The organism is Solwaraspora sp. WMMD792 (genome assembly GCF_029626105.1).
Classification (GTDB): domain Bacteria; phylum Actinomycetota; class Actinomycetes; order Mycobacteriales; family Micromonosporaceae; genus Micromonospora_E.
Window position 1 is genome coordinate 1381518 of record NZ_JARUBH010000009.1, and the last position, 922746, is coordinate 2304263.

810 protein-coding genes, 1 tRNA gene, 3 rRNA genes, 14 pseudogenes, 1 CRISPR repeat array and 4 riboswitches (2 of these 833 running past the window's edge) are annotated in these 922746 nt (G+C 71.7%); of the genes and pseudogenes, 462 read left to right on the forward strand and 366 right to left on the reverse strand.

Annotation, left to right across the window (positions count from 1 at the left end; translation table 11 throughout):
- On the reverse strand, positions 1 to 906 hold the 5' portion of the coding sequence (locus O7629_RS07835; RefSeq protein WP_278168366.1) for an RICIN domain-containing protein. The gene continues 591 nt to the left of window position 1, outside the view; 906 of the gene's 1497 nt are visible here — the first part of the coding sequence; the start codon lies at positions 904 to 906; the stop codon falls past the left edge of the window.
- Positions 907 to 1133: 227 nt separating this feature from the next.
- On the opposite strand from O7629_RS07835, the gene O7629_RS07840 reads away from it, so the two are divergent.
- From O7629_RS07840 to O7629_RS07860, 5 genes are all read left to right on the forward strand, one after another.
- Entirely contained in the window at positions 1134 to 1736 is a 603-nt protein-coding gene (locus tag O7629_RS07840; RefSeq protein WP_278168367.1) for a nitroreductase family protein, read from the forward strand.
- Between the two features lie 166 nt (positions 1737 to 1902).
- Positions 1903 to 3477 carry an SPFH domain-containing protein gene (locus tag O7629_RS07845; RefSeq protein WP_278168368.1) on the forward strand — a complete coding sequence of 525 codons (1575 nt, stop codon included), beginning with the start codon at positions 1903 to 1905 and terminating at the stop codon, positions 3475 to 3477.
- Positions 3477 to 4778: an SPFH domain-containing protein gene (locus O7629_RS07850; RefSeq protein WP_278168369.1), complete on the forward strand. Its 1302-nt coding sequence runs from the start codon at positions 3477 to 3479 to the stop codon at positions 4776 to 4778. The genes O7629_RS07845 and O7629_RS07850 overlap by 1 nt, the downstream gene beginning before the upstream one ends.
- A 71-nt stretch (positions 4779 to 4849) precedes the next feature.
- Positions 4850 to 6370, forward strand: a complete 1521-nt coding sequence (locus O7629_RS07855; protein ID WP_278168370.1) for a glycoside hydrolase family 43 protein — start codon at positions 4850 to 4852, stop codon at positions 6368 to 6370.
- 91 nt (positions 6371 to 6461) lie between these two features.
- Positions 6462 to 7742, forward strand: a complete 1281-nt coding sequence (locus O7629_RS07860; RefSeq protein ID WP_278168371.1) for an MFS transporter — start codon at positions 6462 to 6464, stop codon at positions 7740 to 7742.
- A 2-nt stretch (positions 7743 to 7744) separates the two neighbouring features.
- Here O7629_RS07860 and O7629_RS07865 read toward each other — a convergent pair whose 3' ends face one another.
- Entirely contained in the window at positions 7745 to 9973 is a 2229-nt protein-coding gene (locus O7629_RS07865) for a sigma-70 family RNA polymerase sigma factor (RefSeq protein WP_278168372.1), read from the reverse strand.
- Positions 9974 to 10238: 265 nt separating this feature from the next.
- On the opposite strand from O7629_RS07865, the gene O7629_RS07870 reads away from it, so the two are divergent.
- From O7629_RS07870 to O7629_RS07905, 8 genes are all read left to right on the forward strand, one after another.
- Positions 10239 to 11081: an RICIN domain-containing protein gene (locus O7629_RS07870; RefSeq protein ID WP_278168373.1), complete on the forward strand. Its 843-nt coding sequence runs from the start codon at positions 10239 to 10241 to the stop codon at positions 11079 to 11081.
- Positions 10970 to 11725: a pectinesterase family protein gene (locus tag O7629_RS07875; RefSeq protein ID WP_278174452.1), complete on the forward strand. Its 756-nt coding sequence runs from the start codon at positions 10970 to 10972 to the stop codon at positions 11723 to 11725. The genes O7629_RS07870 and O7629_RS07875 overlap by 112 nt, the downstream gene beginning before the upstream one ends.
- Before the next feature lie 77 nt (positions 11726 to 11802).
- Positions 11803 to 13218 carry an RICIN domain-containing protein gene (locus tag O7629_RS07880; RefSeq protein WP_278168374.1) on the forward strand — a complete coding sequence of 472 codons (1416 nt, stop codon included), beginning with the start codon at positions 11803 to 11805 and terminating at the stop codon, positions 13216 to 13218.
- A 153-nt stretch (positions 13219 to 13371) separates the two neighbouring features.
- Positions 13372 to 14637, forward strand: coding sequence for a pectate lyase (locus O7629_RS07885; protein WP_278168375.1), 1266 nt, complete (start codon positions 13372 to 13374; stop codon positions 14635 to 14637).
- 74 nt (positions 14638 to 14711) lie between these two features.
- The gene (locus O7629_RS07890) at positions 14712 to 16319 is read left to right on the forward strand and encodes a cellulose binding domain-containing protein (protein WP_278168376.1); all 1608 of its coding nucleotides are present in this window, start codon (positions 14712 to 14714) and stop codon (positions 16317 to 16319) included.
- A gap of 151 nt (positions 16320 to 16470) precedes the next feature.
- Positions 16471 to 17079: a PadR family transcriptional regulator gene (locus O7629_RS07895; protein WP_278168377.1), complete on the forward strand. Its 609-nt coding sequence runs from the start codon at positions 16471 to 16473 to the stop codon at positions 17077 to 17079.
- 102 nt (positions 17080 to 17181) lie between these two features.
- Positions 17182 to 17532: a YciI family protein gene (locus tag O7629_RS07900; protein WP_278168378.1), complete on the forward strand. Its 351-nt coding sequence runs from the start codon at positions 17182 to 17184 to the stop codon at positions 17530 to 17532.
- Positions 17533 to 17538: 6 nt separating this feature from the next.
- The gene (locus O7629_RS07905) at positions 17539 to 18849 is read left to right on the forward strand and encodes a DUF6596 domain-containing protein (RefSeq protein ID WP_278168379.1); all 1311 of its coding nucleotides are present in this window, start codon (positions 17539 to 17541) and stop codon (positions 18847 to 18849) included.
- A 53-nt stretch (positions 18850 to 18902) separates the two neighbouring features.
- On the opposite strand, the gene O7629_RS07910 is transcribed toward O7629_RS07905, so the two are convergent.
- The 5 genes from O7629_RS07910 to O7629_RS07930 are packed head-to-tail and all read right to left on the reverse strand — an operon-like array spanning position 18903 to position 24286.
- Positions 18903 to 19898, reverse strand: coding sequence for an oligopeptide/dipeptide ABC transporter ATP-binding protein (locus O7629_RS07910; protein WP_278168380.1), 996 nt, complete (start codon positions 19896 to 19898; stop codon positions 18903 to 18905).
- Positions 19891 to 20901: an ABC transporter ATP-binding protein gene (locus tag O7629_RS07915; protein ID WP_278168381.1), complete on the reverse strand. Its 1011-nt coding sequence runs from the start codon at positions 20899 to 20901 to the stop codon at positions 19891 to 19893. Before O7629_RS07915 ends, O7629_RS07910 begins: the two co-directional genes overlap by 8 nt.
- Positions 20901 to 21758 (reverse strand): ABC transporter permease, encoded by an 858-nt coding sequence (locus O7629_RS07920; RefSeq protein ID WP_278168382.1) that lies wholly within the window; start codon positions 21756 to 21758, stop codon positions 20901 to 20903. Before O7629_RS07920 ends, O7629_RS07915 begins: the two co-directional genes overlap by 1 nt.
- Positions 21755 to 22699, reverse strand: a complete 945-nt coding sequence (locus O7629_RS07925) for an ABC transporter permease (protein ID WP_278168383.1) — start codon at positions 22697 to 22699, stop codon at positions 21755 to 21757. The genes O7629_RS07920 and O7629_RS07925 overlap by 4 nt, the downstream gene beginning before the upstream one ends.
- 9 nt (positions 22700 to 22708) lie before the next feature.
- On the reverse strand, positions 22709 to 24286 hold the full coding sequence (locus O7629_RS07930) for an ABC transporter substrate-binding protein (RefSeq protein WP_278168384.1): 1578 nt from the start codon (positions 24284 to 24286) through the stop codon (positions 22709 to 22711).
- A 394-nt stretch (positions 24287 to 24680) separates the two neighbouring features.
- Here O7629_RS07930 and O7629_RS07935 point away from each other — a divergent pair, with 394 nt between their 5' ends.
- From O7629_RS07935 to O7629_RS07945, 3 genes are all read left to right on the forward strand, one after another.
- Positions 24681 to 27287 carry a rhamnogalacturonan lyase gene (locus O7629_RS07935; RefSeq protein WP_278168385.1) on the forward strand — a complete coding sequence of 869 codons (2607 nt, stop codon included), beginning with the start codon at positions 24681 to 24683 and terminating at the stop codon, positions 27285 to 27287.
- A gap of 93 nt (positions 27288 to 27380) precedes the next feature.
- Positions 27381 to 27863 (forward strand): type II toxin-antitoxin system PemK/MazF family toxin, encoded by a 483-nt coding sequence (locus O7629_RS07940; protein ID WP_278168386.1) that lies wholly within the window; start codon positions 27381 to 27383, stop codon positions 27861 to 27863.
- A 129-nt stretch (positions 27864 to 27992) separates the two neighbouring features.
- Positions 27993 to 29270 (forward strand): glycosyltransferase, encoded by a 1278-nt coding sequence (locus O7629_RS07945; RefSeq protein ID WP_278168387.1) that lies wholly within the window; start codon positions 27993 to 27995, stop codon positions 29268 to 29270.
- Positions 29271 to 29286: 16 nt separating this feature from the next.
- Here O7629_RS07945 and O7629_RS07950 read toward each other — a convergent pair whose 3' ends face one another.
- Positions 29287 to 29937: a DUF4360 domain-containing protein gene (locus O7629_RS07950; protein WP_278168388.1), complete on the reverse strand. Its 651-nt coding sequence runs from the start codon at positions 29935 to 29937 to the stop codon at positions 29287 to 29289.
- Positions 29938 to 30418: 481 nt separating this feature from the next.
- On the opposite strand from O7629_RS07950, the gene O7629_RS07955 reads away from it, so the two are divergent.
- Together O7629_RS07955 and O7629_RS07960 are read left to right on the forward strand one after the other, a co-directional pair.
- The gene (locus O7629_RS07955; RefSeq protein WP_278168389.1) at positions 30419 to 31066 is read left to right on the forward strand and encodes a DUF4360 domain-containing protein; all 648 of its coding nucleotides are present in this window, start codon (positions 30419 to 30421) and stop codon (positions 31064 to 31066) included.
- A gap of 138 nt (positions 31067 to 31204) precedes the next feature.
- The gene (locus O7629_RS07960) at positions 31205 to 34351 is read left to right on the forward strand and encodes an AfsR/SARP family transcriptional regulator (RefSeq protein WP_278168390.1); all 3147 of its coding nucleotides are present in this window, start codon (positions 31205 to 31207) and stop codon (positions 34349 to 34351) included.
- Between the two features lie 14 nt (positions 34352 to 34365).
- Here O7629_RS07960 and O7629_RS07965 read toward each other — a convergent pair whose 3' ends face one another.
- From O7629_RS07965 to O7629_RS07980, 4 genes are all read right to left on the reverse strand, one after another.
- Positions 34366 to 34869 carry a hypothetical protein gene (locus tag O7629_RS07965; protein WP_278168391.1) on the reverse strand — a complete coding sequence of 168 codons (504 nt, stop codon included), beginning with the start codon at positions 34867 to 34869 and terminating at the stop codon, positions 34366 to 34368.
- Positions 34870 to 35059: 190 nt separating this feature from the next.
- Positions 35060 to 35668 carry a hypothetical protein gene (locus tag O7629_RS07970; RefSeq protein WP_278168392.1) on the reverse strand — a complete coding sequence of 203 codons (609 nt, stop codon included), beginning with the start codon at positions 35666 to 35668 and terminating at the stop codon, positions 35060 to 35062.
- Between the two features lie 38 nt (positions 35669 to 35706).
- On the reverse strand, positions 35707 to 37311 hold the full coding sequence (locus O7629_RS07975) for a glycoside hydrolase domain-containing protein (protein WP_278168393.1): 1605 nt from the start codon (positions 37309 to 37311) through the stop codon (positions 35707 to 35709).
- Positions 37312 to 37902: 591 nt separating this feature from the next.
- Positions 37903 to 38634, reverse strand: a complete 732-nt coding sequence (locus O7629_RS07980) for a hypothetical protein (RefSeq protein WP_278168394.1) — start codon at positions 38632 to 38634, stop codon at positions 37903 to 37905.
- Between the two features lie 323 nt (positions 38635 to 38957).
- Here O7629_RS07980 and O7629_RS07985 point away from each other — a divergent pair, with 323 nt between their 5' ends.
- Complete coding sequence (locus O7629_RS07985) at positions 38958 to 40787, forward strand: glycoside hydrolase family 6 protein (RefSeq protein WP_278168395.1); 1830 nt, start codon at positions 38958 to 38960, stop codon at positions 40785 to 40787.
- 73 nt (positions 40788 to 40860) lie between these two features.
- Positions 40861 to 41091, forward strand: a complete 231-nt coding sequence (locus O7629_RS07990) for a hypothetical protein (RefSeq protein ID WP_278168396.1) — start codon at positions 40861 to 40863, stop codon at positions 41089 to 41091.
- A 40-nt stretch (positions 41092 to 41131) separates the two neighbouring features.
- Here the strand turns inward: O7629_RS07990 and tnpA (O7629_RS07995) are convergent, their stop codons facing one another.
- A complete protein-coding gene (tnpA, locus tag O7629_RS07995) occupies positions 41132 to 41548 on the reverse strand; it encodes an IS200/IS605 family transposase (protein WP_278168397.1) in 417 nt (138 codons plus the stop codon).
- A 25-nt stretch (positions 41549 to 41573) separates the two neighbouring features.
- On the opposite strand from tnpA (O7629_RS07995), the gene O7629_RS08000 reads away from it, so the two are divergent.
- Positions 41574 to 42803: a transposase gene (locus tag O7629_RS08000; RefSeq protein ID WP_278168398.1), complete on the forward strand. Its 1230-nt coding sequence runs from the start codon at positions 41574 to 41576 to the stop codon at positions 42801 to 42803.
- Between the two features lie 32 nt (positions 42804 to 42835).
- Positions 42836 to 43333, forward strand: a complete 498-nt coding sequence (locus O7629_RS08005; protein ID WP_278168399.1) for a cellulose binding domain-containing protein — start codon at positions 42836 to 42838, stop codon at positions 43331 to 43333.
- Positions 43334 to 43502: 169 nt separating this feature from the next.
- On the opposite strand, the gene O7629_RS08010 is transcribed toward O7629_RS08005, so the two are convergent.
- The gene (locus O7629_RS08010; protein ID WP_278168400.1) at positions 43503 to 45398 is read right to left on the reverse strand and encodes a hypothetical protein; all 1896 of its coding nucleotides are present in this window, start codon (positions 45396 to 45398) and stop codon (positions 43503 to 43505) included.
- A 290-nt stretch (positions 45399 to 45688) separates the two neighbouring features.
- Between O7629_RS08010 and O7629_RS08015 the strand changes: the two genes are divergently transcribed.
- The 3 genes from O7629_RS08015 to O7629_RS08025 are packed head-to-tail and all read left to right on the forward strand — an operon-like array spanning position 45689 to position 48103.
- On the forward strand, positions 45689 to 46057 hold the full coding sequence (locus tag O7629_RS08015) for a hypothetical protein (protein WP_278168402.1): 369 nt from the start codon (positions 45689 to 45691) through the stop codon (positions 46055 to 46057).
- Positions 46058 to 46061: 4 nt separating this feature from the next.
- The gene (locus tag O7629_RS08020) at positions 46062 to 47000 is read left to right on the forward strand and encodes an FAD:protein FMN transferase (RefSeq protein WP_278168403.1); all 939 of its coding nucleotides are present in this window, start codon (positions 46062 to 46064) and stop codon (positions 46998 to 47000) included.
- Positions 46997 to 48103: a ferric reductase-like transmembrane domain-containing protein gene (locus tag O7629_RS08025; protein ID WP_278168404.1), complete on the forward strand. Its 1107-nt coding sequence runs from the start codon at positions 46997 to 46999 to the stop codon at positions 48101 to 48103. The genes O7629_RS08020 and O7629_RS08025 overlap by 4 nt, the downstream gene beginning before the upstream one ends.
- On the opposite strand, the gene tnpA (O7629_RS08030) is transcribed toward O7629_RS08025, so the two are convergent.
- The gene (gene tnpA / locus O7629_RS08030; RefSeq protein ID WP_278168405.1) at positions 48100 to 48516 is read right to left on the reverse strand and encodes an IS200/IS605 family transposase; all 417 of its coding nucleotides are present in this window, start codon (positions 48514 to 48516) and stop codon (positions 48100 to 48102) included. The two genes, O7629_RS08025 and tnpA (O7629_RS08030), sit on opposite strands and share 4 nt — an antisense overlap.
- A gap of 123 nt (positions 48517 to 48639) precedes the next feature.
- Here tnpA (O7629_RS08030) and O7629_RS08035 point away from each other — a divergent pair, with 123 nt between their 5' ends.
- Positions 48640 to 48885 (forward strand): ferredoxin, encoded by a 246-nt coding sequence (locus O7629_RS08035; protein WP_278168406.1) that lies wholly within the window; start codon positions 48640 to 48642, stop codon positions 48883 to 48885.
- Between the two features lie 116 nt (positions 48886 to 49001).
- Complete coding sequence (locus O7629_RS08040) at positions 49002 to 49910, forward strand: DUF2726 domain-containing protein (RefSeq protein ID WP_278168407.1); 909 nt, start codon at positions 49002 to 49004, stop codon at positions 49908 to 49910.
- Between the two features lie 157 nt (positions 49911 to 50067).
- Here O7629_RS08040 and O7629_RS08045 read toward each other — a convergent pair whose 3' ends face one another.
- The 9 genes from O7629_RS08045 to O7629_RS08085 form a co-directional block, all read right to left on the reverse strand.
- Positions 50068 to 50412, reverse strand: coding sequence for an Lsr2 family protein (locus O7629_RS08045; RefSeq protein WP_278168408.1), 345 nt, complete (start codon positions 50410 to 50412; stop codon positions 50068 to 50070).
- Between the two features lie 542 nt (positions 50413 to 50954).
- Positions 50955 to 51503: a hypothetical protein gene (locus tag O7629_RS08050; protein ID WP_278168409.1), complete on the reverse strand. Its 549-nt coding sequence runs from the start codon at positions 51501 to 51503 to the stop codon at positions 50955 to 50957.
- 150 nt (positions 51504 to 51653) lie between these two features.
- Complete coding sequence (locus O7629_RS08055; RefSeq protein WP_278168410.1) at positions 51654 to 52256, reverse strand: ATP/GTP-binding protein; 603 nt, start codon at positions 52254 to 52256, stop codon at positions 51654 to 51656.
- Entirely contained in the window at positions 52237 to 52623 is a 387-nt protein-coding gene (locus O7629_RS08060) for a DUF742 domain-containing protein (RefSeq protein ID WP_123600961.1), read from the reverse strand. Before O7629_RS08060 ends, O7629_RS08055 begins: the two co-directional genes overlap by 20 nt.
- A 10-nt stretch (positions 52624 to 52633) precedes the next feature.
- The gene (locus tag O7629_RS08065) at positions 52634 to 53050 is read right to left on the reverse strand and encodes a roadblock/LC7 domain-containing protein (protein ID WP_278168411.1); all 417 of its coding nucleotides are present in this window, start codon (positions 53048 to 53050) and stop codon (positions 52634 to 52636) included.
- A 39-nt stretch (positions 53051 to 53089) separates the two neighbouring features.
- A complete protein-coding gene (locus tag O7629_RS08070; RefSeq protein ID WP_278168412.1) occupies positions 53090 to 55633 on the reverse strand; it encodes a nitrate- and nitrite sensing domain-containing protein in 2544 nt (847 codons plus the stop codon).
- Positions 55634 to 55767: 134 nt separating this feature from the next.
- Positions 55768 to 57531, reverse strand: a complete 1764-nt coding sequence (locus O7629_RS08075; RefSeq protein ID WP_278168413.1) for a prenyltransferase/squalene oxidase repeat-containing protein — start codon at positions 57529 to 57531, stop codon at positions 55768 to 55770.
- Positions 57528 to 58427, reverse strand: a complete 900-nt coding sequence (locus O7629_RS08080; protein ID WP_278168414.1) for a terpene synthase family protein — start codon at positions 58425 to 58427, stop codon at positions 57528 to 57530. The genes O7629_RS08075 and O7629_RS08080 overlap by 4 nt, the downstream gene beginning before the upstream one ends.
- A gap of 8 nt (positions 58428 to 58435) precedes the next feature.
- Entirely contained in the window at positions 58436 to 59857 is a 1422-nt protein-coding gene (locus tag O7629_RS08085; RefSeq protein WP_278168415.1) for a cytochrome P450, read from the reverse strand.
- Positions 59858 to 60090: 233 nt separating this feature from the next.
- On the opposite strand from O7629_RS08085, the gene O7629_RS08090 reads away from it, so the two are divergent.
- A complete protein-coding gene (locus tag O7629_RS08090) occupies positions 60091 to 62196 on the forward strand; it encodes a sulfatase-like hydrolase/transferase (RefSeq protein ID WP_278168416.1) in 2106 nt (701 codons plus the stop codon).
- A gap of 218 nt (positions 62197 to 62414) precedes the next feature.
- On the forward strand, positions 62415 to 63425 hold the full coding sequence (locus O7629_RS08095) for a class 1 isoprenoid biosynthesis enzyme (RefSeq protein WP_278168417.1): 1011 nt from the start codon (positions 62415 to 62417) through the stop codon (positions 63423 to 63425).
- A 31-nt stretch (positions 63426 to 63456) separates the two neighbouring features.
- Here O7629_RS08095 and O7629_RS08100 read toward each other — a convergent pair whose 3' ends face one another.
- Positions 63457 to 64809, reverse strand: a complete 1353-nt coding sequence (locus O7629_RS08100) for an NAD(P)/FAD-dependent oxidoreductase (RefSeq protein WP_278168418.1) — start codon at positions 64807 to 64809, stop codon at positions 63457 to 63459.
- Positions 64810 to 65035: 226 nt separating this feature from the next.
- Here O7629_RS08100 and O7629_RS08105 point away from each other — a divergent pair, with 226 nt between their 5' ends.
- On the forward strand, positions 65036 to 65221 hold the full coding sequence (locus O7629_RS08105; RefSeq protein ID WP_278168419.1) for a hypothetical protein: 186 nt from the start codon (positions 65036 to 65038) through the stop codon (positions 65219 to 65221).
- A 72-nt stretch (positions 65222 to 65293) separates the two neighbouring features.
- Here the strand turns inward: O7629_RS08105 and O7629_RS08110 are convergent, their stop codons facing one another.
- Positions 65294 to 65809, reverse strand: coding sequence for a hypothetical protein (locus O7629_RS08110; RefSeq protein WP_278168420.1), 516 nt, complete (start codon positions 65807 to 65809; stop codon positions 65294 to 65296).
- A gap of 381 nt (positions 65810 to 66190) precedes the next feature.
- Here O7629_RS08110 and O7629_RS08115 point away from each other — a divergent pair, with 381 nt between their 5' ends.
- From O7629_RS08115 to O7629_RS08175, 13 genes are read left to right on the forward strand one after another with little or no spacing between them, the layout of a single operon-like run.
- On the forward strand, positions 66191 to 67849 hold the full coding sequence (locus O7629_RS08115) for an ABC transporter substrate-binding protein (protein ID WP_278168421.1): 1659 nt from the start codon (positions 66191 to 66193) through the stop codon (positions 67847 to 67849).
- A 22-nt stretch (positions 67850 to 67871) separates the two neighbouring features.
- On the forward strand, positions 67872 to 68882 hold the full coding sequence (locus tag O7629_RS08120; protein WP_278168422.1) for an ABC transporter permease: 1011 nt from the start codon (positions 67872 to 67874) through the stop codon (positions 68880 to 68882).
- Complete coding sequence (locus O7629_RS08125) at positions 68882 to 69778, forward strand: ABC transporter permease (protein ID WP_278168423.1); 897 nt, start codon at positions 68882 to 68884, stop codon at positions 69776 to 69778. Before O7629_RS08120 ends, O7629_RS08125 begins: the two co-directional genes overlap by 1 nt.
- Before the next feature lie 5 nt (positions 69779 to 69783).
- On the forward strand, positions 69784 to 71988 hold the full coding sequence (locus tag O7629_RS08130) for an ABC transporter ATP-binding protein (protein WP_278168424.1): 2205 nt from the start codon (positions 69784 to 69786) through the stop codon (positions 71986 to 71988).
- Between the two features lie 9 nt (positions 71989 to 71997).
- Complete coding sequence (locus tag O7629_RS08135; protein WP_278168425.1) at positions 71998 to 74067, forward strand: hydantoinase/oxoprolinase family protein; 2070 nt, start codon at positions 71998 to 72000, stop codon at positions 74065 to 74067.
- The gene (locus O7629_RS08140; RefSeq protein ID WP_278168426.1) at positions 74064 to 75758 is read left to right on the forward strand and encodes a hydantoinase B/oxoprolinase family protein; all 1695 of its coding nucleotides are present in this window, start codon (positions 74064 to 74066) and stop codon (positions 75756 to 75758) included. Before O7629_RS08135 ends, O7629_RS08140 begins: the two co-directional genes overlap by 4 nt.
- On the forward strand, positions 75751 to 77526 hold the full coding sequence (locus O7629_RS08145; RefSeq protein WP_278168427.1) for a hydantoinase B/oxoprolinase family protein: 1776 nt from the start codon (positions 75751 to 75753) through the stop codon (positions 77524 to 77526). Before O7629_RS08140 ends, O7629_RS08145 begins: the two co-directional genes overlap by 8 nt.
- Positions 77523 to 78791, forward strand: coding sequence for an amidohydrolase family protein (locus O7629_RS08150; RefSeq protein ID WP_278168428.1), 1269 nt, complete (start codon positions 77523 to 77525; stop codon positions 78789 to 78791). The genes O7629_RS08145 and O7629_RS08150 overlap by 4 nt, the downstream gene beginning before the upstream one ends.
- 17 nt (positions 78792 to 78808) lie before the next feature.
- The gene (locus tag O7629_RS08155) at positions 78809 to 79240 is read left to right on the forward strand and encodes a DUF4440 domain-containing protein (RefSeq protein ID WP_278168429.1); all 432 of its coding nucleotides are present in this window, start codon (positions 78809 to 78811) and stop codon (positions 79238 to 79240) included.
- Positions 79237 to 80238, forward strand: coding sequence for a zinc-binding dehydrogenase (locus O7629_RS08160; protein ID WP_278168430.1), 1002 nt, complete (start codon positions 79237 to 79239; stop codon positions 80236 to 80238). The genes O7629_RS08155 and O7629_RS08160 overlap by 4 nt, the downstream gene beginning before the upstream one ends.
- Positions 80235 to 80594, forward strand: a complete 360-nt coding sequence (locus tag O7629_RS08165; protein WP_278168431.1) for a TIGR04076 family protein — start codon at positions 80235 to 80237, stop codon at positions 80592 to 80594. Before O7629_RS08160 ends, O7629_RS08165 begins: the two co-directional genes overlap by 4 nt.
- 16 nt (positions 80595 to 80610) lie before the next feature.
- Entirely contained in the window at positions 80611 to 81621 is a 1011-nt protein-coding gene (locus O7629_RS08170) for an LLM class flavin-dependent oxidoreductase (RefSeq protein ID WP_278168432.1), read from the forward strand.
- Positions 81618 to 82766, forward strand: a complete 1149-nt coding sequence (locus tag O7629_RS08175) for an alpha/beta hydrolase (protein WP_278168433.1) — start codon at positions 81618 to 81620, stop codon at positions 82764 to 82766. The genes O7629_RS08170 and O7629_RS08175 overlap by 4 nt, the downstream gene beginning before the upstream one ends.
- Positions 82767 to 82843: 77 nt before the next feature.
- On the opposite strand, the gene O7629_RS08180 is transcribed toward O7629_RS08175, so the two are convergent.
- Positions 82844 to 83461 carry a cupin domain-containing protein gene (locus O7629_RS08180; protein ID WP_233605752.1) on the reverse strand — a complete coding sequence of 206 codons (618 nt, stop codon included), beginning with the start codon at positions 83459 to 83461 and terminating at the stop codon, positions 82844 to 82846.
- A gap of 342 nt (positions 83462 to 83803) precedes the next feature.
- Between O7629_RS08180 and O7629_RS08185 the strand changes: the two genes are divergently transcribed.
- Together O7629_RS08185 and O7629_RS08190 are read left to right on the forward strand one after the other, a co-directional pair.
- On the forward strand, positions 83804 to 84550 hold the full coding sequence (locus tag O7629_RS08185) for a polymorphic toxin-type HINT domain-containing protein (protein ID WP_278168434.1): 747 nt from the start codon (positions 83804 to 83806) through the stop codon (positions 84548 to 84550).
- Positions 84551 to 84558: 8 nt separating this feature from the next.
- Complete coding sequence (locus O7629_RS08190) at positions 84559 to 84987, forward strand: hypothetical protein (RefSeq protein WP_278168435.1); 429 nt, start codon at positions 84559 to 84561, stop codon at positions 84985 to 84987.
- Between the two features lie 423 nt (positions 84988 to 85410).
- Here the strand turns inward: O7629_RS08190 and O7629_RS08195 are convergent, their stop codons facing one another.
- Positions 85411 to 86244 carry a transposase family protein gene (locus tag O7629_RS08195; RefSeq protein WP_278168436.1) on the reverse strand — a complete coding sequence of 278 codons (834 nt, stop codon included), beginning with the start codon at positions 86242 to 86244 and terminating at the stop codon, positions 85411 to 85413.
- A gap of 741 nt (positions 86245 to 86985) precedes the next feature.
- Here O7629_RS08195 and O7629_RS08200 point away from each other — a divergent pair.
- A complete protein-coding gene (locus O7629_RS08200) occupies positions 86986 to 87768 on the forward strand; it encodes a transposase family protein (protein ID WP_278168437.1) in 783 nt (260 codons plus the stop codon).
- 14 nt (positions 87769 to 87782) lie between these two features.
- Here the strand turns inward: O7629_RS08200 and O7629_RS08205 are convergent, their stop codons facing one another.
- The 8 genes from O7629_RS08205 to O7629_RS08240 form a co-directional block, all read right to left on the reverse strand.
- Entirely contained in the window at positions 87783 to 88223 is a 441-nt protein-coding gene (locus tag O7629_RS08205; RefSeq protein WP_278168438.1) for an aspartate/glutamate racemase family protein, read from the reverse strand.
- 102 nt (positions 88224 to 88325) lie between these two features.
- Positions 88326 to 89099 (reverse strand): hypothetical protein, encoded by a 774-nt coding sequence (locus O7629_RS08210; protein ID WP_278168439.1) that lies wholly within the window; start codon positions 89097 to 89099, stop codon positions 88326 to 88328.
- Between the two features lie 150 nt (positions 89100 to 89249).
- Positions 89250 to 92123: an AfsR/SARP family transcriptional regulator gene (locus O7629_RS08215; protein WP_278174453.1), complete on the reverse strand. Its 2874-nt coding sequence runs from the start codon at positions 92121 to 92123 to the stop codon at positions 89250 to 89252.
- A 108-nt stretch (positions 92124 to 92231) separates the two neighbouring features.
- On the reverse strand, positions 92232 to 93080 hold the full coding sequence (locus O7629_RS08220; RefSeq protein WP_278168440.1) for an SGNH/GDSL hydrolase family protein: 849 nt from the start codon (positions 93078 to 93080) through the stop codon (positions 92232 to 92234).
- A 112-nt stretch (positions 93081 to 93192) separates the two neighbouring features.
- Positions 93193 to 94080: a TIGR03619 family F420-dependent LLM class oxidoreductase gene (locus tag O7629_RS08225; RefSeq protein WP_278168441.1), complete on the reverse strand. Its 888-nt coding sequence runs from the start codon at positions 94078 to 94080 to the stop codon at positions 93193 to 93195.
- A complete protein-coding gene (locus O7629_RS08230) occupies positions 94077 to 94442 on the reverse strand; it encodes a MerR family transcriptional regulator (protein WP_278168442.1) in 366 nt (121 codons plus the stop codon). Before O7629_RS08230 ends, O7629_RS08225 begins: the two co-directional genes overlap by 4 nt.
- Positions 94443 to 94529: 87 nt before the next feature.
- Complete coding sequence (locus tag O7629_RS08235) at positions 94530 to 95690, reverse strand: aminotransferase class I/II-fold pyridoxal phosphate-dependent enzyme (RefSeq protein WP_278168443.1); 1161 nt, start codon at positions 95688 to 95690, stop codon at positions 94530 to 94532.
- Between the two features lie 46 nt (positions 95691 to 95736).
- On the reverse strand, positions 95737 to 96174 hold the full coding sequence (locus O7629_RS08240; RefSeq protein WP_123600997.1) for an Lrp/AsnC family transcriptional regulator: 438 nt from the start codon (positions 96172 to 96174) through the stop codon (positions 95737 to 95739).
- 143 nt (positions 96175 to 96317) lie between these two features.
- Between O7629_RS08240 and O7629_RS08245 the strand changes: the two genes are divergently transcribed.
- Genes O7629_RS08245 through O7629_RS08295 form a run of 11 tightly spaced genes read left to right on the forward strand, consistent with a single transcriptional unit; the run spans position 96318 to position 106884 of the window.
- Positions 96318 to 97211 carry a tryptophan 2,3-dioxygenase family protein gene (locus O7629_RS08245; RefSeq protein ID WP_278168444.1) on the forward strand — a complete coding sequence of 298 codons (894 nt, stop codon included), beginning with the start codon at positions 96318 to 96320 and terminating at the stop codon, positions 97209 to 97211.
- An 11-nt stretch (positions 97212 to 97222) separates the two neighbouring features.
- Positions 97223 to 98512 (forward strand): kynureninase, encoded by a 1290-nt coding sequence (gene kynU / locus O7629_RS08250; protein WP_278168445.1) that lies wholly within the window; start codon positions 97223 to 97225, stop codon positions 98510 to 98512.
- Positions 98505 to 99848, forward strand: a complete 1344-nt coding sequence (locus tag O7629_RS08255; protein ID WP_278168446.1) for an NAD(P)/FAD-dependent oxidoreductase — start codon at positions 98505 to 98507, stop codon at positions 99846 to 99848. Before kynU ends, O7629_RS08255 begins: the two co-directional genes overlap by 8 nt.
- Positions 99845 to 101353, forward strand: coding sequence for a 2-hydroxymuconic semialdehyde dehydrogenase (locus O7629_RS08260; protein WP_278168447.1), 1509 nt, complete (start codon positions 99845 to 99847; stop codon positions 101351 to 101353). Before O7629_RS08255 ends, O7629_RS08260 begins: the two co-directional genes overlap by 4 nt.
- A gap of 2 nt (positions 101354 to 101355) precedes the next feature.
- The gene (locus O7629_RS08265; protein WP_278174454.1) at positions 101356 to 102180 is read left to right on the forward strand and encodes a fumarylacetoacetate hydrolase family protein; all 825 of its coding nucleotides are present in this window, start codon (positions 101356 to 101358) and stop codon (positions 102178 to 102180) included.
- On the forward strand, positions 102177 to 103118 hold the full coding sequence (locus O7629_RS08270) for an acetaldehyde dehydrogenase (acetylating) (protein ID WP_278168448.1): 942 nt from the start codon (positions 102177 to 102179) through the stop codon (positions 103116 to 103118). Before O7629_RS08265 ends, O7629_RS08270 begins: the two co-directional genes overlap by 4 nt.
- Positions 103115 to 104128 (forward strand): 4-hydroxy-2-oxovalerate aldolase, encoded by a 1014-nt coding sequence (gene dmpG, locus O7629_RS08275; protein ID WP_278168449.1) that lies wholly within the window; start codon positions 103115 to 103117, stop codon positions 104126 to 104128. Before O7629_RS08270 ends, dmpG begins: the two co-directional genes overlap by 4 nt.
- Positions 104125 to 104910: a fumarylacetoacetate hydrolase family protein gene (locus O7629_RS08280; RefSeq protein WP_278168450.1), complete on the forward strand. Its 786-nt coding sequence runs from the start codon at positions 104125 to 104127 to the stop codon at positions 104908 to 104910. Before dmpG ends, O7629_RS08280 begins: the two co-directional genes overlap by 4 nt.
- Positions 104907 to 105338, forward strand: a complete 432-nt coding sequence (locus O7629_RS08285; protein WP_278168451.1) for a RidA family protein — start codon at positions 104907 to 104909, stop codon at positions 105336 to 105338. The genes O7629_RS08280 and O7629_RS08285 overlap by 4 nt, the downstream gene beginning before the upstream one ends.
- Before the next feature lie 5 nt (positions 105339 to 105343).
- Positions 105344 to 105868, forward strand: coding sequence for a 3-hydroxyanthranilate 3,4-dioxygenase (locus tag O7629_RS08290; RefSeq protein ID WP_278168452.1), 525 nt, complete (start codon positions 105344 to 105346; stop codon positions 105866 to 105868).
- Between the two features lie 8 nt (positions 105869 to 105876).
- A complete protein-coding gene (locus O7629_RS08295) occupies positions 105877 to 106884 on the forward strand; it encodes an amidohydrolase family protein (RefSeq protein WP_278168453.1) in 1008 nt (335 codons plus the stop codon).
- On the opposite strand, the gene O7629_RS08300 is transcribed toward O7629_RS08295, so the two are convergent.
- Positions 106874 to 107299: a MarR family transcriptional regulator gene (locus O7629_RS08300; RefSeq protein WP_278168454.1), complete on the reverse strand. Its 426-nt coding sequence runs from the start codon at positions 107297 to 107299 to the stop codon at positions 106874 to 106876. The genes O7629_RS08295 and O7629_RS08300 overlap by 11 nt on opposite strands.
- Before the next feature lie 91 nt (positions 107300 to 107390).
- Between O7629_RS08300 and O7629_RS08305 the strand changes: the two genes are divergently transcribed.
- Both O7629_RS08305 and O7629_RS08310 read left to right on the forward strand, forming a co-directional pair.
- Entirely contained in the window at positions 107391 to 108662 is a 1272-nt protein-coding gene (locus O7629_RS08305) for a hypothetical protein (RefSeq protein WP_278168455.1), read from the forward strand.
- A 63-nt stretch (positions 108663 to 108725) separates the two neighbouring features.
- Complete coding sequence (locus O7629_RS08310; protein WP_278168456.1) at positions 108726 to 111107, forward strand: Hsp70 family protein; 2382 nt, start codon at positions 108726 to 108728, stop codon at positions 111105 to 111107.
- Between the two features lie 15 nt (positions 111108 to 111122).
- Here the strand turns inward: O7629_RS08310 and O7629_RS08315 are convergent, their stop codons facing one another.
- The 4 genes from O7629_RS08315 to O7629_RS08330 form a co-directional block, all read right to left on the reverse strand.
- Entirely contained in the window at positions 111123 to 111323 is a 201-nt protein-coding gene (locus tag O7629_RS08315) for a DUF397 domain-containing protein (RefSeq protein ID WP_278168457.1), read from the reverse strand.
- Positions 111314 to 112078, reverse strand: a complete 765-nt coding sequence (locus tag O7629_RS08320; protein ID WP_278168458.1) for a helix-turn-helix transcriptional regulator — start codon at positions 112076 to 112078, stop codon at positions 111314 to 111316. Before O7629_RS08320 ends, O7629_RS08315 begins: the two co-directional genes overlap by 10 nt.
- A gap of 180 nt (positions 112079 to 112258) precedes the next feature.
- Entirely contained in the window at positions 112259 to 112651 is a 393-nt protein-coding gene (locus tag O7629_RS08325; RefSeq protein WP_278168459.1) for an MmcQ/YjbR family DNA-binding protein, read from the reverse strand.
- Between the two features lie 12 nt (positions 112652 to 112663).
- Positions 112664 to 113410 (reverse strand): MerR family transcriptional regulator, encoded by a 747-nt coding sequence (locus O7629_RS08330; RefSeq protein ID WP_278168461.1) that lies wholly within the window; start codon positions 113408 to 113410, stop codon positions 112664 to 112666.
- A 63-nt stretch (positions 113411 to 113473) separates the two neighbouring features.
- Here O7629_RS08330 and O7629_RS08335 point away from each other — a divergent pair, with 63 nt between their 5' ends.
- The gene (locus tag O7629_RS08335) at positions 113474 to 114169 is read left to right on the forward strand and encodes a hypothetical protein (protein WP_278168462.1); all 696 of its coding nucleotides are present in this window, start codon (positions 113474 to 113476) and stop codon (positions 114167 to 114169) included.
- A complete protein-coding gene (locus O7629_RS08340) occupies positions 114166 to 114705 on the forward strand; it encodes an RNA 2'-phosphotransferase (RefSeq protein WP_278168463.1) in 540 nt (179 codons plus the stop codon). The genes O7629_RS08335 and O7629_RS08340 overlap by 4 nt, the downstream gene beginning before the upstream one ends.
- Here the strand turns inward: O7629_RS08340 and O7629_RS08345 are convergent.
- Entirely contained in the window at positions 114690 to 115658 is a 969-nt protein-coding gene (locus tag O7629_RS08345) for an aldo/keto reductase (protein WP_278168464.1), read from the reverse strand. The genes O7629_RS08340 and O7629_RS08345 overlap by 16 nt on opposite strands.
- Positions 115659 to 116005: 347 nt before the next feature.
- Here O7629_RS08345 and O7629_RS08350 point away from each other — a divergent pair, with 347 nt between their 5' ends.
- Both O7629_RS08350 and O7629_RS08355 read left to right on the forward strand, forming a co-directional pair.
- Complete coding sequence (locus tag O7629_RS08350) at positions 116006 to 116479, forward strand: hypothetical protein (protein ID WP_278168465.1); 474 nt, start codon at positions 116006 to 116008, stop codon at positions 116477 to 116479.
- Positions 116480 to 116605: 126 nt separating this feature from the next.
- Positions 116606 to 117469: a phosphotransferase gene (locus tag O7629_RS08355; RefSeq protein WP_278168466.1), complete on the forward strand. Its 864-nt coding sequence runs from the start codon at positions 116606 to 116608 to the stop codon at positions 117467 to 117469.
- Between the two features lie 66 nt (positions 117470 to 117535).
- Here the strand turns inward: O7629_RS08355 and O7629_RS08360 are convergent, their stop codons facing one another.
- The 3 genes from O7629_RS08360 to O7629_RS08370 all read right to left on the reverse strand — a co-directional run bounded on the left by O7629_RS08360 (position 117536) and on the right by O7629_RS08370 (position 119540).
- Positions 117536 to 118177 carry a hypothetical protein gene (locus O7629_RS08360; protein WP_278168467.1) on the reverse strand — a complete coding sequence of 214 codons (642 nt, stop codon included), beginning with the start codon at positions 118175 to 118177 and terminating at the stop codon, positions 117536 to 117538.
- On the reverse strand, positions 118174 to 119076 hold the full coding sequence (locus O7629_RS08365; protein WP_278168468.1) for a hypothetical protein: 903 nt from the start codon (positions 119074 to 119076) through the stop codon (positions 118174 to 118176). The genes O7629_RS08360 and O7629_RS08365 overlap by 4 nt, the downstream gene beginning before the upstream one ends.
- A gap of 86 nt (positions 119077 to 119162) precedes the next feature.
- Complete coding sequence (locus O7629_RS08370) at positions 119163 to 119540, reverse strand: hypothetical protein (protein ID WP_278168469.1); 378 nt, start codon at positions 119538 to 119540, stop codon at positions 119163 to 119165.
- A 242-nt stretch (positions 119541 to 119782) separates the two neighbouring features.
- Between O7629_RS08370 and O7629_RS08375 the strand changes: the two genes are divergently transcribed.
- The gene (locus O7629_RS08375) at positions 119783 to 120898 is read left to right on the forward strand and encodes a cellulose binding domain-containing protein (protein ID WP_278168470.1); all 1116 of its coding nucleotides are present in this window, start codon (positions 119783 to 119785) and stop codon (positions 120896 to 120898) included.
- A 42-nt stretch (positions 120899 to 120940) separates the two neighbouring features.
- Positions 120941 to 122269, forward strand: a complete 1329-nt coding sequence (locus O7629_RS08380; protein WP_278168471.1) for a hypothetical protein — start codon at positions 120941 to 120943, stop codon at positions 122267 to 122269.
- 116 nt (positions 122270 to 122385) lie between these two features.
- Here O7629_RS08380 and O7629_RS08385 read toward each other — a convergent pair whose 3' ends face one another.
- Complete coding sequence (locus O7629_RS08385) at positions 122386 to 126996, reverse strand: S8 family serine peptidase (protein ID WP_278168472.1); 4611 nt, start codon at positions 126994 to 126996, stop codon at positions 122386 to 122388.
- A gap of 337 nt (positions 126997 to 127333) precedes the next feature.
- Positions 127334 to 130291 (reverse strand): LuxR family transcriptional regulator, encoded by a 2958-nt coding sequence (locus O7629_RS08390; protein ID WP_278168473.1) that lies wholly within the window; start codon positions 130289 to 130291, stop codon positions 127334 to 127336.
- Positions 130292 to 130607: 316 nt separating this feature from the next.
- On the opposite strand from O7629_RS08390, the gene O7629_RS08395 reads away from it, so the two are divergent.
- Positions 130608 to 131123 carry a hypothetical protein gene (locus O7629_RS08395; protein WP_278168474.1) on the forward strand — a complete coding sequence of 172 codons (516 nt, stop codon included), beginning with the start codon at positions 130608 to 130610 and terminating at the stop codon, positions 131121 to 131123.
- 161 nt (positions 131124 to 131284) lie between these two features.
- On the opposite strand, the gene O7629_RS08400 is transcribed toward O7629_RS08395, so the two are convergent.
- From O7629_RS08400 to O7629_RS08410, 3 genes are all read right to left on the reverse strand, one after another.
- On the reverse strand, positions 131285 to 131836 hold the full coding sequence (locus O7629_RS08400) for a hypothetical protein (protein WP_278168475.1): 552 nt from the start codon (positions 131834 to 131836) through the stop codon (positions 131285 to 131287).
- A gap of 110 nt (positions 131837 to 131946) precedes the next feature.
- Entirely contained in the window at positions 131947 to 133365 is a 1419-nt protein-coding gene (locus O7629_RS08405; protein ID WP_278168476.1) for a HAMP domain-containing sensor histidine kinase, read from the reverse strand.
- Positions 133358 to 134053 carry a response regulator transcription factor gene (locus tag O7629_RS08410; RefSeq protein ID WP_278168478.1) on the reverse strand — a complete coding sequence of 232 codons (696 nt, stop codon included), beginning with the start codon at positions 134051 to 134053 and terminating at the stop codon, positions 133358 to 133360. The genes O7629_RS08405 and O7629_RS08410 overlap by 8 nt, the downstream gene beginning before the upstream one ends.
- A gap of 201 nt (positions 134054 to 134254) precedes the next feature.
- Between O7629_RS08410 and O7629_RS08415 the strand changes: the two genes are divergently transcribed.
- Positions 134255 to 135373, forward strand: a complete 1119-nt coding sequence (locus tag O7629_RS08415; protein ID WP_278168479.1) for a hypothetical protein — start codon at positions 134255 to 134257, stop codon at positions 135371 to 135373.
- A 66-nt stretch (positions 135374 to 135439) separates the two neighbouring features.
- Here the strand turns inward: O7629_RS08415 and O7629_RS08420 are convergent, their stop codons facing one another.
- Positions 135440 to 137842 (reverse strand): Tex family protein, encoded by a 2403-nt coding sequence (locus tag O7629_RS08420; protein WP_278168481.1) that lies wholly within the window; start codon positions 137840 to 137842, stop codon positions 135440 to 135442.
- A 183-nt stretch (positions 137843 to 138025) separates the two neighbouring features.
- Positions 138026 to 138712, reverse strand: coding sequence for a GPP34 family phosphoprotein (locus O7629_RS08425; RefSeq protein ID WP_278168482.1), 687 nt, complete (start codon positions 138710 to 138712; stop codon positions 138026 to 138028).
- A 282-nt stretch (positions 138713 to 138994) separates the two neighbouring features.
- On the opposite strand from O7629_RS08425, the gene dgt reads away from it, so the two are divergent.
- Positions 138995 to 140548, forward strand: coding sequence for a dGTP triphosphohydrolase (gene dgt, locus O7629_RS08430; protein ID WP_278174455.1), 1554 nt, complete (start codon positions 138995 to 138997; stop codon positions 140546 to 140548).
- 39 nt (positions 140549 to 140587) lie between these two features.
- Here dgt and O7629_RS08435 read toward each other — a convergent pair whose 3' ends face one another.
- From O7629_RS08435 to O7629_RS08445, 3 genes are all read right to left on the reverse strand, one after another.
- Positions 140588 to 140920 carry a zinc ribbon domain-containing protein gene (locus O7629_RS08435; protein ID WP_278168483.1) on the reverse strand — a complete coding sequence of 111 codons (333 nt, stop codon included), beginning with the start codon at positions 140918 to 140920 and terminating at the stop codon, positions 140588 to 140590.
- A gap of 106 nt (positions 140921 to 141026) precedes the next feature.
- Entirely contained in the window at positions 141027 to 141425 is a 399-nt protein-coding gene (locus O7629_RS08440) for a PaaI family thioesterase (RefSeq protein WP_278168485.1), read from the reverse strand.
- A 45-nt stretch (positions 141426 to 141470) separates the two neighbouring features.
- A complete protein-coding gene (locus tag O7629_RS08445; protein ID WP_278168487.1) occupies positions 141471 to 142643 on the reverse strand; it encodes an acyltransferase in 1173 nt (390 codons plus the stop codon).
- Positions 142644 to 142903: 260 nt separating this feature from the next.
- Here O7629_RS08445 and O7629_RS08450 point away from each other — a divergent pair, with 260 nt between their 5' ends.
- Positions 142904 to 145225, forward strand: coding sequence for an EAL domain-containing protein (locus O7629_RS08450; protein WP_278168488.1), 2322 nt, complete (start codon positions 142904 to 142906; stop codon positions 145223 to 145225).
- Here the strand turns inward: O7629_RS08450 and O7629_RS08455 are convergent.
- Positions 145201 to 145752, reverse strand: coding sequence for a GNAT family N-acetyltransferase (locus O7629_RS08455; RefSeq protein WP_278168490.1), 552 nt, complete (start codon positions 145750 to 145752; stop codon positions 145201 to 145203). The genes O7629_RS08450 and O7629_RS08455 overlap by 25 nt on opposite strands.
- Positions 145753 to 145950: 198 nt before the next feature.
- On the opposite strand from O7629_RS08455, the gene O7629_RS08460 reads away from it, so the two are divergent.
- Complete coding sequence (locus O7629_RS08460) at positions 145951 to 147084, forward strand: hypothetical protein (RefSeq protein WP_278168491.1); 1134 nt, start codon at positions 145951 to 145953, stop codon at positions 147082 to 147084.
- 54 nt (positions 147085 to 147138) lie between these two features.
- On the opposite strand, the gene hrpA is transcribed toward O7629_RS08460, so the two are convergent.
- Positions 147139 to 151113: an ATP-dependent RNA helicase HrpA gene (gene hrpA / locus O7629_RS08465; protein WP_278168492.1), complete on the reverse strand. Its 3975-nt coding sequence runs from the start codon at positions 151111 to 151113 to the stop codon at positions 147139 to 147141.
- The gene (locus tag O7629_RS08470) at positions 151079 to 151324 is read right to left on the reverse strand and encodes a hypothetical protein (protein WP_278168493.1); all 246 of its coding nucleotides are present in this window, start codon (positions 151322 to 151324) and stop codon (positions 151079 to 151081) included. Before O7629_RS08470 ends, hrpA begins: the two co-directional genes overlap by 35 nt.
- A 207-nt stretch (positions 151325 to 151531) precedes the next feature.
- Here O7629_RS08470 and O7629_RS08475 point away from each other — a divergent pair, with 207 nt between their 5' ends.
- The gene (locus O7629_RS08475; protein ID WP_278168494.1) at positions 151532 to 152077 is read left to right on the forward strand and encodes a hypothetical protein; all 546 of its coding nucleotides are present in this window, start codon (positions 151532 to 151534) and stop codon (positions 152075 to 152077) included.
- 119 nt (positions 152078 to 152196) lie between these two features.
- Here the strand turns inward: O7629_RS08475 and O7629_RS08480 are convergent, their stop codons facing one another.
- Positions 152197 to 152622 (reverse strand): hypothetical protein, encoded by a 426-nt coding sequence (locus O7629_RS08480; RefSeq protein ID WP_278168495.1) that lies wholly within the window; start codon positions 152620 to 152622, stop codon positions 152197 to 152199.
- Positions 152623 to 152779: 157 nt separating this feature from the next.
- Between O7629_RS08480 and O7629_RS08485 the strand changes: the two genes are divergently transcribed.
- The 3 genes from O7629_RS08485 (at position 152780) to O7629_RS08495 (ending at position 154776) form a co-directional block, all read left to right on the forward strand.
- The gene (locus O7629_RS08485; protein WP_278168496.1) at positions 152780 to 153598 is read left to right on the forward strand and encodes a helix-turn-helix transcriptional regulator; all 819 of its coding nucleotides are present in this window, start codon (positions 152780 to 152782) and stop codon (positions 153596 to 153598) included.
- Positions 153558 to 153749 (forward strand): DUF397 domain-containing protein, encoded by a 192-nt coding sequence (locus O7629_RS08490; RefSeq protein ID WP_278168498.1) that lies wholly within the window; start codon positions 153558 to 153560, stop codon positions 153747 to 153749. Before O7629_RS08485 ends, O7629_RS08490 begins: the two co-directional genes overlap by 41 nt.
- A 265-nt stretch (positions 153750 to 154014) precedes the next feature.
- Entirely contained in the window at positions 154015 to 154776 is a 762-nt protein-coding gene (locus O7629_RS08495) for an SDR family NAD(P)-dependent oxidoreductase (RefSeq protein WP_278168499.1), read from the forward strand.
- A gap of 89 nt (positions 154777 to 154865) precedes the next feature.
- Here O7629_RS08495 and O7629_RS08500 read toward each other — a convergent pair whose 3' ends face one another.
- Entirely contained in the window at positions 154866 to 155711 is an 846-nt protein-coding gene (locus O7629_RS08500) for an RluA family pseudouridine synthase (RefSeq protein ID WP_278168501.1), read from the reverse strand.
- 82 nt (positions 155712 to 155793) lie between these two features.
- Positions 155794 to 156399 (reverse strand): hypothetical protein, encoded by a 606-nt coding sequence (locus O7629_RS08505; protein ID WP_278174456.1) that lies wholly within the window; start codon positions 156397 to 156399, stop codon positions 155794 to 155796.
- Between the two features lie 288 nt (positions 156400 to 156687).
- Between O7629_RS08505 and O7629_RS08510 the strand changes: the two genes are divergently transcribed.
- Complete coding sequence (locus tag O7629_RS08510) at positions 156688 to 157533, forward strand: alpha/beta hydrolase (protein WP_278168503.1); 846 nt, start codon at positions 156688 to 156690, stop codon at positions 157531 to 157533.
- A 40-nt stretch (positions 157534 to 157573) separates the two neighbouring features.
- On the forward strand, positions 157574 to 157894 hold the full coding sequence (locus O7629_RS08515) for a hypothetical protein (protein ID WP_278168504.1): 321 nt from the start codon (positions 157574 to 157576) through the stop codon (positions 157892 to 157894).
- 187 nt (positions 157895 to 158081) lie between these two features.
- Here the strand turns inward: O7629_RS08515 and O7629_RS08520 are convergent, their stop codons facing one another.
- Together O7629_RS08520 and O7629_RS08525 are read right to left on the reverse strand one after the other, a co-directional pair.
- Positions 158082 to 158282 (reverse strand): DUF397 domain-containing protein, encoded by a 201-nt coding sequence (locus O7629_RS08520; RefSeq protein ID WP_278168505.1) that lies wholly within the window; start codon positions 158280 to 158282, stop codon positions 158082 to 158084.
- Positions 158273 to 159058, reverse strand: a complete 786-nt coding sequence (locus tag O7629_RS08525) for a helix-turn-helix transcriptional regulator (RefSeq protein ID WP_278168506.1) — start codon at positions 159056 to 159058, stop codon at positions 158273 to 158275. The genes O7629_RS08520 and O7629_RS08525 overlap by 10 nt, the downstream gene beginning before the upstream one ends.
- 125 nt (positions 159059 to 159183) lie before the next feature.
- Here O7629_RS08525 and O7629_RS08530 point away from each other — a divergent pair, with 125 nt between their 5' ends.
- The gene (locus O7629_RS08530; RefSeq protein ID WP_278168507.1) at positions 159184 to 159651 is read left to right on the forward strand and encodes a hypothetical protein; all 468 of its coding nucleotides are present in this window, start codon (positions 159184 to 159186) and stop codon (positions 159649 to 159651) included.
- On the opposite strand, the gene O7629_RS08535 is transcribed toward O7629_RS08530, so the two are convergent.
- Together O7629_RS08535 and trmB are read right to left on the reverse strand one after the other, a co-directional pair.
- On the reverse strand, positions 159642 to 162161 hold the full coding sequence (locus tag O7629_RS08535; RefSeq protein ID WP_278168509.1) for a DEAD/DEAH box helicase: 2520 nt from the start codon (positions 162159 to 162161) through the stop codon (positions 159642 to 159644). The genes O7629_RS08530 and O7629_RS08535 overlap by 10 nt on opposite strands.
- Before the next feature lie 53 nt (positions 162162 to 162214).
- A complete protein-coding gene (gene trmB, locus O7629_RS08540) occupies positions 162215 to 162943 on the reverse strand; it encodes a tRNA (guanosine(46)-N7)-methyltransferase TrmB (RefSeq protein WP_278168510.1) in 729 nt (242 codons plus the stop codon).
- Between the two features lie 54 nt (positions 162944 to 162997).
- On the opposite strand from trmB, the gene O7629_RS08545 reads away from it, so the two are divergent.
- The 3 genes from O7629_RS08545 to gndA all read left to right on the forward strand — a co-directional run bounded on the left by O7629_RS08545 (position 162998) and on the right by gndA (position 165810).
- The gene (locus O7629_RS08545; protein ID WP_278168512.1) at positions 162998 to 163495 is read left to right on the forward strand and encodes a hypothetical protein; all 498 of its coding nucleotides are present in this window, start codon (positions 162998 to 163000) and stop codon (positions 163493 to 163495) included.
- Positions 163496 to 163523: 28 nt separating this feature from the next.
- Positions 163524 to 164141 carry a class F sortase gene (locus O7629_RS08550; protein ID WP_278168514.1) on the forward strand — a complete coding sequence of 206 codons (618 nt, stop codon included), beginning with the start codon at positions 163524 to 163526 and terminating at the stop codon, positions 164139 to 164141.
- 235 nt (positions 164142 to 164376) lie between these two features.
- Positions 164377 to 165810 (forward strand): NADP-dependent phosphogluconate dehydrogenase, encoded by a 1434-nt coding sequence (gene gndA / locus O7629_RS08555; protein ID WP_278168515.1) that lies wholly within the window; start codon positions 164377 to 164379, stop codon positions 165808 to 165810.
- Positions 165811 to 165919: 109 nt separating this feature from the next.
- Here the strand turns inward: gndA and O7629_RS08560 are convergent, their stop codons facing one another.
- The gene (locus O7629_RS08560; protein ID WP_278168516.1) at positions 165920 to 166687 is read right to left on the reverse strand and encodes an exodeoxyribonuclease III; all 768 of its coding nucleotides are present in this window, start codon (positions 166685 to 166687) and stop codon (positions 165920 to 165922) included.
- 95 nt (positions 166688 to 166782) lie between these two features.
- Complete coding sequence (locus tag O7629_RS08565; RefSeq protein ID WP_278168518.1) at positions 166783 to 167700, reverse strand: PAC2 family protein; 918 nt, start codon at positions 167698 to 167700, stop codon at positions 166783 to 166785.
- A 435-nt stretch (positions 167701 to 168135) separates the two neighbouring features.
- On the opposite strand from O7629_RS08565, the gene O7629_RS08570 reads away from it, so the two are divergent.
- Complete coding sequence (locus tag O7629_RS08570) at positions 168136 to 169098, forward strand: hypothetical protein (RefSeq protein ID WP_278168519.1); 963 nt, start codon at positions 168136 to 168138, stop codon at positions 169096 to 169098.
- Positions 169099 to 169184: 86 nt separating this feature from the next.
- Here O7629_RS08570 and O7629_RS08575 read toward each other — a convergent pair whose 3' ends face one another.
- From O7629_RS08575 to O7629_RS08600, 6 genes are read right to left on the reverse strand one after another with little or no spacing between them, the layout of a single operon-like run.
- Positions 169185 to 170042, reverse strand: coding sequence for a GDSL-type esterase/lipase family protein (locus O7629_RS08575; protein ID WP_278168520.1), 858 nt, complete (start codon positions 170040 to 170042; stop codon positions 169185 to 169187).
- 38 nt (positions 170043 to 170080) lie between these two features.
- A complete protein-coding gene (locus tag O7629_RS08580; protein WP_278168521.1) occupies positions 170081 to 171049 on the reverse strand; it encodes an NAD(P)-dependent oxidoreductase in 969 nt (322 codons plus the stop codon).
- Positions 171046 to 172176 carry a cytochrome P450 gene (locus tag O7629_RS08585; RefSeq protein ID WP_278168522.1) on the reverse strand — a complete coding sequence of 377 codons (1131 nt, stop codon included), beginning with the start codon at positions 172174 to 172176 and terminating at the stop codon, positions 171046 to 171048. The genes O7629_RS08580 and O7629_RS08585 overlap by 4 nt, the downstream gene beginning before the upstream one ends.
- Positions 172169 to 173659, reverse strand: a complete 1491-nt coding sequence (locus tag O7629_RS08590) for a class I adenylate-forming enzyme family protein (RefSeq protein ID WP_278168523.1) — start codon at positions 173657 to 173659, stop codon at positions 172169 to 172171. Before O7629_RS08590 ends, O7629_RS08585 begins: the two co-directional genes overlap by 8 nt.
- Positions 173660 to 173687: 28 nt before the next feature.
- Positions 173688 to 174476: a glycosyltransferase family 2 protein gene (locus tag O7629_RS08595; RefSeq protein WP_278168525.1), complete on the reverse strand. Its 789-nt coding sequence runs from the start codon at positions 174474 to 174476 to the stop codon at positions 173688 to 173690.
- Positions 174473 to 175501 carry a ketoacyl-ACP synthase III gene (locus tag O7629_RS08600; RefSeq protein ID WP_278168526.1) on the reverse strand — a complete coding sequence of 343 codons (1029 nt, stop codon included), beginning with the start codon at positions 175499 to 175501 and terminating at the stop codon, positions 174473 to 174475. Before O7629_RS08600 ends, O7629_RS08595 begins: the two co-directional genes overlap by 4 nt.
- A 123-nt stretch (positions 175502 to 175624) precedes the next feature.
- Here O7629_RS08600 and O7629_RS08605 point away from each other — a divergent pair, with 123 nt between their 5' ends.
- The 5 genes and pseudogenes from O7629_RS08605 to O7629_RS08625 form a co-directional block, all read left to right on the forward strand.
- Positions 175625 to 175891 (forward strand): DUF6343 family protein, encoded by a 267-nt coding sequence (locus O7629_RS08605; RefSeq protein WP_278168528.1) that lies wholly within the window; start codon positions 175625 to 175627, stop codon positions 175889 to 175891.
- A gap of 230 nt (positions 175892 to 176121) precedes the next feature.
- A complete protein-coding gene (locus tag O7629_RS08610) occupies positions 176122 to 176856 on the forward strand; it encodes a hypothetical protein (protein ID WP_278168530.1) in 735 nt (244 codons plus the stop codon).
- Between the two features lie 405 nt (positions 176857 to 177261).
- The gene (gene tuf, locus O7629_RS08615) at positions 177262 to 178449 is read left to right on the forward strand and encodes an elongation factor Tu (RefSeq protein WP_278168531.1); all 1188 of its coding nucleotides are present in this window, start codon (positions 177262 to 177264) and stop codon (positions 178447 to 178449) included.
- A gap of 168 nt (positions 178450 to 178617) precedes the next feature.
- Positions 178618 to 179232 carry an ATP-dependent Clp protease proteolytic subunit gene (locus tag O7629_RS08620; protein ID WP_278168532.1) on the forward strand — a complete coding sequence of 205 codons (615 nt, stop codon included), beginning with the start codon at positions 178618 to 178620 and terminating at the stop codon, positions 179230 to 179232.
- Between the two features lie 27 nt (positions 179233 to 179259).
- Positions 179260 to 179466: pseudogene (locus tag O7629_RS08625) on the forward strand (helix-turn-helix transcriptional regulator); the annotation flags it as partial.
- Positions 179467 to 179671: 205 nt separating this feature from the next.
- On the opposite strand, the gene O7629_RS08630 reads toward O7629_RS08625, so the two are convergent.
- On the reverse strand, positions 179672 to 182728 hold the full coding sequence (locus O7629_RS08630) for a glycoside hydrolase family 9 protein (protein ID WP_278168534.1): 3057 nt from the start codon (positions 182726 to 182728) through the stop codon (positions 179672 to 179674).
- Positions 182729 to 183042: 314 nt separating this feature from the next.
- Between O7629_RS08630 and O7629_RS08635 the strand changes: the two genes are divergently transcribed.
- Entirely contained in the window at positions 183043 to 183786 is a 744-nt protein-coding gene (locus O7629_RS08635) for a protein phosphatase 2C domain-containing protein (RefSeq protein WP_278168536.1), read from the forward strand.
- Between the two features lie 125 nt (positions 183787 to 183911).
- Here O7629_RS08635 and O7629_RS08640 read toward each other — a convergent pair whose 3' ends face one another.
- Positions 183912 to 184631 carry a SigB/SigF/SigG family RNA polymerase sigma factor gene (locus tag O7629_RS08640; RefSeq protein ID WP_278174457.1) on the reverse strand — a complete coding sequence of 240 codons (720 nt, stop codon included), beginning with the start codon at positions 184629 to 184631 and terminating at the stop codon, positions 183912 to 183914.
- A gap of 374 nt (positions 184632 to 185005) precedes the next feature.
- Positions 185006 to 185845, reverse strand: coding sequence for a transglutaminase family protein (locus O7629_RS08645; protein WP_278168537.1), 840 nt, complete (start codon positions 185843 to 185845; stop codon positions 185006 to 185008).
- A gap of 195 nt (positions 185846 to 186040) precedes the next feature.
- Here O7629_RS08645 and O7629_RS08650 point away from each other — a divergent pair, with 195 nt between their 5' ends.
- Positions 186041 to 187030, forward strand: a complete 990-nt coding sequence (locus O7629_RS08650; protein ID WP_278168538.1) for a pirin family protein — start codon at positions 186041 to 186043, stop codon at positions 187028 to 187030.
- A 35-nt stretch (positions 187031 to 187065) separates the two neighbouring features.
- Here the strand turns inward: O7629_RS08650 and O7629_RS08655 are convergent, their stop codons facing one another.
- Complete coding sequence (locus O7629_RS08655; protein WP_278168539.1) at positions 187066 to 187200, reverse strand: hypothetical protein; 135 nt, start codon at positions 187198 to 187200, stop codon at positions 187066 to 187068.
- A gap of 299 nt (positions 187201 to 187499) precedes the next feature.
- Positions 187500 to 188102 (reverse strand): general stress protein, encoded by a 603-nt coding sequence (locus tag O7629_RS08660; protein ID WP_278168540.1) that lies wholly within the window; start codon positions 188100 to 188102, stop codon positions 187500 to 187502.
- 155 nt (positions 188103 to 188257) lie between these two features.
- Between O7629_RS08660 and O7629_RS08665 the strand changes: the two genes are divergently transcribed.
- Positions 188258 to 189469, forward strand: a complete 1212-nt coding sequence (locus O7629_RS08665) for an RNA-guided endonuclease TnpB family protein (RefSeq protein ID WP_278168541.1) — start codon at positions 188258 to 188260, stop codon at positions 189467 to 189469.
- Positions 189470 to 189618: 149 nt separating this feature from the next.
- On the opposite strand, the gene O7629_RS08670 is transcribed toward O7629_RS08665, so the two are convergent.
- The 3 genes from O7629_RS08670 to O7629_RS08680 all read right to left on the reverse strand — a co-directional run bounded on the left by O7629_RS08670 (position 189619) and on the right by O7629_RS08680 (position 194236).
- Complete coding sequence (locus O7629_RS08670; RefSeq protein WP_278168542.1) at positions 189619 to 191013, reverse strand: glycoside hydrolase family 6 protein; 1395 nt, start codon at positions 191011 to 191013, stop codon at positions 189619 to 189621.
- Between the two features lie 165 nt (positions 191014 to 191178).
- The gene (locus O7629_RS08675) at positions 191179 to 191961 is read right to left on the reverse strand and encodes a VOC family protein (protein WP_278168543.1); all 783 of its coding nucleotides are present in this window, start codon (positions 191959 to 191961) and stop codon (positions 191179 to 191181) included.
- A 121-nt stretch (positions 191962 to 192082) separates the two neighbouring features.
- Positions 192083 to 194236 (reverse strand): SpoIIE family protein phosphatase, encoded by a 2154-nt coding sequence (locus O7629_RS08680; protein WP_278168544.1) that lies wholly within the window; start codon positions 194234 to 194236, stop codon positions 192083 to 192085.
- A 144-nt stretch (positions 194237 to 194380) separates the two neighbouring features.
- On the opposite strand from O7629_RS08680, the gene O7629_RS08685 reads away from it, so the two are divergent.
- The gene (locus tag O7629_RS08685) at positions 194381 to 195268 is read left to right on the forward strand and encodes a hypothetical protein (RefSeq protein ID WP_278168545.1); all 888 of its coding nucleotides are present in this window, start codon (positions 194381 to 194383) and stop codon (positions 195266 to 195268) included.
- Positions 195269 to 195311: 43 nt separating this feature from the next.
- On the opposite strand, the gene O7629_RS08690 is transcribed toward O7629_RS08685, so the two are convergent.
- The 7 genes from O7629_RS08690 to O7629_RS08720 form a co-directional block, all read right to left on the reverse strand.
- Entirely contained in the window at positions 195312 to 195689 is a 378-nt protein-coding gene (locus tag O7629_RS08690) for a DUF6401 family natural product biosynthesis protein (protein WP_278168546.1), read from the reverse strand.
- 17 nt (positions 195690 to 195706) lie between these two features.
- Entirely contained in the window at positions 195707 to 195928 is a 222-nt protein-coding gene (locus O7629_RS08695) for a hypothetical protein (protein WP_278168547.1), read from the reverse strand.
- A 137-nt stretch (positions 195929 to 196065) separates the two neighbouring features.
- Positions 196066 to 196320, reverse strand: a complete 255-nt coding sequence (locus tag O7629_RS08700) for a hypothetical protein (protein WP_278168548.1) — start codon at positions 196318 to 196320, stop codon at positions 196066 to 196068.
- A gap of 193 nt (positions 196321 to 196513) precedes the next feature.
- On the reverse strand, positions 196514 to 196978 hold the full coding sequence (locus O7629_RS08705) for an SRPBCC family protein (RefSeq protein ID WP_278168549.1): 465 nt from the start codon (positions 196976 to 196978) through the stop codon (positions 196514 to 196516).
- A 43-nt stretch (positions 196979 to 197021) separates the two neighbouring features.
- Complete coding sequence (locus tag O7629_RS08710) at positions 197022 to 197432, reverse strand: DUF2795 domain-containing protein (RefSeq protein WP_278168550.1); 411 nt, start codon at positions 197430 to 197432, stop codon at positions 197022 to 197024.
- A gap of 29 nt (positions 197433 to 197461) precedes the next feature.
- Entirely contained in the window at positions 197462 to 198400 is a 939-nt protein-coding gene (locus tag O7629_RS08715) for a YihY/virulence factor BrkB family protein (RefSeq protein ID WP_278168551.1), read from the reverse strand.
- On the reverse strand, positions 198397 to 199839 hold the full coding sequence (locus tag O7629_RS08720) for an aldehyde dehydrogenase family protein (protein WP_278168552.1): 1443 nt from the start codon (positions 199837 to 199839) through the stop codon (positions 198397 to 198399). The genes O7629_RS08715 and O7629_RS08720 overlap by 4 nt, the downstream gene beginning before the upstream one ends.
- A gap of 69 nt (positions 199840 to 199908) precedes the next feature.
- Here O7629_RS08720 and O7629_RS08725 point away from each other — a divergent pair, with 69 nt between their 5' ends.
- Positions 199909 to 201513: an NAD(P)/FAD-dependent oxidoreductase gene (locus O7629_RS08725; RefSeq protein WP_278168553.1), complete on the forward strand. Its 1605-nt coding sequence runs from the start codon at positions 199909 to 199911 to the stop codon at positions 201511 to 201513.
- Between the two features lie 29 nt (positions 201514 to 201542).
- On the opposite strand, the gene O7629_RS08730 is transcribed toward O7629_RS08725, so the two are convergent.
- From O7629_RS08730 to O7629_RS08750, 5 genes are all read right to left on the reverse strand, one after another.
- Positions 201543 to 202028 carry a hypothetical protein gene (locus O7629_RS08730; protein WP_278168554.1) on the reverse strand — a complete coding sequence of 162 codons (486 nt, stop codon included), beginning with the start codon at positions 202026 to 202028 and terminating at the stop codon, positions 201543 to 201545.
- 139 nt (positions 202029 to 202167) lie between these two features.
- Complete coding sequence (locus O7629_RS08735) at positions 202168 to 203598, reverse strand: hypothetical protein (protein ID WP_278168555.1); 1431 nt, start codon at positions 203596 to 203598, stop codon at positions 202168 to 202170.
- Entirely contained in the window at positions 203595 to 204050 is a 456-nt protein-coding gene (locus O7629_RS08740; RefSeq protein WP_278168556.1) for a hypothetical protein, read from the reverse strand. Before O7629_RS08740 ends, O7629_RS08735 begins: the two co-directional genes overlap by 4 nt.
- Before the next feature lie 167 nt (positions 204051 to 204217).
- Positions 204218 to 205270: an SDR family oxidoreductase gene (locus tag O7629_RS08745; RefSeq protein ID WP_278168557.1), complete on the reverse strand. Its 1053-nt coding sequence runs from the start codon at positions 205268 to 205270 to the stop codon at positions 204218 to 204220.
- 124 nt (positions 205271 to 205394) lie between these two features.
- Positions 205395 to 205838, reverse strand: a complete 444-nt coding sequence (locus O7629_RS08750) for an SRPBCC family protein (RefSeq protein ID WP_278168558.1) — start codon at positions 205836 to 205838, stop codon at positions 205395 to 205397.
- Between the two features lie 113 nt (positions 205839 to 205951).
- Between O7629_RS08750 and O7629_RS08755 the strand changes: the two genes are divergently transcribed.
- The 8 genes from O7629_RS08755 to O7629_RS08790 are packed head-to-tail and all read left to right on the forward strand — an operon-like array spanning position 205952 to position 214627.
- Positions 205952 to 207571, forward strand: coding sequence for an HAD-IIIA family hydrolase (locus O7629_RS08755; protein WP_278168559.1), 1620 nt, complete (start codon positions 205952 to 205954; stop codon positions 207569 to 207571).
- The gene (locus O7629_RS08760; protein ID WP_278168560.1) at positions 207568 to 208545 is read left to right on the forward strand and encodes a glycosyltransferase; all 978 of its coding nucleotides are present in this window, start codon (positions 207568 to 207570) and stop codon (positions 208543 to 208545) included. Before O7629_RS08755 ends, O7629_RS08760 begins: the two co-directional genes overlap by 4 nt.
- On the forward strand, positions 208530 to 209744 hold the full coding sequence (locus O7629_RS08765; RefSeq protein ID WP_278168561.1) for a glycosyltransferase: 1215 nt from the start codon (positions 208530 to 208532) through the stop codon (positions 209742 to 209744). Before O7629_RS08760 ends, O7629_RS08765 begins: the two co-directional genes overlap by 16 nt.
- A gap of 1 nt (position 209745) precedes the next feature.
- Positions 209746 to 210483 (forward strand): SIS domain-containing protein, encoded by a 738-nt coding sequence (locus tag O7629_RS08770; RefSeq protein WP_278168562.1) that lies wholly within the window; start codon positions 209746 to 209748, stop codon positions 210481 to 210483.
- Between the two features lie 14 nt (positions 210484 to 210497).
- A complete protein-coding gene (locus O7629_RS08775; protein WP_278174458.1) occupies positions 210498 to 211955 on the forward strand; it encodes a PfkB family carbohydrate kinase in 1458 nt (485 codons plus the stop codon).
- The gene (locus O7629_RS08780) at positions 211949 to 212647 is read left to right on the forward strand and encodes an SDR family oxidoreductase (RefSeq protein ID WP_278174459.1); all 699 of its coding nucleotides are present in this window, start codon (positions 211949 to 211951) and stop codon (positions 212645 to 212647) included. Before O7629_RS08775 ends, O7629_RS08780 begins: the two co-directional genes overlap by 7 nt.
- Entirely contained in the window at positions 212644 to 213660 is a 1017-nt protein-coding gene (locus tag O7629_RS08785) for a glycosyltransferase family 9 protein (protein ID WP_278168564.1), read from the forward strand. The genes O7629_RS08780 and O7629_RS08785 overlap by 4 nt, the downstream gene beginning before the upstream one ends.
- Positions 213641 to 214627 carry a DNA topoisomerase IB gene (locus O7629_RS08790; protein WP_278168566.1) on the forward strand — a complete coding sequence of 329 codons (987 nt, stop codon included), beginning with the start codon at positions 213641 to 213643 and terminating at the stop codon, positions 214625 to 214627. Before O7629_RS08785 ends, O7629_RS08790 begins: the two co-directional genes overlap by 20 nt.
- Here the strand turns inward: O7629_RS08790 and O7629_RS08795 are convergent.
- From O7629_RS08795 to O7629_RS08810, 4 genes are all read right to left on the reverse strand, one after another.
- The gene (locus O7629_RS08795; protein WP_278168567.1) at positions 214619 to 215416 is read right to left on the reverse strand and encodes a TerC family protein; all 798 of its coding nucleotides are present in this window, start codon (positions 215414 to 215416) and stop codon (positions 214619 to 214621) included. The genes O7629_RS08790 and O7629_RS08795 overlap by 9 nt on opposite strands.
- A 100-nt stretch (positions 215417 to 215516) precedes the next feature.
- The gene (locus O7629_RS08800; protein WP_278168568.1) at positions 215517 to 216020 is read right to left on the reverse strand and encodes a hypothetical protein; all 504 of its coding nucleotides are present in this window, start codon (positions 216018 to 216020) and stop codon (positions 215517 to 215519) included.
- Positions 216021 to 216076: 56 nt separating this feature from the next.
- Positions 216077 to 217714: a RecQ family ATP-dependent DNA helicase gene (locus O7629_RS08805; RefSeq protein ID WP_278168570.1), complete on the reverse strand. Its 1638-nt coding sequence runs from the start codon at positions 217712 to 217714 to the stop codon at positions 216077 to 216079.
- 97 nt (positions 217715 to 217811) lie between these two features.
- Positions 217812 to 217946, reverse strand: a complete 135-nt coding sequence (locus tag O7629_RS08810; RefSeq protein WP_278168571.1) for a hypothetical protein — start codon at positions 217944 to 217946, stop codon at positions 217812 to 217814.
- A 125-nt stretch (positions 217947 to 218071) separates the two neighbouring features.
- Here O7629_RS08810 and O7629_RS08815 point away from each other — a divergent pair, with 125 nt between their 5' ends.
- Positions 218072 to 219841: a glycoside hydrolase family 3 protein gene (locus O7629_RS08815; RefSeq protein ID WP_278168572.1), complete on the forward strand. Its 1770-nt coding sequence runs from the start codon at positions 218072 to 218074 to the stop codon at positions 219839 to 219841.
- Here O7629_RS08815 and O7629_RS08820 read toward each other — a convergent pair.
- Both O7629_RS08820 and O7629_RS08825 read right to left on the reverse strand, forming a co-directional pair.
- Positions 219797 to 220891 carry a PQQ-dependent sugar dehydrogenase gene (locus O7629_RS08820; protein ID WP_278168574.1) on the reverse strand — a complete coding sequence of 365 codons (1095 nt, stop codon included), beginning with the start codon at positions 220889 to 220891 and terminating at the stop codon, positions 219797 to 219799. The two genes, O7629_RS08815 and O7629_RS08820, sit on opposite strands and share 45 nt — an antisense overlap.
- Entirely contained in the window at positions 220884 to 221168 is a 285-nt protein-coding gene (locus O7629_RS08825; protein WP_278168576.1) for a GNAT family N-acetyltransferase, read from the reverse strand. The genes O7629_RS08820 and O7629_RS08825 overlap by 8 nt, the downstream gene beginning before the upstream one ends.
- A gap of 260 nt (positions 221169 to 221428) precedes the next feature.
- Here O7629_RS08825 and O7629_RS08830 point away from each other — a divergent pair, with 260 nt between their 5' ends.
- The 7 genes from O7629_RS08830 to O7629_RS08860 all read left to right on the forward strand — a co-directional run bounded on the left by O7629_RS08830 (position 221429) and on the right by O7629_RS08860 (position 225508).
- Positions 221429 to 221755, forward strand: coding sequence for a hypothetical protein (locus O7629_RS08830; RefSeq protein ID WP_278174460.1), 327 nt, complete (start codon positions 221429 to 221431; stop codon positions 221753 to 221755).
- A gap of 108 nt (positions 221756 to 221863) precedes the next feature.
- On the forward strand, positions 221864 to 222628 hold the full coding sequence (locus O7629_RS08835; RefSeq protein ID WP_347403660.1) for a DUF1206 domain-containing protein: 765 nt from the start codon (positions 221864 to 221866) through the stop codon (positions 222626 to 222628).
- A gap of 85 nt (positions 222629 to 222713) precedes the next feature.
- Positions 222714 to 223967: a mechanosensitive ion channel domain-containing protein gene (locus O7629_RS08840; RefSeq protein WP_278168578.1), complete on the forward strand. Its 1254-nt coding sequence runs from the start codon at positions 222714 to 222716 to the stop codon at positions 223965 to 223967.
- A 50-nt stretch (positions 223968 to 224017) separates the two neighbouring features.
- Positions 224018 to 224440, forward strand: coding sequence for a phage holin family protein (locus O7629_RS08845; RefSeq protein ID WP_278168579.1), 423 nt, complete (start codon positions 224018 to 224020; stop codon positions 224438 to 224440).
- Positions 224437 to 224745: a DUF3618 domain-containing protein gene (locus tag O7629_RS08850; RefSeq protein ID WP_278168580.1), complete on the forward strand. Its 309-nt coding sequence runs from the start codon at positions 224437 to 224439 to the stop codon at positions 224743 to 224745. The genes O7629_RS08845 and O7629_RS08850 overlap by 4 nt, the downstream gene beginning before the upstream one ends.
- Positions 224742 to 225014 carry a DUF4235 domain-containing protein gene (locus O7629_RS08855; protein ID WP_123601092.1) on the forward strand — a complete coding sequence of 91 codons (273 nt, stop codon included), beginning with the start codon at positions 224742 to 224744 and terminating at the stop codon, positions 225012 to 225014. Before O7629_RS08850 ends, O7629_RS08855 begins: the two co-directional genes overlap by 4 nt.
- Positions 225015 to 225304: 290 nt before the next feature.
- Entirely contained in the window at positions 225305 to 225508 is a 204-nt protein-coding gene (locus O7629_RS08860; protein ID WP_007075740.1) for a cold-shock protein, read from the forward strand.
- Between the two features lie 150 nt (positions 225509 to 225658).
- On the opposite strand, the gene O7629_RS08865 is transcribed toward O7629_RS08860, so the two are convergent.
- On the reverse strand, positions 225659 to 226642 hold the full coding sequence (locus O7629_RS08865; protein ID WP_278168581.1) for an aldo/keto reductase: 984 nt from the start codon (positions 226640 to 226642) through the stop codon (positions 225659 to 225661).
- Positions 226643 to 226786: 144 nt separating this feature from the next.
- On the opposite strand from O7629_RS08865, the gene O7629_RS08870 reads away from it, so the two are divergent.
- Positions 226787 to 227800 carry an adenosine deaminase gene (locus tag O7629_RS08870; protein WP_278174461.1) on the forward strand — a complete coding sequence of 338 codons (1014 nt, stop codon included), beginning with the start codon at positions 226787 to 226789 and terminating at the stop codon, positions 227798 to 227800.
- A gap of 18 nt (positions 227801 to 227818) precedes the next feature.
- Here O7629_RS08870 and O7629_RS08875 read toward each other — a convergent pair whose 3' ends face one another.
- The 4 genes from O7629_RS08875 to O7629_RS08890 form a co-directional block, all read right to left on the reverse strand.
- A complete protein-coding gene (locus O7629_RS08875; RefSeq protein ID WP_278168582.1) occupies positions 227819 to 228040 on the reverse strand; it encodes a hypothetical protein in 222 nt (73 codons plus the stop codon).
- Between the two features lie 237 nt (positions 228041 to 228277).
- Entirely contained in the window at positions 228278 to 229675 is a 1398-nt protein-coding gene (locus O7629_RS08880) for a HAMP domain-containing sensor histidine kinase (protein WP_278168583.1), read from the reverse strand.
- Positions 229676 to 229704: 29 nt separating this feature from the next.
- Positions 229705 to 230394, reverse strand: a complete 690-nt coding sequence (locus tag O7629_RS08885; RefSeq protein ID WP_123601096.1) for a response regulator transcription factor — start codon at positions 230392 to 230394, stop codon at positions 229705 to 229707.
- A gap of 123 nt (positions 230395 to 230517) precedes the next feature.
- The gene (locus O7629_RS08890; RefSeq protein ID WP_278168586.1) at positions 230518 to 231660 is read right to left on the reverse strand and encodes a class I SAM-dependent methyltransferase; all 1143 of its coding nucleotides are present in this window, start codon (positions 231658 to 231660) and stop codon (positions 230518 to 230520) included.
- A 198-nt stretch (positions 231661 to 231858) separates the two neighbouring features.
- Here O7629_RS08890 and thrS point away from each other — a divergent pair, with 198 nt between their 5' ends.
- Together thrS and O7629_RS08900 are read left to right on the forward strand one after the other, a co-directional pair.
- On the forward strand, positions 231859 to 233916 hold the full coding sequence (gene thrS / locus O7629_RS08895; RefSeq protein ID WP_278168587.1) for a threonine--tRNA ligase: 2058 nt from the start codon (positions 231859 to 231861) through the stop codon (positions 233914 to 233916).
- 114 nt (positions 233917 to 234030) lie between these two features.
- Entirely contained in the window at positions 234031 to 234507 is a 477-nt protein-coding gene (locus O7629_RS08900; protein ID WP_278174462.1) for an HIT domain-containing protein, read from the forward strand.
- 22 nt (positions 234508 to 234529) lie between these two features.
- On the opposite strand, the gene O7629_RS08905 is transcribed toward O7629_RS08900, so the two are convergent.
- Positions 234530 to 236656, reverse strand: a complete 2127-nt coding sequence (locus O7629_RS08905) for an elongation factor G-like protein EF-G2 (RefSeq protein ID WP_278168588.1) — start codon at positions 236654 to 236656, stop codon at positions 234530 to 234532.
- A 313-nt stretch (positions 236657 to 236969) separates the two neighbouring features.
- Here O7629_RS08905 and pgsA point away from each other — a divergent pair, with 313 nt between their 5' ends.
- From pgsA to O7629_RS08950, 9 genes are all read left to right on the forward strand, one after another.
- Positions 236970 to 237617: a phosphatidylinositol phosphate synthase gene (gene pgsA / locus O7629_RS08910; RefSeq protein WP_278168589.1), complete on the forward strand. Its 648-nt coding sequence runs from the start codon at positions 236970 to 236972 to the stop codon at positions 237615 to 237617.
- Positions 237614 to 238546 (forward strand): phosphatidylinositol mannoside acyltransferase, encoded by a 933-nt coding sequence (locus O7629_RS08915; protein ID WP_278168590.1) that lies wholly within the window; start codon positions 237614 to 237616, stop codon positions 238544 to 238546. Before pgsA ends, O7629_RS08915 begins: the two co-directional genes overlap by 4 nt.
- 13 nt (positions 238547 to 238559) lie before the next feature.
- A complete protein-coding gene (locus O7629_RS08920; RefSeq protein WP_278168591.1) occupies positions 238560 to 239720 on the forward strand; it encodes a glycosyltransferase family 4 protein in 1161 nt (386 codons plus the stop codon).
- Positions 239721 to 239754: 34 nt separating this feature from the next.
- Positions 239755 to 240261 (forward strand): hypothetical protein, encoded by a 507-nt coding sequence (locus O7629_RS08925; RefSeq protein ID WP_278168593.1) that lies wholly within the window; start codon positions 239755 to 239757, stop codon positions 240259 to 240261.
- A gap of 156 nt (positions 240262 to 240417) precedes the next feature.
- Positions 240418 to 241371 (forward strand): pyridoxal 5'-phosphate synthase lyase subunit PdxS, encoded by a 954-nt coding sequence (pdxS, locus tag O7629_RS08930; RefSeq protein WP_278168594.1) that lies wholly within the window; start codon positions 240418 to 240420, stop codon positions 241369 to 241371.
- Positions 241372 to 241403: 32 nt separating this feature from the next.
- Positions 241404 to 242000, forward strand: coding sequence for a pyridoxal 5'-phosphate synthase glutaminase subunit PdxT (gene pdxT, locus O7629_RS08935; protein WP_278174463.1), 597 nt, complete (start codon positions 241404 to 241406; stop codon positions 241998 to 242000).
- A 30-nt stretch (positions 242001 to 242030) separates the two neighbouring features.
- On the forward strand, positions 242031 to 242780 hold the full coding sequence (locus O7629_RS08940) for a YebC/PmpR family DNA-binding transcriptional regulator (protein WP_123601103.1): 750 nt from the start codon (positions 242031 to 242033) through the stop codon (positions 242778 to 242780).
- Between the two features lie 62 nt (positions 242781 to 242842).
- The gene (locus O7629_RS08945; RefSeq protein ID WP_278168596.1) at positions 242843 to 243055 is read left to right on the forward strand and encodes a type II toxin-antitoxin system VapB family antitoxin; all 213 of its coding nucleotides are present in this window, start codon (positions 242843 to 242845) and stop codon (positions 243053 to 243055) included.
- Positions 243052 to 243447, forward strand: coding sequence for a PIN domain-containing protein (locus tag O7629_RS08950; RefSeq protein ID WP_123601104.1), 396 nt, complete (start codon positions 243052 to 243054; stop codon positions 243445 to 243447). Before O7629_RS08945 ends, O7629_RS08950 begins: the two co-directional genes overlap by 4 nt.
- A 137-nt stretch (positions 243448 to 243584) precedes the next feature.
- Here O7629_RS08950 and O7629_RS08955 read toward each other — a convergent pair whose 3' ends face one another.
- Complete coding sequence (locus O7629_RS08955) at positions 243585 to 243767, reverse strand: DUF397 domain-containing protein (RefSeq protein WP_278168597.1); 183 nt, start codon at positions 243765 to 243767, stop codon at positions 243585 to 243587.
- A gap of 159 nt (positions 243768 to 243926) precedes the next feature.
- Here O7629_RS08955 and O7629_RS08960 point away from each other — a divergent pair, with 159 nt between their 5' ends.
- Together O7629_RS08960 and O7629_RS08965 are read left to right on the forward strand one after the other, a co-directional pair.
- A complete protein-coding gene (locus O7629_RS08960) occupies positions 243927 to 244190 on the forward strand; it encodes a hypothetical protein (protein WP_278168598.1) in 264 nt (87 codons plus the stop codon).
- A gap of 508 nt (positions 244191 to 244698) precedes the next feature.
- Entirely contained in the window at positions 244699 to 245040 is a 342-nt protein-coding gene (locus O7629_RS08965; protein ID WP_278168599.1) for a hypothetical protein, read from the forward strand.
- 132 nt (positions 245041 to 245172) lie between these two features.
- Here the strand turns inward: O7629_RS08965 and O7629_RS08970 are convergent, their stop codons facing one another.
- Entirely contained in the window at positions 245173 to 245328 is a 156-nt protein-coding gene (locus O7629_RS08970; protein WP_278168601.1) for a hypothetical protein, read from the reverse strand.
- Between the two features lie 305 nt (positions 245329 to 245633).
- Here O7629_RS08970 and O7629_RS08975 point away from each other — a divergent pair, with 305 nt between their 5' ends.
- Together O7629_RS08975 and O7629_RS08980 are read left to right on the forward strand one after the other, a co-directional pair.
- A complete protein-coding gene (locus tag O7629_RS08975; protein ID WP_278168602.1) occupies positions 245634 to 245921 on the forward strand; it encodes a type II toxin-antitoxin system VapB family antitoxin in 288 nt (95 codons plus the stop codon).
- Positions 245922 to 246043: 122 nt separating this feature from the next.
- A complete protein-coding gene (locus O7629_RS08980; protein ID WP_278168603.1) occupies positions 246044 to 246664 on the forward strand; it encodes a transcriptional regulator in 621 nt (206 codons plus the stop codon).
- Positions 246665 to 246752: 88 nt separating this feature from the next.
- Here O7629_RS08980 and O7629_RS08985 read toward each other — a convergent pair whose 3' ends face one another.
- Positions 246753 to 247169 carry a hypothetical protein gene (locus O7629_RS08985; protein ID WP_278168605.1) on the reverse strand — a complete coding sequence of 139 codons (417 nt, stop codon included), beginning with the start codon at positions 247167 to 247169 and terminating at the stop codon, positions 246753 to 246755.
- A gap of 120 nt (positions 247170 to 247289) precedes the next feature.
- Here O7629_RS08985 and O7629_RS08990 point away from each other — a divergent pair, with 120 nt between their 5' ends.
- The 9 genes from O7629_RS08990 (at position 247290) to O7629_RS09030 (ending at position 257328) form a co-directional block, all read left to right on the forward strand.
- A complete protein-coding gene (locus O7629_RS08990; protein ID WP_278168607.1) occupies positions 247290 to 247865 on the forward strand; it encodes a DUF4352 domain-containing protein in 576 nt (191 codons plus the stop codon).
- Positions 247866 to 247980: 115 nt separating this feature from the next.
- Positions 247981 to 248505 carry a crossover junction endodeoxyribonuclease RuvC gene (gene ruvC, locus O7629_RS08995; RefSeq protein ID WP_278168609.1) on the forward strand — a complete coding sequence of 175 codons (525 nt, stop codon included), beginning with the start codon at positions 247981 to 247983 and terminating at the stop codon, positions 248503 to 248505.
- The gene (ruvA, locus tag O7629_RS09000; protein ID WP_278168611.1) at positions 248505 to 249107 is read left to right on the forward strand and encodes a Holliday junction branch migration protein RuvA; all 603 of its coding nucleotides are present in this window, start codon (positions 248505 to 248507) and stop codon (positions 249105 to 249107) included. The genes ruvC and ruvA overlap by 1 nt, the downstream gene beginning before the upstream one ends.
- Positions 249104 to 250210: a Holliday junction branch migration DNA helicase RuvB gene (gene ruvB, locus O7629_RS09005; protein WP_278168612.1), complete on the forward strand. Its 1107-nt coding sequence runs from the start codon at positions 249104 to 249106 to the stop codon at positions 250208 to 250210. Before ruvA ends, ruvB begins: the two co-directional genes overlap by 4 nt.
- A 184-nt stretch (positions 250211 to 250394) precedes the next feature.
- Positions 250395 to 250700: a preprotein translocase subunit YajC gene (gene yajC / locus O7629_RS09010; RefSeq protein WP_278174464.1), complete on the forward strand. Its 306-nt coding sequence runs from the start codon at positions 250395 to 250397 to the stop codon at positions 250698 to 250700.
- A gap of 184 nt (positions 250701 to 250884) precedes the next feature.
- The gene (gene secD / locus O7629_RS09015) at positions 250885 to 252804 is read left to right on the forward strand and encodes a protein translocase subunit SecD (protein ID WP_278168613.1); all 1920 of its coding nucleotides are present in this window, start codon (positions 250885 to 250887) and stop codon (positions 252802 to 252804) included.
- A 1-nt stretch (position 252805) separates the two neighbouring features.
- On the forward strand, positions 252806 to 254017 hold the full coding sequence (gene secF, locus O7629_RS09020) for a protein translocase subunit SecF (protein ID WP_278168614.1): 1212 nt from the start codon (positions 252806 to 252808) through the stop codon (positions 254015 to 254017).
- A gap of 79 nt (positions 254018 to 254096) precedes the next feature.
- Positions 254097 to 254660, forward strand: a complete 564-nt coding sequence (locus tag O7629_RS09025; protein WP_278168616.1) for an adenine phosphoribosyltransferase — start codon at positions 254097 to 254099, stop codon at positions 254658 to 254660.
- 154 nt (positions 254661 to 254814) lie between these two features.
- Positions 254815 to 257328: a bifunctional (p)ppGpp synthetase/guanosine-3',5'-bis(diphosphate) 3'-pyrophosphohydrolase gene (locus O7629_RS09030; RefSeq protein WP_278168618.1), complete on the forward strand. Its 2514-nt coding sequence runs from the start codon at positions 254815 to 254817 to the stop codon at positions 257326 to 257328.
- Positions 257329 to 257420: 92 nt separating this feature from the next.
- On the opposite strand, the gene O7629_RS09035 is transcribed toward O7629_RS09030, so the two are convergent.
- Entirely contained in the window at positions 257421 to 258251 is an 831-nt protein-coding gene (locus tag O7629_RS09035; RefSeq protein WP_278168620.1) for a peptidylprolyl isomerase, read from the reverse strand.
- Between the two features lie 35 nt (positions 258252 to 258286).
- Positions 258287 to 259237 carry a peptidylprolyl isomerase gene (locus O7629_RS09040; protein WP_278168623.1) on the reverse strand — a complete coding sequence of 317 codons (951 nt, stop codon included), beginning with the start codon at positions 259235 to 259237 and terminating at the stop codon, positions 258287 to 258289.
- A 304-nt stretch (positions 259238 to 259541) separates the two neighbouring features.
- Between O7629_RS09040 and O7629_RS09045 the strand changes: the two genes are divergently transcribed.
- From O7629_RS09045 to urtE, 8 genes are all read left to right on the forward strand, one after another.
- Positions 259542 to 260291 carry an MBL fold metallo-hydrolase gene (locus O7629_RS09045; RefSeq protein ID WP_278168625.1) on the forward strand — a complete coding sequence of 250 codons (750 nt, stop codon included), beginning with the start codon at positions 259542 to 259544 and terminating at the stop codon, positions 260289 to 260291.
- 13 nt (positions 260292 to 260304) lie between these two features.
- A complete protein-coding gene (gene hisS / locus O7629_RS09050) occupies positions 260305 to 261645 on the forward strand; it encodes a histidine--tRNA ligase (protein WP_278168626.1) in 1341 nt (446 codons plus the stop codon).
- A gap of 141 nt (positions 261646 to 261786) precedes the next feature.
- The gene (locus O7629_RS09055) at positions 261787 to 262704 is read left to right on the forward strand and encodes an acyl-ACP desaturase (RefSeq protein ID WP_278174465.1); all 918 of its coding nucleotides are present in this window, start codon (positions 261787 to 261789) and stop codon (positions 262702 to 262704) included.
- Between the two features lie 231 nt (positions 262705 to 262935).
- On the forward strand, positions 262936 to 264162 hold the full coding sequence (gene urtA / locus O7629_RS09060) for an urea ABC transporter substrate-binding protein (protein WP_123601119.1): 1227 nt from the start codon (positions 262936 to 262938) through the stop codon (positions 264160 to 264162).
- Between the two features lie 33 nt (positions 264163 to 264195).
- Positions 264196 to 265071, forward strand: a complete 876-nt coding sequence (gene urtB, locus O7629_RS09065; RefSeq protein ID WP_278168627.1) for an urea ABC transporter permease subunit UrtB — start codon at positions 264196 to 264198, stop codon at positions 265069 to 265071.
- Positions 265068 to 266282 (forward strand): urea ABC transporter permease subunit UrtC, encoded by a 1215-nt coding sequence (urtC, locus tag O7629_RS09070; RefSeq protein WP_278168628.1) that lies wholly within the window; start codon positions 265068 to 265070, stop codon positions 266280 to 266282. The genes urtB and urtC overlap by 4 nt, the downstream gene beginning before the upstream one ends.
- The gene (urtD, locus tag O7629_RS09075) at positions 266279 to 267100 is read left to right on the forward strand and encodes an urea ABC transporter ATP-binding protein UrtD (protein ID WP_278168629.1); all 822 of its coding nucleotides are present in this window, start codon (positions 266279 to 266281) and stop codon (positions 267098 to 267100) included. Before urtC ends, urtD begins: the two co-directional genes overlap by 4 nt.
- A gap of 5 nt (positions 267101 to 267105) precedes the next feature.
- A complete protein-coding gene (urtE, locus tag O7629_RS09080; RefSeq protein WP_278174466.1) occupies positions 267106 to 267798 on the forward strand; it encodes an urea ABC transporter ATP-binding subunit UrtE in 693 nt (230 codons plus the stop codon).
- Between the two features lie 31 nt (positions 267799 to 267829).
- Here the strand turns inward: urtE and O7629_RS09085 are convergent, their stop codons facing one another.
- Complete coding sequence (locus O7629_RS09085; RefSeq protein WP_278168630.1) at positions 267830 to 268363, reverse strand: PaaI family thioesterase; 534 nt, start codon at positions 268361 to 268363, stop codon at positions 267830 to 267832.
- Between the two features lie 56 nt (positions 268364 to 268419).
- Between O7629_RS09085 and O7629_RS09090 the strand changes: the two genes are divergently transcribed.
- On the forward strand, positions 268420 to 268902 hold the full coding sequence (locus O7629_RS09090; protein ID WP_278168631.1) for a helix-turn-helix domain-containing protein: 483 nt from the start codon (positions 268420 to 268422) through the stop codon (positions 268900 to 268902).
- Positions 268903 to 269171: 269 nt separating this feature from the next.
- Here O7629_RS09090 and O7629_RS09095 read toward each other — a convergent pair whose 3' ends face one another.
- From O7629_RS09095 to O7629_RS09120, 6 genes are all read right to left on the reverse strand, one after another.
- Positions 269172 to 269540, reverse strand: a complete 369-nt coding sequence (locus O7629_RS09095) for a hypothetical protein (RefSeq protein ID WP_278168632.1) — start codon at positions 269538 to 269540, stop codon at positions 269172 to 269174.
- 552 nt (positions 269541 to 270092) lie between these two features.
- Positions 270093 to 270941 (reverse strand): ABC transporter ATP-binding protein, encoded by an 849-nt coding sequence (locus O7629_RS09100; RefSeq protein ID WP_278168633.1) that lies wholly within the window; start codon positions 270939 to 270941, stop codon positions 270093 to 270095.
- Positions 270938 to 271810, reverse strand: coding sequence for an ABC transporter permease (locus O7629_RS09105; protein WP_278168634.1), 873 nt, complete (start codon positions 271808 to 271810; stop codon positions 270938 to 270940). The genes O7629_RS09100 and O7629_RS09105 overlap by 4 nt, the downstream gene beginning before the upstream one ends.
- A complete protein-coding gene (locus tag O7629_RS09110) occupies positions 271807 to 272841 on the reverse strand; it encodes an ABC transporter substrate-binding protein (RefSeq protein ID WP_278168635.1) in 1035 nt (344 codons plus the stop codon). The genes O7629_RS09105 and O7629_RS09110 overlap by 4 nt, the downstream gene beginning before the upstream one ends.
- A gap of 51 nt (positions 272842 to 272892) precedes the next feature.
- On the reverse strand, positions 272893 to 274053 hold the full coding sequence (locus O7629_RS09115; RefSeq protein ID WP_278168636.1) for an agmatinase family protein: 1161 nt from the start codon (positions 274051 to 274053) through the stop codon (positions 272893 to 272895).
- A 233-nt stretch (positions 274054 to 274286) separates the two neighbouring features.
- Entirely contained in the window at positions 274287 to 275234 is a 948-nt protein-coding gene (locus O7629_RS09120; protein ID WP_278168637.1) for a helix-turn-helix transcriptional regulator, read from the reverse strand.
- Positions 275235 to 275301: 67 nt separating this feature from the next.
- Here O7629_RS09120 and O7629_RS09125 point away from each other — a divergent pair, with 67 nt between their 5' ends.
- Complete coding sequence (locus O7629_RS09125) at positions 275302 to 275499, forward strand: hypothetical protein (protein WP_278168638.1); 198 nt, start codon at positions 275302 to 275304, stop codon at positions 275497 to 275499.
- An 82-nt stretch (positions 275500 to 275581) separates the two neighbouring features.
- Positions 275582 to 276391, forward strand: a complete 810-nt coding sequence (locus tag O7629_RS09130; RefSeq protein ID WP_278168639.1) for a methyltransferase domain-containing protein — start codon at positions 275582 to 275584, stop codon at positions 276389 to 276391.
- Positions 276392 to 276431: 40 nt separating this feature from the next.
- On the opposite strand, the gene O7629_RS09135 is transcribed toward O7629_RS09130, so the two are convergent.
- Entirely contained in the window at positions 276432 to 276992 is a 561-nt protein-coding gene (locus O7629_RS09135; protein WP_278168640.1) for a TetR family transcriptional regulator, read from the reverse strand.
- Positions 276993 to 277087: 95 nt separating this feature from the next.
- On the opposite strand from O7629_RS09135, the gene O7629_RS09140 reads away from it, so the two are divergent.
- From O7629_RS09140 to O7629_RS09160, 5 genes are all read left to right on the forward strand, one after another.
- A complete protein-coding gene (locus tag O7629_RS09140) occupies positions 277088 to 277969 on the forward strand; it encodes an oxidoreductase (RefSeq protein ID WP_278168641.1) in 882 nt (293 codons plus the stop codon).
- 52 nt (positions 277970 to 278021) lie between these two features.
- Complete coding sequence (locus tag O7629_RS09145; protein WP_278168642.1) at positions 278022 to 278900, forward strand: maleylpyruvate isomerase N-terminal domain-containing protein; 879 nt, start codon at positions 278022 to 278024, stop codon at positions 278898 to 278900.
- Between the two features lie 85 nt (positions 278901 to 278985).
- Complete coding sequence (locus O7629_RS09150) at positions 278986 to 279450, forward strand: helix-turn-helix transcriptional regulator (RefSeq protein WP_278168643.1); 465 nt, start codon at positions 278986 to 278988, stop codon at positions 279448 to 279450.
- Positions 279451 to 279455: 5 nt separating this feature from the next.
- Positions 279456 to 279866, forward strand: coding sequence for a VOC family protein (locus O7629_RS09155; RefSeq protein WP_278168644.1), 411 nt, complete (start codon positions 279456 to 279458; stop codon positions 279864 to 279866).
- Positions 279867 to 279879: 13 nt separating this feature from the next.
- Positions 279880 to 282267 carry an excinuclease ABC subunit UvrA gene (locus O7629_RS09160; protein ID WP_278168645.1) on the forward strand — a complete coding sequence of 796 codons (2388 nt, stop codon included), beginning with the start codon at positions 279880 to 279882 and terminating at the stop codon, positions 282265 to 282267.
- On the opposite strand, the gene O7629_RS09165 is transcribed toward O7629_RS09160, so the two are convergent.
- The 6 genes from O7629_RS09165 to O7629_RS09190 all read right to left on the reverse strand — a co-directional run bounded on the left by O7629_RS09165 (position 282252) and on the right by O7629_RS09190 (position 286997).
- Positions 282252 to 283031, reverse strand: coding sequence for an urease accessory protein UreD (locus tag O7629_RS09165; RefSeq protein ID WP_278168646.1), 780 nt, complete (start codon positions 283029 to 283031; stop codon positions 282252 to 282254). The two genes, O7629_RS09160 and O7629_RS09165, sit on opposite strands and share 16 nt — an antisense overlap.
- On the reverse strand, positions 283031 to 283720 hold the full coding sequence (gene ureG / locus O7629_RS09170) for an urease accessory protein UreG (protein ID WP_347403720.1): 690 nt from the start codon (positions 283718 to 283720) through the stop codon (positions 283031 to 283033). The genes O7629_RS09165 and ureG overlap by 1 nt, the downstream gene beginning before the upstream one ends.
- 76 nt (positions 283721 to 283796) lie before the next feature.
- On the reverse strand, positions 283797 to 284483 hold the full coding sequence (locus tag O7629_RS09175; protein WP_278168647.1) for an urease accessory UreF family protein: 687 nt from the start codon (positions 284481 to 284483) through the stop codon (positions 283797 to 283799).
- Between the two features lie 38 nt (positions 284484 to 284521).
- Positions 284522 to 286258 (reverse strand): urease subunit alpha, encoded by a 1737-nt coding sequence (locus O7629_RS09180; protein WP_278168648.1) that lies wholly within the window; start codon positions 286256 to 286258, stop codon positions 284522 to 284524.
- A complete protein-coding gene (locus tag O7629_RS09185; protein ID WP_347403661.1) occupies positions 286255 to 286686 on the reverse strand; it encodes an urease subunit beta in 432 nt (143 codons plus the stop codon). The genes O7629_RS09180 and O7629_RS09185 overlap by 4 nt, the downstream gene beginning before the upstream one ends.
- A gap of 8 nt (positions 286687 to 286694) precedes the next feature.
- Positions 286695 to 286997, reverse strand: a complete 303-nt coding sequence (locus tag O7629_RS09190) for an urease subunit gamma (RefSeq protein WP_123601150.1) — start codon at positions 286995 to 286997, stop codon at positions 286695 to 286697.
- A 253-nt stretch (positions 286998 to 287250) separates the two neighbouring features.
- Between O7629_RS09190 and O7629_RS09195 the strand changes: the two genes are divergently transcribed.
- Positions 287251 to 287862 (forward strand): YdeI/OmpD-associated family protein, encoded by a 612-nt coding sequence (locus O7629_RS09195; RefSeq protein WP_278168649.1) that lies wholly within the window; start codon positions 287251 to 287253, stop codon positions 287860 to 287862.
- 36 nt (positions 287863 to 287898) lie between these two features.
- On the opposite strand, the gene O7629_RS09200 is transcribed toward O7629_RS09195, so the two are convergent.
- Positions 287899 to 289134 (reverse strand): cation:proton antiporter, encoded by a 1236-nt coding sequence (locus O7629_RS09200; protein WP_278168650.1) that lies wholly within the window; start codon positions 289132 to 289134, stop codon positions 287899 to 287901.
- A gap of 150 nt (positions 289135 to 289284) precedes the next feature.
- On the opposite strand from O7629_RS09200, the gene aspS reads away from it, so the two are divergent.
- The 12 genes and pseudogenes from aspS to O7629_RS09260 all read left to right on the forward strand — a co-directional run.
- A complete protein-coding gene (aspS, locus tag O7629_RS09205) occupies positions 289285 to 291105 on the forward strand; it encodes an aspartate--tRNA ligase (RefSeq protein WP_278168651.1) in 1821 nt (606 codons plus the stop codon).
- A 144-nt stretch (positions 291106 to 291249) separates the two neighbouring features.
- A complete protein-coding gene (locus O7629_RS09210) occupies positions 291250 to 291855 on the forward strand; it encodes a helix-turn-helix domain-containing protein (protein WP_278168652.1) in 606 nt (201 codons plus the stop codon).
- Positions 291852 to 293174: an MFS transporter gene (locus O7629_RS09215; RefSeq protein ID WP_278168653.1), complete on the forward strand. Its 1323-nt coding sequence runs from the start codon at positions 291852 to 291854 to the stop codon at positions 293172 to 293174. Before O7629_RS09210 ends, O7629_RS09215 begins: the two co-directional genes overlap by 4 nt.
- Positions 293174 to 293368 carry a hypothetical protein gene (locus tag O7629_RS09220; protein ID WP_123601155.1) on the forward strand — a complete coding sequence of 65 codons (195 nt, stop codon included), beginning with the start codon at positions 293174 to 293176 and terminating at the stop codon, positions 293366 to 293368. Before O7629_RS09215 ends, O7629_RS09220 begins: the two co-directional genes overlap by 1 nt.
- Positions 293369 to 293437: 69 nt before the next feature.
- Positions 293438 to 294967: a replication-associated recombination protein A gene (locus O7629_RS09225; protein ID WP_278168654.1), complete on the forward strand. Its 1530-nt coding sequence runs from the start codon at positions 293438 to 293440 to the stop codon at positions 294965 to 294967.
- Between the two features lie 1793 nt (positions 294968 to 296760).
- On the forward strand, positions 296761 to 297429 hold the full coding sequence (locus O7629_RS09230) for a hypothetical protein (RefSeq protein ID WP_278174469.1): 669 nt from the start codon (positions 296761 to 296763) through the stop codon (positions 297427 to 297429).
- A 107-nt stretch (positions 297430 to 297536) separates the two neighbouring features.
- Positions 297537 to 297998, forward strand: a complete 462-nt coding sequence (locus O7629_RS09235; RefSeq protein WP_278168655.1) for a DUF948 domain-containing protein — start codon at positions 297537 to 297539, stop codon at positions 297996 to 297998.
- A 16-nt stretch (positions 297999 to 298014) separates the two neighbouring features.
- Positions 298015 to 298320 carry a hypothetical protein gene (locus O7629_RS09240; RefSeq protein ID WP_278168656.1) on the forward strand — a complete coding sequence of 102 codons (306 nt, stop codon included), beginning with the start codon at positions 298015 to 298017 and terminating at the stop codon, positions 298318 to 298320.
- Entirely contained in the window at positions 298317 to 301001 is a 2685-nt protein-coding gene (gene alaS, locus O7629_RS09245) for an alanine--tRNA ligase (protein ID WP_278168657.1), read from the forward strand. Before O7629_RS09240 ends, alaS begins: the two co-directional genes overlap by 4 nt.
- A 15-nt stretch (positions 301002 to 301016) precedes the next feature.
- The gene (gene ruvX, locus O7629_RS09250) at positions 301017 to 301487 is read left to right on the forward strand and encodes a Holliday junction resolvase RuvX (protein ID WP_278168658.1); all 471 of its coding nucleotides are present in this window, start codon (positions 301017 to 301019) and stop codon (positions 301485 to 301487) included.
- Positions 301487 to 302683, forward strand: a complete 1197-nt coding sequence (gene mltG / locus O7629_RS09255) for an endolytic transglycosylase MltG (protein WP_278168659.1) — start codon at positions 301487 to 301489, stop codon at positions 302681 to 302683. Before ruvX ends, mltG begins: the two co-directional genes overlap by 1 nt.
- Before the next feature lies 1 nt (position 302684).
- Positions 302685 to 303527: pseudogene (locus O7629_RS09260) on the forward strand (shikimate dehydrogenase); the annotation flags it as partial.
- 48 nt (positions 303528 to 303575) lie between these two features.
- Here O7629_RS09260 and O7629_RS09265 read toward each other — a convergent pair.
- The gene (locus tag O7629_RS09265; protein ID WP_278168660.1) at positions 303576 to 304766 is read right to left on the reverse strand and encodes a multidrug effflux MFS transporter; all 1191 of its coding nucleotides are present in this window, start codon (positions 304764 to 304766) and stop codon (positions 303576 to 303578) included.
- Positions 304767 to 304886: 120 nt separating this feature from the next.
- Here O7629_RS09265 and aroC point away from each other — a divergent pair, with 120 nt between their 5' ends.
- From aroC to nusB, 6 genes are read left to right on the forward strand one after another with little or no spacing between them, the layout of a single operon-like run.
- Positions 304887 to 306065 (forward strand): chorismate synthase, encoded by a 1179-nt coding sequence (gene aroC, locus O7629_RS09270; protein WP_278168661.1) that lies wholly within the window; start codon positions 304887 to 304889, stop codon positions 306063 to 306065.
- Positions 306065 to 306589 (forward strand): shikimate kinase, encoded by a 525-nt coding sequence (locus O7629_RS09275; RefSeq protein WP_278168662.1) that lies wholly within the window; start codon positions 306065 to 306067, stop codon positions 306587 to 306589. The genes aroC and O7629_RS09275 overlap by 1 nt, the downstream gene beginning before the upstream one ends.
- 11 nt (positions 306590 to 306600) lie before the next feature.
- The gene (gene aroB / locus O7629_RS09280) at positions 306601 to 307677 is read left to right on the forward strand and encodes a 3-dehydroquinate synthase (protein ID WP_278168663.1); all 1077 of its coding nucleotides are present in this window, start codon (positions 306601 to 306603) and stop codon (positions 307675 to 307677) included.
- A 16-nt stretch (positions 307678 to 307693) separates the two neighbouring features.
- Entirely contained in the window at positions 307694 to 308137 is a 444-nt protein-coding gene (gene aroQ / locus O7629_RS09285; RefSeq protein WP_278168664.1) for a type II 3-dehydroquinate dehydratase, read from the forward strand.
- Between the two features lie 60 nt (positions 308138 to 308197).
- Complete coding sequence (gene efp, locus O7629_RS09290) at positions 308198 to 308755, forward strand: elongation factor P (protein ID WP_123601169.1); 558 nt, start codon at positions 308198 to 308200, stop codon at positions 308753 to 308755.
- Between the two features lie 23 nt (positions 308756 to 308778).
- Positions 308779 to 309186: a transcription antitermination factor NusB gene (gene nusB, locus O7629_RS09295; RefSeq protein WP_278174470.1), complete on the forward strand. Its 408-nt coding sequence runs from the start codon at positions 308779 to 308781 to the stop codon at positions 309184 to 309186.
- A 109-nt stretch (positions 309187 to 309295) separates the two neighbouring features.
- Here the strand turns inward: nusB and O7629_RS09300 are convergent, their stop codons facing one another.
- Complete coding sequence (locus O7629_RS09300) at positions 309296 to 309784, reverse strand: transcriptional regulator (RefSeq protein ID WP_123601171.1); 489 nt, start codon at positions 309782 to 309784, stop codon at positions 309296 to 309298.
- A gap of 288 nt (positions 309785 to 310072) precedes the next feature.
- Between O7629_RS09300 and pyrR the strand changes: the two genes are divergently transcribed.
- The 14 genes from pyrR to O7629_RS09370 all read left to right on the forward strand — a co-directional run bounded on the left by pyrR (position 310073) and on the right by O7629_RS09370 (position 326888).
- A complete protein-coding gene (gene pyrR, locus O7629_RS09305; RefSeq protein ID WP_278168666.1) occupies positions 310073 to 310699 on the forward strand; it encodes a bifunctional pyr operon transcriptional regulator/uracil phosphoribosyltransferase PyrR in 627 nt (208 codons plus the stop codon).
- Positions 310696 to 311619 carry an aspartate carbamoyltransferase catalytic subunit gene (locus O7629_RS09310; RefSeq protein ID WP_278168667.1) on the forward strand — a complete coding sequence of 308 codons (924 nt, stop codon included), beginning with the start codon at positions 310696 to 310698 and terminating at the stop codon, positions 311617 to 311619. Before pyrR ends, O7629_RS09310 begins: the two co-directional genes overlap by 4 nt.
- A gap of 70 nt (positions 311620 to 311689) precedes the next feature.
- Entirely contained in the window at positions 311690 to 312988 is a 1299-nt protein-coding gene (locus tag O7629_RS09315) for a dihydroorotase (RefSeq protein ID WP_278168668.1), read from the forward strand.
- Positions 312985 to 314133 (forward strand): glutamine-hydrolyzing carbamoyl-phosphate synthase small subunit, encoded by a 1149-nt coding sequence (carA, locus tag O7629_RS09320; RefSeq protein ID WP_278168669.1) that lies wholly within the window; start codon positions 312985 to 312987, stop codon positions 314131 to 314133. The genes O7629_RS09315 and carA overlap by 4 nt, the downstream gene beginning before the upstream one ends.
- Complete coding sequence (gene carB, locus O7629_RS09325; protein WP_278168670.1) at positions 314126 to 317467, forward strand: carbamoyl-phosphate synthase large subunit; 3342 nt, start codon at positions 314126 to 314128, stop codon at positions 317465 to 317467. Before carA ends, carB begins: the two co-directional genes overlap by 8 nt.
- The gene (locus O7629_RS09330) at positions 317464 to 318534 is read left to right on the forward strand and encodes a quinone-dependent dihydroorotate dehydrogenase (RefSeq protein WP_278168672.1); all 1071 of its coding nucleotides are present in this window, start codon (positions 317464 to 317466) and stop codon (positions 318532 to 318534) included. The genes carB and O7629_RS09330 overlap by 4 nt, the downstream gene beginning before the upstream one ends.
- A complete protein-coding gene (gene bioA / locus O7629_RS09335) occupies positions 318531 to 319940 on the forward strand; it encodes an adenosylmethionine--8-amino-7-oxononanoate transaminase (protein ID WP_278168674.1) in 1410 nt (469 codons plus the stop codon). The genes O7629_RS09330 and bioA overlap by 4 nt, the downstream gene beginning before the upstream one ends.
- Before the next feature lie 37 nt (positions 319941 to 319977).
- On the forward strand, positions 319978 to 320817 hold the full coding sequence (gene pyrF, locus O7629_RS09340) for an orotidine-5'-phosphate decarboxylase (RefSeq protein ID WP_278168675.1): 840 nt from the start codon (positions 319978 to 319980) through the stop codon (positions 320815 to 320817).
- A gap of 174 nt (positions 320818 to 320991) precedes the next feature.
- On the forward strand, positions 320992 to 321309 hold the full coding sequence (gene mihF, locus O7629_RS09345; RefSeq protein ID WP_123601181.1) for an integration host factor, actinobacterial type: 318 nt from the start codon (positions 320992 to 320994) through the stop codon (positions 321307 to 321309).
- A 32-nt stretch (positions 321310 to 321341) separates the two neighbouring features.
- Entirely contained in the window at positions 321342 to 321944 is a 603-nt protein-coding gene (gene gmk, locus O7629_RS09350; protein ID WP_278174471.1) for a guanylate kinase, read from the forward strand.
- A gap of 60 nt (positions 321945 to 322004) precedes the next feature.
- On the forward strand, positions 322005 to 322268 hold the full coding sequence (rpoZ, locus tag O7629_RS09355; protein WP_123601182.1) for a DNA-directed RNA polymerase subunit omega: 264 nt from the start codon (positions 322005 to 322007) through the stop codon (positions 322266 to 322268).
- Positions 322265 to 323506 carry a bifunctional phosphopantothenoylcysteine decarboxylase/phosphopantothenate--cysteine ligase CoaBC gene (gene coaBC, locus O7629_RS09360; RefSeq protein ID WP_278174472.1) on the forward strand — a complete coding sequence of 414 codons (1242 nt, stop codon included), beginning with the start codon at positions 322265 to 322267 and terminating at the stop codon, positions 323504 to 323506. The genes rpoZ and coaBC overlap by 4 nt, the downstream gene beginning before the upstream one ends.
- 112 nt (positions 323507 to 323618) lie before the next feature.
- Positions 323619 to 324815: a methionine adenosyltransferase gene (gene metK, locus O7629_RS09365; protein WP_278168678.1), complete on the forward strand. Its 1197-nt coding sequence runs from the start codon at positions 323619 to 323621 to the stop codon at positions 324813 to 324815.
- Between the two features lie 72 nt (positions 324816 to 324887).
- Positions 324888 to 326888: a primosomal protein N' gene (locus O7629_RS09370; protein ID WP_278168679.1), complete on the forward strand. Its 2001-nt coding sequence runs from the start codon at positions 324888 to 324890 to the stop codon at positions 326886 to 326888.
- Positions 326889 to 327097: 209 nt separating this feature from the next.
- Here the strand turns inward: O7629_RS09370 and O7629_RS09375 are convergent, their stop codons facing one another.
- Both O7629_RS09375 and O7629_RS09380 read right to left on the reverse strand, forming a co-directional pair.
- Positions 327098 to 328612 (reverse strand): family 43 glycosylhydrolase, encoded by a 1515-nt coding sequence (locus tag O7629_RS09375; RefSeq protein ID WP_278168680.1) that lies wholly within the window; start codon positions 328610 to 328612, stop codon positions 327098 to 327100.
- Between the two features lie 14 nt (positions 328613 to 328626).
- Positions 328627 to 331179, reverse strand: a complete 2553-nt coding sequence (locus O7629_RS09380; protein WP_278168681.1) for an alpha-L-arabinofuranosidase C-terminal domain-containing protein — start codon at positions 331177 to 331179, stop codon at positions 328627 to 328629.
- A 227-nt stretch (positions 331180 to 331406) separates the two neighbouring features.
- Between O7629_RS09380 and def (O7629_RS09385) the strand changes: the two genes are divergently transcribed.
- The 3 genes from def (O7629_RS09385) (at position 331407) to O7629_RS09395 (ending at position 334469) form a co-directional block, all read left to right on the forward strand.
- The gene (gene def / locus O7629_RS09385; protein ID WP_278168682.1) at positions 331407 to 331997 is read left to right on the forward strand and encodes a peptide deformylase; all 591 of its coding nucleotides are present in this window, start codon (positions 331407 to 331409) and stop codon (positions 331995 to 331997) included.
- 5 nt (positions 331998 to 332002) lie between these two features.
- On the forward strand, positions 332003 to 332929 hold the full coding sequence (fmt, locus tag O7629_RS09390) for a methionyl-tRNA formyltransferase (RefSeq protein ID WP_278168684.1): 927 nt from the start codon (positions 332003 to 332005) through the stop codon (positions 332927 to 332929).
- Positions 332930 to 333020: 91 nt separating this feature from the next.
- The gene (locus tag O7629_RS09395; protein ID WP_278168686.1) at positions 333021 to 334469 is read left to right on the forward strand and encodes a transcription antitermination factor NusB; all 1449 of its coding nucleotides are present in this window, start codon (positions 333021 to 333023) and stop codon (positions 334467 to 334469) included.
- On the opposite strand, the gene O7629_RS09400 is transcribed toward O7629_RS09395, so the two are convergent.
- Positions 334460 to 335368, reverse strand: a complete 909-nt coding sequence (locus tag O7629_RS09400) for a septum formation family protein (RefSeq protein WP_278168687.1) — start codon at positions 335366 to 335368, stop codon at positions 334460 to 334462. The genes O7629_RS09395 and O7629_RS09400 overlap by 10 nt on opposite strands.
- A gap of 159 nt (positions 335369 to 335527) precedes the next feature.
- Positions 335528 to 336475, reverse strand: coding sequence for a hypothetical protein (locus O7629_RS09405; RefSeq protein WP_278168689.1), 948 nt, complete (start codon positions 336473 to 336475; stop codon positions 335528 to 335530).
- A 468-nt stretch (positions 336476 to 336943) separates the two neighbouring features.
- On the opposite strand from O7629_RS09405, the gene O7629_RS09410 reads away from it, so the two are divergent.
- The 4 genes from O7629_RS09410 (at position 336944) to O7629_RS09425 (ending at position 341653) form a co-directional block, all read left to right on the forward strand.
- Positions 336944 to 339226, forward strand: coding sequence for an FAD-dependent monooxygenase (locus O7629_RS09410; protein WP_278168691.1), 2283 nt, complete (start codon positions 336944 to 336946; stop codon positions 339224 to 339226).
- 74 nt (positions 339227 to 339300) lie between these two features.
- Positions 339301 to 339603 carry an antibiotic biosynthesis monooxygenase family protein gene (locus tag O7629_RS09415; protein WP_255500582.1) on the forward strand — a complete coding sequence of 101 codons (303 nt, stop codon included), beginning with the start codon at positions 339301 to 339303 and terminating at the stop codon, positions 339601 to 339603.
- Positions 339600 to 340868 carry a cytochrome P450 gene (locus O7629_RS09420; protein ID WP_278168694.1) on the forward strand — a complete coding sequence of 423 codons (1269 nt, stop codon included), beginning with the start codon at positions 339600 to 339602 and terminating at the stop codon, positions 340866 to 340868. The genes O7629_RS09415 and O7629_RS09420 overlap by 4 nt, the downstream gene beginning before the upstream one ends.
- Positions 340869 to 340966: 98 nt before the next feature.
- Positions 340967 to 341653, forward strand: coding sequence for a TcmI family type II polyketide cyclase (locus tag O7629_RS09425; RefSeq protein WP_278168695.1), 687 nt, complete (start codon positions 340967 to 340969; stop codon positions 341651 to 341653).
- Here O7629_RS09425 and O7629_RS09430 read toward each other — a convergent pair.
- From O7629_RS09430 to O7629_RS09440, 3 genes are read right to left on the reverse strand one after another with little or no spacing between them, the layout of a single operon-like run.
- On the reverse strand, positions 341629 to 342480 hold the full coding sequence (locus tag O7629_RS09430; protein ID WP_278168697.1) for a hypothetical protein: 852 nt from the start codon (positions 342478 to 342480) through the stop codon (positions 341629 to 341631). The genes O7629_RS09425 and O7629_RS09430 overlap by 25 nt on opposite strands.
- A gap of 11 nt (positions 342481 to 342491) precedes the next feature.
- Positions 342492 to 345080: a DUF6493 family protein gene (locus O7629_RS09435; protein WP_278168699.1), complete on the reverse strand. Its 2589-nt coding sequence runs from the start codon at positions 345078 to 345080 to the stop codon at positions 342492 to 342494.
- Positions 345077 to 346411 carry an SWIM zinc finger family protein gene (locus tag O7629_RS09440; RefSeq protein ID WP_278168701.1) on the reverse strand — a complete coding sequence of 445 codons (1335 nt, stop codon included), beginning with the start codon at positions 346409 to 346411 and terminating at the stop codon, positions 345077 to 345079. The genes O7629_RS09435 and O7629_RS09440 overlap by 4 nt, the downstream gene beginning before the upstream one ends.
- Positions 346412 to 346587: 176 nt before the next feature.
- On the opposite strand from O7629_RS09440, the gene dapF reads away from it, so the two are divergent.
- Together dapF and O7629_RS09450 are read left to right on the forward strand one after the other, a co-directional pair.
- Complete coding sequence (gene dapF / locus O7629_RS09445) at positions 346588 to 347583, forward strand: diaminopimelate epimerase (RefSeq protein ID WP_278168703.1); 996 nt, start codon at positions 346588 to 346590, stop codon at positions 347581 to 347583.
- A 311-nt stretch (positions 347584 to 347894) separates the two neighbouring features.
- On the forward strand, positions 347895 to 349766 hold the full coding sequence (locus O7629_RS09450) for a S8 family peptidase (RefSeq protein WP_278168705.1): 1872 nt from the start codon (positions 347895 to 347897) through the stop codon (positions 349764 to 349766).
- A 77-nt stretch (positions 349767 to 349843) separates the two neighbouring features.
- On the opposite strand, the gene O7629_RS09455 is transcribed toward O7629_RS09450, so the two are convergent.
- The 4 genes from O7629_RS09455 to O7629_RS09470 form a co-directional block, all read right to left on the reverse strand.
- Positions 349844 to 350689, reverse strand: coding sequence for an LppX_LprAFG lipoprotein (locus O7629_RS09455; protein WP_278168707.1), 846 nt, complete (start codon positions 350687 to 350689; stop codon positions 349844 to 349846).
- 164 nt (positions 350690 to 350853) lie between these two features.
- Entirely contained in the window at positions 350854 to 350979 is a 126-nt protein-coding gene (locus O7629_RS09460) for a hypothetical protein (RefSeq protein WP_278168709.1), read from the reverse strand.
- Between the two features lie 211 nt (positions 350980 to 351190).
- Positions 351191 to 352939, reverse strand: coding sequence for a hypothetical protein (locus tag O7629_RS09465; RefSeq protein WP_278168711.1), 1749 nt, complete (start codon positions 352937 to 352939; stop codon positions 351191 to 351193).
- Between the two features lie 281 nt (positions 352940 to 353220).
- Entirely contained in the window at positions 353221 to 355038 is a 1818-nt protein-coding gene (locus O7629_RS09470) for a cellulose binding domain-containing protein (protein ID WP_278168712.1), read from the reverse strand.
- A gap of 331 nt (positions 355039 to 355369) precedes the next feature.
- On the opposite strand from O7629_RS09470, the gene O7629_RS09475 reads away from it, so the two are divergent.
- The 3 genes from O7629_RS09475 to O7629_RS09485 all read left to right on the forward strand — a co-directional run bounded on the left by O7629_RS09475 (position 355370) and on the right by O7629_RS09485 (position 359185).
- A complete protein-coding gene (locus O7629_RS09475) occupies positions 355370 to 355735 on the forward strand; it encodes a cellulose binding domain-containing protein (protein WP_278168713.1) in 366 nt (121 codons plus the stop codon).
- Positions 355736 to 355989: 254 nt separating this feature from the next.
- Positions 355990 to 357264: a hypothetical protein gene (locus O7629_RS09480; RefSeq protein ID WP_278168714.1), complete on the forward strand. Its 1275-nt coding sequence runs from the start codon at positions 355990 to 355992 to the stop codon at positions 357262 to 357264.
- A 115-nt stretch (positions 357265 to 357379) separates the two neighbouring features.
- Positions 357380 to 359185, forward strand: coding sequence for a GNAT family N-acetyltransferase (locus tag O7629_RS09485; protein WP_278168715.1), 1806 nt, complete (start codon positions 357380 to 357382; stop codon positions 359183 to 359185).
- Between the two features lie 45 nt (positions 359186 to 359230).
- On the opposite strand, the gene O7629_RS09490 is transcribed toward O7629_RS09485, so the two are convergent.
- The gene (locus tag O7629_RS09490; protein WP_278168717.1) at positions 359231 to 360544 is read right to left on the reverse strand and encodes a low temperature requirement protein A; all 1314 of its coding nucleotides are present in this window, start codon (positions 360542 to 360544) and stop codon (positions 359231 to 359233) included.
- A gap of 215 nt (positions 360545 to 360759) precedes the next feature.
- Positions 360760 to 361638 (reverse strand): LysR family transcriptional regulator, encoded by an 879-nt coding sequence (locus O7629_RS09495; protein WP_278168718.1) that lies wholly within the window; start codon positions 361636 to 361638, stop codon positions 360760 to 360762.
- Positions 361639 to 361770: 132 nt separating this feature from the next.
- Between O7629_RS09495 and O7629_RS09500 the strand changes: the two genes are divergently transcribed.
- Positions 361771 to 362634 (forward strand): aldo/keto reductase, encoded by an 864-nt coding sequence (locus O7629_RS09500; RefSeq protein WP_278168719.1) that lies wholly within the window; start codon positions 361771 to 361773, stop codon positions 362632 to 362634.
- Positions 362635 to 362698: 64 nt separating this feature from the next.
- Here the strand turns inward: O7629_RS09500 and O7629_RS09505 are convergent, their stop codons facing one another.
- Genes O7629_RS09505 through O7629_RS09530 form a run of 6 tightly spaced genes read right to left on the reverse strand, consistent with a single transcriptional unit; the run spans position 362699 to position 370262 of the window.
- Positions 362699 to 363247 carry a hypothetical protein gene (locus O7629_RS09505; protein ID WP_278168721.1) on the reverse strand — a complete coding sequence of 183 codons (549 nt, stop codon included), beginning with the start codon at positions 363245 to 363247 and terminating at the stop codon, positions 362699 to 362701.
- The gene (locus O7629_RS09510) at positions 363244 to 364611 is read right to left on the reverse strand and encodes an RAMP superfamily CRISPR-associated protein (RefSeq protein WP_278168723.1); all 1368 of its coding nucleotides are present in this window, start codon (positions 364609 to 364611) and stop codon (positions 363244 to 363246) included. The genes O7629_RS09505 and O7629_RS09510 overlap by 4 nt, the downstream gene beginning before the upstream one ends.
- The gene (locus tag O7629_RS09515; protein WP_278168725.1) at positions 364608 to 365966 is read right to left on the reverse strand and encodes an RAMP superfamily CRISPR-associated protein; all 1359 of its coding nucleotides are present in this window, start codon (positions 365964 to 365966) and stop codon (positions 364608 to 364610) included. Before O7629_RS09515 ends, O7629_RS09510 begins: the two co-directional genes overlap by 4 nt.
- Positions 365963 to 366568, reverse strand: coding sequence for an RAMP superfamily CRISPR-associated protein (locus tag O7629_RS09520; RefSeq protein ID WP_278168727.1), 606 nt, complete (start codon positions 366566 to 366568; stop codon positions 365963 to 365965). Before O7629_RS09520 ends, O7629_RS09515 begins: the two co-directional genes overlap by 4 nt.
- Positions 366565 to 368007, reverse strand: coding sequence for a hypothetical protein (locus O7629_RS09525; RefSeq protein WP_278168728.1), 1443 nt, complete (start codon positions 368005 to 368007; stop codon positions 366565 to 366567). Before O7629_RS09525 ends, O7629_RS09520 begins: the two co-directional genes overlap by 4 nt.
- A complete protein-coding gene (locus tag O7629_RS09530) occupies positions 368004 to 370262 on the reverse strand; it encodes an RAMP superfamily CRISPR-associated protein (RefSeq protein WP_278168729.1) in 2259 nt (752 codons plus the stop codon). The genes O7629_RS09525 and O7629_RS09530 overlap by 4 nt, the downstream gene beginning before the upstream one ends.
- Positions 370263 to 370672: 410 nt before the next feature.
- On the opposite strand from O7629_RS09530, the gene cas6 reads away from it, so the two are divergent.
- Positions 370673 to 371431, forward strand: coding sequence for a CRISPR system precrRNA processing endoribonuclease RAMP protein Cas6 (gene cas6, locus O7629_RS09535; protein ID WP_278168731.1), 759 nt, complete (start codon positions 370673 to 370675; stop codon positions 371429 to 371431).
- A gap of 3 nt (positions 371432 to 371434) precedes the next feature.
- Here the strand turns inward: cas6 and uppS are convergent, their stop codons facing one another.
- Positions 371435 to 372211 carry a polyprenyl diphosphate synthase gene (uppS, locus tag O7629_RS09540; protein WP_278168733.1) on the reverse strand — a complete coding sequence of 259 codons (777 nt, stop codon included), beginning with the start codon at positions 372209 to 372211 and terminating at the stop codon, positions 371435 to 371437.
- 200 nt (positions 372212 to 372411) lie between these two features.
- Between uppS and cas1 the strand changes: the two genes are divergently transcribed.
- From cas1 to O7629_RS09555, 3 genes are all read left to right on the forward strand, one after another.
- Complete coding sequence (gene cas1, locus O7629_RS09545) at positions 372412 to 373407, forward strand: CRISPR-associated endonuclease Cas1 (protein WP_278168735.1); 996 nt, start codon at positions 372412 to 372414, stop codon at positions 373405 to 373407.
- A complete protein-coding gene (cas2, locus tag O7629_RS09550) occupies positions 373383 to 373685 on the forward strand; it encodes a CRISPR-associated endonuclease Cas2 (protein WP_158632082.1) in 303 nt (100 codons plus the stop codon). The genes cas1 and cas2 overlap by 25 nt, the downstream gene beginning before the upstream one ends.
- Positions 373686 to 373896: 211 nt before the next feature.
- Positions 373897 to 374990: a CRISPR direct-repeat array (repeat unit 37 nt; unit sequence GTCAGAAACCACGTCACGCCCAAGGGCGTATAGAAAC).
- A gap of 123 nt (positions 374991 to 375113) precedes the next feature.
- Entirely contained in the window at positions 375114 to 375734 is a 621-nt protein-coding gene (locus O7629_RS09555) for a DUF6518 family protein (RefSeq protein ID WP_278168738.1), read from the forward strand.
- Positions 375735 to 375748: 14 nt separating this feature from the next.
- Here the strand turns inward: O7629_RS09555 and O7629_RS09560 are convergent, their stop codons facing one another.
- The 4 genes from O7629_RS09560 to O7629_RS09575 all read right to left on the reverse strand — a co-directional run bounded on the left by O7629_RS09560 (position 375749) and on the right by O7629_RS09575 (position 377941).
- Positions 375749 to 376306, reverse strand: a complete 558-nt coding sequence (locus tag O7629_RS09560) for a Uma2 family endonuclease (RefSeq protein WP_278168739.1) — start codon at positions 376304 to 376306, stop codon at positions 375749 to 375751.
- A gap of 74 nt (positions 376307 to 376380) precedes the next feature.
- The gene (locus tag O7629_RS09565) at positions 376381 to 376575 is read right to left on the reverse strand and encodes a DUF397 domain-containing protein (protein WP_278168740.1); all 195 of its coding nucleotides are present in this window, start codon (positions 376573 to 376575) and stop codon (positions 376381 to 376383) included.
- Complete coding sequence (locus O7629_RS09570) at positions 376572 to 377399, reverse strand: DUF5753 domain-containing protein (protein ID WP_278168741.1); 828 nt, start codon at positions 377397 to 377399, stop codon at positions 376572 to 376574. Before O7629_RS09570 ends, O7629_RS09565 begins: the two co-directional genes overlap by 4 nt.
- A 92-nt stretch (positions 377400 to 377491) precedes the next feature.
- Positions 377492 to 377941: a hypothetical protein gene (locus tag O7629_RS09575; protein WP_278168742.1), complete on the reverse strand. Its 450-nt coding sequence runs from the start codon at positions 377939 to 377941 to the stop codon at positions 377492 to 377494.
- Positions 377942 to 378288: 347 nt separating this feature from the next.
- Here O7629_RS09575 and O7629_RS09580 point away from each other — a divergent pair, with 347 nt between their 5' ends.
- A complete protein-coding gene (locus O7629_RS09580; RefSeq protein ID WP_278168743.1) occupies positions 378289 to 380985 on the forward strand; it encodes an RICIN domain-containing protein in 2697 nt (898 codons plus the stop codon).
- A 96-nt stretch (positions 380986 to 381081) separates the two neighbouring features.
- Here O7629_RS09580 and O7629_RS09585 read toward each other — a convergent pair whose 3' ends face one another.
- Genes O7629_RS09585 through O7629_RS09595 form a run of 3 tightly spaced genes read right to left on the reverse strand, consistent with a single transcriptional unit; the run spans position 381082 to position 384873 of the window.
- Positions 381082 to 381948 (reverse strand): hypothetical protein, encoded by an 867-nt coding sequence (locus O7629_RS09585; RefSeq protein ID WP_278168744.1) that lies wholly within the window; start codon positions 381946 to 381948, stop codon positions 381082 to 381084.
- Positions 381949 to 381952: 4 nt separating this feature from the next.
- Complete coding sequence (locus O7629_RS09590; RefSeq protein WP_278168745.1) at positions 381953 to 384061, reverse strand: hypothetical protein; 2109 nt, start codon at positions 384059 to 384061, stop codon at positions 381953 to 381955.
- Entirely contained in the window at positions 384058 to 384873 is an 816-nt protein-coding gene (locus O7629_RS09595) for a hypothetical protein (protein ID WP_347403721.1), read from the reverse strand. Before O7629_RS09595 ends, O7629_RS09590 begins: the two co-directional genes overlap by 4 nt.
- 171 nt (positions 384874 to 385044) lie before the next feature.
- On the opposite strand from O7629_RS09595, the gene O7629_RS09600 reads away from it, so the two are divergent.
- The 3 genes from O7629_RS09600 (at position 385045) to O7629_RS09610 (ending at position 387076) form a co-directional block, all read left to right on the forward strand.
- The gene (locus tag O7629_RS09600; RefSeq protein ID WP_278168747.1) at positions 385045 to 385581 is read left to right on the forward strand and encodes a hypothetical protein; all 537 of its coding nucleotides are present in this window, start codon (positions 385045 to 385047) and stop codon (positions 385579 to 385581) included.
- A 71-nt stretch (positions 385582 to 385652) separates the two neighbouring features.
- Positions 385653 to 386339 (forward strand): Crp/Fnr family transcriptional regulator, encoded by a 687-nt coding sequence (locus O7629_RS09605; protein ID WP_278168748.1) that lies wholly within the window; start codon positions 385653 to 385655, stop codon positions 386337 to 386339.
- A gap of 296 nt (positions 386340 to 386635) precedes the next feature.
- Positions 386636 to 387076: a hypothetical protein gene (locus tag O7629_RS09610; protein WP_278168749.1), complete on the forward strand. Its 441-nt coding sequence runs from the start codon at positions 386636 to 386638 to the stop codon at positions 387074 to 387076.
- Between the two features lie 19 nt (positions 387077 to 387095).
- Here O7629_RS09610 and O7629_RS09615 read toward each other — a convergent pair whose 3' ends face one another.
- The 11 genes from O7629_RS09615 to O7629_RS09665 all read right to left on the reverse strand — a co-directional run bounded on the left by O7629_RS09615 (position 387096) and on the right by O7629_RS09665 (position 396498).
- Positions 387096 to 387455 carry a VOC family protein gene (locus tag O7629_RS09615; protein ID WP_278168750.1) on the reverse strand — a complete coding sequence of 120 codons (360 nt, stop codon included), beginning with the start codon at positions 387453 to 387455 and terminating at the stop codon, positions 387096 to 387098.
- A 74-nt stretch (positions 387456 to 387529) separates the two neighbouring features.
- Entirely contained in the window at positions 387530 to 387727 is a 198-nt protein-coding gene (locus tag O7629_RS09620; RefSeq protein ID WP_278168751.1) for a hypothetical protein, read from the reverse strand.
- Positions 387724 to 388161, reverse strand: coding sequence for a hypothetical protein (locus O7629_RS09625; RefSeq protein ID WP_278168752.1), 438 nt, complete (start codon positions 388159 to 388161; stop codon positions 387724 to 387726). The genes O7629_RS09620 and O7629_RS09625 overlap by 4 nt, the downstream gene beginning before the upstream one ends.
- Entirely contained in the window at positions 388158 to 389087 is a 930-nt protein-coding gene (locus O7629_RS09630) for an ABC transporter ATP-binding protein (RefSeq protein WP_278168753.1), read from the reverse strand. Before O7629_RS09630 ends, O7629_RS09625 begins: the two co-directional genes overlap by 4 nt.
- Positions 389084 to 389500 carry a GntR family transcriptional regulator gene (locus O7629_RS09635; protein ID WP_278168754.1) on the reverse strand — a complete coding sequence of 139 codons (417 nt, stop codon included), beginning with the start codon at positions 389498 to 389500 and terminating at the stop codon, positions 389084 to 389086. Before O7629_RS09635 ends, O7629_RS09630 begins: the two co-directional genes overlap by 4 nt.
- Positions 389501 to 389590: 90 nt before the next feature.
- Positions 389591 to 390469: a septum formation family protein gene (locus tag O7629_RS09640; RefSeq protein ID WP_278168755.1), complete on the reverse strand. Its 879-nt coding sequence runs from the start codon at positions 390467 to 390469 to the stop codon at positions 389591 to 389593.
- A gap of 41 nt (positions 390470 to 390510) precedes the next feature.
- Positions 390511 to 391467: a septum formation family protein gene (locus O7629_RS09645; RefSeq protein WP_278168756.1), complete on the reverse strand. Its 957-nt coding sequence runs from the start codon at positions 391465 to 391467 to the stop codon at positions 390511 to 390513.
- A 91-nt stretch (positions 391468 to 391558) separates the two neighbouring features.
- Positions 391559 to 392581 carry a polyprenyl synthetase family protein gene (locus O7629_RS09650; RefSeq protein WP_278168757.1) on the reverse strand — a complete coding sequence of 341 codons (1023 nt, stop codon included), beginning with the start codon at positions 392579 to 392581 and terminating at the stop codon, positions 391559 to 391561.
- Positions 392578 to 393636 (reverse strand): hypothetical protein, encoded by a 1059-nt coding sequence (locus O7629_RS09655; protein ID WP_278168758.1) that lies wholly within the window; start codon positions 393634 to 393636, stop codon positions 392578 to 392580. Before O7629_RS09655 ends, O7629_RS09650 begins: the two co-directional genes overlap by 4 nt.
- A complete protein-coding gene (locus O7629_RS09660; protein WP_278168759.1) occupies positions 393633 to 395042 on the reverse strand; it encodes a cytochrome P450 in 1410 nt (469 codons plus the stop codon). The genes O7629_RS09655 and O7629_RS09660 overlap by 4 nt, the downstream gene beginning before the upstream one ends.
- A gap of 58 nt (positions 395043 to 395100) precedes the next feature.
- The gene (locus tag O7629_RS09665; protein ID WP_347403662.1) at positions 395101 to 396498 is read right to left on the reverse strand and encodes a cytochrome P450; all 1398 of its coding nucleotides are present in this window, start codon (positions 396496 to 396498) and stop codon (positions 395101 to 395103) included.
- A gap of 313 nt (positions 396499 to 396811) precedes the next feature.
- On the opposite strand from O7629_RS09665, the gene rpe reads away from it, so the two are divergent.
- From rpe to O7629_RS09765, 20 genes are all read left to right on the forward strand, one after another.
- On the forward strand, positions 396812 to 397492 hold the full coding sequence (gene rpe / locus O7629_RS09670) for a ribulose-phosphate 3-epimerase (protein ID WP_278168761.1): 681 nt from the start codon (positions 396812 to 396814) through the stop codon (positions 397490 to 397492).
- Positions 397486 to 398451 (forward strand): response regulator, encoded by a 966-nt coding sequence (locus O7629_RS09675; RefSeq protein WP_278168762.1) that lies wholly within the window; start codon positions 397486 to 397488, stop codon positions 398449 to 398451. The genes rpe and O7629_RS09675 overlap by 7 nt, the downstream gene beginning before the upstream one ends.
- A gap of 490 nt (positions 398452 to 398941) precedes the next feature.
- A complete protein-coding gene (gene ribD / locus O7629_RS09680) occupies positions 398942 to 400003 on the forward strand; it encodes a bifunctional diaminohydroxyphosphoribosylaminopyrimidine deaminase/5-amino-6-(5-phosphoribosylamino)uracil reductase RibD (RefSeq protein ID WP_278168763.1) in 1062 nt (353 codons plus the stop codon).
- A 4-nt stretch (positions 400004 to 400007) separates the two neighbouring features.
- The gene (locus tag O7629_RS09685; protein ID WP_278168764.1) at positions 400008 to 400676 is read left to right on the forward strand and encodes a riboflavin synthase; all 669 of its coding nucleotides are present in this window, start codon (positions 400008 to 400010) and stop codon (positions 400674 to 400676) included.
- Positions 400673 to 401971 (forward strand): bifunctional 3,4-dihydroxy-2-butanone-4-phosphate synthase/GTP cyclohydrolase II, encoded by a 1299-nt coding sequence (locus O7629_RS09690; RefSeq protein WP_278168765.1) that lies wholly within the window; start codon positions 400673 to 400675, stop codon positions 401969 to 401971. The genes O7629_RS09685 and O7629_RS09690 overlap by 4 nt, the downstream gene beginning before the upstream one ends.
- Positions 401971 to 402456, forward strand: coding sequence for a 6,7-dimethyl-8-ribityllumazine synthase (ribH, locus tag O7629_RS09695; protein ID WP_278168766.1), 486 nt, complete (start codon positions 401971 to 401973; stop codon positions 402454 to 402456). The genes O7629_RS09690 and ribH overlap by 1 nt, the downstream gene beginning before the upstream one ends.
- Positions 402457 to 402546: 90 nt before the next feature.
- Complete coding sequence (locus tag O7629_RS09700; protein WP_278168767.1) at positions 402547 to 403113, forward strand: SigE family RNA polymerase sigma factor; 567 nt, start codon at positions 402547 to 402549, stop codon at positions 403111 to 403113.
- The gene (locus O7629_RS09705) at positions 403113 to 404237 is read left to right on the forward strand and encodes a Gmad2 immunoglobulin-like domain-containing protein (RefSeq protein WP_278168768.1); all 1125 of its coding nucleotides are present in this window, start codon (positions 403113 to 403115) and stop codon (positions 404235 to 404237) included. The genes O7629_RS09700 and O7629_RS09705 overlap by 1 nt, the downstream gene beginning before the upstream one ends.
- Positions 404238 to 404333: 96 nt before the next feature.
- Positions 404334 to 404615, forward strand: coding sequence for a phosphoribosyl-ATP diphosphatase (locus O7629_RS09710; protein WP_233606353.1), 282 nt, complete (start codon positions 404334 to 404336; stop codon positions 404613 to 404615).
- A 67-nt stretch (positions 404616 to 404682) separates the two neighbouring features.
- Complete coding sequence (gene hisG, locus O7629_RS09715; RefSeq protein ID WP_278168769.1) at positions 404683 to 405531, forward strand: ATP phosphoribosyltransferase; 849 nt, start codon at positions 404683 to 404685, stop codon at positions 405529 to 405531.
- Positions 405532 to 405569: 38 nt separating this feature from the next.
- The gene (locus tag O7629_RS09720; protein ID WP_278174473.1) at positions 405570 to 406478 is read left to right on the forward strand and encodes a DMT family transporter; all 909 of its coding nucleotides are present in this window, start codon (positions 405570 to 405572) and stop codon (positions 406476 to 406478) included.
- Between the two features lie 66 nt (positions 406479 to 406544).
- Complete coding sequence (locus O7629_RS09725) at positions 406545 to 408005, forward strand: benzaldehyde dehydrogenase (RefSeq protein ID WP_278168770.1); 1461 nt, start codon at positions 406545 to 406547, stop codon at positions 408003 to 408005.
- 96 nt (positions 408006 to 408101) lie between these two features.
- Positions 408102 to 409169 carry a DMT family transporter gene (locus tag O7629_RS09730; protein WP_278168771.1) on the forward strand — a complete coding sequence of 356 codons (1068 nt, stop codon included), beginning with the start codon at positions 408102 to 408104 and terminating at the stop codon, positions 409167 to 409169.
- A gap of 38 nt (positions 409170 to 409207) precedes the next feature.
- Positions 409208 to 409621: a PH domain-containing protein gene (locus O7629_RS09735; RefSeq protein WP_278174474.1), complete on the forward strand. Its 414-nt coding sequence runs from the start codon at positions 409208 to 409210 to the stop codon at positions 409619 to 409621.
- Between the two features lie 431 nt (positions 409622 to 410052).
- Positions 410053 to 410673: a translation initiation factor IF-3 gene (gene infC, locus O7629_RS09740; RefSeq protein WP_123601270.1), complete on the forward strand. Its 621-nt coding sequence runs from the start codon at positions 410053 to 410055 to the stop codon at positions 410671 to 410673.
- A gap of 19 nt (positions 410674 to 410692) precedes the next feature.
- A complete protein-coding gene (gene rpmI / locus O7629_RS09745; protein ID WP_123601271.1) occupies positions 410693 to 410887 on the forward strand; it encodes a 50S ribosomal protein L35 in 195 nt (64 codons plus the stop codon).
- A gap of 31 nt (positions 410888 to 410918) precedes the next feature.
- Positions 410919 to 411311 carry a 50S ribosomal protein L20 gene (gene rplT, locus O7629_RS09750; protein ID WP_123601272.1) on the forward strand — a complete coding sequence of 131 codons (393 nt, stop codon included), beginning with the start codon at positions 410919 to 410921 and terminating at the stop codon, positions 411309 to 411311.
- Positions 411312 to 411358: 47 nt separating this feature from the next.
- Positions 411359 to 412255, forward strand: a complete 897-nt coding sequence (locus O7629_RS09755) for an RNA methyltransferase (RefSeq protein ID WP_278168772.1) — start codon at positions 411359 to 411361, stop codon at positions 412253 to 412255.
- 241 nt (positions 412256 to 412496) lie between these two features.
- Positions 412497 to 413558, forward strand: coding sequence for a phenylalanine--tRNA ligase subunit alpha (locus O7629_RS09760; protein ID WP_278168773.1), 1062 nt, complete (start codon positions 412497 to 412499; stop codon positions 413556 to 413558).
- A 3-nt stretch (positions 413559 to 413561) separates the two neighbouring features.
- Positions 413562 to 416147, forward strand: a complete 2586-nt coding sequence (locus O7629_RS09765; protein ID WP_278168774.1) for a phenylalanine--tRNA ligase subunit beta — start codon at positions 413562 to 413564, stop codon at positions 416145 to 416147.
- A 74-nt stretch (positions 416148 to 416221) separates the two neighbouring features.
- Here O7629_RS09765 and O7629_RS09770 read toward each other — a convergent pair whose 3' ends face one another.
- Positions 416222 to 417535 (reverse strand): SGNH/GDSL hydrolase family protein, encoded by a 1314-nt coding sequence (locus tag O7629_RS09770; protein WP_278168775.1) that lies wholly within the window; start codon positions 417533 to 417535, stop codon positions 416222 to 416224.
- Positions 417536 to 417746: 211 nt separating this feature from the next.
- On the opposite strand from O7629_RS09770, the gene O7629_RS09775 reads away from it, so the two are divergent.
- From O7629_RS09775 to argH, 10 genes are all read left to right on the forward strand, one after another.
- On the forward strand, positions 417747 to 418172 hold the full coding sequence (locus O7629_RS09775) for a hypothetical protein (protein WP_278168776.1): 426 nt from the start codon (positions 417747 to 417749) through the stop codon (positions 418170 to 418172).
- Positions 418173 to 418469: 297 nt separating this feature from the next.
- Complete coding sequence (locus tag O7629_RS09780; RefSeq protein WP_278168777.1) at positions 418470 to 418757, forward strand: DUF427 domain-containing protein; 288 nt, start codon at positions 418470 to 418472, stop codon at positions 418755 to 418757.
- Between the two features lie 98 nt (positions 418758 to 418855).
- Entirely contained in the window at positions 418856 to 419872 is a 1017-nt protein-coding gene (argC, locus tag O7629_RS09785; protein WP_278168778.1) for an N-acetyl-gamma-glutamyl-phosphate reductase, read from the forward strand.
- Positions 419869 to 421068 carry a bifunctional glutamate N-acetyltransferase/amino-acid acetyltransferase ArgJ gene (gene argJ / locus O7629_RS09790; protein ID WP_278168779.1) on the forward strand — a complete coding sequence of 400 codons (1200 nt, stop codon included), beginning with the start codon at positions 419869 to 419871 and terminating at the stop codon, positions 421066 to 421068. Before argC ends, argJ begins: the two co-directional genes overlap by 4 nt.
- Positions 421065 to 422003: an acetylglutamate kinase gene (argB, locus tag O7629_RS09795; RefSeq protein WP_278168780.1), complete on the forward strand. Its 939-nt coding sequence runs from the start codon at positions 421065 to 421067 to the stop codon at positions 422001 to 422003. The genes argJ and argB overlap by 4 nt, the downstream gene beginning before the upstream one ends.
- Positions 422004 to 423224 (forward strand): acetylornithine transaminase, encoded by a 1221-nt coding sequence (locus O7629_RS09800; RefSeq protein ID WP_278168781.1) that lies wholly within the window; start codon positions 422004 to 422006, stop codon positions 423222 to 423224.
- Positions 423221 to 424156: an ornithine carbamoyltransferase gene (gene argF / locus O7629_RS09805; protein WP_278168782.1), complete on the forward strand. Its 936-nt coding sequence runs from the start codon at positions 423221 to 423223 to the stop codon at positions 424154 to 424156. Before O7629_RS09800 ends, argF begins: the two co-directional genes overlap by 4 nt.
- Positions 424153 to 424662 carry an arginine repressor gene (locus O7629_RS09810; RefSeq protein WP_278168783.1) on the forward strand — a complete coding sequence of 170 codons (510 nt, stop codon included), beginning with the start codon at positions 424153 to 424155 and terminating at the stop codon, positions 424660 to 424662. The genes argF and O7629_RS09810 overlap by 4 nt, the downstream gene beginning before the upstream one ends.
- Before the next feature lie 80 nt (positions 424663 to 424742).
- The gene (locus tag O7629_RS09815) at positions 424743 to 425981 is read left to right on the forward strand and encodes an argininosuccinate synthase (RefSeq protein WP_278168784.1); all 1239 of its coding nucleotides are present in this window, start codon (positions 424743 to 424745) and stop codon (positions 425979 to 425981) included.
- 8 nt (positions 425982 to 425989) lie between these two features.
- On the forward strand, positions 425990 to 427453 hold the full coding sequence (gene argH / locus O7629_RS09820) for an argininosuccinate lyase (protein WP_278168785.1): 1464 nt from the start codon (positions 425990 to 425992) through the stop codon (positions 427451 to 427453).
- 22 nt (positions 427454 to 427475) lie between these two features.
- Here argH and O7629_RS09825 read toward each other — a convergent pair whose 3' ends face one another.
- Positions 427476 to 427811 carry an antibiotic biosynthesis monooxygenase gene (locus O7629_RS09825; protein ID WP_278168786.1) on the reverse strand — a complete coding sequence of 112 codons (336 nt, stop codon included), beginning with the start codon at positions 427809 to 427811 and terminating at the stop codon, positions 427476 to 427478.
- Positions 427812 to 427861: 50 nt separating this feature from the next.
- Between O7629_RS09825 and O7629_RS09830 the strand changes: the two genes are divergently transcribed.
- Positions 427862 to 428515 (forward strand): DNA-3-methyladenine glycosylase, encoded by a 654-nt coding sequence (locus tag O7629_RS09830; protein WP_278168787.1) that lies wholly within the window; start codon positions 427862 to 427864, stop codon positions 428513 to 428515.
- Here O7629_RS09830 and O7629_RS09835 read toward each other — a convergent pair.
- Positions 428495 to 428764 (reverse strand): hypothetical protein, encoded by a 270-nt coding sequence (locus O7629_RS09835; RefSeq protein WP_278168788.1) that lies wholly within the window; start codon positions 428762 to 428764, stop codon positions 428495 to 428497. The two genes, O7629_RS09830 and O7629_RS09835, sit on opposite strands and share 21 nt — an antisense overlap.
- A 254-nt stretch (positions 428765 to 429018) precedes the next feature.
- Positions 429019 to 429435, reverse strand: a complete 417-nt coding sequence (gene tnpA / locus O7629_RS09840) for an IS200/IS605 family transposase (protein ID WP_278168789.1) — start codon at positions 429433 to 429435, stop codon at positions 429019 to 429021.
- Positions 429436 to 429771: 336 nt separating this feature from the next.
- Here tnpA (O7629_RS09840) and O7629_RS09845 point away from each other — a divergent pair, with 336 nt between their 5' ends.
- Positions 429772 to 430689, forward strand: coding sequence for a transposase (locus O7629_RS09845; RefSeq protein ID WP_278168790.1), 918 nt, complete (start codon positions 429772 to 429774; stop codon positions 430687 to 430689).
- A 41-nt stretch (positions 430690 to 430730) separates the two neighbouring features.
- Entirely contained in the window at positions 430731 to 431066 is a 336-nt protein-coding gene (locus O7629_RS09850; protein WP_278168791.1) for a hypothetical protein, read from the forward strand.
- Here the strand turns inward: O7629_RS09850 and O7629_RS09855 are convergent.
- Complete coding sequence (locus O7629_RS09855) at positions 431042 to 431872, reverse strand: sulfotransferase (protein ID WP_278168792.1); 831 nt, start codon at positions 431870 to 431872, stop codon at positions 431042 to 431044. The genes O7629_RS09850 and O7629_RS09855 overlap by 25 nt on opposite strands.
- 217 nt (positions 431873 to 432089) lie before the next feature.
- Between O7629_RS09855 and O7629_RS09860 the strand changes: the two genes are divergently transcribed.
- The gene (locus tag O7629_RS09860) at positions 432090 to 433490 is read left to right on the forward strand and encodes a hemolysin family protein (protein WP_278174475.1); all 1401 of its coding nucleotides are present in this window, start codon (positions 432090 to 432092) and stop codon (positions 433488 to 433490) included.
- Here the strand turns inward: O7629_RS09860 and O7629_RS09865 are convergent.
- The 3 genes from O7629_RS09865 to O7629_RS09875 form a co-directional block, all read right to left on the reverse strand.
- A complete protein-coding gene (locus O7629_RS09865) occupies positions 433399 to 434055 on the reverse strand; it encodes a DNA methyltransferase (protein WP_278168793.1) in 657 nt (218 codons plus the stop codon). The two genes, O7629_RS09860 and O7629_RS09865, sit on opposite strands and share 92 nt — an antisense overlap.
- Positions 434056 to 434116: 61 nt before the next feature.
- Complete coding sequence (locus O7629_RS09870) at positions 434117 to 434698, reverse strand: hypothetical protein (protein ID WP_278168794.1); 582 nt, start codon at positions 434696 to 434698, stop codon at positions 434117 to 434119.
- Between the two features lie 86 nt (positions 434699 to 434784).
- Entirely contained in the window at positions 434785 to 435576 is a 792-nt protein-coding gene (locus O7629_RS09875) for a hypothetical protein (RefSeq protein WP_278168795.1), read from the reverse strand.
- A 17-nt stretch (positions 435577 to 435593) separates the two neighbouring features.
- Between O7629_RS09875 and O7629_RS09880 the strand changes: the two genes are divergently transcribed.
- A complete protein-coding gene (locus O7629_RS09880; protein ID WP_278168796.1) occupies positions 435594 to 435767 on the forward strand; it encodes a hypothetical protein in 174 nt (57 codons plus the stop codon).
- A gap of 36 nt (positions 435768 to 435803) precedes the next feature.
- Here the strand turns inward: O7629_RS09880 and O7629_RS09885 are convergent, their stop codons facing one another.
- Positions 435804 to 436838 carry a phosphatase domain-containing protein gene (locus O7629_RS09885; protein WP_278174476.1) on the reverse strand — a complete coding sequence of 345 codons (1035 nt, stop codon included), beginning with the start codon at positions 436836 to 436838 and terminating at the stop codon, positions 435804 to 435806.
- A 124-nt stretch (positions 436839 to 436962) separates the two neighbouring features.
- Complete coding sequence (locus tag O7629_RS09890; RefSeq protein WP_278168797.1) at positions 436963 to 437454, reverse strand: OsmC family protein; 492 nt, start codon at positions 437452 to 437454, stop codon at positions 436963 to 436965.
- A 258-nt stretch (positions 437455 to 437712) separates the two neighbouring features.
- Here O7629_RS09890 and tyrS point away from each other — a divergent pair, with 258 nt between their 5' ends.
- The 6 genes and pseudogenes from tyrS to O7629_RS09920 all read left to right on the forward strand — a co-directional run bounded on the left by tyrS (position 437713) and on the right by O7629_RS09920 (position 447797).
- Positions 437713 to 438996, forward strand: a complete 1284-nt coding sequence (tyrS, locus tag O7629_RS09895; RefSeq protein ID WP_278168798.1) for a tyrosine--tRNA ligase — start codon at positions 437713 to 437715, stop codon at positions 438994 to 438996.
- A 661-nt stretch (positions 438997 to 439657) separates the two neighbouring features.
- Positions 439658 to 441174, forward strand: a 16S ribosomal RNA gene (locus O7629_RS09900).
- Between the two features lie 356 nt (positions 441175 to 441530).
- Positions 441531 to 444636 (forward strand): 23S ribosomal RNA (locus tag O7629_RS09905).
- A gap of 70 nt (positions 444637 to 444706) precedes the next feature.
- Positions 444707 to 444823: ribosomal RNA gene (gene rrf / locus O7629_RS09910) — 5S ribosomal RNA — on the forward strand.
- Together the 16S, 23S and 5S rRNA genes form the textbook arrangement of a ribosomal RNA operon.
- Before the next feature lie 1253 nt (positions 444824 to 446076).
- Positions 446077 to 446685, forward strand: a pseudogene (locus tag O7629_RS09915) (Replicase polyprotein 1ab); the annotation flags it as partial.
- A gap of 71 nt (positions 446686 to 446756) precedes the next feature.
- Positions 446757 to 447797 (forward strand): HAD-IIA family hydrolase, encoded by a 1041-nt coding sequence (locus tag O7629_RS09920; protein WP_278168799.1) that lies wholly within the window; start codon positions 446757 to 446759, stop codon positions 447795 to 447797.
- Between the two features lie 111 nt (positions 447798 to 447908).
- On the opposite strand, the gene O7629_RS09925 is transcribed toward O7629_RS09920, so the two are convergent.
- Positions 447909 to 448247, reverse strand: coding sequence for an SCP2 sterol-binding domain-containing protein (locus O7629_RS09925; RefSeq protein WP_278168800.1), 339 nt, complete (start codon positions 448245 to 448247; stop codon positions 447909 to 447911).
- A 162-nt stretch (positions 448248 to 448409) separates the two neighbouring features.
- On the opposite strand from O7629_RS09925, the gene O7629_RS09930 reads away from it, so the two are divergent.
- The 13 genes and pseudogenes from O7629_RS09930 (at position 448410) to O7629_RS09990 (ending at position 463428) form a co-directional block, all read left to right on the forward strand.
- Positions 448410 to 448928 (forward strand): hypothetical protein, encoded by a 519-nt coding sequence (locus O7629_RS09930; protein ID WP_278168801.1) that lies wholly within the window; start codon positions 448410 to 448412, stop codon positions 448926 to 448928.
- Positions 448925 to 449203, forward strand: a complete 279-nt coding sequence (locus tag O7629_RS09935; protein ID WP_278168802.1) for a hypothetical protein — start codon at positions 448925 to 448927, stop codon at positions 449201 to 449203. The genes O7629_RS09930 and O7629_RS09935 overlap by 4 nt, the downstream gene beginning before the upstream one ends.
- Before the next feature lie 26 nt (positions 449204 to 449229).
- On the forward strand, positions 449230 to 450048 hold the full coding sequence (locus O7629_RS09940; RefSeq protein WP_278168803.1) for a TlyA family RNA methyltransferase: 819 nt from the start codon (positions 449230 to 449232) through the stop codon (positions 450046 to 450048).
- A 29-nt stretch (positions 450049 to 450077) separates the two neighbouring features.
- A complete protein-coding gene (locus O7629_RS09945; protein WP_278174477.1) occupies positions 450078 to 450974 on the forward strand; it encodes an NAD kinase in 897 nt (298 codons plus the stop codon).
- A 49-nt stretch (positions 450975 to 451023) separates the two neighbouring features.
- Complete coding sequence (recN, locus tag O7629_RS09950; protein ID WP_278174478.1) at positions 451024 to 452781, forward strand: DNA repair protein RecN; 1758 nt, start codon at positions 451024 to 451026, stop codon at positions 452779 to 452781.
- A 96-nt stretch (positions 452782 to 452877) separates the two neighbouring features.
- Positions 452878 to 454056, forward strand: coding sequence for a putative cytokinetic ring protein SteA (steA, locus tag O7629_RS09955; protein WP_278168804.1), 1179 nt, complete (start codon positions 452878 to 452880; stop codon positions 454054 to 454056).
- A 50-nt stretch (positions 454057 to 454106) separates the two neighbouring features.
- Positions 454107 to 455042, forward strand: a complete 936-nt coding sequence (locus tag O7629_RS09960; RefSeq protein ID WP_278168805.1) for a copper transporter — start codon at positions 454107 to 454109, stop codon at positions 455040 to 455042.
- Positions 455043 to 455069: 27 nt separating this feature from the next.
- Positions 455070 to 455927 (forward strand): hypothetical protein, encoded by an 858-nt coding sequence (locus tag O7629_RS09965; RefSeq protein WP_278168806.1) that lies wholly within the window; start codon positions 455070 to 455072, stop codon positions 455925 to 455927.
- 13 nt (positions 455928 to 455940) lie between these two features.
- Entirely contained in the window at positions 455941 to 457590 is a 1650-nt protein-coding gene (locus O7629_RS09970; RefSeq protein ID WP_278168807.1) for a lipid II flippase MurJ, read from the forward strand.
- Positions 457587 to 458798 carry a glycosyltransferase family 4 protein gene (locus O7629_RS09975; RefSeq protein ID WP_278168808.1) on the forward strand — a complete coding sequence of 404 codons (1212 nt, stop codon included), beginning with the start codon at positions 457587 to 457589 and terminating at the stop codon, positions 458796 to 458798. Before O7629_RS09970 ends, O7629_RS09975 begins: the two co-directional genes overlap by 4 nt.
- Positions 458798 to 460894 (forward strand): annotated as a pseudogene (locus tag O7629_RS09980) (hypothetical protein); the annotation flags it as partial. The gene O7629_RS09975 and the pseudogene O7629_RS09980, both read left to right, overlap by 1 nt.
- Positions 460895 to 461074: 180 nt before the next feature.
- Positions 461075 to 462775, forward strand: a complete 1701-nt coding sequence (locus tag O7629_RS09985; RefSeq protein WP_278168810.1) for a CTP synthase — start codon at positions 461075 to 461077, stop codon at positions 462773 to 462775.
- Positions 462775 to 463428, forward strand: coding sequence for an NUDIX hydrolase (locus tag O7629_RS09990; RefSeq protein ID WP_278168811.1), 654 nt, complete (start codon positions 462775 to 462777; stop codon positions 463426 to 463428). The genes O7629_RS09985 and O7629_RS09990 overlap by 1 nt, the downstream gene beginning before the upstream one ends.
- Before the next feature lie 119 nt (positions 463429 to 463547).
- Here O7629_RS09990 and O7629_RS09995 read toward each other — a convergent pair whose 3' ends face one another.
- Positions 463548 to 463799, reverse strand: a complete 252-nt coding sequence (locus tag O7629_RS09995; RefSeq protein ID WP_278168812.1) for a TM2 domain-containing protein — start codon at positions 463797 to 463799, stop codon at positions 463548 to 463550.
- A gap of 259 nt (positions 463800 to 464058) precedes the next feature.
- On the opposite strand from O7629_RS09995, the gene ald reads away from it, so the two are divergent.
- The 9 genes from ald to O7629_RS10040 all read left to right on the forward strand — a co-directional run bounded on the left by ald (position 464059) and on the right by O7629_RS10040 (position 472248).
- Positions 464059 to 465174 carry an alanine dehydrogenase gene (gene ald, locus O7629_RS10000; protein WP_278168813.1) on the forward strand — a complete coding sequence of 372 codons (1116 nt, stop codon included), beginning with the start codon at positions 464059 to 464061 and terminating at the stop codon, positions 465172 to 465174.
- Between the two features lie 8 nt (positions 465175 to 465182).
- A complete protein-coding gene (locus O7629_RS10005) occupies positions 465183 to 466151 on the forward strand; it encodes a site-specific tyrosine recombinase XerD (protein ID WP_278168814.1) in 969 nt (322 codons plus the stop codon).
- A 240-nt stretch (positions 466152 to 466391) separates the two neighbouring features.
- A complete protein-coding gene (locus O7629_RS10010) occupies positions 466392 to 467321 on the forward strand; it encodes a ParA family protein (protein ID WP_123601316.1) in 930 nt (309 codons plus the stop codon).
- 78 nt (positions 467322 to 467399) lie between these two features.
- The gene (locus tag O7629_RS10015; RefSeq protein WP_278174479.1) at positions 467400 to 468302 is read left to right on the forward strand and encodes a ScpA family protein; all 903 of its coding nucleotides are present in this window, start codon (positions 467400 to 467402) and stop codon (positions 468300 to 468302) included.
- Positions 468299 to 469177, forward strand: coding sequence for an SMC-Scp complex subunit ScpB (gene scpB / locus O7629_RS10020; RefSeq protein WP_278168815.1), 879 nt, complete (start codon positions 468299 to 468301; stop codon positions 469175 to 469177). Before O7629_RS10015 ends, scpB begins: the two co-directional genes overlap by 4 nt.
- A complete protein-coding gene (locus O7629_RS10025; RefSeq protein ID WP_278168816.1) occupies positions 469164 to 469904 on the forward strand; it encodes a pseudouridine synthase in 741 nt (246 codons plus the stop codon). Before scpB ends, O7629_RS10025 begins: the two co-directional genes overlap by 14 nt.
- A gap of 99 nt (positions 469905 to 470003) precedes the next feature.
- Complete coding sequence (gene cmk / locus O7629_RS10030) at positions 470004 to 470684, forward strand: (d)CMP kinase (RefSeq protein ID WP_278168817.1); 681 nt, start codon at positions 470004 to 470006, stop codon at positions 470682 to 470684.
- Entirely contained in the window at positions 470681 to 472066 is a 1386-nt protein-coding gene (gene der, locus O7629_RS10035; RefSeq protein WP_123601320.1) for a ribosome biogenesis GTPase Der, read from the forward strand. The genes cmk and der overlap by 4 nt, the downstream gene beginning before the upstream one ends.
- A 108-nt stretch (positions 472067 to 472174) precedes the next feature.
- Positions 472175 to 472248, forward strand: a tRNA-Pro gene (locus O7629_RS10040).
- Between the two features lie 65 nt (positions 472249 to 472313).
- Here O7629_RS10040 and O7629_RS10045 read toward each other — a convergent pair.
- Entirely contained in the window at positions 472314 to 473522 is a 1209-nt protein-coding gene (locus O7629_RS10045; RefSeq protein ID WP_278168818.1) for a tyrosine-type recombinase/integrase, read from the reverse strand.
- Positions 473515 to 474150 (reverse strand): helix-turn-helix transcriptional regulator, encoded by a 636-nt coding sequence (locus O7629_RS10050; protein WP_278168819.1) that lies wholly within the window; start codon positions 474148 to 474150, stop codon positions 473515 to 473517. The genes O7629_RS10045 and O7629_RS10050 overlap by 8 nt, the downstream gene beginning before the upstream one ends.
- 101 nt (positions 474151 to 474251) lie before the next feature.
- Between O7629_RS10050 and O7629_RS10055 the strand changes: the two genes are divergently transcribed.
- The 13 genes from O7629_RS10055 to O7629_RS10115 all read left to right on the forward strand — a co-directional run bounded on the left by O7629_RS10055 (position 474252) and on the right by O7629_RS10115 (position 481659).
- Positions 474252 to 474446 carry a helix-turn-helix domain-containing protein gene (locus O7629_RS10055; RefSeq protein WP_278168820.1) on the forward strand — a complete coding sequence of 65 codons (195 nt, stop codon included), beginning with the start codon at positions 474252 to 474254 and terminating at the stop codon, positions 474444 to 474446.
- Positions 474443 to 474667, forward strand: a complete 225-nt coding sequence (locus O7629_RS10060) for an AlpA family phage regulatory protein (protein WP_278168821.1) — start codon at positions 474443 to 474445, stop codon at positions 474665 to 474667. The genes O7629_RS10055 and O7629_RS10060 overlap by 4 nt, the downstream gene beginning before the upstream one ends.
- Before the next feature lie 76 nt (positions 474668 to 474743).
- Positions 474744 to 474986: a hypothetical protein gene (locus O7629_RS10065; RefSeq protein WP_278168822.1), complete on the forward strand. Its 243-nt coding sequence runs from the start codon at positions 474744 to 474746 to the stop codon at positions 474984 to 474986.
- Entirely contained in the window at positions 474983 to 475306 is a 324-nt protein-coding gene (locus O7629_RS10070; protein WP_278168823.1) for a hypothetical protein, read from the forward strand. The genes O7629_RS10065 and O7629_RS10070 overlap by 4 nt, the downstream gene beginning before the upstream one ends.
- A gap of 11 nt (positions 475307 to 475317) precedes the next feature.
- The gene (locus tag O7629_RS10075) at positions 475318 to 477105 is read left to right on the forward strand and encodes a YfjI family protein (RefSeq protein WP_278168824.1); all 1788 of its coding nucleotides are present in this window, start codon (positions 475318 to 475320) and stop codon (positions 477103 to 477105) included.
- 7 nt (positions 477106 to 477112) lie between these two features.
- Positions 477113 to 477520, forward strand: coding sequence for a hypothetical protein (locus tag O7629_RS10080; RefSeq protein WP_278168825.1), 408 nt, complete (start codon positions 477113 to 477115; stop codon positions 477518 to 477520).
- Positions 477517 to 477846, forward strand: a complete 330-nt coding sequence (locus O7629_RS10085; protein ID WP_278168826.1) for a hypothetical protein — start codon at positions 477517 to 477519, stop codon at positions 477844 to 477846. Before O7629_RS10080 ends, O7629_RS10085 begins: the two co-directional genes overlap by 4 nt.
- Complete coding sequence (locus tag O7629_RS10090; RefSeq protein ID WP_278168827.1) at positions 477843 to 478040, forward strand: hypothetical protein; 198 nt, start codon at positions 477843 to 477845, stop codon at positions 478038 to 478040. The genes O7629_RS10085 and O7629_RS10090 overlap by 4 nt, the downstream gene beginning before the upstream one ends.
- Complete coding sequence (locus O7629_RS10095; RefSeq protein WP_278168828.1) at positions 478037 to 478396, forward strand: hypothetical protein; 360 nt, start codon at positions 478037 to 478039, stop codon at positions 478394 to 478396. The genes O7629_RS10090 and O7629_RS10095 overlap by 4 nt, the downstream gene beginning before the upstream one ends.
- Positions 478397 to 478777: 381 nt before the next feature.
- Positions 478778 to 479164, forward strand: a complete 387-nt coding sequence (locus O7629_RS10100) for a hypothetical protein (RefSeq protein WP_278168829.1) — start codon at positions 478778 to 478780, stop codon at positions 479162 to 479164.
- On the forward strand, positions 479164 to 479472 hold the full coding sequence (locus O7629_RS10105) for a hypothetical protein (protein WP_278168830.1): 309 nt from the start codon (positions 479164 to 479166) through the stop codon (positions 479470 to 479472). Before O7629_RS10100 ends, O7629_RS10105 begins: the two co-directional genes overlap by 1 nt.
- A complete protein-coding gene (locus tag O7629_RS10110) occupies positions 479469 to 479681 on the forward strand; it encodes a hypothetical protein (RefSeq protein ID WP_278168831.1) in 213 nt (70 codons plus the stop codon). Before O7629_RS10105 ends, O7629_RS10110 begins: the two co-directional genes overlap by 4 nt.
- Positions 479668 to 481659: a hypothetical protein gene (locus tag O7629_RS10115; RefSeq protein WP_278168832.1), complete on the forward strand. Its 1992-nt coding sequence runs from the start codon at positions 479668 to 479670 to the stop codon at positions 481657 to 481659. The genes O7629_RS10110 and O7629_RS10115 overlap by 14 nt, the downstream gene beginning before the upstream one ends.
- A 59-nt stretch (positions 481660 to 481718) precedes the next feature.
- On the opposite strand, the gene O7629_RS10120 is transcribed toward O7629_RS10115, so the two are convergent.
- From O7629_RS10120 to O7629_RS10155, 8 genes are all read right to left on the reverse strand, one after another.
- Positions 481719 to 481922 (reverse strand): hypothetical protein, encoded by a 204-nt coding sequence (locus O7629_RS10120; RefSeq protein ID WP_278168833.1) that lies wholly within the window; start codon positions 481920 to 481922, stop codon positions 481719 to 481721.
- 166 nt (positions 481923 to 482088) lie between these two features.
- Complete coding sequence (locus O7629_RS10125) at positions 482089 to 483978, reverse strand: conjugal transfer protein TraB (protein WP_278168834.1); 1890 nt, start codon at positions 483976 to 483978, stop codon at positions 482089 to 482091.
- 16 nt (positions 483979 to 483994) lie between these two features.
- Entirely contained in the window at positions 483995 to 484363 is a 369-nt protein-coding gene (locus tag O7629_RS10130; protein ID WP_278168835.1) for a hypothetical protein, read from the reverse strand.
- A 62-nt stretch (positions 484364 to 484425) separates the two neighbouring features.
- Positions 484426 to 484605, reverse strand: a complete 180-nt coding sequence (locus O7629_RS10135) for a hypothetical protein (RefSeq protein ID WP_278168836.1) — start codon at positions 484603 to 484605, stop codon at positions 484426 to 484428.
- Positions 484605 to 484808 carry a hypothetical protein gene (locus O7629_RS10140; protein ID WP_278168837.1) on the reverse strand — a complete coding sequence of 68 codons (204 nt, stop codon included), beginning with the start codon at positions 484806 to 484808 and terminating at the stop codon, positions 484605 to 484607. Before O7629_RS10140 ends, O7629_RS10135 begins: the two co-directional genes overlap by 1 nt.
- 93 nt (positions 484809 to 484901) lie before the next feature.
- Complete coding sequence (locus tag O7629_RS10145; protein ID WP_278168838.1) at positions 484902 to 485741, reverse strand: DUF2637 domain-containing protein; 840 nt, start codon at positions 485739 to 485741, stop codon at positions 484902 to 484904.
- Positions 485738 to 485923, reverse strand: a complete 186-nt coding sequence (locus O7629_RS10150) for a hypothetical protein (RefSeq protein WP_278168839.1) — start codon at positions 485921 to 485923, stop codon at positions 485738 to 485740. The genes O7629_RS10145 and O7629_RS10150 overlap by 4 nt, the downstream gene beginning before the upstream one ends.
- Positions 485924 to 486002: 79 nt before the next feature.
- Positions 486003 to 486683: a hypothetical protein gene (locus tag O7629_RS10155; RefSeq protein WP_278168840.1), complete on the reverse strand. Its 681-nt coding sequence runs from the start codon at positions 486681 to 486683 to the stop codon at positions 486003 to 486005.
- Between the two features lie 177 nt (positions 486684 to 486860).
- On the opposite strand from O7629_RS10155, the gene O7629_RS10160 reads away from it, so the two are divergent.
- The 3 genes and pseudogenes from O7629_RS10160 to O7629_RS10170 all read left to right on the forward strand — a co-directional run bounded on the left by O7629_RS10160 (position 486861) and on the right by O7629_RS10170 (position 491287).
- Positions 486861 to 487118, forward strand: coding sequence for a hypothetical protein (locus O7629_RS10160; protein WP_278168841.1), 258 nt, complete (start codon positions 486861 to 486863; stop codon positions 487116 to 487118).
- Between the two features lie 727 nt (positions 487119 to 487845).
- Positions 487846 to 488043: pseudogene (locus tag O7629_RS10165) on the forward strand (IS3 family transposase); the annotation flags it as partial.
- A 478-nt stretch (positions 488044 to 488521) separates the two neighbouring features.
- Positions 488522 to 491287 carry a LuxR family transcriptional regulator gene (locus O7629_RS10170; RefSeq protein WP_278168842.1) on the forward strand — a complete coding sequence of 922 codons (2766 nt, stop codon included), beginning with the start codon at positions 488522 to 488524 and terminating at the stop codon, positions 491285 to 491287.
- A 59-nt stretch (positions 491288 to 491346) separates the two neighbouring features.
- Here the strand turns inward: O7629_RS10170 and O7629_RS10175 are convergent, their stop codons facing one another.
- Complete coding sequence (locus O7629_RS10175) at positions 491347 to 492171, reverse strand: SDR family NAD(P)-dependent oxidoreductase (RefSeq protein WP_278168843.1); 825 nt, start codon at positions 492169 to 492171, stop codon at positions 491347 to 491349.
- Positions 492172 to 492292: 121 nt separating this feature from the next.
- On the opposite strand from O7629_RS10175, the gene O7629_RS10180 reads away from it, so the two are divergent.
- From O7629_RS10180 to O7629_RS10215, 8 genes are all read left to right on the forward strand, one after another.
- Entirely contained in the window at positions 492293 to 492880 is a 588-nt protein-coding gene (locus tag O7629_RS10180) for a TetR/AcrR family transcriptional regulator (RefSeq protein WP_278168844.1), read from the forward strand.
- Between the two features lie 136 nt (positions 492881 to 493016).
- Positions 493017 to 493241, forward strand: a complete 225-nt coding sequence (locus O7629_RS10185; protein ID WP_278168845.1) for a DUF5988 family protein — start codon at positions 493017 to 493019, stop codon at positions 493239 to 493241.
- A gap of 54 nt (positions 493242 to 493295) precedes the next feature.
- Positions 493296 to 493745, forward strand: coding sequence for a hypothetical protein (locus O7629_RS10190; RefSeq protein ID WP_278168846.1), 450 nt, complete (start codon positions 493296 to 493298; stop codon positions 493743 to 493745).
- Positions 493745 to 495298, forward strand: coding sequence for an FAD-binding protein (locus O7629_RS10195; RefSeq protein WP_278168847.1), 1554 nt, complete (start codon positions 493745 to 493747; stop codon positions 495296 to 495298). Before O7629_RS10190 ends, O7629_RS10195 begins: the two co-directional genes overlap by 1 nt.
- 100 nt (positions 495299 to 495398) lie before the next feature.
- Positions 495399 to 506978, forward strand: a complete 11580-nt coding sequence (locus O7629_RS10200; RefSeq protein ID WP_278168848.1) for a type I polyketide synthase — start codon at positions 495399 to 495401, stop codon at positions 506976 to 506978.
- Between the two features lie 36 nt (positions 506979 to 507014).
- The gene (locus tag O7629_RS10205; RefSeq protein ID WP_278168849.1) at positions 507015 to 513446 is read left to right on the forward strand and encodes a type I polyketide synthase; all 6432 of its coding nucleotides are present in this window, start codon (positions 507015 to 507017) and stop codon (positions 513444 to 513446) included.
- Between the two features lie 24 nt (positions 513447 to 513470).
- On the forward strand, positions 513471 to 523514 hold the full coding sequence (locus O7629_RS10210; protein WP_278168850.1) for a type I polyketide synthase: 10044 nt from the start codon (positions 513471 to 513473) through the stop codon (positions 523512 to 523514).
- A gap of 28 nt (positions 523515 to 523542) precedes the next feature.
- On the forward strand, positions 523543 to 524715 hold the full coding sequence (locus O7629_RS10215; RefSeq protein WP_278168851.1) for an NAD(P)/FAD-dependent oxidoreductase: 1173 nt from the start codon (positions 523543 to 523545) through the stop codon (positions 524713 to 524715).
- Positions 524716 to 524782: 67 nt separating this feature from the next.
- Here O7629_RS10215 and O7629_RS10220 read toward each other — a convergent pair whose 3' ends face one another.
- The 5 genes from O7629_RS10220 to dpgA are packed head-to-tail and all read right to left on the reverse strand — an operon-like array spanning position 524783 to position 531108.
- The gene (locus O7629_RS10220) at positions 524783 to 526243 is read right to left on the reverse strand and encodes an aldehyde dehydrogenase family protein (protein WP_278168852.1); all 1461 of its coding nucleotides are present in this window, start codon (positions 526241 to 526243) and stop codon (positions 524783 to 524785) included.
- A 20-nt stretch (positions 526244 to 526263) separates the two neighbouring features.
- Complete coding sequence (locus O7629_RS10225; RefSeq protein WP_278168853.1) at positions 526264 to 527931, reverse strand: thiamine pyrophosphate-binding protein; 1668 nt, start codon at positions 527929 to 527931, stop codon at positions 526264 to 526266.
- Complete coding sequence (gene dpgC / locus O7629_RS10230; RefSeq protein WP_278168854.1) at positions 527924 to 529258, reverse strand: (3,5-dihydroxyphenyl)acetyl-CoA 1,2-dioxygenase DpgC; 1335 nt, start codon at positions 529256 to 529258, stop codon at positions 527924 to 527926. The genes O7629_RS10225 and dpgC overlap by 8 nt, the downstream gene beginning before the upstream one ends.
- Complete coding sequence (gene dpgB / locus O7629_RS10235; protein WP_278168855.1) at positions 529255 to 529938, reverse strand: enoyl-CoA-hydratase DpgB; 684 nt, start codon at positions 529936 to 529938, stop codon at positions 529255 to 529257. The genes dpgC and dpgB overlap by 4 nt, the downstream gene beginning before the upstream one ends.
- 51 nt (positions 529939 to 529989) lie before the next feature.
- Entirely contained in the window at positions 529990 to 531108 is a 1119-nt protein-coding gene (gene dpgA / locus O7629_RS10240; protein ID WP_278168856.1) for a 3,5-dihydroxyphenylacetyl-CoA synthase DpgA, read from the reverse strand.
- Between the two features lie 321 nt (positions 531109 to 531429).
- Here dpgA and O7629_RS10245 point away from each other — a divergent pair, with 321 nt between their 5' ends.
- From O7629_RS10245 to O7629_RS10270, 6 genes are read left to right on the forward strand one after another with little or no spacing between them, the layout of a single operon-like run.
- Complete coding sequence (locus tag O7629_RS10245; RefSeq protein WP_278168857.1) at positions 531430 to 549822, forward strand: type I polyketide synthase; 18393 nt, start codon at positions 531430 to 531432, stop codon at positions 549820 to 549822.
- A 31-nt stretch (positions 549823 to 549853) separates the two neighbouring features.
- Positions 549854 to 550639, forward strand: coding sequence for an alpha/beta fold hydrolase (locus O7629_RS10250; protein ID WP_278168858.1), 786 nt, complete (start codon positions 549854 to 549856; stop codon positions 550637 to 550639).
- Positions 550639 to 552579 carry a methylmalonyl-CoA mutase family protein gene (locus tag O7629_RS10255; protein WP_278168859.1) on the forward strand — a complete coding sequence of 647 codons (1941 nt, stop codon included), beginning with the start codon at positions 550639 to 550641 and terminating at the stop codon, positions 552577 to 552579. The genes O7629_RS10250 and O7629_RS10255 overlap by 1 nt, the downstream gene beginning before the upstream one ends.
- Positions 552576 to 554747 carry a methylmalonyl-CoA mutase gene (gene scpA, locus O7629_RS10260; RefSeq protein WP_278168860.1) on the forward strand — a complete coding sequence of 724 codons (2172 nt, stop codon included), beginning with the start codon at positions 552576 to 552578 and terminating at the stop codon, positions 554745 to 554747. The genes O7629_RS10255 and scpA overlap by 4 nt, the downstream gene beginning before the upstream one ends.
- A gap of 2 nt (positions 554748 to 554749) precedes the next feature.
- Positions 554750 to 555781, forward strand: coding sequence for a methylmalonyl Co-A mutase-associated GTPase MeaB (gene meaB / locus O7629_RS10265; protein WP_278168861.1), 1032 nt, complete (start codon positions 554750 to 554752; stop codon positions 555779 to 555781).
- A gap of 11 nt (positions 555782 to 555792) precedes the next feature.
- The gene (locus O7629_RS10270; protein ID WP_278174480.1) at positions 555793 to 557217 is read left to right on the forward strand and encodes a carboxyl transferase domain-containing protein; all 1425 of its coding nucleotides are present in this window, start codon (positions 555793 to 555795) and stop codon (positions 557215 to 557217) included.
- A gap of 78 nt (positions 557218 to 557295) precedes the next feature.
- Here O7629_RS10270 and O7629_RS10275 read toward each other — a convergent pair whose 3' ends face one another.
- The 4 genes from O7629_RS10275 to dpgD form a co-directional block, all read right to left on the reverse strand.
- Positions 557296 to 558939 carry a PQQ-binding-like beta-propeller repeat protein gene (locus tag O7629_RS10275; protein ID WP_278168862.1) on the reverse strand — a complete coding sequence of 548 codons (1644 nt, stop codon included), beginning with the start codon at positions 558937 to 558939 and terminating at the stop codon, positions 557296 to 557298.
- Between the two features lie 139 nt (positions 558940 to 559078).
- Entirely contained in the window at positions 559079 to 559603 is a 525-nt protein-coding gene (locus O7629_RS10280; RefSeq protein WP_278168863.1) for a hypothetical protein, read from the reverse strand.
- Positions 559604 to 559722: 119 nt separating this feature from the next.
- Complete coding sequence (locus O7629_RS10285) at positions 559723 to 560100, reverse strand: DoxX family protein (protein WP_278168864.1); 378 nt, start codon at positions 560098 to 560100, stop codon at positions 559723 to 559725.
- 119 nt (positions 560101 to 560219) lie between these two features.
- Positions 560220 to 561026 (reverse strand): enoyl-CoA-hydratase DpgD, encoded by an 807-nt coding sequence (gene dpgD, locus O7629_RS10290; RefSeq protein WP_278168865.1) that lies wholly within the window; start codon positions 561024 to 561026, stop codon positions 560220 to 560222.
- 390 nt (positions 561027 to 561416) lie between these two features.
- Between dpgD and O7629_RS10295 the strand changes: the two genes are divergently transcribed.
- Positions 561417 to 562235 carry a hypothetical protein gene (locus O7629_RS10295; RefSeq protein WP_278168866.1) on the forward strand — a complete coding sequence of 273 codons (819 nt, stop codon included), beginning with the start codon at positions 561417 to 561419 and terminating at the stop codon, positions 562233 to 562235.
- On the opposite strand, the gene O7629_RS10300 is transcribed toward O7629_RS10295, so the two are convergent.
- From O7629_RS10300 to O7629_RS10320, 5 genes and pseudogenes are all read right to left on the reverse strand, one after another.
- A complete protein-coding gene (locus tag O7629_RS10300; RefSeq protein ID WP_278168867.1) occupies positions 562159 to 562734 on the reverse strand; it encodes an LLM class flavin-dependent oxidoreductase in 576 nt (191 codons plus the stop codon). The two genes, O7629_RS10295 and O7629_RS10300, sit on opposite strands and share 77 nt — an antisense overlap.
- A 49-nt stretch (positions 562735 to 562783) precedes the next feature.
- Positions 562784 to 563218, reverse strand: a pseudogene (locus O7629_RS10305) (LLM class flavin-dependent oxidoreductase); the annotation flags it as partial.
- Positions 563219 to 564317: 1099 nt separating this feature from the next.
- The gene (locus tag O7629_RS10310; RefSeq protein ID WP_278168868.1) at positions 564318 to 565139 is read right to left on the reverse strand and encodes a transposase; all 822 of its coding nucleotides are present in this window, start codon (positions 565137 to 565139) and stop codon (positions 564318 to 564320) included.
- 1764 nt (positions 565140 to 566903) lie between these two features.
- The gene (locus tag O7629_RS10315) at positions 566904 to 567677 is read right to left on the reverse strand and encodes an alpha/beta fold hydrolase (protein ID WP_278168869.1); all 774 of its coding nucleotides are present in this window, start codon (positions 567675 to 567677) and stop codon (positions 566904 to 566906) included.
- Between the two features lie 43 nt (positions 567678 to 567720).
- Positions 567721 to 568710: a M20/M25/M40 family metallo-hydrolase gene (locus O7629_RS10320; protein WP_278168870.1), complete on the reverse strand. Its 990-nt coding sequence runs from the start codon at positions 568708 to 568710 to the stop codon at positions 567721 to 567723.
- A gap of 309 nt (positions 568711 to 569019) precedes the next feature.
- On the opposite strand from O7629_RS10320, the gene O7629_RS10325 reads away from it, so the two are divergent.
- Positions 569020 to 570765, forward strand: coding sequence for a cellulose-binding domain-containing protein (locus O7629_RS10325; protein WP_278168871.1), 1746 nt, complete (start codon positions 569020 to 569022; stop codon positions 570763 to 570765).
- A gap of 261 nt (positions 570766 to 571026) precedes the next feature.
- Positions 571027 to 572286, forward strand: a complete 1260-nt coding sequence (locus tag O7629_RS10330; protein WP_278168872.1) for an MFS transporter — start codon at positions 571027 to 571029, stop codon at positions 572284 to 572286.
- Here O7629_RS10330 and O7629_RS10335 read toward each other — a convergent pair.
- Complete coding sequence (locus O7629_RS10335) at positions 572283 to 572966, reverse strand: nucleoside/nucleotide kinase family protein (RefSeq protein WP_278168873.1); 684 nt, start codon at positions 572964 to 572966, stop codon at positions 572283 to 572285. The two genes, O7629_RS10330 and O7629_RS10335, sit on opposite strands and share 4 nt — an antisense overlap.
- A gap of 180 nt (positions 572967 to 573146) precedes the next feature.
- On the opposite strand from O7629_RS10335, the gene O7629_RS10340 reads away from it, so the two are divergent.
- From O7629_RS10340 to O7629_RS10350, 3 genes are all read left to right on the forward strand, one after another.
- Complete coding sequence (locus O7629_RS10340) at positions 573147 to 573632, forward strand: AbfB domain-containing protein (RefSeq protein WP_278168874.1); 486 nt, start codon at positions 573147 to 573149, stop codon at positions 573630 to 573632.
- Between the two features lie 79 nt (positions 573633 to 573711).
- Positions 573712 to 575166: a glycoside hydrolase family 43 protein gene (locus O7629_RS10345; RefSeq protein ID WP_278168875.1), complete on the forward strand. Its 1455-nt coding sequence runs from the start codon at positions 573712 to 573714 to the stop codon at positions 575164 to 575166.
- A 99-nt stretch (positions 575167 to 575265) separates the two neighbouring features.
- On the forward strand, positions 575266 to 576252 hold the full coding sequence (locus tag O7629_RS10350) for a diacylglycerol kinase family protein (RefSeq protein WP_278168876.1): 987 nt from the start codon (positions 575266 to 575268) through the stop codon (positions 576250 to 576252).
- 27 nt (positions 576253 to 576279) lie between these two features.
- Here O7629_RS10350 and O7629_RS10355 read toward each other — a convergent pair whose 3' ends face one another.
- The 3 genes from O7629_RS10355 to O7629_RS10365 form a co-directional block, all read right to left on the reverse strand.
- Positions 576280 to 578367: a glycogen debranching N-terminal domain-containing protein gene (locus O7629_RS10355; RefSeq protein ID WP_278168877.1), complete on the reverse strand. Its 2088-nt coding sequence runs from the start codon at positions 578365 to 578367 to the stop codon at positions 576280 to 576282.
- Positions 578339 to 578752, reverse strand: coding sequence for an SCP2 sterol-binding domain-containing protein (locus O7629_RS10360; protein ID WP_278168878.1), 414 nt, complete (start codon positions 578750 to 578752; stop codon positions 578339 to 578341). The genes O7629_RS10355 and O7629_RS10360 overlap by 29 nt, the downstream gene beginning before the upstream one ends.
- 144 nt (positions 578753 to 578896) lie before the next feature.
- Positions 578897 to 579871 carry a threo-3-hydroxy-L-aspartate ammonia-lyase gene (locus O7629_RS10365; protein WP_278168879.1) on the reverse strand — a complete coding sequence of 325 codons (975 nt, stop codon included), beginning with the start codon at positions 579869 to 579871 and terminating at the stop codon, positions 578897 to 578899.
- A 487-nt stretch (positions 579872 to 580358) separates the two neighbouring features.
- On the opposite strand from O7629_RS10365, the gene O7629_RS10370 reads away from it, so the two are divergent.
- The 3 genes from O7629_RS10370 to O7629_RS10380 all read left to right on the forward strand — a co-directional run bounded on the left by O7629_RS10370 (position 580359) and on the right by O7629_RS10380 (position 586520).
- On the forward strand, positions 580359 to 581699 hold the full coding sequence (locus O7629_RS10370; RefSeq protein WP_278174481.1) for an endo-1,4-beta-xylanase: 1341 nt from the start codon (positions 580359 to 580361) through the stop codon (positions 581697 to 581699).
- A gap of 239 nt (positions 581700 to 581938) precedes the next feature.
- Positions 581939 to 583996 carry a DNA topoisomerase IV subunit B gene (locus O7629_RS10375; RefSeq protein WP_278168880.1) on the forward strand — a complete coding sequence of 686 codons (2058 nt, stop codon included), beginning with the start codon at positions 581939 to 581941 and terminating at the stop codon, positions 583994 to 583996.
- A 40-nt stretch (positions 583997 to 584036) separates the two neighbouring features.
- A complete protein-coding gene (locus O7629_RS10380) occupies positions 584037 to 586520 on the forward strand; it encodes a DNA topoisomerase (ATP-hydrolyzing) (RefSeq protein ID WP_278168881.1) in 2484 nt (827 codons plus the stop codon).
- On the opposite strand, the gene O7629_RS10385 is transcribed toward O7629_RS10380, so the two are convergent.
- Genes O7629_RS10385 through O7629_RS10405 form a run of 5 tightly spaced genes read right to left on the reverse strand, consistent with a single transcriptional unit; the run spans position 586492 to position 590363 of the window.
- Entirely contained in the window at positions 586492 to 586725 is a 234-nt protein-coding gene (locus O7629_RS10385; protein WP_278168882.1) for an aldo/keto reductase, read from the reverse strand. The two genes, O7629_RS10380 and O7629_RS10385, sit on opposite strands and share 29 nt — an antisense overlap.
- Positions 586722 to 587960: a glycosyltransferase 87 family protein gene (locus O7629_RS10390; RefSeq protein ID WP_278174482.1), complete on the reverse strand. Its 1239-nt coding sequence runs from the start codon at positions 587958 to 587960 to the stop codon at positions 586722 to 586724. The genes O7629_RS10385 and O7629_RS10390 overlap by 4 nt, the downstream gene beginning before the upstream one ends.
- A gap of 50 nt (positions 587961 to 588010) precedes the next feature.
- Positions 588011 to 588646, reverse strand: coding sequence for a class I SAM-dependent methyltransferase (locus O7629_RS10395; protein ID WP_278168883.1), 636 nt, complete (start codon positions 588644 to 588646; stop codon positions 588011 to 588013).
- Positions 588646 to 589356 carry a polysaccharide deacetylase family protein gene (locus O7629_RS10400; RefSeq protein ID WP_278168884.1) on the reverse strand — a complete coding sequence of 237 codons (711 nt, stop codon included), beginning with the start codon at positions 589354 to 589356 and terminating at the stop codon, positions 588646 to 588648. Before O7629_RS10400 ends, O7629_RS10395 begins: the two co-directional genes overlap by 1 nt.
- Complete coding sequence (locus tag O7629_RS10405; RefSeq protein WP_347403663.1) at positions 589353 to 590363, reverse strand: glycosyltransferase; 1011 nt, start codon at positions 590361 to 590363, stop codon at positions 589353 to 589355. Before O7629_RS10405 ends, O7629_RS10400 begins: the two co-directional genes overlap by 4 nt.
- A 320-nt stretch (positions 590364 to 590683) precedes the next feature.
- On the opposite strand from O7629_RS10405, the gene O7629_RS10410 reads away from it, so the two are divergent.
- From O7629_RS10410 to O7629_RS10445, 8 genes are read left to right on the forward strand one after another with little or no spacing between them, the layout of a single operon-like run.
- On the forward strand, positions 590684 to 592000 hold the full coding sequence (locus O7629_RS10410) for an aspartate aminotransferase family protein (RefSeq protein WP_278174483.1): 1317 nt from the start codon (positions 590684 to 590686) through the stop codon (positions 591998 to 592000).
- The gene (locus O7629_RS10415) at positions 591994 to 593037 is read left to right on the forward strand and encodes an NAD-dependent epimerase/dehydratase family protein (RefSeq protein ID WP_278168886.1); all 1044 of its coding nucleotides are present in this window, start codon (positions 591994 to 591996) and stop codon (positions 593035 to 593037) included. Before O7629_RS10410 ends, O7629_RS10415 begins: the two co-directional genes overlap by 7 nt.
- A 13-nt stretch (positions 593038 to 593050) precedes the next feature.
- Entirely contained in the window at positions 593051 to 594061 is a 1011-nt protein-coding gene (locus O7629_RS10420) for a UbiA prenyltransferase family protein (RefSeq protein ID WP_278168887.1), read from the forward strand.
- Positions 594062 to 594090: 29 nt separating this feature from the next.
- Positions 594091 to 595101 carry a glycosyltransferase family 2 protein gene (locus O7629_RS10425; RefSeq protein ID WP_278168888.1) on the forward strand — a complete coding sequence of 337 codons (1011 nt, stop codon included), beginning with the start codon at positions 594091 to 594093 and terminating at the stop codon, positions 595099 to 595101.
- A 1-nt stretch (position 595102) separates the two neighbouring features.
- Complete coding sequence (locus tag O7629_RS10430) at positions 595103 to 596122, forward strand: glycosyltransferase family 2 protein (RefSeq protein WP_278168889.1); 1020 nt, start codon at positions 595103 to 595105, stop codon at positions 596120 to 596122.
- Positions 596119 to 597252: an endonuclease/exonuclease/phosphatase family protein gene (locus O7629_RS10435; RefSeq protein ID WP_278168890.1), complete on the forward strand. Its 1134-nt coding sequence runs from the start codon at positions 596119 to 596121 to the stop codon at positions 597250 to 597252. The genes O7629_RS10430 and O7629_RS10435 overlap by 4 nt, the downstream gene beginning before the upstream one ends.
- Positions 597249 to 598322, forward strand: a complete 1074-nt coding sequence (locus O7629_RS10440) for a glycosyltransferase family 2 protein (protein ID WP_278168891.1) — start codon at positions 597249 to 597251, stop codon at positions 598320 to 598322. The genes O7629_RS10435 and O7629_RS10440 overlap by 4 nt, the downstream gene beginning before the upstream one ends.
- The gene (locus O7629_RS10445; RefSeq protein WP_278168892.1) at positions 598319 to 599365 is read left to right on the forward strand and encodes a lysylphosphatidylglycerol synthase domain-containing protein; all 1047 of its coding nucleotides are present in this window, start codon (positions 598319 to 598321) and stop codon (positions 599363 to 599365) included. The genes O7629_RS10440 and O7629_RS10445 overlap by 4 nt, the downstream gene beginning before the upstream one ends.
- On the opposite strand, the gene O7629_RS33615 is transcribed toward O7629_RS10445, so the two are convergent.
- From O7629_RS33615 to O7629_RS10455, 3 genes and pseudogenes are all read right to left on the reverse strand, one after another.
- A complete protein-coding gene (locus O7629_RS33615) occupies positions 599340 to 600638 on the reverse strand; it encodes a tetratricopeptide repeat protein (protein ID WP_347403722.1) in 1299 nt (432 codons plus the stop codon). The two genes, O7629_RS10445 and O7629_RS33615, sit on opposite strands and share 26 nt — an antisense overlap.
- Positions 600612 to 602432: pseudogene (locus O7629_RS33620) on the reverse strand (BTAD domain-containing putative transcriptional regulator); the annotation flags it as partial. The pseudogene O7629_RS33620 and the gene O7629_RS33615, both read right to left, overlap by 27 nt.
- A 287-nt stretch (positions 602433 to 602719) precedes the next feature.
- Complete coding sequence (locus tag O7629_RS10455; protein ID WP_278168894.1) at positions 602720 to 603688, reverse strand: sporulation protein; 969 nt, start codon at positions 603686 to 603688, stop codon at positions 602720 to 602722.
- Positions 603689 to 603876: 188 nt separating this feature from the next.
- Between O7629_RS10455 and O7629_RS10460 the strand changes: the two genes are divergently transcribed.
- On the forward strand, positions 603877 to 604920 hold the full coding sequence (locus tag O7629_RS10460) for a cation transporter (protein ID WP_278168895.1): 1044 nt from the start codon (positions 603877 to 603879) through the stop codon (positions 604918 to 604920).
- Positions 604921 to 604949: 29 nt separating this feature from the next.
- Here O7629_RS10460 and O7629_RS10465 read toward each other — a convergent pair whose 3' ends face one another.
- Together O7629_RS10465 and O7629_RS10470 are read right to left on the reverse strand one after the other, a co-directional pair.
- Entirely contained in the window at positions 604950 to 605414 is a 465-nt protein-coding gene (locus tag O7629_RS10465) for an ATP-binding protein (RefSeq protein WP_278168896.1), read from the reverse strand.
- Positions 605401 to 606273, reverse strand: coding sequence for an MEDS domain-containing protein (locus O7629_RS10470; protein WP_278168897.1), 873 nt, complete (start codon positions 606271 to 606273; stop codon positions 605401 to 605403). Before O7629_RS10470 ends, O7629_RS10465 begins: the two co-directional genes overlap by 14 nt.
- A 112-nt stretch (positions 606274 to 606385) precedes the next feature.
- Between O7629_RS10470 and O7629_RS10475 the strand changes: the two genes are divergently transcribed.
- Positions 606386 to 607510 (forward strand): serine hydrolase, encoded by a 1125-nt coding sequence (locus O7629_RS10475; RefSeq protein WP_278168898.1) that lies wholly within the window; start codon positions 606386 to 606388, stop codon positions 607508 to 607510.
- 28 nt (positions 607511 to 607538) lie between these two features.
- Here the strand turns inward: O7629_RS10475 and O7629_RS10480 are convergent, their stop codons facing one another.
- The gene (locus O7629_RS10480; protein ID WP_278168899.1) at positions 607539 to 607997 is read right to left on the reverse strand and encodes a hypothetical protein; all 459 of its coding nucleotides are present in this window, start codon (positions 607995 to 607997) and stop codon (positions 607539 to 607541) included.
- Between the two features lie 238 nt (positions 607998 to 608235).
- On the opposite strand from O7629_RS10480, the gene sthA reads away from it, so the two are divergent.
- On the forward strand, positions 608236 to 609639 hold the full coding sequence (sthA, locus tag O7629_RS10485; RefSeq protein WP_278168900.1) for a Si-specific NAD(P)(+) transhydrogenase: 1404 nt from the start codon (positions 608236 to 608238) through the stop codon (positions 609637 to 609639).
- A 31-nt stretch (positions 609640 to 609670) separates the two neighbouring features.
- Here sthA and O7629_RS10490 read toward each other — a convergent pair whose 3' ends face one another.
- The 4 genes from O7629_RS10490 to O7629_RS10505 are packed head-to-tail and all read right to left on the reverse strand — an operon-like array spanning position 609671 to position 613416.
- Entirely contained in the window at positions 609671 to 610291 is a 621-nt protein-coding gene (locus O7629_RS10490) for a hypothetical protein (RefSeq protein WP_278168901.1), read from the reverse strand.
- On the reverse strand, positions 610288 to 611160 hold the full coding sequence (locus tag O7629_RS10495; protein WP_278168902.1) for a carbohydrate ABC transporter permease: 873 nt from the start codon (positions 611158 to 611160) through the stop codon (positions 610288 to 610290). The genes O7629_RS10490 and O7629_RS10495 overlap by 4 nt, the downstream gene beginning before the upstream one ends.
- Positions 611157 to 612116: a sugar ABC transporter permease gene (locus tag O7629_RS10500; RefSeq protein WP_278168903.1), complete on the reverse strand. Its 960-nt coding sequence runs from the start codon at positions 612114 to 612116 to the stop codon at positions 611157 to 611159. Before O7629_RS10500 ends, O7629_RS10495 begins: the two co-directional genes overlap by 4 nt.
- A 31-nt stretch (positions 612117 to 612147) precedes the next feature.
- The gene (locus tag O7629_RS10505; protein ID WP_278168904.1) at positions 612148 to 613416 is read right to left on the reverse strand and encodes an extracellular solute-binding protein; all 1269 of its coding nucleotides are present in this window, start codon (positions 613414 to 613416) and stop codon (positions 612148 to 612150) included.
- Positions 613417 to 613614: 198 nt separating this feature from the next.
- On the opposite strand from O7629_RS10505, the gene O7629_RS10510 reads away from it, so the two are divergent.
- From O7629_RS10510 to O7629_RS10530, 5 genes are all read left to right on the forward strand, one after another.
- Positions 613615 to 613866, forward strand: coding sequence for a hypothetical protein (locus O7629_RS10510; protein WP_278168905.1), 252 nt, complete (start codon positions 613615 to 613617; stop codon positions 613864 to 613866).
- Positions 613863 to 614177, forward strand: coding sequence for a type II toxin-antitoxin system PemK/MazF family toxin (locus O7629_RS10515; protein WP_278168906.1), 315 nt, complete (start codon positions 613863 to 613865; stop codon positions 614175 to 614177). The genes O7629_RS10510 and O7629_RS10515 overlap by 4 nt, the downstream gene beginning before the upstream one ends.
- 109 nt (positions 614178 to 614286) lie before the next feature.
- A complete protein-coding gene (locus O7629_RS10520; protein WP_278168907.1) occupies positions 614287 to 614889 on the forward strand; it encodes a sulfite oxidase-like oxidoreductase in 603 nt (200 codons plus the stop codon).
- Complete coding sequence (locus O7629_RS10525; RefSeq protein ID WP_278168908.1) at positions 614859 to 615611, forward strand: ferredoxin reductase; 753 nt, start codon at positions 614859 to 614861, stop codon at positions 615609 to 615611. Before O7629_RS10520 ends, O7629_RS10525 begins: the two co-directional genes overlap by 31 nt.
- Positions 615612 to 615675: 64 nt before the next feature.
- Positions 615676 to 615948 (forward strand): DUF6510 family protein, encoded by a 273-nt coding sequence (locus tag O7629_RS10530; RefSeq protein WP_123604612.1) that lies wholly within the window; start codon positions 615676 to 615678, stop codon positions 615946 to 615948.
- Positions 615949 to 615996: 48 nt separating this feature from the next.
- On the opposite strand, the gene O7629_RS10535 is transcribed toward O7629_RS10530, so the two are convergent.
- The 5 genes from O7629_RS10535 to O7629_RS10555 all read right to left on the reverse strand — a co-directional run bounded on the left by O7629_RS10535 (position 615997) and on the right by O7629_RS10555 (position 619898).
- Positions 615997 to 616380, reverse strand: coding sequence for a DoxX family protein (locus tag O7629_RS10535; protein ID WP_278168909.1), 384 nt, complete (start codon positions 616378 to 616380; stop codon positions 615997 to 615999).
- Positions 616377 to 617303, reverse strand: a complete 927-nt coding sequence (locus tag O7629_RS10540) for an RNA polymerase sigma-70 factor (protein ID WP_278168910.1) — start codon at positions 617301 to 617303, stop codon at positions 616377 to 616379. Before O7629_RS10540 ends, O7629_RS10535 begins: the two co-directional genes overlap by 4 nt.
- 200 nt (positions 617304 to 617503) lie before the next feature.
- Positions 617504 to 618274, reverse strand: coding sequence for an aminotransferase class IV family protein (locus O7629_RS10545; protein ID WP_278168911.1), 771 nt, complete (start codon positions 618272 to 618274; stop codon positions 617504 to 617506).
- Positions 618275 to 618309: 35 nt separating this feature from the next.
- A complete protein-coding gene (locus O7629_RS10550; protein ID WP_278168912.1) occupies positions 618310 to 619302 on the reverse strand; it encodes a MerR family transcriptional regulator in 993 nt (330 codons plus the stop codon).
- A 77-nt stretch (positions 619303 to 619379) separates the two neighbouring features.
- Positions 619380 to 619898 (reverse strand): GNAT family N-acetyltransferase, encoded by a 519-nt coding sequence (locus O7629_RS10555; protein WP_278174484.1) that lies wholly within the window; start codon positions 619896 to 619898, stop codon positions 619380 to 619382.
- A 159-nt stretch (positions 619899 to 620057) separates the two neighbouring features.
- Here O7629_RS10555 and O7629_RS10560 point away from each other — a divergent pair.
- From O7629_RS10560 to adhE, 4 genes and pseudogenes are all read left to right on the forward strand, one after another.
- Positions 620058 to 620480 (forward strand): annotated as a pseudogene (locus tag O7629_RS10560) (ASCH domain-containing protein); the annotation flags it as partial.
- 39 nt (positions 620481 to 620519) lie between these two features.
- Positions 620520 to 621203, forward strand: a pseudogene (locus O7629_RS10565) (maleylpyruvate isomerase N-terminal domain-containing protein); the annotation flags it as partial.
- Positions 621204 to 621386: 183 nt separating this feature from the next.
- Positions 621387 to 622058: a helix-hairpin-helix domain-containing protein gene (locus O7629_RS10570; RefSeq protein WP_278168913.1), complete on the forward strand. Its 672-nt coding sequence runs from the start codon at positions 621387 to 621389 to the stop codon at positions 622056 to 622058.
- 160 nt (positions 622059 to 622218) lie between these two features.
- Positions 622219 to 624864, forward strand: a complete 2646-nt coding sequence (gene adhE, locus O7629_RS10575) for a bifunctional acetaldehyde-CoA/alcohol dehydrogenase (protein ID WP_278168914.1) — start codon at positions 622219 to 622221, stop codon at positions 624862 to 624864.
- Between the two features lie 69 nt (positions 624865 to 624933).
- Here the strand turns inward: adhE and O7629_RS10580 are convergent, their stop codons facing one another.
- From O7629_RS10580 to O7629_RS10600, 5 genes are all read right to left on the reverse strand, one after another.
- A complete protein-coding gene (locus O7629_RS10580; protein WP_278168915.1) occupies positions 624934 to 625566 on the reverse strand; it encodes a hypothetical protein in 633 nt (210 codons plus the stop codon).
- The gene (locus tag O7629_RS10585; protein ID WP_278168916.1) at positions 625563 to 626639 is read right to left on the reverse strand and encodes a helix-turn-helix transcriptional regulator; all 1077 of its coding nucleotides are present in this window, start codon (positions 626637 to 626639) and stop codon (positions 625563 to 625565) included. The genes O7629_RS10580 and O7629_RS10585 overlap by 4 nt, the downstream gene beginning before the upstream one ends.
- Positions 626640 to 626837: 198 nt before the next feature.
- A complete protein-coding gene (locus O7629_RS10590) occupies positions 626838 to 627179 on the reverse strand; it encodes a hypothetical protein (RefSeq protein WP_278174486.1) in 342 nt (113 codons plus the stop codon).
- Positions 627180 to 627247: 68 nt separating this feature from the next.
- On the reverse strand, positions 627248 to 628006 hold the full coding sequence (locus O7629_RS10595) for a CbtA family protein (RefSeq protein ID WP_278168917.1): 759 nt from the start codon (positions 628004 to 628006) through the stop codon (positions 627248 to 627250).
- A 16-nt stretch (positions 628007 to 628022) separates the two neighbouring features.
- Positions 628023 to 628223: a CbtB-domain containing protein gene (locus O7629_RS10600; protein WP_278168918.1), complete on the reverse strand. Its 201-nt coding sequence runs from the start codon at positions 628221 to 628223 to the stop codon at positions 628023 to 628025.
- Positions 628224 to 628254: 31 nt separating this feature from the next.
- Positions 628255 to 628429, reverse strand: a riboswitch (cobalamin riboswitch).
- Between the two features lie 111 nt (positions 628430 to 628540).
- Positions 628541 to 628668: riboswitch (cobalamin riboswitch) on the forward strand.
- Positions 628669 to 628748: 80 nt separating this feature from the next.
- On the opposite strand from O7629_RS10600, the gene O7629_RS10605 reads away from it, so the two are divergent.
- The 3 genes from O7629_RS10605 to O7629_RS10615 are packed head-to-tail and all read left to right on the forward strand — an operon-like array spanning position 628749 to position 632934.
- Positions 628749 to 630830 (forward strand): VWA domain-containing protein, encoded by a 2082-nt coding sequence (locus tag O7629_RS10605; protein WP_278168919.1) that lies wholly within the window; start codon positions 628749 to 628751, stop codon positions 630828 to 630830.
- On the forward strand, positions 630830 to 631432 hold the full coding sequence (gene cobO / locus O7629_RS10610) for a cob(I)yrinic acid a,c-diamide adenosyltransferase (RefSeq protein ID WP_278168920.1): 603 nt from the start codon (positions 630830 to 630832) through the stop codon (positions 631430 to 631432). Before O7629_RS10605 ends, cobO begins: the two co-directional genes overlap by 1 nt.
- Entirely contained in the window at positions 631426 to 632934 is a 1509-nt protein-coding gene (locus O7629_RS10615; RefSeq protein WP_278168921.1) for a cobyrinate a,c-diamide synthase, read from the forward strand. Before cobO ends, O7629_RS10615 begins: the two co-directional genes overlap by 7 nt.
- On the opposite strand, the pseudogene O7629_RS10620 reads toward O7629_RS10615, so the two are convergent.
- Positions 632893 to 633369: pseudogene (locus tag O7629_RS10620) on the reverse strand (TetR/AcrR family transcriptional regulator); the annotation flags it as partial. The gene O7629_RS10615 and the pseudogene O7629_RS10620 overlap by 42 nt on opposite strands.
- A gap of 176 nt (positions 633370 to 633545) precedes the next feature.
- Here O7629_RS10620 and O7629_RS10625 point away from each other — a divergent pair.
- Together O7629_RS10625 and O7629_RS10630 are read left to right on the forward strand one after the other, a co-directional pair.
- Positions 633546 to 633764: a DUF2277 family protein gene (locus O7629_RS10625; RefSeq protein WP_278168922.1), complete on the forward strand. Its 219-nt coding sequence runs from the start codon at positions 633546 to 633548 to the stop codon at positions 633762 to 633764.
- A gap of 169 nt (positions 633765 to 633933) precedes the next feature.
- Positions 633934 to 634545 carry a hypothetical protein gene (locus O7629_RS10630; protein ID WP_278168923.1) on the forward strand — a complete coding sequence of 204 codons (612 nt, stop codon included), beginning with the start codon at positions 633934 to 633936 and terminating at the stop codon, positions 634543 to 634545.
- On the opposite strand, the gene O7629_RS10635 is transcribed toward O7629_RS10630, so the two are convergent.
- Positions 634538 to 635257 (reverse strand): DUF2306 domain-containing protein, encoded by a 720-nt coding sequence (locus tag O7629_RS10635; protein WP_278168924.1) that lies wholly within the window; start codon positions 635255 to 635257, stop codon positions 634538 to 634540. The genes O7629_RS10630 and O7629_RS10635 overlap by 8 nt on opposite strands.
- A gap of 131 nt (positions 635258 to 635388) precedes the next feature.
- Between O7629_RS10635 and O7629_RS10640 the strand changes: the two genes are divergently transcribed.
- The 3 genes from O7629_RS10640 to O7629_RS10650 are packed head-to-tail and all read left to right on the forward strand — an operon-like array spanning position 635389 to position 638110.
- Complete coding sequence (locus O7629_RS10640; RefSeq protein WP_278168925.1) at positions 635389 to 636558, forward strand: histidine kinase; 1170 nt, start codon at positions 635389 to 635391, stop codon at positions 636556 to 636558.
- Complete coding sequence (locus tag O7629_RS10645) at positions 636555 to 637229, forward strand: response regulator transcription factor (protein ID WP_278168926.1); 675 nt, start codon at positions 636555 to 636557, stop codon at positions 637227 to 637229. The genes O7629_RS10640 and O7629_RS10645 overlap by 4 nt, the downstream gene beginning before the upstream one ends.
- Before the next feature lie 41 nt (positions 637230 to 637270).
- A complete protein-coding gene (locus O7629_RS10650; protein ID WP_278168927.1) occupies positions 637271 to 638110 on the forward strand; it encodes a sugar nucleotide-binding protein in 840 nt (279 codons plus the stop codon).
- Here O7629_RS10650 and O7629_RS10655 read toward each other — a convergent pair.
- From O7629_RS10655 to cobN, 6 genes are all read right to left on the reverse strand, one after another.
- On the reverse strand, positions 638069 to 638224 hold the full coding sequence (locus O7629_RS10655; protein ID WP_278168928.1) for a hypothetical protein: 156 nt from the start codon (positions 638222 to 638224) through the stop codon (positions 638069 to 638071). The genes O7629_RS10650 and O7629_RS10655 overlap by 42 nt on opposite strands.
- A 28-nt stretch (positions 638225 to 638252) precedes the next feature.
- Positions 638253 to 640166, reverse strand: a complete 1914-nt coding sequence (locus O7629_RS10660; RefSeq protein ID WP_278168929.1) for a family 10 glycosylhydrolase — start codon at positions 640164 to 640166, stop codon at positions 638253 to 638255.
- Positions 640167 to 640298: 132 nt separating this feature from the next.
- Positions 640299 to 641528 carry an MFS transporter gene (locus O7629_RS10665; RefSeq protein ID WP_278168930.1) on the reverse strand — a complete coding sequence of 410 codons (1230 nt, stop codon included), beginning with the start codon at positions 641526 to 641528 and terminating at the stop codon, positions 640299 to 640301.
- A 22-nt stretch (positions 641529 to 641550) separates the two neighbouring features.
- The gene (locus O7629_RS10670) at positions 641551 to 642315 is read right to left on the reverse strand and encodes a lytic polysaccharide monooxygenase (protein ID WP_278168931.1); all 765 of its coding nucleotides are present in this window, start codon (positions 642313 to 642315) and stop codon (positions 641551 to 641553) included.
- Between the two features lie 136 nt (positions 642316 to 642451).
- Complete coding sequence (locus O7629_RS10675) at positions 642452 to 643423, reverse strand: pirin family protein (protein WP_278168932.1); 972 nt, start codon at positions 643421 to 643423, stop codon at positions 642452 to 642454.
- Between the two features lie 60 nt (positions 643424 to 643483).
- Positions 643484 to 647125 carry a cobaltochelatase subunit CobN gene (cobN, locus tag O7629_RS10680; RefSeq protein ID WP_278168933.1) on the reverse strand — a complete coding sequence of 1214 codons (3642 nt, stop codon included), beginning with the start codon at positions 647123 to 647125 and terminating at the stop codon, positions 643484 to 643486.
- 56 nt (positions 647126 to 647181) lie between these two features.
- Positions 647182 to 647312, reverse strand: a riboswitch (cobalamin riboswitch).
- A gap of 117 nt (positions 647313 to 647429) precedes the next feature.
- On the opposite strand from cobN, the gene O7629_RS10685 reads away from it, so the two are divergent.
- Genes O7629_RS10685 through O7629_RS10695 form a run of 3 tightly spaced genes read left to right on the forward strand, consistent with a single transcriptional unit; the run spans position 647430 to position 650874 of the window.
- A complete protein-coding gene (locus O7629_RS10685) occupies positions 647430 to 648719 on the forward strand; it encodes a precorrin-3B synthase (protein WP_278168934.1) in 1290 nt (429 codons plus the stop codon).
- Complete coding sequence (locus tag O7629_RS10690; protein WP_278168935.1) at positions 648716 to 649354, forward strand: precorrin-8X methylmutase; 639 nt, start codon at positions 648716 to 648718, stop codon at positions 649352 to 649354. The genes O7629_RS10685 and O7629_RS10690 overlap by 4 nt, the downstream gene beginning before the upstream one ends.
- The gene (locus tag O7629_RS10695) at positions 649351 to 650874 is read left to right on the forward strand and encodes a precorrin-2 C(20)-methyltransferase (protein WP_278168936.1); all 1524 of its coding nucleotides are present in this window, start codon (positions 649351 to 649353) and stop codon (positions 650872 to 650874) included. The genes O7629_RS10690 and O7629_RS10695 overlap by 4 nt, the downstream gene beginning before the upstream one ends.
- Here the strand turns inward: O7629_RS10695 and O7629_RS10700 are convergent.
- From O7629_RS10700 to O7629_RS10715, 4 genes are all read right to left on the reverse strand, one after another.
- The gene (locus tag O7629_RS10700) at positions 650862 to 651668 is read right to left on the reverse strand and encodes a cobalt-precorrin-6A reductase (protein ID WP_278168937.1); all 807 of its coding nucleotides are present in this window, start codon (positions 651666 to 651668) and stop codon (positions 650862 to 650864) included. The genes O7629_RS10695 and O7629_RS10700 overlap by 13 nt on opposite strands.
- Positions 651656 to 652399, reverse strand: coding sequence for a precorrin-4 C(11)-methyltransferase (gene cobM / locus O7629_RS10705; RefSeq protein WP_278168938.1), 744 nt, complete (start codon positions 652397 to 652399; stop codon positions 651656 to 651658). The genes O7629_RS10700 and cobM overlap by 13 nt, the downstream gene beginning before the upstream one ends.
- Positions 652396 to 653625, reverse strand: coding sequence for a precorrin-6y C5,15-methyltransferase (decarboxylating) subunit CbiE (gene cbiE, locus O7629_RS10710; RefSeq protein WP_278168939.1), 1230 nt, complete (start codon positions 653623 to 653625; stop codon positions 652396 to 652398). The genes cobM and cbiE overlap by 4 nt, the downstream gene beginning before the upstream one ends.
- 76 nt (positions 653626 to 653701) lie before the next feature.
- Positions 653702 to 654109 carry a PPOX class F420-dependent oxidoreductase gene (locus O7629_RS10715; RefSeq protein WP_278168940.1) on the reverse strand — a complete coding sequence of 136 codons (408 nt, stop codon included), beginning with the start codon at positions 654107 to 654109 and terminating at the stop codon, positions 653702 to 653704.
- Between the two features lie 614 nt (positions 654110 to 654723).
- On the opposite strand from O7629_RS10715, the gene O7629_RS10720 reads away from it, so the two are divergent.
- From O7629_RS10720 to O7629_RS10735, 4 genes are all read left to right on the forward strand, one after another.
- Positions 654724 to 655557 carry a hypothetical protein gene (locus O7629_RS10720; protein WP_278168941.1) on the forward strand — a complete coding sequence of 278 codons (834 nt, stop codon included), beginning with the start codon at positions 654724 to 654726 and terminating at the stop codon, positions 655555 to 655557.
- A 388-nt stretch (positions 655558 to 655945) separates the two neighbouring features.
- Entirely contained in the window at positions 655946 to 657526 is a 1581-nt protein-coding gene (locus tag O7629_RS10725) for a hypothetical protein (protein ID WP_278168942.1), read from the forward strand.
- The gene (locus O7629_RS10730; RefSeq protein WP_278168943.1) at positions 657523 to 659001 is read left to right on the forward strand and encodes an NADH-quinone oxidoreductase subunit NuoF family protein; all 1479 of its coding nucleotides are present in this window, start codon (positions 657523 to 657525) and stop codon (positions 658999 to 659001) included. The genes O7629_RS10725 and O7629_RS10730 overlap by 4 nt, the downstream gene beginning before the upstream one ends.
- An 81-nt stretch (positions 659002 to 659082) precedes the next feature.
- Positions 659083 to 659655: a hypothetical protein gene (locus O7629_RS10735; RefSeq protein WP_278168944.1), complete on the forward strand. Its 573-nt coding sequence runs from the start codon at positions 659083 to 659085 to the stop codon at positions 659653 to 659655.
- Positions 659656 to 659672: 17 nt separating this feature from the next.
- Here O7629_RS10735 and O7629_RS10740 read toward each other — a convergent pair whose 3' ends face one another.
- Complete coding sequence (locus O7629_RS10740) at positions 659673 to 664226, reverse strand: HAD-IC family P-type ATPase (RefSeq protein ID WP_278168946.1); 4554 nt, start codon at positions 664224 to 664226, stop codon at positions 659673 to 659675.
- Positions 664227 to 664465: 239 nt separating this feature from the next.
- On the opposite strand from O7629_RS10740, the gene O7629_RS10745 reads away from it, so the two are divergent.
- The 3 genes from O7629_RS10745 to O7629_RS10755 all read left to right on the forward strand — a co-directional run bounded on the left by O7629_RS10745 (position 664466) and on the right by O7629_RS10755 (position 669134).
- Positions 664466 to 666313, forward strand: a complete 1848-nt coding sequence (locus O7629_RS10745; protein WP_278168947.1) for a S8 family peptidase — start codon at positions 664466 to 664468, stop codon at positions 666311 to 666313.
- Between the two features lie 27 nt (positions 666314 to 666340).
- A complete protein-coding gene (locus O7629_RS10750) occupies positions 666341 to 667825 on the forward strand; it encodes a hypothetical protein (RefSeq protein ID WP_278168948.1) in 1485 nt (494 codons plus the stop codon).
- 220 nt (positions 667826 to 668045) lie between these two features.
- Positions 668046 to 669134 carry a hypothetical protein gene (locus O7629_RS10755; RefSeq protein ID WP_278168949.1) on the forward strand — a complete coding sequence of 363 codons (1089 nt, stop codon included), beginning with the start codon at positions 668046 to 668048 and terminating at the stop codon, positions 669132 to 669134.
- Positions 669135 to 669267: 133 nt separating this feature from the next.
- Here O7629_RS10755 and O7629_RS10760 read toward each other — a convergent pair whose 3' ends face one another.
- Positions 669268 to 669945 carry a methyltransferase domain-containing protein gene (locus tag O7629_RS10760; RefSeq protein WP_347403723.1) on the reverse strand — a complete coding sequence of 226 codons (678 nt, stop codon included), beginning with the start codon at positions 669943 to 669945 and terminating at the stop codon, positions 669268 to 669270.
- Positions 669946 to 670051: 106 nt separating this feature from the next.
- Entirely contained in the window at positions 670052 to 670240 is a 189-nt protein-coding gene (locus O7629_RS10765) for a DUF2795 domain-containing protein (RefSeq protein ID WP_278168951.1), read from the reverse strand.
- Between the two features lie 196 nt (positions 670241 to 670436).
- Between O7629_RS10765 and dnaK the strand changes: the two genes are divergently transcribed.
- Positions 670437 to 672221, forward strand: coding sequence for a molecular chaperone DnaK (gene dnaK / locus O7629_RS10770; RefSeq protein ID WP_278168952.1), 1785 nt, complete (start codon positions 670437 to 670439; stop codon positions 672219 to 672221).
- Between the two features lie 45 nt (positions 672222 to 672266).
- Here the strand turns inward: dnaK and O7629_RS10775 are convergent, their stop codons facing one another.
- Genes O7629_RS10775 through O7629_RS10785 form a run of 3 tightly spaced genes read right to left on the reverse strand, consistent with a single transcriptional unit; the run spans position 672267 to position 676960 of the window.
- Positions 672267 to 673550, reverse strand: a complete 1284-nt coding sequence (locus O7629_RS10775) for a mechanosensitive ion channel family protein (protein ID WP_278168953.1) — start codon at positions 673548 to 673550, stop codon at positions 672267 to 672269.
- A gap of 29 nt (positions 673551 to 673579) precedes the next feature.
- Positions 673580 to 674260 (reverse strand): BON domain-containing protein, encoded by a 681-nt coding sequence (locus O7629_RS10780; protein ID WP_123601459.1) that lies wholly within the window; start codon positions 674258 to 674260, stop codon positions 673580 to 673582.
- A gap of 42 nt (positions 674261 to 674302) precedes the next feature.
- A complete protein-coding gene (locus O7629_RS10785) occupies positions 674303 to 676960 on the reverse strand; it encodes a LuxR C-terminal-related transcriptional regulator (RefSeq protein WP_278168954.1) in 2658 nt (885 codons plus the stop codon).
- A 476-nt stretch (positions 676961 to 677436) separates the two neighbouring features.
- Between O7629_RS10785 and O7629_RS10790 the strand changes: the two genes are divergently transcribed.
- The 4 genes from O7629_RS10790 to O7629_RS10805 all read left to right on the forward strand — a co-directional run bounded on the left by O7629_RS10790 (position 677437) and on the right by O7629_RS10805 (position 684375).
- Positions 677437 to 678531 carry a glycosyltransferase family 4 protein gene (locus O7629_RS10790; protein WP_278174487.1) on the forward strand — a complete coding sequence of 365 codons (1095 nt, stop codon included), beginning with the start codon at positions 677437 to 677439 and terminating at the stop codon, positions 678529 to 678531.
- A 186-nt stretch (positions 678532 to 678717) separates the two neighbouring features.
- On the forward strand, positions 678718 to 680505 hold the full coding sequence (locus O7629_RS10795; protein ID WP_278168955.1) for a SpoIIE family protein phosphatase: 1788 nt from the start codon (positions 678718 to 678720) through the stop codon (positions 680503 to 680505).
- Positions 680505 to 681542: a cobalamin-dependent protein gene (locus tag O7629_RS10800; protein WP_278168956.1), complete on the forward strand. Its 1038-nt coding sequence runs from the start codon at positions 680505 to 680507 to the stop codon at positions 681540 to 681542. The genes O7629_RS10795 and O7629_RS10800 overlap by 1 nt, the downstream gene beginning before the upstream one ends.
- 412 nt (positions 681543 to 681954) lie before the next feature.
- Entirely contained in the window at positions 681955 to 684375 is a 2421-nt protein-coding gene (locus tag O7629_RS10805; protein WP_278174488.1) for an EAL domain-containing protein, read from the forward strand.
- A gap of 110 nt (positions 684376 to 684485) precedes the next feature.
- On the opposite strand, the pseudogene O7629_RS10810 reads toward O7629_RS10805, so the two are convergent.
- Positions 684486 to 684884: pseudogene (locus O7629_RS10810) on the reverse strand (OsmC family protein); the annotation flags it as partial.
- A gap of 424 nt (positions 684885 to 685308) precedes the next feature.
- On the opposite strand from O7629_RS10810, the gene O7629_RS10815 reads away from it, so the two are divergent.
- From O7629_RS10815 to O7629_RS10835, 5 genes are all read left to right on the forward strand, one after another.
- Positions 685309 to 687618, forward strand: coding sequence for an ATP-binding domain-containing protein (locus tag O7629_RS10815; RefSeq protein ID WP_278174489.1), 2310 nt, complete (start codon positions 685309 to 685311; stop codon positions 687616 to 687618).
- Between the two features lie 358 nt (positions 687619 to 687976).
- Positions 687977 to 688135: a hypothetical protein gene (locus O7629_RS10820; protein ID WP_158632100.1), complete on the forward strand. Its 159-nt coding sequence runs from the start codon at positions 687977 to 687979 to the stop codon at positions 688133 to 688135.
- A 14-nt stretch (positions 688136 to 688149) separates the two neighbouring features.
- Positions 688150 to 689592: a methyltransferase gene (locus O7629_RS10825; protein ID WP_278168957.1), complete on the forward strand. Its 1443-nt coding sequence runs from the start codon at positions 688150 to 688152 to the stop codon at positions 689590 to 689592.
- Complete coding sequence (locus tag O7629_RS10830) at positions 689585 to 691654, forward strand: sulfatase-like hydrolase/transferase (protein ID WP_278168958.1); 2070 nt, start codon at positions 689585 to 689587, stop codon at positions 691652 to 691654. The genes O7629_RS10825 and O7629_RS10830 overlap by 8 nt, the downstream gene beginning before the upstream one ends.
- Positions 691655 to 691816: 162 nt before the next feature.
- The gene (locus O7629_RS10835) at positions 691817 to 693100 is read left to right on the forward strand and encodes a citrate synthase (RefSeq protein ID WP_123601467.1); all 1284 of its coding nucleotides are present in this window, start codon (positions 691817 to 691819) and stop codon (positions 693098 to 693100) included.
- Positions 693101 to 693158: 58 nt separating this feature from the next.
- On the opposite strand, the gene glgB is transcribed toward O7629_RS10835, so the two are convergent.
- The 4 genes from glgB to O7629_RS10855 form a co-directional block, all read right to left on the reverse strand.
- Entirely contained in the window at positions 693159 to 695105 is a 1947-nt protein-coding gene (glgB, locus tag O7629_RS10840; protein WP_278168959.1) for a 1,4-alpha-glucan branching protein GlgB, read from the reverse strand.
- Positions 695102 to 696373 (reverse strand): glycosyltransferase family 4 protein, encoded by a 1272-nt coding sequence (locus tag O7629_RS10845; RefSeq protein ID WP_278174490.1) that lies wholly within the window; start codon positions 696371 to 696373, stop codon positions 695102 to 695104. Before O7629_RS10845 ends, glgB begins: the two co-directional genes overlap by 4 nt.
- 453 nt (positions 696374 to 696826) lie before the next feature.
- Positions 696827 to 697738, reverse strand: a complete 912-nt coding sequence (locus O7629_RS10850) for a DMT family transporter (RefSeq protein WP_278168961.1) — start codon at positions 697736 to 697738, stop codon at positions 696827 to 696829.
- Between the two features lie 219 nt (positions 697739 to 697957).
- Positions 697958 to 698506 (reverse strand): hypothetical protein, encoded by a 549-nt coding sequence (locus tag O7629_RS10855; protein ID WP_278168964.1) that lies wholly within the window; start codon positions 698504 to 698506, stop codon positions 697958 to 697960.
- 155 nt (positions 698507 to 698661) lie between these two features.
- Here O7629_RS10855 and O7629_RS10860 point away from each other — a divergent pair, with 155 nt between their 5' ends.
- From O7629_RS10860 to O7629_RS10870, 3 genes are all read left to right on the forward strand, one after another.
- Positions 698662 to 699768 carry a Vms1/Ankzf1 family peptidyl-tRNA hydrolase gene (locus tag O7629_RS10860; protein ID WP_278168965.1) on the forward strand — a complete coding sequence of 369 codons (1107 nt, stop codon included), beginning with the start codon at positions 698662 to 698664 and terminating at the stop codon, positions 699766 to 699768.
- A 187-nt stretch (positions 699769 to 699955) separates the two neighbouring features.
- Positions 699956 to 701104, forward strand: a complete 1149-nt coding sequence (locus tag O7629_RS10865; protein WP_278168966.1) for a SigB/SigF/SigG family RNA polymerase sigma factor — start codon at positions 699956 to 699958, stop codon at positions 701102 to 701104.
- Positions 701105 to 701187: 83 nt separating this feature from the next.
- Positions 701188 to 701364: a hypothetical protein gene (locus O7629_RS10870; protein WP_158632101.1), complete on the forward strand. Its 177-nt coding sequence runs from the start codon at positions 701188 to 701190 to the stop codon at positions 701362 to 701364.
- Between the two features lie 30 nt (positions 701365 to 701394).
- Here the strand turns inward: O7629_RS10870 and O7629_RS10875 are convergent, their stop codons facing one another.
- A complete protein-coding gene (locus O7629_RS10875) occupies positions 701395 to 702414 on the reverse strand; it encodes a glucosyl-3-phosphoglycerate synthase (protein WP_278168967.1) in 1020 nt (339 codons plus the stop codon).
- A gap of 151 nt (positions 702415 to 702565) precedes the next feature.
- On the opposite strand from O7629_RS10875, the gene secA2 reads away from it, so the two are divergent.
- From secA2 to O7629_RS10890, 3 genes are all read left to right on the forward strand, one after another.
- Positions 702566 to 704863, forward strand: coding sequence for an accessory Sec system translocase SecA2 (secA2, locus tag O7629_RS10880; RefSeq protein WP_278168968.1), 2298 nt, complete (start codon positions 702566 to 702568; stop codon positions 704861 to 704863).
- Between the two features lie 100 nt (positions 704864 to 704963).
- A complete protein-coding gene (locus O7629_RS10885; RefSeq protein WP_278174491.1) occupies positions 704964 to 705626 on the forward strand; it encodes a GAF and ANTAR domain-containing protein in 663 nt (220 codons plus the stop codon).
- A gap of 82 nt (positions 705627 to 705708) precedes the next feature.
- A complete protein-coding gene (locus O7629_RS10890) occupies positions 705709 to 706191 on the forward strand; it encodes a DUF2231 domain-containing protein (RefSeq protein WP_347403724.1) in 483 nt (160 codons plus the stop codon).
- 48 nt (positions 706192 to 706239) lie between these two features.
- On the opposite strand, the gene O7629_RS10895 is transcribed toward O7629_RS10890, so the two are convergent.
- On the reverse strand, positions 706240 to 706947 hold the full coding sequence (locus O7629_RS10895; protein ID WP_278168970.1) for a DUF305 domain-containing protein: 708 nt from the start codon (positions 706945 to 706947) through the stop codon (positions 706240 to 706242).
- Positions 706948 to 707080: 133 nt separating this feature from the next.
- On the opposite strand from O7629_RS10895, the gene O7629_RS10900 reads away from it, so the two are divergent.
- Entirely contained in the window at positions 707081 to 708586 is a 1506-nt protein-coding gene (locus tag O7629_RS10900; protein WP_278168971.1) for a hypothetical protein, read from the forward strand.
- 230 nt (positions 708587 to 708816) lie between these two features.
- Positions 708817 to 709368, forward strand: a pseudogene (locus O7629_RS10905) (patatin-like phospholipase family protein); the annotation flags it as partial.
- 261 nt (positions 709369 to 709629) lie between these two features.
- Here O7629_RS10905 and O7629_RS10910 read toward each other — a convergent pair.
- A complete protein-coding gene (locus O7629_RS10910; protein ID WP_278168972.1) occupies positions 709630 to 710553 on the reverse strand; it encodes an AEC family transporter in 924 nt (307 codons plus the stop codon).
- 278 nt (positions 710554 to 710831) lie between these two features.
- Here O7629_RS10910 and O7629_RS10915 point away from each other — a divergent pair, with 278 nt between their 5' ends.
- The 3 genes from O7629_RS10915 to O7629_RS10925 all read left to right on the forward strand — a co-directional run bounded on the left by O7629_RS10915 (position 710832) and on the right by O7629_RS10925 (position 712620).
- Positions 710832 to 711509 carry a winged helix-turn-helix domain-containing protein gene (locus O7629_RS10915; protein WP_278168975.1) on the forward strand — a complete coding sequence of 226 codons (678 nt, stop codon included), beginning with the start codon at positions 710832 to 710834 and terminating at the stop codon, positions 711507 to 711509.
- A gap of 182 nt (positions 711510 to 711691) precedes the next feature.
- On the forward strand, positions 711692 to 712120 hold the full coding sequence (locus O7629_RS10920) for a TraR/DksA C4-type zinc finger protein (protein WP_278168976.1): 429 nt from the start codon (positions 711692 to 711694) through the stop codon (positions 712118 to 712120).
- Positions 712121 to 712188: 68 nt separating this feature from the next.
- The gene (locus tag O7629_RS10925; RefSeq protein WP_278168978.1) at positions 712189 to 712620 is read left to right on the forward strand and encodes a DUF2267 domain-containing protein; all 432 of its coding nucleotides are present in this window, start codon (positions 712189 to 712191) and stop codon (positions 712618 to 712620) included.
- Between the two features lie 36 nt (positions 712621 to 712656).
- Here O7629_RS10925 and O7629_RS10930 read toward each other — a convergent pair whose 3' ends face one another.
- Positions 712657 to 715158 (reverse strand): glycoside hydrolase family 3 N-terminal domain-containing protein, encoded by a 2502-nt coding sequence (locus O7629_RS10930; RefSeq protein ID WP_278168980.1) that lies wholly within the window; start codon positions 715156 to 715158, stop codon positions 712657 to 712659.
- A 394-nt stretch (positions 715159 to 715552) separates the two neighbouring features.
- Between O7629_RS10930 and O7629_RS10935 the strand changes: the two genes are divergently transcribed.
- The 3 genes from O7629_RS10935 (at position 715553) to O7629_RS10945 (ending at position 718302) form a co-directional block, all read left to right on the forward strand.
- Complete coding sequence (locus O7629_RS10935) at positions 715553 to 716575, forward strand: LacI family DNA-binding transcriptional regulator (protein WP_278168982.1); 1023 nt, start codon at positions 715553 to 715555, stop codon at positions 716573 to 716575.
- 117 nt (positions 716576 to 716692) lie between these two features.
- Positions 716693 to 716971: a BatC protein gene (locus O7629_RS10940; RefSeq protein WP_278168983.1), complete on the forward strand. Its 279-nt coding sequence runs from the start codon at positions 716693 to 716695 to the stop codon at positions 716969 to 716971.
- 65 nt (positions 716972 to 717036) lie between these two features.
- The gene (locus tag O7629_RS10945; RefSeq protein WP_278174492.1) at positions 717037 to 718302 is read left to right on the forward strand and encodes a cupin domain-containing protein; all 1266 of its coding nucleotides are present in this window, start codon (positions 717037 to 717039) and stop codon (positions 718300 to 718302) included.
- A 91-nt stretch (positions 718303 to 718393) separates the two neighbouring features.
- Here O7629_RS10945 and O7629_RS10950 read toward each other — a convergent pair whose 3' ends face one another.
- The 5 genes from O7629_RS10950 to O7629_RS10970 all read right to left on the reverse strand — a co-directional run bounded on the left by O7629_RS10950 (position 718394) and on the right by O7629_RS10970 (position 723531).
- On the reverse strand, positions 718394 to 719059 hold the full coding sequence (locus tag O7629_RS10950; protein WP_278168985.1) for a hypothetical protein: 666 nt from the start codon (positions 719057 to 719059) through the stop codon (positions 718394 to 718396).
- Positions 719059 to 721740 carry an FtsK/SpoIIIE domain-containing protein gene (locus O7629_RS10955; protein WP_278168986.1) on the reverse strand — a complete coding sequence of 894 codons (2682 nt, stop codon included), beginning with the start codon at positions 721738 to 721740 and terminating at the stop codon, positions 719059 to 719061. Before O7629_RS10955 ends, O7629_RS10950 begins: the two co-directional genes overlap by 1 nt.
- Positions 721733 to 722683: a hypothetical protein gene (locus tag O7629_RS10960; RefSeq protein WP_278168987.1), complete on the reverse strand. Its 951-nt coding sequence runs from the start codon at positions 722681 to 722683 to the stop codon at positions 721733 to 721735. Before O7629_RS10960 ends, O7629_RS10955 begins: the two co-directional genes overlap by 8 nt.
- Before the next feature lie 6 nt (positions 722684 to 722689).
- Positions 722690 to 722950 (reverse strand): hypothetical protein, encoded by a 261-nt coding sequence (locus O7629_RS10965; protein ID WP_278168988.1) that lies wholly within the window; start codon positions 722948 to 722950, stop codon positions 722690 to 722692.
- A gap of 182 nt (positions 722951 to 723132) precedes the next feature.
- Positions 723133 to 723531: a hypothetical protein gene (locus O7629_RS10970; protein WP_278168990.1), complete on the reverse strand. Its 399-nt coding sequence runs from the start codon at positions 723529 to 723531 to the stop codon at positions 723133 to 723135.
- 202 nt (positions 723532 to 723733) lie between these two features.
- On the opposite strand from O7629_RS10970, the gene O7629_RS10975 reads away from it, so the two are divergent.
- Genes O7629_RS10975 through O7629_RS10985 form a run of 3 tightly spaced genes read left to right on the forward strand, consistent with a single transcriptional unit; the run spans position 723734 to position 726836 of the window.
- The gene (locus O7629_RS10975; RefSeq protein WP_278168992.1) at positions 723734 to 726262 is read left to right on the forward strand and encodes an ATP-dependent Clp protease ATP-binding subunit; all 2529 of its coding nucleotides are present in this window, start codon (positions 723734 to 723736) and stop codon (positions 726260 to 726262) included.
- On the forward strand, positions 726259 to 726450 hold the full coding sequence (locus O7629_RS10980; RefSeq protein WP_278168993.1) for a hypothetical protein: 192 nt from the start codon (positions 726259 to 726261) through the stop codon (positions 726448 to 726450). Before O7629_RS10975 ends, O7629_RS10980 begins: the two co-directional genes overlap by 4 nt.
- 23 nt (positions 726451 to 726473) lie before the next feature.
- Entirely contained in the window at positions 726474 to 726836 is a 363-nt protein-coding gene (locus tag O7629_RS10985) for a DUF3140 domain-containing protein (RefSeq protein ID WP_278168994.1), read from the forward strand.
- Between the two features lie 117 nt (positions 726837 to 726953).
- Here O7629_RS10985 and O7629_RS10990 read toward each other — a convergent pair whose 3' ends face one another.
- From O7629_RS10990 to O7629_RS11000, 3 genes are all read right to left on the reverse strand, one after another.
- Complete coding sequence (locus O7629_RS10990) at positions 726954 to 728453, reverse strand: S1 family peptidase (protein ID WP_278168995.1); 1500 nt, start codon at positions 728451 to 728453, stop codon at positions 726954 to 726956.
- 301 nt (positions 728454 to 728754) lie between these two features.
- Complete coding sequence (locus O7629_RS10995; protein ID WP_278168997.1) at positions 728755 to 729741, reverse strand: LysR family transcriptional regulator; 987 nt, start codon at positions 729739 to 729741, stop codon at positions 728755 to 728757.
- A gap of 100 nt (positions 729742 to 729841) precedes the next feature.
- Positions 729842 to 730474: a hemerythrin domain-containing protein gene (locus tag O7629_RS11000; RefSeq protein ID WP_278168998.1), complete on the reverse strand. Its 633-nt coding sequence runs from the start codon at positions 730472 to 730474 to the stop codon at positions 729842 to 729844.
- Positions 730475 to 730649: 175 nt separating this feature from the next.
- On the opposite strand from O7629_RS11000, the gene O7629_RS11005 reads away from it, so the two are divergent.
- Positions 730650 to 731972: a M20/M25/M40 family metallo-hydrolase gene (locus O7629_RS11005; RefSeq protein WP_278169000.1), complete on the forward strand. Its 1323-nt coding sequence runs from the start codon at positions 730650 to 730652 to the stop codon at positions 731970 to 731972.
- Positions 731973 to 732013: 41 nt separating this feature from the next.
- Complete coding sequence (locus tag O7629_RS11010) at positions 732014 to 732709, forward strand: hypothetical protein (RefSeq protein ID WP_278169001.1); 696 nt, start codon at positions 732014 to 732016, stop codon at positions 732707 to 732709.
- Between the two features lie 9 nt (positions 732710 to 732718).
- Here the strand turns inward: O7629_RS11010 and O7629_RS11015 are convergent, their stop codons facing one another.
- Positions 732719 to 732910 (reverse strand): DUF5703 family protein, encoded by a 192-nt coding sequence (locus tag O7629_RS11015; RefSeq protein ID WP_278169002.1) that lies wholly within the window; start codon positions 732908 to 732910, stop codon positions 732719 to 732721.
- Positions 732911 to 732972: 62 nt separating this feature from the next.
- On the reverse strand, positions 732973 to 733944 hold the full coding sequence (locus O7629_RS11020; protein WP_278169003.1) for an aldo/keto reductase: 972 nt from the start codon (positions 733942 to 733944) through the stop codon (positions 732973 to 732975).
- Between the two features lie 207 nt (positions 733945 to 734151).
- Between O7629_RS11020 and O7629_RS11025 the strand changes: the two genes are divergently transcribed.
- From O7629_RS11025 to mshC, 6 genes are all read left to right on the forward strand, one after another.
- On the forward strand, positions 734152 to 735204 hold the full coding sequence (locus O7629_RS11025) for an LLM class F420-dependent oxidoreductase (protein WP_278169004.1): 1053 nt from the start codon (positions 734152 to 734154) through the stop codon (positions 735202 to 735204).
- Entirely contained in the window at positions 735201 to 736028 is an 828-nt protein-coding gene (locus O7629_RS11030; protein WP_278169005.1) for an undecaprenyl-diphosphate phosphatase, read from the forward strand. The genes O7629_RS11025 and O7629_RS11030 overlap by 4 nt, the downstream gene beginning before the upstream one ends.
- A 68-nt stretch (positions 736029 to 736096) precedes the next feature.
- A complete protein-coding gene (locus tag O7629_RS11035; RefSeq protein WP_278169006.1) occupies positions 736097 to 736813 on the forward strand; it encodes an MSMEG_4193 family putative phosphomutase in 717 nt (238 codons plus the stop codon).
- 64 nt (positions 736814 to 736877) lie between these two features.
- Complete coding sequence (locus O7629_RS11040; RefSeq protein WP_278169007.1) at positions 736878 to 737468, forward strand: DUF3090 domain-containing protein; 591 nt, start codon at positions 736878 to 736880, stop codon at positions 737466 to 737468.
- Positions 737469 to 737541: 73 nt separating this feature from the next.
- Positions 737542 to 738291, forward strand: coding sequence for an SCO1664 family protein (locus tag O7629_RS11045; protein WP_278174493.1), 750 nt, complete (start codon positions 737542 to 737544; stop codon positions 738289 to 738291).
- 50 nt (positions 738292 to 738341) lie between these two features.
- Positions 738342 to 739586 carry a cysteine--1-D-myo-inosityl 2-amino-2-deoxy-alpha-D-glucopyranoside ligase gene (gene mshC / locus O7629_RS11050; RefSeq protein ID WP_278169008.1) on the forward strand — a complete coding sequence of 415 codons (1245 nt, stop codon included), beginning with the start codon at positions 738342 to 738344 and terminating at the stop codon, positions 739584 to 739586.
- A 72-nt stretch (positions 739587 to 739658) separates the two neighbouring features.
- Here the strand turns inward: mshC and O7629_RS11055 are convergent, their stop codons facing one another.
- From O7629_RS11055 to O7629_RS11070, 4 genes are all read right to left on the reverse strand, one after another.
- Entirely contained in the window at positions 739659 to 740768 is a 1110-nt protein-coding gene (locus O7629_RS11055; RefSeq protein ID WP_278169009.1) for a lytic polysaccharide monooxygenase, read from the reverse strand.
- 197 nt (positions 740769 to 740965) lie between these two features.
- On the reverse strand, positions 740966 to 741757 hold the full coding sequence (locus O7629_RS11060) for a GntR family transcriptional regulator (protein ID WP_278169010.1): 792 nt from the start codon (positions 741755 to 741757) through the stop codon (positions 740966 to 740968).
- 158 nt (positions 741758 to 741915) lie between these two features.
- Positions 741916 to 742938, reverse strand: a complete 1023-nt coding sequence (locus O7629_RS11065; protein ID WP_278169011.1) for a methyltransferase — start codon at positions 742936 to 742938, stop codon at positions 741916 to 741918.
- Positions 742939 to 743022: 84 nt separating this feature from the next.
- Positions 743023 to 743892 (reverse strand): PAC2 family protein, encoded by an 870-nt coding sequence (locus O7629_RS11070; protein WP_278169012.1) that lies wholly within the window; start codon positions 743890 to 743892, stop codon positions 743023 to 743025.
- Between the two features lie 256 nt (positions 743893 to 744148).
- Between O7629_RS11070 and O7629_RS11075 the strand changes: the two genes are divergently transcribed.
- Entirely contained in the window at positions 744149 to 744910 is a 762-nt protein-coding gene (locus O7629_RS11075) for a neutral zinc metallopeptidase (protein WP_278169013.1), read from the forward strand.
- Between the two features lie 112 nt (positions 744911 to 745022).
- A complete protein-coding gene (locus O7629_RS11080; RefSeq protein WP_278174494.1) occupies positions 745023 to 745715 on the forward strand; it encodes an HAD family phosphatase in 693 nt (230 codons plus the stop codon).
- Positions 745716 to 745757: 42 nt separating this feature from the next.
- On the opposite strand, the gene O7629_RS11085 is transcribed toward O7629_RS11080, so the two are convergent.
- From O7629_RS11085 to O7629_RS11105, 5 genes are all read right to left on the reverse strand, one after another.
- Positions 745758 to 748304, reverse strand: a complete 2547-nt coding sequence (locus tag O7629_RS11085) for an ABC transporter permease (RefSeq protein ID WP_278169014.1) — start codon at positions 748302 to 748304, stop codon at positions 745758 to 745760.
- A complete protein-coding gene (locus O7629_RS11090) occupies positions 748304 to 749071 on the reverse strand; it encodes an ABC transporter ATP-binding protein (protein WP_123601506.1) in 768 nt (255 codons plus the stop codon). Before O7629_RS11090 ends, O7629_RS11085 begins: the two co-directional genes overlap by 1 nt.
- Before the next feature lie 198 nt (positions 749072 to 749269).
- Complete coding sequence (locus O7629_RS11095; RefSeq protein WP_278169015.1) at positions 749270 to 749968, reverse strand: response regulator transcription factor; 699 nt, start codon at positions 749966 to 749968, stop codon at positions 749270 to 749272.
- The gene (locus tag O7629_RS11100) at positions 749965 to 751260 is read right to left on the reverse strand and encodes a sensor histidine kinase (protein ID WP_278169016.1); all 1296 of its coding nucleotides are present in this window, start codon (positions 751258 to 751260) and stop codon (positions 749965 to 749967) included. Before O7629_RS11100 ends, O7629_RS11095 begins: the two co-directional genes overlap by 4 nt.
- A 65-nt stretch (positions 751261 to 751325) precedes the next feature.
- Positions 751326 to 752234: a PD-(D/E)XK nuclease family protein gene (locus O7629_RS11105; protein WP_347403664.1), complete on the reverse strand. Its 909-nt coding sequence runs from the start codon at positions 752232 to 752234 to the stop codon at positions 751326 to 751328.
- A 96-nt stretch (positions 752235 to 752330) separates the two neighbouring features.
- Between O7629_RS11105 and O7629_RS11110 the strand changes: the two genes are divergently transcribed.
- From O7629_RS11110 to O7629_RS11120, 3 genes are read left to right on the forward strand one after another with little or no spacing between them, the layout of a single operon-like run.
- A complete protein-coding gene (locus O7629_RS11110) occupies positions 752331 to 753503 on the forward strand; it encodes a site-2 protease family protein (RefSeq protein ID WP_278169017.1) in 1173 nt (390 codons plus the stop codon).
- Positions 753504 to 753520: 17 nt separating this feature from the next.
- Positions 753521 to 754516, forward strand: coding sequence for a tRNA (adenine-N1)-methyltransferase (locus O7629_RS11115; RefSeq protein WP_278174495.1), 996 nt, complete (start codon positions 753521 to 753523; stop codon positions 754514 to 754516).
- On the forward strand, positions 754513 to 755079 hold the full coding sequence (locus tag O7629_RS11120; RefSeq protein ID WP_278169018.1) for a hypothetical protein: 567 nt from the start codon (positions 754513 to 754515) through the stop codon (positions 755077 to 755079). The genes O7629_RS11115 and O7629_RS11120 overlap by 4 nt, the downstream gene beginning before the upstream one ends.
- A 68-nt stretch (positions 755080 to 755147) precedes the next feature.
- Here the strand turns inward: O7629_RS11120 and O7629_RS11125 are convergent, their stop codons facing one another.
- The gene (locus O7629_RS11125) at positions 755148 to 755480 is read right to left on the reverse strand and encodes a ferredoxin (protein WP_278169019.1); all 333 of its coding nucleotides are present in this window, start codon (positions 755478 to 755480) and stop codon (positions 755148 to 755150) included.
- 202 nt (positions 755481 to 755682) lie between these two features.
- Between O7629_RS11125 and arc the strand changes: the two genes are divergently transcribed.
- The 5 genes from arc (at position 755683) to prcA (ending at position 761381) form a co-directional block, all read left to right on the forward strand.
- The gene (arc, locus tag O7629_RS11130) at positions 755683 to 757464 is read left to right on the forward strand and encodes a proteasome ATPase (protein ID WP_123601513.1); all 1782 of its coding nucleotides are present in this window, start codon (positions 755683 to 755685) and stop codon (positions 757462 to 757464) included.
- A 190-nt stretch (positions 757465 to 757654) separates the two neighbouring features.
- The gene (gene dop / locus O7629_RS11135) at positions 757655 to 759172 is read left to right on the forward strand and encodes a depupylase/deamidase Dop (RefSeq protein ID WP_347403665.1); all 1518 of its coding nucleotides are present in this window, start codon (positions 757655 to 757657) and stop codon (positions 759170 to 759172) included.
- Between the two features lie 101 nt (positions 759173 to 759273).
- A complete protein-coding gene (locus O7629_RS11140; protein ID WP_123601515.1) occupies positions 759274 to 759489 on the forward strand; it encodes a ubiquitin-like protein Pup in 216 nt (71 codons plus the stop codon).
- Positions 759490 to 759619: 130 nt separating this feature from the next.
- Entirely contained in the window at positions 759620 to 760459 is an 840-nt protein-coding gene (gene prcB, locus O7629_RS11145; RefSeq protein ID WP_278169020.1) for a proteasome subunit beta, read from the forward strand.
- A 67-nt stretch (positions 760460 to 760526) separates the two neighbouring features.
- Positions 760527 to 761381 carry a proteasome subunit alpha gene (prcA, locus tag O7629_RS11150; RefSeq protein ID WP_278169021.1) on the forward strand — a complete coding sequence of 285 codons (855 nt, stop codon included), beginning with the start codon at positions 760527 to 760529 and terminating at the stop codon, positions 761379 to 761381.
- A 47-nt stretch (positions 761382 to 761428) separates the two neighbouring features.
- On the opposite strand, the gene O7629_RS11155 is transcribed toward prcA, so the two are convergent.
- The 3 genes from O7629_RS11155 to rfbB all read right to left on the reverse strand — a co-directional run bounded on the left by O7629_RS11155 (position 761429) and on the right by rfbB (position 764430).
- A complete protein-coding gene (locus O7629_RS11155; RefSeq protein WP_278169022.1) occupies positions 761429 to 762475 on the reverse strand; it encodes a glycosyltransferase family 2 protein in 1047 nt (348 codons plus the stop codon).
- Between the two features lie 87 nt (positions 762476 to 762562).
- Positions 762563 to 763480, reverse strand: coding sequence for a dTDP-4-dehydrorhamnose reductase (rfbD, locus tag O7629_RS11160; RefSeq protein WP_278169023.1), 918 nt, complete (start codon positions 763478 to 763480; stop codon positions 762563 to 762565).
- Positions 763444 to 764430: a dTDP-glucose 4,6-dehydratase gene (rfbB, locus tag O7629_RS11165; protein WP_278169024.1), complete on the reverse strand. Its 987-nt coding sequence runs from the start codon at positions 764428 to 764430 to the stop codon at positions 763444 to 763446. The genes rfbD and rfbB overlap by 37 nt, the downstream gene beginning before the upstream one ends.
- Before the next feature lie 206 nt (positions 764431 to 764636).
- On the opposite strand from rfbB, the gene rfbA reads away from it, so the two are divergent.
- The 4 genes from rfbA to O7629_RS11185 all read left to right on the forward strand — a co-directional run bounded on the left by rfbA (position 764637) and on the right by O7629_RS11185 (position 767854).
- Positions 764637 to 765545 carry a glucose-1-phosphate thymidylyltransferase RfbA gene (gene rfbA / locus O7629_RS11170; protein WP_278169025.1) on the forward strand — a complete coding sequence of 303 codons (909 nt, stop codon included), beginning with the start codon at positions 764637 to 764639 and terminating at the stop codon, positions 765543 to 765545.
- Positions 765545 to 766168 (forward strand): dTDP-4-dehydrorhamnose 3,5-epimerase, encoded by a 624-nt coding sequence (gene rfbC, locus O7629_RS11175; protein WP_278169026.1) that lies wholly within the window; start codon positions 765545 to 765547, stop codon positions 766166 to 766168. Before rfbA ends, rfbC begins: the two co-directional genes overlap by 1 nt.
- A gap of 90 nt (positions 766169 to 766258) precedes the next feature.
- Positions 766259 to 767617: a Pup--protein ligase gene (pafA, locus tag O7629_RS11180; RefSeq protein WP_123601522.1), complete on the forward strand. Its 1359-nt coding sequence runs from the start codon at positions 766259 to 766261 to the stop codon at positions 767615 to 767617.
- 18 nt (positions 767618 to 767635) lie between these two features.
- Positions 767636 to 767854 carry a hypothetical protein gene (locus O7629_RS11185; RefSeq protein WP_278169027.1) on the forward strand — a complete coding sequence of 73 codons (219 nt, stop codon included), beginning with the start codon at positions 767636 to 767638 and terminating at the stop codon, positions 767852 to 767854.
- A gap of 59 nt (positions 767855 to 767913) precedes the next feature.
- Here O7629_RS11185 and O7629_RS11190 read toward each other — a convergent pair whose 3' ends face one another.
- Positions 767914 to 769011 (reverse strand): DUF3866 family protein, encoded by a 1098-nt coding sequence (locus O7629_RS11190; RefSeq protein ID WP_278169028.1) that lies wholly within the window; start codon positions 769009 to 769011, stop codon positions 767914 to 767916.
- An 80-nt stretch (positions 769012 to 769091) separates the two neighbouring features.
- Here O7629_RS11190 and O7629_RS11195 point away from each other — a divergent pair, with 80 nt between their 5' ends.
- From O7629_RS11195 to O7629_RS11220, 6 genes are all read left to right on the forward strand, one after another.
- Positions 769092 to 770087, forward strand: coding sequence for a WYL domain-containing protein (locus O7629_RS11195; protein WP_278169029.1), 996 nt, complete (start codon positions 769092 to 769094; stop codon positions 770085 to 770087).
- Positions 770084 to 771091, forward strand: a complete 1008-nt coding sequence (locus tag O7629_RS11200; RefSeq protein WP_278169030.1) for a YafY family protein — start codon at positions 770084 to 770086, stop codon at positions 771089 to 771091. Before O7629_RS11195 ends, O7629_RS11200 begins: the two co-directional genes overlap by 4 nt.
- 9 nt (positions 771092 to 771100) lie before the next feature.
- Positions 771101 to 771355 (forward strand): hypothetical protein, encoded by a 255-nt coding sequence (locus O7629_RS11205; RefSeq protein WP_278169031.1) that lies wholly within the window; start codon positions 771101 to 771103, stop codon positions 771353 to 771355.
- A gap of 205 nt (positions 771356 to 771560) precedes the next feature.
- Positions 771561 to 771863 (forward strand): Sec-independent protein translocase subunit TatA, encoded by a 303-nt coding sequence (gene tatA, locus O7629_RS11210; RefSeq protein ID WP_278169032.1) that lies wholly within the window; start codon positions 771561 to 771563, stop codon positions 771861 to 771863.
- Positions 771864 to 771881: 18 nt separating this feature from the next.
- Positions 771882 to 772841 carry a twin-arginine translocase subunit TatC gene (tatC, locus tag O7629_RS11215; RefSeq protein ID WP_278169033.1) on the forward strand — a complete coding sequence of 320 codons (960 nt, stop codon included), beginning with the start codon at positions 771882 to 771884 and terminating at the stop codon, positions 772839 to 772841.
- Positions 772838 to 773767, forward strand: coding sequence for a diacylglycerol kinase family protein (locus O7629_RS11220; protein ID WP_278169034.1), 930 nt, complete (start codon positions 772838 to 772840; stop codon positions 773765 to 773767). The genes tatC and O7629_RS11220 overlap by 4 nt, the downstream gene beginning before the upstream one ends.
- Here O7629_RS11220 and O7629_RS11225 read toward each other — a convergent pair whose 3' ends face one another.
- Positions 773768 to 774547 (reverse strand): HAD family hydrolase, encoded by a 780-nt coding sequence (locus O7629_RS11225; protein ID WP_278169035.1) that lies wholly within the window; start codon positions 774545 to 774547, stop codon positions 773768 to 773770.
- A gap of 143 nt (positions 774548 to 774690) precedes the next feature.
- Between O7629_RS11225 and O7629_RS11230 the strand changes: the two genes are divergently transcribed.
- Positions 774691 to 777474 (forward strand): DEAD/DEAH box helicase, encoded by a 2784-nt coding sequence (locus O7629_RS11230; protein WP_278169036.1) that lies wholly within the window; start codon positions 774691 to 774693, stop codon positions 777472 to 777474.
- A 169-nt stretch (positions 777475 to 777643) separates the two neighbouring features.
- On the forward strand, positions 777644 to 778555 hold the full coding sequence (locus O7629_RS11235; RefSeq protein WP_278169037.1) for an MHYT domain-containing protein: 912 nt from the start codon (positions 777644 to 777646) through the stop codon (positions 778553 to 778555).
- Here the strand turns inward: O7629_RS11235 and O7629_RS11240 are convergent.
- Positions 778526 to 779503: a 5'-3' exonuclease gene (locus O7629_RS11240; protein ID WP_278169038.1), complete on the reverse strand. Its 978-nt coding sequence runs from the start codon at positions 779501 to 779503 to the stop codon at positions 778526 to 778528. The two genes, O7629_RS11235 and O7629_RS11240, sit on opposite strands and share 30 nt — an antisense overlap.
- A 78-nt stretch (positions 779504 to 779581) precedes the next feature.
- On the opposite strand from O7629_RS11240, the gene O7629_RS11245 reads away from it, so the two are divergent.
- The 4 genes from O7629_RS11245 (at position 779582) to O7629_RS11260 (ending at position 782811) form a co-directional block, all read left to right on the forward strand.
- The gene (locus tag O7629_RS11245) at positions 779582 to 780721 is read left to right on the forward strand and encodes a DUF4037 domain-containing protein (protein WP_278169039.1); all 1140 of its coding nucleotides are present in this window, start codon (positions 779582 to 779584) and stop codon (positions 780719 to 780721) included.
- Positions 780722 to 780802: 81 nt separating this feature from the next.
- Positions 780803 to 781942, forward strand: coding sequence for an acyl-CoA dehydrogenase family protein (locus tag O7629_RS11250; protein ID WP_278174497.1), 1140 nt, complete (start codon positions 780803 to 780805; stop codon positions 781940 to 781942).
- A 16-nt stretch (positions 781943 to 781958) separates the two neighbouring features.
- Positions 781959 to 782402, forward strand: coding sequence for an Lrp/AsnC family transcriptional regulator (locus tag O7629_RS11255; RefSeq protein WP_278169040.1), 444 nt, complete (start codon positions 781959 to 781961; stop codon positions 782400 to 782402).
- 214 nt (positions 782403 to 782616) lie between these two features.
- Entirely contained in the window at positions 782617 to 782811 is a 195-nt protein-coding gene (locus O7629_RS11260; protein WP_123601535.1) for a CsbD family protein, read from the forward strand.
- Positions 782812 to 782827: 16 nt separating this feature from the next.
- Here the strand turns inward: O7629_RS11260 and O7629_RS11265 are convergent, their stop codons facing one another.
- Complete coding sequence (locus O7629_RS11265; RefSeq protein ID WP_278169041.1) at positions 782828 to 784216, reverse strand: lysine 2,3-aminomutase; 1389 nt, start codon at positions 784214 to 784216, stop codon at positions 782828 to 782830.
- Between the two features lie 182 nt (positions 784217 to 784398).
- Here O7629_RS11265 and O7629_RS11270 point away from each other — a divergent pair, with 182 nt between their 5' ends.
- The 4 genes from O7629_RS11270 to O7629_RS11285 all read left to right on the forward strand — a co-directional run bounded on the left by O7629_RS11270 (position 784399) and on the right by O7629_RS11285 (position 789587).
- Positions 784399 to 786018: an amidohydrolase family protein gene (locus tag O7629_RS11270; RefSeq protein WP_278169042.1), complete on the forward strand. Its 1620-nt coding sequence runs from the start codon at positions 784399 to 784401 to the stop codon at positions 786016 to 786018.
- Positions 786019 to 786592: 574 nt separating this feature from the next.
- Positions 786593 to 788200 carry an apolipoprotein N-acyltransferase gene (gene lnt, locus O7629_RS11275; RefSeq protein ID WP_278174498.1) on the forward strand — a complete coding sequence of 536 codons (1608 nt, stop codon included), beginning with the start codon at positions 786593 to 786595 and terminating at the stop codon, positions 788198 to 788200.
- The gene (locus tag O7629_RS11280) at positions 788197 to 789000 is read left to right on the forward strand and encodes a polyprenol monophosphomannose synthase (protein ID WP_278169043.1); all 804 of its coding nucleotides are present in this window, start codon (positions 788197 to 788199) and stop codon (positions 788998 to 789000) included. Before lnt ends, O7629_RS11280 begins: the two co-directional genes overlap by 4 nt.
- A gap of 56 nt (positions 789001 to 789056) precedes the next feature.
- Positions 789057 to 789587: an FxsA family protein gene (locus O7629_RS11285; RefSeq protein WP_278169044.1), complete on the forward strand. Its 531-nt coding sequence runs from the start codon at positions 789057 to 789059 to the stop codon at positions 789585 to 789587.
- Between the two features lie 102 nt (positions 789588 to 789689).
- Here O7629_RS11285 and O7629_RS11290 read toward each other — a convergent pair whose 3' ends face one another.
- Together O7629_RS11290 and O7629_RS11295 are read right to left on the reverse strand one after the other, a co-directional pair.
- On the reverse strand, positions 789690 to 790031 hold the full coding sequence (locus tag O7629_RS11290) for an RNA polymerase-binding protein RbpA (protein WP_123601539.1): 342 nt from the start codon (positions 790029 to 790031) through the stop codon (positions 789690 to 789692).
- 242 nt (positions 790032 to 790273) lie between these two features.
- A complete protein-coding gene (locus tag O7629_RS11295) occupies positions 790274 to 791413 on the reverse strand; it encodes a serine/threonine protein kinase (protein ID WP_278169046.1) in 1140 nt (379 codons plus the stop codon).
- A gap of 112 nt (positions 791414 to 791525) precedes the next feature.
- Between O7629_RS11295 and O7629_RS11300 the strand changes: the two genes are divergently transcribed.
- Positions 791526 to 792122: a sugar O-acetyltransferase gene (locus O7629_RS11300; RefSeq protein ID WP_347403666.1), complete on the forward strand. Its 597-nt coding sequence runs from the start codon at positions 791526 to 791528 to the stop codon at positions 792120 to 792122.
- Between the two features lie 8 nt (positions 792123 to 792130).
- On the opposite strand, the gene O7629_RS11305 is transcribed toward O7629_RS11300, so the two are convergent.
- Positions 792131 to 792991 carry a hypothetical protein gene (locus O7629_RS11305; RefSeq protein WP_278169047.1) on the reverse strand — a complete coding sequence of 287 codons (861 nt, stop codon included), beginning with the start codon at positions 792989 to 792991 and terminating at the stop codon, positions 792131 to 792133.
- Positions 792992 to 793039: 48 nt separating this feature from the next.
- On the reverse strand, positions 793040 to 793369 hold the full coding sequence (locus O7629_RS11310) for a nucleoside triphosphate pyrophosphohydrolase family protein (RefSeq protein ID WP_278169048.1): 330 nt from the start codon (positions 793367 to 793369) through the stop codon (positions 793040 to 793042).
- 325 nt (positions 793370 to 793694) lie between these two features.
- On the opposite strand from O7629_RS11310, the gene O7629_RS11315 reads away from it, so the two are divergent.
- Positions 793695 to 794474, forward strand: coding sequence for a class I SAM-dependent methyltransferase (locus tag O7629_RS11315; protein WP_278169049.1), 780 nt, complete (start codon positions 793695 to 793697; stop codon positions 794472 to 794474).
- A gap of 82 nt (positions 794475 to 794556) precedes the next feature.
- Here the strand turns inward: O7629_RS11315 and O7629_RS11320 are convergent, their stop codons facing one another.
- Both O7629_RS11320 and O7629_RS11325 read right to left on the reverse strand, forming a co-directional pair.
- On the reverse strand, positions 794557 to 795036 hold the full coding sequence (locus O7629_RS11320) for a hypothetical protein (RefSeq protein ID WP_278169051.1): 480 nt from the start codon (positions 795034 to 795036) through the stop codon (positions 794557 to 794559).
- Positions 795033 to 795818, reverse strand: a complete 786-nt coding sequence (locus O7629_RS11325; protein WP_278169053.1) for a MerR family transcriptional regulator — start codon at positions 795816 to 795818, stop codon at positions 795033 to 795035. The genes O7629_RS11320 and O7629_RS11325 overlap by 4 nt, the downstream gene beginning before the upstream one ends.
- Positions 795819 to 795904: 86 nt before the next feature.
- Here O7629_RS11325 and O7629_RS11330 point away from each other — a divergent pair, with 86 nt between their 5' ends.
- Positions 795905 to 796375: a DUF6194 family protein gene (locus O7629_RS11330; RefSeq protein WP_278169054.1), complete on the forward strand. Its 471-nt coding sequence runs from the start codon at positions 795905 to 795907 to the stop codon at positions 796373 to 796375.
- A gap of 25 nt (positions 796376 to 796400) precedes the next feature.
- Here the strand turns inward: O7629_RS11330 and O7629_RS11335 are convergent, their stop codons facing one another.
- On the reverse strand, positions 796401 to 797567 hold the full coding sequence (locus tag O7629_RS11335; RefSeq protein WP_278169056.1) for an erythromycin esterase family protein: 1167 nt from the start codon (positions 797565 to 797567) through the stop codon (positions 796401 to 796403).
- Between the two features lie 100 nt (positions 797568 to 797667).
- Between O7629_RS11335 and O7629_RS11340 the strand changes: the two genes are divergently transcribed.
- Complete coding sequence (locus tag O7629_RS11340) at positions 797668 to 798375, forward strand: MerR family transcriptional regulator (protein ID WP_347403725.1); 708 nt, start codon at positions 797668 to 797670, stop codon at positions 798373 to 798375.
- Positions 798376 to 798424: 49 nt separating this feature from the next.
- Positions 798425 to 799168 carry a methyltransferase domain-containing protein gene (locus tag O7629_RS11345; RefSeq protein ID WP_278174500.1) on the forward strand — a complete coding sequence of 248 codons (744 nt, stop codon included), beginning with the start codon at positions 798425 to 798427 and terminating at the stop codon, positions 799166 to 799168.
- A gap of 25 nt (positions 799169 to 799193) precedes the next feature.
- Here O7629_RS11345 and O7629_RS11350 read toward each other — a convergent pair whose 3' ends face one another.
- Complete coding sequence (locus O7629_RS11350; RefSeq protein ID WP_278169061.1) at positions 799194 to 799979, reverse strand: aminoglycoside phosphotransferase family protein; 786 nt, start codon at positions 799977 to 799979, stop codon at positions 799194 to 799196.
- 170 nt (positions 799980 to 800149) lie between these two features.
- Between O7629_RS11350 and O7629_RS11355 the strand changes: the two genes are divergently transcribed.
- The 3 genes from O7629_RS11355 to O7629_RS11365 all read left to right on the forward strand — a co-directional run bounded on the left by O7629_RS11355 (position 800150) and on the right by O7629_RS11365 (position 802643).
- Positions 800150 to 800575, forward strand: coding sequence for an Hsp20/alpha crystallin family protein (locus tag O7629_RS11355; protein WP_278169064.1), 426 nt, complete (start codon positions 800150 to 800152; stop codon positions 800573 to 800575).
- 112 nt (positions 800576 to 800687) lie between these two features.
- The gene (locus O7629_RS11360) at positions 800688 to 801512 is read left to right on the forward strand and encodes an SDR family oxidoreductase (RefSeq protein WP_278169066.1); all 825 of its coding nucleotides are present in this window, start codon (positions 800688 to 800690) and stop codon (positions 801510 to 801512) included.
- A 117-nt stretch (positions 801513 to 801629) separates the two neighbouring features.
- Positions 801630 to 802643, forward strand: coding sequence for a tyrosine-type recombinase/integrase (locus O7629_RS11365; RefSeq protein WP_278169068.1), 1014 nt, complete (start codon positions 801630 to 801632; stop codon positions 802641 to 802643).
- A gap of 22 nt (positions 802644 to 802665) precedes the next feature.
- Here the strand turns inward: O7629_RS11365 and O7629_RS11370 are convergent, their stop codons facing one another.
- Positions 802666 to 803670 (reverse strand): TerC/Alx family metal homeostasis membrane protein, encoded by a 1005-nt coding sequence (locus tag O7629_RS11370; RefSeq protein ID WP_278169069.1) that lies wholly within the window; start codon positions 803668 to 803670, stop codon positions 802666 to 802668.
- Between the two features lie 97 nt (positions 803671 to 803767).
- Complete coding sequence (locus O7629_RS11375; RefSeq protein ID WP_278169070.1) at positions 803768 to 805582, reverse strand: acyl-CoA dehydrogenase family protein; 1815 nt, start codon at positions 805580 to 805582, stop codon at positions 803768 to 803770.
- 116 nt (positions 805583 to 805698) lie between these two features.
- On the opposite strand from O7629_RS11375, the gene O7629_RS11380 reads away from it, so the two are divergent.
- A complete protein-coding gene (locus O7629_RS11380; RefSeq protein WP_278169071.1) occupies positions 805699 to 806718 on the forward strand; it encodes an NAD-dependent epimerase/dehydratase family protein in 1020 nt (339 codons plus the stop codon).
- 9 nt (positions 806719 to 806727) lie between these two features.
- On the opposite strand, the gene O7629_RS11385 is transcribed toward O7629_RS11380, so the two are convergent.
- Positions 806728 to 807372 carry a thymidine kinase gene (locus O7629_RS11385; protein ID WP_278174501.1) on the reverse strand — a complete coding sequence of 215 codons (645 nt, stop codon included), beginning with the start codon at positions 807370 to 807372 and terminating at the stop codon, positions 806728 to 806730.
- Positions 807373 to 807557: 185 nt separating this feature from the next.
- On the opposite strand from O7629_RS11385, the gene O7629_RS11390 reads away from it, so the two are divergent.
- Both O7629_RS11390 and O7629_RS11395 read left to right on the forward strand, forming a co-directional pair.
- Positions 807558 to 807968 (forward strand): hypothetical protein, encoded by a 411-nt coding sequence (locus O7629_RS11390; protein WP_278169072.1) that lies wholly within the window; start codon positions 807558 to 807560, stop codon positions 807966 to 807968.
- A 60-nt stretch (positions 807969 to 808028) separates the two neighbouring features.
- On the forward strand, positions 808029 to 810752 hold the full coding sequence (locus tag O7629_RS11395) for an Hsp70 family protein (RefSeq protein WP_278169073.1): 2724 nt from the start codon (positions 808029 to 808031) through the stop codon (positions 810750 to 810752).
- A gap of 38 nt (positions 810753 to 810790) precedes the next feature.
- On the opposite strand, the gene O7629_RS11400 is transcribed toward O7629_RS11395, so the two are convergent.
- Positions 810791 to 811837 carry a S1 family peptidase gene (locus tag O7629_RS11400; RefSeq protein WP_278169075.1) on the reverse strand — a complete coding sequence of 349 codons (1047 nt, stop codon included), beginning with the start codon at positions 811835 to 811837 and terminating at the stop codon, positions 810791 to 810793.
- Between the two features lie 182 nt (positions 811838 to 812019).
- On the opposite strand from O7629_RS11400, the gene O7629_RS11405 reads away from it, so the two are divergent.
- Entirely contained in the window at positions 812020 to 812805 is a 786-nt protein-coding gene (locus tag O7629_RS11405) for a hypothetical protein (protein ID WP_278169076.1), read from the forward strand.
- Between the two features lie 86 nt (positions 812806 to 812891).
- Positions 812892 to 813869 carry a threonine/serine dehydratase gene (locus O7629_RS11410; RefSeq protein ID WP_278169078.1) on the forward strand — a complete coding sequence of 326 codons (978 nt, stop codon included), beginning with the start codon at positions 812892 to 812894 and terminating at the stop codon, positions 813867 to 813869.
- A gap of 38 nt (positions 813870 to 813907) precedes the next feature.
- Here the strand turns inward: O7629_RS11410 and O7629_RS11415 are convergent, their stop codons facing one another.
- On the reverse strand, positions 813908 to 814477 hold the full coding sequence (locus tag O7629_RS11415; protein ID WP_278169080.1) for a TetR/AcrR family transcriptional regulator: 570 nt from the start codon (positions 814475 to 814477) through the stop codon (positions 813908 to 813910).
- Between the two features lie 77 nt (positions 814478 to 814554).
- Between O7629_RS11415 and O7629_RS11420 the strand changes: the two genes are divergently transcribed.
- The gene (locus O7629_RS11420) at positions 814555 to 815046 is read left to right on the forward strand and encodes an FBP domain-containing protein (RefSeq protein ID WP_278169081.1); all 492 of its coding nucleotides are present in this window, start codon (positions 814555 to 814557) and stop codon (positions 815044 to 815046) included.
- A 6-nt stretch (positions 815047 to 815052) separates the two neighbouring features.
- Here the strand turns inward: O7629_RS11420 and O7629_RS11425 are convergent, their stop codons facing one another.
- Positions 815053 to 816132 (reverse strand): cation diffusion facilitator family transporter, encoded by a 1080-nt coding sequence (locus O7629_RS11425; RefSeq protein WP_278169082.1) that lies wholly within the window; start codon positions 816130 to 816132, stop codon positions 815053 to 815055.
- On the opposite strand from O7629_RS11425, the gene O7629_RS11430 reads away from it, so the two are divergent.
- On the forward strand, positions 816131 to 816487 hold the full coding sequence (locus O7629_RS11430) for a metalloregulator ArsR/SmtB family transcription factor (protein ID WP_278169084.1): 357 nt from the start codon (positions 816131 to 816133) through the stop codon (positions 816485 to 816487). The two genes, O7629_RS11425 and O7629_RS11430, sit on opposite strands and share 2 nt — an antisense overlap.
- A gap of 12 nt (positions 816488 to 816499) precedes the next feature.
- On the opposite strand, the gene O7629_RS11435 is transcribed toward O7629_RS11430, so the two are convergent.
- Both O7629_RS11435 and O7629_RS11440 read right to left on the reverse strand, forming a co-directional pair.
- Positions 816500 to 817267 carry a hypothetical protein gene (locus O7629_RS11435; protein ID WP_278169085.1) on the reverse strand — a complete coding sequence of 256 codons (768 nt, stop codon included), beginning with the start codon at positions 817265 to 817267 and terminating at the stop codon, positions 816500 to 816502.
- Positions 817267 to 817590, reverse strand: a complete 324-nt coding sequence (locus O7629_RS11440; RefSeq protein WP_278169086.1) for a helix-turn-helix transcriptional regulator — start codon at positions 817588 to 817590, stop codon at positions 817267 to 817269. The genes O7629_RS11435 and O7629_RS11440 overlap by 1 nt, the downstream gene beginning before the upstream one ends.
- Before the next feature lie 95 nt (positions 817591 to 817685).
- On the opposite strand from O7629_RS11440, the gene O7629_RS11445 reads away from it, so the two are divergent.
- From O7629_RS11445 to O7629_RS11465, 5 genes and pseudogenes are all read left to right on the forward strand, one after another.
- The gene (locus O7629_RS11445; RefSeq protein ID WP_278169088.1) at positions 817686 to 818603 is read left to right on the forward strand and encodes an aminoglycoside phosphotransferase family protein; all 918 of its coding nucleotides are present in this window, start codon (positions 817686 to 817688) and stop codon (positions 818601 to 818603) included.
- Positions 818604 to 818819: 216 nt separating this feature from the next.
- A complete protein-coding gene (gene rox / locus O7629_RS11450; protein ID WP_278174502.1) occupies positions 818820 to 820301 on the forward strand; it encodes a rifampin monooxygenase in 1482 nt (493 codons plus the stop codon).
- A 39-nt stretch (positions 820302 to 820340) separates the two neighbouring features.
- Complete coding sequence (locus tag O7629_RS11455) at positions 820341 to 820700, forward strand: hypothetical protein (RefSeq protein WP_278169089.1); 360 nt, start codon at positions 820341 to 820343, stop codon at positions 820698 to 820700.
- A pseudogene (locus O7629_RS33625) lies at positions 820697 to 821070 on the forward strand (nucleotidyl transferase AbiEii/AbiGii toxin family protein). Before O7629_RS11455 ends, O7629_RS33625 begins: the two are co-directional and overlap by 4 nt.
- Before the next feature lie 111 nt (positions 821071 to 821181).
- Positions 821182 to 821841: an NAD(P)H-dependent oxidoreductase gene (locus O7629_RS11465; RefSeq protein ID WP_278169092.1), complete on the forward strand. Its 660-nt coding sequence runs from the start codon at positions 821182 to 821184 to the stop codon at positions 821839 to 821841.
- Here O7629_RS11465 and O7629_RS11470 read toward each other — a convergent pair.
- The 8 genes from O7629_RS11470 to O7629_RS11505 form a co-directional block, all read right to left on the reverse strand.
- Positions 821781 to 822320 (reverse strand): hypothetical protein, encoded by a 540-nt coding sequence (locus O7629_RS11470; RefSeq protein WP_278169093.1) that lies wholly within the window; start codon positions 822318 to 822320, stop codon positions 821781 to 821783. The two genes, O7629_RS11465 and O7629_RS11470, sit on opposite strands and share 61 nt — an antisense overlap.
- On the reverse strand, positions 822310 to 822702 hold the full coding sequence (locus tag O7629_RS11475) for a carboxymuconolactone decarboxylase family protein (RefSeq protein WP_278169094.1): 393 nt from the start codon (positions 822700 to 822702) through the stop codon (positions 822310 to 822312). The genes O7629_RS11470 and O7629_RS11475 overlap by 11 nt, the downstream gene beginning before the upstream one ends.
- Positions 822703 to 822705: 3 nt before the next feature.
- On the reverse strand, positions 822706 to 823935 hold the full coding sequence (locus tag O7629_RS11480) for an MFS transporter (RefSeq protein ID WP_278169096.1): 1230 nt from the start codon (positions 823933 to 823935) through the stop codon (positions 822706 to 822708).
- A 7-nt stretch (positions 823936 to 823942) separates the two neighbouring features.
- Entirely contained in the window at positions 823943 to 824455 is a 513-nt protein-coding gene (locus tag O7629_RS11485) for an aromatic-ring-hydroxylating dioxygenase subunit beta (RefSeq protein ID WP_278174503.1), read from the reverse strand.
- 5 nt (positions 824456 to 824460) lie between these two features.
- Positions 824461 to 825726 (reverse strand): aromatic ring-hydroxylating dioxygenase subunit alpha, encoded by a 1266-nt coding sequence (locus tag O7629_RS11490; protein ID WP_278169097.1) that lies wholly within the window; start codon positions 825724 to 825726, stop codon positions 824461 to 824463.
- Positions 825723 to 826889, reverse strand: a complete 1167-nt coding sequence (locus O7629_RS11495) for a glycosyltransferase (protein WP_278169099.1) — start codon at positions 826887 to 826889, stop codon at positions 825723 to 825725. Before O7629_RS11495 ends, O7629_RS11490 begins: the two co-directional genes overlap by 4 nt.
- A 442-nt stretch (positions 826890 to 827331) precedes the next feature.
- On the reverse strand, positions 827332 to 828264 hold the full coding sequence (locus O7629_RS11500) for a twin-arginine translocation signal domain-containing protein (RefSeq protein ID WP_278169102.1): 933 nt from the start codon (positions 828262 to 828264) through the stop codon (positions 827332 to 827334).
- Between the two features lie 730 nt (positions 828265 to 828994).
- Complete coding sequence (locus O7629_RS11505) at positions 828995 to 829210, reverse strand: hypothetical protein (protein WP_278169104.1); 216 nt, start codon at positions 829208 to 829210, stop codon at positions 828995 to 828997.
- Between the two features lie 200 nt (positions 829211 to 829410).
- On the opposite strand from O7629_RS11505, the gene O7629_RS11510 reads away from it, so the two are divergent.
- Together O7629_RS11510 and lepB are read left to right on the forward strand one after the other, a co-directional pair.
- Positions 829411 to 829770 carry a PadR family transcriptional regulator gene (locus O7629_RS11510; RefSeq protein WP_278169105.1) on the forward strand — a complete coding sequence of 120 codons (360 nt, stop codon included), beginning with the start codon at positions 829411 to 829413 and terminating at the stop codon, positions 829768 to 829770.
- Between the two features lie 2 nt (positions 829771 to 829772).
- Positions 829773 to 830513: a signal peptidase I gene (lepB, locus tag O7629_RS11515; RefSeq protein ID WP_278169106.1), complete on the forward strand. Its 741-nt coding sequence runs from the start codon at positions 829773 to 829775 to the stop codon at positions 830511 to 830513.
- Between the two features lie 56 nt (positions 830514 to 830569).
- Here lepB and O7629_RS11520 read toward each other — a convergent pair whose 3' ends face one another.
- Together O7629_RS11520 and pip are read right to left on the reverse strand one after the other, a co-directional pair.
- The gene (locus tag O7629_RS11520; protein ID WP_278169107.1) at positions 830570 to 831514 is read right to left on the reverse strand and encodes an aminoglycoside phosphotransferase family protein; all 945 of its coding nucleotides are present in this window, start codon (positions 831512 to 831514) and stop codon (positions 830570 to 830572) included.
- On the reverse strand, positions 831507 to 832529 hold the full coding sequence (pip, locus tag O7629_RS11525; RefSeq protein WP_278169108.1) for a prolyl aminopeptidase: 1023 nt from the start codon (positions 832527 to 832529) through the stop codon (positions 831507 to 831509). The genes O7629_RS11520 and pip overlap by 8 nt, the downstream gene beginning before the upstream one ends.
- Positions 832530 to 832580: 51 nt before the next feature.
- Here pip and O7629_RS11530 point away from each other — a divergent pair, with 51 nt between their 5' ends.
- Together O7629_RS11530 and O7629_RS11535 are read left to right on the forward strand one after the other, a co-directional pair.
- Complete coding sequence (locus tag O7629_RS11530; protein ID WP_278169109.1) at positions 832581 to 833420, forward strand: helix-turn-helix domain-containing protein; 840 nt, start codon at positions 832581 to 832583, stop codon at positions 833418 to 833420.
- 64 nt (positions 833421 to 833484) lie between these two features.
- Positions 833485 to 834075: a dihydrofolate reductase family protein gene (locus O7629_RS11535; RefSeq protein ID WP_278169111.1), complete on the forward strand. Its 591-nt coding sequence runs from the start codon at positions 833485 to 833487 to the stop codon at positions 834073 to 834075.
- Positions 834076 to 834088: 13 nt separating this feature from the next.
- On the opposite strand, the gene O7629_RS11540 is transcribed toward O7629_RS11535, so the two are convergent.
- The 5 genes from O7629_RS11540 to O7629_RS11560 form a co-directional block, all read right to left on the reverse strand.
- The gene (locus tag O7629_RS11540; RefSeq protein WP_278169113.1) at positions 834089 to 834787 is read right to left on the reverse strand and encodes a histidine phosphatase family protein; all 699 of its coding nucleotides are present in this window, start codon (positions 834785 to 834787) and stop codon (positions 834089 to 834091) included.
- Between the two features lie 147 nt (positions 834788 to 834934).
- On the reverse strand, positions 834935 to 835534 hold the full coding sequence (locus tag O7629_RS11545) for a D-Ala-D-Ala carboxypeptidase family metallohydrolase (protein WP_347403667.1): 600 nt from the start codon (positions 835532 to 835534) through the stop codon (positions 834935 to 834937).
- Positions 835535 to 835744: 210 nt separating this feature from the next.
- A complete protein-coding gene (locus tag O7629_RS11550) occupies positions 835745 to 836332 on the reverse strand; it encodes a phosphotransferase (RefSeq protein ID WP_278169114.1) in 588 nt (195 codons plus the stop codon).
- A 341-nt stretch (positions 836333 to 836673) separates the two neighbouring features.
- Positions 836674 to 837219: an NUDIX hydrolase gene (locus tag O7629_RS11555; protein ID WP_278169115.1), complete on the reverse strand. Its 546-nt coding sequence runs from the start codon at positions 837217 to 837219 to the stop codon at positions 836674 to 836676.
- Positions 837216 to 838355, reverse strand: coding sequence for an NAD(P)-binding domain-containing protein (locus tag O7629_RS11560; RefSeq protein WP_278169117.1), 1140 nt, complete (start codon positions 838353 to 838355; stop codon positions 837216 to 837218). The genes O7629_RS11555 and O7629_RS11560 overlap by 4 nt, the downstream gene beginning before the upstream one ends.
- Positions 838356 to 838524: 169 nt before the next feature.
- On the opposite strand from O7629_RS11560, the gene O7629_RS11565 reads away from it, so the two are divergent.
- Positions 838525 to 839898, forward strand: coding sequence for a helix-turn-helix transcriptional regulator (locus O7629_RS11565; RefSeq protein ID WP_278169119.1), 1374 nt, complete (start codon positions 838525 to 838527; stop codon positions 839896 to 839898).
- A 129-nt stretch (positions 839899 to 840027) separates the two neighbouring features.
- Here O7629_RS11565 and O7629_RS11570 read toward each other — a convergent pair whose 3' ends face one another.
- Together O7629_RS11570 and O7629_RS11575 are read right to left on the reverse strand one after the other, a co-directional pair.
- A complete protein-coding gene (locus O7629_RS11570; protein ID WP_278169122.1) occupies positions 840028 to 840210 on the reverse strand; it encodes a DUF397 domain-containing protein in 183 nt (60 codons plus the stop codon).
- Positions 840200 to 841087, reverse strand: a complete 888-nt coding sequence (locus tag O7629_RS11575) for a helix-turn-helix transcriptional regulator (protein ID WP_278169123.1) — start codon at positions 841085 to 841087, stop codon at positions 840200 to 840202. The genes O7629_RS11570 and O7629_RS11575 overlap by 11 nt, the downstream gene beginning before the upstream one ends.
- 456 nt (positions 841088 to 841543) lie before the next feature.
- Here O7629_RS11575 and O7629_RS11580 point away from each other — a divergent pair, with 456 nt between their 5' ends.
- Positions 841544 to 841825 carry a flavin reductase gene (locus O7629_RS11580; RefSeq protein ID WP_278169124.1) on the forward strand — a complete coding sequence of 94 codons (282 nt, stop codon included), beginning with the start codon at positions 841544 to 841546 and terminating at the stop codon, positions 841823 to 841825.
- Here the strand turns inward: O7629_RS11580 and O7629_RS11585 are convergent.
- The 4 genes from O7629_RS11585 to O7629_RS11600 all read right to left on the reverse strand — a co-directional run bounded on the left by O7629_RS11585 (position 841788) and on the right by O7629_RS11600 (position 848642).
- Positions 841788 to 845084 carry a tetratricopeptide repeat protein gene (locus O7629_RS11585; protein ID WP_278169125.1) on the reverse strand — a complete coding sequence of 1099 codons (3297 nt, stop codon included), beginning with the start codon at positions 845082 to 845084 and terminating at the stop codon, positions 841788 to 841790. The two genes, O7629_RS11580 and O7629_RS11585, sit on opposite strands and share 38 nt — an antisense overlap.
- On the reverse strand, positions 845081 to 845506 hold the full coding sequence (locus O7629_RS11590; protein WP_278169126.1) for a hypothetical protein: 426 nt from the start codon (positions 845504 to 845506) through the stop codon (positions 845081 to 845083). The genes O7629_RS11585 and O7629_RS11590 overlap by 4 nt, the downstream gene beginning before the upstream one ends.
- Before the next feature lie 229 nt (positions 845507 to 845735).
- On the reverse strand, positions 845736 to 847316 hold the full coding sequence (locus O7629_RS11595) for a pentapeptide repeat-containing protein (protein WP_278169127.1): 1581 nt from the start codon (positions 847314 to 847316) through the stop codon (positions 845736 to 845738).
- Positions 847317 to 847427: 111 nt separating this feature from the next.
- Positions 847428 to 848642, reverse strand: a complete 1215-nt coding sequence (locus tag O7629_RS11600) for a PP2C family protein-serine/threonine phosphatase (RefSeq protein ID WP_278169128.1) — start codon at positions 848640 to 848642, stop codon at positions 847428 to 847430.
- Positions 848643 to 848716: 74 nt separating this feature from the next.
- Between O7629_RS11600 and O7629_RS11605 the strand changes: the two genes are divergently transcribed.
- Together O7629_RS11605 and O7629_RS11610 are read left to right on the forward strand one after the other, a co-directional pair.
- On the forward strand, positions 848717 to 849106 hold the full coding sequence (locus tag O7629_RS11605; protein WP_278169129.1) for a DUF1304 domain-containing protein: 390 nt from the start codon (positions 848717 to 848719) through the stop codon (positions 849104 to 849106).
- A 276-nt stretch (positions 849107 to 849382) separates the two neighbouring features.
- Positions 849383 to 850207, forward strand: a complete 825-nt coding sequence (locus O7629_RS11610; RefSeq protein WP_278169130.1) for a poly-gamma-glutamate hydrolase family protein — start codon at positions 849383 to 849385, stop codon at positions 850205 to 850207.
- A 31-nt stretch (positions 850208 to 850238) separates the two neighbouring features.
- Here O7629_RS11610 and O7629_RS11615 read toward each other — a convergent pair whose 3' ends face one another.
- Positions 850239 to 851669, reverse strand: a complete 1431-nt coding sequence (locus O7629_RS11615; protein WP_278169131.1) for an MFS transporter — start codon at positions 851667 to 851669, stop codon at positions 850239 to 850241.
- A gap of 18 nt (positions 851670 to 851687) precedes the next feature.
- The gene (locus O7629_RS11620; RefSeq protein WP_278169132.1) at positions 851688 to 852623 is read right to left on the reverse strand and encodes a glycerophosphodiester phosphodiesterase; all 936 of its coding nucleotides are present in this window, start codon (positions 852621 to 852623) and stop codon (positions 851688 to 851690) included.
- Here O7629_RS11620 and O7629_RS11625 point away from each other — a divergent pair.
- The 4 genes from O7629_RS11625 (at position 852607) to O7629_RS33630 (ending at position 856744) form a co-directional block, all read left to right on the forward strand.
- Positions 852607 to 853974 carry an Hsp70 family protein gene (locus O7629_RS11625; RefSeq protein WP_278169133.1) on the forward strand — a complete coding sequence of 456 codons (1368 nt, stop codon included), beginning with the start codon at positions 852607 to 852609 and terminating at the stop codon, positions 853972 to 853974. The two genes, O7629_RS11620 and O7629_RS11625, sit on opposite strands and share 17 nt — an antisense overlap.
- Positions 853975 to 853988: 14 nt before the next feature.
- Positions 853989 to 854813, forward strand: a complete 825-nt coding sequence (locus O7629_RS11630) for a pentapeptide repeat-containing protein (RefSeq protein ID WP_278169134.1) — start codon at positions 853989 to 853991, stop codon at positions 854811 to 854813.
- A 99-nt stretch (positions 854814 to 854912) separates the two neighbouring features.
- Complete coding sequence (locus tag O7629_RS11635) at positions 854913 to 855356, forward strand: hypothetical protein (RefSeq protein ID WP_278169135.1); 444 nt, start codon at positions 854913 to 854915, stop codon at positions 855354 to 855356.
- Positions 855353 to 856744: a DCC1-like thiol-disulfide oxidoreductase family protein gene (locus O7629_RS33630; RefSeq protein ID WP_347403668.1), complete on the forward strand. Its 1392-nt coding sequence runs from the start codon at positions 855353 to 855355 to the stop codon at positions 856742 to 856744. Before O7629_RS11635 ends, O7629_RS33630 begins: the two co-directional genes overlap by 4 nt.
- A 60-nt stretch (positions 856745 to 856804) precedes the next feature.
- Here the strand turns inward: O7629_RS33630 and O7629_RS11645 are convergent, their stop codons facing one another.
- The 3 genes from O7629_RS11645 to O7629_RS11655 are packed head-to-tail and all read right to left on the reverse strand — an operon-like array spanning position 856805 to position 860864.
- The gene (locus tag O7629_RS11645) at positions 856805 to 857461 is read right to left on the reverse strand and encodes a hypothetical protein (RefSeq protein ID WP_278169136.1); all 657 of its coding nucleotides are present in this window, start codon (positions 857459 to 857461) and stop codon (positions 856805 to 856807) included.
- Positions 857458 to 859311, reverse strand: a complete 1854-nt coding sequence (locus tag O7629_RS11650; RefSeq protein ID WP_278169137.1) for a dynamin family protein — start codon at positions 859309 to 859311, stop codon at positions 857458 to 857460. The genes O7629_RS11645 and O7629_RS11650 overlap by 4 nt, the downstream gene beginning before the upstream one ends.
- Positions 859308 to 860864, reverse strand: coding sequence for a dynamin family protein (locus O7629_RS11655; protein ID WP_278169138.1), 1557 nt, complete (start codon positions 860862 to 860864; stop codon positions 859308 to 859310). The genes O7629_RS11650 and O7629_RS11655 overlap by 4 nt, the downstream gene beginning before the upstream one ends.
- Positions 860865 to 861075: 211 nt before the next feature.
- Here O7629_RS11655 and O7629_RS11660 point away from each other — a divergent pair, with 211 nt between their 5' ends.
- Both O7629_RS11660 and O7629_RS11665 read left to right on the forward strand, forming a co-directional pair.
- On the forward strand, positions 861076 to 863676 hold the full coding sequence (locus tag O7629_RS11660) for a LuxR C-terminal-related transcriptional regulator (protein ID WP_278169139.1): 2601 nt from the start codon (positions 861076 to 861078) through the stop codon (positions 863674 to 863676).
- Positions 863673 to 864203 carry a LuxR family transcriptional regulator gene (locus tag O7629_RS11665; protein ID WP_278169140.1) on the forward strand — a complete coding sequence of 177 codons (531 nt, stop codon included), beginning with the start codon at positions 863673 to 863675 and terminating at the stop codon, positions 864201 to 864203. The genes O7629_RS11660 and O7629_RS11665 overlap by 4 nt, the downstream gene beginning before the upstream one ends.
- Before the next feature lie 139 nt (positions 864204 to 864342).
- On the opposite strand, the pseudogene O7629_RS11670 reads toward O7629_RS11665, so the two are convergent.
- A pseudogene (locus O7629_RS11670) lies at positions 864343 to 865116 on the reverse strand (lysophospholipid acyltransferase family protein); the annotation flags it as partial.
- A 181-nt stretch (positions 865117 to 865297) separates the two neighbouring features.
- Between O7629_RS11670 and O7629_RS11675 the strand changes: the two are divergent.
- Both O7629_RS11675 and cydB read left to right on the forward strand, forming a co-directional pair.
- A complete protein-coding gene (locus O7629_RS11675; RefSeq protein ID WP_278169141.1) occupies positions 865298 to 866716 on the forward strand; it encodes a cytochrome ubiquinol oxidase subunit I in 1419 nt (472 codons plus the stop codon).
- A gap of 20 nt (positions 866717 to 866736) precedes the next feature.
- Positions 866737 to 867735 (forward strand): cytochrome d ubiquinol oxidase subunit II, encoded by a 999-nt coding sequence (gene cydB, locus O7629_RS11680; protein ID WP_278169142.1) that lies wholly within the window; start codon positions 866737 to 866739, stop codon positions 867733 to 867735.
- 102 nt (positions 867736 to 867837) lie between these two features.
- Here cydB and O7629_RS11685 read toward each other — a convergent pair whose 3' ends face one another.
- Positions 867838 to 868545 carry a hypothetical protein gene (locus tag O7629_RS11685; RefSeq protein ID WP_278169143.1) on the reverse strand — a complete coding sequence of 236 codons (708 nt, stop codon included), beginning with the start codon at positions 868543 to 868545 and terminating at the stop codon, positions 867838 to 867840.
- An 85-nt stretch (positions 868546 to 868630) separates the two neighbouring features.
- The gene (locus tag O7629_RS11690) at positions 868631 to 869476 is read right to left on the reverse strand and encodes a patatin-like phospholipase family protein (protein WP_278169144.1); all 846 of its coding nucleotides are present in this window, start codon (positions 869474 to 869476) and stop codon (positions 868631 to 868633) included.
- Positions 869477 to 869557: 81 nt separating this feature from the next.
- On the opposite strand from O7629_RS11690, the gene O7629_RS11695 reads away from it, so the two are divergent.
- Both O7629_RS11695 and O7629_RS11700 read left to right on the forward strand, forming a co-directional pair.
- Complete coding sequence (locus O7629_RS11695; protein WP_278169146.1) at positions 869558 to 870286, forward strand: SDR family oxidoreductase; 729 nt, start codon at positions 869558 to 869560, stop codon at positions 870284 to 870286.
- Positions 870287 to 870706: 420 nt separating this feature from the next.
- Positions 870707 to 871705: a tyrosine-type recombinase/integrase gene (locus tag O7629_RS11700; protein ID WP_278169147.1), complete on the forward strand. Its 999-nt coding sequence runs from the start codon at positions 870707 to 870709 to the stop codon at positions 871703 to 871705.
- Positions 871706 to 871751: 46 nt separating this feature from the next.
- Here the strand turns inward: O7629_RS11700 and O7629_RS11705 are convergent, their stop codons facing one another.
- A complete protein-coding gene (locus O7629_RS11705; protein WP_278169148.1) occupies positions 871752 to 872546 on the reverse strand; it encodes an endonuclease/exonuclease/phosphatase family protein in 795 nt (264 codons plus the stop codon).
- Here O7629_RS11705 and O7629_RS11710 point away from each other — a divergent pair.
- The 4 genes from O7629_RS11710 (at position 872539) to O7629_RS11725 (ending at position 877305) form a co-directional block, all read left to right on the forward strand.
- Positions 872539 to 872679: a hypothetical protein gene (locus O7629_RS11710; RefSeq protein ID WP_278169149.1), complete on the forward strand. Its 141-nt coding sequence runs from the start codon at positions 872539 to 872541 to the stop codon at positions 872677 to 872679. The genes O7629_RS11705 and O7629_RS11710 overlap by 8 nt on opposite strands.
- A gap of 71 nt (positions 872680 to 872750) precedes the next feature.
- Complete coding sequence (locus O7629_RS11715) at positions 872751 to 874379, forward strand: IucA/IucC family protein (protein WP_278169150.1); 1629 nt, start codon at positions 872751 to 872753, stop codon at positions 874377 to 874379.
- The gene (locus tag O7629_RS11720) at positions 874376 to 876121 is read left to right on the forward strand and encodes an IucA/IucC family protein (RefSeq protein WP_278169151.1); all 1746 of its coding nucleotides are present in this window, start codon (positions 874376 to 874378) and stop codon (positions 876119 to 876121) included. Before O7629_RS11715 ends, O7629_RS11720 begins: the two co-directional genes overlap by 4 nt.
- Positions 876118 to 877305 (forward strand): alanine racemase, encoded by a 1188-nt coding sequence (locus O7629_RS11725; RefSeq protein ID WP_278169152.1) that lies wholly within the window; start codon positions 876118 to 876120, stop codon positions 877303 to 877305. Before O7629_RS11720 ends, O7629_RS11725 begins: the two co-directional genes overlap by 4 nt.
- A 42-nt stretch (positions 877306 to 877347) precedes the next feature.
- Here O7629_RS11725 and def (O7629_RS11730) read toward each other — a convergent pair whose 3' ends face one another.
- Complete coding sequence (gene def / locus O7629_RS11730; RefSeq protein ID WP_278169154.1) at positions 877348 to 877860, reverse strand: peptide deformylase; 513 nt, start codon at positions 877858 to 877860, stop codon at positions 877348 to 877350.
- A 276-nt stretch (positions 877861 to 878136) separates the two neighbouring features.
- Here def (O7629_RS11730) and O7629_RS11735 point away from each other — a divergent pair, with 276 nt between their 5' ends.
- Positions 878137 to 878337, forward strand: a complete 201-nt coding sequence (locus O7629_RS11735) for a DUF5999 family protein (RefSeq protein ID WP_278174506.1) — start codon at positions 878137 to 878139, stop codon at positions 878335 to 878337.
- Between the two features lie 48 nt (positions 878338 to 878385).
- Here O7629_RS11735 and gcvP read toward each other — a convergent pair whose 3' ends face one another.
- From gcvP to O7629_RS11790, 11 genes are all read right to left on the reverse strand, one after another.
- Entirely contained in the window at positions 878386 to 881211 is a 2826-nt protein-coding gene (gene gcvP, locus O7629_RS11740; RefSeq protein ID WP_278169156.1) for an aminomethyl-transferring glycine dehydrogenase, read from the reverse strand.
- 68 nt (positions 881212 to 881279) lie between these two features.
- A riboswitch (glycine riboswitch) is annotated at positions 881280 to 881377 on the reverse strand.
- 97 nt (positions 881378 to 881474) lie between these two features.
- Positions 881475 to 882044, reverse strand: a complete 570-nt coding sequence (locus O7629_RS11745) for a MerR family transcriptional regulator (protein WP_278169158.1) — start codon at positions 882042 to 882044, stop codon at positions 881475 to 881477.
- A gap of 157 nt (positions 882045 to 882201) precedes the next feature.
- Positions 882202 to 882666 (reverse strand): bifunctional nuclease family protein, encoded by a 465-nt coding sequence (locus O7629_RS11750; RefSeq protein ID WP_123604662.1) that lies wholly within the window; start codon positions 882664 to 882666, stop codon positions 882202 to 882204.
- 92 nt (positions 882667 to 882758) lie between these two features.
- Positions 882759 to 883460, reverse strand: coding sequence for a MerR family transcriptional regulator (locus tag O7629_RS11755; RefSeq protein ID WP_278174507.1), 702 nt, complete (start codon positions 883458 to 883460; stop codon positions 882759 to 882761).
- A 123-nt stretch (positions 883461 to 883583) separates the two neighbouring features.
- Complete coding sequence (locus tag O7629_RS11760; protein ID WP_123601610.1) at positions 883584 to 884036, reverse strand: FHA domain-containing protein; 453 nt, start codon at positions 884034 to 884036, stop codon at positions 883584 to 883586.
- Positions 884037 to 884254: 218 nt separating this feature from the next.
- Positions 884255 to 884635, reverse strand: a complete 381-nt coding sequence (gene gcvH / locus O7629_RS11765) for a glycine cleavage system protein GcvH (RefSeq protein WP_278174508.1) — start codon at positions 884633 to 884635, stop codon at positions 884255 to 884257.
- A gap of 69 nt (positions 884636 to 884704) precedes the next feature.
- The gene (locus O7629_RS11770) at positions 884705 to 885607 is read right to left on the reverse strand and encodes a DUF881 domain-containing protein (RefSeq protein ID WP_278169160.1); all 903 of its coding nucleotides are present in this window, start codon (positions 885605 to 885607) and stop codon (positions 884705 to 884707) included.
- 13 nt (positions 885608 to 885620) lie between these two features.
- Positions 885621 to 885953 (reverse strand): small basic family protein, encoded by a 333-nt coding sequence (locus tag O7629_RS11775; RefSeq protein ID WP_123601612.1) that lies wholly within the window; start codon positions 885951 to 885953, stop codon positions 885621 to 885623.
- Entirely contained in the window at positions 885950 to 886870 is a 921-nt protein-coding gene (locus O7629_RS11780; RefSeq protein WP_278169161.1) for a DUF881 domain-containing protein, read from the reverse strand. The genes O7629_RS11775 and O7629_RS11780 overlap by 4 nt, the downstream gene beginning before the upstream one ends.
- Entirely contained in the window at positions 886867 to 887493 is a 627-nt protein-coding gene (locus O7629_RS11785) for a CDP-alcohol phosphatidyltransferase family protein (protein ID WP_278169164.1), read from the reverse strand. Before O7629_RS11785 ends, O7629_RS11780 begins: the two co-directional genes overlap by 4 nt.
- Before the next feature lie 124 nt (positions 887494 to 887617).
- Positions 887618 to 888016: a hypothetical protein gene (locus O7629_RS11790; RefSeq protein ID WP_278169165.1), complete on the reverse strand. Its 399-nt coding sequence runs from the start codon at positions 888014 to 888016 to the stop codon at positions 887618 to 887620.
- A 106-nt stretch (positions 888017 to 888122) separates the two neighbouring features.
- Between O7629_RS11790 and O7629_RS11795 the strand changes: the two genes are divergently transcribed.
- The 4 genes from O7629_RS11795 (at position 888123) to O7629_RS11810 (ending at position 892337) form a co-directional block, all read left to right on the forward strand.
- Positions 888123 to 888689: a hypothetical protein gene (locus tag O7629_RS11795; RefSeq protein WP_278169166.1), complete on the forward strand. Its 567-nt coding sequence runs from the start codon at positions 888123 to 888125 to the stop codon at positions 888687 to 888689.
- 211 nt (positions 888690 to 888900) lie between these two features.
- Positions 888901 to 890109 (forward strand): cytochrome P450, encoded by a 1209-nt coding sequence (locus O7629_RS11800; protein WP_278169167.1) that lies wholly within the window; start codon positions 888901 to 888903, stop codon positions 890107 to 890109.
- A gap of 98 nt (positions 890110 to 890207) precedes the next feature.
- Positions 890208 to 890435, forward strand: a complete 228-nt coding sequence (locus O7629_RS11805) for a ferredoxin (RefSeq protein WP_278169169.1) — start codon at positions 890208 to 890210, stop codon at positions 890433 to 890435.
- Positions 890436 to 890675: 240 nt separating this feature from the next.
- Positions 890676 to 892337 (forward strand): copper resistance protein CopC, encoded by a 1662-nt coding sequence (locus O7629_RS11810; protein WP_347403669.1) that lies wholly within the window; start codon positions 890676 to 890678, stop codon positions 892335 to 892337.
- A gap of 46 nt (positions 892338 to 892383) precedes the next feature.
- Here O7629_RS11810 and O7629_RS11815 read toward each other — a convergent pair whose 3' ends face one another.
- From O7629_RS11815 to O7629_RS11825, 3 genes are read right to left on the reverse strand one after another with little or no spacing between them, the layout of a single operon-like run.
- The gene (locus tag O7629_RS11815; protein WP_278169171.1) at positions 892384 to 893262 is read right to left on the reverse strand and encodes a DUF1775 domain-containing protein; all 879 of its coding nucleotides are present in this window, start codon (positions 893260 to 893262) and stop codon (positions 892384 to 892386) included.
- 33 nt (positions 893263 to 893295) lie between these two features.
- Positions 893296 to 893808, reverse strand: coding sequence for an MSMEG_6728 family protein (locus O7629_RS11820; protein ID WP_278169173.1), 513 nt, complete (start codon positions 893806 to 893808; stop codon positions 893296 to 893298).
- Positions 893809 to 893831: 23 nt separating this feature from the next.
- Positions 893832 to 894035 carry a hypothetical protein gene (locus O7629_RS11825; RefSeq protein ID WP_278169175.1) on the reverse strand — a complete coding sequence of 68 codons (204 nt, stop codon included), beginning with the start codon at positions 894033 to 894035 and terminating at the stop codon, positions 893832 to 893834.
- 202 nt (positions 894036 to 894237) lie between these two features.
- Between O7629_RS11825 and O7629_RS11830 the strand changes: the two genes are divergently transcribed.
- The gene (locus O7629_RS11830; protein WP_278169176.1) at positions 894238 to 894900 is read left to right on the forward strand and encodes a DUF4142 domain-containing protein; all 663 of its coding nucleotides are present in this window, start codon (positions 894238 to 894240) and stop codon (positions 894898 to 894900) included.
- A 245-nt stretch (positions 894901 to 895145) separates the two neighbouring features.
- Positions 895146 to 895496, forward strand: a complete 351-nt coding sequence (locus O7629_RS11835) for an STAS domain-containing protein (RefSeq protein WP_278169177.1) — start codon at positions 895146 to 895148, stop codon at positions 895494 to 895496.
- An 8-nt stretch (positions 895497 to 895504) separates the two neighbouring features.
- Here O7629_RS11835 and O7629_RS11840 read toward each other — a convergent pair whose 3' ends face one another.
- The gene (locus O7629_RS11840; RefSeq protein ID WP_278169178.1) at positions 895505 to 896056 is read right to left on the reverse strand and encodes a hypothetical protein; all 552 of its coding nucleotides are present in this window, start codon (positions 896054 to 896056) and stop codon (positions 895505 to 895507) included.
- Between the two features lie 343 nt (positions 896057 to 896399).
- Here O7629_RS11840 and O7629_RS11845 point away from each other — a divergent pair, with 343 nt between their 5' ends.
- Genes O7629_RS11845 through O7629_RS11855 form a run of 3 tightly spaced genes read left to right on the forward strand, consistent with a single transcriptional unit; the run spans position 896400 to position 901195 of the window.
- A complete protein-coding gene (locus O7629_RS11845) occupies positions 896400 to 898184 on the forward strand; it encodes an N-acetylglutaminylglutamine amidotransferase (protein ID WP_278169179.1) in 1785 nt (594 codons plus the stop codon).
- Positions 898171 to 899982, forward strand: a complete 1812-nt coding sequence (ngg, locus tag O7629_RS11850; RefSeq protein WP_278169180.1) for an N-acetylglutaminylglutamine synthetase — start codon at positions 898171 to 898173, stop codon at positions 899980 to 899982. Before O7629_RS11845 ends, ngg begins: the two co-directional genes overlap by 14 nt.
- A 22-nt stretch (positions 899983 to 900004) precedes the next feature.
- Positions 900005 to 901195 carry an osmoprotectant NAGGN system M42 family peptidase gene (locus O7629_RS11855; protein ID WP_278169181.1) on the forward strand — a complete coding sequence of 397 codons (1191 nt, stop codon included), beginning with the start codon at positions 900005 to 900007 and terminating at the stop codon, positions 901193 to 901195.
- Positions 901196 to 901216: 21 nt separating this feature from the next.
- On the opposite strand, the gene O7629_RS11860 is transcribed toward O7629_RS11855, so the two are convergent.
- Genes O7629_RS11860 through O7629_RS11905 form a run of 10 tightly spaced genes read right to left on the reverse strand, consistent with a single transcriptional unit; the run spans position 901217 to position 911438 of the window.
- Positions 901217 to 901972, reverse strand: coding sequence for an enoyl-CoA hydratase (locus O7629_RS11860; RefSeq protein ID WP_278169182.1), 756 nt, complete (start codon positions 901970 to 901972; stop codon positions 901217 to 901219).
- A 1-nt stretch (position 901973) separates the two neighbouring features.
- Entirely contained in the window at positions 901974 to 903008 is a 1035-nt protein-coding gene (locus O7629_RS11865; protein ID WP_278169183.1) for an acyl-CoA dehydrogenase family protein, read from the reverse strand.
- Positions 902998 to 904119 (reverse strand): acyl-CoA dehydrogenase family protein, encoded by a 1122-nt coding sequence (locus O7629_RS11870; RefSeq protein WP_278169184.1) that lies wholly within the window; start codon positions 904117 to 904119, stop codon positions 902998 to 903000. The genes O7629_RS11865 and O7629_RS11870 overlap by 11 nt, the downstream gene beginning before the upstream one ends.
- Positions 904116 to 904895 carry a co-chaperone HscB gene (locus tag O7629_RS11875; RefSeq protein WP_278169185.1) on the reverse strand — a complete coding sequence of 260 codons (780 nt, stop codon included), beginning with the start codon at positions 904893 to 904895 and terminating at the stop codon, positions 904116 to 904118. Before O7629_RS11875 ends, O7629_RS11870 begins: the two co-directional genes overlap by 4 nt.
- Positions 904892 to 905725, reverse strand: a complete 834-nt coding sequence (locus tag O7629_RS11880; RefSeq protein ID WP_278169186.1) for a CoA-transferase — start codon at positions 905723 to 905725, stop codon at positions 904892 to 904894. Before O7629_RS11880 ends, O7629_RS11875 begins: the two co-directional genes overlap by 4 nt.
- Positions 905722 to 907233 (reverse strand): 3-hydroxyacyl-CoA dehydrogenase NAD-binding domain-containing protein, encoded by a 1512-nt coding sequence (locus tag O7629_RS11885; RefSeq protein ID WP_278169187.1) that lies wholly within the window; start codon positions 907231 to 907233, stop codon positions 905722 to 905724. The genes O7629_RS11880 and O7629_RS11885 overlap by 4 nt, the downstream gene beginning before the upstream one ends.
- Positions 907233 to 908408 (reverse strand): thiolase family protein, encoded by a 1176-nt coding sequence (locus tag O7629_RS11890; protein WP_278169188.1) that lies wholly within the window; start codon positions 908406 to 908408, stop codon positions 907233 to 907235. The genes O7629_RS11885 and O7629_RS11890 overlap by 1 nt, the downstream gene beginning before the upstream one ends.
- Positions 908405 to 909748, reverse strand: coding sequence for an AMP-binding protein (locus O7629_RS11895; protein WP_278169189.1), 1344 nt, complete (start codon positions 909746 to 909748; stop codon positions 908405 to 908407). The genes O7629_RS11890 and O7629_RS11895 overlap by 4 nt, the downstream gene beginning before the upstream one ends.
- Complete coding sequence (locus tag O7629_RS11900) at positions 909745 to 910278, reverse strand: hypothetical protein (RefSeq protein WP_278169190.1); 534 nt, start codon at positions 910276 to 910278, stop codon at positions 909745 to 909747. Before O7629_RS11900 ends, O7629_RS11895 begins: the two co-directional genes overlap by 4 nt.
- Complete coding sequence (locus O7629_RS11905; RefSeq protein ID WP_278169191.1) at positions 910275 to 911438, reverse strand: acyl-CoA dehydrogenase family protein; 1164 nt, start codon at positions 911436 to 911438, stop codon at positions 910275 to 910277. Before O7629_RS11905 ends, O7629_RS11900 begins: the two co-directional genes overlap by 4 nt.
- 118 nt (positions 911439 to 911556) lie before the next feature.
- Here O7629_RS11905 and O7629_RS11910 point away from each other — a divergent pair, with 118 nt between their 5' ends.
- Both O7629_RS11910 and O7629_RS11915 read left to right on the forward strand, forming a co-directional pair.
- The gene (locus O7629_RS11910; protein ID WP_278169192.1) at positions 911557 to 912387 is read left to right on the forward strand and encodes an enoyl-CoA hydratase-related protein; all 831 of its coding nucleotides are present in this window, start codon (positions 911557 to 911559) and stop codon (positions 912385 to 912387) included.
- A gap of 44 nt (positions 912388 to 912431) precedes the next feature.
- A complete protein-coding gene (locus tag O7629_RS11915; RefSeq protein WP_278169193.1) occupies positions 912432 to 913073 on the forward strand; it encodes an enoyl-CoA hydratase-related protein in 642 nt (213 codons plus the stop codon).
- On the opposite strand, the gene O7629_RS11920 is transcribed toward O7629_RS11915, so the two are convergent.
- Positions 913062 to 913982: a hydroxymethylglutaryl-CoA lyase gene (locus O7629_RS11920; protein WP_278169195.1), complete on the reverse strand. Its 921-nt coding sequence runs from the start codon at positions 913980 to 913982 to the stop codon at positions 913062 to 913064. The two genes, O7629_RS11915 and O7629_RS11920, sit on opposite strands and share 12 nt — an antisense overlap.
- 28 nt (positions 913983 to 914010) lie before the next feature.
- On the opposite strand from O7629_RS11920, the gene O7629_RS11925 reads away from it, so the two are divergent.
- Complete coding sequence (locus O7629_RS11925; RefSeq protein WP_278169196.1) at positions 914011 to 915237, forward strand: CoA transferase; 1227 nt, start codon at positions 914011 to 914013, stop codon at positions 915235 to 915237.
- A 65-nt stretch (positions 915238 to 915302) separates the two neighbouring features.
- On the opposite strand, the gene O7629_RS11930 is transcribed toward O7629_RS11925, so the two are convergent.
- The 8 genes from O7629_RS11930 to O7629_RS11965 all read right to left on the reverse strand — a co-directional run.
- Positions 915303 to 916103 carry an SDR family oxidoreductase gene (locus tag O7629_RS11930; RefSeq protein WP_278169197.1) on the reverse strand — a complete coding sequence of 267 codons (801 nt, stop codon included), beginning with the start codon at positions 916101 to 916103 and terminating at the stop codon, positions 915303 to 915305.
- Positions 916100 to 916945: an SDR family NAD(P)-dependent oxidoreductase gene (locus O7629_RS11935; protein WP_278169198.1), complete on the reverse strand. Its 846-nt coding sequence runs from the start codon at positions 916943 to 916945 to the stop codon at positions 916100 to 916102. Before O7629_RS11935 ends, O7629_RS11930 begins: the two co-directional genes overlap by 4 nt.
- 10 nt (positions 916946 to 916955) lie before the next feature.
- A complete protein-coding gene (locus O7629_RS11940) occupies positions 916956 to 917618 on the reverse strand; it encodes a TetR/AcrR family transcriptional regulator (protein WP_278169200.1) in 663 nt (220 codons plus the stop codon).
- A gap of 84 nt (positions 917619 to 917702) precedes the next feature.
- The gene (locus O7629_RS11945; RefSeq protein WP_278169202.1) at positions 917703 to 919238 is read right to left on the reverse strand and encodes an AMP-binding protein; all 1536 of its coding nucleotides are present in this window, start codon (positions 919236 to 919238) and stop codon (positions 917703 to 917705) included.
- An 18-nt stretch (positions 919239 to 919256) separates the two neighbouring features.
- Positions 919257 to 920342, reverse strand: coding sequence for an LLM class flavin-dependent oxidoreductase (locus tag O7629_RS11950; protein ID WP_278169204.1), 1086 nt, complete (start codon positions 920340 to 920342; stop codon positions 919257 to 919259).
- Positions 920339 to 921220 carry an SMP-30/gluconolactonase/LRE family protein gene (locus O7629_RS11955; RefSeq protein WP_278169207.1) on the reverse strand — a complete coding sequence of 294 codons (882 nt, stop codon included), beginning with the start codon at positions 921218 to 921220 and terminating at the stop codon, positions 920339 to 920341. The genes O7629_RS11950 and O7629_RS11955 overlap by 4 nt, the downstream gene beginning before the upstream one ends.
- On the reverse strand, positions 921217 to 922296 hold the full coding sequence (locus O7629_RS11960; protein ID WP_278169208.1) for an LLM class flavin-dependent oxidoreductase: 1080 nt from the start codon (positions 922294 to 922296) through the stop codon (positions 921217 to 921219). The genes O7629_RS11955 and O7629_RS11960 overlap by 4 nt, the downstream gene beginning before the upstream one ends.
- A gap of 6 nt (positions 922297 to 922302) precedes the next feature.
- A protein-coding gene (locus O7629_RS11965; RefSeq protein WP_278169209.1) for a flavin reductase family protein crosses the window boundary here: on the reverse strand, positions 922303 to 922746 show its 3' portion. The gene runs 105 nt beyond the window's last position; the window shows 444 of its 549 coding nt (coding positions 106–549); the start codon falls outside the window, past its right edge; the stop codon is at positions 922303 to 922305.

The window sequence follows — 922746 nt, forward strand, 5'->3', positions numbered from 1 at the left end:
GTACAGGTACGAGGTGGTGGCGGTGCCCTGCACCGGCAGGACGTAGGCCGGCTGGGAGCCGTAGGTGATGCTGTCGCCGAACGCGGTCGGCGCGGTCCAGGTGCCGGTGATGCTGCCGGCGGTGGCGTACCGGGCCTGGTTGGGCTGCCAGCCGGTGGCGCCGGAGGTGACCAGGAAGTAGACCCCGTTGCGTTTGAACATGGCCGGCGCCTCGCGGTAGTTGCCGGGCCACAGGGTCTGCACCAGGGCGGCGACGCCGGTGTAGTCGGGGGTCAGCCGGTAGATGTTCAGGTCCGCGTTGACCCGGGTCGAGGAGATCAGGTACGCGGTGCCGTCGTCGTCGCGGAACACGGTCATGTCCCGTGAGTCGTAGCCGAGCGGCCGGAAACTGCCCAGGTACGTGTAGTTGCCGTCGACGGTGTCTGAGCTGGCCACCGCCACCCGGGCCTGGCCGTAGTCGACGCCGTTCTCCCAGTGCATCCAGAGCACGTACCTGCCGGTGGCCGGGTTGTAGAGGATCTTGGGGCGCTCGATGTTGGCGACGGCGAGCTCCGGGCTGCTGGACTGCCGCAGCACGTGGTTGCGCAACTCCCAGGTACGCAGGTCGGTTGACCGGTAGACGGAGACGTACCGGAAGGTGTGGTCGTCGTGGCGGTTCTCGCCGAACCAGTAGTAGTACCCGCCCACCTTGATCATGCCGCCGCCGTGGGCGTGGACGCCGGCGCCGGTGGTGTCGGTGAACTGGGTGGCATTGGTGACGGTGACCGGTGCGGCGGCGGCCGGCGGGGTGGCCAGCGCGAGCGCGGCGACCAGCATGAGCGGGACGGACAGGGCGGCGCAGGCGGTGCGGACCAGGCGCCGCCGCCAACGGCGGGGGTGTTCCCCGGGGCGGGGTGCGGCAGGCATCGGCTGCCTCCTTCGGGGTGGCCGGGTGTGGCGTCGCGGACGTACGGCACCACGTGTGTCGATCCAGACTAGGCGTAAAAGCGACATGAATCGATGCAATGGTTCGCCGGTCGCCTGTGGATCGTCGTACGGTCGTACCGACCGCCGACCGCCGACCGCCGACCGCCGACACTTGACTCGCGACACTTGACTCTCGACCTCGACCTCGACCTTGACAGGAGCACCTGGTGTCCGACGCCCCGAAGACCGCGACCACGGCCGAGCCACTGCACCCGCTACTCGCCGACCGGTGGAGCCCGCGCGCCTTCGACCCCGAGCACCGGCTCACCGACCGGCAGCTGACCGCGCTGCTGGAAGCCGCCCGCTGGGCACCCAGCTGCGGAAACAGTCAACCCTGGCGGTTCGGCGTGGTCCGCCGTGGCGACGCCGCCCACGCCAGCCTGCTCGCCGCGCTCGACCCGGGGAACCGGGTCTGGGCGCACGCCGCCGCCGCGTTGATCGTGGTGGCTGCGCAGACCGTCGCCGACAACGGCGCGAGCCGCCCGTGGGCCGCCTACGACACCGGACAGGCGGTCGCGCACCTGTCGATCCAGGCCCAGCACGAAGGGCTCGCCGTGCACCAGCTCGCCGGCTTCGACGCCGACCGGGTCGCGGCGCTGCTGCCCACGGCGGCGCTCACCCCGCTGGTCGTCGTCGCCGTCGGTCGCCGGGCGGCGACAATCGAGCTCGACGAGCCGCTCGCCACGAGGGAGCGCGCCGCCCGGCACCGGCTGCCCGTCGCCGACCTGCTGCTGTCGGTACGCCCGGCTTCGGTGCCCGACCCGGCGTAGCCGTCACCCTGGTTGACCTGGGTGGCTAGCATTTCGCGGGACCGGTGCGCCGAGCTGGCCGAGCCGGGCGCCGACCGAGATCTGCGGAAGGGGAACCGTGTCACGGGTCCAACAAGGTATACGCAACGCCGCATATGCGATAGCCGAAGGTAACGATCCTCGCCAGATGGCCATGGCCGAGCTGCGCCGCCGTGGCGGTGCCGTGACCGGTGGGGCTGGCGGGGCGGGCGGCGGTCAGCCGGCCGAGGACGGGATGGATCCGGTCGACTTCCCGGCGGCCCGCGACCTCGGTGGCAGCATCGACACCGTCATGGAGCAGCGCCGGGTGCCGCTCGACGACGCGGGCGAGGTGCTCAACCGCAGTGAGCAGCGGCGCGGCGAGGGCGGGGCGGCGCACGTCATCTGCCCGATGGTGATCCCGCGCGGACGTTCGCTGGTCACCATGCTGCCGGTGTCGCTGCTGCTGGTGCTCGGCGTGCTCGGCTCTGCGGTCGTCGCCGCCGCCGGCGGCAACCTGTTGCTCAACCCGCTGTTCGGTATCCACTACTGGTTGCTGTCACTGTTCGCCGTCGGTTTCGTCTGGTGGCGCCAGGGCATGGTGATGGTGCCGGACGGCTGCGCCGCGCTGATCACCCGGTTCGGCAAGCTGGAGCAGGTCGTCGGCCCCGGCCGGGTGATCCTGCTGAACCCGTGGAAGCGGGTGTCGTACATCGTCAACACCACCCGCGAATACCCGTTCAACGCCCCGGTGCGCGAGGCCCCGACCAAGGGCGGGGTGAAGGCGTCCATCGACCTGTTCATCCAGTTTCGGATCAGCGACCCGGTGGAGTTCGTCTACACCCTCGGCGCGGTCCGTGGCTTCGAGGAGAAGCTCAGCAACGCGGTCAGCGAGACCATCCGCAGCCTGATCTACGAACAGCAGGCCGCCGACATCTACAACATGGTCGGCGAGGACACCGGCCGCCTGCTGGAGCAGCTCAACCAGCAGTTCCTTCCGGCGGTCGAGCTGACCAACGCCAACATCACCCACGCCGAGCCGTCCGACCGGGAGTACCGGATGGACCTCGCCGCGCCCGAGATGGTGCGGGTCGCCAAGGACGCCTACACCCACCAGTACGCGCTGCAGCTGCGTAAGGAGCAGGACGAGGGCGACCTGACCAAGGAGCTGGCCACCCTGCACGAGACCCTGTCCGGCATCCAGGCCGAGATCGCCCAGTACCAGGCGCAGATGGACACCGCGGTGGAGCGGGAGACCAACCGCGCCGAGGCGCTGGCCCGCCAGCGGTACGTGCTGGCCGAGTCCGAGGCACGGGCCAACGCCGCCCTGCTGGAGGCGCAGGCCCTGGACATCAGGGCGGTCACCGCCGCCGAGGCGCCGGAGATCCTCGACTACCGCTACCAGCGGGAGGTGCTGGACACCCTGGAGGAGGTCGCCGACCACCTGCCCCGGCTGGTGCGCATCGGCGGCTCCACCGACCCGGACGGCGCGGTCGGGGTGGACCTGCTGAAGCTGGCCCGTGAGCTGGTCGGCGAGCGGGGTGCCGACCTGTTCAGCGAGACCGACATGGCCGCGATGCGCACCCGGCTGGCCGAGGTCGCCGCCCGGATCGCCGAACGTGAGCCGGAGATCGCCGCGCTCCGTGCGGCCGACCAGCCGACCGTGCCGGGCACCGACGCCGGCATTTCCCCGGCCCCCGGTGCGCCGGAGCCGACCGACGACGACCCGGAGGCACAGCGGTGATGAGCAAACTCAGCGGCGGCAGGTCGGTCATCTCCGAGGCGGTGGCGCCGTGGAGCGAACTCGCCCAGCTGCTGCGCGGCGGTGACGCGGGCAGCCTCGTACCGGTGGTGATCCCCAAGCACCGGCGGCGGCTGGGGTGGATGGTGCCGCTCTGGCTCGGCCTGCTCGCCCTGCTGTCCGGCGTGATGTTCACCCTGAACGGTGCCGACGGGCTGATCGGCGCCGCGTACGGTGCCCTCGCCACGGCCAGCTACCTCGCCGGCGTCGTGCTGCTGCTGCTCGGCGCGCTCTGGTGGTGGCGGTCGTCCATCGTGGAGATCGAACAGGGCACCCACGGGGTGCTGACCCGCTACGGGGCGGTCGTGCGGACCCTGGAACCGGGCCGGCACTACCTGTGGCATCCGTGGTCGCGGGTCGACTTCGTCGTCGACGTGGCCACCGAGATCCCGTACTCGGCGCCGGTGATGGCCTGCCCGACCCGGGAGAACGTGCCGCTGCGCTCCATCGAGTTCTTCATGAAGCTGCGGATCACCGACGCGGTGCTGTTCGTCCGGACCATCGGCGCCGGCAACTTCGACCTGGTGCTGTCCAGCGCCGTACAGGACGCCATCCGGCAGCGGGCCCGCCAGGTGCAGACTGAACGGGCGTACGACCTGCGCGGCTCCGACGTCGCCGACATGCAGGAACTGCTCAACCGGCAGCTGTCCCGCTACGGCGTGCGGATCACCGGCTGCAACATCCCCGACGTGCAGCTGCCCACCCAGTACCAGCAGCACCTGGCCACCCGGGAACGGGTCGCCAAGGAGCACGCCGCGTACGAGCAGGAGTGGGGGCTGACCCGCAAACGGCGCATCGACAGCCTGCAGATGGACATCGAGCGGGCCAAGAAGGTGCGCGACGCCCGGTTCGTCGAGGTCAAGGCGGCCCTGAACAAGGCCCGCGAGCAGGTCGCGCAGCTGCTGGAGGAGCAGGAGACCAACGCGCAGCGGGTCCGGTTCGAGATCGAGACCCGGGGCCGCAGCGGGCTGATCGCCGCCGAGAACGAGGCCAAGGCGCAGCGTCGACTGGCCCAGGCGTACCGGGACAACCGGGCGGTGCTGCAGTACGAGCTGGCGCTGCGCCGGCTGGAGGTGGGTGCCGCGCTCGCCGGCAAGGCCCCCCAGCCGGTGGTGGTCCGCACCGACGGCACCGGCGGCGGAGACGTCTCGGCACTGTCCACCCTGCTCACCGCGCAGCTGTTGCCGCGTACCGTGGCGCTGCCGGCGCGCGGTGCCACCGCGGGCGGGGACGACGCCGGCTGACCGACCCGACCGAGGTCCGACCCCGGTCCGGGTACGGTGCATCCACCGCACACCGGACCGGGGAGGACGACATGACAGTGGACGGATGGGTCGACGGCGGGTTCAGCAACCCGGTGCTGCCCGGTTTCCACCCGGACCCGAGTGTCTGCCGGGCCGGCGACGACTACTACCTCGCCTGCTCCAGCTTCGAGTACTTCCCCGGCGTACCGATCTTCCACAGCCGTGACCTGGTCAACTGGACCCAGATCGGCAACGTGCTGGACCGCCCCGACCAACTGACCATCCCGTCGTCGGCCCCGTCGTCCGGCGGGGTGTACGCGCCCACGCTGCGCCACCACGACGGCCGGTTCTGGCTGATCACCACGAACGTGGCGGACGGCGGCGGCAACCTGCTGGTCACCGCCGCCGACCCGGCCGGGCCGTGGTCCGGGCCGGTGCGGCTGCCCGGCGTGGCCGGTATCGACCCCGACCTGGCCTGGGACGACGACGGCAACTGCTGGTGCACGACCGCCGGCGTCGGGCAGGTACGCATCGACCCACGCACCGGTGCCGCGCTCGGGCCGACCCGCCAGCTGTGGTCCGGCAGCCCGGGAGCCCAGGCACCGGAGGCACCGCACCTGTACCGGATCGGTGCCTACTGGTACCTGCTGATCGCCGAGGGCGGCACCGAGCGCGGCCACGCCATCTCGATCGCCCGGGGGCCGGCACCTGACGGCCCGTTCGAGCCGTGCCCGGCCAACCCGATCCTCACCCACCGCGGCACCGACCGGCCGATCCAGAACACCGGCCACGGCGACCTCATCCAGGCACCGGACGGCTCCTGGTGGCTGGTGCTGCTCGGCGCCCGGCCACGCGGCGGCACCCCCGGCTGGCACGTGCTCGGCCGGGAGACGTTTCTCGCCCCGGTCGACTGGGTCGACGACTGGCCGGTGGTCGGCGCGCTCACCGAGCGGATGCCCGCGCCGCGCTGGCCGGCGGCGCCGGTGCCGCCACCACCGACGCGGGACGATTTCGACGCGGAGCGGCTGCACCCACGGTGGCTGTCGGTGCGGTCCCGGCCTGACGACGTGTGGTCGACGACCCGGCCGCCGGGCTGGCTGACCCTGCAGGCGCGCGGTCCGTCGCTCGACGCCGCCGACGTCACCTTCGTCGGCCGCCGCCAGCAGCACCTGTCCTGCCAGGTACGGGCCCTGATCGACCCCGGTGACGGCCGGGGCGGGCTGGCGGTACGGATGGACGAGACCCACCACTACGCGGTCGAGGTCGGCGGCGGCGAGGTGTACGCCTCGGCCCGGATCGGCCCGCTGCGGCCGGTACTGGAGCGCCGGCCGGTGCCGCCCGGGCCGGTGGTGCTGCGGGCCGACGTCACCCCGTCGCCGACCTGGCATCCCCGGCAGGGGCCGGACGTGGTTCGGCTCGGCTTCGAAAACGCCGACGGCGGGTTCACCGTACTGGCCGAGCTCGACGGCCGTTACCTGTCGACCGAGGTCGCCGGAGGCTTCACCGGCCGGGTGATCGGCATGTACGCCGCCGCCGGTACAGTCCGCTTCGACTGGTTCGACTACCTCCCGGACCAGGGCTGCCAGGTGTGACGGCTACCGCCATCGTCGCTGGTGACAGCCGGGGCGGCAGGTGTGACCGGCGTCCTTGGTGCCGATGATCACCGGTGGCTAGCGTGGCCGGATGGTCTCACCCGGCACGGTCCCCGTCGACAGGCCGGCCGGGGTCCCGCGGCCGCAGATCCCGCTGCTGCTCGGGGCGGTCTTCCTGGTCTTCCTCGGCCAGATGTCGATGAACCCGATCATCGCCCCGTTGGCCCGCGAGATCGGCCTCGCCGAGTGGCAGGTCGGGGTGACCATCAGCATCTCCGCGCTGATGGTGGTGGTCACCAGTCAACTGTGGGGCCGCCGGTCCCAGTCGTGGGGCCGCAAGCCGGTGCTGATCGCCGCGTTCGCCCTGGCCACCCTGACGATGGCGCTGTTCGCCCTGCTCGCCGACCTCGGCATGCGGGGCGTCGTCACCGGCACCACGCTGTTCCTGCTGTTCGTGGCGTTCCGGGGCGTCGGGTTCGGCGCCGCGCTCGCCGCCGTGCCGCCGACCGCGCAGGCGTACATCGCCGACGTCACGGTCGACCAGTCCGCCCGGGTCAGAGGGATGGCCGGGATCGGGGCGGTGCAGGGCGGTGCGATGGTCGCCGGTGCGCTGGTCGGCGGGCTGCTCGCCGGTTTCGGGCTGATGGCTCCGCTGGTGGTGGTGCCGGTGCTGCTCGCGGTCGGGCTGGCCGTGGTCGCGGTGCGGCTGCGTCGGGAGAGCCGTACCGAGCTCGTCGAGAAGCCGGTGCGGGTCAGCCCGTTCGACGCCCGGGTGTGGCCGTTCCTGCTCGCCGGGTTCGGCATGTTCACCGCACTCGGTTTCGTCCAGGTGGTCAGCGGGTTCCTCGTCCAGGACCGGTTCGGGCTGGACGCGGAGGCCACCGGCCTGATCACCGGTGCGGCGCTGCTCGCCGCCGGCGTCGGGATGGCGTTCGCGCAGACCGTCGTCGTGCCGCGCAGTGGCTGGCGGCCGGCGAGGCTGCTGCGGGTCGGCGGGGCTGTCGGCCTGGTCGGGTTCCTTCTGCTGGTGCCCGACACCTACGTCGGGTTCCTGGTCGCCGCGATGGCCATGATCGGGCTGGGTCTCGGCATCGCGATGCCCGGCTACGTCGCCGGTCCGACGTTGGCGGTACGCCGCGACGAGCAGGGCGGGCTGGCCGGGGTGATCGGTGCCACCAACGGACTCACCTTCGTACTGGCGCCGACCGCCAGCACAGCGCTGTACGCCGTCTGGGCCCCGCTGCCGGTACTGATCGGCGCTGCGGTGATGGCGTCGGTCACGGCCTTCGTCCTGGCCCATCCCACGTTCCGTCGGCCCGTCCGAGGCGGCGGCGGACGAGGGTACGCCGCCGCCGCCGGCCGGGCCGGGTGACCCTACGGCGCGAGCATCGACGCGCCGATGCCGGTGTCGCTGGTGAGAAACGTCGTCTCCGGTAGCCGTCCGTCGGGCCGGCGCGGGCCCTGGGCAGTGGCGGGGTCGATGGACCGGAACGACTCCGCCGACCAGGATCCGCCGTCCCAGGTGTTGCCCTGCGACCGGCTGCCGCGCAGCTGCACGTTGCCGTTGTCGCCGTCCGTGCCGTTGCCGACGGCGGCGTTGTCGACCAGGGTCGCCTGCGGGACCGGCAGGTGGAATCCGGCGCCGCCGTTGCGGAACGCCGTGTTGCCGGTCAGGTCGAGGGCACCGGCGTTGCCGCCGTCGGCGAACCCGTGACCGGTGTTGTCCCAGGCGGCGTTGTCCCGCAACAGGTGCCCGGCGGCCGGTGCCGGGCTGCCGCCACCGAGCCGGAAACCGTCGGCCGCGCCGTGCCAGTCGGCCACCGCCCAGCGGTTGACTCCGTTGCCGTACGCCCAGTTGGCCTCCAGCAGCACCGGGTCGGCGAAGTGGCCGACGTCGAAGCCGTCGCTGGCGTTGCCGAACGCGCGGCAGCCGCGAACGACGTTGCCGGTGCCGTCGCCGAACTTGACCGCCAGCCCGACGCCGGCGCCGCCGGCCTCCGCCGGGTCGTAGTTGGTGTGGAAGTCGCTGTCCAGCACCTGGTTCCCGGTGGTGCCCTCGTCACGCAGGGTCAGTCCGGACCGGGCGTTGTGGTGCATCGACAGTCGCCGGAAGATGTTGTCGCGGCAGGAGACACAGACGTACGCGTGGCTGCCCGAGTTCATCACCTCCAGCCCCTGCACGGTCCAGAAACTGCCCCGGTGGGTGACCATCCACTTGTCCGCCGGGACCCCGCTCGCGTCGATGACCGGCCGCTCCCCGGCGTAGTTACTGAGCGTGATCCGGCGTTCCGGTGCACCGTTGACGTCGATCACCACGGGATCGCTCGGACGGTACGTACCCCCGCGCAGCGCGATGGTCTGGCCCGGCTCGACGACCGACACCGCCTTGTCGAGGGTGGCGTACGGCCGCTGCCGGCTGCCGTCGCCGTCGTCCGAGCCGTCCGGCGCGACGTACACGTCGGCGCTGGTCACCCCGTCGGCCGGGGACACGGCCGGTGGCGACGTCGGTACCGCCGTAGCGGATGCCGGCGGTGAGCTCGCCACCGGCGCCGGGACGGCCGGGACCGCCGCCCGGCGGGCTGCGGTCGGGCTGGCGACCGCGCTCGCGTCACCGCCGCCGGGCAGCGGCTTCTCCTGCACGGCGTAGACGAACCCGCCGCCGGCGGCGACGGCCACGGCCGTGGCCACCGCCGCCGCCTTCTGCTGGAACAACCCGTTCAGCTGGGTCAGGACCAGTTGCCCGATCGACTGCCCGCCGGCCGCAGCCGGTGTCAGCGTCGCTGGTGCGGCGGCTTCACAGGCGATCCGTACGCCTTCCAGCAGCGCCAGCGGCAACGGCAGGGGCGCGACGCTGGGCAGTAGCTCCTCGGGCGCGACCAGGCCGACTCGGTGGATGCCGCACCGGTCGCAGGTCCGGCAGTGCCGGATCAGTCGTTTCCGCCAACGACCGTCGGTGCTGCCGTCCCAGCCGTGCAGCAGGTCGCGCAGCCCGGTGCAGCGGGGGGCGGCCCGCAGTACGCGGACCACCGTCCGGGTGGCGTCGAGCCGGTCGCGCAGGCGTTGCAGCCGTACCGCGGCGTGTGGCGGTGGGACGCCGAGCGCGGCGGCCAGTTCACTGCGGGTCAACTCGCCGCTGACCTCCTGCCACCAGAGGGCGAGCAGCCGGCGGTCGTCTGGTTCGAGCCATCGAACCGCTTCCGCGAGTTCGCGTCGTTGCCCGGTCAGCATCAGTTCACCGACGGTGCGTTCGGCGACGTCGTCGGGGTCGGCCAGCTCGGCGGGGGTGGCGTCGTCCCGGACGCGGAGCAGCGCACGCTTGCGCTCCCGCAGGTACTGCTGGATCTGCCGGTAGGTCACCGACACCGCCCAGGCGCGGAACCGGCCCGGCTCCCGCAGCGACGGTAGCCCGCGGATCAGCCTGAGCGCGGTCTCCTGCACGAGATCGTCCACATCGGCGTGTCCGTGCAGAGCCCGACCGACGATGTTGTAGATCAACGGCAGGTGTCCGGCGATGAGCTCGTTGAGTGCCTGTTGGTCGCCGGCCTGGGCGTCGAGCACCAGGGCGGGCAGTCCCAACTCAGCCTCGGCGCTACTGTGCGTCATCCGTGCACCGTTGCCTCGCTGGTCGACATCTTACCTGAACCGATCGTTGCATAACGATGCCTGTCTGTAAAGAAGGTCAACTTGCGCTACAAACTCCCTGCTGGTGGTGGATGTATCGAAGTTCTTCGCCGGTTTCTGTTATCCCCGAGTTAGTTGTGACGTCTACCTAAAAGCCGCACCCGTCCAGGGCGGCATGTGCGTTGCGTGACCGCCTGCTGCTTCGTCCGGCAGCTCGCGCGGCCCGCGTCGAGGAGGAAGGAAGACCGTGCAGAGACTCAGGAACCGAGGTGGGCCCGCCCGTCGGTGGGCGGCCGTGGCGGTGGTCGCGGTGGCGTTGCCGGTGGCGGTGGTGTCGACGGTGGCGGTGTCGGTGTCGCCGTCGTACGCGGCGACGATCGACACGGGTGCGTACTACGTGTTGACGTCGCGGCACAGTGGTAAGGCGGTGGATCTGTTCGAGTGGGCGACGCATGATGGTGCGCCGATCGTGCAGTGGGCGCGTAATGATCTTGCGGTGCAGCAGTGGCAGTTCGTGCCGGTGGGTAGTGGCTACTACCAGGTGCGGTCGCGGCATTCGGGCAAGGTGTTGCAGGTGGCGAATGCGCAGGATGGTGCGGAGTTGACGCAGCAGGTTGCGGGTTCGGACACGCGGCAGCATTTCGGTGTGGTGGATTCGGACAGTGGTTTTGTGCGGTTGATCAATCGGCACAGTGGTAAGGCGTTGGATGTGTGGGAGTGGTCTACTGCGGATGGTGGGCGGATCTCGCAGTACACGGACACCAACGGCTGGAACCAGCAGTGGCAACTGCACAAGATCGGATCCGACGTGCCGCCGGGTGCCATCGTCGTCGCCGCCGACGGCAGCGGCCAGCACACCACCGTCCAGGCGGCGGTGAACGCCGCGCCGAGCAACAGCGGGGCCCAGGTCACCATCGCGATCAGGCCAGGCAGCTACCGGGGGTGGTGTCGATACCGTCGAACAAGACCAATCTGCACCTGCAGGGGCTCGGTACCGGGCCGTCCGAGGTGGTCATCGTCGAGAACCACTCGGCCGGGACGACCCGGCCGGACGGCGGTACCTACGGCACCGTCGGCAGCGCCACGATGACCGTGGCCGGCAGCGGGTTCACCGCGACGAACCTGACCATCGCCAACGACTTCGACGAGGCGGCCAACGCCAGTCAGCCGGGTCATCAGGCCGTCGCGCTGCATCTCAACGCGGACCGGTCCGTGCTTCGCGACGTCCGGCTTCTCGGCGACCAGGACACCTTCCTGGTCGGCGGCAACGCACGGTCGTACGTGCGCAACTCCTACGTCGAGGGCACCGTCGACTTCATCTTCGGCGACGGTGTCGCCGTGATGCACAGTTCGCAGATCCACGAGAAGCGGGCCACGGGTGGCCCGATTACCGCGGCGCGTACGCCCGCGTCGCGACAGTACGGATTCCTGTTCTACCGCTGCAACCTGACGAGCTCGGCGGCGGCCGGATCGAGCAGTCTGGGCCGGCCGTGGGGTCCGGACGCACAGGTGCTCTACCGGGAGTCGACCCTCGGGGCTCATATCGACACTGGTCAGCCGTGGACGAACATGTCCAGCAACACCTGGCAGAACGCCCGGTTCCGGGAGTACCGCAACAACGGGCCGGGATCGGGTTCCGGCGGCAACCGTCCGCAGCTCACCGACGCCCAGGCCGCCGACTACACGCCGCAGCGCTACCTGGCTGGCACCGACGGCTGGAATCCGGTCGGCTGAATTGTCCTCGTCCGTTTCGTAGAAAGGGTCCTTCCATGTTGAGAATTCTCAGCCGTCGTACGCGTCGGTGGGCGGCCGTGGCGGTGGTCGCGGTGGCGTTGCCGGTGGCGGTGGTGTCGACGGTGGCGGTGTCGGTGTCGCCGTCGTACGCGGCGACGATCGACACGGGTGCGTACTACGTGTTGACGTCGCGGCACAGTGGTAAGGCGGTGGATCTGTTCGAGTGGGCGACGCATGATGGTGCGCCGATCGTGCAGTGGGCGCGTAATGATCTTGCGGTGCAGCAGTGGCAGTTCGTGCCGGTGGGTAGTGGCTACTACCAGGTGCGGTCGCGGCATTCGGGCAAGGTGTTGCAGGTGGCGAATGCGCAGGATGGTGCGGAGTTGACGCAGCAGGTTGCGGGTTCGGACACGCGGCAGCATTTCGGTGTGGTGGATTCGGACAGTGGTTTTGTGCGGTTGATCAATCGGCACAGTGGTAAGGCGTTGGATGTGTGGGAGTGGTCTACTGCGGATGGTGGGCGGATCTCGCAGTACACGGACACCAACGGCTGGAACCAGCAGTGGCAACTGCACCGGATCGGCGGCGGGGACCCGGGGGCGCCGTACGGCAACACCCCGGACGGGTTCGCCCAGGGCACGACCGGCGGTGCCAGCGGTCAGACCGTCACCGTCACCAACCAGGCCGACCTCAACCGGTACGTGACGGCCAGCGAGCCGTACGTTATCCGGGTCGCCGGGGCGATCACCATCAGCCCGCGGGGCACCGAGCTGCGGGTGGCGTCGAACAAGACGATCGTCGGGGTGGGCACCGGCGGCGAGATCGTCAGCGGCGGCTTCTTCATCGGTACGGGCGTGAGCAACGTGATCATCCGGAACCTGACCATCCGGGACACTCTGATGCCGGACGACGACCCGGGTGACGACGCCTACGACTACGACGCCATCCAGATCGACACCGCCTCAAACATCTGGATCGACCACAACCGGCTCACCCGGATGAACGACGGTCTGTTGGACAGCCGCAAGGACGCGACGAACATCACCGTGTCGTGGAACCAGTTCCTCGACAACAACAAGACGTTCGGCATCGGCTGGACCGACAACGTGACCGCCCGGATGACCATCCACCACAACTGGTTCCGGGGCACCAACTCGCGGAACCCGAGTGCGGACAACCTGGCGTACCTGCACATGTACAACAACTACCTGCAGAACGTCACCGGGTACGGCAACTATGTGCGCGGCTACACCAAGGCGGTCATCGAGAACAGCTACTACGACAACGTCCGCGACCCGTACTACGTCGAGGCGGGCGAGCTCGTCCAGCGGGGCAACATCACCGTGAACAGCAGTTGGCGCAGTGGTCGGGTGACGTCGCGGGGCAGCGCGTTCAACCCGGGCAGCTTCTACTCCTACACGCTGCACCCGGCGTCGGACGTGCCGAGCCTGGTGTCGACCTACTCCGGCCCGCAGGCCGCCATCGGCGGCTGACCGGCGTCGCCGGGTCGCCCGGTCGGCTCGACCCGGCTGGACGACCCCCGACCGGACATTGACGAAATTGAAACCTATCAATACGATGTCTGGAAAGCGCTTTCATGCACGTGGACGCGGGGCCACGTGACCCGTCCCAGGAGGTAACGCACCATGAGTCAACCCGTGGATGCCGGCGTCGGCGGCCGCCGACGCCGGCATCGCATGGCGATCCTGGCCGGCGCCATCGCCGCCATCGCCACCGCCGCCATCGGCGCGATCGGCGTCACCACCGCATCCGCCGCCACCGTCGACACCAACGCCACCTACGTCTTCGTCAACCGCCACAGCAACAAAGCCATGGACCTCTACAACTGGGCCACCAACGACGGCGCACCCATCGTCCAGTGGACCCGCAACGACCTCGCCGTCCAGCAGTGGCGCTTCGTCGACGCCGGCAGCGGCTACTACAAGATCCGCTCCGTGCACAGTGGCAAGTACCTCGAACTACCCGACGCCAACGACGGCACCGCACTGGTCCAGAACGCCGACAACGGCACCACCCGCCAGCACTTCCGCCTCGCCGACTCCGACAGCGGATACGTCCGCTTCGTCAACCGGCACAGCAACAAGGTGATCGACGTCTGGGAGTGGTCCACCGCCGACGGCGGCACCCTCGCCGGGTACAGCGACCTCAACGGCTGGAACCAGCAGTGGCAACTGAACACCGTCGGCGGCGGCAACCCCACCCCACCGCCGAGCACCTCCTGGCCGACCCCGACCGGGCAGGTCAACGTCAACGGCACGATCCAGGTCTCCGGGACGCTCGACGGTGGCATGCGTCGCTACTGCTGCATTGGTGACGGCGGCCAGGAGGAGAGCCAGGACCCGGTGTTCCAGCTCGCGGCCGGAGCCACCCTGCAGAACGTCATCATCGGCGCGCCGGCCGGCGACGGCGTGCACTGCTCGGGACCGTGCACGCTGCGCAACGTGTGGTGGGAGGACGTCGGCGAGGACGCCGCGACCTTCCGTGGCAGCGGCAACCCGAGCTTCCTGGTCGACGGTGGTGGCGCCCGGGCCGCCAGTGACAAGGTCTTCCAGCACAACGGTCCGGGCACGCTGACCATCCAGAACTTCCAGGCCAGCAACTTCGGCACCTTCTACCGCTCCTGCGGGAACTGCTCCACCCAGCACCAGCGCGACGTGGTGATCCGCAACGTGACGTTGACCCGGCCGGGCGGCACCGTCGCCGGCATCAACGTCAACTACGGAGACACCGCCCGGTTCAGCGGGGTCACCATCGTCAACGACTCCAGTCGGTCGATGGTGATCTGCCGCAAGTACAACGGCAACAGCAGCGGCGACGAGCCGAGCCAGGTCGGTACCGGCCCGGACAGCACGAACTGTCTCTACTCATCGTCGGACCTCACCTACCGCTGATCCCGGTTCACGGTGGGCGCGCCCGACACGTGCGCGCCCACCGGCGAACGTCGGTCGACTGATCAGGAGCTTCCATGTCTCGATACCCGCGTCGGGCGGCGTGGCCGGTGGTGGCTCTGGCCACCGCGGCTGCCACCGCCGGGATGACCGTGGTGACCACGCTGTCGGCCAGCGCCGCGAGCGGCTGCCAGGTCACCTACACCATCGGTGCGCAGTGGCCGGGTGGCTTCGGCGCCAACCTCGCCATCACCAACTACGGCGAGCCGATCGACGGATGGACGCTGAGCTGGACATTCGCCGCCGGCCAGACGATCACCCAGTCGTGGGGGTTCACCGCGGATCCGGCCAGCGGCACCGTCGTGGCCCGCAACGCCAGCTACACCGGGTCGATCCTGACCGGCGCCACCGTCGGCGGCGGCTTCAACGGTACGTGGAACGACTCGTCGAACCCGGTTCCGTCGACGTTCACTCTCAACGGCACGGTCTGCACCGGTCCCGGCCCGACGAGCCCGCCCGTGACCACGGCTCCGCCGACCCCGCCGACCACGGCTCCGCCGACCACGGTGCCCCCACCGACGGACACACTGTTCGTGGCGACCAACGGCAACGACGCCAACCCCGGTACGGTGGGTGCCCCGCTGGCGACGTTGGCGCGTGCCGTGGCGCTGGCGACCCCGGGCACTACGATCACGCTACGCGGGGGCACCTACCAGTTCGACACCAATGTGCGGATCATGAAGGACGGCACTGCGGCCAACCCTTACACGATCACCAGCTACGACGGTGAACGGGTGGTGCTCGACGGGGAGAATCTGCCGCATACGCCGGCTCCGGTCGGCGGCAGCATCCCGAACCTCGAACGCGGCGTGCTGCATATCGAGGCCGACTACTGGCGGGTGCGTGACCTGGAGATCGCGCACGGACCGTACGCGATCTTCTGCCGCGACTGCAGCAACAACGTCTTCGAACGGCTGGTAACCCGCGACAACTACGAGTCCGGGCTGCAAATCCAGGGCGCGGCCAGCAACAACCAGGTGATCGACCTCGACTCGTACGGCAACCGGGATCCGCGCAAGAACGGCGAGAGCGCCGACGGCCTGGCCATCAAGGAGGGTTCCGGCAGCGGCAACGTGGTGCGCGGTGCCCGGTTGTGGAACAACTCCGACGACGGTTTCGACGCCTGGCTGTTCACCTCGCCGATTCTGATCGAGGACTCGGCGGCCTGGGGCAACGGCTTCAACCGGTGGGACCTGCCGGGCTACTCCGGTGACGGCAACGGGTTCAAGATGGGTGGCGGCGATCCCGACCCGCCGGCGAACCACACCATTCGCAACAGCTTCGCGTTCGACAACGCGGTCGGCGGTTTCATCGACAACGGCAACCCGGGCACCATCACCGTCGAGCGCAACAGCGCCTGGCGCAACGGTGACGGTGGCTTCAAGTTCGCCAACTCCACGTCCCGGCTGACCGGCAACCTGGCGATCGGCAACGGTGCGGGGGTGTCGCTGGGCAACTCGACGGCGACCGGCAACTCGTGGAACATCAAGAGTTCCTGGAGCGCCGCCGATCTCGTCAGCACGGACCCGTCGCTGCTGATCGGGCCACGCGACGCCGACGGCGGCATCCGGAGCTCTGCCTTCCTGCGGCCGCACAGCTACCCGAACCTTGGTGCCCGCAGCTGACCACGAAAGCGACAATCAGCAGTTAATTACATGAAAGCGACGGTACCCCCAGCGCCTGGCGGGCCCTGCGCCCGCCAGGCGCACTCGTGTTGTCGTCGACGGATTGGCGATATATCGTCAAAGTATCGACAAGACATCGTAGGAGGCAGACATGAGGTTCCACCACCGATTCCACGGCGGACCGCAGGCCTGGATGCGGGGCGGATTCGGATTCCCGCCGTTCGGTCCCGGTCCCGGCCCCGGCTTTGGTCCCGGCTTCGGCGCCGGGCCGGGCGGCGGCGGCCCGCGGCGGGGCCGGGGCGGCGGACGCGGCCGGCGTCGGCCGAACGTGCGTGCCGCTGTGCTCGCCCTGCTCGTCGAAGGACCAATGCACGGGTACGAGATGATCCGGGAACTCGACTCCCGTACCGGCGGTGCCTGGCGACCGAGCCCGGGATCGATCTACCCCACCCTGCAACTGCTCGAGGACGAAGGGCTGATCGTCGGGACCGTGGACGCGGCCGGCGGCAGCCGCCGGCAGTACGCGTTGACCGACGCCGGCCGCCCCGAGGCCGAGCAGGCCGCCGAGCAGGCGCCGTGGACGCAGTTCGCCCCGGAAACCGTGGAGAGCTGGCACGACGTGCGCGAATCCGGTATGCAGACGTTGCACGCGCTGCGGCACGTGATGATGAACGGTACCGCCGAGCAGCGGGAGCGGGCCCTGGCCGTACTCGACGAGACCCGCCGCAAGCTGTACGCCATCCTGGCCGACTCCGAGTAGGTCGCCGGTCACGGCAGGATTCGCCGGATCGGCTGTCGATCCGGCGGCCCGCCGATCGTCGTCAAGGCGTACGGCAACGCCACTACCTGCGAGGAGCCCGACATGAAGTACATGCTGTTGTTCGTCAGCCCGCCGACCGACAGCCCGGACCAGCCCGGGGCGCAGTGCACCGTCGAGGACTGGATGGCCTACGACAAGCAGATGAAGGACGCCGGCATCTGGGTCAGCGGCAACGCCCTGGCCGACCTGACCACCTGCACCTCGGTCAAGGTCGACGTCGACGGACAACGGATCGTCACCGACGGTCCGTTCGCCGAGAGCCGTGAGGTGCTCGGCGGGTACGACGTCATCGACGTACCGAACCTGGACGTCGCGCTGGACTGGGCGGCCCGTTCGCCCGGTGCCCGGGATGGATCGGTGCAGGTGCGTCCGATCGCCGAGTTCGGGCTCTGACACCGGATGGTCGGCGGCGAGCCGCAGAACCAGCCGGCCGCCCGGGGCCCGGAAACGGACCCGGCGGCGGTACGCGCGTCGGTGGCGGCCGTGTTCCGCGAGGAACACGGCCGGCTGCTCGCCACCCTGGTACGCCGCTTCGGTGACCTGCACCTGGCCGAGGAGTCCGCCGCCGAGGCCATCGAGGCGGCGCTGACGCACTGGCCGGTCTCCGGGGTGCCGACCCGCCCCGGCGCGTGGCTGCTGACCACCGCTCGCCGCCGGGCCGTCGACCGGATCCGCCGCGACCGGACGCTGGCCCTGCGGATCGCGGTGCTGCAGGCCGAGGCGGACCGGGCCGACCCGGCTCCGGCGGCGGACGTCGACCGGGACCTGCCCGACGACCGGCTGGCCCTGTTCTTCACCTGCGCCCACCCGGCGCTGACCGAGGAGGACCGGGTGGCGCTGACCCTACGCTGCCTCGGCGGGTTGACCACCGCCGAGGTGGCCCGGGCCTTCCTGGTGCCGGAGGCGACCATGGCCCAGCGGATCGTCCGGGCGAAACGCAAGATCCGCGACGCGCGTATCCCGTTCCGGGTGCCCGGTGCCGACGAGTTGCCGCAGCGGCTACCCGGTGTTCTGCAGGCGGTGTACTCGATCTTCACCGAGGGGTACGCGGCCAGCTCCGGTCCCCGCCTGCAACGCCTGGACCTGGCCGAGGAGGCCATCCGGCTGGCCCGCATCCTGCACCGGCTGCTGCCCGCGCAACGGGAGACCGCCGGACTGCTCGGCCTGCTGCTGCTGGTGCACGCCCGCCGACATACCCGGACCGGCCCGGACGGGGTGCCGGTGCTCCTCGACGAGCAGGACCGGCGTCGGTGGGACCGACCAATGATCGGGGAAGGCTGTGCGTTGGCCCGCGCGGCGTTGACCGGCGGCCCACCGGGCCCGTACGGGCTGCAGGCCGCCATCGCCGCGCTGCACGACGAGGCGCCCGACGTCGCCGGCACCGACTGGCCGCAGATCGTCGCCCTCTACGACGTACTGCTGGGGGTGGCACCGTCGCCGGTGGTGGCGTTGAACCGGGCGGTGGCGGTGGCCATGCGGGACGGCCCGGCAGCCGGTCTGGTCCTGCTCGACGAGCTGGCCGCCGATCCGCGCCTGCGGTCGTACCACCCGTTGCCGGCCGCCCGGGCCGATCTGCTGCACCGGCTCGGCCGGCACGCCGACGCGGCCGACGCCTACCGGCAGGCGGTGGACCTGGCCGGCACCGAACCGGACCGGGAACATCTGCGGCGTCGGCTGGCCGAGGCCGAGGCCGCGACCCGCGTCGACTGAGCCGGTACCGGGCCGCCCGACACCCGCCCGCCACCCACCGATCCAGGTGCGGCTCAGCCGGTGCCGTCGTCCGACAGGTGGCAGGCAGCCAGGTGGCCGTCGCCGCGTGCGGTCAGCACCGGATCGTCGACGGCGCACCGGTCGAACGCCGCCGGGCAGCGGGTCCGGAAGTTGCAGCCACTCGGCGGGTCGGCGGGAGACGGCACGGAACCCCGCAGGATGATCCGTTCCCGGGCCCGCTCGGCGACTGGGTCGGGCAGCGGCACCGCGGACAGCAACGCCCGGGTGTAGGGGTGCGCCGGCCGGGCGAACAGCGTCGCCCGGTCGGCCACCTCCACGATGCGGCCGAGATACATCACCGCGATCCGGTCACTGAGGTGCCCGACCGCGGCCAGGTCGTGGGCGATGAACAGGTACGCCAACCCGAGCTCGTCGCGCAGGTCCTCCAGCAGGTTGATGATCTGCGCCTGGATCGACACGTCGAGCGCGGCGATCGGCTCGTCGGCGACGATCAGCTCGGGCTCGCAGGCCAGCGCGCGGGCGATGCCCACCCGCTGGCGCTGCCCGCCGGAGAACTCGTGCGGGTGCCGGTGCGCGTGGTCCGGGTCGAGGCCGACGAGTTCCAACAGCTCACCGACGCGGTGCCGGCGGGCCCGCGACCCCCGGTGCAGGCCGTGCACCGCCAACGGCTCGGCGACGACCGAACCGATCGTCATCCGGGGGTCCAGCGACGCGTACGGATCCTGGAAAATCATCGTGAGGTGCCGGCGCATCGCCCGCAGGTCCCGCCGACGCAGCGCGGTGACCTCGGTGCCCCGCACGCTGACCCGCCCACCGGTGGGTTCGACCAGTCGCAGCAGGCCCAGCCCGGTGGTGCTCTTGCCGCACCCCGACTCGCCGACCAGCCCCAACGTCTCGCCGGCCGCCACGGTGAAGCTCACCCCGTCGACCGCCCGGACCACCGCATGCTGCCGGCGGCGTAGCCCGCCACCGGCGACCGGGAAGTGCACCCGCAGGTCGGTCACGCTCAACAGCGGCTGCTCAGTCATCTCCACCGTCCGTACCGGTGGCGGTGCCACCGACGACGTCGTAGAAGCAGGCCACCCGGTGGTCCGGGCCGACCGTGCGCAGCGGCGGCACCTCGGTGGCCGCCCGTGGGTCGTGCCGGTAGCCGCAACGTGGATGGAACGCGCAGCCCGGCGGCAGCGCCGTCGGATCCGGCGGCTGGCCGGGGATCGTCGTCAGCCGGCGCGGCCGATCGGCGCCGACCCGGGGCACCGCCGCCAGCAGTCCCATCGTGTACGGGTGCCGGGGCGCGGCGTACAGCTCGTCGACCGGTGCCTGCTCCAGGATCCGGCCGGCGTACATGACCGCGACCCGGTCGGCGATCCCGGCCACCACCCCCAGATCGTGGGTGATCCAGACGACCGCGAGGCCCAGCCGTCGTTGCAGCCCGGCGACCACCTCGAGGATCTGCGCCTGGGTGGTGACATCCAGCGCGGTGGTCGCCTCGTCGGCGAGCAGCACCTTTGGCTCACAGGCCAGCGCCATCGCGATCATGACCCGCTGGCGCATCCCGCCGGAGAACCGGTGCGGGTAGTCGCCGAGCCGGTCCCGGGCGTCCGGCAGCCCGACCTGTTCGAGCAGCTCCACCGCCCGGTCGCGGGCCGCCGCGCCGGTGGCCACGCCGTGCAGCTCGATCGGCTCGACCAGCTGCGACCCGATCGTCTTCACCGGGTTGAGGGAGGTCATCGGGTCCTGGAAGACCATCGCGATCTCGTTGCCCCGGATCCGCCGCAGCTGTCGCTCACCGGCGGCCAGCAGGTCCACACCGTCCAGCAGCACCTGCCCGGTGGCGGTGGCCGCCTCGTCGAGCAGGCCGAGGACCGCCAGCGCGCCGACGGACTTGCCCGACCCCGACTCGCCGACGATGGCCAGCGTTTCACCCGGGTGCACGTCGTAGCTGACCCCGTTGACCACCCTCGCCACGCCCCGCCGGGTGCCGATGCGCACCGTCAGGTCCCGTACCGACAGCACCGGGTCGCCGGCCATCAGCCCTGCCCCCTCGACTCGATGACCGACCGTTGCCGTGGGTCGAGCGCGTCGCGCAGCCCGTCGCCGACGACGTTGAACGCCAGCACGGTCGCGAAGATGGCCAGACCGGGGAAGATGCCCATCCACGGTGCCTGACTGACGAAGTCGCGGCCCTCGGCGAGCATCCGTCCCCAGGCCGGATCGGGTCGCTGCACGCCCAGACCCAGGAACGACAGCGCCGCCTCGGCCAGGATCGCGAACGCCAGGCTCAGCGACGTCTGCACGATCACCGGCGCGGCGATGTTCGGCAGCACGTGGCGGAGCAGGATCCGCAGGTCGCCGGCGCCGACGGCGCGGGCCGCCCGGACGTACAGCTGGGCCGAGACGACGAGCGTCGCGGCCCGCACGATCCGGGCGAAGATCGGCGTGTAGACGATGCCGATGGCGATCATCGCGTTGGTGATGCCCGGGCCGAGGATGGCCAGCACCGCGATCGCCAGCAGGATCGCCGGGAACGCGAACAGCACGTCCATGGTGCGCATCAGCAGCGCGTCCGTCGCGCCGGAGTAGAAGCCGGCGACCAGCCCGATCAGCAGGCCGGCGGTCAGCGAGATGCCCACCGCGACGAACCCGACCTGCAGCGACACCCGGGCTCCGACCAGCACCCGGCTGAGCACGTCGCGGCCGAGATTGTCAGTGCCGAACGGGTGCGCCCACGACGGGCCCGCGAGCCGGCCCGGCACGTCGACCGCGTTCGGGTCGTACGGGGCCAGCCACGGCCCGACCACGGCGACCACCGCCAGCCCGGCCAGCACCAGCAGCCCGGCCAGGGCCAGCCGGTTGCCCAGCAGCAACAGGAACAGGCGGCGGGTCATCGGCGCCGCACCCGCGGGTCGAGGTAGCCGTACAGCAGGTCCACCAGGAAGTTGACCACCAGGAACATCAGCGCGATGGCCAGCACCGCGCCCTGCAGCAGGCTGTAGTCACGCCGGACGACCGCGTCGTACGCCAGCCGGCCCAGACCGGGCCACTCGAAGATCACCTCGACGATCACCACCCCGCCGAGCAGGAATCCGAGCTGCAGACCGACGGCGGTCACGATGGAGATCCAGGCGTTGGGCAGCACGTGCCGGCGGACCGTCTGCCAGCGGGACAGCCCCTTGGCCCGGGCGGTACGGGCGTAGTCCTGGTGCAGCGCCTCCAGCACCGCCGAGCGGACGAACCGGGTCAGCACCGAACCGGAGATCAGCCCCACGGTCATCGCCGGCAGCACCAGGTGGTGGGCCGCCCGGACCGGATCGTCCAACGGCGACACGTAACCGGAGGCCGGCAGCCAACCCAGCAGCAGCGCGAAGAGCAGGATGTACATGATCCCGCTCCAGAAGTCCGGCACCGAGATCCACAGCTGGCTGAACCCGGTGGCGATCCGGTCCACCAGTGACCCGGAGCGCACCGCAGAGACGATGCCCAACGGCAGCGCGATCGCCAGCGCGACGGCGAGCGCCGCGCCGGCGAGCAGGCTGGTCGGGCCGAGCCGGGCCAGCAGCAGCCGGGTGACCGGCTCACCGCTGCGGAAGCTGACCCCCAGGTCGCCGGTGACCGCGCGGGCCAGCCAGCCGCCGTACTGGGTCAACAGCGGCTGGTCCAGCCCGGCGCGGGCCCGCATCGCCTGGTACAGCTCCTCGTCGAAGCGGGTGCCCAGGGCCAGCCGGATCGGGTCGCCGGGCACCAGCTGGACGATCAGGAAGACCGCGACGCTGACCCCGAGCATCGCGACGACCGTCTGCAGCGCCCGCCACAGTAGGAAACGCGCCATCGCGGCGGCTCAGTCGGTCAACCGCACGGTCCGCAGCCGGGTCTTGCCGTCCGGGTGCATCTCCACGCCGGACACCTGCGGCGCCCAGGCCAGCGTGGCCTGCGGGCTGTACAGGTAGCCGTAGCTGACCTCGTCGATGATCAGCTCGGCCGCCTGGTGGTAGAGGTCGCGCCGTTCGGTGTCCTCGACGCTGGCCCGGGCCTGGTCGAGGTACTGGTCGACCTGCGGGTTGGCGTAGCCGTGGAAGTTGAACGATCCGGCGGAGTGGTGCTGGGCGTAGTAGGCGTACTCGCCGTCGAGGTTGTTCAGCCAGCCGAGGACGTAGCAGTCGTAGCTGCCGTTGCCCTGCTCGTCGAGCCAGCTGGCGAAGTCGAGGGTACGGATTTCAGCGTTGACGCCGACGTCGCCCCACTGGCTGGCGATCACCTCGGCGGCGGCCAGGGTGTGCGGGTACTCGTTGGTCAGCATCAGGTCGACGGTGAGGTCGGTGACGCCGGCATCGGCGAGCAGCTCGCGGGCCTGGTCCGGATCGTGGCTGAACGGGGCGTAGTCGGTGGCCCAGAAGTTGCCCGGCGGCATCGCCGACTGCACCGGCGTCGCGGCGTCGAAGAAGGCGGCCTGGGCCACCTGTTCGCGGTCGATGGCGAACGACAGCGCCCGGCGTACGTCGATGTCGTCGAACGGCGGCCGGTCGAAGTTGCAGGTGAAGTACCAGTAGTCGTTGCTGGCCTGCTGGCCGAGCTCGACCTCGGGGTCGTCGCGCAGGGTGGCGATCTCCTGGGCCGGCACGTTGTTGGTCAGGTGCACGGCACCGGTGCGCAGGTTGGTCAGCGCGGTGGTCGGCTCGGAGACGAACCGGAACTCGACCCGGTCGACGTACGGACCGTCGCCCCAGTAGTCCGGGTTGGCCTCCAGCACGATCCGGTCACCGGGGGTGTAGCTGACGAACCGGAACGGCCCGGTGCCGATCGCGTCGGTGGTCAGCCCGTCGCCGTCGATCAGCTCGGGGGCGACGATCGCCATCCCCTTGAACCCGCCGATGTTGGCCAGCAGGTTGGGGGTCGGCTGGTTGAGGACGAACTCGACGGTGCGGTCGTCGACCTCGCGTACCTCGTCGACGGTCTCGAACCGCCAGGCGTTCGCGGCGGTCTCCGCGTCGGTGATCCGTTCGAAGCTGGCCACCACGTCGCTGGCGGTGAACTCCCGCCCGTTGTGCCAGGTGACGCCGTCGCGCAGCTGGAAGGTCCAGGTGAGCAGGTCCTCGCTGACCTCCCACTCGGTGGCCAGCGCGGGTTGGAAGCTCAGGTCGGGGGCCGGCTCCACCAGGGTGTCGTAGACGTTCTCCAGCACCAGGAAGGTGGGCGACGCGGTGGAGACGTGCACGTCGAGGCTGTCCGGCTCGCTGGAGATGGCCACCACCAGGGTGCCGTCGGAGGTGGGGGTCCCGTCGTCGGTCTCCAGGGACTCGCCGGCCGAGCAGCCGGCCAGCGCGAGCGCCGCGGCGGCGGCGAGGCTCGTCGCCCGCCCGGCCGACCGGTTGGTACGCGCGGATCGCCGCCGGTGCGGGAACGCTGGGGAGGGATTCACCGTCTGTCTCCTACCTCGTTGTCGCCGTTACGGGCTTGACGGGCCGGGTTGCGTCGACGGGATGGTGCACGTCGGGGCTGGTGCACATCGCCAACTGCGTGGTGCCGCCGGATGATGCCGCGACTGGCTGCGGATCGGTGCACCGACCCTAGTCGATCGCTGCAGGGGTCACAACTCGATGACCTCAGGTGACCGTGGTCCACGTCGGGTCGGTCCGCAGTCCGAATGGAACGGTTCATTCGACGACAGCTCGCCTTGACACACTGGCGAACGCATCCATAGCCTTCAGTCTCTTGTATCGTTTCATCGACTGTCACGGGTGCCTGACACCGTCCCGCGGCCGGCCGCTCGGCCAGAGCCGGCCGCGCCGCCCGTCGACCGAGGAGATTTCCGGATGAACCGTCGTACCCGACGTCGCCGTCCCCACCGTCCACCCACCGCCGTGGCGTTGCTTGCCGGCGTCCTCACGCTGACCCTCGGCGTACCGGCCGGCGCCGCCCCCGTCGACCGGGCCGACGATGTCCACGGCCCCGCCGACGGACCGGCCGGCGGTGGTCGCCCCGACGCCGTCCAACTCGAACATCTCGACCGCGGCCTGGTCGCCGCCGCCACCGACCAGGGCGTCTTCCTCGGTTGGCGACTGCTCGGCCACGAGGTGACCGGCTCCGGTGCCACCGGCGTGACCGGTACCGACTTCCACGTCTACCGGGACGGCCGGCGGCTGGCCACCGTCACCGACAGCACCAACTACCTGGACACCGACCCCGCGACCGGCGCCGGCTACCAGGTCGCCGCCGTGGTCGACGGCGTCGAGGTCGACCGCAGCGATCCGGTGCACCCGTGGTCGCAGGCCTACCACGATCTGCCGCTGCGTCGGCCCGCCGACGGGGTCACCCCGGCCGGTGAGGCGTACACCTACTCCGCCAACGACATGAGCGTCGGCGACGTCGACGGCGACGGGCGGTACGAGTTCGTCGTCAAGTGGGACCCGTCCAACTCCAAGGACGTCTCCCAGGTCGGCTACACCGGACCGGTCTACCTCGACACGTACCGGCTGGACGGCACCCTGCTGCACCGCATCGACCTCGGGGTCAACATCCGGGCCGGCGCCCACTACACCCAGTTCCTGGTCTACGACTTCGACGGCGACGGCCGCTCGGAGATGATGCTCAAGACCGCCCCCGGCACCAGGACGATCAGCTACCGGCCCGACGGCCGGGTCGCCGACGAACGCTACGTCACCATGCCGGAGTCCGACCGGCGGGCCGGCTACTCGCACCGCGACGACTACCGGATGTCCGCCGCCGACTACCACGACCACCTGGTCGACATGTTCCAGGGCTGGCACGCCCACCCGGAGGTGGTCGCCGGCAACTGGCCCGCCACCCTGGAGGCGGCGTTCGGCATCGACCCGGCGTACGAGTATCCGCTGTCGCGGGCCGCCGCGCAGGCCCTCGCCGACCACTTCATCGACGTCTACGCCCCGGCCCGCAGCAGCCGCAACAACCTGCGTGCCTTCGAAGGCTTCATCGTCGACGGCCCCGAGTACCTCACCGTGTTCGACGGCGCCACCGGGCGGGAGTTGCAGACCGTCCACTACCAGCCCGGTCGGCACGACGACGGTCTGATGTGGGGCGATTACGCGATGTCGCGCATCGAGCCGGGCAACCGGGTCGACCGGTTCCTCGCCGCGGTGGCCTACCTGGACGGCCGCCGGCCGTCGGCGGTCTTCGCCCGCGGCTACTACACCCGCTCCACCCTGGTCGCCTACTGGTGGGACGGGCGCAAGCTCACCGAGCAGTGGTACGTCGACAGCGGCTGGACGCCGATGACCAACCCGTTCAACGACTCGCCGCACGGTCGCGACGGCACCGACGACGAGTTCGCCACCATCACCACCCAGGGGCAGCACTCGATCAGCGCGGCCGACGTCGACGGCGACGGCCGGCACGAGATCGTCTACGGCGCCGCCACCATCGACGACGACGGTAGCCTGCTGTACAGCGCGTTCGCGCAGTTGCCGCCGGACAGCGCGGCCCCGGGCACCATGGCCCGGCTCGGCCACGGCGACGCCATGCACGTCACCGACATCGACCCGCGCCGCCCCGGCCTGGAGGCGTACCTGGTCTTCGAGGGCGGGCGGTGGGCGCCGTACGGGCACGGACTGCTCGACGCCGCCACCGGTGAAGTGATCTTCGGCGCCTACTCCGGAGTGGACACCGGCCGGGGCATGATCGGCGACATCGACCCGCAGCACCCCGGCCACGAGGTGTGGGCGGTCAGCGGACTCGGCCTGCACACCGCCGCCGGCGAGCCGCTCGGCTCGCAGATCCCCGGCACCAACATGAGCATCCGGTGGGCGGCCGACGGCAGCACCCAGATCGTCGACGGCGCGATCGACCAGACCCCGACCATCGACGACTGGCGCCGGGGTCGGCTGCTCACCGCCGAGGGCACCCGGACCAACAACTACACCAAGGGCAACCCGGGCCTGGTCGCCGACGTCTTCGGTGACTGGCGGGAGGAGTTGCTGCTGCGTACGGTCGACAGCACCGCGATCCGGATCCACCTGAGCACCGAGGTGACCGATCGCAAGATGTACACCCTGATGCACGATCCGCAGTACCGCGCCGAGGTGGCCCGCCAGCAGACCACCTACAACCAGCCGTCGTACCCCGGCTTCTACCTGGCCGCCGACACCGACTTCGGAAAGGTGCCGGTGCCGGACCTCTGGGCACCGGGCAGCCTGCCCGCGCTGCGGACCGCGTACGACGGATTCCGGCGCGACGGCGCGATCACCGGACCGGTCACCCACCGGCTGTCCGCCGCGCTGGATCAGGCGCAGTGGCACCTCGACCGGGGCCGCACCGGCCCGGCGACGCAGGCCCTGCAGCGCTTCGTGCACCATCTGGCGCATCCGCACCGGCGTGACCGGGTCGACCCGGCCGCCGCGGCAGCGCTGACCCACCAGGCCCGGACCGTCATCGGCATGCTCGGCTGACCACGACTCGACAGACCGGGAGCTGACCCGCGGTGCGCGACGGCTTGGCCCGTCGCGCACCGCTGGTGGCGCCTACCGATAGGGTCGTCGGTCGTGGGAAGACTGTGGCAGGGCGTGACCGCGACCGTCGGCCGGCTGGCCGGTCAACGCGTACCGGCGCAACGGCGCCCGACACCGGCCAAGCTGGCCCGCCGCCGGCAGGTGGCCGCGTTGCAGCGGCGGCAGCTGTCGTACGCACCCGAGCTGGACGGGCACGCCGATCCCGGCGAGATCGTCTGGACCTGGGTGTCGTACGAGGAGGACCCCCGGCAGGGCAAGGACCGCCCGGTCCTGGTGGTGGGCCGGCGCAGCCGCACGCTGTTCGGGCTGATGCTGTCCAGCCAGTCCGACCGCGACGGGCAGCGGCACTGGCTGTCGCTGGGCACCTGGGGCGACGACGGCCGGCCGAGTTGGATCCGGCTCGACCGGGTGCTCACCATGCGGGAGGACAGCATCCGGCGTGAGGGTGCCATCCTCGACCGGGGCCGGTTCGACCGGGTGTGCCAGGCGTTGCGGGCCGGTTACGGCTGGTCCTGACCGGGTCAACGCCCGCCGGTGCCCGACGACGACGAAGATAGCCGTCGGGCACAGTTCGCCGACACGTCACGATCGTGTGCCCTGCCCGCCGCCCGGCGGTTGCCATGCTGGCCGGATGGTGACGGCATCATGAGGATCGTTCGGCTGGCGAATTTCATCACCGGCAGCTCCGGTGGGTTACGGACCGCGCTGCGGGAACTCGGCACCGGCTACCTTGCCGCCGGCCACGAGCCGGTGCTGGTGGTGCCGGGGGCGGCCGACGCGGAGGAGGACACCGCACAGGGGCGGGTGATCACCGTCGCCGGGCCGGCGGTGCCCGGCACCGGCGGCTACCGGGTGCTGCTTGGCCGTTCCCGGGTACGCCGCCTACTCGCCGAGCTCGCCCCGGACCGGCTGGAGGTCTCCGACCGCACCACGCTGCGGTGGACCGGACAGTGGGCGCGGCGGCACGGCGTACCCGCGTTGATGGTCTCCCACGAGACGCTCGACGGCCTGTTGCGGTTGCCGTTCGGCGTCCGATCCGCCGGCCCGGCGAAGCTGACCGACCGGATCACCGAGCGGATCGCCGACCGGCTCAACGCGGCGACCGCCGCCGGATACGACCGGGTGGTGTGCACCACCGAGTGGGCCGCGCGTGAGTTCACCCGGATCGGGGCGGACAACCTGGCCCGGGTGCCGCTCGGCGTGGATCTCGACCAGTTCCACCCCCGCCGGCACGACGAGGCGGTCCGCGAGCAGTACGCGCCCAACGGTGAACTGCTGGTGCTGCACTGCGCCCGGCTGTCCGCCGAGAAGTGCCCCGAGCGGGTCCTCGCGGCGCTGGCCGCGCTGCGCGACCGCGGCGTACCCGCCGTCGGGGTGATCGTCGGCACCGGCCCTCGTCAGGCGGGTCTGCGCGCACACGCCGTCGAGGCCGGGCTGACCGTGCACTTCGCCAACTACGTCGGCGACCGCGACGAGGTCGCCCGGCTGCTGGCCGGCGCCGACGTGGTGATCGCACCCGGGCCGGTGGAGACCTTTGGACTGGCCGCCCTGGAAGCCCTGGCCAGCGGCACCCCGGTGGTGGTCGCCGCGGAGAGCGCGCTGCCGGAGGTGATCGGAGACGCTGGGCTGGCGGTGGCCGGCGGCGGGCAGGAGTACGCGGACGCGATCTGCGAACTGGCCGGCCGACCGGTGGCGGCGCGACGCGCGGCGGCCCGCCGCCGGGCGGAGGGCTTTCCCTGGTCGGCGGCGGTCGACGGCTTTCTCCGTGCCCACCGGGTCGACGCTGGCGCTGACCAGTCTGCTGGCGCTGACCAGTTCGCTGGCGCTGACCGGATTGCCCGTGCTGCTCGCTCCGGGTCCGAGTCCGGTTCCGCGTACGACAGCGCCGGGCGTGGGCATCGAGCTGCCCGCGCCCGGCGCTGACTGGTGGATCAGGTGGTCAGCACCTGACCCAGTCCAGGTTGAACAGGGTGTCGACGTTGCCTTCGGTCGTGGTCATCGACATGCTGGCCTGGCCGCTGGAGGTGCCGGCGTCCACTCGCAGTTCGGTGTTGATGTTCAGCACCCGCTGCTGCCCACAGGGGACGTACACCAGCACTGGTGCGTGGTCCGCAGTGGCCCAGAAGCCGTTGTACGGTCCGCCGAACGTGGCGTCGGTACGGCTGTTGTCGGACGAACCCTGCCAGTAGTAGTTCGTCCGCTGCCGGCCGGTCGCTCCACTGGGAATCCGGGCCCGACCCCGGTAGTCCGCGGTGGCGACCGCGAAGGTCCAGCCCGCCGGCACCTTGACGAGCACACCGAGTTGGCAGTTCTTCCGGCTGTCCGTCGGGTCGGCCCCGTCACCGACGGTGGCGAGGAAGTCGTAGTAGCGGATCCGGAAGCCGGTGTTGTCGGGGTTGGCAACGACCCTGGCCGTGCCGGGCGCGCAGCCTGAACCACTGGCGGCCACCACCTCCACGGTGATGTCGCTGTCCGGCACGGCGCTCGGCGTCGCCGGGGAGGCATGGGCCGGAGCGGTCAGGGTCAGCGCGAGAACCGTGCCGAGTGCGGCGAACATTCCGTGTCTCGTGCCGGTGAGGCTTCTTTTCATTCCGTTCCCCTCAGGGCTCAGGTTATGACGGCTGGGGCACACACGACTTTGCGGAACAACCGCGCCGTGGATCTTTGTCTGCTGGGCCCTTTGGATCATGGGGGATTGGGTCCAGAGTGTTTCGGCGGGGCGTCCTGCGAAAGGATGATAGCGACGAGCATCGATGCATGCAAGTATCTGCCAGGATCGATATGTTGATATTGATTCTGCCCAGGTCGTATGTCGTGTGCCCGTTTCGGCGGGATCAACTAGCTGGTCATTGGAGGCAATTGGGTCAACCTCTTGTCATGTTATGGGCGATTTACACGGTTGGTGCTGGCGCCGTCTGATCTACCGGCTGGGCTGGAAGGGTCGGCGGCGAGATCGCGTGCGATCAATTTAGAAAAACCCCTGTGGCAATTAAATTTACGTTGACAACCATCAATGTCTGTACGTAGATTGTTGCGCACGCATCGTCGCATCACACATCGGAGGAGGTTTCATGCGCAAACTGCTGACGCGTGGCGGCGTGGTGCTTGCGTTGCTCGCCTCATCGTTGATCTCGGGCGCACCCGCGTCCGCCAAGGGGATCCTGGATGACCCACCGGATGACCAGGTTGTGATCGATCTGGTCGCGATGGCGGGTTCCGGTTGTCGGCCAGGTACCGCCGACGTCGCCGTCTCGCCGGACAACACCGCCTTCACCACCATCTACAGCGACTACCTGGTACAGGCGGGTCCGGGTATCTCGGTCACCGACGGTCGCCGTAACTGTCAGCTCAACGTGCTGGTGCACGCGCCGGCGGGCTACACCTTCGCGATCGTGAAGGTGGACTACCGCGGCTACGGGCTGCTCAGCCCGGGCGCCATCGCCACGCAGCGGGCCAACTACTACTTCCAGGGAATGACTCAGGGCACCTTCAGCAGCCATCCGATTCCGGCTCCGCTGGACGACAACTGGATGGTGAGCGACGAGGTGCCGATCGCCTCCGTGGTCTGGCATCCGTGTGGCGAGATCCGCAACCTCAACATCAACACCGAGTTGCGCCTGAGCAAGGGATCGTCGACGGACGTTAGCTTCCTGACCATGGACTCGACGGACGGCAGCATCGAGACGATGTACCACCTGGCCTGGCAGCCCTGCCCGTGAACTGACTGACCCCGTACCCGATGACAGAGGGTGGCCGGCGCGACCGGCCACCCTCGATCGGGACCCGATCGCCAGTCTGTAACTGTCCTGACACGAACTTCATCTTCTGCCGGATAGCCTCGAACCCGGGGAGCATCGGTGGAGTTCGAAGTTCTTGGTGCGCTGACCGTGCGCGATCATGCCCGCCGAGTGGTGACGGTGCCGCCGGGGCGGCCCACCCGGTTGCTGGTCGGACTGCTGCTGCGGGCCGGCCGACGGGTGCCGGTCGGCGAGCTCGCGGAGCTGCTGTGGGAAGGCGATCCGCCCAAGTCGTACCTGGCGAATCTGCAGACCCACGTGTCCCGGCTACGCCGGCTGCTGCCGCACACCCCGATCCGCTGGCAGGTCGACGGATACCGGATCGACGCCGATCCGGACCAGATCGACGTGCACCTGTTCGCGCACGAGATCGACGCGGCCCGCGATGCCGCCTCGAACGGCGACGTACGGCTGGCAGCGATGTCGTTCCGACACGCACTTGACAGGTTCGCCGGACCCCCGCTCGCTGGGGTTCGTGCGGGTAGCTTCACGGCCGACCTGGCCCGGCTGGACGAGCTACGGCTTGCCGCCGAGGAAGGGCTGCTCACCGCCGAACTGGCCATCGGCCGGCACCAGCCGGCGGTCGCGCGGGCCGAGGCGCTGGTTCGCCAGCACCCGCTGCGCGAACCGTTCTGGGCCCTGCTCATGCGGGCGCTGGCCGCCGACGGGCGCGTCGCCGAGGCACTCGACACGTACCAGCGGGCGCGTGACGTCCTGCGGGACGAACTCGGCACCGAGCCCGGCCCCCGGCTGGCCGCCGTGCATCGCGCGGCGCTGCGGGGTGAACTGCCGATGGCTGCGGATGCGACGCCGACGGCCGTGCCGGTAGCCGGCGGGGCCGCCGTGCCGGCGTCCCCCGCCGTGCCACCGGTGTGCCAGCTGCCGCCGGCGGTCGCTGACTTCACCGGACGTGGCAAGGTGGTCACTGATCTGCTCGCCCGGCTGACGCCTGCGGCGCGAACCGCGCCCCCGGTGGTGGTCGTCTCCGGACCGCCAGGCGTGGGAAAGACAGCGGTGGCTGTGCACGCCGCACACGCGGTACGTCGGGCCTACCCGGACGGCGTCCTGTTCGTTCGGTTGTCCGGTGCGACCGAGCGCAGCCGTGCCTCGGCCGACGTCCTGCGAGACCTGATCGAGGGTCTCGGAGCCAGCGTACGATCGGTGCCCGACCGGCTCGACGCCAAGTCGGCCGCCTGGCGGTCCTCGGTCGCCGACCGCCGCCTACTGGTCGTACTGGACGACGCGGCCTCCGCCGGTCAGGTGCTGCCGCTACTGCCCGGCACCCCCGGCTGCGCGGTCCTGGTCACCAGCCGGTGGCGACTCAGCGACCTGCCCGGGGCCGGCCTGCTGGTGCTGCAACCGTTGGCCGACGACGACGGGCTGGTCATGCTCTCCCGCATCGTCGGACCGGACCGGGTCGCCGCTGAGCCGGCAGCGGCGGAACGGGTCCGGGACTACTGCACGAACCTGCCGCTGGCGCTCCGGATCGCCGGGGCCCGGCTGGCGGCCCGGCCGGACCTCGCCCTGTCGACTTTCGCCGATCGGCTCGCCGATCGGCGTCGCCGACTCGACGAACTGGCCACCACCGACCAAGCGGTCCGCGGCAGTCTGCACCTCAGCTACGTCGGCCTGGCCCCGCCGGCCCGGCAGATTCTGCGCCGGATCGCCGTGCTCGGCGCGCGGGACGTTCCGGCCCGAGCGCTCGTCCTACTCTGCGGCACCGGTACCGGCCCCGCAGCAGCCGAGGCCGCCGTCGATCAGTTGATCGGCGCCAACCTGGTGGAGGTCGACACCGCCCATCCCGAGCCCCGCTACCGGCTGCACGACCTGCTGCGCGCCTACGCACGGGAGCGCGCGGACACAGAGGAACCGGCCGGGAGTCTCGACGAGGCGCTGTACCGGTTGATCACTGCGGCCTGCTGTGCCGCCCAACTGGCCACCGCGCGGTTGCCGCGCCCGTCGTTCGACCCCTCGCCGCCGGGCGACCCGGCGCAGACGTGGCCGGGCGACCGGCCGGCCGGACCGCTGGGCGGTGAACTGGTCCGGCAGATCCGCCGCGAACCCCGCGCCTGGTTGCGGGCCGAGCAGCGCAACCTGGTAGCGGCCTGCCGGTACGCCGCCGTACGAGGCTGGCTGGACCAGTCCGTCGTGCTGGCTGCCGCGCTCAACTCCCACCTGTGGATGGAGGGGCATCTGGACGAGCTGGCCGCCGTGCACCGCACGGTACGCGCTGCCGCCGTCCGGCACGGGCATCGGAGGTACCTGGCCTGGTCCGTCTTCATGAACGCCCGGGTAGCCAGCTTGCGGGGCGAGCTGACGGCGGCGGTCACCGGCTTCCGCGCCGCGCGGGCACAGGCATCGGAGCTGTCCATGAGCGACCTGGTCGGGCACGCGCTGAGTGCGCTCAGTTTCTACCTGGCCGAGGGACGGGCCGGTGACGACCTCGCCGTCCGGTACGGACGCCTCGCTGTGGCCGTGTTCCGCAGGATCGGCCAGCGGGCCGGCGAGGCCGAGGCGCTGCGGGTGACCGCGCTGGCGCTCAACCGTCCGGACCGTTCCGATGCCGCGCTCGCCGTGATGGACCAGGCGGTGCCGATTACCGAGTCGCTGGACGATCCGATGGCCCTCGCGATGCTGCTCAACGCGAGGGCCGGGATCCTGACCGTCGCGGGCCGCTACGCCGCCGGCGCGCGAGACTCCCAACGCTGTGTCGACCTGCTGGCCAGCATCGGAGAGCGGGTGGTCCGGGCGTACGCGCACAGCCAACTCGGCTACCTGCTGCTCGGGCTGGCCCGGGTCGACGACGCGGTGGTCCAGTTCGTCGCCGCGCTCGACCTCGGGGTGCAGATCGGGGACCAGACACTCATCCTCAGCATGGAGCGGAACCTCGCGTTGCGTCTGTGCCGGCGGGGCATGGACCGGCAGGCGGCGGCGGAGGTACGTCGGTGCGGCTTGGCCCTGCGGCGGCTCGGCAACGACGGGCGCGCGGCGCTGACCCTGCGGCTGCTCGCCGAGCTGTACGAGCGGCTCGGCGACCGGGGCGCAGCCGGCTGGGCGCGAGCGCAGGCCGGCCAGCTCGTCGCCGCCGACCCCTTCCTCGACGAGCGGCTCAACCTGCTCCGTCAGCTGACCGGCAGCCACCCGGCACCGGGCGGCGACCCGGCGAACGGCCGGGACGGAACCCCCGTTGATCCGTCCCGGCCGTGACCATCGCCCGTTGGTCAGCCGCAGTTACCCAGCTGGGTGCGGCCGCCGGAGGCGAGCGTGCCGGCGGCGGTGGAAGCGGTCGGCACGTTCCAGATCCAGCCGAAGTAGTTGACGCATCGGTCGGCCGCGTACACGGTCCGGTTGGCGTAGTGCGAGTAGTCGCCCGCGTCGTCGTAGTAGACAACGGTGCCGTTCGACTGCTGTACCCCGATCTGCACCCGGGTCCGGGTCGGCGTGCCGTGGTAGGCCGTCTTGCGGGTCACCACGCAGTTGTTGCCGTTGCTGGCGTTGTAGGTCAGGTACACGTAGCCGTAGACCGTCCCGGACGGGGTCCGGATGGTCCGCGTCCCGTCGCTGACGATGTTGTATCCGGAGCCGCAGGCGGCCTGGATTACCTCAGCCTGTGAGTGGGCCGAGGCCGGCGCGGCGGACAGGGTCACCACCGTGGTCACCGCCAGGACGAGGGCTCCTGCCGTGGCGAGCAACTGGCGGCCGGTGCGGGGTAGCGCGCGAATCACTGGTCCTCCCGTTGTGGCGGGTCCGTCCCGCCTCACCGACGACCCTTCGCGGTCCGGCCACATCGCCACCACATCGCCACCACATCGCGTCCGGCGTCAATGTTCGGAGGGGGAACGGTCGATGGCGGGCCCGGAGGATCGGCCGCGTCGCCACCCGGACTCACGCCTACGTCGGTGCCGGGACTCTCGTCTACCCGGTGACGACCGTCGGTGTCCGGCGCGCAACGTGGACGCCAGGTCCCAACCTGACGGCGACCCGGGCCAGGGCCCGGTCACCGGGCCGGGTCGCGACGTGGAAGTGCGAGGCCGTCGCCGGCGACAGGTCACCACCCCAGACCACGGTGCCTTCGCAGTCGGCGAGTATGTCCCGTACGACCGCCTCCTGGTGCGGCCACAGCGACTCGCTACCGCCCAGCGGGTAGGCGGTCGGGTGCAGGGCGATCGCGGTGCCGGAGAGGTAGTTGGATTCGACGGCGGTGCGCACCACGCGGTCGGCAGCGTAGCCGGCGACGCCGCCGCCTTCGCCGGTGTCGACCGGGCCGATCTCGTAGTGCCAGCGGCGGGCGACGTGCAGCAGCACCCCGGCGGCGGGACCTCGGCGCAGCGCTACCGAGGCGGTGGAACCCTCGATCCGGTGGACAGCGATGGCGGCCGGATCGATCCGCCAGCCGTTTGCGGATACCTCGTGGATTTCGTTCCGCGCCTCGGCAACCCCGGTCGCGTGGGCGGCGCCAGTGGGCGTCAGGGCGAGCACGCCGGTGCCGACGGCGCCGCCGAGCAGGACACGTCTGCTGATCATCTCGGGCTCCTCACTCACTGGCCGGAAACGAGCGCGACTCACTGGCCGGAAACGAGCGCGGCGACCCCCGGATCGGCTCCGTCCCGCCATACGTCGTGCTCCAGTCCCCAGCCAGGCGTGAACTCGTACTCCCGGATCTGGTTGAACGCCCAGTTCGCCGGCAGCGGGAAGCCGAGGTTGCCGGAGTAGCCCCAGGACATCCCGGAAACCAGCGACCACCGGGCGCCGACCTCCTGCGAGACGCGGCTGCAGACGTTGCGCGAGCCGTAGACTCCGAACTGGTAGTGGTCGCCCAACTCGGCGAGCGCCGCCTTCACCCCTTGGAAGTACGGCTTGACTCCGCTGTCGATGTCGACGTCCAGAGCGTCGAAGTCGACCGCGAAGTAGATGCAGGTACCGGCGGGAATCCGGTGCGCTACGGCCTTTTGATGGGCGATCCGCCCCTGGTCGTACCCCTTCGGGTAGGTGAAGTTGCCCAGCTGAGTGCCGTTGTACTGGAAGATCGGGAAGAATCGCAGCCCGGCGTCCAGGATGGTCTCCGGTTCACCGGGCTTGAGCGCCTTGTCCAGAAAGTACGGGTCCGACGGCGGCAGATGCTCGTCGAGGTAGCGCCCGACGATCCGGTAGCCGGCCGCGACGAGCTGCGCGCCACGGGCCGCGGTGATCTCGGTGATGCAGTCGCAGCCGGTGGCGGGCCGGCCGGTGTCGCCGCAGGAGACGAGCAGCTGGGCCCAGGTGGTGTAGTCGTTGGTGCCGCTCTCGGGGATCTGCGAGAAACGCTGGAAGGCGCGCAGCCACGCCAGGTGGGTGGCGGTCTCCACATCGGTGTCGATGTCCTGCGGGTGGTACGCCAGCGGCAGCTGTGGATCGCCCGGCAGTAAGGTCGGCGAGTTGACGTAGCACGCCGACCGGAACAGGTGCCGCAGATCGCCGGTGAGCCGGCCGGAGCCGACCCCACGCAGCCCGGCCTGGGTGCCCGGCCCGAAGTTGCCGTTGATCGAGCCCAGCGGGATGCCGACCTCGTACTGGATGGCCATCATCAGCCCTTGCTGCACGTCCCGGGAGTAGAACCCGTCGCAGGGCACCAGGCTCATCGCCGGGATGCCGACGCCGGCCACGTAGCGCGAGTTCAACCGCTGCTGGATGCCCCGGACGGTGCTGTCACCCTGCGGCACCAGGCGGAACTGGTCCATCCGCAGCATCGCCCGCGCGACGTGCGGCCACATCGCCCGCCGGGCCGACAGGCCGGCGTACGACAGCCCGGCGTCGACGTAGAGCTGACTGAACGAGTCCTCCGAGCCGGCGGTCCAGACTCCTTGATCGGTGGCGGCCCAGTAGCCCTTGCACCACAGCGCGGCGTTGTAGATGCGGACCAGGTTGGTGTTGGTCTCCTCGGCTGGCAGCCGGTTACGCGTGCGGACCGCGGCGAGGGTGCCAGGCCCGAAGTTCTGCACCGTCGGCGAGATGCCGAGCTCGTACTGCAGCCCCTGGGTCAGCGAGAGTACGGTCGGCCAGCCGGTGCGCCCGTCTTCCGGGCAGCTGAGGTATCCCGGCGCGCCGGCGTAGGTGGCGTTGACCCACTGCTGGGCCGCGAGTACGTGGCTGTCCGCCAGGCTGGTCCGTGGCAGGCCGGAATCGATCATTTCAGACATCCCCCGTGCTGTCGTCCGATGATGTGGACGATACGGCCCATCAGACCGGGTTGTAAGTTGTCTGTCGTCGATCAACATCCTGGCCGGGGTCGGTCTTGACCTGGTCGATGGTGTGCCCAGCGGGTCCCGTCCGGACATGGCGAGGCCCGGAGAGCTGTCCTGTCTCCGGGCCTCTGGGCTGCCGCCCATTTGCTGTCGCCAGTACGTTTAAAAGGGACAGATCACTCTTTATGACGCCGGGTTTTGCCCTTAAACTACCGCGCCGCGGTGGAGGCGCGAGCTGGAATCGAACCAGCATCCAGCTGTCCCTGTCCGTCCCTCCTCGACCTGACAACCGGCGGCGAATGCTGAGCGTGGAGCGAGAGCCTGAGTGTGTGGCGGCTGCCTCTACCAGTTGGGCCACCCCGGTGTGGCTGGTACCGGGGGCGGGACTCGAACCCGCACTGGGACCGCTTCGTCAGATTCGTCGTCAGCTTCAGCTTGGTGCTCCTCCACCGTCAGCCGGTGCGAACCCGGCTGACGGCCACCCCGGGGCTCAGTCCGGGGAGACTGTGATCGTATCCACCGGCAGGTGGCTTGCGACTACCCGAACAGGTAGCCAAAGACCGCGTCGCCGATGCGCTGGTCGGTGACCTCGGCGCCGTTGGCCTCCTCGCGGGCGAACTTGACCGCGGTCTGCAGCGCCGCGATCCGGTCCAGCAACTCGTTGACCCGCCGGGCCGGCAGCGCACCGGAGAACTTCACCGTCGTCCAGTAGCCGACCGGTACGTCCTCGTAGTAGACCTCGACCTGCGCCGGGTGTTTGTCAGTCGCCTCGGCCTTGACATGGTTGCGGGGCACCTTCTTCGTCTTGACCGTACGCACCGGATCGGTACGCCAGGAGTCGGTCGACTCGTCGCGGCTCCACGACTCGGCCGCGTCCAGCACCGGCAGCTTCTTGACGAAGGTGTGCAGGTCGACCAGCTGCTTCTCCAGGAACAGCAGGTACGACACCGGTGCGGCGGTGACCAGGGTCCGGCCGTCGACCACGACATCGGCGGTGGCCCGGGTGTTCGCCCAGTCCTTGGTCGCGGTCACGTCGAACAGCCGGGTCAGCGTCTTCGCCACGTCCCGCAGCACCTGCTCGGCGTGCACCTGGACCCGGGTCGACTCGGGCGGGAACTGCTCACCCTCCTCGTCCTTCGGCTGGTAGGTGCGGGAGATTCCGGACAGCAGCGGCTGCTTCTGCACCGCGTGGTGCGCCTCGGTCAACTCCGCGAAGGACTTGCTCTTGACGCCCTTCTCCACCGCGATGATCTGGTTCAGCTTGGTCACGGCGATCATGCTCGCAGACGACGTCAACCCGGCCGAACGGATTAACTCCGTCCGGGCCGGCTGAACCGGTCATTGTATCGATCATTGTTGCGTGCCAGAATTCGCCTCAGCCGCACCGGGAGCCAACGCGAGCGGCTCGTTTCAGACCGAGGGGACCGCCGGGGGTGACCACCATCCGGCGCCGGGCACTCCTCTCCCCAGCCCACCACGTCGACCGTCCTCGACCGTGCGGCCGCACCGTCCGAGGCAGATCCGGTCGCAAGCCGGTTCAGACCGACACTCCGGCCCGTGGTGGCAGCCCTGCGGATCTGTAGGAGAACGCAATGCCATCCGTCCCGAGACGCACCGTACGCCGTAATCTGCTGGCCGTCGGCGGCGCTACCGCACTGGTCGCCGCAGCCCTGATCGTCCCCACCACCGCCGCACACGCCGCGGTGGTCTGCAACGTCACCTATCAGGCGAACACCTGGAACGAAGGCTCCGGCTCCGGCGGATTCACCGCCAACATCACCATCAACAATCGGCAGGATCCGGTCAACGGCTGGAGCCTGCGCTTCACCCTGCCGTCCGGTCAGACCCTGACCCAGGGCTGGTCGGCGAACTGGAGCGGCAGCTCCGGCGCGATCACCGCGACCAACGCCTCGTGGAACGGCAACCTGGGCACCGGGGCGTCCACCTCGATCGGCTTCAACGGGCGGTGGACCGGCAGCTACTCCAGCCCTACCGCGTTCACCTTGAACGGGGTGGCGTGCAACGGTGGCATCGGCCCGACGACTCCGCCGCCGGTCACCACCGTGCCGCCGCCGGTCACCACGGCGCCTCCGCCGGTCACGACAGCACCTCCGCCGGTCACGACAGCGCCCCCACCGGTCACCACGCCACCGCCGACGGGTGGGCCGCGGGTGGACAACCCGTACGTGGGTGCGGACGTGTACGTGAACCCGATTTGGAGTGCGAACGCGGCGGCTGAGCCGGGTGGTAGCCGGATCGCGGACGAGCCGACGGGTGTGTGGCTGGACCGGACGAGTGCGATCTACGGCAACAACAGCCCGACGACGGGTGACATGGGTCTGGCGGACCATCTGGACGAGGCGGTGGCGCAGGACGCGGCGAACGGTAGCCGTCCGTTGGTGTTCCAGGTGGTGATCTACAACCTGCCGGGTCGGGACTGTGCGGCGTTGGCCTCCAACGGTGAGCTGGGGCCGACGGAGATCGACGCGTACCGGGACGACTACATCGATCCGATCGCGGAGATCGTGGGTCGGGCGGAGTACCGGAACCTGCGGATCGTGGCGGTGATCGAGATCGACTCGCTGCCGAACCTGGTGACGAATGTGGGTTCGCGGGCGACGGCGACGCCTGAGTGCGACGTGATGCTGGCGAACGGCAACTACGTCACGGGTGTCGGTTACGCGATCTCGCAGTTGGCGGATGTGCCGAACGTGTACAACTACATCGACGCCGGGCACCACGGTTGGATCGGCTGGGAGGACAACTTCGGGCCGACGGCGCAGATCATCGCGCAGGCGGCGAACGCGTCGGGTGCGTCGCCGTCGGACGTGCACGGGTTCATCACGAACACGGCGAACTACTCGGCGTTGCGGGAGCCGTACATCACGGTGGACTCGACGACGCGTCCGTCGACGTGGATCGACTGGAACAACTACAACGACGAGTTGTCGTTCGCGCAGGCGTTCCGGCAGCGGCTGGTGCAGGCCGGGTTCCCGTCGGGTGTGGGCATGCTGATCGACACGTCGCGTAACGGCTGGGGTGGCCCGGACCGTCCGACGGGTCCGAGCAGTGCCAGTGATGTGAACACCCGGGTGGACGAGTCGCGGATCGACCGGCGGTTCCAGAAGGGGAACTGGTGCAACCAGTCGGGTGCGGGTCTGGGTGAGCGTCCGACGGCGGCGCCCGCTTCGGGTATCGACGCGTACGTGTGGATCAAGCCGCCGGGTGAGTCGGACGGTTCGAGCTCGGAGATCCCGAACGACGAGGGTAAGGGTTTCGACCGGATGTGTGATCCGACGTACACGGGTAACCCGCGGAACAACAACAACATGAGTGGTGCCCTGCCGAACGCGCCGGTTTCCGGGCACTGGTTCTCGGCTCAGTTCCAGGAGCTGATGGCGAACGCGTACCCGCCGCTGTGACCTGACGACCCGGGTGTCGGCCGCCGTCGTCCTGACGGCGGCCGACGCCCGGCCAGAGCGAAGGAGTTCCTTGATGCTGTACCGGATCGGTGCCCTGCTCGCCGCCTCGATCGTGACCGTCGCGGGCTGGGCCGGCCCGGCGCAGGCCGAGCCCTGGCCTGCGACCGTTTCCACCCCGACGCCGACCCCGGCGTGCCCGCCCGCACTGCCGCTGACGGGCTTGGTCGCCGGCGTGACCCAGACCAGTGTGACCGTGAGCTACCGGAATGCGGGCCAGTGCTCCGGCCTCCAGGCCCGGGGGTGAAGGCCCGCGCTGGGAGGGCCGCCAGGGTCCGAGCAGTGCTCTAACCTGGCCGGTTTTCCTGCTCGATGTACTGCGTCACGATGCTTGGTGGCGCGCGGCCGACGGAGCCGGCGAAGTACGAGCCCGACCAGAGCTTGTTGGCCCGGTGGTAGTGGCGTGCGAGGTCGGGAAATTCCTGCCGCGGGCGGCGCGACGGGACGCCCTTGAGTGAGTTGACCAGGCGGGCGACGGCGACTTTGGGTGGGTGGTCGACCAGCAGGTGGACGTGGTTGTGGCCGCCGTTGAACTCGACCAGTTCGGCCTCGAAGTCCGTGCATACGTCCCGCATGATCGCCTCCATGCGGGTCAGGTGCCGGTCGGCGAACACCGTGTGCCGGAACTTCGTCACGAAAACCAAGTGAACGTGCATCGCGAAAACACGGTGCCTGCCGGTACGGATACCTTCGAGTTCTGCCATAGACCAACATGATATCGTGTGGTTCGTGCAGCTCCGGTACCAGTTCCGGGTCTACCCGACACCCGGCCAGCAGATCGCGCTGGCCCGGGCGTTCGGATGCGCCCGGGTGGTGTTCAACGACGGGCTGCGCCTCCGGCGGACCGCCCACGAGCAGGGCCTGCCGTACGTGTCGGACGCCGAACTGTCCAGGCGGGTCATCACGCGGGCCAAGACGACTCCGGAGCGGGCGTGGCTGGGTGAGGTGTCGGCGGTGGTGTTGCAGCAGGCACTCGCGGACCTGAACACCGCGTACCGCACCTTCTTCGCCTCGATCACCGGCAGACGCAAGGGTGCGAAGGTGGCGCCGCCGAGGTTCCGGTCCCGTAAGGACAACCGGCAGGCCATCCGCTTCACCCGCAATTCCCGGTTCACGGTCCTGGACAACGGTCGTCTGCGGCTGCCGAAGATCGGCGACCTCACGGTCCGCTGGTCCCGGATACTGCCGTCGGACCCGTCGTCCGTGACGGTCATCCGGGACGCGGCCGGAAGGTATTTCGCCTCGTTCGTCGTCTCGGCCACGGACGAGCCGTTGCCGCCGACCGACGCCGAGGTGGGGATCGATCTGGGGCTGACGCACTTCGCGGTCATGTCGGACGGCGCGAAGGTGGCCGCGCCCAGGTTCCTGCGCCGCGCGGCCCGCAGGCTCAAACGGCTGCAACAGGGTCTGTCGCGCAAACAGCGGGGCAGCAACCGCCGTAGGAAGGCCGTCGTGAAGGTCGCCAGGGCGCACGCCCGGGTGGCCGACACCCGGCGGGACTGGCAGCACAAGCTGTCCACGACGATCATCCGCGAGAATCAAGCGGTGTACGTCGAGGACCTGTGTGTCGTCGGTCTCGGCCGGACCCGGCTGGCGAAGTCGGTGCACGACGCCGGATGGTCGTCGTTCGTCGCCATGCTGGAGTACAAGGCGGCGAGGTCCGGACGCACGTTCGCCCGGGTGGACCGGTGGCTCCCGTCCACCCGGATGTGCTCGGACTGCGGCCGGATCAACGAGCGGATGGCGTTGAACGTGCGGTCGTGGGTCTGTCCGTGTGGCAGTCTCCACGACCGGGACGTCAACGCCGCGATCAACATCAAGGCCGCCGGGCAGGCGGACTTCAACGACCGTGGAGCGCGGGTAGGACCGGGACCCGTCCCGGCACCGCGCGGTGAAACGGTAACCCACCAGAACACCGCGCGTGTCACGCGCGGCGTGGCTGGAATCGCCGCCGTTTAGGGCGGCGAGGATGTCAACTTCCGCCGGTCACGGTGACTCTGTTCGCCAGTCGGACGGACGCCCAGCAGTGGCGCGACCCGGTGGCGGCGAACGTGTCCGGGCCGGAACCCAACGGCGACGTCACGATCGACGGGCTGACGCCGGACACCGAGTACTGGTTCCGGTTCACCGACGCCGACGGTCGGCGAGACACCTACGTGCTCGGTGGACCCGCCCGAACCCTGCCGGTGACGGGCTGCGTCGCGTCCAGCGTGGTGGATGCCAGCTGGGTCGGTGGGTTCATCGCCACGGTCACCGTTCGCAATATCGGCGCCGAGTCGATCGACAGCTGGCAGGTGTCCTGGCAGTGGCCGGGTGACGAGCGGATCCTGTCGATCTGGGGTGGACAGGCCGGCGGCGACGGGTCGGCCGTCGAGGTACGGAACGTCTCGTACAACGGCATGGTCGAACCGGACGGGACGACCACCTTCGGCCTGTTGGTGGCGACCAGTCGGGCCCCGGCGGCGATCAGCCCGGACTGCACCGCCTGACCGTATGGTGAACTCGTCCTAGGATGCTCTACAGGTGGTGCGCCGGTTCACCCGGCACGGCTCCGGCCCACCCGTCGGACGGACACCGGGAGAGCGACGGCGGTCCGCGAGCAGACCAGGAGCCGGGCGGCCTGGGCCGCCCGGCTCCTGGTCTGCTGTTACCTGCTGGTCAGGGCTGGCTACGCGGGCTGTCGGGGCCCAGCGTGTCGATGAACTCGTGCGGTCCGGTCAGCTCAGACGCCGTCCGGGCCTGCTGCGCCCGGGCAGACATCTGCTCGGCCACGGTCCCCGCCGGCACTCCGGCGCGCCCGGCAGCGTCGACGACCTTCCCGTACGCCTGCTCGGCGAGGACCAGCGCGCGCCGGTAGTCGTGCCGGGCGAGCGCGTGCTCGGCCGCACCGATCAGCCGGTCGGCGGCCCGCAGGTCACGGTGGGCCCGGCCGGGGTGCGGACCGTCCAGCACCGACTCGGCGAGCCGGTTCGCCGCCTCGTTGTACGTGGCGGTGAGGAACCGGTCGCTGTTGTCCCGGTCGAACTGGCTGAAGTCCCAGTTCAGGTCGATGTAGCTCATCATCGAGTTGACCTGGTCGCCGGACCAGGCGAAGAAGAAGTCGTCCTCCGGGCCGTAGTCGACGCCGGACTCGCTGTCGTAGCCGTCGTGCGGATGACTCATGCCCAGGTGGTGTCCCACCTCGTGGATCAGCGTGGTGGTCAGCCCGTAGCCGCTGTCGACGATCTCCGGGGAGACGAACGCGAAGACGTACGATTGCGTACCGTCGGTGTAGTTGTCGTCGGCGAAGCCCAGCGCCGGCACCGGGGTGCCGGCCGGCAACGCGTAGCTGAACACCGGCAGTTCGTAGTCGACCCGGTCCTGATCGTCGAGCACCCGGTCGAGTTCGAAACTGTTCTGCAGATAGAAGTTGGCGAACGGCGGGTAGCCCAGCTCCGGGTAGCAGGACTCGTCGTCGAGCAGCACGGCGTAGTAGCAGCGTTCGGCGTCACCTTCGAACGCGAGGTTCTGGCCGTCGTAGTCCAGCACGTTGCGCCACCGCAGTTCCCGCAACTCCAGCTGCAGTAGCTCCTCGTCGATGTAGCGGACCGAGGCGTCGACGCCGTCCCAGCCTTCGTAGACGTTGCTGTCGATGTTGATCGACTTCGGTGGTGCGGCACTCGGCAGCTCCGCCGGGTAGAGCGGCGACGTGGTGAACAGCAGGTTGATCGCCACGTAGCGGGTGATCAGAGCGAGGTCGCCGGTGAGCGCGTCGGGGGAGCGGTAGCCGTCGGCGGCGTACTCCCAGACCGGCGGCATCCGGTAGTCCTCGACGCCGTTGCCGTCCAGATCGGGATCGTCGACGTTCCAGTTCTCGGTCCACGACTCCGGCCCGGCCGACAGGTCGTGGAACCACACCCGGCGGGTGGAACCGAGACCGTTCTCCTCGTCGTCGGCGGTGGTGCCGCCCCACGCGGAGATCTTCCGGCTGTCCCGCTCGGCGCCGAAGTTGTGCCCGGTGTCCGGATCAGGTTCGTCGGTCTTGGTGTAGACGTGGAACTTGAAGTCCGACCGGCCGAACCAGTTGATGAAGAACACGGTGTTGCGTCGGGTGTCGACGCCGGCCGGTGGGTTGAGGGCCAGCCACCGCTCCACGCTCGGCGCGTCGATGTGGTGATTGTCGGTGATCGTGGCGACGTTGCCCTGCTGCTCGTTGTAGAGCTCCTGGTAGGCGGTGAGCGGTGCGGGTGTGGCCAGCCGCTGCAACTCGGCGAAGAACCGGTCCTCGTACCGCTTGTTCGCGTACCGGACGTGGTAGTCGTAGGTGTAGGTCAGGCCCAGCTTCTCGACCTGGTCGTACCACAGCCGGGAGCGGACCACCGGCTCGTAGCGCTGTGGCAGTTCGTCGAGGTACGCCGACCGGTCCACCTGCGTCCGGCTGTAGCCGAGGAAGACCACGTTGACCGGGACCTTCTCGGTGAGTGCCGGCGCACCGCCCGGATTGAGATGCGCGAAGTGCGGCGTCGCCGCCTGACTGGCGGGTGCCGCGGCGACGATCATCAGCAGTGCCGCCACCGCCGCTATCAGGGTTGCCGCTGTGGACCTCGTCGTTGTCCTTGTCGACATCCAGTTTCCCTCCGTTGACGACAGGTGGTAGCCGGTCCGGCCAGCCACCCGTGGCAGGGGCGTTTGCCCTCCGCTGTGGACACGGTGTCATTGATCATCAGCGCTGTAAATCCGCCGCCGGTAAAACCTGACGAACCCGCCGGGGGTGTGTGCCCAGTCGGTTGAACCGGGCATCCGTCGGAGCCGTATCCCGGGTTGACGGCGGGCGGTCCGCTGGGTACGGCGATTCGGGAGGCCACGTGGGGGAGCGGGAGCTGGGGCTGCGGCGGGTCACGATGATCACCGGCGGGCTGGCCGTGGCGAGCATCGCCGGCACGCTCGGCGTCGCCGTGGTGGCGCACGCCGATCACACGGCGGACCAGGACGCGAACACTCCGGCGGGCAGCGTGCAGGGCGAAACCGCGCCGCAGCCGGCCGGTGCCGACGGGCAACCCGCCCCGGGTGAGGCGGGTACCGATGCGGCGGCGACGGCCGGCGACGGACAACCTGCCCCGGACGGCGCGGCCGAGCCGGACCAGCCGGTCGACCAGGCCCCGCCGACGGCGGAGTTTCCGCCGGTGACCGGCGGTGGTGGCGAACCCGGCCAGGCCACCTCCGGCGGGTCGTGAGGCGATGCCGCTGCTGGAGACCATCCCGGTCGGGCCGGACTGCGCACAGTGGCAGGTGTGGGGGACGCTGGCCCGGGTGGTGGTGAGCGACCCTGCGGCGGTGCCGGCGGCCCGGACGATCGTCGACGACGTGCTGGCCGCCGTCGACGCCGCCTGCAGCCGGTTCCGCGCCGACTCCGAACTGGTCCGGGCGTGCCGCAGCGGAGGAACGCCGGTGCGGATCAGTCCGCTGCTCGCCGGTCTGGTGTCGGTGGCGCTGCGGGCGGCCCGGGAGACCGACGGCGACGTCGACCCGACCGTCGGTTCGGCGCTGTGCCGACTGGGCTACGACGAGGATCTGCGCTGGGTGACTCTGCATGGCCGGCCCGCCGTGGCGCGGACCGTTCCGCCGGCCGCGGACTGGCGTCAGGTCCGGCTCGACGGGACCGAGCTGACCGTACCGGACGGGGTGCAGCTGGACCTGGGCGCGACCGCAAAGGCCTGGGCGGCCGACCGCTGCGCCCGGGACGTCGCCCGCCGGTGCCGGGTCGGTGTGCTGGTCGCCCTCGGCGGCGACATCGCCACTGCGGGGCCGGCCCCGGACGAGCGTTGGCGGATCCGGGTGCAGGACCGTCCGTCGGATCCGGCGTGCGTGATCGGTCTGCCGGCTGGTGGCGCGGTGGCCACCTCGAGCACGGTGAGCCGGCAGTGGACCGCCGGAGACGCCACGATGCACCACATCGTCGACCCTCGCACCGGTACGCCGGCGGGCCGGGTGTGGCGCAGCGTCTCCGTGGCGGCGTACAGCTGCGTGCGGGCGAACACGCTGAGCACCGCGGCGCTGGTACGCGGTGCGGCCGCCGATCGGTGGCTCGCAGGTCTCGGGGCACCGGCCCGGTTGGTGGCCGAGGACGGCACGGTGCGGACCGTCGGAGGCTGGTCCGCGGAGGAGGAGACACAGTGACGGAGGCAGGGTGGTTCGTCGCGCGCGGCACCGGGGTGACGGCGCTCGTCCTGTTGTCGGTGGTCGTGGTGCTGGGGGTGGGCAGCCGGTCGGGCCGGCCGGTGTTCGGGCTGCCCCGGTTCGCGGTGAGCCTGGTCCACCGCAACGCGGCGCTGCTGGCGGTCGGGCTGCTGACGGTCCACGTGGTCACATTGCTCTTCGACCCGTACGCCAAGCTCCGGGTGTACGACCTGTTCGTGCCGTTCGGCGCCGAGTACCGTCCGCTGTACATGGGGCTGGGCACGTTCGCCAGTGACGTGATGCTGGTGCTGGTGGTGACCAGTCTGCTGCGTCGGCGGATCGGCGTGCGGCTGTGGCGGGCGCTGCACTGGCTGGCGTACGCCGCCTGGCCGGCGGCGCTCGGCCACTCGGTCGGAACCGGCACGGACAGCGGCCAGACCTGGATGGCGGCGGTCAACGCCGGATGTCTGGCGGCCGTGCTGGGCGCGCTCGGCTGGCGCATGCTGCTGTGGGTGCGGCCCCGGTCGCGTCGGCCGGCCACCGACGACGCTCCTCGACCCGGGGGGCGGGCCCCCGGCGGATCGCACCGGCGTTCGGGACCCACAACCGACGAGGCAGCCGTCCGTCCGCCGACCGACTGGCTCCCCGCCGATCCGCCGGGCGCCCGCGCGCCTGCCGGCTACCGACCTGCCGCTCCCGCCGGCTACCCACCCGCCGGCTACCAACCTGTCGGTCCTGCCGGCTACCAACCTGCCGAGTATCAGCCGACCGGGCCGATGTGGGACCGTCCGCCTGCGGCAGCAGGTCAGACAGTGCACCCGGTCGGTTCCTACGTCGGCGGCCGGGCCGCCGCCTCCGTACCGTCCAGCCTGCTGGACATGTACCGCAAGCCGGGATCGGTCTTCCAGCCAGCGGACCCGCCGGGCTGGCTGCCCGACGCTGGCGCCGACGGCGACTTCGTCGACCAGCGACCGCCCGAAGCCGGTGCCATCCCGTCGTACGGTGACTCCGACGGCTATCGGATCGCGGGCCAGCGTTCCGGCCCTCAGGGCGGGGGTGAGAGCCCGCGCTGGGCGGGCCGTCAGGCCCGAGTAGTGCCTTAACCGGGGCGGTTCTGCTGCTCGATGTACTGCTGCACGACGCTGCGCGGTGCACCGCCCACGGACCCGGCGAAGTACGAGCCCGACCAGAGTTTGTTGGTCCGGTAATAGTGGCGTGCGAGGTCGGGAAACTCCTGCCGCAGGCGGCGCGAGGAGACGCCCTTGAGGCTGTTGACCAGCCGGGCCACGGCGACCTTGGGCGGGAAGTCGACCAGCAGATGGACATGGTTGTGTCCGCCGTTGAACTCGACCAGCTCCGTCTCGAAGTCGCGGCACACGTCCCGCATGACCGCCTCCATGCGGGCCAGGTGCCGATCGCCGAACACCTCGTGTCGGAACTTCGTCACGAAGACCAAATGGGCATGCATCGCGAAGACGCAATGTCTGCCGGTACGGATGCCTTCGTGTTCAGTCATAGACCAACACGGTACAGTGTGTCTCGTGCAGCTCGTCCTTCAGCTTCAGGGCGGAGAGGATGCCAGCGTGAAGAGGATCCACACACGGCCTGCACCGGGTGGCGCCGTTAGGAGTGACGACAGGTGAACGATCCGCACGGTGCACGGTTGCAGATCGACTGGGCTCGCTGTGACGGTCGGGGTCTCTGCATCGAGCTGCTGCCCGAGCTGCTGACCCGTGACGACTGGGGCTTTCCGATCTCCCGGGACGGCAGCCGGGAGCCGGCGGTGCCTGCGGAGCTGCGCCGGCACGCCGACCGTGCCGTGGCGAACTGTCCGGAGCTCGCGTTGCGGTTGACCTCCGCCCAGCCGGCGCGTCGGCGACGCTGACCGCGTGCCGCTGTCGCCGCGCTGACCCACACGTACCGCCGCCGTCCACCCTTGGCCGACGGGCGTCTAGCATGGGCAGGCCTCGCCGGTCGCGGCGTGGCGAGGAAGCCAAGGACATGACCTTGACCAACGACGACGACGTCCGGGAGCCCTGGCTGCGCCCGGTTCTCAGCCTCGCGGAACACGCTGCGGGCGTTCGGCGCGGCGAGCTGTTCGACCGTGCCGGCTGTGTCATCGTGCCGGGCCGGCGACTCGGGCAGCTGGTGGGTGGACGTCCGCCGGGCGTCACCACCCGGCAGTGGAGTGTGGCCACTCGGGCCCGCTTCGATGTGGTGGTCTGTGGTGCCGACGACTACCGTCCGGTCTTCGTGGCCGACTTCGTCGACCCCGCCGTACGGACCGTCGAGCAGCGCCGCGACGAACGAATGACCGACGCCGTGTGCGAGGCGGTGGGTCTGGCGGTGCTGCGGATCGAGTCGGCGGCGCTGACGGCGACCGGTCCGGGCCGGCGGGTGGTGGAGTACGTGCTCGACGCACGGACGTTCCAGCAGAGCGCGGCCGGGTTGCGGTCCGGCGAGATCGTGGGGGAAATCAGCTACCGGGACATCGTCGGCCGGTTGCCGGACGGTCGGACCGGCCAGGTCAACGATCTGGGCGCGGTGGCACGCGTCCGGGCAGTGGAGGCCTTCGTCAGCCGGCAGCTGTCCGATCCGCTCCTACGTGGCCTACACGTCGAGTGGAAGGACGGCGGCGCGGAGGGCTGGGCCTGGCTGACTGCCGGCGAGGGTGGGCTGCTGTTCGAAAGGGTACGGCTCTGGCCGCACCGGCTGCACTGCGGGATAGCGCCCGGACGATTCGCTGAAGACCTGGCGGCGGCGGCCATTGGGGAGCGGTTGACGACACTGGAGATCGGTGAGCCGCAGTTGCGTAAGCGTCACGAGCTGGCCGGCGAGTTGCGGGCCTTGCTGTCCCGCCGTGCCGAGATGAGTGGCGAGTTCGCGTTCGACCATGTGTCGTTCGACTGATCGCGTGCCTCCCGGCCATCCGGCCAAGGGGGCGGTGGCGCCGGCGGATGTCCGCCCTGCCGCTGGACAAAATCATCCGGCGGCGCCGCCGGCGCCGATAACCTAGCTGCCCGAGTGACGCGTGGGCACCTCTGCCGGGAATGTGCCCGACGGGTGGTCAGCCCTTGTGGTAGGCGGCGATCACGTTTGCCGGGATGCGGCCGCGTTCGGAGACCGGGTAGCCGTTCTTGGCCGCCCATTCGCGGATGGCGCGGTTCTGCTCGCGGTCGGAGCGGGCCGGCGTGGCCGAGTAGCTCCCGCGGCCGCCTCGACCGCCGGCGCTGCTGCGGCTCACCCGGGTGCCGGCGGCGATGTACGTGTCCAGGGCTTTGCGCAGCTTGCCGGCGTTCTTCTCGGACAGATCTATGGTGTAAGTGACACCGTCCAGCGAGAACTCGACCGTCCGGTCGGCCTCGCTGCCGTCGAGGTCGTCGGTCAGCAGAGTAATGACTTTCTTGGCCACAGATGCTCACTCCTCGGGATACGGCCGTGTTCGGAATTGAGTCTGACGCATTGGCCATCGATTCCGCAACACTTCGGCCATTGTCGGTGGTCAGGCGGTCGGCGTTCGCCGGCTCCGGATCTCGTTCCGGACACCATTTGGCGCTGGCCAGGGGGCGGTCGGTCGAGGAAAACCGGCATCCGGGCGCGGCGGTCAATGCCTGCCCGACGGGGTCACTGATCATCCGGTCCGCGGGCACTGGCCGCCCCCGCCACGTGGGATGGCCCACAATCCATTACCGAACCGACGGCGGCTCTCTAGGATAGAGGAGCAGTGACGATCGCCTGGTTCAGGCGACGACCGCAGGAGCGGTGAGCGTCCGGTTCGGATGCTCGGTAGCTGCCGTTTGATGGACGTGGGTGCCGGCTGCGGTGATCACCGCAGCCGGCGCTCATGTGCGTTCCCTGCCGTCGAATTGCGCGGACAGCGGTCGGCCCCGCTGAGTTCACTCAGCGGGGCCGTGACGGTCGACCGACCCGGGTGGGTCAGCGGAGCTAGCGGGGTCAGCGGAGCCAGGCGTTGCGCCGTACCAGCGGCAGGCTCCGCCACCAGCTGGCCAGACCGTACCGAAGGCCGGCGCCCGTCGCGGCCAGACCGAGCAGCACCAGGCCGTAGACCAGGTGGTCGTCCAGGAACGGGTTGGTGGCGATCGGCAGTGACGCCAGCCACATCAGGGTCAGCAACAACGAGCCGGATACTGCGGCGACCCACATTCCGACGCCGAGGATCAACGCCACGCCGATGCCGAGCAGGCCGACCATGAACAACCAGTCGGCCCAGGCCTGACCGGCCATGCCGCTGAAGAATCCGCTGAACGGGCCCTCCACGTTGCTGAGGTACCCGGTGGTCGGGGAGCCGCCATTGATCCAGGCGCGCTCACTGGGGGTCGACTTGCCAAGGCCGGCGAGTTTGTCGAGGAAAGCCCAGAGAAAGACGAATCCGAGGGCCAGTCTGGTCACTGCCCAGACGACCTCGCCGAACCGGGCCTCGGCTGGCGAGGCGGCGAATCCCCTGTCGGTGGTGGCTGGTGCCGGGTGTGTGGTGCGTGCCATCTCGATCCCTCCCCTGTCGTTGATCGGTGTCGGTGTCCGGCGCTCTCTCCGACACATCGATTGTCAGGGGATTTCCCGGCAGGGCGGCAGGGCCGGAAGTCCCGCCGGCCGGTGCCGGAGGTCGGCTGGGCCGAGGGCTGTCAGGGGCGGCTATCCGACTGCGGCCGACCGGCGCGAGTGATCCCGGGCGTGTTCCAGCAGCTTCACCAGGACCTCCTTGCCGGACTGCCGTTGCCGGGCGTCGCAGAGCACCACCGGCACGTCCGGATCGAGGTTCAGCGCCAACTGGACCTCGCCGAGCGCGTACTGCCGGGCACCGTCGAAGCAGTTGACCGCGACGATGAACGGGGTGCCCCGCTGCTCAAAGTAGTCGATGGACGGAAAGCAGTCGGCCAGCCGCCGGGTATCGGCGAGAACCACCGCACCGAGCGCGCCCATCGCGAGCTCGTCCCAGACGAAGAGGAAGCGCTCCTGGCCGGGGGTGCCGAACAGGTAGAGAACCAGGTCCTCGCTGATGGTGATTCGGCCGAAGTCCATCGCCACCGTGGTGGTGGACTTCTCCTCCACGCCGGAGACGTCGTCGACGGCGACCCCGACCTCGGTGAGCAGTTCCTCGGTGCGCAGTGGCCGGGTTTCGCTGACCGAACCGACCAGGGTCGTCTTGCCCACCCCGAAACCGCCGGCGATGAGCACCTTCACCGCGGTCGGCGCGATCGGCCTGGTGCCGGCCGGGTCAGAGCGCTCGTAGTCCATTGATAACCGCCTCGAATACGCTGTCGTCAGTCGGGTTCGACGCCGAACGGGGTTCCTGTACCTCGACCAGTGCGTGTTCGAGCAGGTCGCCGAGGAGGACCCGGACGGTGCCGAGGGGCAGATCCAGGTAGGCCGCGACCTCGGCCACCGACAGCGGCTCGCGGCAGCGGTCCAGGATCGCCAGGTGCTCCGGGCCGAGACCGGCTTCCCCCGGTGGGGTCCGTGGCCTGGCCAGCACCAACGAGATGAGGTCGAACCGGCCGCGGCGTGGCCGGGTGCGGCCGCCGGTCATCGCGTACGGCCGGACCACCGGCCCGGCGTGGTCGTCGATCCACCGGTCCTCACCGGATTCGTCGGACTGGCTCATCGTCGCCGGGTCACTTCTCTGTGTGGATCTCGGCCGGGCGGGTGCGGGAGGCCAGGTACTTGCCGGCCCTGGTCACCAGCATCGCCATCTCGTAGGCGATCAGTCCCACGTCGGTCTCCTCGCTGGCCAGTACGGCGAGACAGGCACCATGCCCGGCCGCCGTGACGAACAGGAACGAGGACTCCATCTCGATGATGGTCTGTCGTACCGGTCCACCGCGGAACCGTTTGCCGGCGCCGCGGGCGAGGCTCTGGATTCCGGCGGCCAGTGCTGCGAGGTGCTCGCCGTCGTCGCGTCCCAGGCCGGCCGAGGCGGCCATCAACAGGCCGTCCACGGAAAGCACGATCGCATGCTCGGCCTGCTTGACCCGACCGACCAGATCGTCGAGCAACCAGGTGAGGTCCGCGATCGAGGCGGTCTGCTGCATCAGTGGTTCTCCTGTTCGTGCCAGCCCTAGCGCTGAGGCTCACGCCGATGGTGGGTTCCGGTCGTCGCTGACCGGTGCGGTGGCCGGTGACTGTCGTTGCGGCGCCGCCGCAGAGTCCTCGGGCGGCGGCGCGTCGGGCAGTCGCGCCGCGTCCGACCGACCTTGCCTCGTACCGCTCTGGTATGCGCTCATCATCCGCAGTACCTGCTCGGCCGGGCGGGCAGGGGGATCGGCCGGTTCGCCGTCCGGGTGCCTGTCCCGCTGCGGCGACCTGTCGGGCCGGTTCGCACCCGGTCCACCGGCGGACCCGGCGGCTGCGGAGCGTACCCGGACCGGTAGCCCGGACGGGGTGTACGTCGAGGTGTGTGGCCCGGCTGGCGGGGCGGCCCGGACGCGGTCAGGCTGGGACTCGGGCTCCACCGGCCCGGCCGGACGTCCCGCCGAGGCGGCCGTCTCCGTTGTCGGTGCGGTTGGCGGTGTCGCCCCGGTCGCCGTCGCCGGTGTGTCGCCGTCCGGTGCCGGGACGGGCTCGGAGCGGGCGGTGGCGGCCACCGGGGCGACCGCCCGCACGGTGGAACGCCGCTCGACGGCCCGACCCGGGCCGGCTGCGGCCGCCAGGGGCAGCGTCTCGACGGTGTCGGACGCAGCAGGCACCGCCGCCGGGAGCCGGCCGCTGGAGCGCAGATCCGGGTCGGTGGCTTCGTCGCCCGGCACCACCAGTTCCCGTGGGATCAGCACGACAGCGGTGGATCCGCCGTACGGCGACTCCTTCAGGTGCACCCGGATGCCGGTGCGTTCGGTCAGCCGGCTGACTACGTACAGGCCGAGCCGGACGGTGCTGGACAACCGGAACTCCGGATGCTCGGTGATCCGTTCGTTTGCGGCGGCCCGCTCGTCGTCGCTCATGCCCAGCCCGCGGTCCTCGATCTCCAGCACGTAGCCGTTGGCGACGAACTGTCCCTTGACCTGGACGGTGGTGTGCGGCGGGGAGAACGACAACGCGTTCTCGATGAGTTCGGCGAGCAGGTGGATCACGTCGGCGACGGCCCGGCCGGCCAACGAGACCTGCCCGATCGGAGCGACGGTCACCCGGGTGTAGTCCTCGACCTCGGCGATGGCACCCCGGACTACGTCCACCATCGGCACGTCGCGGCGCCAGGTCCGGCCGGGGGTCGAGCCGGAGAGCACGATCAGATTCTCCGCGTTGCGCCGCATCCGGGTGGCCAGGTGGTCGACCCGGAAGAGCTCCTCCAGCTTGTCCGCGTCCTCCTCCCGGCGTTCCATCGAGTCGAGCAGGGTGAGCTGCCGGTGGACCAGTGCCTGGGTCCGGCGGGCCAGGCTGAGGAACACGTCGCGGACGCTGCGCCGCAGCTCGGCCTGTTCCACGGCGGTGCGCACGGCGGTTTCCTGCACCCGGTTGAACGCGCGGCCCACTTGCCCGATCTCGTCGTTGCCGAACTCCAGCGGCGGTGCCTCGGCCGCCACGTCGACCTCCTCGCCCCGGCCGAGCCGGTCGACCACGCCCGGCAGCCGCTCCTCAGCCAGCCGGTGCGCCGCGTCCCGGAGCCGTTCGAGCTGGGCGACGATCGCCCGCGCGGTGGTGATCGACATGATGATCGACGCGACGACCGCGAGCATGCCGAGACCGGCCGCGAGTAGCAGCCGGAGCAGTACCAGCAGGGCCACCGGCACGGCCCGGTCGACGAGGTCGTCGCCGCCGGCCAGCACGATCGTGTGTAGATCGGACATGGTCGTGTCGGCCGCGGGCCGCCACTGCGCCTCGGTCAACGGTGCCGACGAGGAGGACGGCCCGCTCGCGACGATCCGCTGCTGCGCGTTCCGGAAACGTTCGTAGCTGTCGCTGTCGACCAGTTCCGCGTACCGGGCCCGGTCCGGTTCCGGCAGTTTCACCACGGTGGCGTCGACGAGGAATTCCTGTGCGCCGACCAGCTGTACGAACCGGGTGTGCTCGGCTGCGGTGAACCGCTTCGCGACGATCACACCGGCGATCAGCGCATCCTGCTGGGCGACCAGTTCCTGGCTCCGGTTGAGATCGGTCAGGGTCGCCGTGTCGTCGGCGATGTCGCGTTCGTCGAGGTTGCCCAGCGCACCGAACAGTTGGAAGAACGCGGCGATCGTGTTGGTGTAGGCCTCGTGTGCGCTGCCCCGGTCGACTTCCCGTGCCTCGACGGCGTCGCGGGTGACGCGCAGCTCGGTCAGCCACCGCACGGTGTCGGCGACCTGCTGTTCCAGCTCGGCGCCGGCCGCGAGGTCCGCCCACCAGTGCTGGGCGGATGCCTGGAATTCGTCCGCGAGCCGTTCGTTCGCCTCACGCAGCTCGACCAGTTCGCTGCGGCGTTCGTCGGTCGGCCCGGCCAGGTATTCCATCGCCAGGCGCCGCTCGGACTGCAGCCCGAGCAGCAGCGGCTCGCTCGGCTGGTAGATCTGGCTGTCGTAGGTCTGCACCCACAACAAATTCAGGCCGTCGCGCAGGGTCACCCATGCGGCGAATGCCCACAGCGCGCTGAGTGACAGCAGCAGCGCGACAATCTTGGTACGCAGGTGAAATCCGCGTGACACCATTACACCGTCCCCGGCCTGACCTGCGAATGTCTCGTCATCTGCCTGCTACTCCTGGCCGTACATACGCGGACTGCGCCGCGCCTGTTCATGAGCGCATGGGCACGGCGCACGCTAGCAGCGTCGCGGTCCGGTGCTCAAGCGTGCCTGTTGACGCCGGTGACGCGTGCCCGGTGAGCGAGTTTGCCGGCGGCCACGATCTCTGCCGCGACCACTGTGATCGGTTGGTAGAGGTCCTTGTCGTGCCAGAGGGCCGGCCCCTGGTCGGCGGTGGACGGTACGAGATGGGCGGCACCCCGGCGGGCGGCCCTCAGCATCCGGTCGCTGGGCGGGTCGGTGGTGGCGAGCAGGATCCGTACCGCGTACGCGGTCTCTTCGGCGGTGCCGTGCCAGCACCCCCAGGAGCCGTCTGGCCGTTGGGTACGCAGCACCCAGTCCACCGCCCGCAGCACGGCGGCTGCCGGCCGGGCCCCGGTGCCGGCGGCGGACAACGCCAACGCGCAGGCGGCGGTCGCGTAGTACGGCGAGGCGTGCCAGCGGTCCTGCCAGGAGCCGTCGGGTTGCTGCTGGTCGCACAGCCAGGTGCTGATCGACCGGCGGAGTACATCCAGGTCGGCGGCGCGCCGGCCACCCCCGACCGCCTGGAGGGTGTCGAGGGCGTGCGCGTTGGTGGTCACCGAGGCGCCGTCCTCACCCGGCCAGGTGGCGATGTGGTCGCCGGCCCGGAAGCCGAGCAGCACCGCCGGATCGGCTGGCTGTCCGAGCAGCGCGAGACAGTGCAGGACCACGGCGGTGGTGTCGGCGTCCGGCGGCAGGCCCGCCCCGGTCGCCGCTCCGGCCGGGGTGAGCGCCGCACGCAGGGATCCAGGTAGTTCGGGCGGCACCAGCATGGCGACGTCGGCGCGCAGCAGGGTGGTCAGGGCCCAGGCCCGCTCGAACACGGCGACGGGCGTGGCACACGGCACCGGACCGTGGTGTTCGCGTACCACCGTTTCCAGGTAGTGGCGCGCGGGCGCCGGGTCGACCTCGGTGCGGATCGGGTCGATGGTGGCGAGCCAGGCTGCGGTGGCGGCCGGCGAACCGCCGACCGTGCCGGCCCGTTGGCCCGTCCCGGACCCCGCGAGTGGGTGGGCCGGCACGGGCGCCACCGCTGGACGGCTCTGCGGCGCCGCCTGGTGGGCGAAGGTCTCGTACGCGTGCAGCAGCTTCGTCGGCACCGGCCGGCCACCGGCGGACAGCCGGCGTACCGCGTCGAGCCGGCCGGAGTCGAGTTCACCCCGCAGCCGTAGTAGGGCGTCGGGTGCCGGGTCGTTCGCGGGCGGGCCGGGGCGGTGCCGTAGCCGTTGGTTGATCCGGTCGACCAGCGCCGGCACGATCAGGTCGGCGGCGGGGGTGTCGGGCAGTGTTCCGCCGGTCGTCGCGGCGAGGATCCGGTGCGCGGCGGTCAGCCCTCGCATCGTCGCGTCGGGCAGCCGCGTGGCAGTGGGCAGCGACTTGGCGGTGGGCAGCTGAGTGGCTTCGGGCAGTGGCGCGGCGGTGGACCGGACCGCCGTCGGTACGGCCGCGACGCCGAGCAGCGCCTCGACGGCGCTCAACGTCGGGACCAGCGCGTAGCCGCCCGGACCGCCCCAGCTGCCGTCCGGCTGCTGGCTGGCCAGCAGATGACGCACCCGGGCCCGGTGCCCGGTCAGCCAGGGGGCGAGGCTGACCAGTCGGGCGGTCTCGTAGACGGAGACGTCGGTGTGGCCCCAGGGCTGACCGGGCAGCCGATCCACGATCTCCTGCGCGGCCCGGTCCCAGCTGTCCGTGACGGGGCCGACGTACCGTCGGGCACGACCCGGGACCGGGTCGGTCGTGGCGGGCCCGCCACTGGGCGCGGCCCGGCTTCCGGTGACCGTCACAGCTCGCCCCAGAAATCGGTGACCCGGTAGAAGCCGCTGGTGTACCCCAGCTGCCGGGACAGGTAGGCGGCCTGGTTGGGGCAGCGGATCTCCAACGGCCGCAGCAGGTCGCGACACCGGTCCACCAGATGTCCGATCTGGTCCTCCACGACACCCCGGTCGGCGGTCAGCAGCAGCGCGTTGAGGTCACCCCAGGTGGTGTCCCGCTTGATCGAGGCGAGGTCGTTGACCAGTCGGAGCACCCGCTGCACCTCCCGACTGACGGTGATCAGCTCGGTCAGGTGCGCGAGCGTCGGGCCGTCGCCCAGACGCAGCCAGTGCGTCACGTTGACGAAGGTCGACCCGAAGTTGTCGGCGTTGTCGAGGTAGTCGGCGAAGGTCGGGCCGGCTTCCGCCGGGGCGGCACGGCGGGCCGCCTTCCACCGCCATTCCCGGTGCATGGCGGTGAGCGTCCGGTCCAGCTCGGCCCACCAGCGGTCCCGTCGGGCGGCGAAGGCGGGTGCCTGGTCGAGTTCGGCGACGATGTCGGCGAGGAACCGGCCGAGTTCGTCGTCGGGTCCGGCCGCGGTGCCGTGCGCCACCGCACGGCACCGGTCGACGAGGGCGACGATCTCGTCGTCGGTCGTGGCCCGGTAGTCGATCAACCAGTCGGCGGCGAACACCCACAGCGCGGCCCGGTTGGCCAGCCGTAGCTGCTCCGGGGTGCACCAGGGCGCGGCGAACGCGGTGGCCAGCGAGATCGCGGCGCTGACCGCCGGGTCGAACGGGCGGGCCGGGAACAGACCGGGGTAGGCCCGGGTGTGTTCAGCCAGGTCACGCTGACCGTGGATCGCGATCGCGCAGATCCGGCCGTTCTCGGCCGCGCTCTGCAGGTTCGCCGCGGCCGATGAGGACACCGTGTGCATCAGACCGTCCGGGAGAGGGTGGCCGGTTCGATCCGGACCCGCACCGGGGCGTCGGTCCGTACCGACGCACCGGCCTGCGGCGTGGGTAGCCGGCCGTCCGTCACCCGCACCCGGAACCGGCTCAGGATCGTGGCGACGATCAGCGACGCCTCCAGGTAGAACAGATACTGGCCGAGGCACTGGTGCGGCCCGCCGCCGAACGGGAAGTGGGCGTACCGCTGCCGGCGCCGTGCCGCCGCCGACGGACCGGTGCCGGGGTCTTCCGTACCGTCGGGGTCGAACCGGTCGGGGTCGAACCGCTCCGGGTCCGGCCAGACCGTGGGCAGCCGGTGGGTCAGGTACGGGCTCGCCACCAGTTGCGCGCCCGCCTCGATGCGGACCCCGTCGATCACGTCGGCGGCGAGCGCGGTACGTGGGATCAGCCAGGCCACCGGGTACAGCCGCAGCAGCTCGTCCAGCACCATCCGGGTGTAGCGCAGCCGGGGCAGGTGGTCGCGGCGGACCGGTCCGGCGCCGACCACCTCGTCGATCTCCCGCTGCAGCCGGTCGGCGACCGCCGGGAGGCGGTGCAGTAGCGGCCAGAGCCAGGTCAGTACGCCGTAGGTGGTTTCGGTGCTGGTGGCGAACATGGCCACCGTGTCGTTGCGGATCTGCGCCTCGTCGAAGGCCCGGCCGTGACGGTCGCGGGCCCGGACCAGGGTCCCGACGACGTCGTCGGTGTCGTCGCCGTCGGCCCGGGCCTGTCGTACCACCGGCAGCACGATGTCGTCGATGGTCCGTACGGCCTGACGGAACGCGCGGTCGCGGGGCAGCGGGACCGAGTTTGGCACGAACGGCAGGAGCAGCCTCGGCAGTACGGCGGTGGCGATGGTGTCCTGGGCTGCGGCGATCCGCAGCGCCTGGTCGGTGGTGAACCGGTCGGCGAACATGACCCGGACGATGGCGCGGCAGACCAGCCGGGCCAGTTCGGCGCCGATGTCGACGGTGTGTCCGTGCCGGGCCGCGTCGGCCAGCGGCCCGGTCGCGTCCGCGATCGCCGTGGCCAGGTCGTCGGTGAGGGCGTCCAGCCGTCGTGCGGTGAACAGCGGCTGCAGTGTACGGCGGCTGTCCGACCAGACCGGACCCTCGCTGAGGATGCCGTCGCCGAACAATCGCAGGATGGGCCGCCAGAGCAGGCCCCGGCCGTCGCGCAGGTAGTTGGTCGCGTTGTCCCGCAGCACGTGCGCCACCTGGGCGGGATCACTGACCAGGTAGAGCCGGGCCGGTCCGGCGGACAGCCGGACGATGCCGCCGTCGGCGTCGGTGGCGAGCCCGACGAGGGTCCGCAGCGGGTCGCGGACCAGACCAGGCAGGACGCGTAGCGCCGCGACCGGACGCATCGGGGCGGGAGAGGCACCCGGTCGGGGTGTCGGACCCGTCATGCGATCACCCTGCACACGATCTCCGTTCCGCCACCTGACCGCAGGGTCCACCGGGTCGATTGGTGACTGATTGAAAGCAAAGGACGACGTTCGGCTGATCATGCCATGATGAACACGGCCAATCTAGGTTCATAGATGTTAAGTTCTCCTTTGGTGCGCACACCTTTCCGCGCGCCAGCCGTACGGTCGTCTGTGCCGGCATTCGACATGGCCTGGTGTGGTATGAGTGCACGGTGACCCAGACGCAGCCCGGCGCCGGTGCCGACGACCCCAAGCCGGACCCCCGACGGGTGTCCGGCTGGTCCTACCTGGTGGAGTTGATCGCACTCTGCGGGCTCGTGGTGGCCCAGCCGCTGCTCGACGTGATCGGTCGCAGCCCGGATTTCTTCTTCTTTCACGGTGCCGGACCGGCCGCCGTTCTCACCCTGGTCGCGGTGATCGTGCTGGTTCCGCCGGTGCTGTTGTGGGGTCTCGGCTGGCTGGCCGGGCTGGCCGGGCCGACGGCCCGGCGGTTGACCCATCTGGCCCAGCTCGGCGGTCTGACCGTGTTGTTCATCGTACAGATCGGAAAGACGCTGATCGATGTGCGGGGCCCGCTGCTGGTGGTGCTCGCCGTCGTCGTCGCCACGGTGCTGCTCGCGGGGTTCGCCAGATCGACGGTCGCCCGGCAGGTACTGCGGGTCGCCGCGGTCGGTCCGCTGGCGTTCGTGCTGCTGTTCGTCTTCGCCTCGCCGTCGTCGGCGGTGCTGCTCGGCCGGGGGGCGTCCGGCTCGCCGGTGCGCAGCATCGGTCCCCACCCGCCGATCGTCATGATCATCCTCGACGAGTTCCCGCTGGTGTCGCTGCTCGACGAGCGAGGTGAGATCGACGCCGAGCTGGTGCCGAACTTCGCCCGGCTGGCGGCCGGCTCGACCTGGTACCGCAACGCCACCACGGTGAGTGGCAAGACTGTCAACGCCGTGCCGGCGATGCTGACCGGGCGGTACCCGACCGGGGCGTTGACCCCGCACTACTCGCAGCACCCGGACAACCTGTTCACCCTGCTCGGACCGGCCTACCAGATCGAGGCCTGGGAGAACGTCACCCAGCTGTGCCCACCGCAGCACTGCCGGGGGCGTCCCGGGCAGGACCGGGGCAGCCTGCCGGTGATGCTGCGGGAAACCGCGGCACTGTACGGCCAGTTGATCTCACCGGACGATTCGCTGGACGATCCGGCGGCGAGTTTCCGCGAGCCGACAGTGGCCGATGACATCCGGGCCAACGACAAGTCCCCGGACGTCGGCCCGGAGTTCCGGATGAGCCGGCTGAAGGAGAACCAGCCGGCCAGGTTCACCGAGTTCCTCGGTTCCCTGCAGCCCCGGGACACCCCGGCGCTGCACTTTCTGCATCTGCTGATGCCCCACTCGCCGTGGACCTATCTGCCGAGCGGAATGCGGTACGACGGTCCGGGCGGGCTGCCGTACGACGGACCCTGGTGGGCCCGGCTCACCCATCAGCGGCATCTGCAGCAGGTCGGCTACACGGATCTGCTGCTCGGCGAGGCGCTGCACACGTTGCGTGCGAACGGCCTCTACGACGACGCGCTGATCGTGGTGACCTCCGACCACGGCGGCAGCTTCAGCGAGGGGATCACCGGCCGGGAGATAGACGACCAGTTCGCCGCCGCCGCCGAGCTCGCCTGGGTGCCGCTGTTCGTCAAGGAACCCGGCCAACAGGAGGGACGGATCGACGACCGCAACTGGGAGCAGGTCGACCTGCTGCCGACCGTCGCCGACCACGCCGGGGTGCAGGTGCCGTGGCGTACCGATGGCATCTCCGCGCTGCGTGGCGAGCGGGAGACCACCGACAAGCGGTTCGATCCGCGACCGGGCGAACCAGTGACGATCGACGGTCCGGCCCACTTCGCCGCCGTACGGGCGGGTTCCAGTGCCCGGCCGGTGTTCCCGCCACTGCCGGCGGCCGACCTGATCGGCGCGGCGGTCGACGATCTGACGGTGGTCGGCACCGGCCCGCCGGCGACCGTGACGAATCTGTCCGAGTACCAGGACGTCCGGGCGGAGCGCGGCAAGATCCCGGCGCTGGTGCACGGCACCCTGCCGGAGTCGGTGCCGGTCGGCGCCCCGGTCGCGGTCGCACTGAACGGGCAGGTCGGCACCGTGGTCCAGGCGGCCCGCGACGGTGCTGGTCAGCTCCGGTTCGTCGGGCTGATCCCGGACGAGCGACTGTTCGTCGCCGGCGCCAACCGGTTGGAGCTGTTCCTGGTGGTCGATCCGGGCCCGGTCAGCGGCGACCCGACTGGGGCCGCGCCGACCGTGCGTCGCCTGCCCATCACCGGCTGACCCGGGCTGCCAGCAATCACAAAACGTTTGAGCTACGGGTCAATATGTCACATGTCGTATTCCCGTCACGTCAAAGCGTGTTGGGTCGGATCATCCCACTCAGGCGTCCTCATCATTCCATGAGAATTTCCTCAAGTTTCGGGCGAATCGGTTCCGTAGTCTGCTCCTGCCGTCGAGGGACGGGGCCGGGGCGTCGACCAACCGAGGAGGAGCCCGCCGTGCGAGGAATCACGGATCCGCCACCGACGTACGAGGCCCTGTCGGCGCAGCGGGCGGACGTCGTCGAGCAGACGACCGCGTTCGTCGACGAGGTGTGCAAGGACAATCCGCAGCTGGCGGGTTCGGTGATCCGGCTGCTGGAGGCCGACTACAAGAACGTCAGCATCCATCGGCTGCTGCCGTTGCCGGTCCTCGGAACCATCACCGGCGACGCCCTTCCCGCGGTGCCGGTCTGCGTCCTGTCGCGGCTGTGGTGGACCGGTGCCGACATCTTCGACGACCTCAACGACGGTCATTTCGATGCCGAGCGGGTCGGCATTTCTGCGAACGAAGCCATGATCGCGAGTATCGCCTGCCTGACCCTGCTGCCATCGGCGTTGATCGCGCGGCAGGACCTGACGGCGCAGGTGCGGATGGCGTGGATCGGTCACCTCACCGACGGCAACCTTGACGCCGCCAACGGCCAGCTGGCCGATATCTCCTCGGTCATTGATGCGGATTCGCTCACCGACGTGATGCGCAGCTACTCCGGCAAGTCCGGTTCCGCGTGTGGCCGGGACCTGGCGATGACCGCCCTCCTGGCTGGCGCCGACGCTGCGGCGGTGGCCGGCTGGCGGGAGTTCGGACGCCGGTACGGTGTACTGCGGCAGTTGGCCAACGACTGCAGGTCGGTGCGCAAAGACGTCTGCGACGACGAGGATCTCGCCAACGGCACCCGGACCCTGCTGCTCGCCCACGCGCTCGTCGGCGCGCCAGCCGACCGCCAGGAACACATCCGCCGGCTGAGCGAGCGGGCCCGCCTCGACCTGGCCGCCCGCACCGAACTGCGGGGCGAGCTGACGCGTACGGCCGTAGCCGAACGGTACGACTCGCACGTCACCGATCTGGGCCGACAGGCGAACCGGATGCTGTTCGATCTGGCCGCGCCGTCACCGTTCCGGGCGGCGGTCGAATGGATGGTCGACGTCTCCGTCGGGTCGGCCCTCATCGGTGGGCTAACTGTCGGATGACCGGGCGCAGCGGGGCCCTCGACCGGCCCGGTCAGGCCGGTTCCTTCTCCGATACCGTCGGGCGTAGCTGGCGCGCTGCGGCCAGGCCACTGCGTACGGCGCCATCCAGGTAGGGTCCACCGAGGTAGTCGCCCGCGAACGCCAGGCCCGGCAGAGCCGGCTGCGCGTCGGTGAACTCCCGGGTGCGGCGGACGTGACCCACGTCGAAACGTGGCAGGGCGCGCTCCCAGCGCTGCACGTTGCGCAGTTCGGCACCGCGCAGCCAGTCGACCGGGCCCAACACCTCGCGGAGGCGGCCGACCACCGCCTCTGCCAGGATGTCGTCGGGCCGCCCGGCGTGCCGATCGAAACCCTCGCCCGACAGGTACACGTGCACGAGCCTCTCCTCATCCGCGCCGTCGGCCGGGGCCAGCCTGAGATAGGCGTTGACGGCCGCGATCTCGGGCGCCTCGGCGGCGGGGAACAGCACGGAACCATCGGGAAACGCCGCGCTGGCCGCCCTGACCGTGAACGTCAGTACGGCGGTGCGACCGTAGGAGATTGACCGGAGGTAGGCGAGGGCCGGCTCGGGCAGGTCCGGCAGGATCGTCGCCGCCTCGCCCGCCGTGGTGGCGCAGACGACCGCGGGCGCCCGGTACGTCGTGATCCCATCGCCGGTGTCGGCCTCGATGCTGAAGTCTCCCGAGGTCTCGCGCCTGATCCGCCGGACAGTGGTACCCGTTCGGACCTCCACCCCTGCGGCCAGTGCCTGCGGGAACCGGGCCAGGCCACCACGCATGCGACGGGAGGCACCGGCGGTCGCGTGGGCCTTGAGGATCGCCAGCAGGACCGGATAGCTCGTCGTCTCCGCGTCCCAGTAGAGCATGCCCCGCAGCAGCGGCCCGAACAGGTATTCGAGGTTCTCGCTGCCGGCTCGCCGACGTAGAAAGTCCGCGCAGGACATTACGTCCAGGTGGTCGGCGCGGGCCAGGTCGGCGATGTCGAGGGCACGCCACCGGGCCGCGAGCCCGCCCGCGAAGCGGCACAGACGGAGCTTGGCCGACGCGCCGACGGCGCTGCCCGCCAGCAGCTTCGAGCCGGGAAGGATGGGGCGCAGCGTACCGTCGCGCACGACATAGGTGCCCTGGTTGTACTCGGACAGCTGCCCTGACACCCCGAGCTCATCCATCAGCCGCAGCGTCGATGCGTAGAAGGGTGTCACAAAGGCGGCCCCGGCCTCGACCACATGGCCGTTGACGGCCACGCTCCGGACCCGCCCGCCGATCTGCTCGCCACCCTCGAGAACCAGTACCCGCTGAACGGACCGACGGAGATCGTGTGCCGCGGTCAGACCCGCGACCCCACCGCCGACCACCACGACGTCGGCGGATGTTCCGTGCACCACCAGATCTCTCCCGCGTGAGTCCGTGTCGATCAGAGTGCACTGCCCGGGACGTCGGCCACCGCCGTGTCACCCGGCGACCGGCCTCTGTCGATGTCCAACCTATCGCGCGGCCGGCTCACCCGGGCGTTCGGGCGACCGCCGGTAATCGGGTCCGGGCCAGGCTTAGCGGAGCGGGCCGCTGGGTATGTGTCTGCCGGGTGCCGACGCCGGACCGAAGGAGGCGACCATGGTCGGCAGGATGATCAAGCGCTGGGCGGTAGTCGCGGTCGCCGTGCCGCTGGCGGCAGCCGGGGCGCGCAAGCTCAGCTCGGTGGTGGAGTCCCGTAGGGGCCCGTCGTCGCGTACCTCGAAGCTGCTGCGGCAGGCGGGCGACGCGCTGCACCGGAACAAGCGGCACCGCGCCAGGCGGTGAGCCGCGACAGGTTGCCCGGTCCGGAGCACGGTCGGGGTCCGTTGTCACCGGACCGGGCAACCGCCTCTCAGGTCAGGACGGGCAGTCGCCGGCCGCGCGGCGTTCGGCGATCGCGTCGGCCGCTCCCGAGGCGTACTCGACCAGCATGCCGCCGCCCGGGTCGAACCGCCAGGCGTCCTGCTCCAACCGCAGTGAGCTGTTGCCCACCGTGTCGTCGCGGCGCCAGGTCAGGTCGACGGCCGTCTCGTTGACCGGGGTCACCTCCTGCAGCTGGAACTCGACGCCGTCCTGCACCGGGCACGTCTCGTTGGTCTCGACGAACACGTCCTCCGGCACCGACTGCTGGGCCTCGGCGGTCCACAACTGCCAGGCACCCGACCAGTCGCCGCTGGCGATCAGGTCGAACTCCTGCTGGGCGACGTCGAGCGCCTCGGCGACGTTGACCTGGATCGGTTCGCGGGTCTCCGTCGGCGTGTCGACCCCTGGGACGGACGGGGTACCGGGGGACCCCGTCGGGGGCGGGGTGCAGCCGGCGACGAGTGTCAGGGCGGCCACCCCGACGAGTACGCTCGCGGTAGAGCGGCGCATGACCGTTCCTCCTCTCGGTGCGCCTCCGGCAGGGGACGGCTTTGGGAGCGCTACCAGAGGTCAATCTGGCAGCTTAGGCCCAGCATCAACTTTTGTCGATCACCTGCGGGTGGTCGGATCGGTGCTGTGTATCAGGTGTGTGAAACCTTGTGAACAAAGTTGCGCTGGTGGCCTCGACCTTTTGGCTGCTCTGCCTCGCCACACGCCGAGATAGTCTCGGTGAACGGGTTTCACCTCTTGTTCACGAACGTTCAGCCTGATAGAACACGGGGGGTGGCGCGCCGTACTTCGCGGCCCGCTTCGTCGCTCGACCCGCTACCTGAACGCACAGCTACCTGAATGCAAGGTCACCCTCGCCGTTCACGACGGAGGACTTCTCCCATGGCTGGTACCTCTCCGCGGGGCGGATCCGCCTCGCCCGCCCTCTCCCGCCGGTCGGTGCTCCAGATCGGGGGCATCGGCGCGTTCCTGTTCGCCACCGGCGCCTGTGCCTCCGGATCGGGCACCGACGGCTCCGACGACGCCTCCCCGGGCACCGCCGCCGACACCCTGCGGATCGCCGTCTCCAGCTACCTGAGCAGCTGGGACCAGGACTTCGTCGGCTTCGACCCGATCGCGCTCATGCTGTACAAGAACGTCTTCCCGTACATGATCGACTACGGGGTCACCGAGGTCGACGGCTCCCGGATCCTCGACACCGAGAACATCGTGGCGACCTTCGCCGAGTCGTTCGAACCCAACGAGGACCAGACCGTCTGGACCCTCAAGTTGCGCCGGGGCGTCACCTTCGCCAGCGGCAACGAGATGACCGCCGCCGACGTCAAGTGGTCCAAGGACCGGGCGTTCGCCGCCCAGGCCAACGTCGCCGGCATCTACCGGACCATCGGCCTGACCGAGCCGGACCAGGTCACCGTGGTCGACGACTACACCGTGCAGTTCACCCAGGCGTTCCCCAGCGCGCTGACCCGGCAGATCCAGGCGATCTCGCTGTACGTCTTCGACTCCGAGGAAGCCAAGAAGCACGCCACCGACGCCGACCCGTGGGCCACCGAGTGGTTCGCCAACAACGCCCCGACCGGCGGCTACTTCAACGTCGAGCGGGCCGTGCAGGGCCAGGAGATCGTGCTCGCCGCCAACGAGGGCTACCCGGGCCCCGACCCGGCGCAGACCAAGACCATCCGGATCTCGGTGGTTCCGGCCGCCGCCAACCAGCGACTCCAGCTGGAGGCCGGCGACATCGACGTGGCGCTGGGCATCGGCCAACGCGACATCGCCGACCTGAAGAACACCGACGGCGTCAAGGTCATCTCCGCGGCCAGCAACGAGCAGGTCGCCATCCAGATGTCGGTGACCACCGCGCCGTTCGACAACGTCGACGTCCGCAAGGCGCTCGCCCACGCGGTGCCGTACGACCAGATCATCAACAACGTGTACGGCGGCGACGCCCGCCCGACGAAGAGCCTGGTGCCGCTGGACATGCCCGGCTACGACGAGCGCGGCTACCCGTACGGCTACGACCCGGACGCCGCCCGCGCCGCGCTCGCCGCCGCCGGGGTCGACCAGATCAGCTCCGAGCTGGTCTACGCCACCGACAACGACACCCAGCAGCAGATCGCGGTCCTGGTGCAGAGCGAGGCCCGCAAGGTCGGCATCGAGCTGGAACTGGTCCCGCTGGACCCGGCCACCCTGGCCGAGCGGCGGCAGCAGAAGAACATCCCGCTGCAGATCACCGCCGGCCAGCTGTGGGTCAACGACGTCGAGTACATGCTGGCCACCAGCTTCGTCGAGGGCGCCAACCTCAACTACTCCAACTACGTCAACCCGGAGCTGGAGGAGATCTACGAGCGGTCGCACACCGTCGTCGACCCGGCCGAGCGCAACGAACTCTGGCTGCGGGTGCAGGAGATCCTGGCCGCCGACGTGCCCTGGGCGATCCTCTGCCAGCCCAACTTCAACCTGCCGGTACGCGAGGAGGTCAGTGGCTGGGTCCAGCCGATGGACGGGTTGGCCCGGCTGCGTTACCTGAGCGCTTCGGCCTGACTGTCGGCGGCGACCACCCCTCATGCGTATCGCCCGCTTCGTCGCCCGCCGGCTGCTGCAGCTCGTACCGGTGCTGCTCGGCGTGATCGTCGCGACCTTCGTCCTGGTCCGGGTGCTCCCCGGGGATCCGATCCGGACCATCCTCGGCCCGAACGCCACCGAGGTCGAGGCCGCCGCCGCCCGGGCCCGCTACGGACTGGATCAGCCACTGTGGAAACAGTTCCTGGACTACCTGGGCGGGCTGCTCACCGGTGACCTCGGCACGTCGATCCAGAGCGGCAACGCGGTCGCCGGTGAGCTGGCCCTACGGGTCGGCCCCACCCTGCAACTGGTGGTGCTGGCGGTCGCCGTGGCGGTGCTCATCGCCGTGGTCGGCGGCATCTGGTCGGCGCGCCGCGCCGACCGGGCCGCCGACCACGGCATCCGGGTGCTGGCCCTGATCGGCAACTCGGTGCCGGAGTTCTGGCTCGGCCTGGTGCTGGTCCTGGTCGGCTACAGCATGCTCGGCTGGTTCCCGGCCCCCAGCGGCCGGGTCGACCCGGACACCAACCTCACCCCGATCACCGGCGCCGAGCTGATCGACGCCGCGCTGACCGCCAACGGACCGGCGTTCACCTCCGCGCTGGCCCACCTGGCGCTGCCGGTGGCCACCCTGGCGATCGTGGTGGTCGCCCCGCTGCTGCGCAGCGTGCGCGCTTCCGCGCTGGAGGTGCTGCACTCCGAGGCGTACACCGCCGCTGCCGCACACGGGCTGCGCGACCGGCTGCTGCGCCGCGGCTACCTGGTGCGCTCCGCGCTGGTCCGGCTGCCGTCGCTGGCCGCGCTGGTCTTCGGCACCGCGGTCGGGTCGACCGTGCTGATCGAGTACGTCTACTCGTGGCAGGGCTTCGGCCAGTGGGCGCTGCGCGGGCTGCTCTACCGCGACTTCCCGGTGGTGCAGGCCTCCGTGCTGCTCATCGCCGTCTGCTACGTCCTCGTCTTCCTGATCGCCGACGTGGTGCACGCGATCCTCGACCCGAGAGTGAAGATCTGATGGTTGACCTGCGCGCGGCCGGCGGACCGGCGGACGGCGCCGACGACGCCGCCCCGGTGGTGGCCACCGGCACCGCCCGGGGCGGCCGGTTCGCCACCGTACTGATCTCCGTCGGCGCGACGATCCTCGCCGTGGTGGCCCTGGCCGCGATCGCCGCGCCGCTGCTGTCGTCCTGGGGCCCGCAGGAGATCGACCCGGCCGGCACCCTGCTGCCGCCCGGCGGCAGCCACCTGCTCGGCACCGACATCAACGGGATGGACGTGTGGAGCCGGCTGCTGCACGCTGGCCGGCTCGACCTGGGCATCGCGGTCGCCGCGGTCGCCCTCGCCGTGCTCGCCGGCACCACCCTCGGCCTGGTCGCCGGCTACTTCGGCGGCTGGATCGACGACGTGCTGATGCGGCTGCTCGACATCTTCCAGGCGTTCCCCACCTTCATCCTGGCCCTCGCGGTGGCCGCCCTGCTCGGCGGCGGCACGGTCAACCTGATCCTGACCATCGCCCTGGTCAACGCGCCCGGCTACGCCCGGCTGGTGCGGGCCGAGGTCCGCTCGGTACGGGAGCTGCCGTTCATCGACGCCGCCGTCACCTCCGGCGCGTCGCACCTCGGGGTGCTGTGGCGGCACGTGCTGCCGAACAGTCTCACCCCGGTGCGGGTGATCGCCCCGCTGGGCTGCGGGTGGGCGATGCTTACCCTGGCCGGGCTGTCCTTCCTCGGGCTGGGCATCTCGGTGCCGACCGCCGAATGGGGGTCGATGATCAGTCTCGGTTCGCCGGACGTGGTCGCCGGCCGCTGGTGGACCTCGGTGCCGCCCGGTCTGTTCCTGCTGATCAGCGTGTTCGGCTTCAGCCTGCTCGGCGAAGGGCTGCAGGAACGCGCGGAAGCGAAACGGCGGTGACCGCGATGGACCCGACGACGATCACCCGGGACCTGCTCGCCATTGAGAACCTGTCGGTGCTGATCCGCCGGCCCGGCCGGCAGGTCGCCGCGCTCAGCGGGGTCAGCCTGCACGTCGACCGGGGCGAGGTGGTCGGCCTGGTCGGCGAGAGCGGCGGCGGCAAGTCCATGGTGGCCCGCTCGATCGTCGGCCTGCTGCCCGGCGGCGCGCAGGCCACCGGTCGGGTCCGTTTCCACGGCGGCGACGCCACCGCCGACCCCGGCGGCGGGCCGGGGGACGGTGCCGGCGACACCGGCGGGCCGGTCGACGTGCTGCGGCTCGGCCCGGAGCAGCTGCGCCGCCACCGCGGCCACGGCGCGGCGATCTGCTTCCAGAACCCGCGCGGCGCGCTCAGCCCCACCCGTACCGTCGGTCGGCAGTTGACCGACCGGCTCACCACCCACCAGGGGATGACCCGGCAGCAGGCCCGTCAGGCGGCCGGGGAACTGTTCGCGGCGGTCGGTATCCGCAGCCCGCAGCGGCGACTCGACGCCTACCCGCACGAACTGTCCGGCGGGATGGCGCAGCGGGTGATGATCTCGCTGGCCACCGGCTGCGCGCCCGGCCTGCTGATCGCCGACGAGCCGACCACCGGCCTGGACGTCACCCTGGCCCGGGAGATCCTGCGGCAGTTCCGCCAGGCCGCCGACGCCGACCGGCGCGGGGTGCTGCTCATCTCGCACGACCTGGCCTCGATCGCCGAGGTCTGCGACCGGGTGGTGGTGCTCTACGCCGGCACCGTCGTGGAGAGCGGGCCGGCGGCGCAGGTGCTGCGGGCCCCGGCCCACCCGTACACCCGGGCGTTGCTCGCCTCGGTGCCCGACGTGGACGGCCGCCCGGTGCGGGCCACCGCCGGTGGGATGCCGCTGCTGACCGCCCCGCCCGACGACTGCCCGTTCGTCTCCCGGTGCGCGCATGCCACCGACCGCTGCGCCGCGCAGCGTCCGCCGACCGGCGCCGTGCCGGCAGCCGCGTCGGACCGCGCCGCCGGCCGTACGACTGCGTCGGACCCTGCAGTGTCGGACCCGGCCGCGTCGGACCGTACAGCCGTCGGCGGTACGGCCGGTTGGACGCTGGCCTGCTTCCACCCGCAGACCGGGCCGTTGGTCACCGATCCGGCCGTCGTCGCACCGCCGGTGCGCACCGCGACGAGGGCCGACGCGACGAGGGCCGACGCCGGGCCGGCCGGCGCAGCCGAGCGGACCGTGCTGCGCATCGACGACGCGCACGTGGTCTACCGCAGCCGGTTCGGCCGCGGCGGGCACCACGCGCTGCGCGGTGTCGACCTGACCGTCGCCGCCGGCGAAACCCTCGGCGTGGTCGGGGAGAGCGGCTGCGGCAAGTCGACGCTAGCCAAGCTGATCCTCGGTCTGGTCGAGCCGGCCAGCGGCACCGTGGAGATCGGCGGCGCCCGGATGGCCGAGCTGCGCGGTCGGGCGCTGCGCACCCTGCGGACCCGCGCCCAGATGGTGTTCCAGGATCCGTTCGGCGCGCTCAGCCCGCGCCGCACCGTCGCCGACGCCATCGCCGAACCGCTGCGCGCGCTCGGCGTACCGGCCCAGCAGCGGGCCGAACGGGTCGGTGCCGCGCTGGACCGGATGGAGCTGGACCGGTCGATCCTCGCCCGCCGCCCGCATGAACTCTCCGGCGGGCAGGCGCAGCGGGTCGGCATCGCCCGCGCCCTGGTCGGCGACCCCGACCTGATCGTCTTCGACGAGCCGACGTCGGCGCTGGACGTCACCGTGCAGGCGCAGATCCTGGAAGTGATCCGCGACGTCGCCGCCGACCGGGACCGGGGCAGCGTGTTCATCTCCCACGACCTGGCCACGGTACGCGGCTTCGCCGACCGGGTGATCGTGCTCTACCTGGGCCGGATCGTCGAGGAAGGGCCGGTCGACGAGGTTTTCACCAGCCCGGCGCACCCGTACACCCGGGCGTTGCTGTCCAGCGCGCCCAGCCTCGGCGCCGGGTTCGGCGGTGGCCGGGTCGACCTGCTCAAGGACCTGGACGAGACCGACGCCGCCGCCGGCTGCCCGCTCGCCGCCCGCTGCCCGTTCGTCACCCCCCGGTGCCGCACCGAACAGCAGCAGCTGCGGCCGTACGGGCGCAGCCGGGCGGCCTGCTGGCGGGCCCCGGAGATCCCCGACCTGCTGACCGAATCCGAAAGGTGACCTGAGACGATGCCCGCACCGCACATCCGGCTCGCCGTCGACATCGGCGGCACCTTCGTTGACGCGATGGAGCTGGACACCCGCACCAACCAGGTCCGGTTCCGCAAGGCGTCGACCACCCCGGCCCGCCCCTGGGAGGGGGTGCTGGACGCGGTGACCGCGCTCGGCACCGACCTGTCCCAGGTGGAGCTGTTCATCCACGGCACCACGCTCGGGCTCAACGCGGTGCTGGAGCGCCGGGGCGGGGCCACCGGCATCATCACCAACGAGGGCTTCCGGGACGTCTTCCTGCTCGGCCGGGGCAACGTGCCCGCCGACCACATGTACGACTTCCAGTACCAGCGGCCGGAGAGCCTGGTCAAACGGCGGTACACCGCCGGGGTGACCGGCCGGCTGGACTACCGGGGTCGGGTGGTGACCGAACTGGACCCGGACAGTGTCCGGGCCGCCGCCCGCACCCTGGTCGAGGAGCAGGGGGTCGGGTCGATCGCGGTCTGCTTCCTGCACTCGTTCGTCGACCCGAGCCACGAACGCGCCGCCGCCGCGCTCATCCGCGAGGCGTACCCGCAGGTCAGCGTCTCGGTGTCGACGGACATCGTGCGCGAGCACCGCGAGTACGAGCGGACCAGCACCACCGTGCTGGAGGCGTACATCCGGCCGATCTTCGAACGCTACGTCGACGAGCTGGAGTCCGGGCTGGCCGCCCGGGGCTTCGCCGGCCGGTTCCTGATCATGCGGTCCGGCGGCGGGTCGATGACCTCGACGACGGCCAAGAAGTCGCCGACGCACACCGTGCTGTCCGGCCCGGCCGGCGGCATCGTCGGCGCCGCCTACCTGGCCGGCGCGCTGGGCCGGGACAATCTGCTCACCTTCGACATCGGCGGGACGTCGCTGGACGCCTGCGTGATCGAGGCCGGCAGCCCGGTCGCCGCGTACGAGGCGCAGCTGGAACACTTCCCGCTGCTGATCCCGACGTACGACATCCGCACCATCGGCGCCGGCGGTGGCTCCATCGCCTGGCTGGACCGAGGGCTGCTGAAGGTGGGCCCGCAGAGCGCCGGCGCCGACCCGGGGCCGGTCTGCTACGGCCGGGGCGGGCAGCGGCCGACCGTCACCGACGCCTCGGTGGTGCTCGGCTACGTCGACCCGGACCGGTTCCTCGCCGGCACCATGGGTCTGCAGGCCAAGGCGGCGCAGGCGGCGCTCGACGAGCAGATCGCCACCCCGCTGGGGCTGAGCCCGACGGCCGCCGCGGCCGGAATCTACGACGTGTTGCTGGCCCGCACCGTCGGCGCGGTCCGGCAGATCACCGTGGAACGTGGCCACGACCCCCGGGTCTTCTCGCTGCTCGCCTTCGGTGGCGCCGGCCCGCTGCTGGCCCCGCTGCTGGCCCGCGAAATGGGCATCCGGGAGGTGGTGGTGCCGTTCGCCCCGTCCGGCTTCTCCGCCTGGGGGATGCTGTCGGCCGACATCGTCGACGACTTCTCCCGTACGGTGCTGGCCACCCTGGACGCCGACGCCCCGGAGGGCAGCGTCGGCCTGGCCGCGCTGGAGGCGATGTTCGTCGAGGTCGAGGCCGAGGCGGTCGGCTCCCTGGTGGAGCAGGGCGTCGACGCCGGCTCGGCGGTGCTGGAACGCCAGCTGGAGCTGCGCTACCTCGGTCAGGAACACACCCTGATCGTCACCGTCGGCGCCGAGCTGGACCGCGACGCGGTCCGGGCCGCGTTCGAGGAGTTGCACCGCACCCGGTACGGCCACGCGATGAGCAACCGGCTGCAGATCCTCAACCTGCGGGTGCGCGGCATCGGGCGGACCACCCGCCCGGAGCTGGTCCGCCCGCCGGCCGGCGACGGCGACCCGACCCGGGCGCTGCTCGGCCGCCGCGACGCCTTCGACTTCGGCACCCGTGAGGTGGCGTCGTTCGCCGTCTACGACCGGGCGAAGCTGGCCCCGGGGGACCGGTTCGCCGGGCCGGCCCTGGTCGACGAGGGCACCTCCACCACGGTGGTGCCCAGCGGGCAGCACATCGAGGTCGACCCGCACGGCTACCTGCTGGTGACCCTGGAGGAGGCGAAGTGAGCACGCTGGACGGAGCCACCGCCGAGGTGGTGCGCAGCTACCTGATCTCCGCCGCCGAGGAGATGCGGGCCACGTTGATCCGTACCTCGTTCAACCCGGTGATCTACGAGGTGCACGACTTCGGCATGTCGATGTACGACGCCGACCTGCGGCTGATCGCCGAAGCGACCGGATTGACGTTCTTTCTCGGCGCCAACGACTTCTCCCTCGCCAAGGGCGTCGAGTACGTCGGCCGGGAGAACCTGCACCGGGGCGACATCGTGCTGCTCAACTACCCGTACTGGAACGCGGCGCACGCCTCGGACGCCACCCTGTTCGCCCCGGTGTTCATGCCGGACCCGGCCGACGCCGACCCGGACGCCGACGGCGACCTGGTCGGGTTTCTCTGCGTCCGGGCGCACTGGATGGACCTGGGCGCCAAGGATCCGGGGTACGTGCTCGACTCCACCGACATGCACCAGGAAGGGCTGATCTTCCCCGGTACGAAGGTGGTGTCCCGGGGTGAGCCGGTGCACGAGATCCACGAGCTGATCCGGTTCAACTCGCGGATGCCGGCCGAGGTCCTTGGTGACCTGCACGCGCAGATCGCCGCGCTGCGCACCGGCGAGCGGCGGTTCCTGGAGATCCTGGCGAAGTTCGGCCGGCCCACGGTGGCCGCCGCCGTCGAGGCGATCATCGCCGACGGCGAGGCCCGCAGCCGGGCCGCCCTCGCCGCGCTGCCGCAGGGCTCGTGGACCGCCACCGACTGGGTCGACGACGACGGCATCACCGAGGAGCCGGTGAAGATGCAGGTCACCGTCACCATCGCCAACGGCACTTTCACCGTCGACTTCGCCGGGTCGTCGCCAGCGGTGCCCGGCCCGATCAACATGCCGTACGGGGCGACCGAGGCGATCTGCAAGGTGATCCTGAAGTCGTTGACCTCACCGGACCAGCCGTCGAACGCCGGCACCATCGCGCCGCTGCGGGTCAAGGCCGAGCCGGGCACGCTGTTCCACGCCGTCTACCCGCAGCCGACGTTCACCTTGTGGACCGGCATCGTCGCCGTCGAGCTGATTCTCAAGGCACTCGCCCAGGGCATGCCGGACCGGCTGCCGGCCTCGTCCGGCGGGGACGTGCCCGGGTTCATGATGGTCGGCATCCACCCGGACACCGGCCAGCTCTTCGCGGTCAGCAACAACGACCCGGTCGGCTGGGGTGGAACCCGGGAACACGACGGGATGAACGCCGCCACCCACGTCTCCGGCAGCACCGGGCGGATGACCCCGATCGAGGTTCTGGAAGCCCGGACCGGGATGTTCTTCGAACGGTTCGAGATGCGCACCGACTCCGGCGGCGCCGGTCGGCACCGGGGCGGCGTGGGACTGCGGCGTGACATCCGGTTCGTCACCCCGGGCGAGTTCCTGTCGGTGATCAAGAAGACGAAGTCGGCGCCCTGGGCGCTCGACGGCGGCGCGCAGCCGGACCCGAACCAGGTGATCGTCTTCTCGGGCACCGACCGGGAACGGCGGGTCAGCACGAAACGGACACCGGTGGTGCCCGGTGACCGGGTCACCCTGCTCACCGCCGGTGGCGGCGGGCACGGCGACCCGCGCGACCGCGACCCCGAGGCGGTCCGCGCCGACGTCGCCGAAGGCTACGTGTCGCCGGCCGCCGCCCGCGAGGTGTACGGGGTCGACGTCGATGACTGATACTTCCAGGGTGGACGGTGCGGCGACCGAGGTGGTGCGCAGCTACCTGGTGGCCGCTGCCGAGGAGATGCGCTCCGCGCTGGTGCGCACCGCGTTCAACCCGGTCATCTACGAGGTGTACGACTTCGGCATCTCCATCTACGACGCCCGGCTGCGGCTGGTCGCCGAGTCCACCGGGCTGAGCCGGTTCCTGGGCGCCAACGACTACTCGATCCGCAAGGGCGTCGAGTACGTCGGCCGGGAGAACCTGCACCCCGGCGATATCGTGCTGCTGAACTACCCGTACTGGAACGCGGCGCACGCCTACGACGCCACCCTGTTCGCCCCGGTCTTCCTGCCAGACAGTTCCGGTGGGGACGGCCCGCTGATCGGGTTCCTGTGCGTGCGCGCGCACTGGATGGACCTCGGGGCCAAGGACCCGGGCTACGTGCTCGACTCCACCGACATGCATCAGGAAGGCGTCATCTTCCCCGGCACCAAAGTGTTCCGCCGGGGCGAGCCGGTGCCCGAGATCATCGAGCTGATCCGCTTCAACTCGCGGATGCCGGAACTGGTCATCGGCGACCTGCACGCCCAGGTCGCGGCGCTGCGCACCGGCGAGCGCCGGCTGATCGAGCTGGTCGAACGGTTCGGCCCGGCCACCGTCGCCACGGTCGTCGACACCGCGATCGCCGCTGCCGAAGCGTCCACCGCCGACGCGCTCGCCGCGCTGCCGCAGGGCTCCTGGACCGCCGTCGACTGGCTCGACGACGACGGCATCACCGACGATCCGATCCGGATGCAGGTCACCGTCACCATCGCCGACGGCACCTGCACGGTGGACTTCACCGGGTCGTCACCCGCCGTCGCCGGACCGGTCAACCTGCCGTACGGGTCGACCATCGCCACCGCCCGGGTCGCGTTCAAGGCGCTCACCACACCGACCGAGCAGACCAACGCCGGGCACTTCACCGCGCTGCGGGTGGTCGCCGAACCGGGCAGCCTGTTCCACGCCGTCTACCCGGCCGCCACGTTCACCCAGTGGACCGGCACGGTGGCGATGGAGCTGATCTACCGGGCGCTGGCCCAGGGCATGCCGGACCGGCTGGCCGCCTCGTCCGGTGGCGACGTGCCCGGGTTCATGATGGTCGGCACCCACCCCGACACCGGCCAGCTCTACGCGGTCAGCAACAACGACCCGGTCGGCTGGGGTGCCTCGCCCGACCACGACGGCATCGGCCCGGCCAACCATCTGTGCCAGACCCAGGCCCGCAACACCCCGGTCGAGGTGCTCGAGGCCCGGACCGGGATGTTCTTCGAACGGCTGGAGATCCGCACCGACTCCGGCGGCGCCGGCCGGCACCGGGGCGGACCCGGGCTGCGCCGCGACATCCGGTTCGCCACCGCCGGCGAATTCCTGTCCGTGGTGAAGAAGACCAGGTCGGCGCCGTGGGCGTTGGACGGCGGCGGGCGTCCCGACCCGATCCAGGTGATCGTCCACCCGGGCACCGACCGGGAACGGCGGGTCAGCACCAGACGCACGCCGGTCGCACCCGGCGACCGGGTCACGCTGCTCACCGCCGGTGGCGGCGGGCACGGTGACCCGCGCCGACGCGACCCGGAAGCGGTCCGCGCCGACGTCGCCGAAGGCTACGTGTCACCGGCGGCCGCCCGCGACGTCTACGGCTACGTGCCACCGGCCGCCGCCCGCGACGTCGACGGCGTCCCCGTCCCCGCACCCGCAGAGAGGCCCGCGATGACCACCCCCGATGACCGGACGCCGGCATGAGCGCCGCCACCCGCCCCGGACCGGTCGACACCGTCCTGACCAACTGCACCGTCGTCGACGCCCGCGTCCTCGACGGCGTCGGCCCGGTCACCGACGCCGCCGTCTGGGTACGCGGCGACCGGATCGCCGCCGTCGGACCGGCCGCCGAGGTGACCAACGCCGCCCGCGCCGAAACCGACGTCACCGAGATCGACCTCGGCGGTGCGTACCTGACCCCCGGGCTGACCAACATGCACACCCACCTGTCGCTGTCGCTGCCCGGTGCCGGCGGGCAGAGCGTCAAGGACCTGACCCCGCACGAGCTGGCCCTCTACATGGCCGACGGGGCCCGGCGCACCCTGCTCTGCGGGGTGACCACGGTCCGCTGCGTGGCAGAGAAGGACCACGCCGACTTCGCGCTGCGCCGGGCGATCACCTCCGGCCGGGTCACCGGGCCACGGATCTTCACCGCCGGCCGCGCCCTGGTCTGCACCGGCGGGCACGGCCACGAGAGCACCGACACCCTGGAATGCGACGGGGCCGACGGGTTCCGGCGCGGCGTACGCAGCCAGATCAGGGCCGGTGCCGACCTGATCAAGGTGATGATCTCCGGCGGGATCGCCGGCGAACACGAGTCGATCCACACCCGGCAGCTGTTCCCCGACGAGATGGCCGCCGTCATCGACACCGCGCACGCCTGGGGGCGCAAGGTCACCGCGCACGCCGGCCCGGCACCGGTCATCGGCGAGGCCGTCGAGCTGGGGCTGGACTGCGTCGAACACGGCTACCAGCTCACCGAGGAGGTGGCGGCGCGGATGGCGCAGCGGGGAACCGCGCTGGTGCCGACCCTGCTGGTCACCCGGTGCAAGGAGTTCTTCGACGAACTCGGCGTACCGGAATGGATGCAGTGCCGCTCGCTCGGTGCCGGCCCCCGGCACCTGGAGAGCTACGCGATGGCCCTCGCCGCCGGGGTGGAGGTGCTGCTCGGCAGCGACATGCCGCCGTTCTGGTCCTTCGAGGGCACCAACGCCTCGGTGCGGGAGCTGGAATACCTGTCGGAGAGCGGCATCGGACCGGCCCGTGCCCTGTACGCGGGCACCCTCGGCCCGGTCCGTTGGCTCGGCGCCGAGGCCGACCTCGGCACCGTCGAGACCGGCAAGTACGCCGACCTGGTGGCGATGGACGCCGACCCGGTCGCCGACACGTCGGCGTTCCGTGGGGTGCGCTGGGTGATGTCCGGCGGCCGGGTGGTCCGGGACGACCGCGCCGGCTGGACCGCCTGGTGAACGACGTGAGGAGCAGAATGTCCGAGCAGGAGACCGCCGCGATCGCCGCCGCGATCGGCGACATGTACGACGCGTTCCTCGCCGGCGACCGGGTTCGCTTCGACCGGCACCTGCACGCCGACGTGACCACCTGGGAGACCCACCTGCCTGGCCCGCTGCGCACCCGCGACCAGCTGGACGCCTACCGGTCCCAGCGCGACGCCGCCGGAGCCCGGCCGGTGCTGGACCGGCTGGCCCCCGAGGACCTGCGGATCGACGTGTGGGGCGATGCCGCAGTGGCCCGCTACGTGCTGGTCGCGGTGCCGACCGGTGGCGGCCCAGCCGAACACAGCCGGGTCACCGACGTGCTGCGCCGCACCGACGACGGCTGGCGGATCGTGCACCACCACTCCGAACTGGTCCGCCACCCGACGGGACCGGCTCTCGAACCGGCCGGCGGTCCGGCATGAGACGGCTGATCGCCACCGGGTACGGCGAACCCGACCAGGTGCTCACCGTCGCCGACCTGCCCGACGACCCGCCACCCGGCCCTGGCCAGGTCCGGATCGCCGTCGCCACGGTCGGGCTGAACTTCCTCGACGTGATGCTCTGCCGGGGCAGCTACCCGGTGCGCCCGGCGCCGCCGTTCACTCCCGGGGTCGAGCTGGCCGGCCGGGTCGTGGCCACCGGCGCCGGCGCCGAAGCGCTCGCCGACACCGACGTGGTGGCCTGCCCGGCGCTGCCGCACGGCGCGCTCGGCGAGACCGTCACCATCGACGCGGCGCTCGCCGTACCGCGTCCGGCGGAGATCGACCCGGTCGTGGCCGCCGCCGTCCCGGTCACCTACCAGACCGCCTGGTTCGCACTGGACCGCGCCGCGGTCCGGCCTGGTGAGACGGTGCTGGTGCACGCCGGAGCCGGTGGCGTCGGCGTCGCCGCCACCCAGCTGGCCGCCGCCCGTGGTGCCCGGGTGATCTGCACCGCCGGCGGGCCGGCGAAGACCGCGCTGTGCCGCGACAACGGCGCCGACGTCGCGATCGACTACCTGGCCGGCGACTTCGTCGAGGCGGTACGCGACGCCACCGGCGGCGCCGGCGCGGACGTCGTCGTCGACCCGGTCGGCGGTGACGTGTTCACCCGGTCGCTGGACTGCCTGGCGTTCGAGGGCCGGCTCGTCGCGGTCGGCGCCGCCGGTGGCGACCCGCCGCCGGTGGACCCGATGCGGCTGATCGCCGGCAACCACACCTTGGTCGGGCTCTCCTGGGGCTCGACGTACCCGTGGACCCGCCCGGACGCGGTCGCCCAGGCGTACCAGCGGATCTTCGAGCTGATCGCGGCCGGCACGGTCCGGCCCCCGGTGAACCGGGTCGTCGACCTGGCCGGCACCCCGGCCGCGCTCGCCGACCTGGCCGACCGGCGCACCACCGGAAAGATCATCGTCCGGATCGACCCGAGGGAGCAACGATGAGCGACCAGACTGCCGGCACCGACGGCGGTGACATGACCGGCGGCGGTGACATGGAGGTCTACGACCTGCGGGTCAGTGTGGACCGGATCGCCGGCCGGTCGGTCTGCGGGATGGCCGTCGGCGATCACTTCGACCTGACCGACAGCGCGCACCTGAAGATCCCGGAAGGGAAGCACTTCTGCGTGTACGCGCTCGCGTCGGTGCTGCCGTTCCTGGCCGCCAAGCAGCGCGACATGCCGCCGGGGGACTGGCTGGAACGCGACACCCTGTTCGCCTGCCCGGACCCGGAGGAGGGCCTGGTCATGCGGGTCGAACGGACCTGCAAGCGACGGATGAACTCGGCCGACCTGACCTGAATCATCGGAGGCTCGCGTGGCTGTGGAAATTGGACTCGGACTGCAGAGCGACAAACGCGCCGGCGACTACGCCCGGCTGGCCAGCGCCGCCGAGGCGTACGGCTTCGACGTGCTGAGCGTCTTCGGTGACCTGATGTACCAGCCGCCGATCTTCCCGCTGCTGGAGATGGCCGCCGCCACCGAGCGCGTCCGGCTCGGCACCGCCTGCCTCAACCCGTACTCGATGGCGCCGTACGAGATCGCCGGCCAGCTCGCCGCGCTCGACCTGGCCTCGCACGGGCGGGCCTACCTGGGGCTGGCCCGTGGCACCTGGCTCGGTGCGGTCGGCATCGAGCAGCCGCGTCCGCTGACCGTGCTCGCCGAGGCCGCCGAGGTGATCCGTCGGTTGCTGCGCGGCGACCGGTCCGGGTTCGACGGCAGGGTGTTCCGGCTGGCCCCGGACACCGCCCTGCGGTACGCGGTGCACCGCCCGGACCCGCCGCTGCTGCTCGGCGCCTGGGGGCCACGGGGTGCCGCGCTCGCCGGCCGGATCGCCGACGAGATCAAGGTCGGTGGCAGCGCCAACCCGGACATGGTGCCGGTGATCCGCGACCGGCTGCGCCCCGGTGCCGACGCCGCCGGCCGGTCCGTCGACGACGTCGGCATCGTGTTCGGAGCGGTGACCGTGGTGGACACCGACGGCGCGGCGGCCCGGGCGAAGGCCCGCACCGAGGTGGCGATGTACCTGGCGGTGGTCGCCGACCTGGACCCGACGGTGACCGTGCCGGACGAGCTGCTGACGCGGGTGAAGTCGCTGGTGGCGGCCGGCCGCGACGTCGACGCCGGCCGGCTGGTGCCCGACGACCTGCTGGACCGGTTCGCCTTCTCCGGCACCCCGGAGCAGGTCGCCGCCCAGGCGCAGGCGCTGATCGACGCCGGGGTGCGCCGGGTCGAGTTCGGCACCCCGCACGGGCTGACCGACGACCGTGGCGTGGAGCTGCTCGGCAGCGCGGTGCTGCCGCTGCTACGTAGGGAGGCTTCCCGATGACAGTCGACGGTGTACTGGTCGTCGCCGGCCCGGGGCTGACCGTCGACCCGGAACTGCTGCGGGGCCTGGTCGTCGCCGAGACGGCCGGCCTCGGCGTGGTCGGCGACTTCGTGGTCGCCGCCGACGCCGCCGAGGTCCGCGGCCTGCTCGACGGGGCCGGCAGCGTCGGCGGGCGCGCGGTGGTGCTGCTGCCCGGCCCGGACCCGGCGGTACGGGCGCTGCTGACCGCCGACGGCCGCTGGGCGGGACGCACCGTCCACTACGACCCGCAGGTGACCGACCCGCAGCCGACCGGTCCTGGCTCGGTCCATCTGTCGGGTCGGGGCGTGTGGGGGCTGGCCTGGGCGATCCGGCACGCCGTGCACCGGCTGCGCCGCCCGGCGCGACGGATCGCGTACGGGCAGGACCCGGAGCAGTGGGGCGAGCTGCGGCTACCGGCCGATGCGCCTGATGTGTCCGCCGGGCCGTTGCCGGTGGCGGTGCTGCTGCACGGCGGTTTCTGGCGGTCGATCTGGGCGGCGGACCTGATGGACGCGCTCGCCGTCGACCTGGCCGACCGGGGCTACGCGGCGTGGAACCTGGAGTACCGCCGGCCGGACCGGCACGGCTGGCCGGCCACCACCGCCGACGTGGCGACCGGGCTGGCGGTGCTGGCCAACCTGCCCGAGCTGACCGGCGGCGCGGTGCCGGACGGTCTGCTCGACCTGGACCGGGTCGCGGTGTTCGGCCACTCCGCCGGCGGGCAGTTGGCGGTGCGGCTGGCCGCCGACGGCGGCCCGGTGCCGGTGGCGTTGGCGGTCTCCCTGGCCGGGGTGCTGGACCTGGCCGAAGGGGACCGGCGGCAGGTCGGCACCGGCGCGGTCGCCGCCGCGCTCGGCGGTGGCCGCGACACTGTGCCGCAGGTGTACGCCGCCTCGGATCCGATGGCCCGGCTGCCGATCAGGGTGCCGCAGCTGATCGTCCAGGGTGCCGGCGACGACCTCGACCTGATCGACTTCAACCGCCGGTACGTGGCGGCGGCGCGGGCCGCCGGGGAAGACCCGGGCTGGCTGGAGCAGCCGGGCGACCACTTCTCGGTGATCGACCCGGCCGCCCCGATCTGGCAGGCGACGATGACGCAGGTGGACCGGGTCCTGGGCCGGTGACGGGCCGGATCCGGTCAGCCGGCCCGAAATTATTACGTGTCAGTGAACATGTTGCCCACTAGTGGGCAGTGCGGCGGTCAGAACAGCCGTGGGGTGACCACCGACACGACAGTGGTCACCTGGTCGGTGTCGTTGTACAGCCGGTGCGGGGTGCTGGACCGCAGGTGCAGGCTGTCGCCCGGGTAGAGCCGGTGCTCCACCCCGTCGACCTCGTACAGCAACTCGCCGCTGACCACGTACGCGAACTCCTCGCCGAAGTGCCCGTACGCCTCCTCGCGGCGCCCGCCCGGCGCGATGTGCACCAGCATCGGCTCCAGCACCAGGTTGGGGCCACGGTCGGAGAGCATCCGGTAGGTCTGCTGGCCGGAGACGTACTCGGTGGCGCCGTTGTCGGCCCGGGTGAGGGTGAAGTGCACCGGCAGGCTGCCCTGCGGGTCCTCGGCGGTTTCGGTCGGCTCCGCGCTGAAGAACTCGGCGACCGGCCGGTCCAGGGCGGCGGCGACGCTGTTGAGCGCGGTCAGCCCGATCGACGAGACACCCCGCTCGACCTGGGACAGGAACCCGATCGACAGGTTGGCGCGGCTGGCCAGACCGCGCAGGGTCAGCCCCTGCTCCTTGCGGAACTGGCGCATCCGGGCGCCGACCAGATCCTGGCGTGCGTCGCCGTCGGCGACGACGCGATCAGACCTGCGCACCGGACCTCCCGTGACCCCCCGCGCGGACCGCCCGCCGGGCCGCGCCGATTCTTGTTCGATGGTATCGAACTAACCGCCCCAACTGGAACCCCGACCGGACCTCGTGGAGGAGGGCTTCGGGGTCGTAGCGCTGTGTAGTTGTTCGTTGTGCTCACTGTTCGTTACCCGTTGGCGTCGGATGGGTGCGCCGTGTCCGCTTTGTGGTTGCAGCTTGTGACGGGCATTTACGCCGATCGTTCAAAGCCCTTATAGTTCGGTCGACTTCGCGGTGGCGGACCGCTGTCTGAGCAACCGGACAAATGCGAAACGGGGAACAGCTTCGTCCCAGGTACGCTCGTGTTGTTGGCGGACGGTTCGCATAAGCCGATCGAGGACGTCGAAATCGGCGACCGGGTGGTGGCGAGCGACCCGGAGACCGGTGAGACAGCAGTCAAGGCTGTAACCGCGACGATCGAGGGCACCGGCGACAAGGACCTGGTCGAGATCACCGTCGCGGTCGGCGACGGACAAGAGTCTCAGGCCATTACCGCTACCGACGGCCACCCGTTCTGGGTGGCCAGCCAGGCGACGTGGCGTGACGCCAGCACGTTGCGGCCTGGTGACGAGCTACTGGCTCCGGACGGCTCCCGCCTGCGGGTCATCGACATCCTCGCCTACCAGCAGCCCGCCACGGTCCACAACCTCACCGTCGCCGACATCCACACGTACTATGTGCTCGCCGGCAACGTGCCGGTGTTGGTACACAACTGCACCGCTAGCCCAGATGATCTCAGGCCAACTCATCCAATTTCTGGGGACTCGTCTTCGAAGAAGGTTGCGAGTATGCGGAACCAGATGCGTGACGGCACCTTTGATTGGGAAGAAAGCGGCCCGATTTCTATCGCGAGGAACGGTGACGAAATGTATGTGGTTGACGGCCATCACCGTCTCGATGCGGCTAGGCGGGCTGGCCTGGGGAGGGTTCCGATCCAGGATGTCACGGATCAGCTCGCGACCGGAGGATTTAGGGGTTATGCCGATATGGACGACGTGATTCGTTCTGCGCAGTCCTTTATGGGGAATCGTCTCAATCCATACAAGTTGAGGTAGGGGCGGTTATGGCTATCGAGGTCCGAGAGGCCGTGGTGCGCGTTCTGGCCTCGTTTGTGCAGGCCAAGCAGGAAATCGAGCGCACCTTCGCAGTTGCTTCCGCGGCAGATATCGTCTCTGCCGTACTGAGGGGACGAAACGCTCGCGAGGGTCGCACGCTGAGTGGGTTGGAATACTTCGTCCACGGAATCGGCTACACGGTAGTGGTTCAGTCTGGAGGTCAGGCGCATTTCGACAGCGGTGATACCGGCCAAGGCGACGTCTTTTCCGCTCACGACGTATTGCTATTTATGGAGACGTCCGGCCATATGCAGCTACCGGCAGTGTCGGCTGTGAAGTCCGTCTTGAATGACTTGAGTTCCGAGGGGGCGCTAATGCGATTCGGTAACCGTTATGGCGTCCAAAACCCGTCCCTTCTCGTGCCCACCGGTGGCTGATCGAGTCATGGGTTTGTGCGGCAGGGCAGCCACCTGAGCGGCACCCGTTCCTGTGCGGAGAGTTGCCGTTGGGTTTACAGGTCTGTTGTGGTACACTTGGGTTGCCGTCAAGCCATGCACGCATGTTGACAACTATCGATGACATTCTCGGCGGCTTCGCTGGGCGGGATTAACCTGCTCGGTGGCGTGCCGCGTAGCGGTGCGGCGTCGATCCCCGGAACAAACACTTGCGGGTGTGTACAACTACTTGACACTCCCGCCGCCGGCAGCCCCTGGATTCCCACAACCGCCTGACCCACCTCGCGCGCTTGCGGTATTCCAAGGTCCCACGCACCTATCCAGTCACGTTCCAGGTTCGGCATGCCTGACAAGATTCGTAGCCTAATCAATGCGAAGACCGAAAGTGAGTTCAGTGAAGTTATCTCAACGAGATATGTATCCATGTTCAAAGTGGAGTAGCACGAGGGCCGCTCTGGCTATATCGCCGATCTTCGTCGGCGGGGTGGTGACGCCCTGCAGGACACGCCATCTCTGGCTCAACAGCGCGAATCCGCGTTCGCCGAGGCACCGCATCGCCCGCAGGAGCGTGTTGTAGGTGCGGTTGTCGACGTGGAGCCGGTGCCCACCGGCCGGGTTCTTCACCGGGGTGTGGACGCCGCGACCTGCTCCTTCGTACCCGGAGTCCGCGAGGGTGGGCAGGCCGCGGGCGGCCGCCGCGTAGAGCGCGCCGAGGACGGTCTCCTGAGCGGCACGCAGGTCGTGGACCGAGCCGGGAGCGACACCGGAGACCCATATCGGGAAACTGTCGGGGCGTATCAGCGCCTGGATGTTGCCGCCGAAGCCGTGGGTCTTTCCGGAGTAGTAGGCGTCGATGGTCTCGCCCTTGCGGCTGACCGTCTTCTCCGCGTACCGGTCGCTGTCGACGATCTTGCCGTCCAGGATCAGGTGGGACCAGCCCTCGGCCTCGACCCGGTCGAGGGCGGTGTTCAGGTCCGGCGCCTGCGCGGACAGCACCGTCAGGACCTCGTTGTGGTAGCGGTAGGAGGTTGGCCGGGACAGCCCGAATCCGGTGCCGAGTTGGGGGATGTCCACGCCACGGTCACGGAACCAGACCAGGCCGAACACCGCTTGCCGCCAGCAGGTGAGCAGGCGGGTGCCCTTGCATGTTCCCAGGGTGCATCGGTGGGCGCGGAGCAGGCTCGCCACGTAGGCGACGAGTTCCCTCGGGACGTCGAGTGCGGCACGATAAGTGATCACGTGGGGTCCTTCTGGTGACGGATTCTTGTGGTGAGACCGGTTTATCGGAGGACCTCACGTCCTACAAGAATCGTCGCTTTTGCCTCTTATGCGCGTGTCGCACCATTCAACAACCAATTCGTTGTTGAGATAACTTCAATGGTCACTCAAGTCTACCGCTTGTTGGTCGACTGTCCTCGTGTGGCAGCCGACGTCGAGGGGTGGCTTGAGTGGCCGGCGGCGCGCCTGAGCGTGATTGTGTGGAGTGGATCGCCGTTCCATCTTTGGGTGCTGACCCGCAAATCCCGATGCCGTGGAGCTTTGGGGCCCTCGGTGACCTTCTCTGGCTTGCGATGCCATTCTGTCGTCCCAGTCTAGTGGAGTTGGCTTGCCGGCACCTCCACTCGTCACTTCCTGTGCTGGAGCCACTCGATAGAGTCAGTGACTTCGATTTGATGATCCAGGTGGCACTGCCCTGGACGCAGCGAGTGTTGTTCGATCCTGATCTGACTACTGAGCGTGATCGACTGGCTGGATTCTTGGAGGCGCTTATCGAACACGGGCCTATGTTCGAGTATGCGATCGATATGTACTATCTTGATGGACTTCGGTATCCTCGATACCGATTCCAGTGCCCTGAGCCTTTTCCAAGCTGATCTTGCAGCTCAGGGCGGATGCGGTAGGCCCGCTGATCGATGGGTGCGAGGCTCCAGGTAGGACAGCTGTCGACCAAGACTCGAAGCCCCGACCGGGAGCCTCGCCATGCTGTCCTACCCCGCCACGATCTCGTTGTCCAGCCGCACCCTGAACCACCTGGCCGAACGCATCCGCAGCCACCGTAAGCAGCGCCGATCGCGGTGGCGGCGCCTCGAACCCGGCCGGCAGGCGCTGCTCGCCCTGGCCCATCTGCGCAACGGCGACACCTACACCCGACTCGCGGCCGGCTTCGAGATCGGCGTCGCCACCGCCTGGCGCTACGTCCAGGAAGCGATAGCCCTGCTCGCGACGGCCGCCGATGACCTGGCCACCGCCATGGTACGGATCCGCCGACTGGCGTACGCGATCCTGGACGGCACCCTGATTCCGATCGATCGGGTCGCCGACCAGCGACCCTACTACTCTGGGAAACACAAGCACCACGGCGTGAATGTGCAGGTCATCGCCGATGCCGCTGGCCGGCTCGTCTGGGCTTCACCGGCGCTGCCCGGTTCGGTTCATGACCTGACCGCAGCCAGGACCTACGGCATTATCGATGCGCTGACCAGGGCGGACGTGATGACCTTCGCCGATAAGGGCTACCAAGGAGCCCGCGGCAGCGTGCGCACTCCGTTCAAGCGACGCCGCTTCCGCCCGAAGCTGTCACGCCGGCAGAAGGCCATCAACCGCGCCCACGCGAAGATCCGCGCCCGCGGTGAACGCGCAATCGCCACCCTCAAGGCCTGGAAGATCCTGGCCAAGCTGCGCTGCTGTCCACGGCGAGCGACCGCGATCGTGCAGGCCATCCTCGTTCTGCACCACGTCGAGACCGACCGCTACGCAGCATGAAAAGGGCTCCCTGATCATAAACTTTCACCATCCTGGAAAGTGCCCAGCTCGCGATCACGGTTTCCGTTGCGCCGAGGCGTAGGGGGGAGTCTACGCTCGGTAGAATGTGGACTTTTCGCCCTGCGGTAGGGTGTGGGGATGTCGACGCCGGTGACTGTTGTTGGTCTTGTGGTGGGAGGCCCGGTCACCGGAACGTCAACCAGCGCTTTGGCCTCGCGTACCGCTGGGTCGGAGGCACAGGCGACGGCGATCGCGTCGAAACCGTCGTCGGCGCCGGCGCACACCTCGCCGAGCAGCGGGCTGTAGAGCAGGTCGTCGGCGGCGATGTACGCACTCGGCGGCACCCCGCGCAGGTTGCGGACCACGATCTCGGTGTCCGGGCCGACCGCCTGCTGCGCTGCCTGCCGGTCGCTACCAGATCCGCACCCGTGCTGAGCTGCGAAAATGGGTAACACAAAGCCTTGGTCGCCGCCCGCGTGGTCGGGCGTTCCGCACCGGCGGTGACGCCGGCCCGGAACGTCCGGATCGATGATCGACTGCGGTCGACGCTCAGCCGGTCAGCTCGGCGTCGACATCAGGATCGGCAGCACCGCCCGCGCCTCGGCGTGGCTGGTGTTGCGCATCGCGGTGGCGGTGGTCCCGGGGATGTCCCACGGGTTGCTGGTCGGCGGGTAGTACATCTTCTTGGTCGTGACCGCGACGACATTGTTGTAGGCCACGCACCGGGTCTCCCACCGGTAGATCTTGCCGGACTGCGGGATGCCGGTGAGCCCGAGCAGGTTGGTGGTGCAGTTCGGGGCGAGAGCGGACAGCACCGTGTTGTTGCTGCCGATCGTCAGTTCGAGCAGCCCTCTGGTGCTCAGCCCGGCGTGCGCCCGGGCGGTCAGGGCCAGCGGGCCGACCGTGTTGAGGGTGAAGCCGAGCTGGTCGGCGGAGGCTTCGTCGGTGACGACTTCGAGCAGACTGTCGATCAGGGTGACGCAGGCGGTGGTGTCCCGGGCGTACGCCTGAAGGTTGTCCCGGGTGAAGGTCTTGATGTCGTCGAAGTCGATGATGGCGCTGCGCGCGCAGGCCTTGGCCTGTGCGGTGGCGATCCGGTCGATCTGGGCGAGGATCTCCACCTTGGCGCCGTTGATGGTGTTGATGATCTTGGTGGTGGACTGGTCGAGCGACGCCCCCTGCTTGTACTCCTTGTACAGCTCGTAGGCGCTCTTGGCGGCGGCGATGACCGACGAGATGTCGAACGCCTGTGCCGGTCGGGCCCCCAGCGGCACGGTGACCACGACCGCGGCGGCCGCGGCCAACCAACGGCGGTAGCGCATCTGTTTCAACAGGATCTCCTTCAACTGGCGGCCAGGGTGGCCAGCGGTGACCCCGCAGGTCAGCGGAGCGCGGCCAGTCTGGCGAGATCGTCTGGACCACGGTTGGACCACGACTGGATCCATGGCGCGCGCTCACGGATCACGGCGGACGCTCACGGATCACGGTGGACGTCGTGGCGGTTCCGCCGACAACCGGGCGCTGATCGCCGCCGCCTCTGGAGCGCCCAACTCGGTGAAGATCGCCAGCGCGCGACGCCAGTAGCCGTGCGCCTGCGCCCGCTGCCCGGCCGCGTGCGCCGCCGCACCGAGCCCGTCGAACGCCAGCGCCTCGACGCCACGCGACCCGGTGTCGGCGGCGATCGACCGGGCCAGGGCATGGCAGCGGGCCGCAGCACGGTGGGCGCCACGGCGGTTGTGCAGCTGACCGGCGTAGTTCAGCAGCATCGCCTCGCCGACCCGGTCGCCGGTGCGGCGGCACAACACCAGCCCTTCGCGCAGCTGCCCGGCGGCGTCGCCGAGCCGGCCCTCGACCGTGAACAGCTGACCCAGGCTGCCGAGCGCCCGGACCACCCCGTGATGCTCACCGAGCCTACGCAGTAGCGCCAGTGCCCGGCCGATGTAACAGATCGCCGAACGCCGGTCGCCCAGCTCACCCAGCACCACACCCAGGTTGCCCAGGGTCCGCGCCTCACCGGCCGGCTCGTCGACGTCGCGGTAGAGCGCCAACGCCTGCCGGAGGTGCGCCACCGCCTGCTGGCGGCGCCCCTGATGGTCGTGCACGACGGCCAGGTTGGTCAGCAGGTTCGCCTCACCGGCCAGGTCAGCTGCCGCGCGGGCGGCAGCGATCCCGTGACCCTGCATGGTGATCGCGTCCGGATAGTGGCCGCCGCATTCCAGATGCCGGTAGAGCAGCGCGGTCAGCCGTACGGCGTGCCGGGCCCGGCCGTGCCGCGCACCGTACGCGGTGACCGCCATCAGGTTGGCCCGCTCCACCTCCAACCAGACCCGCGCGGCCCCCGGGGCACCGCCCGGCGTGGTCGGCGGCGCGGTTCGCACCTCCGTCAGATCACCGTCCGGACCGGTCGGCGGCACCGTCGGCCGCAGGTGACGTTCGGCCGGGTGCACCGCGTCCATCGCCGTGGCGGCGGTACGCAGGTAGTAGTCGAACAACCGGGTCACGGCAGCGTCGCGGACCTCCGGCGGGTCGACGTCGGCGGCAAGCTCCGCCGCGTACGCCCGGAGCAGGTCGTGCATGCCGTACCGGTCCGGCCCGGCCGGCTCCACCAGGTGCGCCCGGCACAGCCGGTCGACCAGCCGATCCGCCGTCACCGGATCCGTTCCGGCCAGCGCGGCCACCGCCGCCGCGTCGACGTCCGCCCCGGGATGCAGCCCGAGCAGCCGGAACGCGCGCGCCGCGTCGGCCGGCAGATACTGGTACGACCAGGACAGGATCGCCCGTACGCCGGTGCGCCGGTCGCCGCCGGCGTCCAACATGTCCAGCCGTCGCCGCCGGTCGGTGAGCCCGTCAACCAGCCGGGTCAGGCTCAGCTCGGCGCGGGCGGTCGCCAACTCGGCGGCGACCCGCAACGCCAACGGCAGCTGGGCGCACTGCGTTGCCAGCGTCACCGCGGCCTGCGGCTCGGCGTCGACCCGGTCGCCGACCAGCCGCCGCAGCAGCGCCACCGCGTCGTCGATCGGCAGGAGGCCGAGCCCACGCCTGCCGGCTCCCTCCCGGGCGACCAGCCCGGCCAACGGATCCCGGCTGGTCACCAGCACCGGGCAGGAGGCGGCACCGGGCAGCAGCGGCCGTACCTGCTCGACCGACGCCGCGTTGTCGAGTACCACCAGCATCCGGCGGCCGTCCATCAGGCTGCGGTAGTGGGCGGCGCGTTCGTCGACGTCCAACGCCATGTCGGCGTCCGCCACGCCGAGCGCCCGCAGGAACCGGGCCAGTGCCGCACCGGGCTCGACCGGCTGCTCCGGGTCGTATCCGCGCAGGTCGATGTAGAGCTGCCCGTCCGGGAACCGGTCGCGGGCCCGGTGCGCCCACCACACCGCCAGCGCGGTCTTGCCCACCCCCGGGGTGCCGGACAGCACGCAGATCACCGCGCCCGGATCGGCGTCGCCGCGTCCGGCGGCCCTCATCGTCCGGTCGAGCCAGCGGAGCTCGGCGGCGCGGCCGGTGAACCCGGCGACGTCGGCCGGCAACTGCGCCGGCACCGGCGCGATCGCGTCCAGGCGCCGGCCCCGGCGCGGCCAGACCTGCTCGCTGGCGGTACGCGCCCCGGCCGGCGCGTCGGCCCGCAGCAGATCGGTGTACGCGGCGACCAGCTCGGGGCCGGGATCGACACCGAGTTCGTCGGCGAGCCGGTCCCGGGTGTCGTGGAAGACGGTGAACGCCTCGGCCCGCTGCCCACTGGCCCGGTACGCGCGGATCAGCTGCGCCTGGCGGGCCTCGTCGAGTGGCTTCGCGGCGGCGGCCTGCGTCAGCCAGGGCAGTGCGGCGCTCGCCCGGCCGCAGGCGATCATCAGGTCGCCGTACCGGGTCAACGTAGCCTGCAGTTCACCGTCGAGGGCCACCACCTTCGGATGACCGGCCAACGTGGGCACGTCGACCAGTGGCGGCCCCTGCCACAGCCGCAGCGCCTCGCCGAGCAGTTCGGCGTCGCGCTGCGGGGCGGCTGCGCCGGGCCGCGCGGCGGCGACCAGGTGCCGGAACCGCAGCAGGTCGACCGTGACGGCCGAGGTCCGCAGCAGGTATCCGTCACCGATCTGGGGCAGCAGCAGGCTCGGGGCCCGGGACGGGCGGTCCGGTTCGAACAGTCGGCGCAGGTGTTTGACGTGGGTCTGAATGACGTTGGTCGACGTCGCCGGCGGCGGTTGGTCCGGCCAGAGCGCGTTGACCAGCTCCGAGCGGGGCAGCGGCTGCCCGCCGGCGAGCGCGAGCAGCCCGAGCACCGCCCGGCGGGCGGTCGGCCCGGGGTCGAGTGCCTGCTGCTCGCGCCATACCCGTACCGGGCCCAGCACCTGCACCCGCAACGGAACTCCACCTCGTGACCGCTGTGCCACCGCCCGGTGCCGGACGGTGATCGAAGTTCCCGCATATCGACCGAGCGGAGTATAGGTGCTGGTCAGTCGTCGTCAGTGGGTTGCGGTGACCGGATGGAGGACGGCGTCGAGAGCCTTGAGGTAGCCGTCGGTGTAGCCGGCGAGGTTCGGGTGGAACGCGTCGTCGATGGCGGTGATGCCGTTGAGCCATGGATCGTCGTCGCAGACCCGGTGCCTGTCGAACAGGGCGTCGACCGGGACGAACACCCCGTACGTCTTCGCCGTGTCCCCGATGGCCTCGTTGAGCTGCACCGCCGCGTGGTTGATCCACCCCCGTCGGTTAGCGTCCAGCGGCGCTTCGAAGCAGAACGACGGGGCGAACAACTGCGGGTAGCCGAGGACCACCAGCTTGGCGTTCGGGGCGGCGGCGAGAATGTCGCCGTACACCTGCTTCAGCTTGCCCGGCAACGTCGTCTTGATGTACTCGCGGGCCTTGTTCACAGCGTCCTCGCAGGTGCTGTCGAGCAGCGCCTCGATGCATTTCCTCAATGTCGTCGTGAAGCCGAGGTTGTCGCCGCCGACGGTGATGGTCACCAGCATCGTGTCCGGCCCGAGGAAGCCGAGCTGGTGCGCGATCACGTCGTCGGTGGTGGCGCCGCTGCACGCCGAGAAGCCGAACGACAGGCGCGGGTTGTTCCGGGCGTACTGGGCGGCGTACGAGTGGGCGCTCTGGTCGCAGTCGCCGTCGGTGTACGGCGGGGCGCCCACCCCGGACGAGTACGAGTCACCCAGCGCGACATACTGCCGGTCGTCGGCGGCGGATGTGTCGCCGGCCGTACCGGCGGCGTTGGCGGCGGCGGGCACGGCGGCGATGGTGATCAGCAGCGTCGCCGCGACGGGCAACGCGAGGGCGGGCCGGAGCTTTCGGGCACGGCTCAGCATGGTGACGCCTCCTTCGATGGTGGAGACGCTCCGGCCGGGGCGGCCGTCGTCTCCAAAGTGGAAGTGAGCATGCGCCGCCGATAGCCGGTAATCAATCGAAGCGTCGGAAACCCTACTGTCGACTGAGCCGCTGATCACCCTTCGTCGGTCGTAGACCGAACCGGTCGGCGAAACCGGACAGGTCGTCCCGCTGCTCGGCCAGGGTGTCGGCGCCGCTGCCGACCACGATCCGGGTCACCCCCTGCGCCGCGTACGCCTCGACCCGTTGCGCCGAAAGCTCAGTCGACCCCCACCGGGTGTACTCCAGCGCGTCAGGGTCACGGCCGGCCTCCGTCGCGACCGACCGAGCAAGCTTCCACTGTGCCGCCCGCTCGTCCGGGGTCAACAGCCCACCGGGGAAGTAGCCGTCGCCACGTAGCCCGACCCGCCGGGCCGCCGCCCGGCTCGAACCACCCACGTGAATCGGCAACGCGGTGGCGCCGTGCGGCTTCGGAAAGCTGCACACCCGCTCGAAGTCGAAGAACTCGCCGTGGAACGACACACCGTCGGCGTCACCGCCCCACAGCAGCCGTAGCACGTCGATCGCCTCGTCGGCACGTCGGCCACGGGAACGGAAGTCGACCCCCACCGCCGTCGCCTCACCGGGCAGGCCGCCCAGTCCGACGGTCAGCAGCCGCATCCGGCCCTTCGACAGGACGTCGATCGTCGCCAGCCGCTTGGCGAGCACCACCGGATGGTGGTACGGCAGCAGCAGCACCCCGGTGCCGAGCAGCAGCCGGTCGGTTGCCGCCGCCACGAAGGCCAGCAGGTCCAACGGATCCGCGTACGGCAGCGACGGCGGCATCTCGACCGCCCCGACCGTCGCACCTGGATACAGCACCACGTGTTCCGGCACGTACAACCCCTCGAACCCGCATGCCTCGGCGTGCTGGGCGTACCCGATGAGCCGGTCCGGGTCGGTGCCGTGCAGCGGGGTGCTGTAACTGACCGCGAACCTCACCGCCGCCGCCGATCCGCCCGCGCCCGGTCGAGCTGGCACCGCAGCTGTTCCCGGACACCTGCCAACCGTGCCAGTCCGACATCGACCTCGGCCAGCTTGCGCCGCAGCACCGAGATCGAGTCGGGGCAGACGTCGCCGGACGGATTCCCGGCCCGCAGGCAGGTCACGAACGGGCGGATGTCCTCCAGATCGAAACCGACCGCGAGCAACGACCGGATCTCGCCCACCACCCGCAGCTCCGTATCGTCGTAGTCGCGGTAGCCGTTGGCGCATCGCCGGGGCCGGACCAGCCCCTGCGCCTCGTAGTAGCGCAGCGTCCGGGCGCTCGTCCCGGCCTGCCGCGCCAGCTCACCGATCAACATGTGACCTCCCCGGCCAGCCTCGGACCCACCGTGACGCTAAACCTTGACGTCGGTGTCAGGGCAACGAGCCGGCGGTCCTGGCGACGGTCAGCCGAGGGCGGCAGCCATCCGGCGTACCGCCTCGGTGATCGTCTCCGGCGCGGCGGCCAGGTTGAACCGGGCGTGCCCGGCCCCGCCCGCGCCGAAGTCCAGCCCGGCGCTCAGCGCCACCCGCCCCCGGTCGAGGAACACCGCCGCCGGGTCGTCGCCGAGCCCCAACGCCCGGCAGTCCAGCCAGGCCAGGAAGGTCGCCTGACCGGGTGCGTACCCGATCTGTGGCAACCGGTCCGCCAGCAGGTCGGCCAGCAGCCGCCGGTTCGCGTCGACCGCCGACCGTACGGTGTCCAGCCAGTCGCCGCCGTCACGGAACGCCGCCGTGTGCGCGATCACCCCGAGATGGTTGACCCCGTGGCCGACCTCCTCCGGCAGCCGGGCCAGGTCGGCAGCGGCGGCCGGCCCGGCGACCGCGAGGGCGGCCTTCAAGCCGGCCAGGTTCCAGCCCTTCGAGCCGGAGATCAGCGTCAGGCCGTCGTCCGTGCCGGGCACCGACAGGTACGGCACGAACGTCACTCCGGACGCGGTCATCGGGGCGTGGATCTCGTCGACCACCACCCGTACGCCGTGCCGGCCGGCCAGCTCCGCGACGGCGGCCAGCTCGTCGGCGGTGTGCACCGTCCCGGTCGGGTTGTGCGGACTGCACAGCAGGTACGCCGCCCGGCGGCCACCCGCGCGGGCGGCGGTGAACGCCTCGGCCAGCGAGTCGAGGTCCAGCCGGCCGTCCCGACCGAGCGGGGCCTCCCGCACCGGCCGGTCCAGGTTGCGCAGGAACCCGTAGAACGGCGGGTACACCGGCGGGTTGATCACGACCGTGTCGCCCGGCCCGGTCACCAGCTTCAGCATCTCGACCGCGCCGAGCATCACGTCCGGCACGGTCGCGGTCCGCGCCGGGTCCAGACCGTCCCACCCCCACCGCGTCGCCGCGAACCCGGCGACCGCCTCGGCGTAGCCGGCCCCGGTGGCGTACCCGATGTCCCCGGCTCGCACTGCCGCGTCGATCGCCTCGACGACCGGTCCGGCCGGCTCGACGTCCATCTCCGCCACCCACACCGGCAGCACGTCAGCTGGGTACACCCGCCACTTGATGCTGGTCCGCTGCCGGGCCCGGTCCAGCGGCACCCACGCCCCGTCGCCATACCGAACATTCGTCACGAGAACTCCAAACTTCTCGTCGGTGGTCACCTCGGGGAGCTTAAGGTCAGTCGGCAGCGGTGACCGGACGCCAGCCCAGCGGGGTGGAGAGCACCATCGTGCTGGACGGCTGACCGTACGGGGCGAGCCGGTCGATCACGTCCTCGAAGGCGTCCATCGATGCCGCCGCCACCTTCAACATCGAGCAGGCGTCCCCGGTGATCCGGTGGATCTCCAGGATCTCCGGCCAGGTCGGCACCTGCGGGTCCCGCAGGATGCAGTGCGACCCGTAGCAGGACATCCGGATCAGCGCGATCACCGTCCAGCCGGCCCGGGTCAGGTCGACGTGCGCGTGGTAGCCGCTGACGACCCCGGACTCCTCCAGCCGGCGTACCCGCTCGGCGACGGCCGGCGGCGACAGATGCACCCGGCGGGACAGTTCGCTGAAGGAAAGTCGGGCATCGGCCTGCAACTCACGCAGCAGCGCCCAATCCATCTCGTCCACGGACACTTTCCCTTCGTTAACCGACCACCCAAATCTAGCCACGGACCTGCGGGTCGCGACCCCGTACCGCCGTTGATCCGGTATTCAGCCACGGACCGCAAGTCGGCAATCATGGGCGACACAGCAAAGGGAGGGCAGCCGACGTGAACAGCACCGACGTGGCCAGCCCACCGGCCGTGCGGCCGGTGGACGCCGCCGAACGCGACGCCCGCGCCGCCGCGAACGCCGGCGAGCCGACCCTGGAGTTCGGCGACCGGGTGCCGTACGACGCCTACGTGCACGCCAGCACCCTGCACAGTTTGCAGCGCACCCTGAGCGACGACCCCGGCGAGATGTCGTTCCTGATGGTCAGCCAGATCATGGAGCTGTACTTCGGGCTGACCCGCCACGAGCTGCGCCACGCCCAACGGCTGATCCGCGCCGACCGGGTGTGGGAGGCGCTCGCCCCGCTGCGCCGCGCAGCCCTGCATTTGGAAGGCCTCAACGCCTCCTGGCAGACGCTGCGTTGGATGACCCCGGCCGACTTCAACCGGTTCCGCAACCTGCTGGGTGAGGGTTCCGGGTTCCAGTCGGCGATGTACCGGCAACTGGAGTTCATCCTCGGCGTCCGGACCCCGTCGCTGATCCGCCCGTTCCGCCGCCAACCCGAGGTGTACGCCGAGCTGGAGCAGGCCCTGCACGCGCCGAGTCTGTGGGACGACGTGATCGCCCTGCTGGCCCGCGCCGGCCACGACATCCCGGCCGACCTGCTGGGCCGCGACGTCGCCACCGAACACGAACCGCACCCGTCGGTCGAGGCCGCCTGGGTCGAGGTCTACCGGGTCAACGGCCCGGACAACCACCTGCGGCAGCTCGGCGAGGCGCTGACCGAGGTCGCCGAACAGTTCGGTGACTGGCGGTACAAGCATCTCAAGGCGGTGCAGCGCACCATGGGCGCCAAGGTCGGCAGCGGCGGCTCCGCCGGGCTGGCCTGGCTGCAGCGCAGCATGAACCGGGTGGTGTTCCCCGAGATCTGGTCCGCCCGGACCAGCATGTGAGAGGCTGCCGCATGTTCACTGAGGACGACGCCCGTCGCCGCGACGCCGCCGACCCCGGGCACCGCGACCTGTTCCACATCCCGCCGGCCACCGGCGGCGACCACCCCGACGTCGCCTACTTCGCCGGCAACTCCCTCGGCCTGCAGCCGAAGGCCACCCGCGCCGAGCTGCTCGACGACCTCGACGACTGGGCCCGGCTCGGCGTCGAAGGCCACCTGGAAGCCGGCCGGCCGTGGCTGCCGTACCACGAACTGCTCACCGAGACCGTCGCGCGACTGGTCGGCGCCCTGCCCAGCGAGGCCGTGGTGATGAACTCGCTGACGGTCAACCTGCACCTGCTGATGGTGTCGTTCTACCGGCCGACCGGCGACCGCACCCGGATCGTCATCGAGGACTCGGCATTCCCGTCGGACAGCTACGCGGTGCGCAGCCAGGCCGTCTTCCACGGCCTCGACCCCGACCGTACGGTGGTCCGACTGCGGCCGCGCCCCGGCGAGGACACGCTGCGCACCGCCGACGTCGTCGACTACCTGCGCGCCGACGGTGACCGGGTGGCGCTGGTGCTGCTCGGCGGGGTCAACTACCTCACCGGCGAACTGCTCGACATCCCGACGATCACCGAGGCGGGCCGGGCCGCCGGCGCGATCGTCGGCTGGGACCTGGCGCACGCCGCGGGCAACGTGCCGCTGCGGCTGCACGACTGGGGTGTCGACTTCGCCGCCTGGTGCTCCTACAAGTACCTCAACTCGGGGCCGGGTGCCCTCGCCGGCGCGTACGTGCACGAACGCCACCACGGCGATCCGACGCTGGCCCGCTTCGAAGGCTGGTGGAGCACCGAGCCGGCCACCCGCTTCGAGATGACCCCGGTGTCACGGCCACCGGCCAGCGCCGACGCCTGGCAGATCTCCAACCCGCCGATCTTCGCCATGGGCCCGGTCCGTACCTCGCTGCAGATCTTCGACAAGGTCGGCATGGCGGCGCTGCGCGAGCGCAGCGAACGGCTCACCGGCTACCTGGAACAGCTGCTCGACGAGACCCTGGCGGGCCGGCCGGTCAGCGTCGTCACCCCCCGCGACCCGGCCCGGCGCGGCTGCCAGCTGTCGCTGCGGATCGGCGGCGGGGCGGGGGCGCACGCGCTGACCGCCCGGCTGCGCCACGAACACGGGGTGATCGCCGACGCCCGGGAACCGGACATCGTCCGGCTCGCCCCGGTGCCGCTGTACTCCACGTACCACGACTGCTGGCGGGCCGCCCGGGCGCTCGCCGCGACCCTCCCGACGCAAGGCGGCGACGATGTCTGAACGTGCACCCGTCGCGGTGGTCGGCGCCGGCCTGGCCGGCAGCCTGCTCGCCTGCTTCCTGGCCCGCCGCGGCCTGCCGGTCACCCTCTACGAGCGCCGACCCGACCCGCGACGCGGCACCGCCGAACGCGGGCGGTCGATCAACCTGGCGCTGTCCGAACGCGGCCTGGACGCGCTGCGCCGCATCGGCCTGGCCGACCAGGTGCTCGCCGACGCGCTGCCGATGCCCGGCCGGATGATCCACCCGGTCGACGGCGAGCTCGACTTCCAGCCCTACAGCGCCGACGGGCAGCGGGCGATCAACTCGATCAGCCGGGGCGCGCTCAACAACGCCCTGCTCGACGCGGCTGAGGCCGCGCCCGGCGTCACCGTCGTCTTCGACCACCGGCTCGTCGGCCTCGACCCGGCCACCGGCGAGGCGACCTTCGACACCCCGCAGGGCACGGTCCGCGCGCCGGCGCAGGTCGTGCTCGGCGCCGACGGCGCCGGTTCGGCGGTACGCGGCCAACTGCTCGCCCACGGCCTGGTCGACGAGAGTCTCGACTTCCTCGACTACGGCTACAAGGAGCTGACCATCCCGGCGGTCGGCGGCGACTACGCCCTCGATCCGGGCGCGTTGCACATCTGGCCGCGCGGCACGTCGATGATGATCGCCCTGCCGAACCCGGACCGCTCCTTCACCTGCACCCTGTTCTGGCCGACCGGCGGCACGTCGAGTTTCGCCTCGTTGAGCAGCCCGGCCGCGATCGAGCGGCACTTCCGCGAGCACTACCCGGACGTGCCGCCGCTGGCGCCGGACCTGGTCGACGAATACCAGCACAACCCGGTCGGTCTGCTCGGCACGGTGCGTTGCGACCCGTGGCAGGTCGGCGGCCGGGTGGCGCTGATCGGCGACGCCGCCCATGCGGTCGTGCCGTTCTACGGTCAGGGCGCCAACTGTGCCTTCGAGGACGTCGTCGAGCTGGACCGCTGCCTCGACGACACCGGCGGAGACTGGGCGGCGGCGCTGCCGCTGTACCAGTCCCGCCGCCAGGACAACGCCGAGGCGATCGCCCAGATGGCGCTGGCGAACTTCGTCGAGATGCGCGACAAGGTCGCCTCCCCGACGTTCCAGACCTTCCGCAAGGTCGAACACGCCCTGGAACGGGCGTTGCCGGGGCGCTACGTGTCCCGCTACGAAATGGTCTCCTTCACCACCATCCCGTACGCCGAGGTCAGGCGTCGGGTCCGCCGCCAGCACCAGCTGCTGGCGGCGGCGGTGGCCGGGACGGCGGCGCTGTCAGTAGGGGCACTCGGCGCCGCCGTCCACCGGCTCGTCCGGAAGGGACGCTCATGACCCTGTGGCACCCCGACCTGTACGTCGGCCGGCCGGCCGCCGACGGTCCCGGCCTGCTGCGCAACTTCGTCCACGGCCGGTTCGTCGATACCGGGAAGCGGTTTGCGAAGGTGTCGCCGGTGACCGGGGAGACGGTGTTCGAGGTGGCGGAGGCCGATTCTGCGACGGTGGACGCGGCGGTGGCGGCGGCCCGTGCGGCGTTGCGTGGTCCGTGGGGTGGCTTGGGTGAGCGGGACCGGGCGGCGGTGTTGCGGGCGGTCGCCGATGAGTTGGACCGCCGCTTCGATGATCTGGTGGCGGCCGAGGTCGCCGACACCGGTAAGCCGGTCGGTCAGGCCCGGACGTTGGACATTCCGCGTGGGGCGGCGAACTTCCGGGCGTTCGCGGAGATCGCCGCGACCGCGCCGACGGAGTCGTTCACCACGGTCACCCCGACCGGTGGCCGGGCGCTGAACTACGCCGTCCGCAAACCCGTCGGCGTCGTCGCGGTCATCGTGCCGTGGAACCTGCCGCTGCTGCTGCTGACCTGGAAGGTCGCCCCGGCGCTGGCCTGCGGCAACGCGGTCGTCGTCAAGCCGAGTGAGGAAACCCCGGCGTCGGCGACGCTGCTGGCGGAGGTGATGGCGGCGGCCGGCGTACCCGACGGGGTGTTCAACCTGGTGCACGGCTTCGGGCCGGGCGCGGCGGGGGAGTGGCTGACCACCCATCCCGGCGTGGACGCGATCACGTTTACGGGTGAGTCGGCGACCGGGTCGGCGATCATGCGGGCCGCCGCCGACGGGGTGAAGGCGGTGTCGTTCGAGCTGGGCGGTAAGAACGCCGGTCTGGTGTTCGCCGATGCCGACCTGGACGCCGCCGTCGCTGGTTCGGTGCGGTCGTCGTTCACCAACGGCGGACAGGTGTGCCTGTGCACCGAGCGGCTGTACGTGCAGCGGCCGGTCTTCGACTCCTTCGTCGACCGGTTGGCGGCCGCCGCCCGCGACGCCCGGTACGGCTGGCCCGCCGACGAGACGATCTCGACGATGCCGCTGATCTCGCGGGCGCATCGGGACAAGGTGCTGGGCTTCTACGACCTGGCCCGCGCCGAAGGCGCGCAGGTCCTCGCCGGTGGCGGCGTGCCGACCTTCGGCGACGCCCGCGACGGCGGCGCGTACGTCGCACCGACCGTGTTGACCGGGCTCGACTCCTCGGCGCGGCTGCTGCGCGAGGAGGTGTTCGGCCCGGTCTGCCACATCGCCCCGTTCGACACCGAGGAGGAGGCGTTCGCGCTGGCCAACGACTCCGACTACGGCCTCGCGGCGACGGTGTGGACCCGCGACGTGGGGCGGGCGCACCGGGCCGGTGCCCGACTGGACGCCGGCATCGTCTGGGTCAACACCTGGTTCCTGCGGGACCTGCGCACCCCGTTCGGCGGGGTCAAGGCCTCCGGCGTCGGCCGGGAGGGCGGCGTGCACTCGCTGGACTTCTACTCCGAACTGACCAACGTCTGCGTGGACCTGACATGAGCGTGACAGTGGACATCGAGGCGGCCGTCGCGGCGCTGGCTGGGGCGTACGACACGGGGGTGCCGTGTCCGCCGCTGCGGAACGGCCTGTTGCCGGTTGGTGACGTGGCCGCCGCGTACGCGGTGCAGCGGGAGTTGGTGGCCGGCTGGACAGGCGCGGGCCGCCGCCGGGTCGGCGCGAAGATCGGTTTGACGTCGCCGGCGGTGCAGGCCGCGTTCGGCGTCTACCAGCCCGACTTCGGGGTGCTGTTCGCCGACATGGCGGTGCCCGACGGCGACGAGGTGGATTTGGCCGGGCTGATCCAGCCCAGGGTGGAGGCCGAGGTGGCGTTCGTGTTCGGCGCCGATTTGCCGGACGGGCCGGCGACGGTGGTGGATGTGCTGCGGGCCACCGACTTCCTGCTGCCGGCGGTCGAGATCGTCGACTCCCGGATCACCGACTGGGACATCTCTATCGTGGACACGGTGGCGGACAACGCGTCGTCGGGGCTGTTCGTGCTCGGTGACCGGCCGGTGCCGCCCGCCTCGGTGGACCTGCGGGAGTGCGGCATGGTGCTGGAGTCGGCCGGTGTGCCGGTGTCGGTGGGTGCCGGTGCGGCCTGTCTCGGCAATCCGGTGCACGCCGTCGCCTGGCTGGCCACGACGCTCGCGGCGGCGGGGGATCCGCTGCGGGCCGGTGACGTGGTGCTCTCGGGGGCGCTGGGCCCGATGGTGCCGGTCACTCCGGGGGCGGCGTACGAGGCGCGGATCGCCGGGCTCGGTTCGGTGCGGACCAGGTTCAGCGCGAAACCGGCCGACCGGTCGGGTGAGTCAGGGGAGGGGTCGTGACGGGTGTCGGGGTGGCGGTGATCGGGTCGGGCAACATCGGTACCGACCTGATGATCAAGGTGCTGCGGTTGTCGGAGTCGCTGCGGATGGTGGCGATGGTCGGTATCGACCCCGGGTCGGACGGGCTGGCCCGTGCCCGCCGGTTGGGTGTGGCGACCACGAGTGATGGGGTCGACGGCCTGGTCGGGATGCCTGAGTTCGCCGACGTCGGGTTGGTGTTCGACGCCACGTCGGCCGGTGCGCACCGGCGCAACAACGAGGTCCTGCAGGCTTACGGGCGGACGGTGGTCGATTTGACTCCGGCCGCGGTCGGCCCGTACGTGGTGCCGCCAGTGAATCTGGACGCGCATTTGGCCGAGCGCAACGTCAACATGGTGACCTGTGGTGGGCAGGCGACGGTGCCGGTCGTCGCCGCCGTCGCGGCGGTGGCGCCGGTGGCGTACGCGGAGATCGTGGCGTCGATCGCGTCCCGTTCGGCCGGCCCCGGGACGCGGGCGAACATTGACGAGTTCACCCAGACCACCGCCCGCGCCCTGGAGGTCGTCGGCGGCGCCGGCAAAGGCAAGGCGGTCATCGTGTTGAACCCGGCGGACCCGCCGCTGCTGATGCGCGACACCGTCTACTGCCTGATCCCGGCCGGCGTCGACACCGGCCGGGTGGCTGACTCGGTGGCGGCCATGGTGGCGTCGGTCGCCGGGTACGTGCCCGGCTACCGGCTCAAGCAGCGGGTTCAGTTCGATCCGGTCGACACGTACGTGCCGGCGCTGGGTGGCCATTTCACCGGTATCCAGGTGTCGGTGTTCCTGGAGGTCTCCGGTGCCGGGCACTACCTGCCCGCGTACGCCGGCAACCTGGACATCATGACGTCGGCCGCGCTGCGTACCGCCGAACGTCTGGTCGCCGTCCGGGCCGAGCAGCAGGAAGGGGCACGGTCATGACCCGGCTGTACGTGCAGGACGTGACGTTGCGCGACGGCATGCACGCCATCAGGCACCGGTACACCGTCGAGGAGGTCCGGCAGGTCGCCGCCGCGTTGGACGCGGCCGGCGTGGACGCGATCGAGGTCGCTCACGGCGACGGCCTGGCCGGCTCGTCCGTCACCTACGGCCACGGGGCGGCGTCGGACGCCGACTGGATCATCGCCGCCGCCGAGTCGATCAGCAATGCCCGACTGACCACGCTGCTGCTGCCGGGCATCGGCACCATCGACGACCTGAAAGCGGCCCGGGACCTCGGGGTCACCAGCGTGCGGATCGCGACCCACTGCACCGAGGCCGACGTCGCCGCCCAGCACATCGGCTGGGCCCGCGACCAGGGTATGGACGTCGCCGGGTTCCTGATGATGGCGCACATGAACACCCCGGAAGGGCTCGCGGCCCAGGCCAAGCTGATGGAGTCGTACGGGGCGCACTGCGTCTACGTCACCGACTCCGGCGGCCGGCTGCTGATGACGGATGTCGCCGCCCGGGTCGACGCCTACCGGGCCGTGCTCGACCCGCAAACGCAGATCGGTATCCACGCCCACCACAACCTGTCCCTCGGGGTGGCGAACAGCGTCGTCGCCGTGCAGCACGGCACCACCCGGGTCGACGCCTCCCTCGCCGGGATGGGCGCCGGGGCCGGCAACGCCCCCCTCGAGGTCTTCACCGCCGTCGCGGACCTGCACGGCTGGGAACACGGCTGCGACACGTTCGCGCTGATGGACGCCGCCGAGGACCTGGTCCGCCCGTTGCAGGACCGGCCGGTGCGGGTCGACCGGGAAACCCTGTCGCTGGGCTACGCCGGCGTCTACTCCAGCTTCCTGCGCCACGCCGAACGCGCCGCCGACCGCTACAACCTGGACGTGCGGTCCATCCTGGTCGAACTCGGCCGCCGGCGGATGGTCGGCGGCCAGGAGGACATGATCACCGACGTCGCCCTCGACCTCGTCAACGGAGAGCGCCCGTGACCGCCACCAGTATCGACACCGCAGACCTGGCCGCCCGACTCGACAACGCGGCCGTCACCGGCACCCCGATCGAGCAGCTCGCCGACGCCCACGGCATCGACGTCGACGCCGCGTACCGGGTGCAGCAGGCCCTGATCGCCCGCCGCACCGACCGGGGCGAACGCCTCGCCGGCGTCAAGATGGGGCTGACCAGCCAGGCCAAGATGGCGCAGGTCGGCGTCGATGAGCCGATCCTCGGCCAACTCACCGACACCACGCAGGTGCCCGACGGCGGCAGCGTCGACATCTCCGGGCTGATCCACCCCCGGGTCGAACCGGAGATCGCCTTCCTCCTCGACAGGCCGCCGACACCCGGGATGCCGTTCACCGACGCGGTCCGCGCCGTCGCCCCCGCCCTGGAGGTCATCGACTCCCGCTACCGCGACTTCACCTTCTCGCTGCCCGACGTGATCGCCGACAACACCTCCGCCGCCCTGTACGTCGTCGGGCCGTGGCAGCCGGTCCCCGACGGCGTCGACAACCTCGGCGTACTCCTCGACATCGACGGACACACGGTGCAGACCGGGTCGACCGCCGCGATCCTCGGCGACCCCCGCCGGGCCCTCGCCGCCGGAGTCGCCCTCGCCGACCGGCACGGCCCCACCCTACAAGCCGGCTGGATCTTCCTCGCCGGCGCGGCCACCGCCGCCGTCCCCCTCCCACCCGGCGCCCACGTCCGGGCCACCGTCCACGGGCTCGGCGCCGCCGCCTTCACCACCACCGCAGGAGGTGACCGGTCATGACCGCGCACCTGGTCACCGGCAAAGCCACCCCACGCGGCAAGTTTCCACACGTCAAAACAGCTGGCGGGTTCATCTTCGTCTCCGGCACCTCCAGCCGCCGCCCCGACAACACCATCGCCGGCGCCACCGTCGACGAATACGGCACCACCACACTCGACATCCGGGAACAGACCCGCGCGGTGATCGCCAACATCGCCGACCTGCTCGCCGCCGCCGGCGCCGGCCTGACCGACCTGGTCTCGGTCACCACCTACCTGGTCAACATGAACGACTTCGGCGGCTACAACCAGGTCTGGGCGCAACACTTCGACCACACCGGACCCACCCGCACCACCGTCGCCGTGCACCAACTCCCGCACCCGCACCTGCTCATCGAGATCCAGGCCGTCGCCGTGGCACCGGCCGACGCCCCCACCCGGAAGGAGTGACACCCGTGAGCGACATTGCCGAACCGGTCAACTTCCCCAACTGGATCAGCGAGAACGAGCACCTGCTCAAGCCGCCGGTGAACAACAAGCAGATGTTCCCCACTGGCAACGACTTCATCGTGCAGGTCGTCGGCGGCCCCAACCAGCGCACCGACTTCCACGTCGACCCGTACGAGGAGTTCTTCTACCAGGTCAAAGGGAACATGCACGTCAACCTGATGACCGACGACGGGCCGCAGACCGTGCACATCCGGGAAGGCCAGATGTGGGTGCTGCCCGGCTTCGTGCCGCACTCCCCGCAACGACCCGAAGCCGGCTCGATCGGGGTGGTCATCGAACGGGTCCGCGAGGAGGGCACCCTGGAGAAGTTCCAGTGGTACTGCCTGGACTGCGGCAACCTGCTGCACGAGGTGGAGCTGCAGGTCCGTGACATCGTCGCCGACCTGCCGCCGGTCTTCACCGCCTTCTACGCCGACGAGTCCGCGCGTACCTGCGACAAGTGCGGTGCCCTGCACCCGGGCAAGGGCTGAACCTCGCCGTGACCGACGCCGGGCAGACCATCGACGTCCACACCCATCTGGTGCCCAAGGGCTGGCCGGATCTCGCCGCCGCCTGTGGCGGGACCGGCTGGCCGTGGCTGCGGATCGACTCCGAACGTGCCGCCATGATCATGGTGGGCCAGACGGAGTTCCGGCCGGTCGGCCCGCAGACCTGGGACCCGGCCGCCCGGCTGGCCGACATGGCTGCCGACGGAGTGGACGTGCAGGTGGTCTCCCCGACGCCGGTGTTCTTCGCCTACGACCGGCCGGCAGACCAGGCGGTCAAGGTGGCCCGGATCTTCAACGACCTGACCCTGGAGGTCACCGCCGCCGGTGGTGGCCGGCTGGTGCCGTTCTGCCAGGTGCCGTTGCAGGACCCGGACGCCGCCTGCGCCGAGCTGGACCGTTGCCTGGCCGCCGGCCACGCCGGGGTGGAGATCGGCAACCACGTCGGCGACCGTGACCTCGACGACGCCGGCATCGTCGCCTTCCTGCGGCACTGCGCCGACGTCGGCGCGCCGGTGTTCGTCCACCCGTGGGACATGCCGGACGGGCCACGGCTGGACCGGTGGATGGCCCGCTGGCTGTCCGGTATGCCCGCCGAGACCCACCTGTCGATCCTGGCGCTGATCCTCGGCGGCGGCTTCGACCAGCTGCCCCGTACGTTGCGGATCTGCTTCGCCCACGGCGGCGGCAGCTTCCCGTTCTGGCTGGGCCGCGCCGACAACGCCTGGCACCGGCGGGGCGACGTGGTACGCGGCCGGTCGGCACACCCGCCGAGCCACTACCTGGACCGGTTCTACGTCGACTCGGTGGTGTTCGACCCGGCGGCGTTGCGGCTGCTGGTCGACACGATGGGTGCCGACCGGGTGCTGCTGGGCAGCGACTACCCGTACCCGCTGGGGGAGCGGCCGGTCGGCGCGGTGCTCGACAAGGCGGACTTCCTCACCGCCGACCAGCGGGCTGCCCTGCGCGGCGGCAACGCCCACCGCTTCCTCACCGGCTGACACCGGCCGCGACCTGCCGGAGCAGGGTGGCGAGTTCGTGCAGCAGCTGCGGTGGGCAGTCGGCGAAGGGGCTCGCCTCCAGCGTCGCCGCGATGATCTCCTGGCGTACCTGTCGGCCCTTGTCGGTGAGGGCGAGCACCCGGCCGCGTCGGTCGGTGGGGTCGACGCTGCGTTCGACCAGTCCGCGCTCGATCAGCTGGTTGGCGATGAAGCTGAGGTTGGGGGCGTTGCAGTACAGGCGCTCGGCGAGCGCCTTCATCGACGGTGCCGGCGCGGTCGGGTCGATCGCCCACAGCGCCTGCGCGGTCGCGTTGGTCAGCCCGTGGGCGGCCAGGGCGGGTTCGAGCCGGTCGCTGGTCGTCATGAAGATCTCGTGGTTCGCGCGGATGGCGTCGACGAGGTCCGTGTGGTTCACCCGTCGACGGTACCACTTGCGCTTCGAGTCTCGAACTATTACGGTCTGAAACGCTTCGAGACTCGAAGTATGACGGCTGAGGAGTCACACCATGTCCCAACTGGCCGAACCGCTGGCACTGCGCAGCGGACAGGTCCTGCCGAACCGGATCGCAAAGGCGGCGATGGAGGAGTTCCTGGCCGTCGACGGCCAGCTCCCTGGGCCCGAACTCGTCACGCTCTACCGGCGGTGGGGTGGTGGCGGAGCCGGGCTGCTGATCACCGGGCACGTCATGGTCGACGAGCGGGCCCTCGCCGACCCCTCCGACGTCGTACTCGCGGACCGTACCCCGCTGGAACCGTTCCGACGCTGGGCGGCGGCGGCGACCGCCGGCGGCGCCCGCGCCTGGATGCAGATCAACCACCCCGGCCGGGTCGTCTACGCGGACATGCCGGGGCTGGCCTGGTCGGCGTCGGACATACCGGTCAGCATCGGGCGGCTGTCCCGCTTCTTCGCCCAGCCCACCGCGATGACGCCCGAGCAGATTGACGAAGTCGTCAACCGGTTCGCCCGCACGGCGCAGCGCGCCGTCGAAGCCGGATTCGACGGGGTGGAGATCCACGCCGCCCACGGCTACCTGATCAGCCAGTTCCTCTCCCCGCTGACCAACCGGCGGACCGACCGCTGGGGCGGTGACCTGGCCAACCGTGCCCGGCTGCTGATCGACGTGGTCACCGAGGTCCGGCGTCGACTGCCCGGCGGCGCGGCGGTCGCGGTCAAACTCAACACCGCCGACTTCCAGCGCGGCGGGTTCGCCCCGGACGACGCCAGGCAGGTGGTCGGCATGCTCGCCGACGCTGGCGTCGACCTGGTCGAACTCTCCGGTGGCTCGGTGGAGAGCCTGGCCACCAACGGCTACCCGGCGGACGGACACACCCTCGCCCGGGAGGCGTACTTCCTGGACGCCGCCGCGACGATCATCCCGCAGGCGCCGGTGCCGGTGATGCTGACCGGCGGCGTGCGACGCCGCGCCGTCGCCGAGCGGGTACGCACCCAGGGTGCGGCGGTGGTCGGGGTGGCCACCGCTCTCGCTCTCGACCCGGAGCTGCCGCAGCGCTGGCTGCGCGGCGAGGAAGCAGCGGTCGCGGTGCCGGGTCCGCGCTGGAAGAACAAGCACCTGGCCTCGGCGGCCACCCAGGCCGTCGTGCACTGCCGGCTCCGCCAGGTCGGGCGAGGATCCGCCGACCCCGGCCGGGCAGACCCGGTCGTCTCCCTCATCCAGGAGCAGCTCCAGCGACGCCGGTCGCTGCAGCGCTACCGCCGCTGGCTGACGGAACCGGCAACGACGGCAACGACGGCGGCGGAGGCGTTCGACGCAAGGTGAACGGGTGGTGGAGCACCGACGTCGTTACGGGCTGCATCCGACCACCAGCGCTACTGTGGTCCCGTGGGGATCGAGCTGCGCCTCGGCATCGACTTCGGAACCTCCAACACGGTCGCGGTCGTCGCGGCGTCGGATGGTCGCACCACCCCGCTGCTGTTCGATGGTTGGCCGGTGCTGCCGTCCGCCGTGTGGGCGGACCCCGCAGGTGCCATGCTGGTCGGTCGCGACGCCGAGCACGCCGCCTCGCGGGCCCCAGGCCGGTTCGAGCCGCATCCCAAGCAGCGTATCGACGACGGCCTGGTGCTGCTGGACACCGTGGAGGTGCCGGTGGCCACGCTCATCGGCGCGGTGTTGTGGCAGGTCGCTGCCGAGGTGCGCCGGTTCGGCGGCGGCGCCCTACCCGCCTCGGTCACCCTGACCCACCCGGTGAGCTGGGGTGCGCCGCGGCGGGAAACTCTGCGCGACGCCTCGCTGCTGGCCGGGTTCGGTCTGGTCGACCTGGTCGCTGAGCCGATCGCCGCTGCCAGCCACTTCGCGCGATCGGACCCGGACTGGCCGGCTGACTCGCCCGCGATCATCTACGACCTGGGAGCCGGCACCTTCGACGCGTCCGTTGTGCACCGTCGCTCCGACGACGTCGAGGTGCTCGCCTCAACCGGACTGGCCGATGTCGGCGGGCTCGACATCGACGCCGCCGTGGTCGCCGCGCTGGGCGCTGTGTACGGGCCACGCCAGCCGATGTCCTGGCGACGGCTGACCGAACCGTCGACCGACGTCGACCGGCGGGCACGCCGACAGCTGTGGAACGAGGTTCGCCGGGCCAAGGAGATGGTGGCCCGGCACGCTTCGGCGACCGTCCATGTGCCGCTGCTCGACGTGGACGCGCCGCTCGGTCGCGAGGAGCTCGACTCGATCGCCCGGCCCCTGCTCGACCGGACAGTCGAGACGACCCGGGTGGCGACGCGGGCCGCCGGGGTGGTCCGGCCCGCCCGGATCTACCTGGTCGGCGGCGCCAGTCGCATGCCGCTGGTCGCCAGCCTGCTGCACCAGGCGTTCGGCGTACCGCCGACCGTGCTCGACCAGCCAGAGATGGTGGTCGCGATGGGTAGTCTGCTCGCCACACCGGCGTCGCGGCGATCCGGCGGCGCGACGTCACCGCCCAACTCTGCGGCGTCGGTGGAGCTCACGACGCGACCGCAGCCTCGGGAAATGTCGCCGGCCAGTGGATCGCCCCCGACAGCCCCTGTTCCGGCCGAGGTCCGCACGCCGGTCGAGGTCCGCACGCCGGTCGAGGTCCGCACGCCCGTCGAGCCCAAGGAACCGAACCGGCGGGGCATGGCACCGGCAGGCGACGGGCCTCGCCGCGTCCCGCGCTGGGCTGCCCGCGCAGCGGCTGTCACGCTTCTGGCGGCGTTAGGTCCCGCCGCCGTGCCGGCGAGTGGCACCGACGGCGCGGCGACGGATCCGCTCGGGCCGAGACGCACCTCCGGGCCGGAACCAGCCCCATCGACGTCGATCGCTTCCGAGTCGTACGACCACGGCGAGTTGCCGGGGGCCTCCGGACTCGACGTCCTGTCCAACATCGACGTGAGCCCGGACGGCGAACTTCTCGTCGCCGGCGGCAATCTCGACACGGTGAGGGTCTGGGACCTCGGCACCGGCCGACCGGTGGGCGCCCCACTGACCATGCCCGCCACCATCGGTGACGTTCTCTTCGCACCCGATGGGCGGTCGCTCATCGTGCAAGACGAGGACTCCGGAATCCGTTGGTTCGACCTGGAAACCCGTCGACCCGTCGGTCCGGCGTTGCCGACCCGCGAGACCACCGTGGATCTCGCCCTCAGCCGGGACGGTAGCCGGCTGATCAGCGACGGCAACGGCAATGAGGTGTTCGTCTGGGACGCCACGACCCGGACCCGGGTCGCCCACATCGTCACGCGTGAATCGCCGTACGACATGTGGGGTGTGGCGATCAGCGCGGACGGCCGGCTGGCCGCCGTGGGCTACGCCGACAACACCGCCGAGGTGTGGGACATCGCCACCGGGCGACGGCGTGGCCCGGTGATCACCGGCCACACCACGCTGCCGTCCGGCAACGACCGTGCGTGCGTCACCTCGCTGGCGTTCAGTCCGGACGGCCGGACCCTGGCCACCGGCGGGTGTGACCGGACCGTCCGGCTCTGGGACCTCGATGGGAACCGACCCGTAGGTGGCCCGCTGAAGGGCACCGGCACCGTGCACGACCTCACGTTCAGCGCCGACGGACGGCGGCTGGTCGCCGCGACCGGCAGCGAGATCCGGGTGTGGGACGTCGCCACCCGCAGGCCTGTCGGCCAGCCGATGGTGGCGGATAACTCGGTGTACTGGCTGGCGCTCACCGCAGACGGCCGGCGGCTGGCAGCCGGTGGGGAAGGCGGTCTGATCCGGCTCTGGCCGGCACCGTGACCGGAGATGTCCGGGTCAGCGTACGGATGTGGTCTTGGCCAGGGTGACGAAGGCGGACCAGGCGGCGGGGGCGAAGGTCAGGGTGCCGCCGTCGGGGTCCTTGGTGTCGCGGACGTGGACCCGGCCGGGGAGGTTGTCGGCGACCTCGACACAGTCACCGCCAGCGGGGTTGCTGCGGGTCGACTTGCGCCAGCGAGGGGTGGTGCTCAGCTCCATGTCTGCACCGCTTTCAGGATCATGTCGTGGGACTCCTCGACAGGCAGAGCATAGCTGCGGACACCTTCCCAGGACCGCTCCAATGTCTGCACGTCGGCCGGGTTGCTGATCACGTCACCGCCGAAATGGGAATCGACGTAGCCGAACACGTGATCGTCCACGGTCGCCATCGCGAACGAGCCGTTGAGCCCGTGGTAGGCGTCGGCGCTGCCCGGCACCACGTGCACCCAGATGTTGGGGCGTGCCGCCGCCTCGGCGAGACTGCGCAGCTGCTCGGCCATCTGCTCCGGCGTGCCGACCTGGCGGTGCAGCACGCCGCGGTCGATGACGGCGATGAACTCGGCCGGGTCGTCGGCGCGGGTGAGCACCTGCTGGCGGGTGAGCCGGTTCGCCAGCCGGGTCGGCACGTCGTCGACCGGGCCGACGCGCAACAGCCGTTCGGCGTACTCCCGGGTCTGCAACAGACCCGGGACGACCGCGAGCTGAAACGACCGCAGCAGGGTGGCCCGCTCCTCCATTTCGGCCCACGGGCGCAGGAAACCGGCGAAGGACATTCCGCGCGCCTCGGCGGAGGCGCGCTGCACGCGGTCGCCGCTGCCCAGCACATCGTCGAGGATCTTCGCGTTCTGCTGCACCGGGACCAGGCGGCCGTTCTCGTAACTGCCGATCGACGACGCGCTGAGCTGGATCAACGCGCCGAGCTGCTGCTGGGAAAGCCCGCGCTCGGTGCGCAGTGTGCGAATGATGCGGTGCACCTCGTGCATTGTCGGATCCCCGATCTGCTGATGGTGGGGCGGTGCGTCGAATGCCACCCCTACCTCTATCAGTACGACGGATCGGAGTCCATGATGGAGATCGGATAAATTCCGGATAGTTTGTGTGATCGATATCGGGTTCTGTCGGATGGGGTTCTGTCGACCTGTTGACCCGTCGACCTATCGGGCGTCGAGCCGGGCGACCCGGCGAGGCCCGGCGGTCCGCCGGTAGCTGGCGTCGAGCAGTTCGCCGATCTCCGCCCAGTCGGTGTCATCGGCCAGATCCACCCCGACCCAGCCGGAGCTGGCCAGGTACGCCGGGGCGTAGCAGCGCGGTTCGGCCAGCAGCGCCGCCCGCTCGTCCGGGTCCACCAGCACCAGTACGGAGTGATCATGCTGCTGGTAGACGCCCTCGACCTTCACCGAGCCGCCGTAGTAGGCGAACACCTTGGTGGTGTAGAACGCCGGATGCCCATGCGAGATCTTCTCGGCGGCGTCGGGGAAGGCCAGCGCGAGCCGGCGTACCTCGGCGAGCAGCGGGTCGGCGTCGTCGAACATGATCGGGTGCGGCATAGCGGTAGGTAATCACACCCGGCTGACACTTCGGCTCCGTTCGCCGGCCAGGGCAGCCACGACCGGGATCTCCAGGACGGTGACAGCCGCACCGTCACCGTCGACCAGGTGATCCTCCGTCGTGGGACCGGCGACCGTGAAATGGTGGCGGGGCAGCCAGGCGAACAGGTCGAGTCCGGCGCGGACCACGCCGGTCGTCGGCGGCACGACGGCCCGGACGACGGTACGGGCGGGCAGGTCGAGCCGCTCGCCGGGCTCGTCGGTCGTCACCGCCGTCCGGAAACCCGTCCCTGGTCGGCCACGGAGCCAGGTCAGCAGCACCGTCGGCGGCTGCTGTCGACACAGCGCCGCCAACTCGGTGGGATCGGCCACCCGTACGTGCCGCACCCGCAGCCGGCGGGCACCGACCCGGGTGACCTGCGGCAGCACCGACGTTGTACCGGCGAGGTGGTCCTCGGCGGCGGCGACCGTCGCCGTACGGGCGGCGATGTCGTCGCGCAGCGCCGCCACGGTCTCGACGAGGGCCTGCCGCAGTTGGGGGTCGGGGGCGTCCAGCAGGTCGACGATCCGGCGCAGCGGCAGCCCGAGCCGTTGCAGGCCACGGATGCGTTCCAGCCGGGACAGTTCGGCCACGCCGTACCAACGGTAGCCGGTGAGCTGGTCGGTCGCTGCCGGCGGCAGCAGCCCGATCTTGTCGTAGTGCCGCAGGGTCCGCTCGGACACCCCGACCATGCGCGCCACCTCACCGATCCGCCACACGCCGCTGTCCTCCTGCCCGCCTGCGTTGACTCTGCCCCTGCGGCAGGGTTCTAGCGTGCCGCCATGGATGCCGTTGAACGTGATTCCGCCGCCCGGCTGACGGGCGTACTGCTGCTGGGGTCGTTGCTTGCCATGCTCGCCGGTGTCGGCATCGTCGTGCCATCCGGGCTGACCCTGAATCCGGCCGACCCGGCCGCCGCGTTGGCGGCGGTGCATGCCCGGGTCGAGCTGCACCTGATCGAGTTGGCCTTCGACGTGATCGGCTGGCTCGCCCTGCTCGCCGCCGGTCTGGTGCTGGCCGCGCGACCCGATGGTCCCCGCGCCCACCTGTCCGTGCTGGCCGGCGGATTTCTGTCCGGTGCCGGCCTGGCCGGGATGCTGCACGACGCCGGGAACCTGGCGGTCACCCAGCTCGCCGCCGACCCCAACGAACCGGCTGCCGTGGCCGTGGCGGAAGGGGTGCTGCTCACCGCGAAGTGGCTGGTCAACCTGGCCGGGCTGCTCTGGGTGGCTGCGACCCTGGCGGCCGCGTCCGGCATCGCGTTGCCGACCGGGCTGCGCCGTGCCGGGGTGGCCGTCGCAGTGTCCGGTGCCGCCGCTGTGGTTCTACCGTGGACGACCGGGACCGACGGCCCGTCGGCAGCTGCGGAACAGCTCGGCTACCTCCTGCATCTACCGGTGATGCTCTGGTGGGGTGTGCTCGGCTGGCGGCAATGTCGATGCGGGCGAGTGCGCCGTACGGCGACAATGCCGGTGTGAACGACAAGGTATTGGTCAAATTGAGCAAACGGATGTCGCTGGCGCTGCGTCACGCGCCCGACCGGTTCGATCTCGAACTGGACCCGGCCGGGTGGGTCCCGGTGACGGACCTGCTCGGCGCGCTACGGATCACCCGACTGGAGTTGGACACCGTCGTCAAGCGGGACAGCAAGCAACGGTTCGCGCTGCGCCGCGACCCCGACGGCACCGAGCAGATTCGGGCGAACCAGGGGCATTCGGTCCCGATCGACCTGGGGCTGGTCGCGCTGCCTCCGCCGGAGCGGCTCTACCACGGCACCAGCGCGACCGCGCTCGACTCGATCCGGGCCACCGGGCTGCACCGGGCCCGGCGTCACCACGTACACCTGTCGCCGGACACCGACACGGCCCGCCGGGTCGGTGCCCGGCGGGCCGGTGGCGTCGTGGTCCTCACCGTCGACGCGGCGGCGATGGCCCGAGACGGTCACCTGTTCTACCGCAGCGCCAACGGGGTGTGGCTCACCGACGCGGTGCCGCCCCGCTACCTGGATATCTGAGCGCCGACGCGGGCCTCGATGGTCGCCATCAGGTCGGCCGGCAGCACACCGGCGGACGCCGCGGCCAGGCATTCGCGCAGCTCGGTGCGGTTCTTCACGCCGAGGACAACGGTGTCGACGCCGGGCATCGACAGCGTGTACCGGTGGGCGAGTGACGCGGCGGATTCGCCCAGCTCGCGGGCGAGTTCGCGCAGCGGCGCGGCCCGCCGGAAGTCGACCATGGTCGGATGCTCAGGCGGCAGGTCCCGGTCGACGGCGTCGGTGAACGCCCCGGCCGCGACCGCACGGATGCCCATCACCCCGACGCCGTGCCGGCCGGCGGCCGACAGGATGTCGCGCGGCCGGGAGCCCTCGCTGCCGGGCATCAGCAGATCGCCGGGGGAGTCGAGTAGGTTCGTCACACACTGGGCGACCGCCGGGGACGGCTGATCGCCGAGCACCCGGATGATCACGTCCGGCTCCTCGACGGCGGTGATCCCCCACGCGCCGATCCGGCCACGGCGTACCAGGTCCTCGAACGCCGGCCGGACGGCTTCGGCGAACAGGCCGGCGGAGGTCACCCCGGTGGTGCCCGGCGCGGCCTGCGCCACGATCGGATTGTGCAGCAGTAGTGCGTCGACGAACGACAGCCGCATCCGTTGCAGGCTGTCGTCGAGGGATTTCTCCAGCAGGGCCGCGACGTCACCGGCAGCCGGGTTGCCGAGCCCGCATTTGGTGACGACACGTACGCCGGCCGGCAGGTTGCCGTCGAAGGCCGCGCCGACCACCCGTTCCGCTTCGCCGTCGCCGTAGCCGGGAGCGACGTCGAGGAGGTCGATGCCGGCGTCGACCGCTTCCCGTACGGTCGCCACCGCCTCGTCCCGGTCGGTGACGCCCCAGACCTGGCCCAGCCCGCCCCCACCGAGGGTGAGGACGCTGACCGGTCCGACGCTGCCGAGAGGCCGCTGTTCCATCGCCATGTGCTCCTTCCGATGATCCTGTTGCGACTCAGGATTGCACCTGGAGCGCGCTCGAGGTCAACCGTGGACCGGCTCGGTCACCTATGAGGTGATCGGTGTGCCAGCCGTCGGCCAGGTTGCCGGGAGGGTTGGCCGAGACGAGTCATCTCCGTCTGTTCGAGATTTCCCAGACATTGACTAGTATCACAGAGATGGCGTCGTAGACATCGAGACTAAGCAATGATTAACGGTCGGAAAGGGACAAACGCATGAATGGATTCGACAGGCGAATGGGTGGACCGATCAGTCGGTCGCTCCGTCGGCTGACGGTTGTCGCTCTGGCTGTCACCGTGGGGCTCTTCGTGCTCCCGGCGACAGCAGCGCAGGCTGCCACGTGGCGGTCGGCGACATCCACCGGGTGGGGGCCGAGCCCGGCCGCCGGCCAGCAGAACGCGGCGAACAACGCCCGCGCGGCGCTCACCTCGCTCGCCGCAAACCTCGGCGAGACCTGCAGCAATGTCACGGTCTCTACGCCGCGACACCTCTACACCGCGCCCGACGGCTCGGCGTACGTCTACGAGGCGACAGCCACCGGCTACTGCGTACCGGCCCCGCCGCCACCGTCGTACACCGTTGCCCGCTCGGCTACCCGGCAGGGCAGCGGTGCCACCTCGACCAGCGCGATCCAGAACGGGGCCCAGGCTGCCCGCGCCGACATTCTCGCCGTCGGCGTGGCCTGCGCGAACTGGGCGACGAATGCCAGCAATGTGTTCACCGCGCCGGACGGATCCTGGCACGTCTACAACGTCACGGTCAGCGCTCTCTGCACGAACTGACAAGCCTCGGCATTCGGCCGGCTCGGGTGCGACATACGCGCAACGCACTGGACAGTCGTCAGCCCATCGCCGTCGACGTGGCCGCCTGTCCGTAGATCAGCGCGCCCGCCCGTAGGATCCGGGGCTGTGGACCCGGCGCTCGGCACACTCACCGGGCAGCAGCGGTCGTTGTTGGACCGCTGGCTGCCCGGCGTGAGCGTCGAGCGGGACCACAGCTGGGGTTTGGTGGCGACCACCGTCCTGGAGGTGACGCATGCCGGGTCGCGGTTCATCGTCAAGGCCGGCGGCGACCGTGACCATCACCTCGCCCGCGAACTGCACGCCCACCGGCACTGGCTGCGCCCATGGACCAGGATCGGCCGCGCTCCGGCGTTGGCGTACGGCAGTGCCGAGGCGAAGCTGCTGGTCACCCGGTTCCTGCCGGGTGAGCTGGCGCTCGTCAGCGGGCACGCCGACGACCCGGACGTCCACCGGCAGGCCGGCGAACTGCTGGCGATGCTGCACGCCCAGATTGCCGTCACCGACGATGACCACGAGCGGCGGGAGAACGACAAGTCGCTGTCCTGGCTTGCCGGCCCGCACCGGATCGACGACGACACGGTACGGCGGTTGCGCGCCGAGATCGCCAGCTGGCCGACGCCGTCGGCGACCCTGGTGCCCACCCACGGCGACTGGCATCCGCGCAACTGGCTCGTCGACGGTGGCGTGGTCAGTGTGATCGACTTCGGCCGCGCGGCGCTGCGTCCCGCGTACACCGACCTTGCCCGGCTGGCCGTCAACGACTTCCGCCGTACGCCGGGCCTCGAAGCTGCGTTCCTCGACGGCTACGGCCCCGATCCGCGTACGGCCGACGCATGGCACCGCACCCAGGTCCGGGAGGCGATCGGCACCGCCGCGTGGGCCTACCGGGTGGGCGACGAGCGGTTCGAAGCCCAGGGCCACCGCATGATCGCCGACGCGACGGGCGACCGACCCGACCGTCGGGCATGAGCAAAACCGCCCGCTTCAGCCCGGCGCCAGCCGGGTGCCCGGGGGAGGCGGTCACTCCAGCAGTCGTCAGCCGGGGAGGTGGTCGGCCAGATCGCACAGGTGGTCCAGGGCGGGCTCGATCGACGGCGCGGTGAGCCGGCGCTCCTGCCAGGTCACCAGCGCGTCACCGGTGAGGCGGACCGGGCGGTCCGGATGCTCCACCAGCCAACGCCCGATCTGCGGGTTGAGCAGCGTACGGGCGAACGCGACGTCGTCGGTGGTGACCCGGAACCAGGCGTCGATGTGCGAGTTGCCGGTCGTGAACTCGGTCGTGTCGGTCAGGTCGTACCGATGGCTCTCCTGACCGGTCTTCGTCACCTGTACGGTCGGGCCGGACTGCCGCACGGCCACCGCGAAGACCCGCAGGCACGCCTGCACGTTGCCCCAGTCGTTGACTTCCCGCAGCTCGAAACACCAGAACGGCCGGCCCCGGTGGCGTCCGGTGATCGCGTCGTAGGTCGTCGGCGCCGGGATCGGGAAGCTGCCGAACCGGCTCAGCAACTCGCGGTCATGCTGCTGGTAGGTCCAGCCGCGCTCGTTGACCGAGGCGACCAAGGCCGCCGTGGCGCGCGTGCTCCGCCAGAGTCTGCGGGTGCGCTGGACGCTCAGCCAGATCCCGAGGACGAGCGGGCTGAGAATGAACAGCGACAGGAACAGTTCGAGGTTCATGGCGATCCTCCGGTGCCGAACGTCGCCAGGGTGGCCGTGGCCCGGGCGACGTTCGCCACCGACTCGGTGTCGCCAAGGCTGGTGTAGAGCTCGTGCTGCCACCGCAGCCAGGTGGCGATCAGCGACCGGATCTCCACGTCGTAGACAGCGTGCATGAACAGGATGTCGGCCACGCCGGTCAACCAACCCGACGCGTCTGCGGCATCCGAGCCGTTACCGTCATCGAACCACTGCCGGCCGGCCCGGTACAGCACCCGGGCCCAGGCCGCGCCGTACCGGTGGAACTGGTAACGCATCTTGTTGGTGCCCAGCAGCGACGTCGCGGCGAACAGCAGGTGCGCGTCCAGGGCGAGCCGCATGCCGGAAGGCATGTCGCCCCGGTCGAGCGCTGCCTCGGCGAGCTGGGCCAGCTCGGTCGCCACGTCAGGAGCGCTCTCCAACCGGACCCGCAGCACCGGCACCATGGGCACGCTGGCTCCGGCCAACCCCGGCAGCCGGGCGTTCAGCTCGGGCGCGACCTTCGCCAGCACCGCCGGCAACGTCGGCCGCTGGCGCAGCTGGCGGATCAGGTCCGCCCCGGGCCATTCGTGCCGGACCGCGCCACCCTGCTCGATCAGTTGGCGTACGGCCTTGGCGCGATCATGCTGGCCGAGCGCGAGATGGGCGACGTTCGCGATTTCGGCCGCCATCGTGAAGTCGTGCCAATGGTCCATCTGCGCCTGGTCGCGTTCCCATGGCTCCAGTGCGACGAACCCCTGCGCGTAGTGGTACACCGCGTATCCGGCGGCCGCGGCGATGATTTCCGGGTCGCCGCCGGCACGCATCTGTACCTCCGCCGCCGCCATGGCGATCAACGCCTGGTCGAAGGTGGATGCCAGGTGGCCGGCTTCGGCCTGCACGATGTACGTGAACAGCGCCTGCTGGGCGTCGGCGAGCGCGGAGAACAGATTGCCGAGCCCGGCGTGTGCCTGAGCCCGGATGATCGCTACATCGGCGATCGCCCGCTCGACCTCTGGGCCGCCCCGGGCAGGCCGCTGAGACCCGTGTCGGGGACGACCCGGAGCAGGCCCTCGTGTGTCTGGGCGTACCGCAGCGCGGCGACCTTCTCCCAGTTCGACTCGGCCGCCTTCAATGTTTTTACCGCTGCCTGAAGGTCGTTGCGCTGGGCCTGCCAGTCGCCGAGCGTCAACTGGATCCGGGCCAGCAGCTCGTGGGCGTCGGCGTCCTCCGTATCCTGCTCGACGGCGGCCTCAGCCAGCCCGCACGCCTCCTGGTAGGCGCGGATGGCGGCGTCGACATCGCCGCGGTTGTGCGACCGGTCACCGTTGTCCAGGAGGTCGCGGATCCGCTTGCCATTGTCCATCGCCCAGTCCTCTCCAGCCGGTGCGCGACCCGAGGCCGCAGGAGCCGGGGTGCGGCGGTCGGCGTCGTCGGACTCGCGACCGTCGTACGCGACCACGGTAGCCGGTGCGAAGTGTTGCTTGACTTAGTCGGGAAGCCAAACAAAGCTGGGGGTGCGCTCCCATCGACGGTCCTTCCACGGCACCTGCGGTCACCACTCGGGTGACCGGCAGGTCCAGTGTGACCCCGAAAGGAACGCAGACCATGCCACGAAGAGCTCTCCTGTGCTCGCTGTTCGCCGCCCTCGCCATGGCCCTGGGCCTGGCGGTGACGACGGCGCCTGCGGCGTCGGCCGCCGACCCGGTCCGGATCATGCCGCTCGGCGACTCGATCACCGCCGGCCCCGGCTGCTGGCGGGCCCTCGTCTGGGACCAGTTGCGCAGCGCCGGGCACACCGACATCGACTTCGTCGGCAGCGCCTCCGACGGCGGCAGCTGCAACTACGGCTTCTCCTACGACCCCGACCACGAGGGCCACGGCGGCTTCTCGGCGGTCGGCATCGCCGACAACAACCAACTGCCGCCGTGGCTGAACGCGGCGGCACCGGACATCGTCGTGATGCACCTGGGGACGAACGACCTGTGGGGCGGCTGGCAGTCGATGGACACCATCATGGCCGCGTTCACCAAACTGGTCGGGCAGATGCGGGCGAACAACCCGGACATGAAGCTCCTGGTCGCGCAGATCATCCCGCACCACGGCTGCACGACCTGCCCGGCCGACACGGTGACGCTCAACAACCGGATCGCCGCCTGGGCCGCCGCCCTGACCACCGCCCGGTCGCCGATCGCCGTGGTGGACCAGTGGACCGGATTCGACGCCGCGACGGACACCGGCGACGGCGTACACCCCAACGACGCGGGCTTCCGCAAGATGGCCGACCGGTTCGCGCCGGCGATCGCGCGGCTCCTCGGCACCGCCACCCCGACGCCGACGGTCGCGCCGACCACTCCACCGGTCACCCCGACGCCGACGGCCACGACGACCCCGACGGTCGCGCCGACCACCCCACCGGCCGGCGGGGACTGCACCGCCACCTACCGGGTGATCAGCCAGTGGAACGGCGGCTTCCAGGGTGAGGTGAGTGTCCGCAACGCCGGGTCGGCGGCGACGTCGGCGTGGACCACGACGCTCACCCTCGGCGGCGGCCAACAGGTCAACCAGGCATGGAACGCCAGCGTGACCCAGACCGGCTCGATGGTCACCGCCCGCAACGTGAGCTGGAACGGCAACCTGCCGGCCGGCGGCTCGGCCAGCTTCGGGTTCCTCGCCTCCGGCGACGGTGACACCGCAGTGTCGGCGGCCTGCACGCTCGGCTGAGGCCGGGTCCGGGCGGGCCCGCACGGTTGACAGGATGGGCCGATGATCGAGCAGCGTCGTCGGTCCGGCCCGTCGCCCACCTCGGGCGTCGGCCGGGCCCTGCGGGTGGTGGTCGCGGTACTGGTCGGGTCGGCGGCGGTGGTCGGTGCGGTGCGCCTGGTCGCACCGGCCACCGCCGGGCCCGAGGCGGAACCGCCCGGCGTACGGCGTCAGCTGACCTTCCTGCGGGCGGCGCTGGACGACGGGGCCGGTGAACGGGCGCAGCAACTCTTCCCGGAGGGCTACTTCTTCAGCCACGCCCTGTACGGGCTGGCCTGGGTCGACCTCGGGCTGCGCGCCCCGGCCGGCGAACGGACCGAGGCGCTGGCCGAGGCCCGGTGGGCGTTGACCAGACTGGAGTCACCGGCCGGCCGGGCACCGTTTCCCGCCGACCTGACCCCGGCGTACGGCGTGTTCTACCAGGGCTGGACGAACTGGCTGCGCGGCGGCGTACTCAGCCTGCAACCACCGGACGGTCGGGACCGAGCCGAGCTGGCCCGGTTCACCGGGGCCGCAGCCGACCTCGGCGCGGCCTTCGACACCACATTGGACAAGACCGGGTCGCCGTACCTGCCGGCGTACCACGGGCAGGCCTGGCCGGTGGACTCCACGGTGGCGGTGGCTTCGCTGCGGCTGCACGACAGTCTGTTGCCGGACCGCTTCGACGGTACGGTGGCGCGTTGGCTGGCCGGCGTACGGCAGCGTCTCGACCCGGCCACCGGCCTGCTGCCACACCGGGTCGATCCGGTGACCGGCGCGCCGGCCGAGGTGGCCCGGGGCACCTCGCAGAGCCTGATCCACCGGTTCCTGCCGGAGATCGACACGGCGTTCGCCCGCGAGCAGTATCTGACCTTCCGGGACGGGTTCGTGGCCGCGCCGCTGCGGCTCGGCCCGGCGGTGCTGGAGTACCGGGCCGGCACCAGCGGCCCGGCCGACGTCGACTCGGGGCCGCTGCCGCTGGGGGTGAGCCTGTCGGCCACCGTGGTCACCCTCGGCGCGGCCCAGGTGCACGGCGACGCGGCGTTGGCCGGCGCGCTGGCCAGCTACGGCGACTTCGCCGGCCTGCCGGTCGACACCCCGACCACCCGGCGGTACGCGTTCGGGCTGATGCCGGTCGGTGACGCGTTCCTGGCCTGGTCGAAGTCCGCGCGGCCGTGGGTCGCCGCCGCCGGCCAGCCGCCGCCGGCCAGTGTCTCCTGGACGTGGCGGCTGCCGTTGCTGGCGCTGTTGTCCATTGTGGTGCTGCTGTCCGTCGTGGCGGTGCTGCCGTGGCTGCCCACGCTGGTCCGCCGCCGGGCCGCGAGCAGAAAGCGCGAGCAGGAAAGCCGGTGAGCCGGTGAGCCGGTGAGCCGGCCGACAATGGCGTACGCCCCGAGGGGTCACCTCGGGGCGTACGCTCGGGGCGGCTCACCGTCGACGGGTCATCTACCGGTGAGCCGGGTCACGGGTCAGCTGGTCTCCAGCGCTCCCGCCGATCGGCCGCACACCTGGCGCAGTGCCCAGTCCTCGACCTGTACGTCACCGGCGGTGACCTGGGTCTGGCGGGTCTGCGGCATGTAGCCGTCCTTGGCCACGATCATCGTGACCGGGTTGTGCCGGTGGTCGAGCCAGTGGGCGTAGCCGCCGTCGGCGTCGGTGGTCAACGGCAGTTCCATCGTCCACGTGCTCAGTTGCACCGTCGCCCCGGTGATCGGGGTCAGGTCGCCGTCGCAGCCCACGGCGGAGACCGTACCGGTGATCTTGCCCCAGGTGTCCGGCGGGGTGACGGTCATCGTCACCGGCACCGTGTCCACCGCGTACGGCGTGTCCTCGAAGACGGTGACACCGGTGGTGTAGGTGCCCGGCTGGGCCACCTCGGCGGTCAGGGTCAGCGTCACCGTGAGGCTCTCGCCGGGGGCGATCGTGGCACTGCCCGGGTCCACCGTCAACCACTCGGTGTCCGTCATCGACCCGCACTGGTCGAAGCCGGGCAGCAGTTCCACTGTGTTGGTCGGCTGGAATCCGGAGATCGCCGATCCGCCGACCCGGTAGAGCCCGCAGGCGCTGCCCGGCCGGAAGCCGGGGCTGTTCGCCGTCGGCAGGCTCGACCACGCGTCGGTCGCCGGGTCGTAGGCGTACCCCTCGTTGGTGATCGCCTGGGTGCCGGTGCCGCCACCGGAGATCAGCAGCTGGTTGTCGGCGGCCTGGTAGGCCGAGCCCCACAGGTTTACCGGCAGGTCCGCCACCTGCGTCCAGGAGTCGCTGGCCGGGTCGTAGGAGTAGCTGGCGGTCACCGGCTGGCTGTTGGACAGTCCACCGGCGCAGACGATCCGACCGTCGACCGCGCCGCAGGACTGCCAGGCGATCGGCACCGGGTAGCTGGCGACGGTGTCCCAGGCGTCGGCCCGGGGGTCGTAGCGGAACACCTGGTCGCTGTACGGGGCGCAGCTGGTCGTGGTGCAGCCGCCGACCACGTACAGCTGGCCGTCGAGCACCGCCGATCCGGCGGCGGCTGACGCGGCCGGCACGTCGGCGCCCGTGCTCCACCCGCCGGTGGCCGGGTCGAAGATCAGCGTGTCGGTGTTCAACGTGCTCCACCCGCTGACCAGGTAGACCTTGTCGCCGATGACGCCTTCGGCGGCCTGACCGCGGGCACCGTACGGCATGTCGTCGAGCCGGGACCAGGCCTGGGTGGCCGGATCGTAGACGTACACCTCGGCCAGCGACGACGATCCGCTGGACCCGCCGAACGAGTAGAGCTTGCCGTCGACGGTGACCGCGCTGTTGTCCATCACCGTCCGGGGCAGCCCCGGCAGGCTGAGCCACGGCTCAGCCGCAGGGGTCGCCGCCGGTGCGGCACCCGGCCCGAACGCTGTCGCCGACGCGGCCCCGGCGAGCTGCTCGATCGGCGCGTCGAGCGGAATCCGGCGGACCTGTGCTCCCGGAGCCGCCGCGATCTGGCGCGACGCCGCCCGCGAACCGTCGGCCCGCTGGATCTCGAACTCACCGGCCCGTTCGCTCAGCTCCACCTCGGCCGGCGCGCCGCCGCTGTTGGTGACCGTGACCTCGGCGGTCGTGGTTGCGCCGAGCGGCACGGTCGCCTCGACCGGCGTACCGGTGACGGTCAGCTGCCCGGCGGCCAGCTTGTAGTTGTGCCGGGTGGTCCAGTCCTCGGTGACCTCGGCCCACCGGGTCAGCTCCGCGTACTGGTTCACCGAAGCGGTGATCCGGTGCCGGCCGGCGGGGGAGAACAGGGCGTAGAAGCCGTCGTCGAGGTCCGGGTCCTGCGGCGTCGCGACGGTACGGGTGCCGACGGAGCCGTCCACCGGCGTCACCTCGGCGTCGGCCAGCCCGGCGCCGGTGTTGGCGTCCCGGACGAAGCCGACGGCCAGCCCACCTTCGACCTTGACACACTCGAACTCGGTCTCGGCGATCCAGTCCACCGCGTTGCTGAAGACCCGGGCGCTGTCGTCGTGCCAGGTCTGCGGCCCGGTGTTGTAGCTGGCCGCGTGCATCGACAGCAGCACGTGCCGGTTGTTCGTCCGCTGCTGCACCCCGATGCCGACGCCTACCCTGCCGACTTCCGAGGTGACGGCGTTGGCGACCACCATCCGCCCCTCGCCGCCGTAAGCGTCGAAGAAGCCGTAGTACTTGGAGTAGTTGTCCGTCTCGTCGAAGGCGATCCGTCCGCCGAGCGGGAACCCTTTCACCACCGGGTGTTCCTGCATCACCTGGTACGACAGGTCGCCCTCGGTGTCGTAGACGATGCCGCTGCTGCGGGTTCCCGGGTTACCGGTGTACTGGTTGAGCATGTAGATGCCGTTACCACCCACGTTGGACCAGGTGTCCAGGAACAGCACACCCACGCCGGCCGCGTCGGTGTCGGCCAGGAACCGCAGGAACGTCTCCTCGCCGGGGTTGCTCGGCCGGTTGACGATGATCGCGTCGTAGCCGGACACGTCGGTGTCCCAGCCGACCTCGGTGGTCGGGACGCCCTGGTCGTCGAGGAAGGTGCCGATCTTTCCGGCTTCGTCGCCGAGGATCCCGATCCCGGCGGAGAAGGCGTAGCCGGGCGCGGAGGCGCACCGCTGCACCGGCGCGGCCACGTCCATGGTCCGGTTGCCGCCCTGTACCTGCACCGGCTGCTCGACGGTGCCGTAGCCGTCGTACTGCGGCTCCACCACCAGGGTGTAGGTGGCGTGGGCCGGCAGGACCAGCCGGTACCGGCCGTTGAACGGGTTGGTGAACGTGCTGACCTCGGTGCCGGCCACGCTGACCTTGGCGTACAGCGGCCAACCGTGCCCGGAGCCGTCCCGGACCAGGCCGCTGAGCGTCATCGTCGGCAGCGCGGTCAGCGCGACGTCCTCGATCGTCGTCCCGCCCAGGGTGATGGTCACCTCGGTGCTCTGTTCGGCGTAGCCGAACGCGGTGACGGTCACCGGGTAGGTCCCGACGGTCAACCGGGCCGAGTAGGAGCCGTCCGCCGCGGTGACCCGCTCCCGGACCGTCTCGCCGCCGATGGTCACCGTCGCGCCCTCGACCGGCGCGCCGGTCGCCGCGTCGGTGACCACCCCGGACAGGGTGCCGGTGTCGCCGACCGGTGCCGCCTCCAGCAGCGCCAGCGCGTCGAGGCGGCCCTCGCCGTACACGTTGTTGTCCGCGCCGGTGCCGCCGCACTGCGGGTCGGCGGTGTCGATCGCGGTCTGGTCCAGCAGCCGCTTCGTCGCGTCGGTGTCGCCGATCAGCGACGGCGCGGCCGACCACAGCAGCGCCACCGTGCCAGCGACGTGCGGGGCGGCCATCGACGTCCCGTTCTCGCTGTAGTAGCTGTCGCCCGGTCCGGACGAGCGCACCGCGACCCCGGGCGCGGAGATGTTCGGCTTGAACTCGCCGTCCTGGCCCGGCCCACGGCCGGAGAAGTAGGCGATCTCGTTGTTGACGTCGTACGCGCCGACCGAGTAGTTGATCGTCCGGGTGCCCGGCGAGCCGCCGGACTGGCAGCCCAGCTCACCGCTGTTGCCGTTGGACCAGATGCCGAGGATGCCGGCGGCGTCCCAGGCCAGCATCACGTCCTCCATGAACGGATCCACCGACGGCTGGCGGCTGCCCCACGAGTTGTTGATCACGTGTGGCCGTTTGCCGGCGTCTGGGTTCTGCCCGTTCAGGTCGGTCGGCTCCAGCAGCCACTGGCCGGAGGCGACCAGCGCCGCGTCGCTCGGGCAGCAGCCGTTCGCCGCGATCCAGTTCGCCTCGGGCGCGACGCCGATCCGGTTGCCGGTGCCGCCGTCGCCGACCATCGTGCCCATCGTGTGGGTGCCGTGCGAGCCCCGGTCACACGGTGCCGCGCTGCACCTGCTGTCCGCGTCGAACCAGTTGTAGTTGTGGTCGAACGTGCCGTCGCCCAGGTTGCCCCGGTACTGGGCGACCAGCGCCGGGTGGTCGAACTGGACACCGGTGTCGAGGTTGGCGACGGTGATGCCGGCGCCCTTGGTGCCGAACTGCTCCCACACGTCGTCGGCGTTGATGTTGGCGATGCCCCACTCGACGTCCTCGGCCTGGGTCCCACGCTCACCCGCGCCGTCGGCGTCGTCGCGGGCCGGCTCGTCCGGCGTCGGCTCGATCAGCTGGTACTCGACCGGCTGGTAGAGGCCTTCGACGTCGGGCCGGGCCGCCAGCTCCTGGGCCAGCATCGACGAGCCGTCCCGTACGTAGATCGCGTTGCTGGCCCAGAACGCCTGGTAGGTCACGCCCTCGGTGTCGAGCAGGTGTCGGACGCTGGTCTGGCTGGTGGCAGCGGTTGTCCGCAGCGCCTCGGCGACCGCCTCGCCGCGCGCCGTCCAGTCGTCGATCTGCCGCGCCTGCGCCAGGTCGGCCCGCTCGGCGAACCGGATCCACAGGTCGGTGCTGCCGTCGGACTGCAGCGACCGCTCCAGCTCGGGCTGGATCTTGTCGGCGACGCCGCGCGCCGGGTCACCGCCCGGATCGGGGCCGGGCCGGGGTGCCGCCGCCGCCGGATTCGGTGCGGCCAACGCCACACCGGCCAGCAGCACCAGCGACAACGCTCGTGCGATGGGTCTCATTGGGGGTTCCTTCCGTGGGATCGGCCACGCGGGTGGGCACGCCGTGCCCCTCACAGGGGTTGGTACGGGTCACGGCGTTCCGCGCTGCAGGTCGCGCAGGTACCGGTGCCACCGTCGGGCGCCGCGTCCGCGCCCGCCTCGGGTCCGCCGGGTACGGGTCGGTCGGATTCGGGGTCGGATTCGGGCGCGGGTTCATCCGTTGACCGCCCTGGTGGCTCGTGCATGCAAGTCATGCTGCTGAGCCGGCGGATCGTTAGCTATCCAGCAGATACGTCAAAGAATCGACCGGTCGCGGTCGATGTGCCCGATCCGGTTTCGACCGGGTTGCCGGGCCGTTTCAGTCGTCCGCCGCGAGGACGCCGGCCTCCACGGCGGCGACCGCCAGCGCGGTACGGCTCGACACCCGCAGCTTGCGCATCGCCGACCGAAGCTGCTGATCCACTGTGGCCGACGACTTGGCGAGGATCCGGCCGATTTCCCGGTTGGTGTGCCCGGCCACCACCAACCGGACCACGTCCAGCTCGCGCGGGGACAGCCGGTCGCCGTACCCTTTGCGGCCGCCCCGCCACCGGCGCGGCACCTCCCCGCCGTGTTCGCGCAGCCGTCGCGCCACCCGGTCGGCCGCACCGCGCGCGCCGAGGTCGGCCAGCCCGTCGTGCACCTCGACCAGCAGCGCCCGTCCCGGCTCGGCCCGCTCGGCGGCCAGCAACGCCAACGCCTGCCGCTCCCGGGCGAGCAGCGCGTCGTACGGGCGGGGCAGCGCCGCCCACGCGCGGGCGGCCCGGTCGAAGCCGGCCGCCGCCCGGTCATGGTCACCGGCTGCGTCGGCCAGCGCGGCCCGGCACATCGCCAGCGCGGCCGCCGGGCCCGGCGCGGCCCGGCCGCGTAGTCCGTCGGCGAAGCGGCGCACGAGTTCGGCCGCCTCGTCCGGCTGGCCGGCGGCGAGCAGCGCCGCCACCCGCGCCGGGGCGATGTCAGTGGCCCACACCCAGACCCGCTTGGCGGCGACCGCCCCGATCGGACCATCGGTGACCCGCACCGCCCGATCGGCCTGCCCGTCGTCGAGCCACAGCCGGGCCAGCATGGCGGCCGGCTCCACCGTGTCGTCGACCGCGCCGCGCCGGGCCGCCTCGTCCAGCACCACCTGGAACTGCTGCTCGGCGTGGCGTAGCTGACCGGTGGCCGCGGCCAGCCGGCCGGCCAGCCGCAGACTCGCCAGATAGACGCCCGGCCGGTCCCGGTCCGCCTCGGCCAGTTGGGCGGCCCGGTCGGCCAGGCCGTCCCACCGGCCGGTGAACCAGTCCAGGTTGGCCTGTTCCACCAGGACGTTGTAGCGCAGCCGGACCAGACCCTCGGCGTCGGCGAGAGCCAGCGCCACCGACAGGTGCCGCCCGGCGTCGGCGTACCGGCCCCAGATCAGCGCCCCGGTGCCGACATTGGCGTGGATCCGGGCGATGTCACGCCGTTCGGCCGCCGCCGCGCCGTCGGTCGGCAGCCCGGCCACCACCTCCCAGGCCTGCGGCTCGCCGAGCATCAGCAGCGCCGCCGCCCGGTTGCCGGCCAGCGACATCCGGTCGGCGGCGGACGGGATCCGCGGGATCAGCTCGGCGGCCCGGTGCAGCCACCGCAGATGGGTGGCGGCCGGCCACGGGCCGGCGTACGCCCAGCCGAGGTAGGTCATCGCACGGGCCGCCTCCACCGGGTCGGCCAGGTGCTCCACCGCCCGGCCGAGTTCGGTGAGCGCGGCCTGTGCCTCACCGCCGATGATCAGCAGCCGGCCCAGCGGGTTGCGGATGTCGGCCTGCTGCCGCGCGGTCAGCTCGGTCGACTCCAGCACGGCCCGCAGGGTGGCGACCACCCGGTGGTAGACGTCGTCGACCGGCTCGCGGCGGCCGAGCGCGGCGACGGCGGCGGTACGGGCGATCCGGGCCCGGTCCGGTGCCGCCAGTTCCGCAACGGTCAGCAGTTCGTCGAGGGTGACCGCGGCGGTGGTGTGGTCGCCGGAGGCGATCATCCGATCGGCGGCGGCCTCCGCGTACCGGGCCCAGCACGCCACGTCACCCGCCTCGCGGAAGTGTCGGGCCAGCTGGGCGACCGGCGGCGGATCCAGACCCTCGACCGCCTGTCCGGCCCGCAGATGCAGCGTACGCCGCTCGGGGTGCGCGATGGCCTCGTAGACGGCGGTGGCGGCGAGGGCGTGCCGGAACCGCCACCGACCGCCGCCGGGGTGGTCACGCTCGTCGCTGTCCAGCAGACCGGCGGTGGCCGCCTCGGTCAGCCCGGCCCGGCAGGCCCGGGTCAGCAGGCCGGCGGTGGCAGCCAGGGTGGCCTCGTCGGCGGGTTCGCCGAGTACGGCGGCGGCGCGCAGCACCCGCTGGGCGGCCTGGGTCAGCCGGCCGACCCGTTCCCGGGTCGAGTCCCGCACCGACGCCGGCACCTGCAGCTCACTCAGGCTCAACCGCACCCAGCGTCCGTCCCGGAACACCACGTCGGCCCGGTCACACAGCAGGCGTACCGACTCCTCGACCATCAGCGGCACGCCGCTCGTGCGCTGGTGCAGGAAGGTGGCGAACTCAGTCGACATGGGATTGCCGTCCAGCATCGACGAGACCATCGCCGCCGTGTCGGCCACGTCCAGCGGCGCCAGGGTGATCCGCAGCCGGGCGCCGCCACCGGCCGCCGGCCGGGACAGCCGCAGCAGCAGCGAGCGGTCGTCGACTTCCTCGGGGCGGTAGGTGACCAGCAGGCTCGGCCCACCGGGGGCCGGTCGGGCGGCGAGGAACACCAGGAACTCCTGAGTGACCTCGTCGGCCCAGTGCGCATCCTCGACGACGAGCAGGTCGACGTCGAGCGCACGGATCAGCTCGTCCAACGCCCGGAACAGCCGGTGCCGGGCCGCGGTGGCGTCGTCCACCGGGTCCAGTGGCGGTGGCAGCTCGGCCGACCATTCCGGCACGAGCGGGCGCAGTGCCCCGGCCAACGCGCTCAGCCCTACCCCGGCCAGCCGTGGCCGGACGTCGCGCAGCGCGTCCACGATGGGCGCGAGGGTGAGCGATTCGCGTAGCGGTGGGCAGACCGCCAGCAGGGTGCCGGGGCGCAGGCCGGTCCCGGTTGCCGACGTCTCCCGCACCAGCCGGCTCTTGCCGATCCCCGCCTCACCCTCCAGCAGGACCACCGCCGGGGGACGGGCGAGCGCCGTGGCCAGCGCCGCCACCTCACCGGACCGTCCCACCAGCCGTGGCGTGGCGATCGGCATCGCCGTGCCCGCCGCCGCAGCGTGCCCGCTCACCCGCATCGTCGGAGCGTATCCCGCACGTCGGATGTCGTAGCGGGCCGTCGATGCCGCCCCGGCCGGCGCCCCGGCCGGCGCCCCGGGCATCCAGCCCTTGTCGTGATCCGGACCGTGGCGACCGTGGTGACCACGGTCGCCGTTCGACTATTGTCGAGGCGGATTCAGAATTCGCCCGACGTCCGGGTCGACCGCTACTTGAATCCACCCGGTCTGTTCGCTCCGCACCAGCTCCCCGCACCCTTGTCGAAGCCCGTTGGGTGTTGTGGCTTCTCGTGCGCGGACCGGGTTGTCCATCATGATCGAGACAGGAGTTCGGCACGTGATCAGTAACGCCATGCTGCAGCAGGCAGGCACCATTCTGGGGCAGGTCGCCAACGGCGTGAACATTGTCGTCGTTCCGCAGTCGATGTCCGTCGGTACGGCCGAGAACCCGGCCATCTGTCTGAAGTCGGCGATTCAGGTGAACTGGGTGAAGAAGCAGATGGCCGCGCCCGAGGTCCGCAAGTACGTCGAGGACGACGTGGCCTGGGACGGGATCATCGGCACCGTCGCGTTGGACACGCTGGTGATCCAGGAAGGGGTTTTCGACGGTACGATGGCCTACCGCTCAGCGGTGATCTGGCACGAGCACGGGCATGTCCTGCACGGCAAGACCGAAAATGGGAACGTCTACCTGTACGAGGTCACGAGTCTGGTCAATGCCGTAGGTGTGCTGGACGACGAGGAAATTCGGAACGTCCTGGAGGCGAGGTCCGGAGCGTATCGGGCGGCGGTGGATCCGGGCGTCGCGGCGCTGCGTCAGTTCCTGCAGCAGAATTGGCAGATCACGCTGTAGGAGGGTCGGCGATCCGGGTACCGGACCAGCGCGGCGAGGCACTCGACGCCCGGACCGACCGCGACCCACGCGGTTGCCGTGGGACCGGAGTCCACCGCGTGGGCCGCGTGCCCGGCGGTGCGGGTCACTACGGGTCACTACAGGTCACTGCGAGATGCGAGTCAGTCCGACTCGGGCCGCAGTACGATCCGGGCGAGCAGTTCCTCCCCGTCGCGCACCCCGTGGACGCCGACCTCGGCGTCGACGTCGAGACCGGACAGTTCGACCTCGCTGCCGTCGTCGACCACCCGGCACTCGTCGGCGCAGGTCCAGTCGAGCACGAAGCCGTCCGCCGACTCGACGCTGATCGTGGTGCCGTCGATGGAGCCGACCGTGCCGCGCTGCACGACGAGCGTCCGCAGTCCGTTGTCGGTCTGAACGGTCATCTCGCCGTGCAGACCGGCGCCGCCCGCCCCGAGACCGCGCAGCCAGCCGGCGCGCGGGCCGGGCCGCCCCCACGGGCCGCGGCGACCGTCCCACCAGCCGGGGTGGTCGTCTCCGGCGAGACCGAAGTCGCTGTAGTCGACGGTGTCCACCGCGGCGACCGCGACCGGATCCGCTGCGGCGCGGGAGCCGTCGGACGAGCCGCCGAACCCGCAGCCGGTGAGGGTCAGCAGCGCGGCCGTGCCGGCCGCCGCGCCGGTGAGTGCCTTGGTGCGAACTGATTTTCTCATGTGGTCAAGCATCGGCGGCCGGCACGAAGCCGCGGTCAGATCGATGTTCGGATCAGGTAAGGCGTCCGGCGGCACCGTCGGCCAACCGTTGGCCCCGAGAAGCATCGGACCTACCGGGCCGGCCGGCGCGGCAGCCGTACGGTGAAGACGGCGCCGCCGCCGGGGGAGTGGCCAGCGGCGATCCGTCCGCCGAGACGGTGGGTCAGCCCGGCTGCCAGGGCCAGCCCGATCCCGGTACCGACCGACCGTTCGCCCCGGTACCGGCGGTGCAATGCGCCGCGTTCGAAGATCACCGCGAGGTCGTCGTCGGTGAACCCCGGGCCGTCGTCGTACACCTGCACCGCGACGGAGTCCGGTTGTCCGGTCGCCGGTTCCGGCGGTACGCCGAGCCGTACGGTGCCGCCGGCCGGCACTACCCGCAGCGCGTTGTCCAGCAGGATGTCGACGACCTGCCGGAGCCGCCCCGGGTCGGTGTGGACCGTCACCGGTGTCGCCGGTGGGGTCAGGCCGACCGTCACCCCGCTGCCGGCGAACCGGGGCCGCCAGGCGTCGACGGCGTCGGTGAGCAGCGCGCCGAGGTCGACGTCGACCAGTTCCAGGGCGAAATCGGAGGCTTCCAGCCGGGCCAGGGCCAGCAGGTCGCCGACCAGTCGGTCCAGCCGCTGCGCCTCGCCGAGCATGATCCGTCCGGTACGCGCGGCGCCGTCGGGGTCCACCACCCCGTCGGCGATCGCCTCGGCGTACCCGCGCAGGGTGGTCAGCGGGGTTCGCAGCTCGTGCGAGATGGACAGCAGGAAGTCCCGTTGCCGGGCTTCGCTGACGGCGAGCGCGGTGGTGAGGTCGTTGAGCGCGCGGGCCAGCTGCTCGGCCTCGACGGGCGGATCCAGCGGCACCCGTACGGTGCGGTCCCCGGCGCGTAGCCGCTGCGCCGCGTGGGCGGCGGCCCGGATCGGGCGGGACAGTCGGGCGGCGAGCAGCACCCCGGCGATCAGGCCGGCGGTGAGCCCGGCGGCCAACGCCAGCCACAGGTTGCTCCAGACCAGGCGGCTGACTCCGGGGCGTACCGGCTGGAGCAGCACCACCGCCGTGCCGTCGCCGGTGGGCCGTCCTTCGATCAGGGTCGGCCGGCCGTCGACGCGGGCCGGCCGCCGGCCGGTCACCGGCTCACCGGCGGCGAGCCGGCGGACCACCTGGCCGGGCAGCTGTCGAGGCGCCGTCTCGCCGGGTCGGATGAGCAGCACGTCGATGCCCTGGTCGGTCAGTTCGCCGGTCAGCCGGCCGGCGAGAGCCGCCCGCGTGCCGGCCGGAGCGTCGGTGACGGCCGCCGCGACCAGGTCGGCCTTGGCGGCCAGCGAGGCGCGGGCGCCGCGTTCCGTGCCCCGGACCCCGAGCGGGATGGCGACCGCCGCGGTGACCAGTACCGACAGCAGGGCGACCGTGCAGGCGACACCGACGGTACGGGCGGTGAGGGTGCCGGTGAGCCGGCGCCAGCCGGATCGCTGTCCGGTCGTCTGGTCCGGCTCAACCATCGGCGGTGTAGCCGACGCCGCGTACCGTGCGGATCACGGTGGCGGCGGTGCCGAGCTTGGCCCGCACCTGGGCGACGTGCACGTCGACGGTGCGGGTGCCGGCGTGGGCGGCGTACCCCCAGACGGAAGCGAGCAGCTCCTCGCGGGTGTAGACCTGTCCGGGGCGGCGCATCAGGTGGTCCAGCAGGTCGAACTCGGTGGAGGTGAGGGCGACCGGGTGGGAGTCGGCGGTGACGGTGCGCCGGGCCGGGTCGAGGGTGACGCCACCGACGGTACGGACCAGTTCACCGCCGGGCGGGCCGAGGCTGCGGCGGCGGATGGCCCGCACCCGGGCGACCAGTTCGCGAGGGCTGAACGGTTTGGTGACGTAGTCGTCGGCGCCCAGTTCCAGGCCGACCACCCGGTCGACCTCGTCGTCACGGGCGGTGAGGAAGATGACCGGGGTCCAGTCGTCGTCGGCGCGCAGCCGCCGGCAGATCTCGGTGCCGGAGATGCCGGGCAGCGCGATGTCCAGCACGGCCAGCACCGGGCGTAGCCGCCGGGCGGCGGCCAGCCCGCTGTCCCCGTCGGCGCAGACGTGTACGCCGAACCCGTCGCGGGTGAGGTACAGCCGGATCAGGTCGGCGATCGGCTGTTCGTCCTCGACGACGAGCACCAGTCCCCGGTCCGGCTGCGGTGCTGCGGTCACCCGCCCATCATGGCGGGACCGGAAAACGGCCGCATCAGTTTCCGGTACGGATCAGGTAAAAGTCGCTGCTGGCGGGTGATTCCCGGATTGCGAACCGGACCGGATGCCGCATCAAATCAGATCACGGTCAATAACTGTACGGGCACGTTGTGTATTCATTAGGCTGACTCCACATCGCACCTCATGAATGGAGGTGGACCAGTGAACGTCCGCACTGGATCCCACAACGGCCGCGGCTTCGTCCGCCGCGGCATCGCCCTGCTCACCACCGCGCTGCTGACCGCCACCGCCGCCGTGGCCGGCACCGCCGCGCCGGCCCAGGCAGCCGTGCCCGACCGCTGGGGCTTCGCCTACCTGCAGACGCCCACCCCGGCACCCGGCACCGTCCTCGACACCACCCGGCAGTGGGGCGGCTGGAAGGCCACCGCGCCCGCGCTCTGGGCGACCGTCGACCAGATCGGCCTCGGCCGCTACCGGGTGCGGTTCCCGTTGACCGCCTCGGCCAACGGCGTCGCCCACGTCACCGCGGTCGACAACGCGCCGCGCTGGTGCCAGGTGTTCCAGAACTTCCCGTCCGGCACCGACCAGATCGTCGTCGTCCAGTGCTACCGGCCCGGCGGAGGGCCGGACAACTCCCGCTTCGTCGTCGACTACACCGCCGCCTCCGGGGTGCTGCCACCCGGGTCGGACGCGTTCGGCTACGTCAAGGCGGACCCGGGTGGTGCGCCGATGTCGTCGTACAACTCGGCCGGTGCCGGCAACCTGGTCACCCAGATCGGCACCGGTTTCTACGAGGTGCGGCTGAACGGGCTCGGCACCGGCCTGCTGGACGGCAACCTGCAGGCCACCGCCGAGCACCCGAACAGCCCCCGGCGGTGCAAGATCGCCGGGTGGACCTCCAGCGGCGGCGCCATCGTGGCGTACGTGTTCTGCTTCGACGCCGGCGGATCGATGGCCGACAGCTGGTTCAACCTGACCTACCACCGGCAGCGGCCGGTCTTCGGCGCGGTGCCGCCGACCCGATTCGCCTACCTGTGGAGCCCGGCACTGGGCGGGCCGTCCGACTTCAACTCGGCCGGCGGGGTCAACACCATCATGGTCTCCGGGGTCGGGCAGTCCCTGGTGACACTGCCGGCGGTCGGTTTCCAACGGACCACCGTGCAGGTCACCGCGTTCGGCGCCACCCCGGACTACTGCAACCTGCAGGCCCCGTGGATCCTCTCCGGCAACACGGTGTTGATCCGTAACGTGATCTGCTTCAACGCCGCCGGCGCGCAGACACCGAACAACTTCTTCCTCACCTACTCGTCGAACGTCTGACCGGCGAGGAGCCCGTCCGGTGCGGGGTCGGGGCGGACACCGCCCGACCCCGCACGTACGGGTCGGTCAGGCCAGACCAGCCCGGCGCAGCGCGTCGGCGAGCGCACCCTCGGGCTGGCTCCCGCCGCGCTGGCCGCCCCGTTGGCCGGCCCGGCCGTCCTGGCCGCCCCGACCACCCCGGCCGCCTTTGCCGTCGCGGCCCTGCTGCCGGGGCTGCCCGCCCCGGCCGGGGCCGCCGCCCCGGCCGCCGTCCGCGCCGTCCCGCTGACCCGGGGCGCGGCCGGCACCCGGCTCGTCGTCCAGCCGCAGCGTCAACGAGATCCGTTTGCGGGCGACGTCCACGTCGAGCACCTTCACTCGGACGATGTCACCGGGCTTGGCCACGTCCCGGGGATCCTTGACGAACGTCTTCGACATCGCCGACACGTGCACCAGACCGTCCTGATGCACCCCGACGTCGACGAACGCGCCGAACGCGGCCACGTTGGTCACCACGCCCTCCAGCACCATGCCGGGCCGCAGGTCGGCGAGGGTCTCCACGCCGTCAGCGAAGGTGGCGGTACGGAACGCCGGACGCGGGTCGCGGCCCGGCTTCTCCAACTCGGCGAGGATGTCGGTGACCGTCGGCAGACCGAATACGGCGTCGACGAACTTCTCCGGCCGGATCCGGCGCAACGTCTTCGTGTCGCCGATCAGCGTCCGCAGGTCACTGCCGGTGTCGGCGAGGATCCGACGGACCACCGGGTACGCCTCAGGGTGCACACTGGACGAGTCGAGCGGGTCGTCACCGTCGCGGATGCGCAGGAAGCCGGCGCACTGTTCGAACGCCTTCGGCCCCAGCCGGGCCACCGTCCTCAACGCCTCCCGGGACCGGAACGGCCCGTGCGTGTCGCGGTGCAGCACGATGTTCTCGGCCAGTCCGGCACCGATGCCGGAGACCCGGGTCAGCAGCGGCGCGGACGCGGTGTTCACGTCCACCCCGACCCCGTTGACGCAGTCCTCGACCACAGCGTCGAGCGACCGGGACAGCTTCGTCTCGGAGATGTCGTGCTGGTACTGCCCGACGCCGATCGACCGAGGGTCGATCTTGACCAGCTCGGCGAGCGGGTCCTGCAGACGGCGGGCGATGGAGACCGCGCCGCGCAGCGACACGTCGAGGTCCGGCAGCTCCTGAGAGGCGTACGCCGAGGCCGAGTAGACCGACGCGCCGGCCTCGGAGACCATCACCTTGGTCAGCTGCAACTCGGCGTGCCGGGCCATCAGGTCGGCGACCAGCTTGTCGGTCTCCCGCGACGCGGTGCCGTTGCCGATCGCCACCAGGTCCACCCGGTGCGTAGCGGCCAACTTCGCCAGCGTGTCGATGGAGGCGTCCCACTGCCGGCGCGGCTCGTGCGGGTAGACCGTCTCGGTGGCCACCACCTTGCCGGTGGCGTCGACCACGGCCACCTTCACCCCGGTGCGTACGCCCGGGTCCAGGCCCATCGTGGCCCGGCTGCCGGCCGGCGCGGCCAGCAGCAGGTCCCGCAGGTTGGCGGCGAACACCCGGACCGCCTCGTCCTCGGCCGCCTGCCACAGCCGCATCCGCAGATCGGCGCCGAGGTGGATCAGGATCCGGGTACGCCACGCCCAGCGGACCGTGTCGGCCAGCCACTTGTCCGCCGGCCGACCATGGTCGCTGATGCCGAACCGGCCAGCGATGATCGGCTCGTAGCTGCTCGGCCCGGCGACGGCGTCGGCCGGCACCTCCTCCGGCTCCATGGTCAGGTCGAGGACCTGTTCCTTCTCACCCCGGAACATGGCCAGCACCCGGTGCGACGGCAGCTTGGTGAACGGTTCGGCGAAGTCGAAGTAGTCGGCGAACTTGGCCCCTTCGGTCTGGCGTCCCTCGCGTACCCGGGAGGTGAGCCGGCCCCGCGACCACATCCGCTCCCGCAGCCCACCGATCAGGTCGGCGTCCTCGGCGAAGCGTTCCACCAGGATCGCCCGCGCGCCGTCGAGCGCCGCCGCCGCGTCGGCCACCCCCTTGTCGGCGTCGACGTAGCCGCCGGCTGCGGTCCGCGGGTCCTGACCCGGGTCGCCGAGCAGCAGATCGGCCAGTGGCTCCAGGCCCGCCTCGCGGGCGATCTGCGCCTTGGTCCGCCGCTTCGGCTTGTACGGCAGGTAGATGTCCTCCAGCCGGGCCTTCGAGTCGGCCGCCATGATCTGCGCGGTCAGCGCCTCGTCGAGCTTGCCCTGGCTGCGGATCGACTCCAGGATCGCGTCGCGGCGCTCGTCCAGCTCGCGCAGGTAGCGCAGCCGCTCCTCCAAGGTACGCAGCTGCGCGTCGTCGAGCATCCCGGTGGCTTCCTTGCGGTACCGGGCGATGAACGGCACTGTCGCGCCGCCGTCGAGCAGTTCGACGGCGGACGCCACCTGCCCGGCCCGTACTCCCAGTTCTTCGGCGATCCGCTGATCAATCGCTGTGGTCACGTCGCGTGCCCCGCTCCAACTCCCCGGCTGCCGGGCGGGGGTGCTCCCGCCCGGCCCGATGCCTGTGGCCCGGCACCCGTCGTGCGGCCGGTGCCGGGGACCACGGTGGGTGGTCCGGGGAGCATTCTGCCGGCTACCGGCGGTCGGTGTCGCGCCACCACGCGACCCGGTCGACGGCGCAGGTCACCAGGCGATCGACGTGTCCCGCTGCGGCCACAGCCGCACCGCCAGCCGGGACCGTGGCACCGGGTGGTTGATCGCGTCGACCACCGCCGTCAGCTGCGGGTCGAGCCGGCTCGCGGTGGCCGTCAGTTGCCGCCGCACCGTCGGCCCGTACATGGTCACGAACCAGCCTTCGGTGCCGGTGGCGCGGACGATCTGGGCCAGCGCGGCGGTCCGGGCATCCAGCGGGACGACCCGGCCGAGGGCGTGGCCGAGCCGGACCCGGGGGCCGACCGCGCGGACCGGATCCATCGCCGGGAACCGGGTCGTCATTCGGCGGGTCACCGGATGGCGGACCTGTTCGGTGCGCAGCACGCCGAGCGTCTCCAGATCCTCGGCGACCACCCCGGGCAGCCCTGGTCGCATCAGGGCGATCCAGTCCGGCACCGGTTGGCGTTGTTCCAGCCGCAGTTCGGCCAGCAGCGGGTCGGCGACCGGGTCACCGAGCGGCTGCCCGTCGACCGGCACCAGCAGGCCGTCGCGGACCTCGGCACGACCGGCGAGGATCAGCGTGGCGATCGCGGTGCCGGCGAGCCCGGCACCGAGCAGATCCCGGCCGACCATCGGCCGGCCGGTGCTGTCGTCGAGCGCAACCAGGAAGAACTCCTCGGTCAGCGTCAACTCCGTCGGAGTTCGAGCACGGCGCATCGAGTCGTCCCCTGCGGCGGTTTCTGGTGCGCGAGCCGAGCAGGGCCGCGGGAACGGCCCGGCAAGGATGGATGACCTTGCTGAAGCGGAACCTTACGACGCCGGACCAATCAGCTCAAGCCATTCCTTTGTTGGAAACCGGTGAATGTTCCTTCGACAGCGCCGAAATGCCACCCCGGACCAGGTATCGAACCGGCGCCGGGTTAGCGTCTGCTGGTGGACCCGGCACCAGCAGCAGTCCGGTCGGCCACCCCGCCGGCCGGGGACCTCCGCGCCCGCCGCCTGTCCGGCCGACGGGCCGCCGCCGCCAGCGATCTGGCGGCGAGTCCGTTCCGGGCCGACCGGGACCGGATCGTCTCCTCACCGTTCTTCGCCCGGCTCGGCGGCGTGACCCAGGTGATCAGCCCGGGCGGCTCCGGCCTGCTGGTGCACAACCGGCTCACCCACAGCCTCAAGGTGGCCCAGGTGGGCCGGGCCGTCGCCGAGCGGCTGACCGCCGACGAACGGCACCGGACCCTGCTCGACGAGCTCGGCGGCTGCGACCCGGACGTGGTCGAGGCGGCGGCGCTCGCCCACGACCTCGGCCACCCGCCGTTCGGGCACCTCGGTGAGCGGGTGCTGGACCGGGTGGCCCGGCATCGGCTCGGTCTGCCGGACGGTTTCGAGGGAAACGCCCAGTCCTACCGGATCGTGACCAGCACCGAGATCCGGGGCGAGGCGGCCGTCGGCCTGGACCTGACCGCGGCGGTGCGGGCCGCGATGCTCAAGTACCCGTGGACCCGGCGGACCTATCCGCAGCCGCATCCGAGCCTGCTGCGCCCGGCGCCGCGGGGTGCCGCGGTCGCGCCCGACGATCCGGCGGTCGGGTCGGTCAAGTTCGGGGCCTACACCACCGAGGCGGCCGACCTGCGGCAGGCCCGGGCACCGTTCGCCGGGGTGATCGAGCCGTGGCAGCAGACCGTTGAAGCGTCGATAATGGACACTGCCGACGACATCGCGTACGCCATCCACGACGTGGAGGACTTCCACCGGGTCGGCGTACTGCAGCAGGGCCCGGTCGCCGGTGAACTCGTCACCTGGCAGCGCTCCGCGGCCGAGCTGCGGGAGCTCACCGACGCGGAGATCGCCGCCAGCGCGCACCGCCCCGGCCGGTCCATCGAACGGCTCCGCCGCCAGCTGCACCGTAAGGACAGCTGGATCGCCTCCGACGAGGCGTTCGCCGCCGCCGTCGAACACGTCCGTCAGGAGCTGGTGGACGGTTTGCTGATGGTGCCGTTCGACGGGTCGATCGAAGCGGAGGAGAGCATCAGCACGTTCTCCGCGCGCTGGACCCGGCGACTGGTCGGCGCGATCGGCGTCACCGCCGACCCGCCGGTACGCTCCGGCCACGTGCTGCTGGCCACCGCCCAGTGGCACGAGGTGCAGGTGCTCAAGTTCGTGCACCACCGGTTCGTCCTCGCCCGGCCGGACCTGGCGCTGCACCAGCGTGGTCAGGCCGATCTGCTGGCCACCCTGGTCGACGCGCTGCACGCCTGGGTGACCGACCCGGACGAGCAGGGGCGGCTGCCTCGCCGGCTGCACGACCTGGTCGAGTTGGCCGAGGCAGAGCTCGCCGCGACCGTCGGCAGCGACACCCCGTCCGGGGCGGGCGGTACCCCGCGCGACGGCCTGACCGGCGCCCCGGGCCGCGGTCGGGTGGACGGCCTGGCCGCCGCCGCTCAGGGCCGGGCGATCATCGACTACGTCGCCTCCCTCACCGACGGTCAGGCGGTCGCGTTGCTGGGCGCGTTGACCGGCCGGTCCGGGCAGCTGTGGACCGACGCGTTCGTGCTGTGACCGGCCCGTCCCGGTGGTGAGTGCCGGTCCAGGCTGCGGTCAGTCCCGCCAGCCGTAGTCCAGGCCCACCAGGCTGGTGCCGACGGTGACCCGGGCCAGTACGCCGACCAGCGCCGACCGCCGCTGGTCGCGACTGACCACGTCGGCGGCGTCGGCGTTCAGCTGTACGTACCGCTGCCACACCTGCTGTTCGATCTCCTCGGCGTTGATCAGGGAACGGTCACATTCCGTGTCGGGGCAGGCATAGTGGCGGGTGCCGTCGTCGGTGCTGGCCGGAATCAACAGGCGGTCACCGCACCACAGCAGACCGCGCAGGATGTAGAGGTCGGAACCGGTCGTGTCACGGCGTGCAGGGTTGACCAAGATGCCCATGTCTCATCGCCTCCTGCCAGTGTGTACGGGCCGGAGAGGTGTCCGGTTCGCCGGATCACCGGACCAATGGGCGGGCTGGCGCGGACCGGGCGGGCCACCGACGGCGTCAGGAGCGGCGGCCGCCTCCCGGCCGAAGGTTCTGCAGCCGCACCTGACCCCGGGCGATCAGCTGATCGTCACTGTCGGTAATCTGGACCTGCCACAGTTGCTGGCTGTAGCCGCGGTGGACCGGCGTGCCGACGGCGATCAGCTCTCCGCCGGAGGCCGCCTTCAGGAAGTCGGTCTGGTTGGCAACCCCCACCACTCGGCCCTCGTCACCGAGCCAGGTCGCCGCGCCGAGGCTCGCCGCGCTCTCCACCAGGGCGCAGTACACCCCGCCGTGCACGATCCCGAACAGCTGGTGCAGCGCCGGGGTCACCGGTAGCCGTAGCTCCACCCGCTGTGCAGACACCGCTACGGCACGTACGCCAAGCTGTGCGTCGAACCCACCCAATGGCCTGTCCATGGTGCCTCCCGTCGGCGGGCGGTGCCGCCCCGTCGGCGAGCGTAGTCAACCCGTGAGAGCGTCCCGCCGGGGATCCGGCCCGGTCTGCTGCCGGTCCCGCTCCTGCGGTCCGGGCGGCGGAGAGGCCTGCGGTCCGGGCGGCGTTGCCGGCGGAGTCGGCCTGAGCCGACGCATCGCCGGTAGCTCGACCCACCGGTGCAGCGGCACCGCCAACAGGTAGGACCCGACCAGGAACGCCAGCGCCAACCCGACCGCCTGCCAGGCGGTCCACTCCCGGTCCCGGCCGACGAGGTGCATGACGGTCACGATCACCACCAGATGCAGCAGAAAGAACCCGTACGACACCTCGCCGAGATGGACCGCGACCCGGTGCCGCCACCAGGATCGCCGGCCGTGCAGATCGGCCAGTGCCGCTGCCGGGACCAGCAGACCGATCGTCACGATCGTCGCCGCGGTGTCGCGGGCCTGCGCCGGCAGCCACTCGACGGCGAGATAGTTCGCCACCCACAGGGCAGTGGCCACCGGCAGTCCCGGCCCTCGCCAGGCGCCGCGCCGCACCAGCAGCGCGAGCACGATGCCGAGCAGGAACTCGAGCATCCGTACCGGCGGAAAGATGTAGACGAACCAGCGGCGGTGTTCCGCCGCGACCAGCAGGTCGGCCACCAGCGGCACCAACCAGACGGCGGTCGGCAGTGCGACGGCGGCGACCCGCAACGCCGTCGTGCCGAGCCGGCGCAGTCCCGCGTACAGCAGGGGGAACGCCAGGTAGAACGCCATCTCGCAGGAGAGCGACCAGGTGACCGGGTTGATGCCCAGGTAGTACACGTCCGACGGATGCCAGGCCTGGACCAGCGGCGCCGAGAAGGCGAGCAGCCGTGGCCAGATGTCCGGCAGCCGTGCCGTCAGCACCAAGCCGACGACGGCCGGCACCAGGGCGACCAGATGGGCCGGGTAGACCCGTGCCAGGCGTCCCCACCAGAACCGGCCCGGCCGGTAACCGGGGCGGACCGACCAGGTGAGGACGAAGCCGGACAGCACAAAGAAGAACGAGACGCCCAGGTCACCGCCGTTGAACAGGATGCCGGCGACCCGGTCGGCCGGCGGGTCAGCCAACGGGATGAACGAGTAGGCGTGCACGCCGAAGACCAGCAGCGCGGCGGCGAACCGCAGCCCGGTCAGCGATGGCAGCCGGCCCGGCGAGGGAGGGGTGGCAGGCACCGGGCCAACATATCCACCGACTTTGCACGTCAAACCGGCGATATCCACCCGCGCCATACGCCAAGCGGACGATTGGTCGGCGGTGCGGCGGTGGCCATCAGCCGCGACCGATCGGCTCCGCCGTGGCGGGCCCGGCCTGACCAGGCTGACCGCCCCGTCACCTTGGTATGGTGTCGGCCTGTTCGACGAATCAGCCGGTGAATGACATGTGCGCAGGGGCCATCGTGACGCGACCCGCGGCGCCGGGGACGGGACGGGCCTTGTCGTCATCGTTGCCGGCACTGGTGTTCCTGGCGTTCGGTGTCGTCGCCGCCGCGCTCTACGCGGCGTTCGACACGCCGATGATCGCCGGACCGGCCTTCACCGTCGCCGGGGTGGGGGGAGCGCTCGCCGTGACCCTGGGCCCCCGCTGGCACCGGGCCCAGCCGCGCTGGGCCTGGCGGATGCTCGCCGTCGCCTGTGTGTGCTTCCTCACCGGAGCGCTGGCCCGGCCGTGGGCGGTCGAGCAGGACGGGCCGTACGCGCTGACCGCCGACGCCGCCACCGTGCCGGGCTATCTGTTCATGCTGCTCGGCCTGGCCGGCCTGCTGCGCACCCGGGGCCGGCTGCCGTCGCACGCGGTGATCGACGGTCTGATCGTCTTCATCGGCGCGGCGCTGTGCTCCGTACTGCTGCTGGCGGTGCCGGCGGGCAGCATCGCCGACCGCCCGCCCCTGGTCTCCGCCCTGGCCGCGCTGTATCCGATCTTCGACGTGATCCTGATCCTGCTGCTGGTCAGCCTGGCCTTCACCACCGCCGTACGGCGGCCGAGCTACCTGCTGCTGGTCGCCTCCATGAGTCTGCTGGTGGTCGGCGACGTGCTGTACGCCATCATCGGAGTTTCCGGTCAGCTCACCGGATCCCGGCTGCTGGATCTGCCGTTCCTGCTCGGTTTTCTGCTGATCGGCGCCGCGGCCCTGCACCCCTCGGTGGTCGACCTCGGCCAGGCGGCCCGGCTGCCGGTGCAGGCGTGGTCCTGGCAGCGGCTGCTGTTGATCGGCCCGGCGCTGGCCGCGCCGTTCGTGCTCACCGTCTTCGTCTCCGGCCGGTCGACGGCTGACCGGCTGGTGCTCGGCGTGGGCGGTGCCGCCATGGTGGTGCTGCTGATGATGCGGGCGGTCTCTGCGGTCCAGGGGTACGCCGCCGCGCAACGGCGCTACGAACACCGCGCCACCCACGACCCGCTGACCGGCCTGCCGAACCGGTTGATGCTCGCCGCGGAGGTGCGCCGACTGCTCACCGCCGGTCGGCCGGCGGACGCCGGGGTCTGGGTGTTCTTCCTCGACCTCGACGGGTTCAAGCTGGTCAACGACTCGTGGGGGCACCACGCGGGTGATCAGCTGATCGCCCAGGTGGCGACCCGGCTGCGGGCGGCGCTGCCGGCCGCGGCGACGGTCGCCCGGGTCGGCGGGGACGAGTTCGTCGTGGTCCAGTTGGGCAGCCGCGCGCAGGCCGTGGCGCTGGCCGACCGGATCATCGACTGCGTGCACGAACCGCTGCGGATCAGGCAGGTCGAGGCGGTGATCACCGCCTCGGTCGGTATCGCCGGGACCGGGCTCGACGACGGTGTCGCGGGCAACGATCCGCCGGTGACCGCCGACGCGTTGCTGCGCGACGCCGACACGGCCATGTACCAGGCGAAGGCCGACGGTCGCGGCCGCTGGGTGATGTTCGACGCGTCGATGCACGAGCGGGTCCGCGAGCGGGTGGAGATCGAACAGGCCCTGCGGATCGCCCTCGGCGAGGACGATCTGCGGATCGCCTTTCAACCGATCGTCGACCTGGAAAGCGGCAGCCTGATCGGCGCCGAGGCGTTGCTGCGCTGGGAGCATCCGGGCCGGGGCAACATCTCACCGGCGGTGTTCATCCCGATCGCCGAGGACACCGGGCTGATCGGTCCGATCGGACGCTGGGTGCTCGACCGGTCGGTGCGTCAACTGGCGCAGTGGCGGGCGGACGGCACGGTGACGGCGGATTTCTGGATGTCGGTGAACGTGTCGCCCCGCCAGTTGCGTGACCCGGGTCTGATCCGGGCGTTGGACGACGCGCTCGACCGGCACCGGGTGCCGGCCTCCGTCGTCGTCCTGGAGATCACCGAGTCGGTGATGATCGACCCGACCAGCGTCACCGGCCAGGTGCTGGCGGACCTGCGGCAGCGGGGGATCCGGATCGTCGTCGACGACTTCGGCACCGGGTTCTCCGCACTGGGCTATCTGCGCAAGCATCCGGTCACCGGGGTCAAGGTGGACCGGGCGTTCGTCGCTGGCCTCGGCCAGAGCGCCAAGGACGAGGAGATCGTCCGGGCGGTGGTGGCGATGAGCAGCGCCCTGCACCTGACCGTGGTCGCCGAGGGGGTGGAGACCCCGCTGCAGCAGGGCGTGCTGGCCGTCCTCGGCGTGCTGTTCGGACAGGGCAGGCTGTGGGGAGAGCCGGTCGGCCCGGCTGAGTTCGCCCGACGGTGGGCGAGCCGACCCGCCGACCCGGTGGACGGGCCGGCGGTGCCGGCGGCCGGGCAGGTTCAGGGGCGCGGCGGCAACTCGTAGAGCCAGAACGTCTGCTCGTCCAGCCGGGTCGCCCGCGCTCCCTCGGTCAACGACTCCAAGGTCTGATGGATGGCCCTGCCCAGGCCGATCTGGTCGTTGCGGCGGCAGATGTCCAACGCCGCGACGCCGTCGCTGTCCTGCACCCGTCGCCACATGTCGGCGATCACCGACTCGAAGATGCCGCTGCCTCGGTACTGCGGATGGACGGCGAAGAAGCCGATGTACCAGATTCGGCGTTGCGCGTACAGATCCGGCCAGCGGTGGGCGAAGAAGTCCGGCGAGATCAGCGGCATCGACTCCAGCTCGTTGGTGAAGGTGGCGAGCGCGGTCAGCAGATCGGGGGACCGGGCATCCCGCCCCAGGTATTTCAGCACCCGGGTGTCGCCCAGCACCTGGTCGAACTCGGACCGGTCCATCACGTGCCGTTGGACCGCGGTGACCCGGAGTTCGTCGAACGCCGTCGTGTACAACTGCCAGGTCGCTTCGGACAGTTCGGGTGGGATGCTCGTTTCGACCTGAATGTGCATTACTGCCCTCCGGGCCGCGCCGGTAGGCGGGGGTGGACGCGAGCCCTGCCAACGAGTATGAGCGACCGCTGAGCCCAAGGTCAGGCTGCGCCGGCGGCCGAACTTTTCGGCACCGGCACCGATCCGCGGAGCGTCCGGCTGCGTACTGCTGTACGGGCAACGGTGCGCCGTGCCCGCGAACGCCGAGGAGGGGCAGCCATGCAGCGACCGGCACAGGGGGGCGAACCAGCCGCGATCGAACTCGGCCCAGTGCAGCGGCCCGGTACGGTCTGGCCTGGTCCCGCTCCCGGCGAGCCACGCGAACCGGACGACGAGCAGCCGGAGCAGCTCGACCGCACCGACCACCTTGACCACACCGACCACCTCGACCACGGCGCCCGCCCGGACCGTCTCGACCACGACGAGCCGGTGACCGCGCCGCCGCGCCTGTTGCCGCCGCCGCCGTGGCTGGCCCGCGAACTGGACCGACCGGAACCGGTCACCCCGGCGGTGCCGTTCTTCGACCCGGAACCCGACATGTCCGCGCCGACCAGCCGCAGTCCGCGCCGACTCGCGATGGTCGTCACCGGACTGGTGGCGCTGTTCCTGGTCGCCGCGCTGGTCGGGGCGGGCGTCGTCGACGCGCTACGGACCACATCGGACACCACGGTCGCCGACTCCCCGCCGCCGGCCAACGATCCCGGTGTGGTCGACCCGGCCGCCGTCGACCCGGAACCCGCCACCGAACGCCTGGTGACCGGCCCGCTCGGCGAACTACAGCAGGCTGAATTCGACCTGGTCAGCGGTACCACGACAGTCAACATCCGGGCCGCCGATCTCGGCGGCGACCTGTACCGGGTCCGGACCCCGATCGACGCCGACGTGCAACCACGGGTGATCGCCGACGGCAACCGGATCAAGCTGCACCTGGTGCCGAACGACCAGTCCGGCCCCGGTGTCGTCGACATCGAGCTGCACTCGTCGGTGCGCTGGCAGTTGCGGCTCACCGGCGGTGTCGCGGAACATACGATCGACCTGACCGGTGCCGAGCTGAGCGGAGTGGACATCGTCGGCGGGGCGGCCCGCATCGAACTGTCCCTGCCCGCGCCGGACGGCACCCTGCCGGTGCGGATGACCGGCGGCGCCAACCAGTTCCTGATCAACGCCCCGGACGGGCCGCCGGCCCAGGTCCGGTTCGGGGCCGGGGCGGCCAGCGCCACCATCGACTCCCGCAGCCACGACGGCATCGCCCCCGGTGCGGTTTTCACCGGCCAGGGCTGGGCGGGCGCGACCGACCGGTACGACATCGACGCCGTCGCCGGACTGTCCGTGCTCACCCTGCAACGGAACTGACCGGCACCGCTCAGCCCGACCGGACCGACCCGGCCGGCGGCGGGACCGACCGGCTCACTCGGCCTGCTCGGCCTCGTCCATCGCTCGGTAGATCCGCTGCTCCGACACCGGGTACGGGGTACCCAGCGCCTGGGCGAACACGTTCACCCGCAACTCCTCGATCATCCAGCGGATCCGCCGGGCGGCTTCGGTGTTGTGCCGGGCCGGCGGCAACCCGTCGAGCATCTGCTGGTACTCCCGGCGTACCGTGTCGATCCTGGCCTGCTGGTCGCGGTCCCGGCGCGGATTCTGCGGCAGCTTCTCCAACCGGCGTTCGATCGCGGTCAGATAGCGCGGCAGGTCCGCCAGCCGGGCGTACCCGGTGGCGGTCACGAACCCCGGGTAGACCAGGGCGGCGAGCTGCTCGCGGACGTCGCTGAGCGCCGCCACCAGCGCGAGATCGGTGGTACGGCCGAGCCGCTGCTGCACCGCGTACGCCGCCGCCAGCACCTGGCGTACCCGGGACACGATCTCGACCGTGACGTCGACCAGCCCGGCGCGAACCTGCTCGCGCAGCGCGGCGAAACCGTCGGCGTCCCAGGCCGGGCCGCCCGCCTGCGTCATCAGCAGGTCCACCGCCGCCCCGGCGCAGTCGTCCAGCAGCTCGACGACGTTGCGGTACGGGTTGCGGCTCAACGCCAGCTTGTCCTGGTTGGACAACCGGCCGGAGACGAACTTCGCCGGGGACGGCAGGGTGAGCAGCAGCAGCCGCCGGGTGCCGGCCCACATCGACCGGTCCCGCACGGCGGCGCTGTCGAACACCCGGACCGCGACGCTCGCCCCCTCGTCGACCAGACCCGGGTACGCGGTGACCCGGTAGCCGACCCGGTCCTGCTCGACACTGCGCGGCAGCGCGCCGATGGTCCACTCGCGCAGCCCGCGCCGCTCCACGTCCGGCGCGGCGGCCGCCACCACCTTGCGTACCTCGGTGGTCAGCTCGCGGCGCAGCGCGGCCAGGTCCTTCCCCTCGGCCAGCGGCTTGTCGTTCTCGTCGACCACCCGGAAGGTGACCCGCAGGTGCGGCGGCACCTTGGCCAGGTCCCAGGCGTCGTGCGGCACCATCACCCCGGTCAGCCGGCGCAGCTCCCGGCCCAGCGCCTCCAGCAGCGGCTCCGCGCCGGGGGTGATGGCGGCCAGCACCGCGCGGGCGAAGTCCGGCACCGGCACGAAGTTGCGGCGCAGCTGCTTCGGCAGCGACCGGATCAGGGCCACGACCAGCTCCTCGCGCAGCCCGGGTACGTGCCAGTCGAAGCTGTCGTCGGACACCTGGTTTAGCATCGCCAACGGCACGTCGACGGTCACCCCGTCGGTCCCGGCGCCGGGCTCGAAGCGGTACGTCAGCGGCAGGGCCATCCCGTCGGAGTGCCACTCGTCGGGGAAGTCCGCCGGGTCGATGCGGCCCTTGCCCTGGTTGACCAGCATGTCCCGGTCGAAGGTGAGCAGGTCGGGCCGGTCCCGGCGGGCCTTCTTCCACCAGCTGTCGAAGTGCCGGCCGGAGACCACCTCGGCGGGCAGCCGCTGGTCGTAGAACTCGAACAGGGTCTCGTCGTCGACGACGATGTCCCGGCGGCGGACCCGTTCCTCCAGCTCGCCGATCTCGTCGAGCAACCCCCGGTTGTCGTGGAAGAACCGGTGCGGCGTGTGCCAGTCACCCTCGACGAGGGCATGCCGGATGAACAGCTCCCGGCTCAGCGCCGGATCGACCCGGCCGAAGGTGACCTTGCGCCCGGCGGCCAGCGGTACGCCGTACAGGGTGACCTTCTCGTAGGCCATCACCGCCGCCTGTTTCTTCTCCCAGTGCGGCTCGCTGTACGAGCGTTTTACCAGGTGGCCGGCGAGCGCCTCGACCCACTCCGGTTCGACCTTGGCGACCGTGCGCGCCCACAGCCGGGACGTCTCGACCAGTTCGGCGGCCATCACCCAGCGGGGCGGTCGGCGGGCCAGCGCCGAGCCGGGGAAGATCGCGAACTTGGCTCCCCGGGCGCCCAGGTACTCCGGCTTGGCCGGGTCCTTGACCCCGACGTGCGACAGCAGGCCGGCCAGCAGTGACTGGTGTACGGCGGTCGGCGCGGCCGGCTCACCGCCCCGGTCGACCGGTACGTTCATCCCGCGCAGTACCTGCCGGATCTGGCTGTGGATGTCCTGCCATTCGCGGACCCGCAGGTAGTTGAGGAACTCGGCCCGGCACATCCGCCGGAACGCGCTGCCGGAGCGTTCCCGCTGCTGCTCACGCAGGTAGCGCCACAGGTTGAGCAGTGCGACGAAATCCGACTCCGGATCGGCGAACCGGGCGTGTGCCTGGTCGGCCTGGGGTTTCTGCTCCGCCGGCCGCTCCCGGGGGTCCTGGATGGACAGCGCGGCGGCGATCACCGCGACCTCGTCGACGCAGCCGTTGCCCTCGGCCGCGAGGACCATCCGGCCCAGCCGGGGATCCACTGGCAGCTGCGCCAGCCGCCGACCCACCTGGGTCAGCCGGGGCGGCAGACCCGGCGACGGTGGCTCGATCGCGCCCAGCTCGTGCAGCAGCGCGACGCCGTCGGTGATCTGCCGGCGGTCCGGCGGCTCGACGAACGGGAACGCGGCGATGTCGCCCAGCCCGATCGACGTCATCTGCAGGATCACCGAGGCCAGGTTGGTCCGCAGGATCTCCGGGTCGGTGAACTCCGGTCTCGACTCGAAGTCGGCCTCGTCGTACAGCCGGATGCAGATACCGTCGGAGGTGCGCCCGCAGCGGCCCTTACGCTGGTTGGCCGACGCCTGCGACACCGGTTCGATCGGCAGCCGCTGCACCTTGAGCCGGTTGCTGTAGCGGGAGATCCGCGCCGTACCCGGGTCGATCACGTACTTGATGCCCGGCACGGTCAGCGACGTCTCGGCGACGTTGGTCGCCAGCACCACCCGCCGGCCCGGATGCGGCTGGAAGATCCGGTGCTGCTCGGCGGCGGACAGCCGGGCGTACAGCGGCAGAATCTCCGTATCGCGCAGCCGGGGCCGGTCGGCGACCAGCTTGCCCAACGCGTCGGCGGCGTCGCGGATCTCCCGTTCACCGCTGAGGAAGACCAGGATGTCCCCGGGGCCTTCGCCGGCCAGCTCCTCGACCGCCGCGCCGATCCCGTCGACCTGGTCGAGGGTGACGGTGCCCGGTGTGGCGTCGGGGTCGTCCGGGTCGGCGGTCTCGCGCAGCAGCGGCCGGTAGCGCACCTCCACCGGATAGGTACGCCCGGACACCTCGACCACCGGCACCGGTGGCCGGCCCGGCTCGCTGAAATGGTCGGCGAAGCGCTGCGGGTCGATCGTCGCCGACGTGATGACCACTTTCAGGTCGGGTCGGCGGGGCAGCAGCTGCTTGAGGTAGCCGAGGATGAAATCGATGTTCAGGCTGCGTTCGTGCGCCTCGTCGATGATCAACGTGTCGTACTGGCGCAGCATCTTGTCGTGCTGCAGCTCGGCCAGCAGAATGCCGTCGGTCATCAGCTTCACCAGGGTCTGGCCGCCGACCTGGTCGGTGAACCGGACCTTGTAGCCGACCACGTCGCCGAGGGTGGTGCCGAGCTCGTCGGCGATCCGGTCGGCGACGGTACGGGCAGCGAGCCGGCGCGGCTGGGTGTGCCCGATCAGCCCGCGTACGCCACGACCCAGCTCCAGGCAGATCTTCGGGATCTGGGTGGTCTTGCCCGAGCCGGTCTCGCCGGCCACGATCACCACCTGGTGGTCGCGGATCGCCGCCGCGATGTCGGCGGCGCGTTCGCTGACCGGCAGCCCGGCGGGGTAGCTGACCCGCGGCACCGCGTCCCGCCGCCGCTGCACCGCCTGCTGGGCCGACGCGACCGCTGTCGCGATCTCGTCCAGCGCCGCCTGCCGGGCCTGCGGATCGCGGACCTTGCGCACCCCGTCGAGGCGCCGCTGCAGCCGCCGCTCGTCGCGAAAAGTCAACTCGGGGAGGAGTTTCAGTAGGTCAGCGGGGGTTGGCGCAGGGGAGGGCGGGTTCATGGCGTTGACCACGATACCCGCCGTCCCGCTGCCGGTCGCCTGGGTTTCCGGCCACCTGTCCGGGGTGCAGGCCACCGCGTCCAGCAGCCTCTCCAGCGTCGTACGCGTCGGCCAGGGTCACCGACGGGTCAGCCTCACGCAGCCCGGCCAGCAGATCCTTGGCCTGTTGCCGCAGGTGATCCAGGTGTGGGTTGTCGGAGAGCGTCTTCACGGGGACCTCGCTCTGCGCCCGGACTCGCAGCGGCGGTCCAGAGCTCCGGCGTCCGTCGCTCGAACCCAAAGCAGGTGGGGTGGCTTCAAGCCTTCCGGCGAGTCTCGGCGCGATCCCCGACGCGCTGTCATCGCCTGTCTAGCCGACCATCGCCTGCCGGGCCTGCGGGTCACCGACCCCTGCGCAGCTGCCGGTAGCGTCAGGACCATGGCGTTTCCGGCCGTCCACCTCACCGGTTGCTTCCCCGAGGCTGATGGGTTCGTGTTGCTCGACCCGGTGCGTCTCGACCAACACATCGGTGCCGACAGCGCGGGTCGCGACCTGCTGGAGCTGTTCACCACAACCGATGCCGGCGACGCGGTCGTCCGGGAAGGCATCGCGATACCGCTGATGGGCGTGGCCGCTGGGTACTACACCGTACTGGTGCGGCATGTCGCAGATCATCCACCGTGGCCTGCGGCTGCGTTCTCCTCGCCGGGCTGGGTCCTGGGAACGGTGACCGGCTCGCTGCTGCTCTGTGGCGTCGGCTATCTCACCGACTGGATGCCAGGCCATCCGAGACACCACCGGGTGACAGTGCCACCTGGCTGGTACGCCACCGAGGTCCGAGGGCACGACCACGCCGAGGGTTCCGATGACGCCGGGTACGAGTTCCTGCTGACTCCCACCCTGGCCCGACCGACGTTGCGTGCCGATCCGGCGCAGCGGTTCGGGCCCAGACGAGGACATACCGGGCATCCGGGGCGGCACTGACCGCCGCGATCCACTGGACGGGTGAGAACGGGTACCCCTGTCCTCTGGCAAGTGGACGTGCCAGACATGTCACTGACGCTACTGGTCGGAGCGGCCCCGGGGCGTCTACGGACGGCGGTTCACTCGTCATTCGCGTCGTCACTCTGGTCGCGGTCTACGTCGGCCGGCATCAGGCCGGAGAGTTGCAGCACCGCCCGGACCCGTCGCGCGGAACTCGGGTCCCACCGGTCCAGGATGGCGAGCGCCCGTAGCGACGGCCGGCACGGCGCGACCACCCCGCCGCACCGGTGGCACTCGCCGGTGGTCCGGTTCGGGATGTGGGTACGGGCCGTTTCGTTGGCCTGCCGGATCGCAGCCTCAAGTGCGGCGGAGCGTGGCTGAGCGCCGTTGAGCTGGAACGGCCAGTCACGGTCCGGGTCGATCTGCCCGGGGGTCCGCTTCGGCAGCGGAGGTCGGTTCGGGGTCGGGTCGACATTGCGTGGCGTACCGATCGAGGTGTACCGGGCGAGCCGGGGCGTCCCGCCGATTCCGTCGTTCCTGGGCACTGTTCCCCCTACGTGGAGAGTGCGATTCGGGTGCCCCGGAGGGAACGCTTGCCGGTCATTCCCTCCGGGTCTGACTTCCATCCTGGACTATCCGTCGTCCGGCCAGGAAGATGTGTGGCGGTAGTAGGGTCACTACTTCACCGGCGTGGGGGAACAGATGGCGAACGTGAATGAATTTCGGCATATTCTGCGGTTGCGGCGGACCGAGAAAGGGTTGTCGCAGGACGCACTCGGCTCACAGGTGCACGTGACCGGATCGCAGATCGGCCACTACGAGACGGGCCGGTCGCTGCCGCCCGACGACCTGGCGGTCAGCCTGGACCGGGTGCTCGGCACCGGCGACGAGTTGCGCCGGTTGGCCGAGCAGGCGCGCGGCGAGGCCGTCGCTCCGTGGATGCGCCCGTGGAAGCTGAACGAGTCCCGGGCGGTGCAGCTGCGCTGGTTCGAGCACTCGCTCATCCCGGGGCTGCTGCAGACCGAGGCGTACGCCCGGGAGGTCATCTCCGCCGGCACGCACACCGAGGTGCAGATCGAGGAGATGACCCGGGAGCGGCTGGAGCGGCAGACGGCGGCGCTGGAGCGGGTGAACCCGTACCCGGTGCCGTTGACCGCGATCATCGGCGAGGCGGCGCTGCGGGTCGGTCCGTCGGCGCTGATGAAGGACCAGCTGGAGCATCTGGTCGACATCGGCCACCGGCAGACCGTGCACGTGCGCGTCCTGCCGTTCTCCGCCGGGCTGCATCCGGGACTGGCCGGTGCGTTCGTGTTGGCGACCCTGCCGGACGGCGCAACGGCGGCGTACATTGACGACCAGATGGCGGGGCGGGTCTGCGAGACCGCCGACAAGCTCCGGCATCTGGTGCTCGCCTGGGAGATGCTCTGTGCGCGGGCACTGCCCTGTGACCAGTCCCGTGACCTGATCCTGAGAGTGATCGATGAGCATGAGCGAGCCGGTGTGGCGCACGTCCACCCGTAGCAGCAGCAACGGCGGCGCCTGTGTCGAGGTCGCCGACAACCTGCCCGGCCGGGTCCTGGTCCGGGACAGCAAGGACCGCGCCGGCGGGACGTTGACCTTCGCCCCGTCGGCCTGGTCCCGCTTCGTCGCCTCGGCCAAGCGCCCCACCTAGCTGATCTTGGCGGTGGTCGTGGCAGCGCGAGCCTGCGTCGAGTGGCCACGGTCGAGGGCACCCACATGGTTGTCTCCGGGCCGGTTTGACGACAATGACGGTTCCCTCGACCACGTGGATCAACGTTCCGAAGGTCGGGGCTGATCCGGTCGGCCCGAAAGGTCGTGACCTTGGGCCTGGCTGCCCGGGATACCACCGGGAAAGGGTGGACGTGGGCGGGTCCGGGCGACCGGTCCGGACCGCGCCGCCACAGGAGGTGGAACCCATGACCGAGCAGCGGTACGCGGGTAAGGTCGCGCTGGTCACCGGCGCCGGATCCGGCATCGGCCGGGCGGTGGCGCTGCGGCTGGCCGCAGAGGGAGCAACGGTGGTCGGCTGCGACGTCGACACCGACGGGCTGGACGGCACCGGCAAGCAGCTTGCCGCCGCCGGACACACCGCCGACCTGGTCACCGCAGACGTGACCGTACAGGCCGACATCGACGAACTGGTCACCCGGCTGCCCGGCGACCGGATCGACCTGCTGGCCAACGTGGCCGGCGTGATGGACTTCTTCCTGCCGGTGACCGAGCTGGACGACGCCACCTGGGACCGGGTGCTCGCGGTCAACCTGACCGGCCCGATGCGGCTGACCCGGGCCGTGCTCCCGCTGATGAAGGTGGCCGGCAAGGGAGCGATCGTCAACATCGCCTCGATCGGCGGGCTGACCGGTTCGGTCGCCGGATCCGCGTACGTGGCGTCCAAGCACGGCCTGATCGGCCTGACCCGTTCGACGGCGTTCCTGTACGGCGCGGACGGCATCCGGACCAACGCTGTCTGCCCCGGCGGAGTGGAGACGAACATCGGCCGCAGCGCCCAACCGAAGGTCGAATGGGCGTACGAGCGACTGTCGAAGTCCTTCGCCGGCCACGTGACCCGCACCGCCGCGCCGGACGAGATCGCGACCCTGGTCGCCTGGCTCGGCAGCGACGAGGCGATCAACGTCAACGGCGCCGTCATCACCTCGGACGGCGGCTGGACCAGCTGACCCGCCAGCCGGAGGCAGCGCCCCACCCGACGGCTTGCCGCAGCCACCGGACGCGCCGCCGGGTCAGCGGGGCGCGGATGTCCGCCAGGTCAGCCGGACCCGTGCAACCGCTGGTACGCCCGGTCCAGCTCGGTCCGGGCAGGTGCGCCGCCGGACACCGGCTGCCAGAAGTCGGGGTCCGGCGGCGCTGTCACGTCGACCCGCTTGCCGGCTGTGGTGTCGAAGCCGAGTCGCCAGGCGTGCAGGTAGGTCCGTACCCCGCTGGCGGCGGCGGTGCGGTCGAACAGTGGGTCACCGACGATCGGGTGCCCGATCCAGGCCAGGTGCACCCGGATCTGATGCCGGCGGCCGGTCAGCGGCGCGACGGCGAGCAGCCGGTGCGTGGCGTCGGCTGCCGCCGTACCGGATCCGGTGGTGCCCCCGTCGGACCCGGCGGTGACGGCGGTGATCCGGCTCTGTGACGGATAGCTCTTGACGTGGTCGAACTCGGCCCCGGCGGCGAGTGACCAGCGCGCGGTGGTGGCGTCGAAGCCGATGTCGGCGCGGTTGCCGGCGACCCGGACCCGGTTCTTGCGGCCCACGCTCAGCGGCAGGTCGACGACGCCGACGTCAGGCAGCGGCGCGCGAGCGGCATCGGCATCGGCGGCGGCGGCCGACACCACGGCCAGATAGACCTTTTCCACGGTACGGCGGTTGAACTGCCGGGTCAGGTCGCCGTGGTGGCGCAGCTGTTTGGCGAACAGGATCGCCCCGGAGGTGTTCTTGTCGATGCGGTGCACCGGGAAGACCGGCTCACCGGCCTCCTCGGCGAGGCGGGCCAGGTCAGTGCCGTGCCGTTCGCCCATCACCGCGACACCGGGCGGCTTGTTCAGCACCAGGGCGGTGTCGTCCTCGAACAGGACGGCACCGGCGCGAAGTTCGGTCCACAGGTTCACCGGTGGCCGAGGATACGCCGCGCGTGGCGGCGTATCCCCGGCGCACCCTGTGCTCGCATCAAGAGGCGATGCGCCGGACGGCTCAGCCGGCGGTGGACCAGATGGCGGTGAACGCGGCGGCCTCACCGGCCAACCACCGCTCCACCTGGTCGGGGCGGGAGGTGACGTCCGGGCGGCGGAAGGTGGTGCCGCGCCGCAGGTCGACCAGGACCGGCTCGGCGTGCGGCAGCACCTGGTCCATGTGCCGGGCCATCAGGTGCAGGGTCGCGGTGTACGCGTCGGGGCTGGGTGGCTGGTCGTCGAAGTGGATCCGGACCGCTTCGGCGTGCCCGTCGGCGTACCGCAGGCCGAAGTGTGGGTTGATCTTCACGGGGAGGTTGCCGACCATGCCGAGCGCGTCGTGGGTCTGCGCCAGCTCCACCTGGCTCAGGTCTCCCAGCGACTCCAGGTAGCGCTGGGCACCCGGGACGAGGGTGGCGTACAGCGGCTGCCAGCGCTGGGCGACCTGACCGACCACGGCGGCCAGGTGGCTGCCGCCGGTGCGGAACCGGATGTCGGCCTTGAGCGCCTTGACCAGCTGCCCGTGCGGGTTGAACCCGGAGCGGCTGACCCGCTGCCGGCGCAGCCCGCCGACGAAGGTCGCCTTGGCCGGCCCGGACTGCCCGACATAACGGGTGAAACCGAGCAGAGTCGCGTACGGGACCGGGGCGGGGGTGGTCGGTGCTGCGGTGGGGGTCGAAGCGGTGGCAGGAGGGGGTGCGATCACGGCGTTCCTTCCCAGGTCAGGAGCCGGATTAGTACACCCATTCTAATCGAGAAGTGACGCTGCGCCCAGTCTTTGATCACGCTGCGCCGACTGGGTGGGCTGCCGAGTGGCCCCGGTGCGGCACCGTGTGGGACGTGCTTCGGTTGACAGTCATAGCTAACACCGTTAGCTTAATCGCTACAAGCATTAGCTCTCGGTCTGGAGGTCGTGATGACCGCGTACCTGTCCCTCGACGGTGGGCGTATCGCCTACGAGGTCACCGGCGACGGCCCGCTCGTGGTCCTCGCGCCCGGCATGGGTGAGAGCCGTACGGCGTACCGGTTCGTCGTCCCGCAGCTGGTCGCAGCCGGCTACCGGGTCGCCGCCACAGACCTGCGGGGCACCGGCGAGTCCAGCGTCGGCTGGCCGGCGTACTCCCGTACCGACATCGCCGGTGACCTGGTCGCGCTGATCCGGCACCTGGGCGGTCCGGCCGTGCTGGTCGGGCACTCGATCTCCGGCGGGGCGGCCACCATCGCCGCCGCCACCGCACCCGAGCTGATCACCGCCGTGGTCGAGCTCGCGCCGTTCACCCGCAAACAGTCGATCAGCCTCGGTGACCTGCGCGTCAAGCGGTACCGGCAGGGCATGACCCGGCTGCTGGGCGCCGGCGTGTTCGGCAGCGTCAGGCAGTGGCTGCGCTACCTCGACGTCGCCTTCCCCGGGCAACGGCCCGCCGACTGGGCCGAGCAGCTGGCTAGGACCGAGGCCCGCCTGCGCGAGCCCGGCCGGATGAAGGTGCTGCAGAAGATGGGCCAGTCCAGCCCGGCCGACGCCGGTGCGCAGCTGGGCAACGTCCGCTGCCCCGTACTGATCATCGAAGGGACGCTGGACCCCGACTGGGCCGACCCGCGTGCCGAGGGCGAGGCGATCCTCGCGGCGCTGCCCGCCGGCCTGGGCACGGTGGCGATGATCGACGGAGCCGGGCACTACCCGCACACCCAGTTCCCCGACCAGGTGGTCGCGCTCATGCTCCCGTTCCTGGCCGAGACGGCCGGTGCCGAGGGCCGGTCCTGACGAGTCTTCACCAGACAGTGCCGGATGACAGTATCGACAGATGGACGGCACGGCGATCCGGGGCAACGTCCGTACCGTTGTCGGCCTGGTCGGTGTCGCGCTGGCGCTGGCTGTGGTCGTCAGCCTGGTGCCGCACGAGGAGTCGGTGCCGGCCGGGCCCTGGCAGCCGCCTGCCAGCTATGCCCTCGCCGACACCGTCGACCTGGGTGACGGCCGAACGGTGCGACTGTGGACGAAGCCGGGCGCGTGGTACGTGGAGATCCTGGGCGACGGGCAGCACGAGGAGTTCTTCGGTGTCGGCGGCGGAAGTGACCGGTTCACCGTCGCCGAGGTGTGTCGGACGATCGGGGGTTGCTGGTGACCTCACTGGGCCCGGCCGACGTCGTCCTTGCCGCCGAGGCGTACGTCCCGATCGCCGGGCGTGCCCAGTGAGGTCACCGTCATGATCACTTGACGTGCTGCAGGGCGGCTACCGGCGTGTCGGCCGAATTTTGCGCAAGTGATCACTCAGCTCTGGTCGCGGCGCAGCGCGCCACGGCGCAGCACCGCTAACGTGCGTCCGTCCGGTCGGCCGTCGCCAGGTCGAGGAAGGCCGACCAGGCGGCCGGTGCGAAGGTCAGGGTGCCGCCGTCGCGGTCCTTGGTGTCCCGGACCAGCACCCGCCCAGGCAGGTTCTCGGCGACCTCCACGCAGCTTGTGCTGTCGCTGTGCGTGCTCTTGTGCCACCGGGGCGCGGTGCTTACATCCATCTCTCAGCCGTCCTCATGATCAGTTCTAGGCTCTGCGGGCCAGATAGAGCGTAGTCGCGGATGCTCTCCCAGGTGCGTTCAAGGCTGGTCGCGTCGTCCGGATTTTCGATCACCCGGCCCTGCAGGTACCCCTCCAGGTAGCCGACGGATCTGCCGTCGACGGTGGCGATGACGAACGGTCCGTCCAGCCCGGGGTACGCCCCGGCGTCGGCCGGCACCACCTGGACCCGGATGTTCGGCTGCTCGCAGGCGGCGACGATCGCCGTCAACTGTTCGTGCATCACGCACGGGTCGCCGACCCGCCGGTGCAGGACGCTCTCGTCGATGACCGCGACGAGCTGGCAGGAGTCGGGCTGCCGGTAGAGGATCTCTTTACGGCCGAGCCGGGTAGCCAACGCGACGTCCATCGCCTCGCCGCGCTCGCCGTACGCGAGCAGCACCGCTCGGGCGTACGCCTCGGTCTGCAGCAGTCCGGGCAGCGCGAGGGGTTGGAAGACCCGGATGAGCGTCGCCTTGCCCTCCTGCTCGATGAACGGCCGGTACCAGACCGGGGCGTGTTCGCCGACGACGAATTCGCGATAGAATTTCACGAAGGCGGTGCCGAATGCCCGGTCCACCGCACCCAGATAGTCGGGCAGCGCGGGTCGTTCGCCGCGTTCTATCGAGCCGACGTGCGACGTCGAGAAGTGGATGCGTTCGCCCCACGCTTCCTGGGTGAGGCCGAGCATTTCACGGACGCGCCGCAGTTCGCCTACCAGATATTCGCTCCCGCTCACAATACCTTCACATCCCTCAATTTGCCGCGACTGGTCTACCCGATCTTGTGCCAGTCATCGGACAGCTACGCTCGGTCGCCGACTATCTTCCGCTGGTCGGCCCGAACAGTCCAGGGTGGAAGCAGATGAGGCCCGATCAGGGCGACGGATCCATCCAGGAGGAACGCGAAATGCGAAACGACGGCATCGGCGGAACGCCGCGCTTGGCCCGGTACACCTCGATCGGTACGCCGCCGCGCGGCCGACTGGCCGGGCCGAACCCGAACCGCTCGCCGCTGGCGCGCCGGAGCACGACCGAGTCGGTCGTGCTCCGGGCCCGCGACATCGTCACCACCCACCTGCCGAGCCGGGTCGGCGAATGCCGGGTGTGCGGCGGCGTCGCGATGTGCGAACCGTTCACCAAGGCGATCGCCGTCCTGGACCGCTGGGACCCGGTCCGGGCCCGGCGGGTGAGGTCCGTCCTGGAGTACGCGGGGCTGTGGCCGGACAGCCACCTGCCGGAGGCGGACTCCGCCGGTCCCGCCGGTCCTGCCGGGGCGTCGGAGCCGGACGCCTCAGCCGTGGCGGGGGCGGACGTCGACGGTCAGAGCTGACCGACGGCGGTGACGTGCAGCACCGCGCTGCCCGCCTCGTCCGAGGCGGCGAGGTCCACCTCGGCGCTGATCCCCCAGTCGTGGTCCTCGGCCGGGTCGGCGAAGATCTGCCGGACCAGCCAACGCTCCCGCTCCTGCGTGATCAGCAGCAGCGCCGGCCCACGCGCGTCCGGCCCGGTGCCGATCTCGTCGTACTCGTCGAAGTACGGCTCCAGCGCGTCGGCCCAGGCGTCGGCGTCCCAGCCGGAGTCGGCGTCCAGCTCGCCGAGCTCGTCGTAGCGGCGCAATGCGGCCAGCTCCACCCGGCGGAACAGCGCGTTGCGGACCAGCACCCGGAACGCCCGGGGGTTGCCGGTGACCGCCGGCGGCCGGTCGTCGGCGACCACCGCGGCCTCGGGGTCGTCGGTCGGGTTGCGCAGCCGCTCCCATTCGTCGATCAGGCTGGAGTCGACCTGGCGGACCAGCTCACCCAGCCACTCGATGAGGTCGATCAGCTCCTCGGTCTTGGCGTCGTCGGGCACCGTCTGGCGCAGCGCCCGGTACGCGTCGGCCAGGTACCGCAGCACCAGACCTTCCGACCGGGACAGTCCGTAGAAATTGACGTACTCGACGAAGGTCATCGCCCGCTCGTACAGGTCGCGGACCACCGACTTGGGCGCCAGCTCGTAGTCGGCCACCCACGGATGCCCCTGCCGGTACGTCTCGTACGCCATCTCCAGCAGCTCGGCCAGCGGCTTCGGGTGGGTGACCTCGTCGAGCAGTTCCAGGCGGGCCTCGTACTCGATGCCGTCGGCCTTCATCTGCGCGACCGCCTCGCCGCGCGCCTTGTGCTGCTGCGCGGAGAGGATCTGCCGGGGGTCGTCCAACGTCGCCTCGATGATCGACAGCACGTCGAGCGGGTACGTCGGCGACTCCACGTCGAGCAGTTCGATCGCGGCCAGCGCGAACGGCGACAGCGGCTGGTTGAGCGCGAAGTCGAGTTGCAGGTCCACGGTGAGCCGGACCCGTCGGCCCTCGGCGTCCGGCTCGGGCAGCTGCTCGACCACCCCGCCGGCGCGTAGCGCCCGGTAGATGGCGATCGCCCGGCGGATGTGCCGGCGCTGCGCCGCCCGGTCCTCGTGGTTGTCGGTCAGCAGATGCCGCATCGCGGCGAACGCGTCGCCGGGTCGGCTGATCACGTTGAGCAGCATCGCGTGGCTGACCCGGAAGCTGGAGGTCAACGGCTCCGGCTCGGCCTCGACCAGCCGTTCGAAGGTGGGTTTGCCCCAGCCGATCGACCCCTCCGGCGGCTTCTTGCGGACCACCTTGCGCCGCTTCTTCGGGTCGTCACCGGCCTTGGCGAGCGCCTTCTCGTTCTCGATGACGTGCTCCGGGGCCTGAACGACGACGGTGCCGAGGGTGTCGAATCCGGCCCGGCCGGCCCGCCCGGCGATCTGGTGGAACTCGCGGGCCTTGAGCAGCCTGGTGCGTACCCCGTCGTACTTGGACAGGCCGGTGAACAGCACCGTGCGGATCGGCACGTTGATCCCGACGCCGAGGGTGTCGGTGCCGCAGATGACCTTGAGCAGCCCGGCCTGGGCCAGGGTCTCCACCAGTCGGCGGTACTTGGGCAGCATGCCGGCGTGGTGCACCCCGATGCCGTGGCGGACCAGCCGGGACAGGGTGCGCCCGAAGCCGGAGGAGAACCGGAAGTTGCCGATCGCCGCGGCGATCGCGTCCTTCTCCGCCCGGGTGCAGACGTTGATGCTCATCAGCGCCTGGGCTCGTTCCAGTGCCGCCGCCTGGGTGAAGTGGACCACGTACACCGGGGCCTGGTGGGTGCTGAGCAGCTCTTCGAGGGTCTCGTGCAGTGGCGTCGTCGCGTAGGTGAACATCAGCGGCACCGGCCGCTGCGCCGAGGAGACCACGGCGGTGGCCCGCCCGGTCCGCCGGGTCAGGTCGTCGACGAACCGGGTCACGTCACCGAGCGTCGCCGACATCAGCACGAACTGGGCCTGCGGCAGCTCGATCAGCGGTACCTGCCACGCCCAGCCCCGGTCCGGCTCGGCGTAGAAGTGGAACTCGTCCATCACCACCTGGCCGACGTCGGCCGCAGAACCGTCGCGTAACGCCAGGTTGGCCAGGATCTCGGCGGTGCAGCAGATGATCGGCGCGTCGGCGTTGACGCTGGCGTCACCGGTGAGCATCCCCACCTCGGACGCGCCGAAGATCTCGCAGAGCGCGAAGAACTTCTCCGACACCAGCGCCTTGATCGGCGCGGTGTAGAAGGTGACCCGGTCGTCGGCCAGGGCCGCGAAGTGCGCGCCGGTGGCGACCAGGCTCTTGCCGGAGCCGGTCGGGGTGTTCAGGATGACGTTCGCCCCGGAGACGATCTCGATCAGCGCCTCGTCCTGGTGCGGGTACAGCCCCAGCCCACGGCCGGCCGCCCAGCCGGCGAACGCCTCGTAGACGGCGTCCGGGTCCGCGCCGCGCGGCAGCAGGTCGGTCAGGGTCGGGGCGGTCTGCGTCATGTCGGTCAATCCTGCCTGCCGCCGCCGGCGGCCGCCAACGTGGGTGACGCCCGTCAGCCGTCGGGCGTACCCATGACGCGTTCGAAGATCAGGTCCAGCGCAGGTCGGCCGGCGCGGACCCCACGCCGTTCGAACTTCGTCTCCGGCCGGTACGCCGGCCGGGGCGCGTACCCGTCGTGCAGGTTGCGCAGCTGCGGGTCAGCGGTCAGCGTCGCCAGCATCGCCTCGGCGTACGGTGCCCAGTCGGTGGCGCAGTGCAGCCGCCCACCGGGCCGCAGCCGGGAGCGCAGCAGCGCCACGTGCTCGGGCCGCACCAGTCGGCGCTTGTGGTGGCGGGCCTTCGGCCACGGGTCGGGGAAGAACGCGTACACCGCGTCCAGGCTGCGTTCCGGCAGGCAGCGGCGGGCCAGGTCGAGGGCGTCGCCGGTGGCGACCCGGACGTTGGTCAGCGCGTGCTGTTCGATCAGCGCCAGCAGGTTCGCGATGCCCGGGGTGTGCACCTCGACGGCCAGGTAGTCGCGGTCACGGTCGGCCGCCGCCATCGTCGCGGTGGCGTCGCCCATGCCGAAACCGATGTCGAGTACCACCGGCGCCGTCCGACCGAACAACGCCGCTGGGTCCAGCGGCGCCGGCAGTTCGGCGACGACCGTCCGGTACGCGTCGGACAGCCGGTCGAGCGCGTCATGGTGTCGGCCGCTGAGCCGTCCCCGGCGCGGGTGGTAGGTGCGGATGCTCACGTGGCGACAGCCTATCTCCGATACCGAGCGTGTCCGGGGTGTCATCCAGGGCTGCGTGGTGAGAGGATCCCGGCAGCGTCGCGGAGAGGATGGTGACCGATGTCCGTACGCCGTTCACTGGCCACCGCAGGGCTCGGCGTGACCCTCGCGGTCGTCGCCGGGCTGCTTGGCGCGGCCCCGGCCCGGGCCGCCGACGTGTTCGTCGATCTCAATCCGAGCACGGTGGAGTCCGGTTACCTGGTGGGCATCCGGGCCAGCTGTACCGACAACACCGCGCCGGCCACCGTCGAGTCCGACGCGTTCGGCACGGTCGAGGTGCGGCCGCAGTTCGAGGAGCTCACCGCGGCGGTGACCGTGCCGGCCGAGACGGAGGCAGGCAGCTACCGGGTGCGGTTGACCTGCCCGGACGACCGGTCGGCGGCCACCACGCTGTACGTGCTGGATCCGACCCGGCCCAGTCGTGGCCCGGCCACCGGCTTCGGTGGCACCGCCGGTGACGACGGTGCCGGCGGCCTGCTGACCGGGGTCGGCGTGATCGCTCTGGCCGCCGGTGCGGTGCTCGGCGTACTGACCCTGCGTCGGCGCCGGTCGGCCTGACCAGGCGCGGCGGGGGAGGGGACGGGCCGTGGCGAAGGGTGGTGGCCGAGGCTGGACCGGTCCGGCCGCGATCGTGCTGGTGCTGTTCGGGCTCTTCGCGATCGGGTCCGGCGGCGACGGCAACTGGCGGGACATCCTGGCCGGCGGCAACAATCCGCCGCCCCGGGAGTTCCCGGTGCTGGAGCCGAGCCGGCCGATCCGGATCGCCGTCCCGTCGCTCGACATCCGCGCTCCGGTGCACTCGGTCGGGCTCGCCGACGACGGGTCGATCGCCGTACCGGCGCTGCACCGGCACAACCAGGCCGGCTGGTACGACGGAGGGCCGACTCCCGGTCAGTTCGGGCCGGCGATCATCGTCGGGCATGCCGACACCCGGGACGGGCCGTCGGTCTTCCATGATCTGGCCGACATCGAGCCGGGGGCGACCGTCGAGGTGACCCGGCGGGACCGGGTGGTGGCCGTCTTCGAGGTCAACTCGGTCGAGCACTTCGGCAAGGACGAGTTGCCGATCGAGCAGGTGTACGGCGACTACGCCCGGCCCGGCCTGCGGCTGATCACCTGCGGTGGCGAGTGGCTCGGCGACGGCATCGGGTACGCGGACAACATCGTGGTGTTCGCCTCCCTGGTGCAGACCAGGGACAGCTGAGGCGTCAGCCGGGCCTGTGACAGCTGAGGCGTCAGCCGGGCCTGTGACAGCTGCCTGCGGGTCGGCAGGTGAACCGTTGCCGGACGGACGCCGTACCTCTGGTCGTGCCCGCTGCGGTCCCACTCCGGGGCGGCCCGTGCGGACGAGCCTCCACCACCGCCGGCCGCCCCGGAGTGTCCCGCCATCCGGAAGGCGGAAAGATAGCCAGCACACCCAGCAGCACCGAGGAGGATTCATGAGCCAGACGGCGCAGATCGGGGTCACCGGTCTGGGGGTGATGGGCCGTAACCTGGCCCGTAACCTCGCGCGGCACGGCCATGTGGTGGCGGTCCACAACCGGTCGGTCGGCCGGACCAAGGAGATGATGGCCGAGTTCGGCCACGAGGGCACCTTCCTGCCGGCGGAGAGCCCGGCCGATTTCGTGGCCTCGTTGGAACGGCCCCGCCGCGTGGTGATCATGGTCAACGCGGGGGCCGCCACCGACGCGGTGATCAACGAGTTCGCGCCCCTGCTGGAGCCGGACGACATGATCATCGATGGCGGCAACGCCCACTTCCTGGACACCCGCCGGCGGGAGGCGGAGCTGCGGGAACGCGGCCTGCACTTCGTCGGCACCGGCGTCTCCGGCGGCGAGGAGGGCGCCCTGCACGGGCCGAGCATCATGCCCGGCGGTTCGGCCGAGTCGTACGCCGCGCTCGGTCCGCTGCTGGAGGACATCTCGGCCAAGGTCGACGGCACGCCGTGCTGCGTGCGGATCGGCCCGGACGGTGCCGGCCACTTCGTCAAGATGGTCCACAACGGCATCGAGTACGCCGACATGCAGCTCATCGGTGAGGCGTACGACCTGCTGCGCCGCGCTGGCGGGCTCACCCCGGCACAGATCGCCGACGTGTTCCGCAGCTGGAACTCCGGTCGGCTCTCCTCGTACCTGATCGAGATCACCGCCGAGGTGCTCGGCCACAACGACGCCGTCACCGGCAAGCCGTTCGTTGACGTCGTGCTGGACCAGGCCGGCCAGAAGGGCACCGGCCGGTGGACCGTGCAGGGTGCCCTCGACCTCGGGGTGCCGGTGAGCGGCATCTCCGAGGCGGTCTTCGCCCGGTCGCTGTCCGGCCACGCCGACATCCGGGCCGCCGCCGCCGACCTGCCGGGTCCGGTGGAGAGCTGGGCCGGGTCGGCCGACGAGCTGATCGCCGACGTCGAGCAGGCGCTGTACGCGTCGAAGATCGTCGCGTACGCGCAGGGCTTCCACCAGATCCAGGCCGGCAGCGCCGAGTACGACTGGGACATCGATCTGGGCGCGGTGGCTCGGATCTGGCGCGGCGGCTGCATCATCCGGGCCGCGTTCCTGGACAAGATCCGGGCGGCCTACGACGCGGCGCCGCAGCTGCCGACGCTGCTGACCGACGGGTACTTCGCCGAGGCGCTGGCCGGTGCCCAGCTGGGCTGGCGTCGGGTGGTGGCGACCGCCGCGCAGATTGGGGTGCCGGCTCCCGGGTTCGCCTCCGCGCTGGCCTACTACGACGGGCTGCGCGCGCCCCGGCTGCCGGCCGCCCTGATCCAGGGGCAGCGGGACTTCTTCGGCGCGCACACCTACCGCCGGGTCGACGCCGAGGGCAGCTTCCACGTGCTGTGGGCCGACGACCGCAGCCAGGTCGAGTCTCGCTGACCCGACCCGGCCGTACGGTCGCCGTGGCTGGCGTACCCCGTCAGCCACGGCGACCGGCAGTGGCGACCCGGCAGCGGAGACCCGCAGTCGGCGACCCGGCAGTGGCGGCTCAATCCAGGTCGACGACGACCGGGGCGTGATCGGACGGGGTCGGGCCCTTACGGGCGTCGCGGTCCACGTAGGCCGCCCGGACCCGCCGGTTGACGGTGCCGCTGGCGTAGACAAGGTCGATCCGCATGCCCATGTTCTTCGGGAACATCCCGGCCCGGTAGTCCCAGTAGGTGTACGGGTGCGGGCCCTTCATCGGTTGCGGCACCACGTCGACCAGGCCGAGGGCGAGCAGGTCGGCCAGCGCGGCCCGTTCGGCCGGGGTGACGTGGGTGGAGCCGGCGAACACCGTCGGGTCCCACACATCCGCGTCGGTGGGCGCGACGTTGAAGTCGCCGCAGACGAGCAGATCGGTGGCGGCCTCCGCGGCGAGCGCGCGGCGCAGCCCGGCCAGCCAGTCCAGCTTGTACGTGTAGTGCGCCGAGTCGGGGCTGCGACCGTTCGGCACGTACACCGACCAGACCCGGACCCCGGCGCAGGTCGCCGCGACGGATCTGGCCTCCGGCAGCGGAAAGCCGGGCTCGGCGTCGAACCCGGTCCGCACGTCGTCGAGCCCGACCCGGGACAGCACCGCGACGCCGTTCCAGCGACCATCGCCGTGCGCCGCGACCTCGTAGCCGAGGTCACCGACCTCGGCGGCCGGAAACGCGGCCGCCGCGCACTTGGTCTCCTGCAGACACACGACGTCCGGTGCGGTGTCGGCCAGCCAGCCGAGTAGCCGGTTCAGCCGGGCCTTGACCGAGTTGACGTTCCAGGTGGCGATCCGCACCCGGCCAGCGTGCCACAACACCGATCTGGTTGACCGGACCGGGCGGGCTTGACCCGGGGCGGGCGGGTCACCCGGGGCAGGCCGCCCTGAGCCGGTCAGCCGGGCAGGTCACCGGGCCGGGTCTGCTCGGCGAGGAAGCGCTCCAGCTCCGCGCCCAGCTCGTCGGCGGTCGGCAGCGGCCCGCTGGACTCGGCGAGCAGATTGGTGCCGGACCGACCCCGGGTGAAGCTGTCGTACTGCTCCTCCAACGCACTGACCAGGGATCCGGCCTCCTCGGTCTGGGCTACCTGCCGGTCGATGTCCTCCCGGACCGCCTCGGCGGCGTTGTGCAACTGCTCGGTGGGCAGCAACAGACCGGTGGTCCGCGAGACGGAGTTGAGCAGCAGCTCGGCGGCGGCGGGGTACTCGGCCTGGGCCACGTAGTGCGGGACGTGCACGGCGAAGCCGACCGCGTCGTGGCCCTGCTGACCGAGGCGGTATTCCAGCAGGTGCCCGGCGCTGCCCGGCACCTGGACCCGCTGCAGCCAGGGTTCGTAGCCGCTGATCAGCTCGCGACGGCTGGCGTGTGCGGTGACCCCGGTCGGCCGGGTGTGCGGCACCGCCATCGGGATGGCGTTCAGCCCGATCGTGGTGCCGACGTTGAGCCGGCGGTTCACCGCGATCGCCGCGGCGGTGAACCGTTCCCACTGCAGGTCAGGCTCGGGGCCACCGAGCAGCAGGAAAGGCGTGCCGGCGTCGTCACGCATCAGGTGGACCTCGAGCCGGGGCTCCTCGTAGTGCTCCCAGTGGTCCTCGACGAAGAGCATCACCGGTCGGCGGGACCGGTAGTCGAGCAGTTGGTCGATGTCGAAGGTGGCCACGACCTCGTGCTCGAGGGAGGCGAGCAGGTGCTCACGGGCGAGTCGGGTCGCGTTGCCGGCATCGACGAAACCCGTCATCGCCTGGATCAGCACCGGCTGACCGAGCTCGGGCACCTCGTCGACGACGTCGTAGAGCTCGTGTGGGTCGAGCACCGGGCGCAACCTCCTCAGAACGGTACGGCGGGTACGGCATCTCCAATTGCGGCAACGCTAGTCCCATGCCGGCGCATTCCGGTTTCCGGGCGTCGATCCGACACGGTGGACTACTCACGGTTCAGTAGCGGACACGACAAGTCAACATCCGCTGGTCGGCTGCTGTCTGTCCGGGGGATGCCGCATCCGGCGGGAGGGATGATCCGGCCGGCCGGACGGGGGAGTGATGGGGTGGTGACGGGAGGCGGTCGATTAACAGGTGATAAATGCCGCAGTAAACAGTGAAGAGCGAAATTTCGTTTACCGGTGGTTTGGCGTGATCGGTCAGTCGTGCCGATGCCGCTGAGGGATCGTCCGATTATCCGAGGAGAGAATGTGGCGCCCATCACAAAATCACCCTAGGTAATCGGGGTTCGGCCTGCCTAGCCTCGTCGAATGCCTGATGACGACACCACAAGGAGCGAGGACGCCACCCTGCGTCGCGATGACCGTTCGGCTGATGTCCCCTCGGACACCATGCCGACCGGCGCGACCCGGGCCATCGCCCGGTGGGAGCGCCTTCGCAACCGGCTGCCCGCCCTGTCGTACCCACACTCCGCCCGGCCAACCTTCCAATCGCTCGGAGCCACCCTGCGTCACCGCCCCAATGCCCGGACGGCGCTGGCCGTCGCTGTCGTCTGCGCCCTCGGCGTGGTCGCGGCGGTCGAATCGACCACCGAGGCGCCGGAGGCGACCGGGCCGGCTCCGGCCGCCGCCGAGGCCGACCTGCAGCGCCGGGCCGACGCGGCCGACGGTGCCTCCCGGGCCCAGCGACCCGAGCCCGGCGACGGGGAACCGGCGGCTGCCGCGGCAGTCCAGGCCGCTGAGACCACCGAACCACCGGCCGACCCGGACGTCGCCGCGGCGGAGCCCACCGAGACCGCCGAGCCCGCCCCGGAGCCGACCTCGACCACCGTCGCCCCGGTCGCCGGGCTGTCCCAGGTGCAGATGGACAACGCCACGGCCATCGTCGACGCCGGCCTGGCGTTGCAGCTGCCGCGCCGGGCCATGGTGATCGCGGTGGCCACCGCGATGCAGGAGTCGACCCTGCTCAACCGGGCCAGCGAGGTGCTGCCGGAGTCCAAGAACTACCCGCACCAGGGCACCGGCTGGGACCACGACTCGGTCGGGCTGTTCCAGCAGCGCACCAGCACCGGCTGGGGCGCGGTGGCCGACCTGATGAACCCCACCTACTCGGCGACCCAGTTCTACCTCGCCCTGCAGCGGGTGGCCGGCTGGGAACAGCTGCCGTTGACCGTCGCCGCCCAGGCGGTGCAGGTCTCGGCGTACCCGGGGCACTACGCCCAGCACGAGGCCGCTGCCGACGCCGTCGTCACCGCGGTGCTCGCGGCCCGCTGAGCACCGCCTGTCCCGTTCCGCCCGCCCCGCCGACCGACCGAACACCGGTCAAGCCCTTCGACGTCGTACGCCGCCAGCGGCCCTGGTCACCCGGCCAGGCCGCTGGCGGCGTACGCCACCTCGGCCAGCAGGTTCTGTCCGTCGGTGTCCGGGTGGAAGTAGTCCAGCCGGTTCAGTTGATCCACGGTGAACTGGGTGTCGTGTACCGCTCCGTCGTCGAACCGGCACCGGTCGCCGTACGCCCGGCAGGCCCCGGCCAGCTCGCGGTTGTACGCCGCGACCCGGTCGCGTACCGCCGCCCGGCGCTGTGTCGCGGCCTCGTCGGTCGCTGTGGCGTCGGCCAGCAGCGACGGACACACGCCACGGTCCCAGGCCCGTACCACCCGCTCCTCGCCGTGCCCGATCTCCCACAGCCGGTACAGGTCGGGGATGCTCAACACCAGGACCTTCGCCTGCGGCAGCCCGTCGCCCAGCACCCGTAGGGCCCGGTCGACGTCGTCCCGGAACGCCGCCGTCGAGGTCATGTCCTGCGGCGTCGCCCGGCACGCGTCGTTCGCGCCGATCAGCACCGTCACGTACTGGGCCGAGACGTCCACCGCCGACGCGGCCTGGTCGGCCAACGCCGCCGCCCGGGCCCCTGGCACCGAGAAGTCGTGCTCCTGCCCCTCCATAGCGGGATTGATCTCGGCGATCCGCTGGTACAGGCTCTCCACCCGGAATCCGTCGCCGGTGGACCACGAGTTGCGCCGGCAACTGGTCAGTACGACGCAGGAGCCGTACCCGGCGGTGATCGAGTCGCCGAGCGCCGCCATCGACGACGGCAGATCGGTGCCAGGTGGCGGCGGTGCCGGCGTGCCCGGCCCGTCGCCGTCCTCGCCAGCTTCGCAGGCCAGCGCCACGAGGGCGCAGACAGCGGCGGCGCCGGCCACCCAACGTCGGTGCATCCGGACCTCCAGCGAGACGGAAAGCGACGGAAGGGTAACTATATGCGTCGGCGTGGATCTGGCGACACCCACCGGGCCGGACCGGTCGACAGCTCCGCCAGGAAGTCGGGCAGGGTCCGCCGGGGCGCCCACCCCTGGGCGTACGCCCGACCCAGATCCAGCACCGTGCCGTACGCCAACTGCTCCACCGCGTACCGGGTCAGCCGCCCGGTGCCCGGCACCCCGAGCCGGGTCGCGCCGCTGGCCAGCGCCGCCGCGCCCAGCGCGACCGGCACCGGCACCCGCAACGGCCGCGCCGGTCGGCCGGCCGCCGCCAGCACGCCGGTGACCACCGCGTCGCGCGAGTACGGCGTCGCGTCGGCCACGTTGTACGGTCCCGGTGGCCAGCGCAGCGCCGCCAGGCAGGCGTCGGCCAGGTTCTCCACCGCCGTCAGGCTCATCGCCACGTCCGGACCGGGCACCGGCACCCGACCCCGCCGGACCGCGGCCAGCAACCGGGGCAGCAGATGCGGGTCGCCGGCCCCGTACACCGCCCGGGGCCGCAGCACCACCGCACCGGCCGCCAACGCCAGCCGCTCCCCGGCGGCCTTGGTCCGCCCGTACCCGGTGCGCTGGCCGTCGGTCGGGTGATCCTCCCGGATCGCGACGCTGTGCCGACCCGGCCGGTAGACGCTGGCGCTGCTCACCCAGACCACCGGCCGGTCGGCCGCCGCCCGCAGCAGTCGGGCGGTGCCCGCCACGTTCACCGCGTGGTACGCGGCCTCCGCCGCCGCGCCGGCCGGTGGATCCCCGACCGCCGCCGCCAGATGCACGACGACGTCGACGCCCCGCAGGTCCGGTAGCTCCCGGCCGGCGTCCCACGGCACGTGCCGGCCCACCGGGCCGGGCCGGCGGCCTACCGCCACCACCTCGGCACCGGCCGTGGCGGCTGCCCGCGCCACCGCCGACCCGCAGAAGCCGCTGGCCCCGGTCACCGCGACCCGCAGCCCGGTCAGCCGGGTGTTCACCGGGTCGCCCGGACCGTCAGCCGGGCCCAGCCCGGCAGCGCCGACCGCCGGTCCACCCGCGCCCCGGTCACCACCGGCCGGTACGGCGCCAGCGCGGCGAGCACGTCGTCGAGCTGGGCGTGGGCCAGCCGGGCACCGGGGCAGTGGTGCGGGCCGGTGCCGAACACCAGATGCCCGACCGCCGCCGGCACCGGCGCGTCCGGATCCGGGTGCGGCGCACCGGCGCGGGCCGCGTGCCGGGCGACCAGCAGCAGCCGGTCGCCGGCCCGCAGCCGGGTACCGGCGCGCAACCGGCTGCCGGCCAGTTCGGCGGTGCCGGCCACCACCCGGGGCAGCACCGGGCTCGGCGCGGTCACCCGTAGCAGCTCCGCCACCAGCACCGTCCGCGAATCGGCGCGGTCCGCCGCCGGCCACAGCCGGTCGTCGGCGCACCAGGCGACGGCCCGAGGGATCGCCGCCACCGTCGTGTTGATCGAGGCGACGGCCAGCATGCCGGCCCGGGCCGCCTCGTCCGCCGGCCCGCCGAGCAGCCGGGTCAGCTCGGCGGCGGCCGACGCGGTGGCGGCGCGGTCCCGGCGGGCCCGGCCCGGCCAGCGCAGCCCGGGCAGATGCCCCCGGGCGGCGAGCGCCGCAGCGGACCGGGCCGCGGCGGTCAACGCGTACGCCGGCACCGACACGTCCAGCATCGCGGCGGTGCTCGCCCCGGACAGCTCGGCGACCAGGTCGACGACATCCACCTCGGCCCCGTCGCCCAGCGGTGCCAGCCGCCGCCGCAGTACCTCCAACCAGACCGGCCGCAGCCGGGCGACCCCGTCGGCGCCGAACACCGACGCGGCACCCCGGCGGGTCTGTCGGTGCCCGGCACCGTCCTGGTCGAACAGGAATCCGTCGCCGCCGGTGGCCCGGCGCGCCGCCCCGGCGGTGGTCCGCTCGGCCGAGCGGTCCAACGGGACCCGACGCAGCGCGTCGGCGAACGGCGCCGCGTCGTGCACCAGCACGATGCGGCCGATCCGGCGCACCGGCGCGCGTCGGGTCGCCGCCAACAGAGCGAACAGCACCGGATGGCTGCCCAGGTAGACCCGCCGGTCCCGGCGGCGGCCCCGCCGGGCCGGGCGCGGCTCAACCATCGCCGGCCACCTGCGCCGCAGCTCGCGCCGTCACCTGCGCTGCGACCTGCGCCGCCGCCTGCCGGTCCGGCTTACGGGACCGCCCGGCCAGCGGAACCCGGGCGAACACCACCCGGTCCGGGCGGGCCGACCCCATCCGGTCCAGCACCGGCCGCAGCGCGGCCCGCAGCCGGGCCCGGTCGGTGCCCGGCTCCGGCTGCACCACTGCTACCAGCTGCTCGTCACCGTCGTCGGCGGGCACGCCGATCAGTACCGCCAGCGCCACCCCGGGTACGTGCAGAGCCGGCTCGTACAGCCCCGGGTAGATGTTCTCCGCCGCCCGCAGCACCATGTCCTTGCACCGGCCGGCGAGCACCAGCCGGTCGCCGTCGAGCCGGCCGACGTCGCCGGTGGCCACCTCGGCCATCGGCGGTTCACCGAGGTACCGGTCCGCCTGCCCCGGACCGGACAGCCAGACCTGCCCGGTGTCGTCGACCCGGGCGGCCACCCCCGGAAGTGGCCGGCCCACCAGGTCCCCGTCGGCGGCGTACCCGCGCTTGTCGGCCTCCTCCACGGCGGCGGCCGGGAACAGTTCGGTGAGCGCGTACACCCCGTACGCCCGGTCCGCGCCGGCCCGGCGGACCCGGCCCAGCAGGGCGGCGCTGACCGGGGCTGAGCCGCTGAACACCTGCCCGGTCAGCCGGGGCGAGTGGTCGAGCACCGCGCGCAGCTGCGGCGGTGTCAGGTACGTCGCCTGCGGCCGCAGCCGGGTCAGCTGCCGGGCCAGCAGCGCCGGCGACCGGGCCGGCAACGCCACCGGCGCGCCGGCCGCCAACGCCGGCACCAGCACGAAGAACGTGCCGCCCAGCACCGGCACGTCGGGCTGCGGGCCGACCAGCCCGGTCACCGCCCGCATCCCGGCGGCCAGCCCGGCCCGGGTGTGCACCACCGCCCGGGGGCGGCTGGTCGTCCCCGAGGTGAAGACGATCACCGCGTCACCGTCACCGTCGAACGGCGTCGGCAGCGGGCCGACGCCCGCCGGCAGCGTCGGCGCGCAGCCGGGCAACCGGCGCCCGACCGTACGGACCGGGGCGATCCGGGTCAGGTCCGGCAACGCCAGGTGCGCGCGGCGGGCCAGCGGGCCGGCCCAACCGGCCACCGCCTGCGCCGCCGAGTCGGCCAGCACCAACGCCGGCTCGGCCACGGCGAGCCGGGCGGTCAGCACATCCGGGCCGGCCGTCGGGTCCAGCACCGCCACCCGCACGCCCAGGTGGTACGCGGCCAGCAGCACCGCCAGCGACCGGGGGCCCGGGCGTACCGCCAGAGCGAGGGTGTCCCCGGCGGCGAGCCCGTGCCGGGCCAGCGCGGCGGTGTACCGGTCGGTGAGATTGGTCAGGTCACCGGCGGTGGCCCGGACCCGGGACCGACCGGTCAGCGCCGTGGCGGTCAGCACCGCCGGGCGGTGCGGGTCGGCGCGCAGTACCGTGGCGAGGCGGTCCAGCATCAGCCGTGGTCCTTCCCGGTCGGCGGAGTCACCGCGGATCCTCGGTCAACGGGCCGGCACCCCAGTCCAGGTACCAGGCGGCGGTGCGGCGCAGGCCGTACGCCCGCAGCCGCCGGGTCGAGTTCTCCACCACCATGTCCCGGCGGTGGGTGATCGCCGACGTGGTGCGGCGTACCCGGTTCAGGAAGGCCCGGTCGGTCGGCGACGGCCGGCGCGGCATGCCGCCGCACGCCTGGTACAGCTCGGCGGTGACCGCCATGTTGTTGCCGGCGTGCATCCGGTACGGCGCCAGGTAGCCGCCGGTGCGTCGGTGCGCCGGGCGCAGCCGCCCGAACGTCGCGGCGAGCAGCACCAGCATCCGGAATCCGGCCCTGCCGACCGGGCCGTGCTCGTCGCGGCGGGCCCGGATCGCACCGCAGACCAGCCCGGCCCCGTCGGCCAGGCCGGCACGTGCCGCCGCCACCCAGCCGGGACGCGGCAGACAGTCCGCGTCGGTACGGGCCAGCCACCGAGCGCCGTGCGTGATGGCGTACCGGAAACCGGTGTCGACCGCAGCCCCGACGCCCTTCTGCGGTTCCCGCAGCAGCCGGACCGGAAACGGCGCGGCCCCGGCGAACCGCTCGACCACGGCGACGGTGCCGTCGGTGGAGTTGTTGTCGACCACGACCAGGGTGAAGTCCCGGTCGGTCTGGGCGGCCAGCGCGGCCAGTGTGGCACCGATGCGGGCCTGCTCCTGGTACGCCGGCACCACCACCCACAGCGGTCCGTCACCGACCGCCGCCGGTGCGGCGGGTGGCTGCTCGACCGCCCGGGTCACGGCTTCTCCCAGACCATCGTCATCACGCTGACCCCGCCACCCAGACCGATCGCCAGCACCCGGTCACCGCTGCGCAGCCCGGCGTCGACCCGGGCCAGCTGTACGCCGAGCGTGGCGCTGGCCAGGTTGCCCAACTCGTCGACGGTGACCTCCAGCTTCTCCTTCGGCACTCCGGTGACCTCGATGAAGCGTTCCAGGTACGGCACGCTGACCTGGTGCACCAGGACGCGCTCGTAGTCGACCCAGTCCCAGCCGGTGCGCCGCCGCACCCGGTCGAGGATGTCGGTGCCGATCCGTTCGAAGACCGACCGCAGGGCGTGCCCGTCGCCGTGGAAGTAGGTGTGCTCGTCACCGCGCGGATGTCGGGAGCCACCGCCGAAGATGCCACCGACCGACCAGTGCCCGGAGCGGGTTTCGGTGTCGACGTCGACGATCCCGCCGCGCCGGACCGGCTCGACCAGCACCGCCGCCCCGCCGTCGCCGAACGTGTAGCCGGCGAACGACGACCGGGCCTGCGCCATGCTCTCCAGCCGGGGACGCATCACCCGGGTCGGGGTCTCGCCGGTGACGACCAGCGCCCGCCGCGCCCGACCGGCGACGATCATCGACCGGGCCAGGTCGATGCCGTTGATGAAGCTGTTGCAGGCGTTGCTGACGTCGACCGCGTGCGCCGAGCCGCCCAGCTCGGCCTGGACGATGTGCGCGGTCGCCGGCTCGACCAGGTCCCGGCTGGCCGAGGCGAACAGCAGCAGGTCGACGTCGTCGGGGGTGTGCCCGGCGGCGGCGAGCGCCCGCTGGGCGGCCCGCACCGCGAAGGTCGAGGCGTACTCGTCGTCCGCGGCGACCCGACGCTGTCCGATCCCGGTCATCGTGGCGAACAGGCCGGGCGGCAGCACGATGTCGCTGGCGGCAGCGATCCGGTCCTGCAGGTCGGCGGTGGCGAGGGTACGGTCGGGCAGGCTGACGCCGACCCCGGTGATCCCGACCCGGGGTACGGGCCACTCCGGTGGCGACGGAACGTTCATCTGCTCAGCTTCCTGCCGGACCGGACCGGTCCGGATGAGTAGGGGTGCTCAGCTCGACCTGGTGGTGCGGGCCGGCGTCGGTGGCGAGGTTACGGCCCGGTGTCTGCCGGGTACAGCCCGGGGATGGCCACAAAGTCGCAGCCCAAGGGGGCCCGGGGGACCGTCGGTCACGCCTACAGCGCGTTGAATCTGCGACTGGCGATGGCCGGTTTCGGGCTGGTCTTCTGCACCGTGCTCGGGGTGCTCGCCTGGCGGGCCGAACTGACCGCTGGCGCGATCGTGCTGTGGCTGCTGGCCGTGATCGCTGTGGTCGACCTGGTCGTCGTGCAGCGTCGCCGCCGGGCCCGCCGGCGGGAGCAACCGGGCGTACGGCATTCACTCTTCGAGTAAGCCTTCACGAGCCGTCTGTCGGTGAATATTGCCCGACAGATGCGATGTCACCCTTCCGCGTGGGGGTACCTCACTGGCGGCCGGTTACGTACAACTGCGCCGTACCACGGAACAGACATATTACCCAAAGAGGTTGTACGGCCACCTGCTGCGGAAGGAAGTATCGAGCGGATGGCCGATGATTGACCTTACCGGAATCCTGCCCCGGGGAACTGCGAGGTCGACAACCCATGCCACGCAAGAAAATTGCGCTCGCTCTCACCCTCAGCGCTCTGATCGCCGGCACCCTGGGCGGCTGCGGCGTAGCCTCCACCACCCCCACCGGCGTCCCCTGCACCTTGCAGGGAGTCCACTGCCGATACTTTCTCGTGGACGGCAAGCCGGTTCCATGCGATCCGCCCCAGAACCACGTCTGCGGCAACTCTCCCGGGGAGTTCTACGTCTATGTCACGTCCACCGACACGACCCTCCGTTGTGATGAGTCGTCCTGTGCGGAGGCGGCCGCACCTGTCGACTGCACCGGGAGCGTCAACTACGACGATCTGAAAGACCACGGCATTGCCTGGAAGGTCGTCAGCCAGGAGCACAACGAGAACGCGACAGGCAGCCCGGTCGAGGTCACATTCACCTCGACCAAGTCCGAGACCGTAGAGGTGAACACGGAACTCAGCTTCGAGGCAAAGGGCGATGCGGTCGTGGCCGCCGTTCGAGCCGAGATCAACAGAGCGGTGAGCGAATCCGTGACCACGAGCATCGGCAACAGCACAACCATGACTATCGAAGCGGGGCAGACCGGGTACGCGATCTACGGGGTGCGGATGCAGGTTACGGAGGGCCGGATGCGCAACGTCAACGTGTGCACCGATGCCAGCGAGGACCTGGGGCAGGTGACGACGTACGTGCCGATATCGTCCGGTTGGTGCCTCTGGACCAGCGACCAACCGCCGTGCCGGACCATCGACTGACCTGGGTACCGGCCGGGAGAGCCTGCACCCGTCCGGCCGAAGGGCACGCTGCCAGTCTCAACGTGGGCTGAGGCCGGCAGTCTCAACGTGGGCTGAGGCCGGCCGGAATTCGGTGGCCCCGCCCGGCGTTCAGGGCTAGCGTGACCGCCATGTTCGGCACCGTCGGCGCTGTGCGGCCCGCAGGTCTTCACCTGCCGGGCGCCGCCGTCGTGTGCGCGTGGCTGGCTGATACCCGAGGCTGACCCTCCTCCCGCTGCGGCAGAACCACGGAGGAGGGTGGCCCGGTCCTTCCGGCGCCGCCCGTCACTGGGTGCGCCGGGCGGCGTGGTTCTGACGCGGTCGGGCGGTCTGGCACCCGCCCGCGTTCGTCGTCCGCCAGCTCGTTTCCCACTCTGGAAGATCATCATGGCCAAGAGTCAGTTCGTGCGGGCGAAGCCGCACCTCAACATCGGCACCATGGGTCACGTCGACCACGGCAAGACCACCCTGACCGCCGCGATCACCAAGGTTCTCGCCGACCGGGACCCGGCGGCCAACCGGTTCGTGTCCTTCGACGGCATCGACCGGGCGCCGGAGGAGGTCTCGCGGGGCATCACCATCAACATCTCGCACGTCGAGTACGAGACCGCGACCCGGCACTACGCCCACGTGGACATGCCCGGCCACGCCGATTTCGTGAAGAACATGATCACGGGGGCGGCGCAGGTGGACGGGGCGATCCTGGTCGTCTCCGCGCTCGACGGAGCGATGCCGCAGACCCGCGAGCACGTGCTGCTGGCCCGTCGGGTCGGGGTGCCGTACCTGGTGGTGGCGATGAACAAGGCCGACGCGGTCGACGACCCGGAACTGCTCGACCTGGTCGAGCTCGAGGTCCGCGACCTCGTCACCGAGTACGGGTTCCCCGGTGAGCAGGTGCCGGTGGTCCGGGTGTCGGCGCTGCGGGCGCTGGAGGGCGACCCGCGCTGGGTGGACTCCATTGTGGAGCTGCTCGACGCGGTCGACCGGTACGTCCCGGTGCCGCCCCGCGAGTTGGGTGAGCCGTTCCTGATGCCGATCGAGAACGTGCTGACCATCTCCGGCCGGGGCACCGTGGTGACCGGCGCGGTCGAGCGGGGCACCCTGCGGCTCGGCGACCCGGTGGAGGTGGTCGGCCTCGGTCCGACCCTGTCGACCGTGGCGACCGGGCTGGAGACGTTCGGCAAATCGTTGGACATCGCCGAGGCCGGCGACAACGCCGCCGTACTGCTGCGCGGGGTCAAGCGCGACCAGGTGCAGCGGGGCCAGGTGGTGGCGGTGCCCGGCAGCGTCACCGGGCACCAACGGTTCCGGGCCCGGCTGTACGTCCTGACCACCGCTGAGGGCGGCCGGCACACGCCGTTCTTCGCGAACTACCGGCCGCAGTTCTACTTCCGTACCACGGACGTTGTCGGGTCGGTGCGGCTCGCCGACGGCGAGATGGCCATGCCGGGCGACACCGTCGAGGTGACGGTGGAGCTGGGCAAGCCGGTCGCGATGGACGTCGGGCTCGGCTTCGCGGTCCGTGAGGGCGGCCGTACGGTGGCCGCCGGCACGGTGGCCGAACTGCTCGACTGAGACCCGGGTACGGCCCTTCGGTCCGACCGAAGGGCCGTACCCACAGTGGATGGCCGCCGACGGCTTTCTGCTCACAGCAGATCTCCTGTCAGCAGAAAGGGCCGCGGTTCGGTCCGTCACCGGTCGATGCTGGTAGCCATCATCACCGTGATCGAGAGGGCGTCACTGATGCGGCACACCAGTCCCGCGATGGCTGCGGACGGCGCGACCACCGGCTTCGGCGACCAGGTCTTCCAACAGCTACTCAAGGAGCGGGTGATCTTTCTCGGCACCCAGGTGGACGACACCTCGGCCAACACGATCTGCGCGCAGATGCTGCTGTTGGCGGCCGAGGACAGCGAGCGCGACATATTCCTTTACATCAATTCGCCGGGCGGTGTGATCAGCGCCGGCATGGCCGTCTACGACACGATGCACTACATCGGAAACGACGTGGCGACCGTCGGCCTCGGTCTCGCCGGGTCGATGGGCCAGTTCCTGCTCTGCGCCGGTGCGCCCGGCAAGCGGTACGCCCTGCCGCACACCCGGATCATGATGCACCAGCTGTCCGGCGGGATGGGCGGCACCGCCGCCGACATCGCCATCCAGGCCGAGAACATGCTGCACATCAAGCGGACGACGATCGAGCGGATCGCGTTCCATACCGGACGCACTCGCGAGGAGATCGAGCGGGACTCCGACCGGGACCGGTGGTTCACCGCCGAGCAGGCCCGCGAGTACGGCATCATCGACCAGGTGATCGCCACCACGGCACAGCTGTCCACCGGTGGCGTCCCCAGCTGACCGGGCGAGCCTGGACGGAGACTTTCGATGCTGCTGCGACAGGTCATCGGGCGGGTGCTGCGTCGGCTCCGGCAGGACCAGGGCCGCACCCTGCAGGACGTCGCCCGAGCCGCTGGCCTGTCAACGGCGTACCTGTCGGAGCTGGAGCGGGGACGCAAGGAACCGTCGTCGGAGATGTTGGCGTCGATCTGCCGGGCGCTCGGCGTCGCGCTGGATGAGCTGTTGGCGCAGGCGATGCAGGAGTTGACCCGCAGCCGTCCGATGGCCACCGTCCGCTGGCGACGATCCGTCCGGCCCTCGGGCGGCCCTGCGGCGGCCGCCCGAGGGCGACGGGGACGGGCGGGCCCGTCCGCCGGCCGGCCCGGCGAGCGGCGGGCCGGCCGACTGATGGCCGGCCCGCCGCTCGCGGCGCAGCAGCGGGCCAGCCACCAGCACATGTTCAGGAGCAGGCCACCCCGTTGACGGTGATCAGCTCTGGTGCCGGGTTGGCCCCGCCGGCGGTGGTGGCGTTCAGCCCGAACATTGCCGTCTCGCCGGGCTCCAGCTGGCCGTTGTAGGTCTCGTTGCGGGCCGTCACCGTCGCCCCGCTCTGACTGACCTCGGCCATCCACGCCTCCCGGAGCCGCTGGTCACCGGTGAACGCGAAGCGGACCGTCCAGCCGTCGACCGTGGCGTCCCCGGTGTTGGTGATGTCGACCTGGGCGGTGAAGCCTCCGCCGCCGGCCCACTCGCCGTAGTTGACGTACTCGGCCCGGCAGCTCAACGGCGCCGGTGCCGGCACCGCGTCGCCCTGGTCGGCCAGGAAGGAGGCGATCCAGCTCAACGCCGAGTTCCAGTTGATCGCCACCTCGTTGGTCGCGTACGACTCGATGTCGTCGACGTAGCAGAACATCGGCGCGCAGCCTTCCAGCAGGTCCCGGACGAACGGGTCGTCCAGGCCGGCGTTGGCGCCGCCGGCGATCGACCCGGCCGGCGGGATCGGCAGGTCCGGGTCGAGTTGGTTGCCGAAGATGCGGCTGTGCTGGTTGCGCGGGTACACCGAACCCCAGCCGGTGACGTAGGAGTGGTTCAGCGCGTTGCGGCCGAAGATGTAGTCCATCGCCTGCACGGCACCGTCGCGGTACCCGCTGTCCCCGGTCATGTCGTAGGCCGTGGCGAGCACCACCGCGTTGTTGATGATGTTGCTGTTGGCACCCCAGAAGTAGGCGCCCCGGTTGCCCGGCATCGGCAACCCGTACGCCTGGTCGGCCAGGGTGGCGAGGTAGGAGTCGGCGGCGGCCACCACCGAGGCGCGGATCCGGTCCCGCTCCTGCGGGGCGAGCCCGTTCGGCACGGTGGCCAGGTCGAGCCGGCCGAGCGCGGCGGTGGAGCCCCAGCCGAAGCCGGTCGCGTCGAAGACGTCCCGGGTGTGGTGCGGCGAGGCGGTGACGTCGTCGAGGTAGCTCTGCTCGCCGGTGGTCAGGTACATCTCGGCCGCCGCCCAGTAGAACTCGTCGCTGACGTCACCGTCGCTGTAGGCGCCGCCGCCGTTGCCGTCGGCCGGGTCGGCGAGCCGGTCCGGGTTGGCCTTGGCCGCCGCGTACGCCGTCGTCGCCGCCGTCCGGCACTGGTCGGCGAACGCGGTGTCGTACGGGGCGTACAGCCGGGCGCACTGGGCGGTGACGGCCGCCAGGTTCAGCGTGGCTGCGGTCGACGGCGGGTGCAGCTCCCGCAGCTCCGGGTCGTCCTCCGGCTGCAGCGGCAGGCCGGTCCAGTTCCGGTCGTGGATCTTGTGGTGCGCCATTCCGGCGAGCGGTTCACCGGCCGGCACCTGCATCCGCATCAGGAACTCCAGCTCCCAGCGGGCCTCGTCGAGGATGTCCGGCACGCCGTTGTCCCGTTCGGGCACCCGCAGGGTGCCGTCGCCCAGCCCGGCCCCGCCGTCGGCGCTGGGCGCGGTCTTGGTCCGCTCGAATGCGCTGAGCAGCTGGTAGGTGGCGATGCCGCCGTTGACCACGTACTTGCCGTGGTCGCCGGCGTCGTACCAGCCGCCGCGCACGTCGAGCCGGTAGTCGCAGACACCGGGCTGGCACGGTACGTCGATGTCGCCCTGGTTGGGGGCGACGCCGACGTGGCCGGCCGGGCGGGCGTACTCCTCGCCGACCAGGTCGCCGTCGATGGCGATGCCGCTGCGCTGGATGTAGAAGAACTGCAGCGCGTCGGAGCGCAGCTGCTGGTAGATGTCGCCGGAGATGGCGAACGGGTAGCTGGTCTCGCCGTCGGCGACCAGGGTGAACCCGGTGCCGGTGCCCCGGTACGCGGAGAAGTCGATGCTGTGCGTCTGCTCGCCGGAGGCACTGTCCAGCCCGCGTACGGTGCTGGTGCCGCTGGCCACGACGGCCCCGTCGGCGTCGTGCAGCTGCCAGTCGAGCGGCTCGGTGGCGTCGGTGACGACGGTGGCGTTCTTGGGTCCGCCGGGCAGGTAACCGACCTGGTTGACCCGCACCCGTGGGCCGGTGTCCGGCACGTACGGCGGCTCCTCCTCGCCGCCGCGCAGCGAGACGTCGTCCAGGCAGAAGGTGTACTCGTCGGCGTTGCCACCGACCTGGAAGGCGAACTGGGCCCGTTCGGTGTCCTCGCTGGCGACGAAGGTCGCCTCGACCCGCGACGGTTCGGCGGTCAGTGCCAGGTCGCGGCCGAAGTAGCCGGTGTACGGGTCGGCGCCGAGCTGGACAACCGCCCGTACGGCGGCGGCCGGTTCGGCGGACGCCGTGAAGCCGATGGTGTACTCCTCGCCGGCGATCAGCGGCAGGCCCTCCTGCAGGATGCCGGCGTCCCACGGATTGGCCAGCCCGGTCGGGACGGTGGCGCAGAGCTGTCCGTCGACCACCCCGGTGCTGCTGGTGCCGTAGCTGATCCAGCCGTCGGTGCCGTTGCTGAAGTCGCCGTTGGTGATCTGCTCCGGCCCGCCGGGCGGAGGGCCGGCGCTGTCGTCGCTGATCAGCGACACGTCGTCCAGGCACAGGGTGTAGTCGGCGGCACCGCCGCCGAGTTGGAAGGTGAGGGTGCCGTCGGGTGAGTCGAGGTTCGCGGTGAACTCGTAGGTGACCGTCTCGCCGTCCGGCCCGAGGTCCAGCTCGCGGCTGAGCACGGTGGTGTAGGGCTCCGCGTTGAGCTGGACGTTCGCCCGTACGGTCGCGGGGACGTCGCTGGCGGCTGTGAAGGCCAGGCGGTACGCGGCACCGTCGATGAGTTCGATGCCGTTGTGTCCGATGCTGGCGTCCCACGGGTTGGTGGTGCCGCCGGGCACGCTGGCGCATAGTTGACCGTCGGTGGCGGCCAGGGCGACGTTCTCGGTGCCCCACCAGGGGGCTGTTCCGTCGTCGAAGGTGCCGTTGACGATATGTTCGCGTTCCTCGGCGTACGCCGTCGTCACGGTCAGGGTGGTCAACGCCAGGACGCTGGCACTGGTGCCGGCGAGCAGCGCGACCGTCCGGCGTCGTCTGGATCGGGTCACGGGGTTCCTTCCGCGCGTGGGTCGGGCTGCCCGGGCCGGGGCGTCCGAGGACCGGACCTGACGTCGGTCCTCCCCGGGCCGCGCCGGAGGGCAGAATTGGGAGCGCTCCCATTGATCTGAGACGATGTTGCCAGGGCGTTACCGGGGTGTCAATCACGTCATGCGCGGCGGGCCGTGCGACCGGCGTCGGACGTCTGATTTGCGGCGTTTTTCAGCTTATGTCCGTCCTCTGACCGCAATTCTCCATGATCTTTAACATCTGCATGCTGATCTACTAGAGACATTTCGGCCCTGTTCCTGGCAGGCTGCCAGCCATGACCCTGAAGCTGCGTTCCGCGGCGGTGACCGACCGCGGCCTGATCCGGAGCGGGAACCAGGACGCCGTGCACGCCGGCGACTGGCTCGTCGCCGTCGCCGACGGCATGGGCGGGATGGCCGCCGGGGATCTGGCGAGCAAGATCGCGATCGAGGCGATCGCACCGCTCGATGCGGCCGTCGCGGACGATGAACTGGTACCGAGGCTGCAGGCGGCGGTCGAGACCGCCAGCGCCGGGATTCGTCAGGCGATAGCCGAGGATCCGGCGCGGGAGGGGATGGGAACGACACTGACCGCCCTGCTCTTCGCCAGGTCCGGCGCGGCGATCGCCCTGGCCCACATCGGCGACTCGCGGGCGTACCTGCTGCGGGGCGGCGCGCTGGAGCAGGTCACCCGGGACGACACGTTCGTGCAGATGCTGGTCGACGAGGGCGTCATCACTGCGGAGCAGGCCGCCAGCCATCCGCGTCGGGCGGTAGTCACCCAGGCGCTGCAAGGGGAGAACGTCAACCCCGCCTACCAGGTCTTCGAGCCGCAGACCGGCGACCGTTGGCTGCTGTGCAGCGACGGGCTGTCAAACGTGGTACGGGCGGAGAGCATCGCCGAGGTCCTGGCCACCTACGCGGACCCGCAGGCGGGCGCGCAGCGGCTGGTCGACCTGGCGATCCGGGCCGGTGGTCCGGACAACATCACCGTGGTCATCGGCGACATCACCGAGGTCACCGGCGACATCACCGGGTAACGGTCGCCGAGCCGCCGGCTGCGGCCGGCCCGGGAGGTCGGGGCCGGCCGCAGCCGGTGGGAAGCCTGCAGCGTGGGTCGCAACCGGCGGCCGGGCAACGCGGCCCGACCCACCGATCGGCCCGATCAGTACGTCGACTGCAACTGTCCGCGGAGCTTGGTCAGTGCCCTGGCGAGCAACCGCGACACGTGCATCTGGGACACGCCGATCTGATCGGCGATCTGCGACTGGGTCAGGTTGCCGTAGAAGCGCAGGGTGAGGATGCGCTGCTCGCGTTCGTCGAGGGTGGCCAGCGCCGGGCCGAGCGCGACCCGCAGCTCCGCCAGCTCGTACTCGCGGTCCTCGGCGCCGAGCATGTCGGCCAACTCGGTGGCGCGCTCGCCGTCGCCGGTCGGCGTGGACAGCGACACCGCGTTGTACGCGCGGGCACCTTCCAGGCCTTCGAGCACCTCCTCCTCGGTGATCCGCAGGTGTGCGGCGATGTCGGCGACCGTCGGCGACCGGCCCAGCGTCTGCAGCAGGGTGCTGTTCGCCTCCGAGATGCTCAGCCGTAGCTCCTGCAGCCGGCGGGGCACCCGGATGTCCCAGGTCCGGTCCCGGAAGTGCCGCTTCAGCTCACCGATGATCGTCGGGATCGCGTAGCCGGCGAAGTCGACGCCGCGCGCGGGGTCGAACTTGTCGATGGCCTTGATCAGGCCGACGGCCGCGGTCTGCGCGAGGTCGTCGGTCGGCTCACCCCGGCCGCTGTAACGCTGGGCGAGGTGCTGGGCCAGCGGGAGCCACGCCTCGATGGCCCGGTCGCGCAGTGCCTCCCGGGACGGGTGCCCGGTCGGCAGCGCCGCCATCGCGGCCAGCAGCTCGGTCGCGCTGTCCTCCGGCGCGGTCGTCCGCTGGTCCAGTGTGGCCGGCGTGGTCACCGCCCGGTCCACTGTCCTGGTCCGGTCCACTGTATTCAGTTCGGCTACTGTCGTCGGCTCGGTCACCGTGCGGTGTCCGGTCAGTGTCGCGGTCATGGTGGTCCTCCCTGCACCTCGTCCGCGGATATGGAAAGTGGTGCGTCTTGATGCGTCCGCTAGGGTCTTTCGGCCTCCAACACTAACCTGGTCGGTCAATCAAAAGCTAGCCGAAAGTACGATGTATTTATCGCCCATAATAGATGAAGTCGGACATTTTTCCGCCTGTGAGCACCGTTTCCAGCCGTCGGTTACCCCGTCCACGGTCAATGAAGCGTCACCAGCGCCTCATGATCGTCGACCGGTAGGTCGCCCGGGGCGACCGCGAAGACGGACATCCCGGTCAGCTCCGACACGCCGTCAAGGGTGGTCGCGAAGGCGACATCCGCCGCGTCCCGGCCGGTCGCGATCCGTACCATGCTGGGCCGGGGCGCCAGCCGGGTCGCGTCCCAGACGTACCACCGGTCACCGACGGCGGCCTCGGCGACCAGATGGAAGTCCATCGGAGCCAGGCCGGGTGCGTAGACCGCGACCACCCGCGCCGGGATGTCGACGGCCCGGCAGAGCGCCACCGTCAGATGCGCGTAGTCGCGGCAGACGCCCGCCCCGCTCAGCAACGTCTCGGCGGCGTCGGTGCCGGGCCCGCTCGCCCCGGCCGTGTACGAGGTCCGGCTGTGTACGTAGTCGCAGATCGCCCGGACGCCGTCCGCGTCGCTGCGGTAGCCGGCGAACCGTGCGGTCGCGAATCCCGCCATCCGGTCCGACGGGCAGTACCGGCTCGGCCGGGTGTAGGTGATGCGCTCCAGTTGACTGACCGCCGACCCGGCCGCCGCCGGGGCCGGGCGTGGCGGCATGGTCGCGCGGTACGAGATCGTGAGGTCTCCGACCGGTGCCCGGACCAGATGCTGACGGCCGCCGTCGGCCCAACTCCCGTCGATCTCCGTCACGGCAACGTCGTCGCCGTCCGCGGTACCCGCCACCAACCGGGGCGGCGGTGCCGGCCGGTACGCCGTGACCTGTAGTACCAGTGTGGCTGCCGCCTCGACGCGGTAGCTGAGCCGGCAGCCGATCTCTCCTGCCGCCGGGGTCGTCCTCTGGTCACCCATTGCCCATTGGTACCCGTCGGACGCAATCGTCGCACCGGCCGCCGAGGGCGACCCCCGTCACGTCCGGCAGATGGTTGAACCCTTGATCAGAGCGTACGCTGCAACCGGTGACCTGGTCGGGGTCGGTGACCACCACACACCCACCCCACCTACCGGCAGAGCCACGTGTACCGCAGTTTGGAATCGAGGACCCCGATGCCCGCCATCACCGTCGACGACGTACTCGTGCTGCCCCGGGTGCCGGCCCACGACCCGGCCACCGGCACGATCCGGCCGGTACGCCGGGTCACCACCGCCCCCAGCGGCTTCGAGGGCGAAGGGTTCCCCGTGCGTCGGGCATTCGCTGGTGTGTCGATGACCGAGCTCGACCCGTTCCTGCATCTGGACCAGATGGGTGAGGTGGAGTACGCGCCGGGCGAGCCGAAGGGCACCGCCTGGCACCCGCACCGCGGCTTCGAGACAGTCACGTACATCATCGACGGGATCTTCGACCATCAGGACTCGCACGGTGGTGGCGGCACGATCACCGACGGGGACACCCAGTGGATGACCGCCGGTTCCGGACTGCTGCACATCGAGGCGCCACCGGAACACCTGGTGGCCAGCGGCGGACTCTTCCACGGCCTCCAACTGTGGGTCAACCTGCCCCGGTCGAAGAAGTTCGCACCGCCCCGCTACCAGGACATCCGAGGCGACCAGGTCGCCCTGCTCACCACCTCGGACGGCGGAGCACTGATCCGGGTGATCTCCGGCTCGGTCGCCGGGCACGAAGGTCCCGGCTCCACCCACACCCCGATCACCATCAGCCACCTGACCGTGCAGCCGGGGGCGCAGGTGGACCTGCCGTGGCGGGCCGACTTCAACGCTCTGGCGTACGTCCTGGGCGGCCGGGGGTCCGTCGGCCCGGATCGGCGGCCCGTGCGCACCGGCCAACTGGCTGTCCACGGGCCGGGCGACACGCTGCGGATCGCAGCCGACGCCCGGCAGGACAACCGCGCACCGCAGCTCGACGTGTACGTCATGGGCGGTCGGCCGATTCGGGAACCCATCGCCCGGTACGGGCCGTTCGTGATGAACACCCGGGCGGAGCTGCTCGCCGCGTTCGAGGACTACCAGGCGGGCCGGCTGGGGGTGGTGCCGGCGGCAGACGTTCCGCACGGCGCCGGCCAGCAGCCGCCACGTTGAGCCTCGTCGACGTGCTGCCGGCCGGGCACGGCGGGTCAGGAGACCAGGAACACCCCGAGCACCCCCAGCACCACCATCACCAGGACCGCGAGGAGCAGTCCTTGTTCACTCTGGATGGTCTGGTCGGAGTAGGTTTGCTGGGGATCCGGGGTGACGATCTCGGTGCTCATCGTGCCTCCTCAGCCTGCTGCCCTGGCATCTTGACAATGACGGTAGGCAGCAGATCTCGTCCGTGAATCCCGGAGCCGTGCCACCTACGGGTGTCGCCGCAGCAACCGGGTACCCGGCCGGCCCCGCCCAAACACCCTCTGGGAAGAGCAAAGTGATGGGTGCCGGAGGCACGGGCAGGTGAATGGGGTGCCGGAGGCGCCGGCAGGTAACGGGGTGCCGCAGCGTGGCGGGGCGGGACAGCACCCAGGGTGCTGTCCCGCCCCGCCGCTCATGATCTCCCTGCTGGGGCCGGTCCTCGTCAACGGGATGGGTGTCCGGCCGGCTGGGTCGACTCCCGTAGCACCTGGTGGGCCCGGTCGGCGTATTCGGCGTCGACCGTCACACCGTACTGGCTGGCCTGTAGCAGGCTGCGGGAGGAGAAGTCCCGCCGGCCACCGGTCATGGCGTGCGCTACCGCACCGAACACGGCACCCCAGACCGCACCGATCACCACGGCGGTGACGATGATGCCCAGCCAGTTCACCACCGCGAAGATGCCGATCAGCAGGCCGATGAACAGCCCGAACCAGGCACCGGTTCCCGCGCCGGCCAACGCCGCCCGGCCGGTGGTGAGTCGGCCGGTGACCTCCTCCACCAGCCGGAGATTGGTGCCGACGATGGCGGTGCGTTCCACCGGGAACCGGTTGTCCGACAGCCGGTCGACGGCGCGCTGCGCGGAGGCGTAGTCCGGATAGCTGGCGACGGTCACGCTGGTCCGCCCGGGACCGCCGTCCTGCGGCGCGGCGCCGGGCGCGGTGGCTGGTCCGGCTGGTCCGGCCGGCAGGTTGCTGGCCGGGAAGTTGGCGGTGTCGCCGAACATGCCCGGCGACGGATTATCCGTACGCGTCGTGGATCTGGTCATCGGATTCCTTCCGTGGATACTCCGGCCTTCAGGCCGGGGAGGAAATGGAACTCCTGCGGAGCAGGGCAGGGAAAGCCGACCTGCCGCCAGGGCGGATCGGCGTCCACCGCACACGCGACCCCACGGCTCACGACCGAATCGCTAGACTGTGGACTGTGTCCACGGCCGTGAAGCGGGCGTTCAAGTACCGCTTCTACCCCACCCCCGGGCAGGCCGCCGAGCTCGCCCGGACGTTCGGCTGTGTCCGGCTGGTCTACAACATGGCGCTGGCCGCCCGCAGCGAGGCGTGGACCCAACACCGGCAACGGATCACCTACAACGCCACGTCGGCGATGCTCACCGGGTGGAAGAAGACCGACGACCTGGCGTTCCTCAACGACGTCTCCTGCGTCCCTCTGCAGCAGGCGCTGCGGCACCTGCAGACCGCGTTCACCAACTTCTGGGCCAAACGGGCCCGGTACCCGACGTTCAAGTCGAGGAAGCGGTCGCGGCGGTCGGCGGAGTACACCGCCAGCGCGTTCCGCTGGCGCGACGGCCGCCTCACCCTCGCCAAGATGTCCGAACCGTTGGACATCGTGTGGTCCCGACCGTTGCCGGAGGGTGCGGCGCCGTCGACGGTGACGGTGTCGCAGGACCCGGCGGGCCGCTGGTTCGTCTCCCTGCTCTGCGAGGACCGGATCGAACCGGCCCCGGCGTCGGGTGCCGTGGTGGGGGTCGACGCCGGCCTCGACAGCCTGTTCACCCTGTCCACCGGGGAGAAGATCCCCAACCCGAGACATGAACGCCGTGACCGCGATCGGCTGGCCCGCGCCCAGCGGAACCTCGCACGCAAGGCCAAAGGCTCGGCGAACCGGGCCAAGGCCCGGCTGGCGGTGGCCCGGGTTCATGCCCGGATCGCCGACCGCCGCCGCGACCACCTGCACAAGTTGACCACTCGGCTCGTTCGTGAAAGCCAAACGATCGTGATCGAGGATCTGACCGTCGGCAACATGATGGCCAATCACAGTCTGGCCCGCGCCATCTCCGACGCGGCCTGGCGGCAGTTCCGCACCATGCTGGAGTACAAGACGCGCTGGTACGGCCGCGATCTGGTGGTCGTGGACCGCTGGTTCCCGTCGACCCGACTGTGCTCCGCGTGTGGCGTACTGGCTGAACACCTGCCGTTGGCGGTCCGGTCGTGGACCTGCCGATGCGGGCAGGCCCATGACCGGGATGTCAACGCGGCCCGGAACATTCTCGCGGAGGGGCTCTCCGTGACTGCCTGTGGAGGCGGTGTAAGACCTCACCGGGAGTCCTCCTCTCGGACGGGGCGGTCGTCGGCGAAGCAGGAACCCCCTGGGGCGACCCAGGGAATCCCCGTCCCTTAGGGCGGGGAGGATTGTCAAGTCTGGCCTCCTCTCCCCCCGGTAGGAGTGCCCGGTGAGCCGTCCGGGTAACCCGGTCCCCGCACGGACTTCGGCCCCGCCCGGTACCGGGCGGGGCCGAAGTGTGCCTGCGGATCCTGATTCGGAGTGCGTCAGCTCGCGCAGGCCGCGCCGTTGAGGGTGATGTTGCTCAGCGGCGGCAGGGTGCTACCGGAGAAGGTCCCCTGGAAGCCGATGCTGACGGTGGCACCGGAGGCCAGTGAGCCGTTCCAGGCAGCGTTGCGGACCGTGATCTGGCTGCCGGACTGGGACCAGTCGCCGTTCCAGCCGTTGCTCAGGCTGACGTTGGATCCGGCGGTGAAGGCGAGGGTCCAACTGCTGACCGAGCCACCGGTGTTGGTGATCCGGATATCCCGGGTGAAGCCGCCGGGCCACTGGTTGGTGGTGTAGCTGACGCTGCAGGCGCCGGCCGGCGGGTTCGTGGTGGGTGGCGGAGCGGTGGTCGGCGGGGGCGCCGTGGTGGGTGGGGGTGCCGTGGTCGGCGGTGCGGTGGTCGGCGGTGCGGTGGTGGGCAGGGGTCCGGCCGCGATCGCCAGCTCGTACGCCCGCTGCGGCACGAACTGGCCCGCGTTGGCAATGCAGCCGTCAGCCTCGCCTGGCAGCTTCACCCAGAGGTACGCGTCGATCTTGCTGTCCCCGGTGTTGGTGGTGCTCGTCGTGCCGATGGCCCGGCCTTCCGGGTCGCACCATTCGGAGCCGAGCGGGCCGTTGCCGTTGCGGCTGGTGTCGATCACCGCGTTGAGGTGGTTCGCGCCGGTGGCGTTGATGACCGCCTTGACGTAGTTGGTCGCCTCGCTGGTGCTGCGGTAATTGGACACGTTGGTGGAGATGCCGTGGGCACTGTTCGCCACGTCGGCACCGACCAGCAGATTGGCCATCATCGACGGGGGGTGCCAGGCCGAGTTTCCGGCGTCGAAGTAGATCCGGGCCTGCGACGATCCGGCCTTGAGCGCCCGGCCGGCGTAGGCCATCGAGGCGCGTACCTCGGCCTGCTGCGACTCGTTCATGCAGGTGCCCATCAGGGCGAGCACGTCGGGCTCAAGCACGATGTACGCGGGCCGGTTACCGAGCCCGGCGGCGACCTGGTCGACCCACTGCCGGTAGGCGCTGTGGTTGGGTGCGCCACCGCTGCTGTGGTTGCTGCAGTCGCGGTTGGGGATGTTGTAGACGACCATGATCGGGATCTTGCCGGCCGCTGCGGCGGCACCGACGAAGGCGCTGACCTGGTTGCGAACCTCGTTGGGGTTGTACTGGGTGAACCAGCGGCCCTGCGGCACCGAGGCGATCCGGTCGCGGATGACGTTCGCCCGGTAGTCACCGGGGTTCGCCGCCACCCAGCGGGCGGCCGAGGTGTCCGGATCGACGTAGAAGGCTGATTCGGCCGCCTCGGCGGCCGTGGGCTGTAGCAGCCCGACACCGACCGCAGTGGCCACCGTGAACGCCATGACGGCGGCGGCGCCTGCGGTGAGCGCAGATCTTCTGCGCATGCGTGCTCCCTCCGGGTAGGGACGATATATTGAGAGCGTTCAGTGGAAGCGCTCCCATGGATATCGACCACCGTACGGGGATGTTGCTGATATGTGAAGAGCCTGTGACGCCAATCGTTCCAAAGGTGGCATAAAGTGAAATATCTGACCCGGTGGTAGCCCGGGTCAGTCCAGCGGCGTGCGGAACTCCGGACGCACCGCGATGATCCCGAACGCGGCACCGAACGGGTCGGTCAACTGGGCGTAGGCGCCCGGACCGGCCTGGTACGGACCGAAGGAGACCGTCCCGCCGAGCGCCTGACAGCGCTGCACAGCCGCCTCGCAGTCGTCGACCTCGAAGGTCGTCCGCCAGTGCGCTGGGACCTGCGGCGGGTACATCTCGCCCATCTCGATCAGCCCGGCCACCTCGCTGGTCTCCCGCAACCACTCCTGATATCCGGACCCTTCGCTGTAGATGCTGGGTCGCGTGGTCCACCCGAACACCGAGCCGTAGAAGGACGCGGCGCCGGCCACGTCCCGGGTGGCGAGTTCGTTCCAGCAGGTAGCGCCGGGCTCACCGGTCACCTGTGCGCCGGGGAAGGCACCCCGCTGCCAGAGCCCGAACACGGCGCCCTGCGGATCGGCGATCAGGGCACAGTGGCCCCGTTCGGCGACCTGGGCGGGCGGCGAGAGTGTCGATCCGGCGGCCCGGTGCACACTCTCGACCGTCGTGGCCAGGTTGTCCGAAGCGAGGTAGGTCAGCCAGGCCGCCGGCTGGCCTGCGGCGAGGGCCGGGGCGAGCCCGGCGACGGCCATGTCTCGCAGGTGGAACTCGGCGCCGGTGCTGTTCGGCAGGTCGACCGGCTTCCAACCGAACAGTTCGTGGTAGAAGTCGCTCGAACCCGCGGTGTCGCTGGTGCGTAGTTCGGACCAGCAGGGGGTTCCCGTGGCGTAGCCTCTGATTCGCACCGCTTTGTACCTCTTCGCGTCGTTTATCCTATTGGCGTAGTCAGTTACCGTACGCCACTGAGACGCCCGCCGCGACTCGGCCGAATGGCCTAATTGAGATCACTATGGGTAAACATCGGGGTTACGAGTTGATCGGCAACATGATCTCGAACCACACGGTTGAACCGCGTACCGAGGGGTCGGTGCCCCAGGTGTCGCTCAACTGCTCGATCAGACCCAGACCCCGGCCACGGCTACTCAACGTGTCGATATGTGCCCGACTGACCGTGCCCCGGGTGCCACTGTCAGCTACCGAGACGAGCAGTCGCTCCTGACTGAGATCGATCTCCACCCGCGCCTCGGTGCCGGCATGCAGCAGGGCGTTCGTGGTCAGCTCGCTGGCGCAGAGCACCGCCGGACCGATCACCGATTCCGGAACCTGCCACCCGGCCAGCTGGTCGGCCAACCAGTGCCGCACCCGGCTCGGTGCGATCGGCTCGGCAGGAACCAGCAACCCCGCTGACCGGCTCGGCGCGGCCGCGTGCTCCACCGCGAGCACCGCCACGTCGTCGTCAGTGGTGCCCGGCACCGCCGCACTGGCCACCGCGCAGAGGTTGCGTGGATCGCTGGTGCTGGTCTCGGCGACGGCTGCGGCCAGCGCGGACATCCCGATGCCGAGATCCTGACCGCGTCGTTCCACCACGCCGTCACTGAACATCAGCAGCGTGTCGCCGGGGCGCAGCTCGACCCGGGTCGGCCGCCGTGGCCCGGCCAGACCAAGCGGCGGTCCGGGCGGCACCGGGACGAACTCGGCGTTCGCCGTGGTCGACGACCAGCGTCGGATCAGCGGAGCGGGATGACCAGCGCTGGCCACCGTCAACCTGCCGGTCGCCGGATCCAGCACCCCGTACAGCACGGTCACGAACAGCTCCTCGTTCCGGCTCTCCGCGCCCAGGCTGTGCACCAGCCGGTCCAGCCCGTTCAGCACCGCCGTCGGCTCCGGTTCGGCCAGCGCGAGCCCGCGCAGCGCGGCCCGGACCTGACCCATCAGCGCCGCTGCCCGCACGTCGTGCCCGACGACATCGCCGAGCACCACGGCCAGCCCGCCGTCGGGCAGCCGGAACGCGTCGTAGAAGTCCCCGCCGGCCGAGTTTCCGTCCACCCCCGGGTCGTAACGTGCGGCCAGCCGCAGCAGCGGCAGGTCCGGCAGTTGCTCCGGCAGCATGCTGCGCTGCAGCAGCTGAGCCGTACCATGCTGGGTCTCGAACCGCCGGGCCCGCTCGGCCGCCTGAGTGACCAGCTCGGCGACCGCCGAAAGCAGCGCCCGCTCGGCCGGCGCCCACGAATGTGGCTCGCGGTACCCGAAGGTGATCCCACCGCGCAGCGATCCGGCCCGCAGCGGTAGGGCGGCGAGCGCCGTCACCAGCTCGTCGTGCCGGTCCGTGGCGTACCGGGCGAGCGGCCGGCCCTCCCCGGCGAACCGGGGGACACCGGTGCCGGCGACGGTGGCCAACGGGGTGGGAGCGTCCCGGGGGATCCGGCGCCACACCGGCGGCAGTCGCTCGTCGGCTTCGTCGAGCAGTTCACCGCGGACCCGGCGGACCACCCGCCATCCGCCGCCGTCGTCGATGCCGAGCGCCACCTGGTCGACGTCGAGCGAGGCCAGACCGTACCGCAGCGCGACCCGGGCGACGTCGTCGAGGGTGAGCGTGCCGGCCAACGCCGAGGTCAGCTCGCTGAGGCTCTGCAGCCGGTGGGTGATGGTGCCGGTCTCGGTCGCGACCGAGAGCATTCCGACGATCCGCCCGTCGCTGTCCCGCACTGCGGAGTAGCCACGGGTGAAGGCTGTGCCGCCGAACGGGCCTGACTCGCCGGTGCCGAACGGCGCCACGGCCTCCGACTCGAGGAACGGCTCGCCGGTGCGGTAGACCCGTTCGACCACGTCGCCGACGCCCGGCCGGTGCCACGCGTCGGCGAACACCGCAGCCGCGGGCTGGGCGAACGCCTCCGGGTGCTTGGCACCGAGCAGCTCCGCGTAGGCGTCGTTGTAGATCATCAGGAAGTCGTCGCCGTAGGCCAGGGCCATCGGCACCGGTGAAGCGAGCACCAGCTCGACCGCTGCCCGTACCGCCGGATCCCAACCATTCAGCGGACCGAGCGGCGTGCCCGCCCAGTCGTGCCGGTCGACGAGTCCGGCCGGTACGGCGCTGTCCGGGTTGGTGCCGGCCGGGGTGGCTGAACGCGCAGCCGGCACCCCCGACGGGGTGTCCCGGGTCTGCCCGGCGGTGCCTGCCATGGGTGGCAGCCTATCCGGGGGCTGCTGTCGGCGGGTGGCGTGGACCGGCGCTAGGTGGGTATGCGGGCCGGCGGTAGGCGATGCAGCGCGTCCGTACGACAACGAGGCGACGCATCGGTAGATGAGCCGGAAAGGGGGGACCGGATGTCCTCGACGTACGCGTCGGCGCAGGTCGACATCGGCAACGCGCTGACTGACATGTGGCGGTCCGTGATACTTTTCGTGCCCCGGGCCATCGCGTTCATCGCGATTCTGGTGGTCGGATGGTTGATCGCACGGGCAGTGCTGAAGGGCGTCGACAAGGCGCTCGAACGGGTCGGGTTCGACCGGGCGGTGGAGCGCGGCGGCATCGGCAAGGCCCTGGAACGGACCCGGTACGACGCCAGTGACATCCTGGCCCGGTTGGCGTACTACGCGGTGCTGCTGTTCACCCTGCAGTTCGCGTTCGGAGTCTGGGGACCGAACCCGATCAGCGACCTGATCAGCGCGGTCGTGGCGTGGCTGCCACGGGCGTTCGTCGCGATCGTCATCGTGGTCGTCGCCGCTGCCATCGCGACCGCGGTACGTGACCTGGTGTCGGGCGCGCTCGGTGGGCTCTCCTACGGCCGCCTGCTGGCCACCGCCGCGTCGGTGTTCATCGTCGCGCTCGGCGTCATCGCCGCGCTGAACCAGGTCGGCATCGCCACCACGGTCACCACCCCGGTGCTGATCGCGGTGCTCGCCACCATCGCCGGCGTGCTGATCGTCGGGGTCGGCGGTGGCCTGGTCCGACCCATGCAGCAACGGTGGGAGGGCTGGCTCACCCGGATGGCGGAGGAATCGCAGGCGGTGCGGGACAGTGCCCAGGCGTACCAGGCCGGCCGGGACGACGCCGGTGGCCGGATGAACGAACCGACGCAGGCGATCCCGCAGACCCAGCAGGCGCCGGCGATGTCCGGTGGTCGTGAGGCGGCCAGCGGCCGGGGCACGGCCGGGCCGGGTGCCAACCGGCCGGGGGGCATGACCGGACCGGGCGGGACCTCCCGCGGCTGATCCGTCCAAGCGGGTCGAGCAAGCCGCCAGTACGGGGCCGGGGTCAGCGCGGGGCCGCGCCGCTGATCCCGGCCAGCTGGCAGACGGCGACCAGCCGCAACGTCACCCAGTCGACCGTCGTCCACTGGGTGGTCGGCCCGACCACCGGGGGGCGCCAGCCGGCCTCGGTGGCCGCGTCGCGCACCCCGTCGGCGTACCGGGCCAACGTCACCGGGCTGAGCGGACGCAGATCCGCGAACAGCCGGTCCCGGACCGCTGCGGCGTGCTGATCCAGCTCGGCCAGCAGGCCGGGCAGGACCGCGGCGGCGGCCAGGCCGGCCGCACCGAGCGAGGCGTGCAAATCGGCCAACGAGGTCTGCGCCGCCCTTCGGGCGGCCGGGGCGGCCAGCAGGCCGTGCGGGGCAGCGGGAAACGGACTCATGTACTGTGCCCGCCCGGCTACTCGACGCGTCGGTTGTCGGCCGGGGCCGGGCGGCGGCGGGCCGCGTCGTCGGCGATGATCACCGTGGCGACCATCAGCGCCACGCAGACGCTGAACAACCAGGAGCCGTCCGGCAGCAGGTAGGCGGAGACCGGCGCCTGGATCGCGGTCAGCAGGAAGCCGAGCCAGGCCCAGCGTCGCTGGCGCGGCGTGAGGAATCCGGGGGCGGTGGGGCGCATCCGAAAAGTCTCGCTCGGATGATCCCCACCGCCGTCAGCCGATCGGCCGAGGATGGCTGACCGATGCGTCAGCGACCGGTCCGGCCGCACTCCGCGACCAGCCGTGGCCGTCGTCCGTCTGTCGTCCCGGGGGCCCGTCAGTGCGGACCGGTCCGGCCGGTGGTCGACGGCCGGTACGGCCGCTCGGGGTCCGTCGTCGCCGGTCCGCCCGGGCGGCCTGCGGTACGGTCCACCGCTTCCGCGCCGTGACCGAACTCCTCCTCGGCCGCGGCGTCGTTGCCGGTCATGTCGTCGACCTCACCGTCGCCCGCCGGTGCGGCGACCGCCCGCTCCAGCTCACGGACCGGCAGCCGGTCCTCGTCGCGCCAGACGTCGTCTGCGGAATTAGTCATACCGGCCGGGTTACCCGACCGGGCCACCGCCAAACAGGGGCCTGCGGCTGAGCGGGACCGGCGGACGCGGCCGGGGCGGGTGGGCCGGTTTCGGCCCACCCGCCCCGGCCGTCAGGCCCACCGGTCGGCCGGCTCGGGAGGATTCACCGCCGGCCGGCGGGCGCTGTTCGAGGTTCGGTGGTCGGTTGAACTGTCACGGCTGCGGCCGGGGGACCTCGCCACGCCAGGCACCGGTCTCCACGCCGTGCCGGCTCTCGATGAAGTCCTTGAAGCGCTTCATGTCGCCCTTGACCCGGCGGTCCACGATGCCGAGCTTGTCGCCGGCCTGCTCCGCCGCCCCCTCCGGGTCGAACTCCATCTGTGCGGTCACCCGGGTGTGGGCGTCGTCCAGGCGGTGGAAGGTGATCACACCGGCCTGCTTCACCCCACCAGTCGCGGTCCAGGCGACCCGCTCGTCGGGAATCTGCTCGGTGATCTTCGCGTCGAACTCGCGCGACACCCCGGCGATCTCGGTCGTCCAGTGCGTCAACGTGTCAGACACCTGGGTCACCTCGGAGACACCCTCCATGAACTGGGGGAACTCCTCGAACTGCGTCCACTGGTTGTACGCGGCGCGTACCGGCACCGCGACGTCGACGTACTCGGTCACTGCTCCCATCTGAAGTCCCTCCTTGAATTCCGCTGGGCCGCAGGCGGCGCGGTCACCAGCGGGTTGTCTCGTTGGCATGGCCGAGCTCGGCCCACACCTCGGACACCGTCTGGAACGTGCGACCCGGCGGCAGCTGATCGATCTCGTCGAGCACGTCGTCGGGTGCCTCGTTCTCCAGCGCGCTGTTGCGCAGCGTGCTGCGGTCCCCGGGCAGCGCCGAGAGGTTGATGTAGCGGCCCAGCCTGCTCCGCTGCTCGACCTCCTCGCTGGTCATGCCCTGCGGCGTACCGGAGCGGTTGTCGCCGGCCGGAATCGCGGCCGGCTCCGGCTGGTCCTCGCCCGGGGGCTCCGCCTCGTGCCACTCCTCCGCCCGGCCTCCGGTGGTGCCCTGCGTGGTCCCACGGGTGTCGTGGGCCATGCTGTCGTCCACTCGGGGACTGTGCTTGCTGTTGCCGCGTTCCATAGCTGTTCGACTACCCGTGACCGGCGTGGCTAAACCGGCGTACGTGGCGGCAGCACCGGGTCGGCCGGTTCCGACTCACCGGCCTGGGCGGCCCGGCCGCGCTGCACCGCCGCGTTGATCTCGACGCCCAGCATCACCGCCAGGTTGGTCAGGTAGAGCCAGACCAGGAACGCGATCACCGCGCCGAGGCTGCCGTAGGTCACGTCGTATGAACCGAAGTACGCGACGTAGGTGCCGAATCCGGCGGAAGCCAGCGCCGCCAGCAGCAGGGTCACCATGCCGCCGACGGCCAGCCAGCGGAGCTTCGGCTGGCGGACGTTGGGGGCGAACCAGTACAGAAGGGACAAGAGTGTCGTGACGATGGCGATCAGCACCGGCCATTTGAGCAGGCTCCAGGCGGTACGCGGGGCCTGGCCCAGGCCGAGTCGGTCACCGAGCGCGTCGGTGACCGGGCCGCTGACGATCAGCATCACAGCGACCAGCGCGAGCAGTACCAGCCCGGCGGCGGTCAGCCCGAGCTGCTGCGGCTGCAACCGGTAGAAGGGGCGACCTTCGGCCACCCCGTAGATGGCGTTGGCAGCTCGGGTGAACGCCCGTACATAGCCCGACGCCGACCACAGCGCGGCCACCAGACCGAAACTGAGCAGCACACCGGCGGAGCTGCGCTGGTCGACCACCCCGTCGATGATGTCGACGAAACCCTCGTCGCCCACCACCGCCCCGGCTCCGAGCTCCTCGGCCAGGCCGACCACGGTGTCCACCGTGCGCTCACCCTCCGAGACCAGACCGACCAGCGCGACGACCACGATCAACGAGGGGAACAACGCGAGCACCCCGTAGTAGGTCAACGCGGCGGCCCAGTCCACGCAGTTGTCCCGGACGAACCGGCGTCCGCTGCCGACCAGCACGGCGCGCCACGTGGTCAACCGGATCTCGCGTAACCGCGCCGGCCGGGCCGGACCGCTCACCAGCGGCCGTCCGGTCCACCCGGAGCCTGCAGATGCAGCACCTTGACGACGGTCATCTCGTCGAGCAGTTCCGGCCCGAATCCGAGGCCCTCCCCGCTGCCGCGCCGGGGGTGCGCGGCACCGCCCGGCGCTCCGCCGAACACCGAGTTGATCTTCACGGTGCCCACCGGCAGTTCACGCCAGGCCCGCTGCGCGTGGCCCATGGAACGGGTCAGCACGGTCGCCGACAGACCGTACGGGGAAGCCGCCGCCCGGGACAACGCCTCGTCGAACGACCCCACCGTCATCACCGGGGCGACCGGGCCGAACGTCTCCTGCCGCATCACCGCCATGTCGTCGGTGCACCCGGTCAGCACCGTCGGCGGGTAGAAGGCACCGGGCCCGTCCGGGATCCGGCCGCCGCACCGCGCCGTCGCCCCGGCCGCCAGCGCCGCCGAGACCTGGGCGTGCACCCGGTCGCGGTGTCGGCGGTCCACCAACGGACCCAGCTCGGTGTACGGGTCACGGGCCGGCCCCAACCGCATCCCCGAGCAGTGCCCGGTGAGTTCCTCGACGAACGGCTCCGCCATCGTGCTGTGCACGTAGATCCGCTCCACGCTCACACACACCTGGCCCGAGTTGGCCAACGCGCCGGACGCCGCCTGCTGCGCGGCCCACCGCGGATCGACGCCCTCGTCGACGATCAGCGCGTCGCTGCCGCCGTTCTCCCGCAGCACCTTGGCCCCGGTCCGGGCGCACGCCTCGGCGACCGCCCGCCCGGCGTCGGTCGACCCGACATGGGCGACCAGGTCCACCCCGTCGGAGGCGGCGATCCGGGCACCGACGCCCCCATCGCCGGTCAGCAGGGCGAAGACCCCGTCGGGAACCTCGTCGGCGACCATCCGGGCGAGCAGCGCGCCGGTCGCCGGGCAGCGTTCACTCGGCTTGTGCACCACCGTGTTGCCGGTGACCAGCGCCGCGCCGAGCAGCCCGCAAGCCACCGCCACCGGGTCGTTCCACGGTGTCAGCACCGCCACCACCCCACGCGGCACGTACGCCATCAGATCCAGGGCGGCCGGGTCGCCGGCCAGCGCCCTACCCCGGTGCACCGGACCCAGTTCGGCGTACTGCCGCAGGGTCGCGACGCCGGCGGCGATCCCGGCTCGAGCCCCGGCCAACGGCTTGCCCATCTCCGCGCTCTGCGCCTCGGCCACCTGGTCGGTGGCGGCGGCCAGAGCGTCCGCGATTCGCCGCAGCGCGGCGGCCCGTTCCGCCGCCGGTGTCGCAGCCCACCCCGGTGCCGCCTCGCGGGCCGACTTCACCGCGGTGCCGATGTTCGCCTCGGTGGCGACCGGGCTGCGGCTGACCGGGGTGCCCTCGGACGGGTCCTCGACGACGATCTCGGCACCGTCGCCGAACCGCCCCCACACGCCGTCGATGAACTGCTCCACGTCGTACATCCGGCAGTCGTTCCCGAAGGCCGCGCCGGTAAACGTTTGGTCGCGCCCGGCCGGGGTAGCCGCGCGGAGATGACAGACACGGATGTGGAGACGGCGGACGCCGTCGTCATCGGCGCCGGACACAACGGCCTGGTCGCCGCCAACCTGCTCGCCGACGCCGGTTGGGACGTGCTGGTGCTGGAGGCGGCCGGGGCGCCGGGCGGCGCGGTCCGGTCCGCCGAGGTGACCGCTCCCGGCTATCTCAGTGACCTGTACAGCTCGTTCTATCCGCTCGGATTCGCTTCGCCGGTGCTGCGGGAGCTGCGGCTGGCCGAGTTCGGGCTGCGCTGGCGGCACGCTCCGGACGTCTTCGCTCATCTGCTTCCGGACGACCGGGCTGCGGTGGTCAACCTGGACCCCCGGCGGACCGCCGAGTCGCTGGAGACATTCGCCGACGGCGACGGCGAACGCTGGCTGTCGGCGTACGCCGAGTGGCGGGCCGTGTCGGCACCGCTGATCGACGCGCTGTTCACCCCGTTCCCGCCGGTGCGGGCCGGCGCCGCGCTGCTGCGCCGGCTCCGGAGCGCCGGATCGCTGCGGCTGGCCCGGCGCCTGTTACTGCCGGTCCGCCAGCTCGGCCGGGAGACCTTCGCCGGTGCCGGCGGTCCGGCACTGCTCGCCGGTTGCGCGCTGCACACCGACCTGGCCCCCGACGATGTCGCGTCCGGCGTGTACGGCTGGCTGCTGACCATGCTCGGTCAGGAGATCGGCTGGCCGGTGCCGGCGGGCGGCGCGCAACGGATCACCGACGCGCTGGTCGGCCGGCTGCGTTCCCGGGGCGGGCGGTTGGTCACCGGCGCCGCCGCCGACCGGGTGCTGATCGCCCGCAGCCGGGCGGTCGGCGTGCGTACCGTCGACGGCCGGCTGTGGCAGGCGCGGCGGGCGGTGCTCGCCGACGTTCCCGCTCCGGCGCTGCTGCTCGACCTGGTCGGTGACCGGTGGCTGCCCACCAGGATGGTCGACGACCTGCGCCGGTTCCGGTGGGACGGGTCGACGGTGAAGGTCGACTGGGCGCTCGCCGGCCCGATGCCGTGGCGCAATCCGGCGGTCGCCGGGGCCGGCACCGTGCACCTCGGGGCCGATTTGGACGGCCTGACCCGGTACGCCGCCGCGCTGGCCTGCGACGAGGTGCCCCGCGACCCGTTCCTGCTGCTTGGTCAGCTCACCACCGCCGACCCGCAGCGGTCACCGGCGGGCACCGAGTCGCTGTGGGCGTACACGCACCTGCCGCACCGCACCACGTGGCAGGCCGAGGAGATCCTCGAACACGTCGCGCGGATGGAGGCGGTGCTGCACCGGCAGGCACCGGGCTTCGGTGCCCTGGTCCGGGCCCGTCACGTTGCCGGTCCGGTGGACCTGCAGGAGCACAACCCGAGCCTGGTCGGGGGAGCGGTCGGTGGCGGCACCTCGGCCGCGTACCAGCAGCTGTTCTTCCGGCCGGTGCCCGGCCTGGGCCGTGCGGACACCCCGGTCGACCGGCTCTTTCTCGCCTCGGCGTCGGCGCACCCCGGCGGCGGGGTGCACGGCGCGCCCGGGTCGAACGCCGCGCGGGCGGCGCTGGCCCGCGACCGCGCGGTGACCGGGCGGATGTACGGGGCCGTGGTGTCGGCGGCGCAGCGCGCGGTCTACCGCTGAGCCGCTGGCCGAATCGAGTGGCCGACCGGTCAGTCGATGACCATCCGGGCCCGGCCACGCCGGGTTGGTTGTGCCGGCACCGGTGGGGGACCGGATGGGGCCGGCGCCGCCGGTACTGGGTCGACCGAGCCGGGCAGCAGACCCCACCCGGTGGTGTCCTGCTCCGCGGCGGCGCTCTGCTGGATCGACAGGTGGACATGTCCGGTGTGCGGGTTGCTTCCGGTGTACCGCCGTCGGCTCCAACCGGTGGCCCGGTTGGCGATCTGCCGATCGAAGATCCAATACTGAGCGGCGGGGTGTGTCTGGAACGCGGCCAGGAGCGTCGGTACGTCGATGCCGTCACGGTCGACGTCGATCGCGTCGACACTGCCCCGCGCGTTGGGATTGTGGTCCGAGGTCCGGGCCGCGTGCGCGGCGTCGCCGATCCAGCCGTCGGACCTGCGGTCCCGGTCCGGCCACCGGGCGTCGATCTCACTCCGCAGCATTCGTAGCGACGGTGCCAGGTAGTACGCCATCTGCCCTCCCGCTCGCCGGGCGGTCGGCGACGACCGACCCTGTCCGCGTCTGACTACCTAGAGTAATCGGGCGGGTCGCCCTGCACGACGCGGACAGGTCCCGGGGCGGGTGTCGGATCTCCGGCTGGAACCCTCGGGGTCACTGGCCGGGGGGACGCGGCCAGGACTCCTCGACCGGTGTCGGGGTCGGTGCCGGAGCTGCCGGTGCGCGGGTCGCCGACGGTGGTGGTGACGCTGTTGCTGTCGACGGTGGTGGTGACGCTGTTGCTGTCGACGGTGTCGCCGGCTCGGTCGCCGGTGCGACAGCGGGCGTGACAGCGGGCGTGGCGGACTGGTCCCGACCGGTCGGCGCGACGTCGGTCGGCGCGACCCACAGCGGGGCCTTTGGCAGCAGCGACCGGAAGTCGAACGAGCACTTGTTGCAGGACCGCAGTGCTGACTCCGTACACCGGTCGCCGCACTGCCGGCAGAAGGTCACCACCGACTCGTCGGCTGACAGACCCTGGCAGCGTGGGCAGGCGAAGGCCGGACCCTTGGTCTGGGCCAGCCGCCCGGCCAGCACGAACGGACTGATCACCGCGCTCACCGTGGTCGCCAGGTCCCGGGTACGGCGGTTGCGTTCCTGTAGTCGCTCCAGTTCGGGGTTGACGATCTTTTCCAGCTTGCAGGTCGTGCAGATCAACAGCGTCCGAACCGGCAGCATCTCCCGTAGCTGGGCCTGCTGATGCAGGAACGTCACGACCGGCACGTCGGCCGGGTCCACGGTGAACCGGAACGGCGTCGAAGCGCCGGCCGGGGCGGCTGCCGCCGCGATGTACTCCTCGACCCGGTACACCAGCCCCTGGATCTGGGTGACCAGATTCGCCGGCATCTGTCCGGGCCGGCTGGTGATCAGGGTGCCGACGGTCAGCATCCCGTCGGCGAGCTGGGTCGGCACCTCGGCGACCGTATCCGCAGCGACGAAGGTGAACGTGCCCGCCCCGGTCCGGCTCACCGGGGCACCCTTTGCCGGGTCGGACCCGTCGAGGAACCGGGTGGTGTGGCGGGAGATCAACGAGCCGGCCTGGGCCGCCCACCCGGCGGCGTTCTGCATGGCGGCGACGTCTCCGGTCCCGGTGTTGCGCCACCAGCCGGCGAAGCCGCCGGCGGCCGCCGGGTCGAGCCGGGCCAGAGCGGCGTCGACGGTGGCCAGGACGGACCCGAAGACGTCCTGGTAGACAGCGGTCGCACCCCAGTTACGGCCGACCTTGGCCGGCCAGCGGTCGCTCACCTGGACGGTGACCCGGCAGGCGGCCGGGTCGGCCTCTAGGCCGATCTGCAACTGCACCGGCATCCGGGCCGGTTGCAAGGTGACCGCACCGAGCTTGGAACCGCGTACCGCCTGGATGACGGTGAGCTGCTCGGCGGTGAGCTGGAAACCCAGGTTCCGTACGACGGCGAGAAGATGCTGCCGCACGACGGCGAGTGGCGCGGCGACGGTCCGCTCCGCTCCGGCGGCGAGCTGCCCGGCCTGCCGATCATCGCCGCTGCCGCTGGCCGGCGCCCTGCCGTTGCTGTCTGCCCAGGTCATTCCGCGCCGAATCCGGTGTCGAAGCTGCTGCCGGTGTCGAAGCTGCTGCCGGTGTCGTAACCGCTGGTGCTGTCGTACGCGCTGATCTCGGCGGCTGCGGCGTCGACGCTGTAGTCCGTCGCGGCCGCGTAGTCGCTCGCCGTACCGGCCTCGTCGGCCGCCAGCGAGTACTGCCGGTCGGCCGCCTCGAGTGAGGCGGTCGGGTCGAAGCCGGCGGCGACGCTGTCCGCCGCGTCCTGCAGGTGACCGTCGGCGGACTGGCTCCACGAGTCGCTTACGTCGGCATGCCAGTCCGACCACTCCTGATCGGCCACGGCCTGGTCCAGATTGGTCTCCACCGCGGCGGCGACCGGCTCGGGCAGCGTGGTCGAGCTACCCGCGAAATCCGTCGTGCCGGTGTCGGCGCTGGTGTCGCTGGTCAGGTAGTCGTCCCAGCTCGAATCGGTTGTCATCGACCGCCACCTCCTGGTTGGGTGCGACGGTCGCCGCCGCCCCATGATCGTCATCTGCGATCGATGATGCATCGGTGGGCGGGCGGGCTGTATCCCCCTTGTGTGCCACGGCCGCCGGTTCGACGGCGGCGACCGGCGGCCCAACGGGCGGCGATGGTGTCAGACAGTCACGCCGCCCGCCCGACCGGTCGACGGACCGCTGCCCACAGCCGGGCCGGCCCGTTGCCGACCATCGCCCGAGCGGTGCCGAGCGCGGCGGCCAGGACCGCGGCGGTGGCGGTCTGCTTGTGCGTCACGGCCCACAGTGCCAGCGACCGCCGACGTGCCTGGTCGTCGAAGGCGCCGTGCGCGCCGTGATCGACCTCGGCATCGGCCGGGGCGTCCACGTTGTCCCGCCAGCGGGACCGGTCGATGACCTCGTCGGTCTGTTGGGAGTCGAAGCCGACCTGCCGGATCGCCAGTAGCCGGTCGAGCAGCCCGGGGGCGATGACGTCGGCGAGCCGAGCCCGCAGGGTGGGGCCACCGACGTTGACCTCCCGCTTGCCGTTGTCGGCGGCCCAGCAGATCGCCGCCGCGGCCACCTCGGGTTGGAAGATCGGCGGTACCGGTTGCGGGTGTCGGGGCAGGTGGGTGCGCACCCAGGAGAACTGCGGTGTGTTCACCGCCGGCAGCTGGACCATCGACAGCTTGATCTCGGGGCTGGCCTGGAGCAGTTCGGCCCGTAGCGAGTCGTTGAATCCCTGGATGGCGTGCTTGCTGGCGCAGTACGCCGACTGCAGCGGGATGCCCCGGTACGCCAGCGCCGACCCGACCTGCACGATCGTGCCGATTCCGGCCGGGCGCATCTGTCGCAGCGCCGCCAGCGTGCCGTGCACCGTGCCGAGGTAGTTGACCTCGGTGACCCGTCGGAACTCGTCGGCGCTGATCTCCCAGGTCGGGGCGAAGACCGACACCATCGCGTTGTTGATCCACACGTCCAGGCCGCCGTTGCGTCGGTGCAGGTCGTCGGCGGCCTCGTCGACCGCTGCGGCGTCGGCGACGTCCACCTGGTACGTGGCCACCGCCTCGGCGCCCAGCTCACGGCACTGCGCGGCGGCTGCGGCCAGGCCGGCCGATCCTCGGGCGAGCAACCCGAGCCGGGCGCCGCGGCGCGCGTACCGCTGGGCGGTGGCGCGTCCGATGCCGGCGCTCGCGCCAGTGATCATCACGGTCTGGCTCATCCCGATCACCTCCCTGCGGGTGCCGTCCGGCACCCGTCCACTGACCTGCCCAGGCAGGGCCTGCCCTGACTGGGCCCTGCTGCCGTGGACCCGTCCGTCGGGCCCAGGCCGTGGCGTGCCGGCGTCACCCGACGGTCTGCCGGGTGGCGATGTCGGACAGCCGGCGCAGCGTCTCCCGGTTGCGGTGGTGCAGGACCAGATCGTCGAGCTTCGTACGGATCCAATGCAGCGGCCCTCCGGTGAACGACTCGGCGATGGTGACCCGGGTGCCGTTGCCCGGGGTCGGTGCGAGCCGGAACACGATCGTCGCCTCGCCCAGCGGCCACAGCCCGGCCCGTAACGTCAGCTCGTCACCCGGCTGGCAGGAAATCACCGTGGAGGTGTCGGACAACGACAGCGGCCAGGGACCGGCCGTGTGGTGCAGCCGGGCCCCGGACTGCGGCCAGTGCTCGTCGACGTCGCGGATGTGCACGGTGCCGACCACCCAGTCGCTGTACGACCAGCCGTTCGCCAGCACGGCGAACACCTGGTCCGGCGGGGCGGGGATCACCCGCTGCACGACAGCCACGATCAGCCGGGTACCCCGCGGGCGGCGCGCTAACCCGGCCACCGGCGAAATGGTGCGGACCGGACGAACGCCGTGGTTGGTTTACTCGCCCCGCACCCGGGAAACGGAGCCAGGTGCGAAGCGAACTGATCAGTCGGGGCCGCGGGCTGTTCGACGCGGTGCTCTTCGACCGTGACGGGACGCTCGTGCACGACGTGCCGTACAACGGCGACCCGGACCTGGTCCGCCCGGTGCGCGGTGCCCGCGCCGCGCTTGACCGGCTCCGCGCCGCCGGCCTGCGGCTCGGTGTCGTCACCAACCAGTCCGGCCTGGCCCGCGGCCACTTCACCGCGCACGACATGCGTCGGGTGCACGACCGGATCGAGGAACTCCTCGGCCCGTTCGACACCTGGCAGATCTGCCCGCACGACGACGGCGACGGCTGCCGGTGCCGCAAACCGGCACCGGGCATGGTCCTGGCCGCCGCCCGGGAACTGGGCACCACCGCCGGGCGGTGCGTCGTGGTCGGCGACATCGGCCGGGACATCGTCGCCGCCGGCGCCGCCGGCGCGACCGGCATCCTGGTACCCACCGAGACGACCCGACCGCAGGAGACGGCCGCCGCTCCCGCCGTCGCTGGTGACCTGGCCGGTGCCGCCGATCTCATCCTGCGTCGGCACCGGGCGACCGCCCCCGACGGGCCCGACCCGCGCGGCGGCCGGGTCCTGGTCGTGCGCTCCGACTCGGTCGGCGACGTACTGGTCACCGGGCCGGCGATCCGCGCCGTGGCGGCCGGGGCGGACGAGGTGGTCATGCTCTGCGGTCCGCGGGGCCGGGCCGCCGCCGAACTGCTGCCCGGTGTCGGCGAGCTGATCGAGTGGCCGCTGCCGTGGATCGACCCGGATCCCGGTCCGGTGGATCCGGCCGACCTGACCCGGTTGACGGACCGGCTGGCCGAGGTCGGTGCCGACGAGGCGATCATCTTCACCTCCTTCCACCAGTCGCCGCTGCCGCTGGCGCTGCTCCTGCGGCAGGCCGGGGTGGACCGGATCGCGGCGATCAGTGACGACTACCCCGGCTCGCTGCTCGACGTGCGCCACCGGGTGCCGCCGGGCGTACCGGAGCCGGAACGCGCGTTGTCGCTGGCCGCCGCCGCCGGGTTCGCGCTGCCCGGCGACGACGAACCGGTGCTGCGGCTACGCCCGGGCTGTCTGCGGCCGGCCGCCGGGCCGACACCCCGGTCGGGACCGGACCGGGCCGGACCACCGGGCTATGTCGTGGTGCACCCGGGATCCTCCGTCGAGTCCCGCGCCTGCCCGCCGGAGCGGTGTGCCGCGTTCGTCGACGCGCTGCACGCCGCCGGGCACCGGGTGGTGGTCACCGGCGGACCCGGGGAGCAGGCGTTGAGCCGCCGGGTGGCCGGTCGGTCCGGTGTCGACCTCGGCGGTCAGACCTCGCTGGCCCGGCTCGCCGCAATCATCGCGCAGGCCGGTGCGCTGGTCGTCGGCAACACCGGGCCCGCACACCTCGCGGCGGCGGTCGGCACCCCGGTGGTCAGCCTGTTCGCGCCGACGGTGCCGTTCGGCCAGTGGGGCCCCTACCGGGTGCCCTGGGTCCGGCTCGGCGACCCGGTCGCCGGCTGCCGCAACACCCGGGCCGCCCGTTGCCCGGTGCCCGGCCATCCGTGTCTGTCGACGGTCTCCCCGGACAGCGTCGTCGAGGCCGTCGAACTGATCTGCGGGACGGCCGGATGAACATCTTCCTCTGGCACGTCCACGGGTCGTGGACCACCGCGTTCGTCCACGGCAAGCACCACTACCTGGTGCCGGTCACCCCGGACCGGGGGCCGTACGGGCTGGGCCGGGCGCGCACCTACCCGTGGCCGGACGGCGTCACCGAGATCCGCCCCGGGCAGCTCGCCGCCGCCGAGGTCGACCTGGTGATCCTGCAACGCCCCGAGGAGCTCGACCTGGCCACCAGCTGGCTCGGCCGTACCGTCGGTCGGGACGTGCCGGCGGTCTACGTCGAGCACAACACGCCAAAGGGTGACGTGCCGACCAGCCGGCATCCGATGGCCGACCGTGACGACCTCACCGTGGTCCACGTCACCCACTTCAACGACCTGTTCTGGGACACCGGCGGCACCCGGACCCGGGTGATAGAGCACGGCATCGTCGCCCCGGCCGCCCGCTACAGCGGCGAACTCGACCGGCTCGCTGTGGTCACCAATGAGCCGGTACGCCGCCAACGGGTCACCGGCACCGACCTGATGCCCCGGTTCGCCCGGGTCGCCCCGCTGGACGTGTACGGGATGGGAGTCGCCGGGCTGCCCGAGGTTCTCGGCGGGCTGGCCGCCGGGCAGTTGGCCGTCCACGACGACGTGCCGCAGTCGGCGATGCACGCCGAGGTGGCCCGCCGCCGCGCGTACCTGCATCTGTGTCGGTGGACCTCACTCGGCCTGAGCCTGATCGAGGCGATGGCGATGGGCACGCCGGTGGTCGTCCTCGGCACCACCGAGGCGGTCGCCGCGGTACCGCCGTCGGCCGGGGTGCTCGCCACCCGGGTGCAGACCCTGGTCGACGCCGCCCAGTGGCTGATCGACGAGCCGGACGCGGCCCGCCGGCTCGGCGACGGCGCGCGGCGCGCGGCGCAGGACCGATACGGACTGGACCGGTTCCTCGCGGACTGGGACGAGCTGCTGGAGGAGGCGCTATGCGCATCGCGATGATCTCGGAGCACGCCAGCCCGCTCGCCGCGCTCGGCGGGGTGGACGCCGGCGGCCAGAACACGCACGTCGCGGAGCTGTCCACCGCGCTCGCCGCCGACGGCCACGAGGTCCGGGTGTTCACCCGCCGGGACGCTGTGGACCTGCCGGAACTGGTGCAGTTGGACAACGGGGTCGCGGTGGTGCACGTGCCGGCCGGCCCGGCCGAGCACATCGCAAAGGACGACCTGCTGCCGCACATGGCGCAGTTCAGTCGGTGGCTGGCCGGACAGTGGAGCCACGACTGGACCCCGGCGGTCGCGCACGCGCACTTCTGGATGAGCGGGCTCGCCGCCGTGCACGCCGGCCGGCTGACCGGGGTGCCGGTGGTGCAGACCTACCATGCGCTGGGCACGGTCAAGCGTCGCCACCAGGGCGCGATGGACACCAGTCCGCCCCGCCGCATCGGCTACGAGCGGGCGTTGGGCCGCAGCGTCGACCGGGTGGTCGCGCAGTCCCAGGACGAGGTCGCCGAGCTGATCAGGATGGGGGTGCCCCGGGGCCGGCTCTCGGTGGTGCCGTCCGGCGTCAACGAGCAGACCTTCGCCCCCGACGGACCGGCCGTGCCGCGTGACGAGGGCCGGCTGCGGGTGCTGACCGTTGGCCGGCTGGTCGCCCGCAAGGGTTTCCAGGACGTCGTACGGGCCATGCAACTCGTACCGAACGCGGAGTGCGTCGTCGTGGGTGGCCCGCCGGCCGCCGAACTGGACACCGACCCGCAGGCCCGGCAGCTGCGCCAGCTGGCCGAGTCGTGCGGGGTGGGTGACCGGGTCAGGCTGGTCGGCGGGGTGCCCCGGGAACAGATGCCGTCCTGGTACCGGTCGGCGGACGTGCTGGTCGCCGCCCCGTGGTACGAGCCGTTCGGGCTCACCCCGCTGGAGGCGATGGCCTGCGGCGTGCCGGTGGTCGGCACCGCCGTGGGCGGGCTGACCGACACCGTCGTCGACGGCCTCACCGGCGATCTGGTGCCGCCCCGGGACCCCCGGGCGCTCGGTATGGCACTGCGCCGGTTGCTCAACGACCGGGTCCGGCGGTTCGCCTACGCCACCGCCGCGCTGGACCGGGCGCGGCAGTGCTACTCGTGGCAGCGCGCCGCGGCGCAGCTGACCGCGATCTACGGCACGGTCAGCGGGGTGCGGCAGCCGAGCCGGGTGGTGGCCTGAGATGTCCGACGTGAACTCGCTCATCGACACCCACCTCGCCGGGCTGGCTGAGGCGCTGTTGCCGTACCGCCAGGTGGCCAACCGGCTGGGTCGCTGGGGTGCCGAGCTGGCCTGGACGCTCGGTCACGGCGGCCGGCTGCTGATCGCCGGCAACGGCGGCAGCGCCGCCGAGGCCCAGCACCTCGCCGCCGAGCTGGTCGGCAAGCTGCGTGACGACCGGACGCCGCTGTCCGCGATCGCGTTGACCGCCGAAACCTCCTCACTCACCGCGATCAGCAACGACTTCGGCTTCGACGAGGTCTTCGCCCGGCAGGTACGGGCCCACGGCCGCCCCGGCGACATCCTGCTGCTGCTGTCCACGAGTGGACGTAGCGGCAACCTGCTCGCCGCGGCCCGGGCTGGCCGTGATGTCGGGCTGCGCTGCTGGGCGTGCACCGGTCCGGTGCCGAACCCGCTGGCCGAGGCGTGTGCCGAGGTGCTGGCGGTGCCGGCGGCCGATCCGCAGGTGGTGCAGGAGCTGCATCTGGTCACCGCGCACCTGCTGTGCGCCTACGTCGACCAGACACTGCCCGGCGTGCTCGGTCTCGCCGGCACGGTCGACGCCGTCGCCGGCACGGTCGACGTCCCCGCCGATGCGGTCGACGTCCCCGCCGATGCGGTCGACCTCCCCGCCGGTGCGTCCCCGGCGCCTGCCGTGACGGCCGGTCTGCCGGTGGACGTCCGCGGCGGTGTCCGGTGACCGCCGGCCCGATCGTGGTGGTCGGCGACACCCTGCTCGACCGGGACGTCGACGGTGCGGTGACCCGGGTCTGCCCGGACGCCGCCGCGCCGGTGCTCGACGAGCGGTACGTCACCGACCGGCCCGGTGGCGCCGGGCTGGCCGCGGCGCTCGCCGCCGGGCAGGGACACCCGGTGGTGCTGGTCAGCGCGCTCGCCGCCGACCCGGCCGGTTGTCGGCTCGCGGCGCTGCTCGCTGCGGCCGGCGTGGACCTGCATCCGCTGCCGTTGGGTGGCGCGACCGCCGAGAAGATCCGGCTGCGTACCCGGGGTCAGGTGCTGCTGCGGCTGGACCGGGGCGGGGACGGCCGGGTGCACGGCGATCTGCCGCCGGCCACCGCCGAGGTGCTCGCGGCGGCTGCGGCGGTGGTGGTCAGCGACTACGGCCGGGGAGTGGCGCGGCTGCCGGGCCTGCGGGCGGCGCTGGCGGCGACCGGCGCACCGGTGGTGTGGGACCCGCACCCGCGCGGCCCGGCGGCGGTCGCCGGTGCCCGGCTGATCACCCCCAACGAGGCCGAGGTCCGCCAGTTGACCGGGCAGCCGGTCGGGGACACCCGGGTGGCCACCGCCGCGCGGGGCGCCGACGAGCTGCGACGCCGCTGGCGGGCCGGGGCGGTCGCGGTGACGATGGGCGGCGACGGAGCGCTGCTGTGCCACGCCGGGAGCGTGCCGCTGATGGTGCCGACGCCGATCAGCACCGACGGGGACACCTGCGGCGCGGGGGACCGGTTCGCCACCGCTGCGGCGACGGCGCTGGCCGCCGGAGCCGTGGTGTCCGAGGCGGTCCAGGCGGCGGTCGCCGAGGCGTCCCGGTACGTCGCCGACGGCGGTACGGCTGGGCTGCGGCGGCTGCTGGCCGGGTCCGACCAGGCCGCGGTGCCGGTGGAGACCGGGGCACTGGCTGCGGCGTCGGCGGAGCAGGTCGGTCCGCGCGCCGCTGGGGCGCTGGCCGCCCGGGTACGGTCCGCCGGGGGCACCGTGGTGGCCACCGGCGGCTGCTTCGACCTGCTGCACGCCGGGCACGTGTCGGCGCTACAGGCCGCCCGCCAGCTGGGCGACTGCCTGATCGTCTGCCTGAACTCCGACGCCAGCGTGGCCCGACTGAAAGGGCCGCAGCGGCCGGTGGTCGGCGAGCACGACCGGGCCCGGCTGCTCGTGGCGCTGGGCTGCGTGGACGCGGTGGTCGTCTTCGACGAGGACACCCCGCACGCGGTGCTCAGCTGGCTGCGGCCGGACATCTGGGTCAAAGGTGGCGACTACGCCGGTGGCGGCACCGCCGAGCCGGACCTGCCCGAGGCCGAAGTGGTACGCCGATGGGGCGGGCAGACGGCGATCGTGCCGTACCTCGACGGACGCTCCACCACCGGCATGATCGCCGCCGCCCGTGCCGGGCGGCCCGTTCCGTCGACCACCACTGTGGAGGAATCATCGTGACGAACCATCCCGGCAGCCCGGCGGTGCTGGTCACCGGCGGCGCGAGCGGTCTCGGCGCAGCCGTCGTCGACCTGCTGGCCAAGTCCGGCTACCGGCCATGCGTCATCGACCGGCAGCCGCCAGCGGACGGAGTGCCCTGGCTCGACTGCGACCTGGCCGACACCCGGGCAGCCGAGGCCGCCACCCACCGGCTCGCCGAGCAGACCGGCGGGCTGAGCGCGGTGGTCACCGCGGCCGGGATGGACGTGCCGGGCCGCCTCGCCGACACCCCCGCGCAGGTGTGGGAACGGGTCGTCACGGTCGACCTGCTGGCCACCGCGGCGGTGATCCGGGCGGCGCTGCCCTGGCTGACCTCGGCCGGCGGTTCGGTGGTGACGATCGCCTCCACCCTGGGAGTGAAGGCGGTCGGTGACGCCACCGCGTACTGCGCGGCCAAGTTCGGGGTGGTCGGGTTCACCCGGGCGTTGGCGGCCGAACTCGCCGGCACCGTCGGCGTCACCCTGCTGGTGCCCGGCGGGATGCGGACCGCGTTCTTCGACGAGCGCGAGGCCCGGTACCGGCCGGCGGCCGACGCCGCGCTCAACGACCCCGGCAACGTGGCGGCGGCGGTGCTGTTCGCGCTGCAGCAGCCGGCCGGCTGCGCGGTGCGCGAAATGGTGATCTGCGCGGACCGGGAGACGTCCTACCCGTGATCCTGGTGCTGCGCGCCCTCGGCATCGGTGACCTGGCCACCGCCGTGCCGGCGCTGCGTGGGCTGCGGGCCGCCTACCCGGCCGAGACGATCGCCCTGGCCGCGCCGGCCTGGCTCGCCCCGCTGGCCGGCCTGACCGGCGCGGTGGACCGGCTAGTGCCGCTGTCCGGGCTGGACGCGGTGCCGCTGCTCGACAGCGGCCCGGACTGGGCGGTCAACCTGCACGGCCGTGGCCCGCAGTCGCACCGGCTGCTCGCCGCGACGCGGCCGGGCCGGTTGTGGGCGTACCGGTGTCCGGCGGCGGCGCACCACGACGGCCCACCGTGGCGCGACGACGAGCACGAGGTGGCGCGGTGGTGCCGGCTGCTCACCTGGTACGGCGTCGACTGTGACCCCACCGACCTGCTGCTGCCCCGTCCGGTACCGGACCGGGTGCCGGTCGGGGTGACCGTACTGCACCCCGGTGCGGCGGCGCCGCGCCGCCGATGGCCGGTCGACCGGTTCGCCGAGCTGGCCGGTCGGCTGACCGCCGCTGGACACCGGGTGGTGGTGACCGGGTCGGCACCCGAGCGTCCGCTGGCTGAGGCGGTCGCTGCCGGTGCCGGGCTGCCCGGCACCGCGGTCTGCGCCGGGCGGATGGACCTGTACCAGTTCGCCGCCCTGCTGGCGCACGCCCGTCTGCTGGTCGCCGCCGACACCGGCGCGGGGCACCTGGCAACGGCCTTCGGCGTACCGTCGGTGCTGCTGTTCGGTCCCACGTCGCCGGCCCGCTGGGGCCCACCGGTGCACCGGACCCGGCACCGGGTGGTCCACTATCCGCTGCTGTCCGCCGGGGTCGAGGAGCCGGCTGCCGTCCCCGCAGCTGCCGACTCCGCAGCCGGCGACCCGCCAGCCGCCGACGGACCCGCCGATGGACCGGTGGCCGACTGGCACCCGGCGATGGTCGCCATCTGTGTCGACGAGGTGCTCGCCGCGATCGGCGAGGTGGAACGCGATGCGGTTGCGGCGCAGTGACCCGCACCGGCCGGGATACCGGCGCCGGCGCCGGGGTCGGGGGACTGCCTTCCTCGACACCCGGGGCCAGCCGGTCACCGACCCGGCGGAGCTGAAGCGGCTGCGTGCGCTGGTGATCCCACCCGCCTGGCGGGACGTGTGGATCTGTCCGCACCCGTCCGGTCACATCCAGGCCGTCGGCGTGGACGCGGCCGGCCGGCGGCAGTACCTCTACCACCCCCAGTGGCGGGTCCGTCGGGACGTCGCCAAGTTCCAGCACGTGCGGCGGGTCGCGGACCGGCTGCCCCGGCTGCGGAACCGGGTCGACGCCGATCTGCGTGGCCGGGGTCTCGACCGGCAACGGGTGCTGGCCGCCCTGGTGCGCCTGCTGGATCTGGGGATGTTCCGGATCGGCAACGACCAGTACGCCGCCGGCGACGAGCCCACGTTCGGGGTGGCGACGCTGCGGCCCGGACACGCCCGGCTCGAGCGGGGTTGCGTGGTCCTCGAGTTCCCGGCCAAGGGCGGCGTCGCCCAGGTCCGGCGGATCGACGACGCGCAGGTGTGTGCCGTGCTGCGGGCACTGCGTCGTCGTCGGCACGACGGGCAGCGGCTGTTCTGCTACTGGGACGGGCGGCGCTGGCGGGACGTGCACAGCGACGAAATCAACGAGTATCTGCGTCAGGCCAGCGGCACCGAGATGACGGCAAAGGACTTCCGTACCTGGCATGCCACCGTGCTCGCCGCGACCCGGCTGGCGGCCGCCGGGGTACCGCGATCGGCGGCGGCCCGGCGGCGGACGGTGGCCGCGGTGATGCGGGAGGTCGCGGAGCTGCTCGGCAACACACCCACGGTCGCCCGCGCCTCCTACGTCGACCCGCGGGTGGTCGAGTCGTTCCACCGGGGTCGGGTGGCCCGGCTCGGCACCGGCGAGCCCAGCCGGCCGGCCGCCGAGCAGGCGGTCCGCCGACTGCTCCCGTTACGCTGAGTCGGTCCGGTCGGCGCTGTCCGTACCGCCGGCCGCCGCCGGCTGCTCCTTGACGAACGTCGGGTGCAGGCTGACCGGTGCCGCCGCCTGCTTGCGCGACCGTAGCCGCAGGTTGAGGAACTCCACGAAGACGGAGAACGCGATCGGCCCGTACACGTACCCCTTGGGGATGTGGTGGCCGAGCCCTTCGGCGATCAGGCTGCCACCGATCAGCAGCAGGAACGACAGGGCCAGCATCTTCACCGTCGGATGCTGGTTGACGAACCCGCTGACCGCCCCGGCCGACACCAGCATGATGACGATCGCGACCACCACGGCGGCGACCATGATGAACAGCTGGTCGACCATGCCCACCGCAGTGATCACCGAGTCGAGCGAGAACACCACGTCCAGCACCAGGATCTGGGCGATCACTCCGGCGAACGACGCGGTCTTACCACTGCGCCCGTGGTCCGCGCCCTCCAGGTGCTCGTGGATCTCGTAGGTCGCCTTGACCAGCAGGAAGCCCCCACCGAGCAGCAGGATCAGGTCACGTCCGGATATCTCCTGCCCGAACACCTCGAACAGCGGTGCGGTCAGCCCGATCACCCAGGACAACGAGGCGAGCAGCAGCAGCCGGGTGACCAGGGCCAGCGACAGCCCGATGGTGCGGGCCCTGGCCTGCTGGTGCTCGGGCAGCCGACCGGCGAGGATCGAGATGAACACGACGTTGTCGATGCCCAGCACGACTTCCAGCAGTAGCAGGGTCGCGAACGCGATCCACAACTCGGGGCTGGTCAGAAGCTCCATCGATGCTCCCGGGAGAGGGGTGTCCACCGGGCCGGTGCGGCCCGCGATCCCAGACCGTACTGGCGGTGGTCAACCGCCCGCACACCGGGAGCCCTCCCGTTCAGTCGTTGAGCACGTGGGCGAGCCGGTCGCGGAACCGCCGCTCCGACTCGGTCACCGTCTCGCCGCCGATGCCCAGCACCCCGCCGGTGCTCGCGGCGCCGACCACCTGTTCGGCGATGCCGACCAGCCAGTGCTTGTACGCCCCGGCCTCACCGTCGTCCACCCGGTCGGCGAGCAGTCGGGCCGCCGCACCCGCCCGGGCCAGTACGTCGGCGATCAGCGCCTGCGGGTCGGCCGGCTCGATCACCGGCAACTCCTCGCCGGTCTCCGGATCGCCGACCCGGCTGACCAGTTCCCCGGCGACCGCGGCGACCAGCGGGCTGGCCGACTCCCGGCCGGCGCTGATCGTCTCCAGCCCGGCGGCGTTCTCCGCCCGGGTCCGCCGTCCACCGTCGGACTCGGCCGCGCTGGCCGCGTTCAGCACCGCCTGCGGCAGCCCGACCAGCAGCCCCCATTCCTCGTCGGAGAACCCGAGTTCGGTGTACACCGGCAGTTCCGTCACGCTCTTGCCCCTCTCAACCTGCTGCCCGTCGGACCGGCGTCCGACGGTGGCGATCCTCAGCGCTGCTCGGCGGCCAGCAGACCCTGGTCGCTGACCACCGGCACCGACAACGTCTTGTAGCCGACACCGTCGAAGAGGACCGTCATCCGGTCCTGTTCGTACCCGAGTACCAGGCCGGCCCCCCATTCCGCGTGTCGCACCATACTGTGTACCGGGAACGGGCCGGCGGCGCCGTTGTCGGCGGTGCTGGTCCCGGCGTGGCAACTGTCGCAATGGCCACAGACGTCCGCCACATGCTCCCCGAAGTAGGCAAGCAGCGCCCGGGTGCGGCAACCGGTCGCCTCGGCGAAGGCCCGCATCATGTCGGTACGGGAGCGCTGCACGGTCTGGCGACGTCCGGCCGCCGCCACCGCGTCGGCGGCGGCCCGCGCCGGGTCCGGCGCGTAGAACGGACGAACGGTCTGGGTGCCGGCGACGGTACGGGCCGCGCCCACCTCCTCCAACAGGGCGAGCAGTTGGCTCAGTTTGCGGGCGCCAAGCCCGGTGCGGCGGCGCAGCTCGGCGCGGGTGGCCGGCTCGACGTCCAGCACCTCGGCGACGCCGCGCAACTCGTCATGATCAGGCGGGCTGGTGGTGAAGTACCGCTGCAGACCGATGTCCTCGGCCCGCCACAACAGCAGCGCGCGGGCCGGCCGGCCGTCCCGGCCGCCGCGCCCGATCTCCTGCAGATAGCTGTCGGGCGAGTCCGGCAGCGCGGTGTGCGCCACCCACCGTACGTCCGGTTTGTCGATGCCCATGCCGAACGCGGACGTCGCCACCATGACCGGCACCTGCCCGGCGAGGAACTCGTCGTGCAACTGCTGCCGGGCGGTGGCCGACATACCGGCGTGGTAGCAGCGGGCCGGGTAGCCGGCGGCGGCGAGCTGACCGGCCAGCTCCGTCGCGGCCCGCCGGGTCGGCACGTAGACGATGCCGGGCGGCTGTTCCACGTCGAGCAGGGCGACCAGCCGGCGCCACCGGTAGTCCTCGGTCGGACAGTGGGCGACCTCGAGGAACAGGTTGCCCCGGTCGAGTCCGGCCACCACCAGGTGCGGATCGGTCAGCCCGAGCCGGTGGACGATGTCGTCGCGCACCGGTGGCGAGGCGGTGGCGGTCAACGCCACCACGGCAGGGCGGCCCAACTGCTCCACCAGGTGGCCGACGGCCAGGTAGTCGGGTCGGAAGTCGTGCCCCCAGGCCGAGACGCAGTGCGCCTCGTCGACCGCGACCAGCGCCGGGGACAGCTGTCGTACCTCGGCCAGCCGGTCCGGGTCGCACAGCTGTTCCGGTGTGGTGAACAGGAACCTGGCCCGACCCGCACGGACGTCGTCGAGCGCCGCCCGTCGCTGGGCCGGGCTCTCCGCGGAGCTGATCCGTACCGCCCGCAGCTCGGCCTGGCCGCGCTGGTTGAGCGCGGCGATCTGGTCCTGCTGCAGCGCGAGCAGCGGAGAGATCACCACGGTCGGGCCGGGCAGCATGGTGGCCGGGATCTGGTAGACGGCCGATTTTCCGGCGCCGGTGGGCAGCACCACCAGGGCGTCGCGGCCCTTCAGCAGGGCCCGCATCGCGCCGAGTTGGCCGGGCCGCAATGCCGACCAGCCGAAGCGTTGGCGCGCCGCGCGGCGCAGCCGGGGCGAGTGCAGGGGCAGCTTCATCGGAAATCGTGGTTACCCGGCGCCGACCACCGCCAAACGGGCCGGGCGCTCCGGCGACCTGTCCGGCCGACCGGTCGGGGCGCTCGCCGGGCCGCGCTCACCGCCCTTTGCCGAACATCGCCCGTAGCGCGGCGATCAGGAGCAGGATGCCGAGGACGGCACCGACCACCTGGACACCGGGGATGTCCTGCCAGCTGGTCTCCTCGGCGGCGTACTGGACGAACGGATCCACTTACGCACTGTGCCACACCGGGGCCGCCCGGCGACAGACGGTGCCGTACGGCGCCGGCGTCGTCGCCGCAGGGCGGTCCCGGTTAATAGGAAGGTTTATTGACTAAAACTATCCGTGATGTGAACATGAGCCGCATGGTCGATTCCAGTCCCAGTGTGCGGCGGATGGCGGCCACCGTGCTGCAGCCCGGGTTCATCGGCACCAGCCCACCGGACTGGGTGCGCCGGTGGGTCGCCGACGGGTTGGGTGCCGTGGTGCTGTTCGCCCGGAACGTCCGCGACCCCGAACAGGTCGCCGCGCTCACCGCCGCGCTGCGCGCCGAACGGCCGGACGTGCTGGTCGCCATCGACGAGGAAGCGGGTGACGTGACCCGGATCGAATCCGGACACGGCAGCTCCCGACCCGGCAACCTGGCCCTCGGTGCGGTCGACGACCCGGAACTGACCCGGAGGGTCGCCCACGATCTCGGTCTGGAGCTGGCCGGCGCGGGAGTCACCGTCAACTACGCCCCGGTTGCCGACGTCAACTCCAATCCGGACAACCCGGTGATCGGGGTACGCGCGTTCGGCGACGATCCGCACCTGGTGGCCCGGCACACGGCCGCCTGGATCCGCGGGCTGCAGGACGCCGGAGTCGCCGCCTGCGCCAAACACTTCCCCGGACACGGCGACACCAACGTGGACTCGCACGCCGCCGTACCGCGCATCGACGCCGACCGGATCCGGCTGGACGCGGTGGAGCTGACCCCGTTCCGGGCCGCCATCGCCGCCGGCACCCGGACGATCATGACCGGACACCTGCTCGTCCCGGCGATCGACCCGGCCAACCTGGCCACCCTCAGCCGTGCGGTCCTGGTCGACCTGCTGCGGGACCGGCTCGGGTTCACCGGCGCGGTGATCACCGACGGAATCGAGATGCGGGCGGTGACCCGGCGCTTCGGTCTGGCCGGCGCGACCGTCCGGGCGCTCGCCGCCGGGGTCGACGCCGTCTGCGTGGGCGGCGAACACGCCGACGAGGAGACCGTCCGGCGACTGACCGACGGGATCGTCGACGCGGTCGTCACCGGACAGCTGCCGGCCCAGCGGCTGGCCGAGGCGGCGGAACGGATCCGGCAGCTGGCGGACTGGTCGGTGCGGCACCGCCGACCGGACGGAATCGGACCCGTACCGGGTGGTAGCGGACCCGTACCGGGTGGCAGCGGGTCCGACACGCTGGCGTCCGCCGGACCGCCGCCCGGCCCGGTGCGGTCCGCCGTCGGGCTCGCCGCCGCCCGGCGCGCGCTGCGGATCCGGGCTGCGACCCGGCTGCCGCTGACCCGACCCGCGTACGTGGTGGAGTTCGCGCCGCCGCACAACATCGCCATCGGGGCCGAGACCCCGTGGGGCATCGGCCAGGCCCTGGCCACGCTGCGGCCCGGGACGCTCACCGTCCGACTGACCGAGCGGGATCTCGACGCGTCGGCGGGTCCGTCAACGGCAGCCGACGTTCCTGGCCGACCGGTTGAGCCGCTGGACACCGCGCTGCTCGCCGCCCGTCACCACGCCCTCGTCCTGGTGGTCCGCGACCTGCACCGGCATCGGTGGATGTCGGTGGCGGTCGACCGCGCGCTCGCCGTCCGACCCGACGCCGTCGTGGTCGAGATGGGGGTACCGGTGCGGGTCGCCGGTGACGTCCACCTGTCGACCTACGGGGCGAGCTGGGCGAACAGCCGGGCCGCCGCCGAGTGGCTGGCCGGTTGGCAGACGCCGGTGGCCAGGACCGGCACGCCGGGTCCGACCGGGTCGGGTCCAACGGTGCCAGGTCCGACGGTGCTGCCCGGCCCGACCGGGCCGGACCCTACGGCGGACCGGTCAGCCGCTGATCCGCAGGATCCGGTCGTCGTCGCCGGTGGGTGAACCGCGCCCGTCCCGGTTCGAGGTGAGCACCCACAGGCTGCCGTCCGGCGCCACCGCCGCGTGCCGCAGCCGGCCGTACTCGCCACTGAGCAACGTCTCGGCGTCGGTGCCGTCCGGGGCGACCCGGTACAGCCGCTGGCCACGCAGGCACGCCAGCCAGAGCCGGCCCTGGTGGTGGGCGAGACCGCTGGGGGAGGCGTCCCGGGGGGCCCAGGTGGCCACCGGATCGATGAACTCCGCCCGGTCGGCCACCCCCTCGACCTCCGGCCAGCCGTAGTTCCCGCCGGCCTCGATTCGGTTCAGTTCGTCGTGCCGGTTCTGCCCGAACTCGCTGGCGTACAGCTGCCCGGCCGGATCCCAGGCCAGTCCCTGCACGTTGCGGTGGCCGAAACTGAACACCGGTGATCCCGCTAGCGGGTTGTCTGCCGGTACGGTTCCGTCCGGCTGCACCCGCAGGATCTTGCCGGCCAGCCCGGTTGGGTCCTGCGCGGCTCCCCGCTCGCCAGCGTCGCCGGTGCCGACGTACAGCATCCCGTCCGGACCGAAAGCGATCCGGCCGCCGTTGTGGGTCGGTGCCCGGGGAATCCCGGTCAGCACCGGCTCAGGGGGCGTCGTCGGGCCGTCGGGCCCGAGCTGGAACCGGACGACCCGGTTGTCAGCGGTGCCGGTGTAGTAGAGGTAGACCCAGCCGTCGGCGGCGTGCTGCGGGGACACCGCCACGCCGAGCAGGCCGCCCTCCCCGTCCGGGACGACCTCGTCGACCCGGGTGATCTCCCGGGTGCTGCCCTGCGCGTCTACGGCCAGCAACCGGGCGGTGTCCCGCTCCGTCACCAGTGCGGTGCCGTCCGGCAGGAACGCGAGGTCCCACGGCGCGGCGAGTCCGGTCGCGACGACGTCGACGTCGGTCGACGCCTCGGGCGCGTCGGAGATCGTCGGGTCGCTGAACCAGCCGAGCCAGCCGCCCGCCGCCACCACCGTGGCGGCCAGCACGAGCACGCCGACCACCGCGACCGCCGTACGCGCCCTGCCGGGCCAGCGCCGCTCAGTCACCGGCGACCAGCTCGGCGAACTCCGGATGCCGGTCGATGTACGCGGCGATGAACGAGCACTGGGGAACCACCCGTTCGCCCCGGTCGCGGAGCTCGCTGAGCAGGCCGTGGGCGAGGGCGTCACCGGCACCCCGTCCCCGGTACGCGGGATCGATCTCGGTGTGCGTCACGGTCACCGCCGCCGGGCCCGGCCGGTAGCTGGCGAACCCGGCCAGGCCGTCGTCGATCAGGATCTCGAACCGGTTCCGCGCCGGGTTGTCCTCCACCAGCACTGTCACGGTCGGACACCTCCTCGGTCAGGGGCCGACTTGGTCAGGCCGACTCATCGGCAGGCCGGCACGGCTTCGAGCCTAACCGTCGGCCCGCCGGCGGGCGCGGCGGCAGGCCGGCGGCGGTGCGGCGGCAGGCCGGCGGCGGGCCGATGCTCCGGGGCACCGTCACGAGCGCCAAGTACGCTTGTCCGGTGACCATCGCACCCCTGCTGTCATCGGCTTCCCGCGCCTCCCGATCCACCAGATCCGGCCGGCGGGCCGGCGCCATCTCCCGCGTCGCCGGTCTGGCCGCCGGGTTGCTGTTCGGCGCGGCGCTGCTCGCCGGTTGCAGCTCCGAGGGTGCCAGCACCGACTGTGGGCTGGACGCCTGCACGGTGACTTTCTCCCGGGGAGTCGAGGCCAGCGCCAGCTTTCTCGGCGTCGAAGCCCGGTTGATCGGGGCCGAGGGCGACCGGGTCACTGTCGAGGTGGCCGGCGAGCAGGTCACCCTGACCGTCGGCGAGCAGGCCACCGAGGTCGGCGGATTCGACGTGAGCCTCGAGCGGGTGACCGACTCGGAGGTGGCGATCCGGGTCGCCCGGCAGCTGGGCTGACCACCGGTCGGGCACGTTTGGCGGTGGCGCTGACCGGTCATATGGAGCGCCATGCCGAACACCAGGGATGCGCAGCGCACCGCTCATCAGGTTGGTAACAGTCGATCGTTGGAGCTGCTCGCCAGAGCCGGTTTCCTCGGGTACGGCCTGGTCCACCTGCTGGTGGCCTGGCTGGCGTTGCAGATCGCCTTCGGCCGCCCGGCCGCTGACGGGGACCAGTCCGGCGCGTTGCGTACCCTCGCCGCGCAGCCGCTCGGCGGGGTGCTGCTGATCGCCGTCGCGGTCGGGTTGGCCGCGATGGCGGTGTGGCAGGGCATCGAGGCCGCCGTGGGGCACCGTACCGAGCGGGGTAACAAGCGGACGTTCGAGCGGGTCCTGTCGGTCGGTCGGACCGTGGTCTACCTGTCCTTCGCCTGGACCGCCGTCCAGGTGTTCCGTGACGCCAACGCCGACACCGCCGACCAGCAGCAGGCGCTGAGCGAACGGGTGATGTCCGCTCCCGGCGGTCGGTGGCTGGTCGGGTTCGTCGGCGTGGTGGTGGTCGGCATCGGTGTCGGGATGGTCGTCAACGGCGTCACCCGGCGGTTCGCCGAACAGCTGCGGACCGGGGCGATGAGTGCCCGGGTGCGGACGGTGGTCTGTCGGCTGGGTACGGCCGGCTACGTCGCCAAGGGCATCGCATACGGCACCGCCGGGGCACTGGTGGTGACCGCTGCCGTCCAGTTCGACCCGGAGCAGGCCCGGGGCCTGGACGCAGCCCTGCACACCCTGCGCGAGCAGGCGTTCGGGTCTGTCCTGTTGGCACTGGTGGCGGCCGGCTTCGCGGCCTTCGGTGTCTACTGCTTCGCCCAGTCCCGCTACCGAAAGGTGTGACATACCGCCCATGGCAGGACCCGCCTTCACGCGGCATCATTGACGTTTTGTCACTGTTGATGGCGATGTGAAGGAGGATCCTTTCGTGCATCCGGTTGTCTGGACGGTGCTCGTCACGGTCGCGGCGGCGCTACTCGCGGTGACCGTGGTGGCGATCGGCCACCGGGTCGTCCGGCGTCTCGGCCGACGTTCCGTACTGCTCGCCGAGGTCTCGACCCACGCGCACCGGGCGACGCTGGTGGCCGCCACGGTGACGGCCATCCAGCTCGCGGTCCGGTTCTCGACCGGCTACGGGGTCGGTGAGCCGTGGCGGCGTACCACCTTGCACTTGCTGGTCCTCGCGATGATCGCGGCGTGCGCCTGGCTGGTCGGGGCGCTGCTGCTGGCCATGGAGGACACCACGCTGGCCCGGTTCCGCACCGACGTGCCGGACAACCGGCACGCCCGCCGGTTGCACACCCAGGTGGTGATGCTGCGCCGGGTCACCATCGCGGTGATCGTCATCCTCACCGTCGGGGTGATGCTGATGACCTTCCCGGCGGTACGCGGTGTCGGCGCGAGCCTGCTCGCCTCCGCCGGGGTGATCGGTGTGGTCGGCGCGCTGGCCGCGCAGAGCCTGCTGAGCAACGTCATCGCCGGCCTGCAGTTGGCCTTCAGCGACGCGGTACGCATCGACGACGTCGTGGTGGTCGAGGGCGAGTGGGGCCGGATCGAGGAGTTGACGCTCAGCTACGTGGTGGTGCACATCTGGGACGACCGGCGACTGATCCTGCCCACCTCGTACTTCACCACCACGCCGTTCCAGAACTGGACCCGGACCAGGGCCGCGGTGCTCGGCACCGCCGAGTTCGACCTGGACTGGTCGGTCCCCGTCCAGGCCATGCGCGAGGAACTGCGCCGGCTGGTGGAGGGAACCGAGCTGTGGGACGGCCGGGTCTGCGTGTTGCAGGTGACCGAGGCGACCGGCGGCACGGTCCGGCTGCGGGCACTGGTCAGCGCCGCTGACTCGCCGAGTCTGTGGGATCTGCGGTGCCAGGTCCGCGAACACCTGGTCAGGTGGGTCCGCGAACACCGACCGACCGCACTGCCCCGGTGGCGGGCCGAGGTCGGCGACGGGGACAGTCTGCTGGACTGGCTGGACGTGCGGCGCCGGTCGGCCACCGGCGGGCAGCGCAACGGCCGTCACCCGGTCGCGCCGGTCATGACCACCGCTGCCGGCGGGCACGAGGTACCCGACGACGCCCGGCTGTTCGGCGGTGACGCCGAGGGCGACGCCCGCGCGTCGGTCTTCGTCGGACCCGAGGAACCCGTCGTTGCTGATCGCCGCCAGCAGGATTGACCGAGGTCCGGGCCGGGCATAGAGCGGCGAACAGCGGGAAAGGAGGCACCATGGCCGACACTTTGCACCGGCCGCCGGCCGAGCGGTCCACCGCGGAACTCGTGCAGCAGGCCGGTGAGCAGATATCGCGACTGGTGCGCGACGAACTCGCACTCGCCCGTGCCGAACTGACCGAGAAGGGCAAGCACGCCGGACTTGGTATCGGGCTTTTCGGCGGTGGCGGGGTCGTCGCGCTCTACGGCCTCGGTGTGCTGATCGCCGCCGGCGTGCTGCTGCTCGCCCAGGCCTGGCCGCCGTGGCTGGCCGCCCTGGCCGTCGCGGTGCTGCTGTTCCTGGTCGCGGGCGTGCTGGCGCTCGCCGGGCGACGACAGGTCCGTCAGGCGGCGCCGCCGGTGCCGACGGCGGCGGCGGACAGCGTACGGGCGGACGTGACAGTTCTCGGCGCGGCGATGAAGCGGGGGCGGCAGTCGTGACATCGCACAACGGCAGGTCCGGCAACGGCACCGGCGATCTCGACCTGCTCCGGGCCGAGATCCGGCAGACCCGGGCCGAACTGGGCCAGACGGTGCAGGCGCTGGCTGCGAAGACCGACGTGAAGAGCCGGCTGCGGCTGGGGGCCGACCGGGCCCGGCTGCGGCTGCGGGATTCGGCCCGTCAGGCGGCGGCCACGGCGCGCCGGCCCGACCGGCGTACCGTCGCGGTCCCGGCACTGGTGGTGGCCGGCACGGTGGTGACGGTGGTATTGGTGTGGTTGACGAGGAGAGGGAGGCGCGGGTGAGCAAACCGGTCAACAAGTTGGCCTACCGACCGGTCGGCCTGGTGCTCGGCCTGGCGGCGGGTGCCCTGGCCGGGGCGATATTCCGGCAGGTGTGGAAGCTTGCCGCCGGCGACGACGAGGCGCCCAACGCCATCGACGAGGAGCGTGGTTGGGGCGAGGTGCTGGCCGCGGCCGCACTGCAGGGGGCGATCTTCTCAGTTGTCCGGGCCGCTGTGGACCGCGGCGGCGCGACCGGGGTGCGCCGGCTCACCGGCCGTTGGCCGTCGTGAGCGCCACCGCTGGTCAGAGGCGCGACGACCCGGCCGGACCGGGCCCGGGCGACGACCAGATTCGGGCACGCCACGAGGGCGTGAACGGCGTCTCAGGTCACATGTCGGAGACGTTCGTCAGGTAGGCTGTGCGAAGTTTTTGCGTACGTGGTTTGCTGTCCACGCTGTTGCGAGACAGCGTGGGTTGAGAGAAGTCCTCCTTCACCGGGGGCCACCTCAGGCGCCGCTGCTCGAAAACGGCCAACCGGCCGCACGGCGTGCTTGGCCGCCAGTTTCAGAAGGAGATACACATGGCGCAGGGAACCGTGAAGTGGTTCAACGCAGACAAGGGCTTCGGCTTCATCACCGTCGACGGCGGGGGTGCTGACGTGTTCGTCCACTTCTCGGCCATCCAGACCAGCGGCTACCGCACGCTGGAGGAGAACCAGCGGGTCGAGTTCGAGATCGCCCAGGGCCAGAAGGGTCCGCAGGCCGAGCAGGTCCGCCCGATCTGACCTCGGTCGCCGGTGCCGTCCGGCGGTCGGGCTGGCACCGACCCGCGAAGGTCGTGACGAGGGCCCCGTTGTTCCGGCCGGAACAACGGGGCCCTCGCTCGTGCGCGACTGGGCCCCTGCCCCTGCCCGTGCGCAGCGCCGGGCGGCGGGTCACCACCGGTGGTGCACCTGCGGCCGGACCAGGTCGTCGTAGACCTCCCGCACCGCCCGCTGGGTGGCGTCGTCCAGCGGGGTGAGCTCCGCGGCCGCCGCGTTCCCTTTCGCCTGGGCCGGGTTGCGGGCACCGGGGATCGCCACCGTCACCCCGGGCTGGTCCAGGATCCAGCGCAACGCGAACTGGGCCATGGTGGCCTGCGGCGGTACCAGCGGGGCGAGCCGACGCACGGCGGCCAACCCGGTGTGGAAATCGACCCCGGAGAACGTCTCACCGACGTCGAAGGCCGAGCCGTCCCGGTTGAAGGTGCGGTGGTCGTCGGCGGCGAAGCTGGTGTTCTCGTCGTACCGGCCGGAGAGCAGGCCACTGGCCAGCGGTACCCGGGCGATGATCCCGACCCCGGCGGCGGCAGCGGCCGGCAGCACCCGCTCCAGGGGCTTGAGCCGCAACGCGTTGAGGATGATCTGCACGCTGGCCACGCCCGGCCGGGCGATCGCGGCCAGTGCCTCGTCGACCGTCTCCACGCTCACGCCGTACGCGGCGATCCGCTGCTCGGCGACGAGGGTGTCCAGCGCGTCGTAGACCGCGTCGGTGCGCAGCACCTCGGTCGGCGGGCAGTGCAGCTGGACCAGGTCGAGGCGGTCCACCCCGAGGTTCGCCCGGGACCGGTCGGTCCAGGCCCGGAAGTTGTCCAGCACGTACGCGGACGGGTGCTGCGCTACCCGACGTCCCATCTTGGTGGCGACGAACAGATCGTCGCCGGCCGACTCCCGCAAGAACCGGCCGATGATCCGTTCGCTGCGCCCGTCGCCGTACACGTCGGCGGTGTCCAGGAAGGTGGTGCCGGCCTCGACGGCGGCGGTGAGCGTCGCCGCCGCCTCGTCCTCGGTGACCGTCCCCCAGTCGGCGCCGAGCTGCCAGGCACCCAGACCGATTGCCCCTACCGTGCGGCCGAGCCGCGGAAACGTACGCTTGTCCACCGGGCGAGCCTAGACGACCGCCCGAACGGTACGCTCGGCGCAGCCGGGCCCCCGCCGGGGATGTCCGTTTCCCCGAGGAGGTCGAACGCCACGGTGAGCCAGCAACCGTCGTCTCCGCCCACGCTGTCGGAGGCTCCGCCCGTACTGTCGGACTTCATCGCCGGGCTGCCGAAAGTCGAGTTGCACGTGCACCATGTCGGGTCGGCGTCGCCGCGGATCGTCGCCGAGCTGGCCCAGCGGCACGAGGGGCGGTCCCCGGTCCCCGCCGACGAGGCCGCGTTGGCCGACTACTTCGTGTTCCGCGACTTCGCCCATTTCGTCGAGATCTACCTGAGCGTGGTCGATCTGGTCCGCGACGACGAGGATGTCTGGGTGCTCACCCACGAGGTGGCCCGCGAGTTGGCCGCCCAGCAGGTCCGGTACGCCGAGCTGACGGTGACGCCGTACTCGCACGTACGGCGCGGCATTCCCGCGCCCGCGTTCTGCGCGGCGATCGAGGACGCCCGGCGACGGGCCCGCGCCGACTTCGGCATCGAGCTGCGCTGGTGTTTCGACATACCGGGGGAGGCAGGGCTGCCGGCGGCCGAGGAGACGCTGCGGATCTGCCTCGACGAGGCCCCGGACGGTCTGATCAGTTTCGGTCTGGGTGGGCCGGAGATCGGCGTCCCCCGGCCCCAGTTCAAGCCGTACTTCGACCAGGCCCGGGCGGCCGGGCTGCATTCGGTGCCGCACGCTGGCGAGACCACCGGGCCGGAGACGGTCTGGGACGCGCTGCGCGAGCTGGGCGCCGAACGGATCGGCCACGGCACGTCCAGCGTGCGGGACCCGGAGCTGATGGCGTTCCTGGCGGAGCGGCGGATTCCGCTGGAGGTGTGCCCGACGTCCAACCTGCGCACCGGTGCGGTGCCGCAACTGTCCGCGCACCCGCTCGCCGACATGGTCGCCGCCGGCCTGCTGGTGACGATCAACTCCGACGACCCACCGATGTTCGGCACCAGCCTCAACCAGGAGTACGCGGTGGCCGCGTCCCTGCTGCAGGCCGGCCCGCAGCAACTCGCCGGCCTGGCCCGCGACGCGGTGACCGCCTCGTTCCTGCCCGCCACCGAGCAGCGGCGGCTGCGGGACGAGATCGACGGCTACCTGGCGTCGGCCGGCTGAGCCGCCGCCTGCGCCGGGCTATCTACTGGCGCAGGTCGCGTAGCCCGGGTCCTGCCAGCAGGCGAGGACCGCGACCACCAGCGCGGCGATCACCGCCACCCAGCGCAGCACCTGCCGCGCGGTGATCGGCGTGGCTCCGTCCTCGTCGACGGTGGGTGACCCAGCTGGCGGTGACCCGACGGCGTACGTACCCGACGGTGGCTCAGCGGCCGGCGGTGGCGCAGCGGCTGACGGTGACACGTCGACCTGCCTCTGTCCAGGGTGGGCGCGCGGCGGGACATCGGTGTTGGGGGACCGGGCCCCGCCGCGCGCAAGCGTCCCTGGACTGGGGATTCGGGACGGTACTGCGGGTGAGTCGTCCAGGAACGCCGATGGGTTCGGAGCAGATGCTGCCATCCGGCGCGGGGCGCGCGGAACGACGTTAACCCAGACCTAAGGAATACTTGTGCCGGCGAAGACCCGGCCGTGATCTGCCGGTCAGCGCGGCGTAGGCCGGCGACGGGTGCGGCCCCGCTCCCGCTCCCGGTCGCGTTCCCGGGCCAGCCGGCCGACCAGCCCGAACCGGCTCACCGGGCGGGGCGGGGCGGCCTCGGCGTCGGCGAGCAGCATCACCACGCTCGCCCCACCGAGCCGCGCCCGGTCCAGGCTGACCGACCCGTTCGCCTGCAACGCCACCCGGCGGGCGATGTCCAGGCCGAGTCCGGTGGAGCCCTGGTCGCTGGCCCCGCGCCGCAGCGCCCGGTCCGGGTTGGCGATGCCCGGCCCGGCGTCGTCGACCCGGATCGCCACGTACCCGTCCCGGCGGGACACCGCCACCTCGAACGCGGTGCCCTGCGGCGTGTACCGGAACACGTTGCCGAGCACCGCGTCGAGCGCGGCCGCCAGCTCGGCCCGGGGCACCGGCACCGGGGTCCGCAGCTGCGCGCCGATCACGTTGTACGGCCGGTTCTGGTCGCCGGCCAACGCCGACCAGAAGACCATCCGGTCGCGAACCACCTCGGCGACGTCGCAGCTGCCCTGGCCGACCTCCTGGGTGACCGTCTTGCGGGTCGTGTTGATCAGAACGTCGACCTCGCCCTCCAGGGTGACGATCGCCTGACGGATCCGGCGGATCGTCCGTCGCCGGTCCAGCTCGGCCTCACTGAACGAGCCGACGCTGGTGTCGTCGGAGTCGAGCGCGTCGGCGTCCAGCCGCAGTACGGTCAGCGGGGTGCGTAGCCGGTGGGACAGGTCGGCGACGAGTTCACGTTCGTCGGTACGGGAGGTGACCAGCCGGTCCGCCATCCGGTTGAAGGCGTACCCGGCCTCGGCCAGCTCGCGTGGCCCGTCCGGCTGGATGCGTACCGCCAGATCTCCGTCACCGACCGCCATCGCCGCGTCGACCAGCCCTTTCGCCGCGGCGACGGCGCGCGCGGCGATCCGGTCCACGACGATGACCGAGCAGACGACCAGACCCGCGGCGATGCCGCCCAGCAGCAGCCAGGTGCCGGCCGCACCCCGGTTGAGCTCGCCGTCGGCGACGAAGACCTCGACGACGGTGACCGCGTCACCGACCGTGACCGGCTCCAGGTGCAGCACCCCGCCGTCGGTCGCCACCACCGTCGGCCCGGTGCCGGCGGCGGCCTCGGTGACCTGCTGGCTGGTCGCCCGTACGGTGCCGGCCAGTTCGAGCCCGTGCACCACCGGCTGCCGGTCGGCGCTCTCGCCGAGACCGGCCACGGCCCGGCGGACCCCCTCCGGGTCGTTGCTGACCGCCAACGCGCCGCGCACCACCGCGGCACGCCGGGCCGCGTCGGCCAGTGCCTGCTCGCGGGTCTCCCGCTGCAGCTGCAGGCCGAGCGGGATCAGGAAGACCAACGCGATGATCGATGCCATGCCGGCCCCGAGGTAGGCCAGCGCCAACCTCAGTCCGGTACCACCAGCCGGAAGCCGACCCCCCGCACGGTGCGCAGGTAGCGCGGCTTCGCTGCGGATTCGCCCATTTTGCGGCGAAGCCAGTAAAGATGCACGTCGATGGTCTGGTCCTCGCCGACCGACGGCTGCCGCCATACCTCCTCCAACAGCTCCCGGCGGGACACTACCCGACCTGGGCGGGCGGCCAGATAGGCCAGCAGGTCGAACTCCTTGCGGGTCAGCGCCAGGGCCTCGCCGTCCAGCGTGGCGCTGCGTTCGCCGACGTCGACCCGCAGCCCACCCACCTGGTGCACGGCGGGCGGCACCGACCGGCTCGCCCGGCCGGCCCGGCGCAGCACCGTGGTGATCCGGGCGTCCAGATGCGCACCGGTGAACGGCTTGACCATGTAGTCGTCGGCACCGGCCCGCAGCAGCCGGACGATCGCCTGCTCGTCGTCGCGGGCGGTGGCGATGATGATCGGCACGTCGGTGATGCCGCGCAGCATCCGCAACGCGTCCGACCCGTCCAGGTCCGGCAGACCCAGGTCGAGAACCACCAGGTCGGGGGTTTCCGCGGCGACCCGGCGTAACGCGTCCAGGGCGGTGCCGACCGCATGGACCGCGTGCCCGCGGTCGGCCAGCGAGCGCAACATGGCGCCGCGCACAACGTGGTCGTCTTCGACCAGGAGCACCGTAGCCACCTCACGACCGTACTGCCCCTGGCAAGTCGGTGGTGACCGCGGCCACCGCGCACGGTGGCGCAGTCCGACGTACGCCGCGGTCCGGTCGACGCCGATCGCTGAGTCGCCGCTGCCGACGATGACTCAGGGCAGCCGCAACACCCAGCGGTACGCCTGCACCAGCCCGGTGTCGAAGCCGGCCGCCGACCCCCACAGGAAGATCCGGAACCGCCGGTACATCGGCTCCCCCCAGCGCTGCACCACCTCGTCCCGGGCGAGGTCCAGCCGCCGGGCCCATTCCCGGCAGGTCAGGTAGTAGTTGTGCCGGTCGTCGGCGATGCTGCACAGCTCGAACGGGGAGCGGGCGACGTGCCGCAGGTACTGGTGCAGCAGCAGCGGCGCCGACCGGCCCGGATAGATGTAGCGCTTCATGAACGCCGACGCGACGTGCTTGCGCCGCATCGCCAGCGCGTCGAGGTAGACCCGCCCGCCGGGCCTGAGCAGCTCCGCGTACTTGCGCAGGCTGCGGCGGTAGTCCGGCAGGTGCTCGGTCACCCCCATGTTGACGATCGCGTCGTAGCGACGCTCGTCGGTGAAGCCGAAGATGTGCTGCCGCACCACCCGTACGTCGAGTTGTTCCCGCTCGAACAGGTCGACGAGGTAGCGTTCCGACTCCTTGGACAGGGTCGTGGTGGTCACCTCGATGCCGTGCCTGGCCGCGTGTTCGGCGAACGCACCCCAGCCACCGCCGACCTCCAGCACCCGGTCACCCGGCTTGACCCCGATCGCCTCCAGTGCCAGGTCCATCTTGCGGGTCATCGCGTCCTCGAGCGGCTCGTCGTCGGCGGCGAACACCCCCTCCGTGTAGCAGCGGTGCCGGGTGTCGAGGAAGGTCAGGAAGAACTCCGACTCCGAGTCGTAGTGGTGGGAGATCGCCCGCCGGTCGTCCTCCCGCCGGCCGCGCAGCAGCCCGGTGAAGACGCCGGAGAACCGGGCCACCGGATGCAGATCGGTGAAGAACGCCCGCATCCGCAGCGCGGCGGACAGGTCACCCTCGACGTCCAGCCAGCCCTGCAGGTACGCCACGGCGACCGCGAACTGGTCCAACGCGGCCAGCGCTCGGGCGCCACGGGGGTGGCGTACGGCGATGGTGAACTGCGGATCGCCCGGGCCGAAGCGGTGCTCTATCCCGGCGACGTCCAGTACGGCGAACGGCACCGGCCGCCGGCTGGCGAAGAATGAGTCGTATCGGCGCCGCAGAGCGCCGACCATGTCGGTGGCAGCCACGGCGTCAATCTAACGCCGGAACCGGGTTGACGTCAGGCGTTGCAACAGGACCGACACCCGGTCACGCCGACGGGGGGCGATAGCATCATGGCCGGCCGGGCCCGCCCCGGCTACCGGAGCACCGTCGCCGGCCCGTGCCGGACCACCGATCCACCGAGCCACCGTACGTACCGATTCATCGACCGTGAGGAGTCCGTCGTGTCCGCAAGCGCAGCCAGTCCCCAGGCCGAACCCGTCGTGGTCCCGGCCGGGACCACGGCCGCGGACGCGATCGCCGCCGCCGGTCTGCCGGTGAACGGCCCGAAGGCGATCGTCGTGGTCCGCGACCCCGACGGCACCCTGCGCGACCTGGACTGGTCGCCGGACGCCGACACCGGTGTCGAGCCGGTGGCCCTGGACTCCCCGGACGGGCTCGCGGTGCTGCGCCACTCCACCGCGCACGTGCTGGCCCAGGCGGTGCAGGATCTGTTCCCGGAGGCCAAGCTGGGTATCGGCCCGCCGATCACCAACGGCTTCTACTACGACTTCGACGTCGCCCAGCCGTTCCAGCCCGAGGACCTGGACAAGCTGGAAAAGCGGATGCAGGAGATCATCAAGTCCGGGCAGCGGTTCCGGCGGCGGCGGTTCGCCGACCTCGACGCCGCCCGGGCGGAACTCGCCGACGAGCCGTACAAACTCGAGCTGGTCGACGTCAAGGGCACCGCCGACTTCGACGCCAGCGAGGTGATGGAGGTCGGCGGCGGCGAGCTGACCATCTACGACAACCTCGACCCGAGCTCCGGTAAGACCTGCTGGTCGGACCTGTGCCGGGGCCCGCACCTGCCGTCCACCCGGCTGATCGGCGCGGTCAAGCTGATGCGCAGCGCGGCGGCGTACTGGCGGGGATCCGAGCGCAACCCGCAGCTGCAGCGGATCTACGGCACCGCCTGGCCGACCCGCGACGCGCTCAAGGCGTACCTGAAACTGCTCGACGAGGCCGCCCGCCGTGACCACCGCAAGCTCGGCGCGGACCTCGACCTGTTCAGCTTCCCGGACGAGATCGGCTCCGGGCTGGCGGTGTTCCACCCCAAGGGCGGCATCATCCGTCGGGAGCTGGAGGACTACTCGCGCCGCCGGCACGAGCAGGCCGGGTACGAGTTCGTCTACTCCCCGCACATCAGCAAGTCCCAGCTGTTCGAGACCTCGGGGCACCTGCCGTACTACTCCGACACCATGTTCCCGCCGGCGGAGATGGAAGGCGCGCAGTACTACCTCAAGGCGATGAACTGCCCGATGCACAACCTGATCTTCCGGTCGCGGGGGCGGTCGTACCGGGAGTTGCCGCTGCGGCTGTTCGAGTTCGGCACCGTCTACCGGTACGAGAAGTCCGGCGTGGTGCACGGGCTGACCCGGGTGCGCGGGTTGACCATGGACGACTCGCACATCTACTGCACCCGGGAGCAGATGCCCGGCGAGCTGCGCTCGCTGCTCGCCTTCGTGCTCGACCTGCTGCGCGACTACGGACTCGACGACTTCTACCTGGAGCTGTCCACCCGCGACGACTCGGACAAGTTCATCGGCGACCCGGCCGAGTGGGCCGACGCCACCGAGACCCTGCGGCAGGCGGCCATCGACTCGGGTCTGGAGCTGGTGCCCGACCCGGGCGGCGCGGCCTTCTACGGCCCGAAGATCTCGGTGCAGGCCCGTGACGCGATCGGCCGGACCTGGCAGATGTCCACCATCCAGCTGGACTTCAACCAGCCGAAGCGGTTCGGCCTGGAGTACCAGGCCGCCGACGGCACCCGGCAGCAGCCGATGATGATTCACCGGGCGTTGTTCGGCTCGATCGAGCGGTTCTTCGGCATCCTCACCGAGCACTACGCCGGCGCGTTTCCGGCCTGGCTGGCGCCGGTGCAGGTGATCGGCATCCCGATCCGTACCGACCACGGCGACTACCTGGCCGAGTTCGTTGCCATGCTGCGGGCCGAGGGCATCCGGGCCGAGGTGGACTTCTCCGACGACCGGATGCAGAAGAAGATCCGCACCGCCCAGCAGCAGAAGGTGCCGTTCATGGCGATCGCCGGCGACGCCGACGTGTCGGCCGGGACCGTCTCCTTCCGCTACCGTGACGGTTCACAGCGTAACGGAGTGCCGTTGGCTGAGGCGGTGGCGCACGTCGTCGACGTGGTGCGGTCCCGGACCAACGTCAACCCGACTGCGACCGTACCCGACAGTCAGCCGGGGTCCGACGGGCAGCCGGGGTCCGACGGGCAGTGAGCCGGCCTGCCGTCGGGTGAGTCCGGTCGGCCGAGCCCGTACGATCATGGGGTGACTGGCACGACCGGACAACCGGGCCCGGATGGCCTGGAACGACTCTGGACTCCGCACCGGATGGCGTACATCTCCGGCGCGGACCGGCCCGACGGCGGCTACGACTCGCCGACCGGCTGCCCGTTCTGCCTGGCCCCCGGCCGACCGGCCGAGCAGAGTCTGGTGGTGGCCCGGGGCGAGCGGGTCTTCGCCGTGCTCAACCTCTACCCGTACAACCCCGGTCACCTGCTGATCTGCCCGTACCGGCACGTCGCGGACTACCCGGAGCTGGACCGGGCCGAGACCGCCGAGCTGGCCGAGTTCACCCAGACCGCGATGCGGGTGATCCGCGCCGTGAGCAGCGCGCACGGCTTCAACATCGGGATGAACCAGGGTGGGGTCGCCGGTGCCGGCATCGCCGCCCACCTGCACCAGCACGTGGTGCCCCGGTGGGGCGGAGACGCCAACTTCATGCCGGTGATCGGCCGTACCAAGGTGCTGCCGCAGCTGCTCGCCGACACCCGCGACCTGTTCAGCGGGGCGTGGCCGGCCAACTGACCGGCCACGCCCGGCCCGGCCGTCACCGGCTGGTCGGTGCCGGCTCGTAGCGGGCGAACGCCCGGCGGAACGTGCCGGCACCTCCGGTGATCGAGCGCAGCTCCACCGCGTACCGCAGCAGCTCGGTCGCCGGCACCTCGGCGCGGATCACCGTCCGGTCGCCGGAGTCGTCGTCGCTGGTGGTGCCGAGCACCCGGGCGCGTCGGCCGGCCAGGTCGCCGAGCACCGACCCGACCGCACCGTTCGGCACCCGCACCATGATCGCATCGACCGGTTCCAGCAGCGTCGGCCGGCCGGTGGTGGCCGCGTCCCGCAGGGCCAGCGCCCCGGCGGTCTGGAACGCCGCGTCCGACGAGTCGACCGGATGTGCCTTGCCGTCCACCAGGGTCACCCGCAGGTCGACCACCGGATGTCCGCTGACCACGCCCCGGTCCATCTGGGCCCGTACGCCCTTCTCCACCGACGGGATGTAGTTGTGCGGCACCGCCCCGCCGACCACCCGGTCGACGAACTCGAAGCCGCTGCCCTCCGGAAGCGGCTCCACCTCGATGTCGCACACCGCGTACTGTCCGTGCCCGCCGGACTGCTTCACATGCCGTCCGTGCCCCCGGGCCGGCGCGGTGAACGTCTCCCGCAGCGGCACCCGGACCGGCTCGACGTCCACCTCGACGCCGCCGGAGCGCAGCCGGTCCAACAACACGTCGGCGTGCGCCTCGCCCATGCACCACAGCACCAGTTGGCGGGTCTCGGCGTTGCGTTCCAGCCGCAGCGTCGGATCACCGGCGACCAGCCGGCCCAGGTTGCGGGCCATCGCGTCCTCATCCGACCGGGTACGGGCGACGACCGCCACCGGCAGCAGTGGTTCGGGCATCTCCCACGGCTCGACCAGCAGCGGATCCGTGGCCGCCGAGATGGTGTCACCGGTCTCCGCGCTGCCCGACTTGGTCAACGCGCAGATGTCCCCAGCGACGCAGAACTCGACCTCCCGCAGCTGGGCACCCAGTGGGCTGTAGATGTGCGCCGCCCGTTCATCGGCGTCGTGGTCGGGGTGGCCCCGCTGGCTGAGGCCATGCCCGGCCACGTGCACGGTACGGTCGGTGCGCAGCGTGCCGGAGAAGACCCGGACCAGCGACACCCGGCCGACGTGCCGGTCGACGGTGGTCCGGACCACCTCGGCGACCAGCGGACCGGCCGGGTCGCAGCCCAGCGGCGGCCGGGGCGTGCCGTCCAGCCCGGTCACCGCAGGCAGGGTGTGCTCGGGCGGTGCCGGGAACGCGGCGGTCAACAGCCACAGCAGCGCGTCGAGCCCGACCCCGGTGTGGGCGCAGACCGGCAGCACCGGATGGAAGTGGCCCCGGGCCACCGCCGTCTCCAGGTCGTCGACCAGCATTTTCGGGTCGAGCTGCTCGCCGGCGAGGTACCGGTCGAGCAGGGTCTCGTCCTCGCTCTCGGCGATGATCCCCTCGATCAGTTCGTCGCGTGCCTCGGTGATCGCCGGCAGGTGCTCCGGGTCCGGCTCCCGCACCTGCGGGGGATGGCCGGTCGAGTAGTCCAGCACCTGCCGGGCGAGCAGGTCCAGCAGCCCGGCGATGCCCACCCCGTCGTCGGCGAGCATCGGCAGGTGCAGCGGCAGCACGTTGTCGCCGAAGACCCGCTGACACAACGCGACGGTCTCGTCGACGTCGGCGCGCGGATGGTCGAGCCGGGTGAGCGCCACCGCCCGGGGCATGCCGACCGCCGCGCACTCCTCCCACAGCGCGGCGGTGGCCGCGTCCATCCCGTCCGCCGCGCAGACCACGAACAGCGCGGCATCGGCGGCGCGTAGCCCGGCCCGCAGCTCGCCGACGAAGTCCGCGTACCCCGGGGTGTCCAACAGGTTGACCTTGACGTCGCGGTGGAACAGCGGCGCGCAGGTCAACGCGACCGAGCGTTGCTGGCGTATCGCGGCCGGGTCGTGGTCGCAGACCGTCGTGCCGTCCGAGACCTGCCCCGCCCGGCTGATCGTCCCGGTGGCGGCCAGCAGCGCCTCGATCAACGTGGTCTTGCCGGCACCGGAGTGCCCGACCAGCACCACGTTGCGGATCCGGTCGGGATCGGTGACCACCGCAACGGACCCGGCGGGCCCCCTGTCGTGGTTCTTCTGCGCCATGACTGCGCACCTCCTGGCTGCCTGACTGGGTGGGGTGACCGCGCTGCGGACCAGGCCGTGCTCCGGTCCTGACCGGAACGGCCGGCCGGGACCGCAGAGGATGACCGCGGGGTGATTCCGCGGCGACATCTTCAGACGGGCGGGACCTGCTCGGTAACGTGAACCGTGCCCGGGTGAGCTCGCTCACGTTCACGTGTCGATCCCACACCCGCGACGCGCCGTACACAAGTCCGGCGCGCGAGGTGACCGCCACCGGTTCACGTTCGTGGCCACCGTGCCGACCCTTTCCGTCGACCGTTATCGTGGGACCGCCATGGCGAAGATCTTCAGAGTGTCCGTCCGCGCGGGCATGACCCGGGTGATCGAGCCGGTAGCCCGCGGACTGCTCGGCGCAGGGATATCGCCGAATGCGGTCACGGTCGCCGGCACCGTCGGTGTGCTCGTCGGGGCGATCGGCTTCGGCGCCCGTGGCCACCTGATCACCGGTCTGGTGATCGTCACGCTGTCCGCCCTGACCGACGTGCTGGACGGCACGATGGCCCGGCTACGCGGCGGATCGAGCACCTTCGGCGCATTCCTCGACTCGAGCATGGACCGGATCGCCGATGGGGCGATCTTCGGCTCGGTGGCGTACTGGCTCGCGGTCAGCGGCAACCGGGCGGGTGCGGTCGCGGCGCTGATCTGCCTGGTCGCCGGCGGCATCGTGTCCTACGTGAAGGCGCGCGCCGAAGGGCTCGGGATGACCTGCAACGTCGGCGTCGCCGAACGGGCCGAGCGGCTGATCCTGGTCGGCGTCGGCGGTCTGCTCAGCGGCCTCGGTGTCGGCTGGGGGCTGCCGGCCGCGCTCTGGTTGCTCGCCGCGCTGTCGCTGGTGACGATCTGGCAGCGGATCGCCCACGTCCACCAGCAGACCGCCGCCGCAGCGGGCTCCCGGGAGGCGGCGCAGGGCGTGGACGCGTGACCCCGGTCGAGCTCGGCTACGCGGCGGCCTGGCGGCTGATCCGGACGCTGCCGCGGCCGGCCGCCGCCGCCCTGTTCCGCGTCGGCGCCGACCGGGCGCACCGGCGCGGCGCGGCGTCGGTGCGCCGGCTCGCCGCCAACCTGCGCCGCGTGGTCGGCCCGGATCTGCCGGCGGCCGAGTTCGACCAGCTCACCCGGGACGCGGTGCGTTCGTACGCCCGGTACTGGATGGAGATGTTCCGGCTGCCGTCACTCAGCCGGCAGCAGCGGCTCGCCGGTTTCCACCTGGCCGGTGGGGAGATGCTCGCCGCCAACGTGGCCGCCGGCCGGGGCTCGGTGGTGGCACTGCCGCACGCCGGCAACTGGGACGCGGCGGGTGCCTGGGTGGCGGCCAACGACTGGCCGCTGACCACGGTCGCCGAACGGCTGCGACCGGAAGGCGTCTACAACCGGTTCGTCGCCGTCCGGCAACGACTCGGCATGGAGATCATCCCGGCCACCGGCGGTCCCCGGCCGCCGTTCGACGTCCTGCTCGACCGGCTCGACGCCGGCCACGTCGTGCCGCTGCTGGCCGACCGTGACCTGTCCGCCCGGGGTGTCGAGGTCAGCTTCTTCGGCGGCCGGACCCGGATGCCGGCCGGCCCGGCGCTGCTCGCGCTGCGTACCGGTGCCCCGCTCTACGTCACCACCATGTGGTTCGAGCCGGACCGCGCACACGGCGCGTTGGACGGGCCGGTGCCGCTGCCCGACCCGTCGGTCGGCCCGCTGGACGTGCGGGTCCGCCTGCTGACCCAGCAGATCGCCGACCGGCTGGCGGCCGGTATCGCCCGCCACCCGCAGGACTGGCACATGATGCAGCGGCTGTGGCTGGACGAGCGGCCCGACCCCGACCGGGACCGGTCGGGCAGCGCGGCCACCGGGCCGGGATGAGCGGGGGGCCACCGTGCGGATCGGCATCGTGTGCCCGTACTCCTTCGACGTCCCCGGAGGGGTGCAGAACCACGTCGTCGACCTCGCTGAGGCGCTGATCGATCTCGGCCACGAGGTGAGCGTGCTGGCACCGGCGGACGAGGACGCCGCGCTGCCGCCGTACGTGGTGGCCGCCGGCCGCTCGGTGCCGGTGCCGTACAACGGCTCGGTGGCCCGGGTGAGTTTCGGCCCGGTGGTCACCGCCCGGGTCCGGCGCTGGCTCAACCGTGGCCAGTTCGACGTGCTGCACGTGCACGAGCCGTTCGCGCTCAGCGTCAGCCTGCTCGCGGTGCTCTGCGCCAGGGGTCCGGTGGTGGCCACCTTCCACACCGCGATGACCAGGTCCCGGGCGCTGGCCGCCGCGCAGGGCATGCTGCAGCTGGTGCTGGAGAAGATCACCGCCCGGATCGCGGTGTCGGCGCTGGCCCGCAGGGTGCAGGTCGAACACCTCGACGGCGGCGCGGTGGAGATCCCCAACGGGGTGGCGGTGGCGAAGTACGCCAGCGCCGAGCCGCTGCCCGGCTGGCCTGGCGACTGCGGTCCGGGCACCGGCGGCACGCTCGGCTTCCTCGGCCGGTTCACCGAGCCGCGCAAGGGCTTCGGTCTGCTCCGTGAGGCGTTCGTCGCGCTGGCCCCGGACCGCCCCGGGCTGCGGCTGCTGGTGGCCGGTCCGGGCCGGCCCGACGACCTGTACGCCGCCGTCCCGGCCGGGCTGCGCGACCGGGTGACCTTCCTCGGGCTGGTGTCGGAGCCGGACAAGGCCCGGATGCTGCGCAGCGTGCACCTCTACGTCGCGCCGAACATCGGCGGTGAGTCGTTCGGCATGATCCTCACCGAGGCGATGGCCGCCGGCGCGGCGGTGGTCGCCAGTGACCTGGACGCGTTCCGCCGGGTGCTCGACGACGGCCGGGCCGGGGAACTGTTTCCCACCGGTGACCCGGTGGCGCTGCGCCGGGCCGTCGCCCGGCTGCTGGACGACACGCCGCGCCGGGAAGCGCTCGCCGGCCACGCCCGGCAGGTGGTGGCGACCTTCGACTGGCCCGCGGTGGCCCGCCAGGTGCTGGAGGTGTACGCCGCCGCGATCGAAGCCACCGACGGGCGGGTGCTCTACCAGGAGTGGGCGGAGCCACCATGATCGGGTCCACGGGGCCTACGCCGGCGGCACTACGATGCCGGGAATGCGGTGGGTGGTCGGTGTGAGCGTCGCGGTCGTCCTGCTGTCGGCGTACCTCACCTGGACCGCGGCCCGGGTGGACCGGCTGCATGTCCGGGTGGCGGCGGCCGCCCGGGCGCTCGACGCGCACCTGCTGCGCCGGGCGGCGGCCGCTGCGGTGCTCGCCGAGGAGCAGTACGCGGTGGAGCTGTACGCGGCGGCCCGGATCGCGTTGGACGCCGCGTCGCCGGAGGAACGTGAGGCCGCCGAGAACGACCTCACCCGGCAGTTGCGGGCGACGGCGCTGACCAGCCCGGATCCGGCGACCGAGGCGGTGGTGGTGGCCAGCCGCCGGCTGGTGCTGGCCCGTCAACTGCACACCGATCTGGTCCGCGACGCGTTGCTGGCCCGCCGGCGGCCGCTGGTGCGGCTGCTGCGCTTCGGCCGCCGGCACGACGAACCCCGCTACTTCGACATCGACGATCCGACCCTTACCCGGGTGGTGGATCCGACCCGCCGGTGATCGCGCCTACCCGCCGGTGACCTGGGGCTGTTTGCCGGTGATCTGGGCCACAGGGCAGGCCACCGGGTTGTCGATTGGCTGTCGGTGGACCCTGCCGGCGGGCGTAGCATCCCAGACGTACCCCTGTCGCGCACTTCGCCGAGGAGCCGATCCGCCGTGTCCGAGACCCCCGCTGCTCAGGCCGCCACCCCGGGCGCCGTCGCGCCCGCCTCCGTCACCGGTACCGCCTCCGTCACCGGCACCGCCCGGGTCAAGCGCGGCATGGCCGAGATGCTCAAGGGCGGCGTGATCATGGACGTGGTCACACCCGAGCAGGCCAAGATCGCCGAGGACGCCGGGGCGGTCGCGGTGATGGCCCTCGAACGGGTGCCCGCCGACATCCGCGCCCAGGGCGGCGTGTCCCGGATGAGCGACCCAGACATGATCGACGGCATCATCGAGGCGGTCTCCATCCCGGTGATGGCCAAGGCCCGGATCGGGCACTTCGTCGAGGCCCAGGTGCTGCAGGCGCTCGGCGTGGACTACGTCGACGAGTCCGAGGTCCTCACCCCGGCCGACTTCGCCAACCACATCGACAAGTGGGCGTTCACCGTGCCGTTCGTCTGCGGTGCCACCAACCTCGGTGAGGCGCTGCGCCGGATCACCGAGGGCGCCGCGATGATCCGCTCCAAGGGCGAGGCCGGCACCGGCGACGTCTCCAACGCCACCACCCACATGCGGCGCATCGGCGCCGAGATCCGCCGGCTGACCTCCCTGTCGCCCGACGAGCTGTACGTCGCGGCGAAGGAGCTGCAGGCCCCGTACGACCTGGTCCGGGAGGTCGCCGAGACCGGGAAGCTGCCGGTGGTGCTGTTCACCGCCGGCGGTATCGCCACCCCGGCGGACGCGGCGATGATGATGCAGCTCGGCGCCGAGGGGGTCTTCGTCGGCTCCGGCATCTTCAAGTCCGGCAACCCGGCCCAGCGGGCGGCGGCGATCGTCAAGGCCACCACCTTCCACGACGACCCGGACGTGCTCGCCAAGGTCTCCCGTGGGCTCGGCGAGGCGATGGTCGGCATCAACGTCGACGACATCCCGGTGCCGCACCGTCTCGCCGAGCGCGGCTGGTGACCGGCGCGGCCCAGCCGGCTCCCGACGCGCGGGTGCGGGTCGGCGTACTGGCGCTGCAGGGCGACGTCCGCGAGCACCTGCGGGCGCTGACCGAATGCGGTGCCACCGCCCGCCCGGTCCGTCGCCCCGAGGAGCTGGAGCAGGTCGACGCGCTGGTGGTGCCCGGCGGCGAGTCGACCACGATCAGCAAACTGGCGGTCGAGTTCGACCTGCTGGAGCCGATCCGCAAGCGGATCGCCGCCGGGATGCCGGTGTACGGGTCCTGCGCCGGCATGATCATGCTGGCCGACGAGATCCTCGACGGCCGGCCTGACCAGCGGTCCTTCGCCGGCATCTCGATGGCGGTGCGGCGCAACGCGTTCGGCCGGCAGGTGGATTCCTTCGAGGCTCCGGTGGCCATCGACGGTGTCGACGGCCCGCCGTTCCACGCGGTTTTCATCCGCGCGCCATGGGTCGAACGGGTCGGCGAGGACGTCGAGGTGCTGGGCCGGGTAGCCGCCGGAGCGGCCACAGGTAGGATTGTCGCGGTTCGGCAGGGCAATCTGCTCGCCACGGCCTTCCACCCAGAGCTGACCGGCGACCGTCGGGTGCACCGACTGTTCGTGGAGATGGCCGTCGCGGCAGGCTGACCCCGCAGGTGGGAAGCGACGGAGGTGCACATGTCCGGCCACTCCAAGTGGGCGACGACCAAGCACAAGAAGGCGGTCATCGACGCCAAACGCGGCAAGATGTTCGCCAAACTGATCAAGAACGTCGAGGTCGCCGCCCGGACCGGCGGGGGTGACCCGGCCGGCAACCCCACCCTGTACGACGCCATCCAGAAGGCGAAGAAGAGCTCCGTACCCAACGACAACATCGACCGCGCGGTCAAGCGCGGCTCCGGCCTGGAGGCCGGCGGCGCCGACTGGCAGACGATCATGTACGAGGGGTACGGGCCGAACGGTGTCGCCCTGCTCGTCGAGTGCCTGACCGACAACCGCAACCGGGCGGCGACCGAGGTGCGTACCGCGCTGACCCGTAACGGCGGGTCGCTGGCCGACGCCGGCTCGGTGTCGTACCTGTTCTCCCGCAAGGGCGTGGTGATCGTCCCCAAGGGCGAGCACTCCGAGGACGACGTCATGCTCGCGGTGCTCGACGCCGGTGCCGAGGAGGTCAACGACCTCGGCGAGGCATTCGAGGTGGTCAGCGAGCCAGGTGACCTGGTCGCGGTGCGCACCGCGTTGGTCGACGCCGGCATCGACTACGAGTCCGCCGAGTCGTCCCTGGTGCCGAGCATGAACGTGCCGCTGGACGAGGACGGTGCCCGGCGGATCTTCAAGCTGATCGACGTCCTGGAGGACTGCGACGACGTGCAGAACGTCTACGCGAACTTCGACGTCTCCGACGAAATCATGGCCGCCGTCGGCTGACCTCCTCGTCGCCTGGGATATGCACTCAGCTGCGATATATTATCGGCCGGGAGGTGTATCTCATGGCCAAGACTCTGCTGGATCTTGATGAGGACCTGCTGGCGGAAGCCACCGCCGCGCTGGGCACAGGCACGAAGCGGGAGACGGTGACAGAGGCGCTCCGGCAGGCGGTGGAGTCCAGCCGCGAGCGTCGGCGGCGGGCACTAACTGACCTCCAGGAGATTGCTGACTCCGGGGGTTTTCACTTCGATCAGCTTGACGAACTCGACCAGTGAAGTATCTGGTCGATACGAGTGCCCTGGTTCGGATGCTGCGCCGCCAGGTCGACCCGCACTGGAACGACCTGGCTGCGCGTGGCCTGATCGCGGTCTGCGATCCGGTGCTCGTGGAAGTGCTTACCATCGCGGATGCGAAGGCGTACGAACAGGCCGAACGCGGGCTACGCGACCTCTACCCCTGGGTCCCGATACCGGACGACGCCTGGCAGATCGTACGGGCCGTGCGGACTGAACTCGCCAGCCACAGCGCCCATCAAGGGGTGTCGGTGGCCGATCATCTTGTGATCGCCACCGCGATTCGTCTGAAGTTGACGGTGCTTCACCACGATGCTGACTTCGAGACTGTGGCCCGCTTCGTGCCGCAGTTGGCTCAGGAGCGGGTCGCCTGACAGCCCGCCCTAGGGTGGCACCTCCGCAGGTCGTGCCCCCCTGCGGCAGCCGTCGAACGGCCGCGAGTGGAGGGCTGGGGTACGTAATTCCGCGAGAATTACGTACCCCAGCCCTCCACTCGCTGATTCCGCTGGGCTCAGTTGGGTGCCTTGGCCAGTTCGACGAAGTGTGACCAGGCGGCCGGGTGGAAGGTCAGGGTGCCACCGTCGCGGTTTTTGGTGTCCCGGACGTGGACGCGGCCGGGAAGGTTGTCGGCGACCTCGACGCAGTTGCTGCTGCCGTTGCTGCGGGTCGACTTGCGCCAGCTCGGAGTGGTCACGTCCATGTATCCACTGCTTTCATGATCAGGTCGAGGCTCTGGTCCTGCGGCAGAGCATACTCCCGGATCGCTTCCCACTGATGCTCCAGCAGGTCCACCCCGGCGGGGTCCTCCACCACATCGCCAGCACCGGGCGCATCTCACTCCGACAGTCCGCCCGTGGGTCGTCGCCAGTTCCACCGGTCCGTCCAATCCGGCGTACGCGCCGACGTGGGCCGGGACGATGAATACGCTGATGTTGGGCCGCTCGATCGCATCGACCAGTGTGGTCAACTGTTCGTGCATGACTGTCATGCCGCCGACTGGCCGGCGAAGCACCGCGTCATCCAGGATGGCGACGACCCGGGGCGGGTTGTTGTCGCGGGTGATGATCTCCCTGCGAGCCAGCCGGGCTGCGACCGCATCGTCTGCTGCGGCACCTGATCGGGTGGTGCCGATGATCGCGCGTGCGTACGCCTCCGTCTGGAGTGGGCCGGGGATGACCGCCAACTGGAAGTAGCGAAGCGTCGTCGCCTCGCGTTCGTGGTCGAGCCATGGTCGCAACCAGATCGGTGACGAGTCCGCCACGACGTACTCCCGGTAGAAGTGGGAGAAGTTCGTGCCGAAGGCTCGATCGACAGCAGCCACGTAGTCAGGCAACACGGCCCTGATCCCGCGTTCGATCGAACTGACGTGCTGCGCTGAGAACCGGATACGTGCGCCCCACGCTTCCTACGTCAGACCCAGCATTTCGCGCGTGGGGCGCAACTCCGATATCAGATATTCGCTGGCAAACACAAGTCCCTCACGTTCCTCAATCTCCGTCACGGAATCTTCAAGTCCGTACTGCGCTATGCGGCCCCAGTAACCATCTTCCGCTCACTGCCGGGAACAGTCCAGGGTGGAAATCGACGGAAGTGCAACCCGGTCGACTCCACCCGAGGGGGTACGGATGATCAGGAACGACGGAATCGGTGGTGAAGCTCAGCCCAGGTCGGCAGAGTCCTCGGTGGCTGCCCGGTCCCCGGAGCTGTCCCGGGCGGTCCACGACGCGAACTCGACCGCCCGTACCCACATCCCCAACCGGACCACCGGGGAATGCCACCGGTGCGGCGGCGTACCCGGACCCTGCCGGCCGTTCCGGCGGGCGATCGCCATCCTGGACCGCTGGGACCCGAGTAATGCCCGGCGGATCCGCGCCGTACTGCATCTTTCCGGGTTGATGCCCGCCGGCTACCCGCACGACGGCCGTGACGAGTCCGCCGAGTCGTACGGAGCGTCGGACGATGCCTGAAGACGAAGCCCTGGTGTGCCCCGGTGATCTCGTGGCGCTGCGGCAGTGTGACCACGTGGACGCCGACCGCCCGGTCCGGCTCCGGGTTGAGGAGGTATGGCCGTCCCCCGAGTGGTTCTCGTGGGTGACGCTCTACGGTCGGGAGGTCAGCGACGACCCACGGCGGCACGGCAGCATCACCAGCGTGCGGGCGTACCGCGACGCGTTGCGCCAGCCCGGGGCGGTCACCAGGACGCCGGCCCCGGTGTGCGCGTACTGCCGCGAGCGACTCGCGGCGGCCAACCCCATCGCTTCTCCTTCCCCTCCTCGGGACCCGAGACTTCCGGGTCCCTCCTGAACGCCCCGGGGCGTCGCGCCTTAACCTCCCCGCGGCTCACCGGCTGCCGGGTACCCGGCAGCCCTCTCGGGTCGTGTACCCGTTGTCCCGGAGGGTCGACCCGGCCCGGTCGAGCATGCGCGGTCCCGCTGGACCGCCCTCCGCTCGGAGGAACGGATGGGAGATCCGGGCGGACGCCCCGGGGCCTAGCACTTGTTGAGGCTGATGCCACAGGTGCATCTTGATGCACCTGTGGCATCAAGCCGTCGGAGCACTGTTGGGTCCCGAGAGCCGGCACGGGCACAACGTGCACCTGCCGGCCGAGCGGAGAACCATCCCCTGGGAGATGTCCATGGCCGCGACGCACCTGCATCTTGATGAGGACCTGTTGGCGGAAGCCGCTGCCGCGTTGGGCACGACCACGGAGCGGGAGACGGTGACCGACGCTCTCCGGCAGGTGGTGAGAGTAAGCCGCGAACGGCGGCGACGAGCACTGGCTGACCTGCAGGAGATCGCCGCCTCCGGTGGCTTCCACCTCGACCGCCTCGGTGAACTCGACCGGTGAGACGGCTGGCCGACGCCGGTGCCCTGGTCCGGGTACCGACTCTTCGCCGGAGTGCATCCGGCGCGGCGTCCGCCAGCGAACCTCCAGCGAACGGACGTTGAATCGCTGGAGGATCGGGCCTCGTGCAGGCGGAACACACCACAGTCGGTGCGTGGCGGGCGCTGGCCCGGATCCGGTCGGCCGCCGACCGTCTCGATCCGCACCAGGTCGCCGCGATGGTCGCCGAGCTGTCCGCCGTTGGCGGTGTGGTCGCCACCTGGCAGCGGGTCTGCCTGCCGTTGCTGGCCGGGCTGCGGGGCGAGTCCGGCCCGGAGATCGCCGTCGAGCACACGCTCGCCGAGGGGATCCGGGTCGGGCTCGACCGGGTCGGGCGGGCAGCTGGCCGGCGACTGGCACCCAGTGGGGCGCTGCTCGCGGCCGTCGAACGCGAACAGCACACCCTGGCGCTGCACGCCCTCGCGGCCGGGATCCGCGAACGCGGCCACGACTGCCTGCTGCTCGGCGCCGCGCTGCCGTGGACCGCGTTGACGGACGCGGTCTGCCGCTGGCAACCGCGAACCGCCGTGGTGTGGGCCCAGACGACGGTCACCGCGCAGACCGCGCCGCTGGCCCGGCTCGGCCGGGACTTCCCGGCGCTGCGCCGCTGCGCGGCCGGGCCGGGCTGGCCGCACCCGTTGCCGCCGCAGGTGATCGCGGTCGACTCGCTGCCCGGCGCGCTGCGCGTCGCGCTCGCCGGCGGCTGACTCGCTGGCCGGCAGCCCGGTGAGCCGGACCCCCGGCGCGACAGCCCGCCCGGGGTCCGGCGCCGGTGTTAACCGCCGGCAGGACGGGTCAGGTCGTGCGTCCGGTGGCGAGGTCGTATTCGGTGTGGAAGCTCCTCGGCCCCACGACGCTGGGCTCCGGGCCGGTACAGATGGTCGCGAGCTCATCCTCGGTCATCGCCTCGCCGCGGGTGCGGAACCCACCGAGGTGATCGGGGACCTCCACCGTGCCGGTGAAGTCCACGAGGCGCCAGGTCTTGTTGGTCCACATGCCGCTCTTCAGCTTGACCAGGATGTTGCCCGAGACCTGCTGCAGCTTGGGGCTGCGGTCGAGCGCCGGAGCTTTGGTCGAGGTTGACCGACTCTTTGCCGGAGTGCATCCGGGCTGCGAGGCGAGTCGGGCGGTAACAGCACAGTCTTGCGCTGCACACCCTCGCTGCTGGGATACGCGAACGTGGCCACGACTGCCTGCCGCTCGGTGCCGCACGGTTTGACAACGTCTCCTAGCGTCACGGGGACGTCAAAGATCACCTGAGCCGGCGGCTCTCCACTGTCGTGGTTCGGGTGCGCAGACCCAGTCGCAAACAGAGCCGGAAACGAGGACAGGATGGCCAACAGGAAACTCGGTGCCGCAGTTGCCCAGATCGCCGTTCTCGGCGTTCTCGGGCTCATCGCCACAGGCTGTTCGTCGACGGAGGAGACGCCGTCGTCGAGCGTCGACGAAACAACGGCGCCATCGCAGGCCGACGAACCGGCCGACGGCGCCGATGCCGGCGGTGACACCAGCACCGCGGCGGCGGATCCACTCCCGTTCACCGAGGAACTCAACGGCCGCAGGCTCACCGTCGAATCGTTCGGTACATCCGCCGCTGCCACCTCGTTTTGGGAGGTCGGCGAGGGCAACGAGGTGCTGTACCTCCAGGTGAAGATCGAGAACGTCGACGCCGACCCCTGGGAGTCGAACGTCGTGCAGTTCTTCCTCTTCGACGAGTCGGACGAGACCTACGCACCGTCCTTCTACGACGCCGAGGTCGGGGAAGCTCCGGAAGCGGTCACCCTCGCCCCCGGTGATTCGGTCGAGGGGTACGTCCCGTTCGAGGTCCCGGCCGGCACCACCGGTCTGCGCCTGGAGTACGCGGTCGACCTGAGCCAGAACGCGGTTATCGACGTACAGCTGAACTGACGTACCGGCCGGGTGGCGCCGGTACGCGTGTCGGCTGTCCCGGCCTGCTGTTGGTTAGCTAGGGTGTCGAACACACGTACGTGTGGCGGTGGTGTCGGCTGGGGGAGGATCGGCGGTGCGGGTGCTCGGTGTCGACCCGGGGTTGACCCGGTGCGGAGTCGGCGTGGTGGAGGGCGTGCCGGGCCGGCCGTGCCGACTGGTCGCGTACCACGTGGTGCAGACCGACCCGGGCGACGACCTGCCGGACCGACTGCTGCACCTCGACGAGCGGCTGACCGCGCTGGTCGCCGAGCATCAGCCGCACAGCGTGGCGGTCGAGCGGGTGTTCAGCCAGCACAACGTGCGTACCGTGATGGGCACCGCGCAGGCCAGCGCGGTGGCCGTGCTGGCCGGCGCGCGGGCCGGGCTGCCGGTGCGGACCTACACCCCGAGTGAGGTGAAGGCGGCGGTGACCGGTTCCGGCCAGGCCGACAAGGCCCAGGTGACCGCGATGGTCACCCGGCTGCTGCGGCTGGACCGCCCGCCGCGCCCGGCGGACGCCGCCGACGCGCTCGCCCTGGCGATCTGCCACATCTGGCGAGGTGGTACGCATGACCGGCTGGCCGCCGCACAGCGGGCGGCGCGGAGCGGAGGTGCCTGATGATCGCGAGTCTGCGCGGGGTGGTGCTGGCGGTCGCGCCGGACAGCGCGGTGATCGAGGTCGGCGGGGTCGGCCTGGCGGTGCACTGCGCCCCGGGCACCTTGGCCAACCTGCGCCCCGGCAGCCCGGCCCGGCTGGCCACCAGCCTGGTGGTCCGCGAGGACTCGCTCACCCTGTACGGCTTCGCCGACGACGACGAGAAGCAACTGTTCGAGCTGCTGCAGACGGCCAGCGGGGTCGGGCCCCGGCTGGCGCAGGCGGTGCTGTCGGTGCTCACCCCGGACGCCGTGCGCAAGGCGATCGCGAATGCCGACACGGCGGCGCTCACCCGGGTGCCGGGGATCGGCAAGAAGGGCGCCGAGCGGCTGGTGCTGGAGTTGCGGGACCGGGTCGGGCCGGTGCCGGTGGGTGCCGACGGCGCGGCCGGGGTGACCGCCGGGGCCTGGCCGGAACAGGTCCGGCAGGCGTTGGTCGGGTTGGGCTGGACCGCCGGGCAGGCCGACCAGGCGGTGGCCGCAGTGGCGGAGAGCCTGGACGGCCCGCCGCCGCCGGTCCCGGTACTGCTCAAGCAGGCGATCAGGCTGTTGGGTAAGAGCCGGTGAGTGGCGACGTCGAGGGCCTGGTGTCGGCGTACGCCAGCGACGCCGAGCGCGACGCGGAGGTCAGCGTCCGGCCGCGCCGGCTGGCCGAGTTCATCGCCCAGCACCGGGTCCGCGACCAGCTGGACCTGCTGCTGCGGGGCGCGATGGGCCGGGGCGCGCCGCCGGACCACATTTTGCTCAGCGGCCCGCCGGGGCTGGGCAAGACGACGCTGGCCAACATCGTCGCCGCCGAGCTGGGCTCGGGTATCCGGGTGACCAGCGGGCCGGCGATCGAGCGCTCCGGTGACCTGGCGGCGATCCTGACCAGCCTGGCCGAGGGCGACGTGCTGTTCATCGACGAGATCCACCGGATCGCCCGGCCGGCCGAGGAGCTGCTCTACAGCGCGATGGAGGACTTCCGGGTCGACGTGGTGGTCGGCAAAGGGCCGGGCGCGACGGCGATCCCGTTGGACGTGGAGCCGTTCACCCTGGTCGGCGCGACCACCCGGGCCGGTCTGCTGACCGGGCCGATGCGGGACCGGTTCGGGTTCGTCGCGCATCTGGACTTCTACGAGTCGACCGAGCTGGAGGTGCTGCTGACCCGGTCGGCGGGGATCCTCGCGGTGCCGATCACGCCGGACGGGGCGGCGGAGATCGCCGGCCGGTCCCGGGGCACCCCGCGGATCGCCAACCGGCTGCTGCGCCGGGTCCGCGACTACGCCGAGGTACGGGCGGCCGGGGTGGTCGACCGGGAGACCGCCCGGGCGGCGTTGGCCGTGTACGACGTCGACGAGCTGGGTCTGGACCGGCTGGACCGGGCGGTGCTGACCGCGTTGATCGGCTCGTTCGGTGGCGGCCCGGTCGGGTTGTCCACCCTGGCGGTGGCGGTGGGGGAGCAGCCGGACACCGTCGAGGAGGTCTGCGAGCCGTTCCTGGTGCGGGCGGGGCTGCTGGCCCGTACCCCCCGGGGGCGGGTGGCGACCGAGGCGACCTGGCGGCATTTCGGCCGGGTGCCGCCGCCGGGCACGCTCGGCGGCCCGGCTGTGCCGGGTGTTCAGTCCCGGGCCGGTACGGCCGGCGGCGCGGTGTCCAATCTGCCGGATTTATTCGCAGATGAGGCTTAGATTATCTCGTGATCTGAACGTGATCCGTGCCGATCACGGAGTTCACAGTCACAGCGACTAGACTCGCCGCGGTCTGTACGGCACGTGAGATCCCGCCTCCGCAGAGCGTAACGGCGTCGCGAGTGGCTGACGAAAGGTTGTTGTTGTGACATTGGCGCAAGATGGCGCGGGCGGCGCCAGCTTCATGCCCATCCTGATGATCGGCCTGCTCTTTGTCGTCATGTACTTCATGATGATCCGGCCGCAGCAGAAGCGGCGCCGCGAAGCCGAGCAGATGCAGTCGTCGATCAGCGCCGGCGACGAGGTCGTCACCATCGGCGGCCTGTACGGCACCGTGTCCAGCATGGACGACGAGACGGTGATGCTCGAGGTCTCGCCCGGCGTGCACGAGCGTTACGCCCGACCGGCGATCGCCCGGGTGGTGCCGAAGACCGACGCCAGCGCGACGACCGAGTCCGCCCCGGCGGACGAGGTGCCGACCAAGGACTGAGCCACCCCGGGTCGTCAGACCCGAGTTACATCGACGATACTGATCGTTGTGTTGCCGGTCACGACCGCTCGACCAGACGGTCGCGGCTGGTACGACGACCACCCCACCGCCGCTCGCACCAGTGGCACCAACCGCTGCCGCCCGGGGCACCAGCGGCCGAACCGCGCAGGGAGACAGGACCGCCGTGGCACCACCTCAGGGACAGATGCGCCCCGGGCGGCAGCTCGCCGCACTCGGGCTCATCTTCGCCGTCCTCTACCTCATGGTGTTCTTCGCCGGAGCCAGCGGCAGCTGGCAGGACCGGCTGGAGCCCAAACTCGGCCTGGACCTGATCGGTGGCACCCGGGTCACCCTGGAGGCGACCACCGAGGACGGCAGCGCGCCGCCGGCCGCTTCGCTGGAGCGGGCCCGCGACATCATCGAGAGCCGGGTGAACAGCCTAGGCGTCTCCGAGGCCGAGGTGGTCACCGAGGGCGACCGCAACATCGTCGTCTCGCTGCCCGGCCAGAACCGCGACCTGTCCGAGATCGGCAACGCGGCTGAGCTGCGGTTCCGCAAGGTACTCAAGGCCACCGACGGCGGTGAGCCGATTCAGCCGCAGGCGTCCCCGACGCCGAGCGAGGACGCCGGCGAGGAGGGCACCGACGCGTCGCCGTCGCCCGGTGCCTCGCCCGACGCAGAGTCGTCGCCGGGCGCGGAGTCGTCGCCGGAGGCGGAGGCCGAGCAGAGCCCGGCCGCCGGCGGTGAGGGCGGCATGGCCCAGCCGGACCCGACCAGCTCCGCGAGCCCCAGCCCGGAGGCCAGCCCGAGCGCGTCCCCGACGCCCGCCGCCGACGCGGACGCCGACGGGCCGGCCGACCTCGCCGAGGTCCAGGCGAAGGTCGGCGAGGCGGCCTGGGCGGCGGCGACCGGCCTGCAGGCCCCGGCCGACTTCAGCGCCGACCCGACGCTGGCCGAGACCCTGGCCCCGTTCGGCGAGCTGACCCCGGCGGAGATCCGGGTGCTGCCGGCCGGTGTGCAGTTCAACGTGCCGTACGTGACCTGCGACAAGCTCCTGCTGCGCCAGGCCGGCTCGATCCGCGACGAGTCCCAGCAGGTCGTCGCCTGCGAGGGCCTGGTCAAGTACCTGCTGGACGAGGCGAAGGTGGTCGGCACCGACGTCAGCGACGCCAGCGGTGTGCTCGACCAGACCACCGGCCAGCCGGTGGTCAGCCTGAACTTCACCGGCTCCGGCCAGCGCGCCTGGACCGAGCTGACCCGCGAGGCGTTCAACAACACCGACCAGGAGTGCGACGCGAGCGCGCTCGGCCAGGACGGCAAGTGCCGGGTCGCGGTGGTCCTCGACAACGAGGTGATCTCCTCACCGGAGATCCAGGGCGTGCTCACCGGCGACTCGCAGATCACCGGCGACTTCACCCTCGCCACCGCCAACGAGCTGGCCGGAAACCTGCGCTACGGTGCGCTGCCGCTGACCTTCGAGGCGCAGGAGGCGCAGAGCATCTCCGCCACCCTGGGCACCGAGCACCTGCGCGCCGGGCTGCTCGCCGCCGGCATCGGCATGCTGCTGGTCGCGATCTACTCGTTCTTCTACTACCGGCTGCTCGGCATCGTGATCTTCCTCAGCCTGATCCTGTCGGCGCTGCTGGTCTTCGGCGCGATGGTGGTGCTCGGCCGGCAGATCGGCTTCACCCTCACCCTCGCCGGCATCGCCGGTCTGATCGTCTCGCTCGGTGTGGCGGCCGACTCGTTCGTGCTGTACTTCGAACGCCTCAAGGACGAGATACGCGAGGGTCGAAGTCCCCGCAGCGCCGTACCCCGGGCCTGGCTGCGGGCCCGGCGGACGATCATCTCGGCCAACGCCATCACCCTGATGGCCGCCGTGGTGCTCTACATCGTCTCGGTCGGTACGGTGAAGGGCTTCGCCTTCGCTCTCGGCCTCGCCACCGTCCTCGACCTGGTCGTGGTGTTCCTGTTCCGGCACCCGATCATGTCGATGCTGGCCCGGACCAAGGCGTTCCTGTCGCCCCGGGTCAGCGGCCTCGGCCGCGCGGTGAAGACCGAGGACGAGACCCCGATCCGCAACCCGCGCGTCAAGGAGGCCTGAGATGAGCAGCGGATTCGCTGGCCGCCTCTACCGGGGCGAGGCCAATCTCCCGATCATCAAGCGGCGCAACACCTGGTTCGCGATCGCTGCAGTCCTTCTCGTGCTGGCGATCGCCAGCGTCGCGATCCGGGGCTTCAACCTCGGCATCGACTTCCGGGGCGGCAACGAGTTCCAGGTGCCGTCGAGCGTCGGCACCCTGCTGGAGGCCGAGGACGCCCTCGACGCCGAGCTCGCCGAGCTGGACACCGCCGAGCCGCTCGAGGTGGTCTCCGGCCAGGAGGTCGGCGGCACCACCTACCTGTTCCGCACCGCCGAGCTCACCTCCGAGCAGACCGAAGCGTTCAAGCAGGGTCTCGCCGAGCGGCTCGGCATCGAGCAGTCGGCGATCAGCGACAGCCGGGTCAGCGGTGCCTGGGGTGGCCAGGTCACCCAGCGGGCGCTGCTCGGTCTGCTGGTCTTCATGGTGCTGGTCACCGTCTACCTGGTGCTGCGCTTCGAGGCGCGGATGGCGATCGCGGCGGTCGCCGGCCTGGTGATCGACCTGCTGCTGACCGCCGGCATCTACTCGGCGTCCGGCTTCGAGGTCACCCCGTCGACGATCATCGGCTTCCTGACCATCCTCGGCTTCGCCCTCTACGACGTCGTGGTGGTCTTCGACAAGATCCAGGAGAACACCCGGGGCGTCACCGGCGGCAGCAGCCAGACGTACGGCGAGGCCGCCAACCTTGCGGTCAACCAGACCCTGATGCGGTCGATCAACACGTCGATCGTCGCGTTGCTGCCGGTCGGCGGGCTGCTGTTCATCGGGGCCGGTCTGCTCGGCGCCGGCACGCTCAAGGACCTCGGCCTGGTGCTCTTCGTCGGTATGGGCGCGGCCTTCTTCGTGTCGATCTTCGTTTCCTCGCCGCTGGTGACGGTGCTCAAGGAGCAGGAGCCGAAGTACAAGCTGCACACCCAGCGGGTGCAGGCCAAGCGGTCCTCCCTGGCGGAGCGGGACAAGGCACCGAAGCGGTCGCGTACCAGCGCCGGTGCCTCGACCACGGCGTCGGCCGACGAGCCGGCCGACGCCGAGCCCGCGGCGGACGCCGCCCTGGCCGGCGCAGCCCCGAAGGCCGGTGCCCGGCCGGCCGGCAAGCGCCAGTCCGGCGGCGGTCGCGGCGGCCGACCCGGCGGCGGGGGCCGTAAGCGCCCCAGCGGCGCGAAGCGTCGCTGACGATTCCCTCGGTGGTGTTCCGGAGGCACTGTCGCCGCCGGAACACCACCGGTCCCATCCGGCACGGAAAGGGCGCAAGGTGACGGAAACCGAGGCAGTGCTCGTCGGGGACAGTGGGGCCGAGACGGCCGCGTTGGTGGCGAGTCGGGTCATCGACGTACCGGACTTCCCCAAACCTGGCATCGTCTTCAAGGACCTGATGCCGCTGTTCGCCGATGGGCCGGCGTTCCGGGAGATCACCGACCGGATCATCGCCCACCACGGAGCGGACTCCTTCGACGTGGTCGCCGGCATCGAGGCGCGGGGGTTCGTGCTGGCAGCGGCGATCGCGTACGCCACCGGCACCGGGGTGGTCCCGGTCCGCAAGGCCGGCAAGCTGCCCCGGGCATCGTTCTCCGCCTCGTACGCGTTGGAGTACGGCGAGGCGGTCCTGGAGGTGCATCAGGACGCCTTCACCGCCGGTCAGCGGGTCCTGGTGGTCGACGACGTGCTGGCGACCGGCGGCACCGCCGCCGCTACCCTGGACCTGGTCGACCGGGCCGGTGGCACGGTGGTGGGCTTCACCGTCCTGCTGGAGCTGGGTTTCCTCGCCGGGCGGGACCGGCTCGCGCCACGGTCGGTGCACGCCGTGTGGCGGGTGTGAGCCGGCCGACCGAGCAGCTCGGCCGCCGGGCACAGCACCGTCCGGACGGGTAATATTGCGGTCCCTGTCAGTCAGGGGCGCTGTCTCCTGGCTAGCGCGGTAGCAGCTCAGCCCGATACGGTCGGCTGAGTTCCGGCAGAGGTGAGGGAGGCCGGTGTCCCCCGACGTCGTCGCTCCTTCCATGGAGGGCACTGTGCATCCGACTGGCGAGGTCAACCCCACTGCGGGCGTGACCAACGACGAGGCACCCAGCTCTGCCGTCAATTCGGGCGGCCCCGACGTCGCTGGTGAGCGCGGCGCGGCAGCTGCGGCGGCGAACGGCGCGGCGGCGAACGGCGCGGGGTCCCCGGCGGCGAATGGTGCGGGCGATCACCCCGGCGCGGCAGCGGCCGGCAACGGTTTCGGCTTCAACGGTGCGCCGACCGGGCGTCGGGTACGGGCCCGGCTGGCCCGGTTCAACGCCCCCTGGCAGGCGCCGCACATCCCCGAGGTGCTGGAACCGCTGATCGCCACCCATCAGCAGAGCCATCCGAAGGCCGATCCGCGGGTGCTGCAGCGCGCCTTCGAGATGGCCTCCAAGTGGCACTCCGGGCAGTACCGCAAATCCGGCGATCCGTACATCACGCATCCGTTGGCGGTTGCCACCATCCTCGCCAATCTCGGCATGGACACCACGACGCTGGTCGCCGCGCTGCTGCATGACACGATCGAGGACACCGATTACACCCTGGACGAGATGCGCGCCGACTTCGGCGGTGAGGTGTCGCTGCTGGTCGACGGGGTCACCAAGCTCGACCGGGTGAAGCTGGGCGATGCGGCCAAGGCCGAGACCATCCGCAAGATGGTGGTGGCGATGGCGAAGGACCCCCGGGTCCTGGTGATCAAGCTCGCCGACCGGCTGCACAACATGCGGACGCTGACCTTCCTGCCCAAGGCGAAGCAGGAGCAGAAGGCCAAGGAGACCCTGGAGATCCTGGCGCCGCTGGCCCACCGGCTCGGTATGAACACCGTCAAGTGGGAGCTGGAGGATCTGGCCTTCGGCACGCTGTTCCCGAAACGGTACGAGGAGATCAACCGGCTGATCGGGGAACACCAGCCGCAACGCGACACCCAGCTGCGCAAGGTGACCCAGAAGGTGCAGGTCGACCTGCGCGCCGCGAAGATCAGGGCGGAGGTCACCGGCCGGCCGAAGCACCTCTACTCGATCTACCAGAAGATGATCGTCCGGGGGCGGGACTTCAACGACATCTACGACCTGGTCGGCGTACGCATCCTGGTCGACACGGTCCGCGACTGCTACGCGGCGCTCGGCGTGATCCACGCGAACTGGCAGCCGGTTCCCGGCCGGTTCAAGGACTACATCGCGATGCCGAAGTTCAACATGTACCAGTCGCTGCACACCACGGTGATCGGACCCACCGGCAAGCCGGTGGAGATGCAGATCCGCACGTACGCGATGCACCGCACCGCCGAGTTCGGCATCGCTGCGCACTGGAAGTACAAGGAGCAGAAGGGCGCCACCGTCGTCGGCCCGCCGGCGCACATCGACGAGATGACCTGGCTGCGGCAACTGCTCGACTGGCAGCGGGAGGCGAGCGATCCGAGCGAGTTCCTCGACGCGCTGCGGTTCGACCTGTCCAGCCAGGAGGTCTACGTCTTCACCCCCAAGGGCGACGTGATCCCGCTGCCCACCAGCTCCACGCCGGTCGACTTCGCCTACGCCGTGCACACCGAGGTGGGGCACAAGTGCATCGGGGCGCGGGTCAACGGCAAGCTGGTGCCGTTGGAGTCGACGCTGTCCAACGGCGACGTCATCGAGATCTTCACCTCAAAGTCGGCGACCGCCGGCCCGACCCAGGACTGGCTGGGCTTCGTCAAGAGCCCTCGGGCCCGCACCAAGATCCGGCAGTACTTCAACAAGGAACGCCGCGAGGAGGCGATCGAGACCGGCAAGGACGCGATCGCCAAGGCGATGCGCAAGCAGGGCATGCCGTTGCAACGGATGCTCACCACGGACTCGCTGATGGCGATCGCCCGCGACCTGCACCTGGCCGACGTCGCCGCGCTGTACGCGGCGGTGGGCGACAGCCAGGTGTCCGCGCAGTCGGTGGTGCAGCGGCTGATGGTCAGCCTCGGCGGCGAGGAAGGGGCCGCCGAGGACCTGGCCGAGTCGGCCGTCGCGACCCGCCCGCCCCGGGCGCGGCACAACGGCGCCGACCCCGGCGTGGTGGTACGCGGTGTCACCGACGTCTGGATCAAACTGGCCCGCTGCTGCACCCCGGTCCCGCCGGATACGGTGTTCGGCTTCGTCACCCGGTCCGGCGGCGTCAGCGTGCACCGCGACGACTGCTTCAACGCGGCCGAGCTCAAGGTGCAACAGGAACGGCTGGTCGAGGTCACCTGGAAGTTGACCTCGGCGTCGACGTTCCTCGTCGCCATCCAGGTTGAGGCGCTCGACCGGCACAAGCTGCTGGCCGACGTGACCAGGGTGCTCTCCGAGGAACGGGTGAACATCCTCTCGGCGACCGTGACCACCACCCGGGACCGGGTGGCGGTCAGCCGCTTCTCGTTCGAGATGGCCGACCCGAAGCACCTCGGCCATCTGCTCAACGCGGTCCGCAAGGTCGACGGCGTCTTCGACGCCTACCGGGTCACCTCCGGCACCTGACAACAATGCGCCAGGGCATCGGGTGATGCCCTGGCGCACTGGTACCGGCTGAGCGGGCTCGGCGGCGCTGCCGGCCGCCGAGCCCAGGTTGACTACTGCGGCTCGCTCACCGTCAGCGAGTTGATCAGGATGTCGTTGTTGGGGTGGCCGCCGCCGGGGGACGGGTCGAACGCGCCGTCGTGACCGGCCTCGGTGGCCTCCTGGATGACGTCGAGGCCCTCGGTGACCCGGCCGAGCACCGTGTAGTCCGGGCTGAGCTCGACGTCCTGGTAGATGAAGAAGAACTGGCTGCCGTTGGTGTCCGGGCCGCTGTTGGCCATCGCCACCACCCCGGCCGGGTAGGCGGGCCGGTCGTCGACCGGCAGGTTCTCGTTGGCGAACTGGTAGCCGGGCCCGCCGGTGCCGTCGGTGTCCCGGTAGCCTTCGCCGCTGGCGCTCGGGTCACCGCACTGCAGCATGCCGGGGAACATCCGGTGGCACTTGGTGTTGTCCCAGAACTGCTGGCTGGCCAGGTGGCTGAAGCTGGCCGCCGTGCACGGCACCTCGGACAGGTCCATCTCCACCTGGATCTCTCCAAAGTTGGTGTCCAGGGTCATCACCTGGGTGCCGGTGTCCGGCGGTGTGGTGGTCGGCGGCACGCCGACGTCCACGGTCGTCTCACGGCGCTGCTCGGCGGGGATCTCGTTCCACACGCAGGTCACGCCGGCGTCGGCACCGTCGGCCTGGGGCGTGGTCTCGCTCTCGTCGTCCCCGAGGCTGGCGACCAGCCACACCGTGCCCGCGGCCACGAGCAGCAGGGCGACGCCGGCACCGATGCTGGCCTGCAACTGGCGGCGCTTGCGGGCCGCCTCGGCGCGCTGGGCCATCTCCTTTTCGAGGCGGGCCCGAGCCGCGGCACGCTGCCGCTCCCTGGTCGACGTCACGGTGGATCCTCCTGGATTCGGGTTGTCTGGTCTGGTCAGGACTGGCCGGCGGTGCCGTCGGTGCCCTCCGCGTCCGGCTCGGTGGCCGACGGGTCGGTGGTGGCCGGTGCCGAGGTGCTCGGGTCGGTCGACGGGGTCGCCTCGGTCTCGTCGGCCCCGATCGGCTCGCCGACGGTCAGGCTCTGGATGACCACGTCGGTCTCCGGCTTCACCTGGGCGCCGGCGGCGTTGTTCACCAGTGGGAGAGCGCCGATCGCCTCGACCGTTTCCATCCCCGAGGTCACCTTCCCGATGATCGGGTACGAGGGGAACTCGGTGGTGTAGTCCTCGAAGAAGATCTTGAACTGGCTGCCGTTGGTGCCCTGCGGCACGCCGACCGCGGCGACCGTACCGGCCGGGTAGAGCGGCGGATGGTCGGCCAGCGCCTCCGTCGGGTCGGCCGACGGGTCCAGCTGCGGCGAGACCGGCACGTTCTCGCTGAAGTACGAGTACGTCGGCCCGCCCTGTCCGGTGCCGGTCGGGTCGCCGCACAGGATCGCGCCCTCGTCGGTGATCTCGTGGCAGGTCGTGTCGTCGAAGAAGTTGCGGCTGGCCAGGTGGGCGAAGTTGGCGGCGGCGCAGGGCGCGGCGGCCAGGTCGAGCTCGACGGTGATCGGCTCACCCTGGTTGGTGGTGATCGTCATCGGCTGGACCCCCCGGTGCGGCGGGTCGGTGGTCTCCGGCATGCCGACGTCGGTGAGGTTGCTGTTGGCGGCCGTGTCCTGCGGGGTCCAGGTGCAGATGCCGGCGGCCTCCGGGGTCTCCGGTTCGCCCTCGAAGGCGCCGAGCGCCCAGGCCGAGCCGCCGGCGATGAGCAGCAGCGCGAGGCCGGCGCCCACGCCGGCGCGGATCCGCCGCTTGCGCCGGGCCGCGGCGGCACGCCGGGCCATCTGCCGGTCGAGCTTCGCCCGCGCCAATTTGCGCTGCCGGTCCCTGCTGGAGGCCACCCGCGCTCCCCTTTCCTGATCGTCCCTGCGCCGTGCGGCGGGTCGGTACGTGTCCTGCGGAGGGCGTGCCGGACCCGGGCGCCATTGCGGTGCGCCACGCCACACGCCCGCAAGAGTGTACGGGTATCGGCTGGGAAAATGTTGTACGAGGTCCGCTCCGTATCCAATCGGAGATCATCGCTGCCGTCACGGCCTGGGCAGGGCCGGCGGGTGTGCCCTGGCGGCCCGGCGTGTCATGGCGGCTAGGCTCGACGAGGAGACGATTCCGGCGGCCCGCGCGGGCCGGCCTACCGAGAGGAGAGGCGTGCTCATCACCGGCTTCCCGGCGCAGGCGTTCGGCACCAACTGCTACGTGGTGGCCGCCGGGCCGGGTGAGCAGTGCGTCGTCGTCGATCCCGGCATCGGGGTGCTCGACCAGCTGGACCAGGTGCTGGCCGAGCACCGGCTGCATCCGGCGGCGGTGCTGCTCACCCACGGCCATGTTGACCACACCTTCTCGGTCGCGCCGGTCTGTGGGGCGCGTGGCATCACCGCGTACGTGCATCCGGGCGACCGGGAGTTGCTGGCCGACCCGGCGAAGGGCCTGTCGGCGGACCTGGCGGCGATGTTCGGCGGCCGGCTGCCGTACAGCGAACCGGACGACGTGGCCGAGCTGACCGACGGTGCCACGCTGGTGCTCGCCGGGTTGGAGATCACTGTCGACCACGCCCCCGGTCACACCGGAGGCTCGGTGCTGTTCCGACTGCCCGGCGCCGGCTCGCCCTGGGAGGCCGAGCAGGTCTGCCTCTCCGGTGACGTGCTGTTCGCCGGCTCGATCGGCCGTACCGATCTGCCCGGCGGCAGCATGCCGACGATGTTGACCAGCCTGCGCGACAAGGTCCTGCCGTTGGCCGACGACACCGTGGTGCTGCCCGGCCACGGCCCGGCCACCACCATCGGCCGGGAGCGCATGAGCAACCCCTATCTCCAGGAGGTCGCCCGCGCGGCCGCGCCCCACCTGCACGAGGCCGCCGGCGGCTGCACCGCCGCCCCGGCCCGACGTACCGGACTGTGACAAGGACACCTTGATGAGCAAGCCCAGGCCGATCTCCGGCTTCCCGGAGTGGTCGCCCCCGCAGCGGATGATCGAGCAGTACGTCATCGACCGGCTGCGGCACACCTTCGAGCTGTACGGGTTCGCGCCGCTGGAGACCCGCGCGGTGGAGCCGCTGGACCAGCTGCTGCGCAAGGGGGAGACCTCGAAGGAGGTCTACCTGCTGCGCCGGCTGCAGGCCGATCCGGACGCGCAGGCCGGTGACGACGCCCTCGGGCTGCACTTCGACCTGACCGTGCCGTTCGCCCGCTACGTGCTGGAGAACGCCGGCAAACTGCAGTTCCCGTTCCGCCGCTACCAGATCCAGAAGGTGTGGCGCGGCGAACGGCCACAGGAAGGGCGCTACCGCGAGTTCCTGCAGGCCGACATCGACATCGTCGACCGCGACGAGCTGGCCCCGCACCACGAGGCCGAGCTGCCGCTTGTCATCGGCGACGCGCTGGCCAGCCTGCCGATCCCGCCGGTGCGGATCCAGGTGAACAACCGCAAGGTCTGCGAGGGCTTCTACCGGGGGATCGGGCTGACCGACCCGGACGCGGCGCTGCGGGCGATCGACAAACTGGACAAGGTCGGCCCGCAGCGGGTGGCCGAGCTGCTGGCCGAGACGGCCGGTGCGAGCGACAGCCAGGCCAAGGCCTGCCTGTCGCTGGCGGAGATCTCCGCGCCGGACGTCTCGGTCGCCGACGCGGTACGCGGCCTCGGCGTCGAGCACCCGTTGCTCGATGAAGGGCTCACCGAGCTGGTCGCGGTGCTGGAGACGGCGGCCGCGCACGCGCCCGGCCTGTGCGTCGCCGACCTGCGCATCGCCCGGGGTCTGGACTACTACACCGGCACGGTCTACGAGACCCAGCTGCAGGGGTACGAGCGGTTCGGCTCGATCTGCTCGGGTGGCCGCTACGACGATCTCGCCTCGGCCGGGGCGGACCGCTTCCCTGGCGTGGGCATCTCGATCGGGGTGTCCCGGCTGCTGGGGCTGCTGTTCGGCGCCGACGCGCTGGCCATCTCCCGGCCGGTGCCGACCTGCGTACTGGTGGCGCTGCCGGCCGAGTCCGACCGGCCGGCCGGCAACCGGGTGGCCGACGCGCTGCGTCGGCGGGGGATCGCCGCGGAGGTGTCGCCGTCGGCGGCCAAGTTCGGCAAGCAGATCCGGTACGCGCAGCGCCGTGACATCCCGTACGTCTGGTTCCTCGGGGTCGACGGTGAGTCGGACAGCGTCAAGGACATCCGTTCGGGGGATCAGGTGTCGGCAGCTGCGGACGCCTGGTCACCGCCGTCAGCGGACCTCCGACCGGTGGTGACCGGCCGGTCGACATAGCGGACATACGGCGGTGATAGCCGCAAGATCGTCGGGGAGAGTGGCGGTGCGGCGCGACATAACCTACGGTTGCGTAAGTTACGCAGTCGTAGGTTACCCCCGGTAGGGAGAACGTCGTTGACCGTCGCCACCACCACCCCGATGTCCCAGACCGCGCTGCTCGTCGAGCTCGAACCGGTGGTCGCCGAGAACCTCGACCGACACCTCGGCCTGGCCAAGGAGTGGTTTCCCCACGAGTACGTGCCGTGGAGCGACGGGCGGACCTTCGACGGCCTGCTCGGCGGTGAACCGTGGTCGCCGGAGGACACGCAGATTCCGGACGTCGCCCGTACCGCTCTGATCGTCAACCTGCTCACCGAGGACAACCTGCCCTCGTACCACCGCGAGATCGCCACCCTGTTCGGTCGCGACGGCGCCTGGGGCACCTGGGTGCACCGGTGGACCGCCGAGGAGGGTCGGCACGGCATCGCCATCCGGGACTACCTCACCGTCACCCGGGCGGTGGATCCGGTCGCGCTGGAGCGGGCCCGGATGGTGCACATGTCCAACGGGTACGCCAACCAGCACGACGACGAGGTGCTGCACTCGCTGGCGTACGTGTCGTTCCAGGAGCTGGCCACCCGGATCTCGCACCGCAACACCGGCCGGGCCACCGGTGACCCGCTCTGTGAGCGGCTGCTGGCCCGGGTCGCCGCCGACGAGAACCTGCACATGATGTTCTACCGCAACCTGCTCGGCGCGGCGTTCGAACTGGCGCCGAGTCAGGCGATGCGGGCGGTGGCGGACGTGGTCGCCGACTTCCAGATGCCGGGCGTGGGCATCGAGGGTTTCGCCCGAAAGTCGGTGGCGATCGCCATGGCCGGCATCTACGACCTGCGGCAGCACCGCGACGAGGTGCTTGCGCCGGTGCTGCGCCAGTGGGACATCTGGAACGTCACCGGGCTGGACGCCGACGGCGAGGCGGCCCGGGACCAGATCGCCGCGCAGATGACCCAACTGGACACCACGGCGTCCCGATTCGAGGCCCGGCGGGAGGAGCGGCGCGCCCGCGGCCGGTGAGTCCTGTCGCGGCACTTCGCGAACGATGAGATACGGGTCCCGTGGCTGGTCGGCCACGGGACCTTCGTCGTGTGTGGCCCGTCCACCGTGTCCGTCCGGTCTGTCGACCGCACAGCCGTTCAGGTTCGTTGTGAGACGGGCTTAACGCGTTGGAAATCGATGGGTCAAGATTTATGAAACTCGGCCTCCCTACGTTTCGTGGCACCACGACTTCGGCTGAAGGGGAGTTGGATGCCACGACGCTTCCGGGGCGGCCTCGCCGCACTCTGTATATTGTCGACATTGGTTGCCGCGACCGCCTGCGCAGAGGACCCCACGTCCTCGGCCGGTGGCGGCGGTGACTCCGACACCATCAAGGTCGGTATCCTGCACTCGCTGAGCGGCACCATGGCGATCAGCGAGGTCACCGTACGCGACGCAGAGTTGCTCGCGATCGAGGAGATCAACGCCGCCGGTGGCGTGCTGGGCAAGCAGATCGAACCCGTCGTCGAGGACGGCGCGTCGGACTGGCCCACCTTCGCCGAGAAGGCGCAGAAGCTCATATCCCAGGACAAGGTCGCCACCGTCTTCGGTGGCTGGACGTCGGCCAGCCGCAAGGCGATGCTGCCGGTCTTCGAGCGCAACAAGGCGCTGCTGTGGTACCCGGTGCAGTACGAAGGGCTGGAGAGCTCCGAGTACATCTTCTACACCGGGGCCACCACCAACCAGCAGATCGTCCCGGCCCTGGACTACCTCGCCGAGCAGGGTCACCAGACGATCTTCCTGGTCGGCAGCGACTACGTCTTCCCGCGTACCGCCAACAAGATCATCACCGCGTACGCCGAGGCCAACGGCATGCAGATCGTCGGCGAGGAGTACACCCCGCTGGGCCACACCGAGTACAGCACCGTGGTCAACAAGCTGCAGCAGGCCCAGCCCGACGCGGTGTTCAACACCCTCAACGGCGACAGCAACGTCGCCTTCTTCAAGCAGTTGACCAGCGTCGGCGTCACCGCCGAGACGATGCCGACCGTGTCTGTCAGCGTCGCCGAGGAGGAGGTCGTCGGCATCGGTCCGGACAACGTCGCCGGCCACCTGGTGGCCTGGAACTACTACCAGACCACCGAAGGCGAGCGGAACACCGCCTTCGTCGAGGCGTTCAAGGCCAAGTACGGCGCGGAGAAGGTCACCTCCGACCCGATGGAGGCCGGCTACAACGCGGTCTACCTGTGGGCGGCGGCGGTCGAGGCGGCCGGCAGCACCGACGTCGAGGCGGTCAAGGAGGCCGCTGGCGGGATCAGCATCGAGGCCCCGGAAGGCACCGTCACCATCGACGGCGACAACCAGCACGTCTACAAGACAGCCAGGATCGGCGTGGTGCAGCCCGACGGCCAGATCCAGGAGGTGTGGAACTCCGGCGAACCGATCAAGCCGGACCCGTACCTGACCGGCTACGACTGGGCCGAAGGCCTGTCGTAACAGGCCGGTAGCAAGCGGAGGGAGGTGCCCGCCATGGCGGTACTCAACCAACTGGTCATCGGCGCGAGCATCGGAGCGGTGCTGCTCCTGATCGCGCTGGGACTGACGTTCACCTTCGGACAGATGGGCGTCATCAACATGGCCCACGGGGAGTTCATCCTGGCGGGCGCCTACACCGCGTACATGATGCAGGGGCTGGTCGGGGCGCAGGCCGTCCCGGCCGCCCTGCCGGTCGCGTTCCTCATCGCCGGCACCATGGGCCTGATCCTGGAACGACTGGTGATCCGGCGGTTCTACGGCCGGCCGCTGGACACCCTGCTGCTCACCTTCGGGGTCAGTTTGATCCTGCAGCAACTGGCCCGGGACATCTTCGGTGCGCCCAACGTGCAGGTCACCGCGCCCGGCTGGCTGACCGGCGGGATCGACGTGGCCGGCGTACAGCTGCCGTACAACCGGATCTTCATCATGACCCTCGCGGTCGGCTGCGTGGTGGCGATCTCCCTCTACCTGAGCAAACTGTCCTACGGCCGACGGATGCGGGCGGTGATGCAGAACCGGGAGCTGGCCGCGGTGACCGGGGTGGCCACCCAGCGGGTCGACCAGCTCACCTTCTTCATCGGCTCCGGCCTGGCCGGCGTCGCCGGGGTGGCGCTCACCCTGATCGGCCCGGTCGGCCCGTCGCTGGGCACCTACTACATCGTGGACGCGTTCCTCGTCGTCGTCGCCGGGGGGCTCGGACAGCTGCGCGGGGCGGTGATCGCGGCGGTCGCCCTCGGCGTGATCAACAGCTTCGTCGAATTCTGGACCGATGCGAGTCTGGCCAAGGTGGTGGTCTTCGCGGTGATCGTGGCCTTCCTCCAGTTCCGTCCGCAGGGCATGTTCGTCCTCCGTTCCCGGGCGCTGACATGAGCGCCGCCCGGACTGCCGACCCCGCCGCCCGGCCGACGGCCCGCTTCGCCGCCCGCCCGGCCGTCCGCTGGCCCGGACCGGTCGGCTTCGTCGCCGTCGGCGTGCTGCTGCTGGTCGTGGCACCGCTGGTGCTCAGCCCGTTCCGGCTCGACCTGCTGGCCAAGTACCTCTGCTACGCGATCGTCGCGGTCGGCATCTACCTGGCCTGGGGGCGCGGCGGCATGCTGACCCTCGGCCAGGGCGTGTTCTTCGGCCTCGGCGGCTACGCGATGGGCATGCACCTCAAACTCGCCGACGCCGGCGAGGGCAATCTGCCCGACTTCATGGTGTGGAGCGGCGTGGAGACCCTGCCGGCCATCTGGGGGCCGTTCCGCAACCCGGCGTTCGCCCTGGTCATGGTGGTGGTGCTGCCCACCGTGGTGGCGCTGATCCTGGGCACCCTGGTGTTCCGCCAGCGGGTGCGCGGCGCCTACTTCGCTGTACTGTCCCAGGCCCTGGCCGCCGCGTTCGTGATCCTGCTGGTCGGCCAGCAGGGCCTTACCGGCGGCACCAACGGCCTGACCAACGTGCAGTTCTTCTTCGGCCTCGACCTGTACGACCCGGCGCAGAAACGGATCGTCTACTACGTCGCCGTCGGCGCGCTCGGCCTGGTGTTCCTCGCCGCCTGGCAGCTCACCCACAGCCGGTTCGGCAAGCTGCTGGTCGCCATCCGCGACGGCGAGGACCGGGTCCGGTTCCTCGGCTACGACCCGGCCGTGGTGAAGACCATCGTGTACGCGCTGTCGGCGGCCATGGCCGGGATCGCCGGCGCGCTGTTCGTGCCGGTGGTCGGCATCCTCGGCCCCGCCGACCTCGGCGTCGTACCGTCGATCGAGATGCTGGTCGCGGTCGCCATCGGCGGGCGGTTCTCGCTGGTCGGTGCGGTCGGCGGGGCGATTCTGTTCAACTACGGCAGTACGGTGCTCAGCGAGCAGTGGCCGTCCGGCTGGCTCTATCTGCTCGGTGGCCTGTTCATCGCGGTGATGATGTGGGCGCCGCGCGGCCTCGCCGGGCTACTCGCCGATGGCTGGGCGGCGGTACGGCACCGCTGGCCCGGCCGTGCCGGACCGGCCGCACCGGTCTCCCCGGCGGCCGCCACGGAAGGCGCGGCCACCGACGCCGCCGGGCGACCGGCGGAGACCACCGTCGGGGTCGGAGGTGCGAAACCGTGAGCGGCAAACTGGAGGTACGCGGCCTCGACGTCGTCTTCGACGGCTTCCGGGCGATCAGCGACCTCGACCTGACAGTCGAGCCGGGGGAGCTGCGCTTCCTGATCGGCCCGAACGGTGCCGGCAAGACCACCCTGATCGACGTGGTCACCGGCCGGACCCGCCCGGCGTCCGGGTCGGTGCGGTTCAACGGTCAGGAGCTGGTCGGCCGCCGCGAGCACCGGATCGTCCGGCTCGGCATCGGCCGGACGTTCCAGACATCGGTGGTCTTCGAGCAGCTCACCGTGCTGGAAAACCTCGACCTGGCGGCCAGTTTCCGCCGGCGGATGGTCGGCCTGCTGCGTCGCCGACGGGGCGTCTCCGACCAGGTGTCCCGGGCGCTGGACACCACCGGCCTGACCGACCTGGCGTACCGGCCGGCCGGGGTGCTCTCCCACGGGCAGCGCCAGTGGCTGGAGATCGGCATGCTGATCGTGCAGCAGCCCAGTCTGCTGCTGCTCGACGAGCCGGTGGCCGGGATGAGCCGCAGCGAACGGGACCGCACCGGTGAGCTGCTGCGTGAGGTCGCCAAGGACCACACGGTGATGGTGATCGAGCACGACATGGAGTTCCTGCGCCGGTTCGCCAGCACCGTCACCGTGCTGCACGAGGGCCGACTGCTCTGCGAGGGCACCGTCGCGCAGGTGCAGGCCGACCCGCGCGTGCAGCAGGTCTACCTGGGTCGCTCCGGCGAGGACGGCGCCGAACCCGCCGTACCGTCGGCTGTTTCCGCACCGTCGGCTGCTGCCGGACCGTCAGCCGCTCAGGAGGCGTCGTCGTGAGTGCCATGTTGACCGTCGAGTCGCTCGACGTCGCGTACGGTCGGGCCCAGGTGCTGTTCGGGGTCGACCTGCAGGCCCCGGCCGGGTCGCTGGTCTGCGTGATGGGCCGCAACGGGGTCGGCAAGACGACTCTGCTGAAGGCGATCACCGGGGTGCTGCCGGTGCGCTCCGGCCGGGTGACCTTCGAAGGCCGCGACATCACCAAGCTGCGTACCCACGAACGGGTCCGGCTCGGTCTCGGCTACGTCCCGCAGGGCCACGAGACGTTCCCGCAGCTGACCGTTGCCGAGAACCTGCAGGTGGCGGTCGAGGCGGCGCGGACCGACAAGGCGGCGGTCGACGAGGCACTGGACCTGTTCCCGGCGCTGCGCGGGCTGCTGCGCCGCCGGGCCGGGTTCCTCTCCGGCGGCCAGCAGCAGCAGTTGGCGATCGCCCGCGCCCTGGTCACCCGGCCGAAGATGCTGCTGCTCGACGAGCCGACCGAAGGCATCCAGCCATCGATCATCATCGAGATCGAGGAGGCGATCGAACGGCTGCACACCGAGGCCGGGCTGGCGATCCTGCTGGTCGAGCAGTATCTCGAACTGGCGCTGCGGCTGGCCGACCGGTTCGTCATCCTCGACGCCGGTGAGGTGGTCCGGGCCGGCGACAAGGAGGACCTGCGCGACGAGTCGGTCCGCCAACTGCTGTCGGTGTGACCCAGCCGGCCTGACTCCCTGTCGGCGGTCGTCACTCGGTCGGTGGCAGCTCGAACAGCAGGCAGGACGAGGTGGCGTGGGCGGCCAGCCGGCCGGCGGCGTCGGTCAGTTTCGCCTCGGCGTACGCGGTGCGCCGCCCGCGCTGCACCACGGTGCCCTCGCAGCGCAGCGTGCCGGAGGCGAGCGTCACTGGGCGAAGGAACTTCACGTTCAGGTCGATCGAGGTGTAGCTCGTCCCGGCCGGCAGCACCGAGTGCACCGCGCAGCCGGCCGCGGTGTCCAGCAGGGTCGAGATGATGCCGCCGTGCACCGTGCCCAGGGCGTTGTAGTGGAACTCCTGCGGGGTCAGCACGGTGACCACCCGGCCGTGCTCGGGCTCCAACCCTTCGAGGCCCAGCATCACCATCACCGGTGGGGCGGGGATCTCACCGGACGCCATCGCCTGCAACTGGCCCAGCCCGTCGAGGCCGTTCAACGCCGCCAACCGCACCGTGGCGGGGTCGGTCCACGAGAAGGTGCGACTGCGCTGCGCCGCGTCCGGCGTCGGCTGCTGAGTCTGTGTCATGGACGCAGCCTGGCAGCCGGTTGCTAGGTCTGTCAACGAGACCTAGCCTGGTCGGGGTGAGACCTACCGCACTCGACTGGTCCATCGACAACTGCACCATCGCCCGCACCATGGAGATCATCGGCGAGCGGTGGACCGTCGTCGTGCTCCGCGAGGTCTTCAACGGGGTACGGCGCTTCGACCAGATGCGCGAACGCACCGGCGTCCCCCGTCAGGTGCTGACCAACCGGCTCACCATGCTGGTCGACCAGGGTCTGCTGCGCCGGCACCCGTACCAGGAGCCGGGGGAGCGGCAACGCTACGAGTACCGGCTCACCGGCAAAGGGCTCGACCTGTGGCCGGTGCTGGTCGCGCTGCTGCAGTGGGGCGATCGGTACTGCGCCGACCCGGACGGCCCGCCGCTGGCCGTGGCCCACCGCGACTGCGGCGCCGAGGTCGGCGTCACGATGCGCTGCACCGCCGGCCACGACGTCGCCGACCCGCGAGACGTACTGCCCCGCCCCGGCCCCGGTGCCCGCCGCCGTGAACCGACCGGCTGAAGCCCTACGCTGCGGGCGTGCACATAACGCGCCTGCTCGGTCCCGGACGCCGGCCGCGCGGCACACCACCGCGTCCGGCAGTGGTACGGCAGTGCCAGCCAGCTGTGGCGGGTGTCGCGCAGCTTCTCGCCGAGGGGTGATCTACCCCCGGGCCTGCCAGTGGCTCTGCCCGACTTGTTCATCCTCGGGCAGAGCCACTGGCAGCATCCAGGGTTACGACCAGCATCTCGCTGGAGACTGTCGGTCGGGGTCTATGGGTACGGTCGTGACTACCAGTTCGGGGGGAGATAGTTGCTCTTGGTCACCCCGCGGTCGGTTTTGCTGATGCGGTAGTTGGACCCGCAGTTCGCCTTGGAGTACCCGCCGATGCCCACGCCGTTGCCGTAGGCGGTCTTCGTCGTGCCCGAGTTCCGGTGGATGCACTTGGTCCAGGCACGGTAGAAGCCTGTGCCACCCCGACACATGACCCCGTAGGTGGCGGTCCCGGGGGTAGCGTTGCAGTTCGTCGGCAGCGCGAGCGCCGGTGTGGCGGTGACCGTGACAACACCGAAGGTCGAAATGAGCGCAAGGGTCAGGGAGACCGCTACCCGTTTCGCGGTGCTGAGCCTGTACCCCGCCCCGTTTTCTCTTTCTCGCACCTTTTTGGTCCTCTCTGCCTGTCGGTCGGTTCCAACCTCGGCATCGTGTCGATAGCTCTTGCGGTGCGGTGTTCGCGCCGTCAAGCCACAGATTGACATCTCTCCCTGCTGAAGCAGGGAGATTCGACCCTCACGGGTTGAGGTTTCTGCTTCGCCGACCACGGCCGACCCGAATCAACGGCAAGGGACGGAATACCGCCCATCGGTCCTACGCAGTCTCCGCAGACGTCACTTCCCACCAGCCCGGCGGTAGACCCGACCGGCTTGGTCATCACCGGAAGGGCAACGCCACGCTAGCACACCTGTTCGCATGCCGGGTGTCCTGTTCCTCCCCGGACTGAACGGCCGGAGTATCCACGGAAGACATCTGATGAAGATCTTCGGGTTGGCCGCCAACGAGATCCGCCGATCCGGTAACGCTCCATCATGTACAATCTCGCGGGTCCGCCGCAAGTGCAACTCTGTCACCGGCCTGGAAGATCAAGTGACGTGGGCCTTGCCCGGACCGCCGCCTTGGCCTCGGCTCGCATGGCGATCCTTATAAGACGCAGCCTACGCCCCGGATCCGGCGACGGCGTGCCGCTGGTGGTAGGCGCGGACTTGGTCCTCCACCTCGGCGCGCAGCCTCAGGAACTCCGGCAGTCGTTTGACGGCCAGGTCCCTGGGGCTCCCGTCGCGGTCCGGCGGTAGCCGCACCGGCAGGTCGGCGGCGACCCGGCCCGGGTCGCTGGCCAGCACCACCACCCGCTGGCCGAGGAAGACCGCCTCCTCTACGTCGTGGGTCACCATCACCACGGTGGTGCCGGTGTCGGCCCACACCCGGCGGACGAACAACTGCATGTCCTCCTTGGTCTGCACGTCGAGGGCACCGAACGGCTCGTCGAGCAGCAGCACCTGCGGCTCACAGGCCAGCGCTCGGGCGATCGCCACCCGCTGGCGCTGCCCGCCGGAGAGCTGTTTGGGCAGCGCGTGCCGCAGCCCGGCCAGCCCGGTCTCGGCCAGGTACCAGGCGACCCGACGGGCCCGTTCGGCCCGACTGATCGGCAGCAGCTCCAGCCCGAACGCGACGTTGCGTTCCACCGTCCGCCACGGGTACACCGCACCGCTCTGCAGCACCAGCCCTCGGTCCGGACCCGGCCCGGTGACCGGCACGCCGTCGAGCAGCACGGTGCCCCGGCTCGGTGTGGACAGCCCGGCAATCAGCGACAACAGGGTCGACTTGCCCGACCCGGAGGCGCCGACCAGGCAGACGAACTCGCCCCGGCGTACCGCCAGATCCACGCCGTCGAGCGCGTGCAGCGACCCGCCCGAGGCGGCCCGGAAGTCCTTGCCGACGCCGTCGAGACACACCAGCGGTGCGTCGGTGGTCGGGGCTACTGACCCGGCTTCCGCTGCTTTCACGCTGCCCACCTTCCAACCCGGTCGCGGGTGGTCCGCAACGCCAGGTCGATCGCCACCCCGATCAGGGCGATCACGATCAGTACGGCGAAGATGTTGTCGAGCTGGTTGAACCGCTGCGACCGGACGATCCGGTAGCCCAGCCCGGACTGGGCGTTGATCAGCTCGGCGACCACCACGAAGTTCCACGCCGCCGCCGCGTTGACCCGGATCGAGTCGATCATGCCGGGCAGCGAGTGCGGCACGATAACCTTGCGCAGCACCTCGAACCGGCGGGCACCGAGGGTGTACGACACGTCGATCAGCCCGGCCGGCACGGTCCGGACCACGTTGGCGGTCATCAGGGTGTTGAAGAAGACCGTCGCGATGAAGATCAACGCCACCTTGGACGGCTCGCCGAGCCCCAGCCAGATGATCAGCAACGGGATGAACGCGCTGGCCGGCAGGTAGCGCAGCAGGCCGATCATCGGCTCCAGCGCCGCCCGACCGGCCTGGAAACTGCCCATCAGCAGGCCGAGCGGCACCGACACCGCCACCGCCAGCCCGAAGCCGCGCAGCACCCGGCCGACCGTAGCGGCGATGTCGGTCCACAACTGACCGGTCCGGGCCATCTCCACCCCGGCCGCCACCGACTCCAGCGGTGACGGCAGGAAGTCCGGTCGACCGTCGACCAGCACGCTGCCGATCTGCCAGGCGGCCAGCGGCACCACGATCGAGGCGACCGTCAGCGTCCAGCGACCGGCCGCCGGAATCGGCGTCCGGATGGCCAGCAGCGCCGGCACCCGGCGGGCCGGACGCCGCCGGGGGAGCGGCCCCCACGACGCCCGGTCCGCACTATCGGTGGCCGCAGCCGGCTCCCGGGTGACGGTCACGGCGAGACCGCCGCCACGAACTGTCCGTCGAGCAGCCCGTCCAGCGGCGGTGCCTCGTCGACCAGGCCGGTCTCGACCAGGAACTCGGCGATCGAGCGGGCCTGAAAATCCAGGTTGGCCGGGGTGTCGCCCGGCTCGAACGCCGCCTGGTTGTCGGCCAGGTCGAAAATTGTCGTCCCGGCGTCGTACGTGCGGTAGTCCTCGACGCTGACCCCGGCCTGCGCCGCCATGATCTCGACCGCCTCGTCCGGGTTGGCGGCGATCCAGTCCAGGGTGTCGAACCAGGTGTCCACCACCGCCTGGACCTGTTCCGGATGCGCGGCCACGAACGCCGAGTCGAACACCAGGTGGTCCGGGATCGCGCCGGGGAAGTCGGCCGAGGTGGCGATCGCCCGGCTGCCCTCGCGGCCCAGCGCGGTCGTGGTGAACGGGGCGAACGCGCCCACCGCGTCGACCTGCCCGGCCAGGAACGCGGCGGCGGCCGCGTCGGTCAGCAGCGGGCTGATCTCGACATCGTCGGCGCTCAGCCCGGCCTCGGCCAGCGCCAACAGCAGCAGGTAGTGGTCGACCGTACCCTCCTCGATCGCCACCCGCTTACCGGCCAGGTCGGCCACCGAGTCGATCCCCGGCGCGGCGATGATCTGGTCGTTGCCGGTCGAGTTGTCGTTGACCAGCACCACGGTCTGCGTCGCGCCGCCGCTCACCGACGACAGGGTGTCGTTGAGGGTCTGACTGTTGGCGTCCAGGTTGCCGGTGGCCAGCGCGGTCAGGCTGTCGGTGTAGCTGTCGAAGTAGGTCAGCTCGACGTCGACGCCGTTGTCTTCGAACAGCCCCTGCTCCTCGGCGACCTGCCAGGGGAACCAGCCCGGCCAGGCGCTGAACCCCAACCGTACGGTGGTCGCACCGTCGCCGTCGGCGGTGGAACCGTCGTTGCCGCAGCTGGCGGCGGTGACCAGCACTGTCGTCGCACAGACCGCCGCCACGATCGCCCGGGTGGGGGAGTGGCGGGAAATCCTGGGTGTACGTCGCATCTCTATGTCCTCCTGCGAAAGGGGATTACGGGGAATCTGCGTCGCGGTGGCTCAGTGGCGCGGCAGGTGCCCGGCGCGGACCAGGCAGCCGAGGGTGTCGCAGATGACGCGGGTGGCGATCAGCGAGGTGATGTCGGCGTTGTCGTACGGCGGCGAGCACTCCACCACCTCGATGCCCGCGAGGGGCTTCTCGGCGATCAGCTGGATGAACTTGAGCACCTCGCGGGGGAGGAAACCGCCCGGTTCGGGCCAGCCGGTGCCGGGCACGAACGCGGCGTCCAGGCAGTCCACGTCGAACGAGAGCCAGACCGCCTCGGCGCCGTCCCAGGCGACCTCGAGTGCCTTTTCGGCGGCGGCCTCGATGCCCATCTCGACGCAGTCGGTGACCGTCATGATCGTGGTGCCGCGTTCCCGGCCGACCTTGACTCCGGGGCGGGGTGCCTGCCAGCCACCGATGCCGATCTGCACCAGGTTCTTCGGCGGTACGTTCGGGATGTCGGTGGCGTGGAACCACGGGGTGGTGTGCATCCGCTCGTCGAGGTCGGTCTCCTGGGTGTCGACGTGCCGGTCGAAGTGGATGATGCCCAGGTTGCCGTCGAGGTGTTCGGCGACGCCGCGCACCGTCGGGTAGCCGATCGAGTGGTCACCGCCGAGCACCACCGGGAACGCCCCGGAGGAGTAGACGTGGCTGACCGCCTTGGATATCTGGTCGAAGGTCTTCTCGATGTTCGCCGGGATGGTGAAGACGTCACCGAGGTCGGCGATCGTGATCGACTCACGCAGGTCGACGCCGAGTTCGAACGAGTACGGCCCGTACAGCGCGGAGATCTTGCGGATGCCCTGCGGCCCGAACCGGGTCCCCGAGCGGTACGTCGTGCCGCCGTCGAACGGTGCGCCGAGCACCGCCACGTCGTACTCGCCGCAGCGGCGCACGTCCTCGACGTACGGTGCCTTCAGGAAGGTGTTGATCCCGGCGAAGTGCGGCAGCTCGCCACGGGAGAACGTCGGGATCCGCTTGTCGACGATCGAGTCGGCACCGGGCAGGCCGTACTCCAGGCCCCGGGCGATCTCCTCTTCCCACTTGGTGGTAGGCAGTTCGGCCTCGCGGGCGACCGCGTACGCCGCCTCCGGGCCGTAGTTGCCGTGCAGTTCGGGCTGGTCGCTGGGCTGCTGGTCGCGGTGCTGATGGTGATGGTGGTGGTGGAAGCCCACGGGGCACCTCCGAATGAGGGCCTGGCTGAGGCACAGCCAGACATTCGGCTGCCTCCCGGGCTTTTGTCCCGCCGTGGAACGCCACCCCCGCCATGCTGGCGGGTCCGACGCCTGCACCTCTCGGACCTGTCCCGTCCCCGGCTGCCCGTCTCTGGCTGCCCGGCGGCGGCGGAACCCTAGGTGCGCCTCACCGTTGGTGAGTCACCCCGGAGTAGACGCGCTTGTGGTTTCGGTCACTTTGCTGTCCCGTTGCCGTCGGGTATCGGCTGCGCGCGGGCGGCCAGGCCGGACCAGACCCGCTCGTACGCGGTGACGTGCGCCGGCTGGTCGAGGTACATCGTCCCGGTCACGGTGCCGAGACGGACCAGCCCCGACCCGGCCGGTTGCCGTCCGGGGACCGTCGTGGCGGCAGCGAAGCGCAGCAGGGTGAACGGGTTGGTCATGCCGGCGTGCGCGCCGCCGGCCAGCGGCAGCAGCCGTACCGAGATTCCCGGCCTGATCGCGAGCACCCGCAGGTGGTCGAGTTGCGCCCGCGTCGTCGCGTCGTCGCCGACGGTACGCCGCAGTGCGCCCTCGTTGACGATCGCCTGCACCGCCGGCGGATGCGGGTGGGTCAGCAGGTGCCGCTGCCGCGCCGCCAGCTGGGCGAGGCGGGCGGCGATGTCGTCGTCGCTGCGCAGACCGGCCGGGCACCGCAGCAGCGCCTCGGCGTACCCGGGGGTCTGTAGCAGGTCCGGCAGCGTCGCCTGGCCGTAGCAGCGGACGAGCGTCGCGGACTGTTCGAACACCGGGTACGGATCGGCGTCGATCGGCACTCCGGCCAGCTCGTCGTGCCACCAGCGCCCGCCGCTGGGGCGGTCGATCTCCGCCGCGAGGGCGAGCAGCCGTTCCCGGGTTTCGTCGTCGGCCCGGTACAGCCGGCACATCGCCGACATGTCCGCTTGACTCCAGCGGACCCGCGGGTCGCCGGCTTCGATCCGCCAGAGCGTGCTGTTGCCGCGTCGCAGCTTGTCGGCGGCGACGTCCTGGGACAGCCCGGCCTCGTACCGCAACGCCGCCAGGCACCGTCCCACTTGCCGACGCAGCAGGGCCGTCCCGCCGGCCTGCGCGTTGGTGCCCGCCGTCCGGGCAGCTCTCCCGTAGTACGTCCCGGCCCGTCGGCCGTCACCCCTGCCAGTCATACCCGATAGCGTGAATCATCAGTTGCCTGAAGGCAATGCCCTAGGGCAACTCCTTAGCGTCTGTTGAGTGGACCTGGTCGGCACCTCGGAGTTGCGCGCGATGCTGGGCACGCCCGAGAAGCCGGTGAGCAAGCAGCGGGCGTACGTGGTCAGCCGGTCCAAAGGATTCCCCGATCCGGTAGCGCGGCTGGCGCAAGGTCCGGTGTGGTTGAAGGCCGATGTCGAGCGGTGGATTCAGGAGAACCGGCCGCCCCGGGCCAGCTGAGCCGCGTACCGCTGCGATCCCTGGTGACCATAATGTGGGAAGATGCTCCCGAATTACGAGACGGCGTGTCTATCGTCGGGGCATGTCAGCCGTATACACGCATGGGCATCACGAGTCGGTGCTGCGCTCCCACCGCTGGCGTACCGCCGAGAACTCGGCCGCGTACCTGCTGCCGCACCTGCGGCCCGGCCAGGCGTTGCTCGACATCGGCGCCGGTCCCGGCACCATCACGATGGACCTCGCCGCGCTCGTCGCCCCCGGCCGGGTCACCGCCACCGAGGTCACCGACGAAGCGCTGTCACTGTCCCGCGCCGAGGCGCGGGCCCGGGGCGTCACCACTGTCGACTTCACCACGGCCGACGTACACGAGCTGCCGTTCCCCGACGACGCGTTCGACGTGGTCCACGCCCACCAGGTCCTGCAGCACGTCGGCGACCCGGTCCGCGCGCTCGCCGAGATGCGCCGCGTCTGCCGGCCCGAGGGAGTGGTCGCGGCCCGCGACAGTGACTACGACCGCTTCGCCTGGCACCCGGCCGTACCCGAGCTCGACGAATGGCTCGCGCTCTACCAGGCGACCGCCCGCGCCAACGGCGGCGAACCGGACGCCGGCCGCCGCCTGCTCTCCTGGGCACGGGCCGCCGGATTCAGCGACGTCACGCCCGGCGCCTCCGCCTGGTGCTACGCCACCGACGAGGACCGCCGCTGGTGGGGGACCATGTGGGCGGAGCGCATCGTCGCCTCCGAGATGGCCCGGCAGATCCTCGCCGCCGGCACCGCCACCCCCGCCGACCTGCAACGCCTCTCCGCCGGCTGGCTCCGCTGGGCCGCCGCGCCCGACGGCTGGTTCGCCATCCTGCACGGCGAGATCATCTGCCGCGACGCGTCGAGGTGAGGCTGACGCACCTCATTTTCGGTTTTGACGTGCGCCAGCCTCACCTCGACGGTTCCGGGCCAGGGGTGACGAGTCGGCGGACTGCGGTCGCCACGCTGGCCCGGCGCACGTCCATCGACGTCGGTGCCGGATCGTCGTACGCCCGGGCGACGGCGAGGACGACGGCGAGCAGTTCGGCGGGCGGGAGCGTGTTGTCGACCCGGCCGGCGGCCTGGGCCTCGGCCAGGGCGGCCAGTTTGCGTCGCGTCGAGTGGTGGTTCTGCTCCATCCGGGTGAGCTCGCCGGGGCGCTCGAGGGTGTGCCACTGCAGCAGTCGGAGCAGGTCCGGGTGCGCGACGCCGAAGTCGAACATCGCGGCGGCGTAGCCGGGCAGGTCGTCGGCGTCGAACGGTACCGCTTCGATGAACCGCTCCAGATGGGTGGCGAGGGTGGTGTCGAAGAGTCGTTCCTTGCTGCCGAAGTACGCGTATATCAGCTGCTTGTTGGCGCCGGCGCGCTCGGCCACCCGGTCGACCCGGGCGCCGGCCAGTCCGTGGGCGGCGAACTCGACGGTGGCGGCGTCGAGGATCCGCTGCTTGGTGGCGGTGGAGTCGCGGGCCATGCCGCCAGCCTACCGAAGACCAACTAGTTGGTTGACAGCTGCGGGGTGTGGCCGGATTATGTAACTATCCAGTTGGTTACCTGCAGGGAGAGATCATGAGCGACAAGGTCGCCATCGTCACCGGCGCCTCCTCCGGCATCGGCGAGGCCACCGCCCGCAAACTGAACGCCATGGGCTACCGGGTCTACGCCGTCGCCCGCCGGCTCGACCGGATCACCCCGCTGGCCGACGTCGGCATCCGGCCCGTCCGGGCCGACATCACCGACGACGCCGCACTGGTCAACCTCGTCGAGCAGGTGCTCGCCGAATCCGGTCGGATCGACGTACTGGTCAACAACGCCGGCTACGGCTCGTTCGGCGCCGTCGAGGACGTGCCGCTGGACGAGGCCCGCCGCCAGTTCGACGTCAACGTGTTCGGCCTGGCCCGGCTGGCGCAACTGGTGCTGCCGCAGATGCGCCGCCAGGGCAGCGGACGCATCGTCAACATCTCGTCGGTCGGCGGGAAGATCTACGAGCCGCTCGGCGCCTGGTACCACGCCACCAAGTTCGCCGTCGAAGGACTCAGCGACTCGATGCGGATGGAACTCGCCCCGCTCGGCATCGACGTGGTCGTCATCCAGCCCGGTGCGATCGCCACCGAATGGCCCGCCATCGCCGGTCAGCACCTGCTCGCCACCTCGGGGCACGGCCCGTACGCCGACCAGGCGGCCCGCAGCGCGGCCATCTTCGCCGTCGAGGACGGCGGTCCGGCGTCGCCGCCCTCGGTGGTCGCCGACGCCGTCGCCAGAGCGGTGCGGGCCCGCCGGCCACGGACCCGCTACCCCGTCGGCCGCGGCGCGAAGGCGATCCTGGCTGCCCGGCGGCTGCTGCCCGACCGAGGCTTCGACCGGTTCGTCCGCATCATGCTGCGCACCCTCGTCCGCGTCGCCAACAGGTACGACGCCCGCCAGCCCCAACTTGCCCGCGACGGCGGCTGAACCGCGCAATCTGAAAGAACTCCGCCGACACCGGCAGCGCGAGGATGCTCCGATGAGCTATGTCGTGCCTGCGCAGCGCTGGACGCTCGCCCGGACGGCGTTGCGGCTCAGCAGCGACCGGTTCCGCTCCCTGCTGACCGTCGACAGCGACCCGACCGCGATGGCGACCCGCGACTGGACGGTGGCGGACTCCGCCGCGCACGTGCTGAGCATCGCGATGCTGTACGTGACTCTCGTCGAGGACACCGGCCCGCCACTACCGGTGCCCGACATCGGCGCGCTCCTCGCCGCCGCGAACGTCGACACCGTCGCCGACGTCAACGACCACGTGCTGCGGCACTTCCCCGAACGTGACCCCGGTCGCCTCGCCGACCTGCTCGACGAGGCGACCGACACGATCCTGTCGGTGACCGCTCAGCTGCCGCCCGAGACGACCGTACGGTGGCTGGGCGACGCGCGGGTCACGGTCTGCGGACTGCTGGCACACCTGGTCAACGAGCTGGTGGTGCATGGCTGGGACATGGCCCGCGCGATGCGGCGTCCATGGCCGATGCCGGACGAGCACGCCGCGCTGTACTGGGACCAGTTCTTCCTGGGCATGCTGCAGCACGACTACGGCGTTCTGCTGAACACCTCGGGGCCGATGCCGAAGCGGCCGATCGCGGTGCGGTTCAGCTCGGCGTACACGCCGAGCGCGACGATCGTGCTCGACGACCGGCGGGTCCGGCTCGCCGCGCCTGACGATCCGGTCGACGTGCGGGTGCGGTTCCGTCCGGCCCGGTTCAACCTGATGCTGTTCGGCCGGACCAGTACCGCCGTCGCCGCGTTGCGCCGCGACGTCGTCATCGGCGGGCCTCGGCCGTGGCGGCTGCCGGCCTTCCTGCGCGTCGTCCACATGCCCAACGCGCGACTCGCGCCGGCCGGCAGATAGCCCGGCGGCATACGGCTCGGGCGGTCCCGCCCTGCCCCGGGCGTGTGGCTGGGCGATGTCGGTGGGCTGTGGCAGCATCGCGCGGGTGACCGTCAGTGCTGAGGCAGGAAGTGTGAGGCAGGAGCAGCACCTGGGCGACCTGGCGCGGCTGCGCCGGGTGCGCGACCGGATCGACCGGGAGTACGCCCGGCCACTCGACGTCGAGGCGCTGGCCCGTGGCGTGCACATGTCGGCCGGGCACCTCAGCCGCGAGTTCCGGCGCGTCTACGGCGAGTCGCCGTACGCGTACCTGATGACCCGGCGCATCGAACGCGCGATGGCGCTGCTGCGCCGGGGCGACCTGAGCGTCACCGACGTCTGTTTCGCGGTCGGCTGTTCCTCGTTGGGCACGTTCAGCACCCGGTTCACCGAACTGGTCGGCGTCCCGCCCAGCGTCTACCGGCGCCGGGCCGGCTCCGCCCGCCCGGAGATGCCCGCCTGCCTGGCGAAACAGGTGACCAGACCGATCAGGAATCGAGAAGCACGGGTCCCGGCGGCGCAACTAGCGTGACCGGCATGGACATCACGATTCACTCCAGCTTCCTGCCGCACGACGACGCCGACGCCGCGTTGGCCTTCTGGCGCGACCTGCTCGGCTTCGAGTTGCGCCTGGACGTCGGCTACGACGGGATGCGCTGGCTCACCGTCGGCCCGGTCGACCAGCCCAACACCGCGATCGTGCTGCACCCGCCGGGTGTCGACCCCGGCATCACCGACGACGAGCGCCGTACCATCACCGAGATGATGGCCAAGGGCACCTACGCCGGAATCCTGTTGGCCACCAGCGACCTCGACGGGGTCTTCGAGCGGCTGCAGGCCGGCGACGCGGACATCGTCCAGGAGCCGACCGAGCAGCCGTACGGGGTCCGCGACTGCGCCGTGCGGGACCCCGCCGGCAACCTGATCCGCATCCAGCAGACTCGATAGGTAGGGATATTCGATGAGCAGGGCCACCGCGTCGGGGGAGCGGCCGTCCACCCCGCACCCCGCCGACAGTCACGACCTGATCCGGGTGCACGGCGCGCGGGTGAACAACCTCAAGGACGTCAGCGTCGAGATCCCGAAACGCCGGCTGACGGTGTTCACCGGGGTCTCCGGATCGGGCAAGAGTTCGCTGGTGTTCGGCACCGTCGCCGCCGAGTCGCAGCGCCTGATCAACGAGACGTACAGCGCCTTCGTGCAGGGGTTCATGCCGACGCTGGCCCGGCCCGAGGTCGACGTGCTCGACGGGCTGACCACGGCGATCATCGTCGACCAGGAGCGGATGGGCGGCGATCCACGGTCCACGGTCGGCACCGCCACCGACGCCAACGCGATGCTGAGGATCCTGTTCAGCCGGCTCGGGCAGCCGTACGTCGGCCCGCCCAACGCGTTCTCCTTCAACCTCGCCTCGGTGCGGGCCAGCGGGGCGATCACCGTCGAACGCGGCGCCAGCAAGACCACCAAACAGACCTTCACCCGGCTGGGCGGCATGTGTCCGCGCTGCGAGGGCCGGGGGTCGGTCACCGACTTCGACCTGACCGCGCTGTACGACGACAGCAAGTCGCTCAACGAGGGCGCGCTGACCATCCCCGGCTACAGCGTCGACGGCTGGTACGGGCGCATCTTCAGCGGCTGCGGCTTCTTCGACCCGGACAAACCAATCCGCAAGTTCACCAAGTCGCAGCTGCACGACCTGCTGTACAAGGAGCCGACCCGGATCAAGGTCGACAACATCAACGTGACGTACGAGGGCCTGATCCCGCGGATCCAGAAGTCGTTCCTGGCCAAGGACGTCGACGCGATGCAGCCGCACATCCGGGCGTTCGTGCAACGGGCGATCACCTTCACCACCTGCCCGGACTGCGCCGGCACCCGGCTGAACGAGGCGGCCCGGTCGTCGAAGATCAACGGGATCAACATCGCCGACGCGTGCGCGATGCAGATCAGCGACCTCGCCGAGTGGGTCCAGGCGCTGGCCGAGCCGTCGGTCGCCCCGCTGCTGACCGCGCTGCGCCACACCCTTGACTCGTTCGTCGAGATCGGCCTCGGCTACCTCTCCCTGGACCGCCCGGCGGGCACCCTGTCCGGCGGCGAGGCGCAGCGCACCAAGATGATCCGGCACCTCGGGTCGTCGCTGACCGACGTCACCTACGTCTTCGACGAGCCGACCATCGGGCTGCACCCGCACGACATCGCCCGGATGAACAACCTGCTGCTGCGGCTGCGGGACAAGGGCAACACGGTGCTGGTCGTCGAGCACAAGCCGGAGACGATCGCGATCGCCGACCACGTCGTCGACCTCGGCCCCGGTGCCGGTACCGCCGGCGGCGAGGTGATGTTCGAAGGCACCGTGGACGGGCTGCGGGCCAGCGTCACCGTCACCGGCCGGCACCTCGACGACCGGGCCAGCCTGAAGAAGACGGTCCGCGAGCCCACCGGCACGCTGCAGATCCGGGGCGCGAACGCCAACAACCTGCGCGACGTCGACGTCGACATCCCGCTCGGCGTGCTGGTCGTGGTGACCGGGGTCGCTGGCTCCGGCAAGAGTTCGCTGCTGCACGGGTCGATCCCGGCCGACGCGGGGGCGGTGTCGATCGACCAGACCGGCATCCGAGGCTCTCGGCGCAGCAACCCGGCGACGTACACCGGGCTGCTTGACCCGATCCGTAAGGCGTTCGCGAAGGCCAACGGGGTCAAGCCGGCGCTGTTCAGCGCCAACTCCGAGGGTGCCTGCCCGACCTGCAACGGTGCCGGGGTCATCTACACCGACCTGGCGATGATGGCCGGCGTCGCCACCGTCTGCGAGGACTGCGAGGGCCGGCGGTTCCAGGCGGCGGTGCTGGAGTACCACCTCGGCGGCCGGGACATCAGCGAGGTGCTGGCGATGTCGGTGGCCGAGGCCGAGGAGTTCTTCGCGGCCGGCGACGCCCGAACCCCGGCCGCGCACGCCGTCCTGCGTCGGCTCGCCGACGTCGGGCTCGGCTACCTCACTCTGGGCCAGCCGCTCACCACCCTGTCCGGCGGCGAGCGGCAACGGCTGAAACTGGCCACCCACATGGCGGAGAAGGGCGGCGTCTACGTCCTCGACGAGCCGACCACCGGCCTGCACCTGGCCGACGTCGAGCAGCTGCTCGGCCTGCTCGACCGGCTGGTCGACGCCGGCAAGTCGGTGATCGTCATCGAGCACCACCAGGCGGTCATGGCTCACGCCGACTGGATCATCGACCTGGGGCCGGGCGCCGGCCACGACGGCGGCCGGATCGTCTTCGAAGGCACCCCGGCCGATCTGGTCGCGGCCCGCTCCACGCTGACCGGCGAGCACCTCGCCGCCTACGTCGGCGGCTGAGCCCCGGCTCGGTCGAGTTCGGCCCGGTCGAGTTCGGCGCGGACGCCGCGGGCGGTCGGGCCGGTCGCGGTGACCAGCACCGCCGGCCCGCCGGCCAGCGGCAGCCGGGCCGCGCCGGGGCCGAGCGGGGCGGCAGCCGGGGGCCCGCCGGCCGCCCACTCCGGCCGTACCACCAGCACCGAACCGGTCGCCTTCGCCCCGGCGAGCACCGCCGGCCCGGCCCAGCCGTCGGCGCGCGGCCCCACCGCCAGGTCGGTACGCAGCACCGTGCGGCCCGCGTACCGGACGGTGGTGTCGATCCGGGCGTCGCCGGACGGCTCACCGTCGCGCCCGCAGACCAGCTCCTCCCGCCACACCAGGGCCGCGCCGTCGGCCAGCTCCACCAGCGACCGGGACAGGTGGTGGCAGCCGGCGGCGGCGATCAGCGGCTCCGGCAGCCAGCGCAGTTCGCCGCCGGCCGCGACCCGGACCAGCATCTCCAGCGTCGACCGCCGGCCGCCGGGTCCGGGCAACGCCAGCGACGCCGCGACGGTACGCAGACACACCCGGGCCCCCGGCCTGACCTCGACGTCCAGCCGCAGGTCGTCGCCGCCGAGCGGGCCGGCCGCCGCGCCGACCAGATGCACCTGGACCTCGCCGCCGTCGGCGGCGGCCGCTGCCGGGCCGGTGCGGCGCAGTACCAGCGGCGGCTCGCCGCGCAGGCAGACCAGCCGGGTACGCCCGGCGGCGTCGACCTCGGCGACCAGCCGGGCGTGGGCCCGCATCAGCCGGCGACCTCCGCCGGTGTCTGGGCGCGGGCCCGCAGCAGCCCCCGGATCCAGTCGGCCACCGGCGTCGCCGTCCGGTCCTGCACCAGCGACAGGAACACCGTCGGCAGCTCGCCCCGGCGGGCGGCGGCGTCGCGCTCCATCACCGACAGGTCGGCGTTGACCAGCGGCGCCAGGTCCGTCTTGTTGATCACCAGCAGGTCGGCGGTGCTCACCCCCGGCCCGCCCTTGCGGGGCACCTTGTCGCCGCCGGCCACGTCGACCACGAAGATCTGCTGGTCGATCAGGCCCCGGCTGAACGTGGCGGTCAGGTTGTCCCCGCCGCTCTCCACCAGCACCAGATCGAGAGTGCCCAACTGGTCGGACAGGTCCTCGATGGCGTCCAGGTTGGCGGAGATGTCGTCGCGGATCGCGGTGTGTGGGCAGCAACCGGTCTCCACCGCCCGGACCCGCTCCGCCGGCAGTACGCCGTTGCGCAGCAGGAAGTCGGCGTCCTCGGTGGTGTAGATGTCGTTGGTGACCACGGCCAGCCGCAGTTCGTCGGCGAGCGCCCGGCACAGCGCGGCGACCAGCGCGGTCTTGCCGGAGCCGACCGGCCCGCCGATGCCGATCCGCAGCGCGGGGGAACCGTCCGGCAGCCGGGGCGGGTGCGGGTCGACCCCCGGATCAGGATGGGTGTGTGGCACCTCCCCGTCGGCGTGTGCGTGCGGTTCGGTGTGCGCGCGCGGTTCGGCGGACCCGCCGTGGACGTGGGTGTGTGGTTCAGGACGCAAAGAGACGCACCTCCCAGGTGGCGTGGTGTTCGGCGTCGACCTCCGGGATCGGGGCCGAGCCGGCGGGCAGGTCGTCGACCGGCCGGTCGGCCAGGGCGGCCGCCCCGGCGGCGACCGCGTCGATGTCCGGCGCGAGCCGGGCCAGCAGGCCGTGCACCGCGTACGGGTCGAGGCCGAGCAGCCGCACGGCGGCGCTGGCCGGTCCGGTGACAGTGGTGTACGCGGCGGCCAGCGCCGCCTCGGCCGGGCCGAGGCCGGCGGCGGCGGCGACCACGCCGAGCGCGACCGGCTGGTGCCGGTCCCGGGGTCCCCCCACCGGCAGCGCCCAGATGCCACGTCCGGCGCGCAGCAACGCCCGACCCTGGGCCCGCGACGCGCGGCGCAACGCGGGTGACGGGGTGCGCGCGTCGATACCGTCGTCGAGCGCGTCCAGCCGGCCAGGGCCGGCCCCGTCGGCGGTCGCCCCGTCGGCGGTCGCGGCTGTTGCAGCCGCGGCGGCGAACGCGGCGGCGGTACGCCCACCGGTGCCGAGCCGGCCGGTCAGGTACGCCGCCACGCCGGCCAGGTCGCGGACCCGACCGGCGACGACGGCCGCCTCCAGCCCGCTGGAGTGGGCGTGCCCGCCGGCCGGCAGCCGGCCGTCGGCCAGCACCAGCAGCGTGGCGAGCCCGCTCATCGGCGGGTCCGGACGGGACAGGTGATCATCGCCGGTGGTCAGAACAGGAAGTAGCGCTGCGCCATCGGCAGCTCCACCGCCGGGGCCGGCTCGACCGTCTCCCCGTCGATGCGCACCGTGAACGTGTCCGCGTCGATCTCGATCCGGGGGGTGGCGTCGTTCAGCGGCATGTCGGCCTTGCCCCGCCGCCGGGTGTCGGCGACCGGGGCGAGCCGGCGGCGGATGCCGAGCCGGTCACCGAGCAGCGCGTCGATCGCCGCCGGCGCGACGAACGCCAGGCTGGTGGCGGCCGGCACGGTGCCGTACGCGCCGAACATGGGCCTCGGCAGCATCGGCTGCGGGGTCGGAATGGACGCGTTCGCGTCGCCCATCTGCGCCCAGGCGATCATGCCGCCCTTGATCACCAGATGCGGCCGTACGCCGAAGAACGCCGGATCCCACAGCACCAGGTCGGCCAGCTTGCCCGGCTCGACCGAGCCGACCTCGCCCTCGATGCCGTGCGCCACCGCCGGGCAGATCGTGTACTTGGCGACGTACCGTCGGGCCCGCATGTTGTCGGCCGGCCCGTCGCCGGGCAGCGCGCCACGGCGCGCCTTCATCACGTGCGCGGTCTGCCAGGTCCGCAGGACCACCTCGCCGACGCGCCCCATCGCCTGCGAGTCGGAGCCGATCATCGAGATGGCGCCGAGGTCGTGCAGGATGTCCTCGCCGGCCATCGTGCTGGGCCGGATCCGGCTCTCGGCGAACGCCAGGTCCTCCGGCACGCTCGGGTTCAGATGGTGGCAGACCATCAGCATGTCGAGGTGCTCGTCGAGGGTGTTGACGGTGTGCGGGCGGGTCGGGTTGGTCGACGACGGCAGCACGTTCGGCTCGGCCGCGACCCGCATGATGTCCGGCGCGTGCCCGCCGCCGGCCCCTTCGGTGTGGTACGCGTGGATCGACCGGCCGGCGATCGCGGCCAGGGTGGACTCCACGTACCCGGCTTCGTTGAGGGTGTCGGTGTGGATCGCCACCTGCACGCCGGAGGCGTCGGCCACCCGCAGGCAGGCGTCGATCGCGGCCGGGGTGGTGCCCCAGTCCTCGTGCAGTTTGAACCCGCCGGCGCCGCCGCGCAGCTGCTCCCACATGGATTCTTCGCTGACCGTGTTGCCCTTGCCGAGCAGCAGCACGTTGACCGGCCACGGGTCGAGCGCGGCGAGCATCATGCCCAGGTGCCACGGGCCGGGGGTGACCGTGGTCGCCTTGCTGCCCTCGGCCGGCCCGGTGCCGCCGCCCATGATGGTGGTGATCCCGGCGGCGAGGGCGGTCTCCAGCAGCTGCGGGCAGATCAGGTGCACGTGGCTGTCGATCGCCCCGGCGGTGAGGATCTTGCCGTTGCCGGCGATGATCTCGGTGCCCGGCCCGATCACCAGGTCGGGGTGCACCCCGTCCATCGTGTCGGGATTGCCGGCCTTGCCGAGCGCGACGATCCGGCCGTCGCGGATGCCGACGTCGGCCTTGACGACGCCCCAGTGGTCGAGCACCACCGCGCCGGTGATCACCGTGTCGGGTGCCCCTTCGGCCCGGGTGGCCCGGGACTGGCCCATCGACTCGCGGATCACCTTGCCGCCGCCGAAGACCACCTCGTCGCCGTACGCCGGGGTGCCGTCGGCGCCGGGCGGCGCGCAACGGTCCTCCTCGACCTCGATCAGCAGGTTGGTGTCGGCCAGCCGGATCCGGTCACCGGTGGTCGGGCCGAGCAGGGCGGCGTACCGCCGTCGGTCCAGGGTGCTCACGCCGTGCCTCCCGTCGCGCCGGTGCCTGCCTGATCAGCCGGGCCGCGTCCGGTGCCCGCAGCGTCAGCCCGGCCGCGTCCGTCCAGCTCGCCGGCGCATTCGCCGCGCAGCCCGGCGACGATCCGCCGACCGCCGAACGGCACCAGGGTGACCTCCCGGTCGACGCCGGGCTCGAAGCGCACCGAGGTGCCGGCCGGCACCGCCAGCCGGTGACCCCACGCGGCGGACCGGTCGAAGTCCAGCGCCGGGTTGGCCTCGGCGAAGTGGTAGTGCGAGCCGACCTGCACCGGCCGGTCGCCGGTGTTGACCACCGGCAGGGTCAGCACCGGACGGCCGGGATGGAGGGTGACCGGCCCGTCGCCGGGGATCAGTTCACCGGGAACGACTGTGCCGCCGTCGGTGCCCGACGGCGTGGATGGTGCAGTCAATCTCGCTCCTAGGAGATCGGCTCGTGTACGGTGACCAGCTTCGTCCCGTCGGGGAAGGTGGCTTCCACCTGCACCTCGGGGAGCATCTCCGGCACTCCGTCGAGCACGTCCTCGCGGCCGAGCACGGTGCGCCCGGCCTCCATCAGCTCCGCCACGCTGCGGCCGTCCCGGGCACCTTCCAACAGGAAGGCGGTGATCACCGCGGTCGCCTCCGGGTGGTTGAGCCGGATGCCCCTCTCACGGCGCTTCCAGGCCACGTCGGCTGCGACGTGGATGAGCAGTCGCTCCTGCTCGTGCCGGGTGAGAAACAAGCCGGACCTCCATGAGCGATCGAGACCTGGGTCGTGCCAGATGCTGGCATTCTGACATTTCAATCACGTTACGTACGCGTATCCGCTGTCTGGGTGTCACCTGCTGTCCGGCCTGGTACGTACGGGTCGGCCCACCTGCGGCGAACCTGCCCAGGGCAGCCCGTCCGACGTCCGGGTGCGATGCGACCACGCAGGGTCGGGCCGGCCGAACAGGCGGAAGCTGCAGCCATGGCGTACCGGCTAGCCTGCCGCTATGGGCAGCGCCGAACTGGACGAGTTGATCGTCGCGGACGCCGAGGCGTTGCGCGCGTGGTTGTCGGCCAACCACGGCACATCGCCCGGAGTGTGGCTCGCCCTGACCAGGAAGGGCGGCACAGTCACCACGCTGACCTGGCAGCAGGCGGTCGACGAGGCGCTGTGCTTCGGCTGGATCGATGGGCAGGCCCGGAAGCGGGATGAGCAGACCTCCTGGATCCGGTTCACCCCGCGTCGGCCCCGCAGCTCCTGGTCACAGCGCAACGTGGCCCACGTGGCCCGGTTGGAGGCGCAGGGGCGGATGATGCCGTCCGGCCGTGCTGCGGTGGACGCCGCGAAGGGGGACGGACGGTGGGCAGCCGCCTATGCGCCGCCTTCGGAAGCCGTGGTGCCGGCCGATCTGCTCGCTGCGATCGCCGCTGACCCCGCCGCCCAGGCAATGTTCGACGTACTCACCAGGACCAATCGCTTTGCCCTCATCAACCGGGTGATCAGCGTCAAGCGGGCGCAGACCCGCGAGCGGAGGATCGGCGAGATCGTCGCCATGTTGGCCCGGAACGAGACGATTTACCCGCAAAAAGCCAAACCACCGGAGTCGGCCACGTCGTGATGGCCGTACGCGGTCCGGCGTGCCGCGACCCTGTCGTCAGGCTTCCGGCGACTGGTCCGGGCCGTGGCTGGTGCCGGCCCTCGGCCGCCGGAAGCGGTCGTGCCAGGCCGGTGTCTCCCGTTCGTCGTCGAAGGCGTTGGCGATCACCACGTCGGTCGACGAGTGCAGCAGGATCGAGATCACGATCGTCAGCGCGACCAGATGGAACACCTCGTCGGCGGCGTCGATGCCGGACTTGAGCACGATCAGGCCGTACACCACCGACGCGAAGCCCTTCGGCCCGAACCACATCGCCGCCGCCTGTTCCCGGGGTGCCAACCCGGAGCGGACGAACGCGATCGCCAGCGCCACCGGCCGGGCGACGAAGATGGCCAGCACCGCGAAGACCCATCCCGGCCAGGAGATCTCGCCGAGGAACTCGATCGAGATCAGCGCGCCGAAGACCAGAAGCGCGGCCAGCTTCAGCAGCTCGGAGACGCTTTCGCCGAAATGCTCGAACGCGGCCCGCTGGCGGGGGCCGAAGGTGGCGATGGTGCTGCCGGCGGCGAACGCGGCCAGGAACAGGTTGCCGTGGGTGGCCTGCCCGAGAGCCAGCACGAGCAGGCCGATCGCCACCCCGTTGAGCGGCGCGTACAGGGCCGACGCGGCGAACCACCGGGTCCGTTCCAGGGCGATCGCCAGCGCGGGGACGGCGACCCCGATGACCAGGCCGACGGCGAGTTCGGTGGCCAGTTCGTCGAGGTGCAGGTCGCCGGAGCCGCTGGCGATCGCCAGGAACAGGATCACGAACGGCAACGCGAGGCCGTCGTTGATCCCGGACTCGACGTTGAGCAGATGCCGCAGCCGGTACGGCACCTTCTTGTTGCCGACCAGCGCGGCGGCGAACACCGGGTCGGTCGGGGCCAGCACCGCGCCGATCAGCAGCGCCTCCGCCCAGCCCAGCCCGGCCACGTAGTGGGCCAGCACCGCGGTGATCACCAGGGTGAGCGGCAGCCCCCAGCCCAGCGCCCGGCCGGGCAGCCGCCAGGCGGAGCGCAGGTCCTGCCAGCCGACCCGCATCCCGTCGGTGAACAGCACGGCGAACAGCGCCAGCTCGGCGAGGGTGTTGACGATCGACGAGTCGGCCTGCACGTCCAGCACGCCGGTGGTCTGCGGCCCGAGCAGGAACCCGGCCACCAGGAACAGCGCCGCCGTGGACAGGATGGTGCGGTGGGCCAGTGCCGACACCAGCACGGCGAGCAGCAGGACGGCGGCGAAACTCAACAGCAGCATGTGAACTCCGGGACCGGCGGGGAGCGGCGGTGATGGTGTCGGGCCCGGTGATGGTACGTCCCGCCGGGGTCGGGATCGGCGCGGACCGGTACCGGACGGGCTGACACAATGCGGAAGCAGTCCCGTACCCGCGATGAGGAGTTCCGTGCCGTGATTCGTACCCATGACGCCGGCGGCCTGCGCGCCACGCACGCCGGCACGACGGTGACGCTTGCCGGGTGGGTGGCCCGCCGGCGCGACCACGGCGGGGTCATCTTCGTCGACCTGCGCGACGCCTCCGGCGTGGTGCAGGTGGTGTTCCGCGAGGAGATGCAGCTGGCCCACGCGCTGCGTAACGAGTTCTGCGTACGGGTGACCGGCGTCGTGGACCGCCGCCCGGAGGGTAACGACAACCCGGAGCTGGCCACCGGCGAGATCGAGGTCACCGCGACCGAGCTGACCGTGCTGTCCGAGGCCGCGCCGCTGCCGCTGCCGATCGACGACCAGGTCGACGCCGGCGACGATGTCCGGCTGCGGTACCGCTACCTGGACCTGCGGCGCAGTGGTCCGGCCGGGGCGTTGCGGCTGCGGTCGCGGGCCAACCAGATCGCCCGTACGGTGCTGCACGACCGCGACTTCGTGGAGATCGAGACCCCGACGCTGACCCGGTCCACCCCGGAGGGGGCCCGCGACTTCCTGGTGCCGGTGCGGCTGCAGCCCGGCACCTGGTACGCCCTGCCGCAGTCGCCGCAGCTGTTCAAGCAACTGCTGATGGTCGCCGGGATGGAGCGTTACTACCAGATCGCCCGCTGCTACCGCGACGAGGACTTCCGGGCCGACCGGCAGCCGGAGTTCACCCAGCTGGACATCGAGATGTCGTTCGTCACCCAGGACGACGTGATCGAGCTGGGCGAGTCGATCGTCGGCGCGCTGTGGCGGGAGCTGGCCGGGCACGAGATCACCGGTCCGGTGCCGCGGATCACCTGGCACGAGGCGATGGACCGGTACGGTTCCGACAAGCCGGACCTGCGCTACGGCGTGGAGCTGACCGAGCTGACCGGCTACCTGCGCGGCACGGCGTTCCGGGTGTTCGCCGGGGCGATCGACGCCGGCGGCTACGTCGGCGCGGTGGTGATGCCCGGCGGTGCCGCCCAGACCCGCAAGGAGCTCGACGGCTGGCAGGACTGGGCCAAGGCGCGCGGCGCGCGGGGCCTCGCGTACGTGGTGCTGGACGCCGAGACCGGCGAACCGCGCGGCCCGGTGGCGAAGAACCTGTCGGCCGAGCACCTGGGCGGGTTGGCCGACGCGGTCGGCGCCAAGCCCGGCGACGCGATCTTCTTCGCCGCCTCGACCAACCGGCGGGAGGCGCAGGAGCTGCTCGGCGCGGCCCGCATCGAGATCGCCCGGCGGGCCAACCTGGTCAACGAGAGCGCGTGGGCGTTCTGCTGGGTGGTGGACGCGCCGATGTTCGAGCCTACGGATGAGGGCGGCTGGACGGCGGTGCACCACCCGTTCACCTCGCCGACCGACGAGTGGCTGGACCGGTTCGACGGCGCGCCCGGCGAGGCCCTGGCCTACGCGTACGACATCGTCTGCAACGGCAACGAGATCGGCGGCGGCTCGGTCCGTATCCACCGGGCCGACGTGCAGCGGCGGGTGTTCGACCTGCTGGGCATCAGCGAACAGGAGGCTGCCGACAAGTTCGGCTTCCTGCTGGAGGCGTTCAAGTACGGCCCGCCGCCGCACGGCGGCATCGCGTTCGGCTGGGACCGGATCTGCATGCTGCTGGCCGGCGTGGACTCGATCCGTGAGGTGATCGCGTTCCCGAAGACGCGCGGCGGGTTCGACCCGCTGACCCAGGCGCCGACGCCGATCACCGCCCAGCAGCGCGCGGAGGCCGGGGTGGACGCCAAGCCGAAGCCGCCGGCCGGTGTCGCGCCGACGCCGGCCGCCGGTACGGCAGGGGTGGTAGCCCTGGTGGAGCCGTCCTGACCGGGTAACTGTCTTCCGGTCGTGGGCCCGGGGTGCGCGTGCACCCCGGGCCCACGTACGTCTGCGGCCCATGCCTGCACCGGTTCCAGAGAAGTTGTGCACAGATATTGTGCAAACTTTATTTGCAGAGTTATTGTGCATTCCATGGATGAGCAGCAGTCGACGGTCTGGCTCACTGGGGACCAGGTCCGCACCCTGGCCCACCCGCTGCGGTTACGGCTGCTGGGCGCGCTGCGGCTGGACGGTCCGGCGACCGCCACCGCGCTCGCCCACGAGCTGGGCACCAACACCGGAGCGACCAGCTACCACCTGCGCAAGCTCGCCGACGTCGGGCTGGTACGTGAGGAGCCGGCCCGCGGCACCGGACGCGAGCGGTGGTGGCGCTCGGTGCACAAGGTTTCGTCCTGGCGAGCCACCTCGTTCGACGCCGACCCGGACGCCCGGGCCGCCGCCGACTGGCTGAACAGCTACTTCGTGCAGCAGTTCGTCCGGCTGGCCGAGGACTGGCACGCCGCCCGCGACGGCTACTCCACCGAGTGGCGGGACGCCGCCGAGTACTCCGACTACATCCTGACCCTCACCCCGGACCAGCTGAGCCGACTCAACGCCGACCTGCACGCGGTTGTCGAGCGCTACCGCACCGACCCCGGTCCCGGTCACGGCGCTGCCGAGCAGGTGATGCTCTACACCTACGGCTTTCCCCGCGTCGTCAACAGCGACCGGGGCGGCTCTGCCGGGGATGGGTCGTGAGAACGCTGACCGCCCGTCAGGTCCACCGGCGTTATCTGATCCTGCACGGCCTGCGCTGGGCACCCGTCGGGCTGCTGATCCCCGTCTGGGTGCTGCTGATGCTGGAACGCGGGCTCACCTTGGCGCAGATCGGCCTGGTCGTCGCGGCGCAAGGGCTGGCCGTACTGCTGCTGGAGCTGCCGACCGGAGGCCTGGCCGACGCCGTCGGTCGCAAGCCGGTGCTGATCGGCGCGGCGGTGGCGAACCTGGCGTCGCTGTCGCTGCTCGTCGTCGCGGACTCCTTCACCCTGTTCGTCGTGGTGATGCTGCTGCAGGGCGTCTACCGGGCGTTGGAGAGCGGGCCGCTGGAGTCCTGGTACGTCGACGCCACGCTCGCCGCCGACCCCGACGCGCGGTACGAAGGCGGGCTGAGCCACGGGGGAGTGGTGCTGGGTCTCGCGATCGCGGCCGCCGCGCTGGCCAGCGGTGGGCTCGTGGCGCTCGGCCCGGTGGGTCCGGTCAGCGCGTTGACGGGGCCGGTGCTCGTCGCAGCGCTGCTCCAGGTCGTCGGCCTCGTCGGTTTGGCGTGGTTGCTGGTCGAGGCACGGCCGGCTGGGGCAGCGCCGGTCGCCGGGGGACAACCGGCGCGGGTGTCGACGGTCGGCGCGTCGATCCGGCGGGTGCCGTCCGTGATTCGGGACGCGCTGGCGCTGCTGCGGCGTTCCCGGATCCTGCTCGCCCTGATCTCGGTCGAGCTGTTCTGGGGTTTCGGCATGATCTCCTTCGAGACCCTGATGCCGGTACGCCTGGCGGAGGTGACCGGCGACGCAGACCGGGCGGCGGCGCTGCTCGGTCCGGTCGGTGCCGTTGCCTGGCTGGCGTCGGCCGGCGGTGCCGCGCTGGTGCCGGCGCTCACCCGACGACTCGGTGCGCCGGTGACCGCCGCCGCATTCCGGATCCTGCAGGGGGCGACCGTCGCCGGCATGGCGCTGCTGGCCGGGCCGGCCGGGGTGGTCGCAGCCTTCCTGGCCTGCTACGCCATCCACGGTGCGTCGAACCCGGTGCACATGGGCCTGCTGCACCGGCAGGTGGACGGCGGGCACCGCAGCAGCGTGGTCTCGCTCAACTCGATGGTCGCGCACCCGGCGGGGGCGCTTGGCGGGGTGGTGCTGATGGCCATCGCCGGTGCCGCCTCGGTCAGCCTGGCAATGCTGGTCGGTGCGGCCGTGCTGGCCGCGGCCGCACCGCTGTACCTGGTCTCGCCTGGTCCAAGCTGGATTGGCCGGCGCGGCCGTTGGGTATGGAACGGCCGACCGACTGAACCCCCCAGGAGGATCTGATGTTCGCCATTGCTGCGGCTGTCGTTTTCGGCTTCGCCCTGCTGCTCGACCTGCTCGACACCGATCTCGGTGCGCCCGACCTGTTCAACTGGAACACCATGGTGCTGATCGGCCTGCTCTGCCTGGCCCTGTTTTTCGCCGGGGTCGGTCGCGGCACCGGCGGCGGTTGGTCCCGGCGCCGTCGGCGCAGCTGACCCGGCTGTTCACTGGCCCGATCTCGGTGCATTTCCGGCGTCCGAGATCGGGCCGGTACTGTCTTGCTGATGGAGTCCGACGTCCTCTTCTCCTACCCCTCCGCCGAGCAGCGCCGCGATGCGCCGCCGGCTGGCGGCGGCGTGGCGGCGGGTGACTCTGGCTCCGGCCCGTCCGCTTCGGCGCCGTTGCCGGTACGGATGCGTCCGGCGAGCCTCGACGAGCTGGTCGGCCAGGAGCATCTGCTGGCCCCGGGCGCGCCGCTGCGGCAGCTGGTGACCGGTACCGCGCCGATGTCGGTCATCCTGTGGGGGCCGCCGGGCTGCGGCAAGACGACGATCGCCCACCTGGTGGCCCGGGCCACCGACCGTCGCTTCGTAGCGATGTCGGCGCTGTCCGCCGGAGTCAAGGACGTCCGTGCGGTGATCGACGAGGCCCGACGGCAACGGCGTACCGGCGGGCTGCCGACGGTGCTGTTCATCGACGAGGTGCACCGCTTCAGCAAGACCCAGCAGGACTCGCTGCTCGCGGCGGTCGAGGACCGTACCGTGACGTTGCTGGCGGCGACCACCGAAAACCCCCATTTTTCGGTCATCTCGCCGTTACTGTCGCGGTGTGTCCTGCTCACCCTGCGGCCACTCGGCGACGAGGCGGTCCGTGACCTGCTCCGGCGCGCGGTGACCGACGAACGTGGACTCGGCGGCTCGCTACGGCTGTCGCAGCCGGCCGAGGATCACCTGGTCCGGTTGGCCGGTGGCGACGTGCGCAAGGCGCTCACCGCCCTGGAGGCGGCGGCCTCGGCGGCCACCGCGACCGACACCGGGGAGATCGACCTGCGTACCGCCGAGCGGGCAATCGACGTCGCCGCTGTGCGCTACGACCGCGACGGCGACGCCCACTACGACGTGACCAGCGCGTTCATCAAGAGCATGCGTGGCTCGGACGTCGACGCCGCGCTGCACTGGCTGGCCCGGATGCTGGTCGCCGGGGAGGACGCCAGGTTCATCGCCCGGCGGATGGTGATCTTCGCCAGCGAGGACGTCGGGATGGCCGATCCGGGTGCGCTGTCGGTGGCGACCGCGGCCGCCCACGCCGTGGAGTACGTGGGGCTGCCGGAGGCACAACTCAACCTTGCCCAGGCGGTGATCCACCTGGCCACCGCCCCGAAGTCCAACTCGGCCACCACCGCGCTGTCGGCGGCCGTCGCCGACGTACGGGCCGGCCGGGGCGGGACGGTGCCGGCACATCTACGGGACAGCCACTACTCGGGCGCGCGGCGGATCGGCCACGGAGGCGGCTACCGTTACCCTCACGACGACCACCGGGGGGTGGTCACCCAGCAGTACCCGCCCGACGAGCTCGCCGGTGTCGACTACTACCGGCCGACCGAGCACGGCGCCGAGCGGACGGTCTCCGCGCGGCTGCCGGTGCTCCGCCGGATCGTGCGCGGCCTGCCGCCCGACACCCGCGCGTCCGCTGGACGCACCGGCTCCGGCTCGTCCGCTGGTGCCGCCGAACCTGATCCATCCGTCCCAGCGTCCGAGGCTGGTCCGGTGCCCGATGACAGCGGCAGCGTTGCTGCCGGGGAGGTACAGCAGTGAGAGCGCGCGGTTCTGACCGCCCCGATCACCCCGACGAGCGTCGTGAGGGCAAGCCGAAGGGCCGTCGGTGGGGCCGGGCACCGGTCGAGGAAGAGGTCAGCGGCGAGGAGACCGGCTGGCTGGACGATCTGCGGACCGCCAAGGAACAGCGGATCGACATCGGACCCGGTGGCGCCGGAGCATCCGGCGACTCCTCGACGGACGGCCCGCCGTCCCGCTCTGCGGTCTCCCGGTCCGCCGTCCCGTCCCGTCCACATCCACATCCGCAGCCGCCTACGGGTCCGGGTCCGCAGCCGGGTGCCGGCCCGCAGCCGCCTCCGGGCCCGCAGCCGCGCACCGGGCCAGGGCCGGCCGAGCCGGTGTCCCCGGCTGGCGCGAAACCGTCCGAACCCCGACCCCGACCCCGGCCCGTCAGCCCCGCCCCGGGCGGGCCGACCCCGGTCTCCGGTGGGCCGAGTCCGACCCCGGTCTCGGGTGGGCCGAGCCCGACCCCGGGCCGGTACCAGCGGCCGCCGCAACGCCTGCCAGCGGCGGACACGGTCGTGCCGCAGTCGGGCAACGCACCGCCGTTGCCGCCGTCCACGCCGCAGCGGCCATCCGCCGACGCCTTCGGCGGGCCCCGTTCCGCGCCGGGCACCCCGACCCGACCAACGTCCGGCCCCGGTGCCGATGGACGCGACGAGACCCGGATCATTCCGCCGGTCAGGTCGTCCGGCGGGCGTCGACGCGCCCCGGAACCGGCGGACGAGAGCAGCGGCTGGGAACGCCGCCCGGAGACGCCGCAACGTGGCCCGGCCGCCGGGGCGGACCGAGCGGGTCAGACCCGGGAGGGGGACGGCCCGGCACCATCGCGGCCGTCGGCCGGCCGGCATGCCTCGGCCGGCCAGCCGTTCGAGCCGGCCCGGCCGACCTCGGGCGGGCCTCGCCCGGCGCGGTCCGCGCCGATCCCCGGCCAGCCATCCCGGGGTGGCCCCGGCGGCCCCCTGGCCGCTCCCGTGGTCCCTGGGCCGGGCGGTGCCATGCCACCGGCCCGTGGTCCGCAGCCTGACCCGGGCACCGACCAGCCGCCCCGTCCGGGAACCCGCCCGGCCGGACCGCCGCCAGGCCATCCGGCCGGCCCGCCGACCGCCACCCGCCCTGGCCCCGGCCCCGGCCCCGGCCCCGGCCGGGCGACGGTCCCGGCAGCCGGGCCGGTGCCGACCGGTGCCGGTGGCGGGCCGCGGCCACCGGTGACCGGGCCGCCGGCCACCGATCGACGGGACCCGTACGCCACCGGTCCGATCCGCCCCGGCCAGCCGGGTCGATCCGACCCGCCGGGCCGTCCCAACGAGGCCGGCACCTTCGGCCGCCCCAGCCACCCGGGCCGACCAGCTCAACCCGGCCGACCAGCTCAACCCGGGCCCGGTGGCGTCGCGACGATGCCCGGCGCGCCGGCACCTGGCCGGCCGGTGTCCGGTGGACCTGCCGGTGCCGCCGCACCGCCGCACCACGATCGGCCGACGCCCGCCCCGCCCCGCCCGGTCTCCGGCGCCGGGGCGACGGTGGCGCGGTCGGCGTCGGTGCCGGTACGGCCGGGTGGGCCGGTGCCGCCGAGCGGACTCGCCCCGGTGTCCGGCGGAGCCGCGTCGGTCCCGGGAGCCGCGCCGGTCCCGGGAGGGGTCGCCCCGGTGTCCGGTGGGGGTGGCTCACCGGTCCGGTCCGGGCCGTACCGCCCTGACCGGTCGGAATCCGAGCACTCCGGCCCTGAGGAGTCCGGTGCCGACCAGCCGGGTTCCGAGCAGGGTGGCCCGAACCTGCAGCAGCGTCGGCTGCGGGCGATGGCCCTGATCATGGTCGCCGTCGTGGTGCTGGCCGCCCTCCCGCTCTACTTCGGCATCCGGGCGGCGACCCGCGACCCGGTCTTCAACTCCCTCGACCGGCTCGACGTGCCCGAGTGGGCGGCGCAGGAGCGTACCGACGCGGTCAGCGGGAGCCGTTGGTGCCTCATCGACTGCCGGTTCCGCGAGCGGACGATGACCTCCGAACGCGGCACCGAGGAGACCGCCCAGGTCTACACCGCGGCACTGACCGACGCCGGGTGGCTGCCGTGGGACGCCGAGCTGTGCCCGTCCCAGCCGGTCGAAGGCCAGTACAACTGCTGGACCCGCGACGAACTCACCCTCGACCTGTGGGTCCGGCCGCCGGCCTGCTCGGACGACCTGCTACTGCAGCGGCCGACGGTGGAGCCGCCATCCGGCGAGTCGACCGACGGTGGGTCGACCGACGGGGAATCGGCCGACTCGCCGCCGGTCACCGAGGCCGAGACCTGCACCGGTTCGGTCGTGTCGATCAAGGTACGCAACGCGATCGGTGACGACCGGATGAAGCCACAGCCGAGCACCGATCCGTCGCTCACCGGTGAGGATCCGGATCCGGTCTTCACCGACGACCCGCTGCTGGACCTCGAGGTCGAACCGTCGTGAGCGGACGACCATCACTGACGGTAGGGTCTGCACGGTGGTGCGGCGCGAGCTGACCGCCGTCAGGTGAGCAGCGGCGGCGAGGCGTCGTGACAGAGGAGGACACAGGCATGGACGGTGGACAGATCGCGGCGCTGGTGGCGGCCGGAGCGTTCCTGATGCTCGTGCTGGTGCTCGCGGTGCCGATCCTGCGGCTGCGGCACACCGTGGACGCGGCGACAAGGGCGATCAACGACCTGAACGACCGCACCGGTCCACTGCTCGGCCAGGTCAACACCTCGATGGAGAACGTCAACACCGCGCTCGGGCAGGTGCACACCACGCTGGACGGCGTCAACATCCAGCTCGCCAAGATCGACACGATGACCGGTCACGCGCAGAACGTCACCGCCAACGTGGCGAACCTCGCCACCGTCGTCTCGGCGGCGGCGGCCAACCCGCTGGTCAAGGTCGCCGCCTTCGGGTACGGCGTCCGGCGCGCCGCGTCCGCCCGTCGGCACGCCGAGCAGGAGCGCGACGTACGGGCGGAACTCAAGCAGCGGCGCCGGGCAGCCCGGCGCAACGCCGGATGACCGGGAGGACGCCGTCATGAAACGCCTGCTCTGGCTCGGTGTCGGCATCGCCGTCGGCGCGGTGGTGGTCCGCAAACTGGCCCGGACCGCCCAGTCCTACACACCGTCCGGGATCGCCTCCTCGCTGTCGGAATCCGCTGGTGGTCTCGTCGAGTCGGTCCGTACCTTCGTGGAGGACGTGCGTGAGGGTATGGCAGAGCGCGAGCAGCAGATCCAGGCCGCGTTCGCTGAGGGCGTGGCGTTCGACGACCAGTTCGCCGACCTGCGGGGCGACCCGAGCGTCGGTGACGTGGAGATATTCCCCCAGGAGGACGTTCGGTGAAAACGGCGGAGATCAAGCGGCGGTTCCTCGCGCACTTCGAGGCCAACGGCCATGCCGTGGTGCCGTCAGCTCCGCTGCCCGCGATCGATGACCCGAACCTGCTGTTCATCAACGCGGGCATGGTGCAGTTCGTGCCGTACTTCCTCGGTCAGCGGACCCCGCCGTACCAGCGGGCGACGAGCGTGCAGAAGTGCATCCGTACCCCGGACATCGACGAGGTCGGCAAGACGTCGCGGCACGGCACCTTCTTCCAGATGAACGGCAACTTCTCGTTCGGCGACTACTTCAAGGAAGGTGCGATCCCGCTGGCCTGGGACCTGGCCACCAGGCCGGTCGACGCGGGTGGGTTCGGCATGGATCCGGAGCGGATCTGGGTCACCGTCTACCTCGACGACGACGAGGCGGCCGACATCTGGCGGCGCACCGGCGTACCGGCGGCGCGGATCGTGCGCCGGGGCAACAAGGACAACTTCTGGTCGATGGGTATCCCCGGGCCGGCCGGGCCGTGCTCGGAGCTGTACTACGACCGGGGTCCGGCGTACGGGCCGGACGGCGGGCCGGAGGTCGACGAGGACCGCTTCCTGGAGTTCTGGAATCTCGTCTTCATGCAGTACGAGATCACCAACGTACAGAGCAAAGAGGTCTTCGACATCGTCGGCGACCTGCCGAAGAAGAACATCGACACCGGCATGGGCCTGGAGCGGATCGCGTCGATCCTGCAGGGGGTGGACAACCTCTACGAGATCGACGAGGTACGTCCGATCCTGGACCGGGCGGCCGAGCTGACCGGTAAGCGCTACGGTGCGGGCTCCGGCCAGGCGGCGAGCGAGTCGCACCCCGACGACGTTCGGCTGCGGGTGATCGCCGACCACGTGCGGACCGCGTTGATGCTGATCGGCGACGGGGTGACCCCGTCCAACGAGGGCCGCGGCTACGTGCTGCGCCGGATCATGCGTCGGGCGATCCGCTCGGTACGACTGCTCGGCTGGCAGGATCGCGCCCTGCCGGAGCTGCTGCCGGTGGCCCGGGACTGCATGGCGCCGTCGTACCCCGAGCTGGCCGCCGACTTCGAGCGGATCTCCTCGTACGCGTACGCCGAGGAGGACGCCTTCCTGTCCACGCTGCGCGCCGGTACCACGATCCTGGACACGGCGATCGCCCAGACCAGGTCGGCCGGCGGCGGCAAACTCTCCGGCGACCAGGCCTTCCAGCTGCACGACACGTACGGGTTCCCGATCGACCTCACCCTGGAGATCGCCGCCGAGCAGGGGCTCTCCGTCGACCAGGACGGTTTCCGCCGGCTGATGTCCGAGCAGCGGGCCCGGGCGAAGGCGGACGCGCAGGCCCGCAAGACCGGGCACGTCGACATGTCCGCGTACCGCGGGGTGCTGGACAGCGGCGGGCCGGTGGAGTTCACCGGCTACGCGGAGGTGTCCCGTGAGTCGCGGGTCCGGGCGCTGCTCGGCGCCGGCGGCGCGGCACTGCCCGCGGCCGGTGAGGGCGACGTCGTGGAGCTGGTACTGGACAGCACCCCGTTCTACGCCGAGGGCGGCGGCCAGCAGCCGGACACCGGCCTGCTCACCGTCGGCGCCGGCCGGGTGGAGATCTTCGACGTGCAGCAGCCGGTGCCGGGCCTGATCGTGCACCGGGCGCGGGTGGTCAGCGGCGAGCTGCGCGCCGGGGAGTCCGGCTACGCCGAGATCGACATCCCACGGCGGCGGGCGATCTCCCGGTCGCACACCGCGACGCACCTGGTGCACCAGACGATGCGCAACTTTCTCGGCGAGTCGGCGACCCAGGCGGGGTCGCTGAACGCGCCGGGCCGGCTGCGGTTCGACTTCAACACCCCCGGCGCGGTCGCGCCGTCGGTGCTGCACGACATCGAGCAGCAGGTCAACGAGGTGCTGCTGCGCGACCTGGAGGTGAACGCGTTCATCACCTCCCAGGAGGAGGCGCGCCGGCTGGGCGCGATGGCGCTGTTCGGGGAGAAGTACGGCGACGAGGTCCGGGTGGTCGAGGTCGGTGACTACGCCCGGGAGCTGTGCGGCGGCACGCATGTGACCCGCTCCGGTCAGCTCGGTGTGGTGAAGATCCTCTCCGAGTCGTCGATCGGCTCCGGCGTGCGCCGGGTGGAGGCGCTGGTCGGTATCGACGCGTTCAACTTCCTGGCCCGCGAGCACCTGCTGGTGGCGCGGCTCGCCGAGCTGTACCGGGTGCCGGCCGACCAGGTCGCGGACCGGGTCCAGCAGACCGTCACCCAGCTGCGCGACGCGGAGAAGGAGCTGGAGAAGCTGCGCGCGCAGCTGGTGCTCGGCGGCGCGGCGGCGATCGCCGGCCAGGCGCGTGACGTGCGCGGGGTCGCCTACGTCGGCACCGAGGCGCCCGAGGGCGCGGCCGGCAACGACGTACGGACCTTGGCGCAGGAGATCCGGGGCAAGATCGACCCGGCCCGGCCGGCGGTGGTCGCGGTGGCGGCCCGGGCCAACGGCAAGGCGGCGCTGGTGGTGGCGGTCAACGCGACCGGCAAGTCGCGCGGGGTGTCGGCCGCCGACCTGGTCAAGGGCGCGCTGCACGGCCGGGGTGGCGGCAACGCCGACCTGGCGCAGGGCGGCGGGCTGCCGGCGGCCGAGGCGGCGAACCTGCTGGTCGCGGTCGAAAAGGCGATCGCCGAGACGGCCTGAGATGAGCGGTACGAGGTGAGCGGATTCGTCCGTGGGCGCCGGCTCGGCGTCGACGTGGGGCAGGTCCGGGTCGGTCTGGCGATCAGCGACCCGGACGGCATTCTCGCCACCCCGTTGCTGACGGTGCGGCGGGACCTGTCGACCGGCGGCGCGACGACACCGGCCGAGGTGCCTACGGACATCGCGAAAATTGTCCAGATAGTTCATGAGTACGAGGTCAGTGCGGTTATTGTCGGTCTGCCGGTGAACCTCGCCGGCCGCCACGGACCGGCCGCCGACGCGGTCAGCGCATACGTACGGTTACTCGAAGTGGCGGTATCGCCGATTTCAGTCCTGACGACCGACGAAAGGATGTCGACGGTGGTCGCTAGCCGTAGGCTGTCCGAGCGGGGCGTCCGAGGACGACGCCAACGGGCGGTGGTCGACCAGGCGGCCGCCGTGGAGATCCTGCAGAGCTGGCTGGACGCGCAGCGGAGGCAGAAGTGATGATCGACGAACTGGACCTCGCCTTCGAGGACCGGGCCGACAAGGGCCGGCACCGTCGGGGCGCGCGGCGCAAGAAGTCGTCCGGCGGTGGCGGCCGGGGCAAGACCGCCGCCGCGCTGCTGGTCACCGTGCTGCTGCTCGGCGTGCTCGGCGGCGGCGTCTGGTACGGCTTCGACCGGGTACAGGGCTACTTCGCGACCCCGGACTACGACGGCGGCGGCACCGGTGAGGTGGTGGTCCAGGTCCGGGCCGGCGACACTGCCACCGACATCGGCAACACCCTCGTCGAGGCCGGCGTGGTCAAGAGCACCAAGGCGTTCGTCAACGAGGCCCGGGACAACTCCCGCAGCCAGAACATCCAGCCGGGCTTCTACACGCTGCGCCTGGAGATGAGCGCGGCGACCGCGCTCGGCCTGCTGCTGGACCTGGAGAACAAGGTCTCCAACCGGGTGACCATCCCGGAGGGCCGTACCGCCAAGCAGATCTACCAGTTGCTGGCCGAGTCGACGGACATCCCGGCGGAGGAGTTTGCCACCGCAGCCGAGGACCCGTTGGCCCTGGGCGTGCCCGAGTGGTGGATGACCCGTACCGACGGGGAGGAGGTGACGGTCTCCGCCGAAGGGTTCCTCTTCCCGGACACCTACGACTTCGATCCCGACGTCACCGCCCCGGAGATCCTCCGGGTGATGGTCAACCGGTTCCTGACCGTCACCGGCGAGATGGAGTACGCCGACCGGGTGCAGGCCGAACGCGGCGGGATCAGCCCGTACGAGGCGTTGATCGTCGCGTCGCTGGCCCAGGCCGAGGCCGGCATCGCCGAGGACCTCGCCAAGGTCTCCCGGGTGGCGTACAACCGGGTGTACAGCGAGACCTTCCCGTGCAGCTGCCTGCAGTTCGACGTGACGGTCAACTACTACTGGGAGCTGACCGGCCAGGAGACCAAGGCGTCCAAGGACATGACCCGCGAGGAGCTGTACGACGAGAGCAATCCGTACAGCACCCACGCGCACAGCGGGCTGCCGCCCACGCCGATCAACAACCCGGGCAAGGCCGCCCTGGAAGGGTCGATCAACCCGCCGGACGAGGACTGGGTCTACTTCGTGGCGATCGACAAGGAGGGCCGTTCGGCGTTCGCCGAGACCCTCGACCAGCACAACCAGAACATCGAGATCGCCCGGCAGAACGGCATCCTCTGAGGTGTCCGCTCCCCGACCGTCCACCGCCGTCCGGCGGCGGGCCGCAGTGCTCGGCATGCCGATCGGGCACTCACTGTCGCCGGTGATCCACAATGCCGGCTACCAGGCCGCCGGGCTGACCGGCTGGAGCTACACCGCGATCGAATGCGCCGAGGCGCAGCTGGCGGCCCTGGTCGCCGGTCTCGGCCCGGAGTGGGCCGGGCTGTCGGTCACCATGCCGTTGAAGGAGGCGGCGCTCGCCCTGGCCGGGCGGGCCTCCTCGGTGGCCACCGCGGTCGGGGCGGCCAACACCCTGGTACGCCGGGCCGACGGCATCTGGTTCGCCGACAACACCGACGTGGCGGGGATGGTCGCGGTGCTGCGCGACGCCGGTGTCGGCACCGGTGCCCGGTTCACCGTGCTCGGCGCCGGCGGCACCGCCCGGGCCGCGTTGGCGGCCGCCGCCGCGTTGGCCGCCGACTCGGTGATCGTTGCGGCCCGACGGCCGGCGGCGGTCGACGAGCTGGTGCCGGTCGCCGGCGCGCTCGGCGTGTCGATGACCGGTGCCGACCTGACGGCGACCGCGACGGTGGCGGCCGGCACCGACGTACTGGTCTCCACCCTGCCGAAGGGGGCCGCCGACCCGTACGCGGGCCAGCTGCCGTGGGCGTCCGGCACGGTCTGCTTCGACGCGATCTACGATCCCTGGCCGACTCCACTGGCCTCGGCGGCGGCCGCCGCCGGTTGCCGGGTGGTCTCCGGGCTGGATCTGCTGCTGGCCCAGGCGGTCGGGCAGTTCGAACAGTTCACCGGGGTCGCCGCGCCGGTACCGGCGATGCGAGCCGCGTTGTCCGCCGCGCGGTCGGCCGGTGCGGCAGCGCGGTCGGCCGCCCCGGCCGGTGAGCTGGCGCGCTCAGCCGGCGCGGTCACGGGTCAGCGCCGACACGGCGACCAGTGACAGCCCTGCCGCGCCGAGGATGATCAGCGCCATCGGGGTGGCGCTGGCCGTGCCGGCCAGCCCGACCACCGGCGCGGCCAGCGAGGCGATCCCCGACTGGACCGCGCCGAGCAGGGCGGCGGCGGTGCCGGCGTGCCGGGCGTGCTCCTCCAGGGCCAGCGCGGTCCCGTTCGGCATCAGCATCCCGATCGTGGCGACGTAGCCGGCCAGCGCCGGCAGGATCAGCCACAGCTGACCGGTGGTCGCGCCGGCCACCAGCAGCGCCGCAGCGCCGGCTCCGGCGGTCAACGCGCCGACGAACAACGGCCGGGTCCGGTACCGGCCGACCAGCCGGGCGTTGACCTGCCCGAGCACGATCAGTCCGACCGCGTTGGCCCCGAACACCAGACTGAACATGGTCGGCGACAGCCCGAACCCGTCCTGCAGCACGTACGGCGATCCGGAGATGTAGGCGAACATGCCGGCGAACGCCAGACCCTGGGTCGACGCGTACCCGACGAACGCCCGGTCGGTGAGCACCAGCCGGGCCGCCCGGGCGGCGCCGGCCAGACCGTCCGGGTTGCGGCGCTCCTGCGGCAGGGTCTCCGGCAGCCAGCGGGCCATGGCGATGGTGAGCAGCGCGGCGACCACCGCGAGGGCGACGAAGATCCCCCGCCAGGAGGCCACCCGCAGCACCGCCGCGCCGAGCACCGGCGCGGCGATCGGTGCCACCCCGAAGATGATCAGCAGGCGGGAGAAGAACCGGGCCGCGTCGGCACCGGAGTAGAGGTCGCGCACCACCGCACGGGCGACGACCACCCCCACCCCGCCGGCGAAGCCCTGGAGCAGCCGCAACCCGGCCAGTGCCTCGGCGTTCGGGGCCAGCGCGCAGGCCAGCGAGACGACGACGTAACCGGTGGTGCCGGCCAGCGCCGGACGCCGCCGCCCCCACCGGTCGCTCACCGGCCCGCCGACCAGTTGGCCGAACGCGACGCCGATCAGGCACGCGGTCAGCGACAGCTGCACCCGGGCCGGGGTGGCGGCGAGGTCGTCGCTGATCGCCGGGAACGCCGGCAGGTACATGTCGATCGACAGCGGCCCCACCGCAGTGACCGCGCCGAGCAGGATGAGCAGCACCGCTGGTCGGCGGCGGATGTCGTACGGCACGAACCCACCCCCCGAGACCCGACCAACCGTACGTTAGGTCAGCTCCGGCGGTGTCCGGAGGGCGGGACGCGGGCGACGTGGGTCACCGGGCCCCGACCACGCCGTGCCACACTTTCCGACGTGTTGCGTTGGCTGACCGCAGGTGAATCCCATGGCCCCGCGCTGGTCGCACTCCTCGAAGGCGTCCCCGCCGGCGTCGAGGTGACCAGTGCCGAGATCGGCCGCGAGCTGGCCCGGCGCCGGCTCGGCTACGGCCGGGGCGCCCGGATGAGTTTCGAGCAGGACGAGATCGAGATCGTCGGCGGCCTGCGGCACGGGGTGACGCTGGGCAGCCCGGTCGCGATCCGGGTGGGCAACTCGGAGTGGCCGAAGTGGCGCACCGTGATGGCGGCCGACCCGGTCGACCCGGACGAGTTGGCCGGTCAGGCCCGCAACGCTCCGTTGACCCGGCCCCGACCGGGGCACGCCGACCTGGCCGGGATGCAGAAGTACGGCCACACCGACGCCCGGCCGATCCTGGAGCGGGCCAGCGCCCGGGAGACCGCCGCCCGGGTCGCCGTCGGCACGGTCGCCCGGGCGCTGTGCCGGCAGGCACTGGGCATCGAGATCGTGTCGCACGTGGTCGAGCTCGGTTCGGTGGCCGCCAAACCCGGGCTGCAGCCCCGCCCGGAGGACGCCGAGCGGGTCGACGCCGACCCGCTGCGCTGCCTCGACCCCGAGGCGAGCGCCCGGATGGTCGCCGAGGTGGACGCGGCCAAGGCCGACGCCGACACCCTCGGCGGCATCGTCGAGGTACTCGCCTACGGCGTACCGCCGGGGCTGGGCAGCCACGTCCAGTGGGACCGCAAGCTCGACGCCCGGCTGGCCGCCGCGGTGCTGTCGATCCAGGCGGTCAAGGGTGTGGAGATCGGCGACGCGTGGCAGCAGGCCAGGTCGCGGGGCTCGGTCGCGCACGACGAGATCATCCCCACCGCGGCCGGGGTGCGCCGGGTGACCGACCGGGCCGGCGGGCTGGAGGGCGGCATCACCACCGGCGAGCCGCTGCGGGTACGGGCCGCGATGAAGCCGATCTCCTCGTTGAACCGGGCGCTGTCGACCGTCGACGTCGTCACCGGGGAGCCGGCGACCGCGATCAACCAGCGGTCCGACGTCTGCGCGGTGCCGGCCGCCGCGGTGGTGGCCGAGGCGATGGTGGCGCTGGTGCTGGCCGAGGCGGCCACCGAGAAGTTCGGCGGTGACTCGGTCGCCGAGATCCGCCGCAACGTCGCCGGGTACCTGGACCACCTGGTGATCCGCTGATGGCCCCGGTCTGCGTACTGGTCGGTGCACCCGGTGCGGGCAAGACCAGCACCGGTACGGCGCTGGCCGGGCTGCTCGGCTGCGAGTTCCGCGACACCGACACCGACATCGTGGCGGCGGCCGGCAAGCCGATCCCGGAGATTTTCGTCGACGACGGCGAGGAGCATTTCCGGGCCCTGGAACGGGCGGCCGTCCGGGCGGCACTGGGCGGCTTCGACGGCGTGCTCGCGCTCGGCGGCGGTGCGGTGCTGGCCGACGAGACCCGGGCCGCGCTCGCCGGGCACACCGTGGTCCACCTCGGCGTCGAGCTGGCCGACGCGGTCCGCCGGGTCGGCCTCGACGCCGGCCGGCCGCTGCTGGCGATCAACCCGCGGGCCACGCTGCGACACCTGCTCGAGCAGCGTCGCCCCCTCTACGAGCAGGTGGCCACGCACCGGGTGGCAACCGACGGCCGTACCCCGGAACAGGTCGCCGAGGAGATCGCCACCCTGCTGCGCGCGCCGGCCGACCGGCCCGGGTACTAGGCTCGGCGCCGATGGACTCGACGACCTGCATCCCGGTGCCCGGCGACCGACCGTACGACGTACTGGTCGGTCGGGGGCTGCTCGACACGCTGCCCGACCTGCTGCCCGGCGCGGACCGGGTGGCGGTGCTGCACGCACCCCCGCTGAAGGGCCAGGCCGACCGGATCGCCGGCGGTTGCGCCGCGGCCGGTGCCAAGCCGCTGCTGGTCGAGGTGCCGGACGCCGAGGCCGGCAAGTCGATCGAGGTCGCCGGGCAGGCGTGGGCGCAGCTGGGCGCGGCCGGGTTCACCCGTACCGACGCGGTGGTCGGGGTCGGCGGCGGCGCGGTGACCGACCTGGCGGGTTTCGTGGCCGCCTGCTGGCTGCGCGGGGTCCGCTGGGTGCCGGTGGCGACCAGCCTGCTCGGCATGGTCGACGCGGCGGTGGGCGGCAAGACCGGGATCAACACGGCGGCCGGCAAGAACCTGGTGGGCGCCTTCCACCCGCCGGCCGGGGTGCTGGCCGACCTGGACCTGCTGGCCAGCCTCGCGCCGGTCGACCTGGTCGCCGGGCTGGCCGAGGTGGTCAAGTGCGGGTTCATCGCCGATCCGGCGATCCTGGAGCTGATCGAGGCCGATCCGGCGGCGGCCGCCGACCCGACCGGTCCGCAGGTGCGGGAGCTGATCGAGCGCGCCGTGCGGGTCAAGGCCGACGTGGTCGGTGACGACCTGCGCGAGTCGGGGCTGCGTGAGGTGCTCAACTACGGGCACACCCTGGCCCACGCGATCGAGAAGGTGGAAGGCTACCGCTGGCGCCACGGGCACGCGGTGTCGGTCGGCCTGGTCTACGCGGCGACCCTGGCCCGGCTGGCCGGCCGGCTCGACGCGACGGTCGCCGACCGGCACGCGTCGGTGCTCGCCGCCCTGGGGCTGCCCACCAGCTACCGGGCCGAGGCGTGGCCGGAGCTGCTGGCCACGATGCGGGTGGACAAGAAGGCCCGGGGCAGCCGGCTGCGGTTGGTGGTGCTCGACGCGCTGGCCCGGCCGGGAATCCTCGACGGCCCGGCTGACACGTTGCTCGCCGAGGCGTACCGGCAGGTGGCGGCGTGACGGGAGGTGGCGGGGCGTGCGGACGTACGTGTTGAACGGCCCGAACCTGGGCCGGCTGGGCAGCCGTCAGGTCGACGTGTACGGGCTGACCAGCTACGCGGACCTGGTGGCGATGTGTGAGCAGGTGGGCCGGGACGCCGGGCTCGACGTCGAGGTGCGCCAGACCGACGCCGAGCACGAGATGCTCGGCTGGCTGCACGCGGCGGCCGACACCGAGGCCGCCGTGGTGCTCAATCCGGGTGCCTGGTCGCACTACTCGTACGCGGTCCGGGACGCCTGCGCGCTGCTGCGCGGACCGCTCGTCGAGGTGCACATCTCCAACATCCACGCCCGCGAGCAGTTCCGGCACCACTCGGTGGTGTCGGCGGTCGCCACCGGGGTGATCTGCGGGCTCGGGGTGGACGGCTACCGGCTGGCGCTGCTGCACGTCGCCCGGTTGGCCGCAGGCCGTCCCGGCTGAGCCGGGTCCGGCCCGATAGACTTGGCAGATCCGTCCGCACATTGATGATCAAGGCAGGAAATGGCGACCACCAACGACCTGAAGAACGGGCTGGTTCTCAACCTCGACGGCGAGCTGTGGGCCGTCGTGGAGTTCCAGCACGTCAAGCCCGGCAAGGGCGGCGCTTTCGTGCGCACCACCCTGAAGAACGTGCTCTCCGGCAAGGTGGTCGACAAGACCTTCAACGCGGGCACCAAGGTCGACACCGCGACCGTCGACAAGCGGACCATGCAGTACCTGTACGCCGACGGCGAGGACTACGTCTTCATGGATCTGGAGACCTTCGACCAGATCATGGTGCCCGGCGGCACGGTCGGCGAGGCAGCCAACTACCTGCTGCCCGAGGCCGAGGCGATCGTGGCGACCCACGAAGGTGTGCCGCTGTACGTCGAGCTGCCGACCAGCGTGGTCCTCGAGGTCACCTACACCGAGCCGGGCCTGCAGGGTGACCGGTCGACCGGCGGCAACAAGCCGGCCACGATGGAGACGGGCGCCACCGTTCAGGTGCCGTTGTTCGTCACCACCGGCGAGAAGATCAAGGTCGACACCCGCGACGGCCGCTACCTCGGCCGAGCCTGATGGCCGAGGGGCCGAAGACCTCGATGCCGGCGCGCCGCAAGGCGCGTAAACGGGCCCTGGACGTGCTCTACGAGGCGGACATGCGCGATCTGCCGCCGGCGCAGGTGCTGGTCGGTTACCTGGCCCGGCTGTCTCCACGTCCGGAGCATCTCGACTACGCGGTCGGTCTGGTCGAGGGGGTGGCGGCCCACCGGGACCGGATCGACGAGCTGATCGGCAGCTACGCCGAGGGGTGGACGCTGGACCGGATGCCGGTGGTCGACCGCAACCTGGCCCGGATCGCCGTCTACGAGTTGCTCTACGTCGACGAGATCGACGACCCGGTGGCCATCACCGAGGCGGTCGAGCTGGCCCGGCAGATGTCAACTGACGATTCGCCGCGGTTCCTCAACGGTCTGCTGGACCGGATCGCCGAGTACACCCCGCACTAGCGGCTCCCGCCGCTCTGGCGGGTACCGCCACGACCGCCGGTGCCACGCGACACCGCCGACGGGCCCGATCCAGCTGGATCGGGCCCGTCGGCGGTTGGGTGCGCAGCCGTCAGGAGGCGAAGAACGCCCGCGGGTCGGCGACCAGTACGCCGTGCTCGTTCAGCCGCTCGATGAGGCCGGACGGCGACGAGTCGTACACGATCGCCAGCGCCCGCAGGTCGTCGGCGCGGATGGACAACACCCGACCGTTGTAGTCACCGCGCTGCTGCTGGATCGCCCGGGCGTACCGGGCGACGTAGGCGAGGTCCTCGCCGACCTCGTCGTACAGCCGCTCCAGATCCAGGACGATCTTGCTGGTGGGCTCGTGACGTACCCCACTGCCGTCCGGCAGCAGTTCCGACACGGGTACCCGGTAGAAGTCGGCCAGTTCGGCGAGGCGGGAGACGGTGACTGCCCGGTCCCCACGCTCGTAGGAACCGACGACGACAGCCTTCCAACGCCCGTTCGACTTCTCCTCCACCCCCTGCAGGGACAGCCCCTGCTGCTGACGGATGGAGCGCAGGCGGGCGCCCAACGACTTGGCGTACTCAGAGGGCATACGGACTCTCCCAGTGCTTTGCCCGGGGCTTTCCCCAGCGATCGCTACGGAGCGTGACGGTACGGCGGTTCGCAAGCGCGGTCAAGTGGTGAATAGCTACCAGTGAACAAGATCGTGACGACTTGCCCCAAATTTCGTCTTACTGATGCGACACTCAGCGCCCCATATCGGCTCGGCAACGGGACGCTGGTAACGTTCGGCGTGACCGCTGACCAGCCGGGTGCTGGCCGGCGGTACCCAAGACGTCCTTTAACGACCCGTCCCGTGAGGCGGGGAAGGGGGTCCGCTGTGGCCTACCCGTCGGCCACCCAATCATCGGCGACGATGCCACCGTCTGTTAAGAGCATCCTGACCAGCGCCGACATTCAACGCGTCGTCGACCGGATCGCCCATCAGGTGCTGGAAAAGACCAACGGGGCGCAACGCACCGTACTACTCGGAATTCCCACCCGGGGCGTGCCGCTCGCCCGTCGGCTCGCCGACCGGATCCGCACCTTCGAAGGGGTCGCCGTCCCGGTCGGTGTGCTCGACATCACCCTCTACCGGGACGATCTCCGGCTGAAGGCCACCCGCGCGGTCGGACCCACCGAGCTGCCCGCCGGTGGCATCGACGGCCAGCGGGTCATCCTGGTCGACGACGTCCTCTACTCGGGCCGGACCGTCCGGGCGGCGTTGGACGCGATCAGTGACCTCGGCCGGCCCAGCTCGGTGCAGCTGGCGGTGCTGGTCGACCGGGGCCACCGGGAGCTGCCGATCCGCGCCGACTACGTCGGCAAGAACATCCCCACCGCGCTCACCGAGAACGTCAAGGTGCTGCTCGCCGAGACCGACGGCTCCGACGAGGTACGGCTGTTCAGTTCCCCTGGCGCCGCCCACCCGGCGGACGGCCCGCAGCGGGAGAGGGACCAGCGATGATCAGGCACCTGCTGTCCGGCGCCGATCTGGACGCGACGGACGCCACCCGGATCCTGGACACCGCGGTCGAACTCGCCTCGCTGGCCGGCCGCGAGGTGAAGAAGCTGCCCACCCTCCGTGGGCGCACCGTGGTGAACCTGTTCTACGAAGACTCCACCCGGACCCGGATCTCGTTCGAGGCGGCCGCCAAGCGGCTCTCCGCCGACGTGATCAACTTCTCGGCCAAGGGATCCAGTGTCTCCAAGGGCGAGAGCCTCAAGGACACCGCGCTCACCCTGCAGGCGATGGGGGCCGACGCTGTGGTGATCCGCCACCCCGCCTCCGGTGCCCCGCACCGGCTGGCCAACTGGGTGGACGGGTCGGTGGTCAACGCTGGCGACGGCACCCACGAGCATCCCACCCAGGCACTGCTCGACGCGTACACCATGCGGGCCCGGCTGGGTCGGCTCGCCGGCCTGCACGTGGTGATCGTCGGCGACGTGCTGCACAGCCGGGTCGCCCGGTCCAACGTCCTGCTGCTGGCCACCCTCGGCGCCAAGGTGACCCTGGTCGGGCCGCCGCCGCTGATCCCGGTCGACATCGCCACCGCGCTCGCTCCCGGCGTCGGGGTCGGCTACGACCTCGACACCGTGCTGCCCACCGCCGACGTGGTGATGATGCTGCGGGTGCAGCACGAGCGGATGGCCGACTCCTACTTCCCGTCCGCCCGCGAGTACGCCCGCCGGTACGGCCTGGACGGGGCCCGGCTGCGCCGGCTGCCCGAGCACGCCATCGTGATGCACCCCGGACCGATGAACCGGGGCATGGAAATCTCCGCCGAGGTCGCCGACTCGCCCCGCTCAACGATCGTGGAACAGGTCGCCAACGGGGTAAGCGTCCGGATGGCCGTGCTCTACCTGCTGCTCGGCGGCCGCGGCTGATGCGGCGCATCGGTCACCCACATCCTCATCGGCACCACCGCCCCCAGGCGCACGACGAAAGGACCTCGCTGTGAGCGCGTACCTGATCAAGGGCGTCCGGGTCCTCGGCCGGGACCCCGTCGACCTGCTGCTGCGCGACGGCGTGGTCGCCGACGCCGGCTCCGGGCTGACCGCGCCGGATGCGCAGGTGCTCGACGCCGACGGCCTGATCGCCCTGCCCGGTCTGGTCGATCTGCACACCCACCTGCGTGAACCCGGCCGGGAGGACGCCGAGACGGTGGAGACCGGGTCGCGGGCCGCCGCGCTCGGCGGCTACACCGCCGTCTGCGCGATGGCGAACACCTCCCCGGTGGCCGACACCGCCGGCGTCGTCGAACAGGTCTGGCGGCTCGGCCGCCAGGCCGGGCTGGTCGACGTGCAGCCGATCGGTGCGGTCACCGTGGGCCTGGCCGGCGAACGCCTCGCCGAGCTCGGCGCGATGGCCGACTCCGCCGCCGCCGTGCGGATCTTCTCCGACGACGGGCACTGCGTCGCCGACCCCCGGCTGATGCGCCGCGCCCTGGAGTACGTCAAGGCGTTCGACGGCGTCGTCGCCCAGCACGCTGAGGAGCCCCGGCTGACCGAGGGCGCCCAGATGCACGAGGGCGAGGTCTCCACCCGGCTCGGTCTGACCGGCTGGCCGGCCGTCGCCGAGGAGGCGATCATCGCCCGCGACGCGCTGCTCGCCGAACACGTCGGCAGCCGACTGCACGTCTGCCACCTGTCCACCGCCGGCAGTGTGGAGATCGTCCGGCAGGCCAAGGCCCGTGGGGTCCGGATCACCGCAGAGGTCACCCCGCACCACCTACTGCTCACCCACGAGGCGCCGGTCAGCTACGACCCGGTCTTCAAGGTCAACCCGCCGCTGCGGACCGGCGAGGACGTCGCCGCGCTGCGCGCCGCGCTCGCCGAGGGCGTCATCGACATCGTCGCCACCGACCACGCTCCGCACGCGGTGGAGGACAAGGAGTGCGAATGGGCGTACGCCCGGCCCGGCATGCTCGGGTTGGAGACCGCCCTGTCCGTGGTGCTGCTCACGACCGCGTTGCACGACGACGACGGTGTACCAGACTGGGAGCTGATCGCCGAGCGGATGTCCCGGGCCCCGGCCCGGATCGCCGGGCTGACCGGGCACGGGCATGACCCCGCGCCGGGCGTTCCGGCGAACCTCACCCTGATCGACCCGGTCGCGAGCCGCACCGTCGACCCGGCCGAGTCGGCCAGCCGCAGCCGCAACACCCCGTACGCGCGGATGGTGCTGCCCGGCCAGGTGGTCGCCACCTTCCTGCGCGGCGACGCGACGGTGCTCGACGGAAAGGCCGTGCGATGAACGACACCACCAATACCACCGCGGCACCCCGTCGGCGGGTTCCGGCGCTGCTGGTGCTCGAGGACGGCCGGGTCTTTCCCGGCGAGAGCTACGGCGCGGTCGGGGAGACCTTCGGCGAGGCGGTGTTCACCACCGCGATGACCGGCTACCAGGAGACGCTGACCGATCCGTCCTATCACCGGCAGGTGGTGGTGCAGACCGCGCCGCACATCGGAAACACCGGGGTCAACGTCGACGACGACGAGTCGGACCGGATCCGGGTGGCCGGGTACGTGGTCCGCGACCCGGCCCGCCGCCCGTCGAACTGGCGGTCCACCGGTGACCTGGAGGACCGGCTCGTCGCCGAGGGTGTGGTCGGCATCTGCGGGGTGGACACCCGGGCGCTCACCCGCCACCTGCGTGACCGGGGGGTGATGCGGGTCGGCGTCTCCACGCTGACCGGCGACCCGCAGGAGCTGCTGGACCGGGTCCGGCAGACGCCGCAGATGGTCGGCGCGGACCTGTCCGCCGAGGTGACCACCGCCGAGCCCTACACGGTCACCGCCCAGGGCGAGCACCGTTACACGGTCGCCGCGCTGGACCTGGGCATCAAACGCAACGTGCCGCGCCGGCTGGCCCAGCGCGGGGTGACCACCCACGTGCTGCCGGCCACCTCGACGCTGGACGAGGTCCTGGCCACCGGGCCGGACGCGGTGTTCTTCTCACCCGGGCCGGGTGACCCGGCCACCGCACACCACGCGGTCGAGCTGGCCCGGCAGGTGATGGCCCGGCGTACGCCGCTGTTCGGTATCTGCTTCGGCTCGCAGATCCTCGGCCGGGCACTCGGCTTCGGCACCTACAAGCTCGGCTACGGCCACCGCGGCATCAACCAGCCGGTGCTCGACCGCACCACCGGCAAGGTCGAGGTGACCAGCCACAACCACGGGTTCGCCGTGGACGCCCCGCTGAATACGGTGATCGACACCGATTTCGGCGGCGTCGAGGTGAGCCACGTGTGCCTCAACGACGACGTGGTCGAGGGGCTGCGGGCCCGCGAGGTGCCGGCGTTCACCGTCCAGTACCACCCGGAAGCGGCGGCCGGCCCGCACGACGCGGACTACCTGTTCGACCGGTTCGTCGAGCTGATCGAGGGAAAACATGCCTAAGCGGACAGATCTGCAGCATGTCATGGTGATCGGCTCCGGGCCGATCATCATCGGCCAGGCCTGCGAGTTCGACTACTCCGGCACCCAGGCGTGCCGGGTGCTGCGCGCCGAAGGGCTGCGCGTTTCGCTGGTCAACTCCAACCCGGCGACCATCATGACCGACCCCGAGTTCGCCGACGCCACCTACGTCGAGCCGATCACGCCCGAGTTCGTCGAGCTGGTCATCGCCCGGGAGCGTCCCGACGCGCTGCTGCCCACGCTCGGCGGGCAGACCGCGTTGAACACCGCCGTCGCCCTGCACTCCGCCGGCGTGCTGCACAAGTACGGTGTGGAGCTGATCGGGGCCGACGTCGACGCGATCCGCCGCGGCGAGGACCGGCAGCTGTTCAAGGACATCGTCGCCGCCGCCGGTGGCGAGACCCCGCGCAGCCGGGTCTGCCACAGCATGGCCGAGGTGCACGACACCGTCGCCGAACTCGGGCTGCCGGTGGTGATCCGACCGTCGTTCACCATGGGCGGGCTCGGCTCGGGCATGGCGCACACCCCGGCGGACCTGGAGCGCATCGCCGGTGCCGGGCTGGCCGCCTCCCCGGTGCACGAGGTGCTCATCGAGGAGAGCGTCCTCGGCTGGAAGGAGTACGAGCTGGAGCTGATGCGCGACCGCAACGACAACGTGGTCGTGGTCTGCTCCATCGAGAACATCGACCCGATGGGGGTGCACACCGGCGACAGCGTCACCGTCGCCCCGGCGATGACCCTCACCGACCGCGAGTACCAGCAGATGCGCGACATGGGCATCGCGGTGCTGCGCGAGGTCGGCGTCGACACCGGCGGCTGCAACATCCAGTTCGCCGTGCACCCGACCACCGGCCGTCTCGTCGTCATCGAGATGAACCCCCGGGTGTCCCGCTCGTCGGCGCTGGCGTCCAAGGCGACCGGCTTCCCGATCGCCAAGATCGCCGCCAAGCTGGCGATCGGCTACACCCTCGACGAGATCCCCAACGACATCACCAAGCAGACCCCGGCGGCGTTCGAGCCGGTCCTCGACTACGTCGTGGTCAAGATCCCCCGGTTCGCGTTCGAGAAGTTCCCCGGCGCAGACCCGGAGCTGACCACCACGATGAAGTCGGTCGGCGAGGCGATGAGCCTGGGCCGCAACTTCACCGAGGCGCTCAACAAGGCGATGCGTTCGATGGAGACCAAGGCCGCCGGGTTCTGGACGGTGCCCGACCCGGCCGGGGCCACCGTCGAGTCCACCCTGGCCGAACTGGCTGTCCCGCACGACGGCCGGCTCTACACCGTCGAACGGGCGCTGCGGCTGGGCGCCACCGTCGCCCAGGTCGCCGAGGCGTCCGGCGGCATCGACCCCTGGTTCCTGGAGGAGATCGCCGGCCTGGTCGAGCTGCGTGGCGAGATCGAGGCCGCGCCGGTGCTCGACGCCGCGCTGCTGCGCCGGGCCAAGCGGGCCGGGCTGTCCGACCGGCAGGTGGCCGCGCTGCGTCCGGAGCTGGCCGGCGAGGACGGGGTACGGGCGTTGCGGCACCGGCTCGGTCTGCGCCCGGTCTACAAGACGGTCGACACCTGCGCCGCCGAGTTCGCCGCCCGTACGCCGTACCACTACTCCAGCTACGACGCGGAGAGCGAGGTCGCGCCGTCGGACCGACCGAAGGTGCTCATCCTCGGCTCCGGGCCGAACCGGATCGGCCAGGGCATCGAGTTCGACTACTCCTGCGTGCACGCGGTGATGGCGCTCGCCGAGTACGAGACCGTCATGGTCAACTGCAACCCGGAGACGGTCTCCACCGACTACGACACCGCCGACCGGCTGTACTTCGAACCGCTCACCTTCGAGGACGTGCTGGAGGTCTGGCAGGCCGAGGACGCCGCCGGCCGGGCCGCGGGCGGCCCCGGCGTGGTCGGGGTGATCGTCCAGCTCGGCGGGCAGACCCCGCTCGGGCTGGCACAGCGCCTCGCCGACGCCGGGGTGCCGATCGTCGGCACCCCACCGGAGTCGATCCACCTGGCCGAGGAGCGGGGCGCGTTCGGCCAGGTGCTGGCCCGCGCCGGGCTGCGCGCCCCGGCGCACGGCACTGCCGTGTCGTTCGAGCAGGCTAAGGCGATCGCCGACGAGATCGGCTACCCGGTGCTGGTCCGCCCGTCGTACGTGCTCGGCGGGCGCGGCATGGAGATCGTCTACGACGACGCGACGCTGCGCGACTACATCGGCCGGGCCACCGAGATCTCGCCGGAGCACCCGGTGCTGGTCGACCGGTTCCTCGACGACGCCATCGAGATCGACGTGGACGCGCTGTGCGACGCCACCGGCGAGGTCTACCTCGGTGGAGTGATGGAGCACATCGAGGAGGCCGGCATCCACTCCGGCGACTCGTCCTGCGCGTTGCCGCCGATCACCCTGGCCGCCCCGCACCTGGCCACCATCCGGCACTACACCGAGCAGATCGCCCGCGGCGTCGGGGTGCGCGGGCTGCTCAACGTGCAGTACGCGCTCAAGGACGACGTGCTGTACGTGCTGGAGGCCAATCCGCGCGCCTCGCGGACCGTGCCGTTCGTCTCCAAGGCCACCGCGGTGCCGCTGGCCAAGGCGGCGGCCCGGATCATGCTCGGCGCCACCGTCGCGCAGCTGCGCGACGAAGGCATGCTGCCGGCCACTGGCGACGGCGGCACGTTGCCCCCGGACGCGCCGATCGCGGTCAAGGAGGCGGTGCTGCCGTTCAAACGGTTCCGTACCCGCGCCGGCCACGGCGTCGACTCGCTGCTCGGCCCGGAGATGAAGTCGACCGGTGAGGTGATGGGGATCGACCCGGCGTACGGCAACGCCTTCGCCAAGTCGCAGGCTGCCGCGTACGGTTCCCTGCCGACCAGCGGAAAGATCTTCGTGTCGGTCGCCAACCGGGACAAACGCGCGATGATCTTCCCGGTGAAGCGGCTGGCCGATCTTGGGTTCGACATCGTGGCCACCGCCGGCACCGCCGAGGTGCTGCGCCGCCACGGCATCGCCTGCGAACTCACCCGCAAACACTGGGAGGAGTCCGGCGACGGGCAACCGGACGCGGTGACGTTGATCGCCTCCGGCGAGATCGCCCTGGTGATCAACACGCCGCAGGGCTCCGGTGCCAGCGCCCGCTCCGACGGGTACGAGATCCGCAGCGCGGCGGTCAACGCGGACACCCCGTGCGTGACCACCGTGCCCGGCGTCGCCGCCGCCGTGATGGGCATCGAGGCGCTGATCAACGGGGACATGGCGGTCCGGCCACTGCAGCAGTTGCACGCGGCGCTTCGCCCGGAGACAGCCGGCCGGCAGGCCGCCCGGTGACCCGCTCCGGCGGGTACCGGCTGGCCCGGTCGGCGTTGTTCCGGCTCGGCGGCGGCGACGCCGAGACCGCCCACGAATGGACGCTGCGTCGGCTGGCCGCCCTGTCCCGCAGCCGGGTGGCGCTGGCCGCGTTGCGCACCCGGTACGCGGTGGCCGCGCCGCGTACCGTCTTCGGGGTCGACTTCCCCAACCCGGTCGGCCTGGCCGCCGGGATGGACAAGGACGGCCTGGCGCTGCTCGCCTGGCCGGCGCTGGGCTTCGGCTTCGTCGAGGTCGGTACGGTCACCGCGCGTCCCCAGCCGGGCAACCCCCGACCCCGGCTGTTTCGGTTGCCGACCAGCGAGGCGGTGATCAACCGGATGGGGTTCAACAACGCCGGCGCCGAGGCGCTCGCCGACCGGCTCGCGGTGCTCGGCCGGCTGGACGAGCGGGCCGGGTTCGGCCGATCGCATCCGGCGCACGCCGACCGCCCGGTGCCGTTGGGCATCTCGCTCGGCAAGTCGAAGGTCGTGCCGATCGAGGAGGCGGTCGACGACTATCTGTCGGCGTACAAGGCACTCAGCGGCTACGGCCAGTACTTCGTGATCAATGTCTCCTCGCCGAACACCCCGGGACTGCGGCAGCTGCAGGACCGTGAGTACCTCGACACCCTGCTGGCCGCGCTGGTGGGGGAGCGGCCGATCCTGGTCAAGATCGCGCCGGACCTGGCCGAGCCGGCCATCGCCGAACTGCTGGAGGTCTGTCTGGCCCGGGGCGCGGCCGGGGTGATCGCCACCAACACCACCCTGTCCCGATCCGGCCTGGCCGCCGCCGACGCCGGTCAGGCGGAGCAGGCCGGCGGGCTGTCCGGCCGTCCGTTGACCGGCCGGGCCCGCGAGGTGGTCTCCTTCGTCCATCGGGAGACCGACGGCGCGTTGCCGGTCATCGGGGTCGGCGGCATTCTCGACCCGGACGACGCGGCCCGGATGTTCGACGCCGGTGCCAGCCTGGTCCAGCTCTACACCGGCTTCATCTACCGGGGTCCGGGGCTGGTCCGGGCGATCGCCCGGCAGGCCCGGGGCCGATGAGCGCACCGCGCCCGGCGGGCCCGGGGCCGACGAGCGCACCGCTGCCGGTGCCCGGCGACAGCCACCGCGCCGATCGGTTGCGGGAGCTGGACCGTCGGCACGTCTGGCATCCGTACGCCGCGCTGCCCCCGGCCATGGCGCCTCTGCTGGTCGACAGCGCCGCCGGGGTCCGGCTGCGGCTGGCCGACGGGCGGGAACTGGTCGACGGCATGTCGTCGTGGTGGGCCGCCGTGCACGGCTACCGGCACCCGGTGCTGGACGCGGCCGTCACCGACCAACTGGGTCGGATGGCGCACGTGATGTTCGGCGGGCTCACCCACGAGCCGGCGGTACGCCTCGCGCAGACCCTGGTGGAGATCACCCCGCCGGGCCTGGAGCACGTCTTTCTCTGTGACTCGGGCTCGGTGAGCGTCGAGGTCGCGATCAAGATGGGCCTGCAGTACCAGCTGGGCCGGGGCCGGCCCGGGCGGCGCAAGTTGGCCACCTGGCGCGGCGGCTACCACGGGGACACCTTCCACCCGATGAGCGTCTGCGATCCAGAGGGCGGGATGCACCACCTGTGGCGCGGAGTGCTGCCGGCGCAGGTGTTCGTGTCCGCCCCGCCGGGCGACTTCGCGGCGGCGCCGGACGAGAGCTACCTCGCCGAACTGGTCGACGCGGTGGCCCGGCACGCGGACGAGATCGCCGCGGTGATCGTCGAGCCGGTGGTGCAGGGCACCGGCGGCATGCGGTTCCACCATCCGGCGTACCTGCGCGCCCTGCGCGAGGCGACCGCCGCGCACGACGTACTGCTGATCTTCGACGAGATCGCCACCGGGTTCGGCCGGACCGGCGCGTTCTTCGCCGCCGAGCACGCCGGGGTGACACCGGACGTGCTCTGCCTGGGCAAGGCGTTGACCGGTGGCTACCTCACGCTGGCGGCCGCGCTGTGCACCCCGGAGGTGGCCGTCGGGATCTCCGCCGGCGGGGTCCTCGCCCACGGGCCGACCTTCATGGGCAACCCGTTGGCCTGCGCGGTCGCCAACGCCTCGATCGGACTGCTGCGCGCCGCCGCGCCGGCGGCCGGGGCCGAGCCGGTTGCGGCCACCGGTCCGGCGCCGGCTGGGGTCGTCCCGGCCTGGCAGGTCGCCGTACGGCGGATCGAGGCCGGGCTGCGCGACGGCCTGGCACCGGTCGCGACGCTGCCCGGCGTGCGCGACGTCCGGGTGCTCGGCGCGATCGGGGTGGTCCAGTTGGACCGGCCGGTCGACCTGGCGGCGGCGACTGCGGCGGCGGTGGACGCCGGGGTGTGGCTGCGGCCGTTCCGGGACCTGATCTACACCATGCCGCCCTATCCGGCGGACGACGACGACGTCGCGCGGATCGCCCGCGCGATGGCGGCTGCGGCCGTCGCGGTACCGCGCTGAGGTCCGCCCGGCGGTACCGCCGAGGGAGGGAGAGCCGATGGAGACCTTTGGTCAGCGACTGCACCGGGCCGTCACCGTCCGGGGCCCGCTGTGCGTGGGCGTCGACCCGCATCCGGAGCTGTTGACCCGGTGGGGGCTGCCGGGCGACGTCGACGGGCTGGCCCGGTTCGCCGCGACGGCGGTCGACGCGCTCGGCGACGTGGTTGCGGTGGTAAAGCCTCAATCGGCGTTCTTCGAACGTTTCGGGTCCGCCGGCATCGGTGTCCTAGAGTCAACTATCCGACAGTTTCGCGAGGCCGGGGCCCTCGTCCTGCTCGACGTGAAGCGCGGCGACATCGGTTCGACGGCCGCCGCGTACGCCTCCGCCTACCTCGATCCGGCGAGTCCGTTGGCGGTCGACGCGGTCACTGCCAGCCCGTATCTGGGCGTCGGCGCGCTCGCTCCGATGTTCGATCTCGCCGGCCGGCACGGCGGCGGCGTCTTCGTGCTCGCGCTGACCTCGAATCCTGAGGGGCGGGCCGTGCAGCACGCCCGGGTGTCCGATGGACGCACCGTCGCGCAGACGGTGATCGATGAGATTTCGCAGCTCAACGTGGGTGCGGAGCCGATTGGCAGTTTCGGTCTGGTGGTCGGTGCGACCGTTGGTGACACCGGCCATGAACTGTCGCATGTCAATGGCCCAATGCTTGCCCCCGGGCTGGGTGCGCAAGGTGGACGGCCCGAGGACCTGCGGACAGTGTTCGGGCAAGCGCTTTCCGCAGTCCTTCCGTCGTACTCCCGCGAGGTGCTGAACGCCGGCCCGGATCCGTCGGCGTTGCGGGCCGCAGCCGAACAGACGCTTGTTAAGTGTCGGGAGGCTCTCGGGGTTCCGATCTGAGTGAGCGATCGATCACCCCCGCGTGATCGTGGTGCGGCCACGTTGCCGAAAACGTCGCTGACCGCTAGTTTTCCCCGCGCTGGGAACCACATGCCCCTTTGGTTCCCGGCCACACCACGTTTCACAGAGCGGCGGTGCGATCCGCCCGTCGCGATAGGGACCTGAGGAGAACTGGTGCCGCTCCCGTCACTGACCCCCGAACAGCGCGCAGCCGCGCTGGAGAAGGCCGCGGAGATCCGTAAGGCCCGTGCTGAGTTGAAGGAGCAACTCAAGCAGGGCAAGACCACCCTCGCCGCCGTGCTCGACCGGGCGGAGTCCGACGACGTTGTCGGCAAGCTGAAGGTTTCCGCCGTGCTGCAGGCGATGCCGGGCATCGGCAAGATCCGGGCGACCCAGATCATGGAGAAGCTCAAGATCGCCGACAGCCGTCGCCTCCGTGGCCTCGGCGACCAGCAGCGCAAGGCCCTGCTCGGGGAGTTCGCCGCGAACTGATTCGCGGCAGGGTGTAGAAACAAGCAGTGACCATGTATGACGACGCGCGCCCGGCAGCTCGGCTCACGGTCCTCTCCGGCCCCTCCGGGGTCGGCAAGGACAGCGTGATCGAGCTGATCCGGGCGCGCTCGCCCTGGATCTGGCTGTCCGTCTCGGTGACCACCCGCCCGATGCGGGACTACGAGGTCGACGGCGTCCACTACTACTTCGTCGACCGACCCGAGTTCGAGCGGATGGCTGCCACCGGGCAGCTGCTGGAGTGGGCCGAGTTCGCCGGCAACCTCTACGGCACTCCGCGCTCGGCGGTCGAGCAACGACTACGCGCCGGCGAGCCGGTGCTGCTGAAGATCGACCTGCAGGGTGCCCGGCAGGTTCGGGCGGCGATGCCCGAGGCCCAGCTGGTCTTCCTCGCGCCACCCAGCGTCGAGGAGCTGAAACGGCGCCTTGTCGGTCGGGGGACCGACGACGAGGAGACGATCCGTCGCCGGCTGGAGCACGCCGACGAGGAGCTGGCCGCCGAGCGGGAGTTCGACGTCACGGTGGTGAACGACGAGGTCCAGCGAGCCGCAACCGAGCTGGTAGGATTGCTCGGTTCGTCATTATTGACCGACGCCCAGTCACACCGCCCGGCCTGACAGCGCCCAGCGACTGACAGCACCCAGCGACAGAGCCCGACGACACAGAGGTTGCATCCCGTGGGATCCATTGCCAGCCCGGAAGGCATCACCAACCCGCCCATCGACGAGCTGCTGGAGAAGACCTCGTCGAAGTACGCCCTGGTGATCTTCGCCGCCAAGCGTGCCCGCCAGGTCAACGCGTACTACAGCCAGCTCGGTGAGGGCCTGCTGGAGTACGTCGGACCGCTGGTGGAGACCACGCCGCAGGAGAAGCCGCTCTCCATCGCCATGCGAGAGATCAACTCCAACCTGCTCACCGCCGAGCCCACCGACCAGCCCTGAGCGCCGGTACGCCGGCCCGCGTTCCGCCCCGGGTCGTTCTCGGCGTCGGTGGCGGGATCGCCGCGTACAAGGCGTGTGAGCTGCTCCGACTGCTGACCGAGTCGGGCCACCAGGTCAAGGTGGTGCCGACTGCGGCCGCGTTGCGGTTCGTCGGCGCGCCGACCTGGTCGGCGCTGTCCGGGCAGCCGGTCGCCGATGACGTCTTCAACGACGTCCACGACGTGCCGCACGTGCGGCTCGGCCAGCAGGCCGACTTGGTGCTGGTCGCCCCGGCCACAGCGGACCTGATCGCCCGGGCCGCGCACGGGCTCGCCGACGACCTGCTCACCAACACTCTGCTGACCGCCCGGTGCCCGGTGCTGCTCGCCCCGGCGATGCACACCGAGATGTGGGAGCATCCGGCCACCGCCGACAACGTCGCGCTGCTACGCCGTCGCGGTGTGTTGGTCATCGAGCCGGCGACCGGCCGGCTGACCGGTTCCGACTCCGGCAAGGGCCGGCTGCCCGACCCCGGGGAGATATTCGCCGTCGCCCGTCGGGTCCTGGCCCGGTCCGTCGACCTGGCCGCCGGCCCCGTCGGCGCCGATCTCACCGGCCGACGGGTGGTGGTCACCGCCGGCGGCACCCGCGAACCGCTCGACCCGGTGCGGTTCCTCGGCAACCGGTCGTCCGGCAAGCAGGGGTACGCCTTCGCCCGTACCGCCGTCGCCCGTGGCGCGCAGGTGACGGTGGTCGCGGCGAACGTGTCGCTGCCCGATCCGGCCGGTGTCCGGCTGATCCGGGTGGGCAGCACCGAGGAGCTGCGGGTCGCCACGCTCGCCGCGGCGGCCGAAGCCGACGTGGTCGTGATGGCGGCGGCGCCAGCCGACTTCCGGCCGGCGAGCTACGTACCCACGAAGATCAAGAAAGACGACGGCGGGCGACCGCCAGTGATCGAACTGGTCACCAACCCGGACATCGCAGCCGAACTCGGCGCGGCAAAGCGACCCGGACAGCTCCTCGTCGCGTTCGCCGCGGAGACCGGTGACCTGCTGACCAACGCCCGGGCGAAGCTGGCGCGCAAGAACGCGGACCTGATCGTCGCCAACCAGGTGGGTGTCGACCGGGTGTTCGGCGCGGACGCCAACTCGGCCACAGTGCTCGACGCCGACGGTCCGGTCGCGGTGCTCGACGAACGCGGCAAGGAGCAGCTCGCCGACGACATATGGGATCTGGTAGTCGCCCGACTGTCGCAGTGAGCTTCGCTACGTCGTTCGGCGCACCGCCGGATTCCTTGGTCGGCACGGCGCCAGACCCCAACGTGGATGACTAGACTGCCGGGAACCATTGCTTTCGGATTCAAGGAGTACCGTGGCACGCCGTCTCTTCACCTCCGAGTCTGTCACGGAGGGCCACCCGGACAAGATCGCCGACCAGATCAGCGACGGGATCCTCGACGCGTTGCTGGCCCAGGACCCCCGGTCCCGGGTCGCGGTCGAGACCCTGATCACCACCGGCCAGGTGCACGTCGCCGGGGAGGTCACCACCCAGGCGTACGCGGACATTCCGGCCATCGTTCGCGAGACGATCCTCGCGATCGGCTATGACTCCTCCAAGAAAGGGTTCGACGGCGCGTCCTGCGGCGTGAGCGTGTCGATCGGCGCACAGTCGCCGGACATCGCCCAGGGCGTCGACACCGCCATCGAGCGCCGGGTCGGCGAGTCGGCCGACGACACGCTTGACGCCCAGGGCGCCGGCGACCAGGGCATGATGTTCGGGTTCGCCTGCTCGGAGACGCCGGAGCTGATGCCGCTGCCGATCGCGTTGGCGCACCGGTTGGCGAGGCGGCTGTCCGCGACCCGCAAGGACGGCACCATCCCGTACCTGCGGCCGGACGGCAAGACCCAGGTCACCGTCGAGTACGACGGGCTGCGGCCGGTGCGGCTGGACACCGTGGTCGTCTCCAGCCAGCACGCCGCCGACATCTCGCTGGAGTCACTGCTCACCCCGGACGTCCGCGAGCACGTGATCGCCCCCGAGCTGGAGGGCCTCGGTCTGGACACCGAGGGCTACCGGCTGCTGGTCAACCCGACCGGGCGCTTCGAGATCGGCGGACCGATGGGCGACGCCGGCCTGACCGGCCGGAAGATCATCGTGGACACCTACGGTGGGTACGCCCGGCACGGTGGCGGCGCGTTCTCCGGTAAGGACCCGTCGAAGGTGGACCGTTCGGCGGCGTACGCGATGCGCTGGGTGGCCAAGAACGTGGTGGCGGCAGGGCTGGCGGAGCGGTGCGAGGCGCAGGTCGCGTACGCGATCGGCAAGGCCCACCCGGTGAGCCTGTTCGTGGAGACGTTCGGCACCGAGAACGTGCCGGTGGACCGGATCGAACGGGCGATCGGCGAGGTGTTCGACCTGCGGCCGGCCGCGATCATCCGGGACCTGGACCTGCTGCGGCCGATCTACCGGCCGACCGCCGCGTACGGCCACTTCGGTCGGGAGCTGCCGGAGTTCGCCTGGGAACGCACCGACCGGGCCGCTGACCTGAAGTCCGCCGCCGGAGCCTGACCCACCGCCGCTGACCATACCGCCGGGGGTGGCGGGTCGCCGGCCACCCCGGCGGCCGGGCAGGATGGCCCGGTGAGCACCCGAGCGGGACACGACCGGCAGCCGGCCGACCGGCTGCCGGTCGCGCGTATCTGCGTCGACGTGCCGCTGCCGCACCTGGACCGGCCGTTCGACTACCTGGTCCCGGCGGAGCTCGACGACGGCGTGCAGCCGGGCACCCGGGTCCGGGTCCGGTTCGCCGGCCAACTGGTGGCCGGGTGGGTGCTGGACCGGGTGGCCGCCTCCGGCCACGACGGCAAGCTCGCCTTCCTCGACAAGCTGGTCTCGCCGGAACGGGTACTCAGCGCCGAGATCGCCGCTCTGGCCCGCACCGTCGCCGACCGGTACGCCGGGCACCTGGCCGACGTGCTGCGGCTGGCCGTGCCGCCGAGACACGCCCGCGTCGAGCAGGAGCCCGGCGAACCCGAGCCCGGTCCCGCCGCCGTGCCACCGGCTGCTGCGCCACCCGACGCCGTGTCGACCGCCGCCGACGGATGGGCGGCGTACCCGTCCGGACCCGCGTTCCTACGTGCCGTCGCCGACGGCCGGCCGGCCCGCGCCGTCTGGGCGCCGCTGCCTGGCGAGGACTGGCCGGCCCGGTACGCCGAGGCGATCGCCGCCACCGTAGGGGCCGGCCGGGGCGCGGTCGCGGTGCTACCGGACGGACGCGACGTCGACCGGCTCGACGCGGCCCTGCGCCGGGTCCTCGGTGCCGGTCGGCACGTGGTGCTCACTGCGGCGCTCGGCCCGGCCCGGCGCTACCGGGCGTTTCTCGCGGCGAGACGCGGCCTGGTCAAGGTGGTCGTCGGCACCCGGGCCGCGATGTTCGCCCCGGTCGCCGATCTGGGCCTGGTCGCCATCTGGGACGACGGCGACGACGTGCATGCCGAACCGCGTGCGCCCTACCCGCACGCCCGCGAGGTACTGCTCACCCGGGCACAGCTGGGCGGGGTCGCGGCGCTGCTCGGCGGCTTCGCCCGCTCCGGCGAGGCGCAGCAGCTGGTCGAGACCGGCTGGGCCAGGGAAATCATCGCCGCCCGGGCGACCGTCCGGCGACATGCCCCACGGGTCACCCCGGCCGGCGACGATGCCCAGCTGGCCCGCGACGCCGGTGCCGCCACCGCCCGGCTGCCCAGCCTGGCTTTCGCCACCGCGCGTACGGCGTTGCAGGCCGGGATGCCGGTGCTGGTGCAGGTGCCCCGGCGCGGCTACCTGCCGGCGGTGTCCTGCGCGGACTGCCGGACCCCGGCCCGCTGCCAGCACTGCGCCGGCCCGCTGGCCCTGCCGGCGGCGACCGCCACCGCACAGTGCCGCTGGTGCGGCCGGCCGGCCGCCGGATACGCCTGCCCGCACTGCCACGGGCGGCGGCTACGGGCGGCGGTCACCGGTGCCCGGCGTACCGCCGAAGAGCTGGGCCGGGCGTTCCCCGGCACCACGGTGCGGACCTCCGGCCGCGACGAGGTGCTCACCTCGGTGCCGGCCGAACCGGCGGTGGTGGTGGCCACCCCGGGGGCCGAGCCGGTGGCCGTCGGTGGGTACGGCGCCGTACTGCTGCTGGACACCTGGGCGTTGCTGACCCGGGCCGACCTGCGTGCGGCGGAGGAGGCGCTGCGCCGCTGGCTGTCCGCCGCCGCGCTGGCCCGGCCGGCGGCCGACGGCGGCCAGGTGGTGGTGGTCGCCGACGGTGGGCTCGCCCCGGTGCAGGCACTGCTGCGTTGGGATCCCGGCTGGTTCGCCGCCCGCGAGTTGGCCGACCGGCGCGAGCTGGGTTTCCCGCCGGCGGCCCGGATGGCCAGCGTGACCGGCCCCGCCGAGGCGGTGGCCGAACTGCTGGCCGCGTTGCGGATGCCGGACAGCGCCGAACTGCTCGGTCCGGTGCCGGCGGCCGAGGGCCAGGAACGGATGCTGATCCGGGTCCGCCGGTCGCAGGCGGCCGAACTGGCCCGGCAGCTGCGGGTGGCGGCCGGCACCCGTACCGCCCGCCGCGCCGGCCAGCCGGTACGCATCCAGATCGACCCGCTCGACCTGCTCTAGCCCCAACGCCGCTCGGCCCTGGCACAGGGTCACCGGAGAGTGAGCGCACCGTTGGCTCCCCAGGGTCGGGGGTGCCGCTTGGGCCTGATGCCACAGGTGCATCAAGATGCACCTGTGGCATCACGTTCGCGGAGGCACCTTGGGCTCCGGGAGCCACACAGTGGTCCCCCCTTCCGGGGCCGTGTGACACCTCGGTGCTGACGGTGGGCTCAGCTGAGCCGGAAGGCCGACTGCGCGCCGGCGGCGGGACCGATGGTCAGTTGCCCGTCCTCGTGGCGTACGAAGGCCGACGGGACCCCGGCGAGGCGTAGCGAGACGCGTCCGTTCACCCGGTCGATCCGGTGGAAGCTCGCCTGGGCGGCGAACTCGGTGTCGTCGGCGGCCGGGTCGAGGCGTACCGTGCCGTCGACCGCCCGCAGGTAATGTCCGGGCAGGTCGACCGACTGGATCGACACGGTGTCCGCCCCGGCCAGCCCGGCACCGATGCGGAACTGGGTGTCGGCCAGCCGCTGGGAGTCGGTGTCGACCAGCACGGTCGCGTCGACGTGGCGGACGAAGGCGTCGCGGCTGGCGTCGGCTGGGGAGAGCCGCACGATCGGCCCGCCCTCGCCGACCGGGATGCCGAACAGCGGGTTGCCGTCGGCGTCCCAGTAGAGCTTTTGCACCCGGGCGTGCCGGTTCGGGTCGTACAGTGGGTCGCCGGTGATGTCCCGATAGTCACGAGCGTGGTAGACCAGCACGGTGGTCTTGCCGTCCTCGGCGACGGTGAACGAGTTGTGTCCGGGGCCGTACCGGCTGGTCTGTTCGTTGGTGACGAAGACCGGGTCGGGGGTCTTCGTCCAGGAGCGGTGGTCGAGCAGGTCGGCGCTGGCGTCGGCGGTGAGCAGGCCCATGCAGTAACGGGAGTCGGTAGCGCTGGCCGAGAAGGTCATGAACACCCGTCCGTTGCGGACGATCACTGCCGCGCCCTCGTTGACCGCGTAGCCCTGCACCTCCCATGGGCGGGTCGGGGTGGCGATGCGCACCGGCTTGGTCTTCAGCGTCCACGGGTTGGCCAGCTCGGCGATGTAGAGGCTGGAGTTGACCGCGATCTCCGGCTCGCCCTGGGCCCAGACCAGGTAGCGCCGGCCGTGATGGTGGAACGTCGTGGCGTCCAGGGCGAAGCTGTCCCACTCGGTGACGATCTGACCGCGCAGCTGCCAGCCGGCCGGGTCCCGGGGGTCGTCCAGTGGGGACTCCAGCACGTACATCCGGATCCGGAACACGTTGTCGGAGTCGCCGGCGGCGAAGTAGACGTACCACTTGCCGTCGATGCGGTGCAGCTCCGGTGCCCAGATGTGGCCGCCCATCCGGCCGCTGGCCGGCCGTCGCCAGATCACCGTCTCGGTCGCCGTGGCCAGCCCGGCGATGGTGGGCGCGCCGCGCACCACGATCCGGTCGTACTCGGGCACCGAGCCGGTGAAGTAGTACATGCCGCCGACCGGGTAGGTGACGAACGGGTCAGCACGCTGGTCGACGAGCGGGTCGATCGTCGGTACGCCGTAGACCTGCGCGTCGGTGGGTGCGCCGACCGGGCCGGGGGTGTTGCCGGCGGTCGGTGCGGCGGCGGCCGGGTCCGGCCTCCCGGCACCGACCGCCAGCCCACCGGCCAGACCGGTCAGGCCGGCAGCGGCGAAGCCCAGGCCGCCGTGCAGCAGGGCGCGCCGGTTCACCTCGTACGTCATAGGGGCCACCTCAGTCATTTGGTGCGGATGCGGATGAAGGTCACGGAGTACGGCTCGAAGGTGTGCGTGAAACTGGACGCCACGCCGGTGAGCTGGGTGGTGACCGGCTGGATCGGCTCGGCCGACCGGGTGTTCTGCTGACCGGGGTCGCCGCTGATCACGGTCATCCGGGCATGCGAACGGACCGGCAGGTCGCCAAGGTCGATCCGGGTCACGGCCGCCTTCTCCTGCGCGTTGACCACCTTGACCAGCAGGTCGCCGGTGGTGTCGTCGCGGGTGACGACCTGGGCGAACGGGCGGGTGACCTGGTCGTCGACGAACTCGCCCCACACCTCGCCGTCCAGCAGCAGGGTGACCTTGTCGCCACGCACCTTGACGGTGATGTCGTACGTGGTGCCGGTGGTGATCCGGTTCGGCTTGGCGATCAGCGTCTGCTTGGCACCGTTGGTGGCCTTCTCCACCGCGCCCTGGGTGTTGTTCCAGCCACCGAGGTTCCACCAGTAGAAGTTGCCAGCGTCCTTGACCCCGAACCCGATCAGGAAGCCCTCCGCGCCGGCGTTCTTCGTGGCGGTCAGCGACAGGTCGTAGTCGGTGGCGGTGATCTCGGCGGCGGCGACCATGGTGTCCAGCGCGGCGGTGTCGCTCTGCGTGTACGCGCCGTTGACCACCGCCCAGCTGCCCCGGTTGGCGACCGGCGTCCACTGGCCCGCCCCGGCGGAGAAGTCGTCGCTGAACAGCACGGTGCCGTCCGGGGCGGTGACCGTCACATCGTCGTACGTCGCCGAGGTGGCCCAGGTGGACAGGCCGATCCGTCCGGTGATCGGCTGGGTGCCGAGGGCGGGCCCGGTGGCCTCGCTGGGCACCGTCCGGTCACCGACGTTGGTCATGAACAGCTTCTGCACCTGGTAACTGGTGGTGCCCCAGGACTCGTCGTTGTCGAACCAGATCAGGTCCGGCCGCCACTGGACGTGGTCGATGTTGGCCAGCAGCGGGGCGTACGAGGCCATCTCGACGATGTCGGCGTTGCGCTCCAGCCCGGTCATGTAGGCCGCCTCGGCGAGCGAGTTGAACAGCTTGTTGTCCTGAGAGGCGTACTCGCCGAGGAATACCTTCGGTCCGGCGCGGTCGTAGCTGTCGTAGCGGTCGTTGTTCTGCAGGAACCAGGCCGGGCTGTTGTAGTAGTGCTCGTCGACCAGCTCCACCCCGTCAGCCCGGTTGAGCTGCCACAGCCGGTCGAAGGTGGGGCCCTGGTCGTCCGGTCCGGAGTTGCTGACCACCGTGATCTCCGGGTGCTCAGCTTCGATCGCGGCCCGGAAGCGCCGGAAGTTGGCGAAGAACTCGTCGGGCAGGTTCTCCTCGTTGCCGACACCGATGTGGGTGAGGCCGAACGGTTCGGGATGGCCCATCTCGGCGCGCAGCCCGCCCCAGGTAGAGCTGGCCGGGCCATTGGCGAACTCGATCAAATCCAGCGTGTCGGAGATGTGCCGGGCCAGCAGTTCCTCGTCGACGGTGGCCTGGTTCTGACCGCAGCCGGTGACCAGGGCCGGCACCACCGGCAGCGGCATCGCGCCGATGTCCTCGGCGAACTGGAAGTACTCGAAGTAGCCCAGCCCGTACGACTGGTTGTAGCCCCAGAAGTTGGCGTTGGTGGCCCGGGTCTCCACCGGGCCGACGGTGTCCTTCCACTGGTAGGAGCGGGCGCGTTCCCAGCCGGACCCGGCGTCGTAGCCGTACATGCTGCCGGTGTTGACCAGACAGCCGCCGGGGAAGCGGACGAAGCCCGGCCGCAACGCCTCGATCTTCTGGGCCAGGTCCTTGCGCAGGCCGTTGGCCCGGCCCCGGAAGGTCTCCTGGGGGAACAGCGACACCATGTCCAGTCGTACGGTGCCGGTACCGCCGGCGAGCACCACCAGCCGGCCGACGTCGGTGCTCCGGTGGGCGGTGAACGTGGCGGTGTACCTGGTCCAGTCGTCGCCCTGGACGCGCAACCGTTGCGGTTCGGCGAGCCGGCGGCCGTCGACGTCGACCAGCCGGACGGTCAGCTGGTTGCCGGCGGCGTCGGTACGGGCCCAGACCGAGAAGTCGTAGCGTTTGCCGGCCTCGACCGTGATCCCGCTGTTGTAGCCGGAGTTGGTCACTCCGTAGCGTCCGCCGTCGCTGTTGTCCAGGTCGAGCCGCAGGTAGGTGCGGTTACGGTCGTTGAGCCGGCTGTCGTCGTCGACCGGGGTCGCGGTGCCGGACCCGCCGGCCTCGGCGCCCGGGGTCCAGCCGGTCAGCCCGGTGAAGGACTGGTTGTCCACTGGCAGGAACTCGAAGGACCGGTTGCGGACCAGTTCGGCGTAGAGGCCGCCGTCGGCGGCGTAGTTGATGTCCTCGAAGAAGACGCCGTACATGGTGTCGCTGATCGGCACGCCGGCGCTGGCGGGGTCGACGGTGATCGTGTACTCCGGCTCCGGCCGCGGCGGGTCGGCCAGGCTCGGCCCGGCGGCCGCGACCCCGGCGGCGACGAGCGATCCGACCAGCAGCGCGCTGCCGGCCAGCCCGGGTCGTGCGGATCGTCGGAACATGGGCTGCCTCCTGATCGCCCGGCCACGGCCCTGACTCCGGCCCAACCGACATCATCGATGTGAACGTTAACAGTGACGAAGTATTACGACCGGATCACCACGTCGTCAATACCGTCTTCCCGACTTCACGGTCACGGTCGCCCGAGTGACCACCGCGTCCGTCACCACGTCCGGCGTACGCCCGTAGACTGGAGGCACCGTTTGCCCACGACAAGGAGCCTGACCGCGTGACCGTCCAGCCCATCCGACTCTTCGGCGACCCGGTGCTGCGCACTGCGGCCGAGCCCGTGGTCGACTTCGACGCCGAGCTGCGCGGGCTCGTCGCCGATCTGACCGACAGCATGACCGATCAGAACGGTGCCGGCCTCGCCGCGCCGCAGCTCGGTGTCGGGCTGCGGGTATTCACGTTCCACGTCGACGACCTGCTGGGCCACCTGGTCAACCCGGTACTGGACTTCCCCGACGAGGAGGAACAGGACGGCCCCGAAGGCTGCCTGTCCATTCCAGGTCTCTACTTCGACACCAAACGTCGACAGAACGTCGTCGCGAAGGGCTTCAACGAGTACGGCGACCCGATGCAGATCGTCGGCAGCGGTCTGCTGGCCCGCTGCGTCCAGCACGAGACGGACCACCTCGACGGGGTGCTGTTCCTGGACCGGCTCGACGCCGCCACCCGCAAGGAAGCGATGAAGGCAATCCGCGAAGCCGACTGGTACGACGCCGCTGCGCCGCCGACGGTGAAGGTCAGCCCGCACCGCTCGCCCGGTGGCCTGTTCCGGCCGGGTGCGGCGACCAGCCCGTTCGGTCTGGGCGGGTGACGGCGATGCGACTCGTCTTCGCCGGTACCCCGGCGGTCGCCGTCCCCGCGTTGGACGCGATCGCCGCCAGCGGCCACGACCTCGTCGCGGTGGTCACCCGGCCGGACGCTCCTGCCGGGCGGGGCCGCCGGCTGGTCCGCTCCGCGGCCGGCGCCTGGGCCGACGAGCGGGGGATCGAGGTGTTGACCCCGCAGCGCCCACGGGAGCCGGAGTTCCTCAGCAGGCTGACCGAGCTGGCCCCGGACTGTGTACCAGTCGTCGCCTACGGTGCCCTGGTCCCGCCGACCGCGCTGGCCATCCCCACCCACGGCTGGATCAACCTGCACTTCTCCCTGCTGCCGGCCTGGCGCGGGGCGGCTCCGGTGCAGCATGCGGTGCTGCACGGCGACGAGGTGACCGGCGCGAGCGTGTTCCAGCTGGAGGAGGGTCTGGACACCGGCCCGGTGTTCGGCACGGTGACCGACCAGGTCGGCCACACGGACACCGCCGGCGACCTGCTGCAGCGGCTGGCGTCCAGCGGCGCGCAGCTGCTGGTCGCGGTGCTCGACGGGATCGCCGCCGGCACCGCCCGGGCGGTGCCGCAGCCCGGTGACGGGGTGTCCCTGGCTCCGAAGCTGACCGTCGACGACGTCCGGGTGCGGTGGACCGATCCGGCGTTCGCGGTGGACCGGCGGGTGCGGGCCGGCACCCCGGCGCCGGGCGCCTGGACCACGTTCCGCGACGAGCGGGTCAAACTCGGGCCGGTCCGGCCGGTGCCGGACGGCCCGGAGTTGAAGCCGGGGGAGGCGCTGGCCGAACGTAACCGCCTGCTGGTCGGCACGGCCACCGTGCCGGTCGCGCTCGGCGAGGTCCGGGCCGCCGGCAAGAAGGCCATGTCGGCGGCGGACTGGGCGCGCGGTGCCCGCATCACCACCGGCGAGTTCTTCGGGTGAGCGCGAGGAGTGAGCGAGCGCAGCGAGTGAGCCCCGCAGTCGCGAGCGGAGGGCGGTCATGGTGAGCGCGAGGAGTGAGCGAGCGCAGCGAGTGAGCCCCGCAGCCGCGAACGGCCGGGGCGAGCGTGGGCAGCGTGACCGTGGGCAGCGTGGCCGCCGCCGGCGGGCCGATCCGGCGCGGGACGCGGCGTACGATGCCGTCGCGGCGGTGTACCGCGATGACGCCTACGCCAATCTGGTGTTGCCGACGATCCTGCGGGACCGGGAGCTGCGGGGGCGTGACGCCGCTTTCGCCACCGAGTTGGTCTACGGCACGCTGCGGCTGGTCGGCACGCTCGATCTGATCATCGCTCGGGCGGCCGGGCGGGAGGTGGACCGGATCGATCCGCCGGCCCGTGACGCGCTGCGGCTGGGCGCGTACCAGCTGCTGCGTACCCGGGTTCCGGCGCACGCCGCGGTGTCGGCCACGGTGGATCTGGTGCACGACGTGGCGCCGGGGGCGGTCGGCTTCGCCAACGCCGTACTGCGGGAGATCGCCAGCCGGGACCTGGACGACTGGCTCGCGGAGCTGGCACCGGACGAGCAGGCCGACCCGGTAGGTCACCTGGCGGTGACCTACCACCATCCGCCGTGGATCGTCCGGGCGTTCGCGGAGGCACTCGGTGAGGAGCCCGGCGACGGCCTGGCCGAAACGACCCGGCTGCTGATCGAGGACAACGAGCCGCCACCGGTGCATCTGTGCGCCCGACCGGGCCGGGTCGACGTGGTCGAGTTGGCGGACGCCACCGGCGGGGCACCGGGCGCCTTCTCGCCGTACGCCGTGTATCTGCCCGGCGGGGCACCGGGCGAGGTTCCGGCGGTCCGCCAGGGCCGGGCGCACGTGCAGGACGAAGGCTCGCAGTTGGTGGCGGCGGCGTTGGCCGACGCCGAGGTGTCCGGTTCGGACCGGCGGTGGCTGGACCTGTGTGCCGGTCCGGGTGGCAAGGCGGCGCTGCTCGGCGCGCTGGCCGCCGGTCGCGGCGCCGAGGTGACCGCAGTGGAGGTCGCCGAGCACCGGGCCCGGCTGGTGGAGCAGGCGGTACGCGGGCTGCCGGTGGCGGTGCACGTCGCCGACGGTCGGCGAGTGGGTGCCGGGACGGAGCTGCCCGAGTCGTCGTTCGACCGGGTGCTGGTGGACGCTCCGTGCACCGGGCTCGGCTCGCTGCGCCGCCGTCCCGAGTCGCGCTGGCGGCGCCAGCCGTCGGACCTGCCGCCGTTGACCCGGTTGCAGCGGGAGCTGCTCGCCGCCGGGCTGCGGGCGGTCCGGCCGGGTGGTGTGGTTGCCTACGTGACGTGCTCACCGCACCGGGTGGAGACGCACGTGTCGGTGACCGAGGCGGCCCGTCGGTCCGGCGTACCGGTGGATTTCGTTGACGCCCGACCGTTGCTGCCGGCGGGTATGCCGGGGCTCGGCGCCGGGCCGTCGGTGCAGTTGTGGCCGCACCGGCACGGCACCGACGCGATGTTCATGGCGTTGCTGCGCCGGGCCGGTCAGCCCTGACGGACCGGCAGGGCGTCGGTGCCGCCGTCGCGTACCGAGCGGGTCAGCGGTGGTTCGTCGCGCCAGAGCAGGCAGCGTACGGCGAGGTTGCCGTCGTCCCACTCGTCCTTGAACGGGTAGTCGTAGATGGTGCCGAAGCGGTGTCGCAGGTCGTCGTCGACGGGTAGGTCGGCATAGTCGGCGACGACCCGGCGGCATCGTTCGTGTACCTGGTCGGCGTTGGCGGCGAACTCCTCGTAGGGCAGGTCGGCTTCCAGGTACAGGCCGGCGAATTCGCTCTGATGTGGTTCGGTGCAGGCCACCGGTGCGAGGATTCCGACGTCGCCGGCGGCGTTGGCGCTCGGGTTGAAGCAGCCCCAGCGCAGCGGGCTCGGCTGGTCGAGGGCGCCGGCGAGGCTGCCGGTGCGGGCGACGAAGGTGCGGTCCTGCATGCTGACCACCTCGCCGACGTCGCACCGGTACCAGCGAGCGCCGCCGTTCCAGGCCGTCGTGGACGGGACGACGACTTCGAGCCGGAGCCGGCCGGCCTGCCAGTCGTCGCCGAGGAACTCGTGGACCCGCTGGTCGCAGTCGGTGCGGGCGGCCCGCCGGCTGGACGAGCCGGGGGCGGGGGAGTGGTCTGGTACGCCGTACACCCCGGTGAAGATCCCGACGAAGACCGTCTCCACTTCGTGAGACTGTCCGCAGCTGACGGGTGTGTATTCGGTGCCCTGGCCGACGGTGCCGGCGGCGACCGGATGACACTCGCCGGCCCGTGGAACGAACACTTTCGGTGTGGCGATCCCCGCCCAGTCATTGGTCAGGTCGCCATCGCCGATGTCGGACCGGACAGCGGGCGCGCATCCCGCCGCTGTCGTCAGAACCGCGACCGTCAGAACCAGCCTTATCCACCGCCGCATGTCGTACGCCCTCCCCGTGGTTGGAAGATCGTAGACAGCTAAGTGTACTTCACGTAGTCAAATGACTCTCTACAGTAATCGTGACCTGCTGATTCAGCGGACAGCGGCCCAATGCTCCACGATGGAGCATTGGGCCGCAGTCGGACAACTGGCGGCGGATCAGGCAGGTTGGACGAACGTGATGGTCTGCGGACCGTTGGTACGAATTGGTTCGCCGGTGGCACTGCTGAAGTCGGTGCCACCGTGCCAGCGGTGCTCACCACTGCAGACACAGTGGATCTTCACCTGCTGTCGCGGCAGGATCATGAGCGACGCGCCGGTCGCCCCGTCGGCCAGCTCGACGATCCCCACCGGGTCCTTAGTGCTGACGTTGATCAGATCCAACCGACCCGGGCCCTGCGGTGGGTCGGCGATCTCGATGCTGATCGAGGTCCCGGCCTCCATCTGGTACGCGTACGGCGGGGCGTTGACGTCCGCCGCTACCAGGTCGGCGCGCAGCCGGTTGCCGACGTGCCCGCTCCACTGGTACGGGTAGCCGTCCGCCTTGAACAGCAGCGGCCACTCGTACGGTCCCAGCCAGTCGATGACGAACGAACCCTTGTCGTCGACCGGTGAGTAGCGCGGATCCCGCGAACCGTCGGCGACCGGCGCGACGAGGCCGACCGTACCGTTCGTCAGGGTCTCGTCGTCGGCGCCCTGCACGGTGCCGGTGATCATCGAGCGCGGGTCCAGACGGATCGTCGGTCCGGGCCGCACCTCGTCGGCGGAGAAGGTGAACCACCGTGCATCCTTCTGGGTGCCGGTGCCACCGTCCTGACTGACCCACTGGGCGCCGTACTGGCTACCCGAGTCGGGCAGTGCGAACAGATTGTAGGAACCCGGCCCGGGAACCGAGACATTCACCCGGCCCCGCGAGTCGCTGCGGGTCGGACAGACGTCGGAAAAGCTGAATGTGAATACCGGAACGGCGAATACGCAGATGTCGGCCACCGGCTCGCCGGTGATCGCGTCCACCACGTCGGCGCGGATACCCGGCCCGTCGAAGGCCGTCGTCGCGTACGCCTGCGGTGCGATCGTGGCACCGCCCAGCAGGGCCGCGGCGACCACCGAACCGAGGACGATCCTCCGTTTCCGGTTGCCGACCGAGCGCGGTTCGACGGCGCGGTGGGCCCCGCCTCTGCCGCCTGTGGAAAATCGAATGATCCTCAACGAGGTTGCCCCTTTCGCATTTCACTGAACTGCCTGGTGCCAGATGAGTTTGTAGCACGGAAGACAGCGTGAAGTCGGCTACGGAGGGCTGATTTCTGTGGTGTTTTGTCTCCACTGGAGGGGCGATTTTCCGAAAGTCGGTGAAATCGGAACGCAAAATGAGGGTGAAACGCATTCAGTCGGTTGACCGGAGGGGCGTCGCCGTGGCGTCACCGGCCGGACCCGGCTCGCCCGCCACCGGTAACGACCGCGTGACGGCTCGTCAGAGATCGTCGACCGCAGCACGGACCGGCCGCACGACCTCCGCGACACCCGGTCGTCACCCGGCCCGCCAACCAGTGTCGCGTGAGCCGCCAGGGAGCCCACATGATCAGGACGATGCTGCGGATCCGCGCCCGCCGCGGATCCGCGAAGACGGTCGAAGCCGCGTGGCGAGCCGCTGCCGATCGGGTCGGCGGTAGCGCCGGCAACCATCTGTGGCAGTTGCTCGTCGCCGCGGACGATCCGTCGACCTACGTGATGGTCGCCGAGTGGACCGACGAGGCGGCCCGGCGCCACTACGAGAACGGGCCGGTCGCCGCGTACCTCGCCGGTGTGGTCGAAGCCGCCTGCGAGCCGGTGACCCCTGACAGCTACCGGGTGATGGGCGGTCGGCCGGACCCGGACTCGCTGATGTACGTGGACGTGACGGTCGACGTACCGGCCGACCGGGTCGCCGACTTCCAGCGCGGCCACGCCGAGGTCGTCGCCCGGATGGCCGCGGTACCCGGCTACCTGGGGGAGGAACTGCTACGCGAACCCGGATCATCGGTGCACCACATCTTCGCGCAGTGGCGCGGTGCGGAGCTGTTCCGCCGCTGGATCGACGACCCCGACCACGAGCGGGCCGAAGCAGGACCGATCGCCGAGTTCCTGGTCGGCATCCGGCCACGCGTGTTCCGCGCGTTCGACCCGGACCAGCAGCCCGTCCAGCCGGTCGCGACCCGACCCACCGCCCGGCACACCACCACGGACGTGTTGGTGGTCGGCGCCGGACCGACCGGGCTGACCACGGCGATCGAACTGGCCCGGCGGGGCGTCGACTGCCAGGTGATCGACAAACTGACCAGCCCACCGGACCAGGCCGACAAGGCGATCGGGGTGCACTGCCGCACCATGGAGATCTGGGCGGACCAGGGCGTCGACCGGGAGGCCATGAACGCCGGCAGCTGGCTGGTCGGTCAGGCGGTCTTCGTCAACGGGCACCAGGTACACCGGGGCAGCTGGGAACTGCCCGGGCTGCCGTACGCGCACCTCGGGCTGCCGCAGTACGAGACCGAACGGATCCTCACCGACCGGCTCGCCACGCTCGGCGTACGGCCCCGGCGCGGCACCGAACTGGTCGACTTCACCAGCCACGACGACGGGGTCACCGCCAACCTCGCCCACGCCGACGGCGGCACCGAGACGGTCCGCGCCAAGTTCCTCGTCGGCGCCGACGGCGCGCACAGCCGGGTACGCCAACTACTCGGCCTCACCTTCACCGGCGGGCTGGGCCGATTCCCGCAACTGTTCATGCTCGGCGATGTCGACGTCGACTGGGACATGCCCGCCGGCCACCTGCTTCGGTTCATCCACGAAACCGACGGCCAGCTGGACAACATGCTCGTCTGCGTACCGCTGCGGGGTGAATCCCGCTACCGGATCGCGACCATGGCGCCACCGCGCTACTTTGCCGCCACCCGCGGCGAGAACGCCCCGCCCGGGTTCAGCGCCGAACTCGGCGAACCGACTCTCGCCGACGTGCAGGCGGTGCTGGACCAGCTCGCCCCGGCCGGGACGACCGCGTCCAACCTACGTTGGTCGTCGATCTTCCGGATCAGTCACGGCATCGTCGATCGCTACCGCGACGGACGGATCTTCGTCGCCGGCGACGCCGCGCACCTGCATCCGCCGGCCGGCGGTCAGGGCATGAACACCGGCATCCAGGACGCCTGGAACCTGGCCTGGAAGCTGGCATTGGCGGTCCGTGGTGTCGCCGCGCCCGGCCTGCTGGACAGCTACCAGATCGAGCGCCGGCCACAGGGGGAGGAAGTCGTCGGGCGGGCGGTGCGGCTGGCCTTCACCGACGAGTTGGAACGCGAGGACCTCGAACGGCAGTTCCTGCAGGAGATGTCGATGCTGGTCAGCTACGCCGACAGTCCACTGGTCGGCGAGTCGTTGGCCACAGTGGACGCGCTGCGGACCGGCCCGGCCCCGGGGGAGCGCGCTCCCGACGTGTCCGGCCTGCGTCGACGCGGCGTCGGACACCCGCTGCGGCTGCACGAGCTGACCCGGGGGACCCGGCACACCCTGCTGCTCTACGCCGACCGGACGGCGGACGAGGCCACTCTGGCCGCCATCGACAAGCTCAGCGCCGACCTGCCGGAGCGGACGTACGGCGAAGTCGAGGTCTACCTGCTGCTCAGCCCGGACACGCCGGCCCCGCCGGCGGACCATCCACCGGTGCTCCACGACGCCGCCGGCGGGTTCCGGGCCGGGTACGGCACCGCCGGTGCCGCCGCCTACCTGATCCGGCCGGACGGGTACGTCGGCTTCCGCAGCCAGCCGATCGACGTCGAGGCACTACGCCACCACCTGCACCTGGTGTTCAACGGCGGTGTCCGGTGACCGCCGCTTCCCCGAACCAGCCGGGCCAGCCGGGCCGGGCTGGCCGGACGGGCCCGGCCGGTCCGGTCCGTGCCGTGCTGTCCATGCGGACCCGCCCCGGGTGCGAGCGGCGGTTCGAGACCGAGTGGCAGGCCATCGCCGATCAGATCCGCACGCTCGACGGCTGCCTGCGCCAGGACCTGGTCCGCGACGCCGACGATCCCCGCAGCTACCTGATCATCACCGACTGGGCGGACCGGGAACGCCTCGACGCGTTCGGCCGCAGTGCGCAGCGCGACCGCCTGCTGCGGGTGATCCGGGAGTTGCGCGAATCCGCGCAGCGGCACACCTACCAGGTGCTGCACAGCGTGCCGAGCGAACGAGAGGAGCCGCGATGACCGCCGACCCACGACCGGCCGAGCCGGTCGGATCCGCCGAGCCAGCCGTCCCGGCGGCGGAGTTCTACACCGACGGTTACGCCGCCGACCCGTACCCCACCTACGCCCGGATGCGTGCGCAGTGCCCGGTCCGGTTGGTCGCCTCACCTCGGTTCGACTCCTATCTGATCACCCGCTACGACGACGCGCGGGCGGCGTTGACCGACCCTCGGCTGTCCAAGGACCTGTACGGCCCGGAAGGCCACTACCTGCGGTTCTTCGGGCCCAACTCGGAGGGCCTGAACAAGAACATGCTCAACTCGGATCCGCCGGAGCACAGTCGGCTGCGGCGGCTGGTGTCGCAGGCGTTCGCGCCCCGGCGGATCGAGGCCCTGCGGCCCCGGATCGGCCAAGTCGTCGACGACCTGCTCGACAAGTTCGCGCCGAGAGGCGAGGCGGACCTGATGCACGAGTTCGCCGTACCGCTGCCGATGGTGGTGATCTGCGAGCTGCTCGGCGTGCCGAAACCCGACCACGAACAGGTGCTCGGCTGGACCCAGGTGATCCGGACCTCCGGCTCGGCCAGCCGCCCGCCCGACCAGGAGCGGGCGGCGGTGCAGCAGGTACAGGCACAGCTGCACGACTACCTGACCGGGCTGGTCCGGGCCAAACGCGCGACGCCGGCCGACGACATGCTGACCGCCCTGATCGACTCCTGCGACCACGGCGGGGCGCTCACCGAACGGGAGCTGGTCTCCACCGCGTTCCTGCTGCTGTTCGCCGGTCACCAGACCACCGCCGACTTCATCGGCAACGCCATGCTGGCCCTGTTGACCAACCCTGGACAGTACGAGCTGGTGCGGGCCCGGCCCGAGCTGCTGCCGGCGGCCGTCGAGGAGCTGCTGCGCTTCGACGGCCCGCTGCCGATCGCCAGCCCTCGGGTGGCCACAGAGGACGTCGAGTACGACGGTGTCCGCATCCCCCGCGGAGCGGCGGTCGGGGTGGTGCTCAACTCGGCCAACCGCGACCCGGACCACTTCACCGACCCCGACCGCCTCGACGTGACCAGCGAACGCGGACCCCATCTGGGCTTCGGCCACGGGGTGCACTACTGCCTGGGCGTCTCGCTGGCCCGCATCGAGGCCCGGACCGGTATCGGCGGGTTGCTGCGCCGGCTGCCGGACCTGCGGCTGGCCGTACCCGCCGCCGAACTTCGCCGACTCCCGGCGGCCTCGCCGTTTCGCGGGCTGCTCGAGCTGCCGGTCCGGTTCACCGCCGCCGGCTGACCTACCACCGGTCACCGGGCGAACCGACCCGGCCGATCCACCACCGGTCACCGGGCGAACCGACCCGGCTGATCCCCACCGTTCTGTGAGGAGTTGTCATGGTCTTCCGCAACGTGATCGTCTGCCGCATGGTGCCGGGCAGCGAGGACAAGATCGCCAAGACGTTCGGCCACTACGACAAGGCCACCCGGCCGCAGGACTTCGGCGTCATCGGGCGCATCCTGCTGTCCCACCACGACCTCTACATCCACATCGTCGAACGCAACGAGGACCCGGCGGTCTCCGGGCAGACCCGGGGCCTGCCGGCGTTCAAGGAGATCGCCGAGGCGATCGGCCCGTACGTCACCCCGTATCCGCGCAACTGGCAGAACCCGTCGCACTCGGTGGCCAAGGAGTTCTACCGCTGGACTGCGGAGGGGAGCAGCCCGGCGGAAGGGGCCGGCCCGGACCCGGCCGACCGGCATCTGACCGTGATCGTCGGGCGGATCAAGCCCGGCGCGGAGGACAACGTCGCCCGGATCTTCACCGAATCCGACGCCGGCACGTTGCCGGTCGAGATGAGCGTGACCGCACGCTGGCTCTACTCGATCGACGACGTCTACGTGCATCTGCTGGAACGCTCGGTCCCGCACACCGCCGACGACGCGCGGATCCACGACAAGCCGAAGTTCGGCAAGATCATGGAGGAGTTGAGCCCGTACATCAGCCCGTACAACCAGGATGCCTGGCGCGGCCCGGTGGACGCGGTCGCCAAGGAGTACTACCGCTGGCGGGCCGAGGACTGACCCCGACGCCGTTCGACGGCGAGCCAGGCCGCCAGCGTCAGCCCGGGTAGCGCACCGACTGACCACAACACCCCGGACGGCACGTACAGCAGCGGGCCGAGCGGCCCGTCGACGGTCGGGGCCGGCCCGATCTGGTAGCGATGACCCGGCATGCCCTGACACGTCACCGACACTGACGAGCTGCTGGGCACCTCGACAGTGCCCAGCAGCACCGTCACGACGCTGTCGCTGTTGTCGCTGAACGCCACCGACGGCGCGGTGACCGGCAGCTCCGCACCCGTCGGACCGACGACCCGGCACTCCTGCGTGGACAGCTGTCGGCCGTAGGTGCGGAAGATCGCGCTGCGCCCGGCCGGCAGGTCGACCGTGACCGGCTGCCCGACCGGCAGGCTGACTGCGGTGGCCGGCAGGAAGCGGACGGTGGCCAGCTCGGCACCGACCCGGACGAACTTCGGGAACGCGAACAGCCCGACCAGCACGGCGGCGGCGACCAGGTACCGACCGCGACCGGCGGCGCCGGTCGTCGCCGTCGGCCCGGTGACCGGGGTGACCGTCGACGACGTGGCCCGCCGCCACGCCAGGCCGAGAACGAACCCGGCGGCGGCAGCCGTCACCGACCACCCCACGCCGGCGAGCCAGCCGCCGGCCGACACCACCGGCCGGTCGGAGGGATCGGCAGAGCCGAGCGGGACGACGAAGCGGTAGGTGAGCTCGTTCGCTGTCAAATAGGTCACCGCGACCGCACCGGCACCGGCCAGCGCCCCACCGACGGCGACCAGCCGGACCCAGCCGACCCGCCGGCGCGCGCAGACCCGGGCGTTCCCCACGGTCCGACAGGCTACCGGGACACCGCGACCAGCCGTCGGGCCTCGGTGACCAGCCGGCTGGAGCCGCCCCGGGCGGCTACGTCGGCGAGCCCGGGCACGTCGATGCGTACGCCGGTCACCGCCACGGTCTGCGCGGCCAGCGCCAGTAGGTCCGGCAGGCCGCGCGGCGCTGGCTGGACGGTCAGCAGCGCGGGCAGCGCGGCGGCGAGGATCCGCCAGGTGGTCAGCGGCGCCCCGGCCGCCGCCGCGTCCCGCAACGGCTGGACGACCCGGGACAACGTGATCATCTTGTCGGCGGTGAGCGCCCCCAGATGCCCACCGACCGCCACCGCGTCGAGCACACCGGCGGCCGCGAGCATCAGCAGCGCGTCGACGGCCGCCACCCGGTCGGCCTCGTGCCGGGCGGCCAGCCCGTACGCCACCGCCAGGTCGAGCGCCGGCGTGGTCTCGCCGGTGCACTCGGCGAGCATCGGCAACAGCGCGGCGCCGCCCGGTTCGTCGAGGTCCGCGCTGCCGGCGACCAACGGCAGAACGTACGCGGCGACCAGCCCTCGGTAGCCGGGCAGCTGCGCCGGCCAGTGCCGCTCGTCGGCGCTCGACGCGATGTCGACCGGGCGGGCCGGGACGTTGAGCAGACCGTACTGGTCGACCACCCCGGGCGGTACCGAGGCTTCGACGACCCGACGCTGCGTCGGCAACCGGTCGTGCCAGTAGTCGTAGCTGCCCTGCCGCCGCCGACGGACGGCCGTCACCACCCGGTACTGCGGCCGGGGCAGCCCGCCGCGGCGCAGCCAGTCGGCCAGGGCCTGCCCGGCCGGCGTGCCCAACGCCGCCGCCTTCGCCGCCAGCGGCTCGTCGACGACGACCGGCAACCGCAGCAGCGCCTGGGTGAGGTCCGCCGGCCACGGCTGCCGCTCACCGAGGCGGACCAGCCGGTCGAACAGCTCCTCCGGTGCCACCGCCCCGGTGGCCAGCGACGGTGCGGCGACGAGGCCCACGGCCCCGAGACCGGCGAGCTCGGCCGCCCCGGGACCGGCGAGCTCCGCCGTCCCGGCCCCGGCGACGGCCCGGCCGATCTCCGCGACCCGGGTCCGCCGCAGCCGGCGCAGCACCGCCTGCTGGGGGTCGGTGGGCCGCTGACCGGAGGCCTGCTGCTGGCCCCAGGTGGACAGCAGCACCTGCCAGCTCCGTGGCGGCGCCGGGTCGTCGCTGCCGGCGAGGATCCGCAGCACACCGCCGAGGCCACCGAACCTCTCCTCGGGTCGCGAGGACCAGGCCAGCACGCCGGCCCGGTCGAGCACCGGGGTCAGCGCCGCCATCGTGGCGGCCCGGTCGGCGGTGGCCGACCGGATCAGGCCGTCGAGGATCCGTTCCAGGCCCAGCGCGTCGGTCGACGACCCGCCGAACAGCGCGGCGATCTCCTCGGCCAGCTCGTCCGGGTCGGTGATCGGCGGCGGCGCCGCCGCTGGCGGTGGCACCGGGGGCAGGGCATCGCCGACGTGGCGGACCTCGGCGGGCGCCGCCACCCGGTGGCCGTGTTTCGCGGCCAGCGCGGCCGCCCGGTCGGCGACGTCGACCGCCGGGTGATCGGCGGCGACGGCCAGCACCGCGGCGATCCGCGCCGCCTGGGCGCGGTCCCGGCGGGCCAGCTGATCGAGCCAGCTCAGCTGAGCCCGTACCAGCGTCTTCTCCGGCCGGCCCAGGATGGCCGGCGCCGTGTCGAGCAGCGCCGCCAGGTCGATGTCCGGCAGCTTGCGCAGCGTCCGCTGGGCCAGAGCGGCCGCCGTCGACGGGCCGTCGGCGAGCAGCCGCAGGTAGGTGGGGAGCCGGTCGCGCGCCTCGTCGCCGGTCGGCACCAGTGCGTCGTGCAGGCCGATGAAAACCCGCAGCGCGGCCGGACGCTCACCGCGCAACATGCGGCTGAGCGCGCCGTCCAGCAGCATTGTGCGGTCCAGCCGCCCCTCGGCGGCCAGTTGCGCCAACGCCAGCGGCATTCCCGACCGACCGTCCGACTGCTGGTCGGTCCACGCCCACTGACCGCCGACCCCGTCGACGTCGAACATCCGGGGGGCCAGCGCGTCCAGGAACGGGTGCCGGCGCATCCGGTCGACCAGCGCGACGCTCCACTCGTGATCGCGGGGTCGGCTGGCCGTCACCGCCCAGCCGAGGACGAACAGGTCGTCGGTTGGCGGGGCGGCCTGTTCGGCGGTAAGCAGGTCGGCGATGAACCACCAGTTGTCGCCGGGTGACTCGCGGTCGATCCGCCCGGCGAGCCGGTACGCCAGGTCGGTCAGCCAGGTGACACCCCGGCGTCGGGCCACCTCGATGACCGGTGCCGCGGGCGTCGACAGCAGCGAGATGTTGCGGCGCCCCAGCACCTCGGCGGCCTGGGCGGCGGTCGGCAGGCAGCCGACCGCCGCGACGGCCAACGCGGTGGCCTGCCAGCGGAACCACCACTCGTCGCGGTGCCGACGCACGTACGCCGTCAGTTCGGCACCGAGCTGACGGCGTTGCTCCTCGTCGAGCCCGGAGATGGTGTCCACGGCGGTGGTGATGTCGCCGTTGACGAGACGGTGGACCGTGTCGTCCGCCTCGGTCACGCCGTCACCCCCACCGGGGTGGTGACCATCGCGGCGGCGAGGGCGTGCCGGCACGGCCCCCGCCCGCCCCGGTGCCGCGCCCACCAGGCGCAGGTGCAGGTGCGGGTGCCGTCGGGCAGCTGCCGCACCCGGTAGACCTGGTCGCCGGCGCGTACCGTCGCCCCGTCCGGGTCCGGGGTCACTGCCCGGGCCTCGACCAGCGCCCGGGCCGCGGTCAGCCGGGGATTGTCCCGCTCGGCGCGGCCCGGTTCGTAGGGCAGCACCCGGTGGAAGTAGCCGGCCCGGGTGACGTCGTAGCCGACCCGCCCGGCGGTGCCGAGCAGCGTCAGCGCCGCGCGCACCCGGGCGACGGCCAGGCCGGACGCCTCGGCCAGCGCGCCGACGTCGACGCTCGGATCCCAGTCGAGCAGTCCGCCGATCAGCTCGGCGTCGTCGGCGACCTCGTCGCCGGCCAGGGCGGGCAGGACGCCGCCCTCGCCGGAGAAGCCCCGGGCCGGCTCCGGTGACAGGGTCAGCGACAGGCTCATCCCGGCCAGGTCCAGCTCCCACACGCTGGCCACCGGTGCCGCGCCGACGGCCACCGGCGGTCCGTACACCCGCAGCGCCGACGCGTGCCGCAGCAGGCCCCGCAGCGCGGCGAGCCGACCCGCCCCGGACAGGCACACCGCGCCCGGCGCGGCGCGCGACGTCAGGCGCAGCGACCGGCCGGCCGGCACCGCCCACAGCACCGACCGGTCGCCGGCACCGGGCAGCCGGCGCAGCAACGTCGCAGCCTCGGCGGCCGGGATCTCCGCCCGCAGGTCCGTCCCCGCCGCGATCACCTGCACCTCGGCGAAGCCGCGTAGCCAACGGCGGGGCAGCGGCACCTTCCGCTCCACGACCGAGGAGTCCATCGTAGACACCGTCAGATCGTCCGGGCCGACCGACAGATGCAACGGGTCCAGGCCGCCGACGCGGGCCAGGGCGTCGCGCAGCGGCGGGTTGACGTCCACGTTGGTGGTGCCGTGGGCGACGATGTCGCCGTCCAGCCCGTCCGGGGTGACGTCGAGCCGGGCGTACACGCCGCAGCAGCCGGAGAAGGACTCGAACCGCAGCCGGTCGCGGCCACCGGTGACCACCGGGTCGAGGCTGGCCGGGTCGACGGGCCGGTGGTAGCGGGTGCGGGCGACCTCGGCGACGGCCAGCAGCCCGGCGGCGGCCGCCACCGGGCGGGTGAGGAACCCGGTGAAGAACCGGGGGTTGGCGGCCGGGCCGCCGCTGGTCTGCAGAGTCAGCACCCGGCCGGCCAGGGCGGACGGGTTCAGGTACCGGTAGGTCGCGACGGCGTTCACGGTGGCGCACGCTACCGGCCCCGACCGACATCGCCGGTGTCGCCGCAGGTAGCGCCGGCCACCCGGCCGCCCGGCTGCGGTGCGGACACTCGGCGGCGGCCGCTGGCGTAGCCGTACACTGGTCGCCGGTGTCGGCCGGTCGCGGCGGCGAGTGACAGCGGGGGGAGTGCGTACGGATGAGGTCAGGCCTGCCGATCCTGAAGGCGCACGGCTCGCAGAACGACATCCTGGTCGTCGAGGGCCGGCCGGGTGACTACGCCGCCGAGGCGGACGTGCCGCACCTGGTCCGCCAGCTCTGCGACCGGTCCGGGCCGCTCGGCGGCGGTGACGGCGTCTACTTCGTCGATCTCGGCCCGGCGGTGCCGCAGGCGGCGTTCTTCAACCCGGACGGCTCGTTCGCCAAGCTGTGCGGCAACGGGATGCGCTGCGTCGGGCGGCTGGTGCTGGACACCCGCGACGCCGAGCGGGCGGTGGTCCGCGCCGGGGACAGCGACTTCGTGGTGCTGCGGGCCGAGTCGACGCCGGAAGGAGTCCGGCAGACCGCGGTCGAGATGCCGAAGGTGGATTTCGATCCCGCCGAGCCGGTGGTCGCCGTGGCGCAGCCGCACGTCGACACCCCGCTGCCGGCGCTGCACCCGACGTACGGGTTGACCGCGCTCGCCGTACCGAACGACCACCTGGTCGCGGTGGTGGAGAAGTTCGACGAGGCCGAGCTGGTCGCTACCGGGGAGCGGATCACCGCCGCCACCGACCTGGTGCCGCGTGGGGCGAACCTGTCGTTCGTGTTCCCGCTCGACCACGGCGAGATCTACGTGCAGACGTACGAGCGGGGCGCCGGACTGACCCCGTCGTGCGGTTCGGGCGTCGTCGCCTCCCGGGCGGTCTGGTCGCGGCTCGGCCTGGCCGGGGCCGGCGAGCGGATCACCGTCCGAAACCCGGGTGGGGTGGCGACGGCCTGGCTGACCGGTGACCCAGCGGCCTGGCAGGCCACCCTGCAGGGCAACGCGTCGTACGTCTACCGGGCCGACGTCGACCTGTCGGCGGTCGTCGCCGGCACCCTGGCGTCGGTACGGCGGGACACGTTCGTCGACGAAGTCGAGGCGTTTGCCCAGTTGCGGGAGAACAATCACGCCGTGCTGCATGCTGCCGGCGTACACCCTTCGATCGGCTGATTTCTGTCCCGACGCGGGCCGGCTCCGGCCCGGAGCTGGGCTCTGCTGACTTTCTAACCGGCCATCGACCGGGTCGTGCCCTGTTGCGGTCCGCTCGACGCCACATTTCGGCGACAGACGTCAATGTGAAGTCGGGTGGATCCGGAGTGCGGGCGGTATCGGCAAAAGGTGTCAGCGTACGGGAACACGAGACAGAATCACATATCTCTACATCAATCTGTTTTGCGCCTAACATCTGTGTCAGTCAGGTACCCCGGTCACCGGTCGGCCTGTCACAAACAGGCCGACCGTGCATCGAAAGGAGGCGGGAGATGACACTCTCCCGGCCACCCCGGCGCCGCTGGCGCCTCGGGCTTACCACCGTCGCGGTAGCGACCGCCGCGCTGGCGTTCGCCGCACCGGCCAACGCCGAACCAGCGGAAGGCCAGATCCTCTACGCGGGCGGTGAGAACACCGTCGCCGGCTCGTACGTCGTAGTCTTCGACGAAAGCAAAGTGGACCGCGGCGCGGTCGGGCGCACCGCCCGCACTCTCGCCGCGAAGCACGACGGCGCGGTGGCCCGCACCTACTCGACCGCGCTGCGTGGCTTCGAGGCCCGGCTGACCGAGAAGGCCGCCAAGCGCCTCGCCGCCCACCCAGCGGTCGACTACGTCCAGCAGAACCGCACCGTCACCCTCGCCGCGACCCAGACCCCCACCCCGTCCTGGGGCCTGGACCGCATCGACCAGACCGCGCTGCCGCTCGACAACAGCTACACCTACCCGAACTCCGGATCCGGGGTCACCGCGTACATCATCGACACTGGCATCCGGTTCGCCCACAACGACTTCGGCGGGCGGGCGGTCACCGGCTTCGACGCGGTCGACGGCGGCAGCGCCGACGACGGCAACGGGCACGGCACCCACGTCGCCGGCACCGTCGGCGGCACCGCGTACGGGGTGGCCAAGGACGTCACCCTGGTCGGCGTCCGGGTGCTGAACAACAGCGGGAGCGGCACCTACGCCGGGGTCATCGCCGGCATCGACTGGGTCACCGCCGACCACGCCGCCGGCGAACCGGCAGTGGCGAACATGAGCCTCGGCGGCGGCTTCGACCAAGGGGTCAACGACGCGGTCACCCGGTCGATCGCCGACGGGGTGGTCTACTCGCTCGCCGCCGGCAACAGCAACGCCAACGCCTGCAACTTCTCGCCGGCCGCCACCCCCGACGCCATCACCGTCGGCGCCACCACCAGCACCGACGCCCGGGCCAGCTACTCCAACTGGGGCACCTGCCTGGACATCTTCGCCCCGGGCAGCAGCATCACCTCCGCCTGGCACACCAGCAACAGCGCCACCAACACGATCAGCGGCACCTCGATGGCCGCCCCGCACGTCGCCGGGGCGGCAGCGCTGGCATTGGCGGCCAACCCCGGCTACACCCCGCTGCAGATCCGCGACCTGCTGGTCGACGACGCGACCAGCAACGCGGTCAGCAACCCGGGCAGCGGATCACCGAACAAGCTGCTGTACATCGGCGACTTCGAGCCGCCCACCCAGGACTTCACCCTCGCGGTCACCCCGAGCAGCGGTGCGGTCGACCCGGGCGACTCGGTGACCGCGACGGTCAGCACCACCACCGTGATCGGGGCCCCGCACACCGTCACCCTCGGTGTCACCGGGCTGCCGAGCGGTGCGACCGCCACCTTCAGCCCGTCGTCGGTCACCTCCGGCGGGTCGGCGACGCTGACCATCGCCACCACCACCGGGGCCGCCACCGGCGTCTTCCCGCTGACCGTGGTGGGCACCGGGCCGGAGACGGCCCAGTCGGCGCCGTTCACCCTCACCGTCAACGGCCCGCCCGGCTGCTCGCAGACCAACTCGACCGACGTCGCGATCAACGACAACAGTACGGTGGAGAGCTCGATCACCATCACCGGCTGCCCTGGCAACGCCAGCTCGACCAGCACCGTCGAGGTGAACATCTTCCACACCTGGATCGGTGACCTGACCGTGTCGCTGATCGCCCCGGACGGCAGCATCAACGTGCTGCACAGCCGGTCCGGCGGCAGCACCGACAACATCTTCCAGACCTACACCCGGGACCTGTCCGGTGAGGTGGCCAACGGCACCTGGAAGCTGCGGGTGCAGGACTCGGCCAGCCTGGACACCGGCTACCTGGACAGCTGGACGCTGAACCTCTAGTCGAAACGGCGACGGACCGACCGGGACCCGGGTCCCGGTCGGTCCGTCGCCGTCGCTGTTGCGCCTCGCGTCGCTGGTCAGCCGCCGAGCTCGTCGGCGAGGTCCTGCAGGTCCTGCATCATCTCGGCGAAGTCCGCCGTCTCGGCGGCCGGCGGGGCCTCGATGGTGACCGCCTTGCCGTAGTCGGTGTAGTTCATCGTCATGTCGCTCATCGTGCCCATGACGAGCTTCACCCGACGTGGCTGGTACTGCTCGTCGACCCACACATCGACGGCGACCTCGGTGATCTCGGCGGTGGTGAGCTGCTCCTCGATGCCCTCGCGGATCCCGGGCTCGAACTGCTCCAGGTAACTGTCCACCGGGGTGACCGACGTGTAGTGCACGGTCGGCACGCCGTCGATGGTCTCCTCGCCGACGACGGTGACCTCCGCACCCTCCAGCAGGGTCCGGACGTTCTTCACCGGGTCCAGGCCTTCGAGCTGTTGAGCCAGGTCGTCCGAGGTCTGGCCGAGGGCGGCGAAGTCCATCTTGAACCACTTCTTGCCGTCCATCGACGCCTGGTCGGCCTCGGGGATGCTCACGTAGAACGCGGTGCCGATCACCCGTACGGTGATCTCGCCGTCCTCGGGGTCGACCTGGGTCAGCTCGGCGGCCGGTGAGTCGCCGAAGCTGATGACGCCGCTGACGTCGACCGGATCCCCACCGCTGGTGCCGGTCATCGTCACCGCCGCCGAGTTGGCGCTGGTGGTGGTCTCCACGGTCTTCTGCAACGAGCCGGTGGCGTCGCTGGCGAGCTGCGCCAGGACGTTCGACGTCTCGGTGCCGCCTTCGTCCGTTGTGGCTGATGAGCCGCCACAGGCGGTGACGGCGAGAACCGCCGCCGAGGCGGCCGCCAGCAGCGCGGTCCTCAATGTAGTGTGCACGAAATGAACTCCCAGTCGGTGGGTACGTGGTTCTGCCGGGCGGAATCCTAGCCGCTGCGTTGTCGGTGGGTGTCCGCTGGGCCTGCTGGGCCAGGCCCGGCCGCGCCGGGGTGCGGTGTCGGATTCGGTGCCGCTGGCGCAGCCACCGGCCGTCCTCAGTCTGCTTAGGAGAACCAGTACACCGAGGTTCCAAAGACGGTCCGCTCGCAACGCCACGGCGTCCAGAGCTCGTTGTCGACCATGGTGCCGGCCACGGTGGTGCCGGCGAGTGTGCGTCGGATGCTGACCATTCTGCCTCCAGCGGTACGGGGGCGGGACCGCCAAAGCCTAGGGCGATGCATCGACGCACTCCACTTCCATCGTCGGTTGTTCCGCGATCCGCGCACCTCGACTGCCAGCGCATGTCCGGCATGAGCGAACAGTCAGGTAGCCCACCGACAGTGGGCACGCACCGCCCGAGGTAGAGCAGTGCGTGCCCACTGAGGAGTCAATCAGTCGTGGTCAGGAAGCAGCCGGGGTCAGTTTGATCAACTCCCAGCCGCCCTCCGGCACGTCGTCGGTCGGATCGGTCCGCAGATTCATCGGGTTCGCCATGCCCAGGTACAACGTCGATCCGTCGGCCACCATCGTGCGGATGCCGTAGTTGAGGTAGTTGCCGGCCAGTCCCTGCGTGTCGACCGCCGTGGCCGGCCGCAGATTCGAGCCGAACATCCACAGGTCACCGCCGTACAGCTGCGGATCGATGGTGATCGGGTCGGGCCCAGCGGTCGACGCGGCGGCCGCCGCCGGATAGCCCATCCCGGCCGCGGTCTGCGGCAGCAGGTCCTTGGCCAGGTAGCTCCAGTCCATCGTGCCGACGAACAGCCGGCCACCGGACACCGCCATCGTCCACGTGTAGTTGTTGTAGATGTTGCCGAAGCCCATGTGGCCGTACCGGGCCCGATAGCCGGTCAGCGCCCACCGCCAGGCACCGGCGCCGTCGTCCGCGTCGGCGTCGTACACCGGCAGCACCGCCTCGCCGTACAACAGGTCGACCCGCTGCGTGGCGGTGCCGAACCGCTTGCCCCGGAAGATGCTCACCGCCCGCTGCGAGCGCTCCAGCGTCGTGCGGGCCGCCAGCTCGTCCACCGGCGGGTACGCCTCGGCCACCATCGCGGTCGACTTCATCGGCACATGCATCGTGCCCCAGTAGAGATATCCACGGTACGAGGCCAGCGCGCCGAGCCCGTACGAGCCGGCGATCACCGGATCCGGCTCGTAGGACGCGGCACTCCACACCTGCGTCCACCCGGCGGTGTCGTCCGGGGTCAGACCGGGCTCGGCGTCGGCCAGCGGAGGGCTCATCCACACCCCGGCGATGCCCGGGTCTGGCTCGTCGGTGACACCGATGCGGCCGGACCGCCCGCTCTCGGCCGTACGCGCGCCGGCCGACCCGCTGCCAGCGGCCGACCAGGTGCTGACGAAGACCCGGCCGTCGTGCAACTCCAGGTCGGCGACCTGCGCCGGCAACTGCCCGACCTCGACGAAGTTGAACGGGTCGGTACGGTCACCGGCCCAGCGCAGGATGTGCCCGCCGTCGCGACCGTTGGGGCCGACACCGACCCCGGCGTACAGCACCCCGTCGGCGACCAGGAAGTTGCGGATGTTGCCGTACTGGGTGAAGTTGGCCGAGCCGAGATAGTCGCCGGTCACCGTGTCAAAGGCGAACATGCTCACCGTGGCCCCGAGCGCCGGCCCGGCCAGCAGCACCACGCCCTGATGGGTACCGCCGGCCCGAAGACCCAGCGTGCGGCGCAGCCGGGACAGATCGTCGGGCGACGCGGAGGTGATGTCACTGGTCTTCTCGGTCAACGTGCCGGAGGCCAGGTCGTAGACGTACGCCCGGGGCTGCCGGTGGTCACCGACGCTGACCGGCATGATCGGATTTTCCTTGGCGACCTGGCTCTCGGCGAACTCGCACACGTAGTCGTCGGTCATCCGGGGATTCGGCAGGGAGAGCGTCGCCCCGGTGACGATGCAGTTGACGTTCGACCCGGTGCCGAACCACAGCCGGTCGTTGGCCTGGGCAAGCGACCACACGTACGCCTGGTTGACCTTGGCCTGGCCGGACTCGCACGGCGGGCCGGCCGGGTAGGGCAGGCCGATACCGGCGAAGCATTCGTCCGGGGTGGCCTTGGCGAGCAGTTGTGTGTCGAACGCCGCTTCGCTGGGCGAGGGCAGCGGCCTGGCGGTGGCCGGTGACTGGGCCACCGCCAGAGCGGCGGGCAGAGCTATGAGGACGGCGGCGGACAGCAGGCGCCGTCGTGATGTCTGAAGCCAGCGCATCGATTCCCTTTCGGTCAGTGCGACCTGACCCGGTGCCGAAGGGCGAGGCCCGGGGTGGACGCTGCGCTGACAGTAAGCTAGATCGATTACCGGTCCATGTCCGACCTCCGGATGGATTCGTTGTCGTGACCGCCGAGCCGTACACCGGCCGTGCTGTCCCGTCGTCGCAGGTGGCCGGTGTACGGCTCAGGCGCGTCGCGCCGGGCTCAGCCGCAGGCGGCACCGTTGAGGGTGAACCCGCTGGGCGCGGAGCTGTTACCGGTGTGGGTGGCCTGGAAGCCGATGCTGACCGATCCTCCGGGTGGGATGGTGGGGTTGTAGCTGACGTTCGTCGCGGTCACCTGACCGCTGTTCGGGGCGTAGGTGGCGTTCCAACCGGACGTGATGGTCTGCCCGGGCGCGAGGGTGAACCTCAGCGACCAGCCGTTGACCGTTGCCGTGCCGGTGTTGGTGATGGTGATGTTGTCGACCAGGCCGGAGTTCCACGCGTCGACCGCGTTGGTCACCCGGCAGGTGCCGGCCGGCGGGTTGGTCGTCGGTGGTGCCGTGGTCGGTGGTGCCGTGGTCGGTGGTGCCGTAGTGGGTGGTGCCGTCGTCGGCGGTACGGTGGTCGGCGGTGCCGTCGTCGGCGGTACGGTGGTCGGCGGTGCGGTCCCTTCGGTGAGGGTGATCGTGGAGATGCTCCGCGCGGGGACGTCGACCGTGACCTGCCCGCCGCTGACGCTCACCGGCTGCGGCTGGGCGCTCTGGGTGCGGGAGGTGACGGTGTACTCGGCCGTCGAGATGTTCTGCGGGATCTGGACGACGGCGTCGTTGACGGCGCTGTTGGACCGGTTGAGAACCACCAGAGTGGTCTTGCCCCGTCCCTGGTAGGCGGTGACCTCCAGGCCGGAGACCCGGGAACTCTTCGACAGGGCGACCCGTCGGTCACCCGGCCGGACGTACTTGGCGTACTGGGAGAAGGCGTAGCCGCGTCGCAGCGGCGCTCCCCTGGTGGTGCCGTACTGTGACTCGCCGTCACCGATGAAGGAATAGAATCGGCGGCCATACCACCAGATGTACGCACTCCAACCGGATTCCATCGACCTGTGCACGGTCCGCATGATGTCGTCCAGCGTCTCGTTCCAGACAGCGGTGTTGCTGGGGTCCCCCCAGATGTTCGAGCCGTTTCCGTCGGCGGCGTGCAGGTTCCACTCGGTCATCCACTGGGGCTTGCCGTACTGGTTGGCGAGCGGGTAGGGGGACAGGTTCCCGCTGTTCTCCGTGTCGTACAGGTGGCCGCCGACGTACCCGATGTTGTTGCGCGCGGCGGCGTCGTACAGGGTCGGGTCGGTGTAGGCGCGGTTGAACCTCAGCGACTCACCGACCATGAGTTCGGTGTCCCGGATCGCGGCGCCGTGGTCGCGGACGAAGTTGCGCATCTCGGCGCCGGTCCAGTCCATCGAGTCGTAGTCGGGGTGCCAGTCCGGCTCGTTCTGGATCGAGGTCACGTCGATGGTGACGCCCTGACTCTTCATGTACTGCACGTAGTCGTTGAGGTGGGTGGCGTAGTCGTCGTAGTAGTCGGTCCTGAGTTTGCCGCCGTTGACCCGGCTGTTGTTGGTCTTGAAGTGCGCCGGAGCCGTCCATGGCGACGCGAGGATCTTGACGTCGGAGCCGTAGGACTTGGCGGTCTGGAGGCTGCTCACCGGCCAGCTCCACTCGCTCGACGTCGGCGACACGACGGTCCGCACGATCGACAGGCCGAGCTGCCCCTGGCCCATGCCGACGAGTGTCTGGGTCTCGCTGGTCGTCCATTGGTCGCCGCCGCTGCTGAAGATCGGGGTGGCGGCACCGAACCCGTCGATCGTCTGGTACGACGAGCCGGTGTTGACGGTGATGTCGGGCGTCGCGGCTATCGACGGTGGGGCGGTCAGGACGCCCGCCGCGGTGACCGCAGCGGTCACCGCGGCGAGTGCTGCCGCCGCGCCGGTTCCGCGACGCAACTGGGACGGTGGGATGTTGCCACGGGGGGCGAGCCTCATCAGGCTTCCTCTCCTCCGCCCGGCGCGATCCGGGCGGGACGGTCTGGTTCCGTCGCCGTTGCCCTCGGCTCGGACTGTCAGCACTGCCGCTCCCGCCCACTCATCATAGACGCCCATCGTTCAAACTGGCTGTTTGGTGGGCAGCCGACTCCCGACGGGCTTTCGGTGCCCTACGGAATACGTGGGTGAAACTCGCATATTTCCTACGGTGGTCCGGTCTGTCATGCGATTCGCGCATCACTTTATGCCGCAAGAAATGGCATTGAAGTGTGGCTATGTAAAGCCGTAGGGTCAGGTCACTTGGCAGAACTAGTGGATGGTGGTGGTCTCAATGCGGAAGCTGCTCGGCTTCGTCGCGGCACTGGCAATCGGTGTTTCCGCGACATTGTTCTTCGCGCCGTCGGCGCAGGCGACGACGGCAACATTCACCCAGACAAGTGCCTGGTCGACCGGTTATGTCGCCGAGATCGTGGTCACGAACGACTTCACCGTGCCGATCACCGGTTGGGAGGTGGCGTTCACGCTGCCGGCCGGGTCGACCATCTCCAGTGCGTGGAGTACCCAGGTGGCGACGACCACTCCGCACTACACGCTGATCAACACAAGTTGGAACGGATCCCTCGCGCCGGGGCAGTCCGTCGCCATCGGGTTCGTGGTGACCGGCACCGGCCTGCCGACAATCCTCTGGCCGCTGTAGCGTCCGCACTCCGGCGTCGGAGCGCCCGCGGCGCTTCTGGCCGTAGCCGGTCCGACCGGGCATCCGGTCGGACCGGTGTGATCTCGCCCATCTTCCGCCCCGTCAGCGGCGGAAGATCCGGCCGGGGGATTGCGTACGCCGGTCCAGTGGTTACGGTCGGCTGACCGTACCGGTGGAAAAGCGGCGAGGTGACCTTGTCTGAGGTAGAGCGGAATCGGCCGACCGTGGCGCAACGCGCCCGCCGTACCGTCGATGTGGCACGTTTCGCGAGGTGGCTGGCGGGTCCGGCCGGCACCGGGCTCATCGGCGTCTTCTTCACCGTCGGCACCGCCGCGTTCAGCGCGGCCGGCGGGATCGCGCCTGACCTGGCCGCCGAAGGCTGGTCGCAGGGGCGGGACCGGGTCTGGTGGCTGGTCGTCTTCCTCTGTCTGGGGGTGGCGGCGGTCGCCGGTGGCGCGACGCTGTGGTGGTGGCGCAACCGGCTGCGGGAGACCCGGGGCATCGCGTACGTCGTCAACGAGACGGCCGCCGAGTGGACCCCGGAGCAGAAGGAAGGCTTCCTGAGCGAGGTACGGGACCAGTTCGCGGTGTTCCGGCCGGTGCCGCCGCTGCGTAGCTTCGACCGGACGGCGGTGTGGCCGCACGGCGAGGAGGCGACCCGCTGGGGTCGTGACATGGACGCCGTGGTTCGGCACTTCCAGGTCGCCAACCACGACCCGGACGGCCGGGACGCCGCATTGGACCGGTCGCTGTTCATGTGGGCACCGTGGCCGGTGGCGGTCGCGTTCGGACAGCGGACGACGACGCTCAGCCGGGGACGGGCGGTGCGGGTCCGTCAGCGGGACAGCTTCGGCCGCCAGGGCCCGGTGCGGGCGCGACCGGTCCAGGACGACGGACATTCTTTCCAGCAGCAGATCGAGCGCCCCGGCGACGGGCTGTTCGGCGAGTTGAACGTGCGACGTCACCAGGTGCGGCTGCAGATCAGCCGGAACGGTCAGCCAGGTACGGCGGCCGGACCGGAGCCGGTGCCGGCTACCGCGCCGGGGACCGCGTTGGAACCGGTGCCTGAGGTGCTGCTGCTGGTGCTGCGGACCAACCACAACCGGTTCGGGCTGCTGCCGAGCCTGCCGGTGGACGTCACCGACCGGGCCGCCCACGACGACGCGGCGGCGGGCAGCCGCGAACCGGTCGTCTTCGAGATGCACGACGCGGTCGGTCTGGGACTGCCGGCGACGATGTCGACGGAGCTACGGGAGTGGCGTTACCTGCCGCCGCCCGGCGAGACCGAGCACCGGTGGGCGGACTATCCGGCGATCGTCGCGGCGGCAGCCCAGTGGGTGGCGGATCAGGCCGCCGCCGCGCCGGAGGCGATCGTCCTGCTCGGCGCGCAACTGCCGCAGGAGATCTCAGTCGGGCTCGGCATCTGGTCGGCCCGGCAGTACCGCTGGCCCCGGCACGTGTGGCCAATCTACTTCCAGCTTGGTGCGCAGTTCACGATCCCGCAGCTCGACCTGGGCCGCCCCACCTGACGGGTGCTCCACCTGACAGGTACTCCACCTGACGGCTGCCCGACCGGTCACCGCCAGCCAGGCGACACCGCCCAGCTACTGGCGGCTGGATAATCTCTGACTATAGTCAGAGATTATGAGCTTGGAGTCCCGGATCCAGACCATCCGCGCGTTCAACCGCGACGTCACCGAACGACTCGGCGTGCTGGAGGACCGCTACCTGACAACCGACCGGCCGCTGAGCCTCGACCGTCTGCTATGGGAGATCGGCGCCGCCGGCATCGAGGTCCGTGAGCTGCGCAGCCGCCTCGGGCTCGACTCCGGCTACACCAGCCGGCAGCTGCGCGCACTCGAGCAGGAAGGGCTGGTCGTCGTGTCCCCTTCGGAACACGACAGCCGGGTCCGCCGGGCGACCCTCACCCCGTCGGGGTTGGCGGAGCTGGCGGTGCTGGACCGGCTCTCCGACGAACTGGTCGGCACGATCCTGGCGCCGTTGACCGAGCGCCAACGCGACGAACTCGCCGCCGCGACCGAGACCGTACGCCGCCTGTTCACCGCCTCCACGGTCGCGATCGCCGCCGCCGATCCAGCCTCGGAACCGGCGCGATGGGCGGTCGACGCGTACCGCCGCACGCTCGACGACCGGTTCGACGGCGGGTTCCAGCCGGACCGGGCCGTACCCACCGCCGACGACGCGCTGCGTCCCCCGTCCGGGCTGTTCCTGCTCGCGACGCTGAAGGACCGCCCCGTCGGATGCGTCGGCGTCACCAAGGTCGACGACACGTCGGCGGAGATCCGCCGGCTCTGGGTGTCGTCCGAGCTGCGCGGGCTGGGGATCGGGCGGCGGCTGCTCGCCGCGGCCGAGGACGCCGCGACGTCGCTCGGGGCGGGCGTCGTACGACTGGACACCAACCGGTCGCTCACCGAGGCGATCGGCCTGTACCGGGCCGCCGGGTACGACGAGACCGTCCCGTTCAACGACCAGCCGTACGCGCACCACTGGTTCGCCAAGTCGCTGACCGGCGAGTCGCTGCCCGGTGGCGGCGCCGGTGCCCCGCCCGGCCGCGTCGGGTTCCTCGGCCTGGGCATCATGGGGCTGCCGATGGCCCGCCGGCTCGCCCGCAGTGGCGTCGGGCTGACCGTGTGGAGCCGTACCCCGAAGTCCGACGACGAGCTCGCGGCTGCCGGCGCCCGCACCGCCGCGAACGTCCCGGAGGTGTTCGCGCAATGCGACACGGTGATCGTGATGCTGCGCAACGAATCCGCCGTCGATCAGGTCCTGCGCAACGTGCCCGGCGGGATCGCCGGCCTCGTCCCCGGCCGCACCATCGTCAACATGGGAACCCTGTCTCCCGAATACTCCAAGGCGCTGGCCGACGAGGTCGAAAAGGCCGGCGGACACTACGTCGAAGCCCCGGTCTCCGGCTCCCGCCGCCCAGCGGAGGACGGCAAACTGGTCGCCATGGTGGCGGGCCGCCCCGACGACGTCCGGCGCACCGTCGCGCTGCTCGACCCGATGTGCGCGCAGGTCACCGTCTGCGGGCCGGTGCCGTCCGGGATCACGATGAAGCTCGCCGTCAACGTGTTCCTGATCGCCCTCGTGACCGGCCTCGCCGAGGCGTTCCACTTCGCCGACCGGCACGGTCTTGACCGGCAGTTGCTGCGTGGCATCCTCGACGCAGGGCAGATGTCTTCCCCGATCTCCCGGGTCAAGACGGCGAAGCTGGTCGGCGACGACCTTACCGCGCAGGCGGCCATCGCCGACGTACGGATGAACGCCGAGCTCATCGTCGACGCGGCCGCCGCGGCGGGGGCGGGTGTCCCGCTCAGCGAGCTGTGCCGCGCGCTCTACGCCGACGCGGTCCGCCGTGGCGACGGAGCCCTCGACATGGTCGGCGTCATCCGTACCATCGCCGCCGGACAGCAGGACCACCCTCGGTGAGGACGGTACGGCCACGGCGCACACCACAGGCGTGGGCGACGCCCGTCACCCGTGGCGGCGCCGCCAGCCGCTCTCCTCCCGTTCCAGGGCCTGCTGCTCGGCCAGCCGGTGTTCGCGCAGCCGGTGCCGCGAGGCCCCGGCCCGCCGGCTGTCGGCGGCGACACCGGCGACGGTGATCGCGGTGAGCAGCAGCAGCGCTGCGAACGCCGGGATCCGGGCGACCACCGGCAGCAGCGCGGCGAGCAGCAGGACGGGTACGGCCAGGCTGGCGGCGACGCTGCGGACGGTCCGTAGCTGAAAGGCCGACAACGCCACCAGGTAGAGCAGCACCCCGCCGTACAGCGCGCGCAGATGGATCGGCTCGAGCGGGGCGTCTTCGCCGGTCGACGCCGTCCCGGCCAGGTAGGCCAACGTCTGCTTCAACCCGAGGGAGAGCAGGATGATGCCGAACAGCATGGGCAGGTGCAGCAGGGTGTAGCCGTCGCGGGCGAGCCGGTCACGGGGTAGCCCGTGGGTGTGGTGCAGCACCTGCTCCGCCGCGTACGACCGGGTGTCGAAGTACGCCCACCACAAGGCGCAGATCAGGGCGATGCCGAGCAGCGTCGCGGTGATCACCGGTACGGTGCCTGGCGCCCCGATCGCGGCACCGGAACCGAGCCCGAGCGACAGCAGCGCCTCACCGAACCCGATGAGGACGATCTGCGCGTGCCGTTCCGTCCAGTGCCCGGCGGAGACCACCGCGAACGGTTCGAGGCGGACGGTGGTCAGGTACGCGACGCCGACGCCGAGCGTCCAGACCAGCAGGAGCGTGGCGACGCCCTCGCCGGGCCACCCCAGGAGCGGTAGCACCGCGGCGACGAACAGCAGCGCGGTACTGGCGGCCAGCACCGGCGTGTCCCTCCACCAGGTGCCCAGCAGTTCGGGGTGGGTCCTCGCGGCGACGCGCAGCGCCGCAGCTTCCAACAACCAGATCAGCAGGTAACAGGTGGGAAAAATGAACTCGCCGGGAATGACCTGCGGGACGCCGGGCTGTGCCTGCGGCGGCTCGTCACCGAGGCCGGGCAGCGTCGCCACCGAGATGAAGACGATCGCCATGATGGTGAAGCCGTGGATCGGCATGATTCCCCAGTCGGCCCGGAGATTGTTTCCCAGCAGGGCGAACCGGGACCAGACCAGCCAGAGCACCGCGAGGAGCAGAAAGATCGCCACCAGTCCGAACGGTTCGAGGTCCTCGACCGAGGCAGTGGTCACGTGGATGAAGGCGAACACGAAAACCAGGTCGTAGAACAACTCGAGGCGAGAGACCTTCATGCCCGGCGCGGCGGGCATGACCGGAGATGTCGGTTTTGTGGCTTCCACGACCGACAGTATGCGACGGAGGCTGGGCTTCCGAGCCCGGAACGTTTGCTGCGCGAAGTCGAGGGAACCGCCATTGTCGTCAAACCGGCTCCGAGACAACCATGTGGGTTCCCTCGATCGGCTGGCGTGCTCGATCGGCTGGCGTGCTCGATCGGCTGGCGTGCTCGATCGGCTGGCGTGCTCGATCGGGTGGCGTGGCGGGCGACCGCCCCCGGTCAGGATCGGGGGCGGAGTCCGTCGATGGACAGCAGTGCGGTCGCGGCGGTGCTCGGGTGCCGGCCGCTCGCGGTGGCCACCGCGACGTTCCAGTGCGGCGCGTCGGTGATCGGCACGAAGCGCGCGGCGGTCCGCTTGGTGGTGAAAAACTGCGGCACGACGGCGACACCCAGCCCGTGACTGACCAGGTCGAGCAGCCAGTGCACGTCGTTGACCTCAAAGGCGACCCGGCGATCGACACCGGCGACGGCCATCGCCTGGTCGACGACGTCCCGGCTGATCCAGCCCGGGGAGAAGTCGACGAAGGTCTCACCGCCCAGCTCGCCCAGGTCGACCTTGGCGCGATCGCCCAGCGGATGCCCCGGCCCGCAGGCCAGCACCATCGGCTCGGCCCGGATCGGGGCCAGCGTGACGCCGGCCGGTGCGCTGGCCGGCATCGACACGAACGCCAGGTCGAGGTCGCCGGTGCGGACCCGTTCGACCAGGTCCGGTGACCCGCCCTGGCGGAGTCGGATCTCGACGCCGGGGTGGGCGGCGTGGAACCGGGCCAGCGCCGCCGGCAGATCGACCGCGCCCAGGCACTGCAGCGTGCCGACCGCCAGCCGGCCGCGCAGCAGCCCCCGGACAGCGGCCACCGCGTCCTTGGCAGCGGCGACGTTGGCCAGGGCGTGCCGGGCCTGGGTGAGCAGCGCCCGGCCCTCGTTGGTCAGCTCGACGCTGCGGGTGTTGCGGACGAACAGGCTGGCGCCCAGCTCCCGTTCCAGCGAGCGGATGGAGGCCGACAGGCCGGACTGCGCGACGTGCATCCGCTCGGCGGCCCGGGTGAAGTGCCGCTCCTCGGCGACCGCCACGAAGTACTCGAGCTGACGCAGCTCCACGATTCATCACCAAGACTGATCGCCAGGATCGGATCCTTCTGTTGGACAGCTTAACCACGGGGTAGGAGGGTGGAACCCGGGCGCGTGGGGTACGACAACCGCGCCCACGGACCATCCTGTAGAGGAGACTGCATGCACACCCGCCACATCGGTGACGTCGGCGTCGGCGCGATCGGCCTCGGCGGCATGCCGATGTCGATCGAGGGCCGGCCCGACGAGCAGCGGTCGATCGCCACGATCCACGCCGCGCTGGACGCCGGTGTCACCCTGATCGACACCGCTGACGCCTATCACCTGTACGCCGACGACGTCGGCCACAACGAGTCGTTGATCGCCCGCGCCGTGGCGACCTTCAGCGGTGACACGTCCGACGTGCTGATCGCCACGAAGGGCGGTCACCTGCGGCCCGGCGACGGCTCGTGGACCAAGAACGGCTCGCCCGACTACCTGAAGAGCGCCTGCGAGGCGTCGCTGAAACGGCTCGGCGTCGAAGCCATCGGCCTCTACCAGTTCCACCGGCCCGACCCCACCGTGCCGTACGCGGACTCGATCGGCGCCATCCGGGACCTGCTCGACGCCGGGAAGATCCGGCTCGCCGGCATCTCCAACGCCGACCCGGAGCAGATCCGGCTCGCCAACGACATCCTCGGCGGCCGGCTGGTCAGCGTACAGAACCAGTTCTCCCCGGCCTTCCGCTCCAGCGAGCCGGAGCTGGAGCTCTGCGCCGAGCTGGGCATCGCGTTCCTGCCGTGGAGCCCGCTCGGCGGCATCGGCAGCGCCGCCGACCTGGGGTCGCGGTTCGCGGCGTTCGCCGAGGTCGCGAAGGAGTACGGGGTCAGCCCGCAGCAGGTCTGCCTGGCCTGGCTGCTGGCGAAGGCACCGGTCGTGGTCCCGATCCCCGGAGCGTCACGCCCGGAGACGATCCGTGACTCGGCGGCCGCCGCCGACCTCGAACTGTCGGCCGAACACCTGGCCCGCCTCGACCAACCCGCCTGACCGACCGGCCCCGCCCGCACCATGCGCAAGATCAAGTGAAGGCCAGATACCTAACAACCGCCGGTCAAGGTATCTGGCCTTCAATTGATCTTGTCTCGACCAGGCTCTGCACCAGCCTCACGAAGGTGACCGGTCGCTCGCCGGAGATCTGGAACAGCTCGACCTGCCGCCCAGTCAGGTCCGGATGCAACGGACCGACCCGTTTCTCGGCGCCCGGCCAGGTCTGCGCGGTGTACCGGACGAACCGGACGGGTTGCCGTGCCGGGTGCCGCCCCGCAACGGGTGGGGCGGCATCGGGGTGCGCGTCACCGTCGGTGTCGGCGGGGCCGTCGGCGTCGGGCTGCAGCAGACCGACGATGGCCTCCTGGCCGTCGACGCGGGCCCGGAGCAGCCAGCTGCCGGTCCACGCCCACAGATGGGTGTACGGCGGTGCCTGCGCCGGAAGCGGTCCGATGTGGAAGCCGGTGTAGTCGGCCCACGCGCACTGCGCGTCGCCGACGATCCCGGCCACCTGTGCCCACCCGATCCTGCCGTAGGCGGCTAGCATGCCTCCGCCGTGCGTGCCGACGCCGTTGCTAACGCCGACGCCGTTGCCGTTGCCCGTCCCGGTCATCCGGTGACCTCCTGCGTGTAATGCGACAGCACCGGCGGCAGTGGCGTCGGGATCGGCGGGTCGACGACCCGTACGCCGCCCAGGCCGCGACTGACCCGGGAACCGACCCCGATCAGCCCGTCGTCGAGGTCACGCAGCACATGCGACAGGGCAGTGCGGGCCCAGCCGGGCGTCGGTCCGACCGCGTCGACCGGCTCATGCCGGCCGTCCGGGTCGAGGGAGTCGATCCGCAGCGTCAGCGTCCCGTCGACGACCGGCCGGCTGCTGAACAGCAACTGGTCGCGGGCACCGCCGGTGACCCGGTCGATGCCGACCTGGGTGCGGTCGGCCGTCGCCGGTGACTCGATGACCGAGTCACGGAAGGCGAGCAGGCCACGTCGACCGGGCGTGCCGAACAGGCGGCACACCCAGCAGAGCCGCTCGACGCCGTCGCATTGGTCGCCGGCCGGGCAGAGCACCTCGGCCGGCGGCTCGTCGACGTGCAGCGACCGCAGGATGTACTCGATCCGGGACCGGAACACCCCTTTCCACGCCGATCCGGGCACCATCGGTTGACCGCGCCGGGTGCGGGACACTGCGGCCTTGTCCTGCTTCCCGCCGCCGACCAGCAGCCCGTCGACGATCCGTAGCCGCACGGTGAGGTACGGCTCGACCTCGGCTGGGCCGGCCAGCGTCCGACCCGTGCCGACCACCGCCTCGACCAGCGCCGGCCCGTCCAGCTCCAGCCAGGTCCGCAGCCCGTCCGGCGTACCCAGGTCAAGCTGGCCGACCCGCAGCGTGCGCAGCGTCGCCCGGCCGCCGCCGGTGCTGCGGTCCCGGCCGATCGCCGGCCGCCATCCGGCCAGCACCGCCAGGTGCGCCTCGTCGAACTCGCCGTCATACCGCAGGTACGCGCGGATGGTCCCGCCGACGGCGACGGTCCGGCTGCGGCGCAGTTTCGACATGGCGGCGGCCCGCCGCTGCCGGTCGATCGCGGTCTGCCCGACGATCTCCACCAGGCCCGAGCCCGCTGCGGCCGGCTGCTGCGCCGGCGGACCGCTGTCGGCCGGCGGACCGGCGGGAGCGGGGACGAACCGGGTGCCGAGCAGCCACAGCCGCGACGCGGTCAACTTGGCGGCCTCGTCGCGGTCCGTCGGCGGTCTGGGCCCCATCAGCGTCTCGTCGAGATCGGCCACGGCGGACTGTCGGGCCAGGTGGGCGCGCAGCGAACCGGCCAGCGTCGAGCCTGGCACCTGCGGATGCCCGTCGCCGTCGACCAGGACGTCCCGGTCGATGACGTCGTCGCCGCGGCGTACCGCACCGACCGCCCAGCCCGGCTCGACGGCGATCTCGGCGACCAGGAAGGTCACGACCGGTCCACTCATCGTTTTCCCTCCCGCACGTGGTAGTCGGCCCGCCGGTGCTCCACGACGCTGATGACGTCCCGCAGCTGCTGGACGGTCAGCTTGGTGGTCAGCACGGCACTGATGTTGTCCTTCTGCCGGCCGGACAGCTTCGCGCCGGTGGGCTGCTGTAGCAGTTCACCCACGATCGTTCGCGGCACCGGCTGATCCTCGGGACAGGCACCCTGCACGTCCCGCATGACGCCGAGCAGCCACCGCAGCTCGTAGTCCTGCAGCAGCAGCTCGCGTACCCACTTCGCCGGGTCGGTCGGCTCGGGCCGGTCTGCCTCACCCGACACCGGCGGGCGCCACGGCACGGTGACGACCTCGGCGACACCGAAGCCTTCGTCGCGGCGTAGGCCGAGCCCGTAGCGGACCGCGCGGCGGCCGAACGCGGCCAGCTCCGCCGGCGCCCCGGTCAGCAGGTACGTCGAACCGGCCTCGGCGCACAGGTCGGCGGGTTTCGGCAGGTGGGAGGCAGTGTGCCAGCCGGACCACGTGCCGGTGCGCACCCAGCGGCGGGTGACGGTGACGCCGGTGCCGGCGAGGTCCATCTCCGGTAGTGGTTCTGGCGCGGGCCGGCCGGCGGCGTCGACGAACACGGCCGGGCTGGTCAGCCGCAGCACCAGCCGGTCGGTGTCGACCACCGGGCCGGCGGTCGACGCGACAGTGGCGGTGTAGCCGGCTTGTCCACCGACGGTGCGCCGGCCACCGACGCGCACCGCCCGGTCGGCGGTCAACCAGTCGACCGCCCAGCCGGGCAGCGGCTGCGGTCCGGGCCAGATCGAGCCTTCGAGGTGGGTCCCGACGGGCAGTGCTCCCCGCGCGTACAGCTCCTGGTCCTTGGCTGTGCCGGTCCGGCCGTCGATGCTGGTCCGGGTGGTGCGGGTCAGCCGCAGCCCCGGCGGCAGCTCCAGGGTGCCCTTGCCGGGGACGAGCGGGCCGCCGCATCCCAGGCAGGTCTCGGCCGGCTCGGTGCCGAACGCCCGGTCGTCGACGAAGCCGCGGCAGGCCAGGCCGCGCGGATACTTGCACCGGTACACCGACATCGGCACCCGGCGGCTGCCGGCGGGCAGCAGCGGGCCGTAGCGGACGCCGCTGTCGAACAGCAGCCGGAACCGTGCGGCGTCGGCCGGGTCGCACCGGTCCGGTGGCCCGTACTCGGCGATCCACGCGGCGGCGAGCGCCCCGCGCAGCACACTTCCCGGCACGTACGGGTGGCTTTCGGTGACGTAGCCGACCTCGGAGGTGACGCCGACGGCCAGCGGCTGGCACGCGGTCAGGGTGACCTGTAGCGCGTCGCCGCCACTACCCGGTGCTGGGATGTCGCCGCTCATCGTCCCTCCCCGGCCCCGGCGTACCCGTCGGCGGTCCGCATCGCCAGCAGCGCCTGCGCGAGCTGCGCCGGGTCGTCGCCGCCGGTGTCGGCCGCCGGGGTGACCGACACCCAGCCGAGGCCGCGTCGACGGTCACCTCCGACGGCGGTGACCGCGCGGGCGCAGCCGACGAGCACCTGCCGGTGCTGGTCCCGTTGCGGTGCGGGAAGCCAACCGGTCCGGGTGATCTCGAACGTCGCGGCCCGTACCAGGATCTCCTCGGCGATGGCGAGCGCCCCGTCGGCGACGGTGGCGGTGTCCGGGTCGATCCGGACGCGGGCGCGCCGCCGGACCCGGTCGCGCTGCCAGTCGGCGGGGTCGATGATGGTCGCGTCGGACCAGCTCCACGGCGACGGCTGATGGCCGGCGCCGTACACCTGGTCGATGCGGTTGTCGGGCAGGCGGAGCAGGTCGCAGCCGGCGGAGCGCATCAGCCCTTTGATGCTGCTGGCGGGCAGCGGCACCACCCGGTCGACGGTGCTGTCCGCGCCGTTGCCGGCCTGGCCGGTGGCCACCCGGAACGGGGTGTGGAAGGTGATCGTGAAACGCAGCGTGTCGGTCACTGCCACCACCTGACCAGGGAGAGTGCGTCGACGAGCCGGTCGGGGCCACCGCTGGCGTCGAGCAGGTCACTGGCGGAGCGGAGACCGTCCAGCTGCAGCCGGCTGGCCTGGTTGGCGATCCGGGCGCGGCGGACCTGCTCCGAGCCGTCGCCGCCACCGCCGGCCAGCCGCTCCAGCGCTGCCTTGGCTGACTGTTCCATCTCGGCGAGATCGGTGAGCCAGTCGGCCCGGTCGGTCAGCTCGGGCAGGGTCCACGCGGCCCGGCCCGGCGGTCGTTGCTCCCCGTCGCGGGTGATGTCCAGCCAGGACACCGCCGCTGTCTGGCCGTGGTGGGCCTGCTTGGCGTGGCGCAGTGCCTGCTCGGCCAGTTCGACGCAGCGGCGGAACGGGAACGTGTGGTGCGCGAACACCATTCCGGCGGAGGCGCTCGGCCTGGGCAGCTCTGCCTCGTCGGCGATGCGCTGCATCCGCTCGCCGAAGGCGGTCAGGTAGCCGCGGACGAACGGCCAGGCCCGGTCGGCGGTCACCGAGACGAGCAGGTCGTCGCCGCCGACGACGTGCGGTATCACCGGCATCCGCTGCGGTTGCTGGTCGACGGCAATCGCCGCCCGGGTGGCGGCCACCAGAGCGTCCCGGGTGGCCTGCGACACCTCCTTGGACACTCTGCGCTTCAGCTCGTCGTCGCCGGTGGCCAGCACGTCCCGGAACAGCGCGCCCATCGCGTTGCCGTCGGCGAAGACGGTCGCCAGATGATTGTGTTTGCGGCTGGGGCCGGGGATCTCCGCCAGGTCGGCGAAGGTCTCGACCACGTTTTTCGGGGTCAATCCGAGTGCTTTCAGCAGCCGGCTTTCGGCGTTGACCGGTACCGCGCCGGTGTGCAGCCCTGGCTGGCGGTACCGGTCTTCGTACCGGCCGGCGCAGTCGGCACACATCGGAACCTGTTTGCGTTCGTGCAGGTCACGGTGGGTGACCCGGGGGTCGGCCCGGCACTGTTCGCAGGAGACCAGCAGTGGGAAGTCGCCCGGTGCGGGCAGGCTGTCGAGGTGTCCGGCGTCGTTGCCGGCCGCCGGATCGTCGCCACGGTCGGGCATGCGCCGGTGCGCCGCGATGTAGGTGTCGGCGGTGGCCCACGTGGCGGTCATCCGCAGCGCCGGCAGCTTGCCCCGCAACTGGGCGAACACGGCTTCGGCGACGTCCTGCGGCGAGCACCCGGGGGTGAGCTTCAGCGGCACCACACCATCGGCCTCACCGGCTTCGTCGTTGACCGACACCCCGGCCGCCCAGCCGTCACTGTTTTCCTGGAGACGCTGACGGAGCTCGTCGCGGTCGGTCAGGTCGCTCAGCCAGGCTGACGCCCCGCGCCGGCCTTTCAGGTCAGTGGTACGGCTGAGGTACGCCTGGATCGACTCCACCGCCACGTCCAGGTAGACACTCGTCACGACGACTTCCTCCCGCCTTTTCGCTGGTTGTCGTGACCTGAGCGCGCGTCCACCTTGATGTCGTCGTCTCGGATGATCTTGACAAGTTGATCCGGGGCCGTCGGGGAGGGAAGGGGGACGAGGGGCCGTGCGGGGGCGTTCTTCATGAACTGGCCGGAGGTACCAGCGAAGAACGCGTACGGTTCGTCGAAGCTCTTGGCGGCGGGGTTGCCCTCGGGCTGGTTTGGACGTTCTCGCCAGTAGCTGCCGGGTGGATACCAGACTAGGTTCGCGTTGACGGTTTCTTCGGCGAGGACCGCCGCGATGGCCGGCCATGTCGCTTGGACCTCGGCCGGGGTGTCGTCGATGAACCGAGCGATGTAGCGGTCCGGGTCTGGGTCCGGGTGGACGCCGCCGTTGTATCTGCTCTCGGCCGTCCAGACCTGAAGGTCGCTGACCGTCGCCCGACAACTGCCGAGTCCGAGGGGTTTGCCGCCGCCCAGGCGCAGAGTGGGAGTGCCCTTGTCCGTGGTGAGCTCGGCGACCCGGTGCGGTTCGAGGGTGGCGAGTAGACCGCCGAGTGATGCCTCGGTCAGGTTGTCGAAGGTGATGCGCTGTTCCAGGACCGTACCCGGCTCGGCAAGCAGAAGGCCCTCCTTGACCATCTCACCGGTCTGATGTGGTCGTCTTTGGTGGCGTTGCCAACCGGCGGGCTGTCGAGTCGGGTCCGCGTTCCAGTAGAACTTGCGTCCCGCCACTGGCCGTGGTTCCGGGTGGTCCGGCCCGGCGCCCCACTCCCGAGTCGGGAACTCGGCTTCCTGCTCCGCCGGTGAACAGTCGTCGTGGCTCAGGTAGAACTGTCCGGAACCGGGCCGCGGAGCTCCGAGCGGTGCCCGGTCGAACGCGGTCAGTTTGACCGGTCCTGAGACAGCGTCGCCGAATCGGACATGTCCTGCGTACGCCTGCTGGACTGCCTGGCCCGACTCATCGTGTGGATCGGGGTCGACGGAGCCGAACAACCGGCACGATGGGCACAAGGTCTGCCAAGCGCTGCAGGGGTGCAGGTGTTTCGGGGTGCGCTTGCCGAGGTCACCGGTGCCGACGTGTCGCCATAGCGCGGACAACCGTAGTTCGCCGACCTCGCCATCGTCGCCAAGGCGGGCCCAGACCAGATCGCCGGCCTTGAAACGACCGGTGACCCGCTGCCGACGACCGATCAGGGTGCCGTCCCGGAGCCTGACCTCGACGGGCCGTTGGCCACGAGCGCCCAGGTTTTGCTGATACTCACGCGCCCCGGCGACGGCCAGCTGAAACGTGCGCCATGCCTTCTCGGACACCTCGACTGCCGGAGCTGACGGTCCAAGATGGCCGCAGGCAGCGTAGTAGGCCTTCGGCCGGGTGGCGGCGTCGGTCAGCAGCACATGCCAGTCGAGGTCGCCGTCGGCGCGTACCGTGGCGCTGTCGAGTAGTTGCTGGCGGCCCAACTTCCACTCGGTACGAGCCTCGGGTAGCGCCACCCGGCTGCCGGTCTGCAACTCTGACTTGCTAACCGCCGCATGAAGTTGCTGGTAGCGTACCCAGATGACCTCGTCGCAAAGCCTCATCTGATACGGCTGACCATCGCCGGAGACCTTGGTGACGATGCCGATCGTCCAACTGGCGTCCAGCGGTGACGCGGTGTCCCGGTAGACCGGCAGAAAGTCCTTGTCGAGTACCCGTAGGCAGCCACCTGCCACCGCCTCATGCAGCGACCTGACAGCTCCCTTGACCGAAGCACCCGGCAGCCGGACCGGCTCGCCGTTCACCGAACCGCTCGGTGTCTGAAACGGGGTAGTGAACTCCCACCGTACGGTGAATGACCCGGACAAGTTGCCGGGCCGCAACACATCGTGCCCGGTCGGCTTGCCGCGCTCGATACGTCCCGGGAACGGCACGAACGTGTACGGGTTTATGAACGACATCGCGCGCCGCTTACGCTCGGACTCGTCAGCCTTGCGCTTGGCCCGCCTGCTGCGCCAACTGTCGAGCCCGTCCTGAATCCTCCAGCAGCCGACGAGACCGTCAGTGACGCCGCGGAAATACAGGAACCGGCCTTCGTTTGTGAGGGCGTCGAGCGGGTCGTCGTCTCGAAGCTGGACCTGCGCGAGTGTGAGCAGAGTAGCCGGCTGCTTCCCGTCGGTGTGCCCCAAGCGGGCCTGCCCGTTCTTGAAGGTGACCCGACATTCGACGATCTCGGTGTCGGTCAGCTCCAACATGCAGACATCGTCTTCGATCATCAGTTCACCGAGCCGGGGCAAAGCTCGGCCGTGGCATACTCGGTCGATGTCGGCGGCGTCGGCGTCACTGACCAGGTAGCCGATCCTGCTGCCGCCAGCGCCGCCATTGACGGGGACGTACTCCAGGGTACGGGTGGCGGGTTCCCAACTGAGGATGACGGCGAGTATCTCGTCGATCGGTATCGCCTCCTGGTGTCACGGGGCAGGGACGCGGCGGACCCGACGATTCTGGCCCTCCGACGCAACTCTGCCAATCGACTGTCGCGTAGGTGACGGCAGAACTGACCAGGGGATGCACAAGTCAGCTCAACGGCCACAGTCGATCAACTGAACTGGCTACCAGCCGTGGCTTGCCTGTCCGAGATGGAGCACATACGTTCAGGTGTTCGCCGGGAAGAGGGGAGTGCGTGATGCCGAGCAGGTGGCAGTTCGTGGTGCCGGGGATCGACCCGGCCGGGGTGCGGCTCGAACACGTCCACGCGGTGGTGTCCCGCTGGTTCGATGTGGACGAGGCGGCGCACCGGTCGCACGCAAAGGCGTACAGCGTCAGCCCGCCGGTAGCGCACCCGGCCGGCACCCTGGTCGAGGTCGGCCTGCTCGACGACGCCCTGGTCGACAAGCTGCGGGCCGGGGCGGCGACGGGGGCGGTGATCCGGTTCGGTGGTCAGGTCGGCGCGTTGGTCACCGGCGCACGGCAGGTGGCCGGGGTGTCGTGGCTGGAGCTGGCCCGGCCGTCCGGCGACGCGGCGTGGTCGCTGCGGTTCGTGACCCCGGCGACGTTCCGGCGCGGCAACGGCTTCACGCCGTGGCCGGACCCGTGGTCGGTGGTGGCCGGGCTGCGGGCGGTGTGGCGGGCGAACGCCCCGGCCGGGCTGCCGGAGCTGGTGTTGCCGCTGCCGGGCATCGGCGGGCCGGGCACTGATGGGCCGGGGGAGCGGCCGGACCGGGACGCGCTGTGGGTGAGCGACATCGACGGCACCAGCGACGTGGTCAAGGTCAACGGGCGTACGGTGTCGGGCTTTCTGGGGCGCATCCGCTACGTCTGCGACGGGCCGACCGCCCTGGTCGGCGCGGTGGACCGGCTGATGCGGCTGGCGCCGTACAGCGGGGTCGGCGCGCAGCGTGGCCGGGGCTTCGGCCTGGTCCGCCTGGAGCCGACCTGGCGTTAGCGGTCAGGGTTTCCGCTTGCGGGCGGCGTACGAGCGCAGCGCCCGGAGCAGGTCGATCTTGCGGAAGCCGGGCCAGTAGACGTCGCAGAAGTGCAGCTCGGAGTGGGCGGCCTGCCACAGCAGGAAGCCGGACACCCGGCGTTCCCCGCTGGTGCGGATGACCAGATCCGGGTCCGGTTGCCCACTGGTGTACAGGTGGGCGGCGATCTGGTCGGCGGTCAGTTGTTGCGCGACGTCGTCGAGCGTCGCCCCGCGCCGCGCCTGGTCGTCCAACAGCGACCGTACGGCGTTGACGATTTCCTCCCGGCCGTCGTAGCTGATGGCCACGGTCAAGTAGTGGCCGGTCTCCCGCTGCCGGGTCGCCTCCTCGGCGAGCTTCAGCGCGTGCCGGGTCGAGTCGGGCAGCACCTCAAGCTGACCGGCCAGGTGCAGCCGCCAGATGTTGCCGTCGCGGGTCAGCCGATCCGCGACGACGGTCTCGATCATGCCCATCAGGTTGTCGACCTCGTCCGATGCGCGTTTGCGGACGTTGTCGACGGAGGCGACGAACACCGTGACGTGCCGGATACCGATCTCGGCGCACCAGCTCAGCACCTCGTCGAGGTGTTCGGCGCCGTGCCGGTGGCCGACCTTGGGGTCGTCGAAGCCCATCTGCCGGGCCCACCGCCGGTTGCCGTCCATCACCATGGCCAGGTGGCGGGGCAGCTCGGCGGCGGTGAGCTGGGCGCGCAGCCGGCGGGCGTACAGCCGGTGTCCGGCGTCGAGCAGAGGTCGCATCATCGCCTGATCTCACCACGCTTGCTCGCCCGGACACAGCAGCGCAGGTCGGTCCGCTAATCAGGCGGGCGACCGGGTAACGGCGGGTGGTGACAGCGGTAGGAGACGGGACGGTCCGACGGTGAGCTTCGGCGTCGACCTGGGCGATATCGACCCGTACGGCGGGATCGGGTCGTCGGACGGGGGATCGCGCGCCGACCAAGGTGATCTACGTCGGGGTGCCGGGCGCGACGGTACGGGTGGCGGCCGGCCGGCTGGTCGTGGACTCACCCGACGGTGTCACCCTGCTGAGCGTGCCGGCCGGTCACGTCCGTGGCCTGGCACTGTGCGGGCGGGTGGGGCTGTCGGCTGGTGCCCGCAACTGGGCGCTACGCGGCGACATCGACGTGGTCTTCGCCTCCTGGCGCGGGCAGTATCCGGGCCACCTGGCCGGGTCGGGCACCCGGCGGGTGGAGCGGCTGCGGGCGCTGCTGGGCGCCTCGGACGACCCGTGGCGGGCGGTGACGTTCGGCCGGGCGGTGGTGACGGCGAAGCTGTCGAAGCAGGCGGTGCTGCTGCACCGCAGCCGCCGGCAGGAACGGCACGACCAGGTCGACGCCGCGATCCTCGGGATCATCCGGTCGATCGACACCGTGGCGGGCGCGACCAGCCGGGACGAGATCATGGGGGCCGAGGGCGCGGCCGCCCGTGCCTACTTCGCGGCGCTGGGCGCGTTACTGCCGGCACCGCTGCGGTTCGCCACCCGGTCGCGTCGACCGCCGCTGGACGTCATCAACTCGGCTTTGTCGTTCGGCTACACGCTGCTGCTCGGCGAGGCGGTGACCGCGCTGACGGCGGCCGGCCTTGACCCGGCGATCGGGCTGCTACACACCCCGGCGGACCGTCGGCCGAGCCTGGCGTTGGACCTGATCGAGGAGTTCCGGCCATACGTGGTGGACCAGGTGGTGCTGCACTTGGCCCGCACCGGCCGGCTGGGTCTGGAGCACGGCAGCGAGGAGACCGACCGGGCCGGAGTGCTGCTCAACCGGGAGGGGCGTGCGGTGCTGATCGACGCGTACGAGCAGCGGATGGCGACGGTGACCCGCAGCGCCCTGCCCGGCTTCACCGGGTCGATCCGTCGTCACCTGCACCGGCAGGCGCAGCGGCTGGCCGCGTGGGTGGAGCGGGATGTGCCGTGGGACGGGTTGGAGTGGCGTTGACGACGGTGCTGGTGTGCTACGACATTTCCCGGGACAGTCGCCGGCTGCGGGTGGCGGCGGCGCTGCACCAGTGGGGCGAACGGATTCAGCGCAGCGTCTTCCTCTGCCAGCTCGACCGGGCAAGGTTGCCTCGACTTGCCGCCCGGTTGGAGGCGATGATCGACGTGGAGACGGATACGATTCACATCGTGCCGATCTGCGCTGGCTGTCAGGATCAGCTGGTGGTGATCGGCCAGCACCGGATCGACCCAGAGCCACCCTACTGGGTGGTGCTGTGACGAAAGGTACGGAGGGCGCAAGTAGGTCGGATGGCGGACGAGTCGGGCCTGGTTAGGCGATCATGAAAATCGGCGGTACGCCGTGCAAGCCTCTGAGCTGCGGAAACGTCCAGAAAAGTGATCAGCGTCACCCGTCGAATGTGGAGCTGCGGAGGTCGCCGTGCAGAGGGCGTGTATCTGTGCTGGTCACAGCCCCGCCAGAGCGGGTAGGGTCAGAAACCACGTCACGCCCAAGGGCGTATAGAAACGTGTCGAATCCGTTCCCGTGGATTGCCATATCTCTCCCTGTCAGAAACCACGTCACGCCCAAGGGCGTATAGAAACGGATCGGCACCACGCAGCAACCGTGCGGCCTTGACGGACAGAAACCACGTCACGCCCAAGGGCGTATAGAAACGACGAGCAGCGCCGCATCATGCTCGACCTGGTCGACCTCATGTCAGAAACCACGTCACGCCCAAGGGCGTATAGAAACAACGAACCCGTCGCCCTCCCAGACATGCCGCCAGGGCAGGTCAGAAACCACGTCACGCCCAAGGGCGTATAGAAACTCACCAGACTCGCTGTGTAGCTCCGCCAGCGTCCGCAAGTCAGAAACCACGTCACGCCCAAGGGCGTATAGAAACGGATCGGCACCACGCAGCAACCGTGCGGCCTTGACGGTCAGAAACCACGTCACGCCCAAGGGCGTATAGAAACGACGAGCAGCGCCGCATCATGCTCGACCTGGTCGACCTCATGTCAGAAACCACGTCACGCCCAAGGGCGTATAGAAACAACGAACCCGTCGCCCTCCCAGACATGCCGCCAGGGCAGGTCAGAAACCACGTCACGCCCAAGGGCGTATAGAAACTCACCAGACTCGCTGTGTAGCTCCGCCAGCGTCCGTAAGTCAGAAACCACGTCACGCCCAAGGGCGTATAGAAACGGGATCGGCGGCAGATTTTCCATTGTCCGGACTTCACTGTCAGAAACCACGTCACGCCCAAGGGCGTATAGAAACCTTTCCGGGCGAGCACGTCCACGGGATCTCTTCCTCTGTCAGAAACCACGTCACGCCCAAGGGTGTATAGAAACTCGGGGTGGTCGCAGTCGACGTGCGCCAGACCGGTTGTCAGAAACCACGTCACGCCCAAGAGCGTATAGGAACGAGCGTGAGCAAATCTGGACATACCGGGGCACGCGTTACGCGCAGTCAGAAACCACGTCACGCCCAAGGGTGTATAGAAACCGGACCGCGAACCCGGTCTCGAACATGTGAGCCACTGGTCAGAAACCACGTCACGCCCAAGGGCGTATAGAGACTCGTCAACGATGATCGTGATGCTGTGGCTGAGTCTCGCTAACCGGGTCAGAAGCCGTCTGCGGCTCGGTGTTGCCCGATGCACGAGGAGCGCCCGCGCCCGCGGCACGGTAAGGTCCGGCGGCATGTACCCGGACAATCGGCGCGTCGCGTTCGTCGCTGTGGTCGGCGGCTTCCTGCTGGGCTTCGTCGACTTCGTATGGATCAAGTTCATGCCTTGGTGGCCCCTTGCCGACCTGGGCAACTCGTCTGCGGTGTGGGCGGTCGCCGCGTTCTTCTTCGGCTACTGGGTCCGTACCGGGTGGCTGCGGGCTGCTGCCGGTGCGGCCGCCGGACTGGTGATCGCCGTACCCGCTTACTACGTCGCGGCGGCGCTGATCCAGGGCGACGACTGGTCGCTGCTGTGGGCGCCGACCTCTCTGCTCTGGATGGCCTTCGGGGTCCTCGCCGGAGCGGTCTTCGGCGCCGGCGGCGTCTGGGCACGCGGCTCAGGCTGGCGACAGACCATCGGTACGGCCCTGCCGGGAGCAGTGTGCTTCACCGAGGCGGCGTTGGAGGCGGCCCGGATCGGCGATCCCAGCTACGGCAGCGAGCAGATCCCGCATGTCGTGGTCCGGGCGGTGCTCGGCGTACTGGTGATCGTTCTTGCCGGTCGGACCACCCGCAACCGGATCCTCAGCCTCGCCACGGCGCTGCCGTTGGCGCTGCTCGGCCTCGGAGCGTTCCTGGCGGCGGGCTTCGGCTGACCGGGCCGGAGGGCTTACTCGTCGAGCAGTGCGGCCGTGTCGAGCGTGAACCAGAACGGTTGATCGGTGGTCAGGACGTAGCCCTTGGCCGCGGTCACGTGCTCGACGTAGTGCTCGTTGTCGAGCCGGAAGAGCCGGAGTGTCACCGCCGACGGATTCGGCAACTCGTGCTCAACCAGCAGATACCACGAGAATCGGGCGGCGGCGTACAACTGCATCTTGAGCAGTCGATCGGTGGCGGCGTTGCTCGGAGACGTGATCTCGCAGATCAGCACAACCTCAGCCGCGTCGGTAACGGATCCCTCGTTGTCAGTGTCTGCGACGACGAGGTCTGGGATCACGATCCGATCGGTACGTAATCTGACATTGATCGCCTCGTACGCATTGAGGCCGGCAGACCGGGCCGCCGGATACAGCGCGGACATCAGCAGGAACGAGAGCTGCCGATGACGCTTGCTCGGTGCGGGGCTGATCCGCAAGCAGCCGTCAACCAGCTCCGTCCGATCGGGTGTCCTGCCCAGTGCGAGGTAGCTCGTTTCGTCCCAGGCGCGGTCGGGGTCAAGCGTGTTCACACGTCACCAGTGTCAGGAGGACGAGCGTCCCCCACCCCAGGGATGGGGGTGGGGGACAGGGCGATCGGCGGTGGTCAGTGGGGGAGGGTGCCGGTCTGTAGGGCGGTGGTGAAGGTGCCCCACTGGCGGGTGGTGAAGGTGAGGGTGGGGCCGGTGCGGTCCTTGCTGTCGCGTACCTCGGCCTGGCCGGCGTGCCGTCGGGTCTCGACGCAAGCTCCACCGTTGCCGGCGCTGCGGCTGGAGGTGAACCAGGGGGTGTCAGGCTTCATCGCAGATGCTCCTCGATCGGGACCGACTGTTGGCGGATCAGCCGGAAAATTCGACGGTACTCCGCCAACTCCTCCGGCCGCTCCAGGTAACGAGCGCCCATATGCGACTCGACGTAGGCGACGTCTGGGTCGTCCGGGTCAGCGAAGTCGAGCAAGATGAACGGGCCGGAGAAGGCAGGGTGGGCACCGACAGACCAGGGTAGGACGCGGATCTCCACCCGTACCCGTCGACCCAGCCCGGCCAGGTGGGCGCGCTGCTCGGCCATCACCGCCGGTCCGCCGACCTCGCGGACCAGCGCACCAGCCCCGAGGATCGCGACGATCCGGGCTGGCTGCTCGCGGTCGTAGTAGGAGATCTGCCGGTCCAGCCGCAGCGACACCAGCCGCTCGATCTTCTCCTGCGGCGCGTCCGGATAGGTGGCGCGGAACACCGCGCGCATGTAGTCCGGCGTCTGCAACAGGCCGTGGATCACCTCGGGGTCATAGACCCCGATCTCGGTGGCGGCGGCTTCGAGGCCGACGTACAGGCGGAACCAATCTGGTACGGCGTCGCCGTGCGACTCCCACCACCCGTGACCATCACTGGCGGCGGCGAGCCGGGTCAGCGCGTCCGTCGTCTCCGGGTCGGCACCGTAGAACCAGCAGAGACCGCGAACCGTGTTCATCTTGACCGGGAACTTGCCGTTCTCGATGCGCCACAACGTCGTACGGGAACAGACCTTCGCCCGCTCCACCTCCTGCTCGGTGCGGGACGACTCCTCCCGCAGTCGGCGCAGCCGTCGCCCCAGCTGACGGCGCACCACAGTCGGTCCGGTGACCGGCATCGCTTCACCTTCCTCTCATCCGACACACCCACCACCCGCACCAATGTTTCAAAAGGAAACCGCTGGCCGGGCTGGTCGCCGAAATCGCCACATCACAGTGGAGACGAGCCGGCGTCCACGATTGAGTCTGCCGTACGCGGGCTGGAAATGTGGTCCGCCACAAGGGTGAATTCACGAAATCCGGTATCTCGTGACGGAGGTTTGCGAACATGAGCGAGCGCACCACCAGCGGTGGACACGTACCGCCGACCGGCATGTCCCGCGTCGACCGCGCGGGTCGGTCCGAGTTTTTCCTCGACGGGCTGTTGACCTGTGCCGGCTGCGACCGTCGGCTGGTCTGCCTGCAGACGTTGAGCGGCCGGGCGTACGGCGCGCCGTGTGGCTGCCGGCCCGGCCCGGTCAACGCCGAGAAGCTCGAACGCCTGGTGCTCGACGCCGTCGTGGCGCACGGGCGCGGCATGCTGATCCAGATCGAGGACGCCGCCGACCCCGGGCAGCCTGATGCGCCGCTTCCTGGCCGAGGTCCACGTCGGCAACGCCATCGACGAGCTGGACTTCAGCTGGCTGTACTGACGACCTCGGCTCAGGAGCGGGGTGGGTGGACACCTGCGCCTCCGTGTCTGCCGTGGGGGCGCTGCCTACCCGAGACGTCGGTTCCGCGAGACCCATGGAGCGAGGCATCGAAACATCTACATCTCTTGACATCATACATCATACGACCTATGTTATCGACATGTTTCATGCTTCCTCTGCGGGAGGGGATTCAGTGCTCCGGAGGTGCTTGCTCTCGCGGTAGAGGCGGAAGAACCGTGGCACCTTGGACGTCCGTGCGCACCATCCCAAATGCCGACGACGCCGGCCTGCCGCACCAGAGTGAAAGGAATAGGACGTGAAGTCAGCCGTTTCCATCGCTGGAAGATCGCTGCTGGCAGTCGCGGTCTTCGCCTCCGTCGTGTTGATTGCAACGGTCGCGAATCAAATGCCGGCTTCGGCTGCGACCCAGGCAACCTACTATGTTGCTCCCGATGGCAACGACGCCAACCCCGGAACGATCACGTCACCATTCAGAACCCTGCAACGCGCACGGGACGTGGTTCGTACGATAAACGGGAACATGACAGGTGACATCTACGTGTACCTCCGTGGTGGAAGCTATCCGGTGAGCAGTACGATCGAGTTCGGGCCGAGCGACTCCGGTACGAACGGCTACCGGATCATATACGCCGCGTATTCCAACGAAACGCCAGTCCTCGAAGGCGGTGTGCAGGTCACCGGATGGACCCAGCACAGCGGTGACATCTGGAAAGCTCCGCTCGACCGAGCCAACAAGCTGCGTGCGCTCTACGCCAACGACAAGCGGGCGTACATGGCTACGAAGACGATCAACTCGGCTGGATGCCACGGGACATACAACATCACCGCGGGACAGGCCGATTGGGCCTGGGAATCAGGCTCACAGTGCGAGGGTGCGAGATACAGCCTGTCTGACTTTCCCGCTATCGCCCGCAACCAGGACGATATCGAGATCGAAACGGCGACCACCTGGACCACCGCCATCGTGGGAGTCCGCCAGGTGACCACAACGGCCGATGGTCGGAATCGCGTTGCGTTGTTCCAGCAACCGGGCGCGGCTATCGCCCAAGGCGCGTACAACGGCAACGCTCAGGTCGGTGGAAGTCACAAGGTCATGAACGCCTACGAGTTCCTGGACACGCCCGGCGAATTCTACTTCGACAAGGCCAGCCGGACGTTGTACTACTACAAGGCCAGCTCGGAGAACATGGCGACTGCGACGGTCTTCGCGCCGAACAACGTGACTACCGTGCTGCGGATCGCGGGCATCTCGACGGGCAACCACGCCCGCAACATCACGATCTCCGGCCTCACGGTGCAGCACTCCGACTGGAACCTGTTCAATGTGGCAGGCTCCGCGTTCAAACAGGCCCAGCAGGGCAACCTGGGCGCCCTTGCATACGCGAAGGGAAACTTCCATGTGTACTACTATCGCAATGTCGACGTTACTCCCGGCATGATCCAGATCCAGAACGCTGATGGGATAACGCTGCAACGCAACAGGATCCAACATGCCGGTGCCGACGGGATCAACCTGGTCAACGATGTGCAGGACACGCAGTTGATCGGAAACTATACCAACGACATCGCCGGATCTGCTGTTACCGTCGGTCATCCTCAGCACGTCTACATCGGCGACCACACGGCGGCCAATCGCGAAAAGTACTCCCCTCAGGTTGAAGGACTACCCAAGAACATCGAGATCAAGAACAACTACATCTATGACAGTGCAGTGCTGTTCAACGGACACAGTCCCATCTCGGCGTACTTCGCCGACACTCTCACCATTGCGCACAACCGGATCGAAAAGGCCCCGTGGTCCGGGATAACGCTGGGATGGGGTTGGTGGAACTTCGACGGGTCATCGGGTTCGATCGCACCCAACAGGCCGACGGTGACAGCGAGAAACAACAACATCAGCTACAACCACATCATCGACACGGTGCAGCGTCTCAGCGACACGGGACCTATCTACACCCTGGGCAGTCAACCGGGTACCACGGTGCACGACAACTATCTCCAAGGCGTCCCGGCTGGCCACAAGTACGGACTTCACCCGGATGAAGGCTCGGCGTATATAACTTTCCGCGACAATGTCCTCAGCGTGGACAAGAATGTCGCGTGGCTTATCAACTCCGACGATTGGGGGCGCAAGCACGATCTGAGCATCACGCAAACATACGGCCCAATCAACAAGGTCTCCAACAAGAGTCTGCCGAACAGTACCGTCCACGATATTCTCGTGTCCGACGACTATGTCTGGCCGGCAGCAGGCTATGGTATCGCCGTGAGATCTGGACTTGAGAGTTCATATCAAGATATCGTCCCACAGAGCAATCTCTTCTCACCCGACTACGCATTGCCGGCCAGCACGTTCGTCAGCAGCGAGAGCGCATCGATCCCGGTACGAAGCGCCGGAGACGCGACCAGGACGATCTGGCTGGCACCCTCCGGTACCACCGCCTTCGCTGCCGGCCCGACGATGACCAGGGCCGACGGCACCTCAACGTCCATCGCTGTTCCGACGACACCGGGCGACTATCGGCTCTACATTCTCGACGCTCAAGGAAATCGATCAGCTGAGTCCAGGTCGATCGTCAGGCAGCAAAGCGGCGGCGGTCAGCAGAACGTCCAGATTGTGGGCGGCCAGTCAGGCCGCTGCGTGGATGTACCCAACTTCACGACCACCAACGGCACCCAGGTGCAGCTCTGGGACTGCGCCGGCGGCACGAACCAGCGGTGGACCTACACCTCCAGCAAGCAGTTGACCGTGTACGGCAACAAGTGCTTGGACGCGTTTGGTGCTGGCACGACCAACGGCACCGTGGTCGCCATCTGGGACTGCCACGGCGGCCTCAACCAGCAGTGGAACATCAACTCCAACGGTACGATCACCAGCGTTCAATCCGGACTGTGCATGGATGCGAATGGTGCTGCTACCGCCAACGGCACGAGGATCATCCTCTGGTCGTGCAACGGCGGCGCAAACCAGCGGTGGAGCTTCCGCAACTGAGCAGGCCCCCGGGCTCGGCAGACTCTGCCCGATCCCGGACCAGATGGGCCCTCCACGGCAGGCCCTGCCGTGGAGGGCCCATTGGCTCAGGCCGGCTCAGGATCGGGCGGACCCGTTCTGACCCGGGTTGGGCCTCGTCGGTGTCCGCTGCCGGTAGCTGTCTGCCTGCTCTACGAGCCGCTCGAAGAAGTTCGCCTGCTCGTAGCCGTTGCCGTTGCGGGCGTGTTCGGCGAGGAGGTTCTCCAGCCGCTCCGATTCGGCCTTGCGCTCGGCGAGGAACTCCCGCACGACGGCGGCCAGGTTCTCGTTGGCCAGCGTGGCCGCACCGCCGGCAACCGGGCTGTCCACGAGCTTCTCCAGGACCGTCGACCACTGCCGACTCATCCGGTCCACGTACTGTGCGCGTCGGGTGTCGACGTCGTACTCGTATTCCAGCTTGATCAACTGCTCCCAGTACGGCTCGACGGCCCGCTTGACCCGGTCGTCGAGCTCCACCGAGACGTACGCCTGGCAGGTGACCCGCGCCCCGCCGCGCTCGTAGACCAGCGGCTCCGATTCGGCGACGGCGCGCTGCAACTCCACCTCCAGATCCCGGGCCCGGTGTGCGGCGAGATTACGGGCGCGGGCGGCGGCGAGACGGGTCAGCGCCCGGATCGCGTACGGCATGAAGAACTGCGCGGACCCGCTGAGCACCTCCCTCGGCAGCCCGTCCGACGACCAGACGAAGCTGGCGTGAACCCGGAAGGTGAACACGTACCCGCGGGCGGGCACGACGATCGGCGCCGGTGCGTCCCGACGTTCGGTCAGCCGACCCGGAGGCGCGGGCGGCGGCGGTGGCGGCGGCAAGGGTTCAGGTTCGGGGCCGCTGAGCGCCGCCACGAGCCGCTGCCACAGCCTCACCAGCCACGACCCGAACCGACGCCACCATCCGACGCCGGAGCGCTGCGTCCGAAAATCCGTCACGTCGTCACCTCCCTGTCGCGGCTTCGAGCCACTCCGGCAGCCCACGATCGAAATGCGGGGACCGGGCAAGACTGAACTGCATCCGTCGGCGCAGGGACGGCCCGGCGGCGAGGTCCGCGACCAACGAGGCGACGACCTTGCGTACGGTCTCGTCGGCGTCGGCACTGGTCAACCAGCGCCCGAATGTGTGCCAGGCCGACGCGGACCGCGCCGGGGAAAGCAACGCCAACCGCCAAAGCTGCACCAGGGCACCGCTGTCGATTTCCTGCGCCGCCGCCCTGACCAGGAGATCGGGTACGCCGCCGGGTGAGTCGTCGTCCGTCTGCTCGGCGAGCTCGAGCAGGGCGTGGGCGGCGTGCGGTTGCAGCTGCCGATGCTCCGACCAGGTCACCAGCTCGGTGACGATCCGGTCTGCGGTGTGCGCGGTGTACAGCTGGCGGATGCCCTGAGCGACTGAGTACGTGTACTGCTGCATCGGATCCTGGGCGATGCGGCGCAGGTCGGCCAGGCTCCAGCTGAGGTCGGGCTGCTGCAGTCCGCTGGCGTAGACCCGGGCGGCGGCGTCCCGCTGATAGTTGCGCCCGCCACCGGCCCAGTCGCGGATCTGCCGACGGACGAGATGCCCCACCTGGCCACCCATGTCCGCCGCGACCATCGCCCAGGCCGCCGCCTGGCGCAGTCGCGGCTTGGGCGAGGCCGCCCAGTTGTCGACGAGATCAGTGCAGACCCGGTCGAAGTCGTGGTGGGCGAGCAGACCGGCGGCCTCGGCGGCTGCCCGCTGCATCGGCTCGTCACTCGCGGCGACCAGCTTGTTCAGCCATTCGAGCAGGGCTGGTCGGGTGCTGTCGAACTCATGCCACGCCTCGTCGATGATCGCGCCCCGCATCGCGCCGTCGCGCAGCCAGGCCGAGCGGGACGACCCACCCGGCGAGTTCGTGGCGTCGCGGCTTTCGTGCCAGTCCACCTTGAGCGGCCCGAGCAGCTCCGAGACCGGATACTGCAGCGCCATCCGGCCCCAGTCGGTCCGCTTGGCCTGCCCGTCGATCTCCTCGAGCAGGAGACCTGCGGCCTCGAAGACGTAGTGCAGCGGCTGTCGGGCGAAGACGGCGTAGGCGATCCGGAAGGCCCGCTCGTGCTGATCGATCCGGCGCGGCCGGCGGCCGGTGCCGGTCTCCCCGGTGCCGCTGCGGTCGGTGCAGAGGACTTCCGCCGCGTGGGCCCTGCGGCGCGGCTGGGACCTGGCGAGCACCTGTGTCATGGCATCGTCGTCGGCCGGGCGGACTGCCCCGACAGCCTCGGCGATCGACACCGCCTCCTGCGGTCCGTAGCAGCTGTGCAGATCAGTGGTGAGACCGTCGTGTTGGAGGTACCCGTCCAGCGCCCGGTTGCTTTCCTCATCGGTCCACCCCAGCCGGTCGCACAGGTGATGACGTAGATGAGCACGGAACACGGCGACGGGGTCAGGTGAGCGATGCGGCACCTCGGCCCCGGGCCGTGCACCTGCCCGGCTGTCGTCGTCGCGGATCAGCAGCAGGCTCGCGCCGTGTCGACGAAAAGTGCTGGCCAACAACCGGATCGCCCGGCCGTGCTTGTCACCTGGCAGCTGGAGGAGGTATCCGTGATCCTTCTTGATGCTGTCGCCGGCCCGGCTCAGCTCGCCGGGATCGACACCGTCCGGCAGCAGAATCTCGTGGACCCGGTCCGGGCCGTGCCGCCGAGCCAGCGCCACGATCGCGGTGCTGCGCCTGCCGGTGTACGGCCTGCCCCCGAGACCGGCCGCCGACAACTCGTCGAGCTTTCGTGCCAGCCCTTCGTCGGCGCTGGTTGACACGTACACCTTGAGCAGGTCGGCTATCCCCACCAGATCAGCGATGACGGGTCTCGCCGAGGGGGGACCCAGGTTGTTCACGATCCTGATCGTGTTGCCGACGCCGACCGCTCCCACTCCGGAAATGCCCAGGCGGGAGATATCCAGTCGGGAGTAGACGGCAGAGACCCGGTCGCCGTACAGCTCCTCACCGACCTGTGGGTCCAGCGACCAGGACTCCGGGTCGGACTCGTCCTGCGGGCCGGCCTCCGGCTCGGTCTCGTCCTCAGGGGTTGCGTCACTCATCGAGGCGACTCCCACGAACCGAGACCCCCGGGCCAGCCGGACACCTCGATGGAGTTCTTGTTGCCGACCGTACCGATTCCCGGAATCTGGATGTCCCGTGCCGACACGCCACCGTCTGCGGGGCGAGGCCGGGGACCGGGCCGCCGATCGTCGACGCCCGCGCCGCCGGGACCGTCATCCGGCTGGTCGGGCACGGAATCCTGTGGGTCTGGCCGGTCACCGGTCGCTGGGATGCTCTCGCCCGGGACGTAGATCCAGGCGGCGGCCTCGAAGCCCTTGTCCGCGATCCGCGCGGTCACCGGCTGGAAGTGATCCAGCCGAAGGTCCTGGTACTGCCGGACGATGTCCTGGTAGAGCCGATCCGACACGATCAGCGCGACCGCGGCGTCCGGGAACTGCCGTAGCGCGGTCTTGAGCTGGGGTGAGTCGACCAGCCGGCAGACTGTCACGACCGCGTCGCTCGGAAATCCGTTGGCCCCGTCGAGATGGACCGGACCTTCGTGGACAGCGACGCGCAGGCGGATCCGAGCCTCGTCGCTGAGTCCGCGGTTGGTCTCGCGCAATAGCCGGTCAAGAACCGGGGTCAGCCGGGCCAGGACCGCCCGTTCACTCGTCCCCTGCGGGAGGATGGCGAGCTCGCCGTCCCCACCCTGCTGGATCTGCCAACTGGCGCGATCGAAGCCCACCTCGCTGCACGCCGCCGCCATGACCTCCTGAAAGGTCAGCTGCGCACGGTACTGCAGGACGTTGTCTCGACGGCTGTAGGACTCCATGTCCACGGCGACCAGGACACGCCGGTCCGGATCTTTGATGTAAGGCATGCTCTCCATCTCCCACTGGGCGACAAGACCGTTCGATGCTCATCTCTACAGAACGGCGGCGATGGGGATCCCATAAAAGGATGGAATTAGCGCGACAGTCGAATGCGCGACAAGTGGTGCTCCGACGCTGTGGCTACCGCCGGCCTCACGTTCACTTGATGTATGGAGCGGATGAAGAGGGCGAGCTGCGGCGTCGGCCCGGACGCGTGGCGCGATCTTCAGGTTGGTCTGACCACAGTGGCCTCGCTGCAGACATCGATCAGACACGCTGACGCGAAGGCACTTGCCCTGCTGTCGATCGAAGGTGCCATCGCGGCAACGGTCGCCGACCAGGCCCTGCCGACGATGCTCGACGGCACCCCTGCGGTCGTGGCGATCTCGGTCTGCCTCGCGGCCGGGATGCTCGTCGCCATGGTGGTCGCCACCTGCCGGCTCGCGATGGCGTTCCAGCCGCGCATGGCCGGTGTGGGAGGCGCCAACCGGTTCGGGTTTCCGGACCTCGGTTCGGCTGGCGGGCGCCCGTCGGCCGCCTGCGTCCAACAGCAGCGGGACGAGGCATGGGACCTCGCGGTCGTCCTCGCCCGTATCGCCCTGGCCAAGTACCTCTTGATCAAGAACTGTATGCCCTGGTTCCTGGTGGCGGTCGGCTTTGCCGGCGGCTTGCTGGTCGTCACCGGTGTGGCAGGGCCCTCGTCCTGAGTCGAGCTTCGGACAGTAGCGAACTCGAAGCTGAACGTGAATGATGTCTCTCGGACCGCGAGGAGGTGCAGATGGAGAAGAACGCCCCGTGGCCGCCGGGAACCTTCCTGGCCCGGCTTCAACCGTCGACGCGCGTACGCCTCCTGTCGGTCGGAGTCCGACGCTCCGTCAAGGAAGCGCAGGTCATTCTCCGGGAGGGCGCTGAAGAGTCCTATGTGATCCTACTGGAGGACGCACTGGTCAAGGTCACCGCCGCGTTGACCGACGGTCGGCACGCCCTGCTGTCGATCCGTGTCTCCGGCGACATCATCGGCGAGATATCCGCATTGAACGAGACACCGAGGACGGCGACGGTCACCGCCTGCCGCCCATCGGTGATCCGCGTCATCCACCGAAACGAATTCATGGCATTTCTCCGTGACAACCCCGACGCTGCCCTCACCGTGGCCGGGATCATCGCGGACCGTCTCCGCTGGGCCAACCGGCGTCGGATCGACTTCACTCACTACCCGCTACGTGTTCGCCTCGCCCGGGTTCTGTGGGAGATCGCCGCCGCCTACGGTCGGCGGAGCCCACAGGGCATGGTCGTCGACATCCGGTTGACCCAGGACGAGATGGCCACCCTCTGTGGCGCCGCCCAGGTCAGCCTGCAGAAAGCACTCAGTGAACTTCGGTCGGAGGGCATCGTCTCGACCCACTACCGGGGGATCGTCGTACGAGACAGCGAAGCACTGCGCTCGGTAGCAGACCTCGCCTGAGCGAGATCGGTGTCCGGAATCCGGGTATGGCCAGGCGGTGGCAGCTGCCCGGTCTGGCCCCGCGCACTACGCTGGTCGATGCGCCCGGTGCATCGCCCGGGGCGGAGGACGAGGGATCGTGAGTGTCTTTGACAGCTGAGCCGGGCATCCTGTTGGCGCCTCGGCGTCGGCGCGCCGCTCCGATGGTCGGTAAGGTGCTGGCCGGAGCAGTCGGCCTCGCCGGTGCCCTCGCACTCATCGCTGTCCTTGTCGACCCGGGCACGGTTGCGGTCACCCCGTCAGCGCTGCAGATCGGCGTGGCGGCGCTCGGCGTGGTGATGTTCGTCGGCGGAATCATGATCGGCATGGACGGGGTGACCGACCTCCTCGCCGCCCGGCGGGTCAAGCGCCTGATGCCACAGAAGACGATCCTGCTCAATGCGCAGGGGCTGCGGTTCACCTCGGCGTTCCACGGCCAGGTGCTGGAGATCCCCGTCCCCTGGGATGAGGTCGACGGCTGCGCATTCCGGCCGGGTCATGGGGGGAACGAGTTCCTCTGTTTCGACGTGCCGGGCCGGCGCTCGGCTCCGCCGGTGCCGGGTGCATCGGCCCAGGAACAGATGATGCTGGCCGACTTGTATGCGTTTGGCACCCCGTTCACCGTCAACCTGGCGAAATGCCCAGACGTCGACACCGCACACCTTGACCGTGAACTACGTCGTTGGACCAACGGCCGCTGCTATCTGCCGCCGAGGTGACCAATGGCCCGCCCGCTGCTCAGAGCCGGTGGGTCAGGTTGATCAGGTTGCCGTCGGGGTCGGCGAGGTGTGCCACCCGCTGACCCCACGGCGTGTCGTCAGGTGGAGCGAGCACCGTGCCGCCGGCCGCCTCGACCTGGCCGAGCAGTGCGTCCACGTCGTCGACGTCGATGCTCAGCAGTACCCGCGACGGCGCGGACACATCGGCGCGCTCCTCGTTGACGATGCCGAACTCCGACTCGCCGTGCCGCAACCCGACGAAGAACACCGGGCCGTCGGCGGGATGCTGGCGGACCTGCTCGGCACCGAGCACCGTTTCGTAGAACTTCTGCAGGCGCGGCAGGTCCGGCGTACTGATGATGGGCTGAATGCTGGCCATGCCCCGCACCCTACGATCCGCCACCGACATTGACCCGGACATCCGGCGGGACGACTGGCACGGCGGCGGACGGGTCAGGGCCGGCGGCGGACGGCGAGGAACGTGACTGCGGTGAGCACGGCCGCCACGCCCAGGTAGACGCCGGACTCGGCGACCTGCAGCTGCCAGTACGTCCACGAGGTGGCCTCGCGTACCGCACGTGCGCCGCCCAATTGGACGATGCCCAGCACCGGCACGCTGAGCGCCATCGCGATGTGCGTGTTGCGGGTCACCGCACCCAACGCCGCGCCGGGGTGAGCGCGAACAGCACCCGGGCCAGCGGGACCAGATCATGCGACTCGTAGGCGAACCAGCGCATCGGGTCGCCGTCGGTCGTCGGCAACCCCCAGGTGACGACGGCGGTCACCACGGTGGCGGCGGCCAGCGACCCGGCCGCCGCGACCGCCAGCCGGGCGGCCAGCCAGTGGCCGCGCGGCCGGCTCTGCGTCCAGGCCAGCCGGTGGGTGCCCTGCTCCAGGTCGCGGGCCACCAGCGGCACGCCCCAGAACATGCAGACCCCGATGGTCAGGTAGCCGGCGAACAGCTGGGTGATGGTGACGAACTCGGTGTCGACGTGCGCGGCCGCCGTCAACCCGGCGTACAGGCAGATCAGGATCGCGGCGGCGATGAACGGGAACCGCTGCTGACGCCAGGCGAGCCAGATCATCGGGTCTCCTTTCCCGCCGGCAGACCGGCCGCGACGAGGGTGGGCGCGGGCAGGCAGACGGCGTCCGGGTTGCGCAGGTACGCCAGCACCAGCTCCTCCAGGCCGGGCACCTGCCCGCCGTCGTGGCTGGCCGGCTCACCGCGTACCACTGTCGACGCCTGCCGGACCAGCGCGGTGGTCTGCCGGGCCGTGACGCTCAGGTGTACGGGCGGCGGGTCCGCCGCCCGCAGCCGCTGCGCCAGCTCGGCCGGCCCGGTCAGCACCCGGTGCGCTTCGGTCAACTCGTCGAAACCGCCGGCCACCTGCAGTCGACCCCGGTTGAGTAGCAGCAGGCAGTCGCAGGTGTCGACCAGGTCGGCCAGGATGTGCGAGGAGAGCACCACGGTGGCGCCGGTGTCGGCGACGGCGGCCATCAGCGCACCCATCACCTCGGTACGGGCCAGCGGGTCCAGGTCGGCGAGCGGCTCGTCGAGCAGCAGCAGCTCGGCGCGTTTACCCAGGGCGAGGGTCAAGGCGACCAGGGTGCGCTGCCCACCGGAGAGGGTCCGGATCCGCTGCCGCAGCGGGATGCCGTAGTCGTCGAGCCGGGCCCGCGCCCCACCGGTGTCGAAGGCCGGGTTGGTGGCCCGGCCGAAGTGGAGCATCTCGGCCACGGTGAACCCGGCGAACAGCGGCTTGTCCTGGGCGACGAACGCGACCCGGGCCAGGTCGTGGCCGCCGCCGGTGAGTGGCCGTCCGCCGACCCGGACCTGCCCGGCGCTGGGGGTGAGCAGGCCGACCGCCAGGTGCAGCAGGGTGGTCTTGCCGGCACCGTTCGGGCCGACGAGCGCGGTGACCGTGCCGGCCGGTACGGCGAGCGTGCAGTCGCGCAGCGCCCAGCTGCGTCCGTACCGTTTGCCCAGGCCGGTGGTCTCCAGCGTGGTCATCCGGTCCGCCCCGGCCGGTCGTCCGTCGTCTGGGGTGACGCGCTCTCGGCCAGTTCGGCCGCCAGGACGGCGCGCAGGTCGTCGTCGTCCAGGCCGGCGGCGCGGGCGGTGGCGACCCAGGCCGCGAGCTGCGTGCGGATCGCCGGGTCCCAGGCCGCGCGGCGCGCCGACAGCGACGCCAGCACGAAGGTGCCGACGCCGGGCCGGGACTGCACCACGCCGTCGCGTTCCAGTTCGCGGTACGCCTTGTGCACCGTGTTCTGGTTGATGCCGAGTGCGGCGACGACCTCCCGGGCGGTCGGCAGCCGGTCGCCCTCCTGCAGCCAGCCGAGCCGCACCGCCTGGCGTACCTGCTGCACCAACTGCAGGTACGGGGTGACGCCGGACCGGCGGTCCAACCTGAACTCGATCACGCCGCGACTCCCATTCTGCTAGGTTACTAGCAGAATAGCACTATGTCTGTGTGGGGCCGGGTGCGCCGGAGGGCCAGGGATCGTGAGCGGCTACCAGACCGGGAACAGGCCGGGACCGCCGCCCTTGGCGGAGCGGACCAGCGGGGTGGTGAAGTCCGGCACGTACAGGAAGCAGCGGACCCGCAGGTCGCCTTCCCACACCGAAGGGTTCCCCGTCCGGAACCAGAACGTGGCCACCCGGTAGGGCAGGTCCTCGTCGACCGGCAGGTCCGCGTAGTCGGCGATCATCCGCAGGCAGCGCTCCTGAATCGCCTCGTCCCCGGGCCAGCCGCCGGGCAGGGCGCCGCCGTCGAACGCGCCGACGAACTCGCCGTGGTGCGGCCGGTCGCAGTCGACCGGCTCCAGCTCTTCGAGGTGGTCGTCGCCCCACCGCACGTCGTGGCAGCCCAGCCGCAGCGCGCCACCGTCGGCCAGCGTGCCACGCAGACTTCCGGTCCGGGGCAGCACCTTGCCCCGGAACACACTGCTGATCTCGGTGAGGTCGCAGCGGAACCAGCGGGCCCCGGCGCGCCAGGCCGCCTGCGGCGGCACCAGCACGGTCATGTCGAGCAGGCCGTGCTGCCAGATGTCGCCGAGGAACTCGGCGGCCCGGGCATCGCACTCGACGCGGGCCGTCTCGCGGGCCGGGACATTGCCCACCGGGGCGGTCGTCCGTTGCGCGTCGGCACCGGTGAAGGTGCCGACGTGGGCCGTCTCGACCAGGTGCAACTCGTCGCAGTCGACCGGACGGTAGTGCTTGCCGCTGCCCGAGGCAGCCTCGGCGCGGTGGCAGGTGCCGGCCTGCGGGACGAAGACGGTCGGCTCGTCGAACCCGGCCCAACCGTCGGTGAGGGTGCCGTCGGTCCCCGGCGGCGGTGCCGCACAGCCGGCCGTCACGGCCAGCGACGCGGCGGCCAGCAGCGCGACCATCCTGGCCGGTAAAGGCTGCCAGATCATTGGAATCTGCCGCTTCACCGGTACTGGATGGGCAGGGCGCGCGAGCCGCCGTCGCGCACCGAACCGGTCAACAGCGGGTCGGCCCGCCAGGCGAAGCAGCGGATCGTCCTGTCGCCCTCCGCCCAGTCCAGGACGTCGGAGTAGGTGTAGATGGTGCCCACCCGGTACTGCAGGTCGCCGTTGTTCGGCACCTTCGCGTAGTCGGCCACCACTTTGCGGCACCGGGTGTGAACCCGATCGTCGTTCAACTCCACCTCGTCGTACCCCAGTTTGTCTTCCACGTAGGTGCCGGCGAACTCGGCCTGGTGTGGGGAGTCACAGTCCAGCGGCTCGGTCAGCGGCTCGTCGTCGACACCGACCGCCGCCGAGTCGTAGCAGGTCAGGCGCAGTGGATGACCGGGTACGTCGAGCGCACCCGCGATGGTGCCGTACCAGAGGATGAGCGGTCCGCCGGGACTGTCGACGACGCCGACGTCGCACCCGAACCAGCGGGCCCCGCCGGTCCAGGCGGCGTCGGAGGGCATCACGACCGTCATCCGCAGCCGGGCGGTCTGCCAGGGACCGCCGAGAAACTTGTTCACCCGTCGGTCGCACTCGGCCCTGGCGGCCCGCCGGGCCGGAATCAGACCGTCCGCCGCGCCGTCCTCGTCGAATGGCACCGCCGGCTCGTCGCCGAGCGTTCCGACGTGCACGGTCTCCATCAGATGGACCTGGACGCAGCCGACCGGGCGGTAGCTCTCCCAATCGATGACGCGCCGCTCGCCGTCGTGACAACTGCCGGCCTCGGGTGCGAAGTGGACGGCTTCGTCGAAGGCGGCCCAGCCGTCGACCAGATCCCCGTCCACGCCCGGCGACAGCGGCACACAGCCGGCCGTCGTGGTCAGTGACGCGGCGGTCAGCAGCGCTGCCAGCCCTGCCCGGACACCCCACCGTCGGACCATGATCCCGCTGCCTCCCCGTTGTCCACTCAAGCCGACGAGGGTACGACACCGGGCCGGCCACGGACCGGCCGGGCCCGCGCGTCAGCCGTCCATCAAGGTCTGGAACGACGACGGGCGCCGTTCAGCGGTCCCGATGGGCGGCCAGGTCGGCGAACTGGGCGAGCGCCGTACCCGCGTCGGCTTCGGGCCGGGCCGTCGCCAGCCGGTCGAGCGCCGCCGCCCGGTGCCGGTCCGCCTCCCGCCTCGCCCAGTCCCGGCCGCCGGCCTGCTCGACGAGCAGCGCGGCCCGGGCCACCTGCCCGTCGGTGAGCGCGCCCGGTATCGCGTAGAGCGAGGTCAGCTCGGCACCGGCCGGCGTGCCGCTGCCCATCGCGAACACCACCGGCAGTGACTTCTTGCGCTGCCGCAGGTCGGCGCCGACCGGTTTGCGGGTCACCGCCGGGTCGCCCCAGATGCCGAGCAGATCGTCCACCAGCTGGAACGCCATCCCCAGGTGGTGGCCGTACCCTTTCAGTCCGTCGACCCGGTCCGGGTCGGCGCCGCCGCTGATCGCGCCGACCGCGCAGGCGGCACCGATCAGCGACGCCGTCTTGCCGGCCGCCATCGCCAGGCAGGCGTCCAACCCCACGGCGGTACGCGACTCGAACGCCACGTCGGCGCTCTGCCCGGCCACCAGCTCCAGCAGCACCTGGCACAGCTCGGCGGCGGCTGGGGCGGCCTGCCCGCGTACCGTGTCGAAGGCCAGCGCGAGCAGCGCGTCACCGGCCAGGATGGCCTGCGCGTCGCCGAACGCGGCCCCGGCGGTGGGCCGGCCACGCCGGGTCCGGTCGCCGTCCATCACGTCGTCGTGCAGCAGGGTGAAGTTGTGCACCAGCTCCACCGCGACCGCCGCCGGCACCGCCCGGTCCGCCGGGGCACCGACCGCCTCGGCACCGGCCAGTGCCAGGCCGCCGCGCAGCCCCTTGCCCCAGCCGGCGTCGGCCGGGCTGCCGTCGGCGGCGTACCAGCCGAAGTGGTAGCCGGCGACGGTGTGGATCGGGTCGGCGAGCCGGTCGACGGCGCGGCGCAGCTGCGGCCCGATCAACGTCCGCGCCGCCGCCAGCCGTGCCCAGGCGTCGCGTTGTGCGGTGGTCGCGGCGGTCAACCCTGGCTCCCGAGCAACGTGGCCTCCAGATACTCCGGTGGTGCCGGTTCGGTGGTCGTCTGCGTCGGCTGGTAGCGCTTTGTCCGGCTGGACCAGTCGACGTTGCCGCGCATCCAGCTGCGCATCCCGGCCAGGTACGGCTCCAGCACCGCCGCCCGGCCGGGGTAGGTTCGCCGCAGCTGCGCCTCCGCGGCCAGGTACAGGTCGGTCTCGGCGTCGATCGCCCGGGTCACCCGGTGCACCGCCGCGTCGCGGTCCAGCCCATGGTGGTAGCCGACGATGTACGCCAGGTTGTGCACCTCGCCGAGGGCGCGTTCCTTGTCCAGTGAGTAGATGTCGTTGGTCCAGCAGACCACGTTGCAGGCGGCGTCGAGCGCGGTACGGAACGGCGCGCTGTCGTACACCTCGTCGGGCATGTCGATCCGTTCGACGACGTCGATGAAGTCCATGCAGACGTAGATCGCCCCGGTGTGCCGGCGCTTTTCGATGTAGGTGGCCTCGTCCGGCACGGTGCCGGACAGCCGGTTGCCGGCCTCCCAGGTGGCGGCGGTGGTCAGGCACTGCTCCAGGTGCCGCACGAACAGTCGCCGCCAGCGCGCGGTGGCGTCCGGCGCGGTACGCCGCCACAGGTCGGCCAGCGACGACACCGCCCGGGGCAGGTCCCGGCGTGCCGTGTCGGCGGCGCCGAAGTCGTCGGCGGACAGCACCCGCCGCATCGCGGCCATCACCTCGGCGAGGTGCTGCGGGCTGCGTCCGTCGGCGCCGTCGTCCAACTGGTCGTCGACCAGGAACAGCCAGGCGAACCAGTCGGCCATCAGCTCGGCGTGCGCCGGGTCGGCGGTCGGGTAGACCATCGACGCGAACCAGCCGAAGTCGGCGTGGTCGAATCGGGCGCGGGCCTGCTCACGCAGCACGAGTCCGGTGTCGCGTACCCAGCCGGTCAGGTGCGCGCGGGCCCGTTCGACGTGCGGGTTGAGCTGGTAGGGGAAGCGGTCGAGGGTCCGCTGGACCGGGTCGAGGGTCAGGTGGCTGGCCGTGTCGTCCGTGAAGGTCACCGGTACTCCAGGTTGAGGTGGACCCCGCCCTTGGGGTGCAGGGTGATCAGCGCCTCCGGCCGCACCTCGGGTGCGGCCGGAGGCAGTACGAGCCGGTGCCGGCGGGCCACCGTGGCCAGCACCAGGACCAGCTCGGACAGCGCGAAGTGTTTGCCGATGCAGACCCGGTGGCCGCTGCCGAACGGCACGTAGACGTGCTTCGGGCGGCGCGCCACCTGCTCCGGGGTGAACCGCTCCGGGTCGAAGCGTTCCGGGTCGTCCCAGAAGTCGGGGTGCCGGTGCAGCAGGTAGCTGTTGATCAGCATGTTGGTACCGGCTGGCACCCGGTAGCCGTCGATCACGTCGGCTGAGCTGGCCCGGCGCATGAACTGGTACGCCGGCGAGTAGATGCGCAGCGTCTCGTCGGCGACCATCCGGGTGTACGGCAGCCGGGGCAGGTCCTCGAAGGTCGGCGTCCGCCCGGCGAGCACCGAGTCGACCTCGGCGTGCAGCTTCGCCTCCACCTCGGGGTGCCGGGCGAGCAGGTAGAACGCCCAGGACAGGGTGTTGGTGGTGGTCTCGTAGGCGCCGATGCAGATGTTGAGCACCTCGTGGTGCAGCTGCTCCAGGTCCATCCGCTGGCCGTCGGTCTCGTCGACGGTGTGCAGCAGCAGGGTGAGCAGGTCGGTCTCTTCGCCGGTGGGCACCTCCTCGTGCAGCCGGCGGTTGATGAAGGTCGACACGAAGGTGTCCATGTCGGCGATCGCGGCCCGCAGCCGGCGGTGCCGGGGGGTCGGCACGCTCAGCGGCGGGAACGGGAACCGGAAGAACGCGCCGAGGATCGCGTTGGCCTCGCCGAATGCCCGTTCGAAGGCCTGCGCGATGTCGCCGACCTGCGCGCTGAACAGCGACCGGTTGACGATTCGCAGGGCGAGCTGGCCGATCTCGTCGGTGACGTCCAGGGTGCCGCCCCGGCCGTAATTCCGTTCCCACCGGACGAGCATTTGTTCGGCCTCGTCGGTCATGTTTCGGGTGAAAGAGCTGACCGTACGGGGTGTGAAGTGCGGCGCCATCATCCGCCGTTGCCGTCGCCACAGATCCATGTCCGGGTTGGCGATGAGACCTTTGCGTAGCACCGGCCGGACGACCTTGAACAGGACGGCGTTCTTGTCGTACTTCTCGCCCTCGTCGACCAGCACGTGACGGATGTAGTCGGGATGGTTGACCAGCACCATCGGGATGCCCAGCGGACGGAACCGGAAAATGTCGCCGTAGCGATCGACGCCCCGGCTGAGGAAGGCGAGCTGGTCGCGTTTGAAGGCCAGGGTGCCGCCGACGCCGCTGCCCGGCGTGACGGTGGGAATCTCCCGGGTGCCGCCCGGGGCGCGGCTGCGTACCTGCGGGGACATGCTCTTCTCACTTTCCACGAATCGACGCGACGGACAGGTCAGCGGCGGTGCCGGGCGGGGGCGGCGGTGGTGCAGGTCATCGGCGGTGCAGTCGGAGCCGCATGCCGCCGGCGGGGTGCAGCGTGACCAGCGGTGCGAAGCCGACCGGCGGCGCGTCCTCGGGCAGGCTGACGGCGAACGTCTGGGCGAGCATCACCGTGATCAGGTGCAGTTCCGTACGGGCGAAGTGCTTGCCGATGCAGTGCCGCGGGCCGCTGCCGAACGGCTGGTAGGCGTGCCGGGGCCGGGCGGCGACCGCCGCCGGGGTGAACCGGTCGGGGTCGAAGCGGTCCGGGTCGGGCCAGAAGTCCGGGTGCCGGTGCAGCAGGAACAGGTTCATCAGCACCTCGGTGCCCTGCGGGATGTGGTAGCCGCCGATCACGTCGTCGGTGACCGCCCGCCGCATCGTCTGCCAGGCGGGGGTGAACAGCCGCAGCGTCTCGTCGATGACCATCCGGGTGTACGCCAGCCGGGGCAGGTCGTCGAAGGTCGGCACCCGTCCGTCGAGGACGGTGTCCACCTCGTCGTGCACCCGTTGCTGCACCTGCGGGTGGCGGGCCAACTGGTAGTACACCCAGGAGATCGAGTTGCTGGTGGTCTCGTACCCGGCGATGATCATCGCCAGGATCTCGTTGGAGAGCTGCTGCGGGGTGAGCCCGGAGCCGGTGACCGGGTCGACCGCGTGTCGCAGCAGGCTGAACAGGTCCCGGTGGTCGCCGTCGGGCTCGTGCTGGCGGGTTTCGATCAGGTAGCGGACGAAGCCGTCCAGATCCCGGGTCAGTGCCCGGATCCGGTTGCGGGACGGGGTTCGCCAGCTCAGCGGCGGGAAGGGGAACCGGAGGAAGTCGCCGAGCCGGCGGTTGACCTCCAGGAAGTCGCGTTCGAACTGGTGGCTGCGCTCGTCGGGCTCGACGCCGAACAGCGACCGCAGGACGATCTTCAGAGCCAGGTCGGTGAGTGGTCCGACGACGTCGACCGGCGCACCGGAGGCGGCCTCCGGGGCCCATCGGTGGATCATGTCCGCGGTCAGGCCGGTCATGTTCGGGGCGAACCTGGCCACGCTGGCGTTGTTGAACGTCGGCTGCATCAGCCGGCGGTTGCGCTGCCAGGTCTCGTCGCCCCGGTTGCCGATCAGCCCTTCCCGCAGGACCGCCCGGACCGTACGCCAGAGGAAGTTTTCCTTGTCGTAGTTGGCGTGCTTGTCGACCAGGACATGGTGGATGTGCTCCGGGTTGGTGATAACTACCATCGGCATACCACCGAGACGTATCCTGAAGATGTCGCCGTGGTTACGGACCGCCTCCTGTAGAAATGCGAGCTGATCCCGGCGCATTGCCTGCATCCCGACGAGATTTTCCCGGAGGCCGAGCCGTGGAACTGGCCTCGAACTGCTGCGGGCAGCCGGATCTGCGTCGACGCGACGCGGGTCGGTCATGGCGGCCACCTTACCGAAGGTGCTGGCGTAGCTACAATCGGAAATTTTGCATTGCCGGGGGTGGATCTTGGAGCTATTCGGGCCGCCACCGGCCCCGTTGTGTGATGTCGGCAAAAGACAGTCAATAACGCATTCGTGCGGATTGTTGGGCCGGCGTACCCGTCTGCGTCGCCAGGTTGCCGACCCGGTGCCGACCGCCCGGCCGGCCGTCCGTCAGCAGGTCCGTCGGCGGATCCGGCCGTCGGGCCACCCTTCGGGCGGGCGATCGTCGTGGCGGGTGTGGAACGCTTGCTCACGTTCGTAGACTGGCGCGGTGACCGCACCAGCGCCGCTCATCGCGCCCAGCATCCTGGCCGCCGACTTCTCCCGCCTGGCCGACGAGGCCCGCGCGGTCGAGGGGGCGGCGGACTGGCTGCACGTCGACGTGATGGACAACCACTTCGTGCCGAACCTGACTATCGGGTTGCCGGTGGTGCAGAGCCTGCTGCCGGCCACCTCACTGCCGTTCGACGTGCACCTGATGATCACCGACCCGCGCCGCTGGGCACCGGGCTACGCCGACGCTGGCGCGTACAACGTCACCTTCCATGCCGAGGCCTGCGACGACCCGGTGGCGCTGGCCAAGGAGCTGCGGTCGGCCGGGGCGAAGGCCGGCCTGGCGGTCGACCGGGACACCCCGGTGGAGGACTACCTGGAGCTGCTGCCCAGCTTCGACACGCTGCTGATCATGACGATCAAGGCCGGGTTCGGCGGCCAGCGGTTCATCCCCGAGATGCTGAACAAGGTCCGCGCGGCCCGCCGGCACGCCGCCAGCGGCCACCTGGAGCTGCGGATCGAGGTCGACGGCGGGATCGCCGCGGACACCATCGAGCAGGCCGCCGCCGCCGGCGCGGACGCGTTCGTCGCCGGCACCGCCGTGTACGGCGCCGAGGACCCCGCCGAGGCGGTCCGCAGACTGCGGCAGATCGCCGAGCGGACCGCGCCACGGTGGTGAGCCCGGAAGGGGCCGAGTCCCGGCCGGACCTGATCCTGGTCGTCGACGACGACGTCGACATCGCCCGGTTCGTCGAGGTCAACCTGCGGTTGCACGGCTTCGACGTGATGCTCGCCCACGACGGCCAGGAAGCACTGGAGATCATCGAACAGCACCGCCCCGACCTGGCCGTGGTCGACCTGATGATGCCCCGCATCGGCGGGCTGGACCTGACCCGGCGGCTGCGGGCCGACCCGATGACCGCGGCGCTGCCGATCATCATGCTGACCGCCAAGGGGATGACCGTCGACAAGGTCGTCGGGCTGACCGCCGGCGCCGACGACTACCTGGTCAAGCCCTTCGACACCTCGGAGCTGATCGCCCGGGTCAGCTCCACCCTGCGGCGCAACCGCGAGTACCGCGAGGTGTCCCCGTTGACCGGGCTGCCGGGCAACACCCGGGTCAGCCGGGAGATCACCGACCGGGTCCGCAGCGGTGCCGACTACGCCGTCGGCTACGTCGACATCGACCGGTTCAAGAGCGTCAACGACGTGTACGGCTTCGCCCGGGGCGACGAGTTCATTTCCGCGCTGGCCCGGTGCATGCACCGGGCGGTGGTGTCGATCGGGCTGCCGCCGGCGTTCCTCGGCCACATCGGCGGCGACGACTTCGTGGTGGTGTGCGCGCCCGAACAGGTACGGCCGATCATCGAGCAGGCGATCCTCGACTTCGAGAAGGCCGCCGACGAGCTGTACGACCCGTCCGACGCGCGGCGCGGTTACGTGGAGGTCAAGGACCGGCGCGGCAACCTGCAGAAGGCGGCCCTGGTCACTCTCTCGGTCGGGGTGGCGGTGTCGGCGGGCAGCCGCCGGTTCAGCGACCCCCGCGAGATCATCACGGTGGCCAACGAGATGAAGTCGGTCGCCAAGAGCCAACCCGGCTCGTACATCGCGGTCGACCGTCGGCTGTCCACCAACTGACCTGCCCGAACGGGCCGACGACCGATCTTCTGTCGGGTATCCGACAGTTGTGAGGTCGGTCGCGTCCCTGGCGATGATCCCCGTGTGCCGTGTAACACTCGGAGAAGCACCCACCACGCGCTGGCGGGACTCGGTGAAATTCCGAACCGGCGGTGATCCACGGCGCAAGCCGTGGCCAGCCCGCGACCCGGTCGTCGGAGACGACGCCCGGTGGATCCGGTGAGACTCCGGAGCCGACGGTTGGGCCAGACCGTGCCGACCTGGCACGGACCGGCCCAGACAGTCCGGATGGGAGACAGCGCGCGGAACGGACGCTCAGGTGTGGCGTGCCGACCGGCACCGCCGTACCCGTGCAGCGCCCCGGGGCCGGTCCGTCGTGGCCGCGCGTCGAGGCGTTCCGCCGCCGCCATGCTGTCGCCGGCCGCCCCCACCGGGCCCGGCACCTCCCGCCCGCCGCGCACCCCGGCAGGCGAGGAGAAGAGAAACGGCCATGGCGATCCTCTCCGAAGACGAGGCGATGCGACGCGCCATCGACCTCGCGGTCCGTGGCCTCGGCTCGGTCAGCCCCAACCCCATCGTCGGCTGCGTCCTGCTCGACCCCGCCGGTCACGTCGTCGGCGAAGGCTTCCACGCCTACGCCGGCGGACCGCACGCCGAGATCGCCGCGCTCGCCCAGGCCGGCGACCGGGCCCGCGGCGGCACCGCCGTCGTCACCCTCGAACCGTGCAACCACGTCGGGCGCACCGGACCATGCTCCACCGCCCTGGTCGACGCCGGCCTCGCCCGCGTCGTGCTGGCCGTGCCCGACCCCAACCCGATCGCCGCCGGTGGCACCGAGACGCTGCGCGCCGCCGGCATCGACGTCGAGGTCGGGCTGCGCGCCGAGGAGGCCGAGAACGCCAACATCGCCTGGCTGACCGCCGTCCGCCGGCGTCGCCCCTACATCATCTGGAAGTACGCCGCCACCCTCGACGGGCGCTCCGCCGCCGCCGACGGCACCAGCATGTGGATTACCTCGGAGGAGGCCCGCGCCGACGTCCACACGCTGCGCGGCACCGCCGACGCGATCATCGCCGGCGTCGGCACCGTACTCGCCGACGACCCCCGGCTCACCGTCCGGACCCCGAGCGCCGGCGGACCCGCCGTCCGGCAGCCGCTACGGGTGATCGTGGACAGCTCCGGGCGTACCCCGGCCGATGCCCGGGTCCGCGACGCCGCCGCCGGCACCTGGATCGCCACCACCGCGGACGTCGGCGCCGACCACCGTGGCCGGGTCGACCTCACCGCCCTGCTGACCGCCCTCTACGACCGGGGCATCCGCTCCGCGCTGCTCGAAGGCGGCCCGGTGCTCGCCGGGGCGTTCCTGCGGGCCGGCCTGGTCGACCGGGTGGTCGGCTACCTCGCCCCGAGGCTGCTCGGCGCCGGCCCCGCCGCGCTCGGCGCCGCCGGAGTGCACACCATCGCGGACGCCATCGACCTGACCATCGTCGACGTCACCCAGGTCGGCCCCGACCTGCGGATCACCGCCGTACCCCGGCAGAAAGAGGGCTGAGTCGATGTTCACCGGCATCATCGAGGAGCTGGGCGAGGCCGGCCCGCTCGACTGGCACGGCGACAGCGGCGTGCTCACCGTCCACGGCCCACTGGTCGCCGCCGACGCCCGGCACGGCGACTCGATCGCGGTCAACGGCGTCTGCCTCACCGTCGTCTCCGTCGACGGGCAGCGGTTCGCCGTCGACGTCATGAAGGAGACCTTCGACCGCAGCTCACTGGGGACGCTGCGGCCCGGCGACCCGGTCAACCTGGAACGCGCCGCCACCCTCGCCACCCGCCTCGGCGGGCATCTGGTGCAGGGCCACGTCGACGGGGTCGCCACCGTCGTCGGACGCACCCCCGGTGACCGCTGGGAGCAGGTCCGGTTCAGCCTGCCCGCCGGCCTGCACCGGTACGTCGTGGAGAAAGGTTCGATCGCGGTCGACGGCGTCTCGTTGACCGTCATGGAGGTGTCCGACGGCGACGCCGCGACCACGGCCGCGACCGGCGGGTCGGGCGAACCCGGCGTGGCCGGCTGGTTCGGCGTCGGGCTGATCCCCACCACACTGCAACTCACCACCCTCGGCCGGAAGCCGGTCGGGGCCCTGGTCAACCTGGAGGTCGACGTGATCGCGAAGTACGTGGCGAAGCAACTGGACGGGGCACGGTCCGTCGGCGGGGTCCGCCCGTGACCGCCGCCGGGTTCGGCACCGTCGAACAGGCCCTCGACGACCTGGCCGCCGGCCGGGCCGTGGTGGTCGTCGACGACGCCGACCGGGAAAACGAAGGCGACCTGATCTTCGCCGCCGAACACGCCACCGCCGAACTCGTCGCCTTCATGGTGCGGTACACCTCCGGCTACATCTGCGCGCCGCTGCCCGAAGCCGAGTGCGACCGGCTCGACCTGCCACCGATGTACCACACCAACCAGGACCGGCGGGGCACCGCGTACACCGTCACCGTCGACGCCCGGGAAGGCGTCAGCACCGGCATCTCCGCCGCCGACCGGGCACACACCCTGCGGCTGCTCGCCGACCCCGACGCCGGTCCGGCCGACCTGTCCCGGCCCGGCCACATCGTGCCGCTGCGCGCCCGCGCCGGCGGCGTCCTGCACCGGCCCGGACACACCGAGGCCGCCGTCGACCTGGCCCGCCTCGCCGGGCTGCACCCCGCCGGGGTCCTCTGCGAACTGGTCAACGACGACGGCACCATGATGCGCCTGCCCGACCTGGAGAAGTTCTCCGCCGACCACGGGCTCACCCTGATCACCATCGCCGACCTGATCGCCCACCGGCGGCGGACCGAGACCCACGTCGAGCGGGTCGCGCAGGCCCGGCTGCCGATGCCGTACGGGGTGTTCCGCGCCGTCGGCTACCGGGTCGCCCACGACCCGGCAGAACACATCGCCCTGGTCCACGGTGACCTCGACGACGGTCGTGACGTGCTGGTCCGGGTGCACTCCGAGTGCCTCACCGGGGACGTGTTCGGCGCGCTGCGCTGCGACTGCGGCCCGCAGCTGGACGCCGCCCTGGCCCGGGTCGCCGCAGAGGGCCGCGGCGTGGTGCTCTACCTGCGCGGCCACGAGGGCCGCGGCATCGGCCTGGCCCACAAGCTGCGCGCTTACCAGCTGCAGGACCAGGGACGGGACACCGTCGACGCCAACCTGGAGCTCGGCCTGCCCGCCGACGCCCGCGACTACGGCACCGGCGCGCAGATCCTGCACGACCTCGGGGTCCGGTCGATCCGGCTGCTCACCAACAACCCGGACAAGGTGTCCGGGCTGACCGGCTACGGCCTGAACGTCGTCGGTCGGGAACCGTTGACCGTCCACCCGCATCCGGAGAACGTGCGCTACCTGCGTACCAAACGGGACCGGATGGGCCACCTGCTCGACGGCCTCGACCAGCCGGCCGGCGCGGCACCGGCCGACCTCGACGGCGCGACCGACCTCGACCCGGTCGGCGAACTGTCCGGAGGGCGGGCCTGATGGCCGGATTCGGCGAACCCGGAGTCTCCAGCGTCGACGCCGCCGGGCTCACCGTCGGCGTCGTCGCCGCCCGTTGGCACACCGACCTGGTCGACGCGATGCTCACCCGGGCGCTCGCCGCCGCCGACGCCTGCGGCGTCGCCGACGTGCAGGTGGTCAGGGTCGCCGGCTCCGTCGAACTGCCCGTCGTCGCCCAGGCCCTGGCCCGGCGCTGTGACGCGGTGGTCGCCCTCGGCGTGGTGGTACGCGGCGCCACCGCCCACTTCGACTACGTGTGTCGGTCGGTCACCGACGGCCTGACCCGGGTGTCACTCGACGAGTCCACCCCGGTCGGGCACGGCGTGCTCACCGTCGAGACCATCGACCAGGCCCGCGACCGGGCCGGGCTGCCCGGCTCGGCCGAGGACAAGGGCTGGTCGTCGATGGTCGCCGTACTCGACGCCGCCCTGGCCCTGCGGGCGGTGCACGCCGTACCGGTGGGCTGAACCTGACCTCTCGAACCGCGGTACCCCGACCCGTCACGTTCCCGCCGCTCGCGCGGTAAACCAGATGCGCTGGTGACACGTCGTAGTGGCGTGACACCCGAACTGGTCACCGACCTGGGCTCGGGGAGGACGATGCCACGACAGCGGGCACAGACATCGACGTGGGTGGCGGACGAGGCGGTCACCCGCCTGTTCGCCGCGCACTACCGCCCGCTGGTGCGCCTCGCCACCCTGCTGCTGCGGGAACCGGGCATGGCCGAAGAGATCGTGCAGGACGCCTACGTGGCCCTGCACAGCCGCTGGTGGCGGCTCCGCGACGCGGACAAGGCACTCGGCTACCTGCGGGTCACGGTGGTCAACCGGTGCCGGTCGGCGATCCGGCACCGACGGGTCGTGCAGGCCCACCTGGCCGCCGCCCGGCCCGACCCCGACGCACCCAGCGCCGAAGCCGGCGCCCTCGACCAGCTCCGCCACGCCGACGTGATCACCGCGCTGCGCGCCCTACCGCCCCGCCAGCGGGAGGCGATCGTGCTGCGCTACTATGCCGACCTGTCCGAGGCGCAGATCGCCGACGCGATGGGGGTCAGCCGGGGCGCGGTGAAGAGCCACACCGCACGCGGCATCGCCGCGCTGCGTACCAGCCTGGACGGCCTGTGATGGACACCGACCACGACAACCAGCCCGGCGACGCCCGCACCGCTGACCTGCTGCGTCGGGCGCTGCACACCGAAGCCGACCGGACCGACGTACGGCCCGACGGGCTGACCTCGATCCGCGGGAAGATCGACGCCCGTCGGCGGCGCCGGGTGCCGGCGGTGCTGCTGGGTGCCGCCGCCGCGACCGTCGCCGCCAGCCTGGTCGGCGTGGTCGGCTGCCTGCCGCCGGCCCCGCAGCCCGGCCCGCCGTCCGGGGCGGCCTCCGCCGGCCCGGCTCCGCCCGGCGGGGCACCGACCAGCCGGCCGACGGACCGGCCGACCGACCGCGACGGCCCGGTCGCTGGCCCGGCGACCGGTGGTCCGCCGACCGCCGGCGCCGCCGGACAGCAGGCCGGTACCCCGGTGGCGACCCTGCCGGTCTACTACGTCGACGCGGCCGACGGCGGCGGGTTGCGGCTCTACCGCGAGTTCCACCGTTTTCAGCTGACCGACACCGGCGTCGTCGCCGAACTGCGGGCCGCGCTCGGCGAGATGCTCACTGCGGCCCGGCTCGCCGACCCCGACTACCGCACCCTGTGGCCGGCCGGGGCCACCGTGGCCACCGTGTGGACCCAGTACGACATCGTCGGGGTCAACATCACCGGAGCCGGGGTCGCCAACCTCGACGCCGCCGGGGCCGCCGCCGCGGTGCAGCAGCTCGCCTGGACCGTCGCCGGCGTCACCGGCGGCGACCCGAGGATCCGGCTGCTGCTCGACGGCGAGCCGGTGGACCGGCTGTGGGGTCACATCGACACCGGCGACGAGATCACCAAGGGGGCCGCGCTGGACACCCTGGCCATGCTCTGGCTGATCGACCCGCAGCACGGCGACACCGTCGGGTCGACCTTCACGGTGCACCTCGCCGGCAGCGTCCACGAGGCCACCGCCCAGCTGCGGATCCGCCAGGGCGGACGGGTCGTGCACCGGCAGTACGTCACGCTCGATGCGGGCGCACCCGGCCGGGGTGAGGCGTTCGTCGAGCTGAGCCTGCCGCCCGGTGACTACATCATCGAGGCGTACGAGGAGTCGATGGTCGCCGACGAAGCCCCCCGGCACCTCGTCGACGCCGCGATCACCGTACGGTGACCCGCGCCCCGACCAACAGGTGGCCAGCACCGACCGCCGTACGGTGATCAGCAGGTGGACCGGTGCGGACCCGGTGCCGACCCGCCCGGTGCCGGGCTGCCACAATCGGGCACCGTGAAGACGTTCGAGGAGCTGTTCGCCGAGCTGCAGGCCAAGGCGGCGGCCGGGACCCCGGGCTCGTCGACGGTGGCCGCGCTGGAGCGCGGCGTGCACGCCATCGGCAAGAAGGTCGTCGAGGAGGCGGCCGAGGCGTGGATGGCCGCCGAGCACGAGACCCCCGACCGGGCCGCCGAGGAGATCTCCCAGCTGCTCTACCAGGCGCAGGTGCTGATGCTGGCCACCGGACTGGAGCTCAAGGACGTCTACCGACATCTCTGACCCGCCCTTGCGACCGTGACCCTCACCATCGTGTGACCCTCACACCCTCGACAGGAGCGAGACCGAGATGCTGCGCATCGCCGTACCGAACAAAGGCACCCTCTCCGGACCGGCCGCCGACATGCTGCGCGAGGCCGGCTACCGCCAGCGCACCGACCCCAAGGACCTGGTCTGCCGCGACGAGGCCAACGACGTCGAGTTCTTCTACCTGCGGCCCCGCGACATCGCCACCTATGTCGGCAGCGGTGAGCTGGAGCTCGGCATCACCGGCCGGGACCTGCTGATCGACTCCGGCAGCCCGGCCGAGGAGCTGCTCGACCTCGACTTCGCCGGGGCGACGTTCCGGTTCGCCGCCCGCCCGGAGACCCTGACCCGGGTGCCGGAGCAGATCGCCGGGCGACGCATCGCCACCGCGTACCCCGGGGTGGTCGAGAGCTACCTCGGCGAACACGGGCTGAAGGCCGAGGTGGTCCGGCTCGACGGCGCGGTCGAGAACGCCATCCGGCTCGGCGTCGCCGACGTCATCGCCGACGTGGTGGAGACCGGCGCCACGCTGCGCCAGGCCGGTCTGGTCACCGTCGGCGAGCCGATCCTGCGCTCCTCGGCGGTGCTGGTGCACCCGGCCGGTACCGCCACCACCGGCCAGGCCGACCAGCTGATCCGTCGGCTGCAGGGGGTCCTGGTCGCCCACCGGTACGTGATGCTCGCCTACGACGTGCGCGCCGACCTGCTGGAGCAGGCGACCGCGCTGACCCCGGGCATCGAGTCGCCGACCATCTCGCCGTTGCACCGAGAAGGCTGGGTGGCGGTGCAGGCCATGGTCCGCCGCGCCGAGGTGCACCGGATCATGGACGAGCTGTACGACCTGGGTGCCCGCGCCATCCTGGTCACCGACATCCACGCCTGCCGCCTCTGACCGCGACCACGCGGCGGGTCCTGCCGCCCTGGCTGGCGCTGACCGTCACCGGGCTCGGCGGGGTCGCGTCCGCGTCGCAGAGCGCGGTCAACGCCGAACTCGGCGCCCGGATGGGCAGCGCACCGGTCGGCGCGATCGTCAATAACATCGTCGGCTCGTCGCTGATCGCCCTCGGGCTGCTGCTCTTCCCGACGATGCGGGCCGGGCTGCGGACCCTGCGGGCCGCCCGGCTGCCCTGGTGGGGCTATCTCGGTGGGATCGGCGGCGGGTTCTTCGTGGTCGCCGCCACCTACGCGGTGCCGGTGCTCGGCGTGGCGGTGTTCACCATCGCCCAGGTCGCCGGTAACAGTCTCGGCGGGCTGACCGTGGACCGGGTCGGGCTGGCCCCGGCCGGCCGGCTCGCCGTCACCGGCCCCCGGGTCGCCGGTGCGGTGCTCGGCGTCGTGGCGGTCGCCGTCGCCCAGGTCGGCCGCCCGGTCGGACAACTGGCGGTCGGGCTGGTCGCCGTCGCCGTCGTCGCCGGGCTCGCGGTCGCGGTGCAGTCGGCGCTCAACGGGCGGGTCGCCGCGGCCAGCAGCACCGCCGCCGGCATGGTGGTCAACTTCGCCGTGGCCACCCCGTTCGTGCTTGGCACGGCGGCGCTGCTCGGCGCGTTCGGGGCCGCGACGCGCGGCGGCTGGCCGGGGGACTGGTTCCTCTACCTGGGTGGCCTGTTCGGGGTCATGGTGATGATCGGCCTGCTGGTCGGGGTCCGATCGGTGGGCGTGCTGCGGACCGGACTGGCCGTACTCGGTGGGCAGCTCGTCGGTGCGCTGCTGATCGACGTGCTCGTCCCGGGCGGGCCCTCGACGGGTGCCGGCATGCTGGTCGGCGCGGTACTGATCCTGCTCGCCGTCGTCGTGTCCGGTCGCGGCTCAACTCCTCGTACGGGTGACACCGGTTCCTGAGGTGGATCCGGTGCTGGTGCGGGAAGGTAGGGAGGATTCGGATTCCCGACCGGCCGGAGGTTCCTCATGGCACTACTCGACACGACGACGTGGCACGGCATGATCTTCAGCGACGGCTGGACCGAGGCGGCGGGTGGCACCATGGCCGTCATGTCGCCGGCCACCCGGCAGGAGATCGGTCGGGTCGGTGTCGGCAACGCCGACGACGTGACGCGGGCCTGCGTCCGGGCCGCGCAGGCGCAGCGCGACTGGGCCGCCACCAGCTACCTGGAGCGGGCCGCCGTGCTGCGCCGGGCCGGTCAGCTGTTCGAGCAGTACGCCGACGACATCGGCGGTTGGCTGATCCGCGAGGCTGGATCGGTGCCGCCAAAGGCCGAGGTGGAGACCACCACCGCCGCCCAGGAGTGCTACGAGGCGGCCACCCTGCCGTCGCATCCGACCGGCGAGATCCTGGCCAGCGGCCAGCCCCGGCTGAGTTTGGCGCGTCGGCTGCCGGTCGGGGTGGTCGGCGTCATCGCACCGTTCAACTTCCCGCTGATCCTGTCCATCCGGTCCATCGCACCGGCCCTGGCGCTGGGCAACGCGGTGGTCTACAAACCCGATCCGCGTACGGCGGTCTGTGGCGGGGTGTCGATCGCCCGGGTCTTCCAGGAGGCGGGTCTGCCGGACGGGCTGTTGCACGTGCTGCCCGGTGGTGCGGACATCGGCCAGGCGCTGATCGCCGACCCCCGGGTCCGGGTGGTCAGCTTCACCGGTTCCACCGCCGCCGGGCGCAAGGTGGGTGAGGCCGCCGCCCGCCACCTCAAGCGGGCCCAACTGGAGCTGGGTGGCAACTCGGCGTTGATCGTTCTGGACGACGCCGACCTGGACCTCGCGGTCTCGGCCGGTGCCTGGGGGTCGTTCCTGCACCAGGGGCAGATCTGCATGGCCACCGGTCGGCACCTGGTGCACGAGCGGATCGCCGACCAGTACGTCGAGCAGTTGGCGGCCAAGGCCGACCACCTGCCGGTCGGGGATCCGGCGGCCGGGCAGGTGGCGCTCGGCCCGATCATCGACGAACACCAGCGGGACAAGATTCATTCGTTGGTCACGGCCAGCGTCGACGCCGGGGCCCGGTTGGCGGCCGGCGGCACCTACGAGGAGCTGTTCTACCGGCCGACGGTGCTGGCCGGCGCCACCCCGACCACCCCGGCGTTCGCCCAGGAGGTGTTCGGCCCGGTCGCGCCGGTCGCCACCTTCGCCGACCTGGACCAGGCGGTCGCGTTGGCCAACGACACCGAGTACGGCCTGTCGCTCGGCATTCTGAGCCGGGACGTGATGAAGGCGATGGCGCTCGCCGACCGGATCCCCAGCGGCATCGTGCACATCAACGACCAGACCGTCGACGACGAGGCGGTGGCACCGTTCGGCGGGGTGGGGGCCTCCGGCACCGGTGGCCGCTTCGGTGGGCCGGCCGCCAACATCGAGGCGTTCACCGAGACCCAGTGGCTCACCATGCAGGGCGACATCAGCCGGTTCCCGTTCTGATCTGGCGGACCGGCAACTGCTGCACGGACGTCGATCCGTTGACGGTACGCGATGTCTGTCACAGACATCGTCGTGGCCGGCTGTGACAGTGACCGGGTGACACCACCGGACCCTACGCCGGCCACCGCGCCGCCCCAGCCAGCGCGGCGGAGGCCGGCCCAGCGCCGTCTCGCCGGGGTGCTGCCACCCTGGCTGGCGCTCGCCGTCGCCGGGCTCGGCGGGGTGGCGTCCGCGTCGCAGAGCGCGGTCAACGCCGAACTCGGTGCCCGGATGGGCAGCGCCGCCATCGGGGCGGTGGTCAACAACATCGGCGGATCGCTGCTGGTCGCCCTCGGGCTGCTGCTCCTGCCGTCGATGCGCGCCGGGCTGCGTACCCTGCGGGCCGCCCGGCTGCCCTGGTGGACCTACCTCGGCGGAGTCGGCGGGGCGTTCTTCGTCACCGCCGCCACCTACGCCGTCCCGGTGCTCGGGGTGGCGGTGCTGACCATCGCCCAGGTCGCCGGCAACAGCCTCGGCGGCCTGGTGGTGGACCGGGTCGGGCTGGCCCCGGCCGGCCGGCTCGCCGTCACCATGCCCCGGCTGGTCGGGGCGCTGCTCGGCATCGGCGCGGTGGTGGTGGCCCAGGTCGGCCGGCCGGTCGGGCAGCTCGCGGTCGGGGTGATCGCGCTGGCCGTGGCCGGCGGGCTGGCGGTGTCGGTGCAGTCGGCGCTCAACGGGCGGGTCTCGGCGGCCAGCACCACCGCGATGGGCACGGTGGCTAACTTCGTGGTCAGTACGCCGTTGGTGCTGATCGCGGCCGGTCTGCTCGGCGGCTACCGGGCGGCGGCCGGCCGGGCATGGCCGGGCGAGTGGTACCTCTACCTCGGCGGGCTGTTCGGCGTCTGCATCGTGGTGGCGCTGCTGGTCGGGGTCCGGTCGGTCGGGGTGCTGCGGACCGGGCTCGGGGTGGTCGCCGGTCAGCTCGTCGGGGCGCTGCTGATCGACGTCCTGGTCCCCGGCGGTCCCGGCGTCAGCGCGGGTCTGGTCGCCGGCGCCGCGCTGATCATCGTCGCGGTGCTGGTGTCCGGCCGGGGCACCCGCCGGTCCCGGCCGGTCGGCCGGGACGGTGCGGTGGCAGACTTGACCGGGTGGCAGACGAGCCGACCTATCCGACCACCGAGCTGACCGGCACGCTGGTGGTGCGTGCCCGCCGGCTGCGGGTGATGTGCTGGTCGCTGGCCGCCGCGCTGCTGCTGGTCTTCACCGCGGTGAGTTTCGGCCTGCGCGGGTCCACCGGCGCGAATCTGGGCAGCTTCCAGCGTGGTGACCAGGCCGCCATGGTCGGCCTCGGCCTGGTGGGGGCCGCCGTGATCCTGCTGTTCACCCGGCCCCGGGTCGACGCCGACGCCGACGGGGTACGGGTGCGCAACGTGCTGCGCACCTACCAACTGCCGTGGTCGCTGGTCACGGCGGTCCGCTTCGATCGGGACGCCGCCTGGGCCAGCCTGGAGCTGGCCGACGACGAGCTGGTGCCGATGCTCGCCCTGCAGTCCGTCGACCGGGAACACGCCGTCGAGGCGGTCCGGGCGTTGCGCCGGCTGCACGCGGCGGGCCGCGCGGCGACCGCGGCCGGCTGATCGTGACCGCCGTCGGCGGACGCGCCGAGATGGTGCCGGGGTGACACCCCGGCGCGGACACCGTGGGTTGACACCCGGCCGGGCGTACGGCTATGGCCGGAGCCTGGTAGGCTTGTCGCGTCGACCACGCTGCCCTCGACCGGCGGCGCCGGCGCGAGCCGGCAGCCGGGCGGAGGCAGTCGCGAAAGCGGAGCGCCTGCTCCCACCCGTACCGCGGACCACCATCCAGCGGGCGGGTCCGGTCTCCCGACGGCGGTCCGTCCGCCACCGGGCCGACGCCGTCGACGGCGTCACCGACCGGTCGAGCAGGCCCTGGCATGTGCCAGGGCCTTCTGCTTTCCCGGGGCGTCCCCAACCGGGGGCCGGCCCGGGGTGCGACGGCACCACGGAGATTACCGACTCGAGGAGGCCCCATCAGCGTCGAACCACGCGTGAACGAGCAGATCCGGGCACGTGAGGTCCGACTGGTCGGCCCTGAGGGTGAGCAGGTGGGCATCGTCCCGCTGGAGCGCGCCCTGCAGCTGGCCGCGGACGTCGACCTGGACCTGGTTGAGGTTGCGCCGATGGCGCGTCCGCCGGTGTGCAAGCTCATGGACTTCGGCAAGTTCAAGTACGAGAGCGCACTCAAGGCGCGCGAAGCGCGGCGTAACCAGCAGCAGACCGTCATCAAGGAAATGAAGCTCCGACCCAAGATCGACCCGCACGACTACGAGACCAAGAAGGGTCACGTGGTGCGGTTCCTCAAGGCCGGAGACAAGGTCAAGGTCACGATCATGTTCCGGGGCCGGGAACAGAGCCGGCCGGAGCTGGGCTACCGGCTGCTGCGCCGGCTCGAATCGGAGATCTCCGACCTGGGGTACGTCGAGGCCGCACCGAAGCAGGACGGCCGGAACATGATCATGGTGTTGGCCCCGCACCGGGCCACCAAGGCCGCTGCGGCCGCCGCGACGGCGGCTCGGGGCGGCGGAGCCTCCCGGGACCGGGAATCCGGCGCCGTCGAGGCACCACCACCGGCCGCCACGGCCGGACCCGCCGGGAACACCGGCGAGTGACAGGGGAGAGACGCGACACATGCCAAAGATGAAGAGCCACACCGGTATGGGCAAGCGGGTCAAGGTGACCGGCCGTGGCAAGATCCTGGCCGAGCAGGCGGGTAAGCGCCACCTGCTGGAGGGCAAGCCCTCCACCCGGACCCGCCGGCTCACCGGCACCGTCGAGGTGTCCCCGGCCGACGTCAAGCGCATCAAGAAGCTGCTCGGCCGCTGACGCGCGCCACTGACCCGAAGGAGTAGGTGAAATGGCACGCGTCAAGCGGTCCGTCAACGCCCAGAAGAAGCGCCGTACCCTGCTGGAGGACGCCAGCGGCTACCGGGGCCAGCGGTCCCGGCTGTACCGCAAGGCCAAGGAGCAGGTGCTGCACTCGATGCAGTACGCCTACCGGGACCGTCGCGACCGCAAGGGCGACTTCCGGCAGCTGTGGATCACCCGGATCAACGCGGCGGCCCGCGCCAACGGGATGACCTACAACCGCCTCATCCAGGGCCTCAAGCTGGCCGGCGTCGAGGTCGACCGCAAGGTCCTCGCGGACCTGGCGGTCAACGACGCCACCGCGTTCGCCGCCCTGGTGGAGGTGGCCCGCACGGCGGTCGCCGCCGAAGGCACCGGCGGCGCGGCGGCCCAGGCCGCCTGAACCGGCGCGACCCTGACCCGCACGTGGCACGAATCGAGGCGTCCGGCATGACCGCACCACGGCCAGCCGGGCGCCTCGACCGTGTCCCGGCCACCACCATCACCGGCGGCGGGGCCGACGACCGGCAGCCGACGTTCACCACCCGTACCCCCCGGATCGTCGCCGCCCGGCGGCTGCACCGGCGCCGCGACCGCGACGCGACGCGGCGCTTCCTCGCCGAAGGCCCGCAGGCCGTCCGGGAGGCACTCGCCGTGCCCGGCCTGGTCCGGGAGCTGTTCACCACCGCCGCCGGGCGCACCCGGCACACCGACCTGACCGTCGCGGCGGCCAGCGCCGGTATCGACGTCTCCACCGTCGACGACGCCGCGCTCACCGCGCTGGCCGAGACCGTCAACCCGCAGGGCGTCGTCGCCGTCTGCGACCACCTCGACGTCACCCTCGACAGCGCGCTGCGCCGCCGGCCCGCGCTGGCCGCCGTGCTGGTCGAGATCCGCGACCCGGGCAACGCCGGCACCGTGCTGCGCACCGCCGACGCCGCCGGAGCCGGTGCCGTGGTCTTCGCCGGCGCCGCCGTCGACCCGTACAACGGCAAGTGCGTCCGGGCCAGCGCCGGCAGCCTGTTCCACGTCGACGTGGTCCGCCACGACGACCCGGCACACGTCGTCGACGAACTGCGCGCCGCCGGCCTACGGGTGCTCGCCACCACCGGCCACGGCGACACGGATCTCGACGACCTCGCCGACTCGGGCGCGCTGGCCGCGCCGACCGCCTGGCTGTTCGGCACCGAGGCGCACGGCCTGCCGGCCGAGCTGGCCAACCGGGCCGACGCCCGGGTCCGGGTGCCGCTGCACGGCCGCGCCGAGAGCCTGAACCTGGCTGCCGCCGCGGCGGTCTGCCTGTACACTTCGGCCAGAGCACAGCGCCCAGGAAGGCCCACGCGATGAGCGTCCGCAGCTACCCGGCGCGCGTCGACGACCAGCCGACGCGCCGCGACCGGCGGCCCGGCTGCGGTGTGCCACCTCGTCGGCTGTTTACCCGGCCCGCCGGTTCCGGCGGGCGGCAGGGCTGACCGACCCCTCCTGCCTGCGCACCCCACCGGCGGGCTGCGGCAGCGCCGCGCGTCCGTAGACTCTTGCCGGTCATCGGCCCCGGTGACCGCACGCCGCGAGGGAGTGCCCGCAAGTCATGACCTACCGCAACGACCCATACGATCCGAAGCAGGTCGCGCTGCTCGACCCGGCCGCGCTCACCGGCGCGGTCGCTGACGCAGAGAAGGCGTTCGCCGCCGCCGCCGACCTGGACGCGTTGACCGCGCTGCGCCCCCAGCACCTCGGCGACCGCGCCCCGATCTCGCTGGCCCGCCGGGAAATCGGCGCGCTGCCGCCGGCCGCCAAGGCCGACGCCGGCAAGCGGGTCAACGAGGCGCGTACCGCCGTGCAGACCGCGTACGACGCCCGGCGCGGCGAACTCGAAGCCGAACGGGCTCGGCGGGTGCTCGCCGAGGAACGCGTCGACGTCACCCTGCCGTACGACCGCCGCCCGCGCGGCGCCCGGCACCCGCTGACCACCCTGATGGAACGCATCGGTGACCTGTTCGTCGGGATGGGCTACGAGATCGCCGAAGGCCCCGAGGCCGAGCTGGAGTGGACCAACTTCGACGCCCTCAACATCAGCCCCGACCACCCGGCACGCGGGCTGATGGACACCTTCCACCTTGACCTGCCCGGCCTGGTGCTGCGTACCCACACCTCACCGGTGCAGGCCCGGACCATGCTGACCCGCACCCCGCCGATCTACGTGGTCTGCCCGGGGCGGGTCTACCGCACCGACGAACTCGACGCCACCCACACCCCGGTGTTCCACCAGGTCGAAGGGCTCGTCGTCGACCGGGGTATCACCATGGCGCACCTCAAGGGCACCCTGGACCACTTCGCCCGGGCGATGTTCGGCGCCGACGCCCGGACCCGCTGGCGGCCGCACTACTTCCCGTTCACCGAGCCGTCCGCCGAGTTCGACGTCTGGTTCCCGCAGCACCGCGACGGGCCACGGTGGGTCGAATGGGGCGGCTGCGGCATGGTCAACCCCCGGGTGCTGCGCGCCTGCGGCATCGACCCGGAGGTCTACTCCGGATTCGCGTTCGGGATGGGCATCGAACGCACCCTGATGTTCCGGCACGGCATCAGCGACATGCGCGACATGGTGGAAGGCGACGTGCGGTTCACCCGCGCGTTCGGGATGGAGGTCTGAGACATGCGGATCGCACTTTCCTGGCTGCGCGAACACGTCGACCTGCCGGCCGACCTGACACCGCAGCAGCTCGAAGACGCCCTGGTCGGGCTCGGCCTGGAGGTCGAGTCCATCGTCGACCTGGCCGGCACGGTCACCGGCTCCCTCGTCGTCGGCGAGGTCCGTGAGATCGAGGAACTCACCGGCTTCAAGAAGCCGATCCGGTTCTGCCGGGTCGACGTCGGCACCGCCAACGGCACCGGTGAGCCGCAGGAGATTGTCTGCGGCGCCACCAACTTCGCCCCCGGCGACAAGGTCGTCGTCATCCTGCCCGGCGGGGTGCTGCCCGGCGGGTTCGCCATCGGTGCCCGCAAAACCTACGGGCGCAACTCCAACGGCATGATCTGCTCCGCCCGGGAGCTGGGCGTCAGCGACGACCACGCCGGCATCATCGTGCTGCCGCCGGACGTCACCGCCGCGCCGGGCGACGACGCCCGGCCCGTCGTCGGCCTCGACGACGTCGTGGTCGACGTCGAGATCACCCCCGACCGGGGGTACGCCATGTCGGTACGCGGGATCGCCCGGGAACTCGCCCAGGCGCTCGGCGTACCGTGGCGGGACCCGGCGGCGATCGACGCACCCGGCGCCACCGACACCCCGGCCTACCCGGTCGAGGTCCGCGACACCGTCGGCTGCGACCGGTTCGCCGCCCGGATGGTCCGCGGCATCGACCCGACCGCGCCGACGCCGGCCTGGATGGCCCGCCGGCTGACCACCGCCGGGGTCCGCAGCATCAGCCTCGCCGTCGACATCACCAACTACCTGATGCTCGAACTCGGCCAGCCGATGCATGCCTTCGACGCCGACCGGCTCGCCGGGCCGCTGGTGGTCCGTCGCGCCGTCGCCGGGGAGAAGCTGACCACCCTGGACGGGGTGGCCCGGGTTCTCGACGCCGAGGACATGGTGATCTGCGACGACACCGGACCGATCTCGCTCGCCGCGGTGATGGGCGGCGAGACCAGCGAGGTGGTGCCCGGCACCCGCAACGTGCTGTTCGAGGCCGCGCACTGGGATCCGGTGATGGTCGGGCGTACCGCCCGGCGGCACAAGCTGTTCAGCGAGGCCGCCAAACGGTGGGAACGCGGCGTCGACCCGGCGCTGCCGCTGGTCGCCATCGACCGCGCCGTCGCACTGCTCACCGAACACGCCGGCGGCTCCGCCGGCGCGGAGATCCTGGACATCGACCACGTCGCCCCGCCGGCCCCGATCGTCCTCGACGCCGGGCTGCCCGGCCGCCGGGTCGGGGTGGCGTACCCGCCGCAGCGGGTCGTCGACCTGCTGGAGGCGGTCGGCTGCACCGTCGCCACCGGGTTGACCGCCGGGGTGGCCAGCGCCAGCGCCAGCGCCGTCGCCACCGGCGTGGCCACCGCCACCTCGGCGGCGTCGGCAGCCGACGACGGTACGGCGCCGCTGGTCGTCGGCCCGCCGAGCTGGCGGCCCGACCTGACCGACCCGGCCGACCTGGTCGAGGAGGTGGTCCGGCTGGACGGCTACGACAACGTGCCCAGCGCCCTGCCGCCCGCCCCGGCCGGCCGAGGGCTCACCGCCGACCAACGCCGCCGCCGGTCGGTGGCGCGGGCGCTGGCCGAGACCGGTCACGTCGAGGTGCTCTGCTACCCGTTCGTCTCCCCGCAGGTCGCCGACGACCTGGGGCTGCCCGCCGACGACCCGCGCCGCGAAGCGGTCCGGCTGGCCAACCCGCTGGCCGACACCGACCCGCTGCTGCGGACCAGCCTGCTGCCGCCGCTGCTGGCGACGCTTCGGCGCAACATCGGCCGGGGGCAGCGCGACGTCGCCCTCTACGAGATCGGCGTGGTGTTCCAACCCCGGCCGGGTGCCGCCGCACCGCCGCCGATGGGGGTCGACGACCGGCCCGACGACGAGACGTTCGCGGCCGCCGACGCCGCCGTACCGCACCAGCCGTGGCACGTCGCGGTGGTGCTGGCCGGTGAGCTTGAGCCCGGTGGCTGGTGGGGCGCCGGACGGCCGGCCAGCTGGGCCGACGCCGTCGAGGCCGGTCGGACCGTGCTCGACGCCGCCGGCGTCCCGGCTGATCGGGTCGAGGTCCGCGCCGGCGAGTACGCGCCCTGGCATCCCGGCCGCTGCGCCGAACTGCTCGTCGACGGGGTGGTGGTCGGCCACGCCGGGGAGCTGCATCCGGCGGCGGTCGCCGCGCTGGAACTGCCCCGGCGTACCTGTGCCATGGAGCTGGACCTGGACGCGGTGCCGGCGGCCCCGGTGGTGCCGGCACCGGACTTCGCCAGCTTCCCGCCAGCGTTGATCGACGTGGCGCTGGTCGTTGACGAGGCCACCCCGGCGGCGCAGGTTCGCGCCGCGCTGGTGGCCGGCGCCGGCGAGCTGCTCGAATCGGTCCGGCTCTTCGACGTGTACGCCGGCGAGCAGCTCGGCGCCGGGTGCAAGTCGTTGGCGTACAAGCTGGTGTTCCGGGCCCCGGACCGCACCCTGACCGTCGAGGAGGCGGTGGCGGCCCGCGACGGCGCGGTCGCCGAGGCCGCCTCGCGGCTCGGGGCCACGCTGCGCGGCGCCTGACCGCCATCGCCTGAGTCCCGCCCCGGTCCGCCCGTCGTCGGGGCGGACCGGGCAGGCCACGCTGGTGACCGTGGTCAGCGCCGCAGCAGCGCGGCGAGGTCGACGGCGTCGGCCATCGCCGCGCAGCCGGCGTCGTTGGGATGCAGGTGGTCACCGCTGTCGTAGGCGGTCGCCAGCCGGGTCGGGTCGGCCGGGTCGGCCAGCGCCGCCGCGAAGTCGATCACCCCGTCGAAGGTGCCGCTGGTGCGGATCCAGTGGTTGACGTCGCGCCAGATGTCCTGCCGTTCGGGGGTGTCCAGGAACGAGCCGCCGAACGGCGGCACGGTGCCGCCGAAGATCGGCAGCCCCTGGGCCCGGGTCTGTGCGACGACCTGCTGGTAGCCGGCGATGATGTCGGCGGCCGGGGCGCTGTAGCCGATGTCGTTGGTGCCTTCCAGGAGGATCACCGCCCGTACCCCGGTCTGGGCGTAGACGTCGCGCTCCAGGCGGGCCAGCGCCGGCACGCCCCAGTACGGTTCGCCGTCGCGTGGGGCGAGCAGCCGGTTGCCGCCGAGTCCGGCGTTGACCACCGACAGGGTGGGCCCGCGGTGGTCGTGCAGGCGACGGGCCAGGTAATCGGGCCAGCGCCGGTTGGCGTTGCCGGTGGTGCTGGCGGTGTCGGTGATCGAGTCGCCGAGCGCAACGACGCTACCGACGATCCTGTGGCCGGCCTGTACGTCGATTCCGTCGACCAGCATCCAGCACGGCGTGTCGGCGTACCCGTCGGCGGTCGGCGCGGTGGCTCGGTCGCCCGCCGCCAGATGGTTGCCCTGGGCGGTGAACGGATGGTTGGTCACCGGTCCGGTCGGCTCCGGTACGTACACACTGACCAGCAGGGTGCTCAGCGCGGCGACCCGCAGCGGGACCGGGTCGCTCAGCGCCCGACCGCCAGCGGCGACGGTGACCTCGTGGCTGCCGCCGAAGGTCAGCTCCCGCATCGAGCCGGGCACGGCGGTCGCGCCGTCGTGCTGTACGGCGACCGAGGCCCGGCCGATCTTCAGCGCCCGGGTGCCGAACGTGTTGGTGACCCGGACCCGGACGGCCCGGCCGCCGGTGCTGACGAAGGCGACGTTGCGTACCGTCTGGTCGGCCAGCCCCTCCCCGGCCGGGCAGTCCGACCAGGGGATGGTGCTGCCCTCGACCGGGCTGGGCGCCCAGGCGGCGACCCAGGTGGCCGGGTGCCGGTCCCGGGCGGCAGACCCGGTGGGGGTGTCACCGCTGGTGGCCACGGCGAGCGCCGTCGTCATCGTGACCGCCAGGACCGCAGCGCCGGCCAGCGCCGCCAGCCCGGCTGACCGGGTGCGCCGGGCGGGTGCCGCCGGTTCGGGGTGATTGTCGCTGGGACGCACGCCTACCTCCTCATCGGTCGACCCGGCGGGTCACTGGGTCGACCGATAATGATAGAGGCGAATCTATGTGTCTGGTGACTGCCCGTTCCGTCGCCGAGCGCACCCCGAGCCCGGCCGGCGGGGCCGGGGCCGGGTCCAGAGCCGGGTTCAAAGCCGGGTCCAGAGCCGGGCCGGGGCCGGGCCCGGTCGACCCTCCGACTAGGATCGGACGATGCCTCGATGGCGCAGGACACGCCTTGCCGCCGGCGCCTCGATCGCCGTGACGGCCGTCGCTGCCTTCGCCAGTGGTCAGCCGCACTGGGGCTGGTTCCTCACGCTCACCGTCGGGCTGCCGTACGCGGTCCTGGCCGTACCGGCGCGCTGCGGTGAGTCGCTGTGGCGTGACGGCGACTGCCCCTACCTGGGGTCGGGTCTGCTGGTCGGCTGTCACCTGCACCGCCTCGACAAGATCGAGCGGCTGCTCGGCGCGCAGCCACGGGCCCGGACCGGCACCCGGCAGGGCGGCGCAGCCACCGGGGTGCCGCCGAGCCGGGTTCCCGTCGTGACCCGGCACGTCCGGGAAGGGCTGGGCTTCGTCGCCGTGCTCCTGGGCGCCGTCTCCGGCCTGCTCATCCTGCTCGGTGTGACACCCGGATAGCGCGGCCCGAACTCACCGCCGGCGGATCTGACTGGTCATGCCGCGTGCGTCGCGGGGCAGCTCGGGGAGGTCGTCACGGTCGCGCCGAGCGGCTTGAGACGGTACGTGTCGGGAAAGCGCCGCCCGCAGAAGGGTGAAGAAGCCAACGATGAACTGGTCGAGGTTGACGAAGACCTCGTTCGCGGTCTCGTGTCGCCCCGACCGGTGCACCGACCATAACGGACGATGGGCGCCGGTGGTCGAACTGTCCGCTGCGCGCCAGCCATGCGCGACAGGCGTGGTGGCTAGTCTGGCAGTATGCCGAAGGCCATCTGGAACGGACTCGTGATCGCCGAGAGCGACGACACGGTCGTCGTCGAGGGAAACCACTACTTTCCCCGGTCGTCGCTGCGTGACGACCTGGTACGTGAGTCGGACACCCACACCCACTGCCCATGGAAGGGCGACGCGTCCTACTACTCGCTGGAGCGCGATGGTCAGCGCAGCGCCGACGCGGTCTGGTACTACCCGGCACCGCTGCCGGCGGCCGACATGGTCCGCGACCGGGTCGCCTTCTGGCGCGACGTGGAGGTCGTCGACACCTGACGGGCGGAGCGGCGGGCGCCTGACGGGCAGGTGGAAAGGGTCTTGTCGGCCCGGATGCATCCTGATACCGTCCTCTGCATAGAAATGCGGAGGTGGGTATGGGCATCCGGGTCGCCGTCGCCGGCGCGAGCGGGTACGCCGGGGGAGAACTGCTGCGGCTGATCGCCGGGCACCCCGAGCTGGACCTGGTCGCCGCCACGGCGCACAGCCAGGCCGGTGCGCCGGTCGCCGCCGTACACCCGCATCTGGCCGGCCTCGACCTGGTGTTCGTCGCCACCGATCCGGCCGACCTGGCCGCCGCGGACCTGGTCTTCCTGGCCCTGCCGCACGGCGAGTCGGCCGCGCTCGCCGCCACCCTGCCGGCCGACGTCAAGGTCGTCGACCTCGGTGCCGACCACCGGCTCGCCGACGCCGCCGCCTGGTCCCGCTACTACGGCGGCCAGCACACCGGCGCATGGACGTACGGCCTGCCGGAACTGCCCGGCCAGCGGGACCGGGTCGCCGCCGCCGACCGGGTCGCCGCCACCGGTTGCTACGCGGTCGCCGCCACCCTGGCGCTCGCGCCGCTGATCGCCGCCGGAGTGGTCGCCCCCGACGACGTCGTGGTGGTCGCCGCCAGCGGTACCTCCGGTGCCGGTCGGTCCGCCAAGACCCACCTGCTGGCCAGTGAGGTGATGGGCAGCCTGTCACCGTACAAGGTCGGCGCCCACCAGCACGTCCCGGAGATCAAGCAGGCCACCGGCGCGACCAGCCTGTCCTTCACCCCGGTGCTGGCTCCGATGCCGCGCGGCATCCTGGCCACGGTCACGGCCCGCCCGGCCGACACCGCCGCCGACCCGGCCGCCGCCGCGCGCGAGGCGCTGACCGCCGCGTACGCCGACGAGCCGTTCGTGCGCCTGTTGCCCGCCGGTAGTTGGCCGGCCACCGCCGCGACCCTCGGATCCAACGCCTGCCACCTGCAGGTGACCACCGACGTCGACTCGGGACGGGTGATCGTGACCAGCGCCATCGACAACCTCGGCAAGGGCGCCGCCGGTCAGGCAGTACAGTGCGCCAACCTGATGCTCGGTCTGCCGGAGACCACCGGCCTGACTGCTCTGGGGATCGCGCCATGACGGTGACCGCGCCGAACGGGTTCCGGGCGGCCGGGGTGGCCGCCGGGCTGAAGAGCGGCGGCGCCGCCGACGTCGCCCTGGTCGTCAACGACGGACCGGCCACGGCCGCCGCCGGGGTGTTCACCGCCAACCGGGTGCAGGCCGCGCCGGTGCGGTGGAGCCGGCAGGTCCTGCGCGCCGGCAAGCTGCGCGCGGTGGTGCTGAACTCCGGCGGAGCCAACGCCTGCACCGGGCCGGGCGGCTTCCAGGACAGCCACGCCACCGCCGAACACGTCGCCGCGACACTGTCCGGCACCGGCACCGGCACCGGCCTCGACGTCGGTGCCGGTGAGGTCGCGGTCTGCTCGACCGGGCTGATCGGCGAACGGCTGCCGATGGACAAGCTGCTCGCCGGGGTGACGGCGGCGGTCGCCGGGCTGGCCGACGACGCCGGACCGGCCGCCGCCGAGGCGATCATGACGACCGACACCCGGCCGAAGACCACCGTCGTCGACGCCGGCCCGGCCGGCACCGGCGGACCGGCCTGGCGGGTCGGCGGGATGGCCAAGGGCGCGGGCATGCTCGCCCCGTCCATGGCGACGATGCTCTGCGTACTGACCACCGACGCGCTCGCCGACCCCGCCGACCTCGACGCCGCACTGCGCGAAGCCTGCCGCACCACCTTCGACCGGGTCGACTCCGACGGCTGCCTGTCAACCAACGACACGGTGCTGCTGCTGGCCAGCGGTGCCTCGGGGGTCACCCCGTCGGCCGGGGAGCTGACCGCCGCGGTCACCGCCGCCTGCGCCGACCTGGCCCGGCAACTGATCGCCGACGCCGAAGGCGCCAGCAAGGAGGTCGCCATCGAGGTGGTCGGCGCGGCCAGCGAGACCGACGCGGTGCAGGTCGGCCGGGCGGTGGCCCGCAACAACCTGGTCAAGACGGCGCTGTACGGCAACGACCCCAACTGGGGGCGGATCCTCGCGGCGGTCGGCACCACCAGCGCGGTGTTCGACCCCGACCAGCTCGACGTGGCGATCAACGACGTGTGGATCTGCCGGGACGGGGCCGCCGCCGCACCCCGCGACCAGGTCGACCTGACCGGCCGGCAGGTGCACATCCGGATCGACCTGCACGCCGGTGCCGCCACCGCGACCATCTGGACCAACGACCTGTCGCACGCGTACGTGCACGAGAACTCGGCGTACTCGACATGACCGACACCACCCGGCCGACCGCGCCGCACGGCACGCTGAGCCGCGATCTCAGCGTCGCCCAGACCAAGGCCGCCACCCTGATCGAGGCGCTGCCCTGGCTGGCCCGCTTCCACGGCGCGACGATCGTGGTCAAGTACGGCGGCAACGCCATGATCGATCCGCAGCTGCAGCGGGCCTTCGCCGCCGACATGGTGTTCCTGCGGTACGCCGGCATCCGCCCGGTGGTGGTACACGGCGGCGGCCCGCAGATCTCCAGCATGCTGCGCCGGCTCGGCATCGCCAGCGAGTTCAAGGGCGGCCTGCGGGTCACCACCCCGGAAGCGATGGACGTGGTCCGGATGGTGCTCGTCGGTCAGGTCGGCCGGGAACTCGTCGGCCTGATCAACGAGCACGGACCGTACGCCGTCGGGCTGTCCGGTGAGGATGCCCGGCTGTTCACCGCCGTGCGTCGGCCCGCCTGGGTCGACGGTGAGCCGGTCGACGTCGGCCAGGTCGGCGACGTCGACACGGTCAACCCGTCGGCGGTCGCCGACATCATCGCCGCCGGGCGCATCCCGGTGATCTCCACGGTCGCACCCGACGTCGACGGCGTACTGCACAACCTCAACGCCGACACGGCCGCTGCGGCGTTGGCCGTCGCGCTGCGGGCCCGCAAGCTGGTCGTCCTCACCGACGTGCCCGGCCTGTACGCCGACTGGCCCGACACCGGCAGCCTGATCAGCCGGATCACCGCCGACGACCTGGCCGACCTGCTGCCCACCCTGGCCGCCGGCATGGTGCCGAAGATGGAGGCGTGTCTGCGGGCGGTGCGCGGCGGGGTGCCCGCCGCGCACGTGGTCGACGGCCGGGTGGCCCACTCCACCCTGCTGGAGGTCTTCACCTCGGAGGGCTTCGGCACCATGGTCACCGATCCGACGAACGACGGGGAGTCCTGAATGGCCTCGCTGCGGGACCGCTGGTCCGCATCGTTGATGGACAACTACGGCACACCGCCGCTGGCGCTGGTGCGCGGCGAGGGCGCGACCGTCGTCGCTGAGGACGGCCGACGCTACCTCGACCTGTTGGGCGGCATCGCGGTCAACTCGCTCGGACACGCCCACCCGGCGGTCGTCGAGGCGGTCACCCGGCAGATCGGCACCCTGGGACACGTCTCGAACCTCTACGTCGCCGAACCGCCGGTGGCCCTGGCCGAACTGCTGCTCGCCCTCACCGGACGCCCCGGCGCGGCGTTCTTCTGCAACTCCGGGGCCGAGGCGGTCGAGGCCGCGTTCAAACTGTCCCGGCGTACCGGTCGGACCCACGTCGTCGCCACCCACGACGGCTTCCACGGCCGGACCATGGGCGCCCTGGCGTTGACCGGACAGCCGGCCAAGGCCGACCCGTTCCGGCCGCTGCCCGGCGAGGTCAGCCACGTGCCGTACGGCGACATCGACGCGCTCGCCGCCGCCGTCACCGACCGCACCGCCATGGTGATCCTGGAGCCGATCCAGGGTGAGGCCGGCGTGGTGGTGCCGCCGCCGGGCTACCTGGCCGCCGCCCGGGAGATCACCAGCCGGCACGGTGCCCTGCTCACCCTCGACGAGGTGCAGACCGGGGTGGGACGGACCGGCCACTGGTTCGCCCACCAGGCCGACGGGATCACCCCGGACGTCGTCACCCTGGCGAAGGGTCTCGGCGGCGGGCTGCCGATCGGTGCCTGCATCGCCTTCGCCGACACCCAGGTCGGTGGCGTGGGTACTCCGGCCGCGCTGCTCACCCCGGGCAGTCACGGCAGCACCTTCGGCGGCAATCCGGTCTGCTGCGCCGCCGCCCTCGCCGTGCTGCGCACCATCGCCGCCGAAGGGCTGCTCGACCACGTCAAGCGGGTCGGCGAGCAGCTGCGCCGGGGCGTCGAGTCGCTCGGCCACCCGCTGATCGCCGGGGTACGGGGCGCCGGTCTGCTGCTCGGCGTGGTGCTCACCGCGCCCGTCTCGGCCGCGGTCGCGGCCGGGCTGCGCGACGCCGGGTTCCTGGTCAATCCGGCCCAGCCGGATCTGATCCGGCTGGCTCCGCCGCTGATTCTCACCGCGGAGCAGGCCGACGAGTTCCTGGCCGCGCTGCCGGCGGTCCTCACCGCCGTCGCCGACGCTGCGGCGACCACTGGAGCGGCGTCGTGATCCGGCACCTGCTGCGCGACGACGACCTGAGCCCGGCCGAGCAGTCGGCGGTGCTGGATCTGGCCGCCGAGATGAAGGCGGACCGGTACGGCCACCGGCCGCTGGCCGGCCCTCGCTCGGTCGCGGTGCTGTTCGACAAGCAGAGCCTGCGGACCCGGCTGTCGTTCGACGTCGGCATCGCCGAGCTGGGCGGCAACCCGATCGTGGTGGACACCCAGACCACCCACTTCGGTCGCGGGGAGACCCTGGCCGACGCCGGTCGGGTGCTGTCGCGGTACGTGTCGGCGATCGTGATGCGTACCTTCGGCGACGACCGGCTCGCCGAGGTCGCGGCAGGGGCGAGCGTGCCGGTGGTCAACGCGCTCACCGACGGGTTCCACCCCTGCCAGCTGCTCGCCGACCTGCTGACCGTGCGGGAGTACTGCGGCGCCACCAGCGGACGGACCCTGGCGTACGTCGGCGACGCCGCGAACAACATGGCGAGTTCCTACCTGCTTGCCGGGGCCACCGCCGGGATGCATGTGCGGGTGTCCGGGCCGACCGGGCACGACCCGTCCCCGTCGGTGGTTTCCCGGGCCGGGGAGATCGCCGCCTGGACCGGCGGGTCGGTGCAGGTCATCCGGGACCCGAGGGAGGCGGTCGACGGCGCCGACGTGCTGGCCACCGACACCTGGACGTCGATGGGCCAGGAGGCCGACGGGCGGGACCGGCGTACTCCGTTCTGGCCGTACCAGGTCAACCAGGATCTGCTCGACGCCGCCGCGCCGGAGGCGATCGTGCTGCACTGCCTGCCCGCCCACCGGGGTGAGGAGATCACCGACGAGGTGCTCGACGGCGCGCGCAGCGCCGTGTTCGACCAGGCGGAGAACCGGCTGCACGCGCAGAAGGCGCTGCTCACCTGGCTGCTGCGCCAGCAGGACGGGCCGTCGTGACCGGGCCGGCGACCCGGACCGCCCGGCACGCCCGGATCACCGAGCTGATCCGGGCCAGGGCGGTTCGGTCGCAGACCGAGCTGGCCGAACTGCTCGCCGGCGACGGCATGCAGGTCACCCAGGCGACCCTGTCGCGGGACCTGGAGGAACTCGGCGCGGTCAAGGTACGCGGCCGCGACGGCGGCCCAGCGGTCTACCTGATTCCCGAGGACGGCAATCCGACGCTGCGGCCCGCCGAGCAGGCCCCGGCCCGCCTGGTCCGGCTGCTGCACGAGCTGCTCACCGGAGTCGACGCCAGTGGCAACATCTGCGTGCTGCGTACCCCACCGGGTGCGGCGCAGTTCCTGGCCAGCGCGCTGGACCGGTCCGGGCTGCCGGACGTGGTCGGCACCATCGCCGGTGACGACACCATCCTGGTCGTCGCCCGCGACCCGGCCGGCGGTGCCGACCTGGCCGGAAAGCTCTCCACCTGGGCCGCCACCCCGCCCGGCCCGACCACCACCTGAACCGCCCGACCACCCCCGCCGAACCGCCCGACCACCACCTGATTTTCCCGATACGCACATTCAACGAGGAGCACGACATCATGACTGAGCGGGTGGTACTCGCCTACTCCGGCGGCCTGGACACCTCGGTCGCCATTCCGTACCTCGCCGGGGAACTCGGCGCCGAGGTGATCGCCGTCGCGGTCGACGTCGGCCAGGGCGGCGAGGACATGGACGTCATCCGGCAGCGGGCGCTGGACTGCGGCGCCGTCGAATCCGAGGTGGTCGACGCCCGGGACGAGTTCGCCGCCGACTTCTGCCTGCCGGCGCTGCGGGCCAACGCCCTCTACATGGACCGGTACCCGCTGGTGTCGGCGCTGAGCCGGCCGCTGATCGTCAAGCATCTGGTCGCGGCGGCCCGTAAGCACGGCGGCACCGTGGTGTCGCACGGCTGCACCGGCAAGGGCAACGACCAGGTTCGCTTCGAGGTCGGCATCGGCGCGCTCGCGCCGGAGCTGAAAGTGGTCGCCCCGGCCCGCGACTTCGCCTGGACCCGGGACAAGGCGATCGCGCTGGCCGAGGAGAAGGGGCTGCCGATCGACGTGTCGCACAAGTCGCCGTACTCGATCGACCAGAACCTGTGGGGCCGGGCGGTGGAGACCGGCTTCCTGGAGGACATCTGGAACGCCCCGATCGAGGACCTGTACGCGTACACCGCCGACCCGGCCGCGCCGCGCGACGCCGACGAGGTGACCATCACCTTCGACGCCGGCGTGCCGGTGGCGGTCGACGGCGAGACGGTCACCCCGTACCAGGCGGTGGTGGAGCTCAACCGGCGCGCCGGCGCGCAGGGCATCGGGCGGCTGGACATGGTCGAGGACCGGCTCGTCGGGATCAAGAGCCGCGAGGTGTACGAGGCACCGGGCGCGATCGCGCTGATCACCGCCCACCAGGAGCTGGAGAACGTCACCGTGGAGCGCGAGGTGGCCCGGTTCAAGCGGACCGTGGACCAGCGCTGGGGCGAGCTGGTCTACGACGGCCTGTGGTTCTCCCCGCTCAAGCAGGCCCTCGACGCGTTCATCGACGAGACGCAGCGGCACGTCACCGGCGAGATCCGGATGGTGCTGCACGGCGGCCGGCCGGTCGTCGTCGGCCGGCGTTCCGAGGCCAGCCTGTACGACTTCAACCTGGCCACCTACGACACCGGTGACACCTTCGACCAGAGCCAGGCGAAGGGCTTCGTGCAGCTGTGGGGGCTGTCCAGCCGGCTGGCCACCGCCCGCGACACCCGGCTCGCCGGCCCCGGTGGGCAAACCCGGCTGCCCGGCTCGGGAGCCTGACCCCGACAATGGTCGCCGTGGACGACAAGAGCCTGACCGAGAACACCGCCAGCCCGAACCGCACCAGCCTGTGGGGTGGCCGCTTCGCCGGCGGGCCGGCCGAGGCGCTGGCCCGCCTGTCGGTCAGCGTCCAGTTCGACTGGCGGCTGGCCCCGTACGACATCGCCGGCTCCCGGGCGCACGCCCGGGTGCTGGCCGCCGCCGGCCTGCTCGACCCGGACGAACTGGGCCGGATGCTGGCCGCGTTGGACGACCTGGAGGCGGCCTGCGCCTCCGGGTCGTTCCGGCCGACCGTGGACGACGAGGATGTGCACACCGCGCTGGAACGCGGCCTGCTGGAGCGGCTCGGCTCGCTCGGCGGCAAGCTGCGCGCCGGCCGGTCCCGTAACGACCAGGTCGCCACCGACCTGCGGCTGTACCTGCGCGACCACGCCCGTGGCCTGGCCGCACAGCTGGTCGAGCTGGCCGCTGCCCTGGTCGAGCAGGCCGAGCGGCACCTGGAGACCCCCGCGCCCGGGATGACCCACGTGCAGCACGCCCAGCCGGTGACGTTCGGGCACTGGCTGCTGGCCCACGTCCATCCGCTGCTGCGCGACCTGGACCGGTTGCGCGACTGGGACGCCCGTACCGCCGTGTCACCGTTGGGTGCCGGCGCGCTGGCCGGCTCCGGCCTTCCGCTGGATCCGGTCGCGGTCGCCAAGGAGCTGGGGTTCCGGACCTCGTTCGCCAACTCGATGGACGCGGTCGCCGACCGGGACTTCGCCGCCGAGTTCCTCTTCGTCACCGCGATGGTCGGGGTGCACCTGTCCCGGCTGGGGGAGGAGGTGGTGCTCTGGACCTCGCAGGAGTTCGGCTGGGTGGAGCTGGACGACGCCTTCGCCACCGGGTCGTCGATCATGCCGCAGAAGAAGAACGCCGATATCGCCGAGCTGGCCCGGGGCAAGTCCGGCCGGCTCGTCGGCGGGCTGGTGGCCGTACTGACCATGCTCAAGGGGCTGCCGCTGACCTACGACCGGGACATGCAGGAGGACAAGGAGCCGGCGTTCGACGCCGTCGACACCCTGCAGCTGCTGCTGCCGGCCCTGGCCGGGATGATCTCCACCATGACGGTACGGGTGGACCGGCTCGCCGCCGCCGCCCCGGCCGGGTTCACCCTGGCCACCGAGGTGGCGGACTGGCTGGTCCGCAAGGGTGTGCCGTTCCGGGACGCGCACGAGGTCACCGGCAAGCTGGTCGCGCTCTGCTCGGCCCGGGAGTGCGCGCTCGACGAGGTCTCCGACGACGACCTGCGGCTGGTCAGCGAGCACCTGGACGCCGGCGTCCGGGACGTACTCTCGGTGCGGTCGGCGCTCGCGGTGCGGACCACGCCGGGCTCGACCGGCCCCGGTCCGGTGTCCGACCAGTTGGTTGCCGTGACGGAGCAACTGAGCGGGTGGCGGCAGTGGGCGGCGGAGTCGGTGGTGCCCCGCTGACCTGGCCGGCGGCCAGGTCGGGTCACCGGGTGGGCGGCGGGAACCGGTAGGCCCGCTCCACCCGGGCCACGTGCACCGCGAAGCTGGCGTACCACCGGGCCCGGCCATCGGCCTGGGCGATCAGATGTTCGACGTGTCGACGCCAGGCGGCGATCGACTCCTCGTCACGCCAGTAGGAGACGGTGATGCCGACCCCGTCGGGGTCCCGGGCACTGTCCACGCCCAGGAAGCCTGGCTGCGCGTCGGCGAGTTCCAGCATCCGGCGGGCGGTGGCCGCGTAGCCGTGGTCGTCGTCGGTGCGGGTGGAGGCGAAGACCACCAGGTAGTACGGCGGTGGCGGGGTGGCGGCGGGACTCATCGGTCGCTCCCGGGCGGTGGTGTGCTGGGTCGCTGTGCTGTGCTGGCACCATGAGACCACCCGCGCCGGTCGGCGATCTCGCGACGGTGCTCGCCGGACCGGTCGACGTCGCGGCCCGCGCGTTGCTGGGCTGCCGGGTCGCCGTCGGCGATGTCGAGGTCCGGCTCACCGAGGTCGAGGCGTACGCCGGGGTCGGCGCCGACCCCGCCTCGCACGCCCACCGGGGCCGTACGCCGCGTAACGCCCCGATGTTCGGGCCGTCCGGTCACCTGTACGTCTACTTCAGCTACGGCATGCACTGGTGCGGCAACGTGGTCACCGGCCCGCCGGGACAGGCGGCGGCGGTGCTGCTGCGGGCCGGCGAGATCGTCGCCGGTCACGGGGCGGCCCGGCGGCGCCGTGGCCTGCGGGTGCCGGACCGGGACCTGGCCCGTGGTCCGGCCCGGTTGATGGCCGCGCTCGGGCTGGACGGCACGGCGAACGGTACGTCGGTGCTCGACGGCACCGGCCCGCTGTCGCTGACGCCATCGCCGGTGCCGGTCCCGGCCGGGGCTGTCCGCACCGGCCCCCGGGTGGGGGTGGGCGCGGCTCCGCACACGCCATGGCGCTTCTGGCTGGCCGGCGAGCCGACGGTCAGCGCGTACCGCCGGGCCGCTCCCCGGCCGCGCGGCGGCCGGACCGGGTCACCGAACGTGCCCGGATGACGGCTGCTCCGCCCACGGCAGCAGGCCGTCCTCGACGGCCCGCCGGGCAAGCTCCAGTTTCGTCTGTGCCGGGCGGCCGGCGGCGGCGTACTTGCGCTTGACCCGCTCGAGGTACTGCTTCGCGGTGCCGAGACCGACGCCGACGCGACGGGCGGAGGCGACCATGGTCAGCCCGGACAGGTAGGCGACAAGCACTGCGGTCTCCTGTCGGGAGAGCCGTGGACCGGGGTGGTACGAGGGCTCGGACACGGGCGACCTCCGGAGCTGTTGACTCTGGAAGAGTAGGCAGTTGACTGTCAGCCAGGGGGCCGGACATGAGTCAACAAGTTCACCCGGACTTCCCCCGGCGGCTGCGAGCCCTGCGGGTCGCGCGCAGCATGACCCAGCGGGAGCTGGCTCGGGGAAGCCTGTCGGTCAGCTACCGGAATGCGGGCCAGTGCTCCGGCCTTCAGGCCGGGGGTGAAGGCCCGCGCTGGGAGGGCCGCCAGGGTCCGAGCAGTGCTCTAACCTGGCCGGTTTTCCTGCTCGATGTACTGCTTCACGATGCTTGGTGGTGCGCCGCCGACGGAGCCGGCGAAGTACGAGCCCGACCAGAGCTTGTTGGCCCGGTGGTAGTGGCGTGCGAGGTCGGGGAACTCCTGCCGCGGGCGGCGCGACGAGACGCCCTTGAGTGAGTTGACCAGGCGGGAAACGGCGACTTTGGGTGGGTGGTCGACCAGCAGGTGGACATGGTTGTGGCCGCCGTTGAACTCGACCAGCTCGGCCTCGAAGTCCGTGCACACGTCCCGCATGATCGCCTCCATGCGGGTCAGGTGCCGGTCGGCGAACACCGTGTGCCGGAACTTCGTCACGAAAACCAAGTGAACATGCATCGCGAAAACACGGTGCCTGCCGGTACGGACGTCTTCGACTTCCGCCATAGACCAATATGATATTGTGTGGTTCGTGCAGCTCCGGTACCAGTTCCGGGTCTACCCGACACCCGGCCAGCAGATCGCGCTGGCCCGGGCGTTCGGATGCGCCCGGGTGGTGTTCAACGACGGGCTGCGCCTCCGGCGGACCGCCCACGAGCAGGGTCTGCCGTACGTGTCGGACGCCGAGCTGTCGAAGCGGGTCATCACGCGGGCCAAGGCGACTCCGGAGCGGGCGTGGCTGGGTGAGGTGTCGGCGGTGGTGTTGCAGCAGGCCCTCGCGGACCTCAACACCGCCTACCGCACTTCTTCGCCTCGATCACCGGCAGACGCAAGGGCCGCATGGTGGCCCCGCCGAGGTTCCGGTCCCGTAAGGACAACCGGCAGGCCATCCGCTTCACCCGTAACTCCCGGTTCACGGTGCTGGACAACGGCCGTCTGCGGCTGCCGAGGATCGGCGATCTCACGGTGCGCTGGTCCCGGTCTTTGCCGTTGGACCCGTCGTCCGTGACGGTCATCCGGGACGCCGCCGGACGGTATTTCGCCTCGTTCGTCGTGCGGGCCACGGACGAGCCGTCGCCGCCGACCGATGCCGAGGTGGGGATCGATCTGGGGCTGACGCACTTCGCGGTCATGTCGGACGGCACGAAGGTGGCCGCGCCCAGGTTCCTGCGCCGCGCGGCCCGCAAGCTCAAACGGCTGCAACAGGCCCTGTCCCGCAGACAGCGGGGCAGCAACCGCCGTGGGAAGGCCGTCGTGAAGGTCGCCAGGGCGCACGCCCGGGTGGCCGACACCCGGCGGGACTGGCAGCACAAGCTGTCCACGACGATCATCCGCGAGAATCAAGCGGTGTACGTCGAGGACCTGTGTGTCGTCGGTCTCGGCCGCACGAGGCTCGCCAAGTCCGTCCACGACGCCGGATGGTCGTCGTTCGTCGCCATGCTGGAGTACAAGGCGGCGAGGTCCGGACGCACGTTCGCCCGGGTGGACCGGTGGCTCCCGTCCACCCGGATGTGCTCGGACTGCGGCCGGATCAACGAGCAGATGGCGTTGAACGTCCGGTCGTGGGTCTGTCCGTGTGGCAGTCTCCACGACCGGGACGTCAACGCCGCGATCAACATCAAGGCCGCCGGGCAGGCGGACTTCAACGACCGTGGAGCGCGGGTAGGACCGGGACCCGTCCCGGCACCGCGCGGTGAAACGGTAACCCACCAGAACACCGCGCGTGTCACGCGCGGCGTGGCTGGAATCGCCGCCGTTTAGGGCGGCGAGGATGTCAAGTACTGACCGAACTGTCCCGCACCTTGCTGCTGGACGGCGACGTGGCCGGCGCGGTGCGCAGCGCCCGGCGGTCGCTGGCCGAACTCGGCGGGCAGGCACACCTGGAGCGGGCCCGGGCGCAGACCGCGCTGGCCGCCGCGCTGGCCGCCGCCGGCGACATCACCGAGTCCCGGGAGATGTTCGCCGGCGCCGCCGCGACCCTCAGCGGGCTGCGCGCCTCGCGACAGGCGTCCCGGGCCTGGGCCGAGCTCGGTGACGTGCTGGCCGACACCGGCGATCCGGTCGGTGCCGTCGAGGCGTTCCGCAAGGCCACCGCCGCAGTGCACCTCGGCCTTCAGTCGTCCCGCCGCGCCGGGTAGCCCCAGCCCTGGGCAACCTCGAACAGCGGACCCGGCAGCGCCACGTCGGCCGGCAGTTCCCGGGGCGGCTGGACCGTGCCGGTACGGATCCGCCCGGTCCAGTCACCCAGCCCGGCCTTGATCCGGCCATGGTCGAACCGGCCGTACTCCACCATGTCCGATTCCCACTCCAGACCGAGGAACTCGCAGATGCGCCGGGTCTCGGTCGTCGGATCGGCCGCCAGATCCTCGTAGCGGACCGTGTGTCCGGGAAGTACCCGGCGTGCCTCGGCGAGTTTGGTCAGGTACCGGCCGACGCTCTCGGCCGCCTCCTGCGGCGTCTGCTGGGGTCGGGCCCTGGTCCACGAGTCGAGGATCGCGGCCGGGTGGCGTAGTAGGAACACGAACCGCGCGTCCGGCCACACCTGGGCGATCCGGGGCCAGATGAACACGTTGTGCGGAGTCTTCTCGACCAGGACCTGTTTGCCACTGCGCTGCAACGCCGCGTCCAACACCCGGTCCCACAGCAGGTGGGTGACTTCCTGAGCGTCCCAGCCCAACTCGCCCATGCTGTCCGTGATGTAGTGGTCACTAAACTCCACCCGCAACTTGCTCAGATGCAGCTCGTGCGGAGCGTAGAGCGAAGAGTGGCTGTTCAGCATCATTCGCAGCAGTGTCGACCCCGACCGGACCGACGACAGAATGAACACCGGTTGGCGCAGCAGTCGGTGCGGGCGGCGGACGAAGGCGGGACGGCCGCCCCGGCGGGTGATCTGCATTCCGGTCGACCGGGCGATCCGTACGGCAAGGTGATGCTTCCAGCTCATACGACCCGACACTACGAAATCTTGCTGAGAAAATGCTAGGGGGGGTCCTCGCCCGCCGCCGGGCACAGAGCCGCCGGATGCCAGGTGACCGGCGGCCCGAGGGGCCCGGTGACCCGGACGGATGGCAGGATTCGCATTCGGCCCGGGTGGGCAAAGCAGGCCGCAGCACACCGGCGACGGAATCCGGGTCACGACGGCGGCGATGGAAGGTGCGTACGTGCAGGGGTACGGAACACAACTCGCGCTGGTCGGGATCCTGGTGGTGCTGAACGCGGTCTTCGCCGGTAGCGAAATCGCCCTGGTGTCGCTGCGCGACAGCCAGGTGCAGCGGCTGGAACGGTCCCGCCGGACGGGTCGGGTCCTGGCCAAGCTCGCCAAGGACCCGAACCGGTTCCTCGCCACCATTCAGATCGGCATCACTCTGGCCGGGTTCCTGGCCTCGGCCACCGCCGCGGTGTCGCTGGCCCAGCCGTTGGTGCCGGCGCTGGACGTGCTCGGCCGGGCTGCGGAGCCGGTGGCCATCGTGCTGATCACCCTGGTGCTGACCTTCGTCACACTGGTCTTCGGCGAACTGGCCCCGAAGCGGGTGGCCATGCAGCGGGCCGAGCGGTGGGCGCTGGCGGTGGCCCGGCCTCTCGACATGATGGCCAGCCTGGCCCGGCCGGCGGTCTGGGCGCTCGGTGCCACCAGCGACCTCGTGGTCCGCCTCGTCGGCGGCGATCCGAAGGCGACCCGCGACGAGATCAGCCCGGACGAACTGCGCGACATCGTGGCCGGTCACCGGGCGTTCACCGCCGAACAGCAGACCATCATCTCCGGGGCACTGGAGATCGCCGACCGGCGGCTGCGGGCGGTGCTGGTGCCCCGGCTGGAGGTCTTCACCCTGGACAGCGGGACGTCTGCCGAGGCGGCCCGGATCGTGCTGGCCACCTCCGGGCACTCCCGCGCGCCGGTGGTCCGTAACGGGATGCTGGACGACACCGTAGGCGTGATCCACCTGCGTGATTTGGTCGGCGTACCCGATGACCGGCCGGTCGACGCGGTGGCCCGCCCGCCCATGCTGCTGCCCGAGTCGCTGCCGGTGGTCGACGCGTTGCGCCGGTTCAAGACACACCGCCAGCACATCGCGCTGGTCGTCGACGAACGCGGTGCCGTCGACGGCATCGTCACCCTGGAGGACGTACTGGAGGAGATCGTCGGCGAGATCTACGACGAGACCGACCGGGACATCCGCGCCGTACGCACCGAGCCGGACGGCACCATGCTGGTCCCCGGGACCTTCCCCGTGCACGACCTGCCGGACATCGGGGTCGACCTGCCCGGCCGCCCTGACGGCGACTACACCACCGTGGCGGGTCTGGTGTTGGCCCGGCTCGGCCACATTCCCACCGACGCGGGCGAGTCGGTCCGGGTCGACGGCTGGACCATCACCGTCGCCTCCGTCGACCACCACGCCATCAGTGGTGTACGGCTGCGCCGGTCCTCGCGGGACGACGGCGACCGTGCCGACGCCGAGAACCGCCCGCTCAGCTCGGCCGTTGAAAGACCAGACAGTAGTCGCCGGTCAGCCAGTCGGGCTGGTGGTCCCAACACAGGAACGACTCCTGAAGCAGAGTGAGATGGGCGCGGATCACCCGACCCACGTCCCAGGCGAGGGTGGTCACCCGACCGTCGACCCGCATGTTCGCCACGTTGACCACGGCGTGGCCGCCCGGCCGCAGCAACTGGGCGACCTGACCGAACACGTCACCGATCTCGTCGAGATAGCTGGTGTAGTCACCGTCGAGGGTCTCGTAGGCGTTGAGCGGGTTCTCCGGATGGTCCGTCGCGTCCATGTAGGGCGGCGAGGTCAGGCAGAGGTCGAACGGCCCGTCGACCAGACCGATCAACTTCCGGGCGTCACCGTCGACGATCTCGGCACCGGCCGCCCCGGCGAGCCGCTGCCGGATCAGCGCGACCCGGTCGGGCAGCAGTTCGACGCCGGTCGCCCGTCGACCCATCCGCGCCGCGGTCACCAGTGTGGTGCCATAGCCGGCGAACGGGTCCAGCACCGCCTGCCCGGGCGTGGTGTACTCGTCGATCACCGCCTCGACCAGAGCCTCCGGAAAGTGCACCTGCTGGTCCTCGCCTGCCGGCAGTTGGGCGATCAGGTCAGTGCTGGTCAGCTGCAGCCACGGTCTCACCCGACCATTGTCCCTCGCGGCAGTGGCGGCGGCCGGCCGCCCTGCGTCGACGGTGCACGGACTACTCCGACGCCGCGTCGTCGCTCTGCCCGGACCGGCGACGGTTGCGCAGCGCCACCCAGGTGGCACCGAACACGATCGCTCCGGCCAGGCAGACCGCGACCACGTGACCGCTGCCGGTCCAGCCGAACCAGTCCTGCAGCAGCATCCGGGAGCGGGACGTGGGATCCACCAACGTGATCGCCACGAACGCGGCGACCAGTACTCCGGCGCCGAGGGCGAACGCGGTCGCCCACGGCCCGCTCGGTCCGAACCGGCCGTGCAGCACCAGCACAGCGCGCACGATCCGTCGGGCCCGGACCAGCCGTAACGTGCCTACCGTGTAGATCAACCGGAACACCTGCAGCGGCCCCAACGCCAGGATGGTGACCGGGACCACGATCAGGGTCAGCGTCACCAGCCCTCGGTTGCGCCGCAGCCACGCCAGCCGGTCGGCGGAGAAGGCCAGCAGTACGGCGGTCTCGGCGACCAGCACCGCTCCGCTCGCCCAGTGCAGTACCTCACCGACCGTCGCCAGGGCCCCGCCGGCGAGGGTGAGGAACACCGCCGGAACCGAGGCCAGCGCCGCGACCAGCACCGGCACCGCCAGTCGCCGTTCCCACCGGGCGGATCGGTCCCGGCCGGACCCGCCAGCCGGCTGATCGCTTCCAGATCGGTCGTCGGCGCCGGTCATCCCGATGTGTCGGCGGCCCGCCGTCCGACGGTCGCCGACGGAACCCGGACCGCGATCTCCACCCCGAGCTGCGCACCGTCGCTCAGCCGGAGCCGGTCACCGCTCCAGAACCGGCCCGGGTCGTACCAGTTGGTTCGCCGGCCTGTTGGCAGCAGCCCCATCGCCTCGTAGGTCACCGCGACCACCTCGGCGCAGTAGACACTCTCCAGATCCGTCCGTCCGGCAGCACCGTCAGCCGACGGTCCGGCGCCACCCGACCCCTCGGCTGCCTCGGCGCCACCCGTACCCCGACCAGCCGGCGGCAACCAGCTGGCCAACCGTTCGCGTACCGCGCCGGCCAGCGGCGCCCGCCGTACGGACGGGGTACGACCCCGCAGCCACCGCCAGGCCAGCGCGGCGGTGGACGGGAACGGGGTGCCGTCCAACCGGGCGACGGTCCGTAGCACGGCATCCTCCATCGCGCTGTCGGCGGGCGGCTCCAACTGCCGCAGCCAGGCCCGCTGACCGTAGCGCCGTGCCCAGACCGTGACCGCGTCGCGCAGGTCGTGCAGCTGCACCCCTCTGTGGTGGCTGCCCGACCACATGTCCGGCAGTGACCGACCGAGCTCGGCGTGCCACAGCAGCGGCGGGAGATCTTCGATCACCACCGCCATCCCCACGTGGTTCACCGGGCTGTTGGTGGTCATCTGGATCGCCCGGTCGGGCATCGTTCGCCCGCGAAACAGCCACAGGTCACCGGTGCGGGTCAGCTCGACCGCCGCGTCGAGGGAGAGTGGTTCGCCGGTCACTCGACTACCCTAGGCCGATGCGTTGGTGGAAGGTAATGGGCCTGGCCGCGTTCGTCGGGGTCGCCGCGACCGGAGCGGTCGTCGTCCGGGCCGAACGACGCCGCCGGGCCTACACCGCGGAGCAGATCCGAGACCGGCTCCGACAGCGCCTCGTCGAGGCCGGCCCGGCGGACGCCCCGCCCCCAGACTGAGCCGCTGGTCAGCTGAGCCGCCGGCTCCGGCAGCGGTCACAGCAGCCGCGCCTCGCGCAGCAGGTGTGCCAGGCCGGCACCGTCGGGCGCGGACAACCACCGCCGGCCACCCGGCCCGGCAGCCCTGGAGGTCTCACCGGCCGGTGCCGGTAGATTGCCGGCCAGGACCGCCTGGGTCGGCGAGAGCCGACGGATCGCCACCGCCGCCAAGCTGTCCGGGTGCTGCGCCGCGAACTCGGCGTAGATCTCCGGATCGTGCTGCCCGTCGTCGCCCACCAGCAGCCAGCGGATCTGCGGGAACTCCTCCGCCAACCTGGCCAGGCTGGCGCGCTTGTGCTCCCGACCGCTGCGGAACCACCGTTCGGTGGTCGGACCCCAGTCCGTCAGCAGCAGCGGGCCGGCCGGGTAGAGATGCCGGGACAGGAAGCGGCTCAGGGTCGGCGCGACGTTCCAGGCACCGGTGGACAGGTAGAGCACCGGCGCACCCGGATGCGCGGTTACCAGGCGTTCGTACAGCACCGCCATTCCGGCGACCGAGGCTCGGGCGTGCTCGTCCAACACGAACGTGTTCCACGCCGCCAGCATCGGCCGGGGCAGCGCGGTCACCATGACCGTGTCGTCGATGTCGGAGATGATGCCGAACCGGACCTGCGGGTCGACGATACGTACCGGCGCGTCGACCGGCTCGGAGTCACCGCTGTGCAGCCGTACCGATGTCCAGCCGGGCTCCAGATCGGCCGGCACGACGGTGTCCACGAACCCGCCCCGGTCGGCCTGGACCTCGTGCCGCTTGCCGCCGGCTTCGATCACCACCGGCGCGTCCTTGACCGGCAGGGTGGCGAAACTGCGCCAGCCCCGGACCTTCTTCGCCCGCCGATGTGGGGGATCCGGCCGACCCAGCAGCACCCGGGCCATCACCCGGACCCAGCCCGGCGCGCCGTAGCCGGTGTACGGAATGAGCGTCAGATCCCAACCTCGTCGCCGTAGCCGGCGTTCCAACAAGGCGTGGATGGCATCCTCGAGCCGGACGGCTCGGTGGGCGCCACGCGCCGCCGGGCTCACGGGTGTCATCGCCACGGTGCCACCCTGCCACAGCCGTCCGTTGCGGGCACGGCGTGGTGATCGACCACGTGAAACCCGCTCAGTCGGCCGGTGCCACCGCCGACACCGGCCGATCCGGCGTCCTCGCCGCAGGTCAGGCGGCGGCCAGTTCGATCTCCACCTCGGGCGGGTCGAGCAACGTGTTGTGCACCGTGCAGTGCGCGGCGACGGCCAGCAGCGCCGCCCGGCGTCCGGCCGGCAGTTCGTCCGGAACGCTCAGTTCGATCCGCACCGCGGCCACCCGGGCCGGCCGGTCGGCCGCCATCACGTACCGGGCACCGACGGCGAGCCCGTCCCGGGACAGGCCGTGCCGGACCAGGTAGCGGCCGGCGTAGTACGCCACACACGACGCGAGCGCGGCGACGAACAACTCGACCGGCGTTGGTGCGCTGTCCGAGCCGCCGCCGCTGACCGGCTGGTCGACAACAATCTGGTGGCCACGGACCTGCACCGCGTACCGTTCGCCGTCGACGTGCCGCACGGTCAGCCCGGGCTGCTTCGCCGGCTGACCGCTCGATTCGGTGGGCTCGACCGTGACCGGCTGCCGGCTGTCACGCTGCTCGGTCGTCGACTCGATGGTGTTCACCGTCGGCTCCCTCCGCCGGCGCTCGACTGCCCTGCCGGCACTCTCATTGCACTCCGCCCGGCGGCCCGCCGGTCAGAGCCGGGCGGCCCTGCCCGGCGGGCCGTCCGACCCGGCCTGGCCTGGCCCGGCCTGGCCCGGGGCTGCTCGGCCTGGCCCGGTCAACGACAGGTCCCGATGGGTTCACGGGTTCGGGGCGAGCTGCGCCGCAGGTCGGAAACCGGATGTCCGTGCTGGTCCGCGATGAGGGACAATCGCGCCGTGACGGACGAACAAGACCCGGCCGGTACGCCCGACGTGCTGGACGAGCTGCGCTGGCGAGGCCTGATCCAGGATGCCACGGATGTGACCGAACTGGGCCGGCAGCTGCGCGACCCGACCACCTTCTACGTCGGCTTCGATCCGACGGCCCCCAGCCTGCATGTGGGCCACCTGGTCCAGGTGCTCACCGCCCGTCGGCTGCAACTCGCCGGACACCGGCCGCTGCTGCTGGTCGGCGGGGCCACCGGGCAGATCGGGGACCCGAAGGAGGGGGGTGAGCGTAACCTGAATCCGCCCGAGGTGGTGGCGGGCTGGGTCGACCGAATCCGCGACCAGCTCGCGCCGTTCGTCTCGTTCACCGGGCCGGTCGCGGCGCAGGCGGTCAACAACCTGGACTGGACCGGGCCGATGTCGGTCGTCGAGTTTCTCCGGGACGTGGGCAAGCACTTTCCGGTCAACCGGATGCTCGCCCGTGAGGTGGTCCGGGCCCGGCTGGACAGCGGCATCAGCTTTACCGAGTTCAGCTACCAGCTGCTGCAGGCGAACGACTTCTTCGAGCTGCACCGGCGGCACGGTTGCCTGCTGCAGTTCGGCGGCTCCGACCAGTGGGGCAACATCACCGCAGGCGTCGACTACGTGCGCCGGCGTGGAGCCGGCCCGGTGCACGCTTTCACGACGCCGCTGGTCACCCGGTCGGACGGCACCAAGTTCGGCAAGACCGAGGGCGGCGCGGTCTGGTTGGACGCCGCGCTGACCAGCCCGTACGCCTTCTACCAGTTCTGGGTCAACGTCGACGATCGCGACGTCGGGCGCTACCTGCGCTACTTCAGCTTCCGGGATCGCGAGACGATAGCCGAACTGGAGCGGGAGTCGGCGGCCCGGCCGGCGGCGCGGATCGCCCAGCGGGCGTTGGCCGAGGAGCTCACCGCGCTGGTGCACGGTCCGGCGGAGGCGGCCCAGGCGGTGGCCGCGAGCCACGCCCTGTTCGGCCGAGGGTCACTGGACGAACTGGCTCCGGAGACCTTGCACGCCGCGTTGCGGGAGGCGGGCCTGCTGACCGTGACCGGCGAGATGCCGGCGGTGGCCGCGTTGTTGAAGGAGTCGGGACTTGTCGGCAGTCTCAACGAGGCGCGTCGGGCGATCGCCGAAGGTGGCGCCTACCTCAACAATCAGCGGGTGTCGGACGTCGAGGCGGTGGTCCCGGCCGAGACGCTGCTGCACGGCCGGTTCCTGGTGCTACGCCGCGGCAAGCGCACGTTTGCCGGGGTTGAGCTGGTCAGATAGGCGTCGATCGACGTTGTGACGTGGGACGCGTTCGCTCGATTTGACGATTGATCGGGCGGGCGCGTAACTTTCTCTCTGCCCGCAGGGGAACGGACGGAAACACCGGAGCCGCAAACGCAGCCGAGGTGACCGGCCGGAACTGTGGGACAACCTCCAGGTCCGGGTGTTCGCACCGAACGGAGCTGGCGGGCGGGGCCGCGAGGATCGCACCGGCAGGGCCGGGGCCGATTTGGAGCGGCGGGACCGACCGGCTAGGGTTGATGACCGCAGGGCACCGGGCGAGCCGACGGAGACGTCGCGGCCGGCCTGCAAAACCAGGTTCGAACGCACGGGTGACACCGCGCGCTCAGCCAGGTGGTCAAACCGGCACGAAGCACCACGATCCGGAAAAACCCGGTTTGACGGGGCGAAAGAGTCGGAGTAAGGTAGTAAAAGTGCCCGGCGGAAGTCGGGTGGGACGGATGGCCCTGGTGGGGTTGCCTGCTTGGTGTGGGTGGTTCTGCTGGTGTGTGTTTGTTCTTTGAGAACTCAACAGGGTGCTTGATAAGCCAGTGCCAAAGTTTGTTTGGTTCCCGGCTGGTTGACTGCCGCGTTTGTGGTGGTTTTCTGGTTGGTGATTCCTTGGCATTTTATATGCCGGGTTTGATTTCTTCACAAGTTTTTGTTGGAGAGTTTGATCCTGGCTCAGGACGAACGCTGGCGGCGTGCTTAACACATGCAAGTCGAGCGGAAAGGCCCTTCGGGGTACTCGAGCGGCGAACGGGTGAGTAACACGTGAGCAACCTGCCCCAGGCTTTGGGATAACCCCGGGAAACCGGGGCTAATACCGGATATTACATGCTGCCGCATGGTGGTGTGTGGAAAGTTTTTCGGCTTGGGATGGGCTCGCGGCCTATCAGCTTGTTGGTGGGGTGATGGCCTACCAAGGCGACGACGGGTAGCCGGCCTGAGAGGGCGACCGGCCACACTGGGACTGAGACACGGCCCAGACTCCTACGGGAGGCAGCAGTGGGGAATATTGCACAATGGGCGGAAGCCTGATGCAGCGACGCCGCGTGAGGGATGACGGCCTTCGGGTTGTAAACCTCTTTCAGCAGGGACGAAGCGTAAGTGACGGTACCTGCAGAAGAAGCGCCGGCCAACTACGTGCCAGCAGCCGCGGTAAGACGTAGGGCGCGAGCGTTGTCCGGATTTATTGGGCGTAAAGAGCTCGTAGGCGGCTTGTCGCGTCGACTGTGAAAACCCACAGCTCAACTGTGGGCTTGCAGTCGATACGGGCAGGCTAGAGTTCGGTAGGGGAGACTGGAATTCCTGGTGTAGCGGTGAAATGCGCAGATATCAGGAGGAACACCGGTGGCGAAGGCGGGTCTCTGGGCCGATACTGACGCTGAGGAGCGAAAGCGTGGGGAGCGAACAGGATTAGATACCCTGGTAGTCCACGCTGTAAACGTTGGGCGCTAGGTGTGGGGGGCCTCTCCGGTTCTCTGTGCCGCAGCTAACGCATTAAGCGCCCCGCCTGGGGAGTACGGCCGCAAGGCTAAAACTCAAAGGAATTGACGGGGGCCCGCACAAGCGGCGGAGCATGCGGATTAATTCGATGCAACGCGAAGAACCTTACCTGGGTTTGACATGGCCGCAAAACCTGCAGAGATGTGGGGTCCTTCGGGGGCGGTCACAGGTGGTGCATGGCTGTCGTCAGCTCGTGTCGTGAGATGTTGGGTTAAGTCCCGCAACGAGCGCAACCCTTGTTCGATGTTGCCAGCGCGTTATGGCGGGGACTCATCGAAGACTGCCGGGGTCAACTCGGAGGAAGGTGGGGATGACGTCAAGTCATCATGCCCCTTATGTCCAGGGCTTCACGCATGCTACAATGGCCGGTACAATGGGCTGCGATACCGTGAGGTGGAGCGAATCCCAAAAAGCCGGTCTCAGTTCGGATCGGGGTCTGCAACTCGACCCCGTGAAGTCGGAGTCGCTAGTAATCGCAGATCAGCAACGCTGCGGTGAATACGTTCCCGGGCCTTGTACACACCGCCCGTCACGTCACGAAAGTCGGCAACACCCGAAGCCGGTGGCCCAACCCCTTGTGGGAGGGAGCTGTCGAAGGTGGGGCTGGCGATTGGGACGAAGTCGTAACAAGGTAGCCGTACCGGAAGGTGCGGCTGGATCACCTCCTTTCTAAGGAGCGCTCTCCCGGCGAAGGTCGGGTAGGGAGCCTGCCGCCTCCGAGTGTGGGGTGGGGGTGCTCATTGGCGGAGACACTGGTGAGTTCGTGTCGGCAACGGCTGATGCTGCTAGTACTGCTTCTGCTTTCGGGTGGGGGTGTGGAGGGTGGTGTTGGTGCGGCTGGTGTGGATGGTGGGCATCCTGTTGGGTCCTGAGGGAACAGGCCACGTGGTGGGTTGTTGTCTCTGGTTGCCAGGCGCGGCCTGGTCTTGCATACCGGCCATCGTGTGTGGTGGTGCTGGTGTGGGGCTGGGGGTTGCGGGTTGGTCGTTTGTTGAGAATTACACAGTGGACGCGAGCATCTTTGTGGTCAAGTTGTCAAGGGCGAACGGTGGATGCCTTGGCACTAGGAGCCGATGAAGGACGTGGGAGGCCGCGATAGGCCTGGGGGAGCTGTCAACCGAGCTGTGATCCCAGGGTGTCCGAATGGGGAAACCTGGCATCAGTCATGTGGTGTCACCTGCACCTGAACTCATAGGGTGTGTGGAGGGAACGCGGGGAAGTGAAACATCTCAGTACCCGCAGGAAGAGAAAACAATAGTGATTCCGTGAGTAGTGGCGAGCGAAAGCGGATGAGGCTAAACCGGCTGCGTGTGATACCTGTCAGGGGTTGCGTGGTCGGGGTTGTGGGACTCTGCTGATCGGACTGACATTCGGTCGAGAAGTGATAAAGCCAGTTGTTAGCTGAATGGTGTGGAAAAGCCAGCCGTAGACGGTGATAGTCCGGTAGGTGAAAACTTCTGGTCTTCTGTGGATGTTCCCGAGTAGCGGCGGACCCCTGAAATCTGCCGTGAATCTGCCAGGACCACCTGGTAAGCCTAAATACTTCCTAGTGACCGATAGCGGACGAGTACCGTGAGGGAATGGTGAAAAGTACCCCGGGAGGGGAGTGAAATAGTACCTGAAACCGTTCGCCTACAATCCGTCGGAGCCTTTAGGGGTGACGGCGTGCCTTTTGAAGAATGAGCCTGCGAGTTAGTGGCATGTGGCGAGGTTAACCCGTGTGGGGTAGCCGTAGCGAAAGCGAGTCTGAAGAGGGCGTTTGAGTCGCATGTTCTAGACCCGAAGCGGAGTGATCTAGCCATGGGCAGGCTGAAGCGCGGGTAAGACCGCGTGGAGGGCCGAACCCACCAACGTTGAAAAGTTGGGGGATGACCTGTGGTTAGGGGTGAAAGGCCAATCAAACTCCGTGATAGCTGGTTCTCCCCGAAATGCATTTAGGTGCAGCGTTGCGTGTTTCTTGCCGGAGGTAGAGCACTGGATGGTCTAGGGGGCCTACAAGCTTACCGAAATCAGCTAAACTCCGAATGCCGGTAAGTGAGAGCGTGGCAGTGAGACTGCGGGGGATAAGCTTCGTAGTCGAGAGGGAAACAGCCCAGATCACCAGCTAAGGCCCCTAAGCGTGTGCTAAGTGGAAAAGGATGTGGGGTCGCTTAGACAACCAGGAGGTTGGCTTAGAAGCAGCCACCCTTTAAAGAGTGCGTAATAGCTCACTGGTCAAGTGGTTCCGCGCCGACAATGTAGCGGGGCTCAAGCACACCGCCGAAGCTGTGGCATTCACGCGTGTACTTCGCTGACTCTTTCGGGGGTTGGTGCAGGTGTGTGGATGGGTAGGGGAGCGTCGTGCCGGGGGTGAAGCAGCGGGGTGACCCAGCTGTGGACGCGGCACGAGTGAGAATGCAGGCATGAGTAGCGAAAGAAGGGTGAGAAACCCTTCCGCCGGATGACCAAGGGTTCCAGGGCCAGGCTAATCCGCCCTGGGTGAGTCGGGACCTAAGGCGAGGCCGAGAGGCGTAGTCGATGGACAACGGGTTGATATTCCCGTACCCGCGAAGGAGCGCCCATGATGAACCTCGTTGTGCTAACTGCCCGAACTTGGTGAGGTTTTCGGACTGATCTGAGGGAGCGCGGGAACCTGGCGGGTAGTAGTCAAGCGATGGGGTGACGCAGGAAGGTAGCTGATCCCGGCCGGTGGTTGTGCCGGGGTAAGCGTGTAGGCTGCATCATAGGTAAATCCGTGGTGCGTGAGGCTGAGACGTGATGCCGAGCCGATTCAGGTGAAGTCAGTGATCCTATGCTGCCGAGAAAAGCCTCTAGCGAGCTTCTAGCGGCCCGTACCCTAAACCGACACAGGTGGTCAGGTAGAGAATACCGAGGCGATCGGGCGAACTGTGGTTAAGGAACTCGGCAAATTGCCCCCGTAACTTAGGGAGAAGGGGGGCCGGAGACGTGAAGCCCCTTGCGGGTGGAGCGTTGTATGGCCGCAGAGACCAGGGGAAAGCGACTGTTTACTAAAAACACAGGTCCATGCGAAGAAGTAATTCGATGTATATGGACTGACGCCTGCCCGGTGCTGGAACGTTAAGGGGACCGGTTAGCTCTTCGGGGCGAAGCTGAGAACTTAAGCGCCAGTAAACGGCGGTGGTAACTATAACCATCCTAAGGTAGCGAAATTCCTTGTCGGGTAAGTTCCGACCTGCACGAATGGCGTAACGACTTTCCTACTGTCTCAACCACAGGCCCGGCGAAATTGCATTACGAGTAAAGATGCTCGTTACGCGCGGCAGGACGGAAAGACCCCGGGACCTTTACTATAGCTTGACATTGGTACTCGAATTAGCTTGTGTAGGATAGGTGGGAGACTGTGAAGCTGGTACGCCAGTATCGGTGGAGTCGTTGTTGAAATACCACTCTGGTTGATTTGGGTTTCTAACTTCGGACCGTGATCCGGTTCAGGGACAGTGTCTGGTGGGTAGTTTAACTGGGGCGGTTGCCTCCTAAAGGGTAACGGAGGCGCCCAAAGGTTCCCTCATCCTGGTTGGCAATCAGGTGTTGAGTGTAAGTGCACAAGGGAGCTTGACTGTGAGACTGACAGGTCGAGCAGGGACGAAAGTCGGGACTAGTGATCCGGCACTTGCGTGTGGAAGCGGTGTCGCTCAACGGATAAAAGGTACCCCGGGGATAACAGGCTGATCTTCCCCAAGAGTCCATATCGACGGGATGGTTTGGCACCTCGATGTCGGCTCGTCGCATCCTGGGGCTGTAGCAGGTCCCAAGGGTTGGGCTGTTCGCCCATTAAAGCGGTACGCGAGCTGGGTTTAGAACGTCGTGAGACAGTTCGGTCCCTATCCGCCGCGCGCGTAGGATACTTGAGAAGGGCTGTCCCTAGTACGAGAGGACCGGGACGGACGAACCTCTGGTGTGCCAGTTGTCCCGCCAGGGGCACGGCTGGTTGGCTACGTTCGGAAGGGATAACCGCTGAAAGCATCTAAGCGGGAAGCTCGCTTCAAGATGAGGTGTCCCACCCACTTTGTGGGGTAAGGCTCCCAGTAGATGACTGGGTTGATAGGCCGGAGATGTAAGCCAGGTAACTGGTTCAGTTGACCGGTACTAATAGGCCGAGGACTTGACTTCGAAGATGTACGCGTCCACTGTGTGATTCTGGGCAAACGGGCACCGTGTGTGTTTGGTTTGTTGTTAGGGTTACGGCGGTTATGGCGGAGGGGAAACGCCCGGTTACATTCCGAACCCGGTAGCTAAGCTCTCCAGCGCCGATGGTACTGCACTCGTGAGGGTGTGGGAGAGTAGGTCACCGCCGGACATCTTTACAGTTGAGGGCCGCTCCCTGCGGGGAGCGGCCCTCAACTGTGTCTGCCCGCCGTACTTCGGTTGGGCGGCATCAGGGAGGATGGAGTCGTGAACCCAACTGGGCAGGATGGCGACCGACCTCGCCGCGCCGACGAACAACCCGGTCGTGCCGGCGGCTTCAGCCGCGGCTACGGCGGCAGCCGGGACGGCCGTGGCGACCGGAACCCGCGCCGCGACGACCGTGGCGACCGGACGCCGCGCCGGGACGACCACGACACCGGGCGGCACGGTGGTGAGCGCGGTGCGGAGCGGTTCCGTTCCGACCGCCGGCAACCGTTCGCCGGTGAACGCCGGGGTGGTGCCACCGGTAATGACGGTGACCGCCGCCAAGGCGGTTGGGACAGTGACCGCCGACAGCCCGACGACCGCAGGGCCGGCGGTCGTGACCGTGGCTACGTGCGCCGTGACGAGTCCGGCGCAGGCCGAGAACCGTCCGGGTTCCGCCGGCGCGACGACAGCGCATCCCGGCCAGACCGGGACCGACGCGGCGACTGGGAGTCGGCCCGCCGCCGTGACGACGACCGCCGGGGCGGCCGAGGGGAACCCGGTGGCGCTGCGGGGGACAGAAGCGGCGGTTTCCGCGGGGAGCGCAGGAGCTGGTCCGACGACGGCCGCCGCAGTGGGCCCCGCGAGGACCGAGGCTTCCGCGGCGACCGCCGGACCACGGGTGGGGACGGTGGCGAGCGCCGGCCCGACCGTGGCGGATTCCGGACTGGGGGACCTCGCGCCCAGCGTGCTGACGGTGAGCGTCGGTTCGAGGCCGGGCGGGGACGGGAGGACCGGCGCTTCGAGCAGCGGGGTGGTGACCGACGTACCGGGCAGGGAGACGAGCGGCGCGACCGTTCCCACGGTGATCGCCGGTCGGGCAGCTTCCCGACCACCGGCCGACCGGCCGACCGGAGAAGCCCTCGGTCCGAGGATCGGCGCCCGCACTCAGGTGACGCCGCCCGGTCCCGTGTCGACGGCGCGCCGGGGCAGTTCCGCAGGCGTACGGACGGTCCGACCGACCGGCCCTTCCGACGGGCATCGTCGGACCGTTCCGCGGAGGCCTCCGCCGCGCCGTACCGTCGGCGCGACGGGGACGGTGCCGACCGCGTGGCCGAACGTACGCCGCCGCCGGAGTTGTCCGACGATGTCCTCGCCACCGACCTGCACACCGAGATCCGGGCCGAACTGCTCGGACTGGCCCGACCGGTGGCCGACACGGTGGCCCGGCACCTCGTCGCCACCGGGCAGCTGCTCGACGAGGAGCCGGAGACGGCGCTCGCCCATGCCTTGGCGGCACGTCGGCTCGCCGCCCGCATCGCGGCGGTACGGGAAGCTGTCGGCTTGGCCGCGTACCGGGCCGGGCAGTGGCAGACCGCCGTCGCCGAACTCCGGACCTATCACCGGATGACCGGACGTCAGACGCACCTCGCCGTACTGGCCGACTGCGAACGCGCCCTCGGCCGGCCGGAGCGGGCGATCGACATCTACCGTGGCGCGGATCGCGCCGGTCTGGACCCCGCCGCCGCCGTCGAGCTGTTGATGGTCGCCGCAGGTGCGCGTGGCGACCTGGGGCAGCCGGCCGCAGCGGTGGCGATGCTGCAGGTCCGGGAGCTGACCGTGGAGTCCGCCGAGCCATGGGTCTGCCGGCTCCGTTACGCGTACGCCGACGCGCTGCTCAGCGCTGGGCGTAAGGACGAGGCCCGGGAATGGTTCGCCCGGGCGGCCGAGGCCGACGAGGAGGCGGCGACTGACGCGACCGAGCGCCTTCTGGAGATCGACGGCGTACTGCTGACCGAGGACGAGACGGACGAGACGGACGACGAGGCCGACGACGAGCCGGCCGCCACGTCACACCCCGGCAGCTCACCTCCCCGAAGCGCGGAAGAAGACCGGCCCCGATGACCCGAACCGACGACACCACCGCTGGGCGCTGCGGGCTGTCCGCCGCATACGACCTGGTGATATTTGATCTCGACGGGGTGATCTACCTGATCGACCGGCCCATCCCCGGGGCGGTCGAGGCGGTGGATCGGCTGCGGCGGGCCGGCCTGCCGGTCGCGTACGCGACGAACAATGCCTCCCGGCGTTCGGCCGACGTCGCCGGGCTGCTCCGTGGCATGGGGGTGCCGGCCACTGCCGACGAGGTGGTGACGTCGGCCGGTGCGACCGCCGCGCTGCTGGCACAGCAGTACGGTCCAGGTGCCAAGGCGCTGGTCGTGGGCGCGGACGCGCTGCGTGACGAGCTCACCGAGGCCGGGCTGGCGCTGGTCGCGTCGGCCGATGACAAGCCCGCGGTGGTGGTTCAGGGGTACGGCCCCGGGATTGGGTGGGCAGATCTGGCGGAGGCATCGGTGGCGATCCGGGGCGGCGCCGACTGGGTGGCGACGAACACCGACCGGACCCTGCCCAGTGCCCGGGGACCGCTGCCCGGTAACGGCTCGCTGGTCGCCGCGCTGCGCACGGCGCTGAACCGGGAGCCGGACCAGGTCGTCGGCAAACCGGAACCGGGTTTGTTCGTCAGTACCGCTCGACGTGCCGGTGCCGACCGGCCGCTGGTGGTCGGTGACCGGCTGGATACCGACATCGAAGGGGCGAACCGTGCCGGCATGGCGAGTCTGCTCGTGCTGACCGGGATCAGCGACGCTCGGGAACTGCTGGCCGCCCCGCCGGCACGCCGGCCGACGTACCTGGCGGCGGACCTCGCCGGACTGTTCGCGACCGACGCCGCCCGGCCGATCGACGACGGGCCGACGGACGGTGCCGGGTGGCAGGTGCACCGCGACGGCTCGGCGGTGCTCGTCCTCGACGGCACCGGCGGTGACAGCGTGCAGGCGCTGCGGGTGCTCTGCCAGCACGCATGGCAGGGCGACCCGGTGACCGAGGTGCGATGCGAGTCCGCCGCAGCCGAGTCGGCGCTGCGTGTCCTGGCGCTGGCGTGATCCAACGTGCTGGGGTGGTCCGGCGCCGGGCCGCAGCCTACGCTGGCCGGGGACCGGGTCGCCGGGTGAGCCGGGCCGGCGGACGCGGACCTGGCCACGGAGCGGGTCGGTTCACAGCAGCTTCCGGAGCTTAAGCAGGTCGAACGGGCTGGCGCTGACCGACAGCCGTCGGGCCGCCAACGCGCGACCTACGTCGAGGTCGCCACGGACCAGCGCGAGCAGGTCGTCACTGCCGATGTTCATGGCGATCTTGGCCTTCGGATCGTCCCCGTCGGCGAGGTCGACGAGACGACCGTCGGTCAGCCGTCCGTGGAACGCGGCGCCGAGATCGGTGATCCGGCAGGCGAGGGTACGGTCCAGGTTGACTCGTTCGCGTACCTGGTCGGCGTTGCCCTCGAGCCGGGTGGCGAGCTCCCGCAGTGCCTGCCGACACTCGTCGACGCTGGCCACAATCGCACCTCCCGGGCTTCGCGGTGGGTCGCGGTGCCCGGCCGGGCACCGCGACCGGTGGTCGCACCACCGGTGTTCAGCACAGGCACCGTACCGCACTGCGGCGTCGCGTCCCGGTAGCGTGTCAACCGAACATTCTCCGCGCGGTGAAGGAGTCGGACCATGCGTGACGCCTGGCGGGCGTACCTGGAACTGGCCCTCGGCCTGACCGAGGCGTCCCGGAAGAAGGCCGAGCAGACTGCGCGGTCGTTGGTCGGCAAGGGCGGGGCGACCGCCGCCCAGCTGCAGGCGGTGGCGGAGGACTTGCTGTCGGCCGGCACCGCGAACCGTGAGTCACTCACCCGGCTGGTGCGGGCGGAAGTGGACCGGGCACTCGGCGCAGTGGGCCTGGTCAAGGCCGAGGAGGTCGTGGCGCTGCGGGACCGGATCGACCGGCTGGAGGCCGACATGGAGCGGGCCCGGAGCCGAGCGGCCGCCGCCTCGGCGGCCGCCGCCACGGCCGAGGCGGCGATTCCGTCGTCGGCCGAACCAGCGGTGGCCAGCAAGGCGGTGGCCAAGAAAGGCGCGGCGAAAAACACGGTCGCGAAGAAGGCAGTGGCAAAGAAGGCCGTCGCAAAGAAGGCCCCGGCCAGCAAGACGGTGGGCCGCAACTCCGTTGACGGCTCGGCGGGTGGGCAGTGACCGGCCCGGTGCCGGGGCCCCCACCCGGTGGCCGGGTCGCGCCGACCCCACCCGGCGCGGCCACCGCGCCGGGCACCGCGGCGGTGGACGGCACAGTCGACGGAACGGACGTTACCGCCGGCAGTACCGATACCCGGACCGGGCACCCGGCGGTCGACGCGGCCATCGAGGCGGTCCGTAACGCCGCTGGTCTGCCGCCGGCCGATCAGATCGCCCAGTACGAAGCGGCGCACGGCACCCTGCAGGAAGCTCTCGCCACCATCGACCAGGCCTGACCGGCCGAGATCCTCCCCGGAGTCGCATGGCACGCCGTAACCGCCTCGATGTGGAGCTGGTCCGCCGCGGACTCGCGCGGTCCCGTGAACAGGCCGCCGAGTTGATCGCGGCCGGGCGGGTGGAAGTGCGCGGCGTCGCCGCCGCCAAGGCCGCAGCGATGGTCGATCCGGCGGAGGCAGTCCGGCTGCTCGGCGGGAACCCGGCGGACGGGTACGTCTCCCGGGGTGCGCACAAGCTGATCGGCGCCCTGACCGGCACCAAAGTCGCGGTCGCCGGTCGGCGTTGCCTGGACGCCGGGGCCTCGACCGGCGGCTTCACCGACGTGCTGCTGCGGCGTGGCGCGGCCGAGGTGGTCGCGGTGGACGTCGGCTACGGACAGCTGGCCTGGTCGCTGCGGGGCGATCCACGGGTACGCGTCCACGAACGGACCAACGTCCGTACCCTCACCGCCGACCGGATCGACGGCCCGGTCGGGTTGACCGTGGCGGATCTGTCGTTCATCTCGCTGCGGCTGGTCCTTCCCTCGTTGGTCGCCTGCACCCAGCCGGACGGCGATCTGTTGCTGATGGTCAAGCCACAGTTCGAGGTCGGCCGGGAGCGGGTCGGTTCCGGTGGGGTGGTGCGCGATCCGCAGTTGCGCGCCGAGGCGGTGCTCGCTGTCGCGCAGGCCGGTGCCCAGCTTGGCTTCGGCGTGTCGGCGGTGGTCGCCAGTCCACTACCCGGCCCGCGGGGCAACGTCGAGTTTTTCGTCTGGTTCCGGGCCGACGCGCCGCCCGTCGACCCGCTCCGGGTGCGGGCTATCGTCGACGCCGGTCCGGCCACGGAAGAAGGTGGAGCGCGGTGAACGCGACAGTCCCGACCGGCGGGGCGCCGATGGCCCCCCGCGGCGCCAGAGCGGCGCTGCTGGTCACCCACACCGGTCGGCGGCGCAGCACCGACCATGCCCGGACCGTCGCCGCCGACCTGATCGAGGCGGGTTTCGAGGTACGGGTGGTCGCCGAGGAGGCCGACGATCTGGATCTGCCCGGGGTGCAGCCGGTCGGTGGTCCGGCGGCTGCCGACGGGGTGGAGATCGTGTTCGCGCTCGGCGGTGACGGTACCTTCCTGCGCGCCGCGGAGCTGGCCCGTCCGGCGAAGGCCCCGCTGCTCGGGATCAACCTCGGCAAGGTCGGGTTCCTGGCCGAGGCCGAGATCGGTGATCTGGACCGGGCGGTCCGGCAGGTGGTTGCCCGTGACTACACAGTGGACGAACGGTTGACCCTGGACGTGCGGGCCGAGCTGGAGTACGGCGTAACGATCGACTCGTGGGCGCTGAACGAGATCAGTGTCGAGAAGGGGCAGCGCGCCCAGATGCTGGAGCTGATGGTCGACGTGGACGGCCGACCATTGTCGCGCTACGGCGCGGACGGGGTGGTCTGCGCTACGCCGACGGGGTCGACCGCGTACGCGTTCTCGGCCGGCGGTCCGGTGGTGTGGCCCGAGGTCGAGGCGCTGCTGCTGGTGCCGATCAGCGCGCACGCGCTGTTCAGCCGGCCGCTGGTGACCGCGCCGAGCTCCACCTTCGTCATCACCGTCGACCCGTACACCACGTTCGCGGTGCTGTGCTGCGACGGCCGGCGGGTCTACGATCTGCCGCCCGGTGCGCGGGTGACCGTCCAACGGGGCGACCTGCCGGTGCGGGTGGTCCGGCTGCATCCGCGCCCGTTCAGTGACCGCCTGGTCGCCAAGTTCGATCTGCCGGTCAACGGTTGGCGGGGTAACCGGCGCTGACCCCGCCCCGGGTAGTCAACGTCGCGGCCCGCTACTACTGTCGGTGGCTGTGCTGGAAGAGCTGCGCATCACCGGGCTGGGCGTCATCGAGGACACCACGCTGCCGTTGACCGGCGGCATGAACGTGATCACCGGTGAAACCGGGGCCGGCAAGACGATGGTGGTGACCGGGCTCGGGCTGCTGCTCGGTGGCCGGGCCGACGCCGGGCGGGTCCGAGCGGATCCTGGCCGGGCGGTCGTCGAGGGCCGGCTGCGGCTGGTCGGTGCCAGTGGAGCCGTGGTGCGCGAGCGGGTCGCGGACGCCGGAGGCGAGCCTGACGAGGACGATGTCCTGCTGCTCAGCCGTACGGTGACCGCCGAAGGACGGTCCCGGGCGCACGTCGGCGGTCGCGGCATGCCGGTGTCGGTGCTGAGCGAGATCGGTGCCCAGGTGGTCGCCGTGCACGGGCAGTCCGACCAGCTGCGGCTGCTGCGCCCGGCCGAGCAGCGGGCGTCGCTGGACCGGTTCGCCGGGGCCGACCACGACAAGCTGCTCGCGGCCATGCGGGAGACGTACGGTCGGTGGCGCCAGGTCAGCGACGATCTGGCCGACCGGCGGCGCAACGCCCGCGAGCGCAACCAGGAGGCGGACCTGCTCCGGCTGGGTCTCGACGAGATCACCCGGGTCGATCCGCAGCCGGGCGAGGAGGACGCGCTCAAGGCCGAGGCGCAACGGTTGGAGCACGCCGAAGGGTTGCGTACCGCCGCCCAGCTCGCCGCCCTCGCTCTTGCCGGCGGCACCGAACCGGCCGACGACACGCCGGACGCGACCGGTCTGCTCGGCACCGCCCGCCGGTCGTTGGAGGCGCAGGCCGGCGTGGACCCGACGCTCGGCGAACTGGCTGCCCGGGTGACCGAGGCGGCGACGTTGGTCGGCGACGTGGCGGCGGAGCTGTCCGGGTACCTCGCGGCGCTGGACGCCGACCCACAGCGTCTGCAGGTGGTCTACGAGCGGCGGATGGCGCTGCGTGGGCTGACCCGCAAGTACGCCGACGACGTGGACGGGGTGATCAGCTGGGCGGAGCGGGCCCGGTCCCGGCTGGCCGAGTTGGACACCTCCGACGAGCTGCTGGACGAGCTGGACCGGGAACGTGCCCGGCTGGCTGACGAGGTGGCGGAGCTGGCGGCCCGGGTGTCGGCGGCCCGTCGGCAGGCGGCGGCGCGTTTCGCCGAGTTGGTGAGCGTGGAGCTGGCCGGGCTGGCCATGCCGCACGCTCGGATCGAGGTCGCGGTGCTCGTCCGGCCGGCGGGCCGGGGCGAACCGACGGTGACCGTCGACGGTGTCGACGCCGGCGTCGGCCCGGACGGTGCCGACGAGGTCGAGCTGCGGTTGCTGGCGCATCCGGGTGCGCCGCCACTGCCGTTGCAGCGGGGTGCCAGCGGCGGCGAGCTCTCCCGGGTGATGCTCGCCATCGAGGTGGTGTTCGCCGGAGCCGGCGGCCCGCCGACGTTGGTGTTCGACGAGGTCGACGCCGGGGTGGGTGGGCAGGCCGCGGTGGAGATCGGTCGTCGGCTCGCCCGGCTTGCCCGTAGCCATCAGGTGTTGGTGGTGACGCACCTGCCGCAGGTGGCGGCGTTCGCCGACCGGCATCTGGTGGTGGCGAAGGACACCGGGGGAGCGGTGACGACCAGCGGCGTGCGGGTGGTCGAGGACACCGACCGGGCGCGGGAACTCGCCCGGATGCTTGCCGGGCTACCCGACTCGGATCTGGGTATCGCGCACGCGGAGGAGCTGCTCGCGGTCGCCGCTCGCGATCGACGGGGTTGACCTGCCGGAGTCGGCCCGGTGTGTCTGACCTGCCGGTAATGGCACAGCGGGCATGTCGTGTCGGTGTTCACCGCCCAACATGCCAGGATGGTAGGGATGCGTCTACCCACCTTGCGCCGAGCTCGTAGTCCCGAGCCCGGAACGATCTCCGGCACGGCACGGCTCGACCGCCGGACGAAGCGCCTTGCCGGTCGGCTCCGGCCAGGTGACATCGCGGTCATCGACCACGTGGACCTGGACCGGGTCGCGGCCGACTCGTTGGTCGCCGTCGGCGTGGCCGCAGTCCTCAACGCCAAGCCGTCGGTCTCCGGTCGGTACCCGAACCTCGGTCCGGAGGTGCTGATCCAGGCGGGTATCCCCCTGGTCGACGGCCTTGGTGAGGACGCGTTCGAGAAGATTCGCGAGGGCGACACGGTACGGGTCGACGGCGCCGAGGTCTTCGTCGGCGACGACCGGGTGGCGTCCGGGGTACGCCAGGACGCGGATTCGGTCGCCAAGGCGATGGCCGAGGCCAGGGAAGGACTCTCGGTCCAGTTGGAGGCGTTCGCCGCCAACACGATGGAGTACCTCAAACAGGAACGAGACCTGCTGCTGGACGGGGTCGGCGTACCGGACATCGAGACCAGGATCGCCCGCCGGCACTGCCTGATCGTGGTCCGGGGTTACGACTACAAGGCAGACCTGGACGTGCTGCGGCCGTACATCCGGGAGTTCAAACCGGTCCTGATCGGTGTGGACGGGGGAGCGGACGCGCTGGTCGAGGCCGGCTACACCCCCGACATGATCATCGGGGACATGGATTCGGTCACCGACGACGTGCTGCGCTGCGGTGCCGAGGTGGTCGTCCACGCCTACCGCGACGGCCGGGCGCCCGGCATGGACCGGGTCCGCGAACTCGGGGTGGAGGCGTTGACCTTCCCGGCGGCGGCGACCAGCGAGGATCTCGCCATGCTGCTCGCCGACGAGAAGGGCGCGTCGCTGATCGTCGCGGTCGGTACCCACGCCACGCTGGTCGAGTTTCTCGACAAGGGGCGGGGCGGGATGGCCTCCACCTTTCTGACCCGGTTGAAGGTCGGCGGTAAGCTGGTCGATGCCAAAGGGGTGAGCCGGCTGTACCGGCAGAGCATTTCCGGCTCGTCGTTGCTTCTGCTGGTGCTCTCCGCGATCGCCGCCATGGCGTCCGCCGTGGCGGTTTCCACGGTCGGTAAGGCCTATCTCGGGGTCGCATCCGAGTGGTGGGACAATTTCGTCTTCCAGTTGGGTCAGCTCTTCTAGCGCGGACGAAACTACTGGTCAGCGCAGACGGATCGGAGAAGGCGGCAAGTGTGATCAACTTCCGTTACCACGTGGTGTCGCTCACCGCGGTGTTCCTCGCCCTGGCGATCGGCCTCGTGGTCGGCACCGCTGCGCTGAACGGCCCGGTTGCCGATTCTCTGAGCGACAATGTGAATGCGCTCCGCAAGGACAACACGCAGTTGCGGGAAACCGTCAACTCGCTGCGCGAGGAGGTCAACCGTGAGGAGGACTTCGTCGCCGAGGCCGCGCCGATCCTGCTCGCCGACAAGCTCGCCGGTCGCCGGTTGCTGGTGGTCTGCCTGCCCAGCGGCCGGGACCATGCCGAAGGCGTGATGGCCGCGCTCGACCTTGCCGGAGCGACGTTGACCGGCCGGATCGACGTGCAGGACAAGTTCGTCAACCCGGACAACAGCGTGGAGTTGCTGGAGCTCGCTACGGCGGCGGCCCGCCCCACCATCCCCACCGCCGGACTGCCCGGTAACAGCGACGGGGTGGAGACCTCCAGCGCGCTGCTGGCCAGCGCGCTGGTCGACCGAGAGGAGCCGCCGGCAGTCGAACCGGCGGACCTGGCGGCGCTGCTCGACGCGTACGGCGACGCCGGCTACATCACCGTCGAACAGGAGGTCACCGGGCCTGCTGAGGCGGTCGTCGTGGTCAGCGGGCAGCCGTACGTCGACCGGGACGCCGCCAAGAAGGACGCCGCGGTGGTCACCATGGTGGTGCAGTTCGACCGGGTCAGCCAGGTCGTGGTGGCCGGGACCGGCTCCAGCGACGGGAACCTGATCTCTGCGGTCCGCAACGACCCCACGCTGACCCAGTCGATCTCGACCGTCGACAACGGCAACACGACCGCCGGCCAGGCGGTGACGGCGCTCGCCGTGGCCGAGCAGTTCACCCTCGATCAGGCCGGGCATTACGGGCTTGGCGCGGGTGCCACGTCGTTGATGCCGAAACGTCCTGAATAGCACCCTGTCGACGGAGTGAAACCCCTGATGCCGAATCGTGGCCCGCTGGGCCTGTTGCTGCTCGGTGCCGCCGGTGCCGTCGCCGCCCGCGTCGCACTGCGGACCGCCAAGCGGATCGCACCCGGTGGCGCATTGGAGCGCACCAACTTCCGGGGCCGTTCGGTGAGCCTCGCCGGCGGCCCGGCCCTCGCTGCCGCCGCGTCGACCGCCGCCGCGTTCGGGGCCGCGAGCCCGCCTGCCGCCGCAGCGGTCCTGGTCGCCGGTGCCGGTGCCGGAGCGGTCGGGCTCTACGACGACATCGTCGGCGCCCGACCGGACCAGCGGGCGGCCAAGGGCTTCGCCGGGCATCTCTCGGCGCTGCGGTCCGGCCGGGTGACCGGTGGGCTGGTCAAGATCGTGGGGGTCGGCGCCGCCGCCACCGCCGCGGCCGCGTTGCTCGCCGCGGACCGCCGGGACACCGCCCGCCGACCGGTCACCCGGGCGGCCGACGTGCTGCTCGGTGCCGGCGTCATCGCCGGCACCGCCAATCTGGTCAATCTGTTGGACCTGCGTCCCGGGCGGGCGGCCAAGGCCGGGCTGCTGATCGCCGCCCCGTTGCTGGCCGGACCGACGGCGGGCACCGCCGCGGGGACCAGCGGCGCGGTGCTCGGGCTGCTCCGCGACGATCTCGACGAGCAGGTGATGCTCGGCGACTGCGGCGCCAACGCGCTGGGTGCCCTGCTCGGGGTCGCCGTCGCGCAGCGTACCGGGCCGGCCGGCCGCGCGGCCGTGCTCGCCGTGCTCGCCGGGCTGACCGCAGCGAGCGAGCGGGTCAGCTTCACCCAGGTGATCGCGCGCACCCCCGGCCTGCGTGAGCTCGACGCCCTCGGCCGCCGGACACCCTGACCAGGACGGGGCAATGATCAACTCGGCGGTCGGCACCCGGGTCGCCGGTGCTGCGGCGCTGATCGCGGTGCTCACCGTGGCGAGCCGGCTGGCCGGGGTCGGCCGTACCGCCGTCTTCGCCTGGTCGGTGGGGCCGACCGCGCTGGGTGACATCTACCTCGCCGCCAACACCATCCCCAACATCATCTTCGAGATCGTCGCTGGGGGAGCGCTGGCCAGCCTCGTGGTGCCGCTGCTCGCCGGTGCGGTGGCCGCCGGTGACCGTAGCGGCGTGTCCGCGACCACGTCGGCGCTGCTCACCTGGACGCTGGCCCTGCTGATCCCGCTCGCGGTGCTGCTCGCGTTCGCGGCCGGGCCGATCGTGCGGCTACTCGACGCCGACGCCGGTCCCGCGCAGATCGACGCCGGCACCCTGATGCTGCGGCTGTTCGCCCCGCAACTTCCGCTGTACGGGATCGCCGTGGTGCTCACCGGAGTGCTGCAGGCACACCACCGGTTCGCCTGGCCGGTGATCGCCCCGCTGCTGTCCAGCGTCACGGTGATCGGCACCTACCTGACCTTCGCCGCCACCGAGGGACGGCTGGCCGACCTGCCCGGGGTGGGCGCGTCAGGCCAGCTGCTGCTGGCCGCCGGTACCACCGGCGGTGTGGCCGTGCTGTCGCTGTGCCTGTTCGTGCCGTTGCGCCCGCTGGGTCTGCGGCTGCGACCCGGCCTACGGTTCGTTGGCGCGGCCCGCGACGCGGTCGGCGGGCTGGCGGCGGCCGGCGCGGTCACCGTCGGCGCGCAGCAGCTCGCCATACTGGTCGCGGTCTGGCTCTGCTTCGCCGGTGGCGCGCCGCAGGGCAGCGTCGTTCTGTTCACGCTGGCCCAGACGGTGTTCCTGCTGCCCTGGTCGGTACTCGCGGTGCCGCTGGCGACTGCGGCGTACCCGACCCTGGCCGCAGCCCACAGCCACGGGGACATCGCCGGGTACCGGTCCAACCTCGGTCCGGCCGTGCGCGGCGTGGTCCTGCTCTGCTGTCTCGGCGCGGCCGTCCTGGTCTCGATCTGCCTTCCGGCTGCGGCCTTTCTGGTCCCGGCCGGGCAGGCCGGGACGCTGGCCGCCGGCATCGCCGGCTTCGCTCCGGGCCTGATTGGCTACGGTATGTTCGCGATCGGCTCCAGGGCGCTGTACGCGGCCGGCCGCCCGGCGCCTGCCGCCGCAGCGGTGGCCGGCGGCTGGAGCTGCGTGCTGGTCGCCGCGCCGGTGCTGTCGCTGGTGCTGCCGGACCGCGACCGGGTCCTGGCCTTGGCGCTGGCCAACGCGCTCGGCATGTTGGTGATGGGGCTGCTGCTGGTCGCGGCGCTTCGCCGGGTCGGCGGTGGCGCGGTGCTGACCGGGCTCGGCCGGGCGACGGCGACCGGTCTGGTGGCCAGTGCCGCTGCGGCGGCTGCGGGCGCCGGCGTGGCGTACCTGACCGGGCCGGGGCCGACCACCCCGACCGTGCCCGGCGTGCTGCTGCAGGGCATGCTGTCCGGGGCGACCGGGTTGGCGGTCTTTCTCGCGGTGGCCCTGCCTGCGGACCGCCACGATCTGCGGCCGATGGTTGTTGGTGCGGTGCGCCGGACCTGGCGGCTGGCGGCCGGCCGGCGACGGGACGGGAAGGGGACGGAGTCGCGGTGAGTGATCCGACGGACGACCGCTGGAGGGGTGCGGTCCTGCTGCTGATCGGCTCCAGCACGGGCGGTATCGGCCAGCACGTCGCATCCCTGAGCCGCGGCCTGGTGTCGGGCGGGGCGCGGGTGACCGTGTGCGGTCCGCTCGCTGTCGAACAGCAGTTCCGGTTCACCGCGTCCGGTGCCCGGTTCGTCCCGGTGGAGATCCCGGCCAACCCGACCCTGGCCGACGCCCGCGCGGTGAGCGCGATCCGCCGCGTCCTCGCCGACGGGGCCGACGTGGTGCACGCGCACGGACTACGCGCCGGATTCGTCGCGGCGCTCGCCCGACCGTCCGCGCCGATCGTGGTGACCTGGCACAACAGCATTCTCGCCGGTGGACTGCGGGGGCGACTCGCGCGGCTGGTCGAGCGGCGGGTGGCGCGGGCCGCCCAGGTGACCCTCGGCGCCTCCGCCGACCTCGTCGAGCGGGCGTTGGCGCTCGGCGCGTCCGATGCCCGGCTCGGCCCGGTGGCGGCGCCGGAGTTACCCGCGCCGAGACGCAGCCGTGCCGCGGTTCGCGCGGAGTTCGGTGTCGGCGCCCATCGGCCCCTGGTGCTCTCGGTCGGCCGGCTGCACCCGCAGAAGCGCTACGACCTGCTGGTCGACGCCGCCGCCGGGTGGCGCGAACTGACCCCACCGGCGCAGGTGGTGATCGCCGGAACCGGGCCCAGCTACCTGTCCCTGGCGGCGCAGATCTCGGCGGTACGGGCACCGGTCACCCTGCTCGGCCACCGTCATGACGTGGCCGACCTGCTGCTCGGTGCCGATTTGGCGGTGGTCAGCAGCGACTGGGAGGCTCGACAGCTGTTCGCCCAGGAGGCGTTGCGGGCCGGCGTACCGTTGGTGGCGACCGCGGTCGGCGGATTGCCCGAACTGGTCGGAGACGCCTGCCGGTTGATTCCGCCCGGCGACCTGGCCGCACTGGACGGCGCTGTGCGCGAGTTGCTGAGCGACCATCAGCAGCGGGCCGACCTGGCCGATCGTGGACCCCGGCAGGCCGCCGGCTGGCCGACCGACGCGGACAGTCTCGACCTGGTCCGCGCCGTCTACCGGGAGTTGACCGACGGGCGGGGCGTCACCAGCGGGCGGAAGGTAGCCGGCGGTCAGCCGGTACCGGGCCGCCGCAACGGGCCGACCGACCGCGACGACCGACCCGTGGACGGGAGCGGCTGATGCGTCACCGGGTCGTGCCGCTGCTGCTGATGTCGGTGCTGCTGGCCGCCGGCGTGGCGGCACTGGCCGACCGGCCGGCGGTGGGCACGTCCGGCCGCAGCGCCGACTACGTGGTGATCGTCGGAGTTCCGGGCCTGCGCTGGGACGACATCGACCGGCGGACGACGCCGACGCTGTGGCGGCTGGCGGAGCAGGGCTCGATCGCCTCACTGTCGGTGCGGTCCGCGCAGCGGCCGACCTGTCCGGCCGACGGCTGGGTCACCCTCGGTGCCGGCAACTACGCGGCTTACGACGGCACCACCGGCGACGGCACCTGCCCGCCGGCGCAGATCGCCGTCGAGCAACCCGACGGCATCGGCGGATACCTGACGTCGCAGCCCGCGACCGTACGCCTCAACCAGGAACGTCTCGCCTGGGGCGCGGTGCCCGGCGCGTTGGCCGAGTCGGTGCGGTGCACGGTGGCTGTCGGGCCGGGTGCCGCGCTGACCGCCGCCCGGCCGTTCGGCCGGGTCGACCGCTACGAGCCGGAACTCCCGCAGGACCCGGCGGACCTGCTCGCCTCCTGCGTGCTGAGCGTGGTCGACGCCGGAGTGGTCGCCGGTTCCGACCCGACCGAACGGGCCGCCGCCGCCCGGCAGGCCGACGCGACGCTGGCGCGGGTCCTGGCGGCCCGCCCGCAGCGCTCACTCGTGCTGGTCGCCGGGCTGGCCGACACCAGCGCACCGACCCGGCTGCACGTCGCGATCGCCGACGGCCCCGGCTGGGACGCCGGCTGGATGACGTCGCCGACCACCGGCCGGGACGGCTACCTGCAGCTGGTGGACCTGGCGCCGACCGCGCTGCACGTGCTCGACCGGGACCAACCCGACGGGCTGTTCATCGGCCAGCCGGCGAGTTCGGCACCCGGCCGGCCGGAGGACCTCGCGACGGCGATCGCGTACCCGGCCGACGCCGACCGGGAGGCCCGCGCCCAGCGACGCGCCGCGGTCTGGTTCTTCGGCCTGCTCACCGGGTTCCATACGGTCCTCGCCGTGGCAGTCGTACCGTTGCTGCGCCGGGTCCGACGCACCGCGGGGCGGCCCGGCCCGGACCCGGTCACCCGACGGGCCAACGCCGTCATGGAGGTGCTGCTGATCGCGGCCGCGCTCGTCATCCCGGCGGCGCTGCTGGCCGAGGTGGTGCCCTGGTGGCGCAGTGGCCAGCCCGGCCCTGCGTTGGCCGTGACCACGGTGCTGGCGGTCGCCGCCGCGACGGCGGCGGTCCGGTTCAGCCGTTCCTACCGGCACACGCTCGCCCCGATGACGCTGGTCGCCACGATCGCGGCGGCGGTCGTCGCCGCCGACGTGCTGACCGGGGCCCGGCTGCAACTCAACGGCGTCACCGGGTACTCCGCCTCCGAAGGCGGTCGCTACGCCGGGCTCGGCACAGTGGGCCTGGGAGTGCTGATCGCCGGCACCCTGCTGGCCGCCGGTTGCCTGGCCCAGCGGGTCCGGCGTGGCTGGCGGGTGACGGTGGTGGTCACCATCGGTGGTGCGGCGGTGATCCTGGTCGGCAGCCCCTACCTGGGTGCCGACCCGGTAGGAGCGATCGCGTTGACCGCCGGGGTGGCGATCACGGCGGCGATCAGCACCGGTGGTTGGCTGAGCGTGCCCAGAGTGGCGTGGGCGACGATCGCGGGTCTGCTGGTGACCGCCGGCTTCGCACTGCTCGATCTGCAGCGGCCGGAGACCGAACGGGGCAGCCTAGGACGGTTCCTCACCGCGCTGGCCGACGGCACCGGCGGTCTCACCCTGCACCGTTCCTCGGCGGCCAACATGTCGGCCCTGCTGAGCAGCCCGTTGACGGTGCTGGCGCTGGTCGCCGCGGTACTCGTGTGGTTCGCCCTGCTGCAGCCGTGGGGCGGGCTGAAACGGCTGTTCGGCATCTACCCGGCGGTGCGGGCGGCGATGGCCGGCATCGCTGTGTCGTCGGTGATCGGCGGCGGACTCGCGGGTTCGGCGCTGGACGTGGCTGGTGCGGCGGCGGCGGTGACCGTGCCGCTGGCCGCGCTGGTGGCGTTGCGGGTGCTCGGGCACTCGGCGGACCGGACCAGACCGTCGACCGGCCCGGCGGGCCCGGCGGGCTCGGCCGAGCAGACCCCGGCGAAGGCACCCGACGAGGTCAGCGGGTCCGCTGTTTCGGCAGGTGTTACCGTGGAGTCCCGTGGATCGCGCCAGCAGCTTCATCAGTGACGCGCCGGTCTGCACGACCAGTCAGACGACCCACGGGAGCACGCCTTGGCCCCTTCGACACAGACGGTACGGCACATTTTCGTCACCGGGGGCGTCGCGTCCTCACTCGGCAAGGGGTTGACCGCATCCAGCCTGGGCAACCTGCTCAGCGCCCGCGGACTCCGGGTGGTGATGCAGAAGCTCGACCCGTACCTCAACGTCGACCCCGGCACGATGAACCCCTTCCAGCACGGTGAGGTGTTCGTCACCGACGACGGCGCCGAGACCGATCTCGACGTGGGGCACTACGAGCGGTTCCTCGACCGTGACCTGTCCTGCAAGGCCAACGTGACCACCGGTCAGATCTACTCCGAGGTCATCGCGAAGGAACGCCGGGGCGAGTACCTCGGCGACACGGTGCAGGTGATCCCGCACATCACCAATGAGATCAAGGCCAGGATCCGGGCGATGGGGGAGCCCGACGAGCACGGGCTGATCCCGGACGTGGTGATCACCGAGGTGGGCGGCACTGTCGGCGACATCGAATCGTTGCCGTTCCTGGAGGCGATCCGCCAGGTCCGCCACGATGTCGGCCGGGACCGCTGCTTCTACCTGCATGTGTCGCTGGTTCCCTACCTGGTGCCGTCCGGCGAGCTCAAGACCAAGCCGACGCAGCACTCGGTCGCCGCGCTGCGCAGCATCGGTATCCAGCCGGACGCGATCGTGTGCCGCTCCGACCGGGAGATCCCGGACAAGTTGAAGCACAAGCTGTCGCTCTACTGTGACGTGGACCGGGAGGCGGTCATCGCCGCCCCCGACGCGCCGAGCATCTACGACATCCCGAAGGTGCTGCACCGGGAGGGCCTCGACGCCTACGTGGTGCGCCGGCTGGGCCTGTCCTTCCGCGACGTGGACTGGACCAGTTGGGACGACCTGCTGGAGCGGGTGCACCATCCGCGACACACCGTGACCGTGGCGCTGGTCGGCAAGTACGTCGACCTGCCGGACGCGTACCTGTCGGTGACCGAGGCGATCCGGGCGGCGGGGTTCGGGCACCGGGCGCGGGTGCAGATCCGGTGGGTGCCCAGCGACGAGTGTGTCAGCCCGAACGGTGCCGCCGCCGCGCTCAGCGGGGTCGACGGGATCGTGATTCCGGGCGGGTTCGGGGTGCGGGGCATCGAGGGCAAGATCGGCGCGGCCCGGTACGGGCGGGAGAACGGTGTCCCGGTGCTCGGGCTCTGCCTCGGCCTGCAGTGCATGGCGATCGAGGTGGCCCGCAACGGCGCCGGTCTGGCCGGTGCCAACTCCGCCGAGTTCGACGAGGAGGTCGAACACCCGATCATCGCGACCATGGCCGACCAAGAGCAGATTGTCGCCGGCAAGGGGGACATGGGCGGCACGATGCGGCTGGGCGGGTACCGGGCGTTGCTGGCCGAGGGCTCGATCGTCGCGCAGGCGTACGGGGCGACCGAGGTCAACGAGCGGCACCGGCATCGCTACGAGGTGAACAACGCGTACCGGGAGGTGTTGGAGAAAGCCGGGTTGCGGATCTCGGGAACCTCGCCGGACGGCCGGCTGGTCGAGTTCGTCGAGCTGGACCGGGCTGAGCACCCGTTCTTCGTGGCCACCCAGGCCCATCCGGAGCTGAAGAGCCGTCCGACCCGGCCGCATCCGTTGTTCCACGCCTTCGTCGGTGCCGTGATCACCTATTCGGAGGCCGACCAGTTGCCGGTGGATCTGGCGCCGGCCCCCGGAGGCCGGGCCTGATGCGGGAGCATGAGCCGGACGCCGAAGACGGCTCGGGTGGTCACGTCTACCAGGTGTTGTCGCGGACCGACCGGTTCTCCGGCCCGGTCTTCTCGGTGGTCAGTGACGAGGTGACGATGCCGGGCGGCGGTGCGGCGAGGCGCGACTACGTACGGCACGTCGGCGCGGTCGCAGTGGTCGCGCTCGACGAGGCCGGACGAGTGGTGCTGATCCGTCAGTACCGCCACCCGGTGGGCCGGCAACTGTGGGAGCTACCCGCCGGCCTGATCGATGTCGCCGGGGAGGAACTGCCCGCCACCGCCCACCGGGAGCTCGTCGAGGAGGCCGACCTGACCGCCGGTCGACTCGACCTGCTCGTCGATGTGCACCCGTCGCCGGGATTTTCGGACGAGACGGTCCGGATCTTCCTCGCCCGGGACCTCACCCCGGTGCCGGAGCAGGACCGGCACCACCGCCACGACGAGGAGGCAGAGCTGCAGGTCCGCCTGGTCGATCTCGACGAGGCGGTCCGGATGGTGCTGGCCGGCGAGATCACCAACGGTCCGGCGGTTACCGGTCTGCTGGCTGCCGCCTGCGCCCGGCAGACGGGGTGGGCAGCGCTGCGCGCCGCCACCGAACCTGCCTCGCGCCCGCCCGGCGGCGCAGCGCGCTGATCCGGTGTACGCCGAACGGCGGCCGGGGCGGATGTCGTCCGCCCGACCGCCGTTCGGCTTGTCGTAATCGCCGCTCGGCGACCGGCCGGATCCGCCGTGGTCGCCGAGTAGTCGGGTGGTCAGTCGCGCAGCGGCCGACCCTGGGCGTCGGTGCCGCCGTTGACGAGGACGAGAATCCCGTCGATCAGGCCCCAGAGCGAACCGAGGCCACAGGTGACGACGCTGACGACCAGCTGGAGTACGGCAATCTTGGTATGGCCTGTGTAGAACCGGCCGACGCCGAAGCCGCCCAGCAGGATGCCGAGGACCCCGGCGATGATCTTGCTTTTGTCGGAGACGCCACCGGCGCCAGGATGCTGAGGAAAGGTCATGAAGCGGCAATGTAGTGACCTTGGTCCAGGTCGTCGCAGCGAAGGTCCGGATCCTGGGAAAACCGTGAACGGGTGCTACCTGGTGGTCTCGGACCTTCACTCTGTGTGGCCAGTTGGCCGGTGGCTGCGCGGGATGACACACCGTCAAGCCACGCCGCCATCGACTGTCAACGTGCGGGCTGTCGGACCCGTCGACCGGATCTAGACTTCGCCGGGAGACGAGTTCGGGCAGCGTGGCCCGCGGAAAGGTGACGGCGACGTGAAGGTTGGCATTCCCCGCGAGGTCAAGAACCACGAATACCGGGTGGCGATCACCCCGGCCGGGGTGCACGAGTTCACCCGGGCCGGTCACCAGGTGACGGTGGAGACTGGCGCCGGCGTCGGATCCTCCATCACCGACGACGAGTTCGCCGCCGCCGGAGCGAGCATCGCCCCGAGCGCCGACGATGTCTGGGCAAGCGCCGACCTGGTACTCAAGGTGAAGGAGCCGGTCGCCGAGGAACACCACCGGATGCGTCCCGGCCAGGTGCTCTTCACCTACCTGCATCTTGCGGCGTCGCGGGAGTGCACCGACGCCCTGCTGCGGCAGCGGGTCACCGGAATCGCGTACGAGACGGTGGAGAACGCAGACCGGTCCCTCCCGCTGCTCGCCCCGATGTCCGAGGTCGCCGGTCGGCTGGCCGCGCAGGTCGGCGCGTACCACCTGATGCGTCCCGGCGGCGGGCGCGGCGTGCTGATGGGCGGGGTCCCCGGCGTCTACCCGGCGAAGGTGGTGGTCATCGGGGCCGGGGTGTCCGGGATGAACGCGGCCGCGATCGCGGCCGGGATGCACGCCGACGTCCTGCTGCTCGACCGGGACATCAGCAAGCTGCGTCAGGCGGACGCGATCCACCAGGGGCGGATGAAGACGGTCGCGTCGAACACCTACGAGGTCGAGCGGGCGGTGATCGACGCGGACCTGGTGATCGGCGCGGTCCTGGTGCCCGGGGCGAAGGCACCCAGGATCGTCACCAACGAACTGGTGTCCCGGATGAAGCCCGGCAGTGTGCTCGTCGACATCTCGATCGACCAGGGTGGCTGTTTCGAGGACTCCCGGCCCACCACCCACGCCGAACCCGTCTACCCGGTCCACGGCTCGGTCTTCTACTGCGTGGCGAACATGCCGGGCGCCGTCCCGCACACCAGCACGTACGCGTTGACGAACGTCACCCTGCCGTACGCCCTCGAACTCGCCAACCGGGGCTGGCGCGACGCGCTGCGCCACGACCGGGCTCTCGCCGCCGGTCTGAACACCCACGACGGCGAGATCACCTCCGGCCCGGTGGCCGAGGCACACGGCCTGAGCAGCCGGTCGTTGGCCGAGGTGCTGGGCTGACCGGCGCCGTGCCGCCGCCCACGGTGCCGCCGGCCCCCGCGCTGCGGCACGCTGTCCGCAGCTACCTGGACCACCTGACCGTCGAACGCGGGCTGTCCCAGCACACCCTCCGGTCGTACCGGCGCGACCTGGACCGATACCTCGGCACGCTGGCGAACCTGGGGATCGACGAGCTGGCCAAGGTGGGGTCGGCGCAGATCACCGGGCACCTCGCCGCGATGCGGTCCGGCGCAGATGGGCAGCCGCCGCTGTCGGCCGCGTCCACCGCCCGGGCCGCCAGCGCCATCCGCGGGCTGCACCGGTTCGCCGTCCGGGAGGGACACGCCGACTCCGACGCCGGCAGAGACGTCCGTCCCGCCGTCCCGCCGCGCCGGCTGCCCCGGGCGCTGGACCTCGACCAGATCGAACGACTGCTGGCCGCCGCCGGGGCAGTGGACGGTCCGGTGCCGCCGTTGGCCGTACGCGACCGGGCGCTGCTGGAGTTCCTCTACGGCACCGGGGCGCGGATCTCCGAGGCGGTCGGTGCCGCCGTCGACGACCTTGACCTGGCCACCGGGGCGGTCCTGCTCCGCGGCAAGGGCGGCCGGCAGCGGGTGGTCCCGGTCGGCGGGTACGCGGCCGACGCGCTGCGGGCGTACCTGACCCGGGTGCGGCCGGCTCTCGCGGCGGCGGGCCGGGGCAGCCCGGCCGTCTTCCTCAACGCGCGGGGCGGGCAGCTGTCCCGGCAGAGCGCGTGGACGGTGCTGCGGCGCGCCGCCGAACGCGCCGGGCTGCCGGTGAGCGGGGCGCATCCGGTTTCCCCGCACACCCTGCGGCACTCGTACGCCACCCATCTGCTCGACGGCGGCGCGGACGTACGGGTGGTCCAGGAACTGCTCGGGCACGCGTCGGTGACCACCACTCAGGTCTACACTCTGGTGACCGTCGACCGGCTCCGCGAGGTCTACGCCACCTCCCATCCGCGGGCCCGTCATTGACCCGCTCCGCGTGCCTACGGTTGATCCTTAGGCGGGTGCGGGTGAGGACGTCGGGCGTACCCGGGTCAAGCCGGGTCGACACGCCGGACCGGTGTCCGCCGCACCCCGGCCGGGTGGCGTACAGTCGGGCAACGGCGCGGCTTTCGTACGGCGGCAGGCGAAGGCCCCGCAGCGGCGACGCCGCTGCAGACGCCGGTCGGCTCCGGCGCCGAGCAGTCGTCGGGAGGGGGCGCACAGGACATGGCGGGCAACAGTGACCGTGCCGAGGCGTGGACCTCGACGCTCCGCGAACAACAGGCGGGGCTCGATCTGAGCGCGGAGCTCGGTCCCGCCGATCCGACCGCCTACACCATGCGCAAGCCGATCCCCGAGCCGATGCCGACCGACCGGCACGGCCCGGCGCGGATCATCGCGATGGCCAACCAGAAGGGCGGCGTCGGCAAGACCACCACAACGATCAACCTCGGTGCCGCGTTGGCCGAGTACGGACGCCGGGTGCTCCTGGTCGACTTCGACCCGCAGGGTGCGTTGTCGGTCGGGCTCGGGGTCAACCCACACAACCTCGATCTGTCGGTCTACAACCTGCTGATGCAGGACGACGTCACCGCCGAGGACGTACTGATCAAGACCGACGTCGCCGGTCTGCACCTGCTGCCGGCCAACATCGACCTGTCGGCCGCGGAGATCCAGCTGGTCAACGAGGTCGCCCGGGAGATGGCCCTGGCCCGGGTGCTCAAGTCGATCCGCAAGGAGTACGACTTCGTTCTGATCGACTGCCAGCCCTCGCTCGGTCTGCTGGCGATCAACGCGCTCACCGTGGCGCACGGTGTGCTGATCCCCCTGGAGTGCGAGTTCTTCAGCCTTCGCGGGGTTGCGCTGCTGCTGGACACCATCGACAAGGTCCGCGAACGGCTCAACTTCGACCTGGAGCTGGAAGGCATCCTCGCCACGATGTACGACAGCCGCACCACCCACTGCCGGCAGGTGCTGCAGCGGGTGGTCGAGGCGTTCGGCGACAAGGTCTACCAGACGGTCATCACCAAGACGGTGAAGTTCCCCGAGTCGACGGTGGCCGGCGCGCCGATCACCAGCCTCGACCCGGCCTCGTCCGGGGCCCGCAACTACCGGCAGCTGGCCCGTGAGGTCATCGCGCACCAGGCGGAGCGCTAACCTGCGGTGCAGCTCGTCGAGCAGGTGGACTACGGTCGACGGGTGAGCGCTCCGACGGTCGACGCGACAGCTGGGCAGGTGGCCGAGACGGCACCCGGCTCCGGCGACGCCGCCGGGGTGGCCCTGCCCGGCGAGAGCACCGGATTCACCGTCCGGCTGGACAACTTCACCGGCCCGTTCGACCTCTTGCTGCAGCTCATCGGTAAACACAAGCTGGACGTGACCGAGGTGGCGTTGCACCAGGTCACCGACGAGTTCATCGCCTACATCCGGGCGATGGGCGACGACTGGGACCTGGACGAGGCCAGTGAGTTCCTGGTCGTCGCGGCGACCCTGCTCGACCTCAAGGCCGCCCGGCTGCTGCCGGCAGCCCAGGTCGAGGACGAAGAGGATCTGGCTCTGCTGGAGGCCCGGGACCTGCTGTTCGCCCGGCTGTTGCAGTACAAGGCGTTCAAGGAGGCTGCGGCGCACATCGCCGAGCTGGAGACCGCTGGGGCCCGCCGCTATCCCCGCTCGGTCACCATGGAGGAGCGGTACGCGCAGGCGCTGCCTGAGCTGGTGCTCGGTATCGGTCCGGAGCGGCTCGCGAAGCTCGCGATCAGGGCGATGACGCCTCGCGTCGCACCGGTCGTCTCCATCGACCACGTGCACCAGATCCGGGTGAGCGTGCGGGAGCACGCCACTCTGTTGCGTGACCGGCTGCGCCGGATGGGCACCGCGACGTTCCAGACGCTGTGCCTGGACTGCGAGTCCACCCTGGAGGTCGTCGCACGCTTCCTCGCGCTGCTGGAACTCTACCGGGAGGGTCTGGTCGGCTTCAGCCAGGAGCAGGCCCTGGGGGATCTGACCGTACGCTGGACCGGGGGCGCCGACGGCGGCGGGGAGCTCACCATCGACGAGTACGCCGGCCACCCGGAGGAACGGGACGCCGCCGCGGCACCGCCCGCCCAGCCGGACACCGTCCAAGAGGAGACCTCGTGAGCGCCGACGAGCAGCCCGACTCGCTCGCCGAGCAGGCGGCCGCCTGGGTGCCACCGTGGGCGCGGGCCCCCGTACCAGCGGAGCGTGCCTCCGCGCCCGAACCGGAGCTGCCGCCGGCCCCCGAGCCTGAACTGGTCCCGGCGGCGGAGCTGGCCCCCGAGCCCGAACCGGTGTCGGCTCCCGAGCCCGAACCGGTCCTGGCTCCCGAGCCCGAACCGGTCCTGGCTCCCGAGCCCGAACCGGTGTCGGTCGCTGAGCCGGCACCAGCTACTGAGCCGACCCCGGTGGTTGAGCCGTCGCCGGGCCGGCCGGAGGCGCTGGCGTTGCTCGACGACGGCGAGCTGCGCGCCGCGCTCGAAGCAATCATGCTCGTGATCGACGAACCCGTCGCTGAGGTGGTCCTGGCCCAGGTACTGGAGCAGCCCACCGACCGGATCGCCGCGGTCCTCGCCGACCTTTCCGCCGGCTACACGGCGGCCGGTCACGGCTTCGACCTGCGCCGGGTAGCCGGCGGCTGGCGGCTCTACACCCGTCCGGAGTACGCACCGTACGTGGAGCGGTTCGTGCTCGACGGGCAGTCGGCACGGCTGACCCAGGCCGCGCTGGAGACGCTCGCCGTGGTCGCCTACAAGCAGCCGGTGACGCGTGGTCGGGTCTCCGCGATCCGGGGTGTCAACTGCGACGGGGTGATCCGTACCCTGTTGTCCCGTGGCCTGATCGAGGAGTGCGGCAGCGAGCCGGAGTCCGGCGCCTACCTCTACCGCACCTCGACGCTGTTCCTGGAGAAACTGGGGTTGGACAGCGTCGAGGAGCTACCCTCGCTCGCGCCGTTCCTGCCCGACGACGTGGAAGAGATTGCCGATGCCCAGCGATGATGACAGCGGTGTCCAGCGTCTGCAGAAGGTGCTCGCCACCGCCGGGGTCGGCTCGCGGCGGGCCTGCGAGGATCTGATCTTCCGACGCCGGGTGACGGTCGACGGACGCATCGCTCAACTCGGTGACAAGGTCGACCCGCGTACGGCGGTCATCCACGTCGACGGCGAACGGGTCGTCGCCGACCACCGGCTCGCCTATCTGGCGATGAACAAGCCCCGCGGCGTCGTTTCTACCATGGCAGACGAAAAGGGGCGTACCGCGCTGTCGGACCTGCTCGACCGGGTCGACCAGCGGGTCTACCACGTCGGCCGGCTGGACGCGGACAGTGAGGGACTGTTGCTGCTGACCAACGACGGCACGCTGGCGCATCGCCTGATGCATCCGTCGTACGGGGTGCCGAAGACGTACCTGTGCGAGATCGCCGGCCCGGTGCCCCGGGCGGTCGGCCGCCGGCTGCTCGCCGGTGTCGATCTCGAGGACGGGCCGGCCAAAGTGGACAAATACTCCCTGCTGGACACGCTGGGTCGCACCGCGCAGGTCGAGGTGGTGCTGCACGAGGGGCGCAACCACATCGTGCGTAGGCTGTTCGACGAGGTGGGGCACCCGGTCTCGCGACTGGTGCGGACCGCCATCGGGCCGATCCGGCTTGGTGACCTGCGGCCGGGGCGGACCCGGCGGCTGAACAACGCGGAGGTCGCCGCCCTCTTCGCGGCCGTCAGTGACTAACCAGGCATGATGGACCCGGAAAGCGGGCACTCGGCAGGTGCCCTCGTGGATGCTCCCGGGACTGCCGGGGCCGGTGGTACGGAAGAGAGGAAACCGACGGTGGCTGAGCAGGTACGGACCGGGCACTTCGTGGTGGCGGTGGATGGTCCGTCCGGATCCGGCAAATCCACCGTTTCCCGGCGACTGGCCACCGCGACGGGCGCCCGCTATCTGGACACCGGGGCGATGTACCGGGCGATCACCTGGGCGGTGCTCCGGTCTGGCGTCGATCCGCACGACACGCCCGGGGTCGTCAAGGTCGCGTCGGACGTCACCTTGACCGTCGGCACCGATCCGGCGGCACCGCACATCAGTGCGGATGGCGTCGCGGTGGACGTCGAGATCCGCAGCCAGGAGGTCACCTCCGCAGTGTCCGCAGTGGCAGCCGTGCCGGCGGTACGCGAACGGCTGGTCGCCGAGCAGCGCGCGTTGATCGACCAGCCGGCCCCGATCGTCGTCGAGGGCCGTGACATCGGCTCCGTCGTCGCACCCGACGCCGACCTCAAGGTCTACCTCACCGCTTCGGCCGAGGCCAGGGCGATGCGGCGCAGCGCCGAGACCGCCGCCGACGTGGCGGCGACGGCGGCGGCGCTGGCCCGCCGCGACCGGCTCGACTCGACCCGGGCCGCCGACCCGTTGCAGCAGTCCGCCGACGCGGTCGAGCTGGACACCACCGGGATGGGCATCGACGAGGTCGTCGACCGGCTCCGTGAGCTGCTCGTAGCCCGGACGACCCGGTGAGCGCCGAGGCGGTCCCGGACGAGCGGACCGGGCCGGCTGCCCCGGTCCCGGTGGTCGCCGTCGTCGGGCGTCCCAACGTCGGCAAGTCCACACTGGTCAACCGGATCATCGGCCGCCGGCAGGCGGTGGTGGAGGACACCCCGGGCGTGACCCGGGACCGGGTGCCGTACGACGCCAACTGGTCCGGCCGGCAGTTCGTTGTCGTCGACACCGGCGGCTGGGAGCCGGACGCCCGCGACCGGGCCGCCGCCATCGCCGCCCAGGCCGAAGCTGCGGTGGCTACTGCCGACGTCGTCCTGTTCGTCGTCGATGCGACGGTCGGCTCGACCGATGTCGACGAGGCTGCGGTCAAGATGCTGCGACGCAGCGCCAAGCCGGTCCTGCTGGTCGCCAACAAGGCCGACAACATGTCCGTCGAGTTGGAGTCGGCCGCTCTGTGGTCGCTCGGCCTGGGGGAGCCGTACCCGGTCTCCGCGCTGCACGGTCGCGGGTCCGGCGACCTGCTCGACGCGGTCCTCGACGCGTTACCCGATCCGCCGCCGATCACCGAGCCGGGCGGGCCGCGTGGCCCCCGCCGGGTCGCTCTGGTCGGCCGGCCGAACGTGGGTAAGTCCAGCCTGCTCAACCGGCTCGCCCGGGAGGAGCGGGCGGTCGTCGACTCCGTCGCGGGCACCACCGTCGACCCGGTGGACAGCATCGTCGAGATCGGCGGTGAACCGTGGCAGTTCGTCGACACCGCCGGGCTGCGCAAACGCGCCAACCGGGCCAGCGGCACCGAGTACTACGCCAGCCTGCGCACCGCCGGAGCGATCGAAGCGGCCGAGGTGGCGGTCGTCCTGCTCGACGCCAGCGAAGTGCTGAGTGAGCAGGACCAGCGGGTGCTGTCGATGGTCGTCGAGGCCGGCCGGGCGCTGGTGATCGCGTTCAACAAGTGGGACCTGGTCGACGCCGACCGGCGGTACTACCTGGAGAAGGAGATCGAGCGGGATCTCCGACGCATCCCGTGGGCGATCCGGGTGAACATCTCGGCCCGGACCGGCCGGTCGGTGGAGCGGCTCGCCCCGGCGCTGCGGACCGCGCTGGCCAGCTGGGAGACCCGGATCCCGACCGGCCAGCTCAATCAGTGGATCACCGCCCTGGTGCAGGCCACCCCGCACCCGGTACGCGGCGGCCGCGCACCGCGCATCCTCTTCGCCACCCAGGCCGGCGTGGCGCCGCCCCGGTTCGTGCTGTTCACCACCGGCCCGCTCGACGCCGGCTACCAGCGGTTCGTCGAGCGCAAGCTCCGAGAGGAGTTCGGCTTCGAGGGCACCCCGATTGAGGTCACGGTGCGCCCGCGCAAGCAGGTGGGTCCCGGCGGGCGGGGCAAGGCCCACGGCTGAGGCCCGTTGCCGGTATGGCTGTCGTGGCCCTCGGGTGGGGGCCACGGCGTCTTGGCCGACCGGTGCGCTACGCTGTACCGGCTGCCGCCGGCGCTCTGCCGGCGAGAGCGGGACGTGGCGCAGCTTGGTAGCGCACTTGACTGGGGGTCAAGGGGTCGTCGGTTCGAATCCGGCCGTCCCGACAAGGAAACAGCAGGTCAGAGCCTTGATCCGCTCCGGCGGGTTGAGGCTTTTTCATGCCCACGTCTCACACTCCCTCACGTACGGCCGTACTGTTGCCCGCGAACAGGCCAGCGTCGAGCACCTTCGCAGCCTGCTGCAGATGCGTCAGGTCCGGGTGGACGTAGACCCGCTTCGCCAGGGTGCCGCCGTCCGCGTGACCGGCCCACGCCGCGAGCACCACGTCAGTCACGCCCTGGGTGGCGAGGTACGTCAGGCAGGCGTGCCGGGCGTCGTACAGGCGGACCTTCCGCACCCCCGCCCGGGCCATCAGCTCGTACACCCGGCGGCGTAGCCAGTCCGGCCGCTGCGGTTCGCCGATCTCGTCGACCAGGACGTAGCCGGTGCGCTGGTACGCCTCACCGGCGCGCAGCTTCTCCGACGCCTGCCGGGTCTTGAAGGCCTTCAACGCGGTGGTCACCGCCGCGGGCATCGGCAGACCACGCCGACCAGCCGCACTCTTGGCGGTCTTCTCGACCACCCGCCCGTCGACCAGGGTCCGCGTGTTGTCCCCGGCCGCGAGCGTGCCCGCGTCGAAGTCGACATCAGACCAGCGCAGCCCGCACACCTCGGCAGGCCGCAACCCCATCAGCGACAACAGGCACACCGCGTACAGCCGCTCATCGGCGATCCCGGCCAGGAACGTCTTTACCTCTGCCTCGGTCCACGGCGTGCGGTCCGCCTTGGCCGCCAGGGCTGCCTTGGCCGCCGCCCGGGGGATGGTCACGAACTGGGCGACGTTGCGCACCACCAGCTGCCGGCGTACCGCCACGTTCAACGCGGTACGCAGCCGGCCGAGCGTGAGCCGCGCCGACCGGGCCGACAGGCCGCTGCCGGGCTTGCCGCCCCGACGGCGGCCCTCGGTCAGCATCCAGTCCACCAGGCGCTCAATGTCGCCTTCGGCCAGCGACTGCAGCAGCCGGCCGCCGAGCTGGGCGCGCACCGGCAGCAGGGCGTGCCGGTAGTTCGCCGCGGTCGCTTCCTCGACGTCGCGGGTCGCGCTGGTCAGCCACTCGTCTAGGAACTGGTCGACGGTCATCTTCGACGGGCGGACGTACGTTCCCCGGTCGGTCTCGTGCCGGATTCGGGCGTACTCGGTCTTGGCTTCCTTCTTCCCGTCGAAGGTGTGCGTGACCTGCTTGCGCTTGCCGGTCTCCGGGTCGCGGCCGACGTCGACAACGAACCGGTACCGCACGGTCCCGTCTTTCAGCTCAATCCGCTTGATCGGGTCAGGCATCGGTACCCCCGCGCTCGTCGTCGCCGAGCAGATCATCGATCTCTGCGACCAGCCGGGCCAGGGCGCGACGAAGTGGGGCCGCCGACCAGTTGTCGACCTCGGCCTTCTCCTGCTCGCTGTAACGGCCGTCTTTGGCGACCTCGTCGCGGTTCTCGAGCACCACTGCGATCCGCTGCGCAACGGCTTCGACGGCTTGCATCGCTGTGTGGTCGGCGTTCCTGCGCCGATGAGGTGGTCGTACCAGCCGGGCGTATTCGCCCTGCACGTCTCGGAACGGCCTCTCCCCTTCGCCGAGCGCCGTCGCTGCAGCCAGCAACACCTGCTCACCTTGCGCCCAAGCCCACGCCTGGAACGCCTTCGGCTGCACCTTGGGTGTGAGGGCGATGGCCTCCTGATCGTCGTCGCCCGGCAGCAGTAGCCGGTTCGGGTTCACCTTCAGCGCCAAGGCCAGCGCCACCAGATCGTCAACGTCGACGCTCCGGCTCTGGTTCTCGATCTTGCTCACACCGGATGGCGCGATCTTGTGCCCGAGGTCGTCCAGCGCGCCGGATAGAGACCTGACTGTGTATCTCCGCTCCTCGCGGATGTCGGCGATGTTCCGGGCTACGAGACTCTTCGGCGTTTCCACTCCGGAAACGCTAGGCGCTTACTTGACAACACGCAAGCACCCGCGAAGACTCGCAACGTCTAGATCGGAAACGGCAACATCTGTTCCCGGAGGCGAAACCGATGGAGCAAGAACGGCGCGCGATGGCCAGCTCCGCTGAGCTGGCCGCGTACCTGAACGTCTCGCGGCGCACCGTCGAGACTTGGGCAGTGCGGGGCACCGGGCCGCGCTACGCCCGGATTGGTCGGCACCGCCGCTACCGCTGGGCGGACGTCGACGAGTGGCTGACGCAGCGCACTTCGGTCGGTGCGGCGTGAAGCCGACCGGGCCGACCCTCGACGAGATCCGGCGCTGGCCGGCAACCGTCAGCGTCGAGCTGGCGGCGGCGGCGTTCGGGATCTCCCGCGCGCACGCCTACGAGTCGATCAAGGCCAGCACGTTCCCGGCCCGGTCGCTGAAGGTCGGCCGGCGGACCGTCGTGCTGACGGCCTCGATCCTCGCTGCGCTCGACCCGCCCGCACTGCGTGAGACGGCGTGAGACGCCGACCTATCGCCGCAGCTCACAGCGCCGGAAACGGCGCGTACTTGACCGTCTATCAACGGCAGGAACAACCATGACGCACAAAGAAAGCCGCCCCGCGGCGAACGGGGCGGCCAGGGCGACACAGGCAGGCGGCCGGTCGACGCTGCTCACGGTAGCACCGGGCACCGACTGGTCAACCGCGTACGCGGCATCGCTGGCGTGGGTGCGCACCGTCGGCCGGGCGCGCTGGCCCTGGCTGGCCTGCAACGACGAGCTGTGGGCGGCGTCGATCGCTGACTGGCTGCTCGGCGGACGGGCGGTGGTGCGGCGATGAACGCCGGGACTGTGCTGCGGGCCGCCGAAGCGCTCGGCGAGCGGGAGACGTTCACCCGCGAGCAGGTGGCGCACCTGCTCGCCCTGGCCTACCAGTCCGGCCGGGCCGACCGGCACGCCGCCGAGGTGGCCGAGCTGCGTGCCAGCTGGACCGAGCGGCCGGTACCCCGGCCCACCCGCGAGCAGCGGATCCGGGCCGAGGTCGACGCCATGGCGGCGTACGCCGCAGCCCAGGAAACGACGTGGCGCGGCCAGTACCCGGGCGGACCGGTCGACTACGAGACAGGCCGGATCACCCGGCCGGCGGGGGCGGCGGCATGACCATGACCGAGGTGGACCTCGTGTTAGAGCGCGGGTTCGTCGACCCCGCTGCCGAGTTGGACGGCCCCGAACCGTGGGACGACCCGCTACCGCTCGGCTGGCGCGTCGACACCCCAGCGTTCCCCGCCACGGCGCTACCGCCCGTCGTCGGCCGGTACGTGGCTGCGCTGGCCGAGGCCACGCAGACACCGCCGGACCTGCCCGGCACGGTGGCGCTCGGCGTGCTCGCCGCGTGCATCGGCGGCCGGGTCGACGTCCAGTGCCCGACCTGGGTCGAGCCGACGAACCTGTTCACCGTTCCGGTACTACCGCCGGCCTCTCGGAAGTCGGCGGTGGTCGCGGCCTGCCGTGAGCCGCTGGTGGACGCCGAGCGGCAACTCCGCGATGGGCTCGGCGACCTGGTCCACGACACACAGACGGCATGGGAGGTGCTGCACCGGCGGGCCGAGGCAGCCAAGGGCAACGCCGCGAAGACCGGCGACCCCGGCGACCTCATCGACGCGCAGGAAGCCGTACGTGAGGCCGAGGAAGCACGCGCGGCCATCGTGGTCTGGCCCCGGCTCACGGCCGGAGACGCGACCCCGGAAGCCCTGGTGACGCTGCTCGCCGAGCAGCGCGGCCGGATCGCCGCGATATCCGCCGAGGCCGGTGTGTTCGCCAGCCTCACCGGCCGGTACTCCAAGACGCCCAACCTCGACCCGGTGCTGATGGCGCACGCCGGAGACACCATCACCGTTGACCGGCGGTCCCGGGCGCCCGAACAGGTCGACCACCCGGCGCTCACCATCGTGGCGTCGATCCAGCCCTACGCCCTGCGGGAAATGGTCGCCCGGCCCGACTTCGCCGGGCGGGGGCTGCTGGCCCGGGTGCTGTGGTCGCTGCCGGCCGACACCACCGGGTACCGGAAGGTCCGCGACGTCCAGCCGGTGCCGGACGCGGTCACGGCGGCGTACCGCACGCTCGTTGTTGATCTGGCGACGTGGGCCGGCGGTCAGAAGCAGCCGACCACGCTCAAGCTCGACGACCAGGCGACCGAGGTGCTGCTCGGGTACGCCGAACACGTCGAGAAGCTGCTCCGGCCGACCGGTGTGCTCGGCGAGAACCGGCTCACCCGCGAATGGGGCGGCAAGCTGGTCGGCGCCGTCGCCCGGATCGCCGGATGCCTCCACGCCGGCCAGGGCGTCACCGTGCTGGACGAACCAATCAGCGCCGACACCATGCGGGCGGCGGTCCGGCTCGGCGAGTACTACCGGACGCACGCCATGGTGGCCTTCTCTCCGGATGACCAGCGGACCGAGGAAGCGCGCACCCTGCTGGCCAGCCTCACCGAACGCGGCAAGACGCACGTCACCATCCGGGACCTGTGCCGCACCGGCCCGAAGGCCATGCGCAAGTCCGAAGTACTGGACCGGGTCCTGACGTACCTCGCCACCCTCGGGTGGGTGCGCAAGGCCGCCGGTGGTGGCTACGAGGTCCACCCGGACGCCGGTGCGTGGCTCAACCGGGGCGACAGGGGCGACACGGGCGACACGGCGGAAGGAACCGCAGGTCAGGGCACCTACGAACCACCCGCACCCCCTGTCGCCCCCCGGGGCGACACCGGGCGACACGAGGCGACACCCGCTGACCTGTCGCCCCCTGTCGCCCCACCGGGCGACACCCCTGGCGACACCTCTACACCCGCCGTGACCAGGGCAAACGCGGAAGCTGTCGCCCCTGTCGCCCCTGTCGCCCCTACTGACGATCTGCCAGACGACTGGCCCGACCAGATCGGCGAACCGCCGACCGAGTGGGAGTGAGGAACAGATGATCAACGCAGGAATGACCCCGGCTCAGCCGGGACTGGTCGCCCGGTACGGCCGCAAGGTCGACGGGAAGGTCTGGCCCACGCTGCTCCCGGTGCTGGCCTTCGACCGCGACGGCAACCCGATGGTCTTCGACCCCGAGCGCCGGCGGCTGGAACTCGCCGACCGGGTCACCTCGCAGGGCAAGTTCCACGAGGTGACGCCGGACCTGATCGGGCGGCGGGTGTCGATCATTCCGGCCGACGGCTGGTGTTGGGCACGTGGCCAGGACACCGGGCCGCTGGTCGGGTGGGCGCTCATGTCGACCGGCGCCGTGAAGCCGATGGTCGTCGACCCCGAGACGAACGCCGTGGTGGACGCCTCACAGATGGGCGTCACCAGCATCTACCACCGGGCCAGCGCCTGGTGACCAGCCCTGACGCCCTGGGCGACGAGGTGAACCGGCGCACCGCCGAACAGGTGGCCGCCAGCGTGGCCCGCCGGACCCGGCAGCGGGCCGTCAGGGCTGCGCTGGCCGCCCGGCGGGCCGTCGGGCTGCAGCGACGCCACGCGAGGAAGGAGAAAGCCATGGCGACCGACAGCAAGCCGTGCGGCTGCGGGGACGGGCTGCTGTGCCCGCAGCACATCCTGTTGCTGCCGGCCGGACGTCGACGGGCACCGAGGCGCGACCGGTGCCGGGCCGGACTGCACTCGCCCAACTGCCCGCCCACCTGCCCCGAGAGGAACAAGCGATGACCACCACGACGACCGACGACGAATGGTGCCAGCGGCTGGCCGCCGTGCTCGCCAGCAAGACAGCCGGACGGCGCGCCGAAGGCGAGATGACCGCCGACCAGATCGCGGCCACCACGGCGGGCCGACCCGGACGCGACGGCCGGGCCGCACGCCGCTGGCAGGCAGGCCGGCAGCGCAAGGCAGGCCGGCGATGATCGACGCCGAACCGCTGCTGCAGCGGATGGCCTGCCCCGACTGCCACAGCACCGTGACGGCCGGACCCGGCGGGGTGGTCGTCCAGCACCAGGACGGCTGTCCCGCCCACGCGTCGCTGCGCAGGGCCGGAGGCGACGACGACGGGGTGGACGAGCAGTCGGCGGTACGGATGCTGCTCGCCACCCTCGACGGCGACCACCAGGCGCTCGCCGAGGTGGTCGACACCGCCGGGCGGTGGCGGCTGGCCCTCGGGCTGTGCTCGCTGGCGCTCGAGCTGGGGATGCTGCACACCGACGACGACCCGGTGGCGCTGCGGGCGCTGCTGGTGCGGCGTGACCAGGGAGAACAGGCGTGAGGCGTCGAAGGATGCCGATTTATTGGGAAGGCTCGCCGCACCCCATTACCCGCAGGGATGGAAAAGCTCGGCGTGACGCCGGACATCCCGTGACGGTCGTGACGGCCGGTTTCTTCTGTGGGGGTGGGGCCACGGCACCCAGGGGGATGACGATATCTCCCTCCGCGAGATCTCCACGAACCAATCCGGGCGTTACGCGAGGTGTTTCCGCAGGTCAGAGCGGGTGTCACGTGTGACGCCAGTGCAACAGAGGGGGACGGGGGGGGAGCGTTACGTCTCCCCCCATCTCTCACGCACAGACGCGCACCCCCTGCGGGTAATGGGGTGGCGCTTGTCCCCAAAAGAAATGGTATGTCCGATTCACACACGCGGGAGGTACCCATGGCACACGTGTTCGAACGGTCGGTGCATCGGCTCAGCGACTGGCCGGCGTCGGCGTGGCGGACGGTGGCGTTCACGCCTGCCCCGCCGGGCTGGCGGGTGGTGTGGCTGCCGGCCGGTGAGCGCCGGTCGGTGACGGCGGTCGCCGGGTGGGCGGTTCAGGAGCTGGACGGCCGTACGCGGGTGGTGCCGATGTCCGGCGGCATCGCGGACAACGAGCTGCGGGAGGTCGACGTCGATCCGGCGTCGTCGGCGGGCTGGCTGATCCTGGCGCCGGACATGCCGGACCCGGATCCGGCGATGGAGCTTGCCGAGCGGCAGCACCGGTACCGCCGGGGCGACCTGCAGGCGAGGATGATCAGTGAGGCGAGAGAGGCGGCGGCGTGATGGAGTACGGAAGCCCGTTCCCGAAGCGGTGGGGCGACCCGCCGGACGACGACCGGCAGCGGGAGCTGTGGGTCCGCAAGCACGTCGGCGATGAGGTGGCGTACCGGCAGGGTTTCCGGTCGGTCACGGGGCCGTCCGGCCCGGCGGTCGTCCCGTCGACGACGCCGGAGCAGGCGCGTGCCCGGCTGGCCGAGGTGGGCCGCCGCAGCGTCGACCAGGCGCTGACCCTGCTCGCTGCCCGCCGGACCCCGCCGGGCCGGCTGGACGGCCGTGAGGCGCTGGGTCTGCTGCTGCGGAGGCCGCGATGAACGTGCGGCTGTTGGTCGACGTGCAAGGGCTGCGTAACGGCGTCCCGTGGCCTGCCCGGGGCGCGGTGGTGGATCTGCCGGACGCGGAGGCAGCCGACATGGTCCGGTCCGGCATGGCGGTGGTGGTCGACGTCGACCAGGCGGCGGCGGCCGGGGTGTGTCCGAACTGCGGTCACCAGCTGCCGGAGGTGCGCGATGGGCGTGCGTGAGCTGCTGCTGAGGGTCAAGGGCAAGGACGACGGGGCGTCCCGCACCCTGAAGGGCGTCGGCAAGGCGGCCGAGGCCGCCGAGGACGACATCGACGGCATGAACCGAGGGCTCGCGGCTCTCGACAACAAGATTGCCGACACCACCAAGACGCTGACTGACCTGCGCGCGGAGATCGCCCGGACCGGCGACCTCGACCTAATCAAGGACGTCACCAAGCAGGAAGCCAGGCTCAAGGCGCTCGGTCGGCAGCGCAAGTCCCTGATCGGCGCGATCGTGCCGGAGCCTGACGAGGTCGCGCAGGGGTTCGGCGGGGCGATCACCCAGGGCATCCAGCGGTTGAAGGGCATCCTGCCGGGCAGCAGTGTGCTCGGTAGTGCGGCTGGTCCGCTGCAGGCGGCGATAGCGGCGCCGCTGGCGGCCGGTGTCGGGGCGTCGGTGGCCGGTGCGGTCGTGGGCGGCGCTGCCGGCGTCGGTGTGCTCGGCGGGCTGGCGATCGCTTCCCGGGACCGGCGGGTGCAGGCGGCGGGCAAGGCGCTCGGCGAGACGGTCATGAGCCAGCTGGAGCGCAGCGCTACGGCGTTCGTGCCGGCGACGCTGGACGCGATCGGCATCATCCGCGAGGACCTGTCGCTGATCGACCGGGACCTGGATAGGGCTTTCGGGTCGGCGGCGGGCTACGTCAGGCCGCTGACGGAGGGGATCGGCGGTCTTGCCCGCAACGCGGTCCCGGGCCTGACTCGGGCGATCGAGCGGGCCGGTCCGGTGATCCGGGAGATCAGCCAGGGCCTGCCGAGGTTGGGTCAGGCGGTGGGCGACCTGTTCGACACGGCTGCCGACAACGCCGACGTGGGTGCCTCATCCGTCCGGGGCCTGATCATGGCCACCGAGGATCTGATCCGTGGCACCGCGACGGCGATCGACTGGACGTCCGACCTGTACCGCACGTTCGTCGACACCGGGCTAGCGGCCGCTGAGCTGGGCGAGACCCTGGGCGGCTGGGTGCCGCTGAGCGGCGAGCAGCTGAAGAAGAACGCCGACCGGATGCGCGAGCTGAAGGCCGCGATGGAGGAAGGCGGCGAGGAAGGGGCGTCGGCGCTGCTGACGCTGGCCGACGGCTTCCAACGCATCGACGACGAAGCCGGGGCGGCCGGTCAGGAGGTCGAGACGTTCTACGCCCGGCTGGCCCGGGTGACCGGTGAGAATCTCGACGCCCGCGACGCCCTACGCGGGTTGGAACAGGCGTTCGATGACGCGGCGGCGTCGACCCGCGAGCACGGCAAGACCCTCGACGTCGGCACCGAGAAGGGCCGGGCGAACCAGCAGGCGTTGGACGCGATCGCCCGGCAGGCGCTGGTGGCCCGGGATGCCCTGATCGCCACCGAGGGCACGCAGGGTCAGGTCAACCAGGTGATGGCCGATGCCCGGGAGCGGTTCATCGCCACCGCCCGGTCGATGGGCATGTCTGCCGGTGAGGCCGATCGGCTGGCCCGGCAGCTGGGGTTGATCCCGAACCGGGTGAGTACGAAGGTGGACGCCGACACGGCACCGGCGTTGCGGAATCTGGCGAACTACCGGCGTGAGCTTGCCCGGATCCCGAACAGCAAGACCACCTACGCCCGGCTCGTGTACGAGTCGACGACGGCCCGGGGCGGGGTGCGGGAGTTCTCTTCCGGCGGTCCGGTGACGGGCGGCATCCCCGGCAGGGACTCGGTGCTGGGCTTGCTCACGCCCAAAGAGGTGGTGCTGAACACGAGCGACGTCGCGGCCTTGGGCGGCGTGGACCGGGTGGAGCGTTGGCGCCGGTCGCTGACGGCCCCGGGTGCTGCTGCTGCCGTGCCGTCGGGCGCGTTCGGCCGAGGCGGCTCAGCGCGCACGATCGCCGTCACCGTCCAGGCCGGCTACATCGCCACCCCGCTGCAGCTACGAACAGAGATCGTCTCCGTGCTGGACACCCTGCAACGACAGGGGAGGATCTGACCCGCAGACGACAGCGACCCCCGACCAGCACGGTCGGGGGTCGCTCTGCTCGGGGTGGCTTACAGCGCCCACCACAGCAGCGCGGCACCGCCACCGACGACCAGGCCGACGAGCAGCAGCCAGCCGGCGGCGCGGCCGGTCAGCCGGGCAGCCTCACCCATCCAGGCGCTGGCCCACCAGATCGCCCACGACGCCCGCTCCCACCGGCGGGCGCCCTCCCACACAGCAAGGCCGCCGACCAACAGGCCGACGGCAAACCCCACAACATGATCCCTGTTCACGCATCACTCTCTGTCGTCGTCAGGGGCGTGCGCACCGTGCGCACTTCCGCCGTGCACATCCCGTGCACACGCCCCCCTGTAAGGGACTCCCGGGCTGGTGTGCGCACCGTGCGCACCGTGCGCACACCAGCCCTACGGCTACGCTCGGTTACGCCGGTTCGGGGACTCGGATGCGCCACACACCCCGGTCGGTCTTCACCAACAGCTGGTCCGGACCCGGTTCGCTGAGCCGGTCGAGTTCCTTCCGCAGCCAGCTCGACCCCTTGCCGGTGGCGCTGATGACGTCGGTCAGGTCCGCCGGCCGGATGCGCTCCATTCCGGCGTCGGCGGCGTCGGCGAGGTACTGCCGCAGGAAGTCTCGGGCTTCCTGCGTGCCCATCGGCGGTTCCCGCAGCGCCCCGAACGCGATCCGGGGCAGGCCGGCCGGGACGGTGATCGGCTGCGACGGGTCGACGTCGTCCGGCGGGGCGTCGGCGTCGTACGCCTGGTTGCGCTCTGCCGGCTGCTCGTCGGCCTGGTCGTCGTCGTGCACGGGCTTCTCCTCACGGGCAGGGGCGGGGGTGCCGCCGGGCAGGAACGGGGCGACGGCGGCGGTACGGGCGTCCTCACCGGCGAAGTAGGCCCGGCACGGCATCGACCAGCGCTCCGGCTCGACGTCGGGAATCTCGGCGTACAGGTAGCCGGGCCGGGTGTTGCCCCACGACCAGGGCGCGGCCCCGGCGTCGATGGTGGCCTCGGACAACGCTGCTTCGGCGTCCTCGGGGCGCTTCACGCCGAAGCAGAACACCGCGCCGATGTTGGCCCGGGCGCTGGTCGGGAACCGGTCGAAGGTGGCCCGCTGCAGGCCCAACACGAGGCTGATCCCCGCCGAGCGGGCCGACTCGGTCAGGTCGACGATGACGGAGTCCATCGCCCCGGCCGCCTCGTCGATGATCGTGACCCGGTACGGCGGGCACCGGTCACAGCCGGCCGTCCACTGCTTGTGCCCGTGGCCGCCGATCTGCCCGGCCCGCCGGGCGATGTCACCCACCATGTCGGCCATCAGGTCAGTGACCTCCGTCGGGGTGCTGGCCAGCCGGGCCGCTCCGGTGCGCACCCACTCCGGCAGCTGAGCGCCCTTACGCGGGTCGGCCATGTGCAACTCGGCGTCCCGCCGTGACAGCGTCTCCGCGGCCAGCATGAGCAGGAACTCGGTCTTCCCGGCGCCGGACGTGCCGACGACCAGCACGTGAGTGGACACCCGTTCGGCGTCGTGGTCGCCGGGCAGGTGCAGCAGCAGCGGGTCACCGTCCTCGGTGATGCCCAGGTCGATCGGGTCGGCCATGCTCCCGCCGGGGGCGGTGAGACCCGGCCACGGCTTGATGGTGCGCAGCTGGTCGACCGGCACGGCGGTGATCCGCCCCCGCTTCACACTGTCCGGGTTGGGCACCACGCGGACCGCGTTCGGGCCGACGTCGAGCACGCTGGCGATGGTGTCCCGCTCGTTGGCCAGTTCCTTCATGGTCCCGCCGTCGGCCAGCTCGACATCGACGCTGGCCCGCGCCCCGTCGACGCGAGGCCGGGAGATCCGGGCGTCCTTCAGGCTCTTGACCGCGTCGAACAGGCCACCGCCGGCCGGCTCGACGTCCTCGCCCCGGGCGGCGGCCAGCAGCCGCAGCGACGCCATCGCCACCGAGGCGGTGACCCCGCCGAGCAGCCACATGTCCAGCCAGGGCCGTTCCCACGGGCCGGCCAGCATCGAGCCGAGCGCCCAGAACGACGCCCCGCCGGTGACCAGCGTGGTCGTCCAGCGGCGGACGATGCCGCGGGCGGCGGCGGCCCGCCAGACCAGCCCGGTCAGCGCGGCACCGGCAACGGTGATGCCGGCGGCCGGCCAACCGGGCTGGTCCGACCAGAGCAGGTGCCCGCCAGCGGACCCGGCCCACAGGCCGACCGCGCTGACCGGGGTGACCAGGTACGGCCACAGCGGCACCTTCACCGTGTGCGTCCCGGCGTAGGTGGCGTCGATGCGCGCGTTGCGCGGAAGTCGGGTCTTCATGACAGGCACCTCCTGGTCATGCCTTGAAACGGAACTCGGGTCGGGGCTTGGCCGAGAAGCCGGCGGCGTCCAGCTCCGGCGCGTACGCGGCAAGGAAGCTGTTCGACGCGGTGATCACGTACTGGCTGGCGATCACCAGCGCCTCACCGGCCTTCTGCACGGGCTGTGCCACCTTCCGGGCCCTGGCCCTGGCCGACATGCCACCCATCGGGTTGAGCGACGCGCGCCGCAACCGGGCCTCGAGTTCGCTGGCGCAGATGCCCAACTCCAACGCCCCGGCGTGCAGGACGCCCCGGGTGATCTCGCACCACTCGATGAGGGCGTGGGAGTCGGTGAGCGCGTCGGGCGCCGCGAACAGGGTCCGACGCTGCTGCTGTTCGGTCATGCTGGTGTCTCCTCTGTTGGGGATGGCGGGCCGGCACCCGGCACGGTGCCGGCCCGCGCTGGTCAGCGGCGGCGGGTTTCCGCGCGCCGCAGGTGGTACATGGCGTTGGGCCACGCGATGCGCTCCCGCCAGTAGCGGACAGCGCCCCGCCGGCCGTGGTAGCGAGCCGCGTTGGCGAACGCCGGCATCGGCAGCGCGACAGCCCGCCACGCCAGGAACATCAGGTAGTCGACGACGGTCATCACTGCTCGTCCTCGAAGCGCTGCCAGCCGAGGACGACCGCGCCGTGCGCTCCCGCGTCGGCCAGGATCCGCTGCACCACGTAGATGTCCTTCATGCTGCGGATCGGGTGGTGAAGGTGTACCTCGGTGCTGCCGGTCTGCTCGCCGTTGCTGAACGAGACGAAGTACCGGATCGGCTTGGGCGCTGGCGTGGGAGTGGTCATCGGATGGCTCCTTCGGTCGGTGGCGGGTGGTGCTGGACGGCGCTCTGCCGGTCCCACCGGCGGCCCGCACTGGTCGGGCCGCCGTAGGCACCGTCAGGCGTCGACCAGGGCAGCGCCGTTGACCCGCGTTTCCGCAGGTGCCGGCCCAGATGCTGCCGGCAGATACCGGCGCGCGGTGCGCTCGGACACGCGGGCACGGGCGGCGATCTGCTCGGGCGTTCCCGCCGGCAGAGCACGGGCGGCGCGCTCGACCTTCTGAGCGGCCGTCAGCGACTTCGGCCGTGCCCGGCGTACCGCCTTCTGCCGGCGCTGCGGTGCCGGATCTGCCGGCACATCGGCTACCGGGGTGGCGTGCTCCCGCGGGTCCGGCACGTCGGCCCGGTCGTCGCTGACGGGCTGCTCGTCGACCACTGGTGCCGGGTCGGTGATCGGCTTGCCGGAGCGCACCAGCACCTCAATGGCGAGCAGGAAGCTGACGGCCGGCACGGCGGCGACCAGCCGGGCCGTGGTGGTCGGCTCGGCGCTGGCGATGTTCGCGGCGATCGTGGCCAGCACGCCGAACACCAGGGCGACCCGCGCGGACCAGCGCGGCGACCGCCGGTGTCGCTTGTCGTCGAGCATCGCCATCGTCCCGACCAGGATCAGGCCGTCAACGGCCAGCGGCAGCAGCACGGCCACGCTGCCGTGCTCACCGGCGGACCGGGCCACGTCGGCGATGTGCCGCCATGAGGCGTAGCCGGCGACCAGGGCGACGACGACGGCGGCGCCCCGTGACGCCAGGGTGGTAGCGGGCAGCGACGGCCGGCGGATCATCCGCCACGCCACCGCGCCGATGGTGACGCCGACCAGGCCGGCGAGCAGAGCGGCCAGCAGCGGCCACACCGTGGCGGCGTCCAGCTGGCCGAGCGACCAGAAGTGCGTGTTCGTGGTCATCGGGCGTCCGCCTTCCACAGGTCGAGCAGGGTGGCGGCGACGGCCACGACGGCGGCGACGGCACCGAAGCCGATGACCGCCCCGACCAGGCCGGCCGGGGCGTCGACGACCACGGCCATGCCGCCGGCCAGGAAGGTGCCGGCGGTGACCAGGCCGGCCACTTCGGCGATGTGCTGGAACACTGGGGTTACTCCTGTTCGGGAGGGTGGGGGTCCGGTCGTGCGTTGGACCGGGCGGCCGGACCCCCGGCTGTTGGTTGGGTCAGAGGCCGGCGAGCGCCGGAGCGGTACGCCGCGCGGTCGCGGCGAGGGCGATCAGGGCGCGGCCGAGCGCTTCCGCCTGGTCGGGCGTGAGAGCGGCGGTCGCGTCGGTGGAGGTCACGCCACGCTGGTCGACGCCACCGGCGGCGAGGTACACCGTGGCCGGCTCCAAGCCGCCGGCCGGGTCGTCGTCGACCTGCGCGTACGTCCAGACCTCGGTGTGCTCGCCGAGGTGGTCGCCGTGGGCGGCGGTGACCCGGTGCTCGTTGCCGCTGCCGAGGTGGCTGCGGTCACCGCGCTGGTTGTTGAGCAGGTGCGCCACGGTGCACCACGGCACCTCGCACGGCTCCGGGTCGACGGTCAGGTCGACGGTGGCCGGCGCGGCCAGCTCGACGCCCGGCCGGTCGGGGGCGGTCAGGAACTGGATCGTCGGGCCGGTGGCGTCCATGCCGTCACCGCAGCGCTTCACGTCGCCCATCGGGCCGGGCTGCGGAACCAGGTACGGGGTGAAGCCGGCGGCGGCCAGGGCGTCACGGGTGGGCTCGACGTGGTCGGCGCACACGTACACCGAGGCGTCGAGCGATCCGTGGGCGATGCCGTCGGCGGCGGTGTACGCCTCGATGCGGCGCACGGCCGGCCGGCCGCATCCGGGGATGGCGGGGAGGGTTGGTACGTTCTGCACGGGTCGCCTCCTGGGGCGATCAAGGGCCTCGGTTGGTGTGTCAGCACCGCCGGGGCCCGTCCATTTGGAACGGCCTTGCTACGCCAAACGCTACGCACCACTTGGCAAGATCACAAGAGGTATTCGGCCGAACGGCCAGACTGGTTTGGCCGTACGGGATGTGAGACCATGCCACCCATGACCGACCGTTTGGAAGCCGCCGCCAAGGCGCACCGGGAAGCGCTCGACCAGGAAGCCGCCGCGAAAGCAGCGCTCGACCAGGCGCGGCAAGCCAGGGCTGCCGCCGGTGACCGGGTTGCGGCGGCCCGGGGTCCGCTCGCCGAGGCGATCGTGGAAGCCGCCAGGGCAGGCGTGCGTCAGGCTGAGATCGTGCGCATCACCGGCTACAACCGGGAGCGCGTCCGACAGATATGCCGGGCCGCTGGCGTCGAGTAGCCGTCTCACAGCCGTATCACAGACCGCCCGGACGGACCGGACTGGACGGACGGCGAACCGGTCGAATCGGACGCTAGACCGGACTCTGCGGACCGTACGGACGGCGTAGACAGCGGTTAGTCCGCTGGGGGTCAAGGGGTCGTCGGTTCGAATCCGGCCGTCCCGACAGCGAGAGGGTTTCCGCAGGTCAGCGACTTGTGGAAGCCCTCGGCTCGTTTCTCTGCATCGATGGGCTGGCGTGTGGGGCGGTGCTGGAACCCTTAACTCGGGTGGTTTAGCGAGCCGGTCTTGGTTGCCTTCGCTGAAAATCGCCTGGTGGGCGGACCGCATCGGCGGCGTCGTGATCGTCATTGGACCTCTTAACGACGGACTAATTCCGGGCAAAACGGATGCGAGTCCGTTCCGGTTGCGATGGGGTGCTTGGCGCGGCAACCAGCATCATCGAGGTCCATCACGAAGGTTCCGGCTGTCCTGCGCCACTCGCGGGGTGGCCGCGTAGTGGTAGCACTCCGGATCCGAGAGCTGGGTTGCTCGATCCCCATCAGCACGTATACCCGTATCCCGGTCAGCGTGACCGTCGCGATGAAGTCATACGCCAGCCGCCCTCCGTCTGCGAGGTGGTCCACGCCGGTCGCGGCGAGGTTGGCCAGGCCGCGTTCTGAGGATTGGCCAGACGCCTTCGGTCGGGTTGAGAGAGAGATCGGTATGAGACAGAGCCGGGCCGCCCGGGATCGGCTTGCATACCCCGGCCGAGGTCCACCAGGGCCGCCATCACCGCGTTCGCGCTGGCCGCGAGAACACCCTCGCCACCGCGCGGGCCGCGCATCCGGAACGGTTCGGCACGACCCGGCTCCTACCCAAGATCCTCGACCTGCCCGAACAGGTCTGGATCAACAAACCCGAGCCACAACGACAAGCCGCTTAACTCCCGTTGGCCTCAATCCCTTGACACGTTCCGCACCCGGCAGTTAGCACTGTGAGGTATGCCACACGGCGGCCGTGGCCGTTGTCGATAGTATTGGCCTGCCGGTATGTCAACGAAGTTGATCAATGCGATACGGGGCGCGTCGGACGGCGTACCGTCGATGGCCCACGTGCGCGGTGGGAGGTGGCCTAAACTGCCCGGTTTGTCCGCTCGCGGGATCGTGCTCCGGCCAATTGACCTGCGTAGTTCCTGGTCGCCGATCACGCGAATGCGCACACCGCGGCCAGTCCATTGTTAACGCATTCGTAACGCCAATTGTCTGGCCTGGTGATAATCACCCTTCGCCGAAATCCAGGTGTGTGTGGTTCGGTTCGGGGTTTCACCTGGCCGGACCGTTTCGTTGGCAGTTGCCGACGTTCATTTCCCAGAGATGTGGTGCAGCTCTGCGCTGCCGCGGGGGATCCGAAGGGAGAGCTGGATGGTGGACAGCGACAGGCGGGACGAACTGGGGGCCTTGGTGTCGGCCTTCACCTCCTGCGAAGGCGGGCAAGGCCGGGTCACGGTCGTCAAGGGCACCGTCGCCACCGGCAAGACGACACTGCTTCACGCGTTCGCCGACCGGCTGACGGGGGCGCACGTGCTCACCGCCACCGCCTCCCGGCAGGAGCGGCAGATCCCGCTCGGCGTGATCTCTCAGCTACTACGCCGGGCCCAGTTGGCGGCCCCGGTCCGGGAACGGGCGGACGCGCTGATCGCGGAGGCTCGCCGGCCGGACGCCGGCCGCGCAGCCGGGGAACCGGTGGAGCATCGGCTCGGCGCCCTGCTGCTGGAGCTGGCCGACGAGCGCCCCACCATGGCCGGAGTCGACGACGCCGAGTACGCGGACACGGCCTCGCTGCGTTGCCTCCAGTTCACGGCGCGCCGCCTGGACGCCAGCCGGCTGCACATGGTGCTGAGCACCGACCACAAGACGCCGGCCGACTTCCAGTGGTTCGAGACGGAGATCGTCCGTCTGCCGCGCTTCAACCGGATGCGGCTGACGCTGCTCGGCCCGGAGGAGATCGAGGGCATCCTCGCGCCGCACCTCGGCCGGGAGGCCGCACGGCGGCTCGCGCCCTTCTGCCACCGGGTCAGCGGCGGCAACCTCGGCCTACTCAACGCGATCATCGAGGAGTCGCACACCTGGGCGGACGACGGGACCGACGAGATCACCCTCGGTCCCGGCGGCGCCTACGGTCAGGCGGTCGTGGACTGCCTGCGTCGCTGTCCCACCGAGGTCACTGCGGTCGCCCGGGCGGTCGCGGTGCTCAGCGGCGCGGCGGCGGTCCCGCTGATCACCGGCGTGGTCGCCCTCGACGCCGCCACCGTCGCCGCGGCGCTGGAGACGCTCAGCCTCTCCGGGCTCGCCGACGGCCTGCGGCACCCCGCGGCCCGCGCCGCCGTGCTGGACGACCTCGGCCCCGCCGAGCGCCAATCGATCCACAAGCGGGCCGCGCACGCGCTCAACGCGGCGGGCGCACCGGCGGCGGCCGTGGCCGACCACCTCACCGCGGCCGGTGACCAGATCGAGCCGTGGGGAGTGCAGGTGCTGGTCCGAGCCGCCCAGCACGAGATCGACCACGGCAGGTCGACGGCTGCGGTGCGGCACCTGGAACTGGCCCGGGAGCTGAGCACCGAACCGGCCGAGCGGGCGCGGATCATCGCGATGCTCACCTCGGCCGAGTGGCGGATCAGCCCCGCCACCGCCGCCCGGCACCTTCCTCAGCTCGTGGACCTGCTCCGGGCCGGCCGGCTCTCCGGCCCGGAGACGACCACGACAATCCGATACCTGCTCTGGTACGGGCGGCTGGACGACGCCGGTGACGCGCTGGAGCGACTGGTCGGCTCCGCCGGCTCTGCCGACGCACACTCGGCCGCAGAGCTGAACCTGTTCCGGCTCTGGCTCACCTACTCCTACCCGACACTGCTGGAACGGGTACCCGCGGCCCGCGACGCGCTGGCCTCGGAGATCTCGGCCGTCACCGTGGCGACCTCGCCGCAGCTATACGCGGCGAACCTGCTGCGCCTGCTCTCCGCCAACGGCTCCTACGACGACATCTTCGACGGTGCCGAGTACATCCTGCACACCTGCCGCCTCAGCGACGACAACCTGGACCCGCTGATCACCTCGCTCTCTGCACTGGTCTACGTGGACCGGCTCGACGTGGCCGCGCAGCGCTGCGACGCGCTCCTGGCCGAGGCGGTCGCGCGCGGGGTGAACACGTGGCAGGGTGAGCTGTCGCTGATCCGGTCGGTCATCGCGCTGCGCGCCGGTGACCTCGCCGCCGCCATCGAGGCCGCCGAGCGGGCGCTGCGGGTCACCGACGTGGAGTCCTGGGGCGTGCGGATCGGCGGGCCGCTGGCGACGCTCATCCAGGCGTACACCGCGATGGGCGACCACCGGGCCGCCGCGGCGGTGCTGCGTCATCGAGTCCCGGCGGAGATCTTCCAGACCGGCATCGGGCTCTTCTACTGGCAGGCACGCGGCTACCACTACGTGGCGACCGGCCGGCTGGAGGCGGCGGCGAGCGACTTCACCGCGTGCGGCGAGCTGATGACGAAATGGGGACTGGACCTGCCCGGGCTGGTGCCGTGGCGGACCGACCTCGCACAGCTCTACCTGCGGATGGGCCGTACCGAGCAGGCGCGGGTGCTGATCGAGGAGCAGTTGGCGCGGGTGTCCCGCGGCCGCTCCCGGTCCCGCGGCGTGGCGCTGCGACTGCTGGCGGCGGTGTCCGAGCCGCGCCGGCAGCTCGCCCTGCTGCGCCAGTCGATCGAGATCCTGGAGGCGTGCGGCGCGCAGCTCGAGTTGGCCCACGCGCTCGACGATCTGGGCCGCTTCCACCACGCCGCCGGTGAGCTGGACCGGGCGCGCGTGGTCAAGCGACGGTCCTGGTATCTGCTGAAGTGGTGCAGCGTGGTGACGACGTCCACCGAGTCGCAGCACGGCCGCCGGCCGGTCGTGGCCGACGCCGAGCAGCCGGGTGCGGGGGAGGACCAGGAGACCGAACGGCTCAGCGAGGCGGAGCGGCGGGTGGTGGCCTGGGCGGCGCGCGGGCTGACCAACCGGGAGATCGCCCGGAAGCTCTACATCACGGTGAGCACCGTGGAGCAGCACCTCACCCGCGCGTATCGCAAGCTCAAGGTCAGGCGGCGTACCGACCTGCCGACGGAGGCGCAGCTACCACTGGCCGAAACGGCATGACCCTGGCCGGCCGGGCCGGTGACGCCGCGACCGCGACATTACCGGCCCGGCACCGCCGGTCACTCGTTCAGCAGGCTCTTGGTCTCGCGGCGCAACCGCTCCGCGTCCTCCCGATCGGCCGGCGAGACGGGCAGATCCACCCGCTTGGCCTGCTTGTAGGAGGTCAGCGGCTCCGCCGGCGGGTTGTCGATCAGGTTCGCGATCGGCAGCACGCCCTTCTCCGCCGGCGTGGCCAGGGCGCCCGCCAGCTTGATCAGGAACCGGACCGGCTTCGGGAACTGGCCGGAGAAGTTGCTCTTGACGAACACCGGGTTGAAGAAGACGTACCTGATCCGGCCACCGCTGGTGTGCGCGGCGAAGTCGATGCCGAGCAGCTCGTTGGCACGCCGGGTTTGTGCCCAGGCCCGCATGCCGTTGTGCTTGCGGGCGAACATCAGGTCGTCCCAGTTCATCGCCTTCGCTCCGGCGCCGACGACGGCCAGGTTCACGATCACCGGTGCCGGGGCGCCGGCCATCAGTGGCGCGATCTCGTGGCTCAGCACATAGCGGCTGAGGTACGCCAGGGCGAAGCTGTATTCGATGCCCTCGTTGGTCTCCGCCCGGTTCATCCGCAGGTAGGTCGCGCACAGCACCAGTGCGTCCACGGTGCTGAACCGGGCGGCGACCTCCCGCGCGACCCGTCGGTTCTCCGCGACGAGCGCCAGGTCGGCGAGGATGAGATGGTATCGATCCGCCGCGCCGAGCCGGGCCGCCTCGTCCGCCAGCTCGCGCCCCTTCTCCGGGCTGCGGCCGACGACCACGACCTGGTTGCCGGCCTTCAACTCGTGGATCGCGAGCGCACGACCGATGCCGTCCGTACCCCCGGAAATGACGATGGTCTTCATGATCCTCCCCAGCCGGCCGGGCGACGCCGACCCCGAACATTATCCGGAACTCCTGATCCGTTTACGCTCGCGATGCTAGCAGGTTTGCACCGTGCGGTTGGGCTACGCGTACGCTCCGTTCATGCCTCGTGAGTCGGCGAACGTGTCCCCCCGCCCGCTGCGCCGGGACGCCGTCGACAACCGCCGGCGGCTGCTCGGCGCCGCCGCCGAGGCCTTCGCCGAGCACGGTCTGGCGCTCGACGTGCGGGACATCGCCCGGCGGGCCGGTGTCGGGATCGGCACGGTCTACCGGCACTTCGCCACCAAGGAACTACTGGCCGACGCCGTGGTGGCCGACGTGCTCGACCGCTGGGCCGCCACCGTCCGGGAGGCGTCCGGCGCGGCCGACGCCTGGCAGGGGCTCGCCCAGTTCATGGAGCGGTCGCTGGAACTCGTCGCCCAGCATCGCGCGCTGCTCGACGGGCTCGCCGATCCGATGGTCGCGACACCGCGCTTCCAGCAGTGCCAGGACGAACTCCAGCCGGTCCTGGCCGGCATGATCGACCGGGCCCGGGACGCCGGTGTGCTGCGCCCGGAGACCACCCTTGAGGACGTGTCGCTGCTCCTGATCGGACTCGGCCGGATCATCCAGCTCACCGAGGCCCGCTCACCCGGCCACTGGCGCCGCCAGTTGCGCGTCGTTCTCGCCGGCCTCCGACGCCCGGAATAGGTCGGTGTGTGGCTGATAGGGGTCACTAAGGGGTAGGCGGCCCTTCCGCGCTCCGGTTAGCGTTCAATGGCGACGCACCGAATTTCTTTCTCCTTGCCCGCTGATCGCGGGAGGACGGCGCGGAGGAGCTTGTGCGATGAGACATTCCGGTGACGATGGCCTCGTCGATGTGGTGTTGGAGGGCGGTCCGGCGGACCTTCCACCCGAAAGCCGCCTGGTCAAGGCCGTCAAGAGCGACGAGAAGATCAAGATCGAGCATCACGGCGGGTACGAGCACTTCGAGCGCGTCGACGGCGCGCTGGCCGGGAATGGTGATTCGATCACCTATCGATGGACCACCCGCACCAGGATCGCCGAATAGTTCACCGCATTCACGAGCGGACATGGCAGACGATTACGAAAGGGCGGCACGGCGATGAGTGACAGCAGCACCAATTCCGGCACGGCGGACCTTGAGGTGGCCTGCGCCATTCCCGGTGAGACGCCCCAGGACAGCGTCAACTACGTCACGGTCGTCGCGCCGGACAAGGTTGCCGCCGGCGGCGAGATCCACCTTGAGGTCACGCTGCGCAGCCGCGCGGCCACCCCGAGGCTACTGGCCCGTAACGAGGTGACCGCCGAGCTGGAGGTGATCGTGGGCGGTGCGGGCGAGGGCACGCTGACCGTCACCGGGCTCACCAACCCGGCGGAGATTCCGAAGGGCGGCACGGTGTTCCTCAGCGGCGGCACGGTCACGCTGCGCGCGGAGCGGCCGGGCAACTACACGTTCACCCCCGGCGACCACACCGTGGTGACCTCCGACCACCCCGTGGTCTGCACGGTCACGGGCGGGTCCGCGATCGTGGCCAGGACCGAGGTCGCCTGATGACCGGCGTGCCCGTCGAGGCGCCCGCCGCCGGCCGGCTGACCTCGGTGGCCGCCACCGTGCTGCCCGGTGATCCCCGCTACGACGACCTCGTCCGCGGCTGGAACGCCCGCTTCGCCGGTACCCCGGACTACGTACGGCTGGTCGCGTCCACCGAGGACGTCGTCTCGGCCGTGCAGGAGGCGGTGGACAGCGGCCGGCGCATCGCAGTCCGCAGCGGCGGTCACTGTTTCGAGGACTTCGTCACCAACCCCGAGATCCGGGTCGTCGTCGACCTGACGGCGCTGACCTCGATCGGCTACGACCCCGGCATGCGCGCCTTCGAGGCGGGCGCCGGCGCGCTCATCGGCGAGGTGAACCGCACGCTCTTCCGCCAGTGGGGCGTCGCCCTGCCGGCCGGGACCTGCCCATCGGTCGGTCTCGGCGGCCACATCGCGGGCGGCGGCTGGGGTCCGCTGTCGCGGCTGTTCGGCTCCGTCGTCGACCACCTCTACGCCGTCGAGGTCGTCGTGGTCGACGAGGACGGCCGGGCCAGGGCCGTCGTCGCCACCCGGGAACCCGACGACCCGTACCACGACCTGTGGTGGGCGCACACCGGCGGCGGAGGCGGCAACTTCGGCGTCGTGACCCGCTACTGGTTCCGCTCGCCCGGCGCCACCGGCCACGATCCCGGCACACTCCTGCCCTCCCCACCGGCCAGGATGATCGTCGCCCAGGTGCTCTGGCCCTGGGCCGCGATGAGCGAGGAGTCGTTCAGCACCCTGCTGCGCAACCACGGCGCCTGGCACGAACGCAACAGCGACCCCGGCTCGCCCTACGCCGGCCTCTACAGCGTGATCGGCGCGACGCCGCGGGAGGGCGCCGGCGTCATCATCATGAGCATCCAGTTCGACGCCACGGTGCCGGACGCCGAACAACTGCTCACCGACTATCTCGCCGCGCTCGGCGACGGTGTCGGCGTCGATCCCGTCGTCCTGGAACGGCACGTCCTGCCCTGGCTGCACACCACCACCTGGCCCGGAGTGACGGACCGCGCCGACCACACCCGGCGGGCCAAGTTCAAGACCGCCTATCTGCGCCGGAGCCTCTCCGACGCCCAGATCACCGCGGTCTACAACAGCCTGACCACGCCCGGCTACCGCAACATGACCGCCGGCATCATGCTGGCCAGCTATGGCGGCGCAGTGAACGCCGTCGCCTCGGACGCCACCGCCATGCCGCAGCGCGACTCGGTGCTGCGCCTGATCTTCGCCACCGAGTGGACCGACCCGGCCGAAGACGAGCGGCACCTCACCTGGATCCGTACCTTCTACCGCGACGTCTGGGCCGACACCGGAGGCGTGCCCGCGCCCGGCGACACGGCCGCCGGATGCCACATCAACTACGCGGACGCCGACGTGGCCGATCCGGCGTGGAACACCTCCGGCGTCGGCTGGCACACCCTGTACTACCTCGGCAACTACCCACGGCTCCAGCAGATCAAGGCGCGCTGGGACCCCCGCGACGAGTTCCGGCACGCGCTCGGCGTCCGGCCTCCGCAGCCCGGACGCTGATCCGTCCGTGCACGGCCATCGGCGGCGGCGTATCCCCCGAACGCCGCCGCCGGGTCGTGGACGGACCGCGCCCCGCCCGCCCGAGTGACGAAGAGGCGATATGCACGAGCAAGAGAAGGTCGTCGACTACCTCAAGCGGGTCACGGCGGACCTACAGCGAACCCGGAACCGCCTCCGTGAGCTGGAGGAGAAGCGCGACGAACCGCTGGCGATCATCGGGATGAGCTGCCGGCTCCCGGGCGGCGCGACGTCACCGGAGGCGCTGTGGCAGCTACTCCTGGACGGCCGCGACGCCATCGTCCCCTTCCCGTCCGACCGCGGCTGGAACCTCGGGGCGCTCCACGACCCGGACCCGGACCACCCCGGCACCACCTACGTGCGCGGCGGCGGCTTCCTCGACGACATCGCTGGCTTCGACGCCGCCTTCTTCGGCATCAACCCGCGCGAGGCACTCGCGATGGACCCGCAACAGCGACTGCTGCTGGAAGCGGGCTGGACCGCCGTCGAATCCGCCGGCCTGCGGCCGCCCGCGCTGCGCGGCAGCCGTACCGGCGTCTTCGTCGGCATCGGCGGGCCCGAGTACGCCACCCTGGTCGCAGGCGACGGCGGCGGCCTGGAGGGCTACGCCGTCACCGGGAACGCGGCCAGCGTCGCGTCCGGCCGCCTCGCGTACACGATGGGGTTCGAAGGACCCGCGGTCACCGTCGACACCGCCTGCTCGTCCTCGCTGGTGGCCCTGCATCTTGCCGGCGACGCGCTGCGCAAGGGGGAGTGCACGCTTGCCCTCGTCGGCGGCGCCATGGTGCACGCCGCCACGGACGGCATCATCGCCTTCTCCCGGCAGCGCGGCCTCGCCGCCGACGGCCGATGCAAGGCGTTCTCCGACAGCGCCGACGGATTCGGCATGTCCGAGGGTGTCGCAATGCTCCTGGTCGAGCGGCTCTCCGACGCGCGCCGCAACAACCACAAGATCCTTGCTCTGGTACGCGGCAGTGCGGTGAACCAGGACGGTGCGTCCAGTGGTCTGACAGCGCCGAACGGGCCTTCGCAGCAGCGGGTGATCCGGGCGGCGTTGGCGAATGCGGGTCTGTCGGTGCGGGATGTGGATGCGGTGGAGGCGCACGGTACGGGTACGGCGTTGGGTGATCCGATCGAGGCGCAGGCGTTGCTGGCCACGTACGGTCAGCAGCGTGGCGAGGCGGGCCCGCTCTGGCTGGGGTCGCTGAAGTCGAACATCGGTCATACGCAGGCTGCTGCTGGTGTGGCTGGTGTGATCAAGATGGTGCAGGCGATGCGGCATGGAGTGCTGCCCCGCACGCTGCATGTGGACCAGTCGTCGTCCAAGGTGGACTGGGCGTCCGGAGCGGTGGCGCTGCTGACCGAGGCCCGCGACTGGCCCGAGGCGGCGGACCGGCCGCGTCGGGCGGCGGTGTCCTCGTTCGGCGTGAGTGGCACGAACGCGCACGTCATCCTCGAAGCGGCACCCGCCGCCGAACCGGTCGAATCGGCGCCGGCACCGCCGATGGTGCCGTTCGTCATCTCCGGCCGTTCGGCGACGGCGCTGCGCGGCCAGGCCGTCCGTCTCAACGACACCCCGCTCACGGATCCGCTGCGGGATGTCGCCCACTCCCTGTTCCACCACCGCGTGGCCTTCGAGCATCGTGCGGTCATCGCTGCCGGTGAGCCGGATCGGCTGCGTGCCGCGTTGGATGCGCTGGCGGTCGGTGGTCCGTCGCCGGTGTTGGTGGAGGGTGTGGCGCATCGTGCGGTGCGTCGTCCTGCTTTTGTGTTTCCGGGTCAGGGTTCGCAGTGGGTGGGTATGGCGTCGGAGTTGCGGGCGCAGTCTCCGGTGTTCCGTGACCGTTTCGCCGAGTGTGAGCGCGCGTTGGCGCCGTTTGTGGACTGGCGGTTGTCTGAGGTGGTCGACGACGAGGTGGCGTTGGGGCGGGTTGATGTGGTGCAGCCGGTGTTGTGGGCGGTGATGGTGTCGCTGGCGGAGGTGTGGTCGTCGTTCGGTGTGAAGCCGTCGGTGGTGGTGGGTCATTCGCAGGGTGAGGTCGCCGCCGCGTGTGTGGCGGGCCTGCTGAGCCTGGATGACGGTGCCCGGATAGTCGCGTCTCGTTCGGCGTTGGTGGCGTCGAAGCTGGCCGGCAGGGGTGGGATGGTGTCGGTCTCGGCTTCCCGCGAGGAGGTGGAGTCGTGGCTGGTCGGACTGTCGGTGGCGGCGGTGAACGGCCCGTCGAGCCTGGTCGTGGCCGGTGACGACCGGCTGCTGGACGCTCTCCTCAGCCGTTGTGAGGAGGCGGGAGTTCGTGCCCGTCGGATCGCGGTGGACTACGCCTCCCATTCGGTCGACGTGGAGACGATCGAAACAGACCTGCGCGCCGCCCTGGCCGGGATCGTCCCGACGACAGGTGGTGTCCCGTTCTTCTCCACCGTCACCGGCCAGTTCGAGTCGGTGGTTGACGCGGACTACTGGTACCGGAATCTGCGTCAACCAGTCGGTTTCGCGACTGCCGTCCAGACATTGGTGGCCGATGGCGTGGACGCATTCGTGGAAGTGTCCGCGCATCCGGTGTTGACCACCGCGATCGAGGACACCGTCGAAGACGCCGCCGTTGTCGTCGGGACGTTGCGTCGGGATGAGGGTGGTCTGCAACGGCTGTATCTGAGTCTTGGTGAGGCGTGGACACGTGGCCTGCCGGTCGACTTCACCCCGGCATTCGGGAACAACCCGCAACTGGTGGACCTGCCGACCTACGCCTTCCAACGAGAGCGTTTCTGGCTCGATCCCACACCGACGCACGGTGGTGATCCGGCGACGCTGGGCCTGACCGCCGCCGGCCACCCTTTGTTGGGCGCCGCCGTCCCCCTGGCCGACGGTGACGGTGTCGTCTTGACCGGTCGGATCGGTCTGCACACCCACCCCTGGCTGGCTGATCATGCGGTCAACGGGACGGTTCTGCTGCCCGGGACCGCCTTTGTCGAGTTGGCGTTGCGGGCTGGTGACGAGGCCGGCTGTGGCCGGCTTGCCGAGCTGACCCTGCACGCGCCGTTGACTGTCACCCCGCGTACGGGTGTCGAGGTGCAGGTCCGGGTCACGGTTCCTGACGACAGCGGCGCCCGTACTGTCACCATCCACTCCCGCGACGACGATGACGACGACGTGTGGACCATGCACGCCTCCGGCTCGTTGACCGCCACACCGTCCCTACCCGCCGCCGCGCCGATGGCCTGGCCGCCGGCCGGCGCCACCGCGCTGGACCTGGACGGCTTCTACGACCGCCTCGCCGCAGACGGGTACGACTACGGCCCCGTGTTCCGAGGGCTGCGTGCCGTATGGCGCCGTGGCGACGAGATCTTCGCCGAGGCCGGGCTGCCCGAGCCGGCGCACGCCGACGGGTTCGGCCTGCATCCGGCGCTGCTGGACGCGGCACTGCACGCAACGCTCGCGATCGGGGACGGCGAAGTGCGGCTGCCGTTCGCCTGGACCGGTGTGACCCTGCATGCGACGGGGGCGACCGTGCTGCGGGTCCGGCTGAGCCCGGCCGGGTCCGGCACCGCGATCCACGCCACCGACGCCGCAGGACACCCGGTCTTCACCGCAGACGCGCTCGTCTCCCGCCGGGTCACCCCGGCGACCTCCGCGACCGGACCTGACTCGCTGTTCCAGGTGAACTGGGTACGGTCGCCGGCCCTGGACGCCCCCGCACCGCGCATCGCCGTCCTGGGCGACGACACGCTGGGCCTGCACGCCTCGGGTGTCGTTCCCACCGCCTACGCCGGCCTCGGCACCGTCACCGACGTCCCTGACATCCTCGCGGTCTGCCGCGCCGGCACGGGCACGCTGGACCCGGCTGCCGTACGCGCGTCCACCGCCGGGCTGCTGGACGTGCTCCAGGAGTGGCTCTCCGACGAGCGCTTCGCGGCCACCCGGCTCGCGATCGTGACCAGGGGTGCGATGTCGTGCGGGGACGACGCGCCCGGAACGGATCCGTCGCTCGCGCCGCTGTGGGGCCTGGTCCGCTCGGCCCAGTCCGAGCACCCCGGCCGGATCGTGCTCGCCGACCTGGATCCCGGGCGTACCGCCGACGACACGCCGCTTCCCGCCGCCCTCGCCAGCGCGGAGCCACAGATCGCACTCCGCGACGGCGCCCTGCTCGTGCCGCGGCTCGTGCGTGCCGGACAGGCGCGCGGGCTCGTACCCCCGGTGGATGCCGACTGGAGGCTCGAGGTCACCGCGCCGGGCACCCTGGAGAACCTCGTCCTCGCGCCGCAGCCGGCACGCGCGGTGCGTACCGGCGAGATCCGGGTGGCCGTGCACGCCGCCGGCCTCAACTTCCGCGACGTGATGATCAGCCTCGGCATGTACCCGGATGCGGCGGCCGCCACCATGGGCGGTGAGGGCGCCGGCGTGGTCGTCGAGGTCGGACCCGGTGTGACCGGACTGTCTGTCGGCGACCGGGTGCTGGGCCTGATGCCCGGCGGTCTCGGCCCCTCGGTCGTCGTCGACCACCGGCTCGTCGTCCCGATCCCCCCGGGAATGTCCTTCACCGTCGCCGCATCGATCCCCGTCGCGTTCCTGACTGCGTATTACGCGTTGGTGGATGTGGCGGGTGTGCGTGTGGGTGAGCGGGTGTTGGTGCATGCGGCTGCGGGTGGTGTGGGGATGGCGGCGGTGCGGTTGGCGGGTGTGTTGGGGGCGGAGGTGGTGGCGACGGCGCGTCCGGACAAGTGGGGTGTGGTGGGTGTGGCGGGGGTGTGTTCGTCGCGGTCGTTGGAGTTTGCGTCGGTGTTTTCGGGTGTGGATGTGGTGGTGAATTCGCTGGCGGGTGAGTTCGTCGACGCGTCGTTGGGGTTGCTCGGCAACGGCGGTCGGTTTGTGGAGCTGGGTAAGACGGACGTGCGGGATCCATCCGTGGTCGCGGCCGCTCATCCGGGCGTGACCTACCGCGCCTTCGACCTGGTGGAGGCGGCACCGGAACGCATCGGCGAGATGCTGCGCGACATCGTACGGATGATCACCGACGGAGTACTGCGCCCGCTGCCGGTCACCGCCTGGGACATCCGGCGGGCACCGGACGCGTTCCGGCATCTGGCGCAGGCGAGGCACGTGGGCAAGCTGGTGCTGAGCATCCCCCGGCCGCTGGATCCGGACGGAACCGTGCTGATCACCGGCGGGACCGGAGGTCTGGGACGACTGCTCGCCCGGCACCTCGTCCGACGGCACGGCGTCCGGCATCTACTGCTGGCCGCCCGGCGCGGCGCGGCGACGCCCGGGGTGACGGAGTTGACGGCCGAACTCGCCGCGGACGGCGCGGACGTACGCGTCGTCGCCTGCGACGTGACAGACCGTGCCGAGGTCGTGCGCCTGCTGTCGGCCGTCGCGCCGGAACATCCGCTGACCGCCGTCGTGCACACCGCCGGCGTCCTGGACGACGGCCTGGTCACCTCGCTCGACCACGCCCGCCTCGACACCGTCATGCGGCCCAAGGCGGATGCCGCCTGGCACCTGCACGAGCTGACCGCGCCACTGGGACTCGCGCGGTTCGTGCTCTTCTCTGCGGCCTCCGGCACGCTCGGCGGCCCGGGCCAGGGCAACTACGCGGCGGCGAACGTCTTCCTCGACTCGCTCGCCGAGTTCCGCCGCTCCCAAGGGCTACCGGCGGTGTCGCTGGCCTGGGGACTGTGGGCGGAACGCAGCGGGATGACCGGGCACCTCGACGACGCCGACCTGGCGCGGATGGCCCGGGGTGGCATCGCGGCGCTCACCGCCGAGGAAGGGCTGGCGCTCTTCGACGCGGCGTTCGAGGCGGACACGGCGCAGCTCGTACCGCTCCGACTGGATCTTCGGGCGTTGCGCGCCCGGCCCTACGAGGATCTGCCTGCGGTCCTGCGCGGCCTGGTCCGGACCCCGGCCCGGCGCGTCGCCGCAGTCGACGGCCCGGCCGACCGTGACAGCCTGACCGCCCGGCTGGCCGCGCTGAGCGCTCCGGAACGCCGCAACCACCTGCGTGACCTCGTCCGCGCGCACGCCGCCACGGTGCTCGGACACACGGCCGACACCGCGATCGACCCGGGGCGCGCCTTCAAGGACCTCGGGTTCGACTCGTTGACCGGTGTCGAACTGCGCAACCGGCTCGGTGCCGCCACCGGCGTACGGCTGACCGCGACGCTCGTCTTCGACTATCCGACACCGGAGGCGCTCGCCGAGCACCTCGACGCGACGCTGTTCGGCACCGCCGCCGCTGCTGCCGGGCCGGCCGTCGTGCGCGCCACCGCGGACGCCGGCGAACCGATCGCCATCGTCGGCATGAGCTGCCGGCTGCCCGGCGGCGTCGACTCCCCGGACGCGCTCTGGCGTCTGCTGTACGACGGCGCCGACGCCACCTCGGAATTCCCCACCGACCGTGGCTGGGACCACGCGTCTCTCTTCGATCCCGACCCCGGCCACGCCGGCACCTCCTACTCCTCGCGTGGCGGCTTCGTCCAGGCGGCCGACCGCTTCGACGCCGGCTTCTTCGGCATCTCGCCACGGGAAGCGCTGGCCATGGACCCGCAGCAGCGACTGTTGCTGGAGACGTCCTGGGAGGCGTTCGAGGCCGCCGGTCTCGATCCCGCGACGCTGCGCGGCAGCCGTACGGCGGTCATGGTCGGGGCCAGCCGTCAGGACTACGCGACGCTCCAGGCCGGCACGCCGGAGGAGATCGAAGGCTATCTGGTCACCGGCAATGCGGCCAGCGTCGTGTCCGGCCGTCTGTCGTACACGTTCGGGCTGGAGGGCCCGGCGGTCACCGTGGACACCGCCTGCTCGTCGTCGCTGGTGGCGTTGCACCTGGCCGCGCAGGCGCTGCGGCAGGGCGAATGCGATCTGGCGCTGGCCGGCGGCGTGACCATCATGTCGACGCCCGGCATCTTCGTGGAGTTTTCGCGTCAGCGAGGTCTGGCCGCCGACGGCCGCTGCAAGGCGTTCTCCGCCTCGGCGGACGGGTTCGGTATGTCCGAGGGCGTCGGCATGCTGCTGCTGGAGCGGCTCTCCGACGCACGCCGTAACAACCACAGGATCCTTGCCTTGGTACGCGGCAGCGCGGTGAACCAGGACGGCGCGTCCAACGGTCTGACGGCGCCGAACGGTCCGTCCCAGGAGCGGGTGATCCGAGCGGCGCTGGCGAGCGCTGTTCTGTCCACTGCGGACGTGGATGCGGTGGAGGCGCATGGTACGGGTACGACGTTGGGCGATCCGATCGAGGCGCAGGCGTTGTTGGCCACGTATGGCCGGGAGCGTGGCGAGGCGGGCCCGCTCTGGCTGGGGTCGCTGAAGTCGAACATCGGTCATACGCAGGCTGCTGCGGGTGTGGCTGGTGTGATCAAGATGGTGTTGGCGATGCGGTACGAGCGGCTGCCCCGGACGCTGCATGCTGACGAGCCGTCGCCGCACGTCGACTGGTCGGCCGGCGACCTGCGCCTGCTCACCGAGCCCCGGGATTGGTCCGGCAACGGACACCCGCGCCGGGCCGGCGTCTCCTCGTTCGGCGTGAGCGGCACCAACGCGCACGTCATCCTCGAAGAGGCGCCCGATTCCGGGACCGCACCCGAGCGGACCGGCGATCCGTACCCCATGCTCCCGTTCGTGCTGTCCGGCCGCGACGGTACCGCGGTCCGCGCCCAGGCTCACCGCCTCTCCGCGCACCTCGGCCTCTCTGTGCCCCCAAGCGTCGATGTGCTACCGGATGTCGCCCACTCCCTGTTCCACCACCGCGCGGCCTTCGAGCATCGTGCGGTAGTCGCTGCCGGTGAGCCGGATCGGCTGCGTGCCGCGTTGGACGCGCTGGCCGTGGGGGATCCGACCGCAGGCTCGGTCGAGGGCGCCGCGACGGGTGCGGTGCGTCGGGTCGCTCTGGTGTTTCCGGGTCAGGGTTCGCAGTGGGTGGGTATGGCGTCGGAGTTGCGGGCGCAGTCTGCGGTGTTTCGTGAGCGTTTCGCCGAGTGTGAGCGTGCGTTGGCGCCGTTTGTGGACTGGCGGTTGTCTGAGGTGGTCGACGACGAGGTGGCGTTGGGGCGGGTTGATGTGGTGCAGCCGGTGTTGTGGGCGGTGATGGTGTCGCTGGCGGAGGTGTGGTCGTCGTTTGGTGTGAAGCCGTCGGTGGTGGTGGGTCATTCGCAGGGTGAGGTCGCCGCCGCGTGTGTGGCGGGCCTGCTGAGCCTGGATGACGGTGCCCGGATAGTCGCGTCTCGTTCGGCGTTGGTGGCGTCGAAGCTGGCCGGCAGGGGTGGGATGGTGTCGGTCTCGGCTTCCCGCGAGGAGGTGGAGTCGTGGCTGGTCGGACTGTCGGTGGCGGCGGTGAACGGCCCGTCGAGCCTGGTCGTGGCCGGTGACGACCGGCTGCTGGACGCTCTCCTCAGCCGTTGTGAGGAGGCGGGAGTTCGTGCCCGTCGGATCGCGGTGGACTACGCCTCCCATTCGGTCGACGTGGAGACGATCGAAACAGACCTGCGCGCCGCCCTGGCCGGGATCGTCCCGACGACAGGTGGTGTCCCGTTCTTCTCCACCGTCACTGGCCGGTTCGAGTCGGTGGTTGACGCGGACTACTGGTACCGGAATCTGCGTCAACCAGTCGGTTTCGCGGCTGCCGTCCAGACATTGGTGGCCGATGGCGTGGACGCATTCGTGGAAGTGTCCGCGCATCCGGTGTTGACCACCGCGATCGAGGACACCGTCGAAGACGCCGCCGTTGTCGTCGGGACGTTGCGTCGGGATGAGGGTGGTCTGCAACGGCTGTATCTGAGTCTTGGTGAGGCGTGGACACGTGGCCTGCCGGTCGACTTCACCCCGGCATTCGGGAACAACCCGCAACTGGTGGACCTGCCGACCTACGCCTTCCAACGAGAGCGTTTCTGGCTCGATCCCACACCGACGCACGGTGGTGATCCGGCGACGCTGGGCCTGACCGCCGCCGGGCACCCGCTGCTCGGCGCCGCCGTCCCGCTGGCCGATGGTGACGGTGTGGTGCTGACCGGCAGGATCGGCCTGCACACCCACCCCTGGCTCGCCGACCACACCGTGCTCGGTTCCGTCCTGCTGCCCGGGACCGGCTTCGTCGAGCTGGCTCTGCGGGCCGGTGACGAAGCCGGCTGCGGCGTCCTAGACGAACTGACCCTGCAAGCCCCGCTGGTGATCCCCGCACACGGTGCCGTCCACGTGCAGGTTCGTGTCGCCGCAGCGGACCAGGACGGCACGCGGGCCGTCACCATCCACTCCCGCGACGGCGATGCCCCCTGGGCTACGCACGCCACCGGCCTGCTGACCGCCGCGCCCTCCCGGCCCGGCACGGCCGCCCCGATGGCGTGGCCGCCGGCCGGCGCCACCGCACTGGACCTGGACGGCTTCTACGACCGCCTCGCCGCCGACGGGTACGACTACGGCCCGGTGTTCCGAGGGCTGCGTGCCGCCTGGCGCCATGGCGAGGAACTCTTCGCCGAGGTCGGGCTGCCGGACCCGGCGGACACCGCCGGCTTCGGCGTGCATCCGGCGCTACTGGACGCGGCACTGCACGCGATGCTCGCGGTCGGGGACGGCGAGGTACGGCTGCCGTTCGCCTGGACTGGCGTGACCCTGCACGCCACCGGGGCGACCGTGCTGCGAGTGCGGCTGAGCCCGGCCAGGTCCGGTACCGCGATCCACGCCATCGACGCCGCAGGTCACCCGGTCTTCACCGCCGACGCGCTCGTCTCCCGTCCGGTCGACCCGGCCGCGCTCGCCTCGGCCACCACCCGCCAGGCACAGGCGTCCCTGTTCCGCGTCGGCTGGGAGGCGGCCGCAACCACCGAGGCGCGGCCGGCCCGGACAGCCCTGCTCGGCGCGGACGTCTTCGGGCTGCTGCCCGCCGGCGTCGCCTCGACCGGTTACCAGGATCTCGCCGAGATGACCGATTTTCCGGAAGTGGTGGCGGTCTGCTCCGGCACCGACCCCGCCACACCCGAGGCCGTCCACGCCGCCACCACCAGTCTGCTGCTCCTGTTGCAGCGCTGGCTGGCCGACGACCGGCTCGCCGACACCCGGCTCGCCGTCGTCACCCGTGGCGCGGTCGCGGCCACGGAGCACGACGACGTACCCGATCTGGCGCACGCCGCCCTGTGGGGCCTTGTCCGGTCGGCGCAGACCGAACACCCCGGGCGGTTCCTCCTGATCGACCTCGACCCGGATGCCGGTCTCGCCGCCGACCTGCTGACCGCCGCCCTGTCCGGCGCCGCACCACAGACGGCCCTGCGCGGCGACGCGCTCCTCACCCCCCGGCTCGTCCCGCGGCCGATGGCACGCGCCGAACTTCCGGCAATCGCGGACGGCACCGTACTGATCACCGGTGGCACCGGCGGCCTGGGCGCGCAACTGGCCCGCCACCTCGTCATCCGGTACGGCGCCGGCCGGCTGCTGTTGGCGAGTCGGGCCGGAGCCGACGCGCCGGGCGCCGACGCACTACGCGCGGAGCTGGCGACGCTCGGCGCCGAGGCCGAGATCGTCGCCTGCGACATCGCCGACCCGGACGACGTGGCACGGCTGCTGGAACGCATCCCGGCGGAGCACCCGCTGACCGGGGTGGTGCACGCCGCCGGTGCGCTGGACGACGGCATGCTGACCTCGCTCTCCACCGACCGGGTCGAGGCGGTGCTCCGCCCGAAGGTGGACGGCGCGCTGCACCTGCACCGGCTGACCGCTGCGGCGAAACCGGCGCTGTTCGCGCTCTTCTCCTCGGCCGCCGGCGTGCTCGGCTCGGCCGGGCAGGCCAACTACGCGGCGGCCAACGCCTTCCTCGACGCGCTCGCGGCGCATCGGCGCGCCACGGGGCTGCCGGCGACATCGCTGGCCTGGGGACTGTGGGAGCAGTCGAGCGGGATGACGGACCGGCTGGACGCACAGGACCGGCGGCGGATGTCCCGGTCGGGTCTGACACCGCTCTCCACCGAGGACGGGCTGGCGCTGTTCGACCTCGCGATCGCCGGGCCGGCACCGGCGGTCGTACCGATCCGGCTGGATCCGGCCGAAGACGCAGACGCCGACGCGCCGATGCTGCGCGGCCTGGTGCGCGCACCACGCCGCCGGGCCGCCCGGAACACGGTAACCGCAGACGGCTTCCGGGACCGGCTGGCCGCGATGCCGGAGGGACAGCGCGCCGCGGCGGTGCTGACGCTGGTCCGTACGCACGCGGCGGCCGTGCTGGGGCACAACGGGCCCGGCGCGGTGGATCCCAGACGCGGCTTCCAGCAGTCCGGCTTCGACTCGCTGACCGCCGTGGACCTGCGCAACCGGCTCGGTGCCGCGGTCGGCATCCGGCTACCGGCCACGCTGATCTTCGACTATCCGTCGCCGGCCGTGCTCGCCGAACACCTGACCGCGCGCCTGACCGCCACGATGACGGCCACCCCGGCACCCGCCGCCGCACCGGAACCGATACGGCCGGGAGCCCTCCTGGCCGAACTCGACCGGCTGGAGTCGGCGCTCGCCGGAGCACGGCCCGACGACGAGGACAGTGCGCGGATCGGTGCCCGGCTGCACCGGCTGGCCGCCGCGTGGAGCGGTCGCCCGGAACCCGTCCCGGCTGGCGCCGCCGTCACCGACCGGCTCAAGGCCGCGTCGGCCGACGAGATCTTCGCCTTCATCCAGAACGAACTCGGCAAGTCCTGACCACGCCGCTCCAACCGCCCGAGGTGGGGGAATCCTGTGTCGAACGAGGAAAAGCTGCTGGAGAACCTCCGGTGGGTGACCGGCGAACTGCACGAGGCGCAGCAGCGGCTCCGCCAGGCCGAGTCCGGCTCGCGTGAGCCGATCGCGATCGTCGGCATGAGCTGCCGCTATCCCGGCGGCGCCAGCTCTCCCGAACAACTGTGGCGCCTGGTCGCCGACGGCACCGACGCGGTCGCCGGCTTCCCCGCCGACCGGGGCTGGCCCACCGAGGGGCTCTACGACGACGACCCGGGCCGCCACGGCACCTCCTACGTCACCGAGGGCGGCTTCCTCTACGACGCCGACCGTTTCGACCCGGCCCTGTTCGGCATCTCGCCGCGTGAGGCGCTGGCCATGGACCCGCAGCAGCGGCTGCTGCTGGAGGCGGCCTGGGAGACGTTCGAGCGGGCCGGCCTGCCCCCGGACTCGCTGCACGGCTCCCGCACCGGCGTGTTCGCGGGCGTCATGTACCACGACTACGCCGCCCGGCTGACCGAGATCCCGGAAGGGCTGGAGGGTTACATCGGCAACGGCAGCGCGGGCAGCGTCGCCACCGGCCGGGTGTCCTACACCTTCGGCCTGGAAGGTCCCGCGGTCACCGTGGACACCGCCTGCTCGTCGTCGCTGGTCGCGCTGCACCTGGCCGCCCAGTCCCTCCGGCAGGGCGAATGCGATCTGGCGCTCGCCGGTGGCGTCACCGTCATGTTCACCCCCGCCGTCTTCGTCGAGTTCTCCCGGCAGCGCGGTCTGGCGCCCGACGGGCGGTGCAAGTCGTTCGCGGACGCGGCGGACGGCACCGGCTGGGGTGAGGGCGTCGGCATGCTACTGCTGGAGCGCCTCTCCGACGCACGCCGTAACAACCACAAGATCCTTGCCTTGGTACGCGGCAGCGCGGTGAACCAGGACGGCGCGTCCAGTGGTCTGACAGCGCCGAACGGCCCCTCACAGCAGCGGGTGATCCGAGCCGCCCTGGCAAATGCCGGCTTGTCCACTGCGGACGTAGACGCGGTGGAGGCGCACGGTACCGGTACGACGTTGGGTGATCCGATCGAGGCGCAGGCGCTGCTGGCCACGTATGGCCAGGACCGGGATGTCGCCGACCCGGTGTGGCTGGGTTCGGTGAAGTCGAACATCGGTCACACCCAGGCTGCCGCCGGTGTGGCCGGTGTGATCAAGATGGTGCAGGCGATGCGGCACGGTGTCCTGCCCCGCACGCTGCACGTCGACCAGCCGTCCTCCAAAGTCGACTGGACCGAGGGACAGGTACGCCTGCTGACCGAGCCGCGCGACTGGCCGCGCGCAGACCACCCTCGGCGGGCCGGAGTCTCCTCGTTCGGCGTGAGCGGCACGAACGCGCACGTCATCCTCGAAGAGGCACCCGACGTCCCTGCCGGGGTACGGCCCGCCGTCTCATCGGTGCTGCCGTTCGTCCTCTCCGCGCGCACCGCCGACGCGCTGCGCGCGCAGGCATCCCGCCTCGCCGACCAGCTTCCCGATGACCTGCCGGGAACGGCGTTCTCCTTGTTCAGCGCTCGGGCGGCGTTGCAGCGGCGGGCGGTCGCGGTGACTGCCGATCGGGCTGTGCTGGGGACGACCCTGGACGCGCTCGGGGCGGGAGAGCCGGCCGTAGCTCTTGTTGAGGGTGTTGCTGTGGGGGAGGCGTCTCGGGTCGCTTTGGTGTTTCCGGGTCAGGGTTCGCAGTGGGTGGGTATGGCGTCGGAGTTGCGGGCGCAGTCTGCGGTGTTTCGTGACCGTTTCGCCGAGTGTGAGCGTGCGTTGGCGCCGTTTGTGGACTGGCGGTTGTCTGAGGTGGTCGACGACGAGGTGGCGTTGGGGCGGGTTGATGTGGTGCAGCCGGTGTTGTGGGCGGTGATGGTGTCGCTGGCGGAGGTGTGGTCGTCGTTTGGTGTGAAGCCGTCGGTGGTGGTGGGTCATTCGCAGGGTGAGGTCGCCGCCGCGTGTGTGGCGGGTCTGCTGTCTTTGGATGATGGTGCGCGTGTGGTGGCGTCTCGTTCGGCGTTGGTGGCGTCGAAGCTGGCCGGCAGGGGTGGGATGGTGTCGGTCTCGGCTTCCCGCGAGGAGGTGGAGTCGTGGTTGGTCGGGTTGTCGGTGGCGGCGGTGAATGGCCCGTCGGGCCTGGTCGTGGCCGGCGACGACCGGTTGCTGGACGCTCTCCTCAGCCGTTGTGAGGAGGCGGGAGTTCGTGCCCGGCGGATCGCGGTGGATTACGCCTCCCATTCGGTCGACGTGGAGACGATCGAGACGGACCTGCGCGCCGCCCTGGCCGGGATCGTCCCGACGACAGGTGGTGTTCCGTTCTTCTCCACCGTCACCGGCCAGTTCGAGTCGGTGGTTGACGCGGACTACTGGTACCGGAATCTGCGTCAACCAGTCGGTTTCGCGACTGCCGTCCAGACATTGGTGGCTGATGGGGTGGACGGGTTTGTGGAAGTGTCGGCGCATCCGGTGTTGACGACTGCGATCGAGGACACCGTCGAAGACGCCGCCGTTGTCGTTGGGACGTTGCGTCGGGATGAGGGTGGTCTGCAACGGCTGTATCTGAGTCTTGGTGAGGCGTGGACACGTGGCCTGCCGGTCGACTTCACCCCGGCATTCGGGAACAACCCGCAACTGGTGGACCTGCCGACCTACGCCTTCCAACGAGAGCGTTTCTGGCTCGATCCCACACCGACGCACGGTGGTGATCCGGCGACGCTGGGCCTGACCGCCGCCGGCCACCCTTTGTTGGGCGCCGCCGTCCCCCTGGCCGACGGTGACGGTGTCGTCTTGACCGGTCGGATCGGTCTGCACACCCACCCCTGGCTGGCTGATCATGCGGTCAACGGGACGGTTCTGCTGCCCGGGACCGCCTTTGTCGATCTGGCGTTGCGGGCTGGTGACGAGGCCGGCTGCGGCATGCTCACCGAGCTGACCCTGGAAACGCCGCTGACGCTCCCCGCGTCCGGCTCGATCCGCCTACAGGTGGTCGTCGGCGGAGAGCAGGAGTCCGGCAGCCGCCCAGTCAGCATCCACTCCCGTCCCGACGGCGAGGACCTCGCCACCCCCTGGCGCCGGCACGCCATCGGCCTGCTCGATAGCACCGGGCCGGCCGGGAACACCGACCTGACGATCTGGCCGCCGGCCGGTGCCGAGCCTGTGGACCTACACGGGCTCTACGACCGTCTCGCCGACGGCGGGTACGGCTACGGCCCGGCCTTTCGCGGTCTCCAGGCCGCCTGGCGGCGCGGCGCGGAGACGTTCGCGGAGGTGGCCCTGCCGGACACGGCCGCCCCGGACGCCGCGGACTTCGGCGTTCACCCAGCGCTGCTCGACGCGGCGCTGCACGCGATGGCGGTCTCCGGTGACGGGGACGAAGGCCGGGTGCGGCTGCCGTTCGCCTGGACCGGCGTCACGGTGCACGCCACCGGCGCCACCCGGCTGCGCGTCCGGCTGCGTCCGACCGCAGACGGTGTCGCCGTTGACGCCGCCGACCCCACCGGCGCGCCCGTCGTCTCCATCGCCGAACTGACCACCCGGGTACTCACCGCAGACCGGCTCACCGCCGCCGCCGACGACGCGCTGTTCCGCCTCGACTGGACCCGGCAGCCCGTGGAAACGCCCGATGCCCCGGTCGAGGTGGCGCTGCTAGGCCCGGACGATCCCGGCCTCGCGCTCGGCGTACCGATGCGGCACTACGCCGACCTACAGGCGCTGTGCGCGGCCGGTGACCCGCCCGCGCTGGTACTGGCCGCCGTCGACGTGGACGGTGATCCGGCGATCGCGGCCCGCCGCGCGGTGCACCGCACGCTCGCGCTGATCCAGGCGTGGCTGACCGACGACCGGTTCGCCCGCTCCCGACTCGTCGTGCTCACCCGGCACGCCGTCTCCGTCACCTCGGCGGACGGGCCGCCCGAACCCGCACACGCCGCGGTCTGGGGGCTCGTCCGGAGCGTGCAGTCCGAGCACCCCGGCCGGGTGCTGGTCGCCGACCTCGACGGCAGCCCGGGCTCTGCGACCGTCCTCACGGCGGCGCTCACCGCCGGCGAGCCGCAGATCGCGGTACGGGACGGCGACGCGTACCGTCCCCGGCTGGTCCGGGCCACGCAGTCCGGCCGGATCGTCCCGCCGCCCGGCGTACCGGCGTGGACTCTGGATCTGAACAGTGGCGACACCTTCGACGAGTTGGCGGCGGTGCCGTGCCCGGACGTCCTCGCCCCGCTCGGCGAGGGGCAGTTGCGCATCTCGGTACGCGCCACCGGCCTCAACTTCCGCGACGTGCTGCTCGCCCTCGACGTCGTACCGGCCCAGGACACCCCGTTCGGCGGCGAGGGCGCCGGGGTGGTCACCGAGGTCGGTCCGGGCGTGACCGGCTTCGCCCCCGGCGATCGGGTCATGGGGTTCATGCAGGGCTCCTACGGCGGTCCGGTGGCGGTCACCGATCACCGCCTGGTGGTCGCCGTGCCCGACGACTGGTCGTTCGCGGACGCCGCCGGCGTACCCGTGGTGTTCCTGACCGCGTATTACGCCCTGGTGGACGTGGCGGCGGTGACCCCGGGAGACCGGGTGCTGGTGCACGCGGCGGCTGGCGGCGTCGGCATGGCTGCGGTACAGCTCGCCCGCGTCTTCGGCGCCGAGATCTTCGCCACCGCCAGTCCGGGCAAGCACGACACCGTCGCCGGTCTCGGCATCGACAGGCACCGGATCGGTTCGTCCCGCACCATCGGGTTCGGCAAGGACTTCCCCGCCGTGGACGTCGTGGTGAACTCGCTCGCCGGGGAGTTCGTCGACGCGTCGCTGGGGCTGCTCGGCGACGGCGGCCGGTTCGTGGAACTCGGCAAGACGGATGTGCGGGACCCGGCCGACGTCGCGCGGGCACACCCGGGCGTCGCCTACCGCGCCTTCGACCTGGTCGCGGATGCCGGCCTGGACCGGATCAAGGAGATGTTCGGCGAGCTGCTCGCGCTCTTCGAGAAGGGCGTCATCCGCCCGTTGCCGACCACCGTCTGGGACGTGCGGCAGGCCCGGGACGCGTTCCGGCATCTGGCCCAGGCGAAACACGTGGGCAAGCTGGTCCTCAGCGTGCCGCGCCCGCCCGACCCGGACCCGGACGGCACCGTACTGATCACCGGCGGCAGTGGCACCCTCGCCGCTGCGGTCGCCCGTCATCTGGTACGGGAACGGGGCGTCCGGCGCCTGTTGCTGGCCAGCCGGCGTGGCGGTGGTGCGCCCGGTGCGGTGGAACTGGCCGCCGAGCTCGCCGCCGACGGGGCGTACGTCGAGTTCGCCGCCTGCGACGTGGCGGAGCGGTCGTCGGTCGCGGCGCTGCTGTCCAGGATCCCGCCGGAGCACCCGCTGACCGGGGTGGTGCACACGGCCGGCGTACTGGACGACGGTGTCGTCGAGACCCTCGACCCCGGCCGGGTCGACACGGTACTGCGCCCCAAGGCGGACGCCGCCTGGCACCTGCACGAGCTGACCGCCGCGCTGGACCCGGCCTGGTTCGTGCTCTTCTCGTCCGCGGCCGGTGTGCTCGGCGGGCCGGGGCAGGCCAACTACGCGGCCGCGAACGCGTTCCTCGACGCGCTCGCCGGGCTGCGCCGCGCCGCCGGGCTTCCGGCGGTGTCGCTGGCCTGGGGACTGTGGGCCGAACGAAGCGGAATGACCGGGCACCTCGGCGACACCGACCTCACCCGGATGACCCGGGGCGGGATCCGGGCGATGCCGACCGCGACCGCCCTGTCGCTGTTCGACACCGCACTGGAGCAGGCCGATCCGGTACTGCTGCCGCTCGACCTCGACCTGGCATCGCTGCGCGCGGCGGACACCGTACCGCCGCTGTTGAGAGGGCTGGTGCGCCCGCCGGCCCGGCGGGCGGCGCGGGCCCGGGACACCGCTGACGACGGCCAGTCCCTGCGGCAGCGGCTGGCGGGGCTGGCCGTGCCGGACCGGATGCGGATCCTGACGGACCTGGTGCTCGGCCACGTCGCGGCCGTGCTCGGCCACGGCGCCGCGACCGCGATCGAGCCGGGCCGGGCCCTCAAGGAGCTGGGCTTCGACTCGCTCACCGCGGTCGAACTGCGCAACCGACTCAACGGTGCCGCCGGGCTCCGGCTCCCGGCGACGCTCGTCTTCAACCATCCGACGCCGGCCGCGCTCGCCGACCGGCTGCACCACGACCTGTTCCCGGACGCGGACCCGGCGCCGGCCGCCGCCGCACCCGACGACGCCGAGGTGCGCCGGATCCTCGCCACCGTACCGGTCGACCGGATCCGGGCGGCCGGCCTGCTCGACGGGCTGCTCCGCCTGGCGGAGAACGCACCGGTCGGCCTGACGGAGAACGCGCCGACACCACAGCCGGCCGCCGAATCCATCGACGATCTCGATGTCGCGGCGCTGGTGCGGCGCGCGCTCGGACACACCGAATCCTGACTCGCAGCGGAGGGTCGCGGACAGATGAACACCTCTCAGGACCAGGTCGTCGAGGCACTGCGCGCGTCGTTGAAGGAGAACGAGCGGTTGCGCGACCAGAACCGCCGGCTTGAGGCGGCGGCCGTGGAACCGGTGGCGATCGTCGGCATGGCCTGCCGGCTGCCCGGCGGCGTCGAGTCCGCCGACGACCTGTGGCAACTCGTCGCCGACGGCGTCGACGCGATGTCCGGCTTCCCGGTGGACCGCGGCTGGGACGTCGACGCGCTCTACGATCCGGACCCGGACACGCCCGGCACCAGCTACGTGCGCGAGGGCGGTTTCGTGCACGGTGTCGGCGGCTTCGACGCGGCGTTCTTCGGCATCTCGCCGCGCGAGGCCACCGCGATGGACCCGCAGCAGCGTCTCCTGCTCGAGGCGTCCTGGCAGGCGCTGGAGCACGCCGGCATAGCACCGGACTCGCTGCGCGGCAGCCGCACCGGCGTCTTCGCCGGCGCCGGCGGCTCCGACTACGCCAACCTGCTGTCCCGGGCCGTGGACGGCGTCGAAGGGTACGTGGTCACCAGCAGTTCCGGCAGCGTCGTGTCCGGCCGGATCTCGTACACGCTCGGGCTGGAGGGCCCGGCGGTCACCGTGGACACCGCCTGCTCGTCGTCGCTGGTGGCGCTGCATCTGGCCGCCCAGGCGCTGCGGCGGGACGAGTGCGCACTGGCGCTCGTCGGCGGCGTGGCCGTGATGGCAACCCCCGGCGGCTTCGTCGAGTTCTCCCGGCAGCGGGGGATGGCCCGGGACGGCCGCTGCAAGGCGTTCGCCGACGCGGCCGACGGCACCGGCTGGGGTGAGGGCGCGGGCGTGCTGGTCGTGGAACGGCTCTCCGACGCACGTCGCAACAACCACAAGATCCTTGCCCTGGTACGCGGCAGCGCGGTCAACCAGGACGGCGCCTCCAACGGTCTCACCGCGCCGAACGGGCCCTCCCAGGAGCGGGTCATCCGGAGTGCGCTCGCCGCCGCCCGGCTCAGCACGGCCGACGTCGACGCGGTCGAGGCGCACGGTACCGGCACCACGCTCGGCGACCCTATCGAAGCCGAGGCGCTGCTCGCCGCGTACGGCCGGGACCGCGAGCCCGGACGGCCGCTCTGGCTCGGCTCACTCAAGTCCAACATCGGCCACACCCAGGCGGCGGCGGGCGTCGCCGGCGTGATCAAGATGGTGATGGCGCTCCGCCACGGGCTTCTGCCCCGCACCCTGCACGTGGACCGGCCGACCAGCCAGGTCGACTGGTCGGCGGGTGCCGTGTCGCTGCTGACCGAGGCCCGCGACTGGCCCGAGGCGGCGGACCGGCCGCGTCGGGCGGCGGTGTCCTCGTTCGGCATCAGCGGCACCAACGCACACGTGATCCTCGAAGAGGCGCCGGTGGAGACCCCGGCACCGCCGCCGGAACCGGCCGGTCACCCCGTACCGTGGGCGCTCTCCGCACGCTCCGCGCACAGCCTGCGTACGGCCGCCGGCCGGCTGCGCGACCACGCGCTGGCCCACCGGCCGTCCCCGTCCGGCGTCGGCGCCACGCTGGTCGCGGCACGCTCGGCGCTCACCCATCGCGCGGTGGCGCTGGGACTGCCGGCGTTGGATGCGCTTGCCGTCGGTGGTCCGTCGCCGGTGTTGGTGGAGGGTGTGGCGCATCGTGCGGTGCGTCGTCCTGCTTTTGTGTTTCCGGGTCAGGGTTCGCAGTGGGTGGGTATGGCGTCGGAGTTGCGGGCGCAGTCTGCGGTGTTTCGTGAGCGTTTCGCCGAGTGTGAGCGTGCGTTGGCGCCGTTTGTGGACTGGCGGTTGTCCGAGGTGATCGGCGACGAGGTGGCGTTGGGGCGGGTTGATGTGGTGCAGCCGGTGTTGTGGGCGGTGATGGTGTCGCTGGCGGAGGTGTGGTCGTCGTTTGGTGTGAAGCCGTCGGTGGTGGTGGGTCATTCGCAGGGTGAGGTCGCCGCCGCGTGTGTGGCGGGCCTGCTGAGCCTGGATGACGGTGCCCGGATAGTCGCGTCTCGTTCGGCGTTGGTGGCGTCGAAGCTGGCCGGCAGGGGTGGGATGGTGTCGGTCTCGGCTTCCCGCGAGGAGGTGGAGTCGTGGCTGGTCGGACTGTCGGTGGCGGCGGTGAACGGCCCGTCGAGCCTGGTCGTGGCCGGTGACGACCGGCTGCTGGACGCTCTCCTCAGCCGTTGTGAGGAGGCGGGAGTTCGTGCCCGTCGGATCGCGGTGGATTACGCCTCCCATTCGGTCGACGTGGAGACGATCGAGACGGACCTGCGCGCCGCCCTGGCCGGGATCGTCCCGACGACAGGTGGTGTTCCGTTCTTCTCCACCGTCACTGGCCGGTTCGAGTCGGTGGTTGACGCGGACTACTGGTATCGGAATCTGCGTCAACCAGTCGGTTTCGCGGCTGCCGTGCAGGTGTTGGTGGCTGATGGGGTGGACGGGTTTGTGGAGGTGTCGGCGCATCCGGTGTTGACGACTGCGATCGAGGACACGGTCGAGGGTGCGGCGGTTGTCGTCGGGACGTTGCGTCGGGATGAGGGTGGTCTGCAACGGCTGTATCTGAGTCTTGGTGAGGCGTGGACACGTGGCCTGCCGGTCGACTTCACCCCGGCATTCGGGAACAACCCGCAACTGGTGGACCTGCCGACCTACGCCTTCCAACGAGAGCGTTTCTGGCTCGATCCCACACCGACGCACGGTGGTGATCCGACGACGCTGGGCCTGACCGCCGCCGGCCACCCTTTGTTGGGCGCCGCCGTCCCCCTGGCCGACGGTGACGGTGTCGTCTTGACCGGTCGGATCGGTCTGCACACCCACCCCTGGCTGGCTGATCATGCGGTCAACGGGACGGTTCTGCTGCCCGGGACCGCCTTTGTCGAGTTGGCGTTGCGGGCTGGTGACGAGGCCGGCTGTGGCCGGCTTGCCGAGCTGACCCTGCACGCGCCGTTGACTGTCACCCCGCGTACGGGTGTCGAGGTGCAGGTCCGGGTCACGGTTCCTGACGACAGCGGCGCCCGTACCGTCACCATCCACTCCCGGCCCACCGGCGACGCTCCGTGGACGGTACACGCCACCGGCCTGCTCACCACCGAACCCGCGCCCGGCGGCACGGACCTGACGGTCTGGCCACCGGCCGGTGCCGAGGCCGTGGACGTGGACGGCCTCTACGATCGTCTCGCCGACGGCGGGTACGGCTACGGCCCGATGTTCCAGGGACTGCGGGCGGCGTGGCGGCGCGGTGCCGACGTCTTCGCCGAGGTCGCTCTCCCCGAATCCGCGCACCTGGACGCCGCCGCGTTCGGGATACACCCCGCGCTGCTGGACGCCGCCCTGCACGCGACAGCCGTCGCGGACGCCGACCCGGACGGCCCGGTCCGGCTGCCGTTCGCCTGGACCGGCGTCACGCTGCACGCCACCGGCGCCACCGCGCTACGGGTCCAGCTCACCCGCACGGGTCCGGAGGCGATCACCGTCCGTGTCGCCGACCCCGCCGGCCGGCCGGTGCTGACCGCAGACTCCCTCGTCTCCCGTCCGCTCAGCACGGACCTGCCCACCACCGGCCCGGAGAGCCCGCACGACTCGCTGTTCCAGGTCGAATGGCGGGACGGGGTCCCGGCTGCGGCCGCGCCCGCCCGGGTGGTGCTGGCCGGTGCCGACCCATGGTCGGTCGGCGAGGCGCTGACCGGTGCCGGGGTCCGCGTGATCCGCGCCGCCACGCTCGGCGATGCCGCCGGGGAACCGGACACGGACGCGGTGCTGACGCTGCTCGACGACGACGGCGTCCACGACACCACGCACCGCGCGCTGCGCCTGGTGCAGGAGTGGTTTGCTGCCGCGACCACGGCCGGGCTCGTGGTGCTCACCCGGAGCGCGGTCGCCGCCGGGCCCGGGGAGACGGTGACCAGCCTCGGCGTGGCGGCGGCGCGCGGCCTGCTCCGGTCCGCCCAGTCGGAGCGGCCCGGCACACTCACCATCGTGGACCTCGGCACCGCCTGGTCCGCCGCAGCACTCGCGGGCGCGCTGCGAACGGCCGAACCGGAACTCGCGGTCCGCGCAGACAACATCCTGGCACGCCGTCTGGTCCGCGCCACGACGGCCGAGGCGCTCACCGTACCGGCCGGAGCGCCGGCCTGGCGGCTGGACAGCACCGAGCCGGGCACGCTGGAGCATCTGGCCCTGGTACCCGCGCCGGAGAACTCGGCACCGCTCGGCCCCGGCGAGGTTCGGGTCGCGGTACGCGCCGCTGGCCTCAACTTCCGGGACGTACTCATCGCCCTGGGCATGTACCCCGGTAGCGCCCGGCTCGGCAGCGAGGGCGCCGGGGTGGTCGTCGAGGTCGGTTCGGAGGTGACCGGACTGTCCGTCGGTGACCGGGTGATGGGCCTGTTCTCCGGTGGCTTCGGCCCGATCGCGGTCGCCGACCACCGCACCGTGGTACCGATGCCGGACGGCTGGTCCTTCACCGACGCCGCCGCCACCCCGATCGCGTTCCTGACCGCGTATTACGCGTTGGTGGATGTGGCGGGTGTGCGTGTGGGTGAGCGGGTGTTGGTGCATGCGGCTGCGGGTGGTGTGGGGATGGCGGCGGTGCGGTTGGCGGGTGTGTTGGGGGCGGAGGTGGTGGCGACGGCGCGTCCGGACAAGTGGGGTGTGGTGGGTGTGGCGGGGGTGTGTTCGTCGCGGTCGTTGGAGTTTGCGTCGGTGTTTTCGGGTGTGGATGTGGTGGTGAATTCGCTGGCGGGCGAGTTCGTCGACGCGTCGTTGGGGTTGCTCGGCAACGGCGGTCGGTTTGTGGAACTCGGCAAGACGGACGTGCGGGATCCATCCGTGGTCGCGGCCGCTCATCCGGGCGTGACCTACCGCGCCTTCGACCTGATGGAGGCCGGTCCGGACCGGCTCCGGGAGATGCTCACCGAGATCACCCGCATGATGGCCGACGGCACGCTCCGCCCCCTGCCGGTCAAGGCCTGGGACGTCCGCCGCGCACCGGACGCGTTCCGACACCTTGCTCAGGCGAAGCACGTGGGCAAGCTGGTGCTGAGCATCCCCCGGCCGCTGGACCCGGACGGAACCGTGCTGATCACCGGCGGCAGCGGCACGCTCGCCGCGGCGGTCGCCCGTCACCTGGTCCGGGACCGAGGCGTCCGGCATCTCCTGCTGGCCAGCCGCCGTGGCGAGGACGCGCCCGGCACCGCCGAGCTGCTGGCCGACCTGACCGGTGCCGAGGTGACCGTCGCCGCCTGCGACGTGAGCGACCGGGCGGCAGTCGCGCGCCTGCTCGCGGGCATCGCCGACGACCACCCGCTGACCGCGGTCGTGCACACCGCCGGCACCCTCGACGACGGCGTGGTCGAGGCGCTCGACCCGGACCGTGTCGACGCGGTGCTGGAGCCGAAGGCCGACGCCGCCCGGCACCTGCACGAGCTGACCGCGCCATTGGACCTGGCCCAGTTCGTCCTCTTCTCGTCCGCCGCGGGCACGCTCGGCGGCCCGGGCCAGGGCAACTACGCGGCGGCGAACGCGTACCTCGACGCGCTCGCCGAGTCCCGCCGGGCCGCCGGGCTCCCGGCCGTGTCGCTCGGCTGGGGACTGTGGGCGGAGCGCACCGGGCTGACCGGTGCGCTCACCGACACCGACGTGCACCGGATGTCCCGCAGCGGCGTCCGCGCGATCTCCACAGAGGACGGCCTGGCGCTCTTCGACGCCGGCATGGAGGCCGACCGGGCGACGCTCGTCCCGGCCCGGTTCGACGTACGCGTCCTGCGCGAGCAGGCCCGGGAGGCCACCCTGCCGCCGCTCTTCGCGGAACTCGTCGGACCGGTACGCCGGACCGTCCGGCAGGACTCTGCCCCGGACACCTCGGGCCTGGCCGCCCGGCTGGCCGGACGACCCTCGGCGGAACGGGACCGCGTCCTGCTCGACCTGGTACGCGGGCACGTCGCCGCGGTGCTCGGCCACGCCTCCGCCGACGCGGTGGAGCCGCTGCGGGCGTTCCGGGACGCCGGTTTCGACTCGCTGACCGCCGTCGAACTGCGTAACCGGCTCACCGCCGTGACCGGACTGCGGCTGCCGCCGACGCTCGTCTTCGACCATCCGACGCCGGCGGCCCTCGCCGCATACCTGGGGGCCGAGGTTGGCGGGGTGGAGGCCGTCTCGGAGGACCGGTCCGCTCCGGCGGCGGTCACCGGCGACCCGATCGTGATAGTGGGCGTGAGCTGCCGCTATCCGGGCGGTGTGGCGTCGCCCGACGACCTGTGGCGGCTGCTCGACTCCGACGGCGACGCGATCGCCGAATTCCCAGCCGACCGTGGCTGGGACGGGGACCTCTACGACCCGGATCCGGGCCAGCGCGGGCGGTCGTACACCCGGCACGGCGGTTTCCTCTCCGACGTGGCCGGTTTCGACGCCGCGTTCTTCGGCATCTCGCCGCGCGAGGCGCTGGCCATGGACCCGCAGCAGCGACTGCTGCTGGAGACGTCCTGGGAGGCGTTCGAGGCGGCCGGGATCGACCCGTCGGCGGCCCGGGGCAGCCGGACCGGCGTCTTCGTCGGCGCCAGCGGCCAGGACTACGCGGCGCTCGCGGCCGCGGCGCCCGAGGAGGTCGAGGGTTACGTCGGCACCGGCAACACCGCCAGTGTCGCCTCCGGCCGGATCTCCTACACGTTCGGCCTGGAGGGTCCGGCGATCACGGTGGACACGGCGTGCTCGTCGTCGCTGGTGGCGTTGCATCTGGCCGCGCAGGCGCTGCGGCAGGGCGAATGCGACCTGGCGCTGGCCGGCGGCGTCACGGTCATGTCCACCCCGGCGCTGTTCGTCGAGTTCTCCCGGCAGCGAGGTCTCGCCCCCGACGGCCGCTCCAAGGCGTTCTCCGCCTCGGCCGACGGCGCCGGTTTCGCCGAGGGCGTCGGCATGCTGCTGCTCGAACGGCTCTCCGACGCACGCCGTAACAACCACAAGATCCTTGCTCTGGTACGCGGTAGCGCGGTGAACCAGGACGGCGCGTCCAACGGCCTGACGGCGCCGAACGGCCCGTCCCAGGAGCGGGTGATCCGAGCAGCGCTGGCAAGCGCTGGCCTGTCCACCGCCGACGTCGACGTCGTCGAGGCACACGGCACCGGCACGACGTTGGGTGATCCGATCGAGGCGCAGGCGTTGTTGGCCACGTATGGCCGGGAGCGTGGCGAGGCCGGTCCGGTGTGGCTCGGCTCGGTGAAGTCGAACATCGGTCACACCCAGGCTGCTGCCGGTGTGGCTGGGGTGATCAAGATGGTGCTGGCGATGCGGCACGAGCGGCTGCCCCGGACGCTGCATGCCGACGAGCCGTCGCCGCACGTCGACTGGGCTGCCGGGCAGGTCACGTTGCTGACCGAGCCGCGCGACTGGCCGCGCGACGGCCGGCCCCGACGTGCGGGCGTCTCCTCGTTCGGGATCAGCGGCACCAATGCCCACGTCATCCTGGAGGAGGCACCCGAGCAGATTCCGGCCGAGGCGGAAGAGGCGTTCACGCGTACCCCTGTGCCCTGGGTTTTGTCGGCCCGGACCCCGGCGGCGCTGGCGGAGCAGGCCGGGCGGCTCGGCGCCGCGCTCTCCGCGCGGCCGGACCTCCGGATCGGCGACGTCGCCCACGCGCTGGCGACCACCCGCGCCCGCTTCGGGGACGCCGTGGTGCTCGCCGGCACCGACCGGGACGAGCTGGTCGCGGCCCTGACCGCGCTCGCCGAAGGCCGGGCGGCGGAGGCGGTGACCCCGGTCGCGGCGGCACCGGCCGGCGGCGCGACCGCGTTCCTCTTCAGCGGCCAGGGCAGCCAGCGGGCCGGGATGGGCGCCGAGCTGTACGAGACGCTGCCGGACTTCGCGGCCGCGCTCGACGACGTCTGCGCCCGCCTCGACCGCCAGCTCGGCCGATCGCTGCGGTCCCTGATGACCGCACCGGCGGAGGAGGCCGGGCCGTTGGACGAGACCCGCTACGCGCAGCCGGCGCTGTTCGCGCTGGAGGTGGCCCTCTACCGCCAACTGGCGGCGTGGGGTGTCCGCCCCGACTTCCTGATCGGCCATTCGATCGGCGAGATCACCGCCGCGCACGTCGCCGGCGTCTTCTCGCTCGACGACGCGTGCGCGCTGATCGCCGCGCGGGGGCGGCTGATGCAGGCGCTGCCCGACGGCGGCGCGATGGTCTCGGTGCGCGCCGCCGAGGAGGAGGTGCGGCCACTGGTCGACGCGGAGTCCGGCCGGGTTGCGATCGCGGCGGTCAACGCCCCGGACGCCACCGTCGTCTCCGGAGACGCCGAGGCGGTGGACCGGATCGTCGGGATACTCGCCGAGCGCGGGCACCGGACGAACCGGCTGCGGGTCAGCCACGCCTTCCACTCCGCGCAGATGGACGGGATGCTCGACGAGTTCCGGGAGGTCCTGGCCGGGCTCACGCTCGGCACGCCGACGATCGAGATCGTCTCCAACCTGACCGGCGCACCGGTGCCGGCCGAGGAGCTGTGCACGCCCGACTACTGGGTGCGGCACGCGCGGGAGGCGGTCCGGTTCCTCGACGGCGTGCGGTGGCTGCGGAACGCGGGCGTACGGCGCTTCGTCGAGGTCGGCCCGGACGCGGTGCTGACCGCGCTGGCTCGTACGACGCTGACCGGGGAGGCGGGTGGGCGCCGCGCGTTCGTACCGCTGATGCGTCGCGGCCGGCCCGAGGCGCGTACGCTGCTGGCCGCCGCCGGTGAGCTGCACCTGCACGGCCAGGCCGTCGACTGGACGGCGCTGCTGGCACCGCACCGGCCGCGCCCGGTGACGCTGCCGACGTACCCGTTCCAACACGAGCGGTTCTGGCTGGAGCCGCTGCCGGGTGGCGGCACCGTGGCCACCCGGCCCTCCGGCGTCCCGGAGCGCCTGGTCGGTGCGGCCGACCGGCTCGCCGAGCGGTTGCGTGGCGCCGACGGGGCGGACCGGCCCGGGATCGCGCTGGACCTGGTGCGGACGCTGGCGGCGGAGGTACTCGGCTACGCCGGTGCGCTCGACCCCGAGCAGGAGTTGCTGGCCGCCGGTTTCGACTCGCTCACCGCGGTGGAGCTGGTGGGTCGGCTGGGCGCCGCGACCGGCGTGCAACCACCCGCCACGCTCGTCTTCGACCACCCGACGCCGACGGAGATCGCGGCGTGGCTCGTCCAGGCGGGCACGCCCGGCGATCCGGCGGCGGCGTCGACCGGCGGGATCGCGGACCTCTACTGGGGTGCGCACGCGGCCGGCCGTCCTGCGGAGGCGGCGGCGCTGCTGAGTGCCGTCGCGGCGCTGCGACCGGTGTTCGGCGCGACGGAGGCGGCGGCGCACGCGCCCCGGCCGGTCCCGCTCGCGTCGAGTGATCGGGAGCCCGCGCTGCTCTGCCTGCCCTCCTTCAGCCCGGCGTCCGGGCCACACGAGTACGCCCGGTTCGCCGCCGCGCTACGCGGTGAGCGCGCGGTCTGGGCGCTGCCCGAGCCCGGATTCCGGGCCGGCGAGCCGCTGCCGGAGAGCGTGGCCGCCCTGGTGCGGGCCCACGCGGCGGCGATCCGGGAACTGCGCGGTGACGCCCCGTTCGTGCTGGTGGGGCGCTCGGCGGCGGGCTGGGTCGCGAACGCGCTGGCCGCGCACCTGGAGGAGATCGGCGTCCCCGCCCGGGCCGTGGTGCTGATCGACACCTACGAGCCCGGCGACCTGGTCCGGCGGCCGTGGATCCGGGACGCGATGACCCGCGCGACGTCGGGCCGGGAGAGCGGGCTGGTGCTGCGCAACGAGGACCGGCTCGCGGCGACCGGCGGCTACGACCGGATCTTCACCGGCTGGTCACCCGCGCCGGTCGCCGCCCCGGTGCTGCTGCTGCGGGCGACCGAGCCGTTCTCGGCCGAGTTGCCGGATCTGGCCGGTCCGGAGCGTGACTGGACCGCCCGCTGGACCGCGCCGCACGAGGTGGTCGACGTGCCGGGCGACCACTTCAGCGTGCTGGAGGAGCGGTCGGACGCGGTGGCGAAGGCGTTGCACGACTGGCTCGTCACGGGCCGGTTCTGAGGGTGTCGTCGGAGGAAGGGATGGACGGATGAGGATTGTCGTCGTCGGCGCCGGGATCGGCGGGCTCGCGGCCGCGCTGGGGCTCGGCGCGGCCGGTCACCAGGTGGAGGTGTACGAGCGCGGCGACCGGCTGCGGACCGAGGGCAACGGGGTGATCCTCTGGCCCGGGGCCACCGGCATCCTGGACGCTCTCGGCATCCGTGTCGCCGAACTCGGTCCCGCCATGCACCGGGGCGAGTTGCTCACCTCGGACGGTTCGCTGCTGGTCTGGACGGACATGCGGGAGGTCTCCGCCCGCTACGGCCAGGACACGCTGCTGGTGTCGCGCGGCCGGGTGGTCGAGGTGCTCGGCGCCGCGCTGCCGGCCGGCACCGTCCGGTTCGGACGGCGCTGCACGGAGGTGCGGCACCGGGCCGATGGCGCGACCGTGGTCTTCTCGGACGGCACCGAGGTGGACGCGGACGTGGTGATCGGCGCCGACGGGTACCGGTCCGCGGTCCGGTCCCGGACGCTCGGCGACGCGCCGCGATTCACCGGCGTGGCCACCTGGCACGGCACCGGGCCGCTGCGGTCGGACCTGGCCGGCGGGCACACGGTGCGTACGTACTTCGGCCGGATCGGCATCTGCGCCGTCCACCCGGTCGGTGACGGCCTGCTGCACTGGGCGTTCGAGGGCCCCTGGTCGCCCGGTGACGAGGCGGAGGGGCGGGCGGCCGGCCCGCAGTTGCCGCGGCTGCGGGACTGGTTCGGCGGCTGGGCGCCGGAGGTGACCGGCCTGCTCGACCAGGTGACGGAGGAGGACGTGCACGTCTTCCCGCACACGCTGCACCGGGTGCCGCGCCGCTGGGGCCAGGGCGCGGTCACGCTGATGGGCGACGCGGCGCACGCGATCCCACCCCGGGCGGGCATGGGCGCGAACCAGGCGCTGGAGGACGCCTGGGTGCTCGCCGGGGCGCTGCGTGACGTACGTGAGCCCCGGCTGGCCGACGCGGCGCTGCGCGCGTACGAGTCGGCCCGGGTACGGCGGGTGCGGCGGGTACGCAACGGTGCCGCCTGGATGAGCCGCAGCAACAACATGCTCCTGATGCTGCGTGCGCTTCGGGTCGCGGTGCCGATGAACCGGCTGGCGCACGCCAGCGTGGCGGGCGGCAGCAACTACCTCAACAGCCACCGACCGAAGCCGGTGACGACCTCGTCCTGAGCGGCCGGCTCACCTCGGTTGACAAAAGAGTGCCCCGGCGCCGCGCCGGGGCACTCTGACGCGGCTCTCAGAACGGATACCGGGCGGGTACGTCCCGGACGGTTATCCACTGCCACTGGGTGAACTCGTCCCAGCTATGCGCGGCGCCGTACCGGGAGCCGTTCCCGGAGGATCCCCGCCCGCCGAACGGCACGTACGCGTTGTCGTTGATGGTCTGGTCGTTGACGTGCACGATCGCGGTGCGGATCCGGGCCGCCAGGGCCAGCCCGCGCTCTGCCGAGCCGGTCTGGATGGCGGCGGTCAGCCCCATGTCGGTGTCCCCGGCGACCCGGACCGCCTCGTCGGCGTCGGCGACCACGGTCACCGGCGCCACCGGGCCGAAGATCTCCTCCCGGAACGCGGGGCACTGCGGTGGGACGGCCGCCAGCACGGTCGGCCGGTAGTAGGGGCCGTCGTGGGTGCCGCCGGTGCGCAGCACGGCACCGGCCGCGACGCTGTCGGAGACGATCCGGTCGACCCGGTGCAACTGCGCCGCGTTGATCATCGGCCCGAGGTCGGCCGCCTCCCGCCACGGGTCACCGACCCGCAGCCCTTCGGCGCGTTTGACGAGCCGGTCCAGGTATTCGTCCGCGACCGACTCGACGACGATGTGCCGGCCGGCCGACATGCACACCTGACCCTGGTGGAAGAAGGAGGCCCAGGCGCCCGCCGAGGCGGCCAGGTCGAGGTCGGCGTCGTCGAGCACGACGAGCGCGTTGTTGCCGCCGAGTTCGAGCGAGACCCGCTTGAGGGTGCCGCCGGCGGCCGCACCGACCCGGCGGCCGACCTCGCTGGACCCGGTGAACGCGACCATGTCGACGTCCGGGTGCCGGGTCAGCGCCTCGCCCGGTACCGCGTCGCCGGGCAGCACCTGTAGGACGCCGGCGGGCAGCCCGGCCTCGGCGAACAGCCGGGCGATGAGGTAGCCGCCGGAGACCGGCGTGTTCACGTCCGGCTTCAGGATGACGGTGTTGCCCAGCGCGATCGCGGGTGCGACCGCCCGCATCGCCAGCAGCATCGGTACGTTCCAGGGGCTGATCACGGCCACCACGCCGACCGGGACCCGCCGGGCGATGCTCTGCTGGCCGGCGTCGGCGGGCAGCAGACTGCCGTGCGGCTGGGTGGGCAGCGCGGCGGCCACCCACAGCTCGTCGAGGACCGAGCCGGTCTCGTGCTCGGCCTTGCCCCGGACACCGCCGCCCTCGCGGATCAGCCACTCGACGACCTCCTCACGGTGCGCGGTGAGCAGCGCCGCGACGCGTCGCAGCAGTGCCGCCCGCTCCACCGGCGGGGTGTCCTGCCAGCCCGACCCGGCCTCGATCGCACGCCGCACCGCCGCGTCCACGTCGGCGGGCCCGGCGAGACCGGCGACCAGCAGGCGCTGCCCGGTGGCGGGTTCGAGTACGTCGACCGTGCCGCCGGCCGGGACCTCCCAGGCTCCGGTGAAGACCCGCCCGGCACACTCGGCCGGGTCGAGAAGTGTGCCCATCGCGTCGTGTCTCCTTCGCCTCAGCCGGCGCCGGAGGCCGTGCCGTGCCCCCGGACCGGGACGTCCACCAGCAGCGGTCCGTCCGCTCCGGCGCCCTTGGCCACCAGCTCGGTCAGGTGCGCCTCGTCGCGCGCGGTCACCGCCGGTACGCCGAAGAACTCCGCCGCCCGGGTGAAGTCCAGCCGTGGCGGCGCCAGATCGAGCCCCGGGTACCGGCCCGCGGCCGTCGCCCGGCTGCCCCACGAGTCGAGGGTCTCCTTGAGCGTCCGGTATTCGCCGTTGTTCATCACCACGAACGTCACCGGTACGCCGTAGCGCGCCGCCGACCAGAGTCCTTGCAGGCCGAACATCGTGCAGCCGTCGCCGAGCACCGCCACGACGGGCCGCTCCGGGTCGCCCATCCGGCTGCCGATCGCCGCGCCGATCCCGGACCCGAGACCGCCGCCGACCGTGTGCACGTAGGAGCGCGGCCGGTCCAGGCGCAGCACCGAGCGGAGCAGCAGCCCGGAGGTGATCGCCTCCTCCACGACCACCGCGTCGTCCGGCAGCCCGGTGGCGACGGCGTGCACCGCGGCCAGCGGTTCCATCGGGGTGCGCCCGTAGGACTGCCGGGCGGCCCGTTCGACGCGTACCCGCTCGGCGCGGGACCGGTCGGTCGCCGCCGCAATCCGGGACGCCGCCTGCGGGACGCGGCCGGTCAGCTCGGCGGCGAGCGCGGCCAGGGTCGGGCGCAGGCCGCCGGTCAGTCCGGCCGCGACGGTGAAGTTCCGGCCGACCTCGGCCGGGTCCGAGTCCAACTGGACCACCGTGGTGCCGGGCGGGATGGGGGAGCCGGGCGTGTAGTGGTGGGCCATGAAGGCGTGGCAGCCGACGACGAAGACCACGTCGTGCGGGGCGAGGCGGTCGCGGATGGCCGCGTACGTCGGCGCGAGCATGCCGGCGTGCAGCGGGTGCGAGCCGGGAAAGTCGACGCCGTCGTGCATCGGCTGGTGGTAGACGGTGGCGCCGAGCGCCTCGGCGACCGCCACCAGCTCGGTGACCGCGCCGTCCCGGCCGACCCCGTCGCCGGCGACCACGGCCGGTGCGGCGGCGCCGGCGAGGATCCGCACCGCGTCGTCCAGCCGGTCCGGGGCGCCGGCCGGGGCCAGCGCCGACCGGCCGAGCAGCTCGACGGGTTCCTCCTCGGCGAGGAGGTCCATCGGGATGGAGAGGAAGACCGGCCCGGCCGGTGGCTGCACCGCCAGCGCGAACGCGCGGCGGAGCAGGATCGGCAGGTCGTGGGCGTGGTGGACCTCGAAGACGTGTTTGACGGCGGCCCGGGCCAGGCCGCCCAGGTCGCCGGAGAGCATCGGGTCGTGCACGAGGTGGCGCCGGTCCTGCTGGCCGGCGGTCACCACCATCGGGGTGCGGGACCGGGAGGCGTTGAGCAGGCCGACGAGCCCGTTCGCCAGGCCGGCCGCGACGTGCAGGCTGACGAAGGCGCACCGGCCGGTGGCCCGGGCGTAGCCGTCGGCCATCGCGACCACGGAGCCCTCGTGCACGCCGAGCACGAAATCGAGGTCCGGCGCGTCGACGAGCGCGTCGAGGAACGGCAGCTCGGTGGTGCCGGGGTTGCCGAACACGGTGCGTACGCCCTCGTCGCGCAGGATCGCCAGCATCGCGTCCGCCGGCCGCATCCGGCTAGGCACCGCGGCCCACCCAGGAGCCGATCTTGGCGATGACGTCCTGGCTGTAGAGCCGCATCGCCTGCTGGACGGCGAATTCCGCCATGTAGCCGCGGAACGCGTCCGGCGGTTCCTCGGCCAGGTTCAGCATGTGGCGGTTGGCGACCACGGCGGGTGCGTCCAGCCGGTGCAGTGCGTCGTCCACGGCGGCGTCCACCTCGTCCGGCGGCACCACGTCGTCGATCAGGAGCCGCGCCTCGGGCTCGGACGCGTGGATCCGGCGCCCGCGCAGAATGACCTGGCGGGCGGTCCTGGCGCCGGCGACCCGGCCGAGGCGGAAGTTGGCGGCGCCGGGCACGATCCCCTCCTGGGCGGCCGGGAGCGAGAGGTACGCGTCGGCGGCCGCGATCACCTGGTCGAACACGAGCAGCAACTGGGCGCCGCCGCCGATCGCGAACGTGTCGACAGCGGCCACCCACGGCTTCGTGACCGTGTCCGCCGGTCCGTCGCCGGTACGCAGGCCGCGTACCAGCTTCTGGATGTAGCCGATCTCCCGGCGCAGCAGGAAGCCGACCAACGGGATCTCGCCGGCGTGCAGCCGTTTGAGGTTGATGCCGGCGCTGAACACGCGGCGGCCCCGGTAGCGGGGGTGGGTCATCGTCCCGCCGCGCAGCAGGCCGACCCGGACCTCGGGGTCGAGCAGCGCCAGGTCGACCGCTGTCTCCAGGTCCTCGACCTGCTCCGCGTCCTCGGCGTTGAGGTTGTCTCCCCGGCACATGGTCAGCTCGGCGGCGCTGCCCCGGCGGGCGATCCGCACGGCGCCCAGCTCCAGCGTGCCGGTGCGGCGGAACTCCGGCAGCAACTCCTCGGCGCGGCGGGTCGGGTGCAGCATGCTCTCCAGCAGGTGCGCACCGGCCTCCCGATCGCCCAGCACTGCGCCGGCGAACAGCCCCTGGCCGATCTCGTGACCGTCCTTCTCGGACTGCGTGCGGGAGCGGTCCGCGGCCAGTTCGGCGGCGGACGGCACCAGGCCGGGAAAGATCTCGGCTGCGGCGGGGAGCAGGTCGTCGAGACGGTGTCGCCGGGACCGGCCGTCGGTCAGCTCGGCGTAGACGGCGCCGATGTGGGCGCGCAGGAAGCGGGTACGCAGCGCGTTGCCGGCCGCGTGGGCCGCCCGGACCAGCTCACGCTCTCCGGGTGAGCGGTCCACCGGCTCCGGCAGCGGAGCCAGCGACGCGCGACCGGCGTCGACGAATCGGGCCAGCGCCGCAGCGTCCCGGCGCAGATCATGGCCGGTCAGCTCCGGCGGCGAGAGTACCGGGGCCGTGGCGACCGCCTCGGGCGCGGTCATCCGGCGGCCGCGTCGGCGCTCTTGCGGAGGGCGCGGTCGCAGGCGGCCAGGTGCGTGCCGAGCGCCTCCTCGAAGGAGTTGGCGGTCGCCTCCAGCAGCAGGCGGCGCCGGATGGCCAACTCGGAGCCGGCCGCGCCGCCGACCACGCCTCGGGCGACCGTGACGGCTTCGGCCGGGTCGTCGACGATGCCGTCGACCAGGCTGAGCCGCATGACCTCCTCGGCGGTCAGGTCCGCGCCGAAGAGCGCCATCTGGCGTACCCGGGCGACGCCGATCTGGTTGGCCAGCCGGTGCAGGATCATGCCCGGCCAGACGGCGCCGTGCCGGGCCGGGATGCGCAGCCGCAGGTCCGGGGTGGCGAGCCGGTAGTCGGTCGAGAGCAGCGCCTCGGCGGCGGGCCCGCCGCAGTTGCCCTGGGCGATCGCGATGGTCGCCACGGTGAGCCGCTCCAGGCGGCGCAGCGCGCGTTCCCACTTGTTCACCAGGTGCACGCCGGTCGCGCCCGGCCACTGTGGATCCGTGTCGGCGCCGGTCAGGTGCAGCACGACGATGGATCCGGGCGGTGCCTGCTCGGCACGCTCGCTGAGCGTTTCCACCCGGGCCACCAGCTCCGGGGAGAGCGGTTCGGCACCGTCGACGCGCAGGTACGGATCGGTGCCGGCGCCGACGGGGGACGCCATGTCACTGCCAGACAATGTGCTCTGCCTCTCTTCCGGGGTGCAGCCGCCGCGTCAGAAGCGGACGAGGGCCGTCTCGATGGTCGACCCGGGGCCCATGGTCATCATCACGCCGTGGTCGCCGGGGCGGACCACGTTCTCCTCGAGCAGCCGTTCGTAGGAGAAGAGGAAGGACCCGCTGGACAGGTTGCCGTAGTCGCGGAGCACGCCGGTGGTGTGGCGCACGTCGTGGCGGGTGAGGCCGAGATTGACCATCACCGAGTCGATGACCTTCTTCCCGCCGGAGTGGACCAGCCAGTGCGCGATGTCGCCGCGCCGCAGGCCGGTGTCGGACAGGAGACGGCCGATGATCGTTTCCACGTGCGCGCCGACGACGTAGGGAACGTCACGGTCCAGGAAGAAACTGAATTTTCCCTCGTTGGAATCCCAGTCGTAACGCATTGCGTCGACTGCCTCGGGAATGATGCAGCTAGAGAATTTGAGGATCTGCGGCCCGCGTTCCTCGCCGCTCTCTCCGGCGAGCAGTGCCACGCCGGCGGAACCGTCACCGAAAAGGCTGTTCACCACGGCCGTACGCATCGTGCCGTCGAAGACGTACGCGGACGAGCAGGCCTCCACGCACAGCATCACGGCCAACTGGTCCGGGTGGGCGGCCGCCCAGCCGGCGACCGCGGTGAGGCTGTTCAGACCCGCGTTGCAGCCCATGCCGACGACGTCCAGCCGGCCGCAGTGCCGCCCGAGCCCGAGTTCGCGGATCAGCAGCGCGCTGAAGCCCGGCGTCATGAACCCGGTCGAGGTGACGCAGCAGAGGTATCGCACATCGGACAGGTCGGCGTCGGCCCGCTTCAGGGTCGCCTGTAGGGCGCGTACGCCCATGTCCAGGCCGGTCGCCCGGTGTTTGGCCAGCAGGTCGGCCTGACTCTCCGGCGCGCGCCGGCCGTCCTCCTGCTCCGGCGGCAGCACCAGGAACCGCCGGTCGATGGCGCTGTTGAGGAACAGGTTGCGGATGCGCGGATCGTCGACCCGCAGGATGTCCAGCAGTTCCCGCTGCGAGTAGCCGGCGCCGGGAACCGCGGTGCCCACGCCGACGATCCGGGCTGCGGAGCCGGCCATCCGGGTGGCGGCCGCAGAGCGCTCGTCCAGCAGACCGGTGCGCTGCATGAGTGTCGTCATCGTTGCTCCGTCACAGGTCGCCAAGGAACGTCACCATTTCATTGCCCGACGATCGGACAGTACGCAGCCGGTCCCGAGAACGGCTATCCTCTCGCCCGTGAATAACTGTCCTGAGCGCTCGTTAGGGGTGACTGGTTAGGGGCGGATAGGGGTGTCTCGCGGCGGCGGCGGTCAATAGCGTTCGGCGCAGAACGGGGTGTTCCGCGCGCAATTCCGCCGAGCGTGGACGGGTCTGTGACATCCCGGCGACATCGGTGAAACGCACCGGCGACGTACGGGCCGGGCGCCCGTCACACCCGCCATGGTCGAGGAGACGGTGACATGCAGCGTTCCGAGCTGATCCGGCCCCTTCCCGAGCTGCTCGCGGCCCAGGCCGAGCGGTACGGCGCCAAGATCGCCTTCCACGACGCCCGGCGCGCGGTGACCTATGCCGGCCTGTACCGGCGGACCGGCCGGCTGGCGGGACATCTCGCCGGGGTGCTCGGGTCCGGGGACCGGGTGGTGCTGCTGCTCAACAACGGCGTCGAGGTGGTCGAGGCGTACCTCGCGGTCACCCGGGCGGCGGGCGTGGGCGTACCGGTCGATCCGAGGTCCGCCGACGCCGAGCTGACGCACGTGCTGCGCGACAGCGGGGCACGCGTCGTGGTGACCGACCGGCCGCATGCCGCGCAGGCCCGCCGGGTCTGCCCGCCCGGCGTCCTGCTCGTGGTGACCGGGGACGGCGACGGCGGCGACTTCTCGTTCGAGGAGTGGGCGGAGACCGTCCCGCCGGTTCCCGCGCCGGACAGCCTCGGCCTGGACGACGTCTCCTGGATGCTCTACACCTCCGGCACCACCGGCCTGCCCAAGGGCGTGCTCTCCACACAGCGGTCGTGCCTGTGGTCGGTCGCCTCCTGCTATGCCCCGATCCTCGGCCTGTCCGCCGACGACGAGCTGCTCTGGCCGCTGCCGATGTTCCACAGCCTGGCGCACATCCTCTGCGTGCTCGGCGTGACCGCCACCGGCGCCACCGCCCGGATCATGGACGGCTTCGAGGCCGGCGAAGTACTCGCCGAGCTGCGCGCCCGCCCCTACACGATGCTCGTCGGTGTGCCGACCATGTACCACCACCTGCTGCGCAAGGTCGGCGAGCAGAGCGAGCAGGTCAGGCAGAGCGAGCAGGTCGAGCAGAGCGAGCAGGTCGAGCAGAGCGAGCAGGTTGAACGGGGCGGGCAGAGCGGGCAGGTTGAACGGGGCGGGCAGAGCGAGCGGGGCGGGCCGGAGCTGCGGCTGCGCGCCGCGCTCTGCACCGGCGCGGTGGCCTCGGCGGCGCTGCGTGACGAGGTCGGCCGGGTGCTCGGCGTGTCGCTGGTCGACAGCTACGGCAGCACGGAGACCTGCGGCGCGATCACCATGAACCGGCCCGGCGGCCGGTACGTCCCCGGCTCCTGCGGCCCGGCCGTACCCGGGCTCTCGCTGCGCCTGGTCGACGCGGAGACCGGGCACGACGTCCCCGACGGCGCCGAGGGCGAGGTCTGGGTCAGCGGCCCGAGCCTGATGATCGGCTACCACGAGCGGCCCGCCGAAACCGCCGCGGCGCTGCCGGACGGCTGGTACCGGACCGGCGACCTGGCCCGCCGCGACGACGACGGGTACCTCACGATCACCGGCCGGCTCAAGGAGCTGATCATCCGGGCCGGCGAGAACATCCACCCGGCGGAGATCGAGGAGGCGCTGCGCGGCGTCGACGGCGTCGTAGACGTCGCCGTCGCCGGCGAGCCGGACCCGGTGCTCGGTGAGGTGCCGGTGGCGTACGTGGTCGCCGCGCCGGACGCGGACCCGAGCCCGGCCGCACTGCTCGCCGCCGCCCGGGACGCGCTGGCGCCGGCGAAGGTGCCGGAGCGGATCTACCGGACGGCGGCCGTACCCCGCACCGGATCCGGGAAGATCCGGCGTCACCTGCTGCGCGAGCGGCCCGCACGGCTGCTCGCCGTCCGGACCGCCGGCCACCCGGCGCTGTTGCGGTCCGACTGGTCACCGGTGCCCGAGCCGCGACCGGCCGCGCCGATCCGGGTGGCCGTGCTCGGCACCTGGTCCGTCGACGGCGTACCCGCGTCGATCGACGGCGCCGTCTCATATCCGGACCTGGCGGCGCTGCGCGCGGCGGTCGACGGCGGGACGCCGGCCCCGGACCTCGTGCTCGCGCCGCTGCTGACCGACACCGTCGGCAGCGGCGACTTCGCCGGTGCGGTGCCCGCTGCGGCTGCCTGGGCCACCGGCTTCGCCGCGTCGTGGCCGGTGGACGGCCCGCTCTCCGCCGCCCGCCCGGCCGTGGTCACCCGGCGCGCGGTCTTCGCCGCCCCCGGCGACGACGTCGCGGGACTGATGCCGGCGCTCACCTGGTCCGCCGTCCCGGACGGCGGGCCGGTCCTGATCGACCTCGACGACACACCGCCGACCGCCGCGCTCTTCGCCGCCTGCGCCGCCACCGGGGAGCCGCGGCTCGCCGTCCGCGACGGGCAACTGCTGGCACCACGCCTGCACCGTGCCCCCGGCGCACCGGAGTCGTCTGGGCCCCCCGGTGCGCGGCAGTCATCCGAGGCCCCCGGTGCGTCGCAGTCGTCTGAGGTCCCCGGAGCGCCGCAGCCGTCTGAGGCCCCCGCTGCGCCGCAGTCGTCCGAGTTCCGCGATCGAGAACCGCGTGCCGAGCGGGACCGTCTGCGACATGTCCACGACGTGGTCGAGTCCGGCCCGGACGGCACCGCCCTGATCGTCGGACCGGCCGCCGGTGAGGCCGGCGTACTGGCCCGGCACCTCGCGGGCGCCTACGGCATCCGGCACGTAACCGTCGTCGACCCCGACGCCGAACCGGCGGTGACGGAGGCGCTCGGCACCGCACTCGCCACGCTCGACGCCACCAGCACGGTCACCCGGGACGACCCGACCGGCCCGGACGCGCTAACCAGCGTCCTCGCGGCGCTGCCGGCCGGACGTCCACTGAGCATCGTCGTCTCCGCCGTGCCGCCTGGAGACGACGCGCACACCGCCGCGCTGGCGCTGCACCAGCTCACCCGTACCCTGCCGCTGGCCGCGTTCGTGCTCGTCTCCGGCTTCGACGCGGCCCTGGGCGAGCCCGACGCCCACCTCGCCGCCTCCGCCGGGCTGCTCGGCGTACTCGCGCGGCATCGCCGGGCACAGGGCCACCCCGGGCTCGCGGTGATGCGTCGGCCGGGCGATTCCGGCCGCGCCTTCCTCGACCGGTTCGACGCCGCCCTCGCGGACGGCACGCCGGTGCTGGTCGCCGAGGAAGCCGACGCGCTGATCGACCGGGACCCCACCGCAGCACTGCTGCGTGAGCTGCGGCCGCAGCCACGGGCGGCGACCGACGACGCCGCCCTGCGGGCACGCCTGCGCCGGTCGTCGCCGGACGACCGGCGGCGGATCCTGACCGCTCTGGTGCGCGCGGAGGCCGCCGCGGTGGCCGGGCTGCCGGGCGCCTCCTCGGTCGGCACCGACGTGCCCTTCAAAGCGCTCGGCCTGGACTCGCGGACCGCGGTACTCCTGTGCGTCCGGTTGAGCGCCGCGACCGGCGTCGCGCTCCCGGCGACCGCCGCCTTCGACCATCCGACGTCCGCGGTGCTGGCCGAGGAGATCCGGCTCCGGTTCGACGGCGACGAGCGGCCCGCAGCCGTACGGCCCGCAGCCGAGGACGAGCGGCCGGACCGCACTGACGAGCCGATCGCGATCGTGGGCATGAGCTGCCGGCTGCCGGGCGGCGTCACGTCGCCGGACGCGCTCTGGCGGCTTCTCGCCGACGGCCGGGACGCGACCGGTGACTTCCCGTCCGATCGCGGCTGGGACCTCGGCGGGCTCTTCCACCCCGATCCGGACCATCCCGGCACCTCCTACGCCTCGCGCGGCGGTTTCCTGGACGACGTCGCCGGCTTCGACGCGGCCTTCTTCGGCATCTCACCACGTGAGGCGCTGGCCATGGACCCACAGCAACGGCTGCTGCTGGAAGCGTCGTGGGAGGCCGTCGAGCACGCCGGCCTGGACGTCACCACCCTGCGCGGCAGCCGTACCGGCGTCTTCGCAGGCGTCATGTTCCACGACTACGGCACCGGTGCCGGGGAGCTTCCGGAGGGGATCGAGGGTTACCGGGGCACCGGAGCCGCGGGAAGTGTCGCGTCCGGCCGGGTCGCCTACACCCTCGGCTTCGAAGGCCCCGCCGTCACCATCGACACCGCCTGTTCCTCCTCACTGGTCGCGCTGCACCTGGCCGCCCAGTCCCTCCGGCAGGGCGAGTGCACGCTCGCGCTGGCCGGCGGCGTGGCCGTGATGGCAACCCCCGCCGTCTTCGTCGAGTTCTCCCGGCAGCGTGGGCTGGCTCCGGACGGGCGGTGCAAGTCGTTCGCGGACGCGGCGGACGGCACCGGCTGGGGCGAAGGCGTGGCACTACTACTGCTGGAGCGCCTCTCCGACGCACGCCGCAACAACCACAAGATCCTTGCCTTGGTACGCGGCAGCGCGGTCAACCAGGACGGCGCCTCCAACGGCCTGACAGCGCCGAACGGCCCCTCACAGCAGCGGGTGATCCGAGCCGCCCTGGCAAATGCCGGCTTGTCCACTGCGGACGTGGACGCGGTCGAGGCGCACGGTACCGGCACGACGTTGGGCGATCCGATCGAGGCGCAGGCGTTGCTGGCCACGTACGGTCAGCAGCGTGGCGAGGCGGGCCCGCTCTGGCTGGGGTCGCTGAAGTCGAACATCGGTCATACGCAGGCTGCGGCCGGTGTGGCCGGTGTGATCAAGATGGTGCAGGCGATGCGGCACGGGGTGCTGCCCCGCACGCTGCATGTGGACCAGTCGTCGTCCAAGGTGGACTGGGCGTCCGGAGCGGTGGCGCTGCTGACCGAGGCCCGCGACTGGCCCGAGGCGGCGGACCGGCCGCGTCGGGCGGCGGTGTCCTCGTTCGGCGTGAGTGGCACGAACGCGCACGTCATCCTCGAAGCGGTGCCCGCCGCCGACCCGGCGCCCGCGCAGTTGCCGCCGACGGTGCTGCCGTTCGTGCTTTCCGGCCGATCGCCGGAGGCGCTGCGCGCGCAGGCGGCCCGGCTGAGTGACGCGCTCCCCGATGACCTGTCCGGCACCGCCCACTCCCTGTTCAACGCCCGGGCGGCGTTGGAGCGGCGGGCGGTCGCGGTGACTGCCGATCCGACCGTGTTGCGTGCCGCGCTGGGCGCGCTTGCGGTGGGGGAGCCGGGTGCGGGTGTGGTTGAGGGTGTTGCTGTGGGGGAGGCGTCTCGGGTCGCTTTTGTGTTTCCGGGTCAGGGTTCGCAGTGGGTGGGTATGGCGTCGGAGTTGCGGGCGCAGTCTGCGGTGTTCCGTGACCGTTTCGCCGAGTGTGAGCGTGCGTTGGCGCCGTTTGTGGACTGGCGGTTGTCTGAGGTGGTCGACGACGAGGTGGCGTTGGGGCGGGTTGATGTGGTGCAGCCGGTGTTGTGGGCGGTGATGGTGTCGCTGGCGGAGGTGTGGTCGTCGTTCGGTGTGAAGCCGTCGGTGGTGGTGGGTCATTCGCAGGGTGAGGTCGCCGCCGCGTGTGTGGCGGGCCTGCTGAGCCTGGATGACGGTGCCCGGATAGTCGCGTCTCGTTCGGCGTTGGTGGCGTCGAAGCTGGCCGGCAGGGGTGGGATGGTGTCGGTCTCGGCTTCCCGCGAGGAGGTGGAGTCGTGGCTGGTCGGACTGTCGGTGGCGGCGGTGAACGGCCCGTCGAGCCTGGTCGTGGCCGGTGACGACCGGCTGCTGGACGCTCTCCTCAGCCGTTGTGAGGAGGCGGGAGTTCGTGCCCGTCGGATCGCGGTGGACTACGCCTCCCATTCGGTCGACGTGGAGACGATCGAAACAGACCTGCGCGCCGCCCTGGCCGGGATCGTCCCGACGACAGGTGGTGTCCCGTTCTTCTCCACCGTCACTGGCCGGTTCGAGTCGGTGGTTGACGCGGACTACTGGTACCGGAATCTGCGTCAACCAGTCGGTTTCGCGACTGCCGTGCAGGCGTTAGTGGCCGATGGCGTGGACGCATTCGTGGAAGTGTCCGCGCATCCGGTGTTGACCACCGCGATCGAGGACACCGTCGAAGACGCCGCCGTTGTCGTCGGGACGTTGCGTCGGGATGAGGGTGGTCTGCAACGGCTGTATCTGAGTCTTGGTGAGGCGTGGACACGTGGCCTGCCGGTCGACTTCACCCCGGCATTCGGGAACAACCCGCAACTGGTGGACCTGCCGACCTACGCCTTCCAACGAGAGCGTTTCTGGCTCGATCCCACACCGACGCACGGTGGTGATCCGGCGACGCTGGGCCTGACCGCCGCCGGGCACCCGCTGCTCGGCGCCGCCGTCCCGCTGGCCGATGGTGACGGTGTGGTGCTGACCGGCAGGATCGGCCTGCACACCCACCCCTGGCTCGCCGACCACACCGTGCTCGGTTCCGTCCTGCTGCCCGGGACCGGCTTCGTCGAGCTGGCTATCCGGGCCGGTGACCACGTCGGCTGCGACCTGCTCGACGAGCTGACGTTCGAGACACCGCTGATCCTGCCCGCCGACGAACTGGTCGACGTGCAGGTCACCGTCGGTCCGCCCGGCAACCGGGGTGACCGGCCGGTGACCGTCCACTCACGGCTCGCCACCGATCCCGCCTGGACTCGGCACGCCGCCGGCACGCTCACCACCGGTCCCGTGGCGACACCCACGGACGACGCCGGGCCCTGGCCGCCGGCCGGCGCCGTACCCGTGGACCTGACCGGGTTCTACGACCGGATCGCCGCCGACGGGTTCGGGTACGGCCCTGCCTTCCACGGGCTGCACCGCGCCTGGCGCCTCGGCGACGACGTACATGCCGAGGTGACCCTCCCCGGCCCGGAGCGCGCCGACGCGCCCGGCTACGGCCTGCACCCCGCCCTGCTCGACGCCGCCCTGCACCCGATGGCGCTGCTGCCCGGTGCGACCGGCGGCGGCCGGCTCGCCTTCGCCTGGACCGGCGCCCGCCTGCACGCCGCCGGCGCCACCGCGCTGCGAGTCCGGCTGTCACCGGCCGGCCCCGGCAGCGTCGCGCTCTCGGCCACCGACGCCACAGGCCGGCCCGTCCTCACCGCCGAGACGATCGCCGTTCGCCCGGCCTCGGCGGACGACCTCCGCGCCGCCCGCCGAGGCCCTGCCGGCGCGCTCTACCGGGTCGACTGGGTGCCGATGCCGGCACAGCCCGGACCGTTGCGCTGGACGTTGGCCGGCACCGACCCGGCCGGTCTCACCGCCGCCCTGCCCGTACCGACGTCCGGGGGAGCGGACACGGTCACCGTCGCACCCCTGTCCTTTCCCCGCACCGGCGACGACGGCGCAGACCTGCGTACCGCGCTCACCGGGACGCTGGAGTTGCTGCGCTCCTGGCTGTCCGGCGCGGAGAGCGACGACGCGCGGTTGCTGGTGCTCACCCGGGGCGCGGTCCGTGTCCAGCCGGACGAGCCCGCCCCCGACCCGGTGCACGCCGCGCTGTGGGGACTGGTCCGTTCCGCCCAGTCCGAGCATCCGGGCCGGATCGTGCTGGCCGACCTGGGCCCGGACCCGGACTCCGCACGCGTGCTCGGCTCGGTCCTGACCGCCGGCGAACCGCAGGTGGCGATCCGATCCGGCCGGTCGTTCGCGGCGCGGTTGCGCCGGGCGCCCGCCGGCACCGGATCGGCTCCTCTCGACCCGGACGGCACCGTACTGGTCACCGGGGCGACCGGCGGCCTCGGCCGGCTGGTGGCCCGGCACCTCGTCACCGCGCACGGCGTGCGGCACCTGCTGCTGGTCAGCCGGTCCGGCGCGGACGCCGGGCTGCTGGCGGACCTGGCGGCGCTCGGCGCGTCGGTGACCGGTGCGACCTGCGACCTGGGCGACCGGACGGCCGTCGCCCGGCTGCTCGCCGAGGTGCCTGCGGCGCACCCGCTGACCGCCGTGATCCACACGGCCGGGGTCGTCGCGGACGGCCTGATCGGTTCGCTCAGCCCGGAGTCGGTCGACGCGGTGCTGCGGCCCAAGGCGGACGGCGCGAGGTACCTGGACGAGCTGACCCGCGACCAGGACCTGGCGGCGTTCGTGCTCTTCTCGTCGGCCGCGACCACGTTCGGGGCGCCGGGGCAGGGCAACTACGCCGCCGCCAACGCCTACCTGGACGCCCTCGCCGAGCGGCTGCGCGACGCCGGCCGGCCCGCGACGTCCCTGGCCTGGGGGCTGTGGGCGGAGAGCGGTGGCATGGGCGGCCGGCTCGGCGAGTCCGACCTGCGGCGGATGGCTCGGAGCGGTACGGCGGCCCTGTCGAGCGAGGACGGTCTCGCGCTCCTCGACGCGGCGCTGACGGCCGGCGTACCGGCGCTGGTCCCGGCCCGGCTGGAGCTGGCGGGGCTGGGCCGCGCGGACGCACCCGTACCGGCGATCCTGCGGGACCTCGTGCACACGCCGGCCCGACGCCGGATCGCGGCCGATCCCGACGCCCGGCCGGCTCCGGACCGGTTCTCCGGCCTGGCCGCGGCCGACCGCGAGCGGGCTCTGCGCGACCTCGTCCTGAGCAGCACCGCCGCTGTCCTCGGCCACGCGACGGCGGAGACCCTCGACCCCGACCGGACCTTCAAGGAACTGGGGTTCGACTCGCTGACCGCAGTCGAGCTGCGCAATCGTCTGGCGACCCCGACCGGTCTGCGGCTGCCCCCCACCCTGGTCTTCAACTACCCGACCGTGAACGGCCTGACCGCGTTCCTCGCGGCGGAGCTGTCCGGCGGCGCGACCGGCGCCGGGGCGGTGGACCCGGAGCCTGCCGTACCCGCCGACGAGCCGATCGCCATCGTCGCCATGAGCTGCCGCTTTCCCGGAGACGTGGACTCGCCGGAGGCGCTGTGGCGGCTGCTCGACGACGGCGGTGAAACGATCTCGGCGCTGCCCGGCGACCGTGGCTGGGACGTCGCAGCGCTCTACGACCCGGACCCGGACCATCCCGGGACCTTCTACGTCCGTGGTGGTGGCTTCCTCTCCGGCGTCGCGGACTTCGACGCGGCGCTGTTCGGCATCTCGCCCCGCGAGGCCACCGCGATGGACCCGCAGCAGCGGCTGCTGCTGGAGACCACCTGGCAGACGTTCGAGCGGGCCGGGCTCGACCCCGCCGGGCTGCGTGGACGCCGGATCGGGGTCTTCGTCGGTACCCACGGCCAGGACTACGCGGCGCTGTTCTCCCCGCCCCCGGACGGGCTGGAGGGCTATGCCGTGACCGGTAACGCCGCCAGCGTCGTGTCCGGCCGGATCTCCTACACGTTCGGTCTGGAGGGTCCGGCGATCACGGTGGACACGGCGTGCTCGTCGTCGCTGGTGGCACTGCATCTGGCCGCGCAGGCGCTGCGGCAGGGCGAGTGCACGATGGCCCTCGCGGGCGCCGCCTCGATCATGACCACACCGGACGGGCTCATCGCGTTCTCCCGGCAGCGTGGCCTCTCCGAGGACGGCCGCTGCAAGGCGTTCTCCGCCTCGGCGGACGGGTTCGGCATGTCCGAGGGCGTCGGCATGCTGCTGCTCGAACGGCTCTCCGACGCACGCCGTAACAACCACAAGATCCTTGCCCTGGTACGCGGCAGCGCGGTGAACCAGGACGGCGCGTCCAACGGCCTGACGGCGCCGAACGGGCCCTCCCAGGAGCGGGTGATCCGAGCGGCGCTGGCAAATGCCGGCTTGTCCACTGCGGACGTGGACGCCGTCGAGGCGCACGGCACCGGCACGACGTTGGGTGATCCGATCGAGGCGCAGGCGCTGCTGGCCACGTACGGCCAGGACCGGGACGCGGCCGGTCCGGTGTGGCTCGGCTCGGTGAAGTCGAACATCGGTCACACCCAGGCTGCCGCCGGCATGGCCGGTGTGATCAAGATGGTGCAGGCGATGCGGCACGAGCGGCTGCCCCGCACACTGCACGCTGACGAGCCATCGCCACACGTCGACTGGACTGCCGGGCAGGTCGCGTTGCTGACCGAGCCGCGCGACTGGCCGCGCGACGGCCGGCCCCGACGGGCCGGCGTCTCCGCGTTCGGCGTCAGTGGCACCAATGCCCACGTCATCCTCGAACAGGCGCCCGTGCAGCCGGAGACGCAGCCGGTCCCGGCGCCCCCGCTCCTGCCGTTCGTTCTCTCCGCGCGCACCGCCGACGCGCTGCGCGGTCAAGCCGCCCGCCTCCACGACGGCCTCCCCGCCGACCTGGCGGGTACCGCCCACACGCTCGCCACCGCCCGCGCCGCCCTCGACCACCGCGCCGTCGTGGTCGCCGCAGACGCCACCGGACTCCGCGCCGGACTCACCGGACTGGCCGGCGGCGACGTGCCGGTCGGTGTCGCCGACGGCGTCGCGACCCGCGCGGTGCGTCGGGTCGCTCTGGTGTTTCCGGGTCAGGGTTCGCAGTGGGTGGGTATGGCGTCGGAGTTGCGGGCGCAGTCTGCGGTGTTCCGTGACCGTTTCGCCGAGTGTGAGCGTGCGTTGGCGCCGTTTGTGGACTGGCGGTTGTCCGAGGTGATCGGCGACGAGGTGGCGTTGGGGCGGGTTGATGTGGTGCAGCCGGTGTTGTGGGCGGTGATGGTGTCGCTGGCGGAGGTGTGGTCGTCGTTTGGTGTGAAGCCGTCGGTGGTGGTGGGTCATTCGCAGGGTGAGGTCGCCGCCGCGTGTGTGGCGGGCCTGCTGAGCCTGGATGACGGTGCCCGGATAGTCGCGTCTCGTTCGGCGTTGGTGGCGTCGAAGCTGGCCGGCAGGGGTGGGATGGTGTCGGTCTCGGCTTCCCGCGAGGAGGTGGAGTCGTGGCTGGTCGGACTGTCGGTGGCGGCGGTGAACGGCCCGTCGAGCCTGGTCGTGGCCGGTGACGACCGGCTGCTGGACGCTCTCCTCAGCCGTTGTGAGGAGGCGGGAGTTCGTGCCCGTCGGATCGCGGTGGATTACGCCTCCCATTCGGTCGACGTGGAGACGATCGAGACGGACCTGCGCGCCGCCCTGGCCGGGATCGTCCCGACGACAGGTGGTGTCCCGTTCTTCTCCACCGTCACCGGCCAGTTCGAAACCGTCGTCGACGCCGACTACTGGTACCGGAATCTGCGTCAACCAGTCGGTTTCGCGACTGCCGTGCAGGCGTTGGTGGCCGCTGGCGTGGACGCATTCGTGGAAGTGTCCGCGCATCCGGTGCTGACCACCGCGATCGAGGACACCGTCGAAGACGCCGCCCTTGTTGTTGGGACGTTGCGTCGGGATGAGGGTGGTCTGCAACGGCTGTATCTGAGTCTTGGTGAGGCGTGGACACGCGGCCTGCCGGTCGACTTCACCTCGGCGTTTGGGCACGCTCCGCGATTCGTAGACCTGCCGACCTACGCCTTCCAGCGCGCCCGCTACTGGGTGAACCCGCGCCCGAGTTCCGGCGACCCCACCGGGCTCGGCCTGACGGACGCCGGTCATCCACTGCTCGGCGCCGTCGTCGAACTCGCCGGCACCGACGGACTCGTCCTGACCGGCCACGTCTCCGCGTACACCCACCCCTGGCTCGCTACGCCTGCGGTGCTTGCCGCTGCCCTGCCGGAACTCGCGGCCGAGGCGGGCGCCCGCGCCGGAGCCGTCCGGCTCGACACGTTGACCGTCGAGAGCATGCCGGTACTGCCCGGAACCGGTGCGCTCGACCTGCAAGTGACGGTGGGCGCACCCGACGAGCGCGGTCACCGGCCGCTCGGCGTCCACTCCCGGCTGCCCGGCGATCCCAACTGGACCCGGCACGCCACCGGCACCCTCACCGGCGCCGCACCGGAACCGGCCGGCACTGACAGCGGCCCCTGGCCGCCCGCCGGCGCATCCCCGCTGGCGCTGGACGACGACGGTGCCGACCCGTCGCTCACCGCCGATCCGTCGCTCGCCGCCGCCTGGATCCGGGACGGTGAGGTCTTCGCCGAGGTCACGCTCCCCGAGGAGGCACGCGGCGAGATCGCGCGCCTCGGTCTGCATCCGCTGTTGACCGCCGCCGCCCTGAGCGCGGTCGCGCCTGGCGCGCCGGCCGTACGGTGGCGCGGCCTCCAGGTCCACGCGACCGGTGCCGCCACGCTGCGCGCCCGGTTCACCCCGGTCGACGACGGCTTCCGGGTCACCTTCACCGATCCGGCCGGCCGGCAGGTCGCCTCCGCCGAGACGGTCACGCCGGGGGAGCGGCCGGCCGGCGGTACCTCGGTGACCGGCGCGCTGTTCCACGTCGCCTGGCCCGCCGTCGCCACCGGGCCGGGGCTGCGCGGACGATTGGCGCTGCTCGGCGCGGACGGCGACCTTGCCGCAGCGCTGCGGGCGGCGGGCGTACCGGTGACCGTGGTGCCGGACGTCGCAGCGCTCGCCGCGTACCGCGAGATGCCGGAGGTGGCGGTCCTGCCGTGCCTGCCGGTCGCCGGAGACGTCCTCGAATCGGCGCACAGGGCGGTCCGGGACACCGCACGGCTGCTGCGGGAATGGCTGGCCGACCCGCGCCTGACCGGGACCCGGCTCGCGGTCGTCACCCGCGGCGCGGTCGCCGCCGGACCAGACGACGTGACCGACCTGGTCAACGCGCCGCTCTGGGGCCTGCTCCGGTCCGCGCAGTCCGAGCATCCCGGCCGGTTCGTCCTGGTCGACCTCGACGACGAACCGTCCGCAGCCGCCGCCCTGCCGGCCGCGATCACCTCCGGCGAGGCGCAGACGGCCGTACGCGCGGGCGTGCTGCGGGCACCCCGGCTGGCGCCGGCCACGGTGGCCGCCGATGCCGTCCCGCCCCGGTTCGCGCCGGACGGCACGGTGCTGGTGACCGGCGGTACCGGCACCCTCGGCGCGCTCGCGGCCCGGCACCTGGTGACCACGCACGGGGTACGCCATCTGCTGTTGATCAGTCGGGGCGGGCCCGAGGCGCCCGGCGCGGACCGGCTGGTCGCGGACCTGACGGCCCTCGGCGCGGAGGTCACGGTCGCCGCCTGCGACGCCGCCGACCGCGCCGCGCTGGCCGGGGTGCTCGACGGCATCCCGGCGCGGCATCCGCTCACCGGCGTGATCCACACCGCCGGGACGCTCGACGACGGCGTGCTCACCGCGCTCACCGACGACCGGATCGACGCTGTCCTGCGGCCGAAGCTCGACGCGGCGCTGCACCTACACGAGCTGACCCGCGACCGGGACCTCGCCGCGTTCGTCGTCTACTCCTCGGCCGCCGGCCTGGTCGGCGGTCCCGGCCAGGGCAACTACGCGGCCGCGAACGCCTTCCTCGACGCGCTCGCACACCACCGCAGGCAGCGCGGCCTGCCCGGCACCTCACTGGCCTGGGGTCTGTGGGAGCAGCGCAGTGCGCTCACCGCGACGCTGGGTGACGACGGCGTCAGCCGGCTGGCCCGGCGCGGCACCTCCGCGCTCACCGCCGACGAGGGCCTGGACCTGCTGGATGCCGCGCTTGCCGACGGGCGGCCGCTGCTGGCGCCGGTCCGCTTCGACCGGGCCGCGCTGCGCGCACAGGCGGATGCCGGAGCGCTGCCCGCGATCCTGCGTGGCCTGGTCCGGTCCGGTGCCCGCCCGGCGCTCGCCGGACCGGCCGCCGCCGACGACGCGAGCCCGCTCGCCGGCCGCCTGGCCGGGCTGGACGCCGCCGGCCGGCTGCGTGAACTCGTCACGCTGGTCGCCGGCCACGCGGCCGCAGTGCTCGGCCACGCCGGCGCCACGGAGATCGACACCGGGCGTGCGCTGCGGGACCTCGGGTTCGACTCGCTGACCGCCGTGGAGCTGCGCAACCGGCTACAGCGAGCGGTCGGTAGCCCACTGCCGGCCACGCTGGTCTTCGACCACCCGACCGTCGAGGCGCTCGCCGCGCACCTGCGCCGGGTCGTGTTCGGCGAGCCGGAGGAGACCACCGAGGCCGTACCGGTGACCGCCGCCCGCCCCACCGACGAGCCGATCGCGATCGTGGCGATGAGCTGCCGTTACCCGGGCGGGGTGGACAGTCCCGAGGCGTTGTGGCGGCTGCTGGAGGAGGGCGGCGACGCGATCGGCGACTTTCCCGCCGATCGGGGCTGGGACCTCGGCGGGCTCTACGATCCCGACCCCGGGCACACCGGCACCAGCTACACCCGGCACGGCGGCTTCGTCCGCGACGTGGCCGGGTTCGACCCGGCGTTCTTCGGCATCGCGCCCCGCGAGGCCGCGGTCATGGACCCGCAGCAGCGGCTGCTGCTCGAGGTCTCCTGGGAGGCGTTCGAGCGCGCCGGCATCGACCCCGGGACGCTGCGCGGTAGCCGGACCGGCGTGTTCACCGGCATCAGCGGACAGGACTACGCGGCACTCACCGCGCAGGTGCCGGAGGGGGACGAGGGCTATCTCGCGACCAGCACCGGGGCGAGCGTGATCTCCGGGCGCGTCTCCTACACGTTCGGCCTGGAAGGCCCGGCCGTCACCGTCGACACCGCCTGTTCGTCGTCGCTGGTCGCGCTGCATCTGGCCGGACAGGCACTGCGGCGCGGCGAGTGTGACCTCGCGCTGGCCGGCGGCGTGACCGTGATGGCCACCCCGGCGGTGTTCGTGGCGTTCAGCCGGCAGCGCGGTCTGGCCCGCGACGGCCGGTGCAAGGCGTTCTCCGCCCGGGCGGACGGCTTCGGCATGGCGGAGGGCGCGGGCGTGTTCGTCCTCGAACGGCTCTCCGACGCGCGGCGCAACGGGCACACCGTACTCGCGGTCGTGCGGGGCAGCGCGGTGAACCAGGACGGCGCGTCCAACGGGCTGACCGCGCCCAGCGGGCCGGCGCAGCAGAGGGTGATCCGGCAGGCGCTCGCCGACGCCGGGCTCTCCACGGTGGACCTGGACGCCGTGGAGGCGCACGGCACCGGCACCACGCTCGGCGACCCGATCGAGGCGCACGCGCTGCTCGCGACGTATGGACAGGACAGGCCGGCGGACCAGCCGCTCTGGATCGGGTCGGTGAAGTCGAACATCGGTCACACCCTCGCCGCGGCGGGCGCGGCCGGGGTGATGAAGATGGTGCTCGCCATGCGGCACGGGCTGATCCCGCGCACGCTGCACGTCGACGACGAGCCGTCGCCGCACATCGACTGGACGGCCGGTGCGGTCGCTCCGGCGGTCGACGCGGTGCCGTGGCCCGAGGCCGGCCGGCCGCGCCGATCCGGGGTGTCGTCGTTCGGCATCAGCGGCACGAACGCGCACGTGGTGCTGGAGGGCGTCCCAGCACCGGACGAGTCGGGGCCGGCCGCCGACGCGGACCGGCCGGTGCCGTGGCTGCTCTCCGCCCGGACCGAGGCGGCGCTGGCCGCGCAGGCAGGGCGGCTGCGCGCGGCCGTCGAGGCGGGGTCCGGGTCGGTCACCGACATCGGGCTGTCGCTGGCGACGACTCGGGCCGCGCATCCGTACCGGGCCGCGCTCGCCGGTGCCCGCCGCGCCGACCTGCTCGCCGGGCTGGATGCGCTCACCGCCGGCCGGGCCGCGCCGGGCCTGGCCCGTGGACGTGCGCACGGCGGCCGGCTGGCGTTCCTCTTCACCGGCCAGGGCAGCCAGCGTCCGGGGATGGGTACGGAACTGGCCTCGGCGTACCCGCGTTTCGCGGAGGCGCTCGACGAGGTCTGCACGCACCTGGACGGGTACGCCGACCGGCCGGTGCGGGAGCTGATGGCCGCCGCGCCGGGTACCGAGCAGGCCGCGCTGCTGAACGAGACCGCGTACACGCAGCCGGCGCTCTTCGCCTTCGAGATCGCGCTCTTCCGGCTGCTGGAGAGCTGGGACGTGCGGCCGGACCTGCTGCTCGGCCACTCGATCGGGGAGATCGCCGCCGTGCACGCGGCCGGAGTGCTCACCCTGGCCGACGCGAGCGCGCTGGTCTGCGGGCGGTCCCGGCTGATGCAGGCCATGCCGGCCGGCGGTGCGATGGAGTCGATCAGGGCGGCGGAGGCGGACGTACGGGCCGTGCTGGACGAGGTGGGCGGGGACGTGGCGATCGCCGCGGTCAACGGCCCGGCGTCGACGGTGATCTCCGGCGACCGTGCGGCGGTGGCGGCCGTCGCCGGCATGTTCGCCGCGCGCGGGCACAAGACCCGGGGGCTCACGGTCAGCCACGCGTTCCACTCGCCGCACCTGGACGGCATGCTGGCCGAGTTCGAGTCGATCGCGGCGACTCTGTCCTACGCGGAGCCGTCGATCCCGGTGGTGTCCGACATCACCGGGCGGATCGCGGGCGAAGAGATCCGGTCGGCCGCCTACTGGACACGCCAGGTGCGTCAGCCGGTGCGTTTCCACGACGGCGTGCGAACCCTGCACGAGCACGGCATCCGTACGTTTCTCGAGGTCGGCCCGGACGCGGCCCTCACCGCGATGGCGCCGGACTGCCTGCCCGCCGGTGAGCCGGTCACCGTCGTCGCCGCCGTGCGCCGGGACCGGCCGGAGACCGCGTCGCTCGCCGAGGCGCTCGGCCGGCTGCACGTCGCCGGGGTCCCGGCCGGGTGGGACCGGGTCTTCGCCGGTGGGCGCCGCGTCGACCTGCCCACCTACCCGTTCGAGCGGCAGCGGTACTGGCTCGATCCGCCGCCGGCCACGGCCACGCCCGCCGGCGATCCGGTCGACGGCCGGTTCTGGGCGGCCGTCGATTCCGGTGACCTGGACGCGCTCTCCGCACTCGGTGCCGACCCGGCGACGCCGCTGCGGGACGCGCTCCCCGCCCTCTCCGCGCTTCGCCGGGAGAGCCGGGCACTCAGCGCGGCGGACGGCTGGCGGTACCGCGTCGACTGGACGCCGGTCTCCGTGCCGGCCCCGGCCGGGCCGCTCGGCGGGTGGATCGTGGTGACCAGCCCGGATGACCCGTCGGACGGCATCGTGCGAGCCATCCGGGCCGCCGGCGCCACGGTCGAGGTGCTCCGGCTCGACGCCCACCGGCTCGACCGGGCCGGTGTCGCGGGTGCGCTGGCTGCGGCCGCGAGCCGGCTCGGCGCCGTACCGGCCGGGGTGCTGTCCCTGCTGGCGGCCGCCGGCGGGCCGGGCGGCGTCGCGGCCACGCTGAGCTTGATCCAGGGGCTGACGGAGAGCGGGATCGCCGGGCGGCTGTGGGCGGCGACCCGGGGCGCGGTCGACGTGCACCCGGCGGATTCGCCGGCCGACCCGGACCAGGCCGCGGTCTGGGGTCTCGGCATCGTCGCCGGCCTGGAACTGCCGGCCCGATGGGGAGGGCTGATCGACCTGCCGGCCGAAACCGGGTCGGAGGCGTATGCCGCCCTCCCGCCGCTGCTGGCCGACGGCGGTGAGGACCAGGTGGCCATCCGGTCCGGGGTCCTCGCCCGGCGCCTGGTCCGTGCCCCGCTCCCGCAGCGGTCGCCCGCCCGGCCGTGGCGGCCGCGTGGGACGGTGCTGGTCACCGGCGGCACCGGCGCGCTCGGCGGCCACCTCGCCCGCCGCCTCGCCGCCGAGGGCGCCGCGCACCTGGTGCTGGTCAGCCGCCGGGGCCCGGCCGCCGCCGGTGCCGCCGACCTGGCCGCCGACCTGCGTGCCGCCGGCGCCCGGGTGACGCTGGCCGCCTGCGACGTCACCGACCGGGCCGCGCTCGCCGATCTGGTGCGTGACTGCGCGGATAAGGGTGAACGGGTCCGGGCGGTCGTGCACGCGGCCGGGGACGGCCGGCGCGGTGCGCTGGACGAGCTGACCGTGGCCGGTCTCGCCGACGTCGCCCGGGCCAAGTTGGAGGGCGCCCGTAACCTGCACGAACTGTTCCCGTCCGACGATCTCGACGCGTTCGTGCTCTTCTCGTCCGCTGCGGCGGTATGGGGCGGCGGGAACCAGGCCGCCTACGCGTCGGCCAACGCCTACCTCGACGGGCTGGCCGCGCACCGGCGCCGGCTCGGGCTCGCCGCCACCTCCGTCGCCTGGGGACTCTGGGACGGCGGCGGCATGGGGGAGACCGGCGACCTGCGGCAACTGCATCGGCGCGGTATGCGTGCGCTGGAACCGGAGGCCGCCGTCACCGCGCTGCGGGCCGCCGTCGACCACGGCGAGGCCACCGTCGTGGTCGCGGACGTGGACTGGGACCGGTTCGCGCCGGGCTTCACCGCCGCCCGGCCCAGCCCGCTGATCGCGGACCTGCCAGAGGTCCGCGCCTGGCGGGACCGCACCGAAGCGGCCGCCGCGGTGCGGGTGGAGGCGCCGGTCCGGGACCGGCTGTCCGCCGTGCCGGCCGGGGACCGCGAGGAGGCGCTGATCGCGGAGGTACGCGCGATCGCCGCCGCCGTGCTCGGCCACCCGGACCCCACCGTGGTCGAGGTCGACAACGGCTTCGTGCAGATCGGCTTCGACTCGCTGACCGGCGTCGAGTTCCGTGACCGGCTCGGCACGGCGACCGGTCTGGCGCTGCCCAGCACGCTGATCTTCGACTACCCGACCGTCGCCGAGGTGGCCCGGCACCTGACCGGTCTGCTCGGCGGGGCCGGCCCGGCCGGTGCGCTGCTGGCGGACCTGGACCGGATCGAGGCCGGTCTCGGCGCCGCCGCCGCGTCCGCGAACGGGGAGGCGGCCGAGATCGAGGCACGGCTGCGGCGGCTGCTGGACCGCTGGCGGGCCGGGCGCGCCGATCCGGGCGAGCGGCCGGCCGAGGTCGACCTCGGCGACGCGAGCCTCGACGAGGTGCTGGACCTGATCGACGAGCTGGGGGTCTCGTGAGGCCGCCCGTGACCGCATCCGAGGGGATCCGATGACCACGATCGAAGCCGGTACGGTGAGCGACGCCTGGCTCCGCCGGTTCCATCCGGTGCCGGGCGCCGCCGTACGGCTGCTCTGCCTGCCGCACGCCGGCGGCGCGTCGAGCTTCTACTTCCCGATCTCCGCCGCGCTGTCGGCGCTGCCCGGCGCGCCGGTGGAACCGCTGGCGGTGCAGTACCCGGGTCGGCAGGACCGGCGGCACGAGCCCGCGATGACCAGCATCCAGCAGTTGGCGGCGCACATCACCGACGCGGTCGGGCCGTACCTCGACCGCCCGCTGGCCGTGTTCGGGCACAGCATGGGGGCGCTGGTCGGCTTCGAGGTCGCCCGGCGGCTGGAGGCGCGCGGGCACGTTCCGGCAGTGCTGGTCGTCTCCGGGCGGCGGCCGCCGGGGACCACCGGACCGGCCGAGGACCTCCACCGCCGTCCGGATGCCGAGGTGCTGGCCGAGGTCATGGCGCTGCACGGCACCAGCCCCGGGCTGCTCGACGACGAGGAGATCGTCCAGATGATCCTGCCCGCGTTGCGCGCCGACTACACGGCGGTGGAGACCTACGACCACCGGGCCGGGCCGTTGACCTGCCCGATCATTGCGTTCGCCGGGGACGCGGACCCGCGGGTGACACCGGCGGAGACGGACGGCTGGGCCGCCTGCACCCGGGCCGCGTTCAGCCGGCGGGTCTTCTCCGGCGGGCACTTCTACCTCGGTGACCGGCCGGCCGAGGTCGCGGCCGCGATCGCGGGGGCGCTGCCGTCGCCCGGCCCGGGGAGGTCGTGATGAGCATCGTGGCGAACTCGCCGGCCGGTTCGGCGGCGGACCCACCGGCTGGTTCGGCGGCGGACCTACCGGCCGGCTCGGCGGCGGACCCGCCGGCCGACTCGCCGGTCGACGTGTGGCGCCGGCTGGCGCTCGGCGTGCTGCGTAAGAGCGGCCGGGCGGACGCGGACGCGACGACCGACGACGTCGACGCGCTGCTCGCCTTCACCACCTACGACGGGATCACGTTGCCCGCCCTGCACACCGGCACGGCGGACCGCCGGCGGACGGGGCGGCCCGGCGCGGTGCCGGTGACCCGGGCCGGCCGGGCCGACGGCGGGAGCTGGCGGGTCCGGCAGCGGTATCCGGAGACCGATCCGGTGGCGCTGCGGGACGCCGTCACGGCCGGCATCGCGGGCGGCGCCGACTCGGTCTGGCTACCGGCGATCGCGGCCGCGCTGCCGGAGGCGCTGGCCGGGGTGCCGTTGGACCGTACCGAGGTGGTGCTCGACGCGGGGGAGGGGACCGAGGAGGCGGCCGACGCCCTGCTGCGGCTGGCCCGTGACCGGGGCGTACCGGCGGAGGCGCTGACCGGCAACCTCGGCGTCGACCCGCTCGGCATGCTCGCCCGTACCGGGCAGTCCGCTGGCGAGGCGGTGCTGACCGCGCTCGCGGCGCGGGTCGCCGGGGCGTACCCGCGGCTGCGGGCCGGGACCGTCGACGCCACCGTCTACCACGACGCCGGTGCGTCGGACGCCGAGGAACTCGCCGCCTCCCTCGCCACCGGCGTCGCCTACCTACGAATGCTCACCGGCACCGGCACCGGCACCGGCACCGGCACCGGCACCGCTACCGCCACCGGCACCACCATCGCCGGTGGCGCCGGCACCGGGCTCGGGATCGCGGCTGCGCTGGGCCAGTTGGAGTTCCGCTACGCGGCCACCGCCGACGTGTTCGGCACCATCGCGAAGCTCCGCGCGGCCCGTCGGCTGTGGGCCCGGGTGGCACAGGCGTGCGGCGGCCCGGTCACCGTGCAGCGGCAGGCGGCGGTGACGTCCGGGGTGATGATGACCGTCCGGGATTCGTGGACCAACGCGCTGCGGACCACCGTCGCCGGTTTCGCCGCGGTCGTCGGCGGCGCCGACGCGCTGACGATCCAGCCGTACGACGCGAGGCTCGGCGGCGTGGACCCGGTGGCCCAGCGGCTCGCCCGCAACACCCACGCCCTGCTGCGCGACGAGGCGCACCTGGCTCGGGTCGCCGATCCGGCCGGCGGTTCCTGGCATGTCGAGGCGCACACGGACGCACTGGCACACCGGGCGTGGGAGGTGTTCACCGAGATCGAGCGCGCCGGCGGGATGGCTGCGGCGCTGGCCGGCGGCATGATCGGCGACCGGATCGCCGAGACCTGGCGGCGGCGGGCGGCGAACATCGCGCACCGCCGTGATCCGATCAGCGGCGTCAGCGAGTTCGCGAATCTGGCCGAACAGTCCACCGCCCGCCCCGTGCCGCACGGTCCCGCCGGTGGTCTGCCGGTCCGTCCGTACGCGCTGGCCTTCGAGGAACTGCGCGACCGGGCGGACGCGCACGCGCGGCGGACCGGCGCCCCGCCCCGGGTGGCGCTGGTGCCGCTGGGACCGGCGTCCGCCCGCGCCGGTCGGCTCGCCTTCGCCGCGAACCTCTTCGCCGCCGGCGGCATCGCCACGGCCGAGATCGCACCCGGTGATCCCGGTGATCCCAGTGATCCCGGCCCGCCGGTCGTCTGCCTGTGCGTCGGTGACGCCGACTACGCCCGGCAGGCCGAGCCGGTCGCCGCCGCGCTCCGGGCCGCCGGCGCGGTACGGGTGTGGCTGGCCGGCCCGCCGGCAGGCTACACGGGTGTCGACCGGTACCTGCACACCGGCTGCGACGCCGTCGAGGTGCTCACGGAAACCCTCGACGACCTGGGAGTACTCCGATGATCCCGGACTTTTCCCGCATGCCGCTCGGCGACGACGTGCCTGCCGTGCCCGGTCCCGCCCCGGCCGTCTGGACGACCCCGGAGGAGATCGACGTCCACACCCTGCACACGGCGGACGACCTCGACGGCCTGGACCTGGGCACCATGCCCGGCCTGCCGCCCTACCTGCGTGGTCCCTATCCGACGATGTACGCCACACAGCCGTGGACGATCCGGCAGTATGCGGGGTTCTCCACCGCCGAGGAGTCGAACAGTTTCTACCGCCGCAACCTTGCCGCCGGCCAGAAGGGCCTTTCGGTCGCCTTCGACCTGCCCACCCACCGGGGCTACGACTCCGACCATCCCCGGGTCGCCGGAGACGTCGGCATGGCCGGCGTGGCCATCGACTCCATCCTGGACATGCGGCTGCTCTTCGACGGCATCCCGCTGGACCGGACCAGCGTCTCGATGACGATGAACGGCGCCGTCCTGCCGATCCTGGCGCTCTACATCGTCGCGGGCGAGGAGCAGGGCGTCGCGCCGCACCAGCTCGCCGGGACCATCCAGAACGACATCCTCAAGGAGTTCATGGTCCGCAACACCTACATCTATCCGCCGGGCCCGTCGATGCGGATCGTCGCGGACGTCTTCGCCTACACTGCGGCCCGGATGCCCCGGTTCAACTCGATCTCGATCTCCGGCTACCACATGCAGGAGGCGGGGGCGACGGCGGACCTGGAACTGGCGTACACGCTCGCCGACGGCGTGGAGTACCTGCGCGCCGGCGTGGGCGCCGGGCTCGACGTCGACGCGTTCGCGCCCCGGCTGTCGTTCTTCTGGGGGGTGGGCATGCACTTCTTCATGGAGGTCGCCAAGCTCCGCGCCGCCCGGTCGCTCTGGGCGCGGCTGGTCGAGGGCTTCGGCGCCCGTGACCCCCGCTCACTTAGCCTGCGCGCGCACTGCCAGACCTCCGGCTGGTCGCTGACCGCGCAGGACGTGCCCAACAACGTGGTACGCACCTGCGTGGAGGCGATGGCGGCCACCCAGGGGCACACCCAGTCGCTGCACACCAACGCGTTGGACGAGGCGCTGGCGCTGCCGACGGAGTTCTCCGCCCGGATCGCCCGCAACACGCAGTTGATGCTCCAGCACGAGTCCGGTACCACCCGGGTGATCGACCCGTGGGGCGGCAGCGCCTATGTCGAACGGCTCACCCACGAACTGACCCGGCGGGCCAGCCGCCATCTCGACGAGGTCGCCGCGGCCGGTGGCATGGCCCGGGCGATCGATGCCGGGATACCCAAGCTGCGGATCGAGGAGGCCGCCGCGCGGACCCAGGCGCGCATCGACTCCGGGCGGCAGCCGATCGTGGGTGTCAACCGGCTCCGGCCGGAGACCGAGACCCGCCTGGAGGTACGCCGGGTGGACAACTCCGCGGTGCGCGCCCGGCAGGTCGAGCGACTCCGGGAGCTGCGTGCTGCCCGGGACGACGCCGCCTGCCGCGCCGCGCTCGCCGTGCTCACCGGTGCCGCCCGCGAGACGGCCACCGGGGCCCGCAGGCCGGGCCTGGACGGGAACCTGCTGGCGTGCGCGGTCGACGCGGCCCGGGCCGGCGCGACCGTGGGCGAGATGTCGGCGGCGCTGGAGGAGGTCTACGGCCGGCATGCCGCGCCGATCCGGGCCGTCACCGGCGTCTACCGGACGGAGACGGGCGAGGACGGCGCGACGGCGCGGGCCCGGCAGGCGACCGACGAGTTCGCCCGGGCCGAGGGGCGCAGGCCGCGGATCCTGGTGGCGAAGATCGGGCAGGACGGCCACGACCGGGGCCAGAAGGTGGTTGCCACCGCCTTCGCCGACCTCGGGTTCGACGTGGACGTCGGCCCGCTGTTCCAGACGCCCGCCGAGGTGGCCCGGCAGGCCGTCGACGCGGACGTGCACGTGGTCGGCGTCAGCTCACTCGCCGCCGGGCACCTGACGCTGGTTCCCGAGCTGCGCCGCGAGCTGACCGCGCTCGGCGCCGGCGACACGACGATCGTGGTCGGCGGCGTGGTGCCGCCCGACGACCACGACGCGTTACGCGCGGCCGGGGCAGCGGAGATCTTCGGCCCGGGTACGGTGCTCGCGGACGCCGCGATCCGCCTCGTCGCCCGGCTGCGGGAGCGCATCGGCGCCACCACGGGGGAGGGTTGACCGTGGGGCGGGTCCCGGCAGACGTGGCCGAGTGGGCGGCGGCGATTCGCGCCGGCCACCGCACGGCCGTGTCCCGGGCGGTGACGCTGGTGGAGTCGAGCCGCCCGGCGGACCGGGAGACGGCACGGCGACTGGTGGTGCTGCTGGACCCCTATGCCGGGTCGGCGCATCGGATCGGGATGACCGGCCCGCCGGGCGTCGGCAAGTCGACGCTGATCGACGCGCTGGGCCTGCGGCTGACCTCCGGGAGCCACCGGGTCGCGGTGCTGGCGGTGGACCCGTCCTCCACCGTGAGCGGCGGCAGCATCCTCGGCGACCGTACCCGGATGGCGCGGCTCTCCGCCGACCCGCGCGCCTACGTGCGCCCGTCGCCGAGCGGGGGAGCGCTCGGCGGCGTCACGGAGGTCACCGCGGAGGTGATGACCGTGGTCGCGGCGGCCGGCTACGACGTGGTGATCGTGGAAACCGTCGGCGTCGGTCAGTCCGAGACCGCGCTGGCCGACCTCGTCGACACCTTCGTGGTGCTGGCCATGGCCGGGGCCGGCGACGACCTACAGGCGATCAAGATGGGCGTACTGGAACGCGCCGACATCGTCGCGGTCACCAAGGCCGACGGTGCGGGCGCGGACGCGGCCCGGGCTACCGCCCGGGAGATTTCGGCGGCCCGCCGCCTGGCCGGTTCGGTACACGGGCGGCGACCGCCGCCGGTCGTGCCGTGCAGCGCCCGTCTCGGCACCGGCCTGGCCGAGCTGTGGAAGCGCATCGAGGAGCACCATGCCGGCGCGGATCTGCCCGCGCGGCGCGGCGCGCAGCGGGCGGCCCAGTTGCGTGCCGTAGCGCGCGACTCCCTCTGGGCGGAGACGACCGCCGACCCCGGGCTCGCCGGCATCGTGGCGGCCGCGGAACGGGACGTGCGGGCGGGTGGGCTCAGCGTCGCGGCGGGAGCCGAACGGATCGCCGCCGCGTTCCGCTCGCGGCTCCGGCCCGACGGACAGCGGAGCAGATCGACCGGACCGACAGGGAGACCTCAGTGACCTCGACGATCATCCCCGCGCAGCCGGCGCCGGCCGGCCCCGCGACCACCGATCCGCGCGATCCGGCGCTGCGCGTCGCCGCCCTGCTCGACCCGGGCACGGGGGAGCCACTGCACGCCCCGGACGACAGTGGTGTGCTCGCTGTGCGGGGACGCATCGACGGGTCGACCGTCGTCGCCTACTGCACCGACGCCCGTTCGATGGGCGGTGCGCTCGGCGCCGCCGGCAGCGAGCACATCATCCAGGCGATCGACACGGCGGTACGGCTGCGGTGCCCGGCCGTCGGGCTGTGGCACTCCGGCGGCGCGCGGCTGGCCGACGGCGTCGAGTCGATGGACGGTGTCGGTCGGATGTTCGCGGCGATGACCCGCGCGTCCGGCCGCATCCCGCAGCTCTCCGTGGTCCTCGGGCCGGCCGCGGGCGCCGCCGCCTACGGACCGGCACTGACCGACATCGTGGTGATGGCCGAGGCCGGCCGCGTCTTCGTCACCGGACCGGAGGTGGTGCGGTCGGTCACCGGAGAGGTGATCGACATGGCCGGGCTCGGCGGTCCGGAGGCGCACGGCCGCCGGTCCGGCGTCGCGCACGTGCCGGCCTCGTCCGAGGCGGACGCGCTGCGCCGCGCCCGGCGGCTGGTGAACTACCTCGTGCACCCGGGCGCCTTCGACATCGCGCAGACCCGCGCGCCCCGCGACTTCCGGGCGCTGCTGCCGGAGTCGCCTCGGCGCGCCTACGACGTGCGCCCCCTGATCCGCCACCTGCTCGACCACGACGAGGAGGAGCCGTTCACCGAGCTTCAGCCGCGCTGGGCACCGAACATCGTCGTCGGGTTCGGGCGGCTCGCCGGTCGCGCCGTGGGGGTCATCGCCAACAACCCGCTGCGCAAGGGCGGCTGCCTGGACTCGCTCAGCGCGGAGAAGGCGGCTCGGTTCGTACGCATGTGTGACGCTTCCGGTGTGCCGTTGGTCGTGGTGGTCGACGTACCCGGCTACCTGCCCGGAGTCGGCCAGGAATGGGACGGCGTGGTGCGGCGCGGCGCGAAGCTGCTGCACGCCTTCGCTGAAGCCGTGGTGCCCCGGGTGACGCTGGTGACCCGCAAGGCGTACGGCGGCGCGTACATCGCGATGAACTCCAAGTCGCTCGGCGCGACCAGGGTGATCGCGTGGCGGGAGGCGGAGATCGCGGTCATGGGGGCGGAGGCCGCCGTCGGCGTACTGCACCGCCGGCAGTTGGCCGCCGCTCCGGACGCCGAGCGCGAGGAACTGCGGGCACGGCTGATCGCCGAGCAGGTGCGCGTGGCGGGCGGAGTCGACCGGGCGCGGGCGCTCGGCGTGGTCGACGAGGTGATCGATCCCGCCGAGACCCGGCAGCGGGTGGCGGTCGCGCTGGCCTCCGCGCCGGGTGGCCGGGGACACCACACGAACATCCCGCTCTGACCGCCTGGGACCGTCTCCGTGCAGGTGTACACGGATGGGGGGAACGGGAAACCCGCTCCCCCCATCACAACCACTCTGCTAAAGGCCGTACGCCAGGAGCACGAAGCCCTTGTCGCTCGGATAGAACGGCCGGTATCCCGAATGGACGTAGAGCATGCCCCGGCTCACCACGGCCCCGCCGCCGGCCGACACCGCACTACCGCGCCCCGCCAGCCCGTTCACGCCCGCGTAGTCCTGGATCGTGTCGTGCTGCCACAGCACCCGGCCGGTCGCCGCGGAGTAGGCGCGCATCTTTCCGTCCGAGCTACCCTCCCAGACCAGGCCCGGCGTGGAGGTGACCGCCGGACCATGCGCCAGGTCACAGGTCTCCGGGTACGCTGCCGCGCCTCCCCACGAGCATCCGTCCGCCGGGTTGGGCGTCGACCACAGGATCGCACCGTCCGCCGGGTTCAGCGCGAAGAGCGTGCCCGGATCCGCCTGGTAGGTAGCGACATAGAGACGGCGGCCGTCGTAGCTGGCGCCCCACATGATTCCGGAGAGCCCGCTGTTCGGCATCGGCTCCGACAACTGCCGCTGCCACACGATCTCGCCGGTCCGTGCGTCGAAGGTGTGGTAGACCCCGCTCTTCTGCCCGATCCCCACCAGCCGCCGGCCATTGACCGTCATCAGGTTGGGCAGCGCGCCGAAGTCGAAGTCGAGCGCCGTGCCGTCTTGCAGACCGGGGCAGTAACCCGGCGGCACGTTCGGGTTCGCGCAGAGTACCCGCCACGAGTCCGGATGGGTCATCTGCCGCTTCCACCGCACGGCACCGGTACGCGCGTCGAGGGCCAGCACGGTGTCGCTGTCGCCGGTCGTACCCGTGTAGTTCTGCCCGGTCCCGACGAAGACGGTGCCGGTCTCCCGGTCGATCACCGGCGAACTCCAGACCCCGGCGCCGGAAGGCTCGTAGCGGGTCGCTCCGCTGGGCCAGGTGCCGACCGCCTGCGGTTCCGGCACCGTGTAGTACCGCCAGCGTAGCTGGCCGGTCTCCGCGTCGATCGAGTCGAGGTGGCCACGGAAGGTGCAGCAGGCGTGGTCGACCCCGCCGACGTTGTCCCCACTGGACACCCCGACGTAGAGCCGTCCGCCGTGGTACTGCGGCGAACTGGTGACCATGGCGGCCGGGTGACTGTCCAGACGGGTACTCCAGACCAGCTCGCCGGTCCCCAGCGCGAGCGCGTAGAGGTAGCCCCGGTAGTCGCCGAAGTAGACCTTGCCCGCGGCGACCAACGGTCCGTTGCGGACCACCGCCTGCCCGACGCCCGGCTCGACGGTGTTCAGCGCGAAGGTCCACCTGGTCGCACCGGTCCGGGCGTCCACGGCGTAGAAGTAACCGTCGGGCCCGCCGAAGTACATCGTCCCGCCGACCACGGCGGGCTGGCTGCCGGAGGTGAGCACCGGCACCTTCGGGAAGGCGAAGGCCCATTTGAGGCGCAGGCGGCCCACGGTCGCCGGCGTGAGCGTGTGCTCGGCACCGTTGAACCGCGAGCCCTCCAGGTCCCGCTGCCAGGACGGCCAGTCCGCCGTCCCGGGCCGGAGCGCCACTCCGGCGGGCCCGGCCGGTACGGCACCCGGCGGGGCGGCCCGCACGGCGCCGGCCGGGCCGGTGAGCGCCGCGGTGGCCGCGCACAACACGGCGACCAGCAGCGCGGTACGGCGCCGTACGCGTGTCAGTGCAGTCATGCTTCTCCTCGATGTCCCTCGGTTGCGCCTCCGGTGAAACCGGCCGAGAGCACGGCCGGGAAACAACGTCCGGCGCCGCCGTTCCGGACCCGGCTCAGCGGGATCCGGAACGACGACGCCGGCGCTCGGTCGAAACGGCTCAGTAGACGAGCGTCACGTCGGCGACCGGCGGGTTGCTCTGCACGAGACAGGTGACCGTGTGGTCCCCGGTCGTGATGGCCACGTCGCCGGGACGGAAGAGGTAGGCCCCGTAGGCGGTCGCACCCACCTGGGCCACGCCCCCGGTGAAGGTCACGGTCTCGCCGATGTGCACCGGGTCCGGGTTGGTCAGCGGCGTCGAGGCGACCGAGCCGCTCGCCGCGCCGCTGTACGACAGGCTCACGGCCACACTGGTGCCGTTCGCGGGCTGCTCCGACGGGCTCGGCGACCGGGTGTCCAGCCGGACGCCGATCTGGATGGTGCTGCCCTTGCGCGCGAGCGTCGGCGCCGACAACGTCACGCCGATGACCTGGTCGGTGCTCGGCACTCCCGGAGCGCCGCACGAGTAGGCCACGTCGACCGTGCCGGCGACCTGGGCCGTCGCGGCCGTCGCCGCGGCCGGTGCGGACAGCAGGACAGCCGCCGTCACCACCGCCGCGGCAGCCCCCGTTCGAATTGCTCTCATGGTTTCCTTTCATTGGCCGAAAAAGAGTGCCGACAAATGTCCGGCACGCCGACGACGGTACCAGCGGGCTACCTGGCGCACAGCCCTTACGAGCCCCTATCGAGAGCAGCCACAAGGGGTCAGAACTGGTAATCGCCGAAGCGCCCCCAGGCGACAAAGGAAGCCATCAGGCAAAGCGCCGGAGGCAACACGTAATAGGGCCACCGGGCGGCCCGGACCGCAATATTGGCGAAGAGGCCGAGGAACATCATGACGGCGAGGCCGACGCCGGCGACCGGGGTCAGTACGGTGGCCACACCGGTCAACGGTGGCAGGATCATGGCAAGGGCGCCCGCCACCTCCGGCACTCCGAGCGCGCGAATGCCCCAGTCCGGAAAGAGGCGGGTGTATTCGTCCTCGGCACGCAGCTTCGGGATCGGGACGACGAACTTTGCCACGCCCGCCATGATGAACACAATCGCCAGAACCAACTGACAGGTCCACAGCAGTACATTCATCGCGTTACCGCACCCCGCTCCGAACCCGATTCGAACATCGCATCCGGAGGCTATCGGCGACGCGTCTGTAGCGGGACCCCTAGCACCCCTTATCCATGCACCACCCCGTAGATCAAGGGTCAGCGGCCCTCCCAGCGCGGCTCACGCCGCTCCGCGAACGCGCGGGGCCCCTCCACCGCGTCCCGGCTGACCATCCGCCGCTGCTCGCTCTCGAACCGGGTGGAGAACGCCTCCGGCAGCGGCATGTCGACGGACCGCAGCACCGCCTCCTTGATCGCCCGAACCGCCAGCGGGGCGCTGCGTAGCAGATCGTCCACCCAGCCCGCCACGCACTCGTCCAGTTGCGCGGCCGGCACCACGTCGTTGACCAGCCCCAGTTCCAGGGCGACCGACGCGGGCATGCGGCGGCCGGTCAGCAGGTAGCCCATCGCCACCTTCAGCGGCGCCTGACGAGCCAGCCGGAACGCTCCACCCGCGCCGGGCACCAGCCCCAGCCGGGCCTCGGGCAGCGCGAAGACCGACCGGTCGGACGCGACGACCAGATCGCAGGCGAGCGCCAGCTCGAAGCCGCCGCCCAGCGCATAGCCGTCCACCCGCGCGACAACCGGCTTGAGCAGCGAGAACCGCTCGGTGAGCCGTGGCCAGCCCGGGTGCCCGCGACTGCCGAACGTGGTCGGCGGTGCCCCCTGCTCGTTCAGCCGGGCCCGCTCACGCAGATCCTGCCCGACCGAGAACGCACGGTCGCCGGCACCGGTCAGCACGATCACCCGGACACCGTCGTCGGCCTCCGCGTCGTCCCAGATCCCGGCCAGCTCGGCGTGCATGTGCGTGTCCAAGGCGTTCAGTACCTCGGGACGATCGAGCGTCACCCATGCGACGTGATCGCGTTTCTCGTACCGCACCCGCGGCCTGTCGTCCTCTGCCATCCACCCTCCTCGGTCTGCCTGCGCGGAACGGTCGCACATCGGCGCCGGGCCGTCCACACCTGACAGTCCGCTCGGAAGAGCCGGCACGCGGCGGGGCCGCCGAGGGGCCGACCGGCGGTCCACGCCCACCGACACCCTGCTCGGTCCCGAAGTCGACCGCCGGCTTCAGGGCTAACCCGGATGGCTGATCCGACTTCAGGTCGGATCCTGGGGCCATGAGCGGGATCGAAGAGAAGCACCAGGAACTGCCGGGTCAGGGCCGGGGCCGGCCGTGTCGCTGCCAGGTCGCGGTGCCCGGCGGCCGGAGCCTCGTCCACCTTCTGCACTGACGGGAGAGAGACCAGGGACACCTTCCTCGGCCAGCCGATCACCGGCGGCGTCAACGCGACCATGGCCCAGGTCCTCACCGAGGTGGAGGACGACCTGTGGCGCACGTGGAAGGCATCGCCGGACGAAGCGGACTTCCACCCCTGGGCCGGCCTGGTCGAGCCGATCATCGGCACCCGACCCGGCGACGGCCGGCACGCCACCGGAGCCGCCGTCGACCTCAACGTGACCACGTGCCCGTACATCGTCACGCGCACCGGTGAGACGTACGGCGGCGAGGCGGCCGCGCACGACCAGCAGGAGATGCGCCGGCGGGTGGTCGAGGTCTACGACCGGGCGGTCGCGTCCTTCACGGTCAGCGGCCGGCGGTCCGACACCAGCATCCGGGTCAACGACACGATCGAGTTCACCTACGACCGGTTCCGGAAGCTCTCCGACGCGCTGGTGTTCTACCTGTCCTGGGCGGTCTCGGCCGTTCACGTGCGGGTGAACCGGCCGCCCATCGCGGAGGCACACGCCCTGCCCGACGGCCATCCGGCGCTGCGCGCGATCCCCGCATCCGAGCTGGCCCGACCGGCCGAGGCCGCCATCCCGGCGATCGAGTTCCTCTACGCCGACGAGTTCTGGGCCCAGAACCACCAGGGCTGGCCGTACGGGCCGGAGCAGCAGTACTGGCAGATGCTGCGCGACTACGAGACCGTCCGCACTCCGATGTTGCACGGCAACCCGGCCCGCTCGGCTGGTCGCCGGCCACGTGACCGGGCCGCGCCTGGCCTGCCGGCGTCTGGACCTGTGGTTGCGACGCTCAGCCGCGCAACAACGGGAGCAGTTGGTCGCCCTGCCGCCGGATCTCCGGCAGATACGGGGTGTCGGAGAGGATGAAATGGGTGATACCCAGAGACTGGTAGCGGCGCAGGGACTTCGCCACGTCCTCGGCTGAGCCCACCAGCCAGGTGGTGCCGGCACCGCTGCCACCGTAACGGCCGGGCGCGGTGTAGAGATTGTCGTCGAGCACCTCGCCGCGAGTGGCCAGGTCGAGCAGGCGTCGCTGACCGACGGCGGCGTGCCAGTTCGGATCTCGGGAAATGGCGCCGTTGGCCATCTCCGCGACCCTTGCCTCGGCTGCTGCCCACGCCTGCTCAGTGGTGTCGCGCACCACCGTGGTGACCCGTAGGCCGAACTCCAGCGGCGGGTGCTCACGCCCCAGGCGCTCGCTGAGTTCCTTGAGCCGGTCGATCCGCTCGTGCACGTCGTCGAGGGGCTCGCCCCAGAAGAGCTGGACGTCCGCCTCGGCTGCCGCAACCAGCTCGGCGGCGGGGGATGCACCGCCGAAGTAAAGCCGCGGGTGGGTACGTCCGGGCCGCACGACCGGTCGTCGCAACGGTGGAACCGGTCACCGAGAAGTGGTCACCCGAATAGGTGACGTTCTCCTCAGTCCACAGTCTTCTCACGATCCGGATGAACTCCCGGGTCCGGGCGTAGCGTTGGGTTTGGTCGCCCTCGTGGTCACCGTAGGCGGCGAGGTTGTCCCGCCCGGAGACGATGTTGATCAACACGCGGCCACCGGTCAGGTGATCCAGGGTGGCGGTGGCAGCGGCGAAGTTGGCGGGTCGCCAGTAGCCGGGCCGGGCGGCGATCAGCGGTCGGAACGTCGTCGTCTGGGCAGCGAGCGCGGTGGCGACGGTGAAGGTGTCCGGCCGTCCCCAGCCGGTGCCGAGTAGTGCTCCACCCCAACCGTGCTGCTCCAGTGCGAGGGCATGGCCGGTGAGTGTTCGCAGGCTGTTGTGGCTGTCGACGACATCGTCACCACGGTGGCCGGGGTGGATCTCATTGGGGATGTACCAGAGGATCTCGAGATTGGTCAACGGAGGCCCTTATCTGAGTCGTGACCGACGATCGGTCGACGGGCAACGCCGATGCGGCCGGTCTTCTGCGCGGTCCCGTACCGGGATCGACTGGTGTTGCGCGAGGGTGAACGTCGCCGATTGCTCACCCATGCTGCGGGCACTGTCGAGGAGCCCGCAGCCGCTGGGGTCATCGGGTGTCCGAGATGGGCCCGCCGTCGGCCCAGCGGTGACTGCCGTCGGCCCATCCGGTCAACCCCGGTGATCGAGATAGCCTATCTATCCCATAGGTATTGTAGAAACGTCGCATGGCGGCATGCCAGCGACGGACCTGCGCGTGGTCGTGACGGCGGCCAGTGATTGGCCGAATTTCGCGGTGGCGTAACCCGCCGATAGGTGGGCTCGGCCCGCCGCAGCGGCAGTGTCGACGTGGGGGTCCCGGCAGGCCAGCAGCAGGGCCTGGCGGGGGAGGACTCAGCCGCGGCTTGCTGGTGGAAGAACGCCGCCGTCGACTACTGGAGGGGTGCTCTCCGTGGATCACGACGGCCGGCTGCTGCGGCAGAGGGATGCGTCGGCTGGGCAGCACCGAGTATACACGAGCCAGTGCCTGGACCTCTGCGACCAGGCCAACGTGATCGTGGTGCATCCCACTGCGGCGGCCAGGTGGAAAGGCGCCCGTCCGGCCTGGTCCGACTTGGCCGCCTCCGATCGATGATGCCCTGACGCCATCCCCGCGCGCTGAGGTCATCGACCAGTTTCCTCATGGGCTCCGGGGTCGTCTTGAGCGATACGGCCTCCGTCGTCGTGCGGGGGAGGCCGAGTCTCGCCGACTACCGCATCGTTGACCACGAATGTCGGTAGCCGCGCAGCTGTTCTGGACCTTCTGCGCGGGAGGTCTGATGTGGTACTCACCGGAGTTGGACGGTCCTGATCCGCGCGGCAGGTGGTTGCGGCAGTCGGACCGGCGGGGCGCCTGCGGACATGGCGTCCTACACCGCCATCGGATTCTGCGGGGACTCGGTTCGCCTTCCACGGGCAGATGTCGACCCGTGTCGACGACGCGCTGAGACTGGCTCTGGCGCACATTTTGGATGCTGTTGGTGATCTTGGAGTTTGATCATCAACTGGCGCGGAAGAGTTCTTGCAGGCGGCTTCGTGGGCGCTGACGCTGGTCGGGTCGGTGTTGAGCGAGTCGGATGATGTTGGTGCCGTCGGCGGTGAGGACGTGTTGGACGTGGGTCTTTGCGAGCCCCCGGTACCGGCAGTGGCGTAGGCCGTGCGCGCGGACAGTCTCGGAGACGGTGGCCTCGCATCCGGCGCGCAGGTCGTAGCGCCGTTTCCACTCGGGGGTTTGCTGTTGCGCACGGGCCTGCGTCTGGATGCGCTGCAAGGGCTCGGGTAGGAGGAGCAGGTGCCGGCCCTTGCCATCGACGTTGCCGGTGCACTGCTGCCGGACGGTGCAGGCCCGGCAATCCGCCCGGCGAAACAGCACCGACAGGCGAGGTTTGCCGTCTGCCACGGTCGGCTTCCATCGCGGACTGACCGTGCCTTTCGGACAGGTCATGGTCTCGGCCCGCCAGTCGATGTCGAAGTCTTCCTTGGCGAACCCGGGCCGGTCGGCGGCACGCGGATCCTGGCGGACTGGCCCGACGATCGTTATCCCGTAAGCCGTCGACGCCTGGTGCACCGTCTCGGGAGTGACGTAGCCACTGTCCAGAAAGTGCTCCGCCGGCGCCATGCGCTGCCCGACCAACGCGGAGTGGATCGCATCGACGACACCGATGTCCTGCTGCGGAGCCGGAGTCGTCACGACGTGCACGATGATGTTCGGTCGTTCCTCGTCGCAGGTCTCCGTCTGGTGATCCTTGTACCCGACCCACTCGACCTTGCCCGGCTTGTGGCTGAACCGGGCCTGCGGATCGTGTGGCGACACGATCTCCACGCTCGAGAAACGGCCCGCGGGCCGGCTCCGCCTCGTCATCGGTCCCCGTGACGACGCGACGCCGCCGCGTCGTGCCCTCCCGGCTCTTACGAGCCCGCGACGCCTTCGCCTCCCGCCACCGCAACTGCCCTGACTCGTCGTACCAGTACTGCTGAATGCAAACCTGACGCAGCACCTCGACAGCAGCCACCGCCGAGCCGGCCGCCGGGGCGTTCGGACCGTAGACGGCACGCAGCAGGGCGATGCCGTCACCGCCGACCTGTTCCACATACTCGCGCAGGGCGACCGCCCCTGTCGGCTGCCGTTCGTGACGCACCGACCGGCCATACCGCTGCGCCCACTCCGGCGGCATGACACCAGCAAGCCACACCTCGTCCACCTTCGCCAAGGCCTCCAACGCCGCCCGCACCGTCTCGGCGACCAACTCCACCCGACTCAACCGGCGCACCGCCGCGAGGACATGGGTGGAATCCGTACGCTGCCGGCCCCGCGCCCGCACCAACCCCGCCTCTGCCAACCGATCCACCATCACCGCGAGCAACCGATCAGCCCGATCACCCTCGGCCAGCCGGTCCCGGAACTCGCTGAGCACCGAATGATCGAACCCCGGCTCGGTCAACTCCATCCCCAACGCGTACTTCCAGTCGATACGACACGCCACCGCCCGCGCCGCCTGCCGATCAGTCAGGTTCTCCGCATACTGCAACACCGACACCAACGCCAACCGAGCAGGCGACAACCCCCCGACGACCATCGACCGGGAACCAGCCAACGAAGTCGTCATCAACGAACAGGTCCTCCAACCGATCCCGCATCACCATCGCCGGAGTGCCCTTCGGATTGGCAGCCCAGGCCACCCGAGCCGTCTCCGCCGGCACCAACGAAACCGAACCACGCCCCATCGACATCCCGCTACCCCAACACCAAGAGTCCCTCAACTCTGGCAGCGACGCGCCCCACCCGGTCACAGGGTCAAGATCACCAACAGCATCCAAAATGTGCGCCAGAGCCAGTTCCAGTCCGCCGTTGACAACCCGGGAGTTCCAGGATTGGAGGTCGTCGGCGCGGTGGCAGCGCGACGTCGCCGAGCAGGCGATCGCGGGCTGGGATGTGATCGGGGCCGACTTCTTCGACTCCGGATTCCCGCCAGATGCCGTGGCCGCGGCGCCCGCAAGCCGCAAGCCGCGAGCCTGCTGGCAGCCTGCCCGACCCCGGCAACGAGCATCACCTGTCACTACTGGCCCTGCGCGGCGTGGACTCCAAACGGGAGGTCCAGCGCTCCCGGTTTCGGGCGAAGGCGGCCATGTGAGCCCAGGTGATCGAGCAAGGCCGCCTTCTGGAACCAGGCCACGACCCCCGGCGCGCAGCCCGGCTCAACCCGAGGCCGTGGGCCATGCGGCGCGGCCCGCCCAGCTGCCGACAACACCCCGCGCTGCTCATCTGGCTGGCGGGGAGTCGATGGTGGCGAGGGAGTGGTGCGACGACTCCTTTACTCGGCCGGTTTATGCTTCAGGTGACCTGGACAAACGTGCGTGAGCATGCCGCTGGGCCACCGGACTACTGGGGGTCAAGGGGTCGTCGGTTCGAATCCGGCCGTCCCGACAGGGTTTAAGCAGGTCAGGGCCTTGATTCGCTTCGGCGGGTCGAGGCTTTCCTTCCGACGTCTCACGCTGCCTCACATACGGGTCGCTGTATCTGCCGAAATCCCATCCGGGCAGGCCAGGTGGTGTTCCCGTACTCGTGCAGTGGTGGCCGTCTCGCCGGTCACCGGCCGGGCGTACCGTTGCGCGCCGACAGCGACCGGGCGACGATGTCGAGGACGGCTGGGCGGTGCTCGTTGAGGAAGAAGTGCCCGCCGGTCATCCTGTGGACGGTGACGCCCGCAGTGGTGTGCCGGCGCCACGCGTCGGCCTCGTCCGGGGTGGTCGTCGGATCGGCGGTGCCGGTCAGGACCGTCACCGGGGCGGAGATCGTGACGTCCGGGGTGCACCGGTAGGTCTCGATCGCACGGTAGTCGTTGCGGATCGCCGGCAGCAGCAGCGCCCGCATCTCCGGGTCGGCGAAGACGCGGCTGTTGGAACCGTCGAGTGCCGTCAGTTCGGCGACGAGTCCGTCGTCGTCGAGGGTGTGTACGCGTTCGTCGCGATGCCGGGACGGAGCGCGGCGTCCGGAGACGAAGAGTCGGCGAGGAGTGAGCCCCAGCCGGTCCTCCAGCCGTCGCACCACCTCGAAGGCGACCGTCGCGCCCATGCTGTGCCCGAAGAGGGAGACGTCGTCGCCGAGGTCGGGCAGGGCGGCGAGCGCCTCGAAGATCCCGTCTGCGAGGTCGGCGACGGAACCGGCGCAGGGCTCGTCGTGGCGCTCCATGCGGCCGGGGTACTGCACGGCGAGGACCGCGACGGCGGGGGCCAGGGCCGCCGAGTGCCGGAAGTAGAAGCTGGCGCTGCCGCCGGCGTGCGGGAGGCAGACCAGGCGCGGCGCGTCCGCCGCCGCCGAGTGGTACCGGCGGATCCAGGCACCTGCGGTGATCGATGTCATGGGTGTCAGGATGCCGTCCGGGCTTCGCGGGCGCCAGTTCCAGCTAGCCGAGCCGCTCCGCCAGGATCTCCACGGCCAGGGCGGTGGCCGCGACCACGTCCGCCACCTGCGTCATGCTCACCGTGTCGGGGACATCGCCGGCCCGGTGGTAGTGCGGGTTGCGGAAGTTGGCCGTGTCGGTGATCTGGACCGCGGGCAGACCGGCGTCCCAGAACGGCAGATGGTCGCTGCGCGCGAAGTGCTGGGTGAACGGCACGAACCGGCCGAGCAGCGGCCCCAGCACCGGCAGGTCGGTGGGTGCACGGAGCAGGACGGTGCCGGTCGGGCCGTTCAGCTGGGTCAGCGCGGCTGCGAACAGGGCCGCCGTCGTCCGACTGGACCGCTGGTAGAGCACCGCGGCGAAGTCCGCTCGCTGCCCGTTGCGCCGGATCCGGCGAATCTGCCCGGGATAGAGCAGGTCGAGCCCGCGCGGCAAATGTTGGCTGCCCGGCTCGGTGCTGGCGAATCCGAGCATCTCGAACACGTAGGCACCGACCACCTTCCGCCTGGCGACCGACATCTGCCGCACCAGGTGACGGGCACCGTGAAAGCCGAGTTCCTCGTGGTCGACCGCGACGAGTAGCACCGTCCGGCGGAATCGCGCCGCACCCAGCAGCCGGGCCAGCTCCAGCAGCCCGACCACGCCGGTGCCGTTGTCGTCGGCGCCGCCGGTGCCCGGGACCGTGTCGTGGTGGGCGAGGACCAGGACCGCGTCGGAGAGCTCGCCCTCCTTGACGGCGACGATGTTGACGCCGTCGATGTCGGTGCCGGTCAGGACATCCTCGTACCGCCCACTCGGCCCCCACTGGGGGACATCTCGTGCGTGGAAGTGGTCGAGCCGCGCGGTCCATCCCGCCGCCGTGAAACGGTTCCGCAGGTCGATGTCCAGTGCGGCACAGATATCCGGGGTGAGTGCCCGTACCCGGGGTGCCGGAAGGGCTCTGAGCTCGCGGCCGAGGGCGTCGTCGGCGATAGCGGCGCGCAGCTTGCGCACGCGTTCGGTCTGCGCGGGACCGAGAACGGGTAGGCGAGGTTCGGCAGCTCCAAAGATGATCAAGCCTACATCGGTTGGCGCCAGTGTATCCAGTTGACAGGGGATGCACCGGGCGTAACATTTACAAGCATCTATTGATGGTGCGTTCGCTGTCTTCCCTTCGGACGATCCACCACGCCGCGCTGCCTGGTGCCACCCGTGCCGCGCCACACCGGGACACCTCGCGCTCCAGGCCGCCCGGGGTGGTCGACCGTAGGTGACAGCGCGCCCTGTCGATCCGTCCGCACAACAGTGGAGGAGAGCCAGCACATGCGCTTACACCGGTACCGGTCCCGGCTGTGGTCAGCCGCGACCGTGGCAGCCGTCGTCGGCGGAAGCGGAGTGGCCGTCACGGCCGCGTACGCTGCCGTCGGGTGCGGCGTCACCTACTCTGTCGCCTCGCAGTGGCCGGGTGGCTTCACCGCCAACGTGGCCGTCACCAACCTCGGTGACCCGGTCAGCTCGTGGACGCTGACCTGGAGCTACGGCAACGGTCAGCAGATCACCCAGGCGTGGAACGCCACGGTGTCGCAGAGCGGTGGACAGGTCACCGCCCGCAATGCCAGCTACAACGGCAACATCGCCACCGGGGCGACCACCTCGTTCGGCTTCAACGGGTCGTGGAACGGCAGCAACACCGCGCCGACCAGCTTCGCGCTCAACGGCACCACCTGTACTGGGTCGCCGGCTGACCCCACCACCCCACCGTCCACGACCGCACCGCCGTCCAGTCCACCGCCGACCACCGCACCGCCGACGATGCCACCCGGCGACCCGACCTGGGGTACGGCGTTGCCGCCGGCGAGCGCGCCCAGGAGCCGGGCGTACGAACTGATCGCCACCGCCAACGAGAAGGGCTACCTGCCGCGGGCCGGGGAGTGCTCGGTCGAGATCCACGCCCGGTACTGGACCTACGGCCCGGACGGCAAGGTCTACCCGACCTGGCACCCGACCCGGGACCCGAGCGGCTGCTACTTCGGCCACGAGCACGGTGACGATCCGCGGACCTCGGACCTGTACGGCACCGCCGGCTGGCCCGCCTTCGGCTACACCAGCGAGGTCATGCTGGACAACATGCCCGACCACAGTCACCGCCACGAGGACCACGTCGGGCACAAGGTGCTGGTGGTGAACAACAGCAACGTCATCCAGGGGGACAACGGCACCAGCTTCTTCCCGCCGCAGGGGCCCACCGTCGCCGTCTGCGACATCCTGCTGAAGTTCCACCAGGGCACCCACTCGCCGGACGCGTTCACCAACAACGTCCACGAGTTGCTGTTCAACCAGCGCTGCGTCGGGAGCAACGGCGGCCCGGTCACCGAGGCCCGGTACAACGCGATGATCCCGCTCGGTCGACCCGGCGGCTTCAGCCCCAGCGAATGCCCCGGCTTCGGTCGCCCGTTCATCAACGTCGCACCTCCGGTGCCGGCGGACTCGCCGTCGGACACCCGCTCGTTGGGCCGGCTGATCGCGGAGACCGGCTGTATCGCCGCGATCCGGGAGGGCCGTACCCACTTCGACCCGCTCTACCCCAACCCGGTGCCGTTCACGGTTTCCGACATGGACGACTTCTGGTTCTCAGACGTGCAGGTGACGGGCTCCGGGCTGGACTTTCACCTCGCGCCGCTGTTCTACGTCGTCAACCCGTCCCGGTACTACGACCCGAGCCTGCCGAACAGGATGGGCCGGATCGTCGACCTGTGCTACACGGACCTGGCCGGTGGCGACTATTGCGCCGAGGCTCGGCAGGTGACCCAGCAGACCGGCCAACAGGTCGGCTGGGACGATCCGCGCTCACCGTTCAAGGGCACCCTGCGCGAGTACCGGCCCGGCACCTTCTCGGTGCGCAACAGCGGGCCATCCACGGTCTACACCGACGTGTACGGACGCAACGCCTCCACCACGCCGTTCCCCGGCTCCATCGAACAGTACTTCTCCGGTAACACGGGGAGCGAGATGTACGTGCGGGGATCCATCAAGGACTACGCGGCGACCGGAGTCCACGCCCCGAACTGACGCCTCCGACCCGGGCACTTCCGGCCGCGGTACGCCGTGAGCCGGCCGGCACCGCGCAGGGCGGGCCATCGGCGACCCCGATGGCCCGCCCGTCGGCTGTACCCCGGCACGTCGGCCGGGCAACGCCGGAGAAGCCCTGCAGCCGCCCGCCGTAAAGAATCTTGACAACGTCCCGCCACAGCCGACGTCTCGTAGAAGAGGTCAACGTATGTCTGTGCCAGCGCCCAGGGGCATCGTCGTCGAGAGCCCCGGCTGACCATGGTGCCCGCAGCGGTCGAGGCCCGCCGGACCCGACACCGTCCGATGGCCGCGCTGTTCACCGGAGCGGCGGTGACCAACGTGTCGATGGTCGGTGCGAGCACGGTGAGCACCCTCGTCGGAGCGCAGTTGCTCAGCCCGCTGTGGAGCGGCATACCGAACGCGGCCGGGATCGTCGGCTCCGCCGTCGGCACCCTGACGCTGGCCGCCGTGCTGGCCAGACGCGGCAGCCGTTCCGCGCTCGTGCTGGGCTACCTGATCGCGGTCGTCGGTGCGGTTGTCGCGGGCGGCGCCGTGCTGGCCGACGCGGCGGGCCCGCTGATGGTCGGCATGCTGCTGCTCGGTGTCGGCAACGGCGGAGCGCAGCTGTCCCGGTACTGCGCGGCGGACCTGTACCCGCCCGACCGCAAGGGCTTCGCGGTCGGCGTTATCGTCTGGGCGGGCACGGTCGGTGCGTTGGCCGGGCCAAACCTGATCGCGCCACTCGCGCGGTTCTCCGCCGGGCTGGGTCTGCCGCCGCTCGCCGGGCCGTACCTCCTGGCGCTGGTCGGTGCGGGTACCGCGGCAGCGGCGTCGGCGACCCTACCGACGACCCGCGCCGGCACGCGGCATGGTGCCCCGGGGCCCGGTGCCGTGTCGGCCGGGGTGTGGCGACGTCCGGTGGTCCGTACCGCGGTGGTGTCGATGACCGCCGGCCAGGTGTCGATGGTCGCCGTGATGACGATGACGCCGCTGCACATGGACATGCACGGTCACGGCCTCGGCGCCGTAGGTGCGGTGGTCAGCGCACACCTGCTCGGCATGTTCCTGCTGGCGCCGCTGTCCGGGCACATCGTCGATCGGTTCGGGGCACGGACGGCGATCCTCGCCGGTGTCGGGTTGATCGCCCTGTCCACGATGGTCGCGTTGGTGCCGGCGGCCGCAAGCGCGCAGCTGTACGTCGCGCTGTTCCTACTCGGTTCCGGCTGGAACCTCACCTTCGTCGGCGGCAGCGGTCTGCTCACCCAGTCGTTGACACTCGCTGACCGCCAGCACGTCCAGGGTGGCGTGGACGCGATCGCCTGGGGTGCCTCGGCGGTGGCCAGTGTCGGTGCCGGAATGGTGCTCGGCACCGTCGGGTACCCGGTCTTGGCGGTCAGCGCCGGTGCGGCGGTGCTGCTCCCGTTGTTTCTGCTGGCCCGGGCGGACGGTTCAACGGCGGTTCCCTCCTCCGGCGGAGCCGAGGACCCGCCGGACCGGAGCGGCGGGCAGCCGTGCTGTTAGCGCGCGGCGGGCCGGGGCCGGTCAACCGGGCGCGGAGCGTTACCGTCGGCCGGCCCCAACGCGGTCATGTCGACGACCAGGTCGGCCCGGTCCCGGCCGGCCTCGATCAACCGGGCGTTCGGGTCGTCCACCGTGGCCACCCAGGCGTGGGCGGCAGCAGGTGATTTGCCGAACTCGATGTGCCGGCGGATGAGACGGTCCCGCCGTACGTCGTCGTCGAGTTGGCAGAACCACACCTCGGCCAGCAGCGCGCGCACCGCCGGCCAGGGCTCTGCGTCCGCGAGCAGGTAGTTTCCTTCGGTGACGACCAGGCGTGCCGGTGGGTCGACCGCGATGGTGCCGGCCACCGGTTGTTCGAGGTCGCGTTCGAAACCCGGCGCCCAGACGGTCCGGTGTCGTTCGGTCCGCAGCCGGTGCAGCAGGGCGAGGTAGCCGTCGCCGTCGAAGGTGTCGATGGCACCTTTGCGGTCGCGCCGGCCGAGCCGGTCCAGCGCCGCGTCGGACAGGTGGAAGCCGTCCATCGGCACCAGCGCCGCCGGGACCCCGACCTGCCGCAGTCCGGCGACCAGCAGCGCCGCCAGCGTCGACTTGCCCGCCGCCGGGCAGCCGGTGATGCCGAGGACGAGTCGGCCATGGCGGGGGACAAGCCGGTGGGCGCGTGCGACGAGTTCATCGAGCATGCACCAGCTTAAGCAGCGCCGGGGAGCCGCTGGCCGACTCCCCGGCGGACACGGGTACCCGCCGCCGGCCCGCGACCCATTGACATCGACCCTGCGGGCAGTTAACACTGTCGATTCAATCCGGCAATCACATGGCAATCACATCAGGTGGTGTGTTAGCGCTAACATCGGAGGGTTCGAATGCATACCGGCTCGGCGTTCGTGCTCGCCACCCTGGTCTGTGCCGGTCTGCCCGTTGTCACCGGCGACGCCGTAGCCGGTGGCGGCGACACCCGCTCGATGGCGGCTGCGGCGTCCCTGCCGTCCGGTGCCGCGTCGCTGGAGTCGGTCAACTACCCCGGCCGGTTCCTGCGCCACCAGGACCAGGGGGTCCGACTCGATCCGGTGGGTACGTCGAGCCCGCAGCAGACCCGGCTCGATACCACCTTCGTGATCGTCAACGGACTGGCTTCGCCGGACTGCTACTCGCTGCAGAAGCGACTCGCCGACGGGATCCGGGGCACCGGGCACCACTCGGTGGTCAGCGCCCCGGACAGGGACACCTGGCACATCGCCTACCACCGCTTCGCCGTACCGGCCGGCAACGGCACCAACCGGGAGGTCGTCATCGACCCGATGGAGTTTGCCGCCGACGGCACGATCCGCCCGATCGTGCCCAGCCGGTGAGTTCGCATCGCACCAGCCCGGTAGGCGGCGGACCACCGGCATTGGCCGGACCCGCCCAACTCCGACAGAAGGAGACCCGATGCCGAGAACCCTTGCCCGGCTCAGCGCCGTCCTCGCCGCCGCCTGCCTGCTGTTCACCTCATGGTCGGTGACTGCGGCGAGACCGGCTGCCGCCCTCGATCCGTTCACCGGATACCTGATGGCCCACTTCACCGGTGAGTCGGCCAACGGCGAGCAGATTCATCTGGCGCACAGCACCGACGGGCTGCACTGGACCGACCTCAACAACGGCAGCCCGGTCCTGATATCCACAGTGGGCACACGTGGCGTGCGGGATCCGGTCCTGGTTCGCGCACCGGCCGGCGACCGGTACTGGATCATCGCCACCGATCTGCGGATCGCCAGCGGCACCTCCTGGAACGACGCCGCCAACCGGGGCAGCACCTCGATCGTCGTCTGGGAGTCCACCGACCTGGTCAACTGGTCGGCACCGTGGCTGCTCAACGTCGCCGGCGGTATCGCAGGCGCCGGTAACGCCTGGGCGCCGGAGGCGATCTACAACCCGGTGACCGGGGACTACGTCGTCTACTGGGCGACCAACTCGGCCCGCAACGGGGTCACCAAGCACCGCATCTGGTACGCGCGGACCAGCGACTTCCGTACCGTCGGTACTCCGCAGCTCTACATCGACCGGGGTAGCGGCCAGGGCATCATCGACACCCAGATCATCGAGGTCCCGAACAGCGTCGGCGGCTACCGCTACTACCGGGCGTCGGCCGACGGTCACATCACCATCGAGGCGAGCAACTCGATCCTCGGTAACTGGACGACCCTCGGCAACCTGTCACACCTGGGCATCTCCAACGGCACCGGCGGCGGCAACGTGGTCGAGGGCCCGATGTGGGCCCAGTTCAACGGCCGTAACGAGTGGGTGCTCTGGCTTGACCAGTACGCCACCGGCCGCGGCTACCTGCCGGTCACCTCGACCAACCTCGGCAGTACGGGCAACTTCCGGACCCGGTCGGACTACAGCATGGGCGGCAGCCGCAAGCGGCACGGATCGATCCTCAACCTGACCGCGGCCGAGCAGTCCCGGGTGCTTGCCCGCTGGGGCGCGACCACCCCGGTGAACCGGATCCAGTCGTACAACTACCCGGATCGCTACGTGCGGCACGCCAACTTCGACGTGCGCATCGACGCCAACGTCAGCCCGGCGCAGGACGCGCAGTTCCGGCTGGTGCCCGGCCTGACCGGCGGCTCGGGGCACGTCTCGATCGAATCGGTCAACTATCCGGGCCACTACCTGCGGCACTACGCGTACGACTTCGAGTTGGCACCCGACGACGGCTCGGCGGTCTTCGCCGCCGACGCCACCTTCCGCCGGGTCGCCGGCCTGGCCGACGCCGGATGGTCGTCGTTCCAGTCCTACAACTTCCCGGACCGCTACATCCGGCACTACGGCTACCAGTTGCGCCTCGACCCGATCGCCGACGCGCAGGCACGCGCCGACGCCACCTTCCGCGTCACCGGCTGACCCGGTGGGCGGTGTCGCCGCCGACGGAGACACCGCCCACCGACGGCGCGGACCGGCGTCGACTGGTCCGCGCCGGCCCCGGTGGCCCACACTGACCTGGTGCAGAAGCAGACAGCGCCGGTACGGTCCGCCGTGGTGGTCAACCCGACGAAGGTCGCCGACCTCGACGACCTCCGTACGGCGGTCGACGCGACCCTGGCCGAAGCCGGCTGGGCGGCACCGATCTGGCTGGAGACGACGGTCGCCGAACCGGGGCGGACGCAGGCCCGGGACGCGGTCGCGGCCGGGGTCGACGTCGTGTTCGCCTGCGGCGGCGACGGCACCGTGATGTCGTGTGTCGCCGGCCTGGTCGGCACCGACGTGGCGCTGGCCATCCTGCCGGCCGGCACCGGTAACCTGCTCGCCGCCAACCTGGGGCTGTCGACCGACCTCGCGGCCGGGCTCGAGGTCGCGGTGGAACGGCAGACCCGCCGGCTCGACGTCGGTCGGCTCGACGACGAACGCTGCTTTGTGGTGATGGCCGGCATGGGGTTCGACGCGAGCATGCTGGCCGCCACGTCCGAACAGGCCAAGGCGCGGATCGGCTGGCCGGCGTACGTTGCCGGCGCCGTGCGGCACCTGCGGGACCGGCCGGTGCCGGTGCGGGTCCAGATCGACGACCAGCCGCCGGTACGGACCCGGGCCCGCACCGTGCTGGTGGCCAACGTCGGCCGGCTGCAGGGCGGGATGACCCTGCTGGCCGACGCCGAACCGGACGACGGTCTGCTCGACGTCGCCGTGCTGACGCCACGGACGCTGCGGCACTGGCTCGCGCTGGCCTGGGCACTGGTGCGGGGCCGGCGACGGGTGCCGCGGATGCAGGTGTACCGGGGGCGCGAGGTGTCGGTGATGAGTGACCGCGACCAACCCCGCGAGCTCGACGGCGACCTGATTGAGCCCGGCGCCACCCTGCGGGTGACGGTCCAGCCGGCGGCGTTGCTGCTGTGCGTGCCGCGTCCGGCTGATGACCCGGACCTGTCGGTGGACGCCGGTGCGGCCGCGCGGCGCGGTGCGGCACTCGTCGAACGTACCCGTCACCCCCGATGACCCGTCCCGGGGCGTGACCGCCCCGAATCAGCCGTTGTCGGTGCGTCCGAGCCGGGCGAGCAGCCCGGTGTGCTGCCGCTGATGACTCTCAGCCCGCCGGCCTAGCGCGTCCGCCCGGCCCCACCGGCCGGGTACGTCGAGCAGTTCGATCCGAGGTATCGACGGCGGGAGATGCGGGTCGACGCCCAGATGGTCCTGGTACGGGGTGAGATCCAGCATGGTCCGCAGTAGCAGCAGGACCGCCCCCGCCGACCAGCCTTGCGGGCTGCATGCCGTCGGGTACTCGACCGGATATCCGGTCAACTCGCGCCGGTAGCCGGCGAAGGCCTCCGGCAGCCGTCCGTCGAAGAACCCGGACGCCTCGATCATCCCTTCGGCGATCCGGGCGGCCTCCTCCCGGAACCCGTACCGGCGCAGCCCCCACGCGATGATCGAGTTGTCGAACGGCCAGACCGACCCCACGTGATAGCCGACCGGGTTGTACCGTGCCTCGGTCTCGGCCAACGTCCGTACCCCCCAGCCGGAGAACATCGCCGGCCCGAGCAGATGCTCGGCCACCTTGCCGGCCCGGTCCGGCTCGACGATGCCGCTCCACAGCAGGTGCCCCATGTTCGACGCCAGCGCGTCGACCGGGGTGCCGTCCGGGTCGAGCGCGAGCGCGTAGTATTCGCCGTCGGCCACCCAGAAGTCGCGGTTGAACCGCTGCTTCAGGTCGGCCGCCTCCCGCTCCAGCCGGTCGGCGTACGCCGGGTCGTTCCAGAATTTGCGGGCCAGCCGGGCGCCACGAATCTTGGCGTCGTAAACGTAGCCCTGCAGCTCGCAGGTTGCCCTCGGCAGTGCGGACAGCCGTCCGTCACGGTAGGAGATCGCGTCCCAGGAGTCCTTCCAACACTGGTTCTCCAGGCCATTGCGGGTGTTGCGTCGCCAGTAGGAGACGTAGCCGTTGCCGACCAGGTCCCCGTACTCGTCGATCCAGTGCAGCGCGGCGCGGGCCTGGCGTTCGAGCCCGCGGACCAGTTCGACGTCGCCGCTCCACCGCTCGTACTCGTCTAGCAGGATCACGAACAGCGGAGTCGCGTCGGCCGAGCCGTAGTACGGAGTGTGTGGCTGCTCCTCGAACGCCGCCGACTCGCCGTACCGGAACTCGTGCAGGATCTTGCCGGGCTCCTCCTCGCGCAGGTCGTCGAGGCTGCCGCCCTGCAACGAGCCGAGTAGCCGCAGCACCGGGGGAGTGAGCCGGGGCAGGAACGGCATGGTCTGCAGACTGATGAAGATGCTGTCCCGGCCGAAGAGCGTCATGAACCAGGGCAGTCCGGCGGTCGGGATCGGCCCGGTGGCGGTCAGCGAGGCGTACCGCATCGCGGCAAGGTCGATCAGGCTCCGCTCGTACGCCGTGGTGAGGTTGGGATTGTCGGCGAGCAACTCCGGCGCCTGGTCGACCCAGTGCTCGAGCTCCTGGCGTAGCTGCGGTCGGGCCCGGCGTCGGTAGGCCCCCCAGATGGTCGGCGACGCGGTGTCGCCGCCGTTGATCACCGGTTCCACCCGGAGCTCGGTCTGCCATTGACCGCGCGGCTCCAGGGTGACGTCGAACGTCATGCCGTCGTCGTCGATCCGGGCCGCGAGTGTGCTGGAGATGACGGTGTCCCGCTGGAAGGTCTCCCGCCGGTAGCTGTATCGCAGCCGACCTTCGTCGTGGTGGACCGACTTCGTACCGCGCTTGTGCTGGACGTCCTTGATCTCGAACAGGTCCGCGAAGTCGGTGTCCATGTCGACTCGCAGGGTCAGGGTGGCCGGCGCGATGTCGTGGTTGAGCACGGTGAGCCGCTCGACGAACGCCGCGCCGATCGACTGCTCACGAATGACGGACAGCTTGGCGTCGACGTAGTGGGTGGGCCGGCCGGGCACGAGGAAGAACCGGGTCTCGAAGAAGTGCAGGTCGTCCTGGGACAGTGCGTTCAACCGGTGGCCGTCGATCCGGAGCACCCAGGTGGACAGGAAGCGCGTGTCAAACGAGAACAGGCCGGTCGGCAGGTCCGGTGAGGCGGTGACATCGCCGCGCTCGTCAGTCACCACGAAGGTGTTCCCGTCAAGAATGCTGACTGTCTTCTCGTTCATTCTCGGCGCCCCCTCTCCGGGTGAAGTCCCTTGGGTGCAGCCCGGCCGGGACGCGGCCGAAAAGGACCCGGCAGAGCTGGTCCGCGAGCCCCAGGTCTCCCTCGACGACGACGGCGTTACGGAACAGCAGGGGGATGAACCGGTCCTCGCCCCGGGCCAGCCGGTCGAAGCAGACCCGGTCGCTGCGGACGATCGAATCCGGCTCGGGCCCCGTCGACGACACCTGGACCTTCCCGGTTCCCAGGGTGACAAACCAATGCGTCGTCCTGCTCTCCTCGTGCACGTCGAAGCGAACGGTGCCGCTCAGCCGGGGTGGCAGCCGGGTCAGGACCGAGCTTGCGTCGCGGGCCAGCCGATCCAGCGCGTCCTCGACCGTGTCGACCATCCGGCCCCACCTCCTCACGCCGTGTGACGTCCCCGGTGCACCGTAGGTCGGGCCGAGACCGGCCCGCATCACCCGCGTCGGGTGAGTTACCCGGCCGGTTGCCGGCCGTGCCGGTTCACGGCCTGGGGATCAGCCAGCCTGGGATCAACCGGCGGTGGACAGCAGGTCGATGAAGCGCCGGGTGTCGACGTTGCCGCCGGAGACGATCACACCGACCCGCCGTAGCGTCGATACCGGCCGACCTGCCAGTAGGGCGGCCAACCCGGTCGCGCCGCTGGGCTCGACGACGATCCGCATCCGGTCGAAGGCGAACCGCATCGCCGCCCGGATCTCGTCGTCGTCGACCAGCGCGATGTCGTCGAGCAGTTGCTGGTTGATCGCGAAGGTCAGCTCACCGGGCGTCTCGGCGGCCTGCCCGTCGGCGATCGTGCGTGGCACCGGGATGGTGACCCGCCGGCCGGCGGCCAGCGATCGCAACGTGTCGTCGCCGGCCGCCGGTTCGACGCCGATCACCCGGATCCGGGGCAGTAGTCCTTTCGAGGCGACTGCGGTGCCCGCCGCCAGCCCGCCGCCACCGACCGGCACCAGCAGCGCGTCGAGCGGGCCGACCTCCTCGACCAGCTCGAGCGCTGCGGTGCCCTGCCCGGCGATGACGTGCGGGTGATCGTACGGTGGAACCAGGGTCAGCCCGCGCTCGGCGGCCAACGCCGTACCGATGGCGACCCGGTCACCGGTGTACCGGTCGTAGGTGACGATCTCGGCCCCGTAGCCGCGGACCGCCGCCGTCTTGGCCGCCGGGGTGTCCTGCGGCATCACGATCACTGCGGTGCTGCCCAACTCCCGGGCGGCCAGCGCGACGGCCTGGGCGTGGTTGCCGGACGAGTACGCGGCGATGCCCCGGGCCAGCTGGGCCGGGGACAGCCGGGAGATCGTGTTGTAGGCGCCACGAAACTTGAACGCCCCGACCCGTTGCAGGTTTTCGCACTTGACGAAGACCTCGGCGCCGACCATGGCGTCCAGAGTGCGCGAGCGCAGCACGGGGGTGCGGTGCGCGGCGCCGGCTATCCGCGCGGCCGCGTCGCGGACGTCGTGCAGGGTGACCGGTGTCGAGTCCGTCAAGGTGCTTCCTCCCGGGGCGCTCATCTGACAGAGTTCCATACAGCGGCCGGGCGAGTCGCAGCCGGCCGGCTGGTGTCCTTGCCGCATTGTCCGGGCGCGGCCGACACCGCCGACCCGTAGCGCGACGGTGCCGCTGACGGTGTTGCGCGCGGTGTCCGGATCTGCCCGGATCTTTTCCGAAAATTTCGGTACCTCTGGTCTCGCCATCAGGTGCCGATGCCGTGCTGCGATCCTTCGGATCGCTGGTTGAACAGCGGGTCGGCCGGCATCAGTCTTGGTCATTGAGTTACCGGAAGTTTTCCGTTAGCATCGCTCAACAGCACTTCGATCAAAGTCGATGTGTGGCCGAGGTTCACCTGTCGACCACACTCCGCACCGAGAGGCAACCATCACCATGACCCATCAATCCGCCAGCAGACCGAGGAGAAGGGGACCGCGGGCCGCGTTGGCCTCCGCCGCGGTGGTCGCCCTCGCCGCCGGTACCGCGATGCTGTACGCGACCTCCGCCAGCGCCGCCGAGTCCACGCTCGGCGCGGCCGCGGAGCAGTCCGGCCGGTACTTCGGTACCGCCGTCGCGGCCAACAAGCTCAGCGACTCGACGTACGTGAACATCCTCAACCGGGAGTTCAACAGCGTCACCGCCGAGAACGAGATGAAACTCGACGCCACCGAGCCGCAGCAGGGCCAGTTCAACTTCAGCAACGGCGACCGGATCGTCAACCACGCCATCTCCCGCGGCATGGCCGTCCGTGGCCACACCCTCGCCTGGCACTCCCAGCAACCCGGCTGGATGCAGCAGATGGAAGGCGCCCCACTGCGCCAGGCCATGCTGAACCACGTCACCCAGGTCGCCTCCTACTACCGGGGCAAGATCCACTCCTGGGACGTGGTGAACGAGGCCTTCGCCGACGGCGGTAGCGGTGCCCGACGCGACTCCAACCTGCAGCGCACCGGCAACGACTGGATCGAGGCGGCGTTCCGGGCCGCCCGCGCCGCCGACCCCGGCGCCAAGCTCTGCTACAACGACTACAACATCGACAACTGGTCCTGGGCCAAGACCCAGGCCGCGTACAACATGGTCCGTGACTTCAAGCAGCGCGGCGTGCCGATCGACTGCGTCGGCCTGCAGTCGCACTTCAACAGCGGCTCGCCGTACCCGTCGAACTACCGCACCACGCTGTCCAGCTTCGCCGCCCTCGGCGTCGACGTGCAGATCACCGAGCTCGACATCGAAGGCTCCGGCAGCAGCCAGGCCAACACCTACCGCAACGTGGTGCAGGACTGCCTGGCGGTGTCCCGCTGCACCGGCATCACCACCTGGGGCATCCGGGACTGCGACTCGTGGCGCAGCGGCGGCACCCCGCTGCTGTTCGAGTGCAACGGCAACAAGAAGCAGGCGTACGACGCGACCCTCGCCGCGCTGAACGCCGGCGGCACCCCGCCGCCGACCACCGCGCCGCCCACGACGGCGCCGCCGCCGACCACGGCCCCGCCGCCCACCACGGCCCCGCCGACCTCGCAGCCGCCGGGCGGTGGCAACTGCTCAGCCTCGGTGATCTCGCTCGACCAGTGGCCAGGTGGCTTCGTGGCGAACGTGCGGGTGACCGCCGGGTCCGCCTCGACCAGCAGTTGGACGGTCACCATGACCCTGCCGTCCGGAGCGGCGGTCACCAACGCGTGGAACTCGCAGGCCAGCGGTAGCACCGGCACGGTGCGCTTCAGCAACGCACCGTGGAACGGCCAGATCGGTGCCGGGCAGTCGACCCAGTTCGGCTTCCAGGGCACTGGCACCGGCAGCGGGATGACCCCGACCTGCAGCGCCGGCTGACGGCAACCACCCCAGGACGGGGCCGGTACGCGGGACGTCCCGCGTACCGGCCCCGTCCGCGTGCGGCGACCGGGAGCGCGGGCCCGGCGACACCCCGGTACCGGCCCGGCGCGGCGCTGTCGGTGGCTGCGGTTACGCTCGTCGGACGGTGGCTCGCAGGCCACCGTCGTTGCCCTGCCGGCCGGTCCTGTCCATCGGCGAGGCGGGGCACCGTTGGCCGGCACCGGGAGTTCGACGCGTTGACTGCACAATCTGAGACGCTGTACGGAGCAGACGACCTCACCCACCTGGAAGGGCTGGAGGCCGTCCGCAAGCGGCCCGGCATGTACATCGGCTCCACCGACAGCCGGGGCGTCGGCCATCTGCTCAACGAGATCCTCGACAACTCCACCGACGAGGGCGTCGCCGGCCACGCCAGCCGGGTCGAGGTGACCCTGCACGCCGACGGTTCGGTCCAGGTCGACGACGACGGCCGGGGCATCCCGACCGACGTACACACCCGGTCCGGGCTGTCCGGGGTCGAACTGGTGCTGACCCGGCTGCACGCCGGCGGCAAGTTCGGCGGCTCCGGTTACAAGGCGTCCGGCGGCCTGCACGGGGTCGGCGCGTCGGCGGTGAACGCGCTCTCGCTACGGTTCGACGTACGGGTCAAGCGGGCCGGCCGGGTGTCGGAGATGTCGTTCCAGCGGGGCGTCCCGGGGGTCTTCGACGGCCCCGGCCCGGCCGCCGGTTTCACCAAGCAGTCGGGGCTGCGGGCGGTCGGCCGGATGAAGCGCGGCGAGGCCACCGGCACCTCCATCCGCTACTGGTACGACGCCCGCTACTTCGACGCCGGTGCCGCACTCGACGTGACGGCCGTGCGGACCCGACTGCGCAACACCGCCTTCCTGGTGCCCGGGGTCACCTACGTGCTGCGCGACGCCACCTCCGGCGAGCTGGCCGAGGAGGTGTACCACCATCCCCGGGGCCTGGTCGAGATGGTGGAGTTCCTCACCCCGACCGGGGACCGACCGGTCAGCGGCACGCTGTTCATCACCGGCACCGGCACCTACAAGGAGAACGCCGCCGACGCCAACGGCGTGATGCAGTCCGACGTCGAGCGTCGGGCCGAGGTGGAGGTCGCCCTCGGCTGGGGCACCGGCTACGAGCGGACCGTCGAGTGCTTCACCAACACCATCCGTAACGTGCACGGCGGCACCCACCGGCGGGGTTTCGAACGCGGGGTGACCCGGGCCGTCGTGGACGCGGTACGCAACAGCCGGGGCCTGCTCAAGCCCAAGGAGGATCCGCCGACCGTCGACGACGTCCTCGAAGGCATGACGGCCGTGGTGCACGTGCGGATCCCGGAGCCCCAGTTCACCTCGCAGACCAAGGACGAGCTCTCCACCGCCGGCATCACCCGGGTGGTGCAGACGGTGGTGGAGCGGCACATCAAGTCCTGGGTGGAGGACCGCCGGACCCGTACCGAGGCCCGGACCGTGCTGCAGAAGGTCGTCGACGCGGCCCGGGTCCGGCTCACTCAGAAGCAGCAGAAGGACGCCGCCCGGCGCAAGACCGCCCTGGAAGGGGCGTCCATGCCGCCGAAGCTGGTCGACTGCCGGTCGACCGGCCTGCAACGCAGCGAACTGTTCATCGTGGAGGGCGACAGCGCGCTCGGCTCGGCCCGGATGGCCCGGGTCGCCGAGTACCAGGCCCTGCTGCCGATCCGGGGCAAGATCCTCAACGTGCAGAAGGCCAACCTGGCCGACACGTTGCGCAACGCCGAGGTGGCGGCGATCGTCCAGGTCCTCGGGGCCGGCACCGGGCGTACCTTCGACCTGGCCGCCATGCGGTACGGCCGGGTGATCCTGATGGCCGACGCGGACGTGGATGGCTCGCACATCCGGACCCTGCTGATCACCCTGTTCGCCAAGTACCTGCGCCCGGTGATCGAGGCCGGCCGGCTGTACGCGGCGATGCCTCCGCTCCACAAGATCACCACCAAGGGCCGCAACGCGGAGACCATCTTCACCTTCACCGAGGCCGAGATGGAGCAGACCGTACGGCGCATCGAGCGGGCCGGGCGACAGGTCGTCACCCCGGTGCCCCGGTTCAAAGGCCTCGGCGAGATGGACGCCGACGAATTGTGGGAGACCACCATGAACCCGGCGACTCGCTCGGTACGCCGGATCACCCTGGCCGACGTGGAGGTCGCCGACCGCACCCTGGAGCTGCTGATGGGGGAGAAGGTCGAGCCGCGCCGCAACTGGCTGATCGACTCGGCCGGCCGGGTCGACCAGGAGAGCATCGACGCCTGAGCATGACCCGCTCGATCGAGGAAGCGCTGGAAACGTAGAGATGGCACGTAGCAAGAGCAAGCAGTCCGGGGTCGACCTGTCCGCGTTCGACCAGGCCGGCGCCCGGATCCTGGACAACCCGCTGGAGACCGAGATCCAGGACTCCTACCTGGAGTACGCCTACTCGGTCATCTACGCCCGAGCCCTGCCCGACGCCCGGGACGGGCTCAAACCGGTGCACCGACGGATCCTCTACTCGATGAGCGAGCAGGGGCACCGCCCGGACCGGGGCTACGTCAAGTCGGCTCGGGTGGTGGGCGACGTGATGGGCAAGTTCCACCCGCACGGCGACACCGCGATCTACGACGCGATGGTCCGGATGGCGCAGCACTTCTCGCTCAACGTGCCGCTGGTCGACGGGCACGGCAACTTCGGGTCCCCCGACGACGGTCCGGCGGCCAGCCGCTACACCGAGGCGCGGATGTCCCGCCCGGCGATGCTGCTCGTCGGCGAGCTCGACGAGGAGACCGTCGACTTCAAGCCCAACTACGACGGCTCGTTGACCGAGCCGAAGGTGTTGCCGGCGGCCTTCCCGAATCTGCTGGTCAACGGCGCGTCCGGGATCGCCGTCGGGATGGCGACCAACATGATCCCGCACAATCTCGGTGAGGTCGTCGCGGCCACCCGCTGGCTGATCCGCCATCCCGACGCGAGCCTCGACAAGCTGATGGAGTTCGTCCCCGGCCCGGATCTGCCGACCGGTGGTCTGCTGCTCGGACTCGACGAGGTGCGACGTGCGTTCGCCACCGGGCGTGGGGTGGTGCGGATGCGCGCCAAGGTGCAGATCGGCCTGCTCGAGGGCAGCCGTGGGCGGCAGGCGATCACGGTGACCGAGCTGCCCTACGGGGTCGGTACCGAGCGGATCATCGAGAAGATCACCGAAGAGGTCAACAAGACCAAACGGTTGCAGGGCATCGCCGACGTCAAGGACCTGACCGACCGGGAGAACGGCACCCGCCTGGTCATCGAATGCAAGATCGGGGTCAACCCGCAGGCGTTGCTCGCCGATCTCTACCGGCTGACCCCGATGGAGCAGTCGTTCGGTGTCAACAACCTGGTGCTGGTCGACGGGCAGCCACGTACGCTCGGGCTGAAGGAGCTACTGGAAGCCTTCCTGGCCCACCGGTACGACGTCGTCACCCGACGCAGCCTCTACCGACGGAGCCGCCGCCAGGATCGACTGCACCTGGTCGACGGTCTGCTGATCGCCCTGCTCGACATCGACCGGGTGGTGCGGCTGATCCGGGGCAGCGACGATGCGCAGGCGGCGCGGGACGCGCTGATGGCCGAGTTCGGGCTGACCGCCGTGCAGGCCGGCTACATCCTGGACACCCCGCTGCGCCGGCTGACCCGGTTCGACCGGATCGAGCTCGAGGCCGAGCAGGACCGGCTGCGTAGCGAGATCGCCGAGCTGTCGCGGATCCTCGACGACCCCGCGGCGCTGCGGAAGCTGGTCTCCGACGAGCTGGCCAAGGTGGCCAAGCAGTTCGCCACCCCCCGGCGGACCACTCTCGTCGACGGCGACCTCAAGGAGGTGCTGGCCGCCTCGGTCCCGGCCGGTCCGCTGGAGGTCGCCGACGACCCCTGCCAGGTCATCCTGTCCGCCACCGGGCTGGTCGCCCGCACCGTCGCCGAGAGCGAGGAGTCGGTCGAGGATGCCCGGCGCAACAGCCGGGCCCGGCACGACGCGGTGCAGGCCGTGGTGCCGGCCACCGCCCGTGGCCAGGTGCTGCTGATCACCAGCACCGGCCGGGCGGTCCGTACCGACGTCCTGCCGTTGCCGGTGCTGCCGCAGCGGTCCGGAACGGTGTCGCTGTCCGGCGGCATGCCGGTCGCCGAACTGCTGCCGTTGAGCGCGGGTGAGCAGGTTGTCGGCCTGGCCCCGGCCACCCAACGGGACGCGCCGGGACTCGCGCTGGGCACCCGCCACGGCGTGGTGAAGGTCTGCGCGCCGGACTGGCCGGTACGCGCCGACGAGTTCGAGGTGATCGGTCTGCGCGACGGCGACGAGGTCGTCGGAGCCAGTTGGCTGACCGACGGCACCGAGAGCCTGGTGTTCGTCACCACTGACGCCTCGCTGCTGCGGTTCGCCGCGAAGCTGGTCCGTCCGCAAGGGCTCAAGGGCGGCGGCATGGCCGGGATCAACCTCGCGGCCGATGCCCGGGTGCTGTTCTTCGCCGCCGTACGGACCGACGACCCGGTCCACGGGGAGCCGATGGTGGTCACCTCCACCGGGCACAACGTCAAGGTCACGCCGTTCGCCGAGTATCCAGCTAAGGGCCGGGCCACCGGTGGGGTCCGGGTGCAGCGGTTCCTCAAGGGCGAGTCAGGGCTGGAACTGGCCTGGGTGGGCTCCCGCCCGGTCGGTGCCACCCCGTCCGGGGAGTCGGTGGCGTTGCCGCAGCTTGATCCGCGCCGGGACAGTTCGGGCACCCCGGTGATGCTGGCCCCGCAGGTCATCGGTCACCTGCTGGAACGCGGCTGACCACCGGCGGCCGGTCTCCTTGACGATCGTCGTAGTGGTCGCTGCGGCTGCCGTCGAGGATCTCCGGCGGCGGGTTGTGCAGCTCCACGATGTCGACGTGGTCGACGTCCATCCGGCGGGCGCTGCGCTGCACCGACGCCTCGATCTCGCTGGCCGACCAGTTCTCGGTGCCGTCGGGCAGATAGCCGAATTTGGTGCAGATCACCGCCTCGTCCCGCCGTCGGCCGGCCCTACCGCTGCCGCCGCCCGCCGCCGGGGTCCGGTTCGGTCCGGCCGTACCCGCCAGCCGAGCAGCCCGAGCCCACCGAGCGCCAGCAGCACGTACAGGTTGCTGTAGATCAGCCCGAGCCCGGAGAAGTGCAGGTCCCACCCGCCCGGACTGGCCAGTACCCAGCTCGTGCTGCCCACCAGGACCAGCCAGCCGGCGGCGGCCGTGAGGATCGTCGACCTGCGGCCGTACCACCGTTGGTCAACGACGAGGACCAGCAGCGCCGGCACCCACCACACCCAGTGGTGGTGCCAGGAGACAGGGGAGACCAGCAGCCCGGTGGCCGCGCAGGCGAGCACCGCCAGCAGTTCGTCGCCGGCCCGCGCGCAGCGGACCGCGACGGTCATCCCGGCCGCGCCGACCAGCACCGCGACCACCAGCCACGGCAGACCAGGCCGCGGTTCGTCCAGCACCCGGGTCACCGCGCCGGACAACGACTGGTTCAGGATGGTCCGGGGATCCCCGGTGACCCGGTCGGTGTCCAGCAGCCCGCCGGTCCAGAACCAGTTCGAGTCGGTCGGCCGCCAGGCGAAGCCGACGCCGATCGTGGCGGCGAACGCGACGGTCGCGGTGGCGGCGGCCCGCAGCCGTCCGGTCAGCACCAGGTAGCCGATGAAGATCAGCGGCGTGAGCTTGATCCCGGCGGCGACACCTATCCCGAGCCCGTGCCATCGGCCGCCCCGGCCGGCGACCAGGTCGATCAGCACCAGCCAGGTCAGGAGCAGCCCTACCTGGCCGACCTGCAAGTGGCCGGTCACCGCGAAGATCGGCAACGCGCCGACCAGGCCGCCGGCCGTCCACATCAGCCCTTGCCGGGCGGGCGGCCCGATCCACCGCAGGGTCAGCCGGATGATCGCGACCAGCACCACCACGCTCGCCGCCGTCCACCCCGCGACGGCGACCGGCATCGCGACCACGGCCAGCGGCTGCATCAGCAACGCGGCGAACGGCGGGTAGGTGAAGCCGAGCGCGATGCCGTCCGGGGTGCGGTGGACCGCCTGGTACAGCTGCCCGTCACCGCCGGCGGCGGCGACCGCACCCGCCCGGTACGCGGCCAGGTCCCCCCAGAACAGGCCGGTGGTGTGGTGCAGCACGCCGGCGGCGACGCCCAGTGCGGCGGCGAACGCCCCGGCTAACAGCCAACTGCGTACCGCCGGTCGTCGGTCGCCCACCGGCGCGGCCCCGGCGCGGGCCACGTCCGTCGGTAGGGCGTCGCGGGCGGTCACGACCGGCCACTGCGCGCCGGATCGGCGGCACCCAGCACCAGAACGCTGCCCGCGTCGGCCGCCCCACCGACAAGCTCATCGTGCACCGGCAGCCCGCAGCTACGGGCCCGGGACAGCAGTTCGCGGCCGGCGTCGGTGGTCCCGTCGTACACCCAGACCAGCACCCGCCCGCCCGGTCGCAGCAGGTCGGCCGCGCGGTGCAGTAGACCGACCGCGTCGTCGACGCTGAAGTAGTAGAGCACCTCGCGGAACAGGACCACGTCGTAGCGCTCGTCGGTGCGGTACGTCAACAGGTCTGCGGCCTCGAACGACGTGTCCGGCCGGCGCAGCGCGCGGGCCCGGCGGATCGCCGCCCGGCTGATGTCGACACCGTGGTAGTGCCGGTACCCGCCGGGCGGCAGCGCCAGATTGACGGTCGTACCGCAGCCCAGGTCCAGGATGCGTGGTCGCGGCGTGACCCGTTGAGCGAGTTCCAGCGGGGCGCGGTCACGCCCCTCGTCGAGATACCGCCACAACCCCAGCGCGTACTGCAGGTCCCACATCACGGCGTTCACCCGGGGGTACGGGCGGACCAGGACGGTCAGCGGCCAGTTGAGCGCCCGGGCGGCGAGCCGGAACAACGGGTGAGCCATCACGCCTCCTCGGCGGCGGTAGGGCGGTCGGGGACCGGGACGAACCGCAGCCCGCGGTCCAGCAGCCGGGGGATCACGGTGCCCAGCGCGGTGACCGTCTGCGAGCGGTCACCACCGCCGTCGTGGCAGAGCAGCACGTGACCGGAGCCGGCGCGCGACAGGGTACGGGTGATGTGGCCGACGCCGGGTTCCTTCCAGTCGCTGGAGTTGACCGTCCAGTCGACCGGGGTCAGCCCGGCGTCGACGGTGGCCGCCAGCACCCGCGCCGACCAGCCGCCGCTCGGTGCCCTGAACAGCCGGGCGGCGACCCCGGTGGCGTCGTGGATCCGCTGCTGGGCATGGTGGATCTCGCGGTGCAACCGGTCGGCGTCGAGCGCCGCGAACGGCATCGGGTGGCGCAGCGAGTGGTTGCCGATCCGGTGGCCGGCGGCCACGATCCGGCGGGCCAGCTCCGGATGCTCGGCGACCCGGTCGCCGATCAGGAAGAACGTCGCCGGCACCCGGTGCCGGGCGAGGAGATCCAGCAGCGCGGGAGTCCATCGGGGGTCCGGACCGTCGTCGACGGTGAGTGCGACCGTACCGGCCCCGACCCGGAACACCGGCCAGCTGCGCCGCGCCGACGGGGACACCGGCCGGAGCCGGTGGAAGGTCCGTACGCCGAGGAAGCCGGCCTCCAGCGCTTTCGCTCGCAGTATCGGCAGCTGGTTCACCGGCTCGTCCCCGGGGCCAGTCGGTGGGTCGGTCCGAAGTCTGAGTCCAGCAGGAAGCGCACCCCGCCGACTGCGCCGCCGCAGACGATGGCCAGGTGGACCAGGAAGTGCAGGCCGAGGAACAGGGCGAGGAACGCGGTGCCCCGTTCCCGGCGGACGAAGCCGGCCAGCCCGGGGTCGGCGACGACGAACCAGGTCAGGGCGAGCCCTGGCAGGACCAGCAGCACCGGAGTCAGCACGGCCAACGGCAGGGTGCCGAGCACCGCTGCGGCGGCCAGTACCCCGCCCGGCCGGTTGGCCCGCAGCCCGGCCGGGCCCCGTTCCCGTACCGCCACCGGCACCAGCATCTGCGAGCGGCCGAACTGCTTGCGCAGCATCGGCCAGAGCCGGCTGTCGTCATCGTGCCGACAGGTCACGTCGGCGGACAACCAGATGCCGTGCCGGTCGGCCATCCGATCGCTCAACTCGACGTCCTCGGAGGCGCGGAGCCGTTCGTCGAAGAACCCGACGTCGTCGAAGACCGAGCGACGGACCGCGCACAGCGCGAAGATCGCGGTGCGTACCCGGCCGGTGTTGCGCACCCGCCAGTAGTGGGCGTGCAGCAACCGGTACGCCTCGACCGGGCCGTCGTCGTACAACGGCTCGGTGAGGTACACGCCGTGGACGCAGTCGATGTCCGGTTCGTCAGCCATGATCCGCAGCGCGGTGGCGACCGCGGTCGGCGTCGGCGCGCAGTCGGCGTCGACGAAGAAGATCACGTCGCCGGTGCTCGCCTTGATCCCGCGGTTGCGGGCGGCGGCCGGGCCGCTGTTGACCGGAGTCTGCAGCAGCCGTACCGGGAACCGCCGGGCGATCTCCCGGGTCCGGTCGGTGCTCGCGTCGTCGATCACGATCACCTCCACCGGCGGGTGGGTCTGTCCATACACCGCACTCAGGCAGGCGTGCAGGGTCCGTTCGCTGTTGTAGGCGGGGATGACGACCGATACGTGCGGGGGCACGGACACCACCTTTGTCGAATGTCGGGACCGCCGGGAAGTGTGTCACCGTGACTGCCGAGACGATAGTCGTAGTCACGGTGGTGGTCAATTGGCTGTAGCTCGTCGTCCAGTGCGGCTCCAGTCACCTTACAGTCGTCGTTCAGTGCTGGTCGGCACAATTGCAAGGGCTCCCGGCGGTGCTCCGTGTCCGATGCGGTGTCACCCGCGAGTTCTGGAGAAAGGGTCGATAGGTGTCTGATCTGTTCACCGTCGATGATTGTGACGGGCTCTCCGTCAAGCAGGTGCACGATCTGTACCGGCGGTACGTCAACCGGAGCCAGGTCGGGCTGATGACGTCCTTTGGTTTCGGTCGGGAGTTGGTCGACCGGGCCGAAGGCGCCTACCTGTACCTACGGGACGGCCGTCGCATCCTCGACTTCACCGGCGGGGTCGGGGTTCTCAACCACGGACACAACCATCCCCGCATCCTGGCGGCGCGCCAGCGGTTCGCCGAGCGGCAGCGGATGGAGGTGCACAAAACCTACTTCTCGCCGTACGTCGCCGCGCTGGCCCACAATCTGGCCGAGGTGCTGCCCGGTGACCTGAACATGTCCTTTTTGCCGAACTCGGGCGCCGAGGCCGTCGAGGGCGCGGTCAAGCTGGCCTACAAGCACCACGGTGGGCGACGCAACACCATCCTGCGTGCGGACATCAGTTTCCACGGAAAACTCCTCGGCTCCGGCAGCCTGACCGGCGGAGCGCAGAACCATTTCAAGTTTCCCGGAATTTCCGGTGTCGTGACCTTCGGCTATGACGATCTGGAATCGGTACGCGCTGCGGTCGCCGCGCATCCCGATGACGTATACGCCATCCTGATCGAGCCGTTCAGTGCCTCCACCATGCGCTGGTGCTCGGAGGAGTTTCTACGAGGTCTGCGTGACCTGTGCACCGAGCACAAGATCGTGCTCATCTTCGACGAGATCTACACCGGCTGGGGAAAGACCGGCAGCCTGTTCTACTTCATGCGCTACCCCGGACTCCTGCCGGACGTACTGACCACCTCGAAGTCGTTCGGCGGCGGCAAGTCGTCCATCTCGGCGTACGTCGCCCGGGAAGGAATTTTCCGCAAGGCGTACGACAACCCGATGGACGCGCTGATGCATTCCACCTCGACCACCTACTACGGGTTCGGCGAGGAATGTGTCACCGCGATCGAAGCGGTCAACATCGCCGTCGAGGACGACTACCCGGGCCAGGCCCGCCGGATCGAGCAACTGCTGGCACCCGGCCTGCGGCGGATCGCCAAACAGCACCCCGACGCGGTCGCCGACGTCGCCGGATCGGGCGCGCTCTGGGGAGTGTTCATCGACGGCGGCCCCAAGGTGCTGGACCTGGCCGCGAAGCTGGCACCCGCCGGCCTGGCCCGGGATCCGCAGCTGCGGACCAAGGTGGTCACCTGCGCGGTGATCAACGCGCTCTACCGCGACCATGACATCTACTCCTACTACACCCTCAACGGCGCCAGCCCGCTCGTGGTCGGCCCGCCGCTGGTCGCCTCCGACGACGACGTCGAGTACTTCCTGGACAGTCTGGACAAGGTCCTCGACCAGGGCCTCAACCGGCTGCTGACCCGGTTCGTCGCGCAGAAGGTCGGCTCGCTGTGGTGATCGCCGTGACCGGGGCCGCCGGCATGCTCGGCTCGTCGGTGGTGGCAAGGCTGGTCGCTGACGGCGTCGACGTGGTCGGACTCGACCTGCGGGAACCCGCACCGGGCACCGCCCCGCCCGGCTACCGGCACCTGATCGGCGACGTGCGGGACTCGGCCGCGCTGCGGCAGGCGCTGACCGGAGCCGACGCGGTCGTGCACTGCGCCGCCGCGCTGCCCAGCTACCCGGCGGCACAGATTCGCTCCATCGTGGTCGACGGCAGCCGGGCGGTGCTCGACGCGGTGCGTGCCGCACGGGTGCCCCGGCTGGTCTACATCTCCTCCACCGCGGTCTACGGGCTGCCCCGGCAGGTGCCGACACCGGAGGAGCACCCGTACGCGCCGGTCGACCCCTACAGCACCGCCAAGGCGGACGCCGAACGGCTGGCGGTCGGCTACCGTGACGCTGACCTGGTGCTGCCGGTGCTGCGGCCGAAGACGTTCCTCGGCCCCGGCCGGATGGGGCTGTTCTCGATGCTGTTCCAGTGGGCCCAAGAGGGACGTAACTTCCCGGTGCTCGGCGACGGCCAGGTCCGGATCCAGATGCTGCACGTCGCCGACCTGGTCGAAGCGGTGGTCACCGTGCTGCAGGCACCGGCCGAGGTCGCCAACGACACGTACAACATCGGCGCCGCCGAGTTCGGCACGCTGCGGGAGGACTTTCAGGCGGTGCTGGACGCCGCCGGGCACGGCAAGCGGGTGGTCGCACTGCCGGCCCGGCCCGCCCTCGCCGCCCTCGGCCTGCTGGAACGCACCAAGTTGTCCCCGGTGTACGGCCGGCTGCTACACAAGCTGATGGACGACTCCTACGTCGATATCGGTCGGGCCCGGCGACGACTCGGGTTCAGCCCTCGATACAGCAACCGCGACGCGGTGCTGGAGACGTTCCGGTGGTGGCAGGGGCAGCAGGCGAGTGGTCCGCCGGCCGGTGCCAGCGGCCGTACCAGCCGAGACCCGTGGCGGCAGGGTGTGCTCGCCGCCGCCAAGGTCTTCTTCTAGCCAGGAGGTGCCGATGCCCGCTGTCGAGGTCGCGGCCGAGCCGACATCGGTGTCCCCGACACCGGTGGCGCCGCCGGGCGCCCACCCGACCCGGACCGGACGGTCCGGGTGGACGGCGCGCGGCGCGGCCGCCCGAATGGTGCGGACCACCGCCGACCTTGCCGCGCTGACCCGGCCGCAGCAGTGGCCGAAGAACCTGCTCGCCGTTCCGATCGCGCTGCTGGACGCCCCGGTGTGGACCGCCGCCGCGCTGGGCCGGGTCGGTTGGGCGGTGCTGCTGTTCACCCTGGCGTCGTCGCTGGTGTACGTGGTCAACGACGTCGCCGACCGGCGGTTGGACGCCGGCCACCCGTCGAAGCGGTCCCGACCGGTGGCCAGTGGCCGGGTCTCTGCGGCCACCGCCTGGGTGTTCGCCGCCACGCTCACCGCCGCACTGGCGGCCGGCGTCGTCGCCGGACCTACCCTGGCCTGGTGGCCGGTCGCCGGCTACCTCGTGCTCAACCTGGCGTACAGCCGGTGGCTCAAGCACGTCCCGTTGGTCGACATCTGCGTGGTCGCCGCCGGCTTCGTGCTACGGGTGCTGCTCGGCTACGCGGCGACCGCCGGCCCGGTCTCGGCCTGGCTGCTGACCACCGTCTTCGCCACCTGTCTGCTGCTGATTCTCGGCAAACGCCGGCAGGAGCTCGCCGTCGACGGTGCCGCGCACCGCCCGGCGCTGCGCGGCTACAACCTCAACCTCGCCGACCAACTGCTCACCGTGAACGCCACCGTCGCGGTCATCGGCTTCCTGCTCTACCTGCACTCGGACGCGCCGGTCGGTGTCTACCGCAACGCCCTGTTGCTGAGCGCCGTACCGCTCGTGCTGTTCGGGATCTCCCGCTACCTGCAGGCGGTGCTGGTCCGTCGGGGCGGCGGCGACCCGGTCCGGACCGTACTGCGGGACCGCCTGATCGTCGTCGCCGCCGCGCTGCTCGCCGCCAGCGTCGGTATCGCCCTGCTCGCCGCCCAGTACCCGTCGTCCTAGCGAATCCTTCTCGAAAGTGGTCTCTTCCTATGCCTGACCCGCTCGTGTCGGTCATCGTGCCGAACTACAACTACGCCCGGGCGCTGGGGCTGTGTCTGTCCGCGCTGCGCGCCCAGACGTACCCCCACCTGGAGATCATCGTCGTCGACGACCGCAGCACCGACGACTCGGTGGCGGTGGCCGAGTCGTACGGCGTGCGGGTCGTGCAGACCCCGGTCAACGGCGGTCCCTCGGTGGCCCGCAACCTCGGCGCTGCCAACGCCAAGGGGGAGATCCTGTTCTTCGTCGACTCGGACGTGGCCGCCAAACCCGACGCGGTGGCCAACGCGGTGGCGCTGCTCACCGAGCGGCCGGAGATCGGTGCGGTGTGCGGCAACTACGACCCGGTGCCGCTGATCCGCGACAGTCTGGTCGAGGAGTACCGCTGCATGCAGCAGTCCTACTGGCTGATCGCCGACGAGGGGCGGATCTACACCATGTACACCGCGCTGCTGGCGATGCGGGCCGAGGTGTTCGCCGAGATCGGGCCGTTCAACCCGCGGCTGCGCGAGACCGAGAACGCCGACTACGGGTTCCGACTGGCCAGCCGGTACGAGATCTGGTTGACCCCGGCGGTGCGCGGCGTGCACGACCACGACCACGAACTGCGGGTGATGATCCGCAAGGTCTTCACCCGCACCATGCTGCACATTCCGATGTACGCCCAGAACCCCACCTTCCCCGGTGGGCTGCGCAGCGGCCCACGGGCGTGGAGCAGCGTCGCCGCACTGCTCACCGTGCTGACCGCCGTACTGCCGCTGCTGTTCGGTCCCTGGTGGAGCGTTTTGCCGGTGGCCGCGTTGGCCGGCTTCGTCGCCTGCGACTGGCCGATGTACCGGTTCGTCGCGGCCCGCCGCAACCCGCTGTTCGTCGGCTACTTCGTCGCCATGCACTTCCTGCTGAACGTGGTGATGGGCGTCGCCGCGGCCGTCGGCTTCGCCAGCTACCTCACGTCGCGGGCGTTCCGGCGGCTCTACGACAAGCCGGCCGAGGCGGTGTGACATGTCGACTCCACTGGTCTCGGTGATCGTGCCGAGTTACAACTACGCCGACTCACTGGCGGTGTGCCTGCAGGCGATCGCCGACCAGACCTACCCGGCGATCGAGGTACTGGTCGTCGACGACCGCAGCACCGACGACTCGGTGGCGGTCGCCGAGGCGCAGGGCGTACGGGTGATCGCGCTGGCCGACAACGGCGGCTGCGGTCGGGCCCGCAACATCGGCGTCGCCAGCACCAGCGGCGAGATCCTGTTCTTCGTCGACGCCGACGTGGCGATGGCCCCCGACGCGGTCGCCGAGGCGGTGGCCATTCTGCAGGCCGAGCCGGGGGTCGGCGCGGTCTGCGGCATCGAGGACCCGGAGCCGCTGCTGCACGACACCGCCGTCGCCCGCTATCGAGGGCTGCAGTACCACCACTGGTCGGCCAGCGGCGAAGGCAACGTCACCTTCCTGTTCCCGGCGATGTGCGCCATCCGGCGCCGCGTCTATCAGGAGGTGGGGCCGTTCAATCCGGCGCTGAAGCAGACCGAGGAGGTCGACTACGGTTACCGGCTGTCTCGTCGCCACCAGCTCCGGCTGACCTCCCGGGTCCGTGGCCGGCACGACCACGACCACCAGCTGGTGCCGTTGCTGCGCAAACTCTTTCACCGGGCCCGGCTGCGAATCCCGCTGTACGCCCGGGCCCGCCGGTTCGCCACCGGCTTCGAGACGGCGTCGCGGGCCTGGGGCAGCCTGGCGGCGGCCGCCGCGGTGCCGGCGGTGGCGCTGCCGGTGCTGTTCGGTCCGCTGTGGTCGGTGGTGCCCGTCGGGCTGTTCGCCGCGTCGCTCGCCGCCGACTGGTCGATGTACGCTCTGGCGCACCGGCTGCGCGGAGTCCGGTTCCTGGCCTTCTTCGTCGCGGTGCACTTCCTGGTCAATGTGACCATCACGGCGGGAGTGGCGGTCGGTACGCTGCAGTGGCTGGTGTCCCGGCCGTTCCGGCAGCTCTACGACAGCACCTTCCCCGCGGAGGCCACCGTATGACCGCTCAGGCTGCCGCAGCCGAGGCGACGGCGGCCACCGGCGGCGGCCCAGCGGAGCCACGGCCAGGGCCGGGCCCGTGGGGACGCTGGTGGCGCCGCTGGCTCGGCCGGGTGTTCCTGACCGGCTCAGCGGTGTGGCTGGCGTACGTGCTGGCCCACCGACTGCTCAGCGGCCGAGTCTGGTGGTGGGTGCTCGCCGAGCTGATGCCGCCGGTGATGTTCGTCGCCGTACCACTGCTGTTCGCCACGGCGGCGGCCGGCTGCCGGCGGACCCGCCGCCCGGCGGCGCTGATGTGCGCCGTGTCGCTGCTGGCTGGCGTCGGACTGGCCGGAATCAACCTGCCCGGACCGCTGCGGTCGGCGCCGCAGGTGCCGCCGGACGCGCTGCGGGTGGTCTCCTGGAACACCGGATACTGGCACACCACTGACCGGGCCGACGATTTCTACCAGCTGCTGCGGGACCAGCGGGCCGACGTCTACCTGCTGCAGGAGTACATCGCCGAGGTCGACGGCGTGATCGTGCCGATCGACGACCTCGACCGGCTGCGCCGGGAGATGCCGGGTTTTCAGGTGGCGGTCATCGGCGAGCTCGTCACCCTGTCCCGGTACCCGATCGTCGACCAGACGCCGCTGGTGGCCGACGGGCTTCCCCCAGCCCCGGACGGCTTCACCGACTTCTGGCGTTACCAGGTGCTCCGTACCGACCTGCGGGTCGGCGACCGGGTCTTGTCCACCTACAACGCGCACCTGCCGGTACCGTTGTGGGCCGGCGGCCCCGGCCTGTTCACCGGGGAGTTCCACCGGACGATCCGGGAACAGCATCAGCGTCGGGTACCGCAGTTCCGGGCGTTGGCCGCCGACGTGGCGGGCAACGACAACCTGGTGGTGCTGGCCGGGGACCTGAACACCAGTCCGGCAATGGGTGACCTGCGCCGCCTGCCGCCCGGGTTGCGCGACGCCGAGTCGGTCAGCCGGTCCGTCTACCTCGCGTCGTGGCCCACCGAACAGGTGTCGTCCTGGCGACTGGACTGGGCACTGGTCTCCGCCGGAGTCACCGTGCACCGGTACGAGTTCGGCGACGCCCGCGGCATGTCCGACCACCGGCCGCAGTCGCTGTGGGTGTCGTGGTGACCGGGTACCCGACGGTGTCGGTGGTGATTCCGACGTACAACAAGGCAAAGACCCTGGCCGACTGTGTGCGCGCGGTGTACCGCCAGACCCACCAGCCGGTCGAGGTGATCGTGGTCGACGACGCCAGCACCGACGGATCCCGGGAGATCGCCGCCGGGCTGCCCTGCCGGTTGATCTGCCTGCCCACCAACCAGGGGGTGTCCGCCGCTCGCAACGCCGGTGCGGCGGCTGCCATCGGTGAAGTGCTGTTCTTCGTCGACTCCGACATCGCGCTGGCGCCGGACGCGATCGGCAACGCGCTGCGGGTCCTTCGGGAGCATCCCGGGTGTGCGGTCGTGCAGGGCATCTATGACGCGGAGCCGTTGGCCGCCGACGGCCCGGTGGAGGTCTACAAGACCCTGTTCGAGCACTACTGGCGGCGGCAGCGTGACGGTGTCGCGGACGCGACCTTGTTCGCGTTGACCGCGATCCGGCGGCAGGCGTTCGACGACGTGGGCGGCTTCGACGAGCGGCTGCGGGACGCGGAGGACATCGAGTTCGGCACCCGACTGCCCGCCCGGTACGAGATCCGGATGAGCGCCGACGTGGTGGGCCGGCACGACGACGTCGACCGGCTGCGGCCGTTCCTGGCCGAACACGTCCGCCGAGCGGTCAGCTACGGGGCGTTGCTGGTCGGCGTGCTCGTCGCTGACGACCGGCGTCGGGTGCACCGCGCCGATGGGCAGCGGCCCGAGACCGCGCGCCCCGCTTCGGGCGTCGACGTCGGTGCGGTGGCCGCGATGCTGTGCTGCGCGGCGACTGCCGTGACCCTGCCACTGGCCGCCGTCGCCGGCTGGCTGTTGGCGGTGCCGGCAGCCACCTTCACCGCCTTCACCCTGGTGGACGGGGCCCTGTTCCGCTTCGTTCGGCGCCGGAAGGGAAACCGGTTCCTGGTGTACTTCGTCGCGATGCACTTCCTGATGCACACCACCCAACTCGCGGGGATGACGGTCGGATTCGCCGCCGGCCTGGTGCGCTCGACCCGCCGCCGACCGGCCCGGTCGACGACGGCACCGGAGACGGGCCGATGACCGGCCGTACCGACGAGGCCGGTGCAACGGTGCCGGGCCGTCCACAGAGCGCCGTGCCGTCATCCGGCCGGTGGGGTCGTTGGTTGCGAGTGGCGAACCGGGTGTTCGTCGTCGGGTTCATCGCCCTGCTGGTGGTCGGACTGATCGCCGTGCTGCGGACCCAGGACTGGGCACCGGTTCGCGAGCTGGCCGGGTCTCTCGACCCGGTCGCCGTCTACCTCACCGTCGGCGGTGCCTTCGCGGTCAACTGCGTCGGACTGGTTCTCGGGGTGCTGTCCTGGCGGGCGCTCTTCGTCGACCTGGGCGCCCGGGTCGACACCTGGACGGCGGCCCGGATCTTCTTCGTCGGCTTCCTCGTCAAGTTCGTGCCCGGGCGCTTCGTCGCGTTGCCGGTGCTGGTTCGGATGGGCAAGGCTGTCGACGTCGGTCCGGTCCGGCTGGCCTCGGTGTTCCTGCTCAGCTGGAGCATCGTCGCGCTCACCGGGCTTACCGTGGGGATCGCCGCCGGCCCTTCGGTCGCCGGCGGCGGGATGTGGTGGATAGCCGCCGCCGCGCTGCCGGTTGCCGTCCTGCTGATCTGGCCCGACCTGCTCGATCGGGGTATCCGGCTGGCCGCCCGGGTGCTGCACCGGCCAGAGCCGCAGGTCCGAGCCTCGGCCGGTGGGGTGCGTCGGTCCATCCTGGCGCAGGCGCTGTCGTGGATCATCTCCGGTCATCACCTGTGGCTGCTGGCGGTCGTCGCCGGGGCACCGGCCGGCCGGTCGTACCTGATCTGCGTCGCCGGGTTCGCGCTGGCCACCGTCACCGGGTTGCTGGTGATGGTCGCGCCGGACGGTATCGGGGTGCGCGAAGCGGTGCTCGCGTTGGCTCTCGCGTCGGTGATGCCGTTGCCGCTGGCCGGCACCGTGGTGCTGGCCAGCCGGTTGGTCTGTGTGTGCAGCGACATCGCGGTCGGAGCCGGCGGGCTGCTCCTCGCCCAGTACCTGCACCGGCGGCGAAAGGCGACCGGCGCCGTGCTCACCGACCCGGTACCGGTGCGCTGACCGTGACCGGGGTGTCCGGACTACTGACCGTGATCGGGGCGGTGCCGGGCCCGGTGTCGGTCCGCTCGCGGTCCGCCGCATCCAGCCGGGCCCGGATCTGTTCGGCCTCGGGAGCGCCGATCGCGCTGAAGTGGGCCAGTGCGTGGCACCAGTGGTCCCATACGTCGTCGGGGGTGTTGCCCGGGCCGGTGACCGATCGTCTGCGGTCGGTGTCGGCCAACCGCTGCCCGGCACGGGCCAGCCCGGCGTGCGCCCGGGCCTGCTGCGTCCGGTCGCCGATCTGCGCGGATATCGACAGCGCCTGCCGGTAGTGGTCCCGGGCCGCGGTGGCGTGACCGACCTCCATCAGCGCGTCCGCCAGTCCGACCAGCGCGGACGCCGCACCCATCGGCTGACTGGTGTCCCGGTAGATCTCCAGGGCCTGCCCGTGATGGTCGGCGGCGGCCCGGAAGCTGCCCAGCCGGGCATGCAACTGGCCCAGCGAGTCCAGCGCGAACGCCAACCCCACCCGGTGCCCGATCCGGTGGCACAGGGCGATCGCGTCGGACAGGTGCTCGGCCGCCTCGGAGTAACGGCCCTGCAGTACGGCGATCCAGCCGAGGTTGCCCAGCGCCATCGCCTCGCCGTGCGCCTCACCAGCCTCCCGCAGCAGACCGAGCGCCTCCCGCAGATGGGCGGTGGCCTGGTCGTACTGGCCCTGCTGGCCGTGGAAGACGCCGAGGTTGCCCAGTGCGCGGGCCTTCCCGGCACGTTCGCCGGTCTGCCGGTAGAGCACCAGCGCGCGCTGGAGATGGTCGGCCACCAGCTGCCGGTGCCCCTGCATCCCGTACACCACGGCGATGTTCGTCATCATGTGCGCCTGCGAGTCCCGGTCACCGATGATCTCGGCCGCGAGTAGACCGTGGTGGTGCACGGTGACCGCGTCCGGATAGTGGCCGGCACCCTCCAGGTAGCGGAAGACGGTGAGCACCAGACGCCGGGCGTGTTCCGGCCAGCCGTTCCCGGCGGTGTGCACGACGGCGCCGACCAGGTTGGCCCGCTCCTGCTCCAGCCAGGTCCGGGCTGCGGCGGCGTCGAGCAGCGGCCGCGCCGCGGCGCTCGGGTCGGTCACCGCCGGCCGCCGGTGTCGCTCGGCGGGGAAGAGTAGATCCATGGCGGCTGCGGCGGTGTGCAGGTAGTGGTCGAACAGGACGGTCATCGCCCGGTGCCGGTCGACCGGTGAATCCTGCTGGCCGGCGAGGTCCACGGCGTACGCCCGGAGCAGGTCGTGCATCCCGTAGCGGTGGCCAGGTCCACGTACGATCAGGTGGGCGCGGGCGAGCAGCTCGAGTAACCGTCGGGCGTCGGGCACCGAGGTGCCGGTGATCGCGGCGGCGGCGTGCGGCTCCAGATCAGGCCCGGGATGCAGCCCCAGCAGCCGGAACGCGCGGGCGGCGTCGGCCGGCAGATGCAGGTAGGACCAGGAGAACACCGCGCGTACGCCGGTGCGCCGGTCGCCACCGGCGTCGAGCAGATCGAGGCGCCGGTGCTGATCGGCGAGTTCGCGGACCAGCTCGACCAGTGGCGCGGTGGGGCGGGTGGCCGCCAGTTCCGCGGCTACCCGCAGGGCCAGCGGGAGACGGGCGCAGTGCGCGGCGAGGACCGCTGCGGCGGTGTGTTCGACGGTGGCCCGGGCACCGATCAGCCGGTGGATGAGCGCCACCGCCTCGGCCAGCGGCAGCGGATCGAGGCCGACCCGGCGGGCGCCGTGCCGGGCGACCAGCCCGGCCAGCGAGTCCCGGCTGGTGACCAGGACGAGACAGGACGGCGAGCCGGGCAGCAGCGGCCGGACCTGCTCCGCCGACGCCGCGTTGTCGAGCACCACCAGCAGCCGCCGTCCGTCGGCGAGGCTGCGGTAGCAGGCCGCCCGTTCGTCGAGGTCCAGCGGCAGGTCCGGACCGGCGACGCCGAGGGCCCGCAGGAAGCCGGCGAGCGCCTGGCCCGGGGAGACGGGCTGCTCGGCGTCGTAGCCCTGCAGATCGACGTAGAGCTGGCCGTCGGGGAACCGGTGCCGGACCCGGTGCGCCCAGCGGACGGCGAGCGCGGTCTTGCCGACGCCGGCGGTGCCGGACACCGCGGCGACGGTCACCACCGGCGACCGGTCCACGTCGTCGGTCCGCCCGTGGGCGTCGTCGAGCAGTTGGTCGAGCTCGGCCAGCTCGGCGACCCGGCCGGTGAAGTCGGGAATGTCGGCCGGTAGCTGGGCCGGTGCCGGTTCGGGCGTTGCCCGGCCGGTTTCGCCGCCCGGGGGTCGGGCATCTGGGGCGGCGGTCAGCTCCTCGTCGTGCAGCAGCGCGGTGTGTGCGGCGGTCAGCTCCGGCCCGGGATCGACGCCGAGCTCGTCGGTCAGGTGCCGGCGCACCCGGTGGTACGCGTGGAACGCCCGGGCACGGTGTCCTGCGGCGTGATACGCCCGGATCAGTCGGGCCTGTGCCGCCTCGTCCAGCGGCTGTGCGGCGGCGGCCTCCTCCAGAGCGGCCACCGCCTCGGCGGCCCGCCCGGCGGCGATCATGATGTCGCCGTACCGTGCCAGGGCGGTGTGCCGCTCCTCGAGCAACGCGACGACCCGGGGATGCTCGGCCAACGTCGGTATGTCGGCCATCGGCGGGCCGAGCCACAGCCGGAGGGCCTGTTCGAGCTCGTCAGCCGCACGACTCAGTTCGCCGTTGCGCTGCAGACCGGCCGCCGCGGTGAGCCGGTGGCGGAAGACCTCCGCGTCGATCTCCGAAGCGGGTAGCCGCAGCGCGTAGCCGTCCCCGACCTGGGGGAGCACCGTGCTCGGAGCGCGGGGCGGCCGGTCGGGTTCGAGCCGTCGCCGCAGGTGCTTGATGTGGGTCTGGATCACGTTCCGGGCGGTCGGTGGCGGCTGCCGGTCGGCCCAGACCGCGGCCGAGATCTCTGCCGCCCGCACCGGCTGTCCGGCCGCGATCGCGAGCAGTCCCAGGATGGCCCGTTGAGCCGTTGGTCCGAGATCCAGTTGTTCACCGTCGCGCCAGGCGCAGACCTGACCGAGGACCCGGATACGCAAAGTCGCCACCCTCGCCGGTCGTACCGAATGCCGCCGCTCGGAACGGGTTGGCCGTGTACGTCGGTCGGCTGACCTCAACCTACGTCTATGTCGCTCAGCATTGCAACGTCAGCTGTCGAATGACCCAGTCGAATTGCCGAACCATCGGTGGTGGGTGTCCGCAGTGGATAATTTGGGCGCGGGTCGGATCTCTCTCGATTGTGTGCCGGGTACCGCGGTGACCTGGTGGCATCGCCGCGTCGCCGGGCGTTGGTGCCCCGACCGGAGCACCAACGCCCGGCTGATGGTCACTCCTCCTCGAACTCCTCACCCGAGTCGTCGTCCCCGCCGAACGAGTCGAAGACCTCGCCGGCGATCATCCCGCCGGCGAAGCCGAGCGCGGCGCCGCCGACCGCGCCGGCGACGGCCCCACCCATTCCCGACCCGCCATGGTGCCCGCCGTAATGCCCACCGGGCGCGCCGTACCCGCCGATCAGCGACTGACGCTGGGAGAGCGCCTGGCGGACCCAGGTGTCGACCTGGGCGGTCCAGTCCACCTGGTCGGCGTCTGTGTGACTGACCCGGTAGCGGCCGTACGAGTCGTGCCCCGGCCGGAAAAGACCGCCGCGCTTGTCGAACTCCAGCACGACGTCGATGCCGTACTCGCTGGCCACGAAGGTCAGCTCGACCTCGTTGATGCCGCCGGCGTACTGGGGTGCGGCGTAGTACTCGATCTCCTGGTAGAACGGCAGGGTCTGGGGCACGCCGTGCAGCCGCCCGTACTCCAGGTCGGCGCCCTTGAAGGCGAAGCCGAGCCGGGCGAACGCCTCCAGGATGCGCTCCTGCAACGGCAGCGGGTAGATGTGCACCGCATCGAGGTCGCCTCGGTCGATCGCCCCCGGGATGGCGACCTCGGTCCGCAGACCCATGGTCATGCCGTGCAGGCGCTGCCCGTAGAGGTCGGTCACCGGGGTCTCCCACGGCACCGGGAACTGGAAGGGCAACGACAACTGCTGGCCTTCGCGCAGGTGGATGCCGCCGGACACGGGGAACCGGTGGAACTCGGCCAGGGCGTTGTGGTCCTCGCCGCCGGCCTCCACCTCAACCCGGGTGACCAAGCTGACCGTTATCTGGTCCAGCTGCACGTCGTGGCTGCCGCCAGTAATGTTCACCTGCCCGGTGAGGGCAAGGCCCGGCCGGGCGTTGGGGTTCTGTAGCACCGTGTCGACGCTGGGAGCGCCGATTCCCAGAGCGCCCAGCATCTTCTTGAATACCACGTACATTCCTCTCGGTTCTCGGTTGACGGGCCGTGCCCTGCCGGTACCGGCATTTAGGGCATCCAGTGTGGATACTATGGCAGGTGTTCAGTTTATCCTGATCGATCATGACGGGTTGTCGTGGGCGGTTGTCGGCGTGGTCCGGTGATATCGCATGTGACTGCCGGACAATGTGAAAAAATGCGCCTATGCCGGATTTCCTGGTGACGGCGGGCTGGCCTGTCTCCTGGTCGATAGCCGCGTTCGCGATCGCCGGAGTGGTGACGGTGGCGGGTGGGATCCGGCTCGTCGCCGTGGGTGACGCGCTCGCCGACCGGACCGGCTGGGGAGAAGCGGTCTTCGGTGCGGTCTTCTTTGGTCTGGCGACGTCGCTGTCCGGGATCGTGATGACTGCGGTGACCGCGGTTAGTGACGCTCCGCAACTGGCCTACAGCAACGCCGTCGGCGGCATCGCCGCGCAGACCACCGCAATCGCGGTGGCCGACCTGTTCTACCGGCGAGTCAACCTCGAACACGCCGCCGCTTCGCTGTCCAACCTGCTCTTCGGCTGCCTGCTGCTGGCGCTGCTGGCCTTGGCGCTGCTGGCCACCTACACCCCGGACGGCGCGGTGGCGGGCGTCCACCCGGTCTCGATGATCATGGTCGGCTGCTACCTCGGCGGCGTCATGATCGTCCACTCCACCGACGTTACGCCCTACTGGCAAGCCGTCGACACCAACGAGACCCGCCGGGATCTGCCGCAGAGCCACGGTCTCCTCGATGACCGTCCACTGCGTCGGCTGTGGGTGCGGTTCGCTCTCGTCGGGCTGGCCGTCGCCGCCAGCGGCTGGCTGACCGCACTCGCCGCCGAGAGTCTGGTGCAGGCGACCGGGCTACGGGCCGGATTCGTCGGCGGGGTGCTCATGGGCCTGGTCAACGCGTTGCCGGAGACGATCACCGCGATCGCGGCGGTACGGCGCGGCGCGGTGACCCTCGCGGTCGCCGCCGTCCTCGGCGGCAACTGCCTCGACGCACTCAACCTGGTGGTCGCTGACGTCTTCTACCGCCCCGGGTCGATCTACCACGCGGCCGGTCCGGACGAACTGTTCCTCACCTCTGCCGCGCTACTGATGACCACGGTGCTGCTCGGTGGGCTGCTGGCCCGGCAGGTCCGTGGCTGGGGCCGGTTGGGCTTCGAAGGCACCCTGCTGTTCGGCGGCTACCTCGCCGTGGTCGCGGTCCTCGCCTTCTGACGCCAGCATCCGCGCCCCCGGACCGTCGGTCACCGGCCGGCCGGCCGGGCCAGGCTGATCACCGCGGTGACCACCGCCCCCGGCCCCGGTTCGGCACGATCGATGATCAACTCGGAGCAGAGTTGCCGGCAGATCCAGATCCCCCGACCACCGGCCCGCGCCTGGTCCGGCGGAACGGTTCCCACCTGCGGGTCACGCATCCCCGGCCCGTCGTCGCTGACCTGGCAGTACAGGACGTCGTCGCGGCGCCACAACCGGAGCCGGCCACTGCCGCCGCCGTGGCGTATCGCGTTGGTGGCGAGTTCCCCGGCGACGATGAGCAGATGCTCGGTCTGCTCAGCCGAGATGTCCAGCCCGGGAGCGTGTGCGCTGAGCGTAGCCCGTAGGCCGTACAGACCGTCCCGGTCGAACGGCTGGTCGACGGCACCGGCCGGGGACGGAGTGTCCGCCGGCCGTCCCCCGATGCCGAGCGAGGTGGGATCAGGGCTGCTCATGGCGTCTCTGTACCCGGAGTTGAGCCACGTCATCCGCGCCGACCAGGGACAGCACGGTACCGACCAGCCGTCGGCAGGACACCGTCATCCGGCGCGATCTCGGCAACGCCCGTGCGGCAGCCAGGATGATCCCGGCGCAGGCGCCGTCGATGTAGTCCAGCCCGGTCAGGTTGATGTGCAGGTGGCGGTCGATCCGTACCGACTCGGCCAGCGCCAGCTCGAGCACATCCTTGTGCCGGTAGTCCAGCTCACCGGCGATGCGCAGGCCGGCCGGGCTGTACTGCCGGCAGACCCGCAGCAGCGGATGCTCCAGGTAGACCTGAGCGGCGACGGTCCGGGGATGGGCCCGGGCGGCGAACGCCAGCGTGACGGCGTCGAACCGCTCCCGGTCGTACTGGCAGATCAGACAGAGCTGGCCGTGTGCGAACAGGTCGGCGACCAGCGTCTCGAACTCGACCAGTTGATCGGCTGCGGCGGCCGGGCGGGTCGCCCAGCACATGTCGGCGGTCACCCGCAGGCCGGCGTACCCCTCGTCGCTGGCCTGCCGCGCCTCCCGCGCAAGCGTCCGCACCATCGCCCCAGCGTCGGCCGGTGCCCCGCCGAGCAGCGACTCGGTGGCCGAGGCGATGCGCAGCTGGCCCCGGCGCAGGGCCGATCCAGGCCGTACCGCGCGGTCGTGCAGCTCACCGGCGAGCTCGTCCGGGCTCACCGAGTCGGTCCAGCAGACCACCTTCTGCCCGGCCCGCAGCCCGCCACGCACGAAGGCCGCCACCAGGTCCAGTCGCTCCTCCTGGTCGGAGAAGGTGAGACAGGCATGGTCGCCAGCGCCGAGCGTGCCAACCGCAGCCGTGTCCGCCATCGTCGATCCGCCTTGTCCGTCATCGGGAGGATGCCCGCCACCTTATGCGTTGCACCCGGTCGCGCCCGGACACGCCCCCCGCTGAGCCGTCGATTTGAACGTCCGCCGTGCGATGCCCGTACCACCGGCGGCAGAGCGGACAGCACCGGATCTGGGGGCGTACGTGATCATCGGAGAAGGCCCGGCCAGTGGTCGCCTCGCGGGTCGGTCCGGCCGGTCCGGGAACTCCCGGCACCCTGCCCGGCGAACCGCGACGGACGCCCGGCACCCCGGCCGGCGTACCGCGATGTCCGGCCGACGCGCCGACTCCCGTGGCGGGACATCTCGTCGGTCACTGCTCGGCTTCGGCCTGTTCGGCCTGCTCGCCGCAGGTGGCCTCGGCTACGGGTGGCGGGCTGCCGCCGGTTTGCCGGTGACCGGCGGTCGGGTGGCCGCTGGCGGGCCGGGTACGGTGGTGGCCGTGCCGACCTCTGCGGTGCGGACCCCGGACGTCGTGGCGGAGCAGCGCCGCCGGGCGGCGCTGGCGGCCCGACAGGTACGCGGGTACGCCGCCGGCCTGCCCGGCCAGTTCAGCTTCGCGGCTGTCGAGCGCGGCACCGGGGCCGGGTTCCGTACCGGTGACGAGCTCCAGTTCCAGACGGCGAGCATCGTCAAGGTGGAGATTCTCACTGCCCTGCTGCTGGACCGGGACGGGATCCCGTTGACCGCCGTGCAACGCGATCGGGCCGAGGCCATGATCACAGCCAGTGACAACGCGGCGGCCAGTGAACTCTTCGCCGCCATCGGCGGCGTCTCCGGACTGGACCGGGTCAACACCGAGCTCGGCCTGACCCGGACCCGACCGAGGTCGGCCTGGGGAACGACCGTCACCACCTCAGCCGACCAGGTCCGGCTGCTCCGAGTGCTGGTCGACGAGGAGAGCCCGCTGCGACCGGCGGACCGGGGCCTGGTGCTGGACCTGATGGGTCGGGTGGGCGACGGACAGCGGTGGGGGGTGCCGGTCGGTGCCGGTACGACCGGCTCCCGTACCTGGGTGAAGAACGGCTGGGACACCGTCGACGATCATGACGGACGCTGGCTGGTCAACAGCATCGGGCGGATCGTCGAGGACGACCACGACTGGCTGGTGGCGGTGCTGTCCGACCACCACGACTCGCTGGATGCCGGCATCGCGGCGGTGGAACAGGCGGTGCGAATCGCCTTCGACACGTGGCGCCGGCCGGCTCCGGCCGGCTAGCCCTCGGCCGACCGGCAGTGTGCGCGGGTCAGGCCGGGCCGAACGCGCGGTCGCAGGCCTCGCGCAGGTCGACCTGCGCGGCCGAGATCGTCAGGTTCCCCTCGATCGGCTCCTGGTCGGCGGCGGCTCGGGCGGCGTCCACCAGGTCTTTTCCGCGAGCGGCCAGTGTGGCGTCGGTCGACGCCTGTGCCTGCCGGCCGATCTCCCGATTGACGTCGTGGTCGAGCTCGGCCGCGCTGATCTCACGCAGGTCCTGGCATGCCTGCCAGCCTTCGGTGTCGGCCGGTGGGGTCTGCGATGTGCTCTCGTCGACTGTCGGCGTCGGCGTCGCCTGCGACTGCTCGCCCCTGGTCAGCGCGCCGATCCCGATGACCAGGACGGCCAGCACGACCGGCGCGGTGACCCACAGCCAGACGGGCCGGCGGCGGGAGCGGCGGGAGGGGGAGAATCCGGAGTGGTCAGCAGCGGTGCGGTAGGGGTGGCTCACGGTAGTGCCTCTCAGGTCCGACTGGGCGGGCGGAGCTCCGACTGGCGAGGGAAGCGGTGGCCTACGGCATAGCGGACATCAACGCCTGTGCCGTCATATATTCATACACGTCGCCTTCATGTGCTGCCCCATAGTAGGCTTTTCGCTGCGGAAGGCAACCCGTCCATCGCCCCAGGTCGTCCGGACGGACAGGGGTGGTCGTAAGCATCCGGAAACCCGGGCCTGTCAGACTGGGCCGGTGTATGACGTCGACGTGCTCGTGATCGGATCCGGCCCCAGTGGACAGAAGGCGGCGATCGCCGCGGCGAAGCTCGACCGGAGCGTCATGGTCGTCGAGCGCGCGCACATGCTCGGCGGCGTGTGCATCAACACCGGCACCATCCCCTCCAAGACCCTGCGCGAGGCCGTCCTCTACCTGACCGGCCTCAACCAGCGCGAGGTCTACGGTCAGAGTTACCGGGTCAAGGATCACATCACGGTCAGTGATCTGGCCGCCCGGACGCAGCACGTGATCGGGCGCGAGATCGACGTGACCCGCAGCCAGTTGACCCGCAACCGGGTACGGATCATGACCGGCACGGCGCGGTTCGATGACGCGCACACCGTGGTGGTGACCGATGCGACCGGCCACGGAAACAAGGTCACCGCCGAGAAGATCGTGATCGCGGCCGGCACCCGCCCGGCCCGCCCGGCCAGCGTCGACTTCGACGAGCGGACCATCATCGACTCGGACGGCATCATCAACCTCGAACAGGTGCCGCAGTCGATGCTGGTGATCGGAGCCGGGGTGATCGGCATCGAGTACGCCTCGATGTTCGCCGCGCTCGGCACCGAGGTCACCGTGGTGGAGCGGCGGGACCGGATGCTCGAGTTCTGCGACCTGGAGATCGTCGAAGCGCTCAAGTATCATCTGCGCGACCTCGCGGTCACCTTCCGTTTCGGTGAGGAGGTGGCGTCGGTGCAGCGCCACCAGCGCGGGGCGGTCGCGGTGCTGGAGAGCGGCAAGCGGATTGCCGCCGACACCGTGATGTACTCCGCCGGGCGCCAGGGCGTCGCCGGTGACCTCGATCTGGAGCGGGCCGGCCTGACCGCCGACACCCGGGGCCGGATCCAGGTCAACGAGAACTTCCAGACCACGGCCGGGCACATCTACGCGGTGGGGGACATTATCGGTTTTCCCGCCCTGGCCTCCACCTCGATGGAGCAGGGCCGGCTCGCCGCCCACCACGCCTGTGGTGAACCAGCCCGTGGCATGCCGCAGCTACAACCGATCGGCATCTACACGATCCCGGAGATCAGCTTCATCGGCAGCACCGAGGACCAGCTCACCGACAACCGGGTGCCCTTCGAGGTGGGGGTCGCCCGCTACCGGGAGCTCGCCCGCGGGCAGATCGTCGGCGACTCGTACGGGATGCTCAAGCTGCTGGTCGCCCCGGACAGCCGGCAACTGCTCGGCGTGCACATCTTCGGCACCGGCGCCACCGAACTTGTGCACATCGGGCAGGCGGTGATGGGTTGCAACGGCACCGTCGACTACTTCGTCGACGCCGTGTTCAACTACCCGACCCTCGCCGAGGCGTACAAGGTCGCCGCGCTGGACGCGATGAACAAGATGCGGCACCTCGCCCAGCTGCACGACTGACCGTCGGCTGTCCATCCGACGGGCCAGCGGGTCAGTCGGGTCCAGCCGGTGCCGCCCCACGGCGGTGCACCGCGACCGCGGCGAGCAGTACACAGCCGGTCATCGGCACCACCAGCGGGACCAGCTGCCAGGTGACCAGGACCAGACCGGTGAGGGCGAGCGTCAGCAGCACCGTACCGCCGGGGTCGGTCCGCAGCGTGCGCACCGCGGCGCGCAGCAGCGCCGGCCAGGCCGCGCCCGGGTGCCAGCCAGCGGCGGCCCGCAACAGTACGGCGCCCAGACCGACCGCGGTGAGCAGGCAGGCCGCCGCCACCAGCTCACCGACAGGCAACTGGCCGGTGCGTACCACCGCCGCGTCGAAGTACAGCAGCAGCCCGGCCCCGACCGCCGCGAGCGACCACGGCCAGCTGCCGGGCAGCGCGGTCCGCAACCGTACGCCGAAGGCACCGAGCCGGGTGCTGCCGGCGTCGTCGACGTACGCCCGCAGCTGCGCGCACCCGGCGGCCAGCGCGGCCAGCAGCGTGACCAGCGGCAGCAAGCTGACCAGCACCAGCACTCCGACCAGCAGGGTCTCACCGAACAACGCGAAGCGGGCGCCACGCACACCGGCTCCGGCGGTGGTGGCGAGGTCGTCGCGGCCGGTGGCGCTCATCCCTTCAACCCCGAGGTGGCGACCCCGTCCACCAGCAGCCGCTGGAAGAACAGGAAGAACCCGATGACCGGCAGCAGCGCGAGCATCGACATGGCCATCAACGCACCGTAGTCGGACAGCGTGGTCTGATCGATGTAGAGCTGCAGCGCCAACGGCAACGGGTACTTGTCCGGGGTGCTGAGGTAGATGAGCGGGGCGAGGAAGTCGTTCCAGGTCCAGATGAAGGTGAAGATGGCCGTGGTGACCATCGCCGGCCGGGACAACGGCAGCACCACGTGCCAGAAGATGCCCCACGGCCCGGCGCCGTCGATCCGGGCCGACTCGTCCAGTTCATGCGGGATGCCGCGCATGAACTGGACCATCAGGAAGACGAAGAACGCCTCGGCGGCGAGGAACTTGCCGGCCAGCAGCGGCACGTAGGTGTCGACCAGACCGAGTTTCTGGAAGACCGCGTACTGCGGGACGATCAGCACGTGGAACGGCAGCAGCAGGGTCGAGATCATCAGTACGAACAGGACGGTACGGCCACGGAACCGTAGCCGGGCGAAGGCGTAGCCGGCCAGGGCCGACGACGCCACCGTCCCGACCACGGCGAGCACCGCCAGCACCGCCGAGTTCCAGAAGAACCGCAGCACGCTGATACCGGCCATGCCCTCGGCCGCCCGCTGGTAGTTACCCAGCGTCGGGTCCTGGGGAAACAGTTCCAGGCTGCCGACGATCGACCCGGACGGTTTGAACGAGGCGGAGACGACCCAGACCACCGGGTAGAGGATCACCGCCAGCAGCGCCACCGCCGCCAGATGCCAGCCGACGCTGCCGAGGCGACGCCGCCGGGTGGCGGCACCCGCCGCCCGGGACGCGGGGGTCATCGGTCGTCTCCCGAGTAGTGGACCCAGCCACGGGCGGTCCGGAACAGCATCGCGGTCACCAGCCCCACGCCGAGCAGTAGCATCCAGGCCATCGCCGAGGCGTAGCCCATCCGGAAGTCGGTGAAGCCCCGGTCATAGAGGTAAACCGTGTAGAACAGGGTCGAGCCGGCAGGGCTGCCGTTGCGGCCGCCGATGACGTACGCCGAGGTGAAGATCTGGAACGAGTTGATCGTCTCCAGCAGCAGGTTGAAGAACAGCACCGGTGAGATCATCGGCAGGGTCACCGACCAGAACCGACGCGCCCGGCCGGCGCCGTCCACCTCGGCTGCCTCGTACAGCTCGGCCGGCACCTGTTTGAGCCCGGCGAGGAAGATCACCATAGGCGCGCCGAACTGCCAGGCCGCCAGCAGCACCAGCATGAGCAGCGAGAAGTCGGGATTGCCGACCCACCCGCCACTGTCCAGGCCGACCGAGCTCAGCAGTCGGTCGACCACCGCGTCGTCGCTGAACAGCGCCTTCCAGACGATGGCGACGCTGACGCTGGCGCCGATCAACGACGGCCCGTAGAACGCTGCCCGGTAGAAACCCTGGCCGCGGCGGCGCTGGTTGAGCAGCATCGCCACCGCCAGCGCCGCGGCGAGCTTCAACGGTACGGCGAGCAGCACGTATCCAGCGGTGACCCGGACCGACTGCAGCCACCGGTCGTCGTCGAAGAGCCGGCGGTAGTTGTCCAGCCCGACCCATCCCGGCGTGGTGAACAGGTTGTAGTCGGTGAACGACAGGTACAGCGAGGCCGCCATCGGGCCGACCGTCAGCAGCAGCATGCCGACGATCCAGGGGGACAGGAACAGGTAACCGGCCACCGGGTCGCCGTTGCGGCGACCCGATGGCGGCGTCGCCGGTCTACGGCGGTCGGCTGCCGCGGGCCGGGCGGAGTCGACGGTGGAGCTTGTCATCGGATTCCTCGGGCTGGTCACCGCGTACGGATCAGGGCTCGAGGATTTCCTCGGCTTCGGCGAAGAGCTGGTCGACCGCCTCTGCTACGCCGATCCGCCCGTAGTGCAGCTCTTCGCTGATCCGGATGAACGCTGCCTCGATGCTGCCGGCACCGCGCGGAGGCGCCGGTGGTGCCTGGGTGAGTTGGTCGGCGATGGTCTCCTCGTAGGCGGCCACGGCGGCCAGCGGCCCGTCGAGTTCGGCCGCGTCCCGCTGGGCGTTGGTGGCCGGCAGGCCACGGTTGCCGCCGAAGATCCGACCCACCTCCGGGTCGTTGATCATGAAGGAGATCAGTCTGGCAGCCGCCTCCGGGTGCTCGGTGCCGGCCGACGTGCTCAGCAGCATCGCCGGTTTGAGGTACTGCCCGAGCTGTCCCGGGTTGTCGCTGGGCACCGGGCCCAGCCTGATCTCGGTGTCGGTCTCGCCCGCGTACCGGGTGAGGAAGTTGTCCCAGCTGAGGTCGGAGGCGGCAAGGTCGTCGACCCAGAGGGAGGCCGGTTTGATCTGGACGGCGGTCTCCACCGGCAGGACCACGTCCTGCTCGATCAGGTCCATGCCCTGCTGCCAGAACCGCGCCAGCCGTTCCTTGCTGAAGCCGAGGCGGCCGTCCTCGGTGAACAACGCCCCGCCCTCCTGACGCAGCTGCGCCTCAAGGTTGTAGATCACCCCTGTGTAGTTGCCGCCGCCGTAGGTGCCGGTCTCGGCCTTGATGGTGGCCATCGCGGCGTGGTAGTCCTCCCAGGTCCAGCCGATCGCCGGCGCGGGCACCCCGGCCTGCTCGAACAGCGCCGGGTTGTAGAACATGCTCCAGGTGTTGCCGCCGACCGGGACCGCGTACAGCGTGCCGTCGACCGCGCCGGCGCCGTCGAACCCGGCCAGCAGGTCGTCGAGGACGAGGTCGGTGCCGACGTGCTCGTCGAGACCGCCGAGCACTCCCCGGTCGGCGTACTCGCGCAGGTAGGAGAAGTCCATCTGCAGGACGTCCGGCATGTTGCCGCCGGCGGTCTCGGTGGTCAGCTTCTGCCAGTACGCCTCGTATTCCTGGAAGCTCGGCGTCACGGTGATGCCCGGGTTCTGCTCCTCGAACAGGTCGATCGCCTGCTGCATCAGGTCGGCCCGATCGGCGTTGCCCCACCAGGAGTAGCGCAGCGCGACCTCGCCCGACTCGGTGTCGTCGCCGCAGGCGACGGTGCCGGTGGCGACCAGCGAGAGGGCGGCAGCGATGGCCAGCGACCTGGTGAATCGTTTCAATATTGCCATCAGAAACCTCCGGATCCGAGCCGACCAGCAGGTGCGTAACCATGTGTTAGGGGCCACAGGAAGCGCTTGTCAACGTAGGTTAGGAGTCAGTTACATGTGCGTCAATGGCTGACTTGAACGTTACAACTCCGCGACATGCCCGCCGACCCGGGCCGGGCCGGGGCAGCACACCGGCCGCACTGGTCGTACCATCGCGACATGGCAGAGATGGTCACCCTGCGGCTGAGCCCGCAGACCCTGGCCAGGGCGCGGGCCGCTGCCGAACGGGACGGGATGACGCTCTCCGACTGGATCGACCGGGCGGCCCGCCGGGAAGCGCGCCGCGACGCCGCCCGGGCACACGAGGAGTGGCTGGCCGCCAACCCGGAGGTCCGCGACGAACTGGACGGCTTCGACGAACTCGCCGACACGCTGGAGTCCGGCTGGTCCGACCTGTCTGACGCGGCGTGAACCGCGGCGAGATCTGGACCGTCGGCGAGCGCTCCGACCTGCGCTACCGGGTGGTGGTGCTGTCCGGCGACACGCACAACGAGCGACCCAGGGCGGCCCCGTACTGCGCGCCGATCGTCCGCCAGCGCGGCGCCACCAGCCTGCCTCCGTTCGTGGTGCCGCTGGCCGAGACCGACCCGCTGTCCGGAGTCGTCGTGGTCAACCGGATGCGCCGCATCTCCGGCCGCTCCGGGGCGGAACGGGTCGGCATGGTCACCGGTGCCAGCATGGCCCGCCTGGAAGAGGCGATGCGGGACCTGTTCGACCTTTGACAGGTGCGCGCGTTCGGCCTTTGCCAGGTGCGCGCGGCCCGGCACCTCGGACGGGTGCAATCCCCGCCGACGCTGGCGGAAGCGCCCGGCCAGGTGGTACGACGGTCCGATGGGTATCGTGTCGCCCGGGTTCCAGGGCCGTCCACGTTCTCCCGGCGCTGTCACCCTGCCGCCGGGACAGTATCTGACCGAGGACTTCCCGGTGCTGTCCGCCGGCCCGACCCCGCGCATCGACGTCGCCGGCTGGCAGTTCGTGGTCACCACCGAGGACGGCACCGAGCAGCGGTGGAGCTGGCCGGAGCTGCTCGACCTGCCCAGTGAGGACGTCACCGTCGACCTGCACTGCGTGACCAAGTGGTCCAAGCTCGGCACCCGCTGGCACGGCGTCTCCCTCGACACCCTGCTGGCCGACATCGACACCAGCGCCGACTACGCCCTCGCCCACTCGTACGGCGGTTACACCACCAACCTGCCACTGGCTGACCTGCTCGACGGGCAGGCGTGGATCGCCTACCGCTACGACGACGCCGACCTGAGCCCGGAGCACGGCGGCCCGGCCCGGCTGCTGGTGCCGCACCTCTATCTGTGGAAGTCGGCCAAATGGGTGCACGGCATCCGGCTGCTGACCGACGATGAACCCGGCTTCTGGGAGACCGCCGGCTACCACGATTACGGTGACCCATGGCGCGAGCAGCGGTACCAGGGCGACTGAGCTGGCGGGTGGCCCGCCTCGCCGCCGTCCGCGACGAGACGACGACCGCCCGTACCCTGCTGCTCGACGTGCCGGACTGGCCCGGACACCTGCCCGGCCAGCACGTCGACGTGCGGCTCACCGCCGCCGACGGTTACCAGGCACAGCGCAGCTACTCGGTCGCCAACGCGGCCGACGGCGACCGGGTCGAGCTGACCGTGCAGCGGGTGCCCGACGGCGAGGTCTCCGGCTACCTGGCCGGCCCGTACGCCGTCGGTGACCCGGTGGAGATCCGCGGACCGGTCGGCGGCTGGTTCGTGTGGCGACCGGACACGACCGATCCGGTGCTGTTGATCGCCGGCGGCTCCGGCATCGTGCCGCTGATGGCGATGATCCGCGCCCGACGGGCCGCCGGAAGCCGGGTACCGTTCCGGCTCATCTACTCGGTGCGTACCCCGGCCGACGTCTACTACGCCGACGAGCTGCGCCGCCGCGCCCGCGACGACGCCGGTCTCGACGTCAGCTACGTCTACACCCGGGAGGCGCCCGAGGGCTGGCCCGGCCAGGTCGGCCGGATCGGAGTCTCCCGGGTCAACACCGACGGCTGGCCGGCCATGCTCGAACCGGCCTGCTATGTCTGCGGGCCGACCGGCTTCGTGGAGACGGTCGCCGACATCCTGATCGCCCTCGGGCACGACCCCCGCCGCGTCCGCACCGAACGATTCGGACCCACCGGAGGTTGACATGACCGACCAGCCCGTGACGTCGGTGCTGCCCGACGGACGTCACATGACGGACGAGCAGCACCTGCCCGACGAGCACCACCTGGACGGTAACGCGCTGGCCGGTCCGCTGGGCGAGATCTTCGCGGTGGACGTCACCACCGCGATCGGCCGCTGCGCCAGCTGCGGGCGGGCCGGACCGCTCGCCGCCCTGATGGTCTACTCCGACGCGCCTGGCCTGGTCGCCCGCTGCCCGCACTGCACCGGGGTGCTGCTGCGACTGGTACGCGGCCCGGTCGACGTCTGGCTCGACCTGCACGGCGCGCTGAGCCTGCGGATCGCCGTGCCGACGGGTTGAGCATCTCCGACTCCGCCGGGCGGACCGGCCCGGCGGAGTCGGATCAACTCAGCCGGTGAACGGCGCGGGACCGAACCGGCCCCAGGCGACGAAGGCGGCCATCGCGGCATAGACCAGGTCGGGCAGGGCCGTCAGGCGTTCGCCGCGTCGCAGCCGCATGGTCGCCGCACCGGTGAACAGCACCGCGACGCAGACCGCGGTCACCGGCACCAGGACCGGGGCGATGCCGAGCACCGCCGGCAGGATCAGCCCTGCTGCGGCCAACAGCTCCAGGATCGTGATGACCCACAGCGCGCGAGGGCTGAAGTCCATCACCCACTCCCCGGCCCGACCCATCGAGGCCAGCTTCTCCCGGGGCACCAGCACCTTCCCGGTGCTGACCACCATGACGACGGCCAGCCAGCCGGTGACGATCCACAGTATGAGATTCATGGTTGTCCTTTCGATCGGTCGCGAGCGGCACGTACCACGGTGGTGGGGTCGCCGACCGGGCCCAGGTGCCGCAACTTGTCCGGGTTGGCGATGGAGTGGATTGCGCGGACCCGCCCGTTGGCGATGTCCAGCCCAATGACCCCGACCAGCTGGTCCTGCGGGTCGTAGGCGGCCACGCCGGGTTGTCCGTTGACCGAGACCGGCCTCAGCCGTACCCCGAGATCCGGCAGCCGGGGCAGCCAGGTCGCCAGGACGCGGGCCACCCGGGTACGCCCGTACACCGGCCGGGGCAGCGCGGGAACCTTGCCGCCGCCGTCGCCGTGCATGGCCACGTCCTGCGCCAGCAACTGCTCCAACGCCGGCAGGTCGCCCTGCTGGGCGGCAGCGAAGAACCGTCGGGCCAGCTCGTCGCGTTGCCGCCGGCTGGCGTGGTAGCGCGGTCGACGCGCGCGGATCTTCTCCCGCGCTCGGGCGACCAGGTGCCGGGCACCGTCCACGTCGGCGCCGACGATCTCGGCCACCTGCGGGTACGGGTAGTCGAACACCTCGCGCAGCAGGAACGCGGCGCGCTGCTGCGCTGACAGGCTCTCCAGCAGGACGAGAAAGGCCAGCGACAGTGAATCGGCGGTCTCCGCCTGCTCGGCCGGTGTGGGATCGGTGACCAGTGGCTCAGGCAGCCACTCGCCGACGTAACGTTCCCTACGGACCCGGGCCGAGCGGAGCTGGTCGATGGCCAACCGGGTGGCCAGCGTGGCGGCGTACGCCCGGGGTGAGGCGATCGCCTCGCCCCGCAGCGCACTCTGGTGCATCCGCAGGAACGTCTCCTGCGTGACGTCCTCGGCCTCGCTGACGCTGCCGAGCATCCGGTAGGCGATGGTGAACGCCCACGGGCGCAGTTCGTCGTAGATTTCGGTGGGCGGCATGGCCGACTACCGCCGCCGTTCGGTACGGGTCGTCATCGGGTGGTCTCCACTCGTCGTCCTCACCACCACAGACGAGACACCCCGACCCGGCATGACAGGGTGTTACCCGGGTCACAGTGCGGCGCCGGCAGATCGCAACATGGAGGATGCGGCAGCGCCGCACTGCCCGGGGGCAGGTGTATGTACCGACGTGCAGCGCATCAGAGCGGTTCGCCGGGGATGGCGCTGTAGTCCTTGCGGATCTGCTCGACCAGCGGAGTCATGTCGGACCATCGGGTGGCGTCGATCGCGGTGACAGCCCGGACGCCAACCGCGGCGTTGGTGGTGAACGCCGCGGTGTAGCGATCCAGCTCCGACACGTCGACGCGGCGCTCGAGCCCGGCGCGTACCTGCTGGATCAATGCCATCGTGATTCCCGGCAGCACCGGTGCCTGTGGCCAGACGATCTCGTCGCCTTCGATCAGGCCGACGTTCCAGGTCGCCCCCTCGGAGATGAAACCCTCCCTGTCCACGAACAGCACGTCATCGAACCCAGCGAGTTGAGCCTGTCGGCGGTGGAAGATCGTCGCGAACAGGCCGAGGTGCTTGACGGCTGGTACGTCCCGCTCGTAGCAGCGAGTGGCGAGCACCAGCGGTCGTGGTGGGACCGACGACACCGCTCGCGTGGTGACGAGCACCTGAGGGCGTGATGCGCTGGCGGGATACCCCAGGTCGAGGTCCGGGTCGAACACCGTCACCCTGGCGACGGTCGACTCGGCGGAACCCACCACTTGACGGACATAGCTGCGAACCTCGTGCTGATCGAGTTCCGCGCCGAAGAGTGCGCGGCAGTCCCTTGTCAGCCGGTCGAGGTGAAGTGCGAGTCCGCGCACCCGGCCGGCGTCCACTCGCATGGACGTGAAGTGACCGTAGTTGGTGAGACCCAGGATCCTCAGGTGATCCAGATCGACAGGCTTCCCGTTCAGCAGCATGATGCCAGTCTCCAATCCGGGCATGGCCGCCGCGATCAGCAGACCGGTGGGGCGGACGCGCGCAGCGCCTCGGCCAGCCACTCGAACGGGAACCGTTCCGGCTCCACGCCGTTGACGGCAGTGACCAGCGCCATGTACCGGTCGAATGGTCCCTGTGGATCCGGCGGTGTACGGTCCCACACCGCGCCGGCGAGCATGTGGTCGGCCGTCTGGATCCGGAACTCGGGGGTGTCCGGCAGACCCGGGCTGTCCGGTGTCGCGAATACGCCGGTCAGCCAGCCCATCCACCGGTCGGCGATCTCCCGCCCCTGCGGCGAGTCCGGTGGTACCCGGTCCCGCGCCGCGTCCATCACCGCCTGGCCGATCGGCATAGCCGCCTCCATCCGGTCCAGCATCGGCGATGAGGTCATCAGCGGCCCTGCCCCGGTGGTGCACACCTGGTGCAACTCGCGGCGCACGGCCTGTCGGACCTCGCCGTCCCGGAGCAGATCGGCCAACTCGATCCATGCCTCCAGCTGGGCCGCGGTGGGATGCTCGGGCAGTTCCGGTCGGGCCGCCCGCCACCACCGCATCATCTGCTCCGGTGGTTCCCAGCCGGTGGAGACCTCGGCCCAGAACTCGTCGATCAGCCGATCGCGTTCCTCGTCCGACATACCGACCAGCTTGTGCATCAGCGTCACCTGCTCGGCGGTGGAGTCCTGCCGCAGGATGGTCGACAGCACCGCGCGGCGGCTGCGCAGCCGGGTCTCCTGCTCGGTCAGCAGAGCCAGGTGGGTGGCGGCCAGTTCGCGCAGCGTCGCCTCGCCGGCCAGCACCCGCCGGATCTCGTCCAGCCCGGCGTCGAGTTCCCGAAGCGTTCGGACCAGTTCCAGCCGGGCGATCGCCGACACGTCGTACAGCCGGTGGCCGGCCGGGGAAGTGGCTGCCGGCGTGACGACACCGGCGTCGGCGTAGTACCGGACGGCGCTGACGCTCAGACCGGTACGTCGGGCGACATCCCCGATGGGGTACAGCTCGTTCATCTCCACGGCGTCCACTATGCGATCTCAAGCGGCTCGAGATACAAGCTTCGTGAAGTCGCGCCGGCAGCGGTACGCCGGATTCGTTACGCCGACTCCTGCGGCGCGGAACCGATCGGCTTGACCATCTGCTGAGCGGTGACCGTGAATCCGGTCGACTCGTACAGTCGGCGGGCCACCAGGTTGTCTCCGAAGACGTTCAACCCGAGCCGGGTGACTCCGCGCGCCGCCAGCACCGGCTCGACAGCGGCCAGGATGGCCCGCCCGTACCCGGTGCCGCGATGGGCGGTGTCCACCTCGATGCTGTAGATCCAGGCCGGCCGCTCCGGCTCTGCCGGATCCGGCAGCCCGACCCAGATCCAGCCGACCGGCCGCGCGTCGTCGGTGCCCGTCTCCCGCGCGACGAGGAACAGCATCCGATCGGTGGCCAGCCCGTCGGGCAGCAACTCGGCGTGCTGGCGGCGGGACTCGGTCAGTGCCGTCTCGGTGGTGGCCCGACCGGACCGCAGCAGGTCACCGGCATAACCCGCCACCAGTGCGGGAATCCGTACGTCGTACTCGCTCTGGGTCATCGGGTGCAGCGATACGGTACGCGCGTCTGACATCGTCACCGGCACATCGTGGCGTACCTGGTCGTGTGCCGTCACGTCAATTGCGCGACGGTCGTCGGCCGGCAGCACACGATCGTGGGTGGGACCAGGCGGCACCGCCGCCAGTACACTGCCGCTGTGGCGACCGAGGCGGACCGTGGTGGCGGTCAGAACCTGCCGCACCACCTCAACGACCTGCCGAAGGCCCAGTTCGCGTTCCCCGGGCCGCTACGCGACCGGCTGGTCGCGGCGATCCTCACCGGTGCGAAGACTTCCACGTCCGGGCTGCTGCTCGAGTACCGGCACGAGGACGAGCCGCTGCCGGTCGCGGGGGACCGGTCCGTTCTGGTGGACTCGGCGGACCGGCCCTGCGCGGTGCTGGAGACCACCGAGGTACGGGTGGTCCCACTTGCCGAGGTGGACCTCGCTCACGCCATCGACGAAGGTGAAGGGTTCACCGACGTCGCCGGCTGGCGCCGCGCGCACATCGACTTCTGGCAGTCTGCGCCGATGCGGGCCGCTCTCGGTGACGAGACGTTCACTGTTGACGACCGGACGATGGTGGTGGCCGAACGGTTCCGGGTCGTGCAGCGGATCTGGCGGTCCGGCGAGGTGGCCCTCGCCTACGCCGCCGAAAGTCGAGCGGCGGTCGACGCGCTACGGGCCGTACCGGAGGCGGACTTTGACCGGCCGACCAGATGCGCGCCGTGGACAGTCAAGGAACTGCTTGCGCACACCGTGATCGCGCTGTCCCGTACCGTCGAGATGCTCGACGACAGCGCACCCGCCGCCGGCCCCGACGGCCCGGTGGACGCGGTCGGCTACTACACGCCCGACGCACGGTTCCGTCCCGATGCGGACGGTGGGCGGATCGCCGACGCTCAGCGGTGGGCGGCGGCTCGGACGGTTACCGCCGCTGTCGACGAGCTGGCGGCGCGGGCAGCGACCGCCACCGCTCGGGTCGCGGCGCAGCCGCCGGACCGCCTGGTCGTCACCCGGCACGGTGACCTGATGACGCTGACCGACTTCCAGGCCACCCGGGTCGTCGAGCTCGCCGTCCACGGGGTCGACCTGGCCGACGGCCTCGGCATGGCGTCGTGGCTGACCGCCCAGGCGGCGGACCTGGTGGTGGCGCTGTCGGCGGGCACCACCCTGGCGCCGCTGCGGGCGGCGCGCCGATGGGACCGGCCGACATTGGTACGCGCGGTCACCGGGCGGGTCGATTCAGGTGACGTGAACCCGGCGGAACTGCACCCGCAGGGGGTGCGCTCTCCGTTCTTCGGCGGCACGCACCGTCCCACTGTGGTTGGCGAAGAGTAGCGGGACCGACCTGCCCTCGAAGCGCCTTGCGACTGCCCGTAGGTTGACAGCGACAAGGCCACAACGAGACCCTTTCGCGATTCTGACTTTTGGTGCTGGAGGTTTGCCGTGGACTGGTCCCTCGGGAACATACTGATTCTGCTGGTCGTGGTGTTGCTCGGTGCAGTCGCCGGGTGGCTCGTGATGAGCCGCCGGTCCGCCGCCGGCAAGGACGCCCCGGTGAAGCCCGAGGCTACTGCCGTGGCCGAGCCGCCGACTGCTACCTCGGAGGAGCCGTCGGCGGCCGAACCGGCCCGTCCGGAGCCCGCATCGCCGGCCGATCCGGTCAAGACCGAGCCCGCCACCGAGGTTCCCGCCGAGCCCGGCGCGATCGCCTCGGCCGAGCCGGTCAGTGTCGAGCCCACCGCCGACAAGCCGGTCGACCCCGAGCCGGTCGACCCCGAGCCGGTCGACCCCGAGCCGGCGCCGGCCGCTGATCCTGCTCCCGCGACGCCGGCCGCCGCCGTTGAGCCCGCTGCCGCCGCCGTCGAGCCTGCCGCTGCTGGACCCGCTGTCGACCCGCCCGCTGCCGAGCCGTCCACTGCCGAGCCGTCCACTGCCGAGCCGTCCACTGCCGAGCCGTCCACTGCCGCCGAGCCGGGGCCGGCGGACGACTTCCGACGCATCGAGGGCATCGGGCCGAAGATGGCCGCCGCCCTGCAGTCCGCCGGGATCCGCACGTACGAGCAGTTGGGCGCGACCGACGAGGCGGCGCTGCGCGCGGCGGTACGCGCCGCCGGCGTACGGGCCACCGCCAGCCTGCCGACCTGGCCGGCCAAGGCCCGGGAGCTGGCGGCGGCCCGCTCCGCGACCTGACCGGGTACGGCCCGACAGCCAGAGTGGACCGACGTGGAGTGACCTAGGTCCCGGCGATCAGGGACGTACGGCGGCAGTGTTCGATCACCGTACCGCGTGACGATGAGGTCGAGCACCGGCGGCAGGGTGCCGCCGGTGCCGACCGAACGAGGTGATCGGCATGACCGCAGTCGTCCAGGTGCACACCAAGCCGGCCGCGCCGGCCGAGACAGAGGTCGCGATCGACGCTCTCGTCTCGGCCGCGTCCAAGGCACTCGACGACTACGCCGAATTCGACCAGCAGCGGATCGACACGATCGTCGGCAAGGCGTCGGTCGCCGCGCTCGGCCGACACAGCGACCTGGCCCGGCTGGCAGTGCAGGAGACCGGCCGCGGCGTCTTCGAGGACAAAGCGGTGAAGAACATCTTCGCCTGCGAACACGTCACACACAGCATGGCGGCGCTGAAGACGGTCGGCGTGGTCGGCCGTGACGACATCAGCGGCATCGTCGAGATCGCCGAACCGGTCGGCGTCATCTGCGGCGTCACCCCGGTCACCAACCCGACGTCGACGACGATCTTCAAGGCCCTGCTGGCGTTGAAGACCCGCAACCCGATCATCTTCGCCTTTCATCCGGCGGCCCAGCGGTGCAGCGCCGAAGCGGCCCGGGTGGTCCGCGACGCGGCGGTCGCCGCCGGCGCGCCGGCGCACTGCATTCAGTGGATCGAGCATCCGTCGGTCGCGGCGACCGGGGCGCTGATGCGCCACGACGGGGTCGCGCTGATCCTCGCCACCGGTGGCAACGGCATGGTGCGGGCCGCGTACTCGGCGGGCAAGCCGGCGCTGGGCGTCGGCGCCGGGAACGTCCCCGCCTACCTGGAGCGGACCGCGAAACTGGCCCGGGCGGTCAACGACGTGGTGCTGTCCAAGGCGTTCGACAACGGCATGGTCTGCGCCTCGGAGCAGGCGGTCATCGTCGATGACGACATCTACGAGCCGGCGATGGCCGAGTTCGCGAAGCTGCACGCGCACCGGGCGACAGCGCAGCAGAAACGCCAACTGGAGGAGCTGCTGTTCGGTGCCGCCGCCGGGTCGGCGGGCTGCGCCGGAGCCAAACTCAACCCGGCGGTCGTCGGGCAGTCCCCGGTGTGGATCGCGCAGCAGGCCGGGTTCACCGTGCCGGCCGACACGTCGATCATCCTGGTCGAGGTCGACCAGGTCGGCCCGGCCGAGCCGTTGACCAGGGAGAAGCTCTGCCCGGTGCTGGCGGTGTTGCGTGCCGACGGGCACGCCGACGGCATCCGGTACGCCGAGCAGATGGTCGAGTTCCACGGGCTCGGCCACAGCGCGGTCATCCACACCGGCGACGCCGCCCTCGCCGAGGAGTTCGGCCGGCGGGTCAGGGCGGTACGGATCATCTGGAACGCGCCGGCCTCGCAGGGCGCGATCGGTGACATGTACAACGCGATCGCGCCGTCGTTGACGCTGGGTTGCGGCAGCTATGGGCGCAACTCGGTGTCGAGCAATGTGACCGCCGTCCACCTGCTCAACATCAAGCGGGTGGCGAGGCGAACCAACAACCTGCAGTGGTTCAAGGTGCCGCCGAAGATCTACTTCGAGCCACACGCGATCCGCTACCTGGCCGACATGCCGGACCTGCACCGGGTCACCGTAGTCACCGACGCGACGATGACCCGGCTCGGGTTCGTCGACCGGATCCTTACCGTGCTGCAGGGCCGGTCCGAACGGGTCGCACTGCAGATCATCGACACCGTCGAACCGGAGCCGAGCATCCGTACCGTGGACGCTGGCGCCGAACAGATGCGCCACTTCCGGCCGGACACCATCATCGCCCTCGGCGGCGGTTCAGTGATGGACGCGGCCAAGGTGATGTGGCTGCGCTACGAACACCCCGGCGTGGTCTTCGCCGACATGCGGGAGAAGTTCTTCGACATCCGCAAGCGGGCGTTCACCTTCCCGGCCCCGGGCGAGTTGGCCAAGCTGGTCTGCATCCCGACCACGTCGGGCACCGGGGCCGAGGTCACCCCGTTCGCGGTGATCACCGACACGGTGACCGGCAAGAAGTACCCGCTGGCCGACTACGCGCTCACCCCGAACGTGGCGATCATCGACCCGGTGCTCGCCGCCGACCTGCCGGCGGTGGTGACCGCCGACAGCGGCTTCGACGCGTTGACCCACGCCACCGAGTCGTACGTGTCGGTGTACGCCAACGACTACACCGACGGGCTCGCCCTGCAGGCGATCCGGCTGATCTTCGCCTACCTGGAGCAGGCGGTGCGGGACGGTGCCGCCGACCCCGAGGCCCGGGAGAAGATGCACAACGCCGGCACCATCGCCGGGATGGCGTTCGGCAACGCCTTTCTCGGCATCGTGCACGCCATGTCGCACACCCTCGGTGCGACGTTCCACATCGCCCACGGTCGGACCAACGCGATCCTGATGCCGCACGTGATCCGTTACAACGGGGCGCGGCCCGGCAAGCTGTCCGGCTGGCCGAAGTACGAGAACTACCGGGCTCCGGAACGGTTCCAGGAGATTGCCCGGATGCTCGGCCTTCCGGCGGCCACTCCCGCCGAAGGCGTCGAGTCGTACGCCGCCGCTGTGGAACGGCTACGCGACGCGGTCGGCATCGAGCCGTCGTTCCAGGCGGTCGGGGTCGACGAGGCGTCGTTCCTGGCCAGTCTGCCGCAGCAGGCGGTCAACGCGTACGAGGACCAGTGCGCACCGGCCAACCCGCGGATGCCGATGCTCGACGACATGCAGGAGATCATGCGTACCGCGTACTACGGCGCGGCCGGTCGTTGATCGTCTCCGGTCCGGCTGCGGCACGCTGCCGCAGCCGGACGTGGCGCGCCTGCCCATCGGCCCCGGCGGTCACTGTTGCTCGGGGAACGCCACACAGTTGGCGCAGCCCGGACTTGGCACGGGCAACTCGGTCTGCTCATCGAGGGTGATCGCTCTGTCGACCAGTGGGTGGTCGACCGGGATCGACCGGGCGGCCACCGTGCCGTCCGGCTCACCGACGAGTTCGACGCAGGCCAGGCGGACCTGCTCCGAGCGCATCAGACAGACGCCCCGGTTCGCCGGTGGCGCCCCACCTGGAAACACGATCCGTACCGGCGAGGCGTCGGTCGGGTGGTAGGGCACCAACTGGGTGCGGTAGACGAAGGTCGGCCCGTCGTCGGGGCGGAACACCGCGACCCCGAACCGGTATTTGTCCTTGTAGGTGGTGCAGAGCGTCGCCTCGCCCGGCAGCACCGGACCGAGGTCCGGGTCCGCGACGAGGCCGCTCAACTGGCCGGCGGCGCAGCCAGCCGGAGTCCACCAGTCCGTGATGGCCGGCTCGCTGGTGGGGATCGGCGAAGCCGAAGCCGTCCATGACGGCGTCGGCGTACCTGCGGACACGGGCGTGGCGGACACGCTGGCGGTCGACAGCCACGCCAGGGTAGCTGCCATCAGGATCGTCGCGGCCGTCATCACGGCGGTCCGGCGAGGTGTGGGGGTCAATGGGATTCCTCCTCCGGTGCGGACGTTTCCGCGTGGGACGACGAGCGGGGTGCCGCGGTACGGGTGGGCGGAGCCAGGGCGACCACACCCGTGGCGCCGAGCAGGATCGCCAACTGGAAGCGGTTCTCCACGCCGAGGCGGTCCATCAGGTTGCGCATCGTGTACGCGACGGTGCGCAGGCTCAGCCGCAGTTCCTCGGCGGCGGAGGCGTCGGTGTGCCCGGCGGCGAGGAGTGCGACCAGCGCCTGCTCACGGGGGGTCAGTGTGATCGCAGGTCTCCCTCCTGGACCGGACCGGTGCGCCCGCGCCCACAGCTGGTCGAACAGGTCGCACAGTTGGCGGACCGCGACCGGGTCCACCAGCTCGACGTATCCGGCCTCGAAGTCGAGCGGATCGACGGGGAACAGCGCGACGCGTCGGTCGTAGACCAGCAGTTTGATCGGCGGGTCGGGCAGCTCCCGGACCCGTTCGGGGTCGGCCGCGTCGAGCTGGGCGAGATGCTCGACGCTGTGGTCGTCGACGGTGGGCGGCCGCTGCAGCACCCGCACCCGGATGCCCCGGTCCAGTTGGCTGCGGTCCAGTGGGATCGCCTCCGCCGAGGCCGCCGCGCTGATCACTTCGGTGTTGATGGCCAGGTGTTCGTGTCGTTCGGCGGCGACCAGCCGCCGCACCCGGTCGCGGGCGGCGGTCCGGCTGCCCAGGCTGCGTACCGCCGGGTCGTCCGGGCCGGGCAGGTCGATGCCGTGCACGGTACGGAAATGCTGGCGCCAGACGTCCTGCCGCCGTACCGGCCGCGCGGGCCGGCGTAGCCGCGCGATGACCGGACCCGCTGGCAGCGGCCGCCAGCCGGCAGCGGTCGGCACCGCCGCCGCCAGGCCGTTCAGTTCGTCGAGCGCGACCTTGACGCGTTTGCGGGTCAGCCCCAGCTCATGGGCGAGCTGGCCGCTGCTGCGGGCACCGAACATGGTCAGCGCCCGGTAGACCAGATCGGCATCGGGTGAGGCGCCCCACCGGGTCAGTTGTGCAACCGCGGTCGGGCCGTGCGTCCTGATGGTCCCCGTTCCCCGTGTCACGCCGGTCAGCTCAGCACAGAAACGCCGCAGGAGAGAAGACCACGGCACCGGACGGTTGCGCGATTGTGCAATCGGTTCGCGCCGTCCTTGTCGAACCGGGCGCCGATAGGTGATCGTGATCCGGGCAGGCGCGCGTTCGGGGGCGTCGCTTGTCGGCCGCCGGATCGCGATGGCCGACAAGCGACGGCACCACGGCGGTCAGGACGTCGGGGCCGACTTTCCCCAGCGGGGGGCGGCGAACCACAGCCCGGCGAGCCGGTCCGGCGGCGCGGCCAGGCCCGGACCGCCGGCCGCGATCCACTCGGCGACACTCGACAGTGACGTCTCGTCGAGCACACCGCCGAGCCACACCGGGCGGGCGCCCAGTCGGCGGGCCAGCGCCGCCGGCTGCACGACTACCACGTTGGACCGGTCACAGGCGTTGAGGCAGTCGGACACCCGTACCGACCCGGCGGCGCGCAGGATGTCGAGCTGCCGGTCGTGGTCGACGTCCGGGTGTTTGCGACGGGTGCCGCAACAGCAGCCCCGGCAGACGGTCACCCGGACGGGGCGCCCGGCCGCCGGGCCCGCCGGGCCGTGCTCCGGGCCCGCCGCGCCGTCGTCCGCCGTCACGCGACGTCGGCGAGCGTGGACCGCCGACCACCGGTCCGGGCCGGGATGAGCAGCAGTCCGAACACCACCCCGAGGACCGTCCACATCGTGGCGAGCTGGGCCAGCGAGGCGAGTCGGAATTCCCACAGCAGCGCCGCCGGGATGTCGGCGGGCACGTCGACCCCGGTGGCCGGCCAGAGCGCCAGCAGCAGGGCGTACCCGACGACGGCCAGCGCCGCCGCGACCACCGTCCGGTAGGGTGCCGGCCGCGCCCAGCCGGTCAGCCGCCGGTGGGTCAGCAGCGCCAGCCAGGTGACGGCGGCCGCGGCGATGATGAACGACAGATACTGTCCGGTGCGCTGGTTGACGGTGTCCGGGTCGCCGACGCCCGGCGGGTTGGCCGGGAAGTGGATCGCCGGTAGCAGCGCCACCACGACGAAGCCGAGCCCGGCGAGCAGCCCCACCCGGCGGAAGTCGTCGCGGCCGGGCAGCAGGTGCCGGGTCGCCGCGAAGACCACGGCGACGATCAACGCCAGGCACAGCGCCACCGCTACGGTGGCGACCAGCCCGCCGAAGACCTGCATGGCCCGACCGACCAACTCCTCGTCGTGACTGTGTCCGGCCGTGCCGGTCGCCGTGCGGGCCTCCTCGACGACCAGCGCCGACTCGATCCGTGGTTCGACGATCAGCAGGGCCGCCACCGCTCCCGCCGCGCCGGCGGCCGCACCGGCGAGCAGGCCGCGGCCCAGCACCGCGCCGAACGGGTAGGTGCTCATCGGAGCTGGCCGCCGCTCAGTGGCACGGTACGCCGAGGGCGTGCCGGCCGTCGTGGGTGAACTCGTGCACGAACTCGGCGGCACCGGCCAGCACCAGCCCGTTGTCCTGCGCGACCAGGTAGATGACGACCGCCGCGACGGCGGCCAGCAACCAACCGGCGAGCGGTACGCGGATGGCGGTGGTGGTGACCTCGCCGCCGACAGAAGGTGCAGTCATGCCAGGAAATCCTCTCGTCCATGCCTCGTGGCGATGCGGTGCGTGCCACGGCCGGTCTCCTGGCTCCCGGATCGTCGCGGCCGTCCCGCCTTCCCGGACCGTCGTCGGCCCAGTGGCGTGGTGGAACGGACACTTCCCGGTCACAGTGGCGAGGACCACGCCGGACTCACACCGGCTTCCCGAACACCGTGGCCTGCGCAGCGTACCGCCGTGGTGACCGCTCGGGCAATGGCTGCGGCCGTGGCCGGCACCGGGACCGGCGCCACATTGACGGTGGACCGCCGGTGGGGGAGCATGACCGGCACGAGCGGTGCGCGGAGGAACCCGGTGCGAATCCGGGGCGGTCCCGCCACTGTGACCGGTGAGTCGCGTCCCCGTGAGACAGCCACTGCCCCAACGGCGGGAAGGCTCGGGACGCGACGTCGATCCGGCAGCCAGGAGACTCCGGCCGCTCGCTGGTCCACCGGTACGCGGGCGTGGACACCCGCGGGAGGGATTCACCATGCACACCTGTCGGCCCCTGCCATGACGCCGTACCCGTTCACCGCCGTCGTCGGCCTGCCCGACCTGCGGCAGGCCCTGCTGCTCGCCGCGGTGCACCCCGGCATCGGCGGCGTGCTCATCCGGGGTGAGAAGGGCACCGCGAAGTCGACGATCGTCCGCGCGCTGGCCGGGCTGCTACCGGAGGTCGACCGGGTGCTCGGCTGCCGGTTCGGCTGCGACCCGGCGGCCCCGGACCCAACCTGCCCCGATGGGCCGCACACCGCGCCGGTGACCGCACGCCGCGGCCCGGCCGCCCTGGTCGAGCTGCCGGTCGGCGCCACTGAGGACCGGGTGGTCGGCACCCTCGACATTCAGCGGGTGCTCAGCGCTGGCGTGAAGGCCTACGAGCCGGGGCTGCTCGCCGCCGCGCACCGGGGCCTGCTCTACGTCGACGAGGTCAACCTGTTGCCGGACCATCTGGTGGACCTGCTGCTGGACGCGGCGGCGATGGGCCGGGCCCACGTCGAACGCGACGGGGTGTCGGTCAGTCACGCCGCCCGGTTCCTGCTGGTCGGCACGATGAACCCGGAGGAGGGCGAGCCGCGTCCACAGTTGCTGGACCGCTTCGGGTTGATGGTGTCGGTGGCCGCACCTTCCGAGGTGGCCGACCGGGCCGAGGTGGTGCGCCGGCGGCTGGCGTACGAGACCGACCCGGTGGCGTTCGCGGACCGCTGGCGGTCCACCGACAGCCAGCTCGCAGAGCGGGTACGCGACGCGCGGGCGGCCCTGCCTGCGGTCACGCTGCCCGATGCCGAGATCGACCGGATCGCCCGGATCTGCCTGGCGTACCAGGTGGACGGTATGCGGGCCGACATCGTGATGGCCCGCGCCGCGGTCGCGCTGGCCGCCTGGCGCGGTCAGACGGCGGTCACCGCCGCCGAGGTCGCCGACGCAGCCCGGCTGGCACTGCCGCACCGGCGGCGCCGTGACCCGCTCGATCCGCCCGGCGCCGACGAGCAGCGCCTCGACGAGGTGCTGCGGGACGAGTGCGGCGACGACGACCCCGGTCCTGCGCCGCCGCCGGATCCGCCGCCACCGGACGCCGGTCCGCCGCAGGGTCCGCCACCATCGGACGGCGGCCCGTCGACCGGCCCGCCCGAGTCGGACGGCGGCCCGTCAACCGGCCCGCCCGGCTCGGACGGCGGCCCGCCGTCCGAGCCGGCTACGCCGGACGCCAGCGGGCCGGCGGACGGTGCCGAGCAGCCGGACGGCGTACCGCCGGGCGGTCCGGCTCCGGCGGCGGCCGGGCCCGCGTACCGGCCCCGGACCCTGCGCCTACCCGGGCTCGGGGCCGGCGCGACGCCCGGCCGACGTTCGGCGGCCCACGCCGACCGGGGCCGGGTGGTCGGTGCCGGATCACCGACCGGACGGCCGTCGACGGTGCACCTACCGGCCACGGTGCGTGCCGCCGCATCCCGGGGTGCCCGCCGGATCACCCCCGCCGACCTGCGCCAGGCCCGCTACGTCGGCCAGGAGGCGAACCTGATCCTGTTCGTGGTCGACGCCTCCGGGTCGATGGCGGCCCGGCAGCGAATGGCCGTGGTCAAGACCGCCGTGCTGTCGCTGCTGCGCGACGCCTACCACCGGCGGGACCGGATCGGGATGATCACCTTCCGGGGCGCCGCCGCCGACGTGGTGCTGCCGCCGACCAGCAGCCACGAGGTGGCCGTCGCCAAGCTGGCGCAGCTGCGCACCGGTGGCCGTACCCCGATCGCCGCCGGGCTGCGGGCCGCCGCCGCCACCGTCGCCGCCGAGCGCCGCCGCGAGCCACGCCGTCGGCCACTGATCCTGTTGGTCACCGACGGGCGGTCGACCAGCGGGCCGAATCCGATAGCCCTGGCGCCGCTGCTCGCCGGCACCGCGATGGTGGTGCTCGACTGCGAGTCCGGTCCGGTGCGACTGGGCCTGGCCCGGCGGCTCGCCACCGCTTTCGACGCCGAATGGCTGCCGCTGGAGGCGCTGTCGGCGGTGGTGCCGCACCCCGGGACCGTCAACCGGTCGACCGCTACGAACCAGCCTGGCGCCGCACCTCGGGTCGGCCTCGCCGGCGGGAGGGCTGCCTGATGCCACAGGGTAAACCGGAACACGTCCCCGACGACGGGCTGACCACCCGGGCCCGGCGGCGTCAGCCGGTGCTCGCGGTGCACACCGGGCCCGGTAAGGGCAAGTCGACGGCGGCCTTCGGGATGGCGTTGCGGGCCTGGTCGGCCGGCTGGCCGGTGGTCGTGTACCAGTTCGTCAAGTCTCCGAAGTGGAAGGTCGGCGAGGAGGCGGCCCTGCGTACCCTCGGCGAGTCCGGCCGGGGAGCGCCGGTGACCTGGCACAAGATGGGGGAGGGCTGGTCCTGGATCCAGCGCCCCGGCACCGAGCGTGATCACGCCGCCGAAGCCGCCGAAGGCTGGGCCCAGATCCGCCGCGACCTGGCCGCCGAGGCGTACCGGTTCTACGTGCTGGACGAGTTCACCTACCCGATCAAGTGGGGCTGGATCGACGTCGCCGAGGTGGTGTCGGTACTGCGGGACCGGCCGGGCAGCCAGCATGTGGTGGTCACCGGCCGGGACGCCGCCCCGGAGCTGATCGACCTCGCCGACCTGGTGACCGAGATGACCAAGGTCAAGCATCCGATGGACGCCGGACGCAAGGGCCAGCAGGGCATCGAGTGGTAGCCGTACCTCGGGTGGTGGTCGCCGCCCCCGGCTCCGGGCACGGCAAGACCACGGTGGCCACCGGCCTGCTCGCCGCCTACGCGGCCCAGGGTGTCCGGGTCGCCGGCTTCAAGGTCGGCCCGGACTACATCGACCCCGGTTACCACACGCTCGCCGCCGGCCGGCCCGGCCGCAACCTGGACCCGGTGCTGGTCGGTGAGGAGCGCGTCGCGCCACTGTTCGCCCACGGCGCCGCCGGTGCCGACCTCGCGGTCATCGAGGGCGTGATGGGGCTCTACGACGGCCGGGTCGGCGGTGCCGACGTCGGCTCCACCGCCCAGGTCGCGGCGCTGCTGGCGGCCCCGGTGCTGCTGGTCGTCGACGCGGCCGGGCAGAGCCGGTCGATCGCCGCACTGGTGCACGGCTTCCGGTCGTTCGGGCAGGTCCACATCGCCGGGGTGATCCTCAACCGGGTCGGCTCCGACCGGCACGCGCAGGTGCTGCGGGACGCCTGTGCGGAGGTCGGCGCGCCGGTGCTCGGGGTGCTGCGTCGACAGCCGTCGGTCGACACCCCGTCGCGGCATCTGGGTCTGGTGCCGGCGGTGGAACGCGCCGCCGAGGCGCGTGCGGCGGTCGGGGCGCTGGCGGAGTTGGTCGCCGCGTCGGTGGACCTGGCCGCGGTGGCGGCGGTGGCGGGCGCCGCGCCCGCGCTGGCGGTCGGACCCTGGTCGCCGGCGGCTGCCGTACGGGATGCGGACGCCCGTCCCGGCGAGAACGTGCCTGGGGAGGCGAGCGGTGACCGGCCGGTGGTTGCCGTCGCCGGTGGACCGGCGTTCAGCTTCGGCTATCCGGAGACCGTCGAGCTGCTGACGGCAGCCGGTGCCGAGGTGCGTACCGTCGATCCGGTCCGCGACCAGCGACTGCCCGCGGCGACTGCGGCGTTGGTCGTCGGCGGCGGCTTTCCCGAGGTGTACGCCGCCGAGCTGGCCGCGAACGCCGGGTTGCGGCGGCAGGTGGCGGCGTTGGCGGCCGCCGGCGCGCCGATCGTCGCCGAGTGCGCCGGCCTGCTGTGGCTGTGCCGCACCCTCGACGAGGCGCCGATGTGCGGAGTGCTGCCGGCGGACGCGCGGATGACGTCCCGGTTGACGCTCGGCTACCGCGATGCGGTGGCGTTGACCGACAGCGTGTTGGCGCCGGAGGGGGCCCGGCTGACCGGCCACGAGTTCCACCGTACCGAGGTGACGCCGCGGGCCGGCGCGGCACCGGCCTGGGGGTGGCGTGGCGCGGCGCCGGAGGGTTTCGTCGCCGGTGGCGTGCACGCGTCGTATCTGCACCTGCACTGGGCGGCCCGGCCGCAGATCGCGTCCCGGCTGGTCGCGGCCGCGCGGCGGGCGGTGTCAGTCCCGTGGCAAGCTGGCGGTGAACATGGCGATCAGCCGTTCGTAGCTCTCCGTAACGTCCTCGGGCAGGCCGAACCCGCCGTCGATTTCCAGGCAGACGAAGCCGTGCATCATCGCCCGTAGGCAGCGGGTGGCGTGTACCGCCGCCGACCGCTGCAGTCCGTAGCCGCGCAGCACGGCCAGGAACACCTCCAGCAGCCTGGTTCCTTCGGTGGCGGTGATCGGGTCGCGGATCGGGTCGGCGGGCATCGCCGCCCACCGGGCGGGATGCCGGCGGACGTAGTCCCGGCTGGCGTGCATCAGGGCGGCGACGGCCGCGTCCCGGCTGAGGCCGAGGGTGTGGCGGGTGAGTTCGTCGGCGAACTCACCGACGAGCCGGGACCCGATGAGCGCCCGCAGTTCGGTGAGGCCGCCGGTGACGTGCTTGTAGAGCGACGGTGTGGCGACCCCGACCCGGCCGGCCACCGCGTTGAGCGACAGCGCGTCGAGTCCCTGCTCGTCGATGAGGGCGATCGCGGCGTCGACCAGGCCGCCCCGGGTGAGCCCTGCTCTAGGCACGTCGGCGGCCGGACCGCGTCGGCTGGCTACAGATCATAACGTTAAAGCTAATGTTGTTAGCTTGGCCCGTCAAGTTGGCCCGGGTCGTCGGAGTGGCCCGCGGCGTCAAGTGGGTCTGGATCGGCCGGGCCGGGCTCGGGCCGCCTGCCGACGTGAGCTGCGGCAGTATGGAACGCATGTGCCGAAGCATCAAGACGCTCCGTGAGCCGTACACCGCCGATGTGACCGACGCCGACATCGAGGCCGCCGCGCTGCAGTATGTCCGGAAGATCTCTGGTTTCCGGCAACCAGCCGCCCACAACGCGGAGGCGTTCGACGCCGCCGTGGCGGCCGTCGCCGCCGCCAGCCGCGAACTGCTGGATCGTCTGGTGGTCCGAGCCCCGGCGGCCCGGTAGTCCACGGCTCCGCCATGACCATCGTTGACGACAACCGCACGATGTGACTGTTCGCGATTCTGTGAATATTCTTAATAGAAACTTGAGGTTCCGGACAGATCCGTCGACCATCCACCCACGTATGGCCCGGTAGCTGCGTTCGGGCAGCGGCTACCGAGAGGAGCGGTGCATGTACGGGTGGGACATCAGGAGTGGGCGGGCGCGCAAGGTCTTCGTCGGGGTGGCGGCGGCAGCCCTGCTCGGCGGCGGACTGGCGGTCGGCACCGGGCTCGGCAACGCGGGGGAGAACTGCGACGGCCTGGACACCGCGCTGCGGAACAACCTGACCTTCATCGCCGAGCAGCGGGCCAACCCGGACGCCCTGTCCAACGACCGGATCGCCAACCGGCAGGCAGTGGTCGACCTGATCGAGCAGCGGCGGGCCGCCGCCGGCTGTACGGCCGACGTCGGCGTCGGCGCGCCGGTCGCAACGCCCGCGCCGGAGCAGCCCGACGGTACGGCCGACGCCGCCGCACCGGACACCGGGGCACCCGGCGAGGTCGTCTGTGCGGGATCGACGGTCACCCTGTTCAACGAGGACGCCGCCCCGGCCGCCTCCAGCGGCACCTTTCCCATCGGCACCGTGCTCAAGGTGACCAACCTCGACAACGACCGGAGCATCACCGTCACGGTGACCAGCCCGTCGGGCAGCTGCGTCCTGCTCAACGACGCCGCCTTCGAACAGGTCCGAGAGCCGGGCAAGTTCGTCATCCGGCGGGTCGTGGTCGAGCGGATCAGCTGACCCGTACCGCGTCGTGCCGTCGGCGCCCGGCGACGGCACGACGCCGGATCACCCATTCCGCCACCACCATGTTGATCAGCCAACCGGCGGCCATGGTGCCGGTCCGTCCCGACGCCGACACCGGGCCGACCACGGCCAGCCACGCCATCTGGGTGAAGAACTGGGTGCCCGCGCCCATCCCGATCGCGTAGCCCCGGATCATCCAGGCCCGGTGCGCGGCGAAGTCACGGCGCCGGACCGCGACGAAGCCGACCAGGACACACGCCGCCATCGCCACGCTCACCACCACCCGGATGGCGACCAGCAGCTCGCTGTCGACCGCCGCCGGCGGCAGGAACAGGGTCAGCCACAGGCCGGTCCCGGCGGTGAGCAACCCACCGACCACCAGGACCCGCCCGGCGGCCCGGTGCCAACCCCGGTGGCGTCGCCGCAGGCCCGGCGCGAACTGGAACGCGCCGACGAGGCTGAAAACGGTGACGCTGACAATGTGTGTCACCAGCGCCACCGGGGCAGCGGTGACCCGGTCACCGTCGGGCACGATGGCCGGCCCGCCGGCCAGCTCGGCCAGGCGCAGGCTACCGGCGACCACCGGTACCAGGCTGAGCAGTACCAGCCCGGTGGGGATCAGCCAGTTGGCGGCGGGAGAGCGGCCGGTGACGGTGCGGACGGTGGACTGCGGCGTCGACCGTGGATTCGGTACGGGTGTGAACATGGCTCGATCGTCGCGGCGGCACGGCCAATGGTCATCGCCACGCAGGCCGGCGTCGTCCCGGCCATTGGACGGGGCCGCTCGTCGTACTTGTGGCCGGTACGCCGACGCGGCCCGCTGCGTACGATCGCGGTGTGCGTGCGCTGCTGCGGTCGGTGTGGGCCGAGCCCGCCGTCGCCGACCCACCGACGCGGGTCTGGCGGGACTGGGCGCTGCTCGGCGCGGTGGTGGTCGCGGCGACCCTCGAAGGACTGCTCCGCACCGACCTGGCGTCGCCCGCGTACTCGATGATCGTCGCCCTGGTGTTGGCGCCGACTCTGTGGTGGCGGCGGACCAGGCCGCTGCTGATGGTCGCCGTGGCCTTCCCGGTCACCGCCGTGGCCGCGCTGCTGGCCGGCCACGAACCGGAGCTGGTCACCGGGGCGTACCTGCTGATCCTGCCGTACGCGCTGTTCCGCTGGGGTTCCGGCCGGCAGATCATCGCCGGTACGGCGATCATTCTGGCCAAGATGGGCCTGTCTGCGGCGGTGGGCCACCTGGACCTCGCCGACCTGGTCGGCGGGACGGTGGTGGTGTCCGCCGCGATGGCCGTCGCCACCGCACTGCGGTACCGGGCGACGCTGTGGGCCCGCGAACTCGACCAGGCCAAGCTGGCCGAACGGGAACGCCTCGCCCGCGACCTGCACGACACGGTGGCCCACCATGTGTCGGCGATGGCGATCCGCGCCCAGGCGGGCATCGCGGTGGCACCGACCCGACCGGCGGCGGCCCTCGACGCGCTGGCGGTGATCGAGGCCGAGGCGACCCGCGCCCTGGCCGAGATGCGGCTGATGGTGCGCGGCCTGCGCCACGGCGAACCCGCCGGACACCTGGACCCGGCGGACCTCGCCCCCAACCCCGGCATCGGCGACGTCGCCCGACTCGCCAGCCGCGACCAGCCCGGACCGGTCGTCGACGTCACCCTGCACGGCGACCTCGACGACATCCCGGCGACCGTCGCGACCGCCGTCTACCGGCTGGCCCAGGAGTCGGTGACCAACGCCCGCCGGCACGCCCGGCACGCCACCCGGATCGAGGTCCGCGTCGACGCCGACGCCGACGCGGTGCGGCTGCGGGTCAGCGACGACGGCGACACCGGCACGGCGCGGACCGCCGCCCCCGGCGGCGGATTCGGCATCGTCGGCATGACCGAGCGGGCGACGCTGCTCGGCGGCACCTGCGACGCCGGTCCGGACCAGGATCGGGGCTGGACCGTCGCCGTGGCCCTGCCCCGCCAGGCCCCGGCCGGTCGGGCCGGGACGTGACCGTCCGGGTGGTCGTCGCCGACGACCAGGAGATCGTGCGGACCGGGCTGACGATGATCCTCGACGCCCAGCCGGGCATCGAGGTCGTCGGCGAGGCGGCCGACGGCCGACGGGCGGTCGACCTCGCCCACCGGTTGCGTCCCGACGTGTGCCTGTTCGACATCCGGATGCCCGATGTGGACGGCATCGAGGCCACCCGTCGCCTCGCCGGCCCCGGCGTCGCCGACCCGCTCGCCGTCGTCGTCATCACCACCTTCGACCTCGACGAGTACGTCTACGCGGCGCTGCGCGCGGGTGCCCGGGGGTTTCTGCTCAAGGACGCCGGCACGGCACTGCTCACTCAGGCCGTCCGGGCCGCCGCCGCCGGTGACGCGCTCATCGCGCCGGCCGTCACCACCCGGCTGCTCAGCGCCTTCGCCGCCGCCGGTCCGGCGGCACCGGCCCGCCAACCGCTCGACCCGTTGACCGACCGCGAGGAGCAGGTGCTCGTCGCCGTCGCCCGGGGCCGCACCAACACCGAGATCGCCGGCGAGCTGCACATCAGCCTCAGCACGGTCAAGAGCCACCTCGCCGCCCTGATGACCAAGCTCGGCGTCCGCAACCGGGTCGAGGTCGCGATCTGGGCGTACGAGACCGGCCGGGTCCGCGCCGGCCTCGACCGGCCAACGTAGCGTGCGACGCACGGGCGGACCGCCGGGCCTACCGTAGTCTGGTGAGGCTTCTCGTGGTGGGTGGCAGTGGTTTCCTCGGCCGGGAGATCGTTCGTCAGACGCGGCGCGCCGGGCACCGGGCGGCCGCGACCTTCCACCGCCGTCCGCCCAGCGGTGATCTCGGCACCGGAGTCGACTGGCACGCGCTCGACATCCGCATCCGTGACGATGTCGCCCGTGTCGCCGCCACGGCCCGGCCCGACGTGATCGTCAACGCCGCCTACCGCCAGAGCGACTGGGCGAGCACTGCCGACGGCGGTGCTCATGTCGCCCTCGCCGCCGCGGCGGTGGCGGCCCGGCTCGTCCACGTCTCCAGCGACGCGGTCTTCGCCGGTGCGGCGGTCGCCTACGACGAGACGTGCCCACCGGACCCGACGACGCCGTACGGTGCGGCCAAGGCCGCCGCCGAGACGGCGGTCGCGGCGATCACACCCGACGCCGTCATCGCCCGGACGTCACTGATCATCGGGTACGGCGAGTCCGTCCACGAGCGACACGTGCACGCGTTGGCTGCCGGCGTCGGCACCGGTGTGCTGTTCACCGACGACGTGCGGTGCCCGGTGCACGTCGCTGACCTCGCCGCTGCACTGCGCGAACTCGCCGGGTCGCCGTACTCCGGGATCCACCACGTCGCCGGTCCGGACGCGATCAGCCGGCACCGCCTGGGGGTGCTCATCGCCCGCCGGGACGGCCTCGACCCCACGGCGTTGCCCACCGGCCGACGTGCCGCCAGCGGTGTTCCCGGACCGGCCGAGCTGCGGCTGGACTGCGCCCGGACCCGTGCCCGGCTGACCGCCCGGCTACGCGGTGCCCACGAGTTCCTCGCCGCCGGGCGGAGCTGACCGCTGCGCGAGCAGGTCCGCCTCGGTCAGCCGGCCGGACAACCGACCGGCTTCGTGGATGTCGTCCACACTCATCTGCGCCACGAAACCGTGGGCCTCGTGGATGCCTGCCATGCCACGGCGGGCAGTGTAGGACCCCGTGTCAGCCGACCCGGGTCAGGCGTACCGCGTCGGCGACGATGTGGCCACCGGTCGGTGCCCACCGGCTCACCCCGACCACCGGCCGCCGGCCCGCCGCCAGCGCGAAGACGCCCAGCTCCCGCCAGCGGCCGCCGTCGGTCCGCTGATCCACCGGCCGGCTGACCAGCCCGGTGGTGGTCTGCACCAGGTGCGGCGCGGCCGGGTGGTAGCCCGACGCCGCCGGATGCCACACGTCGACCCGGTAGCTGCCGGCCGCCGGCACGGTGACGGTGAACCAGGCCGGGTCGCTGACCGGCTGCGGGCTGGTGAACCGGTAGTCGGCGCCGTAGCGTCCGGCCGACCAGCTCGACGTGCCCCAGGCGGCGCTGGCGGTGAACCCGCCCGGCGTACGGTTGTCGACGATCACGCTGAACGCGTCGCTGCCGGCGGCCAGCACCCGCGCCGGCCCGGTTGGGCTCTCCCGGTGTTGGCGGTCCAGAGCGGTGACCAGATAGGTGTACGCCGACCCGTGCGCCGCCGTCACGTCGGTGAAGGAGCCGCCGGTGCCGGTGGCCCGTACCGTCGCCAGCAGGTGCCGGGCGTCGTCGAGCGCGGTCGGGTCGGCTGCGTCGGTGCCGTGGCAACGGTAGAGCGCGTACGCCGTCGGGACGGTGGCGCCGGTGGCGGCGATCCAGTCCAGCCGTACCCCGGTCGGGGTGCGGGTCGCGGCGGTGATCGCCGGCGGTGGCGGTGTGCTGCCCGGGGCCGGCACGCCGCCGCGCCCGGCCGCGACCGGCAGCAGCGCCGGCCGGGAGTAGTGCTCAGCGACCAGCCGGCTGACCGCGCCGAGCCGGTCGGCGCGCACGTCCTTGCCGCTGAACTGCAGGTCGCCGCGGACCTGCGGGTAGCTGTGGTGCAGCGTCAGGTGCCGGCTCAGCTCGGCCGGGTCCTGCCAGGCCGGGTCCTGCCCGGTGACGCCGACCCGGTAGGTCGACTGCCCGACGAGCAGTTCCACACTGGTACCCGACACCGTCGCGGACCACCAGGGGACCAGTTCGGCGTAGTCGGCGGCCGGGTGGCCGATGTGCCAGTACAGCTGCGGCGCGATGTAGTCGATCCACTGTTCGCGTACCCAGCGGCGGCTGTCGGCGTGGATCGCGTCGTAGGACTGCAACCCGCTGGTACGGGAGCCGAGCGGGTCGGTGGCGGCGTTGCGCCAGATGCCGAACGGGCTGATGCCGAAGCGCACCCACGGCTTGACCGCCCGCAGCCGGTCGCTCATCTGCGCGACGAGCAGGTCGACGTTGTGCCGCCGCCACGCGGCGACGCTGTCGAAACCGGACCCGTACGCGGCGAAGCTGGCCTGGTCGGCGAAGACCTCCCCGGCGACCGGGTACGGGTAGAAGTAGTCGTCCCAGTGCAGCGCGTCGACGTCGTAGCGGGTGACCGCGTCGAGCATCGCGTCCTGGACGAACGACCGTACCGCCGGCTGGCCCGGGTCGTAGTAGAGCCGGCCGGCGTACGCGATGACCCACTCCGGGTTGCGGCGGGCCGGATGGTCGGCGACCAGCCGGGTCGGGTCGGCGTGGTTGGCGACCCGGTACGGGTTGCACCAGGCGTGCAGTTCCAGGTTGCGGGCGTGCGCCTCGTCGACCAGCACACCCAGCGGGTCGTAGCCGGGGTGGGTGCCCTGCTGCCCGGTGAGCACCGCCGACCACGGCTCGTACGGCGACGGCCAGAGCGCGTCGGCGCTCGGGCGTACCTGCACGACGACGGCGTTGCAGCGCAGCTGCCGGGCCAGGTCGAGCCAGCCACGCAGCTCCGCCTGCTGGGCGTCCGGCGGCAGTCCGGGGCGGCTCGGCCAGTCCAGGTTGGCGACCGTGGCCAGCCAGCAGCCCCGGAACTGCCGCTTCGGCACCGGACCTGCTGCTGACATGGCCGCTACGGTGGCCGACGCACCGTTACCGCGCCGTCGCGCCTGCGGCACCGTCCGGTCAACGACGGCCGCCGGTCACAGCGGTCCGGACCGGGTCAGCGGGCCGCCGGCGGCAGCGGCCAGAGCCGGCGCTCAGGCGGGACGGACGGACGGCGCGTCGCCCCGGGTGGCCAGCCACCATCCGGCGGTGGCGACCACGGCGACCAGCGCGGCGAAGCCGAACGGGGCGGCCAGCCCGACCCCGGCGGCCAGTGCGCCGCCGAGCAGTGCGCCGCCGCCGGCGGCACCGTAGATCAGCGTCTTGGACGCCGCCGTCACCCGGCCCAGCAACCCGTCCGGTACGGTGCGCTGCCGCAGCGTCGCCGCGCAGATGTTCAGCACCGCGAACGCGCCGGAGGACACCACGGTCACCACGACCGCCACCCAGATCTGCGGTACGGCGATGAGCAGCGCCGGCACTCCGGCGGTGACCGCCAGGGAGACCGTCAGCACCAGCCGGTGCCGGCGGCCGGCGACCAGCCGGTCGGCCAGGAACGCGCCGGCCAGCCCGCCACCGGCCCCAGCGGACAGCAGCAGGCCGTAGCCGAGCGCGCCGACACCGAGCACGTCCCGGGCGTACAGCAGGAAGATCGCGAACCAGGCCGCGTCGGCGGCGGCGACCGCCGCGACCACCAGCGCCAGGGCGCGCAGCGTCCGGTGGCGGGCCAGCCAGCCCAGCCCGGCCCGGACGCTCGGGCCGACCGTCGCGGCGGCGGTCGCGGCGGCAGCTGTGGCCGTGGGAGTTCGGGCCAGGCTCAGCGGCAACGACAGCACCAGCATCACGGCGAGCGCCAGGCTGGCCCCGTTGGCCGCGAACGGTACGGCCGCGCCGACGACGAACAGCGCGGCGCCGACCGGCGGGCCGACGAACTCGTTGCCGACGATGGTGCCGGCGGTGAGCCGGCCGTTGGCCCGCTCCAGCGCGGCCGCCGGCACCAGTTTCGGCACCGCCACCTGGCCGGCGGTGTCGCGTACCGCCTCGCCGACGCCGAGGCCGAAGGCGCAGACGGCCAGCAGGGCGATCGTGGCGGTGTTGGTGGCCACCGTCGCCACCAGGACCACCAGCAGCAGGGCGCGCACCGTGTCGGCGGCGGCGAGCAGCGTACGGGGTGCGACCCGGTCGGCGAGTGCTCCGGCGGCCAACCCGGCGACGAGCCAGGGCAGGGTCTGCGCGGTGGCGACCACGGCCAGCCCGAGGGGATCCCCGGTCAGGGACAGGGCCAGCAGCGGGAAGGCGGCGACGCGGATCCCGTCGCCGATGTTGGCGAGGGTGGCGGCGCTCCAGAAGCGCCAGAACGGCTTGCCGAGCGATGGTGACGACATCCGTACATGGTGCACCGGTCGGTCAGAGCCGTTGCCACAGCGCCGGTACGTTCGGCGGTTCCCAACCGACGAGGGCGGTGTGTGCCTGCCGGCACCGGTAGTCGACGCCGGCGTAGCTGACGACGGCACCGACCTGGTACGTGGTGCCGGCGGCCCAGGTGCCGCCGGGCTGGCCGGGCGACGCGGTGGGCGTGGGCGTCGGTGGCGCGGTGGTCGGCGGTGGTGGCGTCGGGGTGGGCGACGGCGGGGGTGGGGTCGGCGACGGGCCCGGACCTCCGCCGATCTGGATGTCCACGCAGGAGTAGAAGGCGTTCGTGGTGTCCGCGACGTTCCAGATCGCCAGTACTTTCTGCCGGCCGGTGCGGCTGCCGAGGTTCACGGTGTGCGACACGGTGGCGGCGGGCTGTCGGCCACCGTCGTCGAACACGGCGATCCGGTTGTCGCCGACGTAGTACTCCCAGGTGCTGGTGGCGTGTCGGGCGGTCAGCGTCCAGGTGAAGGTGACCGACCCGCCGCCGACCGCGGTGGCCGGCCAGTTGACGCTGTCGTCGTTGAGGATGGCGAACCGGCTCACCCCGCCGTGGCAGGTGCGCTGTCCTTTGGGGCCTTCGACGCTCTGCGGCTCCCACACGATCGGGCCGCAGTTGGCGACCCGGCCCTGCGCGCACATTGCCTGGCGGCTGGGCGGATAGGAGATGTAACCGTGCGCGTTGGCCGGGGTGGCGACCAGCAGGGTGCCGAGGATGGTGCCGGTGGCGAGCAGGGGCAGGAGAATTCGTCGTCGCATGGGGGCGCTCCGCGCGTCGTGGGTGGCGGTGGGGCGGCCGGCCGTTGCCGACGAAGTTAGCGTAAAGACAGTTAACAGTAAAGATTGTGAACGAAGAATTTCGATACGTCGACGAAGTCGACCGATCGTGCGACGGTCAGCCGACGGTACGGCCGTGCCGGTCGCGGGCCTTGATCCGGGTGATCGGCATTTCCGGCGCCGGCAGCGGGGCGTCGACGCAGCCGGTCACCGTGCCGAACCGCCTACCGGCCGCCCAGCCGTCGCGGGCGGCGACCAGCTCCTCGTGGCTGCGGGCGACGAAGTTCCACCACATCACGAGCGGCTCGTCGAACGGCTCCCCACCGAGCAGGAACAGCCGGGTCGAGCCGTCGGTGGTCACCGTCGTGGCCGACCGGCCCTCGCCCAGGTAGAGCAGCCCGCCCGGGGCCAGCTCCACCCCGTCGACCCGGGCCGTGCCGGACATCGTCAGCAGGGCGTACTCGAAATCGTCGCGCAGCGTCAGCGCGACGGGCGCATCGGTGTCGATGTCGACTTGTGCACCGACGATCGGGCTCGCCATCTCGGCCGGGGACCGGACACCGGCGTACTCACCGACCACCACGGTGATCCGCGCGTCACCGGCACCCACCTGCGGCAACGCGGCATGATGCTCGAACCGAGGCTCGCCGTGCCTGGCCGACTCGGGCAACGCCACCCACAGTTGCAGGCCGTGCATCACCGGCGGATGCGCCGGCGGCGACTGCTCCGAGTGGGCGATGCCGTGCCCGGCGGTCATCAGGTTGAGCTGCCCCGGCACGATCGACTGCACGCTGCCCAGGCTGTCCCGGTGCAGAATCTCACCGTCGACCAGCCAGGTCACCGTCTGCAGCCCGGTGTGCGGGTGCGGCGGAATCTGCATGCCGGGCCGCCCCGCCACGTCGTCAGGCCCGAAGTGGTCCACGAAACACCAGGCACCGACCATGCGCCGGGGTCGCTGCGGCAGCAGCCGCCGGACCGTCGTGTAGCGGCCCAGCGGCACGTCGTGGCCGGGTAGCAGCACGCTCTCCGGCTGCGCGCCGACGACCGTCGTCCCGTCGTACCGGATGCTCCCCGACGCCGCCGCACTCATGCCTCGACCTTACGCGCGGCACCGCCGGCGCGCCCGGCCGACCGCACCGCACCGTCCAGGTCAACCGGCGCGGTCCTCCAGGTCGCCTTCGGTACGCAGGAACACCTCCCGCAGCCCGTCGAGCACCGCCGGGTCGGGGTATTCCCAGAGCTTGCGGTCGGCCGCCTCCAGCAGCCGCTCGGTGATCCCGTGCAGCGCCCACGGGTTCGACTCGGTCAGGAACCGCTGGTTGACCTCGTCGAGCACGTACGTCTCGGCCAGCTTGTCGTACATCCAGTCGGCGACCACCCCGGCGGTGGCGTCGTAGCCGAACAGGTAGTCGACGGTGGCGGCCAGCTCGAACGCCCCCTTGTAGCCGTGCCGGCGCATCGCCGCCAGCCAGCGCGGGTTCACCACCCGGGCCCGGAAGATCCGGGCGGTCTCCTCGTGCAGCGCGCGGGTGCGGACCGCCTCCGGCCGGGTGCTGTCACCGACGTAGGCCGCCGGGGCCGACCCGGTCAACGCCCGTACCGTGGCGATCATCCCGCCGTGGTACTGGAAGTAGTCGTCGGAGTCAGCAATGTCATGTTCTCGGGTGTCGATGTTCTTCGCCGCTACCGCGATCCGCCGGTACGCCGACTCCATCTGGTCGCGGGCCGGCGCGCCGTCGAGGTCACGGCCGTAGGCGTAGCCGCCCCACACCGCATACACCTCGGCCAGGTCGGCGTCGTCGCGCCAGTTGCGGCTGTCGATCAGCTGCAGCAGCCCGGCACCGTACGTCCCCGGCTTGGAGCCGAAGATCCGCATGGTGGCCCGCCGGGTGTCGCCGTGGGTGGCCAGGTCGGCGCGGGCGTGCGCGGCGACGAAGTTCAGCTCGTCCGGCTCGTCGAGGGCCGCGACCTGCCGGACCGCGTCGTCCAACATGGCCACCACGTGCGGGAACGCGTCGCGGAAGAAACCCGAGATCCGTACCGTCACGTCGATGCGGGGCCGACCCAGCTCCTCGGTCGGGACCACCGTGACGCCGGTCACCCGCCGCGAAGCCTCGTCCCACACCGGCCGTACGCCGAGCAGCGCCAGCACCTCGGCGATGTCGTCCCCGGCGGTACGCATCGCCGACGTGCCCCACACCGACAGTCCCACCGAACGTGGCCAGTCGCCGGTGTCGGCCCGGTATCGGGCCAGCAGCGACTCCGCCATCGCCTGACCGGTCTCCCAGGCCAGCCGGCTCGGCACCGCCTTCGGATCCACCGAGTAGAAGTTGCGCCCGGTCGGGAGCACATTGATCAGCCCGCGCAACGGTGACCCGCTCGGCCCGGCCGGCACGTACCCGCCGGCCAGGGCGTGCACGACGTGGGCCAGCTCGTCGGTGGTGCGGGCCAGCCGGGGCACCACCTCGGTCGCCGCGAACTCCAGAATCCGGGTGACCAGCGTGGCCCGCCCGTCGTCGCCACCGCCGAGCACGCGCGTGGTGACCTCGGCGGCGGCGTCCGGTCGCCAACCGTGCTCCTCCATCGCGACCACCAGTTCCCGGGCGACCGCCTCGGCCGCGTCGGTGCCATCGCGGTCGGTGCCGGACTCGTCCAGGCCCAGCGCCTCCCGCAGGCCGGGCAGCGCGGCCACCTGCCCGGCCCACATCTGGCGGGCCCGCAGCATCGCCAGCACCAGGTCGACCCGGGCCGCGCCGACCGGTGCCGAGCCGAGCACGTGCAGCCCGTCGCGGATCTGCACGTCCTTGACCTCGCAGAGCCAGCCGTCGACGTGCAGCAGGAAGTCGTCGAACTCGGCGTCGTGCGGCCGGTCGTCCAGACCGAGGTCGTGGTCGAGCCGGGCGGCCTGGATCAGGGTCCAGATCTGCGCCCGGATCGCCGGCAGTTTCGCCGGGTCCAGGGCGGCGATGTTCGCATGCTCGTCGAGCAGTTGCTCCAGCCGGGCGATGTCGCCGTAGCTCTCCGCCCGGGCCATCGGCGGCACCAGGTGGTCGATCAGGGTGGCGTGCGCCCGGCGTTTGGCCTGGGTGCCCTCACCGGGGTCGTTGACCAGGAACGGGTAGATCAGCGGCAGATCGCCGAGGGCGGCGTCCGGCCCGCAGCCGGCGCTGAGCCCGACCGTCTTGCCCGGTAGCCACTCCAGGTTGCCGTGCTTGCCGACGTGCACCACGGCGTGCGCGCCGAAGCCGTGCTCCAGCCACCGGTAGGCGGCCAGGTAGTGGTGGCTCGGCGGCAGGTCCGGGTCGTGGTAGATGGCCACCGGGTTGGCCCCGAAGCCGCGCGGCGGCTGCACCAGCAGCACGACGTTGCCGGCGCGCAGCGCGGCGAGCACGATCTCGCCGTCGGGGTCGCGGGAAGTGTCCACGTACAGCTCGCCCGGTGGCGGACCCCAGTGCCGTTCAACCTGTTCGCGCAGCTCGGCCGGGAACTCGGCGTACCAGCGGCGGTAGTCGGCGGCCGTGATCCGCACCGGGTTGCCGGCCAGCTGATCCTCGGTCAGCCAGTCCGGATCCTGCCCGCCGGCAGCGATCAGCGCGTGCATCAACGCGTCGCCGTCGCCGTCGCCGTCGCCGTCGGCGTCGGCCAGGCCGGGGACCGCGTCCGGACCGTCCGGCGGCCCGACGTCGTAGCCGGCGTCGCGCAGCGTCCGCAGCAGCGCCAGGACGCTCGCGGGGGTGTCCAGGCCGACCGCGTTGCCGATCCGGGCGTGCTTCGTCGGGTACGCCGACAGCAGCACCGCGATCCGTTTGTCGGCCGGAGCGACGTGGCGCAGCATGGCGTGGCGGACCGCGATCCCGGCGACCCGGGCGGCCCGCTCGGGGTCGGCCACGTACACCGACAGGCCGTCGGCGTCGATCTCCTTGAACGAGAACGGCACGGTGATCAGCCGGCCGTCGAATTCGGGGATGGCCACCTGGGTCGCGGCATCCAACGGGGACAGTCCGTCGTCGGTGGCCGCCCAGGTCTGCCGCGAGCTGGTCAGGCAGAGCCCCTGCAGGATCGGCACGTCCAGCTCGGCGAGGGCGCCGACGTCCCAGGAGTCGTCGTCGCCTCCGGCGCCGACGGTCGCCGGTCGGGTCCCGCCGGCGGCCAGCACGGTCACCACCAGGGCATCGGCCTGACCCAGGGTGGCCAGCAGCTGCGGGTCGGCCGAGCGCAGCGACGAGCAGTAGACCGGCAGCGCCCGACCGCCGGCGGCGTCGACCGCGTCGCACAGCGCGTGCACGAAGCCGGTGTTGCCGGCCAGGTGGTGGGCCCGGTAGTAGAGCACCGCCACGCTCGGCCGCCCCGGTGCCGCCGGCACGCTCGTGCGCTCCAGTACGCCCCACTCCGGAGCCGGCTGCGGCGCGGCGAAGCCGTGCCCGGTGAGCAGCACCGTGTCGGACAGGAAACGGTGCAGCTCGGCGAGGTTCGGTGGGCCGCCGTGGGCCAGGTAGGCGTGCGCCTCGGCGGCCACCCCGGCGGGTACGGTGGACAGCTCCATCAGGGCGGCGTCCGGGGCCTGCTCACCGCTGAGCACCACCACCGGACGGGGTCCGGCCAGCAGTTCGTCCATCCCGTCCGGCCAGGCCCGGCGGCCGCCGAGCAGCCGGACCACCACGAGGTCGACGCCGGCCAGCAGCTGCGGAAGGTCGTCGACCGACAGCCGGGTCGGGTTTGCCAGGCGCCAGTCGGCACCGCTGGCCCGTCCACTCAACAGATCAGTATCTGAAGTGGACAAAAGTAGCATCATCGGACGCCCGGTCCTCCCTCGGGGTCCGCGCCCCGGGTCGTCGGTCGCGGCGACCGGAGTCTCCTGGCTCCCGGATCAACGCTCGCCCCGGCCTTCCGGCACCCGACTGAGGGGACCGTGGCCGTCGGTGGGGTCTGCTCCCCGGTGACAGTGGCGGGACCGCACCGGATTCACACCGGACTTCCTCCGCTTGTCGCCGCGTCTGGCTACCGAACACTGTCACGACCGGCGGACGTTTCGTCAAGGTGTGATGTATTCGCTGTGCGGCGGCCGCCGTCCGGGGACGACCCGTAGTATCCGCCGGGTGCCCGCCTTGCCATCGCCGCCCGCCCGGGGCGCACCCGATGCCTGCCCCGGCGCCGTGCAACTGCACCCGGCCGCCGACGGCCTGCTGGCCAGGATCCGTTGCCCCGGAGGGCTGCTCACCGCCGTCCAGCTGCGGCTGCTGGCCGCCGTCGCCCGCGACCACGGTGATGGACATCTCGAACTGACCAGCCGGGCAAACGTCCAGGTGCGCGCGGTCGCGGCCGCCGCCACCGGACCGTTCGCCGCCCGGCTGCGTGCGGCCGGGCTGCTACCGTCGACCGCGCACGAACGGGTCCGCAATATCCTCGGCTCCGCCCTCGCCGACATCGACACCCCGGCGGCCTGGGACGTCGGGGCGCAGGTCCGCGCCCTCGACACCGCGATCTGCGCGGAGCCGGACCTGGCCCGGCTCTCCGGGCGGTTCCTCTTCGCCATCGACGATGGCCGAGGCGACACCGTTGCGGCCCGAGCCGACGTCGGTCTGCTGCCCGGACCGGACGACGAGGTGACCGTGCTGCTCGCCGGTGCCGACCACGGGCTGCGGGCCCGGCCCGCCGACGCGGTACGGGTCGCGGTCGCCGCCGCCCGTGCCTTCCTGGACGATCCGGACGCGGCGGCCGGCAGCGCGTGGCGCCTCGATGACCTGACTCCGGCAGCGCTGGACCGCGTCGTGATCCGGGCCGGCACCGCACCCGGGGTACGGCGTACCGCGCGGCGGTGGCAACCACTGACGCCGGCCGGCGGCCCCGTCGCGCCGGTCGGGGTGCGGCACCGTCCCGACGGCGACTTCGCCCTCGTCGTGGCGGTCCCGTTGGGACGCTTGACAGTCGACCAGGTCGACCTGCTCGCGGCCGCGTCGCCGCAGCTGAGGATCACGCCGTGGCGGGGGGTGGTGCTGCCCCGGGTCACCGACCCCGCCGGTTGGGCGGACCGGTTCACCCGCGCCGGGCTGGTTACCGACCCCGACTCGCCGTGGCTCGGAGTGACCGCCTGCGCCGGGCTGCCGGGCTGTGCCCGGTCCCGGGCCGACGTGCGCGCCGACGCGGCAGCGACGCACGCCGGGCGGCCGGCCCCGACCGGCGGTGTGCCAGCACTGGGGCGTCGTCACCGCCTGCCGGTGCACTGGATCGGCTGTGAGCGTGGCTGCGGCAGTCCGGCCGGGCCGATGGTCCGGGTGACCGCCACCGGTGACGGGTACCAGATCGACGCCCCCGACCGGACCAGCATCCGCCTCCCGACCGGGGCCGCCCTCGGTGCGGCCGTCCAGACCGCACGTGAGGAGCCATGATGGACCATGTCCGCGACGCGGCAGAGATCTACCGGCAGTCGTTCGCCACCATCCGTGCCGAGGCCGACCTGAGCCGACTCACCGCCGAGCAGGCCCGGGTCGCGGTGCGGATGATCCACTCCTGCGGAATGGTCGACCTGGTCGACGACTTGGTCTTCTCGCCGCAGGTGGTGGCTGCCGCCCAGGGCGCGTTGCGGGCCGGCGCGCCGATCCTCTGCGACGCCACGATGGTCGCCGCCGGCATCACCCGGCGCCGGCTGCCGGCCGACAACCCGGTGCTGTGCGCCCTGTCCGACCCCCGGGTGCCCGAGCTGGCCGACCGGCTGGGCACCACTCGCAGCGCCGCGGCCGTCGAGCTGTGGGTCGACCGCCTTGACGGCGCGGTGGTCGCCGTCGGCAACGCACCGACCGCGCTGTTCCGGCTGTTGGAGCTGGTCGACGCCGGTGCCGGCCGGCCGTCGGCGGTGCTCGGCGTACCGGTCGGTTTCATCGGCGCCGCCGAGTCCAAGCAGGCTTTGATCGACCATGGTGGACTGGAACACCTGGTGGTCCGGGGACGACGCGGTGGCAGCGCGATGGCCGCCGCCGCACTCAACGCGATCGCCAACGACGACGAGGGACAGGTGGGGCGTTGAACGCGCGTCGCGGCGGACCGGGTCAGCTCTACGGCGTCGGGCTCGGCCCGGGTGACCCGGAACTGGTTACCGTGAAGGCGGCCCGGCTGATCGCTGCGGCCGACGTGATCGTGCACCACAGTGCCCGGCACGGTCGCAGCGTCGCCCGGTCCATCGCCGAGCCGTACCTGCGCGCGGGACAGATCGAGGAGGCGTTGGTCTACCCGGTGACCACCGAGCGCAGCACCCACCCCGGCGGCTACCGGGCGGCGATGGACGAGTTCTACGCCGACTGCGCGCGGCGGCTCGCCGCCCATCTCGACGCCGGTCGGACCGTGGTCGTGCTCGCCGAGGGCGACCCGCTGTTCTACGGCTCCTACATGCACCTGCACAAGCGGCTGGCCGACCGGTACCCGACCGAGGTGGTGCCCGGCGTCACCTCGATGAGCGGTGCCGCCGCCGCACTCGGCCGACCGTTGGTCGAGGCCGACGAGGTGCTCACCGTCCTGCCCGGCACCCTGTCCGGGGCGGAACTGACCAGACGGCTGGCCGAGACCGACGCCGCCGCCGTGCTCAAGCTGGGCCGGACCTTCCCGGCGGTACGCGACGCGCTGACCGCCGCCGGCCGGCTCGACGACGCCTGGTACGTCGAACGGGCCAGCACCGGGGAGGAACGCGTCGCGCCGCTGGCCGACGTCGACCCGGCGACGGTGCCGTACTTCTCCCTGGCGTTGCTGGCCAGCCGTCGCGGTGGCACCGTCGCGGCGAGCGCCGCCGACACCGCCCGGTCCGGCCGGGGAGAGGTGGTGGTGGTCGGCCTCGGACCGGCCGGCCGGGACTGGATCACCCCGCAGGCCCAGGCCGCTCTCGCGGCCGCCGACGACCTGGTCGGGTACGGACCGTACCTGGACCGGGTGCCGGCCAACCCCCGGCAACGCCGGCATCCGTCGGACAACCAGGTCGAGGCGCAGCGGGCCGCGCACGCGCTTCGGCTGGCGGCCGACGGAGCCCGGGTCGCGGTGGTCTCCTCCGGCGACCCCGGGGTGTTCGCGATGGCCACGGCGGTGCTGGAGGTCGCCGCCGAGCCCCGCTGGAAGGACGTGCCGGTCCGGGTGCTGCCCGGGGTGACCGCCGCCCAGGCGGTGGCCAGCCGGGTGGGGGCACCGCTCGGGCACGACTACTGCGTGCTGTCGTTGTCGGACCGGCTCAAACCCTGGCCGGTGATCGAGCGGAGGCTGCTCGCCGCCGCCCGCGCCGACCTGGTGATCGCGATCTACAACCCCGCGTCGCGCAGCCGGACCTGGCAGCTGGCCCGGGCCCGGGATCTGCTGCTGGAGCACCGGTCGGCGCAGACCCCGGTGGTGGTGGGCCGCGACATCGGCGGCCCCGGCGAACGTGTCGACGTGGTGGCGCTGGCCGATCTGGACCCGGCCACGGTGGACATGCGGACCCTGCTGATCGTCGGTTCGTCAGTGACCCAGGTCAACCACGGCCGGGACGCGGCGCCGGTGGTCTTCACCCCACGGCACTACCCGGGCTGAGCACCTGCCGCCGCGCCGAGCCCGGCCAGCCAGGTCACGGCGGCGTTGACGTCGCTGACCGTCGGTGCGGGTGGCGCGGCGGCCCGGTTGACCATCAGCACCGGCAGTCCGAGCTCGCGGGCGGCGACGAGCTTGGCGTACGTCTCGTCGCCGCCGCTGTCCTTGGTGACCAGCACGTCGATGGCGTGCGTGCGCATCAGCGTCCGTTCGCCGTCCACGGTGTACGGCCCACGGTCGAGCAGCAGTACCCGGTCGGCGGGCAGCGGCGGCTGCGGCGGGTCCACCGTCCGGATCAGGAAGAAGACGCCGCTCAGCGGCGCGAATGCGGCCAGGCTCTGCCGGCCGGTGGTCAGCATCGCCCGGCTGCCCAGTGCGGGCAGCGCGGCGGCGGCAGCGGTCAGGTCCGGCACCCGGTGCCAGACGTCGCCCGGCCCGGCCGTCCAGCCCGGCCGGCGCAGCACCAGCAGCGGTGTGCCGGTCTGGGCACAGGCGGTGACCGCCGAGGTGGAGATCCGGTTCGCGAACGGGTGGGTCGCGTCCACCACGGCACCGATGCGTTCGTCCCGTAGCCAGCGGGCCAGCCCGTCCGGTCCACCGAAGCCACCGACGCGGGTCTCGCCGTGCGGCAGCCGGGGCCGGGCCACCCGGCCGGCCAGCGAGGTGACCACCCGCGTCGGCGGGTCGGTCGACAGGGCGGCGGCGAGCTGACGGGCCTGGGCGGTGCCGCCGAGAATGAGCACCCGGGGTCCGCCGTCCGGGCCGGGGCGGGTCCGGTGACCGGTCACTGCCGGCACCGGTCGGCGCTGTACAGATGGCTGTCGGGGAAACCTGCCGCGCCGAGCACCGCGCCGACGACGATCACCGCGGTACGCCGTACGCCGGCGGTGTGCACCTGGCCGGCGATGTCAGCCAGCGTGCCCCGCAGCAGCACCTCGTCGGGACGACTCGCCCGGGCCACCACCGCGGCCGGGCAGTCCGGGCCGTAGTGCGGTAGCAGGTCGTCCACCACCTCGTCGATGCGCTGCACGGCCAGGTGCAGCACCAGGGTGGCCCGGCTGGCACCGAGGGTGGCCAGGTCCTCGCCCGGCGGCATGGCGGTGGAGCTGACGGACACCCGGGTCAGGATCACCGTCTGGCCGATCTCCGGGACGGTCAGTTCCCGGCCGAGCGCGGCGGCGGCCGCGGCGAAGGCGGGCACGCCGGGCACGATCTGGTACGGCACCCCGGCGGCGTCCAACCGACGGATCTGTTCGGCGACGGCGCTGAACAGCGAGGGGTCGCCGGAGTGCAGCCGGGCGACGTCGAGCCCGGCGGCGTGCGCGGCCAGCATCTCGGCGACGATCTCGTCCAGGGTCAGCCGGGCGGTGTCGACCAGCCGGGCCCCGGGTGGGCAGTGGGCGAGCAGCTCGGTCGGGACCAGACTGCCGGCGTACAGGCAGACCGGGCTGGTCGCGACGACCTCGCGGCCCCGGACGGTGATCAGGTCGGCGGCACCGGGGCCGGCGCCGACGAATCGTACGGTCACTGGCGTTCCACCACCCACTGGGTCACCGGCATCATCGGTCGCCACCCGGTGAACCCGCCGACCGGTGCGGCCCGGTTGACGGCGATCCGGGTCAGGTCGCCGCCGATGCGGGAGTGCCAACCGGCGAGCAGCGCCTCGGACTCGACGGTCACCGCGTTGACCACCAGCCGGCCGCCGGGCCGCAGTGCCGACCAGGCGGCGTCCAGCAGCCCGGTGGTGGTGACCCCGCCGCCGACGAAGATCGCGTCCGGGGGGTCGAGACCGACCAGTGCCTGCGGGGCTGCCGCGGCGACCACCGTGATGCCCGGTACGCCGAGCGTCGCCGCGTTCGCCGCGATCCGTTCAGCCCGCCGTGGATCGTGTTCCACGGCGACGGCCCGGCACTGCGGATGGGCACGGGACCACTCGATGGCGATGCTGCCCGATCCGGCCCCGATGTCCCAGAGCAGCTGCCCGGGCAGGGGACCCAGCCGGGCCAGCGTGACCGCCCGGATCTCCCGTTTGGTCAGCTGGCCGTCGTGCTGGTAGACGTCGTCGGGCAGCCCTGGCACCCGGGGCAGCGGCGGGGTGCCCGGCTCGGCCCGGCAGTCCACCGCGACGACGTTGAGCGGGTCGACATCGAGGCCGCCCCACTCCTGGGCGGTGGCCGTCCGCAGCTGTTCCCGGGCGCCGCCGAGTTGTTCCAGTACGGTCAGCGGGCTGGGTCCGTAGCCCCGGGCGGTGAGCAGGCCGGCCACCTCACCCAGGGTGGTCGTGCCGGCGCTGAGCACCAGCAGCCGACGCCCGGGGTGGATCAGCGGGTGCAGCAGCTGTACCGGGCGGCCGACGGCGCTGACCACGTCGACCTCCTCGACCGGCCAGCCGAGCCGGGCGCAGGCCAACGAGACCACCGACGGGTGGGGCACCGCCCGTACCCGGTCGGGGCCGAGTAGCCGGACCAGGGTGCCGCCGATGCCGTAGTGCATCGGGTCGCCACTGGCCAGCACCGCGAGGTGCTGCCCGCGGTGTTCGTCGAGCAGCCGGGGCAGGTGGGCGAGCAGCGGGGTGGGCCAGGTGCCGGTGGCCGCCGGCCGTTCGGGCGGTGGGATCAGCTCGATCTGCCGGCGGCTGCCCAGCAGCGCGGTCGCGGCGCGCAGCGCCGACCGGCCGGCGCCGGACAGCCCGTCCCATCCGTCGGCGCCGATACCGACGACGGTGACCACAGCCGGTCCGGATCTGGGGGGCATCATCCGACGGTATCGGTTCGCCGCGTTGGTCGACATGGCCACCCCATCGGCGGTGATCCGCGTGACGTCGCCCGGATCAGACGTTGCCGAGCCGGCGGGTGACCGTGATGACCAGCACCACCCGGTCCGGGTTGGGGCGTGGTACCCGGTACCGCAGGGCATAGCGCTGTTCCGCGTCACGGACCGTCGGCGGATCGTCGTGGAGCCGGGCCAGGCCTTCCAGCGTCGACCATCGCTTGCCGTCGACCTGGCAGACGGCCACCCGGGCCCCGGTCACGCCGGCGGCCCGCACGTGTGCGGCCTTGCGGGACCGGGCGGAGGTGATCACCCGGGCGACGCCGCCGTCCGGATCGAAGGTCACTCCGACCGGAACCACGTGCGGGCTTGCGTCCGGGCGCAGCGTGGTCAGCGTGCACAGGTGCCGTTCGCGCCAGAAGTCGCGCAGCGCGTCGCTGATCTCCGGCCCGGCAGCAGATGTCGTCACCCGTCGTATTCTGGCACCGTGGGCGCCGGTCGGCGGTCCCGACGCGCCCGTGCCGGCGCTGGCAGGTCCGGTGTCGGTGCGGTTGGTGCCGGATCGGCTGCGCTGAGTCGCGACTCAGCAACGGGGTGCCGTACCGACCGTCGAACCAAGCAATTGCTAGTCCGCTACAGCGCGTCCAGTAATCCTTTTCGCAGGGTGCGCGAGTAGTGTGTGTCGGCGGGGCGGCGCGCCTTAACGTCGGTCTCCCGCAAGAGTCGGCTGCGTCGCCCCACCTTCGAAACCGGCCGTCGGCGACGGACCCGGTGGTCCGCCCCGGTCGCGGTCCGGTCGCCCCGGTTCCAGTGACCCGGGTTCCATTGACCCGGTCCGTTGCCCCGGCGCCCGTCGATCGGATGATCTGTCGACCGGGTTGAACCGTCCCCGTCGGACCGCCGTATGCATGGTCGAGACAGCGGCGGAAACCGTCGACGCCTCACCGAACATCCTCCGACAGTGTCTGGTGGCCTCACGCTCGGGGCGCCGCCGGACACGGGCCGCACGGCCCACCGGGACGCCGTCGATCGAGCGGCGCGGCTACCGGCAACTGTCCCCAGAAGGGTTGGGTTGTCAGTCCCATGTACTCGCGTTCTCCCCGGCGGAGGGTCGACCACCCGGTCGGTCCCTCGCCGTTGAACTCCCGGCGGTGGAAGGTGGCCGGCACGGTCGGCCTGGCGGCTGTGATCATGGGGGCCGGCCTCGGCCTCGCAGCGGCCGACACCTCTGCCGCAGACGACGTGGGAGTGATCGTCTGTCCGAGCGTGGTGGACCGGTTGCCGGCGGTGCCGGCGACGGCGCGGGCCGAGGTGGACCGGAATCTGCTGGCGCTGGAGACGCAGCTCGCGGAGGCCAACGCGCGGTTGGTGAGCAGTCAGGGTCAGGGTGGTCCGAACTTCGTGGACAACGCGATTCTTGGTCCGTTGGCGAGTAAGCGGACGGCGGCGATCGAGCGGATCGCGATTTCGATCGGTCGGCAGGGGCAGCGTCCGGCTGGCCTCGACCAGCTCGCCACCTGTGAACTCGTCGCCGCCGGCCAGGCCGGTGGAAATGGCGTCGACGACGGCGCGGCGACCACCCCGCCGGCCGGCGCGCCCGAGGCTCCGGCCGCCGACGGCGTCGGGACGATCGTCTGTCCGAGCGTGGTGGACCGGTTGCCGGCGGTGCCGGCGGCGGCGCGGGCCGAGGTGGACCGGAATCTGCTGGCGCTGGAGACGCAGCTCGCGGAGGCCAACGCGCGGTTGGTGAGCAGTCAGGGTCAGGGTGGTCCGAACTTCGTGGACAACGCGATTCTTGGTCCGTTGGCGAGTAAGCGGACGGCGGCGATCGAGCGGATCGCGATTTCGATCGGTCGGCAGGGGCAGCGTCCGGCTGGCCTCGACCAGCTCGCCACCTGCGAGCTGCGGGAGGACTGACCCCGGCCGACACAGACAGGTTCCCGCCGCTCACCCGGGAACCCGCCCCTCCGGCGCCGCCCTCCTCGCGGTCGCCGGAGGGGCATCTTAATTTCGGCTTAGAATCTATTGTGACCACGCGGTGACTTTGTGTGGCTTCGAGCGCGTTTCTGCACGTGGATTGAGTGGTAGGTAGCGGGATGATTCCGGCAGACCAGTGACCTCACAATCAAATCCCGGCGCCGTTCATCCGTGGACGCCTCAACTACGTAGATGCAGAGGGACGGCACTGGAGCGGGCGAAACGACCGGGAAGCGGTACGGTTTCTCCGGCGCCAAGCCAAGGGCAGGGCACTCGCGGTGGACCGGGCGGATGAGTCCGGCCGGTGCGGGTGTGCGGATGGCACCGAGTGGAGATCGAGGAGCAGATGGCGCGGACGAACCAGAACCAGCGACCCGCCGGCCCCAGGACCGAACTCTCCGGCGGGCGACAGCCGTCCCGCCTTTCGGTCCTGATTCTCTCGGCGTCGGTGCTGGCGGCCTTCTGGGCACTGGCGATGCTCACGTCGGCAGGCCGGGTCGCGTACGTCTACGCGTTCTTCTTCCTGGATTTCTTCGGTGGCGTCTTCGCCCTGGTGGCGCTCAGCATCACGGTGATGGTCGGGCTGCTGGCTACCGACCGGATCGTGCTGCTGCCCCGGCACCGGGTGCTTCTGCAGTCGGCGCACCGCACCACCGGGATCATGGCGATCACCTTCCTGGTGCTGCACGTCATCACGCAGATCACCACCGGTGCGGTCTCCGCCGTCGGGGCGTTCATCCCGTTCCTCGGCGGCGGTCAGGCGATCTACGTGGGCATGGGCACCCTCGCGGCGTACCTCATGTTCGCCATCATGTGGACCGGTCTGGCGCGGGCCCGGTGGGTCGGTGTGGGCCCGCCGTGGCTGTGGCGGGCGCTGCACAGCGGCGCCTATGTCGCCTGGCCGATCGGGATCATGCACGGACTCGGCACCGGCCGACCCCCGGCGACCTGGGTGACCCTCAGCTACGTGATCTGCCTTGTGCTGGTGGTCATCGCCCTGCTGGTCCGGTTCGCCACCGGCGTGGGCAAGAAGAAGCCGTTCGTGTCGCAGGCCACCGGCACCTCGATGAAGCCGGTCGGCAAGATGGCCGACGACTCCCGGTCCGGGTCCGGATCGTCACGCCGTCGGGGCGGCCGGGACGACGGAATCAGCCTGGAACCGGCGACCGCCCGCTTCGCGTCGTTCGGTGACCGTGGCGCGGACATGATCGATTCGTGGGCGCCGGCCGGTGCCGGGCGCGGCGCCTCCACCCGGTCCGCCGACCGGTACCGGGTACCCGAGGTGGGACGACCCGCACCGCGGTCGCGTCCGGCCGCGGCCGAGGACTCCCGGGAGTACCGCCGGTCCGACTCCGGCCGCGGTCGCTACGCCGAGGAGGAGATTGGCCGGGGCCGGTACGCCGAGGACGACGCCGGCACCCGCCGGCGCTACGCCGAGGAGCCGGACCAGCGGCGCTACGCCGAGCCGGACGGCGGTCGGCGGCGCCAGGCCGCCGACGACGGTGGCTACGAGCCCCGGCGTTCGGTGGCGGAGACCATCGGCTCCCGGGGCCGCTACGCCGACGACCGCCCGGTCTCCGGCGCCGGTGCCCGCAGCCGGTTCGCCGACGACCGCCCGGTCTCCGGCGCCGGTCCACGTGGCCGGTTCGACGACCGCCCGGTCTCTGCCGAGCCGGCCCGAGGTCGGGCGGCACGCTACCGGGCCGAGCCCGATCCGGCTCCGGTGGACCGGGAGATGGATGACTACCTGCCGGCCGACGACACCCCGACGCTGGTCGATCTGGCCTCCCGGCGGGCCCAGCGGGCGGCGGCGGCAGAGTCCGCGGGCAGCCGGCGGTCCCGGCGACGTCGGGACGCGGAGGACTCCGACGACGAGTACTGGACGCAGCTTCGAGGAGAGGCGAATTGAGCACGGCATCGGTCCCGCCGGTCGCCACCGTCGGCCCGCCCCGGTTGACCGCCGGGTTCGAGGAGTTCGGTCGGCTCGATCTGCGGGCGCACGAACAGGTGCACGGCGGGGTCGGACCGCTGTCGGTCGACGACCTGATGCGGCTGGCCGAAGCGATCGACCTACGGGGACGGGGCGGTGCCGGTTTCCCGTTCCACCGCAAGGTCAAGGCGGTGCTCGAGTCAGCCGACAAGCAGGACAAGCCGGTTGTCGTCGTGGTCAACGCCACCGAGGGGGAGCCGGCGAGCTGGAAGGACAAGGTGCTGCTCACCCGGGCCCCGCATCTGATCCTGGACGGTGCCGCGCTGGCCGCGTACGCGCTGGAGGCCGACGAGATCGTCATCGGTGTCGCGGACGACGGAGTCGGCGGCGCGTCGCTGTCGGCGGCGCTGGCCGAACGCCGGATGCCGGTGCCGGCCAGCATCGTCACCGTCCCGCACCGGTTCATCTCCGGCGAGGGCGGGGCGCTGGTCCGGGGCATCAACGGTCTGCCGCACATTCCGCCCGGCGTCAAGGTCCGGGCCAGCGACTCCGGGGTGTCCGGTCTGCCGACGCTGCTGTCCAACGCGGAGACGTACTCCCAGCTCGCCATCGCCGCCCGGCTCGGACCCTACGAGTACGGCGCGGTCGGCCTGGCCGACGAACCGGGCACGGTACTGCTGACCATTGGCGGGTCCGCCGCCCGTCCGGCCGTGGTGGAGTGCCCCACCGGGACCCCGCTGCGGGACATCCTGGAACTGTGCGAGGCGCCGGTCGGCCCGGGGCTGCTGATCGGTGGGTTCCACGGCAAGTGGATCACCCCCGAGGCGGTGTCCGTGGTCGACGTGTCCCGGCAAGGTTTCACCAAGGTCGGTGGCACGATCGGCGCCGGCATCACCATCCCGCTCGGCGACAGCACCTGTCCGATGGGCGAGGTCGCCCGGGTGGTGCACTACCTCGCCGGTGAGTCGGCCGGGCAGTGCGGGCCCTGTCGGCTCGGCCTGCCGGACCTGGCCCGCACCGTCGACTCCCTGGTCATCGGTAGCGCCGCGGTCGACATGGTCCGGGCGGCGGCGAGTGTGGTGAAGGGCCGGGGCGCCTGCAGCCACCCGGACGGCACGTCCCGGTTCGCCATCTCGGCACTGGAGGTGTTCACCGAGGATCTGGCCGCGCATGCCCAGGGCGACGGCTGCGGCAAGCCGGTCAAGGGTGTCCTCCCGCTGCCGGCTGACGCGCCGTCCGGCGGCACCAAGCGACTGAGTGTGGACTGGACCCGGTGCGACGGGCACGGCCTGTGCGCACACGTGGTTCCGGAGTTCATCCGGCTCGACGCGAACGGCTATCCGGCCTTCCCGCCGTCCCCGGTGCCGGTGTGGTTGGAACCGGGTGCCCGCAAGGCGGTCAACATGTGTCCGGCGCTGGCGTTGCGGCTCGGCGAGGGCAAGGGCGGCCACTGACCGCAGCCGCCGGCCGTGCCGCGTCGCCACCGGCGCAGCCGGTGGCTTCCCTTCCCGGCCGGCTGCTGAGACACTGCTGTGGTGTTGAAAGATGTCGATTCGCCTCGGGTGTCGCGGCGACGCGTCGCGGCGTGGTGGCTGGTACCGGAGCTGCTGGTGCTGATGCTGCTCGCGGGAGGCTTCCACTATTCGACCGCGGCGGCGGCGCCGGTGTTGACCGAGGCGCAACTGCGCGACGACGCCGCGTTGCGGATCGCGACCACCATCGAGCAGTCCACCGCGGACGAGCACGCCGCGCACGGTCACGAGGTCAACCCGGACGAACGGATGCTGTGCACCGTGGAGGTCTGGCGGCTGGACCCGGCCACCGCCCGGTCCGACGAGGTGGGCACGGCCTACGGCTACTACCTGTGCGCGACAGGTACGCCGGGCACGCCGTATCTGCTGTCCCGGATGAACGCCGGCCCGATCGTGGCCCGGCTCACCGATCCGCCCGAGCTGACCGTCACCCAGCTCGATCAGGACTTTCGGACCCAGGTCGAGGCGATGATCCCGGCGGAGTTCGTCGACCAGGCGTTCAAGGGTTTCGCCGACCCGCAACGCGCGGACGGGCTGCGGCAGCGCTTCGAACGCCAGATCAGCGCGGCGGCGTAGGCCGACGAATCCGGGTGTCAGACCGGGGCCGGGGCGTCGGCGCCGGTCGGGCGCAGCCGGCGCACCGGGCGGACGGCCCGGCGTACCCGGTGACCGGCACCCCGGTGGGCGACATCCGTAGTCAACCGGCCCAGTCGGGTCCGGCGGAGCCGTTCGATCCGTTCCAGCGGCAGCAGGCCGAGCCCGGCTGCGGCGACCGCCGAACCACCGACGATCGACCAGCCGACCGGTCCCAGCGGACGGCAGCCGAAGAACTGACTGACCACCGGCGTCTGGACCACCCCGAACAACGCCCCGAGTGACACCCCGGCCGCCGCCAGCACCGTCGGATCACCCTTCGCGGCGACTGCGGTCTGCGCCAACTGGGCGGCCACCAGCGCGGCGAGTGCCACGCTGCCGGCGCGGGCGGGGGTGCCGGTGAACCGGGCGGCCAGCCAACCTCCGGTGGTGGCCAGCGCGGTCGCCGCTGCCCGCCGGGCGACCTGTTGGTTGAGGCTGGCGCCGAGCGACGACTCCGGTCCCTCACGGGCGAGTTCGTCGGCGCTGATCCTGCGTGGTGGGCGCGACGCCACGGCGATCGCCGGCAGCAGGTCGGTCATCAGATTGACGAACAGGATCTGCCGGGGGTTGAGCGCCTGCTGGCCGGAGATGAGCGAGCTGCCGACTGAGAAGAGGATCTCCCCGAGGTTGCCGCCGAGCAGCAGGGCGAGAGCCTCGCGCACCGACACCCACATCGCCCGCCCCTCGGCCACGCCCTCGGCGATGCTCTCGATCCGGCCGTCGACCACGATCATGTCCGCCGCCTGGCGGGCGGCGCTGGTGCCGTGATCGCCGAGGGCGATTCCGACGTCCGCGAGTTGGATCGCCGGTGCGTCGTTGGCGCCGTCGCCGGTCACCGCGACGACCCGGCCGGCCTGGCGCAGCGCCCGGACCACGGCGACCTTGTGGGCCGGACTGACCCGGGCGAAGACCGCTGTCCGGGACACCAGCCCGGGCAGCTGGTCCGGTCCGGCGGCGTCGATGTTCGCCCCGGTGACCACCGCGCTGCCGTCGAGCAGGCCGAGTTGCGAGCCGATCGACTCGGCGGTGCTCGGGTGGTCACCGGTCAGCATCACCACGGTGATCCCGGCGCGGCGCAACCGCCGGACGGCGTCGGCGGCGGTGTCGCGTGGCGGGTCGGCCAGGCCGAGCAGTCCGTGCAGCTCCAACCGGTCGATCCGGTCGTCGTCGAGGTCCCGGCGACCGGACGCGACCCGACCGGCGACGGCGAGTACCCGCAGCCCGCCGCGGGCCAGCCCGTCGATGGCCAGGTCGATCTCGCGGCGGCCGGCGTCGTCAAGCGGCACCACGCCGTCGGCGCGGCGCCAGGTCGCGCACCGCGGCAGCACAGTCTCCGGGGCGCCCTTGACGCTGATGACGGCACCACCCGGGCAGGTACCGAGCACCGCGTGGAAGCCCCGGCCCGGCTCGAACGGCAACTCGGCGAGCGGCTCCCACCCGTCAGCGCCTTCCCGGATGCCCACCCCGGCCGAGTGGGCACCGTCGACCACCGCCTGGTCGGTCGGGTGGGGCAGTTTCTGATCGCCGTCCGGGACCGGGGTGGCCCGCAGCGCCGCGGCCAGAATCCGGCGCAGGTCGGAGCCCAGCGCGTCGACCGGCTCGGTGCGGCGGCCGTCGCAGACACTCTGCAGCCGGATCGATCCCTGAGTGAGGGTGCCGGTCTTGTCGAAGCAGATCACGTCGACCCGGCCGAGCGCCTCCATCGCCCGGGGATCCCGGATCAGCACGTTGTGCCGGGACAACCGCCGGCTCGCACTGAGCTGGGCGGCGGTGGCGACGAACGGCAGTCCTTCGGGGATGGCGGCGACGGCGAGGGCCACCGAGGACCCGACCGATTCGGCCAGCCGGCCCCGCAGCAGCCCGCTGCCGAGGGTCGCCGCAGCGGCAGCGAGCGCGGTCGGTACCGACGCCGAGGTGATCTGCCGGAGCCGGGCCTGCACCCCGCCGCGTGGGGATTCGTCCTGCACCTGGTCGATGGAGCTGCCCGCCTCGGTCGACCGGCCGGTCGCCACCACGACGGCGGTGGCCGTGCCGGCGGCCACGGTGCTGCCCGCGTACACCATGCTGGTCCGGTCGGCGACCGCGTCGGCTCCGGTGCCGTCGACGGTCTTCGCCACGGGGACCGATTCACCGGTGAGGCTCGACTCGTCCATCTCCAGGCCGTTGGCGGTGACCAGTCGGCAGTCGGCGGGCACCGAGTCGCCCGCTTCCAGACAGATGAGGTCACCGGCCACCAGGTCCTCCGCCGGGCGGATGTGCTGTTCGCCGTCGCGCTGCAACCGCACCCGCAGGGCCCCGGCGCTGAGCAGCCGGCGCAGCGCCCGCCCGGCCGCCATCTCCTGGGCCCCGGCGAGCAGCGCGTTGGCCATGATCACCGAGAGGACCATGACGGCGTCCACGGTCGATCCGGTCATCGCCGACACCCCGGCGCCTGCGGCCAACGGACCGGTCAGTGGCGTGTCCAGCTCGGCTGCGGTGGCCTGCCACAGGCCCCGTTCTGGCCCGTCGTCGGGTTGGCCACCTGACTGTTCGGCCTGCCGCTGCCGGGCCTGCAGGTCGCTGAGCCCTTCGGTCGAGGAGCCGAGCCGGGTGAGCACCTCATCGACCGGCATGGCGTGCCAGGGTGCCCGGCTGCGCGGCGCGGGTGTCGCCCGCCCGCGCAGCCCGCGGGCCGCCCGGTGCCCGATCGCCAGGTTGACCAGCCCAGCCACGTTGTCGATCAGCAGCGACCGCGAGCCGCCACGGGGGCTACCGTCGAGCACGCCGAGCGCGGCGGCGGCGACGGAGCCGAGCATGGCCCGCCGGGCGCTGTCGGTGCTCACCGAACGGGCCAGCGCCGTCGCCTCCAGCACCAGCCAGGCGGTCTCCAACCCGGGCGCGCAGATCAGGTGGGCACCCCACGGCGGGCGGCGGGCGGCGGCCTGGACCACCCCGATTCCGCAGTCCGCGGCGGCGAGGGCGACGTCGTTGCGGGCGGCGATCAGGGCGACCCCGTGGCCGGCCTGCTGCAACGTCCGTACCGAGGCGGCCAGTTTCGATCCCCCGGCCACCGTCCCCGCCGCCTGGCAGCGGCTGGCGAGCATGCTGCCGGTCGGGCCGGTCGCCGGACTGCGGCCGGCCCGGCTGCGGCCCGCGATGAGCAACTGGCCGACCCGGCGGGCTGCCGTGGTGAGCGCCTCCGCCAGCGGGTCCAGCTCGGCCTCGGCGCGTACCAGGGCCCTCGGCTCCCCGTGCCGCGTCAGCACCAGCAGGTCGCCGCCGGGAGTCCCGGCCCGGTCGCCGTCCGGCGGGTCACCGCGGCCGAGCCGGTCCAGCAGGTCGGCTGGCAACGCATGGGTGAGCCGGTGCGGGGCGGTCAACGCCCAGCCGTCGGTGGCCTCGCCGCCGCCCGGTCCGCCGGTGGTCGGTCGGGGCTGGTCACGGCCGTCCCCCGGGTCGGTGGTGGGATCGAGCAGCCGGGCAGCGATCCGGCGGGCCTGCTCCTCGGTACCCCTGATCGGAACCACCGCGGTGACCAGGGTGCGGCCGGTGAGCAGTACCGAGGCGTCGATGATCACGGTGTCGACGCGGTCCAGCCGGCGCAGCGCGGCGGCTTCCCGCACCACCACGCCCCGCCGGGCAAGGATCCGGCCGAGCTCTCCGCAGTAGGCGTCGCGGCCGGTCCGGGCGCTGCGCGGGGACGCGACCGCGGTGACCCGGGCGGCACGCTGCCGGCCGCCCGGGAGCATGGTGAGCATTCCGGCGGTGACCAGGGTCAGCGTGCTCATCCGTTGGGCGTACCGCTCGATCGGGCCGTCCGGCAACGGTCGAGGGCGGGCCGGCGCCGGCAGCGCCGGTGCGCGGCTGCTGTCCGGGTCGGGATGCAGTTCGTGGGCCCGGGCGGCCCACACCTTGTGGTAGGCGGAATCCTCGGCGATCAGCGCGACCCGCAGTACGGCATCGGTGAGGCTGGTCAGCGGGCGTTGCGAGGCCGCTGCCACGGCGGTGCTGAACAGCGCCTGGCCCAGGTCGGCGCCGACCGGGCCGAGGGTACGGCGCAACCAGGAACGCAGCTGCGGCACGTGCTCGAAGGCAGCGGGCAGCGCGGCGAGTTCGTTGGGTAGTGCGGGCAGCCGGAGTACCTTGCCGACGGCTCCGACGCCGGCGCCGATCAGATCACCGGCCAGTGACACGGCGTTGCCGAGGCCGGCATCAACGTGCGTGGTGCCGGTCGCTTGCGGGGCGACGCGCCGCTCCGCGTCGGCGAGCGCGGCGACGAGCCGGGAGTTGCCGATCACCTCGGGGTCGAACCGGACCACCATCCGGCCCAGCGCGCCGTTCCAGGCCGCCCAGTGCACTCCGTCGACCTCGTGCAGGGCCTGTTCCAGCCGCTGCACGTCGGCGATCACCCGACCATGGTCGTCCGTGCTGACCTCGAGATGGGCGTGGCCGTCGTAGGCCCAGGCATGCCGGGCGTGGGCCATCCGGCGGTGCCGTACCGAGCTGATGGTGGCTGCCGGACGCTCCAGCACGGGCGTCACCTCCCTGGCGTCGGTCCGCCCCGGGGGGATGACGGTCAGCGCTGGCTCTCGTCTTCTCACCGTAGGGCCGGGCGATGCGTAGCTGAGTGGGTTTCCTGTTTTCGGGGCCGGTGGCCGGTCCGGAAGGGGGTTGATCTGTCACTTTGAGTAGTTGTTTCGTCGCTCTATGCTTGAGGTGGCCGCTGTGGTCGTTGATCGGCCGTCAGCGGTGCTGGTGGGAGGGGACCGCCGTGACGCAGCCGGATGACTGGGACAGCCGTACGCTGATCGCGCTCGCCGGCCGCCCCCGGGCCGCCCCCGGTCTCGTCGCGGTGCTGCGTGAGGTGGCCTTCCGGTACGGTGACCGGCTCGGCGACGCCGAGCGTGCCGACCGCGACGGCGAACCGCAGTGGCACCACCGGGTCCGGCAGGCGTTGGACCGGCTGCGCGTCGCCAATCTGGTCACCGGTGGCCGGACCTGGTCGTTGACCGACGCCGGTCGGGCGCGGGCTACGCTGCTCGCCGGCCATGGGCCGTCGTCCGTGCCGGCCGCCGACGGGTCGGCCGCCACCGGCGGCAACGACACCAACGGTGCGCCCGGTCCGGACCGTCCAGCGCCGCTCGCCGCGCCCGGGGTGATCACCGATCCGTTGCGGGCGGTCACCGGGCGGCAGCGCCTCGGCTTCCCACTCGGTCCGGACGAGCCGGTGCCGGTGCTGGTCGCGGTCAACCTGCACTTCGCCGGTGGGCCGCAGCGCGCCACCGAGCAGCTGGCCGGACTCTGGTTCCGGGTCACCGCGGGTCGGCACCCCCGGCCACTGGCCGGCGAGTACGTCGTCGGGGAACTCAGCGTCAACCAGATGAAGCGGCTGGTAGCGGCGGACACCGTGGTCGGCGATCCGCATCAGCGCAGCGTGCACCGGATCTGGCCGGACTTCCCGGTCCGGCCGCAGATCGACGTCTCGGCGGCCACCATCAAAGCGGACGCGGCCCGGCGGACCTTCAACGCCACCGGCGAACGGATCGTCTGGGCGGTGGTCGACTCGGGCATCGACGCCCGGCACCCGCACTTCGCCAGCTACGCGACGCTCAGCGCACCCGAGGTCCGCGACCTGCACCGCAGCTTCCCGCCCGGGGCGCGACCCCGGGCGGGCGACGCGCTGACCGACGACAGCGGCCACGGTACCCACGTCGCGGGGATCATCGCCGGCGGCGTGGACGACTGGGTGCGCCGGCATCCCCAGCGGACGGTACGGGTGATCGAGCACCGCTACGACATCGACGATCCGGCCGTTCCGGTCCCGGTGTCCCGCCCGGTGGTCGACCCGGCCACGATGGTCGGTGTCGCGCCGCTGACCAGGTTGGTCAGCCTGAAGGTGCTGCACGGTGGAGGTGATCTCACCGAACGGGTGTCCCGGGTGATCGCCGCGCTGGCCTACGTGCGCGAGGTCAACGCGCGCAGCGACCGGGTGATGCGCATCCACGGGGTCAACCTCAGCGTCGGGTACGAGTTCGATCCGGAGTGGTTCGCATGTGGCCAGTCCCCGCTCTGCCGGGAGGTGGACAAACTGGTCCGGTCCGGGGTGGTCGTGGTGACCGCCGCCGGGAACTCCGGGTACGGCGCGGTGGGCGCGCCGTTCGGCGTACCGTCGCGGTTCGCGCTGGGTGCGACGATCAACGATCCGGGCAACGCCGAACGCGCGATCACGGTCGGGTCGACACACCGCGACATGCCGCACACCTACGGGGTGTCCTACTTCTCTTCGAAGGGGCCGACCGGCGACGGCCGCCGTAAGCCGGACCTGGTCGCTCCCGGCGAACGGATCGTTTCCTGCGCGGCGGGTGCCCGGCTGACCACGACCGAGGACGGCGGCCCGGACCCGCACACGGCGGTCTACCTGGAGGAGTCCGGTACGAGCGTGGCGGCGCCACATGTGTCCGGCGCGGTCGCTGCGTTCCTGTCGGTGCGTCGGGAGTTCATCGGTCAGCCGGAGCGGGTCAAGCAGATCCTGCTCGACACTGCCGTGCCGCTCGGCCGCGACCGGCACTTCCAGGGCCAGGGGCTGGTGGACCTGATGCGGGCACTGCAGTCGGTGTGACCACCGGTGGCGGCGGAAAGGGGCCCGATGACGGACCGACGGATCGGCGGTCTCCCGTGGTGGGAGTTGCGCTTCGACGCCGCAGGGGATCCGGACCCGGTGTCGGTGACCGGGCTGCTGTCCGGTGCCCGTGCCCGTGGCGTCACCGATCTGGTGGTGCTCGCGCACGGCTGGAACAACGATCGGGATGTCGCTGACGCGCTCTACGCCGCCTTCTTCAATCTGCTCGCCGGCCAGGCACGGCGGGCGGGACCATGGGCGGAGAGTCTCGGGCTGGTCGGCGTGCACTGGCCGGCACGCCGGTGGCCCGACGAGCCGGCACCGGACTTCGAGCCGGCCGGCGCGGCATCGCCCGGTCCCGGTCCGGCCGGGCTCGGCGGCGCAGCTGCCGGACCAGGTCCGGTCGGCCGGCGTCGCGGCCCGGGCCGTCCCCGATCGGCGGGTCTGGACGACGAGACGCTCAACGTGCTGCGGGCCAACTTCCCCGCTGGCGCGCCGGCCCTGGACCGGATGGCACACCTGCTCCGCACCTCGCCCACCCGGCCCCGGGTGCGGGCCTTCGCCAACGAGCTCCGCCAGTTCGCGATGGTGACCGCCGACGGTTGCGGCGACGAGGGCGACTCAGTACCGACCCGCCCGGAGCTGGCGGGGGCCGGCAGAGTTGTGGACAGTCCGGCTCCGGTCGGGCCCGCACCGACGCTGCCCGCGATGCTCGACGTGGACCCGGTCACGTTGTACGCCCGCTTCCTCGACGAGCTGCGGCGCTGCCACACCCCACTGGACGCGGCGGCGGTCGGCGGCGCGGCCGGGCTGGCGGACCCGCTGCGCGGAATCTGGCACGGCGCCAAGGAGGCGTTGCGGCAACTGACCTACTGGCAGATGAAGGGCCGGGCCGGCCGGGTCGGGCGGGTCGGCCTGGGGCCGCTGCTGACCCGGCTCGCCACGGTGGCGCCGTCCGTGCGGATCCACCTGGTCGGGCACAGCTTCGGGGCCCGGCTGGTCAGCTTCGCCGCCGACGCGGCGCAGCCGGCGGTCGGCGGCGCGGTTCGCCCGGTACGGTCGTTGACCCTGCTGCAAGGGGCGTTCTCCCGGTTCGCCTTCGCCCCGGCGCTGCCGTTCGATCCGGTCCGGTCCGGTGCCCTGGCCGGCCTGCCGGCCCGGATCGACGGGCCGGTCTCGGTCTGCTTCTCGACCAACGACTCAGCCCTGGGCGTGTTCTATCCGCTCGCCTCGCTGGCCGCCGGGGATGACGCCGCAGCGGCCCCGGCGCTCGCCGAGCGGTGGGGGGCACTCGGCTTCCACGGTGCCACCGGCGTCGGTGCCCGGTCGTTGCCGCTGGCGGCGGCAGGCCATGGCGGCAACCGACTTGAGTACCGGCAGGTCCATAACGTGGACGCCACCGCCGTCGTGCGTCGCGGTGGGCCACCGGCCGGCGCGCACAGTGACATCGTCCATCCGGAACTCACCTGGCTGGTCCTGGCGGCCGGCGGGCTGGTGCCGCCACCGGGCTGAGTGAATGAGTGTCACGTACGCGGGTCATCGGCAACCACGTGCAGGGTCAGTTGTGATTCCGCTTCTACATAGCTATCCAGCTGGGTGGTGTCTATCGGCTGCGGGACTGACTCCAGGTAGTCATGTGGACACGTTCCGGTGCTGACTTTGTCCCGTACGTGTTACATGCTGTGGGGGTATCGCATCGATTCAGATGCGCCCACCGACGAAAGGCCACCGCATGTCCTCACCACACCTGCGCCGATCCGGGGTCGTCGCGCTCGCGACGCTGCTCGCCACGGTGGCGCTGGTCGCACCGCGACCAGCCGCCGCGGCACCACACAATGGTCTCGGCGCGGTCACCACCGCCGAGGCTCCGGTGTTCGACGGACGGCACAGCGGCAGCGCCGCCGATCCGCAGCGGGTCCGGGACTACTGGACCCCGCAGCGGATGCGCGACGCCCGGCCCGCCGACCAACTGCTCCGTGACCTGTCGCCGCCGGCGCGCCGGGGCACCGCGCCGCAACCCGGGCGGCAACCGGCAGGCACCGTCGCTCCCATAGCCCCGCACCGGCCGGTCCCGGCGGCACCGGCCGCCGCGGGCCAGTCCACCGGCGCGGGCGAGTCCGCCAGCGACAGCGCGGCATCCGGCGGCGCGCTGGCCGTCAACACCTCGGCCAGCGTCGGCAAGGTCTTCTTCCGCAACCCGGTGAACGGCTACGACTACGTGTGCTCCGCGGCGACGGTCAACAGCGCCTCCCGGCTGCTGGTGATGACCGCCGGGCACTGCGTGCACGGCGGCAGCGGCGGCACCTGGATGCAGAACTGGACCTTCGTCCCACGCTACAACTATGGGGCCCGGCCGTACGGCACCTGGTCGGCGAAGTACCTGACCACCTTCACCGCCTGGGCGAACAACAGCAACCTGGACCGTGACGTCGGCTTTGTGACCGTCCGGCCCAGCGCGGCCGGCCAACGGATCGTCAGCGTCGTCGGCGGCAACGGCCTGTCCTGGAACTACAACTACCAGCAGTACGTCACGATCCTGGCCTACCCGGCGGCGGCGCCGTACGACGGCGGCTGGCAGCAGTACTGCCGGGGAACCACCAGCCGGCCCGGATTCTGGCCGTTGCTGGAGAACCGCATCCAGTTGCGGTGCGGCTTCACCGGCGGGTCCAGCGGCGCGCCGTGGCTGCGCAACTACGACGGTAGCCTCGGTTATGTCAACGGCGTGATGAGTACGCTGAACCCGAGCACCGGGTGGAACAAGAGCCCGTACTTCGACACCGCCGTCTACAACGCCTACGCGTCGGTCGCCGACCGGGTCTGACCCGGCCGGGCCGCCGACAGCGTCTCCCGGCGGTCCGTCCGACGCGGCGGCCCTTCCCGTTCGACGCGCCGGACTTCCCGGCTGGAACGGGCACAGCCTGTTCCAGCCGGGATCGACCGTGCCCCGCCGGCGACTAGTCGAAGAACCGGGCGAGATGACCGGGTGACGGGTCGGGATCGTTCGCGCGGGCGGCGACCAGATCGGCGAAGACCGTGGCCCCGTCGCAGGAGGCGTGCTGGGGATACCAGCGTCCAGCGGTCCCCGGCTGCTGGCAGATGCCCTTGATCGTCTGCAGGTCGAAGAACCGCAGGTGGGTCGGATCCGCGACCGCGTTGACATGCCGCCACCACGGCGAGAGCACATGCAGCACACCGCCGGGACGCAGTACCCGGTGGCACTCGTCGATCAGGCGCAGGTAGTCGGTCAGGTGCTCCAGCACGTGCACCGCGAAGATCTGATCCGCCGCGTCGTCGCGCACCGGCAGGCCGTCACGTAGATCGGCGACGACCGCCACCGCCTTGCCCGGTCGCTGGTCCAGGCCGATGTTGCCGGGGTACTGCGGGCCGTCGCCGCAGCCGATGTCCAGGATCACCGGCTCGGCACCGGCGACCCGGACGCGGTCCCAGACCCCGTGCACCCCCGCCAACCGTCCGATCGCCTCGCGGACCCGACGCAGCGCCGCCTCGTCGGCGACGTCGCCGGTCAGATGCGCGACGCCACCGTCGAACCGGACCTCGACGTCGAGGTCACGCAGTCGGGGATCGGCGGCCAGCAGATCGATGGCGGTGGCGGTGAGGTAGCCGTCGTGCAACCGGTGCCGGGCGCTGGAGAATTCCGCGTAGAACACCCGACGCCGGTACCCGGCGTCGACCGGACGAAACGCGGTACGTCCGCACCGCCCGTCGTGCGTCGGAGGTTCAACCAGGTCGGCCGAGCTCGGCCAGCAACTGCTCGGCGTCAACGAACCGCTCGGCGGGCAGCGCCCGTAACGCCTGCAGCAACGCGGTGTCCGCGCCGAGTTCCTGGGCCCGCCGGAGCAGGTCCTCGCGGGAGAGCGGGAAGTCCAGGCCGTCGACGTAGTCGGGGAGCCGTGGTGCGTCGGTCATGGCGGCAGCGGTACCCGGCCCCGGGCCGGTCCACGCCTGCCCGCCGGACATCAGGTGACCGGAGCCCGGTCGCGCGCCCGGCCGTCACCGGGCCGAGCTCACTCCACCCGGGTGACGCGGCGTCATCCGGGCGGCTGCCACGATCACTAACAGCTCAACCGGCCCGCGCCGGACGCCGGTACGAGGGGGGACGGTCATGCCGCGCGCAGTGGGAATCGACCTGGGCACTACCAACTCGGTCATCGCCGCGGTCTCGGGGGGCCGGCCCACGGTCGTACCGAACGCGACCGGGTCGCGGACCACTCCGTCGGTGGTGGCGTTCACCGAGGCCGGCGCCCTGCTGGTCGGTGACGCCGCCTGCCGGCAGGCGGTGCTCAACCCGCACGGGACCGTCCACTCCGCCAAACGTTTCGCCGGACGGCGTTACGACGAGGTCGGCCGGGAGGCCGCCGAGGTGGTGTTCGACGTGGTCGGTGACGGCGGTCTGGCCCGGTTCGACGTCAAGGGCCGCCGGTACGCCCCGGAGGAGATCAGCGCGCTGGTGCTGCGCAGCCTCATCGACGAGGCGGCCAGGACGCTCGGTGAACCGATCGACCGGGCGGTGGTCACCGTACCAGCGCATTTCGACGATGCCCAGCGCACCGCGACCCGTGAGGCCGGCCGACTCGCCGGCCTGGAGATCCTGCGGCTGATCAACGAACCGACGGCTGCCGCGCTGGCCTACGGGCTGCACCTGCGCCAGCGGCAGACGATCCTGGTGGTCGATCTCGGCGGCGGGACCTTCGACGTCAGCGTGCTGACCGCCGGTGACGGCACGGTCGAGGTCCGCGCCGCCGCTGGCGACACCCACCTGGGCGGTGACGACTTCGACCACCGCCTGGTGGAGCACCTGGTCGCCGAGTTTCACCGGGACCACGGCATCGACCTGGCGGCGGATCCGCAGACCCGGCGGCGGGTGCTCGAGGCGGCCCGGCGGGCCAAGGAGGAACTGTCCGCGGTCACCGAGGCGGAGGTCAACCTGCCGTTCGTCGCGTCCGACGCCGCGGGTCCCAAACACCTGCGGACCCTGATCGACCGGCCGTCGTTCGACGAACTCACCGGTGACCTGGTGGAACGCTGTCGCAATCCGGTGGAGCAGGCGATGCGGGACGCGCGGGTCGCCCCGGCGGACCTCGACCAGGTGCTGATGGTCGGTGGTGCGACCCGGATTCCGGCGGTGCGCGACCTGCTGCGCCAGCTGGCCGACGGTCAGGAGCCGCAGTTGCTGATCAACGCCGACGAGGTGGTGGCGCTCGGCGCCGCAGTGCAGGCCGGGCTGCTCATCGGTACGGGCGGACCCGCCCGGTTGCGTGACGTCACGCCGCTCGCCCTCGGACTGCAGGCACACGACGGGACGATGGCGACGATCATCGAGCGCAACACCGCCATCCCGGTCCGCCGGACCCAGGTCTTCTCCACCGCGGAGGACGGCCAGACCAGCGTCGACGTCGTCGTCCGGCAGGGCCAGCGCCGACGGGCAGCGGACAACCGGGTTCTCGGGCGGTTCCGGTTGTCCGGAATCCGGCCGGCGCCGCGTGGGGTGCCCCGGATCGAGGTCACCATCGACACGGACGCCGACGGAATGGTGACGATCTCAGCCCGCGACGCCGACGGCGGTAGCCGTCAGTCGATCGTGGTGACCGAGATCGTCGAGCCGCGGTCGCCGGCGGGCGACGCCGGGCCGGTGGCCGCCGCCACCGACCCCGCCGGGGATCTGGAGTCACTGATCGAGCTGGTCGAGCAGGAACTGACCGGACCGGCCACCGGCGTACCCGCCCACGAGCGCACCCGGGCCCGGATGCTTCTCGACGACGCCGGGGGCGCGTTGCGCGAGCACGCTCCGGTGGAGCGGCTGCGGACCCTCGCCGCCGAGCTGCGCCAGGTCGCCCTCGTGTTCGTTCCGGCGATCCCCGATGCCGTTGGTCGCACCGAACGTGACTAACTGATCAACCGGCCGGCCGCGTGTCCCGTTGCCGGGCCGGTGCGTTCAGTCACCGGGGCGCGGTGAGTCAGCCGCCGCCGAGTCGATCGTCCGTTGTCGGCGGTTCGCCGCAGCACTGCCAAACTGCCGGGTGCCGGCGGCGCGGGCCGCCCGCCCGCGCGGTCCGGTGCCGCGGCTGCTTCCCGGATCCGGTCCGCCGGCACCGGGTCGTCCCAAGCGGGTCGTGCCCGCCCGGCCGGTCGACGGGCCGGTGGCTGCGTGCCGGGCCGGCGGCAGTGCTTCCTCCTCTTCGACCGGAGCGGCCAGCTCACTGCGGGCCCTGGGCAGCCAGTCGGGATGGTGCCGGCGGAGGAACGTGAAGAGGCCCTCGCGTAGCTCGCACCGCAGGTCCCACGAGCTGGGCGCGTCGGCGGCCGAGGCGAGCAGCCGTATGCAGATGGTCGTCTCGGTCGCGTCGACCACCTGCATCACCCACTCCCGACGGTCCCACAGCGCGGAGGCGTCGACGATGCGGTGCGCCTCCGCCCGCAGCACGTCGATGTCGGCGGTGAAGTCCAGGTGCAGGATCACGCTGCCCAGCACCTGCGCCTCGTTGCGGGTCCAGTTCTGGAACGGGGTGGTGGTGAAGTAGGACGTCGGCAGGATCAGCCGGCGCTGGTCCCAGACCCGTACCACGACATAGGTGAGCCGGATCTCCTCGACCCGCCCCCACTCCTCGTCGACCACCACGACGTCGTCGAGGCGCAGTTCGTCGCTGAAGGCGAGCTGCAGCCCGGCGAACACGTGGCCGAGCACCGACTGGGCCGCCAGGCCGGCCACCACCCCGGCCACGCCGGCCGAGGCGAGCAGAGACGCGCCCAACGCCCGGAGCTGGGAGAACGTCATCAGCGTCGCCGCCAGCGCGACGATACTGATGATCACCGCGGTGAGCCGGCGGAGCAAACCGATCTGGGTACGGGCGCGTCGCCGCCGTCGGTTGTCCGCCATGTCCACCGGCAGCCGGCGGAACGCGGTGTCCTCGAAGACGAACAGGATCCGGATCACCAGCCAGGCGCCGGCGTAGATCAGCGCGAGCAGCAGGATGTGCAGTGCTTCGTCACGGACCTCGCCGGTGATCCCGCTGAACGGCACCGCGAGCAGCAATCCGGTGACCAGCAGCGTGGCGCTCCATGGCCGGTGGCATTCCCGGTGCAGGGTGTTGAGGAACGGTGCGACCCGGCCGCGCGCCGCGTGCCGGACCACCCTGCCGGATAGCCACGCCAGGGCCAGCGAGCCACCGACCGCGACGACCACCGTCGCCACTGCCCGACCCAACTGCTCGTCCCACACGGCCCGGTGACCTCCGTCCGCCGACCCGGTCAGCTACCGGGTTCCACGGTGATCCGGTTCTCCACGGCGGTGACTCCCGGCGCCGACCAGGCGATCCGCTCCGCCTCCTCGCGCTCCAGCCAGGAGCGGACCACCCCCTTGACGATGACCCGGCCACCGTCGGTGTCGACGGTGACCTGCCGGGCGTCGGTGGCGGCGCTGCGCACCAGCGCGTCCTCGATGCTGCGTCGCAGTTCCGGTGCCGAAGGGTTGATCCGGGGACGGACGGCGATCAGATTCGTCACCCCGCGTACCCCGGAGAGCCGGCGTACCGCCCGCTCCGCCGCTCGGCGCTGGAACTCCCATTCGACCTCGCCCTTGAGCGTGACCCACCCGTGAGCGACGGTAACCTCGAGCCGTTCGATCGGAACGAACGCGTCCCACTCCAGCGCCCGGGTGGCGGCGCCAGCGACATCGGCGTCGGTCCGCTCCGCTGAGCTGGGCAGTCGTACCTCGATGTCGTTCGCGACCGCGGTCACCCCGCGCACCCGGTGGGTGGTGCGCTCCGCCGCCCACTTCTTGCCGTAGTTGTCGACCCAGCCCAGCAGTGTCACCACGCCCTCCAGCACGGTCACGCCGATCTCGTTGGGCTGGACCCGGGCGTCCCATTTGAGTTCCTCGAGGACGTCACGCTGGATCTCCTCGTCCGTACGCACCGTCGCGGCGGTCAATTTTCCTCCAACGAATGTCGTCGTGCCGGGCTGCCGGTGGACTCAGAGCAGACGTAGTTCACGTGCCCGGCGTACGGCCTCCCGGCGTCGGGGGGCACCGAGCTTCTGGTAGATGTTGCGGACGTGGGTCTTGACTGTGTTCACCGACAGGAAAAGCTCGGCGGCGATCTCCCCGTTGGACAGCGTCCCCTGCAGGTACCGCAGTACGGTCAGTTCCCGGTCGGTGAGCGGTTCGGCCAGCGCCGGTGCCGGACGGTGCCGATCGGCGTGTCGCCGACCGGCACCATCGACGAGATCGTTGACAAAGTTCCGGTGCCGGGTCGGTGAGTCGAGGTGCTCGACCAGCAGATCCCGCGCGGGGGAGCCGGCGTGGTTGAACACCAGCCGGTGACCGTCCGGGGCGGCCAGGTCGAGCACCTGTTCGAGCAGCTCGCGGGCTTGACGTTGGTCACCCATCCGGTGGGTGGCGACGGCCGCGACCAGCCCGGCGGTCAACCGTTCCAGCAGGGTCACCGGCTGGCGTTCCGGCCGGATCACCAGCCGGTCCGCCGGTGATCCACCGTCCGGCGCCGACCACTGGGGAAGCACCGCCAGCGCATCGGCCGGTCCGTCGGCGAGCAGCTGCAGCCGGGCCAGTGCGATCGCCACCGCCGGTGCGCGATCGTCGTGGCTCCCGTCCAGCAGCAGTTCCCGGGCGCCGTCGAGGTCACCACAGGCCATTCGGGCCTCGGCTAGGGCCAGCCGGCGTAGCCGGCTGTACTGACCGTCGGGCGGCTCCCGGTCCACCGGCGCCGTCGTCAGCAGGTCGGCGACCGCGGCGAAGTCCCCCTCCGCCTGTCGAAGCGCCGCTTGGACCACCGGGATCAGCCCGGTGACCGTTCCCGGTGTCCCGGGCACGACCAGCGCTGCGGCCAGATCCAACTGCCGGGTCGCGTCGGGCAGTTCGTCGCGGTACAGGGCGACCAGGGCGAGCGCAAGATGAGCGGCGGCGGCGTGGCCGGCACACCGCCGCCCCGGGCAGGCCGTGGTGGCCAGGGCCTGCTGAGCGGTGCGGTCCGCGACTGTCAGCTCACCCCGCCAAGCGTGCAGCAGCGCCAGTTGACCGGCGGCGTATCGGGTCGGGCAGCCGTACCCGCCGGTTGCCGGAGCGGTGACCAGACCGGTCAGCACCGCCTCGGCGCCCGTCAGATCGCCGCGACCGAACCGGACGGTTCCGAGCATCGCCGTCGCCACCGCGCCTGCCCGCTCACCCCGGGTCTGCGTGCCCCCGGCCGGTGCACCTGCGGTTGTCGCGGCCAAGCCGGTGGTGGCCAGCAACTCGTCGGCGTAGCTCAGCGCCTCGTCGTACCGGCTCCCGTCGATCGCGACCACGATCCGGGTGGCGATGCTGGTCGGTTCCTGGCGGCAGACATCGGGCAGCGACCCGGCCGCCGGCCGGCCAGCGGTCTCCAACCGGTCGACGGCGGCAGCCAACGCCAGGCCCGAATGGCCGGGGTCCAAGCCGGTGGGCAACGGGGTGTGCCGGGCGTCCTCATGACCGCAGAGCAGTAGTTCGGGCCAGTGCTCGTCGACCAGTCGGCCGGCACCGGACAGGTCACCGCAGGCCAGCCCGTGCCGGACCGCCGCCAGTGGCCGGCCGTGAGCGCGATGCCACCGGTACGCCCGCTCGTGCAGCCGCGGGATCTCGTCAGGGAACCGGCTGCTCAACTCGGCGTACAGCACGTCGCTGAGCATCCGGTGACAGCGGTACCAGGTCGGGTCGCCGCCTGCGGCGACGATGAAGCCGGCGGCGTCGCGGGCGGCTGCGGCCAGTTGCTCCTCGCCGTCGTCACGCCCGGTCAGTTCGTCGGCCAGGGACCCGCAGACCCGGTCCAGCACCGAGGCGCGGACCAGCGTCTGACGCGTCAGCTCGGCCTGCCCGGCGAGCACCTCGGCGGACAGGTAGTCGGCGGCCGGATCGGGATCGGCACCGACGTACTCCCGTACCGTCGTGGGTCCTTCGCCAGCCTGCAACACCAGACCGGCCAACCGGACCCCGGCCGGCCACCCCTCGGCCCGGTGGTGCAGTTCGCGGATCTGGTCGGTGGCCGGGCCGAGACCCTGCGCGTCGACCAGACGGGCACTCTCGGTCAAGGTCAGCGCAAGCTCGGCGGCCCGGATCTCGGTCAGCTCACCGGTCAACCGGTACCGGTGCAGCGCGAGCGCCGGTTCGGTGCGGCCGGCCACCACCAGACGCAGCCGCCCCCGGCAGTGCCGCAGCAGGAATTCGATTCCCCGGACCACCTCGGTGTCCGTGATGGTGTGCGCGTCGTCCAGCACCAGCAGGACCGGCTCCGGCTGGGCGGAGATCACCGACGCGAACCGGGGCAGGAAGAGTTCGGGATCGGCACGGCCGGGAGCGGGCGGCGCGGGCCGGTCCGGGTCCCGGCGGGCCGTCTCGGCGGCGAGCGCCGCGTGCAGGTACGACCAGAACCGGTCGCCGCGATCGGTGGACTCCAGGGTCAGCCAGATCGCACTGCCCCTGGCCCGTCGGCCGACGAACCAGCCGGCCAGCAGCGCGGTCTTGCCCCACCCGGCCGGTGCGACCAGCAGCGTCAACGGGCCACGCGTACCGACCTCCAACCGGGCGGTCAGTCGTGGCCGGTCCAGCAGACCAGCCGGTGGATCCGGCGGGGCGGTCTTCGATCCGAGCAGCGGCACCGGATCGAGGTTCGTCGGAGCGGTCGGCCGGAGCGGGCGATGGTGTCCCGCTACGGTTTCCTGTCCGGCTGTGCGCATCCGCCACTCCCGTCGCTGTGCCGGCGGAGCTGCCTGCGCGCCCCGCCGGCCCTGACTGCGTTTCGCGGGTGGCGTTCCCCGACCTGTCCGGTTCTAACGCGCCATATACGCAGCGGACCATTCCGGTCGAGTGACCTCGGCTCATCCGGGTCGGCACCGGCATCGGGCCACGGACCGGGGGAGAAACATGCTCGGTTGTCCGACTTCGTCGGCGAGGGACTCTGCCCGTTGGCGGGCTCCGGCCGGCAGGCCCGCTCCGCGCTGACATATCAGTTTTTGTCCCTCCCTACCGGGTACCCGGTGCACATCCGGCCGTAGTGTCGGCTCAGCGCAGGGGGTGCGCCGTGAACGACGTTCCGTCCACGCACACCGAGCAGCACAAGCCGCTGCGGATTGCCATGATCGTGCCGCCCTACTACGAGCTACCTCCGCCCGGCTACGGCGGCGTCGAACAGGTCTGCGCCGCTCTGGTCGACGCGTTGGTCGCCCGGGGCAACGAGGTGACGCTGTTCGGAGCCGGCAGCCGGACCGGGACCGCCGCGAACTTCGTCAGTACCGTCCGCGAGTTGCAGGCCGACCGGCTCGGTCACTCACTGCCGGAACTCGTGCACCTGGCCCGGGTGGACCGGCTCATCGAGGACGACACCTTCGACGTGGTGCACGACCACACCACCGTCGGTCCGCTCGCCGCCGCCCGTCGGCGGGTACCGACGGTGGTCACCGTGCACAACTCGCCGGACGGCGAGCTGGGCGAGTATCTGCGCGGTATCGACCGGGCCGTCGCGTTGGTGGCGATCTCCTACGCGCAGCGCCGAGTGGGCAGTGGCCTGCCGTGGGCGGCGACCGTGCACAACGGGCTGGCCGCCGACGTTCGGCCCAAGCCGGTGCCGGCCGACGGCCCGGTGTTGTGGCTCGGGCGGTTCGCGGCGGACAAGGGCCCGGACCTGGCGATCGAGGCCTGCCGTACGGCCGGTGCGCCGCTTGTTCTTGCCGGCAAGGCGACCGAGCCGTCCGAGCGACGCTATCTCGAGGACGTCGTCCAGCCGATGCTCGGCCCCGACGTCGAGCTGCTGGTCAACCCCGACCGGCAGCGGTGCTGGCAACTGCTCACCGAGGCCCGGTGTCTGCTCATGCCGATCCGCTGGGAGGAACCGTTCGGGATGGTGATGCTGGAGGCGATGGCCTGCGGCACCCCGGTCGTCGCCCTCAACCGGGGTGCGGTACCGGAGGTGGTGCGACACGGCGAGACGGGGATGGTCTGCACCGACCCGGCCGAGCTGCCGGAGGCCATCGAGCGGGTCGGGCAACTGGACCCGCAGGTGTGCGCTGAGCACGTACGGTTGTCGTTCTCGCCGGATCTGATGGCGTCCCGGTACGAGCGGATCTACCACCGGTGGAAGTACGCGATGTCGCTCGCGGTGCCGACCGACGGCGAACCGGAGCCGGCGCAGCGACTGGAGCACGACCTGTTGCCGCTGGTGGTCGACGGCTGATCCGGCCGGTGCGGGCGGCTGGGCCGCCGCCCGCACCAACCCCCGACGTCGGGCGGTCCACGGCCGGCGACTGCACAACCGCCCGGGTGGCGGTTCGTGACCAGCCGCGTAGGGTGGAGCACGAGCAACGGTCCCGGTGCGCCTGTCCGGGTCGGTCGACCGGAACAAGGGAGTGAGGCCTGGCTGGTGAGCACCGCCGAAGTCACGGACTGGGAACCGGGCGACGGGCGGGTCTGCACACCCGAGTCGACGGCGACGGCGGCTTCCGGAGCTGTCCCGTTCGGTGCCACGGCTGATCCCCGACTGCGGCACGGGGAGCCGACCATACCGCCCACCGCGGCCCCCGGCGGACCGCCCGGTCAGGCCACCGTCGACAACTTCCGCGAAGGGCTGCTGATCTGCGACGGTGCCGGGGTGGTCCGGCAGCTGGACGCCACCGCCCGACGGCTGCTGCCGGAGCTGGTTCTCGGGCAGGTGGCCGCCGCCAGCGGCATCGCCGGGCTGGACCTGGCTACCTTCGACAGCTCCGCTACCGCTGAGCTGACCCACCACGGGCATCGGCTGCGGTTGCGCCGGGTTCCCCTGGCGCACGACCGGATCGCCTGGTATGTCGACGATACGACCGAGCCCACCGCGCGCGCCGACGCCCTGCTCGCCGAGCGGGCCCGCTGGATGTTCCTGGCCAACGCCAGCCAGCAACTCGGCAACCCACTGCACGAGGACCGGGCGGCTCGGGCCGCCGTGCGGCTCGCGGTACCGACGCTGGGACAGTTCGCGGTGCTGGTGGTCGCACCCCGCCGTGGACGCGCCCACTGGTGGCGGGCCAGCGACCCGGGCACCGGTGGGAAACCACCGGTCGACGGCGGCACGATCGCGGTGGACGAGTTGCCGCCGGCGTTCACCGAGGCGTTGCGTGGCGTCGAGGCGACGTCCCTGGACTGGCTTGCCGAGCAACTCGTCGACCTGGGTTGGCTGTTCCCGCCGCCGGGCCGGGACTTCGCCGTACGGGTCGCCGCCCTGCCGGGCAGCACGCATCCGACCGGTGTGCTGCTGGTCGCCCGACCCGGTCCGGTCGGGTACGACGACGCCGATCTGCACCTGTTGCGGGGGTTCGCCGCCCGCGCCGGCTCCGCGCTCGACGCCGCGGTGCTGTACCGCCACCAGTCGGAAATCGCGGAGACCCTGCAGGCTAGCCTGTTGCCGGCGGTGCCCCGACCGGTGCCGGGTGTGCAGTGGGGCACCGCGTACCGGCCGGCCCCGTCGTCGCTGCGTATCGGCGGCGACTTCTACGGCGCATTCGACCTGCCCGAGCGCGAGGTGCTGTTCTTTCTCGGCGACGTCTCCGGTAAGGGCGTTGAAGCGGCGGTGTTCACCGGCCAGGTACGCCAGGCGCTGCAGGCGCTGCGTAGTGTCGAGACCGATCCGAGACGACTGCTCCGGCTGCTCAACGAGTCGGTCCTGGAGACGACTCAGGCCCAGGGGCAGGGCCGGTTCGCGACGATGGTGCTCGGGTCGGCCCGTCCGGCCCGCGACGGTGGTCTGACGCTCACCCTGGCCGGTGGTGGTCACCTTCCGCCGTTGGTGCTGCGCGGCGACGCGACGGTGCAGACGGTGCCGCTCAGCGGCATGCTGATCGGCGTGGTCCCGCAACCGCGGATCGGTCAGTTGACCGTCGACCTCGCGCCCGGTGAGACGTGCCTGCTCTACAGCGACGGGGTCACCGAGGCCCGTGGCGGGCGGTACGGCATCGAGCAGTACGGTCTCGACCGGCTCACCCAGGCGCTGCAGGGGTGTCATCAGATGCCGGCGCCGGCACTCGCCGAACGGGTGGAGCAGTTGGCGGGGGACTGGCTGGCCGGCCGCGAGCACGACGACATCGCCGTGCTCGCGATTCGCGCTGAGCCGGCCGGCCACCAGCGGCGGGACCGGCGTCTGCCCGCCGTGCCCGACCCGGGACCGGAGAATAGACGGTAGTGGTCGCCCCGTCAGCGGTCGAGGTAGGTGGCGCGTACCCGGCCCTGCTGGCCTGCCTGGCGGCCGCAGACGAGGTCGCGGCGCTGGCGTTGGCCGACGAGTTGCTGGAGGCCGGGGTCCCGGCCGAGTCGGTACTGCTGGATCTGATCGCGCCGGCCCAGGTCCAGGTCGGTCGATGGTGGCAGCGCAACGAGTGGTCGGTGGCCCAGGAGCACGCGGCGACGCACATCAGTGAGTTGATGGTCGCGGCGGTCACTACCCGGGCCGCACCCCGGCCACACCGCGGCAGGGTGATCGTGGCCTGCATGGACGGGGAGTGGCACGCGATGCCTCCCCGACTGGTCGCCGAGGTCCTGCGGCTGCGTGGCTGGCAGGTCACTTTTCTGGGCGCCAGTGTGCCGGCCGTGCACCTGATGACCTATCTGCACCGGCACGACCCGGTGGCGGTGGCACTGGCCTGCGCGCTGCCGATGCGTCTGCCGCAGGCGCATCGCACCGTCCAGGCCTGCCAGCGGGCCGACGTGCCGGTCCTGGTCGGTGGCCGGGGCTTCGGACCCGACGGCCGATGGGCCCGGGCGATGGGGGTGGCGTGGGCTCCGGACGCCCGGACCGCGGCGGACCTGCTCGCCGACACCGGCGGTGACCTGGCCCGGACGGTCGGGGCGACCAGCCGGCTCGGTGGCGAGGAGTACGCCGCGCTGGTGAGCAGGCGCGCGGAGATCATCGATGTCGCGCTGGACGATCTGCGGCACCGGGAACCGTCGACGGCCGGCTACACCACCGGGCAGTGGGACGCGACGGTCGTCGATCTCGGTCACCTGGTGGACTTCCTTTCCGCTGCGGTCTACGTGGACGACTCCACGTTGTTCGTCGAGGCCGTCGACTGGACGGCGGAGGTACTCGGGTCCCGCGGCGTCCCGGTGACGGGCATGCGACGTACTCTGAGTGTATTTGCGGGCACATTGCGTGACTTTCCTCGGGCCTATCAATTTCTGCTCGACGGCCGGCGAGCCCTTGACCCCTGCGATCGAAGGTGATTTCACTGGCGGGGCCGACGGATTCGATGGCTGGCGGTTGAGTGATCTGTCCCTTGTGTGGCACTAGTCGCGAACGTGTTCACCGACTGTTCCCAAAAACGGGCGCAAAGTAATTAACGCAATAATAATCGCGTACTGGCGCAAAAGACATTTAGCTATACCAAGCGCAACTTATCTTCCCTATCCTTCGGGTGTATCCCAGGGATTGAGGAGGTGGCGACATGCGTGACAACGATTGGCTGTGATCCCGGACCTGTTCGATGGACGGTGAGTTATGAGACGCTAACGCGAGGCTCATGTGGATGAAGCTGTCCAGACGAGAAGTGAGGCGACGACGACGGTGCGTGGCGACGGGGTGAATCGGCGACTGACGCCGCTCGTCGGGCTCATTGTCTGCTGTGGCCTGGTGGCGATGGCATGGGCGGTGTCCGGGATCGGCGCACCGCCCAGCCTCCCCGCCCTCTACTACCCCCTGGTGCTCACCAGCCTCGTCGCCGTGGCGAGCGGCTGCACCGTACCGATCCGGATCCGGACCCCACAGGGCATCTCGCCGACCAGTGCCGCGGTGCTGGTGTCGGTCGCGGTGCTGCCGGTGCACTGGGTCGTCGTGTGTACGGCCGTAGGCGTGGCCGTCGGGCGTTCCGTCGCCCGGTCGGCGCCGGTCAAGGTGGCGTTTGCCACGGCCAAGGAATCGATCGGCGCGCTGGCTGCGGCGGCGGCCGCGACGTGGGCCGGTCTCGCGCCGGTGCTGGGCGGCACCAGCCACCTGACCCGGTCCTGGACCGTCACCGTCGTCTCGCTCTGCGTCGCGGCGCTGGCCTACGCGGCGGTCGACGAGACGTTGCCGGTGCCGGTGGTCGCGCTGGCGGATCGGACGTCCTGGCAGCGGGTCGTGCGCCGGGGCGCCCGGATGCGGGCCGGTGTGAAGGTCGCCACGTTGCTGCTCGCCCTGGCAACGGTGGTCGTGGTGGCGGTCGACGCCCGCCTGCTGGTGGCCACCCCGTTGGCGGTCCTGCTGTTGCACTCCAGCTTTCGACGGCGGCTGCATCTGGCCGAGGAACGGTCGGCCTGGCGGCAGCTGGCCGAGACCACCGACGCTCTCAACAACGTGGACCTCGATTCGGTACTGCGCACCGCGTCGTCCGGAGCCGCGCGGCTCTTCTCGGCCCGAATCGTCGAGATCGAGTTCCAGCACGGCCCGCAGCGACGCCTGGTGCGGGGCGATGAGCACGGCCTACGGTACGACGGTCCGGTGGATCATGCGGGGCCCGGTGTCGGCGGTGACCTGGTGACAGTACCGCTCGGTGCCACCGGTGACGCCGAGCAGGCCGCCGGTGCGCTGCGGCTCGCTCTCGCCGGCGCGGGTCTGTCCGACCGCGAGCGCTACACGTTGCGTACCTTCGGTGCGGCGCTGACCACCGCGATCCGCAACGCCATCGCCTACGCACAGGTGATCGACCTTGCGTCCCGGCACGAGCACGACGCCACCCACGATCCGCTGACCGGCCTGGCGAACCGTCGACACCTGCGGGAACGACTCACCGCAGCGTTGGCCGACCGGCGCAGCCTGCCGCGTACCGCCCTGGTATTGATCGATCTCGATCACTTCAAAGAGGTCAACGACACGCTCGGGCACTCCGCCGGTGACCAGGTACTGGTGGAGGTCGCCCGGCGGCTGGACCGGGCCGCCGCCGGTGACCTCGTCGCCCGACTGGGTGGCGACGAGTTCGCCATTGTGCTCACCGGACACGCGGCACCGGCCCGCGCCGAGCACCAGGCGGCACGGATCCTGCAGGTGCTGCGTGACCCGATGGACCTCGACGGGATCCGGATCAGCCTGCGGGCCAGTGCCGGACTGGCCCCGGCGAACGGCAACGCCAGCACCGAGGAGCTGCTGCGGCGGGCGGACGTGGCGATGTACCAGGCCAAGGAGAGCGGCCGCGGGCTGACCAGGTACGACCGTAGCCGGGACACCGCCGACCCGGACCGGCTGGCCCTGCGCGGTGAGCTTCCCGCCGCACTGGCCGGTCACCACTACGCGGTCGGCTTCGACCCGATCGTCGATCTCGGCAGCGGATCGGCGGTCGCCGCCGAGGCGGTCGTGCGATGGGGCAACACCGACCTCGGTGACCAGCCGGCGGCCGGGATGCTCGCGCTGGTCGAGCGCTCCGGCTGGCTCGCCGAGTTCACCCGGGGGATGTTCGACCGGACACTCGCCGCTACCCGGCTGCTGCGGGACGCCGGCTTCGTGCTTCCCGTGTCCGTCGGCATTTCCGCGCGGAGCCTGCTGGATCCCGGATTCCCCGCCGACGTGCGAAACCGGCTGGACATGCACCGCGTGCCAGCCGACCAGTTGATCGTCGAACTCACCGAGACGACCGGGATCAGCTGCCCGGACATGGCGCTGAGCGCCCTGCACCAGTTGCACGACGACGGGGTGCGGATCGCGTTCGCCGGATTCGGCACCTCCGACGCGCCGCTGTCCGCGCTGCTACGCATTCCGGTGCACCTGGTGAAGGTCGACCATCGGCTGCTCGCGGTACCGGAGAACTCGCCGGCGGCGCTGCGGTCGCTGGTCGGCCTGGGTCGCGACCTCGCACACACCGTGGTCGCCAACGGCGTGTCCACCCCCGGGCAGCGACGGACGCTGTGGGAGCTGGGCTGCGCCGCCGGTCAGGGCAGTTTGTTCGGTCCGGCCGCCGCCGACGTTGACGAGTTGGTCTCGATGCTGCGTCGCGGCCGCGACGGGGTTGTCGGCGCGCTCGCCCCGAGCCTGCATCCGGGGGCGAACATCGTCCGGATGCCGCGGCTGCGTCGGGCCGGATCAGGGTGACGGCGAGCCGGACCGGGTCATCGTGGCGGCATCCGGACCGGGGCACCGTCACTACCGACCGGATGGCGGTGCTCCGTCGCGGTGCGGTCGTCGTCCGCTCTGGCGGCGACGACGTCGACGGTGTGCCGCGCACTGTCCTGTCCGGAGAACGGCCAGAGCAGGTCGGCCCGTCGGGCCAACGCGGAAAGCTGGTCGACGGTCAGCCCGCAGGAGGCGACGCTGGCCCGCACGTCGGCGCGGTACCGGCCGTCGGGGTCGCGTTGTAGCCGGGTCTCGGCGTGCACCTCGACGGTGTGCGACTCGTCGGTGATCTCGGAGGCCGCCTCGACCGCCGCGTGGTGCAGGCAGGACGCGAACGCCGCGGCCAGCAACTGCTCCGGGGTGAGGCCGCCGCCGTGCGGGGCCAACGGGGAGGCGAGCCGGCTGGAGAACTCACCGTCGTCGGTACGGACCCGACCCGCTTCGGCGGTTGCCGAAGCCTGGTGGACCCAGGGTTCCGAAGCACCCATCACGCCTCCTCCGCGTCCTGCCCGGCGGCTGCGTACCCGTGGGTGACCCGGCGAAACGCGGGGTGACCTGGCTGGTCGGTCGGCGACACCGAGATCGGGCCGGTGGCGAGGCGGGGCCGGGCAAGCGAGGAAGGCGGTGGTGACCACCAGCGGCTATCGTTGACGTTTCGTCAACGGAGATGTTCTCGTCACCGAGGTTTTCGTCGACGGATCACCACTTCGGCGACGGATCACCACAAGAAGAAAGACGCCTTTGCGGCGTCTGTCTCTGACAGCTAACAGCAAGGGGGCACACTTGTCAAGTGCGGTGCAGGCACCTGGGCGTGACAACATCAACGGTGTGGACCAGACCGTCACGGACACCGACCGGCCCGAGGACCTGGACCGGGCCGCCGACCTCGCCGCAGAGCAGCAGTACGTCACCATGCTGCACGAACAACTGGACGCCCTGCGGGGGATGGCGCAGCAGCGGCTCGTGGCCGCGCTGCGGCAGACCGGTGGCACGCCGCAGGCGCGCTCCGAACGCGAGGCCACGGTGGCGCTGCACACCGAACGGATAGCGCAGTACAGCGCGGTGGAGAACGGACTGTGTTTCGGTCGGCTCGATCTGACCGACGAGGGACACCGCTACATCGGCCGGATCGGACTCTTCGACGAACAGGGCGACTACGAGCCGTTGCTGATCGACTGGCGGGCCCCGGCCGCCCGTCCCTTCTACCTGGCGACCGCGGCGGCGCCGGACGGCGTCCGCCGCCGCCGGCACATCCGTAGCCGGCTGCGGACCGTCACCGCGATCGACGACGAGCTGCTCGATCTGGAACTCGCCCGGGACCACCGGACGAGCACGCTGACCGGTGAGGCGGCGCTGTTCGCCGCGATCACCGCCGGTCGTACCGGGCGGATGAAGGACATCGTCCAGACCATCCAGGCCGAACAGGATGAGATCATCCGGGCACCGGTGGACGGGGCGCTGGTGGTCCAGGGTGGTCCGGGTACCGGTAAGACCGCCGTCGCGCTGCACCGTGCCGCCTACCTTCTCTATACCCACCGCCGGGAGCTGTCCAGCCGAGGCGTGCTGGTGGTCGGGCCGAACGCGACCTTCCTGCGGTACATCGCTCAGGTGCTGCCGTCGTTGGCCGAGACCGGGGTGCTGTTGCGTACCCCTGGGGAGCTGTATCCCGGGGTGCGCGCGACCCGGACCGAACCGGACCGGGTCGCGGAGATCAAGGGCCGGGCGGCGATGGCCGAGGTGGTGGCGGCCGCGATCCGGGACCGGCAGGAGGTGCCGGACGAGCCGGTGCTGGTCGAGGTGGACGGCCACCAGTTGCGGATCACCGCGCAGATCTGCGCCGAGGCCCGCGAACGTACCCGCCGGTCGGGACGGCTGCACAACCTGGCCCGCCCATTGTTCGACACCGAGATCGTGCACGCGTTGGCCGATCAGATCGCCGACGAGATCGGCATCGATCCGTACGCGGACGATCCGCTCGGTGGCGACGACGCCCCCGGTGACCCGCAGGTGCTGGCCGAGGCCGACCTCGCGGAGATCCGACGGGAGCTGCGCGCCGATGCGGCGCTGCGGTCGGTCCTGGACCGGTTCTGGCCGGTGCTGACTCCGCAGCGGCTGCTCACCGAACTCTTCGCTTCGCCCGAGCGGCTCGCGGCCGCCGCCCCCGACCTCGATCCCGCCGAACGCGACGCGCTGCGCCGCCCCCCAGGCGGTGGCTGGTCCTCGGCGGACGTACCGTTGCTCGACGAGGCGGCCGAGTTGCTCGGTGTCGACGACAGCGCGCAGCAGGCACTCGCCGAGGCTCAGCGCCGCCAGCGGCTCGAGTACGCCGAGGGAGCGTTGGACGTGCTGCGCGGGTCGGAGTCCATCGACGTGGAGGACGAGGCGGAGCCGGAGATTCTCGGCGCCACCGACCTGCTCGACGCCGAGGCGCTGGCGACCCGGCAGGTGGCCGGTGACCACCGGACGGCTGCCGAACGGGCGGCGGCGGACCGTACCTGGACCTTCGGGCACGTCGTCGTCGACGAGGCCCAGGAACTGTCCGCGATGGCGTGGCGCCTGCTGATGCGCCGCTGCCCGAACCGGTCGATGACGATCGTCGGGGATGTGGCCCAGACCGGGGCGTTGGCCGGCGCGGCCTCCTGGGCGCAACTGCTGCGGCCGTACGTGGCGGACCGCTGGAGGCTGGCCGAGCTGACGGTGAGCTACCGCACTCCGGCCGAGATCCTGGCGGTGGCAGGTCGGGTGCTCGGCGCCATCGATCCCGCCGCCTCGGTACCCCGGGCGGTCCGTGAGTCGGGCGTGCCGGTTCGGTGGGAGCGGGTGCCCCAAGCCGGCCAGCTCGTCGACCGGCTGGTCGAGCTGATCCGGGCGGAACTGCCCGCGGTCGGCGACGGCCGGCTCGGGGTGATCGTCCCGGTTGGCCGGTACGACGGGTTGGTGGAGCCGGTACGGTCGGCGGTCGACCGGGTCGCGTCCGGCGAGCAGCCCGATCTCGAGTCGCCGGTGGTGGTGCTGACGGTCGCGCAGGTCAAGGGGTTGGAGTTCGACTCGGTCGTGGTGGTGGACCCCGCCGCGATCCTCGCTGACTCGCCACGGGGCCGTAACGATCTGTACGTGGCGCTGACCCGGGCCACCGCGCGGCTGGCGGTGCTGTACCCCGGGGACCTCCCGTCGATTCTCGGCTCGGCCGGCTCCGGTGACGCTGGCCGGCGGGTCGGCTAGCAGGTCGGGTGGGGTGGCCGTCCGGCTCCGTGCGGCGGAGCGGGGGAGCCCTCGTGCCGTTGCCGAACCGTTATCTGACCCGGTCGGTGCACCCGGCTCGTCCACCAGTTGTGGACGAGCCGGGCGCACCGCTGGCAGAAAAGGTGACAAATGCCGCCAAAACCGCGCAAGCTCGGGTCCGTTTCCGATCGTCGGGAAACGGCGGTGCCGGTGGGGCTGGCGGTGTCCAGAGGGTCGGCCGCGTAGGGTGGTGTACGGCAGCTGTCCGTAAGATGGCGGGCCGGACAACCCTCGGTGGCGTCGGCCCTCCCGGGCCGCAGTTGACGGACGTACCGCACGAACTCGACACAGTTGGGAGGTGGCCGGCGTGGAGAACCTGGCCTACCTGGATGCCGGATCTGGCAGCCTGATCGTCCAAGCGGTGGTGGCTGGCGCCGCCGGCATGGTCGTCGCGACCAAGCTCTACTGGCGCCGGCTGGTCAGCCGGTTCCGTAAGCAGCCCACCAAGAAGGACTGAGCGGCCCGGCACCGATGATCTCCGAATCGACCACCTCGACCCCCCGTGACGAGCCCGGCTCGTTCCGGGACCCGGACAACCAGATCTTCTACGCCGACGGCGCGGTGCTCCGCGGCCTGGGACCCCAGGCCGCGAGGGACTGGGCGGCGGTCCGGGACAGCGCCTTCCTGGCGCCGCTGATGGCCGCCGGTAAGGTCGTCGCCACCGAGACCGTCGAGCCGGGGGACCTGCCCGCGGTGGTCGCCGACCGGTGGACGACGGTGCTGCGACACGAGCGGGTGCCGTTCGTGTCCTACCCCTACGAGTGGTCCTTCGCCCAACTGCGCGACGCCGCCCGCCTGCACCTGGAGGTGCTGGAGGCGGCGCTCGCCGACGGGGTCACCATGACCGACGGCTCGGCGTACAACCTGCAGTGGCGCGGGGTCGACCCGGTCTTCATCGACGTGGGCTCGTTCCAGCCGGCCGCTGCCGGTGAACCATGGGCCGGCTACCGGCAGTTCTGTCAGACCATGCTCTATCCGTTGATGCTGCAGGCGCATCTGGGCCTGGACTTCCAGCCGTTGCTGCGGGCGCGCATCGACGGCATCGAGTCGGGTCAGATGCGGCGGCTGTTCCGCGGTGCCCGGCGGTGGCGGGCCGGTGTGTTCAAGCACATCCACCTGCACGACGCGATGCAGACCCGGCACGCCTCGGCCAGTACCGGATCGGTGCGGGCGGAGATCCGCGACGCCGGGTTCTCCACCGAACTCGTCCGGGCCACGGTTCGGGCCGTCGCCAAGCTGGTGGACCGCCTGGACTGGGCTCCGCCGGGCAGCCACTGGGTCGACTACCAGCAGACCTGTACGTACTCCGATGCTGACCGGACGGCGAAGACCGCCTTCGTCGACGCCGAACTCGCCGCACACCGCCCGGGGACGGTGTTCGACCTCGGTGCCAACGACGGCACGTACTCCCGGATCGCCGCCGCCCACGCCGAGCAGGTGGTGGCCGTGGAGAGCGACCCGGCGGTCGTCGACCACCTGTACCGGCGGCTGCGCGCTGACGGGCAGCGGCGGATCCTGCCGATCCTGATGGACCTCGCCGACCCGTCGCCCGGCGGTGGCTGGGCCGGTGACGAGCGTACGTCGTTCACCGCCCGGGCCCGGGCGGACACGGTGCTGGCCCTGGCGGTCATCCACCACCTGGCGATCGGGCGCAACGTGCCGCTGCCACGGGTCCTGGACTGGCTGACCGGCCTGCTTCCGGCCGGCGGCGGCACCGGCCAGATGATCATCGAGTTTGTCCACCCGGACGATCCGATGGCCCGGCAACTGCTCGCGAACAAGCCCGCCGGGCTCTTCCCCGACTACCACCGGGCGGAGTTCGAGCGGCTGCTCGCCGAACGGTACGAGATCACCCGGCGGGAGGAACTCCCGTCCGGCACCCGGACGTTGTACGCCGGGGTCCCGCGTGGCTGACGCGGAACCCGGTACCGCCGCGGCGGTACCGGCCCCGCCTACCCGCCGGGCGACGGAGCTGCGTCGGCTGCTGGAGATCGTCGCACTGTGCGGCCTGGTCGTTGCGCAGCCGTTGCTGGACGTCGTCGGGCGCAGCCCGGACTTCTTCCTCTTCCACGGTGCCGGAACGGCCGAGATCCTGCTGCTGGTGGCGTTCTACGTGGTCGTACCGCCCCTGGTCTGCTGGCTGCCCGGCGCGCTGATCGGACTGGCCGGTCCGCCGGTCCGCCGGACCGCCCACCTGGTGACGGTCGGGCTGCTGCTGGTCGCCCTGGCGGTACAGGTCGGCAAGCATCTGCTGCCGATCCGAGGTATGTCGCTGCTGGCCGCCGCGCTGCTGGCCGGTGCCGCCGTGACCTGGGCCTACCGGCGCTGGGGTGGGCTGGGGCAGCTGCTGCGGCTGGCCGCCGTCGGACCAGCGGTCTTCGTGGTGCTGTTCGTGTTCACCTCGCCGGCCTCGGCGGTGGTGCTCGGCAGCGAGCGGACCAGCGCCGGGCCCGGCACGGCTACCGGCGACGGCGAGCATCCACCGGTGGTGGTGCTGATCCTCGACGAGCTGCCGCTGTTGTCGCTGCTCGGCCCGGACGGGCGGATCGACGCCGAACGCTACCCCAACTTCGCCGAGCTGGCCGCCGGCTCGACCTGGTACCGCAACGCCACCGCGGTCAGCGGCTGGACCCCGTACGCGTTGCCGGCGATGCTGTCCGGCCGGTATCCCGAACGCGAGGTGGCACCCCACTACTCCCAGCACCCGGACAACCTGTTCAGCGCGCTCGGCGGCACCTACCAGATCCGGGCGCAGGAGAGCATCACCGAGCTCTGCGCGCCGAGTCGCTGCGAGGCGGAGTCCGCCACGGCGGCCCTGCCGGTGCTGTTCCAGGAGACGGCCGCACTGCTCGGCCAGATCCTGTCGCCGGTGGAAAGTCACGACGACCCGACGGCGAGTTTCCGCGAGCCGACCCGTCGCGACGCCGGCCTCGCCGGTGGCGACGTCCCGACCGACCCCAGGTTCCGGTTCGACGCACTCGACGACAACCAGCCAGCCCGGTTCACCACGTTCATCGACGGGCTGGCAACCCCGGACCAGGGGCCAACGCTGCATTTTCTCCACCTGCTGATGCCGCACGCGCCGTGGAGCTACCTGCCGTCCGGTGTCCGCTACGAGGCTCCCGAGGACTTCCCGAACGAAGGTGCCGGCTGGGTGGAGCTGGCCCGTCAGCGGCACCTGGCCCAGCTCGGCTACACCGACGGACTGATCGGACAGACCCTGGCGGCGCTGCGGTCCAGCGGCCGCTACGACGACGCGCTGCTCGTCGTCACCGCCGACCACGGGGTGAGCTTCACCCTCGGGGAGCAGGGACGGGGCATGGGTGCGGTGCGGGCCGCGCCGGCCGAGGTGCTGTGGGTGCCGACCTTCGTCAAGGAGCCGGGCCAGCAGGCCGGTCGGGTCGACGACCGTAACTGGGAGCATGTCGACCTGCTGCCGACCATCGCGGCGCACGCGGGCATCGACCTGCCGTTCGAGGTCGACGGCCGATGTGGCAGCTGCCCGCCCCGAGAACGGGCGGACAAGCAGTTCCGGGACGTTCCGGGTCAGCCGGTGACGGTGCCGGGCCCGGCGACGTTCGCCGCCCTGACCACCGGGCAGGCCGGTCCGCCGTTACCCGCGCCGCTGGTGCCGGAGCTGGTCGGTCGCGCGGTCGCCGAACTGCCGGTCACCGACGACGGTGTTCGCGCCACCATCAGCAACGCCGACAGCTACACCGACGTCGACCCGGCAAGCGGTAACCTGCCCGCGCTGGCGTACGGCGAACTGCCCGACCGGGTGAGGACCGGTGCTCCGCTCGCGGTGGCGGTGAACGGGCGGATCGCCACCGTGGTGCCGGCGCTGGCCCCGGACGCTGAGGGGCGGCGATTCGCCGCACTGATCACCGACGAGTCGCTGTGGCGCTCCGGTGACAACCGGGTGGAGATCTTCGAGGTGGTCGGTGACGGTACCGAGCTGCGGCGGCGCACCGACTGACTAGTGCTTTCATCCGTTTCTGGGGTGTTTCGTGGTGTCCGGCCACCGGATCGGGTGACGCATCCCTCACCCTCACCTGCTCGCTGCGGCAGCGCACCACCGCAGGATTACGGTAAGAAATGAGGCACTCGACGAAGATCTGCCGGCGAAGTGAGGGACCATATGACGGATGTGAAGCTGGACCATCCCGGTGGCCAACTGTCGATGCCGGTGCAGCCGGCTATCGAAGGTCCGCCCGGGATCGAGGTCGGGGCGCTGCTGAAGGAGACCGGTCACGTCACGTTCGACCCGGGCTACGTCAACACCGCCTCCTGCGCGTCGGCGATCACCTACATCGACGGCGATGCCGGGATCCTGCGTTATCGGGGCTACCCCATCGACCAACTGGCCGGCAAGGCGTCCTTCCTTGAGGTCAGCTACCTGCTCATCTACGGCGAGCTGCCGACCAGTGACGAGTTGGCCGCTTTCAGTGAGCGGATTCGGCTGCACACGTTGCTGCACGAGGAGATGCGCCGGTTCTTCGACGGCTTTCCCCGGGACGCGCACCCGATGGCGGTGCTCTCCTCCGCAGTGAGCGCGCTGTCGACCTTCTACCAGGACAGCCTGGATCCGTTCGACACCGACCACGTCGAAATCTCCACCGTGCGGCTGATGGCCAAGGTGCCGACCATCGCCTCGTACGCGTACAAGAAGTCGATCGGCCAGCCGCTGCTCTACCCGGACAACGCGCTCGGCTACGTGGAGAACTTCCTGCGGATGACGTTCGGCGTGCCGGCCACCGAGTACCAGGCCGACCCGGTCATCGCGCAGGTGCTGGACATGCTGTTCGTGCTGCACGCCGATCACGAGCAGAACTGCTCGACGTCGACGGTGCGGCTGGTCGGCTCCAGCAACGCCAACCTGTTCGCCTCGGTCTCGGCCGGGGTCAACGCGTTGTTCGGGCCGCTGCACGGCGGTGCCAACCAGGCGGTGCTGGAGATGCTGCAGGAGATTCACGCTTCCGGCGGCGACGTCCAGAACTTCGTCCGGCGGGTGAAGAACAAGGAGGCCGGGGTCAAGCTGATGGGCTTCGGCCATCGGGTCTACAAGAACTACGACCCGCGGGCGGCCATCGTCAAGCAGGCGGCGCAGGACGTGCTGGGCCGGCTGGACAAGCCAGACCCGTTGCTGGACATCGCGATGCAGCTGGAGGAGATCGCGCTCGCCGACGACTTCTTCGTCTCCCGCAAGCTCTACCCGAACGTGGACTTCTACACCGGGCTGATCTACAAGGCGATGGGCTTCCCGCCGAAAATGTTCACCGTGCTGTTCGCCCTGGGCCGACTGCCCGGTTGGATCGCGCAGTGGCGGGAGATGATCGCCGACCCGACCAACAAGATCGGCCGGCCCCGGCAGCTCTACGTCGGTCCGCAGGAGCGTCAGTTCGTCCCGGTCGACCAGCGCTGAACCACATCGGCGGGGTCGCCTGCGACCGCAGGCGACCCCGCCGATGGCGTCGGACGGGTCAGTCGGTGCGCGGGTCGGACGTGTGGTCGGCCGCCGGTCGGCCACCAGCGTCGTTGGTCCGCCTCACCGGGTCCGGGCGCAGCCAGACCGCGGCGAAGGGCCCGACCTGCACGACGGCGGACGCCGGCTGACCGTGCAGTGGCGCACCGTCCGCCGTGACGGCCCCGAGGTTGCCGACGTTCGACCCGCCGTACCACTCGGCGTCGGTGTTGATCGTCTCCTGCCAGCGGCCGGGCTGCGGCAGTCCGATCCGGTATCCGTGCCGGGGCACCCCGGAAAAGTTGACCACGCAGGCCAGGACGCTACCGTCGCGGGCGTGCCGGAGGAACGAGACGACGTTGGCCGCCCGGTCGGTGTGGTCGATCCACCCGAACCCGTCCGGTGTCACGTCCAGCTCCCACAACGCCGGGCACTGCCGGTAGACCGCGTTCAGGTCCCGGAGCAGGTTGCGTACCCCGCCGACCGCCGGATCGGCGGCCAGCGACCAGTCGAGCCCGCGCTGTTCGCTCCATTCCTGCTCGTCGGCGAGTTCACTGCCCATGAACAGCAGTTGCTTGCCGGGGAACGCCCACATGTAGGCCAGCAGCCCACGCAGTCCGGCCAGCCGCTGCCACCGGTCGCCGGGCAGCTTCGCGGTCAGCGAGCCCTTGCCGTGCACCACCTCGTCGTGGCTGATCGGCAGCAGGAACTGCTCAGTGTGCGCGTACGCCGCCGGCCAGGTCATCTCGTCGTGGTGGTGGCTGCGGTGCACCGGGTCGCGGGCCAGGTAGCTCAGCGTGTCGTGCATCCAGCCCATGTTCCACTTGAGCCCGAAGCCGAGCCCGCCCCAGTCGGTGGGTCTGGTGACCCCCGGCCAGGCGGTGGACTCCTCAGCGATCATCACGACGCCCGGATTGAGCCGGTACGCGGTGGCGTTGAGCTCCTTGAGCAACTCGATCGCCTCGGTGTGGGCGTTGCCGCCGGAGTCGTTGGGCAGCCACTGACCCGGCCCACGCGAGTAGTCCAGGTAGAGCATCGAGGCGACCGCGTCGACCCGTAGCCCGTCGACGTGGAACTCCTCCAGCCAGTACAGGGCGTTGGCGACGAGGAAGTTGCGTACCTCCCGCCGGCCGTAGTCGAAGATCAGGCTGCCCCAGTCGGGGTGCTCGCCACGGCGCGGATCCGGATGTTCGTACAGTGCGGTGCCGTCGAACCGGGCCAGGGCCCAGGCGTCGCGGGGGAAGTGCGCCGGCACCCAGTCCAGCAGGACCCCGATACCCGCGCCGTGCAGCCGGTCGACCAGGTACCGGAAGTCGTCCGGGGTGCCGAACCGGGAGGTCGGCGCGTAGTAGCCGGTCACCTGGTACCCCCAGGAGCCGCCGAACGGATGCTCCATCACCGGCATCAACTCGACGTGGGTGAAGCCCAGGTCCGACACGTAGGAGACCAGTTGGTCGGCCAGTTCCCGGTAGCTGAGCCCGGGGCGCCACGAGCCGAGGTGCACCTCGTAGACGGACATCGGCCGGGCGTGGTGGTCACCGCGCCGGTTGCGCAACCAGTCCGCGTCCTGCCAGACGTACCCGGACTGGTACACCACCGAGGCCGTCCGGGGCGGCACCTCGGTGGCCTGCGCCATCGGGTCGGCCCGGTCCGCCCAGGAGCCGTCGGCACCCTGGACACGGTACTTGTACCGCTGTCCGGCGACGACGCCCGGCACGAAGCCGGCCCACACGCCACCGGATCCGAGCCGGTCCAACTCCTGGCCTTCGTACGGGCCCCAGCCGGGGCCGTCGCCGATCACCCGGACCCGGCGGGCGTTCGGCGCCCACACCGCGAACCGGCATCCGCCGGGCAGCGGGTGGGCACCGAGCATCCGCCACAGTTGTTCGTGGCGTCCTTCGGCGAACAGGTGCAGGTCGATGTCGCCGATCGTCTCGGTCAGGGCAGCCTCCCGGGTAGCGGTCATCTGCTCCCCGCGCCGGCGAGGAGGTTTCCGTCCGGGATGACGATAGTGGCCTTTCCGTGCGCCATTCGGGCGGCCGCCCGTTCGGTGGCGAACGCCGAGGACTGGACGATCGCGGCGGAGTAGGTCGCCGCGGTGCGGTGCGCGATCGCCGCCCAGCCGTACTGGTCGTGGACCATCCGGCGGGCCTGCCGGGCCACCTGCCGGGCCAGCGTCGTGTCGGCCAGCAAGGTGCCGACCGCGTTGGCCAGTCCGTCCGGATCCTTGGGTTGGAAGGTCATTCCGGTGACCCCGGGTTCGACGATCTCGGCGAGTCCGCCGGTGGCCGACACGGCCAGCGGCGCGCCGGCCGCGGCGCCCTCCAACGCCACCATGCCGAACGGCTCGTAGACGCTGGGCACCGCGAAGCAGTCCGACGCCGCCATCAACGCCGGCAGGTCGGTGCCGCCGAGGAAGCCGGGCAGCGTGACCGCGTCGCGTAGCCCGAGCCGGTCGATGTCGGCCTCCAGTTCGGCGCGGTACGGACCGTCGCCAGCGATCACCAGCCGGACGTTCGGGTGCTGGCGGCGCAGCCGGGGCAGCGCGGCGATCAGGTGCTGTACGCCCTTCTCGTAGACCAGCCGGCCGACGAACGACACCAGCGGCCCGTCGCCGGCGAACCGTGCCCGGGCGGCGGTGACCGCGTCCGTCGGCACCTGCCAGCGGCGGGCGTCCACCCCGTTGGCCACCACGTCGACCCGGTCCGGGCGCACCCCGAACAGGCTCAGCACCTCGTCGCGCATGTACGCCGAGCAGGTGATCACCCGGCCGGACTCGTGGCCGAGCCAGTGTTCGATGGAGTGGATGGACTTGTTCATCTCGTCGGGCAGCCAGCCCTGGTGGCGGCCGGCCTCGGTGGCGTGGATGGTGGCGACGAGGGGGATGTCGAGGTGTTCCTTGAGGGTGATGGCGGTGTGGGTGACGAGCCAGTCGTGGGCGTGGATGACGTCGTATTCGGCGGTCTGGGTGGCGCGCAGGGCGGCGCGGGTGAGGGTGTGGTTGAAGGCCATGGTCCAGGCGAGGAGGCTGGGGGTGGCCAGGGGGAACAGGGGTGGGTCCTCGGCGGCGCGGATGATGCGGACGCCGTCGGCGTATTCCTCGAGGGGGGCGCCGGGGGCGTGGCGGGTGACGACGGTGACCTCGTGGCCGGCGTTGGCCAGGGCGACGGAGAGGGCGTGTACGTGTCGGCCCAGTCCGCCGACCAGCACCGGTGGGTACTCCCAGGACAGCATCAGGATCCGGCGGCGTCCGTCGGCGGCGGCGTCGCCGGCGGCCGGCAGCGGCGGGTGCGGTCGGGACGTCGGGACCGGACGGCACAGGCCGTCCTGAGTGACCAGTGCGTTGGCGAACTGGTCGCCGACCCGCAGGGGCATCGCGATCTTCTCCATCCATTCGAACAGGTGCGGGTGCGCCGGCGCCGGTGACGGCAGGACAGGCGGTGAGAGGGTGTTGCGGCGGTGATCTGGTGCTGCGCGACGAGGTCGAGCGGTGGCCGATGGCCGTGGCGCGAGTGAGGAGAGGTGGCCGACGGCCGGTGGCGGGCGGGCTGCCACGCTGCGGTGCGTGGTGCCGCCGTACTCAAGGAAACGACATCCGGACCGGATCCGCATCCCGTAGGTACCGGAGGTGACCGAAGACACTCGGCCCCGGGTCGCCGGTGCCCCTGATGCCCGGCCGGCCGGCGGTCAGCGGCGGCAGAGTGCCAGCGGACCCGGCCGGTCGGGGGCCGGGTCCACCGGGTCGGCGGTGTCGGTCACCGCCGCCGGCGGTGCCAGCAGCAGGATCCCGACACCGGCGGTGCCGCAGGCGCACACCAGCAGCACCATCGCGAGCGGTCCGTCGGCGAAGCGTTCCCCGAACAGGGCCACCCCGATCACCGCCGACGCGACCGGGTTGGCCAGCGTGACCGTGGCCAGCGGCGCGCCGAGGCCGCCGCCGCGGTAGGCGAGCTGTGACAGCAGCACCCCGGCGATGGCCATCGCGGCGACGGCCGGCACGGTCGGGCCGATCAGGGCGGCCGCTGCGTGTTCGGCGTACTCGCGGGTCACCGCGTGGGTCAGCGCGGATGCGACGGCGAACGCGATGCCGGCGCCGGTGGCGTACAGCAGGCTCCGGGGCACCGGGCGGCGCAGTGCCGCGGTGCCGGCGATCATCGCGGTGAGCACGACGGCGCTGGCCACGATCAGGACAGTGCCGTCCGCTGCGGTCATCCCGTCGCCGCTGCCCGGCACCGTCAGGCTGAGCAGCAGGAGCAGACCGAGTACGGTCGCCGCGGCACCGACCCACTGCCGGGCGGCGACCCGCCGGGCGGTGAACGCGGCGCCGATCGGCAGGGCCAGCACGAGCGTCAGGACGCCGAGCGGCTGTACCACCGACAGGGGGCCGTACGCGAGCGCCGCCACGTGCAGTAGCGCGCCGGCGGCGTTCAGCGCCACCGACAGCCACCAGCGCCGCGCCCTTAGCAGCGCCCGGACGATCGCCCGCCAGGGGGTCTGGGCCCCGAGCCGGACGGCGAGCCGTTCCTGGACCACGGCGCCGAGGGCGTACGCGAGGGCCGAGGCGACAGCGAAGGCCACGGAGATCAGTAAGTCGGTCACGACCGGGCCCGTCGGCACCCTTGGCGCGTCATCGTCCCATGATCCCTCACCCGACGCCGGTCACCCTCACCCCGTCGGGGGGCAGTTGTCTCCGTCTCACGAAGTACCTCGTTGTCGGGGGTTCCTCCGTCTGGCGGAGGACGGAACCGGAGTGGATCTCCGGGTGGTGGCCAGAACGCTCAGGCCAGAACGCTCAGGCCAGAACCTCAGGCCAGAACCTCAGGCCAGAACGACGACCAGCCCGGCGAGTGCGACCAGGAAGAGGAGTCCGAGGACCGCCTGGAACAGCAGCGCCGGACCGAGGTGCGACCAGACGGTCGGGGTCCGTGGGGTGAGGAACTGGCCGGTGGTGAGGTTGACGATGCGTTCCACCCGGGGCGGCAGTTCGGGATCCTTCTGCCGGCGTACCGTCACCTGCACGTGGTCGGCCGGGTCGAGGGCGCTCTGCGGCACATGTCCGTGGATCTCCATCTCGCACAGCACCCCGGCGGTGTCCCGGATGTGCAGGGGGGTCACCAGGAACTCGGGCCCGTTGCGCAGCTCCTTCCACTTGCGGCGAGCGGCGGTGGAGCCGCTTCCGGCCAGGCGGATCGAGGCGAGCACCGCGCCGAGCGCTCGGATCACCCCGGCCGCCGCGAGGACCCCGATCAGGATGGGCTGACCGACTTTGATCGGCCGGGAGTAGCCGCCGACCAGACGGACCACGTGTCCGGTGATGATCGGCCCGGGCCGGTGGACGGCTCGCTCGGGGAAAAGTTCGGGATCCATCCATCACCACCCAATGTTTGCGTTTGTTCACTCATTGTATCGAGGTGGTCGAGTGAATGCTGTGAATGAATGGGTTCATGGGGGAGGTGGTGGTTGATTTGAGGTGATTAGTCGAGCTGTCCGGGTATGCCGGCGGAGAGAGGAGGGGGTACGTCATGGATCTGTCCTTCCTGCGGCCGCTCTACGCCCGGCCCGGACCGTGGGCGTCGGTTTACCTGGACGCCTCACACGACACCGAGGACGCGGTGGACGCGCTCGAACTGCGCTGGCGGGCGCTGCGTGATCAGCTGAACCAGCAGGGCGCCGATCCGGCGACGGTCGCGGCGCTGGGCGCGGCGGTGACCCGGCATGTGCCCCGCGCCGGTGAGTACGGCCTCGCGCTCAGCGCCGCCAGCGGCGACGTGGTGCTGCACAATTACCTGCCGGCACCGCCCCCGCATGACCTCGCCACGGTCGGCCCGCTGCCGCACGCGATGCCGCTGGTCGCCCAGCGGGGCGAGGAGATCAGCTGGCTGCGGGTCCTGGTCAGTCGCACCGGGGCCGAGATCGACGCGGTCAGCGCCGGCGGGTTGCCCCGGCAGGCCGGCGTCGACGGTCCGGCCGCCCACCCGATCCGCAAGGTCAAACCGGGGGCCTGGTCCCAGGCCCGGTTCCAGCGGGCGGCCGAGGTGTCGTGGCGGCGCAACGCCGGTGCCAGCGCCGCGGCGACGGCGGCATTGGCCGACCAGATCGGGGCCGAGGTGCTGGTGGTCGCCGGCGACCCGGACGCACGCCAGCTTCTGGTCGGCCAGCTGCCGAGGCGCTGGCAGTCGCGTACGGTGCAGACCGATGCCGGGTCGCGGGCGGTGGGTGCCGACCCCGAGCCGTTGACCGAGGCCACCATCCAGGCCATCGCCGCGGTGGCCGCCGAGCACACCGACCGGGCACTTGACCGCTACGGCGCGCAACAGGGTCGGGGCGATGGGCTGCCCGCCGTGGTCGACGCGCTGCAGCGGGCTCAGGTCGACACGCTGCTGCTGGTCGACGACCCCTCCTCGACCCAGCGGGTCTGGATCGGTCCGGAGCCGACCCAGATCGCCCTGGATCCGGGCGACCTGGCCGTCATGGCGGTGGACGAGCCCTGCGAGGTCCGCGCCGACGCGGCGCTGCTGCGCGCGCTGGCGGCCACCGACGCCGATCTGGTGCTGGTCGGTCCCGGCGATGCGGATCTGGCCGGCGGGGTCGGCGCCGTGCTGCGGTATTCCGATCCGGTCACCAGCTGAGCGCACTGCCGGTGCGTCGGCCGCCGTCCTCGGCGTGGAATTTTCATGGCATTCGGATCGGGTGGCGTCGTCACTGCCAGTAGGGTCCGGCTTAGTGAGGGCGTCCGTCCGGTGCTGGACCGGACTCGCGACCCGATCAATGTGCCGGAATGCGGAGCTCAGGGCCGGATCACCGGGGAGGGGCGAAATGTCCGGACAAAGGCGTACGGTAACTCGTTCGGAACACGCGCTGGAGGACCTCGACGGAGCAGCTCTGTCCTACGCGGCCCGATTCGCCGACCAGGCTGAGAGCCGGCGCCGGGATCTGCGGGAGGAGCTCGTCCAGCTGGCCCTGCCGTTCGCCGGTCGGCTGGCCCGGCGTTACCGCGGTCGCGGCGAGCCGCTGGAGGATCTCGAGCAGGTCGCCCGGCTCGGGCTGGTCAAGGCGGTGGACCGCTACGACCCAGACCGTGGCTCGTTCACCGCCTACGCGGCGGTGACCATCACTGGAGAGATCAAACGCCACTTCCGGGACCGGACCTGGGGCGTGCACGTGCCCCGCCGGCTGCAGGATCTCACCATCGAGGTGAGCCAGGCGACCGCGGTGCTGACCAGCGAGCTGTCCCGGTCGCCGACCGTCGCCGAACTCGCCGCGCGGCTGGACACCTCCGAAGAGGACATCCTCGCGGCCCTGGAATCCGCCGCCGGCTACACACCCGCGTCGCTGAACGGGCCGGTCGGCGACGACGGACCCGCCGAGCTGGGCGACATGTTCGGCGCGCTCGACGCCGACCTGGAGTCCGTCGACGACCGGCTCACGGTCAGCGGGCTGCTCTACCGGCTGCCGGCCCGGGAACGCCGGATCCTCGCCATGCGCTTCTACGGCAACTACACCCAGTCGGACATCGCCGCCGAGTTCGGCATCTCCCAGATGCATGTCTCCCGGCTGCTGTCCCGGACCCTGACCTGGCTGCGCCAGGCGATGCTGACCGACGCCCCGCCCCGGTGGGAGTCCGGGATCGCCCAGCCGGAGCCGGCCGACGTCGCGCTGACCGTCTCCGTGCGGCGCGTCGACGGCCGGACCGAGATCGGCCTGACCGGCGAACTCGACCGGGAGGCGGCCGAACGGGTCCGCGCCGGACTGGTCGACGCGGTCCGGGCCGCCGGCCCCGACGCCGAGGTCCTGGTCGACCTGGACGGCGTCGGCTTCGTCGACGCCGCCGGCATCGCCGCGTTGCTGGCCAGCCACGAGGCCGCCCGCCGGGCGGCGGTACGGCTACGGTTCGCCCGGCCCCAGCCCTATGTGCGACGCAGCCTGACCGTGGCCGGCCTGGCACCGCTGTTCGCCGTGGTCTGAGCCGGTCCCGCCCGCTACCTCGATCGGGGGAACCGGTGCCGGCTGGCGCTGACGGCGTTACCGGCGCCGATAGCGTGCCGACCGTGAAACAACGTGGAAACCGCCTGGTCGCGGCAATCGTCGCAGGCGCGGGCACGTTCGCCTTCGGCATCTCCGGAGCTGGGGACGACACGTCGAACTCCGGTGCCATCGCACTGGTCGGGTTGGTGGTCGGTTTGATCGTGTTCCACGCCACCAAGCCGAGTGCGGGAAGCAAATAGCCCGGTCGGCGGTTCCGGCCGGGCTCGGCGTCAGCCGGCGGCCGCGGTGGTCGCCAGCGCCCGCCGGTGCTGGCCCAACGGGGGCCGTTCCTGGACCGACACGTCGCTGACGACGATCTCGCGTTCCAGATTGCTCAGCGCCGCGGCCTCGCCGCGCCGGAACTGGGTGAGCAGGCCGCCGGGCGGACGCTCCGAGATCACCCAGCCCTTTCGGTAGAGCCGCGACCAGGCGGTCAACAGGATCTGGGCGGACATCCGCCCCAACGCCTCGGTGCTCTGGTGCCGGTGCCGCCGCTCGCCGAGATCGACCTGAGCCAGGGAGTCCAGCCCGCAGACGTCGAGCAGGTCGATCAGCATCGCGGTCTCCACCCCGTAGCCGGAGACGAACGGGATCTGTTCCAGCACATCGCGTCGGCCGGCGTACTCGCCGGCCAACGGCTGGACGAATCCCGACAGGTCCGGCCAGAAGAGGTTGAACAGCGGTCGAGCCATGATCTCCGTGACCCGGCCACCGGCATCCGCCTCGACGTCACTCGACCGCACCAGCGGCCGATGGTAGAAGCCCTTGACAAAGCTGACCGACTCGTCGGTGAGCAGCGGGCCGAGCAGCCCGGTCACGAAGGCCGGCTGGAACTCCCGCAGGTCGGCGTCGACGAAGGCGATCAGATCCCCGTCGGTGGCGGCCAGGCCGGCCCAGAGCGCGTCACCCTTGCCCTCCAGTCGCGGCAGCCCTCGGGTCATCTCGTCCTGGCCGACGACCCGGGCGCCGGCGGCGGCGGCCACGGCCGCCGTGCTGTCGTCGGACCGGGAGTCGACCACCACCACGTCGTCGACCAGCGGCACCCGGTCCACCAGGTTCCCGACGATCGACTCGACGATGGCGCCGACAGTGGCCTCCTCGTTGCGGGCCGGCAGTACGACGCTCACCCGCCGACCGGTCCTGGCCTTGGCCATGGCCAGTTCCCAGGGCGTCCACCGGCCCGCCGTCCCGGTGCGCCGGGCGGTCCAGTCCGCAACCGTGGGAGCGACGGCCGTTCGCGCGTACCCCATGATCCACCCCCGTGATGACACTCGATCAGCTGCTGGCTACCCCGCCCAGCGGGCGGTATGCGTCGTCCGATCGGGGTTCGGCCGCCACGGCCGAGCGTCCTGGGGCGGGTGGGGCACCGCGAGCCGGACGCGTCGCGTAGCGTTGACGGTCATGGGTGTGTCGCAGCGTCTGAAGAGTCGGTTCCGGCGTTTCCTCCAGCGGCCGGGCAGCACGGTCGACCTCGCTCCGTTGGCGAAACTGCTCCCCGACATCGCCGGCCGGGAGGACGACCTGCGGGCGCTCGACGACGCCGAGTTGACCGCCGAGGCCGGCCGGGCCAACGAGTTCGTCGACCTCTGCGCGGTCGGCCGGGAGGCTGCCCGGCGGGCGATCGACGAGCGGCCGTTCGACGAGCAACTGCTCGGCGCAATGTCCCTGCTGGCCGGCAAGGTCGCGGAGATGGCCACCGGTGAGGGCAAGACCCTGACCGCCACGATCGCCGCCTACGGGCACGTGCGGCGGGGCAACGGCCCGGTGCATGTGCTGACGGTCAACGACTACCTCGCCCGCCGAGACGCCGAGTGGATGGCGCCGGTCTACCAGTTGCTCGGGCTGACCGTCGGCTGGGTCACCGAGAGCAGCAGCCCCGAGCAGCGGCGGACCGCGTACCAGCGGGATGTCACCTACGTGTCGGTGAGCGAGGCCGGCTTCGACTTCCTGCGTGACCAGTTGGTCACCGATATCGCCGACCGGGTCCAGCCACCGCTGTCCACGGCGATCGTCGACGAGGCCGACTCGATCCTCATCGACGAGGCCCGGGTGCCGATGGTGCTGGCCGGGGCGGTCGTCGGTGAGCAGGACCCGGTGCACGCCGCCGCCACACTGGTACGCGGGCTGCGCGCCGGCCGGGACTACGAGGTCGCCGACGACGGCCGCAGCGTCGCGTTCACCTCCGCCGGGCTGGCCGCGGTCGAGGCCAAGCTGGACGGCGTCGACCTGTACGCCGACGACAACGTCGGGCAGCTGTCCGCGATCCACGTCGCCCTGCACGCCCACGCGTTGCTGCACCGCGACGTCGACTACATCGTCCGCGACGGGGCCGTGGAGCTGGTGGACGAGATGCGCGGCCGGGTGGCGCAGCGCCGCCGGTGGCCGGACGGGCTGCAGGCGGCGGTCGAGGCCAAGGAAGGCCTGAACGCCACGGCCGAGGGTGAGGTGCTCGGCACCATCACCGTGCAGGCGTTCGTCGCGGCGTACCGCACCCTGTGCGGGATGACCGCGACGGCGGTCCTCGTCGGCGACCAGCTCCGCGAGTTCTTCAAGCTGGAGGTGGCGGTGATCCCGCCACACACCCCGTGCGTACGGACCGACGAGCCGGACCGGATCTATGCCACCCGCGCCGAGAAGGACGAGGCGCTGGTCGCCGAGATCAGCTCGGCCCACGCCACCGGGCGTCCGGTGCTGATCGGCACCCTCGACGTCAAGGAGTCGGAGAGCCTCGCGGCCTCGCTGGGCGAGGCCGGCGTTGCCTGCGTGGTACTCAACGCCAAGAACGACGACGAGGAAGCCGCGATCATCGCCGAAGCCGGTGCGCTGGGGGCGGTGACGGTCTCCACCCAGATGGCCGGGCGCGGCGTGGACATCCGCCTCGGCGGCAGCGACCAGTCCGACCGGGACCAGGTCGCCGAGCTGGGCGGGCTGTACGTGATCGGCAGCGGCCGGCACGACAGCCGGCGGGTGGACAACCAGTTGCGCGGCCGGGCCGGTCGCCAGGGCGACCCGGGTGGCTCGGTGTTCTTCGTCAGCCTGGAGGACGACCTGGTCGTCCGGCACGCCCCGGACGCGATCCCACCCTCGCCCCGGATGACGCCCGACGGCATCGTCCAGGACGAGCAGGTGGACTTCGCCATCGAACACGCCCAGCGGATCGCCGAGGGTGTCGACTACGAGATCCACCGGAACACCTGGCGCTACAGCGTGGTGATCGAACAGCAGCGCAAGGCGCTCGCGGAGCGGCGTGAGCGGCTGCTGACCACCGAGGTCGCCGCGCTGATGCTGATGGACCGGTTCCCGCAGCGGTGCGCCGAGATGGACGAGGATCTGCTGTCGCGGGCCGCCCGTTCGATCGCCCTCTACCACCTGGACCGGCTCTGGACCGAACACCTCGCCGAACTGTCCGAGGTGCGCGAGGGCGTGCATCTGCGGGCACTCGGCCGGCTCGATCCACTCGACGAGTTCCACCGGGCGGCCGTGCCCGCGTTCAACCAGCTGATTCCGGAGATCGAGGCCCGCACCGTCGCGACTTTCGAACAGACCGAGTTCGACGAGGACTGGCAGCCCGACGAGGCCCAACTGGTACGGCCCAGTGCGACCTGGACCTACCTGGTGCACGACAACCCGTTCGGCTCCGAGCTGGACCGGCTGATCTCGTCCGTTGGCCGCCGGCTCAGTGGCAGCGGCCGCCGCTGAGCCCGGCCCGGGTGCGATCGCGTTGACACCTGCCGACCCGGCGGACAGCAGGCTGGCCGTACTGGAGACCGCCGCCCTGCTACGGGAGTTGACCGCCGGCATGATCCGGTGCACCGATTTCGATCAGGCGGCGGAGCATCTCGCCCGCACCACCCGGTCCGCGCTGCCCGGGGTGACGTACGCGAGCGTCTGCTTTCTCCGGGCCGGCCGGCCTGCCTCGGTGGCGGCGTCCGATCCACTGGTCAAGGACCTGGATGAGCTTCAGTACGCCTCCGACGGGCCGGCGATGACCGCGATCCGGGACCGCGAGATCGTGCTGGCCGCGCCGGGTGCCGACCCGTCGCGCTGGCCGCAGTGGAGTCGGGCGGCGGTCGACCGGGGGATCCGTTCCGTGCTCAGCGCGCCGGTGGACGTCGACGACGAGTCGATCGGTGCGGTCAACCTGTACGCGGACCGGGACGGAGCGCTCGGTGCCGGCGAGCAGCTGACCGCCCTGCTCCTCGCCGAGCACGCCGGACTGCTCCTCGCCGCGGTCCGGGACCGGCGTCGCGACGCGGCGGCGGGCGGGGCCGACGGCGATCGGCCGGAGTACGGCGACGTGATCGGCCCGGCGATCGGCATCGTGATGACCCAGCGGCGGTGCCCGGCCGGGGAGGCGCTCGCGGTGCTGCGCGAAGCGGCCGAGGCGACCGCGATGCCGTTGCCGGAGGTCGCCGAGCGGTTGGTGGCGTCGGTGCTGCGGACCGACAGCCAGCAGCGGTGATGGCGGGTGGGTTCGCGGCGGGAGATAATCGGGTAGCACCGGTGGTGTGACCGGTGTGACCAGTGGGAAGGGCGTGAGGGCGATGCAGGCGCAACTCCGCGTGCCCGGCCAGCCGATCCAGCCGATGCTGGTGACCCTGCCGTTCGGACTCTTCGTCTGTGCGGCCCTGTTCGACATCTCGGTGCTGGCCGGGGCACCCGACCTGTTTGGTGAGGTCGGCTACTGGACGTTGGTCGCCGGGCTGGCCGCGATGGCGCTGACCGTGGCGGTGGGTCTGGTCGATCTCTGGGACGAACCGCCCGGTCCGGTCCGCTCCTCGCTGGTCCGGTTCAACCTGATCAGTACGGCGATGGGCGGGCTGTTCCTGCTCGCCGGCCTGATCCGTACCTCCGGTCCGACGTCGTTGGCCGGTGTCCCGTTGTTGATCGTGGAGCTGGTCGGCCTCGGCGTGGGGGTGGCGGGGCTGCGCCACGGTACGGCTCTGCTGCGCCACGTCGGGGAGGTAGCGGCCGCCGACGAGCGCGGCCGCCGGTCGGACGGGTTGGACGCGTTGGCCCGCCGGTAGCTGACTCCTCGTGCGCGACCGGTTCGCGCACGACCGTTGGGTGCCGGCTCAGCTGTCCAGCAGGTCCCGCATCCGGTTGATCTCGACGGCCTGCTCGGCGGCGATCGAGGTGGCGAGTTCCTCGATGGTCACGTCGCTGCCGCCGGTGAGCACCCGGTCGGACATTTCGACGGCGCCTTGGTGGTGGTCGATCATCATCGCCACGAAGAGCCGGTCGAACTCGGCCCCCCGGGCGGCCGCTAGCTCCCGGACGGCCTGCTCGGTCTGCATCCCGGGCATCGTGTCGTGGTCGTGTCCACCGGCCGGTAACCGCCGGTCCCGCAGCCACTGCCGGAGTACGGCGATCTCGGCGGTCTGTCCTGCCCGGATGCGGTCGGCGAAGGCCCGTACCCCTGGGTCGGCACTGCGGTCGGCGGCGAGCGCTGCCATCTGCACGGCCTGGGTGTGGTGCGGGATCATCATCTGGACGTACCAGGTGTCCAGTGCGTTGTACTGCGGTGGATCGATGGTCACGTCCGTTGCGGGGCGCAGCTCGGCCGGCTCGCCGGGCCGGCCGGGCAGGATCACCGGCGGTGCGTTCGTGGTCCCGTCGGCGCCGGTGGATGTTCCCACCGGCTCGGTCGCTGCGTCGCCGGTGGTGGTCGTGGCCGAGGTCGTTGCGGTGGTCCGCAGCACGACCACCGCGACGACGACCACGGCCGGTATCAGGGCGAGTGCCAGTAGCCGTCGGTGCCGGCCGAGTGACAGTCGGGACATCGGGCCTCCCGAGGTGGACGGTCGCGATGCTATCCGGCTAACTCCATGTATCGATGTGATCACTGTCACATCGATGTTGGCAACTCGGCGGTATCGTCGCAGCATCATCAATCCCTTTCGAAGGGTGCCGCACATGATCAGACGTTCCCCACGAGGGCCGCGGCAGCTCCGGACCGTGGCAGTGGCGGCGATCGCCGTCCTGTTCGGCAGCACCGCGTTGGCGACACCTAGTCATGCAGGGACCCCGTTCGACGTCGACTGCGCCGACGCCACCGACGCGCTGGCGGTCGAGTTGTGCCTGGCCCAGGCATCGGCGGCGGGGGCCGACGACCCCGGACTCGGCGTCGACGAGATCGACAGCAGTCGGAACCTGCGCCAGATCGCCAGCCTGCCCAAGCCCGCGCCGTTCGACACCGAGTCCTCGTTGAACTCGGACCTCGCCTTCCAGGGCAGGTACGCCTTCGTCGGCAACTACAACGGCTTCGTGATCTACGACATCGCCAACCCACGGCGGCCGCGGCTGGTGTCGCAGGTGGTCTGCCCGGGTGGGCAGAACGACGTGTCGGTCCACGGTGACCTGCTGTTCCTGTCCACAGACTCGTCGCGCAGTGACGACTCCTGTGCCAGCACCTCCCAGTCCGCGTCGGTGAAGGAGTCCTGGGAGGGCATCAAGATCTTCGACATCCGGGACAAGAGCAACCCTCGGTACGTCAAGTCCGTCGAGACGAACTGCGGCTCACACACCCACACCCTGGTGCCGGCGAAGAGCCGCAATTTCGTCTATCTCTACGTCTCGTCGTACAACCCGTCAACGAACTTCCCGGACTGCCAGCCACCGCACGACCTGATCTCGATCGTCAAGGTGCCGTTGAAGAAGCCGACCGACGCGGCCGTGGTGGCCACTCCGGCGATCTTCCCGGACGGCGGCAACCCGGGCGGCAACGGCAGCGCCACCACCACCGGCTGCCACGACATCACCGCGTACCCGCAGAAGGATCTCGCGGCGGGCGCCTGCATGGGCGACGGCGTGCTGTTGGACATCTCCGACCGGGAGGCACCCCGGGTCGTCCACCAGGTCCGGGACACCACCAACTTCGCCTTCTGGCACTCGGCGACGTTCAACAACTCGGGTACCAAGGTGGTCTTCACCGACGAACTCGGCGGCGGCGGGGCGGCGACCTGCAACCCGACCATCGGTCCCGAGCGGGGGGCGAGCGCGATCTATGACATCACCGGTACGGGTGACGCTCGGACGCTGGTGTTTCGCAGCTACTTCAAGATTCCACGGACCAACGGGTCGACCGAGAACTGTGTGGCCCACAACGGTTCGCTGATTCCGGTGCTGGGCCGCGACATCATGGTCCAGGCCTGGTACCAGGGCGGTATCTCGGTCTGGGACTTCACCAACTCGGCTAGGCCGCAGGAGATCGCCTACTGGGAGCGGGGACCGTACTCGGACACCCGGATGGTCACCGGCGGACCATGGTCGGCGTACTACTACAACGGCTACATCTACTCCAGCGACATCCAGAAGGGTCTGGATGTGCTGGACCTCAAGGACTGGCGTACGGCGAGCGCCAAGCTGGTCCGGTTCCCGGAGCTGAACGTGCAGACCCAGCCCTGGTACCTCAGCTGGTGACACCGCGCCGGTGAGACGGAGGCAGCTGGCGGGTGGTCGGACCGCGGTCCGACCACCCGCCGCCGCCTGACTAGTTGGCCGGATGTTCATCCATAGGTCGCTGAACGTTCGGCTTCGGCGCGTTGTGCTCGATGGCGGTGCCGCCGGCAGGACCGTAGTGGTTGGAACGCAACGGCGGTCCCGTCGTCGAGGTCGACGCGTCGGAGGTGGCGGTGACGGGACGAGCCGTGGTGCTCGGTGCTGGCGGGGACGGTTGGGCCGGCTGGCAGTTGGGGATGCTCGTCGGACTCGACCGGGCGGGCGCCGGACTGCGCACCCCGGATCTGGTGGTGGGGACGGCGACCGGTGCCCTGGTGGCGGCGCTGGTCTACGGCGCCGCTGGCCCTGCCGCGGCCGTGCGCACCGTACGGCGGGCCGGGACCTGGCCGGTGGCGGCCCGGCAGACCGACTACGAACTGGTTGACGAGACCCGCCGGAGCCTGCGCGCCGGCGGTGCCACGTCGTCGCAGGCCCGGGTACAGCTCGGTCGGCTGGCGCTCGCCGCCGACCCGTCGGACGCCACCGTCTGCGCCACGGCGGACCTGCTGCGCGACCACCGCTGGCCCAGCGCACCCCGGCTGCTGGTCACCGCGGTCGACGCGGACAGCGGTCAGCTGGTGGCGTGGGACTCGACGGCCGGCATCGCCCTGCCGCGGGCGGTCGCGGCCAGTTGCGCGCTGCCGGGGGTGACCGGGCCGGTGGCGGTGGACGGCCGCCGGTACATCAGCGGCGCGGTCCGTTCGACGAGCAACCCGGACCTGGCGGCCAGCGCGGCGACGGTGATGGTTCTGGCCGGCGGGCCGGCAAAGGTCGAGGCGGCGGCCTGGCGGGGTCGTCCCGCCGCCGGTCGTCCCGCCGCGCTCGTGTTCCTGACGCCGGACGCGACCTCGCGAGCGGCGCTCGCCGGCGACCCGGGTGATCCGGTCGTGTTCGCGGCGGCGCTCGCCGCAGGTGAGCGTCAGTCGTCGGGGTACGCCGGCCAGGTTCGCGCCCGCTGGGGTACGTCAGCCGAGCACGGCGGCGATCAGCAGCAGCGTGACGGCGGTGGCGACCGTGGAGAGCACCACCGAGTCCCGGGCGAGGCGTTGACCGCGCTGGTACCTAGTGGCGAAGATGAAGACGTTCTGCGCCGTCGGTAGCGCGGCGGTGACAACTGCGGCGAGCAACGCGGTGCCGCTGAGGCCGAGACCGTGTCGGGCGATCAGGTAGGCCACCGCTGGCTGGCCGAGCACCTTGAGGGCGACAGCGGTGTAGCGTTCCCGGGCCTGCGGGTCGGCTGCCAGCGGTCGGCTTCCGGGCAGGGACATTCCGAGGGCCAGCAGGGCCAGCGGTACGGCGGCCGCACCGAGCAACTCGAAGGGCCGCAGCAGCTCGGCGGGTGGCTGCCAGCGGCTGACCGCCAGCGCCAGGCCCGCCGCCGAGGCGATCATGATCGGGTTGCGGGCCGGCAGGGACAGCAGCCGACGGACGGACGGACGGCGGTCGCCGGCGGTGAGGTCCAGGACGGCGAAGGCCACCGGTGCCGCGACGAGTACCTGGAACAGCAGCACCGGCGCGACGACCGAGACGTCGTCGAGCACGTACGCCGCTACCGGGATGCCGAGGTTGGCTGCGTTCACATAGGACGCGCCGAGCGTGCCGATGGTGACGTCGCCGGCCGGCCGGTGCCACAGCCAACCGGCTAGTGCCAGGTAGCCGGCCGCCACCACCACGGTGCTCGCCAGGTAGGCGAGGAACGCGGGGGTGAACACCTCGGTCGGGGACGTGCCGGCCAGGGTGGTGAACAACAGCGCCGGTGTCGCGATGAAGAAGGTCAGCCGGGCCAGGACGGCGGTGCCGTCCGGGCCGAGCAGCTCGAAACGGCCGATCAGGTACCCGATCAGGGTGACCGACCAGATCGCGGCGAACCCGGCGACGATGGCGCGCATGTGATCATCCTGCCGGTTCGCCAATAGCACCGAGGTCGGGTATCCAGAGCGAGCAATCGATTACGGTGCGCTTGTCAATCATCACATTCCTGCAACGCAGTCCGGTATTGACCCGGGAGCGTGCGAACGGCAGCATCGGTTCGTGCGCAGCCGCCGGCACACCGGGTCGTCCCCTGTGTCCGGTGCCGGCTGCCGCGTCCCACCCGGCTACCGTTGCGTACGGACACCGGCCGGCGGCCGGGGATGCACGCTTCCGGCCGGAACTGTCTAGGAGGACCATGTCGGTCAGCCCCGCCTCGTCGCGCGCCGGCTGGTCCGGTTTGCCACCGTCTGGTGCGGCCCGTCCGCCCGCCGCGCCCCGGCGGGGGACCGGCCCGGCGATGGCGACCGTGACCGTCACCGTGTCGATTCCGCTCACCGCCGGTGAGGAAGCGCTCTCGTCGTCCGCCCGTCAGTTGTTGGAGGCCGCCCGGGAGTTGGTGGAACGGGGTGAGGCGACGGTGGAGATGCCGGCGGCCGACGCGGCCCGGGCGCAGCCAGGCGCGGTGCTCGACCAGATCGTCGCCGGCCGCGACGGGTCCGGTCCGACGCCGGCGGCCGGCGGGGTGTTCACCGAATCCGCCACCCGGTCAGGGCGGACCGCAACGGTCACCGTGCCGGCACTGCACGTCATGGTCGCGTCGCGGACCGTTCTGTTGGACGGCGAGCCGCTGCTGTTGACCCGACTCGAGTTCGATCTCCTGCTGCACCTGGTGGAGAACCCTCGCCGGGTCTTCACCCGGCTGCAGCTGCTCGCCGCGGTGTGGGGCTACGAGCACACCGGGGTGCGTACCGTGGACGTGCACATCCGCCGGCTCCGCGGCAAGGTGGGCAACTCGCCTCTGATCACCACCGTGTACGGCGTCGGCTACCGGCTCGCCGACGACGTCCGGGTCAGCATCGACACCGCCGGCTGATCACACCGCCGGCGAACACCGGTCGGCGTCGGCGAGGCCCGAAGGCGCGTGGCTGGTCAAGGGCCGGACGGGGTTTGCCGGCCGTCGGCGACGGGTAAGTGGCGGATCTCGCGGCGACCCGGGTGTGCCGGAGTCCGATCCGGTCGTGGCTCGCCGTACTCGATCTGAAGGGGGATGGGCGCATGCTGACGCATGACGTGAACCGGCGACCGGGTCTCGGCGCGCCGGGAACCGTAGGTGCACCGGGAACCATCGACAGTGATCGGATCCGCACCGCGCTGACCAGTCGGTACCAGGAGCTGACGGCTGAGTACGAGCAGGCGATGACGCAGAGCCAGGTGCTCCGGCTGGTCGAAGGGGGCGACACCGCCGGCGACGACCAGGCCGACAGTGGTACGAAGACCGCCGAGCGGGACGCGGCCCAGTCCCTGATCCGGACCATCCTGGAGCGTCGTACCCAGTTCGAGCATGCCCTGGCCCGGCTCGCCGCCGGCGACTACGGGCGTTGCGAGGGCTGTGCCGCAGCCATTCCGGTGGAGCGGCTGGAGATCTATCCCTCGGCCACCACCTGCGTCACCTGCAAGCAGTCCCGCGAGCGGCGGGCAGCCTGACCGAGGCCGCGCGGAATCGCCAGCGCCCCCCGGATCACCGGCACCACGAACCGACGAGGGAGCACGAGATGACGACTGCCCAGTTGACTGCCATTGACGCCACGGTGGACAAGACCAACCGGCTGCTCAGCGAGATCGAACACGAACTCGGCTGGCCGGCCCAGCGCCGCCAGCAGTCCTACTCGGCGCTCACCGCCGTGCTGCACACGTTGCGCGACCGGCTACCCCTGGCCGAGGTGGTGCAGTTCGCGGCGCAACTGCCGCTGCTGGTCCGCGGGCTGTACTACGAGGGCTGGGACGCCACATCGGCGCCGGCGAAGCTGGACCGTGCCGAGTTTCTCGCCCGGGTGCGACGGGACTTCCCGTTCGACGTCGAGGGCGGCACCGAACAGGTCATCCGGACGGTAAGCCGGGTGCTGCGGCGGCACGTCAGCTCCGGCGAGTGGGACGACGTGCTGGCCACTTTGCCGGTCGAACTGCGCGACCTGTTGAGCGACTGACGCCGCTGCCCGCGCCATCGCGGGCAGCGGCCCCCGTCACCGTACGGTCACCTCGGTGGCCAGTCGGCGTCGGTGGTCGACTTGCCGCTGGCTGCCGACCAGCCGGACCGCGACCCGGTGACGGACGTCGATGCTCGACGCGGCCAGCCGCAGTTCCAGGTCGCCGGGCTCGACGACCCGCCGCCCGTCCCGCCCGGTGAAACACGACAGGTCGGCGGAGAAGTCGAACTCGACCCAGCGCGCCTGGCCAGCCTGCAACGGCACCCGGGCGTACCCGACCAGCCGGATCACCGGTCGGGTGACTTGCGCCACCGGGTCGTGCAGGTACAGCTGGACGATCTCGCTGCCTGCCCGGTCACCGGTGTTGCGTACCCGCAGCCGAATTCGCAACGTGCCGTCGGTGCCGATCTGCGCAGGGGTCGCACCCCAGCCGTGCTCGACCCCGTCGACCAGCGGCGTCGACCACTCGAACGAGGTGTACGACAGGCCGTGGCCGAACGGGTACAGCGGACCGGGATCCACATTGCTCACCTCGGTCCGGTGTCCCAGCAGCGGGCTGAGGTAGCTGGTCGGCTGGCCGCCGGCCAGCCGGGGAACCCCGATCGGCAACCTGCCGGACGGGCAGACCCGGCCGCTGAGCACACCGGCGACCGCACCGCCTCCCTCGGCGCCGGGGAAGAACGCCTGCACCACCCCGGCCAGCCGGTCGGCGTACCGGCCGAGCGCGTACGGGCGTCCGGTCAGCAGTACCAGCACCACCGGAGTGCCGGTGGCCACCAACGCCTCGATCAACTCACCCTGCCGTCCGGGCAGTTCCAGGTCGGTGGCGTCGCAACCCTCGCCGGAGGTCCCGGCGCCGAACAGCCCGGCCCGGTCCCCGACCACCGCGACGCAGACGTCGGCCCGTGCCGCGGCGTCCGCGGCCACCACGATGCCCGGGGTGTCCTGCCCGTCCACCGGGCCGGTGACGACGTGCTCGATGGCCGCCGCGGGCAGCTCGGCCCGCAGCGCGGCCAGGACGGTCCCCATCTGGGGTTGGTCCCCGACACCGGCTGGAACGGTACCGACGTGACTGGGGAACGTGTAGCAGCCCAACAGCCCGGTGACCGAGTCGGCCAGCGGCCCGACAACCGCGATACGGCCCCGCTCGGGCAACGGAAGGACGGCGTCGTTGGCCAGCAGCACCACCGATTCCTCGGCCAGCCGCCGGGCCAGGTCCCGGTTCGCCGGCGAATCCAGGTCGATCCCCGGACCAGCGGACGGCCCGCCCGCCTCGCCCGTGCGGTACCCACCGGCCAGCGCCGGTGGCACCGGATCCCAGTCCGGGTCGAGCAACCCCAACTCACACTTCTGCCGCAGGACGCGGGTGACGGCCCGGTCGACCACCGACTCCGGTACGGCGCCCTGCCGGACCGCCTCGACGAGCGGGGGACCGTAGCACCGTACCGCCGGCAGTTCGACATCGACCCCGGCGTTGAGCGCCAGGGCGGCGGCGGTGGTGGGACCGTCGGCCACCCGGTGCAGCAGCTCCAGGAACGACACGCCGAAGTAGTCCGCGACCACGGTGCCGGTGAACCCCCAGCGGCCACGGAGCAGATCGGTGAGCAGACCGCCGTCTGCCGCCGCCGGGACGCCGTCCACCTCCGCGTACGAGTGCATCACCGACCGGGCGCCGCCGTCCCGGACGGCCATCTCGAACGGTGGGAGCAGGACGTCGGCGAACTCTCGCGGGCCGACCGACACCGGCCCGAAGTTGCGCCCCGCCCGGGAGGCCGAGTAACCGGCGAAGTGCTTGAGGGTGGCCACCACCCCGGCCGATTCCAGCCCGCGTACGTACGCCGTGCCGATCGTGGCGACCAGGTACGGATCCTCGCCGATGGTCTCCTCGGTGCGACCCCAACGGGGGTCCCTGGCCACGTCGAGCACCGGTGCGAGTCCCTGGTGCACCCCGACCGACCGCATGTCCTGCCCGATCCGTCCGGCCATCTGCGCCACCAGGTCGGGGTCGAAGCTGGCACCCCAGGCCAGCGGGGTCGGGTACACGGTGGCGCCCCAGGTCATGAACCCGGTCAGGCACTCCTCGTGGATCAGCGCGGGAATACCGAACCGGTTACCGGCGACGATCTCGGTCTGCAGCCGGAGCAGCGCCCCGGCGCCGTCGGCCGGAGTCACCGCCGCGGTGCCGAACGGCCGGGTCAACTGCCCCAGGCCGGTGTGCAGCAGGCCGGCCCAGTCGACCGACTCGTCGACCAGGTCATGCTGCAACGGGGCCATGTCGTCGATCGAGGCATTGGCGCCCCGCCAATAGCTGTACAGCTGTGCGACCTTCTCCGTCAGCGACATCCGACTGAGCAGGTCGAACACCCGTTCCTCCACCGCCAGGGTGGGATCGCGCCACGGTGCTGACCGGTCGGGGGTGTCGTCGGCGGGCGGCCCGGCCGCCCGCCCGGTGGCCGCGGTGGCGGCGTGATCGTCCGGTTGCCCGGCCGGACCGGGCTGGGCCGGCCCCTCGTCCAGGGCGTAGTCCTTGCCGCTCACCGGCAGCCTCCTGTCGATCGTCGCCGCGCCAGTCCGATCCCGGCGCCGCCGGACCGTCGCGCCCTGTTTTCCGACATGTTTCCGGAAACTTACAACCCCGTCGAGATCCAGCGCCCCACAGTTTGCTGGCAGTGTCCGGGTATGCTCCCGCATCGTGGGCGCCGCAAGCGCCCCGTCCGGCTGCCGTTTGGGCCACCGCCGCAAGATTTTCCGGAAAGTTCCAACCGGTGGTGTGGTCGACCCGGTCGCCGGTATCGGCGACACACTGCCGGCCGGGTCGATGCCAAGCGTTTTCCAACTGCGGCAAGATAGGGCCCGGACTCGGCGTACGGAGCCGGACCGGCTGGCGGAAGGTTCGGTCGTACGCTGAAGCCTCGACGAAGGAGCTGCTGCCGTGACGGTCGATGAAGGACGCAGGATCACGATCACCGCGATCGCCCAGGAAGCCGGTGTCTCCGTGCCGACCGTGTCACGGGTGCTGAACGGTCGCAACGATGTCGCCCCGCAGACCCGTGAGCGGGTCGAGGAGCTGCTGCGTCGGCACGGCTACCGGCGGCGGGCGACCCGGTCCCGCGCCGGTGCCAGCCTGATCGACCTGGTCTTCAACGACCTGGACAGCCCGTGGGCAGTGGAGATAATCCGCGGCGTGGAGGACGTCGCGCACGCCGCCGGGGTCGGTACCGTCGTCTCCGCCATCCACCGCCGGTCCGCGTCGACCCGGCAGTGGCTGCAGAACCTGCGTACCCGGGCCACCGACGGTGTCATCCTGGTCACCAGCGAACTCGCTCCGCCGCTGCACACCGAACTGCGGCGGCTCAACGTTCCGATGGTGCTGGTCGACCCGGCCGGCGTCCCGAGCCTGGACATTCCCACCATCGGGGCGACCAACTGGGCCGGCGGACTGCGGGCGACGGAACACCTCATCTCCCTGGGACACCGCAGGATCGGCTTCATCGCCGGTCCGCCCCGGCTGCTGTGCAGCCGGGCCCGGCTCGACGGCTACCGGGCCGCGCTGGAGGCGGCCGAAATACCGCTGCGCCCCGAGTACGTCGTCCCCGGCGACTTCTACCATGAGTCCGGCTTCGCCGGCGCGGCCGCGCTGTTCGACCTCGACGAACCACCCAGCGCGATCTTCGCGTCCAGCGACCAGATGGCCCTCGGTGCCTACGAGGCCCTGCGGCAACGCGGTTTGCGGGTCCCGGACGACGTCAGCGTGGTCGGCTTTGACGACCTGCCCGAGGTGCAGTGGTCGTCGCCGCCGCTGACCACGGTGCGCCAGCCGCTGGCCGAGATGGGGCTGCTCGCAGCGCGGACGGTGCTGCGTCTGGCGCAGGGGGAACCGCTGGAGACACCGCGGGTGGAGCTCGCCACCGAGCTGGTCGTGCGGGACAGCTGCGCGCCGTACCAGGAGCTGTGATCCTCAGCCGGTCCGGGTGCCCGCGAGGTTAGTGACGATCCGCCCCGGGTACCACCCGCAGGCAGGACCGTGCCGGCGCGGAACCGGCGCGTGTCGACCGACCCGCAGGGGGCAGCCATGACACTCGACGACGACGACATCCGTAGCACCGGGCCCGCAGCGGGTCACGGACCCGCCGACGGTGGGGCGAATCCGGCTGGGCGGGACGGTGGTGCCGATGGTGGCGCTGGTCCGAAGGCGCAGGAAGGCCCGGCTGATGGTGGGGCGAATCCGGCCGGCCGGGACGGTGGTGCCGACGGTGGCGCTGGTCCGAAGGCGCAGGAGGGCCTGGCCGACGGTGGGGCGAATCCGGCCGGCCGGGACGGTGGTGCCGACGGTGGGGCGAACCGGCGTTGACCCAGTTGCCCACCGCGTCACGCGGTGCCGGCACCGGCGGACCTGGACTCCCCGACCGGCTGCGGATCGCCGCGACGTCACCGGGCCCGCCGGGCGGTGCGGACCCGTCCCGCCGCCCGGCGGCGCTGACCCGGTGTGTTGCCGTGGACCCGGCGACCTTCGCGGATGTCTACTGGGGGCGTAGACCGCTGCTGTCCCGCGCCGGCGACCTGGCCGGCCCCGCCGGATTCACCGATCTGCTCGATCGCCCCGCGGCCGACCAACTGCTGAGCCGGCACGGCCTGCGTACCCCGTTTCTCCGGGTGGCCCGGGACGGCGAGGTGTTCGCGGAACCGACCTACACCGGCGGTGCCGGCGCCGGTGCCGAGATCGACGACCAGGTGCTCGACGAGCGGGTGTTGGGCCTGTACGCGGACGGCGCCACCCTGGTTCTGCAGGGCCTGCACCGGCTCTGGCCACCGATCATCTCGTTCGTCGGCGAGTTGTCCACCACGCTGGGCCAGCCGTTGCAGGCCAACGCCTACCTCACCCCGGCCGGCAGCCGTGGGTTCGCCACCCACTACGACACCCACGACGTGTTCGTCCTGCAGACCGAGGGCCGCAAGCGGTGGCGGGTGCACGATCCGGTACTGATCGATCCGCTGCCCCAGCAGACCTGGTCGGGCCGGGCCGACGAGGTAGCCGCCCGGTCCGAGGCCGCACCTGCGCTGGACGTCGTGCTCGGCCCTGGCGACGCCCTCTACCTGCCCCGAGGCTGGCTGCACAGCGCCACCGCGCAGCAGGAGAGCTCGATCCACCTCACCGTCGGGGTCCGCGCGTTCACCCGCTATTCGCTGGTCGAGGCGCTGCTCGAGCTCGCCGTCACCGAGCCCCGGCTGCGCACCTCGCTGCCGTTCGGCGCCGACCCGGGCGAACCGGCCGGGATCACCTCGGAGCTGACCGCAACGGTGGCGGTACTGCGTGACTGGTTGGCCTCCGTTGAGCCCGGCCAGGTCGCGGCGCGGATGCGCCGTCGGGCCTGGTCGGCGGCCCGCCCGGCCCCACTGCCCCCACTGCAGCAGGCGGACCGGATCCGGACGCTGACCGTCGACGACGTCATCCGCCGCCGCCCGGGGTTGCGCTGGCGGCTCACCTCGCAGTCGGACGACCGGGTCACCCTGCAGATCTTCGACCGTACGGTGGAGTTTCCGGGTAGGTGCGCCCCGGCCCTGCGGACGGTGCTGGACACCGCCGGTGTCCGGGTCGGTGATCTGCCCGGGCTGGACACCACCGCCGACCAGCTGGTGCTGGCCCGCCGTCTGCTGCGCGAAGCGGTCGCGGTCGCCGGCTGATCCACCGGGGCCGGGCGTCGTTCCGCCGGCTGATCCACCGGGGCCGGGCGTCGTTCCGCCGGCTGATCCACCGGGGCCGGGCGTCGGCGGGTCAGCCCAGCCCGGTCAGCAGGGCGGCGGTCGCCGCCAGGCCGGCGACCAGGACGATCGACACGGTACGCAGGTCGAGCACCGCGTGCCGGCGGTCGGCCAGCGCCTTCGCCGGACCCAGCCCGAGTAGCGGACCGACCAAGGTGACCACGAGCGCGATCACCGGCATCCCGACCGCCAGGTCGCCGCCGTAGCGCTGGCCAGCCCACCGCGCGGCGGTGGACAGCCCGAACGCGGCGGCGGCTCCGGCGGCGCCGAACACCGCCAGCACCGGATACGCCGACCGGGGCAGGGGGCCCACGTCGTTGGACCGCTCGACCAAAGCACGGGCGGCCGCGAGCCAGTGCTCCGGATCGTCGTCGACGGCGGTACCCGGGGGCGTCGGCAGTGGCGGCGGGAGGCCGCCGAGCCGTCCGGCCACCGGCCCGAACCGGTGACCGACCTCGGTCCAGATGTCGGCGGCCGCCCGGTCGACGTCCGCCAGCTCCCGGCTTGCCTGATCGTGGAGCTGGTGCAGCTCCGCCAGGTCGGCCTCCACCTCGGCCACCGCGGTCTGCGCGCCGTCGCACCGTTGCGCGTACCACTGCTGCGCTTCGTCCCGACGGTTCTGCAGCGCGGCGGCGAGCTCGGCGAGCCGGCGCATCAGCTCGGGATAGGAGGCGTCCATCAGGTCAGCCCGTACGGGATGATGACCTCGGCGCTGCGGTGCACCGTCCGGTCGAAGAACAGTGCCCGCCACGGCCGGGGATACCAGGCCGGGCCGCCGGCCCGGGGGTACAGCGGCGGTCCGAGGTCGGAGCCGTGCACGTCCAACGCCACCCAGGCACCAATCTGGTCGGTCCGTGAGCCGACCCCGCCGAGATCGTCGCGCATCCGGGCCACCCCGCGCCACCAGCCCAGCACGTGGGTGTGCCGCTCCGGCCCGAGGTGCAGCACCCGGCGGAGCCGGTCCAGGCCGGAGCGGCCGGCGAACTTCGCCGCCAGCCGTCCGGCGGCGGCGTCGACCGCGTACAGCACCAGGAAGTGTGGGCGGACCGGACCGTCCAGCACGTCACCGGAGAGCCGGTCGGCGGTGTCCGCGAGCAGCCCGCCGACGGTATCCAGGTCGTACAGTCCGGTGCCGGCCGGCAACGCCGCGTGTAGCCGGTGGGCGGCTGCCTCCGCGTCCGGGTCCAGACAGGCGACGTCGAACCGCGCCGCGCCGGGCGGGTACTGCCGGGCCAGCGACCGGGCACCGGCGTCGAGCAGGGCGCACGCCTCGTCCACCCGGGTGCCCAGTACCGCGAGATTGCGTCCGGGTGCCCGGGCCAGGCTGAGCCGGGCGGAGCGGGCCAGTACGTCGATCGTCTCGCCGAGCAACGCCACCGGTATGCGCGGTCCGTCGCCGTCGGCGACCAGCGCCTGGTAGTCCGGTGCCTCAACCAGCCGGGGCACCACGTCGCCATCGAACAGCCGCGGCGTGGGCAGGTCGGCGGGCCGCCGTCGCCACAGCCGGTGTTGCAGCTCTTGCCAGGTGTCCCGGTCGCTGGCCGGCGGAACCCGGACGATCTGGTTGGCCTCCGTTGCCCCGGACTCGGCGTTGACCACGGCGTGATGGCGGGGCAGTGACTCCGCTGCGGTGTTGGTCTCCGGCAGGACGCGGCGCGCCTTCGGTAGCGCGATCCGTAGTGCGAACTGGGCGATCAGCGCGGTACGCCCCCACAGCGCCTGGATACCGGAGACGTCCTGGGACGCCAGGATCAGGTGGATGCCCTGTGACCGGCCCCGCCGGGCCAGGTCCTCCAGCAACGTCGCGGCCTCGGTGGCCAGCGCGTCGTTGCCGGCGAGCAGCACCTGGAACTCGTCGATCACCGCCACGATGCGCGGCCACCGGCCCTGTGGGTCCTCCGCGCGCAGCTCCGCCAGCTTCGTCACCTCGTGGCGTTTGGCGGCGTCGGCCCGCTGCCGCAGTTGCGCACCGAGGAAGTGCAGCATCGCCAGGCCGAACTCCCGGTCGGTGTTGACGTTCACCCCGACCAGCCGGACATGCGGCAGGAAGCTGGGGTCCCGCCGGCCCGGCGCGAACCGGGCAAAGGACACCCCCTCCTTGAAGTCCAGCAGATAGAACTCCAGCTCGGTGGGGGAGTAGCGGGCGGCCAGGGCACCGATCCAGGCGTAGATCAGGTTGGTCTTTCCGGTGCCGGACGGCCCACCGATCAGCGCGTGCGGCGGATAGTCGCTCAACGTCACCGTCACCGGCCGGCCCCGTGGGCTGTCGCCGACCGGCGCGGTCAGCCCGGCGGTGGCGTCCTCGGTCCATTCCTGTTCGGGCAGCAGATCGCTGAATACCGCCGGAACCGGGCCGGCGGCGACTGCGGCGGCGATCTCCCGGCAGGTACGAGTGACCAGCTCGGCCGGCGGCGGCGGGTCGATCCGCACCGGTAGCTGCGGATAGCCGCTGACCCGAGCCGTGCTGCCGGAGACCGACACGGTGGTCACGGTGGGCGTGGCGCTGAGCCCGACACCGCGGACGATCAGATGGACGCCGCAGGCAGCCCCGGCGCGGGTGATCCGGTCCAGCTGAGCCCGTTCGTGCCGGGAGAGCTCCTCCCCGGGCCCGCCGAGCAGGACGGCGATCCGCCACGGCTCGGGCCGTCGGCCGGTGGCCGTCGCCAGTTCGCTCAGCGATCGGAACTCCCCGGCCAGCACCGTCTCGTTGATCCGGCGGATGTGGTCGACCAGCTCGTCCAGGTGCCGGCTCAACCCACCGGGGCCGGCGAAGGTGAGCAGGCCGGGTCCGGCCAGCGGGGCGAAACCGGCGAGGCCGCCACCGAGCTGTTCCGGGTCGTAGCCGGTCAGCCGGACGGTGCCGGGCGCGGTACGGCCGAGGATCCGCAGCAGCAGCGCGGACAGCACGGCGTCACACCCCGCTCGGTCGGCGCCGTCCAGCGCCACGTGGCCGTGGTCCAGGACCGCGACGAGCGCGGGTACGGCGGGACCTCCGGCCAGCCCGGTCAGGCCGATCCGGGCAGCTCCTGGCGCTTCCGTGCGCGTCGCCGGAGCAGGATGCCACCGAGCCCAGTCAGCGGCGGCGGCTCCCGGTGCCGCCCGGTCAACCGCCGCGACGGCTCGCCGGGCGGTCACCGCTATCTGATCGCGGTACTGCTCGGCGAGGTCGGCTAGCCGGCGGTCGCGGTGCACCGCGGCTCGGTGCGGCACCTGCTCGGCTGCCATGCGTACCCGTTTGAGCTGCTGTTCCGCAGCGGCGATGTCCTGTTCGACGTCGTCGAGTCGGTTGCGGGCCGCCGCCCGGGCATGACCGAGCGCCCGGCGGACCGCGGCTACCAGCTCGGCCCGCGCGTCAGGCATCGCGCCCCCGCAGCGGTCGGGGCTGCTCCGGGCGCAGCGTCTGCGGCTCGCGGTCGAGCAGCCGTAGCAGTACGCCGGTGAGTACCGCACCGGCGACCGCCGAGTCGGCCGGGTGCGGCGGAGCCGGAGGCTGCCCGGCCTGTTCACCGTCGGCCCGGTGAACGTCGCCGCGCCGATCGTCGGCCGGCACCCGGCAGATCCGGGCGAGCAGGGTCGACAGCACCGAATCCGGCATGCCGGGTAGCAGCTCGCGTACCTGTCGGGTGGTGGCGGAGGCGAGCCGACGCAGGTCCTCGGCCTGCGGCTCGTGGTCCAGCAGGTCCCCGGCGAGGCGGTGCAGCAGCGGTGGGGTGACCGCGGCGAGGTTCAGGCCGGTCGGCGCGGCCGCCGCGGCGAGGTCGCGGTGCAGTCCGGCCCGGTCCTCCTGACGGACCGCCGTCGCGACCCTGCGCAGCAGTTCGGCGGTGTCTGTGGCGGCGTCCGGCCCGGGCGTGTCGGTCGCGGCGTCCGGCCCTGGCCCGACCCCGGACTCCCGGTCGGTCAGCTCCGCGACCCGGGCGGCCCACCAGTTGCCGAGCTCGGGTGCGGCGGGCGCGCTCGCCCGTCCGGTGCCGCCCGGTGCCGCCGTCGGGTCCCGGTCGCTGTCCAGCGCCGCCCGCCACCCGCCGTCGCCCCCCGGCGCCGGGCCGGCACCGAAGCCGATCGCCGCCAGGTAGTCGTCCACTGACTGCGCAGCGACCCGCATCGCGTGGCCGGCCTGCTCCGCGTGTTCGGTGGCGCCGGCGAGCTGTGGCACCGCCAGCGGGTCCGCCGATTCCTGGCGGACCCAGATGAGCAGCTCGGTCGCGGCACGCAGCCGCTGCACCGCGACCGCGAGCTGGCCCACCGGCAGGTCGTCGGTGGCCGCCCGGACCCGGGCGGCGAGATTCTCGGCGAGCGACATTGGTGACTACAGCGTCGCGGAGTACGTCTGCGCCTGTTCGACGGCGGCGAGTGTGGCGGCGAGGCACTCCTCGAGCTCGGAGCTGGCCTGGAACAGGGCGGCCTGGGCCGCTCCGACCGCCTCGTGGCCGCTGCCCTCAAAGGCGGCCGCCAGGCTCTGCTGCGCCTCGGCGATCTTCTCGCTGGCGGCTTGGACGGCAGCCTGGCCCTCCGACACCTGCATGATCGCGGCTTCGATGGCGGACTTGACCTCGGCGACACTCGCCACGGGCGAAACCTCCTCAAGGGGCTGGAAGGCTCTATTAGAGCTTACCGCTGGTGGGTGATTGCTGCCCGGCTGTCTGATCCCGCAGATAGGCTGGTCCGCAGCGACCGTCCGGCCGTCGGCGCTCGGCCTGCGTGAGCTGGGCAACTGCCGGTGGCGGATCAGGTATTCAGGCTGAATACCGGTCAGAAGTCCGACACCGGACCGGTCAGCTGCCTGGTCAACCATCGGGGTCCGTGGATCTGCGCGCCCACTTCGGTGACCCGGTCCCGCAACCGGCGGTCGGCCGTGACGACTACCACCCGCCGGTCCGGTCCGCCCTCGGCGGCGATCTCGACGATCAGATCGTCTCCTGACCCGGGAGCCACGCCGATCCGTACCCCGTCGGTCGGCGGCAGACCACGGGCCGCCCCCTCGACCACCAGGACCACCTCCAGCGGGCCGGTCAGCTCGGGGAGTCCCCGGTCGGCGACGCCGACCAGTTGATCACGCAGCCGGGCGGCCGCCGCCATCCGGTCGCGCCACCAACCGTCGGGTCGGGAGCCGACCACGTTCGCGCCGTCCACGATCAGCAGAGTCCGCATCCGGCAAGCCTGCCAGCATGCGCGGCCGTGGACCCGGCGCCCCGGCCGGCCGCACCAATCCCGACCCACGTGCCGGTACCTCGACGGCATGCGGGGTGGTTTCGGACGTCGCTCGTCGACCGGGACGTTTGGCCCGGGACGGCCCGGGTAGCCACGGTCCGGTTCACAGCCGGCGGGGGCGAAACGGCGAGGGGGCGCGCAGATGAGTGACGGACCGTACGGCCCGGGAGGGCTCGGCACCGATCCCTGGGAGGACCTGCTGGCCCGGTTTCTCACCGGCGGCGAGCCCCGGTTGCCGGTGCACCGGGTCGACATCACCCGGCTGATGAGTGGCGATGCCCGTGACCTGCTCACCGCCGCCGCCCGGCGGGCGGCCCAGGCCGGCACCAGCGACCTGGACACCGATCACCTGCTCTGGGCGGCGTTGCAGCGTCAACCGCTGCGGGAGCTGGTCCGCCGGGCCGGGGCCGACCCGAACGGGCTGCTCGCCGAGTTGGGCGGACCGGCGGCCGGCCGGGGCGAGGTACCGGCCAACCTCTCGCTGACCCCGGCGGCGAAACGTGCCCTACTGGACGCGCACCAGCTCTCCCGGGCCACCGGCGCGACCTACATCGGGCCCGAGCACGTGCTGATGGCGCTGGCGGTCAACCCGGAGTCGGCCGCCGGGCGGATGCTCGCGGCCGGCCACGTCGAACCCCGGTCGCTGCAGAACGCCAGCGCCGAACGCGGCGGTGCGGCCAAGCCGCGGACGGCCCGCGGGACCCCGACCCTCGACCAGTACGGTCAGGATCTGACCGAACTCGCCGCCCAGGGTGCGATCGACCCGGTCGTCGGCCGGGGTGAGGAGATCGAGCAGGCGGTGGAGATCCTGTCCCGGCGGACCAAGAACAACCCGGTGCTGATCGGGGAGGCCGGGGTCGGCAAGACCGCGATTGTGGAAGGACTGGCACAGCGCATCGTCGACGGGGACGTCCCTCAGACGCTGATCGGCAAGCGGGTGGTGCAACTGGATCTCGCCGGGCTGGTCGCCGGTACCCGGTACCGCGGCGACTTCGAGGAACGGCTGAAGAAGGTCATCGACGAGATCCGTAGCCACGGCGACGACCTCATCGTCTTCCTCGACGAGCTGCACACCCTGGTCGGGGCGGGCGGCGGCGGCACCGAAGGGTCGATGGACGCCAGCAACATGCTGAAACCTGCGTTGTCCCGAGGCCAACTGCGGGTGGTCGGCGCGACCACGCTGGACGAGTACCGGCGCAACATCGAAAAGGACGCCGCGTTGGCCCGGCGGTTCCAGCCGGTCCTGGTGCCCGAGCCGACCGTGGCGGACACCATCGCGATCCTGCACGGTCTGCGGGACCGCTATGAGGCGCATCACCAGGTGCGGTTCACTGACGACGCGCTGCTGTCGGCGGCGGAACTCGCCGACCGCTACATCAGCGACCGGTTCCTGCCGGACAAGGCGATCGACCTGATCGACCAGGCCGGCGCCCGGGTCAGGCTGCGCACCCGCACACCGGCCGCCGACGTACGGGACCTGGAACGGCAGCTCGAGCAGTTGCACCGGGACAAGGCCCAGGCAGTCGCCGACGAACAGTACGAACGGGCGTCCGGCCTGCGGGACCAGTTGACGCAGGTGCAACAGCGGATCGAGACGGCCCGCAGCCCGGACAGCGCCGGGGTGCCCCAGGTCAGCATCGAGGAGATCGCCGAGGTGGTATCCCGGGCCACCGGCATTCCGGTCAGCCAGCTCACCGAGGAGGAGCGGGACCGGTTGCTACGGCTGGAGGGCGAACTGCACCAACGGGTGGTCGGCCAGGACGACGCGGTGACCGCGGTCGCCGAGGCCGTCCGTCGCTCGCGGGCCGGGCTGGGAGACCCGGACCGGCCGGTCGGCAGTTTCCTGTTCCTCGGACCCACCGGCGTCGGCAAGACGGAGCTGGCCCGGGCCCTCGCGGCGGCCCTGTTCGGTGACGCCGACCGGATGGTCCGACTCGACATGAGCGAGTTCCAGGAACGGCACACGGTGAGTCGGCTGGTCGGGGCACCGCCCGGGTACGTCGGCTACGAGGAGGCCGGCCAGCTGACCGAGGCGGTTCGCCGACGACCGTACGCGGTGGTGCTGCTCGACGAGATCGAGAAGGCGCACGTCGACGTGTTCAACGTATTGCTGCAGCTGATCGACGACGGCCGGCTGACCGACAGCCAGGGCCGGACGGTCAACTTCCGTAACGTGGTTCTGATCATGACGAGCAACCTCGGCTCGGAGCTGATCACCGGCGGCGGCCGCAGTGTCGGCTTTGGTGGGACGGACGGCGACAGCCCTGACGACGACCTGCGCGAGCGCCTGCTGCGCCGGCTGCAGGAGGACTTCCGGCCGGAGTTCCTCAACCGGATCGACGAGATCATCATCTTCCGGCAACTGGCCCAGCAGCAGCTGCGCCAGATCACCGACCTGCTGCTGGAGGAGACCCGCCGGCGGCTGCACGCCCAGGACATCGCCGTGGAGGTCACCGATGCGGCGGCCGACTGGATAGCCGAAGCCGGATACCAGCCGGAGTTCGGCGCGCGGCCGATGCGTCGGACGATCCAGCGGGAGGTCGACAACCAACTGTCCCGGTTGCTGCTCGACGGCACGTTGGCGGCGGGGCAACGGGTCACCGTCGACGCGCGGGACGGTGGTCTGCGGTTCGACGTCGACAGTGCGGCCGAAAGGAGGATACGACCATGAGTCAACCGGAGGAACAACGTGAGAAGTCCGCGAAGACCGACGAGGTGCTGGCCCGGAACAGCCCGCTGGACACCGGGACCGGACCCGGCGCCGTCCTGGCGGACACCGATGTGCGCCCGGAACCGGCCGGTACCCAGACCCGGGCCGACTCCGACGATCCGGTGAGCAGCACCGAGCCCCCCGACTGACCGTCAAAGTGAGGAGGTTGTCGATGGCGGCGCACCGGCGTACCGACACCGACACTGACCAGTTGTGGAACGAGTTCCACGCGTACGTGAACATCAGTTCGGAACAGCTGCGTGACTGGCTGCTGACCGAGGCGTCCGGCGAACAAGCGTTCGTCGGACCCGGCGTCGACCTGCCGCAGCCGGGTGGCGCCGTACTGGCGGTGCTGGGCAAACGGCGGGTGGATCTGACCGAACCGGACCGGCAGGTGATGGCGCGGGTCGTCGAGGAGATCCGGGACCTGCTCGCCCGCCGCCCGGCGGCGGGCGCTGCGGACGACCGGTGGCGGCGGGCGCTGCTGGACCTGGGGCACGATCCGCTGCGCGTCGACGCAGACACGGCGGGCTGACCAGTCACTTCCACCTGGCGCACGCCGACGGCGGGTCCCGTTCCCGGTACCCGCCGTCGGGGCGTGGCTCTGCCGGTTCGTCTCCCGGCCCGACCGGCTCGGCCGGGAGACGAACGGCTACGGCCGGGTGATGCCGAGCGAGTAGCTGCCCGAACCGCTGTACGCGTGGACCACGTACCGGTAGTAGCCGGAGGAACCGCTGTAGGTCAGCGTCTCGTCCGGACCGGGGCTGGTGCCGCTGGCCACGCTGACCCAGCTGCTGCCGCTCCACCGCTGCAGGTACAGGTCGAAGTCGCGGCTGGTCGGCCCGTCCAGGCAGGCCCGGTGGGTGCCGGAACCGGCGCTGAAGTAGCTGCCGTTGGGTTGGATCTGGGTGCCGCCGGAGGAGAGCGAACCGGTGTAGGTGTTCTGGTAGCCGCTGCAGGTTCCGCCGCCCGGCGGCGGGGTGGTCGGCGGCGGGTTGCCGCCACCGCCGGTCCGCAGCGTGAGGCCGTACACCGAGAGGATCTCGTTGACCGGCTGGAAGTAGGTGGTGCCGCCGGTCGAGCAGTTGCCCGAACCGCCGGAGGTGACGCCCTGGGCCTGCTGGCCGGAGAGCCACGACCCACCGGAGTCACCGGGCTCGGCGCAGGCGTTGGTCCGGGTCAGGCCGGACACTCGGCCCTGCGGGTAGTTCACCGTCGAGTTCTTGGCCTGGATGGTGCCGCAGCGCCAACCGGTGGTGGATCCGGACCGGCAAACCGACGCGCCGACCGCCGCCTCGGCCGAGCCGGCGACCGTGACGTTGCCGCCGCTGTAGTTGTTCACCCACGGCTGCGGCGTCCAGTTCGAGTTGGTCTGTACCCAGGCGTAGTCGTTGCCGGGGAACGACGACCCACGGAAGGTGCCCTGCGACACCTGGTTGTAGCCCTGGGTGGCGGTGCCCACGCTGCCGCAGTGCCCGGCGGTGACGAACCCGCCGGTCACCGAGAAGCCGACCGAGCAGCGCCCGCCCATGTAGTAGGCGTCGCCTCCCCGGACGTCGTACAGGGTGGTCGGCGTCTCATCGGTGCGCACGACCCGTACCGCGTCCGCAGCGGCACCGCTGCCGGCGACGAAGCTCTCGGCCGCCGAGACGTCGCCGCGGGCCAGCACCACCACGGCGTTGGTGGCCACGTCGACGTACCAGCCGGCGACGGCGGTCGCCGGCGCCTTCGCCGCGGTGCGGTCGAGCTTGGCCTTGACCCGGTCGAGTTCGGCCGCGCTGCGGTCGACCACCTTGACCTTCGCGCCGGCGGCGGTCACCGCGGCGGCCTGGGTCGAGTCGGTGACCGCCACGGTCAGCGTGCCGCCGTCGGGGGACAGCCACGCCCCGCCGAAGTCGGTGCCGAGGGTGGCGCGCAACATCGCTTCCTTCTTGTTGGCGCTGGCCTCCTTGGCGATCCGGACCCGCGCCTGGTCTGCGGTAAGGCCCAGGTCACGCTGCATCGCCGCGAGCATTCCGGGTGCGGCCGCGTCGGCGACCGGCTGGGCGACCGGCCCGGCGCTGGGTGCTGCCATGGCGGGCATCGCGGCCAGACCGGCCGCCCCCAGTGGCAGGACGGCGGCTGCGGTGGCCGCGATCAGTGCTCGTCTCATCTGCTCCCCTGACGATTGAACGGGAAGTGACTCCGGCGGGGGCCAGGGATCGCCTGGCGGAACCGACCGGAGGCACGTGGCACCCCGACGTCTCCGATACCGACGGGGGCCGGAGCCCGAACGGTCCGCCGGTCGTGGTGCGCCGTCGGGCCCGGATGTCGGTGTTCGGGGTAACGTCGGGTTGCTGTCAACTTAATGGCGGTCTATGTCAGCAGGCAGATACCAGCTGGCTCATACCGTCACAGCGATCGGTCGGGGCGGAGCAGGGCCGGTCGGGGCGAGGCAGGACCGGTCAGCCCGGTCAGCCGTCCGAAACCGGGATCCCGGCCAGGCTCTGCGCCCCGAATCCGGGGTTGTCGGCGAGCCAGCCGAGATACTGCGGGTTGCGCCCCAGCGAGTCGGTGTACGCCGTGGTGGCGTGGGTGAACACCCGGTCGGCGAGGGCGGCGGCGGTCGCGTCCGGGTGCCAGCCCAGCAGCAGCCGCCAGCGCAGCGGCGCGCCGGCCAACGGTCGGGTCACCAGCCCGCTGATCGGCCGGAACGTCGCCTGGCACAAGGCGACGGCCTCGCCGGACTCGACCAGGTCGACACAGCCGCGGATGTCGGTCTCGTACATCTTGCGGGGGGTGAACCCGGACCGTGCGCAGGCGGCGGCGAAGCAGTCGCCGAAGCATCCGTCGCCGGGCGCGGCGACCCACTGCTCGTCGGCGAGCATGCCGAGCTCGATCTCCGGGCGGTGCGCCAGCGGGTGGGTCTCGGGCAACAGGACGAAGATCGCGTCGACGGCGACCGCCCGCCACGCCAGGCCGAACTCAGCCGACGGGGTGGCGTCGCCGCACACCCCGGTGAGCGCGTAGTCGAGTCGGCCGCTGAGCACCATCTGGGCGAGCTCGTCGACGTACCAGGAGGCGTAGGTGCTGATCTGCGCCTGCGGCTGGTCGGCGGCGAGCCGGTGTACCAGGCCACCCAGGATCGGGCTATTGACCCCGCCGAGCCGGAACCTGCTCATCACGCTGCCCGTGCCGGCCAGCCGGGCCGCTTCGTCCTGCAGCCCTTTCATCGCCGGCAGCAGCACCCGGGCCCGGGCCAGGACCAGTTCGCCCAGTGCGGTCGGCCGGGCGCCCCGCCGGTCGCGCTCGAACAAGGGCCCACCGAGGGTCCGTTCGATCCGTTGCAGTTGCGCGGTGAGTGCGGGCTGCGCCAACCCCAACATGGAGGCCGCCTTGGTGACGCTTCCCGTCTCCGCGATGGCGCAGACAACCCGCAGGTGCCGCAGCTCCAGGTTCATAACGTGACGGTAGGACCAGAACGGGATCGACGGGAAGACCTTCGATGCGGGAAACGTTCTCCGACATCAATATGGAACAGAACTGATCGGATATTCCGGACTAGCCGTCGCGGTCGACCGGCGTCGCCGTCAGATCCTCGGGATAGGTGGTACGGCCGGACAGCAGATCCCGGGTCTTGTCCAGCACCCCCAGCGCCGGGTCCACCACCCGGTTCCACGGCGGCCGCAGCGGGGCGTCGGGATGCGGCCGGGTCGGGGCGGCCTCCTCGGCTGTCTCCGCCCGGTTGCCCAGCCGGACGAGCTCCTCGTCGGTCGCCGCCGCCCGTAGCCCTGGCAGCAGCTGCTGCTCGACGACCGTACGGTGGTGCCGCCAGGCGGCGGCGACCCTGGCCGGTGTCCCGGCCGCCGCCACGTCGGATGAGCTGAGCACGTCGCGCAACGGGCGGTCCGTCGCGATGCCCTGGTCGGCCAGCGCGCCTCCGTCGGGCAGGGCCGCCCGGATGGCCGGGTAGAGGTACTGCTCCTCGGCCGACAGATGCCGGCTCACCACGGCGACCAGCACGTCCGCGATCTGACGCCGCCGGTCCGGGTCGGTTGCCGCGTCGAGCTGCTCGCAGAGCTGCTCGACGCGGCGGTGCTCCTCGACGAGCAGTGTGGTCAGCCGCGGTCCGCCCGGATCGTGCGGCAGGTCGTCGTCGCCGAGTTCGGGGATGGGGGGAAGGCCTACCGACACGATCGTCTCCTTCGGTGCGGACCGGGGACCTCGTACGGCCCGGCCGTTGTGGCCGGCAACCGTGCGGGTGCCGGCCCGGCGAATGCGGCGGTACCCACCACGCCGTCGTCCGAAACCGTGGGGCGTGCCGCGGCGGGGCTGGGGCAGCGGCCGGACGGCTGGTAAGAAGAACCGCATGACTGCACCCTCCCCGCCGCCGGCGCCGACCGACGAGGTCGTGCGGATCTGCCGCGACCTGCTGCGGATCGACACCACCAACACCGGTGACCCGCTGACCAGCGTCGGTGAACGGGTCGCCGCGGAGTACGTCGCCGACCAGCTCGCCGAGGTTGGCGTCACCAGCACCATCGTCGAGTCCGCACCCGGCCGGGCCAGCCTGGTCGCCCGCATCTCCGGTACCGACCCGTCCCGCGGGGCGCTGCTCGTGCACGGCCACCTCGACGTGGTCCCGGCCGACGCCTCCGAATGGTCGGTCCCGCCGTTCGCCGGCGAGTTGCGCGACGGCTACCTGTGGGGTCGTGGGGCGATCGACATGAAGGACTTCGACGCGATGGTGCTCGCCGTGGTCCGTGACTGGCAGCGCAGCGGGACCCGGCCACCGCGCGACATCGTGCTGGCCTTCACCGCCGACGAGGAGGCCGGCGGCCGGTACGGCGCCCACCACCTGGTGCAGCGGCACCCCGGGCTGTTCGACGGCTGTACCGAGGCGATCGGCGAGGTCGGCGGCTTCTCCTACACGGTGAGTGACGACCTGCGGCTGTATCTGATCGAGACGGCGGAGAAGGGCATCAACTGGCTGCGGCTGCACACCCGGGGCCGACCCGGACACGGCTCGATGATGCACGACGACAACGCGGTGACGGCGTTGTGCGAGGCGGTGGCGAGGCTTGGCCGACACCGTTTCCCGATCGTCGTCACCCCGACCGTGCGGGACTTCCTGGCCGAGGTCTCCGACGTGCTCGGCATCGAGTTCGACCCGGACGACCCGGAGTCGACGATCGCCAAGCTGGGGCCGATCGCGAACATCATCGGTGCCACGGTCCGTAACACCGCCAATCCGACCCGGCTGGACGCCGGATACAAGGAAAACGTCATCCCCGGTCGAGCCAGTGCCACCATCGACTGCCGGGTGCTGCCCGGCCAGGAGACCCAGTTTCTGGCCGAGCTCCGCCAGCTGATCGGCCCGGACGTGGAGATCGAACACGTGGAGCGGCAGCCGGCGATCGAGACGACCTTCGACGGTGCGCTGGTCGACGCGATGGCCGCCGCGCTGCGCCATGCCGACCCGGGTGCCCGGACGGTGCCGTACATGCTCTCCGGCGGCACCGACGCCAAGGCGTTTCGCCAACTCGGCATCCGATGCTTCGGGTTCACCCCGCTACGGCTGCCGGCGGAGCTGAACTTCTCTGCGCTGTTCCATGGCATTGACGAGCGGGTCCCGGTCGAGGGGCTACAGTTCGGCGTGCATGTGCTCGACCGCTTCCTGCGCCAGAGCTGACCGCCGGCGCCCTCATCGACGGTGAAAGGAATCCCACCCGTATGACCGACCAGCACACCGACCTCGACGCCGCGCTGGAGCAGGTGTTCCAGGCTGCCCGGGCACATCTGGCCACGGTCAAGGCCGCCGACGGCCGGATCGACGACGACGCGGTCTGGCAGGCGTACGTGACGCTCAACAACGCGTCGTACGCCTACGACGAGCAGTTGCTGGACGCCTTCGGTGAGGTGACACCCTGGGACGTCGAATCGATCGATCCGCAGGAGGCGGACGAACGGTTCGGTGTCGGTGCCGGCGGCGTCGACGGCGACGAGCCGGCCGACCCGCACCCGCAGGTCGTCTCGGTACGCCAGCGTCGTGACTACCGGGTGCCGTCGGTCGCCGCGCTGGTCCGCATCGCCGACGCGGCCCGCCGCCAGGGCAGCCCGTCCGCCGAGGCGGCCGAGCCGGTCGGTGGTGTCGGAGAGGCAGTGCTCGAGTTGCTGCAGGCCGGCGACGGCTCACTCGGCGCGCTGGACATCCCGGAGCTGGAACCGCTCGACGGCGTGGTCATGGTGCACGAGGTCACCACGCCGCTGGATCCGGAGGCGTTCAGCGACGGCGATGTCGACGGACCGTTCCGGTCGGTTCCCGGTGACGAGATCGTCGGCCGACTCGACGAGCACGCCTACCTGCCGGACGACGACGGCGACGACTCACCGGCCAGCGGCGCACCGGCCGGCGGTGGCCTGCGCTGAACACACCACCTATGTACTGAGCCCGGGCTGCGGCTGCCGGGCGATCCTGCGCCGGAGCACTACCTGGCGCGTCCCGTCACGGAACAGCCGCACCCGGGCAAGCTCCCAGCCAGAGAACTCGGCCTGAATCGCCAACTGCGCGGCCGCGGTCAACCGGTCGACATTCGGCGGCAACCGCAGCGGCGCGTACTCGTAGTCCATGACCACCATCCTGCCGCCGGCCCCCGGGCTGTGTCACCCGCCGGCCACCTCCGGTGGCTCTATCACCCGTCGCGTTCCGGATAGCCGACCGCTGGCGCCGAGACGTCGTCGAGTGCCCGGGTGATCTCCGTGGGTAGCGTCATCCGTTCGACCTGCAGCGCCCCGACCAGTTGCCCCGCCGTGCGTGCCCCGAGGATCGGCGCGGTGACCCCGGGGCGGTCCCGGACCCAGGCGAGCGCGACCTCCAGCGGTGCCACCCCCAGGCCAGCGGCGGCCGTCGAGACCGCCTCGACGATGCTGGAGCAGCGCGGCTCCAGGTAGGTCGCGACGAACAGTTCCAGATGCGGCGACGCGGCCCGGGAGTCGACCGGGCGGCCGTGCCGGTACTTGCCCGTGAGTACCCCGCGGCCGAGCGGTGACCAGGGCAGTACGCCCAGCCCCAGCGCGGCGCAGGCGGGCAGCACCTCCCGTTCGATCCCACGTTGCAGCAACGAGTACTCGACCTGTGCGGCGACCACGGCGGCCCGGCCGGGCACCGCGGCCTGCCAGGCCGCTGCCCGGGCGGTCTGCCAGCCGCTGAAGTTCGACACCCCGACGTACCGGACCCGCCCGCTGGTCACCGCCGTGTCCAACGCGCCGAGGGTCTCCTCCATCGGGGTGTCCGGGTCGTACCCGTGTACCTGCCACAGGTCGATGTAGTCGGTGCCGAGCCGCCGCAACGAGGCGTCGAGGGTACGCAGCAGATGCCAACGGGACGTGTCACGCCGCCGTGGCCCGCCCGGCCGCAACCCGGCCTTGGTAGCGATGACCAGATCCTCACGGGGCACCATGCTGTCCAGCAGCGAACCGATGACCGCCTCGGCGTCGCCGTCGCCGTACACGTCGGCGGTGTCGATCAGATTGCCCCCGGCGTCCAGGTAACTTTTCAGTTGCGCCGCGGCATCGTCGGCGTCGGTGTCCCGGCCCCAGGTCATGGTGCCGAGCGCGAGCCGGGAGACCGCCAGCCCGCTGCGGCCGAGCGGTCGCTGCTGCATGGATGCACCTTAAGCAGATCCTGGCGGTACGGACATCCTCACTCCCGCCGACGTCTGCTGCCGACCGGCACCGGCCGGTCGGCGAGTCGACCGGCCGGTTGTCCAATGGTGGCGGACGATTGCGTACCCTGGTGCGGCTTGGCCACGGCCGCTGCCCCGGCAGCGCCGTCGACGCCCCGCCTGGCGGGGGATGGGGGATGACTGGGAGTGCGACTCGGACTCAATCTCGGCTACCTCACGGGCGCTGGCTCACCGGCCGACCAACTGGCGCTCGTCCAGGAGGCGGAGCGGCTCGGCTACACGGTGGTCTGGGCCGCCGAGGCGTACGGGTCCGACTCGCCAAGCCTGCTCGCCTGGCTGGCCGGCCAGACCAGCCGGATCGACGTGGGCTCGGCGGTGATGCAGATCCCGGCCCGCACCCCGGCGTCGACCGCGATGACCGCCGCCACCATCGACACGTTGTCCGGTGGCCGGTTCCGGCTCGGCCTGGGGGTCTCCGGTCCGCAGGTCTCCGAGGGCTGGCACGGCGTACGGTTCGGTCAGCCGTTGGCCAGGACCCGCGAGTACGTGGAGATCGTCCGGCTCGCGGTCGGACGCCAGCGGGTCGAGTACCCGGGCACGCACTACACCCTGCCGCTGCCCGACGGCCCGGGTAAGGCGTTGAAGCTCAACTTCCGCCCGCCCCGGTCGCGGATCCCCGTGTACCTGGCCGCGGTCGGCCCCCGCAACCTCGAACTGGCCGGCGAGATCGCCGACGGCTGGCTGGCGGTGTTCTTCTCGCCCCGCACCGCCGCCGACCAACTGGCGTTGATCGCCGCCGGGCGGGCCCGCACCGGTCAGGACCTCACCGGTTTCGACGTGGTGCCGGCCGTGCCGGTGGTGGTCGGCGACGACGTCGCCGCCTGCGCCGACCTGCTGCGCGGGTACGCCGCGTTGTACGTCGGCGGAATGGGCAGCCGGACGCAGAACTTCTATCACCGGCTGGCCACCCGGATGGGCTTCGGTGCCGCCGCCGACGAGGTGCAGGACCACTATCTGGCCGGCCGGCTGCGGGACGCCGCGGCCGCCGTACCGCTGGAGTTCATCGACCAGACCGCGCTGCTGGGCCCGCCGGACCGGATCGCGCAGCGGATCGGCGAGTACGCCGCCGCGGGCGTGACCACCCTGTCGGTCAGTCTGTTCCACGCCGACACCGAGGCGCGGTTGGCGACGCTGCGGACTGTGGCGCGGGCGCTCGACGTGGCCGGGGTGGGGCGGTGAGCTGGATCGAGGTCATCGTGCTCGGCGTGGTGCAGGGGCTCACCGAGTTCCTGCCGATCAGCTCGTCGGCACATCTGCGGATCACCTCGGCGCTGTTCTTCGAGGCGGACGCAGGCGCCTCGTTCACCGCCGTGACCCAGTTGGGCACCGAGGCCGCGGTACTGCTCTACTTCGCCAAGGACATCTGGCGGATCACCCGGACCTGGGTCGTCGGCATCTGGAATCCCTCGGTACGCGGCGAGCCGGACTACCGGATGGGCTGGTACGTCATCGTCGGGTCGATCCCGATCGGGGTGATCGGCCTGCTGTTCAAGGATCAGATCCGCGACGGTCTGCGTAACCTGTGGATCACCGCGACCGTGCTGATCGTGTTCGCGCTGATCCTCGCCGTCGCGGAGTACCTCGGCCGGCAGACCCGTACCCTGCAGCGGTTGACTCTGCGTGATGGCGTGATCATGGGTTTCGCCCAGGCGATGGCGCTCATCCCGGGCGTCTCCCGGTCCGGTGGCACGCTGACCGCTGGACTGCTGTTGAACCTCACCCGGGAGGCGGCCGCGCGGTTCTCCTTCTTGCTGGCCATTCCCGCGGTGGTGATGTCCGGGCTGTTCAGCCTGCCCGACGTGTTCGACCCGCAGGGCCGGGCGCCCACGGCGGCCCAGATGGTGGTGGCGACCGCCATCGCGTTCGTGGTCGGCTACGCGGCGATCGCCTGGTTGCTGCGCTATGTCGCGCATCACACCCTGTACGCCTTCGTGCTCTACCGGGTGGCGCTCGGTTCCCTGGTGATGGCGCTGCTGGTCACCGGAACCATCTCGGCCACCTGACCGGACCCGACCGCTGTGACCGGGTCGGCCGCCGGCCGGCGCGCGGCCGCCCCCCGTAGGCTGGTCCGGTGGCGACGTTGGTACTCCTGCGGCATGGTCGGACGACCGCCAACGCTGAGGGCGGCCTGGCCGGCCGGCAGCCGGTCGAGCTCGACGAGACCGGCCAGGCACAGGCCCGGGCGGTCGGTGCCCGGCTGGCCGGGGTGCCGTGGGCACAGGTGGTCAGCAGCCCGCTGATCCGCTGCCGGCAGACCGTGGAGCTGGCCGTCCCCGGGGCGACCCCGGTGATCGACGACGGGTTGATCGAGTGCGGGTACGGCGAGTGGGAGGGCCAGTCGCTGCGGTCACTGGTGAAACAGCCGCTGTGGCGGGTCGTGCAGGAGCATCCGAGCGCCGCGGTGTTCCCCGGCGGGGAGGCGCTGGCCGCCGTGGCGGCCCGCGCGGTGGCCGCGGTGCGGCACTGGAACGGTGTGGTCGACGCCGAACGCGGGCCCGACGCTCTCTGGCTGGCCTGCACCCACGGCGATGTGATCAAGGCCATCGTGGCCGACGCGCTCGGCCTGCACCTGGACCTGTTCCAGCGGATCGTGGCCGATCCGGCCTCGTTGACGGTGATCCGGTACACGACGACCCGGCCGTTCCTGGTGCGGCTCAACGACACCGGCGGTGACTTGGCCGGGCTGGTGCCGGCGAAGCGGCGTCGGCCACGGCGTCGGGGTGGGTCGGCCGATTCCGATGCCGCCGTCGGCGGCGGCGCCGGTGCCGGCGGACGTGACCGGCAGTGAGCGTACCGGTCAATCGGGTCGGTGCGTTACCGGATCGACCCGGCCGCCCGATAGGGTCGATGACATGACCCACCAGGTGCATGCCTTCGAGCCGCCGGAGCGGTTCGTCGCGGGGACCGTCGGGCCGCCGGGGGAGCGGATGTTCTTCCTGCAGGCCCGGGGTGGCGGTCGCGTGGTCAGCGTCGCCCTGGAGAAGGTCCAGGTGTCGCTGCTGGCCGAGAAGCTCGAGGAGCTGCTGGCCGAGGCGCAGCGGCGGTTCGGTGTCGATGTGCCGGAACTACCGACCGGGCAGTCGGACAACGAACCGCTGGAAACGCCGGTCGACGAGGAGTTCCGGGTCGGCACGCTCGGCTTGGCCTTCGACGTGGACACCACCACCGTTGTCATCGAGGCCATCGCCGCCGGTGAGCCGGAGACCGGGCTCGAAGCCGGCGACGACGACGGCCTGCTCGACGACGATGACGACGACACTGACGACGAGGTCGACGCCAGTCTGGACCGGCTGCGGGTCCGGCTGACCCCGGCGGCGGCCCGCGGCTTCATCGACCGGGCACGCCGGGTGGTGGCCGCCGGGCGTCCACCCTGTCCGCTCTGTGGTCAACCGCTGGACCCGCGCGGCCACCTCTGCCCGCGGCACAACGGCTACCACCGCTGAGGTGACGGAGACCGGCCGGCAGCCGGCGGTGGACCGGGACGCCACCGTGCTGCGACTGCTCCGTACCGGCGCGATGCGGCTCGAAGGCCAATTGATCGACGCATCGAACACGACGTTGCGGGCCGTCATCGAGTCCGACGGGACGGCGATCCGGTGCGTGTACAAACCAGTCCGCGGGGAACGCCCACTGTGGGACTTTCCAGACGGCACCTTGGCCGGCCGGGAGGTCGCCGCCCATTTGGTGGCGCAGGCGCTCGGGTGGCCGTTGGTGCCGCCTACGGTGTTGCGTGACGGTCCGATCGGTCCGGGCGCCTGCCAGCTGTGGATCGACGAGCCGGACGGGTCCGTGCCGCTGGTCGACTTCGTCGCGGCCGACCAGGTGCCGGCCGACTGGCTGCCGGTGGCGGCGGCCCGGGACACCGACGGCAGGCCGTACGCCCTGGCGCATGCCGACGATTCGCGGCTGGCCCGGCTCGCGGTGTTCGACGTCGTGGTCAACAACGCCGACCGCAAGGGCGGGCACGTGCTGGCCGGACCGGACAACCAGGTGTACGGCGTCGACCACGGCTTGTGCTTCCACGTCGACGACAAGCTGCGTACGGTCTTGTGGGGCTGGTCCGGGCGCCCGTTGCCGCCGGAGGCCGGGTCGGCGTTGCGTCAGCTGCGTACGGCGATCGACGCGACGCTGGGCGGGCAGTTGGCGTCGCTGCTTACCCAGGCCGAGATCACCCAGCTGGCCGGGCGGGTCGACGGGCTGATCGAGGCCGGGTGCTTTCCGTCGCCGCCAGCGACACGTAGCGCTATCCCTTGGCCGCCGATGTGATTCATCTGCCATTCTCCGGTGCCGCCGGCACCGCTGGATAGGGTGGCGGCATGGACTCCTGGACCGGTCACGAGGTGCCCCGGCTGCCCGGCGCCGGTGTGCCGTTGGCGTTGTTCGACTCCGCTCGGCGGGCGGTGGCACCGACCCGGCCGGTCGACCCGGCGACGATGTACGTCTGCGGGATCACCCCGTATGACGCCACCCATCTCGGGCACGCCGCGACCATGCTCGCGTTCGATCTGGTGCAGCGGATGTGGCGGGACGCGGGGCACCGGGTGCGGTACGTGCAGAACGTTACCGATGTCGATGATCCGCTGCTGGAGCGGGCGGCCCGCGACGGGGAGGACTGGGTGGTCCTCGCGATGCGGGAGACCGCGCTGTTCCGGGAGGACATGGAGGCGTTGCGGATCATCCCACCGGACCACTACGTGGGTGCGGTGGAGTCGATTCCGGCCATCGCCGAGCGGGTCGGCGTCCTGCTCGACCGCGGCGCCGGCTATCGGCTGGCCGATGGCACCGGTGACGTGTACTTCGACGTGGCCGCCGCGCCGCGGTTCGGCTACGAGTCGAACCTGTCCCGGGAGCAGATGCTGGTCTTCTCCGCCGAGCGGGGTGGTGATCCGCAGCGTCCGGGTAAACGTGACCCGCTGGATCCGCTGCTGTGGCGCGGCGCCCGCGACGGTGAGCCGGCCTGGGACGGCGGTCCGCTGGGCCCGGGCCGACCGGGCTGGCACATCGAGTGCGCGGTGATCGCGCTGGGTCTGCTGGGTGACCGGATCGATGTCCAGGGCGGCGGCAACGACCTGCTCTTCCCCCATCACGAGTGTTCCGCCGCGCACGCGGAGGTGCTGACCGGCACCGGCCCGTTCGCCGCACACTACGCGCACGCCGGGATGATCGGCCTCAACGGCGAGAAGATGTCCAAATCCCGGGGCAACCTGGTCTTCGTCTCCCGGCTGCGGGGTGACGGGGTGCCGCCGATGGCGCTGCGGCTGGCACTGATCTCCGGGCACTACCGGGCTGATCGCCAGTGGACCGACGACACACTCAAGACCGGTCAGCAACGGTGGCACCGGTGGCGCGAGGCCGCCCGGTCCGCCGCCGGGCCGTCCGGCGCGGAGCTGCTCGCCGGGGTCCGGGGCCGGCTGGCCGACGATCTCGACACCCCGGGCGCGTTGGCCCTGATCGACGAGTGGGCCGACCACGCGCTCGCCGGTACCGGCGCGGACCCGCAGGCCCCGGCGTTGATGGCCGAGACCTGCGATGCCCTGCTCGGGGTGCGCCTGCGCGACTGACCCGGCCGACCGCACCCGCGCCGGGGGTCCGGTCGGGTCCGGCGCCGCCGTCGGACCCGACCGGTGTACGGGTCAGTTCGGGGTGCAGGTCAGGGTCGGTGCCACGGGGGTTCCGGTGGCCGAACCGATCAGACCGAAGCTGGTGGATGCCCCGGATCCGATGCTGCCGTTGTAGCCGACGTTGGTGGCGGTGACGGTCGAACCGTTGCTGTCGATCGTGGCGTTCCATGCCTGGGTCACCTGCTGCCCGCTGGGGTTCGTCCAGCTCACCGTCCAGCGGCTGATCGGTGTTCCGCCGGCAGTCACCCGCACCTCGGCCTGGAAGCCGCCCTGCCAGCTGGCGACGACGGAGAAGGTCGCGGTGCAGCCGCCCGGCGCCGGGGTGGTCGGTGCGGTGGTCGGTGGTGCGGTCGTGGGCGCCGGGGTGGGCGGTGCGGTGGTCGGGGCAGGCGTGGTCGGCGGCGGGGTCGCGCCGGTGCCGCCGAAGTTCACGTCGCTGCAGAAGTAGTAGGTCTGGTCCGCGTGGCTGGCCTTCCAGATCAGGTAGACGATGTGCCGTCCGGTCCGGCCGGGTGCGCTGACCGGGATGTCGACCGACACGCCGTTGAGGTTGGGGTTGCTGGTTCGGGTGCCCTCACCGGGGTCCGCGCCGTCGGTGGTCCGGACCAGCTCCAGGTCGCTCCAGCGCAGCCGCTGGGTGAGCGGGTCGAATCCCTGCCGGGTCACGTACACCAGGTGGTAGTCGGCGCCGTGCAGCGCCTGGTCGTGGTAGGTGACGGTGAAGTTCGTGCCGACGTCGGCGGCTCGCCAGTTGCCGGGTTCGTCCAGTGCGGCGTACCGGACGCCGCCGGTGTTGCCGGCGCTGCACAGTTGGCCGTCGGGGATGTGGGCCTGATGCTGGCCGTTGACCCCGTCGATGTAGAGGCTGTTCCAGTTCCACATGGCGGTGGAGTCCGCCTGCCAGGCCTGCCAGCACATCGGGTCCTCGGTGGCCATCGCGGGGTTCTGGAAGTCGCTGGCCCAGCGCTCGTAGCACCCGTAGTTGCGCGACGGCGGATCGATCGACGAGCCGTGTGCGGTGGCCACGTCGGCGAGCGCGGTGGTGCACAGCAGCGCGGCGGCTGCCGCGACGGTGAGCACCCGGCGCAGCGGTGCCCATGAAGTGGCGGTGAGGGAAGACATGTCAGCTCCCGGACAAGAGGTTGGACGGCGGTGGCGGGTTCGCCGGGACAGGCGTTCCCGCCGGATCGGATGGCGGGTAGCCCGGTCCCGCCATGCCGCGCGACCCTCGCGACAGTCCCGTCCAGAGATTCACATGTCTCGATTTTTTCTGTCAATAGTTTGAATGGAAAACAAAGTAAGGCGAAAGAAACACCGGGTCAGCCGAGTACGAGACCGGGATCCGGGTCCGGATCAGGCATGGGTTCCGGGACCCGGTACTCCTCGGTCAAGGTGGTCACCGGGCCGGGCCAGGTCGCCTGGGCCACCTCGATCGGTCGCCGGTCGCCGTCGTAGGCCACGTGCAGCAGATGCAGCACCGGGGTGTCCGGACGGATCCGGAGCAGCTGCGCCTCCTGCCGGCTGGGCTGGCGGGCGCTGAGTACGTCGCGCGCCCAGACGTACCGTCGGCCGGTCACCTCCTCGGCCTCCTGGTAGGTGGGCCGGCCGAACGGCTCGGCCCGCTCCAGACTGGTGCCGGCGGCGTCGGCCACCCGGAACCAGGAGGCTCCCACCTCGACCGGTGAGTCCTCGGTGCGTACCAGGTGCCGGCGGACGATCAGCTCGGTGCCGTCGGTGACGCCGAACGCGTCGGCCACTTCGGGTACCGCCGGAGCCCGGCCGACCTCGGTCAGTTGCTGCCGGTAGCGCGCCGCCAGGTCGGCGTGGTATCCACGGTGTCCGCCGTACCGGCCGCGGGCGAGTCGGTTGAGCCGGCGTCGGGTGCCCCGTACGAACGTGCCGGAGCCCGGCTTGGTGATCAGCAGTCCTTCGACGCGGAGCTGATCGACGGTACGCTGCGCGGTCTGCTTGGCCACGCCGTACATCTCGGCGAGCGCGGGGATGGCGGGCAGCCGTTCGCCGGGTGCCCACTCGCCGCGCCGGATCCGTTCCCGGATCAGATCGGCGATCTGGCGGTGTGGAACCTCGGCGGCTCCAGGATTGACCTGCATCTGCGAACTGACCGCCCTTTCCGATGAAGATACCTAGCATCCTAGGACAACAAAGAAGGTGTGTCCAGCCCGACTACCGACGAAACCGCACCATCGGAACAGTCACTGGACCGGCAGCTGACCCGGCCGTCCCGCGCCGGATCAGCGCCCGGCGGCGGTCACCGCTTGCGGGCGATCAGCGCACCGTTCGCACCGGGGGCGTCGAAGACGACGGTACGGATGGAGCCGAAGCCGGCGTCGGCCAGCCAGTCGGCGTACTCGGTCTCCGAGTAGTTGCGCCCGCCCTCCGTCTCCACCAGCATGTTCATCCCCATCAGGGCGGCCTCGGGCGGACCGGTGCGTTCGGGGTTGAGCAGCAACTCGCAGACGACGATCGTGCCGCCGGACGGCAGCGCGTCGTGGCAGCGGGCCAGCAGCGCCCGGTTGGTCGCTTCGTCCCAGTCGTGCAGGATCATGCTGAGCAGGATGGTGTCATGTCCCTGCGGCAGCTTCTCGTCGGTGAAGAAGTCACCGGCGACGGTGTCGATCCGGTCGGCCAGACCGGCGGCGGCGGCCTTCTCCGCGGCGACGGGCACGACGTGTGGCAGGTCGTAGACGCTCGCCCGCAGATGCGGGTAGCGCCGGCACAACTCGATGGGATACGCGCCCGACCCGCCGCCCAGGTCGAGTAGCCGGTGGTGGGCGCTGAAGTCGTAGGCGTCGCCCAGCGCGCGGGCCGTGAAGATCGACGCGGCGTACATCGCCTCCAGGAACAGGTTCCGGATCCGCGGGTCCACGTCGGCGAAGATCGACTCCTGGGTGTCCGGATCCCAGGTCAGTGGCCGGTCGGTACGCAGCGCCTCACCGATGCGGTGCCACGGTAGGTAGGTGCGCTCGTCGCAGTAGCGAATCTGACCGCCGAAGTAGTAGGGACGGTCGGCTACCAGGAACTCCTCGGCGATCGGTGCGTTGCGGTAGCTGTTGGAGCCGGGTTGCTTGGTGAGCAGTCCGAGCGAGGCGCAGGCGGCGAGCAGGGTATCCGCCGGGCGCTCAGCCAGCCCGTACTCGTCGCACAGTTGCTCGACGGTGATGGTCCGGCCGCCGGCGAGCCTGGTGAACAGGTTCAGCTCGACGGCGGCGGCCAGGGTCTTGAAGCTCCAGAAACCGGTCACCAGACGCATAAGAGGGGTGGGGGTTAGCATCCGGACATTTTCCGGTAAAGGGCCGTCCGACTGACGGAGCTGTCAGTTAGCCGATAGATCCGGGTCGGGTATCCGTCCGGCCGGTCACCACGAACCAGCTGTCGGGCCGGCCGACCCGCCCCTGCGGCGCAGGTACTTCTCGAACTCCTGGGCGATCTCGTCACCGGTCAGCGGCTGGATACCAGCGTCGCCGACCCGTTCCTCCAACTCGCGAACGTACTCGCCCAGCTCGGCGTCCTGCTCGGCGGTGGCCCGCACCCGGGCCTCCCACTTCGCCGCCTCCTCGGCCATGTCGGCCATCGGCACCGGCAGGTCGAGCACGTCCTCCACCCGGTGCAGCAGCGCCAGTGTCGCCTTCGGGCAGGGTGGGTTGTTGGCGTAGTGCGGCACGTGCACCCAGAACGAGACCGCGTCCACCTCCGCGCGGGCGCAGGCGTCCTGCAGTACTCCGACGATCCCGGTGGGACCGTCGTACCGGGTCGGGACGAGCTGGAGCCGCTGCGCCGCCTCCTTCTCCGAGGCGGTCCCGCTGATCGGCAGCGGCCGGGTGTACGGCACGTCGGCGAGCAGAGCGCCGAGCAGCACCACCCGGTTGACCTCCAGGCTGTGGCACAGCTCCAGGACCTGTTCACAGAAGGTGCGCCAGCGCATGCTCGGTTCGATCCCGTGGATCAGCACCACGTCCCGGTCCGTGCCTTCCGGGCTGGCCACCATGAACCGGGTCGTCGGCCACTCGATGCGGCGCGCGTCGCCGCTGGAGCCGGTGATGGTCGGCCGGCTGACCTGGAAGTCGTAGAAGTCCTCCGGGTCCAGCGCGGCGATCTCTCGGGCCTGCCAGACCTCCTGCAGGTGCTCGACGGCCGCGGTGGAGGCGTCCGCGGCGTCGTTCCAGCCTTCGAACGCGGCGATTGCCACCGGTGACCGCAGCACCGGCAGACCGTCGAACTCGGTCACCGGGCCTCCTCGCCGTCATTGCGACCTGGCAGCGCGCTCGCGGTCGTTGCGACTACTCGTCGACGTCTGGGTACGGGGTAGTTGTCGTGCCTCACCCTGTCAGCCTACGTGCCGGTCGACGACCCGGCCCGGTGGCCGCGCCGGCTCCGCCGGCGGCCTGATCCGCGCACCGCCGCCGTACGTATTGCGCAACTGGGGCAGCATGGACCGCAGACGGCCACGCGTCGCCGTCCGACAACTGAGCGAGGAGGCCGGTATGCGCCAGCCCGGCGACCGTGTCCGCAGCCGGTTTCAGCTGGTGGCGTTGTGTGCCGCCGTCGTCGCGGCGGCGGCCTGCGCCGCGGTGCCGCTGCCCGACGACGGGCCGGGTGAACCCAACCAGCCGGCGGTGCCTGGAGGCGGTGCCACCGGGGCGGGCGCCGACGGGTCACTCGACGGCACCGACACGGTCGAGGAGTTCGAGCAGGACATCGCGGGTGCCGAAGCTCTCGCCGACCAGTACTGGTCGCAGCGGTTCGCCGGGTTCGGCGCGTCGTTCGAGCCGATCGGGCAGGCCATCGCCTACCAGCGCGACGGCGAATTGAGCTGCGGCGACCAGCTCATTCCGCGCAACAACGCGGTCTACTGCCTGACCAGTGGGTCCGAGTTCATCGCCTACGACGCGAACTGGGCATTCGACGTGTTCCAGACGGTCGGCGACTCGTTCCTGTTCTACCTCATCGGCCATGAATACGCGCACGGAATCCAGGTTCGCCTGGACCTGGAGTACCGGTTCAGCATCCAGCGGGAGCTGGCCGCCGACTGTCTGGCCGGGGCCTACCTCGGCGACTCGGTACGCGACGGCACGCTGCAGCTCGACGACGGTGACCTGGAGGAGTTCCAACGCGGTCTGGCGACCGTGGCGGACGATCCCGACCAGCCGTGGTTCGAGGAGGGCTCGCACGGCACCGCCGAACAGCGGATCGCGGCGTTCTTCAACGGGTACGACCGGTCGCTGGCCGGGTGTGACCTGACCTGACCGACGCCGGCCGGCAGCCTGCGCTGCGCCGTCGCCGTCGCCGGCTGGGCGACAGTGCTGTGATCAGGCAGGATCGTGGGACGCACGTCATGCCCGGACCAGGGAGGTTCCGCTGAATACCCCGCCACCCGCCGCCGTCCTGTTCGACATGGACGGAACGTTGATCGACAGCGAGAAGCTCTGGGACGTGGCCCTGCGGGAGCTGGCCGTGCACTACGGCGGGCAACTGTCCGCCGAGGCGCGGTTGGCGATGGTGGGTTCGGACATGGCCACCACGATGGGGCTGCTGCATGAGGACCTGGGCCAGCCGTGGCGGGACCCGGCGACCGGCGCTGCCTGGCTGACCCGTCGGGTCACCGCCCTGTTCAGCGCCGGCGTCCCGGCCCGGCCGGGCGCGTTCGAGCTGGTCCGCGCGGTACGGACGGCCGGCCTCCGCACCGCGCTGGTCACCTCGACCGAGCGCGCCCTGGTGGACGTGGCGCTGCACACCATCGGGCGGCACAACTTCGACGTGGTGTGCTGCGGAGACGAGGTGCCGGCGACCAAACCCGATCCGGCCCCGTACCTGGCCGCTGCGGCCGCCCTCGGCGTGTCGGCGGTGGACTGCGTGGCGGTCGAGGATTCCCCGGCCGGGGTGGCCAGCGCGCACGCCGCCGGGGCGGCGGTGCTCGCGGTGCCGGCCGAGGCGGTGTTTCCGGTGCCGGACCGGGTCCAGGTACGGGCGAGCCTGTGCGACGTGACCGTGGCCGATCTGACCGCGCTGCTTGCCGCGTACCGGGCCGATCTGCCCGTTGCGGCCGGTTGACGGGCAGCCCGGAGCGGGCTGCCCGTCAACCGGCCTGGCCGGTCATTCGTGCGAGATCGCCTGCAGTACGTTCAACCGGGACGCCCGCCAGGCCGGCCACCAGGCGGCGACCACGCCGGCCAGCGCGGCGGCGACGACGAACCCGACGAGTTGGCCGACCGGCACACTGACCACAGACAGCACGTCCTGGCTGCGCATCGCGAACGACGCGGCCAGTCCGAGCGCCACGCCCAACGCCACGCCGAGCAGACAACCGAAGACCGCCATCAGCAGTGACTCGACGCGGACCATCCGGCGGACCTGGCGTCGGCTCATCCCCACCGCGCGTAGCAGCCCGAGTTCCCGGGTGCGTTCGTAGATGCTCAGCACCAGGGTGTTGACGATCCCGATGAAGGCCACCAGTACGGCGAGGGCCAGCAGTACGTAGAAGATGCTGAGCAGGATGTCGACCAGCTGGTTCTGCTGCTCGACGAAGCTGCTGCGGTCGCCGACCGTCACCAACGGGTAGTCGGCCATCAGCGCCTCGGTCTCGGCGACGATCCGCTGCACGTCGGCGTCCGGGGTGGTAGCGACGAACCCCTGGTAGGCCAGCGGCCCGGCGAGGTACTGCACCTGGGACTCGGGCAGGATCAGCCCGGCGGTGAGCGCGGTGCGGTAGACGCCGACGAGTTCGTAGCTCCGTTCGCCGCCACGTGGCATGTCGATGACGATGTCGTCGCCGACCGCCCAGCCGTTGGATTCCGCGGTGTTCACGTCAACCACCGTCTCGCCGTCGCCGGCGTCGAGGCGGCCCTGTACGGTCTCGAAGGCGAACATCGGGCCGGCCTGTGACAGGTCGGTGGCGGAGATGAGCTGGTTGGGGCGGCCGTCGGCGGTCAGTATCGCGATGTGGTACGCGACGGTGCCGGTCACGCCGTCGATCTCGGCTACCTGGTCGAGGCGTGCGGGGTCGAAGCCCTCCCGCCCGGTCGGCAGTTGCTGGCCGTTGGTCAAGATGATGATCTCGGCCCCGAGGCCGTTCTCCACCAGGTCGGTGGTGGTCGCCTTCAACGACGACCCGATCACCGCGATGGTGCTGACCAGGGTCACCCCGATCATCAGGGCGGCGGCGGTGACAGCGGTACGCCGCGGGTTGCGCAGCGTGTTGCGTCGGCCGAGACCGGTCGCCGTACCCCAGCTGACCAGGCGTCCGACGGCACCGGCCACCGGACGGGTGAGGGCGGGCGACAGCAGCGCCACGCCGATGATCGACAGCAGCACCCCACCGCCGAGCGCGACGGCGGTCAGCCCGGAGACACCGATCAGACCCACGGCCAGCAGTCCCGCGCCGAGCGCGGTGACCACCCCACCGGTGATGGTGAGCCCGGTCAGCGACCGGTCCGGGCGGACCACGTCGCGCATCGCGGCCACCGGTGGGACCGCCGAGGCGCGGATCGCCGGGATCAACGCCGCGACCATGGTCATCAGTACACCGACCAGGTAGGACGCCAGGATCGCGACTGGTGAGACGATCAGTCCGCCAGCGGGCAGCGACAGCGCGTCGACTGCCAGGAACTGCAGGCCGGCGGCGACGCCGATGCCGGCGGCCAGGCCGAGGGTGGCCGCGATCACGCCGACGACCAGCGCCTCGATCAGCACCGCCGAGGTGACCTGGGCCCAGCTGGCGCCCAGCGCCCGGAGCAGGGCCAGCTCGCGGGACCGCTGCGCGACCAGGATGTTGAACGTGTTGAAGATCAGGAACATGCCGACCAGCAACGCGATCAGCGCGAACCCGAGGAAGAACCAGTTGACGAAGGTCAGCAGCTGGGTGAACTGGGACGCCTGCTCGTCGGCGAGCTCCGCGCCGGTCACCGCCTCGAACCCGGCCGGCAGCCGGTCGGCCACCAGCCGCTTGAGCTCGTCGTCGGTGACGCCGGGGTCGGCGGTCAACTGTGCCGCGCCGAACACCCCGGTCTCGCCGTAGAACAACTGCTGTGCCTGTGGCACGGTGAAGGCGACCAGTGTCTCGCCGCCGAGGGTGGACCTGCCCCCGCTGTACTCCAGCAGGCCCACCACGTCGTACTCGCTGGCCTGGTAGGCGCTGGAGACGTACACCCGGAGCCGGTCGCCGACCGTGACGCCGGCCTGTTCGGCGGTCAACCGGGTCACCGCGACCTCGTCGTCGGCGCTGGGTGTGCGTCCCTCGGCGACCTGGAGCAGCGCGTCGTCGTCGCCGGCGGCGGTCAGGCCGATGCCCAGCTGCGGTGCCTGGCTCGGCACCGCCTTGCCGTCGGCGGCCCGGAACGGGATCACCCCGGTCGAACTGGCGTCACCGGTCACCGACGCCACCCCGTTGATAGCGGCGATGCGATCCAGGTCAGCGTCGGTCAGCAGCGGCGGCTCCGCCTGCTGACCGGCCGTATCGGCCGCCTGCACCTGTACGGCGACGTCCGCGTTGACGGTCTGGAAGAGCCGTTCGAAGCGGCTGCTCAAGCTGTCGGTGAGCACCGTGGCGCTGGAAACGAACAGCACGCCGAGGATGATCGCCACCCCGGACAGCACCAGCCGCAGCTTGCGGGAGAGCAGACTCTTCAACGTGGCGCGCAGCATCAGGCCTGCTCCTGCTCGATCGCCGCGACGTCGAGGCCCTTCAGCCGGTCGAGGACCGCCTCGGCGGTCGGCTGCTGTAGCTCGTCGACGATCCGGCCGTCGGCGAGGAAGACGACGCGGTCGGAGTAGGAGGCGGCGACCGGGTCGTGGGTGACCATGACGATGGTCTGCTGGTGGTCGCGTACCGAGTTGCGCAGGAACCCGAGGACGTCGGCGCCGGCGCGGGAGTCGAGGTTGCCGGTCGGCTCGTCGGCGAAGACAACGTCCGGGCGGGCGACGAGGGCACGGGCGCAGGCGACCCGCTGCTGCTGGCCGCCGGACAGCTGGGTGGGTCGGTGGTGCAGGCGGTCACGCAGGCCGACGGTGTCGATCACGGTGTCGAACCAGGCCGGATCGGGTTTGCGGCCGGCGATCGCCATGGGCAGCAGAATGTTCTCCTCGGCGGTGAGCGTGGGGAGGAGGTTGAACTGCTGGAAGATGAAGCCAAGTTTGTCCCGGCGGAGTCTGGTCAGCCCGGTGTCATTGAGTCCGGTGACTGTGGTGTCGCCGATGGTGATGGTGCCGCGGGTGACGGTGTCGAGCCCGGCGAGGCAGTGCATCAGGGTGGACTTGCCGGAGCCGGACGGCCCCATGATGGCGGTGAAGCGGGCGGGTTCCAGGTCGAGGGTGACGCCGTGCAGGGCGATCACCTGGGCTTCGCCGGTGCCGTACACCTTCCACACGTCGGCTGCCCGGGCAGCCGGTCCGGTCGCTGTCGTCGTTGTCACGTCGGAGGCTCCTACCGTTGTTGTCTGTCGCCAACGGTATGTTCCGGGCGCTGTGACTGGGTCCTGCCCGGGAACGGTTCACCACTCCGTCCACGACGGGGGCGCTCCTCCGACCTGAGGATGATCCCAACGGGTCGGACTCATCCGCCAGGGCAGGCTCAGGTCGGATTCATCCGCCAGGGCAGGCTCAGGTCGGACTCATCCGCCAGGGCGGACCAGGCCGGACTCGTACGCCAGCACCACGGCCTGGACCCGGTCCCGCAGCCGGAGTTTGGTCAGCACGTGTCCGACGTGGGTCTTGATGGTGGTTTCGCTGACCGACAGGGTGGTGGCGATCTCGGCGTTGGACAGCCCTCGGGCCATCTGGATGAGCACTTCACGTTCCCGTTCGGTGAGCACGTCCAGCGCCTTCGGCGGTGCCGCGTCAGGGTCGGGCAGGGTGAGCGCGAACTTGTCCAACAGCCGGCGCAGGATCCGGGGGGCCACCACGGCCTCACCGACCGCCACTGTCCGGATGGCGGCCACCAGGTCCTCGGCGGGCACGTCCTTGGCCAGGAAACCGCTGGCACCGGCGCGCAGCGCCCCCACCACGTACTCGTCGAGGTCGAAGGTGGTGAGGATGAGGACCCGGACCGGCAGCCGGGCGTCGACGATCGCCCGGGTCGCCGCCACCCCGTCCATCCGGGGCATCCGGATGTCCATCAGCACGACGTCGGGCAGGAGCCGGCGGGCCAGGTCGACGGCTTCCGCTCCGTCCGCCGCCTCGCCGACGATGTCCAGGTCGTCCTCGGCACCGAGGACCATCCGGAATCCGGTGCGCAGCAGCGGTTGGTCGTCGGCGAGCAGGATCCGCACCGGACGGGTGGTGGACGGCGCGGCGATGCCGGGTTCGCTCACGGTGCTCCTTGTCGGGTAGCCGCCCCCAGCTGCTCCATCGGCAGCTTGGCGTAGATGCGGAAGCCACCGCCCGGGCGCGGGCCGGTCCGCAGCGTGCCACCGTACAGGGCCACCCGCTCCCGCATCCCGACCAGACCGTGCCCGACCCTGCCGCGGTCCGGACCGGGACCGCGGCCGGTGTCGAAGACCTCGACGATCAGCCAGTAGACGCCGAAGCTGAGCCGTACCTCGGCGGTTGCCGCTCCGGCGTGCTTGAGCGCGTTGGTGAGCGCCTCCTGGACGATCCGGTAGAGGGTCAGCGTCACACCGGGATCCAGGTCCCCGGGTACCCCGTCGATTCGCAGGGTCACCGGCAGACCGGCCTCGCGGATCTGCTCGACCAGGGACTCGATGCCGCCGAGCCCTGGCTGCGGGGTGAGCTCCGCGTCGGCCGGTTCGGCGTCGGTGCGCAGGACGTCGAGCAGCCGACGCATCTCCCGTAACGTGCTGCGGCTGGTGTCGGCGATGGTGCCGAGCGCCTCGTCGGCGGCGGCCGGGTCGCGGTGCAGTACCCGTCGGGCGCCGGTGGCCAGCACTCCCATCACGCTGACGTGGTGGGCGACGACGTCGTGCAGCTCCCGGGCGATCCGTCGCCGTTCGTCGGCGACCGCCTGGTCCGCAGCGGCCCGCTGGTTCTCCTCGGCTACCCGGGCGCGTTCGGCCAGCGTCCGCGTCGCCGACCGGCGGGCGTGCACGGTCCGCCCGATGAAGAAGGCGACCAGCATGGTCAGCCCGTTGACGAACAGCAGGTACATCCGGGAGATTCCCGGCAGTTCGGTACCCTGTGGCAGCACCGCGTTGACGGTCAGCACCGGCAGCCACAGTACGGCGGCGGCGGCGATCGCCGGGCGGAGCGCCAGCCAGCAGGCCGCGGTGTAGGTCAGGATCACCAGTGCGAGCGCCATGCTCACCGGCTCGTGGCCGGTCAGCAGCGGGACGGCCACCATCGCGGCGCTGGCCAGCACGGCCGGCCAGACGACGACCCGACGTACCGCGATCGGCGCCGCCGCGATCAGGCTCCAGCCGACGACGGCCGGCCAGCCGAGGTCCGGCCCGGGCCTCGGCTGGCCGGCCGGGCCGAGCCCGTGCAGGGCCAGATCGACCAGGATGACCGCGGCGGCGAGCAGACCGTCGCGGGCCAGCACCGACGGTACCGGCCCGGTCGTGCCGGCGCTCCGGGCCCTACGCCACCACCGCCACCACCACCGGGACCGGTGTGGTCCGGTGGACCGGTCCGGCTCGGTGGGCTCCATACCGCGACGGTATCCGGTACGGCGGTGGCGTCGCGCCCACCACGGTGCGAACCTGGTCTCCTCCCTCAGGAGGAGACCAGGTCCTGCGCCAGGTCGGGAAAGGGCGGCGGGGTCCCGCCGTACACCGGGCAGTACGTCTGGTAGCTGCACCAGTCGCAGAGCCGGCTCTGTTTGGGGCGGAAGTCCCGGGTCTCGGTGGCCTGCAGGATCGCCCGCCACAGCGCCAGGACGGTGCGTTCGAACCGCCGCAACTCCTCGGCGTCCGGCGTGTAGTCGCAGATCTCGCAGTCGCGCAGGTACAGCAGCCGGAGTACCCGGGGGACGACGCCGCGGGTGCGCCACAGCACCAGGGCGTAGAACTTCAGCTGGAACAGTGCCCGGGACTCGAACGCCTCGCGCGGGGCACCGCCGGTCTTGTAGTCGACCACCCGCAGGTCCCCGCCGGGGGAGACGTCCAGCCGGTCGATGTAGCCGCGGATCAGCAGCTGTCCGTCGACCACCGCGTTGACCAGGCTCTCCCGTTCGGCCGGTTCCAGCCGGCGGGGATCCTCGACGGTGAAGTAGCCGTCGAGCAGGTGCCGGGCGGCGGCCAGGAACTCGTCCAGTTCCGGGCGGGGCGCCGGCTCGTCGGACGCCGGTTCCGCCGGTCCGGTGGTGACGACATCGGCCAGCGTCGGGTCGGTGTCCAGCAGCCGTTGCCACTGCGGGGCGACCAGGGCGGCGGCCGCGGCCGGGGTGCGCTGGTCGGCCGGCAGATCGAACAGACGCTCCAGGACGGCGTGGACCAAGGTGCCCCGGGCCTGGTCGACGGTGGTTCGCTCGGGTAGCCGGTCGATACTGCGGAACCGGTACAGCAGCGGGCAGGTCTTGAAATCGGCCGCCCGAGACGGCGACAAGGTGGCCAGCCGGGGTGGTTCGACGTCGGGTGCGCCGTCCGGACCGATCGTCGTGCCGTGCACCGTTTCCGCCGTCATGGCACGCAGGGTATGGCACCGGTGTGACAATCCGGCCGGCGGCTCGGCGACAAACCGTGCGCGCCGGGTGGTACGGCGTTCCGTAGCATCAACCCGATGGAGGACACCGCGAAACGCCCCGACCGGCGCCCTGACCGGCGGCCGGGGATCAGCCTCGGCCGGGTGCTCGGCTTCCCGGTGCACCTCCACACCTCGGTGCTGTTCCTGGCGATCCTGGTCACCGTGCTGTACGGCGAGTTCGTCCGCACCCAGTTGGACGTGCCGCAGCCGGCCCGGTACGCGGTCGGCCTGGGCTTCGTGGTCTGTCTGCTCGGTTCGGTGCTGCTGCACGAGTTGGGTCACGCGTTGACCGCCCGCCGCTACGGCATCGGCGTTCGCGGGATCACCCTGGAGATGCTCGGCGGCTACACCGAAATGGACCGGGACGCCCCGACCCCCAAGGTCGACCTGCTGGTGTCGCTGGCCGGTCCGGCGGTGTCGCTGGTCCTGGGCCTGGTCGCGGTGGTGGCCACCGTGCTGCTGCCGGACCGTACGTTGATCGACCAGTTGGCGTTCCAGTTGGCGGCGGCGAACCTGCTGGTGGCGGTGTTCAACGCGTTGCCGGGGCTGCCCCTCGACGGCGGGCGCGCGCTGCGTGCCGCGGTCTGGGCGGTGACCAGGGACCGCCACGTCGGCACCGAGGCCGCCGGTTGGGTCGGTCGGGCCGTGGCGGCGGGCACCGCCGGCCTGGTGGTGCTGCTCACGGTGGCCGGTATCCTGTCCCCGTTCGGGCTGATCTTCATGCTGCTGGTGGCGTTCACCCTCTGGCAGGGTGCCGGCCAGTCGATCCGGGTCGCGCGCATCGGCCGCCGGTTCCCGTTGGTCAACCTGGCGATGCTCGCCCAGCCGGTCTTTCCGGTGCCGAGCGGCACGCCGTTGGCCGAGGCGCAGCGTCGGGTCGCCGGCCCCCACCCGGCGCAGCCGGGTGGCCGGGAGCCGGCCATGGCGGTGACGGACTCGGTCGGCCGGTTGGTCGCGCTGGTGGACCGGGCCGCGGCCGCGGCGGTCCCGCCGGAGCGCCGCCCGTGGGTGGCGGTCGACACCGTCGCGCGCGGTATCGACGGGGTACGCCGGATCCCGGTCGACCTCACCGGCGAGCAGGTGGTCCGTACCGTGCAGGAACATCCGGGCGCGCAGTACCTGGTGACCCGGGGCGAGGACGTGATCGGCGTGCTCCACGTCGCCGATCTGGCGCAGTTGTTGGAACCGAACCGAAAGATGAGCCCGTGACCCCTCCGCCGACCGCCGTGGCATCCGGCGACGTCAGTACCACGCCGATCTCCACCCGGCGCGGCCCCTTCCAGCCGGGCGACCGGGTGCAGCTGACCGACCCGAAGGGGCGGATGCACACCGTCACGCTCGCTGCCGGCCGGTCGTTCCACACCCATCGCGGTGCCCTGGCGCACGACGAGCTGATCGGCCTGCCCGAAGGCAGCGTGGTGACGTCGGCCGGCGGTACCGCGTACCTCGCGCTGCGTCCGCTGCTGGCCGACTACGTGCTGAGCATGCCGCGCGGGGCCCAGGTGATCTATCCGAAGGACGCCGCGCAGATCGTGGCGATGGGTGACGTGTTCCCGGGGGCCCGGGTGCTGGAGGCCGGTGCCGGGTCGGGCGCGCTGACCTGTTCTCTGCTGCGCGCCGTCGGCACCGACGGTGAGGTGCACTCGTACGAGACGCGGGCGGACTTCGCCGAGGTGGCCCGGGCGAACGTGCAGGCGTTCTTCGGTGGCCCGCACCCGGCGTGGCGGCTGCACGTCGGTGATGTCGCGTCCTGCCCGGAGGTCGGCTTCGACCGGATCATCCTGGACATGTTGACGCCGTGGGAGGTGCTGGACCTGGTGGCTCGGGCGTTGCTGCCCGGCGGGGTCTTCGTCGGTTACGTCGCTACCACGCCGCAGCTGAGCGAACTGGTCGAGGCGTTGCGCGCCGACGGCGGGTTCACCGAGCCCCGGGCGTGGGAGTCGCTGGTGCGGGACTGGCACGTCGACGGGTTGGCGGTGCGGCCCGACCACCGGATGATCGGGCATACCGCGTTCCTGGTGTCGGCCCGCCGGTTGGCGCCGGGGGTGAGCGCGCCGCCGCGGCGGCGCAAGCCGAGCAAGGGAGCGGAGGCGTACGCGGCGCGCCGCCGGGATCAGGCGGGCGCACCGGTGCCGTCCGACGCCGCCGGGCCGGCGGCACCCGACGGGACCGAAGGGCCGGCGCCGTCGCTGGGCCCGGTGGCCGGGACGGCACCGGCATGAGCCGGCCCGCGTTCGGTGGTGGCGAGTTGCCGGCGGTCTTCCCTGACTGGTCGCCCTACCCGGACCTGGACGCGGCCAGTCGGGCGTACCTGCGGGACCCGGACGTCGCGCTGGAGGCGCTCGGCGGCGTGCTGGCGGGTGCCGAGGTCCTCGCCTTCACGTTGGAGCGGTTCGTCAACGAGGTCAACGGGGTCTGGCAGGAGGTGGCGATCTGCGACGGCAGCCGGATGGTCCTGTGGCACGGCGAGGACGTCCCGCCGGGGGACGGCCCAGCCGGGTCGATGACGTCGTCGCTGCGGGTGGTGCCGTTGTCCACGGTCACCGAGGTCGGCTGCCGCCGCCGGCTGACCCGTACGCCGACCGGGCAGATCCGGGTGGACAGCGTCGACGTCTACCTGCTGCTCAGTTCGCAGGACGAGACGCAACCGGAGGAGCATCTCGGCCCCCGGCACGACGCGCTGCGGTTCGGCAAGACGCTCGACGACGGTGGTTCGGGGCAGATCGCGCGGCTCGAGGAGTTCGCCCGGGTGGTCGCCTCGGTGGTGGGCCGTCCGCTACTGTGACGTGGGTCACGCGTTGCAGGCGGGTGGCCGTACCGGCGGGCAGCAAGCCGTACTTGTAGACCGGGTGGCTAACCGGCGTCCGGTCCGCTGACCTCGGTCTGGTCGTCCGCGCGGACCACGTGGATGCACTCGCCGGGACAGTCCTTGGCCGCGTCGATCACGTCGAGCCGCAGCCGTTCGGGGACGGCGACCCGGGCACCCTCGGCGACCTGCAGTTCGCCGGAGGCGTCCTTGACGTAGGCGAGTCCGTCGATGTCGAACTCGAAGACGTCCCGGGCGTACTGCACGCACAGCCCGTCCCCGGTGCAGAGGTCCTGGTCGACCCAGACCTGCAGCTCCGTGTCGGTTGATGCCGTTTCGCCCGGCTCTCCGGGGGACCGGGTCTCGGTCGGGGTCGTCACCGCGCACCTCCCTGGGTCGTGCCCGTCCTCGCGTCCCGACGGTACCCGACACGCCGTGGGACCGGCCGGCCAGGCGTCCGTCGGCCGCTTGTGACGTGCCCGGGCGATCAAGGTTGTGGGACGACTGTGTTGCGTGGGTTCGAAACGTCCGGCAAACGGCTAGTGTTAGGGCAGTACGTTTTAGCCCCCGGGGAGGTGGGACGTGGCACGCAGCGACGACGCGGATTCGCGCGCCGCACGGTGGGAGAAGGAGGCCCACGATCTCTCCACCCAGGTCGCGTTTCTTCAAGAGGAACTCGCTCTGGTGCGGCGCAAGTTGACCGAAAGCCCCCGACACGTCCGGCAGCTCGAGGAACGGCTGGCGGCAGCGCAGGCGCAGCTGGCCCGACTGACCGAGAACAACGAACGGCTCGTGGCGACCCTCAAGGAAGCCCGGGCCCAGATCGTCACGCTCAAGGAGGAGATTGACCGGCTGGCGCAACCGCCCAGCGGGTACGGCGTCTTCCTGGCCCGACACGCGGATGGCACGGTGGATGTCTTCACCGGTGGCCGGAAGCTGCGGGTGGCGCTCTCTCCCTCGTTGGACGCCGACGAGCTCCAACGCGGCCAGGAGGTCCTGCTCAACGACGCGCTCAACGTGGTCGACGCGTTCGGGTACGAGCGGGTCGGTGAGGTGGTGATGCTCAAGGAACTCCTCGACAACCCGACCGGCGAGCCGAGTGACCGCGCTCTGGTCATCTCGCACGCCGACGAGGAGCGGGTGGTGCACCTGGCGCAGACGCTGGTCGGCAGCGCGCTGCGGGCCGGCGACTCGCTGATGATCGAGCCGCGGTCGGCGTACGCCTACGAGCGGATCCCGAAGAGCGAGGTCGAGGAGCTGGTGCTGGAGGAGGTGCCGGACGTCGACTACACCGACATCGGCGGCCTGCACGCCCAGATCGAGCAGATCAGGGACGCGGTCGAGCTGCCGTTCCTGCACGCGGAGCTGTTCCGTGAGCACCACCTGCGTCCACCGAAGGGCATCCTGCTCTACGGTCCGCCCGGGTGCGGCAAGACGCTGATCGCCAAGGCGGTGGCCAACTCCCTGGCCAAGAAGATCGCTGAGCGGCGGGGTGAGGAGAAGCACACCAGCTACTTCCTCAACATCAAGGGCCCTGAGCTGCTCAACAAGTACGTCGGTGAGACCGAGCGGCACATCCGGCTGATCTTCCAGCGGGCCCGGGAGAAGGCCGGCGAGGGTACTCCGGTGATCGTGTTCTTCGATGAGATGGACTCGGTCTTCCGGACCCGCGGTTCCGGTGTCTCCTCGGACGTGGAGAACACCATCGTTCCGCAGTTGCTGAGCGAGATCGACGGGGTCGAGGGCCTGGAGAACGTGATCGTGATCGGTGCCTCCAACCGGGAGGACATGATCGATCCGGCGATCCTGCGGCCCGGCCGGCTGGACGTCAAGATCAAGATCGAGCGTCCGGACGCCGAGGCGGCCAAGGACATCTTCTCCAAGTACATCCTCACCGGGCTGCCGCTGCACCCGGACGACCTCACCGAGCACGGCGACGATCCGCAGGCCACCGTGGCAGCCATGATCGACGCCGTGGTGCTGCGGATGTACTCGGAGACCGACGAGAACCGGTTCCTCGAGGTGACCTACGCCAACGGGGACAAGGAGGTCCTGTACTTCAAGGACTTCAACTCCGGCGCGATGATCCAGAACATCGTCGACCGGGGCAAGAAGATGGCGATCAAGGAGTTCCTCACCTCCGGGCGCAAGGGTCTGCGGTTGCAGCACCTGCTCGACGCGTGCGTCGACGAGTTCCGGGAGAACGAGGATCTGCCCAACACCACCAACCCGGACGACTGGGCCCGGATCTCCGGCAAGAAGGGGGAGCGGATCGTCTACATCCGTACCCTCGTCTCCGGCGGCAAGGGCGCGGAGGCCGGCCGGTCGATCGAGACGGCCAGCAACACCGGGCAGTACCTCTGACCACGGTCCGGTGTCCCGCACCCCGCCTCGGGGTGCGGGACACCGGTTCCGCGGCGCGGTCCATGCGCGCCGCGGAACCGGTGTCCGACGCGCCCCCGCGTGACCACGCGGACACGCCAACGTCCGGTTCCGTCGGTGCGCGGACTACGCTCGACATGACGGGCGCCGACGGAAGCGATGAGGTAACGGCATGAGTGTGCGGCGGATCATGGGCACCGAGGTGGAGTACGGGATCTCCGTGCCCGGCCAGCCCGGAGCCAACCCGATGGTCACCTCCTCCCAGGTGGTCAACGCCTACGGCGCCCGACCCGAGCTGAACCGGGGCGGTCGGGCCCGGTGGGACTACGAGGAGGAGTCGCCGCTGCGTGACGCCCGGGGCTTCACTTACTCGGGGGCGGCCTACGACCCGGCGGAGGCCCTCGCCGACGAGGATCTCGGCCTGGCCAACGTGATCCTCACCAACGGCGCCCGGCTCTACGTCGACCACGCCCACCCCGAGTACTCCACCCCCGAGGTCACCAACCCGCTGGACCTGGTCCGGTGGGACAAGGCGGGGGAGCGGGTGATGGCGGAGGCGGCCCGCCGCGCGGCGACCATCCCCGGTTCGCACCCCATTCAGCTGTACAAGAACAACACCGACAACAAGGGTGCCAGCTACGGCGCCCACGAGAACTACCTGATGCGTCGGCAGACGCCGTTCGCCGACATCGTGGCGTACCTGACGCCGTTCTTCGTCACCCGGCAGATCGTCTGTGGTGCGGGCCGGGTCGGTATCGGCCAGGACGGCTCCCAGGCCGGGTTCCAGATTTCCCAGCGGGCCGACTTCTTCGAGGTCGAGGTGGGCCTGGAGACCACGCTGAAGCGGCCGATCATCAACACCCGGGACGAACCGCACGCCGACGCCGACAAGTACCGCCGGCTGCACGTGATCATCGGCGACGCCAACCTCTCGGAGATCTCCACCTACCTGAAGGTCGGCACCACCTCGTTGATCCTGACCATGATCGAGGAGAAGGCGCTCGGCGCCGATCTGGGCATCGCCGACCCGGTGGCCGAGCTCAAGGCGGTGAGCCACGATCCGTCCCTGGCGCATTTGATGCGGCTGCGCGACGGCCGCCGGCTTACCGCGCTCGACCTGCAGTGGGCGTTCTACGAACGGGCCAGGGCGTTCGTTGACGACCGGTACGGCACCGACCTCGACGAGGCCACGGCTGACGTGCTGGACCGCTGGGAGGACGTGCTCGACCGGCTGGGACGGGATGTGATGTCCTGCGCGCAGGAGCTGGACTGGGTCGCGAAACTGCGGCTGCTCGACGGCTACCGGGAGCGGGAAGGGCTCACCTGGGCCTCGCCGAAACTGCAGCTGGTCGACCTGCAGTACGCCGACGTCAGGCCGGAGAAGGGCCTCTACCACCGCCTGGTGGGTCGGGGAGCGATGCGTACCCTGCTCGATGACAGCGCCACCCGGGCCGCGATGGTCGAGCCGCCACCGGACACCCGGGCCTACTTCCGCGGCCGGTGCCTGGCGCAGTACGCGTCCGAGGTGGTCGCCGCCAGCTGGGACTCGGTCATTTTCGACGTGGGCCGGGAGTCGCTGGTCCGGGTGCCGATGATGGAACCGGAGCGGGGGACCCAGGCCCACGTGGGCGACCTGTTCGACCGGTGCGCCAGCGCCAAGGACCTGCTGGAGGTGCTCACCGGCGGTTGAGCCGGCCAGGTTCGCTTGGCGCGAACGTGGCCGACGCCGGCCGGTTCCGTCGCCACCGCGAGGTAAGTTTCACCTAGGCGATCGTGTGGAGGAGGCACCTGATGGCTACCCGTGACAGCGGCGGTCAGTCCCAGTCCGGCAAGTCCCGCCGGGCCGAGGAAGTCGACGAGACGGTCACCGAGACGGATCCGGAGGCCGCGCAGCGGCACGCCGAGATCACCGAGGACGTCGATGACCTGCTCGACGAGATCGACTCGGTGCTCGAAGAGAACGCCGAGGAGTTCGTCCGCGGCTACGTACAGAAGGGCGGCGAGTAGCTCGCCGGCGGTGAAGATCGCACCCGGCGGGTGCGCACGCTAGTCTGCTCCAACACACCGGTGGCCTCGACCGGCGCCGTGCCGGCACGGCGGCCCGGTCAGGCGATCACGTTCTGCAGAGAGGGACCACGTGGCAGCGGGATTCGATCCATCCGGACGCCTTCCGGACGTGTTCACCAACGCGGGAACGTCCTCCTTCACCCAGTTCCTGGCGTCGGCCGCACCGGATCTGCTGCCGGGGCGCCGCCCACTGCCGCCCGGGCTGTCCGCGGACGTCGGTCCGCACGCCACGACGATCGTCACGCTCGTCACCGCCGAAGGCGTGGTGATGGCTGGTGACCGTCGGGCGACGATGGGCAACCTGATCGCCAACCGGGACATCGAGAAGGTGCACCCTGCTGACGCCTACTCGTTGATCGGCATCGCCGGCACCGCCGGCATCGGCATCGAGCTGATGCGGCTGTTCCAGGTCGAGCTGGAGCACTACGAGAAGATGGAGGGCGCCGTCCTCTCCCTGGACGGCAAGGCGAACCGCCTCGCGTCGATGATCCGCAACAACCTCGGTGCCGCGCTGCAAGGGCTGGCCGTGGTGCCGCTGTTCGCCGGGTTCGACCTTGCCGCTACCGATCCGGCCGAGGCCGGCCGGATCTTCAGCTTCGACGTCACCGGCGGTCCGTACGAGACCACCGGTTTCGACGCGATCGGCTCCGGGTCGCTGTTCGCGAAAGCGGCTCTGAAGAAGCGGTACCGTTCCGGGCTGAGCAGCGCCGACGCGGTCCGTCTCGCGGTGGAGGCGCTGTACGACGCCGCCGACGACGACACCGCCACCGGCGGCCCGGACCTGACCCGCCGGATCTTCCCGGTGGTGATGACCGCGACGGCGGCCGGCACCCACCGGCTCACCGACGCCGAGTCGGCCCAGATCGCCGAGGCGGTCGTCGCCGCGCGTACCGAGAATCCGGGCGGCTGAACCCGCGAGCGCCGACTTGTCTCGTCCGCTGTAGTCGTTACCACCTGGTCGAAGGAGAGCCGCCGCCGTGGCAATGCAGTTCTACGCCTCGCCCGAGCAGATCATGCGGGACCGTTCCGAGCTTGCCCGCAAGGGCATCGCCCGGGGCCGTAGCGCGCTGGTGCTGAGCTTCGAGGGCGGTGTGCTGTTCGTCGCCGAGAACCTGTCCAGCGCCCTGCACAAGGTGAGCGAGATCTACGACCGGATCGGGTTCGCCGCCGTCGGCCGGTACAACGAGTTTGAGAATCTGCGCCGGGCGGGGGTGCGGATGGCCGACCTGAACGGCCTCAGCTACGACCGTCGCGACGTGACCGGGCGGGCGCTGGCCAACGCGTACGCGCAGACCCTTGGGTCGATCTTCACCGAGCAGTCGAAGCCGTTCGAAGTGGAGATCTGCGTCGCCGAGGTCGGGCTGGAGCCGGCCGCTGACGAGATCTACCGGCTGACCTACGACGGCTCGGTCACCGACGAACCGGGCTGGATGGCGATGGGCGGTCACGCCGAGACGATCGCCGGTGTGCTGCGTACCGACCATCGGGCCGACATGTCGCTGTCCGACGCCGTCGGGCTCGCGGTGCGGGCCCTGGCCGAAGTGGGCGGCGAGAACGGTGCGACCCGCAGCATCGCCGCCAACCAGTTGGAGGTGGCGGTGCTCGACCGCCGCCGCCGTGGCCGGACCTTCCGTCGGATCACCGGCGCCGCGTTGACCGCGCTGCTCGACGGCGGTGCCGCCGCCTCGGCGGACGAGCCCTCGTCGGCAGAAGCGGGCCGGTCCGGCGGTCCCCGGGTGCCCGAGTCGACACCGGAGAAGCCGACCTCCTCGGCCGCCTCCGCCGACCTGGAGGACGCCGCCGGCGACTCCGGCACCACCGAACAGGACTGACCGGGCGCGGTGTGCCGCGCCCGGGGCCGCGTTTCGGCCCGGGTGCGTCACACCCAGCGCCGCACCGTCCGCCAGTACGCGGACAGTACGGCGTTGAACACCGTCCTGCCCGGCGGGTCGATCAGCGGGGTGTCCAGCCGGTCGGTGAGGACCCGCATCCAGACCCGGTCCGGGACGGTCCGCTCGGCCTGCAGCCGTGCCCGGCGTCGCCGCAGGTGGCTGCGGTGCTGCCACAGCCACCGGTAGCCGCGGACCTTGTCGGCCAGCCAGCCCTGCCGGGCCGCCAGCACCAGCATCGCCAGCTCCAGGGCCAGCAGCGGCGGACCGAGCAGCGCCAGTGACCGGGCGCCCCACGTCGTGGCCACGAACATCACCCGATTGCGTTCGACGAGGTAGAACTTGAAGCTGTTGCGGCTGAACTCGTAGCGGTGCAGCGCCACCGCGTCCGGCACGTTGACCACTCGCAGACCGACTCGCCAGGTTCTGATCGACAGGTCCGCGTCCTCGTGGTAAGCGAAGTAGTGCGGGTCGAAACCCTCCAGCCGCTCCCAGTGCGCCCGCCGGGTCACCAGGCAGGCGCCCATCGCACCGGCGGTGTCGGTCGGCTCGGTGCGGGTCTCCCGTTCGCGGAACCCGCCGATCCAACTCAACCCGAGCACGTGTACCTCGTTGCCGCGGGAGTTGAGCAGGTCCGGCTCGTCGGCCAGCCGCACCGCGCCGGCGGCGATGCCGATGCCCGGGTCGGCGAGCTCGTCCACCAGCCGGGCGAGGGTGGTCGGCTCGACCACCGCGTCGCCGTTGACCAACGCCACGTACTCGCCGTCGGCGGCGGCCACGCCGACGTTGCAGCCGGCGGAGAAGCCGACGTTGCTGCCGTCGCCGACCACCGTGACGCCGGGAACCTCCCGCAGCACGGTGACATCGTCGGTGGTGCATCCGTTGTCGACCAAGACCACGTCGACGTCGACCTTCACCGAGGAGAGCAGGGCTTCCACCGATCGGCGCAGCAGCGGTTCCGCGCCCCAGGCCAGCACGACGGCACTGACCCGGGGCAGGCCGGACGACGTACTGAGTTCAGGGTTTATTTCCGACATTTCGGTTTCTCTCCTGGGCCTGGGAAATCCGGGCCGCCTCTGGCGCGGCGTGCCTGTCCTGCCCGCTGGTCCGGTGGCCCGTGGAGGTCAGCCGCCGAACGCCGGGTCGCGCAACGCGGTGGAGAGCATGCTCCGCCAGTCTGCCATGACCGGTAGCCCGGCGAGCGCCCAACGCCGATGTCCGAGCACCGAGTATGCCGGCCGGGCGGCGGGCCGGCGGAAGTCCGCACTGGTGGTGGGGCGGATCCGCGCCGGGTCGAGGCCGCGCAGCGCGAACGCCTCCCGGGCCAGCCCGCACCAGGTCGTCTGCCCGCTCGCCGTACCGTGGTAGATCCCGGCGGGGGCGGTGCCGGCGACCGCCGCCCCGGCCAGCATGACCAGCTGGTCGGCGAGGGCGTACGACCAGGTCGGCTGACCATGCTGGTCGTCGACGACGTCGAGGTGTTCGCGCTCACCGGCCAGCCGCAGCATGGTCGCGACAAAGTTCGGTCCGTGCGCTCCGTAGAGCCACGCGGTCCGCACCACGTAGCCGCGCTCCGGCAGCAGTCGGGCGACGGCCTGCTCGCCGACGAGCTTGCTGCGGCCGTACCCGTTGACCGGCGAGGTCGGGGCGTCCTCCGGGTACGGGGAGGTGCCGTCGCCGGCGAACACGTAGTCGGTGGAGACGTGCACCAGGTGCGCCCCACGGTCGGCGCACGCCTGGGCCAGATGCGCCACGGCGGTGCCGTTGACGGCGGTGGCGGCGTCCTCGGCCTCCTCCGCGCCGTCCACGTCGGTCCACGCTGCGGCGTTGATCACCAGCTGGTGCCCGTCGACCGCGGCAGCGACCGCCGCCGGGTCGGTGATGTCCAGATCGGTACGGGTCAGCGCGGTCACCGACCGGGTTTCCCGGTGGTCGGCCAACGCGGCCAGCAGGTCCCGCCCCAGCATCCCACCGGCACCGGTGACCAGCCACCGGTCGGCCGCGGTCACGACGACGCCACGGGCTTCTTCAGCGGCTCCCACCAGGACCGGTTCTCCCGGTACCAGCGGACCGTGTCGGCCAGTCCTTCGTCCAGCGTGACACTCGGGGCGTAGCCCAGCTCGCGGGAGATCTTGCTGATGTCCAGCGAGTAGCGCCGGTCGTGCCCCTTGCGGTCGGTGACCGGGACGACCCGTTCCCACCCCACCCCACAGGCGTCCAGTAGCCGGGCGGTGAGCTCCTTGTTGGTCAGTTCGGTCCCGCCGCCGATGTGGTAGACCTCGCCGGCGCGCCCGCCGGCGGCGACCAGCGCGATGCCCACGCAGTGGTCCCGCACATGCAGCCAGTCCCGGATGTTGCCGCCGTCGCCGTACAGCGGCACCGTACCGCCGTCCAGCAGGTTGGTGACGAACAGCGGGATGACCTTCTCCGGGAACTGGTACGGCCCGTAGTTGTTGGAGCAGCGGGTCACCACAACGTCCATGCCGTGTGTCCGGTGGTAGGCCAAGGCCAGCAGGTCGGAGCCGGCCTTGGACGCGGAGTACGGCGAGTTCGGCGACAACGGCCAGTCCTCGGTCCACGACCCTTCGTCGATCGACCCGTACACCTCGTCGGTCGAGACGTGCACGAACCGGTTCGTCCCGTGGCGCAGCGCCGCGTCGAGCAGGGTCTGGGTGCCCACCACGTTGGTGGTCACGAACTCCGCGGCACCGGTGATCGACCGGTCGACGTGCGACTCGGCGGCGAAGTGCACCACCATGTCCTGTCCGGCGAGTGCCCGGTCGACGGCGGCGGCGTCGCAGATGTCCGCTTGGACGAAGGTCAGCCGTGGGTCGTCGCGGACCGGGGCCAGGTTGGCGAGATTGCCGGAATAGGTCAACTTGTCCAGCACGGTCACCGTAGCCGGACTGACCGGAGCGTTCGGATCGGTGAGCAGCATCCGGACGAATTCGGAACCGATGAAGCCGGCACCGCCGGTGACGAGGACTCTCACAGGTCCGGGAGTCTACGGGACACCGGCACCGTCGACCGGGGGATCGCCGGTGACGGCTATCCGACGATGTCCCCGCCGGGACCGGCAATGGACTGGTGCACGACCGGCCCAGCAGGTGTCGGACGAAGGGTCCGACATCCGTGACCGGCCCGTACAGGGAGCCCGTTGACGGTTGCTGTGGGTGGTTAGGCCGGTAGGCTCCCGCCGTGCGTGGAATCCTACTCGCCGGCGGTACCGGATCTCGGCTCTGGCCGATCACTCGCGCCGTGTCGAAACAGCTCATGCCGATCTTCGACAAACCGATGATCTACTACCCGCTCGCCACCCTGATCATGTCCGGCATCCAGGAGATCCTGGTCGTGACCACACCGGAGGATCAGCCGCAGTTCCGACGACTGCTCGGCGACGGCGCGCAGTTCGGTCTGCGGCTGAGCTACCGGGCCCAGCCCCGGCCGGAAGGCATCGCCCAGGCGTTCGTGCTCGGCGCGGACTTCATCGGCGATGAGTCCGTCGCGCTGATCCTGGGCGACAACATTTTCCACGGCATCGGTCTGGGCCGGAAGCTGTCCGACCACGCCGACCTGACCGGCGGCCTGATCTTCGCCTACCCGGTGGCCAACCCCGAGGCGTACGGCGTGGTCGACTTCGACGCCGCCGGCCGGGTCCTGTCGATCGAGGAGAAGCCGAAGCGGCCTCGGTCGCGCTACGCGGTGCCCGGACTGTACTTCTACGACAACCAGGTGGTGGAGATCGCCGCAGGGCTGAAACCGAGCGACCGCGGGGAGCTGGAAATCACTGCGGTCAACGAGGCGTACCGCCGGGCCGGTCAGCTGTCGGTGACCGTGCTGGACCGGGGGACGGCCTGGCTGGACACCGGCACGTTCAATTCGATGATGCAGGCCGCTGAGTTCGTCCGGGTGATCGAGGAGCGCCAGGGCATGAAGATCGGCTGCGTCGAGGAGTCCGCCTGGCGCGCCGGACTGATCGACGACGGTCAGCTTCGTGCCCTCGCCGAGCCGCTGACCAAGAGCGGTTACGGCAGCTACCTGCTGAGCCTGCTCGAGGAGCGCCACGACCACCGGTTGTCCGATGCCGGACCGGCCGAGGAGGCCTGATGAAGATCCGGGAGCTCGAGATCGAGGGTGCCTGGGAGGTCACCCCGCAGCAGCACGGTGACCCGCGTGGGCTGTTCATGGAGTGGTACCGCTTCGACCACCTGGCCGGGGCGGTCGGGCATCCGCTGCGGCTGGCCCAGGGCAACCTGTCGGTCTCGGCGCGCGGCGTGGTCCGGGGCATCCACTTCGCCGACGTGCCGCCCGGCCAGGCCAAGTACATCAGCTGCGTACGGGGCGCGGTGGTCGACGTGATCGTCGACCTGCGGGTCGGTTCACCGACGTTCGGCCGGTGGACGGCGGTGCGGCTGGACGACGTGGACCGCCGCGCGGTCTACCTCAGCGAAGGACTCGGGCACGGGTTCTGCGCGATGTCCGACGACGCCACCCTGAACTATCTCTGCTCGACCACCTACAACCCGCGCGCCGAGCACGGCGTGCATCCTCTTGACGCCGACCTGGCCATCGACTGGCCGGTCGCCGCGCCACAGCTGTCCGCCCGCGACGACGCGGCCCCGACACTGGCCCAGGCCCGCGCCGACGGCCTGCTGCCGGACTACGGCCGCTGTCGGGAGTTCACGGCCCGGCTCTCCGCCGCCGAGTCGCCATACGCATCTGGCCAATAACTCTGCGCGAAAGCGACCTGTCGGGCGTAGTTCGTCCGACAGGTCGCCCGAGACTGACCACGGAGCCCTCGGGGCGGCTAATGTCTGGTCATGGAACGGCGAATCTTCGGGCTCGAAACCGAGTACGGTGTCACCTGCACCTACCGCGGCCAGCGGCGGCTGTCGCCGGACGAGGTGGCGCGCTACCTGTTCCGCCGGGTGGTCTCCTGGGGGCGGTCCAGCAACGTCTTTCTCCGCAACGGGGCCCGGCTCTACCTCGACGTCGGATCCCACCCGGAGTACGCCACGCCGGAGTGTGACTCGGTCACCGACCTGGTGGCGCACGACCGGGCCGGCGAGCGGATCCTCGAAGGGCTGCTGGTGGACGCCGAGAAGCGGCTGCACGACGAGGGCATCGCCGGCGAGATCTACCTGTTCAAGAACAACACCGACTCGGCCGGCAACTCGTACGGCTGCCACGAGAACTACCTGGTGTCCCGGCACGGCGAGTTCGGCAGACTGGCCGACGTGCTCATCCCGTTCCTGGTCACCCGGCAGCTCATCTGCGGCGCCGGCAAGGTGCTGCAGACGCCGCGCGGGGCGGTCTACTGTCTGTCCCAGCGGGCCGAGCACATCTGGGAGGGCGTCTCCTCGGCGACCACCCGGTCCCGGCCGATCATCAACACCCGCGACGAACCGCACGCTGACGCCGAGCGGTACCGCCGGCTGCACGTCATCGTCGGCGACTCCAACATGAACGAGGTGACCACGCTGCTCAAGGTCGGCAGCGCGGACATCGTGCTGCGGATGATCGAAGCCGGTGTCGTTATGCGGGACCTGTCGTTGGAGAACCCGATCCGGGCGATCCGCGAGGTCTCCCACGACATCACCGGCCGGCGCAAGATCCGCCTCGCCTCCAACAAGGAGGTCAGCGCGCTGGAGATCCAGCAGGAGTACCTGGCCCGGGCGACCGAGTTCGTCGAACGCCGGGGCGGCGACCAGACCGCCAAACGGGTCGTCGAGCTGTGGGGCCGGGCACTGCGGGCGGTCGAGACCGGTGACCTGGATCCGGTCGCCCGGGAGATCGACTGGGTGACCAAGTTGAAGCTGATCGAGCGCTACCAGCGCAAGCACGATCTGCCGCTGTCCCACCCGCGGGTCGCACAGATGGATCTGGCGTACCACGACCTGCGCCGCGGCCGCGGGTTGTACGCGCTGCTGGAGCGGCGCGGCCAGGTCGACCGGGTGGCCACCGATCCGGAGATCTTCGAGGCGAAGGAGACACCGCCGCAGACCACCCGGGCCCGGCTGCGCGGGGAGTTCATCCGGCACGCCCAGGAGAAGCGGCGGGACTTCACCGTCGACTGGGTCCACCTCAAGCTGAACGACCAGGCCCAGCGGACCGTGCTGTGCAAGGACCCGTTCCGGGCCTACGACGAGCGGGTGGAGCGGCTGATCGCGAGCATGTGACGGTAAGCTCACCAGACGATGGCTGACCCCACCCGCGACGATCCCGCGCCGCCGTCCGCCGCCGGCCGGCCGAGTCCGTTTCCCCGGACCGAGACCTGGCTCGAGCGGCGGCGCAACAAGATCGCTGCGGAGATCGCCCGCAACCGCCGCGGCGAGTACACCGTGCCCACCTGGGTGCTCGCCACGGCGTTGGCGCTCATCCTGGGTGCCTGGGCGGTCCTGATCATCGTCAGCTGAGCCGGTGCCGCCGGGTCAGCCGTCGCCGTCACCGTCGCCGCCGGGTCAGCGCTGTCGGGTCACTGGTCGCCGCCGGCCAGCGCCGCCGCGTGCCGGCCGGCGGCCGCGCAGGCCAGGAAGTACGTGTGGTCGCCGGCCAGGTCCCGGCCCATGGTGCGCAGCGGCACCGGGCTGGCCCGCAACGCCGCGTCGAGACCGTCGGTGGCGACCCGTACCGCACGGTGCCGGCCGATCGGCGCTACCAGTTGACCCAGCGCGGCGGCCACGTCGTCGGCGATCTCCGCCGGCAGGTCCGCCGGGACCACCAGGTCCGCCGGAGCAAGCGCCACCCGGCCGTACGCGGTGCCGCTGTGGTGCGACAGGCCGCGATGGCGCGGCCGCGGGTCGTCGGCGGAGATGCGCAGCGCACCGACCGGTCGCCCGCCGAGTACGGCGGCGGCGTTGACCGCCTCGCCCACCCCGACGCCGGAGAAGCCCCACCTGGTGCCGGTGCCGAGGTTGCCCGGACCCTGGCAGACCACCGTCACGTCGGCGGCCAGCACGTGCCGGGCCGCCAGCAGCCCGCTGTGCACGGTGGTGGCCTCCAGATCGCCGCCGAAGCACTGGCCCACGGTGACCGTGCCGGCCAGTGTTGCGGACAGCCCGTCGAGGGTCCGGGAGAAGCCGGCGGGCAGCGCCCCGCCGTCGGTCATCACGTACCCGACGCGCAGCCGGGGCCGGTCGGCGAGGACGCCGGCGACGATCGCCGGCAGCGCCGAGTGCAGGTCGGCGGTGACCACCGGCATCCCGGCCAGGTCCTCGGCGTCGGCCAGCACCTGCCGGTGCGGTGACGCCTCCTCGTCGACCCCGCACACGATCGCCTGCAGCGGGGTGTAGCGGGCCTTCACCAGATGCCCGTCGGAGCGGTCCCGCCCGCCTGGCGGGTCCGGCGGCAGCCGGTCCGGCACCGCCACCACCAGGGCGTATCCGCCGGTGCCGAGCCCCATCAGCAGTGCCGATACGTTCAGCAGCACCCGGTCGCCGGGTTCGGGTTCGCCGACCAGCGCCGGATAGGCCACCGCGCGTACCGGCTCCCCGTCGACCACGACGTCCAGTTCGACCGCCCCGCGCCACCGCCGCCGGACCGCGGTGACCTTGCCGTCACGCCATCGCACCATGCCGGGCACGCTAACCTGCACCCTCGTACAGCGGCCGGGCGGGGCGGCCGCTGCCCCGCCGACACTGCTAGCGTCGTGCCGTGTCCCGCAACCGGACCGAACGCCTGGTCAATCTCGTGATCTGCCTGTTGTCGACGCGGCGCTTCCTGACCGCCGCGCAGATCGCCGCGACCGTACCTGGCTACGAACACGATCCGTCCGACGTCCGTGACCACGAGGCCTTCCAGCGCAAGTTCGAGCGGGACAAGGCGGAGCTGCGCGACCTCGGCGTGCCGCTGGAAACCGGCGCGGCCAGCGCCTTCGACAGCGAACCGGGCTACCGGATCGCCCACCGCGAGTACGCGCTGCCGGAGATCCCGCTGGAGCCGGAGGAGGCCGCCGCCGTCGGCATCGCCGCCCGGCTGTGGCAGCACGCCGGGCTGGCCGCCGCCGCCTCGTCCGGACTGGCCAAGTTGCGGGCCGCCGGCATCGACGTGGATCCGCAGGCCACCCTCGGGGTGGAACCGGTGGTCACGGTCGACCCGGCGTTCGCCGCGTTGACCGCCGCGGCCCGCGACCGGCGTCCGGTGACCTTCGACTACCGGGTGCCCAGCGGCGACACCCCCACCCGGCGGCGGCTGCAGCCCTGGGGAGTGGTCTGCTGGCGGGGCCGCTGGTACGTGGTCGGCCACGACCAGGACCGCGAGGCTACCCGCTGCTTCCGGTTGTCCCGGGTGGTGGGCGCGGTGCGGCTCACCGGTCGGGCCGGCAGTTTTTCCCCGCCGACCGGCGTCGACCTGATCAGTCACGTCGCCCGTTGGTCGGACCCGGTCGAACGTACCGGGGTGGCCACCGTGCTGACCGGGCCGGGCCGGGCCGCCGGCCTGCGGCGCGGCGCGGAGTCCTGCGTCCCGGGCCCGGACGGGGACCGGCTGACCCTGCGCTATGCCGAGCCGGAGGCGCTCGCCGGCCAGCTGGCCAGGTACGGCGCCGACGTGCGGGTGCTCGATCCACCGGAGCTGCGCGAGCTGGTGATCCAGCGGCTGAAGGAGATCGTGGTGGCGCACCAGCCGGCCGGTGCGGAGGTGCGGGGATGACCACGTCCCGACCGACCGGCTCGCGGGCCTCCGCAGACCGACTCGCCCGGTTGCTCAACCTGGTGCCCTACCTGCTGGCCCGGCCAGGTGTGGAGATCGCCCAAGCCGCCGCCGACCTGGGCACCAGCGCGCGTCAGCTGCGGGAGGACCTGGAGCTGCTGTGGGTGTGCGGGCTGCCCGGCTACGGCCCCGGCGACCTGATCGACATGGCGTTCGACGGCGACCGGGTGACGATCACCTACGACGCCGGGATCGACCGACCGTTGCGGCTGACGCCGGACGAGGCACTGGCCCTGGTGGTGGCGCTGCGGATGCTGGCCGAGACGCCGGGGCTGGCCAACCGGGACGCCGTCGAGCGGGCGCTGGCCAAGATCGAGGACGCGGCGGGCGAGTCGGCCGGCGCCCCGGTCGCGGTACGCCTGCCCGGAGACACGGCCCGGCTGGACCGGCTGCGGTCGGCGGCACAGAGCGGCCGGGCGGTACGGATCACCTACTACACGGCAGCCCGCGACGAGACCACCGACCGGGTCGTCGACCCGATCCGGGTGCTCATGATCGGCGGTCGGGGCTATCTGGAGGCCTGGTGCCGGCGGGCCGAGGCGGTCCGGCTGTTCCGGGCCGACCGGGTCGACGCCCTGGTCGAGCTGGACCAGCCGGCCGCCGTACCGCCGCAGGCCGGTCGGCACGAACCCCGGGAGGCCGCGTTCCAACCGACGCCGGGCCTACCGTCGGTGGTCCTGCGGGTCGGCCGGTGCGGCCGGTGGATCACCGAGTACTACCCGTGCGAGGACGTCCGGGTCGAACCGAACGGCGAGTGGCTGGTCACCATGCGGGTCACCGACCTGGCCTGGGCCCGCCGGTTCGTGCTCGGGCTCGGCCCGGACGTCACGGTGGTCGCCCCGGCACAGCTGGTCGCGCAGGTGCACGCGGCCGCGTCCGCCGCGCTTGCCGCGTACGCCGTACCCGGCGCTGCGCCGGCTGCGGACCTGTCCGCTAGCGGCTAGTCTGCTCAGGTGCTGACCTGGATCGTTCTCGCTGTGCTGGGATGCGCGCTGTTGGTGCTCGTCGGGGCGGTCCGCCCGGTGCTGACCCGGTTGCCGGCGCTACGCCGTGCCGCGCTCGCCCTGCAGCGCCGCCAGGGCGAAGCGGAGGCGTTGGCGGCGCAGGCCGAGCAGCTCCAGCTGCGGCTGGCGCAGCTGGAGCAGAGCCTGGCGGCCACGGGTCCACGGCCGGAACGGCCCGGGGACCGGCCGGACAGGTCCGGCTGACCAGCCGGTCACGCCAACCTGGCCTGTTCGGCCACTGCCCGCGCGGTGCCGGCGAGCGTTGTGCCCGCTGTGGTTGACGGGTCAGTTGATCGTGGTTGAGACTTCACCGACCAGGCCAGATTGACCCGGTCTGGCAGGTGGCGGACCCCGCGAACGCACGTACGATGGGCTCATCACCACCCGACGCACCGACTGGAGCTATGCCATGCAAGCCCTGAAGCCGTGGCACATCGCCGTACTTGTGGTCGTGCTGATCCTGCTCTTCGGCGCCAAACGGCTGCCGGACGCGGCGCGGTCGCTTGGCCGCTCCCTGCGGATCATCAAGGCCGAGACCAAGAGCCTCGCCGACGACGACAAGGACCTCGGGGAGAAGGCCGACGCCCAGCACGGCCGCGCGCCGTACCAGGCCGAGCCGGTGATCGAGCCGACCAGCGTGCATCAGCCGGGCTACCAGCCGCCGCCGGCCCCGGCGGCCGATCAGTCGCAGCGCGTCCGCGACGCCAACTGACCGGAAAGGTCTCCTGCCGTGGGCTTCGCCCTGCGTCGGCGCGGTCCGAGCAAGTTCGACCGTGCCTCCGACGGCTCGATGACCCTGATCGAGCACTTCCGTGAGCTGCGTACCCGGCTGTTCTGGGCCTCGCTGGCCATCGTCGCCGGCCTGATCGTCGGCTACTTCCTCGCGGATCCGGCGTTCCAGCTGCTCAAGCAGCCGTACTGCCAGCTGCCCGACACCGGAGAGGTGACCGCCGACGGCACCTGCCGGGACTTCCTGCAGCTGTCCCCGGCCGACGGCTTCGTCCTGAAGCTGAAGCTGGCGCTCTGGATCGGCCTGATCGTCGGCGGACCGGTCTGGCTCTACCAGCTCTGGGCCTTCATCGCCCCTGGTCTGCACCGGCATGAACGCAAGTGGGCGTACGTCTTCGTCTCGATCGCGGCACCGCTGTTCCTGGCCGGTGCAATGCTCGCCTACTTCGTCGTCGACAAGGGCCTGGCGTTCCTGCTGGAAGCCGGCGTCACCGGGCTGTCCACCCAGCTCGAGGTGACCCGGTACATCTCGTTCGTGACCACGATGATCCTGCTGTTCGGGGTCGCGTTCGAGTTCCCGCTGGTGCTGCTGATGCTCAACTTCACCGGTGTGGTCAGTGCGCGACGCCTGCTCAGTTGGTGGCGAGCGGTGGTCTTCGTCTGCTTCGCGTTCGCGGCGGTCGCCACCCCGGACCCCGGCCCCTTCGGGATGACCCTGCTGGCGTTGTGCCTGGCGCTGTTGTACTTCGTCGCGGTCGGGGTGGCGTTCCTCAACGACAAGCGCCGTGGCCGGGGCAAGGAGGTGTACGCCGGGTTGGACGACGACGAGGCGTCGCCGCTGGACGACGACCCGCAGCCGGTCGCGGTCGCCGAGCGGACCGAGACGGTCACCCCGGTCGTGCCGACCCAGCCGGTGCCGAAACCGTTGCCGATCGAGCGTCGCTACGACGACATGACGTGACCGGGCCGGCCGGCGGTCCGTCCGCCGTCGTGCCCGGCTCGGTGGCGGTGCTGGCGAACCCGGCGGCCGGCCGTGGCCGGCACGCGGCAGTCCTGCCGCTGGTCCGTGACCTGCTGGCGGCGACCGGCCGGCCGGTGCGGCTGCTGACCGCCATCACCGCCGACCAGGCGGCGAGCGCCTGCCGGGCCGCGGTGGACGGTGGTGCGGCCGCGGTGGTGACCGTCGGCGGCGACGGCACCGTGCACCTCGCCCTGCAGGCGCTCGCCGGCACCGGTGTCCCGCTGGGTCCGGTGCCGACCGGCACCGGCAACGACTTCGCCGCCGGCACCGGATTTCCCGCCGATCCGGCCCGGGCGGCGGCGGTGATCGCCGCCGCCCTGCGCGCCGGCCGGAGCCGGCCCGTCGACCTGGCCCGGGTGTCCGTGCTCGGCCGGCCGGACCGGTGGTTCGGCGCGGTGCTGGCCGCCGGGTTCGACGCGGTCGTCAACGAGCGGGCCAACCGGATGCGCTGGCCGTCCGGGCCGCGCCGCTACGACCTGGCGGTCCTGGTCGAGCTGGCACGGCTGCGGCCGCGCCGTTACCGGATGGTGTGCGACGGCGAGCCGGACGAGTTCGACGCGGTGCTGGTCGCGGTCGGCAACTGCGCCAGCTACGGCGGCGGGATGCGGATCTGCCCGGCGGCCGACCCGACCGACGGCCTGCTCGACGTGGTGGTGGCCGGGCCGGTCACCCGCCGTACGCTGATCCGGATCAAACCGCAGGTTCGGCGGGGCAGTCACGTCGACCATCCGATGGTGCGCAGCCTCCGGGCCCGCCAGGTGACGATCGACGCGCCGGATCTGGTCTGCTACGCCGACGGTGAACGGCTCGGGCCGCTGCCGGTGACCGTCACGGCTGTGCCGGGAGCACTGCGGCTGCTGCTGTGATCACCGGTCCGGTTCGCCGGTGGCCAGGTCGAGCACGGCCGCGAGTCCGTTGGCCCGACCCGGGTCGGCCGCCGGCAGCACCAGCGCCGCGCAGCCGGCCCGTACGGCGCCCGCGTCGGCCGGGGTGTCGCCCACCATCAGGGTCCGCTCCGGATCGACCCGCAGCATCCCGCAGGCCCGCAGGAAGATCGTCGGGTCGGGTTTGCAGCGGCCCACCTCGTAGGACAACGCCCAGGCGCCGATCAGGTCGGCCAGGCCCCAGGCGGCGAAGTGCGGACGGATGTCGAAGCCGATGTTGCTGACCACGGCGACCGGCACCCCGGCGGCGTGCAGGGCCCGTAGCGTCGCGGCGGTGTCCGCGTACGGCAGCCACCCGTCCGGGCCGAGCAGCCGCTGATAGAGGGCGTCGGCCAGGCCGTCCACCCCGCTGTCGACCGTCGCGGCCAGCCCGGTGTACGCGGCCCGGTGCGCCTGCGGATACAGGTCGCGGTCGGCCCACACCTCGGCCAGTTGCGGGGGGACCCGGGTGGGCAGTGGCCCACCTGCCCGGCCGGCGGTCAGCAGCCGGTCGGCGAGGACGGTAGCCCGCCCCCGGTCCAGGGCCACCCCGCACGCCTCGGCACCCTGGGTGACCCAGCGGACCGGGTCCTCGACCTGGGCCAGTGTGCCGTGGAAGTCGAACAGGACCGCCTCGACCGGGCGGCGTCGTGGCCGGTCGGCCGGTTCGTACCCGGGACCGGCGGATACGTCGGGGCGGGGGCGTTCGGGATGATCCGGCACGCCTGCACCTTATCGAGCCGGCTCGGCGGCCCGGTAGGTTGCCCTAACCCGCGTGGACGCCGCCGCTGCTCGACCCTCGGCGCTCAGGAGTGACGAGACCCCTGACCGGGACGCCACCGGCCGGCTGCGATTAATCTTGCGGTATGTCGAGCCCCGCCGAGCGGTACGCCGCAGCGCGCCGCCGGGCCGCGCAGGCCGCCGCCTTTCCCGCGCTCGGGGAGTTCACCCTCGATCTCGGCTTCGACCTGGACGACTTCCAACGGGCCGCCTGCCAGGCCCTGGAACGGGGCAGCGGGGTGCTGGTCTGCGCGCCGACCGGGGCGGGCAAGACGGTGGTCGGCGAGTTCGCGGTCCACCTGGCGCTGCGCGCCGGTGCCGCGCCGGCCGGCGGCCCGCCGCGCAAGTGCTTCTACACCACCCCGATCAAGGCACTGTCCAACCAGAAGTACCACGACCTGGTCGACCGGTACGGTGCCGCCCAGGTGGGGCTGCTGACCGGGGACAACGCGATCAACGGCGACGCGCCGGTGGTGGTGATGACCACCGAGGTGCTGCGCAACATGCTGTACGCCAATTCGGCCACTCTGGACGGCCTGGCCTACGTGGTGATGGACGAGGTGCACTACCTGGCCGACCGGTTCCGGGGCGCGGTCTGGGAGGAGGTGATCATCCACCTGCCGTCGTCGGTCATCCTGGTGTCGTTGTCCGCGACGGTGTCCAACGCCGAGGAGTTCGCCGACTGGCTGGTCACCGTCCGCGGTGAGACCGAGGTGGTGGTCAGCGAGCACCGTCCTGTCCCGCTGTGGCAGCACATGCTGGTGGGGCGGCGGATGTTCGACCTGTTCCACGACGCCGACGCGGCCCGCAAACACGACGTGCATCCGGAGTTGCTGCGCTACAGCCGGGAGATGCTGCGCCGGCTGGAACTCGGTGACGGCCGTACCCACGGGCCGGGCTGGGGCCGGTCCGGTGGTCGCGGCCCGCGTTGGCGTCCGCCGCTGCGGGCGGACGTGATCGAACGCCTGGAGCGGGAGGGCCTACTGCCGGCGATCCTGTTCGTGTTCAGCCGGGCCGGGTGCGATGCCGCCGTCGCCCAGTGTCTGGCCGCCGGGCTCCGGCTGACCACCCCGGACGAGCGCGCCGAGATCCGTCGGCTGGTGGAGGCGCGGCTGTCCAGTCTGCCGGCCGAGGACCTGTCGGTGCTCGGCTACTGGGGCTGGCTGGACGGGCTGGAACGCGGTCTCGCCGCGCACCACGCCGGCATGCTGCCGGCCTTCAAGGAGGTCGTCGAGGAGCTGTTCGTCCGAGGCCTGATCAAGGCCGTGTTCGCCACCGAGACGCTGGCGTTGGGGATCAACATGCCGGCCCGCTGTGTGGTGCTGGAGCGGCTGGTCAAGTTCAACGGGGAGGCGCATGTCGACCTGACCCCGGGCGAGTACACCCAGCTGACCGGGCGGGCCGGCCGGCGCGGCATCGACGTGGAGGGCCACGCGGTGGTGGTCTGGTCGCCGGAGGTCGATCCGCGGCACGTCGCCGGGCTCGCCTCGACCCGGACCTACCCGCTGCGGTCGAGTTTCCGACCGTCCTACAACATGGCGGTCAACCTGGTCGGCACCGTCGGTTTCGACGCTGCCCGGGAGCTGCTCGAGTCGTCCTTCGCCCAGTTCCAGGCGGACCGGTCGGTGGTCGGCCTGGCCCGGCAGGCGCAGCGCAACACCGAGACCATCGAGGCGTACGGCGTCGAGGTGCGCTGCGACCTCGGCGACTTCGACGCGTACTTCGATCTGCGGGTGGCGATCGCCGACCGGGAGCGGGAGTTGGCCCGGCAGGGTCAGCAGCAGCGGCGCACCGCGGCGGTCGACTCGCTGGAGCGGCTGCGGGTCGGTGACGTCATCCGGGTGCCGTCGGGTCGGCGGGCCGGGTTGGCTGTGGTGCTGGATCCCGGGGCGGGCGGGTTCGGCGAGCCCCGCCCGCTGGTGCTGACCCAGGACCGGTGGGCGGGCCGGGTGTCGGTCGGCGACTTCACCGTCCCTGCGGAGGTGCTGACCCGGATCCGGGTGCCGAAGCACTTCAACCACCGGTCCCCGGCGGCCCGGCGGGATCTGGCGGCGGCGGTGGCCGGGACGGGCCTGGGTCGCCACGGCGCTCGCCGCCGGGGGCGTGCGCGCGGTGACCGGGACGACGACCGGATCACCCAGTTGCGCGCCGAGTTGCGTCGGCACCCCTGCCACAGCTGTCCGGACCGGGAGGAGCATGCCCGCTGGGCGGAACGACGGCACCGGCTGGCCCGCGACACCGACGAGCTGCGGGCCCGGGTGGCCGGCCGGACCGGATCGTTGACCCGGACCTTCGACCGGGTCTGCGGTCTGCTGACCGACCGCGGCTACCTGACATCCGACGGTACGGTGACCGACGCCGGGCGGATGTTGGCCCGGATCTGGACGGAGACCGACCTGCTGGTCGCCGAGTGCCTGCGCCGAGGTGTCTGGGACGGTCTGGCGCCGGCGGAGCTGGCCGCTGCGGTGTCGGTGGTGGTGTACGAGGCCCGCCGCGACGTCGACGAGCGGGCGGCGCTGCCGCGGGGGGCGGTCGCCGCGGCGGTGGACGCCACCACCGCGATCTGGGCCAGCCTGGAGGCCGACGAGGCGGCCGCCGGCCTGGAGTCGACCCGGGAGCCGGATCTCGGCTTTGTCTGGCCGATCTACCGGTGGGCCCGGGGCGAGCCGCTGGCCAAGGTGCTGGCCAGCGGGGACAGCCTGGACGGGGAGATGCCGGCCGGGGACTTCGTCCGGTGGGCCCGGCAGGTCGCCGACATGCTCGGGCAGCTGGCCCAGGCCCGTGGTGCGTCGCCGCAGCTGGCGCGGACGGCCGCGCAGGCGGTGTCCGCGCTGCAGCGCGGAGTACTGGCCTACCAGACGACGGGGTGACTGCCGGTCGATGGTCGGGGTGCGTGACGTAGTCGCTGGTACCGGTGGTGCGTCACGATGTCGACACGGCCTGGCAAAACAACCGAACGATCGCTTGCGAAGACCCTTTTGGCTGCTCACCATCGGTCCGGGGAGTACCAGCCTGTGGCTTGGGCCTGAGGGGGCGGACGTGGCAGAGATCAATCATTTTGAGTACGGCTTCATCACACCCACACTGAGTTACGCGTTGTCGGTGCTCGGTTCGTTTCTCGGACTGATCTGCGCCGTGCGGGTCCGCGAGTCGGACACCCCGGGCCGGCGGGCCTGGTGGCTGTCGCTGTCGGCCTTCGCGATCGGTGGCACCGCCATCTGGACCATGCACTTCATGGCGATGCTCGGCTTCAGCGTGGCCGGCACCCAGATCCGCTACGACATCGCGATCACCATCGCCAGCGCGGTGATCGCGATCGCCGCAGTCGCGTTCGGGCTGTTCCTGGTCGGCTTCGGCCGGCCGTCGCTGGTGAAGATCCTGCTCGGCGGGGTCATCACCGGCCTGGGCGTGGCCGCGATGCACTACACCGGGATGGCCGCGATGCGGCTCAACGGCGACATCGGCTACGCCTCGGGCCGGGTGACGCTCTCCGTGGTGATCGCGGTGATCGCGGCGACGGTGGCGCTGTGGCTGGCGGTCACGGTCCGCCGGCCGCTGGCGATGACCGGGTCCGCGCTGCTGATGGGTGTCGCGGTCAACGGCATGCACTTCACCGGCATGACGGCCATGTCGGTGCACCTGCACGAGCCGACCGGCGTGCTCAACGGGGCGACCGCGGCCACCCTGCTGGTGCCGATCGGCGTGGCGGTGCTGCTCGTGGTGATCGGCCTGGTGTACGCGGTGCTGTCGGCCCCGACGGAGGAGGACCGGGCCGCGGCGGCGTACCTTGACGCGCGGATCGCCGAGCGGCGCAGCAGCCCACCGCCGCCCCCGGCCCGGCCGAACGGGTTCACCCCGTTGCGCAGTGGCTCGAACACCAGCGGCTCGAACTCCAGCGGTGAGCAGAACGCGTCGAGCCGGTCAGGCGGGTTCAACGGGTTCAACGCCTGACCCGCTAGCGTCCGCACCGCCGGACCCGCCGGCGCCCCGTGCCATCGCGTCGACCAGCCGCCGGCAGGAACCCGCGAGGTTCCACCGGTCCGCCAGCTCCATCAACCGGTCGGGGTCGGCTGGTGCGGTAGGCAGCCGCACCGGTTCGACCGCCAGGTCAAGGTCCCGGGCCACCCGTACCACGGTCGGCGCGACCGCCAGGTAGTCGCGGGCGGCGGCCAGCCGGGCCCGCAGACCGGGAGCGAACCCGGACCGTGGGTCGTCCAGTGCCGCGACCAGCCCGGCCAGATCGCCGTACCGTTGCAGCAGCCGCGCGGCGGTCTTGGCACCGACACCCGGCACTCCCGGCAGACCGTCGCTCGGGTCGCCGCGCAGCGCGGCGAAGTCGGCGTACCCGGCCGGCGGCACCCCGAAGCGCTGCTCGACGGCCGCGCCGTCGCAGTCCTCCAGCTTGGCCACCCCCCGACCGACGTACAGCAACCGGACCGGGTGTTCGTCGTCGACCAGCTGGAACAGGTCCCGGTCGCCGGAGACCACCTCGACCGGGCCGGCCTGCCGGGTGGCGAGCGTGCCGAGGACGTCGTCGGCCTCGTAGCCGGCCGCGCCGATGGCCGGCACCCCCAGCGCGGACAGCACGTCCAACAGCACCGGCAGCTGCGGCACCAGGGTGTCCGGGACGATTTCCCCGCCGTCGGGCGCCACCCGGTGCGCTTTGTACGACGGCAGCAGCCGCACCCGCCAGTCTGGCCGCCAGTCGTGGTCCAGGGCGCAGATCAGTCGCCCCGGCCGTCGCCGGGTGATCAGCGCGGCGAGCATGTCGAGGAAGCCGCGTATGGCGTTGACCGGCTCACCGGCGGCGGTGCGGGCGGCGGACTCGGGCACCCCGAAGTACGCCCGGAAGTACAGGCTCGGGGCGTCGACGGCGAGCAGGGGGTCGGATCGGTTCACGCGCTACAGCCTCGCACAGCCCGGTGACACCGCCGGTTGTCCGGCACGGCCGGCGGGGCGGTGCGGCAGGCTGCCGACATGAGCTTCCTGCCCGGCCTGGAGCTGAGTCGCCGGTTTCATCACGCGGTGGTGGCGCCGGCGATCGCCGCCCGGTTCCCCCGGCTGCGCTACGCCGCAGCCCGGATGGACACCGGGTCGGAGCTGTTCGGGTTCGACACGGAACGCTCCCGCGACCACGACTGGGGTCCACGGGTGCAGGTGTTCCTCGACCGCGCCGACGCCGGCCTGGCCGACCAGGTGTGCGCCGCCGTCACCGAGGAAATGCCGGCGACCTTTCTGGGCTTCCCGACCAGGTTCGCGCCGGACGCCGACCGGAGTCTGGGAGTTCCGGCGCTCGATGGTGCCCGGCACGGGGTGACGGTGACGGACGTGGCTGCCTGGTGCCAGCGGGTGCTGGGCTTCGATCCGGCCGACGGGCCGGGCCGGCTGGACTGGCTCGCCACCCCCACTCAACGGCTCGCCGAGTTCACCGCCGGGGACGTGTTCCACGACGCCCTGCCGGAGCTGGTGGCCCGGTCGGCCGGGCCGACCGGTGGGCTGACCGGTCGCCGCGCGGTTCTCGCCTGGTACCCACCGGACATCTGGCGGTACGTGCTGGCCGCGGCCTGGGCCCGGGTGGCCGGCGAGGAGCCGTTTGTCGGCCGGTGCGGGGAGGTCGGCGACGAGATCGGCGGCGCGGTGGTGACCGCCCGGATCGTGCGGGACCTGATGCGGCTGGCGTTGCTGGTCGGCCGCTGCTATCCGCCGTACCACAAGTGGCTGGGCAGCGCGTTCGCCCGGCTGCCGGACGACGACGGGCTGTGCGCGACGTTGGCCGCGGCGTTGTCGGCGACCGGGTGGAGCGTGCGGCAGCGGCGGCTGTGTCAGGCGTACGAGCTGCTGGCGGTGCGGACCAACCAGCTCGCGCTGGCCGCACCGGTGGAGCCGACGGTACGGCCGTTCCGGGACCGGCCGTTCCTGGTGCTCGACGCGGCCAGGTTCGCTCGGGCACTGTGGTCGGCGATCGGTGACCGCGAGCTGCGGGCGCTGCCGGTGCTGGGGGCGGTGGATCAGGTCGTCGACCACACCGCGCTGCTCACCGATGTCGCGCGGACCCGCACGGTGATGGGTTGCGTCCTGGGACTGGACCACGACGGGACGCGGCCAAACGAACGTTAAGCTTGCTGGGTGTCGATCGGCACCGTCGGCCCGCCACCGCGGGCCGGCGCCGGCCCGCTCACCACCCTGGAGCGCACCACCATGACCGTCGAACGCGTCCTGCCCACGCCCGAGGCATACGACCTGATCGAGTTGGCCACCGAGCTTGCCGACCGGGAGCTGGCCGGCCGGGCCGCCGATTTCGAGGCGCGGGCCGAGTTCCCCCGGGAGGTGGTCCGCACCCTCGGCCGGGCCGGTCTGCTCGGCCTGCCGTTCGCGGAGTCCGACGGCGGTGCGGGCCAGCCCTACGAGGTGTATCTGCAGGTGCTGGAGGTGCTGGCCAGCCGTTGGTTGGCGGTCGCCGAGGCGGTCAGCGTGCACACGTTGTCCTGCTATCCGGTGGCCGAGTACGGCACTGACCGGCAACGGAAGCTGTTGCCGGAGATGCTCGGCGGTGAGCTGCTGGGTGCGTACTGCCTCAGCGAGCCGCAGGGCGGGTCGGACGCGGCGGCGCTGACCACCCGGGCGGTTCGCGACGGGGACGACTACGTGGTGACCGGGACGAAGGCGTGGATCACCCATGCGGCGGTGGCTGACTTCTACAACGTCTTCTGCCGCACCGGCGGACCTGGAACGCGGGGCATCTCGTGTCTGTTCGTCCCGGCCGGCACCGCCGGCGTGCTGCCGCAGCCGGCGGAGCGCACCATGGGCCTGCGCTCCTCCCCGGTCGCCCAACTGGTGTTCGACCAGGCCCGGGTGCCGGCGGAGCACCTGGTCGGTGCCGCGGGCTCCGGCTTCGGTGTGGCGATGTCCGCGCTGGCCGCCGGCCGGCTGGGGATCGCCGCCTGTGCGGTCGGGCTGGCCCAGGCCGCGCTCGACCACGCGGTCGGCTACGCCCGGGAGCGGGAGCAGTTCGGCCGGCCGATCATCGACCTGCAGGGGCTGGGGTTCCTGTTGGCGGACATGGCCACCCAGGTGTCGGCCGCTCGGGCGGTGACCCTGGCCGCGGCCCGGTTGCGCGACGCCGGTCGGGCGTACGCCGTCGAGGCGGCCAAGGCCAAACTGTTCGCCACCGACGTCGCGATGAAGGTCACCGTCGACGCGGTCCAGGTGCTCGGCGGGTACGGCTACGTGGCCGACCATCCGGTGGAGCGGTACCTGCGCGAGGCGAAGGTGCTGCAGATCGTGGAGGGGACGAACCAGATCCAGCGGGTGGTGATCTCCCGGGCACTGGCCCGGTGACGGTAGGTTTCTCGCCGTGGAAGAGACCGATCGCGCTATCGTCGCCGCGCTGACCACCGACGGCCGGGTGTCGTACACCGAGCTGGCCGAGCGGGTGGGCCTGTCGGTGTCGGCGGTTCATCAGCGGGTGCGCCGGCTGGAGCAGCGCGGGGTGGTCAACGGCTACACCGCCCGGGTGTCGTACGAGGCGGTGGGGCTGCCGTTGAGCGCGTTCGTCGCGATCCGGCCGCTGGACCCGTCCCAGCCGGACGACGCCCCGGAACGGCTGTCGCATCTGGCCGAGATCGATTCCTGTTATTCGGTGGCGGGGGAGGACTTCTACCTGTTGCTGGTCCGGGTGGCGAGCCCGGCGGATCTGGAACGGCTGCTGCAGGAAATCCGGACGGCGGCGAACGTCACCACTCGCACGACGGTGGTGCTGTCCACCCCGTACGAGTCACGTCCGCCGAAACTCGTCTGAGTCTGTCGCCCGGCGTCATCCCGGCACGGCTGCCGGGATGCAGCTCCCTTCCTATCATCCTAGGATGCACTAGGCGTTGTGCTCAACGCCATCGCGCACCCCAACGGCCCAGCGACCACGCTGACTGCCGCACCGTTTGAAGCCCACGACGCCGGGCATGCAGGAAGCACGGACGGAAACCGTCCGGTCAGTACCGCGATAGGAGTGATCGACCATGGGCATGACCGACAAGGCGCGCAACAAGGCCGAGGAGCTCAAGGGCCAGGCGAAGGAGCGCTACGGCGCGGCGACCGACAACGAGCAGATGCGGGCCGAGGGCGCCGCCGAGGCGAGCAAGGCCCGGACCAAGGACGCGGGGGAGCACGCGAAGGACGCCGGACGTAACGTACGGGACGCGTTCAGCGGCTGACGAGCAGCGGGCCGGATCAGCCGGTGGTGGTCGTCCGTTGCCGGGACCACCACCGCTGTCCGGACTCCGGAAGCGTGTCGATCGGGTCGTAGTACGGGTACCGCCGCCCCAGGTCGTCGGAGCTGTCGAGTGAGGTGCGGTAGTTCTTGGTCCAGTAGGAGATGCCGTGCTCCCGGTCGTACTCGGTGAGCATGTGCACCCAACGCTTGCCGACCAGGGGCACGTCGCACACGATCCGTGGGGTGGCATAGCCCGGTAGATAACCCATCAGGTCGTGCTGCAGCTGCTGCGCCGTCCGGACCGGGACCCGCCAGTGTTCGGCGTTGGGGATCATGTCGCAGAGATAGAAGTAGTACGGGAGGATGCCGGCTTCGCCCTGGAGCGCGAAGCAGAGGTCGAGCAGACTGTGCAGGTCGGCGTTGACCCCGCGCATCAGCACTCCCTGGTTGCGCACGTCGCGGATGCCCACGTCGAGCGCGGTCTGGGCGGCCCGGGCGACCAGCGGGGTGAGTGACTGCACGTGGTTGACGTGGGTGTGGATGGCAAGGTTGACGCCACGGCTGGCGGCGGTGCGGGCGACACGTTCCAGGCCGGTCACGACATCGGGCTGCAGCCAGTGCTGGGGTAGGCCCATGAGCGCCTTGGTGGCCAGCCGGATGTCGCGAATGCTGTCTATCTCCAGCAGGCTCTGCAGGTAGCTTTCGAGATGCCGCCAGGGGAGGTTCGCCACGTCGCCGCCGGAGACGACGACGTCGCGGACTCCGGGGTGCCCGCGCAGGTAGTCGAGATGCGCCTGGTAGCGGTTGGTGGGCTTGAGGGTCAGGCGGAGTTTGTCGATGGTCGGGGTGGAGTTGCCGACCAGGTCCATCCGGGTGCAGTGCCCGCAGTACTGCGGGCAGGTGGCGAGGAGTTCGGCGAGGACCTTGGTCGGGTAGCGGTGGGTCAGTCCTTCCGCCACCCACATGTCGTGTTCGTGCAGGGAGTCGCGGCTGGCGTACGGGTGGGACGGCCAGTCGGTCCGGCGGTCGCTGGCCAGCGGGAGCATGTAGCGCCGGATCGGGTCGGCCCGCAGGGAGTCGGTGTCGGGTGCGCTGGCTGGCACCATCGTGTTGATCATCTGCGGGGTGACCAGCATGGACATGGTGGCGTGTCGGCTCTGGTCGGCGTCGAGTTCGGCGTAGAAGCCGTCGTCGACGAGGTCGCCGAGGACGGCGTGCAGTTGGGCGACGGTCTTGACGCAGTGGGCCCGTTGCCACTGGGCGGACTGCCACTGGTCGGGGGTGACGTCGCGCCAGCCGGGTAGTCGGGTCCAGTCGGGTTCGACGAGTTCGCGGCGTTGGTATTCGTACGGCTGGGGCAGCGTCGGGGTGGTTCCGGGGCTGTCTGCCGAGATGGGTTGCGGCATCGGTCCTCCTGGCTCGGTGCGTCCGGTGGGGCGTACCGCACTCCTGGATAATTTCCTGTGTGTTGACTAGTCTGCCGTAAGTCTTCCGGTCTTGCTAGGTGCGAGGTGGTGATTCGGTTGTCGATCGGTGGCTCCGGGCGGGTAGGTGTCGTCTCCCGCGCAGGTGGCGGCAGACTGAGCTGATGACGACTCGTACGGTGGGTTCGGAGGCCGGACTGCCCGCGGTCCTGTACCGGGGCGGCAGGTTGTACTGCCCGGCGGTGCCGGGAGCGACGGCGTTGCTGGTGCGTGACGGCCGGATCGGCTGGTTGGGTGCGGACGCGGACGCGCCACGGGCGGATGTCGTGGTCGACCTGGCCGGCGCGCTGGTGACCCCGGCCTTCGTCGACGCGCATGTGCACGCGACCGACACCGGTCTGGTGCTTTCCGGCCTGAATCTGTCGTCGGTGCGTTCGCCGGCCGAGCTGGTCGACCGGGTGGCCGGCTTCGCGGCGGGGTTGCCGCCGGACGCGGTGGTGCTGGGGCACGGGTGGGACGAGTCGACGTGGCAGCGGCCGGTGCCGCCGGACGCGCGGCAGTTGTCGGCGGCGTCGGGCGGACGGCGGGTGTACCTGTCTCAGGCGTCGATCCATTCGGCGCTGGTGTCGTCGGAGATGTTGGCGGCGGTGCCGGGTCTGGCGGAACGCTCCGATCCGCCAGGGTGGGTGCGGGAGGACGACCATCACGCGGTGCGGGCGCTGGCGTTCGGGTCGTTGACGCCGGCGCAGCGCACCTCGGCGCAGCGGGCCGCGTTGGCTGCGGCGGCCGGGGTGGGTATCGCGGCGGTGCACGAGTGCGGCGGTCCGCAGACGTCGTCGGAGTCCGACTTCGTCGGTGTGTTGGCGATGTCGGGCGACGGCCTGCCGGAGGTGTACGGGTACTGGGGGGAGTTTCTGGGGGCGGCCCGGGCACGGGAGTTGGGCGCGGTGGCTGCTGGTGGTGACCTGTACGCCGACGGCGCGTTGGGGTCGCGGACGGCGTACCTGTCGCAGCCGTACGTCGATGGCGGCGGCTGCGGCAGTTGTTTCCTGGCCGCCGATCAGGTCGCGGCGCATCTGGTGGACTGTGTCCGGTCGGGGGTGCAGGGCGGGTTCCACGCGATCGGTGACGCGGCGGTGGCGGCGGTCGTGGACGGCTTCGCGGTGGCGGCCGGCGAGGTCGGGGTGGAGCGGTTGCGGGCCGGTCGGCACCGGGTGGAGCATGTCGAGTTGGTCGACAAGCGGGTGATCGGGGCGTTCGTCGAGTTCGGGGTGGTGGCTAGCGTGCAGCCGGCGTTCGACCGGTTGTGGGGTGGTGAGGGTCAGATGTACGCGGCCCGGCTGGGCGTGGACCGGGCGTTGGCGTCGAATCCGTTCGGTGCGTTGCACGGGGTGGGCGTCACGTTGGCGTTCGGTTCGGACTCGCCGGTGACGCCGCTGGATCCGTGGGGTGCCGTGCGGGCCGCGGTTTCGCATTTCAATCCGGCGTCGCGGTTGGCGGTTCGGTCGGCGTTCGCCGCGCACACCAGGGGCGGTTGGCGGGCGTTGCCACCGGGAGTGGTGCAGACCGCGCAGGAGGGGGCGTTGGCGCTGGGCGCGGCGGCGACGTTCGCGGTGTGGGAGACGCCGGCGGGTGTGTCGGCGGACGGCCTGCCGGTTCTGGTGGCGGAGGATCCGGCGCTGCGCGGGCCGGCGGATCCGACGCCGCTGCCGCGGTGTCTGCGGACGGTGCTGCGGGGTCGGGAGATCTTCGTGGCGGCGGATCGGGTGGCCGGCGTGGGGTGAGCGGGGGTGCCCGGTGACACGCCGGTGGTGACACGCCGGTGGCGGTGGTCGATGTCCCTGGGCCGGGTTGACAGCACCGGGGGTGGCCCGCGTACCGTCTTTGAGTCCTACCACGGGAAGCGGCTGTTGTTCGCTTCGTTTCTTCGTCCGCTGGCCGAGCGACTGTTGTCGCAGTGTGGTGGTGCCGCTCGTGGATCGCCACGGGTGGTGCCCGCATCGGCCAGGTCCAGTGGGCGAGGGTCGGCGAGGCGGCGCGAACCGGCCGCGACTTTCCGGTGTACGGGCAGGTGGTCGTGCGGGGCCAGTAGACAACGGTCCGTCGGGGGCAGCCAGTTCCCGGTTGGCCGGTCCGAAGGTCACCGTACGGTCGTCCTGCCGCATCGGCGGGGGAGGGGCCTGGGAGCGCGGGGCGCGGCCGGATCGGCCGCGCCCCGATTTCTCGTTTGGCGGCCGGTGCGTCGCCGGCTGTGGCTGTCGCTGTCGTCGTCGGATGGGCGGGATTGCCGGTAGCCTTCGTCGGACGGTTCGGTGGCTGCCGCGGGTGGTGGCCTGGCGGGTGGGGCTCGACGTGGCGATGGTGGATGCGGCGGTGGTGCCGGAGCGGTCGCGGCCGGTGGCGCTCGCGGCGGTGGACGGCCCGTTGGGGTTGCCGTGGGCGATCGGTCTGGCGGTGTTGTCGGGTGCGGCGCTGTTGGTGGCTTTTCCGCCGTACGGCTGGTGGTGGGCGGCCCCGGTGGGGGTGGCGGCGTTGTCGGTGGCGGTGCATCGGCGTCGGTTGCGGGCGGGTGCGGGTTTGGGGTTCGTGGCCGGGGTGGTGTTCTTCGCGCCGTTGCTGAGTTGGACGAATCTGCACACGGGCAGTTTGCCGTGGGTGTTGTTGTCGGGCTTGCAGGCCGGTTACCTGGCGTTGCTGGGTGCGGTGGCGGCGTTCGTGTCGCCGGTGGTGGATCGTCGCCGGGTGGTGCTGTGGCCGGTGGTGACCGGGTTGTTGTGGGTGGGGCAGGAGGCGTTGCGGGGTCGGACGCCGTTTGGTGGGTTTCCGTGGGGGCGGTTGGCGTTCAGTCAGGGTGATTCGCCGGTGTTGTCGTGGGCGGCGGTGGGTGGGGCGCCGTTGGTGACGTTCGTGGTGGCGGTGGCCGGTGGGGCGGTGGCCGCTGGGGTGTGGCGTTCCTGGCGTTCGTGGCGGGGTTTGGCGCTGGTGGTCGGGGGTTTCGGGGTGGCGGTGCTGGTGCTGCTGGTGGGTGGGTTGGTGCCGGTGGGGGGCGGGTCGTCGGGTTCGGTGGTGGTGGCGCTCGTGCAGGGCAACGTGCCGCGGATGGGGTTGGATTTCAACGCCCAGCGCCGGGCTGTGTTGGACAACCATGTGCAGGGCACGGTCGGGTTGGCGCGGCGGGTGGCGGCCGGTGAGGTGCCGGCGCCGGATCTGGTGGTGTGGCCGGAGAACGCCAGCGACGTGGATCCGACGCGTGACCCGCGGGCGGCGGCGAGTATCGATGAGGCGGCGGCCGCTGTCGGGGTGCCGATCCTGGTGGGTGCGTTGGCGTACGGGCCTGGTGCCGGGGAGGTGCGCAACGTGAGCCTGGTGTGGGAGCCGGGTTCCGGTGGCGACGTGGAGCAGGTGTACGTGAAGCGGCATCCGGTGCCGTTCGCGGAGTATGTGCCGTTTCGGCGGTTGGCGCGGATGGTCACCGATCAGGTGGATCTGGTCCGGGCGGATTTCGTGGCCGGTTCGCAGCCGGGTGTGCTGCGGGTGGGTCCGGTGGCGGTCAGCGGCGTCATCTGTTTCGAGGTGGCCTACGACGGGTTGGTTCGCGACACGGTGACCGGTGGTGCGCAGGTGTTGGCGGTGCAGACGAACAACGCGACGTTCAATGAGGCCGAGGCGGCGCAGCAGTTGGCGATGGTGCGGTTGCGGGCGGTGGAGCATGGTCGGGCCGGGTTGATGGCGTCGACCGTTGGCATATCAGCGTTTGTCGATCAGAATGGGCGGGTGTCGCAGCCGACCCGGTTCAACACGGCGGCCGCCGTGGTGAGTGAGCTCGAGCTCGGGGCGACGCGTACTCTTGCGACTCGGATGGGTTTCTGGCCCGAAGCGGTGCTGGTGGTGTTCGCCGGCGTGGTGCTGGTCGCCGCGGTGTGGCTGCGGCGGCGGGTGGTCAGTTCGGATACGGAGGTACGGTGAGCGAGGCGGTGTCGGCGGGCGGTGGCCCGGAGGGCTACCCGGGTGTCGGTCGGGTGCTGGTGGTCGTTCCCACCTACAACGAGGCGGAGAACGTACGTCTGATCACCGCCCGGATCCGCGACGCCGTGCCCCAGGTCGACGTGCTGATCGCCGACGACAACTCGCCGGACGGTACCGGGGCGGTCGCCGATGAGCTGGCTGCGGCCGACGGCCAGGTGCATGTGCTGCACCGGCCGGGTAAGCAGGGTCTCGGCGCGGCCTACGTCGCCGGGTTCGGCTGGGCGCGGGAGCGTGGTTACGACGCGGTGGTCGAGATGGACGCTGACGGGTCGCATGCTCCGGAGCAGTTGCCGCAGCTGCTGGACGCGGCGCGGGACGCCGACGTGGTGATCGGTTCCCGGTGGGTGCCGGGCGGTGAGGTGGTGAACTGGCCCCGGCACCGGTGGGTGCTGTCGCAGGGGGCGAACCTGTACACGCGGTTGGCGCTGGGTATGCCGGTGCGGGACGCGACCGGTGGTTACCGGGTGTACCGGATCGCGGTGCTCGACAAGATCGACTACGCGAGTGTGTCGTCGCAGGGCTATTCGTTCCAGGTGGAGCTGACCTGGCGGGCACACCGTGAGGGGTTCCGCATCGTCGAGGTGCCGATCACGTTCGCGGAGCGGGAGCAGGGCGCGAGCAAGATGAGCGCCTCGATCGTGCGGGAGGCGTTGTGGCGGGTGACCGTCTGGGGGGTTCGGGCCCGCCGGGACGGGTTGACCGGCCGGCGTCGTGACACGGCTTCGGCGCGCTGGCCGTGACGACGGCGCGTGTCATGCTGGACAGGTGACGTGACGCCACGTTCGCAGGAGGTGACATGCGCCGGGGAGTGCGGTTGATCCCGTTGGCGTTGGCGGCTGGTCTGGTTCTGGAGGTCGCCGTTTTCCTGCTGATCGCCCATCAGATCGGCTACGGGTGGGCGTTGCTCTTGGTGCTGGCCGCTTCCCTGGCGGGTATGGCGCTGTTGCGTCGGGAAGGGATGCGTGCCTGGCGGAGTTTCCGGGCGGCGGCGCAGTCCGGTCGTCCGCCCGGCGAGCAGGTCAGTGACGGTCTGCTCGGGTTGGTCGCTGGTGTGTTGTTGGCGACGCCAGGGCTGGTCAGTGGCGTGTTCGGTGGTGTGTTGGCGGTGCCGCAGGTGCGGCGGGTGGTGCGGCGGCGGGTTCAGGTCGCTGCGGAGCGGCGGATGTCGTCGGCGGCGGCCGGGGAGATGTTCGGGCCGCGCCGGGTGCGGGTGTATCCGCCGTCGGCGGCGGACCGGCCACCGGCTGGGTCTGCGGACGGTTCCGCGCAGCAGGCTGCTGCGGCCGGTCCGACGATCGAAGGGGAGATCGTCGACCCGCCGCGGTGAGTGGGCACGCCGGGCCGGGAGCGCGACGACGCCCCTGACGCCGGGGTACGGCGTCAGGGGCGTCGGTGTCTGGTCTGCCCGCCGGTCGGGCGGGGTGGGTGGTCAGACGCCGCCGCGCCGGTTGCGGACCTCCTGCAGACGTTCGGCCAGGATGTCCTCCAGTTCGGCGATCGACCGCCGTTCCAGGAGCATGTCCCAGTGGGTGCGTGGCGGCTTGGCCTTCTTCTGCTCCGGTTCGCTGCCGTCGACCAGCCGGGCGACGCTGCCGTCGAACTTGCATTCCCAGGTCACCGGCACCTCTGCGTCGACGGCGAACGGGACCTCGAACTGGTGGCCTTTGGCGCAGAGGTACTCGCGGGTCTGGCGCGGCGCGAGTTCCGTGTTGCGGTCGGACTCGTAGCTGACTGCTCCCAGACGGCTTCCGCGCAGCATGCGCTCGCCCATGATCGGCTATCCCCTCGGTCGTGGTGCTGGTCTTCAGGTGTAACGATGTGCACGGGGCGGGCGATTCCCGCTGTCGACGGGCGCTGCCTGGTAGCGGCAGGCCCGCGCCCGGACGTGTGCGAGCGTATCCGGCCGATGCTCGCTGCTGCCGTGTCACCGGTGCGCGGACGCCGTCGCCGCCGGGGTGAAACATGGCGTTAACGAAGTCTGGCACATCGGTGACGATGTGGATGCGATGTAGGTCACTGTGCGGGCGCCGCCGGGTGGTTGTCGACCGGCCGGTGGGCGGTGCTGAGCGCTGCCAGCGCCGTGGCGAGGTCGCTGACTTGGCGGGACAGTTCCGTTACCCGGGCCTGGGCGTTGTCACGTTCGGCCCGGGCGGTGTCGAGCGCGGCGGCGAGTTCTGTCGCGGTGTGTCGGGCTTGGTCGGCGCGGGCGACGGCGGCGGCGGTCTCCGCGCGGGCGGTGTCGGCGTCGGCGCGGGCGGTGTCGGTATCGTGCTGCGCCGCATCGGCCCGCCGCTGCCACTGGTCGATGTCGGCGCGCGCCTGGTGTAGCGCCTCGCGCGCGGCGGCGGTTTCTGCGTGCGCCTGGGCGGCGTCTGCCCGGGCGGCCTCGGCTTGCGCGTCGGCCCGGTCGGCGCGAATGTCGGCCTGCTGGCGGTGGTCGTCGGCGGTGCGCGCGGCTTCGCTGGCGTCGGCTGCTGCGGCGGTGGCCGCTGCCGCCTCCCGGGTGAGTTCGTCGATGACACGTCGGTCGTCGTCGCGTTGCCGGATCAGTTGTTCCAGTTGTTCGCGGACGGTGTCGCGGTCGTGTTCGGCCTGCCGCAGCAGTGCGTCGGCGGCGGCGGCCCGTTGCTGCGCGGCGGCCTGTTCCGTCCGTGCCTGCGCGGCCTGCTGGCGGGCCGCCGCGGCTTCGGCGGTCGCGGTTTCGGCGCGCGTCTCGGCGGTTTCGGCGCGGGCGGCGGCCTGCGCGGCAATCTGTTGTGCCTGGGTGGCGGCGAGGGTGGCGGCTTCGGCTGTCTGCCGCGCGTCGTCGCGTTCGGCCTGGGCGGCGGCGAGGGTGGCGGCGGCTTCGGCCCGGACTTCGGCGACGCGTCGGTCGACGCCGGCCGGGGAGAGTTCGGCGTGCAGTGTCTCGGTGAGGGTGCCGACCATCTGGTCGAGGCGGTCGACGAGTTCCCAGCTGCGGGCGATCTGGCCGGCGAGGCCGGGGGCGTCGCGGCGGCGCATCCGGTTGGCGCGGGAGGCGCGTTGGCAGGCTCCGTCGTTGTCGCGGCAGTACCGGAAGGGGCGGCCGGCGGCTGCCCGTTGCGGTACGGGTGCGCCGCAGTGTGCGCAGGGCCGGGTCGTGGTCTCGGTGTCCGGCGGCGGGGTGTCCATCGCCGCCGAAGTGTAGTTGCCGGCCTGACGCGTACCGCCGTGGTGGTGGCCGCAGGTGTGCCTTCGGTTGCTTCGCCGGGTGTGTTCCGGCTGTGCGGCGTACGGTCTGCTGGTGGGCTCTGGCGGTGACGGGCGGTCGATGCGGGAACGGATGGTCGCTGGTGCCCTGTACCGTGCCGACGATCCGGAGCTGGTCGAGATGTCGCTGCGGGCGGTGGATCTGACCGAGGCGTACAACCGCACGTCGGCGCGTGACGGTGGGCGGCGCCGGGCGCTGCTCGTCGAGCTGTTCGCCGAGGTGGGCGACGGCGCCGAGGTACGGCCTCCGCTGCGGGTCGACTACGGCGCTCACATCAGCGTCGGGTCGCGTACCTTCGTCAACTTCGGTCTGGTGGCGTTGGATGCGGCGGCTATCACCGTCGGTGACGATGTGCAGATCGGCTGCAATGTGCAGTTGTTGACGCCGTCACATCCGCTCGCGGCCGGGTCACGCCGGGACAAGTGGGAGTCCGCCGAGCCGGTCCGGATCGGCGACAACGTGTGGCTGGGCAGCGGGGTGATCGTGCTGCCCGGGGTGGAGATCGGCAGGGACACGGTGGTCGGCGCGGGGTCGGTGGTGACCCGGAGCCTGCCGGCCGGGGTGCTCGCTACCGGTAATCCGGCGCGGGTGGTGCGGGATCTGCCGGGCGACCGGACCGGCGGAGGGTGACGCGGGCGTCAGTCGGCCTGCAGGGCCGCGACGAGACGTTCGAGCGCGGCCGGTGTGGTCTGGGGCAGGAACAGGGAGGGCTCCACCAGTTCCAGTTCCAGCACGCATGGCCGGCCGTGGTCGTCGCGGACGAGGTCGACCCGGGCGTAGAGCGGGACGCCGAACGAGTCGGTGACGGTGTCGACGGCCTGGCGTGCCACGGCGATCAGTTCCGGGTCGGCGACATGCGGCGTGCTGGTTTCCGGCGCGAACAGGTCGTCGACCGGGTCGGTGTGGGGCAGCACGACCCGTTTGTTCGCGGCGTGGCTGTACCTGCCGGTGAAGAAGACGAGGGGCCATTCTCCGTCGTCGGCCACCGAGGTGAGTCGTGGTTGGACCAGCACGCTGGTGCCGGTGGCGTGCAGTCGGCGCACGTGGGCGTACGCCTCGTCGTGCTGTGCCGGCCGGTACGAGGCGACGTGCCGGCTTCCCGCGCCGACGGCCGGTTTCACCACGAAGTCGCCGGCGGGGAAGTGTGGACGGTGTCCCGGCTCCACGAACGTGGTCGGTGTGACGGGTACGCCGGCCCGGTCGAGGTCGGCGAGGTAGTGCTTGTCCAGGTTCCACCGCAGCATCGGTAGCGGATTCCGCAGATCCGTCACCTGTTCGACGGTTTCCAGCCAGGTGATGAACTGTCTGAGTTGCTGCGGGTAGTCCCAGGTCGAGCGCAGGACGGCCCGGTCGTAGTCGGCCCACCGCACCGCAGGGTCGTTCCACACCACCACGTCGACGGCGATGCCGGCCTGCCGTAGCGCCGGCAGGGCCAGCGGTTCGTCCTCGTCGTGTCCGCGTGCCTCGTGGGCGGAGACCCATGCCAGCCGGGTGACCATGCGCTGATCGTACGGCCCGGGCGCGGGCCGTACGGTGGACGGGCCGGGTCAGCGGTTGTCGCCGCTGCCACCGAGTACGCCACGGTTCTGGCGGCTGGCCAGCTTGGCCAGGTTGTCGGTCGCGATGTCGTTCAGTGAGAGGTCGAGGTAGGCGGCGAGGGTCGCCACGTACCACAGGACGTCGCCGAGTTCCTTGGTGATGTCGGCCCGGTCGAGCCTGGACTCGTCGCTGTCGCAGTCTCGGACCCATTTCTTGAACTTTTCGGCGACTTCGCCGGACTCGCCGACGAGTCCGAGTACCAGGTGGAGCAGTTCGTTCTTCTTGTCGCGCGGCGTGGCGGTGCGCAGGGCGCCGCGCTGGTAGTCGTCCAGGTCCATGGCGGACAAGTATGGCGGTTCACGCTCACCGGGCTCCTCCGGCACCCTGCGGCCCAATTATCGGATTGCTGTTATCCACAATTCGATAATTGGAGTCGAGGTGTGAGTGCGGAAGACTGATACACCATAATGACAGTTATGTGGTGGCCGGACGTTCCTGGTCTGGCGTCAGCTCGTGAGGCCGGACGATCGTGTCGGGTTGGGACGACAGCCGCACCGCAGCGGGGTGATGTGTCGATCCGTAGGCTTGTCCAGAATCGGCACGTCGGCGACGGTCTGCGAGGATGGCGCGGTGGCAGGCGCGGATCGACGTGGCCTCGGTCAGGTGTTCAACGAGGTGCCGGAGCTGTACGACAGGGTCCGGCCGGGGTACCCCGACGCGTTGTTCGCCGACCTCGTCACCATCACCGGCCTAGGTGAGAGGTCGCCTGTGCTTGAGGTGGGCTGCGGTACCGGTCAGGCGACCCGTTCGCTGGCGGCACTCGGGTGTTCGGTGACCGCCATCGAGCCGGGCGCGGGTATGGTCGCGCTTGCTCGCCAACGGCTCGCCACCTTCGTCAACGTCACCGTCGAGTCGTCGACGTTCGAAGAGTGGGACGACCGCGGTCGACGCTTCGACCTCCTCGTGGCAGCTTCAGCGTGGCACTGGGTCGATCCTGCGATCGGCTGGCGGCGAGCACGCGAGGTGCTCCACCCCGGGGGCTGGATGGCGCTGCTCGGCCACGTCGTCATCCGCCGGCCCGGCGAGCCGGAGGTGTACGCGGAGACCGCCGATCTCCACGAACTGTTCTCCCCCGGGAATCCCGACTGGGGCCGTCCGCCGCTTGAGGGCGACGTGCGCAGCACCGACGAGGGCTGGGGACTGGTCGACGATCCTGGCGGCCGGTTCGGCCCCACGATCGTGCGCTGGTACCCCACCGTTCAGTGGTTCGACGGCGACGGGTTCGCCGACCTCCTGCGCTCGCAGTCGCCGTACCGCAGGCTCGACCGCGACGTCCGCGAGCCGCTGCTCGACGCCATCGCCGAGCGCATCCGCACCCGCATGGGCGACCGAGCGGCACGCCGGTACCTGAGTGTCCTGCGTATCGGTCAGCGCGCGGACTGATTTCAACGGTAATCCGGGCGTGCCGCCGGGATCCGCGCCGCGTCGGCTGCGAGGTCGGCGAGCCGGTACGGATGCGGGGTGATCACTGCGGTGCGTTCTCCGACGCCGACGCCAGCAGCTGCGTCAGCCGGTCCAGGCCGGCTCTGATCAGCCGGGCGTACTCGTCGTCGCCCAGGGCGTCGATGCCCGCCTGCGCGTGCCGCAGGTGTTCCCGGGCCCGGTCGAGGTCACCGAGCTTGCGGTGACACTCGCCGAGGTTGAGGTGCAGCGACGGGTACAGGCCGGCCACCGGCAGGGCCACGCCGGCCTGCGCCACCCGGGCGTCGGTGAGCAGGTCAGCCGCGGCCAGGGCCCGCTGGTCCCAGAGCAGCTCCTGGTGCACGTCGTCCTGCACGTCGGCCATCGCGTGGGCGAGGACGCAGACGTGCAGCGGATCCCCGTCCTGTCCGCCGATCTCGTCCCAGATCCGGGTGAACAGGTCACGGGCGGCGTCCCGTTGACCGCGCTGGTGGTGCAGCTGCACCCCGTCGTTGATGCGGGCGAGCGTGGCGTCGACGGTCATCGGCTGCTCCCGGAACGTGCATGTCGCGGCGACACCGATGGTAGTCGGCCGGCCGGACCCGACCGGTCGACCGTCGAGGAGTGGTCCGGGGCGGCGGTGAGCGCGAGCACAATGGCCAGTGCGGCGGCGGCGTCGAGCAGGGCCCGGGACCGGGTGGTGAGGTCGGCGTCGCGGACCGCCAACGCGGCGGTGATGTCGGCCGACCGGCCGGCGGAGCGCAGTCGCGGCATCAGGGCCCGCAGCGGCGCGACCCGGTAGCCGGCCTGGCGTAGCTGGTGCACGACGCGGGCGTCGCGGACTTGGGCCGGGGTGTAGCGGCGCGGTCCGCCCGGTCGGTCGCGGCCGGGCACGACGAGTCCTTCGGCGTGCCAGTGCCGCAGGGTCGACGGGCGTACGCCGAGCGCCGTGGCCAGCTCGGAGATGCTCATCGCGTCGTAGTCGCGTACGTCGTCGATGGGTTCGGCGGTGATGGCCCGGGCCGCCAGCTGGGCCTGTCGCAGGTCGGCGCGTTCGGTGTGCAGCCGGGCGTGGGCGGCGTCGAGCAGGGCGAGCATCCCGTCGGCCGGGCGGCGGTGGGCGGCCTGGACGATCCTGCGGGCCTCGGCCGGTCCGGTCGCCGCGGCCAGGGCCCGGTAGGCCAGCGCGCACCGCAGGTGCAGTTCCCCGAAGACCCGGTGGCCGGTGGCGGTACGGGCCGCCGGCGGCAGGACACCGTCGCGTTCGAGGTTGCGGATCTGCTGAACGCCGTACCCGGCCCGCCGGGCGACGTCGACGGTGCGCATTCGAGGCGAGTGGAGACCTTCCGCTTCGGATACCTGCTCTCGGGATCGTGAAGTCTCCATAAGCACTGCAATGTAACGCTTCAGGTATGACCCAGGATGAGATCATCGCGTTCGTCGCCGGCCTCGGCGACGTACTGGCCCTCAGACCGGCGTCCGGCGACGGCACGCCGCCGATCAGCTGGGGCGACACGTTCTTCTACGTCTCGCCCGACGGCACGGTCCCGACCAGGCGGCAGCCGTTCGCCACGATCGTGACCAAGGACTACCCGGGCGACGCGACGTCGCGCCTGGACCGGCCGGGTGTGTTCCGGCTCAACATCGCCGTCGGACGGGACGATTTCCTGCGGCACGCCGGGCATGAGCCTCGCGGGGCCGCCCCGGCCGGGGTCGATCCCGCCGCCGCCGACATCCTGTTCGCCCACCCGGTGTACGGTGCCGGCGGCTGGCTGGCGGTGGTCGACCCCGGTCCCCGCACCGACGCGGTGGTGCGTGGTCTGCTGCGCGCGGCACACCGTCGCGCCGGCGCACACCACGAAGGGCGGGACGGCAGGAGTTAGTGGGTGGGTGCGCGCCAACCCGCTGTCACTGCGGTGTGCCCGGTCGGGGGACGTGGCTGAGGAACACGACGCCGTCGACCGTGTCGAGCTGCGCCGGGTCCAGCGGGAAGTAGGCGAAGTCCGGGCTGACCCGTGGCACGGCTGCGGTGAGCGCCCGGGCCAGTCGGCGGGCGTCGACGAGGCAGGTCTCCCACGGCAGCGTGGCGAGGGCACCTTCGACGGTGTCCGGCGGTGGGGCGTCGTCGCCGAGGGTGCCGAGGGCGGAGGCCAGGTAGGCGTACCGGTCGCCGAGGCGGGCCGCGGTGATCGCGCCCGTGCTCCACATCCGCAGTTGCTGGTCGCCGAACGACATGACGCTGCGGGTGCGCTGCAGGTGCAGGTTGTGGGCGAAGACCAGGGCGGGGCCGTGGCCGGCGACGGCCCGTAGGTTGGCGGCCATCATCGCGTCCCGCAGCGCCGACAGCCGGGCGATCCTGGCGGGGGACGGGTCGGCCATCGCGTGGTGGTAGCGGAGCAGACCGACGGCGGTACGCCCGTACAGTTCCGCCCGTTCGCGGTCGGTGGGGCTCAGCTGCGGTGTCTGGGTGTCGAGTAGGGCCAGCAGGTCGTCGGTGATCAGCCGGAGCTGCTGGGCGTCGGTGGACCGGCCGATCGACCGGGACGGGTCGGTGACGGTGGCCGGGTCGGACCAGCGGTCGTCCGGGCCGAGCAGGGTGTCGAGGGTGTCCCGGGTGCCGGGCGGCGGGTCGTCGAGCAGGTCGTACAGGCCGGTGAGCGCCTGGCGTGGGCTGGCCGCCCAGTACTCCAGGGGGCCGTCGAAGCCGTGGAACCGTAGTTTGTCGTCGTGGCCGTCGTTGTAGGCCCGCATCCAGCTCACCAGGTCGCGGTTGGCCGGTGAGGTGCCGAACTGGTGGCTGAAGCCGTGGCGCATGACGTCGTCGAGGGTGCCGGTGCCGGTCGTGACGTACTCGTCGACCACGAGGCCCATCAGGCAGTCGCTTTCGACGGCGATCGACCGGTAGCCCTCGTGTGCGACGAGGTGTCGGAAGATCTCGTTGCGTAGCTGGCCGAGTTCCTCCACGAAGTGCCGTGCCTCGCCGAGGCCGAGCAGCAGGGGTCGGGCGGGCAGCGACCGCAGGAATGCCGAGATGCCGGCGGCGTCGGCGGGTCGAGCGGTGTCCGTGATATCCATTCCTTCAACGGTATCGTTGAAGGAACGGTGTAAGGTTTTCACGCGTCTGACGCTGTCACGTCGGGGTGAACCCTCAAAGGTTGTGGTATCTGTGCGGCCGGTGGACCTGGCGCGGGAGCACGGTTTGTCCCCTCAGGCGGTGCGCAACTACGAGCAGGCCGGTGTCCTACCGGCGGCCGCGCGTACCGCCGCGGGCTACCGGGTCTACACGCCGGTGCACGCGCAGGCGTTGCGGGCGTTCGTCGCGTTGGTGGCCGGGCACGGTCACGCCACGGCGACGGCGATCATGCGGGCGGTGAACCGGGGTGCCGTCGACGAGGCGCTGCGACTTGTCGACGACAGCCACTGCCAGTTGGTCGAGGACCGGCGTACCGTGCAGGCGGTCGAGGTCGCGCTGCGTGATCTGGCGCCGGTCGCGCCCGAGCGCGGCGGGACGTTCATCGGCCCGTTGGCGGCCCGGCTCGGTCTGCGCCCGGCCACCCTGCGTGCGTGGGAGGCCGCCGGTCTGGTCCGGCCGGGCCGGGACCGGCGGACCGGGTACCGGGTCTACGACGCCGCCGACGTGCGGGACGTGATGCTGGTCCACCAGTTGCGCCGGGGTGGCCATCTGCTGGCGCAGATCGCGCCGTTGATCACCCAGGTCCGTTCGGCCGGTGGCGTCGCCCCGCTGGAGTCGACGCTGCGTGTCTGGCGGGACCGGTTGTCCGCGCGGGGCCGGGCGATGCTCGCCGGTGCCGCCGAACTGGACGCCTTTCTGCGTGTCCGGGCGGCGGCGTCAGCCGGGTCGGCTGCGGGTGGGCCGGACTGATTTTCGGTGGCCCGGGTCGCCCGGTGCGGGTCAGACTCGTCCGGTGTCGATGTTCGACGATCTGATCGCCGAGGCTTCGGCGGTGCCGGTGGCGGGCTGGGACTTCTCCTGGTTCGCCGGCCGGGCCACCGAGCAGCGGCCGTCCTGGGGGTACGCGCGGCTGCTGGGCCGTCAGATGGCGGAGGCGCGGCGGGCGGTGGATTTGCAGACCGGTGGCGGCGAGGTGCTGGCCGGCATCGCGTCGGCGCCGCCGCTGCTGGTGGCGACGGAGGGCTGGCCGCCGAACGTGGCCGTGGCGCGGCGGCGGCTGGCGCCGCTGGGTGCGCATGTGGTCCGCGCGGCGCAGGCCGGCGGGCTGCCGTTGCGGTCCGGTTGTTTCGACCTGGTGGTGAGCCGGCATCCGACGGTGGTGCGCTGGTCGGAGGTGGCGCGGGTGCTGGTGCCGGGCGGGGCGTACCTGTCCCAGCAGATCGGCCCGGACTCGGTAGGTGAGCTGCGGGCGGCGTTGGGGGTGTCGGTGCCGCCGCGTGCCGATCAGCGTCCGGACCGGGTGCGGGACGCGGCGACGGCGGCCGGTCTGGACGTGGTGGACCTGCGGATGGAGTCGCTGCGGGTGGAGTTCTTCGACATCGCCGCGGTGGTCGTGTTCCTGCGGAAGGTGGTGTGGACGGTGCCGGGTTTCACGGTGGACCGCTACCGGGGTCAGTTGGCGGCGCTGCACCGCAGGATCTGCGCCGAGGGGGTGTTCGTGGCGTACTCGCGGCGGGTGCTGGTGCGGGCGTACCGGCGGTGACTGCGATGTGTCAGCCTGCACTGGATCAGCCGAGCAGGGCACGGGTCCATTGACGTTCGCGGGCCCGGATGTACGCGGCGTCGCGACGCCAGGTCTCGCCGTGGCCTTCGTTCCAGAGCCGGGTCCACGGCATGGCGCCGGAGGCGGCCTGTGCGGCGAGGAAGTCGTGCATCGACCGGGCCCGGTGGGCGAGCAGCGGCACCAGCGTACGGCGCTGGTGTTCGTCGAGGCCGTACGCGTCGACGAGGGTCCGTAGCCGGCGGGCGGCGTCGGGGCGCTGCCAGGCGGGGTCGGCGGTCAGCGGCACGAACGCCTTGGCCGCGTAGGCGAGGTCCCACAGCCGGGTGCCCGGCGCGGCGGTGTCCCAGTCGATGAAGGCCCACCGGTCGCCGGTGACGAGGTTCCAGGGTGCGAGGTCGTGGTGGACGACGAGGTCGGTGCCGTTGGGTGGAATGAGCCGTCGCCAGACGGCGCCCGGCGGCGGGGTGAAGCCGGCGGCTGCGTCGTGCAGGTCGCGGATGAGCCGGCCGACCCGACGCAGGGCCGCGTCCGGTCCGAGCAGGTCGAACCGGTCCGGCCAGGGGACCGTACCGGGCAGGTAGGTCAGCACCTCGCGGCCGGTGGTGTCGATGCCGAGCGGTCGGGGCGCGCCGTCGAAGCCGACGTCGTGCAGGTGGGTGAGGAAGGCGTGCACGGCGGGGGTCCACGCGCCGGCGGGCCGTCGGACGGTGTCGCCGACCCGGACGACGGCGGCGGCGACGTTACCGCCGGTCAACGGCTGCTCGGGTGGGGTGTCGGCGGGGGTGGGCACGGCGGGTGATCCTGCCGTCCGGCGTCGACCCGGTCCACCGGTTTGTCCCGTGTACGGGACAACTTGACGGCGCCAGAGTTGCGCGCTATAGCTATAAGTAAGTTGAGTCTGCGGGGCTCAACTTGAGGTAGCGAGTAGCGAGAAGCCCGCACCCGTGAGGAGGTCCGACCATGTTGATGCGCACCGACCCGTTCCGGGAGATCGACCGGATCGCCGAGCAGTTCTTCGGCACCACCGCCCGTCCGGCCGTCATGCACCTGGACGCCTACCGCGACGGCGACTGGTTCTACGCCGCGTTCGACCTGCCCGGCGTCGACCCGGACAGCATCGAGTGCACCGTGGAACGCAACGTGCTGACGGTGCGCGCCCAGCGCCACCGCCCCTCCGGCGACAAGGTCGAACTCGTCGCCGCCGAACGGCCGATGGGCACGTTCACCCGGCAGCTGTTCCTCGGCGACACCCTCGACACCGACAAGCTGGAGGCCGGCTACGAGGCCGGCGTGCTGACCCTGCGGATCCCGGTGGCGGAGCGCGCCAAGCCGCGCCGGGTCTCGATCAGCGTCGGCGACAACGGCCGCCGGCAGCTCAGCAACTGAAACCCAGTTGACCGAGTCCCCGCCCGACGCCGGGCGGGGACTCGTCGTGTCCGGCGGGGGACAAGCAGGGAAACGCCTCGCGCGGGTGTCGCCGGCCGGGCATCCTGGGAAGATGATCGACCCCCGGTTGACCGGGCACGTCGCGATCGTGACCGGCGCGAACCAGGGCATCGGCGCGGCGATCGCGCTCGCCCTGGCCACCCAGGGCACCGCGGTGCTCGCCGCGTACCTGCGGATGGACCCGTCCCCCTACGCCGACGATCCGTCTTTTCCCGCCCAGTACGGGCGGGTCCGCGCCCAGGACGCCCGCAGCGTCGTCGACCGGATCGTCGCCGCCGGCGGCAAGGCGGTGGCCGTGGAGGCCGACCTGGCGGATCCGGCCACCCCGGCCCGGCTGTTCGACGAGGCGGCGGCCTCGTTCGGCCCGGTCGACATCCTGGTCAACAACGCCAGCGGCTGGCTCAGCGACACGTTCCGGCCGGACACCCGGGACCGGTTCGGCCGGCCGTTGACCCACGTCGACGCCGGCACCTTCGACCGCCAGTTCGCCGTCGACGCCCGCGCCCCGGCGTTGCTGATCGCCGAGTTCGCCCGCCGGCACCTTGCCCGCAAGTCCAACTGGGGGCGGATCGTCGGGTTGACCTCCGGCGGCCCGCACGGCTTCCCCGAGGAGGTGTCGTACGGGGCGGCCAAGGCCGCGCAGGAGAACTACACCATGTCGGCCGCCGCCGAACTCGCCCCGTACGGGGTGACCGCGAACATGGTGCAGCCGCCGGTCACCGACACCGGCTGGGTGACGCCGGAGGTGGAGAAGCAGATCACCGGTTCGAGTCCGCTGAGCCGCATCGCCCGCCCGGAGGACGTCGCCGAGGTCGTCACCCTGCTGGCCTCGCACCAGGCCCGTTACGTGACCGGCCAGATCGTCCGGATGTCCTGACCGCGCCGCACCGCAGGTCGCGACCGCCGCAGGCCGGCCGAGGTCACCTACAGCGCGGAAAGATCACGTACGGCGTTTCGGCGTCGCCGGCGGCACCGGCTTTGGCATCCTGCTGCGATGCGTCACCCCACCACCCCCGGTCTCGTCCCCCGGCCGGTCAACCGCGGCCTGACCGCCGCCACCGCCCCGGTCGACTTCACCGAGGCATGGCTGCGTAACCGTCGGCTGTCCGAGCACACCCGGGCCGCCTACCGCCGGGACGTGACCGGCTGGTTGTCGTGGTGCACCGCCACCGGGCTCGACCCGCTGCAGGCGTCGTTCCTGGACGTCAACGCCTACGCCCGGGCGTTGGAGGCCACCGTCGATCCGCGCAGCGGCCGGCTGCTGACCCCGGCGACGGTGGCCCGCAAACTGTCCGCCATGTCCAGCTGGTACGCGTTCCTGGTGCGGCTGCGGGCGGTGCCGGCCAACCCGGTCACCGACGCGGACCGGCCGCGGATCGACCGGGACCATTCGGCGACCGTCGGGTTGAGCCCCGACCAGGTCGACGCGCTGTTCGCGGCGGCCCGCGCCGACACCGGGGCGAGCGGTCCGCGCAACCTCGCCGTGCTGGCGTTGCTGGCCGACCTGGGGCTGCGTGTCGGTGAACTGGTCAGCCTGGACGTCGCCGACGTCGGCGACGAGCGGGGGCACCGCAGTGTCCGGTTCGTCGGCAAGGGCGGCCGGGCCCGTCGCCGGGCGCTGGCGCCGGACACCGCGGCGGCGCTCGACGCGTACCTGGCCGTCCGGGCCCGGGCCGCCGGTGTCGCGGCCGATGCGCTCGACGGCCCGCTGCTGACCACCGCCAGCGGCGCGCGGCTGGACCGGCACGCCGTGTTCCGGCTGGTCCGGCGGCTGGCCCGGACCGCCGGTCTGCCGGCGTGGGACCGGCTGTCGCCGCACTCGCTGCGGCACGCGTTCGCCACCACCGCCCGCGCCGAAGGGGTGCCGCTGGAGGACGTGCAGGACGCGATGGGGCACGCCGATCCACGGACCACCCGCCGGTACGACCGGGACCGGTACAACCTGGACCGGGATCCGGCGTACCGGATCGCGGCGGCGCGGGCGGCCCGCGCCGCCGCGTCCGGCTGAGCGTCTCACCGGATCCGGCAGGTCACCGTTGCCGCTGCTGGTCGTCGTGGCCGCGCAGCGAACCGGCGTGGGCACGGGCGCTCGGGTCGCGGCGGACCTTGACCAGGCTGGCGACGACGGTGACGGTGAGGATCACCAGGATCAGCCCCAGCGACACCGGTGTCTGCACCTCGGGGACCCGGTCGTCGAGGGTGTGCCCCCAGTGCAGCACCAGCTTGACGCCGATCAGCGCGAGCACCAGCGCCAGCCCGGTGGACAGGTAGACCAGCCGGTCCAGCAGGCCTTTCACCAGGAAGAACAGGGCCCGCAGCCCGATCAGGGCGAAGGCGTTGGCGACGAAGACGATGTACGGCTGCTGGGTGACACCGAACACGGCGGGGATCGAGTCGAGGGCGAACAGCAGGTCGGTGCTGCCGATCGCGATCAGCACGATGAACAGTGGGGTGACGACGCGGCGACCGTCGACGCGGGTGACGAGCCGACCGTCGACGTAGTCAGGTGTCACCGGCAGCACCCGGCGGGTGGCGCGGACCAGCACGTTGTCGTCGACCTGCGGGTCCTCGTTGCGGTGCCGGAACAACTGCACGGCGGTGAAGATCAGCAGCAGGCCGAAGACGAGGAACATGAAGGAGAACAGGTTCAGCAGGGTGGCGCCGGCGGCGATGAAGATCGCCCGCATGATCAGCGCGGCGATGATGCCGAAGGTGAGCACCTTGTGCTGGTGTTCCTCGGGAACGGCGAAGGTGCTGATGATGATGACGAAGACGAACAGGTTGTCGACGGACAGGCTCTTCTCCACCAGGTAGCCGGCGAAGTACTCGGTGCCGTAGCCGCCGCCGGCCCAGGCCATGAACACCAGGCCGAACACGACGGCGACCGCGACGTAGAACACCGACCAGGCGACCGCCTCACCGAAGCCGACGGCGTGCGGTCGGATCGCCGCGACCGCCAGGTCGAGGGCGAGCAGCGCGACGATGACGACGATCGTGATGGCCCACACGCCCGGGCCGATCTCCAGCGAACCCATATCAGAGATCGTGCACCCGTCGGCGGCGTCGCGCGCGCCGACACACGCATTGGTGGACAATCCGGGACGTTGCGCTACGATGCCCGGTCGCCGGGACTCAGCCCCGGCTGAGCAGTTCCAGGTGGCGGTGGGCGTCGGCGGCGATGTCGGCGCCGACCAGCCAGCGTCGGGTCCACAGCCGGGCCGCCACCCGGGCGGCGTCCACGTCGTCGCGACCCGCCGCTCCGCCGTCGGAGTCCGCCGCGTCGGCGTCGCGGCCGGATCTGTCGGCGCTGGGCCCGTCAGCCAGGTCGACGAGCAGCGCGGCGGCCAGCGTGTACGCCGTCCGTAGCGCCAGCGGGCGCGCGCCGGCCGCCGTGTCGGCCCCGCGCGGGTCGGCGGCGACCCGGGCCAGGTCCTTGCGCAGCCGCCCGGCGGCGTCGGTGAGCGCCGTGGCAACCTCGGGGTCGGCGGCGGTGGCGGCCGCCTGGTCGACCCGGGCCAGCAGCGGCCCGGCGGCCTTCTCGCGGGTCACCGCCCGCAGCGCGTCCAACGCCAGCACCGTGGTGGTGCCCTCCCAGATCGGCAGCACCTGGGCGTCGCGCAGCAGCCGGGGCACCCCGGTGTCCTCGACGTAGCCGGCGCCGCCGAAGCATTCGACGTACTCGCTCGCGGCGGCGACGGCGAGCCGGCCGGTGGCGAGCTTCGCCAGCGGCGCGGCCAGCCGCAGCTCGGCCGCCGGGTCCGCCCCGGTGGCATTCGGTCCGTCGGGTGTTCTCCGCCCGTCGGCGCCGGCTTCGACCTGGCCGAGCAGGTCGAACACGTGACCGGCGAGGACGAACGCGCCGGCGGCGTCGACGGCGAGGGTGCCGAGCAGGCCACGGTGGGCAGGGGAGTCGACCAGCCGCCCGCCGGCGACCCGGCGGGCGGTGGCGTAGGCGTGCGCGTACGCCAGACCGCGGCGCATCCCGCTGGCCGCGGCGGAGGCGTTGTGCAGCCGGGTCACCACCACCAGGGTCATCGCCCGGGCCAGGCCGGGCCGGGCGGGGTCGCCCAGCGGCAGCGCGTACGCGTCGCGCAGGCCGACCTCGGCGGTGGGCAGCGCCCGGGTGCCGAGCTTGTCCTTGAGCCGGTGCACCCGAACGCCGGGGGCGGGCGCGTACGGGTCGGTGCCGGTGCCGGCAAGCGGCGAGTCGGCGGCGTAGCGGGGCACCAGGAACGGCACGAGCGTACGGCTGCCGTCGGCGGCGCCGACCGGGCGGGCCAGGGCGACCGCGACCGCCGAGTCGACCGCGGAGCAGAACCACTTCTCGCCGGTGAGCCGCCAACCGTCGCCGTCGGCGGCGGGGCGCGCCACGGTGGTCGACCCGGACAGGTCGGAGCCGCCCTGGGCTTCGGTCATCCACTGCCCGCTGGTGATCGCGGCGGCGGGGTCGGTGGCGGTGAGCCGGGGCAGCCAGGTGTCGCGTACCGCCGGGTCGACGTCGGGGTGGTTGAGTAGCGCGGCGGCCCCGTCGGCCATCGCCACCGGGCAGGAGAACGTCGCCGACTCCGGCGCGTACAGGTGCAGCAGGGCATGCTGCACCACCCGGGCGTCCGGGCCGAAGGCGGCGCGGGTGTCGGCGCGGTACGGCAGCGCGACCAGTGCGTGCCGGGCGGCGACGGCCCGCAGCCGCTGCCAACCGGCGGAGGTGTCGACCTGGTCGACGCGCCGACCCCACGCGTCGTAGCGGACCAGTCGGGGCGGGTGCTGCTCGGCGTCGGTATGTGCCTCCCGCAGCGGGCCGGTGACGTCGGCGGCGAGGGCGGCCAGCCGGGGCCGGGCGGCGGTGTGCGTGGCCGGGTCGAGCCGGCGGCGCAGCCACCGGTCGAGCAGCCAGTCGGTGCGGTACGGATCGCCGGGGGCGGGCACAGGTTGGACGTACCGGTCCACGATGATCGCTCCTCCTCGCCACGCACAGCCGTTACTACCCGACAGTAACCGGTGGTGGGTTTCGCTGGCAGCGTGACGGTCTTCCGCGTCGTCGGGCCGGGCGGCACAGTGGTGGTATGCGACTGCTGATGCTGGGCGGCACCGGGTTCGTCGGCCGGTGCGTCGTCGAGGACGCGCTGGCGCGCGGCTGGGCGGTCACCCTGCTGCACCGCGGCCACCGGCCGGCACCGGCCGGCGCACAGGTGGTCGCCGGCGACCGGACGGCCGTCGCCGGCCTCGCCGCGCTGGGCACCGGTGACTGGGACCTGGCCGTCGACACCTGGGCCGGCGCGCCGTCGGTGGCCCGCGACGCGACCCGGCTGCTACGCGACCGGGTCGGGCACTACACGTACGTGTCGAGCCGGTCGGTGTACGCGTACCCGCCGCCGGCCGGGCTCGACGAAACCGGGCCGGTGGTCGACGGGTCCGCCGACGACGGCGGCGACGTCCCCTACGCCCGCGCCAAACGCGGCGGTGAACTCGCCGCGGTCGCCGCCTTCGGTGACCGGGCGCTGCTGGCCCGGGCCGGGCTGATCCTCGGCCCGTACGAGGACGTCGGCCGGCTGCCGTGGTGGCTGCACCGCGTCGCCCGGGGCGGCGACGTGCCCGCACCCGGGCCGCCCGACCTGCCGCTGCAGTACGTCGACGCCCGGGACCTGGCGGCCTGGCTGCTCGACGCGGCCGCAGCCAAGCTGTCCGGGCCGTACAACGTGGTCAGCCGGCCCGGCCACACCACGATCGGGGAGCTGCTGGCGGCCTGTGTACGGGTAACCGGCTCGGCCGCCCGGCTGCGCTGGGTCGACCCGGCGGCGGTCGCCGCCGTCGGGGTCGCGCCCTGGACCGAGCTGCCGGTCTGGCTGCCCCCGGGCGAGCTGCACGACGCGCTGCACCGTGGTGACGTGTCCCGGGCATTGTCCGCCGGGCTGCGCTGCCGGCCGGTGGCCGAGACCGTCGCCGACACCTGGGCCTGGCTGGCCAGCGTGGATCACCGTCCGGCGCTGCGTACCGACCTGCCGCCGCTGGGGCTCGGCGCGGGTCAGGAGGCCGCGCTGCTCGCCGCCGCCGAAGCCGCCGAACCAAATCCGTCCGCCGGCTGACGTGGTCGGCTAGCCGGGGCCGAGGTCGCCGGTGCGGTGATGCCGCCGGCACAGCACCTGGTACCGCACGTCGGAGTGGTCGACGGTGTCACCGATCACCACCTGCTCGCCGTGGCGGGCCACCACACCGTCGACGACGCGGGCGTTGAGCAGGCCCTGCCGGCCGCACCAGCAGAGCACCTCGACCTGGATGCGGCACACCTCGTCGGCGATCTCGAACAGCCGCTGCGCGGCCGGGAACAGCACCGACCGGAAGTCGCTGGCCAGCCCGAACGCGAACACGTCGACGTCGTAGCCGTCGACCAGGTCGGCCATCTGCCCGACCTGGTCGACCGTGTAGAAACACGCCTCGTCGCAGATCAGGTAGTCGACCCGGGTGCCGTCCGCCCAGCGGCCGCGCACCAGCGCCACCAGGTCCAGGTCGTCGGTGACCTCGATCGCCGAGTGGGCCAGCCCGATCCGGGTGGTCACCTGCGGCCCCATCGACCGGTCGTTGCGGGTCAGCACCAGACCCCGGCGGCCCTGCCGGGCGTGGTTGTGGTCCATCTGCAGGGCCAGCGTCGACTTGCCGCAGTCCATCGGACCCCAGAAGAACTTCAACGCCGCCCCGTGCCGCAGCCGTCCGTCACCGGCGGCCAGGCAGGCGGTCGCCAACGCGGACTGGTCGCCGCCGCCGGGCCCTGCTGTCCTCGGCTGACTGTCGTCGGTCACGACCGGGCAGCTTACTAGCCGTTACCGCCGGCACCGGCGGCCCGGGTCGCGATGGCGGGTCAGGCGGCGCTGCCGGGTCGACCCAGGCCGGGCGGCGATGTCGGACCACTGTGGCAGGATCTGCCGCCATGTTCCCCCGCACCTGGACCCTCACCCACATCGAACGTGTCATCCGTACCGCCTGGTCCGCCGACACCTGCGATCCGGCCGACCTGGCCGACTGGCACACCGGCAACCCGGCCCGCGGCCAGTGCGGGGTCACCGCGCTGGTGGTGCACGACCTGCTCGGCGGCGAGCTGCTGGTCGGGGAGGTCAGCGCCGGTGGGCGGCGGACCGGCCGGCACTGGTGGAACCGGCTCGGCGTGGTCGAGATCGACCTGACCCGCGACCAGTTCGGCCCGCACGAGCGGATCAGCGGCGGTACGGTCGTCGACCGGCCGGACGGTCCGCCGCACCGCTGCCGCGAACAGTACGAGACGCTGCGTACCCGGGTGTTGAAGCAGCTCGGTGCCGACACCTCGGTGGCGGCCGGCCGATAGCATCCCCGCCGGACGGCGGGAGCGCGCGCCGGCACGAACCCGGGAGAGGACAGACAGATTGTGAACGGACCGGTACGGCTCGCCGTCGACCTGGGCACCACGCACACCGTCGCGGTGGTCCGCCGCGGCGACGAGCCACCTCGGCCGCTGCTGTTCGACGGCACTCCGCTGCTGGCCTCCGGGGTCTGTGTCGACGCCGCCGGTGGCGTCCACAGCGGACGTGATGCGCAGCGGTTGGCCGCCGGGGAGCCGCACCGGTTCGAGCCGCACCCGAAACGGCGCGTCGACGACGGCTCGGTGCTGCTGGGTGACCGCGAGCTGCCCGTCGCCCAGCTGCTGGCGGTGACCCTGCGCCGGGTCGCCGCCGAGGCCGCGACCGCCGGCGTGCATCCGGCCGGCGGCACCGTGCTGACCTGCCCCGCCGACTGGGGCACCCCGCGTCGGGATCTGCTGCGCGCGGCCGCCACGGCGGCCGGGCTGGGCCCGGTGCGGCTGCTCGACGAGCCGATCGCGGCCGCCACCTACTGTGTCCGGGTGCTGGGCCGCCAGGTACCGCCGGGCGGCACGCTGGCCGTGTTCGACTTCGGTGGCGGCACCCTGGACGTGGCGGTGGTCCGCAACGAATCTGCGGTTGGTGGCGCCGGTGGGCTGCGGGTGCTGGCCACCGGAGGGCTCGACGACCTCGGCGGGCTCGACGTCGACGAGGCGCTGGTCGCCCACCTCGGTCACCTGGTCGCGGTCCGCGACCCGCAGCTGTGGCAGCGGCTCAGCCGGCCGGTGACCGCCGCCGACCGCCGTGACCGGCTCGCTTTCTGGTCCGAGGTACGGGCCGCCAAGGAGATGCTGTCGCGGGCCTCGGCGGCACCGGTGACGGTGCCCGGGCGCGACGACCCGATGCATCTGACCCGGGAGGAGCTGGACCGGATCGCCGGGCCGCTGGTCGACCGGGCGGTCGACGAGACCCGCCGGGTGCTGCAGCTGGCCGGGGTCGACCCGGCGCGGCTGGCCGGGCTGCTGCTGGTCGGCGGGGCGAGCCGGATGCCGCTGGTCGCCAGCCGGTTGCACGCCCGGCTCGGGGTCGCCCCGTCGGTGCCGGAGCAGCCGGAGCTGCCGGTGGCGTTCGGCGCGCTGCACCACACGCCGTCAGCGGATGGGGCGGCGCCGTCGACCGCCGCCCCGGCCGGGCCGGGCCTGACCCCGCCGCACCTCGTGCAGCCGGGCCCGCCGGTGCCCGGCCCTTTCACACGGGCGGCTGGCGGCAGCCTGCCGTCGCCGCCAGCACGTCGGCGGCGTCGCGGTCGGGCGGTCACGGCGGTCGCCGCCGCCGTGGCGGTGACGCTTGCCGTCGGGATCGGCCTGACCAACGGCTGGCTGCTCGACCAGTTCACCGGCGACGGCGGCGGGCCCGGTGACACCAACCTGTTCGGCGGCCTGCTCGGTCGCGACGACGGCGGTGGCGGGACCGGTGACACCGCAGGCGACCTGACCGAGGTCCACCAGGTGACCCTGCCCGCCGGCACCGGCGGGTCGACGGTCACCGTCGCCGGTGACCTCGCCGTGTACGCGGCGGTCGCCGTCGGCGGCACCACCGTCACCGCGGTACCGACCGGCGGCGGCGACCCGGCCTGGACCACCACCGTGGATGTCGAACCGACCGAGGTGCGGCTCACCGCCGCCGGTGGGCTGCTCGTCGTCGACGCCGCAGACTCGGCGACCGACGGCGGCAACGACATGCGGGTCGTGCTCGACGCCGCCGACGGCACGGTGCGGTGGAAACGCAGCTGGCAGGACCGTACCGACGTGGTCCGGCTGGGCACCGACGTGATCGTCGAGATCAAGGACGGCATCTTCGACAACGCGGTCGCCCGGATCGACCTGACCACCGGCGAGCAGCGGTGGCGACGCGAGGCCCCCGACGATGACCTGCTGGTCCTCGACGCGTCCCGGATCCGGGCGGCGACCCGGTGGACCGGCACGGAAGGTGCCGAGGACGCCGGGGTGCTGCCGACCGCCGGGTACGGGTTGCGGGACAACCGGTACGCCGAGCCGGGTCGCGTCGTCGAGCTGAGTGAGGGCAGCGGCCGGGGGTTCGTGCTGGACACCGGCGACGGCGACCCGATCGCCAGCGGTGACCTACCGCTGGACCACGACGCCTGGACCGTCTACGAAGGGCTCGCGATCGGCAAACTCTCCGACGAGGCGTCGCCGGGCCGGGCTGCGCTGGCCGCGTACGACCTCGACGGGTTCACCCGCGCGTGGGAGGTGCCGCTACCGGCCGGCGACACGATCGAACTGGTCAAGCCGTGCGGGGCGCGACTGGTGTGCGCGGCGGTCGACGGCGGCACGTACCGCACGATCGCGGTCGACATCGGCACCGGCGATGAGAAATGGAACCGCACCACCGACTCCGGCTTCGAGGACAACTGGTACGCGGTGCCGGGTGGGCTCGTCTTCGGCGACCAGACGTTCGACACGGTCGACGACTTCTGCCTGCTCGACGAATCCGGTGCGGAGATCACCGCCGCCGACGACATCGGGTCAGCGGCGGCGGTGGCCGACGGCCGGGTGGTGGTGCTGGGCCACCGGGTCGACACTGCGTCGAGCACGGCGGTGCCGCAGGTCGCGGTGTGGGACGCGGCGACCGGGCGACGGACCGCGCCGGTCGACGTCGGCGTCGACCTGGCTACCAGCCGGGTGACGCACGCGGTGGTCGGCGGCGACACCGTCGCGGTGGTCACCGCCGACCATCAGGTGCGGGTGCTGTCCGTGACCGGGCCCGGCTGAGTGGGCGGCCGTCGGGCCGCCCACTCAGGCCACGGTCATCAGTAGACGTTGACCCCGTACACCGACAGCGCCTCGGCCACCGGCTGGTGGTAGGCCCGGCACTCGGCCCGGTTGCTGCCGGAGTGCAGACCCAGCGCGGTGCTGCCGGCGAACACCGCGCCCCCGCTGTCGCCCTTGTCCGCGCACAGGCTGGTCTGGAACAGCCCGGTCACCGGACCCGCCGAGTAGTTGACGGTGACGTTGACCGCGACGACCGGGCCGGTGGTGACCCCGGTGGTGCTGCCGCTCTTGCTGACCGTCTGCCCGACGTACGGGTTGCCGGCGCCGGTGATGTCCCGCAGCGTCCCGTCGTACAGGTTGACCGCCCCGGGCCGGTTGACGGTGGTGTCGACCCAGCGGACCAGGCCGAAGTCGTCACCGGGGAAGTTGCTGGCGACCGTGGTGCCGGCGTCGGCGACCCCGTCGACCATCCACTGCGTCCGCGACTCGGTGCAGTGCCCGGCGGTGAGGAAACCCGGCCGGCCGGCGCTGTCGTACACGTTGAACCCGAGTGAGCAGCGGCCGTTGGAGTAGATCGGGTCGCCGCCGGCGGCGGTGGTCTCGACCGTTCCGGCGACGCGTTCGACGCGGACCGCGTCGCCGAAGCGGGCCGCGACCGCCTCGACCAAAGCCAGCCGGGTGCCGGTGACGGTCGCGTCGACCGAGACGACCACCTGGTTACTGACCGGGTCGGCGTACCAACTGGTCCCCGGCACAGCCGCCGACCGCGACAGGGCACCGGTGACCCGGGCCAGGTCGCCTGCACCACGTTCGACGGTCCGGGCCACCCCACCCGCGGTCCGCACCACCCGGGCGGCCGTCTCATCGGTCACCGTCACCACCAGGTCACCGGTGACCTGGTCCCGGTACGCCCCGGCGGACCGGTCACCCAGCCGGTCGGCCAGGGCCAGCGCCGCCTCACCGCCGAGTTCGGGAGCGGGCCCGGCAGCGGCCACCGCCGGACCCGCCAGCAGACCACCGACCAGTACGGCGGTGGCGGCCAGCGCGGAGCCGATCTGTCTGATCGGCGTGGATATATCCCTCACACAGTCCTCCTGCGATCTGGTGAACGTGAGATGTCCGGTCAGGACGGCGATCATCATCGCCGCTGGCGGCGGCGCTGCACACCGTGCCATTGCCCATTTGTGGGCGACTTCCGGTCACGTGACCGACGCTGACCGGTGCCGCCTCCCCGGGCCGTGGCGAGTGGACCTGCCACAATGGCGACATGGTGCCCCGCCGTCCCGGCTCTGTGCCGATCGCCGTGGGCGGTGTTCTGGCTGCTGTTCTGGTCGGTCTCGTGGCGTTCCTGGCCGCGCAGGGCCTCGACCGGGCCGACCAGTGGGCCGGCGTGCTGGCCATGTTCCTCGGTGTGGCGGCGCTGACGGTGCAGGTCTGGGGGCTGTGGTCGTCGACGCGGTGGCCGGCCGGTGCGGCCGTCGACGCAGCAGCGCCGACCGACGCACCGGCACCGGTGGCCGAGCCGGCTGCCCGTAGGTCCGTCCGGCTGCCGGTGATCCTGTCGGCGCTGCTGGTCGCCGCAGCGGTAGGGGTGACCGCGTCGGCGTTACGCGACACGAACTCGACGGTGAACGGCGCACCGGGGTGGGTCGAGGTCGGCAACGGCAGCGGCGTCGTGCTCGGCGACCATCAGAGCATCGACCTGAACAGCGGGCAGGTCGGCGGGGAGCACCTGCCGGGTGGGGATCTGTTCCTGTCCCAGCGGTCGGACCGGGTGACCGCGCTCGACGGCGGGGAGCTGGCGGTGCTCGACGTGACCGGCGAGCACACCGTACGCCGTTGCCTGGACGCCGCAGCGCAGGCATGGGACGGCATGATCAACGGCTTGTACGGGCTGCCGGTCGGCACCGACATCTGCTTCACCGACGGCCGGACGACCGCCGCGATGATCACCGTCGAGCATCCGCCGGACGTCCTGGCTCGCACCCTGAGCTTCAGCTACACCTGCTGGGAGCTGCGTGACCCGGATGCCGGGGCGGCACCGGCGGGCTGATCGCATCGATTCCAGACCGGCATGGTCGGGCAGGTGCTGCCGGGCATACTGGGGGCGTTGTCGCTGGACGCTGGCGGGAGGACCGAATGATCATCGACGTTGCGCAGATCGAGGCGGCGGCGCGACGGATCGCCGACCATGTGGTGCGGACGCCGACGGTGCCCAGCCCTGGCCTGTCCGGGCTGCTCGGCGTACCGGTGACGGCGAAGCTGGAGCTGCTGCAGCGGACCGGGTCGTTCAAGGCGCGGGGTGCGGCGGCGAAGCTGCTGACCCTCGACGACGGGCAGCGGGCGGCCGGCGTGGTGGCGGTCAGCGGCGGCAACCACGGCATCGCGGTGGCGGTGATGGCGCAGGCCCTGGACGTGAAGGCGACGGTGGTGATGCCGCGTTCCGCGCCGGAGCGGGCGGTGGAGGTCGCTTCCGCGGCCGGGGCGACGGTGCGGGTGGTCGACACGATGGCGGAGGCGTTCGACCTGACGGCGCGGTTGCAGGCCGACGGGCTGGCGATGGTGCATCCGTTCGACGACCCGGTGGTGGTCGCCGGGCAGGGCACCGTCGGTCTGGAGTTGGCCGCCGACGCGTTCGTCGACGAGCGGACGGCGCCGACGGACGTGCTGGTCAGCGTCGGTGGCGGCGCGTTGATCTCCGGCGTGGCCGCCGCGCTGCGCGCCCACCGGCCCGGCGTCCGGGTCTGGGGGGTGGAGACCGACGGCGCGTCGGCGATGGCGCAGGCCTGCGGACACGGCGGTCCGGTGCCGGTGAAACTGTCGTCGATCGTGTCGACGTTGAGCGCGCCGACGGTGTCGCAGCTGACCTACGACCACGTCACCGAACTGGTCACCGACGTGCTGGTGGTGTCGGACGCGGAGGCGGTGCGCGGCAGCCTGGACCTGGCCGAGCACGCCAAGGTGTGGGCGGAGCCGGCAGCCGGATGTCTGCTGCCCGCCGCCCGCCGGGTGATCGAGCGGGTCGGCCCGGACGTCCGGCTCGGCCTGGTGGTCTGCGGCGGTAACGTCACCGTCGCCGACCTGACCGGTTGGGCCCGCCGGTTCGAACTGGTTTGACTGCGGCTGAGCAACTGGCATCGGCCGGGCCGGCGTGGTCAGTCGGCTGGCCAGTGGCGCAGCGAGGCGTCGAGGGCGTCCAGGATCCGGGGCCAGCTGTCCTGCGGGTCGGGGTCGCTGTGGCTGAACCCACCGGCGGCCGCCAGGTCGAGGTAGCCGTGAATGGTGGCGCCGATCAGCCGTACCGCGTGGGTCTGTTCCTGTTCGGGCAGCCGGTAGCCGTGCAGCACCGCGCGTAGCAGCCGGGTGTGCCGGCCGCCGGCGCTGGCGGCGGCCGTTGCCGGGTCGAGCCGCAGCCGGGCGGCGGCGTAGCGGCCGGGGTGCTCACGGGCGTAGTCGCGGTAGGCGTCGGCGAGCCCGGCCAGCGCGTCCCTGCCGGACCGGCCGGCGACGGCGTCGGCGGCCCGGTCGGCGAGCTCGGCCAGCGCGAGCAGGGCGATCCGGGTCCTCAGGTCGTCGGAGCCGCGGACGTGCGCGTACAGGCTGGCCACCGCGACGCCGACGTGGCGGGCCAGCGCGGAGACGGTCACCTGGTCGAAGCCGACCTCGTCGGCCAGCTCCGCGCCGGCCGTGGTCAGCCGCTGCGCGTTCAGTCCGGCCCGTGCCACCCGTACCCGCCTCCTTCGTCGAACCGACATCGATTATGCGTTTGCCTAACACCTTTAGGCAAACTAGCCTGCCCGGTATGACACCACTGACCGAGCAGGAGATCCGCGCCGCGTTCGTCAACTGCACCAAGGGGGAGACGAAACGCCTGTACGTGCCGCGTGACCTCGCCGGCCGGCCGTGGGACGACCTGGACTTCCTCGGCTGGCGTGATCCGCAGTCGCCGGCCCGCGCCTACCTGGTCACCGAGCTGGCGGGCCGGCCCGCGGCGGTCGCGTTGCGGTGCCCCGACGCGGCCGCCCGCCATCTGCGGCGCAACATGTGCTCGATCTGCCTGACCGCGCCGCAGGCCGGGGTGTCGTTGATGGTCGCCCCGAAGGCGGGCCGGGCCGGCCAGCAGGGCAACTCGGTCGGCACCTACCTGTGCAGCGAACTCGCCTGCTCGCTGTACGTGCGCGGCAAGAAGGACCCGGGGCCGGGGGCCAGGCTGCAGGAGTCACTGACCCTGCAGGAGAAGACCGCCCGGACCCGGGCCGCCATCGCCGCGTTCGTCGCCAAGGTGACCGGCTGACAGCTTCTACCGCAGCGTCGCGGCCCGGCGGCGGTGCGACAACGTGACGTGGTGGTGCGCACCGGCGTGCCCGGCCGGGTCGGTGTGCACGGTCGCCGACACCAGCCGGGGCACGGCGTGGGTGAGCTGGTGTTCGGCGTCGGCGGCCACCTCGTGCGCGGCGAGCAGGCTCAGGTCGGCGTCGACGACGAGGTCGGCTTCGGCGTGCAGCCGGTGGCCGATCCAGCGCAGCCGTACCGCTGTCACGTCGCGGACGCCGGGCACCGCGCGCAGGTTCGTTTCGGCGGTGTCGACCAGGGCCGGGTCAACGGCGTCCATCAGCCGCCGGTACACCTCGCGGGCGGCGTCGCGCAGCACGTACCCGATCGCGACGGTGATGGCGAGGCCGACCAGCGGGTCGGCCCACTGCCAGCCGGCCGCCGCGCCCCCGGCGGCGACGACGACGGCCAGCGAGGTGAACCCGTCGGTACGGGCGTGCAGCCCGTCGGCGACCAGCGCGGCCGAGCCGATGCGCCGGCCGACCCGGATCCGGTAGCGGGCGACGATCTCGTTGCCGGCGAACCCGACGACGCCGGCGGCGGCCACCCACGGCACATGGGTCATCGGCGCCGGGTGGATCAGCCGGTCGACGGCGGTCCAGCCCGCGGCGATCGCCGAGCCGGCGATGACCACCACGATGACGATGCCGGCGAGATCCTCGGCGCGGCCGAACCCGTACGTGTAGGCGCGGGTGGCGGCGCGCCGGCCGATCAGGAACGCGATGGCCAGCGGTACGGCGGTCAGCGCGTCGGTGACGTTGTGCAGGGTGTCGCCGAGCAACGCCACCGAGCCGGAGGCGGCGACGATGACCGCCTGGGCGGCGGCGGTGGCGGCGAGGACCGCCAGGGAGATCCACAGGGCGCGGAGTCCGTCGCGGGACGCTTCGAGGGAGTCGTCGACCTTGGCGGCGGTGTCGTGGGTGTGCGGGGTGAGCCGGTGCAGTGCCCGTCGCCACCAGGCCCGCCGCACCGGATGCCGGTGACCGTGCGGGTGGTGGTCGTGACGGTGGTGGTCGTGGTCCATGGCGATGGCAGAATACGTGCTCATGTACGCACGCGACAACGCTGCAGGTGCCATGGATGGGCAGCAGCAACCGACCGGCGCACAGGTCGAGACGGCGGTGACCGCGTTGAAGATGCTGGCCGACCCGACCCGGCTACGCCTGCTGTGGCAGCTGCGCGACGGCGAACACGACGTCGGCACCCTCGCGGCGGCGGTCGGCGCCGCCCGCCCCGCCGTGTCGCAGCACCTGGCGAAACTGCTGCTCGCCGGCCTGGTCGCCAGCCGCCGTGACGGCCGCCGGGTGCTCTACCGGGCACGCGGCGGCCACGTCCGCCGCCTGGTCACCGAGGCCCTGTCCGCCGCCGACCACCACCTCACCGGCGCACCCGACCACGACTGAGCCGCCGGCCCGTCAGATGATTCCCTGCTGCGTTCGGCCCCGGATCAGGCGCAGCCCGGTCCAGAACGACCACACCGGCCACGCCAGGACGAGCAGCGCCAGTGACACGAAGCTGATCGTGGACGCGAATCCGCTGGCTGTCGGCGCGTGCGTCAGCAGTTGCAGCCCGAGCAGTACCCCGACCAGCCCGACCCCGGCCACGATCCCTGTCGCGGCCAGGATTACCGGACCACCGCGACGGATCAGCGCAGCGCTGTTGACCGCCACGAGCCACAGGCCCGGCACGACAGCGCCGACCACCGCCACCGCGGCGATCCCGGTGACCACCGACAGCCAGCCGGCGGCGACCGGCCCGGTGCCGGCGAACACTGTGACGAGCACAGCCAGCAGGTACGGCAGAACGCCGCCACCGTACGCCCGCGCCGTGCGGAACGAACGAACGGCGACCACGATCAACAGCCCGGACGGTGCGGTCAGGAGCAGGAACTCGGCGGCGTCCTCGCTGCTTGACGGCAGGGCCAGTGCCGTCACGGCGACCGCCGACGTCGCGATCAGCGCGCAGCCGCCGAGGGCCGACAGCCAACGTGTCGGTGCCGGCACCGACGTGCGGAACTGCACAGCGAGCAGGGGAACCTTGACGATCGTGTCAGCGGCGTACCGCCAGCGGCGCGGTCCGTGGACCTCGATCAGCACGGCCAGCGACTCCTCCCGCCAGCGGGACCGGTGGGTTGGCGGCAGGACGAACGCGGTCAGCGCGAGCAGCGCCCGCAACAGTCGCATCAGTACCCCTCCCCAGCGGCGGGCCAACCGAGCGCCATGCGTGTCGGGCCACGGCGGCGCTGTGCCGCCGTGGCCCGTGCGACCTGTACCGCGGCCACGCCGTCGGCCGTCAACCGGTAGTAACGCCGACGGGGCCGCCCGGCCGCGTGTTCGTCGACGGCCTCCCACTGGCTGTGCAGCCAGCCGGCCTGTTCGAGCCGGGCCAGGATCGGATAGACCGTTCCGGGCAGCAGGCCGGTCGATTCGACGATCTCCAACCCGTACCGCTGTTGGTCGGGCACCTCGGCCAGCGCCTGCAGCACCAGCCGAACCTGTAACGTCATCCTGGGCATACTCGTACTCTATATAGCATGTCAACCGGCGTCGGCCGGGAAACACAGTGTCGCCTGGCGTGGACGGCTCGCTAGCATCGCGGGCTGTGGACGACAGACGCTGGCGCGATCCGCAGTGGTTGGCCCGGGTTCGGGACTGGGTCGACGACCGGCTCGGCGAGCTCGGCATGACCCGGACCGGTCCGGCCGTGCAGCCGCACATCTATCCGTGGTCGACGGTGCTGCGCGTACCGACCGACGCCGGAGACGTCTGGTTCAAGGCCAACACCGAGTCGCTGCGCCAGGAAGCCGCCGTCGTGACGCGGATCGCCGCCCGCCGCCCCGACGCGGTGCCGCCGCTGCTGGCCGCCGACCTCGACACCGGGTGGATGCTGATGGCCGACGCCGGGGAAACGCTGCGGGTGGTGACGCAGCGCGAGCAGAGTCTGGACCGGTGGTACGACGTGCTGCCGCTGTACGCTGCGGTGCAGCTCGACCTGGCCGACGACGTCGACGACCTGCTCGCCCTCGGCGTGCCCGACCGGCGGCTGGCCACCCTGCCGCAGGCGTACGAACGGATCATCGGCGCCGTCGGCGCGGAGCGACGCTTCCGCGACGCGGCGCCGATGGTGGCCGACCTGTGCGCCGAGCTCGCGCAGTACGGGCTGCCGGAACTGCTGCAGCACGACGACCTGCACGACGCGCAGGTCTTCGTCCGCGACGGCCGCCACCTCATCATGGACTGGGGCGACGCCTGCGTGTCGCACCCGTTCCTCACCCTGTCGGTCACCCTCGAAGGTGGGCTGGCGTGGGGGCTCGCCGACGTGCGGGACTCGGTCGACACCGCGCCGTTCCGGGACGCCTACCTGGCGCCGTACGCCGAACGGTTCACCGGCGACCTGGTGGCCGCCACCCGGGTGGCTATGCGCCTGGGCTGGGTGTGCCGCGCGGTCAACGGGCACGTGCCCGGCGACGACAAGCAGACCCTGACCCGGCTACGGATGTTCCTCGACGGCCGACCGTAGCCCGTCGTACGGCACGCGAGGCAAAACAAATACGACATGGAAGCAGCCGCTCCTTGCCGTATTCAACGTATATCGCATCGGGGGCCTTGCGGCAAGACCCGGGTCGCGGCGCAGAATGTGCGACCGAAGCCATCAGCTGCGAAAACGCGCGGATTCACGTACGTGTGTCCGCTGATCGACGCTGCCCAGGTGGCTGATCGCAGAAATGGGGGAACGATGTTCGACGTCATCATTGCCGGCGGCGGGCCGACCGGTGTGATGCTGGCCAGCGAGTTACGGCTGCACGGCGTGTCCGTACTCGTCGTGGAGAAGGACGCGGAGCCGACCAGCCACGTCCGGGCGGGCGGCCTGCATGTCCGCAGCATCGAGATCATGGACCAGCGCGGCCTGCTGGACCGGTTCCTCGCGTACGGCCAGCGGTATCCGTTCGGCGGTTTCGCCGGCATCGACAAACCCGCGCCGGACCGGCTGGACACCGCGCACGGGTACGTGCTCGCCATCCCGCAACCCGTCACCGACCGCCTGCTGACCGAACGCGCCGCCGAACTCGGTGCCGAGATCCGACGCGGCTGCGAACTGGTCGGCCTGCGCCAGGACGACGGTCAGGTGACTGCGGAACTGGCCGACGGGACGCGGCTGCGTTCGCGCTACCTGGTCGGCTGCGACGGCGGGCGCAGCACGGTACGCAAACTGCTCGGCGTCGCCTTTCCCGGCGAACCGACCCGGGTCGACACCCTGCTGGGCGAGATGACGGTGGCCGTACCGGCGGAGACCGTCGCCGCCGTGGTCGCCGAGGTCCGCGCCACCGAGAAACGGTTCGGGGCGGCGCCGCTGGGCGACGGCGTGTACCGGGTGGTGGTGCCCGCCGCAGGGGTGGCCGCCGACCGTAGCGTCGCACCGACCATCGAGGAGTTCGCCCGGCAACTGCGGGTGACCGCAGGCACCGACTTCGGCGTGCACTCACCACGCTGGCTGTCCCGGTTCGGCGACGCCACCCGGCTGGCGCAGCGTTACCGGGTCGGCCGGGTGCTGCTGGCCGGCGACGCCGCGCACATCCACCCGCCGCTCGGCGGCCAGGGCCTCAACCTCGGCATCCAGGACGCTGTCAACCTCGGCTGGAAACTCGCGGCGGAGGTCACCGGCTGGGCACCCGGCGGGCTGCTCGACAGCTACCACACCGAACGGCATCCGGTGGCGGCCGCCGTGCTGGACAACACCCGGGCGCAGATGGAGCTGCTGTCCACCGAGCCAGGTCCGCAGGCGGTACGCCGGCTGCTCGCGGAGCTGATGGACATCGAGGAGGTCAGCCGTCGCCTGATCGAGAAGGTCACCGCCATCGGGATCCGCTACGACGTCGGCGGCGAGGACGGGGACGGCGGTGGCGGCTCAGCCCATGACCTGCTCGGCCGGCGACTGCGCGACGTAGCGCTGACCGGCGGCCGCCGCCTCTACGAGCTGACACACGGCGGCCGAGGGCTACTGCTCGACCAGACCGGCCGGCTGTCGGTCACCGGCTGGGCGGACCGGGTCGACCACGTCGTCGACGCCAGCGACGAACTGGACGTACCCGCCGTCCTGCTGCGCCCCGACGGCCACGTGGCGTGGGTCGGCGACGACCAGCAGGATCTGCTCCACCACCTGCCCCGCTGGTTCGGCACCGCTGACAACCGGCCCAGGCCCGCCGCGTCGACACCGTAAGGCCGGCTCGCGGCGGAATCGCCCGCTACCCTGGATGACGTGAGACGCAGCGAAGCCGAGGGTGGCATCGTGCCGTACCTGGCTCGGCCGGGTCGTCGCGCGGCAGTCGTTACTGACCTCGCGCAGCTGCGCGGACCAGTCAGTGGCGTCGTCGAGTTGCCGCATCGGCTGCACTGGCAGCCCGACCGCCGGGTCAATCTCGACAACCCCGCACTGCTGCGGTGGATGTACGAAACCGTTCTGGTCGAGGCGGCCACCCCGGTCGAGCTGGTCACCTGGCTGCACGGCCCGACGCTGGTCCGGCTCTGGCTGGACCTGTGGGTTCCACGTGGCGTCAGACAGGCCTGGGAGCAACGGCACCCGCAGCTGCGCAGCGCCCACCAGCCCGCCGCCGCGTGACATCAGAGGAGTTCCAGGCCGAGGTGGCACGGCTGGCGCTCGGCGTGGCCCAGCGACACGGCTTCGCGTTAGCGGGCGGACACGCGCTGATTGCATACGGCGTGGTGGACCGGCCAACCGAAGACGTCGACCTGTTCACGGACCAGTCCGGATCGATACTGCCGCCGCCCTCGCCCGCTACCCCAGGGATCGGCTGATCGAGCTCGCCCGGCAGGCGGATTCTGGTCTGACCGAGGAGGACTTCACCGATGCCATGCAGCGGCTGGACCGGATGGACGACGCCGTCTTCCGCGAGATCTATGGGCTGACCGCGACACAGGTCAACGAGATTCGCCACTGCTTCTCCACCTGGCCGAGGTTTGCGCCCTGACCCGCGCGGGCAGGCGGCCCGGTAGGTTGGGGCTGTCTCGGTGAGCGGCCACGTACGCATGGTCAGGTGGCCGGTCCACCGTGGCGCTGAGCGGACAGGGGAGGCCCTCGGGTGAAGATCATCGCGTTGTCCTGCACACAGAAGCGTCTGCCGTCACTGACCGACGCGTTGCTCGAGGCGGCGATCAGCGGTGTCGTCCGGGAGGTCTGCGACGCGCGGATCGAGCGGATCCGGTTGATCGACCATCGCATCGCGATGTGCGAGGGCGAGGACACCTGCCTGGACCCCGAGGTGGGACGGTGCACACTCGACGACGACTTCGCGCAGGTCGTCGACCTGGCCGAGGGCGCGCAGGCGATGCTGCTCGCCATGCCGGTGTACGCGGGCAACGTACCGGCGGTGTTGAAGATCTTCCAGGAGCGGTTGAAGAGTTTCATGAACGCCGGGCAGCGCCCGTTCGGCAACCTGCTGGTGGGGACGATCGTGCATTCGCGCACGATGCTGACCGAGCCCGCGCTGGGTTCGTTGTTCCCGTGGTACCTGCGGCTACGGAACAGGAACGTGGCGTCGGCGTGCGTCACCCAGGGCGAGCATCAGGACCTGACCCGTACCGCGGCGGTCGACCTGTGTGTGGCGGTGGGCCGGCAGCTCGGCATGACACTCGACGTCAGCCGGTCGCCGGCGCACGCGCGAACGGCGTTGCCGGTGGTTCAGTCGCCGGTCCGGCCACGCTGCGGCGACCCGGCCGCGTCGTCGCCTTCCGGCGGGTGAGCGGACTCCGCGCGCCAGGTGCACCCGTCGCCGGCCTGGTCGCACGACACCGTGACGTCCGGTTCCACGTAGCGGGCGGCGATCGCCGTGTTGAGTTCCTGGCAGTACGGGCACGGTGACGAGAAGGTCAGCACGACGCCGGCGCGGGCGGCCCGTCTGCGGTAGCGGAGGATCCCGCAGTCGGCGTTGCGCAGCACGGTGCCGGACGGCTGGGGTTCACTGGTCACCGCCGAGTCGTACAGCAGCAGTTGACGTTGCAGCCGGGTCATGAAGTGGTCGGTGGCGGACACCCCGGCTGGCCGTTGCGCCCGCAGCAGGTCGGCGGTGATGCGCGAGTTGGCCTGGATCCACGCGGCCAGGCCTTCTTCGCCGTGCTCGGCCAGGATGAACTCCTCGGCGGCGGCCTGGGCCTCGAAGAACCGCTGCCGCCACAGGTCGACCTTCTCGGCCGCGTCGAGGGGAGAGGGTTCACCGGTCATCGTCGGTGTCCCGGCCGGTGGCGGCGTCCAGTTCGGCGAAGACCTCCTGGGCGACCCGCAGCCCGTTGTTGGCGACCGGCCAGCCGCCGTAGTAGGCCAGCTGGATGATGACTTCGATGATCTTCTCCCGCGACATTCCCAGGTGCAGGGCGGCACCGATGTGCCCGCGCAGCTCCCAGTCGGTGCGCGCCAGCGCGACCGCGCTCAACGCGACCAGTTCACGTTCCTCGACGCTCAGGTGCGGGCGGGTCCAGATCTCACCGAACAGATGGTCGACGGTGATCTGCAGGAACTCCGGGTAGGAACCGGGGCGCGGTTCGCGGCCGAAGACCTGCTGGAACATGGCCTCACCGCGGTCACGGCGGGCAGCCGGCTGATCCATCGGTCAACTCCTTCGGGTCGGTGGGACAGTGTTCGTCGGTCGAACCGTGGTCAACGTCCACGCCGCCGCGAAGGCGACGACCAGCAGCGCCGTGCCGCTGCCGAAGGCGGCCGCGACGCCCGCCTGCTCGGCGACGAGCCCGACGACGACCGGTCCAACGACGGCACCGATGTCGGTGCACATCGAGAAGACGGCGACGCCGCTGCCGGCCCGGCCGGCGACGACGTCCCCGATCAGCGCGGCCGGTGCGGCGTTGAGCAGCGCCGATCCGGCCGCGTACCCGCAGAGTCCGACGACGAGCCAGGTGTAGGTGTCCACGAACACCAGGGAGGTGATCGCTGTGGCGGCCAGCCCGGTGCCGGCGATCATGGCGGGTCGCCGGCCGGCCCGGTCGACGACCCGACCGGCCGGCATGATCAGCAGCGCCTGGACGACGGCGGAGATGGTGAACGCCCACCCGACCCAGGTCACGTCGTGTCCCCACCCGACGACCACGGTGGGGACCAGCGCGCTGCGCAGTCCGAACAGGACCCAGCCCTGCGCCAGCGCCGCCGTACAGGCCACCAGGTAGCGCCGGTCCCGCAGCAGGACCGGCAGTCGGACCCCGGTACGGCCCGGTTGGGTGCCGGGGCGCGGGCCGGTCCGCAGCACTGCCAGGGTCAGCACCGTGGCGGCCAGCAGCAGTACGGCGTACGCGATGAACGGCGCGGACAGGGTGATGAGCGCGAACAGCCCGCCGAGTGCCGGCCCGCAGATGCCGCCGAGCAGGAAGCCCGCCTCGAACACGGCGCTGGCCCGGCCCCGCTGTTCGGCGGGGGCGACCGCCAGCAGCGTCGCCAGCGCGGACACCGAGAACAGCACCGAGCCGACGCCGCCGAGGCCGCGGAACACGAGCAGTTGCCCGTACGACCCGGCGAACGCGGTCAGGGCCGAGGAGACCGCGCACAGCAGCAGGCCGGCGACGAGCACCCGCCGTTCCCCGAACCGGGCGGCGAGCCGGCCGCAGAACGGGCTGGCGGCCAGCCGCAGCAACGCGAACAGGGCGACGAGCACGCCGATCTGGGCCGGTCCGGCCCCGAACGTCGCCGCGTAGACCGGCAGCACCGGCAGCACCAGCCCAAGGCCCAGCATGACGCAGCCACCGACGACACTGAGGACGTAGACCTCGCGGGGCAGACCCGGCGGCGCGGTGGCGGCGACGGGCGGGGCGCTGCCCGGGGCGGCCACCGTCACTGTCCGGTCACAGGATGATGCTGAGCTTGCCGTGCTCGTACAACGTCTCGTGGTCGAGCACGACGAGTCGGCGGCGGACCCGGAACGTCCCGCCGTCGACGACGAGCTCGAACCGGTACTTGCCGACGTACGCGTCGGAGCGCCCGTGCCCGAACCGGTGCACGACGACGTTCGCCGCCACGTCGAGGTGGGTGCCCCGGTCAGCCAGGATCTCCACGTTGGTGATCATCCGGTTGGTCCGCGACCGGGGGTTCTCGCACCACACCTCGCCGTTGAGCAGCTGTTCGATGCGCTGGCGCAGCCGGGCGGCGTCGTCGTCGATGAGGCCGAGCGCGTCGGCCGGCTCGCCGCGCACGTCGGTGGCCGGCACCGAGTAGCGGATGTCGGCGGTCAGCATCTCGTCGTACCACTGGCGTAGCCGCCACTCGTCGAGCAGCCGCGCCTCCCGGAAGAGGAACTGGCTCACCCGGTGCCACAGCCGCACCTGGGCCGCGTCGTCGACCGTCAGCTCGGTGATCATCGTGGTCACGTCCCTTGCATCAGCCGGTCCCACTGCCGCCAGAACTCGCGGGCGGGAAGTTCGTCGGTGGTCTCCGGGACCGCTTTGTTCATGCCGCGGGACAGGTCCGAGTAGCGGACAGCGCGGTTGAGGTACCCCCGCTGGCACGACTCGATGATCTCGATGTCGTCGGGGGTGGCGAAGCCGGCGGGGCCGAGGAACGTCAGGTAGTGGCTCTTGCGCAGTTCCCGGATGTCGGGGTCCTCGTCGCGGGGGGCCAGGGCGACCGAGGTGATGGCCATCTGGTCGGCGCCGACCGGGTCGATCTTGCGGATGGTGATCGCGATCGCGTCGATGATCATCAGGTTGGGGAAGATCAGCACCGCGCGGTTGGTGCCGGTGATCCGTTCGGCGCGTTGCGCACCGAACCGCTCGACGAACCGGGCGGCCGTCGCCTCGATCCGGGGCCGCACGTCGGCGGCGAACATCGGCGTCCAGTAGGCGAGCGGGCGGGCCGCCGCCGGTGGCAGCTCGTTGGCGCCGTGCCCCAGCCCGAGGGCGCGGCCGAAGCCGCCCCGGCGTCGCGGCGGCACCGACCCCAGCGACTCCATGTAGCCGACGTACCGCTTGTGCAGGGCCCGGAAGTGGTAGATGTCGACGCTGTTCTCCATCATCAGCTTCCAGTTGGCCCGGGCGCCGTGCAGCTGCGCACCCTGGATGACCTCCATCCCGACCTCCGACTGGTCGTCGATCAGGTCGAGGTACTCCGTCGCACCCGCCAGGTACTCGGTCAGGGTGCGCGGCTGCTCCGGGTCGAAGGTGACGAACACGAAACCCCGGTAGCTGTCGCTGCGGTGCCGTGCCAGGCCGAAGTCCGCCTTGCGGAAACCGGGCCCGTACCCGTCCGGAATCGGGACGCCGACCAGGTCGCCCTGGTTGGAGAACGTCCAGTCGTGGTACGGGCAGCGGAACGACCGGGCCTGCCCGGCCGGCTGCGAACAGACCAGCGCCCCACGGTGCGGGCAGCTGTTGGCGAACACCCGGAGCACCCCGTCGGAACCACGCGCCATCACCACCGGCCGCCCGCCGACGTCACGTGTCACATAGGAGCCCGGCGCGGGCACCTCCGACTCGTGTCCGACGTACAGCCAGCAGCGGTCGAAGATCCTGGCCATCTCCTGCGCGGCCAGGTCGTCGTCGGTGTAGGCACGGCGATCCACCCGGAACGAGTGACGCTCGGGGTCGTCGACCACGATCGGGTCGCCCACCGGCTGCTGCAGTTCGATCGTCACCGTTCGCCCTCGCGCCGCAGCGTTTCGACGGTGTCGACCACCAGGTCGGCGGTGCGTGCGGCGGAGTCGCCGCACTGCGGCTGCGCGGCGCGCAGCCGGGCCCGGTAGTCCCGGGCGGGATCGAGTAGATCGGTGACCGCGTCGGCGACCGCCTGCCGGGTGACGCCGGCCGGCCCCAGCGCCGTGCCGAAGCCGGCGCTGCCCACGAAGTACGCCTGGATGGGCTGATCGACGGCCAGCGGGATCACCAGCATCGGGGTCTGCGCCCGGATCGACTCGGCCACCGAGTTGTACCCGCCGTGGGTGATGAACACGTCGGCGCGGTCGAGCACTTCACGTTGCGGCAGGTACGGGGCGGTGAGCACGTCGTCGGGTAGCGCCAGCTCCGCGGCGAGGTCGCCGACCGACGCGATCACCTGCGCGCCGGTCGCCGCCGCCCCGGTGATCACCGTACGCAGCAGGTCCGGCCGCCGGTAGAAGATCGTTCCGAAGGAGACGTACACCAGCGGGCGGTCGGGGTCGATCCGGTCCAGGCCGGGAAAGGCGACCTCGTCGCCGCGGGCCCCCGCCGCACCTGGCAGCCCGACCAGTTGCACCCCGTCGTCGGTGACCGCGTCGTCGCCGACCAGGGCGGGGATCGTCGGCATCAGATTGAGAACCGGCGAACGCGCCGAATGGGTACGCATCGACCACGACACCCCGTGCCCGGTCAGATAGTTGCCGACCTGTTCGTCGTACAGCCAGCGACCGCGCCGATGTTCGGCCGGACATACGCCACCCAGATTTGCCCAGATCATCCCGTACGGCACGCCGGACGCATGCGCGCCGACCATCGCTGACGCGGTGACCGGCAGCGAATCGACGAGCACGAAATCCGGTGCCGTCGCGCGCAGCACATCGGCTGTCTGCCCGGCCACCGGCGACGACTGCAGCATCGGGCCGATCTTCGCCGGATCGTCGCTCCACGGTGCCATCTCGACCTGCCCGACCGCGTGCACCTCCGCCTTGCCCAGGGCCTGGCCGCGCTGCTCGTCGAGCACGCCACCATCAGCCGACAACAACAGCAGCGCGACGTCACAGCCGGCGGCCTGAAGCGCGTTGACCACGGGAACGTACGGGTTCAGGTGGCCATGCTGCGTGGTGGTGAGCAGGGCGACACGCATCAGATCTCCGATCCGTAGAGAGCAGACGGCCGGGCCGACCCCGGATCCAGATGTCCTGAGGCACAACGCATTGGCACCATCCTTGAGGGACACATCGACGACCCTCAGGTAGTTGCGCAAAAGACTGCCGGGGTGCGCGATCGATGTCAACACCACACGACCAGACGTCGACAACAAGCGCGCCCAGGGCGTATCCGGATCCGTCAAATCCTCATTCGCGCGGCCGAATCCCGGCTCATCCCCACGAATCCGGACGTGGCCGCATCTGGCGGGCAGCCCGGCCAGGGAGACCCGCAAAGCCGCGCAGCACGTCCTCCGGCCGCCGCACTGGCTGAACTCTGCGATCCGTCGCCGCCGCACGCCAGAAAGGTGCACCCGACTCTGCTGGAAATTTGGCGGAGATACCCGTATCCGGCAGGTCAGGTGCACCCGCACCGGATCGTCAGATGGCGATCAGTCGGTCGAGCCGATCGGCGACGAGCCGTTGGTAGTACGACTCATCGAGCTCGACTACCAACTGCATGTCCGAGACTGCGGGGTCGAGATCCACCCCGGGTGGCAGCGGGATGGCAATCGTCGAGTTGGGTGCGGCCGTCGGACCCGAAGACTTCCACCTGGCGTTGACGGTGTTGCCGTTCTTGTCGGTCGCCGCGACCTCCACGCTAACCGGAGTTCCCGAGTCGTTCGTCTGGAGCGTGAAGCTGTAGTTGCGACTGCCCGAATCCTTGACGAACGTCCCTACCATGCCACTCAGCAGGTTGACGCCTACCCCTATGCCCACCGATCTGGCGACGGCCCACAATTTGCGGCCGTCAACGGCGTTGGAGAGGGTAACCAGCGGCGTCGGCGCCGCAGCGACCTGTCCGTTGATGAAGGTGCTCAGTTCGGTCCGACATCTGTACGCATGATGGGCCCTGACCGGCTGGTGAAGAGAAAGGCTGGCGTCTTGGCCGCTTCGGGTGACCGAGTAGGACAGCCCGATGTCGTTGTCGGTCGGGTTCTTGACGTACAGCTCGAGATTGCCGCCATCGACGCTGCCCCATTCGAACTGGAGGTCCCCGACCTGGAAAGGCGGCGGGATCGCGTTGCCCTGCTGCGTGCTGAGCACGGTGGGCAGCACCTGCGCGGCGACGTTCGCGACCTTCAAGGCCGTGCCCAGCCAACTGCCGAGACCGAGTAGCCCGGTGGTCGGCGCCGTCGCCGCCACCGGTTGCGCGGGGGGCGCGGGCATCAGCTTGACAGGCGGGGCCGCCGCCGCCGGGGATTCCGGGAGAAAGGTGCTGCCGACGGCCGCTGCGGCGGCGACCCCACCGACCGCCGCACCTCGCACCACGTCACGACGACTCAATGGCCGCTGCCCGTACGATTCGCTCATTTGCTCACCCATCTTCCGATTTGGTCGCCCCTGACCTCTCTGGGCAACCGGACGGTGCCATCCGTGGCACCAGTGGGTCGAATATTAGAAAACGTCGATGCCAGCGGGGAAGAGTTCTATTTACGTATAGTGATCACTCGGGCACGAAGAGTGGCCCATACCCTGGCCTGCCAGGGGCTTCTGATCTTCGGCCGCTTCGAAGTACACCGGCAGACCCGGGCACGGCAGCAACCGACAGCGGCCCGCCGGGGAGAACCTCGTAGCCGCGCAGCATGTCGTCGTACCCTGACAGCGTCGAGACTCCGGGAGCGAGCCTGGCGGCGAGATTGAGCGCACAGGTCTCACGTAGGCCTCGTGACGAGACGTCCGCCGGGCGCCACGATGTCGGCCCGCAGATGGCGATCGCGCCGGCAGAGGTGGTGATGTCGACCCCGAACGCACGAAGTCCCTCCGTCGCCCCGTCCCTCGCCTGGTAAACGCCTTCATGCAGGACCGACCTGCCGGGAGCCTGGGCCGCGACCAGGCACAGCAGAGGCACGAGGTCGGACGGAAAGGCGGGATAGACACCCGGAACGGACAACCGCCGGCCTGGTTGGAAAACCGCTGATTTCGACTGAATTCGCGTGCAGAGTGACGGTTGACCCAAAATCGCGGAATGCGCCGAAAACGCCAGCCACCCGTTCAGTCAAGCAGGCGGGAAGGAGAGTCGACCGGTCGCTGATCGCCGCCATCACCGCGTATGTTCCGGCCACGATGCGATCGGGGGGATCGGCAGCGGCCGAGCGGCGCCGGTCATTGGTCCGGTGACGACGAGTGACGACCCGTCCCGATCGGCGCACGCGCCGAGCACGCGAAGGACCTCGAGCACGTCGTCGACCTCGACTTCGCTGCTCGCCTCCCGGATGACGGACCGCCCGTCGAGAATGGCGGCGACGATCGCCGCCATGGCGCTCGCCGTCACCCCGTCGTCATGGATGGCGAACTCACCCGGGCGGGCTCGTCCGGACTCCAGCGCCCAGCCGTCCGGCAGCCGTTTCAGCCCCAGGCCGAAGCCGGCCAGCGCACGGCAGTGGGGGAGCAGCGACTCGCGCCGACCCGCGAGGGACGGGGCTGGACCTGCTTAGTCGATATATGTAGAGTTTGGCCATGCCGCGTCGACCGAACAGCTCGCAGCAGACACTGCGGATCTTCGCCTGCTTCCTGGCCGCGCCCGACGACTGGCGCTACGGCTACCAGCTCAGCAAGGAAACCGGCCTGGCCAGCGGGTCGCTCTATCCGATCCTGATGCGCCTGACCGAGCAGCGTCTGCTGGAGGCACAGTGGCGGGAACCGGCCAGCCCTGGCCGGCCACCCCGGCACGTGTACCGGCTCACCACCGACGGGGCCGCTCTCGCGCGAACCCGGCTGGCTGAAGCCCAGCACAACGAGTCCGCCAACGCCCAGTCCCGCCGCCGTGCCACCGGCCACACCGCGCCCGCGCCCCGGCCGACCATCCAGGGGGCTTGACGATGCCCAGCTCCAACCCGGCCCCGCCGCTGACGCCGACGGCCGCCGGCCACACCCCCGTCCGGCGGGCCGCGCGGGCGGTGCTGCGCTGGGCGGTACGCCGCGGCGGCGACCGGGGCGGACCGTGGGGCGAAGCCGTCCTCGCCGAGTTCGACGAGGTCACCTCGGACGCGGAAGCGGTGCGCTGGGCGGCCGGCGGTGTGTGGGTGTCACTGCGGGAGCGGTCCACCAGCGCTGGCCGGTGGGTGGTCACGGCCGCGAGCTGGGTCGCGGCCACCTGGGTACGGCGGGCCACGGCCGGCGTACTTGTCGTGGCGTTGATCGCCGCCGTGGCACAGCAGTGGGTACTGACCATCGTGTACGTACCGTCGTGGTCGATGTCGCCGACGATCGACGCCGGCCAGCGGATGCTGGTCGACCGGGTGGCGTACCGGGTCACCGGCCCGGCTGTCGGTGACGTCGTGGTACTCGACCCGGTCGGCCGGGGTCGGACGATGCGGGTGATCGGCCTACCCGGCGACGAGCTGACGTGCCGCGACGGCCTGGTGTACCGCAACGGTACTGCACTGGACGAGCCGTACCTGGCGGCCGGCACCTACACCGAATGCACGCCGGTGACCGTGCCCGCCGGCCAGGTGTTCCTGCTCGGCGACCACCGGGACGGCGCATTTGATTCGCGGCACGACGGACCGTGGCGCCTCGACGACATCACCGGCCGGATGGTGGCCCGGCTACCGACCTGAGGACCTGCGCCACTGGTCGGCCGGGCGAGAGCGCCAGGGCCAGGCGTCGGTCGCCGTCACGGGCGGGTCTCGGTGACAACGTCGGCCGTGAATTCGGAGCAGATTCCGGCGAGGATACGGTGCGCGTTCGCGAGTTCTTCTGCCTTCTCGGGATCTGCCGAGGCATTGGAGCAGCTGGCGAGGGTTTTCCAGAGTGCCCAGCCTCGTCCGCGTGCCCACGTTGCGTCATCCACCGCCAGCCGCGCGCGGAACGCCTGCCGGCTGTCACTGGTCAGCAAGGTCCAGGCAATCGCCAGGTCGCAGGCCGGGTCACCGACGCCGCATGTCCCGAAGTCGATGACGGCCGCCAACTGTCCGTCAGCAAGGAGGAGGTTTCCCGGGGCGATGTCTCCGTGGAACCAACGGTCGACACCGTCCCAGCGGGCGTCGAGCGCCGCAGCCCAGACCTCGCGCACCAGTTCAGCGTCGACGTGGTCGCCCAACTCGGCGAGCGCGTGCTCAACCTCCTGGTCGTACGTGCGTAGGGTGCCGCCCCGGAACCAGTTGTGGAGACCCGGCTGCGGGCCGCCAGCGGCGTCGACGCCCTGCAAGGCTGCCAGGAACTCGGCCAGGTCGTTCGCGAATCGCGTCGGGTTGGCGATGCGGTCCGCCCTCGCCGACTCGCCGTCGAGCCACCGGTAGATCGACCACGGGTACGGATAGCCCACACTTGGCTCGCCCTTCGCCACTGGGGTGGGAACGGGCAGCGGCAGCCGAGCGGCGAGGTCCGGCAGCCACCGATGTTCCTTGTCGACCGCCAGGGCGTACTCGGCGGCGCTGGGCAGCCGTACCAGCAGGTCGGGACCGAGGTGAAAGGTCCAGTTGTCCCAGCCGCCGTTGGCCACCGGCTCAATCGGGAGGTTCGCCAGGTGCGGAAACTGGTCGGTGATGAGCTGACGTACCTGCTCCGCGTCGACGGTGATGCGCTGCGGCAGGGGCCCGAGGTCTGGAACGTCATTCACTGAAACGCCCCGTCTGACCATCGAGATCGAGCGCGATGTGGCATGGCCGCGTGCGGGCCATCGTGTCGGCGGCGTCGGCCAGGACGCGGCGCATCGCGGCAGTGCCGGTGTGTCCGGCGTCGCCGATGACGTGCAGCCGCGCGTCGGGCCAGGCCTGCGCGATCTCCCACGGGGTGATCGCCGGCCCGCTGACGTCGGTACGCCCGTGGATCAGCACCCCCGGGACGCCGGCCAGCTTCGGCACGTTGCGCAGGATTTCGCCGTCGGCAAGGAACGCGCCGTTGCCGAAGTAGTGCGCGCAGATCCGGGTCATCGTGATCCGCTGCCGCAGCTCCCGGTCGGAGTACGCGCCCGGGTTGCCGTTGTGCTCCTCGGAGATCAGCGCGTCCTCCCAGGCGCACCACTCGTCGGCGGCCCGCTGGCGTACCGCCGGGTCGAGGTCGGCGAGCAGCTGGCCGTAGCGCAGCAGTACCGGTTCGATCGGCGGCTCGCTGTCGGTCGGCAGCCGGTAGCCGGGCAGGCCAGCGTGGGCGACGAACCGCTGCCACGCTTCGGGAAAGAACCGGCCGGCACCCCGGTACAGCCAGTCGACCTCGCAGCGGCGGGTCATAGTGACCGCGACGAGGATCATGCCGCGTACCCGGTCGGGGTGGTTCGTCGCATACGCCAGGGCCAGCGTCGCACCCCAGGATCCGCCGTACACGCCCCAGCTCTCGACGCCGAGATGCGTGCGCAGCCGTTCGATGTCGGCGACGAGATGGGCGGTGGTGTTGGCGCTCAGGTCCGTGGCCGGGTCGGCGGCCGACGGGGTGCTGCGTCCGCAGTTGCGCTGGTCGAACAGGACGACCCGGAAGCGCTCGGGGTCGAGCGTCCGGCGGTGCCGGGGCGTGCACCCGCTGCCCGGCCCGCCGTGCAACATGACGACGGGTACGCCGTCGGGGTTGCCGCAGACCTCCCAGTAGACCTGGTGGCCGTCGCCGACGTCGAGCATCCCGGTGTCGTACGGCTCAGTCATTCGCGTACTCCTCATTCAGGGGCCGGCGGGGGCGTCGGCGATGCTGTGGGCATGGAGTACGTGTCCAGAGTGCCGCAACCGCCGCTGGACGGGCTGATCGACGACCTCTACTACCTGGAGGGTACGCCGCCGTACGCCCGGTTGACGCTGCCGCCGACGCCAGCGGCGTTGCTCATCGTCAACCTCGGGGCGCCGTTGCGCATCCGCGCCGGCACCGACATCGAGACGGCCGAGTACGCCGACGGCTGTGTCGTCACCACGCCCACCCGCGCGTACGACTTCGGCTACCCGGTCCGGACCCGGTCGGTCGGCGTGCACGTCAAGCCGTGGGGGCTGGCGCCGTTCCTGCCGATGCCGGCGGCCGAGCTGTGCGACCGGCCGGTGACGCTGGAACAGGTGTGGGGTCGGCCCGCCGTCGCCGTGCTGCGGGACCGGCTGGCCTCGGCGGACGGACCGGACGAGATGCTGACGCTGCTGGAGCAGGAGCTGACGCGACGGCTGCGCGCTACCGTCGGCCTGGGGCTGGTCCGCCACACGAGCGGCGTCATCACGGCGACCCGTGGGGCGGTCGCGATCGGCGACCTGGGTACGGCGGCCGGTGTCAGCAGCACCCATCTGGCGCGGCGGTTCAAGGAGCTCGTCGGCGTCACGCCGAAACGGCTGGCCCGCACGTACCGCTTCGCCGCCACCGTGTTCTCGATCGACCCGGCCGGACCGGTCGACTGGGCCGAGCTCGCCAGCGGCGCCGGCTACTTCGACCAGGCCCATTTCGGCCACGAGTTCCGGGCGTTCACCGGGCTCACGCCGACCCGGTACGTCGAGGTCCGGCGGCGGTTCCTGCGCGAACATCCCGGCCACGTGCTGGACCGCTGGCCGCTGCCGGCGGATTGATTTTCTACAAGAACGCCAGCTCACGGCGCGCTAACTTGAGGCATCCGGACGCAGAGGAGAGCCCGTGGGCAAGGTGGTCATGTACAGCTCGGTGTCGGTGGACGGCTTCATCGCCGACGTCAAGGACCAGCCCGGACCGCTGTTCGACTGGCTGTCCAGCGGTGACGTGCCGTTGGATGACAGCGGTGCGCTGACGGTGTCGCGAGCCTCCTACGACTACATCCGGCCGTACTGGGACCAGATCGGGGTGACGATCGTCGGCCGCCACGTCTTCGACATGACGGACGGCTGGCGCGGCACGCCGCCGGCCGGGGTCGATCACGTGGTCGTCGTGACACACCGGCCGGCCCCGGACGGCTGGGATCCCGAGGCGCCGTTTCACTTCGTCGACGGTGTCGAGGCGGCCGTGGCCAGGGCGCGGGAGCTTGCCGGCGACCGCCTAGTCGAGGTCGCCGCCGGCGACGTCGGCGGCCAGGTGCTCGCCGCAGGCCTGGTCGACGAGGTACGCATGGACGTCGTGCCCGTCGTGTTCGGGTCCGGCAAGCGCTTCTTCGGGTCGGTCGACGCGCAGCACCTCCTGGAGGATCCTGACGTGACGATTCCGGGTGACCGGGTCCTTCACCTGCGCTATCGGCTGCGCCGTCCGTCGGCCTGAGCGGCAGCACAAGTCACGGCGGCAGGTGGGCGGTGGTGGCGAACTCGACCAGTTCGAGGCCGTCACCGGTGTCGACGTAGCGGGTGATCGACGCGTTGGCGACCGGCGTGGTCGCGATGATCGCGTCAAGTTCGGTGAACGGCAGGCCGTCGAGGAGGTGGCGGGCCGCGATGACCACCGCGTCGTGGGCGACGACCAGGACACGCCGGCCGGCGTGGTCGCGGTCCAGGTCGGCCAGGACGGCCTTGACGCGCGCGACGACGTCGTCGAACGTCTCACCGCCGGGCGGGCGGTAGGCGTACGGTCCGTCTGCGGCGAGGCGGGCGGCCTCGGCCGGGAAGCGCTGGGTGATCATGAGCGGGGTGAGCAGTTCGAGGTCGCCCATCAGCCGGTCGCACAACCGCGCATCGATGACCGCCTCCGGGCAGGGCGCGCCGAGCGCGGCGGCGGTGCCGGCCACCCGGGTCCAGGTCTGACGGGCCCGCAGGTACGGGGAGCAGACCACCACGTCGGGCCGCTGGTCGGCGGGTCGGGTGGCAAGCCAGCGGCCGAGGTGGGTGGCCTGCTGCCAGCCGAGCGCGGTCAGCTCGATGTCGGCGTCGCGGCCGGTGAGGCCGTGGTCGGCCAGACCTCGGGCGTGGGCGTCCGCGAAGGCCGCGTTCGCGGTGCTCTGCCCGTGGCGGACGATGGTCAGCTGCGCGACGGTGTCCATCTGTTCATTGTGTCCGGTCGGCGCGGGATTCGTGACCCCGGCGCTGGGCGGCCGGCCCTGACCGCCGGTGATCGGGTCACCGGCGGTCAGGCGGGAGCAGATTCCCCGTGGCGGGGAGAGAGTTCTCGGTCGCGTGGGTAGCGATCCTCAGATGCCGCAGCTCGACGCGGACCAGGACCGGCTTGAAGTGACGCCCAGGTGGGTGTGGTCGCTGTGGCCGGGGTAGCCGGGGCCGAGGATGTTGCTGAAGCCGTGGTAGCGGGCCTGCTGGGCGATCCGACAGAACGAGGGCGAGCCGACCAGGTCGACGCCGTCGCCGTACAGGTGCCGGCTGTTGGAGGCGCCGCCGACCGCGCTGTTGCAGGAGTAGCTGCGGAAGCCGCTGCTGACATAGAGCGGTACGTTGCCGAGCGCCCGCCGCATGGCCTGCAGTTTCCACATTGACACGAGGGCGTTGAACTTGGCGGTGCTGGCGGACACCGCGCCACCGGACCAGCTGCTGTTGCACTTGTTCATCTCGGCGTAGCTGAAGTTGGCCGGAGTGCAGTCGTTGTCCTGGAGCGCGTAGATCTTGTTGAAGGTCTGCGGGCCGGCGACGCCGTCGGCGGCGAGGCCGTAGGCCTGCTGGAAGCGGATCACCGCAGACCGGGTGGCCGGGCCGTACGCCCCGTCGAGGGCGAGCACCGCGCCGTAGCCCGGGTAGCCCGAGACGCGGATCTGCAGCTGCTTGACGTCATTACCGGACATCCCCTGGGACAGGGTGCGCCCCCACGTGTAGCAGCCGTCTGCGTGGGCCGCGCTACCTGTTGTGACAACGCCCGCGAGGGCGGTGGCAGCGACGAGGGCGCAGGCAGCGAGCATCCGGCCAAGCCGGCGGATAACAGTCCCCATGGTCTTCCCATCGACATGTGACGATCGGCCGGCATGGGTAGATCATTCCGGCCGATCACCTGATGGTCAAGACTCACTACTTTCTGTCATTCGCAACTTGGCGCAGCGGTGTGCTTCCCATGCCAGGGCAGCCTTGGCCATACCGTTCTTCCAGGGGTTCGGGTCGGCGGCGGCGATCTGCGCCCACATCCGGGCGAGGGCGGACGCGAAGACATCGACGGCCCTGGTCGGGGCGCTGGTCCAGGCCGAAGCCGGGCTTACGCACGCTTCGGCCTGCTCCGGGGCATGCCCGGCGAAGACCAGACGCACGATCAGACAGCCCGGGTCGATGAACCCGGCGCCGAGCGTCGGCCATGCCCAGTCGATCAGGCGGGCCGCGTCCCCGTCGATGAGCACGTTGTCCGGACTGTAGTCGGTGTGCAGGAGGGTGTCGCCGCGTAGCAGGGGCAGATCGGCCGGCTCAACGTACGCCGCCCATCGCCGCTCGGCCCGTTTGAGCTGAGGCAGGTCGGGACACCAAAGCAACGCCAGGCGCTGCATCGTGTCGACTACCTTCGGCAGGTCGGGGGAGCCGGGTGCGTAGTCAGCGTGTCGGCCGGGGGCGGCCTGGAAGCCGAGCAGGTTCCAGCCGTCCACCTCGGTCTGCCACAGCACTTCGGGGGAGAGCGGGCTGACGTATCTGCTGACCGCTGCTTCGCGCTCTTGGCTGACGACCCGGGGGTCTTCGGTGCGCAGGCCCTTGACGAAGATGGGTCCACCAGTGGTGCTCAGCAGGACGGCGATGGCGGAGTTCTTGCCAGCCTCAGCGGTACGCGCGGCGCGGACAGGGCCGGTGCGGCGCTCAATCGCCGCGCGAACCGGGGCCGTCAGGTGGTCCCAATCGGTTCGCTGTATTGTCGCCCTCGCGGTCTTCGATCATCGAGCCGCGAAGGAGTCTGCCAGATGCCGCCGTGCCCGGCCCGTACGACAGGCCGGGCACGGCGGGATTCGCTCGATCAGTACGGGTTGTCGACTGCCGCGATCCGCTCGGCCAAAACGGCGGGGGTGATCTCGGTGGCGGGCAGCCACGCGTAGTCGTGAACCTCCTCGGCCTGCAACGTTACGTCCCGGGCGGTGGTGGTGAAGGCGTAGCGCAGGTCGAAGTGCTGGTGGTCGGGTTCGCCCTTGGCTGGGTTGGCCGGGATCGGGTGGACGTCAATGTCGATCGGCGTCTCGTCGAGCAGAGTCAGGGCCGTGGTGTTGATGCCGGTTTCCTCGGCGACCTCGCGCAGCGCGGCCCCGACCAGGGTGGTGTCGTCGGGTTCGAGGTGCCCGCCGGGGCGCAGCCAGGTGTTGAGCGCGTTGTGCCGGATGTGTAGCACCCGCCGGTCCGCGTCGAGGACGAGCGCCGAGCAGGTGACGTGTCCGGTGAACGTCGCGCGGGAGGTCAGGTCGCCGGGCTCGCGTAGGGCGGCGGTCAGTGGGGCGAGCCGGCCGGCCTCGTCGGAATGACGGTCGAGATAGACGGTGACGGTCGCGGCGATGTGGTCGGCGCCGATCATCGGTGTGCCCCCGGAGGGTTGAAGTGGGCCAGCCAGATTTCGGCGATGCGCCGCCGGTCGGCCTCGGGCACCTCATGGTAGCCAGGCTCGACCTCGCCGCTGGCGCACCGAGCGGCAGCGGCCAGGATCTCGGCCTGTACCAGGAAGATGAACGCTCCGACCGAGGCGCCGTGCAGGAAGTTGACCGCGTTGCCGCTGGCGAGGAGGTAGAAGTAGTGCCCGATGGTGGTGTAGCGGATGACGTGCTCGGCAACCACGCTTTGCTCGTACACCCCGGTCAGGGTGTCGAGTTCGAGCTCGTCCTCGCTGGAGGTGACCGATGCCAGGTAGGCGCCGTTGGCCAGGCCGGTGAAGTCCTCGCCGCGCAGCGCCAGGTTGCCAGTGGCGCACATCACCATTCCCGCCGTCGCCAGCGCCGCCGGGCGGCTGGCCGCGACATGGAAGCCTTGCGCGAGGGCTTGCGTGGCGCGCACCGGGTCGGCGTCGTAGACGGTGACCCGCACACCCTTGGCGTGCAGGGTGCGGGCGATGCTGGAGCCCAGCTTGCCGAAGCCGACGACGGTCGCGGCCCGACCGGGGAGAATGTCCCCGCGCGAGCGCATCAGCGCCTCGGTGGAGAACACGATGGACTGACCGACCAGGTGATCCTCGGACTGCTTGAGCGGGCTGCGTGCCACCGAGTAGACCGCACACGGCGGCTTGCCCAGTTCGAGGTATCGGCGATGGCCGTTCTCGGTGTCCTCTACCACGCCGAGGATCCGACCGGAGAACCGGTCGCACAGCTCGGCCAGCACCGGAGCGAAGTATCCGCCCACGTCGAGCAGTACCACCGCCTGGCCGGCGGCGCGCTGTTCCAGGTAGGCGCACGCGGCATCCGGGTCGGTGAACCGGTCTCGGGACAGCTCATCGACCGAGTAGGCCAAGCCCACCGTACGGGCTGCGGCGCGGTGCACGCTCTTGGGTTTGGGCAGCACCCCAGCCACCGGCGTGATCCGGTCGACCGCGCGGATGAACGGCGGCCGGTCCGCCAGCAGATGCGTGATCACCAGCGAGCGGGTGTCGGCACCCACCGGGTTGCCTGTGTGGGTGACGGCGCGGAAGTAGCGGTCCAGGCGGGCGGTCTCAAAGGTCTCCACGGGAGGGACTCCTAACAGACGGGCGAGCACGGCGAGAGCGTCTTGGCGGCGCGGTGTCCGCCACCGGTCTGACACTTAGCGTCATCATTGGGTGCCGGGTTGTGAACACCTGCGGTGTTGCGGCAACATCGGCAGCGACAAATCCGCTTGGCACCCGATGGTGGTGGCGATGGAGGCTGGCGACGCCGTCCGGCAGGTTTTCGGTATGGCGCTGCGCCAGCTGCGCACCGAGGCTGGCCTGTCGCTGCGGGCACTCGGCCAGGCCACGCACTACGACTACAGCCGCATCAGCCGCGTCGAACGCGGCGAACACCTCATCGACGCGCAGTACGTGCCCGCCCTTGACGCCGCCCTCGGCACGGGTGGGCTGCTCGCCCTGCTGCACTCGCTGAACCCCGACGCCGAAACCGTCCGGGCGACAGGTCGGTTGACCCTGCCGACCGTTGGGCTACACGTCGATGATGGCGATAGCGTGACCTTACAGCTGCAGACACCGGACGGAAGGACCGTACGAGTGAGCCTGTCCCGACGCGACCTCGGCAAGCTCCTCGCCGGCGGTGCGCTGCGCGCGGTCGTGCCTGCCGGCGTCGCTGACGTCGACGCCGCCGAGCGGGTGTCGAAGGTGCTGCGTGCGCCCCGCCGGGTCGATCCCCAGGTGCTCGACTACTTCCACACCTTGCTGGAGCAGCACTTCACCGCCGACAAGATGCTCGGCTCCCGCCAGCTGCTCGGCCCGGTCCTGGCGCAGATCCAGGTCCTCGACGAGCTGCGCCGCCACACCCGCCCCGGCACGACCGAGCCGACGCTGCGGCTGCTCGCGCAGTACGCCGAGTTCGCCGGCTGGCTGCACCAGGACGCTGGCGACACCGCCGCTGCGATGCGGTGGTCGGACCGGGCCAGCGAATGGGCTCATGCCGTCGGCGACTACCAGATGGTCGCCTACATGCTCATCCGCAAGTCCAACATCGCGCTGGCCGACGCCGACCCGGTGGGCGTCGTGGACCTGGCTGCCGCCGCGCGCAAGGTACCCGGCCCGGTCAGCCCCAAGCTGCACGCTCTGGCCGCGCAGCAGGAGGCCCGCGGCTGGGCGCTGTGCCGCGACGCCGACACCTTCCAAGATCGCCTCAGCTTGGCCGCTGAGCTCCTACGCGCGCATCCCGACGACGTCAACGAGGACGCGCCGGTTTACCTGCACCATTACAACCTGGCCACCTTGGAGGAACAGTCCGCCTCCGGCTACCGCGCGTGCGGGCAGGCCGAGATCGCTGTGGCCATCCTGGAACGCCAGATCGCGGCAACACAGACGCACCTGCACCGCGACACCGGCCACCAGCTCGCCAAACTCGCCAACGCGGTGCTGGCAACAGCAGAGCCCGAACCCGAACGCGCCGCCGCACTCGGGCTGCGCTGCGTGGCGACCGCCCGCGACACCGGCTCGGCCCGCATCTCCGCTGAGCTGCATACCCTCGATCGCATCCTGACCCACCGCTGGCCCACCCTGCCTGCTGCGGTCGAGCTGCACGAAGCTCTGGCCTCCGCCTGACCGTTCATTACGGCTGCTCGCCTTCGCTGGCTGTACTCGCGGGCTGATCTAAGCGGTGTGAAGCCCTGGTCCGCCGCTGGGTGACAGCCGGCGGACCAGGGCTTTGTCGTTGGTCGGGAGTGGTGCGGGTCAGTGTGGGGTCTTCACCGTGTCGACGAAGTGCTGCCAGGCGGCGGCGTCGAAGGTGAGGACCGGGCCGGTCTGGTCCTTGCTGTCGCGGACTGCGACGCGGTACGGGTGGCCGGCCACCTCGACACAGTCGCCTTCGCCACCAGACCGGGTCGACTTACGCCAAACGCCGTCAGCCTTCATCGTCGTACTCCTTGGCGATCCTGGTGATGAACTCGGTCGATTCTAGCGGCGTCAGACACTGTTGCTTGAGCGAGGACCAGATGCCCTCGTAGGTCTCGATCTCGGTGGATTTGTCGAGGTAGACGGCACCGCAGGGGCCGTCGGAGTAGACGGTGGTCGGCTCGGGCGGGCGGACGCTGACCTTGGGGAAGGTAAGGATGGAGAAGGATCCTGTGCTTGTCCAGCGGGCGAGCCCAGCGGCGAGCGGGAGGACTCGGACGGTGACGTTGTGGCGTTGGATGGCGACGGCAGCGAGGTGACGCAGTTGGCGGGCCATCGCGGCGCGATCCTTGAGCGGGCGGCGCAGCGCCGGCTCGCCGATCACCACGTCGAGGTCGGGGGCCTGCGGGACGACGCGGGCGAGCAGTTTCTGCCGCTTGGACCGGACTTCGACCTTCGCCTGTAGGTCGGCCGGGCTGAGACCCGGGGTGTCGATGCTGATGATCTCGGTCATGTACTCCAGGGACTGGAGCAGGCCGGGGATGACGTTCGGCTCGTACTTGCGGATCGTGGAGGCGGCGGCTTCGAGGCCGACGTACAGCTTGAACCATTCTTTGATGGCGTGGTCGTAGCTGTGGTACCAGCCGCGTGACTTGGTCTCGCGGGCCAGGTCGCGCATCGTCTTGATCGTTTCTGCGGGTGCGCCGTAGAGCCGGCACATCGCCTCGGCGTCGTTCGGGTGGATCGGCACCTGGCCGCCCTCGTACCGCCAGATGCGCGGCGGTGACCATTCGAGTGCCTTGGCCGCTGCGGCGACCGTGACATGAGCATCTTCGCGAAGCTCTCTCAGATATCGACCCAGTTGCCTGCGGGGGACAGTGCTGCCGGCGTCGTCCACGAAACCCCGTCCTCTCGTGTCGCGTAATGGTGGGTGGATGTTGGGTCCGAACCTACCGGTGCGAGATTGCACTGAGCCAGATGGCGAATAAGCATGATGTGAAGGAAGAGTTCAGTGATCATGGGAAATGTGTTGTGAGAAGGGTTGACAGATGGGATCGAGGTCCACACGCGACGACCGGATACGGTTCGAGCCGCGACACGCCCGGAACTGGCGGCGACTCGGCCGGTACTGCCGCTGCGGAATACGCTGGCCCTGCCCCGACAAGTACATGCCGTCGACCATTGCGCCGTACCTGCACAACACGCCGGCACCGCGACCGAAACCGACGGATCGGCCGTCGAACCAGTCGCCGCAGTGGGACCGCGGCCCCCGATGGAACCACCCCACCGAGTACGTGTGGGTCGCCGGCCTGTTGACGCGTGGACAGCGCGCCCGAGTGAACGGGGCACACTGATGCACATCGCGTCCCGCCCCCACTGGAATTGCCGCGAGTGCGGTACGGAATGGCCGTGCGAAACCGCGAAGATCGAGATCACCGCCGACTGGGCCAACGACCGGATCGGGATGTGCGTCTACCTCGCCACCTTGATGTACGAGGCGATCGACGACCTGCTGGAATGCGACGCCGAGCAGCTCAGCCCACCGGACCTGTACCGCCGGTTCCTCCGCTGGCCCGACCAGATCGCCGAATCCGAGGCTATGGCTCGTCTGTCAACGCGTCGCGGCGAGCCCTGACCGCTGTTGCCTCGTCGCCGCGACCAAGCCCGTCGAGTACGTCCGCCAACGTCCCCAGCGCCCCGGCAAGATCACGTACGTACGCCATCGGGATTTGCTGGAATAGCTTCTCGTAACGCTCGACTGACTCGGTCGCGGCGGTCAGCGCCTCGGGCAGCTCGTACTGGTGGGCTGCCCGTACCCAGGCTTCGGTCCAGAGCGATCTGGCGAGGTCGGGTTCGTAGGCGGCGGGGTTGGCCTGGGCGAGCCGGCGGCGGATCGTGACGGCTTCGACTGTGGCGGTCAACGCTTCATCACGCCGACCCAGGTCCGACAGCCGGTTGCCGAGGTTGTTCAGCGACATGGCGAGGTCGGGTTCGTAGGCGGCGGGGTTGGCCTGGGCGAGCCGGCGGTAGATGTCGGCGGCTTCGACTGTGGCGGTCAACGCTTCATCACGCCGACCTGCCTCGGACAGTCGGATGCCGAGGTTGTTCAGTGACGTGGCGAGGTCGGGTTCGTAGGCGGCGGGGTTGGCCTGGGCGAGCCGGCGGCGGATCGTGACGGCTTCGACTGTGGCGGTCAACGCTTCATCACGCCGACCTGCCTCGGACAGTCGGATGCCGAGGTTGTTCAGCGATCTGGCGAGGTCGGGTTCGTAGGCGGCGGGGTTGGCCTGGGCGAGCCGGCGGCGGATCGTGACGGCTTCGACTGTGGCGGTCAACGCTTCATCACGCCGACCCAGGTCCGACAGCCGGTTGCCGAGGTTGTTCAGCGATCTGGCGAGGTCGGGTTCGTAGGCGGCGGGGTTGGCCTGGGCGAGCCGGCGGTAGATGTCGGCGGCTTCGACTGTGGCGGTCAACGCTTCATCACGCCGACCTGCCTCGGACAGTCGGATGCCGAGGTTGTTCAGTGACGTGGCGAGGTCGGGTTCGTAGGCGGCGGGGTTGGCCTGGGCGAGCCGGCGGCGGATCGTGACGGCTTCGACTGTGGCGGTCAACGCTTCATCACGCCGACCTGCCTCGGACAGTCGGATGCCGAGGTTGTTCAGTGACGTGGCGAGGTCGGGTTCGTAGGCGGCGGGGTTGGCCTGGGCGAGGCGGCGGCGGATCGTGACGGCTTCGACTGTGGCGGTCAACGCTTCATCACGCCGACCCAGGTCCGACAGCCGGTTGCCGAGGTTGTTCAGTGACGTGGCGAGGTCGGGTTCGTAGGCGGCGGGGTTGGCCTGGGCGAGGCGGCGGCGGATCGTGACGGCTTCGACTGTGGCGGTCAACGCTTCATCACGCCGACCCAGGTCCGACAGCCGGATGCCGAGGTTGTTCAGCGACGTGGCGAGGTCGGGTTCGTAGGCGGCGGGGTTGGCCTGGGCGAGCCGGCGGCGGATCGTGACGGCTTCGACTGTGGCGGTCAACGCTTCATCACGCCGACCCAGGTTCGACAGGTCGACGGAGAGGTTGTTCAGCGACATGGCGAGGTCGGGTTCGTAGGCGGCGGGGTTGGCCTGGGCGAGCCGGCGGTAGATGTCGGCGGCTTCGACTGTGGCGGTCAACGCTTCATCACGCCGACCCAGGTCCGACAGCCGGATGCCGAGGTTGTTCAGCGACATGGCGAGGTCGGGTTCGTAGGCGGCGGGGTTGGCCTGGGCGAGCCGGCGGTAGATGTCGGCGGCTTCGACTGTGGCGGTCAACGCTTCATCACGCCGACCTGCCTCCGACAACCAGTTACTGAGCGTGACGAGCAACCACGCCCGCGTCGGCTCGTCTGCGGTACCGAGCCGATGCGACGTAAGTCGTTTCGTGATAGCTGCCTTGGCGATGGCCAGGCCGACATGCTGTCCCTGTGGCAGATGCGGCTCGATCGCTTCCAACACTGCGATGTCGAGCGCTTCAACGTCCGCGATGCGGGCCAGGACGGTGCCGCCAGCGGCTACTGCCAACTCGGGGCGCTCACGCAACAGCGGAGAGAGAATCCGAGACGCGACATGCGGCCAGCGGATCGCGGTCTCGACCAACATCGTCAACGCCGCTGCCGACCAGGGGGGCTGACCAGCGCCGTCCGGGTCGGTGCCGGTGATCAGCCGGGTGATCGCCGTACTGGACCATGGATCGGCAGGGGAGCCGGCCACCCCGTGGCCGGGAAGCCGCAGCGCGATGAAGTCCTCGCCGAGCCGGTCCGGATACAGCGGCTCCAGCGCCTTGTCCGGCTCGGTCGGCGGATAGCAGACGGCGTGGTCAGTCAGGACCTGGCCGGCAGCGTCCGGCGCGCACACTCCGGCCGTAGTCAAGGCGGCCAGGCCGTCGTCGTAGTCGAGCGGCCGGGTCAGCGTCGCCGTGCAGACCGCACGGCTCAGCACTTGCGGGGTCGTGACGAAGCTGGCCTGCTGCTCGTGCAGCTTGTGCCAGTGGTCGACCTCGCGGCGCAGCAGGTAGGCCGACAGGTCCCGATCGCCGGTCGGCGCTGGCCGCTGGCGCGCGGCGGCGTCGACTGCGACCAGCGCCGCCATGTGAATCACCAGGATCTGCCGGTACGCGTCCCCGGTTACCAGATCGGCCGGTGGCCGGATTGATGTGTCGTCGATTCCGTACGCGTAGGCGAACCGGTCGGCTGCCTCGGTGAAGATCCGCTGCCGGTTCGCCGGGCTGTCGGCGGCCGGGGTCAGCGCCGTGACGTCGGCTGCGTACCCGAGAGTCGTCAGGTCGTGCTGCAACGGCCACAGGGTCGACTCCGGTCGGGCGAGCAGCAACAGCCGAGTTGGCACACCCTGGCGCAGCAGCCGGTCCTTGAACATGTCCCGCAGGTCTTCGGCGGGCCAGCGTTCGGCGTAGTCGACGATCACCAGCAGGCCACGCCCGGTTACCTCGGTTGCCTCAGGCGGGTCGTCGGCGGCGAGCTGGCTGCGGTGCCGGGCGACCGCCACCGGCCAACCGGCGGCGACGCTGTCCGCCCCGAACTGGGCCGCGAGCCGCGTCTTGCCCTGCCCGCCCGGCCCGTGCAGCAGCCGCACCGCCACGCCGCGCGCCGGGTCATCGCGCCAGGCGGCCAACTCGGCGCGGTCGGCGTCGCGCAGGGCGGTGAACGGCACCACCTGGTTGTTGGCGGCGAGCAACATGCTTGGCTGGTCAACCAACCTACGCGGGTCCGGTGGCTGCTGCGGCTGCCACTGCTCCACCCGGTACGCCGGCCGTTGCTCATAGATGGTGATGTGCTGGTCACCAGCGGCCTGGAACACCTGCCCGTGGCCGCTGGCCCCGCCGCGCAGATGGATGTCAGGAAGGGTCACTTCTCGGTGATGTGCTGGTCGCGGGCGGCCTGGTAGACGCGGGCGTTGTCCCGCGCGGTGGCAGTCATCGTGATGCCGCCGACCTGCTGCTGGTCGGCGGGCGGCAGCAGGGGAGTGAGGGTGTCGTCGAGGAGGCGGCGCAGCTCGGCGGCGAACGCCGGATCCTGGCGGATCAGCCGCTGCAGTTTGCGCTGCCAGTCGTCGACCAGGCCCCGCTCGGCGTCAGTGTCACCGTCGCGGCGAGCGGCCATGACCTCCTCGCGTACCTCGGCCAGCTCGGCGGCGACGGCGTCGGCCTGCTGCGGGCGTACCCGCCGCCACAGCGCGACCGCCCCGTCACGAGCCTTCTCCCACGCGTCCGTCGCGATCGCCTGGATCAACGCGGCACCGGTCGCCGCCGCGATCGGGTCGATGTCCACCATGCCCACCACTCCGTCCGTCCGAGGTGGCAACCACAGTAGACCCGTACCGCCAGCCAGTCGGACCGCCGCACTGTCGGATCCGTTACAACCGGGTGGCGACGACCGGATCGGGATGCGCGCCTACCTCGCTACCTGATGCCGAGGAGGCAATCGAGAACATGATTACCTGAGGAGGAGCCGCTCAGCCTGCCGAATCACCACCGGTTCCTCCGCAGTGCTGACCGCATCCTCACTGCTGGGGCGGCGGTCCGCCACCTATCGCATCGCGACCGGGCCTAACCTCTACCGTCGGTTTAGGTCCGGGATCAATTTCGGGTTTTTCGCTAACCGGAGTGCCTTCCAGGCGTCGCGTTGCTGGATCAACTCTCCAACCCGCGGGCCAGGCGTCCTTATCGCGATCGCCGCCCCCGACAATAGCAGAGTCGAAGGACGGATTCTGCGCAAACGTTGTTCCGCCGAACCATGCGTCGCCGGTAAACGTCGCTTCGCTGAAGCTGGCGTCGCCGGTAAACGTCGCTCCACCGAACCAGGCAGGGCCAGTGAATGTCGTGCGACCGAACCCGACCTTGCGGGTGAAATTTGCACTGCCGAACCAGGCGGGGCCTGTGAACGTCGCGCGGTCGAACCATGTGTTGCCGGTGAACGCTACTCCGCTAAACGCGGCGTCGCCGGTGAACGTCGCGCGGTCGAACCATGCCTCGCCGGTGAACGTCGCGCGGTCGAACGATGCCTCGCCGGTGAACGTTGCTCCACTGAACCGCGCGGGACCGGTGAACGTTGCTCCACTGAACCGCGCGGGACCGGTGAACGTTGCTCCACTGAACCGCGCGGGACCGGTGAACGTTGCTCCACTGAACCGCGCGCTACGCAAATTGCAGTCGGTGAAATCGGGATCGAGAAGAGTTGCTTCGGTTAAATCGATCGAGACGTTGTGCCAGTGCATCGGGTTGAGTGTTCCGTCTGCCGATTTAGGTCGCAGATGCCGGGCGAGAATACGTTGTGCCGCCAGCCGTACCTGGCGTTCCTCGCGTGGATCAGGTTGGCCGGTCGCGTCCGCAGTTCCGTTCGCGGACCCTTCGCTGCTGCCCGTCACGCTCTCGGAGCCGTCCTTCACTTGATCGTTCTTCCTAGATGTGCTGTACGGCATGCGCAGGTATGCGCAGATAATCTCGACCATGTTCTGCCGGTGTACCGGGTTGTCCTGGGCGAGGCGTTCCAGGGCGTACAGGCCGGCCAGGCGTACCGGTGCCTTGTCGGAGCCGAGCTGCTCGGCGGCCTTGACGTACAGCTCGGTGACCCGTTTCTCGCCCGCGTCGTACTCGGTGGCCTGCTGGGTCCGTTCGGTGACCTGCTGGCGGCGTAACGCCAGCAGCAGCGCGGCGGCGGCACCGGCACCCGCGCCGACCGACAGGCCGGTGCGGATCGTCTCCACCCGCAGCTGCGCCGCCTCCAGCGGCGTCCCGATACCGGCGGGGACGGTGGCCTGCAGACCCCACACCGCCGCCCAGGTGATGCCGGCGACAACCAGTGCGCCGACCAGGATCATCCAGGTCGGCAGCGGACGCAGTGGACGCTGCGGCGGTACGGGTGCCGCCGACGATTCGCCCGTCAGCCGCGACCGCCGCCACAGCACCCCGCCGACGGCCAGCCCGGTCACCCCGACCACGGCGAGCAGCAGCACCAGCCAGTGGCCGACGATCAGCCGGCCCAGCGTCGGCCACAGCCGACCGGGGAGCAGCAGGACGGCGGCTGCGAGCAGGGCCGCCATACCCGCTACTGCCGGCGTCGCCGCCTTCCAGTGCTTGATCACCTGTGTGTCCCACCGTCCGCCCAAAGCCATCCGCCGCCGGGCAACCACAGTAGATCCGTACCGCCAGAAGGGTCGGACCGGCGCGGTGTCGGATGCCTTACGGCGGAGGTGTCACAGCGGGGTGGGCAGGACGCGGACGGCGGCGGTGCGGGACCATTCGGCCAGCAGCAGAGTGGCGTCGTCGTCGGGTGGGCCGCCCCGGTGCTCGGCGACGGCGCGGGCCAGCCGCCGTACCGCCTCGGGTGCCGGCAGCCCGGTCGCGGCCTGCCGTTCGGCGAAGTCGACCAGGCGGGGCAGGCCGAACGGGTCACCGGCGCGGGACCCGGCCTCCGGCACGCCGTCGGTGAACAGCAGCAGCTGGTCGCCGGGTTCGAGGATCTCCTCGCCGACGCGGGCGGCGGTGTCGGGGATGCCCAGCGGTAGCCGGCGGCCGGCGCGCAGCTCCCGGACCATTTTGCCGCCGCGCAGCAGCAGCGGCCGGGGATGCCCGGCGTTGACGTAGCGCAGCAGCCCGGTCTCCAGGTCCAGGTCGGCGAGGAACGCGGTGACGAACCGGGCGTCGGTGAACTGGTCGGTCAGCGCCGCGTCGGCGGTGCGGCCCTGGGTGACCAGGTCGTGCCCGCAGCGGCGGGCCGACCGGACGGCGGCGATCACCGTGGTGCAGGCCAGGCCGGCTTTCAGGCTGTGCCCGACCGCGTCGAAGATCGCCAGGAATGCGTGGTCGCCGTCGATGGCGTAGTCGAAGCCGTCGCCGCCGACGTCGTAGCAGGGTTCCAGGACGGCGCTGACGGTGATCCGCCCCGTGGCGGCGGTCAGCGGCGGCAGCACCTGCGACAGCAGTTCCCCGGCGACGGTCGCCGGCCGGGACCGGCCGACCAGCCGCAGATGGTCGCCTTTCGGCCGGGTGACGGTGATCAGGTGCCCGACCAGTCCGGCGACGGTCTCGCAGCGGCGGCGGGTGTGTGGGCCGTCGGCGTCGGCCGGGTCGTCGAAGACGTACTCGATGACGCCGAGCCGGTCGGTGCCGTCGACCATCGGGATCCACCACGCGGGCGCGTTCAGCGCCGGGATCGACTCGACCAGGGTGAAGGCCCGCCCGGCGACGGACCCTTCGACCGGTTGCGGCTGCGGGTCGGGCCGGCCCGGCACCGGTACGGGCCGCAGCGTGTGCTGCTCCTCGTCGGCCAGGTAGATGGTGGCGTGCACGCCGAGAGTGGCCATCACGTCGGCGAACGCGCCGCCCAGCTCGTCGGGCTGGAACAGGTGGGAGCGCAGCAGCACGTCGCTGAGCGCGTCGAGCCACTGTCGTTCCGGCGTGCGTTCCATGGCCGCCACCCTACGGCGTGGCCGGTCCGGTAGATTGCGTCGGTCGGTACACGACTCGTGGGAGCGGGGACACCGTGGTCGTCGCAGGTCTGGTCCTCGCCGGTACGGCGGCGCTGATCCACGGCTACATCTTCTACCTCGAATCGGTGGTGTGGACCGCACCGCGTACCCGTGCGGTGTTCGGAGTTCGCAGCGAGCAGGACGCGCTCACCACCCGGGCCCTCGCCTTCAACCAGGGCTTCTACAACCTGTTCCTGGCCGTCGCGGTCGTCGCCGGCATCGTCGTGGTCGCGGCCGGGGCGACCGTCGTCGGCGCGACGCTGGTGTTCACCGGCACCGGCACGATGGTCGCGGCAAGCCTGGTCCTGGTGCTCTCCCGGCCGGCGATGCTGCGCGCCGCGCTCATCCAGGGGCTGCCGCCGCTGCTGGGCGTGGTCGCCCTGGCGGTCGGGCTCGCCGGCTGACCGGTCCGGCTCACCGTCTGAGCCACTCCGTACGGCAAGGCCAGTCGGTGACCGGTGGTCTGCGACCGATGTCGGGTCACGAACACCGGAAGTGTCACTGATCCGACGATTCTTCGGCGCAAATGGCACCGTACCGCTGCATTTTTCAGCCGGACAGGGCCTGCGCGGACGGAAACCCGGTCGGCAAATGGTTCGCGGCGCTGCCGGCGGCCGTGACACGGTGTGCCTCGCCCGACACCGGAGGGCGAACCGCAACCACACCTGAGGAGACACGTCGTGAACACCAGCAGAAGGACGGTCCTCGGCCTGCTCGCCACCGCGGCGGTCGCCGGACCCCTGGCGACGCTGCCGGCCACCCCGGCGGCCGCCGCCGACATCTACACCTCGAACACCGACCTGTACTCGGATCCGAACCTGGCCGAAGGGGTCGACTACGCCCGCCGCTACCGCCGGCATCCGCTGCTCGACAACTCCGACGCCACCGCGACGCCGTTTCCGCGTACCGCGATCATCGCCCCACACGGCGGCGGCATCGAAGGCGGCACGTCGGAGCTGTGCCTGGCGATCGCCGGCTACCACCCGGCGAACCTGGCGGCGACCCCACCGGCCGGCCCGACGTACGACTACTGGATGTTCGAGGGCATCCGCTCGTCAGGCAACAGCGAACTGCACGTCACCGCCAGCCACTGCGACGACGTCCCGGCGTTGTCGGTGGCGGCCGGCGCGCTGAACGTCGTCACCCTGCACGGCTGCACCCCGGGCACCGCCGGGCTGCCGTCGAACGCGCAGGCCGTCGCCGTCGGCGGACGCAACGCGGCGTTCCGGGCCGCGCTGATCACCGCCTACACCGCGGCCGGGATCAGCGCGTTCGACGCCACCGGTATCCCGGCGATCGCCGGCACGTCGACCGACAACATCGTCAACCGGACGCTGCTCGGCATGGGCGCCCAGCTGGAGCTGACCACTCCGCTGCGGGCGGCGATGTTCGGCACCAACACCCGTTCCCAGCGCAAGAACACCACCAACACGCTGTTCTGGGACTTCGTGGCGGCCACCCGCACCGCCATCACGCAGATCGAAGCGACGCAGCCGATCCTGTGACGCCACCGCGACACCCCGCCCCGCACCCGGGTCACAGCACCCGGGGCGGGGTGTTGCCGGCGGCGACGATCGCCCGGCGCATCGGCACCGCCAGCAGCAGCACGAACCCGACCACAAAGAAGATCAACAACGAGACCAGACCGACCCGGTACGAATTCGTCAGCTGGAACACCAGCCCGAACGCCAACGGCCCCAACCAGCTGGTGCCCTTGTCGCTGATCTCGTAGAAGCCGTAGTACTCGCCTTCCTTACCGGCCGGGATCAGCTGGCTGAACAGTGACCGGCTCAACGCCTGAGAGCCGCCGAGCACCAGCCCGATCGCCGCGCCGAGCGCCATGAACTGCGCCGGCGCCTCGGCCGGCAGCCGGAACGCCGCCACGATCACCCCGGTCCACAGCACCAGGCTGCCCAGCACCGTCTTCCACGCGCCGATGCGCTGGGCGACCGCCCCGAGCAGCAGCGCCCCACCGAACGCCAGGAACTGCACCAGCAGGATCGTCACGATCAGCGTCGACTGGCCCAGCCGCAGCTCCTCGGTGCCGTACTGGCTGGCCAACGCGATCACCGTCTGGATGCCGTCGTTGTAGACCAGGAACGCCAGCAGGAAGAACAACGTCAACGGGTACGTTTTCAGCCCGCGCACCGTACGGCCCAGCTGTTTGAACCCGTCGGTGAGCACGTTGCCGCCCGGCCGGGCGTCGACCGCCGGATGTTCCCGCAGCCACGCCAGTGGCACCAGAGTGAACACCGCCCACCACACCCCGGCCGACACGATCGACCAGCGGGCCAGGTCCAGGGTGCGCTGCACGTCGCCGTCGACGCTGAACGACTGCACCACCACCAGGTTGACGGCCAGCAGCAGCCCACCGCCGAGGTAGCCGAGCGCCCAGCCCCGGCTCGAGATCCGGTCGCGGTCGTCGGGGCCGCCCAGTTGCGGCAGGAACGAGTTGTACACCACCACGCTGGCGCCGAACGCGATGTTGGCCAGGACGAACAACCCGCCGCCGAGCAGGTAGCGGTCCCCGGTGACGAACACCATCGCGACGGTCGCCCCGGCACCGAGCAACGCCGACACCGCCAGCAGCCGCTTCTTGTGCATCGACCGGTCGGCCAGCGCGCCCATCACCGGCAGCACCAGCACCGTCAACGCCACCGACAGCGACACCAGGTACGGGAAGTACGCCCCCGGCGCCACCTCGATACCCAGCGGGTACACCGACCCGGTGCACTCGTCGGCGTCGGCCGCGCAGCCGGCCGCCTGCTTGGTGACCGTGGTCAGGAACGGCCCCAGGAACACGGTGATGACGGTGGTGGAGAACGCCGACATCGCCCAGTCGTAGAAGTACCAGCCGGTGCGTTCCCGCCGGGTGCTCGACGGTGCGGCACCGGGCGGCGCCGCGGCGGGCGGTACGGGCGCGGGCCCGGTAGGTGGCCCGCTGGTTGGCTCGGTGGGGTCGGCCATCGGATCCTTCACTGTCGGTCAGCGGGCGGTACGGTCCGCGTCGACCCGCCGGTCGGGCGGCCAGTGGCCACGGGCGAGGTACACGTCACGCAACACCTCGACGTGATCGGTCATGATGCCATCCACCCCGAGGTCCAGTAACTCGTGCATCTGGGCGGGTTCGTCGATCGTCCAGACATGCACCTGCAACCCCAGCCGGTGGCAGTACGCCACGAACCGGGCGTCGACCACCCGTACCCGGTTGAACCGCACCGGCACCTGCGCGGCCACCACCGACGGCGGCAGCCGCAGCCGCCGGCCGGTCAACGACCCGACCCGCAGCCGGGTCACCGCCTGCATGCCCAGCGACGTCGCCACCCGACCGCCGGTCGACGTCCGCAGCCGGTGCAGCCGCCGGTCGGAGAACGACGCCAGCAGCACCCGGTCGGCGGCGGCGCACCGGTCGACCGCCGCCAGCGTCGGCTCCACCCCGCCGTCGGCCTTCACGTCGACGTTGAACCGCACCTGCGGCCAGCTGTCGAGCACATCGTCGAGACGCGGCACCACCGACGCGCCACCCACCCGCACCGTGGCCAGGTCCGCCCAGCGCAGCCGCGCGATGCTGCCCTTGTCGCCGGTCACCCGGTCCAGGGTCGGATCGTGGAACACCACCGCCACCTGATCGGCGGTGCCGTGCACGTCGGTCTCCACGTACCGGTAGCCGAGCCCGACGGCGCGGCCGAACGCCTCGGCGGTGTTCTCGTCACCGCGGGCCGCGCCGCCCCGGTGCGCGAACGCGATCGGAGCCGGCGAGTCCAGGTACGCGAACCGGTGCGACACGCAGCGCAGTATGCCCGCCGCCGGCAACCTGCGGGCGTACGGCAGGTTGCGCGACGCCGACCGGTCACCGGCCGGTGACCGGTGCGGGCCGCCGCGCCGCCGGCAGTAGGGTGCCCCCATGCGGGCACTCGGCATCGACTTCGGCACCTCGAACACGGTGGCGGTGGTACGCGGCGGCGACGGCCGGGTCCGGCCGCTGCTGTTCGACGGCACCCCGCTGCTGCCGTCGGCGGTGTACCGCGACGCCGACGGGCGGCTGCTCGTCGGCGCGGACGCGCACCGCCGGGCCCGCATCGACCCGTCCGGGTTCGAACCCAACCCGAAACGCCGCGTCGACGACGGCACGGTGCTGCTCGGCGACGCCGACGTTCCGGTACCGCAGCTGGTCGCCGCCCTGCTGCGGCACGTCGCCGCCGAGGCCCGCCGCCAACTCGGCGGCGTCGACGAGGTCCGGCTGACCCATCCGGTGCGGTGGGGGGAGCGGCGGCGGATGGTCCTCGTCCAGGCCGCGTACGCCGCCGGGCTGCCCCGCCCCACGCTGATCGCCGAACCGGTCGCCGCCGCCTCCTACTACACGTCGGCGCTGGGCGCGGCGGTACCGCCCGGCCGGGCGTTGGCCGTCTACGACCTGGGCGGCGGCACCTTCGACGCCGCCGTGGTCCGGCGCACCGCCACCGGGTTCGACGTGCTCGCCGAGCAGGGCCTGGCCGAACTCGGCGGCCTCGACTTCGACCAGGCGCTGGTCGAGCATCTCGGCGGCGTCTACTCACCCAGCCGCACGACCGTGTGGAACGGTCTGGTCGCGCCGTCCGACACCGGGTCGCGGCGGGCCCGCGCCCTGCTCTACGACGACGTCCGCGGCGCGAAGGAGATGCTGTCCCGTACGGTCAGCGCTGACGTGCACCTGCCGGCGTTGGACATCGCCGCCCACGTCACCCGCGACGAACTGGAGTCGCTGATCCGCGACCATTTGGCCCGTACCGTGACGTGTCTGGCGCAGACGGTCGCTGCCGCCGGGCTGGCCCCGGCTGACCTGGTCGGCGTGTTCCTGGTCGGCGGTTCCAGCCGGATCCCGCTCGCCGCGCAGCTGATCCACACCGAACTGGGGGTGGCACCGACCACCCTGGAGCAGCCGGAGACCGTCGTCGCCGACGGTGCGTTGCGGGTCGGTGCCGCCGCCCGCACCGGCCTGCCCGGCCCGCGTCCCCCGGCCCCGATGCCGCGTGTCGCCACCGCGCCGCCGCACATCGTCGGGACACCCGCGGCCGGGCCGACCTCGCCGGCCGCACCGCCGATGCCGCCACCGGCGTCACCGGCACCGTTCATGGCGCCGGCACCGGTGTCACCACACCTGATGCCGATGCCGGCGCAGCCGACGACGACGCCGGGCCGTCCCTGGTACGACGAACACGGCCCGGTCCTGGTGGCCGCGCTGGCCACCATGGTCGGCATCGCCGTCGTCGTCATGGTCGTGCTGCTGCTGTGACTCTGAGGACACCGATGACGAACCCCTCCGACGGGCAGCCGGCGCTACGCGCCGACTGCGCACGCTGCGCCGCGCTGTGCTGCACCGCGCCGGCGTTCGCCGCCTCCGCCGACTTCGCCATCGACAAACCCGCCGGCCGGCCATGCCCGAACCTGCACGCCGACTTCCGCTGCGGTATCCACCGTGACCTGCGACGCCGAGGCTTCGCCGGCTGCACCACGTACGACTGCTTCGGCGCCGGGCAGCAGACCGTGCAGGTCACCTTCGGCGGCCGGGACTGGCGACAGCACCCGGACATCGCCGCCGACATGTTCGCGGTCTTCGCGGTGCAGCGCCAACTCCACGAAGCCCTGTGGCATCTCACCGAGGCAGCCGTCCGCTGCCCGGCCGGACCGCTGCGCGACGACCTGCGCGCCGTCGCCGACCACACCACCGCATTGACCGCCGCCGACCCGGCGGCGCTGCGCGGCCTGGACCTGCCCGGACACTGGCGGCAGGTGGCCGCGCTGCTGCGGCGGGCCAGCACCGCCCTGCGTCGCCGCCACGGCCGAACCGGCCGGGACCACAGCGGCGTGGACCTCGCCGGCCGGGACCTGCGTCAGCGGAACCTGCGGGGCGCGAACCTGCGCGGGGCGATCCTGATCGGCGCCGACCTGCGCGGGGTCGTCCTCGCCCAGGCCGACCTGGCCGGCGCCGACCTGCGCGGGGCCCGGCTCGACGGCGCCGACCTGACCGACGCGCTGTTCCTGACCCAGCCGCAGCTGGACTCCGCCGCCGGTAACCCCCGCACCCGGCTACCGTCGACGCTGACCCGCCCCGGCCACTGGCCAGCCCGGTGACGTACCCACCGCTTCCCTCGTACGCGCGGATCCGCTCCGGCGGCCGGGCAGACCGACACCCCGCCCGCGCGGCCCCGGCCGCTCCGGTACAGTGCGCCGGTGCAGACCGACACCCTGACGGCGACCGGCCGTCTGGTCCGTGCGTCGGCCACCGTCGTGGTGTTCGCACTGCTGACCGCAGGCACACTGTGGGGCACCGACGACCATTTCCCGTTTGGACCGTTCAGCATGTACGCCGGCGTCAACGGCCCGAACGACCCGGCGCCGGACACCCGGGTCGAAGGCGTCGACGCCACCGGACGGACCCTGGTGCTCAACGAACACAACGCCGGGGTACGCCGCGCCGAGGTGGAAGGACTCGAAGCGGCCTACGTCGACGACCCAAGACGGCTCGAACTGATCGCCGACAGCTACGCGCGGATGAACCCCGACGCGCCGCCGATCGTCCGGGTCACCGTGATCGTACGGCTCCACGAGATCCGCAACAGTTCCCTCACCGGGCAGTGGCACGACGAAACCCGCGCCGTCTGGCAGCGGCCGTGATCAGCCGCTGGTTGTTCGCCGCCGCCCCGCTCGGTCGGGTCGCCGCGCTGCGTACCGCCGCCTACCTGTTCATCGTGTTCGATCTGCTGGTCTACTCGTCGTGGGTGCGTACCCGCGGTGACGTGCCGGCCGACCTGTACGAGCCGCTGGCGTTCGCCCGTTTCCTGCACCTGCCGGCACCGACCGGTGTCGCCGTCGACCTCATCTGGTGGTCGTTGCTGCTACTGGCGCCGCTGGCGGCGACCGGCCGGTTCCCGCGGACACTCGGCTGGTCCGTGTTCACGTTCTACTTCGCGTGGATGGTCGTCGCGATGAGCTACGGCAAGGTCGACCACGACCGGTTCGCGTTCCTCGTCGCGCTCGCCGTGCTGCCCACCGTCGGCGCCGCCCGCCACGGCGACCACCGGCCCAGCCAGGCCGCCGGCTGGTCACTGCGGATGATCCAGATCGCCGTCGTCTGCACCTACTTCTTTTCCGCGTACGCGAAGATCCGCTTCGGCGGCTGGGGCTGGTTGACCGGCAGCGTCCTGGCCCGCGCGTTCCTGCGTCGCGGCTCGGAGCTCGCCGACCTGATCGCCGCCGCGCCGTACGCGCTGATCGCCGCCCAGATCGGCATCGTCGTGTTCGAGGCGCTCAGCCCGCTGGTCTTCCTGACCCGTGGGCGGCTGCGGTACGCGGTGATCGGCTTCTTCTACTCGTTCCATCTGCTGTCGTTCGCGACGATCTCCATCTCGTTCGCCCCGCACCTGGTGGCGATGGGCGCGTTCCTGCCGCTGGAAAGGGTCCGGCCGATCGTGTGGGCGCGGCGGCTGGCCGGCCGCCGCCGGGCCCCCGGCCCGGACCGCCCGGACGGTGACGGTGGCCACGATCGCGGGCCGGGCGGCGGCCCGGCGCGTCGGGCCGGCCCGACGCGTCGGCTGTGCGGGATCGGACACATCCGGTGGCACCGGCTGGCGCCGACGCGGGACAATGATCGTATGAGTGACGCCAGCGCACCCTCAGGCACCTTCGTCTACGACGGCGACTGCGCGTTCTGCACCATGTGCGTCCGGTTCATCGAACGTCGGGTGCCCAACGACGCCACCGTCGTGCCCTGGCAGTGGACCGACCTGGCCGCGCTGGGCCTGACCCGTGACCAGGCGGTGACCGCCGTGCAATGGGTGCCGGCCGACAAGAGCCGCTCCGCCGCCGGGCCGGCGGCGATCGCCGCGCTGCTGCGCACCAGCAACCCGCTGTGGCGGGCCGCCGGGGCCGTCCTCGGGCTGCGCCCGGTCACCGCCCTGGCCTGGCCGGTGTACCGGTGGATCGCCGACAACCGGCACCGGCTGCCCGGCGGTACCGCCGCCTGCGCCGTGCCGCCGGCGGCGGCACCGACCCCGACGCACTGACCCCGCCCCGCCGGCCAACCGGGCAGCTACCGGGCCGGGCGACACCCTGATCCCGCCTGGTCAGCTTCCGGAGGACCAGAACCGGGCCAGCGCGCTGGTCGCCGGGTCGTCGCTGCCCAGCAACGCCGCCCACAGGTCACCGCCGACGGCGTCCGCCCCCGCGTAGCCGGCCAGGTCGACCGGGTCGACCGGGTCGACGTGCGGCGACACAGCACCGACCGGGCCGCCGTCGCCGAGCAGCTGCGGGTCCGCCCACGGCCAGCCGTCGACCGGCGTCGGCACCCCCGCCGGGTCCAGTAGCGGCGGGAACTCTGCCTCCGGCCACCCGTCGGCCCCCGCCGGCACGTCCGGGTCGACCCCGGGCGGCGGGTCCGCCGCCCCGAACCCCTGCTCGGCCGCCGGCTCCGCCCCGGACCCGGCGTCCACCGGATCGGCCGGGTCCGCGCCGGACAGGTCGTCGCCGTAGCCCAGCGCCGGCACCGCGTCACCCCCGCCGTACCCGCCGTCGCCGTATTTGCCGTCGTCGGCGATGTCGCCGGTCAGGTCGTCGCCGTCCGGCGGGTCGGCCGCCCCGAACCCCTCCACCGGGTCGGCGGCGCCGAACCCCTCCACGGCCGGGCCGCCCGACCCGTCGTCGACCGGACCACCCAGGTCGGCGGTGTCGGCGTCGTCACCGGTCGGGTCGTCCCCGGTCCAGTCACCGAACTCGCTGGTCATCGCGGCACCGCCTCCGCTGTCGGGGTCAACACCCGGGCCCGGGCCAGCACCTCGTCGACCTGCTTCACCCGCGCCCGGACGGCGTCGCGGCGGGCCTGCGCCGCCGACCGCCGCCGCGCCCGGTCCGCCTTGTCCCGCGCCAACGCCGCGTCGATGTCGGCGATGTGCGCGTCCAACTGCGCCAACCGCCGCTCCACGGCGTCGTCCAACGCCACCGTCAACGCGTACTGCAGGTCGGTGAACCGCTGCGCCAACTCGTCGGTCAACGCCGCCCGCGCCTCGCCGAGCACCTCCCGCAGCCACACCCGGGCCTGCTGCCGGTCGTTGGCGACCCGCCGCCGGAACAGGATGAACGCGCCAGCGGCCAACCCCAGACCGAGCCCGGCGACCGGGATCAGCAGCCCACCGCCGACCAGCGCCCCGGCACCCAACGCCGACGCGCCCGCCGCGACCCCCCGGCCGGCCATGAACGCCATCCCGCCGGCCGACAACGCCACCATCACGTTGTCGCCGCCGCCGCCGTCGCGCCGCGGCCGGGTCGCCAACGCGTGCCGCAACGTGCCGTTGATCCGCTGCAGCACGAACTGCAGCTCGGCCGGCGCGAACACCTGCGCCAACGTCCGCTCGGCGACCTTGTGGAACCGGAACCGCAGATCGTACGACAACTGCAGCGACAACGCGTGCAACGCCCGGTCCACCTCGGCCGGCAGCGCTTTCAACGCCTCCCCGCGGGCCGCGTCGATCCGGGTCAGGAACTGCTCCTGCAACCCGCCGACCGCGGTCCGCAGCCGGCCCGTCGCCTCCACCCGGGCCCGCTGCGTCTCCGTGTTCAACGCCAACGACCACTGCCGCGCCTCGGTCCGTTTCCGCGCCGCCAACCCGGCCCGGTCCCGCTTTACCCGCTCCACCTCCGCCGGATCCGGGTCACAGGCGGCGACCCGCTCACCGGCGGCCAGATCCAGCCGGACCAGTTCGCTGCGCACCGTCCGCAGCACGTTCGCCTGGGCCAGCAGATGCCCGTTGCCGGCCAACCCCACCAACGCGTGCTGCAGCGGCGCCACCCGCGACTCACCGACCAGTTCACCGGCGGCCTCCGCCGGCAGCGTCAACGCCAACTCGGCCAGCCGTGCCGACACCGGGAACCAGGCGGCCGACGCGAACCTCGGCGCGTGTGCCTGCAACTGCGCCCGGTTGTCAGCCAGGATCGTCCGCCACCCCGGATAGGCGTCGACCTTCGTCAACGCGAACACCACCACGTCGACCCGTTTGCTCGCCTCGATGAGGAAGTCCAGCTCCGGCCGGGTCAACGGCGTCGACGCGTCCACCACGAACAGCAGGGCCGCCGCCCGCGACACCGCGTCCAACGCGATCTCGGTGTGCGCCGGATCCAACCCGCCGGCACCCGGGGTGTCCACCAGCGTCAGATACTGCAGCAGCGGCGCCGGACAGGTCACCGCGATCCGTCGCGGCGGACGCATCCCGTCCGGCAGCGCCGCCGACACCGTCGCCCAGTCCGCCAACCGGTCGACCGGCACCGGCACCGGCTCGTCGCGGCCCGGCGCGAACGCCTGCGCCGACGTCGTCGCCCCATGACCGAACTCCAGGTACGCCGACGTCGCCACCGCCGCGTCCACCGGCGACAGACCCGTCACCCCGATCAACGCGTTCACCAGCGAACTCTTGCCCCGCTTCGTCTCACCGACGACCACCACCGACGGCCGGGTCACCTCCCGACGCCGCTGCGCGTCGATCTCCGCCGCCGCCTCCGCGTCGATGGTGCGGACAAACCCGAGACAGGTGTCGACCGCCCCGGACAGCAGCGCTCCCAACGCCGCCGGGCCGCCGCTCACCGCGACACCGCCCGCGCCTGCTGCGACAGCAGATGAAACCCACGGTGGGCGACCAACGCCACCCGCGACTGCGCCGGCGACGCCCCGGCGACCGCGAACACCCGCCACCGGGTCGCCGCCTCCACCGCCGCCGCCGACAACTCCTGCGCCGACGCCGCCGGCAGCTCCAGCACCCAGCGCGGATCCGCCGACAACGCCAACCGGGTCAACTCCCGCTCCATCGGCTCCGGCAGCTCCACCGCGCCGGTCGTCACCTGCTGCGCCACCTCCAACAGCCGCAGCCGGTGGTACTCCGGCTGGTGCAGCAGCCGCTCCACCGCGTCCCGCAACAACTCCCGGTCACCCGGATTCGCCGTGTGGCTGGCCACCTTCTCCAGACACGACAACGCCCACCCGGCCTTGATCGCGTCGGTACGCCACCGGAACGCCTCGTCCAACGTGTGCCGCAGCCGGGCGAAGCCCGACGCCGCGTACAACGCCCGTACCAGGTCCCCCGACGCCAACTGCGGCGACGCCTGCAGCTGCGCCACCGCGAACCCCACCCCGTACAGGTCCAGCAGCGCCAGCAGCCGCTCACGCTGCTGGCGCGGCACCGGAGCCTCCCGCGACACGAACAGGTCCACCGACGCCAGCAGCACCGCCCGCTGCGCCGCCGGCAACCCGGCCAACGCCCGCAGCGCCTCACAGTCGGCCGCCGTCAACCGGCCCGCCTCGGTCGTCTCCGCCAACAGCCCCACCGTCGGCACCACGTCGGACACCACCCGCCGCAGCACCCGGGTCTGGTCGGCCGACAACGGCGCCGCCACCGGCCACGGATCCGCCCCACCGGCCACCAGCTTGTCGACCTTGTTGAACAGGCCCACCGAGTTGATCGGACTGCTCGACAGCCGCGCCGACACCGACCGGAACGCCTCCAAGGCCCGCACGTCGTCGTCGCGTACCGCCTGGGTGAACACGTACACGATCGCCTCGGCCCCGGACACCGCGCCGACCGAGTCGTCGTCGATACCGGCGTCGAACGGCGCCGTGTCGTCGACCACCGGGCCGCCGCCACCGGAGCCGGCCGGCGCGCCCGCCCCGGCGAACAGGAACCGCCGCGCCGACTCACTCACCCCGGCACTGGTCGACGACAACCCCGGCGTGTCGATCACCGTCAACTCCCGCAGCCGGTCACTGGTCAACGTGACGTCGACGAACGCGACCTGCGCCTGCGGCACCCCCAGCCGCTGCGGAATCACCCCCGTCGCGTCCAGCGGCAGACTCACCCGGGTGCCGTCCCGGCGTACCACGTCCACCCGGTCGGCCGTGCCGTACCGGAACTGGGTCACCACCCGGGTGCACTCACCCACCTCGGTCGGCGCCACCCGCCGCCCGATCAACGCGTTCACCAGCGTCGACTTGCCGGCCTTCAACCGGCCGGCGATCGCCACCCGCAGCGGCTCGTCCAGCCGCCGCCGCACCCGCAGCACCTCACCGCCGGCGGCCGCGCTCACCCGGGGACCCACCTCGTCGCACAACGCGGCGACCCGGCCACTCAACGGGCCGGCGTTCACAGCCGACCCCCCGCCGCCCGGTCAACGGCGACGACGGGCATCCGACGGCGGCACACACTCATCTTGCTGGTCGTCCTCCCGACAGCACGGCATGCGGTGGTGCGCCCACCACCGGCATCCACCGTACGAATATCCTCACCGGCGCAGGATCCCATGTTCGTGCCAACCTCGCCCGGCGGGGCCACGAGCCGTAGCGGGGGGAGGAGGACAAGTGCGGCACCCAGCCGGCGGACACCCCGCCCGCACCCGACCCGACGGCACCACCGCCGGCGGCAGCGTCCCCACCGGGACCGTCGCCGACGCCGTGGCAGCCGCCACGCAACGGCTGACCCGCCCCGGGATCGTCATACTGACCGGGCCACCCGGCAGCGGACGCAGCACCCTGCTGCGCCGCGTCGCCGCCGCCACCACCGGGCCCGTCCACACCGGCGGCGGCCTCGCCGCCCTCGGCCACGTCCCGGCGTTCCCCCTCAGCCACGCCCTGCGGGTACGGCTTCCCGGCCACGACACCGCGCTGCTCGCCGAAGCCGTCCGCTCCCGGGTCCGCCACGGCCTGCTCGTCCTCGACGACCTGCAGTGGGCCGACCCGGCGACCGTCGCCGCCCTGCCCGCCATCGCCCGGCACTGCCGGGTCGTCGTCGCCCTGCGCACCCCGCACCAGCTGCCCGACACCGCCCTCGACCCGCTGCGCGGCGACACCGGCCTCTGGCTGACGGTGCCGGCACCCGACCCGGACACCCTCGCCGACCTGATCCGCCGCGCCGCACCCACGCTCGACCCGGCGACCGTCGCCGCCGTGGCCCGCCACGCCGGCGGCAACCCGCTCGCCGCCACCGCACTGGCCCGCCACGCCGCCCGCACCGGCACCCCACCCACCGTCGGCGGCACCCCGGGCGGTGCCGAACTGGACCAGGTCGGCTACGCCGTCGCCGCCGCACTGGCCACCCTCACCCGCCCCGCCCGCACCGCACTGGCCGCCCTCGGCCTGCTCGGCCACGGCGCCCCGGCGAGTCTGCTCGGCGACGGCGTCACCGAACTCACCGCCGCCGACCTGGTCCACACCGGCGACGACGGACTGGTCACCCCGACCTCGCCGTACCAGGCCGCCGTCGCCGCCGGCCTGCTCGACGACCCGGCCCGCCGCGCCCTGCACCGCCGCCTCGCCGACCTCGTCACCGACCCGCTGGCCGCCGCCCGGCACCTCGCCGCCGCCGGCGACACCACCGCCGCCTACCAGCGGGCGGTCACCGCCGCCGACACCGCCGCCACCGGCGGCGCCCGCGCCGAGTTGCTGCTGTTCGCCAGCGCACAACCCGACGCCACCGAACCGGTCCGCCTCGCCGCCGCCCGCGCCGCGCTCACCGCCGGGCGGCCCCGCCGCGCCGCCGACCTGCTCACCGGCACCGCCCTGCCCACCCCCGACACCGCCGTGCTGCGTGCCGAGGCGCTGCTGCAGGCCGGCGACCCGACCGCCGCCCGCACCGCCGCCGCACCGGTGCCCGACGACACCCCACCACCGGTGGTCGCCGCCCGCGACCGGGTGCTGCTGCTCGCCGACCTGGCCACCGACCCCACCTCCGCCGCAGTCCGCGCCACCACGATCGCCCGCCGACACGGACCCGAACCGGCCCACCTGGGGCTACGCGCCGCCCTCGCCGCCACCGCCGCCGCCGGCCGCCGACCCGGCTGGGAGTACGCCCTCGCCGGCACCGCAGCGGCCGCCGGCGCCGCCGGTGACCTGCTCACCGCCCGGTGGACCGCCTGGCACCTGGTGCAGACCCTCGCCGGCGACGGACGGCTCACCGAGGCCGCGCAGGCCGCGGTGGCGGCCGCCACCGCCTGCGCCGCCGACCTCGCCTACAGCTGGCAGGTCCGGTTCACCGCCGCCCGGCTGTGGTGCCTGGCCCTGCGCGGGGACCCGACCGGCCCGGCCACGGCCGGCACCGGCGCGCAGACCGCCGACCAGAGCGACCCGCTGCCCGCCGCCGGGGACGCCCTGCTGCGCGCCGCCGCCGACCTGACCGACCGCACCCTGCCGGCCGCCGCCCACGACTACGCCGTCGCCGCCGCCGGCCTGCTCGAAGCCGACAGCGGCCTGCTCGCCCCGGCCCGCGCCCGGCTCACCGGCGGCCCCGGCACCCCGAACACCGCCACCGCCGTACTGGACTGGGTGGCCCGGGAAGCCGCCTGGCTCGACGGCCAACCGGACCAGGCCACCGCCGGGGCACCCCACGTCCCCGTGCCGCCGCTGGTCGACGGACTGCGGCGGATCACCGCCCACTGGGCCGCCCACGACGGCGCCGACCCCGCCACACCGCCGGCCGCTACACCGGTCACGCTGCCGGCGCCGGCCGCCGCCACCGTCACCGCCTGGACCGCCGGCGATCCACGACAGTTCGCCCACGCCGCCGACACCTGGCGCGACGTCGCCGTCCGCGAACAGGTCCGCTGCCTGCTCGCCCACGGCCTGCACGAACCCGACCCCGCTCGGGCCGTACCCGCCCTGCTCGCCGCCGAGTCCCTCGCCGAGCACGCCGGACTGGTCGTCCTGCTCGGCCGGGTCCGCCGCGCCCTGCGCCGGCACGCGGTACGCCGCGACGAACGCGGCCCCCGCAGCGGCGACCTGCTCACCGTGCGGGAACGCGACGTGCTGCGGCTGGTCGCCCGCGGCGAACCCACCCGCCGGATCGCCAACCAGCTCGGCATCTCCACCGAGACCGTGGAAACCCACGTCCGCGCCGGAATGCGTAAACTCGGTGCCCGTACCCGCACCGAGGCTGCGGCCCTGGCGATGGAGCCCGACCACCGATGAGCGACCCGCCGCGCTACGTCCTCGACAGCGCCGCCGACGCCACCACGGTGCTGCGCCGGCTGGCCCGCGACGGCTGGACCACCCGGGAAGGGTTCGCCGTCACCGACCCCACCTGGGACCTCACCACCGCCCGGCTCGCCCTGTACGGGCGGGTCCCGGACACCGACACCGTCGCCCTGGTGGTCCTCGCCGCCGCCAGGGGCGCCGCCGTCGTCGCCATCTGCGACCCGGCCGGTGATCTCGGCCACGCCCTGCTCGACGACCTGTCCCGTCTCGGGCCGGTACTGCGCCACGCCGAGGCCGAACCACCGGCCGCGGCGGCCACCGACACCGTCACCCTCATACCCGAGCAGCGGGCCCTGCTGGAACGGCTCGCCAACGGCGAGACCATCGCCGCCGCCGCGGCGGCCGAGTTCCTGTCGCTGCGTACCGCGAACCGGCGCATCGCCCAGGCCCGCGCCGCCCTCGGGGTCCGCACCACCCGCGAAGCCGTCCTCGCCTACCTGCGGCAACGACCCGCACGCTGAACCGCCACCGACACCGCCGCCACCAACTCGTGGCCGGTCGCGTCCGGCGTCAGGTCGCGTCCGGCGCCGGATCGGCCTGGTCGGCGTCGTCGTCGGCCAGCACGTCGGCGGTGGCCCCGTCCGGCACCACGTCACCCCGACCGCGCCGGTGCCGCCGGCTCAGGTCCACCGGCCGGGTCGGATCGACATGCCGGGGCATCTCCGGCTCGTCGGACCGCAACCCGGCCAGGGTGTCGGTGATCGCGTCCACGATCCGCACCGTCGCCCGCTGCGCGGCACCCGGGCGGGCCGGGTCGATCCCGGACAGGTCCACCGGCGGCCCGAACCGGACCGTGACCACCGGACGGCGCAGCATCGACCGCAGCACCGCCCGGACCAGGCCACGGGGCGCCGCCCACGGCAGCACCGCGTGCGCCCCCCACTGCGCCACCGGCACCACCACCGCGCCGCTTGCCAACGCGAGCCGGGCGGTGCCGGTCTTGCCGCGCTCCGGCCACATCTGCGGGTCCAGCCCGATCCGCCCCTCCGGGTACACCAGGACCACCGAACCGTCGGCCACCGCACGCGCGGCCGACCCCAAGGCCTCGGCGACCGTGCTGGTCCGCCGGTCCACCCGGATGTGCCCGGCCCGGCGCATCACCGCGCCGACCAGCGGCGCCCGGAACAACCCACCGGTGGCCAGCACCCGGGGCGCGATCCGCCGCACCCGGCAGGCGGCGGCCAGCACGACCGGATCGAACGGGCTGATGTGGTTCGCGGCCAGGATCAGCGGGCCGTCGCGTACCTCGTCGGGAACGTCGCCGCTGACCCGTAGCCGGGCGACCAGCGCGACGACCAGCCGGGCGGTGACCTGCAGCACCCGCCACAGCAGCGGGGCCCGCCAGCGGGGCGGGAGGGCGGCTGTGTCGTCCATCGACCGTCGATCGTCGCACAGCGGGGCGCGCCGGTGGGCCCCGCTGTGCGGGACACCGGCGCGGGCGGGGGTGACGGCGGCCGGGACGGACGTCCCGGGGGAGAGGGGACCTCCGGCCCTGGCCGCCAGAACGACAGATTGTAGTATGTACTACGCTTCGTAGTATCTAGATGGGGGAGCCGTGGACGCGCTCGACATAGCCCGCTGGCAGTTCGGTGTCACCACCGTCTACCACTTCCTGTTCGTCCCACTCACCATCGGGCTCAGCCTCCTCGTCGCCATCCTGCAGACCGCCTGGCACCGCACCGGCGACGACCGCTACCTCAAACTCACCAAGTTCTACGGAAAACTCTTCCTCATCAACTTCGCCATGGGCATCGTCACCGGCATCGTGCAGGAATTCCAGTTCGGCATGAACTGGAGCGACTACTCCCGCTTCGTCGGCGACATCTTCGGCGTACCACTCGCCATCGAAGCCCTCCTCGCCTTCTTCCTCGAATCCACCTTCCTCGGACTCTGGATATTCGGCTGGGGGAGACTCCCCAAGGCACTGCACCTCGCCACCATCTGGCTCGCCTCGTTCGGCAGCATCATCAGCGCGTGGTTCATCCTCGCCGCCAACTCCTGGATGCAGAACCCCGTCGGCTACCGCATCAACCCCGACACCGGCCGCGCCGAACTCACCGACTTCATCGCCGTACTCACCAACAAGGTCACCCTCATCACCTTCCCGCACACCCTCGCCGGCTGCTTCATGGTCGCCGGCGCCCTCGTCCTCGCCGTCGCCATCTGGCACCTCGTCCGCCACCCCGACGGCCCCGACACCCCCGCCTTCCGCACCGCCACCAAACTCGGCGCCTGGACCACCCTGCTCGCCACCGCCGCCGTCATCGGCACCGGCGACATCCAAGGCAAGATCATGACCCAGGTCCAGCCCATGAAGATGGCCGCCGCCGAAGCCCTCTACACCACCGAAAGCCCCGCGTCCTTCTCCGTCGTCACCGTCGGCACCCTCGACGGCAGCCGCGAAATCTGGACCCTCAAGATCCCGTACCTGCTGTCCTGGCTGTCCACCGGCGACCCCACCGGCGAAGTCCAGGGCATCAACGACCTGCAGGCCCAGTACGCCGCCCAGTACGGCCCCGGCAGCTACACCCCGATCATCCCCGTCACCTACTGGAGCTTCCGCTTCATGATCGGCTTCGGCCTCGCCACCGCCGCCATCGCCCTCTGGGCCCTCTGGGCAACCCGCCGCGGCCGCACCCCCACCAGCCGCTGGCTGCTGCGCGCCGGCCTCACCCTGCCCGTCCTGCCCCTACTGGCCAACACCTTCGGCTGGATCTTCACCGAAATGGGCCGCCAACCCTGGATCGTCTTCGGCGAAATGCTCACCCGCGACGGCGTCAGCCGCAGCGTCTCCCTCACCGAAGTCGTCACCTCCTTCACCGCCTTCACCCTCATCTACGCCGCCCTGGCCGTCATCGAAGTCAAACTCCTCATCCGCTACGCCCGAAACGGCCTACCCGACCTCACCGACCCACCACCACCGGACGACACCGACGACACCACCACCGACCGGCCCCTCGCCGCCACCCACTGACCACCCACCGGAGACCCCTCGTGGAACTCACCACCGTCTGGTTCGGGCTCATCGCCGTCCTGTTCACCGGATACTTCATCCTCGAAGGATTCGACTTCGGCGTCGGCGTCCTCGCCCGCCTCATCGGCCGCACCGAACCCGAACGACGCGCCGCGCTGAGCACCATCGGACCCGTCTGGGACGGCAACGAGGTCTGGCTCATCACCGCCGGCGGCGCCATGTTCGCCGCCTTCCCCGAGTGGTACGCCACCCTCTTCTCCGGCTTCTACCTACCGCTGCTGCTCATCCTCATCGCCCTCATCCTGCGCGGCGTCGCCCTCGAATACCGCGACAAACGCCCCGAAACCCAGTGGCGCACCCGCTGGGACAACGCCATCCTCGCCGGCTCCGTCATCCCCGCCGCACTCTGGGGCGTCGCCTTCGCCAACATCGTCGCCGGCGTACCACTGGACGCCGACCACGAATACACCGGCACCCTGCTCACCCTGCTCAACCCGTACGCCCTGCTCGGCGGCGCCACCACCACCGCCCTGTTCATCACCCACGGCGCCGTCTTCCTCGCCCTCAAAACCACCGACGAACTGCGCCACCGCGCCCGCCGCGTCGCCAGCTGGACCGGCCTGGCCGCCGTCGCCCTCGCCGGCACCTTCCTCGCCTGGACCCTCACCATCCGCGCCAACCCCACCGCCGTCACACTCGCCGTGACCGCGGCGCTCGCCCTCGTCGCCGGGCTGGCCGCCAATCAGGTACGCCGCGAAGGATGGGCCTTCACCGGCACCGCCGCCGCCATCGGCCTCGCCGTCGCCGCCCTGTTCGCCACCCTGTTCCCGACCGTCCTACCCTCCACCACCGACCCCGCCGGCACCCTCACCACCACCAACGCCGCGTCCACCCCCTACACCCTGACCATCATGACCTGGGTCGCCGCCGCGCTCACCCCCGTCGTCCTGCTCTACCAGGGCTGGACCTACTGGATCTTCCGCCGCCGCGTCAGCGTCACCGACCAACCCAGCCACTGACCCGCACCACATCGCCCTGTCGCCGGCGAAGTCGCCGCGCACCGTCGGCGCCCCGCTCGACACAACAGTGGTCCAGCGGGCACCGACGGTACGCGGCGGACGTCAACCGACCTCCGGCAACTCCGCCAACCGCGCCTCCACCTCAGCCAGCTCCGCCCGCAGCTTCTCCGCCTGCCGCTGCGCCTCGGCCCGCTCCGTCGCCAGGATCTGCTCCACCGCCTCATGGACACCCGGCACGTCCACCAACGCCACCATCTTCAACGCCTCGGCCGGCCGGACCACGTACGGCTTCGCCAACGCCTTCGCCCCCTGCGTCGCCGCCACCGTCCACTCACCGTCGGTGTACGCCAACGTCACCGTCAACCCGGCCGGCGGCTTCGGCTTGGCCGCCTTCGCCGCCCGCCGCACCGGCTTCTCCGTACCAGCATCCACCGTGGACCCCTCCGTGTCCTCCCGACGCGCCACCGGCGGCACCGGCGGCGGCTCACCCAACTTGAACTCCGGCTCCGCCACCGGCTCCACCGGCTCCGGCTCCGGTTTCGACTCCGCCCGCCGACCCGCCGCGCCCCGCGGCGCCACCACCAGATCAGCGGGGGAGAACGGCAACTCGTCACGGCCGAACCGCACCACCACCCACTCGTCGGACACCGCCGGGTCACCCAGACCCACCACCTGACCGACCTGACCGGCGATCTGCCCCGCCGACTCGGTGAACATCACCTTCGGCTTACGGCCGGCGGACACCGCCTCCCGGATCACCCCCAGCTCCTCATCCGACAACCCACCCGCAACAGCACCCGCGGCAGCCATGACACCCTTTCCGTACACCTGTTTGAGTGCTGACCTTCCTACCAGCCACCGCCGACACCGTCGACCGCGACCCCACCACCCACGATCACCCCGACCCGGCAGCACCACCCCACACCCCACGCACCCGGTCAGCCACCAGCAGACCCTGCCGGTACCCGGCCCGCGCCGCCCCCGGCCGCCGCGCCGGATCCAGCAGCCGCCGCCCGATCGACCGCCGCGCCCACCGGTCCGGCGACATCACCACCACATCCGCCGACAACGCCGCAACCTGCCGCGACACCGGCCGCAGATGACCCAGCCCCCAACTGATCGGCGCCAGCACCACCACCGACGCGAACCCGGCCGCCAGATCCGCGTTCGTCGCCGACCGCATCCCACCGTCGACGAACCGCCGACCACCGATACGCACCGGCGGCCACACCCCCGGCACCGCGCAACTCGCCGACACCGCGTCCACCAGATCCGCCCCGCATCCCGGACCGCCGAACACCACGAATTCCCCCGAGTCGGCGTCCACCGCCGTCACCCACAACCGCCGCCGCGGCCACGACCACGACGGCAACGCCTCCTCGAACACCGGCCGCCGCGACACCCCCGACCCGGCCGCCGACACCGCGTACCGGCCGATCCTCACCCGCGCCCGCCGGCCGTCCCGGGCAGCCACCGCCGACCACAACAGACACGACACCGCGCCCAGCCCCATCCGGTCCCGCGACGACTCACCCGGAACCAGCTGCCCCGCGTACAGCCGCGCCAGGTCCGCGCCGGAACACAACTGCGCGCCCACCACCGCACCGGCCGACGTCCCGATCACCAGATCGGCCCCGCCCAGCTCGACCCCGGCCCGCGCCAGCCCGGACAACACCCCGATCTGCCAGGCCACCCCGGTCACCCCACCACTGCCCAGCACCAACGCCCGCGTACCCGCCACGCCATGTCTATTGCCCGCCACCGCCGCCGGTAACGTCACCGGCGGGCCCGGACACGACGCAGCAGGGGAGAGGAGCGCCGGATGACACCGGTCACCGTGGTCACCGGCGGCAGCCGGGGGATCGGCGCCGCGACCGTACGCCGCCTCGCCGCCGCCGGACACGACCTCGTCATCGGCTACCGGACCGACGCCGCCGCCGCCGAAGCCGTCCGCGACGACGTCGAAGCGCTCGGCCGCCGCGCCGTCACCGTCGCCGTCGACACCACCGACCCCGACACCGTGACCGCGCTGTTCGACACCGCCGCCGACTGTGGACCGATCACCGGACTGGTCAACAACGCCGGCGTCACCAGCCGGATCGGCCCCTTCGTCGACCTCACCGTCGACGACCTGCGCCGGGTCGTCGACGTCAACCTCGTCGGCTACGTCCTGTGCGCCCAGCAGGCCGCCCGGCGGATGTCCGCCGGCGGCGCCATCGTCAACGTGTCGTCGGCCGCCGCCACCCTCGGCAGCCCCGGCGAGTACGTGCACTACGCCGCGGTCAAGGCCGCCACCGACACGTTGACCGTCGGCCTGGCCAAGGAGCTCGGCCCGCGTGGCATCCGGGTCAACGGCGTCGCGCCGGGCACGGTCTGGACCGACATCCACGCCCTGTCCGGCGAACCGGACCGACCGGCCCGGATCGCGCCGGTGGTGCCGTTGCGCCGGGCGGGGCGGCCCGAGGAGATCGCCGGCGCCGTCGCGTGGCTGCTCAGCGACGAGGCGTCGTACACCACGGGGACGGTGATCCGCGTCGCCGGCGGACTGTGAGTCGACGCGCCCGGCGCAACGGCACCGGGGCAGGCGTGCAGGACGAACTCTGGGTCTCCGTCGCAGGACACGGGACTACAGAACCTCTCCGCCGCCGGGTCGATAATTTACATTATGTCAACTAGAGGCTTGGACGAAGGCGACTGGCCGGCTCGGTTCGACCTGAAGCGACCTCGCCGGGGTCGGGTGCATTCTTCCCGTACCCCCCGTCACCGGACGTCCGTCACTCCCTGCGGGCGGCGACGCGACCGGCGCGCCGTCGGTGAACGTCCGCTTTTCAGCCTCGCGTCCGAGGTGTCATCCGACCGGTACGGGCGCTGGCGGATGCCGGAACGCCGATCCGCTCCTTTGGTCGACCTCCCCCTGCCGGCCACAGCCCTCGCTCTGGCGTCAATCCGAGAAACATGCATAATATCCCTTATGCACCAATTTGTGGATCTGGTGGCGGTACGGCTCGTCGAGGATTTCCTCGCCGACCGCGCCTCCCGCAAACCCTCCCCGCACACCCTGGACGCCTACCGCCGCGATCTCGTCGCCGTCCTCCGCCTGATCGGCGACTCCACCGAACCGACTCCCCTGCCCTGGACCGACGTACCGCTGGACGCGCTCGACCAACGACGGCTCCGCGCCGCGTTCGCCCGGTTCGCGGCCCCCCGCTCCCCCGCGTCGGTGCACCGGGCCTGGTCGACGTGGAACTCGTGGTTCAACTTCCTGGTCGCCGACGGCATCGCCGCCGGAAACCCGATGCCCGCCGTGGGCCGCCCCCGGGCCCCGGTGCCACTACCGAAGCCGCTGCGCGGCGAGGAGACCCCGGAGACGTTGCTGGCTGCCGCCGCGCGGACCGACCCCCGCCAGCGCGACCCGTGGCCGGAGCGTGACCTGCTGGTGGTCGCCCTGGCGCTGTGCGCCGGTCTGCGGCTCGGCGAGCTGCTGGGGCTGCGGGTCGGCTCGGTCGCGGGACGTCCCGGTGAACGCCGGATCGAGGTGGCCGGCAAGGGCGGTCGGCTGCGGACCGTCCCGGTGGAGGCGGCCGTCGACGTCGTCGTCGACGGCTACCTGGCCAGCCGGCGGCGACGGTTCGGCCCCCGGTCGGTACGCCCCGGAGGTCCGCTGCTGGTCGACCGGCGCGGTGCCGCCCTGCGACGCGGCGGCCTGCAGTACCTGGTGCGGTCGTGTTTCCGGCGGGCCGGGATCACCGAGCGGGTGCCGCGGGGTGCGCAGCTGCACGCGCTGCGACACACGTTCGCCACCCGGTTGGCCGAGGACGGGGCGAACGCCGCCGAGATCATGCGGCTGCTGGGCCATGCGAGCCTCACGGCCAGCCAGAACTACATCGAGGTGACGGCCGACCAGCAGCGGGCGGCGGCGCGGGCCAACCGGTCGAACCGGTCGCTGCGCCAAGTCGTCGGGCCGGCCTGAACCGGCGGTGACGGCGCTGGCCCCGACCGGTTCGGGGCCAGCGCGGCTACCGGGTGGCGGTCGAGACGGTGACGGTCAGTGGGCGGTGGTCGGAGACGGGGACGTCCGGTGCGGCGACGGCGGTCACGGCGGTCAGCGCGGGCGGCGCGTCACGCGGGTCGAGCAGGATGTGGTCGAGTTGGATCCGGGGCCGGGCGGCCGGGTAGGTGGGCAGCCGGCCCAGTGGCCGCCAGCCGGTGGCCGCGGCGGCCACCCCGGCCGGCATGTTGAGGTCGCCGAGGAGCAGCCGCGGGGGCGGCATGGCCCGCAGGGCACGGGTGACGATCCGCAGCTGACGCAGGTTCCAGCCGGGGACGAACGACAGGTGGGTGGCGGCGACGGTGACCGGGCCGTGCGGGGTGTCGAGGACGGCGGCGAGCAGCACCCGTGGTTCGTCGCGTAGGAGCAGCAGCCGGGGGCCGGGGCCGCCGACGGCGACCGGTGCGGGTACGGGGGCCGGGCCGAGCCGGACGGTCCGCCAGTGCCGGGCCGGGTACCGGCTGATCAGGCTGACCCCGTAGCGGGGTTCGTCGTGTCCGTCGTGGTCGTGACGGGGCACCCGGTAGGTGCTGCCGGGGGTGCCGACGAGGGCGGCGGCGAACCGGTGGGTGCCGGCGGTGAGCGCGGCGGCGGCCAGCGCGGTCAGGTCGAGGTGCCCGCTGCGGGGTTGGGCGTGGTCGACTTCCTGCAGGGCGCAGATGTCGGCGTCGAGGTCGGCGATGGTGGCGGTGATCCGGTCGGGGTCGATGTGCCCGTCGTGGGGTGACCGCCCGTGCAGCAGGTTGTAGGTGGCCATGCGCACACGGGCACCTTACGGGGTGCGGGTGGTGTGGCAGGGTGGCGGGATGGTGGTGAAGGCGTTGTGCTGCAGCGCGCTGGTGTTCGTGGCGGTGGGCTGGTGCGGGGTGTGGCTGCGGCGGCGTCGGGGGCGGTGAGGCGTGCCGGCCGTGCCGGTGGTGTGCCGGTTGGCTGTGGGCGGTGCAGGCCGAGGTCCGTGGGAGGTGCGGTGTCGTCGGTGGAGTGTCCGGACGTGGCGGCGACGGTGGCGGCGGTGCGGCGGTGCCGGCCGGAGCTGGTGGATGCGGTGACGGCGGCGGTGCCGGGGGCACGGGCGGCGGTGCTGGCACGGTTGTGGGGTGCGTTGGGGCGTGAACCGGTGCCGGAGGTGACGGACCGTCGGGTGGTTGACGGACGGCTGGTGCTGGGGTTGGTCGACGGGCGGCGGGTGGTGGGGCCGGCGGCGGCGGCGGAGTTGTTCGCGGCGGCGGGCCCGGGGCTGGGGGTGTCGGTGGTGGGGCCGGCCGGTGACCGGGCGGTGGCGGATCCGGCGGAGTTGTTGTCGGTGCTGGGGTGGCCCGGTGGTGGGGCGGTAGCCGGTGAGCTGGCGAACAGTGTGGCGAATCTGGCGTTGGCGCGGGGTGCGCGGGCGGTGGCGGGCGGTGGCGGGGGTCTGGTCCGGTCGGCGCTCGGCTGGGAGCAGGCGGTCGTGGATGGGCATCCGGTGCATCCGGGGTGCCGGACCCGGGTGGGGATGTCGACGGAGGAGGTGCTGGCGTACGCGCCGGAGCATCGGCCGGTGGTGGAGGTGGAGTTGGTGGCGGTGCCGGGTGACCGGTGGGTGAGTTCGGGTTCGGGGTTGCCGCCGCTGCTGCCGGTGCATCCGTGGCAGCGGGATCATGTGCTGGGCGGGTACGGGTGGTTGCGGCGTACCGGCCGGGTGGTGCGGGTGCGGCCGTTGTTGTCGTTGCGGACGGTGGAGCCGGTGTCGTCGGGCGGGGGCTGGCAGTGGAAGACGGCGGTGGATGTGCAGATGACCAGTGCGGTGCGGACGGTGTCGGAGGCGGCGGTGCGTAACGGTCCGGTGGTGACGGCGTTGGTGGCGCGGTTGGCGCGGCGGGTGCCGGGGTTGTGGGTGTTACCGGAGGTGGCTGCGGGGGCGGTGGTGGTCGACGGGGGTTTGTGTCGGTCGTTGGCGGTGGTGCGCCGGCGGGTGCCGCGGGTGGGCCCGGGGGTGCAGGTGATGCCGGTGGCGGCGTTGGCGGCGCCGGTGGTGGTGCCGGGTGGTCCGTCGGTGGTGGCGGGTCTGGTGCGGGCGGGGTACGGCGGTGATCCGGTGGCGTTCGTGTCGCGGTTGGCGCGGGTGGTGCTGGGGCCGGTGGTGGAGTTGCTGGGTCGGGGGGTGGGGCTGGAGGCGCATGGGCAGAACGTTCTGCTGGTGTGGCGGGGTGGTCGGTTGGTGCGGGTGTGGTATCGGGACGTGGGTGGGGTGCGGTTGGATGTGCGGCGGCTGGCGGCGGCGGGGGTGCCGGTGCCGGCGGTGTACGGCGATGTGGTGGCCGAGGATCCGGTGGAGGTGGCGGTGACGGCGGTGGCGGCGGTGGGGACGGCGTTGGGTGAGCCGGTGGCGGTGCTGGCCCGGGAGTTCGGGGTGGAGCCGCAGGTGTTGTGGCGGGCGGTGGCGGTGGTGGCGCGGGACGTGGTGGCGGGGTTGCCGGCGGCGGTGCGGGGGTCGGTGGCGTCGGCGGTGCTGGGTGGGCGGTGGCCGGTGAAGGCGATGTTGTCGATGCGGTTGGCGTCGGATCCGTTGACGCCGCGGTGGGCGTGGGTGGCGAGTCCGTTGGCGGGTGCGTTGTGAGCGGCGTCGGGTCGGCGGTGGGGGTGCTGTCCGGTGGCCGGTCGTGTGGTTGCGGGTTGGGTGTGGTCGGGGTGGACGCGGCGGTGGCGTCGGCGGTGGCCGGGTTGGGGCGGGTGGCACCGGAGCTGGTGGCGGGGTTCCGGGAGGCGGTGCCGTGGGCGGCGGGGGTGGTCGGTGGGCGGCTGGTGGACGCGTTGTGCCGGGAGGATGTGGGTGGGGTGCGCCGGGCGTGGCGTGGCGCGGGCCGGTGGCACGGGTTCGACCGGTTCGTGGCCGACGCGGGGTCGGTGGCGGATCCGTTGGCGGTGTTGCCGGTGTCGGTGTTGGCGCGGCGGCGGGGGTGGGCGTTGGCGGCGGAGTTGACCGACGCGGTGGTGAATCTGGCGGTGGCGGCGGCGCGGCCTGGTCCGGCGCGGGGTCCGGATGATCCGGACGGCTGGGGGGTGTGGGCCGAGCGGCTGGCGGTGACGGGGCACAACCTGCACCCGTGTGGGCGTACCCGGTTGGGGTGGTCGGTGGCGGATGTGGTGGCCCACGATGTGGAGTCGCCGGCGACGGGGGTCGGGTTCGTGGCGGTGCGCCGGGATCTGCATGTGGGTGAGGATGTGGCGGCGGAGTTGGCGCGCTGGTATCCGCAGGTGCCGGTGGCGCCGCCGGGCTGGGTGGTGCAGCCGGTGCATGTGTGGCAGCGAGCGGTGGTGTCGTCGCGGTACGCGGATCTGCTGGACCGGGGGGTGGTGCGGTTGTTGCCGCAGGTGGTGCCGGCGGTGCCGACGGCGGCGGTGCGTACGGTGCTGCTGCCGGCGGGGCGGGACGGTTCGCGGCGCTATCTGAAGATGTCGGTGGACATTCAGGTGACGTCGACGCGGCGGACGATCTCGGTGGCGAGTGTGCGTAACGGTCCGGCGTTGTCGACGGTGTTGGCGTCGTTGGTGGCGGCCGACGAGGTGGCGGCGCGGCGGCTGGTGTTGTTGCCGGAGGTGGCGGGTGCGGCGGTGCGGGTGGGGTCGGGGCGGGACATGTCGGTGATCGTGCGGGACGGGTTGGCGGGGCGGCTGGTGCCGGGTGAGGTGGCGGTGCCGGGGGTGGCGTTGGTGACGGCGGCGCAGTTGGGGCGGCGGGTGGCGGATTTCGGTGGGGTGCGGGGGCTGGTGGGGGCGGCGGCCGGGTTGGGGTTCCTGGGGGCGTACGCGCGGGTGGTGTTGCCGCCGTTGCTGCGGTTGGCGAGCCGGTTCGGGGTGGCGTTGGAGGCGCATCTGCAGAACTGTCTGCCGACGTTCCGTGACGGGGTGCCGTTCCGGTTGGCGGTGCGCGACTTCGCGGGTCTGCGGTTGTTGTTGCCGCGGTTGGCGCGGGCGGGGGTCGAGGTGGGGTTGGCGTCGGGTTCGGTGGTGGGTACCGACGACGCGGCGGTGATGCGGGCGAAGTTGGGGTACACGGCGCTGCAGGCGCATCTGGGTGAGGTGGTGCTGGGGTTGGTGTCCGGGTGGGGGGTCGACGAGGCGGCGGCGTGGCGGGTGGTGCGGGAGGTGGTGGACGAGGTGTACGACGGGCTGCGGTCGGCTGGTGGGGTCGCCGCGGGGTGGGCGGCCGACGATCACCGGGCGTGGACGGCGCCGATGGTGGCGCACAAGGCGTTGGTGCGGATGCGGTTGACCGGTACCGGGGACGTGTACGTGCCGGTGCGGAACCCGGTGGGTGACGCCGGATTCGACGACGGTCCGCCGGTGGGGGCGCGGTGACGGTGCCGGCGGTGGTGGTGCCGCCGCGGGTGGCGGCGGTGGTGGCGGAGTTGGCCGCCGGTGACGAGCCGGTGTGTGCGTACGTGTACGACCGGGCGGTGTTGCGGGCGGTGGCGGCGCGGGTGCGGGCGGCGTTGCCGGCGGGTTCGGTGCTGTTGTACGCGATGAAGGCGAACGGGCATCCGGCGGTGGTGGCGGAGTTGGCGGCGGCGGTGGACGGGGTCGAGGTGGCGTCGGGTGGCGAGTTGGCGGCGGCGGTGGCGGCGGGTGCCGGTCAGTTGGTGTTCGGTGGGCCGGCGAAGACGGACGGGCAGTTGGCGGCGGCGGTGGCGGCGGGTGCGGTGGTGAACGTGGAGAGTGTGTTGGAGTTGCGGCGGCTGGATCTGGTGGCGCGGGCGGCGGGAGTGTCGGCGGTGGCGGCGCTGCGGGTGAACCGGCCGGGTGGCGGGTTGGCGGGTAGTCACCGGATGGCGGGTGCGGCGACGCAGTTCGGGGTGGACGAGGCCGATCTGGGGGCGGTGGTGCAGGTGGCGGCGGAGCTGCCGGGGGTGCGGCTGGTGGGGTTCAGTCTGCACGCGGTGTCGAACAACGTGGACGCGGTGGCGCATGCGGGGTTCGTGGTGGATGCGGTGGGCTGGGCGGTGGCGGCGGCGCGGCGGTGGGGGGTGGGGTTGGAGTATGTGAACGTGGGCGGCGGGTTCGGGGTGGACTACCGGGGTGTGCGGCGGTTCGATGTGGCGGCGTTTCGGGCCGGGTTGGCGGGGTTGGCGGTGCCGTCGGGGGTGCGGCTGGTGTTCGAGCCGGGCCGGCTGCTGGTGGCGGACGCCGGCTGGTATGTGGCGCAGGTGGTGGATCTGAAGCGGACGCAGGGCCGGTGGTTCGCGGTGGTGCGGGGTGGTACGCACCATTTTCGGTTGCCGGCGGCGTGGGGGTACGACCATCCGTTCGGGGTGGTGCCGGTGGACCGGTGGCCGTATCCGTTCGCCCGGCCGCAGGTGGCGGCGGTGGCGGTGGATGTGGCGGGTGAGTTGTGTACGCCGCGCGACGTGCTGTGCCGGGGGCAGGTGGTGGGGCGGCTGCGGGTGGGTGACGTGGTGGTGTTCGGCCGGGCCGGCGCGTACGGGTGGGACATTTCGCATCATGATTTTCTGCGGCATCCGTACCCGCGGATGGTGGTGGTGTGACGGTGCCGGCCGGTTGTGACGGTGCCGGGGTCGGGCTGAAGGTCAGCGCCGGGCCCAGCGGGCGGCGCGGATCTCACGCAGCGCCCGGCGGCGGGTGTCGCCGCGCAGGGTGTCGACGTAGAGACGGCCGTCGAGGTGGTCGGTTTCGTGTTGCAGGGCGCGAGCGAGGAATCCGCTGCCGGTGACGGTGACGGGTTCGCCGTGCTGGTCGACGCCGTGCACGGTGGCGCGGCGGGCCCGGGTGGTCGGGAAGTACAGGCCGGGGATGGACAGGCAGCCTTCGTCGTCGGTGTCGGTGTCGTCCGGTGACAGGTCGCCGGTGGGTTCGAGTCGGGGGTTGACGACGTGGCCGCGGTGGCCGTCGGCGTCGTAGACGAACACGCGGGCGCTGACGCCGATCTGCGGGGCGGCGACGCCGGCGCGGCCGGGGGCGCCGAGCAGGGTGTCCATCAGGTCGGTGACCAGTGCGCGCAGGGTGTCGTCGAAGTCGGTGACCGGTTCGGCGGGGGTGCGCAGCGCGGCGTCGCCGATGATCCGGATCGGGCGCATGGTCATGGCGGTCAGGCTACCCGGGGAGCTGGTGCGGGTGACGGGTGGCGGGCCGGGTGTGCGGGTGGTGGGGTTCGTCGGAGCCGGCGGCGGGTGGCGGCCGGGGCCTAGGATGTGTGGGAGCGTTTCCACGCCAACCGGTCGGACATGCATCGGCCAAAGGGAGGATTCTTGGTCCCGCAGGCCGTCACCTGCCCGGAACGGTGTCGTTCGGCTTGGTAACGTTCATCACTGGTCATGTGAACCATGACACAGCACCCCCCACAGTTCCCGGAGATCCCGATGTGCCAGCACCAACCGATCTGTCCCTCGGCTGACGCCGTCGACCGGGAAGCGGCCCGCGTCGTCGCCTGCTTCCGCGAACAGGGCTGGAGCCTGCTCTGCAACGGTGTCATCGTGTTCGAGGACACCGGCGAACTGCTTCCCGACGGCAGCAGCATCGCACCGCACCGCGGCCCCGCCCGGCACGCCCTCGCCGCCTGACCGGCCGCGGCCACCGCAGGCTCACCGTCGAGCCGACCCGACCCGTACTCAGCCGGCGGCGAACGCCTCCGGCGGCGGACACGCGCACACCAGATTCCGGTCCCCGTAGGCGCTGTCGACCCGCCGCACCGGCGGCCAGTACTTCCCGGTCCGCTGCCCCGGCCCCGCCGGATACGCCGCCACCGACCGCGGATACGGCAGCGCCCACTCGTCGGCGGTGACCAGCGCCGCCGGGTGCGGCGCCTGCCGCAGCGGGCTGTCCGCCACCGGCCACCGGCCGGCCGCGACGTCGTCGATCTCCGACCGGATCGCGATCATCGCGTCGCAGAACCGGTCCAGTTCGGCCAGATCCTCACTCTCGGTCGGCTCCACCATCAGCGTGCCGGCCACCGGAAACGACATCGTCGGCGCGTGGAACCCGTAGTCGATCAACCGTTTCGCCACGTCCTCGACGGTCACCCCGGTCGCCCGGGTCAACGCCCGCAGATCCAGCACACACTCGTGCGCCACCAGGCCCTTGTTACCGGCGTACAGCACCGGAAAATACGGCCGCAGCCGCGCCGCCACATAGTTGGCCGCCAGCACCGCCGCCCCGGTCGCCCGCACCAGCCCGTCGGCACCCATCAGCCGCAGATACGCCCACGGGATCGGCAGAATCCCGGCCGAACCGTACCGGGCGCCCGACACCACCGGCCGGTCGTCGTCGCCGCCGACCGGATCACCCGGCAGGAACGGCGCCAGATGGGCCCGCACCGCGACCGGGCCCACCCCCGGCCCGCCACCGCCGTGCGGAATGCAGAACGTCTTGTGCAGGTTCAGGTGCGACACGTCCGCCCCGAACCGGCCCGGCCGGGCGAACCCCAGCAACGCGTTCAGGTTCGCCCCGTCGACGTACACCTGCCCGCCGGCGTCGTGCACCCGGGCACACAACTCGGCGATACCGTCCTCGTACACGCCGTGCGTCGACGGATACGTCACCATCATCGCCGCCAGGTCGTCACCGTGTACGGCGATCAGCCGCGCCGCGTCGTCGACATCGACGTTGCCGTCGGCGTCGCAGCCGACCACCACCACCCGCATGCCCGCCATCACCGCGCTCGCCGCGTTCGTGCCGTGCGCCGACGACGGAATCAGACACACGTCCCGCCGCGCCTGCCCCCGGGACCGGTGGAAGCCGCGGATCGCCAGCAAACCGGCCAACTCCCCCTGCGACCCGGCGTTGGGCTGCACACTGACCGCGTCGTAGCCGGTCACCTCCGCCAGCCAACGCTCCAACTCGTCGATCAGCTGCCGGTAGCCGGCCGTCTGCCCGGCCGGCGCCAGCGGGTGCACGTCGGCGAACCCCGGCCAGCTGACCGGCTCCATCTGCACCGCCGCGTTCAACTTCATCGTGCACGACCCCAACGGGATCATCCCCCGGTCCAGGGCGTAGTCGACGTCGGCGAGCCGCCGCAGATACCGCAGCATCGCCGTTTCGCTGCGGTACGCGTGGAACACCTCGTGGGTGAGGAACTCACCGGTGCGCCGCCACCCGGGCGGAATCAGCGTCGGCGTCTCCCCCGCGTACGCGGGCACCCCGAACGCCGCCCACACCACCGCCAGGTGCTCCTCGGTGGTGGTCTCGTCGCATGCCACCGCCACCGTGTCGGCGTCCACCAGCCGCAGGTTCACCCCCCGGTCCGCCGCCCGCGCCACCACCGCTGAGGCCCCACCCGGCACCGCCGCGGTCACCGTGTCGAACAACGGCCCGTCCGCCACGGCGACCCCGCCGGCGGCCAGACCGGCCCGCAACCGGGCCGCCATCGCATGGGTACGCTGCGCGATCGCCGTCAACCCCTGCGGGCCGTGGTACACCGCGTACATGGCGGCCATCACCGCCAGCAGCACCTGCGCCGTGCAGATGTTGCTGGTCGCCCGCTCCCGGCGGATGTGCTGCTCCCGGGTCTGCAACGCCAGCCGGTACGCCCGGTCACCGGCCACGTCCCGGGACACCCCGACCAGCCGGCCCGGCAGCATCCGTTCCAGACCGGAACGCACCGCCAGGTAACCGGCGTGCGGACCGCCGAACCCCATCGGCACCCCGAACCGTTGCGTGGTGCCGACCGCCACGTCCGCACCGTACGCCCCCGGTGGCCGCAGCAGTGTCAACGCCAACAGGTCCGCCGCCACCGTCACCAGCGCCCCGGCCGCGTGCGCCGCTGCCACCAGCGGGGCGTCGTCCCGCAGCCGCCCCGACACGCCCGGGAACTGCAGGTGCAGCCCGAAGAACTCGTCCGGCAGGTCGGCCCGCACGTCACACACCCGCACCCGCACACCCAGCGGCTCCGCCCGGGTCCGCAGCACCGCCACCGTCTGCGGCAATGTGTCGGCGTCCACCACGTACACGTCGCTGCGCGCCTTCGACGCCCGCCGCGCCAACGTCATCGCCTCCGCCGCAGCGGTCGCCTCGTCCAGCATCGACGCGTTCGCCGTGGCCAGCCCGGTCAGATCCGACACCATCGTCTGAAACGTCAGCAGCGCCTCCAACCGGCCCTGGCTTATCTCCGGCTGGTACGGGGTGTAAGCGGTGTACCAGGCAGGATTCTCCAGCACGTTGCGGCGGATCACCGCCGGCGTGTGGGTGCCGTGGTAGCCAGCCCCGATCATCGACACCGCCGCCGTGTTCGCGTCGGCCAGCCGCCGCAACGCGGCCGTCACCTCCGGCTCGCTGACCGGCTCCGGCAGATCCAGCCGGCCCCGCCAGCGGATCACCTCGGGAATGGCGGCATCCATCAGATCAGCGACGCTGGCGTAGCCGACGACATCCAGCATCCGCTGCTGGGCGACCGGATCAGCGCCGACGTGACGGTCGACGAACAGGGACGAGGCACTCACCAGGCGGCTCCCGGGACGAGGTCGGCAGGCAACCTCCCCCTCTGTCGGCGCCGCCGCCTCCAGAGTCGCCAACCCGTGTGGTCCTTCTGCCTGAGAGGTTCCGGGGAGGATTTGCCCCTTCGGCGCCGCCCACCGGGTAGCGGACGGTCTCTCCCACACGGGATGTACGGCGGTCTCCACGCTACCGGCAGCACCCGCCCCGCGGGGCGGTGACGTCGATCACGAAGCCAGCTCCGGCCGTGTCGACCCGAGCGCCCCGCCGTTCAGCCGGCGCGGCGGCGCGCCCGCCGCGCCGCCAATTCGTCGCCTCCGGCCACCGGCGCCACCACCTCCGGCTCGGAAGTCACCGCCGGCTCCGCCGGAAGTTGCGACAACGATCCCTGGATCTCCTTGAACGCCCCGCCGATCGCGATCCCGAACACCCCCTGGCCGCCCTGCAACAGGTCGACGACCTCCTCGGGGGACCGGCACTCGTACACCGTCGTCCCGTCCGAGATCAGAGTGATCCCCGCCAGGTCCCCGACCCCGCGAGACCGCAACGTCTCGATCGCCCTACGGATGTTCTGCAGCGACACACCGGCGTCCAGCAGCCGCTTGACCACCTTCAGCACCACCAGGTCGCGGAACGAGTACAACCGCTGCGAACCCGAACCTGTCGCGTCACGCACGCTCGGCACCACCAGCGACGTCCGCGCCCAGTAGTCCAACTGCCGGTAACTGATCCCCACCGCGTGGCAGGCGGTCACTCCGCGATAGCCGACGGCGTCGGCGTCCGAACCGGCACCGTCCACATCATCAGACGACCCCGGCTCCGGCTCTCGCTGTGCGGGCATACGGAAACCTCCCCGTCAGGGCGGCCCACACCAGGACGGAACATGAGCCGATCGACAGGACCAGCCTAACGCCGGCAGCGGGCCGTACCAGGCAACCCGGGCCGCGACACGCCGCGTACGGGCTGCCACGCCACGGGATGACACCCGCCGGCAGCGGTCAGCCCGCGAAATCCTCTGGACGCACCTGGTCCAGGAACTCCCGGAACTTCTCGACCTCGTCCTCCTGCTCATCCGGAATCAGGATGCCCGCCTCGGACAGCACCTGCTCAGCACAACGAATCGGAGCACCGACCCGCAACGCCAACGCGATCGAATCACTCGGCCGCGCCGACACCCGCACACTGTCACCGATGACCAGGTCCGCGTAGAAGACGTTGTCCTTCAACTCGGTGATCTCCACCGCCTGCAGCGGCGCCCGCACCGCGGCCAGCACGTCCCGCAACAGATCATGCGTCAACGGCCGCGCCGGCTTCACGCCCTGCTGCTCGTAAGCGATCGCCGTGGCCTCCACCGCACCGATCCAGATCGGCAGGTAACGGTCCCCGTCCACCTCACGCAGCAGCACGATCGGCTGGTTGGTGGGCAACTCCACCCGCACCCCGACCACGCTCAGCTCACGCACCGCCGCCTCCGTGTCGTCGTCACCAAACCCGCTCCGGCCCTCCCTGCACGGTACACGGACCACAGCGCCACCGTCCGGTCCCGCCAGTCACCTCACCGGCCGAGCGCCCCCCGCAGACCCGCCCGCACCAGCGCCGCGTGAAGCTGCTGCGACAACCCGATCAGCTCCCGCGCCGTCTCCGCCGCCCGAGCCCGGGCAGCCGGATCACTCTGCCGCGCCAACGGCGCCACCAACTGGGCGAACAGACCCGACTCGCGGTCCGCCGCCGCCCGTACCGCCCGCAGATGACGCACCTCGAGGCCATGCCGCAGCAGCCCCGCCACCGCCGTGGCGATCACCAGCGCATCGGCGTCGTACCAGCCCGGCGCCACCGCGACCACCAGACCCAGCCGCTCCACCTCGGTCAACGTCACCGACTCGAGACCACTACGGGACAGCAGCTCCGTACGGCTCAACCGGGACTGCGGCGGCTGCCCCTGCGCCGGCACCGGCGACCGGCCCGGCACCTCACCGGACGGACCGACCGCCACCAACGTCGGACGCGACCGGCCCGCCGCCGACTCGGCGTCCCGCGCCGCCAGCTGCTCACGAATCACCCGCAGCGGAAGATACTGGTCCCGCTGCGCCGTCAGGACGAAACGCAACCGGTCCAGATCGTCCCAGCTGTACTTGCGGTAACCCGACGGCGTCCGCCGCGGCTCCACCAGGCCCTCAGCCTCCAGGAACCGCAACTTCGAAATCGTCGTGTCCGGAAACTCCGGGCGGAGCTGGGCCAGCACCTCGCCGATACTCATCAACGACGAACCGGCCACGTCCTCCCGGGCCGCCGCCTGCTCACTCACCACGACACCCCCGGCTCACCGACCGGCGTCAGCCACACACCGCGCACGAAGCCACCTCCGTCCGCGCCCCGGACGTCAACCGCGGCCGGCCTCCTCGTCCGGCCGCGGACCGGCGATGAAGACCAGCCGGAACTTACCGATCTGGACCTCGTCACCGTTGCTCAGGGTCGCCGCCTCCACCCGCTCACGATTGACATAGGTGCCGTTCAGGCTACCCACATCGCGCACCGTGAAGGTACCGCCGTCACGGTGGAACTCCGCATGCCGCCGCGACACCGTCACGTCGTCCAGGAAAATGTCACTGTCCGGATGCCGGCCGCTCGTCGTCACATCATGGTCCAGCAGGAACCGGGCCCCCGCGTTCGGGCCCCGCCGCACCACCAGCAACGCCATCCCCGGCGGCAACGAACCCGACATCCGGCTCGGCACCACGTCGGCGTCCGGCCCCTCCAGCACTTCGTCGAGCGAACCGAGGTTCAACGTCGACGTGACGTCGAGCGGGGGGAACTCGTCGTCTGGGCGCGTCATGGACCACCTCACGGATCTGTTCGGTCGGCGTCGGGTGTGTCGGGTCGGCCACCAGACCTTGAACGATCGCAAGGCGCAAGCTCCCCCGTGCCAGGACGGCAATTTCCGCAACGCTCAACTGTTGTTGGCTTCTCGGTCGACTGGGCGAGCCTAGCCAGCGCCGAAAACAAGGGTCAACAAGACTCGCGGGCACACGATACCTCGCCGCCCCCGCCGGGTCAGCGCTCGGTGAGCTCCCGGTACGCCGCGGCGTCGAGCAACCCGCTCACCGCCTGCGGATCAACCGGCGACAACTGCACCAGCCAACCGGCACCGTACGGGTCGGCATTGACCGTCTCCGGTGCGTCCACCAGCGCCTCGTTACGGGCCACCACCGTGCCGGTCAACGGCGCGTAGATCTCCGACACGCTCTTCGTCGACTCGATCTCACCGCACGGCTCGCCCGCCGTCACCTCGGCGCCGACCGCGGGCAGCTCGACGAACACGATGTCGCCCAACGCCTCCTGCGCGAAATGGGTCACACCCACCCGCACAGGACCGGCGGCGTCGCCCGCCACCCACTCATGCTCCGCGGTATACCGCAGATCCTCTGGAATCACGGCCGGTCCTTCGGTCTGTGCACCACTCACCACCACTGACAACCCGCCCACCGACGACACCCCGTCCGATCAGGAGACCGGGCGGGCGTACCGCAGCTGGCTCGGATCGCTCAAGGCCGACACCTCGACCACGTCGCGCTCCTCGACGATCACCGTACCGCCGTCACCGGACACCGAAGCCACCACCCCACCCGGAATGTTCAACGCCGTCCGCATCGTCGACGGCTCCCCGATCACCAGCACCTCGTACGGGCCGGTCAACCGCACGCCGTCCACCTCCACACCGCCGTCGACGTCCAGCAGGTAGCTGCTCGCCACGATCCGCACCGACCGCCCGTCCCCGCCGCTGATCTGCATCACCTCGGCACCCGCACCCCGCAGCTCCTGCACCGCGTCCAACAGCTCCGACGCCCGGATCGGCTCCCGACCGGCGACGAACCGCACCCGCAGGCCCGGCCCCTGCGCCGGCAGACTGCCGCCCAGCACCCCCAGCTCGTCCGCCCGACGCGACGCCTCCTCCAACGCCGCCGCCCGGCCCTCGGCACCAGAGGTCAACTGCCGCTGACTCGCCTCCAACTCCGCGATGTCCTGCCGCAGCCGCTCCTCCCGGGCCTCCAGATCCGACAGAATCCGTACCAGATCCTCCTGGCGGGCCGCCGCCAACGTCGGATCCGTCGACGTGCTGCGAACCTGAACGGCAAGGGTGAACCCGAGCAGCACCAGCAGACCCACGATCATCAGCCCGGCAGTGGACACCCGTCGGGAACCCCGACCCGCGCCGGCACCCGACGACCCGTCCACGCCACCGTCGACCCCAGCGCCCAGACCGTCCGGACCGTCCGGACCGTCCGCAGCTGGCACCCCGGCGGTGTCCACCGGCTCCCCGGACCCGGCCGGAACCCGCCCACCCGCACCCGGCGACCGCGTCGGCACCGCGTCCGGCCAGCCCGTACCGGTACTCCTACGTTTCACCATCAGCCACGCCTCACGCCCGGAACAGATGCCGTCGGATCGCCGCCACGTTGCCGAAGATCCGCACCCCGAGCACCACGACCACACCGGTGGACAACTGCCCGCCCACCCCCAACTGATCGCCCAGATACACGATCAGACCGGCCACCAGAACATTCGAGATGAACGAGATCACGAACTGCTTGTCGTCGAAGATCCCGTCCAACTTGGCCCGGACCCCGCCGAACACCGCGTCCAACGCCGCCACCACCGCGATCGGCAGGTACGGCTGCAGCACCGCCGGCACCACCGGGTCGAAGTAGATCCCCAGCAGCATTCCGGCGAGCAGCGCCAACACGGCGATCATCGAGGGTCTCCTCCCGAGGCGGTAACGGACGGGGCGGCGCCACCCGTCCCGGACGGGCTGGCCGACGCCGACGGCGCGCGGGCGTACCGCAGCTGCGGCTCGCTCGCCGCCGGCAACATCAGATCATCAGCCGAATGGACCCCGAACGACAACCCGTGATCAGCCGAGACCGCCCGCAGCACCGCGGCCGCCTGACTGGTCCTGAACGCGTCGACCATCGACTCCGGGCCGATCGCCGACACCTCGTACGGGCCGGTCACCGGCCGGAAATCGACCAGGATGGCGCTGCCCGCCGCCCGGATCGTCGAGGTCGCGGTCAGCCGTCTGCCGTTGACCGCGACCGCCTCGGCGCCGACGCTCCACAAGGCGTTGGCCACGTCCTGCAGGTCCCGGTCCAACACCCGACCCAACTCACTGACCGAGCCCTCACCGGTCACCGGATCCACCACTTCCGGCGCGTCCGCCAACTCGACGACCACTCCGTCCCCGGTCACCCGGGCCAGCCCGGCGGCGGCTTCCAGGTCGCGCAGGTCCGCCGCCCGGGCCCCGTCCAGCACCGTGTCGCGCTCCCGGGCCACCTCGTCCCGCAACGCGTCCACCCGGTTCTGCAGCTCGTCGGTCTCCGTCTGGCGCTGGGTCACCTGCTCCACCAGGCCGGCCCGTGCCTGCGACCGGCTCGGTTCGTCCGCCACCGTCTTCTGGTAGGCGAGCACCACCAGGAAGCCGACCGCGGCCATCGACAGGGCCATCGCCGCCCGTGCCGTCGTCCGCCGCCAACCCTGCGGTGGTCCGGTCACCGACCGGCGGGCCGCCGCGTCCGTGTAGCCGGGATCCAGCGGCGCCCGGAACAGTTCGGTCAGAAAGTCCGGCGCGTATCCACGGTGCGGGCCGGGACCGCTGCGGTCCGCCTCGCTCATGCCCGCTCCGTTTCTGCCCCGGCGGCCCGGACCAACGCTGCGGCCTGCCGTACGTACAGCAGGCCCGCGATCCAGTACAGCACCAGACCCCACCAGGCCAGACCCCATCCGACCGCGGCCGCCACCGTCGCCGCCGTGGTGAATCCCAGCACTGCCGACAGCAACAGAATGGGAAACGCCGCCAAAAGTACGAAAGTCGCGGTCTTTCCTACATAGTGCACCTGTGGCGGTCCGTAGCCAAATCGGCGCAACACGACAAGGCAGCCGGCCAGCAGCACTTCGCGACTGAGCAACGCCACCGTGAACTGCCATGGCATCACCTCGCGGGCGGTGAACGCCAGCAACGTGGCCAGGATGTACAGCCGGTCGGCGAGTGGATCCAGCAGTTCACCGAGCCGGGACACCTGACGGATCCGGCGCGCGACGAACCCGTCCACCCAGTCGCTGGTCCCGCCGACGGCCAAAACCAGTAGCGCCGCGATATCAGCACGATGCACCAGAAAAAGGTACAGAAACAGAGGTACACCTAATAAACGGACAAAGCTGATCAGATTAGGAATGGTGAAGACCTGGCTCGCCACATCGGTCCGCGTCGACGCGGACTGCGCGGACGGACGCGACACCGACACTTCCTCTCCCCCGCTCCGACCGGCCTGTCCCACCGGACCGGAAACGAGCGGCGGCGAACGAGCCCGACGGTCCCCCAAGGGGCACTGTCACCTGGCGAGCGCCACTATAACGCGCCCCTCACCCATCACCTGCCGACTCACCGTGGCCGTCCCCGCCGACAGCCACCCGGCGACGCATGAACGACTGCCAGTAACCGATCATCCGCTCCACCCCGTCCACCCCGTCCACCAGTTCAGCCAGCCACCGGGCCCGCTCCGGGCTCCACAGACCGTCGCTGACGATCCAGCCCTGGCCACCCAGTTCGTTGAGCACCTCCAGCCGTCGGCCGGTCAACACCTGACACCGGTGCCCCGCGCCGTCAGCGACCACGGTGACCGTCGGCCCAGCGGCCGGCTGCCTATCCCCCTCGGCAGGTGCCACCGTCTGCACGAAGTACAGGTACCCGTACTCCCAACGTTCGTCGAGCGGTGACCCGACGCCCGCCGTCGGTGCCACCGCCTGCCGCTGCTCGGCCACCCGCCCCGGCTACCCGCACGGGTCGCCGGCAAACCCCGGCCCACCCGGTCCGACATCCCCGCTACCTGCGACCCCTTGCCATGGGACGGCAGTCGATCATGCTTGGATGGTGGGCATGCCGGCCCACCTTGACCCAGACGCCCGGCGTGACCGGTCCACGGCCGACGCCTCACCCGGCGAGATCTCCCGCCGTCGTACGCAGCGGACCCGGTGGTACCCGGTCGACCAGCTCAGCCCGCTCGCCCGAGCGCTGCTCAGCGACGACCTCGGCGGTCGTGACGTGGTGCCACAGCACGTCGCCGACCGGGTCAACGCGGTGGCTGACCAGTGGGCCAGCCACGGATTCACCGAGCAGACCGTCCGCCCCTGGCGCGACCTGCCCCCGGCGGCCGCCGGGCACCTCGCCGGCCGGCAGGTCGACCCGAGGGTGCTCGATCTGCCCGTCGCCGTCGTCGCCGGAACCCCACCGGTGCCGTTGCGGATCGCGATCGTCACCGGCCGGCTTCCTGCTGAACGGGCCTACGAGCTGCTGGTACTCACCGGCGAACACCAGCCGGCGGAGTCGCGGGTGAGCAATCCCCCGCCGACGACCCCCGAGCCTGCCCGGGCGCGACCGGTGACCCCGGTGCTGTTCTCCCATGCCCAGCCCGACGATGCCGCCGGGCGGAGCTGACCAGGTACCGCTGCGGTCTTCGTGACTTCGTGGGTGGCTGTTTTGTGTGCGCGGGGCTGACACACTCCCTAGAGCAGGCTAGGACGCTAGGTTGAGTCGTCCGGAAACGCCGCCGGGCTGCGATCAATCGAGAGACTTCTCTAGTATCGGAATGTCCCGTGCCGGTCGTCGTCTTCGGTGGGCGGGCGCCCGGCTGCCAGGAGGTGAACCCATGTCCGAGCTCCGGGCCGCCGAACCCCGCAGCTACCCCTTCTCCGCGCCCGACCGCCTCCACCTCGACGACACCTACCGGCAGCTGCAGCAGGACCGGACGCTGGTCCGGGTCCAGCTGCCGTTCGGGGAACCGGCCTGGCTGGCCACCCGGCACGCCGACGTCCGGTTCGTCCTCGGCGACGCGCGGTTCTCCCGCGCCGCCAGCGTCGGCCGCGACGAACCACGGATCACCCCCCGACAGATCGAGGGCGGAATCCTGTCGATGGACCCGCCGGAACACACTCGGCTACGGCGGCTGGTCGCCAAGGCGTTCACCGCCCGGCGGGTCGAACAGCTCCGACCGCAGACCCGGCAGTTCGCCGACGAACTGCTGACCGACATGATCGCCGACGGGCCGCCGGCGGACCTCGTCGAACACTTCGCCACCCCGCTGCCGGTCCGGGTCATCTGCGAGCTCCTCGGTGTGCCCTACGCCGACCGGGAACACTTTCATACCTGGAGCGAAGCCGTCGTCTCCACCACGTCGCTCTCCCCCGACCAGGTACGGGGGTATCTCGAAAACCTGCACGGCTACATCGCCGGACTGGTCGAACAGCGCCGCCGGCACCCGACCGACGACCTGCTCGGCGCCATGGTCCACGCCCGGGACACCGACGCGAGCCGGCTCACCGAGGCCGAACTCGTGCAGCTCGCCGCCGGGCTGCTGGCCGCAGGCCATGAGACCACCGTGACCCAGATCCCCAACTTCGTCTACGTCCTGCTCACCCAGCCGGACCAGTTCGCCGCCCTGCGCGCCGACCCGGCCCTGGTACCGGGTGCCGTCGAGGAGCTGACCCGGTACGTTCCGCTCGGCGCCGCTTCCTCGTTCGCTCGGTACGCCACCGTGGACGTCGAGGTCGGCGGAGTACTCGTTCGGGCCGGTGAACCCGTCATCGGATCGTTGTCGGCGGCCAACCGCGACCCCGAGGTCTTCACCGACCCGGACCGGCTGGACCTGACCCGGACCGTCAACCCGCACATCGGCTTCGGTCACGGCGTACACCACTGTCTCGGCGCCCAACTGGCCAGGATGGAGCTGCAGGTGGCGGTGGAGGCGGTGGTGCGGCGGCTGCCGCAGCTACGGCTGGCCGTACCCGAGGATCAGCTGGTGTGGAAGACCGGCCTGCTGGTCCGTGGGCTGAGCGCGATGCCGGTGGCCTGGGGGTGACCCTTCTTCCCGGGCCCGACGCGGGCCGCGCCGTCCATCGGAGGTGAGCCGTTCCAGTCCCCCGCGGCCGGTGCCGTGGGTGTTTTCCGGAGGTGCCGATGAACCAGCGGTCCTGGCAGGTCAGCGTCGACGGGCAACGGTGCGTCGGGTCCGGCATCTGCGCCGGTACCGCCCCGGGACACTTCAGCCTGGTCGACGGGGTGTCCCGGCCGACCGCGTCCGACATCGACCCGGCTGACACCGTCGTCGACGCTGCTGAATCATGCCCGGTCGAGGCGATTCTGGTCCGCGACGCCGACGGCACCCCGCTGGCACCGCTGCCCTGACCCGGCGGGTCGGGCCCGATCGACGACCATGCGGATCTGACCGGGGGCGGACCGGACGGCCACCGGCGGTCGGCTTGCACACGTCCGGCCCGGTCGACCACGATTCCTCCCGGCACGCACGCGTCCGTTCCTGGCGCTCGGCCCACGAAACGACCGACGTCACCGGCGGTCGGTACGCCCACCACCCGCCCGGAGTCGATCGCGATGAACCGTTGCCCCGTCCGCACCGAACTACCAGGGGTGAGACAACGACGAGCCGCCCGGTGGGCCCGGCGCGCCGCAGCCGGCGTCGCGGCACTGCTACTCGGCGGCATGCTGGTAATGGTCGCCCCGGCCGGCCCGGCGGCCGCACACGCGGTGCTGGTCACGGCGGAGCCAGCCCCCGGATCGGTGCTGGGCAACTCGCCCCGGGAAGTGGTGCTGACGTTCAGCGAACCGGTCCGCCCGGTCACCGGGCGCCTGCAGGTGCTGGCGCCGGACGGTAAACGGATCGACGACGGAACGCCGCGAACCAACGGGAACACCGTCACCGTCCCGGTCCGGGTCGCCGACCGCCCGCTCGGCACCTACCTGGTCAGCTACCGGGTGATCTCGGCGGACAGCCACCCGGTGGGCAGCGGCTACACGTACTCGGTGGGAGCGCCGTCCGCGACGGTACCCGAGCCGCGCGACGGCGGACAGCGGCTGCCGGTCGCGGTCGCCGTGACCACCGCGAAGTACGTCGGCTACGCCGGGGTGGTGCTCGCCGTGGGGCCCGCGCTGCTGCTGGCGCTGCTGTGGCCGCCCCGGCTGAGCCGCCGGCCCGGCAAGCTCTTGGTCGGCACCGGGCTGGGGCTGATCGGTCTGGCCACAGTGGCCGGACTGTACCTGCAGGCGCCGTACTCGACCGGCAGTGGTCTGCTGGAGGTCTCCGCCGGGGACCTGGCCGCCGTCGTGGACAGCGGGTACGGGCTGGCGCTGCTCGGCCGGCTGGTGGTCCTGGCCGCGGTGGCGGCACTGGTGTCACCGGCCCTCGCCGGGGTCGGCGGCACCCGTCGCGGGCTGGCCCTCGTCGGGCTGGGCCTGGCCGGGCTGGTCACCTGGCCGCTGACCGGTCACGCGGTGGCTGCGCCCGTGCCGCCGGTCAGTATCGCCGCCGACACCGTGCACATCGCCGCGGTCGGGGTGTGGATCGGCGGGCTGGTGACCCTCGGCGCGGTCCTGCTGCGCCGCACCCACCCCCGCGTGCTGGGCCGGATCCTGCCGGTCTGGTCCCGGTGGGCGACGGTGGCGGTCTGCTGGCTGCTGCTGGCCGGTGCCGTCCAGGCGCTGATGGAGACCGGCGGCACGACCGCACTGGTCAGCACCGCGTACGGGCGGTTGGTGCTGGTGAAGATCGCGCTGGTGGCGGTTCTGCTGCTGACCGCCGGGTACGCGCGACGGCTGGTCGGGCGATGGCGGGCGTCGCACGTGCGGCGACTCACCGGCCTGGTCGGTGTCGAGGTCGCGGTGGCCGTGGTGGCGCTCGGGGCCAGCGCGGTACTGGTGCAGACGACACCGGCCCGTACCGCCGTCGTCGAGGCCCAGGCCCTCGGGCAGGACACCTTCGCCCAGACGCTGACCAGCTCGCTGTACACCCTCCAGTTCGACATCTACCCGGTACAGCTCGGCGAGCACAACACGGTGCACGCCTACGTGTACACGCCGGAGGGCGCGCCGGTACGGGTGGAGGAGTGGACGATGACCACCTCGCTGCCGGCACAGGACGTCGAACCGGTGACCACCCTGCTGCTGGGGGTGGACGACAACCACGCGGTCGGCGCGGTCGCGTTTCCGGTGCCGGGCGAGTGGGAGCTGCGCTTCACCATCCGGCTGTCCGACATCGACCAAGCCACGGTGCGTACCACCGTGCCGGTGCGCTGAGCGGCGGCGGGCCGGTCCGCGGTAGGGAGACCTGGGACGGCAGCGGTCACTGTTCGGTGAGCCGCCAGGGGGTCGTGCCGCCGGTGACGGCCAGTTCGCCCTCTTCGTCGGCGGTGCCGGCCCCGGTCGGGTCCGCCGGGACGCTGCGGTGGCGGCGGCTGCGCCACCAGACGACGGCCGCGCCGATCGCCGCTCCGCCGGCCAGGCCGGCCAGCAGCAGTCCCATCCCAGTGCCGGCGGCGTCGTCCGAGCCCGCGGCGGCGGCCTGCGCCGGTGGGTCCTGGGCGGCGGCCGGTGCCGGGCCGCCGTGCTGGGCTCCGTGACCGGCCGCCGCCGGGTCGGCCGGCCCGAGGGCCAGCACCGGGCCGGGCCGCTGCGCGTCCGGGCCGCCCCAGCGGACCACGGTGCCGTCGGAGTAGGTCTGGGTCACCGCGAAGTCGATCCGGTCCGCATCCGGCAGCGGTCCGACCGACACGGTCAGCAGCACCGGCGCCGGTTCGGCGGCGGGTGGGGCGACCAACTGCCAGATGATGCTCTCGGTGGCCTCGGTCATCAGGCCACCGTGCAGGCCGGGCAGCGGCTCCGGCAGGGTCCGGTTGATGATCCGGGGTGCCCAGTCGTCGACCGACATCGGGTAGACCTCGGCGATGGGCAGGTCCGCCGGCAGGTCGAGGCGCACCTCGGTGGTGTGTGCGTCCGGCCGTTCCTGCGGCAGTTCGAAGGTGAGTTGGATGCCGGCCCCACGGGGTGCCTGGGTCGGTTCCAGGCCGATGCCGGCCGCGGCCACCGCCGGCCCGGACAGCGCGACCGCCAGCACCGGACCGGACAGCACCGCGCCGATCCGGACGGCGTTCGCGCGCAGACAGTTGACCATGAGCCTCGCCTCCCGTACGTCGGCGGCCGCTGCCGCCGGATCCTGATCCACCGGTAAGGGGTTCGGCGGACGAGGCCGAACGGTTCAATCCGACCACGGACCTTTTTCGCCGGACGGGGCGGGGGCGATCGGCGGCGGTACCGCCGGTGGGCACGGCCACACGTACGGTACGGGGGCGAGGTCGCCGAACCGGGGACGGTAGTAATCGGGGTCCTTGTGTACCAGTGCGGCGCGGTGCGACAGGTGCAGGTCGGCTCGGCCGAGCCAGGCCGGCAGCGCGGTGGCGGCGCCGAGTTCGGCCTGGTCGCGGACTAGGGTGCGGCCGGTCGCGGCGGTGAATTCACGGCGCAGGGTGTCGGCGACGGTGTCGGCCCGGCAAGTCCGGGTCCATTCGGCGCAGACCGTCAGTCCGTACCGGACCAGTGCCTCCAGGTGGCCGTGCCACATCCGGACCGCCGGATGGTGACGCCAGCCGTACCCGGGCACGGTCAGGCCGCGCAGCACCTGCAACGCTTCGACGCGCTGTTTGCCGAGTCGTCGGGCGTCGAGCACGGCGGCGCTGGCCGCGAAGTCCGGGTACGGCAGAAACGTCTGCATGGTGCCGGGGCCGACCGGAGTGGTCAGTCCGGCTGGTCGTCGGATTCGCTGTCGTCGTCGGCGACCGGCGGGTGAGGACCGTACGGCGAGACCTGGCCGGCCGGGACGGGCCGGTTGCCGCCGCCACGGCGCCCGGGCCGGCGGTCGGCTCCGTCGGGACCCTTGCTCTCCTGGACCAGCGGGTTGTCCCCGCTGCGACGCATCTCCGGTTGCTGGACGTTGGTCACGATGCCTCCCGGTGATCTGGTCGGTCATCGTCCGGTTACCCGGTACGGGCGGCGGTATGCCGGCGGCGGGTCGGGCTAGCCCGACCGAGGGTGGCGGATCATCCGCCGTCGGCCGGCGGCGCTCATCCCGGCCGGCGGGCATGGCGTCCGGGGTGCCGGGTATCTCGGTGCCCCGACGAGCGCTGAGCGAGGAGGAACCACGATGAGAAGGACCGTAGTGACCCGGCTGGGGCTGTTGGCGGGGCTGACCGCCGTCGCGTTGATCCCGGCGGCCGCGCACGCGACGGCACCGTCCGAGCAGGACAGCGATTACCTGCGTACGATCCACCAGGTCAATCTGGCCGCTGTGCAGATCGGCCAGTTGGCGCAGGACAAGCAGGATGCCGACCAGGCGGTGAAGGACCTGGGCGGTGACATGGTGGCCGACCACACCCGGCTGGACGAGGAGGTCACCCGGGTGGCCGGTGAGGTCGACGTCACCCTGCCCGACTCGCCCACCCAGGAGCAGCAGGACGTGGTCACCCGACTGGACGGGTTGTCCGGTGCCGAGTTCGACACGGCGTTCGTGGAGAGCCAGCTGGCGGGGTACGCCCAGGCGATCGAGGTGAACAACGCCGAGATCGCGCAGGGCTCCGACGAACGGGTGGTGAACCTGGCACAGGAGGCCGGACCGGTGCTCGAGGACCTGTACGCGGCGTTGCAGGGCCTCGCGGCGCAGCTCGGGCTGCCGACCTCGCCGAGTCCCGGGGTGAGCCCCACGGTTGACCCGACCACGCCGGGCACCGCCACGCCCGAGCCGACGGTGAACCCGACCCTGCCGTCGCCGACGGTCAGCCCGCAGACGCCCCTGCCGGCGCAGAGCTGACCCGGACCGGGGCCCTACGCCGGTGCGGTCGGACCGGGACGACCGCACCGGCGGGCCCGGACGAGATGATCGCTCACAGTGGTCGACCGGGTTGGTGCACAGTCCGAAACGGGGCTGGCACATCAGCCGCACATACCGTAACGTGACGGCTCACACACCGCGCGCATCAGCGGATATCGGCACATGCCAATGCCTCAGGATCCTCCCTCCCCCGGCACCCGTCGCCACCCGACCGGAGGTACGACGTGGATTTCGTCATCACCAGGAGCTACCAGGGCACCACGGTACGACTCGCCTTGCACGGTGAACTCGACCTCGCCACAGCCGGCGAGGTCCGCGACGCGGTCACCGCGCTGCTCGCCCGGTCCGCACCCGAGCGGATCGTGCTGGACCTCACGTGCGTCAGCTTCATCGACTCGACCGGGATCGGCAGCCTGGTCGCCTGTCACCAGGCTGCCGGGGTCAGCGGCAGCCGGCTCGAGCTGGAGAACATCAGCAGCTTCACCCGACGGCAGCTGTGGGCGACCGGGCTACTCGGGCTGTTCGGCTTCCCCGCCGACCACGCAACGCCGTCCGACCTGCCGGTGGGGCACTGACCGTACGGTCACAGCACCCGACCCAGCTGGGTGTGCCGGCTGCGGCGCGACTGCCGACTCGCCCACCGGGCCTCCGCGACCCGCAGGTAGCAGGCGGTCAACGGACCCGGGTGGTAGGTGGTGGCGGCGAACCCCCACTGGGAGGCCAGACTCTCCCCTCGACGTAGGAGGTTGTCCACATCGTGCAGGGTGAGCCGCAACCGCCGTACCGCCGTACCGATCACCGCCCGGCGTACCGGCACGGCACGGCGGGCCTCGATGTCGGCGACGTCGACGTGCTCCCCGAACTGGTAGCCGACGATGCGGATCACCTCGTCGGCGGAGACCGGTTCCCGGCCGGCGGCGGTCAGCCGTACCGCGGTGTCGGCGAAGCAGCGCAGCTCGGTCAGTGGGAACCCGCTACGCCCCAACTGGTCGACGACCGTCACGAAGGTCCCCTCGACCACCCCGAACAGGGCGATCGGATCCAGGCCGGCGCCCCGGCGCTCCAACTGACGGATGAGCCAGGACTGGCCGAGGACGCAGGCCCGCAGGTGGTGTCCCTCAAGCGTGGTCAGCAACTAGCCCTCCCCGGTCGGCATCCGTCTCGAACCGGGACGGAGCACCCACGCCAGCCGGATGATGGAGCTATCCACCGTCCAGCCATCAAACCCGACCAAACGTTACCGCGAACCGTACGTCGGGACGAACTCCGGGGCCACCACGGCACCCACCAACTATTTGATTGATTAGTCACACAACCGCCCTGTCGCCGGGTCAGCGTAGCGAGACCCGGCACAGGGCACCGAGCGGGATCGTCCGTGCTCCGGGCACTGATCGGGGCGTGCTCCGCAGCACTGGTCGGGACACCGGATCCGGCCGTCAACTGGGCGATGCCGCAACGGTCTGGCAGGATGGGTACGCATGTGCGGACTTGCGGGTGAGCTGCGCCGCGACGGTTCCCGCGCCGACATCGGCGCGGTGGAGCGAATGGCGGCGACAATGAGTGACCGGGGGCCCGACGACGGGGGTTCCTGGTCACACGGAAGTGTGGCCTTCGGACACCGGCGCCTGAAGATCATCGACCTGTCGGCGGCCAGCAACCAACCAATCGTCGACTCCGCCGCCGGCCTGACCGGCGTCTTCAACGGCTGCATCTACAACTACCGTGAGCTGCGCGAGCAACTGCAGGCACGGGGTCACACGTTCTTCTCCTCGGGCGACAGCGAGGTCGTCGTCAAGGCCTACGCCGAGTGGGGCGTCGACTTCGTCGACCACCTGGTCGGCATGTTCGCCGTCGCGATCACCGAGCGCGACAGCGGCCGGCTGGTCCTGGCCCGCGACCGGCTGGGCATCAAGCCGCTGTACGTCGACGAGCGCCCCGGTGTGGTCCGGTTCGCCAGCACCCTGCCGGCGCTACTGGCCGGCGGCGGGGTGGACACCGGCATCGATCCGGTGTCCCTCGCCCACTACCTCAGCTTCCACAGTGTGGTCCCCGCGCCGCGGACGATCCTCAACGGCATCCGTAAGCTGCCCCCGGCCACCGTGCGGGTCTACCAGCCCGACGGCCGGGTGGACGAGCGCCGTTACTGGGATCCGCCGTTCGGCCGGGACCCGCGCCGCGCCGACTGGTCGGAGCAGGACTGGCAGGACGCTCTGCTCGAATCGTTGACCACCGCGGTGCAGCGCCGGATGGTCGCCGACGTGCCGGTCGGCGTCCTGCTCTCCGGTGGGCTCGACTCCTCGCTGGTCGTGGCGCTGCTGGCCGAGCAGGGCCAACGTGGTCTGGCCACCTTCTCGATCGGCTTCGACGCGGTCGGTGGACGGGAGGGCGACGAGTTCGTCTACTCCGACCTGGTGGCGCAGCGGTTCGACACCGACCACCATCAGATCCGGGTGGCCGCCCGTGACCTGGTGCCGCCGCTGGAGGCCGCCGTCGCGGCGATGAGCGAACCCATGGTCAGTCACGACTGCGTCGCGTTCTACCTGCTCAGTCAGGAAGTCGCCAAGCACCTCAAGGTGGTGCAGTCCGGCCAGGGCGCCGACGAGATCCTCGGCGGGTACCACTGGTACCCGCCGCTCGCCCGGGTCGGCCGTGACCAGGCACTGGACACCTACGCCACGGCCTTCTTCGACCGCGACGCCGCCGGTCTCGCCCAGGTGCTCAACCCGGAGTACCTCGCCGCCGGTGATCCCGCCCGCGAGTTCGCCGCCGCCCACCTGGGCCGCGCCGGCGCGCAGGACGCGGTCGACGCGGGGCTGCGGATCGACACCACGGTGATGCTCGTGGACGACCCGGTGAAACGGGTCGACAACATGACGATGGCGCACGGGCTGGAGGCCCGCGTCCCCTTCCTCGACCACGAGTTCGTCGAACTCGCCGCCACCTGCCCGCCCGAGCTCAAGTTGGCCCAGGGCGGCAAGGGGGTACTCAAGGAGATCGGCCGGCGGGTGCTGCCCTGGGAGGTGATCGACCGGCCGAAGGGGTACTTCCCGGTACCCGGGCTGACCCACCTGGAGGGCAAGCTGCTCGACCGGGTGCGCGACGCCCTGCACGCGCCGCCGGCCCGTCGGCGCGGGCTGTTCCGCGACGGGTACGTCGACGGGCTGCTGCGCGACCCGAACGCCGAGCTCACCCCGCTGCGGGGCAACAAGTTGTGGCAACTCGGACTGCTGGAGATGTGGCTGCAGAACCATGGCATTGACTGACGACGCGAGCTTGCCCCGCCCCGACTCCCCCGCCCCCCGGCGGGAACGGATCGGCCCAGGTGGCGACCCGGTCGTCCCGGGCGATCCGCCGGCCAAACCCACCGACAGCGCCGACGTCATCCTGGAGTGCGGCTGGGGCCGGCTGGTCTTCGGTCAGACGTTCGCCGACCCCTCCGACGTCGCCGACGTGCTGCGTTCGGAAGCCGCCGGCTCCCGCGACATCTGCATCTACCTGCCCGACCCGCACGTGCTGGTGTCGCGGCTGCCGGACGAGTTGTTCATCGACCCGTCGCTGACCTTCCGGCTGGACCTCACCGAGGTACGCGAGCCGCAGCCGCCGGAACCAGGGCTGCGGATCCGGCCGCTGCGCGACGATTCCGACGCCGACGCGGTCAACCGGATATACGCCCACAACGGGATGGTCACCGCCCCGGTCGACATCCTGGTCGACAACGCCGCGACCGAACGTTTCGTGCACCTGGTCGCCGAAAACGTCACCGGGCAGGTCGTCGGCACCATCACCGGCATCGACCATGTGGCGGTCTTCGACGACCCGGACAACGGCTCCAGCCTGTGGTGCCTGACCGTCGACCCGCTGCACGCACCGCCCGGCACCGGTCAGGCGCTGCTGCTGGAGCTCGCCGGCCGGCTCGCCGACCGCGGCCGGGTCTACGTCGACCTGTCCGTGCTGGCGGAGAACGACGGCGCGATCCGCCTCTACGAACGGCTCGGATTCGAACGCACGCCGACGCTGTGCGTCAAACGCAAGAACCCCATCAACGAACGGCTCTTCCTGGCCAGCATGCCGGACGGCTACGACGATCTGAACCCGTACGCCCGGATCGTCGCCGACGAGGCGATGCGCCGCGGTATCCGGGTCGAGGTGATCGACGCGTCCTGGGGCGAGCTGCGGCTGACCAACGGTGCCCGCAGCATCGTCACCCGCGAGTCGCTGTCGGAGCTGACCTCGGCGGTGGCGATGAGCCGATGCGACGACAAGCGGGTGACCCGGCGGGTGCTGCTCGACGCCGGGCTGGCCGTGCCGCACGGCCGGACCGCCACCGGCGACGCCGACGACGAGGCGTTCCTCGCCAAGGTCGGTGAGGTGGTGGTCAAGCCGGCCCGCGGCGAACAGGGCACCGGGATCACCGTCGGCGTCACCGACCCGGCCGCCCTACGGGCCGCCGTCGACCTGGCCCGCAGGCACTGCCCGCAGGTGCTGATCGAACAGCGGCACCAGGGGGAGGACCTGCGGGTCCTGGTGATCGACCACGAGGTGGTGGCCGCTGCGGTCCGCCGCCCGGCGGCGGTCACCGGCGACGGCGTACACACGGTGGCCGAGCTGATCCGGCGACACAGCCGGCGGCGGGCCGCGGCCACCGGCGGCGAGTCGAAGATCCCGCTGGACGACCTGACCCGGGAGGTGGTCACCGAGGCCGGGCACACGATGGACGACGTGCTGCCGGCCGGCGAGGTGCTGACCGTACGGCGGACCGCGAACCTGCACACCGGCGGGACGATCCACGACGTCACCGACCGGCTGCACGCCGATCTGGCGGCGGCGTGCGTGGCCGCCAGCCGGGCGCTGGCCATCCCGGTGGCCGGCATGGACCTGCTGGTGACCGCTCCTGATCAGCCCGACCATGTCTTCATCGAAGCCAACGAACGGCCCGGATTGGCCAACCACGAGCCGCAGCCGACTGCGGAACGCTTCATCGACCTGCTGTTCCCGGGCACCAGCGCGCAGCAGCGGCGGTGGAGTCCGCCCGGTCCCGGCGGGGCGCCGGCAACGCCGTGATCGGCGACGGTACGGTCTTGGCATGCCGGCCGACCCGAACCCCCCCGCCCCCCTGAAACTGGACCTCGACTACCTGCAGCAGGTGATGCTGGAGCTGCTGGACATCCCCAGTCCGTCCGGTCGCACCGACCACGTGCAGCAGTACGTCGGGGAACGGCTGTCCGCTCTCGGTATCCCGTTCACGGTCACCCGGCGGGGCGCGCTCAGCGCCTCGCTGTGCGGGCCGCGGACCACCGGCGCGGACCGGGCGATCGTGGTGCACACCGACACGATCGGCGGGATGGTCAAACGGTTGAAGGAGAACGGCCGGCTGGAGCTCAAGCAGATCGGCACCCACAGCGCCCGGTTCGCCGAAGGCGCCCACGTGCGGGTCTACACCGACAGCCTGGACCGGGTGATCACCGGCCAGGTGCTGCCGTTGAAGGCCAGCGGCCACCGCTACAACGAGGACGTCGACCTGCAGGGGGTCGGCTGGGAGCAGGTCGAGGTGCGGGTCGACGAGCCGGTCACCGACATCGCCGGGCTCCGCGCGCTCGGCATCGACGTCGGCGACTTCGTGGCGATGCTGCCGGCACCGACGATCACGCCCAGCGGATACGTCAAGTCCCGGCACCTGGACGACAAGGCGGGGGTGGCGGCGGTGCTGACCGCCGTGAAGGCGATGGTCGACGCCGGCCAGCAGCCGCCGGTCACCGCCCACCTGCTGATCACCTGCACCGAGGAGGTCGGGCACGGCGCCAGCCACGGGCTCGACCCGGACGTGGCCGAGATCGTCTCGGTCGACGCCGCAGTGGTGGCCCCCGGCCAGCAGTCCCGGGAGGACGCCGCGACCCTGGCGATGGGCGACGGTGTCGGCCCGTTCGACTACCACCTGACCCGTAAGCTCGCCGGGCTTGCCGCCGATCACGGCGTGGACCTGGTCCGCGACGTCTTCGACTACTACCGGTCGGACGTGGCGGCGGCGGTCGAGGCCGGCGCGCACGCCCGGGTGGCACTGCTCGGCTTCGGGGTGGACGCCACCCACGGACACGAACGCACCCACCTGGAAGGGCTGCGGCACCTCACCCAGCTGCTCTGCCTCTACCTGCAGAGTGAGCTGGTGTTCCCGGAGTGGGATGCCGAACCGGACGGCGACCTGGCCGACTTCCCGTCGCTGGCGGTGCAGCCGGCGCAGGAGGAGGGGCCCAGGGAAGGACCGATCGGGGTGGCCTGACGCCCCGGGCGGCGGTCCGCCTCAACGCCGGTCGCCGAGCAGCGTGGCCAGCACCGCCGGGTCGCTGGCCGACGCGGCCTGGGCCCACGCCTCGTACTGCACCGAGGCGTCCAGGCCGGACGAGGCGGCGATCCGGACGCTCTGCTTGACGTGGCGTACCAGATGCGGGTCCAGGTCGGCGTAGCGGTGCGCCGCGGCCAACGCGGCGGCCAGCGGATCGTCGACCACGTCGAGCACCAGGCCGAGCTCGTGGGCCCGGGCGGCGTCGAGCATCGCGCCGTCCAGCAGGATCTGCATGGCCCGCTGCGGGCCGAGCGCGTCGACCAGGAAATAGGTGCAGCCGCCGCCGGGGTGCAGGCCGATCCGGGTGAACGTCGCCCCGAACCGGGCCTGGGGGCCGGCGATCCGCTGGTCGCAGCACATCGCCAGGTTGAGGCCGGCGCCCACGGCAGGTCCCTGCACGGCGGCGATGGTCACCAGGTCCAGCTCGCGCACCGCGAGGAAGCTGCGGTAGATGTCCTCCAGGTCGCGGCGGGTCTGGCTGACCGGTCGGACCGGGCCGCCGAAGATCTCGTCGAGGTGGGCACCGGAGCAGAACGCGGTGCCGGCGCCGGTGACGACCAGGACCCGGGCGTCGCGGTCGGCGGCGACGGTCGACACCGTCTCGGCCAGTTCCCGCTTCATCACGGTGCCGATCGCGTTGCGCCGGTCGGGATCGTCGAGGGTCAGCACCCGCACGCCCGGATGGTCGGCGGTACGCAACGAAAGGGTTTCCACGTCAGCTCCCGATCCGGTCGGTCACGGTCCACTGCCACAGGTCGCCGCCGTCGGCGACCACCGTGCCCAGGGTATGGGACGCCACGCGGGTGGCGACCGGCTCGTCGCGCCAGGCGAGCAACCGGCCGGTGCTGCGGTGCAGCGGGTGTTCCCGGGTGATGCCCACCGCGCCGTGCAGTTGGTGCGCCAGCCGGGCCACCGTCGTGGCGGCCCGGCCGAGGACCACCCGGGCGGCGGCGACCCGGCTGGCCGAGTGGTCGCCGTCCCAGGCGTCCAGGGCGCCGCGCAGCGCCGCCCGGCTCTGCTCCCGCTCCCCCGCCATGGTCGCCACCGCGTGCGCCACCGCCTGCTGGGCCAGCAACGGCCGACCGAACTGGGTGCGGACCCGGACGTGTTCGATGGTCAACTGGCAGGTCCGTTCGACGGCGCCGAGCAGCGCGGCGGCCCGCAGCAGCGACTCCCGGCACCGCACGTCGGCGACGTGCGGTGCGGTCATCGCCACCCGTAGCGGTACGCAGCCCCGCAGGGCGACCCGGTCCCGGGGTTCGCCGGCGAGGTTGGTACCCGGGGTGACGCGCAGCCCGTCGGCGGCCGGGTCGACCCGGGCCAGCACCGGCCGGCCGTCATCGGCCGCGACGGCGCCGACCAGCAGCGCGGATGCCGCCTGCGCCCCCGGCACACCGGTGGCCGAGCCGGTCAGCCCGGTGTGCAGGCTGATCGCCTCCGCCGGGTCGGGCAGCGCCACCGCGTACCGCTCGTCGCGGTCCGGGTCGAGCCAGCCGGCCTCGCCGAGCAGCCAGCTCGCCTGCATCGCCTCGACCAGGGTGAGCTCCGGGGCGACGGCGGCAGCCGCCCGCACGATGGCGGCCGCGTCGTGGACGGTGCCGCCGGAACCGCCGGCCTGCTCCGCGACGCCGACGGTCAGCCAGCCAAGGTCCCGCGCGGTGGCCCACAGCGACCCGGCCGCGACACCGGTCAGCGCTTCGGCGACGATCTGGCGCAGCATCACCTCGTCGGTCGGTTCGTCACCGGACATGGTCCGCCTCCCCTCGGGCGATCAGGGTCAGCAGCACCTCGGTGGTGCCGCCGCGGATGGAGAACCCGGGCGCGGCGAGGATCCCCTGGGCGAGCAGCGCGGGCAGGCCGTCGCCGGTGGGATCCGGCCGGACGCCGGTGACCCAACGGGCGGTCTCGGTCACTTCCCGTTCGAAGGTGGTGCCGAGGTGTTTGAGCAGCGCCGCCCGATGCACCGGGGCGGCGCCGGCGTCCAGGTCGGCGGCGATCTCCCAGGCGATCCGGCGCAGCACCGACAACCGGGCGGCGAGTTCGCCGACCGCCTCGACGGCGGCCGGCTCGGCTTCGTCGCTCACCGACCGGGCCAGAGCCGCCAGTAGCGGGTAGGTGCTCATCACCCGTTCCAGTCCGCCGCGTTCGAACGACAGCTGCTCGGTCACCTGCCGCCAGCCCTGGCCGACCTCGCCGATCACCCAGCGGTCCGGGACCGGCACGTCGTCGAAGATCATCTCGTTGAAGTGGTGCTCGCCCTGCAGGTCGATGATCGGCCGGACGGTGACGCCCGGAGCGGCGAGGTCGACGACGAACTCGGTCAGCCCGTCGTGGCGGCGCGCACCGCCGCCGGTGCGGGCCAGGACGTAGGCGTGGCTGCTGCGGTGCGCGTGGCTGGTCCACACCTTGGCGCCGGTGATCCGCCAGCCGGCACCGTCGCGGGTGGCGGTGGTGCGCACCGCCGCCAGGTCGGAACCGGCTTCGGTCTCGCTCATCCCCAGGCAGAACGTCACCTCGGCGGCGGCGATCCTGGGCAGGAACTCCCGGCGCAGCTGCGCAGTGCCGTACCGCAGGATCGCCGGGCCGATCTGCCGGTCCGCGATCCAGTGCGCGGCCACCGGGGCACCGGCCCGCAGCAACTCCTCGGTGACCACCAGCCGGGCAAGGTTCGACCGGCCACCGCCGCCGTACTCGCCCGGCCAGGTGATGCCGATCCAGCCGCGGCGGGCCACTTCCTTGCTGAACTCGATGTCGTGCCCACGCAGCCAGGCGTCGCAGACCGGCTGGAAGCGGCCGGCCGCCCGCCATCGGTCGGCGAGGTCACGCACCTGCCGGCGCAGTTCCTGGAGATCGTCAGTCAACGCTGCCCTCCGTCGTCGGTTACCGGGTGGCCGGGTCCGGTCTGGTCGGTCGACGCCTGCCGGGCCACCCGGTAGCCGCGGCGGGCCGCCTCGGTCAGGGTCCGCCGCGCGGCGCGGCGGGCGGCCGGTGCCACCGGTGCCGCCGGCCGGGCACCGTCGACCGGCACGCCGAGTTCGGTCAACCGGTGCAGGAACTCGGCGGTGCCGGCGGTGTCGACCAGTTCCACCAGCCGGGGTCGGGTGCCGAGGTGCAGGGTCCCCCAGCGGGTGTGCAGCCGCACCGAGGTGGCCGGCCCCGGGGCGGCGGTGACGTGCTGCACGCGGTCGGCCAGCCGGGCCGGATCGGCGCCGCCGTGCAGCAGCACCAGTTCGCGGGCGGCAGCGGCGGCGTCGGCCGCGCCGCCCCCGCCGGCCAGCCGGACCTTCGGCGGCCGGCCGACGCCGATCATGCTCGCGTTGATCCGGCCCGCGAGGTCCACGTTGGCCGCGTCCAGCACCACCCGGTCGCAGCGGGCGACCAGGCAGAGCAGCACGTCGGCGCTGGTGCCGCGCCAGCCCACCGCGTCAGCGTACGCGGGGTAGTCGGTGGTGCTGGTCGCGACGGTGGTGGCCGGACCGTCGCACACCGCCCCCGCCTCGTACACCTCGGCGAACGGCTCCCCGGGCAGGTGGTGGGCCAGCCGGGCGGCGAGCACCGGCCAGTGGAAGCCGGTGAACACGTAGCCGCCACGGCGGAACTCACCGGCCGCCCGGATCAGGAAGTCGACGACGCTCACCGGGGCACCGCTACCTCGTCGGCCAGCCAGCGGGCGAACCCGTCGCTGGTCCGGGCCGCCGCCAGGTACGCCTGGTAGGCGGCCACGTCGCGCGGATAACGGCCCGGTGCGCCGTCCGGGTGTACCGCGCCGGGTGCCACCACAACCGCCGTCACCAGCAGGCCGGGCAGGGTGGCACCGGCCGCGCGTACCTGCTCGACGCTGGCGGCGGCCTCGGCGACCACGACGACCCGCCGCGCCGCCTGACAGGCGGCGGGCACCTCACCGAGCGGGGTACGGATCACCGCGTTGCCTCGCTCGTCGACCAGGTCGGCGTGCACGAATGCGACGTCGGGGGTGACCGCCCGCACGACGGTGGCCGGGCCGAAGTCGCCGTCGGCGGTGCCGAGCAGCCCACCCGACCAGCCGCTGTCGGTGTACCCGGTGCCGGGCGTCGACGGCACCGGCATGAACGGCACCCGCCAGGCGGCGGCGGTCATCGCCGCGTTCAGCATGCCGAGGCTGACCTCGTGCAGCGCGACGGACTGGTCACCTGACTCGACCAGCCGGCGGAAGTTCCACGCCGGGTCCGGCCCGACCGGGCTCCAGCAGTGCCCGAACGTCGCGGCGGCCAGCGTCCCGGCGCCGATCAACTGGTCGAGCAGCAGGCCGCCGGATGCGACGACCGCGTGCAGCCGGCGACGGCGCTGCCGGATCAGTTCGTGGCCGACGCTGAACAGCTGCGCGCCGAAGTTTCCCAGGTAGACGCAGTCGCCGTCGGCGACGTAGCGGGTGACGGCCTCGGCCAGGGTGAGGGTGGGCCGGCGCAGCCGGTCGGCGGGCCGCGTCATGACCGGCGGCGGGCGGCGCCGGCCGCCTGTCGACGCAGCAGCAGGCCGGGCCGGTACCGGGGGTCGCCGGTGAACCGGGCCAGCGCGACGAGACCGTCGAGCACCCGGTCCGCGCCGACCCGGTCGACGTACTCCGCCGGTCCGACCGGATGGTTCATCCCGAGTCGCAGCGCGGTGTCCACCGCGGCCGCCGTCGCGGTGCCCTCCTCGACCACCGTGACGGCCTCGTTCGCCATGGTGTACATCAGCCGGTCGGCGACCAGGCCGGGCAGCGCGGGCAGCCGGACCGAGCCGGCCCCGGTGGCGGCGAGCACGGCGGTGACCGCGTCGGTCTCGGTGACCGCGGCGACGTCGTCGTGGACCACCTCGGCGAAGACCCGTTCGGCGGTGGGGTGCAGCCGCAGCCAGCCCACCCCGGGCGGCGCGACGTCGAGCCAGCCGGCGTCGGAGCTGTCCAGCACGACGGTCCGGCCGGCGGCCACCAGGTCGGTGATCTCGGCGGCGCACCAGCGCGGATCACCGGCGGAGGCGTACAGCAGCACCGCGTCGGCGGGTGCGTCGGCGGCTTCGACCAGGCCGGCGACGCCACGCAGGCGGTCGGCGGCCGGCCCGGTGAGCGCCACCGGGCCGGTGCCGGCCGGTGCCGGTCGGACGACCCGCCGCCGCGCGGCGGCCGGTGGTTCGGCCGAGTAGTCGTAGTAGCCGCGGCCGACGCCCCGGCCGGTGAGCCCGGCGCGCACCAGCGCCCGGGTCAGCGGGATCGGCCGGTAGCGCGGATCGCCGAACTCCCGCAGCGCGGTCTCCGAGGAGGCCAGGTGGGTGTGCAGCCCGGTGAAGTCGAGCAGCTCCAGCGGCCCCATCCGGTGCCCGAGCGCGTCCCGGGCCACCGCGTCCACCACCGGGGCCGGCACGCCCTGGGTGACCAGTAGTTGGGCCTCGTAGTACAGCGGCCGGCAAACCCGGTTCACCACGAAGTTGGGGGTGTCGGCGCAGCGTACCGCGGTCTTGCCCAGCCCGGCGACCCACCGCTGTGCCCGGTCGACGACCTGCGGCGCGGTCTGTGGACCGGCGACCACCTCGACCAGCCGCATCCGGGTCGCCGGGTTGAAAAAGTGCAACCCGACCAGGCGGGTCGGGTCGCCGAAGGCCCGGCCGAGTTCGGCGACGCTCAACGAGGACGTGTTGGTGGCCACGACCAGGTCGGCTGACCCGGCTGCGGCGACCCGGGCGAGCAGGTCACGTTTGACCGCCAGGTCCTCCACGACAGCTTCGACGAGCAGGTCGGCACCGTCGAGCGCGGCGGTCAGGTCGGCGGTGGCGGTGACCGGCACCGGCCGGACGTCGCGGTGCGCCTCGCGCCGCAGCAGCTCGGCGTTGTCGCGGGTGCTGGACTCGTCGGCGTCGACCACGGTGACCCGCGCACCCGCCTGGGCGAACACCCGGGCGATGCCGCGGCCCATCGGTCCGAGCCCGACGACCACCACCGACAGTTCGTCCACCGTCGCCATCAGCTGACCCTTTCCAGTACGGCGGCGACCCCCTGGCCGCCGCCGACGCAGAGGCTGGCCACTGCGGTGGTGGCGTCGCGGCGGGCGAGTTCGTGCAGCAGCGACACGACGATCCGGGTGCCGCTCTGCCCGGTCGGGTGGCCCAGCGCGATACCGCCGCCGTTGACGTTGACCCGGTCCTCGGCGAGGCCGAGTTCGCGGACGTTGTGCACGATCTGCGCGGCGAACGCCTCGTTGATCTCGAACAGGTCCACGTCGGCCGTTGACCGGTTGGCCCCGGCCAGCGCGCGGGGCACGGCGTGCACCGGCCCCACCCCCATTTCGGTCGGATCGACGCCGACCGCCGCGAACGACACCAGCCGGGCGGCGGGCGTCAGGCCGTACCGCTCGACGGTGGCCGCGTCGGCGACGATCACAGCGGCGGCGCCGTCGGCCATCTGGCTGGCGTTGCCGGCGGTGACCGTGCCGCCGTCGACGAACGCCGGCCTCAGTCCGGCGAGTCGCTGCGGCGTACTGTCGGTACGGAACGTCTCGTCACGCTCGAACGCGCCGTCGGCGGTGGATACCGGCACCGTCTCGGCGGCGAACCGGCCGTCCGTCCAGGCGGCGGCCGCCCGCTGGTGGCTACGGGCGGCCCAGGCGTCCTGGTCGACGCGGCCAATGCCGTACCGCTCGGCGATCCGTTCGGCGGTCTGGCCCATGTTGAGCCCGCAGACCGGGTCGGTGCCGCCGTCGCGCCAGCCGTCGACCAGGGTGATGTCGCCGCGTCGCACACCGTCCCAGCGCAGCCCGGAGTCGGCCAGATAGGGCATCGTGCTCATCGACTCGACGGCGACGACCAGCGCGGCGCCGGTGTCGCCGGCGGCGACCGACTGGGCGGCCAGCTGGATGGCCTTCAGCCCGGAGGCGCAGGCCATGTTGACGGTCTGCGCCGGGGTGCGCTGCGCCAGGCCGGCCCGCAGGGTGATCTGCCGGCCGGGGTTGGGGCCGTTGCCGGCCTGGCGGCAGTTGGACGCGACCACCTCGCCGACGGCGTCGGCCGGCAGGCCGGCCCGGTCCAGGGCAGCTCTCGCCGCGACGGCGCCCAGGTCCACCGCCCGCACCGCGCGTAGCGAGCCGCCATAGCGTCCGTGCGGGGTACGCACGGCGCCGATGAGATACACGTGCCGGTTCACGTTCGCTCCGTCCCGCCGCCGCGTCGCACGACGCGGCGGGCCTTGTGGGTGTGGCGCGGCAGGCTGCCGGGCGCGACCGCGACCACCTGGGCGCGGACCCGCAGCGCCTGCCGCAGCGCCGCGGTCAGTTCGGCGGTGGCGGTCGCGGTGCCGTCGGGCACCTCGATCTCGACCTTGATCCCGGTCAGATATCCGCTGTGCCGGTCGGTGACGTCGGCGTCCAGCACGATCTGGTACTGGCCCCGGCCGGCCGGGTGTTCCCGCAGGACCTGTTCCACCGCGCTGGGGAAGACGTTGACGCCCCGGACCACCAGCATGTCGTCGGCCCGGCCGAGCACCCCGCCGGCCAGCCGGGCGTGGGTGCGGCCGCAGCCGCAGCCGGTGCCGTCGCGCACCACCAGGTCACCGGTCCAGAACCGGACCAGCGGAGTGGCCTGCTTGTCCAGGTGGGTCAGGACGAGGACCCCGGTCGTGCCGTCGGGCACCGGTTCGCGGGTACGTGGGTGCAGCACCTCGGCGTGGACGAAGTCCTCGGCGAGGTGCCCGCCGGCCTGTTCCTCGCATTCCCAGGCCACCGGCTGGAACTCCAGGCAGCCGTAGCCGTCGAAGCAGCGGGCACCCCAGGCCTGCTCGATCAGGGCCCGGGTGGCGGGCACCGCGCCGCCGGGTTCACCGCCGACCATGACCCGGCGTACCGGGCAGTCGCGCAGCGGCCGTCCGGTCTGCTCGGCGACCTCAGCCAGGTGCAGCAGGAACGACGGGGTTCCGCCGACGGCGGTGACGCCGTACCGGAAGATGGTGTCGATCTGCCGGTGCGTGTCGGCGGATCCGCCCGGCACGACCGTCGCGCCGATCCGCTGGTAGCCGGCGGTGGCGCCGAGCCCGCCGACGAACCACGGATAGCTGAACAGGCACAGGTAGACGTCCCGGTCGCGGACGCCCTGCCCGTACGCCATCCGCGCGTACAGGTCGGCCCAGCGTTCCAGGTCGGGGCCGGTCCACAGCACCGGTACCGGGTCGCCGGTGCTGCCGGAGGAGAAGTGGACTCGCTGGACCGCCTCCGGATCGGCCGCCCGGGCGGTCCCCCACGGCGGTTCCTCGCGCAGCCCGTCCAGGTAGTCGGCCTTGTCGATGATCGGCAGGTTCCGCAGCGAGTCCAGGTCAGTGAGGTCGGCCGGGTGCCAGCCGATGTCGAGCATCCGCCGCCGGTGCAGGGTGCTCGCCTGGTAGACGTAGCTGAGCTGGCGGCGCAGCGCGGTGAGCTGCTGCTGGACGAGCCGGTCGCGGGGGAAGGTCTCGCACTCCGACCACCAGCGGCGTACCGGCCGGTGCCCGATCATGCGGTCCTCCCCGGTCGGGCGGCCGGCGGGGTCAGGGCGAGCAGCTGCCCGGTGAGCAGGGCGGCCGCCGGGCCGGCGAGGTAGCCGATCAGGTCGGCCAGCGGCGGTGCCGTCGGTACTGCCGGGGTGAGCAGGCAGTTCACCCGGATGTGCTGCGGTGCCCATTCGGTGGCCAGGGTCCGGGTCAGCGAGGTCAGGCCCGCGTGCAGCGCCGCGCCGGTCGGGCCGGGTGCGTCGGCGGCGATCAGCAGCAGGCCGCCGCCGGATGCGTCGGTGAGCAGGTCGTATCCGGCCCGGGCGGCGGCGAAGACGGTGGTGAGGGTGGCCGCGGCGTCGCCGGTGGTCGGGGCGACGCCGTCGCGCAGGTCGGCGACGACCAGGTCCGGCGCGGCCCCGTCGGCCTCCGGCAGTCGGGCACCGAGGCCGGCCAGGGCCGCGGTCAGCGCCAGGGTGGGTGTGCCGGCGACCCAGCCGACGGTACGGCCGGTGAGCGCGCCGGCGGCCAGGCAGCTGGCCTGCGTGGCGGTCACCGGACCGGCTCCGCCTGGTCGGCGCCGATGGCCCGGGCGATGACGATCCGCTGGATCTCCGAGGTGCCCTCGTAGATTTCCAGCACCCGCTGGTCGCGGTAGAGCCGTTCGGCCGGGCAGGGCTTGCAGTAGCCTTCCCCGCCGTACACCTGGACGGCGAGGTCGACGGCGCGGTGGGCGACCTCGCTGGTGTAGAGCTTGGCCATGGCACCGACGGTGGCCACCGACGCGCCGTCGTCGTAGCTGCGGGCGGCCTGGTAGGTGAGCAGCCGGGCGGCGGTGAGCTCGGTGGCGAGGTCGGCGAGGCGGAAACCGATCCCCTGATGTTCCAGCAGGGGGCGGCCGAACCGGCTGCGACGGGCGGCCTCGGCGGTGGCGAGCTGGTAGGCGGCCGCCGCGATGCCGAGCCCCTGTGCGGCGACGCTGATCCGGCCCAGGTCGAGGGTGCGCAGCGCGAGCCGCAGTCCGCGGCCGCGTTCGCCGAGGATCGCGTCGGCTGGTACTCGGGCGTCGAGTTTCAGGTTGCTGGTCCGGGTGCCCCGGATGCCCATTTTGTCCTCGTAGCGGTCGATGACCGCGCCCGGGGTGTCCTTGTCGATCAGGAACGCGGTGATGCCCCGCGCCCCGGCGTCCGGGTCGGTCTTGGCGAAGACCACGTAGTGCTGTGCGGCGCCGCCGTTGCCGATGTAGATCTTCTCGCCGCGCAGCCGGAACCCGTCGCCGTCGGGCAGGGCGGTGGTGGTGATCGCGGCGGCGTCGCTGCCGGCGCCGGTCTCGCTGAGGGCGAAGCTGACCGCCCGGCCGCGCAGCAGGTCACCGAGGACCAGCTGACGCTGTTCGTCGGTGCCGGCCAACAGGAGTGGCACCGCGCCGAGTTCGTACGCGGCCAGGATGGCGCCGGTGGCGGCGCAGGCCCGGGAGACCTCCTCGGTGATCGCACACACCGCCTGCATGCTCAGCCCGGCGCCGCCGTACTCGGTCGGCACGAAGATGCCGGTCAACCCGGATTCGACGAAGGCGGCGACGTGTTCCCAGGGGTAGCGCTGGTCCCGGTCGAGTTCGGCGGCGAGCGGGGCGAACTTCTCGGCGGCGAGGGTCCGAGCGGTGGCCAGCCAGCTGGCCCCGACCGGGTCGAGTTCCGGTTCCCACAGCACGCCCATCCCGGATCCTTTCCGAAGTCTCCGCCGGCACTTCCCGACCACCGGTCGCGTTGATAACGTCAACGTAGATGTCGACCAGCTTGCCGAGCGGGGTCCGACGTGTCAAGGAGGTCGCACAGTGGCAGACCCGACAGGGACAGTGGCAGACCCGACCGGGCCGGTGGCCGAACAACCGCCGCCGGCACCGGCGGTGCTCGCCGAGCGGGAGGACGCCGTCGCCGTCGTCCGGCTCAACCGACCGGACCGGCGCAACGCGCTCACCACCGACACGATGCACGACCTGGTGGACGCCCTGGCGGCGGCCGACGCCGACCCGCAGGTCCGGGCGATCGTGCTCACCGGCGGCAGCCAGACCTTCGCCTCCGGCGCCGACGTACGCGAACTGCTCGCCCTCGACACCGCCCGGTACCTGGACTCACCCCGGGTCGGTGCGTGGCGGCGGATCATGTCGGTCGGCACCCCGCTGGTCGCCGCCGTCGCCGGACCGGTCCTCGGCGGCGGCTGCGAGCTGGCCCTCGCCTGCGACCTGGTCGTGGCGGCGGACAACGCGGTGTTCGGCCAGCCGGAGATCCGGCTCGGCATCATGCCCGGCGCCGGCGGCACCCAACGCTGGGCCCGGGTCGCCGGCCGGTTCGTCGCCGCCGAGGTCGTCCTGCTCGGTCGCACCGTGGACGCCTGGCGGGCCCGGGATCTGGGCCTGGTCCACCGGGTCGCCCCACGCGAGCGGGTGGTGCAGGTCGGTGTCGAGGTCGCCCGGGAACTGGCCGGGTTCGGCCCGATCGCCACCCGACAGGCCCGCGCGGCGGTCCGGGCGACCGAAGAGACCCCGCTCAGCGCCGGGCTGGACCTGGAACGCGCGATGCTGGCCGGGCTGCTCGGCACCGCGGACCGCACCGAGGGGATCACCGCGTTCCTGGACAAGCGCCCGCCCCGGTTCCAGGGCCGGTGAGAACCATCCGTGGGGTGCGGGGTATCCGTGACGAAGGGACCGAGATGAACATCGCCACCGTGGCGATCGGCGCCGGCGCCGACCTGGCCGACCTGGCCACGGCCGTACGCGACTCGGCGCGGCAGACCGGGCTGGCCGCCGTCCTGGTGGAGGTCGCCGGGGAGGCGCTGGACCCGCGGGGCGACCAGGTCGCCGCCGGCGCCGCCACCGACCGGCTGCGCGCCGCGCTGCGCCGGGCGGCAGCACCGAGCGTCCTGGCGGTCACCGGCCCGGTCGGCGGCGCCGGGCTGGCCGCGCTGCTGCACTTCGACGTCGTGCTGTCCGCTCCGACCAGCACATTCACTGCCGGCGACCCGGACAGCGGGGCGCTGCTCGTCAGCGACCTGGCCGGCCTGCTGATCCGGCGGGTCGGGCCGGGACGGGCCCGGCAGCTGGTGCTCACGGGCCGGTTCCTCGGCGCCGCCACCGCACTGGACTGGGGTCTGGTCGCCGGGGTCGACCCGCAGTGCGCCGACCGGGCCGGTGAGCTGGCCCGGTCCTGGGCCGACTCCCCGGGTGCCGGGCTGGCGCTGCGGGCCCTGGACGCGGCGCAGTGGCTGCCCGCCGCCGACGCCGCCGGCTACGCCCGCGACCTGCTGCCGCTGCTCGCACCGGCCCCGGCGGAGGACACCCGGTCAGACCGGTGACGGGAACAGCCCCGCCCGGCTGAGCCGGCCCGGGGCGGTGATGCCCAACGCGGCGGCCAGCCAACGGGCGTCGTCCAGCACCGTCGGCAGGTCCAGGCCCACGTCGACGCCCATCCGGTTCAACGTGTAGGCGAGGTCCTCGGTGGCCACGTTGCCGGTGGCGGCCGGCGCGAACGGGCAGCCGCCGATCCCGGCCAGGCTGGCGTCCAGGGCGGTGACCCCGGACCGCACCGCCGCCACCGCGTTGGCCACCCCGGTGCTGCGGGTGTCGTGGAAGTGCGCCCGCAACGGCAGGCCGGGGGCCAGAGCGGCGGCCTGGCCGAAGCGCTCCTCCACATCGGTCGGCACCGCCACCCCGATCGTGTCGGCCAGCACCAGCTCGTCCGGTGATTCGGCGAGCACCGCGCGCAGCACGGTCGCCAGGCGTGCGACCGGGACCTCGCCCTCGAACGGGCAGCCGAACGACGCCCCGACCGTCACCGCGACCCGTACCCCGTCGGTGGCGGCCCGGCGGCGGACGGCTGTCATCGCCCGCAGCGCCGCCGTCACCGGCATCCCCTGGTTCCGTTCGCTGAACGTCTCGGTGGCGAGCACCACCATGTTGACCTCGGTGAAACCGCAGTCGCGGGCCCGCAGGTAGCCGCGCTCGTTGAGCACCAGGGCGGTGTAGCGCACCCCGGGGCCGGGGTCGGGCAGACCGGCGGCCACCTGCTCGGCGTCGGCCATCTGCGGTACCCGGTCCGGGCGGACGAAGGCGGTGACCTCGATGCGCCGTGCGCCGTGGCGGACCGCCCGGCGGACCAGTTCGAGCTTGTCACCGGTCGGCAGCAGGGTGGCCTCGTTCTGCAGCCCGTCCCGGGGCGCCACCTCGACGATCTCGACCACGACCACTCCCTGCTGTTGCGTCAACGTTTACGTGGACTGTATAACATCAGACATGACGCACGCGCCGCCGGACGGCACCCCGGACACCGCACCGCCACTGGCCGGAGTGCGGGTCATCGAGATGGGCTCCCTGATCGCCGGCCCGTTCTGCGGGCAGCTTCTCGCCGACCACGGCGCCGAGGTGATCAAGATCGAGCCGCCGGGCGTCGGCGACCCGATGCGCGAATGGGGACGGGAGAAGTCCGACGGACGGTCGCTGTGGTGGCCGATCATCGCCCGCAACAAGAAGTCGATAACCCTCGATCTGCGCACCGGGGACGGCCAGCAGATCGCCCGCGACCTGCTGGCCGACGCGGACGTGCTGCTGGAAAACTTCCGGCCCGGCACCGTGGAGAAGTGGGGACTCGGCTTCGACCAGCTGACCAGGATCAACCCCGGGTTGGTCATGGTCCGGGTCTCCGGGTTCGGCCAGCACGGGCCGTACGCCGAACGACCTGGCTACGGCGCGATCGCCGAGGCGATGGGCGGCCTGCGGTACGTCGTCGGCGACCCGTCCACCCCGCCCAGCCGGGTCGGCATCAGCCTCGGCGACTCCCTCGCCGCGACGTTCGCCACCCTCGGCACCCTGCTCGCGCTGCGCGCTCGGGACCGCACCGGCACCGGTCAGGTCGTCGACGCCGCGATCTACGAGGCGGTCCTCGCGCTGATGGAGTCCTTGGTGCCCGAGTACGGGCTGGCCGGCTTCGTTCGCGAACGCAGCGGACCGATCCTGCCCAACGTGGCACCGTCGAACGTCTACCCCACCAGCGACGGCGCGATGGTGCTGATCGCCGCGAACCAGGACACCGTCTTCCGCCGGCTGGCCGCCGCGATGGGCCGCCCGCAGCTCGGCACCGACCAGCGGTACGCCAGCCACACCGCCCGGGGCCGGCACCAGGCCGAGCTGGACGCCCAGATCGCCGACTGGACCCGGACCCTCAGCGTGGACGCCCTCACCGAGACGCTGATCGCCCATTCGGTGCCGGTCGGCAAGATCTACCGGGCACCGGAGATGCTCACCGACCCGCACTTCCAGGCCCGCCGGACCATCGTCTCGGTCGACGATCCGGCGCTGGGCGCGGTGCCGATGCAGAACGTGTTCCCCCGGCTGGACCGCACCCCTGGCGTGGTCCGGCACACCGGCCCGGCACTCGGCGCCCACAACGACGAGATCTACCGCGGTCTGCTGGCGATGACCGACGAGCGGTACGCACGGCTGCGGGCCGGCGGCGTCATCTGACGGTGGCACCGCCCGGTCGGCGTCAGTCCACGGCGCCGGTGGCCCATACCGCGCTTGGCGACACGTCAGCCGTGGTGCAGCAGCGCACCGGCGGCGCCGACGAGCGTGGCGCCGCCGTCCAGGGCGATCAGCTGGCCGGTTATCCACTCCCCCGCCGGCCCGGCCAGGAAGCCGACCAGCTCGGCCACCTCGTCCGGGGTGGTGGCCCGGCCCAACGGGGTACGACGCAGCACCTCCGCCAACGCGGTGCCGGTGAGTTCGTGGCGTACGCCGTCGGTCAGCACGGTGCCCGGCGCCAGACAGTTGAGCCGGATCCCGTCGGCGGACCAGCGCTCGGCCAGCGACCGGGTCAGGCCCAGCACCCCGGCGCGGGCGGCGGCCGAGTGGGCCAGGCCCGGGATGCCGGCCTCCGGCGCGGACAGCGAAACGTTCACCACCCGACCGTGACCGCGCGCGGCGAGCCACGGATGCGCCGACTCGGTCAGCCGGGTGATCGCCGTCAGGTTCAGGTCGGCGACCGCGGCGAACCCCCGGGGGGAGATCCCGGTGGCCGGGGCGACGAACTGCCCGCCCGCGTTGTTGACCAGGATGTCCAGGCCGTACCGGCGGCCGACCTCGGCGATCAGGTCGGTGACCTGCTCCGGACGACGCACGTCCAGCGGCCGGGCGACGAAGCGGCCCGGTGCGGCCAGCCCGGCGGTGCCGGCCAGCGGCTCCGGCCGCCGCCCGACACCGACCACCAGGGCACCGAGGCCGGCCAGCCGCAGCGCGACCGCCCGGCCGATACCGGTGCCGGCACCGGTGACCAGCGCGGTCCGGCCGGCGAGCAGACCGGGGCGCAGCACCTGCGGATCGGCGTCCGTCACGGCCGGGCCAGCCCGGCGACCAGGCCGCCGTCGACCGGCAGCAGCGCCCCGGTGACGTAGCTGGCGGCGTCCGAGGCGAGCCAGCAGACCACCTCGGCGATCTCCTGCGGCTCGGCGGCCCGCCCGATCGGGTGTGTCGTCTCCAGCGCGGTGGTGTCGAACCGGACGATCGGGGTGCGGACCAGGCCGGGACAGACCGCGTTGACCCTGATACCGGCGGCGGCGTACTCGATCGCCGCCGTCCTGGTCAGTCCGGCGATGCCGTGTTTGCTGGCCACGTACGCGGCCGACGCCGGCACCCCGCGCAACGCGGCACCGGACGCGGTGTTGACGATCGACCCGCCGCCGCCCTGGGCAAGCAGCTGGGCGATCTCGACGCGCAGGCAGTGGAAGGTGCCGGTGAGGTTCACCGCCAGCACCCGGTCCCAGACGTGTGCCGGGTAGTCGGCGGTGTCGGCGAACACACCGGTCACCCCGGCGTTGTTGTGCGCGACGTCGAGCCGGCCGAACCGGCGGACCACCGCGGCGACCATCGCCGCGACGGAGTCGGCGTCGGCGATGTCCACCGGATGCGCCACGGCGGTCGGGCCGATCGCCGCCGCGACGGACTCGGCGGCCGTCAGGTCCCGGTCGGCGACCAGCACCCGGGCACCGGCCGCCGCCAGCCGGTGCGCGGTCGCCGCGCCGATCCCGGACCCGCCGCCGGTGACCAGCGCCACCCGGTCGGTCAGATCGGGACCGGTCGGGCGGCCACCGCCGGTGGCCGGTGCCGGTGCGGCCCGGCTCACCGGCCGGTCCCGGTCGCCCGGGGCGGTCTGCTGCCGTACGCCGCGCCGCGGCACCGGCCGACGGTCAGGACTTCGGTGCCAGACTGGACAGGGCCAGCTCGATGAAGATCTCGCCGAAGTCGGCCAGGCTGCGTGGCCCGTCCGGGTCGAACCAGCGGTAGGTCCAGTTGAACATCCCGACGATGCCGAGCACCGCCACATTCGGGTCGACGTCGGAGCGGAACTCGCCGCTGGCCGCGCCGTCGGTGATCACCTTCGTCAACAGCCGGCCCCACAGGTCGGCGTTGCGCTGGATGTCGGTCACCTCGTCGCCGGTCATCACCTTGTGGATGTTCTCGCCGACGAAGATGAACAGCTCCGGGCGGCGTTGCATCGCGTGTACGTAAGCCCGCAGCCCTCGGGCGAGCTTCTCCCGGGGCGGCGTCGGCTCGGCGACGATCTCCTCCAGCTCCACGCGCATCTGCTCGATCGGCTGATGCAGCAGCGAAACGAGCAGCTCTTCCTTCGTGCCGACGTAGTAGTAGAGCGTGGCCCGGTTGATGCCGACCTCGGTGGCCACGTCCTCCAGGGTGGTCTGGGCGTAGCCGAGCCGCTGGAACACCCGGGCCGCCCCGTCCAGGACCTCCTGCCAGCGGGCGTCGGACTTGCGGCCGCTGGCCAGCCTGCGCTCCATCCGCCGGCGAGCGATGTCGCTGGCTGCCGTCCGGTTGCGTTCCCGGGTCGCCACGGGCGCCACACTCCTCCAGCACGACCGACCAGAGTCGATCTATGAACAGTCGCGTTGATGATAGCGCAGCGCGTCGGACAGTGGTCATCGGGTACGCAGCGTCCGCTTGAGGACCTTGCCGCTGGCGTTGCGGGGCAACGCCAGCTCGACCCGGAACACGGCCGGGATCTTGTACCCGGCGAGCCGGGTCCGGCAGTACTCCCGGACGGCGTCCTCGTCGAAGGCGCCACCGGGGTTGAGCACTAGGTGCGCCCGGACGATCTCGCCCCACCGCTCGTCCGGCACCCCGACCACCGAGACCTCCTGCACCGTCGGAAGCTCCGACAGCACCTGCTCGATCTCGATCGGGTAGATGTTCTCCCCACCTCTGATGATCATGTCCTTCTTACGGCCGGACAGGTAGAGGTAGCCCTCGTCGTCGCGCCAGGCCATGTCACCGCCGCGGAACCAGCCGTCGACCAGCACCCGGTCGGTCTCGTCCGGCATGCCGAGGTAGCCGGCCATCACCGCGTCGGACCGGGTGACGATCTCACCGACCGTGCCGTCCGGGACCTCGTTCAGGTCGTCGTCGCACAGCCGCAGGTCGACACCCATGCCCGGTTTGCCGATCGAGCCGAGCAGATGCTCGTTGCCGGCCACCGCACGGCGGTGGTCCTGCGGGGTCAGCACGGTCTGCAGGCCGGCCTCGGTGCCGGCGCCGAACATGTTCATGAAGTCGCACCGGAACGTGTCCATCGCCCGGCGCAGCAGGGTCGGCGACATCGGCGCCGCCCCGTACGCGATGGACAGCAGCCGGTCGTAGCTGGCGTCGCGCACGTCCGGCTGCTGCAGCAGCATGTCGATCATCGTCGGGACCAGGAAGACGCCGTTGAGCACATCGCGGCGCAGCCACTTGAGGACGGTGACCGGGTCGAACGCCGGCAGGATCAGCGACGGGAAACCGCGGGCCACCCCGGCCAGCACGTAGCCCATCCCGGCGACGTGGTACAGCGGCGCCGGCGAGTAGTGGAACGAGTCCGCCGGCAGCCGCCGCTCGAGGATGCACTGGAACACCAGGTGCTTGGTCATCCGCTGGTGGTGCATGACGCCCTTGGGCAGGGCGGTGGTGCCGCTGGTGAAGGCCAGGCACATGATCTCATCGTCGCCGAACGGGGTGTCGATCTCGACGTCGTCACCGGCGGCCACCAGCTCCTCGTACCCCCGGTCGGCCACCGCGGTCTTCTCGTACGACACCGTGTAGCGCAACGTCGGCACGTCGACCGACTCGACCATGGCGGCGTACCGCTCGCTGAAGAACAACACCTTCGCCTCGGCGGTACGCAGCAGCATCTGCAGCTCCGGCTGGGCCAGCCGGAAGTTCAGCGGCACGTAGACCGCGCCGAGCTTCATGCAGGCCAGTAGGGTCTCCATGTAGCAGTGCGAGTCGGTGGCGAACAGCGCCACCCGGTCGCCCTTGCCGACGCCCATCCGGCGCAGTTCGTTGGCGACCCGGTTGACCCGGCTGTTGACCTGGGCGAACGAGTACGAGTCGGTGTCGGTGACGAAGCAGGCCCGACCCGGCGTGTTCCGGGCGTGCAGCCGGACCCAGTCCGCCGCCCGGCTGGTGCGCTGCGTGGACATCAGCCACCCCCTCGGTGCCTAGGAGAACTCGGGCAGCACGTGCTTGCCCAGCAGCTCGATCGACTTCATGACCTTCTCGTGCGGGATGTTGTACGGCTGGACGAGGCAGAGCAGCAGATCGGTCCCCACCGCCTCGTACCGTTTGGCCATCTCGACGCACTGATCGGGGTTGCCGACGATCACCGCGTCGTTGTCGAGCAGGTAGTCGAAGGTCAGCGAGTCCAGGTCGATCCCGCCGAGCAGCTTCTTGGCGTACTCGTAGCTGCCCAGCTGCGCGCCGTCCTTCCAGTCGCCGAGCTCGGCGACGGACTTCAGCGACGTCTGCACGTACCAGCCGAAGCAGTCCCGGGCCGCCGCGTACGCCTCCTCGGTGGTCTGGGCGCAGTGCACCTGGGTGAAGGTGGCGATCTGCTCGTTGACGTACGCCCCGACCGGTTTGGCGCGCCGGATTCCGTCCCGGTACCGGTTGAACCGTTTGACCAGGGTCTCCGGTGCGGCGGCCACCGAGAACGACAACAGCCCCAGCCCTTTCTCGCCGATCAGCTCGTGGCTGTCGGCGCTGGACGAGGCACCCCACAGCGGCGGGTGCGGCCGCTGCATCGGCTTGGGCACCACCCCGCGCGGCGGCAGCTTGAAATGCTCACCGTCCCAGGAGAACTCCTCCTGGGTCCAGCAGCCCATGATGACCTCCAGCGCCTCCTCCCACATCGGCCGGGTGTCGGTCGGGTCGATGCCGAACCCTTCCAGCTCGGTACGGGTGCCGGAGCGGCCGGTGCCGAACTCCAGGCGGCCACCGGAGAGCACGTCGACGGTGGCGGCCGCCTCGGCGGCGCGCACCGGATGGTTGTACGGGAACGGCAGCAGCCGCACGCCGTGCCCGATCCGGATGTTCTTCGTCTTCGCGGCGATCGCGCCGTAGAGCACGCCCGGCGCCGACGAGAACGAGTATTCGTCGAGGAAGTGGTGTTCGACGGTCCAGACGCTGTGGAAGCCGAGCTTGTCGGCGAGCACGATCTGGTCGAGGACGTTCTGGAACGCCACGTAGGCGCTGCGGTCGTCCCACGGGCGGGGCACCGCGATCTCGTACATCAGGGCGAACTTCATCCGATGTCTCCCTCGTGCAACGGGTACGCCGCCACGCCCAGGTCGTACGCGACCAGTTCGCCGGTCATCGAGAAGGTGACGTACAGCTGACCGTCGCCGATGCAGCAGTTGGTGGGCTGGGCGCCGGGTGGGGTGTCGATGGTGTCGCGGACCGTGCCGTCCGGTCCGATGACCACGACGACGTGTCCGACGCTGCCGCACACGTACAGGTTGCCGTCGGCGTCGAAGCAGAAGCCGTCCGGGGAGCCGGTGGGCAGCTTGGCGAAGACCTGCGGGTCGCCGAGCCCGGTACCGGGCGGGTGGTCGAACACCAGGATCCGCCGGGTCAGCGACTGGGCCAGGTACAGCCGTCCGTCCGGGCCGAACGCGATGCCGTTGGGCATCGCGGGGACCTCGGCGACCTGCCGCACCGCGCCGTCGGCGGACACCGCGACGATCCGGCCAGGCTTGAGGTCGCGCAGGTTCTCCCAGTTGTGCGAGTCGGTGACGTACAGCTGGCCGTCGGGGCCGAAGCACAGGTCGTTGGGCCGGTGCGGGGCCGGACCGGGCAGGTCGGCGGCGACCGTGCTGACGGCGCCGTCGACGGCGACCTTCTGTACGCGGCCGTCGAACGGTTCGGGCGCGTGCCAGTATCCGCCGGTCCGGGTGGCGGACAGGCCGCCGTTGTTGGCGACGTACACCGCGCCGCTGGCACCCCGCGCGCTGCCGTTGGGGCCGCCGCCGAGGTCACCGAGGGTGGACCGGCTCCCATCGGCGTTGACCCGGGTCAGCCGCTGGCCCTGCATCTCGACCACGGCGACCGCGCCGTCGCCGAGGTGGCTGGGCCCCTCCGGGAAGTCGAGGCCGTCGGTGACCACCCGGGGTGTCCAGGAGGTCACGACGTCACCTGCGCCGGGTCGAGGGCCTTGAGCCGGGGCATCACCTCGGCGGCGAACAGCCGCAGGTTGTGCTCGGCGGTCTGCGGCGACATGCCGGCGAACGAGAAGACCCCGTTGAACCCGTCGTTGCCGACCTTGGACCGGATGTCGACGATCCGCTCGTAGCACTGCTCCGGGGTGCCCCAGATCTGCAGCTCGATGAAGTTGTCGACGACCCGGTCGGAGCCGTGTTTCTGGATGGACCGGGCCAGCTTCTGGTAGTACTCGTAGCCCATCGTGGTGTCGAAGTGCCGGCCGCCGAGTTCGTAGTGGTTGAGCACGTACTCGTAGTATCCGCCGATGTACTCCTGGGCCATGTCGCGGGCCTTGACCGGGTCCTCGTCGCAGCAGACCCAGCCGGTGACCAGCGGGGCCGGCGCGTCGACGCCCTTGAGTTCCTTGAAGGTGGCCCGGTAGGCGTCCAGGTCGTCGGCCACCTCCATCCAGTCCTTCTGCGGGTTGATCAGGATGCCGGCGCCGACGTCGGCCATGATCCGTACCGACTCCGGGGAGACGGCCGCGGCGTAGAGCCGGTCCCGGAAGCTGCGCGTCGGGCGGGGCCGCAGCTCACGCCGGGGAATGTTGTAGTACTTGCCCTCGTACTCCAGCACGCCGGTCTCGAGGGCCTGCATGATGATCTGCGCGGCCTCGACGAAGCGCTCCCGCGACTCGCCCATCGGCACCCGCATCCCGTCGAACTCGATGCGGCCCAGGCCACGTCCCATGCCGAAGACGAACCGGCCGTTGGAGATGATGTCGAGCACGGCGACCTGTTCGGCCACCCGCACCGGGTCGTGCCAGGGCAGGATCACCGCGCCGGAACCGAGCTGCACCCGTTCGGTGCGCCCGGCCAGGTAGGTGAGGAACTGCAGGACGTCGGGGCACATGGTGTACGACGTGAAGTGGTGCTCCACGCCCCAGATGGCGTCGAACCCGAGCGGCTCGGCGAGGTCGGCGAGCCGCAGCTCGTTGTGGTAGATCTCCTCGTCGGTCGCGTTCTCGTGACCTTCGAAGATGCAGGTCATCCCTACACGCATCGGGCTTCAGCCTCCAGTGGACGGATCGGGGGCGGCGTCGGGCGCCGCGAGCTGCTGGTACCGGCCGTGGCAGAAGACCAGCGGTCGGCCCTGGGCACGGACGTCGAGGTTGCGCACCCGGCCCAGTACGAACAGGTGGTCGCCGGCCGGGTGGCAGCGCTCGAAGACGCAGTCGAACCAGGCGAGCGCGCCGTCGATCACCGGGGATCCGGTCTCGGCCGCCGGCCGCCAGTCGACGCCGTCGAACTTGCGACCACCGGATCGGGCGAAGCCGCGGCACAACTGCTCATGCTCCTCACCGAGCACGTTGACGCAGAACGTCCCGACCGGGACCATCAGCGGCCAGGTGCTCGAGGTGCGGGCCGGCAGGAAGCCCACCAGGGGCGGGTCGAGCGACGCGGAGACGAACGAGCCGACGGTCAGGCCGACCGGCCCCTGCCGGGTCATCGC

What these genes read in the sequence shown, in the direction of transcription:
- O7629_RS08695 (WP_278168547.1), bottom strand. Translation starts at nt 195,928, where the DNA reads ATGCGCCCCACCGCCCCCGGATTCCTCACGCCGCGCCAGCGACGCTGG.
- O7629_RS11805 (WP_278169169.1), top strand. Translation starts at nt 890,208, where the DNA reads ATGAACCAGCGGTCCTGGCAGGTCAGCGTCGACGGGCAACGGTGCGTC.
- O7629_RS08385 (WP_278168472.1), bottom strand. Translation starts at nt 126,996, where the DNA reads ATGAGACCCATCGCACGAGCGTTGTCGCTGGTGCTGCTGGCCGGTGTG.
- tnpA (WP_278168405.1), bottom strand. Translation starts at nt 48,516, where the DNA reads ATGACTGAACACGAAGGCATCCGTACCGGCAGACATTGCGTCTTCGCG.
- O7629_RS08220 (WP_278168440.1), bottom strand. Translation starts at nt 93,080, where the DNA reads ATGCTGAGCCGTGCCCGAAAGCTCCGGCCCGCCCTCGCGTTGCCCGTC.
- O7629_RS10445 (WP_278168892.1), top strand. Translation starts at nt 598,319, where the DNA reads ATGACCGGCCGTACCGACGAGGCCGGTGCAACGGTGCCGGGCCGTCCA.
- hisS (WP_278168626.1), top strand. Translation starts at nt 260,305, where the DNA reads ATGAGCAAGCCCAGGCCGATCTCCGGCTTCCCGGAGTGGTCGCCCCCG.
- O7629_RS10475 (WP_278168898.1), top strand. Translation starts at nt 606,386, where the DNA reads ATGCCCGTACCACCGGCGGCAGAGCGGACAGCACCGGATCTGGGGGCG.
- O7629_RS11780 (WP_278169161.1), bottom strand. Translation starts at nt 886,870, where the DNA reads ATGAGCGAGGCGGACCGCAGCGGTCCCGGCCCGCACCGTGGATACGCG.
- O7629_RS07885 (WP_278168375.1), top strand. Translation starts at nt 13,372, where the DNA reads ATGAGTCAACCCGTGGATGCCGGCGTCGGCGGCCGCCGACGCCGGCAT.
- O7629_RS10195 (WP_278168847.1), top strand. Translation starts at nt 493,745, where the DNA reads ATGACCGGCGTGCCCGTCGAGGCGCCCGCCGCCGGCCGGCTGACCTCG.
- O7629_RS11685 (WP_278169143.1), bottom strand. Translation starts at nt 868,545, where the DNA reads ATGGCTGCCGCGGGTGCTGTTGCGGGTGGGTTGTCGGATGAGGAGCTG.
- O7629_RS10600 (WP_278168918.1), bottom strand. Translation starts at nt 628,223, where the DNA reads ATGACTGCACCTTCTGTCGGCGGCGAGGTCACCACCACCGCCATCCGC.
- O7629_RS11005 (WP_278169000.1), top strand. Translation starts at nt 730,650, where the DNA reads ATGACTGCACCCTCCCCGCCGCCGGCGCCGACCGACGAGGTCGTGCGG.
- O7629_RS11945 (WP_278169202.1), bottom strand. Translation starts at nt 919,238, where the DNA reads ATGTCCACGCAGCGCACCAGCCGGGCGGCGGACTGGGTCCGGCTGCAC.
- O7629_RS08105 (WP_278168419.1), top strand. Translation starts at nt 65,036, where the DNA reads ATGGTCGGCAGGATGATCAAGCGCTGGGCGGTAGTCGCGGTCGCCGTG.
- O7629_RS09380 (WP_278168681.1), bottom strand. Translation starts at nt 331,179, where the DNA reads ATGTTCCGACGATCCGCACGACCCGGGCTGGCCGGCAGCGCGCTGCTG.
- O7629_RS08770 (WP_278168562.1), top strand. Translation starts at nt 209,746, where the DNA reads ATGTCCGACGTGAACTCGCTCATCGACACCCACCTCGCCGGGCTGGCT.
- O7629_RS08050 (WP_278168409.1), bottom strand. Translation starts at nt 51,503, where the DNA reads ATGGCACGCACCACACACCCGGCACCAGCCACCACCGACAGGGGATTC.
- O7629_RS07860 (WP_278168371.1), top strand. Translation starts at nt 6,462, where the DNA reads ATGGTCTCACCCGGCACGGTCCCCGTCGACAGGCCGGCCGGGGTCCCG.
- O7629_RS11015 (WP_278169002.1), bottom strand. Translation starts at nt 732,910, where the DNA reads ATGGACTACGAGTACGCGCCGCTGCGGTTGCCGCCGAATGTCGACCGG.
- O7629_RS11620 (WP_278169132.1), bottom strand. Translation starts at nt 852,623, where the DNA reads ATGCCGAGTGCCCGCATGGGGGCACCCTACTGCCGGCGGCGCGGCGGC.
- O7629_RS09470 (WP_278168712.1), bottom strand. Translation starts at nt 355,038, where the DNA reads ATGAGGCTCGCCCCCCGTGGCAACATCCCACCGTCCCAGTTGCGTCGC.
- O7629_RS10080 (WP_278168825.1), top strand. Translation starts at nt 477,113, where the DNA reads ATGATCAACGCAGGAATGACCCCGGCTCAGCCGGGACTGGTCGCCCGG.
- O7629_RS07900 (WP_278168378.1), top strand. Translation starts at nt 17,182, where the DNA reads ATGAAGTACATGCTGTTGTTCGTCAGCCCGCCGACCGACAGCCCGGAC.
- O7629_RS09195 (WP_278168649.1), top strand. Translation starts at nt 287,251, where the DNA reads ATGGGCAGCGCCGAACTGGACGAGTTGATCGTCGCGGACGCCGAGGCG.
- O7629_RS10115 (WP_278168832.1), top strand. Translation starts at nt 479,668, where the DNA reads ATGGGCGTGCGTGAGCTGCTGCTGAGGGTCAAGGGCAAGGACGACGGG.
- O7629_RS10985 (WP_278168994.1), top strand. Translation starts at nt 726,474, where the DNA reads ATGGCGGCGCACCGGCGTACCGACACCGACACTGACCAGTTGTGGAAC.
- O7629_RS09855 (WP_278168792.1), bottom strand. Translation starts at nt 431,872, where the DNA reads ATGAGCTGGAAGCATCACCTTGCCGTACGGATCGCCCGGTCGACCGGA.
- O7629_RS10370 (WP_278174481.1), top strand. Translation starts at nt 580,359, where the DNA reads ATGCTGTACGCGACCTCCGCCAGCGCCGCCGAGTCCACGCTCGGCGCG.
- secA2 (WP_278168968.1), top strand. Translation starts at nt 702,566, where the DNA reads ATGGGTGTGTCGCAGCGTCTGAAGAGTCGGTTCCGGCGTTTCCTCCAG.
- O7629_RS08515 (WP_278168504.1), top strand. Translation starts at nt 157,574, where the DNA reads ATGGACGGCACGGCGATCCGGGGCAACGTCCGTACCGTTGTCGGCCTG.
- O7629_RS08655 (WP_278168539.1), bottom strand. Translation starts at nt 187,200, where the DNA reads ATGAGCACCGAGATCGTCACCCCGGATCCCCAGCAAACCTACTCCGAC.
- O7629_RS09615 (WP_278168750.1), bottom strand. Translation starts at nt 387,455, where the DNA reads ATGGCCAGCATTCAGCCCATCATCAGTACGCCGGACCTGCCGCGCCTG.
- O7629_RS08325 (WP_278168459.1), bottom strand. Translation starts at nt 112,651, where the DNA reads ATGCCGCACCCGATCATGTTCGACGACGCCGACCCGCTGCTCGCCGAG.
- O7629_RS10360 (WP_278168878.1), bottom strand. Translation starts at nt 578,752, where the DNA reads ATGGTCGACACGGTCGAGGACGCGCTGGATCGGCTGGCCCGCGACGCA.
- O7629_RS09460 (WP_278168709.1), bottom strand. Translation starts at nt 350,979, where the DNA reads ATGGTCAGCATCCGACGCACACTCGCCGGCACCACCGTGGCCGGCACC.
- O7629_RS07890 (WP_278168376.1), top strand. Translation starts at nt 14,712, where the DNA reads ATGTCTCGATACCCGCGTCGGGCGGCGTGGCCGGTGGTGGCTCTGGCC.
- O7629_RS10095 (WP_278168828.1), top strand. Translation starts at nt 478,037, where the DNA reads ATGATCGACGCCGAACCGCTGCTGCAGCGGATGGCCTGCCCCGACTGC.
- O7629_RS10925 (WP_278168978.1), top strand. Translation starts at nt 712,189, where the DNA reads ATGACGACTGCCCAGTTGACTGCCATTGACGCCACGGTGGACAAGACC.
- O7629_RS11100 (WP_278169016.1), bottom strand. Translation starts at nt 751,260, where the DNA reads ATGGAGCCCACCGAGCCGGACCGGTCCACCGGACCACACCGGTCCCGG.
- O7629_RS08670 (WP_278168542.1), bottom strand. Translation starts at nt 191,013, where the DNA reads ATGCGCAGAAGATCTGCGCTCACCGCAGGCGCCGCCGCCGTCATGGCG.
- O7629_RS09555 (WP_278168738.1), top strand. Translation starts at nt 375,114, where the DNA reads ATGTACCCGGACAATCGGCGCGTCGCGTTCGTCGCTGTGGTCGGCGGC.
- pafA (WP_123601522.1), top strand. Translation starts at nt 766,259, where the DNA reads ATGGAACGGCGAATCTTCGGGCTCGAAACCGAGTACGGTGTCACCTGC.
- O7629_RS11530 (WP_278169109.1), top strand. Translation starts at nt 832,581, where the DNA reads ATGGAGTACGTGTCCAGAGTGCCGCAACCGCCGCTGGACGGGCTGATC.
- dop (WP_347403665.1), top strand. Translation starts at nt 757,655, where the DNA reads ATGAGTGTGCGGCGGATCATGGGCACCGAGGTGGAGTACGGGATCTCC.
- O7629_RS10425 (WP_278168888.1), top strand. Translation starts at nt 594,091, where the DNA reads ATGCCTGACCCGCTCGTGTCGGTCATCGTGCCGAACTACAACTACGCC.
- O7629_RS09485 (WP_278168715.1), top strand. Translation starts at nt 357,380, where the DNA reads ATGAGCTTGGAGTCCCGGATCCAGACCATCCGCGCGTTCAACCGCGAC.
- O7629_RS10570 (WP_278168913.1), top strand. Translation starts at nt 621,387, where the DNA reads ATGAGCCGCCGGTCCGCCGCCGGCAAGGACGCCCCGGTGAAGCCCGAG.
- O7629_RS07845 (WP_278168368.1), top strand. Translation starts at nt 1,903, where the DNA reads ATGGCCATGGCCGAGCTGCGCCGCCGTGGCGGTGCCGTGACCGGTGGG.
- O7629_RS11950 (WP_278169204.1), bottom strand. Translation starts at nt 920,342, where the DNA reads ATGAAGTTCGCCCTGATGTACGAGATCGCGGTGCCCCGCCCGTGGGAC.
- O7629_RS07910 (WP_278168380.1), bottom strand. Translation starts at nt 19,898, where the DNA reads ATGACTGAGCAGCCGCTGTTGAGCGTGACCGACCTGCGGGTGCACTTC.
- O7629_RS10275 (WP_278168862.1), bottom strand. Translation starts at nt 558,939, where the DNA reads ATGACTGCACTGACACGCGTACGGCGCCGTACCGCGCTGCTGGTCGCC.
- O7629_RS10130 (WP_278168835.1), bottom strand. Translation starts at nt 484,363, where the DNA reads ATGACCGAACAGCAGCAGCGTCGGACCCTGTTCGCGGCGCCCGACGCG.
- O7629_RS08650 (WP_278168538.1), top strand. Translation starts at nt 186,041, where the DNA reads ATGCCCGCCATCACCGTCGACGACGTACTCGTGCTGCCCCGGGTGCCG.
- O7629_RS10380 (WP_278168881.1), top strand. Translation starts at nt 584,037, where the DNA reads ATGGCACGTAGCAAGAGCAAGCAGTCCGGGGTCGACCTGTCCGCGTTC.
- O7629_RS09625 (WP_278168752.1), bottom strand. Translation starts at nt 388,161, where the DNA reads ATGATCTGGCTCGCCTGGCGTCAGCAGCGGTTCCCGTTCATCGCCGCC.
- O7629_RS08285 (WP_278168451.1), top strand. Translation starts at nt 104,907, where the DNA reads ATGACCGCGCACCTGGTCACCGGCAAAGCCACCCCACGCGGCAAGTTT.
- O7629_RS08315 (WP_278168457.1), bottom strand. Translation starts at nt 111,323, where the DNA reads ATGGAGCTGAGCACCACCCCTCGCTGGCGCAAGTCGACCCGCAGCAAC.
- ngg (WP_278169180.1), top strand. Translation starts at nt 898,171, where the DNA reads ATGGCATTGACTGACGACGCGAGCTTGCCCCGCCCCGACTCCCCCGCC.
- O7629_RS08740 (WP_278168556.1), bottom strand. Translation starts at nt 204,050, where the DNA reads ATGACAACCGATTCGAGCTGGGACGACTACCTGACCAGCGACACCAGC.
- O7629_RS09930 (WP_278168801.1), top strand. Translation starts at nt 448,410, where the DNA reads ATGCGTGACGCCTGGCGGGCGTACCTGGAACTGGCCCTCGGCCTGACC.
- O7629_RS11285 (WP_278169044.1), top strand. Translation starts at nt 789,057, where the DNA reads ATGCGCCGGGGAGTGCGGTTGATCCCGTTGGCGTTGGCGGCTGGTCTG.
- O7629_RS08455 (WP_278168490.1), bottom strand. Translation starts at nt 145,752, where the DNA reads ATGCACATTCAGGTCGAAACGAGCATCCCACCCGAACTGTCCGAAGCG.
- O7629_RS10180 (WP_278168844.1), top strand. Translation starts at nt 492,293, where the DNA reads ATGCCTCGTGAGTCGGCGAACGTGTCCCCCCGCCCGCTGCGCCGGGAC.
- O7629_RS11345 (WP_278174500.1), top strand. Translation starts at nt 798,425, where the DNA reads ATGTTCGACGATCTGATCGCCGAGGCTTCGGCGGTGCCGGTGGCGGGC.
- O7629_RS10790 (WP_278174487.1), top strand. Translation starts at nt 677,437, where the DNA reads ATGATCGTGCCGCCCTACTACGAGCTACCTCCGCCCGGCTACGGCGGC.
- argC (WP_278168778.1), top strand. Translation starts at nt 418,856, where the DNA reads ATGGGCATCCGGGTCGCCGTCGCCGGCGCGAGCGGGTACGCCGGGGGA.
- O7629_RS10665 (WP_278168930.1), bottom strand. Translation starts at nt 641,528, where the DNA reads ATGTCGTCACCATCGCTCGGCAAGCCGTTCTGGCGCTTCTGGAGCGCC.
- O7629_RS10980 (WP_278168993.1), top strand. Translation starts at nt 726,259, where the DNA reads ATGAGTCAACCGGAGGAACAACGTGAGAAGTCCGCGAAGACCGACGAG.
- O7629_RS10245 (WP_278168857.1), top strand. Translation starts at nt 531,430, where the DNA reads ATGCAGCGTTCCGAGCTGATCCGGCCCCTTCCCGAGCTGCTCGCGGCC.
- O7629_RS08390 (WP_278168473.1), bottom strand. Translation starts at nt 130,291, where the DNA reads ATGCGGGTGAGCGGGCACGCTGCGGCGGCGGGCACGGCGATGCCGATC.
- dapF (WP_278168703.1), top strand. Translation starts at nt 346,588, where the DNA reads ATGAGGTCAGGCCTGCCGATCCTGAAGGCGCACGGCTCGCAGAACGAC.
- O7629_RS09165 (WP_278168646.1), bottom strand. Translation starts at nt 283,031, where the DNA reads ATGCGGGCCCACGCCCGGCTGGTCGCCGAGGTCGACGCCGCCGGGCGT.
- O7629_RS10690 (WP_278168935.1), top strand. Translation starts at nt 648,716, where the DNA reads ATGATGGACCATGTCCGCGACGCGGCAGAGATCTACCGGCAGTCGTTC.
- O7629_RS09055 (WP_278174465.1), top strand. Translation starts at nt 261,787, where the DNA reads ATGTCCCAGACCGCGCTGCTCGTCGAGCTCGAACCGGTGGTCGCCGAG.
- O7629_RS09425 (WP_278168695.1), top strand. Translation starts at nt 340,967, where the DNA reads ATGGTCTTCCGCAACGTGATCGTCTGCCGCATGGTGCCGGGCAGCGAG.
- O7629_RS08175 (WP_278168433.1), top strand. Translation starts at nt 81,618, where the DNA reads ATGACAGTCGACGGTGTACTGGTCGTCGCCGGCCCGGGGCTGACCGTC.
- steA (WP_278168804.1), top strand. Translation starts at nt 452,878, where the DNA reads ATGCGTCTACCCACCTTGCGCCGAGCTCGTAGTCCCGAGCCCGGAACG.
- O7629_RS10140 (WP_278168837.1), bottom strand. Translation starts at nt 484,808, where the DNA reads ATGACCACTCCCACGCCAGCGCCCAAGCCGATCCGGTACTTCGTCTCG.
- carB (WP_278168670.1), top strand. Translation starts at nt 314,126, where the DNA reads ATGCCTAAGCGGACAGATCTGCAGCATGTCATGGTGATCGGCTCCGGG.
- O7629_RS10100 (WP_278168829.1), top strand. Translation starts at nt 478,778, where the DNA reads ATGGCACACGTGTTCGAACGGTCGGTGCATCGGCTCAGCGACTGGCCG.
- O7629_RS08905 (WP_278168588.1), bottom strand. Translation starts at nt 236,656, where the DNA reads ATGGCGCAGAAGAACCACGACAGGGGGCCCGCCGGGTCCGTTGCGGTG.
- O7629_RS08375 (WP_278168470.1), top strand. Translation starts at nt 119,783, where the DNA reads ATGCCACGAAGAGCTCTCCTGTGCTCGCTGTTCGCCGCCCTCGCCATG.
- O7629_RS10720 (WP_278168941.1), top strand. Translation starts at nt 654,724, where the DNA reads ATGTACTCGCGTTCTCCCCGGCGGAGGGTCGACCACCCGGTCGGTCCC.
- O7629_RS11615 (WP_278169131.1), bottom strand. Translation starts at nt 851,669, where the DNA reads ATGGCCGACCCCACCGAGCCAACCAGCGGGCCACCTACCGGGCCCGCG.
- pip (WP_278169108.1), bottom strand. Translation starts at nt 832,529, where the DNA reads ATGACTGAGCCGTACGACACCGGGATGCTCGACGTCGGCGACGGCCAC.
- O7629_RS08380 (WP_278168471.1), top strand. Translation starts at nt 120,941, where the DNA reads ATGATCGAGCAGCGTCGTCGGTCCGGCCCGTCGCCCACCTCGGGCGTC.
- O7629_RS08845 (WP_278168579.1), top strand. Translation starts at nt 224,018, where the DNA reads ATGGCCGACACTTTGCACCGGCCGCCGGCCGAGCGGTCCACCGCGGAA.
- O7629_RS11925 (WP_278169196.1), top strand. Translation starts at nt 914,011, where the DNA reads ATGACGCACGCGCCGCCGGACGGCACCCCGGACACCGCACCGCCACTG.
- O7629_RS08165 (WP_278168431.1), top strand. Translation starts at nt 80,235, where the DNA reads ATGAGCGACCAGACTGCCGGCACCGACGGCGGTGACATGACCGGCGGC.
- O7629_RS09665 (WP_347403662.1), bottom strand. Translation starts at nt 396,498, where the DNA reads ATGACCGACCCGCGTCGCGTCGACGCAGATCCGGCTGCCCGCAGCAGT.
- O7629_RS11795 (WP_278169166.1), top strand. Translation starts at nt 888,123, where the DNA reads ATGGTGGGCATGCCGGCCCACCTTGACCCAGACGCCCGGCGTGACCGG.
- O7629_RS11880 (WP_278169186.1), bottom strand. Translation starts at nt 905,725, where the DNA reads ATGACGCGGCCCGCCGACCGGCTGCGCCGGCCCACCCTCACCCTGGCC.
- aroB (WP_278168663.1), top strand. Translation starts at nt 306,601, where the DNA reads ATGGACTCGACGACCTGCATCCCGGTGCCCGGCGACCGACCGTACGAC.
- O7629_RS09940 (WP_278168803.1), top strand. Translation starts at nt 449,230, where the DNA reads ATGGCACGCCGTAACCGCCTCGATGTGGAGCTGGTCCGCCGCGGACTC.
- ribD (WP_278168763.1), top strand. Translation starts at nt 398,942, where the DNA reads ATGGCGATCCTCTCCGAAGACGAGGCGATGCGACGCGCCATCGACCTC.
- O7629_RS11735 (WP_278174506.1), top strand. Translation starts at nt 878,137, where the DNA reads ATGTGCCAGCACCAACCGATCTGTCCCTCGGCTGACGCCGTCGACCGG.
- O7629_RS08640 (WP_278174457.1), bottom strand. Translation starts at nt 184,631, where the DNA reads ATGGCGGCGCTGCCGACCGGGCACCCGTCCCGGGAGGCACTGCGCGAC.
- O7629_RS09825 (WP_278168786.1), bottom strand. Translation starts at nt 427,811, where the DNA reads ATGAGTCCCGCCGCCACCCCGCCACCGCCGTACTACCTGGTGGTCTTC.
- O7629_RS09310 (WP_278168667.1), top strand. Translation starts at nt 310,696, where the DNA reads ATGATCAGGCACCTGCTGTCCGGCGCCGATCTGGACGCGACGGACGCC.
- O7629_RS09570 (WP_278168741.1), bottom strand. Translation starts at nt 377,399, where the DNA reads ATGCCGGTCACCGGACCGACTGTGGTGCGCCGTCAGCTGGGGCGACGG.
- O7629_RS11555 (WP_278169115.1), bottom strand. Translation starts at nt 837,219, where the DNA reads ATGATCGGCGCCGACCACATCGCCGCGACCGTCACCGTCTATCTCGAC.
- O7629_RS08900 (WP_278174462.1), top strand. Translation starts at nt 234,031, where the DNA reads ATGGCGTACATCTCCGGCGCGGACCGGCCCGACGGCGGCTACGACTCG.
- O7629_RS08110 (WP_278168420.1), bottom strand. Translation starts at nt 65,809, where the DNA reads ATGCGCCGCTCTACCGCGAGCGTACTCGTCGGGGTGGCCGCCCTGACA.
- O7629_RS11330 (WP_278169054.1), top strand. Translation starts at nt 795,905, where the DNA reads ATGACCCAGGATGAGATCATCGCGTTCGTCGCCGGCCTCGGCGACGTA.
- O7629_RS08590 (WP_278168523.1), bottom strand. Translation starts at nt 173,659, where the DNA reads ATGCTGGACCGCCTCGCCACGGTACTGCGCGCCGACCCGCACCGCCCG.
- urtE (WP_278174466.1), top strand. Translation starts at nt 267,106, where the DNA reads ATGTTGACCGTCGAGTCGCTCGACGTCGCGTACGGTCGGGCCCAGGTG.
- urtC (WP_278168628.1), top strand. Translation starts at nt 265,068, where the DNA reads ATGAGCGCCGCCCGGACTGCCGACCCCGCCGCCCGGCCGACGGCCCGC.
- O7629_RS11820 (WP_278169173.1), bottom strand. Translation starts at nt 893,808, where the DNA reads ATGCAGACGTTTCTGCCGTACCCGGACTTCGCGGCCAGCGCCGCCGTG.
- O7629_RS10325 (WP_278168871.1), top strand. Translation starts at nt 569,020, where the DNA reads ATGCGCTTACACCGGTACCGGTCCCGGCTGTGGTCAGCCGCGACCGTG.
- O7629_RS10160 (WP_278168841.1), top strand. Translation starts at nt 486,861, where the DNA reads ATGACCGACCGTTTGGAAGCCGCCGCCAAGGCGCACCGGGAAGCGCTC.
- O7629_RS10410 (WP_278174483.1), top strand. Translation starts at nt 590,684, where the DNA reads ATGACGTCCTTTGGTTTCGGTCGGGAGTTGGTCGACCGGGCCGAAGGC.
- O7629_RS08600 (WP_278168526.1), bottom strand. Translation starts at nt 175,501, where the DNA reads ATGAACGTTCCGTCGCCACCGGAGTGGCCCGTACCCCGGGTCGGGATC.
- O7629_RS11625 (WP_278169133.1), top strand. Translation starts at nt 852,607, where the DNA reads ATGCGGGCACTCGGCATCGACTTCGGCACCTCGAACACGGTGGCGGTG.
- O7629_RS09755 (WP_278168772.1), top strand. Translation starts at nt 411,359, where the DNA reads ATGACCGCACCACGGCCAGCCGGGCGCCTCGACCGTGTCCCGGCCACC.
- O7629_RS09920 (WP_278168799.1), top strand. Translation starts at nt 446,757, where the DNA reads ATGACCCGAACCGACGACACCACCGCTGGGCGCTGCGGGCTGTCCGCC.
- O7629_RS10970 (WP_278168990.1), bottom strand. Translation starts at nt 723,531, where the DNA reads ATGCGGACTCTGCTGATCGTGGACGGCGCGAACGTGGTCGGCTCCCGA.
- O7629_RS11265 (WP_278169041.1), bottom strand. Translation starts at nt 784,216, where the DNA reads ATGCCGCAACCCATCTCGGCAGACAGCCCCGGAACCACCCCGACGCTG.
- O7629_RS10995 (WP_278168997.1), bottom strand. Translation starts at nt 729,741, where the DNA reads ATGAACCTGGAGCTGCGGCACCTGCGGGTTGTCTGCGCCATCGCGGAG.
- O7629_RS11440 (WP_278169086.1), bottom strand. Translation starts at nt 817,590, where the DNA reads ATGACGTTACAGGTTCGGCTGGTGCTGCAGGCGCTGGCCGAGGTGCCC.
- O7629_RS11010 (WP_278169001.1), top strand. Translation starts at nt 732,014, where the DNA reads ATGACCGACCAGCACACCGACCTCGACGCCGCGCTGGAGCAGGTGTTC.
- O7629_RS08610 (WP_278168530.1), top strand. Translation starts at nt 176,122, where the DNA reads ATGCCACGCAAGAAAATTGCGCTCGCTCTCACCCTCAGCGCTCTGATC.
- O7629_RS08795 (WP_278168567.1), bottom strand. Translation starts at nt 215,416, where the DNA reads ATGGAGCTTCTGACCAGCCCCGAGTTGTGGATCGCGTTCGCGACCCTG.
- O7629_RS09995 (WP_278168812.1), bottom strand. Translation starts at nt 463,799, where the DNA reads ATGACCTTTCCTCAGCATCCTGGCGCCGGTGGCGTCTCCGACAAAAGC.
- O7629_RS07985 (WP_278168395.1), top strand. Translation starts at nt 38,958, where the DNA reads ATGCCATCCGTCCCGAGACGCACCGTACGCCGTAATCTGCTGGCCGTC.
- kynU (WP_278168445.1), top strand. Translation starts at nt 97,223, where the DNA reads ATGTTCACTGAGGACGACGCCCGTCGCCGCGACGCCGCCGACCCCGGG.
- O7629_RS11075 (WP_278169013.1), top strand. Translation starts at nt 744,149, where the DNA reads ATGCGCCAGCCCGGCGACCGTGTCCGCAGCCGGTTTCAGCTGGTGGCG.
- O7629_RS11475 (WP_278169094.1), bottom strand. Translation starts at nt 822,702, where the DNA reads ATGGATCAGCCGGCTGCCCGCCGTGACCGCGGTGAGGCCATGTTCCAG.
- O7629_RS08880 (WP_278168583.1), bottom strand. Translation starts at nt 229,675, where the DNA reads ATGGCATCGATCATCGCGTTGGTCTTCCTGATCCCGCTCGGCCTGCAG.
- O7629_RS11380 (WP_278169071.1), top strand. Translation starts at nt 805,699, where the DNA reads ATGCGACTGCTGATGCTGGGCGGCACCGGGTTCGTCGGCCGGTGCGTC.
- O7629_RS11510 (WP_278169105.1), top strand. Translation starts at nt 829,411, where the DNA reads ATGCCGCGTCGACCGAACAGCTCGCAGCAGACACTGCGGATCTTCGCC.
- O7629_RS09420 (WP_278168694.1), top strand. Translation starts at nt 339,600, where the DNA reads ATGACCGCCGACCCACGACCGGCCGAGCCGGTCGGATCCGCCGAGCCA.
- rplT (WP_123601272.1), top strand. Translation starts at nt 410,919, where the DNA reads ATGGCACGCGTCAAGCGGTCCGTCAACGCCCAGAAGAAGCGCCGTACC.
- O7629_RS10315 (WP_278168869.1), bottom strand. Translation starts at nt 567,677, where the DNA reads ATGACATCGATCACCGCAGGTGCCTGGATCCGCCGGTACCACTCGGCG.
- O7629_RS08990 (WP_278168607.1), top strand. Translation starts at nt 247,290, where the DNA reads ATGGCCAACAGGAAACTCGGTGCCGCAGTTGCCCAGATCGCCGTTCTC.
- O7629_RS11755 (WP_278174507.1), bottom strand. Translation starts at nt 883,460, where the DNA reads ATGAGTATCGGCGAGGTGCTGGCCCAGCTCCGCCCGGAGTTTCCGGAC.
- O7629_RS10215 (WP_278168851.1), top strand. Translation starts at nt 523,543, where the DNA reads ATGAGGATTGTCGTCGTCGGCGCCGGGATCGGCGGGCTCGCGGCCGCG.
- O7629_RS10280 (WP_278168863.1), bottom strand. Translation starts at nt 559,603, where the DNA reads ATGAGAGCAATTCGAACGGGGGCTGCCGCGGCGGTGGTGACGGCGGCT.
- O7629_RS07950 (WP_278168388.1), bottom strand. Translation starts at nt 29,937, where the DNA reads ATGAAAAGAAGCCTCACCGGCACGAGACACGGAATGTTCGCCGCACTC.
- O7629_RS08645 (WP_278168537.1), bottom strand. Translation starts at nt 185,845, where the DNA reads ATGGGTGACCAGAGGACGACCCCGGCGGCAGGAGAGATCGGCTGCCGG.
- hisG (WP_278168769.1), top strand. Translation starts at nt 404,683, where the DNA reads ATGCTGCGCATCGCCGTACCGAACAAAGGCACCCTCTCCGGACCGGCC.
- O7629_RS08790 (WP_278168566.1), top strand. Translation starts at nt 213,641, where the DNA reads ATGCGGTTGCGGCGCAGTGACCCGCACCGGCCGGGATACCGGCGCCGG.
- O7629_RS11140 (WP_123601515.1), top strand. Translation starts at nt 759,274, where the DNA reads ATGGCTACCCGTGACAGCGGCGGTCAGTCCCAGTCCGGCAAGTCCCGC.
- O7629_RS10065 (WP_278168822.1), top strand. Translation starts at nt 474,744, where the DNA reads ATGACGCACAAAGAAAGCCGCCCCGCGGCGAACGGGGCGGCCAGGGCG.
- O7629_RS08765 (WP_278168561.1), top strand. Translation starts at nt 208,530, where the DNA reads ATGCGCATCGCGATGATCTCGGAGCACGCCAGCCCGCTCGCCGCGCTC.
- O7629_RS11190 (WP_278169028.1), bottom strand. Translation starts at nt 769,011, where the DNA reads ATGGTGCGATGGCGTGACGGCAAGGTCACCGCGGTCCGGCGGCGGTGG.
- bioA (WP_278168674.1), top strand. Translation starts at nt 318,531, where the DNA reads ATGAGCGCACCGCGCCCGGCGGGCCCGGGGCCGACGAGCGCACCGCTG.
- O7629_RS07850 (WP_278168369.1), top strand. Translation starts at nt 3,477, where the DNA reads ATGAGCAAACTCAGCGGCGGCAGGTCGGTCATCTCCGAGGCGGTGGCG.
- O7629_RS10655 (WP_278168928.1), bottom strand. Translation starts at nt 638,224, where the DNA reads ATGGCAGGCATCCACGAGGCCCACGGTTTCGTGGCGCAGATGAGTGTG.
- O7629_RS10045 (WP_278168818.1), bottom strand. Translation starts at nt 473,522, where the DNA reads ATGCCTGACCCGATCAAGCGGATTGAGCTGAAAGACGGGACCGTGCGG.
- O7629_RS08055 (WP_278168410.1), bottom strand. Translation starts at nt 52,256, where the DNA reads ATGGACTACGAGCGCTCTGACCCGGCCGGCACCAGGCCGATCGCGCCG.
- O7629_RS08120 (WP_278168422.1), top strand. Translation starts at nt 67,872, where the DNA reads ATGCGTATCGCCCGCTTCGTCGCCCGCCGGCTGCTGCAGCTCGTACCG.
- O7629_RS10815 (WP_278174489.1), top strand. Translation starts at nt 685,309, where the DNA reads ATGCTGCACGAACAACTGGACGCCCTGCGGGGGATGGCGCAGCAGCGG.
- O7629_RS09450 (WP_278168705.1), top strand. Translation starts at nt 347,895, where the DNA reads ATGACACTCTCCCGGCCACCCCGGCGCCGCTGGCGCCTCGGGCTTACC.
- O7629_RS09830 (WP_278168787.1), top strand. Translation starts at nt 427,862, where the DNA reads ATGAGACCACCCGCGCCGGTCGGCGATCTCGCGACGGTGCTCGCCGGA.
- O7629_RS10470 (WP_278168897.1), bottom strand. Translation starts at nt 606,273, where the DNA reads ATGGCGGACACGGCTGCGGTTGGCACGCTCGGCGCTGGCGACCATGCC.
- O7629_RS10845 (WP_278174490.1), bottom strand. Translation starts at nt 696,373, where the DNA reads ATGCTGTCCTGGGAGTACCCACCGGTGCTGGTCGGCGGACTGGGCCGA.
- O7629_RS11305 (WP_278169047.1), bottom strand. Translation starts at nt 792,991, where the DNA reads ATGGTCACCCGGCTGGCATGGGTCTCCGCCCACGAGGCACGCGGACAC.
- O7629_RS08370 (WP_278168469.1), bottom strand. Translation starts at nt 119,540, where the DNA reads ATGGACAATGGCAAGCGGATCCGCGACCTCCTGGACAACGGTGACCGG.
- tatA (WP_278169032.1), top strand. Translation starts at nt 771,561, where the DNA reads ATGCAAGCCCTGAAGCCGTGGCACATCGCCGTACTTGTGGTCGTGCTG.
- O7629_RS11390 (WP_278169072.1), top strand. Translation starts at nt 807,558, where the DNA reads ATGTTCCCCCGCACCTGGACCCTCACCCACATCGAACGTGTCATCCGT.
- O7629_RS07970 (WP_278168392.1), bottom strand. Translation starts at nt 35,668, where the DNA reads ATGATCAGCAGACGTGTCCTGCTCGGCGGCGCCGTCGGCACCGGCGTG.
- O7629_RS10335 (WP_278168873.1), bottom strand. Translation starts at nt 572,966, where the DNA reads ATGCTCGATGAACTCGTCGCACGCGCCCACCGGCTTGTCCCCCGCCAT.
- O7629_RS10865 (WP_278168966.1), top strand. Translation starts at nt 699,956, where the DNA reads ATGTCCGGACAAAGGCGTACGGTAACTCGTTCGGAACACGCGCTGGAG.
- O7629_RS10055 (WP_278168820.1), top strand. Translation starts at nt 474,252, where the DNA reads ATGGAGCAAGAACGGCGCGCGATGGCCAGCTCCGCTGAGCTGGCCGCG.
- O7629_RS10940 (WP_278168983.1), top strand. Translation starts at nt 716,693, where the DNA reads ATGACACTCGACGACGACGACATCCGTAGCACCGGGCCCGCAGCGGGT.
- O7629_RS10955 (WP_278168986.1), bottom strand. Translation starts at nt 721,740, where the DNA reads ATGCCTGACGCGCGGGCCGAGCTGGTAGCCGCGGTCCGCCGGGCGCTC.
- O7629_RS09735 (WP_278174474.1), top strand. Translation starts at nt 409,208, where the DNA reads ATGTGCTGGTCGCTGGCCGCCGCGCTGCTGCTGGTCTTCACCGCGGTG.
- O7629_RS08115 (WP_278168421.1), top strand. Translation starts at nt 66,191, where the DNA reads ATGGCTGGTACCTCTCCGCGGGGCGGATCCGCCTCGCCCGCCCTCTCC.
- O7629_RS10070 (WP_278168823.1), top strand. Translation starts at nt 474,983, where the DNA reads ATGAACGCCGGGACTGTGCTGCGGGCCGCCGAAGCGCTCGGCGAGCGG.
- O7629_RS08345 (WP_278168464.1), bottom strand. Translation starts at nt 115,658, where the DNA reads ATGGAACAGCGGCCTCTCGGCAGCGTCGGACCGGTCAGCGTCCTCACC.
- O7629_RS09725 (WP_278168770.1), top strand. Translation starts at nt 406,545, where the DNA reads ATGGCACTACTCGACACGACGACGTGGCACGGCATGATCTTCAGCGAC.
- O7629_RS08700 (WP_278168548.1), bottom strand. Translation starts at nt 196,320, where the DNA reads ATGACTAATTCCGCAGACGACGTCTGGCGCGACGAGGACCGGCTGCCG.
- O7629_RS08020 (WP_278168403.1), top strand. Translation starts at nt 46,062, where the DNA reads ATGCCGCTGCTGGAGACCATCCCGGTCGGGCCGGACTGCGCACAGTGG.
- O7629_RS10430 (WP_278168889.1), top strand. Translation starts at nt 595,103, where the DNA reads ATGTCGACTCCACTGGTCTCGGTGATCGTGCCGAGTTACAACTACGCC.
- O7629_RS09155 (WP_278168644.1), top strand. Translation starts at nt 279,456, where the DNA reads ATGGACATCACGATTCACTCCAGCTTCCTGCCGCACGACGACGCCGAC.
- O7629_RS10170 (WP_278168842.1), top strand. Translation starts at nt 488,522, where the DNA reads ATGGTGGACAGCGACAGGCGGGACGAACTGGGGGCCTTGGTGTCGGCC.
- O7629_RS07975 (WP_278168393.1), bottom strand. Translation starts at nt 37,311, where the DNA reads ATGATCGATTCCGGCCTGCCACGGACCAGCCTGGCGGACAGCCACGTA.
- argB (WP_278168780.1), top strand. Translation starts at nt 421,065, where the DNA reads ATGACCGACACCACCCGGCCGACCGCGCCGCACGGCACGCTGAGCCGC.
- fmt (WP_278168684.1), top strand. Translation starts at nt 332,003, where the DNA reads ATGCGACTCGTCTTCGCCGGTACCCCGGCGGTCGCCGTCCCCGCGTTG.
- O7629_RS10555 (WP_278174484.1), bottom strand. Translation starts at nt 619,898, where the DNA reads ATGTCAGACGCGCGTACCGTATCGCTGCACCCGATGACCCAGAGCGAG.
- O7629_RS08335 (WP_278168462.1), top strand. Translation starts at nt 113,474, where the DNA reads ATGGATGCCGTTGAACGTGATTCCGCCGCCCGGCTGACGGGCGTACTG.
- O7629_RS11695 (WP_278169146.1), top strand. Translation starts at nt 869,558, where the DNA reads ATGACACCGGTCACCGTGGTCACCGGCGGCAGCCGGGGGATCGGCGCC.
- O7629_RS08155 (WP_278168429.1), top strand. Translation starts at nt 78,809, where the DNA reads ATGTCCGAGCAGGAGACCGCCGCGATCGCCGCCGCGATCGGCGACATG.
- cobN (WP_278168933.1), bottom strand. Translation starts at nt 647,125, where the DNA reads ATGATGCTACTTTTGTCCACTTCAGATACTGATCTGTTGAGTGGACGG.
- O7629_RS09640 (WP_278168755.1), bottom strand. Translation starts at nt 390,469, where the DNA reads ATGGTCGCGCTGCTGGCCGCCGCGTCGCTGGCCGTGACGGCCGGCTGT.
- O7629_RS08965 (WP_278168599.1), top strand. Translation starts at nt 244,699, where the DNA reads ATGATCAGGAACGACGGAATCGGTGGTGAAGCTCAGCCCAGGTCGGCA.
- O7629_RS09120 (WP_278168637.1), bottom strand. Translation starts at nt 275,234, where the DNA reads ATGACTGGCAGGGGTGACGGCCGACGGGCCGGGACGTACTACGGGAGA.
- O7629_RS10175 (WP_278168843.1), bottom strand. Translation starts at nt 492,171, where the DNA reads ATGAAGACCATCGTCATTTCCGGGGGTACGGACGGCATCGGTCGTGCG.
- O7629_RS08135 (WP_278168425.1), top strand. Translation starts at nt 71,998, where the DNA reads ATGCCCGCACCGCACATCCGGCTCGCCGTCGACATCGGCGGCACCTTC.
- O7629_RS09510 (WP_278168723.1), bottom strand. Translation starts at nt 364,611, where the DNA reads ATGAGTGGACCGGTCGTGACCTTCCTGGTCGCCGAGATCGCCGTCGAG.
- O7629_RS10190 (WP_278168846.1), top strand. Translation starts at nt 493,296, where the DNA reads ATGAGTGACAGCAGCACCAATTCCGGCACGGCGGACCTTGAGGTGGCC.
- O7629_RS11745 (WP_278169158.1), bottom strand. Translation starts at nt 882,044, where the DNA reads ATGCCCGCACAGCGAGAGCCGGAGCCGGGGTCGTCTGATGATGTGGAC.
- dmpG (WP_278168449.1), top strand. Translation starts at nt 103,115, where the DNA reads ATGACCCGGCTGTACGTGCAGGACGTGACGTTGCGCGACGGCATGCAC.
- O7629_RS10490 (WP_278168901.1), bottom strand. Translation starts at nt 610,291, where the DNA reads ATGAGCGCCACCGGCCGCGACGACCTCGCCACCACCGCCGGAGCCGGT.
- O7629_RS10125 (WP_278168834.1), bottom strand. Translation starts at nt 483,978, where the DNA reads ATGAAGACCCGACTTCCGCGCAACGCGCGCATCGACGCCACCTACGCC.
- rox (WP_278174502.1), top strand. Translation starts at nt 818,820, where the DNA reads ATGTTCGACGTCATCATTGCCGGCGGCGGGCCGACCGGTGTGATGCTG.
- O7629_RS08815 (WP_278168572.1), top strand. Translation starts at nt 218,072, where the DNA reads ATGAGCCGCATGGTCGATTCCAGTCCCAGTGTGCGGCGGATGGCGGCC.
- O7629_RS07895 (WP_278168377.1), top strand. Translation starts at nt 16,471, where the DNA reads ATGAGGTTCCACCACCGATTCCACGGCGGACCGCAGGCCTGGATGCGG.
- O7629_RS08130 (WP_278168424.1), top strand. Translation starts at nt 69,784, where the DNA reads ATGGACCCGACGACGATCACCCGGGACCTGCTCGCCATTGAGAACCTG.
- O7629_RS08745 (WP_278168557.1), bottom strand. Translation starts at nt 205,270, where the DNA reads ATGAGCCAGACCGTGATGATCACTGGCGCGAGCGCCGGCATCGGACGC.
- O7629_RS10825 (WP_278168957.1), top strand. Translation starts at nt 688,150, where the DNA reads ATGATCTCCGAATCGACCACCTCGACCCCCCGTGACGAGCCCGGCTCG.
- O7629_RS09605 (WP_278168748.1), top strand. Translation starts at nt 385,653, where the DNA reads ATGGAGAAGAACGCCCCGTGGCCGCCGGGAACCTTCCTGGCCCGGCTT.
- cas6 (WP_278168731.1), top strand. Translation starts at nt 370,673, where the DNA reads ATGCCGAGCAGGTGGCAGTTCGTGGTGCCGGGGATCGACCCGGCCGGG.
- O7629_RS11960 (WP_278169208.1), bottom strand. Translation starts at nt 922,296, where the DNA reads ATGCGTGTAGGGATGACCTGCATCTTCGAAGGTCACGAGAACGCGACC.
- O7629_RS11435 (WP_278169085.1), bottom strand. Translation starts at nt 817,267, where the DNA reads ATGCGACTGTTGCGGGCGCTGCTCGCGCTGACCGCGTTCGTCCTGCCG.
- O7629_RS09885 (WP_278174476.1), bottom strand. Translation starts at nt 436,838, where the DNA reads ATGACACCCGTGAGCCCGGCGGCGCGTGGCGCCCACCGAGCCGTCCGG.
- O7629_RS11155 (WP_278169022.1), bottom strand. Translation starts at nt 762,475, where the DNA reads ATGTCGGAAATAAACCCTGAACTCAGTACGTCGTCCGGCCTGCCCCGG.
- O7629_RS11495 (WP_278169099.1), bottom strand. Translation starts at nt 826,889, where the DNA reads ATGCGTGTCGCCCTGCTCACCACCACGCAGCATGGCCACCTGAACCCG.
- O7629_RS10960 (WP_278168987.1), bottom strand. Translation starts at nt 722,683, where the DNA reads ATGTCGCTCGCCGAGAATCTCGCCGCCCGGGTCCGGGCGGCCACCGAC.
- O7629_RS07905 (WP_278168379.1), top strand. Translation starts at nt 17,539, where the DNA reads ATGGTCGGCGGCGAGCCGCAGAACCAGCCGGCCGCCCGGGGCCCGGAA.
- O7629_RS09970 (WP_278168807.1), top strand. Translation starts at nt 455,941, where the DNA reads ATGATCAACTCGGCGGTCGGCACCCGGGTCGCCGGTGCTGCGGCGCTG.
- O7629_RS08970 (WP_278168601.1), bottom strand. Translation starts at nt 245,328, where the DNA reads ATGGGGTTGGCCGCCGCGAGTCGCTCGCGGCAGTACGCGCACACCGGG.
- O7629_RS11665 (WP_278169140.1), top strand. Translation starts at nt 863,673, where the DNA reads ATGAGCGACCCGCCGCGCTACGTCCTCGACAGCGCCGCCGACGCCACC.
- glgB (WP_278168959.1), bottom strand. Translation starts at nt 695,105, where the DNA reads ATGACCGCTACCCGGGAGGCTGCCCTGACCGAGACGATCGGCGACATC.
- O7629_RS11430 (WP_278169084.1), top strand. Translation starts at nt 816,131, where the DNA reads ATGTACGCACGCGACAACGCTGCAGGTGCCATGGATGGGCAGCAGCAA.
- O7629_RS11645 (WP_278169136.1), bottom strand. Translation starts at nt 857,461, where the DNA reads ATGACCAGCGAGTTCGGTGACTGGACCGGGGACGACCCGACCGGTGAC.
- O7629_RS08485 (WP_278168496.1), top strand. Translation starts at nt 152,780, where the DNA reads ATGGCGAACGTGAATGAATTTCGGCATATTCTGCGGTTGCGGCGGACC.
- O7629_RS07935 (WP_278168385.1), top strand. Translation starts at nt 24,681, where the DNA reads ATGAACCGTCGTACCCGACGTCGCCGTCCCCACCGTCCACCCACCGCC.
- O7629_RS11405 (WP_278169076.1), top strand. Translation starts at nt 812,020, where the DNA reads ATGGTGCCCCGCCGTCCCGGCTCTGTGCCGATCGCCGTGGGCGGTGTT.
- tuf (WP_278168531.1), top strand. Translation starts at nt 177,262, where the DNA reads ATGGCCAAGAGTCAGTTCGTGCGGGCGAAGCCGCACCTCAACATCGGC.
- O7629_RS08085 (WP_278168415.1), bottom strand. Translation starts at nt 59,857, where the DNA reads ATGACGGGTCCGACACCCCGACCGGGTGCCTCTCCCGCCCCGATGCGT.
- O7629_RS08520 (WP_278168505.1), bottom strand. Translation starts at nt 158,282, where the DNA reads ATGGATGTAAGCACCGCGCCCCGGTGGCACAAGAGCACGCACAGCGAC.
- O7629_RS11290 (WP_123601539.1), bottom strand. Translation starts at nt 790,031, where the DNA reads ATGGGCGAGCGCATGCTGCGCGGAAGCCGTCTGGGAGCAGTCAGCTAC.
- O7629_RS11045 (WP_278174493.1), top strand. Translation starts at nt 737,542, where the DNA reads ATGCGGCTCGAAGGCCAATTGATCGACGCATCGAACACGACGTTGCGG.
- O7629_RS10635 (WP_278168924.1), bottom strand. Translation starts at nt 635,257, where the DNA reads ATGTTCACACCCGTACCGAATCCACGGTCGACGCCGCAGTCCACCGTC.
- O7629_RS11200 (WP_278169030.1), top strand. Translation starts at nt 770,084, where the DNA reads ATGACCACGTCCCGACCGACCGGCTCGCGGGCCTCCGCAGACCGACTC.
- O7629_RS10200 (WP_278168848.1), top strand. Translation starts at nt 495,399, where the DNA reads ATGCACGAGCAAGAGAAGGTCGTCGACTACCTCAAGCGGGTCACGGCG.
- O7629_RS10355 (WP_278168877.1), bottom strand. Translation starts at nt 578,367, where the DNA reads ATGAACGAGAAGACAGTCAGCATTCTTGACGGGAACACCTTCGTGGTG.
- O7629_RS11500 (WP_278169102.1), bottom strand. Translation starts at nt 828,264, where the DNA reads ATGAGCGAATCGTACGGGCAGCGGCCATTGAGTCGTCGTGACGTGGTG.
- O7629_RS10675 (WP_278168932.1), bottom strand. Translation starts at nt 643,423, where the DNA reads ATGAGTGCGGCGGCGTCGGGGAGCATCCGGTACGACGGGACGACGGTC.
- O7629_RS08440 (WP_278168485.1), bottom strand. Translation starts at nt 141,425, where the DNA reads ATGGACAGGCCATTGGGTGGGTTCGACGCACAGCTTGGCGTACGTGCC.
- O7629_RS10135 (WP_278168836.1), bottom strand. Translation starts at nt 484,605, where the DNA reads ATGACCGTCGTCGACTACCTGATGTTCCTGGCGTGGCGGGCTGTCGCG.
- O7629_RS08065 (WP_278168411.1), bottom strand. Translation starts at nt 53,050, where the DNA reads ATGCAGCAGACCGCCTCGATCGCGGACCTCACCTGGTTGCTCGACGAT.
- O7629_RS07945 (WP_278168387.1), top strand. Translation starts at nt 27,993, where the DNA reads ATGAGGATCGTTCGGCTGGCGAATTTCATCACCGGCAGCTCCGGTGGG.
- O7629_RS11855 (WP_278169181.1), top strand. Translation starts at nt 900,005, where the DNA reads ATGCCGGCCGACCCGAACCCCCCCGCCCCCCTGAAACTGGACCTCGAC.
- O7629_RS08545 (WP_278168512.1), top strand. Translation starts at nt 162,998, where the DNA reads ATGTCCGTACGCCGTTCACTGGCCACCGCAGGGCTCGGCGTGACCCTC.
- O7629_RS09145 (WP_278168642.1), top strand. Translation starts at nt 278,022, where the DNA reads ATGAGCTATGTCGTGCCTGCGCAGCGCTGGACGCTCGCCCGGACGGCG.
- O7629_RS11580 (WP_278169124.1), top strand. Translation starts at nt 841,544, where the DNA reads ATGCACATCGCGTCCCGCCCCCACTGGAATTGCCGCGAGTGCGGTACG.
- O7629_RS11915 (WP_278169193.1), top strand. Translation starts at nt 912,432, where the DNA reads ATGAACATCGCCACCGTGGCGATCGGCGCCGGCGCCGACCTGGCCGAC.
- O7629_RS09775 (WP_278168776.1), top strand. Translation starts at nt 417,747, where the DNA reads ATGCCTCGATGGCGCAGGACACGCCTTGCCGCCGGCGCCTCGATCGCC.
- O7629_RS11540 (WP_278169113.1), bottom strand. Translation starts at nt 834,787, where the DNA reads ATGGACACCGTCGCGCAGCTGACCATCGTCCGCCACGGGCAGAGCACC.
- O7629_RS10285 (WP_278168864.1), bottom strand. Translation starts at nt 560,100, where the DNA reads ATGAATGTACTGCTGTGGACCTGTCAGTTGGTTCTGGCGATTGTGTTC.
- O7629_RS07925 (WP_278168383.1), bottom strand. Translation starts at nt 22,699, where the DNA reads ATGGCGCGTTTCCTACTGTGGCGGGCGCTGCAGACGGTCGTCGCGATG.
- O7629_RS08735 (WP_278168555.1), bottom strand. Translation starts at nt 203,598, where the DNA reads ATGACCTGGGCAGACAGCAACGGCAGGGCGCCGGCCAGCGGCAGCGGC.
- O7629_RS11370 (WP_278169069.1), bottom strand. Translation starts at nt 803,670, where the DNA reads ATGGGTTCGCTGGAGATCGGCCCGGGCGTGTGGGCCATCACGATCGTC.
- argJ (WP_278168779.1), top strand. Translation starts at nt 419,869, where the DNA reads ATGACGGTGACCGCGCCGAACGGGTTCCGGGCGGCCGGGGTGGCCGCC.
- O7629_RS11245 (WP_278169039.1), top strand. Translation starts at nt 779,582, where the DNA reads ATGAGCTTCCTGCCCGGCCTGGAGCTGAGTCGCCGGTTTCATCACGCG.
- O7629_RS07915 (WP_278168381.1), bottom strand. Translation starts at nt 20,901, where the DNA reads ATGGCCGGCGACCCGGTGCTGTCGGTACGGGACCTGACGGTGCGCATC.
- O7629_RS08710 (WP_278168550.1), bottom strand. Translation starts at nt 197,432, where the DNA reads ATGGAACGCGGCAACAGCAAGCACAGTCCCCGAGTGGACGACAGCATG.
- secF (WP_278168614.1), top strand. Translation starts at nt 252,806, where the DNA reads ATGAGCAGCGGATTCGCTGGCCGCCTCTACCGGGGCGAGGCCAATCTC.
- O7629_RS08720 (WP_278168552.1), bottom strand. Translation starts at nt 199,839, where the DNA reads ATGTACGACGTGGAGCAGTTCATCGACGGCGTGTGGGGGCGGTTCGGC.
- scpA (WP_278168860.1), top strand. Translation starts at nt 552,576, where the DNA reads ATGATCCCGGACTTTTCCCGCATGCCGCTCGGCGACGACGTGCCTGCC.
- O7629_RS11905 (WP_278169191.1), bottom strand. Translation starts at nt 911,438, where the DNA reads ATGGGCGTGCTGTGGGAACCGGAACTCGACCCGGTCGGGGCCAGCTGG.
- O7629_RS08685 (WP_278168545.1), top strand. Translation starts at nt 194,381, where the DNA reads ATGTCCTCGACGTACGCGTCGGCGCAGGTCGACATCGGCAACGCGCTG.
- argH (WP_278168785.1), top strand. Translation starts at nt 425,990, where the DNA reads ATGGTCGCCGTGGACGACAAGAGCCTGACCGAGAACACCGCCAGCCCG.
- O7629_RS10110 (WP_278168831.1), top strand. Translation starts at nt 479,469, where the DNA reads ATGAACGTGCGGCTGTTGGTCGACGTGCAAGGGCTGCGTAACGGCGTC.
- O7629_RS08460 (WP_278168491.1), top strand. Translation starts at nt 145,951, where the DNA reads ATGCAGCGACCGGCACAGGGGGGCGAACCAGCCGCGATCGAACTCGGC.
- O7629_RS10535 (WP_278168909.1), bottom strand. Translation starts at nt 616,380, where the DNA reads ATGAATCTCATACTGTGGATCGTCACCGGCTGGCTGGCCGTCGTCATG.
- gndA (WP_278168515.1), top strand. Translation starts at nt 164,377, where the DNA reads ATGAGCCAGACGGCGCAGATCGGGGTCACCGGTCTGGGGGTGATGGGC.
- hrpA (WP_278168492.1), bottom strand. Translation starts at nt 151,113, where the DNA reads ATGAACCCGCCCTCCCCTGCGCCAACCCCCGCTGACCTACTGAAACTC.
- O7629_RS08760 (WP_278168560.1), top strand. Translation starts at nt 207,568, where the DNA reads ATGAACATCTTCCTCTGGCACGTCCACGGGTCGTGGACCACCGCGTTC.
- O7629_RS08940 (WP_123601103.1), top strand. Translation starts at nt 242,031, where the DNA reads ATGTCCGGCCACTCCAAGTGGGCGACGACCAAGCACAAGAAGGCGGTC.
- O7629_RS09815 (WP_278168784.1), top strand. Translation starts at nt 424,743, where the DNA reads ATGACTGAGCGGGTGGTACTCGCCTACTCCGGCGGCCTGGACACCTCG.
- O7629_RS08190 (WP_278168435.1), top strand. Translation starts at nt 84,559, where the DNA reads ATGGCTATCGAGGTCCGAGAGGCCGTGGTGCGCGTTCTGGCCTCGTTT.
- O7629_RS09530 (WP_278168729.1), bottom strand. Translation starts at nt 370,262, where the DNA reads ATGATCGAAGACGATGTCTGCATGTTGGAGCTGACCGACACCGAGATC.
- dnaK (WP_278168952.1), top strand. Translation starts at nt 670,437, where the DNA reads ATGCCGCGCGCAGTGGGAATCGACCTGGGCACTACCAACTCGGTCATC.
- O7629_RS08070 (WP_278168412.1), bottom strand. Translation starts at nt 55,633, where the DNA reads ATGGTGTCACGCGGATTTCACCTGCGTACCAAGATTGTCGCGCTGCTG.
- O7629_RS11470 (WP_278169093.1), bottom strand. Translation starts at nt 822,320, where the DNA reads ATGACCGGTGAACCCTCTCCCCTCGACGCGGCCGAGAAGGTCGACCTG.
- O7629_RS09160 (WP_278168645.1), top strand. Translation starts at nt 279,880, where the DNA reads ATGAGCAGGGCCACCGCGTCGGGGGAGCGGCCGTCCACCCCGCACCCC.
- O7629_RS09175 (WP_278168647.1), bottom strand. Translation starts at nt 284,483, where the DNA reads ATGAGCGGGCTCGCCACGCTGCTGGTGCTGGCCGACGGCCGGCTGCCG.
- O7629_RS08680 (WP_278168544.1), bottom strand. Translation starts at nt 194,236, where the DNA reads ATGGCAGGCACCGCCGGGCAGACCCGGGACACCCCGTCGGGGGTGCCG.
- O7629_RS11085 (WP_278169014.1), bottom strand. Translation starts at nt 748,304, where the DNA reads ATGCTGCGCGCCACGTTGAAGAGTCTGCTCTCCCGCAAGCTGCGGCTG.
- O7629_RS09400 (WP_278168687.1), bottom strand. Translation starts at nt 335,368, where the DNA reads ATGCGGCGGTGGATAAGGCTGGTTCTGACGGTCGCGGTTCTGACGACA.
- O7629_RS11295 (WP_278169046.1), bottom strand. Translation starts at nt 791,413, where the DNA reads ATGGACACCCCGCCGCCGGACACCGAGACCACGACCCGGCCCTGCGCA.
- O7629_RS09225 (WP_278168654.1), top strand. Translation starts at nt 293,438, where the DNA reads ATGGAGTCCGACGTCCTCTTCTCCTACCCCTCCGCCGAGCAGCGCCGC.
- cbiE (WP_278168939.1), bottom strand. Translation starts at nt 653,625, where the DNA reads ATGCCCCCCAGATCCGGACCGGCTGTGGTCACCGTCGTCGGTATCGGC.
- tnpA (WP_278168397.1), bottom strand. Translation starts at nt 41,548, where the DNA reads ATGGCAGAACTCGAAGGTATCCGTACCGGCAGGCACCGTGTTTTCGCG.
- O7629_RS11865 (WP_278169183.1), bottom strand. Translation starts at nt 903,008, where the DNA reads ATGTCCGGTGACGAACCGACCGACGAGGTGATGCTGCGCCAGATCGTC.
- O7629_RS09235 (WP_278168655.1), top strand. Translation starts at nt 297,537, where the DNA reads ATGGACGGTGGACAGATCGCGGCGCTGGTGGCGGCCGGAGCGTTCCTG.
- O7629_RS10495 (WP_278168902.1), bottom strand. Translation starts at nt 611,160, where the DNA reads ATGACCCCCGCGTCCCGGGCGGCGGGTGCCGCCACCCGGCGGCGTCGC.
- O7629_RS10605 (WP_278168919.1), top strand. Translation starts at nt 628,749, where the DNA reads ATGACGCCGTACCCGTTCACCGCCGTCGTCGGCCTGCCCGACCTGCGG.
- O7629_RS08495 (WP_278168499.1), top strand. Translation starts at nt 154,015, where the DNA reads ATGACCGAGCAGCGGTACGCGGGTAAGGTCGCGCTGGTCACCGGCGCC.
- O7629_RS08705 (WP_278168549.1), bottom strand. Translation starts at nt 196,978, where the DNA reads ATGGGAGCAGTGACCGAGTACGTCGACGTCGCGGTGCCGGTACGCGCC.
- O7629_RS10990 (WP_278168995.1), bottom strand. Translation starts at nt 728,453, where the DNA reads ATGAGACGAGCACTGATCGCGGCCACCGCAGCCGCCGTCCTGCCACTG.
- O7629_RS08255 (WP_278168446.1), top strand. Translation starts at nt 98,505, where the DNA reads ATGTCTGAACGTGCACCCGTCGCGGTGGTCGGCGCCGGCCTGGCCGGC.
- O7629_RS08730 (WP_278168554.1), bottom strand. Translation starts at nt 202,028, where the DNA reads ATGGCGTACTACCTGGCACCGTCGCTACGAATGCTGCGGAGTGAGATC.
- O7629_RS10295 (WP_278168866.1), top strand. Translation starts at nt 561,417, where the DNA reads ATGGCCCAGGTCCTCACCGAGGTGGAGGACGACCTGTGGCGCACGTGG.
- O7629_RS09705 (WP_278168768.1), top strand. Translation starts at nt 403,113, where the DNA reads ATGGACACCGACCACGACAACCAGCCCGGCGACGCCCGCACCGCTGAC.
- O7629_RS10220 (WP_278168852.1), bottom strand. Translation starts at nt 526,243, where the DNA reads ATGGGCACACTTCTCGACCCGGCCGAGTGTGCCGGGCGGGTCTTCACC.
- O7629_RS10105 (WP_278168830.1), top strand. Translation starts at nt 479,164, where the DNA reads ATGGAGTACGGAAGCCCGTTCCCGAAGCGGTGGGGCGACCCGCCGGAC.
- dpgD (WP_278168865.1), bottom strand. Translation starts at nt 561,026, where the DNA reads ATGGCAGAGGACGACAGGCCGCGGGTGCGGTACGAGAAACGCGATCAC.
- O7629_RS09685 (WP_278168764.1), top strand. Translation starts at nt 400,008, where the DNA reads ATGTTCACCGGCATCATCGAGGAGCTGGGCGAGGCCGGCCCGCTCGAC.
- O7629_RS09275 (WP_278168662.1), top strand. Translation starts at nt 306,065, where the DNA reads ATGGCCCCGGTCTGCGTACTGGTCGGTGCACCCGGTGCGGGCAAGACC.
- O7629_RS10145 (WP_278168838.1), bottom strand. Translation starts at nt 485,741, where the DNA reads ATGACCACGAACACGCACTTCTGGTCGCTCGGCCAGCTGGACGCCGCC.
- O7629_RS09200 (WP_278168650.1), bottom strand. Translation starts at nt 289,134, where the DNA reads ATGCTGCTGTTGAGTTTCGCCGCCGTCCTGCTGCTCGCCGTGCTGGTG.
- efp (WP_123601169.1), top strand. Translation starts at nt 308,198, where the DNA reads ATGGCGACCACCAACGACCTGAAGAACGGGCTGGTTCTCAACCTCGAC.
- O7629_RS08530 (WP_278168507.1), top strand. Translation starts at nt 159,184, where the DNA reads ATGAGGCCCGATCAGGGCGACGGATCCATCCAGGAGGAACGCGAAATG.
- dpgB (WP_278168855.1), bottom strand. Translation starts at nt 529,938, where the DNA reads ATGGCGTCCCCCGTCGGCGCCGGCACCGATCCGTACCTGCGCGTCGAC.
- O7629_RS10010 (WP_123601316.1), top strand. Translation starts at nt 466,392, where the DNA reads ATGGCGGGCAACAGTGACCGTGCCGAGGCGTGGACCTCGACGCTCCGC.
- O7629_RS10975 (WP_278168992.1), top strand. Translation starts at nt 723,734, where the DNA reads ATGAGTGACGGACCGTACGGCCCGGGAGGGCTCGGCACCGATCCCTGG.
- O7629_RS11845 (WP_278169179.1), top strand. Translation starts at nt 896,400, where the DNA reads ATGTGCGGACTTGCGGGTGAGCTGCGCCGCGACGGTTCCCGCGCCGAC.
- O7629_RS10625 (WP_278168922.1), top strand. Translation starts at nt 633,546, where the DNA reads ATGTGCCGAAGCATCAAGACGCTCCGTGAGCCGTACACCGCCGATGTG.
- O7629_RS07990 (WP_278168396.1), top strand. Translation starts at nt 40,861, where the DNA reads ATGCTGTACCGGATCGGTGCCCTGCTCGCCGCCTCGATCGTGACCGTC.
- O7629_RS08400 (WP_278168475.1), bottom strand. Translation starts at nt 131,836, where the DNA reads ATGAGAAAATCAGTTCGCACCAAGGCACTCACCGGCGCGGCGGCCGGC.
- O7629_RS09500 (WP_278168719.1), top strand. Translation starts at nt 361,771, where the DNA reads ATGCACACCCGCCACATCGGTGACGTCGGCGTCGGCGCGATCGGCCTC.
- O7629_RS08660 (WP_278168540.1), bottom strand. Translation starts at nt 188,102, where the DNA reads ATGACCAGATCCACGACGCGTACGGATAATCCGTCGCCGGGCATGTTC.
- O7629_RS08535 (WP_278168509.1), bottom strand. Translation starts at nt 162,161, where the DNA reads ATGACGCAGACCGCCCCGACCCTGACCGACCTGCTGCCGCGCGGCGCG.
- O7629_RS11325 (WP_278169053.1), bottom strand. Translation starts at nt 795,818, where the DNA reads ATGCGCACCGTCGACGTCGCCCGGCGGGCCGGGTACGGCGTTCAGCAG.
- O7629_RS10860 (WP_278168965.1), top strand. Translation starts at nt 698,662, where the DNA reads ATGGATCTGTCCTTCCTGCGGCCGCTCTACGCCCGGCCCGGACCGTGG.
- O7629_RS08575 (WP_278168520.1), bottom strand. Translation starts at nt 170,042, where the DNA reads ATGCACCGACGTTGGGTGGCCGGCGCCGCCGCTGTCTGCGCCCTCGTG.
- O7629_RS09575 (WP_278168742.1), bottom strand. Translation starts at nt 377,941, where the DNA reads ATGGCGTTGCCGACGTGGACCTCGGCCAGGAAGCGGCGCATCAGGCTG.
- O7629_RS10525 (WP_278168908.1), top strand. Translation starts at nt 614,859, where the DNA reads ATGGCGCGAGCAGCGGTACCAGGGCGACTGAGCTGGCGGGTGGCCCGC.
- O7629_RS11590 (WP_278169126.1), bottom strand. Translation starts at nt 845,506, where the DNA reads ATGGTGGACATCGACCCGATCGCGGCGGCGACCGGTGCCGCGTTGATC.
- O7629_RS10890 (WP_347403724.1), top strand. Translation starts at nt 705,709, where the DNA reads ATGCAGGCGCAACTCCGCGTGCCCGGCCAGCCGATCCAGCCGATGCTG.
- O7629_RS08925 (WP_278168593.1), top strand. Translation starts at nt 239,755, where the DNA reads ATGCCGGGAATGCGGTGGGTGGTCGGTGTGAGCGTCGCGGTCGTCCTG.
- O7629_RS10545 (WP_278168911.1), bottom strand. Translation starts at nt 618,274, where the DNA reads ATGCTGCTGAACGGGAAGCCTGTCGATCTGGATCACCTGAGGATCCTG.
- O7629_RS08405 (WP_278168476.1), bottom strand. Translation starts at nt 133,365, where the DNA reads ATGGTTGAGCCGGACCAGACGACCGGACAGCGATCCGGCTGGCGCCGG.
- yajC (WP_278174464.1), top strand. Translation starts at nt 250,395, where the DNA reads ATGCCCATCCTGATGATCGGCCTGCTCTTTGTCGTCATGTACTTCATG.
- O7629_RS11355 (WP_278169064.1), top strand. Translation starts at nt 800,150, where the DNA reads ATGTTGATGCGCACCGACCCGTTCCGGGAGATCGACCGGATCGCCGAG.
- O7629_RS09410 (WP_278168691.1), top strand. Translation starts at nt 336,944, where the DNA reads ATGATCAGGACGATGCTGCGGATCCGCGCCCGCCGCGGATCCGCGAAG.
- O7629_RS11270 (WP_278169042.1), top strand. Translation starts at nt 784,399, where the DNA reads ATGACGACTCGTACGGTGGGTTCGGAGGCCGGACTGCCCGCGGTCCTG.
- O7629_RS09945 (WP_278174477.1), top strand. Translation starts at nt 450,078, where the DNA reads ATGGCCCCCCGCGGCGCCAGAGCGGCGCTGCTGGTCACCCACACCGGT.
- tnpA (WP_278168789.1), bottom strand. Translation starts at nt 429,435, where the DNA reads ATGGCGGAAGTCGAAGACGTCCGTACCGGCAGGCACCGTGTTTTCGCG.
- O7629_RS10920 (WP_278168976.1), top strand. Translation starts at nt 711,692, where the DNA reads ATGCTGACGCATGACGTGAACCGGCGACCGGGTCTCGGCGCGCCGGGA.
- O7629_RS10510 (WP_278168905.1), top strand. Translation starts at nt 613,615, where the DNA reads ATGGCAGAGATGGTCACCCTGCGGCTGAGCCCGCAGACCCTGGCCAGG.
- O7629_RS08435 (WP_278168483.1), bottom strand. Translation starts at nt 140,920, where the DNA reads ATGGGCATCTTGGTCAACCCTGCACGCCGTGACACGACCGGTTCCGAC.
- dpgC (WP_278168854.1), bottom strand. Translation starts at nt 529,258, where the DNA reads ATGACCGCGCCCGAGGCGGTCGCCACGGCCCCGGTACTCTCGCCGCCG.
- O7629_RS08260 (WP_278168447.1), top strand. Translation starts at nt 99,845, where the DNA reads ATGACCCTGTGGCACCCCGACCTGTACGTCGGCCGGCCGGCCGCCGAC.
- O7629_RS08230 (WP_278168442.1), bottom strand. Translation starts at nt 94,442, where the DNA reads ATGTTGATCGGTGAGCTGGCGCGGCAGGCCGGGACGAGCGCCCGGACG.
- adhE (WP_278168914.1), top strand. Translation starts at nt 622,219, where the DNA reads ATGACCGCAGTCGTCCAGGTGCACACCAAGCCGGCCGCGCCGGCCGAG.
- O7629_RS08305 (WP_278168455.1), top strand. Translation starts at nt 107,391, where the DNA reads ATGTCCCAACTGGCCGAACCGCTGGCACTGCGCAGCGGACAGGTCCTG.
- O7629_RS09505 (WP_278168721.1), bottom strand. Translation starts at nt 363,247, where the DNA reads ATGACCGGGACGGGCAACGGCAACGGCGTCGGCGTTAGCAACGGCGTC.
- O7629_RS10185 (WP_278168845.1), top strand. Translation starts at nt 493,017, where the DNA reads ATGAGACATTCCGGTGACGATGGCCTCGTCGATGTGGTGTTGGAGGGC.
- mshC (WP_278169008.1), top strand. Translation starts at nt 738,342, where the DNA reads ATGGACTCCTGGACCGGTCACGAGGTGCCCCGGCTGCCCGGCGCCGGT.
- O7629_RS08585 (WP_278168522.1), bottom strand. Translation starts at nt 172,176, where the DNA reads ATGGTTGAGCCGCGCCCGGCCCGGCGGGGCCGCCGCCGGGACCGGCGG.
- urtB (WP_278168627.1), top strand. Translation starts at nt 264,196, where the DNA reads ATGGCGGTACTCAACCAACTGGTCATCGGCGCGAGCATCGGAGCGGTG.
- O7629_RS08360 (WP_278168467.1), bottom strand. Translation starts at nt 118,177, where the DNA reads ATGAACCTCGAACTGTTCCTGTCGCTGTTCATTCTCAGCCCGCTCGTC.
- O7629_RS11565 (WP_278169119.1), top strand. Translation starts at nt 838,525, where the DNA reads ATGGAGGCTGGCGACGCCGTCCGGCAGGTTTTCGGTATGGCGCTGCGC.
- O7629_RS09800 (WP_278168781.1), top strand. Translation starts at nt 422,004, where the DNA reads ATGGCCTCGCTGCGGGACCGCTGGTCCGCATCGTTGATGGACAACTAC.
- O7629_RS11420 (WP_278169081.1), top strand. Translation starts at nt 814,555, where the DNA reads ATGACACCACTGACCGAGCAGGAGATCCGCGCCGCGTTCGTCAACTGC.
- O7629_RS10910 (WP_278168972.1), bottom strand. Translation starts at nt 710,553, where the DNA reads ATGCGCGCCATCGTCGCCGGGTTCGCCGCGATCTGGTCGGTCACCCTG.
- O7629_RS11320 (WP_278169051.1), bottom strand. Translation starts at nt 795,036, where the DNA reads ATGACCGTCGACGCCACGCTCGCCCGCATCAACGACGGGGTGCAGCTG.
- O7629_RS11020 (WP_278169003.1), bottom strand. Translation starts at nt 733,944, where the DNA reads ATGCAGCAGCGACCGCTCGGCCGCAGCGGGCTGGCGGTCTCCCGGCTC.
- O7629_RS09085 (WP_278168630.1), bottom strand. Translation starts at nt 268,363, where the DNA reads ATGACACAGACTCAGCAGCCGACGCCGGACGCGGCGCAGCGCAGTCGC.
- O7629_RS09760 (WP_278168773.1), top strand. Translation starts at nt 412,497, where the DNA reads ATGACCTACCGCAACGACCCATACGATCCGAAGCAGGTCGCGCTGCTC.
- O7629_RS09220 (WP_123601155.1), top strand. Translation starts at nt 293,174, where the DNA reads ATGTTCGCCATTGCTGCGGCTGTCGTTTTCGGCTTCGCCCTGCTGCTC.
- O7629_RS08805 (WP_278168570.1), bottom strand. Translation starts at nt 217,714, where the DNA reads ATGAAGCTGCCCCTGCACTCGCCCCGGCTGCGCCGCGCGGCGCGCCAA.
- O7629_RS08490 (WP_278168498.1), top strand. Translation starts at nt 153,558, where the DNA reads ATGAGCATGAGCGAGCCGGTGTGGCGCACGTCCACCCGTAGCAGCAGC.
- O7629_RS10755 (WP_278168949.1), top strand. Translation starts at nt 668,046, where the DNA reads ATGTCCTCACCACACCTGCGCCGATCCGGGGTCGTCGCGCTCGCGACG.
- O7629_RS10915 (WP_278168975.1), top strand. Translation starts at nt 710,832, where the DNA reads ATGTCGGTCAGCCCCGCCTCGTCGCGCGCCGGCTGGTCCGGTTTGCCA.
- O7629_RS08475 (WP_278168494.1), top strand. Translation starts at nt 151,532, where the DNA reads ATGGCGTTTCCGGCCGTCCACCTCACCGGTTGCTTCCCCGAGGCTGAT.
- rfbC (WP_278169026.1), top strand. Translation starts at nt 765,545, where the DNA reads ATGAAGATCCGGGAGCTCGAGATCGAGGGTGCCTGGGAGGTCACCCCG.
- O7629_RS07920 (WP_278168382.1), bottom strand. Translation starts at nt 21,758, where the DNA reads ATGACCCGCCGCCTGTTCCTGTTGCTGCTGGGCAACCGGCTGGCCCTG.
- O7629_RS11710 (WP_278169149.1), top strand. Translation starts at nt 872,539, where the DNA reads ATGCGCACACGGGCACCTTACGGGGTGCGGGTGGTGTGGCAGGGTGGC.
- urtA (WP_123601119.1), top strand. Translation starts at nt 262,936, where the DNA reads ATGCCACGACGCTTCCGGGGCGGCCTCGCCGCACTCTGTATATTGTCG.
- O7629_RS09210 (WP_278168652.1), top strand. Translation starts at nt 291,250, where the DNA reads ATGGATGAGCAGCAGTCGACGGTCTGGCTCACTGGGGACCAGGTCCGC.
- O7629_RS09135 (WP_278168640.1), bottom strand. Translation starts at nt 276,992, where the DNA reads ATGGCCCGCGACTCCACCGCCACCAAGCAGCGGATCCTCGACGCCGCC.
- O7629_RS11775 (WP_123601612.1), bottom strand. Translation starts at nt 885,953, where the DNA reads ATGATCGCCGTGTTGGCGCTGCTCGCCGGAATGCTGCTGGGGATCTAC.
- O7629_RS11040 (WP_278169007.1), top strand. Translation starts at nt 736,878, where the DNA reads ATGACCCACCAGGTGCATGCCTTCGAGCCGCCGGAGCGGTTCGTCGCG.
- O7629_RS11800 (WP_278169167.1), top strand. Translation starts at nt 888,901, where the DNA reads ATGTCCGAGCTCCGGGCCGCCGAACCCCGCAGCTACCCCTTCTCCGCG.
- O7629_RS09110 (WP_278168635.1), bottom strand. Translation starts at nt 272,841, where the DNA reads ATGCGACGTACACCCAGGATTTCCCGCCACTCCCCCACCCGGGCGATC.
- O7629_RS09590 (WP_278168745.1), bottom strand. Translation starts at nt 384,061, where the DNA reads ATGAGTGACGCAACCCCTGAGGACGAGACCGAGCCGGAGGCCGGCCCG.
- O7629_RS10765 (WP_278168951.1), bottom strand. Translation starts at nt 670,240, where the DNA reads ATGACCGACGCACCACGGCTCCCCGACTACGTCGACGGCCTGGACTTC.
- O7629_RS11260 (WP_123601535.1), top strand. Translation starts at nt 782,617, where the DNA reads ATGGGCATGACCGACAAGGCGCGCAACAAGGCCGAGGAGCTCAAGGGC.
- O7629_RS10595 (WP_278168917.1), bottom strand. Translation starts at nt 628,006, where the DNA reads ATGAGCACCTACCCGTTCGGCGCGGTGCTGGGCCGCGGCCTGCTCGCC.
- O7629_RS10855 (WP_278168964.1), bottom strand. Translation starts at nt 698,506, where the DNA reads ATGGATCCCGAACTTTTCCCCGAGCGAGCCGTCCACCGGCCCGGGCCG.
- O7629_RS10885 (WP_278174491.1), top strand. Translation starts at nt 704,964, where the DNA reads ATGATCCGGTGCACCGATTTCGATCAGGCGGCGGAGCATCTCGCCCGC.
- O7629_RS09300 (WP_123601171.1), bottom strand. Translation starts at nt 309,784, where the DNA reads ATGCCCTCTGAGTACGCCAAGTCGTTGGGCGCCCGCCTGCGCTCCATC.
- O7629_RS33615 (WP_347403722.1), bottom strand. Translation starts at nt 600,638, where the DNA reads ATGCACGACCTGCTCCGGGCGTACGCCGTGGACCTCGCCGGCCAGCAG.
- O7629_RS10255 (WP_278168859.1), top strand. Translation starts at nt 550,639, where the DNA reads ATGAGCATCGTGGCGAACTCGCCGGCCGGTTCGGCGGCGGACCCACCG.
- O7629_RS08200 (WP_278168437.1), top strand. Translation starts at nt 86,986, where the DNA reads ATGCTGTCCTACCCCGCCACGATCTCGTTGTCCAGCCGCACCCTGAAC.
- O7629_RS10670 (WP_278168931.1), bottom strand. Translation starts at nt 642,315, where the DNA reads ATGCGACGACGAATTCTCCTGCCCCTGCTCGCCACCGGCACCATCCTC.
- O7629_RS11760 (WP_123601610.1), bottom strand. Translation starts at nt 884,036, where the DNA reads ATGACGCGCCCAGACGACGAGTTCCCCCCGCTCGACGTCACGTCGACG.
- O7629_RS11335 (WP_278169056.1), bottom strand. Translation starts at nt 797,567, where the DNA reads ATGGATATCACGGACACCGCTCGACCCGCCGACGCCGCCGGCATCTCG.
- ruvA (WP_278168611.1), top strand. Translation starts at nt 248,505, where the DNA reads ATGATCGCGAGTCTGCGCGGGGTGGTGCTGGCGGTCGCGCCGGACAGC.
- O7629_RS10630 (WP_278168923.1), top strand. Translation starts at nt 633,934, where the DNA reads ATGTACGGGTGGGACATCAGGAGTGGGCGGGCGCGCAAGGTCTTCGTC.
- O7629_RS11120 (WP_278169018.1), top strand. Translation starts at nt 754,513, where the DNA reads ATGAGCCGGCCCGCGTTCGGTGGTGGCGAGTTGCCGGCGGTCTTCCCT.
- O7629_RS10660 (WP_278168929.1), bottom strand. Translation starts at nt 640,166, where the DNA reads ATGTCAGCAGCAGGTCCGGTGCCGAAGCGGCAGTTCCGGGGCTGCTGG.
- O7629_RS10520 (WP_278168907.1), top strand. Translation starts at nt 614,287, where the DNA reads ATGGGTATCGTGTCGCCCGGGTTCCAGGGCCGTCCACGTTCTCCCGGC.
- O7629_RS10210 (WP_278168850.1), top strand. Translation starts at nt 513,471, where the DNA reads ATGAACACCTCTCAGGACCAGGTCGTCGAGGCACTGCGCGCGTCGTTG.
- def (WP_278169154.1), bottom strand. Translation starts at nt 877,860, where the DNA reads ATGACCATGCGCCCGATCCGGATCATCGGCGACGCCGCGCTGCGCACC.
- O7629_RS10340 (WP_278168874.1), top strand. Translation starts at nt 573,147, where the DNA reads ATGCATACCGGCTCGGCGTTCGTGCTCGCCACCCTGGTCTGTGCCGGT.
- O7629_RS08945 (WP_278168596.1), top strand. Translation starts at nt 242,843, where the DNA reads ATGGCCAAGACTCTGCTGGATCTTGATGAGGACCTGCTGGCGGAAGCC.
- O7629_RS10540 (WP_278168910.1), bottom strand. Translation starts at nt 617,303, where the DNA reads ATGCCGCCCACCGAAATCTACGACGAACTGCGCCCGTGGGCGTTCACC.
- O7629_RS11570 (WP_278169122.1), bottom strand. Translation starts at nt 840,210, where the DNA reads ATGAAGGCTGACGGCGTTTGGCGTAAGTCGACCCGGTCTGGTGGCGAA.
- lnt (WP_278174498.1), top strand. Translation starts at nt 786,593, where the DNA reads ATGGTGGATGCGGCGGTGGTGCCGGAGCGGTCGCGGCCGGTGGCGCTC.
- O7629_RS10750 (WP_278168948.1), top strand. Translation starts at nt 666,341, where the DNA reads ATGACGGACCGACGGATCGGCGGTCTCCCGTGGTGGGAGTTGCGCTTC.
- O7629_RS07865 (WP_278168372.1), bottom strand. Translation starts at nt 9,973, where the DNA reads ATGACGCACAGTAGCGCCGAGGCTGAGTTGGGACTGCCCGCCCTGGTG.
- O7629_RS08690 (WP_278168546.1), bottom strand. Translation starts at nt 195,689, where the DNA reads ATGAGTCCGTTTCCCGCTGCCCCGCACGGCCTGCTGGCCGCCCCGGCC.
- nusB (WP_278174470.1), top strand. Translation starts at nt 308,779, where the DNA reads ATGCCGGCGCGCCGCAAGGCGCGTAAACGGGCCCTGGACGTGCTCTAC.
- O7629_RS10875 (WP_278168967.1), bottom strand. Translation starts at nt 702,414, where the DNA reads ATGGGGTACGCGCGAACGGCCGTCGCTCCCACGGTTGCGGACTGGACC.
- O7629_RS07855 (WP_278168370.1), top strand. Translation starts at nt 4,850, where the DNA reads ATGACAGTGGACGGATGGGTCGACGGCGGGTTCAGCAACCCGGTGCTG.
- O7629_RS11310 (WP_278169048.1), bottom strand. Translation starts at nt 793,369, where the DNA reads ATGGACCTGGACGACTACCAGCGCGGCGCCCTGCGCACCGCCACGCCG.
- uppS (WP_278168733.1), bottom strand. Translation starts at nt 372,211, where the DNA reads ATGATGCGACCTCTGCTCGACGCCGGACACCGGCTGTACGCCCGCCGG.
- O7629_RS10805 (WP_278174488.1), top strand. Translation starts at nt 681,955, where the DNA reads ATGGCATGGGCGGTGTCCGGGATCGGCGCACCGCCCAGCCTCCCCGCC.
- lepB (WP_278169106.1), top strand. Translation starts at nt 829,773, where the DNA reads ATGCCCAGCTCCAACCCGGCCCCGCCGCTGACGCCGACGGCCGCCGGC.
- rpmI (WP_123601271.1), top strand. Translation starts at nt 410,693, where the DNA reads ATGCCAAAGATGAAGAGCCACACCGGTATGGGCAAGCGGGTCAAGGTG.
- O7629_RS11185 (WP_278169027.1), top strand. Translation starts at nt 767,636, where the DNA reads ATGGCTGACCCCACCCGCGACGATCCCGCGCCGCCGTCCGCCGCCGGC.
- O7629_RS10465 (WP_278168896.1), bottom strand. Translation starts at nt 605,414, where the DNA reads ATGAGCAGCCCTGATCCCACCTCGCTCGGCATCGGGGGACGGCCGGCG.
- O7629_RS11060 (WP_278169010.1), bottom strand. Translation starts at nt 741,757, where the DNA reads ATGCAGGTCAATCCTGGAGCCGCCGAGGTTCCACACCGCCAGATCGCC.
- O7629_RS09240 (WP_278168656.1), top strand. Translation starts at nt 298,015, where the DNA reads ATGAAACGCCTGCTCTGGCTCGGTGTCGGCATCGCCGTCGGCGCGGTG.
- O7629_RS10420 (WP_278168887.1), top strand. Translation starts at nt 593,051, where the DNA reads ATGCCCGCTGTCGAGGTCGCGGCCGAGCCGACATCGGTGTCCCCGACA.
- O7629_RS10835 (WP_123601467.1), top strand. Translation starts at nt 691,817, where the DNA reads ATGACGGATGTGAAGCTGGACCATCCCGGTGGCCAACTGTCGATGCCG.
- O7629_RS10900 (WP_278168971.1), top strand. Translation starts at nt 707,081, where the DNA reads ATGATCAGACGTTCCCCACGAGGGCCGCGGCAGCTCCGGACCGTGGCA.
- O7629_RS08725 (WP_278168553.1), top strand. Translation starts at nt 199,909, where the DNA reads ATGACAGACACGGATGTGGAGACGGCGGACGCCGTCGTCATCGGCGCC.
- O7629_RS09375 (WP_278168680.1), bottom strand. Translation starts at nt 328,612, where the DNA reads ATGACGTACGAGGTGAACCGGCGCGCCCTGCTGCACGGCGGCCTGGGC.
- O7629_RS11110 (WP_278169017.1), top strand. Translation starts at nt 752,331, where the DNA reads ATGGAGGACACCGCGAAACGCCCCGACCGGCGCCCTGACCGGCGGCCG.
- O7629_RS09765 (WP_278168774.1), top strand. Translation starts at nt 413,562, where the DNA reads ATGCGGATCGCACTTTCCTGGCTGCGCGAACACGTCGACCTGCCGGCC.
- O7629_RS08160 (WP_278168430.1), top strand. Translation starts at nt 79,237, where the DNA reads ATGAGACGGCTGATCGCCACCGGGTACGGCGAACCCGACCAGGTGCTC.
- ribH (WP_278168766.1), top strand. Translation starts at nt 401,971, where the DNA reads ATGGCCGGATTCGGCGAACCCGGAGTCTCCAGCGTCGACGCCGCCGGG.
- O7629_RS09630 (WP_278168753.1), bottom strand. Translation starts at nt 389,087, where the DNA reads ATGACCACGCTGGAGACCACCGGCCTGGGCAAACGGTACGGACGCAGC.
- O7629_RS11545 (WP_347403667.1), bottom strand. Translation starts at nt 835,534, where the DNA reads ATGTCCGGTAATGACGTCAAGCAGCTGCAGATCCGCGTCTCGGGCTAC.
- O7629_RS09475 (WP_278168713.1), top strand. Translation starts at nt 355,370, where the DNA reads ATGCGGAAGCTGCTCGGCTTCGTCGCGGCACTGGCAATCGGTGTTTCC.
- carA (WP_278168669.1), top strand. Translation starts at nt 312,985, where the DNA reads ATGAACGACACCACCAATACCACCGCGGCACCCCGTCGGCGGGTTCCG.
- O7629_RS11630 (WP_278169134.1), top strand. Translation starts at nt 853,989, where the DNA reads ATGACGAACCCCTCCGACGGGCAGCCGGCGCTACGCGCCGACTGCGCA.
- O7629_RS08510 (WP_278168503.1), top strand. Translation starts at nt 156,688, where the DNA reads ATGACCGCGTACCTGTCCCTCGACGGTGGGCGTATCGCCTACGAGGTC.
- O7629_RS08605 (WP_278168528.1), top strand. Translation starts at nt 175,625, where the DNA reads ATGGCCACAAAGTCGCAGCCCAAGGGGGCCCGGGGGACCGTCGGTCAC.
- O7629_RS10395 (WP_278168883.1), bottom strand. Translation starts at nt 588,646, where the DNA reads ATGGCTCACCCGTTGTTCCGGCTCGCCGCCCGGGCGCTCAACTGGCCG.
- O7629_RS07955 (WP_278168389.1), top strand. Translation starts at nt 30,419, where the DNA reads ATGCGCAAACTGCTGACGCGTGGCGGCGTGGTGCTTGCGTTGCTCGCC.
- O7629_RS10505 (WP_278168904.1), bottom strand. Translation starts at nt 613,416, where the DNA reads ATGGCAATATTGAAACGATTCACCAGGTCGCTGGCCATCGCTGCCGCC.
- O7629_RS09565 (WP_278168740.1), bottom strand. Translation starts at nt 376,575, where the DNA reads ATGAAGCCTGACACCCCCTGGTTCACCTCCAGCCGCAGCGCCGGCAAC.
- O7629_RS11895 (WP_278169189.1), bottom strand. Translation starts at nt 909,748, where the DNA reads ATGATCGGGCACCGGCCGGTACGCCGCTGGTGGTCGGAGTGCGAGACC.
- O7629_RS08125 (WP_278168423.1), top strand. Translation starts at nt 68,882, where the DNA reads ATGGTTGACCTGCGCGCGGCCGGCGGACCGGCGGACGGCGCCGACGAC.
- pyrF (WP_278168675.1), top strand. Translation starts at nt 319,978, where the DNA reads ATGGAGACCTTTGGTCAGCGACTGCACCGGGCCGTCACCGTCCGGGGC.
- O7629_RS11485 (WP_278174503.1), bottom strand. Translation starts at nt 824,455, where the DNA reads ATGATCACCGAGCTGACGGTCGACGACGCGGCCCAGGTGCGGCTGTGG.
- trmB (WP_278168510.1), bottom strand. Translation starts at nt 162,943, where the DNA reads ATGACACCCCGGACACGCTCGGTATCGGAGATAGGCTGTCGCCACGTG.
- O7629_RS10950 (WP_278168985.1), bottom strand. Translation starts at nt 719,059, where the DNA reads ATGGACGCCTCCTATCCCGAGCTGATGCGCCGGCTCGCCGAGCTCGCC.
- O7629_RS11600 (WP_278169128.1), bottom strand. Translation starts at nt 848,642, where the DNA reads ATGGAACGCACGCCGGAACGACAGTGGCTCGACGCGCTCAGCGACGTG.
- cobO (WP_278168920.1), top strand. Translation starts at nt 630,830, where the DNA reads ATGCCACAGGGTAAACCGGAACACGTCCCCGACGACGGGCTGACCACC.
- dpgA (WP_278168856.1), bottom strand. Translation starts at nt 531,108, where the DNA reads ATGACGACACTCATGCAGCGCACCGGTCTGCTGGACGAGCGCTCTGCG.
- O7629_RS08150 (WP_278168428.1), top strand. Translation starts at nt 77,523, where the DNA reads ATGAGCGCCGCCACCCGCCCCGGACCGGTCGACACCGTCCTGACCAAC.
- O7629_RS11250 (WP_278174497.1), top strand. Translation starts at nt 780,803, where the DNA reads ATGACCGTCGAACGCGTCCTGCCCACGCCCGAGGCATACGACCTGATC.
- O7629_RS10460 (WP_278168895.1), top strand. Translation starts at nt 603,877, where the DNA reads ATGCCGGATTTCCTGGTGACGGCGGGCTGGCCTGTCTCCTGGTCGATA.
- O7629_RS10435 (WP_278168890.1), top strand. Translation starts at nt 596,119, where the DNA reads ATGACCGCTCAGGCTGCCGCAGCCGAGGCGACGGCGGCCACCGGCGGC.
- O7629_RS08040 (WP_278168407.1), top strand. Translation starts at nt 49,002, where the DNA reads ATGACCTTGACCAACGACGACGACGTCCGGGAGCCCTGGCTGCGCCCG.
- O7629_RS08060 (WP_123600961.1), bottom strand. Translation starts at nt 52,623, where the DNA reads ATGAGCCAGTCCGACGAATCCGGTGAGGACCGGTGGATCGACGACCAC.
- gmk (WP_278174471.1), top strand. Translation starts at nt 321,342, where the DNA reads ATGTATGACGACGCGCGCCCGGCAGCTCGGCTCACGGTCCTCTCCGGC.
- O7629_RS09140 (WP_278168641.1), top strand. Translation starts at nt 277,088, where the DNA reads ATGAGCGACAAGGTCGCCATCGTCACCGGCGCCTCCTCCGGCATCGGC.
- O7629_RS10090 (WP_278168827.1), top strand. Translation starts at nt 477,843, where the DNA reads ATGACCACCACGACGACCGACGACGAATGGTGCCAGCGGCTGGCCGCC.
- pgsA (WP_278168589.1), top strand. Translation starts at nt 236,970, where the DNA reads ATGGCGAAGATCTTCAGAGTGTCCGTCCGCGCGGGCATGACCCGGGTG.
- O7629_RS08635 (WP_278168536.1), top strand. Translation starts at nt 183,043, where the DNA reads ATGACCCTGAAGCTGCGTTCCGCGGCGGTGACCGACCGCGGCCTGATC.
- O7629_RS08860 (WP_007075740.1), top strand. Translation starts at nt 225,305, where the DNA reads ATGGCGCAGGGAACCGTGAAGTGGTTCAACGCAGACAAGGGCTTCGGC.
- O7629_RS11505 (WP_278169104.1), bottom strand. Translation starts at nt 829,210, where the DNA reads ATGGCGGCGATCGTCGCCGCCATTCTCGACGGGCGGTCCGTCATCCGG.
- mltG (WP_278168659.1), top strand. Translation starts at nt 301,487, where the DNA reads ATGATCGACGAACTGGACCTCGCCTTCGAGGACCGGGCCGACAAGGGC.
- O7629_RS09130 (WP_278168639.1), top strand. Translation starts at nt 275,582, where the DNA reads ATGTCAGCCGTATACACGCATGGGCATCACGAGTCGGTGCTGCGCTCC.
- O7629_RS11065 (WP_278169011.1), bottom strand. Translation starts at nt 742,938, where the DNA reads ATGCTAACCCCCACCCCTCTTATGCGTCTGGTGACCGGTTTCTGGAGC.
- O7629_RS11230 (WP_278169036.1), top strand. Translation starts at nt 774,691, where the DNA reads ATGTCGAGCCCCGCCGAGCGGTACGCCGCAGCGCGCCGCCGGGCCGCG.
- O7629_RS11055 (WP_278169009.1), bottom strand. Translation starts at nt 740,768, where the DNA reads ATGTCTTCCCTCACCGCCACTTCATGGGCACCGCTGCGCCGGGTGCTC.
- O7629_RS09965 (WP_278168806.1), top strand. Translation starts at nt 455,070, where the DNA reads ATGCCGAATCGTGGCCCGCTGGGCCTGTTGCTGCTCGGTGCCGCCGGT.
- O7629_RS11365 (WP_278169068.1), top strand. Translation starts at nt 801,630, where the DNA reads ATGCGTCACCCCACCACCCCCGGTCTCGTCCCCCGGCCGGTCAACCGC.
- O7629_RS11885 (WP_278169187.1), bottom strand. Translation starts at nt 907,233, where the DNA reads ATGGCGACGGTGGACGAACTGTCGGTGGTGGTCGTCGGGCTCGGACCG.
- O7629_RS11830 (WP_278169176.1), top strand. Translation starts at nt 894,238, where the DNA reads ATGAGAAGGACCGTAGTGACCCGGCTGGGGCTGTTGGCGGGGCTGACC.
- O7629_RS08620 (WP_278168532.1), top strand. Translation starts at nt 178,618, where the DNA reads ATGCGGCACACCAGTCCCGCGATGGCTGCGGACGGCGCGACCACCGGC.
- O7629_RS10500 (WP_278168903.1), bottom strand. Translation starts at nt 612,116, where the DNA reads ATGACAAGCTCCACCGTCGACTCCGCCCGGCCCGCGGCAGCCGACCGC.
- O7629_RS09600 (WP_278168747.1), top strand. Translation starts at nt 385,045, where the DNA reads ATGGAGCGGATGAAGAGGGCGAGCTGCGGCGTCGGCCCGGACGCGTGG.
- O7629_RS08570 (WP_278168519.1), top strand. Translation starts at nt 168,136, where the DNA reads ATGCCTGATGACGACACCACAAGGAGCGAGGACGCCACCCTGCGTCGC.
- O7629_RS08145 (WP_278168427.1), top strand. Translation starts at nt 75,751, where the DNA reads ATGACTGATACTTCCAGGGTGGACGGTGCGGCGACCGAGGTGGTGCGC.
- O7629_RS10895 (WP_278168970.1), bottom strand. Translation starts at nt 706,947, where the DNA reads ATGTCCCGACTGTCACTCGGCCGGCACCGACGGCTACTGGCACTCGCC.
- O7629_RS11105 (WP_347403664.1), bottom strand. Translation starts at nt 752,234, where the DNA reads ATGACGGCGGAAACGGTGCACGGCACGACGATCGGTCCGGACGGCGCA.
- O7629_RS09515 (WP_278168725.1), bottom strand. Translation starts at nt 365,966, where the DNA reads ATGAGCGGCGACATCCCAGCACCGGGTAGTGGCGGCGACGCGCTACAG.
- O7629_RS09880 (WP_278168796.1), top strand. Translation starts at nt 435,594, where the DNA reads ATGCGTTGGTGGAAGGTAATGGGCCTGGCCGCGTTCGTCGGGGTCGCC.
- O7629_RS11425 (WP_278169082.1), bottom strand. Translation starts at nt 816,132, where the DNA reads ATGAGCACGTATTCTGCCATCGCCATGGACCACGACCACCACCGTCAC.
- O7629_RS10250 (WP_278168858.1), top strand. Translation starts at nt 549,854, where the DNA reads ATGACCACGATCGAAGCCGGTACGGTGAGCGACGCCTGGCTCCGCCGG.
- O7629_RS09780 (WP_278168777.1), top strand. Translation starts at nt 418,470, where the DNA reads ATGCCGAAGGCCATCTGGAACGGACTCGTGATCGCCGAGAGCGACGAC.
- O7629_RS08425 (WP_278168482.1), bottom strand. Translation starts at nt 138,712, where the DNA reads ATGCGCCGTGCTCGAACTCCGACGGAGTTGACGCTGACCGAGGAGTTC.
- O7629_RS11360 (WP_278169066.1), top strand. Translation starts at nt 800,688, where the DNA reads ATGATCGACCCCCGGTTGACCGGGCACGTCGCGATCGTGACCGGCGCG.
- O7629_RS09990 (WP_278168811.1), top strand. Translation starts at nt 462,775, where the DNA reads ATGCGGGAGCATGAGCCGGACGCCGAAGACGGCTCGGGTGGTCACGTC.
- O7629_RS11410 (WP_278169078.1), top strand. Translation starts at nt 812,892, where the DNA reads ATGATCATCGACGTTGCGCAGATCGAGGCGGCGGCGCGACGGATCGCC.
- O7629_RS10345 (WP_278168875.1), top strand. Translation starts at nt 573,712, where the DNA reads ATGCCGAGAACCCTTGCCCGGCTCAGCGCCGTCCTCGCCGCCGCCTGC.
- O7629_RS10025 (WP_278168816.1), top strand. Translation starts at nt 469,164, where the DNA reads ATGCCCAGCGATGATGACAGCGGTGTCCAGCGTCTGCAGAAGGTGCTC.
- O7629_RS11700 (WP_278169147.1), top strand. Translation starts at nt 870,707, where the DNA reads ATGCACCAATTTGTGGATCTGGTGGCGGTACGGCTCGTCGAGGATTTC.